Raw genomic sequence first — 897,343 nt, forward strand, 5'->3', positions numbered from 1 at the left:
GTCGCCGCCGCCCCCTATCCGGTGTTCCGGGCGTACGCGCTCGCCGAACGCATCGGCCGCGCCTCCGTCCGCAAGCAGCGGGAGCTGTCGACGTCGGCCGCGCGGCGCGCCAAGCGCGTCTACGCCAGGACGCAGCGTCGCCACCGACTCGACCCCAACCTCGCGGTGTACTCGGCGAGTTGGCATCGCGGCGTGCTGGGTGACCCGGCGGCGATCCACGAGGCGGCACGCCTCCTCGCCCCGCACATCGACACCGTGTGGGTGGTGCGCCCCGACGCCGTGCCGCACCTGCCGGAGGACATCGACCACGTCACCCCCGACTCGCCGCGCTACCACCGGATCGCGTCCAGGGCCACGTACTTCGTCAACAACGTCGGCTGGACCCTCGCCCTCGACAAGCGCCCGGGACAGGTCCACGTCCACACCCACGAGGGCACGCCCCTGGGACACATGGGCGCCGACCGGCTCGGCCACCCCGCCGCCCGCCATCAGGTCGACGTCCGCGCCGAACTGCGCCGCGCCGACCGCTGGGACTACAGCCTGGTCTCCAGCCCCTACGCCCAACAGGTCTGGGACCGCGCCTACCCCTGCCAATTCACCTCCCTGCCGACCGGCGCACCGCGCAACGACGTCCTCGTGCACGGCGACCCGCTGCGCACCCTCGCCCTGCGCAAGCGGCTCGGCGTCCCCGACGGCAGCACCGCCATCCTCTACGCCCCCACCCGACGCGAACACCGCAGGTCGTACGTGCCACGCCTCGACCTCGAAGCCCTGGCACACGGGCTCGGCCCCGGCTTCACCCTGCTCGTCCGCCTGCACCCCAAGGACGCCCGCTCCCCGTACCGCGACCTGGAACTGCGCGACCTCCAGCGGCGCGGACTGCTCATCGACGTCACCGACGAGCCCTCCGCCACGGACATGATGCTCGCCTCCGACGCCCTGGTGACCGACTACTCCTCCCTGATGTTCGACTACGCCACCACCGGCCGGCCGATCGTCGTCCACGGCGACGACTGGGAGGCGTACCGGGCGGCCCGCGGCGCCTACTTCGACGTACTGGCGGACCCGCCCGGTCATGTCACCACCAGCACCGAGGAGTTGACACGGATCCTCGCCTCCGGTGCCTTCGACGACGAGCGCTCCGCTGCGCTGCGTGCCGACTTCCGCCGCCGCTACTGCGTCTACGACGACGGGGAGGCGGCCGCCCGCGTCGTGTCCCTGGTCATGCTCGGCCGCGACCACCCCTCCGTCATCCCGCAGCAGGACACACCACCGCACCCCGAGGCCACGCACCCCGCCCTCCCGGACGGCACCCGCTGACCGTGCGCACCCAGGCCCCGCCTCCCGAGGAGAACCCCGCCATGCCCGATGCCGCAGCCCCGCCCTCCTCCCCGCCGCGGGCCCGGTGGGAGCGTGTGCCGCAGGCCCTGCGGATGCCGCTCGTCGTCTTTCTGGCCTGCCAGACCGTCTACCTGCTGTGGTGGGCGGCCTTCTACCCCGGGATGATCGACTACGACGCGCTCGCCTACACCTGGCAGGTCACCACCGGGCATTGGATCTCCAACCACTCGGTCCTCTACAACGCCCTCCTCTGGCTCAGTCTCAAGTCCACCGGCGGGCATGCGGCATTGACGCTGTGTCAGACCGTGGCGATGTCCGCGGTGCTCGCCTACACGTGCGCGAGCCTGCGCACCCTCGGTGTGCGCGGCCGGTGGAGCGCGCCCGCGGCCCTCGCCTGCGCGCTCGTCCCGTCGCTCGCCGCGTTCACGGTCTACGTCGGCAAGGACGTGCCGTTCACGATCTGCGCGGTCCTCGTCTTCGCCGTCGCCGCGCGCCTGGTCGGCAGGCGCCTGCACGGCACATGGGAGCGGCGCCTGCACCGCTCCGAGACCGTGCTGCTCGCCGTCGGTTTCCTCGGCATCGGGCTGTTCCGCAACAACGGCTTCCCCGTCGCCGTGATCGCCGGCCTGTGCCTGCTCGTGGCGCTGCCCGGCGCGCGCCGCGTACTGGCCGCGCTCGTCGTCGCCACCACGGCCGTCACCCTCTCCCTGATGCTCGCCGGCTACGCGGCGCTGGGCGTCGAGAAGCCGCCGAGGGCGCTCGTCTACAACCTGCACTACGCCGACCTCTCGGTCACCTACGCCAAGGCGCCCGAGCTGTTCACCAAGGACGACCTGGCGGTCATGTCCAAGGCGGCGCCGCTGGCGACCTGGCGTGAGAACGGTACGTCGTGCTTCGCCTCCGACCCGATGTACCGCAGTCTGTACGCGGTCGACGACCGGCTCACCGAGCCGCTCGTCCAGGTGTGGTGGCGCACCCTGCACAAGGCCCCGCAGGACGTGCTCGGTGCCCGCCTGTGCCGCGGCCACATCGCCTGGGCCGTCTTCCCGGGGCCGCAGGACCAGGGCGGCAGGACGTACAACCGGCTCGACCGCGTGGACCCGGCGTTCTACCACCGGTACCCGGAGATGCGGACCAGCCCCTACAGCGCGGCGGCCCAACCCCGCCCCCTGTCCACGACGCTCGGCCACATCGGCACCTTCGCCTACGAGGCCGCCCACACACCCCAGTTGGAGTGGATCCTGTGGCGGGGCGCCATCTGGTCGTACGCCACGTACCTGCTCGTCGCCCGGTTCGCCCGCTCGCGGCGCTGCCGCCCGCTGTACGCGCTCGCCGGAGTCACCCTCGGCACCCAGCTCACCGTCCTCGTCGCCACCCCCTCGCCGTGCTTCCGCTACATGGCCGCGCCCATCTTCATCGGACTTCTCACCCTGTCGCTGATCCCGGCTCTGCGCGGCACACCGGGCCACGTCGTGCCGCCCCCGGCCAACGGTGGGGCGCTGTCCGGCGCACCGGCGAGGAAGCCGTTCCCCGTCGCGTCCTCCTCCGCCGCGCGCACCGGGAACCCGGAGTGAGGGCGGCATCGACGGTGCGCGTCCTCCCCTCGCGCGTACCGCCCGCGAAGCGCCTCCCGCTGGCCGTCTTCGCGGCCTGCCAGGCCTGCCTGCTGTTCTGGTGGGCGGCCTTCCACCCGGGCCTGATGACCATCGACACGGCGGCGTACACCTGGCAGGTCACCACAGGGAACTGGCGCTCGGACCACTCGGTGCTCTACGACGCCCTGGTCTGGCTCAGCCTCCAAGGCACTGGCGGATTCGCCGCCTTGACGCTGCTTCAGACAGTCGCCATGTCCGCCGTGCTCGCGTACACGTGCGCGGGCCTGCGGACGCTGGGCGTGCGCGGGAGGTGGAGCGCGTCGGCCGCGCTGGTGTGCGTGGTGGCGCCGCCGCTCGGGTCGTTCGTGGTCTTCGTGTGGAAGGACGTGCCGTTCACGATCTGCGCGGTCCTGGTGTTCGCCGTGTCCGTACGGCTGGTGGGCAGGCGGGCGCACGGCACGTGGACCGGCAGGCCGCGGACCTCGGAACTGGTGCTCCTGTGCGTCGGGCTCCTCGGCGTCGACCTGTTCCGCAACAACGGCTTCCCGGTGTCCCTGATCGCCGCCCTCGCGCTCGTCCTGGTGCTGCCCGGAGCCCGGCTCCTGATTGCCACGATCGCCGCCGTGACCACGGCCCTGACCCTGGTGTTCGCCCTCGCCGTCTGCCCGGCGCTCGGCGTCGAGCAGCCGAACAAGGCGTTCCTCTACAACCTGCACTACGCCGACCTCGCCGTCGCGTACGCGCAGACCCCCGAGCGCTTCAGCGCCGCAGACCGGCGCGTCATGACACACGTGGCACCGCTGAAGACCTGGAAGGCGGGCGGCGACAACTGCTACGTATCGGACATCCTCTACTACAACACCTCCTGGAACCGCACCGAGGCCGACCGCCTCAGCACACCACTGGTCCGCATGTGGTGGCGCACCCTGCGCGAGCGGCCCCAGCAGATCATCGACGCCCGCCTGTGCCGCGGCCACATCGCCTGGGCCGTCTTCCCCGGACCTGCCGACAAGGGCGCCAGGACCTGGACGTACAACACGACCATCCCCGCCGACCTGTGGGGCTACGGCCCGATCCAGGACAGCCCGTACCGCGACCAGCTCAAGGCACGCCCGCTGTCGTCGACCCTCCACGACGCCGCCACCTTCGGCCGCTCCGCCTTCCTCGTCCCCCAATTGGAGTGGCTGCTGTGGCGGGGCGCCACCTGGTGCTACCTCACCTACGTCCTGGTCGCGCTGCTCGCCCGAGCCCGCCGCCGACGCGCCCTGCTCTCCCTCGCCGGCGTCACCCTGGGTGCGCAACTCACCGTGCTCGCCGCCAATCCGGCGCCGTGTTTCCGCTATATGGCCGCACCCATGTTCATCGGAGTGCTGTGCCTTTCGCTGATTTCCGCGCTGCGGTCGGACGCGGCGAAAACCCCGCACGTGTCGATTCTTGCGCCGGGCCGACCGGCCCACAATCATCCCTGCTCACAACAGTGCCTCCGGGAGGACACCGAAAGAAATGGCCTATGACCCGCAACAACGGTTCCTGAACCTGGTGCCCGGCGGCAACGGAATCATCTACGCGATCCAGGCGGACGGAAAGCTCTACTGGTACCGGCACACCAACTGGAGCACCGGCACCCCCGCCTCCTGGGCGAATTCCGGCTCCGGGCGGGTCATCGGCAACGGCGGCTGGCAGAAGTTCCGCTTCGTCCTGGCCGCCGCGGACGGCCAGATCTTCGCCTTCATGCCCAACGGCGACCTGCTGTGGTACCGCTACATCCTCTCCAACAGCTCGACCGGCGCCGGCAGCTGGCACGCGGCGAGCGGCACCCGGATCGGCACCCAGTGGAACTTCCCCCGGGTGATCGGCGGCTGGAACAACGTCTTCTTCGCCCAAGAAGGAAACGGCGACCTGCGCTGGTACAAATACACCGGCACCAACGGCTCGTTCAGCTGGGCCGCGAATTCCGGCGCCAGGATCGGCACGCAGTGGCAGCCCTACACCCAGCTTTTCGCCGACCCCAACGGGGTCATTTACGGAACGCGGCACGGCAGCGCGCTCAGCTGGTTCCGCTATCTCGGCACGGACGGCTCGTTCAAATGGGCCAACGGCGGTCAGGCCATCGACACCACCATGCTCGGCCCCTTCGAGCGGGGCCTTTTCTCCAACGGCTCCGGCACCATCTACAAGATCCAGACGAGCACCGCCAATCCGCCCGGCGCCGACACCCGCCTCCAGTGGCAGCGCCTGCTCAACTCCGAGACCGTGGACACCAAGGGTGTGCAGTGGGCCAACGGGTCCGGGAGCGTGGTCGGTTCGGGCTTCACCCGCGAGGAGTGCGCGGCCCTCCAGGGCTACCCGACGACGGTCTCCGCACGGCAGGGCACGAGCCTCGGCATCCACGTGTCCACGACGTTCCCCTCCTACACGTCCTCCACGCTGCGCCTCGCGCCCGCCACCGGGAACCCGATCGTGGTCACCCAACCCACCAGCAGGACGGGGAAGTTCCAGCCCCTGCAGAGCGGATACCACAGCGCCGGCTGCGGCTGGAGCACATCCTTCTCCGTCGCCGTCGGCACGGGGTCGAGCTGGCCTTCGGGCATCTACGCCTCCCAGCTCAAGTCGTCGCACGGCAAAGAGCACAACGTCATGTTCGTCGTGCGGCCCACCACACCCCAGCGCCAGATCGCCGTGCTGGTGCCCACCAACACGTACAACGCCTACAACTTCTGGGGCGGCCACAACCAGTACACGACCGGGCAGAGCGGCGCCCAGCGCACCGTCTCCATGCAGCGCCCGAACATGGGCACCTCGTGGGACAACGGCTATCGCGCCTCTCCGGGCATCATCGACCACCTGCTCTACAGCGACCTGTTGCTGCTGCGCTGGATGACGTCGAAGAGCATCGCCTACGACTGCTGGGCCGACACCGATCTGCACGCCACCGGCGCCAGCTGGCTGCGGACATCCGCCCAGGGCGGCACGTACAAGGCGCTGGTGCTCACCACACACCCCGAGTACTTCACGCAGACCGCGCGCGACAACCTCGTCGCCTTCCAGAACAGCGGCGGACGCATCATCTACCTCGGCGGCAACGGCATCTACGAACGGATGCGGTACACGGCCGACGGCAACGCCATCGTCTTCCGGCGCGCCGACGGCAGCCGCGACGTCTACGCCGACGCCGGGCAGTCCGAGGAGCAGATCCTCGGTGTCTCGCACTACGGGCCGACGTACATGAGCTTCTCGCCGTACCAGGTGCGCGACACGGCCAACAACCCGTTCACGCCGGGCACCGGGCTCAGCGTGGGGGATGTCTTCGGCAGCAGCTCCTACGACATCGCCGCCAGTGGCTGGGAGGTCGACCGCAGGCAGGCCGACGTGCCCGGCTCCGTGCTGATCGCGGAGGGGATGAACAAGACGGGCGGCGCCGAGATGCTCTACGTACCGCCCACGGGCACCAAGGGCTGGGTGTTCACGGCCGGTTCGCTGTCCTTCACCGGCAGCGTCCCGACGGACAGCGCGGTCCAGAAGCTCCTTCAGAACGTGTTCACCCAGGCCGTCGCGTAGCCACGTGCGACGCGCGATGCCCGACGGAGAGAAGAGACCATGAAAGAGATGTCACGGCGCACCGTGCTCGCCGGGGCGGCCGCGTCGTCGCTCGCGCTCGGGCTCCCTGCGGCGGCGAGCACGCCCGCCGCCGCGCAGCCCACCCGCGACGACCCGCCGGTCAGCAGCCAGTGCGGAGAGCTGGGATCCACCCAGGTCTGCGTCACCGCCCGCGAGGTCCAGGACGTCACCGGCCTCCAGTACGTCATCACCAACAACGGCGCGCAGGAGATGACGTACTCGGTCTGGTACGTCGACACCACCGGCGGCCCCGAGTCGGGCAAGGTCAAGGAGACGGTCCCGGCGGGGGAGACGGTCGTCGGCTACTTCTACGGCGCCGTCCAGCACTGCTTCACGCTGCACATGTGCGACACGGCCGAGACGGAGTGCGTCGTCCTCGGCCCGGTGTGCGGCGAGCATCCGGCGGAGTGGTGACGGCGCACCCGGGCCGCACCTTCCATGCCCGGTGATTCGTTTCCCAACACATGAAGCAGAACACTGAGGTGACCCTCGCACCGGTACGCGTGGCGGCCGGGGCCCAGGTCGACGAGTCGGCCGCGCTGGGCCCCGGCACCGCCGTGTGGGAACTCGCCCAGATCCGCGAACACGCCGTCCTGGGCGACAACTGCGTGGTGGGGCGGGGCGCCTACGTCGGCCCCGGCGTGCGCGTCGGCGACGGCGTCAAGATCCAGAACCTCGCGCTCGTCTACGAACCGGCGCGGCTCGACGACGGCGTCTTCGTCGGCCCCGCCGTCGTCCTCACCAACGATCACAACCCGCGCTCGGTCGACCCCGAGGGCCGGCCCAAGGGGCGCGCCGACTGGGAGCCGGTGGGTGTCACGGTGTGCGAGGGCGCCTCGCTGGGGGCGCGCTCGGTGTGTGTGGCGCCGGTGCGGGTGGGGCGTTGGGCGATGGTGGCGGCGGGGGCCACGGTGACCCGTGACGTCCCCGACTTCGCCCTCGTCGCGGGCGTCCCTGCGCGCCGCATCGGCTGGGTGGGCCGCGCGGGCCACCGCCTCCACGAGGTACCCGGCGTACCGGGTGTGTGGGAGTGCCCGGAGACGGGGGCGCGCTACACGGAGCGGGACGGGGCCCTCACGGAGTCCTGACCGGGGCAACCGCTGCCCGGGGTGCCCCGAACCTCGCCAGGCAGTGCCACACCTTCTTGACCGCCTGCGGGTCGTACCGCCCGCTGCGGGCGGCGTCCCCGACGACGTACGGATCGAGCACACCCTCCACGGCGATCCGTGCACCCAGCTCGACGAACTCCGGCCCCCGGTAGCCGGGATGCCGCCGCAGCTCGTCGACGGTGAGCCGGAACCCCGGGTGCCACTCCACGGGGCACGGGAGGCGGCGGGCCGTGTCCTCGACGGGGGTGCCCCGGAAGCAGGGGTCGAGGACCAGGGCCTCGACGTCGCGATCGAGGCGGACGGGGCCGTGCACCTGGGCCTCGACGTAGTCGTCGAGGGCGTCGCGGCGGTCGGCCGCGGCGAGCGCGATCAGCCCCATGCGGCGCGCCGTGCCGAAGTCCGACGGCTCCACGCAGCTGTCCGGGTAGCAGAACGTCGTCCGCTCCAGCGCCTGGCTGGTGAGCCGCAGGTGGGCCGACCCGAAGCGGGGCGCCGCGCCGATCGCGCTGTGGCGGAAGTTGAGAGCCCCGTAGACGGGGCGCTCGCCGGGAGCGGCGTCGTCGTAGGCCCCGTCGAAGATCCGGCTCTCCCATCGCCACCGGTCGCCGCCGGGATGGGCCGTCAGACCGCCGTTGCTCGTGCCGGTGACGAACTGGGAGACGTAGAGGCCGTGTTGGGCCAGGGAGTCGAGGACCGGCTTGCCGTGTGTCAGGCGTGTCAGGCGGTCGGGGTGGAAGTTGAGCGTGACCCGGAGCAGCGGGTCGATCGGCGGGCCCGACGACAGCTCGGCGACATGAGCGAGGGCCCGTTCCCGCGGTGTTCGGACGGCGTCGAAGCTCATGCGGGAAGTGTCCCCGAGCCGACCCGGTCGCGCACGTGGGTTTCCGTGCGTCCGTGGTGGCGGGAGTCGGCTCAGGAGCCGCCCACCGCCGCGGTTGCTGCTCGGCGGTCCGGGCTCTCCTGGATGTCGAGCATCAGGGCGCCGATGAGGAAGTGAATTCCCGTGAGGATCGGGAGAGTTGCCAGCAGGACGCTTCCCGCGCTGGCGCTCGCGGGGCCGAGCGTGTGGAAAAGCACCCACGTGCTCGCCGCGCCGCCGAAGGCCACCAGGAGCATTCCCGCGAGGAGCAGCAGGGCGATCGGCGAGAAGGAGAAGAGGACGTACTTCAGGACGACGCGCCGACCGGTTCCCCGCGCCAGTTTGGACATCAGGGCGGGAATCACCTTGTGCATGCGCATTGTGGAGACCTCGTTCCCGTACACGGCGGGAATCGGCACGTCGCAGGCGGGAATCCGCAGAATGTTCAGGTTGATCAGCAGGTCGTTCTCGAACGAGTAGTCCTTGGCGACGGCGTCGAGGTCGAGTCTTTCCAGCGCCGTTCTGTGGATCGCCGTGTAGCCGTTCTGCGGGTCGAAGAGATGCCAGTACCCGGAGGCCAGCTTCGTCATGAAGGAAAGGACGATGTTGCCGAGAATCCGGTGCCTCGGCATGCCCCGGTACGAATCCCGGGAGTAGAAACGGTTCGCCTTGGTGAACAGGGCGGTGCCGTCGCAGATGGGGGCGAGGAGGGCCGGCAGGTACGCCGGGTCCATCTGCCCGTCGCCCGCCATGACCACCGAGATGTCGCAGCCCAGGCGCAGCGCCTCCTGGTGGCCGTCGCAGACCGCCCCGCCGACCCCGGTGTTCTTCTCGTGCCGGATGAGGACCGTGCGCGGGTCGCCCGCGGACAGCGCCTCCGCGGAGGTCTCGTCGGTGCTCGCGTCGTCGATCACCACGATGTGGTCGACGAATTCCGGCATGGTGCTGATCGTGCGGGCGATCAGTTTTTCCTCGTTGTACGCCGGAACCACGACGGCGATTTTCGTGTTCTGATACACGGAAAACCCTCTCACGGTTCTTAAATTGAACCTGTCTGCGACGTCGGCATCGAGCACGGAGGAAGGTACCAGAAATCATTCAGAGAACGTGGAAATCCGTTCGTCGTTTCGCGCGCGCCGACACGGCGAGATTCCTCCTGGTCGGAGGCGTCTGCTACGTCATCGACGTGGGCACGCTGGTCCTGCTCCACGGCGTGCTGCGCATGCCGTTGGCGGCCGCCACCTCGCTGGCGTTCGTCACCGTATTGGCCGTGAATTTCTGCCTCAACCGGTCGTTCGTCTTCCGCAGCGGCACCATGGTCGGCCCGGCCTTCGCGAAATATCTGGTGCTCGTCGTGCTGAATTACTTCGCGACCGTGGCGACGGTCACCGGACTGACCGCGCTCGGCCTGCCGTACGTGGGGGCGAAGACGACGTCGACCATCGTCAACGCGGTGGCGAACTACGCCGCGTTCCGCTGGTGGGTGTTCAGGGTGCCCGCCGCGGGGAAGCCGCACACCGCGTTGCGATGACGACACACACGTGTGTCGGGTGGCTCAGGACGGCTGTACGGCCGCCGCCAGGTCCCGTGGCTGGGCGGCGTCCTGGAGCGGCAGCGACGCCTTACGCCGTGCCGAGTCCAGGACCACCTCGGCGACCTCCACCGTCCGCAGCCCCTGGTCGAGCGTGACGATGTCCATGGCCTTGCCCTCGACGGCGTCGCGGAACCGCTCGTGCTCGACCAGCAGCGGCTCCCGCTTGGGAATCGCGTACCGCACCATGTCGCCCTCGGCGGCCCCGCGGAACGCGCTGAGCGCCTCCCACTCGGTGGCGAACGCGCCGTTGGCGTGGAAGGTGAGGTCCGCGGTCAGGGTGTCGGCGATGAAGCACCCGCGCTCGCCCGTGACCGCGGTGAAGCGCTCCTTGAGCGGGCTGAGCCAGTTCACGAGGTGGCTGACCATCGTGCCGTCGGTGAGCTCGCCGACGACCGCCACCATGTCCTCGTGCGGCCGGCCGCTCTTGGACACGGTGCGCGCGGCCAGGGAGGCGTAGCGGCAGCCGGTCACCCAGCTCGTCAGGTCGATGTCATGGGTGGCCAGGTCCTTGACGACGCCCACGTCCGCGATGCGCGGCGGGAACGGGCCCTGACGCCGCGTCACCACCTGGAAGATGTCACCCAGTTCGCCCGCCTCCAATCGTGAACGCAGGCTCTGGAGCGCCGGATTGAAGCGCTCGATGTGCCCCACGCCCGCGACCAGCCGGGCCCCGGCGAAGGCGTCGGCGAGGCGCCGGGCCGCCGCCGCGGAGTGCGCGAGCGGCTTCTCGATGAGCGCGCACACACCGTTCGCGGCGAGGTGCAGGCCGATCTCCTCGTGCAGCACGGTGGGGCAGGCCACCACGGCGTAGTCGAGGCCGAGGGCGAGGAGTTCGGGCAGCGTCGCCACGACCGGGGCGCCGCGCGCCGCACCCGTCGGATCGCCCGCCGGGTCCATCACGCCCACCAGCTCGACGCCGTCGAGGGAGGCGAGGACGCGGGCGTGGTTGCGCCCCATCGCGCCGAGCCCGACGAGCCCCGCGCGCAGTGTCCGTCTGCTCATCGGGCACCTCCGGCGGCGCTCACGGCCCGGGCGATGCGCTCCAGGTCGCCCTGCCCGAGGCCGGGGTGCACCGGCAGCGACAGCACGGACGCGGCGGCGCGCTCGGTCGCGGGCAGCTCGGGCCCGGCCGGATCACGGAACGGTGTGAGCCGGTGGATGGGTGTCGGGTAGTAGACCGCGCTGCCGATGCCCTCGCGCGCGAGCTCCTCCTGCACGGCGTCCCTGCGCCCGTCGGGCACGGCGACGGTGTACTGGTGGTAGACGTGCCGCGCGCCGTCGGCGACGTACGGCGTGGCCACCCCTTCGATCAGCGAGTCCAGCACCTTGGCGTTGGCGCGCCGCCGCTCGGTCCAGTCCGGGAGCTGCTTCAGCTGCACCCGGCCGACGGCGGCGGAGACGTCGGTCATGCGCAGGTTCGCGCCGACGATCTCGTTCGCGTACCGCTGCTCCATGCCCTGGTTCCTGAGCAGCCGCAGCGTGCGGGCGAGTTGCCGGTCGGCGGTGGTGATCATGCCGCCTTCGAGGGCGTGCATGTTCTTCGTCGGGTAGAAGCTGAAGCACCCGGTCTGCCCGAACGCCCCGACGGGCCGCCCGTGCAGCGTCGCCCCGTGCGCCTGGCAGGCGTCCTCGACGACGGCGAGCCCGTGCCGCTCGGCCAGCGGCATCAGGGCGTCCATCGCGGCCGGGTGCCCGTACAGGTGTACGGGGACGAGCGCGGCGGTGCGTGGGCCGACGGCCGCGGCGACGGCGTCCGGATCGAGGCAGTAGGTGTCCGGCGCGATGTCGGCGAACACCGGGGTGGCGCCGACCAGGCGGACGGCGTTGGCGGTGGCCGCGAACGAGAAGGACGGCACCACCACCTCGTCACCCGGCCCGATGCCGAGCGCCAGCAGGCTCAGGTGCAGGGCGGAGGTGCCGGAGTTGACGGCGACACAGGCGCGGTCGCCGACCAGCTCCGAGAACTCCTCCTCGAAGGCGGCCACCTCCGGCCCCTGGATGACATGGCCGCTACGCAGCACGCGGACGGCGGCCTCGATCTCGGCTTCACCGATCACGGGCCGGGCGGCGGGAATTGGCAGATTGGACCCAGACACGAGCAGTCTCCGTAGGAAAGCGAGGACGTGGGCCTGCGTTCAACCTGGGTTCACGGTGAAGAGTTGCGTAGTTTGTCCGCTATCAACCCTTATGCAGTAAGTGGTGACTCGGTCCGTTGAGCCGTTGGCGGTACTGCTATTCGTCGTAGTCGAAGGCCAGCAGCCGGTCCCGCACCTGCCCGCTGAAGAAGTGCTGCACGATCACGTCGCGGTGGCGCAGGCCGAGGCGGGTGAGGCGGAGGCGGTCGGGTGTCGACTCCAGGAGGCCCATCCGCTGCAGTGTGGCCAGCTGGGGGCCGAAGTGGTCCTCGGGCGTCGCGTCGAACGTCTTGCGGTACCAGTCGGGGTCGAGGTCGGTGAGGCCGAGGATGACGGCCTTGCGCCGGCGCTCGTCGTCGTCCATGAGGAAGCCGTCCGTGCGGCCGTGGGTGTGGCGCGGAACCGCTTCGAGGTAGTCGCGCAGCACCCGCATCCGGTGCCGGACGCTGTAACCGTTGCGGTAGTCGCACTCCCACAGATATCCGCGGGCGCCCGCGCCGAGGCCGACCAGTGGCTGGAGGCCCCAGTGATTGGCCTTCTGGCGGTAGCCGCCGGCCGGGCCACGGGCCCAGCGCACATGGGTCTGCTGCCGGTATCCGGCCTCCCGCAGCCGCTCGTCCACGTAGTCGTACTTGGCGTACTGCTCCGCGCCGTCGATCGAGTGGTAGCCGCGCAGGTCGAATCCGGTGCGCGGGCGCAGGGTCAGCGCGTACGCGCACACGGTCTGCGGGGCGTGTCCGATGACGGTGTCGACGCTGTGGCGCCAGGAGGCGTGGTCCTGGCCGGGCAGACCGTAGATGAGGTCCACGCAGACGTTGCCGAAGCCGACCTCCATGACCTCGGTGAGTGCCCGCAGCGGGGTGGCGGAGGTGTAGTCGCGGCCGATGGCCGCCAGTTCGGTGTCCGCGAGGGACTGGAAGCCGAGGTTGACCCGGTTGATGCCGAGCCGGTGGAACTCGCGGAACTTCGCCGGCTCCACGGTGCTGGGGCTGACCTCCATGGCGACCTCGGGGATGGCCGCGATGTCCGTGCCCAGACGGCGCTCGATGCCCTCGAAGAGCCGGGCGAGCTGGGCGGGTGAGATCAGTGACGGGGTGCCGCCGCCGAGGTAGAGCGTGTCCAGGGTGTGACCGGACACCAGGGGGGCGTAGGCGTCCAACTCCCGCATCAGGGTGGTGATGTAGGTGTCGATCAGGTCCGTGTCGCGGGACGCGACGGCGAACAGATTGCAGAATCCGCAGATCTGTTCGCAGAACGGGAAATGCAGATAGAGATTGAGCGGTCCGCCGACGGAGTTCGCGAGGGAGCGTCCGACCGCCGCGGTGAGGTCGTCCGCCGCCACCGGACCGTAGGTCTGACGGGGTGGATACATGTACGTGTAGTCGGCGCGGACGTGGTCGGCGAGCTGCTTGCGCAGACGCCGGGCGAGCTGAGCGGTGTCGCCGTCCACGATGGTCTGGAGTCTCATGCGGCGTCAGTTCTCCGCTCGTGCAAGGTCGTTGCGGGATTTCTCGCAGGTGTCGATCAGCTCGCGGACGTTGGGGGAGAGGTCCGCCCAGCGTTCCCGCGCCTCGGCCAGGCTCATGTAGCGGGCGGCGTCGAAGGCCTGCTCGGCGGGTGCGGGGGAGCCCGCCATCAGCCGGACCTTGTACCACGCGTACCGGAAAGGCTGTCCGTCCTCGGTGAAGGTGCAGCCACCCAATCGGTTCTGCACGGCGACCGTGATGCCGAGTTCTTCCCGGAGTTCGCGGATCACCGCCTGTTCAGGGGTCTCATTCTTTTCAAGCTTGCCTCCCGGGAGTTCCCATCGGGGGCGCGGGGTGGTGCGATGGAGGAGGAGGATCCTGAGGGAGGAATCCGTCAGAACTCCACCGACAACGGGAAGTGCGTTCACGGCGGTCAGACTACACAGCCGGTGGGCACACGGGGGGAGATGGGCGATGCCGATCTTGAAGGTGATGGCCCTGGCCTGTAGGGACGATCTGGGGCCGTTGCTGGAAGCCGGGTTGATCGGTCAAGGGAGCGCCGGGCAGGCGTTCGAAATGAAAACGCGCTGGCTGGACAACGAGTTCAACAAGCGATGCAAGCCACTGCTGAATGTGAAATACGACGCGCAGGCCCTTGTCTTCGACCGTGACTCCTTCTACATAGACGGGGGATTGGACGGGCGGGAGCAATTCGACAGATTCGTCGGGACGTCGGAGTCCGGGGACCCGTGCCACGCGGTGATGCTGTTCGTGGGCCCGCATGCGGCGAGGAACGGCATCTTCGCCGCGATCGACAGCGTGCGGGAGTGCTGCCCCGGAGTCGCCTTCATGGTGTTCATGCTGTCGGGTGACAGTTGGGACGTCCTCAACTACATCTCCAGCAAGGGGAATCCGCACTATGCCATCCCCCAGGAGACCCAGCCTCTCGCGCAGTGGGCGGGGAAGTGGAACGAGGGTTTCCTGTGGTGCGCCGAGGCGCTCAAGCGGATCAAGGAGTCCCTTCTGGAAGGGCCGATCCTGGGGGTCGGATGCCTGCTGGTGGCCTGCCAGGAGGGGACGTTCTTCCTCTCCAAGCGGGAGTGGAAGAACGGTGATCAGAAGTACGGCACCTTCGGGGGCCCACTGGATTCGGACGCCAACATCACGGACGTCATCCTGCGGCACGGCAAGGACCGCTTTCTCCTGGACGACGAAAGCGTCTTCACTCCGGGGCCCTTGCTGGCCTGTACGAACATGCGGCGCGGCGAGAAGAACCACTATGTGGACATGACCTTTCTCTTCACCGTTCCACGGCAGTCGTCGTTGCGGCAGGGGAGCGATTTCGCCTGGTACGACGTCGCGGAGATGGAAAACTTCTGGCGCGAGGGACGGCTCTATCTCCCGGTCGCCAACGCATTTCTTCGATATTGTGCTCTCGAGGCCTACGGGAGGCTGGGGAGCGCCCTTTTGCTGCCTGCGGCGATTTCCTGGATCCAGCCGAATCTCACGCACAGCCCCGCGCTGCCCACCGACAAGTTGCTCGACATCGCCAAGCTGTTGGGGCCCCGGGCCGGCGCTGACGGGAACGGAGCGGGCGGCGGAGGCTGCCCCGAACTGTCGCCGCTCTTCTTCGAGACGCCGTGACGAGCGCACTTCTCCTGGTCGGGCCGCCCGCAGCCGGCAAGAGCACCGCCGCCGCACGCCTCGCCCGGCTGCTCGCACCCCAGGACGTACGGCTGCTGCAACTCGACACCGTCCACCGTGCGTTGTGCCCGCCTGGAGTGGAAGGGCGGGGCTATCACTACGAGCGGGGGATGCTCGTCCTCGACGAACGGCCACGGCTGGTCGCCGAGGCGCTGGAGGCCTTCGACGCGGCCATCGCCGCGGAAGCGGAGGGCGGGGGTGTGGTGCTGGTGGAGTTCTCCTCCTCCGACTACCGCGCCACCCTCGCCGCGCTGCCGTCCCTCGGGCGCTACGAGACCTACGCGCTGTACGTCACCGCGCCGCGGCCGATGCTGTACCGGCGCAATTCCCGGCGCGACGAGGCGATTCGGGTACCCGACGAGTTCCTGACGGCGGCGGCCGAGGCGGACCCGGCCGCCGTCGCCGCACACGTGGAGCAGGGCCGCTACGCCGAGGTGGTGAACGCCGCGGAACCGGCGGCCGAGCCGCTCGACGCGCGGCTCGGCCGCTGCCTCGACCGGTGGCGGCTGCGCTGACGCCCCCGGGTCCCCTCACCCGGCGATGATGCGGCGCCTCGCCGCGAGGACCGCGGCCCCGAACAGGAAGATGCTCGTCAGCAGGCAGACCAGCCAGACGGCGGTGTCCCACATCCCCGGCAGCGAGTCGGGTCGGAAGGCAGGGTTCCGGCCCGTGCCCGCGAGGGCCGCGAAGTACAGCCGCACCACCATGACCAGGGTGCCGCGCGCCGAGTCGTCGGCCAGCATGTCGATCGAGCGCAGCAGCAGCGCACCGCACACGCAGATGATCAGCTGCGCGACGAGCGGCGCCAGGACGCTCTGCCCGTACTGGATGGGGCGGAGGATCTCCAGGGCGAGACGGTCGGCGCTCCACAGGGGCAGGGATTTGCGGCGGTAGTCCAGTTCGGCGCGGCGCGCTGTCATCCGTACCTGAGCGTGGTCGTGGCTCTCCTCCACCTGGTGCAGCAGGTCGCTCCAGTACCTCGCCAGCTCGCGGTCCTCGCCCGGACGGTCCATGGCGCGGGCGCGTTTGACGCCGTCGGATGCGCTGCGGCCCGCCCAGAAGGACACATGTGCCGCCTTCTTGAGCTCGGCCAGGGAGTGCGGGCGCAGTTCGAACGCGTTGACGGCGGACAGCTCGGCGTCCTCGACCGACTCCACCCCCGCGACGACAAGGCCCGCGTCGGGATGGCCGTCCACTCGGCTGCCGCCTTCCGCCGACAGGGTGTGCACCGTGCCGCGGGCCCGCAGGATCCTGCCGCCCTCCCGCACGGTCAGCCCCAACTCGCCCCGGAAGACGGGGGAATCGAGGGACCCGCCCTCGACCGCCAGCTCTCCCGGGCCGCCGAAGACGATGCCGCTGTCGCCCTGCACGCCACGCACCAGCAGACGGGTGCCGGAGGCCAGGGACACCGCCCGCACCCCGCGAAGCGCCCCGGACCGCAGGGTCGCCCGGGGGCGGCCCGAGACTCCGGTCAGCACGACGGCCTCGCCGCGGACCTCGTCGGCCGTCAGCTCATCGGCCGGGGCGAGCCGCCCCTCGGCGAACGTCACCGTGGTGGCGTGCAGCGGCACCCGCAGGGTCGCGGCGCCGGTGATCTCCAGCGCCGCGAGCCGGTCGCAGCCCTGAAGCGACACGAGTGTGCTGCCCTCGCCGAGGACCAGGGCGGCCGGCGCCCGCTGCACCGCGACCTCGAGGCCCACCACCGTCAGACGCATGTTCCGCTGCGCCGCGCTGGTGGGGAGGATCACCGACAGCGGCTCGTCGAGCGCCCCGGCCCCCGGCTCGCGCTCCAGACGCAGGTCGGCGATCGGCTCGGGAACGTAGAGCCGCCTCACGCCGGACCCGATGACGACGTGCGCCCGGTCACCGGCTCCGGGCCGTATGTCGTAAGCGGGCTGCGGGCCGAACTGGCTGCGTGTCACCTCCGCGGCCCCCGCCTTCACTTCACACTCCATGTCGCTGTCCCCCCTCGGCGTCTGCGCGTCGTCGCGCGTAGCGCGGAAACCACCATGTGTGGGCGGTGAAGTGCAGCGCGTTCACCACCACGATCGCCGGCCCGACGATGGCCACCGTGCGGGGCAGATCGGGCTCCAGCATCAGCGCGAGGATGATCGCGGTGATGCCGTTCTGCTGCTGGCATGCCAGCAGCACGCGGTCCATGTGCTCCAGGCGCCGCGCGACGAACCACCCCACCACTCCCTGCGCCGCGAACGCGGCGACACCCAGCACGAGGCCGCGCAGCGGGTCGACCCCCAGGACGAGCAGCAGTCCCAGCGAGACGGCCGCCGCCACGAACGCGCCCCGTACCGCCCGCTCCAGCCAAGCCCCAAGCCGCGGACGGTAGAACAGGCCGACGGCGGCGAGACCGAGCAGCAACGACCAGCGCACCGCGGCGGCCAGGAACCCCAGCAGCAGCGCCACTTCGGCGACGTGCACCCGCCGCTCGGCTCCCGGCCACGTGCGCCGCGCCGTCCGCAGCCCGCGATGCGCCGCCAGCGCGACCGCCACGAGCGCCGCGTTGGCCGCCAGTTCCACGGCGTACGCGCCCGCAGTCGTGCGCACCGGGGAACCGGACTGCCCCGCGAGCGCGAACCGGGCGACGTACGCCGCGAGCAGCACCGTCACCGGGTCGTCGAAGGACGCCCAGATCGCCAGGACCGCGCGGCCCCGCTGCGAGAGCCGGGAGCGGTCCAGGAGCGCCGACACCGCCAGTGGGTCGATCTGTGCCATGACGACGGCGAGCAGCACGTACGACGGGTCCGGCACGACCCACCACAGCGCCCCGGCGATCAGCGCGGCCTTGCACACCACACCGACGGTGACGGCCGTCAGAACGGTCGGAAGCTCGTCCCGCACGTCCGAACGACTGACCCCGTACGTGCTGCCGTACAGGCCGACCGCCAGCAGGATCGTCGCGAGGGCGAGGAAGCCGTCGGAGCCGCTGATGTCCTCCACGTCACCGAAACGGGCCACCGCCCAACCGATGGCCATGAGCGCCGGGGCGAGCAGCAGACCCCTGATCGCCGGTGACAGCCGTGCCGGTCCGCCGGAGGGCGGCGCCGGGCGGCCGCCCATGTCACTCCGACATGCCGGGCTCGGCGCCCGAAGCCGCGGAACACGACCTGATGTCCGCAAGCAGGTGTGTCATCCGCTGGTCCGCCCGGCCCACCCGGTTCTGGTCGAGGGTGACGCCCAGCAGGTAGCTGCCGTCGCCGACCGCGTAGTAGTAGACCGCGCCCTCCTCGACGTCGAGAACCGTCCGCGACAGCCGGCTGCCGATCACGGGGACCAGGGTGTGGTCGAGGCGTCCGGTGATGAAGTGGAGTCGGTGCCCGATGTGTTCGTAGCGCTCGCGCCGCTCGTCGCGGCCGACCCACGCGAAGTAGGGGCGCAGCTTCTCGTGGTCGAGGACGTCGACGGCGAAGTGGTGGTCGCCGGCGCGGAAGTACGCGACGTAGTGCAGGTCCTGGACGCTGACGGCGGCCGCGCACAGGCCGAGCAGGTCCTGCTGGAGCGGGGTGAGTGGCTGCGGCACATGGGTGTGGCGGCTCCCGGAGCGCTGCCGCGGCACTCCTCCGGCCCGCGCCGACCGCCTTCTGTCCGCTTCTTCCTGCTCCCGCTCCCGCTCGTGCTCGAGCTCCGTGCGGTGGGCGGCCGTGTAGAGGAAGCCGCCGGCGTCGGGCGCGGATCGGTGCAGGCTCGACTGGACGGACAGGGCCAGCGCGGCCATCGCCTGGTCGGCACGGTGCACGGACGCGGTGTCGAGGGCCACGCCGACGAGGCACTCGCCGGGCCGGACGACGTAGTGGTACAGCGCGCCGTCGTGGAGGTCCCACACCGTGCGGATCAGGCGGCCGCTCTCCACGGGGGCGAGCGACTCGTCGAGCCGGTTCACGAGGTAGTTGAGCTGGCGGCCCATCCGGGCATAGAAGTCCCGGCGGCGGTCCCTGCTGTCGCCGGGCTTGAAGTGGCCGTCGAGGGCGTGGGCGTCGAGCAGGTCGGCGGAGAAGTTGAAGACACCGTTCAGGTAGTGCGCGACGTACTGGAGGGAGCGGGGCTCGTCGGCGGCGAAGGCGCTCCGGCACAGGTCGATCAGGGACTGGCTCTCCGCGCGGCGCACGTGGGCCGCGACGCGGATCTCCGGTTCGCGCGTGGTGTGCGGAAGCTGCTCCGTCGGTGACACGATCCGTCCTTCGGTGTCGGGGGTCACGCGGGACCCGGGAAGATCTCGGGGGCGAACGTGGCGATGGCGGTGCGGATGGCGGCGCTGAACGGGCCGTCCGTGGCAGGGAGTTCTCCGGGCCCTGCCGTCGTGGCGGCCTCCTTGTCGTAGGGGAGTTCGGCGACGACGGGCAGCGGTGGTGGCTCGCCCGCGATGTCGTGCGGCTGCGTCTTGTTGAGTACGCAGCCGAGCACACGGCCCATCAGGCCCCGCTCCCACAGGGCGTGTTGCAACCGCTCCAGCGTTCCGGCGGCGAGTTCCTGCGGCTCGGTCACGACGGCGATGTGCTGGACCCTGGAACACACCGCGAGGGTCTCCGGTCCCCAGCCCGCCCGGCAGTCCACGACCAGCAGTCCCGCCAGCTCGGTGAGCCGGTCGACGGCGCACGCGAGGACGGCCGGCACGTCCGAGGCCGCCGCCAGTCGTCCGGGCTCGGCCAGGCCCAGGAGGTACGTGCTCGGCTCCGCGTCGTCCGCCGGCCACAGCGGCCGCAGCAACCCCTCCACGGAGCGGTGCGCGAGCTCCACCCGCCGATCCAGCGCGAAGTCCGCGAGATCCCGGTGGCGCGGGGCGCCCCGGTACGCGGTCAGGAGCCGCGTGAGTCCGGCGCTCGCGGTGTCGCCGTCCATCAGGAAGATCTCGTGGCCGGTGTCGCGTACCGCGGCATCGGTGAGCATGGCCGCGGTCGCGGCGATCAGCGTCTTTCCGCTGCCCGACCCGGCGGACACCAGGGCGACCGAATGCGGCTGCCCCGGAATGCGGTCCTCGTACGTCACGGCCGGCCCCCTCGGTGTCTTCAGAAGATCGGCATGTCGATGTCGATGTCGGTGCGCCCGCGGTCCTGTACGGGATGCGCCGGGCGGCCGTCCGGCACGGCGCCGTCCGCCCGCCGCTCCGCGCGGTGGCGGCTGTCGCGCAGGTTCTCCTCGGCCGCCTTCGTGTACGGGTGCGTGGGGCCGAGCCGGGTGCGCAGCCCGGCCGCCGTGCTCTCGTCGAGACGCAGGGCCTCCTCCGCCCGGCCCGCCGCCATCAGCGCGTTCGCCTGCCCGAGGGAGGCGAGGAGGGTGTACGGGTGCTCGGCGCCGACCGTGTCGGCGAGCCCCCGGCGGCCCTCCTCTCCCCAGTCCGGGTGCGGGGAGGAGTAGCCGGACTCGCGGGTGAGCAGCGCCAGGTTCACGCGGCAGATGTGGGTGAAGGGGTGCTGGGCGCCGAAGACCTGCTCGTACAACGGCAGTACCTCGTCGGCCAGTTGCCTGGCGCGCTCGTGCCGTCCGAGCGCCCGGTAGTCCGCCGCCAGGCTGAGCACACAGGCGAGCGCGTTCGGGTGCCGGGCGCCGCCCAGCTCGCGGTAGCGCTCCAGCGCCATCTCGTCGAGGCGCTGCGCCTCCCGTACGAGGCCGGAGCCACCGCACCGGCGCAGGGTCGCGGCGAGGCTGCGGGCGGTGTGCGAGCGGTCGATCCTCGCCGCCTCGCCCATCCGCGTGAACTGCTCATAGGCCTCGCGCAGTTGGACGCGGGACGTCTCGTACTGGCCGAGCTCGCGGTAGTACGTGCCGAGATTGCGGGCCGAGACCCAGGTGCGGTGGTGGTCGGCGCCGAGCACGCGCTTGCGGCGCTCGTACGTCTCCCGGTCGAGCTGGATCGCCTCCTGGGGGACGCCGGTGAGGGACAGCGACACGGCCAGATTGCTGGCGGCGCTGAGGGTGTCGGGGTGCTCGTCGCCGAACAGGTGCCGGTAGCCGTCCCAGGTGGCCTGGTCCTCCGTGAAGGCGTCGAGGAACCGTCCGGCGTAGAGCAGATCGACGCCGCGGCTGCGGGCGGCCGTCAGGGAGTGCGGGTGCTCGATGCCCAGGATCCGCCGCAACTCCTCCAGGGCCGGTGTGTTCAGCTGCTCGGCGCGGCCGAACTCGCCCAGTGCGCGGTGCGCGTTGGCGAGCTGCACGCACAGCCGGGGCAGCAGCGGATCCGCCTCGCGTGCCGGCCGAGCCGACTGCCAGCGGGCCAGGACCCGGTCGCCCAGCTCTACGGCGCTGAACCACTGGTGGGTGCGCCAGAGGAACCGCACCTGGTTGACGAGCCAGCGACGCACCGCGTCGTCCGTGCTGTCGAGCGCGCCCGACGGGTTGATGTGCTTGTTGAGTTCGGCGTACCCGTCGTTGTAGTAGGTGTCGTCGGCCGAGGCATCCGGCGGCGCGTAGTCGGCGAGCAGCCGCAGGATCTGGTGGCGGGTGCTCTGCTGCGACTGTTCGTCCATGTGGTCGCGCAGGAAGGCCAGGAACAGGGAGTGCGACAGGATGCGGCCGCGGCCCTGGTAGTCGACCCTGACCAGGGCGCGCCGGGCCAGGTCGTGCAGGACGCGCGGGAACAGCACGGTGTCCACGAGCCGCTCGTCGGCCGCGCACAGCAGCTCCAGCGCACGCGGGGAGTGCAGCAGATCGAGGGCCACCCCGTCGGCCGACAGGAACGCGATCAGTTCCAGGAGCCGGCTGCCCGCGGGCTGCTCCGCGCGCAGGTCGTCGAGGGTGAGGCGCCAGGCCGCCGCCGTGGTCGCCGCGTACTCGGCGAAGTCCGCGGCGGGCGCCTGCTGCCGTGCGTGCCGGAACCGGGTGACGTAGGTGTCCACGGCGTCGCCCGGAGCCTCGCCGTACACGTCGAGGGACGCCGCCGCCTGCTCCACGGTCTGGGGCAGATGCCCGATGGTGTCGAGGAGCCGGTGCGCCTCGCGCGGGTCCAGGTGCGGCATCCGGCGATGCAGCATCTCGACGCTCTCGGCGGGGGCGAACTCGCCGACCCGCAGCGGGGCGATGGTGTCCTTCCACGCGGCGCTGCGCGACGTGATCAGGACGTGCCCCGCGCCCGGCTCGGGGAGCAGGGTGACCACGTCGCCCGGCGTGTCCGCGTTGTCGTACACCAGGAGCCACCTGCGGTGCTTGCGGTCGTCCGCGCACAGCGCCCGCAGTGCGGCCTCCGCCGCGTTCGGCATCGACGCCGACGCCACGGCCTCCAGGCGCAGCGCGAGCAGGGCGAGGGAGCGTCGTACGGAGATGGCCTGACGGGCGTCGATCCACCACACCACGTCGTAGTCCGAGGCGAAGCGGTGGGCGTACTCCAGGGCGATCTGGCTCTTGCCGATCCCCGGCAGGCCGCTCAGCAGGCTCGGTTTCGCGCCGGCGCCGGGCGGCAGCCGGTTGCGGAGCTCCGTGATCAGCGGCTCGCGCCCCACGAACACCGGGTTGAGCGGGGCCATGTCGCGGACGGCGGGGGTGCGGCCGGGGAAACGGGGGCCTGTGTCGGACGGATCCTCGTCGATCAGCGGCGGCAGCGCGGCGATCCGACCCAACTGCTCGATCAGCAGCTGCCGTGCCGTCTCCTCGTCGTGGTCCTTCAGGTTCACACCCGGGATCGCCGTGAACGCGCTGTCCAGGCTGCGGTCCTGGCCCTCCTCGACACGCACGGCCACCAGGCCGGGCGGCCCAGAGGGGCTGCCCGCCGCGCCGCGCAGGAACAGCTCCATCACCCGCTCCGCGTCCGGGGCGAGGGCGAGGGTCGGCGAGAGGACGACGACGATGGAGTCCACGTCCGGCAGCTCAGGGTCATGACCGCTGCCGGGCGCCCGCTCCATGAGCGTCATCCCGGCCTGCCGCAACTGCTCACGGATCCAGTCGGCCCACAGCCGGTCCCTGGGCGAGGAGACGACGTAGGCGGTGCGCGGGGCGTCGGCGGTCTGCCGCTCGAAGCGGCGCAGATACATCCGGCGGCGTCCCTCGTCCATCGGCACCAGCCGCGTCACGCGGCGCTCGGTGATCTCGGAGGTGAGCCGCTCGTACGCGGCGAGCAGTGTGTTCCCCGAGTCGGGCCGGTCGTGGAAGGTGGCGAGCACCTCCTCGTACGCGTACTGCGGCCGGTAAGGGATCTCGACCGCGCCCCAGTACCGCGACTGCTCGGCGCCCTCCGCGCCGGGCAGGAGCCGGGCGAAGCGCTGGTGGCACAGCGCGAGGCTCAGCTCCCGCTTCTCCGGCTCGCCCTGCTCGACCCGCATGGGCACGGGCAGGATCCGAAGGCCGTGCGGCGCGGTGCGCTGGATGGCCGCGGTCATCGCGGCGGCGCCCTCGATGGCCTGGTTGTTGAGCGTGAAGCCGATGACGAGCACGTCGGGCGGCAGGGGCGCGCAGACGCCCGGGGTGTCGGGGTGGCCGCCCGCGGTGTCGATGAGGACGTAGTCGTACGGCCCCGAGCGGATCGCCGAGCGCAGCTGCCCGATGAACCGGCCGCCCGCGGCGCTGTCGCGGAACTCCGGCCAGTCGAAGGCGGCGACGGCGTCCGCGTACGCGCTGTCCTGGCGCCCCGCACCGAGGAAGTCGATGCGCCCCGACGGGTTGTCGAAGGCCCAGTGCAGCGTCACCGTGTGCCGGGCGAGATCGACGTCGGGCCCGGCGCCCGTGGCCGCCCGGTGCGCGAGCACCAGATCCACGATGCCGGGTGTGCGGGCGAGTTCGGGGTCGGTCAGGAACGGCCGCAGGAAACGGTGCAGGCCGGGGTAGGGCAGGTCCCAGTCGATCAACAGGACATGGCGGCCGGCGCTGGCGAGGATCCACGCCACGTTGGCCGCGGCCATGGTGCGGCCGACGCCTCCGGTGGACGAGTAGAAGCTCACCACGGTGGGGCCCGCGGGCTCGCCGTCGAGCGGATCCGGCGGCTCCGTGGACCCAGAGGGACTGGTGGTCTCCATGGCGGCCCCCCGCTTTCCAGCCCGGACCGCGATCGGATCGTCGACTCGCTCCGCGTCGGCCCTCCAGCCGGTCCATTTTACGGAACCGGGGGAGCGGTGGGTATGGCTCCGCACCGAACTTCCCTGCGGATGACGGGCGTTGGACCATTGACCGGCGAACCCGCCCCCGTGACGCACACCGTCGACAGGATCCCGTGCCCGGTTTCCGCCCACGGGCTCCGGGACACCTTCTAGGGTCGCTCGTATGACGATCAACGCCGGTGCCACCGACTCGCTCTTCGCCTCCCTCCAGGCGGACGCTCTCACCAACCCCGACCAACTGCGCGAGCTCTACCCGCAGCCGAACCCGCACGCGCTGCGCAAGGAGACCGACCGACTGAACGCGGAGACCCGCGCGCTGGTCGGATGTTCCTCGCTGGTGTTCGTCGCGAGCGCGGACGCCGAGGGGCGGGCGGACGTGACACCGCGCGGCGGCCCGACCGGGTTCGTCTCCGTACTGGACGAACAGACCCTGGTGATCCCCGACGCGACCGGCAACAAGCGGCTCGACACGATGCACAACGTGCTGGAGACCGGCCGCGTCGGACTGCTCTTCCTCATACCCGGCCGGCCGACCACCCTGCGGGTCAACGGGCGGGCCTGTGTCTCGGCGCGCCCCGAACTGCTCGCCCAGCTCACACCCGTAGGGAAGCCGCCGGTCACCGCCCTTGTGGTGCAGGTCGAACAGGTCTACCCGCACTGCCCGAAGTCACTGATGCGCGCCAACGCCTGGCGGCCGGAACAGTGGCTGCCCGCCGACGCCCAGCCGAGCAGCGCCGAGGTGACGCTGGCCCAGCTGGACCTGCCGGACATGACGCTCGATCAGGTACGGGAGAACGAACGGGAGTCGCTGCGTCTGCGTTACGAGTGAGGGGGCGTTCAGAGGTTCAGTCGGTGGACGGCTTGCCCCGTCCCGGGATCTGCGTGGACTGTGCGGCCTCGGCCTCCGCCTTCGCGTTGTTGACCGCGGCGGCGGCCTGTTTGGCGACCTCGTCGGCCGCCGCGACGGCAGTGGTGTTCGGCTCCGTCAGTTCCGGGGTGTCGGTGTCGTCGGAGGTGGACTCCTCGGGCCGCACGTCCTTGGGGAGGCCCATCGTCGAGTGGTCGCCGAAGGCGCTGGAGACGGAGCGGACCGCCTCCGTCAGCTCGCCGGGGATCACCCAGAACGTGTTGTTCTCGCTCTTCGCCAAGTGGGGCAGCGTCTCGAGGTACTTGTAGGCGAGGATCTTCGGGTCGGCGTTGTTGCGGTGGACCGCCTGGAAGACGCGCTCGACGGCCTTGGCCTCGCCGTCCGCCCGCAGGATCATGGCCTGCTGCGTGCCCTGGGCCTCCAGGATGTCCTTCTGCTTCGTTCCCTCCGCCGTGAGGATCTTGGCCTGCCGTTCGCCTTCGGCGTGCAGGATGGCCGCGCGCTTGTCGCGCTCGGCCCGCATCTGCTTCTCCATCGCCTCCTTGATGGTGTTGGGCGGATCGATGGCCTTGATCTCGACGCGGTTGACGCGGATGCCCCACTTGCCGGTGGCGTCGTCGAGAACCGTACGCAGCCGGGTGTTGATCTCCTCGCGCGAGGTGAGGGTCTCCTCCAGGTCCATGCTGCCGATGACGTTGCGGAGCGTGGTCACGGTGAGCTGGTCGATCGCCTGGAGGTAGTCGGCGACCTCGTAGGCGGCCGACCTGGGGTCGGTGATCTGGTAGTAGAGGACGGTGTCGATGTTCACCACGAGGTTGTCCTCGGTGATGACCGGCCTGGGATCGGACGAGTACACCTGCTCACGCACGTCGAGCTTGGTGTTCACCCGGTCGGCCACGGGCAGCACGAGGTTCAGGCCGGGTTGCAGCGTGCGGCGGTAGCGGCCGAACCGCTCGATGTTGTAGCGGCGGGCCTGCGGGACGATCCGTACGGAGGTGGCCACGAGAAAGATGACGACGATGGCCGCCACCAGGATCGGGATGAGGATTGCGTCCACGGTTCCTCCGTTGCTGGATGGTCACCACGCGGGTTCAGGGCAGGAGATCTCTGGGGTAGACGACCGCCGTCGCGCCTTCGATCTCCATGACGTCGACCAGCGCCCCCACGGGGATCACCTGGCTCTCGTCGAGCGCGCGGGCGGACCATTCCTCGCCGGACAGTTTGATCAGGCCGCGGGTCGCGGTGACCTCCCGCACGACCTCGGCCCGCTTGCCGATGAGCGCGTCGCTTCCGTCGCGGACGAGGGGCGTCTGCGCCAGGTGGCGCAGGACGACGGGGCGTACGAGGAGGAGTCCCGCCCCCGCCGTGACGCCGAGCGCCACGAGCTGGCCGAACAGGCCGACACCCACGCCGGCGACCACCGCCGTCACCAGGGCCGCCCCCGCGAAAAGGCCGAAGACCACGGTCAGCGTGAACACCTCCGCGGCGCCCAGCGCCGCGGCGGCCATCAGCCAGACGTACCACGGCATGCGACCAGCCTCCCTCGGGCGACCTCTTCTCCAAGCTACCGTCGGACGCGCTCTCGGGCGATGGCCGGGACGGTGCCCTTCATCGCCCTCGAGCGGCCTTCGGGGCCCGTCGGTCCCCGTCAGTGCCCGTGCGGGTCCTCCGCCGCTCGCCGCGGCAGCAGCCGGACCACCGGGAGGCAGGCCGCGGTCACCGCGAGGACGACGACCAGGGAGACGGTCATCGCGTGCGCGGGCGCACCGGCGTGGAAGTAAACGGTGGTGACGATCGCCGAGCCGAGACCGTTGGCCAGCTGCTGGATCGCCGTGAGGGAGCCGGAGGCGCTGCCCGCCTCCTCGGCCGAGACGTCACCGAGGGCGAAGTCGAAGACCGTACCGAAGCAGCAGCCCATGCCGAGCCCGATGACGAAGACCGTGGGGGCCATCGTCCAGAGGGACAGGGCCGTGCCCTGCGCGACGACCAGCGCGAGCAGTGCCGCGCCGCCCGCGAGCGTGAGGAGCAGGCCGAGCGCGACCACGTGGCGGCCGAGCCGCTTCGTCAGGCCGCCCATCGTGGCGAACGCCGAGACGATGATGCCGAGGGTGAGCGGGAGCAGCCCGAGCGCGGCGTCGGCGGGCGCGACGCCCATGCCCTGCTGCATGAACAGCGAGATCACGTAGATCAGGCCCGAGGTGACCGCGAAGAAGAACAGGCCGAGGACCAGCGCGGAGGTGAAGCCCTTGTTCTTGAGGAGGGACGGCGTGATCAGGGGTTCCGCAGCCGTGCGCTGACGGCGGAAGAACAGCAGGAGGAAGACCAGGCCGACGGCGAGGGAGCCGATGGCCAGGGCGTTCCAGCCCTCCGTGGAGCCCTCGATCAGGCCCAGCATCAGGCCGAACATGGTGACGGCGAGCAGCCCGGAGCCGATGCCGTCGACGGTGACGGACCGGTCGCCCGCGTCGCGCGGCAGCAGCCTGGCGGCGGCGAGGACGCCGACCGTGCCGAGGATCAGGTTGATGAGGAAGATCGGCCTCCAGGACAGGCTCGCGATGTCGGCGTCGATGAGGAATCCGGCGAGGACGGGGCCGCCGACCGAGGACAGCCCGAGCAGCGGGCCGAACAGCCCGAAGGCCTTGCTCATCTGCTCCCGCGAGAAGTTCCGGGCCATGATCGCCATGCCCTGCGGGATCAGCACCGCGCCGAACGCACCCTGTAGTACGCGGGCCACGATCAGCGGCGCGGGAGCGGGGGAGAGGCCCGCGAGCGCGGACGCGAGCGTGAAGCCCGTCATGCCGATCAGGAACAGCCGGCGCTGACCGTACTTGTCGCCGAGCCTTCCTCCGATGACGAGCAGCACGCCCATCGCGAGTGCGTACGAGGAGCCGAGCCATTTGACGAGGGCCTCGCCCCCGCCGATGTCGGCCACGATCGTCGGCGCCGCGATGTTGGTGACCGTCGAGTCGATCATGTCGAGCGCATCGGCCAGCAGGACGAGCGCGAGGATCGCCCAGAAGGCGGCCTTGGAGAGCGCGGCGACGGGGCCGGAGGGCCCGGCCCCCGTCCCCGCTTGCGTGGTCGGGGTCGTGGACGTCATGACGGGCTCCTTCCGGTGGTGGTGAGTGCGGCGGGCGCGGAACGGCCTCGCGCCAATTCAGAAAACCATAGTCACTAGGAAAACGCAATCACTACAGTTTTGAAGTGGCTAGGAAGAGGCCGCTAGCATGGCGGCATGACGCAGACGCAGCAGACCCCGGGCAGGCGCGAACGCAAGAAGGCCGCGACCCGAAAGGCGCTCTCGGACGCGGCCCTGCGCCTGTTCCTCGAGCGCGGCTACGACGACGTGAAGGTCGCCGAGATCGCCGCCGCCGCCGACACCGCCCTGACCACGCTGTTCGCCCACTTCCCCGGTGGGAAGGAAGCGCTCATCCTCGGCGACAGCGAGGAACGCAAGGCGTCCCTGACGGCGGCCGTCCGCGAGCGCGCCGACGGTGTCTCGGTGCTGGACGCGCTGCACGACTTCATGTCCGGACGCGGCATGTTCGCCGACGACCTCGACGACGAGTTCCGCCGCCGCCTCGACCTCGTCGTCACCACCCCCGCGCTGCGCCGGTACGCCCGCACGCTGTGGGTGGAGTGCGAGCACGAGCTGGCGCAGGTCATCGCCGAGGAGACGGGCAAGGACGCGGACAGCGTCGAACTGCGCCTGCTGGCCCGCTACTTCCTCGAACTCCCCGACCTCGTGGCCTCCGACCCCGCGCCCCGTGACTCCCTGGCCGCCGCGTTCGCGTACTTCCGGCGGGGCTGGCCCGATCTGGCGTGAGCGGCGGCGGGCGGCCGGTGCGCAGCGGCCGACGGGGGCAGGTGCGGCCACGGCCGGAGCTGGGTGTGCATATCGCCGCAGGGCCGGGGCACTCGCTGTCTTGGGCCCCGCCGTGTCTCCCCCGTCGCGGTGGGGCTCCCGCACGCCCGGCCTACGGCGCGGGGCTCGCAAATCCCTCGTCGACCCTCCCGCTTACTCGCGAGTAAGCGTCGTGCGACAATGAGACCGGAGGGCCCCGCCGTGCATCCCCCGTCGCGGCGGGGCCCCCGTCTCTGCGTTGTCGGACAGCGACGGAGCCCGAGGCGTGGAAGTGGTCAGGACCTGCCCGTCTTCGTGAGCCGCCTGCGCGACACCAGATCTCAGCCCGACGTCAGCGTGAACTGCGTGTCGAGTTCCTGGTCGCCGGAGGCCGAGCCTGCGTCCTCGACCGTGTAGACCTGATCCAGCTTCGTACGCAGCGCCTCGACGTCGTGCGGCGCGCCCTGCACCGTCACGGCCACGGAGCCCTTGAGCGCGCCGGGGCGGTGGTCGGGCGTGTCGCTCGCGGAGACCTCCGCCGTCCACACCGTCGGGTGGACGTCGTCGGAGGTCGTGGGGGAGTCCGCGCCGAGGTACGCCAGGACGCCGCGGGCATCCTCCTCCGTGCAGGTGCTGAGGGTCACGGTCATCAGTTCGTCGTCGTGCGTCATGGTGTCTGTCTCCTGAGTCGGATGCTGGTCAGGGCGTCAGGACCGTCTTGATCATGCCGTCGTCCTTCGCCTGGAACGTCGCGTAGGCGGCAGGCCCCTCCTCCAGCGGCAGCGTGTGAGTGGCGAAGTCCTCGACGCCCAGCACGTCCTCGTCGTCGAGCAGCGGCAGGATGTCGCCGACCCAGCGCTTGACGTTGGCCTGGCCCATGCGGAGCTGGAGCTGCTTGTCGAACATGGTGAGCATCGGGACCGGGTCGACGGCGCCGCCGTACACCCCGATGACCGACACCGTGCCACCGCGGCGGACGGCGTCGACGGCTGTGTTGAAGGCAACCATGCTGTCCACGCCGGCGCGGCCCATCACCTTCTGGCCGACCGAGTCGGGCAGCAGATCGGCCGCCCGCTGCGCCGCCCGTGCCAGCGGCGCGCCGTGTGCCTCCATGCCGACGGCCTCGATCACGGCGTCGGTGCCGCGCCCGTCCGTCCGGTCGCGCACCGCGTCGCCCACCCCGTCCTCGTAGTCCCGCAGGTCGATGGTGTCGACGCCGCGGGAAGCGGCGCGGGCGAGGCGCTCGGGGACGAGGTCGACGCCGATGACCCGGCTCGCGCCGCGGTGCAGGGCGATGCGGGCGGCCATCTCGCCGATGGGGCCGAGGCCGACGACGGTCACGGTGCCGCCCTCGGGGATGTCCGCGTAGGCGACGGACTGCCAGGCGGTGGGCAGGACGTCGGAGAGGTAGAGGTAGCGCTGGTCCGGCGGCCCGTGCTCGACCTTGACGGGCAGGGTGTTGCCGAACGGGACCCGCAGCAACTCGGCCTGACCGCCGGGCACTTGACCGTACAGCTTGGTGAAGCCGAACAGGGAAGCGCCCATGCCCTGGTCGGTCACCTGGGACGTCTCGCACTGCGAGTGCAGCCCCCGCTCGCACATCCAGCAGGTGCCGCAGGAGATGTTGAAGGGCACCACCACACGGTCACCGACCGCGACGGCGTGCACCTCGGGGCCCACCTCCTCGACGACGCCCATCGGCTCGTGCCCGAGGATGTCACCCGGATCGAGGAACGGGCCGAAGACCTCGTACAGATGCAGGTCCGACCCGCAGATACCGCTGGACGTGATCCGCACGATGATGTCGGTCGGGTCCTCGATCCTCGGATCGGGCACGGTGTCCACCCGGACGTCACGCCTTCCGTGCCAGGTCAGAGCCCTCATCACTGTCTCCTGTGGGTCGGCCCCCGTTCCGCTGTCACTGGCCCCCTGTTCTTCCAGCCTGGGGCACGCGACGGCGCCGCGCCAGCGGCCTCGTGGCGTGCCGCAGGGGACGGATTCGGAGCGTGAGGTGTGGGTACTCGTCTGCGGCTCTGCCCGCGCCGGGCGGGCGCCCCCCCACCGTGAGGAGACACGTCCATGACTCGCGCTCTCGCCCTCGTCTGCACGCTCACCTCGTCGCCCGACCCGTCGAGCAGCCAGCTCCTCGCCGACCAGGTGATGGCCGAACTGCGCGGACTCGGCGTCGAGGGGGAGACACTGCGGGTCGCCGACTTCGACGTACGTCCCGGAGTCGAGGTGGACCTGGGCGACGACTGGCCCCGGCTGCGCGAGAAGGTGCTCGCCGCGGACATCCTGCTCATCGCCACGCCCATCTGGCTCGGGCACCCCTCCAGCCTGTGCCAGCGCGTACTGGAGCGCCTCAACGCCGACATCTCTGAGACCGACGACCAGGGCAGGCAGCTGCCCTCGGGGAAGGTCGGTGCCGTGGTCGGCAACGAGGACGGTGCCCACAAGGTCAGCGCCGATGTCTTCCAGGGGCTCAACGACCTGGGGTTCTCGCTGGCGCCCGGCGCGGTCACGTACTGGGTGGGGGAGGCGCAGCACGGCACGGACTACCAGGACCTCGACGAGACACCGGAGAGCGTCGCCGCGAACACCCGTGCCCTGGCGGCCAACGCGGCCCACCTCGCGCGACTCCTGAAGGACTCCCCGTACCCGCCTCAGTAGCCGGGACACGCCATCGATGTCAGCACCGCGACCGATGCGAGTGAGGACACCACCACCCGCCGAAGGAGCCACCCCATGCCGGACGAGACAGCGCCCAAGGATGTCGTGGAACTGATCCTCGACGACCACCGCCGGATGGAGGACCTGTTCCGCCGGATGCGCAGCGTCGAGGCCCAACGGGCCGACGCGCTACGGGAGTTCGCCGACCTCCTGGTGGCCCACGCGCTCGCCGAGGAGCACGAGGTCTACCCGGCGCTCAAGCGCTTCCGTGACGTCGACAACGACGAGGTCGACCACGGAAAGGAGGAGCACGACGACGGCAACAAGGCGCTCCTCGCCCTCCTCGAAGTGGACGACGTCGGCGGTGACGACTGGGACGAGAAGCTGGAGAAGCTCGTCGAGGCGGTCACCCATCACACGGACGAGGAGGAGCGGACGATCCTCAACGGAGCCCGCGAGAACGTCCCCATGGAACGCCGCGAGGAGCTGGGCGCCGCCTTCACGAAGGACCGCGCCAAGCACCTCGACGCGGCCTGCGGCGACATCGACAACCTGCGCCGGATCGTCGAAGACTGAGCCCGCCCGTGCTCTCAGTCCTGCCGCTCAAGGCGGGCGCACCGATCTGACGCGGACGCGGCGCGGCTCCCGTGCCGACCGGTGGCCGACGAAGCGCGCCACCAGGACACTGGCCATGGAAGTCGCACACACACGACGGAGGGAGCTGAGCCGGGTGGCACGCGCGATCTGGACGGGAGTGGTCACCTTCGGGCTCGTGAACGTGCCCGTCGGCCTGTACACGGCGGTCGAGGACCACACCACTCACTTCCACCAGCTGCAACGCGACAGCAGCGACCGGATCCGCAACCAGCGGGTCAATGAACGTACGGGCAAGAAGGTGTCACCCGACGACATCGTCAAGGGCTACGAGGTGTCCGAGGGCCAGTACGTCATCGTCGAGCAGGACGAGCTCGACGACATCGCTCCCGGCCGCTCCCGCACCATCGACATCAGCGACTTCGTCGACCTGAACGAGATCGAGCCCGTCTACTTCGACCGCACGTACTACCTCGCTCCGCGCGACAAGGAGAACCAGAAGGTCTACGAGCTGCTGCGGGCCGCCCTCGCCGAGACCGACAAGGCCGGGATCGCCACCTTCGTGATGCGCGGAAAGCAGTACCTGACCGCGCTGCGGGCCGAGGACAAGATCCTCGTACTGCAGACACTGCACTGGCAGGACGAGGTCCGCGACCCCTCCAAGGAGCTGCCGAAACTGCCGTCCGGGCGCGCGGGCAAGGGCAAGGAGCTCGACACCGCGGTCCAGCTGATCGACAGCCTCGCCGCCCCATGGGACCCGTCGCGCTACCGGGACACGTACGAGACGAAGGTGCGCGAGCTGGTGGAGGCGAAGGCCGAGGGCCACGAGGTGGAGACGGCCGAGGAGGCCCCCGAGCCCACCAATGTCGTCGACCTGACGGAGGCCCTGCGCGAGAGCCTGGAACGGGCCCGCGGCGGGAAGCGCTCCACCTCCTCCCCGAAGAAGAAGCAGTCCGCCGGGCAGGAACTCGATGAGCTGAGCAAGGCGGAGCTGTACGAGCGGGCCTCCGAGCAGGGGATCGAGGGGCGCTCGAAGATGAACCGGAAAGAGTTGGTCGACGCCCTCGGTAAGGGGCGGGGCAAGAAGAGCGCGGCGTGACGCGAGAGGGCGGAAGCCGCGGCGGAGTCAGGGTGTGCCGTTCGCGGCCTGGAGGCGGTCGGCCACGCTTCGGGGCTCGCGGCCGATGAGTTCGGCGAGCAGCGGGGAGGCGTCGGCGAAATAGCCCGCGCAGCTTGCCTCGTACCAGCCGAGCAGGAAGCGGGCCACCTGCTCCGGGACGCCGGCCGCGATCTGGCCTGCGACCCACTGTTCGTCGTCCACCACGACGCGCTCGACCGTGCTCCCGGTGATGTCGGAGGCCATCCGGGCGAGGTCGCCGAGGGTGACGGCGGTCGGTGCGGTCAGGTCGACGGGGCCGTCGAACGGACGGTCACCGGCCAGGACGACCGCGGTGGCCTCGGCCACCTCGTCACGGTCGACATAGGGCGTCGGGCCGTCCTGCGGCTGGGCGATCACACCGGTCCGCTGCCACGGGCCGAGCACCTGGTCCAGGGGGCCGTACGGGCCGTTGCGCAGGGCGGTCCAGGCCACCCCGGTCCCCGCGAGCAGTGCTTCCGTCGCGAGGTGGACCTCCGACGGCGCGTAGGGGCTGCCGGGTGCGGCGCCGTGCTGGCTCGTGTAGAGGATCCGCCGGGCGCCCGCGGCCACCGCGGCCTCGATGGCGTTGCGGTGCAGGCCGACGACGTCGTCGCCCGGCTTCCCGCCGGAGACCACGAGGACCTGCTCGGCGCCCTCGAAGGCGTGCCGCAGTGCGGCCGGGTCCTCGTACGAGCCCTGCCGCACCCGCACGCCGCGGTCGGCGAGGTGTCGCGCCTTGGCGGTGTCGCGGACGCTGACACCGATCCGGTCGGCCGGTATGCGCCGGAGGAGGTGCTCGACGGTGGCTCCGCCGAGACCACCCGTGGCGCCGGTGACAACGATCATGTTCTTCACCTTTCCGAGCGCCCACGGTGCACGTCTTGTGTCGTGGCGGTGGGCGGACCATAAGTTGACCAAGCTGGTCAACTTCACTTCCGGTGACGACCGTAGGTAAGCTGACTCGGCGAGTCAAGTTATGGGAAGTGGTGAGGGGCATGACCGGTGCGACCCCCGCGGGGTCCCGGCTGCGTGCCGACGCCCGGCGCAATTCCGAGCAGATCCGAGCGGCCGCGATCGGCGCCTTCCAGGGCCAGGGCCTGACGGTGCCGCTGGAGGAGGTCGCCAAGGCGGCCGGGGTGAGCAAGGCGACGATCTTCAACCGGTTCGGCGGGCGGATCGGCCTCATCGAAGCCGTCATCGAAGAGGTCGTGGCAAGGGAGCTGTTCGCCCTCATCGGCCGCGCGCGGGCCGTCGACGACCCGGGCGAGCGGATCACGTACTACCTCACCGCGCTCCGCGACCTCCAGTACCGCCAACCCGCCTTCAACGACGTGCTGTTGCAGACCTACCCGGACGCGCGGCAGCTGATGGAGATCTGCCGGGCCGGAAGCGAGGCCAACGAGGAATTCGTCGCCGCGGCCCGGGCCGCCGGCGCGCTGCGGCCCGAGTTCACGGCGGGCGACCTCCACGCCCTCGTCCTCGACAACGCCCTCGCCCTCAAGCACGGCGAGCTGCCGCCCCGGGGCGACTACGACCGCCGCACCATGTACCTCCTGGACGGAATCGGCGGCCGCACTCGCGAAACGACGTGAGTGCGATGCCGGGTCAGAGCGGGTCGACGCGGCCGTCGCCCTCCAAGGCCTCGACGACCTTCTTCGCCGTGGCCTTGGCCGACCCCGGGTTCTGGCCGGTGACGAGGTTGCCGTCGGTCACGACGTAGGAGACGAACGGCAGTGTCGCCTTCTCGTAGAGCGCGCCGCGCTGTTTGGCCTGCTCCTCGGCGTTGTACGGGACCAGTTTGTCGACGCGGGCGAGGACCTCCTCGGTCCAGGCGAACCCCGTCATCCTGCGGCCCGCGATGAGGTAGGAGCCGTCCGAGAGGCGGGTGTTGAGCAGGCCGCAGTAGCCGTGGCACACCGAGGAGACGATGCCGCCGCGCTCGTGGATCTCGCGGGTGATGCGCTGCAGGCCCTCGCTGTCGGGGAAGTCGTACATCACCGCGTGCCCGCCGGTGAAGTAGATCGCGTCGTACTCGGAGGCGTCGATCCGGTCGGGGCTCGCCGTGTTCTCGAGCAGGGCCGTCTTGTCGGGGTCGGCGCGCCAGGACTTGGCGGTCTTGTCGTAGTTCGGGAACTTCAGCGCCCGCGGTTCGAGAGGCACCGCGCCGCCGGCCGGGCTGACGAGCGTCTGCTCGTAGCCGTGCTCCTCGAAGACGTGCCAGGCGTGCGTGAGTTCGGAGAGCCACAGGCCCGTGGCGTGGGAGGGGTCGTCGTAGTGGCCGACGTTGGTGACGACATTGAGGATGCGCTTGGTCATGACTGATCTTCCTTCATGCGGGCCGGGGCGGCGAGGTGGCGCTCCGTCCTCAGCTCCGGTCCTGGACGGAGGTGGGCACCGGCATGTGCAGCGCCAGCTGGCCCTCGGTGGTGACATCGAGCTGGAGCGTCCGAGTCGGCCGCAGCGAGCGCAGGTCGTCGCTCACCCTCCCCTCGCCGAGCCGCAGGTCCACGTCGCGGGGGAAGCGCGTGGTTCCTGAAGCGAGCATGTTGATCTGGCTGGTCGTGGAGTGCCAGGCGCCGTCGATCGTGGTGTAGGAGGTCAGGGTCGAGACGTGTGCGCCGCTGGGCCGGGCGGTCTGCTTCGGGGTGGGGGCCGACAGGGTGAGGTCGAGGCCGCCCCGGTCGTTGGCGAGGCGGGCGGAGGCGCGCTCGGCGTCGATGTCGACGTCGAGTTCGGCGACCCACTTGGGGAACCCGTAGCCGTCGTGGCCGCGCACCTGCGCGATCTCGGTGTTGACCGGGAGCGAGAGGACGTAGGAGTGCAGGGAGTCGTTCTTGAGCCCGGTGACCAGGTCGAACAGGCCGAGCCCGCCGTGCCGGGCCGGCTTCACGGCGATGCCGACCGCGGCCTCGGTGTAGAAGTCGATGTCGCACACGTCGTACCGGAAGGCCATCAGGGAGACGACGCCGAGCCCCGGGGCGATCTCGAGCGGGTCGAGCTCCCGGGGCAGGCGGGCCCGGATCGCCCTGGTCGGCGCGAGCATCGTGAGCCGGGCCGTGGAGATGCGGTAGTAGAAGTTCGGCGTCAGCGTGGGTCCGATGCGGGACTCCACGCGGCTCTTCGGCATCCGGCGGAAGAAGTCGACGCTGCTCACCCGCGGGTCCCGCGCGACCTCGTCGAGGTCGGTGTCCATACGGAACCGGTCGTAGAGGCCGCCCTCGGGGACGGTGACGAGTCGTCCTCCGAGATCGACCTCTACGGTCCGGTCGGTCGGCTTGGCGGTCGATGGCATGGACGCTCCTTGGATGTGATCGGTGCTAACATCGAGAATCGCACGGGATGTAAACACCGTCAACAATGATGGTGCGAGCCGAACGGCGCGCGTCGACGACACCCGCACCCCTCACCTCAAGGAGGCCACCCCCATGCAGACCGTTCTCGGCGCCGGCGGACCGATCGCCGACGAGCTCGTGAACGAGCTCCACCGCCACCACACCAAGGACATCCGCCTCGTCAGCCGCAAGCCGTCGAGGGTGAACGACACCGACGAGCTCGTGGCCGCGGACCTCACCGACGCCGGCGCCACCAGCCGCGCCGTCGCGGGCAGCGACATCGCCTACCTCACCGTCGGCCTGCCGCTCGACTCGGAGCTGTGGGAGCGACAGTTCCCCGTCATGATGCGCAACGTCATCGACGCCTGCGCCGAACACGGCACCAAGCTCGTCTTCTTCGACAACACGTACATGTATCCCGGAACGTCGACGCCGCAGACCGAGTCGACACCCTTCGCGCCTGCCGGTCGCAAGGGACGGGTCCGCGCGGAGCTCGCCACCATGCTGCTCGAGGCCATGCGGGCGGGGCGGGTCGAGGCCCTGATCGGCCGAGCGCCCGAGTTCTACGGTCCCGGCCGGACGAAGAGCTACACGAACTCGTTCGTGTTCGACCGGATCAAGGCGGGCAAGAAGCCGTTCGTCCCGGTCGACGCACGCGCCAAGCGGTCCCTGATCTGGACCCCCGACGCGGGCCGCGCTCTCGTCCTGCTCGGCAACACGCCGGACGCCTACGGACAGACGTGGCACCTGCCCATCGACCCGGACCGCAGGTCCTACGCGCAGCTCGTCGAGATCGCGGGCGAGGTCACCGGCCGCAGGATCGGCTACACGGTGCTGCCGATGCTCGCCTTCCGCCTGGGGCGGCGCTTCGTCAAGCAGCTCGACGAGATGTACGAGCTGATCGCCCGCTACCGCGACGACAACATCTTCGACAGCTCGAAATTCGCCGCCCGCTTCCCCGAGTTCCAGGTCACGAGCTACCGGGAGGGCGTGGAGCGGATTCTCGCCGGCTGACCCGTCGGCAGCTCCTCCCGAGGGCTCACTCGTGCCGCGACGCCGAACCGGCGTCGATACTCCGACGGCGTGACGCCCGTGGCGCGCTGGAAGAGCCGACGGAAGTTCGACACGTCCAAGTAGCCGACGTCGCGCGAGATCTGGGCGACGGGTTCGTTGGTCAGCTCCAGCGACTCGCGTGCCTTCGCGATACGCGCGGCCTGGATGTACTCCGTCGCCGTCAGGCCCGTGGCCTCCTTGAACCGTCGCTGGAAGGTACGCGGGTGCATGGCCGCGGTCCGCGCGAGGTGCTCGACGGAGTGAGGCTCGTCGAGGCGGGCGTGCAGGTGGGCCTGCACCGCGCGGATGTCGCCGTCGCCGTGCTGGAGCCGGGGTGTGAACTCCTGGTAGAGGGACTGCCGTCGGCGCGGCGGGTCGGCCAGTACGAAGCGTGCCGTGTGCAGCATGACACTGGGGCCGAGCATCCGGTCGACGAGGGTGAGGCCCAGGTCGACCCACGCCAGGATCCCCGCAGCCGTCATGATGTCGACGTCGTCGATCACCATGCGTGAGGCGTCCACACGGACCTTCGGGTGTCGGCGTGCCAGCTCCTCGGCGAACGCCCAGTGGGTCGTGGCGTCCCGGGAGTCGAGCAGGTGGGTCTCGGCGAGGACGAAGACGCCCGCGCACACGGCACACAAAGTGGTGCCCTGGGACCGGAGTCCGACGAGCCATTCGGTGAGCTCGCCGACCGATGCCATCAGCTCGGGCACGACGAGACTCGGGGGGATGATGACGTGGCTGAGCCGGTGCGCGAGTTCGGGATGCGTGTCCGAGGTGCACACCATGACCGGCCCGTCGTCGGTGGCGGACACCGCCCAGGTACTGACCCGGATCACGCTCGGAGGCTCGGCCGACTCCACGGCGTACTCGCTGGCGACACGGAAGATGTCCCGCAGGCCGTGGATCGCCGACACCTGACAGTCCTCGTACTCCAGCAGACCGACCTCGGCGACGACCCGCGCCCCCCTCCCGTCGACGTGCGGACCTGTGGCGGTCGGGCTCATCGTCATCTCCTCCAGGTCCGTGGCCGGCAAAGCGATGGGCGGCAGACCGCTCAAGTCTGCCGCCCGTGTTCCTGATTACGGTCACTCCTGGTGGAGTGCCTCGCGCAGCGTGTCGACGGACAGCTTCCGTGCGACGTTGGTGGCCGGGGTGTCCCGCAGGCTGTCCAGCAGCATGAAGTCGTGGACGGTCCCGCTGATACGGACGGCCGTCACCTCGACCCCCGCCTCACGGAGCTTGTTCGCGTACAGCTCGCCGCCGTCCCGCAGGACGTCGGCCTCCGCCGTGATGACGAGGGCGGGCGGCAGCCCCTCCAGGTCATCGAGGGTCGCCCGCAGCGGCGAGGCGTACTTCTCCTCGCGCTTCGACTCGTCGGTCGTGTACGCGTCCCAGAACCACTTCATCCCGTCGCGGGTGAGGTAGTAGTGCTCCGCGAACTGGTGGTACGACTGCGTGTCGAAGTCCGGCCCCGTCACGGGGTAGAGCAGGATCTGCGCCTTGAGCGCGAGCCCGCCGCGGTCCTTGTTCATCTGCGCGAAGACCGCGGACATGCAGCCGCCGACCGACTCGCCCGCGACGGCGACGCGGGAGGTGTCGAGGCCGTGGTCGGCGCCGTTCTCCTGCAGCCACTGGCCGACGGCGTAGTTCTGCTCGACCTGCGTGGGGTAGCCCTTCTCGGGCGCCCAGTCGTAGACCGGGAAGACACCGGCGGCACCGGCACCGACGGTGAGCTCGCGGAAGAGCCGGTCGTGGGTCCTGTCGTCGCCGAAGACCCACCCGGCGCCGTGGAGGTAGAAGACCACGGGCAGCGGGCCGGTGGCGCCCTTGGGCCTGATGATGCGGGTGCGGACGGTGCCCCACTCGCCCGCGTCGACGTCGACCCACTCCTCGTCGACCTCCGGGCGCTCGACACCCTCGCCGCTCTGCAGGTCGCTGAGGATCTTGCGCCCCTCCTCGGGCGGGACCTCGTAGATCCGCGGATGCGGGTCGGTGGCCTCGGCGAGCTCCCTGGCCTCGGGCTCCAGGTACGGCGTGGTGGGGGCTGGAAGGTCAGTCATGGCTGGTCCTCTCCTCGAAAGCCGGTCGTCGCTTGCCTCATCGACGCTACGGAAGGTCCGTATCAGGGCAGAGTGCCGCGAACGACTGCTTTCGAGGTGATCGCGACACGCGTTCTGAGATGCGGTCCGGTGAAATCCGGGTGCGGTCCGGTGAGCCCTGGTGGTCGGACATCGGGCGAGCCGGGATCAGGGGGCCACGGGACCCGGGCGCCCCCCGCCGCCAGCGTGTCGGACTGCGTGCACGCCGCGGCGGCGGGAGAGTGGCTTTCGAGGGAGGCGGACATGGCGGTGGAGCGCAGCGGGACGGCGGACGTGCTGGCGGCGGCGGAGCAGGCCGCGCCCATGAACTCCCTCGCCGTCGTGGCCCGCGGCCTGCGCCACCGGTTCGGCGCACACCACGTGTCGTTCCTCTTCGTCGACCTGCTCGGCCGGCGCATCCTGCGGGTCGGCGAGGACGCCGCCGCACGGGACCGCATCGACCACGATCCGCTGGCAGGCAGCCCGTACGACAAGGTGCTGCGCACGCAGCAGCTGGTGCACGGGCCGGGCGACGACGACGCCACGCAGCGCGTCCTCGCGCCGGTCACGAACCGCGGTGACACCATCGGCGTCCTGGAGCTGTTCCTGCCCGACGACATCGTCACCGACGAGGTGCTGAGCGCGATCGAGGAGGCGGCGCACACCCTCGCGTACCTGATCGTCACCGACCGCCGGTTCACCGACTTCTACCACTGCACCAAGCGCACCGCCGAGGTCAGTCTCGCGGCCGAGATCCAGCGACACCTGCTGCCGTCGGCGCCGTCCTGCGAGGCCGCCGAGTTCGCCCTCGGCAGCACGCTGGTCCCCGCGGCCAGCATCGCCGGTGACACCTACGACTACACGCTCGACCGGGACACGCTTCACCTGTCGGTCACCGATGTCATGGGCCACGACGTCGAGGCCGCGCTCATGGCGACCCTCCTCGTCAACGCATCGCGAGGCGCCCGCCGCGCCGGAGCGGACCTCGCCGAGCAGGCGCGCCAGGCCAACCAGGCCCTGATCGACCACGGCCCCCGTGTCTTCGCCACCGGCCAACTGCTGCGCGTCGCCCTGGACGGCTCAGGCGCGCACCTGGTCAACGCCGGACACCCCTGGCCGCTGCGGCTGCGCGACGGCACGGTCGAGGAGGTGGAGCTGTCGGTCGACCTGCCCTTCGGCCTCGCCGACACCGCCGCCTACCAGGTGCAGCCGCTCGACCTGCGCCCCGGCGACCGGCTCCTGCTCTACACCGACGGCATGCGGGAGCGCCGCGCGGAGACCGTGGACCTGCACGGACTCCTGCGCAGCACCGCGGACGACCATCCGCGCGAAGCGGTGCGCGTCCTGACCGCCGCGGTCACCGAGGCCGCCGGCGGCACCCCGCAGGACGACGCGACCACCTTGTGCCTGGACTGGTACGGCCCGCGAGAGAGCCGGGGCCCGTTCAGGGCAGCGGGGTGCCGCCCGTGACGTTCATGATCTCAGCCGTGATGAAACTTGCCTGGTCGGAGGCGAGGAAGACGTACGAGGGCGCCAGCTCGGCGGGCTGAGCCGGCCGGCCCAGGGGCGCCTGCTTCCCGAACTCGGTGGTGTCCGGCAGCGTCGCCGGGATCAACGGTGTCCACACCGGCCCGGGAGCCACCGCGTTCACCCGGATCCCGTCGTCGACGAGCATTTGGGCCAGCCCCTGCGTGAACGTCACGATGCCGCCCTTGGCCATCGCGTAGTCGAGGAGATGCGGGCTCGGCTTGTACGCCTGCACCGACGTGCTGTTGATGATCGACCCACCACGGGGGATGTGCGGAACGGCCATCTTGCACAGCCAGAACATGGCGTAGAGGTTGGTGTGCACGACGCGGTCGAACTGCTCCGTCGAGATCGCCCCGATGCCGTCCGGCTGGGACATCTGATACGCGGCGTTGTTCACCAACACGTCGATGCGCTCGAACTCCCGCACCGCACGGTCCACGACCATCCGGCACTCGTCCTCCCGTTGCAGGTCGCACGGCACGGCCACGGCCTTGCGCCCCGCCTCCTCCACGAGCCGGACGGTCTCGCGGGCCTCGTCCTCCTCGGCCGGCAGATGCGTGAACAGCACGTCCGCGCCCTCGCGCGCGTAGGCGACGGCCACGGCCCGCCCGATCCCGGAGTCACCACCGGTCACCAGCGCCTTCCGCCCCCGCAGCAGCCCGGACCCCTCGTAACTGTCCTCCCCGTGATCGGGCCGCGGATCCATGGGCCCTGTCCACCCTGGCGGCTCCTGATCCTGCTGCGGGAAATCGGGCTGCGGGTGCGCGGTGGTCGGGTCCTGGGGCGGGTTGGCGCGGGTGTCGTCGTGATGGCTCATGGTTACTCCCGGGTTCTCCGGTGTGCGAAGTGACCTCGCTGGGCCTCTTGACTGAGTGGGCCTACGCGCGCGAAGCAAACCTGCCGGGAGCCGGGGACCTGCGCCGATGCGCGGGATCTTGAGCCCGCGGGCCGCCCCTGGCAGGCTCATGCCGCATGATCGACGACGATTTCGCGAAGGCCACGCTGCACGGAAGACTGCGGCGCGACCGCGAGGCACTGCTCTGGAAGCTCGACGGCCTGTCCGAGTACGACGCCCGGCGCCCGCTGACGGCGACCGGCACCAACCTCCTCGGCCTGGTCAAACACGTGGCCAACGTCGAGGCCCGCTACTTCGGCGAGGTCTTCGCCCGCCCCTCCCCGGAACCGCTGCCCCGCTGGCAGGACTCCGACGGCAGCGACTTCTGGGCGTCCGAGGACGAGCCCCGCGACGAGATCGTCGACCTCTACCGCCGCACGTGGTCCCACTCCGACACCACGATCACCACCCTCGCCCTCGACGCCCCCGGTCACGTCCCGTGGTGGCCGCCTCCGCACGCCACCACGAACCTCTTCGCCGTCCTGCTCCACGTCCTCGGCGAAACCGTCCGCCACGCGGGGCAGGCCGACATCCTGCGCGAGGGCATCGACGGCCGGACCGGGCTCCGAGCGGAACACGAGCCGCCGATCGACGAGGAGGCGCGTGCGGCGCATCGGGCGAGGTTGGAGGGGATGGCAAGGGCGGTGGCAGGCGGCGAGAGGCAAGAGGCGGATGCCGCCGCCTCGGCCGGTACTGGCCGATGATGTCGCTCGGACAAGCAGCGTCGTCGGTCAGTCGAGATCGGACATGTCGAGTACGAAGCGGTAGCGGACGTCGTTGCGGGCCAGGCGTTCGAGAGCCTTGTTCACCTGGGACGACGGCAGCAGCTCGATGTCGGCGGTGATGCCGTGTTCAGCGCAGAAGTGCAGCATGGCGGCGGTGGACGGGCGGCCGCCGCTGCCGGCGGAGCTGAGCTTCTTGCGGCCGATGAGCAGGTCCACGGTTTCCACGGTGACCGGGCCGAGGTGGCCGAGGTGGCTGAGGGTGCCGTCCATGGCGACCACGCGCAGGTAAGGAGCCAGGTCGTGGGGCGCGGAGATGGTGTCGATGACCACGTCGAACCGGTCGCGGACCGCTTCCATCTGCTTCGAGTCGGTGGACACGACGAATCCCTGCGCCCCCAGGCTGCGCGCTTCGTCGGCCTTGTCCGAGGTCCGGCTGATGACGGAGGTCGCGGCGCCGAGCGCGGTCGCCATCTTGACCGCGAGGTGGCCCAGGCCGCCCAACCCGGCCACGGCGACGGTGCTGCCCGGGCCCACTCCGAGCGCCTGGAGCGGTTCCCAGACGGTGACGCCGGCGCAGAGCAGCGGGGCCGCGGCGGCTGCGTCGAGGTTCGCGGGGAGACGGTAGGCGAACTGATGACCCAGGACGTACTCGCGGGAGTACCCTCCCAGCGTGGGCGCGCCGTCCTGCCGGTCGGCTCCGCCGTAGGTCAGTGTCGGGAATTCACGGCAGAAGTTCTCCTGACCGGCCTGGCACATGCGGCACACGCCGCACGAGTCGATGATGTTGCCGACGGCCACGGCGTCGCCCGCGGAGAAGCCGGCGACCGCGCTGCCGACCTCGGTCACCACACCCGTGAACTCATGTCCGGGTACGAGGACGCCGTTCGCGTCGCTCTCGTGCGCCTGCAGTGCGTGGAGGTCCGTGTGGCAGACACCGCAGTAGTCGACACGTACCGCGATGTCGTCCGGGCGCAGGTCCCGGCGCTGCAACGCGGCGCGGCGCAGAGTGCGTGTCGCGCTGTCGGCCTGCCATCCGGTCGTGGAACGCATCTCTGACTCCTAAGACAGACTGTTCGGTCTGTTTGACGGTAGAGAGATGCGAGCCAATAAGCAAACAGACTGGTCTGTCTGTTAAGGTCCGGGCATGCCCGACCAGCCATCCAGCAGCCGCGGAGCCGCGACGTACCAGCGCATCGTCGACGCAGCCACCCAGGAGTTCGCCGAGTACGGCATCGCCGGTGCACGCATCGAGCGGATCATCGCCGCCGCACGCACCAACAAAGCGCAGCTGTATGGCTACTTCGGCAACAAGGAACAGCTCTTCGACGCGATCTTCTTCGCCTCACTGGAGCGGATCACCAACGTCGTCCCCATCGACGCCACCGACCTCGCCGACTGGGCGGTGCGCCTCTACGACGAGTACCTCAGCCGCCCCGACCTGATCAGGCTCGCGACCTGGGCGCGCCTCGAGCGGCGCCCGACTGGGCACCTCGTGGCGGACCACGACCGTTACGACGACCACAAACTCCGCGCCATCGCAGAAGCCCAGGCCGCCGGACGCATCAGACAAGGAGACCCCTTCGACGTGATGGCCATGGTCATCGCCATGTCCATGGCCTGGTCTCCGGTGAGCAACGTCTACGCCGCCACCACCCAGGAGCCCGAGAGCGTGCACGACCAGCGGCGCGCCCTGCTCCGAGACTGCGTAAGTCGCGCCGTCACCCCGGACCGGGGCGCCTGAGCAAACCGTGACGGCCGCCGCGTAGGTGTCTGCCGTCGCATTGATCAGGTGTGTGCCGAGGGAGCCGGTCACCGCGCGACGGGGCCAGGCACCGGGCCGTGCTACGGCCTCTTGCCGCCCGCCTTCGCGAGTTCGCGGGAGATGGCGTCTTCGTCCTGACCGCGCACCGTCTCTTCCAGGCTGGGGTCGTCCCGCGGCGAGAACTGCTCGCCCTTGGCGAAGTCGTCCTCGTTCAGTACCCGGCCGCACCATTCCCCTCGCCCCACCACGTGTTCGTCGAAGGGGACGGCGGCGCCCTCTCCGAGGACGACCCACTGCCCGGCGTCCCAGCGCAGGGCAAGGACGTATGCGTGGCCGGTCTCCAGCCGAGGTGCGTCCGGAGCCGTGCGCTTGACCCGATTGCCGTTCCGGTACGTCGACCAGCCGGGGGCGGTCATGTCGAAGGTGCTCCCCATCTCGTGACGGGGAGTGGCGGCGGACCACAGCACCTTCTCCTTCCGTAACGTCACCGACCGGTCGACCGTGTACCGCACCGGCCCCTTGTCGAAGTCCTCCCGGTTGATCTCCCGTTCGGAGGTCGGCAGGGCCACCACCACGTGGTCCGCCCCCTCCTTCCAGTCCGCCGCGGTCTGGGACGCGTACGGGTCATTGGCCAGGCCGCAGCCCACCACGGTGCGCAGCCCTTCCCGGCCGATCAGCACGCTCGCGGTGACTCCGGCGAGCGCCAGCAACGCCACCGCGACTCTCCCGGACTGCTCGGACCTCGGCGGACGGACCATGAACATCGACTCAATGCCCCCGTTCTCGAACAGCGTTGTGCTATTCGGTTCGTATATGCATTGATCACTTTTCTCGTCGGTTGGTTCCGTTGGTACAGGCCCAGGCGTTGTCGGAGCGACCCCCAGCGAGCCCTCAGCCCACCCCTCGCCCCTCCGCCCCGCTCAACTCCGCCGTGAACTGCGCCCCCGCCAGCAGCGCCAAGTTGGACAGCCACAGCCAGATCAGGAAGACGACCGCGCCCGCCAGGGAGCCGTAGAGCCTGCTGTAAGTGCTCAGTTGGGAGGTGTAGAAGGCGAAGCCGGCGGAGGCGCACAGCCACAGGGCCGCCGCCAGGGCGCCGCCGGGGATGCTGTGGGCGCGGGTACGTGCCTGGGCGGGGCCCGTGCGGAAGACGATGACGACGAGCAGGGCGACCACGCACAGCAGCATCGGCCAGCGCAGCAGGCTCCACGCCCACGCCGCGGCCGTGTCGAGACCGAAGTAGCGGCCCGTGGCCTGGGCGACCGGGCCGGTCATCAGGAGCACGAGCGCGCTGACGACGAGGAGACCGAGCAGGGCGAGCGCCGTGAGCACGATGCGGTGGGCCTTGTGCCACGTCGAGCGGCGGTCCGCCACCCGGTGCATGCGGTGTACCGCGCGACGGAACACCGCGAGGTAACTGGAGGCCGACCACGTCGCGCTGACCAGACCGATGCCCAGCAACGTCCACGCGGCCGCGCCGTCGCGCAGCGCCCGGGAGAGCACGTCGTGCAGCTGCGTGCCGGACTGGCCCGGCGCGTACTCGGTGACATGGGCGATGAACGCCTCCGCCGTGTCCGGGCTGAACAGGCGGAAGGCGAGGGCGATGACGAGCAGCGACGGCAGCACCGTGAGGATCGCGTAGTACGTCAGCGCCGCCGCGTAGTCCGACATGTCGTCGCGCCACATCGACAGTGGAGTTCGGCGCAGCGCGGCTCTCCAGACCGATACGGGGACGACCGCGCCGACCGGGCGGTTCGGTGACGCGTGCGGGTCAGCGGACATGGGGCCTGCGGTGCGGGCGCGCGGTGAAGTGGATGTGCATGCGAAAACGGTACGGGGCGAGCGCGGCCTCCGTGTCGGAGGTGAGCCGGCCCAGCGTGGGCAGGACGGCGGACGGCGGCGTGTCCGGCCGCAGTCGTACGCGCAGTGTCGCGTCGAGACGGCCGGTCCGTGTGCCGACGCGAATCCGGGGCCGGCAGCGGTCGACACCGTCGAGGTCCTCCACGTGTTGGGCGATGGTGTCTTCCAGGGCGCGGGTACGGAGATGGCTCCGGAAGGTGGGCAGAGGTACGCGGCGTCGGTGCCCGCTGCGCAGTTGGCGTACGAGCCACCATGCGAGCAGGAGGGTGGCCGCGGTCGACGCCGTCGCCATCGAAGGCACCCACCATCCGTGTCCGCGCAGCCAGGAGACGTCGTCGGGGGAGACGAGGGGTGTCGGCGCCGGCCATGGTGTCGTGCGCAAGGAGAGCCAGGCGCCTGCCGCGAGGGCGGTCAGGCCGCACACCCCCAGCGCGAGACGGTTCAGGAGCGTACGGCTACGAGTCATCGGTGGCACCTGCCCGGACGGGTGTGGAGGCGTTCGTGCGGACCTTGACGCGCAGGCTCGGTGTGCGGCGCAGGGAGCACGCGTCGAGGACCGTGTGGGCCGCGGTCGTGATGTCGCGGTGGGCGATCTGCCTGTCCCCGAAGGTCAGTTGGGCGCGGACGACGATGCGGCGCCGGCGGACCCGGACGCGTACGGTGTCGACGCCCGCGACGTCTCCCGCGGCGTCCCGGACCAGCAGCGCGACGGCCTTGCGGTCCACGGCCGCGCGCAGGCGTGCGTCGGGAGAGTTCAGGGTCAGCAGGGCGCGGCGCCCCGGGGTGACCGCGAGGGTGATCATCACGATGCCGAGGGCCACGAGTGCGGCGGCGGCCGCCGTGACGGGCGGTGTGTCCGGGCCGTGCCGCTCCAGCCAGTGGAGGGTTTCGGCGCGCCACGGCGCCGCCGGGCGGTGTGCCAGGTGCACCATGAGGAGGTCGTGCGCCAGCGCGCCGCAGGCGACGGCCGCCGCGAGGGCGAGGAACGCCGTGGGCAGCCTGCGGGGCGACCACCAGCGTCTCGGGGCGCGGGACGTGTCGTGCGTGTCGGGCGCGGTGGGAGGTTCGGCCGGTGTCGGGAGGAGCTTGGTGATGTGGACGTGCGCCGTGCCGACCCGTAGGCCCGTCAACTCGCTTGTGCGGTCCGTGACATGGGCCTGCAGCCGACGTGACGCGTCGGTGAGCCGGGCCGGGAACGGAAGAGCCACCTTCACCCCGATGTCCGCCCGGCCGCCGTGCACGCTCGCGGCACCTTCCGCCCCACCGGCCGCGGACGGTGTGACCTCCTGGGCCGCGCGTCCTGCGATCCTGCGCACGGCCCTGTCCGAGACGACCGTCGTGCCCCGCTCGGCCGCCGCCGTCATCGTCGGCTCCGATCCCAGCCGTCGCGCAGGTCACGGACCCGCCCACCGCCGTCGAACCACTGCCCGGCCATCCAGCCCAGGGCGCCGAGGGCGGCCACGAGCAGGAACGCCCCGAAGCCGCCGAAGTACCCTGCGAACGCCAGCGCCATCCCGGCGAGCATCCCGGTCGTCGCTCTGCTCACTGCCGCCTCATCCCCTCTCCACGCATCCGTACTCGTACGACGAAGACCGCTCACTCCACGCGGGTCTCCGCCGTGGGCGCCTCGTCGTCCTCGGGCAGGTGGACGTCGTTGATGGTGACGTTGACCTCGACGACGTCGAGCCCCGTGATGCGCTCCACCGCGCCGATCACGTTCTCGCGCACGTCACGGGCCAGGTCGGCGATCGGGACGCCGTACTCCACGACCAGGTCGATGTCGATGGCCGTCTGCCGCTCGCCGACCTCGACCTTCACGCCCCGGCCGACGTTCGGACGGCCGCCGGGCACCCGGTCGCGCACGGCGCCGATGGTGCGGGACAGGCCGCCGCCCATGTCGTGGACGCCGGGGATCTCGCGGGCGGCCATGCCGGCGACCTTCACCACGACGACGTCGGCGATGGACGTCCTGCCGCGGTCGGCGGCGGGCTGATCGGCGCCCGTCGCACCGCCGGACAGCGCCGTCGTCTGCGGCTGGGCGGCGCGGCCGCGGTCGGCCCGTGCCGCCGGGGTGCTCGTCGTGGCCGGCGCGCTCTGCGTGTTCGTGCTCATGATGTGTCCTTCTCTCTGCGGGTGGTCGTCGTGCGGACGTTCCGTGTGCGAAACGTCGGATGTGCTTGCTCGGACAGACCCGCGGCGGATGCATCTGTGACGCTGCGGAACGAGGAACTTTTCGCGGTACTCCGGATCGGGGCACCTCGGGCCGCCGTTCGGCACCTTTTTCGAAACGCCGCGTCACAGATGGGGCGCGGGTGTGTCCAACAGGCAGGAAGAGACGAGAGGAGCCACGCAGTGGCGGGCGCCCCCAGACACACCGCGCCGCCGGAGGGCGGCGGCGGGACACCGGACGCGTTGCTGGCGGTCCGGGCGGCGGAAGGCGACGAGGACGCCTTCGCCGTGCTCGTCCAGCGGCACGCCCCCGCGCTGCTGCGGCTCGCCACCCGGCTGCTCGGCTCGCGCACGGAGGCGGAGGACGCCGTGCAGGACGCGTTCGTGAGCGCGTGGCGGCGGCTTCCCGAGTTCCGGGGCGCGGCCGCCTTCGGCACGTGGATGTACCGCATCGTCACCAATCGCTGCCTGAACGTCCTGCGCTCCCGAAGGCCCGTCGTACCGCTGGAGAAGGTGCCGGACGTGGCGGCGCCGGAACACGCCGTCTCGCCGGCCCGCATCACCGAGGCCCGCGACGCCGTACGGGAACTGGGCGAGGCCCTCGACCAGCTGTCGGCCGAACAGCGTGCGTGCTGGGTGCTGCGCGAGCTGGACGGGCGGCCCTACGACTTCATCGCGGACACGGTCGGCATCAGCCAGGAGGCCGTACGTGCCCGCGTCTTCCGCGCACGACGCACCCTGACCCAAGCACTGGGGGCCTGGCGATGACCGCTCACACTGATCCGCCCGAGGCGTACTCCGAGGACACCGGGGACGAGCGGCTGCCCTGTGGCCGGTTGCTCTCCGAGGTCTGGGCGGCCTGGGAGGACCAGGCCGACGACCCGCACCTCGCCGAGTGCCCGCACTGCCGCGCGGCCGTCGGCGACCTCGACCGGCTGGAGTCGGCCGTGCGCGACCTGCGCGCGGACCCGCCGACCGACACCGCGTCCGACGACGACACGGCCGCTCTGACCCGCCGGGTCATGGACGTCGTACGACTCGAACTGCGGCCAGGACGGCCGCTGCCCCTCGGAGAACCCGACGAGGACCTGTGGGTCATGGAGGCCGTCGCCGCGCGGAGCCTGCGGGCAGCGGCGGAGACCGTTCCCGGCGTACGGGCCGGTTCCTGCCGCCTGCGCCCCCTGCCCGCCGAGGCCGACGCCCCGGACCGGGTCGAAGTCCGTCTGGAGATCTACGCACCGCTCGACGCCGCCCTGCCCGACCTCGCCGAGGAGGTCCGTACGAGGGTGTGGGACGCGGCCGACCGCGAACTCGGCATGCCCGTCGCGGCGGTGGACATCCGTGTCACCGACCTCGTCGACAGCGCGGCCGACGACCAGGAAGGCCGAAACCGATGACCAGGACCAGCGCTCCCGAACAGCTCATGGACGACATCGCCCGCGCCGTGGCCGATGTGCCCGGTGTCGCCTTCCTCAGGCCCGCTCTGGCCGGGCGCCTGCGCTCCGCGCTCGGCCGGCCCGGAGCGTCCGCGGGCGGGGCGGCCTCCGGAGTCCGGATCACCCCGCCGCGCGACGCCGACGACGTCTGGCGCGTCGAGATCCACCTCGTCGCGCTCGCCGACGCCCGGGCGGTGGACGTGGCGCGCGCGGCTCGCAGGACGGCCGGGGAAGCACTGTCCGCGGGCCTCCCTGGGGACGATGTGCGGCCGTCGGTGACCGTGACGGTCACGGGGCTCGTGTGACCTTCGCGTGAGGACGTCCCGGCCGGGCACGGCTCGTTCCTTTCGGTGCTTGGCCGGGAATGCGCTGGGCATTGTTCCCGGCATGGATCGTTTGAGCGTCCGGCAGGTGTCGCCCGAGGGAGCCCTCTTCCGCGTCTACGTGCTCTCCGGAGAGCTGGACATCGTCAACGTCGGCAAATTCGTCGACACCGTCGTCGACGCGCTGGAACACGGGGGCAGGCACTTCTGCCTCGACCTGTCCGACGTCACCTGGTGCGACAACGGCAGCCTCTTCACCCTGCTCGGGGTCCGGCACGCCGCCAACCATGTGGGCGGCAGCCTCTCCTGCACCGGAGTGAGCCCCGCGGTCCGTGATGCTCTCGTCCGCACCGAACTGGGCGAACTCCTGCCGGTCATACCCGAGTAGAGCGCCGACGTCAGGCGCCGGGCCCCGGCCGGTCGACGCGGTAGACGTAGTGGGTCCGGTCGTCGACCGGGTTGTCCGGTTCGAGCTCTCCGACCGCGACCCGGGGCAGCCCTGCCCGTTCGAGCGTCCGCCACGAACGGCGGTTGGCCGCCACCACCGGGACGAGAATGCAGGGCGCGTCCGGCTGGTCGGCCCAGGTGCGGGCGACCATGGAGCGGAGCATCGCCGTGCCGATGCCCTGGCCGGTACGGTCGGGGTCGCCGATCAGGTAGTCGAGGGTCGTCGCGCCGTCGGGCACGGGGACGACGGCCGCCAACTCGTCCTCGTACGCGGGGTAGTCGCGCAGACGCGAGCGCTGGACGAGGCCGACCGGCTCGCCGTCGAGGAAGACCAGGAGGTCCTCCGACGGCTCCTCGCCGCGGGCCGCCGGCCCGAAGTCGCGGGCCACCGCCTCCTCGCTGGTCTCGTGGTTCCACCACCGCTTCACGTGGGGCTGCTGGAGCCATGTCCGCAGCAGCGGGAAGTCCTCCTCCTCGACGCGGCGCCACGTGATCCGCAAGAGAACCGCCTCCCCCCCCCGAACGCTTGCGCACTGCCTGAAGGGTAGGCGCACTCAGCCGACCGTCACCACCACCGAGTGCCACCCCGACGCGCCGTCCGGGATCGGCGGGACGCGCTCGGACGTCTGGGTGGTGCCCGTGCGGTCCGTGGCCCGGACGGTGAGCGTGTGGCCGCCCTTCGCGGCCCGCCACTCGTACGACCACTGCCGCCAGGTGTCCCGGGTGTCCTCGGCGGCGAGGCGGGCCTCCTGCCACGGCCCGTCGTCGACACGGACCTCGACCTTGTCGATGCCGCGGTGCTGCGCCCAGGCGACCCCGGCCACCATCACGGTGCCGGCCTTCGGGTGGGCGAACGGTTTGGGCGTGTCGATGCGCGACTGCGTCTTGACGGGGGCGCGCCGGGCCCAGTCCCGCCGCACCCAGTACGGGTCGTAGGCGTCGAACGTGGTCAGCTCGATGTCCTCGATCCACTTGCACGCGGACACGTACCCGTACAGGCCGGGTACGAGCATGCGGGCGGGGAAGCCGTGCTCGAAGGGGAGCGGCTGTCCGTTCATGCCCACCGCGAGCATCGCGTCCCGGCCGTCCATGACGTCCTCGACCGGGCTGCCGATGGTCATGCCGTCCACCGAGCGCGCCACCAGCTGGTCGGCGGGCCCGCCCCCGGACGGCGGCCTGACGCCGCACTGTTTCAGCAGGTCGGCCAGGCGGACCCCGATCCAGCGGGCGTTGCCGACGTAGGGGCCGCCGACCTCGTTGGACACGCAGTTCAGGGTGATGGTCCGCTCGATGAGCGGCATCCTCAGCACGTCGTCGAAGGAGAAGGTCTGTTCGCGGGACACACCCTTGCCGTGGATGCGGAGCTTCCAGGCGGTGGCGTCGACCTTGGGGACGACCAGGGCGGTGTCGACGCGGTAGAAGTCGGCGTTGGGTGTCACGTACGGGCTGATGCCGTCGACGCGCAGCGCGGCGCCGCGCGGTGTGGGCGGGGCCGCCGACGCGGGGGAGGGGAGGGCTACGTCCGCGCGCGAGGCGACGGCGCTGTTGCCGCGGGACCCCTTGAAGGCCCGGCCCACGACCCCGGCGCCGGTGGAGGCCGCGGCCGCCGCGCCGGCGGCGAGGAGGAAGCCGCGCCGGTCCCAGTCGGACCCCTCCGTCTCCTGGCCCGCGGCGACCGGGCGGTCGAGACGGCCGGCGAGCCAGTACAGGATTCCCGCCCCCGCCACCCCGCCGATCAGGGACGGCAGCGCGTCGGCCGGGCCCGTCGCGTCGGGGCGGCTCGCGGCGGCCAGCGCGCCCACCGCGCCGAAGGCCAGGACGCCGAGCGAACCGGCGAGGCGCCGCCGCGTCGCGAGCACGCCCAGGGCCAGCGCCAGGAGCGACAGGACGGCGAGGATGCCGAGCTGCAGCACCAGCTTGTCGTGGGTGCCGAACTGCCGGATCGCCCAGTCCTTCACGGCGGGCGGGGTGCGGTCGATGGCCGCTCCGCCGACCGCCACGACCGGCCCCGCTTCGGGGCGCACGGCCGCGGAGAGCAGTTCGGCGGTCGCGAGGGCCGCGTATCCGGCGAGCAGTCCGCTCAGCGCGCCGAACGCGAGGCGCGTGCGGCCGCGTGCCCGGGGGTGGGTGTCGATGTCGTCCATACCCCGGAATACGTCCCGGAGCGGGGTTCGGATTGGTCCGCGGCGCCGTCCCGGCGGTTTGTTCACCCGATCGGGGAATCCACCAATCCGCCTCGACCGCCACCCCGGATTACGGGTGTCGGGAGCAACACGGCTCCGACGCACCCACCGTGGAGGTACCGCCATGCTGAACCGAACCCGTCGTGCCGCCGTCGCCGTCGCGGCGGCCGCCGTGCTGCCCCTGGCGCTCAGCGCCTGCTCCTCCGACAGCGGTTCCAAGGACGGCGGCTCCGACAGCGCCTCCTCCTCCGCGACGAAGGGCACCGACAAGACCAGCCCCTCCGGCGACAGCGCCGCGATGACCGAGCCGTTCGGCGCCGCCTGTTCCTCGGTGCCCAAGGACGGCGCGGGCTCCTTCGACGGCATGGCGAAGGACCCGGTCGCCACCGCCGCGTCGCACAACCCGGACCTGTCCACCCTGGTGACCGCGGTCAAGAAGGCCGGACTCGTCGACACCCTCAACAACGCCCAGAACATCACCGTGTTCGCGCCCACCAACGACGCCTTCGCCAAGATTCCGAAGGCCGATCTGGACAAGGTGCTCAACGACAAGGAGCAGCTCACCAAGATCCTCACCTACCACGTCGTCGGCAAGCAGCTCACGCCGAAGGACCTGGAGAAGGGCTCCTTCGAGACCCTGGAGAAGTCGAAGCTGACCACGTCGGGCTCCGGCGACTCCTACAAGGTCGACGACTCGGCGAACGTGGTCTGCGGCAACGTGAAGACCGCCAACGCCACCGTCTACATCATCGACAGCGTGCTGATGCCCAAGAGCTGACCCGGGCACCGGGCAGCGGACCGGGCCACGTCACTCCAATCCGCCCCTTGATCGGCTCCGGATTACCCATGAGACGGCGATGCCGATCGGGTGTGCCGGGTGAGAGGAGAGGCGATGTCGAAGGTGACGGACGGCAGCACGGGGGTGGGTCGGCGGCGCACCGCCGTGATCGGCAGCGGCGTCGCCGGCCTCACCGCCGCGCACGTACTGGCCCGCGCGCACCACGTGACCCTGTACGAGGCCGACGACCGGCTCGGCGGACACGCGCACACCCACGACCTGACCGCGCCCGACGGATCGCGCCACCACGTCGACTCCGGGTTCATCGTGCACAACCGGCACACCTACCCGAACCTGCTGCGGCTCTTCGCCGAACTCGGTGTCACCACGCAGGAGTCGGAGATGAGCATGTCGGTGCGGTGCGAGGGCTGCGGCCTGGAGTACGCGGGTGCGCGCGGGCCCGCGGGCCTCTTCGCCCGGCCCGGGCCCGCCCTGCGGCCCCGGTACCTGCGCCTGCTCGCGCAGGTGCCCGCCTTCCACCGGGCGGCCCGGCGCCATCTCGCGCGGGAGGGAGAGGGCGAACCGGGGTGGACGCTGGGCGAGTTCCTCGACCACGAGGGCTTCACCCCCTACTTCCGCACCCACTTCATGACACCTCTCGTGTCCGCGGTGTGGTCCTGCGACGCGGCCACGGCGCTGCGCTACCCGGCCGCGTACCTGTTCCGCTTCCTCGACCACCACGGCATGCTCTCGGTGGGCGGATCGCCGACCTGGCGCACCGTGACCGGCGGCTCGCGCGCGTACGTCGAGCGCGTCGCGCGGGGGCTCGACGCGGTGCACACCTCCTCGCCCGTCCGCTCCGTGCGGCGGCACCCCGACGGTGTCACCCTCGTCGCCGCCGACGGCACCACGCGCGGCTACGACGCGGTGGTCGTCGCCACCCACCCGGACCACGCCCTGGCCCTGCTGGCCGACGCGACGCCGAGGGAGAAGGAGGTGCTCGGCGCCTTCCGGTACGCGCGCAACACCACCCTCCTGCACACCGACACCGGCCTGCTGCCCCGCGCCCCGCGGGCCCGCGCGTCCTGGAACTATCTGATGCCGTCCTGCACGGCGGACGCCGACCGGGTGCGCGTCAGCTACGACATGAACCGCCTCCAGCGCCTCGACGCGCCCGAGACGTACGTCGTCACGCTCGGCGGCGCGGACCGCGTCGACCCCGGCACGGTCCGCGCCCGCATGGTCTACGAACACCCCGTCTACACCCCCGAGTCGGTGGCGGCCCAGCGGCGGCTGCCCGAACTGGCCACTCCCACCACGGCGTTCGCCGGTGCCTACCACGGCTGGGGCTTCCACGAGGACGGCTGCCGATCCGGCGCCGCGGCCGCCGCTGCCCTCGGAGTGTCATGGTGAGCGCCGCCCCCGCCCTGTACCGGGTCACGGTCGGCCACGTGCGGACCGTCCCGTGGCGCTACGCGCTGCGCCACCGCACGTACATGTGGCTCGTCGACCCCGACCGCCCGCCACGACTCCCGCTGCCACTGCGGCCGTTGGCGGGCTTCGACGCCCGCGACCACTTCGCGGGCGACCGCCCCACGATCCGCGCGGGACTCGACGCCTTCCTCGCCGGGCGCGGGGTCGACCTCCGCGGCGGGCCCGTCGTCATGCTCACCCACGCCCGGGTCCTCGGGTACGTCTTCAATCCGCTCACCCTCTACTGGTGCCACACCCCCGACGGCGCCCCGAGGTGTGTCGTCGCCGAGGTCCACAACACGTACGGCGGGCGCCACTGCTATCTGCTGGAGACCGACGCCGCGGGCCGGGCGTCGACGGACAAGGAGTTCTACGTCTCGCCGTTCTTCCCCGTCGACGGCCGCTACCGCATGCGGCTGCCCGCCCCCGGCGACCGGCTCGACCTGACCGTGCAGCTGGAGCGGGACGGCGGCCGGCCCTTCACCGCAACCGTCCGCGGCACTCGGCGCGAAGTACGGACGAGGACCCTGCTGGGGCTCGCCCTGCGCAGGCCGTGGTCCACGCTCGCCGTGTCCGCGGCCATCCGCCTGCACGGCATCCGGCTCCACCTGCGGGGCCTGCCCGTCCAGCCCCGACCCCACGACCGCCCGACACACCCGGAGAACGTCTCATGAGAACCGGCGCCCGCCCCACGGCTCACCCCGCCCCGGTGGACCCCGCCCGCTGGCCCGACGTCGCCGCGCCGCCCGCCTCGTCGCCGCCGCGGACCGCCGTCGCCGCGGCCGTCGTCCGCCACGCCCTGCGCGGGCTGCCGCTGCGCGCGCGGTTCGCCGACGGGACCGAACTCGGCCGCGGCGGCCCCGTCCTGCACATCCACCGCCCCGACGCCTTCCACGCCCGCATCGGGCGGTCGGGGCTCATCGGGTTCGGCGAGTCGTACATGGCGGGCGAGTGGGACGCCCCCGACCCGGTCGCCGTCCTCACCGTCCTCGCCGCGCACGCGGCGGACCTCGTACCCGCGCCCCTCCAGCGGCTGCGCGGGCTGTGGGCGCCGCGCCGGCCCGCGGCGCGACGCAACACACCCACGGGCTCCCGGGCCAACATCAGCCACCACTACGACCTGTCCAACGACCTGTTCGCGCTCTTCCTCGACGAGACACTCAGCTACTCGTCTGCCGTCTTCCGCGGCCTGCCCGCCACCTGGGACCTGCTCGCCGACGCCCAGCGCCGCAAGATCGACCGCCTCCTCGACCTCGCCGCCGTGGGCGACGGCAGCAGGGTCCTCGAGATCGGCACCGGCTGGGGCGAACTCGCCATCCGCGCCGCCGCCCGGGGCGCCCGGGTCACCACGCTGACCCTCTCCCGCGAACAGCGCGAACTCGCCCTCGAACGCGTCGCCGCGGCCGGACTCGCCGACCGCGTCGACGTCGAACTGCGCGACTACCGCGAGGCGCGCGGCAGCTACGACGCCGTCGTCAGCGTCGAGATGATCGAGGCGGTCGGCGCCGAGTTCTGGCCCACCTACTTCCGCACCCTCGACGCCCGCCTGGCCCCCGGCGGGCGGGCCGCGCTGCAAGCCATCACCATGCCGCACGACCGGATGCTGGCCAGCAGCTCCACGCACACCTGGATCCAGAAGTACATCTTCCCCGGCGGCCTGCTGCCGTCCGTCGAGGCCATCGCCGGGACCGTACGCGAACACACCGGCCTCACCGTCGCCCGCCGCGACGCCTACGGCCCGCACTACGCCGAGACGCTGCGGCTGTGGCGGGAACGCTTCACCGAGCGCGCCGACGAGGTCGCCGCGCTCGCCTTCGACGACACCTTCCGACGCATGTGGACGTTCTACCTCGCCTACTCCGAGGCCGGCTTCCGCTCCGGATATCTCGACGTCCAGCAGTACCTGCTCACCAAGGAGGACACCCCACGATGACCGGCGCAGCCCACCGCATCGCCGCACTCGCCGAGACCGCGCTCGGCGGGCCGCTCCCGGTCCGCCTGCGCACCTGGGACGGCGCCGAGGCGGGCCCGGACGGCGCCCCCGTGGTCGTCGTCCGCTCCCGTCGCGCCCTGCGCCGACTGCTGTGGAATCCGGGGGAGTTGGGGCTGGCGCAGGCGTACGTCACCGGGGAGATCGACGTCGAGGGCGGCCTCGCCGCCGGTCTGCGCGCCATGTGGTCGGCGGCAAGGGACCGCGGGCTGCACGCCCCACGCCTCACGCTCTCCGGCCGGGCCCGCGCGGCCGTGGCCGCCGCCCGGCTCGGCGCCGTCGGACCGCCGCCGGCCCCGCCCGCGTCCCAGGCCCGACTGCGCGGCGCCCTGCACAGCAGGTCCCGCGACCGGGCGGCGATCAGCCACCACTACGACCTCTCCAACGCCTTCTACGAACTGCTCCTCGACGAGACCATGGCCTACTCCTGCGGCTACTGGACGGGCGACGACCTGCGGTTCGGCGCGGCCGACGCGCAGCGCGCCAAACTGGAGCTGATCTGCCGCAAGTTGGGCCTGACTCCTGGGGCCCGACTGCTCGACATCGGCTGCGGCTGGGGCTCCCTCACCCTGCACGCCGCCGAGCGCCACGGGGCCCGGGTGACCGCGGTGACCCTCGCCGCAGAGCAGGCGGAGTACGTACGCCGACGGGTGCGCGAGCGGGGGCTGGGCGACCGCGTCGACGTGCGGTGCCAGGACTACCGGGACATCGAGGGCGGCGACCACGACGCGGTCGCCACAGTCGAGATGGGCGAGCACGTCGGCGACGCCGAGTACCCGGCGTTCGCCGCCGCCCTGCACCGCATGGTGCGCCCGGCCGGACGGGTCCTGGTGCAGCAGATGTCGCGGGGCGCGACGGCTCCGGGCGGCGGCGCGTTCATCGAGGCGTACATCGCGCCCGACATGCACATGCGCCCGCTGGGAGACACCATCGGCCTGCTGGAGGCGGCGGGCCTCGAGGTGCGCGCGGCGGAGTCGCTGCGCGAGCACTACGTGCGCACCGTCGACGCCTGGCACCGCACGCTGGAGGAGCACTGGCCGGCGTTCGTGAAGCTGGTCGGCGAGGAGACGGCCCGCGTGTGGCGCCTGTACCTCGTCGGCGGCGCGCTCGCCTTCGCGGAGCGGCGCATGGGCGTGGACCAGATCCTCGCCGTGCGGCCCACGGCGGCGGGCGTCAGCGGTGCGCCCGCGACGCCGCGGGACTGGTACCAGGCCCTGGAGCAGTCGTGAACGGCCTCGCCGCGAACCTCGCGTGGTCGGCCGCCGCCGCGTTCGGCGTCATGCTCGTCACCTTCGCCGTGGCCGTGCGCAGGGGCCTGCACCGCATCGTCGACGTGGCATGGGGACTGGGCTTCACGGCGGTCGCGGCCACCACCTTCCTGGCGTCGGCGCAGGCGGGGGACACGGGGCGCCGGGTCCTTGTCACCGTACTGACGGCCGTCTGGGGACTGCGGCTCGCCGCGCACATCGCCCGGCGCGGACGCGGCCACGGCGAGGACCCGCGCTACGACCGCATGCTCGCCAAGGCCCCCGGCAACCGGAACCTGTACGCGCTGCGCATGGTGTACGTCCTCCAGGGCGCGCTCGTCTGGCTCGTGTCGCTGCCCGTCCAGGCCGCGCAGTACATCACCGCGCCCCTGAGCGCCTTCGCCTGGGCCGGTACGGCGCTGTGGGCCGTCGGCATGTTCTTCGAGGCGGTCGGGGACGCGCAGCTCGCCCGGTTCAAGGCCGACCCCGCGAACCGGGGCCGGATCATGGACGAGGGACTGTGGAGCTGGACGCGGCACCCCAACTACTTCGGGGACTTCTGCGTGTGGTGGGGCCTGTTCCTGATCGCGTGCGACGCGCCCGCCGCGGCGGCCGTCTCGGTCGTCTCCCCGCTCGTGATGAGCCTGCTGCTCACCAAGGGCAGCGGGAAGCGGCTGCTGGAACGGCACATGGCGCAGCGCCCCGGCTACGCCGCCTACGCGGAGCGCACCAGCGGCTTCTTCCCGCTGCCGCCGCGCCGTTGAGCCGGGGCGCTCCGCGCCGCACGTCGATTCGGGTGACTCAGGTGGGGAAGGGCATCAGTGCCACCGGATCGGAGGTCGGCCGGTCGGAGCCGCCCGCGGGCTCGACCGTGACGCCCATGCCGGACGCCTTGCCCACGGAGCCGCTCAGCAGGACGGCCTGGTCGGCGCGGTCCGCGTCCATGAGGCCCGCGGGGCGCATGGTGCCCGCGTCGTCGAACCAGAGCTGGTACACCTTGCCCTTCGGCGGGTGCGCCATGCCCGAAGCGATGAACACGGCCCGGTCCTGGCTCTTCGACACGACGACCGTGCCGGCGGCGCCGTCACCGAGGCGCGCCGATTCGCTCTTGGCATCCGGGGCCGCGAGCACGGCGGCGATCCGGTCGTTGCCCTCCTCGGCCTGCCGGGCCTGCTCCTGGGCGTCCTGAGCCCGCTGGTGCTGCCACACCGCGGTGCCGCCCAGCGCGGTGGCGGCCGCCAGGCAGGCGGCGAGCGCCCATCGCGACAGCAGCCGCCGCCGGTCGGAGGCGGCGCGACCGGCCCGCGACAGGACCGGCTCGCGAGGCGAGTCCTGGCGGACCGTGGTGATGCGGCGCAACACCTGGGCCCGCATCTCCGGGCGGGGCGTGACGGTGGCGGCCAGGCCGAGACGTGCGGCCGTCGCCGTCAGCTCGGCGCTCTCCCGGGCGCAGGCCTCGCAGTCGGCGAGATGCCGCTCGAACGCGGCCCGCTCCTCGTCGGAGAGCGCGTGGACGGCGTACGCGCCGGTGAGCGTGTGCAGGTCGGCGGTGGTCACGCGGTCACCCCCAGGCAGTCGCGGAGTCGGATGAGGCCGTCGCGCAGCCGGGTCTTGACCGTGCCCAGCGGCAGGGTCAGCGACTCGGCCACCTGACGGTAGGTCAGGCCGCGGTAGTAGGCGAGCGTGACGGCCTGCCGCTGGATCTCGGTCAGCGTGCGCAGACAGCGCCGCACCTGCTCCCGCTCCAACCGGTCCTCCACCTGCTCGCTCACCTGGTCGAACTCCGGCATGTGGTCGAGGAGCGCGGCCTTGCGGTCGCGCGCCGCGGAGGCCTCCAGGGACCGCACTCGGTCGATCGCGCGCCGGTGCGCGAGCGTGAGGATCCAGTTGATGGCGGTGCCCCGGTCGGTGCGGTAGCGGGGAGCGGTGCGCCACACCTCGACGAGGATCTCCTGCGCGACCTCCTCCGACTGGGCCAGATCGCGCAGCACGGCGCGCACGGTGCCCAGGACCGGGCCCATCACCCTGTCGTACACCGAGGCGAACGCGTCCTCGTCGCCGAGGGCGACGCGGCCCACCAGCGTCTCCAGGTCCGGTTCTGCCGATGGGTTTCTGCCGATGTGCACGGCTTCTTTCACGGGGCCCTCCGTCGTTGGGATCTCTCAGGGGTAATCCGGACCCCGCGAGGCCATGGATTGGCCCGGTCGACCAAACCGTTTCACGGTCGGCGCCGGATCACCGGCATCGACGGCTTTAAGGTGACGTCGTGGGCAGGGAGGGCGACGGGTGACGGATTCCGAACGGCGGGCCGCGGCGGCGGAGGCGAGCGACGCCCTGGTGCCGCACCGTGCCCCGCGAGACGCGCGGGCCGCGGTCCTGTTCCTGCACGGCGGCCGCGCCGACAGCCGGTCCCCCTCACGCCCCTGGCATCTGGCGGGGCTGCGTATGCGCCCCTTTGTGCGCGCGGTCGCCGCCGCCCTGGCGGACGAGCCGGTCCTCCTGGCGCGGGTCCGCTACCGCGTGCGCGGCTGGAACGGAGCCGACGCCGACGCCCTGCGCGACGCCGAACGGGCGCTCCACGACCTGCACCGGCTCGCCGGCGACGTACCGGTGGTGCTCGTGGGCCACTCGATGGGTGGCCGCGCCGCCCTGCGCGCGGCCCGGGCACCCCAGGTCGCCGCCGTCGTGGCGCTGGCCCCCTGGTGCCCGGAGCACGAACCCGTCGCCCACCTCAGGGGCAAGGACGTCGTCGTCCTGCACGGCGACGCCGACCGCGTCACCGACCCGCGGGCCTCGGCCCACTTCGTCGAACGGGCCCGCGCCGCCGGCGCGCGGGCGGACCTGGTCCTCGTACCCGGCGGCGATCACGCGATGCTGCGCGACGCCGGACACTGGCACCGCACGGTCGTCGAGCGAACCGCCCGAGCGGCGACGACGGCTCTGAACGGCTGACTCCGGATGGAGTGAGCAAGGGGCGGGTCCGGCTCGTCCGGCAGGCGGCCGGAAGTGGCGCCGGGCGGTCACGTGGCCGGACGTCGGCCGTGTGGCTCGCGCCTCGACACGCGGGCCGCAGCCCTCGAAGAAACCGGGAAATGGAGCGAATCCGTTCCGGTCGTGGCGCCCGCGCGGGACACTGGCGTGGAGCCGACCCGGCGGCCCGAGGGGCCGCGCACCGGGGGGGCGAGGAGGTGCGTGATGGCGCAGTGGGAGCGGGACGAGCGGCTCGCGCGCGCGTTCCTGGAACTGGCCGACACCCTGACGGACGGCTTCTACCTCGTCGACTTCCTGCACGTGCTCACCGACCACATGCTCGCGCTGCTGGACGTGACCGCGATCGGCGTCGTCATGGTCGACGCCCAGGGGCGGATGGTGGATGTGACCGCGTCGACCCACACCGCCCACCAACTCGAGGAAGCACAGATCGAGTTCGACGAGGGCCCGTGCAAGGACAGCTGCCGCACGCACGAACAGGTCGGACCGGTGGACCTCACCGGGCCCGGGGCCTCCGAGCGCTGGCCGCGGTTCACGGAGACGGCCCGCGCGGCCGGGTTCACCGCCGTGGCGGCGCTCCCGCTGAGGCTGCGGGAGGAGGTGATCGGTGCGGTCAATGTCTTCCACGCCCGCCGCGACGCCCTGCACCCCGCGGGCCTGCGTCTGGGACAGGCCCTCGCCGACGCCGCGACCATCGGCATCCTGCACCAGCGCCTCTCCCAGGACCAGGCCGAACGCGTCGGCCAGCTCCAGACCGCACTCAACAGCCGCATCATCATCGAACAGGCCAAGGGCTGCCTGGGGGCCCGCCTCGACATCGCACCCGACGCCGCCTTCGCACGTCTGCGTTCCTACGCCCGCGCCCGGCGGACACCGCTGACCCGGCTCAGCCAGCAGGTCGTCGACGGACGCGTGCAGGCCCAGGAGTTCGCCTCGCCCCGCGACGGGCGGCAACAGCGATGACGAGTCCCGCCGTCCGCCCCCGCGGCCCACACCGCCCGCGTCCCCGCACCCCAGCGAAGGAGTGGTGTCACCGGTGCCCGCAGACGCCTCCGACATTCCCGCACTCCTGTCCGCCGCCGCCCGGGCCGACGAGGGCCTGACCGGACTGTCGGCCACCTCCTGCGCGCACGCGCTCGGCCTCGACGGCCTGACCCTCAGCCTCCACAACAGGTCCGGCCTCGAACTGGTCTGGTACGACACGGCGGACGCCACGGGAACCGCACTCGAAGACCTCCAGTTCACCCTCGGCGAGGGACCCACGATCGACACCGCGCGGACCGGCACACCCGTGCTCGTCCCCGACCTGCGCGCCGTGCCCGAGGGGCGCTGGCCCGCCCTGCTGTCCGGCGCCCGGCACAGGCTTCCGCGCGCCGTGCACGCCGTCCCGCTGCACCTGGGCGCCGTCCGGCTCGGCACCCTGACCGGCCACCGCGCCGCCCCCGGGCCGCTCACCCGCCCTCAGATGGGCCACCTGCTCGCCCTCGCCGACGGGGCCGTCACGATCCTCACCCGGCCTGCCGGCATCCACGACGTGGGCATCGACCAGCCCATGGCCCTCCACCGAGCGGTCGTCCACCAGGCCACCGGCGCGCTGAGCGTCCGGCTCGGCATCCCCATCGACCAGGCCCTCGTCCGCCTGCGCGCCTACGCCTTCACCCACAACCTGCCACTGCACGACGTGGCGCACGATGTCGTCCACGGGCGGGCGGACCTGGACGACACGCCTGTCTGAGCCTGAGCCTGAGCCTGAGCAGGGGCCGGCCGGGAAGCGCCCGCGGTCCGTCGGGGCAGAGCCGTTCGTTCGCATCCGGCGAACCCTACGGGCACGGTCGGCCGGACGGTTCCTCGTTGCCGAGGGTGGGCAATGTCGGGGCGCCCTGAGTGCCCGTCAAGGTTCTGACAATGCCGTGTCAGGGACGTGTAAGGTTCCCCGCGGTGTGCCGGGAAGTCTGGTCGGCGGTCTTGTCAGGGATCTCTCTTCCGATCGGGGTCGTCGGTCATGGTTCTGGTTGTTGTCTTCGGGGTGGCACTGCTCGTGGCGGTGCTGCTGTCCGGTCTCGCCGCGCGTTCGGTGCTGTCCACCTCCTTCCTCTTCCTCGTCGGCGGCGCCCTGGTCAGCGACGGCTTTCTCGGTCTGATCCACATCACGCCCGACAGCGAGATCGTGTCCGTGACGGCCGACCTGGCCCTGTTCGCCGTGCTGTTCACGGACGGCATGCACGTGTCGTTCCCGAAGCTGCGGGAGAACTGGAGGAACCCGGCCCGCGCCCTGGGGCTCGGCATGCCGCTCGCCTTCGTCGGGACGGCGTTGATCACGCACTATCTGGTGGGTCTCGACTGGACGACATCGTTCCTGGTGGGCGCCGTGCTCGCGCCCACCGACCCGGTGTTCGCCTCGGCCATCGTCGGGCGCAAGGAGGTGCCGGCCAAACTGCGCCAGCTGCTGAACGTGGAGAGCGGCATCAACGACGGCCTCGCTCTGCCCGTCGTACTCGTCCTCATCGCGGCGGCGGGCCCCACGTCCGGGGACGCGGAGTCGGACCTGGGGAGGATCGCCCTGGAGCTGGCGCTCGGACTCGCGTTCGGCGTGGTGCTGCCGATGGTGGTGATCGCCCTCGTCCGGTTCCGGTTCCTGGGCGCGGAACCCAAGCTGCAGCCGTTGCTGCCGCTCGCGGTCGGCGTGATCCTCTACGCGACGTGCCACCTCACCCACGCCAACCCGTATCTGGCGGCCTTCTCGGCCGGAGCGGTCCTCACGGCGCGCTCCGCGGACGCGAAGGCGGCGTTCGAGCCGCTGGGCGAGGCGCTGGCGGAACTGGCCAAGTTCGCGGCTCTGCTGGTGTTCGGCGCGTTGCTGACTCCGCACCTCTTCGGGGCGCTGTCCCTCGGCGGGTACGTGGCCGTGGTTCTGGCCATCGTGCTGATCCGTCCGGCCTCGCTCCTGCTGTCGCTGTACGGAACCCGCTTCGAGCGCAAGGAGAAGCTGGTGGCCGCCTGGTTCGGACCGAAGGGGTTCGCCTCGGTGGTCTACGGACTGCTCGTGCTGCAGGCCGGCATCCCCGGGGGAGAGGAGGCGTTCACCCTGATCGCCGTGTGCATCGCCTTCTCGATCGTCGCGCACAGCAGCACCGACGTGCCCATCGCCCGACTCTTCGACGTCGAGGAGCTCGCGGGTGTCGACCAGGTGCCGCCCGCCAGGGCTGCCGGGAAGGAGCCCGTGGATGTCAGGCCGTGAATCCGCAGGGGCCCCGGATCGTCGGCGACCACGTGACCGGTCGGCGGCGGCAGGCCGTCCCGGGCAACGACACATCGGAGAACAGTGAACGACTGGCACAGCTGGGCGGCGGTCGTCGTCTTCGTCGGCGCATACGTCCTGATCATCAGCGAGAAGGTGCACCGCGTCGCCGCCGCGCTCGGCGGCGCGGGCCTGATGCTCGCCATCGGCGCGACGGACGACTCCTCGGCCTTCTACTCCGAGGGGTCAGGCGTCGACTGGGACGTCATCTTCCTGCTGATGGGCATGATGATGATCGTCGGCGTGCTGAAGAAGACCGGCATGTTCGAGTTCTTGGCGATCTGGGCCGTGAAACGGGCGCGAGCGAAACCGTTCCGCGTCATGGTGATGCTCGTCGTCATCACGGCCGTGACGTCGGCCCTGCTCGACAACGTGACCACCGTGCTGCTCGTCGCACCGGTCACCCTGCTGGTGTGCGAGCGGCTGAACCTGCCGGTGGCACCTTTCCTGATCGCCGAGGTCTTCGCGTCGAACATCGGCGGCACGGCCACCCTCGTCGGTGATCCGCCGAACATCATCATCGCCAGCCGGGCGGGTCTGACGTTCAACGACTTCCTCGTCCACCTCGCCCCGCTCGCCGCCCTCCTGACGGCGGTCCTCGTGCTGCTGTGCCGGGTCATGTTCCGCAAGGCGTTCGTGTACGACGAGGAGCGGGCCTCCGAGATCATGGCCCTGGAGGAGCGTGAGGCCATCAAGAACCGGCGCCTGCTCGTGCAGGGGCTGGTCGTCCTCGGGCTCGTCGTCGCGGGGTTCGTGCTGCACCCGGTTCTCCACTACGAACCCAGTGTGGTCGCCCTGCTGGGCGCCGGACTGCTGGTGGCGATCTCGACGGTCGAAACGGGTGAGGTGCTCGAGGAGGTCGAGTGGCCCACCCTCGCCTTCTTCGCCGGCCTCTTCGTGATGATCGGCGGGCTCATCGAGACCGGTGTCATCAGCGACATCTCCAAGACTCTGGCCAGTGTGATCGGCGGGAACGAACTCGGCGGCTCCATGGTGCTGCTGGGCGCCTCCGCGGCACTGTCGGGCATCGTGGACAACATCCCGTTCGTCGCCACCATGGCCCCCATCACCGCGGATCTGGTCCGGGACATGGGAGGCGCGGGTGACCATGTGCTGTGGTGGGCCCTCGCGCTCGGCGCGGACCTCGGCGGCAACGCCACCGCCATCGGGGCGAGCGCCAACGTCGTCGTCCTGGGCATCGCGGAGCGCAACCGCAAGCCCATCTCCTTCTGGCAGTTCACCAAGTACGGACTGGTGGTCACGGCGGTCACCGTCGCGTTCTCCGCCGCCTACGTCTGGCTGCGCTACTTCGCCCTCACCTGAGCCCGACCACCCGGCGCGGAGCGCGAGCCGCTCGGAATCGTGTCCGGCATGCGCCAAATATGGCGCACCGCGGTCTCGGGGGCGCCGGCCATGCATGGCTCGGGAGGTGGTGGCGGTAGGCATCAACGGGGCGTCAGAACTGCCGACATCCGGCAATGCGGTCCGTGTGAAGAGCGCGTCAAGATGGGCCCGGCGGAAACGGGGGCCGGGCCCCGGTGCCGGTCCTCTGCAATGAGGGTCGGCGCCGGGGACGTGGGACGACCGGATGGTGTCCGGGTTCCCGCTCTCACTGCGGGGTGGCGAACGCCCCTCAATCCGAAGGACTTCATCATGGATGCCACAACTGTGGGCATCGGCGTGTCGGCCGTGGCCCTCGTGCTCGTCGCGGCAGTGCTGCTGCTCGTCTTCACCCGCCTCTTCCGCAAGGTCGAGCAGGGTAAGGCCCTCATCGTCTCCAAGATGCGCAAGGTCGACGTCACCTTCACCGGACAGGTGGTGCTGCCGGTGCTGCACAAGGCCGAGGTGATGGACATCTCGGTGAAGACCATCGACATCACACGGACCGGGCGGGACGGTCTGATCTGCAAGGACAACATCCGCGCGGACATCCGCATCTCGTTCTTCGTGAAGGTCAACAAGACCGTCGACGACGTCATCAGGGTGGCGCAGGCCGTCGGCACCCAGCGGGCCAGCGACCGGGAGACACTTCAGGAGCTCTTCCACGCGAAGTTCTCCGAGGCGCTCAAGACGGTCGGCAAGCAGCTGGACTTCACCGACCTCTACACCAAGCGCGAGGAACTGCGGTTCCGCATCATCGAGGTCATCGGCGTCGACCTGAACGGGTACCACCTGGAGGACGCGGCGATCGACTACCTGGAGCAGACGCCGCTGTCCCAGCTCGACCCGAGCAACGTCCTGGACGCCCAGGGCATCCGGAAGATCACCGAGCTGACCACGGCCGAGCACGTGCGCACCAACGAGTTCCAGCGCACGGAGGAGAAGGAGATCACGCGGCAGAACGTGGACGCCCGTGAGGCCATCCTGGAGCTGGAGCGCCGCCAGGCCGACGCCGAGATCAAGCAGAAGCGCGAGATCGACACCGTACGGGCCCGTGAGGAGGCCGAGACGGCGCGGGTGGTGGAGGAGGAGCGGCTGCGGGCACAGGGCGCGTTCCTCGCCACCGAGGAGAAGCTCGGTGTGCAGCGCGAGAACCAGGCCCGCGAGGTGGCCGTCGCGCAGAAGAACCGCGAACGGGTCATCGCCGTGGAGAGCGAGCGGATCGAGAAGGACCGCATGCTGGAGGTCATCGCCCGGGAGCGGGAGACCCAGCTGACGAGGATCGCCGCCGACAAGGAGGTCGAGGCCGAGAAGCGGGAGATCGCCGAGGTGGTGCGCGAGCGCGTCGCCGTGGACCGGACGGTCGCCGAGCAGGAGGAGTCCATCAAGAAGCTGCGCGCCGTCGAGGAGGCCGAGCGCGGCCGGCAGGCCGTCGTCATCGCGGCGGAGGCCGAGGCGCAGGAGCGGCTCGTCAAGGACATCAAGGCGGCGGAGGCGGCCGAGCAGGCGGCGACGCACCGCGCGGCGGAGCAGCTCACCCTCGCCGAGGCGGAGTTGAAGTCGGCGGACCTCCAGGCGCAGGCCAAGCTGAAGCTCGCGAGTGGCATCCAGGCCGAGGCCGCGGCCTCGGGCCTCGCCGAGGTGCAGGTGCGCGACAAGGAGGCCGAGGTCACCGAGAAGGCGGGGCGCGCCGAGGCCGGGGCGACAGAGGCCCGGATGCGCGCCGAGGCGCTGGGCGCCCGCGAGCAGGCACTCGCGGAGGCCACCGCCATCGAGGCCAAGCTGAAGGCCGAGGCCGAGGGCATCAACCAGAAGGCCGCGGCGATGGCGGCCCTCGACGAGGCCTCCCGCGGACACGAGGAGTACCGGCTGCGCCTGCAGGCGGAGAAGGAGATCCGGCTGGCCGGTATCGACGTCCAGCGGCAGGTCGCGGAGGCGCAGGCCACCGTCCTCGCCACAGGCCTGGAGAGCGCGGACATCAACATCGTCGGCGGCGAGTCCGTCTTCTTCGACCGGCTCATGAACTCGATCGCCCTGGGCAAGAGCGTCGACGGCTTCGTCCAGAACTCGGACGTCGCCCAGCAGTTGGCCAAGCCCTGGCTGGACGGCACCGGCAGCTTCAGCGAGGACCTCACCAGGATCCTCGGCTCGGTCTCCACGGCCGACGTCCAGAACCTCACGGTGTCCACGCTGCTGATGAGGCTCATGAAGAGCGGCGGCGGCGAGCAGTCCGGACAGCTGCGTGAACTGCTCGACAAGGCGGGCCAGTTGGGCCTCGCCGACCTCTCGCTCACCGAGCTGAACGGCGCCGCGCGCAACTGACGCGCGACCACGACGGGCCGGGGCTCCCCGACGGGGGTGGGGAGCCCCGGCCATCCCTCTGCGCACCGGCAACCCGCCCTGTTCGCAGCACACGACCGGAAGGACGCTGGACGACCATGGCAACGGTCCTGGACACCGGCACGTACGAGCTGCTGCGCGACCGGCTCGCCCAGCAGGCCGCGGAACTCGCGGCGAAGACCGAGGAGTTGAACGCCCGCCGTGTCACGGAGTTCGCGTCGGCCGGCCTGGAGCGCACCGGCTCCGAGCGGCTGCGCACCGAGCGGCCCGCCGTGCCCCGCGACCTCGTCGCCGTCGGCGGCAAACTGCTGCTCGGCCGCCACACGCCCACCGTCGATAGGCCGCCGCGCACCGCGCCCGGCGACGTCTTCTCCCTCTACGACCTCGACCTGAACCCGCTGCCGGACGACGCCGTCCCCGGACTGCTCGACGACCCGGACCTCCAGCGCGAGTTCGCCGCCCTGCACCGCTACTACCAGGGCGCGCGCCTGCTGCAACTTCGGCTCGTGGACGGCAAGTTGCTGGCCGTCTTCCAGACCGGCGACCGGCCCACCGACATCCGCGTGCTGCGCTGGGCGCTGCCCGCGGACGGTACCGTACGGTTCCTCGACGCGCGCGGCGAACGCGACCACGCGCTGCCGCCCGCCGACGACCTGACCTGGCACGTCAGCGGCCGCGACGACCACGTGCTCGGCCGCCACCCGCACGTCTCCATCGGCGGCGACCTCTACGTCTCGACCGTGGGCGGCAGCCTCACCGTCAAGACCGGCAACGACACCGAGACCGCGGACGGCATCCACACCGAACCGGTCGACGAACCCCTCCAGTCCCTCGCCGACGCCGACATCGCCCACGCGCGCGTCGGCTCCCTCATCCTGCTGCGGGTGCGCCCCTACAAGGAGACCGCCGACCGCTACCTCGTCCACAACACCCTCACGCGCGACGTCGTCCGCCTCGACGGCATCGGCCAGGGCTGCCGCACCCTGCCGGACGGGCAGGGCATCGTCTTCCCCGGCGGGTACTGCCTGAGTTCGGGCCCGTACAAGACGTTCGACACCGTCGACGTCACCGGGCTCGCCTACGAGCGGACCGTGCGCTCGCCCAATGGCGAGGACCTGCTGTACGTGTTCCACGCGCGCGCCGACGGCCGCAGCCTGCTCCTGCCGTACAACATGATCCGCAAGGAGGTCGTCACCCCGCTCGACTGCCACGGCCACGCCCTGTTCGACGACGGCACGCTGCTCCTGCTGCGCTCGCAGCCCGACGCGGAGCCGGGCCGCGTCCACCCGGTGCAGCGGTACGCCTCCCCGTACGTCAGCGACACCCACGCCGCCGCGCGGCCCGTCGGCGAGGGCGCGCTCGGCCGGATCGGCAACGCGGACCTCGTGCGCGGCATCTCCGAACTCCTCACCCTGGCCCGCGCCGCCGGCACGGCCACCCCCACCGTCGAGGGGTACGCCGCGCTGCTCTCCGGCTGCGTACGGGCCGCCGACGCCCACCCGTGGCTCGACGAGCCCGAGTTCGGCGACCTGGCCGGCTCCCTGGGCCGGATGCGGGCCACCGCCGAACAGGTCGTGACCGAGTTCGCCACCGTGCGCGAGCTCACCGACCGGGCCGCGGAGCAGCTCGCGGAGGCCGCCGAGCGGATCACCGCCGTCGTACGCAGGCTGCGCGGCGAGGTGCCGCGCAGCGCGGGGGAGTGGGTGCGCGGCCTCGCCGAACTGCGGCGTGCCCAGGGCCACTTGCTCACCCTGAAGGACGTCCGCTACGCCGACACCGACCGGATCGACGAGATCGCGGCCGGGGCCGCCGAGGACCTCGCCCACTTCGGGCAGCGCGCCGTCGCCTTCCTCGCCCGCGACGACGCCTTCGCCGAGCAACTGGCCCAGGCGGACGAGATCGCAGAGGAGAGCGAGGGGCTGACGTCGACCGCCCGGGCCGACGAGGCCGCAGGCCGCCTCGACGCGCTCGCCGAGGAACTCGGGGCCGTCACCGACGTCGTCGGCGCGCTCGACATCGCCGACGCCGCCGACCGCACCACGATCCTCGAACACATCGCCCACGCCCTCGGCGCAGTCAACCGCGCCCGCGCCCGCCTGGACGGCCGCCGCCGCGAACTCCTCGACCACGAAGGGCGCGCCGCGTTCGCCGCGGAGGCCACCCTGCTCGGCCAGGCCGTGGCCGGCGCGCTCGCCGCCGCCGACACGCCGGAGGACTGCGACGACCACCTCGCCCGGCTCCTCGTACAGGTGGAGAACCTGCAGTCCCGGTTCGCCGAGCACGACGACTTCCTCGCGCGGCTGGACGAGCAGCGCACCGAGATCCACGAGACGTTCGCCGCCCGCAGACAGGGCATCGTCGACGCGCGCGCCCGCCGCGCCGAGCAGCTGGCCGCCTCGGCGGGGCGCGTCCTCGACACCCTCGCGCGCCGCGCGGCGAACCTGCCCGATGCCGACGCCGCGGCCGTGTTCTTCACCTCCGACCCGATGGCCGCCAAGGTGCGCGCGGTCGCCGACGAACTGCGCGCACTCGGCGAGCAGGTCCGCGCCGAGGACCTCGCGGCCCGGCTCACCGCAGCCCGTCAGGAGGCCGCCCGCACCCTGCGCGACCGCGCCGACCTCTACGACGCCGACGGCACCACGATCCGCTTCGGCGGCCACCGCTTCGCCGTCAACACCCAGCCGCTCGACCTCACCCTCGTCCCGGACGGCGACGGGCTCGCCTTCGCCCTCACCGGCACCGACTACCACGGCCCGGTCACCGACCCCGGCTTCGCCGCCACCCGCCCCTTCTGGGACCAGCACCTGCCCTCCGAGTCACCCGCCGTCTACCGCGGCGAACACCTGGCGGCCCGCCTCCTCGCCGAGCACGGGGCAACCGCGCTCGCCGCCGCCGACGACCTGCCCGCACTCGTGCTGCGCGCCGCCCAGGACGCGTACGACGAGGGGTACGAGCGCGGCGTCCACGACCACGACGCCACCCTCATCCTCACGGCGCTGCTCCGGCTGCACGCGGACGCCGGCGTCCTGCGCCACCTGCCCGCCGCCCGCGCCACGGCCCAGCTGTTCTGGGCGCACGGCACCACGGAGCGCGAACGCCGCACCTGGACCGCCCGCGCCATCTCCCTCGCCCGCGCCCGCGACACCTTCGGCCTCGCCCCGGCCATCGCCGACCTGGAGGCCGAACTGGCCGCCGCCATCGCGGAACACGGCCGGGCCGCCGCCGATCCCGCGCTCGCCGCCGCCTACCTCTTCGAGGAGCTCACCACCGCGCCCGACGGCTTCGTGCTGCCGGAGTCCACCCGCTCGTTCCTCGACAAGTTCCGGCACGGCAACGGCGACCCGGTCTACGAGGACACCCTCGCCGCCCTCGACGACGACCCTGCCGCCCGGCACCAGCACGTGCACGCCTGGCTCAGCGCCTACGCGGCCTCCGGCGGACCGCGGCTGGACGAGGGCGACCTGGCCGAGGCCGTCGCCGCCGAACTCTGCCCCGACCTGCCCCGCCACCCGTCCACCGCCGCGACGGCCACCACCGTCGAAGGGCTGCTCGGAACCCACCCGCGCATCACGCGCGAGCGCACCCTGCCACTGCGCGTCGACGAACTCCTCGCGCGTACCAGGGAGTTCCGCACCGTGACCGCCCCCGGCTACCGCGCCTACCAGAAGCGTCGCACCGCCCTGATGACGGCCGAACGCGAGCGGCTGCGCCTCGACACGCTGCGCCCGCGCGCCCTGTCCTCCTTCGTCCGCAGCCGACTCATCGACGAGGCCTACCTGCCGCTGATCGGCGACAGCCTGGCCCGCCAGATCGGCACCGCGGGCGAGGCCCGGCGCGCCGACACGGGCGGCCTGCTGCTCCTCGTCTCCCCGCCCGGCTACGGCAAGACCACGCTCATGGAATACGTCGCCCAGCGCCTCGGCCTGCTCCTGGTCAAGGTCGAAGGACCTGCCCTCGGCCACGACGTCACCTCGCTCGACCCGGCACAGGCCCCCGACGCCACCGCCCGCCGCGAACTCGAAAAGATCAACTTCGCGCTCGCCGCCGGCAACAACACGCTGCTGTACCTCGACGACATCCAGCACACCTCACCCGAACTCCTCCAGCGCTTCATCCCGTTGTGCGACTCCACCCGCCGCATCGACGGTGTGCTCGACGGCGAACCGCGCACCTTCGACCTGCGCGGCAAGCGCTTCGCGGTCTGCATGGCAGGCAACCCCTACACCGAGTCGGGCACCCGCTTCCGCGTCCCCGACATGCTCGCCAACCGCGCCGACGTGTGGAACCTGGGCGACGTCCTCACCGGCAAGCAGGACGCGTTCGCGCTCAGCTTCGTGGAGAACGCGCTCACCTCCCACCCCGACCTCGCACCGCTGGCCGGGCGCCCCCGCGGCGACCTGGACGTCCTGCTGCGGCTCGCGGCGGCCGACCCGACGGCGCGCCCCGACCAGCTCGAACACCCCTACAGCCGACAGGAGTTGAGCCGCGTCACCGCCGTGCTGCGCCACCTGGTCGCGGCACGGGACACCGTCCTGTCCGTCAACGCCGCCTACATCGCCTCCGCCGCCCAGTCGGATGCCACGCGCACCGAGCCGCCCTTCCGGCTCCAGGGCTCCTACCGCAACATGAACAAGATCGCCGCCCGGATCGACGCGGCCATGGACGACGCCGAACTGGCCGCCCTCGTCGACGACCACTACCGCGCCGAGGCGCAGACCCTGACCGGTGGAGCCGAGGCGAACCTGCTGAAACTGGCCGAACTGTGCGGCAGGCTCACGCCGGAGGAGGAGACCCGCTGGCACCAGGTGAAGTCCGCCTACGTCCGCCACCAGGCACTGGGCGGCGGCACCGAGGACCCGACCGGCCGAACCATCGCCGCCCTCGGCCTGCTCGCCGACCGCGCGGCGGACATCGAAGCGGCGATTCGACGCGGGGCGGACGGGCGGGAGCTGCCCGAGGGGCGGCCGGGGCATCCCTGAGGCTCAGGCCGAGTCGTCGGCCATGCCGAGCAGTTCGTGCAACAGGTGCGAGGCGGTGATCACCCCGAGCAGCCGGGGGCCGTCCCCGCCCTCCTCCACCACGGCGACCAGCGGGCTGCGGACTCCGGCCATGAGCGCGGCCACCTCGAGCGCGGTGTCGTCGGGCGCGGCGACGGGCGGGGCGACGGGTTCCTTGGGCAGACAGTCGCCCACGGTCCGCCCGGACAGCGCCCGGCAGATCCGGTCGGCGGACCGTTCGTCGATCACGGCGGCCAGCGTGGGGTCCTCGACGACGTAGGAGGGCACGAGGACCTTGACCATCTGCGACGCCGGAAGAACGGCCCTCGGCTCGCCGCCGCTCCCGAGCACGAGGAGCCCCGGCAGCTTGTGGTCCGCCATGAGTCGCGCCGCGTCGGTGGCGGCACTGTCCACGCCGACCGTCTCGTACTCGACCGCCAGATCCTTCGCCCGCATGCGACCGGCTCCTTGATGTGTGGGACGTCGTGAGCGCCGTCTCCCCGCGCCGATTCCAGTGTCGTACGGGAACGGGCCGAACGGGCGAAGCGCGCGCTGTCGCGTCAGGAGACCGTCAAGCCGGCGCCAACGGTGCGTCAAGGTAGGGTGACGCCGCTGTACAGGACGGTGGACGACGAAAGGCACGACGGTGAGGACAGGCGCGTCGGGGACGCTGCGGGCGGTGTTCGCCGCACATCCCGCACGAAGCGCCGTCTGGGCGTTCGCCGCGGTGATCGCCCTGGGGACCGTCCTGCTCGCCTTGCCTCTCGCCTCCGAGAGCGGCTCGGCGACCGACGTCGTCGACGCGCTCTTCACCTCCACGTCCGCCGTGTGCGTGACGGGACTCGCCGTGGTCGACACCGGGACGCACTGGAGCGGATTCGGCGAAGGAGTGATCCTCGCGCTGATCCAGGTCGGCGGCTTCGGCATCATGACGATGGCCTCGCTGCTCGCCCTGCTGGTGTCGGGGCGCCTGCGCCTGCGCATGCAGCTGACCGCCGCGGCCGAGACGAAGAGCTTCGGCATCGGCGACGTGCGCAAGGTGCTCCTCGGTGTCGCCGGATCCACCCTGATCGTGGAACTGGCGGTGGGCGCGGTGCTGGCACTGCGCTTCCGGTACGGATACGGCGAGGGCATCGGCCGGGCCGTGTACCTGGGCTACTTCCACGCGGTGTCGGCCTTCAACAACGCCGGGTTCGGGCTGTACGCCGACAGCCTCACGCGCTACGCCGAGGACCCGTGGGTGACGCTGCCGATCGCCGCGGCCGTGATCCTCGGCGGCATCGGTTTCCCCGTCTTCCTCGAAGTGCTGCGCCACCGCCACCGCCGCCGCACCACCGGGCGACGCAACTGGACGCTGCACACCAAGCTCACGCTGATCACCACGGCGGCCCTGCTGGTGGTGGGCACCGTGCTGACCTGTCTGCTGGAGTGGACGAATCGCGGCACCCTCGGCCCGCTCGGCTGGCCGGAGAAACTGCTGGGCGGCTTCTTCCACTCCGCCATGAGCCGCACCGCGGGCTTCAACGCCCTCGACATCGGCGCCCTGCACGCCTCCACGCTCCTGGTGACCTGCATTCTGATGTTCATCGGCGGCGGCAGCGCCGGCACGGCCGGCGGCATCAAGGTCACCACGTTCGCGGTCCTCGCCGCCGCCATCCTCGCCGAGGTGCGCGGTGAGCCCACCGCCGCGGTGCTCGGCCGACGGATAGCGCCCCAGGTGCTGCGCCAGGCGCTGACCGTCACGCTGCTCGGCATCGGTCTCGTCGTCGGTGCCACCTTGGTGATTCTGACCATCACGGAGGAGTCCCTGGAGGCCGTGCTCTTCGAGGTCGTCTCCGCCTTCGCCACGGTCGGCCTGTCCACGGGCATCACGGCCGATCTGCCCACGGCCGGCCGGCTGATCCTCGTCGTCCTGATGTTCATCGGACGGCTCGGCCCGATCACCCTCGTCTCCGCCCTCGCCCTGCGCGAGCGCACCCGACGCTACGAACTGCCCGAGGAGCGACCTGTCATTGGGTAACTACCTGCACTCCCTGCGCCGTCGCCGCCGCAAGCGGCTCACCGACCAGCACGCCCCGCAGTCCTCGGGGGACCAGCGCGTCGCGGTGATCGGGCTGGGCCGTTTCGGCAGCTCCCTGGCCAACGAACTGATGCGCCGCGGCTGGGACGTCCTGGGCATCGACACGGACGCCCGGCTCGTCCAGAAGCTGAGCGACTCGCTCACCCACTCGGCGGTCGCCGACTGCACCGACCCCGAGGCGCTGCGGCAGCTCGGAATCCACGAGTTCACCAGCGTCGTCGTGGGGATCGGCACCGACATAGAGGCCAGCATCCTGGTGACCTCCAACCTGCTCGAGGCCGAGGTGCCCAACATCTGGGCGAAGGCCATCGGGCATCAGCACGGCCAGATCCTGGAGCGCCTCGGCGCCCATCATGTGGTGCTGCCCGAACACGAGATGGGGGAGCGGGTCGCCCATCTCGTCACCGGGCGGATGCTGGACTTCATCGAGTTCGACGACGACTACGCCCTGATCAAGACGGTCGCGCCGGAAGCCGTCACCGGTGTCCCGCTCGGCCAGAGCCTGGTGCGCAGCAGGCACGGCGTCACGGTCGTGGGCATCAAGCGTGCCGGCGAGGACTTCACGCACGCGGCCGCCGACACGGTCGTCGAGAAGGGCGACGTCATCATCGTCACCGGCAGGACCCCGGCCGTGGAGGCCTTCGCCGAGCTGGCCTGAACCACGGGCTCCCTGACGCTCAGGCCCCCACCCGGTCGCCGTCCGAGCGGGCCGGGGCGCCCTGGCGGGGCAGGTGCAGGGTCGTGGTGAGGTGTTGGAACTCGCGCTTCTCCGTCTGCAGCAGGAGCAGCAGGGACTCGTCCCTGACGTCACCCTCGGGGCCTGCGTGCCGTGCGACATCGGCCACGAGCGCGTCGAGCAGCGCGGTCGCGCTCCGGCCCGCGTGCGAGCGGACGCGCTCGAGCAGCGGGAAGGGGGTGCCCGCCGCGTCCCGCACGGTGTCGATGCCGTCCGTGCGGATGAGGAGCCGCTCCGTGGGGCCCACGGTGAACGAGGTGGTGTAGACGGTGATGCCGCCCGGGACGAGGCCGAACAGGCCGAGGGGCGGCAGCGGCGCGAGGATGTCCAGTGCCCTGACGTCCTCGTGGGCGGAGAGCACGAGGGGCAGCGGATGCCCGCAGCACACCAGCTCACCGCGGCCGTCCTCCAGGTTGAGGAGAAGCGTCTTGGCGAACCGGTCGGTGCGCTCGGCCAGCGCGCCGTCGAGGAGGCGGGCGATCTCCGCGAGGCTCGGCTCCGTGGTCGCCAACCCCCGCCACAGATCGAGCAGTTCGGTGCCGGCGGACCTGGTGCGGTCGTCCTTGCCCATCAGATCCGCGACCAGAACACGCGTGCCGAAGGGGGTCTCTCGGACGTCGCACACGTCCGCCGCCATCGTCGTACGGTCCGGCTGCGGAAGATTCCGCAGCGCCACGCGGAACTCGCCCAGGTGGTGCGTCCGCGTCGTCGGAACCGGGAGGGGGTCGGGCTGTGCCGCAGGAACCGGGTCGGAGGCTTCGCACCTGCGGCGTCGGTGGTGGCCGATCGCGGTGAGAAGGGCGATGTTGGCCAGCGTGGCCAGCACGACGACGGGGCGGCCGACCCAGTCGACGGCGCCCGCCAGCAGGGCTCCGGCCAGCGCGAGGCCACCGGTGACGAGTGGCTGACGCGGCGTCAGCGGCCCCGGCAGGATGAGGGGCAGCACGGGAGCCGCGGCCAACGCGACGATGATGCCCTGCCGTTGGTCGTGGTACGCCAGGTCCAGAGCGGTCAACAGCACGACGAACAGGGCAGGGAGCAGGTACGGCCGCGTCCACCGTGGCACGGCGAGACCGTTTCGCATCGCTTGCTCCCTCCCACACGCGCTTGGGCCACATCGTAGGGCTGTTCAGGGGGTGAAATGGCCCGAAGTGCTCCAGGCGTCGCCCGATGCCCGACTCGATCGGATAACGACTTGTCCGGGGCTTCACTTGGGCGATGCAATCTTTGCATAGTCTAAACGTGGGGGATGGGCGACAGGGCGACCGACGGCGCCCCGGAAGCACACGACCTCGGCAACGAAGGGCAGGAGATCGGGAACTCATGACGGAACGGCCCCAGGGACACCGGCCCCCGTACCACCCGGCGCGGACGTCGGCGGGACCTGCCTGGTCGCTGCCGCCCGACGCTCGCAGGGCGGGACCTCGGCCCGTCGTCGTGCATCCCGTGCGAGGGGACGACGGCCGACTCGTCACGCTCCGCGGCAGGCGCGCCGGAGTCGCCCGCTCCCTGACCGACGTCGTCGAACTGCTCCGCCTGGCCGGAGTCGCCCTGGACGTCGACGAAGTGGCCACCTCGCCCCTGATCGAATGGCGTGGGGGCGGACCGGGTGCGTGGTGGTCGCCGTGAGAGCGGCGGATGCGGGGGCGGGGCTCGCCGAGCATCTGCGGGTCGCGTTGTGGGGGCCCGCGGAGTACGTCGGGATTCCAGGCCGCCTCTTCCTCACGGGCGTCGCCGCCGGGAGCATCGCGGTGGTCCTCGTCGTCGGTCCGGCCCTCGCCGGAATGTGGGGCGGCCCGCGGGGCCTGATCACCGGGGAGGCCGGTTTGACGGTGGTCGCCGCCCTTGCGGTCTACCTGGCGGTGCTGCGGGCCGGCCGAGTGCTGATCGGACTCGTGGCCGTACTGGGGACCTGCCTGGCACTCATGGCGCCCGGCGTCGCGGCCGGAGTCGCCCTGGAGCAGCGCGGCGTCGTCGAGCCGGCGCGGGTGTCGTCGGTGCAGACCGCGGCGCGGCACGGCCGCACCGTCTGCTCGGTCACCGACACGGACGCGGCCCCCGCCGGTGTCGACGTGTGGCGTGGCTGCGCCGCGTCCCTCACTCCGGGGGACACCCTGCCCGTGGTCTACGACCCGCGGGGCCGGGCCCCCACCCGGGGGCTCTCCGCGCCGGGCGAACTGCGCCGGTCGGGTCTTCGCCTCGCCGCGCTGTCGGCCGTCCTCGTGGCCGGATGCACGATCGCGGTGGTCAGGTCGTTCCGGCTGACGGCGCCGCCGAGCCGGACCTGAGCGGCCCCACGGGCGTGCGCGGCGAACGGTGGTTCCCTGGTACGCCGGACGCCGCCCGGGGTACACGCACGGCGGGCCGCCCCGTGGTGGCCCTGTCCGTTTCCGCGCTTCGAAGGACCTGTCCGTGGACGCCGTCCTGCACGCTCTCTCCCAAGCCGGAGTGATGGCCTGGGAGATCCTCTGGGCCCTCGTGCTCGGCTTCGCCCTGTCGGCCGTCGTCCAGGCCGTGGTGCGCCGCTCGTCCGTCGTCCGGCTGCTCGGCGACGACCGGCCCCGCACGCTCGCCGTCGCGACCGGGCTCGGCGCCGCGTCGTCGTCCTGCTCGTACGCGGCGGTGGCCCTGGCACGCTCCCTGTTCCGCAAGGGCGCGAACTTCACCGCGGCGATGGCCTTCGAGATCGCCTCGACCAATCTGGTGATCGAACTCGGTGTGATCCTGGCCCTGCTGATGGGCTGGCAGTTCACCGCGGCCGAGTTCGTGGGCGGGCCCGTGATGATCGTCGTGCTGGCGGTGCTCTTCCGTCTCTTCCTGCGCGAGCGGCTCGTGCGCCGGGCGCGGGAGCAGGCGGACCGCCGACTGGCCGGCGCGATGGAGGGGCACGCCGCGATGGACATGTCCGTACGGAAGGAGGGCTCCTTCGTCCGGCGGCTGCTGTCCGGCGAAGGCTGCACGGCCGTCGCGCACGTCTTCGTCATGGAGTGGGCCGCCATCCTGCGCGACCTCGTCCTCGGACTGCTGATCGCCGGCGCGGTCGCCGCCTGGGTGCCGGACTCCTTCTGGCAGGCCCTCTTCTTCGACGGCCACCCGCTGGCCGCCCAACTGTGGGGCCCGGTGGTCGGCCCGTTCGTCGCGCTCGCGTCGTTCGTCTGCTCCGTCGGCAACGTGCCGCTGGCCGTGGTGCTGTGGCAGGGCGGCATCAGCTTCGGCGGCGTGATCGCCTTCCTCTTCGCCGACCTGCTGATCCTGCCGATCCTCAACATCTACCGGAAGTACTACGGCCCGCGGACCGCGGCCTTCCTGCTCGCCACCTTCTACGTGTCCATGGTCGTCGCCGGGTACGTCACCGAGCTGATCTTCGGCGGCCTGGGCGCCGTCCCGGACCGCTCCCGGGCCACGCTCCCCACGGGCGGCATCACGTGGAACCACACGACCTGGCTCAACATCGCCTTCCTGTGCCTGGCGGCGGCCCTGGTGACCCGCTTCGTGCGCACCGGCGGGATCGGCATGCTGCGCATGATGGGCGGCGCGCCCGAGAGCGATGAGCAGGAGGGGGCGGGGCGCCCTTGAGGCCGGGGCGTGTCCACCTTTGTCGATACGGGTGCCTGAGCGGCGCCCTCGCTGCTTTCATGGAGCGTTCAACGCCATGCACGCGGGGAGGCTGGGGAGCCACGCAGATGAGCATGCCGCCTTCACCCCTGTTCGACATCCGCGTCATCGATGTGGGTGACCCGATTCTTCTCTGCGTGCGCGGGGAGCTCGACCTCGACACCGCGCCCGAACTCGAGCGCATGCTGGTCCCGTTGCATCCGCGCCACTGTGAACTCGACTTCACCGACGTCCCGTTCATCGATTCCACGGGTGTCAACCTGCTGGTACGTCATCAACGGGAGGCCGTCGCCGCGGGCGGCAGCCTGCGCCTGATCTCCGTCAGCGGCCCGGTCCGTCGGGTCCTGGACCTCTCCGGCGCCTCGTGCGTGCTGCTCACCGCCCACGAGCCGCCTCCGGAGGAGACCTCCGGATGACCGCACGGGCCGTGCCGACCGAGGGACGGCATTCAGAACGCGGAAGGGCTCCCCGGCGGCTCCGGCCCTTCCGGCGGGCGCTGGGAGGGCGGCTTTGGCAGCGGCGGCGGCAGCGGAGGCGGCAGCGGGGGTGGAGGCTGTGTGGCGGGCGGCGGTTCGGGCTTGCGTGTCTTTCGGGGAATGTCCATCTGCCGACGCGTACTCCTGGGGCTTCGCGTGGAGGGCACGGAGCGCCACCGATCTCGCGGCGCAGAGGGCGATGCCTTCTCTCGCGGGTGGACCGGGGTGCGCTCGGTCGCAGGAGTGCCGGACGAGGCCCTGTTCCGTGACGTCGGCTTGAGTCCTGCGAGGTCCGGAGGCTGTGCCAACGCGTCGGCCAGCTCGTGCAGACGACGGACGCCGATCCCGTGGACGGCGTCGCCGAGCAGGCGGGTCGTGTCGTCAGCGAGGGCCAGGAACGTGGGGTGCAGGAGGTACTTGCCCAGCTTGACCGCCGCCTCCAGCTTCCGGTCGCCTGCGGCCGTGTCGGTCAGGACCGTGGCGGCCCAGCCTTCGGGCGAGGAGTGGGGCAGCATGAGCCGTCCGAGAACATCGAACGCCTCCGCCGTGACGGCTTCCCCGGGGTGGACATCGACCTGATCGGGCGAGGGGACCGGACCGAAGTCCGTCTCCGCCCAACTGTGTGCCCGTACGTGCACGGCGAGAGCCAGCGCGGTGTGAACGAACCTGTCCTGTTCCGCGGCCCCCTCGGGCATCGACACCATCAGGTCCGGGCCGAGTAGCGCCTGGGTCTGCCCGGCCAGCACTCCCAGGACCCATGCCCGCCGGTCAGGCCCGACGCTTCCGTGGCGCAGTTCGAAGGCCGCTTCCCGGGCGGACAGCACCACGTCGCGGGCCAGCCGATCCCGTTCCTTCGCGCGCCTGGCACGCCAATCGCTCAGAGCCCGACGCTCGCCGGCGTCCATCAGCGCCCCCCTTCCGGCCTGTCCGCGGCGCTCGCGGGACAAAGCCGTCGGACCCAGAATGCTCCGCTCTGCGGCGGTGCACCAGACAGCGGCCCGGCACTACGGGTTCGACTTGCGGCCGCATCGGAAGGAGCCCGGGGGAGCAGCCCGCTGTCTCGGTCGGCGGTCAAGGCCGGGCCTTGGCCACGCTGATGGGCAGTCAGAACGCCATCCTGGACGTCATGGTCCGCAGCGCGACCGACGGCCTGGCGGTGGCGGGCGCCGGGACTCCGGCAGTGCGACGCCTGACGGAGATGCGCGACTTCTACGCGCACATGCGACGCGAGCTGCCCGCGCTCATCGCCCGCTGGCGCGAAGGCTCCCGCTCCGGAGGATGAAACCCTCCCAGGGCCGCGCGCTTCGAGAGCGGCCAGGTGTGGACCACCAGGGCCCCTCGGCGATGAACGGGGCCAGTCGGCCCCTCTTCCCGGGGAACCCCGGCGCAGACCCTGGAGTCAGCAGCCGACACATGAGGAGGACACCATGCCCCGCACCGTGACCGTGGGAATCGACGGTTCGGCCGAGAGCCGTGCCGCCGCTGAGTGGGCGGCACGCGAGGCCGAGGCCCGTGATCTGCCGCTGAAACTCGTCCACGTGTGGGAGCCGGTGCCCGAGCCGATCGCCCAGGCGCCGCTGCTCGGGGCCGAGACCCACCAGCACTGGACCGAGCGCCTCCCCCGCGAGGTCACGGAAGGCGTACGGCTGCGGCATCCCCGGTTGGACGTCACGTCGGAGCAGTCGACGGGGGAGCCGGCCGCCGTCCTCGTGGAGGCCGCCAGGCACGCCGAACTGCTGGTCCTCGGCTCGCGCGGGCTGAGCGGCCTCGCCGGCTACCTCGTGGGTTCGGTGGGGCAGGCGGTGATCGGGCACACCGAGACGCCGGTGGTCCTCGTCCGGGCCGGGGAACAGGCCGCCGACGAACACGTCATGGACCCCTCCGGCATCCCGTCCGCCGCGTCCGCCTTCCGGCCCGTGGTCCTCGGCCTCGACGCGGACGCCCCGGACGACACGGTGATCGCGTTCGCCTTCGACGAGGCCGCGCGCCGCGGCACCGCTCTGCACGTGGTGCACGGTTGGAACCTGCCGCCGTACTACGTGTACGGGGTGTCCGCGGGGCTCGACCCCCACGACGAGGTCCTTCGGCAGAAGCGCGCCCAACTCGCCGACGTGCTGCGCTCCTGGCGCGGAAAGTACCCGAACGTCGACGTCGTCGAGCTCTCCCGCTGCGGCAGCCCCGCGCAGCACCTCGTCGACGCTGCCGAGGAGGCCTCCCTGGTCGTGGTGGGCCGCCGCGTCCGTCGGGCGTCGCTGGGCACCCACATCGGACCCGTCACCCACGCGGTCCTGCACCACGCCGCCGTGCCGGTCGCCGTCGTCGCACACGCCTGAACCCACAACGTGCACCCTCCATTTGGGTGCCGGGCCGCCCCAGGGCTGGTTTCATGGAGTGACGACATCCGAAGAGCGCGGGGTAGTTGGGGAGCATGCGCCTTGAACCGAATACCCGGTCCCACCCCGTTCGCGCTCAGCGCGGTCGACGCGGGAGACTCGGTCCTGCTGCGGGTGAGCGGAGACCTCGACATCGACAGCGTTCCACAGCTCGACGAGGCCCTGGCACGGCTGCACGAGCGGAACTGTGAACTGGACCTGGCCGACGTGGAGTTCACCGACTCCACGGGCGTCAGCCTGCTGACACGGCACCGACGTGAGGCCGTTGCCGCCGGCGGCAACCTGCGCCTGGTCGCGGTCACCGCACCCGTACGACGCGTCCTGGACATGACGGGGACGAGCGCCATCCTGCTCGCCCTGGACAACCCGCCGCCCACGGACCCCGGCTCGGCCCATGGCTGAGGCGAACCTCGGCCCGACGGGGCGCGCCGCGCCCCGCTCGTCCGTACGGTCAGGTCGCTTCGCGCCGCACCGGGATGGTGCGGGTGTCGGCCTTCGCGGCCTGGGCCAGAGGAACCGTCACGGTGAGGATGCCGTCCTTGTAGTCGGCCGTCGCGTCCTCCCAACGGGTTCCCGAGGGGAGCCGCACGGCCCGGGCGTAACTGCCGTACCGGAACTCTGTGTGGCGCTTCTGCGTTGTTTGCGCCGTGCGCTCCGCGTGCAGCGTGAGGATGTCACCGGTGACGCTGATCTCGATGTCCTTCTCCGGGGCGAGACCGGGCAGTTCGGCGGACAGCGTGTACCCGTCGTCCGTGAGCTGCTCCTCGATGCGAATGCCGTGCAACGAGGGTGCGGCTCGGTGCGCGGGGAGGCCGCCGAGCCCCGATTCGATCCAGTCGAAGAGGTCGGGCAGCATCGGGGGCCGCCATTCCAGCATGCCGGTCATGTGGAACCTCCCGTCCGATGGGGTGGATCGGTCACCTTCAGAGTCCCGCCGCGGGGTGCGCGGGCCCAGGGCCGCTCGGGCCCGGACGAGGGGCGGCCGGCCCCTCCCGGGAAGCGGCTTCGCGTGCCGGGGCGGAGGCCCGGCCCCACTTCTATTGGGCGAGCGCCTCGCCGTCCCGGACAGCACCGTGCCGGTGCAGCACCTCCGCCAGATACTCCTCCGCGCCCTCCGCCGTCTCCCCGGCCCAGCCCACGTATCCGTCGGGCCTGACCAGGAACACACCCCGGCCGTACGCCTCGTACTCCTCCGGGATGTGTGCCGTGCGTATGAGTTCGCCGTCCTCAGAGGGGAGTTGGGGTCCGGTGTCCACCGTCAGCAGTGTCCAGTGCGGGCCCCGGAATGCGTCGAAGAGGCGTACGCCGCCCCGGTGGCCGTCCGGGGCGCGGTCGCCCGCGCGCAGGGCGTCGTCCGTGAGGAAGGGGCGGGTCTCGCGGGTCAGGGACGAGTCCCGGTAGGCGATGCCGAGTTGGCGCATCTCGCCGCCGCGCCGTGTCCGGCGGCCCTCCGAGCTCGCGCGGTGGATGCGCGTGCTGATGCCGAGGATGCCGGCGGCCACCGGTATCCGCTCCTCCTCGTAAGTGTCCAGGAGCCGCTCCGGCGCGCCCGCGAGCACCGCCGCCAGCTTCCAGCCCAGGTTGTACGCGTCCTGCACGCTGGTGTCCAGGCCCTGGCCGCCCGCGGGGGAGTGGATGTGCGCCGCGTCGCCCGCGAGGAAGACCCGGCCCTCCCGGAAACGGTCAGCGAGCGCCGCCCGCGCCTTGAAGTCCGACGTCCACGGGACCTCGGCGATGTGCTCGGGGGAGAGCGCGGTGCGGGTCGCGAGAAGCTTGATCACGCCGTCGGGTGTCGCGTCCGGGACGGCCGACTCGTCGGCGTACTGCGCCGCCATCTGGAACAGACGGCCCTGGCGGCCCTCCTGCGAGGGCGAATCCGGTGGCAGGGGGCAGAACGCCACCGTGCCGTCCTCCGCCTTCGGCCACACGTGCCAGTGCGTGTCCGGGAGCGGGGCATCGGCCGTGAGCCGTACGTCCGCCACCAGCATCGGCTTCGGGTCGACGGTCTCGCCGGTCATGCCGATGCCGAGCAGCCTGCGCACCGTGGAACGGCCGCCGTCCGCTGCCACCACGTACCGTGCGCGCACCGTCGAGCCGTCCTCGAACGTCGCCGTCGCCCCGTCCGTGTCCTGGTCCAGGCCGCACAGCGCCGCGCCGAAACGGACCTCGCCGCCCAGCTCCCGCAGCCGCCCGTACAACACCTCCTGCGTACGGGACTGCGGAATCAGCCACCCCTCCGCGTACGGAATCTGCTCGGTCGGCTCGGAGCGCTCCATCATGTCCCACTCCTGGCCCGGCTCGTCGCCCTCCCACACCCGCATCATCGGGTACCGGGTGCCCGCCGCGTGGACGGCGTCCAGCACCCCGAGGTCGTACAGCACCTCCTGCGTGCGCGGCTGGAGGCCCTTGCCGCGCGAGCCGGGGAACAGGCCGTCGCCCCGCTCGACCAGCAGCGCCCGCGTGCCGCGCCGCGCCAGGTCCACCGCGAGCGCGAGGCCCGTCGGGCCCGCGCCCACGATCAGTACGTCGGTGGACAGCGGATCCGGCGGTGCCCCCGTCGCCGGACCTGCCCCTGTCCCTGCCCCTGTCCCTGTCCCTGTCCCTGTCCCCGTCCGCGTCGCGTGCTCTGCGCTCATCGTCCGCACTCCTCTCCTTAACGGCGTTAAGTTCCGTCGTCTTCGAGCATGGACTTAACGGCGTTAAACTGTCAAGCGTGTCCGAGAACGAGAAGCCGAAAGAGAAGCCGACGCCGGCCCAGAAGTCCGCGAAGGCGACGCCCGCGAAGTCTGCGAAGCCCGCGAAGCCCAAGCTCGACAAGGCGCACGTCGCCGACACCGCCCTCGATCTGCTGAACGACGTGGGGCTCGAGGGGCTGACGCTGCGCGCCATCGCCAAGCAGCTGAACGTGCAGGCCCCCGCCCTGTACTGGCACTTCAAGAACAAGCAGGCCCTGCTCGACGAGATGGCCACCGTGATGTTCCGGCGCATGACGGAGGCGGGCGGCTTCGCGGTCGGATACGAGCCGGTGGACGGCTGGCAGGAGCATCTGTTCGAGGCCAACCGGCACCTGCGGGCCATGCTCCTGCGCTACCGCGACGGCGCGAAGGTCTTCAGCGGCTCACGGCTGACCGGCACGGACCACGGACCCGAGATGGAGGCGCACCTGCGGCTGCTGATCGACGCTGGGTTCACCGCCGAGCAGGCCGCCTGGGCGAGCGCCACCGCGAACATGTACACGCTCGGCTTCGTCACCGAGGAGCAGGGCATGCGGCCCGAGCCCACGCGGGACGAGTCGCTCGTCGACATCGCCGACCGCGCGGAGAGGCTCGCCGACTATCCGCTGGCCGCCGCGGCGGGCGACCAGCTCTTCGCGGCGTACGACGAGCGGTTCGAGGAGGGGCTGCAGTTGATCGTGGCGGGGATCGAGGCGCGGTACGGGGTGCGGCGCACGGACCGGAAGGCCTGAAGCGCCCGGTTCCGCCCCGGCGGACCCGCCGACGCCAGGTGGCGAGGTCGACGACACGACGATGGCCTTCCCGCTCAGGATGTCCGGCGGCACCGACACCTGGTCGTGCGCGATCAGCCAGGCGCCGTCGACCTTCCGGAAGCAGAAGGTGACCCGGACCCACATGCCGCCCGCGACGCTCCCGTCGGTGGGCGTGCCGCCGAGGTGGCCGAAGCCGTGTGCGAACGCCAGGTCCTCCAGGAGACGTGCACCCGCTGGTACGCCATGACCCGGCCGCAGCAGGACGCCATCGAGTCGCCTGGCGCCTGGCCGGCGACGGTCACCACCGATGTGTGCCCGGACCACCTCGGCTCGGCGCGCGTCCGGCGCGAGGGTCACGGCGGGGCGACTGCCGAGGTCAGGGTCGAGCGTGGCACCCGCTACCGTCCCCTCTCGGCGGGACGGCGAAGCCGCCGCGTTTGAAGATCTCCAGCAGGACCGTCACGTCGATCTCGCCGACGCCCTCCAGTGGGCCGACCACGCGCGTGAGGAACTTCTGGAGGTGATGGGAATCGCGGAGCGCGACATGGGCGCAGATCTGGTACTCGCCGGTGATCGACACCAGTGTCATGACCTCCGGGCGCCCGGACAGGCTGCGCCCGACGGTGTCCAGGTGGCTGTAGCCGACGTTCAGCCAGAGCAGTGCCTCCACGGTGAGACCGAAGACGGACGGGGCGACGTCCGTGCGGATCCGGACGACGCCCTGTTCCAGTAGCGAGGTGAGCCTGCGGGACGCGGTGGCCTGGCTGACGCCGAGCTCCGCCGCCAGGCGCGTGGTCGGCATCCGCCCGTCCTGGGCCAGGAGTTCGGCCGTGCGCAGGTCGTCCGGGTGCGCCTGCACGGCGCCGCGCCGCGTCCCGAACGGTGCGGGGGCCGGCTGGCGCAGGCGCTCCGTCTCGTCGTCGGTGAGCGTCCCGCCGATCCACTCGTGGCTGCCCGCGTAGAACTGCATGACCGGATGCGAGGACGAGCCCAGGACCTGCGGCGGCAGTTTGTCGAACAGCAGCGTGCGCAGGGAGTCGTGACTCTCCGGGGCGAGCTCCGCGAAGTGGTCGAAGGTGCCGAGCAGGGCCATCACGGTCCGCGTCTCGGTGAGCCGGCACAACGCCTCGGCGATCTCCCGTGCGTACCCGGTCTCCGCGCGCAGTCGAAGCAGTACGGGGGCGGGGCGGCCGATGAGCTGGGTGTCGAGCACCCCGACGACCCTGGCCAGGCCGGATTCCAGGAGTCGCTGACCGCGTCGCGCGGTGGTGCGCTCGGGGAGCCCGAGGGCCTTGGCGATCTGCTCCCACGGCGCGCGGCCGTGCAGCTGGAGCGCGGAGGCGATCCGCCGATCCGTGTCGTCCATGATGTCGCTGCTCATCACATCGACCCTCCAAACGGCTGACTCATTCAGTGAATGCTAGCCGCTTGACGGTTCCATGCGCACATGCCAGGGTGGCGAGGGTGCCGCTCGGAACGCGGTCAGGGGGATGCAGGGGGGATACGGGTGGAGCCACGATGACGATCGGTCCCGAAGTGGTGGCCTCCTACGCAGGCGTCGCGCTGCTCGGCGCGATGTCACCCGGCCCCGATTTCGCCCTGGTCAGCCGTTTCGCCGCGCTGCGCGGACGGCTCGCGGGACTGGGGGCGGCGACGGGCGTCGCGGCAGGCATGGCGGTCAACACCATCGCCGCCGTGGCGGGAGTCGGCGCCGCGCTCACCGCGTCGCCCGCGGTCTTCCGGGCCGTCACCCTGGCCGGCGCCGCGTACCTCTGCTACCTCGGCGTCCGCTCCCTGCTCGCCGCCCGCACGGTCGACGACGGCGGCCGCCAGGACACCGATGCCGACCAGGGGGCGGGCAGCGTGCGCCGGGCGGCCTTCCGGCAGGGCCTCATCACCAACGTGCTCAACCCGAAGTCGATCGTGTTCCTCGTCGCACTGCTTCCGCAGTTCCTCACGGACCGGTCGACCTGGGCGGACAAGTCGGTGCTCGGTGCCGTGACCGTCCTGATGGTGCTGGTGTGGTTCTGCGCGGTCTCCCTCGCGGTCGGCGCCTTCCAGGCCGTCTTTCGCCGCCCGAGCGCCCGACGTGCGCTCAACGCCGTGACCGGCCTGGTGCTCATTGCCCTCGCCGTGGTCATCGCCCTGAGTCCCTGAAGCCCCTGAGACTCTGGAGCCTCTGAGACTCTGTGGTCTTGAGGCCCTCAGGCCGCCTCGCGGAGCCGACACGGTTGAATCTCCTGTGAACCACCTGAAGAAAACGGCGCACGTGACACACGGCCCCCACACCGAAAGCGAACCCCAGTGACCCGCATCGCATACCAGGGCGAACCCGCCTCCAACTCGGCCACCGTCGCCCAGAAGCTGTTCCCCGGCAGCGCGGAGCTGCCGTGCGTCGGCTTCGAACAGGCGCTGGACGCGGTCACGTTGGGCGATGCCGATCTCGCGGTGATCCCCGTGGACAACTCCACGGCGGGCCGCGTCGCCGACGTGCACCACCTGCTCCCGGAGTCCGGTCTGTTCGTCATCGGCGAGTACTTCCTCGCCATCCGCTTCGACCTCATGGGCGTGCCCGGCGCCTCCCTCGCCCAGGTGGAGAGCGTACGCAGCCATGTGCACGCCCTCGGCCAGTGCAGGAAGGTGCTGCGTGCGGGCGGCTGGCGCACGCGGGTCAGCGACGACACCGCGGGCGCGGCCCGCGAGGTGGCGGATCTGAACGACCCGCGGCACGCCGCGCTGTCCCCGCCGGCCGCGGCCGCGCACTACGGGCTCGAGGTGCTTCAGGAGGGCGTCGAGGACGACCCCGACAACACCACACGCTTCGTCGTCCTCTCCCGCGACGCCGACTTCGCCCCGCTGTCGGACCGGCCGACCATGACGAGCCTGTTCTTCGCCGTACGGAACATCCCGAGCGCCCTCTACAAGGCGCTCGGCGGCTTCGCGAGCAGCGGGGTGAACCTCACCAAGATCGAGAGCTATCAGATGGGCGCGGGCCTCAACCCGAGCTGCTTCTACGTCGAGATCGAGGGCCACCCCGACGAGCCGCACGTCGCCCTCGCCCTCCAGGAACTGCGCTTCTTCTCGTCCGAGGTGCGCGTGCTCGGCGTGTACCCGGCGCACCCGCACCGGCTGGCGGAACGCCGCGCCTGAGGCGCTCTCAGTCGGGGGCCGGGCCCGGCAGCTCCCTGATGCGCTGCAAGTAGCGCAGATGGCCGGCGATCTTGAGCCGCAGCAGCCAGGGGGAGACGGGCTTGATGATCAGGTCGACGACGCCGATCTCGTAGGCGTCCTCGGTCAGCTGCGCCTGGCCGACCATCCCCGTCATGAGGATGACGGGGATGTCCCGGGTCTGGTCGAGGCGGTGCAGAAAGCCGGCCACTTCGAAGCCGCTCATGCCCGGCATGACGACGTCGAGGAGGACGAGGTCGATGCCGCCGCGCAGCACGGCCTTGAGGGCCTGCTCGCCGCTCTCGGCCGTCTCGATGCGGCAGGGGAGCGGGGCCAGGGCGGCGCTCAGCGCGACGAGGGTCTCCTGGTGGTTGTCCACGAGAAGCACGGTGATGCCGGGCATGGTCGCGCTCCTTCTGTGGCGGGCGCTCACCGTATGCCCACGGGGTCCCCTACGTCAGGCAATGGCAGACTCTTTGCCGTCGGCCCGCCACACCGAGGCCACCCGTGCCCGCGTCGTCCGCGATGTCGGCATCGGCCGCCACTGAGCGGACAGTTGAGCCGGTGAGGAAAGCGGAGAGGCTATTTCAAAGGAGTGGTGTGAGAAGGAAGCCTCTTCATGGCCTCACCGGCCCGGGTCGAGGAAGGCGAAGGGACTGGCATCGAACCCCTGACAGGGAGGAGAAGGAAGCCCCTTCATGGCCTCAACACCTTGGACGCTAGCAGTCACTCGGGGACCATGTCGCGCAGATTTTCCGGCGTCAGGACGCGCGATGCGGGGTGCAGTCCCTCGGGGCGCCGCATCCCGATGTACGTCACCGGGCCCTCCGGGACGCTCCCGCCGTCCCACACCGTCACCCGCGCGCCGTCCATGAGGCCGAGCAGCCACCGTACGGTCAGGTGCTCGCGCTCCACGATGCCGCGCAGCAGCGACTCGACCGTCACACGGGTCTCCTCGACGCGGTTCGCCGCCGGCATGCCCTTGAGGTACAGGTGCAGCCAGTGCGCCTGCCACCGGCCGTCGTCGCCGCGCCGGAACGCGAGCGGCAGCGCCACCCGGCCGGGACCGCGCAGGTCCGACTTCATGCGCACGGTCCGCGGTTCGAACGGGCGGCCCTTCTGCTCGCTCTCCCGCAGCATGAACCCGAAGAACGACTCCTCGACGTCCATGAAGTTCTCCCCGGCGAACAGCAGCACCTGAGGCACGACGAAGCTGCCGCGCACCGCGCCGAGCCGCAGCTCGATGAACTCTGACGCGCCCTCGGGCGCCTCGACGATGTCGCCGGAGTGCCGGCCGTCCACGTCCGTCAGCCGGGTGTACGAGAGCCAGGTGACCTGCTCGTACCCCTCGTCCAGGACGACCGCCGACAGGTCGTAGTCGGTGGTGCGGCTGCGCTGCTTCCAGTACACGAAGAAGCGCAGCAGCTCGCCCTCGACCGGGGACACTGAACCGCGCGGCAGCACCCCGAGCCCGGACGGCACCGCCTTGCCGCTGAGCGGCAGCGCGACGTCGAGAACGTCCGGGTCGACGAGGACCCGCGGTGCGGGCGGCAGGCGGCGTGCGATCTCCGCGTCGAGGAGCGCGATCAGGCGCTCCTTGGCGGTGTCCGGAAGCGCGTGGCGGGTGTCTTCGGTGACCCACGCGCGCCCGCGCCGGTTGACGAACACCCGGCGCGCTCCGTCCAGTTCGAGGAGGTCGCCGCGGTTGAGGAGGTGCTGGCGCACGGACAGGAGGACGCGTCCTGCGGCCCGCGGGGCGGTCTCCTCGACCGCGTCGAGCACCGCCGCGCACTCCTCGTCCGTACGCGCCGAGCGCAGCAGCCGGTCCACCGAGCGGAGCAGCACACCCGGAGCGGACCTCAGGAGCTCCACCGCGCCCGTCAGGTCGCCACGGCCGAGGAGTTCCTCGGTGCGCGCGGCGAACGACGGCGCACGCTGCTCGCCACGCGCCACCGCGAACACCTGGGCGGCGTACGGCCACCGCGGGTACTCGTGCGGGTGCAGCCGCTCGCCGAGCCGCTTCCACCGCTCCCGGTGCGCGGCCACGTCGGCGAGCTTCGCGGGCGCCGCGGCGACCACCGCGTCGAGGCCCGCGAGCAGCGCCCGGCGCACGGGCCGCGACAGCTTCACGAACCGGGTGGGCTCGACGAGCGACACGTCGCCGTCCGAGAGCGCGCAGGCGAGCCGCAGCACATCGGTGACGGTGTCGAGGAGGAGGCCCGAACCCGCGCGCAGGCGCGCCTTGTTGACGACCGCGCGGTTCTCCCTGACCGGGATCTCGTCGGGCTGCGGCCCGTCCGCGCAGTGCTCCGCCAGCGCGTCGAGGTCACGGAGATCGTCCTCGCCGAGCGGGGTGCGGCTGCCCGCGAGCGCCAGGTACAGCGCGGTGACCTCGTCCCGGGCGTCGCCGCCGAGGTGCAGCACGGTCATCCGGTCGCCGGCCGCCGCGATCAGCTCCTCGTGGTGGCCGAGCATCTCGGCGTACGTGTGCTGGTAGCGCCCGTACGTCGGCAGCGTCAGCAGATTCACCACACCGGAGCTCAGCTGCTTGAGGGCGCCTTCGCGCGCGTGGTCGTCCGCGAGCGCGTCACGGACGCACTGCATCCAGAAGTCGAAGGTGTCCGGCACGTTCGCCGGGAAGTCGACGAAGTACGTGTTGTGCTGCACGTGGTCGCCGACCGACTCGCGCACGCAGGCGAGGGTCCGTACGGCGATGTCGACGACCGCGCCCGTGGACAGCGCCGAGATGCGCTCCAGCAGCGGCGCGGACAGCTTGAAGCCCACGGACATCAGCGCGGCGTCGAACTGCCGCGCGGCCACGCCACCGTCACCGGCCGCGCCCTCGGGGGCGGGGAGACGGTGGGTGTGTCGGACGAGCAGATGCTCGAGAGGGTGAACCATGCCGGAATGGTGGCAGGGGTGTGCGGGCGGCGCACTCGGGTTTCCGGCGGCGCGGGGGAGCCCTCCGGGACTGGACGAAATTCGGTGGCACGGCAGCCACTTGGCTGCGCACGCTGGGTGGCGTGTCATGTCCCAAGTACCAGATCCGTGCCCGCCACACCCCGTCCACCGTCACCGTCTACCAGGCGTACGCGCCGGAGCTCGGCCTGCCCACGGCCGCGCACGGACGCTTCCCGTCGGCATGGCGGCGCGGGCGCATGACATGGATCAAGCCCTCGTTCCTGTGGATGATGTACCGCTGCGGCTGGGGCACCAAGGAGGGCCAGGAGACCGTCCTCGCCGTCGAGATCACCCGCGAGGGCTTCGAGTGGGCGCTGGAACGGGCCTGCCTGTCCCACTACGAGCCCGGGCTGCACGCCGACCGGGCCGACTGGCAGCGGCAGTTGAGCCGGTCCCCGGCGCGCGTGCAGTGGGACCCGGAGCGCGATCTGCGGCTGCGGGCGCTCGACCACCGGTCGCTGCAACTGGGCCTGTCCGGCGAGGCCGCCCACCGCTACGCCGACGAGTGGATCGTCTCGGTCACCGATGTCACCGCCCTCGCGCACGAGATCCACGGGCATGTGCGGGACGGCGACCTCGACGCGGCGCGGCGGCTGCTTCCGGCGGAGGACGCCTACCCGGTCCCCGACGGGCTGCTCGACCATCTCGTGCCTGGTCAGGGGCCGTTGTCAGTGCCGCGTGGCACTGTGTCCGCATGAGTCGGATCATCTCGTTCAGCACGGCGGACAAGGCGCAGATCATCGGGTTCCTCGGTGCCGCCGAGAAGTTCACCGCGGAGCAGCGGCGCATCGCGGCGTTCATGCACGACCGGGCGCGGGCGCAGCAGGCGGACGTGGAGCGGCAGGGCCTGGACTGGGGGCTCACGGTGCCCGACGCGCTCGACCACCTGCTCTCCGGGCACGCCACGTGCACGGCGCACGCGGCGGGGAACGCGTACGCGGCCGCGATGCAGACGGTCATCGACTGCAATGCCTCGGACCCGCTCGACCTCGCCGTCCACTCCAAACCGGCGACGTTCTTCGCCGCCCTCGACACCGAGCTGCGCGGCGCGGGCGTGCCCGCCGAACTGCTGCCAGGCGACCACGTGATGGGTGGCCTTCCGGCCGACTTCCCCTTTCCGCTCCCGCTGCCCGAGCACGCGATGGAGAACTTCGGCCACTGGCCCCTGAACCGGGTCAAGCCGGCGGTCGACGCCTACCGCGCGGCATTGGAGAAGATAGGCGAGGGATTCGCCCACGAGCTGCAAGTCCTCATCGACCGGCTCGACTTCGAGCACGAGGAGTGGAGCGAGCGGTCCGGCCGCGGCGGATACACCCCGGACACGATCTTCTTCTCCATCACTGGATGATCGTGCGCAGTGGCAATCGCAGCCGCAGTCAGCCATGAACTTCGAGAGTTTCGAGAGTTTCGAGAGTGGTGAGGTCGTCATGCCGTCACGTACCCGCACGGTCGTCGCGCTGCCCGGGACGTTCTGCTCCCCGGTGATCTACGAGCGCGTGCGGCACCTGCTCGCCGAGCGCTTCGACGTGGACGCGCCCTCCTGGATGACGGACGCACCGGACTGCACGCTCGACGGCGTCGCCACCTGGGTCGCCGACCGGGTCACCGCCGCCGCGCGCGGGCCTGTGCTGCTCATCGGGCACTCCACCGGCGGCGCGATCGCCCTGCGCCTGGCCACGACCCGCCCCGACCTCGTCGGCGGACTCATGCTCGTCAACACCGGACCCCACATGCGCGGACACGGCGACGTCGCCGCGCTGATAGCCGGCATGGAGCGCGACGGCGCCTCCGGCGTCATCGGCCCGGTCCTCGACCGCTCCTTCCACACCGCCCCGACGCCCGATGACCGGCAGCGCCTCCTCGACTACGCCCACCGGGCACCCCTGCGCGCCGCCCTCGACGTCCTGCGCAGCCAGCACACCACCGACCTCACCCCGGACCTGCCCGCGCTGCGGATGCCGGTCTCCGTCGTGCACGGCCGCCACGACCCGGTGCGGACCGTCGACGCCGCCGAGTCCATGGCCGCCGCGATCCCCGACGCCCGCCTCCACCTCCTCGACGCCGGCCACAGCCCCATGTACGAGACACCAGCCGAGGTGGCCACGGCCATAGGGGAGTTGGAGCGGCGCATGGCCGGCTGAAGCCGTGGGGGACCGTCGCCGCGCGCCGCGCCGCCGCCTAGGGTGACCGCATGAGTCGACCCACGCGCGTGCACGCCTTCACCGACGACGCCCTCGCCGACCACGACGCCGTAGCCGTCGCCGAGCTGATCCGCGGCGGTGAGCTGAGTGCGGAGGAGGTCGAGGCCGCGGCGGTCGCCCGCATCGAGCGCGTCGACCCCGACCTGGACGCCGTCGCGTTCAAGGCCTACGACAGGCCCCGGCGCTCCCGGACGCCGCAGGCACCGCTGTACGGCGTGCCCATGCTGGTCAAGGACAACACCGACGTGGCGGGCATGCCCACCAACCACGGCACCGACGCCTTCCGCGCCGGGCCCGCCCGCTGGGACGGCCACTACGCCGCCCAACTCCTCAGCTGCGGTGCGACCGTGCTCGGCAAGAGCCGGATGCCGGAGTTCGGGCTCAACGCCTCCACCGAGTTCCGGACCGCCGTGCCCACCCGCAACCCGTGGAACACCGAACGCTCGACCGGTGCCTCGTCCGGCGGCGCCGCGGCCCTGGTCGCCGCGGGCGCGCTGCCCCTCGCCCACGCCAACGACGGCGGCGGCTCCATCCGCATCCCCGCCGCGGCCGCCGGGCTCATCGGCCTCAAGCCGAGCCGCGGCCGCCACCTCAACGGCGAGATGGCACGCACGATGCCGCTCAACATCATCTCCGAGGGCGTCCTGACCCGCACGGTCCGGGACACCGCCGCGTACGTCGCCGCCGTCGAGGACCACTGGCGCAACCCGCGGCTCGCCCCGATCGGCCTCGTCCGCGGGCCCGCCCACCGCAGGCTGCGCGTCGGCATGGTCCTCGAATCGGTCACCGGCGCGGTCGTCGACGAGCAGACACGCGCCGCCGTCGAACACACCGCCCGGCTCCTGGAGGCGCAGGGCCACATCGTCGAACCCGTCCCGATCCCCGCGGCGAACAGCCTCGCGGAGGACTTCATCACGTACTGGGGCATGCTGGCCGGCATGGCGGGCGGGCTCGGCAGGTTCGCCTTCGACCGCTCCTTCGACGCCACCCGGCTCGACGGCCTCACCCTCGGACTCCGCAAGCAGTTCACCCAGGGCGGCTGGGCCCGCCTGCCCGGCGTCCTGCGGAGGCTGCGCCGCGCCGCGAGGACGTACGCGGCCGCCTTCGAGCGCCACGAGCTGATCCTGTCTCCCGTCCTCGCCCATGTGACCCCTCTGCTCGGCCACCTCTCGCCCACGGTCCCCTTCGACGAACTCATGGACCGGCTCCAGCGCTACGTCGCCTTCACCCCGCTGCACAACATCACCGGCGCGCCGGGCATCTCGCTCCCCATGGGCATGGCCCGCGAGGGCGTCCCCATCGGTGTGCACCTCTCCGCGGCGTACGGGGACGAACGCACGCTTCTCGAAGTCGCGTTCGCCCTGGAGGAGCAGACGGTCTGGCCCTCGATCCAGGCCCCCTTCGAGGCGACGGCCGACGACGAGACGTCAACGCCCGCGTGATGCTTGACGAGTTGACGTGGCGTCACTCGTGTCCTGGCGCTCCCCGCCGCCCGGTCGGCGGCGGGGAAAACCGCGTCAAGATCCCGGACCGCTTCACTCGAACGTGTGGCGGGAGGTAGGGTCGCAAGCGGCATGCGGGCTTCCGGGCCCCGCCCTGCTCCGTACCCTCCTCACCCTCCTCGCACTCGGTCCCCACGCCCTGTACCCCCCGAGGTCCGCACCCATGATTGAGATACCCGAGCTGGCCGCGGGAGCCCTGGCCGCCGGGACCGTGTCGGCGTTCGTGCTCGGCGGCGGGCTCGTCAAGGCCCGCCGGAGCACCGGCAGACAGCGCGCCGAGACCGAGGCGCTGCGCGCCCGGCTCGTCGCCGCGCGCGAGGAGGTCGAGGCGGCCCGCGAGGAACTCGACGACCTCACCGCCGCGTTCACCGCCGAGCTCGCCCACCTCGCCGGAACCCGCATGCCGGCCGCGGCCACCCACGCCGCCCACCCCCACTACCAGGTGCCGGGCCCCCAGCAGCCCGAACTCGGCGGAGCCGAACTCGCCGCGGGCCTCGACGCCGTACTCGACGGCCTGCGCACCGCCATCGCGCAGGAGCGCAAGCGCGTCGACGCCGCGGCCCGCGCCGGAATGCGCGGCGCCACCCGCGAGATCCAGGCCGGCCTGTACCGGCTCCAGGACGTGCTGCGCGGCCTCCAGGAGCGCTACGACGACCCGGAGTTGGCGCAGACCCTGTACGCGCTCGACCACGAGAACGAGCAGTCGCTGCGCCGCGCGCAGGTCGCCGCCGTCGTCTGCGGCGCCTGGGTCGGCCTCGCCCGCGGCGAGTCGTACCTCGTGGAGGCCGTCACCGGCGGCCAGTCGCGGCTCGCCGGATACGACCGGGTGGAGGTCCACAACCACCTGGACGACGGCACCGGGCTCATCTCGCACGCCGTCGAACCGGTCGCCATCATCGTCGCCGAACTCCTCGACAACGCGCTGCGCCACTCCTCGCCCGACACCACGGTCGGCGTCCACCTGGAGCGCGTCCACCACGGCGTCAGCGTGACCGTCGACGACGCGGGCGTCGGCATGAGCTCCGACGAACGCGCCCACGCCCAGCGCATGGTGGCGGGGGAGGAGCCCATCCTGCTGTCCGAGCTCGGCGACCCGCCGCGCATGGGCCTGGCCGCGATCGGCCAGCTCACCCGCCAGTTCGACCTCTCCGTCGACCTGTCGTCGCCGTCCCCGTACGGCGGCGTCCGCGCGGTCCTGCTCGTCCGCGACCACCTCCTGTGCACGATCGCCCCCGAGGAGCGCAAGCCCGCCGCCGCGGCCCCGCGCTCCACCCGCGAGACGGCGGCCGAGGACACCACGCACACCCTCGCCGCCGACGAGACACCCGCCGCTTCCGCGCCCGCACGGCCCGCCGCCGACGACGCCGAACTGCCCAGGCGCCGCCGCCGCGTCCGCACCGACGCGCCGTCCGCACCCGCGCCCGGAACCCCGCGGCCCGCCGCACACCGCAGCCCCGAGGAGCAGGCCGCCGCGCTCGGCGCCCTCCAGGCCGCCACCGCCGCCGCACGCGAGGAGCGGCCCGCACACCCACCGCACGACACCGCCGGCGACCACCCCGGCACCGGTGAGCACAGGGAAGGGAACACCCCCGATGAGTAGCCGCGACCTCGGCGACAGCGCTTGGGTCCTCGATCCGATCCTGGAGATCCCGCACGTCCAGGCCGCCGTCCTGCTCACCAGGGACGGCCTGGTCTCCGGATACACCGAGGCGCTGACACAGGCATCCGCGGAGCGCGTGGCCGCCATCACCAGCACCGTGCAGGGCGCCTGCCGCACCGCGGCCGCCGCCTTCGCCGACCAGGAGACCGCCGACGTACGCCAGGTGGTCATCGAGTCCGACCACGGCTACATCCTCGTCGCGCCCACCGCGCACGGCACCTGCGTGGCCGCGTTCGGCGACCCCGAGGTCCGGCTCGACCTGCTCGGCCACCGCGTCCACTCGCAGGTCGCCCGGCTCGGCGAGAAGGCCATGGCGGCCGCGCCCCGCGGGGCCGACGGCGCCGCCGAGGCATGACGGGCCGCCGCGGCGGCCGGCCGCTGGTCCCCGCCTACCTCGCCACCGGCGGGGTGGCGCGGCCCAGCCGCAACAGCCTGGAGCGGCTCTCCGTACTGACCGGCGTCGGCGCGCCCTGGCCCACGGGGCTGCCCGCCGCCCAGCACGCCCTCCTGCGCACCCTGGACGGCGGCTCGCTCACCGTGGTCGAGTCCGCCGCCCTGCTCGAACTGCCGGTCTCCGCCGTACGCGTGCTGGCCGCCGCACTGATCGACCAGGGGCTCGTCGGCGCCCGCCCGCCGGTCCCGCCCGCAGCGCAGCCCCATACCGATCTGCTGAAGAGAGTCGCCGATGGCCTCCGCGCCCTCAAGCGCTGAATCCGCGCCCTCACACACCCACGGCTCAGTGCATCTGCCGGACACCGCACGCGAGTTGGTGAAGATCCTCGTCACCGGGCCCTTCGGGGTGGGCAAGACCACCCTGATCGACTCCGTGTCCGAGATCCGCCCGCTGCACACCGAGGAACAGCTCACCGAGGCGTCCGTCGCCGTCGACGACCTCGCGGGCGTACGGGAGAAGGCGACCACCACCGTCGCCATCGACTTCGGCCGGATCAGCCTCAAGGGCGGCGCCGTCCTCTACCTGTTCGGCACCCCAGGACAGGAACGCTTCCGCGCGCTGTGGGACGACATCGCCTACGGGGCGCTCGGCGCGCTCGTCCTCGTCGACACCCGGCGCATCGACGAGTCCTTCGATGCCCTCGGCCTCGTCGAGGAGTCGGGCCTGCCCTACGCCGTCGCCCTCAACACCTTCCCGGACTCCCGCAGTTACACCGAGGAGCAGCTGCGGCTCTCCCTCGACCTGGAGCCCGACACCCCGATGGTGGTGTGCGACGCCCGTGACACGCACTCCTCCGTCGACGCGCTGCTCGCCCTCGTGCAGCACCTGATCGACCGCAACACCCCGGAGCCCCGATGACGTACCCCGCGCAGGCCGAGGACTTCCACCTGGCGGCGCCCGTCCGGCTGTGGGAGGACGGCTTCGCCGCAGACCCGCACGCCTACTACGCGACGCTGCGCGCCCAGGGCCCGGTCGGCCACGCCGAACTCGCCCCCGGCGTGCCCGCGTACGTCGTCACCGACCGCCGGGCCGCCCTCGACCTGCTGCACGACACCGAGTCCTGGTCGCACGACCCGCGGCCGTGGGAGGAGACCGTCGACAGCGACTCGCCGATCCTCGGCATGATGCGCTGGCGGCCCAACGCGCTGTTCGCCGACGGGGAGCAGCACGTGCGCTACCGGCGCGCCCTCATCGACGCCTTCGACCTCGTGGAGCCGCACGACCTGCGCGAGCGCGTGCACCGCGCCGTCGACGTGCTGGCCGCCGGGATGGCGTCCCGGGGCCGCGCGGACCTCGTCGCCGAGTTCGCCCGCCCGCTGATGTCCCTCGTCTTCAACAGCCTCTTCGGGCTCCCGGACAGCGAGAGCGACCGCCTCCAGGGCGCCATCGCCCGGGTCATGGACGGCGGCGGCGACGCGGCGAAGGGCGAGGAGGAGTTCGGCCGCTACATCCTCGACCTCGTCGCCGCCAAGACCGCCGAACGCGGCCAGGACCTCACCAGCTGGCTGCTCGACCACCCCCTCGGCCTCACCCCCGAGGAAGTCACCTGGCAGGTCTTCCTCATGCTCGGCGCGGGCCACGAACCCACCGCCAACCTCGTCTCCAACTCGCTGTCGCGGATCCTCGGCAACCCGGCGTACTACTCGACGCTGACCAGCGGATCGCGGCCGGTCATGGACGCGGTCGTCGAGGTGCTCCGGCACGAGACACCCCTGGCCAACTACGGCATCCACTACGCCCGCAAGCCCCTCACCTTCCACGGTGTGTGGGTGCGCGCCGCCGTGCCCGTCGTCATCTCCTACGGGGCCCTGGGACAGGAGGCGGAGAGCGACACCCCCGCCGACCGGCACCCGCACGACGCCTCGCACCTGTCCTGGTCGGCGGGCGAGCACGCCTGCCCGGTCAAGCAGCACACGCTGCTCATCGCCACCGAGGCCATCGAACGCCTCACCCAGTGGCTGCCCGACCTGGAGCCGCGCGTCCCGCGCGAGCAACTGACCTGGCGCACAGGCCCGTTCCACCGCTCGCTCACCGAGCTGCCCGTGCGCTTCGTTCCCCGTACCGCGTACACGTCAGGAGCAGCCGAGTGACCGAGAGCGTGTCTTCGACCCGTATCGCCATCGACCCGTTCGGCGCCGACCTGCCGGCCGAGGCGGCCCGGCTGCGCGCGGCGGGCCCCCTCGTCCCCGTCGAACTGCCCGGCGGCATCCCGGCCTGGGCGCCCACCCGTTACGACACCCTCCGCTCGCTCATCCTCGACCCGCGGGTCAGCAAGGACCCGCGCAAGCACTGGTCGCTGTGGCCCGAGGTCGGCGACCACCCCGAGTGGGGCTGGGTCCTCGGCTGGGTCGGCGTGGTCAACATGCTCTCCACGTACGGCGAGGACCACACACGGCTCCGCAAGCTCGTGGCACCGAGCTTCACCGCCCGCCGCACCGAGCTGATGCGCCCCCGCGTCGAGAAGATCACCGAGGAGCTGCTCGCCGCGCTCGACGGCGCCGAACCCGACACCGACGTCGACCTGCGGCCCACCTACGCCAACCAGCTGCCCATGCAGCTGATCTGTGAACTCTTCGGTGTGCCCGACGAGTTGCTCGGCCCGGTGGAGCGCCTGGTCGACGCCATCATGGACACCTCCGACCCCAGCCCCGAGCACGGCGCGTTCGTGCAGGAGCAGATCGGCACCGTCCTGCCCGCGATCATCGCGCACCGTACCGAGCACCCCGGCGACGACATGACCACCGAGCTGCTGCGGGTGCGCGCAGAGGACGGCGACCGGCTCAGCGACGAGGAACTCCTCTACACGCTGCTCCTGGTCATCGGCGCCGGATTCGAGACGACCGTCAACCTCATCGGCAACGCGATCGTCGCCCTGCTCACCCACCCCGAACAGCTCGCCGCCGTCCGCTCCGGCGAACTCACCTGGGACGCCGTCATCGACGAGACCCTGCGCGTCCACCCCTCCATCTCCAACCTGCCGCTGCGCTTCGCCGTCACCGACATCACCGTCGACGGGGTGACGATCCCGGCCGGCGACGCCATCCTCACGACGTACGCCGCATCCGGCTACGACCCCGAGCACTACGGGCCCACGGCCGCGGAGTTCGACGCACACCACGCCGCCGACGACCACATGTCGTTCGGCATCGGCGTGCACCGCTGCATCGGCGCCCCGCTCGCCCGACTGGAGGCCCGCACCGCGCTGCCCGCCCTCTTCGACCGCTACCCCGACCTGCGGCTCGCGGTGGCTCCCGAAGAGCTGCGCCAGGTCCCGTCGTTCATCGCGTACGGCTGGCAGGAGATCCCGGTCCGCCTGCGCGGCTGACTCACGTGCGCAGCTGTGCGCGGAACTCCTGGGGGTCGACGGCGGGCCCGTCGACCTTCACGACGGGCACCACCTCGTCGTCGTACCAGCACACGGGCGTGCCCACGACGCCGTAGGACGCGAAGTCGCTCACGGAGCGGGCCGCCCACTCGCCGTAGGTGTCGTCGGTGACCTTCTGGTCGAAGCCGGGGGAGCGCAGCCCGTTGACCTTGCTCGCCAGGGACAGCAGCACCGACGGCTCGGCGAAGTCGTCGTTGCCCGGCGGGAACGGCTGCGCGGCGAACAGCACGGCCAGGTAGTCGAGGAACTGCCGCCGCCCCACGTCGCTCGCCGCGGCCAGGGCACTCAGGCCGCGCACGGACCCGCTGCCGCCGACGGTGTCGTCGAACGTGGCCGCGAAGTGGAACATCACCACGTACGAGCCCTCGTCCGCGCCCTGCCGCATGGTGTCGAGCAGACTCTCCACCATGCGGAAACTCGCCCGGTCCCGCAGCTCCAGGAACACCTGGAGCTTGTGCGGACTGCCGAGGCTTCCGTAGTAGAGAACGGTGTCGTCCGAGCCTGTGGTGTTCGCCGGATTCATGTACAAAATGATCCCATAACGGCATGAAACGTGCCGGGGTGTCGACCCGGCACGGAGCCATGCACGATCACGACGGCCGGGAGATGATGGGCGGATGGGCAGTGCCGACCAGCCTCGGGCGCAGGTGGACCACAGCCACCTGTTCCCCGGGGCGCGGGTTCGCGTGGAGGGGCTCGAGGCCCCGTCGGCGCAGCTCGACGACCCGCAACCGCTGACCTTCGTCGTGCACTTCGCGGACGGCGAGGAGGCCGCCGCCGAGCTGCTCGTGCCGGGCGACGGCGACCCGGGATCGAGCGTGCTCGCCGTGGAGGCGCACACCAGCCGCGCGGGGACCGAGCTGCCTGCACAGTCCTGGATGATCAAGGAATATCTGCTCGACGGCGGCGCACTCGTCCTGCGACTGGGAGTACGGCTCGCGTAGGTGGCTCACGCAGGAGGAGGAGACATGGCGGAGGACTTTGCCGTAGGGGACCACGTCCGGTGGAACTCGGAGGCCGGGCACGTCTCAGGTGTGATCATCAAGAAGCACACGCAGAACGTGGAGTACAAGGGGTACACCCGGCACGCCACCGAGAAGGAACCCCAGTACGAGATCCAGAGCGACAAGACCGACCACATCGCCATGCACAAGGGGACGGCGCTCACGAAGATCGGCTGACCGGCACGGGACATGGCACACCGCATCCTCACGATCGGACACTCCACACGCGACTTCGACGAGGTCGTGCGGATGCTGCGGAACAACGACGTCACCTGCCTCGTCGACGTCCGCTCGTACCCGTCGTCGCGGAAGTACCCGCAGTGGAACCAGGCGGCCGTCGTCGAGGCACTGCCACCCGACATCTCCTATCGGTGGCTCCCGCGGCTCGGCGGCCGCCGGCACACCCCCAAGGGCGTGCACAGCCCGAACGGCGCATGGCGCGTCAAGGCGTTCCGCGACTACGCCGACTACATGGACAGCGACGAATTCCGTGAAGGACTGGCCGAGTTGCTCGACATCGCGGAACACGAACGGCCCGCCATCATGTGCAGCGAGGCGGTGCCGTGGCGCTGCCATCGCCGCCTGATCACCGACGCGTTGCTCGTGGCCGGGGCCGACGTCGCGCACATCATGTCACCCACGTCGACGAAGCCGGCGACCCTGAACGAGAACGCCCGGGTCGACGAGGACGGACGTCTGACGTATCCGCCCCCGTCCTCCATGTGACGTCAGCGGATGCAGACCCCCGACTCCTGGGTGAGCATGGTCGAAACCGCCCTCGACCCGCTGGTGAGCCATGACCGGCCTCATCGGAGGGGCGACGGGCACATGACGTCGACACCGAGGAGGACACATGGTTTCCGACCAGGACGCGAACGAGCACGAGGGCCCCGCGGACGGCGGCGCGGCCGGGACGCCGGGCGTGCACGACGGCGGTGCGGACGGTGGCGCCGAAGGTCCCGCCGACGGCGGTGCCGCCGGGCAGCCGGGTGTGCACGACGGTGGCGCGGACGGCGGTGCCGAAGGGCCTGCCGATGGTGGTGCGGCTGGTCAGCCGGGTGTGCAGGACGGTGGCGCCGATGGTGGTGCCGAGGGGCCTGCCGATGGTGGCGCGGCTGGTCAACCGGGTGTGCACGACGGTGGCGCCGATGGTGGTGCCGAAGGGCCTGCTGACGGTGGCGCCGCCGGGCAGCCCGGTGTGCACGACGGCGGTGCCGATGGCGGTGCGGACGGCGGCGGTAACGCCTCTTGAGCGCTGCACGGACCGGGGTCCGGAATCCGGGTGCCTCAGAAGGCGCCGGGATTCTGGAGACCCGTCTGACCGGCCTCGCCTTCGAGGAGTTCGCCCACAAGGTGTGGTCGCGCACCGCCCTGCTCACGAACGCCGCGAGCGACTTCTCTGACGTGTTCGGCGCCGACGCCGTGGACGAACTCGTCTCCAGCCGCGGACTCCGCACGCCGTTCCTCCGCGTGGCCAAGGACGGCGCCGTGCTCCCCGAGTCCTCGTACACCTCGCCCGCGGGCGTCGGCGCGACCATCGCGGACCAGGTCGACGACACCGCGCTGTGGCGTCATTTCGCGGACGGCGCCACCCTCGTCCTCCAGGCACTGCACCGCACCTGGGCCCCGGTCGGCGACCTGTGCGCGCGGCTCGGCGCCGAGCTCGGTCACCCCGTGCAGGCCAACGCGTACATCACCCCACCGCTGAACCGGGGCTTCGACGACCACTACGACGTGCACGATGTCTTCGTCGTCCAGATCCAGGGCCGCAAGCGGTGGCTCGTCCACGAACCGGTGCACCCCGACCCGCTGCGCGACCAGCCGTGGACCGACCGCCGCGCCGCCGTGGCGGATGCCGCGCGCGAACCCGCGTACATCGACACCGTCCTCGAGCCCGGCGATGTGCTGTACCTGCCGCGGGGCTGGCTGCACGCGGCAGAGGCGCAGGGCGAGGTGTCGGTCCATCTGACCCTGGGCGTCCATGTCTGGACCCGGTACGCGCTGGCCGAACACCTCGCGCAGGCCGCCCTCGCCGCCCTCCGCGACGACCCCGACATGCGCGGCTCCCTGCCGCTGGGCGGCACGGCGCCGACGGACGACATCCGAGAACGCCTCGCCCAGGCGGTCGCGGAGGCCGACCCCGCCCCGCTCTTCCACCGCGCCCGCCGCGGCCAGGCCCGCCCGGCGCCGCTCGGCCCGCTGGCCCAGCTCGCCGCCGTCGACACCCTCGACGCGCGGACCCTCGTACGGCTCAGGCCGTCCCTCGAAGCCAGGTGGGAGGGCGCGCGCCTGATGACACGGGTGGGCTGGCTCGACTTCCCCGAGGCCGAGCGGCCGACCGTGAACACCCTGCTCGACGGCGAGGCCCGCACCGCAGGCGACATCGGGCTCGCACTCGCCGAGCGACTACTGCGCGCGGGCGTCCTGGTACCCGCCGGACGGTAGCCGCCCGTTGACCGCCACCGACCGCTTCTTCTGCGCCGAGGCCGCCCGCGTCCGCGGCGACGCCCTCACGGGCACGGCGCCCCGCGGCACCGCGTGGGTGCTCATCGAGTACCGGCGCGCCTGGCCCACCAACGGCTTCGACGGCATCGACCTCGACCCGGAGACCAAGGCACACGTCTGGGCGGCCGCCCACGCGCTCAGGGCCCGCATCCTCCTGGTCCGCCGCTGCGCACGCCCACGGCCCGAGGCGCCGGCGCGGTGGGCCGTGCTGCACCACGAAACCTCCGGCGCGTACCGGCAGCGCTGGGGCACCTGGACCCGCGACGCCGACCTGCTGGAGATCGCCGACGCCCTGCGGACACCGGGCGGACTCGACCATCCGCCGGTCGTCCTCGTCTGCGTCCACGGCCAGCACGACATCTGCTGTGCCGTGCGCGGCCGCCCCGTCGCGCGGGCGCTGAGCGAGCACTGGCCGAACCTCGTCTGGGAGTGCACCCACGTCGGCGGCGACCGCTTCGCCGCCAATGTCGTCGTCCTGCCCGACGGTGTCTACTACGGCGACCTCGACGCCGACTCGGCCACCCACGTCGTCGAGGAACACCTCGCGGGCCGCATCCACGCCCGGCACCTGCGCGGATACACGGACCTCGCGCCGGCCCAACAGGCCGCAGTCACCGCCCTGCTCGCCCGCTACGGACCGGCCGGCCGCCACGACTACGCCGTCACCGGCACGTCCCGCGAGGGCGACGTCTGGCGCATCCGCGTCGAACTCCACGCCCCACGACCCACCGCCTTCGACATCGAGGTCCACGCCCACCGCACGCCCCCGCACCGCCTGACGTGCAGGGGACCCCAGCCGAGCACATCCGTCGCGTACGAGGCACGGACGATTCGGCCGGTCTGAGCGCGCTGCGCGCCGAGTCGGGGGCGCGGCTCAGGACGCGGCCGACCGCACCCGCACCCGCCCCTCGCTCACCTTCACGTCCCAGCGGGGCGCGGACACCGAGGCCGGGCCGCGGGTCGGGGCGCCGTCCGTCAGGCGGAACTCGCTGCCGTGCCAGGGGCAGCGGATGCAGCCGTCGTCCAGGACCTTGCCCTCGTCGAGGGGGCCGCCCGCGTGGGTGCACACGGCGGAGAGGGCGTGGACGATGTCGCCGTCACGGACCAGGACGACCGGGACGGCGCCCGGCGCGACACGCACCGGCCTGCCGTCGGGCAGCTCCGAGAAGGCGGCGACGTCGGTCCACTCGTCGACGGTCGGCTGGAACGCCGTGTCGCTGACGCCGACGCCCCGCGCGAACACCAGGTGGCCGCCCAGGTAGGCGGCGCCGAGCGTGAGGCCGAGTCCCAGGCCGCTCAGGGCCATTCCGGCGCACCGGTGGTCACGGCGTCGGGCCAGCCAGCTCGCGGTCTGGAGCACCGTCGCCGCCGCGTTGCACACGCCGTGCACCGCGCCGACCCGCTGCTCCGCGCCGTACGTGTCCGCCCAGTCGGCCGCACCGGAGGCGGCGGTGGGGATCGCGGACAGCACGCCCAGGCCCACCAGACGGCGTGACACCCGGGCACCGGAACGGCCCGCGACCACGTCCACAAGGGAAGCCATCGTCCACGCGCCGATGGGGACGTCCGTCAGCGGAGGGTGCAGCGGATGTCTCAACCAGGTCCCCGACAGGGCGTTCTTGACCTTCGCGGCACGCGTGACACGTCCGACCAGGCCCGCCGCCGCATGGCAGAAGCCGTCCAACGCCTGCATGTCCTCGATCTGGTGGATGAGGTTCGGTGCCACGGTCGCCTCGCTCGTGCGCTCGTCCGATGGGTGGTCGCCGTTCAGGCCGAAGGCGTGACGGTCACCTTCACGTGCTTCATGATCGGCTGGTCGCTCTGCGTGCTGTGGTCGCCGATGGCGCACAGCACGTTCATCTCCGGCATGTAACCGGCCGCGCAGCCGCGCGGGATGTCGTACGGGACCGCCAGATAGCCCTGAAGGCTGCGGTGGCTGCCGTCGCGGGCCGTGCTCGTGATGTCGACCGGGTCGAACTCGGCGATGCCGCGCTCACGCATGTCGTCCTGGTTGAGGAAGACCAGCGTGCGCAGGTTCTTGATGCCCCGGTAGCGGTCGTTGTCCGAGTAGATGGTGGTGTTCCACTGGTCGTGGGAGCGCATCGTGCCCAGGGCCAGGGTGCCCGGCTCGGGGATCACGTCGGGCAGCGGGGCGGCGGAGAACTCGGCGCGGCCCGAGTCGGTGAGGAAGACCAGCTCGCGGGCGGGCTGCTTGATGCGGAAGCCCAGCGGCAGCCGCACCCGCCGATTGCAGTCCTCGAAACCGTCGATGACCTGCGCCATCGAGTCACGGATCCGGTCGTAGTCCTCGACGTACCACTCCCAGGGAGTGTCGCTCTCGGGCAGCGTGGCGCGCGCCATCCCGGCGATGATGGCCGGCTCGGACAGCAGGTGCTTGGACGCCGGGCGCTTCATGCCGACCGACAGGTGCACCATGCTCATCGAGTCCTCGACGGACGTGGACTGCAGCCCGCCGCGCTGCTCGTCCTTCTCGGTGCGGCCCAGGCACGGCAGGATCAGCGCCCGCCGCCCGTGCACGAGGTGGCTCCGGTTGAGCTTCGTGCTCACCTGCACCGTCAACTCGCAGGTGCGCAACGCCTCGTACGTGTAAGGGGTGTCGGGGGCCGCGAGCGCGAAATTGCCGCCCATGCCGACGAACACCTTCACGTCGCCGCGCCGCATCGCCTCGATCGTGCCGACCGTGTCGAGCCCGTGCTCGCGCGGCGGGTCGATCTCGCAGGCCTCCGCGAGCCGGTCGAGGAAGGTGTCACTGGGGCGGTGGTCGATGCCGCAGGTCCTGTTGCCCTGCACGTTGCTGTGGCCGCGCACGGGGGAGGGGCCCGCGCCCTCGCGGCCCAGATTGCCGCGCAGCAGAAGGACGTTGACGATCTCGCGGACCGTGTCGACGCCGTGCTCGTGCTGGGTGACGCCGAGACACCAGCTGATGATGCTGCGGTCCGCGTCCCGGTACACCCGGGCCGCCTTGAGGATGTCCTTCCGGCTCAGGCCCGACTGGCGCTCGATCTCCTCCCAGGGCGTCGACTCGCACAGCTCCCGGTACGCCTCGAAGCCCTCGGTGTAGCGGTCGATGAACTCCCGGTCCAGGGCCTTCGGGTCGGACGCCGACTGCTCCAGGACGGCCTTGGCGATGCCGCGCAGGAACGCCATGTCGCCGCCGATGCGCACCTGGAGGTTCAGGGTGCTGGTGCGCGTCGCCTTGTTGAGCGCCATGTCCTTGAAGTCGTGCGGGATGATCGTGCGCGTCGCCGCCGCCTCGACGAGCGGGTTGACGTGCACGACCTGCGCGCCGCGCTGGTACGCCTCGGCGAGCGCGGTCAGCATCCGCGGCGCGTTGGACGCCGCGTTGACCCCCATGATGAACAGGGCGTCCGTGCTCTCCCAGTCCGCGAGGTCGCACGTGCCCTTGCCGGTGCCGAGCGAGGCCTGCAGGGCACGGCCGCTGGCCTCGTGGCACATGTTGGAGCAGTCGGGCAGGTTGTTCGTGCCGAACTCCCGCGCCCACAGCTGGTAGAGGAACGTGGCCTCGTTGCCGAGCCGCCCCGACGTGTAGAACGAGGCCTGGTTCGGATTGTCGAGCCCCTGCAGCGTCCGGCCGACGAGCTCGAAGGCGTCCTTCCAGCTGATGGGGACGTAGTGGTCGCTCTCCGGGTCGTAGGTCATGGGCTCGGTCAGCCGGCCCTGGTCCTCGAGCGCGAAGTCGCTCCACTCCGACAGCTCGCTCACCGAGTGCGCGGCGAAGAACTCCCGGCCCACCCGCTTGCGCGTCATCTCCCACGTGACGTGCTTGATGCCGTTCTCGCAGATGTCCAGGTGCAGGCCCTTGCGGTCGTCGGGCCAGGCACAGCCGGGACAGTCGAAGCCGCCGTTCTCGTGGTTCATCTTGAGGATGGCGCGCGGACCGTCGACCAGCTCCCGCTCGCGGACCAGGAACCGGGTGACGCTCTTGGCGGCGCCCCAGCCCGCGGCCGGGTGGTGGTAGGGGTGGAAGTCCGGCTGCCCCTCGGGCGTGGGACCCACCTGCGACTCCGTCGCGGGCTTGTCGTCCTCGGTGGTACTCACGTGGTCTGTTCCTTGTCGGAGTCGGGACCGGAGCCGGTGTCGGGGCCGGAGTCGCTGTCGTTCGCGTCGGTGGTGGCGCGGATCGTGCAGTGCAGGGTGTCGTTCTGCACGTCGGCGACGATCGTGTCGCCCGGCTCGGCCTCGCCGCCCAGCAGCAGCGACGCGATGCGGTTGTCGAGCTCGGTCTGGATCGTGCGGCGCAGCGGCCGCGCGCCGAACTCCGGCTGGTGGCCGTGCGCGATGAGCAGCTTCTTGGCGGCCTCGGTGACCTCCAGCTTCAGCCCCTGCGCGTGCACCCGGTGCTCGCTCTGCGCCAGCAGGTGGTCGACGATCTCGCCGAGGTCCTCCTCGGTGAGGCTGTGGAACACGATGATGTCGTCGATGCGGTTGAGGAACTCCGGCAGGAACCGGCCCCGCAGCTCCTCCATCAGCTCGTCCTTGAGCTCCGCGGCGTCGCCCTGGTGGGCGAGGATGCGGTGCGCGCCGATGTTCGACGTCATGATGATCACGCAGTGCCGGAAGTCGACCGTGCGGCCCTGGGAGTCCGTGAGCCGCCCGTCGTCGAGGATCTGGAGCAGCGTGTTGAAGACGTCCGGGTGCGCCTTCTCGACCTCGTCGAACAGCACGACGCTGTACGGCTGGCGGCGCACCTTCTCGGTGAGCTGACCGGCCTCGTCGTAGCCGACGTAACCGGGAGGCGCCCCGACCAGGCGGGCGACGGTGTGCTTCTCCTGGAACTCGCTCATGTCGAAGCGGACCATGCGGTTCTCGTCGCCGAACAGCAACTCGGCCAGGGTCTTGGCGAGTTCGGTCTTGCCGACGCCGGTCGGGCCGAGGAAGAGGAAGGAGCCGACGGGCCGGTTCGGGTCGCCCATGCCGGCGCGGTTGCGGCGCACCGCCTGGGACACCGCGGTGACCGCCTCGTCCTGGCCCACGATCCGGTCGTGCATCTCGTCCTCGAGGCGCAGCAGCCGTTCCTTCTCGCCCGCCGTCAGCTGGGCGACGGGGATGCCGGTGCGGCGCGAGACGATCTCGGCGATGTCCGCGGCGGTCACCTCCACGACACCCTCGCGGCGCTCCTCGATCCCGGCGAGCTCGCCCTCCACCTCGGCGATCCGCTTCTTCAGCTCCGACGCCTTCTCGAAGTCCTCCGACGAGACCGCCTGGTCCTTCTCGCGCGTCAGCTTCGCGATCCGGTCCTCGCGCTCGACGACCTCCGTGGAGCGGCTCGCCGAACGCAGCCGCACCCGCGCGCCTGCCTGGTCCATGAGGTCGATGGCCTTGTCGGGCAGGAACCGGTCGCTGATGTAACGGTCCGACAGCTCGGCCGCCGCCGTCAACGCGCCGTCGGCGAACCGGACTTGGTGGTGCGCCTCGTAGGCGTCCCGCAGCCCCTCCAGGATCTGCACGGTCTCCTCGACCGTCGGCTCCGGGATCAGCACCGGCTGGAAGCGGCGCTCGAGCGCCGCGTCCTTCTCGATGTGCTTGCGGTACTCGTCGATGGTGGTGGCACCCACGACGTGCAACTCGCCGCGGGCGAGGGCCGGTTTGAGCATGTTGCCCGCGTCCATCGAGCCCTCGCCCGTCGCGCCCGCGCCCACGACGGTGTGCAGCTCGTCGATGAACAGGATGATGTCGCCGCCCGCGTTCTGGACGTCCTCGATGACCTTCTTCAGGCGTTCCTCGAACTGGCCGCGGTACTGCGCCCCCGCCACCATCCCGGACAGGTCGAGGGCGACGACCCGCTTGTCCTTCAGGGTGTCGGGCACCTCGCCCGCGACGATGCGCTGCGCGAGCCCCTCGACGATCGCCGTCTTGCCGACGCCCGGCTCGCCGATCAGCACCGGGTTGTTCTTCGAGCGGCGGGAGAGGATCTCCACCGTCTGCTCGATCTCCTCGGCGCGGCCCACCACCGGGTCGAGCTTGCCCGCCTTGGCCTCCTCGGTGAGGTCGCGGCCGAACTCGTCGAGCGTCGTGGCGGACCCGGACGAGCCGCTGCCGCCGCCGTCCGCCCGCGCCGCCTGCTCGGTGGTGTCCGCCAGCTTGTTCATGTCGAGCCCCGCCGCGCTCAGCAGGCGCGCCGCGCCCGTGCCGGGGTCGGAGATCAGCGCGGCCAGGATGTGCTCCGGGCCGATGTAGGAGACACCCGCCGCCTGCGACTGGGCGTGCGCGGCGGCGAGGGAACGCTTGGCGGCCGGGGTCAGACCCGGCTCGGCCGACGGCTGCCCCGCCTCCTGCGGCAGCACCTTGGCGATCTCCTCGGCGAGCCGGTCGGGGTCCACACCGGCCTGCTCGAGCACCCGGCGGGACGGCTGCACCTTGGTCGTCGCCCACAGCAGATGTTCCGTGTCCAGATCGGAGGTGCCGTCCTCATGGGCTTTCTGCGCGGCCAGGTTGAGCAGTTCCTGGGACGACTCGGTGAGCAGCCGCCCGATCGGCACCCGCTGCACCGCCGGGGGAGAGCTCGCGGGGGACGTACCGAAGAACCGATTGAACATCTCACTGAAGGGATCCGAGGAACCGAACCCGAACGGCGACATCGACATGGTGACTCCAGGTGCGCAATGGGTTTGTCCAAGCCAACCTCTGCCCTTGACCCCCCGCAAGCTGATCTTCGCAGAACGGATGCACCCGTCGGACGCGTGTCGATGATTCTGGCGGCGGTCACAATCTCCTTTGTCCCGGCGCACAAACACCCATTGATTCCGGTGCGGCGGGGCAATTGAAATTGATTGTTTGTTTGACTTGTTCGGCGATTTCCCGGACGGTGAGAACAAGATTCCCGGGCCGTTTGGACAGTTGAGTGAGACACCTGCCGCGCGTGGCCGATCGGGTGCGGCGGGCGCTCTCCCCACGCGGCGCCCTGGCGCTGCACAGCGTCGACGGCACCCTCTCCTTCGGGCTGCGCGCCGCCCTCGCCATGGCCCTGGTCGCCGTCCCGATGGCGCTCGCGGGACAGGCCGAGGCCTCCGTCTACGCGATGCTCGGCGCGTTCACCACCACGTTCGGCCGCAACTTTCCCTACGCCCGCAGGGCCAGGGCGCTCGCCCTCGTCGGACTCGCCATGACGGCCTGCGTGGGCGCGGGCTCCGCGCTCGGCCTCTGGGCCCGCCCGCAGGACGGCGGGGCGGGCGCCGCCGTGGTGGTCGCCGCCATGGCGCTGGTGGCGGGCGCGGCGAAGCTCGGCTGCGACGCGACACGCCTGCGGGGGCTCGGCGCGGTCCTGCTGCTGTTCTCGTTCGCGGTGTCCGCCTACGGGGCTCCGGAACCCTCCGACGTGGCCGCTCGCACCGCGCTGGCCGCGCTGGGCGCCGCCGTGGCCTGGGCTCTGGCGATGGCGGGCCGCCTCGTGCATCCGGAGCGGCCGCAGCGCCTCGCCGTGGCCGTCGCGCTGCGTGAGCTCGCCGGGCTGCTCGACGCCGCCACCGCACCTGGAGGCGCGGACCGGCTCGCGCGCCACCAGGCGACCGCCGCCGTCCTCGAAGCACACCGGGCCCTCGGCCTGCCGCCCGCGACCGTCGCCGAGCGGGGGCGTGCGGGCGGGCCCTGCGTCCTCCTGGCCGCCGTGTCCTGGACCGTCCTGATCCGGTCCGCGAGCCTGCCGCCCGACCTGCCGGCCGGTCTTTCCGTGCACCTGCGCGGGCAGGCGGTCCTGCTGCTCGGGAGGCGCAGGGGGCAGCCGGAGCTGGTGCCCGAGCTGGCGGCGCTCGCGGAAGCGGCGGCAGGGGCGGACGGCGCGGGCACACCGGGCGCACCCGGCACGCCCGGCGCACCGATCACACCCGAAGCACCAGGCGCACCGGGCCCACGGCAGGTCACAGCCACCGACCCGGACCAGGGCCTGGAACGGCGCGCCTCCGTCCTGAGTCGGCCGCCGCGCCGACGCCACGGGCCGCGCCTCCCGCCGCGCCGTCCTCCTGGTGCCCGCCCTGCGCATGACGGCCGGCACCGGCCTGGCCGGCGGCGTCGCCCTGCTGCTCGGCCTCGGCCACGGCTACTGGGCGGCGATCTCCGCGGCCGCCGTCCTCCACTCGATCAACGTGCGCACCGCCGCGCAGCGCGCCGTCCAGCGCACCCTCGGCACCGCGGCCGGACTCGCTCTCGCCCTCGTCGTGCTCGCGCTGCACCCGGGGCCCGTGACGCTCGTCCTCGTGATCGTGCTCCTGGAGTTCCTGCTGGAGTACGGGGTGGCCCACAACTACGGCATCGGAGTGGTGTTCCTGACGCCCCTGGCCCTGCTGATGAGCGACCTCGCCACCCCGACACCCGCGGAGGACCTGGTGCAGGACCGCGTCCTCGGCAGCGTGGTCGGCATCGTCGTGGCCCTGCTGTGCGCCCTCGTCCTCATCCACGGGCGCGCAGCGGAACGGGTGCAGCGCGCCCTCGCGGCCTGCGATGCCGCGGCCGGGCTCGCCGAGCGTGCCCTCGCGGAACCGGGCTCCGCCGCGCTGCCCGAGCTGCGGGCACGCCTGGCCGAGGCCGTCGTCGAACTGCGCGAGGCCGACGACGCGGCGGCCGGCGAGCTGTGGCCCGCCGAACTCGACCCCGCCGAACTCGCCGCGGCCGAACAGCGCGCCCACCGCCTCCTGCGCCGCCTGGGCTGACCCGCCCTTCGCCCGCTCAGCCTTCGGCGCCGAGACGGACCGCGTCCGTCGCCGTCACCAGCTCCGCCAGCGACCGCGGATCGCTGAGCGAGCGCCCGGTCAGCTCCCGCACCCGGTTGAGCCGGTACCGGATGGTGTTCGGGTGACAGTGCAGCGCCCGGCCCGCGCTCTCGGCCGAGCCGGCGTGATCGACGTACGCCTGCAGCGTCTGGAGGAGCGCGACGCGGTCCTCCGCGGGCAGGGCGAGGATCGGCCCGAGCACCTCTTTCGCCAGGCGCCGCCCCTCGTCGGGGTCGTAGGCGATGAGCGCGGCCAGTGGGCTGGTGCTGAACTCCCGTACGTCGGGCCTGCCCACGGGAAGGTCCGCGAGCGCCGCCCGTGCGAGGTGGAGCATGCGCGGGGTGTCGGCCAGCGACTCGTACGGGGGACTCACCCCGGTACGGGACGCGGCGGCAGCGCGCAGCACGCCCAGCACGTCGTCGCGCTGCTCGTCGCGCAGCGCGATCACCCCCGCCTGGAGGGCGGGCGTCAGATGCCACGCAGACACGATGCCGCGCGCGGCCAGCATGCGCTCCACGCCGACCAGGCTCTCCTCGGCGAGGCCCGCCGTCTCGGCGGCGGCCACCATCAGCTTCGTGTCCAGCGGAAGCCCGAGCAGCCTGCCGACCTCCCACGAACCCGACTCGGGCACCAACTGGCCGGTGAACAGCGCCTCCATGAGCGCCGAACGCCGCCGCTGCTGGGCGACGAGCAGCTCGGCCGTCGCCGACCGGTACGCCTCCGTGAGCGCCAGCGCGTGCTCGTCGGAGAGCCGCCACAAGGTGCTCGACGCCGAAAGCAGCGCGTCCAGGAAGTCCGGGCGCGCGACGTGCCGCGCGTGCTCCACGAACAGGTCCCACAGCATGGCGCAGGCGATCCGGTAGCAGCGCAGCACCTCCGGCAGCGGCGCCCGCTGGTGCGCGCGGCGCCGGCCGGTCTCGGAGGGTGCCGACAGGTCCTTCGCAGACGCGGCTCCGGCGAGACCGTCGAGGATGAATTACAGGTTGACCGCGACAGAGGCCCGCAACTCCGCCGCCGGGACGATGCTTTCGTCGCGATACAGGTCGATGCGGTCGCGGGTCGCCGCGCACACGTCGTCGATCAGCGCGGGCAGATGCTGCTCCGCCCACGTCACCAGCTCACCCAGCAGGGGGTCGGGCGCCCGGCCGTGAGGGTCGGTGATGTGCTCAGCCATGGGCGGGGTTCCCCTTGTGGGTGCGGTGCGGTGCGGTGCGGTGCGGTGCGGTGCGGTGCGATGTGGTGTGGGGCGGTCGTGCGAGGGCCTCAGGAGTAGCCGCGGCGCGTCGTGGGCGTCAAGTCGGCCACCCGGCCGTGTCGGGGCGACGAGCAGGGGCGGGGTGCCGCCGGTGCGTCTAGTGTGCGAGCCATGAGCGCCTGGCTGCCGACGTCCGCTGTGCCCCGCCTGGCCGTCTCCGTGGCCGTGGGGCTGGTGGCCGCCGTGGCCGTGGGCGTCCCGACCGGTTTCCCGCTGGGCGTGCTCAGCGGCATCGCCGCCACCGAACTGGCCTTCGTCGTCTCCGGGTGGGCCGTGCTGTGGCCGATGGACGCCGACGCCACGCGCAGCGAGGCACGACGTGAGGACTTCTCGCCCGTCACCGAGGAGTTCGCGGTGGTCGGCACCGCGCTGTGCGCCCTGGTGGCCATCGTCGTCCTGCTCCTCATCGGCGGATCGGGGGAACGGAACGCCGGGGCGGCCGTCGCGCTGGCCGGCGTCTTCCTGGCGTGGGCGGCGCTGCACCTGATGTACGCGGCGCGTTACGCCTATCTCTACTACGAGGGAAACGTGGGCGGAATCGACTTCAACTCCCAGGAGCCGCCCGCATATCGGGACTTCTTCTATTTCAGCTACAACCTCGGCATGACGTATCAGGTATCCGACACCAATGTCACGAGTTCGAGCATCCGATCGGTCGTCCTGAGGCACTGTCTCCTCTCGTATCTCTTCGGAACGAGCCTTCTCGCCACCGTCATCAATCTCGTCGCGGGCATCTTCACCGGCTGAACCGGCAGACCGAATGTTCTCCGCGACAAAGGTGTTTGTCGCGGAGAACAGAACCGGCGGTGCCGCGTCTTTCGCGCGCCGAAACGCGCCTACTGTCGATCACACCTCACCTGCCCCCCCGCACCACCGAGGAGGAAGGCCACGTGGCCGACCCGCAGCCGCCGCCTCAGCCGCAGTCTGTGATCGCCCCACCGGCCGAGGCGGCCCTGTTCCTCGTGTGCACCGTCGACCACGGCGGCGAGTCCACGGTCCGGGACCTGCTGTCCGACCTCGCCGGACTGCGGCGCACGGTCGGCGTCTCGGCGAGGACCTGGCGATCGGCTACACCGCCCACGACGCCCACGGCATCGACCTGTACTTCCGCCAGACCCTGACCTTCCTGGTCCACACGGACGAGGCGGTGGTGGCGCTCACGGGTTCCAAGTGAGGGCCAGGACAAGGATGAGGGCTCAAGGGCCGACCGGAAGCGGCGTCCCCCAGCCCTCCGCGAAGAAGGTCTCCTCCAGCGGGCGCCGTTCGCGTGCCGCCGTCTCCCGCTCGCGCAGCTTGTCCGGCAGGAGGTCCGGCGCGGCGAGCGCCCCGATCGCGGTGACGGACAGCGGCCGGTAGCCGTCCGGCACACCGAGCGAGGCACGCAGCCGCTCGGCGTCGAAGCCGCCCATCTGGTGGGCGTGGAGGCCCAAGGCGTGGGCCTGCAGGGCGAGTTGGGCGACGGCCAGTCCGGTGTCGTAGGCGGCGCCGGGGTTCGGCGCGCCGTCCTCCAGGCGGTCCGCCGCGACGGCGGCCACCAGCAGGGAACTGTTCGCCGCCCACACCTGATTGCCCGGCACGAGGGTGTCGAGGATCCGCTGGTACGCGGTGTCACCCCGCCGCCCGAGCAGGAACCGCCACGGCTGCGTGTTGCGGGCGGAGGGCGCCCAGCGGGCCGCCTCCAGCAGGGAGGTCAGCTCGTCGTCGGCGAGGGTGTGCGCGGCGTCGAACGAGCGCGGGCTCCAGCGCTCGGCGAGCAGGGAGTGGACGGCGACGGCGGTGGTCGCGGTGCGAGGCGACATGGTGCGTGCTGCCTTTCGGGGAAGGAGGTGCCGGCCGCGCGACGTGCCCCGAACAAGGGACCACGGCCGGCGCGACGCGGTGAGGAGAACCAGAAGAAGAACGGCGGGAGACAAGGCCGCTCAGCGACGGAAAAGGCTGGTCGGCGACCGCGGCGAGGCGTCAGCTCGCGGTGCGACACCCCGTGGTGGTGACACGCGCGTAGTCGACGTGGCGGCGGGTCACGAGCACGGTCATGCGGCCAGGTAACCACATCAGGGCCCCGCCGCACCAGATCGTCCGGAGACCCGCACGGTCCCGCCGCGCGCGCATCACCACGTCTCGGCCCCCGCGGCGTCGCTCCCCACCGACGCCGTCCCGCCCGTACGCTCCCGGCCCCGCAACTTCAGGCCGAGCAACGGGAAGACGAGGACGGACACCATGGCCGCACCCACCATGGCGGCGGCCTCGCTCCTGCCGAGCAGCCCCTCGTCCAGGCCGATCGTGGTGATGGCGACGACCAGCGGCAGACAGGTCGCGCAGTGCAGCGTGAGGGCCCGGCGGCCGAGCGGGGAGAGGTCGCGCGGGGCGAGCGCGTACACCGGCAGGCCCCGTACGACGAGGAACAGCACCAGGAAGACCGGGAGCAGGAGCAGCGGGCGGCCGCCGTCCAGGAGCGACGAGAGGTCGAACTGGATGCCGGTCACGATGAAGAACAGCGGAACGAGGAAGCCGAAGCCAAGGGCCTCGATCTTCCCCAGGACGTCCTTGCCGACCCTCGGGTCCGTGCCCTGGAGCACGAGCCGGGTCAGCAGCCCTGCGGCGAACGCGCCCAGCAGCACGTCGAGGCCGAACGCCTCGGACAGCGCGAGCATCGACACGAGCAGCAGCATGACGAAGCGGATCGCGAACTGGCCGCTGGTGTGCAGCGTGGTCTGGATGACCCGGGTGAACCAGGGCGGCCGCGGCCGCAGCGCCCACATCACCGCCCCCGCGGTGATCGCGGCGAACACCGCGAGGATGACCGTCGACACACCGGGATCGCGCCCGCTGAGCAGCACGGACATGGCGATGATGGGCCCGAACTCGCCGACCGCGCCGAACGCGAGGGCGACGGTGCCGAACCGGCCGTGCAGGTCCCCGCTGTCCCGCAGCAGCGGCACCACCGTGCCCAGAGCCGTGCTGGTGAGCGCGGTGCCGATGACCGCGCTCCGGGCGAAGTCCAGACCCGTGAGCGCCAGCGCCCCCGCGAGTCCCACCACCAGCGAGATCACCCACGCCCACACCGCGCGGCGCAGGGTGTCACCGCGGATGGCGTCGAACTGGATCTCGTACCCCGCGAGAAAGATCAGCAGGGAGAGGCCGAGGTCGGCGAGGACGTCGGTGAGCTCCTCGGAGTGCGCCCAGCCGAGGACGTCCGGGCCGATGACGATGCCCAGCACGATCTCGAAGATGACCACGGGAACCTTGGCCCGGCGCCCGACACCATGGGCCAACAGCGGAGCAAGCACCGCCGCGGCCATGATGAGGATCAACGTTCCCGGATGCTCCACGACGACGTCCCCTGATGTCCGGCCGATACCTGCTGTTCCGAGGATCGGGGGCGGAGGCCGGGACGGCACCTATGGGCGGGCCATGCGGGTGGAGGGCGGCCCCGCCCGACGTGTCCTCCGAGCTATCCCTTGAGCCCCGACGACGTGATGCCCTCGCGCAGAGGACGCTGGCCGACGACGAACACCACCACCGCCGGAATCATCGACAGGACGACCCCGGCGAGCACCACGGAGATGGACCCCGTGCCGAGGTTCCCCTGGAGCGAGACGAGACCCAGCGGCATCGTGAAGTTCTGGTTGCTCGTCTCCAGGATCAGCGGACGGAAGAACTCGTTCCAGTGGTAGTTGAAGGCCAGTACGCCGACGATGGCGAGGCCCGGCGTCGCGAGCGGCGCGTACACCGAGCGGAAGATCCGCCACGGACCGGCGCCGTCGATCATCGCGGCCTCGCCCAGCTCCTTCGGCATCGTCATGAAGTACTGCCGCATCAGGAACGTCCCGAACGCCGTCGGCACGGCGGGCACGATCAGGGCGAGAAGGGTGTCCGTGAGCCCCATCCCCTTGAGGATCAGGAACACGGGCACGATGGTGACCTGCACCGGCACCATCATGGTGGCGAGCACAAGGCCGAACAGCGTCCGCTTGAAACGGAAGTCCAGGCGCGCGAAGGCATATCCGGCGAGCCCCGCCGTGATCATCTGACCGAAGGCGATGAGCCCGGTCACCAGCGCGGAGTTGAGCGCGAGCAGCCACACGTCGAGCTGCCCGAAGACCTGCCGGTACGCGGAGAGCGTGGCGTCCGCCGGGATCAGCCGCGGCGGCAGGTCGAAGGACTCGGCCGGCGCGCGCAGCGACGTGGACACCGTCCACACCACGGGCCCGATGGTGAGCAGCGCGACGAGGACGAGTCCAGTGACCCGGGCGACCGTGCCGAGGCGGCGCGCGGTGAGTGAACCGGCCCGCTCGCGCAGCCGCTCCGGCGCGGACGGGGAGGTGGAGGAGTACGACACTGCGGTCATGGTGGGAAGGCCTCTCACTGGTAGTGCACGAAGCGGCGGCTGAGGCGGAACTGCAGCGCGGTGACGGCGAGGATGAGCACGAAGAGGACCACGCCCACCGCCGACGCCTCGCCGAACCGCAGCTGCTCGAAGGCGGTCTGGTAGAGCACCATCACCGCGGTGCGGGTGGCGTCGCCGGGGCCGCCGTCGGTGAGCACGTACGGCTGCTCGAAGACCTGGAGGGCGTTGATGACACCCACCACGGACGCCACGAGGAGGGTGGGGGAGAGCAGCGGAATGGTGATCCGAAGGTGCTTGCGCAGGCCCGTCGCGCCGTCCATCGCCGCGGCCTCGTGCAGTTCGCGCGGGATGTTGGCGAGCCCGCCGACGAACAGCAGGAAGGAGAAGCCGAACTGCTGCCACACGTAGACGAGGACCACCGCCGCCATGGCCCAGCTCTCGGAGGTCAGCCACGGCACGGGCGAGGCACCGAGGTGTCCGAGCAGCCAGTTGACGACCCCGAAGTCCTGGTTGAACAGGTACTTCATGACCACCGAGATGGAGGCCGCCGACAGCACCAGAGGGAAGAAGAACGCGGAGCGCAGCGCCTGCTGGATCCAGCGCGGCATGCGCCCTTGCAGCGCGAGGGCGAGGACGAGCGCGACCACGAGCTGGAGCGTCACGGCGAACACCATGAACAGCAGGGTGTTGCGGAAGGCCGTGAGGACGGCCGGATCCGTCGCGAGGTCGGTGTAGTTGGACGCCCCGGCGTAGGAGGGCCGGTCGATGACGTTCCAGTGGAAGAAGGACAGGACGACGGAGCCGACGATCGGGACCACCGTGAAGACGAGGACACCGAGCACGGTCGGCGCGAGGAACAGCCAGGCGGTGACACGTGCGGCGCGGCTCCTGGACGGGCCCGCGGTCGGGCTCGGGGTGGTGCTCATACGTCACGCTCCATGGCTCGTTCCAGGTCCCGTTGCATGGCCCGCAGCGCGGGGCGGACGCCGCGGGCGCTGCCGAGCGCGGTCGCGGTGTGCTTGGTCAGGGCGAGATCGACGGCGGCGACCTGCGGCGGCGCCGGGATCGGCCCGGTGGTGGGGAAGCGGTCGAGGGTGTCGTAGAAGACGTCCCAGTGGGCGGGTCCGGTCTTCGCGTACCGCTCGGCGTCGACCATGGAGCGGCGGGCCGGAGTGGTCTGGTTCGCCTGGAACAGCCGCGTCATCACGTCCTTGCGGACCGAGTACTTCACGAACTCCCACGCCTCGTCCTGCCGCTTCGAGGTGCGCAGGATCGCGTACCCCGCCGCGCCGTACTGGTGGCGCTGGGTGCGCCAGCGCGGGAAGAACTGCGCGTCGTACGCGTCCCGGCGCACACCCGCCGCGCTCAGCCCGCCCGCCCAGAATCCGCCGGCCGGGGTGGCGCCGACGCGGCCGGTGGAGAACGCGCCGATCAGGTTGGTGCCGCTGCCGCCCTCGGGGCGTGAGCACAGGCCGTCGCGGACGAGCGAGGCCAGGTACTCGTAGACCTCCTCGACACGGTCGTCGAGGGCCTGCGGGGTGCTCCAGCGGAAGCCGCCGCCGCGTCCGCGCCGCATCGCGGGGTCGTAGAAGGTGTTCCAGAGCCAGTCGCCGCCCGGCGCCTTGGACTCGGTGAGGATGTTGGTGTCGTTGGCGAAGAGCCAGGGCACGACGCCGCCCCACAGGCGGTTGGTCCAGAAGAACGGGGTGAAGCCGCGGCCGCCCGAGCGCTTCATGTCGCGCAGCAGCGCGGTGAAGTCGTCGCGGGTCCAGTCGGCGGGCGGCAGCTCGGCGCCCGTGCGGGTGAGGACCTTCTTGCTGAGGTACATGTCCGCCGCGTTGAACTCCACCGGCAGCTGGTACAGCGAGCCCTCGTACATCATCGACTCGACGAGCGAGGGGTGGACGTCGGCGAAGAATTCGCGCAGCTCGCCCGCGTCCCTGCGGACCCGGTCGTCGAGGGCCAGGCCGAGCCGGTCGGCGAAGAGCTGCACGCCCTCGGTGGCGACGTACACCACGTCGGGGGCGCTGCCCGCGGCGATCTGGGTGAGGATCTTGGCGAAGAAGTCGTTCCAGTCGGTGGCCTGCACGGCCAGCAGCCGGACCTTGATGCCGGGGTGCAGCCGCTGGAAGTCCTCGACCAGCACGCTCTGCTGCTTCGGATCGATGGCGGAGCCGAGGATCGCGACGGTGAGCATGGAACCGTCGCGGCCCGGTATGTCGGACGCGGTCAGCCGGTCCCAGCTCGCGGCGGTGGAGGCGAGCCCGGCCGCGGCGAGCCCGTAGCCGCCGGCGCGCAGGAGTGTGCGGCGGCTGGGTGTGCTGCGGCGCGGGGCCGAGGGTGTCGGGGGTGTGGTCATGGCTGCCGTCCCGGGGCGGTGAGGAACATCAAGGCCGGGCCTAACTCGTGATAGTTGAGGTGACCTCGGGATGATGGAAGCGGCGGCGGGGTCGCGTCAAGGGGCTGGGTCAAGGTTTTTTCGGTGGCGCCACACCCCTTGCGGGACTTGACCTAGCACGAGTTAGGTGTGGGCTTGCCGAAAGGGCCGGAAACCACGGCACGGCCCCCACCGACCGAAAGGCCGCAGCACGATGAAGTCCCGCCCCGTCACCCGCCGCGCCGCACTCCTCGGAGCCACGGCCTTCGGCGGCAGCCTCGCCCTGTCCGCGCCCGCCGCCGCGAGACCCAAGTCCGAGGCGGCGCTGGGCAGTTACCGCGCCGCGTACCACTACACGATCCCCGACAACTGGAAGAACGATCCGCAGCGCCCCCTGTGGATCGACGGCTCCTACGCGTACTACTCGCTCTACAACGCCGACTACATCACCGGCGCCGAGGGCACCGCCTGGCGGCTGGCCACCTCGCCCGACCTGGTGCGCTACACGGACCGCGGGGTCGCACTGCCCAAGGACACCACTCCGGCCGGCGACGCGTGGTCGGGCAGCGCCGTCGTCGACGAGCGGAACACGGCGGGCTTCGGCGCGGGCGCCGTGGTCGCCCTCGTGACGATGGAGCCGGACGCCGCCGCCGACTCCCAGGCGCAGTACCTGTGGTACTCCACCGACTCCGGCCGCACCTTCCGCCCCCACGGCACCCAACCGGTCCTGCCCAACCCGGGCGTCAAGGACTTCCGCGACCCCAAGATCGTCCGCGACACCGACCGCGACCGCTGGGTGCTCGCGCTCGCCGAACGCGACAAGATCGGGCTCTACACCTCCGACGACCTCAAGACCTGGACCTACCGCAGCGGCTTCGTCCGCGACGGCTACGGCACCCTCGAATGCCCCGACCTCTTCCGCATCGAGGCCGCCGACGGCACCCTCCACTGGGTGCTCGCCGCCAGCGCCAACGGCACGGCACGCGGACTGCCCGCCACCTACGCCTACTGGACCGGCGACTTCGACGGCGACACCTTCACCGCCGACGCGGACGCGCCGCAGTGGCTCGACCACGGACCCGACTGGTACGCGGCCGTCACCTGCGAGAAGAGGGCGGCCGACGGCACGGTGGACCCCACCGCCCGCTACGCCTTCGCCTGGACGAACAACTGGGAGTACCCGCACAACACGCCCACGCTCCCCGCCGACGGCTTCAACGGCACCGACTCCGTCACCCGCGAGATCACCCTCCAACGCGCGGGCGACGGAACCTACTTCCTCGCCTCACGCCCGACACCGGCCCTGGACGCGTACGTCACCCGCACCACGAAACTCGGCGACGTGCGCGTCGACGGCACCACGCCCCTCGACTTCACCGGCACCGCCTACGAGATCCGCGGTGAACTGCGCTGGACCCCAGGCGAGACGGAGAACGTCGGCCTCCAGCTCCGCAAGGCCCCCGGCGGCACCCGCCACGTGGACGTCGGTGTGTACGTCAAGGGTGGCTACGCCTACGTGAACCGCGGCGGCACCCTGTACCCGGGCGGCACCCGTGAGACGCACACGCCGGTCGACGCGGGGGCGGGGAAGGTCTCCCTGCGCATCCTGGTGGACCGGACGACGGTGGAGGTGTTCGTCGGCGACGGCCGGTACGTCCACACCCACCAGGCGTTCGGCCTGCCGGGCGACAACCGCGTCGCGCTGTACTCCTCCGGCGGACCCGCCGTCCTCGGGGGCCTGGAGATACGGGAGTTGGGGCTCGGCTGACCGGCGCCCGTGCACGGCGGGCGCCCGCGCGGCTCAGCCGAGCTCGTCGGCGTAGGGAGGCTCGGCGCCCGCCCGGGACACCGTCACCGCGGCGGCCCGCGCCGCGAACGCGAGCACGTCGCGCCACTGCGCCGCGGTCAGCGCGGTCATCGCCCGCCCGTCCAGCGCGTCGTGGGTCGAAAGGCGGTGCAGCAGCGCGGCGTTGACGGTGTCGCCGGCCCCGATGGTGTCCGCCACGGGCACGGGCACGCCCGGCACCGTCACCTCGCCCGCGTGCGTGAAGGCCGTGAGGCCCGCCGCGCCGCGGGTGACGACGACGGCCGAGGGGCCCCGCGCGAGCCAGGAGGCGGGATCGCCGCCGAGCCACCGGCTGTCGTCGTCGGACAGCTTGACCAGCGTGGTGCTCGCCAGCCAGGAGTGGAAACGCGCCCGGTAGGCGTCGGGGTCCGGGATCAGGCCGGGCCGGATGTTCGGGTCGAGTGCGGTGCACAGCCCTTGTGCGTGGGCCCGGCGCAGCACCTCCTCGTACGCACTCGCGCCCGGTTCGAGGACCAGCGAGCAGGTGCCGAACGACACCGCCCGTGTGCCGTCCGGAAGGTGGTCGGGCGCGCGGAACAGGCGGTCGGCGGTCCCCTCGACGTAGAAGGAGTATCCGGCCGAGCCGTCGGCGCCGACCGAGGCGACGGCGAGGCTCGTGGGCTCGTCGCCGCGCTGGACGTGCGACACGTCGACCCCCGCGGTCCGCAGCCCGTCCAGGAGCCGCTCGCCGAAGGCGTCGCGCGAGACGCGGGACAGGAACGCGGTGCGCTCGCCGAGCCGCCCGAGCGCCACCGCCGTGTTGTAGGGCCCGCCGCCGCGCTTGGGGGAGAGGTCGGCGAGCGGAGCATCGGGGCCCTGTCGGGGGACGAGGTCGACGAGGGCCTCACCGGTGACGACGATCAAGAGCCTTCTCCATTCCGGGTGTTGAGGTCGTCCGGGTGTCCGGACGGGCCGTGTCCCCGCCGGTTCCGACGGGGTGCGGCAGGCGGAGGAGCAGCGAAGCTATCACGTGTTAGGTTGCGCTGTGCAGGGCATACGCGAGCGGCCTCAGGCCCGCGTCAGCCCCCTGAACCCAGTCACCTCGTCGAGGAGTCACGCCGCATGCCGCACGTCACGCACCTCGCCCCGCAGCCCCAGGGGGCCCCGGCCGCCGACCGCTCGGCGCCGCGCCACCACGTCCGCCCCGCAGCGGGCAACTGGTGCAACGACCCCAACGGCCCGCTGTACCACGACGGCCGCTACCACCTGTTCTTCCAGCACAATCCGCACGCCGCCGTGTGGGGCGACATCCACTGGGGGCACGCCTCGAGCCCCGACCTCGTCCGCTGGAGCGACCACGGCATCGCCCTCGCCCCCGGCCCCGAGCGCCCCGACCGGCTCGGCGCCTGGTCCGGCTGCGCGCTCGTCGACAACGGCGTGCCCACCGCCGTCTACACCGGCATGGACCGCGACGACGGCATCGGCAGCGTCATGCTGGCCCGCGCCGCCGACCCCGGGCTCACCCGCTTCGACGCGCTGCCCGAACCGGTGGTCGCAGGACCGCCGCCGGGGCTCGAGCTGCTCGCGTTCCGCGACCCGTACGTCTTCGCCTTCGAGGGGCGCCGCTGGGCGCTGCTGGGCGCGGGCCACCGGGGCGGCACACCCCGGCCCGACGTCCTCCTCTACCGCATCACCGGCGACACCCTCGACTCGCCCTGGGAGTACGCCGGTTCACTCCTCGACGCCGCCGAACCCGCCGTCGCCCGGCACGCCATGCCGGCCACGGCCTGGGAGTGCCCCGCCGTGTTCCCCGTGGGGGAGGGGCGCTGGATGCTCGTCCTGTCCCTGTGGGCCGACGGTGTCACCCACACCGCCACCCAGCTCACCGGCACACTCCGCCCGCACGGCGACGGCCTGCGCTTCGTGGCCGAGAGCGGCGGACTCCTCGACCACGGAAGGGACTTCTACGCCCCCACCGCGCTCGTCGAGGCCGACCGCACCCTGGTGTGGGGCTGGAGCTGGGAGTCCCGCACCGAGGCGGAGTCCGTCGCGGCGGGCTGGGCGGGCTGCCTCACCCACCCGCGCGAGATCGGGCGGCACCCCGACGGCACCCCACGCCACACCTTCGCCCGCGAACTGACCGCGCTGCGCGGCACGGAACTCCGCCCCGGCACACCCCTGCCTCCCGCCTACGAGATCCAGGCCGACGTCCGCGCCCAGGAACCGGACACCGAGCTGACCCTGCGCCTCGGCACCGGCCTCGTCCTCCGCGTCAATCCCACCCGGGGCACCCTCACCCTGGACCGCAGCGGCACACCCGCCTCCGGCACCCGCCCCAGGCCCCGCCCCGACACCGTCACCGCCGCCGGGCCGACCGGCGCAGGCGGACGGCTGCGCGTCCTGGTCGACGGGCCACTCGTCGAGGCGGTGTGGGACGAACGCGTCGCCCTCACGGAGAAGGTGTACCCGGCGCCGCACGGCACCTGGCGGGCGGAGGTGACACAGGGCCGCGCGGAGATCGACGTGGCGGCGTGGGAGCACCCCTGACCCGGGCGCCCCGGGTGCTCACGCCTCGGCGGGGGCCGCCACCGAAGCGCGCGTGACGACCGGGCACTCCAGGCGCTGCACACGCCCTGCCGCCACCGGCTCGCCGGACTCCACGGCGTCGAGCAGCGTGTCCACGGCCCGCGCGCCCATCGCGTGATGCGGCAGCGCCACCGTCGTGAGGGCCGGGACCAGATGCGCCGCCATCTGGTCCTGGTCGTCGTAGCCCACCACCGAAAGCCGCTCCGGCACCGGGATGCCCAGCCGGGCGGCGGCCAGCAGCACCCCCGTCGCGACACGGTCGTTGGCACACACCACGCCCGTCGGCGGCGTCGCCGTGTCGAGGAGCCGCAGCGCGGCCGCGTACCCCTCGTCGATCTGCCAGCCGACCCGCAGCCGACGCCGCGCGAGCACCTTGACGCCCGCCGCGCGCATCCCGTCCGTGAAGCCGAGCGCGCGGTCGTCCGCCGCGATGTTCCCCTTCGGCCCGCCCACCAGGGCGATGTCCCGGTGCCCCGCCGCGAGCAGCGCCTCCACGGCGCTGCGCCCGCCGGCCCGCTCGTCCGTGACCACGGCCGCGTACGAACCCTCCTTGCCCGGAAGGCAGTTGGCGAGCACGGTGCGCGCCGGGTCCAGCGCCTCGGGAATGTCCTTCGTGCTCAGATCCATCGCCGCGCAGACGATCCCGTCGACGCGGCGCGCCCGCAGCTCGGCGATCGCCTCCGCCTCCGCCGCGCCGTCGCTTCCCGACTCCATGAGCAGGACCTGGTGTCCGCGGGCCCGGGCGGCCTCCATCGCGCCGAGGACCATGCGGCCGGCGAACGGGCTCGTCGCGATCGAGTCGCTGAGCATCCCGATCACTCCGGTGCGGCGTGCGCGCAGCGAGCGGGCCACCTCGTCGGGCCGGTAGCCGAGAGTGTCCGCCGCCTCCTTGATGCGCCGCTGCGTCCGGGCCGACAGGTTCCCCTCGGCGCGCCCGCTGAAGACGAACGACACGGCTGCACGCGAGACGCCGGCGAGCTGGGCGACGTCGCGGGCGGTGGGGCGCTTCACGCGGGGGCTCCTTCGGGCCGGGGCCGGCCCCGGCGCCTCGTCGCGCCGGGCCTGCCGCACAGGTGGGCCTCCAGTGTGCCGGATGCCTGCCCGGCCGTGGGGCGTGGCCGGTGCGGGCGACCATTTCGCTTACGGGCCCCGGTCCTTCGCCCGCGTGCTTGCGGTGTGCTGGGCGCGGGACACAATCTGGAGCGTTCCAGCCGGGGACGTATGGGGGCGAGGCCGGACATGGAAGCGACAGCCTGGGCGCGCGCGGCGATCCTGGCCGAGGTGATGGCGTCGGCGAACAGGGAGCCGGGCGAGGCGCGGGACGTGCTGGGCGCGTGCGCGCACGGCGGCCGCAGGGCCTGCGGGGCGCGCGGCGCGCTCGTGCGCTACACGCCCCACGGCCGGGCGACGGGCCGGGCCGAGGGCACGAGTGCCGCGCTGCGGGCGCTGGCGGAGCAGGCCCTGGCGTGGGGCGAGGGGCCGGGGGACGACGCGGCGACGTCGGGGCGCGAACTCGCGGACGTCGATCTGCGCGCGCCGTCCGCGCGGCGGCGCTGGCCGCGCTGGGCGCCGCGGGCGGCACACCTCGGCTTCGGCAGGGTCAGGGCGCTGCCGCTGGTCGAGCGCGGCCGCCCGGTCGGCGCGCTGGTGTTGTTCGACGCGTCGGACGAGGCGCTGAGCGGCCCGGTCGGGGCCTGGGGCCGTGCGCTGTGCCAGGTGACGGCGCACGCGTTGTCCCTGCAGCGGGAGTTGCGGGAGAGCAGGGCCCTCGTCGCCCTCAGGAACAGGGAGCTGGGCGACAGGATCGTCGTCGAGCAGGCGAAGGGCGTCGTCGCGGGGCGGCACGGCCTCTCGGTCGACGAGGCGTTGGCCCGGTTGCGCGGGCACGCCCGTGCCCACGGGCGCGATCCTGCCGACGTGGCCCGCGACATCGTCACGGGCCTGCTCGACGTCGGCCGACCCGGCGCCCGGCGGGAGGGTTCCCCGCCGTGAGCGCCGGTCCCCGTCAGGTCAGGATCGCCGGGTCGCTCACCCCCACCTGCCCGTTCTCGACGTGGCCCGCGAAGCGGCGCAGATAGGACGTGTCCGCGTCCGATGTCACCGACACGTCGTACCAGCGCTTGCTCGCCCGCAGGTCGACGGTGTGCCGCACCGTCGCTCCGGGCTTGACGGCGAACGTCTCGCTCGCGGAGCCGTAGGCGTTGGTGACCGTGAGGTGGACGGCCGTGTCCGTCGGGTTGGTCATCGTCAGGTTCAGGCCGCCGGTGTCGGCGGCGTGGCGGGCGGTGACCTCGGGGGCCTTGGCCGTGCCGGGGCCGCGGAAGGCGCGCAGGAATCCGTTCGGACCGTGGACCGTCAGGTCGTACGTCCCCTTGGAATACTCGGTGTTCCAGGTGTCGGCGATCTCCTTGCCGGCCTCCGTGGTGTACGTCCAGGGGCCGTCGGTGCGCACCGGGGCCGTCACGTAGAAGTGGGCGCCGGCGTCGGGGCCGCCGGTGAAGGTGAGCTGGTAGCGGCCGTTGGCCGGGTCCGCGGCGCCGTCCACCGCGGGGGCGTAGCGCAGCGGGCGCGCGGGGCGGCTGCCCTTCTCCTGCCGCGGCAGCGTGCCCTGGGCCGGCGGCTTGGGCACGTAGCTGTCGTGGCGCTCGTGGTCCGGCGGCTCGTACGCGTCGGTGTCGGGGAGCTCGGCCGGGTCCGTGTCCTTGAGGGAGAAGTCGAACGCCGAGGTGAGGTCGCCGCAGATGGCGCGCCGCCAGGGCGAGATGTGCGGCTCCTTCACCCCGAAGCGGCGCTCCATGAACCGGATGATCGAGGTGTGGTCGAAGGTCTCGGAGCACACATAGCCGCCCGTCGACCATGGTGACACCACGAGCATCGGGACGCGCTGGCCGAGGCCGTAGACGCCCGCCGCGTACTTCGCGTTGCCGTCGAAGACGTCGAGCGTGGTGTCCACGGTGGAGCGGCCGTCGTCGGCGGAGCGGGGCGGGTACGGCGGCACCACGTGGTCGAAGTAGCCGTCGTTCTCGTCGTACGTGATGAACAGCGCCGTCTTCGCCCAGACCGCCGGGTTCGAGGTCAGCGCGTCGAGGACCTGGGAGATGTACCAGGCGCCGTAGTTCGTCGGGAAGTTGGGGTGCTCGGAGAAGGCCTCGGGCGCCGCGACGTACGACACCTGGGGCAGCTTGTCCGCCTTGACGTCGGCCCGCAGGATGTCGAAGAAGCCGTCGCCAGCCTTGGCGTTCGTGCCGGTGCGGGCCTTGTCGTAGAGCGGGTCGCCGGGCTTGGCGTTGCGGTACTGGTTGAAGTACAGCAGCGAGTTGTCACCGTAGTTGCCGCGGTAGGCGTCGTCGATCCAGCCCCAGCCGCCGTCCGCGTCCAGGCCGTCGCCGATGTCCTGGTACACCTTCCAGGACACCCCGGCCGCCTCGAGCCGCTCGGCGTACGTGGTCCAGTCGTAGCCCGCCTCCTCGTTGCCGAGGACCGGGCCGCCGTCCTTGCCGTCGTTGCCGACGTGCCCGGACAGCATGTAGTAGCGGTTCGGGTCGGTGGCCCCGATGATCGAGCAGTGGTACGCGTCGCACACGGTGAACCGGTCGGCGAGCGCGTAGTGGAACGGGATGTCCTCGCGGGTCAGGTACGCCATGGTGCCCGTGGTCTTGGCGGCGATCCAGTCGTCGTACTTGCCGTCGTTGAAGGCCTTGTGGCCGCCGGCCCAGTCGTGGTTGAGCCCGGCGATGAACTGCATGCCGAGGTTCTCGGCGTCCGGGTGGTACGGCAGTGTCTCCTTGCCGGTGCCGTCCGCCTGGTGCCAGACCGGCTTTCCGCTGGGCAGCGTGACGGGCCGCGGGTCACCGAACCCGCGCACGCCCTTCAGCGCGCCGAAGTAGTGGTCGAAGGACCGGTTCTCCTGCATCAGCACGACGACGTGCTCGACGTCCTCCAGCGTGCCCGACCTGCGGGCCGCGGGGATCGCGGCGGCGCGGTCGATGGAGTCCGTCAGGGCGGCGATGCCGGTCGCGGCCGTGGCGGTGCCGGCGGCCGCGCCGGCGATCTGGAGGAAACGCCGGCGATTCAGTTCTGGCATGGATACAAAGCCTCGTGGGGGAGAAGCGAACAGAAGTCGCCAAAGTGTTCCAAGAGGTCTGGTCCACTGGGAAGGGGGCGTGGTGGCGGAGCGGTAAACCTCTGGCCAATTCGTGCGCCCCGCCGGTCCGATGTGCCCCATTCCGTCAGGCCGATTCGAGCACCGGCCGCAGTTCGAGGGCTTCGGGGGTGGGGAAGCGGCGCGCCAGCTCGACGGCCTCCGCGTGGTCGGCCACGTCCAGCAGGAACCAGCCGCCGAGCGTCTCCTCGCCGCCGTGCACGGGCCCCTCCGCGACCGAGACGGAGCCGTCCGCCGCGGTCCGCACGGACACCGCGCCCCGGGACTCCGTGTCGAGGGCGTCGCCGCCCACCAGCTTGCCCGCGGCGGCCAGTTCGCCGATCCACCCCTCGTACGCCTTGCGGTGGGCGTCGCGGTCGGCCCGGATCCGGGCGCGGGAGGCGTCGGTCTCGAAGATGACGAGGGCGTACTTCATGGTGTTGTCCTCTGCTGTTCGGTGTGTGCCGGGAGGGGAGTTGGGGTGGGTGCGGTCAGGACGGGGCGATGCGGGCCAGCGCGCCCGTCTCCAGCGCCGTCCACAGCGCGCCGTCCGGGCCCACGGTGATGCCGTGCGGCTCGGATGCCGGGGTGGGCAGGTCGTGGAGCGTGATGGCTCCGTCGACGGTGATCGAGCCGACCCGGTTGGCGCCCCACTCGGTGAACCAGGCCCTGCCGTCCGCGTCGGTCGTGACGGCGTGCGGCCGGGCCGAGCGGTCGGGAAGCGGATGCTCGACGATCCGCCCGTCGGGTGTCATGCGGCCGATCTGACCGGCGGCGATCTCGGTGAACCAGACACCGCCGTCGCGGGCCGCGGCGATGCCCACCGGAGCCGCCCCCGCGGTCGGCAGCTCGTGGACCGTGATGCCGCCCTTCAAGTCGACGCGGCCCAGGGCATTGGCCTGATTCATCGTGAACCACACGGCGTCCTCGGTCGCCGCGAGCGCCGAGGGGAAGGCGCCGGTGGTCGGTAGCGGGTACTCGGTGACCGCACCGTCCGTGGTGATCCGGCCGATCCGGTCGGACGCGGTCTCGGTGAACCACAGCGCGCCGTCGGGGCCCGCGGCGATGCCGAACGGGCCGCACTGCGGCGTCGGCAGCGGGAAGGCGCGCACCTCACCGTCCGTGCCGATCCGCCCGATCCGGTGCGCCTGGTACTCGGTGAACCAGAGGGCGTCGTCGGGGCCGACGCAGATCACCGTAGGACCGCAGTCCGGGTCCAGCTGACGCACCGTCGGATCTTCGCCCGGCACGAGCCGCCCGATCCCGCCCCTGTGCACCAGGGTGAACCACAGCGCCCCGTCCGGGCCCGTGGCGACCGCGTACGGGCCGCCCGCGCGGTCCGACACCACGTACTCCTCGACCGTCGGCGTGCCCGTCATGACCGCTCCAGACCCTCGGCCGCGGCGATGTCCGCGATGTCCTGCGGGGAACCGGCCATGATGGCGCGCGCGTTGGCGGTCACCACGTCGACCGGCCAGTCCCACCAGGCCGCGCGCAGCAACTGCTCGACGCCCTTGTCGTCGAAGCGCTGCCTGATCGTGCGGGCCGGGTTCCCGCCCACGATGGTGTAAGGCGGTACGTCCGAGGTGACCACGGCCCCTGCCGCGATCACGGCGCCGTCGCCGATCCGTACGCCCGGCAAGACCGTGGCGCCGTAGCCGAACCACACGTCGTTGCCCACCACCGTGTCGCCGCGGCTCGGCATGCCGGTGACGATGTCGAGCGTCCGCTCGGTCCACTCGCCGCCGAACATGGTGAACGGGAAGGTGGACACGCCCATCGTCGGGTGGTCGGCGCCCGCCATCAGGAACCTCGTGCCCGTGGCGATCGCGCAGTACTTGCCGATGACCAGGCGCTCGGGACCGTACGCGTACAGCACATTGCGCTCGACGAAGTCGGTCGCCCCGTCGGGGTCGTCGTAGTACGTGAAGTCGCCCGCCACGACGTTGGTCCCGATGACCAGCGGCTTGAGGAAGGCGACCCGGTCGTGCCCGGCCACGGGGTGCAGGGTGGCGGGGTCGGGTGTACGTGCTGCGGTGGGGCTGCGGTCGGCTGTCACGCGGGGATCTCTCCTGGGTGGTCTGGTACGGGGCGGTACGCGCCGCCCCCGGCTCGGACCCAGCATGCGCAGCGGAAACCCCGGGAGCAACAGCCGATCTTGCTAGGGTCGTTAACCCACAGGTTCATGATCGGGGTGGGCCGGGGGAGCATCCACGGGGGCGGGATGGAACTGCGTGACATCGAGATCTTTCTGACGCTCGCCGAGGAACTCCACTTCGGCCGCAGCGCCGAACGGCTGAACGTCTCCCCGGCCCGCGTCAGCCAGGCCATCAAGAAGCAGGAACGCCGCATCGGCGCCCTGCTCTTCGAGCGCACCAGCCGGCAGGTCACCCTGACCCCCATCGGCGAGGAGCTGCACCAGCGCCTCAAACCGGCCTACGAGAGCATCCAGACGGCCCTGGCGGAGGTCACGGCCATCGCCCGCAGGCCGCCCGCCGCGCTGACGCTGGGCATGATGGGCGCGCAGATGCACGAGATGCGCGCGGTCCTCGACCTCTTCCGCACCCGGCATCCCGGCGTCGAACTCCGCTTCAAGGAAGTCTTCTTCAGCGACCCCTTCAGCGCCCTGCGGGCGGGCGAGGTCGACGCGGCGGTCACCTGGCTCCCGGTGTGCGAACCGGACCTGACCGTCGGTGTCGTGCTGCGCGAGGAACCGCTGAATCTGATGGTGAACGCGAGCCACCCGCTCGCCCGGCGGGAGTCGGTGAGCCTGGAAGTGCTCGGCGACCACGTGGTCCCCAGCGTGGCGGGACCAGTGCCCGACTACTGGCCGCGGTCCGTGCTGCCGGACCGCACACCGGCGGGACGGCCGGTCCGCAGGGGACCGGCCGTCGCCACGTTCTACGAGGTACTCGCCCTCGTCGCGTCCGGCGAGGTGGTGTGCACCGTCCCCGACGAGGGACGGCGCTACCACGCCCAGCCGGACATCGTCTACCTCCCCCTCCGCGACGCCCCGCCCGTCCAGTGGGGCCTGATCTGGCGCACGGACCGTGCGACCCCACTGGCGCGGGCCCTCGCCGAGACGGCACGGGAGATGGGCGACTAGGAGCGCAGCAGCTCCGCGCACTTCTCGCCGATCATCATCGTCGTGATGCACGGATTGACGGTGACGAGGTCCGGCATCGCCGAGCCGTCGGCGACCCGCAGGCCCTCGACGCCCTTGACGCGCAGCCGGGCGTCCAGCGGAGCCGACCGGTCGTCGTCCGCGCCCATCTTCACCGTGCACGCCGGGTGGTAGACGGTGTTGTGCGTCTTGTGGATGTAGTCCAGGAGCTCGTCGTCCGTGCGCACGTCGGGGCCCGGCGCGAGCTCCGCGCCCTTCCAGCCGCTCAGTGCGGGCTGCGCCGCGATCTCCCGCGCCAGCTTCAGGCCGTACGTCATCACCCGCGCGTCGTGCTCGTGGGTGAAATAGCGCGGGTCCACGCGCGGCTTGTCGCGGAAGTCGCGGGTGCGCAGGCGGACCGTGCCGCGCGATTTGGCGCGCGTCACGTTGGGCGTGAGACAGAAGGCGTTGTCGGTGGTCGGGTAGCCGTGCCGGGCGGTGTTCATGTCGAACGGCACCGAGCCGTAGTGGAACATCAGGTCGGGACGGTCGAGGCCGGGCTCGGTGTCGTAGAAGATGCCCGCCTCCCACCACTGGTTCGACGTGGTGGGCATCGGCTGCTTCGCCTCCCACATGATGACGCCCTCCGGGTGGTCCTGGAGGTTCTCGCCGACGCCCGGCGCGTCCACCAGCACGTCGATCCCGAACTCCCGCAGGTGCGCGGCCGGACCGATGCCCGACAGCATCAGCAGCTTCGGTGTGTCGATCGAGCCACAGGAGACGACCACCTCGCGGCGGGCGCGCACGGCCCGGGTGTGGATCATGTCGGGGTCGAGGTACTCGGCGCCGACACACCGCTTCTGCTCGAACAGCAGCTTCTTGGCGCGCACCCCGGTCCGTACCGTCAGGTTGGGGCGCTTGCCGAGGATCGGGTGCAGATACGCGACCGACGACGACTGGCGGATGTTGTTCTCGTCGGAGTTGATCTGGAACCAGTTCGCGCCCCGGATCACGGTGCGGCCGGTGTTGAACGGCGTCGTCGGGATGCCGGCCTGCGCGCACGCCTCCAGGAGCGCCGTGCCGCACGGGTCGTCGCCCTTGACCGTGCGCAGCTTCACCGGACCGCTGCGGCCGTGGTGGTCGCCGGGCGCGTCGTTGTTCTCCAACTTCCGGTACAGCGGGAAGAGTTCCTCCGCGCTCCAGCCCGCGCAGCCGCCCGCCGCCCAGTCGTCCAGATCCTCGGCCGGGGCCCAGAACGCGATGCACGAGTTGTGGGAGGAGCAGCCGCCGAGCACCTTCGCGCGGGCGTGCCGCATGAAGCTGTTGCCGCTCGACTGCGGCTCGACAGGGTAGTCCCAGTCGTAACCCGACTCCAACAGGCCCATCCACCGGTCGAGTTGGAGCACGTTCGGGTCACCCACGTCGCTCGGGCCGGCCTCCAGGACGCAGACCGACACCGAGGGGTCCTCGGAGAGCCGGGCCGCGACGACATTGCCGGCGGTGCCGCCGCCGACCACCACGTAATCGAAGACGTCAGTGCTCATGTGCGGTGACCTCCAGGGGTGTTGCGGACGGTTCGGACCGTTCGGACTGCTCGGACTGTTCGGCGGCGTGCTCGGACAGGACGCCGGTGCGGTGACGCTGGACGAACCAGTAGTAGGCGAAACCGCCGCCCGCGATGACACCGATGAAGAGGACGGCGCCCCAGCGCAGGTACCAGTGGTGCGGTGCCGCGGCGTTGTAGACGGCCGCGCGCGGCCAGATGAGGTTGAGGGTCATCGCCGCGCCCCACAGCACGGCGATGATGTTGACCGGAAGACCCCAACGGCCCAGCGAGAACTTCCCCTCTCCCGCCGGCTGCCACCTGCCGCGCAGTCGTGCCACCAGCATGGGCACGGTGACCAGCAGATACGCCAGGTAGATCATGATGATGCCGATGCTGGTGACCACGGTGAAGATCTGCGGCTGGCGGATGTTCACCAGCAGGATCGCAAGGGCCAGCACCCCGATGATCACGGCCGGAGCCACCGGTGTCTTGAAGCGCGGGCTCACCCGGGCGAGCAGCGATGCGGCCGGCAGATTGTTGTCGCGTGACATCGCGAACGCGAGCCGGATCGCCGCCGTGTGCACCGCGAGCGCGCACACCGTCACGGCGATGAGCACACACCACAGCATGGCCTTCCCGGCCGTCGGGCCGAGCACGTCGAGGACGACGAACTGGAGCCCGTCCGTGGAGAGCTTGTCGCCCCGCAGCGACGACACACTCATCAGCGCGAGCAGCAGGATGAGCCCGCCGAGCACGAACGACGCCAGGATCGCCCGGATGATGGCACGCGGCGCGTTGCGGGACGGGTCGAGGGACTCCTCGCCGAGCGAGGCCGCCGTGTCGAAGCCGTACATGACGTACGCGGACGCCAGCGAGGCCACCAGGAACGTGCCCAGATACCCGAACGAGCCGTTCCCGCTGTGCGCGGTGTGCGTCACCACCTGCGGGCCGCGCACCACGTGCACCGCGAAGAGCACGATCAGGACGACGGTCGCGAGCAGTTCGAGGAACACCCCCACGGTGTTGATGGTCGCCATCAGCTTCACGCCGAACGCGTTCACCAGTGTCGTGAACAGGATGAGGACCGCGGCCAGCACGACCGCGTTCGTCGCCACGTCGTACGTCCCCGTGCCGTCGCCCACGAACTGGAACACCGAGGAGATCTGCGGCAGCGTCAGCTGGTAGGCGAGGGCCACCGCCGCGATGGACACCACGGACGCGACCAGCATCATCCAGCCGGCGAGCCAGCCGACGTGCCCGTTGCCCACCTTCTTCGCCCAGTTGTAGATCGACCCCGCCACCGGATAGCGGGCCGCCAGCTCGGCGAAGCACAGCGCCACCATGAACTGGCCCGCGAACACCATCGGCCAGGACCACCAGTAGGCCGGGCCACCATGGGCGAAACCGAAGTAGAACAGCTGGAACGTGCCGGTCAGGATGGAGATGTAGCTGATCCCCGCGGCGAAGGTGTGAAAGGTGCCGAGGGTGCGCTTGAGCTCGGGCCGGTAGCCGAACTCGGCGAGCCCGGCGTCGTCGCTGCCTTCCTGTCCGGGCCGCGTCATGCGAACCAGCCCTGGACGGTGGGCGCCGCGGTGCGCCAGATGTGCTTCGTCTCGCGGTACTCGGCGAGCCCCGCGGGCCCCAGTTCGCGGCCGAACCCGGACTGCTTGTAGCCGCCCCACTCGGCTTGCGGGACGTACGGGTGGAAGTCGTTGATCCACACCGTGCCGAGCCGCAGACCGGCCGCGACCCGTTCCGCCTTCGCCGCGTCGCTCGTCCACACGGCGCCCGCGAGCCCGTAGATCGAGTCGTTGGCGAGCCGCACCGCCTGCTCCTCGTCGCGGAACCGCTCGACGGTCAGGACCGGGCCGAAGGACTCGTCCTGGACGACCGACATCCGGCTCGCACACTCGTCGAGGACGGTCGGCAGGTAGTAGAAGCCGTCGTCGTACGCGGGGCCCTCCGGGCGCGCGCCGCCGCAGCGCAGCACCGCCCCCTCCTCGATGCCACGGGCGACGTACGCCTCGACCTTCTCGCGGTGCGCCGCCGAGACCAGCGGCCCGGTCTGCGCCCGCTCGTCGAACGGGCCGCCGAGCCGGATCTCCCGGGCCCGCCGCACCACCTCGTCGACGAACCGGTCGTGCAGCGAATCCTCCACGAGCAGCCGGGTGCCGGCCGAGCACACCTGGCCCGAGTGCACGAACACGGCGGTGAGCGCCATGTCGACGGCGGCGTCGAAGTCCGCGTCGGCGAAAACGATGTTGGGGTTCTTGCCGCCGAGTTCCAGCGCCACCTTCTTCACCGTGCCGGCCGCGGCCGCCATCAGCCGCCGCCCGGTCACGAGCCCGCCGGTGAACGACACCAGGTCCACGTCCGGGTGGTCGGCGAGCGGCGCCCCGGCCTCCGGGCCCGCGCCCAGGACCAGATTGGCGACACCGTCCGGGACACCCGCCTCGGCGAGCAGCCGGACGAGGTGCAGCGCGGTGTGCGGGGTCAGCTCGCTCGGCTTGAGCACGAAGGTGTTTCCGGCGGCGAGCGCCGGTGCCACCTTCCAACTCGTCTGCAGCAGCGGGTAGTTCCACGGAGTGATCAGCGCGCACACGCCGACCGGCTCGTGCACCACCCGGCTCTCCGAGCCCGGCACCCCGTTCTCCACCACGCGGCCCTCGTCGACGGCCGCGAGCCGCCCGTAGTAGCGGAAGCAGGCGATGACGTCGTCGATGTCGTAGCCGCTCTCCACCAGCCGTTTGCCGGTGTCCAGGGACTCCGCGCGGGCCAGCGCGTCCCGGTCGCGGGCGAGCAGGTCGGCGACCCGCAGCAGCAGATCGCCGCGCTCGGCGCCGGTGGTGTGCGGCCACGGCCCTTCGTCGAAGGCGTGCCGTGCGGCGGCGATCGCCTCGACGGTGTCCTTGCCGCCCGCCTCGTCGACGACCGCGACCAGCGATCCGTCGGCGGGGCAGCGGATCTCGCGGGTGCGCTCGTCGCGCGGTGTCGTCCATGTGCCGCCGATGAAGAGATCAGGCACTCTCGGCCCCCAGTTGCTCGATCGGGCAGTGGTGGTTGATGGCGGTGCGGAACGGTCTTCGGCGCGTGCCCCGTGGCGGGGCGCGGAAGGCCTGCGGGACGTTCTCGGGTACGACGGACATGCCCCTCCTGGGACGTGGCGGGGGAGAACGGATGTACCGGGAGGTGTGCGGGAGGAACGGCTCAGGGCGCGGCGGTCACAGGAGGACCACCGAACGCAGCACGTCGCCGCTGCGCATCTTGGCGAAGGCCTTCTCGACCTGATCCAGGGCGATGGTCTCGGTGACGAAGCCGTTCAGATCGAGGAGGCCGTACAGGTGCTGGTCGATGAGGACGGGGAAGTCGCGGCTGGGCAGGCAGTCCCCGTACCAGGACGACTTGAGGGCGCCGCCGCGCGAGAACAGGTCGATCAGCGGGATGTCGACGCTCAGCTCCGGGTCCGGCACCCCGACCTGGACCAGCACGCCCGCGTGGTCCCGCATGTAGAAGGCCTGCTTGTACGTCTCCGGCTGCCCCACCGCGTCGACCGCGATGTCCACGCCGAAGCCGTCCGTCAGGGCGCGCACCGCCTCGACCGGATCCATGCCGCGGGAGTTGACGGTGTGCGTGGCGCCGAACCGCTCGGCCTGCGTGAGCTTCTTGTCGTCGATGTCGACGGCGATGACCTTGCGCGCGCCGTTCAGGCAGGCGCCCGCGATGGCCGCGTTGCCGACGCCGCCGCAGCCGATGACGGCGACGGTGTCACCGCGCTGTACGTTGCCGGTGTTCACCACCGCCCCGTAGCCGGCCATCACACCGCAGCCGATCAGGCCGGCCGCCTCGGGGCGGGCCGTCGGGTCGACCTTCACCGCCTGACCGGCCGCGACCAGCGTCTTCTCCGCGAACGCGCCGATGCCGAGGGCCGGGCTCAGCGGGGTGCCGTCGAGCAGGGTCATGGGCTGCGCCGCGTTGCGCGAGTCGAAGCAGTACCAGGGGCGGCCGCGGCGGCACGAGCGGCAGGTCCCGCAGGGGGCGCGCCAGGCGAGGATCACGTAGTCGCCGGGCACGAGGTCGGTGACACCGTCCCCGACGGCCTCCACCGTGCCCGCGGCCTCGTGGCCGAGCAGGAAGGGGAAATCGTCGCCCACGGCTCCCTCCCGGTAGTGCAGGTCCGTGTGGCAGACCCCGCACGCCTGCACCGTGACCAGGACTTCGCCAGGTCCGGGATCGGGCACGACGATCGTCTGCACCTCGACGGGGGCACCCTTCTTCAGGGCGACGACGGCGCGGACTTCATGTGGCACGGCCCAACTCCTCTGTGGTGACTGCGCAGTGGGCGCCCCGTCATCGCGTGTTGCGTATCGCAGGATGCGATGCGCGATGAGAGACGACGGGAGTCATACTGGGAAGGACAGCAAGACGCCGTCAAGGGGCGGGAGTTAAGCATCTGCAAATCGGCCGACGGGCTCGAAACCTCCGCGACACACGAGAACGCGGAGCCGGTGGCTTCTCCGACTCCGCGTCCGATCGACGGGCCCGTTGGTGGACCCTTTCGTGGGCCCATCGGGGATCAGAAACCGTGCCCCATGCGTCGCGATAGGTCGACGGCGGCGGCGACGGTGGACTTGGCGAGCTCCGGCAGATGTTCGGGCGTCATCCGGAAGACGGGTCCCGACACACTGATCGCGCCGATCACCTTCCCGTCGTGTGCGCGCACCGGCGCCGACACCGCCGCGAGCCCCAGCTCCAACTCCTCGACGGCGATGGCGTACCCCCGCTCCACCACCTGTTCCAGCTCGGTGCGCAGCGCCGCCGTACGCACGGTGGTGTGCTCGGTGAACCGGGGGAGGGTGCGGGCCAGCAGGCCCTCGCGGACCACCGGTGTGAGGTGCGCGAACAGCACCTTTCCGCTGGAGGTGGCGTGCAGGGGTGTGCGCCTGCCCAGCCAGTTCTGCGCCGTCACGGCGGCGGCGCCGCGTGCCTGCATCACGTTGACCGCCATGTCCTCGTCCAGGATGGCGATGTTCACGGTCTCGCCCAGCTCGTCCGCGAGATCGCGGCAGACGGGCGCGCCCTCCTGCGAGATGTCCAGGCGCACCGCGGCGGCGCCCGCGAGGCGCAGCATGCCCGCCGCGAGGAAGTACTTGCCGCGGTCCTTGGCCTGGCCGACCAGGCCCCGGTTCTCCAGGACGCCGAGCAGCCGGAAGGCCGTGGACTTGTGCACCCCCAGGTCGTCGGCGATCTCGGTGACGCCGGCCTCGCCGTGCCGCGCCAGGATCTCCAGGACGCTCACCGCCCGGTCGACGGACTGCACCGAACTGGCTGGTCCCTTGGCCGGCTTCTCCGAACCGGCCGTGCTCGTCGCCTCCGGCGTACTCGTCGCTCCCGGTCCCCTCTGCGGTTGCTTGCGGGTCATAGCTCAACTCCCTTGCGGCCCGTTGCCCGACCGCATCTGCGAGACGCCCTTGACGTGACCGGGCACTCGACCGGATTCTGTTGCGCAGTGCGCTTCCCCGTGCGCCATGTAGAACAAGTAGAACAACACGTTACCGAAGAGTTCGGGAACAGGAGAGAGACCTGCAATTCCAGTCCGTGCCCCGGCCTCCCGTCCGAGGGCCGTGAGGTCGGCTGCCCGCTCCGGGCGACTTCATTCGATCTCCGTGACAGGAATCGGCGCGATGCGGCGGGGCCGGGTGCGCGCGAAAATCACGGGCGTGCGCCGGTGGCGTACGGGATCATGAGCCATGCGCTCCGACGGCTGGCACATCACGGACGACGTCCACGACTTCCTCGACCACGCGGGAGACTTCCTGCGCTCGCGCCCCGACCTGCACACCGTGCCGCTGACGGTGACGGAGGGGCTGCGCACGCGCGGGGCGGACGCGTACGGGCCGCGGGCTCCCGTGTTCGGCTTCCTCGACCGAGGGGGCGAGATACGGGGTGCCTTCTTCCGAACGCCGCCACGCCACCCGTTCCTCACCCCGCTCACCGCAGCGGACGCCGACACCCTCGCCGCCCACCTGGCCCGCCTCGGCCACCGCCTCTCCGGCGTCCGGGCAGACCACGACACCGCGACCGCCTTCGCCGACGCCTGGACACGTCGTACGGGCGCGACTGCGCGCCTGCACGAGCGCGAACGCCTGTACCGTCTCGCGCACCTCACCCCACCGGACCCGCTCCCGGCGGGCCGGAGTCGCATCGCGGGCCCGCAGGACCGCGCACAACTCGCCCGCTGGCACGACGAGTTCATGACGGCGGTCGGCGAAATCGCCACCTCGCCCGGCACCACGTGGGCGGACACCCGCATCGCCCAGGGCGGCGTCACGCTCTGGGAGTCACCGGACGGCACCCCGGTCGCCATGGCGGGCACCACGCCGATGATCGCGGGGCAGGTCAGGGTCGCCCCCGTCTACATACCGGAGCCGTTCCGGGGCCGTGGTTACGCGGGCGCGGCGACGGCCGAGGTGTCGAGGGCCGCCCTGGCGGCGGGCGCCGAACAGGTCCTCCTCTTCACCGACCTGGCCAACGCCACCAGCAACGCGCTCTACCAGCGCCTCGGCTACCGCCCCGTCACGGACTTCGCGGTCTACGACTTCTCCTGAACCGCCGCACCCGCCGCACCTGCCGTCACGTCCCACAGGGCCCGGGTGCCGAACCCGGCGACGTCCAGGGCCAGTTCCGCGTACATGGCGTTGGCCCACGAGAACCAGTCCCGCGTGAACCTGCCCGGATCGTCCTTGTGGAACGACTCGTGCATCGCTCCGGTACCGGCGTCGGTGTCGACGAGCGTCCGCAGCAACTCCAGGCGCCGCTCCGGATCGGTGCTGGTCAGCCCCTCGACGGCGAGGGCGATCGGCCAGACGTACCCGTCGGGCGTGTGCGGACTGCCCACACCTGAGGCGGCCGTCCCGCGATACCAAGTCGGATTGTCGACCGACAGCACGAACGCACGCGTGGCCAGATACCGCGGATCCTCCGCCGAGACACCGGCAACCAACGGCAGCGACAACAGACTCGGCATATTGGCATCGTCCGCCAACAACACACTCCCGAGCCCATCAACTTCATAGGCGTACATATCCCCGTGCCGCGGATGCCGGACAACGCCGCACCTCTCCACCCCGCCCCGCAACTCCCCAGCGAGCGCCACAGCCTCCTCGGCAAGCCCGAGCTCGCCCACCTCCCGAGCCATGGCCGCGACGCCGTCGAGCGCGGCAGCGGCACACAGATTGGCGGGAACGTTGTACCCGTACGTGCACGAGTCGTCGCTCGGCCGGAACGCACTCCACGTCATCCCGGTCACGCCGACAGGAGTCCCACGCCCGTCATTGGCAAGTGTGTCCGTCTCCGGCACCCCACCCCGCACGAACCGGTACGCCGACGCCCCCTCGTGATCCTGCTCGACACGCCACACGGACATCGCCGCCCGCGCCGCGTCCAAGGCCTGCGCCAGATGCTCGGTCCGCCCGCTCGCCCGCCAGAACCGACGCGCGAACAGCAACGGAAACGCCAGCGAGTCGACCTCGTACTTCTCCTCCCACACCCACGGGTCCTCGCACAGATCGTCCGGATCGTGGGCCCGCCCCGACGCCTCGGCGTTGAAGGCGTTGGCGTACGGATTGTGCGCGATCTGCCGAAACTGCCTCCGCATGACGGCGATCAGCAACTCCTGCAACGCCCGATCCCCGTCCAACAACGCGAGGTACGGCATCATCTGCGTCGTCGAATCCCGCAACCACATCGCGGGAATGTCCCCGGTCACGACGAACGCGGTGCCATCGGGCATCTCCCGGATGGTGCGCGCCAACGTGTCGTCCAGGCACCGCACCAACATCTCCCCGAACCGCCGATCCCCCAACCCGTCCAACCGCTCCACGGCCTGCCGGACGACCGGATGACCCTTGACGCTGCTGGGAAACGGCATCCTCGACCTCTACCTCTCAAGGCGGCAACAACAACGCAGCCACCCGGGCCGACTCCGAGGGCGCTGCCAAACGTAGATCACGGGGGGAGGGCGGGGAAGGGGGCGGCCGGCTGGGGCAAGGCCGGGCCGACGTCTGGCTGCCGTCCTGTTCGCTCAGTTCGTCTACGGCAAGAGCCGCACCGAGCGCGCGACGTGCGGGATGAGCACGCGCACGAAGAACGTCCAGCCGGTCAGCCGTGCCGTCTCGGCCACGAGCGGATACGTGCCGACGATGATGAAGACCCACCCAGTCAGTCGGACTGGTCCGCCGTAACGTCGCTCCTCCGCCTCCGAAGGCGGCCCCGTGCCGGATTGGTAGACGCGGCTGCGAAAACCTCGCCAGTCTCGGACGATTGCCATCCCGAGCCCCACGCACGGGACAGTGATGGCGAAGCAGCAGATGAACCAGTCCACGACCGCGCGAGCACTCACGCGGCCGCCTCCACGAGGGCCTTGGCGGCCTCACTCGAAGCCCGGCCGGGCGGTTCGCGGAGCGTCAGGGTGCGGGTGTGGTGCGGGACGAGCGGGACCAGGGTGAGTGTGTCGGGGAGCAGAGGGCGGACCACCTCGGGGACGAGGGAGATGCCCTCGCCCTCCTCCACCAGCCCGATCAGCGTGCCCAGTTCGCGTACGCGCTGCGCGGGAGTGAACCGGATCCCTGCCGCCTCGTGGATCGCCCGTGCATGGCTTTCGCAACCGGTGAGCGAGATGAGCAGGGCGTCGTCCTCCAGGTCCGCCACGTGCACACGCTCCTCTCGGGCCAGCGGATGGTCTCGCCGCAGCAGCGCGCGATACGGGTCGGTGGCCAGGTGGACGCCCGAATCCGATGCGTCGTCGAGGATCGCGAGGTCCGCCGTGCCGTCCTCCAGCCAGGCCCCCGACTCGGTCTCCGTGCCTTCGAGGACACGTACGCGGATGCCCGGCAGCACCTCGGACCACCGTTCCAGGAGAGGCGGAAGCAGGCCTCGGCAGACGGACGGCGTGGACGCCAGGCGGACCGTACCGACCACCCCTGCGGCATGCCGTTGCGCCGCGTCCTGGACTGCCGCCGCCGCGGCCACCGCCGCCCGCGCATGCCGCACCGCCTCCGCACCGAGAGCGGTCGTGCGCACGGGCGTCGATCGTACGAGGAGAGGGGCGTTCAGGCTGCGTTCCAGGGACGCCACCGCGTGGGAGACGGCCGACTGGCTCAGGCCGAGCTCCGCGGCGCCCGCACCGAAACCCCCGGCATCCACCACGGCCGCGAAGGCGCGCAACTGCGCCAGGTTCAGGAGTGTGTCGTGGGCCGGCGGAGGTGCGGTCATGAAGGCCTCTCATCGGGGATCGACGATGCTTGTTGGACGCATTCTCCCTGGCGGGAGAGCGTTCAGCCATGCCATTCATTCGCGTGACCATCAACGAACCAGACCTTGCCGCCGAGACCACGCGACGCATCGCCGAGGGTCTCACCGAACTCGCCGTCAGCGCCCTCAACAAGTCGGCCGCCCGCACGACCGTGCACCTCAGCCTCGTCCCCGCCGCGCTGGTGTACATCGCAGGCGCCCCGGTGACCGGTACCGGCGCGACCGCCGCACATGTCGAGGCGAGCATCACCGCAGGCACGACGAGCGCGGCAGAGAAGGAGGCATTCATCAGGGGCGCCTACGAGCTGTTGAAGGAGACCTTGGGGGCGCTGCCACCAGTCGCTGGAGTGGCGCTCCACGAACTCCATCCCGAGAGCTACGGCTACAACGGCATCACGCAGCTCGAGCACTACCGGGCGAGCTGACCGGAGTCGCCGGCGGCACGGAAAGCCGGTGAGAGTCGGGGCGTACCGGGTCTGGACCCCGGCCCTGTCTCCCGCCACCATGAAACGTGCACGGTACAGCGGACGGTGCTCGTGAGGGGGCTGCCGGATGGCACTGGAACCGGTGACGCAGGTGTTTCTGGCGGAGCTGGCCGAGGCCGATGGGCCGGCGATTCATGAGTCGACGCCGGCGGTCGCGCGGCTGCACGGGCCGATCCTGTCCGGGCTCAGTGGCAGGGGGCCCGAGGTCGGGTCGGTGCGGGACGTCAAGGTCGACGGGCGGATCCGGGTGCGGGTGCTGCGGCCCGAGGGCGAACCTCGGGCCGTCGTCGTGTACTTCCACGGTGGTGGCTGGGTGCTGGGGGACATCGACCTTCAGTACGACCACGTGGGGCGCAGGATCGTCGAGGCCACCCGGGCCACCGTCGTCCTGGTCAACTACCGCAAGGCGCCCGAGCATCCGTTCCCGACCGCCGTCGAGGACAGTTGGCGGGGAGTGGAGTGGGTTGCTGAGCATGCGAAGGAGCTTGCCCCGGCGGGGGTTCCGTTGGTTGTCGCCGGGGACAGTGCCGGTGGGAACATCGCCGCTGTCGTCGCCCGGCGGGCGCGTGATCTCGGTGGGCCCCGCGTCGACTACCAGGTCCTCGTCTATCCCGTCACCGACTGCGACTTCGACCGGCCCTCGTACGTCGATCCGCGGAACCAGCTCCTGCTCTCCCGCGACACCATGATGTGGTTCTGGGATCACTATCTGCCGGACAAAGCCGCGCGGACTCATCCCGATGCTTCGCCGTTGCGCGCCGAGAGTCTGGCCGGGCTGCCTCCCGCCTTCGTGTACGTCGCCGAGTACGACCCGCTGCACGATGAAGGCGTTGCGTACGCGGAGGCGCTGCGGGAGGCCGGTGTGCCCGTCGAGCTGGAGGAGGCCGCCGGGCAGATGCACGCCTTCTTCCAGATGGCCGGGATCCTGCCGGGGTTCGAGGACGGGCTGCGGCTCGTGGCGGAGCACATCAACCAGTTCGTCGCCGGGAAGGTGGTGTGAGGCGTGGTTGAGCATGATGTGCTCGTCATTGGTGCCGGGTTCGCCGGGCTCTATCAGCTGCACCGGCTGCGCGCGCTCGGCTTCGACACCTGTGTCGTCGAGGCCGGTGCGGACGTCGGCGGCACCTGGTACTGGAACCGGTATCCCGGCGCCCGCTGCGACATCGAGTCCGTCGAGTACTCCTACTCCTTCGACGCCGACCTGGAACAGGAGTGGGACTGGAGCGAGCGCTACGCCGCCCAGCCGGAGATCCTCGCCTACGTGCGACACGTCGCCGACCGCTTCGACCTGCGGCGCGACATCGTCTTCAACACCCGTGTGGAGGACCTGCGTTGGAGTGAGGGGGAGCAGAGGTGGTGTGTCACCTGCTCTGATGGCGTGGCGCGCAGTGCCCGATACGTGGTCGCCGCCACCGGCTGTCTCTCCGTGCCGTCCCGGCCGGACTTCGAGGGGCTCGACGACTTCGCGGGTGAGGTCCTGTGGACGTCGAGCTGGCCCCACGAGGGCGCCGACCTCACCGGCAAGCGCGTCGCCGTCATCGGCACCGGATCCTCGGGGCTCCAGACCATCACCGCCATCGCCCCGCGGGTCGCCTCGCTCACCGTCTTCCAGCGCACCCCCTCGTACGCCGTCCCCGCCCACAACGGCCCCATCGCCGACCGCCTCGCCGAGGCCCGCGCCCACTACCCCGAGAGGCGCGAGGTGTCCCGCGCCTCGTCGAAGGGTTTCGACTGCGACGAGGAGCAGCAGGTGCTGCTCGTCGAGACCGCGCAGGCCGATGTCGTACGGGAGTTGGACCGCAGGTGGGACGTCGGTGGGCTGTGCTTCGGCAGCGGCTTCAGCGACCTGCTCAAGGACGCGGACGCCAACGCGGCCGTCGCCGAGTACGTCCGCGCCCGGATCCGCGAGAAGGTGAAGGACCCCGAGGTCGCCGAGCGGCTGACCCCGCGCACGTATCCGATCGCCAGCAAGCGGATGTGCGTCGACACCGGCTACTTCGAGGTGTTCAACCAGGACAACGTCACCCTCGTCGACCTCGGCGAACACCCCGTCGAGCGGATGACCGAGCACGGAATCCGCACCCGGGACGGCGTCACGTACGACGTCGATGTCATCGTCATGGCCACCGGCTTCGACGCCATGACCGGTGCCCTGAACGCCATCGACATCCGGGGTGTCGACGGCCTCGCGCTGCGCGACAAGTGGGCGCACGGTCCGCGTACGTACCTGGGTCTGATGTCGGCCGGGTTCCCGAACCTGTTCACGGTGACAGGTCCCCAGAGCCCGTCCGTCCTGTCCAACATGATGACGTCGATCGAGCACCACGTGGACTGGATCACCCGCGCCCTCACGCACCTGCGCGAGCGCGACCTGCACCGCATGGAGGCCGACCCCGAAGCCGAGGACAACTGGGTGAACACCACCAACGACCTCGCCGACCTGACCCTCATGCCGCAGGCCGCGTCCTGGTACATGGGCGCCAACATCCCCGGAAAGCAACGGGTGTTCATGCCCTTCATCGGCGGCGTCGGGCTCTACCGCGACCTCACGAACGGCATCGCGGTGAGCCACTATCACGGCTTCGAGCTGAGCTGAGGTCGCGCTCGAAGGGTAGCGGTCAGTCGACGGAGTGCGCGCTGCCCATCTGCGTCGGGAAGTCCGAGGCGTCGCAGTCGAAGCCCTGAATCAGCTCGTGGAGCTTCCACGCGCCCGCGTCGTTGCGCCGGAACTCGACGACCGTCGTGCAGGTGGAGCCGGCCACCGGCGTGAAGTCCGTCTCCAGCAGGTCCGTGTACTTCTCCACGACCAGGACACCGGCGTTCTCGATGTCGGAGAAGGTGCGCGGCGTGAGGTCCTGGTGGATCACCACGCCGACCACCACCCGCGTGTACGAGGACGCGAGCCGGTCGAGCTCGAGCGACATGACCTCGACGAACCCGAAACCCATGCCGGTCTCGCTGTGCCGGTCCATGTTGATCGTGCCGTCGGGGGAGCGGCTGTCGTAGTGCACGACGTACTCGGGCCGGTCGTCGGGGGACTCGTCGGAGTACGTCGCGGCGACGATGTCGAGGTGGCGGGGTGACTCTCCCACGGGACTGGGATCCCAACGAAGCCTGACCTCGATCTTCTGCAGTCCCGTCGTCACGCTGCTCACCGGACGCCGCCTCCTTGCTCGGAACAACCAGAGGCCCTCCCGCCCCCGTGCCCTCAAGTATGGCCAATGACCAGCGCCTTGATGCTCCCTTGATGCAATTCGGCTCGGATTGAGAATGGGAACCGTTTTCATGTAGCGTCTCGGTGTCGTCCCCGCCCCCTCACCTCACACCCCATGGAGGATCCGATGGCCGTTCCCAAGCGGAAGATGTCCCGCAGCAACACCCGCCACCGCCGCGCCCAGTGGAAGGCCACCACGCCCCACCTCGTCCCCGTCACGGTCGACGGCGTCACCCACCTGGTGCCGCAGCGGCACGTGAAGGCGTACGAGCGCGGGCTCCTGCGCCCCGAAGGCTGAGCGCCCATGTCCGCCGACCGCCTCCCCGTCACCGTCCTGTCCGGCTTCCTCGGCGCCGGCAAGACCACCCTCCTCAACCACGTGCTCGGCAACCGCGAGGGGCTGCGTGTCGCCGTCATCGTCAACGACATGAGCGAGGTCAACATCGACGCCGCCCTGGTGCGCGGCGGCGAGGCCGCCCTGTCGCGCACCGAGGAACGCCTCGTCGAGATGACCAACGGCTGCATCTGCTGCACTCTCCGCGACGACCTGCTGGAAGAGGTCGACCGGCTGGCCCGCGAGGGCCGCTTCGACCACCTCCTCATCGAGTCGTCGGGGATCTCCGAACCGATGCCGGTCGCCGCCACCTTCGCGTTCGCCCGCGACGACGGCGCCACCCTCGGCGACGTCGCCCGCCTGGACACGATGGTGACGGTCGTCGACGCGGCGAACTTCCTCACCGAGCTGGACAGCGGCGACGAACTCGTCGAGCGCGGTCTCGACCAGTACGAGGACGACGAGCGCACCGTCAGCGACCTGCTGATGGACCAGATCGAGTTCGCCGACGTCATCGTGGTCAACAAGCTGGACCTCGTCGACGAGGAGGCGGCGGCGCGGCTGCGCGCGGTGCTCACCCGCCTCAACCCGGTCGCCCGCATCGTCTCCGCCGTACGCGGCCGGGTCCCCGCGAGCGACGTCCTGGGCACCCGGCTCTTCGACCTCGACCGCGCGCAGCAGGCCCCCGGCTGGGTCCGTGAACTCAACGGTGACCACGTCCCCGAGACCGAGGAGTACGGCATCTCCTCCACGGTCTTCCGCTCCCCGCGCCCCTTCCATCCCGGGCGGCTGTGGGACTTCGTGACGCGGGAGCTGGACGGCGGGGCGTTCGGGCGGGTGCTGCGCTCGAAGGGCTTCTTCGCGCTCGCCGGCCGGCCCCGCGTGACGGGCCTGTGGTCGCAGGCGGGTTCCGTCGCCCGCTTCGAGCCGACCGCGGCCCGCGATGCCGAGAGCCCCGAGGGCCAGGAGCTCGTGTTCATCGGCACGCGCCTCGACGCGCCCGCCCTGCACGCCGCGCTGACCGCCTGCCTCATGACGGACACCGAGCCTCCGCCCACCGCCGACCCGTTCCCCGCCTGGGACACGTACGGCATCGACGAGACGTGCGAGCACGCCGCGGCCGCGGCCTCCGGCTCGTAGCATGCCGGACATGGCCATCAAACTTGAGAACGTCGCCATCGCCGTCCGCGATCTCGAAGCCACGATCTCCTTCTTCACCGACCTCGGCCTCACCGTCCTGGGCCGGGACGAGGTCAGCGGCGAGTGGACCGACACCGCCGTCGGCCTCGACGGGAACCACGCCAGGATCGCGATGCTCCAGACGCCGGACGGCCACGGCCGCCTCGAGCTCTTCGAGTACATCCACCCCGACGCGATCGAGACGGAACCCACCCTTCCGAACGAGATCGGCATGCACCGCGTCGCGTTCTCGGTCGACAACCTCGACGAGGCGCTGGCCACGGCCGCCAAACACGGCTGCCACCCGCTGCGCGGCGTGGGCACCTACGAGGACATCTACCGGCTCACGTACGTGCGAGGACCCAGCGGCATCATCGTGATGCTGGCCGAGGAGCTGCGGAAGGGCTGACGGGCGGGGCCCGGATGGGCCAGGTGCCGGAGCGTCGGGATGCCGGGCGCCGGGGCGGTTGGGACGATCGGCGGGCGACCGAGATCCCCGCCGGACCCCGGCACGAAAGGCCTCCTCATGCACCGTGCAACCGTGAAGCGTTCCGTCGGCGCCCTGTGCGCCGTCACCGCGTCGCTCTCCTTCCTGACCGCCTGTTCGTCGGACGACGGCGGCGACTCCCCGGACACCAAGACGAGCGCCAGTGCCGGCCCGAGCGGTCGGCTCAACGACGACCAGAGCGAGCGCAAGAAACTGCTGTCCAAGACCGACGTCGACTGGGACGAGGCGGCGCGCACCGCCCAGAAGGAGGTCTCCGGCAGCAAGCTCCTGGAGATCGAGCTCGGCGACAGCGACAGCAAGCAGGGCGCGCCCGAGTGGGACGCCGAGGTCGTCGCGTCCGACGGCACGGCCACCGACGTGCGCGTCGACGCCGCCACCGGCAAGGTCAGCGGTTCGACGACGGACAAGGACCAGGACGCGGACGACAAGAAGGAGAACACCGACACGCTCGCCGCGGCCAAGGTCAGCGCCGCGGACGCGGCGAAGAAGGCCACCGACATCAAGAAGGGCACCGTGACCGCCGTCGCCCTCGACACCTCCGACAACGGCTCCACGGTCTGGTCGGTCGACGTGGTCACCCCGGGCACCTGGAACAAGACGACCGTCGACATCGACGCGGCCGACGGCAAGGCGGTGCGGCAGCACGTCGACCGGGACTGAGGCCCGCGACCTCCAGGCCCCGCGGCCCGGATCCGGCGGCACACGATTGGTGTGCCGCCCGACCGGTTAGCCATACGAGTGCGGGGCCCGGCCCCGCGGGAACGTCGAGCCTGTTGAGGAGTTGGACACTGGATGCGTGAATCGCGACTGCGTCGCCCCGCCGAGCCCGCGGGACGCCGGATGCCGGCGCCCAGGCCGCAGTGGGAGGGGCTGTTCGTGGCCCCGGACTACGGCGCGGACGATGCCGGCGCCGAGCTGTCGGAGCCGCCGCGGCACGAGCCGACGGCCGTGGCGCGCCGACGGCGCGGCGGGCGCAGGGGCGGCGGGCGGCGGCGGGACGTCTGACGTCCCCGACGCTCAGGCCGTGCGGTGGCCCGCGGAGCGCAGGAACGCGAGCGTCATCGCGCCCAGGTCCTCGATGAGGGTCGGCAGATCGCTGCCCTCCGCCGCCTCGGGCGCCACGTCGAGGGCGAGGGCGCGGGCGAGAGCGGCGTAGACCGTGGTGAAGCAGGAGCTGACTGCGCGCACCGGATCCGGGTGCTCGATCTCGTCGCGGCGCGACAGGATCAGGTCGACGAAGCGGTCACGGGCGTCCATGTACCCGGCCTTGCCGACCTTGGCCACCGCCGGGTCGACGGCGCCCCGCTGGAGGAACGCGCCCAGCGTCTTGCCCTGCTGTTCGAGGACGGCGGCGAACTCCGCGATGAGCTGCGGGACCAGCTCGGCGAGCGAGGCCCCTGCCCAGCGCTCCGGGTCGGTCATCCGCTGGTGGTCGGCGAGCAGCCGCTCCTGGAAACGGGCCTGCGCGGCCCGCAGCAGATCGTCCTTGCCGTCCACGCGGGTGTAGATCGAGCCCACCGACACACCGGAGCGGCGGCTGACCTCGGTCAGGGCGAAGCCCGAGTAGCCCTTCTCGGCGAGCAGGCCCAGGGTCGTGTCGAGGACCAGGTCGAAGGAGCGCTGACTCCGCTCCTGCTTGGGGGCGCGGATGCCGCTGTTCTTCGCTGTCGGCCGTGACGGTGTGGGCATTGGCCAAGTCTATGCAGTCCGGTGTCCCTCCAGGGCCGGACGGCCCCGGAGGTGTGCCCTTCGGGACCGCTCAGGCCGCGTACACCGTCCGCGCGGGCGCCGCCACGGCACGCTCGGCGAAGCCGTGGACCTGGCTGCCCAGCAGGGACAGCTGCGCCGTCGCCGCCGGGTCCGCGCACGCGCCGTCCGGGGTGAACAGCGGGCCCTGCCCCGAGTTGAGCGTGACGCCGAGCGGGGTGGGCCAGCCGCGCATGGCGTGCACGACATTGCGCAGGGCGGTCAGCGTGGTGCCGCAGGCCTGCCAGCCGGCGGCCGTCACCACCAGGCCGACCGCACGCCCGTCGAAGTAGACACGCTCGTCGTCGCGCAGGTCCTCCAGCAGGTCGAGGGCGTTCTTGACCAGGCCCGAGATGCCGCCGTGGTAGCCGGGGGAGCCGATGACCAGGCCGTCGGCCGCGCGCACCGCGTCGACCAGGCGGCGCTGACCGTCGGTGCGTTCCGGGTTCTCGGGGGCGTAGTGGGGGAGCGAGGCGAGGAAGTCGCCGCCGAAGTGGACGGTGCGGGCGCCGCGCTCCTCGGTGGCGGCCAGCGCGGCGCGCACGGCGAGCTCGCTGCTGGAGCCGGGGCGTGTGGTGCCGCCGATGCCGACGATCAGCCGGCTCATCGCTCGCTCCCCGCGGTGATGTCCGGGCGGAAGCGGGGCATGACCTCGCTCGCGAACAGGTTCATGGACTTCCTCGTCAGGGCGTAGCGCTCGGGGGTGAGCGGGCCGTTGGTGAACCCCATCAGGACGTTGCCGACGCCCAACTCCTCGTAGTGGCGCAGCTGTTGGGCGACCGTGTCGGGGCTGCCGTACAGGCACCAGGTGCGGATCCACTCCTCGCTCAGGGCGTTCGGCGCCTGCGCGGAGGTCAGGTCGACGCCGCTGATGTCCTCGGCGCGCTTGTTGTACGCGTACTCGCGGTCGATGGCCTCCTGGTACGCGGCGAGGATGACCTCCAGCTCGGCGCGCGCCTGCTCGTCGGTCTCGGCGACGTGGACGCACTGGTAGGAGTGGGTGGTCCAGGACATGCAGTCGTCGACGACCTGCTGGGGGTGTCCCGAGGCGGCCATCGCCGCGCGGTAGGCGTCGAGGTACTTCTGGAACGCGGTGGACGGTTCGCCGCTGGCGGGGATCGGTGGCACGAACGCGGGGATGAAGGCGGGCCAGCCGTACTTCGCGGCCCGCGCCGTGCTCGCCTCGCGCATCGCGACGCTCATCAGACGGCGCCGCTCGCTGTACGGGGCGGGGACGATGCGCTGCACGACGGCGCCCTTGTACGGGCCGTGCTCGAACTGGATCGGCTCGTCGTCGATCTTCTTGGCCCACAGCCGCTGGACGAGCTCCACCTGAGCGTCCATCAGGCCCTTGGAGTCCTGGAAGTCGACGCCGAAGCCGATGGTCTCCTCGGGGGTGGTGCCCGAGCCGATGCCGATGAGGAGCTTGCCCTTGGTGAGGTGATCGAGCAGGTTCACGCGCTCGGCGAAGCGGACGGGGTGGTGCAGCGGAAGCGTCGTCACGGAGAAGCCGTAGTGCACGTTCTTCGTCTGCGCGGCCAGGTGCGCGGCGAAGAGGAAGGGGTCGGAGGACATCGGGGCGTAGCCCGTGAAGTGGTGGTCGGGCAGGAACACCGCGTCGAAGCCGAGCCGGTCGGCCTCCAGGGCGTGCTCGGTGAGGGTTTCGATGACGTACGCGTCGTCGGACGGGCTCATGGAGCGGCCGACGAGGAAGGCGGAGAAGCGCACGGAGGGACCTCCCGTTAGGAATCCGGTGCGGAAGTGCCGAAGCCGGTGAAGAATCAGAATTGTGATTCTGAAAGTAGATGCGAGGTGTCCGCCCGTCAAGGTAGCTTGAAGCGAAATCAATCTTCTGATTCCGATATTTTCGAGGCGGTCATGGATCGACGCACACAGCAGCCACCCGCATCGACCGCCGCCCTCACCGCGGGTCACACCGGCTGGAGCACGGTGGCCGAACCCGCCCTCGGGCTGCGGCCGTTGCACCTGGTCGACGGGCCGCTCGGCCTCGTCAGCCCGACCTTCGACGAGCGCGACACCGCCCTCCTGCTGCCCAGCGGCATCGCCCTGGGTGCCACCTGGGACGAGGACACGGTGCGCGCGGTGGCGACGGCGCAGGCGTCCGAGGCCCGCAGGCGCGGCTACGACGCCGTGTACGCCCCGAACCTGAACCTCGCCAGGACCGGCCTCTCGGGCCGCACCTTCGAGATGCTCTCCGAGGACCCGCACCTGGCCGGCGTGCTCGGCGCGGCGTACGTCACCGGGCTCCAGGGGCAGGGCGTGGCGGCCGTGCCCAAGCACCTGGTGTGCAACGACACCGAGACCGCGCGCCAGCGGATGAGCGCGGACATCGGCGAGACGGCGCTGCGCGAGGTGTACCTGCGCCCCTTCGAACTCGCCGTACGCGCCGGGGCCTGGGGCCTGATGGCCGCCTACAACCGGCTCAACGGCACCCCCTGCACGGCCCACGCCGAACTGCTGGCCATCGTGAAGGGGGAGTGGGGCTTCGACGGCGTCGTGGTCTCCGACTACTTCGCGCTCCAGGACACCCTCGGGCCCGCGCTGGCCGGACTCGACCTGGAGATGCCCGGTCCCGCGATCCACTTCGGGGACCGCCTCGCCGAAGCGGTGGAACGCGGCGACGTCCCGCGCGCCCGCCTCGACGACGCGGTGGACCGCCTCCTGCGTCTCGCCCGCCGCGTCGGCGCCGTCGAGGGCTCGGAACGCCAAGTGACCGCCGCCGACGCCTACGTGCCCCCGGATCAGGCCGAAGCGGCGCTGGTCGATGCCGCGGCCGCCTCCTTCGTCCTGGCCCGCAACGAAGACGACCTGCTGCCCCTCGACCCCCGTACGATCCGCCGCCTCGCCGTCATCGGACCCAACGCCGACCGGCCGTGCTATCAGGGAGCCACCTTCGGCCGCATCCGCCCCGCACGGGACGCGCCCACCCCGCTGCAGGCGCTGCGCGAACGCTTCGGCCCGCACTGCGAGATCGTCCACGAGCGCGGCGTCGACACGACACCCGCCGCCTCCCTCGGGGCCTTCCGCGTCACCGCGCCGGACGGCACGCCCGGCGTGCTCCTCGAACACGTCAGGGGCGGGCGCACGGTCCTGGAGGAGGTCAGGGGTGACAGCGCGTTCATCTGGTTCGGCGAGGTGCCCGGCGCCGGACCGACCGCCGAACCCGGGGTGCTGCGCCTGACGGCGGTGTTCACCCCCGACACCGGCGGGGAGTGGACACTCGGCGCGGGCGGCTCCGGGACGACCGTGCTCTCCGTCGACGGGCGCGTCCTCGCCGAACGGAAGGCCCCCGCCCCGCAGGACGTGATGGGCCAGGTGGCGCGCGCCGAGACGAGCGCGGCGCGCGTCGAACTGCGGGCCGGTGAACCGGTCACCGTCACCGTCGAGATGGCATCGGGGGAGGGAGCCCGCGTCCAGGCCCTGACCGTCACCTGCGCGCCACCGGCCCGCCCCGGCGCCCTCGAACGCGCCCGCCGCGCCGCCGCCGAGGCGGACGCCGTGGTCCTGGTGGTCGGCGACGAGCTGGAGACCTCCCGCGAGAGCAAGGACCTGGACACCTCCGAACTCCCGTCTTCTCAGACGGAATTGATTGGCGCGGTGTCGGCGTCCAACCCCCGCACGGCGGTCGTCGTCAACGCCGGCCGACCGGTCCACGCGCCGTGGGCGGACGGCGTGGCGGCGGTCGTCCAGGGCTGGTTCGCGGGGCAGGGCTTCGGTACGGCGCTGGCGCGCGTGCTCGCGGGCGACGCGGAGCCGGGCGGCCGGATGCCCGTCACGGTGCCGCGCGCCGACGCCGACCGGTCCACGCACGGCGAACACCTCGACACCGACCTGCGGCGCGACTACGACGCGGCGGAACCGACGGGCTACCGCCACCTCGCCCGCACGGGAACGACGGCACGCTTCCCGTTCGGCTCCGGCCGCGGCTACACGACCTGGCGCTTCGGCGACGCGGGCCTGCACCGCGACGGAGCCCGCTGGGCGGTCCGCCTCGATGTCACCAACACCGGCCGCCGCCCCGGCCGCGAGGTCGTCCAGGTCTACGTCCGCGCCCCCGGCGAGACGGACCTCCGCCTGGCGGGCTTCACGGGCGTACGCCTCGACGCGGGCGCGACGGCGGAGGCCGAGGTGGCCCTCGACGACCGCGCCTGGCAGCGCTGGGCCCCCGAGAAGCACGGCTGGGTCGCCCCGCCCGGCCCTCATGAGGTGCTGGTCGGACGGTCCGTGGAGGAGATCGTGCAGGTGCTCGTCCACGAGCCGTAGGGACGTGAAGAAGGGGAGGTGCCTGCGCGGCACCTCCCCTTCGCACATGTCCTCAGAGCGCGCGCACGACGCCCTCGATGTGCCCCAGTCCCTCGACCGTCCCGGTCGTCGGCAGGTACTCGAGACCGATCGGCCCCGCGTAGCCCAGCCCGCGCAGCCCGCTCAACAGGCCCGCCCAGTCCACCGACCCCGTGCCCGGCTCGGAGCGGTCGGGGAGGTCGGCGATCTGGACGTGGGAGACGAGGTCCATCGTGCCGGGGGCCGACAGGACGTCCTCCGGCGTCTCGCCCATCTGGAGCGAGTGGTACGCGTCGTAGAGGAGGGCGAGGCCGGGTGAGTCGACCTCGCGCACCGCCGCCAGGCACTCGGCGGTGGTGTCGAAGAGGGTGCCGGGGTGGTCGACGCGGGTGTTGAGGTTCTCCAGCAGGATCGACACCCCGTGCTCGGCGGCGATCTCGGCGCCCGCCTTCAGCGCCTCGACGACGATGCCGTGCTGCACCGCGCGCTTCATGTACGGCAGACCGACGCCCGAACCCGTCACGATCCGCGTGCAGTTGAGCCGCGCCGCCGTCTCGGCCGCCGCGCGCACGTGGTCGAGGAACGCCGGGTGCGTGGAGGCGTCCGCGAGGGTGAGGCGGCCCTCGACGAGGGAGGTGTGCAGGGAACTGCCGGTCGCGTCGAGGGCCTTCTCGACGGTGTCCAGGTCCTTGTCGCTGTGCGACCAGATCTCGACCGTGCGGATGCCGTGGTCGGCCGCGGCGCGGATGCGGTCGCCGAGGTCGTCACCCGCCTCCCGGAAGAGGAGTTCGACGTTGACGGACAGGGGCAGGGCGGGCGTGGCGGAGGATGTCATGGGCGGTCCTTTGCGGAAGGGGTGGGGAAGAGGCGTTGCGCGTACCAGCCGTTGAGCATGGCGCTGCGCGCCGGGTTCGGTGTCTGCTCGCTCTCGAAGACGGCCCAGCCCGACCAGTCGTGGGCGCGCAGCCGCTCCGCGAGGGCGGGGAAGTCGACGAGTCCGCCGGGTGTGCCGCACTCGTGGAACCAGCGCTCGACGCCGCGGGCGCCGCCCTCGGAGAGCATGCTCGACTCGGCGTGCGGGGCGAGGCGTTCGCCGGTCTCGTCGACGTGCCGGGTGTCCTTGAGGTTGAGGTGGTCGACGCGTGCGTGGTGGGTGTCGAAGAGGTGCACCGGGTCGAGCCCGGCGACGGTGACCTCGGCGGTGTCCAGGGTCAGGCCGACGCGCGCCGGGTCGGTCGCGTCGAGCAGCGCGGCGAGCGTCTTCTCGTCGGCCGCCGCGCTCAGGCAGTCGACGTGCAGGGAGAGGCGGACGCCGGTCTCGGCGATCGTGGCGGCGACCGTGTTCCAGCACTCCGCCGCGGCCCCGATCGCCTCGTCCGACAGCGGCAGGTCCAGCGATCCGGCCGACGGCAGCGCCCGTACCACCAGACGCGAGCCGCCGGCCTCGGCGAGGAAGCGGGCGAACGGCAGCAGGGACGTGGCGACGGCGGCGTGCTGGGCGCGGTCGAGGACCGAGCGGCCCCGGTGCAGTTCCTCGTCGACCGGCTCGCCCGGGTCCACGTACCAACTGCTCACCCCCGCAAGGCCCGTGCGGCGCACCATGTCGAGGAAAGCGCCGGTGGAGCCGTACGTGGCCGCGATGGACGCCGGGCGGCCGAGCGGGTCCCAGCGGCCGGTGCCCCCGCGCAGCTCGACGCCGGTGAATCCGCAGGCGGCCAGCACCTTGAGGGCGCGCTCGTGCTGTTCGGGGCGGGTGAAGTCGTCGAAGTTCGGCTTCCACTGGTTGATCGCGTAGCCGAGCCTGATCGTCGCGCTCATGCGTAGATCTCCGAGAGGACGTTGCGGGCGTACCACATGGACAGGGCGGTGGCCTCGGCGTAGTCGCCGCCGATGTTGACCTTGTCGTGCTCGACCGTGATCCACCCCTCGTAGCCGACGTCCTTGATGGCCCGCATCAGGCGCGGGAAGTCGACGAGACCGCCGTCCGTGCCCATCTCGTGGAACCACTGCGGGGTTTGAGGCGCCATCAGTTCGGCGTCGGGGCTGTGCCGGTACGCCTCGGTGGTGTCGCGCTGGCGGGTGTCCTTGAAGTGGAAACCGGAGCAGCGGTCGTGCAGGTCCATGAAGAGGGCGACCGGGTCGATGCCGGCGATGCAGTGCTGGGCGGTGTCGCAGAAGAAGGACACGTAGCGCGGGTCGGTCCACTCGTAGAACTTGCGGATGTCGTCCTCGGTGCGGATCGCGCAGAAGAACTCGTGGTGGCAGGTGGTGCGCACGCCGAACTCGGTGAGTGTCATCTCGCCGACCCGGTTCCAGCACTCGGCCGCCGCCTTGATCTTGTCGTCGGTGACCGGAGCGGTGTCCTTGTAGAGGCTCGCGGGCATCACGATGAGGCTCTCGATGTCGAGCGCGCCCCACATGCCGAGCATCCGGCGGGTGCTGGTGACGATCTCGTCGTGCGTCTCGCGGACGTGCGCGTCGGCGACCCGGGGGTCGTACATGATGCCCCGGAAGAGGTTGACGATCTTCTCGATGCCGTGGTCGCGCAGATAGTCCTCGTACTTCTCGACGGAGCCGAACATGCCGGTCAGCGCGTAGACCTGGAAGTCGAACATGTCGAGGCCCTCGAACCCCACGGCGCCGATCTGCTTGACGAAGTCGTCCATGTGGCGGCGGGCGGCGTACTGGGTGACGGGGCCGCGTGGGCTGTCCGTCCGCCAGTGGTCCATGTAGCTCCAGCGGAGCGCGGTCATGGGTGATCAACTCCTGGGGGAGGGGCGCTGGTTCGGGGCGCGGTGGCTCGACTCGTCCGAGCGGCCGGACTGCTGCTCTGGCTGCGATTGAAACAGAATCTTGATTTCGTTTCTAGGGGTGCGACGTCTGCGGAGATGCCGCGTTCGAGGCCCGGAGCGGGCGTCGAGGCAGTCGCAGCGCGCAGCCGAACCCGCAGGCGAAGCAGGCCGCGACCACGGCGAACACGGTGGTGAACGCGGCCCCGTATCCGCCGTGCCCGGCGCCGCGCGCGACCAGTGCCCCGAGCCCCGCGGCCCCCGCGACCACCCCGATCTCGCGTACGAACGCCATCGCCGCCGTCACGTTCCCCGTCGTCCCGGGGGTGCCTGCGTCCTGCGCCACCACGACCACGATCTGGAGGAACAGGCCCGCGCCCAGGGCGAGCAGGAACAGCAGCGCCGCCGTCACCGGCAGCGGCGGCCGGGCGTCGCTGAGGAGCGCGAGGGCGGCGGCGGACGTCGCCGACAGCGCACACCCGGCGAGCGGGAACGGCCGCCACACACCACGCCGCCGCACGGCGAACCCCGAGCCGTTCATGCCGAGCGCGATGCCCAGGGTGACCGGCAGCAGCATCAGCCCCGCCGTCGTCGCCGACGTCTCGTACGTGCCCTGGATCCACGTCGGTACGTAGGCGAGCACGCCGAACAGTCCGACGCCGCCGAGCAGCGCCAACAGGAAGCAGGTCAGCACCGGTTGGCGGCCGAGCAGCGCCACCGGCAGGACCGGTTCCGCCGCGCGGCGCTCCCGGCGCCACGTGGCGAAGGCGAGCAGCCCCGTGGCCACGGCGACGAGGCCGGACCCCGCCTCCACGCTCACCACCAGACCGGCCGTCGTCGCCGCGAGCAGCACCGCGCCGGCCGTGTCGAAGGCGGGGCGGCCCGGCGCGCGCCGCGGCACCACGACCCGTACGAGAACGGCCGCCGCGAGGCCCAGCGGCACGTTCAGCCAGAAGATCCACCGCCAGGACACGTGGTCGGTCAGCCACCCGCCGAGCAGCGGGCTCACCACGGTGGCGAGCGCGAACACCGCGCCCAACGGACCCAGGTACGCGGCCCGTTCGCGCGGCGGCACCGCGTCCGCGACCACGGCCTGGGGGAGTGTCAGGAGTCCGGCGCCACCGATGCCCTGCACGAGGCGGGCCGCGGCAAGGGTCGTGAGATCGCCCGCGAGTCCGCAGGCGGCGGACGCCGCGACGAACACGGCGATGGCGGCGATGAGCATGCGGCGCCGGCCGAACCGGTCGCCCAGCGCCCCGAACGCCGGCATCGCGGCCGCCAGGGCGAGGGTGTACGCCGTCACGACCCAGGGTGCGCGCCACGGCGCCCCCAAGTCGGCGACGACGGCGGGCAGGGCGGTGGCGACGATCGTCTGGTCGAGCGCGCCGAGCCCGGTGACGAGGACGAGGCAGGCGAAGAGTGCGCGACGGGTCATGGGCGTTCCCGGGGGCGGCTTTCGACGGCGGCATCGGGCGCGGGAGAGGGGTCGGCTTCCCGGCGGGCGGCGCGCGGGCGCACCCCGCCGTCGGCGGCGAGTATGCCCTCCCGGCCGGTGGTCCCGCACCGGTGCCGCACTCCGCGCCCGAACCGCACCGAACCGCGAACTCGCAGGTCACGAGCGCGAGGTGGCGCAGGTATCCATTGGACGAATAAACGAAATCCGAATTTTGAATTTACTTCGTCTTGTGCGGGCCGCACCTGTCGTGTGCTCTGTCTCTCCAAGGTGCCGCGACGTGGTGGCACAGTGCGCGCGAAGGAGCGGAGCACGTTGGACATCACCAGTAAGGCGATCGAACAGCAGGCGGCCCGGCGGCCCGAGATCCGGCTCGGATGGCGGGAGAAGCTCGGCTACGGAGCCGGCGACCTCGCCTCGAACCTCTCCTGGAACCTCGTCGGAGGGTTCCTGCTCTACTACTACACCGACGTCGCCCGGGTCCCGGTCGCGGCGCTCGGCACCCTCTTCCTCGTGGCCCGGCTGCTCGACGCCGTGGTCGACCCGGCCATCGGTGTCCTGGTGGACCGCACCAAGTCCCGCTGGGGCAAGGCCCGTCCGTATCTGATCTTCGCCTCGGTGCCCTTCGGCGTCGTGGGCGTCCTCGCGTTCATGGTCCCCGACATCGGCGACGGCGGGAAGCTCGTCTACGCCTTCGTCACCTACCTGACCCTGGGGCTGCTGTTCTCCCTGGTCAACGTCCCGTACAGCTCGCTGCTCCCGATGATGACGCGGGACTCGCACGAGCGGATGCAGATGGGCGGGCTGCGGGCGGTCGGCAGCTCGGTCGGCTCCATCATCGTCACGGCGAGCACCACGCCCTTCGTGGCCTGGCTCGGCTCGGGCGACGAGCAGCGCGGCTGGACGCTCGCCACCATCATCTACAGCGTGCTCAGCGTCGCCTTCTTCGTCGTCACCTTCTGGGCCTGCAAGGAGCGTTACGCGCTGCCGGCCGAGTCGGAGAAGATCTCGCCGGGCGCCGCGCTGCGGACGCTGTGGCGCAACCGGCCCTGGGTGGTCACCTTCGTCTACGGAGTCCTCAACTTCGTACGCCTCTCGCTGGTCCTCGGTGTCACGGTGTACTTCGCGCTCGCGGTCCTGCACAAGCCGTGGGCGATCTCGGTGCTGCTGCCGCTGGTGTCCGGCACGATGATCGTCGGCGGGCTCGTGGCGCCGCCCTACTACCGGCGCTTCGGCAAGCGGCGCGGCAATCTCCAGGCGCTCGCCGTCGGCGGCGTCGCCTGGGCTGCGATGTACCCGGCCGAGGGGCACTTCCCCGTGCTGCTCGGCTTCTACATCGTCGCGACCTTCGCCATCGGCCTGTCCATGGTGTCGATGTTCACGATGGTCGCGGACACCGTCGAGTTCCAGCAGTGGCGGTTCGGCACCCGCAACGAGGGGCTGCTGTCGTCCGGCGTCAGCTTCGCCACCAAGGTCGGATAGGCCATCGGCTCGGCGGCCGTCGCGTACGGGCTCGCGCTCGCCGACTATCAGCCGGGGCAGGCGAGTGGGGCCGCGCTCACCGCGATCCGTGTCATGTTCTACGGCGTCCCGCTGCTGTTGGTGGCGGCGCAGGCCGTGACCATGTGGTTCTGGAACCTCGACGGGCGGCACGAGGAGATGCGCGCCGAGATCGACCGCCGCGAGTCGTCGGCCGGGACGAACGTCGAGTAGCGACCAAAAGGCGGGCGTGCGGCGTCCGTTGGGAGCGGCGCCGCACGCCCAAAAAACAGAATCAGAATCTTGAATTTGCTCTGTGTGGGGCACACACTGGCCCCACGGGACCGACGAAGGAGACGACAGCCGCACATGACGCCCCAGACACCCACTCCCGCCCCGCCGCCGCACGGCATCCGCCGCGCCGTCAGCCTCTACTCCTTCCAGGAGGAGTACTTCCTGCGCACGATGACCGTCGAAAACTGCGTCGCCGCGGCCGCCGGTACGGGAGCCCTCGGTATCGAGATCATCCCCGAACAGTCCATCCCCGGCTACCCCGTGCTCACCGACGCCTTCGTCGAGCGCTGGCACGCGTGGATGCGCAGGTACGGCACCACACCCGTCGCCACCAATGCCTTCCTCGACACCAGGCTCCACCCCGGCCGCCTCCTCACCCCCGAGGAGCAGGCCGCGTCCGTGCGCCGCGACATCGACATCGCGGTCCGCCTCGGCACCCCCATCGTGAAGGCCACCATCAACTTCCCGCCCGAGGTGATGGCAGCCGTCGCCCCCTACGCCGAGGAACACGGCATCCGGGTCCTCCTCGAAGTGCACGCGCCCTTCCACTACGAACACCCGTGGATCCTGGAGCACTTGGAGGTCATGCACCGCGTCGGGCCCCACGTCCTGGGCCTCATGCCCGACATGGGCATCCACGTGAAGCGGTTCCCGCGCGTGGTCAGCGAGCGCGCGCTGCGCGACGGGGCGCGCCCGGAACTCGTCGACTACATCGTGCGCACCTACGACGACCACGGTGACACCCACGCGCTCATGGACATCGTCAACTACCGCGGCGGCGGACCCGTCGAGTTCTCCCTCGCCCGCCAGGCCACCCACTACATCTGGACCGAGCCGAAGGACTCCCTCGCGCACATGCCGTTCATCGGCCACGTGCAGGCGAAGTTCTACGAGATGACCGAGGGCGCCGGCGAGTACAGCATCCCCTACGAGGACATCCTGCCCGTCTACGTCGAGGGCGGGTTCAGCGGCTACTTCTCCAGCGAGTACGAGGGCAACCGGCACATCCAGGACGCCTTCGCGGTCGACAGCGTCCAGCAGGTCGCCCGCCAGCAGCGGATGCTGGCCGCCCTGCTGGGCGAACCCGGCGCGAGCGCCTGACCCCCGCCCCTCTTCCGAACTGCAAGGAGCATCACCGTGTTCGACCAGTACATCGTCTGCGAGGACGGTTTCCGGGCCCGTGACGACGGGCGCCCCGGCGGGCGGGTGGAGGTCAGGATGCCGTACTACCGGGGCCTGTTCCTCTCCATGGTGGAGGCCGTCGACCTCACCGTCGACGGCACACCGGTACCCGCCGAGCGCACCACGTTCACCGTCCACGGAGCCACGTACGGCTTCGCCGAGCTGCCCGGCATCACCGACGACCGGTGGGAGATGGGGGAGCGGGCCGTGCTCGCCTTCGAGACCGACCAGCCGCTCGCGCCCGGTGAGCACGACATCGCCGTGTCCGTACGGCTGCGGATCTCGTACATGCCCGTGCCCGGCGGCGGCAGCGACCGCAAGCGCCTCACCCTCGGCTCATGACCGGGCGCTTTCCGGAGTCCGTGGACGTGGCCGTGGTCGGCAGCGGGCCGTGCGGAGCCGCGTACATCCGCGTGCTGTCCGAGCGCCGCCCCGACCTGCGGCTCGCCACCTTCGAGGTGGGGCCGCTGCTCGCGGACCCGCCCGGACTCCACGTCAAGAACATCGCCGACCCGGCCGCGCGCGAGCACGCCCAGCGCCGCTCCCAGGGCCCCGGCACGGCCGCGGCCGACGGGCGACTGGCCCGCCCCGGCACGTACCTCCTGGAGTCCGGGCACACGGAACCCGGCGGCGACGGCCTCCCCAACGCGGCCATGTCCAGCAACGTCGGCGGCATGGGCGCCCACTGGACCGCCGCCTGCCCGCGCCCCGGCGACAGCGAACGCATCGACTTCCTGCCCGGCCTCGACGAACTCCTCGACGAGGCCGAGCGGTTGCTCGGCGTCGACGCCCACGCCTTCGACGACGCGCCCTTCGCCGCCGAGGTCCGCAAGCGCCTCGCCGACGCCCTCGACACCGACCGCCCGCCGGAGCGCCGCGTCCGCCCGATGCCGCTCGCGGTCCACCGCGCACCCGACGGCGCCGTCACCTGGTCAGGATCCGACGTCGTCTACGGGGACGTGTCTCGCGCCAACGCACGCCACACCCTCTTCCCGGAGGCGCTGGTGACACGCGTCCTGGTGGAGAAAGGGCGGGCGACGGGCGTCCGTGTCAAGGACATGCGGACCGGCACCGAACACACCGTGCTGGCCGCACACGTCGTGGTCGCGGCGGACGCGCTGCGCACCCCGCAACTGCTGTGGGCGTCGGGCATCCGCCCCGCCGCGCTGGGCCGCTGTCTCAACGACCAGCCGCAGCTGGTGTACGCGGTACGTCTGCGGGACGTGACGGCGTCCGACGGCGACAGCGACGGCGTGGGCCTGGCCCGGCACAGCGGCGTGAGCTGGGTCCCGTACACCGACGCCGAACCGTTCCACGGCCAGGTCATGCAACTCGACGCCTCACCCGTGCCGTTGGCCGACGACGACGTCCCGGCGCCGGGCTCGATCGTCGGCCTGGGCTGGTTCTGCGCGAAGGACGTCCGCGCCGAGGACCGCGTCGAGTTCGACGCGGACCGCGTCGACGGCTACGGCATGCCGGCGATGCGCATCCACTACTCCCTCACCGCCCGCGACCACGCCACCCTCACCGCGGCCCGCGCCGCCGTCCGCCGCGCGGCACACGCCCTGGGCGACCCCCTGGACCCGGAACCCCGCCTCGTCGCCCTCGGCGCCTCCCTCCACTACCAGGGCACGGTCCGCATGGGCCCGACCGACGACGGCACATCGGTGTGCGCCCCGACGGGCGAGGTGTGGGGCGTACGTGCCCTGCACGTCGCGGGCAACGGCGTCATCCCCACACCCACCGCCTGCAACCCGACGCTGACGTCGGTGGCGCTGGCGGTGGCGGGGGCGCGGCACGTCGCGGACTCCACGAGACAGGAAGGGAAGTGACTTCATGGCGGACGACACACGACCGTCCCGGCGCCGCCTGCTGAGATGGACCACGGGCGCGGCTGCCCTGGGTCTCACGGCCCCCTTCGCCGCTCCCGGCGAGGCGCGCGCCCTTTTCCGGACAAACGCGGTCCGTGACCGCGCCTGGCATGTCGCCACACGCCCCGCGGGCGGCGTTCCGTCCGAAGTTCCGTTGGTGGTGGGCGCCACCGTACGAGCCGGAGCAGTTCACCGACGAGGTGAAGGCCATTGAGGAGGCCGGATTCGGGGCGGTCGAGATCGCCTTCAACGCGGAGGGCTGGGCCACGCAGGACCAGCGGGACGTCCTGGCGGCCGTGCTGCGCCAGGCGCGCACCGAAGGCATCGAGGTCGACATGACGATGGGCGCGGCATGGCCCGTGACCACACCCAACACCTCGAAGAACCGCCTGTCTCAACAGGAGTTGAGCTACGGTCGCCTCGACGTCGAGGGCGGCCAACGCGTCCGACGGCAGGTGCCGGGCCCGCTGGACGATCCGGACAACAAGCGCTCGGCACGCCTCATAGCCGTCACCGCCGCACGGGTGCTGACCCCCGGACCCGCCGTCACCGAAGCCGGCACACCCCCTGAGTCCTCCACGGTGCTCGACCCCGACGGCCTCACCGACCTCACCTCGCAGGTGCGCGACGGCGCCATCGACTGGACGGCACCGGCAGGGCCGCACGTCCTGCTCGCCTTCTGGCAGCGCAATTCCTCCCAGGACATCAGCGACGTCCTCAGCGCCGAGACCGTCGCCGCGGTCACCGCATACATCGAGCGCGAACAGATCGGCGGCGAGAACCTGCCCCTGCTCCGAGCCGTCGGCGGCCACATCTTCGAGGACTCCCTGGAGTGCGAGGCGACCCTGTTCTGGACCTGGGGGATGCTCGACGAGTTCCGGACACGCCGAGGCTACGACCTCGTACGCCACCTGCCTCTGATCTTCGTGCAGGGCCGGGACCGTTACTGGGTGCCCGACCCGCTGCCGCGCCCCGACTTCGACCTCCCGGGCGGAGCGGGCGACCGGATCCGCGCCGACTTCCACCACACACTGACCGATCTCTACGTCGAGCGGCACCTGCTGCCCCTCCAGCGCTGGGCGGCCACCCTCGGCATGCGCTTCCGCAGCCAGGTGGCCTTCGGGAACACCTTCGACGCCATCCGCAGTGGCCGCGAACTGGCGCGCGCCGGAGGCGTCGTGGACGACGAGACGCTGAACGCGGGCGACTTCTGGCCACTCGGCGACGACAACCTCGCCTTCACCCTCGACCACTACCGCACCCTCGCAGCCGGCTCCCACCAGGCCGGCCGCAACCAGCTGTCGCTGGAGACCGGCGCGGAAATGCTGCGCGGCAACAAGGAATGGCTGGGCGACTACAAGACCTTCGTCGACAAGGCGTGGGCGTGCGGCATCACCCGCCCGGTCATCCACGGCTACGGACACCAGAGCGCCGATGCGCCGTGGCCCGGCTGGGACCGCTTCGGCGGCCTGACGTCGGAGAGCTGGAACCACCGCACCTTCCCCCAATGGGACATGTGGAAGCCGCTGGCCGACTACTGGGCCTGCGGCGCGGACCTGCTCGAACAGGGGCAGGCCCGCGTGGACGTGGCGGTCTACCGCGACGGTTTCGTCACCACCGCGGCCCGCGCCGACTGGAAACGGTTCGTGCTCGGCGACGCGGCGGAGGAGGACCTCGCCGCCACCGAGCGACCGGCGCCGTTCTTCGATTCCGCCGCATTGGAACGGGCGGGCTACTCGCTGGAGTTCATCGACCCGCGCGGCCTGTCCGACACCGAGGCGGCCGGGGAAGGCGTCCTGCACCCGAAGGGCCCCGGCTACCGGGCGCTGATCGTCGACGAGCGCGCACTGCCTGGCGCGGCGGCCGAAGCCCTCGCACGCCACGTCCACCGGGGACTCGCGGTGGTGTTCCTGGGCGCCCCGCCCGACCGGGGCACCGGAGGCGACCGGCCCACCTCCGAGGACCGCACCGTACGGGATTGCGTCCGGCGGATCCTGCGCTCCGGTCGCGCGCGCAGGGTGGACGCTCCCTCCGACGTGCCCGGTGCACTGCGCTCCCTCGACGTGACTCCGGCAGCCGCCTGGGAACGCCCGGTGCCGGTGTACTCCCAGCGGCGTCGGCTCGACACCATGGACCTGTACTACCTGTGGAACGCGGGGAAGCGCCGCGAGACATTCACCGCGTCCTTCGCCGTGGACCGGGGCGCACCCCGAACGGTCGACCTCTGGACCGGCGAGATGAGCGACTGCGCGCAGTATGTGCCCGCCGGGGGCCGGACCCGGATGACACTGACTCTGGATCCGGGCGAGACACGCATGCTGGTGTTCGAGGGGGCACGGCGGACGCACGCCGTCGGCGGCCCGGCCCGGTTGTTCGTGACGGAGCACGGCCGCATCGAGGCACGCGAGACATCCCCGGGCCCACGACAGGTGCGGCTCAGCGACGGCAGCACCACATCGTTCACCGTGCCCGCACTGCCCGAGCCGCGCAGCCCCGAGTCCTGGCGGCTGCGTGTCGAGGAGGTGTCACCCAAGGGCACGCAGGTCCACGAGGTACGCCTCGACACCCTCATGGACTGGCGGGACATCCCCGGCCTTGCCTCCGTCTCCGGCCGGGGCCGCTACACGGCCGACATACATCTACCGCAGTCGTGGCTTCGGCCCGAACGCGGCGTGCTCCTCGAACTCGGCGTCGCGCACGGCCCGATCCAGGTCCACGTCAACGGTGTGCGAGCGACCTCCGACATCCTGCCCGACACCACGGACGTGACCGCGTTGCTGCGGCCAGGGCGCAACGAGCTGACGGTGGAGCTGACGACGACCCTCAGGAACGCGCTGGTGCGCGCTGCCCGGGACACGGGTGCCGAGAACCTCGCCCTGTACGCGAAGTACCCCAGCACCCAGGCCTACGGGCTCCTCGGCCCCGTGCGTCTGACACCCTACGCACGCGTGCCCGTCACGGCGTAGCTTCCGGCTCGGGCCGCCACCGTGCGAACAGCTTGCTGCCGCCCCCGTCGCAGAGCAGGCCCAGGAGGATGCCCGCGGCCAGGGAGGTGAGGAGCAGGGTGGTGGCGTTGTGCTCGATGGCGAAGAGGGAGTAGCAGCCGACGAACGTGCCGGGGACGAAGGACGTCCAGCGGAAGCGGCCCAGGAGGACGATGCAGGTGACGAGGGCGCCGACCGTCAGGGCGTACGAGGAGTCGGTGCTGCCCAGGGTCTCGGCGCCGCGGATCATCAGCCAGGCGCAGAGCACGCCCGCGTAGCTGCTCGTGAGGGTCAGGGCCGCGCCGGGGAGGAGCCGTTCGTCGCAGGCGAAGTAGGCGGTGCAGCCGGCGAATCCGGCCCAGGCGGACAGCCCGAGCGTTCCGGCGAAGCCTCCCCAGAGGCCGCACAGCAGTCCGGTGAACAAGGCGGTGCAAAGGACGTAGCGGTTCACGATGCGTGCTCCTTGCGTGCTCCTTGGTGGCCTGCGGGTCCGGTGCGTCCGGTGCGCCCGCGCGTCGACGCGCGGGCGCACCGCGGGTCAGGAGAACGTCGCGGCGAGGGCAACGACCGCCTTCTCGAACACCTCGGCGGGCGGGTGGGTGATGCCCGCGCCGATCATGCCGATGCCCGGTTCCTTGTGGGCGATGGCCGTGTTGATGACCGGCAGGATGCCCGTGTCCAGGACCTTGCGGACGTCGATGCCGGTCGGCAGGCCCTGGAAGCCGAGCGACGGGATCGTGATGTTCGGGTTCCGCGCGGTGGTGATCTCGCCCATCTCGCGCGTGTACTGGACGGCCTCCTCCACGGTGCCGCCGACGAGCGCCACGATGGCGGGGGCCGCGGCCATGGCGAAGCCACCGAAGCCGTACGTCTCGCTGATCGCGCTGTCACCGATGTCGAGGCCCGAGTCCTCGGGGCGGTACCCCGCGAACATCGGCCCGACCACCTTCTGGGCGGGCCCGGTCAGCCACTGGTTGCCCGGCAGGCCGCTGACGCGCAGGCCGAACTCGACGCCGTTGCGGGCCATCGTGGTCACCACGGTCGAGCCCTCGATGCCGTGCGCGGCGTCCAGCGCCGCCTTCGCCATCGCCAGCCACGTCGGGCCGGAGAAGTAGTCCGAGCTCGCGATGAAGTCGAAGACCTCCTTCTGCCGCTCGGCGCTGAAGCTCGTCTGCACGATCCGGGGCGCGAGCTCCTGCATGAGCAGCAGGCTGCCCGCGATGTTGCGGTTGTGCGCCTCGTCGCCCATGTGCAGCGCCTGGGAGAGCAGCAGCCGCAGGTCGATGGGGCCGCCGAGCTCCATGGCCTCCTTGAGCATGGGGCCGAGGACGTCCCGCATCCAGATCAGGCGCTCGACGACGGACTCGTCGTTGGCGCCCATCCGCAGGATCTTCGACATCTGCTCGGAGAGGTTGGTGTACGCGCGGTTGCCGTGCGTCTCGTTGTGCAGCACGTGCATGTACATCGACGCCGAGGTGACACCCGCCATCGAGCCCACGCAGTCGTGCTCGTGGCAGGGGGAGAAGGTGATGTCACCGGAGGCGGCGACCCGCTCGGCCTCCGCGAGGTCGGTGGCGAGGCCCTCGAAGACGAGGGCGCCGAGCACCGCGCCCTTCATCGGGCCCGACATCCGCTCCCAGGTGATCGGCGGCCCCGCGTGGATGATGGTGGTCGATGTCATGCCGGGCACGACGTCGATGGCCCGGCCGAAGCCCACCAGCATCGGTTTGGCGCTGGTGATCCGCTCCACGGCCTCGGCGTTCGCGGCCTCGACGCGGGCGGCGATGTCGGGGCGGGCGAGGAGGTCGAGCGCGGCGACGACCTCGGGTTTGCCGTTGCCGGGCGGCACCCAGTCGAGGGTGGCGACCTTGGCGTTCTGGGCGGCGATGTCCTCCTCGAACATGGCGAGGCCGACGTTGACGACGTTCAGCTCGCCGCCGAACAGCCGGCCGACGGGGGTGGTGGGTGTGCTGCTCATGCGTGGGCTCCCTCGCTGATGACGGCGCGGGCGTACTGCCCGGTCTCGGTGCTGCTGCGGGTGACGGTGACCCCGGCGGCCTCCAACGCGGCCACCTGGGCGGAGAGTCGGGGGTCGTCCTCGTCGGTGCCGAGGACGTAGCCGACGATCTCGAGGTGGCGCCCGTCCGCGGCCGCGGCGTCGCGTGCCTCGGCGATGGCGGGCAGCGACACACCGACGGGGTCCTCGTGCGCCCCGTACCCGAGGACGAAGTCCAGGACGACGACGGCCACGTCGGGGTCGCGGGCCTCCCGCCGCAGCCGCTCCAGGCGCGGGAACGGGTCGATCATCGGGTGCGGGCGGCCGTTGGTGAACTCGTCGTCGCCGAAGTCGAGGAAGGTGTGCCCGCGGCTCGCGTCCGCCGCGCCGACGCGGCGGTCCGGGTTCTTCTGGATGTTGCTCCACACCTCCTCGCCGGCGTCGAGGAGCGCGTACATCGACTCGTCGCACAGGGTTCCGCCGCAGAACAGGCCCCGTACGTACCGCTGTTGGGGGCCGAGCTTCGCGCGTACCGCCGCGACGCGGCCCGCGTCAAGGTCGGGCACGTCCGCCTTCGGGTCACTGGTCAGGCGCACCGCCTGGAGCGCGGCGTCCTGGCTGCTCCCGGCGAAGTGCCCGCCGGCCTCGACGACCGCCTGCCGCGAGCCACCGACGAAGTAGACGACGACCGGCTTGCCCACGACCGCGATCTCGGCGAGCACCTTGCGCTCGACCTCAGGGGCCGGCGGCTTGGAGACGAGGACGATGACCTCCGTGCCCGGGTCGGCGGCGAGCGCGCGGATGGCGTCCATCATCATGACGCCGCCCACCTCGGCGCTCAGATCGCGCCCGCCGGTGCCGATGAGCTGCGAGATCCCGCCGCCGAGCGCGTGCACACGCACGCTGACCTCCTGCGACCCGGTGCCGGACGCGGCGACGACGCCGACCGTGCCGGGGCGCACCGCGTTGGCGAAGCAGAGACCGACGTTGTTGATGATGGCGGTGCCGCAGTCGGGGCCCATCATCAGCAGGCCCTTGTCGTGCGCCAGGGCCTTGAGGGCGATCTCGTCGTCGAGCGGCACGTTGTCGCTGAACATCATCACGTGCAGTCCGCTCTGGAGCGCGGTGCGCGCCTCGCGGGCGGCGTAGGCGCCGTTGACCGCGACGACGGCCAGATTCGCCGTCGGATCGGCCGCGACGGCCGAGGACAGCGTGCGATGGGTGACCTTCAACGCGCCGCCGGCGGGGGCCTTGCGCTCGAGAAGCTCCTCGATACGGGCGAGGACGGTGTCGGTGTCCACGCCGTCCCCGGTCACGGCCACGATCATGAGGTCGCCGTTTCCCGCCGCTTCCAGAACCGGCGTGAGCAGGTCGAGATTGCGCAGCACTTCCTTGTTCTTCTCGGTGGCCATGGCGACGAACGCCTGCTCCACACCGTCGAGTTCGTTCGCCTTCGTCGAGATCGACATCAGCGACACCGAGTCGAAGTACGTGTTCTGTTTGATCACCGCGGTGGCGTTCACATGGAACCTCTCAGTTCTACTTCAGTTCTGCTTCAGCTCTGCTTCCAGGCGGAGTCCGGCGAGCAGGCCGGACAGGAGGTCGGCGCCGGAGGTGTGACCGATGGCGAGCACGCGATCGACCGGAGGGCGCAGCCGGGGCGACAGGTCCGCGGCGGTCACCTCGGCGGGGTCGAGCAGCGGATGCAGCACATCGAGCAGGCTCTGCCGCGCGCGCCCGCGCAGCGCTTCGACGAGGGTGGTCCGGCTCAGCAGTGTCGTACGGTCCGGCAGACGTTCCAGTACGTCGCGTACTGCGGCGAGGTATCCGGGCATCCGGCTGCCGGGCTGGGCGGCGAGGAGCGCGAGCCCGGTGAGGAAGTCGTCGCCGGACGGGGTCAATCCGGGCCCCAGGCCGAGGAGTTGCTCGACGGCGGCGCTCGTCCCCGGTCGGTCATCGGCGCGTACGGCGTGGTGGATCGCGTCCTGCCCGCGACGCAGCGCGGTGGCCATGGCGGCTTCGAAGGCGTTGGCGGAGGGGGTGCGGTCGGCGCGGGTGAGCGCGTCCAGTGCGTCGGCACGTGCGGCCAGCTTGGGACCGGTCAGCCGCAGCGGCACGGATTTGGCATGCCATTCGTGCGGGGCGTCGAGGGTGACGGCGAGCGAGGGGCGGGTGCCGCCGAAGGCGATCCCAGCGGAGTCGAGGGTGACCGGGACGCCGATCCGTATCGCCGCGCGGTTCCACTCCTCGACGTCGACGCGCACACTCCATGGCGCGTCGTCGAGCCGCCGCACGCACAGAGAGACCAGCTGATCGTCACTGGTCAGAAGGTTGATGACACGAGCGAACACGCTCTCCACGCGTGCCGCCACGGGGCCGTGACGCAGCAGCCGCGCCAGTTCGGCGTCGATCGACAGCGCCGCCGGGGACGTCGGTGCGGGCCGGGCCATGTGCGCCACCTCCTCATGCGCGATCGGGCCCTCGCACCCTAGCTCAATTGGTATACCATTTCGAGAGCGCTGCCTTCCTGGAGCGCGGGGCTGCCTCCCGGAAGCACGAACGCCTCCAGGGAGCACGGAGAGGGGAGTCACCATGCGCGTGGTGGTAGCACTGGGCGGAAACGCCCTGGCTCGTCGCGGCGAACCGATGACGGCCGACCGGCTGCGGACCAACGTGAGATCGTCCTGCCGGGCCCTGGCGGGACTCGCCCGCGAGCACGAGGTCGTCATCACGCACGGCAACGGCCCGCAGGTCGGCCTGCTCGCCCTCCAGAACCTGGCCTACCAGGACGTCGCCGCCTCCCCGCTGGACATCCTGGGCGCCGAGACACAGGGCATGATCGGCTACGTCATCCAGCAGGAGCTCTCCAACGCCCTCGCGGGCGAGCGCGAGGTCACGGCCGTACTGACCACGACTCTCGTCGACGAGAACGACCCGGCCTTCGAACGGCCCACGAAGCTCATCGGCCCGACCTACTCGGCGCAGGACGCGGCCGAGGCGGCGGCCGAGTACCACTGGACGATCGCCCGCGACGGGGACACCTTCCGCCGCGTCGTGCCGTCCCCCGACCCGGTCCGCATCCTCCAGGCCCCGGACATCCGGCTCCTGTTGGAGAACCGGCGGCTCGTCGTCTGCGTCGGCGGCGGTGGCGTACCGGTCAAGGCCGACAGCGCGGGCCGGACGAGCGGTGTGCAGGCGGTCGTCGACAAGGACCTCGCGAGCGCGGCGCTCGCGGCGGAGCTGAAGGCCGACACGCTCGTGATGCTGACGGACGCCGAGTACGTCAGCGAGAACTGGGGCACGCCCGAACAGCGGGACATCAGGACGGCGTCCGCCGAAGCCATCGGTGAACTCGCCTTCGCCGCGGGCTCGATGGGCCCGAAGATCGACGCGGCCGTGCGCGTCGCCCGGGCCGGCGGCCGGGCGCTCATCGGCCCGCTCGACCGCCTCGACGACCTCCTCGACCGCAAGGTGGGCACGGAGATCCGCGCGGAGGTCCCGGAGGGCATCGTCTACGCCTGACGCGCGCGGCCGTCACCGGTGAAGGCCGGCGGAGAACTCCCGTCTCCGGGCGAAGGCCCGTGCAAGGCTCCCGTCTCCGGGCGAAGGCCTGTGCAAGGCTCCCGGCTCCGGTGGCAGGCGCCACGCCCCACCGGAGCCGGGTCGGGTCCCCGTTGGCCCGGGGGTCAGTCCACCTTGTGGGCGCGCGCCTCCTGCTGCGCGCGGCCCGTCTCCAGGTGACGCAGTACCAGTGCCTCGACCTCGGCGACGTCGCGCTGCTCGATGGCCTCGTAGAGCAGCCGGTGCTCCTCGGCGACCTTCGCCAGGTCGTCGTGCTGACCGAGGAGCCAGCGCATCCGGCTGCGCAGGGTCAGCTCCAGCTCGTCGAAGACGTGGTTGCCCGCGAGTTCCGTGGCGCACTCGTGGAACTGGGCGGCGATCCGCCGCGCGGTCGCCGCGTCACCCGCCTCCGCGGCCGCCAGCTCGGCGTCGAGCACGGCCTTCAGGCGCTCGAGGCCCTCCCGGGTGCGGCGCTGCGCCGCCAGCTTGAACGTGACGGTCTCCAGCGCGAACCGCACCTCCTGCAGGTCCGCGATGTCGCTCTTCGTGAACTCGCGGACGACGGCCCAGGTGCGGGGTCGCGGCGTGACGAGCCCCTCGGCGACGAGCGCCTTCAACGCGTCGCGCACCGGTACCCGGCTGACACCGAGCTCGTTCGCCAGGTCCCGCTCGACGAGCTTGCTGCCCTGCGGGCGGGCGCCGCTGATGATGTCGTCACGGATCAGCCGCGCGATCCGCACCGACTCGGCCTCCCTGCCCTCTGCGCCTGCCATCCGACCCCGACTCCTCGCGCGTTCCCTCGATGTGCCGATCGGGCACCTGGTATACCATTCTAGGTCCCATGCGGCGGCCTTGCCCGGCTGGGACCGGCGCGGGCGCGCCGGTCAGGTGCGCACCTTCACCTCCAGCCGCTCCAACCCCCGCAACCCATTGTTGACCAGCGGCTTCGACGTCATCGTCTCGAAGCGGGTCACCCGGTCCGCCAGGTGTTCCAGGAGTGCGCCCATCTCCAGGCGGGCCAGGTGCATGCCGACGCAGACGTGTTCGCCGCGGCCGAAGGCGAGGCGGTCGGAGGGGCGGCGGGTGATGTCGAAGCGTTCGGGGTCGGGGTAGTGGCGGTCGTCGCGGTTGGCGGAGCCGTAGAGGAGGGCCACCCGCGCGCCGGCGGGCAGCGGGACGCCGTCGATGACGTGGTCCTCGGTCAGGACCCGGCTGAACTGGGGGACCGGCGTCTCCAGGCGCAGCGACTCGTTGATGGCGTGCGGGATCAGGGAGCGGTCGGCGCGCAGCAGGTCCCACTGGTCCGGGTGCCGGGCGAACAGGGCGATCGTGTTGGCGATGGCGAGGATGGTGGTGTCGAGGCTCGGCGTGACGTAGTCGAGCATCAGCGCCGGGCACTTCTCGCGCGGCAACTCACCACGGTCCGCCGCCTGGTGGAGGTGCGCCGCCCAGCCGTCGGGGCGGACGCGGCCGGGGACCGCCTCCTCGGCGACGTACTCCATGAACTCGGCGACCACCGGCGCCGCCGCCGCGAAACGGTCGTCGGCCGGGCCCTGCATGTCCCACATCGCGGCGGCCCACTCCAACATCTTGGCGCGGCCCCGGTCCGGCAGCCCGACGAGGTCGGAGACGACGGCCATCGGCAGCTGCTCGGCCAGCTCCGTCGCCGCGTCGAACCGGCCCCGCTCGACCAGCTCCGTGACGATCCGCTCGGCCTCCGCCTCGATCACCGGAGTGACCTCACGCATCCGGTCCTGGCGCAGCGGCCGTCCCAGTACGGCGCGCATCGCGGTGTGCTCGGGCGGGTCGCTGCACAGCGTGATGCCTTCGAGCTGCGCGTTCATGCCCGGATCGACGAACACCCCGGGCGCGGAGGAGAACGTCCGCCAGTCCGTCAGCGCGGCCCGCACCTCCTGGTAGCGGGGCAGCGCGTACAGGTCGTGACGGGTCAGGTGCACGACCGGGCCGAGTGACCGCAACTCGGCGTAGACGGCGTACGGGTCGGCTCGGGCCGCGGGTGTGTAGAGATCGACGTCGCTGGCCGGTGTCGCGGACATGCGCGCTCCTTGGGACGCGGGCCGAACTCCGTTGAAGACCGGCCCGGTTCGTCGTCGGGTACGTCGGGTCCTGGCGATCGTGGCACGCGGTCCGGGGCGGGCGGCGACATGTCATGAAGGCGGGACGGGGTCGTGACACGGCTGAGGATGTGACTCTTCGTGCCCGTGCCGGCTGTCACGCCTCCCGGGTGGTCCCCGGCTCGACGATCGGGACCGCCCCACCCCTGCGTACCGTGCCCTGCACGGATGAAGTCGGGTCCGAATCGGAGCCGTGGGCGTCGGCCCCTACGAGGCCAACTGGGTGTGAGGGCACTGTGGTTGAGGAGGAATCCGGCTTGCGGTGGCCCCCGCCCCCGGGAATGCTGGCTTGCCGGAGGTGGTACTCGTGATCGAGGTGGCGTTGACGCTGACCGTGCGTGATCTCACGCAGGCCGACCTCGCCGCGTGCGGCTGGGCCGGTTCCGATCTTCATCTCGCCAATGTGGAGCGGCAGTTGAAGCGCGCCGCCGACGGTGACGTCGACTATCTCGCCGTCTGCACGCCCGCGGGCCTTCCCGTCGCCAAGGGTGGCATCGACTACCGGGTGACGGAGGGCGCCGGCACGCTCTGGCAGCTGGCCGTCCACCCCGCGCTGCAGTCGTGCGGCATCGGTACCGCCCTCGTCCGGGCCTCCGAGCAGCGGATCAGGGACAGAGGCCTGCGCTGGGCCGAGCTGGGCGTGGAGGAGGAGAATCCGCGTGCCCGCGCGCTCTACGAGCGGCTCGGCTACGTCGCGTACGACCGCAGGCCGGACGCATGGGACGAGCAGGGCCCCGATGGCACAGTGCGCCGCCATGACACCGTGTGCACGATGATGCGTAAAAACCTGTCGTAGGGGAACGGCGGACGAGGATGTGCGCGGCCGCCGCGTCCGCAGCATGCTGGTGGGTGTGCAGGCGGGGCCGGTGCGCCGGTCGCCTGGGTGAGAGAAGGTGGTGGTCGGCGTGAATCGGTACGGTTTCACGGTCGGGCCCACCGACATACGGGAGAGCGACGTGTTCTCGGCTCCCGGGGGCCTGCTCGACCTGCTGGGCGTGGCAGCGGTGGTGCTGGACGTCGAGGGTCGGATCACGCTGTGGAGCCCCGACGCCGAGCGCCTGTTCGGCTACAGCGCCGAGGAGGCGCTGGGGCGGAGCGCGGAGGACCTCCTGGTCGCGCCGGAGCACGCGCCGCAGGTCAGGGAGTGGTTCCGGCGGGTCCTGGAGGGTGAACCGTGGGCCGGCGGCTTTCCCATCCGGTGCAAGAACGGCACGGTGTGCCAGGCGGAGTTCCGCAACGTACCCCTGAAGGACATCGAAGGCCGCGTCTACGCGCTGGGGATCGCCACCGAGCAGACCCAGCTGCGCGAGGTCGAGACCGGCCTCGCGCTGACCGCGCCGCTCTTCTACCACTCGCCCATCGGCCTCGCCGTCTTCGACACCGACCTGCGCTACCTGCTGATGAACCCGGCGCTGGAGAAGTTCCACGGCAAGCCGGCCTCGGAGTGTGTCGGACTGCGCCCCGCCGACGTGCTGACCTTCATGGACACCGCCCCGATAGAGGCGCGGCTGCGCCGGGTGCTCGAGACCGGACGGCCCATGCTCGACCAGTTCACGTCGAGCATCACCCCCGACGACCCCGACCCGGAGCACGAGTACGCCTGGTCGACCTCGTACTACCAGTTGCAGGACACCCGCGGCCGTGTCATCGGCGTCGCGGCCGCCGTCATCGACGACACCGACCGGCACCGGGCCGCCGTCGAGGCAGACCGGGCCCGCAGGCGCCTGGCCACCCTGGCGGACGCTGGCGTGCGCATCGGCTCCACGCTCGACATGGAGCGCACCGCACGCGACCTCGCCGACATCGCGGTGACGGACCTGGCCGACGTGGCCGCCGTGGACGTACTCGACGTGATCTTCACCGGGGTCGATCCGGCCGTGCCGGACACCGGGAAGGGCGCCGCCTTCCGGCCCCTCGCGGTCGCGGCCAAGCCACCCAGCGACGCCGTGCACGCCGCCGACCCGGTCGGCGAGGCGGTCGTCTACGCGACCGACCGGCTGGTGACCGAGTGCGTGACCACGGGGCGCCCGGTGATGGTGCCCGAGCTGACGGCCGACACCTTCCGGCGGCTCGGCAGCGCACCGCACTCGTCGACCCTCGCGCGCGCCGGAGCCCACTCGTACCTGGCCGTGCCGCTGACCGCGCACGGGTGCGTCCTCGGTGCCCTGTCCCTGCTGCGTGCCAGCAACCCGCGTCCGTTCGACGAGGAGGACTGCGCGTTCGCCACCGAACTCGCCGATCGCGCCGCGATCTCCATCGACAACGGGCGCTGGTACCGCCACGAACGCGACACCGCCCTCGCCCTGCAGCGCAGCCTGCTGCCCCAACGCGCCGCAGAGCGCCCCGGCTTGGAGATCGCCACCCGCTACCGTCCGGCCGACGACGCCTCCGGGATCGGCGGCGACTGGTACGACGTCCTCGCGCTCCCCGACGGCAGGACCGCCCTGGTCATCGGCGACGTCATGGGCAGCGGCATCAACGCCGCCGCCACCATGGGCCAGCTCCGCACCGCCACCCGCACCCTGGCCCAACTCGACCTCACCCCCTGCCAGGTGCTGCACCACCTCGACCGGCTCAGCGCGGAACTCGACGGCTCCTCGTTCATCACGTGCAGCTACGTCATCTGCCAGCCGGCCACCGGGGAGTGCCGGATCGCCACCGCGGGCCACATGCCACCCGTCCTCGCGCACCCGGAAGGACCGGCAGAGACCCTCGACATGGACCCCGGCGCCCCGCTCGGCCTCGGCGACTCCGTCTACACGGCCCGCGACTTCACGCTGGCACCGCGCAGCCGCCTCGTCCTCTACACCGACGGCCTCGTGGAGACGCGCAGCGACGCCATCGACACCCGCATCCAGGTGCTCCTCGAACTCCTCGCGGGCGAGCGCCCGTTGGAGGAGACCTGCGACCACCTCCTGGAACACCTCCGGCACCCCGGAGCGCCCGACGACATCGCGTTGCTGGTGGCACGGCGCCGGGGCTGGAACTGAGGCGCCGCGGCGGCGAAGCTCACGAAGCCCGCGGAATCGTCAGGCGGAACTGGGCGCCGCCGCCCTCGGCCGACTCGGCGACGAGCTCGGCCCGGTGTGCGCGGGCGATCTGGCGGGCCATGGCGAGACCGAGTCCCGAACCCGGCAGGGCGCGGGCGCTGCGGGCCCGGTAGAAGCGGTCGAAGACGTAGGGCAGGTCCTGCTCGGCGATGCCGGGGCCGTGGTCGCGGACGGTCAGCTCCAGGTCGGCGGGGCCCGCGGTGAGGGTGACCTCGACGGGGCGCCCCGGCGGGCCGAACTTGGCCGCGTTGTCCAGCAGGCTCGACATCAGGCGCGCGAGCCGGGCCGGGACACCGGGGACCGTGGCGGTGCGGGCCTCGGGATCGACCGACAAAGTGAGCGGGGTGTCCGGCCAGTGGCCGCGCGCGGCCTCGACGGTGTGCTCCGCGATGTCCGCGAGGCGCACGTCCTCGATCAGCGGGTCGGGTTCCTCGTTGCGGGCCAGCTCGACCAGGTCGTTGACCAGATGGGTGACCTCGCGCAACTGCCGTCCGAGCGCGCCCGCCGCACGCTCGCGCTGCGCGTCGGTGAGGCGTGAACTCCGCGTGAGGAGTTCGGCGTTGGTACGGAGAGCGGTCAGCGGCGTGCGCAACTCGTGCGAGGCGTCGGCGACCAGGCGGCGCTGCGCGCCGACGGACTTCTCCAGCTCGTCGAGCATGGTGTTGAAGGAGGCCGCGAGCCGGGTGATCTCGTCGTCCTGGCCGGTGCGCTCCGGCGGCAGCTCGATCCGGTGCCGGGCGTCGCGGGTCGAGGCGATGCGCTCGGCGGTCGCGGTCAGCCGGCCGACGGGAGCGAGACCCGTACGGGACACCCACGCGCCCAGCGCGCCCGCGAGGAGCACACCGACCGCCCCCATCCCGGCGAGCAGCACCGCCGCCTGCCGCACACCCCGGTCCACGGTGTCGGCCCGCACCGCGACCTGCAGCGCACGCCCGTCGTCCAGCGGCGCCGTGAGCATCCTGGCCCGGTGCCCCGACAGCCTCAGGTCGCTGTAGTACGGGCCGTGGTCCCCGGCGGCGACCTCCCGCGTGGTGGCGGTGACCGGCAACAGATACGGCTTCGAGGGGTCGGCGGCGGCCCGCGCCGGAACGAGCTGGGCGCAGGCCGGGGCGGCGAGGTAGCGGCACTGGTCCTGCACCACCCCGGACGGCTCGTGCCCGAACTGCTGGGTGGCGAGGCGCGCCGACTGCGTGAGGTGCAGGTCGAGTTGGTGCAGCAGCTGGTGGCGGATCACCACGAAGCTTCCCGCGCACAGGCCCACCGCCACCGCCGCCACGGCCGCCGCCGCGGCGAGGGTGAGGCGGGTGCGCAGCGGGCGGCGGCGCATCCAGCGGGCGTGCCTGCGCGCCCCCTTCGGGTGTCGGGAGCCGGTCATGACACGTCGAGGCGGTAGCCGACGCCGTGCGCCGTGTGGACGAGCCGCGGCTCGCCGTCGGCCTCCAACTTGCGGCGCAGATACCCGACGTAGACGGCCAGGGAGTTGGAGTCGGGGCCGAAGTCGCGGCCCCAGACACGTTCCATGATGGTCTCGCGGGGCAGCACCTGGCCCGGATGGCGCAGCAGGAGTTCCAGGAGCGCGAACTCGGTGCGGCTGAACTCGATGAACCGCGAGCCGCGCCGCCCGCTGCGGGTGGCCGGGTCGACGACGAGGTCGGCGAAACCCAGGGCCGCCGCCTGCTCCTCGGGCTCGGCCGTGCGGCGCAGCAGCGCGCGGATCCGTGCCACCAGCTCGTCCAGGGCGAACGGTTTGACGAGGTAGTCGTCGGCGCCCGCCTCCAGGCCGTCCACCCGCTCGCTCACCGAACCGAGCGCCGTGAGGACGAGGACGGGTGTGCGGTCGCCGAGTGCCCGCAGGCGCCGGCACACCGCGAGGCCGTCGAGTCCGGGCATCATCACGTCGAGCACCATGGCGTCGGGCCCCCATGCCGCGAGGGCCGACAGCGCCGCGAGGCCGTCCTCCGCCCCGCGCACCTCGTAGCCCTCCACGGTGAGACCGTCCTCGACGGCGTACCGCACCTCCGGCTCGTCGTCGACCACCAGAACCTTCGGTGCGCTCGGGCACCCGTCAGCCGCGCTCATGGTCACAGCCTGCCAAAACCGGGTCTTAGAAAGTTCTTAGAGCGCGTCAGCAGTGTGTCGGCCCATGAGGACACAGCACACACCCCCGATGCCGGGGACACGGCGGACGGCCCGGAAGCGCCTCTCGGTGGTGATCGGGGCGGGCGGCACGGGCGGACACATCTATCCGGGGCTCGCGCTCGCCGACGCGCTGCGCCGGGCCGTGCCCGGTGCCGAGATCTCCTTCGTCGGCACCGAACGCGGACTGGAGACCCGGCTCGTCCCGGAGGCCGGATACCAGCTGCACACCGTCGACATGATCCCCTTCGATCCGTCGCTCGGCGCCCGCCGCTTCCTGCTGCCCGCGGCGCTGATCAAGTCCGGCGCCCAGGCCAGGGCCGTGCTGCGCGAGCAGGGCGCGCAGGTCGCCGTGGGCATGGGCGGCTACCCGAGCGCCCCGGCGATCGTCGGCGCGCGGATGGCCGGGCTGCCCAGCGTCATCCACGAGTCCAACGCGGTGCCCGGGCGCGCCAACCGGTTCGCCGCCCTGCTCACCGACCGGATCACGCTCGCCTTCGAGGAGAGCCGGGCACATCTGTCCGGCAGCCGCGGTGCCGACGTCGTCGGCATGCCCATCGCCGCCGAGCTGGCAGCCCTCGACAGGCCCCGGCTCCAGGGCACGGCCCGGCAGGCCCTGGGCGTGCCCGTGCACGGACGGCTCCTGCTGGTCAACGGCGGCAGCCTCGGCGCCGCCCGGCTCACCGCGGCCGCCGCCGAGCTCGCCGGGCGCTGGCGCGAGCGCACCGGCGTCCACCTGCTCATCAAGACCGGCCCCGCCGCGCTTTCGGACGTCCGGCGGCTGCTCGCCGAGACCGGCGCCGACCGCGTCGCCACCGCCGTCCCCTACCTCGACCGCATGGACCTGGCGTACGCGGCCGCCGACCTCGCCGTCTGCCGGGCAGGTTCCGCGACCGTCGCCGAACTCGCCACCACCCGCACCCCGGCCGTCCTCGTGCCCTACCCGCACGCGCCGGGCGACCACCAGACCCACAACGCCCGCGTCCTCACCGACGTCGGAGCGGGCCTCCTGCTCCCCGACGCCGACACGGACGCCGACCGCCTGGCCCACCTCGTCGAGCCGCTCCTCGCCGACCCGGACCGGCTCGCCGCCATGTCGGCCGCCGCACACCCCGGACGCCACACCCAGGCGGCCGACCTGCTCGCAGCCCACGTACTCGACCTGGCGGGCCACCCCGCCGCCCGACCCACGACCGCACCGCACACGGAGATCGCCATATGACCACCCACACCGCCCCCACCGACTTCGACTGGACCGGTCGCACCGTCCTCGTCACCGGAGCCGAGGGCTTCATCGGCTCCACCCTCGTCGACCTCCTCGTCGAACGCGGCGCGAAGGTCCGTGCGTTCGTCCACTACAAGCCGTACGGCGACAAGGGCAACCTGGCCCCCTACCTCGCCGACCCGCACAGTCCCGTCGAGACGATCGCCGGAGACGTCCGGGACGCCGGGCGGGTCATGGACGCCGTCGCCGGCTGCGACACCGTCTTCCACCTCGCCGCCCTCATCGGCATCCCGTACAGCTACGACTCGCCCGGCGCCTACGTGCAGACCAACGTCGTCGGCACCGAGAACGTCGCCGAGGCCTGCCGCCGCCACCAGGTGCGCCGCCTCGTCCACACCTCCACCAGCGAGGTCTACGGCACCGCGCTCACCGCCCCGATCAGCGAGACACACCCGCTCCAGCCGCAGTCCCCGTACTCCGCCTCGAAGATCGGCGCCGACATGATGGCGCTGTCCCACTGGCACGCCTTCGAGCTGCCCGTGACGGTGGTGCGCCCCTTCAACACGTACGGGCCCCGGCAGTCGGCCCGCGCCGTCATCCCCACCATCCTCGCCCAACTGCACGCCGGACGACGGCAGATCGAACTCGGCTCGCTCACACCGACGCGCGACTTCACCTACGTCACCGACACCGCCCGCGGTTTCCTCGCCCTCGCCGCCTGCGACGCGGCCCTCGGCCACAGCGTCAACCTCGGCACCGGCCAGGAGATCTCCATCGGCGACCTCGCCAAGGCACTCGTCAACGCCTCCGGCCGGGACGCCGAGGTCGTCGTCGACAAAAGCCGCCTTCGCCCCTCGGGCAGCGAGGTGCACCGCCTGCTCTCCGACAACTCCCGCGCACGCGACTGGGCCGGCTGGGAACCACAGGTCCCCCTGACCGAGGGCCTGCGCCGCACCTCCGACTGGGTCGCGTCCCACCTCCACCTCTTCGCCGCGGACCGCTACCAGGTCTGAGCCGCAGCAGTCGTCCACAGCCGCACGTACCCGGCGGCCCGCTCCCACGCGCGGGCCGCCGCCCGGAGGAGCCCGTGCCGCCTGCCCCCGCCCGCCACGCCCGATCCACCCGCGCCACGCGCCGTGCGACCCCAACCGGGTGGTCGCGGACGAGCCCGCCGCCCACGACCTGTGGCAGGCGCTGCGCACCGACAAGCCGCTGCCGCGAGGTGGCCCAGGACGATGACCCAGGCGTCAGGCCGCCTACCCGCCCCGCAGATCGTCCGAGTGGCCCGCCGCGAGGCGCGGCCAGTGCGGGATGGGCCGGCCGTCGACGCGCAGCCGGATGTCCTCGGCCGGCTCGCCCTGGCCGCGCGGCCAGCCCGCCGGGGAGTCCTCCCACAGCTCCTGGCGCCCGTAGACGGTGAGGTCCATGAGCCGGTAGCTGTTGTCCAGCTGTTCCACGCCGCGCCGTGTGGTCCACCACGTCTCGAAGACCCGGTCGCCGTCCCGCAGATAGCTCACCAGGTGCATCATGCCGACCTGCCGGCCGACCAGGAGCTCGTCGAGCGACGGCACCGCCGAGTACCAGGGCATCTCCCAGCCCAGGAAGTCCCGGTAGCGCCTGCTCTCCTCGTACGGTCCCTGGCACAGGACGGCGTACGTGATGTCGCGCGAGTGCAGGTACGACAGCTCGCGGACCTGACTCGCGCACCAGGTGCAGCCCTCGCACTGCTCGGCGGCCGGGTGGCCGTCGTGCCACATGAAGTAGTAGGCGAGGAGCTGGCTGCGGCCCTCGAAGGCGTCGAGCAGGGTGACAGGGCCGTCCGGCCCGGTCAGTTCCAGACCGGCGTCGACCTCGACCATCGGGAGCCTGCGCCGGGCGGCGGCGATCGCGTCGCCCTCGTGGGTGTGCGCCTTCTCCCGCTCGCGCAGCTTGGCCACTTCGGCCTCGAAGGCGGCGCGGTCGGTGACCGGCGGCACGGCCGTGGCACGTTCGCTCATGACTCCTCCTCCTGCTGTTCCTTCTCCTGTTCCTTCGGCCCTTCGGCCAGTTGCTTGAGGCGCAGCAGACGCGTCTCCCAGGAGCGGCCGATGCGGTCGAGTTCGCGGGCGAGCGCGCCGAGCCTGGCGCCCACGGCGACGTACACGACCTCGCGGCCGCGCTGCTCGGACTCGACGAGCCCGACCTCGCGCAGCACGTCGAGGTGCTTGCCGATGGCCTGCCTGCTCACCGGCAGTTCACGGGCGAGCGCGGACGCCGACAGCGGGCCCCGGCCGAGCCGGGTGAGGATCTCCCAGCGGGTCGCGTCGCCGAGCGCGGCACACACGACGGGCGGCGGCGGGGCGCTCACGCGCGGGCCTCGACGAACGCCTTCGCCGCGGCCAGCTCGGCGAGCCAGCCCTTGTCGTTGCCCTCGCGCTCCTTGAGCCAGGCGGCCGGGTCGTCGGCGAGCCCGGAGAACCCGCTCTCGACGACGCGCAGTGTCACGCCGCCCTCGGGGCGCTCGTCGATCCAGAACTCGACGAGTGTCGAGCCCGTCGACTCGTCGCGGTACGGGGTGCCGATCCAGCGGAACGCGGCGTAGCGCGGCTCGTCGAGCTCGACGGTCCGGAACCGGAACTCGCCGAGCGAGGCGTGCCGCACGACGGCGACGTCCCCCTCGTACCGGACGTCGGGCTCGGCCTCGACGGTCCCGTCGTTGACGTACCAGCCGGGCCGTACGACCAGCTCCCAGACGCGCTCCGCGGGAGCGTCGATGTCGATCCGTCGTGCGATGCGGTCGAGCTCCGCGAGCTCGTCGGTGGTGTGGGTGGCGCGTGCGTCGGACATGGCATCCTCCTGGCGACATTGCCTGCAACTCAAAGGTTGCACATGTCTCGAGCGACTGCAACCCGTGGGTTGCATTAGGGGGATGCCGCTTGACCTCAAGTGAACTTGAGGTCGGAGGATCCCGGTATGACTTCGCAGACGGATCACTTCGACATCAGCATGCTCGTCAGCCGCTTCTTCCGGGCCCTGGACGCACGGGAGTTCAAGGACGGCTGGGCGCGGGACTTCTTCACCGACGACGTACGCACCGTGACCCCGCTCGGTACGACCGAGGGGAGCGCGGTGGTCGCCGAGACCGAGGTGAGCGTCGAGCGGTACGCCAGGACGCAGCACATCTCCTCCGACGTCCTCGTCGACACGGCAGGCGACACTACGGGGGACCTGGCGCGGGCCTCCTGGAACGCCCTGATGACACACGTCCACCACGACGCCACCCTGGAGCGGCTCGGCGAGAACGTGCCCCCGCTCTTCACCGTCGGCGGCCGCTACGACGCCGAGCTGCGGCGCACCCCGGACGGATGGCGCATCGCGCACATGACGGTCCACGCGATCTGGACCACCGGGCACCCGCCCGTCCTCCCGTAGGCGCCCCCGTCAGCGGCCGAACTTCGCCTTCGCCGCGTCGGTGACCGGAGTGAAGAAGTTGACGAGGTTGCCGTCGGGGTCCCGGAACAGCAGCGAACGGTTGCCCCACGGCATCGTCGTCGGTTCGTTCACGAAGTCGGTGACGACACCGGCCAGGTTCCGGTGCACCTCGTCCACGTCGTCGACGAGGAACTCGGTGATGACACTGTCGTTGGCCGCGGGCCGCGCCGAGCCGGGGGCGAACAGCGGAACCGTGCGGGTACTCGCGATCGCCAGCGTGGCGCCCGGGGTCCTCAGCTCGGCGAAGTCCTCGGTCGCCCACGCCGCCTCCGCGCCGGTCGCCCGTTCGTAGAACGCGACCATGCGCGCGACATCGCCGGTGATGATGCGGATCGAGGTGAAGTTCATGGCGCTCTCCCTGCGTGGTTCGGTGTGTCCGAGCTGGTGCCCGTGCTGCGCACCGTAGGAGAGATAGCGGACAGAAACGGTCCGGTATTCGCGTTACGTTGTGCGCATGCCTCGACCCACCGGCCGTGTACTGACCCTCCTGGAGCTGCTGCAGTCCGGCGGCACCCGCACCGTGGCCGAACTCGCCGACCGGCTCGGCGTCGACGGGCGCACGGTGCGGCGGTACGTGGACCACCTCGTCGACCTGGACGTTCCCGTGGAGTCGGTCCGCGGGCGCTACGGCGGGTACCGGCTCGGCCCGGGACACCGCCTGCCCCCGCTCATGCTCGGCGACGACGAGGCGCTGGCCGTACTGCTCGGCCTGATCGCCGGGCGCCGCGCCGGTCTGACGACCGCGGACTCCACGGCGAGCGAGACCGCGGCCGCGAAGATCCAGCGCGTACTGCCCCGGCACGTCGCCCACCGCCTCGACGCCCTCCTCGACACCCTCGACGTCACGGACCGCCCAGGACCCGCCCCCGAAGCGCCGGACACGGACGTCCTGCTCACGCTCGCCGACGCCGTGCGCCACCGCAGGCCCGTCGCGATCCGCTACACCGACCGGGAGGGCCGCCGCACCGAACGGACCCTGCACGCGTACGGCATCGTCGCCCACGCGGGCCGCTGGTACGTCACCGGCCACGACGCCGACCGCGCCGCGGACCGGAGCCTCCGCCTCGATCGCATCGCCGACGCGCGCGCCCTGCCCGGCTCCTTCGAACCGCCCGCCGATCCGGAACCGGCGCGGCGCCTGCTGGAGGGCTTCGCCACGGCCGCGTACCGGCACGAGGTGACCGTACGGGTCCGGGCGACGGCCGAAGAGGTGCGTGCCCACTTCCCCGCATCCGTCGCCACCGTGGGGACGGACGGAGAGGAAGGGTGGCTGCGGCTCGAGCTGCGGGCCGAGCGGCTCGACTGGGTGCCTCCGCTGCTCGCCGCCCTCGACCGGCCGTTCGTGATCGAGCGCCCCGACGAGCTGCGCGAACGCGTCGCCGCGCTCGCCGATCGTCTCGCCGCGCGCGCCCGCGCGTCCTGACGGAATGGCGGAGTGACGGAGCGGCGGACCCGGTCGGGAAGGCCCCCCTCGCGCCCTTCCCGACCCGCAGAGGACGCGGCCGTCGACGGCTGCCTCCCCACGGCGCGAGGCCGACGGCTGGGAGGAAGGCAGCGCGGGCGTCCTCATGCCGCGCACCAGTGGAACACCGCGGTGCCCGCCGCACGAAACCCCTTCACCCGTTCGCCCACAACCTCACCCCAATCGGTGCCGGGGCGGATACGTGCTCGATCCGGCGCGGACCCGATGCTCGTCCGCGCATGACACGTGAGGGTGACGAAGGGGGCCATTGGCGAATCCACGAATGGCGTCATGAGCATACATATGACTGAGTGTCAGGAATGGAGCGAGCGCGGGACGAGGAGCATGCATGGTCGGAAAGCACCGCCGGACGAGCCGGAGACGGCTGCCACTGATCGCGGCGGGAGCCCTGGTCCCGCTCGTCGTCGTATCGGGTTCGTCCGTGTCCATCGAGAACGCGGACGCCAATCCGCGGGGCGGCCCGAGCCCCTCCGCGTCGGCGAGCCCCACACCCACCACCACGCCGAGTCCCACCGCGACCACGTCCCCGGATCCGCCACCCACCAAGGACCGGTTCCCCGCCTTCGGCGCCTACCTGGACTACGGTCCGCAGGGCGTGACCCGGATGACGAAGCTGGCGGACTGGCTCGGCGGGGCCGACCTCCGCGTCGGTCACACGTACCTGCCCGGAGACCGCTGGAGCAACATCGAGGGTGCGCCCGACTTCCTCGACGCGTGGGCCAAGTGGCGCAACGCGCGCGACGACCGGACGTTCGTGCTCAACGTGCCCATGCTGGAGCGCAACGAGGCGGGCGTCTCGGACGCCGAGGTGCAGATCATGCTGCGGCGCGGCGCCCAGGGTGACTTCGACCAGCACTTCAAGACCCTGGCCAAACGCCTGGTCGACCTGAAGGTGCCGGACACCGTGGTGGTGCTCGGCTGGGAGATGAACGGCACCACGTACACCCACCGCTGCGGCCCCGATCCCGCGGCCTGGCGCGCGTACTGGACGCGGATCGTGAAGACGATGCGCTCGGTGCCGGGGCAGAAGTTCCGCTTCGACTTCACACCGAGCCGCGGCCGGGACGCCGTGCCGTGGACGCAGTGCTATCCCGGTGACGACGTCGTCGACATCGTCGGCATGGACTCCTACGACCAGCCGGCGGGCAAGTCCTTCGACGAGCAGGTCACCGAGCCCTACGGACTCCAGAAGCAGGTCGACTTCGCCAAGGAGCACAAGAAGCCGATCTCCTACCCGGAGTGGGGCCTGTTCCGCAACGGCGACAACCCCGAGTACATGCGGCGCATGCTCGAGTGGATGGACGAGCACAAGCCGCTCTACAACACCCTGACCGACTACTGCCCGCACGGTGTGTGGCAGTGCGACGACAACCCGAAGGCGTCCAAGGTGTACCGGTCCATGCTGACCGGACGCGACAAGCCGACCGCGCCCACGAAGCCGACGGCCCCCGCGCGTCCGACCCAGCCGACGCAGACACCGAAGTGTCAGCCGATCAACCTGGGCGACTGGGTGGAGCGCTGGCTCGGCGGCACGGTGTGTGTCCGCTTCGACTGGTGGCTGCGCAAGTCCTGAGCCGGTACGACCCCGGTGTGGCGGCCCCGTCCTTCTAGGCGGGGCCGCCCCGGCGTTCGCGCCAGACCTGCCGCGCCCGCTTCGCGCCGGAGCGGGCGCCGATGGCGGCGAGGAGCGCGGCCAGTTGGGGTGCGGAGCCGGGGCGGGCCAGCAGCAGCCGCTGGTTGACGAGCTGCTCGGGCCGCCAGTGCAGTTTGTACGGTTCGGTGCCGCGCAGCAGGCTGAGCACCTGGGACCGCGCGCCTTCCTGGAGGTGCTGGGTGCACGAGCGGAGCAGCATCGTCGCCACGTCGATCTTGCGTTCGCGCAGCCGCGGGTGCGCGCCGTACAGGTAGCCGCCCGCGAGCCGCGGGGACACGAACGTCAGGTCGGCGGCCACCACGGAGCCGTCCAGGCTGAACTCCGTGACGACCGCGTCGCCCGTCGCGGCCATGAGGGCCGCCGAGCGCGACAGGTGCTCGGCGAACCGCGGCTTCACGTGTTCCGTCGTCACCTTCCGCTCCTGCCACTGGAGTTGGTGCAGGTCGAGTAGGCGGCGCACCGACGCGTCGACCTCCGCGGCGGGCACCACGCGGCGCTCGATCCCGGTGGCGTCCAGCTTGCGCATCTTGGCCCGCGCCCGCTGGGCCCGGGGCCGCGGCAGCCGCTGCACCAGGTCGTCCATCGGCAGCGCCGGCAGTTCGAGGCACGCGGAGTCGTCGAACCGGCGGCGCAGGCCGGGCCAGTTGTCGTGCAGCGTCATCGCGGCGCTGCCGGGCCTGACCTCCCGCAGGTCGATCACCGCGCTCCCGGCGAGCCGCCACAGGCCCGCGCCGAGCGCCTCCACCGCGGACTCGCCCGCCTCCTCGTCCACGAGTACGTCGCCGAAGTCGGAGATCCCCGCCCCGAGCGGCGTCAGCACGGGGAAGGGCCGCATCCTGCGCATCAGCGGCGCGGCGGCGACGAGCCGACCGCCCCGGCGCACGAGCACCACCCGCAGCGCGCCCGCGTCCCCGTACGACAGCCACCACGAGTGCAGCCAGGCGTGGCTCTGGAACGGGGTCGCGGTCGGCGACGAGCGGTGCAGCCTGTTCCACTCCTCGCGCAGCGCCGCGAACTCGGCCGCGTCCGTGCACACCGTGACGGCGGCACCGCCACCCGCCATCAGGCGCCACCTCGAAGACCGGCCGCGGGGGCGGGCACCGTGGCCGTCGCGGCGCCGGACTCGCGGCGCGGGCGCACCAGGAGCGCCAGCCCGCCGAGCAGCCCGCCCGCACACCCGCCCACCAGTGTGGTCAGCGCGGTGGACGGCGTCGAGGGCTCGGTCGGCTCGACGGCCTTGGAGAAGCGCAGCAGCTTCACGTGGGTGTCACCCTTGGCATCGCTCGCGCTGGAGGTGAGCGCGCGGGCCACGGCGTCGGCCATCTGCTTGGCCTGCGCGGGCTTCGCCGACGACGCGGAGACCGCCACCATCGGCGCGTCCGGTGATGTCTCGGCCCGCACCCGCGACTTGAGGGTCGCCGCCGACACACCCGCCTTGTCCTGCGCGTCGGCGAGGACCGCGACCTGGGTGGCCACCCGGCTGTACGCCTGGGCGAAGCCGAGCGCCGACATCGAGTCGGACTGCTTGGTGGGCACGGCGATGACATAGCTCGTCGCCGTGTACTGCGGGGTGCTCACCGCCCCGTAGGTGGCGCCCGCGATCGCGCCGACCACGATGCCCACGGGCAGCGGCCACCACCGCGGCAGTTTGCGGGTGCCGCCGATGCGGTGGGACAGCGCGCGGGGGGCCTCGGTCTCCTGTGCGGTTTCGGTCTTCACGTCATCACTCCTGGGGTGCGGATGTCGGTGTGCCCAGGGCCGTCGCGTACACCTCGTGGTGCAGGGCGGCGCTGCGGGCGATGCTGTAGTGGAGGGCGGCCCGCGTCGGGAGCCTGGGGCCCGCCGGCGCGGCGCCGAGTCTTCGGACCTCGCGGGCGAACGCGGTGGACGAGCACGGCACACGCACGGCGTCCGCCTCGGCCCCGCCGGGCAGGTCGTCGAGGGCCGGGCAGGTGACGTAGAGGACGGGCAGCCCACTGGCCTGCGCCTCCACGACGGCCAGGCCGAACGCCTCGTCGACGGACGGGGAGGCCAGCACGTCCATCGCGGACATCAGGGCCGGCAGATCGACGACCGTCCCGGCGGGGCCGCTCGCGGTGTGCGGGCGCTCCCCGGCGAAGCACACCCGGTCGAGCACGCCCGCGTCCTGCGCCGCCCGGCGCAGCGACTCCTCCTCGGGGCCCGTTCCGACGAACAACAGGCGTACGTCGCCGCGCAGTTCACGCAGCGCCGCGACCAGCACGTCGAAGCGCTTGCCCGGGACGAGCCGGCCGACGCCGCCGATCACGAACGCGTCGGCGGGCAGGCCCAGTTCGCGTCGGACGGCGGCGCGCGCCGAGGCGTCGAAGGCGAAGCGGTCGACGTCGACACCGTTCGGGACGACATGCACCCGATGGCGTGCCACGCCCCAGCGGCCAAGGCGCTCGGCCACCGCCGGTGACACCGCGATCGTGGCCCGGCCCAGCCGCTCACCCGTCAAGTACAGCGCCCGCACCCCCGAGGTCAGCGGGCGCCCCTCGATCTGGCCGTCGCCCAGGGAGTGCTCGGTGGCCACCACGGCCCGCACCCCCGCCAGCCGCGCCGCGATCCGCCCGTACAGGCAGGCCCGGTACAGGTGCGTGTGCACCAGGTCGTAGCGCCCTTCGCGGATGAGGCGCACCAGGCGGGGCAGGGCGCGCGCGTCGCGGTTGCCGGCCATGCCCAGGTGGGTGACGCGCACTCCGTCGCGGCGCAGGCCGTCGGCGACCTGGCCCGGGTTGGTGAGCGTCAGCACGTCGTGCGTGCCGGGCAAATGCCGTACCAGCAGGCGCAGTTGCTGTTCGGCGCCGCCCGCGCCCAGGCCCGTGATGACATGCAGCGCCTTCATCGGGTGTCCTCGCCGGGGCCCCAGGCGTGCCGGCAGCCCGGGTGCACGCGGCGCTTGAGCTCGAGCCGCCACGGCGCGTCGCGCTGCCCGACGAAGACGCGGGGCATGGCGTGCACTCCGGTCAGCGGGCCGGGGGAGACGGCGCAGCCGTAGCGGTAGCCCGCCCGGCGCACCGCTTCCACGGTCCGCGCGTTCACGCTGCCGTACGGGTAGCAGAAGCCGTGCACCGTACCCCCGATGAGCTCGGCGATCTGCGCCCTGCTGCGCTGCACCTCGGCCCGCAGCTCCGTCGCGTCGACGCGGGTGAGGTCCACGTGCATGAGGCCGTGCGAACCGATCTCCATGCCCGCGGACGCGGCGGCCCTGATGCCCTGCGCGGTCAGCAGCGGCTTGCGCGGGCCGCTCGCGTCCCACGCGTTCTCGCCGCCGAGCCGTCCCGCCAGGACGAAGACGGTGGCCGTGCACTCGTAGTGGCGCAGCAGCGGCAGCGCGTTCTCGACGAAGTCGCCGTAGCCGTCGTCGAAGGTCAGGCCGACGAGGCCGCGCCCGAGACCGCGGCTGCGGGCGTCGAGGAGCTGCGCGACGCCGACCCCGCGCAGACCGCGCGAGCGCAGCCAGCTCAGCTGCTGGCGCAGCCGTTCGGGGGAGACGGTGACGTTGTAGGGGTCGTCGGAGCAGTCGTCGACGGAGTGGTACATCGCCACCCATGGCGACCTGCGGGCCAACAGACCCCGCGGGCGGGCACCGGGTGGTTCCTGGAGCGCTGGTTCAACGGGCATTCCGGAGCTTTCTGGTCGCGATGCGGACGGCGGGCAGAAACGCCTGGACCTTCAGGGCCCACAGGAGGAGCCCGAACACGGCCCCGATGGCCAGACAACCGGCGGCGAGGGCGGACAGGGGATGTGCGACGCGTGCCGTGCACAGCAGGCCGACGGCGGTGGCGGCCACCGCCGCGAGCAGCGTCTTGGCGAGTTCGCGCAGCACCGCGGGGATCCGCACGGGCACGCTGCGCCGGTCCATCGCCGTGAGCAGCAGGACGGCGGTGAACGTGATGCCCAGCGCGTTGGCGGCCGCGATGCCGCCGACGCCCCAGGCGCCGACCGCCCACAGACCCGCACCGGCGGTGAGCACCATGCCCGCCGCCATCGCGGCGACGGGGTACCAACTGGGCCGCCCGGCCGAGAAGTAGGAGCGCACGAGCGCCCCCACCAGGCAGTGCCCGAGCAGGCCCAGCGAGTAGACCCGCATGACGGACGCGGTGGCCGCGGTGTCCTCCGCGGTGAACGCGCCGCGCTGGAAGAGCAGTTCGATGATCTGAGGGGCGCACGCGAACACCACCGCGGCGCCCGACAGGACGATGCAGGCCGCGAGCGCCACATCGCGCTCGACACGGTCACGGGCCTGCTCGACGTCGCCGCGCGCGAGCGCCTTGGCGACGACCGGGAAGGTGACGGTGCACAGCATCAGCGAGAGCACCATCGGCAACTGCGCGACCTTCTGCGCGTAGTTGAGCTCGGAGATCGCCCCCGACGGCAGCGAGGAGGCGAGGAAGCGCTCGATGAACACCTGGGCCTGCCGGCACAGCGCGAACAGCAGCACCGTGGCGATCAGCGCCAGGTTCATCGGCTGCCGGTCCGCCGCCTTCGCGTCGGAACCTCCCGTGAGCTGCGCCCCGCGCCGCAGCCTGCGCCGCAGCGACGGCGCCTGCACGAGCACCATCAGGACGCCCCCGACCGCGACCCCCGCCGCCGCGGCGCGCACGCCCCAGCGGTCGGCGAGCACCAGCATCGTGGCGATGATGCCGGTGTTGTACGCGACGTAGATGGCGGCGGGCGGCAGATAGCTGCTGTGGGCGCGCAGCGCGGCGCTGCAGTAACCGGCGAGCCCGAAGGTGAGCACGCAGGTCGCGGTCAACCGCGTGCAGTCGACCGCCAGTTGCGGATCGGGCAGGCCCGGCGCGAGCAGCGTCACCAGCGGCCGCGCGCCGACCATGAGGAGCGCCGCGCACGCCACGAACGCGAGCGTGAGCCGGGGCAGCGACCCCGCCACCAGCGCCCGCACCGGGTCCTGCCCGCGCGCACCCGCCCCGTCGGCCGCCCGCGCGGCGATCGCGGCGCTGAACGCGGGCACCAGCATGAACGCCAAGCCGTCCTCGATGAGCAGCGTCGCCGCTACCTCGGGCACCGTCCACGCCACCAGGAACGCGTCGGTCTCGCTGCCCGCCCCGAACAGCTGGGCGAGCGCCTGGTCGCGGCCCAGGCCGAGCAGCGAACCGGCTGCCGAGAGCGCCGCGGTCAGCAGCGCGACGCGCGCCAGGAAGGAGTTCGATGCGCGATGCCCGTCCCCGTCGACCTCCAGGCCGTCCGGGGCCGGCTGGGTCGGCACCGTGGACGAGAGCAGCGACTTGCCCCGCCTGGCGGGCAGCGTGCGCCTCACCGGCGGCCCGCCGTCCCGGACGCCGCGGGCGACAAGGCCCACCAGGCGGCCAGGCCGAACACGACCGCGGTGAGCACCGTGGAGGGCCCGCCGATGTCCGAGTACACGAAGTCGATCAGCTGCCAGGTGAGCAGCCCGCAGCCGATGAGCGCGCAGTCCAGGCCGTTCCCGCGGCGGTGTGCCGTGGTCAGCCGGCGCGCACCGCACACCAGCAGCGCCGCCCACGACCCGACGATCGCGCACAAGCTCAACAGGCCCTGCTCGCTGAGGATCAGCAGATACATGTTGTGCGGCGAGAGCAGCGGCTGGCGCTGGAACGCCGCCCCCGCGCCCGCCACGTCACTGCCGGCGGACAGCGCGATGGAGGCGTGGCTGTCGCGGTAGGCGGGGAAGTTCTTCAGGCCGACCCCGGTGGCCGGGTGCTCCTCCCACATGTCGATGGCCGCCGCCCACATCGTGTACCGGTCCGTGACGGACTGGTCAGGCGCCGCGGTGACCTGCGTGATGCTGCTCAGGCGCTCCTCCAGCATCGACGTGCCCACACCGAACCCGCCCACGAGGACGACGGCCGCGGCGACCGCGGCGGCCAGCAACCGCAGCGCGCGCCCGATCCCGCCGAGCGCGACCTGCAGCACACACACCACGGCCGTGGCGATCCACGCCCCGCGGCTGAAGGACAGCGCGAGCGGCACCACGAGCGCCAGCGCGCAGATCCGGGCGGCGATCCGTGTCCGCCGGCTCTCCCCGCCGAGCGCCAGGGCGACCGCGCACACCAGCCCGTACGACACCACGGTGGACATGCCCATCACGTCGGTGGCACCGAACGTGCCGACGGCCCTGATGTCCTCGCCCGCGTACGAGGCGCCGGTCCCGGTCAGGTACTGGTGGACGCCGATGGTGCCCTGCCACAGGGCGAGCGTCACGAGCCCCCAGGCGACCAGCCGGAAGTCGGCGCGGTCGCGCACGAGCAGCAGCACGGCGGCGGGTACGAGGACGAGGATCTGGTAGTAACGCGCCATGCCCTCAAGGGCGTTGGCGGGGGAGTCCGCGCCGAGCGCCGCCACCGCGACGGCGACCACGGGCAGGCCCAGGACGACGAACGCGGTGCGGGTCAGCGGGCGCGTGCGGCGCTGGGCAAGACGCACGGCGCAGAAGACGACGACGAGCCCCGAGACGGCGTCGGCGGGGGTGCCGCCGCCCTCGCCCCCTGACACCGGCAGGGCGAGCATGCCGATGAGGAGCAGGACGGGCAGCACGGGCCCGGCGCGGCGCACGTGCCGCAGCCCGGCACTCAGGAGGCTGGGGCGCAGGACGGGGGAGGTGGGCAGAACGGTCACGGCGTCAGCTCCCCGTCGGCCGGAAGAACTCGGTCGCGGTGCGCACCAGGATGGTGATGTCCTTCCACAGCGACCAGTCGGCGATGTACGCGTTGTCGAACCGGCAGCGGTCCTCGATGGAGGTGTCGCCGCGCAGCCCGTTGATCTGGGCGAGCCCGGTGATCCCGGTCGGCATCCGGTGCCGGTCGCCGTATCCGGGGTGCGCCTCGCTGAACTGCACGACGAAGTAAGGGCGTTCGGGGCGCGGTCCCACCAGGCTCATGTCGCCGCGGAAGACGTTCCACAGCTGGAGCAGCTCGTCCAGGGAGGTGCGGCGCAGGAACCGGCAGAACCACGACATCCGCTGGTCGTTCGCGACACTCCAGCGCGTCGCCGACTCCAGCGGGTCGGCGGGCCGGTGCGTGCGGAACTTCAGCAGGGTGAACGGGCGGCCGTCCTTGCCGACGCGCTCCTGCCGGAACACGACACCGGGCCCCTCGCTGACGCGCAGCCACAGCGCGCACGTCGCGAGCACCGGAGAGGCGAGCACCAGCAGCGCGGCGGACACGATCAGGTCGAGCGCCCGCTTGCCGGGGTGCAGCGGTAGCCGCGGACCCGCGAGGGGTCTGCACCGGAAGCCCGCCACGTACCGGTCCGCCTCGCGCAGCTGGGGCACGTACGGCGACGGGTGCGGGTCCAACTCCCAGATCTCGCAGCGCAGTTCGGTCAGCGCCCGCAGCCACGGCTGCTGCTGCGGGGCGCCCGCGCTGCCCAGCACGATCGCCTGCCGCACCCCGTTCTGCACGACGGCGCGGCGCATGTCCTCCACGGTCGTCAGGACCGGAAGCGGGGGCGTGGTGTCGTCCTGGCGCTGCGGTTCGGCGGCGCCCTCACCGGTGATGCCGACGAGGCGGATGCCGCTCGCCGGGTGCCGTTGCAGCGCCGCGGCCACCCGCGAAGCGGCCGGCTCCGAGCCCACGAGCAGCGCCACGCTCGGGTGGCGCAGCAGCGCGACGCGGCGCCTGCGGTGTACGAAGCCGCGACCGATGAGGGCGAGGGCGATGTGCGCGGCGCAGCCCAGGATCAGGCTCTGCCCCGGGATCGCGTGCAGCAGGGACAGGCTTGCGCAGACGGCCGTGAGGACACACCACGCGGCGGCGGCGCGGGTGACGACCGAAGGGCAGTCGTCGAGCATGTGCTGGTCGTGGGCGAGCCGGTACAGGCCGCCGACGCCGAACAGCGCGAGGGCGAGCAGTACGAACCCGGCCACCAGCCAGGGCCGTTGGGTGAGCGGGGCGAGGGTCAGCGCGCCGAGCGCGGCGGCGGCGCCGTCCGTGACCACGAGCAGCGCACGGGAGGCACCTCGTGGCGTCCCGCCGGACAGTGTCGTCCGGGGGCTGTTCGCGGTGCGCTGCGGAATGACGGTGGCGGCGCCGGCCTCGTCCCGGGCGCGCTGCCGGGTGGGCGAGGAGACGATGCGGTCGTGGGTCACGTCGTGATCGGCTCTCTGCACTCGATGGTCTCCGGCCCCAGCAGTTCGCCGTACACGTCCGCGACGAGCGCGGCGGTCCGGCGGACGTCGTGATGTGCGCGCACGTGGCGGCAGGCGTCACGCCCCAGCGCGCGCAGGCTTTCGGTGTCCCGCAGCAGCGACCGCAACGCCCGTGCCAGATCGGCGGGATCGTCCGGCGAGGCCAGACAGCGGGGCGCGAGATGCGGCGGCAGGCTCTCGCGGGCTCCCGACACGTCGGTGGCCAGCACCGGGCTGCCGCACGCCATCGCCTCCAGCGGGGCGAGCGCCATGCCCTCCCACCGGGACGGCAGGACGACCAGGTCCGCGGCCCGGTACCAGGGCGCGGGGTCGTCGAGCGCGCCGGTGAAGGTGACCGAGGGCGGGGCCGCCGCGCGCAACCGCTCCTCCTCGGGCCCGTCGCCGACGAGGACGAGGCGGGCGCCGGGCACGGCGCGCAGCACCTCGGGCCACGCCGCGAGCAGCACGTCCTGACCCTTCTGTCGGCACAGTCTGCCCACACACACGACGAGCGGGCTCTCCCTCGCGGGGGCCGGCCGGCCGCGTGCGGTGGGCCCGTCCGGGTGGAAGCGCTCCAGGTCCACGCCGTTGGGCACGAGCTGCCAGCGCGCGGCGATGCCGTGGCCGCTGCCGGTGCGCTGCTCGGCCCTGCTGACGCAGATCAGCCGTGAGGCCCAGCGGGCCGCGCGCCGCTCCCACGTCAGGGCGAGCCGCGCCGCGGTCCCTTCGACGGCCTCGAACGACCAGGCGTGCGGCTGGAACACGGTCGGGACCCGGCCGCGCACCACGAGCCGGGTGACCATGCCCGCCTTGGAGCTGTGGGCGTGGATGACATCGGGGCGCACCCGGGACACCACGGCCGCGAGGCGGCGCGACTCGCCCACGATGCCCCTGCCCGGGGAGCGGGAGGCCTCCCAGTCGATGACCTCGCAGCCGAGCGCGGTCAGATCCTCCCGCAGACCGCCGGTGCTGGGGCAGGCCACCGACACCTGCATGCCCTGCTCGCGTTGCACGCGGACGAGGTCGGTGACGACGCGGGCCACTCCGCCGTCGGCAGGCTGGGTGACGTGCAGGACCCGCGGTGGCGCGGACGCGGGCGTCGGCGTCGCGCTCGGCAGGAAACAGCCTTTCGAATGGGGCACGGCCTGCTTCCCTTTCAGGAATGGGTGGACGCCCTGTGGCGCATGGCAATTAATGAGGAAGTCATACTTTTCTGTCGGGCTCCGCCGGAAAACGGCCTTCAGTTAATACACCACTGTGTTGGAGTTGTGAAACTGTCACCCATCCTGCGACTCCGTCTCGCGACACACTTCAAGGCCCGCGCGGGCAATCACCCGATCGGAGCCGAAACCTTCGTCAACCCTGGTCCGTTGATTCACACGGCAAGCGGGTGGCCTGGTCAAGGCGGCATGTACTGCATGACATGATCATGGAAATGGCCATTTCGAGGTGCGACGGCGACGCATTAATCATGAAAGCGTCGAGTGCGGATTTCAGCTAAGGCGCCGGTATGTTGGGGTTGTGAACATCACGACCATCCTGCGACGTCAACCTGTCGCACACCCCAGTGATCGAACGGAAATTCCCCCACCCTGTCCCGGACCCCCGGTGCAGCGCGGGACGTACGAGGGGAAGGCGGTCGTGAATTCCGCGGCGATCCCGGCCGGTGCGCCGACCGGGCAGCCGTCGGGCGAGAGACCGCGCCTGACCCGGCGCAGCGCGGGCCTCATCCTGGTGGGCGCCCTGTGCAGCGCCACCGCCGTCCTCCAGGTCCGCCCGTTCGAGCGAGCCGAACCGGGCCCGAACGCCGACGCGTTCGACGAAACGTATCTGGGCCGGCACATCGTCGGCACCCGGCAGCCCGGCTCCGCCGCGGGCGCCGGAGCGTGGCAGGTCACCGTGGACGGCCGCCCGTTGCACCTCATGCGTCGCGCCGACGGCAGCTACATGAGCATGGTCGACCACTACACGTCCTACGACAGTCCGCTCGCCGCGGCCAAGGCCGCCGTCGACGAGCTCGGGGACCAGCAACTGCGGCCGCACGAAGGGGAGATGTGAGGCCTATGGTGTACACACGCCAGAACCAGCGCACCCTCACCAAGGCGCAGAAGCGGCGCTTCGTCGACGCCGTGCTCGCCCTGAAGCGCTCCGGCCGGTACGACGACTTCGTGCGGATGCACATCGACTTCTACCTGGGCGACGGCGACGGGGGGCTGCGCGTCGCGCACATGACGCCCTCGTTCTTCCCCTGGCACCGCAAGTTCCTGCTGGAGTTCGAGCGGGCTCTCCAGAAGGTGGACTCGGGTGTCACCGTCCCGTACTGGGACTGGACCGTGGACCGCACACCGGCCGTCTCCCTGTGGGGCGAGGACTTCCTCGGGGGCAACGGGCGGCGCTCCGACCACCAGGTGACGTCGGGGCCCTTCGCGGCCCGCAACGGACGCTGGGACATCAAGGTGGCCGTGACCGACGGCGACTTCCTGATGCGGGACTTCGGGCGGCCGCAGAACCCCGTCGAGCTGCCGACCAAGTCGGACCTCGCCGGTGCCATGGACGAGACCACGTACGACGTGGAGCCGTGGAACTCCCTTGCGCCGCGCGGCTTTCGCAACAAGCTCGAGGGCTGGCCCGTCAAGCGCGGCGACCGGCGGTGGTTCAACCACAACCTGGTGCACCGCTGGGTGAGCGGACACATGCTCGGCGCCGGTTCGGTCAACGACCCCGTCTTCTGGCTGCACCACGCCTTCGTCGACCTGTGCTGGTCCCGCTGGCGCAAGCGCCACCCGAACGCCGAGCGCTACCTGCCCGCGCGCAAGCCGGGCCCGGGCGACTCGCAGCGCGGCCGCGTCCTCGCCCTGGGCGACACCATGCCGCCGTGGGACACCCCGCTGCGCGACATGCTCGAGCACGGCTCGATCTACCGGTACGAATGACCGCGCGCACAGGCGAAGGCCCCCGGCATCGTGTGCCGGGGGCCGTCGTCAGGGTGTGGCGAGGGTCAGCCGCCGTAGCCGTAGCCGGCGTCGTCGCCGTAGCCACCGCCGCCGTTGCCGTCGTCGTCGTGGCCGCCGTCACCGTTCGTGCAGGCGTTCCCGAAGGCCGGGTTCAGCGCGCCGATGACGTTGACGGTGTTGCCGCACACGTTGACCGGGATGTGGATCGGAACCTGGACCAGGTTGCCCGACAGGACGCCGGGCGAGTTGCTGGCCGCGCCCTGAGCGCCCGCGTCGGCCATGGCCAGACCGGCACCACTGAGCACAACGGCGCCCGTGCCGAATGCGACAGCGGTTGCCTTCGCGATGCGAGACATCACGTTCTCCTTTTGATCTGCAGATGCGGCCGCGTGGTCGCAGCCGTCGGCTCATTCAACGGCGAGGGGCACCCCCGGTCACGGTTCATACACGGATAGATCGTCAAAACACCAAGAATTCAGCCTCAATGGGTGAGAGCCGCCCGGTACATTCCGGACATTCATGGTCCGGGCCGCACCGGTCCGGCCGCGACAACTGCGAGACAGCGCCGCGTCCGCGGCAGAAATGAGCACGCATGAAGGTGGTCTGCGCCGGCGGGGGACCCGCGTCCCTGTACCTGTCGATCCTGCTGAAACTGCGGGACGGCGGCCGGGACATCACCGTGTACGAGAAGAACCCGGCAGGCTCGACCTACGGCTGGGGTGTCACCTACTGGCCCGACATGCTCGCCCTGCTCGCCGAGCACGACGAGGTGTCCGCGCGCGCCATCGAGCAGCACTCGGTGCGCTGGCGCGACGGCGTGGCGCACGTCCGCGACCGGGTCACCACCCATCACGGCGACGAGGGCTACGCCGTCGGCCGCCACCGCCTCCTCGAACTCCTCGCCGAGCGCGCGACATCGCTCGGCGTCGACGTCCGCTTCGGGCAGCCGGCCCCGGACGCCGACACGGATCTCGACGCCGACCTGATCGTCGCGGGCGACGGCTCCCGCAGCACCCTGCGCGAGCGGCACAAGGAACACTTCGGCACGCAGGTCGCCCTGGGGAACAACCGGTTCATCTGGCTCGGCACCACACGGGTGTTCCGCTCCTTCACCTTCGCCTTCGTCGAGACCGACCACGGCTGGCTCTGGTGCTACGCCTACGGGTTCGACGGCACGCACAGCACCTGCATCGTCGAATGTTCCCCCGCCACCTGGACCGGCCTCGGCCTCGACACCATGGAGCGCTCCGTCGCCCTGAAGCTCCTGGAGGGCCTCTTCGTCGACGTGCTCGAAGGACACCCGCTCATCGGCCGCACCGACACCGACGGGCCCTCCCAGTGGCAGCGGTTCCGCACCGTCACCAACCGGGTCTGGTCCCGCGACAACCTGGTGCTGCTCGGCGACGCCGCCCACACCACGCACTACTCCATCGGCGCCGGAACCACCCTCGCCATGCAGGACGCCATGGCGCTGGCCGACGCCCTGAGCGAGCCGGGATCGCTCCCGGCCGCGCTCGGCCGCTACGAGCGGGTGCGCAGGCGGGAGTTGCTGCCTGTGCAGAGCGGCGCCCGGCACAGCGCCCACTGGTACGAGAACCTGACGCGCTACATCCACCTGGAACCGCACCAGATGTTCGCCCTGCTCGGCCAGCGGCACTCGCCGCTGCTGCCGTACGTGCCGCCGCAGCTCTACTACCGGATGGACCGCGCGGTCGAGCACACCCAGGCGCTGCGCAACCTGAAGCGGTGGCTCGGCCCGCGCGTGGCGCGCGTCCTGCAGAGCAAGTAGGCGTGCGGAACGGTTCAGTTGAGCGGCGGCGGGGTCCAGGCGTGGTGGCGCAGGATCATCCGCGTGGAGACGCGCGACGGGGTGAGCCGCATCGCCGTGTTCCGCAGCGCGACGCCCAGCGGGTGCGCCAACTGCTGCCCCATCGCACCCGCCTGCCGCGCCGCCCGGGCGACGGCCTGGCTGCGCGGACGACGCTCGACGTCGTAGCGGACGAGCGCCGCCTCGACCGTGGGCTCGGCGCCGAGGGCGGCGGCCAGGGTGACCGCGTCCTCCAGTGCCTGGCAGGCGCCCTGCCCCAGGTTGGGTGTCATCGCGTGGGCCGCGTCGCCGAGCAGCGCGACACGGCCCACGCTGAACGACGGGAGCGGGGAACGGAGTTCGTACACGTCGTGATGGAGTACGTCCTGCGGCCGTGTCGCGTCGAGCAGGGCGGGGATCGGCTCGTGCCAGTCGCCGAAGCGGCGCCGCATCTCGGCGAGCGGGTCGGCGAAACGGGTTCCCGCCGACAGGTTGAGCACGGCGTGCCACTCCGCCCGTCCGTCCCGGAAGGCGATGTGCCCGAACTCCTCGCCGCGGCCCCAGGTCAGCTCGAAGTCGGCGCCGAGGCCCACCGGTTGGGCGGTGAGGGCGCGCAGCACGGTCGAGCCGCTGTAGGCCGGGCCGGGGTGGCCGGGGAAGAGCCGACGCCGCACGGAGCTGCCGATGCCGTCGGCCGCGACGACGAGATCGGCGTCGAGGTGACCGCCCCCGTGGCGGACGCGTACGCCGCCGGGCCCGTCCTCGTCGACGGCCTCCACCTCGACGCCGCTCGTCAACGCCCCGGTAGGCAGCGCCTCGCGCAGCAACCGGTGCAACGTGGCACGCGGGATGCCCATGATCGGCGTGCCCACGGCCCTTTCGAGCACGAATCCGTCCAGGCGGGAGAGGCGGCCGCCCCCAGGTGTCCGCGTACCACCGCTGTACTGACCGCGCGACGCCTCCCGTACCGGCCCGCCGACGCCGAGTTCGTCGAGGGAGCGGATGCCGTTGGCCGCCAGAGAGATGCCCGCCCCGGCGTCGTCGAGCGTGTCCGCGCGCTCGAGGACCGTCACGTCCCAGCCGACGCGATGCAGCCCGATGGCGGCGGCCAGCCCGCCGATCCCGCCACCGACCACCACGGCCCTATGCCCCATGCCGAACCCCCTCGCCTTCTACACCTGTAGAAACCTGTCTGCGAAGGCCGACCCTACCCCCAACCCTCTACGGGTGTAGAAAGGGGTCATGGTCTCGGAACGGCGCACCCTCCTCGCGGACACGGCCCTCGACGTCCTCGCCGACGAGGGGATGCGCGGCCTGACCCACCGCGCCGTCGACCGCAGGGCGGACCTGCCGCCCGGCACCACCTCCGCCTACTTCCGCACCCGTGCCGCGCTGCTCACCGCGCTCGTCTCCCGCCTGGTCCAACTCGACCAGCAGGAGCTGGAGTCGACGGCCGCGGCGCTTCCACCGCTGCGTACGGCGGAGGAGTTGGTGGACGGGATGCTGACCCTGACCCGACAGCGCCTCACCGGCGAGGGCCGCCGCCGCTCGCTCGCCCGGCATGCGTGTGCCGTCGAGAGCGTCCGGGATCCGGAGCTGCGCGAGATCCTGGTGCCCCGCGAGAACGCGGGCCGCGAGGCAGTCCGCGACTTCCTCGCCCATCACGGCGTCCGGGATGCCGACACCCGTACGCACACGCTGCTCACCTGCCTCGACGGTCTCGTCTTCGACCGCCTCGTGAACGGCGGAGGGGTGCCCTGCGAGGCGCTGGAGGGTCTGGTCCACGCGGCGTTGCGCTAGGCGGTGTCGTTCGAGGCGGCCGGACGTCGTCCGCGTGATCCGGTCGAAGGATCCGCGGTCGTCGTCGAAATGCGGGACGCAATCCGATGGTGCGGCGCGGCTCCGGCGTCAAGAATCGCCTGATGCATGAAGTGAAGCTGTCCGACGGGATCATCACTCTGTCCCCCCTGCGCCTGGGTGATGTCGAGGCACACCTTGCGGGGGAGGACGAGCTGCTCGTTCGCTGGCTCAACGGCGGTCCCGGCACACGGGAGGGCGTCGAAGCCTACTTTCGGCACTGCCGGGAGCAGTGGGACACCGCCGGCCCGCTCCGCGCGTTCGGCATCCGGACGGGTGCCGACGAAGTGCTCGCGGGCACGATCGACTTGCGGTTCGCAGGAGAAGGTCTGGCGCCCGGCCAGGTGAATGTCGCCTACGGCCTCTATCCGTCGTGGCGCGGGCGCGGCCTGGCCACCCGCGCGGTTCTGTTGGCATCCCAGTACGCGGCCAGTGAGGGCGGGGCGGAGGCGGTGATCCAGGTGGAGCCGGGGAATCCCGCGTCTGCCGCGGTCGCGCAGCGCGCGGGGTTCACGCCGGGCAGGCCGACGCACAGCAAGGACGGCACACGCTTCGACTGGTACATCCGGGATCTGGGCGCCGCCGACCGGTGACAACCGACAGTCACGGGGCAGCCTTTGGAGCCATCGCCCGGCTCGCGGAACTGCGGCGTGCCGACGCTCGTGGCGGGCCTCGCCGTATTCGGTTGCGGTGTCCGGGAGGCGGTCCTGCAGAGCCGCCTCCAGCGTGAAGGCGCCCGCGCCGCAGGGGTGGTGGTCCGCCACCACCGGAGCACCGGAGGCCGCGAAGGCGGTCCGGTCTTCTACGCCATCGTCGAATACGCCGACGCGTGCGGCGCCCGACACACCTTCCAGGCCGGTTCGTCCGGCGTGAAGAACCTTCCCGTCGGACGCGACGTCCCGGTCCGCTACCTCCCCGACGCCCCGCGCACCGCACGCATCGACCTCGCAGGGAGGCGGATCGGCGAGGTGGTGGCACTCCTCGCGGGTGGCGCACTGTTCGCGGGTGTGGGGATCTGGCTGTTGGTGACGGGGCGTTGAGGGCGCGTCCGCCTACGAGCGGCCCGTGACCTGCTCCGAGGTGGCGTGCTCGGACACGAAGGCCGTGATCGCCGCGGTCACGGCCGCCGGCTGCTCGTCGGGGATGAAGTGGCCGGCGTCGGGGACCACGATTCCGGTGGTGCGGTCGGCCCACGGGGCGAGGGAGGCGGCCATGTCCGGGACGGAACCGTGGCTGCTGGAGACACCGAGGACCGGCACGGTGAGGTGGCGGAGCTCCAGTGCCTCACGGTTCCTGCGCGCCGACTCCTCCGCGTCGCGGTAGTACGCGAGGGAGGCCCGCAGCCCGCCGTCCGCGGTGAGGGACGCCGCGTAGTGGTCGACCTCTGCGGCGTCGAACGTATCGGGCGCCAGCGCCTTCGCCTTCAGGAACCAGTCCACGTACGCACCCTCACGCCCCGCGAGCAGCTTCTCCGGCAACTCGGGCACCGTGTGGAAAGCGAAGTGCCACGTCTTCCACGCGCGCTTCGGGTCGGTCGGGATCGACTCCGGGAGTGTGATGCCGGGGATGCCGGCGTCGAGCAGCGCCACCCCGTGCAGGTCGCTCTCGAACGCGAGGGCGAGGGAGAAGGCCACCCACGCGCCGATGTCGTGGGCGACCAGGGAGTACGTCGACACGCCGAGCCCCTGCACGGCGGTGTGGACGTACGCGGCGACGGTATGCGTGTCGTAGCTGCCCTCCGGGCGTTCGGAGTGGCCCTGTCCCGGCAGGTCGACGGCGATGACACGGAACCGGTCCGTGAGGCCGGGCATCACCTTGCGCCACGCCCACCAGGTCTGCGGAAACCCGGCCAGCAGGACGACGACCGGCCCGTCGGCCCGTCCGCCCTCCACGGCGTGCAGCCGTGGCCCGTCCGTGTCGATCCAGCGGTGCGTGAATCCGGCCAGGTGGTGCTGGGGTAGGTCGTCGGGGACGGGTCCGGTCACGGGTTCCTCCGTCGATGTGAGGTGTGAGGTTCCTTCGCAAGCTAACACATCTTGAACTGATCGGTTCAAGATAGAATGGGGAGCGGGACGACACCGTCCGGACGCGCCGGACCATCGAGACATCGACGAGGAAGCAGCCCGTGGCAGGCAAGAAGCAGTTCGACATGGACGCGGCGCTCGACGCCGCCATGCTCCAGTTCTGGCGTGCCGGCCACGCCGACACCTCGCTGGACGACCTGTCCCGAGCGACGGGCCTCAACCGCAGCTCCATCTACTCGTCCCTCGGCGACAAGGACGCCCTCTTCCTGCGCTGCCTGGACCGCTACTCCGCTCGCTACGGCGAGAAGTACGACGCCGCCCTCGCAGCGGCGGCCCCCGACCCCGTCGCCGCCCTGCGCGCGTTCTTCGACGTCACCCTCGACCGCATCGCCGACCCCGACCTGCCCGACGGCTGCCTGATCGCCCAGTCGGCCATGGCGATCCCCGTACTCAGCGAGAAGATCGCCGCGCACACCGAGCAGGCCCTCGGCCTCCAGCTCCGACGCCTGCGCGCCGCCCTGGACACCGGCCTCCTGACCGACGAGCGCGCCGAGTCCTTCGCCGTCCACGCCGCGGCCGTCAACCAGTCGCTCGCCGTCATGAGCCGCGCGGGCGCGACCCCGCCCCAGCTCAAATCCGTCGTGGACGTCACCGTCGAGGCGCTTTCGCAGGCGGTGCGCGCATAACTCCGATGTGCGGGGTGATCTTGGCCGCGATAGCTTTCTCGGACCCGGGGAAATTCCGAGAAGGGAAGGTTCTTGCGGTTTCCTGAATGCGCGTGGGCGCACCGGGCGGGTGGCGCGCGATGAGGCCGCAGAGATGGCGGCGCAATGCCACGTCCCGTGTGCCGCGGTTCTCTCTGCTCGTGCCGCTGCTGGGATTTGTCGCGGGTGGTGTGTGGGGTGTCATCACTACGGGCGTGGATCAGGCCCTTTCCTCCTCGGCGTGGCTCGCGGACGATCCGGATTTCCAGGCGTTCCGCGATCCGAGCAGGGCGGTCATCGAATCGGTCGGGCCGCCGATGCTCACCTTCATCGGCGTGGTGTTCTCCCTGACGCTGGTGGCGGTGCAGATGGCCGCCGAGAATCTCACGCCGCGCGTCGTGCGGCTCTTCATGCAGAGCCGTGTGACGAAAACGGCCCTCGCGCTGTTTCTCGGAACCTTCTTCTACACGCTCGTGGTGCGTTATCTGTCCCTGCACGTGGAGGACAAGAAGGGGCGGGAGAACGAATTCGTTCCTTTTCTGTCCGGGTTCTCCACGATGGTGCTCGTGGCCTGCTGCGTCCTCGCGTTCATCGCGTACGTGCAGCACACCCTGCGCCTCATGCGGCTGACCGAGGTCGTCGACCTGCTCATGCGGGAGACGCTCAAGAGCGTGCATGTGGTGCGGGCGCTGAGCAGGACGCGGGAGCCGGCGGGGGATGAGTGGCGGGGCGTCGAGCACGAGGTGTGTCATGCCGGGCAGCCCGGCGTGCTGATCGGGCTGCACCGGAAGGCCCTGGTCAGGGACGCGGCCAGGAACAAGTGCGGGCTGCGGCTGCTGGCCAGGACCGGTGACTATCTCGTACCGGGCAGTCCCCTGTACGTCGTGTACGAGACGGGGGACCGACCGGTGCGGCGGCCGGGGCACTTCCGGCGGCACATCCGCACCGGCAGCGAACGCGGATCCGTGGAGGACGTCGCCTTCGGGCTCCGGCAACTCGTCGACATCGGACTGCGCGCCCTGTCGAACTCGGTCAACGACCCCACCACGGCCGTGCAGGTGCTCGACCGCATCCAGGTCGTCCTCACCGCCTGCGCACGGGTCCCGTGGGGTGACATCGAGTACCGCGACAGGACCGGTGCGGTGCGGCTGGTCGAACGCGCGCCCACGTGGGACGACCTGGTGGTTCTGGGCTGCGAGGAGATGCTGGTGCACTGCGGCCCCGCCCCGCAGGTGACCCGCCGCTTCGCCGCCCTCCTGCACGACCTCGAAGCCCTCGCCCCGCCCGACCGACGCCCGGTGGTGACCGGCTACCGGGAACGCCTGGAGGAGCACGTCGAGCACGCCTTCCCCGAGCCCGAGCGGCGCCGCTTCGCCGCGGTCCCCGATCGCCAGGGGATCGGGTGACCTGCCATGGGCACATGGTTCACGCGCGAGATCGTCGACCAGGGCCAGCTCCCGCTGTTCTGCCTCCTCGTGGCGTTCATCGCCACGTTCGGTTTCATCCGCTTCAGCGTGCGCATGATCCGCGCGCAGGTCCGCTGGTGGCCCGGCAACGTGACACCCGGCGGCCTGCACATCCACCACGTGGTGTTCGGCGTGGGATTCATGCTGCTCGGCGGCGTGGGCCTGGTGGCCGTACGCAGCCCGTCCCTGACCGTGCAGTCGGTCCTGGCCGTCCTCTTCGGCGTCGGAGCGGCCCTGGTGCTCGACGAGTTCGCGCTCATCCTGCACCTGCGGGACGTGTACTGGCAGCGCGAGGGACGCGCCTCCGTCGAGGCCATCTTCGTCGCCGTCGCCGCCATCAGCCTGATGCTCCTCGGCTTCCGCCCCGCCCCGCTCATCACCGCCGGACGCGAGGTCGGCGACGGCACGGCCCTGGCCGTCACCGTCGTCTGCTGGCTGCTCCAGGCCTCGCTCGCCGTCGTCACCCTCCTCAAGGGCAAGCTGTGGACCGGCCTGTTCGGCGTGTTCGTCAACGTGTTCCTCGTCGTGGGAGCCATCCGCCTCGCCCGACCCAACTCCCCGTGGGGGCGGTCGCGTTACGCCCCTGGATCCCGCAAGGACGTCGCCGCACGCAGGCGCGAGGCCCGCTGGTGGACACCCGTCAACCGGAAGAAGGTCGCCCTCCAGGAACTGCTCGCCGGCAAGCACAACCAGGCCCCCGAGGAACCGCCGCGCGCGGCGGACCGGGAGCCGAGGTAACGGAACGGAAGGGACCACCCCATGGTCACCAGCGTGTCGACCGAGCCACCCACCACCGCGCCGCCCCAGGGCGACACCTCCGCGCGGTGGACGCGGAAGGTGCCGAAGGCCGTATCGACCGCCTTCGCCGTCGTCGCGGTCTACTGCGCGGTGATCGCGGTCGTCGCACCCCTGCGCCGACTCCTGCGCCCGGTCACGAACTTCCTGGACACGCTCACCGTCCCCGTCAGCGCCAACCTGGCCTACGCCGCGTTCCTCCTGCTGCTCGCCGGCGCGACCGCGGCCCGCAAGAAGGTCGCCTGGTGGCTGGTCGTGGTCTACCTCGGCCTGCTCGTCCTGGTGGACGTGCTCGGTGTGTTCGTCGGCCTCTTCGCGGACTCGCTGCCCTCGCTGATCGTGTGCGCCATCGTCCTCGTCGTCCTGCTGCCCGCGCGCCGCGAGTTCTCCGCGCGGACCCGGCACGGCTCGCTGCGCCGCGCCCTGTCGGCGCTGCTGCTCGGGCTCGTCGCGGCGGTCCTCGTCGGATGGGGCCTCGTCGCGCTGTTCCCCGGCACACTTCCGGGGGACCAGCGGCTGCTGTGGGCGGCCGACAAGGTGTGCGGCGGTCTCGTGTCGGCGAGCCACTACGACGGCGCGGCGCCCCGGCCGCTCGCCTTCCTGCTCGGACTCCTCGGCGCCCTCGTCCTCCTCAACGCCTGCGCCGTCCTGTTCCGCTCGCAGCGCATGGAGGCGGCCCTGCACGGCGACGAGGAACCCCGCCTGCGCCATCTCCTCGGTGCCTACGGCGCGCGGGACTCCCTGGGCTACTTCGCCACCCGCCGCGACAAGGCGGTGGTGTTCTCGCCCAGCGGCAAGGCCGCCGTCACCTACCGCGTCGAAGCGGGGGTGTGTCTCGCCAGCGGTGACCCCGTCGGGGACCGGGAGGCCTGGCCGCACGCCATCGCCGCATGGCTGGACGTGGCGCACGGCTACGGCTGGACCCCCGCCGTGATGGGCGCGTCCGAGGACGGGGCGACCGCGTTCGCGCGGGCCGGTCTCGGCGCCCTGCAACTCGGCGACGAGGCCATCGTCCACGTCGCCGACTTCGACCTGGAACGCCACGACATGCGGGTCACCCGGCAGGCCGTCGGCCGCGTACGCCGCAGTGGCGCCACCTGCCGCGTACGCCGCCACTCCGGCCTCGGCGAGGCCGAGATGCGGGACGTCGTCGACAGGGCCGACGCCTGGCGCGACACCGAGACCGAACGCGGATTCTCCATGGCACTCGACCGCCTCGGCGACCCCCTCGACGGCGACTGCCTGCTCGTCGAGGCGCTCGGCGCCGACGGCCGGCTGCTGGCACTGCTGTCCTTCGTGCCGTGGGGCAAGGACGGTGTCTCCCTCGACCTCATGCGCCGCGACCGCAGCGCACCCAACGGGGTCACCGAGTTCATGGTCGCCGAACTCTGCGAACATGCCTCCCGGTTCGGCGTCCGCCGGATCTCCCTCAACTTCGCCGTGTTCCGCTCCGCGTTCGAGGAAGGCGCCCGCATCGGCGCGGGCCCCGTCCTGCGACTGTGGCGCAAGTTGCTGCTCCTCTCCTCCCGGTGGTGGCAGCTGGAGAGCCTGTACCGCGCCAACGCCAAGTACCGCCCCGACTGGTACCCCCGCTTCATCTGCTACGCCGACGCCGCCGCGCTCGCCCGGATCAGCCTCGCGTCCGGCATCGCCGAGGGCTTCGTCTCCGTACCCTCGCTGCGCCGCCTGTGGGGCAGGGGACACACCGACGCCCCGGCCGTCGCCGCCCCCGCCACCACCGCACACCTGCCGCCCATCGAGTCCCTGCGCCTGGCCCCGGACGAGCCCGGCGAACAGGGCGGGGCGGCGCGGCAGCCGGAGCAGGTACGCGTCCGCCACCGCAAGCTCGACCGGCTGCTCGCCGAGGGGGCCGACCCCTACCCCGTGGCCGACACCGCGCCCACGCACACGCTCGACGGGATCACCGCCGCCCTGAACGGCCAACAGGTCACCGTTGCGGGCCGGTTGATGTTCGTACGGGACTTCGGCGGCATCGTCTTCGCCGTGCTGCGCGACTGGTCGGGCGACCGACAGCTCGCCCTCGCCCGCGACCGCGCCGGACAGCACCTGATCGACACCTTCACCTCCGACACCGACATCGGCGACCACGTCACCGTCACCGGCGAGGTCGGCGCAAGCGACAGCGGCGAGGTCACCGTCTTCGTCACCGGCTGGACCCTTACCGGCAAGTGCCTGCGCCCGCTGCCGGACAAGTGGCACGGGCTCGCCGACCCCGAGACGAAGGTCAGGCGCCGCTACCTCGACCTCGTCACCAGCCCCGACACCCGCGACGTGGTGCGCGCCCGCTCCGTGGCCGTCCAGGCGCTGCGCCAGGGACTGCTCGAGCGCGGCTACCTGGAGGTCGAGACACCGATGCTCCAGCAGATCCACGGCGGCGCCAACGCCCGCCCGTTCACCACCCACATCAACGCCTACGACCTCGACCTGTACCTGCGCATCGCGCCCGAGCTGTACCTCAAGCGGCTGTGCGTCGGCGGGATGGAGAGGGTCTTCGAGATGGGCCGCACCTTCCGCAACGAGGGCGTCTCCTTCAAGCACAACCCCGAGTTCACGATGCTGGAGGCCTACCAGGCGCACGCCGACTACGACGTCATGCTCGACCTCACCCGCGAGCTGATCCAGGGCGCGGCCGTCGCCGCGTTCGGCGCGCCCGTCGCCCGCAAGGACGGCGTCGAGCACGACATCTCGGGGCCCTGGCCCGTGAAGACCGTCTACGGAGCCATCTCCGAGGCGCTCGGCGAACAGGTCGACGCGGACACCGAACTGCCCCGCCTCCTCAGCCTCTGCGCGCAGGCCGACGTACCCTGCGATCCGGACGACACGCGCGGCGATGTCGTCCTTGAAATGTACGAACGGCTCGTCGAGAAGAAGACCGAACTCCCCACCTTCTACAAGGACTTCCCGACCGACGTCTCGCCCCTGACCCGGCAGCACCGAGGCGACGCCCGCCTCGCCGAACGCTGGGACCTCGTCGCCTTCGGCACGGAACTCGGCACCGCCTACAGCGAGTTGACCGACCCCGTCGAACAGCGTCGCCGCCTCACCGCGCAGTCGCTCCTCGCGGCCGGGGGAGACCCCGAGGCCATGGAACTCGACGAGGACTTCCTCGACGCCCTCGAATACGCGATGCCACCCACCGGCGGCCTCGGCATCGGCGTCGACCGCCTCATCATGTTCCTCACCGGCCGCACCATCCGCGAGACCCTTCCGTTCCCCCTGGTGCGGCGACACTGACCCGGCCGACACACGCCCGGGGCGGCGCGGCCGTCGACATCTGGCACTGCGACGCCCTGGGCCTCTGCGCCGGATACGAGTCCATCGGCAACGGCCCCGGATCGGGCGGCGGCATCCACCCGGGCCCGGTCGCCACGAAGGATGCACAATTCTTCAACTGACCCGCCACAAACGGAAGTTGGCGCGAAACCAACGCTCCCCACCAGCCCCGCCGGATTGGCCGGAAATCCCACGCCCGCCCCTGCTAGCTTCTGCCTCGACCCGTGAACAGCCGTGACACACGGGCTGCTTCGCGACGACAGGTAACTCTCAATACGGGGGAGGCACCATGTACAGACGCGTCACCATGCCAATCGGCGCCCTCTTACTCCTGGCGGGAGCGGCGACGCCCGCGCTCGCAGGCAACGACGACAGCAGCGCCGAGCAGGCGAAGACGATCTACCGGGACGACACCGTCGACGTCTCGTTCCGGCAGCTCGCGACCGACGACCCGCAGTGGGACAAGGTGCCGCGCGCGCTGCGCGGGAAGGCGCCGGAGGGCTCCTACGTCGCCCAGGTGCAGATCAAGAACGTCTCCGAGAAGAAGATCTCCGACTGGGCCCTGACCTTCGAACTCGCCGACAAGGTCACGGAGACCGGCGCGGCGAAGCTGGACGCCCGGCAGGGCGACCGCACCACCATCGAGAACTCCGGGGACAACAAGGTCATCGAGGCCGGCGAGACCTCTACGCTCTGGTATCGCGCCCAGTCCGACGGAACCGCGCACACCCCGTCCTGGACCACCTTCGCGAAGGACGGCGCACGCCCCACCAAGGACACCGACGGCGACGGCCTCCCCGACGACATGGAGCAGCGCGCCAAGCTCGACCCGAAGCAGCGGGACACCGACCACGACGGGCTGACCGACTTCGTCGAACTCGGCAACCGCAGCGACCCGTTGAAGAAGGACAGCGACGGCGACGGCGTCGACGACGGCCAGGCCGACCCGGACGGCGACAAGGTGTCGAGCGCTCGCGAGGTGCGGCTCAAGACCTCGCCCGTGCGGGCGGACACCGACATGGACGGCCTCGCCGACGGCAAGGAACTCGCCCGGCACACCAGCCCGGTCGAGGCGGACACCGACGGCGACGGCGTGGCGGACGGCCAGGAGGTCCGGATCGGCTCGGACCCGCGCGCCAAGGAGTCCGCGTTCGACGTGACACGGTCCGCCGACGGCGGCGCCACCACGGCGTCGGCCACCATCAAGGGCCTGCGCGGCAAGCAGGTGTCGTCGTTCACCGTCACCGAACTGCCGGACAGGCAACCGGAGTTCCCCAAGTCCACTCCCGGATACGTCGGGAACGGCTACCAGTTCGCCGTCGACGGCACCGTCCGCGAGGCGAGGCTCAGCTTCACGCTCGACCCGAAGACCGTGAAGTCCGCGGGCAAGGACTTCGCGCCGGCCGTCTACCGCTACGACGACAGGACCCAGCGCCTCGTCCCCCTCGCGGACCAGAAGCGGGACGGCGACACCATCACCGCCACCACCCGCTCCCTCGCCAAGTACGTCGTCCTCGACAGCCACGCGTACGACAGGGCCTGGCAGCACACCGACCACACGGCGTCCGCCACCTCCAAGGGCTCCGGCAAGGACTCCGACAAGGACGGCATCAGCGACCACGACGAACGGCAGGCGCGGGCCGGGAAGCTGCTCCAGGGCAACGGCGTGCCCGTCGGCGCGCTCGACCCCCACAACCCCGACACCGACGGCGACTCGGTCGAGGACGGCAAGGAGGTCCGGGTCGTCACCGGCGCGGCGGCCGGGACGCGGCAGTCGGCCTACGCCAAGGTGACATCCAACCCGCTGAAGCGGGACACCGACGGCGACGGTACCCGCGACGGCTCCGACGCGCGCCCCCTCGTCTCCGACCAGCCGGACATGCTCATCCACCAGTCCGCCAACCGGGAGGGCCGCCGCAAGGAGCCCGACCCCGACCACTTCCAGGTGCCGCCCAGCCAACTCGTCGCGGACGACCTCACGTTCAACGACTACAACTGGGACGAACTCACCGACATCAGCTGGTCGTTCTGGAACGCCTCGATCACGCCCGAGTTCCTGATGTGGGGCGAGTTCAACGACATCATGAACTTCGGCAAGGCGGGCGCCGACAGCGACAACCAGCAGACCGTCGACGACCTGCGCAACGCCTTCCGCTACGGCCACAACGGGCAGAGCGCGGGCAAGGTCACCGTCGACGACAACTACGACCCCGCCCGCTTCCAGCAGGTCGGCTCTGGCGGCGCGCTGTCCCGCGCGGTCGCCGCGTCCCCGCAGGAGCAGACGTACATCGACCAGGCCAAGAAGCTCATCGTGCAGTCCCTCACCGACAACAAGGGCGAGACGGCGCAGTTCCAGGTCCAGGACGACCTCAACAAGAACCTGCTGTACCAGCAGTTCAAGAACACCGGCGTGCAGTACCCGGTGTACGACTTCTCGCTCTGGGACGCCAACCAGCGCGCCCTGTCCATCGCCATCCACCAGTTCCACGGGCACACGATCCGGCTGAAGGACTACAAGGTCGAGGGCAACACCTTCTCCGGCAAGCTGCTGTTCCACTCCTACGACCACTTCGGGCTCGACCCCGACGACGAGGTCACGGAGTACGGATTCATCGACTGGTTTACGCTGCAGCACTATGAGCGGTTCGATGGGAAGTACGCCCCGCCGATCGCGGTGGCGGACGTCGAGATCCCCATCAGTGGCACCTTCTGACGCCCTCGGGCGCGAGCGTCGCCGAGGCCGGTGCTCGCCGGGCCGGATCCTGTTCACCGTCGTGCTCGTGGTGACAGCGCTCTTCCTGGCCTGGCAGGTCATCGTCCTCGGCGTCCTCGAGACCCACTTCGGCAGCGGCTACGACGACCGGCGCTTCGACACGCTCGAAGCCCGGTTCGAGCACCGGCAGGAGGCCTTCGCCGAGGCCGACGCCCGGATGAGCGAACTCGCCGCCGTCCACCCGCGCGCCGAACGGATCGGCTGGAGCCTGGCCCTGATCTGCGTACGCGAACCGGGCCGGGCCGCCGACTCCTGCAAGCCGACGTCCGCCCGCGACAAGGCCAGGTACGAGTCGCTGGGCGGCGTCGACGTGATCGTCCGCCAGTCGCACGACAAGCACCGCACCTTCTTCCGCTTCTACGCCGACGACCCCCCGCGCTACACCCTCCTCCACGCCCCCGCGGACACCGATGTGTCGTCCTACGCCGCCGACCGCGGCTTCCGCACCACCCGCTCCCTGACCTCGGGATGGACCCTCCTCGGCCCGATCCCGGATGTGCACAGGGAGGACGAGCAGTGGCAGTAGACACCGGCGACATGGTGTCCGCCGCGTAATCTCGTCCCGTGTCGTCCTCACCTCTCCACCGCGTCGCCGTCCTCGTGCTCGAAGGGGCCAAGCCGCTCGATGTCGGGATTCCGGCGCAGGTGTTCACGACCCGGGCGAGCATGCCGTACGAGGTGCGGGTGTGCGGGGCCGCGCCGGGGCTCGTGACCGGCGGGGACGGGCTCGCGTACTCCGTCGCCCATGGGCTTGAAGCGCTCGCGTGGGCGGACATCGTGTTCGTGCCCGGGTACCGGCATCCGGACAGCGAGGACCCGCCGGCGGCCGTCGTCGAGGCGCTGCTCGCGGCGCACGAGCGGGGCGCCCGGCTCGCCGCCATCTCGACCGGGGCCTTCGCGCTCGCCGCCACCGGACTGCTCGACGGCAGGCGCGCCACCACGCACTGGCACTACACGCGGGCGCTCGCCGAGCGGTACCCGGAGGTGTGCGTCGACGAGAACGTGCTGTTCGTCGACGAGGGGAGCGTGCTCACCTCCGCGGGCGCCGCCTCCGGCATCGACCTGTGCCTGCACATCCTGCGCGGCGACCTCGGCGTCGCCGCCTCCAACCACGCCGCGCGCCGCCTCGTCGCCGCGCCCTACCGCAGCGGCGGCCAGGCCCAGTACGTGCCGCGCAGTGTGCCCGAGCCGTTGGGGGAGCAGTTCGCCGCCACCCGGGAATGGGCGCTGCACCGGCTCGGCGAAGCCCTCACCCTCGACACCCTCGCCCGGCAGGCCGGGGTGTCACCGCGCACCTTCTCCCGGCGCTTCGTCGACGAGACCGGCTACACCCCCATGCAGTGGGTGATGCGTGCCCGCATCGACCTCGCCCGCGAACTCCTGGAACGCTCGCAGCGCGGCGTCGAACAGATCGCCGCCGACGTCGGCCTCGGCACCGGCGCCAATCTGCGCCTGCACTTCCAGCGCATCCTCGGCACCACACCCAGCGAGTACCGGCGCACGTTCACCCCCAATGAGTGACAGCCACGCCTTGGCGACATCCTTTTGAACCATGGCGATCCCGCCACTGTCAGCGGTGGGCGCCGCGCGCGAGCCTGGTGGGGAACGGAAGGGACACCATTCATGACTCGCATCGCCATCAACGGATTCGGCCGCATCGGACGCAACGTGCTGCGCGCGCTCATCGAGCGGGACAGCGATCTGGAGATCGTCGCCGTCAACGACCTCACCGAGCCCACCGCGCTCGCCCGGCTGCTCGCCTACGACAGCACGGCGGGACGCCTCGGCCGCCCGGTGACCGCCGAAGGGGACGAGCTCGTCGTCGACGGCCGCCGCATCAAGGTGCTGGCCGAGCGGGAACCGGCGAAGCTGCCCTGGGCCGAACTCGACGTCGACATCGTCCTGGAGGCCACGGGCCGGTTCACCTCGGCGAAGGCCGCCCGCGCCCACCTCGACGCGGGCGCGAGGAAGGTGCTGGTCAGCGCCCCGTCGGACGGCGCCGACGTCACCCTCGCCTACGGCGTGAACACCGACGCGTACGACCCGGACGTGCACACCATCGTGTCGAACGCGTCCTGCACCACCAACGCGCTCGCGCCGCTCGCCAAGGTCCTCGACGACGTCGCGGGCATCGAGCACGGGTTCATGACGACCGTGCACGCGTACACCCAGGAGCAGAACCTCCAGGACGGCCCGCACCGCGACCCCCGCCGCGCCCGCGCCGCCGGCGTCAACATCGTGCCGACCACGACCGGCGCCGCCAAGGCGATCGGCCTGGTCCTGCCGAGCCTCGACGGCAAGCTGTCCGGCGACTCGATCCGCGTTCCCGTCCCGGTCGGCTCGATCGTCGAGCTCAACACGACGGTCGCCCGCGACGTGACGCGCGACGAGGTGCTGGCCGCCTACCGCGCAGCCGCCGAAGGACCGCTCGCCGGTGTCCTGGAGTACTCGGAGGACCCGCTGGTCTCGACCGACATCGTGGGCAACCCGGCGTCGTCGATCTTCGACTCGGCCCTCACCCGCGTCGACGGCCGACACATCAAGGTGGTCGCCTGGTACGACAACGAGTGGGGCTTCTCGAACCGGGTCATCGACACGCTGGAACTGCTCGCCGCCCGCTGACCCCTTCCGGGCCCCGGTCCCTACGCGGGACGGGGCCCGGCCGCACGGCGCAGCCGGTTGGCGATCGCGAGGCCGAGGCCCTCCTGCTCCGGCAGGTACGCCAGGATCAGATCGCAGCCCTGCCGGTCCAGCTCCCGCAGGTAGCCGTACAGGCCGCGGGCGTAGGCGTCGAGGGACGCCGGGACGGTGACCACGGCGTGCGCGTCGACGGGGGTGCCGGAGAGGTCGGCCGGCAGGAACACGCCCACCCGATGGCCGAGCTCCCGCGCGCGCTCCGCCTCGGCGACGATCTCGTCGGGGTCGACGAGGACCACGCGCGCGTTCGGCGCGTAGTGCGAGGGGTGCTGGCCCGGCACCCGGACCTCGCTGGTGTCCGGGACGTCGAGCGGGCGGCCCAGGGCCTCCTCCAGCTCCTCGCGCGTCACGCCGCCCGGCCGCAGGATGCTCAGCGACTCGCTGGTGGCGTCGATGATCGTCGACTCGACGCCGACCTCGCAGGCGCCGCCCTCGAGCACGAAGTCGACGCCGTCGCCCAGCTCGGCGCGGACGTCGTCGGCGGTGGTCGGGCTGACCGAACCGAAGCGGTTGGCGGACGGCGCCGCGACACCGCCACCGAAGGCGTCCAGGAGCGCGAGGGCCACGGGGTGGTTCGGCACCCGCACCGCCACCGTGTCCAGGCCGCCCGTCGTCTCGTACGGGACCCGCGCGCCGCGCCGCAGCACCATCGTCAGCGGCCCCGGCCAGAACCGCTCCGCCAGCAGCCGCGCCGCCTCCGGCACGTCCTCCGCCCACGCGTCCAGGTGCTCGGCGCCGCCGATGTGCACGATGAGCGGGTGGTTCGGCGGCCGGCCCTTGGTCTGGAAGATGCGGGCGACGGCCGCCGGGTCCTCGGCGTCCGCGGCGAGCCCGTACACGGTCTCCGTGGGCAGGGCGACGAGGCCGCCGGCGCGCAGCACGCCGACCGCCTTCTCGATGTCGGCGGCGTCCGCCCGTACGTCGATGTCGCTGCCGGATGCCGTCACCGGCGCGGTGTCCTTCACTGTGGTGCGCTTCTTTCGATGGGGAGGGGGATCACCGCGCGGCGGCGGCGGTTTCGCTCAGACCGTGGGAGGCGACGAGCTGCGCGGTGCCGTCGGCGAGCCGGTAGGACAGGCCCACCACGGCGAGACGCCCGGCGGCCACCTCCTCGGACAGCACACGGGACCGGTCGAGCAGCAGGTCGACGCTGTGCCGGATGTGCTCGTGCAGGATCTCCTGGTCCTCGACCCGGCCGGCCGCACGGGCGGCGAGCACGCTCGGCGTCACCCGCTCCACGACGTCGCGCACGAACCCGGCGGGCGCCCTGCCCCCGTCGGCGGCGTCCTTCGCGGCGGCGATGGCCCCGCACGAGTCGTGGCCGAGGACCACGACCAGCGGGCAGCCCAGCACGCTCACGCCGTACTCGATGCTGCCCAGCACCTCCGAACCCACGACGTGTCCCGCCGTACGGACCACGAACATGTCGCCGAGCCCCTGATCGAAGATGATCTCGGCGGCGAGGCGGGAGTCGGAGCAGCCGAACAGCACGGCGAAGGGGTTCTGGCCCGGTGCGATCTCGGTGCGCCGCGCGGCGTCCTGGTTGGGGTGCCCGGGGGTACCGGTGACGAAGCGCCGGTTGCCGTCCAGCAGCATCGCGAAGGCTTCGTCGGGCGTCGGATTCAGCATCTCAGTCACGCCCGAAGCCTACGTCCAGCAACCGGTCGGCCGCTGCCCGGGCCCCGTACGACGGTGCCTAGTACCCGCCGCCCGGCGTGTGATCCGCCAGCGCCAGCGCCCGCAGGAAGCAGCGCAGGCGCAGGAGTTGGCGGGCCGCGGCGCGCAGCGGGGACGGGTGGCGGGGCGAGTAGGCGGCGGTCCACAGGGCGGGTACGCGGTTCATGGCAGCAGGATCGGGCGACCCGGCCCGGTCGGTCCAACAGATCGAATCGCTACCTGTCATCTATGAAACCGATGGATGACTCCGGCCTCGCTCTCTAAGGTGGCGGCATGGAGATGCGTCAGCTCCGCCACTTCCTGGCGGTCGTCACGGAGGGCACGTTCACGGCCGCCGCCCGGTCCGAGCTCATCGTGCAGTCCGCGCTCAGCACGTCCATCCGCAACCTGGAGCGCGAACTGGGCGCCGACCTCTTCGACCGCACGGGCCGCCGCGTCGTGCTCACGGAGGCAGGGCGCGCCCTGTTGCCGCAGGCCAGGTCGCTCCTCGCGGGCGCCGACGCGGCCCGGGACGCGGTCGCCGCCGTCGCGGGCCTGACCACCGGACGCGTGGCCATCGGCACGATCCAGACCCTCACCTGCGTGGACCTGCCCACGGAGCTGGCCCTGTTCCACCGGCGCCTGCCCGGCATCCAGGTGTCCGTGCGCGACGCCCCCGTCGACGAGCTGTACGCGGCCCTGCGCGCGGGCGAACTCGACCTCGCCTACGTCGCCCCCGACGCGGCCGAACTCCCCGACGGGCTCGTGGAGTTCGGCTCCTGGCAGGAGGAACTGGTGCTCATCACGGCGCCGGGACACCCCCTGGCGGACGCGGGCCGCACCCTGATCCGGGACCTCGCCCACGAGTCGTTCATCGACTTCCGTGCCGGCACCGGCCTGGAGACGGCGGTGCGCCGACTGTCCGCCCACTGCGGACTCGACCGCCGCATCACCTGCGACGTGACGCAGATCGGCATGCTGGTGGCCCTGGTCGGGGCGGGCATCGGCGTCGCGTTCGTGCCCCGCCGCATCGGCGAGGACGCGGGCCTCCCGTGCGTCCGCATCCGCCAGCCGGACCCGGGCCGCACGGTCGTCCTCGCCGGCCGCGGCCCCACCCACCGCAACCCGGCCGCCACCGCCCTGATCGACCACCTCACCCGGGGCGACGACACGACAGCGGGCGCGAGCCGGCGGCCGGCCCGCGCCCGATCGTCCGCCACCGCGCGGCGATAGCGCCCTACGCCTTGTCCTGCATGCTGCTCCGCGCCGGATTCGCCTGCTCCGAGGCCTTCGGGTCCTTCTCGTCGGCCTTGGCGCGCACGCCCTGCTTGATGCGGTCGCCGATGGTCCGGTCGATGTTCGACCAGTACTCGAAGGCCCGCTGGAGCACCGGCTCGGTCACCCCGTTGAGGAGGTGGCCGACCACGTTGTCCACGAGGCGGTCGCGCGCCGCGTCGTCGAGGACCTCGCGCACCAGCGTGCCCGGCTGGCCCCAGTCGTCGTCCTCGGCGTGGTCGACGTACGCGGCGCGCGTGATGTCACCGTCCGCGTACCAGCTCGGCGGCGTGCCGTAGCGGGCCGTGTCGGCCGCCGGACCGCCCTTGGAGTTCGGTGCGTACACCGGGTCCTCGGTCTTCCGGTACGCCATGGCCCCGTCCTTGGAGTACGTGTGGACGGGCGCGACCGGCGCGTTGACGGGCAGCTGCTGGTAGTTGCCGCCGATGCGGTAGCGGTGCGCGTCGGCGTACGAGAACAGCCGGGCGAGCAGCATCCGGTCGGGGCTGGGGCCGATGCCGGGAACCAGGTTGTTCGGCTGGAACGCGGCCTGCTCGATCTCCGCGTGGTTGTCCGTCGGATTGCGGTCGAGCGTCATCTTGCCGACCTCCACCAGCGGATAGTCGGCGTGCGGCCACACCTTGGTGAGGTCGAACGGGTTGAACCGGTAGTTCGCCGCCTCCTCGTACGGCATGACCTGCACGTACAGCGTCCAGCTCGGGAAGTCCCCGTCGCGGATGTGCTCGAAGAGGTCCCGCGTGTGGTAGTCCGTGTCGGCCGCGGCCATCTGGTCGCCCTCGTGCTGCGTGAAGCACTCGATGCCCTGGTCGGTCTTGAAGTGGTACTTCACCCAGAACCGCTCGCCCTTGGCGTTGATCCACATGTAGGTGTGCGACGTGTAGCCGTTCATGTGGCGCCAGGTCCGCGGGATGCCGCGGTCGCCCATCAGCCACGTCACCTGGTGCGCGGACTCGGGGGAGAGGGTCCAGAAGTCCCACTGCATGTCGTGGTCGCGGAGGTTGTTGTCGGCGCGGCGCTTCTGGGAGCGGATGAAGTGCTGGAACTTCATCGGGTCCTTCACGAAGAACACCGGGGTGTTGTTCCCCACCATGTCGTAGTTGCCCTCGGTGGTGTAGAACTTCACCGCGAATCCGCGCGGGTCGCGCCAGGTGTCGGGGCTGCCGCGCTCACCCGCGACCGTGGAGAAGCGGGCCACCAGATCGGTCCGCGTGCCGGGCTGGAACACCGCGGCCTTCGTGTACGGACTCACGTCCGCGGTCACCTGGAAGTGGCCGAAGGCGCCGCTGCCCTTGGCGTGCGGCTGGCGCTCCGGAATCCGCTCCCGGTTGAACTGCGCCATCTGTTCGATCAGATACGAGTCCTGGAGAAGGATCGGGCCACCGGCGCCGACGGTGAGGGAGTGCTCATCGCTCTCGACCGGTACGCCGGCATCCGTGGTGGTCGGGTTGGCCTTGTCGTCACTCATGAGCTGCGCGTGCCTTTCGACGGGATTCGCTCTGCGCGGCGGCGGCCCTGCGGGGGTGCGGACCGGAGGTCGTTTCGGACGGAACCGCCTCCGGAAAGGGCACACACCGGGCATACCGACGACATCACCCATGCTGCGGCCTCCGTGCGCACCCGGCCATTCGGGCAGCTCACACGCAGTGCCCCCGGACCCGCCTCCCGCCCGCCCAGAGCAGCAGGACCGCGCCCAGGGCCAGGAGCACGTGCCCGGCGAGATTCACGGCGCCGCCCGACCCCTGATCAGGCGTCTGCCCGAAGCCGACCCAGGCGTACGTCAAGGTGGCTCCAGCCGCGAGGGCGAAGACGTGCCGAGGCCCCCAGTCGAGGGCGCGCGCCCAAAGCCGTACGACACCCGCACCCACCACGGCGACCGCGAGCGCGGCGCCCACACCCCACCAGCTCGGCTGCAGCACCAGCCAGAAGGCGCTCGTGCCCGCGCACGCGACGGCACCGACGACGAGCGGCCGCGGTGCCCGGCGCCCTTCGAGCCCGGCCCGCGGCCGGGGGATCAGGAACGCGCCCGCCACGAGCCCGACCACCACCACGGCCGTCCCCGACAGCAGCGGCCACGGCGCCATGAACCCGCTCTCGTCGTAACTGCCCCACCCCACGACCGCGGCCCCCAGCACCAGCAGCCCGCCCGTGACACCGAGCCCGAACCGCCCGAGCCACGGCCGGTCCGCACGTTCCGGCACCAGGGCCTCCACGAGCGCGATCGGCACCGCGATGCTCCACAGCGCGTGCACGGCCAGCACGGAGACCAGCCCGTACGCCCCCGTGCCGACGAGCGGGATCGGCGTCACGCTCACCATGTCGTAGTTGCCGGAGTAATCGGCATTGAACAGCATCTGGTCAAGCAGCCCCTCCTCCAGCAGCGCGTACGCGGCGCCCAGCAGCAGGATCGACCCCCAGCCCCTACCGGTCCTGCGCACGACCTCACGGATGAGCAGGGCCCCGCTGCCGTAGAGCAGCGCGAGCACCGGCAGCAGCGCCAGGGCGTCGAGGGACGTGGCGCCCAGGAGCATCTCGCCGATCACGGGCGAGAGGAAGAAGAGGCCCACCGCGGGCGTGACGTGTCGCATACGGCCGACGCTACGGAGACCGGGGAAGGCGGCGGATCGGCCGAAGGGAGGCGCCGCCGCGACTTTGGTAGCGGGTTCCGGCGCCCGCCGTCCGTCGCTCGACACCGCGCGGATCTCCGCCGAACGCCACGACCGACTACAATGTGTGCGCCATTTACATATCGGGAGTGTGGCCCATGGCCGAGGGCAAGGCGTACCACCACGGCGATCTGCGGGCGGCCTGTCTGCGGGCCGCGCGGGAACTGCTGGAGGAGGACGGGAGCGCCGGTCTCTCGCTGCGCGCGGTGGCGCGCCGTGCCGGGGTGTCGGCGGCGGCGCCGTACCGCCACTACGCGGACCGCGACGCGCTCGTCTCCGCCGTGGCGGCCGAGGGCTACCGCGAACTCGCGGGGCTGCTGACCGCGGCCCACCCCGCCCCCTCGACGCCGGACGAGCTCGCGGACGTGGCCGTGGTGTACGTCCGGTTCGCCCTCGACCACCCGGCCCTGTTCCGTGCGATGTTCGCCGAGCCCTGCGACCCGACCAGCGAGGAGCGCGTCGCCGCGACGGCCGTCATCTCCGAGTACGTCCAGGCCATCGTCCGCGACGCCTTCCCGGACTCGGGTTCCGCCGCCCTGTCGACCACGGTGTGGGCGCTCGTGCACGGCCTGGCCTTCCTCCACCTCGACGGCAAGCTCGACGCGTCCACTCCGGAGACGGTCGAGGAACAGGTGCGCGGCGCGGTGGCGGCACTGTTCGAGGTCGTGAAGGCGTAGAGGTTGTCCGGGGACGTGAAGGCGTAGAGCGGCACGGGCGTGGGGCTCGCGGCCGCTCCTCCCGCTCCGGATGTTTGAATAGGCCGTCGTCCCAGCCCAGGCTGAATTGGAGTAGCTCGGTGCCCCTGGTTTCTGTCGTGATGCCCGTCTACAACGCGGCGGCGACACTCGGTGCGGCCGTACGGTCTGTCCTCACGCAGACCCACAGCGACCTGGAACTCCTGATCACCGACGACCAGTCGTCCGACGACTCCATGGAGCTCCTCAGGGAGTTCGCACGGCAGGACGAGCGCGTCCTGCCGGAGTCGGCGCCCGAGCAGGGCGGCGCGGGGCGGGCCCGCAACCTCGCCATCGAACGGGCGAAGGGCGACTACATCGCCTTCCTCGACAGCGACGACATGTGGCTGCCGGAGAAGACCGAGCGGCAGCTCGCCTTCGCGGCCCAGGGCAGCGCGCCCCTGACGTTCACCTCGTACTTCAAGATGGACGCCGACCACGACGGCGAGAGCACCGACTTCGTGCCGAACGGGCGGGTGATCGCCGCGAAGGAGCACGTGGACTACCGCCAGATGCTGGTACGGGACTACATCGGCGCCCTGACCGCCATGTACGACCGCAACGTGCTCGGCACGCGGCTCATGCCGGAGATGCGCAAGCGCCAGGATTACGCCCTGTGGCTGTCGATCATGCGGGACGGCCACGACGCGCGCGGCCTGGCCGAACCCCTCGCGGTGTACCGGGCCCACCAGGCGGGCTCCCTGTCCTCCAACAAGCTCGGCCTCGTCCAGTACAACTGGGAGCTGTACCGCAAGCACGAACACCTGTCGGTGCCGCGGTCGACGCGGGCCCTGGCCGGTGCCGTGTGGCAGTCCCTGCGCAACTCGCGGATCTAGTCACTCCCCTTCTGCGGTTCTCCAGTTCTCCGGTTCTCCGGCCGGGCGGTGTGGCGCGCTTCACAGCAGCGCGTGCGCCCGCGTGGACAGACAAGGGTGTGGAGACTTCACTGCGCGCCCGGGTGCGCGACGGGGACCCCGACGCGTTCGGGGAGCTGTTCGACGAGCATGCCGCGGCGGTCCACCGGCATGCCGTACGGCTGACCGGTCACGGACGGCACGGCGCCGTGGCCGACGACATCGTGTCGCTGACCTTCCTGGAGGCCTGGCGGCTGCGCGGGCGGGTGCTGCCGGGGGAGGGGAGCCTGCGGCCGTGGCTCCTCGGCATCGCGACGAACGTCGCGCGCAACACTGCGCGAGCGGCCCGCAGACATCAGGCCGCCCTGGCCCGGGTGCCGCCGCCCGCCCCCGCTCCCGACATCGCGGACGAGGTGGTCCAGCGGCTCGCCGACGCCGATGAACTGGCCGCGGCGCACCGGGCGTTGAGCCGACTGCGGCGCGGCGAGCGTGAGGTGTTCACGCTGTGCGTGTGGGAGGGGCTCAGCTCCGCAGCGGCGGCGGAGGCCCTGGGCGTCGCGGTCGGCACCGTGCGCGCCCGGCTCTCCCGGGCGCGCAAACGGCTGCGCCACCTCGCCGCGTCCGAACTCGCCTCCGGGGCCGACGAACGGCCCGACGGCCCGCAACGCCCTGCCGCGGTCGGACAGTTACCGGTTGGCCGCACTCCCGCGGCCCGGTCCACGCAAGCGCCGACACAGGAGAAGAGGCCATGAACGGCAACCCGCGACGAAGCGGCCGCCGGGCCCTCGGCCAGGACGGCCCGGACGGCCAGAACCCCGATGAGTACCGGGAGTTGGCCGATCTGCTGCCGGCGCCCGGCCGACCGGAGCTCGGACAGGACCGCCACCGCGTTCTGAGGGAGCACATGATGGAGCACATCACCCGGGAATCCGCCCGGCCCACCGAGCCCGACCGCCGCGCGACCCTCTCACTCTCCCCGCTGCCGCCTCCCTCGCGCCGGTTCCGGCGCCTCGCCGCGCCGCTCGCGCTGGCCGTCGTCGTGACCGCAGGGGCCGTCGTGGTCGACCACGTGCGGGACGGCTCGGGCGGCTCGGGCACGCAACAGGTCACCGTGGCCGAGCGCCGCGAGGCCGAGCGGCTGCTGAACCGGATCGCGGGCGCCGCGGGCCGCCGCCCCGCCGACACCGTGCGCGACGACCAGTACATCTACACCAGGTCCCAGGGCGACTCGTCCGTGCTGGGCGGCCCGGACCGGCTCGTCAAGGACCGCGACGGCGACACCGTCGGGGCCGTCCCCTACGAAGGGCCGGTGGTGAGCGAGCAGTGGGACCCCGTCGACGGCAAGCGCGACGGGCTGCGCAGGTACGAGGCGCTCGACGCTCGCGACTGGCCAGAGGAGGCGCGGACGCAGGACATGGCGATGTCCGGGGTGCCGTATCTGACGTTCCGCGAACTGCGGGCGCTGCCCACCGACCCGGACGCGCTGCTCGAGAAGCTCTACCGCGACACCAAGGGCGTGCAGTCGGACCGGACCGAGGCCGTCGTCGAGTACATCCGCGTCATCCTCGGCCAGGCCACGCTGCTGCCCGACCTGGGCGCCGCGCTCTACCGTGCCACGGCCCGGCTGCCCGGTGTCCGCGTCGTGCGGACCGTCGAGGACGCCGCGGGCCGCAAGGGCATCGGGCTCGCCTTCGCGGGCTCGCGGGACCACGTGACCTGGGTCTTCGACCGGTCGAGCCTGGCCTACCTCGGCACGACGAGGACCGCCCTGCTGGAGGTGGGCGTGGCCGACCAGAAGGGGCGGGCACCGAAGGGCTCCTGACGTTCTGGGTGTGCTCGAAGCGGCGCACCCCGGCCCGAGGAACCCGGGGTGCTGGCTTGTTCGGCATCTCTTGGGGAGACTCGACAAGCCCGGAACGAGAAGGCCCGGAAAGGGATCCCATGACATTCATCCGGCACTTCGACCACGTCGGCATCACCGTCGCCGACCTCGACGCGGTCACGGAGTTCTTCGTCGGACTCGGCCTGGAGGCCGACGGGAAGATGGCGGTCGAGGGGGAGTTCCTGGACACGGTGATCGGCACGACCGGCGCCCGTACGGAGATCGTCATGCTGCGCTCGCCCGACGGCGGTACGACGCTGGAGCTGTCGAGCTTCACGCGCCCCGACCACCTCCCGGGCTCGCCCGCCGCGCCGGCCAACGAACTGGGCCTGCGCAACGTCGCCTTCGAGGTGCACGACCTCCGGGCCGCGGTCGACCACGCGGCGGCCGCCGGTTACGGACTGGTGGGAGGCATCGGCGAGTACGAGGGCATGTGGCGGATGGCGTACGTCCGCGGGCCCGAAGGGATCATCGTGTCGTTGGCGGAACGCGTCGACAAGCAGCGCCTGGAGAAGTAGCGGGCCGAGTAGTGGCGGTCGAGCGGTAACGCACGGAGAAGTGACACATCGAGCAGGTGGGAGACACCGTGAGCGCGAACGTGACCGACGAACAGATTCAGGCGCTGGCCGCGACGGCCAAGCCGTACAGCCTGGCCCTGCTGCACTGGGGACCCGAGCGGACCATGGACGGCGCGGACGCGGTGGAACTCGAACACCAGCGACGCATGGTGTCGCTGCGCGCCGACGGGGTGATCGCGATCCTGTGTCCGGTCGCATCGGACGACGTGGCGGGAGCCGCGATCATGACCGTTCCGGCGGAGGAGGCCGCGGAGATCATGGCGGGGGATCCCTGCGTACGAGCAGGGATGATGCGCGTCGAGGTGCACCCGTGTCATGGCTTCCCCGGGGACACGCTTCCCGGGTGAGCGGTCCGGCGCCCGGCGCGGCCGTCGCCGTTGCTGCACCCGGCTGACACGGTGTCTCAGGGGCACGTTGAGATCGTCATCACCTCGTAACGGCGCTTCCCCCGCACGCATCCGATCGTGCAGGCTCAAGATCGAACAAGGGCGCACAGCCCGACCGTTCGACCGACCGCACGCTCACACCGCACGGGGGAACCACACCATGCTTCGCAACCACCGCCGCAAGGCCGTCCTGACCGCCGCCGCCCTGATGGCCACCACCACCCTGCTCACCGCCTGCCAGGGCGGCGCCGACGCCAGCGACACGTCCAGCGACTCGAAGGCATCCGCCTCGACCGCGGCCTCCGACGCGAAGGCGGACGCGAAGGGCGAGGCGGGCAGCGGCGGTTCGGGTTCCGCGGGCGGCACGCAGTCGCAGTCCGGCGGTGGCGCGGCGAAGGGCAAGGGTGTGAGCGGCACCTGGTTCGGCACCGTGTCCTACCTGGCCCCGGGCAAGTACACGGTCAGCGACCTGAAGGGCACCGAGCAGGCGTTCTTCACCTCGACCGACACCGACATCGAGGGTGCGGGGGAGATCTGCGGCGACGCCGACGGGCAGGCCGCCACGCCGTGCTCGGAGCAGCAGCTGGAGGCCGCCGCGAAGAAGGGCGTCTCGGCCACGGTGAAGATCAAGAACGGGACGGCCGTCAGTATCGTCGAGGACCACGCCGGCAGCGGCGGCGGTGACGGAGACACCGGCAAGCCCAGCGGCCTGCGCTCCGGTGAACTCGGCTACCTGGCGCCGGGCAAGTACTCCCTGCGCGACAGCGACGGAAACACGCTCTCCTTCTACAGCGCGACCGCCACGACCATCAACGGCAACGGCTGGATCTGCGGCGAGAACGGCGACAACAAGCGCTGCACCGAGGGCGAACTCGAAGCCGCGGCCAAGAAGGGCGGCGTACGCGTCGTCGTGAAGCTCGACAACGGCGCCGCCGTCACCATCGACGAAGAGCACAACTGAGCCACAGCTTCCGTCACCGGTTTCCGCCTGAGCCGCACTCGGTCCGCCGGGTGCGGCTCGACCGCTTTCGGCCCGGTCCCACGCGCGCGGGCTCCGTCAGAGCTTGCCTCCCACGACGACCGTGCGATGCCCGCCGAGCGCGCGGGCGAGACCGTCGAGGAACCCGGGGCTGAACTCGGGCCAGCCCCAGAACTCGAAGCCGAGGTACCCGAAGGCGAAGTAGTCGTCCGACCAGGTCCACGCGGTCAGGTCGGCAGGGCGTCGGCACCGCGGGCAGTCGACCGTCGCGCTGCCCATGTCGCTCCAGTCCTCGATGGCCTCGCCGAAGACGTCCCACGCACCCTCGATCTCCTCCAGCCGGTCGGTGTAAAAGTCCGTCCGCCCGGAACAGTGCGGGCACACCGCGAACATGGGGTCGCCCTGACCGCAGGTGAACACGGTGCGGCCGGTCTCGATCCTGAGTCCGCCGTCGGGCTCCCAGCCCTCCTCACCGACCGCCTTGGCCCAGGAGGGACCGGGCGGATGCCCCGACGGCGCCCCGAGCACGCAGTCGGTGAGCTCGGCGCGGACGATCCCCTCCCTGACCAGCCAGTCGAGCGCGCCGTCCGCCAGGGTTCCGGCGTCCGCGTGCGTGGCGTCGAGGTCGACGACGGTCTGAAAGTAGTTCCCCATGAGGCAACAGTAGAAGCAGCCACTGACAGTGCGGCACGCGTGAGTTCCGCTTCCCGCGCGTTCACGGCCGCTGTTCGTCGCCCCCGTCTCCCGTACGCCCGCCCAGCAGCTCGCTGAGCCGGTCGGCGAGCGGGGCGTGGTGGCGGTCGAGGTAGGGGTGGGCGTCCGACAGGGGCGGCAGCAGGGCGCTCGCGTCGTCGGCGCCGAGCGCCTCCGTCAGACGGGCGCGGGTCGGTGACGGTACGTCGGTGAGCGCGCTGATCTGACCGGCGAGCGTGCGCAGCCCCGCGGCGTTCGTACGGGCCCAGGCCGCCTGGCTGCGGTCGGAGGCCCGCCGGCGCCGGGTGGCCTGCACGCGCTGCTCGCCGGTCGTGCCGGGAGCGCCCGGTCGCAGTCGCAGATAGCGGCGCTCGGCCGCCTGCCGGCTCGCGACGCCGAGCGGATCCGCCAGGTCGGCCCAGCTGGCGCCCGCGTCCCGGGCGGTCTCGATGAGCCCCGGCTCCCATCCGGCGAGCTGCTCGCGCAACTGCCGCAGCAGCAGAAGCGCGGCGAGCGCCTGCGCCGGATCGGTGTCGGGGGCGGCCGTGTCGGGCCGCGCGGCCTGAGCGCCCCGCACGCTCTTCTCGATCGATTTGAGCGCGTGATCGGCGGCGAGAAAGGAGGCGGGCGCCGTCGGCACGCCGCGGTCGTCGGTGGTCATCAGCACCCCTCGTCTCGTGTCATCCATTCGATGACGACCGTGTTTGTCATCCGATGGACGACATGCTACAACAGGAACAGGTGACAGCGCATGGCAGACACTGCCTGGACCTACGTGGAGGTGTATTCACGATGCTGATGCGCACCGACCCTTTCCGTGAACTGGACCGGATCACCCAGCAGTTCCTCGACAACACGACCGGCTCGTGGACACGGCCCTCCGCGATGCCGATGGACGCCTACCGCGACGGCGACGCGTACGTGATCGCCTTCGATCTCCCGGGCGTCGACCCGGACGCGATCGACATCGACGTCGAGCGGAACATGCTGACCGTCAAGGCCGAGCGGCGCCCGCTGGCCAAGGGCGACGAGGTGCAGGTCGAACTGTCCGAGCGCCCGCTGGGTGTCTTCTCCCGCCAGATCATGCTCGCCGACACGCTCGACACCGAGCACATCGACGCGGACTACGACGCCGGGGTCCTCACCGTCCGCATCCCGATCGCCGAGCGCGCCAAGCCCCGCAAGATCAGCATCAGCGCGGGCAAGGACCGCAAGCAGATCAGCGCCTGAAACCGTGACACTCGGCGTCGATCCGGGGCGCGGCGGGCGGCAGCCACCGTACGACCCTCCCCTTCGGGCCGCCCGCCCCGCCCCTCCTCGTCCGCCGACCGCACACATCCGGGGGCACGCATGGTCATGCGAGGGGACGTCTTTCTCGAACAGGTCCAGGAGCGCGGCCGATACGACGATCGCGTGGAGGCGGAACGCGCCGCGCGTACCGTGCTGGCACTGCTCGGCGCGCACCTGGTCGGCGAGGTCCGCGCCGAACTCGCCGCCCGGCTGCCCGAGGCCTTCGCCCTCATCCTGCTCAACCCGTTGCAGGCCGCCGAGCCGTTGAGTCCCGAACGGTTCGTGCGGGCCACCGCCGCGTGGATCGAGGGCGCCACCGAACGGACCGCCGCATGGGACGTCGGCGCCGTACTGAGCGTCGCCGCCGACGCGGCGGGAGAGGACCTGACGCGGCGCGTCCTGCTCCAACTCCCGCCCGGCTACGACCTCCTCTTCGGCCGCCCGGCCGAGCCGACGACCCAGCCCTGACCCACGCCCGTACCGACAACTCGATATCTCGATACTCGACAATCACCTTTTACAGAAGGGAACTTCGAGCGATGCATCCGGCAGACCCCACCACCAGTCAGCTGTGGTCCGACGCGACCTACGAGCAGTTGCTGGAGCGCGTGAGGTACGAGGGTGTCTACGCCACCCGTGAGCAGGCCGAACAGGTCACCACCGACGTCCTCGCCGCTCTCGGCCGCCGCCTCACCGGCGACGAACGCGTCGACCTCGCGGCCCGCCTCCCGTTCACGGCCGCCCGCACCCTCACCTGCCAGATCCCCGACACCGAGCCGCTGACCGGCTGGGCCTTCGTCCAGGACATCGCCAACCGCACCGGCGGCAGCATCGCCTGCACCCGCTGGGCGGTCGGCACGGTCCTGCGCGCGGTCGCGGCCCTGGCGGGCCCCGAACTCCTCGACCGCATCCTCGCCCAACTCCCGCCCGGATACGCCCTTCTCTTCGGCCGCGCGGAACTCACGCAACGCCGCCCTGACAGTCGGTTGGCGGGGGCGGGGAACTGAGCGGTCCCCGCCGCCGACCGCCCCGCCACCTGGCATCATCCGACCCATGCTCCAGGTGTGCCTGAACGGATCCCGTACGCGGGAACAGTGCCCGACGCTGCCCGTCTCGGCGGCGGAACTCGCCGACGCCGCCCGCGCCGCGGTCGACGCGGGGGCCGAGGACATTCACCTCCACCCCAAGAAGCCCGACGGCACGGACACCCTCGACCCCGACGTCGTAGCGGCGGCGATCGAGCACGTACGGGCCGCGGTCCCCGGCGTCCCCGTCGGTGTCACCACGGGGGCGTGGGCCGTGCCCGACCCGCGCGAACGGGCGCGGCTCGTCCGGGCCTGGGACGTGCTGCCCGACCACGCCTCGGTCAACTGGCACGAGGAGGGCGCCGCCTCGGTCGCGGAAGCGCTGCTGGAGAGGGGCGTCGGCGTCGAGGCCGGCGTCTACTCGGGGACCGGTGCGGCCGCCCGCCTCCGCCGGTCCTCGCTCGCCGGTCACGTCCTGCGCGTCCTCGCCGAAGTCGTCGACCACGAAGCGGACGCCGCCACGCACGCCGCGCCCACCCTCCTCCGCGCACTGCGATCCGCCGTCGACGCCCCGATCCTGCTGCACGGAGAGGAGGGCGGAGCCTGGCCCGTCCTCCGCATGGCCGTGGCACTCGGCCTCGACACCCGCATCGGCCTGGAGGACGTCCTCCACGACCACGACGGCACGCCCGCCGGCGACAACGCGACGCTGGTGGCGAGCGCCGCACGGCTGGTGCGGCAATAGCGGTGACGGCCGGGCAAGTTGATGTGCGAAGCTGCCCTCGTCCGATCTTGATTCCGGAGGGAGCACGTCGTGGCGCAGGACGGCAAGGGCGTCGGGCCGATCGACACCAGCAGGCCGCACCCGGCGCGGGTGTACGACTACCTGCTGGGCGGCAAGGACAACTACGCGGTGGACCGCGAGGCCGGAGAGGCGCTGGTGGCCGCCGCCCCCGAGGCCCGCGTCGGCCTGCGCGCCAACCGCGCCTTCATGGAACGCGCCATCCGCCACGTCGTCGGCGACGGCGTCCGCCAGATACTCGACATCGGCACTGGACTGCCCACGTCCCCGAACGTGCACGAGATCGCGGAGCAGGTGGCCCCCGGCGTCCGCGTCGCCTACGTCGACAACGACCCCATCGTGAAGGCCCACGCCGACGCCCTCCTCGGCCGCTCGGGACAGACGGGTGTCGTCCTCGGCGACGTACGGGAACCGGCGCACATCCTGGAACACCCGGACGTGCGCCGGCTCATCGACTTCGAGGAACCGGTGGCGCTCCTGCTCGTCGCCGTGCTGCACTTCCTCGCCGACAAGGAGGAACCCGGCCGGGTCGTGGCGACCCTGCGCGACGCCCTGCCCGCGGGCAGCTTCCTGGTCCTGTCGCACGCCACGAGCGACTTCGCGGACCGCCGCGACGCCGCGGCCGTCTACAACCAGGCGACGGCCTCGCTCAATCTGCGCTCGCGCGTGGAGGTGGAGACGTTCTTCGAGGGCTTCGAGCTGGTCGAACCGGGCGTGGCCCAGATCCCGTTCTGGCGTCCGGATACTCCGCCCGCGGCGGGGGCCGAGGAGGTCGGTTTCTACGGGGGTGTGGCGCGGAAGGTGGGGTGACAGGGCTGAAGGGGCCTCAAGTTCCGGTGTGTGCACCAGGGTTGACGGTGTATCACGCACCTGGTTTCGTTCTCACGGCGTGGCGCCACCGGAACGCGGTATGACAACGATGTCAGACCCCCATCTCGCCTCTCCGAAGGGACCGCACCATGCGCACCCGTGCAAGAACGCTCGCGACCAGAAGGCTTCCGAGCAGAAGGCTTCCGCTGCTCCTCACCGCCGCCGCCCTGACGTTCGGAATGCTCGCCGCAGGGCCCGCGAGCGCCGACACCCCACGGTCGGCCGACCGGCACCAGGACGCCGTGGACGCCGTCGACGGGCTGATGAGCTGGTGGAATCAGGACACCGGGGCCTTCGAGAGCACCGGATGGTGGAACAACGCCAATGACCTTCAGGCGCTGCTCGACTTCTGGCAGGCCCCGGGCGACACCGGAGGCCACGACATCAAGAAGATCGCCGCCACGGTCTACGAGAAGAACGTCGACGCCAAGGACGGCAAGTTCCGCAACGAGTACCTCGACGACACCGGCTGGTGGGGCCTCGCCTGGCTGCGGGCGTACGACCTCACCGGCGAGAAGAAGTACCTCGACACGGCCGTCGCCGACGCCGACCACATGTGGAAGCACCACGACGACACCTGCGGCGGCGGGGTGTGGTGGAACTACGACCACAAGTACAAGAACAGCATCACCAACGAACTGTTCATCACGCTCTCCGCGGGCATCCACAACCGCCTCGACCGCGACACCACGTACCTGGGACGGGCCCAGAACGTATGGGGCTGGTTCCAGTCGAAGAAGCTGATCAACAAGGACAACCTGATCAACGACGGGCTCAACGACGCCTGCGTCAACACGGGGGAGTCGACCACCTGGACGTACAACCAGGGTGTCATCCTCGGCGGGCTCGTCGAGCTGCACAAAGCGACCGGTTCCGACGCGGTGCTCGCCAAGGGGCGGAAGATCGCGGACGCGGTCGCCGCCTCGCCGCTGCTCGCCCCCGACGGGATCCTCTCCGAGCCGAACGACGACGGCTCGGACGGCGGCGCCGACGGTCCGTCCTTCAAGGGCGCCTACATGCGCGGACTCAGCGCCTTGAACCGCGCCCTGCCCGACCGCCCCTACTCCGGGTTCATCCAGCGACAGGCCGATGCGCTCAACACCCTTGACCGCAGTGGTGATTACTACGGGTTCCACTGGAACGGGCCCTTCGACAAGGCCGACGCCGCCCGTCAGCACAGCGCGCTCGACGCCCTGACGGCCGCCCTCTACTGACCTCGCCACCGCCCCCGAACGGGCACCGCGCGCATGGCGGGCCCGGTCCGTCGAATCCGCCGCGCTTGGCGGTGGTTCGGCGGAGCCGGGCGGAGCCACGATGAAGGCGCCGCCGCGTTCGTGGCGGGTTCGAGTGTCGAGGCAAGGAGAGATGACGCGTGAAGGCAGCACGGTTCCACGGCAAGGGAGATCTTCGCGTCGAGGAAGTGGCGGAGCCGAAGCCGGGGCCGGGGCAGGTGAAGCTGCGCAACGCCTTCGCCGGGATCTGCGGGTCCGACCTGCACTTCTACTTCTTCCCCGAGTCGCTGCCTTTCGATCCGAGCGAGCCGCATCCGCTGACCGGGGCCGCGTTGCCGCAGATCCTCGGGCACGAGTTCTCCGGCACCGTCGTCGAGGTCGGCGAGGGTGTCGAGGACGTACGGGTCGGGGACCGGGCCGCAGTGTATCCGCTCGCCGTGTCGTGCGGGGAGTGTGCCGCCTGCCGGCGGGGGCTGCCGTTCTCCTGCCGGCTGATGGGTGCGCTCGGGTCGAACGTCGACGGGGGAGGCCTCGCCGAGTACACGGTGTGCGACGCGTCGAAGGCACATGTGCTGCCGGACGGTGTCGACCTGCGGACGGGCGCGCTCGTCGAGCCGATGGCGGTGGGCTGGCACGCCGTCTCGCGCAGCGGTGTCGAGGCCGGCGGGTCCGCGCTGGTCGCGGGCGCGGGACCCATCGGCATCGGTACGTGGTTCGCGCTCAAGGCGCGGGGCGTGGAGAACGTGCTCGTGTCCGAGCCGAGCGCCGACCGGCGTGCGCTGATGAGCGCGCTGGGGGCCCGTGTCGTCGACCCCGTGAACGAGGATCTCGCGGCCGCCATCGCCGAGCTCACCGATGGCGCGGGCGTGGACGTCGCGGTGGACGCCGCGGGCGCGGGGCCCGCCATCACCTCCGCCGTGGCCGGTCTCGTGCCCGGCGGGCGGCTCGTCGTCGCCGCGCTGCACGAGCATCCGATGGACTTCCAGCCCACCCAGCTCATGATGGGCGAGACGGACATCGTGGGCGCCGTCGGCTACCGGCCCGAGGAGTTCGACGCCGTCATCGCGGCCATGGCCGACGGGTTCTACGACACCACGGGGTGGGTCAGCGAGCTGCCGCTGGAGGGGGTCGTGGACGCGCTGCACGCGCTGCGTGACGGCGTCGGTGCGAAGGTGCTGCTCCGGGTGGGCTGAGACCGCGCGAATGGCGGGGCGCGGCGCCCCGGACCGCGGCGTTCGGCGGTTCCGCGGGGCCGCCGCGCCCCGCACGATGGATCCATGCCGCGAGCACGCGGCGCAGACGAAGGAGCCCCGATGTCCGTGAACGTTCCGCGCCCGCCGTTCGACCCCGAACTGGAGGCGGTGCTCGCCGTTCTCGCCGACCAGATACCGCCGACGCTCACCGCGGAGATGATCCCGCAGATGCGCCAGGCGGCCCCGGCCGAGGTCACCGACGAACTGCTCGACGAGTCCGGGCTCACCAGGCGGGACGTCACGATCCCGGGACACCTCGGTGACGAGATCACCGTCTCCGTCATCGCCCGCGCGGACCACCAGGGACTCGGCCCCGGCATCTACCACACGCACGGCGGCGGCATGGTCACGGGCGACCGGTTCTCCGGCCTCGTACAGGCCCTGCCGTGGGTCGTCGAGCACGATGCCGTGCTGGTCACGGTCGACTACCGGCTCGCCCCCGAGCACCCCGACCCGTACCCCGTCGAGGACTGCTACGCCGGTCTGGTGTGGACCGCCGAGCACGCCAAGGAACTCGGCATGGACCCGGACCGGATGATCATCGCGGGGCAGAGCGCGGGCGGCGGCCTCGCGGCGGGCACCGCGCTGCTGGCGCGCGACCGGCAGGGCCCCGCCCTGATCGGCCAGGTGCTCATCTACCCGATGCTCGACGACCGGGACAGCACGGTGTCGTCGGCCCAGTACAGCGGGGTCGGGGTGTGGGACCGCGGCAGCAACGTCATGGGCTGGACCGCGCTCCTGGGGGAGCGGCGCGGCACGGACGACGTGTCGATCTACGCCGCGCCCGCCCGCGCGACCGACCTCACCGGACTGCCGCCCGCCTTCATCGACTGCGGCTCGGCCGAGGTGTTCCGCGACGAGGACGTCGCCTACGCCTCCGCGCTCTGGGCAGCCGGTGTCCAGGCCGAGCTGCACATCTGGCCCGGCGGCTTCCACGGCTTCGACCTGACCGCACCGCACACCGCCCTCGCGCACGCCATGACGGCCGCGCGAAACGCCTGGGTCGCGCGCACCCTGGGATCCTGAGGGCCGGCCCCGAGCCCGGGAACCCGCGGCAGGCATGAAGGAGCGCACGTGCACCAGTTGGTCGGACGGCTGAACTCACTCGACCCGCAGGCGAGCGAGACGCTGCGGATCGTGTCGTACTTCGATGTCCTGCTCACCAGGGGCGCGGGCCTCGACGGTCTGCTGCGCGGCGCCGCCGTCCTGTCCGGGACGGTCGCGGGGGCCGAGCTGCGGGGCCGGACGACCCGCCGCGATCCCGAAGGGCATCTGCACTCCGGCGCGGCGGACGAGCCCCTGCGCTCCGTACGGAGGTCCGGAGACGCCTGGACCGTGTGGCTCGAGCGGGAGGGCGAGCCGGGACCCAACGACGAGATGATCGTGGAACGGCTCGCGCTCGGCGTCGAGTTGATCGAGGCGCGGCGCCGTCCCGAGGGCGGCTTCGACGGTGTCATCGACGCCGAACGCCCGCTGTCCGAGCGCGTGACCCTCCTCGCCGAGCGGCGGCTCGAACCGGCGACGCCCGTGCGGATCCTGGCGACCCTCGCGGACACCGCCGAGACGGGCCGGCCCTCCGCGATCGTGCCGACCCGCTACGGGCTGCTGCGCGCCACCCTCGACGTCTCAGGAAACCTCACGCCGCCGGAGCCGGTCGGTCTGGGCACCTGGGTGCGGGCCGACCGCGCGCCCGAGTCGTGGGACGCGGCGATCGTCGCACTGCGCCTGACCGACGCCGCGACACCCGTCGTCGACGCGACGGACCTCGGCGCGATGCTCCTGCTCGCCCAGGCCTACGACCCGCGGGACCCGCACGACGACGTGCGCGCCCTCGCCGCCCTCGACCAGCGGGCGGCCGAGGTCCTGCGCACCCTCGTGGAGGCCGACAGCATCCGTTCCGCCGCCGCCGACCTGGGCATGCACCACTCCACGGTCCAGGCCCGCCACGACTCCCTGACCCACACCCTGGGCTACGACCCGCGCACGAACACGGGCCGCATGCGCTACATCGCCGCGGCCCTCCTGCTCCGCCTCGCCGACCCGATTCCCCCGAGCGGCTCCGGGACCGCGTAGCCGCTCCCGACACTCCACTGGAGGGCACATGAGCTGGCCGACAGGACACACGGCACTCGTCACCGGCGCGGCGTCCGGTATCGGCTTCGGCATCGCCAAGGCGCTGGTCGCCGTGGGCGCGAGGGTCGCGCTCGTCGACATCGACGCGGCACGGCTCCAGGAAGCCGAGACGTCCCTGCGGGCCGCCGGTGGCACCGTGCTGGCCGTGCCGTTCGACATCGCCGAGACCGACCGCTGGGAGGAGCTGGCCGACCGGGTGGAGGAGGCACTCGGCCCCGTGTCCGTGCTGTGCAACGTCGCGGGTGTCAACGGGGGCGGAACGGCCGACAGGACGCCGCTCGAAGTGTGGCGCTGGGTGCACGGCGTGAACCTCGACGCGCAGTTCGCCGCGGTGGCGGCCTTCCTGCCCCGGTTCCAGAGCCGCGGCGGCCGCACCCACATCCTGAACACGTCGTCCGTCGCGGGCCTGGTGCCGATGGCGGGGGTGGCCGCGTACGCCTCGTCGAAGTTCGCGAGCGCGGGGTTCTCGATGGTGCTGCGCGAAGAGCTCCGCGGCACGGACGTGGGTGTCTCGCTGCTCGTCCCGGGCTCGGTCGCCACGGCGATCAACTTCCACGCGGGCGAGGCCGAGGCGAAGCTGCTCGGACGGCAGATGGACAGGGAAGCGGCCGAGCGGAACAGCGCCCTGCTCTCCCGGGGAGCCGACCCCGACCGCGTCGGTGAGCAGGCGGTCGAGGCCGTGCGGGAGGGGCAGTTCCTGGTGGTCACCCACCGCGAGTGGGGCCCGTTCGTGACCCGGGTGCACCGGGAGATCGAGAACGCCTACGAGGGGTTCGACGGGCGGCACGGCCCCGACCCGGTCGCGACGGCGATGGCGGAGAGCGAACGCGTCGTCTGAGCACGCCCCGGCGGCCGGCCCCGCACACCGTGGAGCCGGCCGCCACGCCCGTTTCCGGAACGCTCAGCCGATCGGCACCGGCAGCGCCCGCACCGCGTACGACAGGTCGATGGTGTCGCCGGTCGACGGGTCCGCGAGCTCCACCCGCCACGCCTCGCCGAACTGGTCCACGCCCTCGGCCATCGGGATCGTGCCGGAGATCAGGACCGTGCCGGGGAGCAGCTCGCCGCGCTCGCGCAGGACGTCCGCCCAGTACGCGGGCGTGAGGAGTTCCGCGAGGGTGCCGTCCTGGATCAGGGACTCCTCGCCCCGCACCGTCACCCACGCGCGCAGCGTGATGTCGTCCAGGTGGTCCTGCACGTCCGCGAGGCGCCAGGCGCGGCGGGCCAGGACGTCGGGGCTCGCGTTCTTGCTCCAGGCCACGCCGTGCACCTCGAGCTCGCGGTCCGTGTGGTCGCACGCCGCCGTGAGCAGCAGCTCGCCGTCGGCCGCCACCACGAGCGCCCACTCCGCCTCGCCGGAGGTGCGGCCGTGCTGGACGGCGACCCGGTCGGTCTGCTGCGCCAGGTACGGGGAAATCGGGTAGAGGGCGGGGGTCGTGGTCGGCGCGGGCACACCGAGTTCGGCGAGCTCGGCGACGTGCGCGGCGACGTCGTCCTGGCTGCGACCGGCGTAGCCGGCGTTCAGGACCTGGGCGACCTCCACGTCGCGGGTGGAGCCGTCGGGCAGTTCGAAGGTGAGCAGCGTCATGGGAATCTCCAGGGGTGAGGGCAGGGCGGACGGTTGCGAAGCGGTTAACTTCCCGTTCGGGGCTTGCGCATACGACCTGTATACAAGAAGTATGCCGGAAGGTCGATGTCCCCCCGAACGTCGATGACCGCCCCCCGACCGTCGAAGTCCCCCGAACCGAGGACCGAAATGCTGCAAGACTCCCCGCGCGGCCCGGCCGCCGCACCGGTCGTCACCCCGAACCGCTCCGGTCTCGTCCGCGCCTTCTTCGCCAGCCTGACCGGCACCGCCCTGGAGTGGTACGACTTCGCCGTCTACTCGGCGGCGTCGGCCCTCGTCTTCGGCGACCTGTTCTTCCCCTCCGAGGACCCGCTCACCGGCACCCTCCTGGCCTTCTCCACGTACGCCGTCGGATACGTGTCGCGCCCGCTCGGCGGCATCGTCTTCGGCCGCCTCGGCGACGTCATCGGCCGCAAGAAGGTACTGATCGCGACGCTCGTCCTGATCGGCGCCGCGACGTTCCTCATCGGCCTGCTGCCCACCCACAGCAGCATCGGAGCCGCCGCGCCCATCGCGCTCGTCGTGCTGCGCTTCGCCCAGGGCGTCGGCGTCGGCGGCGAGTGGGGCGGCGCCGTGCTGCTCTCCAGCGAGTTCGGCGACCCGAAGAAGCGCGGGTTCTTCGCCTCCGCCGCACAGGTCGGACCGCCCGCCGGAAACCTCCTCGCCAACGGCGTGCTCGCCGCGCTCGGCGCCCTGCTCACCGAGGACCAGTTCCTCTCCTGGGGCTGGCGCGTCGCCTTCCTGATCTCCGGCGTCCTCGTCGGCTTCGGCCTGTGGATCCGCGCCAAGCTGGAGGAGACCCCCGTCTTCCAGGCCATGGAGGCCGAGCAGGCCCGCCCCGAGGCGCCCGTGCGCGAGGTCCTCACCCGCCAGCCCCGCGCCCTCGCCGCCGCGATCCTCTCCCGCGTCGCCCCGGACGTGCTGTACGCCCTGTTCACCGTGTTCGTGCTGACCTACGCCACCGACGAGCTCGACATGTCCCGCGGCTCGGCCCTGACCGCCGTCCTCATCGGGTCCTCGCTCCAGATCGTCCTGATCCCGCTCGCGGGCGCCCTGTCCGACCGGGTCAACCGCCGTCTCCTCTACGGCTGTTCGGCGGTCGGCGCCGGCGTGTGGCCGTTCGTCTTCTTCGGCATGGTCGACGGCGGCTCGTGGGGCCTGCTCACCCTCGGCGTGATCGTCGCGCTCGTCCTGCACTCGCTGATGTACGGGCCGCAGGCGGCGTTCGTCGCCGAACAGTTCTCGCCGCGCCTTCGCTCCACCGGCTCCTCGCTCGCGTACACCCTCGCCGGACTCATCGGCGGCGCCATCGCCCCGCTGCTGTTCACGGCGCTGCTCGGCTCGTTCCACAGCTGGGTGCCGCTCGCGGTGTACGTCGCCGTCACCGCCGCCGTGACCGTCACCGGGCTGCTGCTGGGCCGCGACGCGGGGGCCGCGACCGACGAGGACGCCGAGCTGGTCGCGCAGGCGACCGCCTGATCCGTCAGTCTTTCAGTCGTACCGCTTCACCAGGAGGGACCCTTCATGCTCATCGCCCTGAGCCAGCTCACCACAGGACCCGACCCGGCCAAGAACCTCGACCTCATCGAGGAGCAGGCCCGGCGCGCGGCCGACGCGGGCGCCCGCGTCGTCGTGCTGCCCGAAGCCGCGATGGCCTGCTTCGGCACCCGCCTCGGCCCGCTCGCCGAACCGCTTGACGGGCCCTGGGCGAACCGGCTGCGGGCCATCGCCGCGGACGCCGGCATCGTGGTCGTGGCGGGCATGTTCACCCCCGCCGACGACGGGCGTGTCACCAACACGCTGCTCGCGACGGGTCCCGGCGTCGAGGACACGTACGACAAGATCCACCTCTACGACGCCTTCGGCTTCGCGGAGTCCGACAACGTCGCGCCCGGCACCCGCGTGGTCACCATCGACGTGGACGGCGTCCGGCTCGGCCTCGCCACCTGCTACGACGTGCGCTTCCCCGAACTGTTCCGGGCGCACGCCGACGCGGGTGCCGTCGCCACCCTGCTCCCCGCGTCCTGGGGCGCGGGCCCCGGCAAGGTCGACCAGTGGGAACTCCTCGTACGGGCACGGGCCCTCGACGCCACCGTGTGGGTCGCGGCGGTGGACCAGGCCGACCCGGCCGCGAGCGGCATCGAGACCAAGGGCACGGCGCCGACCGGCGTCGGACACAGCATGCTGGTCGGCCCCGACGGCACGGTCCGCGAGAGCCTGGGCGCCGAACCCGGCCTGATCGTCGCCGAGTTGGACGTCGACGAGCTCGAACGCGTCCGGGGGAAGATCTCCGTCCTGGCCAACCGGCGCCTCGGCCGCGACGGCTCGGCGATCACCCACCCGTAGCCGTACACAGTCGTACGACGACGGGGCCGGGCCGGGAACTCCCCGGTCCGGCCCCTCACTTCATGCGCCGGGTCACCCGGCGAGCAGTACCCGCAGCGTCGACTCCAGGTGACTGTCGATCGCTGCGGTGACCGCCTCCGCGTCACCGTCTGCGAGCGCGTCCAGGATCTTGCGGTGCTCGTCGATGACCGCCTGCTGACGGCCGCTCTGGTTGTACAACGCGACGACGCCCGCCCGTACTTGGCGGCTGCGCAGCCCGTCGTAGTGGCGGTCCAGCAGCCCGTTGCCGACGGCCGAGACGATCGTGGCGTGGAAGCGGTGGTCGATGTCGATGAACTCCTTGGCGTCGTCGGGCCCGCTCAGCCCGCGCTGGCGCTCCAGGAGTTCGGCCAGCTCGTCGAGCGGCACTTTGTCGGCCTTGATGACCTGCTCCGCCGCATACCGCTCCACCATGCCGCGCAGCTCCATCAGCTCGGTGATCTGCCGCCCGGTGAGCCGCGAGACCCGCGCGCCGCGCCGCGGCACCATCTCGACCAGATCCTCGGCGGCGAGCAGCAGCAGTGCCTCGCGGATGGGGGTGCGGGAGACGCCGATGCGGTCCGCGATCTCCTGCTCGGAGAGGAACTCGCCCTGCATCTCCGGGTCGGTGAGCACCGTCCCCTTGAGGTAGGCGTACGCCTTCTCCCGACCGGACGTCCCCATCTGAGCTCCCGTGGAATCGCATACAACTTGTATACGAAAGCTACCACGCTGCCGCGCCGGTCTCCGGGGCAACAGCCAGGCCGGTCTCCGGGACGACGGTCAGGCCCTGCTCGCGGATCCGGGTCCTGCCCCACTCGCCCAGCGGCCGCAGCGCCTCGTTGAGGGCCGTGCCCGACTCCGTCAGGGAGTACTCGACCCTTGGTGGCACCTCCGCGTACACCTCGCGGTGCACGAGGCCGTCCTCCTCCATCTGGCGCAGGTGCTGGGTCAGCATCTTCTCGCTGACGCCCGGCAGCGCGCGGCGCAGTTCCGCGAAGCGTCGGACGCCGTGGGTGTGCAGCTCCCACAGCACCAGGCCCTTCCACTTGCCGCTGACGACGTCGAGCGCGGCGTCGATGCCGCAGATGTACGGGCCGTTGCGGGGCGCCTTCGCCATGGGATCTCCTCACGCACCAAAAGGTAAGTACCGCAGTAAATAGTGGGTACTTCCGAGACGGTACACGGTCGCCCAGCATGGTCGTCGTGCCTGAACACACCACGAACCCAGCCCAGTTGACCGACCTCACCCTGCTCGGCCTCGGCGCCATGGGCAGCGCGCTGACCACCGCGCTGCTCGACGCCGGACGTTCCGTGACCGTCTGGAACCGCACCCCGGAACGAGCCGCGGAGTCCGTCGCCCGCGGTGCCCGCGCCGCCGGGTCCGTGCGCGAGGCCGTGATCGCGAGCCCGGTCGTCGTCGCCTGCCTCCTCAAGTACCCCTCGGTCCGCGAGACCCTCGACCCGGTCGCCGACGCGCTCCGCGGCCGCACCCTGCTCAACCTCACGACCACGACGCCGAACGAGTCCCGCCGACTCGCCGCCTGGGCGGCCGACCACGGCATCGACTACCTCGACGGCGCCGTGATGGCCGTGCCCGCCATGATCGGCTCCGGCGACGGGCAGATCTTCTACAGCGGATCACGGGCCGTGTACGACGCCCTGCGGCCGACGCTCGACCTCTGGGCCGCCCCCGAGTACCACGGCGCGGACGCCGGGCAGGCGGCCCTCGTGGACCTCGCGATGCTGTCGGGGATGTACCAGATGTTCGTGGGCTTCCTGCACGGCGCCGCGATGGTCGCCACGACGGGCATGAGCGCGGCCGGGTTCGCGGCGCGGCAGGCGCCGTTCCTCGCCGCCATGACCCAGGAGCTCGCCGGCTACGCGAAGGTGGTCGACGGCGGCGACTACACGGTGCCAGGACAGCAGAGCCTCGACTTCTCCGACCTCACCCCCCTCGTGCGCGCCAGCGAGGAACAGGGCGTCGACGCGGGCCCGATCGCCGCCGTCCAGGAGCGGATCGCCCGGCAGATCGCCGCCGGGCACGGCTCCGACGGCCTCGCCCGGATCTACGAGACGCTCCGCGCGGCCCGCGCGGAGGAAGGGAACGCCGCATGAGTGCCACACCCGTCACCCTCATCGGCCTCGGCCCCATGGGGCAGGCCATGGTCAGGGCGCTGCTCGCGGCCGGCCACCCGGTCACCGTCTGGAACCGCACCGCCGCCCGCGCCGAGGGTGTCGTTGCCGACGGAGCCACCCTCGCCGCCACGCCCGCCGACGCGGTCGCCGCGAGCGACCTGGTCGTCCTCAGCCTCACCGACTACGCGGCGATGTACGACATCCTCGGCACCGCGACCGAAGCCCTCTCGGGGCGGACGCTCGTCAACCTCAGCTCGGACACCCCCGACCGCGCCCGCGAGGCCGCGACGTGGGCGGCCTCGCACGGCGCGACGTTCCTGACGGGCGGCGTGATGACACCCGCGCCGATGGTCGGCACGGAGGAGGCGTACGTCTACTACAGCGGCCCGACCGAGATCTTCGCGGCGCACCGCGCGACCCTTGCCCGCATCGGCGCACCCCGCCACCTCGGTGACGACCCGGGCCTCGCCCCACTCATGTACCTGGCCCACCTCGACGTCTTCCTGACCAGTCTGTCCGCACTGCTCCACGGCACGGCGCTGCTCGGCTCCGCGGGCATCACCGCGAAGGACGCGGTGGGGGAGTTGATGTCGACGCTGGCGGGCATCCCGGCCATGCTCCGGGCCGGCGCGGACATCGGCACCCAGATCGACGCGGGCGAACACCCCGGCGACCTCAGCACGGTGACGATGATGGGCGCGACCGCCGACCACATCGCCGTCGCGACGGCCGCGGCGGGCCTCGACCCGGCACTGCCGCACGCGGTGCGGGCGCAGTACCACCGTGCGATCGCGGCCGGCCACGGAAAGGAGAACTGGACCCGCACCATCGACGCCATCCGCGCCCCACGGCTCGACGCCTAGGGGGGGCGGGGCACGGCTACGGGAACCAGACGTCGTCGATGTTGTCCCTGCCGTGTTCGGTCCGCTCGACCAGGAACGTCGACTCGCGGCGCTGCTCGTGCACGTACACGCTCAGGGCGCCGCCGGTGAGGGTGTGGAGGAACGCGTGGAAATCCGCGATCCCACCGCCGTCCTCGTCCCCGTCCTCGTCGTCATTGAAGTACGCCGCGCAGGCCGCTCCGGGACCGACGCCCGCCGCGGCCAGCGTGGCGCGCGGGTCGCCGACGGTCTCCAACTCGTCGAAGCCCTCGATCAGCAGATCCGGGGCGCCCGGCAGCGCCGCGAGCACCTTCATGTACGAGGCGCCGAAATCCCGCTCGCAGACGGCGACGATCCGCGCGTCGGGGAACCGCTTCCGCAGCGCATCGAACTCCATGTCCAGGGCCCCGCCGAGACCGTCCTCGACGAGGGCCGGGTCGGTGATCTTCACCGTGGAGCCCCACACGGCCACGCTCACCTCGTCGAGGTGTTCCCGCACGGTGGGGCTCCCCGGATGCGAGAGCCGGGCCGGGGCGTCCTCGCGGCGCACCGACGCGACCGTGGAGAGCGACAGGACCGCCGCCCGCGCCGCCTCGGCGTCGTGGGCGGTGGCCACCGGCCGGTCGCGTGGCATGAGCGGGGCGGAGAACGGCGGGTGGACGACCACGAGATGCGCGTGACCGGAGTGCCGGATGTCCACCGGGGTGCCGGGAGGTACGGGAGCGGGGCCGGAGTTCATGGCGGCGAGTATCCCGTCCCGTCCACGCCCGGTCACCGGAACCACCTCTTCGTTCCGGACTCTTCACGATGGAATCGAGCCATCCGCTTGATTGATTCGGCTGTTCTGACGTGAGCGGGTGCCGCGGAGGCCGCGAGCGTGTGTCCCGTGGCGGCGATCGAGGTGAGCGAACGGGCGTGAGGGTGTCACGCCGCCTGCGGGACCTCACCGCCCAGGAACGGACGCAGTAGAGCGAGCAACGCGGCAGGGCGGTGCAGCGGCACGATGTGGCCGCAGTCCTCGATGAGGTGGGCGGTGAGGTCGTCGGCGACCGGGCGGAGCTGCCGCTCGAGCGCGGTGCCGACGGGCTGGGCGCCCACCGCCAGCGTGGGCACGGTGAGCCGGGTCCTCGCGACCGCCGCGTCGATCTGCGCGGCGCTCTCCGGCAGCGCCCGGTAGTACGCGAAGGCGTGGCGCAAGGCCTCGCGGCCGGTGTACGCGCGGACGAAGGCGTCGCGGATGGCGGGGCGCACCCCGTCGCCCAGCGTGCCCGCGTGCAGGAACCAGTCGACGTACTCGGGCTCGTGCCCCTCGATCACGGTCTCGGCGAGGCCGTGCGCGGCGGCATGGAACCCGAACCACCACGGCGGCCCGCCCGCCAGGAACTCCTCGGCGCCCGGCAGTTGCCCCAGCAGGGACTCCATGACGACGAGCCGACGTACGAGATCCGGCCGCCGCAGAGCGAGCAGAAACGCCGGCGGGGCACCGGCGTCGATCCCCACGACCGCGGCCGACGACACATCAAGTGCGGCGAGGAGGGCCTCCGCGTCCTCGGCGAGGGTGCCCGCGTCGTACCCGTCCGCCGCCCGGCCGCTCGCGCCGAACCCGCGCAGATCGGGTGCGATGACGAGATGACGGTCGGAGAGCCCGGCGATGACATCGGTCCACAGCTCCCAGGTGTGCGGAAAGCCGTGCAGCAGGAGGACGGGCGGCCCCGACCCGGCGAGGGCGACGTTGAGTCGGACACCGTTCACGTGGAAACGACGCAGCTCAGTCACGGAGAACTCCAGTAGGGGAGTGGAGGGACAGGGTGGTGAGGAATGGTGACCACCTCACCGTAGGCAACTACGCTGTCTCTCCCAAGACGGCACTTTCCCTTCAGGTGGTGAGCTCCAGGTGACCACGTCCAGAACCGGCGACCTGCTGGATCCGCTCTGCCCGACCCGCCAACTGCTCGACCGCATCGGCACGAAGTGGACGTCGATGGTGGTCAAGGTGCTCGCGGAGCAGGCCCCGGACGAACTCCGCTTCGCCGAACTGCGGCGCCGTGCCCCCGGTATCTCGCAGAAGATGCTGTCGGTCACCCTCCAGAGCCTGGCCCGCGACGGACTGGTGGCACGCCGCGTGGAACCCACGGTGCCGCCCGCCGTCCACTACCGGCTCACCGACCTCGGCCTCTCCCTCGAAGCCCCGCTGTCCGCCCTGCGTACGTGGGCGGAGACTCACATGCCGGAGATCGACCGCAACAACCAACTCGCGGACGGAGTCACGCCCCGATGACGTACCCGCATCTGGCGACCACCGAGGCCGCGGTGGCGGCCGTCCGGGAAATCGCCGCGGAACACCGCCTGGACATGACCGTCACCGACGACATCGGCGCCGACCAGACGTCCCGCCGCACTTCGGCCGGCGCGTTCACCGTCCTCGACCCGGACGGCTCGCTCCCGCACGAGGCCCACATCGACCTCGGCGGCACACCGTCCGTGTCCGTCCGGATCTTTCCCGAGGACGACGCGAGGATCACGGTCGAGAACGTCGACTTCCACGACATCCCCCGCGACGCCGTCCCGGCCTTCCTCCGCTCCGTCTACGGCGGCCTCGCCCACGTCCGCCGCAAACGCTTCCCACCCGCCCTGTGGCTGCTCGTCCCCCTCCCCGCCGACACCACCCACAAGGAACTGATCCCACCCATGTCCCTGAGCCCGTGGCTGGCCCGCAACGTGCGTGACTAGCAAGGGCGTTGCGGGCGCGGCGATGAGCTTTCGGTCCGCGCGGAGTCCTCCCTGTGTCAGTCGGTCGCCGCGATCATGGCGACCGCCAAGGGGAAGGATCATTCGTGACCACCACTCGAACCCTCCAGGTCGTCGGCGGGCGGCTGCACTACGAAGTCCGGGGCTCCGGACCGCTGTTGCTGCTGATGGGATCGCCGATGGACGCCGCGGCGTTCGGTCCTCTGGCCGACGCGCTCGCCGAGGACCGCACCGTCGTCACCCACGACCCGCGCGGCATCTCCGGCAGTGTCCTCGACGACCCCGGACAGGACTCCACGCCCGAGCTGCGGGCCGACGACGTCGCCGCGCTCCTCGACGCCCTGAACGCGGAGTCCGCCGACGTGTTCGGCAGCAGCGGCGGGGCCGTCACCGGTCTCGCGCTCGTCGCGCGGCACCCGGGGCGTGTGCGCACGCTCGTCGCCCACGAACCGCCGCTCCTGACACTGCTCCCCGACGCAGCGGCACAGCTCGCCGCGTCCGACGACATCGTCGAGACCTTCCACCGGGAGGGCGTGGGCGCGGCGTGGGGGAAATTCATGACGAACGCCGGGTTCGACGTCGGCGACGACGGTCCCGCGGGGCCGCCCGGAGAACCGTCGGAGCAGGACCTCGCCAACAGCGTCCGCTTCTTCGCCCACGAGCTGCGGGACACCGTCCGCCACGTCCCCGACACCGCCGCGCTGAAGGCCGGGGCGGACCGTGTCGTCGTCGGGGTCGGCGAGGCATCGACCGCCCTGATCACGCACGCGACGTCCACGGCGCTGGCCGAGCGTCTGGGCACGCCACCGGCTCCGTTCCCCGGCGACCACGGAGGCTTCATCGGGCAGCCCAAGGAGTTCGCCGAACGGCTGCGGCAGGTGCTGACGTCCTAGAACGTGATCTCGATGCCGATCACCGGATGGCGGCGGTGGCGGCCCGACAGGGCGGACCACCAGTCGCCGATGCGGGCCAGGGCGTACTTCTGGCGGAGCAGGGCGCCCGCCTTCTTCGTGCCCTCCTCGTCGAGGACGCGGCCCGTGCCCGACGCGCGTACGGCGTCGGGGGCCACGCGGCCGCGGACGTCGCAGACGGCGACCTCCGCGCGGGCGTCGCGGCGCAGGCGCTTGACCTTCCACGCCGCGGCGGCGCTGCGCACGTACAGGCGCTCGCCGTCCATGGCGTGCCAGACGGGGGTGGCGCGCGGGGTGCCGTCCTTGCGGTAGGTGGTGAGGCTGACGTAGCGGGCGCGCTGGAGGGCGGCGAGGGTGGCGGGGTCGAGTGAGGTCACGCGGCCGACGGTACCCGGTACGGCGTCCGTAGAATGCGGGCTCGTACGTGTGCACAGGTAGGGAGGCCGGCGGTGCGGGCTGCCGTTGTCGAATCGCCCGGTCGGCTCGCCGATGTCCTGACCGTCCGTGAGGTGGTCGATCCGGGAGTGCCGGGCGCGGGGGAGGTCGTGGTGCGCATGCTGGCGACCACCGTGAATCCGTCCGACGAGGTCACTGTCTCGGGCGCGTACGGGTCGCGGACCACCTTCCCGATGGTTCCCGGGTTCGAGGGTGTCGGGGTGGTCGAGGCGGTCGGTCCCGGGGTGCCCGAGGACGCCGTGGGGCGGCGGGTGCTGCCGCTCGGGTCGGCGGGCAACTGGCAGCAGTACAAGCGGCTCGACCACTCGTGGTGCGTCCCGGTGCCGGACGAACTCCCCGACGACGTCGCCTGCTTCGCGTACATCAACCCGCTGACGGCGACGCTGATGGTCGACGGTTTCCACCGGCCGGGCGCGCGCAACGTCGTCGTCACGGCCGCGACCTCGGCCATCGGAGGACACCTGGCCGAACTGCTCGCCGACCGAGGCGTCGCACCGATCGGTGTCGTGCGCGGCACACCGGGACGGGACGTCGCCGAGCTCTCCCACTGGCGGGCCGTGATCCGCACGAACGAGCCCGACTGGCGGGCCCGCCTGCGTACGGCACTCGGACCGCGCGGCGCCGACATGACGTACGACTGCGTCGGCGGCGATGTGGGCGGGGACGTGTTCGCGGCGACGGCGCGCGAGGGTGTGTTCGTGCACTACGGGCTCCTGTCGGGCACACCCCTCCCCGCGAGCTGCTTCGACGGCCACGGTGCCCGCGTCGAACTGTTCCGCCTCCGCGACACGGTCCAACAGCACGACGGCCGCCACCTCCCCGCCCTCTTCGCCCCCGTCTTCGGCCACCTGCGCCGCGGCCGGCTGCGGACGACGGTGGGCGCCCGCGTCGGCCTCGGCGAACTGGCCACGTACCTCAAGAGCGCGGAGAGCGGCGGACGTTCTGGCAAGGTCCTCATCGACGCGCAGCGGTGAGCGAAAACCCGTTGCGGACGGCCCGCGACCCGGATCTGATGGGGCGATCGTGTCACCGACCACGGAGGGGACGGGGATCGGAATGACGGGGGCGCTTCCCACACCCCATCTGCGCACCGCCCGCCTGCGCCTGCGCGCCTTCGAGGACGCCGACGCGAGCGCCCTCTACGCGTTGCAGAGCGACGCTCACGTCCTGCGCTACTGGGACTCACCACCCTGGACCGACCCCGCACGCGCCGACCAGTTCCTCGCGAACTGCCGGCGGATGGAACAGGAGGGCACCGGGGCGCGGCTCGCCGCGGAACGTGTCTCCGACGGCGAGTTCATCGGCTGGTGCACCCTGAACAGCTGGAACCCGGACTTCCGCAGTGCGTCGCTCGGCTACTGCTTCGCGGAGTCCGCATGGGGCCACGGCTACGCGACCGAGGCGGCGCGCGCCCTGCTGGGCTGGGCGTTCGACACCCTCGGCCTGAACCGCGTCCAGGCCGAGGCCGACACCCGCAACGCGGCCTCCGCCCGCGTACTCGAGAAGCTCGGCTTCGTACGAGAGGGAACCCTCCGCGAGGACTGCGTCGTCAACGGCGACGTGTCCGACTCGTGGGTCTACGGGCTCCTCAGACGCGAGTGGCAGCCGCAGCACTCCTGACCGGAACGCGCGCATCCCGGGGCTGGACATGGTCCGACCCTGGCCGCGGGCGGCGCCTCGCGGAAAGTGCCCCGCGGGCCGGGCTCCCGGGGCATGCTGGCCTCTGCGCGATTTCGACGGGGATCGAGACGCGTCCGGTACGACGTGGAGGCGTGATGAGTGACAACGGGGCCGTGGACATCTCGCTGCGACCGCTGACCGAGGCGGACATCCCCGCCCTCTTCGAGATCCAACTCGACGAGGGCGCACAGCGGTTGGCCGCCTTCGTCGATCCCGAGGCCGCGCGCGACGTCGACGCCTTCACGCGCAAGTACCGCAGGATCCTCGCCGACAACGCGACCGTGAACCGGATCGTGGAGGCGAACGGCGAGGTGATCGGGAGCGTTGCCACGTTCCCGATGGAGGGGGACATCGAGCTCACCTACTGGATCCGCAAGGACTGGTGGGGCAGGGGAGTCGCCACCGCGGCCGTCGCGGCGCTGCTCGCCGAGGTGAAGCACCGGCCGATCCACGCCCGGGTCGTCGAGGACAACACCGGATCCGTGCGGGTGCTGGAACGCAACGGGTTCGCGCGCATCGGCACCGACAAAGGCTTCGCCCCCGCCCGCCACACCGACGTCACCGAACTGATCTTCATCCGTACCGAGTGAGCGGTTCAGCACGCGGTGGCGCCCGGCGGCGGGCGGAGCTAGGACCTGGCGATTTCCTGCCGGAGTTGGTGAGTGAAACGGCGCAGGAGTTCCAACGTCTCCCGGAACTCGGCCCTGCGGTCGTCCCTGCCTTCGGTGGGCCGCGTGGCCCACACCCGGCGCGCGAGAGCGGCGGCGAGGTCGACGGTGTCGTCGGCGCAGAGCAGGTAGAGGCCGGAACGCGCTTCCTGCATCCGGTTGACCAACTCGTTGGCCCCGGGGCCGTCGTCACCCAGCTGCGTGTCCTTGAGGTGGTCCAGGAGCTGAACCACGGCCGTACTGAAGTTGATGCCGGCCTTGAGCTTCTGCTCGCGAAGCCACATGCGGTCCTGCCGCCGCGCGGTGAACCACGAACCGAACACCGCCCCGACGAGGCCGATGACGGCCCCGATGGCCACGGACAGGATGTTCTCCACGGTCAGCTCCCCCTCCGACGGACGGCGCCGCCAGGCTACAGAGCAGCTAGCGCAGCGACAGCATCGATTCGGTGATCGCCTCGACGTCCGCCTCGCGGATCGCGGTCGAGGCCTCGTCGAGGACGAGCAGTCGTGCTCCCGGGATGTCGCGCGCGAGCGCCTCGCCGTTGCCCACGGGGAAGAACGGGTCGTGGCGGCCGTGGACCACGAGGGTGGGGAGGCTGAGCTCGGGGAGGCGTTCGCGCCAGCGGGGTGTGCAGTCGAGCCGGGAGAACACCATGCCCAGGTGGTTGGCCATCTGGATCTGAGGGTCCGTGCCGGGTGTCCGGTCCCAGACGCGTGCCGCGGTCGCGCGCGCGGCGACGGGGTCGTTGCCCAGGACCTCCGCGCCGGCCGCCGCGAACTCCGCGACCGCCTCGCGGTCCGCCCAGTCGGGCATCGGTCTCGAGAACAACCGGCCCATCGTCGCCCCGTCGTGATCGGGAAGGTCGTCGTCGACCGGGCCGGGCGCGACGGGGCGGGTGCCGACCAGAGTGAGCGCCGAGAACGCCCCCGGGTGGTCGAGCGCGGCCACCTGCGCGACCATGCCGCCGACACCGATCCCCGCCAGGTGCGCGGGACCACCGCCGAGCGCCTCGACCAGGGCCGCCGCGTCGGCGGCCAGGTCGCGGAGCGTGTAGGCGGGCGCCTCCGGATCCCCGGTCGTGGACTCCCCGCTGTCGCGCAGGTCGTATCGCACGACCCGGCGCCCGCCCGCAGCGAGCCGCTCGCACAGCGCGTCGGGCCAGGACAGCATCGTCGTCCCGCCCGCGAGCAGGATGAGAGGCGCGTCCTCGGCACCGAACGACTCGATGCCGAGGGCGACGTCATTGGCTTTCACAGTGGTCATATGAGGGGAGACCGGAGCCGACCGCCGAACTCATCGGTGGTCGGCCCCGGAAGTCCGCTGCCCGAACCGCCACAGCACTTCCACGGTCCGCGCCACGAACGCGACGGCCGCGACCGCTCCCGCCGCCGTGACGAACCCGCTCCGCACCCCGCCGGACACCAGCCCGTACAGCACCGGCAGGATGACGACGAGGAAGGCGGCGCCCGCGTACAGCGCGGCGGAGAACAACGCGAAGCCGATCTCGGTGGTCATCGCGTCCCGCTCGGCCTGCGTCCGACGTGTGCCGTTCGTGTCCATGCCTGGGTCCCCCTGTCCCGGTGTTTCCTGCCAAGCGTAGAGGCAGCAGGGGGAATTGAGCTCGTGTCAGCTCTGTCGCGTCTTCGACGGTTCCTGGCCCGCCTTGTCGACGACCGCGTGGTCCAGGATCGCCGTGGCGGACATGAGCGTGCCCTTCTTGCCGTACGTGGAGTCCTCGACGAGATAGCTGCGCGAGCCGAGGAACGTCAGGTCCTGACGGTCGAAGACCCACTCGGTACGGGTGTGGAACTCGGTGTCGTCGCGGGCGATGCCGACGCCGGTGCGGCCGATGGCGTCATGGGCGTCGGGAGCCCTGGTCACTCCGGGGATCTTCGCGGCGGCCCGATACAGGGCGGCGGCCGTCTTGGGCGGCACAAGACCGCCGAGCATGCTGCCGATGCGGTCGAACACCTCCTGGTCGCGTTCCTGGCCCTCGAACCTGGGCGTCTTCTCGTACAGGTACGTGAGCAGCTCGTCCGGGTCGGTGGGCAGGGTCGACAGCCAGTGGTACGTCGGGCGGCCGAAGCCCTCCGGAGTTCCCTTGGTGTCACCCAGTTCGGCGTTGATCGGCAGTGTCTCGCCGTTCCGCTCCACGACGCCGAGTTTCTTCAGCGGCCCCGGCTCCTGCGCCAGCCACGTCCGGGACTCCTTCAGCGGCTCCATCACCGCCTTGCCACTGGCGAGTTCCGCGCCCTGGGACTTCTCCCGCGTGTACGCGAACTGGTCGTCGCGGACGGTGAGTTCCGCGCTCCTGCCCGCGGCGTCGGAGATCTGGGTCAGGAGGGCGACGGCGGGACGTGCCCTGTGCGGTGCCGGAGTGTCGTCGCCCGAGGCGAGAAGGGTGCTCGCCGCGAGGATCCCGCCGGCCGCGAGCGCCGCCACGGGCGCGAGCACGGCGGGACGCCACAGGCGCCTTGCGGGGGTGGCGGGGGTGGGCTCGGCGTTCTCGGCGTCGATGTGCCGCATCAGCTGTTCCTTGTGGTGGAGGTGCTGCGCGCGCGGGAGGGGGTGGCGCTCGGGGGCCGGCAGCAGCCGGGCGATCTCGGCGGCGTCGGCGTCCGCTCGTAGGTCCTTGTCCTGGCTCATGCCGTCTCCTCCCGCACGGGCAGGGCCGCGAGTGCGGCGTCACCCTTCGTCTCTCCGCGAGCGGTGCGCGGTTCCGGAAAATCCTGGCGTGCGGCCTGCGCCTCGTCGGTGAGTCGGGCCAGCTTCGCGCGGGCCCGCGACAGGCGGGAGCGCACGGTGCCGACGGGCACACCGAGCGCCTCGGCGGCCTGGCGGTAGTCGAGGCCCGACCATACGCACAGCGTCAGCACCTCCCGTTCGGGGCGGCGCAGACGGTCGAGCGCGCTCTGGACGGCGGCCAGCCGGCGCGCGTCGTCGACCCGGCCCGCCACCTCGGCGGCGAAGTCCTCGACCACGGGGGAGCGGCGCTGGCGGGCCAGGAACGCCACGCGGCGGCGCAGGCCGCGGCGGGCGTTCTCCGCCTTGTGGGTGGCGATGCCGAGCAGCCAGGGGCGCAGCGAGCCCCCGTCCTCGTGGAGGCGCTCCCGCACCCGCCACGCGGTCAGGAACGTCTCGGACATGACGTCCTCGGCGGTCGTCCGGTCTCCGGTGAGCCACAGCGCGTGCTGATGCACGGCAGCGGCCCACCTCTCGTACAGCTCGGCGAACGCCTCGCGCTCCCCGGCGCGCACGCGTCTGCGCAGATCGTCTTCTGAGTCCCTCACACCGACTGTCTCTCCGTGACCCCGGCGGAGTTCCTGTGACCTGCGCCATGTTGTCGCCCGGCACGCTGAGCCGCGTGACAACCGTAGAGCAGAGTTCACGGAGCGACGACCGTCATGTCACGAACGTGTCCTGAGCGCGATCAAGGAGCAACTGCGTGCACCGCACCGCTGTCTGATGAGGCGGAAAGCACGACACGTACTCGCGGAGGACATCAGCATGCGCACTCGGAAGATCTCGGTACTGGCCGTCACCGCCGTCGCCCTCGGGCTGTCCCTGACGGCCTGCGACGGCAGCGAGGGTACCGACAACACATCCTCCGGTTCGCACTCGTCCGCGAGTGACACGGCATCGGCCACCGGCGCCGCGAAGACCGACGCGTCGACGTCCGGCGCATCGAAGTCCGACGCCTCGAAGGGTGCCTCGTCCGGGACGCCCGCCCAGTCCGACACCAAGTGCACGGACCAGATCAACTACGCGGGTGACCCCCGGTCGAACGCCGAGATCAACTCGATCGGGGCGCGCACCGGCACCTGCCCGCCGGTCCAGAAGCAGGAGTCCGACACCAAGTGCACGGACCAGATCAACTACGCGGGTGACCCCCGGTCGAACGCCGAGATCAACTCCATCGGCGCGCGGACCGGCACCTGCCCCACCCCGCAGAAGTCGGACAAGCCCGCAGGCACCCCGAAGAAGCCCGGCGTCAAGTGCACGGACCAGATCAACTACGCCGGTGACCCGCGCCCCAACGCCGAGATCAACTCCATCGGCGAGGACACGGGCTACTGCCCGCCCGTCCGCAAGGGCTGAGCACCGGTGGGGCCAGTTCCGTCAACGTCCCGGCTGAAAGGGGCCCTTGAGGAAAAATTTGCATGTGCCGTACCATTTTTGGCGCGAGGCGCCTTGCGCGCCGCACGGCCCCGAGCCCCCGGGTCGAACTGTGCACTACTGGAGACGGCCGGAGCCGCCCGCCGACAACGCGGCTCCGGCCCTCCGCCGCGTACGCGGCCCGTGGGGCGGGTCTTCCCGCACGCTCCCGGACCGCGTCACGCCCGGCGGAGCAGGGCGAGGCGCGTGAGAAGGGGAGCCGCGCGTCCTCGCCGGTGGCCCCCGCCGACGTTCCTGGCGATTTCCGGCGGGGGCCGCCTTGGATCAGTACGAGATCCGTACGAGATCCGTACGAGGTCCGACGGGATGCGTACGAGACTTGGGCGAACGCCCCCATGTCCGACTCGATTGGATAACAAGACGCGTGTAAGCCGCACGGGAGCGGCGTGACGTTTGCATAGTCTAAAAGCGTCCCGCGCAGCCGGGCCGGGCCGGAGACGACACGCGAGTGGGGGCACTGTGGCCGCTACGGAACGCCAGAACAGCAGGAACCAGGTGCTGTACTGGCTGCCCGCCGTGGTGATGGCGGTGGTCGTCGTCGTGGACCTCACCGCAGGCCCCGGGGTCGGATTCCTCCCGCTGGTGTCGCTCGGACCGGCCTTCGCCGGGCTCATCGGCACGTGGCGGCGGACCGCCGTGATCGGCGGCGTGGCGCTGCTGCTGTGCGCGGGACTCGGCGTCTACGACGGCCTGTTCGAGACCCGGCGCGGATACACCGCGATGATGTCGGTGGCCGGAGTGACCGTGGCCGGCGTCGCCGCGGCGGTGATGCGCGGGCGGCGCGAGGCCGAACTCGCCAGCGTGCGCTCCATCGCCGAGGTCGCCCAGCGGGTGCTGCTGCGCCCGGTTCCCCGGGGCGCGGGCCCCCTCCAGGTCGCCATCTCGTACACGTCGGCCGACGCGGCGGCACGCATCGGCGGCGACCTGTACGAGGTGGTGGCCTCGCCGCAGGGCGTGCGGGTGATCGTCGGCGACGTGCAGGGCAAGGGGCTCGCCGCCGTGGAGACCGCGGCGCTCGTCCTCGGCGCCTTCCGCGAGGCCGCGCACGACGAACCGGACCTCGCCGCCCTCGCCGCGCGCCTGGAGCGCAGCGTGGCCCGCGCGGTCAACGGCGAGAAGTTCGTGACGGCGGTCCTCGTCGAGGTGCGGGCCGAGGAACGGACCGCCGCGATGCTGAACTGCGGACACCCTGCCCCCATGCTCGTACGCGCCGACGGCACGGTCACCTTCCCCGAACCGCCCGCCTACGCCCTGCCGCTCGGCCTCGGCATGCACGGCGCCGAGCCGCCCAGCGCCTACCGGGTCGACTTCGCGCCCGGCGACCAACTCCTGCTCTACACCGACGGCGTGACCGAGGCCCGCGACGCGTCCGGCGCCTTCTTCCCGCTCCAGGACCGCGCCGACCTCCTCAAGGCCGCCGAGGCCGAGGACGCCCTGGAGGCACTGCGCGAGGACGTGGTCCGCCACGCCAGCGGCCCGCTCCACGACGACGCGGCCATGCTCCTGCTCCGCTACCGCGAACCGTGTCACGAACCGCCCGGCGCGATGCCGTGCTCGTCGGCGAAGGAGCGCCGGCACAGGCCGTGACAGAAGCCGTACAGCACCCCGTCGTGCACGAGCGTGAGGGCGCTGTCGTCCCGTTCGACGGTCATGCCGCAGACCGGATCCAGGAACCGGCCGTCCGGCGCGGTGGCGGCCGGGACCCCGGAGGCGGCGTCGCGGTAGGGGCGGCTGATGAACTCGGTGAGGTCCAGGCTGCCCATGGGGCGGCCGAGGAGGCCGATGCCGCCCTCGGCGACACCGTCCACCAGCACGACGGCGTGCGGCGCGCTCCGCAGCCGCTCGGGGTCGCGCCCCGCCTCCCGCTCCGTCTCCATCAGCGCCTCGGTGATGAGGGGCACGGCGTGCGCGCTCAACTCCTTGCGCCATGACGCGGGGACGGTGACCCGCACCAGATAGTGTGGCGGATCGGCCGGATCGGCGGCCGGACGCTGCCCCAGGACCCAGGTGGCAGGCTCGTGGACGAGGACCTGCGTAATGGTGCGCTGGGCGTCGAGGACTTACTTCGACGGCGTGGCTGTCGTCCTCGACCATCAACGTGTCGATCAGCCGCCGCGCCAGCCTCTGTCGCTCGTGCTCCGCGAGCGCGCCGCGCGGGACGTGGACCTCGATCAACAGCATGGTGTGCCTCCCGTCTCCAAGGCGCCGGACTTCCCAACAGCCTGCCGACGGGCCGGTACCGGGCGCATCGTTCCGGGGGACGGTGTCCCGCCTGCCGCCGGGGGAGTAGCGGCCCCCCGTTCCTGCGCAGTGAGAATCCGGCATTGCCAAGATCGGTTCACCGGGCAAGCATTCCCCGTCCGTCCGGAAGGGAGCACGTCCCGTGTCACGCCGCTGGATCCTCATCCTGCTCAGCGCCGTCCCGGTCGCCGGGTCGTTGATCGTCGTCAACACCGAGCAGCCCTACGTCCTCGGCCTGCCCATGGTGGTGTTCTGGGCCGCCCTGTGGGTGGTGCTCACCACCGTCGTCATGGCCGTCGTGTACTGGCTCGATCCCGCCAACCACGAACCCGACGAACCCGCCGACGAGTTCGCCCACGACACCGCCGCAGAGGGAGCCGCCCGGTGAACGTCGCCCTCGCCGTTCTCGGCAGCTCCTTCGTCCTCGTCCTCGTCCTCGGGCTGCTCGCCCGGCGCGGCCGCACCATGGACCTCGAACAGTGGTCCGTCGGCGGCCGCGGCCTCGGCAGCCTGCTGGTGTTCCTGCTGGCCGCGGGCGAGAACTTCACCACGTACACCTTCCTCGGTGGCAGTGGCGGCGCCTACTCGATGGGCGGCCCGATGATCTACATGTTCTCGTCGATCTGCTACGTCGTCTTCTACTGGCTGGCCCCGCCGATCTGGGCCTACGCCCGCCGCCACAAGCTGCTCACCGCCCCGGACCTGTACGCCCACAAGTACCGGTCCAAGGCGTTCGGCGTGCTCACCGCCGTCGTCGGCGTGGTGTCCCTCGTCCCGTACCTCGTACTGCAGCTCAAGGGCCTCGGCATCATCGTCCACGAATGCTCGTACGGGCGGATCCCGCAGGGCGCGGCCGTGTGGATCGGCGTCGGTGTCATCGCCGTGTACGTCACCGTGTCCGGGCTGCGCGGCACCGCCTGGAACGCCGTCATCAAGGACACCCTGATGCTCGTGCTCGTCGTGGGACTCGGGCTGTATCTGCCGATCCACTACTACGGCGGGCTCGGTGACATGTTCCACGCCCTGGCCGCCGCCCACCCGCACTTCCTGACCCTGCCCGACCACGGGTACAGCGTGTGGTGGTACATCTCCACCAGCCTGCTGTTCGCCCTCGGCATCTGCACGTGGCCGCACATGATGCCGGGCATCCTCGCGGCCCGCAGCGCCAAGGCCCTGCGCCGCAACGCCGTCATCACACCCGCGTACCAGATCGTCCTCGTGATGGTCCTCGTCATCGGGTTCACGGCGGTGCTCGAGGTGCCCGGACTGAAGGACGGCGACCTCGCGCTGCTGTCGCTCGCCAAGGACGCGCTGCCGCCGTGGCTCGTCGGCCTCGTCGGCGTCGCGGGCATGCTCGCCGCGCTCGTTCCCGGCGCGATGCTGCTCCAGTCCGCCGCGATGCTCGTCGCGAAGAACATCTACCAAGTGGCGCGCCCCACCACGAGCGAGCGGACCGTCGGACGGCTCAGCCGCGTCCTCGTGCCGGTCCTCGCGCTCGTCGCCGCCGTGCTCACGTTCCGCGGCGGCGAGGCCATCGCCATGCTCCTCATCATGGCGTACGGGTTCGTGGTCCAGCTCTTCCCGGTGCTCGTCGCCTCGATGTTCCGGCGCAACCCCGTGACCACCGCGGGCGCCTGGGCCGGTGTGTGCACCGGCGTCGCCCTCGTCGGCTGGACCACCCTCACCGACGCCACCACCGCGAGCCTGCTGCCGTGGGCGCCGCGCCCCGTGCAGGACCTCGACGTCGGCGTCGTCGCCATGGTCGCCAACATCGTCGTGCTCGCCGCCGTCAGCGCCGCCACCCGGCACCGCGCGACACACCGGGACGACACCCGCCCCGCCACCACCACCGTCCCGGAAGGAGCCGCCCTGTGACCACCACAGCCACCAAACCCCTCGTCCTCGGAGACCGCCCGCTCACCCTCGACGACCTCGTCGCCGTCGCCCGCCACCACCGGCCCGTACGCCTCGGCGAGGCCGCGGAGAAGGCCATGGCGCCGAGCGCCGCCTGGATCTCCCGGCTCACCGACGACATGGCCGAGGGGGCGGGCGCCCGGCCCGTCTACAGCGTCAACACCGGCTTCGGCTCGCTCGCCGGACGCCAGGCCTTCGAGACCGCGGAGGACGCCGTCGAGCTGTCCCGCCGCCTCATCGTCTCCAACGCCTGCGGCGTCGGCCGGCACTGCCCCGAGGACGTCGTCCGCGCCACCATGCTGATCCGCGCCTCCAGCCTCGCGCGCGGCTACTCCGGTGTGCGCCCCGACGTCGTGCACACCCTCCTCGCCATGCTCAACGCCGGTGTCCACCCGGCGGTCCCCGAGTACGGCTCCCTCGGCGCCAGCGGCGACCTCATCCCGCTCGCCCACCTCGCGCTCGCCCTCAGCCGCCCCGCCGGTGGCGCCGACCCGGAGGAGGACAGCGGACTCGCCCACCACGAGGGCGAGTTGACGAGCGGACGCGCCGCCATGGCCGCCGCGGGCATCGAGCGGCTCGCCCTCGGCGCCAAGGAGGGACTCGCCCTCACCAACGGCACCTCGTACTCGACCGCCCTGTGCGCCCTCGCCCTCGCCGACGCCGAGAACCTCCTCGCCACAGCGGAGGTGACCGCCGCGATGAGCATCGAGGCCCTGCTCGGCTTCGGCGACGCCTTCCTGCCGCAGCTCCACGAGGCCCGGGGCCACGCCGGGCAGATCGCCACGGCGGCCCGGCTGCGCGCACTCCTCGACGGCAGCGCCTTCGTGGACGGCGCCGCCGACACCGACCCCGTACGCCAGCCACCCCAGGACGCGTACTCGCTGCGGTGCGTGCCGCAGGTGCTCGGACCCGTCCGCGACACCCTGGCCTTCGTGCACGGCATCGTCGAGACGGAGCTGAACGCCGCCACCGACAACCCGCTCGTCGTGCCCGAGCTGCCGCGCGGCCTCAAGGCCGTCTCGGGCGGCAACTTCCACGCCCAGTACCTGGCGTTCGCCTCCGACTTCCTCGCCATCGCCGTCACCGAGATCGGCTCCATCGCCGAACGCCGCCTGTTCCGGCTCAACGACGGCACCCTCAACCGGGGCCTTCCCGACATGCTCGTCGACGGCGAGAAGGTCGGCATGGACTGCGGCTACATGCTGCCGCAGTACCTCGCCGCCGCGCTGGTGTCGGACTGCAAGACCCTCGCGCACCCCGACAGCGTCGACTCCATCCCCACCTGCTCCAACCAGGAGGATCATGTCTCGATGGCCTCCAACGCGGGCCGGCACGCCCGGCAGATCGTGGCCAACATCGAGGCGGTCGTCGCCACCGAGCTGCTGATGGCGGGCCAGGCCATCGAACTGCGCCTCGCCGAGCAGAAACGGGACGCCGACGCCCTCGCCCCGGCCACCCGCGCCGCCCTCGACCGACTGCGCGACACACCCGCCACCGACGGCCGCCCCATCGACCACCTCACCCGCGACGTCGTGCTCTACCCGCGGGTGCACGCGGCGATCGACCTCGTCAGGTCCGGGGGAGTGGTACGGGCGGTGGACCAAGTCCTGTGACCCGTACGGGAGATGGGTGACCAGCGCTCACACGTCGAGGACGAGACGGTCGCCCCTGCACCGTGACACGCAGATCATCATGACGTCGCCCGCGGCCCGCTCCTCCTCGCTCAGGAGCTGGTCGCGGTGGTCGGGGACGCCGTCGAGCACCGCCGTCTCGCACGTGCCGCACACGCCCTCGCGGCACGAGGTGAGGGTGCGCACCCCGGCGTCGGCCAGGGCGTCGACGATGGACCGGCCCGCGGCTACCGCGATCTCCCGCCCGTCGCCCGTCTCCACCGTGAACGGGCGGTCGTCGCCGCGCTGTTGAGAGTCCGGCGCGGCGGCGAAGCGCTCCAATGTCAGGCGGGACGCGGGGTGCGCGGCGGTGTACTCCTGGACCGCCGCCAGCAGCCCCGCCGGGCCGCACGCGTACACAGGGGCGTCCGCCGCGCCCATGGCGTCCAGCTCGGCGGCGAGGTCCGCGACGCCCGACTCGTCGTCACGGTGCAGCCGCACCCGGTCGCCGTACGCGGCCAGCTCGGCGGTGAACGCCATGCTGTCCGCGCAGCGGCCCAGATACAGCAACCGCCAGTCCACGCCCGCCCGTTCCGCCGCCGCGACCATCGGCAGGATCGGCGTGATCCCGATGCCACCGGCCACGAACACGGGGCGCGGCGCGTCCAGGTCGAGGGCGAACGTGTTCCGGGGCGCGCTCACCAGCAGCGTGTCGCCCTCCCGTACCCGGTCGTGCAGATACGCCGAGCCGCCCCGCCCGTCCGGCTCCCGCAGCACCGCGATCCGCCAGCCCGCGTCCTCGGGCGCCGACGACAGCGAGTACTGGCGCACCAGGTCGCGCGAGAGGACGACGTCGATGTGCGCGCCGGGCGACCACGCGGGCAGCGACCGGCCCTCGCGCGCCGCCAGGACGAAGGAGCGCACCCCCGCCGCCTCGGCACGTGTCTCCTTCACGGTCACGGTGAGATGGTCCTGCGTCGGCATGCTGCTTCCTCCGTCTCGTCCTGGCCGGCACGTCCGCCGGCGGAACGCCCCGTGCTCCGCCGCATCGTCAGAAACCCGGCACCGCGGCGGCAACAGCGGTTCTCAGCGGGTGATAACGGCCGTGTCCCGCACTCGGGGCGCCGGTCTACGTTGCCCGTGCGGGGTCCACCCGGCCCCACCGCCGTACCCAAGGAGGCGCCAGATGTCCGCCCCGGCCGACACCCCCGTCGCACACCTCGCCGACGACCCCTACGACGACGCCCACCTCACCGACCCGTACCCGCTGTTCACGCGGATGCGGGAGGCCGGGCCCGCCGTGTGGCTCGAGCGCTACGGGGTGCACGCCTTCACGCGGTACACCGAGTGCCGGGAGATCCTCACCGACCACGAGTCGTTCCTGTCAGGGGCCGGCGTCGGGCCCCGCAACTACCACCAGGAACCGCCGTGGAAGCCCGCAGGCATCCTGGACTCCGACCCGCCCGTGCACACCCCGCTGCGCACCGCCATGTCCGGTGTCATCTCCCCGCGCGGCGTCCGCGCGCTGCGCCCCGGATTCCAGGCATACGCCGAGCGGCTCGTCGGCGAACTCCTCGACCGGCGCGAGTTCGACGCGGTGACCGAGATGGCCGAGCCGTTCCCCGTCGAGGTGTTCGGCAACGCCGTCGGCATCCCCCGCGAGGGCCGCGCCGCACACCTCCTGCCGTACGGGGCCATGAACTTCGCCGCCTTCGGACCCGAGGACGCCCGCCACGACGCCTACTTCGCGGCCGGCGAGCACACCGTCGACTGGGTCATGGAGAACTGCGCCCGCGAGAACCTCACCCCCGACGGACTCGGCGCGCAACTGTGGGCGTACGCCGACCAGGGTGTCATCACCGGCGACGAGGCGACCCGCCTGGTGCGCGCCCTGCTGTCCGCGGGCCTCGACACGACGGCACTCGCCCTCGGCAACACCATGAGGTGTCTGACCGCCCACCCCGACCAGTGGGCGCTGCTGCACGCCAACCCGAAGCTCGCCCGGTTCGCCGTGGACGAGGCGCTGCGCCACGAGTCACCGTTCCAGTCCTTCTTCCGCACGACCGCCCACGACGTCGACTTCCACGGTGTGCGGATCCCGGAAGACACCAAGCTCGCCCTGTTCACCGGGGCCGCCAACCGAGACCCCCGGCGCTTCGGCGACGACGCCGACACCTACCGCATCGAACGGGACGCCTCCGGGCACCTCGCGTTCGGCTTCGGCATCCACCAGTGCGTCGGCCAGCCCATCTCGCGCCTCGAGGCGGAGGTCCTCATCGGCGAACTGGCGCGCAGGGTCAGGACGGTGGAACCGGCGGGCGAGCCGGTTCCGTTCCTGCACAACACCCTGCGCGGCTGGAGCCGCCTGCCGGTGCGCGTCACACCGGCCTGACATGTCACCCGGCCGGTGCCCCGGTCCCGTACTCCAGGATCTCCCCGAGCCGCAGGCTCGCCGCCTGCAAGCGGTCGCGGGCCTGCCGCCGCCAGGCGGGCCCGCACCGCTGCTCGGGCCCGGCCACGGTCAGCGCGCACACCACCTCGCCCGTCGCGGTCACCGGCACCGCGACGGCGACCGCGCCCTCGTTCAGCTCGCCCTGCGAGATCAGGAACCCGCTCGCCCTGATCCGCTCCATCTCCCGGGCCAGCCGGGCCCGGTCGGGGGTGTGCGCGGTGATGGTGCGCATCGGCTGGTCGAGGACCCGCTCGATGACCGGGCGCGGCGCGTGGGCCAGCAGGATGCGCTGTCCCGCGCCCGCGTACAGCGGCAGCAGCTGGTTGATCCGGAACGCCATCCGGATCGCGTGCGGCGACTGCGTCTGCCGCAGACACATCGCCTGCGAGCCGACCCGCACGGTCAGCACCGCCGTCTCCCCGGTCGCGTCCGTCAGCTCCTGCAGCAGCGGATGCCCGAGCTCCACGAGCCGGGTGTGTGTCAGATGCTGCCCCGACAGCTCGAGCAGCCGCCACCCCGGAACGTAGGTGCCCGACCGCTCCTCCACCAGGTCGAACTCCCGCAGCGTGCGCAGATACCGGTACACCGTGCTCACCGGGATCCCGGCGTCGGCCGCGATCTGCTCGACACGGGTCTCCCCGGACTCGGCCACACTGATCAGCACGCTCAGCCCGCGCTGGAACGACACACCCGCACCGGACGACGTCGCCCGACCCGGCTCCTGCGGGACAGCCCCGGCCATGCGCTCTCCCCTCGTCCCGGCCCGCACACCGGTAGTGCCCGGTCGGCGGCGCCGCCAGCGTAGATCAGGCGTGACGTGAGGACGAGGGGGTGTCCAGAGCGAGAGACGGCCGGTGCGGGCCCTTACACCAGCGCCTCGTACGACCACGGCCGCGCCGCCTCGACCGCCTTGCCGACGCGGAAGACCGTCGGGTCGTCGTAGGTGTGGCCGACGATCTGGACGCCCGTCGGGAGGCCCCAGCTCGACATGCCGGAGGGCACGTTGAGGACCGGGCAGCGGTTGTTGATGTTGAAGGGGTTGGTCATGGCGCACCAGAGCGGGTCGACGGTCTCCTCGCCGTGGACCATCACCTTCTCGTCCGCGAGTTCGTCGCCCGCGTGCCAGCCGGGGATCGCCGTCGTCGGGCACAGCAGGGCGGAGAACGGGCCCATGGCGGTGGCCAGCTGGTTCTGGAGGCGGTGTTCGGCACGCAGGCTGTCGAGGTAGCTGACGCGGGAGCGGGCGCGTTCCATCGCGTCGGCGAAGGCGCGGGCGTAGGAGGTGAGGTCGTCGGAGCGCGTCGCGGCGATCTCGGTGATCTGCGCGCCGAAGATCGTGGAGAAGTGGCCCGCGATCGAGGTCAGCAGGTCGAGGTGGGTCCACGGGAGTTCGATCTCCTCGACATGTGCGCCCGCCTCGGTGAGGGCCGCGGCCGTGGCCCGCAGGTTCGCCTCCACCTCGGGGTGCACGTCGTACTCGCCGAGGCGCACGCACAGCGCGATCCGCATCCCGGCCACGTCGTCGTACACCGTCGGCAGCGTCAGCTTCGGGCGGATCGTGGCGTGGTCGCGCGGGTCCGGGCCGGACAGCACGTTCTGGAACGCGATCACGTCGTCGACGGTGCGGGCCATCGGGCCGTCGCCCCGGTAGTGGTCGGCGGCGATCGGGCCGTAACCGGGGTTGCGGCCGTACGGCGCCTTGAAGCCGACGGTGCCGGTGAACGCCGCCGGGATGCGCGTCGAGCCGCCGATGTCGGACGCGGACGCGAGGAGCGTCGTACCGGCGGCGAGCGAGGCGCCGGCGCCGCCCGACGAACCGCCCGGCGTGAACTCGGTGTTCCACGGATTGCGGGTGACACCCCACAGCCGGGTGTGGGTGTACGTCGCGATGGAGAACTCGGGCGTCGCGGTGCGGGCGTGGATGATGCCGCCCGCGTCCAGGATGCGGTCGACGAACGGGTGGTTCTCGGTGGCGAGTTCGTCCTTGCGGGTCAGCGAGCCCTCGGTGAGGGTGCGTCCGAGGATGCCGTGCTTCTCCTTGGTGGCCACCGGAATGCCTTCGAGTGCGCGCGGCTCGCGGCCGTTCCTGCCGAGGTATGTCTCCTCGGCCTGCCGCGCCTGCTCCAGGGCCTCGTCGAAGAGACGCTCCGTGAAGGCGTTGATCTTCGGCTCGACCTGGTCGGTGCGTTCGACGACGGCACGCATCAGCTCGACGGGCGACAACTCCCGCGCGGCGAAGAGCCGGCGGGCCTCCGTGGCGCTGAGGTAGGTGAGTTCGGCGGTAGTCATGCGGCCACCTTCGGGGATGAGCGGCGGATGGGCGTGGGATTGCACGGATCCGCCAGATCGGCGGGTCCGGGTGCGCCGAATTCGCCCACGGCCGCGCTTGATCGGGGTACCGGAGTGGGGCAGTCTCACCCGCATGGTCTCGGTGGTGCGGAACGTGGCGGTCGACTGTGCGGATGCCCATGCGCTGGCACGGTTCTGGAGCGAGGTGACCCGCTGCCCGCTGCATCCGGACGATCGGCCGGGCGACCCGGAGATCGACGTGATGCTGCCGGAGGGCCCGCTGCTGCACTTCAACGAGGTGCCGGAACCGAAGACGACCAAGAACCGCGTCCACCTGTGCCTGCGCCCGACGACCTCGCGCGAGGAGGAGGTCGAGCGGCTGCTGCGCCTCGGCGCCTCCCTGGTCACCGACCGCCGCAACCCGGACGACACGGGCTGGGCCGTCCTGGCGGACCCCGAGGGCAACGAGTTCTGCGTGCTGCGCGGCGAACACGACCTGGAGGAGCGGGGGACACACCCTCACCCGACCACGCCCGAACGGAAGCTCGCCGAAGCCAAGAAGGAGCTGAACCTCCCGCCCACCGTCGTGATCTGCGGATCCACCCGTTTCATGGCCGAGATGGCCGAGGCGGAGCTGCGGGAGACCGAAGCCGGAAGGATCGTCGTCAAACCGGCCTGGGATCCCAAGTCGCCGCACACCCGGTGGGCCGATCCCAAGGAGGCCGAGACACTGAAGGACCGGCTCGCCACCCTGCACCGGGCGAAGATCCGGCTCGCCGACGAGGTGCTCGTCGTCGGCGACCACATCGGGGACAGCACCCGGGCCGAGATCGCCTACGCCCGGACACTGGGCAAGCCCGTGCGGTTCACACACCCCGAAGCAGCCCAGGGAGAGGGCACCGTTTAGCCAGGAGAGGGCACTGTTCAGGGAGTCGGCACCGGGCGCCACACGTCCATCGGGACGCACTCCACGCTGCGGCCCTCCTCGTCCAGCAGGCGCCCCATCCGCTTGACCCAGCGGAGCGTCACCGCCCGGTTCAGGACGCGCAGCGCCGGGAACTTCGCGCCGACCCGCGCCTCGTAGCGCGACAGGTCGTCCATGCCGTGCATCCACACCACGGCCGCCAGATTCGCCTCCGACGCCACGGACGCCGACAGACGTGTGTCGCGCAGCAGCGTCAACTCCTCGGCCGCCGCGTCCAGTTCCGTGGGCGGCGCCGCCATCCACAGCGTCGCCGTGCTGCGCCAGCCCGCGTGGAGGTGGGCCGCCTCGCAGCGCAGTGTGGCCTTGCCGCCGCCGAGCACCCCGGCGAGCAGCCGCCGCACCGTCGACTCGGGGCGGCCGAGCCGGGCGGCGAGCGCGGCGACGGGCCGCCGGCCGTCCTCCGCGAGCAGCAGCATCAGGGCCCGCTCGTCGGCGTTGAGGATACGGTCGGCGCTGCCCGACACATCGGGCTCGAGGTCACGCTGCTGCTCCCGGCTGAGCGCGTCGAGACGCCACTGGCTGCCCTCCTGGTGCAGGCGCTGCACCAGATGCGTACGGGTGCCGGTGATCTCCGGGTAGCGGGCGAGCGACAGCACGAAGTCGCTCATCATCCGGGTCGACGCCGCCGCGACGGTGAGCAGTAGATCGCACGATCCCGCCACGAGTTCCACGCTCACCGCGTGCGGCTGGGCGGCCAGCCGGGCGGCGAGCGGCTCACGGGCCTGCGGCGCGCACGTCACCTCGACGAAGGCGAGCGAGCCGAACACCACCTGACCCGCCGCCGAATAGCACGTCACCCACGCGGCGCCGCTGTCCCGCAGCCGTGACCAGCGCCGCGACAGCGTGGCCGCGTCGACGCCGAGCGGGCCCGCGAGCTGGGACCACGGCGCGCGGGGCGCGAGCTGAAGGGCGTTCACGAGCGCCAGGTCGAGTTCATCGAGCGTTGTCGCGGCGGCGGTAGCGGCCGTCGTGGACACCCGGCCGGCCGGGGGCCGCGCTGCGGTTCCGTGCATGGGATCAGCCTCCGGCTGCGGATTCTTGCAATTTCGCCGGAGGGCCGGAAGGGGGCGGTTCTGTAGCCCACGTCACACCGTGCACACGCCGGCGGTCGGCGAGCGTCAGGGAGCGGTGGCCGGCTCCGACGACGCGGTCCGGCCCGCCGCCACGCTCGTGCGCGCGATGCCGATGCCGGTGTACCCGCAGATCACCGCGAACACGGCGCCCAGGTAGCAGAGGAAGGCGTACGGGGCGTACGAGAGGGTGGCCACGCCCAGTGTCGTCGACATGTACATCGCGGCCTCGCTCCACGGGATCAGCGGCACCATCACCGTCCCGGAGTCCTCCAGGGTGCGCGAGAGGTTCTTCGCCGCGAGGCCCTTGTCGGCGTAGACCTGCTTGAAGCCCTCGCCGGGGATCAGGATCGTGAGGTACGAGGTCCCGGTGGCGAGCGCGACGCCGATCGAGGACCCGACCGTGGCGAGGACGATGCCTCCGGTGCGCCGCACGCGGTGCAGCAGGCGCGCCATGAGGACGTCCATGAAACCGGCCTCGGTGATGATGCCGGCGAACGCGAACCCGGCGAGGCCGATGAGGACGACGCTCGTCATGGACGCGAGGCCGCCCCGGTCGAGCAGGGTCCTGGCGGCCTCGGGAACGGCCTGCGCGTCCCAGCCGTGCGCGGCGAGCATGTCGGTGCTGAAACCCTCGGACGCGGCGGCGCTCAGGTCGGACAGCGAGAAGCCCTGCACGAGGCCGCCGAGGACCGCGGCCACGAGCGACGACAGGATGATCGTGGGCAGCGGCGGCTTGCGCAGGACGGCTCCGAGAAGCACCACGAGCGGCGGAAGCAGCAGGAGCGGGCTGAAGGTGAACGCCTTGCCGAGGAAGCCCAGCAGCTCCTCCGTCTGCCTGCCCGTGCCCTGCACGTCGCCCGTGTGCATGGTCAGACCGAGGAAGAAGTAGGCGACCAGCGACACCAGAGCGGCGGGCACCGTGGTGTAGAGGAGATGGCGGATGTGCTCGAAGAGGTTGGCGCCCGCGACGACCGGCGCGAGGTTCGTGGTGTCCGACAGCGGTGACATCTTGTCGCCGAAGTAGGCGCCCGCGACGATCGCCCCCGCCGTCATCGGCAGCGAGGCGCCCAGGCCGCCCGCCACGCTGATGAGCGCGACACCGACCGTGCCGACCGAGCCCCAGGACGTGCCCGTGAGCGTGGACACCACGACCGTGACCAGGAACGACACCGGGAGTATCCAGTGCGGTTCGATCACCCGGAGGCCGAAGTCCACCACCATGGGGATGGTTCCGCTGATCATCCAGGTGCCGGTGAGCATGCCGATCGACATCAGGATCAGCAGCGCCGGCATCGTCGAGTCGATCTTGCGGCGGATGCCGGTGAGCATCCGCTCCCAGGTCAGGCCGAACCACAGCGCGTACACCCCGGCGAAGCTGGAGGCGACGATGAGGAGGATCACGGGGTCGAGGCCGAGCCAGACGGTTCCGACGACCAGCAGCGCGATCATCACGGCGATCGGGACGAGAGCCTGGAGGAAGGTGGGTGTCCGGCGCGGCGCCGCGACCGGAGCGGTTTCGGGCATGGTTCGCTCTTTCCGGGGTGGGTGAGGGCAGGTCGAACCGGGCCGCGGGGCATGCCGACGGCCGGTGGGTGTGCGGTGGTGCGGGGTGTGGGGGACGGCGGGTTACGCCGAGGGCTCCGGTGGCCGGTGCGCGCGCACGAGGCGGGCCACGAGGTCCGTGGGCAGCGCGGGCGCGTGGTGGCCGCGGATGCCGGTCACGGGGCGGGCGGCGAACAGGGAGCCGAGGACGGCCTCCTCCGTGGCCTCCGCGGTGGCCCGGAACATCAGGTCCATGAGCGGGCCGTTCTCGGCCAGGGCCGTCGCGGCGCGCACGGGACCGGTCGGGGTGTGCGGGGTGCGCTGTGTCGTGGACCAGGCCAGGGCGTACTCGCCGCTGCCGTGCTGGACGATGCCGCCGGTGCGGGCCAGGCCGACAGAGGCGCGCTTGGCGATGCGGCGCAGCTGACGGGCGTCGGCCAGGGCGTCCGTCGCGACGAGGACGACGCACGAGCCGGCGCCGCGCGCGAACTCGGCCTGCTCCGCCGCCCGTTCGGGGGTGAGGTGGCGGCCGACGGGAGTGCCGAGCACGGTGAGGTCCGCCGCCCGCCCGAAGTTCGCGAGGACCAGCACGCCGACGGTGAAGGGATCGCCCTCACCGGTGTCGACGAGCCGTGAGCTGGAGCCGATGCCGGCCTTCCAGCCGAAGGACACCATTCCGGTGCCCGCCCCGACGGCCCCCTCCGGCACGGGCGCGTCGGACGCCGCGTCGAGTGCGTCGATGACGTGCTCCGGGCGGACCAGGAGGCCGCGGATGTCGTTGAGCCAGCCGTCGTTGCACTCCAGAACCACCGGGTTGACGGTGCCGGTGGTGACACCGATCTCCGGGTGCCCCTGGAGCGCGTGCCGGGCCAGGCCCTCGAAGGCGGCCCCGACGCCGAGCGTGTTCGTGAGCGCCAACGGGGTCTCCAGGACGCCGAGTTCGGTGACCTGGCTGAGTCCTGCGGCCTTCCCGAAACCGTTCACGACATCGAGGCCCGCGGCCGGCTTCTCGCGGAACACGGAGCCGGGGGCGGGGACGACGACGGTCGCACCGGTCCGCGCCGGGTGCGCGCCGTCGTCGTGGTGGAGCGTGACGTGGCCGACGCGCACACCTCGTACGTCGGTGAGGGAGTTCGTGGGGCCGGGCGGCAGGATGCCGGGGGCGATGCCCAGGGTGCGGGGGCGGGGGCGGGGCTCGGGTGCCTGGGGTGTCACCTGGCCTCCGCCCGGCGGGTGGTGCGGCGCGCGGTACCCGCCCCCTCGGCGGCGACCGGCTCGGCCTTGAGCGAGTGCAGCAACTCCGTCTCGACCAGGCCGAGATGGGCCTCCATCAGACTCGCCGCGAGATCGGCGTCGCCGTCCGCGACCGCCTCGGCCATCGCCTCGTGGTCGCTCAGCGAAGCCTCCGTGTGCGCGGGCTGCGACACCAGGCCGCTGCGCAGCACGATCACCTGCTGCTGCACCAGCCACACCTGCTCGGCGATACGAGGACTGTGCGCGGCCTCCATCAGCGAACGGTGGAATTCGAGGTCCAGGTTGTACGGCAGCTTCCGCCCCGTCTCGCGCGCCTTGCGGGAGCGTTCGCACACCTTCCGAAGGCGGGCCACTTCCTTCGGCTGCACGCGGAGCGCGGCCAGGCGGGCCGCCCGGCACTCAAGGGCCGAGCGCAGCTCGAACAGGGCCGCCACCTCGTCGGGGCCCGCGGTCAGCACGGCCGCGCCTTTGTTCGGGACGTGCACCAGCAGCCCGTCGCTGACCAATTGACCGATGGCCTCGCGCAGCGGGCTGCGGCTGATGCCGAGATCGCGGGCGATCTCCACCTCGTTGAGGCGGGAGCCGGACGGCAGCACGCCGGTGAGGATCTGCTCGCGCAGCATCTCGGCGACCTGACCCGCCAGGCGACGGTGGACCAGTCCGGTCACGGGAACCTCCGGAGGGCAACGAGGGGGATGAGGCAGCGCAGGGGGGGGGGGGCGAAACGCACTGCCGAAGTGTCGACAGACGTCAGTGGACAGGCGCGCCGAACTCCCTGTCAAGGCTTTCCGGTGACCGTCTTTCATCGCGGACAACTGTCGACACTTGAAGCCGAAACTGATAACTGTCGACACTTGAGGGCCGCCGGTCGGCCCTTCCGACGCCCACGACCGAAGGACAGCCCATGACCGCCGCCGCAGCCCCCACCCCGTCCCTGCCCGTGCTCGCGGAGGTGTGGCGCGGCGACTTCCTGGAGTCCGTCCACCACGGTTCACTGGTGGTGCTCGACGCGCAGGGCGCCCCCGTCCTCGCGGCCGGGCCCGTCGACAGCCCCATGTACCCGCGCTCGTCCAACAAGCCGCTCCAGAGCGTCGGCATGCTCCGCGCCGGGCTCGACCTCGACGGTGAACTCCTCGCCCTCGCCTGCGCGAGCCACTCCGGCGAGGCCTTCCACCTCGACGGGGTGCGCCGCATCCTCGCCGGCGCGGGCCTGACCGAGGACGCGTTGCAGTGCACCGCCGCCCTGCCCATCGGCGCCGAGGCGCAGCCCGCGCACCTCGCCGCCGGGCTCGGCCCCACCCGTATCACCATGAACTGCTCGGGCAAGCACGCGGCGATGCTCGCCACCTGCGTCGCGGCCGGCTGGTCGCTCGACGACTACCTCGACCCCGCGCACCCCTTGCAGGTCGCCCTGCGCGAGGCCCTGGAGGACCTGGCGGGGGAGAAGTCCACGTCCGTCGGCGTCGACGGCTGCGGCGCCCCGCTGTTCGCGCTCACCCTCACCGGCCTGGCCCGCGCTTTCGCTCGGATCGCCACCGCTCCCGAAGGCAGCCACGAACACCGTGTGGCCGCCGCCATGAACGCCCACCCCGAGTACGTCGGCGGCACCGGCCGCGACGTCACCACCCTCATGCGCGCGCTCCCCGGCGTCGTCGCCAAGGACGGCGCCGAGGGTGTCTACGCGCTGGCCCGCCCGGACGGCTCCGCCGTCGCCCTCAAGATCGCCGACGGTGCGCAGCGGCCGCGCCCCGTCGTGATGACCGCGGCGCTGCGCCACCTCGGCGTCGTCGTCGACGCGGACCCGCGCCTCACCGAACTCACCGAGACCCCCGTCCTCGGCCACGGCGAACCCGTCGGAGCGGTGCGCCCCTCGGACGTCGTGACCGGTCGGCAAAAGCCCTGAGCCCTCCGACGGGAGGATTCAGGGCCCGTCGGCCCCCGCGGCGATCGCCGCCCGCCACCGCCGCAGCTCCTTCGGCGGCATGCCGACGGACAGCACCCCGGTGAGCCGTGCGCGACTGCGGTACGCGACGAGGAAACGGCCCTCCGCCAGGGATCCCTCCACCACCCGTGCCTCGTCGTGGCCGCGCAGGTGCCCGTACGCCTGGATCTTGAGCCCGTGCTGGTCGGACCAGAAGTACGGGATCGGCGCGAAGGGCCTGGGCCGTTCCGGACTGAACAGGTTGCGGGCGGCGGCCATGCCCTGCTCCGCGGCGTTCGTACGGTGCTCGACGCGCATGCTCGTGCCGAACAGCGGATGCTGCCAGCGGGCCACGTCCCCGGCCGCGTACACGCCGGGCGCCGCGGCGGAGTACTGGTCGCACACCACCCCGTCGGCCACGCGGAGCCCGCTGTCGGCGAGCCACTCCGTGTTGGGCTCGGAGCCGATGGCCACGAGGACGTCGTCGGCCGGGAGCAGCGCCCCGTCCGCCAGGCGCACGCCGGTGACGCGGCCCGCGTCGGCCACCAGCTCGTCGACCTTGACGCCGGTGCGCAGGTCCACGCCGTGCGCGCGGTGGACCCGCGCGAGGTGGGCGCCGACCTCGTGGCCGACCGCGTGGGCGAGGGGGAGCGGGGCGGTTTCCAGGAGGGTGACATCGGCGCCCAACGCGCGTGCGGAGGAGGCCACTTCGGCGCCCAGGAACCCGGCCCCCACCACGACGAGACGCCGCCCCGACCTCAGCCGGTCACGCAGTGCCAGGGCGTCGTCCAGGTCGCGCAGCACGTGCACGCCCCGCAGTTCGCACTGGGGCAGCCGCCGGGGCCGTACGCCGGTCGCGATCACCAGGCCGTCGTAGTCGAGGGCGGAGCCGTCGGAGAGGGTGACGGTGCGGGTGTCGGTGGACAGGGCCGTGGCCGACGTGTCGAGGCGCAGGTCCAGGTCGAGCGCGGCGAGGTCGGCGGCCGGGCGCAGCGCGGTCCGCTCCGGCTCCCAGGCGCCGGACAGGACCTGCTTGGACAGCGGAGGTCGGTCGTAGGGCGGATGGGCCTCGCGGCCGACGAGTGCGAGGGGCCCGTCGTAGCCCTCGCGCCGCAGTGTCTCGGCTGCGGCGAGGCCCGCCGCCGACGCCCCGACGACCACGACCCGGCGCGGCGGCCGGTGCTGGGTCACTTGTCCGCCAGGTGGATGGCGGCGGCGGGGCAGACGGCGGCCGACTCGCGTACGTCGTCGTGGTGCGCGGCGTCGGGGGTGTCGGTGAGCAGCTCGACGATGCCGTCGTCGTCCTGGTCGAAGACGTCGGGGGCGAGCATGACGCACTGGCCGGAGGCGACACACTTGGGCTGGTCGACGGTGATGTGCATGGTGACTCTCGCTTCTCTTCTCGTACGGGGAGTGGTGGCTACCAGGTGACGGGGAGTTCGTAGACGCCGTACACCAGGCCGTCGTGCTTGAACTCCAGCCGGTCGATGTCGGTGGCCAGGGCGAGGGTGGGGATGCGGCGGTACAACGTGCTGTAGACGACCTGGAGTTCGACGCGGGCGAGCGGCTGACCCAGGCACTGGTGCACGCCGTAGCCGAAGGCGACGTGGCGGCGGGCGTCGCGGGTGATGTCGAGCGTGTCGGGGTCGCCGGCGAACGCGTTGGGATCGCGGTTGGCGACCTCGTTGGCGAAGATGATGCCCTCGCCCGCGCGGATCACCTGACCGTCGATCTCGATGTCCTCCCGTGCCACGCGACGGCGGCCCGAGTGCGTGATGTTGAGGTAGCGCAGGAGTTCCTCGACGGCCGCGGAGACCGTCTTCGGGTCCTGAGCGTTCCTCAGGGCGGCCAGCTGATCGGGGTGTTGGAGGAGGGCGAGGGTGCCCAGGGCGATCATGTTGGCGGTCGTCTCGTGTCCGGCGCCGAGCAGCAGCACACCCATGTGCGCGGCCTCGCGCCGTGTCATCTCCCCGGTGGCCACCCGCTTGACGGCCAGCTCGGACAGCAGGTCGTCGGCAGGGCGCGCCTCCTTGGCCGCCAGCAGCTCCTCCAGATAGTCCGCGAGGGCCGTGGTGGCGGCGACGGACTCCTCGGGGCTGGCGTCGCGCTTGACGATGACCTGGGTGTTGCGCTGGAACAGGTCGTGGTCCGCGTAGGGCACGCCGAGCAGTTCGCAGATGACGAGGCTGGGGACCGGGAGGGCGAACGCCTGGACCAGGTCGACGGGCCGGGGCCCGGCGAGCATGTCGTCGATCAGGTCGTCGACGATGCGCTGGACCGAGGGGCGCAGCGTCTCGATCTTCTTGACGGCGAAGGGTGCGGTCACCATGCGGCGGATCCGCGCGTGGTCGGGGTCGTCCATGGTCAGGAACGTCTGCCGGGTTCGGGCGCTCGCCCGCCGACCCTCCGAGGTGTGCGGGTAGCCGTCCGCGTTCACGTCCGCGCTGACCCGCGGATCGCCGAGCAGCGCACGCACGTGGTCGTAGCGGGTGATCAGCCAGGGGCTGCTGCCGTCCCAGATACGGACGCGGGCGAGCGGCTGCTCGGGCTGGAGGGCGTGAAGGGCGGGCGGCGGGTCGAAGGGGCAGCCGGCGGCGCGGGGGCTCGGGTGCGTGGGGAGGTCGGTCGCGGGGGCGACCTGGGTGTCGGTCATCGAGGCCTCCGTGGGGAGAGGGTGCGTGATCGGTGGCGCTGGTGCGTCCCCACATGCCTAACAGTGTTAGGTGCCTAGGGCAACGATGTGATCGAGTCCTTCCCGTTGAAACATCGCTATTCGGCCGACTCTCCAAGCATCCTGCGTGCGTTGGGACTTCACGCCCCGGAAGGCAGCAGATCCAACAGGTCGTCCGCCCTGGCCAGCACCGACTCCCGGTCGCTGGGGAACGGCAGCGCCACCGACATGGACACGATGCCGTGCAGCGAGGCCCACAGCAGCACCGCCAACTGCTCGTCGCCCGGCCCCTCTTCACCGCGCCGCAGCGGAGCCACCGCGTCCTGCCACACCTGACGCACCTCGCGCAGCGGACTCGGATCCGCCTCCTCACGGGGCACCTGGATCCGCTCGATGCCGAACATCAGCCGATACACGCGGGGGTTGTCCAGCGCGTACGCGCAGTAGTGCCGCGCCATCGCCCGCAGCGCGCCCCGCGGACCCTCCGCCGACGCCGCCTCGCGCGCCGTGCGCAACTCCACCGCGAGCCGCCCGAAGGCCCGCTGCGTGAGCGCGGCCACCAGCTCCGCCCGATTCCTGAAGTGCAGATAGACGCTGGGCGCCGCGATGCCGACCTCGCGGGCCACCGCACGCAGTGACAGATCGCCCTCCCGGCCCGACTCCATCAGCATCCGGGCCGCGGTGCGCAGGATCTCGTCCTTCAGCGCCGCCCCCTCGCCCCACTGGCTCTGCTCACGGCGCTTGAACCCCTCGCTCACCCGTGTCCCCTCCCGACACAACCGGCTCCTGTGGCACCGATTGTGGCCGAAACACCGAGGGCGTCGACCGAACGGGTTCGGCCGACGCCCTCGGGACACGCGCGCGGGAGCTACGCGACGGTGCGGATCAGCTTCTTGTTCACGAACTCCTCGATGCCGGGGCGGCCCAGCTCACGGCCGAAGCCGGAGCGCTTGACGCCGCCGAACGGCAGCTCCGAGCCCTCGGCGCCGACGCCGTTGATGAACACCATGCCCGCCTCGATGCCCTCGGCGACGCGCTGCGCCTGCTCGGGGTCGGTCGTGAACACGTAGGAACCCAGGCCGTACGGGGTGTCGTTGGCGATCCGCAGGGCGTCGGCCTCGTCCGCGGCCTTGAACACCATCGCGACCGGGCCGAACAGCTCCTGCCGCGCCGTCGGGGACTCGGTGGTCAGGCCCGTCAGGACGCCCGCCGGGTAGTGGGCGCCCTTGCGCTCGCCCTGGGTGTGCAGCGTGGCGCCCTCGGCGACGGCGGCGGCCACCTGCCGCTCCAGGTTGTCGGCTGCCGCCACCGACGACAGCGGGGCGCCGGACTGGCGGGCCAGGAGCTGCGCGGCGAACTTCTCCACGAACGCGTCGTACAGGTCGGACACGACGATGAAGCGCTTGGCCGCGTTGCAGGCCTGACCGGTGTTGTCGAGGCGCGCGGCGACCGCGGACTCCACGACGGCGTCGAGGTCGTCGGTGGCGAGCACCACGAACGGGTCGGAGCCGCCGAGCTCGAGGACGACCTTCTTCAGGTTGCGGCCGGCGATCTCCGCCACCGCGGCGCCCGCCCGCTCCGAACCGGTCAGCGAGACACCCTGGACGCGCGGATCGGCGATGACCTCGGCGATCTGCTCGTTGGTGGCGTACACATTGACGTACGCGCCCGCGGGGAAGCCCGCTTCGGCACACAGCTTCTCCAGGAGCGCCGCCGTGGCGGGGCACTGCGGGGCGTGCTTGAGGACGATGGTGTTGCCGATCGCCAGGTTCGGGGCGGCGAACCGGGCGACCTGATACGCCGGGAAGTTCCACGGCATGATGCCGAGGAGGACGCCCACCGGGCTGCGGCGCACGACGGCGCGGCCGGGCCCGGACGTCACGTTCAGCTCCTCGTCGGCGAGGAACTCCTCGGCGTGATCGGCGTAGTAGTGGTAGATGTCGACACAGAAGTCGACCTCGCCCTCCGCCTCGTCGCGCGGCTTGCCCATCTCGCGCACGATGCTGTCCGCCAGCTCGGTGCGGTGCTCGGCGTGCAGATCGCCCAGGCGGCGCAGCAGCGCGGCACGCTCGGCGACGGTGCTGGTGCGGCCCCACGCGGACGCCTTGTGCGCGGCGTCGACCGCCGCCGCCACCTCGGCGTCGGTCGCGGTGGGGTAGGTCTCGACGGTCTCGCCGGTGGCCGGGTCGGTGACTGCGTACATCAAATCTCCAGAAGCGTGCGAGCGGAAGGGCCGTGGTGTGCGGCCCGCGGTCCTCACGTACCGCGAGGCCCCCTTGTGAGCACTCTATGGCTCCTGACCGGCGATGACACGAGCGGCCCGGGGTGTCGCCGCCGGGGCAGGTGCGCGCCACGGGGCGACCTGTAGCGTGCGGTCATGAAACACCGACTGCCCCAGATCTCCGAGCTGCGTCCCCTGCTGAAGTTCGACGGATTCAACCCCGACAGACGCGCCGCCCGGCTCGGGAGGGCCGCCGACGTGTGGGACCTGCGCGCCATAGCCAGGCGCCGCACACCGCGGCCCGCCTTCGACTACGTCGACGGGGCGGCCCAGCGTGAGTTGACGGCCCGTCGGGCGCGCCGGGCCTTCGACGACGTCGTGCTGCTGCCGCGCATCCTGCACGGCACCGAGAAGGTCGACCTCGGCACCGACATCGCCGGAGCGCGGTCCGAGCTGCCGTTCGGGATCGCGCCCACCGGCTTCACCCGCTTCATGCACGCCGAGGGCGAGGACGCCGGAGCGAGCGCCGCCGCGGCCGCCGGCATCCCGTTCTCCCTGTCCACCATGGGCACCCGCTCCCTCGAGCAGGTCGCCGCCGCGGCGCCGGACGGGCGCCGCTGGTTCCAGCTGTACCTGTGGAAGGACCGGCAGCGCTCGCTCGACCTCCTCCAGCGGGCCACCGCGAACGGCTTCGACACCCTGCTCGTCACCGTCGACACACCCGTCGCGGGCCAGCGGCTGCGCGACGCCCGCAACGGCATGGTGATTCCGCCCCGGCTCACCCTCAGGACCGTGCTCGACGCCTCGTACCGCCCTGAATGGTGGTTCAACTTCCTGACCACGGACCCGCTCAGCTTCGCGTCCCTGTCGGGCACGAGCCAGGACCTGCCGACGCTCATCAACTCGATGTTCGACCCGACGCTGTCCATCGAGGACCTGGAGTGGATCAGGTCCCAGTGGCCCGGCAAGCTGTTCGTCAAGGGCGTGCTCACGGCCGAGGACGCGCGCCGCTCCCTCGGCGCCGGGGCCGACGGGCTCGTCGTGTCCAACCATGGCGGGCGCCAACTCGACCGCGCGCCCGTCTCGTTGCACGCGCTGCCCGAGGTGCGGGCCGAGGCGGGCGACGACGTCGAGATCATCCTCGACTCCGGGATCATGTCGGGCGCGGACATCGTCGCCGCGCTGTGCGCCGGAGCCGACTTCACCCTCATCGGACGCGCGTACCTGTACGGGCTGATGGCGGGCGGCCGCGAAGGTGTGTCGCGGGTCGTCGACCTGCTCGCCAAGGAGATCGAGGTGACCATGCAGCTCCTCGGCGCCGCGACCGTCGCCGACCTCGGACCGCACCTGCTGCGCACCGCGCCCACGGGCTGACGCGCATCGGCCGACGGTGCAAGGGCGGCACCGTCGGCCGGATCGGTCTGACCGTGCGAATCCGGGTGTCAGACCCCCGGCTTGGGCTCCGGGGCCGACTCGCCGGTGAGGAGTTCGGTGATCTCCTCGGTGAGGTCCGTGCCGAGCTCGCCCCAGCCGTCCTTGTAGCCGTACACGCTCGCCAGGCTGCGGGCGTCGTAGTCGCCGTTCATGATGTCGATGTCGTTCGGCGTGATCAGCGACGGGTGGGCGACACCCACCGCGCCCGACACCTTCAGCAACTCCTTGCGCAGCGTGCGCAGGTACATCGCCGCACGGTTGGCCTTCGACGGCGCGTCGACGCCGCGCACCAGCCACGGGTCCTGCGTCGCGATGCCCGTCGGGCACTTGTCCGTGTGGCACTTCTGCGCCTGGATGCAGCCGATCGACAGCATTGCCTCACGGCCCACGTTGATCATGTCGACGCCGAGCGCGAAGGCCACGGCGGCGTTCTCCGGCAGGCCCAGCTTGCCCGAGCCGATGAAGGTGAGTCGATCGGTGAGCCCGTGCTCGGCGAACGTGCTGTAGACGCGCGAGAAGCCCATCCTGAACGGCAGCGACACCGAGTCGCTGAAGATCAGCGGGGCCGCGCCGGTGCCGCCCTCGCCGCCGTCGATGGTCACGAAGTCGACGCCGCGGTCGCCGCGCGCCATCAGCGTGGCCAGCTCCTCCCAGAAGCTCATCTCGCCGACGGCGCTCTTGATGCCGACCGGCAGACCCGTCTCCGCGGCCAGCAGCTCCACGAAGTCCAGCATCGAGTCGACGTCGTGGAACGCGGTGTGCCGGGAGGGCGAGGCGCAGTCCTTGCCGACCGGGATGCCGCGGATCTCGGCGATCTCCGACGTCACCTTCGCGCCCGGCAGCATGCCGCCGAGGCCCGGCTTCGCGCCCTGCGACAGCTTGATCTCCAGTGCCTTGACGGGGGCGCTCTCGACCACGGCCTTGAGCTTGTCGAGGTTGAACGTGCCGTCGTCGTTGCGGCAGCCGAAGTACGAGGTGCCGATCTGGAGGACGAGATCGCCGCCGTTGCGGTGGTAGGGCGACAGGCCGCCCTCACCGGTGTTGTGCATCGTGCCGGCCAGCGCCGCGCCCTTGTTGAGCGCCGTCACGGCGGCGCCGGACAGCGAACCGAAGCTCATCGCCGAGATGTTGACGACGCTCGCGGGGCGGAACGCCTTGGCGCGCCCGCGCGGGCCGCCGAGCACCTTCGCCGAGGGCAGCGGGGCCTGCGGGTCGTGCAGATCGGGCAACGGGCCCGCGAACGTGCGCTGTTTGATGTACGGGTGGCCCTGTACGTGCTCCACGTCGTTGTCGGTGCCGAAGCCGAAGTAGTTGTTCTCCTCCTTCGCCGACGCGTAGATCCACGTGCGCTGGTCGCGGCTGAAGGGACGCTCCTCGTCGTTGGACGTCACCACGTACTGCCGCAGTTCGGGCCCTATCGTCTCCAGCATGTACCGGGCGTGCCCGATCACCGGGAAGTTCCGCAGGAGCGCGTGCTTCTTCTGCACGAGGTCGCGGGCGGCCACCAGGGCCACTGCTGTCGCGGCTGCCGCACCGATGTTGCGAGCACGCATGAACGATCCTCTCCTCGACTGCTCGGCGTTCGACGTCGAAACGCCACCTGATCGTAGAGGTCGGGGGTCGGGGAGGGCAGGGCCGGGGCAGTCGGGCCCGCGCGGCGGCCGTGCACCTGCGTGCACGACGGCGGAAGCACGAAAAGAGGGACCGTAGAAACGCCAATAAAGCGGACGTAACGTTGAAGGCGAGTTCGCGGCACTCGCCCGCTCCCAGACCTGCAACGACGCCGAAAGCGTCGGCACGGCCATCGGCGTCGGCCTCATCGTCATCTTCTGGGCCGTGACGGACATCATCCTCGGCATCACCTACGCCGTCGTCCGCCTGGCACGCCGCCCGGAAGGCGCGTCGCGATGAAGAGGGTCGTAGCGGCGACCGGCGCGGCCCTCGTCCTCTTCGGCGGAGCGGCGGCCTGCGGCACCAGCACGAGCGAGGACACCAGCGGCGACACGGTCTCGACCGAGACGCAGAAGAAGACCCCGTCGGAGCCCCAACAGGACACCCCCTCGGAGTCGCAGCCGGAATCGTCGTCCCAGCCCGCCACGCTCAAGGCCGGCGAGACGGTGCACCTGAAGACCGCCGAGATCAGCGACGAGGACTTCAGCACCTTCGAAGGGTCCGCGGACGTCACCCTGGTGTCGGTGAAGGAGTACGGCTCCGCCGATCTGCCAGCCGATTCGTACGCCGACCTCTCCCAGGGAGACGAACTGGTCGTCGTCACGCTCAAGGTCGAGAACACCGGCGAAGACCAGATCGACATGATGCCGTACAACTCCAACATCACGTGGACCGGCGAGGACGGCCAGGTCGCCGGCGTCGACCCCGGCTACCTGGACGAGGCGTACCTCCCCGAGGACCTGACCTCGACCGACAGCCTCCAGCCGGGCGAGCATGTGCAGGGCGGCACCGTGGTGGTCATCCACGCCACCCAGCCCGGCAAGCTGCACTTCGCGGACGACGGCGACAACCGCCTCTTCGACGTCGCCACGCAGGGAGTCGGGTAGGGGCCGACGCCGCCCCGCGGACCACACCATCGGCGAACTCGCCGCCCGGTTCCGGCGTGACCAGTCGAGCGCGTGATGTCACACCTCTTGCAACGCTTGAATGTGCAACCTACTTTTGAGGCGCTCCGGTGATGCATCGCTTCACAGCATGAAGGCGTGACCCTCCGCGCTGCCCGGCCGCCGACCGGCGACGTGGCTGCGCAGGAGGCCCTGCAAGCGCTCAAGTGGACCTCGATGGAGAGGAACGCATGCGTTCACGTAATCACCGCACGGGCGGCCGGCGAAGGCTGGCCGTCGGGGCCGCCATCAGCACCGTCGCCGCCCTCGTCGCCCAGCCCGGCATCCTCACCGCCCCGGCCGGCGCCCACGGAAGACCCGCCACGACGCCCGCGCTGTCCTCCCGCGACGCACCGATCCTCGCGCAGGACGGCATCCGCTTCCGCGACCTGGACCGCAACGGCCGCCTCACCCCCTACGAGGACTGGCGCCTGAGCGCCGCCGCCCGCGCCCGCGACCTGCTCTCCCGGATGACCCTCGAGGAGAAGGCCGGGCTCCTCGTCCACGGCACACTCCCCACATCGGGCGACGGCTACGACGCCGCGGGCACGGCCCAACTCGTCGGCGACCGGCACGTGACCACCGCCATCACCCGCCTCTCGAAGTCCCCGGCGAAGGTCGCCGCGGCCAACAACAGCGTGCAGGCCGTCGCCGAGAAGCAGCGCCTCGGCATCCCCGTGGTGATCTCCACCGACCCGCGCAACGGGTTCTCCGTCGTCGAGGGCCAGACCGTCGCGGGCGCGGGCACCACGGCCATGCCCGACGCCATCGGCATCGCCGCCGCCCACGACACCCGGCTCACCGAACGACTCGGTGACATCGTCCGCCGCGAGTACCGGGCCGTCGGCATCACCGAAGGCCTCTCACCGCAGGCCGACATCGCCACCGAACCCCGCTGGACCCGCATCAACGGCACCTTCGGCTCCGACCCGAACGCCGCGGGCCGCCAGGTCAACGCCTACGTCAAGGGCATGCAGCACGGCTCCCGCGGCCTCGGCCCCGACAGCGCCGCCACCGTCACCAAGCACTGGGTGGGCTACGGCGCCCAGGCCAACGGATACGACAGCCACTACTACTACGGCCGCTACGCCACGTTCCCCGGCAGGAACTTCGCGGACCACATCACCCCGTTCAAGGGCGCGTTCGCCGCGCACACCTCCGGCATCATGCCCACGTACTCCATCCTCAAGGACCTCACGTACAAGGGCCACAAGCTGGACCAGGTGGGCGCCGGCTTCAACTCGTACCTGCTCAAGGACCTGCTGCGCGGCACCTACAAGTTCGACGGTGTCATCGTCTCCGACTGGGGCATCACCGGCGAGTGCCCCGAGCAGTGCCGGAACACCCGGCCACCGGCCTCCTTCGTCGGGTCCTGGGGTGTCGGCATGCCCTGGGGCGTCGAGGACCGGTCCGTGCTCCAGCGCACGGCGCTCACCCTCAACGCCGGCGTCGACCAGATCGGCGGCAGCGACCAACCCTCGTACGTCGTCCAGGCCGTACGGCAGAAGCTGGTCGACGAGCGGCGCGTGGACGAGGCCGCCCGCCGTGTCCTGGAGCAGAAGTTCCGCCTCGGCCTCTTCGAGAACCCGTACGTGGACGAGGAGGCGGCCGGGCGGATCGTCGGCGGCGCCGCGTTCCAGGCGGTCGGCGACGAGGCGCAGGCCGACTCGCTGACACTCCTGAAGAACGCCGACCGCACCCTGCCCGCGCGCTCCTCCACGGTACGCACCGTCTACCTGCACGGTGTCTCCGCCGAAGCGGCCGAGGCGCGCGGACTGACCGTCGTGGACGACCCGGCCGACGCCGACCTCGCGGTCGTACGGCTCGCCGACCCGCGGGCCGGATCCGACCTCACGGGCCTGGAGTTCCCCGAGTCCGACGCGTCGTACCAGGCGCTGCGCGAGGCCGCGGCGAGCGGCACACCGACCGTCGCCGTGCCCAAGCTGGACCGCCCGCTCGTCCTGACCGGTGTCACCCGCACCGCCGACGCGGTCCTGGCCAACTTCGGTGTCTCGGACCGCGTCCTGCTCGACACCGTCTTCGGCGACCGTGACCCCGGCGGCAGGCTCCCCTTCGAACTGCCGTCGTCCATGAAGGAGGTGGAGGCGCAGCAGGGCGACGTCCCGGACGACACGTCGCACCCGCTGTACGAGCGCGGGTTCGGGCTCGACTACCGCGCGGTGCACCGGCGTTGAGGTCCCGGCACGTCGTTGTGGGCGCCGGATCGCTCACTCCGGGCTGAGGACCCGGCCGCCCCGCTCGACCTCGTCGTGCGGGCGGCCGTCGTCCTCGGTGAGCCCGTCCCGGCCCGTCTCGGGAGCCATCCGGTGCGACACCAGCGCACCCAGGACGAGGAAGGCGACCGTGCCGATCATCACCGCCCGGATGCCGAACGACGCCAGCAGGATCGGGAACACGAACGTGCCGAACGCCGCGCCGATCCGGCTGAGCGCCGCTGCCATCCCCGTACCGGCGCCGCGCAGCGACGTGGGGAACAGCTCGCTGGGGTAGACGAACTGCAGGTTGCCCGCGACCGCCTCGATGAAGGCGTACAGGCTGAGACACACGATCACGATCGTGGCGCCGGGCCTCGGCAGCACGGCGAGCGCGGTGACACTGAACGCCATCAGCCAGAACGTGGAGATCAGCAGCCGCCGTCGGCCGACCCGGTTGATGACCACCATGCCGACGAGACCGCCGACCGCGAAGAACACGTTCTGGAGGACCGTGGCGCCGCCGCCCTCGACGCCGAGGGACAGGAACACGGTGGGCAGGAAGGTGAAGATGGCGGTCTGCGGCGTGGACTGGGCGATCCAGAAGAAGCCCGCGAAGAACGTCCTGCCGCGCCACGTCCGGCTCAACAGGGTGCGCAGCGGCCGCGGTTCCCGATGCTGTCCGTGGCCCGCGCGCAGCACGATGTCGTCGATGGTGGCATCGGGGGAGATGTGCCGCTTCACGATGGCCTCGGCCTCGGCGTGCCGGCCCTGCTGGACGAGCCACCTGGGTGACTCGGGCACACCGATGCGCAGCGCCGCGATGACCGCGGACGGCACGGCGCTGCTGGCCAGGATCCACCGCCAGGCGTCGGGACCCATGTCCTGCAACAGGAAGCCGACGACCACCGCCGCCAGGAAGCCGACCCGCCAGATCGCGGCGAGGCTGCTGAGCAGCGGCCCGCGCAGCTTCGTGGGCAGGAACTCCGCGAGATACGTGGGGCTCACCGCGTAGTCCGCGCCGATGGCGAGGCCGGCCACCAGGCGCACCAGGAACAGCTGGAGCGCGTCCTGGAGGAAGAACTGCGCGACCGACGCCACCAGGAACAGCACCAGGTCCAGTGTGTAGAGCTTCTTCCGGCCGATCCGGTCGGCCAGCAGCCCGAGCGTGAGCGCGCCCAGGAACAGGCCGATCAGGGCCGACGAACCGACGAGGCCTTCCCACAGCGGTGTCATCCCGAAGTTCGTCGGGAGGAGCGGCAGCGCGATCGTCAGGACGCCGAGGATGTAGCCGTCGATCAGCATCCCTCCCGCGCTGAACACCGCTATGCGGTAGTGGAAGGGGGTGGGGCGTGCGTTGTCCATGGTGACGGCGGGGGCGGCGGTCATGAGCGATCCCTTCGCAGGGCATCCGGGGGAGGGCGGGGAGGGTGTGCGGGTGGGGCTGCCGGGTGTCGTGCCGGTCCGAGCGGTTCGAGCGGTTCGAGCGGTTCTAGCGGTTGTAACGGGGCGGGACGTGGCTCGGTAGAGGGGGCAGGTTACGCGTCCCTTAACCTGCCTTCAGATCCCCTGCACCTCGGTCGATTGCGAGGGCCCGCGGGGCGGGGAGAGCATCGGCCGCATGACAGCACTGGACGGGCGTGTGGTCGTCGTGGGCGGCGGCATCATCGGGGCGTCCATCGCCCACCACCTGAGCGCGCGGGGGCACCGGGACATCACGATCGTCGAACGCGGGCTCGTCGGGGAGGGCGCCACGGCGCGGGCGACCGGCGGGATCCGGCGCCAGTTCTCCTCCCGCGTGAACATCGAACTCGCCCAGCGCTCCCTGCCGTTCTGGCTGACCTTCGCCGAACGCACCGGACACCCGCTCACCTTCAGGCAGCACGGCTACCTGTTCCTGCTGACCGACCCCGCGACGCGGGACACCTTCGAGCGGAACGCCGCGCTGCAACGCTCGCTCGGTGTGCCCGTCGAGAGCCTCGCCCCCGACGCGGTCGCCGATGTCTTCCCCGGCATCCGCACCGACGACCTCGTCGGAGCCACCTACACCCCGACCGACGGCTCCGCGTCACCGGCCGACGCGGTCGGTGGGTTCCTGCGGGCCGCCCGCGCGCACGGGGTGCGGATCCTCCAGCGCACCCCCGTCGTGGCCATCGACAGGGACGGGGACGGCGCCGTGTCGGGCGTGCGGACGCCGGACGGAGTGATCGAGGCCGACCGGGTCGTCATCGCGGCGGGCCCGCAGTCCAGGGCGGTGGGCCGGCTGTGCGGCGTCGACATTCCGGTGCACCCGCACTCGCGGCAGGCCTTCGCGACGGGACCGCTGCCGGGCGTGCACGGTGGGCTGCCGCTGACGGTGGACATGGCCACGGGGGCGTACGTCCATCCGGAGGCGGCGGGCGGCACCGCGGTGATCGGCGGGAACGACCGCGAGGTCCCGAGCAGCGACACCGCGCGGGTCGACTGGGAGCGCGTCGGCTCGCTGGCCGCGGCGCTGAGCCACCGGTTCCCTGCCCTCGCCGACCTCGAAGTGACCCGTGGCTGGGCGGGGTTGCGGGAGATGACACCCGACGACCACGCCATCGTGGGCCCGGTCGAGGAGGTGCCGGGGTTGTGGGTGGCCGCCGGGTTCTCCGGACACGGCTTCATGCAGGCGCCGGCCGTGGGGGAGGCCGTGGCGGGCTGGTTCCTCGACGGGGCGCCACCGCTCGACCTGAGCGCGCTCGCGCTCGGCAGGTTCGGGGAGCGGGCCGGGGCGGTCCTGGAGAACGCGGTGTTCTGAGGGTGCGAAGGGTGCGAGGGCCCGGGCGTGCGGTCGCCTGGGTGCGCGGTGGCCGGCTCAGGCGTCCGGCCGGGCCAGCGGCAGCCGTTCCGTGTCCGTCTCGAAGGCGCCGGTCGTCCACTCCACGAAGGCCGCGATGCCCTCCTTGATGGCCGTGAGGGCCTCGTCGAGCAGCGGGTTGGGGTCGTCCGCCCGATGCACGGCGCGGACCCGGCGGCGCGGGCGGTGGTCGCTGATCCGGTGCATGAGGATCGACGAGTCGACACCGAGAGCGAGGGCAGGGGCGAACGCGATGCCCAGGTTCTCCCGGACGATGCCCCGGATCACGTCGAAGTCGTCCGTCTCGAACCGGATGCGCGGCGCGAAACCCGCCCGCGCGCACCAGTGCTGGAGGTTGGCCCGCCCCGTCGAACCCGCCGGATTGCACACCCAGATCTCCTCGGCCAGCGACGCCAGCTCCACCCTCGGCGGCAGCCGGTCGTGCCGGTCGGCGCCCGAGAGCACCACGATCTCCTCGTCGAGCATCGGGTGCACGGTCAGCTCCGGCGACCACCGTTCGGGCACCACGTCGTACTCGAAGACGAGCCCCAGATCGATCCGGCCGCTGTGCACCGCCTCCGCGACCGCCGCCGACCGGGCGTCGTCGTGCACCGTGAACTCGGCCTCGGGGAACCGGCCGACCAGCCGCGCCAGCGCCCGCGGCACCAACTGCGCGCCCACGGTGGGAAACGCCCCCAGGCGCAGCCGGCCACGGTCGCCGCGGGCCAGGCCGCGCACCTCGGCCTCCAGGTCGTCGACACGGTTCAGCACCGATGCCGCCACCAACCCGACGCGCTCGGCGGCATGCGTCGGCCGCAGACTCCGCGGCCCCCGCTCGAAGAGCCGCACACCGAGCCCCCGCTCGAGCGCCGCCACCTGCTGCGACACCGCCGACGTCGTATACCCGAGCCGCTTGCCCGCAGCACTGAGCGACCCGGTCTCCAGCACAGCCTGAAACGTCTGCACATGCACCAGATTGAGCATCCACCCCTCCTCACCACCGAACCACCACGACCCCGAACATCCTGCAACGCCGCCGCGCCCTCACAAACCGTGAACGGCGGTCCTCGCCACGGACACGAAGGAGAGGACGGAGTTCCAGAAGGGGTCGTAGCACTCGTTGAAGAGGGCGGGAGCGTCGGGATCACCGGCGATCGACGCCTCGAGCGCCTGGTAGGCGGGCCGAGTCGTGAGACGGAGCGCCTCGGCGGCTGCGGCGACGTTGTCGGGGCCCTCCAGGCCGATGACCCAGATGTGGTGGCGCAGCCGGCCGTACTCCTCGCGGAGGGCGAGCCGGATCTCCTTGAGCTTCGGCAGCTGCTCCACGCGCGGGTTGCCGGAAGAGTAGACGTCGGAGGCCGACCAGTACAGCTCCGCCATCTTGTGGGCCTGCTCGATCAGGCTGATGTACGCGGCGCGGCGTGCTTCACTGATCCGCACCACGCGCTGCGTGCGCTCCGCCGCCGCGGCTTGGATCTCCGCGGCTCGGGACGTGCCGCGGCTGGTCACCCAACTGGCGAGTACGGCGGTGCCCGCTGTGAGTGCTCCGATCCACAGAGCTGAGTCGGCCATGACGGGGATCCTTCCCGCCGGACTGCGTGTTCCATGCGTCGACGCGCCCGCGGCGGTCCGACCGGGCGGGCCGTGCTGCCCCCAACAGGCCTACGCGTCCTCCTCGTTGGCCACCCCGCGCGTGCGGCGGCGGCCGAGCAGGGCGGTTCCGGCGACCACCATGCCGATGGCCAGGACCTTGGCGGCGCCGTAGTAGCCGGAGGCCAGGTTGTCCGGGGTGCCGGGGAGGCGGAGGGTGACCCAGGCTGCCGCGAGGGCACCGAAGGCGATGAGGGCGACGGCTCCCCAGGCCCCGAGGTCGGCCCACCAGGGCGCCGCGGGGTCGTCCTGGTGTGTGGTCTCGGTGGTCAACTGCTCGTACTCCCCGTGGTGTGTGGCGGCTGCGGTCGTGGAAGGAGATGCGGGGAGCGAGGGTTCTGGTTCCGTGGAGCGGGATTCCGCGGTGTGGAGGCGTGAACATCGCGGGGCGTTTTCGTGGTTTCTGTGAGTGTTCGGCGGAAGGTGGGGGCGTTGGGCGTGAGGATTCCTCGGCCTGTTGTCGGAATTGAGGGGTGGGTCCCCTTTACGAGGGGCGGGTTGTAGGTCAACGTCGGATTTGTGGTGTGGGCGGTGGCGACTTGCTCGCGGGGGCGGTGCGGAATGCACACTGCCCCGCATGAATCAGAGGCGCGGCGTTCAGAACGTCGATTTCCAGGATCGCTTCGAGGGCGGATATGCCGCGCCTCGCCCGGACGGTATGCGTGGACCGCATCCGCAGCAGCGTCCGATGGCGGCGCCGTATCCCGGCGGTGATGTTCCCCCCGATTCCGGTCGGCCCTATCGTCGTCGGGGGCGCCGCTTCAGAAGGCTGCTCATAACGATCCTCGTACTGTTGCTCCTGATTGTTGGCGGAACCTATTTCTGGATCGATTCCAACCTGCGAAAGGAGGTCGACCTCGGGAAGGTCGTCGACCGGCCCGCCGCAGGCGAAGGAACGAACTACCTGATCGTCGGCTCCGACAGCCGCGAGGGAATGTCGAAGCAGCAGGAGAAGGACCTCCACACGGGCGCGGCCGAGGGCAAGCGCACCGACTCGATGATGATCCTGCACGTCGGCCAGGGCGACCCCACCCTCATCTCCCTGCCCCGCGACTCCAACGTCAACATCCCGAAGTTCCGCGGCTCCGAGTCCGGGCAGATGCGCCCCGCCATGGGCGCCAACAAGCTCAACGCCGCGTACGCCTTCGACGGCCCGCAGCTCCTCACCCGCACCGTCGAGTACAACACCGGACTGCGCATCGACCACTACGCGGAGATCGGTTTCGCCGGGTTCGCGAACGTCGTGGACGCCATGGGCGGCGTCGACATGAAGCTCGACAAGGGCTTCCAGGACAAGTGGTCCGGCGCCGACTTCAAGGCCGGCGAGCAGACCCTGGACGGCAAGCAGGCCCTCGCCTACGTCCGCACCCGGCACGCCTTCACCGGCAGCGACCTGGACCGCACCAAGAACCAGCAGAAGTTCCTGTCCACCCTCTCGAATCAGGCGGCGTCGCCCGGCACGCTCCTCAACCCGTTCACGGTCTACCCCCTGATGAGCGCGGGCCTCGACACCCTCGTCGTGGACAAGGACATGAACCCGTACGAACTCGGCCGGATGTTCCTCGCGATGAAGAACGTCAACAGCGGCCAGGGGAAGTCGATGAACATGCCGATTTCCGGAAGCGTCGGCGGAAATCTGGCCTGGGACATGCCGAAGGTGAAACAGCTGGTGAACGAACTGCGCGGCGACGCCCCCGTCACCGTCACCAGCGACCGCTAGTCGACGGCGCCGCGGCGGCCGGTGTAACACTTTCCGGCCGCCGCGACGCAGAAGAACAGAGCAGTCGACGTCCCACCCTTCAGAACGTCCAGAACGGAATTCTCGTGAGCAACATCGACCCGGCTTCGGGGTACCCCACGCATGATCGACGCATGGACGCCGAGTACGGTGCGCGCCCGCAAAACGGTGCGCGTCGCACGGCTCTCACCGTCAGCACCATCGCGGATGTCGCGGCAGGATTCCTGGTCCTGTGGATCGCGCTTTTCCTGCTCGGCGCGAATCAGGCGAACGTATTCGTTGATTTCGTGCACGGCACGGCCGACTGGCTCGGATGGTGGGCGCAGGACATTTTCACCATGGACACCGAGGGTGTTCGTGTCGTCCTGAACTACGGCCTTCCTGCGGTCATTTATCTCCTGGTCGGCCACGGGATCGCCGCCCGTATCAACCGGGCGGCCTGACCCTCCGCTACGGCGCACCCGGCGGCGACGCGGTCGGGTGCGCCGAGGGCACCGCGAACGGGGTGGGTTCGGGCGACCGCGACGGCTCGGCGTCCCGCTCGTGCAGCGTCGAGCCGAGGGCCGCGGCCGAGGTCAGCAGGACGACACCGACGCCGTAGACGGCCGCCTTGGTGGCCCTCTTGCGGTACCCGCGCGGTCGGGAGTGCGCCCCGGCACGCGCCCCGTCGGACCGGCGAGCGCCATCGGCGGCGACCGGCTCCGCGCCGCCCCCTGCGAGCCACTCCGCCGCCTGCTCGGCCGTGGGCCGTCCCGCCGGATCCTTGGCGAGCAGCCGCATCACGTAGTCGGACAGCGCCCGCGGCAGTTCCGGCCGCAGCTCACGCGGCGACGCGGGCACGGAATCGACGTGCTGCCGCACCACATCCACCGAAGTGGCCCCGGTGAACGGCGCCCGCCCGGTGAGGAGTTGGTACAGCAGGCAGCCCAGCGAGTAGAGGTCCGACGCGGGCCGCGCGTCGTAGCCCTGGGCCCGCTCCGGAGCCAGATAGTCGGCGGTCCCGAGGATCTTCCCGGTCGCCGTCAGCGTGCCGGTCGTGTCCGTGAAACGGGCGATCCCGAAGTCCACGATCTTCGCCGTGCGCTCGGTGGTCAGCAGGACGTTGGCGGGCTTGATGTCACGGTGGACGACGCCGCGCCGGTGGGCCGCGGCGAGCCCCGCCGCGATCTGCGCGGCGATCCCGGTCGCCTCCGCGGGCGGCAGCGTGGCCCGCACGGTCCGCTCCTGGGCCAGGCTCCAGCCGTCGACGTACTCCGTGACCAGGAAGAGCCGGTCGCCGTCGGAACCGAAGTCGTACACGCCCACCAGGTTGGGGTGGTTGAGGCGCGCGGCGGTCCGTGCCTCCAGGTGGAAGCGATGCGCGCCGGACGGTCCGTCGCCGCGCAGCAGTTTCACCGCCACCGGCCGGCAGAGCACCTCGTCGGATGCCCGCCACACCTCGCCCGACGTGCCACGCCCCAGGAGGACCTGGAGCCGGTAACGACCGGCCAAGGTGTCCGGTGCGTCCGCCCCGCCCGCCATGCTGCTCACCTTCCCCACAGGCAGTCGATCGCGACGCCACGGACTCACGGGTGCGGAGGCGGCCCGACATCGGGGGGAGAGACGGGCCGCCTCCGCGGATCGGCGCCCGCCCCGCCGACCTGAAGGGCGACACCTGCGACCCGCACGGGGGTCACTTGTGTCTGCGCGGCCCACGCCGGAACTGTCACGGCGGAAGAGCCATCCTCACGGAGTCGACACCACCGTGAAGACGCACACTCAACTCGGCCGCACTCCGTTCCGTTCGATGACACGAACGGTGGCGAGCCTTGACCGCGGACCGGTGCGTTGAAGATCATCAAGCGGCTGTGGAGCGGGTGGTGTGTGACATACGCTCCGGGCGTCGGTTTCGGTCGGGGAGAGGTGCGGACGTTGGCGCGTCGTGGCCAAGCGCCTCCCGATGCGGCGGAGGACCAGGCCCTGGACAGGGCGCTCGCGCGGGCCCGGTCCGGCGACGAGGCGGCGTTCGCCGCCGTGTACCGGCACGTCCACCCCGGCCTGCTCGGCTATCTGCGCGGAATGGTGCCCGACCGGGCGGAGACCGTGGCCGCGGTGACGTGGCAGGAGATCGCTCGCGAGCTGCCGGGGTACCGGGGCGACGGCCACGGCTTCCGTGTCCGGACGACGCGGACGGCCCGCCGCCTCGCACACGCCGAAGACCGCCGCGCACCTGCCGCGTCCGCCGCCCCCGTCGTCCACCTGCTCGCGGACCTCCCTCGCCCCCAGTCCGAAGCGATCCTCCTACGGCACGTGGTCGGCCTGACGGAACCCGAGACGGCCCACGTACTTCGCGTACCGCGCGCGGCGGCACGCCTGCTGACGCACCGCGGCCTGCTCACCCTGGCGAAGAGGATGGGGGCGGACGACGCGGCGGGAGAGGTGGCACGGGCGATGCGCACGACGCCCGCCGGAGACGCGCCGGGAGGCTGAACCGGTCGGTCGGGGCCGGCCCGCGACGGCCTCACGCTCCGCGGGCCCGCAGCTCCACGAGCCGCTCCCGGAACAGACCGACACCGTCCCCCTCCAGGTCGTCGAGGGCCGCCGAACGCCCCGCGACGGCCATGAGCAGTGCCTCACCCGGACCACGGACGGCCGGCCCGCTTCCGTGCGACCAGTCGAGGTCGGTGGCACGCAGGCCGAGGCCGTCGGCGGCGCGGCGGCTGGGCAGCGCGGGCGCCCGCAGCGCGAACTCGATCGTCGGGAGCAGCCGCTCGGCGGGGATCTCGCGCGGCATCCCCAGGGCCCGGCGGATGTCCTGGTGGTGGACCATGCCGTCGGTCAGCCCCACGCCACCCTTCCTGATCGCGGTCAGCCCCGACGGGCGGAGGTGACGGCGTAACAGGTCACGCAGCTCGTCCGGCGAACGCCGGCCGTACTCCCGCAACCCCGCCGCGTTCGCCCGATCGAAACTGAATCCGCACCGCAGGAACCGCCTCAGGCCGCCCGCTGCCCCCAACTCCTCGTAGCTGACGACGTGCGCCACGACCTCACGCACGCACCACCCCTCGCAGAGCGTGGGTGCCTCCCACTGCTCGTCCGTCAGGGAGTCGAGGAGATCGGCGAGGTCGGCCCGCTCGGCGGTCGCCAGCAGCATCGGATCGGGTCGGGGCGCATGGCTTCTCATGGGCGGTCACTGTAGGCCGGAGACGGCGTTGATCGCCGCAACGAGGCGCGCTGGTCGCGTGATTCATGGCGAAATTCATGGCGAAACCTCCGCCGGAGGCAGGAGGGGAGTAGGGGGGAGAGAGGGGGAGAAAGCTCACCCGCGCCCCAGTCGCCGACCGCCCAACGCGCCCGTCCCGTCCGCCCGTTGCCACCATGCCTCCAGACCCGCCTGATCCAGGGACGTCCAGTCCGGTGTGTCCTGGACCAGGGCGCGGCCGAGGCTGCGGCTCAGGTCGACCATGAAACGGCCGGTGGGCGCGCGGTCGGCGTCGTACGCGGAGAGGGCCTTGAGCCAGTCGGGGGCCGAGGTCAGGGACGACTGGAGGACCGTGGCATCCTGCAACGCCTTCACCGCGCCGCCTCCCGTGTGCGGGCGGGCCACCGTCGCCGCGTCACCCACGAGCAGCGCGCTGTCCACCGCGTAGCGCGGCGCCGTGAAGTCGTAGAGGGGTTGGAGGAACAGTTCGTCGTACGTCGTGGAGCGGACGACGTCGGCCCAGAAGATGGGCAGCAACTCGGCCGCCACGTACGAGAGATGAGCGCGCAGGCCGTCGCCCGCCGTGCCCGGGTGCAGCGTCGTCGGTGTCTCCAGGCCCCGGTCGAGGCCGGGCGGGGGAGCCGTGTAGAGGACCCAGTTGACCCGATGGCCGCCCGTGGTCCCGTCCGGGATGCGGTACACGATCAGGTGGCCGCCCGGGAAGACGACGTACGCGCACTCGTCCTCCGGCCACAGCTCCGGATCGGCCAGCCGGTCAGAGGGATAGGCGCCGCGCCACGCCAGGTATCCGGCGTACCTCGGCCGTATGTCGGGGTGCACCGCCGCGCGGACCGCCGACCGGTAGCCGTCCGCGCCGACCACCACGTCGCAGCGCTCGGTGCGCCCGCCCGCGTGCACCTCCGCGCCGTCCGCTGTCACCTCGACCGCCTCGACCTCCGCGCCGTGCCGGAAGTCGACCCCGTCCGGCACGCGTCGACTCAACTCCCGCCACAGCGGACCCCAGTTGTACGTGCGGAACGGGAACGGCATCGACGCGATCTCCCGGCCCAACGGCCGCCCGGCGCCCGCCGCCGCTTCGTCCCGCACGTACCACCGGCGGCGCACCATCTGAAGCCACGGCATCGCCGCATCGACGAAGCCCGCCGCCTCCAGCTCCGCGTACCGGGCGTCGTGCATGGCGAGGCCGACACCACGGTCGGCGAGGTGTCCCGAGGCGCGCTCGTACACCGTGACCTCGTCGGCCCCGCCACGCGTCACCGCGAGCGCCGCCGCGCACCCCGCGATGCTTCCCCCTACGACCGCGACTCTGCCACCCCGCATGCCATGCCCCCCGATTCACGTCTGTCCGCCGCTGTACGTCGCCGGTCACGCGAGCCGTACGCGCGCCATGATGCCAGCGCGAGCGCGCCCGCGGCCCAACCATCGGACGATCGGGCCCCGTTGACACCTTCGCGCCCCGCGTGCTTGCATCGCGCCATGCCTCCGCTGGAGCCTCTGACCCGCCGCCGCACCGTGGACCTCGTCCGCGTCGCCGCCGCGCTGTGTCGGCTCCTCGCCTGATCGGTTCACCTCACCTTTTCGCCTGCCGGAGCACTGTCCTGCCGCCCGTGCGCTCCCGCCTACGCGCGCCCGCTGATCACGAGGACCCGCCCTGCCCGATGCCTCGGCACCCGCCCCTCAGCGGCCCGGGCTCAGGCGCGGGTTCAGCAAGGAGTAGCCATGAAGTTCCTCGCCATCACCCTCATCACCCACCGCCCCGACCCGATCACGGGCATCCAGAGGACGACCCACGACCGGTTCCGCGAAGTCGTCGACCACGCGGTGCTCGCGGAGGAGTTGGGCTTCGACGGATTCGGCGTCGGTGAGCGCCACGAACGGCCGTTCATCTCGTCGTCGCCGACGGTCGTGCTCAGCCATGTCGCGGCGCTGACCAGCCGCATCCGCCTGTTCACGGCCGTGACGACGCTCAGCCTCCTCGACCCCGTGCGCGCCTACGAGGACTACGCCACGCTCGACCACCTCTCCGGCGGACGCCTCGACCTGATCATCGGCAAGGGGAACGGCACGGCGCAGCGCGACCTGTTCCACGTCACCCCCGAGGACCAGTGGGACCGCAACGCCGAGAGCTACGAGGTGTTCCGCAAGCTCTGGCGGCAGGACAAGGTCACGGCCGACACCCGGTTCCGCCCGCCGCTCACCGACGCCGAGGTGTGGCCGCGCCCGTACCAGCGGCCGGTCCGCGTCTGGCACGGCAGCGCCACCAGCAAGGAGTCCGTCGACCTCGCGGCCCGCTACGGCGACCCGTTGTTCTCGGCGAACGTCACCCACCCCATCAAGCCCTACGCCGAACTGGTCCGCCACTACCGCGACCGCTGGGCCCACTACGGCCACGACCCCGCCCGCATCGCCGTCGGCGCGGGCACGGCGGGCCTGTACGTCGCCCGCACGTCCCAGGAGGCGGTGAAGGTCTACCGGCCGATCTTCGAGTCGACGCTCGCGTTCCAGCGCGAGTCCGGCCTTCCGGTCGTCTTCGAGACCGTCGAGGACTTCGTCGCCCGCAGCTCCGCCCTCATCGGCAGCCCCCAGCAGATCATCGACAAGGTGCACCGCTACCACGCCGAGTTCGGCCACTCGGCCCTCCACGTCCAGGCGGACGCGAACGGCCTGACCCCCTCCCAACACCGCACGTCCCTCGAACTCTTCCAGTCCGAAGTGGCCGCCCCTCTGCGTCACACCCTCCCCGACCCGCCGTTCCCGTGGGCTCCTGTGCTCCCGGGACACTCAGAGCCCCGGGAGCCGGTTCGTGCGTGACCGTCGCTAGTCGGCCGCCGTCAGATCCGTCAGCGGAACCGGCGCCGGACGTGGTGCACGGCTTGTCACAGGGACCGATGCGCCGGTGGAGGCCGAGGACAGGAGGGACTCCATGACGTCCAGGACGTGGTACGCGAGGGTGCCCGATGCGCGGGGTTCGGGGGACGGGAGTGTCGTGGTCAGGTCGGCGATGCCGTAGCCGCGGCCCGAGGTGAGGTAGCCGGCCGAGGGAGGGAGGGTTTCCCAGGAGTCGGCGCCGAGGCGGAAGACACGTGTGTCGCCGGAGAAGTGGTTCGGGTCGGGGACCGACAGGGTGCCTTCGGGGCCGTGGACCTCGATGTTCGAGGAGTGGGTGGCCACGGCGTCGAAGCTGATCAGGAGGGTCGAGAGGGCGCCCGACTCGTGGGTGAGGACACCGGTGACGTGGGTGTCGACCGTGACCGGGATGCGCTCGCCAGCCCGCGGGCCCGTGCCGATCTCCCGTTCCGTGCGGGTGTGGCTCGCCGCGCCGATGACCGATGTCACCGGGCCGAGGAGGGTGATCAGGGCCGTGATGTAGTACGGGCCCATGTCGAGGAGGGGGCCGCCGCCCGGGGCGTAGTAGAAGTCGGGGGAGGGGTGCCAGCGTTCGTGGCCCGGTGTCACCATCGTCGCCGTGGCGGCGACGGGTGTGCCGATGAGTCCTTCGTCGACGGCCCTGCGGGCGGTCTGGATGCCGGTGCCGAGGACCGTGTCGGGCGCACAGCCGACGACGACGCCCGCCTGGCGCGCGGCGTCGAGGACGGTGCGGGCCTCGTGGGTCGTCGCCGCGAGGGGCTTCTCCCCGTAGACGTGCTTTCCGGCCGCGATCGCCTTCAGGGCGATGTCCGCGTGTGCCGCTGGAATCGTGAGGTTGAGGACCAGGTCCACGTCGTCCGCGGTGAGCAGCTCCAAGACGGGGACCGCGCGCACCTCGCCCGCGCCGTCCCACTTGTCGGCCACTGCCTGCGCGCGTGACGCGTCCAGGTCGGCCACGGCCACCAGACGTACGGTCCGCTCCAGCCTGCGCAGGCTCTCCAGGTACTGGCCCACGATCGTGCCGCAGCCGACGATCCCGACGTTCAACGGCTCGCCCACAGCAGTCCCCTCTCGACGATGGTGCGCACGCTCGGGTGCTCCAGGACGTCGACGTGATGGCCCGGCGTGCACACGAAGATCCGGCCCTTTCCCCACCCGCGCGTCCAGATCGCGGGCGAGGTCACCTCCCGGTGCCACGGGTCCCACGGCCGCACCTTCTGCGTCGTCGTGGCCAGCACGTCGATGTAGTCGTCCGCGAGCACCCAGTACTGCTCGGTGACGAGGTCGAAGTCCTCGATGCCCTCGGTGATCGGGTGGTGGGCCGCGGCCGGGAGCATGTTCACGGTGTACGGGACGTAGTTGTCGGCCTGTTCACCCCTGCGCTCGTCGGGATGCTTGCCGGGGTGGCAGGCGAACTGGCCGCCGATCAGGTGCAGATAGTCCGCGGTGTTCCGGTAGGAGTCGGCGATGCCGCCGTGCCAGCCGGCGAGCCCCGTGCCGTTCTCGACGGCCGTGCGCAGGCCCTCGAACTCCTCCCGCTCGATCGTGGACATCGTCACGCACTGCATCACCAGGTCCACACCGGCCATGTACGCGGCGTCGGCGTACACCTTCGGCGAGTCCTCGACGCGCACCTCGTAGCCGTGCGCCTCCAGATGCGGGATGAACAGGGCGGTGGCCTCGACGGGTTGGTGCCCGTCCCAGCCGCCGCGTACGACGAGTGCCTTCTTGGCTGTGGTCACGTGTCTCCTCTTGCGACGTGCGCCGAAAAGTTTCGAGGATTGTGCGAGACCCGGGAACCGTAGAAGCGGCCGCAGAGGTGGTCAAGAGGCCCTGCGGCAGGAAGACTTCGGAGGGGATTGACGGGAGCCTCCCCACGTCGCACGCTGTGCGTCCGTCGAAAAGATTTCGAGACTTCAAAAACTTCGAGCCTTCGGGGAGCCGCATGCCGAACCCGTCCCCCTCGCCCCGGCCGAAGCTCGCCGCCGTCGCCCGCAGCACCGGGGTCTCCACGGCCACGGTCTCCAAGGTCGTCAACGGCCGGGCGGACGTGGCCGACGAGACGCGCGCGAAGGTGCTGACCGCGCTGCAGGCGGCCGGGTACCGCTCGCCGTCGCAGCGCAGGGCGCCGGCCGGGCCCGACGTCGTCGAGGTGGCCTTCGACGCGATCGACTCCGCGTACCCGTCGGCCCTCCTGAACGGCATCCTCGACCACGCCGCGAGCACCGGCGTCGAGGTCGTCGTCGGCACCACCGGCCGACAGCGGACCACCGAGAACGGTCTGGCCCGCAAGGCGCAGCGGCTCCTCAACGACGGCCGCGCCGGTGTCATCGTCGTCACGTCGGCCTACGACGGGGCGGGCATCGCGGCGTTCCGGCGCCGCCGCATCCCCGTCGTCGTCATCGACTCGTTCAACCCGCCGCCCGCCGACGTCGTCAGCGTCGGCGCCGCCAACTGGGCCGGGGGCAAGGCCGCCACGGAACACCTCCTCGACCTCGGCCATCGTCGCATCGCCTACCTCGGCGGCCCGGAGACCATCGAGTGCAACCAGGCCCGCCTGCACGGCTACCTCGCCGCACTCACCTCGTACGGCGTCGAGGCCGACACCGAGCTGGTGCTGCACGGCCGCTTCCATGCCGAACACGGCGCCGAAGGGCTCGCCGCCCTGCTGTCGGGGCCCCGGCCTCCCACCGCGGTCTTCGCCGGCAACGACGCCATCGCGGTCGGCGTCCTGCGCGAGGCCCGCAGGCGCGGCATCCGGGTGCCGGAGGACCTGAGCCTCGTCGGCTTCGACGGCACCGCCCTCGCCCGCGACTCCGTCCCCGCCCTCACCTCCGTCGCCCAGCCCCTCCAGGAAATGGGCCGCGCCGCCCTGCGCGCGGTCCTCCGCCAGTCCCGCGGCGAACAACCCGACACCCACCGAGTGGAACTGGCGACCCGCCTGGTCGTACGGGAGACCACCGCGCCGCCACGCTGAGGAGGCCCCGCCGCGCGTCAGGCGGCGGACACCCGTACCGGATGTTCCAGGATCTGGTTGTTGAGGTAGCCCAACCGGTTCCACGGGACGTGGGACGGCTGGGTGCGGCCCGTGGTGTCGGTGGCGCGGACCGAGATGGTGTGGTCGCCGGGGGCGGGGGACCAGGTGAAGTGCCAGCGGGTCCACGCGCCCGCCTCGCACGCGCCGGTCAGGCGGGCCTCCTGCCACGGGCCACGGTCGATGCTGTACGCCACGGAGGCGATGCGCTGCTCGCCGGCGAAGGAGCGGCCCCGGATGAGTTGGGGGCGGGGGCGGAGTTCGGCGGGCCAGTCGAGTTCGACGAGGCTGGTGACCGGGAGTTCGTTGATGGGGGTGCCGAGTACGGGGCCGTGGGCCGGGTGCTCGGGGCCGATGAGGACGTAGTCCTCGGTGTTCCACGGGACGTGGATCGGGGCACGGGACACCTCGATGCGGCCGACCCACTTGATGCTGGCCGCGCCCAGCCAGCCGGAGACGACGACACGCGCCGGGAAGCCGTGGTCCGGCGGCAGCGGCTCGCCGTTCATGGCGAGGGCGAGGAGGGTGTCGTCGGCTAGCGCCTTGGCGAGCGGCATCGGTCGGCGCGCCCCGCACTCGTCGAGAGCCACCGGCATGACGTCGTGCGCGTCGGCGCCCACTCCGGCCGCCTCGAGGAGGTCCCGGAGCCGTACGCCGGTCCACTCCGCGGTGCTGACCGCGCCCCGGCCCCACGGCGTACCGGCGATGCGACGGCCGTGCTGGCGGCCGAACAGGACACGGCGGTTGCCCGCGCACTCGATCGTGCGGGTCACCGACACCAACGGGAACGTGTGCCACAGGTCGTCGTAGGTGAACGTGACGGGAGCCCGCACCGCGTCGCCCTCGATCCGCAGCGACCACGTGTCGGGGTCGATCCGCGGCGTGGGGGAGTGGCTGCGGACGAAGAACCGGTCGTTCGGTGTGAGGTGCCCGGCCATCCGGTCCGCCCTCGTCCCGAAGTCGAGGCCGGTCCCGGTGTCCTCCATGTACGCGTCCGGGACCGGCTTGACCACGCCGTGCGCTGCGCTGACCGCGGTGTCAGTAGTCGTCATGGTTCCAGCGTCGGTGTGCCCGGTCGTTGCTGGTAGCGGCGTGGTTCCTATGAGCCCATAAGCGCGGGCTATGGGGGCGTGCGGGTGGGTGGATCTCGCGTCAGCGCAGGTGGCGGGCGATCACCTTCAGGGCCAGGACCTCGTCCGCGCCCTCGAAGATCGACAGGACGCGGGCGTCCACGAACAGGCGGGAGATCGCGTACTCCTCCGCGTAGCCGTACCCGCCGTGCACCTGCTGGGACTCCCGGGTGATCCACTCCGCGGAGCGGCAGGCCAGCTGCTTGACCTGGGCCGCGGCCAGTACGCCCGCGCCCGCCGTGACGGCCCGCGCCGCCGTGGTGGTGAAGGCGCGGCACGCCGCGATGTGGGCCGCCATGCGGGCCAGCTTGGCGCGGGTCAGCTGGTAGGCGGTGAGCGGGCGGCCGAAGACGGGGCGTTGCGTGGCGTGGGCCACGGCGAGTTCCAGGGCCGACTGCATCACGCCGACCGCGCGGGCCGCCGTCTGAAGGCGGGCGTTGGCGAAGGCCCGCATCTGGAGGTAGAAGCCACGGCCCAGGCCCTCGTCGAGCCCGATCAGGTTCTCCGCAGCCACCCGGAATCCGTCGAAGGTGACCTCGTACGAGTGCATGCCGCGGTAGCCGAGCGTGCGGATCGCGCGCCCGGACGCCGAGCCGCCGCCGTCCTGCGCCACCTCCCACGCGTGCCCGGGGAAGGACGGCTTCTCGACCACGAACAGGGACAGACCCCGGTGGGCCGACGCGCGGTCCGGGTCCGTACGGGCCAGGACCAGCAGGTAGTGGGCGCGGCCCGCGAACGTGCACCACGTCTTGACGCCGTTCAGGACCCAGTCGTCGCCGTCGCGGACGGCCGTCGTGGTGATGCCACCGACGTCCGAGCCGTGGTTCGGCTCGGTGACCGCGACACCGCACAGCCGCTCCCCGGAGGCGATCGACGGCAGCCAGCGGCGGCGCTGCTCCTCGGTGCCGCCGTGTGCGATCGCCGTACCGATGATCTCGGGGCGTGTGATGAGCGAGCCCGCGGCGCCGAGCGAGGCCCGCGACAGCTCCTCCGTCACCACGACCATCCCGAGCAGTTCGTCGGCGCCGCCCTCGGCGAAGCCGCCGTACTCGGCCGGGATCGACAGACCGAAGCAGCCCATCTCGGAGAGGCCCTCGACGATGGCGTCGGGGATGTCCTCGTCGTGGGTGTGGATGCGCTCGGCGACCGGTGTCACCTTCGCCTCGGCGAAGTCGCGGAACGTGCCGCGCACCAGCTGGAGTTCGTCCGAGAGCCGGCGCGGCGCCGCCTCCCCGCCGGCCGCAAGGACCCGCTCGGCGACCGTGTCGAGGAACGCGGGGTCGCGGCCCGCCGCGATGTGTTCGGCGACCGTGTCGAGCGGCTTCGCCCGTACGCCCTCCGCCGACACACCCCCGGACGAGACACCCTCTGGCGACACACCCCACAGCTCCTCGCGCCCCAGCATCCGGCCCGCCAGGTCCGCCGCCGTGTCCGCCGCGAACACCAGCGCCAGGTCCGCCTCCGCCTCGCCGAGCGGGCCGAGTTCGAGCAACTGGCGGGCCGCCGCCACCGCCGACGACACCGACGCGATGTCGTACGGCACGCTCTGGTCGTCGTCCGTCGCGGGCGCCGCGCCGAGCCGGGCGGAGGCCGCCGCGACGACCTCCTCCAGCGCCTCGACGAGCGCGGTCGCCCGGTCGAGCGAGGTCACGACGTCACCCGCTCGAACACCGCCGCGAGGCCCTGACCGCCGCCGATGCACATCGTCTCCAGGCCGTACCGGGCCTCACGGCGGTGCAGTTCGCGCGCGAGGGTGGCCAGCATGCGGACGCCCGTCGCGCCGACCGGGTGCCCGAGCGAGATACCCGAGCCGTGCACATTGGTGCGCTCCAGGTCCTTCTCGCCGAACTCCCACTCGCGCATCACGGCGAGCGCCTGCGCCGCGAACGCCTCGTTCAGCTCGATCAGGTCCATGTCGGCGAGGCCGAGCCCCGCCCGGTCGAGGGCCAGCGCGCTCGCCGGCACGGGCCCGATGCCCATCGTCTTCGGCGGCACCCCCGCCACACCCCACGACACCAGCCGTACGAGGGGACGCAGACCCAGCTGTTCGGCCCGCTCCGGCGTGGTCACGACGCACATCGCCGCCGCGTCGTTCTGCCCGCTGGCGTTGCCCGCCGTGACGGTGGCCTCCGGATCGGAGTGGCGCAGGATCGGCTTGAGGCGGCCGAGGGACTCCAACGAGGTGTCGGCGCGCGGGTGTTCGTCGGTGTCGATCACCGTGTCCTCCCCGCCGCGGCGCCCGGGCACGGTCACGGGCACGATCTCCTCGGCGAGTACCCCGTCCGCCTGCGCCCGCACGGCGCGCTGGTGCGAGGCGAGCGCGAGACGGTCCTGCTCGTCGCGGCCGATGCCGTACTCCCGGCGCAGGTTCTCCGCCGTCTCCAACATGCCGCCGGGAACGGGGTGGTTGCGGCCTCCCGCCGTGGAGCGGGCCCGTGCGAGGCCGTCGTGCAGCTGGATCGCGGCGCCCTTCGCGCCCCAGCGCATCTCGGTCGAGTAGAACACCGCGTTGCTCATGGACTCCGTGCCGCCCGCCACGACGACGTCGTGCGCCCCGGTCTGCACCTGCATGGCCGCGTAGAGCACCGCCTGGAGGCCCGAGCCGCAGCGGCGGTCGAGATGCAGGCCGGGGACGGTGACCGGCAGTCCCGCGTCGAGCGCGACGACGCGGCCGATGGCGGGCGCCTCGCTGTTGCCGTTGCAGTGCCCGAGGATCACGTCCTCGATGATCTCGGGACTGATGCCGGTGCGCTCGATGAGTCCCTCGAGCGCGGCGACACCGAGGTCAACGGCGGTCAGCGTCTTGAACATACCGCCGTAGCGGCCGATGGGGGTACGGACGGGTTCGCAGACGACGGCTTCACGCATGCTGGCTCTCCTTGCCGGATGAGGGATGTGCTGGGGAACGGCGGCGGGGCGCCTCACATGAAACGCCCGCCCGTCACTTCGAGGACCGTTCCCGTCATGTACGACGACAGGTCGGACGCCAGGAACAGGGCGACGGACGCGACCTCGTCGACCTCGCCCGCGCGCCGCATCGGGATCTCCGCCATCTTCTGGTCCCAGGCCTTCCGCGGCATCGCCTCGGTCATGGCGCTGCGTATCAGGCCCGGCTGGATCGCGTTGACCCGCACGCCGTGGTGCGCCATCTCCTTGGCCGCGGCCTTCGACAGGCCGACGATGCCGGCCTTCGCCGCGGAGTAGTTGGTCTGCCCGACCATGCCGACCTTGCCGGACAGCGAGGAGATGTTCACGATCGCGCCGCGCTTCTGCTCGCGCATGACGGCTGCGGCCTTGCGGGTGCCGTTCCACGTGCCTTTCAGGTGCACGTCGACGACCTGGTCGAACTGGTCCTCCGTCATGGTGCGCATGGTGGCGTCACGGGTGATGCCCGCGTTGTTCACCATGACGTCGAGGGAGCCGAAGGTGTCGAGCGCCGCCCGGAGCAGGGCGTCGACCTGCTCGGCGTCGGTGATGTCGCAGCGCACGGCGAGCGCGACGGAGGGGCCGCCGAGCTCCTTCGCGGCGGCCTCGGCGGCCTCCAGGTTCAGGTCGCCGATGACGACGCGCGCGCCCTCGCGCACGTACGTCCTGGCGATGGCGAGCCCGATGCCCTGGGCGCCGCCCGTGATGACGGCGGTCTTGTCGGCGAGCAGTGCCATGTCTGTCGTCAGCCTCCTGCGGTCGTGGTGACGTGGTGTGCGGCGGGTCGGTGCGGGCGGATCACGCCCGCCGCGCGGAGTGTGTCCAACTCGTCTTCGGAGAGCCCGAGTTCACTGCGGAGTACGTCTCCGGTGTGCGCGCCGACCGACGGCGAGGGCTCGGGCGAGGACTGGATGCCGTCCAGGACGACGGGGGAGCCGGGTGCCCAGTGCGCGGGCACACCGTCCTGGGCGACACGGGCCATCAACGGGTGCTCGCGCAGCAGCCGGGCGTCGTCGGCGGCCAGGTCGGCGAAGCTGCGGTACGTGGACCACAGCACACGGGTACGGCCCAGCGCGGCCCGCGCCTCGGCGAGGGAGCGCGCGGCGAACCACTCGGCGAGGAGTTCCCCGAGCACCTTGCGGTGGGCGTAGCGCTCGGCCTCGTCCGCGAAGTCGGCGCCGAGCGCGCGGCCGAGGGCGTCGACCGCGTCCGTGAGCCCGGTGACGTCGAGGAGACCACGCCAGTGCCGGTCGGTCAGCGCGACCAGCATCAGGCGGCTGCCGTCGGCGGTGGCGAAGTCGCGGCCGAAGGTGCCGTGGACGTGGTTCCCGGCACGGGTGCGCGGGGTCGGGGAGAGCTGGGCCTCGGCCAGGTACCCGAGGTTCCCCGCGGTCGCCAGGGCCACGTCCTCCAACGCGACCCGTACCTGCTGCCCCTCGCCGGTGCGCAGCCGGTGCCGCTCGGCGGCGAGCAGACCCACCGCGAGGTAGAGCCCCGCGGCGACGTCCCACGCCGGCATCAGGTGGTTGACCGGTCCGGCCGCGTCCTCGGGACCGGTGAGCTGGGGAAAACCCGTCGCGGCCTGCACCGTGTAGTCGACGGCGGCCGAACCGTCCCGCCGCCCCGTGAGCAGGACGTGGATCAGATCCGGGCGGCGCGCGGCCAACGTCTCGTACGAAAGCTCCTGGTGGCGCTCGGAGTTGGCGAGGACGATGCCGCCGCCCGCGCCGCCCCCGGCGGCCAGGCGTGCGACGAGCTCCCGGCCCTCCGGGCTGCGCAGGTCGATCTCCAGGGCGCGCTTGCCCTTGTTCAGGCCGGACCAGTACAGGCTCGTGCCGCTGTCGGCGAGCGGCTGCCGGGTGCGGTCGGGGGCGCCGTTCAGCGGCTCGACGCGGATGACGTCGGCGCCCAGCTGGGCCAGTGTCATGCCGCCGAGCGGGCTGGCCACGTAGCTGGAGAGCTCGACGATCCGCATGCCCTCCAGGGGGCGGGAGCGGGGCGTCGGGGGTGGTGCCATGCGTACTCCTTTGCCGTGTGCGGCCGGTGAGTGGCTGGTGGCTCAAGCGGGGAAGACCGGACGCCTGCGTTCCAGGAACGCGGCGCGACCCTCCGCGAAGCCCGCACCGCCGAGCAGTTCGACCTGAGCGGCGGCCTCGGCCTCGAGGACCGCGTCCAAGTCCTGCGCCTCCTGCGCGAAGATCCGTTTGGTGGCGGCGACCATGGCGGGGGACGCGGCTGCGAGCCGCTCGGCCCGCTCCCGCGCCCGCCCCAACACCTTGTCGCTCGCGGTGATCTCGCTGACCAGGCCGATCCGGTGGGCCTCGACGGCGTCCACGTCCTCGGCGAAGAGGATGAGTTCCTTGGCTCGCGCCGGGCCCACGCGCTGCGCGAGGCTCCAGCTGAGGCCCGAGTCCGCGGTGAGCCCGATCTTCGCGAAGGAGGCCGCGAACCGGGCGTCGTCCGCCGCCACCACGCAGTCGCACGCGGCGGCGAGCCCGAGCCCCAGACCGTACGCCCCGCCGCGCACCGCGGCGACCACCGGCTTCGCCGAGCACACCAGGGCGCGGGCCACGTCGTTGACGACCGCGAGGCGTTCGCGGGCCACGTCGGGGTCCTGCGACATGGAGCGGATGTCGCCGCCCGCGCAGAACACGTCGCCCGCGCCGGTCAGGACGACCGCCCGGCACCGCGGGTCACGCTCGGACTCCCGCAGGGCGGCGAGGAGTTCGCGCCGGTCGGCGAGGTCGAGCGCGTTGCGGCGGGCGGGCCGGTTCAGGGTGAGCGTGTGGACCGGCCCTTCGTAGGTGATCCGTACGGCGGGTTCGATCATGACCGGGCCCGCCGCAGCAGCTGCTTGGCGACGATGACCTTCTGGATCTCGCTCGTGCCCTCGTAGATCCGGAACAGGCGGGCGTCGCGGAAGCAGCGCTCGACGACCGTGCCGCGCATGTACCCCATGCCGCCGTGGATCTGCACACCCAGGTCGGCGGCCTTGGACACCATCTCGGAGCAGAACAGCTTCGCCGCCGAAGGACGGATCCTGCGGTCCTCGCCGGAGTCGTACTTCTCGGCGGCGTCCAGGACCATGGCCCGGCCCGCGAGGACGCCGGTCTGGATCTCGGCGAGCATGCCCTGCACGAGCTGGAAGTCGCCGATGGGGTGTCCGCCCTGCCTGCTGGTCGCCGCGTGCGCGACGGACTCCTCCAGGATCCGCTCGGCCATCCCCACGCACAGCGCCGCGATGTGCACCCGGCCCCGTACCAGCGACTGCATGGCCGTGCCGAAGCCCGCACCCTCCTCGCCGCCGACCAGGGCCGCCTTCCCGACGCGTACGTCGTCGAGGAACACCTCGGCCGTCCAGGCGCCCGCCTGCCCCGTCTTGGCGTCCTTCGGGCCGACCGTGACACCGGGGAGGCCCGCCTCGACGAGGAACACCGAGATGCCCTTCGTGCCGGACGCCTCCTCGCCGGTGCGCGCGAAGACGACGAACAGATCGGCCAGCGGGGCGTTGGTGATGAACCGCTTGCTGCCGTTGAGGACATAGCCGTCGCCGTCCCTGACGGCCCGCGTGGTCAGGCCCGAGGGGTCGGAGCCCGCCTCCGCCTCGGTCAGCGCGAACGACGCGACGGCGCCCTCGGCGAGCCGGGGCAGCCAGTGCTTCTTCTGATCCTCGGTGCCCGCGTTGTCGAGGACCTTGCCCGCGATGCCGTTGTTCGTGCCGAACATCGAGCGGAACGCGGGGGTGGTGTACCCGAACTCGAACGCGAGCCGGACGTCCTCCGACAGGCTCGCGCCGAGGCCCCCGTACTCCTCGGGCAGCGTGTACCCGAACAGGCCCATGTCGGCCGCCTTGCGCCGGATGTCGTCCGGAATCGCGTCGGTCCGCTCGATCTCGTCCTCGCGCGGCACGACGTCCTCGCGCACCAGGGTGCGCACGGCGGCGACGACCGCGTCGAACTCCGCTGCTTCCATCGTCAGTCTCCTTTCCCAGAAGGTCGGTCGAGGTGCGCTCCATGAAGGTCAGTCCAGGTGCGCCAGCGCGTCCACGGCGAGCGCGCCCTCGCCCGCCGCGCCGAGCAGCAGCGGGTTGACGTCCAGCTCCGCGAGGTCGTCGGCGAGGTCGGCGGCGAGCCAGGAGAGGCGGACGATCGTGTCGGCCGCCGCCTCCACGTCACGGGCCGGCCGGCCGCGCACGGCACCGAACAGGCGGCTGCCGCGCAGGGAGAGCAGCATCCGGCGGGCGCCGTCCCGGTCGACCGGCGCGACCGCCACCCGGCTGTCGGCGAGCGCCTCGACGAGGATGCCGCCGAGCCCGGTCACGACGACGGGGCCGAACACCGGGTCGCGCTTCACGCCGACGATCAGCTCGGTGCCGCCGCCCTCGGCCATCCGCTGGACGAGGACACGGGCATCGGGCACACCCGCGTCGCGGGCCACGCGCAGCACGTCGGCTGCGGCCCCGCGCACCGCGTCCGCGCCGTCGAGGCCCAGCCGGACGCCGCCGATGTCGCTCTTGTGCCCGATCCGCTCCGACAGCAGCTTCACGGCGACCGGTCCGCCCAACTCCGCCGCCGCGCGGGCCGCTTCGTCGGGGTCGGCGGCCGGGCGGGAGGCCGCGGTCCGCACGCCGTACGCGGCGATCAGCCGGGTCGACTCGTACTCGTCGAGCTGGGCGCGGCCCTCCGCACGCGCGCGGGCCACGACGGCGCGCGCGGCCTCGGTGTCCACGTCGGCGGGCCGTACGGGGGCGGGCAGCGGCGGCCGCAGGCTGAAGTCGGCGAGCAGGCCGAGCGCGCGGGCCGCCTGCGCCGGATCCGTGTAGCAGGGGATGCCGAGCTCGCGCAGCCGGGCGCGGGGCCTGCCGCTGCCGCCGGTCCACACCACCACGAAGGGCCGGTCCGTGGCCCGGTACGCCTCGTCGAGCGCCTCGATGAGGGTGTCCGCGCAGTTGTCCGCGCAGCCGAGCAGCACCGCGATCAGGTCGGTGTCCGGATGCTCGACGGCCACCTTCAACGCCCGGCGCAGGATGTCGGGTTCGGCGACGAGCGTGCCGGTCAGGTCGACCGGATTGCGCGGGGACCCGTATGCGGGGATGGCGGCGGCCATGGTGTGCTGCCACCGCTCGTCCCAGGGGCGCACCTCGATGCCGTGGGCCGCCGCCGCGTCCGCCATCAGGGCGCCCGCGCCGCCGGACACCGACAGCGAGGTGAGCCTGCGGCCCCGTGCCCGGCGGCCGGTGGCGAAGATCTGCGCGGCCTCCAGCATCGACTCGGGCCCGTCCACGCGCAGGATGTTGTACTGGCGCGCCGCGCCGTCGAACACCGCGTCCTCACCGGCGAGCGACGCCGTGTGCGACTGGGCGGCCCGGGCGCCCGCCTCGGAACGGCCCACCTTCACGGCGATGACCGGCTTGTCCCGGTCGTGGGCCTCGCGGGCGGCGTCCAGGAGACGGCGGCCGCCGGTGACACCTTCCAGGTAGGCGAGGACGACGTCCGTGCCGTCGCTGCGGACGAGCCCCTCGACCAGCTCGGCGACGGAGAGGTCCACCTCGTTGCCGGTGTTGAGGTAGTGGGAGATGCCGATGCCGAGGTTCTGCGCGGCGTTGAAGACGAACCCGCCGAAGGCGCCGCTCTGGCTGAGGAACGCGATCGGGCCCTCGACCAGCTCCGCGTCCTCGTCGAGCGCGGACGTGAACGTGGGCAGCGCCCGCTCGCGGGAGGCGATCATGCCGAGGCAGTTAGGGCCGAGGACCCGCACCCCGCTCTCGGCGATCGCCGCCCTCAGCTCCTCCTGGAGCTCCACGCCCCGGCCGCCGACCTCGGCGAACCCGGAGGCGCCGAGGATCGCGGCGGGGATGCCGCGCCGGCCGCAGGCGCGCACGGCGTCGGCGCACTGCTCCGCCGACAGCATGATCATGGCGAGGTCGATGTCACCCTCGATGTCGTCAAGGCTCCGATGGGCGGGCAGCCCCTGCACCCGCTCGCGCTTGGCGTTCACCGGCAGGATCCGGCCCGTGAACCCGAACCGCTTGAGGTAGTCGACGGGCCGCCCCGACAGCTTCGTCGGACGGTCCGACGCGCCGAGGATCGCTATGGAACGTGGATGCAGGAGGGCGGTCAGGGCGTCGTCGGTACGGGGGCGGGGGGTGGCGTGCTGCTGCACGGCGGCTCCTCGGGGTGCGACTCGAAGTGCGGGCGAGGGAAGGTCAGTTGACGGCCGCGGACGGCGCGGTCCGCGGCTCCTGGTCCTCGTGCCGGGTCCTGGCGGACAGGGTGAGGAAGGCACGGGCCGCGACGAGCGAGACGGCCCCGAGGACGACCACGAAGAGCACCGGAAGCACGATCGTCCCGGACGCGGAGAGGAGCGACTGGAGGATGACAGGGGCGAGCCCGCCGAGCACGCCCGCGAGCCCGTACGCCGTGGAGATGCCGGTGTAGCGGACCTTGGCGGGGAAGGCCTGCGCGAACATGCCCGCGACGATGGCGTAGTACATGACGTCCGGGATGGTGGCGAGGACCGCGCCGGTCACCGCGAGCGGGAAGCTGCCCGTGCCGATCAGGGCGAACATGACGGGGATCGTCGGGATCTGGCAGGCCAGGATGACGGTGACGGCCCTGCGCACACCCCAGCGGGTCGCGCACACGGCGCCCAGCGGCTGCACGAAGAACTGCACGATGCTGGCGATGAGGATGACCGTGAGGAAGTCCTGCCGGTCCATGCCCACCTCGCCGGTCGCCCAGGACAGGGCGAAGGTGTCACGGGCGTAGACGATGGCGAAGACCGTGAACGCGGCGCCGACGCCCAGCAGGAGCAGTTTGAAGTGCTCCCTGACCAGCGTGACGACCGGCACCTTCGCCGTCTGGTCGGCGCTCTTGAGGGCCACCATCGCGGGGGACTCCTCCAGGCTGAGCCGGATCACCAGGCCGATGATCACGAGCAGCGCGGAGGCCAGGAACGGGATCCGCCAGGCCCACGCCAGCAGCGCGTCGTCGGAGAGCCGGCCCACGGCGAGGAAGGACAGCGTCGCCAGGATGCGGCCCGTGGGCGAGCCCTGCTGCGCGAACGCCGCGAACAGGAACCCGCGCTCCTTCCTGGCGTGTTCGGTGGTGATCAGCACGGAGCCGCCCCACTCGCCGCCGAGCGCGATGCCCTGCACCGTACGGAACAGGGTGAGCAGGACCGGCGCGGCCACCCCGATCTGCCCGTACGTCGGCAGACAGCCGATGCCGACCGTGCTGACACCCATCAGCAGCAGCGTGGCGACCAGCGCCTTCTTGCGGCCCAGGCGGTCGCCGAGGTGACCGAAGAGGATCGCGCCGAGCGGCCGGGCCAGGAAGCCGACCCAGAAGGTGACGAAGGAGAGCAGCACCCCGATCGACGGCGGCACGTCGGCGAAGAACAGCGGGGCGAACACCAGGGCCGAGGCCGTGCCGTACACGTAGAAGTCGTACCACTCGATGGTCGAGCCAAGATAGGAGGCCCAGCCCGCCCTGCGGGCCATCTTCTCCTCTGCGGGCAGCCGTGTGCTCGGCATCTCGTCCCGTCCTTCCCGTAGAAGCAACGTGATCGCGCTCACAGGGAAGCTATGACTGCCGACTGGTTTCGTCTAACACCAAAGTTCCCTACCGTTGATTCGGCGGCGCGACACAATCGCCGATGACCTGCGAAGGAACGGGAGTTCACGTGGAGCTGCGGCACCTTCAGTCGTTCGTGACGGTCGCCGAGGAGCTCAACTTCCGGCGCGCGGCCGAGCGGCTCCGGGTGTCCCAGCCGCCGCTCTCCCAGCAGATCAAGCGCCTCGAGCACGAGGTCGGCGTCGCACTGCTGCGCCGCACGACACGACAAGTCGCCCTCACCGCGGCGGGGGAGGCGTTCCTCGCCGAGGCGCGGACGGCGCTGCGGGCCGCGCGTGAGGCACCGCTCGCGGCCCGGCGAGCGGCGAGCGGACAGACCGGAGTGGTGCGCCTCGGGTTCAGCGGGCCGACCTCGCACGAGGTCCTCATCCTGATGACCCGGAAGTTCCGCGAGCACCGGCCACGGGTGCGCCTGGAGATCAACGGGCCCGTCTACGGCGGAGAGTTGGTGGCCCGCCTCACCAAGGACGAGATCGACGCGGGCCTGATGCGGCTGCCGGTCGCGGGCACCGGCATCCAGGCCCGCGAACTCACCCGGCACGGCATCGTCGTCGCCCTCCCCGCGGGCCACCGCCTCGCGGACCGCGAGGAGATCGGCATGGACGACCTCCAGGACGAGCCCGTCGTCAGCCACCCCACCAACCGCGGCGCGGGCATCGTCGCCCTGATCCACAGCGTGTACCTGGCGCACGGTGCGAGCCCGCACATCGTCCAGGAGGCCCCCGACACGCACACCATCCTGACGCTCGTCGGCGCGGGCGTCGGCATCGGCTTCGTCCCCTCCTCCGCCAGCCACCTCAAGGTCCCCGGCGTCCTCCTCATCCCGGTCCCCGACATCCCACCCCTGCCCCTGGCCCTCGCGTGGCGGGCGGGGGACCCGAATCCGGCGCTGCACGCGCTGATCGACTTGTTGGACGAGATCGCGGGGGACTGCGTGGGTGGGACCGCCTGACCTGGACGGCGGCGTGGGCGGCCTATAGTCGATCTCATGAGTCGTTGGCAGGAACTGACCGGTGGGACGTCAGGGAACGAGTACGCCGCCCGCTTCGAGGCGCTGGCCCGCAGTGGGAAGGACGTGCACGGAGAGGCGTCGTTCTGCGCGGCCTTGCTGTCCGAAGGTGCCCGCGTCCTCGACGCCGGGTGCGGCACCGGACGTGTCATGATCCGGCTCGCCGAGCTCGGCTACGACTGCGTGGGCATCGACCTCGACGCCTCCATGCTCGACGTGGCGCGCGAGCGGGCGCCCGAGCTGCCCTGGTACCGGACCGACCTCGCCGACTTCGACCCGGCGGCCCTCGGCATCACCGCCGACTTCGACCTCGTGGTCGCCGCGGGCAACGTCATGCCGCTGCTCACCCCCGGCACCGAGGCCACCGTCGTCGAGCGGCTGGCCGGGGCGCTGCGCCCGGGCGGCCTGATGGTCGCGGGCTTCGGCCTGGACGCGGCCCACCTGCCGGTGGAACCCACCATCACGCTGCCCGAGTACGACGCGTACTGCGCGACGGCGGGCCTCACCCTCGTCGACCGCTTCTCGACGTGGGACGCGGCGCCGTACGAGGGCGGTGGGTACGCGGTCAGCGTCCACCGTCTCGAAACGGCCTGAGGCGCGCCCGGGGCGGTCGAGAGTGCCCAGCCGCCCCGGACTGCCCTACGCTCCGTGGGCATGCTGATCGAGCACCGCGGAGAGCGGCCCGTCGTCCCCGAGTCCGCCTACGTCGCCCCGTCGGCCGTGCTGTGCGGCGCGGTCGTCCTGGGTGAGCGCGCCCGCGTCCTGCACGGGGCCGTGCTCACCGCAGAGGACGGTGAGGTACGTACCGGTCACGACGTCGTGGTCATGGAGAACGCCCTAGTCCGGGGCCGGGCGGAGCACCCCGCCGTGCTCGGCGACTCCGTACTCGTCGGGCCGCACGCGCACATCAACGGGGCGCGCGTCGAGGACGAGGTCTTCGTGGCCACCGGGGTGTCGATGTTCCCCGGCGCCGTCGCGGGCGCCCGCTCCGAGCTGCGCATCAACAGCGTCCTCCACGCCAACTCCCACCTGCCACCGGACACCACACTGCCCATCGGCTGGATCGCCGCGGGCTCCCCGGCCCGCCTGTTCTCCCCGGACCGGCACGACGAACTGTGGGAGGAACAGGAGGGCCTGGACTTTCCCGGCACCGTGTACGGCGTGCCGCGGGGCACGCCGATGCGGGAGGTCATGCGGCGTCAGGTGGAGTACTACGGGGCGCACTTGGGCGATCGACGGTTGTCGTAGGAGACGGACCGCTTCTCGTCAGTCGAGCACCGCTGTCGCCTCCACCTCCACCAGGACATCGGGTTCGAAGAGGACGTCGACGCCGATCAGTGATGACGGCGGGAGGCGGTCGCCGAGGTTCAGCTCCGTGCGGACGCGGTCGACGCCCGCCATGAACGGTTCGATCCGGTCGGGTGTCCACCGCGCGACGTAGAACGTCAGCCGCACCACGTCGTCGAACGTCGCCCCCGCTCCGGCGAGCGCCGTCGCCGTGTTGCGCAGCGCGTGCGCGACCTGGCCCGCGAGGTCGCCCGGCGCGAGCGGGGCACCGTCCGGGGTCCGGGCGATCTGTCCGGCCACGTGCACCTGGCGCGTGCCGGTGGCGACGGAGACATGGTCGTACGGGACGGGGGCGAGCAGTCCGGCGGGGGAGAGGCGGTGCACGGGCATGGAAGGCTCCTCGTGGCTGAAGTCGGAACACCCTGAGGTCGAGCGACCCGCAGGTATACCTTTGCTACCTGGTGCACGAAGGACACTTCAACGGAACCAGGTTTCGCCATGGATACCGCCCCCGCCGCCGACGGCGAGCTGCGCATCGCGCCGCCGCACCGGGAACTCCTCGACCAGGTGCTGGACAAGTGGTCGCTCAGCGTCCTCAACGAACTGTGCGAACGCCCCCGCCGGTTCAACGAACTGCGCCGCGCCATCCCGGAGGTCACCCAGAAGTCCCTCACCGCGACGCTCCGGCGGCTCGAGCGCAACGGCATCGTCGAACGCGAGCTGATCAGCTCACGCCCGGTCGCGGTCGAGTACCGCATCACCCCGCTCGGCAAGACCCTGCGGCACCCCGTCGACGTACTCCTGGAGTGGGCTGAGACGCATCTGCCCGCGATCGAGCGGGCGCGCAGGGTCTTCGACGACGAGTGACTCGGGGCGTCAGGAGGCGGCCGTGATGTCGTCGAGGAGGGCCCGGACGCGCCGTTCGATCTCGTCGCGTACGGGGCGCACCGCGGCGAGGCCCTGTCCGGCGGGATCCGGCAGCTGCCAGTCCAGGTAGCGGGTGCCGGGGAAGACCGGGCAGGCGTCGCCGCAGCCCATCGTGATGACGACGTCGGAGGCCTCGACGGCATCGGCCGTGAGCACCTTCGGGACCTCGGCGGAGATGTCGATGCCGACCTCGGCGAGCGCCTCGACGACGGCCGGGTTGACCGTGTCGGCCGGCGCCGAGCCCGCCGAGCGGACCCGGACGCGGTCGCCTCCGATGCGGGTGAGGAAGGCCGCCGCCATCTGCGAGCGCCCGGCGTTGTGGACGCAGACGAACAGCACCGACGGCCGGTGGGGTGTGTCAGGCACGGGCTGCTTCTTCCTGTGGGGCGGGGGCGGTCGGCGTGGGGAAGTAGCGGCGCGCGCGCAGCGCCACGTACACCAGGGCGATCAGGGCCGGCACCTCGATGAGAGGGCCGACGACGCCCGCGAGGGCCTGGCCGGAGGACGCGCCGAACGTGGCGATGCACACCGCGATGGCCAGCTCGAAGTTGTTGCCGGCGGCGGTGAAGGCGAGCGTGGTCGCGCGCGGGTGGTCGAGGCCGACAGCCCTGCCGAGCAGCATCGATCCGGCCCACATGAGCGCGAAGTAGACCAGCAGCGGCAGCGCGATGCGTACCACGTCCACCGGCCTGCCGGTGATGGCGTCGCCCTGGAGCGCGAAGAGGATCACGATGGTGAACAGCAGTCCGTACAGGGCGAACGGGCCGATGCGCGGGACGAACGTGGACTCGTACCAGGCGCGGCCCTTGGTCTTCTCGCCCACGCGGCGGGTCAGGTATCCGGCGGCGAGCGGGATGCCCAGGAAGATCAGCACGCTGCGGGCGATCTCCCACACCGACACGTCCAGGCTGGTCTGTTCCAGGCCGAGCCACCCCGGCAGCACCTGGAGGTAGAACCAGCCGAGCGCCGAGAACGCGATCACCTGGAACACCGAGTTGAGGGCGACCAGGACGGCCGCCGCCTCGCGGTGTCCGCAGGCGAGGTCGTTCCAGATGACGACCATGGCGATGCAGCGCGCGAGGCCGACGATGATCAGTCCGGTGCGGTACTCGGGGAGGTCCGGCAGGAACAGCCAGGCCAGGGCGAACATCAGGGCCGGGCCCACGATCCAGTTCAGCAGGAGCGAGGGCAGCAGGAGACGCCGGTCGCGGGTCACGGTGTCGAGGCGGTCGTAGCGGACCTTGGCGAGGACCGGGTACATCATGACGAGCAGGCCCAGCGCGATCGGCAGGGACACCCCGCTCACGGAGACCGCCGCCAACGCCTCGCCCAGGCCGGGGATCAGACGTCCGAGCCCGAGGCCGACCGCCATCGCGGCGAGGATCCACACGGCCAGGTACCTGTCGAGGAACGACAGCCGCCCGGCCACGCTCTTCTCGGGTGCGTCGATGCTCACGAGGCGGCACCCGCCGGACGGGTCAGGACGCCCGCGAGGCGGTCCGTCGTCTCCGGCAGCAGCCAGTAGTAGACCCACGTGCCGCGCCGCTCGCAGTCGATCAGACCGGCCTGCCGCAACAGCTTGAGGTGGTGCGAGATCGTCGGCTGCGACAGATCGAAGGCCGGTGTCAGATCGCAGACGCAGACCTCGCCGCCCGCCCGCGAGGCGATCATCGACAGCAGGCGCAGACGCACCGGATCGCCAAGTGCCTTGAAGACCTTGGCGAGTTCGTCGGCCTGCTCCTCGTCCAGCGGTGCGCTGAGCAGTCCCGGGCAGCATTCGTCCGCGTCACCGGCTTGCCCCAGCACCACGAGCTCTTGATTCGACATGTCTCTATGTTGACATCCATCGATCCAAGGCGCAATCTTGCATCGACAGACATCAATACAACCCGCGCGACTCGATGAGGTGGACCGTCATGTCCCGAGCACAGCTCGCCCTGCGTGTCAGCGACCTGGAGGCGTCGATCACCTTCTACGCCAAGCTGTTCGGCGTCGAACCCGCCAAGCGGCGCGAGGGCTACGCCAACTTCGCCATCGCCGAACCGCCGCTGAAGCTCGTCCTCATCGAGGGGGAGCCCGGCCAGGACACCCGGCTCGATCACCTCGGTGTCGAGGTCGAGTCCGGCGATGAGGTCACCGCGGCCGTCGACCGGCTCAAGGGTGCCGGGCTCGCCACCTTCGAGGAGCGCGACACCTCCTGCTGCTACGCACTCCAGGACAAGGTCTGGGTACACGGTCCGGGGCGTGAACCCTGGGAGGTGTACGTGGTGAAGGCCGACGCCGACACACGCTTTCGGCAGACAATCCACACACCATGTTCATGCGGGTGAGTGCAGGTGAGCGCTGTTACCGGGTTATGACGTGGCGATGTTGACTCCCGCACGCGGTGGACACGTAGGTTCGGTGTGCACTGATCCAACGTGGAGAGCCGGCGCCGCGGTGCCGGGAGGAGGGGACGTCCCATGGGTGCTCACGCCCGACCCAACCGGCTGCACAGGACCGGCGCCAGAGTCGCGACCGTCGCGCTCTTCGGGGCCGTGCTGCCGATCACCGCGGGTGGCATCGCCCAGGCCGCCACGCCCGGTGTCACGCACGCCGCCGAGCAGGGCGACGGCGCGACGGCCACCACGGACGTCCCCGACGTCGCCGCGGACCACGCCTATCTCCTCGATGCCCGCGACGGCAGCCAGGAGCGGGAGATGTGGGCCGGGCCCAAGGCCGACGAGAGTGTCTCGATGGCCAGCACCACGAAGATCATGACCGCCGTGGTCGTGCTCAAGCACCCGGAGTGGCTCGACCGGCAGATCACGGTCAAGCAGGAGTACCGGGACTACGTGCAGCAGAACGGCGCGAGCACAGCCGACCTCCAGACCGGCGACAGGCTCACCGTCCGCCAGCTGCTGCACGCCATGCTGATCCCGTCCGGCGGTGACGCCGCTATGGCTCTCGCCGACAACTTCGGGGTCGGCGCCACGCAGGACGCGCGGATCGCCGACTTCGTGAACCAGATGAACGTCGAGGCGGCCCAACTGGGCATGACCGGAACCCACTTCGACTCCTTCGACGGCATCTCGCACGGCGACAACCGCAGCACCGCCCGCGACCTCGCCAAGCTGGGCCAGCGCGCCATGCTCCAGCCGGTCTTCGCCGACGTGGTGAAGCTGAAGAAGTTCGAGACCGAGGCCCCCGCCGCCAACGGCCGCACCCGGTACTACACCTGGGGGACCACCAACGACCTGCTGAGCAGCTACGACGGCGCGCTCGGCATCAAGACCGGCAGCGGCGAGGAGGCCGGCTACTCCCTCGTGTTCGCCGCGAAGCGCGACAACCGCACCCTCGTCGGCGCGATCGTCGGCGCCGACAAGGAGGTCTTCGGCGACGCCGCGAAGATGCTCGACTGGGGCTTCGCGCACTGACCGGTCGCCGGCCGCGGCACCAGTGCGCCCGAAGGCCCGCTGAACTCCTACGAGTTCAGCGGGCCTTCGCCCGGACGGTGACTCAGTCCTCCGGCGGAGGCGGCGGCTTCGGCGCACCCGCCGGCGGCGTGATCTTCGCGTACGTACGGGAGACCGGCGTCTCGCCGCCCGCCGCCTCGTCGTGCTGCTCGGGACGGTCCTCCGGCGGCAGCAGCGCCGCCCGCTTGGCGCCCGGGTCCCAGCCGGTCTCCACGACCCGCTTCTGCCACGTGATGGCGGCGGCCAGGATCAGCAGGCCGACCACGAGCATGAGGATGACACCGGCGACGTCGTCCGCCTTGGCGACATTGCCGAGGATCAGGCCCAGCCAGCCGAAGTCGGCGTCGCCGAACGTGGTGTTGGCGGAGCCGAACGAGCCGAGCACACCGAGCAGGAACGCCGGCAGGAACGTGATCAGCACACCGTTCAGGAACGAGCCGAGGGCCGCGCCGCGGCGCCCGCCCGTCGCGTTGCCGAACACGCCCGCCGCGCCGCCGGTGAAGAAGTGCGGGACGAGCCCCGGCAGTACGAGCGCCGTGCCGAACGCGGGCTTGAACACACCGACGAGCAGGCCGAGGCTGACCAGACCGCCGATGAACGAGCAGATGAAGCCGACGAGCACGGCGTTCTGCGCGTAGGGGAAGACGATCGGCGCGTCGAGTGCGGGGATGGCGCCGGGCACCACCTTCTGCGCGATGCCCTGGAAGGCGGGCACCAGCTCGCCGAGGATCGTGCGGACACCGAAGAGGATGACGGCGACGGCGATGCCGAACTGGAGGCCCTGGTTGACCGATGACATCAGGTAGTTGCCGATGCCCGTCGAGGGCGAGCCGCCGCCCGTCGCGAACGCTTTGAACGCCTCCGTGCGACCCACCTTCGCGAGGAAGACGATGGCCATGATCATGTAGATGAGCAGCATCGACAGCGCGGTCGCCACCATCGAGTCGCGCAGGAAGCGCAGGCCCTCGGGGAGGTTCATCTCCTCCGTCGAGCGGCTCTTCTTGCCGACGGCCTGACCCGTCGCGCCGGACACGATGTACCCGGCCGTCCCGAAGTGGCCCACGGCGACGGTGTTGTTGCCGGTGACCCGCTTGGTCCAGGGGTGGGCGAAGGCGGGCATCGCGACGAGCATGATGCCGAGCAGCACCGCGCCCGCCACGACCACGACCCACGAGGTGACACCCGCGGTGGCCATCACCATCGTCAACAGCGTCGCCATGAACAGCATGTGATGGCCGGTCAGGAAGACGTACGACAGCGGGGTGAAGCGGGCGAGCAGCAGGCTCACCAGGAAGCCGAGGATCATCAGCCATGCCACGCGCGAGCCGTACTCGGCCTGCGCGATGCCGACGATCGCCTCGTTGGTGGGGATGACACCGTGCGAGCCGGTGGCGCCAGTGATCATGGTGCCGAGCGGAGCGAGCGAGTTGGTGACCAGGGTGGCGCCCGCGCCGATCAGCAGGAAGCCGAGCGTCGCCTTGATGGCGCCGCCGATGATCTGGCCCGTGGTCTTCTTCAGGGCGATGAGACCCACGGCCGTGATGATGCCGATGAGATAGGCGGGGACGCTGAGAATCTCGTTGACGATGAATTTCGCGATGTCGACGAGGGTGTTCATGGGGACTCCTGGGGAGGGGAGCGGTGAGGGCGGGGGATCAGACGTCGTAGAGGTCGCGCATCGCGGCGTCGACCTCCTTGGTGCTGGTGAAGTCCTCGATCACCCGCACCGGCACGCCCACGTCGCCCAGCGTCCGCGCGATCTCCCGCGAGGTCATGATGGCCACCGCCTCGGACGCCTTGCCCTTCGCGGAGATGGTGTCGGTCGCCTCGGTGGTGATGTACCGGCCCCACTTCCAGCGGTCGAGCACCTTGTCGAGCGTCGACTTGAGGAACAGGCTCGTGCCGACGCCGTTGCCGCACACCGTCAGGATCTTGTGCATGCCGTGGCCCGAGCCCTTGGCCGCGGGCTCGTCGGGTCCCGCGTCGGACGGCTCGGTGTCCCCGGCCAGGATCCGGCGCAGCGCCTGAGGCGTCGGGGCGTGCTCCAGGGCCGCGGAGGTGTCCGGGTCCGCGAGCAGCCGGGCGAGCGCGCCCATCGCCTGGGTGTGTGCCCCGGCGTCCTGCGCGGCGAGGGCGACGACGAGGTGCACCGGATCGTTGGTCTCGTGCCCGAAGCTCACCGGCGTCGAAAGACGCACCCATGACATGCCGGTGCGCCGGACGGCGGGGGAGGGGCGGGCGTGCGCGAAGGCGAAACCGGGCGCGATGACGATGTACGGCCCGTTCTCCTCGACGTTGCGCAGCATCTCCTCGGTGTACGTATCGGTACTCACATCGGTGGCCACCAGGAGGTCGCCCGCGAGGCGCACGGCTGCCTGCCAGTCGGGGGCGGCCACGTCGAGGCGGACGGCCTCGACGGGGATCAGATCGCTGAGTTCACTCATACGAGCAGTGGTTCCGATGAATGGCCCCGTGTCAGCGCGACACGCCGGGCGAAGACACCTTCGTTATCAGGTTCCACCGGCTGCCGCCCGGGACACGCGCAGGCGGCCCCGCCGAAGCGGAGCCGCCTGCGTCATGCGTCACGCGAAGGGGCGGGACCCGGTGGCTCAGTCGTTGTCGAACGAGGCGCCGAAGTGGGCCATGGCCTCCGCCTGGTTGCCGACGGTGATGCCGTTGTGCCCACCCACATTGACGAAGTCCTGGGTGGCGGCTCCCACGTGGGTCTCCGCCTGTCCTTCGCCGCCGTCGGCGACAGCGGGACCGGCGGCGATGAATCCGGCCGCGGCGGCGACGGCGGCAGCGGCTGCGATGCGACGCACCATGAACTGCTCCTTCGAGGAGGGGGTCGAGTGATCACTTAAAACATCACCAGACCGCACGGGGGCTCGCATCTCGAGCGGCCGCACGACACTCGCGTGCAGCAACGCGCTCCGCCATCTCAGCGTCGGGCCAGCAGCCCCCGGCCGCGCAGCACCCGACGCTCCAGCGGGCTGAAGATCAGCAGGTCGACGGCGATGCCGACGACCAGGATCAGCAGGATCGCCAGGAACACCTGGGACATGCTGCTGTTGTTGCGGCCGTTCTCCAGCAACTGGCCGAGGCCCACCCCCAGATCGGGCGACGAGGCGATGATCTCGGCGGCCATCAGCGAGCGCCACGAGAAGGCCCAGCCCTGCTTGAGCCCCGCGAGATACCCCGGCAGCGCGCCCGGCATCACGATGTGCCACGCCCCGCGCAGCCCGGTCGCGCCGAGGGTCCGCCCGGCGCGCAGGTACAGCGGCGGGATCTGGTCGATGCCGGCGACGAGCCCGTTGGCGATGGAGGGCACCGCGCCCAGCAGGATCACGGCGTACATCATCGAGTCGTTCAGACCCAGCCAGATCACCGCGGGCGGCACCCACGCCACCGAAGGCAGTGACTGGAGCCCCGACAGGATCGGCCCGATCGCGGCCCGCACGAACCGGACGCGGGCCACCAGCAGGCCGAGCGGCGTGCCGATGACGAGCGCCAGCAGGAAGCCGAAGAGGCCACGCGAGACGGACGTCCAGATGGAGTCGAGGAGCGTGCCCTGGAGCCAGGCCGTGCGCACCTCGTCCCACACCTCTGCCGGCGAGGCCATCTTGTACGAGGGCACGACAGCCGCCCACACCAGCAGCTGCCACACCACCAGGACCACCACGATCGCGGTGACCGGCGGCAGCACCTTGCGGCTCAGTGTCTCGCGCAGCGGCGTACGGACGGCGCGCACCGAGTCCAGTGCGTCGAGCCCGGCCTCGAGGCCCGCCAGGTCGCTGCCGCCGGCGCGGTCGACGGGCGCTGCGGCGTTGTCAGTTGCGGCCATGACGGCGGATCTCCCCACGCAGTTCTTCGGTGATCTCGGCGGACAGCTCGGCGACCGAGGTGTCCTCCAGGCGGCGCGGCTGCGGCAGGTCGACCGTCCACTCGCGGGCGACACGGCCGGGCCGGGACGACAGCAGCACGACGCGCTCGGCGAGCCGCACCGCCTCGCGCACGTTGTGCGTCACGAACAGCACCGACACCCCGGTCTCGCGCCAGATGCGGGTCAGCTCGTCGTGCAGCACGTCACGGGTGATGGCGTCGAGCGCGGCGAACGGCTCGTCCATCAGGAGCAGCCGGCTGTCCTGCGCGAGGGCGCGGGCGAGCGCCACGCGCTGGCGCATGCCGCCCGACAGCTCGTGCACCCGCTTGCCGTGCGCGTCCGCGAGCCGGACCAGGCCGAGCAGCCGCTGCGCCTCGGCGCGCCGCTCCTGCGCGGGGACGCCGCGCAGCTTGAGCGCGAGCTCGATGTTCTTGCCCGCGGTCAGCCACGGGAACAGGGCGTGCTCCTGGAACATCAGGGCGGGCCTGCCGTCCGTGGCGATGCTTCCGGTGGACGGCCTGTCGAGGCCCGCGACCAGATTGAGCAGGGTGGACTTGCCGCAGCCCGAGGCCCCCAGGAGGGTGACGAACTCGCCCGGCGCGACATCGAGGGTGATGTCGTCCAGGACGAGCTGCTGCCCGCCGGGGGCGCCGGGCGCGGGAAAGGACTTCGAGACGTGCTCGATACGGGCGGCGTGCGTCACCGCCCCGACGGCCTCGGCCGACTTGGTGAACGTGGTGGCCATGGCGTCACCTCCTGGGGACTCCGGAAATCGACTGGCGTGCGGTGGGGGCTACTTGACGCCGAGACCGGCGTCGTCGACCGGGTCCGCGCCCTCGGCCTTCAGGACCTTGTTGAGCGGCTTCAGGTCGTAGATCCCCTTCAGGTCCGGCTTCTCCAGGAGGCCCGCCTTGACCGCGTGCTTCGCCTCGGTGTCGAGGGTGGCGGCCAGCGGGTCGTCGAGGAAGTCGATGGACTTCCAGGCCGGGTCGATGACAGCGGAGGGGAGTGCCTTGCCGGACAGCTTCTTCAGCGCGGCGTTGGCGGAGGCCTTCGCCTTCTCCGGGTTGGCGTTGATCCACTTGTTGGTCTTCACGGAGCCGCGCAGCACCGCCTCGACGACGTCCGGGTGCTCCTTGAGGAACTTCTGCGACACGATCATGTTCGTGATCACGAACTTCTTGTCGGGCCACAGGTCGGACTCGTCGAGCAGCTCCTTGGCGCCCTCGGAGACCAGCTTGGACGCGGTCGGCTCCGGCACCCAGGCGCCGTCGACGGACCCCGACTTGTAGGCGTCGGGGGTGATCTTGTTGTCGGTGCGGACGACGGACACGTCGCCCTTGCCGCTCTGCGCGTCGACCTTCCAGCCCTTCTCGGCGATCCAGTTGAGGAAGGCGACGTCCTGCGTGTTGCCGAACTGGGGCGTGGCGATCTTCTTGCCCTTGAGGTCGTCGAGGGTCTTGATCTTCTTCGGGTTGACGACCAGCTTGACGCCGCCGGAGGCCGAACCCCCGATGATCCGCAGGGACTTGCCCTGGGACTTGGTGTAGCCGTTGATGGAGGGGGAGGGGCCGATCCAGCCGATGTCGATGGACCCCGCGTTGAGCGCCTCGATCTCGGACGGGCCCGCGTTGAACGTCGACGGCTTGATCTGGGTGCCGCCGAGCTCCTTCTGGAGCAGGCCCTGCTGGACGCCGACGAGTGCGGTGCCGTGCGTCAGGTTCGGGAAGTAGCCGATCTTCACGGAGTCGGCGGAGAGCTTCTTGCCTCCCGACGCGGCCTTGGCCTGGGCGTCGTCGTCGTTCGCCTGCGAGCCGTAGCCGCAGGCGCTCAGCACGAGGGGGAGCGCGGCTGTGGCGGCGAGGGTGCGCAGGATGGTGCGGGGGCGTGCGGCAGACACGGAGGTGTCCTCTCGGGAAAAGGATGGTTCGTGGAAGGGGCGCGGGGCGCCAGGGGGGCCGGGGCCGTCGCGGGGACGGCGGGTCAGCGGGCCCGACAGATGGCGCTTGACATGCGGCCGTAGTCGACGTGGCGGCGCGAGGTCAGCAGAAAGCGCGACAGATCCGCGCGACGGAACGTCCGCATGGCGCCACCCCTCTGCCTTCCCGAGTTTTCCTACCTGAGTGATAGGGATCGTGGCAGAAGGTGGCGCTCACCCCAAGGGGTTGTTCATATTATGGACGTACACGTCTTGGATACTGAGAACGTGCAGGTTGGCGCGTCACGCCGGGAGGGCGAAGGGCGGCTGTGCGCCGTTGAGGAAGTGGTCGCCGATGTCGCGGAGTTGGTGGGCCACGGGCTCGTGGAGCGTGTGGGTGCGGGCGTTGCGCCAGAAGCGGTCGAAGCCGAGGCGAGCGGACGCCGCGCGTGGGCCGACGATGTCCAGGGCCCGCGTGGTGGACTCCTGCGCCGCCCGTGCGGCTGCCGCCTCGGCCATGGTGACCAGGGCGGACACCTCGGCGTACTCGTCATAGGTGAGGTCGTCGCCGAGCGCGAGCGCGGTCCGTACGGCGTCCAGGGCCTGGTCGGCGAGGGCGGCGGCGGAGCGGATGAGCACGGTCAGCTCCCCGTACGCCGTGAGCACCTGCGGGTCGTGCGGGCTGCCGACGGGCCAGGACGGGTGCAGCGGCGTCTGCCCGGTTCTGCTGTACTCGCGGGCCTCGGCGAGCGTGCCCTCGGCCGTGCCGAGCAGCACCTGCACCGAGACGAGGTGGGCGACCGGCGATGCCAGGGCGGTGCGGGGCGGCAGGAGGTCCTCGTCGGCCGCCAGCGGGCCGAGCACCTCGTCGGCCGCCACCGGCACGTCGTCGAACTCGACGCTGCCGCCGGCCGCGAGCCGCCGTCCGAAGGTGTCGGCGTCCGCGTCGATCACGACGCCGGCCCTGCCCGCGTCCAGGGTGACGGCCAGCGGCGCGCCCGAGTCGGCACGTACGGCGCGCACCGCGAGCCGGTCGGCGACGAGCACGCCCGTCGTGTAGTCCTGCCGCCCGTTGAGCACCCAGCCGCCCGCGGCGCGCGTCAGCGTCAGCGTGGGTTCCTGGCGGGCGAAGCCGCCGCCCCAGCACCACTGGTCGGCCGCGGAGCGTTCCTCGAGCTGCGCGGCGACGGCGGGCCCCGCGAAGAACCGGGCGCTGCCCGCCAAGAAGTAGTGACAGCCCAGGAGTTGGCCGATCGCGCCGTCCGCCGCCGCGATCTCGCGGACCACGGCGCAGGCGGCCGCCCAGTCCCCGCCGCCCGCGCCGCTCTCCGTGAGCGCCGGAGGTGTCAGCAGCTCCGCCTCGCGCAGCCGTGACACCTCGTCGACCGGGGCCTTGCCCGCCTGCTCCCTGGTGGCCGCGTCCGTGGCGAGATCGTCCGCCACCTCGCGGGCCACGCGCAGCCAGTACGGATCGTCGATCCCGCTCCGCCCGTGGACGGCGGCGGGGCGGGGCGACGCGGTGGCGGGGCCCATCACGGTGTTCTCCTCAGGGTCGGTGGCAGGGCGCGGCGTCGCCGGGCACGTACTTGTAGCCCACGCGGCGCACCGTGACGATCCGGCGGCGGTGCGCCTTGCCCAGCTTGCGGCGCAGGCGGGCGATGTGGACGTCGACGGTGCGGCCGTCGCCGACGTGCTCGTAGCCCCACACGGACGACACGAGCAGCTCGCGCGTCAGCACGCGGTGGGGGTGGTTCACGAGATGCGAGAGGAGCGCGAACTCCAGGTAGGTCAGGTCGAGTTCGCGGCCCTCCAGCTCGGCGACGTGCCGCACCGGATCGATGCGGATGACCTCGTCGTCGGATCCCGTCGCGGCGGCCGGTGCGGCGACGGGCAGGGCGGCGGCGGTGTCGACGGGGCGCAGCTCGGGCCGCGGCCGGTCGGCGGCGAACAGCTCGGTGGGGTCGGTGCCCTCCGGCACGAGCAGGAGGTACCCGACCATCGGAACGGATCCGCGCCGCCCGGTGCCCCCGGCCGGCGGTGTGTCGCGTACGAGGCTCAGGTGGCGGTTGTCGGCGGGCGGCGCGGTGGCGTGGTCGGTGCGGAGCGGCGGTGCCGTGGTCATGGCGTGTGTCCCTCGAGAGGTGTGTCGGGGCCGTCGGGCGCACGGGGTGGCGGCGCCCCGGCGGCAGGGGAGAACGGGGCGGAGCGGCACGGGAGGTGTGTGGGCCCGTGCCTCAGGCGCGACAGCACGCGGCGCTGACGACGTGACCAAAGTCGACATGCCGACGACGAACGAGTCGCTGCTGCTTCCGGGACATGTGCATCATCCTGTGGGTCCGCGCGGACCCGGTCAAGGATTTCCTAGTAATTCGGTAGGGAAAGTGGGGAAGGTCTCGCATGCTGAGAAGCGAGAGCCTCGCGGCGAGGGCCCCGCTCACCGGTCCCCGCCGACCGCGGGGCGTGCGTCGGCGGCCGTGACCCGCCGCAACCAGACGCGTGCCGCCCCGAATTGGTCGCGCAGCCGCCGCAGCGGCGTCGGCGGCAGCGCCCGCGCATCGCCGCGCGCGTAGTGCCGCTCGACGTAGTACTGGCCCACGCCGAGCACGCTCGTCACCGCGATGTACCAGAGCGTGGCGACCATCAGGAGCGGGATGACCTGGTACGTCTGGTTGTAGATCAGCTGCGCCGAGTACAGCAGGTCGTGCACCGCGAGCACGCTCACGATGCTCGTGCCCTTCAGGGTGCCGATCAGCATGTTCCCCGCCGTCGGCACGATCGAGCGCATCGCCTGCGGCACCACGATCCGGCGCAGCGTGCGGCGCCTGCTCAGGCCGAGTGCCTGCGCGGCCCGCGCCTGCCCCGGATCGACCGACAGGATGCCGCCGCGCACCACCTCGGCCGCGTACGCCGTCTCGTGCAGCGTCAGGCCGATCAGGGCGGTCAGCGTCGGGCCCAGCAGGTTCACCGTCTTGACCGTCACGAACTGCGGGCCGAACGGGATGCCGAGGCCGAGCGTCGGGTACAGCGTGCCGATGTTGAACCAGAACAGCAGCTGCACCAGGAGCGGCGTCGACCGGAAGATCCACACGTACCCCCAACTCAGCGTGCGGAGCACCGGGTTGGCGGAGAGCCGCATGGTGGCCAGGACCGTGCCGAGCAGGAAGCCGAGTGTCATCACCGCCGCGGTCAGCCACACGGTGAGCAGCAGCCCGTCGAGCACGGCGGACGTCGTGAAGTAGTGGCCCACCACGCTCCACTGGAAGGCGTCGTTGCGGACCACGGAGTTGAGCACCATCGCGAAGACGAGCAGCGCGACGGCGGCCGAGGCCCAGCGGCCGGGATGCCGGCGCGGCACGATCCGGGTGGTGGAGGCGGTGGGCGCCCGATCGTCGGGCGATGCGGCGGGGGACGGTTCGACGTAGGACGACGTCGTGGTCATCGAAGGCTCTCCGGAGGAGGGAGGCGCGGGCGCGGCGGGGCGCCCCGCGGCACAGGCGGGAAGGCGTGCACGGAGGTGGCGTCGTCACATGTGCCGCGTCCCTCAACGCGGCCGGAGCGGTCCCGCGCGAGGCGCGGCCGGTCCACCACCGATCGTAGGCGCCCGCGCCGTCGATGTGTCAACACGGCCCGGACGGACGCGAATCGAGCGGGCCGGCATGCGGGCGCGGCTTGACGTGACCGGAGAAGTCCTGCTCAATTGTCCGCATGACTGCCCAGCGCCTGGTCTCGCGTGACCACATCGACTTCGGTCGGGTGTGGTCCGCGGCGTGTCCCGCCTGACGCGGCAGCGGGCCGTCCGACCGGCCCTTCCCTCCCTCGGTGACCCCGTCGCGGGCCGAGCTCTTTCCTGACGCGCGCTGCCACGCCACTTCTTCGATTTCTGCCACGACCCCCGTGCGTGACACCACGCCCGGCGTCGTCACACCCGTCTGCCCCGACCCGTCGCCCCGCGGGCGCCGCGCGCTGCCCGCACACCCGAAAGGCCCCCGACCCGTGAACCTGCCCGGGACCAGAACCCGACCGCTCGTCGCCGCCCTCGCCCTGCTGCCGCTGCTCGGCCTGACCGCCTGCGGCTCCGGTGACACCGGCGGGGCGTCCGGGACCGGCGCGCAGGCCGCCGCGGCGCCGAGCGGCAACCCCGTCTCCGCCGCCCACAAGGTGGACTCCGCCGCCGCCCTGCTCCCCGCCGACGTCCGCAAGAAGGGCACCCTGCGCATCGGCACGTCCACCGGCGGGCCGCCCGCCGCGTATTACCCGAACGGCACCGGCAAGGCGCCGCAGGGCCAGGACATCGACCTCGCCGACGCGGCGGCCAAGGTGCTCGGCATCAGACTCCAGCGCCAGGACGCCTCGTTCGAGACGATCCTGCCCGCCCTGGAGAGCGGCAAGTACGACCTCGGCACCGGCAACTTCGGTGTCACCGGCGAGCGCCTCAAGACCATCGACTTCGTCACCTACATCAACGACGGCCAGGGCTTCTCGGTCAAGACGGGTGACACCTCGTTCGGCAAGAAGATCACCGACCTGACGCAGCTGTGCGGCCGGAACATCGGGGTCGGCGCCGGCACCACCTTCGAGGCCACCCTCGACGCGGAGAAGGCGCGCTGCACCAAGGCCGGCAAGAAGCCGTACGACGTGCAGGTCTTCTCCGACAACGGCGCCACCCTCACCGCCCTCCAGCAGGGCCGCATCGACGTCATCATGTCGACCATCAACGGCCTGCGCCACCAGGCGAGCAAGACCGCGTCGCACACCACGTTCCTCGGCGAGTTCCACCGGCTCGACGTCGGCTTCGCGTTCAAGAAGGGCTCCCCGCTCACCAAGGCGTTCCGGGCCGCCGTCAACGAGCTGATCAAGGACGGCACGTACGGCCGGATCCTCAGGAAGTGGGGCACCTCCGCGTCCGCGATCGACACCTCGCGCATCAACCCGCCCGAGCACACCTGACGGAGTGCGGGGAGCCGGTGCCGGCTCCCCGCACCCACCGTGCGCGGCTACTTCACGACGACCTCGCTCACGACCGGAGCGGCCGACCCGTCGTCCCATGCCAGTCGCGCCGCGTCCGCGCGCGCACCCGCAGGTGCGGACAGCGTCGTGACGGACCCGGCGAGCGCGCCGAGCGGCCGCCACACACCGTCGACCCGCAGCTCCACGCGGGCCTTCGCCGCGGTCGAGGCATCGGGGCGCAGTACCGTCACCGACGACACCGCGCGCGGCGCCGGATACGTCACCGCGAGCGCGTCATCCGACGCGGGCGCGGCGGCCGCGCGGTAGGCCGTCTCGGGTACACCGTCCGCCGCAGCGGCCAGGCTGCTGCCCTCGGCCGCCGCGGGGCCACCGCTCACCGTCGGACGGTCCGTGCGGACCACCGTGAACTCGCGGACGACCAGCCAGTTCGGCTGCTCGGCCGTCGAGCGGGCGCGCACGTACCGGGCCGTCGCGCCGCTCGGCGCGTCGGCCGTCCAGGTCGCCCTGCCGCTGAACTCGGCGCCCAGCGCGTGCCACGTGCTGCCGTCCGACGAGTACTCGATGACACCCTTGTGCAGATAGTCGTCGGTGCTGCCGGGCTTGCCCATGGCGACCGTCACCGAGCCGAGCGGCTGCTCGTCGCCCAGGTCCACGCCGACGCTCTCGCCGCTCTTGGGCGCGCGGCTGCTCCAGAAGTACGTGGAGTCGTCGCCGTCGGTCATCCGGTCAGGGGTGTTGCCGTTGTAGACCGGCAGACCGGTCGTGCCGGTCGGCTGCGGCGGCAGGCCCAGCGCCTTGTTGGAGGCGTCCCGCACCTTCGCGAAGAACGGCTCGAGCACACCCTCGCCGACGACCACCGGAACCTTGGTGCCGTTCAGGTCGGTGTACCGGTACGACTTCGCCTTCGCGACCAGCTCCGGCAGCTGCTGGCGCAGTGTCCAGGCGGCGGCGGTGTGTCCCGCGCGCTGCTCCTCCAGCATCCGCACCGCCGCGATCCCGGCCCTGCCCCACGCCCCGGTGGAGTCGAGCCACGGTCCGGCGTCCTCGACGAAGCCCTTCTCGGTGCCGCCGCGGATCGTCGCGGGCGCGTCCCGCAGCGCCGCGAACGCCGCCGTCAGCCGGGCCGCCGGGACGGAACCTTCCCAGTACCCCTTGATCAGCTTCGACAGGTCCGGTGCCTCGACGGAGTCCATCCGCGAGCTGTGGCTGAGGTCGGTGAACGCCAGCAGCGCCCGTGTCACCTTCGCGTCGCCGCCGGCCGCCTCGGCGACGGCGGCGCGGTAGGAGGCGTCGGGGTCGTACGCCGCGTCGTTCCACGTGTAGTCCGCGACGGTGTGCAGTGCGAGCTTCGACGCGTACGGCTGGATCATCGGGTTGGCGGTGATCCCGGCCAGCTCCTCGGCGAGGCCCTTCTCGCGTCCGGTGAACGGGCCGAGGAAGAGCCGCCCGGTCGCGAAGTCGTTGACCGGATAGTTGTCCCACGTGAGGATCTCGTGCCCGAACACCGCCTTGGCGCGCCGCGCCTGAGCCACCGTCATGGTCGGCGCCACGACACCCTCGCCGGTCCACTCGACGAGCACATCCTTGTCGAGCTGCCCGGAGAGCGCCGTCTTGTACGGCGTGGACGTGGTGTTGTAGTACTCCGTCGGCACCATCTGGAGCGGCAGCGCGCCTTCGTGCGTCTTGATGAACTGCTGGTTCACGCGGTTGAGCAGATACGCCTGCGCCTGCCCGGCCGCGCCGCCACCGGTGCCCCACTTCGCCTTGTCGGCGTCGCAGTTCCAGTCGGTGTAGCTGATGTCGTCCAGCGGCACCGCGAACTGCCGCACGCCGATGTCCCACAGCGTCTGGAACTTGTCGGTGAGCGCCTTCAGGTCCTCGTCCGAGCTGTAGCAGACGCTCAGACCGGGGGAGAGGGCGTAGGTGAACTCGACGTGGTTCGCCCGCGCCCGGTCCACCAACTCCCCGATCTGGTCGAGCTGTTCGGCCGGGTACGGGTCGCGCCACTTGGCGCGCAGATACGGGTCGTCCTTCGGCGAGTACACGTAGATGTTCATCTTGTGCGCGCCGTAGTAGTCGAGCTGGTCGAGGCGCGCCTCGTGCGACCACGGAGTGCCGTAGAAGCCCTCGATGACACCGCGCACGGGTGTCGCGGGCCAGTCGCGCACGGCCAGGCCGCGCACCGTGGCACCGGGGGCCGTGCGGTGCGGCAGCACCTGGCGCAGCGACTGCGCAGCGTAGTACGTGCCGGTGGGGTCGGCGCCCGACAGGACGATGCGGCCCGCGCCCTTGCCGCCCAGGGCGAGCACGTACCCCTCGTCGGCGAGCCCGTCCGGGCCCTCGGTGCCGAGGGAGTCGAGCGCTCCTGCCGACGCCGGATTCTCGGAAGGGCCTCCGACGAACACGGTGAGCGAACCGGTGCCGGAGGGCGCCTTCCGGCTCGTGGTGACCCGCTGCGCACCGGCCGCCTTGAGCGCGGCGGCGGTGACCTTCACGGCCGCCGGATCGGACTTCGCGCCGGTCACGAGGGTGACGTCGGGAGTGATGGCGACCCGGTCGCCGCGCTGCCGCTCGCTGTGGGGAGTCGGGGTGATGGTGGACGGGGTCCCGTCCTCGCCGTCGGCGGCGGCCGGCCCCGGCGCGAACGTGAGGGGAGCGGCGGCCAGCGCGGCCACGGCGAGCACGGCGACGAGCGACGTCCTGCGGGATCTGTGCTTCGGGCGGAACATACGTGAACCTCCACGGTAGGCACATGCTCTAGCGGACTAGACCACTTCGCTGATGCGCTGTCAATGTTGCGCGAAGAGGCGGCAGTTCAAGCAGTTTCACGCATGTCGGCGGTGTCCGGGTCACGGCGTGACGGCATGCTCCGTGAAGTGGCCGCATGTGCGGAAGCCCAGGCGGCGGTAGACGGGCTCGCCGTCGGACGATGCCTGGAGGACGGCGACGCGGGCGCCCCGGGTGCGGGCCGCGTGGAGGGCCGCGTGGGTGATGGCGCTGCCGTAGCCGCGTCCGCGGTGGGCGGTGAGCGTGGCGATGTTGTAGATCCCGGCGACGCCGGCGTGGTGGAACACCTCGGCGGAGCAGACCGGGCGGCCGTCCACGTAGCCGACGAGGTAATGGGCCGGGCAGTCGGCGGCCAGGGCCCCCGGAGCGGCGTGGGCGAAGAAGCGGCGGACGGTCTCGGCGGGCGGGTCCCAGTTCGCGGCGAGCACGGTGGCGTAGTCGGCGAGCCGGTCGGGTGTCGTGACCGTACGGGTGGTCAGGCCCTCGACGGGGGCCGGCGGCGAGGTGTCGTCGAGCGTGGTCCACATCGCCGTCTCGGTCTCCGACTCAGGGAGGCCGGCCGCGGTCAGGCGTGCGCCGAGGTCCGTGGGTGTCGAGGCGGGGCCCACCCACCACGAGAAGGGGCGGCCGGTGCGGGTGAGGGCCCGGACCGTCTCGGCGATCCGTGTCGGGGCCGCGGCGTCGGCGAAGCGGGCCCGGGCGGCGATGTTGAAGGTGTCGTCGGACAGGCCGCTGTCGGCGATCAGGAGGTCGGGCTCCTCGGTGACGCTCGCGCCCGCCATGGCGCGGTGCAGGTGGCAGGCGTGCTCGGCCAGGTTCCGCTCCATCCTGTCCTGTACGTCGGCTTCGTCGAGGGGAAGTGTGCTCATGGTGTCCGAGCCAAACACGAGCCGACGGCCGGCGCACATCAATTCGGCCGGGGCCCGGCGATGCCGAGCGCCGCACCGAGCACCAACAGCCCTTGTGACGTACGCGGGTTGACCCCGGTGAGAGTGTCCACCCGGGACAGGCGGTTGTCGATCGTGTTCGGGTGGACGTGGAGCTGTTGCGCGGTCCCGCGCCGGTTGAAGTCGTTCGCGAAGTAGGCGCCGAGGGTCGTCAGGAGGTCCGGTTCGGTGGCCAGCCGCTCGACCAGAGAGCGCAGGTGGGGGACCGCCTCGCTGTCGTGGCGCAGGTGGTACGCGAACAGGTGGTCGTCGAGGACGGCGATCTCGCCGGGCGCCTCGGCCAGCGGGAGGAGGCGGCGGGCCTGCGCGGCGGCCGCCGGGATCGCGGCGAGGTCATGGGCGTCCGCGAAACCGGCGGACATGTCGACGCCCGTCGTCCGCGCGATCCGGGGCAGCGCGTCGCGCGCCGCGTCTAGGACGGGGGAGGGGCGGTCGGACGGCGCGGGGACGAGGACGAGGCCGCCGTCCGCGTCGAGCGCCGTGAGCAGGTCCGCGTCGACGGCCGTCTCGCCCAGCGCGCGCACCAGTTCCTCCGTGATCCGGTGCACCTTGCGGCGCCCCGCGAGCCGCCGCCCCAGCGCGTCACCGATGGACTCGGTCGCCTCCGGGGCGAACCGGAGCGCCAGCACCCCGTACGACCCGGCGAGCCGGATGCCGAAGCGCACGGCGGACTCGGCGGCCTGCTCGCCCGCCACCAGCGCCCGCACCGTGGCCCGCCTGGCCTCCCGTTCCTCGCCGCGCGCCGCCTGGAACTCCTGCTGGTGCGCGTCGAGCGCCGCCCGTGTGACATGACGCAGCCAGCGCAGCAGCACCGCAGCCGCCTCCGGCGGCAGTTCACCGTCGGCGACCTGCGTCAGCTCGTGCCACAGCTCCTCCGCGCTCAGGTGGTACGCCTCCATGAAGTCGACCGCGGGCAGCCCCTCCGCGCCCCGCGCGTGGGCCCGTTCGCGGAACAGGCGCAGCTCCTCGTCCCTGGGCTCGCGCAGTTCCCGGGCCATCCGCACGTAGAGCCGTGCGCCCTCCCGGCAGGTGTGCGCCATGTGGCGGCCCAGGTGCTCCGTGACGACGCCCTGATAGTGCGGCGAACCGTCCACGTACCGGCGCATGGTGCGCTCCACCGTCGCGGGTATCCGCCGCTCCAGCCTGTCCCACAGTCCTTGTGACATGTCACAGCACGCTAGCCGAAATCTTGGTGACCAAGCGCTTACTCCCGGTGGTTCGCGTCGGCACAGTGGAGCCGTCCACGGGGGTCCGAGCCAGGGAGTTGACCGTTGGTGCCCGATGTCGTGCGGTGCGAGCCGCTGTTCCGCCCCAAGTCCGTCGCCGTGGTGGGTGTGTCGGCGTCCCAGGAGCTGTCCTGGGGGCGCATCACGGTCAAGCGGCTGCTGTCCGGCGGGTACGAGGGCGAGATCTTCGCCGTCACCCGAGGCGAGCTGACCCTGCAAGGCGTACGGACCGCCGGCTCGCTCGCCGAGATCGGGCACGGCCCCGACCTCGTCGTCCTCGCCACGCCCGCCGCGACCGTACCGGGGCTCCTGCGCGAGGCCCGCGAGGCGGGCGCGGGCGCCGCGATCGTCTACGCCTCCGGGTTCGCCGAGGAGGGCGACGAGGCGCTCCAGGACGAACTGCGCGCCGCCGCGGGCGACATGCCTGTGCTCGGCCCCAACTGCCTCGGCCTCGTGAGCCGCCCGGCCGGTGTGCAGGTCTCCACCACCGTGTTCCTCGACCGCGAGCGGGCCGAGCCGGGCCCCGTCGCCGTCGTCACCCAGAGCGGCGCCGTCGGCTTCGTCCTCGCCGACCTCCTGGAACAGGCGGGGCTCGGCTACTCGTACTACGCCAGCGTCGGCAACGAGGCCTGCCTGTCCGTCGGCGAACTCGGCACCCATCTCCTCGCGCAGCCCGACATCGAGGTCCTCGTCCTGTACCTGGAGGGTGTCCGCGACGCCGCCGCCCTGCGCGAACTCGGCCGCACCGCCCGCCGCTCGGGCAAGTCCGTCGTCGCGCTCACCGTCGGCCGCAGCGCCGCCGGACGCCGCGCCGCCCTCTCCCACACCGCCGCCGTCGCGGGCGACCATCTGCTGCTCGCCTCCCTGTGCCGACAGGAGGGCATCCACCTGGTGACCGACGACGACCAGCTCGTGGACGCCGTGCTGTGCGCACGCCGCGGCGTCACGCTGCCGCCCGCGCCGCGGCTCGCCGTCCTCACCATGTCCGGCGGCGCCGGCGGCGTGCTCGCCGACAACCTCACCGCGATGGGCGTCCGCGTCCCACCCCTGTCGGCGGACACCCGGCGCAGGCTCGCCGAGATCGGCGGCGTCGAGGCCACCGACGCCAACCCCGTCGACCTCGGCGGCAACCTGTTCCGCTGGATGGACCGCGTCGAGGACCTCCTCGGCGTGCTCGACGACGACCCCGAACTCGACGGCGTCGTCCTGTACTTGACGTTCGGCGACCTGTTCCCCGACGCGTACCACCGGCTCGCGCGCGCCGCGAAGGCGATGCGGACGCCGGCCTGGTTCGTGTGGGCGTGCGCCCCCGCCGGTGAGCTCGGGCGCCTCGGCATGCCGGAGACGGTGCTCGGCAGTATCGGGGCGTTCCTGCGCAGGATGCGTGTGCTCGTCCCGGACGGCGCCCCCGCGAAGCACGAGCCGAACCGATCCTCCGAAGCCCCGCCGCGGGGTGTGTGGTCCGAGCTGCGGTCCGCGCCACTGATCGACGCCGCGGGCATCCCCCACGTACCGACCGTGTCCGCCGCGGCCCCGGACGCCCTCGTCGCCGAGGTCCGGCGCACCGGCTGGAGCGGACCGTACGTCCTCAAGGGCGACGCCGCCGACGTCCCGCACCGAGCCCGCCACGGCCTCGTACGTGTCGGAGTCGCCTACGAGCAACTGGACAGGCAAGCCAACGAGTTGGCGGCGATCCTCCACGAGGTGTCCGGAGACCCCGAGCGCCGTCTGGTGGCGCAGCCCCTCCAGGAGCACACCGCCGAACTGGCCCTCGGCGCCACCCACGACCCCGTCTACGGCACCGCCCTGCTGCTCGGCGCGGGCGGCGACCGCGCCGAGGACCCCACCGCGCCGCGCCGCGGACTCCTGCTCCCCGCCACCGACGAGCAGATCCGCGACCTCGCCGACTGGGCCGCCCTCGCCCTGGACGCGCCCGCCGAGGCGACCGCGCGCGCCGTCACGGCCCTGATCCGCCTGCTGGACGAGCACCCCGGCATCCGCGAGGTCGACATCAACCCGCTGTGTGTCGTCGGCGACCGCCTCGTCGCCGTCGACGCGCTCATCACCCACCCCGCCGAAGAAGGAGCACACCATGCCCGATGACCTGCTCGCATACGCCGACCGCGTGTGGCGTGGAGAGGCGAGCACCAAGGTGTACCACTCCGGAGAACTGCGCCGCGAAGGCCTGCGCGACGTCGCCGACGGCGTGTGGATGTGGCCCGCCTTCGGCAACGTCTACCTGTTCCCCACCTCCGACGGCCTGTTCTGCTTCGACACCGGCGAGAAGCGCACCGCCACCGACCTGCACGCCGCCGTCCGCGCCCGCACCGACGACCGGCTGCACACCGCCGTCTACTCCCACGGACACATCGACCACGTCTTCGGCGTCGCCCCCTTCGACACCGAGGCCGCCGAACGCGGCGCACCCCGCCCCACCGTCCTCGCCCACGAGAACACCCCGCCCCGCTTCCGCCGCTACGCCGCGACCGCCGGCTACAACGGCGTCATCAACCAACGCCAGTTCCAGCGCCCCGACTTCCGCTGGCCCACCGACTACCGCCACCCCGACGTCACCTACTCCGACCGCACCGCCCTGCGCGTGGGAGACCTCGACGTACAGCTGACGCACGCCCGCGGAGAGACCGACGACGCCACCATCGCGTGGCTGCCCGAACGCCGGATCCTGTGCTGCGGCGACTTCTTCATCTGGTCCTCGCCCAACCCCGGCAACCCGCAGAAGGTCCAGCGCTACGCCCTCGAATGGGCGCGGGCCCTGCGCTGGATGGCGGGACTCGGCGCGGAGATCCTGCTGCCGGGGCACGGCGTCCCGATCGTCGGCGCCGAGCGGATCCGCACCGCGCTCACCGACACCGCCGACTTCCTCCAGACCCTGCACGACCAGACACTCGACGCCATGAACGCCGGAGCCACCCTCGACGAGGTCGTCCACGAAGTCACCGCCCCCGCGGAACTGCTGCGCAAGCCCTACCTCAAGCCGTCCTACGACGAGCCCGAGTTCGTCGTCCGCAACCTGTGGCGGCTCTACGGCGGCTGGTACGACGGCGACCCCTCCCACCTCAAGCCGGCCCGCCGCTCCGAACTCTCCCGCGAGATCGCCCAGTTGACCGGCGGCGCCGACCGGCTCGCCGATCGCGCCCGCGAACTCCTCGCCCGCGGCGAGCACCGCCTCGCCGGCCACTTCGCCCAACTGGCCGCCGACGCCGCCCCCGACGACAAGGACGCGCACGCCGCCCGCGCCGAGGTCTTCACCGCCCTGGAGAAGGCCGCCACCTCCACGATGGCCAAGGGCGTGTACGCCTGGGCCGCCGCCGAGTCCCGCGCCGTCCTCGCGGGCGACGACCTCGAGAGCCAGCTCCGCGAACGCGCCGCGGGCCGCACCCGATGGGCGATCTGACGAAGGAGTGAAGGCGTGAACACACCACCCTCCGCACACCCCGCACCCTCGTCCGCGACGCTCGCCGACGACCCGCGGGCAGGCGCGCCCCGCCGTAACCGGCGCGCCTGGCTGGTGACCTTCCTGCTGCTGGTCTTCATGCTGATCAACTTCCTCGACAAGGCCGTCCTCGGCCTCGCCGCGAAGCCGATCATGCACGACCTGGAGCTCAGCCCCAGCGAGTACGGGCTGCTCTCCAGCGGCTTCTACTTCCTGTTCAGCATCTCGGCGGTGCTCGTCGGCTTCGCCTCCGACCGTGTGCCCACCAAGTGGCTGCTGATGGCGATGGCCGTCGTGTGGGCGCTGACCATGCTGCCGGTCCTCGCGCCCGTGGGCTTCGGCGTGCTGCTCGCCAGCCGCATCGTGCTCGGCGCCGCGGAGGGGCCCGCGAACCCGGTCGCCATGCACGCCGTGCACAAGTGGTTCCCCAACGAGCGGCGCAGCCTGCCCACCGCGCTGCTCAACGTCGGCCCCGGCATCGGCGTCGCGCTCGCCTCGCCGCTGCTCGTCGCGGTGATCGCCGCGTTCGGCTGGCGCTGGGCGTTCGTGTCCCTGTTCGCGGTCGGCGTGGTGTGGGCGGTGGCGTGGGCCATCCTCGGCAAGGAGGGGAGCGTCGCGACCTCCGGGGCGCCCGCCGCCGGGACACCGGCTCCCGACGGAATGGAAGAGCCCCGTGTCCCGTACCGCCGCATCCTGCTCAGCGGCACCTGGCTGGGCGGCTTCTTGGCGGCGTTCGCCGCGTACTGGTCGCTCGCCCTGCTCATCGCGTGGGTGCCGCCGTACCTGGAGACCGTCCTCCACTACAGCGCGCACACCACCGGCACCCTCGTCGTGCTGCCGTGGATCGCCTCGGCCGTCTTCAACCTGTCGCAGGGTGTCCTCACGCAGTGGCTGATGCGGCGCGGAGTCTCCAGCCGGATGGCGCGCGGCGTCCTCGGTGGCGTCGCGATCCTCGTCTCCGGCGTCGCCATGCTGCTGTTCCCGAACGTTCCCGGCGGCGCGCTCCAACTCGGCCTGCTCACCCTGGCGTTCAGCCTCGGCGGGATCCTCTTCGCCATCGGTGTCACGGTCACCAGCGAGATCACCCCGGCGCGGCAGCGCGGCTCCGTGCTCTCCCTCACCGTCGGGATCGTCACCACGGCCGGCCTGCTCGCGCCCTACGCCACCGGACTGATCATCGAGGCCGCCCCCGACCCGGCCGCCGGATACGGCCTCGCGTTCGGCACGGCCGGAGTCCTCATGCTGCTCGGCGGACTGCTCGCCATCGCCTTCGTACGCCCCGAACGCGACGCTCTCCGCCTGGCCCGCCCCCACCCGTGAAGCCCGAAGGAGCGTCGCCCGTGCTCACCACGAAACCCGAAGACAACCCGCTGCTCGGCTCCCGCGAGGTGCACACCGTCGCGCCCGGCGTCCGGACCCTCGGCCTCCAGGGCAACAGCCTCGCCGTCGAGACCGACCAGGGCCTCCTGGTCGTCGACTCGGGCCCCGCACCCGCCGTCGTCCCCGAGGCCCTCGACCGGCTGCGGGAACACACCGACCAGCCTGTCCGCTGGATCGTCTACAGCCACGGACACCTCGGCTACAACTACGGCGTGCCCGGCTTCCTCGACGCCGCCGCCGAACGCGGACACCCCCGCCCGACCGTCGTCGCGCACGAGAACGTGGTGCGCCGCTACCGGCGATACCTGGAGACCGCCGGGCTCCAGAACCACATCAACACCCGCCAGTTCCGCCGCCGTTCCGAGGCGTTCCCCGCCGTCCCGCCGCTGACCTTCCCCGACACCACGTACCGCGAATCCCTCACGCTCGGCAGCACGGGCCGCACGGTGCGACTCCTGTGGGCGCCGTCGGAGACCGACGACGTGACCGCCGTGTGGCTGCCCGAGGAGCGGATCCTGTACGGCAGCGCCGCCGTCATCAACGGCATACCGAACATCGGCACCCCGATGCGCACCATGCGGGACACCGTCCGCTGGGCCGACACCCTCGACCGGCTCGCCGCGCTCGAACCCGCCGTAGTGATACCGGAGTTCGGCCCCGTCATCCGTGAGGGCGGCGCCGAACAGCTCACCGCCACCGCGGCCGCCCTGCGCTGGCTGCGCGCCGCCGTCGTCGAGCGGCTCAACGAGGGGCGGTGCGCGGACGACATCGTGCACGACCTCGACTACCCGCCCGAGCTGTTCGACGTGCCGTGGATGCGGGAGACGTACGGCCACCGCGAGTACATCGTCCGTGACATCGTGCGCTCCGAGACCGGCTGGTGGGACGGGAACCCGACGACCCTGCACCCGTCCCGCCCCGCCGACGCGGCGGTCGCCCGCGCCGACGCCGTCACCGACAAACAGGCCGTCCTCGACCACGCGGCCCGCCTGCGCGACGCGGGCCGGGTCCAGGAGGCCCTGCACGTCGTCGACCTCCTGGCCCTGGCCCCCGGCGACACCCCCGAGATCGAGGCGGCCCGCACCCTCAAGCGCGAGCTGTGCGCGCTACGGGCGAAGGACGCCACCAGCTACGTCTCCCGCAGCTTCTACCGTACGGCGGACTGACTGGCCGTCACTCAGCCGAGCGTGACCCGCACTTGGACGGGAAGGTGGTCGCTCGGGTACTGGCCGTCCTTCTCGTACGTGTTGATGGCCGCCGAGTGCACGGTCACGCCCGGCGTCGCGAGGATCCAGTCGATACGGTCGCCGTCCGGGACCAGCGGCTTGTACCCGTGGAACGTCGCGTACAGCCTGCTGCGCTCGGCGGCCGCGTCCCACGTGTCCTTCAGGCCGGTGGCGAGGAGCTGGTCGTAGACGGGGTTGCCGTGCGCGGCCACGTTGAAGTCGCCGGTCATCAGCAGCGGCAGGGAGGTGTCGAGCCCCGCGATCCGGGAGGCGATCAGCTCCGCCGACTTCACCCGTGACACCTGCACCTGGTGGTCGAAGTGGGTGTTCAGGACGTAGAACTCCCGGCCCCCTTCGGTGAGATCGGCGAACCGCACCCAGGTCGCCATCCGGATCACCGAGTTGCCCCAGGTCTTCGAGCCGATCAGCTCAGGGGTGTCGGAGAGCCAGAAGTGGTCGTACGCGACCGGGCGCAGCCGCCGCGTGTCGTAGAAGACGGTGGCGAACTCGTCGCGACTGCCGCCCGCTCTGCCGGTGCCGATCCAGGCGTAGTGCTCGCCCAGGTCGGCGTGGATGTCCTGGAGCTGCTGGTACAGGCCCTCCTGGGTGCCGATGACGTGCGGACGCTCCGTGCGCAGCAGCGCGCGCATCACCGGGCGGCGCTCGGCCCACGAGTTGGGCGGGGTGTCGGAGGCGTAGCGCAGGTTGAACGTCATGACGTGCAGGCGGCCGCCGCGGTCGGCGGTCGCGGCGCGGGCGGGGCTCGCGGCGGTGGTCGTCAGCGCCGCGGCGGCGGGCAGCGCGGCGGCCACGGCGGCCACCGCGCGCAGTCCGTGGCGCCGTGTGATCCGGAGGTGCTCGGTCATGGTTCCTCCCGGTGCGTTCGAGTACGGGCAGGCCCTACGGTGGCGCCTCAGGGTGAGGTGCGGGTGAACGTACGGCGGCGCCGGGGTCCATGGTGCGCCGCGGAGCTCAGGGGTGGAACCGCCACCGGCCTTCGGAGACGACGTCCACCTTGTCGTCCCTGACGCGGACGGCCGACTCGTCGTCGAGGAAGTAGAGCGGGAAGTCTGCGCGGGCGACGATGCGGTCGGCCCAGGCGTCGTCGCGCTCGGGGAAGTCCGGCGAGTCCAGATGCGGCTTGAGGTACCAGTCGTGGAGGCCGAACGGCGGCCGGAGGGGCGTCGCGCCGAGCACGTGCAGGTCGGCTGCGTCCCCGATGACGTCGGCCGAGTGCTCGTCGAGGTGGCGGCTGAAGATCATCGAACCGGCGCTGAACCCTACGTAGACCCGGCTCTCCAGGGCCTCCAGGAAGCCGGTGGCCAGGCCGTTCCCCGTGATGCTGCGGGCGAGGTGGTAATGGTTGCCGCCCGCGACATGAATCACGTCGGCGTGCAGCAACCGGTCGAGCACAAGCTGTGGCGGCAGGCCGTTCAGCTCCAGGATGTCGAACTCCCGCCAGCCCAGGGCGTGCACGCGGTTCATGTCGGCGAGGGACCAGCCGTGGTCACCGGGCTCGGCGACCGACGCCGTGGGGACGTACACGACGTTCGCCGATCCGAACGGTTTGCCCAGCATGTCCCGCAGTGCGTCCCGCTGCGTGTCGTTGCGCACTCCGGCCGCCGTCAACAGAAGATTCATCCGGCGAGCCTACTCGGGCGGCGAACGACGTGGCGGGCGGCACGGACACGCCCGTACCGCCCGCCACCGACGCGCAACGACTAGCAGTCACGCACCGGATCGGTCTCGCTGATGATGTCGGTGTCCTTCATGAATCCGAGCCTGCCGTTGTCCGCGACGGTCATCAGCCACCGCGTCGGATGCGGACCGCCGACCCAGTCCTGACCGTCCATCTTGCAGTAGAACCAGCTCGGGTTGGAGTTCATGTACCCGACCACGGTGTTCGGGTCCGGGTAGATGTGGTTGTTGCCGATGGTGCCGTACACCGGAGCGCCGACGACGTTGTCGCACCAGTGCCGGTTGCCGTCCGGCCGGCAGCCGTCGGCGGCCGAGGCCGAAGGTGCGAGGGTCACGACGGCACCCGCGGCGAGTGCGACCGCGCCGAGCGCCGATGCCAGCTTCCTGAACATACAACTCCCCATGTTGTGGCCTCTGGTGAGGCGACGAACGTTGTTGTTGTCGGGCCGCCCTGGTCAGGGGCGGCCACAGCGGAAGACGGCCCTCGCCGCGCCCGCGGTTGCCGCGGTCACACGGTCTTCACTCGTACGGCGGTCAGTAGATGTTCGCCGCCACCTCGGCCCCCTCCTCCCGCCCCGCGTTGATCTGCGCGCGCAGGGCGATCTCGTCGTAGACGCGGACCTCCTTGACGATGCGTCCGTTCTGGACGAGGAACTGGGAGACGCCGAGCACGGTCACCGGCTTGCCCGTGAGGGGGCCGAAGGCGGGGATGCCGCGGTAGGTGCCGTGCATGGTCCAGGTGACCGCCACGCGCAGGCCCGCGTAGCGCTCGGCGTAGTGGGTCTGGACGTCGCGCACGGCGAAGCGGGCGTCGGGGAACGGGCCGACCATGTCGAGCAGATCGGCCTGGTAGCGCTCAGGACGGATGACCGTCCGGTCGCCGATGGTGTGCAGGAAGAGGTCGCGGGCCATGAAGTCGTTGACCTTGTTCAGCTCGCGCTGCGACCAGACACGGTCGATGAACTCGAGGACCATCTCGCACTCGGGGCGGAAGTCGTCGGGACGCGGCCCGCTGACGCCCTCCACGAGGACGTCCTTGGGCGGCTCCTCGGTCATCGACCCGGTGTACCCCTGGAACGTGAGACCGCGCGCGGCCTCGTCCGGGTCGATGCCGAGCTGGAGGCAGTCCGCCAGGTCGTCGCGGACCACCCACTCCTCGACCATGCGGCCGCGCCGGTACAGACAGTTGGCGACCGTGCGCTTGCGGACGCGGATGTTGCGGCCGTCCACCAGGTGCTCGTCGGCGGAGAAGACGAGGTGGGAGCTGAGGAAGGCGTCGTCGCCGCGGGCCTCCCACACCACGTCCTCGGCCTGGCCGATGTGGCCCGGCACGGCCGCCATCCGCATCGTGCTGCCCTCGATGACACCGTCGCGGCCCACCACGGTGCCGAGGCTGGCGTGCACGATCGAGTCCGGCTCGTAGTTGTCGACGATGTGGGCGATGTCGCGCTCGACCCAGATGCGGTCGGTGACCTCGCGGATGAACTCGTCGGGGTCGTTGTAGGGCTGGTACGCGACGGGGTCCAGGGCCATGGTGCTGTTTCCGTTCCGGTGAGATGGGGCTGATGTGGCTGGTGTGGTCGTGGCGAGGGCGTGCGTGAATGCGTATGTATGCAGGTGTGTCAGGCGGGTGTGAGTGTCTCCTTCCGCGGGAACTTGTCCGCGCCCAGCTGGCTCCGGTACGTCTCCGTCATGAAGGCCGTCACGACGACCAGGGCCACGACGGCGCCGACGGCCAGGTAGGCCCACACGGCGTAGATGGTGTCGAAGGTGTCGACCAGCAACGTCGCCACGAACGGCGTGATCCCCATGAAGATGGAGAACGAGCTGTTGTACGCGATGGCGCTGGCGCTGAACCGCGTACGGGTGGAGAACAGCTCGGCGGCGCAGACGGTGACGATGCCCGTGAGGAAGAACTCCGGTACGAGATAGATGAGTTGGCTGACGATCGCCGCGCCGAAGGTGCCGGCCTCGCCGACCCAGAAGGCGAGCGGGACCAGGACGATGCAGGCCGCGGCGCCGGTGATGAGCATCGGCTTGCGCCCGATGCGGTCCGACAGCATGCCGGCCAGCGGCAGTGTCGGGATGAGCACGGCGATCGAGATCGCGTTGGAGGCCAGGCCCATCCAGCGCGGCAGGCCCAGCGTGTTCGTCAGGTACTGCGGATAGAACGTGACCCACGTGTACGACAGGATCGCGCACATGATGCTGATGCCGCAGAACACGAGGATCGGCCGCCACTGCGAGCGCAGCGCCTCCCGCACCGGGGACTTGACGACGTCCGTGCCGTCCTCGGTGGCCCGCACGAACTCCGGGCTCTCCGAGATGCGGCTGCGCATCCACAGGCCGACCAGGCTGAGCGGGATCGCCAGCAGGAACGGCATCCGCCAGCCCCACGAGTCGAGCGCGGGCCCCTCGAACACCCAGCTGGTCAGCGCGGCGACCCCGGCGCCCGCGAGGGTGCCGACGAAGCAGCTGTTGGAGGCGTACGAGGTGTAGTAGGCGCGCCGCTTGGGCTCGGCCCACTCGACGATGAAGGCCACGGCTCCGACGTACTCGCCGCCGGACACCGTCCCCTGCACCACGCGGAGCGCGAGCAACAGCAGCGGCGCCAGGATGCCGACCTGGTGGTACGTCGGCAGCACCGCGACGAGCGCGGTGGACGCGCCCATGGCCACCAGGGTCCACAGCAGCGTCTTCCTGCGGCCCACCCGGTCGCCCCAGCGGCCGAGCAGGGTGCCACCGAGCGGCCTGACCAGGCATGCGATGGCGATGATGGCGTACGTTCCGAGGACGGCCACGGTCTTGTCGCTCTCCGGGAAGAACGCCGGGGCCATGATCGGGGCCATGTAGCCGTACAGGCCGTAGTCGAACTGCTCGACGAAATTACCGATGCTGCCCGCGCCGATGGCTCGGCGGATCGCGCTCCGCTTCGCCGCCTCCTCCGAGGCGGCTGCGGGTGCGGTGCGGGGTGGCGCTGCAGAGGACATGGCTGCTCCGATCGCGCGGTGGATGAGGGGAGTCCCGAACCGAACGGGGAAGGCGGGACGGGGATGCTGACGCGTACGCACGATGTGATGCATACGTATGAACGAGGGGGGCGAGGGTGAACGCTAAGGTTCCCGGGGTGGAGCGTCAAGGGGTGCGGCAACGTCGGTGCCGCGGTGTTCTCAGGGCCGGGTGGGCCCGGCAAGGGTGCGCATGGTGTCCATCAGTACCTGGGCCATGTTGAAGACGGTCATGCGGGTCCCTGACTCCTCCGCGGCGCGCGCCGCTTCGAGGGTGGGGACGATCGTCATGACCGTGCGTCCGGCCTCCGAGGTCGCCTTGTGCGCCCGCTCGACCAGGCCGTTCACGAGGTCGGGGCCGGGGAAACCACAGTCCGCCGCGAGGTCGGCGGGGCCCACCAGGACGGCGTCGACGCCCTCGGTGCCGGCGATCTCGTCTGCGGCCGCGCACGCGCGCTCCGTCTCGATCATCGCCACCACCAACGTCTCCCGGGACGCGGCCACATGCTCGGCCGCGCTCACCGTCCCGAACCGTCCGGACCTGCTGTACGTCGCGAAGCCGCGCTCGCCCCAGGGCGGATAGTGGCTCGCGGCGACCACCCGCCGGGCGTCCGCCGCGCTGTCCACGTGCGGGTGGACGAGGCCGGCGGCGCCCAGGTCCAGGGCGCGCAGTGCCAAGGCGGGTTCGGCCGTGCCGATGCGTACGAGGACGTCGACGCCGTGCACCTGCGCCGCCATGATGTGCTGCTGGAGCAGTGCCGTGTCGGCGGGCCCGTGTTCGCAGTCGATGAGCACGTAGTCGAGGCCGGCGACCCCGGCCATCTCCACGAGCGTCTCCGAGGGCAGCCGCAGGAGCGCGCCGCGCAGCGTCTCCCCGTCCGCCAGGCGCTGCTTGAGGCTCCGGTGCCCTGTACGAGGAACCGTCATCGGGCCACCATCCCCGCCGACAGGTCGATGTCGGCGCCGCACATGCCGCGCATCCGCAGCATCGCGGTCACCGCGTCGCCGACCTCCTCCTCGGTCACCATCCGCCCGAGCGCGGCACGTGACACGAACGCCTTCTCGGCCTCCGCGTAGCTGCTGCCGGTGCGTTCGGCCTCCAGGCGGAAGTTGCGCTCCATCCGGGGCCCGGAGACGGGTCCGGGGGAGAGGGAGTTGACCGTGACACCCTGCGGGCCGACCTCGCCCGCCAGCGTTGTGGTCAGGCCGATGACCGCCATCTTCGACGCGCAGTACGGGGTGCGCCGCAGCAGCGGACGCTTCCCGGACACCGACGCGACGTTGATGACATCACCGGATCCGCGGCGTGTCATCGCCGGGAGGAAAGCGCGGCACATCAGGAACACGCCGCGCACGTTCACGTCGAAGACCTCGTCCCAGTCGGCGGGCTCGATGTCGGTGAGCGGTGCGACCGGGCCCGCGATGCCCGCGTTGTTGACCAGGATCGAGATCTCCTCGTCCGCGAGCGCCGCGGCGAGCGCCTCGACGTCGGCGGGCCGTGACACGTCGCAGACGTGCGGGACCACGTCGGGGCCGAGCGCGTCCGCGGTCCGTTTCAGGGTGTCCACGTCGCGGCCCGTGATCACGACGCGGGCGCCTTCGGCCAGCAGGGACCGGGTGATGGCCCGGCCGAGTCCGCTGCCACCACCCGTGACGAGCGCGGTCCGCCCGGCCAATGGTGTTCGGGTGCGGTCGGTCGTCATGCGCCGGCCTCCTGGGTGTGTGTCGGTGTCATGAGGTCTGGGAGTTCAAGAAATCGAGGCACCACGGCTCTCCTCGGGTGGCTTCGCGGGCTGGGGTGTACGGGCGCCGGCCGCCGCGACGAGGTCGCGCAGCGCCGCGCTCACGGCGTCCGGGCGCTGCCAGGGCAGGAGATGCCCGGCGTCCGGGAGTTCGTGCGTACGGGACCGGGGCAGGGCCTCGGCGATGGCGTGGTGGAAGGCGGGCGGGCAGAGCGTGTCCCGGCCGCCCGCCAGGACGGTCGCGGGGCAGCGCGCGGACCGCAGCGCCCCGAACGCGTCCCGGCGCGTGGTCTGCGCGGCGAGCTGGGCGCGCGCCGCGTCCGGGCCCACGGCGTGCGCCATCCGGCGGTAGCGCTCGGCGTCGGCCGGGGACGGGCTGCGGTCGGGGAACATGTCGGGCAGCGTCCGCTCGACCACCTCCGCGAACCGCCCTGCCGTCACAAGCCCGTCCAACTCCCGCCAGGCGGCGTACTGTTCGGGCCGCGGTGCGCCGGCGTTCGTCGCCATCACGCACAACCCGGCGACCCGCTCCGGCGCCCGCCGCAGCACCTCGAACCCGACGATGCCACCGAGACTGAGCCCGACGAGCACGAACGGCCCGCACACCGCCGCCAGCACATCCTCCGCGAGCGCCCCGATGTCCGCCCGCTGCAGCGCGACGTGGTGCACGGGGTGCCCCTCGGGAAAGTCGACGTCGGCCCACAGATCCGCGTCGCAGAGCATGCCGGGGACGACGACCAACGGGAGCGGACCGCTGGGGGTGGCCGGGGCGCCGCTCACGGATGGAGCGTCGGTCGTGGACAGGGTGCCGCTCACCGGCGGCGCACCGCTCGTGGACAGTGCGTCGCCTGCCGACGGTGTGTGCCTCATTGACGGTGCGCTGCCTGAGGGCGGCGCCTGGCCCGCCGACGGCGCATCGCTCACCGGTGGCACCTTGCTCGCTGCTGGTGCGTCGTTCCTCGGCGGCGCGTTTCTCGCCGACGCTGCACCGCTGACCGATGGCCTGCCGCTCGCCGACGGCACGTCGCTCTTCGACGGCACACCGCCCACCGGCGGCGCCCCGCTCACCGGTCGGTCGCCGGCCCCCGGCGACACTCCGGTCACCAGCGCCGCGCCGAGCGGGGCAGCAGGGCGTACGGGGCGACGTAACCGTTGTGGTCGAGGCCCAGGCCCGCGTCGGCGGCGGCCTTGAGGACCTCTTCGTCCCACTCCAGGCGGACCCGCCCGTCGCCGGAGTTGACCACGAGCAGGTCGCCCTCCTCGTCGCCGACGTTGCGCAGCGACCGCCAGGCGTCCTGCGGCACCGACAGCATGTCGCGCGGGCCGAGGCGGACCGACACCGGGTCCGTGCGGTTGAGGGTGACCTCCCACTCGCCGTCCTTGACGATGAGCGTCTGGGTCTCGTGCTGGCGGTGCTGCGAGACACCCTCGCCCGGCTCGGCGCGCAGCCACGCCACGTTGTGGCCGTGCGGGTTGAAGACGCGCGGCTCCTGGTGCGGGTCCTCCGTCATGCCATAGCCGATGACGCAGCTGAGGCGCGCGCCGCCGCCGGGCAGGGAGCTGTCGATGAACGGGTGCTCGGACCAGACGAGGTCGTCCGCCGAGGCGACCCGCCGCCGCATCTCGTCCGCGCTGTAGTGGCGCAGCCGCTCGATGTGCTCCTGCGCCATCGGCGTGACCCGCTCGGACTCGGGCGGGAGGGTGTCTCCCGCCACCGTGTCGACGAGCTGGTTGTCCGCGGTGAGGTACAGGCCGTGCCGCGCCGCCTCGCGCAGCACCGAGGGACCCCAGATGATGCCTCCGGTGTCGTCCATGCCGAGCACGGTGAACAGCCAGCCGTCGTCGGGACCCGTGTTGGTGAAGCCGCGGAAGATCCAGGTGGGCACGGACACGATGTCGCCCGCCCTGAGTGGGAGTTCGCCCTCGGTGCCCTCGGCGCCCCACCGCAGCAGGTACTCGCCGGCCGTGCAGACGAACACCTCGGCGGTGTAGTGCAGGTGCAGATTGTTGGTGATGCCGTGCGGCATGGCGGCGGCGCCGATGTTGTAGCCGTGCGGAAGGCGCAGGTTGACGTGCTGACCGGAGGACTGCGAGACGCCGGGCCCGATCATGGCGTAGTTCTCCTTCCGGTCGGAGCCCGGCGTGCGGCAGTCGATGAAGGCCTGGTTGCAGGAGACGAAGTCACTGCGCCGGACGGTGCGGCGCTCCAGCTCGGGGGTGGACACGACGACATCGGGCATGGGGGCTCCCAGGGAAAGCTCGTGAGGCTCTGAAAAGCTCGTGACGAGGGATGGAATACGTATGTATTGCCATGACAGGCTCCATGTGTGTGTCCTGTCAAGAGGGATGTTCGGGTTTCTCGGGTGCCGGGATGTGTGGGCATGCCTGAGAGGCATACGTATTCGAACCGCGTGTACGTATACTGGCCCGGCCGCGGGCCCTCGGCCCGATGGAGTCGACGAGGAGAGAGTCATGGCGATCACGAGTCACGACGTGGCGAGGCTCGCGGGCGTTTCGCAGCCCACGGTGTCCCGCGCCCTGCGTGACGACCCCCGCGTGTCCCTCGCGACGCGCGAGAAGGTCAAGCGGGCCGCCGAGGCGCTCAACTACGTGCCGAGCGAGGCGGGCCGCACCCTGTCCACCCGGGCCACGCGCCGGGTCGGCGTCATCGTCACCGACATGACCAACCCGTTCTACCCGCACGTCGTCGCCCCGCTCCACGACGAGCTGGAGCGCCTCGGGTACCGGATGATGCTGCTCACCGAGCGCTCCGACGAGGCGGTGGCCGAGGAGAAGCTGCTCGACCAGTCGCTCGACGGCGTCGTCCTCGCGACGGCCACCACCGACTCGCGCCTGCCCGCGCTCCTGGAGCGGCGCGGCATGCCGTACGTCTTCCTCAACCGGGACACCGGACGGCCCGGGGACATCGCGTCCGTCGTCGACAACGAAGGCGGCGGTCGCCTCGTCGCGAAGGAACTCGTCGCGCTCGGCCACCGCCGGATCGCCGGGATCTTCGGCGCCGCCAACACCACCACGGGCCGGGACCGCGAGCTGGGCTTCCGGCTCGCCCTCGCCGACGCCGGGATCGGCCTGCCGGACGACCGGGTGGTGCGCGGCGCCTTCGAGTACGACACCGGCTACGCGGCCCTGCCCTCGCTCCTCGACGCGGCCGAGCCGCCCACCGCCGTGTTCTGCGGAAACGACGTGGTGGCCATCGGTGTGCTCAACGCCGCGCTCGCGGCCGGCGTCAAGGTGCCCGACGACCTCACCGTCATCGGCTTCGACGACCTCCCGATGGCGGCGTGGGAGGTGTTCCGGCTCACCACGGTCCGGCACGACCTCGGCGAACTGGCCTGCCAGGCCGCCCGTTTGCTGGTCCGCCGGATCGGCGGAGAGGTCCCGGCCGACGGTGAACGGCTCGTCCTGCCCACCGAGTTCGTGCCGCGCGCCACCCACGCCGAGGCCCGCTGACCCGTCACGACCGGGAGACGACCCGTACGGGCTCGACGGCGGGCGCCTTGTCGCTCCGCTGCCGCACGACACCCACCGCGGCAAGCACGGCGGCGAGCCCGAGCGAGAGCCACAGCTCCAGACGGTGCCCCGGCAGCACGGCCATCAGGACCAGCACACCGGCGATGAACGCGATGGTGGCCAGCGTCAGATACGGGAAGCCCCACATGCGTACCTCGGCGGGCCTGCCGCCCTTGCGCCGCACCGCGTACTGCGTCAGCGCGATGACCAGGTACATCATGAGCGCGATGGCCCCGCTGGAGGCGATCAGGTACGAGAACACGTCGGGGAGCAGGTAGTTGGCCACCACCGCGGCGACGCCGACGACGGTCGAGGCGAGGACCGCGTTGCGGGGCACACCCTGCGGCGACGTACGGGCGAACGCGGCGGGGGCGTCGCTCCGCCCGGCCAGCGAGTACAGCATCCGCGACGCCGTGTAGACGGCCGAGTTCAGGCAGCTGCACACGGCGACGACAAGCACCACGTCCATGATCCGGGAGGCGCCGGGGATGTTCATCCGGTCGAGCACCGCCTGGTAGGAACCGGTCGCCAGGTCGTCGGCGTTCCACGGCACCAGACACACCACGACGAGGATCGAGCCGAGGTAGAAGAGGCCGAGCCGCCACACCACCGCCCGGATCGCCTTCTTGATGTTCTTGCGCGGCTCCTGCGACTCGGCCGCCGCGATCGTGACGATCTCGCTGCCCTGGAAGCTGAACATGGCGGTGAGCAGCCCGGCCAGGATGGCCGTGACACCCTGCGGTGCGAAGCCGCCGTGGCTCCAGAGGTTCGACACACCATGGGTGTCGGAGCCCGGCAGCAGCCCGAGCACGGCGAGCGCCCCGAGGACCAGGAACGCCACGATGGCGACGACCTTGATCAGCGAGAACCAGTACTCGAACTCGCCGTAGTTGCGCACCGCCAGCAGATTGCTGCCGGTCAGCACGAGGATCACCGCGAGCGCCGGTATCCAGCTCGGGATCGAGGTCAGCCCCGCAATCACCTCACCCGCCGCGATGGCCTCGATGGGAATGACCAAAATGTAGAACCACCAATAGAGCCACCCGATCGAGAATCCGGCCCAGCGGCCGAGTGCCCGGTCCGCGTACGTGGAGAAGGAGCCCGTGTCGGGGTTGGCGACGGCCATCTCGCCGAGCATCTGCATGACCAGCACCACGAGCGCGGCGGCCAGCAGGAACGAGACGATCACGGCGGGACCCGCGGTGGCCACGGCGGCCGACGAGCCGACAAAGAGGCCCGCGCCGATCACCCCGCCGATGGAGATCATCGTGATCTGGCGGCCCTTCAGGCCCTGGGTGAGGGCCGCGCCGGAGGCGGGCGCGGGCTCTGGGGAGGGTGGGTGCATGAGAGGTTCCTTGGCTTCGCGGACGGGGGGTGGCCACGGAGGGTGGGCCGGGGACGCGGCCGCCCCCGGCCCGGTGGTGCAGGGCAGGTCAGAGCTGGTCGCGCAGCGCGGCGGGCACCGCGTCGAACGCGCCGGAGGTGCGGCCGATCCGGTCGATGCGCAGGGTGGCGGTGGCGCCGTGCGCCGCGAGCCCCTCGAAGGCGGAGATCCGCTCGACGGCCGGGGCGAGCGCCGCCGTGCCCTCCTCCGCGGCGCGCTGGTACGTCAGCGGCTTCAGGAATCGGGACACCGACAGACCGGCGTTGTAGCGGGCGGTCTTGCCCGTCGGCAGCACATGGTTCGTGCCGGCGATGCCCTTGTCGGAGTACGCCACGGTGGACCACCGGCCGATGAACAGGGAACCGTAGTTGGAGAGGTTCTCCAGGTAGAAGTCGTCGTCCTCGGTGTGCACCTCGAGGTGCTCCGGGGCGATGACATCGGCCACGGCCACGGCGGCGTCACGGTCCTCGACCACGATGACGGAGCCGAAGTCCCGCCAGGCCGGGCCCGCGATGTCACGGGTGGCGAGCGTGGCCAGCTGACGCTCCATCTCCGCGACGACCGCCCGGCCCGTCCGCTCCGACGTGGTGATCAGCGCGGCGGGGGAGTTGGGCCCGTGCTCGGCCTGGCCGAGGAGGTCGGCGGCCACCCACTCCGGATCGGCGGTGTGGTCGGCGATGACCGCCACCTCCGACGGACCCGCGAGGAGGTCGATGCCGACCTGCCCGAACAGCTGCCGCTTGGCCTCGGTGACGAACGCGTTGCCCGCGCCGACGAGCATGTCCACCGGCGCCTCGCCGAGCAGCCCGAACGCCATCGCGCCGAGCGCCTGCACACCGCCGAGGGCGAAGACGCGGTCGGCGCGCGACAGGTACGCGCCGTACAGCACCGCCGGGTGGGCGCCGTGCTCGCCGGACGGCGGAGTGCATGCCACGACGGTGGGCACACCGGCCGTCTTCGCCACGTTGACCGTCATGAACGCGCTGGCCAGGAGCGGGAAGCGGCCGGCGGGGAGGTAGGCGCCGACGCGGGAGACGGGCACGTACCGCTGGCCGCCCTTCACACCGGGAGCCAGCTCGATCTCGAAGTCGGTGAGGTGTTCGCGCTGGGCGGCGGCGAACCGGTGGGTGCGCTCGTAGCCCATCTCCAGGGCGGTGCGGACGTCGGGCGGCAGCGCGTCGCCCGACTTCTTCAACTCGTGTGCCGACACCTCGAGTTCGCCGGACCAGCCGTCCAGCTCCTGGGCGTAGGAGCGTACGGCGTCCATGCCCTTGCGCTCGATCTCCGAGAGCATCTCGGAGACGCGCTCGACGACCTTCGGGTCGCGCTGGGCGGGCGGTCCGTCGACGGACGGCTTCTTGAGCCAGGTGAGGGGCGGGAGGGACTGGGCTTCGGCGTGCGTGATCTGCATGGCGAGGACGCTAGACGCGCCGCTGCCACAGGACTAGAGGGGCGAGTCCTGTCCAACCCGCAGGGTTTCCCTGCACATGTGTCCGCGCGCCGCTCAAAGGCTCCGTTCGGTGCGGATCTCGCGCAGGGTGTCCTCGGCGATGCGGACCAGCTCGCGGGTGGCACGGGACAGGGGGTGGCCCCGGCGTCGTACGAGCGCGATGGTGTCGTAGAGCGGCTCCGCGAACGGGGCCGTGTGCAGACCGTCGGGGAAGGCGGGGCTGTCGACGACCGCGCGGCTGGCGATGGTGTCACCGACCCCGGTGGCCGCCAGCTTCAGCGCGGCCTCCACGTGCTCCAGCTCGATCAGCGGGTCGACGCGTACGCCGGCGAGCTGGGCGCGCTCCGCGAGCTGCCGCCGTGTCGGGTCCTGCCAGCCGTAGTGGGCGTCGTACAGGACGAGCGGGGCGCGCGCGAAGTCCTCGATGGTGACGGGTGTCCGGGTGCGTTCCTCGCTGGCGCTGACGTAGTGCACCTCGTCGCGCAGCAGTGGGGTGACCTGGAGTTCCTCATCGTCGATGGGGAGCACGACCAGTCCCGCCTCGATGCGCCCGGCCGCGACGGCGGCGGCCGTCTCCGCCGAGTTCTGGCCGACGAGCCGCACCCGCACCGACGGGTAGCGGGCGTGGAACAGCTGGACCAGGTTGGACAGCAGGTAGTAGTCCGCGTTGCGCAGGACACCGAAGGTGGCGGTGCCGCCGCCGAGCGAACCGAGCGAGTGCACGGCCCGCGTCCCGCTGTCGGCGGCCGCGACCGACTGCTGGGCGTACGGCAGCAGCTCCTGGCCGGCCGAGGTGAGGGTCAGGGTGCGGCTGCCGCGCACGAACAGCTCGGCGTCCAGTTCCGCCTCGAGGCGTCGCACCAGCTCGGACGCGGAGGCCTGAGCCATGTCCAGGGCCCGCGCGGCGGCGGTGAACGACCCGAGCCGCTCCGCCTCGACGAAGGCTCTCAGTTGGGTGAGCGTCATGCGGCCACAGGCTAACCCTGCCCCTCCCGCAGGAAGCAACGGGGTTGTCCGTGGGGGAGCGGCCTGATTGGCTCGGACGGGCCCCGCACATCACCCCGCCGGAAGGTGTCTCCACGCCGATGACCAGCCCGCTGTCGCTCTGCCTCGTCCAGTCGGCCGCCCTCCACCACGCCGACCCCGACACCCTCGACGCGTTCGCGGCGGACGTCCGCCGTGTCACCCGCGCCCATCCCGGCGCCCGCCTGTTGCTCTACCCGGAGCTGCACGTGTGCGGCCACCGGCCGGACGAGGACCCGGAGTCCGTGATGGAGTCGGCCGCCGAGCCACTGGACGGCCCGCGCGGCGCCCGCCTCGCCGCCCTCGCACGCGAGACGGGTGTGTGGCTCGTGCCCGGAAGCATCTACGAACGCGACGACGACGGAGCGATCTACAACACCGCCCCCGTGTACTCACCGGAGGGCGAGCGCGTCGCCGCGTACCGCAAGATGTTCCCCTGGCGCCCCTACGAGACCACCGCGTCCGGCGCCGAGTTCGTCGTCTTCGACATGCCGGGGCACGGGCGCGTGGGCCTGTCCATCTGCTACGACGCCTGGTTCCCCGAGGTCACACGCCACCTCGCCTGGCAGGGCGCCGACCTGGTCCTGAACCTCGTGCGCACCCCCACCGTCGACCGGACCCAGGAACTGGTCCTGGCCCGCGCCAACGCCATCGTCAACCAGGTCGCCGTGGCCAGCGTCAACGCGGCACAGCCCGACGGCATCGGCCGCAGCGTCGTCGTCGACCCGGAGGGCCGGGTGCGCGCGGAGGCCGAGTCCGCCACCGCCCAGATCGTCACGGACGTCCTCGACCTCACCGAGTCCCGCCGCGTCCGCACCCACGGCACGGCGGGCCTCACCCGCGTCTGGGACCCGTTCACCGCGGGCCAGCCGCCGCTCGAACTGCCCCTGTACGGGGGGCGGATCGATCCGGAGCGGTGGCGGGAGGGGCTTCCGGAGGAGGGCCGGCGGTAGGGAGCCTCGTGCTCCGGGTGCGCCGACCGGCGGACCCGGTCGGCGCAACTGCCCCTCCTGGGGCGCTACGTGAGCATCCAGGCAGTGGTCCAGGCGGGCAACTCCCCCTCCGCCAGCGGCCCGGAGGACAACAGCACAGTGCCCTGCGGCAGCGGGACCGGCTCGTCGGTCAGATTGCTGACGATGTGCCAGCCACCGGAGCGGGAGAAGTGCACCGGGCCCTCCGCCGCGCGGGTGTCGGCCCACTCCAGACGCTCGTCCGCGACCAGCTCACGACGCAGGCGCAGAGCCGCCCGGTACAGCTCCAGGACGGAGTCCTTGTCACCGGCCTGCACATCGGCGGCGTACGAGCCCCAGCCGGCGGGCTGCGGCAGCCAGGAGCCGCCGGGACCGAAGCCGTGGCTCGCTCCCTCCCGGGTCCACGGCAGCGGCACGCGGCAGCCGTCGCGGCCCTTGACACGACCGCCACTGCGCACCCAGATGGGGTCCTGGAGGTCCTCGTGGCGGAGGTCGGCGACCTCCGGAAGGCCCAGCTCCTCGCCCTGGTAGAGGTACGCGGAGCCGGGCAGCGCCAGCATCAGGAGCGTGGCGGCGCGTGCCTTGCGCAGGCCCAGCACCGGATCCGGCACGGGCACCTGGCCGTCCGTCATCAGCCATGCCTCGGTGTCGGACTTGGTGGAGCCGGTGGGCAGCGCGTAGCGCGAAGGGTGGCGTACGACGTCGTGGTTGGAGAGCACCCAGGTGCTGGTGGCGCCGGCGCCCCGGGCGTCGGCGAGGGCGGTGTCGATGGTGGCCCGCATGACGCGGGGCTCAAGAGGCGTGTGCAGGAAATCGAAGTTGAAGGCCTGGCCGAGCTCGTCCGCAGAGGCGTAGGGGGCGCGCCGCGAGGAGCGGACCCAGGCCTCGGCGACGGCGAAACGCGGCGGTTCGTACTCGTCGAACACCCGCCGCCAGCCGCGATAGATGTCGTGGACGGCGTCCCGGTCCCACAGTGGGTGGCTGCCGTCGTCGGGCAGCGCGTCGGGATCGTAGCTGAGCGCGTCGCCGAGGTCGCGCAGGGGTTCGGCCAGGTCCTTGGCGAGTCCGTGCGCGACGTCGACGCGGAATCCGGCGACGCCCCGGTCCGACCAGAAGCGCAACGTGGTGTGGAAGTCCTCGCGGACCTCCGGGTTGTCCCAGTTGAAGTCCGGCTGCTGGGGAGCGTAGAGATGCAGGTACCACTGGCCGTCGGGAACGCGCGTCCAGGCGGGTCCGCCGAAGCTGGACGGCCAGTCGGTGGGCGGGAGTTCGCCGTGCTCGCCGCGGCCGTCGCGGAACACATAGCGGTCACGGGCGGCTGAGCCGGGGGCCGCGGCGAGGGCCTCCTGGAACCAGACGTGCCGGTCCGACGAGTGGTTGGGAACGATGTCCACCAGGACCCTCAGGCCGAGCCGCTCGGCCTCCGCGACCATTGCGTCGAAGTCGTCGAGGGTGCCGAGCCGGGGATCCACGTCACGGTGGTCGGCGACGTCGTACCCGCCGTCGGCCAGCTCCGAGGGGTAGAAGGGGCTCAGCCAGACGGCGTCCACACCGAGGTCGGCGAGGTACGTGAGACGGGAGGTGACGCCGCGGATGTCGCCGATGCCGTCCCCGTCGGCGTCCGCGAAGCTGCGGGGATAGACCTGGTAGACGACCGCCTGTCGCCACCAGTCGGCGTCGACGGAGGTACCGAGGGGGCGAGGACACTGGGACATGCGAGGACCTTTCGGGGTGGTGCGGTGTCCGCGATGAGCGCCGCGGGCAGGACGTGCGAGGAATACGGGTGCGGCTCAGCCCTTGACCGCGCCCGTGGTCATGCCGGAGACCACGGACCGCCGGAAGATCAGGACGAGCAGGGCGATGGGCACGGTGGCCACCATCGCCCCGGCGAAGATCACCCCGTACGGGACCTGGTACTGGCTGGTGAACAGGGCGATGCCGACGGACACGGTGCGCCGGTCGTCGACGCCGTTGAAGGTGAGTGCCAGCAGGAACTCCGACCACGTGGCGGTGAACGAGAACACGCCCGCGGTGAAGAGCCCCGGCCGGGCCAGCGGCAGGATCACGGTCAGGGCCGTGCGCAGGGCGCCCGCCCCGTCGACTGTCGCCGCCTCCTCCAGTTCGCGTGGGATCTTGCTGAGGTAGTTGCGCATGATCCAGACGGCGAACGGCAGATTGAGTGCCACATACGGGATGACCAGGCCGGGATAGCTGTTGAGCAACCCTGCCTGGCGCTCCATCAGGAACAGCGGGACCAGCAGCGCGATCGGCGGGAACACCGACAGCATCAGCAGCGCCATCATGATGGCACCCCGGCCCCGCAGCGCGAACCGGGCGAGGGCGTAGCCGGCGAGGAAGGCCAGGGAAAGGATCAGGGCCGTCGACATGCAGGCGACCACGACACTGTTGACGAAGTACTGGCCGATGCCGTTGCGCACGAACGCCGTTGTGTAGTTGTCGAGCGTCGGCGACTTCGGCAGCAGGGTCGGCGGCGTCGCACTGATCTCGGCCGGTCCCTTGAAGGAGGTCGACGCCATCCACAGCAGCGGCAGCGTCGCGCAGACGGCGATCAGGAGACCGCCGACGTTGACGACATTGACGTAACGGCGGACACCTGATCGGGAAGTCCGGCGGCTCATCAGCGGGCCTCCTCATCGGCCTGGGCGCGAAAGACGCGCAGGAACAGCAGACAGCAGCCCATCACGATGGCCGCGGTGCAGACGGCGACAGCGGCGCCTCCGCCGAAGTCGAGATCCTGGAACAGCACCCGGTAGCCGAGCATCGCCACCGACTGGGTGGCCGTTCCGGGGCCGCCCTGTGTCAGGACGAAGGGCAGGTCGAAGATGCCGAACGCCTGAAGAATGCGGAAGAGCACCGCGATGGCGACGATGGGCTTCAGCTGCGGCAGCGTGACCCGCCAGAACGTCGCCCACCTCCCGGCGCCGTCGATCTCGGCCGCCTCGTACACCTCCTGCGGGATCAGCATCAGCCCCGCCAGCACGACGATCGCCACGAACGGCGTGGTCTTCCAGACATCGACCACGACCATCGCGGCCATCGCGGGAACCGGTCGGCCCAGGATGTCCGGCTGACCGCCGAGCACCTGCTCGCACAGCCAGCTCACCGCACCGTACGTGCCGTTGAACAGGTACGACCACAGCTGGGCGGCGACGACATTGATCAGAGCCCAGGGCAGCAGAAGCAGCGCGATCAGCCAGCCGCGGGCCGCGCCGAGCCGCTCCAGGACGAGTGCCACCAGCGTGCCGAGGACCAGCTCGAGGAGCACGGAGACGGCCGTGAACCCCAGGGTGAACGCGAGCGCGTGGTACCACGCGGGGTTGGTGAGCAGCGCCTCGTAGTGGGCGAGCGTGGGGGAGCCGAGGCGCAATCCGCCGTATGCGAGGCGCACGTCGGCGAACGACAGGGCCAGCGAGAAGAGCACGGGGAAGACCGTCACCACCGCGACGACCAGCAGGGCCGGTGAGGCGAAGAGCCAGCCGGCCCGGGCGCGGCGGCGGGCAGCGAATCCGGACGGTGCCGGGGACCCTTCGGGGTCCGGGGGTGGTTCCGGGGGCCGTCCGCCCCCGCCCTTCGTCTCCGCCGGTGTTCTCGACCGCAGTGCGGAAATCACAGCGCCTTCCCTTCCAGAGCCGTATGAACGCCGTCCTGCGCGGCACGGACCCCGGCGGCAGGGGAGAGGTTGCCGCCGACGACCGCGTTGGCCGACGTGTAGAGCGCCTTGCTGACCTGCGGGTAGTGCGGGGTCTGCACCGGCCGTGCGACGAGGCGGAGCTCGGCGGCGCGCAGCACCGTGGGATCGTCGGCGGCCCGCGCCTCGCGTCCGTGGAGCACGGACGTCATGGCGGGGACCACCCCGGCCTCCCGTGCAAGCAGGCGCTGTACCTCCGCACCGGCGCAGAACCGGGCGAACGCCATGGCGGCGCCGAGCTGTCGGGAGCTCGGGTTGACGAAGTTGCTCCAGCCTCCCGCGCAGGAGACGCCACCGCGCCCGACGCCCTCGAAGCCGGGGCGCGGCACGACGCCGACCTTCCCGGCGACACGCGAGACATCGGGCGTGGACGCGTTGACCCAGGCGTAGGACCAGTTGCGCAGGAACAGCCCCCGCCCGTTGACGAACGCGTCCTGGGAGTCGGCCTCCTGATAGGTCGTGACGGTCCTCGGCGTGACCCCGCTCGCGGTGAACTCGGCCATCAGCGAGAACGCCCGCTCCGCCGCCGCCCCGCTCAGCGCGGCCCGACCTCGCTCGTCCAGGACGGTGCCGCCCGCGTCGGCGAGGAACTCGGTGACATTCGCGGTGAGTGACTCCGTCACCGCGGCCTGCCACAGGAATCCGGCCGATGTGTCCCCGGCCCGCTGCACCGTCCTCGACGTGTGCAGCAGTTCCTCCCAACTGCGTGGAACCCGCAGGCCGTGCTTGGCCAACAGATCCTTGCGGTAGAAGAGATACGTGCTGTCGAGGAAGAACGGCACCGCGTACGCCGCGTCCCGGTAGGTGGAACTGCGCCGCAGTGCCGCCGGGTAGGCATCCCAGAAACCGTCGGGCAGCAGCTCGTCGACAGGCAGGGCGAGCGATGAGTCGCCGAACTGCGCGGGCCACGTCGTGTCGCCGAGATAGACATCGGGCTGGGGAGAGCCGCCCGCGAGCTGGGTCGTGAGGGCGCTGCGATTGCCGTCCGACGTGGACAGCGCGTTGATCTTCGAGATCCGTACGTTCGGGTGGCGGCGCTCGAAGGCCCGGATGACGAGGTCCGCGACGACGGAACCTCGGCGGGACGGAATCTCCGACACCCACCAGGTGAGCCGGGCCGGGCCCCTCGGGACGGCGGCCGCCCGTGTGAGCAGGTCGTCGAGGTCCCGCCCTCCGCATCCGGACAACAGGCCCGCCGCGACGGCGCTTCCGGCGCCCGCCAGCAGGCTTCTGCGGCGCAGAGCCATGACTTGCTCCTCCCCTTCAGGACTGCCCGATGACAGCGCTTGCACGGTAGGGATCGCCGAGATGGAGTGTCAATGCCCAGGGTGCGGTGAATCCCGAGCCGTCCCCGATGACAGCGATGGCATTCCGGAGGGTGTGGGGTGGGTGACCACTGTGTTAGCGTCCCGCTCATGAGCGGTGAACGGGGCGCCACATTGGCGGATGTCGCACAACGGGCCGGAGTGTCTCCCTCGACCGTCTCGCGCACGCTGCGCGGCCTGTCGACGGTGTCACCGCAGACGCGCGAGCGCGTCGAACGGGCCGCGCGCGAGCTGTCCTTCGCGATATCGCGCAGCGCCTCCAGCCTGGTCACCGGACGTACCGGCAGGATCGCCGTGCTCGTTCCGAACATGGAGTCCTGGTTCCTCGGCGCGGTCCTCGCGGGGCTCGGGCCCGAACTCAACGCGGCAGGCCTCGACATGCTCGTCTACAGCGTCACCACCGCCGAGCAGCGCGCCCAGTTCTTCGACCGGCTGCCCGCCCGCAGGAACGCGGACGCGCTGCTCGTCGTCAGCTTCGCGCTCTCCCCGGAGGAGCGCGCGCGCCTGGACGGCCTGGGCATGCCGCTGATCTTCGTCAGCCAGCACGAGGCGGGCCGGGCCAGCGTCTACGTCGACGACGCGGAGGCCGCCCTGCGCGGCACGCGGCACCTGCTCAACCTCGGTCACCGCCGCGTGGCCTACATCGAGCCCGTCGACGACTCGGGCTTCGCCTGGAGCAGTCGTGCACGCCTCCAGGGCTACCGATCCGCGCTGGCGGAGGCGGGGATCGAGGAGGACGAGGACCTGGTCCGACGGGTCGCCCAGTGGCAGGGGCCGAGCCTGGATGCGGCGGTCGGCCGGCTGTTGTCCCTCCCCGAGCCGCCCACCGCGGTCTTCGCCGAGACGGACGACATCGCCTTCCGGCTGCTGACCGTACTGCGCGGCACCAACGTGGCGGTGCCAGGGAGTGTCTCGGTCCTCGGCTTCGACGACCACGCGATGGCGGGGCCCTGGGACCTTTCCACCCTGGCCCAGCCGGCACGCCAACTGGGCGTTGCCGCCGCCGAACTGGCGCGCTCCGTGATCCAGGATCCCGAGGCGAACCTGGAGCGACACGTCGTCCTGCCGGTGGAACTCGTGCCGCGCGGGAGCACGGGGCCGGCCCCGGAGGCGTAGCGCTCCGAGGCCGGGGGCTGGTAGGTCAGGCGGACACCGGCTGCGCCCGCAGCTCCCCGCGCAGTTCCGTCAGGCGGGCCCGGAAGCGCTCCACGGAGGCCAGCTTGATGTCCTCGTAGTCGCGGACGATGTCGGGCAGCCCGGCCAGTTCGACGGCGACCGGGAGGGTCTCGGGTGTCAGGTGGCGCAGGGCCTCCTCCACCGCCTCGCGGTACTCGCCGACCAGCGCCCGCTCCACCTTGCGCACCCGGGCCAGGGCGAACGGATCGAACGGGGTGTGCCGCAGGCGGCGCATGCCGCGCAGGACGCGGAACGCGGGCCGGAACCACGGCCCCAGCGTGATCTTGCGTTGCACGCCGAGCGCGCGGAGGAGCGGTGGGTGCAGACGGTACGAGACACGGGCGCCGGGACCCCACTGGGCGCGCACGGACGCGTCGAGCGATGGGTCGAGGGAGAGCCGGGCCACCTCGTACTCGTCCTTGTAGGCCATCAGCTTGTGGAGGTGGTGGGCCACGGCTCGGGTGAGTACGTCGCTGTCGGGCGCGATGAGGGACGTCTCCGTGGTGCGGACCCGCTCGACGAACTCCGCGTACACGACCGCGTAGGAGGCATCTTGATAGGACGTCAGGTCCTGTGTGCGCTCGGACACGAGGACGGCCGTCGGCTTGTCCTCCGTGGTGGTGTCGTCCGTCGGTGTCGTCAGGGTGCCCAACCGTTGTGCCATGAAGCGGCGGCCGTGGCGGAACGCCTGGATGTTGGCCTCGACCCGGGCCCCGTTCAGCGTGATGGCCTGCTCGACGGCCGCGGCGGACAGCGGGAGCGTACCGGCCTGGAACGCGGACCCGACCAGGAGCATGTTCGCGAACTGCTCGTCGGAGAACAGCTCCTGGGCGAGCGCGTCGGCGGGCACATGGTGTGTCGCGCGCGTACGGCCGTCCAGCGTCGAGCGGATGTCCCGCTGCGCGGGGAACGACGCCGCCGGGTCGGTCACCATGCGGCCGGTCGGCACCTCGGCCGTCGACACCACCGCCGTGGTGCGCTCCGGGTCGGCCGCCCTCAGCTGCGTCGGGTCGGTGGCCACCAGGGAGTCGCAGCCGAGGTACAGATCGCACTCGCCGCCCGCCAGCTTGGCCGCCAGCTCCACCGGCGTACGCGTGATCTTGAGGTCGGAGACGACCGCGCCGCCCTTCTGGGCCAGGCCCGTCTGGTCGAGGGCTCGGACGTGGCGGCCGTCGAGGGAGGCCGCCGTGGCGAGGATCTGCGCGATGGTGACGACGCCGGTGCCGCCGACCCCGGTGATGCGGATCCGGGCGCCGTCGGCGTGCTCGCGCACATCGGGCTCGGGCAGCGGGCCCGGGTCCTCGGGCGTGCGGGGCCCGGTGTCCCGCCGGGCGGCGGGGGTGACCGTCAGGAAGGAGGGACAGTCGCCGTCCAGACACGAGTAGTCCAGGTTGCACGACGACTGGTGGATGCGTGTCTTGCGACCGTACTCGGTGTCGACCGGGCGCACGGACAGGCAGTTGGACTTCTGCCCGCAGTCGCCGCAGCCCTCGCACACCCGCTCATTGATCATCACCTTGGCGGTCGGCGTGGGCGCCGTGCCGCGCTTGCGCTTGCGGCGCCGCTCGGCCGCACACTCCTGCTCGTGCACCAGGACCGTGACACCGGAGACCTCGGACAACTCGCGCTGCACGTCCATGAGTTCGTCGCGATGGCGGACCGTGACCCGGCCCCGTCCCGGGCCCGAGCGTGTCCGGCGCAGGGCGCGGCGCGCGGCCTTCGGTGCGGGCGTGGTCACCACGACGCGCGAGACACCTTCGGCGAGCACCGTGGCGACGAGCTGCGCAAGGCCACCCTGGGCGCCGACCGCGTCCTGGCCGCCGGTCATGGCGACGGTCGAGTTGAACAGGATCTTGAAGGTGACCGACACGTCCGCCGCGACCGCGGCCCGCACCGCCAGGCTGCCGGAGTGCGCGAACGTCCCGTCGCCGAGGTTCTGGAGGAAGTGTGTCCGGTCGACGAAGGGCGCCATGCCGATCCACTGGCCGCCCTCGCCGCCCATCTGCGACAGGCCCACGACCGTGCCGACCCGCTCCTCGGGCATCATCAGCACCATCGCGTGGCAGCCGATGCCACCGCCGACCAGCGCGCCATCGGGCGGCTTCGTCGAGGAGTTGTGCGGACACCCCGAGCAGAAGTACGGGGTGCGGGCCGCCAGCGGAAGGAGTATGCGCTCGCGCGGCCTGCGCTCCTGCCAGGTGCTCAGCCCGTCGAAGCCGTCGTGGTCGCGTAGCCGGGAGACCAGGCCCGTCGCCACGGCGTCCGGGTCGAGTTCCCCGACGTCGCTGAAGAGGCGGGCGCCGGACGGGTCCCGCTTGCCGGTGACACGGGGCGCGCCCACCGCCCCGTACAGGATCTCCTTGACCGCCGACTCCAGGAACGCGCGCTTGTCCTCGACGACCACGATCTCGTCGAGACCCTGGGCGAAGGTGCGGACGACGGTGGGTTCGACGGGAACGATGGCGCCGAGCTTGAGGAGGCGGATCCCGGAGCGTTCGAGGCCGGCGTCGTCGAGACCGAGCGAGGCCAGGGCCTGGCGCACGTCGAGGTAGGTCTTCCCCGCCGCGACGATGCCGACGCGGGCGGGACCCGTCGCGCCGAGGACGCGGTTGAGGCCGCTGCGGCGGAGGTATTCGAGGGCGATCGGCAGCCGGATCTGCTGGAGACTCCGTTCGAGCGCGGCGAGTTCGGTGCCCAGCAGCCGGGCGCTCGGTGTGTGGCTGTAGGCGCGCAGCCCGTCGGGGAGGCCGGTCAGGTCGGGCGGCGTCCAGTCCGGGCGCAGCGACGCGGTCGAGGCGCCGTCCGCGACGTTTGTCGCCACCTTCATCGCCGCCCACAGCCCGCTGGCCCGCGACAACTCCACGGCGTGCAGCCCGAATTCCAGCACCTCGGCCGAGTCCGCCGGATACAGCGTCGGCAGCTGCAGGTCGGCGAGTGCCGGTTCGGAGGAGCACGGGACGGTCGAGGACTTCGCGCTGGGGTCGTCCCCGACGAGCGCGACGACGCCACCGGTGGGGGACGTGCCGGTCATGGCGGCGTGCCGGACGGCGTCCGTGGCGCGGTCGAGGCCTGGAGCCTTGCCGTACCAGATGCCGGTGACACCATCGGTGGTCAGTTCGGCGACCGTGCCCGCGAGTTGAGTGCCGGCGAGCGCGGTCGCCGCCAACTCCTCGTTGAGCGCGGGCGCGTGCACGATGTCGTGCGCGGCCATCAGCGCGGAACGCCGCTGGATCTCCAGGTCGTACCCGGCGAGCGGCGAGCCCTCGTAGCCGGTCACGTACAGCGAGCCACGCCGGCCGCCGCGCCGGTCGTGCCGCTGCCGGTCGAGCAGCATCCGCACCAGCGCCTGTACGCCGGTGAGGTAGACGGTGCCGTCCTCGGCGAGGAAGCGGTCCTCCAGCGAGGGCGAACTCGGTTCAACAGCGGTCACGGCAGGGGCTCCCTTGCGCGGTGCGTCGGTGGCCGGGTGGCACGACCGTAGGAGCCCGTTCGCACAGTGGTCAACGGGGCGTGACGGGGGCGTGGCAACTGGCCATGAGCAGTGCGGTTCCGCTGACCGGGAGCCGCCAAATGGCACCTGTGGAGCGGCCGATGGTCAACGCGCGCCGTCGGGGAGTGACCAGTGGTGACGACCGGCCACGTGAGACACCCTCCGGCTGGACCACTGGTCCAACAATTCACACACCTCTTCTCACACCCGGCAGCGCCGTCTAGCTTCCTGGAGTCATGACAGACACGCTGATCCTGGCGAACACCGCCATCGCCGTCACGGCGGCGGTCCTCCTGATCGTCCGGTGGCGGGTGCACCCCGTCATCGCGCTGCTGCTCGCGTCGTCGTATCTCGGCATCACGTCCGGGCTCGGCGCCGACGGCACCGTCCGAGCCATCACCAAGGGCTTCGGCGACCTCATGGCGGAGATCGGACTCCTCGCCGTGTTCGGTGTCCTCACCGGGGCGCTGCTGCGCAGATCCGGGGCCATCGACCGACTCGTCGACGCGCTGCTGCGCGGGGTCGGCCCGCGCCGGATGCCGTACGCCCTGTCCGCCGCGCTGGTCACCGCCCTCCAGTCCATCTTCCTGGACGTGCTGGTGGTCATGGTGGCCCCGCTCGCCCGCAAGCTGGGCCTGCGGCTCGGCTCGTCGGGGCTGCCGCGCATGGTGTCCGCGATGACCATCGGCATGGAGGTGGGCGTCGTGATGGTCGTGCCGGGCATCGGCTGCCTGGCCATCGCCGCGCTGATGGACGTACCCCTGGGCACCATGCTGCTGTACGGGCTGCTGATCGCGGTGCCGACGACGCTGATCAGCGTGGCCGTCATGCAGTTCGTGTTCCGGCGCGGCTGGTGGAACCCGGCCAAGGACGAACTGCCCGCGAAGGACGAAGGCGGTGCCCCATCGGATCCCGGGAAGCCCGCTCCCGGCGACGAGCTGCCCGGGACCGGCGGGGCCGCGGGGACCGCGCCCACGGCCGTCGCCGTCCGACCCACCACCGGCGCGGGCACCGACGTGCGCCTGTTGACCCTGTTCGCTCCGGTCCTGGTGGCTCTCGTGCTGATCGCCACCGGCGCGTTCCTGGAGATCGGGGGCGTCTCCGTCGGGCCCTTGAAGTTCGTGTGCGAACCCGTCGTGGCGCTGCTCATCGGGCTGATCGGCACCATCCTCGTCACCCGGCGCGCCGTGGGCGGCAAGGCGACGGAGGAGGCGATCGGGCACGGCTTCCGGGAGAGCGGGCTCATCCTCGTCCTCAACGGCGTCGGCGGCTCCCTCGCCCTCACCATCAAGAACGTCGGCCTCGGCGACATCCTCGGCCACTACTTCTCGGCGAGCACCGTGGCCCCGCTGCTTATGGTGTGGGTGGTGGCCGCCGTGCTGCACATCGCCGTCGGCTCGGTGACCCTGGCCGCCATGACGGCCGTGGGCATCCTCGCGCCGATCGCGCCCTCGCTGGGCATCGACCCGGTGTGGATCGCGCTCGCCGCCGGCGCCGGGTCCCTGGTCGCCATCCATGTCACCAGCAACACGTTCTGGCTCGTGCAGTCGCTGACCGGTCTCACCACGCGCGGGACCCTCAAGACGTTCTCCGCCAGTGTCACCGTCGCCGCTGTGGTGGCCATCGGGCTCATCGTCCCGCTCGCCGCGCTCATCGGCTGAACCGCGGCCGCCCGCCGCCCGGTTCAGCGCCAGAGCTCGTCGTGCATCTTCTTGATGAGCGGCGAGATGCGGGGCATCAGGCGTCGGCTGAGCACCACCTCCGACGAGGTCCGCTCGACCCCCTCGACGGCGATGATCTGCTGCAGCACCTCCTCGAGCCCGGCGTTGTCCTTCGCCACCACACGGCACAGCAGATCGGCCTCGCCCGCCACCGCGTTCGCCTCGATGACCTCGGGTATCGCGGCGAGACCCGCGAGTGTCTGGTCCAACTTCCCCTGCGCCAGGTGCAGTCGTACGTAGGCCAGACCCGCGTACCCCATGGCCGCCGGGTCGAACTGCGGCCGCCAGCTCACCAGCACACCGAGCCGCTGGAGCTTGTCCACCCGTGACTGAACCGTCGCGCGGGCGACGCCGAGCCGGCGGGCGTACTCCCGCACACCGGCGCGCGGCTCCTCGGCGATCAGTCGCAGGACCGCGAGGTCGAGTCGTTCGAAGGCGGTGGACATTGGCGCTCCCGTCGGTGCCCGGATGTGGCCAGGTGCTCAGCGGCCTGCGGTTCGCGGTGAGCATACGGCAACGTACGCGGGCGTCAACGGTGTGCGCCGACGCCGTAGGTGTCATCGCGCACGGCGCCGGAGAAGTGGGCCAGTGGTGCGCCGTTGGCACCTCAACAAGACGTAGGACGTGGCCGGTTGTGCAAGAAATCCCACCGATGTTGACCAGGCCGAACGCACCCGTCAGCCTGAGTGCGCCCCGACCGGAAGGAGACCCGCGACATGGGGGAGACCCTGGCGGAGAAGGTCTGGAAGGCCCACACGGTGCGCTCGGCGCCCGGGGAGCCCGACCTGCTCTACGTCGACCTGCATCTGCTGCACGAGGTGAACACCCCGATCGCCTTCGACGGCCTGCGCGAGTCGGGGCGCACCGTACGCCGCCCCGACCTCACCCTCGGCACCGAGGACCACCTCGTGCCCACCGCCGACCTGTTCAAGCGCATCGAGGAACCGGCGATGCGCCGCCAGGCCGAGCTGCTGGCCCACAACTGCGCCGAGTACGGCATCGAGGTGTACCGGCGCGGCGATCCGCAGCGCGGCATCGCCCATGTCATCGCCCCCGAACTCGGCCTCGTACAGCCGGGCATGACGGTCGTGTGCTGCGACTCGCACACCACGACCATGGGCGCGTTCGGCGCGCTCGCCCTCGGCATCGGCACCTCGCAGGTCGAACACGTCCTCGCCACCCAGACACTCCCGCTGACCAGGCCGCGTACCATGCGGGTCACCGTCACCGGGCGGCTCGCCGAAGGGGTGACGGCCAAGGACCTGATCCTGGCGCTGATCGCCCGCATCGGCACCGCCGGGGGACAGGGGCACATCATCGAGTACCAGGGCACCGCCATCGAGGCACTCTCCATGGAAGCCCGCATGACGGTGTGCAACATGACCGTCGAGGCCGGATCGCGCGCCGGGATGATCGCCCCCGACGAGACGACCTTCGCGTATCTGCGCGACCGCCCGCACCGCCCCACCGGCGAGGACTGGGAGCGCGAACTCGCCCACTGGCGGACCCTGCGCTCCGACGACGACGCCGTGTTCGACACCGAGGTCACCCTCGACGGGGACACGATCGCCCCCCAGGTCACCTGGGGCACCAACCCCGCACAGACCGCCCCGCTCGACGCAACGGTGCCGCACCCCGACTCCTTCGCCGACCCCCAGCACCGCTCTGCCGCCGAACGGGCCCTGGCCTACATGGACTTGACCCCCGGCACGTTCCTGCGCGACATCGAGATCGACGCGGTCTTCATCGGCTCGTGCACCAACGGCCGCATCGAGGACCTGCGGGCAGCCGCCGACGTGCTGCGCGGGCGCCGCGTCGCACCCGGCGTCGAGGTGTTCCTGGTCCCCGGCTCCGACACCGTGCGTGCCCAGGCCGTCGACGAAGGACTCGACGAGGTCTTCGAGGCCGCCGGGATCCAACTGCGCACCTCCGGCTGCTCGTTGTGCGCCGCCGTCAACGAGGACCGGCTGCGGCCGGGGCAGCGCGCCGCGTCCACCAACAACCGCAACTTCGAGGGCCGCCAGGGCAAGGGCGCCCGCACCCACGTGGTGTCACCCGCGGTCGCCGCCGCCAGCGCCGTGGCCGGCCGGCTCGCGGCCCCCAAGGACCTGGAGCAGTGATGGAGAAGTTCACCGTCCACACCGGACAGGCTGCCCCGCTGCGCGTCAGCGACGTGGACACCGACCAGATCATCCCGGTCCGGTTCCTCAGCCGCCTGACCAAGCGCGGCTACGGCGACGACCTGTTCGCGGACTGGCGCGACGACCCGGACTTCGTCCTGAACCGGAGCCCGTACGACCGGGCCACCGTGCTCGTGGCGGGCAGCGACTTCGGTACCGGGTCCTCCCGCGAGGGCGCCGTGTACGCACTGGTCGACCACGGCTTCCGCGCCATCGTGGCGCCCCGCTTCGGAGACATCTTCACCGGCAACGCGCACCGCAACGGCCTGCTGCCGGTGGTCGTCCCCGTCGACGTCGTCGAGCGCCTGTGGGACCTGCTGGAGCGCGAGCCCACCGCCCCGGTCACCGTCGACCTGGAGCGCTGCCTGCTGCATGCTCCCGGTCTCGACCCGGTGCCCTTCGAGGTGCCGGAGGCCGACCGCCGGCGACTGCTCGAAGGGCTCGACGACATCGACCTGACGCTGCGTCACGAGGAGGACATCGCGCGGTACGAGGCGCGGCGCAGGCCCGCGCTGCCGACCACGGGGCGGCGTACGGCACGGACCTGACGGGCTCAACTACACCGTCTGACGCAGCCGTTCGCTCGCCTTGTGCATGTGGTCCGCCATCGCGCGGTCCGCCCCGTCGGGGTCGTGCGAGCGGATCGCCTCGACCACCGCGGCGTGCTCGCACAGCGTGCCGCTGACCGTGCCCTCCAGGTCGTTGACGCGCTCCATCCAGACCTGGAGCAGGGCGCGGATGGAGTGGAGTATGTCGCTGAGCACCGTGTTGCCCGCGATGTGGGCGATCTCCAGGTGGAAGGCGATGTCCGCCTCCACGAAAGCCTGCGTGCCGCCGCCCTCGTCGCTCGTCCTGCGCAGCGCGGCGTGCAGCTCGTCGAGGCGCTCGACGTCCTCGGGCCGGGCGCGCTCGGCGGCCAGGCGGGCCGAGACGCCCTCCATGTAGCGCCGGACCTCGACCAGGTCCTGGGTGCGGCGCTGACCCAGCATCAGGCCCCAGTTGATGGCCTGCGGCAGGAAGTCCGACGTGCCCTCGCGGACGTAGGAGCCCGATCCCGGCCGGATCTCGATGATGCCCAGCACGTCGAGCGCGGACAGGGCGCCGCGCACGCTGGAGCGCGCCACGTTCAGCGCCTCGGCGAGATTCCGCTCGGCGGGCAGCCGGGTGCCGGGCTTGATGTTCCCCGCGGCGAGGTGGTCGAGCAGCCGCTTGGCGACCTCGGTCACCGTCGACTCGCGCACCACGGGGCGCAGCAGTCGGGACAGGTCGGCGGGGTCGCCCGCCGGTTCGGCGGGCAGCGGGGCGTCGGAGCGGGGCTCGGGCGTACTGGTCACCGCGCAAGTACATCAAACAATTGCACGGGCCGTGCAAGCTCCACTGCCCTTCCCTGGCGCACGCGCACGCGCGGCCGCGTATGACACCAGTTGCGAAAGTGCAGGTCAAGGGGGTGCGAGGCGGGGAAAACTGTGAGCCTCGACACGGCGGTAAATTGGTTACCAATTAACCAGTCAGGGCTAACGTGAGTCGCACGAAAGGTCCTGAGGCCCGTGTGAACCCGCCCGACGCGCACTGCGCGACGGGGCGGCCGGACCGGAGGGACCCGCGGCCGGACAGAGCAGTCCGGCACGAGTGAGGAGTCGCCATGGGTGCCCTGCCTTCCCTGGAGGCCGGCCAGTCAGCCGTCGAGAAGTCGGCGATCAGGAAATTCACCGTCCGGATCGTGCCCTTCGTGGCGCTGATGTTCTTCGTGAACTATCTCGACCGCACCGCGGTCTCGTTCGCCGAATCGAACGGCATGAGCCAGGATCTCGGGCTCACCGCCGCGCAGTACGGATTCGCCTCGGGCGTCTTCTTCATCGGCTACATCATTCTGGAAGTCCCCAGCAACATGGCGCTGCACCGCTTCGGCGCGCGCCGCTGGCTCGCCCGGATCATGGTGACCTGGGGGATCGTCTCCCTCCTCTTCACCTGGGTGCAGAGCACGGAGCAGCTGTACTGGCTGCGCTTCCTGCTCGGTGTCGCGGAGGCCGGCTTCTTCCCCGGCGCGATCCTCTTCCTCTCCCAGTGGGTGCCCCAGCGGCACCGCACCAAGGTGCTCGGCCTCTTCTACCTGGCCCAGCCGCTCACCACCGTCTTCGGCGCCCCGCTCGCCGGCTGGCTGATCAGCCACCACGGGCTCTTCGGCCTCGAGGGCTGGCGCGTGATGTTCCTCTTCGTCTCGCTGCCCGCGATCGTCCTCGGCCTGATCGGCTGGTTCTACCTCAAGGACAAGCCCGCCGACGCCGGCTGGCTCACCCGCGAGGAGGCGGACTGGCTCACCCGCGAGCTGGAGGCCGAGAACGCCGAGAAGACCGGCCACGACGAAGCTCCTGAGCGCGCCAGGAAGAGCGGCCACGGCAAGGCCGACCTGATCGCCGCCTTCACCAACCCCCGCGTCTGGATCCTGTCCGTCGTCTACTTCGGCTTCGTCTACGGCCTGTACGCGCTCGCCTTCTTCCTGCCGACCATCATCAGCGGCTTCGAGGACCAGTTCGGCACCTCGTTCTCCGTGATGGACAAGGCGTGGATCACCGCCATCCCGTACCTGCCGGCCGCGATCGTCCTCTACTTCTGGTCCCGCGACGCCACCCGCCGCGGCACGCGGACCTGGCACGTCGCCGTCCCCGCCGTCGTCGGTGGTGTCTCCATCCCGGTCGCCCTCTACATGAACTCGCCGACCGCCACCGTCGCCGTGATCACCGTGACGGCCTGCGCCATCTTCGCCGCGCTCCCGGTGTTCTGGGCCGTGCCCTCCCGGTTCCTGACCGGCGCCGCCGCGGCGGCCGGCATCGCCCTCATCAACACGATGGGCAACGTCGCCGGGTTCGCCGCCAGCTACGTCACCGGCTGGCTGCACGACTGGACCGGCGCCTACTACGTACCCCTGTTCCTCGTCGGCGCCCTGATGCTCGTCTCGGCCGCCCTGATGATCGCGCTCGCCTCCCGTGGCCGCCGCACCGGCACGGACCCCGAGCTCGCGGAGGTCTCGAAGTGACCCGCATAGCCAACGACCCGGCCGACTTCGCCCACGAGGCGCTCGACGGATTCGTCGCGGCCCACCGCCGCTGGGTCCGCCCCGCCCCCGGCGGCGTGGTCCGCGCGGGCGGCACCGCCCCCGGACAGGTCGCCGTCGTCATCGGCGGCGGCTCGGGCCACTACCCGGCCTTCTCCGGACTCGTCGGCCAGGGCCTCGCGCACGGCGCCGCCGTCGGCAACGTCTTCGCCTCGCCGTCCGCCCGCCAGATCCACGACGTGGCCGCCGAGGCCGACAACGGCGCGGGCGTCCTCCTCGCCTTCGGCAACTACGCGGGTGACGTCCTGCACTTCGGACAGGCCGCCCAGCGCCTCGAGGCCGACGGTATCCCCGCCCGCACCCTCGCCGTCACCGACGACATCTCCTCCGCCGCCACGGACGAGGCCCACAAGCGCCGCGGCATCGCGGGCGACCTCCCCGTCTTCAAGATCGCGTCGGCCGCCGCCGAGCGCGGCGCCGGCCTCGACGAGGTGCACGCCACCGCCGTCCGCGCCAACGACCGCACCCGCTCCTTCGGCGTCGCCTTCACCGGCTGCACCCTGCCCGGCGCGGAGGAGCCGCTGTTCACCGTCCCCGAGGGCCGGATGGCCGTCGGCCTCGGCATCCACGGCGAACCCGGCATCGGCGAACAGGACATCCCCGACGCCAGGACCCTCGCCGCGCTCCTCGTCGACAAGCTCCTCGCCGAACTCCCGCAGCTCCGCGGCGCACGCGCCGCCGTGATCCTCAACGGCCTCGGCACGGTCAAGTACGAAGAGCTGTTCGTGCTCTACGGGGAGGTGTCCAGGCTCCTCGAAGCCGCGGGCGTGGAGGCCGTCGACCCCGAGGTCGGCGAGCTGTGCACCAGCTTCGACATGGCCGGCGTCTCGCTCACCCTGACCTGGCTCGACGACGAGCTCGCCGAACTGTGGCAGGCCCCGGCCGACGCCCCCGCCTTCCGCAAGGGCGCCGTCGCCCCGGCCCCCGTCCACACGAAGACCACCGCCCGGCAGCCCGTCACCGCCGACACACCGCCGCCCGCCGACGACGCCTCCCGCGCCACCGCCACCCGCGTTCTCGCCGCCCTGGCCGCCACCCGCGCCACCGTCGACACCCACGCCGACGAGCTGGGCCGCATCGACGCCGTCGCCGGGGACGGCGACCACGGCATCGGCATGCGGCGCGGCTCCCACGCCGCGCACGCCGAGGCCGAGCGCGCCGTCGCCGCGGGCGCAGGCGCGGGCACCACGCTGCGGCTCGCGGGCGACGCCTGGGCCGACGAGGCGGGCGGCACATCGGGCGCGCTGTGGGGCGCGATGCTCCGGGCGCTCGGCCGGACGCTCGGCGACAGCGGGCGGCCCACCCCGGCGCGCGTCGCCGAGGGCGTCGCCGCCGCCGACCGTGCCGTACGCGACCTCGGCGGGGCGCAGGTCGGCGACAAGACGATGGTCGACGCGCTGGTCCCCTTCGCCGCCGCCCTCACCGCCGCGGCCGACGACCGGCTCGCCCCCGCGTGGGCCACCGCCGCGACCGCCGCGGAGGAAGCCGCCCGCGCCACCGCGGACCTGCTGCCCCGCATGGGGCGCGCCCGGCCGCACGCCGAGAAGGCGCTCGGCACCCCCGACGCGGGCGCCCACTCCTTCGCCCTCATCACCAGGGCCGTGGCGGACGTCCTCGCGGCCGCCTGAACCGCCCGCACCAACCGCCCGCACGAACCATCCGCACGCACCAGAACCACCGCTACCGCCAAGGAAGTTGGTCATGACCGACAAGCTCCGCATCGTCATCGGCTGCGACGACGCCGGCCACCAGTACAAGGAGGCCCTCAAGAAGGACCTCCAGGCCAGCGAGCTGGTCGACACCGTCGTCGACGTGGGCGTGGACGCCGACGGGCACACCGCCTACCCGACCATCGCCATCGAGGCCGCCGAGCGCGTCGCCCGCGGCGAGGCCGACCGCGCCCTGCTGATCTGCGGCACCGGCCTCGGCGTCGCCATCGCCGCCAACAAGGTCAAGGGCATCCGCGCCGTCACCGCCCACGACTCCTTCTCCGTAGAGCGCGCGATCCTCTCCAACAACGCGCAGGTCCTCACCTTCGGCCAGCGCGTCGTCGGCCTCGAACTGGCCCGCCGCCTCGCCGCCGAGTGGCTCACCTACCGCTTCGACGAGCAGTCCGCCTCCGCCGCCAAGGTCCAGCTGATGAGCGACTACGAGGCCGCCTGATGAACGCCCCCGTCCTGCTCGGGGTGAGCCTGAAGATGTACTTCGGCCACCACGAGACCCTCAACTGGTCCCGCCGCATCGTGCGGTTGGCGGACCGGCACCCGGCCGTCACCGGCGGCAGGGCGCGCCTGTTCGTGCTGCCCGCCTTCCCGGCGATCGTGCCGGTCGCCGGGATCCTCGCCCGCAGCGGCGTGGACGTCGGCGCGCAGGACCTCGCGACCGAGGACGCGGGCGCCTACACGGGCGAGGTGTCGGGGCCCTTCCTCAAGGAGATCGGCTGCCGCTACGCCGAGGTCGGCCACGCCGAGCGCCGCCGCCTGTACGGGGAGGGCGACACGGTCGTCGCCGCGAAGACCGCGGCCGCGCTCCGCAACGGCCTCACCCCCGTCCTCTGCGTCGGCGAACTCGACCCCGTCGACCCCGAGGAGGCCGCCCGCCGCACCGTCGCCGAGGCCGCCCGCCTCCTGTACGGCCTCGAAGGCCCGGTCGTCCTCGCCTACGAACCGCAGTGGGCCATCGGCGCCCCCGAACCGGCCTCACCGGAGCACATCACCACGGTGTGCGCCGCACTGGGGGAGTGGCTCGACTCCCGCCCCCAGCACACCGGTTCCACCGTGATCTACGGCGGCAGCGCGGGCCCCGGCCTGCTCACCCGCCTCGGCGGCGCCGTCGGCGGCCTCTTCCTCGGCCGCTTCGCCCACGACCCCGAGGCCGTCGCCCGCATCCTCGACGAGGTCGACGCGCGAGAGGCGGTGGCGTAATGGCGTACGGCATCAGCACCTACGCGTACTTCTGGCGCATCTCCGAGCGTGCCCCGAAGCCGATGTCCCTGGAGGACATGCTCGTCGACACCAAGGAACTCGGCGGCCAGGTCTTCCAGATCTGTGACTACCCGGCCATCGAGGCGTACGACGCCGCGCGGCTCGCCGATGTGCGGGACGCGGCCCGCGACCTGGGCCTGACCCTGGAGCTCGGCACCCGCGGCGTCCGTCCCGAGCACCTGACCAAGTACCTCGACATGGCGGGGGAGTTGGGTGTCAAGCTGGTCCGCTCCATGATGAACACCGCCGTCCACCGCCCCTCGGTGGACGAGGCCACGGCCCTGCTCCGGCAGGCGGTCCCCGCGTACGCGACGGCCGGAGTGACGCTCGGCCTGGAGACGTACGAGCAGGTGTCAACCGAGGACCTGGTCACCGTGGTCAAGGCGGTCGACGACCGGCACCTCGGTGTCGTCCTCGACCCCGGCAACAGCGTCGCCCGCCTCGAACGGCCGGTGGACGTCGTCGAGTCGGCGGCCCCCTACACGGTGAACATCCACGTCAAGGACTTCGCCTTCACCCGCCGCGACGGCTGGGTCGGCTTCACCTACGCGGGCGCGCCCCTGGGCACCGGACTCCTCGACTACGAGGGCATGATCGCCGCCGTCCGGCCGGACGAGCGCGGCATCAACCAGATCGTGGAGCACTGGCTCCCGTGGCAGGACGGTGGCTTCGACGCCACCGCCGAGCTCGAACACCAGTGGACCCAGCACAGCATCAGCACCCTCCTGAACCTCCCGAAAGGCGAATGAACATGGCCTCCGAGAACAACAAGACCGTTGCCGTCATCGGGGCCGCCGGCAAGATGGGCCAGCGTGTCTCCAACAACCTGGTCGAGAGCGACTTCACCGTCCTCTTCTCCGAGAACTCGCCCAAGGGCCGGGAGCTGATCCGCTCGCTCGGCCGTGAGCTGACCGAGTCCGAGGCCGCGGCCCAGCAGGCCGACGTGCTCATCCTGGCCGTCCCGGACATCGTCCTGGGCAAGGTCTCCGAGCAGCTCGTCCCGCTCCTGAAGCCGGGCGCCGTCGTCCTCACCCTCGACCCGGCCGCCGCCTACGCGGGCCTGCTGCACCCCCGCGCCGACGTGCACTACGTGTGCGCCCACCCCTGCCACCCGTCGGTGTTCCTGCAGCGCAAGACGCAGGCCGAGCTCGACGACACCTTCGGCGGCATCGCGGCCCCGCAGGAGGTCGTCGCCGCGTACGAGGGCGGCGACGCCGACAAGCAGGCGCTCGCCGAGTCCGTCATCCGCGTCATGTACGCGCCGGTCGTCGACGTGCACTGGGTCACCGTCAAGCAGCTCGCCGTCCTGGAGCCCACCCTCGTCGAGACCATCGCCTGCATGGTCGGCGCGCTCCTCAACGAGGCGCTGCACGAGACCGTGCACACCGTCGGCGTCCCGGAGAAGGCCGCGCGCGCCATGCTCCTGGGCCACACCCAGGTCGCCCTCGCCAACACCCTCAAGGGCGACAACCCGTTCTCCGACGCCTGCCTGATCGCCATGGACTACGGGCGCGACTCCATCGTCAAGGAGGACTGGAAGAAGGTCTTCGACGACGGCGAGCTCGACAAGGTCATCACGAAGATGCTGAAGATCAAGGAAATCCGCCGCTGATCCGCCGCTGAGGCACCTTCTCTCCGCCCGCCCCCCCCCGCACGACCGAACCCGACAAGGAGCCCTGAGCCAGGGTGAGCACCGAACACTTCGAGTGGACCGCACGCGACCAGCGGGCGGTGGACACCGCGCGGCTGCTGGCGGCGGACGCCGTGCAGAAGGTCGGCAACGGCCACCCCGGCACGGCGATGAGCCTGGCCCCGGCGGCGTACACCCTGTTCCAGAAGGTGCTGCGGCACGACCCGGCGGACGCCGACTGGGCGGGGCGCGACCGCTTCGTCCTGTCGGCGGGCCACTCGTCGCTCACGCTGTACGTGCAGCTGTACCTGGCCGGGTTCGGCCTGGACCTCGACGACCTCAAGGCGTTCCGCACGGCGGGCTCGAAGACGCCGGGCCACCCGGAGTACGGACACACCAAGGGCGTCGAGACGACGACGGGCCCGCTGGGGCAGGGAGTCGCGAATGCGGTGGGGATGGCGATGGCGGCCCGCTACGAGCGCGGCCTGTTCGATCCCGATGCCGCACCGGGCACGTCCCCGTTCGACCACTACGTCTACGCGATCGCCGGTGACGGCTGTCTGCAGGAGGGCATCGCGGCCGAGGCGTCCTCGACGGCCGGGCACCAGCGACTCGGCAACCTGATCCTGCTGTGGGACGACAACCACATCTCGATCGAGGGCGACACGCAGACGGCGGTCTCCGAGGACGTGACGAAGCGGTACGAGGCGTACGGCTGGCACGTCCAGCGGGTGGAGCCGAAGCCGGACGGCGACCTGGACCCCGAGGCGATCTTCCGCGCCGTCGAGGCCGCGAAGGCGGTCACGGACAAGCCGTCGTTCATCGCGATGCGCTCGATCATCGCGTGGCCCGCCCCGAACGCGCGCAACACCGAGGCCTCGCACGGCTCGGCGCTCGGGGACGCGGAGATCGCCGCCACGAAGGAACTGCTCGGCTTCGACCCGGAGCGGTCCTTCATCGTCGAGGACGAGGTGATCGCCCACACCCGCGAGGCGCTGACCCGCGGCGCGGAGGCACACGCCGCGTGGGACGCGCGGCTGGCGGAGTGGCGGGCGGCGCACCCGGACCGGGCGGCCGAGTTCGACCGCATCCGGGCCGGAGCACTCCCCGAGGGCTGGCAGTCGAAGCTCCCGACCTTCGCGCCCGGCACGCGGCTCGCCACGCGCGCCGCGTCCGGCAGGACCCTCCAGGCGCTCGGCGAGATCGTCCCCGAACTCTGGGGTGGATCCGCCGACTTGGCGGGATCCAACAACACCACGATCGACAAGACGTCGTCCTTCCTCCCCGAGGGCAATCCGCTCCCGGAGGCCGACCCCTACGGCCGCACCATCCACTTCGGCATCCGCGAGCACGCGATGGCGGCCGAGATGAACGGCATCGCCCTGTACGGCAACACCCGCGTCTACGGAGGCACGTTCCTCGTGTTCTCCGACTACATGCGCAACGCCGTCCGCATGTCGGCGCTCATGGGCCTCCCGGTCACGTACGTCTGGACGCACGACTCCATCGGCCTGGGCGAGGACGGCCCGACCCACCAGCCGGTCGAGCACCTGGCGTCGCTGCGCGCCGTCCCCGGCCTGAACGTGGTCCGCCCGGCCGACGCCAACGAGACCGCCATCGCCTGGCGCGAGATCCTCAAGCGCGGCACCGAGAACCCCGCCCCGCACGGCCTGGCCCTCTCCCGCCAGGCACTCCCGACGTACGAGCCGAACGAGAACACGGCCAAGGGCGCCTACATCCACACCGAGGCCTCGACCGGCACCCCCGACGTGCTCCTGATCGCGACGGGATCCGAGGTGCACGTGGCGGTGGCGGCCCGCGAACGGCTGGAGTCCGAGGGCATCGCCACCCGCGTCGTGTCCATGCCCTGCGTCGAATGGTTCGAGGAACAGGACCGGGCCTACAAGGACACGGTGCTGCCCCCGTCGGTGCGGGCCCGCGTCGCCGTCGAGGCCGGCATCGCCCTCACCTGGCACCGCTACGTCGGCGACACCGGCCGCACCGTCTCCCTCGACCACTTCGGCGCCTCCGCCGACGCGACCACCCTCTTCACGGAGTACGGCTTCACCCCGGAGAACGTGGCGGCCACGGCGAAGGAGTCCCTGGCGGCGTCCGAGAGCTGAACCCGGCCGGTCACGGCCCCGTCCTGAACGCCCCCGGCGTCGTCCCCGTGCGCAGGCGGAAGAACTTGGTGAAGTCGCTCGGGTCGTCGAAGCCGAGCCGGGTGGCGACCTCCTTGGCGGGGAGGCCGCTGTGCCACAGGAGGCGCTTGGCCTCCAGGAGCACGCGGTCGTCGACGTACTGCTTGGCCGTGCGGCCCGCCGCCGCGCGGGTCGCACGGGTCAGCGTGCGGGGGCTGTAGCCGAGGGCCGCCGCGTAGTCCTCGACGCGGCGGGTCACGGCGTGGTCGCGCTCGACGGCCGCGTGGAAGCGGTGGAAGGTGTCGGAGGCCTCGGCGGGGGCCGGGCCCGGGGCGCGCACCTTCGCCAGGCGGATCACCAGGACCGACAGCAGCGCCCGCAACACCTCCACGTGGGAGCCCAGGGGGAGCGAGGCCATCGCGTCGTACTCGTACGCGAGGTGGGCCAGGGCGCGGCGCACGCCCTCCGCGTCCTCGCCGCTCGGTGTCAGCGGGCGCTGCTCGTACGGCGGGTCCATGTGGGCGGCCGACACGACCGCCGGCGGCAGGAACCCGGGCTTGAAGACGACGTCCACGCCGTCCGCGCCCCGCAGGCCGGGGCCGAAGCGCTGCACCTGCCCCGGGCGGATCCACAGCCACGACCCGGGACGCAGCTCGTACTCGACGAAGTCCACCGCCACCTGGAGCGGTCGCTCCCGCGCGCCGATCAGCTGGTGGAAGGCGGGGCGCAGCGGCGCGTACGGGTCGTTGCCGTGCCGCAGCGAGCGGTCGTGGAGGTCGGCGAGCTCCTCGACCTCCACGCCGGTCGGCGCGCCCACGGTCGGCGTGTACTCGAGGTCCCTGACGTCGGGACGGCGTTCCTGTCCGATTTTGCCCATCGTGAGTCCCGAGCGTACCGCCCTCGCCCTCGTCCCGCCGCCTAGCGTGAAAGCACAGGTCAGCGACGTGTGAGGAGTGTCCGGTGCGATTGGTCGTGGGAATGACGGGGGCGACGGGCGCTCCGTTCGGTGTCCGTCTCCTGGAGTGTCTGCGCGAGCTGCCGGACGTCGAGACCCATCTCGTGCTGTCCCGCTGGGCGCGCACCACCATCGAGTTGGAGACCGGCCTCTCGGTGGCGCAGGTGTCCGCGCTCGCGGACGTCACCCACCACCCCGACGACCAGGGCGCCACCATCTCCTCCGGCTCGTTCCACACCGACGGCATGGTCATCGTGCCGTGCTCGATGAAGACCCTCGCGGGGATCAGCGCCGGGTACGCCGAGGGCCTCGTGGCCCGCGCCGCGGACGTCGTCCTCAAGGAGCGCCGCAAGCTCGTCCTCGTTCCGCGCGAGACACCGCTGAGCGAGATCCACCTGCGGAACATGCTCGAACTCGCGCGCATGGGTGTGCAGTTGGTGCCGCCCATGCCCGCCTTCTACAACAACCCGCGGACCGTCGACGACATCGTCGACCACATCGTGGCCCGCGTCCTCGACCAGTTCGACCTGCCGGCCCCGGCCGCCGAGCGCTGGGCCGGCATGCGCGCCGCCCGAGCAGCCCGCGATGCCGAGGCCACAACTTCCGTACTGTAAGAAGGAGTTCACCACCATGCCCTATGACGATCTGCGCAGCTTCCTCGGCACCCTGGAGAAGGAGGGCCAGCTGCTGCGCATCACCGACGAGGTGCTGCCCGAGCCCGACCTCGCCGCCGCGGCCAACGCCACGGGCCGCATCGGCGAGAACGCCCCCGCCCTGTACTTCGACAACGTCAAGGGCTTCACCGACGCCCGGATCGCCCTGAACGTGCACGGCTCCTGGGCCAACCACGCCCTCGCGCTCGGCCTGCCGAAGAACACCCCCGTCAAGGAGCAGGTCGAGGAGTTCGCCCGCCGCTGGGACGCCTTCCCCGTCGCCCCCGAGCGCCGCGAGGACGCTCCCTGGCGGGAGAACGCGCAGGAGGGCGAGGACGTCGACCTCTTCTCCGTGCTTCCCCTCTTCCGCCTGAACGACGGCGACGGAGGCTTCTACCTCGACAAGGCCGCCGTCGTCTCCCGCGACCCCGAGGCACCGGACGACTTCGGCAAGCAGAACGTCGGCACGTACCGCATCGAGGTCATCGGCAGCAACCGGCTCGCCTTCCAGCCGGTCCCGATGCACGACGTCGCCCAGCACCTGCGCAAGGCCGAGGAGGTCGGCGAGGACCTGCCCATCGCCATCACCCTCGGCAACGACCCGGTGATGGCGATCGTCGCCGGCATGCCGATGGCGTACGACCAGAGCGAGTACGAGATGGCCGGCGCGCTGCGCGGGGCGCCCGCACCGATCGCCACCGCCCCGCTCACCGGATTCGACGTGCCGTGGGGCAGCGAGGTCGTCATCGAGGGTGTCATCGAGTCCCGCAAGCGGCAGATCGAGGGCCCCTTCGGCGAGTTCACCGGCCACTACTCGGGCGGCCGCCGGATGCCCGTCATCCGCGTCGACCGCGTCTCGTACCGCACGAACCCCGTCTTCGAGTCCCTCTACCTCGGGATGCCGTGGACCGAGTGCGACTACCTCGTCGGCCCCAACACGTGTGTGCCGCTGCTCAAGCAGCTGCGCGCCGAGTTCCCCGAGGTGCAGGCCGTCAACGCCATGTACACCCACGGCCTGATGGTGATCATCTCGACGAAGAAGCGGTACGGCGGCTTCGCCAAGGCCGTCGGCATGCGCGCGATGACCACCCCGCACGGCCTCGGCTACGTGGCCCAGGTGATCGTCGTCGACGAGGACGTGGACCCGTTCAACCTGCCGCAGGTCATGTGGGCCATGTCGGCGAAGGTCAACCCGAAGGACGACGTCGTCGTCATCCCGAACCTGTCGGTGCTCGAACTCGCCCCCGCCGCCCAGCCCGCGGGCATCACCAGCAAGATGATCATCGACGCGACGACGCCGGTCTCCCCGGACGTCCGCGGCAACTTCTCCACGCCCGCCAAGGACCTCCCCGAGACGGCCGACTGGGCCCGGCGGCTCCAGGACATGATCGCCGCCCGCCACTGACCCGTACCTCCCGCAAAGGAACAACTCCCGTGAACGACAAGCTCGTCGAGGGCGCCGAGTGCCCTCGCTGCCCCGCCGACACCGTCACCCGCCTCGCCACGTCCCCCGTCCCCGGGGTGTGGGACGTGCTCCAGTGCACCCGCTGCCTCTTCACCTGGCGCACCACCGAACCGGCCCGCCGCACCAGCCGCGCCGCCTACCCGGAGGCGTTCAAGCTGACGGAGGCCGACATCGAGAACGCGATCGAGGTGCCGGCGGTGCCGCCGCTGCGCGTTTGACCTTGACACGGTGACAAGGTCTTCACTGCCTGCCGAGGAGGTGGTCTCGATGACGATCACGGAGCAGGACACGGAGACCTTGCGCGCACTGGAGGACGCCGACGCGTCGGTGCGGCTGCGGGCCGCGCTGGCCGTCGGCTCCGCGCCCCGCCCGGCGTACGTCAAGACGCTCGTCGAGCGGTGCGCGGTCGAGCCGGAGTTCTTCGTGCGCGACATGCTGACCTGGGCGCTCACCCGGCACCCGGTGGACCTGACACTGCCCGCCGTGGTCCGCGAGGTGACCGCGGGGAAGGCACAGGCCCGCAGCCAGGCGCTGCACACGCTCTCCAAGCTCGGCGAGCCCGCCGCGTGGCCGGTGATCACGCGGGAGCTGCTGACCGACCCCGACGACGAGGTCGCCCGGTGCGCCTGGCGGGCCGCCGTCGTCCTCGTCCCCGACGAGTCGGAGAGGGCGGCCCTCGCGGACGTCCTCGCCACACAGCTCGGCCGGGGCGGGCGCGAGACACAGCTCAGCCTGAGCCGTGCCCTCCTCGACCTCGGTGACACGGCCGTGCCCGCCGTGGACCGGGCCACGCGTGCCGCCGACCCGGACGTCCGCGCCCACGCGCTCGCCACCGGGCGCGTGCTGCGCGACCCGGACACCAGGATCGGCTTCGCGATCGAGGACGCCAAGCGCGTCGTGGCGCTCGACGGGGCTCCCGGGATGGACCATGGAGTGTGCTGATCGGTGAGGTGGCGCGGAGGTCCGGGGTCAGTGCCCGGATGCTCCGGCACTACGAGTCCCTGGGCCTGGTGCGCCCGTCGGAGCGCACGGGGTCCGGCTATCGGGAGTATTCCGGCGACGACATCCGGCGGATCTTCCACATCGAGAGCCTGCGCTCGCTCGGGCTGTCGCTGCGCGAGATCGGGCGCGCCCTCGACGAGCCGGGCTTCGCGCCCGCCGCGCTCGTCGGCGACCTCATCCGGCAGACTCGCGAACGCATCGCGGCCGAGACCGAGTTGCTGACGCGGCTCAGCCGGATCGACGCGGCGGGACCCGAGGGCTGGGAGGACGTCCTCCACGTGGTGGCTCTCCTCCAGGCGTTGGGCTCCAAGAGCCCGGATGCCCGTCAGCGGGCCGCCCTGTCCACCGCCGAGCAGGGCCCGCTTCCGGCGGCGGCGCTGGTCGACGCGGTGCTGAGCGAGGAGGACCCGAACGTCGCCGGAGCGCTGCGCTGGGCGCTCGTACGCGCGGATGACTCCGCGGCCCTGCCCCTGCTGGCCGAGGCGCTCGCCGCGCCGGACGCCGCCGTGCGGGAGCGGGCCGCCCAGTGCCTCGCCGAGCTGCCGGACGCCGAGGCGGCCACGCACCTGCGCCACGCCCTGACCGGCCCCGACACCGCGGTCCGTGCCCGCGCCGCCGTGGCACTCGGCAACCGCGGAGTGCCCGAAGCGGTCCCCGAGCTCGTCGACATGATCGTGGCGGGCAGGAACGACACCGACGCGGCGGACGCCCTGAGCGTCCTGGCCGACCGGGCGGCGTCGGCCGAGCACATCGCGACCGCCCTCGTCGACCGCCTCGACGGTCCCGACACGGGGGCGCCCGCGCGCGGCCGTCTCACCCAGGCCCTCGCGGGCATCCCGGGGCCGACCGCGACGCGCGCCCTGGCCGGCCTGACGGCCGACGAGGACCGTGCCGTGGCGCTCACGGCGACGTATCTGCTGCGGCTCCGCGACGGCGAACGCTGACCGGCGGACGCTCAGGACCGCAGAGCGAGGCCCTTGCCCGCCAGCTCCTCCTCGAGGACACGGACGGCCTTCGGACCCACGCCCAGCAGCGCCCGCGTGGCGGGCCTACCGATGCCGGCGGGAAGCTGCCCTTTCGTGGCGGACGCGGCGGCGAGCCGCTTCGGCGCGCGGTGCGCCCACGAGGCCCGCACCAGCGCGCCGAGGTCCTGGCCGGTCACGTCCGCGAGCGCGAGCCGCACGCCGATGGTGGCCCCGGCCCGCGTCACGGGCTCCGCGCCGGGATGCGCGGCGACCGCATCGCGCACCGCCTCGGGCGCCGGGCGCAGCTGGGTCCTCGTCGTCATGTGCCCTGTCTGGCAGCGGCGGTCACTTCAGCCAGCTGTCCACCAGCTTCTTGTTGCCGTCGATCCACTCCTTCGCCGCCTCCTGCTCGTGGCCCGTGCCCTTCTTCTGGAGGAGGAGTTCGAGACTGCCGAGCTGACTGCTCGTGAGGCGGAAGTTCTTGAGCCAGCCGGCGACCTCCGGGTTGGCCTTCGAGTAGCCCTTGCTGGCGACCATCTGGACCTTGTCCGGCTTGCCGTAGGCCTTCTTGGTGTCCTTGAGGACCTTCAGCGGCATCTTGGTGTACGCCCAGTGCGGACGCCACAGCGTGACCACGACCGGCTTCTGGTTGTTGATCGACTTCTGGAGGGCGGAGAGCATCGCGGAGGTGCTGGACTCGGCGAGCTCGTACTCGCTCTTGAGTCCGTACTGCGGCAGCACGTTGGAGCGCGTCAGCCGCATCAGGCCCGAGCCCGCCTCGATGCCGACGATCTTTCCGCCGAACTCCTTGGACTTCCCCTTGAGGTCGTCGATGGTGTTGACGTCCTTGACGTACTTGGGAACGGTCAGGTTCAGGTCGGCCGGCTCGTACCAGGTGCCGAGCTTCTCCATCTTGGGGCCGAGCTTGTCCCAGTAGTTCTGGTGGGTGACCGGCAGCCAGGCGTCGAGATACACGTCGACCTGCTTGTTGGCGACGCCGGTGTACGTGCTGGCGATGTCCAGGTCGCGGGTCTCGACCTTGTACCCCTTGTCCTCCAGGATCTGCTTCCACAGGAAGGTCGCCGAGACCCCCTCGTCCCACCCGGCGACGTAGGCCAGCTTGACCGTCTTCGAGCCGCCGCTCGCGTCGTCGTCGGAACCTCCCTCGACCTTCGAGGTGTTCCCGCTGCACGCGGTGGCGAGCAGGGTGAGCGCGGCGGCGGTGCAGCCGAACAGGTAGGTGGTGCGGCGGCGTCGATTGCGGATCATGACGGGTTCTCCTGTCGTCACGCGGAAACGGGAGCTGTGGGGGCGGCGGCGGTGGGCGACTTCTCGATGTCGGCCGCGTCGGGCGTACCGGTGCGCCTGCGGATCCGGAACCGGCGTCCGTCCGGTGCGGCGAGCGCGCTCGTGACACGGTCGAGGAAGATCGCGAGGAAGACGACGGCGAGACCGCCCTGGAAGCCGATCCCGATGTCGAGCTGGCTGATGCCGCGCACCACGACGGTGCCGAGTCCCGCCGCGCCGACCATGCCGGCGATGACGACCATGGACAGCGCCAGCATGATCACCTGGTTGATGCCGGCCATGATCGAGGGCAGCGCCAGGGGGAGTTGGACGCCGCGCAGGATCTGCGCGGGCCGCGCGCCGAAGGCGTGCGCGGCCTCCACGACCTCCGGATCGACCTGTCGGATGCCGAGTTCGGTGAGGCGCACGGCGGGCGCGACGGCGAAGGCGATGGTGGCCACGACCCCGGGCACCAGACCGATGCCGAAGAAGAACACGGCCGGGATCAGATACACGAACACCGGCAGTGTCTGGAGGAAGTCGAGCACGGGCCTGACCAGGGTGCTGACCAGCGGACTGCGCGCCGCCCACACCCCGATGGGCACGCCGATGACCACGGCGAAGGCCGAGGCCACCACGACGACGGCGAGCGTCTGCATCGCCGCGGTCCACAGGCCCATCCCCTGGATGAGCAGGAACGAGCCGAGGGTGAACGCCGCGAACAGCCAGCCGCGCGCGAGGAACGCGAGGGCGGTGAACACCACGATGACGACCAGCATGTGAGGGGCCGTCAGCACATACAGCACCGCGTTGACCAGTGATGTCATCACGGAGGTGATGGCGTCGAAGAGTCCGCCGAGGTTCTCGGTCAGCCAGTCGACGGCCTTGCTGACCGGGGTGCCGAGGTCAACGCTGAACAGCATCGGCCACCTCCTCCTGAGCGCTGTCGGGATCTCCTGAACCGCCGTACGCGGAGGCCGGGCCGGGGCTGCGCGGACCGGACAGCGCGGTGAGCAGCGCCGCCCGCGGCAGCACGCCGAGCAGCCGCCCGTCGTCGTCGGTCACGGCCAGCGGCACCTTGTACCGCCCGGCCGCCGCGAACAGGTCGACGAGCAGGGTGTCGGGGCCCGTGCGGCCGTAGTCGTCGCTCACGCACTCCGGGCTGTCGCGCAGCGCGGCGTGTCCCGCGTCGGCGGCCCGCGCGATGCCGTCGGCGTGCGCGGCGCCCGTGATGTGCCCCTCGGCGTCCAGCACGTACAGGGCCGTCGCCTCGGTGTCCGCGAGGCTGCGCAGCACGTCGTGCGGGGCGTCGTCGAGCCGGGCCGTCGCGAGCGGCTCGCGCATCACGGACCGCGCGGTCAGCACGCGAGAGCGGTCCACGTCGGAGACGAAGTCCCGTACGTAGGCGTCGGCGGGGGAGTCGAGGATGTCGTTCGCGGTGCCGAGCTGCACGACGCCGCCGTCGCGCATCACCATGATCCGGTCGCCGAGCCGCATCGCCTCGTTCAGGTCGTGCGTGACGAACACGATGGTGCGGCGCAGATCGCGCTGGAGGCCGAGCAGCAGGTCCTGCATGTCCCGGCGGATCAGCGGGTCGAGTGCGCTGAACGGCTCGTCCATCAGCATCACTTCGGCGTCCGTGGCGAGCGCGCGGGCCAGGCCGACGCGCTGGCGCATGCCGCCGGACAGCGCGCTGGGATAGGAGTCGGCCCAGCGGTCGAGGCCCACGGTGCGCAGCGCCCAGTCGGAGCGCTCCTGCCGCTCGGCGGCGGTGCCGCCACGCAACTTGATGCCGTACGCGGCGTTCTCGCGGACCGTGCGGTGCGGGAACAGCGCGAAGTGCTGAAAGATCATGTTGACCTTGCGGTTGCGCAGCTCGCGCAGTTCCGCGTGGTCCATCGCGAGCAAGTCCCTGCCGTCCACGCGTAGTTCGCCCGATGTCGGCTCGACGAGGCGGTTCAGCATCCGCAGCAGCGTCGACTTGCCGGACCCGGACAGGCCCATGACGACGAAGAGTTCGCCCGGTTCCACGGTGAAGGAGACGTCGCGGACCGCGTGCACCTGACTGTCTGCGGTGTCGAAAACCTTGTTCAGTCGTGCTGCTTCTATCACCGTGCCCCACCTCCAGGGGACCGCGCGGGGCGGTTGGAACAAGTCCGGGCTGGTGTTTCGCATTGCGCAACAGATGTGCAGTACGGTGTGACGATGCCGTCGACCGTGACGGCGCGTCAAGGCTCTTGCATCCGGGCAACCGCGAATTAACGTCTACGGGCGGCACGTTGGGCCGCCGAGGCGGAGAGCTGGAGGGTGCTGTGGTGACGACCGGCAGCCGGCGAGCGCGCGACCGTGCGGTCCAGTCCGTCGACCGAGCGGTGTCGGTCCTGCAGATCCTGGCCGTGCGCGGACCGTGCGGCGTGACGGAGATCGCCGGGCTGCTCGGCGTGCACAAGACGACCGTGTTCCGGCTGCTGGTGACCCTGGAGGGGCGAGGGCTCGTCGAACAGGGCCCGACCCGCGGCCGGTACCGCATCGGCCACCCGATCACGGAACTCGCCGCGGCGGCCGCCAAGCACTCCGACCTGTTCCTGCTCAGCCGCCCCGTCTGCCAGGAGCTGGCGCAGGCCGCCGGTGACACGGTCAGCGTCTCCGTCCGCGAGGGCCGCGACGTCGTCACCGTCGGCCAGGTGGCGGGGGAGGCGTCCATCTCCAGCGTCGACTGGGTGGGGCGCCGCTGCCCGCTGCACGCCACCGCCGCGGGCAAGATCTTCCTCGCCCATCCGGCCCCCGACCGGTACGGGCGGCTGCCGGCGGAGCCGCCGCGCGGCAGGCGCCTGGAGCGGTACACCGCCCGCACCCTCACCCGTCAGGAGCACCTGGCCAAGGATCTCGCGGCGGTGCGGGAGCGCGGGTACGCCGTCTCGTTCGAGGAGTACGAGGTCGGCCTGGTCTCCCTCGCCGCGCCGGTCCGGGCCCTGGACGACACGGTCGTCGCCGCCGTCACGCTGGCCGGGCCCGCCTTCCGGATCCGCGAGGACACCGCGCCGGCCCTCGCCGCGCTCCTGGTGCAGGCCGCCGCGCGGATCTCCTGGCGGCGCGGACAGGTCAAGCGGGGCTGAGCCCGGCGGCCGGTGTGCGCGGGCGCTTCCTGGATAGGCTCCCCCGTATGAGCAGCAAAGGTCGCGCACGGGACACGTCGGTGCAGTCGGTGGACCGGGCGGTGTCGATCCTCCAGGTGCTGGCGGTCCAGGGGCCGTCAGGCGTCACGGAGATCGCCGACGCCCTCGGGATCCACAAGTCGACCGTGTTCCGGCTGCTGGCCACGCTGGAGGCGCGCGGCCTCGTCGAGCAGGACAGCGAGCGCGGCCGCTACCGCATCGGCTACACCGTGGTCGAGCTCGCGGGCGGCGCCACCAAGGGCAACGATCTGTCGCTGCTCAGCCGCCCCGTCTGCCAGGAACTGGCCGCCGCCGTCGGTGAGACGGTGAACGTGGCGGTCTACGACGGCGAGGCCGTCATCAGCATCGACCAGGTGCTCGGCAACGCGGCGATCACCAGCATCGACTGGGTCGGCAAGCGCACCCCGCTGCACGCCACGTCGGCGGGCAAGGTGTTCCTGGCCCACATGCCGCAGCCGGAGGCCGCCGAGATCCTCGAGCAGCCGCTGGAGGAGTACACCCCGCACACCATCACCGACGCGGCCCTGCTGAAGGAACAGCTCCAGACCGTACGGGAGTTGGGCTACGGGGCCATCAGTGAGGAGCTGGAGATCGGGCTCGCCTCGCTGTCCGCCCCCATCAGGGCGCTGAACGGCGAGGTCGTCGCCACCGTCACGGTCTCCGGGCCGACGTTCCGGATCAACGACCACACCATCCCCGGCCTCGCCGAACAGCTGGTCGCGGCGGGCGAGAAGATCTCCTGGCGCAAGGGGTACATCCGGCGCGGCTGACGGCCGGCCGACAGCGCCACGATTACGCAGCGGTAGGGGTTGACGACGCGCTCTCACGCGCCGCACATTTGTCTCGCATCGCGTTGATGTTTCGTATCGCGAAACGGCGGTCGCGGAACAACGGCGCCCACATCCGGGCCACAGAGCTTCCCTGCCTTCCTTGGAGCTGTCGTGCGCGCACCGAACACGAACCTGGACCCCCTGCTCCAGCCGTTCACGCTGAAGCACCTCACCCTGCGCAACCGAGTCGTCAGCACCTCCCACGAACCCGCCTTCGGCGAGGACGGACTCCCCAAGGACCGCTACCGCGCCTACCACTTGGAGAAGGCCCGCGGCGGCGTCGGCCTCACGATGATCGGCGGCTCCGCCGTCGTCTCACCCGACAGCCCGCCCTCGTTCGGCAATCTCCTCCTCTACCGCGACGACATCGTGCCGTGGCTGCGCCGCCTCGCCGACGACGTGCACGAGGCCGGCGCGGCCGTCATGTGCCAGGTCACCCACCTCGGGCGGCGTACCAGCAACTACACGGGGGACTGGCTGCCGGTCGTCGCCGCGTCCCCGCTGCGCGAACCCCAGCACCGCGCCTTCCCCAAGGCCGCCGAGCCCTGGGACCTGGACCGGATCGTCGCCGACTACGCCGCCGCGGCCGTGCGCTGCAAGGAAGGCGGCCTCGACGGCATCGAGCTGCAGTCCTACGGCCACTTCCTCGACGGCTTCCTGTCCCCGGCGACCAACCACCGCGACGACGAGTGGGGCGGCGACCTCGACCACCGGACGGCGTTCCCCCGCCGCGTCATCCACGCCGTCCGCGAAGCCGTCGGACCCGACTTCGTCGTCGGCATCCGCATGGCGCTCGACGAGGGCCGCGACGACGGGCTCACCTTCGCCGAAGGACTCGCCGCCGCCGAGCGGTTCGCCGCCGACGGCATCGACTTCGTCAGCGCCATCCACGGCACCATCGAGTCCGACGCCTCGCTCGCCCGCACCATCCCCTCGATGGGCACCCCGCTCGGCCCGTTCCTCGACTTCACCGGCGAGATCCGCCGCCGCCTCGACATCCCCGTCATGCACGCCGCCCGCATCGCCGACCCCGCCACCGCCCGGCACGCCCTGCGCGAAGGGCTCCTCGACCTCGTCGGCATGACCCGCGCGCAGATCGCGGACCCTCACCTCGTCGCCAAGATCGCCGCAGGGGACGAGGACCGCATCAGGCCCTGCGTCGGCGCGAGTTACTGCCTCGACGCCATCTACGACTCCGGTGACACCAAGTGCGTCCACAACCCGGCCACCGGACGCGAACTCCAGATCCCGCACACCATCCCCGCCGCAACGGGCCCGCGCCGCAGGGCCGTTGTCGTCGGCGGCGGCCCCGCGGGCCTGGAAGCCGCCCGCGTCCTCGGCGAACGCGGCCACGACGTCGTCCTGTTCGAGGCGGGCGACCAGGCGGGCGGACAGCTCCGGCTCGCCGCGCAGAACCCCCGCCGGGGCGACCTCCTCGGCATCGTCGACTGGCGCACCGCCGAATGCAAACACCTCGGCGTCGACCTGCGCCTCGGCACCTTCGCCGAGGCCGGCGACGTCCTCGCCGAACACCCCGACCTTGTGATCGTCGCCACCGGCGGCCTGCCCAACCGGACCTTCCTCACCGCGGGCGAAGCACTCGTCGCCGACACCTGGGACGTCATGTCCGGCTCCCTGCGCCCACGCCCCGACAGCAGGGTCCTCGTCTACGACGACCACGGCGGCTACCCGGCCATGGACGCCGCCGAACTCCTCGCCGGCCACGGCGCCCGCCTCGAGTACGTGACACCCGAGCGCACCCTCGCCCCCGACATCGGCAGCATGAACTCACCTGCCTACCTGCGGGCGTTCACCGAGCAGGACGTCACCGTCACCCTCGCCCGACGGCTGCGCTCCGTGCGCAGGGGCGACGACGGGCGGCTGGTGGCGACCCTGTTCAGCGAGTACACCGGCACCCAGACCGAACGCGTCGTCGACCACGTCGTCGTCGAGCACGGCACCCTCCCCAACGACGAGCTCTACACCGAGCTGCTGCCCGCCTCCCGCAACCACGGCGAGGTCGACCACCGGGCGCTCCTCGCCCGCGCCCCGCAGACCGTCGTCCGCAACGACGCGGGCCGCTACCAACTGTTCCGCATCGGTGACGCCGTCACCAGCCGCAACATCCACGCCGCCGTGTACGACGCGCTGCGCCTGTGCCTGCCCGTCTGACGAGCCTCGGAGTGACACCATGACCGTCCACGCCTCCGACACCGCCCCCGCCGACCTCGTCGCCCGCCGTGCCCCCGGCCACAGCCTCGAAGCCCCCTTCTACACCAGCGACACCTTCTTCCGGCTCGACATCGACGCCGTCTTCGCCCGCAGCTGGATCTTCGTCGCCGCCGAGGCCGAACTCCCCGAACCCGGCGACTACGTCACCGTCACCGTCGGCCCCTGGTCCGCCATCCTCGTCCGCGACGACGACGAACAAGTCCGCGCCTTCCACAACGTGTGCCGCCACCGCGGCACCCGCATCCTCAACGACCAGCGCGGCTCCGTCGGCAACATCGTCTGCGGCTACCACCACTGGACGTACGGCGTCGACGGCACCCTGCTGCACGCCGAGTCCCAGCCGCCCGACTTCGACCGCTCCTGCTTCGGCCTGCGCCCCGTCCACGTACGCACCGTCGCCGGCCTCGTGTTCCTGTCCCTCGCCGCCGAACCGCCCGCCGACTTCGACGAGTTCGCCGCCCGCGTCGAGCCCTACCTCGCACCGCACAACCTGGCGCGCGCCAAGGTGGCCCACCAGATCGACCTCGTCGAGCACGGCAACTGGAAACTCACCATGGAGAACAACCGGGAGTGCTACCACTGCTCAGGGCACCCCGAACTCCAGCGCTGCTACTTCCCGCTCTACAACTTCACCGAGGACACGGTGCCACCCGGCATGCGCGCCACCTACGAACGCTTCCTGAAGGCCGACGCCGAGGCCCGCGCCACGTACGAGTCCCTCGGCCTGCCGTACGAGACGATCGAGGACCTCGTCGACCGGCCCACCGGGTTCCGCATCCAGCGCGAACCCCTCGACCTCGCGGGGGAGTCCTTCACAGGCGACGGCAAGGCGGCCGTGCGCAGGCTGCTCGCCGACTTCCCGACCGCCCGGCTCGGCCACCTCGGCCTCCATCTCCAGCCCAACGCCTGGTTCCACTTCTCCGCCGACCACGCGGTGCTCTTCTCCGTGCTCCCCCTCGCCGCCGACCGCACCCTCGTCCGCACCACCTGGCTCGTGCACGCCGACGCCGAAGAGGGCGTCGACTACGACCCCGACACCCTCACCGGGGTCTGGGTCGCCACCAACGAACAGGACGCCGCGTTCGTCTCCCGGGCCCAGCGGGGCGTCGGCGACCCCGCGTACCGGCCGGGCCCCTACAGCCCGACCGAATCGCAGGTCGAGGACTTCGTCACCTGGTACGTCAACCGGCTGAAGGCACACCTGGAGGGGCCATGACGACAGCGACACTGACCGCGGCGGGCTCCCCGCCCGCCTGGGCCGACGGCCTGCTGGTGTGCCGGCGGGTCCACGACGTGACCCCGGACGTCCGTACTTTCGTGCTCGCCCCCACCGAACCCCGCCTCTTCCGCCACGACCCCGGCCAGTACCTCACCCTCTGCCTCGACATCGACGGCACCCCCGTCGAGCGCTGCTACACCATCTCCTCCGCGCCCACCCGCCCCGACCTCGCCACCATCACCGTCAAACGCGTCCCCGGCGGCCCGGTCTCCAACTGGCTGCACGACCACCTGACACCCGGCGACACGGTGTGGGCGCGCGGGCCCCTCGGCGGGTTCACCATCAACCAGCACCCGGCCGCCAAGTACCTCTTCCTCTCCGCGGGCAGCGGAGTGACACCCCTGATGTCGATGACCCGCACCCTGTACGACCTCGACCACCCCGTGGACGTCGTCTTCGTGCACAGCGCCCGCACCTACGACGACATCATCTTCCGCCGCGAACTCGACCTCATCGCCGCCACCGCCCCCGACTTCCGCGTCTGGCACCTCCTCGACGACCACGGCGAAGCGCTCGACGCGCGGCTGCTGCGGGAGACCGCCCCCGACTTCGCGGAGCGCGAGGTGTTCACGTGCGGACCCGCCGGCTACATGGCCGCCGTACGCGACATCCTCACGGCCGAGGGCTTCGACATGGCACACCACCACGAGGAGAGCTTCGCCTTCGAGACACCACGGCCCGCCGAACCCGGCCCCGTCACCGGCACCGGATTCAAGGTCCACCTCGCCCGCACCGGACGCACCATCGAGTGCGACGCCGACACCCCCGTCCTCGCGGCCGCCGCCCGCGAAGGCGTCACCCTGCCCGCTTCCTGCGCACAGGGCATGTGCGGCACCTGCAAGACGACCCTCCTGTCCGGCTCGGTCGACATGCGCCACGCCGGAGGCATCCGCCCCCGGGAGATCGCGGCCGACAAGATCCTGCTGTGCTGCTCGACACCGCTGGAGGACCTGGTGGTCGACGCGTAGGACAGGACCCCGCCCGCCGTGTCGGCGCCGCCACGGCGGGCGCGCCCTGTTTCATGGCCCCCATGCCCGGCACACCACCCGTCCACGACGACGCCCACACGAGCAGCGAAGAACGCTCACTCGACCAGAAGGGCGGCCCCGGACACACCCTCCTGATGGCGCTCGCCCTCGCGATCCCCGCCGTGAAGGTCGCCTACACCGTCGGCGGCGGCGAACCCGCGCGCGACGTGTTCGTCGGCATGGAGCTGTCCAACTGGCCCGACGTCCTCATCGGCATGCTGCTCACCGAACCCGCACTCGGCTCGGTGTTCGGCGTCGTCGTCTCCCGTGTCGTCTTCGCCCTGTTCGCCGCGCGCGGGTCCGTGCCCAAGGGCGGCGGGGCGGTGCACGCGGCGCGGCGCGTGGCGCTCACCCTCGTCAACCCGGTCGCCGTCGGGATCATCGCCGTCTGCTTCTACGGGCCCTGGTGGGGGCTCGGCACCGGGGTCGTGGCGTACGTGCTGCGGCTCGGCGTGGTCAGCGGGAACCGCGGCGAGCGGCTGCTGTCGCTGCTGCTCACCGTCGTCGTGCTGCCGCTGCTCGCCTTCGGCTCCGCGCTCGACGGCAAGGCGTGGACGTCGGTCCTCGAATGCCAGGTCCAGGAGGGCGCGGAGGCCACGTCGCAGCGCGTCATCGAACTGGGGCGCAAGGGCAACGGTGTCGTCGGCTGGAGCCTGGACACCGAGGAGGTCGTCAACGGCGCCGGATGCGTGGACACCGGCAGCCTGCGGGTGCGCGACGCCTGGTGGTGACGGCGCCGCGCACCCGACCCGTCAGGCCCTGCCCGCCCCGTTCGGCTGCGGGGTGTCGGCCACCGGCGCCGGCTGGTCCGCCGCGAGGTGGTCGTGCGTGGCGTCCGGGTCGGTCAGACGGTTCAGGCGGGCCGGTACATCGAGGCCGACCAGAAGGACGACGATGATCGTGCCCGCGAAGGTGAGCACCGCCAGGGCCCGGCCGAGCGGCATCCCGGAGGCCAGCTGCGCGCCGAGCACCGGGGCGACGGCGCCGCCCAGCGCGCCCACGTTGTACGTGAAGCCGAGCGCGGCCGCCCGGTTCTCCGTCGGGAAGTGGCCGCCGATGTAGCGCGGCAGCAGCCCCGAGATGCCGAAGCTGAGGCCCTGGAGCACGAAGAGGAGCGCGCCGAGCAGGAGCAGGTTGTCCTTGACCGCGAACACCGGGAACACGAACACCATCGAGGCGATCAGCGTGAACGCGTACGCCTTCTTCGTGCCGATCCAGTCACCCACGAACCCGGCGAGCCAGCAGCCCGCCATCGTGCCGAACCCGGCGAAGAACATCGCGTTGCTGACCTGGCCGGGCGAGTACCCGAGGTCCGTCTTGAGGTACGTCGGCAGCAGCGCCTGGATGGGCCAGGTGTAGAGGAACGCGAAGAACACCGTCACGGTCATCGCCACGTACAGCGTCCAGTTGCGGCGCCCGCCCATCTGCGCGGCGAGGGCGACGAGGCCGACACCGGCGACGACGGAGAGCACCGGCACGTACCCGGCGCCGAGCGGGGTGAAGACGGCGAAGAGGCAGATCGTCGCGGCGACCGTGAGCACGAGGTTCACCGTCGCGCGGGCCGGCGTCGCGAACAGCGGACAGAACGGGTTGGGCTTCGTCGTCCGCCGCTCGACCGTCTCGCTCCACTCGGCGGCCTCGGGCAGCGCCCTGCGCAGCCACAGCGCGACCACGATCGGGACGATCCCGATGTAGAACATCCACCGCCAGCCGAGCGCCGGCACCACCCACTTGTAGACCTCGGCAGCCAGCACCGAGCCCACCGAGAACCCGGAGATCAGGAAGCCGCTCGCCCGGTTGCGCAGCCGCGCCGGCCAGCTCTCCATCGCGTACGTGGCACTGGCGCTGTACTCGCCCGCCATCCCCATGCCGATGGCGAGCCGGGCCACGAACAGGCTCGTGTAGTCCCAGGCGAAACCGCAGGCGAAGGTGCCGAGGGAGTACAGCAGGATGCTGACCACCATCGACAGCTTGCGGCCGTACCGGTCGCCGAGCGCGCCGAGCACGGCTCCGCCGATCCACCGGGTGATGAACGCGGCGGACACCAGGCTGGCGCCCTCCACCGTGCTCAGGCCGAAGTCGTCACTGATCTCCGTGAGGACGAGGGTGATCAGGACGAAGTCGAATCCGTCCAGGACATAGCCGACCCAGGCGGCGAAGAACGACTTCCACTGGGTACCGGTCACCTCTCGGTACCAGGGACGTGTGTCGTGGGGTGATGTGCGCACGATGTCTCCATGATGTCGGACCGCCTCGGCATTGAGCACGGGCCGCGGGCGGTGGCGTGTCAGCGCTGTGCGAGTCCTGCGACGAATTGGCCGGTCAGAGCGGTGGGGGCGGTGATGGCCGTGCCGACGACGACGCTGTGGGCGCCGCGTGCGAGTGCCTGCGCGGCTTCGTGCGGGGTACGGATGCGGCCCTCGGCGACCACCGGGACGTCGAGCGCGGCGGCGAGCGCGGCCACGAGGTCGAGGTCGGGGCCCTCCTGCCGGGGCGAGCCCGGCGCGTAGCCGGACAGAGTGGTGGACACGAGGTCGGCGCCCTCGGCGACGGCGGCGACACCTTCGTCGTACGTCGCCACGTCGGCCATGACGAGGGCGCCCGCCGCGTGCACGGCCTCGGCTGCCGCGGCGAAGGTGCTGCCGTCGGGGCGCGGGCGGTCGGTGGCGTCGATCGCGACGACGTCGGCGCCCGCTTCGGCGATCGCCACGGCGTGCCGGACGGTCGGTGTGATGTAGACGCCGGTGTCGCCGTCCTTCCAGAGCCCGATGAGGGGCAGGTCGACGGCGGCGCGGATCGCGGCCACCACCTCCGGCTCGTTCGTGCGGATGGCGGCGGCGCCACCGGCGGCGGCGGACCGTGCGAGGCGGACGAGGGTGCCGGTCTCGCGCATCGGGTCGCCGGGCGGGGCCTGGCAGGACACGATGAGCCGGCCGGCGAGCGCGTCGGCGAGGGCGGTGGGGGAGGGAGCGTTAGGGGGCATCAGTGTGTCTGCTTCTGGTGGAGGGCGGCGGAGTGGGTTCGGGGGTGGTGGAGGGGTGCGGTCGTGGCGAGGGCGGCGGCGCCGAGCACCGCCGCGTCCGCGCCGTGGCGGGGGAGCGCAGGTCTCAAGTGCCGCAGCGGTGCCATGAGTTCGGCGGCGAAGGCGCGGTCGAGGGCGTCCCGGTACAGGGGGCCGATGCGCGGCACACCGCCCGCGACCACGACCCGGTCGGGGCCGAGCGCGTTGGCGAGGCCGCCGAGCGCGCGGCCCATCGCGGTCGCGCCGAGCGTGATGGCGCGGACGGCGTGGTCGTCCCCGGCCGCCGCGCGCTCCGCGACCGTCTGCAAGCGGTCGACGCGGACGTCCGCAAGGCGTTCGTACAGGGCCGTGATGCCGGGCCCCGACGCGACGGCCTCCAGGTGACCGCGCGCGCCGCAGGTGCACGGCAACCCGGCGGCCTCCGGGCTCGGCAGGTGCCCGAGGTGTCCCGCGACGCCCCCGGCTCCGCGCAGCATCCGGCCGTCGGCGGCCACGGCGCCGCCGACCCCCGTGCCGACGGCGACGAACAGCAGCGTCGACTCCGCGTCGAGGGCCGCGAGTTCGGGTCCCGCGGTCGCCCGCACGTCGTTGTCGCAGGCGACCGGGAGGCCCGTGCGCTCGGCGAGTCCCGCGCCGAGCGCGGTGCCCGCCCAGCCGCGGATCGTGTCGGTCGACGCCGTCACCGTGCCCGTACGCGGGTCGACGACACCGGCCGCCGCGACGCCCACCGCGTGCGCGCCCCGGTCGACGGCCCGCGCGGCACCGGCGAGCGCGTCGAGGACCGCGACGGCGCCGTCGGCGGCCGGGGTCGGCACCGTGTGCCGGTCGAGCACGGAGCCGTCCGCGCCCACCAGAGCGGCGTCGATCTTGGTGCCGCCGAGGTCGAGCCCGACGACGGGGCCCGGCGCGGTGCTCATCGGACCGGCGCGAGCCCGGCGGCCCGCAGGCGCGCGGCGATGGCCTCGACGGAGGCGTCGCTCAGCGGGATCTGCGGGAACGCGGTGGCGCCGTCGTCGATCACGCCGAGCAGCCGCAGCGCGCCCTTGAAGGACCCGAGCGCCGACGAGCTGCGCCCCATGTCCTCCTCGGGACCCACGTCGACGATGCCGAAGAGCTCGACGAGGCGCTCCTGCTCCTTCGCCGCGAGCTCCCAGTCACCGGCGCGCGCGGCCTCGTAGAGACGGACGTACGCGGCGGGGTCCACGTTCCCGATGCCGGGCACGACGCCGTCCACGCCCGCCAACAGGGCGGCGTCCACGGTGAGTTCGGATCCGGTGAGCACGCTGAAGTCGGGCGCGGGCCCGTTCCTGCGGCCGCTCCTGCCGCCCAGTTCGACGATGAGCCGCCGCAGGCCGCCCTCGTCTCCACTGCTGTCCTTGACGCCCGCCAGCGTGCCGTCCTGCGCCAGCTCCCGCAGCAGCGCGGCCGACAGCTTGCTGTGCACCGACACCGGCAGGTCGTACGCGAACAGCGGCAGATCGACGGCCTCACGGATCCGCCGGAAGTGCCGGGCGATCTCCAGTGGGTGGGTGCGCGTGTAGAACGGCGCGGTGGCCACGAGCCCGTCGGCGCCCAGCTCGGCGGCGCGCGCCGCGTGGTCGAGGACGCGCGGCGTCGTGGTGTCGATGACACCGGCGAGGACCGGCACCCGGCCCGCCGCCGCGCGCACCACCGTCTCCAGGACCGTGGCGCGCCGCGCGTCCGTGAGGTAGGCGACCTCGCTCGTCGACCCCAGCGCGAACAGGCCGTGCACGCCGCCGTCGACGAGGTGCTCCACGAGGCGCGTCAGGGAGGCGGTGTCGACCTCGCCGTGCGCGTCGAGCGGCGTGCAGACGGGCGGGACGACCCCGCGAAGAGGGCTGGTGAGAGGCATGGCGGTGCTCCAGTGCTGCTGCGGAGACGCGGTCGGGACCGACCACGAGGTAAGACGTAAGATGTCTTACGTCAGGCGTCACCATAGACTCAGCTGGGCGCCACAGGTCAAGAGCGGCGTCGGTCACACCTGGAACCCACGCCGGGAAGCGACACAGGGAAGCAGCACCGGGCCCGCGACGGCCCGGCCGATCGGAAGGAGGCGTCGGTGGCCCGCTCCACGCTGACCGCGGACGTGCAGGAACGCATCAAGCAGCTGATCCTGGAGCGCGGTCTCGTGCCGGGCAGTCCGCTGCCTCCGGAGGGCGAGCTCGCGGAGCTGTTCGACGTCAGCCGCGTCTCGCTGCGCGAGGCGCTGAAGGCCCTTCAGGCGCTGCACGTCATCGAGATCCGGCGCGGCTCCGGCACCTTCGTGGGCTCCCTGTCCCTCGACCCGTTCGTCAAGGGCCTCGCGTTCCGGGCGGCGGTCAGGCACCGCAACGGCGAGCCGAGCCTGTACGAACTCATGCGGGTGCGCGAGGCGTTGGAGGCGGGCCTGATCGAGAGCGTCGCGGCGACCGTGCCCGCCGAGGACCTCGACGTGCTCCGCGGCATCGTCGAGGACATGGAGAAGGAGGCCGAGACGGGGCGGGTCGCGCGCGCCACGGACCGCGCCTTCCACGTGGCGCTCTACCGCTCCCTCGACAACTACCTGCTCAGCGAGGTGCTCGACGCGTTCTGGGCGGCCATGGACCAGGTCCGCGACGACGTCGGCGACAGCCACCAGGTGGGCGCCGTCACCGCCGCCAACCACCGGGCGATCGTCGACGCCCTCGCGGCGGGGGACGGCCCTGGTGCGGCGGCGGCGATGCGGACGCACTTCGACGGCATCCGCGAACGCCTGGCGCCGACGGGCTGAAAAGCCGACGGGCCGAAAGCGGGGGTGCGCGTCAGTCGCGGGCGCCGGACCCCGTGTCGTACCGGCCCCGCAGCTCCTCCCAGAAGCCGAGGCCGACCGAGTCGAACAGGTCCCGCACCGGCAACTGCCCGGCGGTGTCCAGGTCACCGGCCGCCGCGCCGGCGAGAGCGGCGCGCATCGCGGTCGCCGCGGCGCCGACGTTGAGCAGCGGCATGATCGTCAGCGCGTACCCGGCCTCGCGCAGCAGGTCGAGGTCCGCCGCCGGTGTCCTGCCGCCCGGGACGAGGTTGAACAGTGCGGGTGCCGCCACCTCGGACGGCACCCGCCGCACCTCGTCGACGCTCTGCGGCGCCTCGACGAACACCATGTCGGCGCCCGCCTCCACGTACCGGTTGACGCGGCGCAGGGCCTCGTCGAAGCCGTGCGTGGCGCGGGCGTCGGTGCGCGCGACGATGACGGTGCCGGGGTCGCGGCGCGCCTCGGCCGCCGCCTCGATCTTCGCGGTGAACTCCTCGGCGTCGACCACCCGCTTGGCGTCGAGGTGCCCGCACCGCTTGGGGAACTCCTGGTCCTCCAGCTGGATCGCGGCGACGCCCGCGTCCTCGTAGAGCCGCACGGTCCTGTACGTGTGCGTGGCGTCGCCGAACCCGGTGTCCGCGTCGGCGATCAGCGGAACGTCCAACAGGCCCGCCAGCAGCCCGGCCTGACGCACCATCTCGCTCTGCGTGGCCAGGCCGATGTCCGGCAGCCCGTGCGCGGCGGCCACCGCGGCGCCCGACATGTACGCGGCGCGGAATCCGGCGCCCGCCGTCAGCGACGCCGAAAGGCCGTCGTACACGCCCGGCGCGAGCGTCGCGGAGCGCTCCCGCAGGATCTCCCGCAGCCGGTTCCGGGTGTCCGTCATGAGCCTGCCTCCATCGCGTAGGGGTCCCGGTCGAGATCATTTCTCATGCGGGGGAGAGGCGATACCCGTCGTCGTGGGAGACCACGCGCCCTGCGGTGGGCGGGGCGAAGTGGGTGCCCAGGAGCAGGGTGTCCGTGCCCGCGAGCGAGCCGAGCAGCGCACGGCGCGTGGCCTCCGCGCGGTCCGGGTCGATGTCCACGCAGGCGCCGACGGACGGGTGGGCGAGCTGCACCGGATGGTGGACGCAGTCGCCGGTGACGAGCGCCGTACGGCCCCGGCTCGTCAGCTCGACCGCCACATGGCCGGGTGTGTGTCCCGGAGTGGGGATCAGTCGCACGCCGGGGGCGACGTCGACCCCCTCCGCGGGCACGTCGACGAGATCGAGCAGCCCCGCCTCCTCCACCGGGACCACGGAGTCCCGGAACATCTGCGCCCGCGCCTCGTCCATGTCGTACGAGGCCCAGAACTCGCGCTCGACGCGTGAGGTCAGGTAGCGGGCGCGGGGGAAGGTGGGAACCCAACTGCCGTCCACCTCGCGGGTGTTCCAGCCGACGTGGTCCGCGTGCAGATGGGTCAGGATCACCAGGTCGACGGATTCCGGCGGGAAACCGGCGGCGGCGAGGGTGCGCGGGTAGTCGGTGTCGAGGCGGTGCCAGGCGGGGTTGGCGCGCTCCTTGCCGTTGCCGATCCCGGTGTCGACGAGGACGCGCAGCCCGTCGACGGCGAACGCGAAGGTGTGGCTGTCGAGGCGGAGCGTGCCGTCGGGGTCGGCGAAGTCGGGGTGCAGCCAGCCCTGTCCGGCGACGAGGTCCGGGGTGGCGCCGGGCAGCAGCCACGGTCCGGTGGCGGGTGGTAGCGGTGTCTCGTCGACGCGGTGGACGGTGATGTCGCCGACGGTCCAGGAGGGGACGGCTGTGGTGGTCATGGGTGACTTCCTTCCGGGTGACGGCGGAGCTAAAAGCAATCTGTTTGCGTTAGTGGACGGTACGAGCTACGGTCCACTAACGCAAATGTTTAGCTTTTGAAGGGTGGAGGGGCAGTCCATGTCCATGTCCGAAGAGGAGCGGCAGGCCGCCGTCGAAGCCACCGCCGAGCACATCCGCTCCGTCGTCGCGGTCCTGCGGGAGCTGGACTTCGGTGACACGCCGCCCGCGGTCTCGTACCGGGCACAGCCGCTTTCGCTCGAGGAGGAGAAGTCCGTTGCGGCCGTATGAGTTGTCCCTGAGCGAGGCCGCCCGCGCGCTGGCGGACCGGCGGCTGTCGCCCGTCGAGCTCGTGGAATCCGTCCTGGAGCGCGTCGAGGTGGTGGAGCCCACTCTCGGCGCCTACGTCACCGTCACCGCCGACCGCGCCCGCGCCGAGGCGCGGGCCGCCGAGCGCGAGATCGCGGCCGGCCGGTACCGGGGGCCGCTGCACGGCATCCCCGTGGGGCTCAAGGACCTGATCGACGTCAAGGGGCTGCCGACGACGGCGAGTTCGCGGGTGCGGGCCGGACACCGGGCCGCGGCCGACAGCGCCGCCTCCGAGAAATTGGCGCGGGCCGGTGCCGTGCTGCTGGGCAAGACGCACACCCACGAGTTCGCGTACGGCCTGACCACACCGCAGACCCGCAACGCCCGGGACCCGCGCCGGGTCGCGGGCGGCTCCAGCGGGGGCTCGGCGGTCGCCGTCGCGTCCGGCGCGGCCGTCTTCGCCCTCGGCACCGACACCGGCGGCTCGATCCGCGTACCCGCCGCCCTCAACGGAGTCGTGGGCCTGAAGCCGACCTACGGCCTGGTGTCCCGGCGCGGTGTCGCCTCCCTGTCCTGGTCCCTCGACCACGTCGGCCCGATGACCCGCACCGTGGAGGACGCGGCGCTCGTCCTGGGCGCGCTCGTCGGCCACGACCCGCACGACCCGGCCTCGCTGGACGCCCCCGTCGTGGACTACCGGCCGGACGGCACCACCGACCTCGCGGGCCTGCGCGTCGGCGTGCCGCGCACCTACTACTTCGATCGTGTGCAGCCCGAGGTGGAGGCCGAAGTCCGGCGCGCCATCGGCCAGTTGCAGCGGCTCGGCGCCCGGCTCGTCGAGGTCGACATCCCCATGACCCGGTACGTGCAGGCCGTGCAGTGGGGCCTGATGGTCCCCGAGGTGACCGCGAACCACGAGGACACCCTGCGGACATCCGCCGCACTGTACGAGGACGACGTCCGCACCCTCCTCGAAGCCGGGGAGCGGATGCCCGCCGGTGACCATCTGCGGGCTCAGCGGGCCAGGACCCTGATGCGCGCGGAGTGGGACCGGCTGCTGCGGACGGTCGACGTGATCGCGGCCCCCGCCGTCCCCGCGACCGCCGTCGAGGCCGGCCGGGACGCGATCACCTGGGCCGACGGCACGGTCGAGGCCGTCTCCGACGCGTACGTACGGCTGTCGGCGCCCGCCAACATCACCGGCATCCCCGCCCTGACCCTTCCGGTCGGCCACGACACGGACGGACTGCCCATCGGCATGCAACTGCTCGGCCGCCCCCTCGACGAGCGCACCCTCCTGCGCGTCGGCCACGCCTACGAGCGCGCCGTGCCGCAGCGGCCGAGGATCGCGGACCCGCAGGGCGCCACGGAGGCACGCTAGACGCAATGCATTCGCTTTAGCATGGCCCCCATGAGCAGGCAGATGGTACGTCCCGGCGGGCGCAGCGCACGGGTCCAGGCGGCGGTCCACGAGGCCGTCCGCGAACTCGCGGCGGAGGTCGGCCGGGACGCCGTGACCGTGCCCATGGTGGCCCAGCGCGCGGGCGTCACCCCGTCGACGATCTACCGGCGCTGGGGCGACCTCCAGGCGCTGCTGTCCGACGTGGCGGTCGAGCGGCTGCGGCCCGACACGCAGCCAGCGGACCACGGGACGCTGCCCGCCGACCTCACCGCCTGGGCCGAGCAGTTCCTCGACGAGATGGCCTCGCCCGCGGGCCGCGCCTACATCCGCGACGCCCTGCTCGGCGACCCCGACGGCACCAACGCAGGCCAGTGCTCCGCCTACGCCGCCGAACAGATCGACGTCGTCCTCGACCGCGCACGGCGGCGCGACGAGCGGGTGCCCGAGGTCGAGACGGTCGTCGACCGCGTCGTCGCACCCCTCATGTACCGCATCCTCTTCCGCCCCGCCGGCCTCGACGCCGCGTACGCCCGCCGCCTCGTGACGGAGACGCTGGCGGCCACCGCCTGAGCGGCCACCGCCGGAACCATGCTGGAGAACGGCGCACACGGCATCTGCGTCGACGCCGGACACACCAGCCGTCGCCCCCTTCAGGTGCCGTCCGGCGCCCGCACCGTCCGGCCCACCTCGGCGCGCAGCTTGACGAACTCCGGCAGTCCGCGCGTCGCGATCTGGTCGCGCCGCGCGGGCAGCCTGACCGGAAGGTCGAGCGCGATCCCGGAGTCGGGGCCCCGGGAGAGGACGACCACGCGGTCACCCACGTAGACGCTCTCGTCGATGTCGTGCGTGACGAACACGGTCGTGGTGCCCTCGGAGCGGTGCACGTCCAGGAGCAGGTCCTCCAGGTCCTCGCGGGTCTGCGCGTCCAGGGAACCGAACGGCTCGTCCATGAGTAGCAGCGAAGGCCGCACCACCAGCGCGCGGGCGATGGCGACCCGCTGCTGCATGCCGCCGGACAGCTGCCACGGGTGCCGCCGGGCCGCCTCCCCGAGGCCGACGCGCTCCAGGATCCGCTCGGCGGACGCCCGCCGCTCCGCCCGCTTCAGGCCCTGGCGGCGCAGCGGCAGCGCCACGTTGTCCCGCACCGAGAGCCAGGGCAGGAGCGAGCGCCCGTAGTCCTGGAAGACGATCGCGAGCCTGTCGGGCACCCCGGTGACCGGTGTGTCGTCGACCGTGACGGTGCCTTCCTGTACGGGGAGCAGACCCGCGATGGTGCGCAGCAGTGTCGACTTCCCGCAGCCCGAAGGGCCCACCACGCACAGGAGTTGGCCGTCGGGCACGGTCAGGGAGACGTCGTGCAGGACGCGGTGTTCGCCGTACGACTGGCTGACGGAGCTGAGACGCAGCATGCCGGCCCTTCACCTCGCCCACGGTTCGTAGAGCGTGCCGTCGGTGCCCGCGACCTTCAGGTGCAGCAGATGCGGCCCGTCCTCATCGCCGAGCCCCGACACCGCCCGGTCGAGGGCCTTGCCGAGGTCGTCCGGCCGCTCCGCGCGGTCGGCGGGGCAGCCGAAGGAGGCGGCGAGCCCGGCGAAGTCGATGCCGCCGATGTCCGTGCCGGGCACCGGGTCGATGTCGATCCGGCGGCCGAGCGCGCGCACCGCGCCGTAGCCGCCGTTGTCGAGCACGACGAAGGTGACAGGCGCCCGGTGTCTCACCGCCGTCCACAGCGCCTGAACCGAGTACATCGCCGAACCGTCCCCCAGGACGCACACCACGCGCCGCCGGTCCGCGAGTGCGCGGCCGACCGCGAGCGGCAGGCCCCAGCCGAGGGCGCCGCTGCCGGTGGTGAGGAAACCGCCCGAGCGGTCGACCGGCACGCGCGCGTGCAGGACGTCGCGGTGGCTGGGGGCCTCCTCGACGAGCATCCGGTCGCGGGGCAGACGCCGGTGCAGCTCGTCGAGGACCAGCTCGGGCGTGAGCCGGTCCGCGGCGGTCACCGGTTCGGGACGCACGCGGGGCGGCGGCGGTTCGCGCCCCGACTCGCGGACCACGGCCGCGAGTTGGGTGAGTGCGGGGCGCAGTGTCGTGACCAGGCTCGTGCCCGTCGGCAGCCAGGCCGCCTGCGCCGGGTCGGGGTCCAGGTGGAAGAGCTCGGTGCCGGGCGCGAGAGGTGGTGCGTCGTCCGGGACGTGGTACGTGAAGACCGGCGTCCCGAGCGCGACCACCACGTCGTACGGGGCGAGGCGCGACGCCAGCTGGCCCGCCACCGGCGGCAGGAAGCCCTGGAACAGCGGGTGCGACTCGGGGAACCCCGAGCGGCCGGACAGCGGGCTGATCCACACGCCCGCCCTGACGCGTTCGGCCAGTGCGAGCACCTGTGGCAGCGCCGACTCGTCGTCCACGCCGGGGCCGACGACGAGTGCCGGGCGGGCGCAGGCGTCGAGGCGGGCGGCGAGCGCGGCGAGCGCCTCCGGGCTCGCCGTGAAGTCGGCCCGCACCGCGCGGTGTTGGACGGGCTCGGCCTCCGCGTCCCAGTCGTCCTCCGGCACCGACACGAACACCGGGCCGCGCGGATGCGTCATCGCGACGCGGTGCGCTTCGGCGAGCACCGCGGGCACGTCGGCCGCGCGCTCGGGCTGGCGGCTCAACTTGACGTACGGGCGCGGGAATCGGGTCGGCTCGTCGACGCCGAGGAAGGGGCGCAGCTGGATCAGGGAGCGCGCCTGTTGCCCCGCCACGATCACCAGCGGCACCCGGTCCCGGTAGGCGTTGAAGACGGCGCCGAGCGCGTTGCCGACGCCGCCCGCCGAGTGCAGGCTCACGAACGCCGCGCGGCCCGTGCCCAGGGCGTGCCCCGCGGCCATGCCGACGGCCGCCGCCTCCTGCAACCCCAGGACGTACTCGAAGTCGTCCGGCCAGTCGCGGAACATGCGTAGCTCCGTGGAGCCCGGATTGCCGAACACCGTCGTCATCCCGGTGTCGCGCAGCAGCCCGACGGTCGCCTCCCGCACGGTCGTTGTCGTCATGCCGTCCTCCCCGCGCCGAGCACGCGTCTCTCGATGGCCAGCAAACCGGTGTTGAGCAGATACCCCAGGGCCCCGAGCAGCGCGAGCGCCGACCACACCGTGAGCAGGTCCGAGCGGGACTGGGCGTCGGTGAGGACGAAACCGATGCCGTTCTCCGTGCCCGGCAGCAGCTCCGAGAACACCATCAGGATCAGCGCGAGAGACAGGCTCAGCCGCAGCCCCGCGAAGATGCGCGGCAGAGCCGACGGCACGATGACGTACCCGAGCCGCTCGACCGGCGTCAGCCGCAGCGCCGCGGCCACCTCGAGACGCACCGGATCCACGTTCCGCGCGCCCTCCGCCGTGTTCACGAGCACCGGCCACACGGCGCTGAACACGATCGACGTGATCTGCATCGGCGTACCGAAGTCGAGCACCACGACGAACACCGGTACCAGCGCGGGCGGTGGCACGGCCCGCGCGAACTGGAGCACCGGATCGCACAGCGCGTACACCCGCCGTGAGCGCCCGATCGCCACGCCGAGCACGATCCCCGCGAGGGCCGCGAGCGCGAACCCCGCCGCCATCCGTCCCAGGCTCGGACCGATCGTGTCGAACGCCGCGTCGGTGAGGAACGCGTGGCGGACAGGGCCCGAGAACCACAGGTCGTACGCGTGCCGTGCGATCCGCGACGGCGGCGGGAAGAACACGCTGCCGTGCGCGCGGGCCGCCACCTCCCACAGCGCGATCGCGACGACGAGGACCGGCCACCGCAGCAGCCCGCCCACCCGGGGGCTCGCCACCACCGGCGGCCGACGTGTCCGCGGCACCGTCCGTGTCACGCCCGCACCGCACGCCGCTCGGGCGTCCACGGGAAGAGGCGCCGCTCGCCCCACACCAGTACGCCGTTGACGAGCAGGCCGATGGTGCCCGCCCACACCACGCCCGCCAGCACGTCGCGGGCGCCGTCGGTGGCCAGTTGGGCCTGCGCGATGAAGATGCCGAGGCCCTCGCCGAACCCGGACAGCAGCTCCGTGGCGACGGCCACGATCAGCGCGACAGCCGCCGAGATCCGGATCCCGGCGGCGATGAACGGCGCCGCGCCGACCAGTTCCACGCGCAGCAGCACCGCCGCCCTGCCGAACCCGAAGGCGCGCAGCGTGTCCTTGGCCAGCGGCTCGCTCTCGCCGAGCCCGTACATCGTGTTGAACAGGATCGGCCACACCGACGCGTACGTGACGAGCGCGACCTCCGTCCGCGTCCCCGTGCCGAGGAGGAGTGACACCAACGGGATCAGGGCCACGGACGGCAGCGGGCGCAGGAACTCCACGATCGCGCGCACCGCCGCGTCCACCACCGGCACGCTCCCGAGCAGCAGCCCGGCCGGTACCGCGATCGCGCAGGCGAGCGCGAGCCCCAGCGCCCAGGCGCGCAGCGTGGCGCCCACCCCGTCGAGGAACACCGGGTCGCCCGCGAGCTCGACGGCGCGGGCGAGGACGTCCGATGCGGGCGGCAGGTACGTGCTGCGCATGAGCCCCGCGCGGGACACCGCCTCGCACACCCCGAACGCGAGCAGCACGCCGACGACGCCGAGCACGGCGTCCCGGCGGCGGTCGCGCCCGCTCACTTGACGACGAGCGTCGCGGGGTCGACGTCCTTCTTCAACAGCCCCTGCTTCCGCATGAGTTCGACGAGCCGCTGCAACTGCTCGGGCTCGGTCGTCGGCGGGTACGCGGGCAGCCCCATCGACTCGGCCTGCGCCGGCTTGACCTTCGTGTACGTCGGCAGCACCTTGCGCACCGCGGCGGGATCCTCGTCCGCGATCTTCGAGGCGGCCTCGATGGCGCGCTGGAACTTCGCGGCGGTGTCGGGGTGCTGCTTCGCGTACCGGGCGGTGGTGACGTACCCGCTGATGGGCATCGACTCGACGGGGCTCGCGCCGCCGTCGACGAGGACCCGCGCCTTCAGTTCGTCCTGGATCGCGCTGTCGAACGGCTCGACGGCGTGCACGGCGTCGACCTGCCCCTTCTCCAGGGCGGCCCCCATCTGCGGGAACGCGATCTGCCGGTAGGCGGGCGGTCCCGCGCCCCGCTTCTCCAGGATGGCGTCTAGCGTCAGTGTCTGGATGTTGTTGAGGATGTTGACGGCGACCTTCTTGCCCTTCAGGTCGGCCGCCTTTTTGAGGGGCGAGTCCTTCGGCACCAGCACGTCCATCATGTGCGGCGCCGTCCGCACGCCCTCCGCGAGGATGCGGACGTCGAGCGTGCCCTTCTCCTGGGCCTGGAGGAAGGTCACGTAGTTCGCGCTCGCGATGACGTCGACCTGCCCCTTGGAGAGCGCGGGCAGCGCCTGGATGCTCTGCTGCACGGGCTGGATGCGGACATCCAGCCCCTCCTTCTTGAACAGGCCGCGGTCGCGGGCGATGTAGAGCGCCGCGGAGTCCGTCAACGGCAGGGCGGCTACGGTCACTTGAGAGTCGTCGCCGCCATCGCCTGAGCCGTCGTTCGTGTCGGACCCGCCGCAGGACGAGACCAGGAGGGCGAGCACCGTCACGGCCACCGCCGCCGTCCCGCCCGTACGCTTCCTCACCTGACGTAACGTCACCATCCCTGCTTAGCAGGCGTACGGCGATGATCGCCAGGGGGCACCGGGGCGCGACGGCGGCGTCAGTCCTGATCCCGCCGCAGCAGCAGGTTCATCGCCGTCAGGGTGAGCACCGCGTCCCCGTCCTGGTTGAGGAGCTCGACGTCGGTGTGGACCAGGCCCCGGTCGGGCTTGGAGCGCGAGGGGCGGGCCGAGCGGACCGTGGCGCGCAGCGAGAGGCTGTCGCCCGGCCGCACAGGGCGCGGCCAGCGCAGTTCGTCGATGCCGGGCGACGCCAGGCTCGCGACCTTGCTGACGTAGTGGTCCGCGTACAGCCGCATCATCACCGACGCGGTGTGCCAGCCACTGGCGATGAGCCCGCCGAAGGGGCCCGCGGCGGCCGCCTCCGGATCGGTGTGGATGGCCTGCGGATCGAACTCCCCGGCGAACCGGAGAATGTCCTGTTCCGTGACGACGATGCTGCCGTACGCGTACGTGGCGCCGGGCACGTAGTCCTCGAAGTACCGCTTCTCGACGGGGGTGTCGAAGTCGGGGCCGAGGGCGGAGGTCGATGCGGTGGTCATCGCGGCACGCTAGCGGACGCCGCCTCTCCGGGCGAGGGCTACCCGGGACCGTACTCATGAGGTCGACCACCACGCCAGTGGATCAACGCCGAACCCCCTGAAACCAACTGCTCGGCGTCGTCGAGCCCGGCCCGGCGCAGGAACTCGGTCAGGTCGTGGTCGTCGTGGGCGAGGCCGAGGATCACGCCGGCGACCGCGACCCGGCGTCCTCCGGCGGGCGACGGTCGGTGCACGACTATCTCAGGCGCCATGCGTCCACCGTGCCGCCGCGCCCTCCGCTTCGCGAACTGGGACGCCCCTCACTCGCGCCCCCGCGCCCGCCGACGCAGCTCGGCCTTCTCGGCGGGGGTGAGGCGCTCACCCGCCAGCACCCTCGACAGATGCAACAGGCGGCGCCGCAGCGCGGTACGGCCGGGCCGCTCCGCAAGCTGCCGATACGTCGCGTCCCACTCCCGCTGCGTCTCCACCAGGTCCTCAGTGATCGTGTTCCGCATACCCTTGATTAGATCGCGTGTTCGATTTCCCGCGCAAGCCGACGCGCGGATGCCCGCCGTCGCCGCGCCGGGGTTGGGTGGGTGCCGCTCGTCGGCCGGCTGCTTGCTCGGGTGTCAGTGGAACCAGACGGTGAGCCGTACGTTCTCCGCTCCGTGGACCTCGCTGAGCGCGGCCATCACCCGCCAGACCCGGTCCCAGTCGGTGTCCGGTCCGGCGGCCGCGGCTCGGCTGCGGGTGCCGGAGGCGTTGGTCTCCTGCCAGTCGGTGGCTTCGAGTTCGGCCCAGGTCAGCCAGGTGGTGCCGTGTGTGTCGTCCGGACCGCCGAATGCGGTGAATGCGGCACGCAGGCCCGGCGACGCGTCGTCGGGGAAACCGCGGCGCTCGGCCACCGGCCGGAAGCCGAAGGTGTTGCGGATCCCGAAGAGGCAGGCCAGGCCGTCGTAGGCGTTGCCCTGGTGGACCAGGAACAGGTCGATGCCGGCTTCCCACACGGAGTCCTCGTCCTCGGGCCCCCACAGCCGGGCGCCCGGTCGGCACTCGATCATTCCGCTCACGTCGGTCGACATGGCGGCGATCCTGCCCGTGGCGGTCGGGCGGTGCCTGTGATTTTTGTTCGTGGCTCCCCGCACGGGGACGCCTGCCGGTGCGCATGAGGCGGGAGAGAGGTAGAGAGGAGGAATGTCGCAAGGTCTCGACGGGCGTGCCGGGGGATCCGGGCGGGCGGGTGGTGCGTTGATCGCCATACCGGTCGCGTGGATCGTCGTCGTGTCCGTGGTCGACGTGCTTGCGCCACCGCACATACACCTGGGGCCGCTGCTGGTCGCGGCTCCCGCGATCACGCCGTCGTTCGGTGGACCGCGCGCCGTGGGGTTCGTGGCCGCGCTCGCGGTGATCGCGCAGACCGTCATAGGCGTGCTGCGCGATCCGGAGCAGTTGCTCTCGGCCAATCACCAGGCGCAGATCCTCGCGCTGATCGTCGTCGGCACCTGTCTGGTCGTCTTCTGCGTGTTGCGTGAGCGGCGCGCCAAGGAGCTGGAGCAGGTGCGGTACGTGTCCGAGGCCGCGCAGCGGGTGGTGCTGCCGCCGCTGCCGAGGCGGCTCGGGCCGCTGCGGACCGCGTCGCTGTATCTCGCCGCGGAGGCCGAGGCGCAGATCGGCGGGGACCTGTACGCCGCGGCGCGTACCAGTTCCGGTACCCGGATCATCGTCGGCGACGTACGGGGCAAGGGGATGACGGCGGTGAGCGACGCCGCTCTGCTCGTCGGGGCGTTCCGCGTCGCGGCCCATCGGCAGGCGAGTCTGGACGAGCTGGTGGCGTATCTGGATCGTTGCGTGTCGTGGGATTCCACAGGGGCGGGCGAGGCGGGTGGCTACGGGGAGACCTTCATCACCGCCACCGTTCTGGAGATCCCGGACCGGGGCGGGCGTGTCCGGATGGTGTCCTGCGGGCATCCGCCGCCGGTCGTCCTGCGCGACGGCCGGCCGACGGTGATCAGCGCGGCCCACCCGGCCCCGCCGCTCGGCCTCGGTGAACTGGGGGAGCGGCGCTACCGCGTCGAGGGCTTCCCGTTCGAGCCCGGTGACCTCATGCTGCTCTACACGGACGGTGTCACCGAGGCCCGCGACCCCGACGGCACCTTCTACCCGCTCACCGAACGCATCACCGGCTGGACCGACAACAGCTGCGACGCCTTCCTCGGCCGTTTCCGCCGCGACCTGATGCGCCACGTCGGAGGCCACCTGGACGACGACGCCGTGATGATCGTCCTGGAGCGCCCCGCCGCTTCCCGCTAGCCGTCGGGGAGGGGCCCGCAGAAAAGAACGTCGCCTCCCGGACCCGTGCCGGCCGCCCGGCCCAGAGATCTCCGACGACGGCGCCGGGCCGGGCGGGCGCCCCGGCGGCGACCGACAGCAGGTCCACCCCGTCCTTGACGGTCGACCGCCGGGCACCCGCCGCGCGGGGCGCACCCACCGAGTACCACCCGAGCCCCGGCGTCGACCGCCCGGTGGGCCACGCTCCGCACAGCCCGCCGTTCGAACCGCCCCCGGACGATCCCGTAGGGCGACGACAGTGATCCACTGACGTCACCATCACCACCTTCAAGCCGCAGGCACCCCGCGCACTCCCGGCCGACTACCTCCAGTTCTCACCGTGCGCCGGCTCCGCGCCGCCCCGCAGCCGCTCCTCAAGCGCCATCAGCAGGCCGTCGAGGTCGGGCGCGACGGCCAGGTCGTCGAGCGTGGCCGACGGCAGGAACCCGGAGTCCGCGAGCCCGCGCAGCGCGCCGAGCAGCGGCGTCCAGAAGCCGCCCGCGTCGAGGAAGCCGACGGGCTTGGCGTGGAAGCCGAGCTGCCGCCACGACCACACCTCGAAGATCTCCTCCAGCGTGCCGAGTCCGCCCGGCAGCGCGACGAAGGCGTCGGCGTACTCCGCCATCAGCGCCTTCCGCTCGTGCATCGAGTCGCACAGGACCAGCCGCGTCACCCCCTCGTGCGCCCACTCCCGCTCGACCATGCTGCGCGGCATCACGCCGATGACCTCGCCGCCCGCCTTCAACGCGCTGTCCGCCACCGTCCCCATCAGGCCGCTGCGCCCGCCGCCGTAGACAAGTCCGATGCCCCGCCGGGCCAGCTCCGTGCCGACGGCGGCGGCCAGTTCGGTGTGGGCCGGGTCGTGCCCGGTGGACGAGGCGAGGAAGACGGCGAGGCGACGCATCTGGACTCCGGTTCGGTCGTGGCAAAGGTTCCGGTCTACCACGGGCGCGCACCCGCCCGCCGGGCCCGCGGGCACGTGGGCGGCGGGGCCGCCGCGGGCCCGCGGCCAATATGAACGAAATGACGCGCCCCTCGTCGCGCGTTCCGCTTCCTCCTAGCCTCGATCTGTCTGTACGGGGCATCTTTCGCGCGCCCCGCGCGGCGGGTGCCCGGCGGTCGACCGACGAGGAGGTTGTTCGTGGTGAACGCAGGACGAGCGCGATTGTCCAGACGGCAGGTGCTGGCGGCAACGGCCGCTGGAGCGGCGGGAGTCGGCGCGATGTCCCCGGGCGCGAGCGCGGCCCCGACCGCACGCGACGTAGAGGTGACCGACTACCGGGTGCGGGGGCTGCGGGCGCCCGTCGAGATCGTCGAGGACCGTTACGGCGTCCCGCACATCTACGCCGACAACGAGCACGACGTGTTCCTCGCCCAGGGCTTCAACGCCGCCCGCGAGCGCCTCTTCCAGATCGATCTGTGGCGCAGACGCGGACTCGGCGAACTCTCCGCCGTCCTGGGCCCCGACTACGTCGCGCAGGACCGCGCCACCCGCCTGTTCCTGTACCGCGGCGACATGGACCTGGAGTGGTCCCGCTACGCCGAGGACGCCCGGGAGGTCGCGACCCGGTTCACCGCCGGGATCAATGCCTACGTGGACTGGCTGGACGCCCACCCCGACCGGCTCCCCGAGGAGTTCGGCCTGCTCGGCTACCGGCCCGCCCGCTGGAACCCCGAGGACGTCGTCCGCATCCGCAGCCACGGACTGACCCGCAATCTGACCAGCGAGGTCAAGCGCGCCCAGGTCGCCTGCGCCGCCGAAGTCGACGCCGATCTGGTGCGCCAGGGCCTCCAGCCCGAGCACCGGACGACCGTGCCGGACGGATTCGATCCGTGCGGGCTCCCCGACGACGTGCTCGATGTCTTCGAACTCGCTACGCAGGAAGTCGAGTTCAGTGAGGGTTCCGTTCGCAAGGCGGTGCTGCGCGACGCCACCACCGAGGGCTCCAACAACTGGGTGATCGGAGGCGGCCGCACCGCCTCCGGCCGCCCGATCCTCGCGAACGACCCGCACCGCTCCTACTCCGCCCCGTCCCTGCGCTACATCGTCCACCTCAGCGCCCCGGGACTCGACGTCATCGGCGCGGGGGAGCCGGCCCTGCCCGGCATCTCCATCGGGCACAACGGCACCGTCGCGTTCGGCCTCACCATCTTCCCGATGGACCAGGAGGACCTGTACGTCTACGAGTTGGACCCGGACGACCACGGCAGCTACCGCTACCGGGACGGCTGGGAACCGCTGAAGGTGCTGCGCGAGCGGGTCCCTGTCGCGGGCGAGGACGACAGGACCGTCGAACTGGCCTTCACCCGGCACGGGCCCGTCATCCACGTCGACGAGGAACGTCACCTCGCGTACGCCGTGCGCACCGCGTGGCTGGAGGCGGGCACGTCCCCGTACTTCGGCAGCGTCGCCTACATGCGGGCCCGCAACTACCGCGAGTTCACCGAGGCCATGCGCAACTGGGGCGCCCCGACGGAGAACCAGGTGTACGCCGACGTCGAGGGCAACATCGGCTGGGTCCCCGGCGGCCTCGCCCCCAAGCGCGTCGGCTACGACGGGCTGCTCCCGGTGCCCGGCGACGGCCGCTGCGAATGGGACGGCTTCCACTCCGGCGACGACCTGCCCCGGACACTCAACCCGGCCGCCGGATTCATCGCCACCGCCAACCAGTTCAACCTGCCGCCGGATCATCAGGACATGGGGCTCGGCTACGAGTGGACCAACCCCTTCCGCCACCAGCGGATCGTGGAGGTCCTCTCGCGGCAGCACCGGCACACCATCGCCGACTCGAAGGCGCTGCAACACGACCAACTCTCCATACCAGCGCGCCGGTTGACGGCGCTTCTGGCCCGGCTGAACAGCGCCGAGCCCGACCGTCGCAGGGCCCTGCGGCTGCTGCGCGACTGGGACGCCGTCGAATCCGCGGACTCGGCGCCCGCCGCCCTGTTCGAGGTATGGCTGTCCAAGCACCTCGGCCCCGGCTTCGTACGGGCAGCCGTCCCGAAGGTCGCCGGCATCATCGAGGACGCCGACACCCTCGTCCTCATCGGCGAGTTGGAGAAGCCGGGCCGCTGGCTGAAGGACGCGGCGGCCCGCGACCGGCTGCTGCTCGACACCCTGGGCGCCGCCTACGCCGACGTGCGCAAGCTGCTCGGCGACGACGAACGCGCCTGGCAGTGGGGCAGGCTGCACCACAGCCTCTTCCAGCATCCGGCGTCATCGGCCCTGAGCGACTCCGACCGGGCCCGCTTCGACGTCGGCCCGATGCCCAGCGGCGGCTCACCGGACACCGTCAATGCGGCGACCTACCGCACCAGCGACTTCCTGCACACCAGCGGCCCGTCCTTCCGCGTCGTCCTGGACGTCGGCGACTGGGACAACTCGGCCGCCGTGAACACCCCGGGCCAGTCCGGCGTCCCGAAGGACCCGCACTACCGCGACCTCGCCGAACCCTGGCTCGACGGCGACTACTTCCCGCTCGCCTACAGCCGCGCCGCCGTCGAGAGGATCGCGGAACGCCGCATGCGCCTGATCCCGGCCGAAGGGGACTGACCGGGAGCCACACACCCCAGCCGCCGCAGGGTCGAGAGTGTCTCGGCCCTGCGGCTTTTTGGTGTGTCCGTGGTGGCTCGCGACCCACCTCGTTTGATCGATCATTCGTCAGCTCTTGACGTGCTCTTCATGCGCAAGCAACATCCTCCTGCGCACAGTGATAGTGCTTATCACGCTATGAGAAACCATCCGAGGCGACGAAGCATCGCTCGATGAGAAGAGGTTCAGGTGAAGGCAGGCATCATCGGTCTGGGTGAGGCGGGGGCGCTCTATGCGGCCGGTTTCGTGGAACAGGGCTGGCAGGTCATCGGGTTCGACCCGGTCGACGTGCCCACGCCCGAGGGTGTCGAGCGGGCGGGCAGCATCGAGGACGCCGTGCGGGGGAGCGACCTCGTCCTCGGCCTCACCGGCGCCAAGGCCGCGCTCGCCGTGGCGGAGGAGGCCGCACCGCATCTGACGGCGGGCACCGTGTACGCCGACATGAACGCCGCCGCGCCCGAACTGAAGCGCAGGATCGCCCAGGTCGTCGGCGGCTGCGCCGTGTTCGCGGACGTGTCGGTGATCGGCTCCGTGCCGAAGTACCGGCACCGCACCTCGCTGGTGACCAGCGGCCCGGGCGCCGAGACCGTCGCCGAGTGGTTCGGGGCGCTGGGGGCTCCGGTCGATGTCATCGGCGACGAGCCCGGTGCCGCGTCGGCGCGCAAGCTGTTGCGGAGCCTGTTCATGAAGGGCCTCGGCGCCGTCATCGTCGAGGCGGTGGACGCGGGGCGCGCCGCCGGTGACGAGCAGTGGGTGCGGCAGCAGGTCGCGAGCGAACTCGCCGACGGCGACGCCACCCTCGAGCGGCTCTACCAGGGCACCCTCAAGCACGGCGAGCGCCGGGCCCGCGAGGTGGCCGCGGCGGCCGACCTCGTCGGCGAACTCGGCCTCGACGCACGCCTCGCCGACGCCATCGGCCACGTGCACACCCTCGCCGCCCGCCCCGAGGGGCTGCGGGACACCTCGCGGGTCACCGCCGAACTCGTCGCCGGATACGAAGGTCTCGCCACCGCGAACATCGGGGACGCCACCGACCGTCTCGGCCTCCTCGACTCCGGCATCAGCGCCCTGTGGTCCGGGGCGCGGGCCGTCGGCCGGGCCCTCACGGTGTGGACCCGCGCCGGTGACAATCAGGCCCTCCACCAGGCCATCAAGATCGCCGAACCGGGTGACATCATGGTCGTCAACGGGGAGGGGGACGTCTCCCGTGCCCTGGTCGGAGAGCTGATCGCCGAGCGCGCCCGAGCCCGCGGAGTGGTCGGCATGGTGCTCGACGGCGCCGCGCGCGACGTGGAGGTGCTCGCCGAGATGGGCTTCCCCGTCTGGGCGCGCGCGGTCACTCCGGCAGGCCCCTACAAGTTCGGTCCCGGCCACGTCGGGGTCCCGGTCGCCGTCGGCGGAGTCGTCTGCCGACCCGGGGACCTCGTCGCGGCCGACGGCGACGGCGTGGCCGTCGTCCCCGCCGAGCGTGCCGCGACCGTCCTGGCCGCCGCCCGCGAGGTGGAGGCAGAAGAGGCGCGACGGCGCACCGACATCCGCGCCGCGGCCGCGGCCACGCCAGGAGGAACATCGTGATCGCCGTATGGGCCCTGGGCTGCTACATCGTGGCCATCATCGTGTGGAACGCCGTCCTCAAGCGGAACATCGGCGAGGCACTCATCGTCGGCTTCCTCGTCACCGGCCTGTTCGCCGGCGGTGACATCGCCCATGTCATGTGGGACGGCCTCGTCGAGGCGATGCAGGAGGAGGTCACCTTCGCGGCCCTCGCCTTCGTCTTCATGAGCTATCTGCTCGCCCGCACCCCGGTCCTCGACCACCTCCTGGGCATCCTCAACTCGCTGCTCGGCAGGCTGCGCGGCGGCCCCGTCTACACCTCGACCGTCGCCGCCGGACTCTTCGGGGCCATCGCCCACGTCGGCGCCGCGGTCACCGCCGCGGTCGGCTCGGTCACCATCCCCTGGATGAAGCGGTCGAACGTGAGCGGGGAACTCGCGGCCACCGTCGCCGCGGGCGGCGCCGGCATGGGTGTCACCTTCCCGTTCAGCTCCACCATGTTCATCCTCATGGGCTCGGCGGGCGTCGCCTCCGTCGCCACCACCGACGACATCGTGCTGCCGCTCGCCATCGGCGGCCTGTGGTGTCTCGGCTACCGGCTCGTCGCCGCGTTCGTCATGGTCCGCCGCCACAAGGTGCGGCCCATCGACCGCGCCGACCTGCTGCCGCTGCGCACCAGCCTCGGCGCGGGCTGGACGAGCCTCTTCCTGTTCGTGGCGATCGCGATCCCCCTCGCGCTCACCAAGGGACCGTTCGGGGCCGCGATCAGCCACCACGTCGGGCTCGTCATGTCCGACGCGATCAGCCTCATCACCTGGATCCCCGTCCTGCTGATCGCCACCGTCCTCGTCCTCGGCCGCCGCCACCTGCCCCGCTCCGGCCGCGAGTGGTGGGACGTCCTCGGCGGCGCCGCCCCGCAGTTCGGCGTCATCGGTGTCACCATCGTCGCCGCGTTCTCCGCCTCCAACGTCCTCGGCGAACTCGGCCTGCCCGAACAGCTCACCCAGCTGCTCGCCGGGGTCGAGGCACCGAAGTGGGTCATGGCGCTCATCGTCGGCGTGCTCGTCGTCGGCGTCGCCATCCCGCTGACGGCCTCCGCGACCATGGCCGCCATCGGCCCCGTCGCCGTCACCTCGCTCGTCGGCGCCGGAGTACCCCCGGCCACCGCCTGCGTCGCCGTCCTCATCTTCGCCTCGACCGAAGGAGCCTCTCCCCCGTCCGGCGCCCCCATCTACGTCGCCAGCGGCATCGCCGGCGTCGACCCGGCCCGCACCTTCCTCCCCCTCGCCGGCTACTACTGCGTCCCCATCCTGCTCGTCGGCGCCGCCGTGGCCACCGGCGTCCTCCCCGTCTGACCCGCCCCCATCCCCCCGAACCGGAGGCCCGCTCATGGCACACCGCGTCCTTCAACCGCTCTTCCGGCTGAGCATCGTCGTCTTCCTCGCGGGCGGCACCGTCACCGTCGTCGGCCAGGCCCTCGGCATGATCCTGGGCGACGCGTCCTGGGTGGAGGGCGTCGCCGCCGACGTGGGCCCCGCCACCTGCATCGCAGCCAGCATCAGCGGCATCCTGTCGTTCGTCCTCTCGTACGGGAAGCAGCACGCGGAACACCCGGAGGGCGAGGGCGAACCGGGCACCCAGGCGCCCACGACCACGGCATCGGTCGGCACTTCGTGACCGCCCGAACCGGCTCCTGACGCACGGCGGACACTCGCGGACTGATAAGTCTTATCGGGTCCACGCGTGCCGACCGACGATCCAGGAGTCGCCCCCATGCCCGCAGAGTCCGCCTCCACCATGCGCTCCCTCGACCGGGCCTTCGACGTCCTGGGCGTACTGGAGGACAGCCGCCAGCCACTGCGCCTCAGCGAGGTGGCACGCAGGGCGGGCCTGCACGTCGCCACCGTGCAGCGGATCCTCAACGTCCTCGTGGAGCGCGGCTACGCGGCCAAGGAGGACACCGGCTACACGGCGGGCCCCGCGGCCCTCGCCACCGCCCACGCGTTCCTGGTCACCAACCGGCTCAGCCAGGTCGCACTCCCGGTCCTCCAGGAAATCGCCGCCACCACCCACCTCGCGGCGAGCCTGTTCGTCCGCGTCGGCTCCTCCCGCGTCCTGATCGCACGCGTCGAGGGCCGCAACCCGCTGCGCTACCAGCTCCCCATCGGCGAGAAGCTCCCGCTCCACCTCGGCGCGGGCAAGGCCCTCGCCGCCTGGCTCCCGGAGGCCGAACTCGACGCCTTCGTCAAGGAGACCGCGCCGTTCACCCGGATCTCCGGCGAGCAGGTCGGCGCCGAGGAACTCGCCGCCGACCTGCGCCGGGTCCGCGAGGACGGCTACGCGCTCTCCCTGAGCGAACGCGTCCTCGGCGTCGCCGCGGTCAGCGCCCCGATCAGCACCCACGAGGACGTCATCGGGGCCCTGAGCGTCACCGGGTCCAGTACCGAACTCACCGCGGACGACCATCCGCACCTCATCAGCGAAGTACGCCGGGCAGCCGACGCCATCGCGGCCCGCTGCCCCTGACAGAAAGCACCAGGCCGTGCCCCTTCCCACGTACCAGGAACTCTCGCGGCGCACCGACGCGCCCGCGGGCTCCAGCTGGCATCTGTTCCCCACGAACGCGGAGCGCGGCATGGCCAACTTCGCGGGCCCCCACCAGATCCGCCGCGCCGCGGACTGCGTGCGCAGGGGCGCGGCCTTCAACCTCGACCACGCCCTGGACGCCTTCGACCCGCCCATGTCCAAGGCCCGCGGCGTCCCGCGCCACCACATCACTGCCAAGCACGCACAGGCCCGCGACGACTCCCTCGACAACTTCCACCTCCAGGCCACCACCCAGATCGACGGCCTGCGCCACCGCCGCGCCTCGGGCCACGGCTTCTACAACGGCGTCCCCGACGAGGCGATCACGACAGGCTCCCCGGCGCTCGGCGTACAGCTGTGGGCCGAAGAACCCCTCGCCGGACGCGGACTCGTCATCGACATCGACGGGCTCCTGCGCGACCGCGGCACACCCCTCGACCACACCGAGGGCCCTGCCCTGACCACCGACCTGCTCGACGACGCGCTGCGCGCGCAGGGCAGCTCCGTCGAACCCGGCGACCTCGTCCTCGTGCACACCGGATGGGCCCGCTGGTTCCTCGACGCGGACCCGGAACTGCGCGCCGCCACGCGCGAACAGCGCCGCGCCACCGGCTTCGCCCAGCGCCGCGACTTCGCCGCCTGGTGCTGGGACCACCGCATAGCCCTCATGGCCACCGACACCTTCGCCGTCGAGGTCCTGCCCGTCGCGCCCGACAGTCACTTCCACGACAGCGCGCCCGAGGACGCCGGCATGATGCACCAGGAACTCATCGCCAAGCTCGGCCTCCCGCTCGGCGAACTCTGGAACCTCACCGCCCTCGCCGCCGACAGCCGCCAACACGCCACATGGGACTGCCTGCTGACGGTGAAACCCCTCAACCTGGTGGGCGGCGTCGGCTCCCCGGCGAACGCGACGGCACTGCGTTAGCTCACTGCGCTCCCGCCCCGCCGTCCACCGGCAGCACCGCCCCCGTCACCATCGACGCCCGGTCGCTCAGCAGCCATGCCGCCGCTTCGGCGACCTCGTGCGGTTCGGCCATCCTGCCGAGCGGCGTCGCCGTCCTGACGCGGTCGAGGACGCCGGGCGTCGCCGCTTCCCAGTCGTGGAGCATGTCCGTGGCGGTGCCACCGGGGGTGAGGCCGTTGACGCGGATGCCGTCGGCGGCCCAGGAGACCGCCGCGGTCTCCGTGATGCTGTTGAGCGCGCGCTTCATGGCGCCGTACGCGGGCAGGGCCGGATTCGCCCGCCGGCTGCCGATGCTCGACGTGTTGACGATCGCGCCGCCACCGCCGCGCCGCATGAGCGCGGCCTCGCACGTCATCGCGGTCCACTGGCCGCGGAAGTTGACGGCGAACTGCACGTCGATGTCCTCGTCGCTCGTGGTGTGCAGGGGGCCCGGCCGCTGGGCCGCCGCGCCGTTGTTGAACGCGCCGTCGAGCCGACCGTGCAGCTCCTCCGCACGGTCGACCGCCGCGCGCACGCTGTCCGGGTCGGCGAGGTCGAGACGGACGGCGTCCGCGACACCGCCCTCGGCCCGGATCTCCGCGACGACGCGCTCCAACGCGTCCGTGCCGCGCGCGGCCAGCACGACGGCGGCGCCCTCCCGGGCGAAGAGGCGGGCCGCCGCCGCGCCGATGCCCCGGCTCGCGCCGGTGATGAACACGACCTTGCCGGACAGCAGGCCGATGGGTGCGGGTGTCATGTGGGTTGTCATGAGGCGAGTGTCGGCGCGGCCCCGTCACCCGATACAGGCACAACCGGTACCAGGATGCGCCGCCGCCGCGGAGGCACACTGGGGGCATGGACAAGCAGGAGCTCGGCGCGTTCCTCCGCAGCCGCCGCGAACGCCTCGCCCCGCGCGACGTCGGCCTCCCCGCAGGACCGCGCCGCAGGACACCGGGGCTGCGCCGCGAGGAGGTCGCCGTTCTCGCACACATCTCCACGGAGTACTACATCCGGCTCGAGCAGGGCCGCGCGCCCCGCCCGTCGGCCGAGGTACTGGCCGGGATCACCGGTGCGCTGCGACTCACCGACGCCGAGTCCGACCACCTCCACGTCCTCGCCGGCACCCCGCCGAACCGGCGGCGGCTGCACCGGCGCGACGTCCGACCGAGCATCCTCACCCTCCTCGACCGGCTCCCGCAGACGGCCGCGTTCGTCACCTCCGCCGTCTTCGAGGTGCTCGCCTGGAACGACCTGACCGCCGCGCTCATGGAGGACTACGCCCTGCTCGCCCCGGAGGAGCGGAACCTCGCGCGCCGCGCCTTCCTCGGCCCGCAGCACCCCGACGCCCCGCTGTACGGGCTCTCCGACGCCGCCGAGTTCCGCCACCACGTGGTCATGGACCTGCGCGGCGCCCTCGCCCGCTACCCCGACGATCCCGCCGTCACCGGCCTCGTCGACGAACTGCGGGAGGGCAGCGCCGAGTTCACCCGGCTGTGGGAGCGCCGTGACATCCAGTCCGCGCCGACGCTCACCAAGACCTTCCACCACCCCGTCGTCGGCGACGTCACCGTCGACTGCGACGCCCTCGCGCTCACCGACCGGGACCAGAACCTCGTTCTCTACAGCGCCCCGCCCGGATCGCGCGACGCCGAGACGCTGGCCCTGCTCGCCGTGGTGGGCGCGGACGCGGGCATGACGCCGTGACGGCCCTGCGAAGGCCCTGTCGGTGTGCGTGAAGGGTTCATCGCATGCTCTTCATGGCTTTGACCTCGGGAGACAACGGTAAATAGGTTCGGGCGCCGAGTACTTGACCTGCCGCCACGGATCGGAGCCCTCCCGTGTCATCCCCCGACGCGTTGTCGTCGTACGCCTTCAGCGCCGAGAACCCGGTGACCGCAGCCCCCGACTGGCTGCGCGACAACCTCGGCACGTTCGTCGGTGTTCCGCTGCGGATCGTCCTCATCGTGCTCGGCGCCATGGCGGTGCGGGCGCTCGCCCAGCGGGCCATCACCCGCACCGTGAACCGGGTGCTCGAGGCCAACGAGCAGGACGGCGAGCCGCGTCGCAACAACCGCGGCCCCGCAGTCCTCCAGCGCGACTCCTCCCGCGCGCAGGAGCGCCGCGAGCAGCGGGCCCGCACCATCGGCTCCGTGCTCAGCAGCATCGTGACCATCGTCATCACGGTCATGGGCCTCGGCATGATCCTCGACCAGATCGGCATCGCCCTCGGCCCGCTCCTGGCCAGCGCCGGTGTCGTCGGCCTCGCGATCGGCTTCGGCGCGCAGAGCCTCGTCGCCGACTACCTCGCCGGCATGCTCATCATGATCGAGGACCAGTACGGAGTCGGTGACTCGGTCGACCTCGGCGAGGCCGTCGGTGAGGTCGAGCAGGTCGGCCTGCGCCTCACCCAGGTCCGCGACCTCAACGGCGGCCTGTGGCACATCCGCAACGGCGAGATCATGCGCGTGCGCAACGACAGCCAGGAGTGGGCCCGCGCCGTCCTCGACGTGTCGGTGGCCTACGACTCGAACCTGGAGAAGGTCTTCACCGTCCTGGAGGAGACCGGCATGTCCCTGCGCTCCGAGGAGGAGTACAAGGGAGTCCTCCTGGAGGACCCGTCGGTGTGGGGTGTGCAGTCCATCGAGGCCGACGGCATCGTGGTCCGGCTCGTCGTGAAGACCGCCCCGCTCAAGCAGTGGGCGGTCACCCGCGAGCTGCGCCGCCGCGCCAAGGAGGCCCTCGACGCGGCCGGCATCGAACTGCCCTTCCCGCAGCGCGCCGTCTGGGTGCGCACCGGCAAGGACGCCGACGCGGACGACGAACGCGCGTCGGTTCCGATGTCGCGCTGACGTCTCTTCCGCAGCACGCGGCGCGGCCTGTCAGAGCAGGCCGTGCCGCGGCGGCAGGGTCCCGTTCAGCACGTACCTGCCGATGTGCTGGACCTTCCAGCGGGTCGGATCGTGCAGCGTGTGCGTCCGGGCGTCCCGCCAATGCCGGTGCAGATTGAGCGCGTTCAGGGCCGACCGGGTCCCCGACACCTCGAAGAGCGCACCGGCGACGGACACCGCCGCCTCCGCCGCCCGCACCTTCGCGGCGGCCACGGCGACGGACGCCTCCGCCGCCGACGCGTCGGTGAGGTCACCGTGCGCCGCGTCGACCGCGCGGCCTGCCTCCCGCAGCAGGGCCCCCGCCGCCCGCACCTCCAGGGCGAGTTCGCCGAACCGCTGGATCAGCAGCGGGTCGTCGGCGGCGGATTCGAGGCCGCTCTCGAACCACGGCCTGCTTTTCGTCCGTACGAACTCCGCCGCCTCCGCGAGGGCGCCGTCCGCGATGCCCGCGTCGATGGCCGCGTGCAGCAACTGGGCCGTCGCCCCGTGCAGTTGCGGCCCCTCGAACGTCAGATGGTGCGGCAGCACCCGGTCGCCGGGCACCACGACACCTTCCAGGCGGACCGTCCCGCTGGCCGTCGTCCGCTGCCCCATCCCGTCCCAGTCGTCGACCACCGTGAGCCCCTCGGCGTCCCGCGGCACGTATGCGACGTGCGGCCGGTCGTCGTCGGCGAGCGCGAGGACGGGGATCCAGTCGGCGAACAGCGCGCCCGTGCAGTAGTTCTTGACACCGGTCAGCAGGTACGAGCCGTCGGGGCGCGGCGCGAGACGGGTGCGGATGTCCTGCACGTGCCGGGTGCCCGCCTCGGACTGCGCGTTGCCGAACCGACGACCCGCCAGCAGCTCGGCGTAGAAGAACTTCCGCTGCTCGGCGTCGCCCTGACGGCGGATCACGTTGACGTACGCGAAATGGCTCTGCGGAATCTGCGCGAGGCTGGCGTCGGCCGAGCCGAGCAGCCGGAAGACCTCCGCGAGCGTGACGGCGGAGACGTCGGCCCCGCCGTACTCGGCCGGAACCGTCACGGCGAGCAGCCCCGACTCCGACAGCCGGTCCAACTCGGCGCGCGGCAGCCTGCGTTCGGCGTCCCGCTCGGCGGCCCCGGCCCGGAACTCCTCGGCCAGTGACGCGGCCACGGCCAGCGCCTCGGCGTCGTCGGCGATGACACGGACGGCCATCCGCTCAGCCCGCCGCGGCCAGGACGGGCCGGCCACCGAGCGTGGCCGAGAACTGTTCGACCAGCGGATGCAGGGCCTCGGCGGCGGCCGGTGCGAGGGCGAAGGAGCCGTCGGCGCCGATGGTGATGTCCTTGTCGAGGGTGAACCAGCCCGGAAGGATGTGGTCGGGGCCCATCGAGGAGAGCACCGGGCGCAGCGCGTAGTCGATGGCCAGGACATGGGCGGCGGAGCCGCCGGTGGCGAGCGGCAGCACGGTCTTGCCCGCGAGGGCATACTGCGGCAGCAGGTCGAAGAGCGCCTTGAGGACACCCGAGTACGACGCCTTGTAGACCGGAGTCCCGACGACGAGCCCGTCGGCGCGGGCGACCAGGTCGGCGGCCTCGACGATCGCGGGATGCCGCGGGTCCGCGCCGAGCAGCGCGTCGGCAGGGACGGTGCGGATGTCCAGCGGAATCACCTCGTGGCCCTGCGCGACCAGCCTCCGGTCGAGGTGGCGCAGGAGGCGGCCGGTGCGGGAGGTGGGGGAGGGGCTGCCGGAGACGGAAAGGACGGTGGCCATGGTGCTGCCTCTTTCAGGGGTGGCCGGGCGCCCGCGCGGGGCGGGCGCCCGGTGCAGGGACGGTCAGGAGTACCAGGTGGGTTCGGGCAGTTCGCCCTCCAGGACCCAGCGGCCGACCTCGCGCCGCTTGTACGCGACAGGGTCGTGGAGGGTGTGCGTGCGCACGTTGCGCCAGAACCGGTCGAGGCCTTCCTCGGTGGCCGTGGCGCGGGCGCCGGTGACCTCGAAGATCCGGTTGCCGACCTCCAGGGCCACTTCCGTGGCACGTGCCTTCACCGCGGCGACCCGCACCTCGAAGGCGCCGCGGGCCTCGGCCGTGACCGCGTCCGGGTCGTCGTGCAGCCGCTGCCCCTCCGCCGCGACGGCGTCCGCCAGCGCCTCCACCGCCCACAGCTTCGCCGTCAGATCGCCGTAGATGTCGATGACGTACGGCTCGTCGACCGCCCGCTCGTACGGGCTGTGCAGCCAGGAACGGGACTTGGTGCGCGTGTACGTGGCGGCCGTCTCCAGCGCGCCAGCCGCGACGCCCAGGTAGAAGCTGACGAACACCAGCTGGATCGTGGGGACGTTGAGGGTGTTGTAGACGCGCGGCTTGAACTCCTTGTCGACGTAGCCCGCCGCCGACGACCACGGGGTGCGGACACCGTCGAGGGTGACGCCGCCGCTCTCGGTGAGACGCTGGCCGATGTTGTCCCAGTCGTCGTGGAAGACCAGGCCCTCGCTGTCGGACGGGACGATCGCGAAGACGTGCTGGTCGGTGCCGGAGAAGACACCTTCCAGAACGGTGACGTCGGAGACCCGGCTGCCCGTGGAGAACGACTTGCGGCCGGTGAACACCAGGTCGTCACCGTCCTCGGTCACCACCACGTCGTCGTCGCGCGGGTTGACGGCGCCGCCGAAGAACCACTGGTTGCGCGCCGCCTCCGCCTCGACGTGCTCCCACTGCTCGCGGGTGCCGACCAGGCGGGCGGCCCAGTTCCACAGGTAGTGGTAGCCGAGGAGCTGACCGATGGAGCCGTCGGCCTTGGCGACCTCGCGCACCACGCGGTACGCGGTGGGCCAGTCCTGGCCCGCGCCACCGTGCTCGACGGGGCCGAGGAGGGTGACGAGCCCCGAGTCCTTGAGGAGCCGCACCTCGGCGTGGGGCGCGGCGCCCGCCCGGTCGCGGGCGGCGGCGTCGGTGGCGAGGACGGCGGACACCTCGGCGGCGCGCGCGATCCACTCGTCGGCGGTGGCGGGCGCGGGCCGGGTGCGCCAGTCGGCGGGCGTGACGGTGCTCATGGGGTACCTCCCTGGTACAGGTGTGCGGGGGAGTCAGGCGAGGGTGGAGGACTCGAACTCGGCCTGCCTTTCGGGGGCGTGCTCCTCCAGCTCCCGTACGAGGGGCAGCACACGCCTGCCGAAGTACTCGACCTCCTCGTGGTAATGCAGGAAGCCGAGCAGGAACAGGTCGACGCCGAGCCGCTTGTAGGCGACGATGCGCTCCGCGATCTGTTCGGGCGTGCCGATGAGGCCGGTGCGGAAGCCGTCGTTGTACTGGACGAGGTCGGCGAAGCCGGAGTCCTGCCACATGCCCTTGCCGTCGGACGTGGCCTGTCCTGCCTGTCGCACGGCGTCGCGGAAGCCGTGGACGGCGTCGGTGTCGGCCTTCGCGACGATCTCGCGCAGCGTGTCGTGCGCCTCGGCCTCGGTGTCGCGGGCGATGAGGAATCCGTTCAGGCCGAACTTTGGCGGGGTGCGGCCCGCCTGGGCGGCGGAGGCGCGTACGTCCCGGATCTGCTCGGTGACGCCGTCGAAGTCCTTGCCGTTGGAGAAGTACCAGTCGGAGACCCGGCCGGCCATGGCGCGGGCGGCGGTGGAATTGCCGCCCTGGAAGATTTCCGGGTGCGGCCGCTCGGGGGTGTTGAGCGGTTTCGGTTTCAGGGAGAAGTCCCGCAGGCGGTAGAAGTCACCGGCGAGTTCGGTGTGGTCCTCGGTCCAGGTCTGACGCAGGGCGCGAATGAATTCCTCGGCGCGGCGATAGCGTTCGTCGTGCTCGAGCCAGGGTTCGCCGAGCGCGGTGAACTCGCCCTTGAACCAGCCGGAGACGACGTTCACCGCGAAGCGGCCGTTCGACAGATGGTCGGCGGTGGCGCCGAACTTGGCGAGGACGCCGGGGTGCCACAGGCCCGGGTGGACGGCGGCGATGACCTTCAGGCGTTCGGTGGCGAGCAGCAGCGCGAGGCTGAAGGAGGTCGACTCGTGCTGGAACTCGGCGCCGTAACTGGCCATGTAGCGGACCTGACTGAGCGCGTACTCGAAGCCGTTGTTCTCGGCGAGGACGGCGAGTTCGCGGTTGTACTCGAAACCCCAGTCGGTGCGCTGTTCGATGGTGCTGGTGACGAGTCCTCCGCTGACATTGGGGACCCAATACGCGAATTTCAGGGGAGCGGCGGGCATGTCGTCGAGCGTGGCAGCGGTCGCGAAACAGGGTCAAGGAACGGGGAACCCATTTCGCGCCGCCGACAACTGGATTTCACGCCCCTGTGACAGTCGCAATCCGGAACGCATTCCTGAAACAATTACGCAGCAATCTCTCCCAGTCGCTCCACGAGCAGAGCGGCCTCGTCGGCCGCCACCCGGATGTCGAAGACGTCGTCGAGCAGCTTGGGCACCTCGTGCGGCCGCACGGTCTCCGTCACCGGGTCGCGCCCCGGCCGATCCGTCGTCCACACCAGCGCGTCGAGCGTGTCGTGCCGGTCCGTGCGCAGCCGCTGGATGTACGGGCGGGTGACGAACGGGGAGCGGGGATGCGTGGCCACGAAGTGGTTCCCGACCGCGTAGTCGATCGGATACTGCGGGTTCTCCGTGAACACCTGCCGCACCGTCCAGCCCTCGGGCCCCTCGGGGCCTTCCCCGCGCTGATGCACCGCCCAGCCCTCCGAGCCGTGCGTGACGACCTGCCGCCGCAGCAGATACGGCCACGGCCCGCCCTCACTGGTGCCGCCGTCCACCAGCTCGATCGGCTCCAACGGACTGGCCCCGAACCCGATGTCGGTCAGCCACCGCCGGCCCTCCACCTCCACGATCAGCATCGCGTGCGTCGCCGGACGCGGCGCGGACGAGTCCGCCCCGAGCTGCACCCGCCCCGACACCGCGGTGAACCTGAACCCGAGCTTCTCCAGCGCGGCGGCGAACAACACGGTGTGCTCGTAGCAGTACCCGCCCCGCCCCCGCCGCACCAGCTTGTCCACCACCGACGGCACATCGATCCGCACCTCGCGGTACAGAAAACTGTCGATGGTGTCCCACCGCATCCCCAACACATGCGCCCGCTGCAACCCCCGCAGGGTCTCGAGCGTCGGCGCCCGCTCCCCTTCGAACCCGAGACGGGCGAGGTAGACATCCAGGTCGAGTTGCTCGCTGCTCCACATGACGGGGTCAACTTTTGACGGCGCGCTGGATATTCCGGTGCCTCGGCCGGAAGGGAGACGCCAGCAGGGGAGGGCGTTCGTCGCCCGGTTTGCCGGACCCCGGCAAACCGGGGGCGCGCACACGTGCGCGTTCGGCAATGGAGCGGAGACCGCCGCCCCCGGATGCTGTGCCCCAGGGGGGATTCATGCAGCATCGACCGTTTTTCCGTTGGGTCGTCACGCTCGCCGTCGTCCTGGTGGCGTGCTCGGCCGTGGCGTACGCGCTCACGCCCGGTCACCGGGACACCATGCAGATCGATCTCACGGTCGTCGACGAGAAGCCCGACGGCACCTGCACCGTGCGCTGGGAAGACCCCTTCAGGGACGACGGGACTCGGCGCGAGGCCGCCTACCTGCGCGACCCCGACCGCGACCCGCACCTGAAGGCCCCGGCGTACGACGAGGTGACCGGATACGGCTGGGAGAGCGGCTTCGTCTACGTCGACGGCCCCGACAAGGGCGACCTGGAGCCGTCCGCGCGGGATCAGGACCCGGGGGACAGCCCCTATGCCCTGTCCGACACGCTGGTGATCGTCGGACTGCCCCTGCTCGCGATCGGTCTCGTGGGCGGGAACGTGCGGGCGGCCGGCCGGGCCCTAGGGGTACGTCCCAAGCTCGTGGCGCGCGCCCAAAGGCTGTGCGACGAGGCGGAGTCGGTCACGCGGGACCACGCCCGCGCTGTCGAAGCCGTACGGGAGGCCTGGGCCGCTCTGGGGGTGGGGCAGGCGGACGTGCCGACGGCACTCGCGTCCGTCGCGCGACGTGGAGCCCATGAGCGGGACCGGCGGACCGTCGCTCTGCTCGTCTCGCTGCGTGTGGTGTTGGAGGCAGGGCCCGCCACCGCACGCGTCGTGCGGAGGGCCGAGCAACTCGCCGCGACACTCCGGCCGTTGCTCTGGGCCGCCGAACCGGCCACCGGATACCGGCGCATGCTGGCGGCGGGACCGCAGCGCCGCCTCGCCGCCGCTGCCGCTGTCGCCGAACTGCGCCTGGTGCTGGACGCGGCTCAGGAGGATCATCTGCCCGAGCAGTTCGCCCAGGCGTCGGTCGACCTGCTGCGGGCGCCGGACGACGCCGTGATGGACGGACTGGCCGCGACCACGGACTTCGAGAGCCGTGAGAAGCAGTACGTCGAGCTCCTCTCGTCCTTGGTGGGCAGGGCGAGGCCTGCCGGAGGGCTCCGCGAACGGCGACCGAGGCGGTCGATGCCGGGCGCCTGATTCTTCGGCCTGCCGCGCGGCCCCTGCCGAACACCCCCATCCACGCGCACCATGGCACCAGCCAGGCATCGACACAGGGAGGGGCTGATGGTGTGAGGGGGATGAGGGCAGGGGGTGCGTTGGCCGTTGTGGCGGTGAGCACGCTGTTGGCGATGAGTGTGTGGTTCTCGGCGGCGTTCGTGTTGCCGCAGCTGCGGGAGGAGTGGGGGCTGGGGGCCGGGTCGGGGGCGTTGTTGACCGTTGCTGTGCAGCTCGGGTTCGTGGTCGGGGCGGTGTCGTCGGCGATGTCGGGGCTGGCCGACCGGGTGGCGAACCGGTATCTGATGTGCGGTGGGGCGTTGGGGGCGGCCGGGGCGAATCTCGGGGTGCTGGTCGCCGACGGGCTGGGGCCCGCCGTGGTGCTGCGGCTGGTCACCGGGTTCTTTCTGGCCGGGGTGTATCCGCCGGCGTTGAAGGAGACCGCGACGTGGTTCCGGGCGGGGCGGGGGAAGGCGTTGGGGGTGATGATCGGGGCGCTGACGGTGGGGTCGGCGTTGCCGCACGCCGTCAACGCGGCCGGAGGCGTGGACTGGCATCTGGTGATCGTGGCGACGTCCGTGATGGGCGCGTGCGGGGGCGTGCTCGCGCTGTCGCTGCGGGCACCGGGGCCGTACCCGTTCCCGCGCCGCAAGGTGACCGTCGGCGGCGCCCTGCGCTCGGTGCGGAACCGCGATGTCGTGCTGGCCGACCTCGGCTACGTAGGGCACATGTGGGAGCTGTACGCGATGTGGGGCACGGTGGCGGCGCTGCTCGCAAGTGTTCCGGTGGTCGAGGAGTCGGCCAGGAAGGACGTGTTGGCCTCCGCGATCGCCTTCGTGTGCATCGGGGTCGGTGCCTTCGGGTGCCTCGTGGGCGGGGTGCTCGGCGACCGGTGGGGGCGGGCGCGGTCCGCGCGGATCTGTCTGGTGTGTTCCGGCGGGGCGGCGCTGCTGCTCGCGGTCGGCGTGGATGCGATGCCGTCGGGCGTGGTCGTCGCGGTGTGCGTGTTCTGGGGGTTCTGGGTGGTGGCGGACTCCGCCCAGTTCTCGGCACTGGTCACCGAACGGGCCGACCCCGACTACGTGGGCGGGGCGCTGTCGCTGCAACTCGCCCTCGGCTACTCGACGACCGCGCTGACGCTGTGGGGCGTACCGGTGCTGGTCGCGCACACCTCGTGGCGGATCGCCCTGGTCGTGCTCGCCGTCGGACCCGTGGTCGGCGTGACCGCGATGACCCGGTCCATCGTCAGGGACCGGAGGGCGGCGTTGGTGTGAGGGGCCCGGGTGCGTAGCGTCGGGGCATGGACGCTCAGGTGAGGACCCGCATCTCCGCGTACGCGATCGCCACCGAACGGGAACGGCTGCTGCTCGCCCGACTGTCGGACGCCTCGCCCGTCTTCGCGCCCGGCCTGTGGCACCTGCCGGGCGGCGGCATCGACCCCGGCGAACAGCCGGAGGAGGCGCTGGCCCGTGAACTCCTCGAGGAGACTGGCCTGGTCGTGACCGCGTCGCGCCTTCTCGACGCGCGGACCTACACCGCCCACCGCCACGGGGTGAGCTGGAGCGTGACCGCGCTGTTCTACGCCGTGTCCCTCAGGGGCGGCGAGCCGACGGTGACCGAGGTCGACGGATCCACGGAAGCGGCGCGCTGGGTGCCCCTCGCCGAGCTGCGCGGCGACGGCGTGCTCTCCCCGCCGGCCGCCGACGCGTTGCGCATGCTCGGCCCGGCCCGCGCGACAGGGGCCGCGCGCTAGCGGTCGCTCAGGCCCGCTCGTCAGGAGCCCCGCGCCGGCAGCCGCTCAGGAGCGCTCGACGGTGGCCCGCCGCTAACAGTCGCTCAAGGAGTCCCGCTTCGTCGCGGGAGTGCCCTGTGCGCTGGGCTGCGACGGGGGAGCGGGCGGGCCGCCCGTCGCGCGCAGGGTCAGCACCGCGGCGAGCGCCGTCGCCGCCGCCATCACGAGGAATCCCGCGGAGAACGTCGACACCTGCGCGGCGAACCCGAGGAGCAGGGAGCCGAGGCCGGTGCCCGCGTCGAAGCCGATGTTCCAGACGACGGAGGTCGTGTGATGGTTCTCGGTGCCCGCCCGGTTGAGCGCCTGCACGAGGGTGACGCTCTGCAGACCGCCGTACGCGGAGCCGAGCAGCAGGAGCCCGCCGACCAGCCCCGGCACGACGACCGAGCCGCCGCGGATCGACCAGGCCACGAGCACGAGGCCCGCGCACGCCGCGAGCAGCAGCCCGAAGTTGAGCGGCCGGGCGCTGAACCGGTCCGCCAGCACCCCGCACCCCCACCGCGTCACGGCCGCCGTCGCCGTGAACGTCACCAGCGCACCCGCGGCCACCCCCGCCGAACCGGCGAACTGCGGGGTGAACGTGAGGATCGCGCCGCCCGCCACCGTGACGAGCAGCAGCAGGACGACCGGCGTGAGGATGCGCCGCAGCGCGACCGCCGTCGACGAACCGGGCGCGGACGGCTCGGCCGACACCGTCTCGGCCCGCGCGTCCAGGGCCCGCCCGAGCGCGGGCGTGAACGGCAGCGCCAGGACCGGCAGGATCCCGCACACGAGGATCGCCGGCAGGGCGAACGTCGCGACGAGGGCGGGCGCCGCGGGCGTGAGCACCATCTGCGGCAGCGCGATCGACAGCCCGTACAGGCCGATCGCCGAGCCCCGCCGCTCCGCGGGAGCCAGCGCCGCGACGGCCGTCGCACCGGACACGGTCATGATGCCGAAGCCCGCTCCGCGCAGCGCCGTGGTGGCCAGGATGGGCCACAGATCGTCACTGAGGGCCTGCAAGGGCGCGGGCAGCCCGAGCAGCAGCGCACCGAGCGCGAACGTCCGCGTCCACCCGAGCTTGCGGAGCGTGGTCTTGACGCACAGCTGGGAGACGACCGTCATGGTCATGAGGACGGCGGTGACGAGGCCCGCCCCGAACTCGTCGGCCCCGCCGTCCAGTGCCCACTGCGGCGACACCGGCAGCAGCAGCGCGAACCCGGAGAAGCAGCAGAGCACCACCGTCATCAGGGGCGGGAAGCCGGGCGACCGTATGACGGACGGCGTCGTTCCTTCAGCCATGCGGTTCAGTCTCTCTTTTCTGTCGGTCCGGTGGTGAGGGCGAAGAACGAGCCTAGTTCCGCCACGCGGCGCGGGGCAGACGCAGGGGTCAACCAGTTTCACCCCTTACGCCGATGACCGTGCAGCCCGCACCGACCACACCCCCGCCACGACGATCAGCGCGACCGCACCCCACTGCCGCCCCGTCAACCGCTCGCCGAGCACCACGAACCCGACCGCCGCCGCCACCGCGGGGCTCAGCGCCAGCAGCACCCCGAACGCGCGGGCGTCGATGCGCCGCAGCACCGTCATGTCAAGGGCGTACGGGATCAGCGACGACAGCAGCGCCACCAGGAATCCGACGCCGACGACCTCCGGACGGGCCACCACCGCCCCGCCGTCCGTGACGGCCGTGACCGGCGTCAGCACGCACGCCCCCGCCGCCAGCGCGAGCGTCAGCCCCGTCCAGTCGGGGAACAGCCGCCCGACCCGCCGGCTCAGCACCACGTAGGCCGCCCGGCACAACGCGGTGCAGCCTCCGAGCGCAAGCCCGGCGGCGGGCAGCGCGGCACCCGGCGAAGTGAGCAGCAGGACGCCCGCGAGCGCGAGGAGTGCCACCACGGCGTGCTCGATCCGGCGTGAGAGGGCGATCGACAGGGCCAGCGGGCCGAGCAGTTCGAGCGTCGCCGCCACACCGATCGGCAGGTGCTCGATGGCCCGGAAGTACGCCAGGTTCATCGCCGCCACGACGAGTCCCAGCGCGAGCGCCGCACGCCACTGCGCCGCCGTGATCCCGCGCAACAGGGGCCTGACCAGCAGCCACAGCACCACTGCCGAGAACAGCAGCCGCATCCCCGCCAGCGCGGTGGGACCCACGGACGCGTACGCCTGCTTGGCCACCGCCGAACCCAGCTGAAGACTCGCGATCTGCGCCAGCACCAGCGCGGGCGCGGCCGCCATGCCCCGCGCCTTCGTTCCGCCCGCCGACATGCCCATCCGGGACCTCCCGCGACCGGGTCCCGCGCCCTGCGCACGGCCCGCCGCCCACGCTGCTGTAATGCCCTTATGCACTTCAACCATTACGGCGGCGAGGCCGCCCGGCTCGCGGCGGACCTGGTCAATCTGACCGAGCCGCCGCGCCCCGACGACCTGGAGTCACTGCTCGCCGCGCACGGCGTCGTGAACCGTGCGCTCACCGCCGCACAGGCGACGGAAGTGTGGGAATGGAGCAGGCGGCTTGCCGGCTGCTTCGGACGCCAGGACATCGAGGAGCGCTGCGCCACGGTCAACGCGCTGCTCGCCGACGCCTCCAGCAGCCCTCGCATCTCCCTGCACGACGGCCGCCCCCACCTGCACTACAGCGAGGTCGGTGCCGACGCGGCCGCCCACATCCGCGCCGTCACCGCGACCGGACTCGCCTACGTCATCTGCTCCGCCGACCCCGACCGGCTCGGCCGCTGCGCGCGCCGCGGCTGCGCCCTGGCCTTCGTCGACACCTCGCGCAACGGCCGCCGCGCGTACTGCTCGGTGCGCTGCGCCAACAACGACGCCGTGGCCCGGCACCGCGAGCGAGGCCGCGCATCACAACCCAGAACACATTCCTAACACGAGGGGTGTTGTGTTTGAGGGGTCCGCTGTTAACTTGTCGGTCGACGGCAGGAAGGACACGCGGTGACCCCCGACGAACTCCCCACGGGATCGGCCGAGTTGCTGAGCCCGCAGGCGCGCCAGGACCGGATTCGCGACCGGGTGCTCGAGCTCGGCTCGGCCCGGATCGAGGACCTCGCACGCGAGCTGGGCGTCAGCGTGATGACCATCCACCGCGACCTGGACCGGCTCGCCGACGAGGGTTGGCTGCGCAAGACCCGCGGCGCGGCCACCGCCCAGCAGTCCGTGCTGTTCGAGAGCAACGTCCGCTACCGCACGACGCAGCAGGGCGAGGCCAAGAAGGCGCTGGCCGCCGCCGCGCTCGAGCACATCGACCGCGGCCAGGCGATCCTGCTCGACGACAGCACCACGTCCCTCGCGCTCGCCCGCGCGCTGCCCGACCGCGGCCCGTTGACGGTCATCACGAACTTCCTCGCCGTCGTCAACGCGCTCGCGGGCAGCCCCGGCATCGAGCTGATCTCGCTCGGCGGCAGCTACGACCCGCACTACGACGCCTTCCAAGGCATGGCGACCTGCGACCACATCAAACCGCTGCGCGCCGACACGGTGTTCATCTCGACGTCGGCGGTCGCGGAAGGTCACTGCTACCACCAGTCGCAGGAGGCGATCCTCGTCAAGCGAGCCCTCCTGGAGGCCGCCCAGCGCAAGATCCTGCTCGTCGACCACACCAAGTTCCAGAAACGGGCCCTGCACCGGGTCGTCCCGCTGTCCGACTTCGACCTCGTGATCGTCGACGATCGCATCTCCGGGGCCGAGTTGGAGGCACTGCGCGAGGACGGCGTGAACGTGCAGGTCGCCGCGCTGAGCAAGGCGGCGCCCGAGTCCTGACACCGCAATGAGCCGACTGCCAATGGAGGTAGTAGTGATCAACGTGCCGAAGCGCATGCAGGCCGTGGTCGTCCACGGGCCCGAGGACTATCGCCTGGAGGAGGTCGACGTCCCCGCACCGGGGCCGGGTGAACTCCTCCTGCGGACCGAAGCGGTGGGGGTGTGCGCGAGCGACCTCAAGTGCTACCACGGCGCCCCCAAGTTCTGGGGCGACGAGAACCGGCCCGCGTGGGCGCAGCGTGGCATCATCCCCGGTCACGAGTTCGTGGGCGTGGTGGCCGCCGGTGACGACGCGGCCCTCGCGGCCCACGGGGTGCGGATCGGCGACCGCATCGCCTGCGAGCAGATCGTGCCCTGCGAGGAGTGCCGCTACTGTCGGCGCGGTCAGTACTGGATGTGCGGCCCGCACGACATGTTCGGCTTCCGCAACCACCACGGCGCCATGGCCCAGTACATGGTGGTGCCGCCCAACGCCCGCGCCCACAAGGTCTCCCACGACCTCAAGCCGCACCACGCCGCGTACGCGGAGCCGCTGTCCTGCGCGCTGCACGCCGTCGAGCGCGCCGACATCCACTTCGAGGACGTCGTGGTCGTCGCCGGGTGCGGACCCATCGGCCTCGGCCTCATCGCGGGCGCCCGGCAGAAGAACCCGCTCAAGCTCATCGCGCTCGACCTCGACGACAACAAGCTGGAGCTGGGCCGCCGCACCGGCGCCGACATCGTCCTCAACCCCGCCAAGGAGGACGTCGTCGCCCGCGTCAAGGAGCTGACCGACGGCTACGGCGCCGACGTCTACCTCGAGGGCACCGGCGCGACCCCCGCCGTCGCGCAGGGCCTCAACCTGCTGCGCAAGCTCGGCACGTACGTCGAGTACTCGGTGTTCGGCTCGGACGTCACGGTCGACTGGTCGATCATCTCCGACGACAAGGAACTCGACGTCCGCGGCGCCCACTTGGGCCCGCACTGCTGGCCCGCCGCGATCCGCCTCCTCGAAGAGGGCAAGGTGCCGGTCGACGAGATCTGCACCCACCAGTTCGGCCTGCGCGACTTCCAGAAGGCGCTCGACCTCGTCGCCGACACCTCCGGCGCGTCGGTGAAGGTCTCCATCCTCCCGAACGCCGAGGCGGACGCGGTGGTCGCATGACGGCCGCGACCGAGACCCGCCTCGACCGGATGGGGATACCCCACTCCCTGCGCTGGGGCTTCGTCGCCGTCCTGGTCTTCATGACCGGCAACGGCACCGAGTCCAACTTCATCGCCCCGCACATCGAGCACGTCCTGGGCAGCAGCACCGCGACGGCCAGCACCATCATCTCCATGTACGGCGTGTCCGTGCTGGTCGGCAGCTATCTGTCCGGCGCCCTCACCGACCTGTGGGGCCCGCGCCGCGTGATGCTGCTCGGCACCGTCGTCTGGGTCGTCTTCGAGGTGCTGTTCCTCGCGGGACTCGCCGCGGGCAGCATGCCGATGGTCTTCCTCACGTACTTCCTGCGCGGCTTCGGCTATCCGCTGTTCGCCTTCGCCTTCCTGGTGTGGGTGAACCTGGTGACACCGAAGGAGCGCAACGGCGCGGCCGTCGGCTGGTTCTACGTCATGTTCACCGGCGGACTCCCTACCCTCGGCTCGCTCTTCGCGCTCGGCATGATCCCCGCGTTCGGCGGCTCGACCGGCGGCGAGACCGGCGCCATGGCGGCGTCCACGGCGCTCGTGGTCATCGGCTTCCTCATCGCCCGGTTCGCCGTCAAGGATCCGCACGGCAACGGCCGGGTGGCGCCCGCCGACAAGTCCTCCTTCGAAGTCATGTCCGCCGGAATCCGCCTGACGGCGCGTCAGCCCAAGGTCCTGATGGGCTTCCTGGTGCGACTCATCAACACCGCGCCGCAGTACGGCATGTTCATCATCCTGCCCGGAGTCATCGCCGACGACCGGGGCTGGGGCCAGAGCCGCTGGCTCACCATGACCGTCCTCGTCTACGCGACGAACATCCTGGTCAACGCCCTGTTCGGTGTCATCGGCGACCGCTGGGGCTGGCGCCGCACCGTCCAGTGGTTCGGCGTCTTCGGCTCCTCCGTCGGACTCCTCGCCTGGTGGTACGTGCCGCAGCTGGTGCCCGCCGGATCCACCTGGGGCTTCTGGGTGTCCGTCGTCGCGGGCTGCGTCTTCGGCTGCCTGCTCGCCGGGTTCGTCCCGATGGGCGCGATCATGCCGGCGCTCGTACCCGCCGAGTTCAAGGGCGCGGCCATGGCCATGTACACCACGGCGGCCGGCGGCGCCTCGTTCCTCGGCTCGGCGGTGGTCGCGGCCGTGCTGTCGGTCGGCCTCGGCAACGCCGGAGTCGTCTGGGCGTTCGTCGTGCTCTACGGCGCGGCCTTCGTGATGGTGTCGTTCCTCAACGTCCGCCAGACCGAGGCCAGTCCGCAGGAGGAGCCGGCCGGCGCCGCCGTCGCCCGCTGACCCACCGCGCACCGCAGTTGTTTTGGGAGGTTCCCTCGTGACCAGACTCTTCGACGACCCGGCGACCTTCGCCGAGGACCAACTGGCCGGATTTCTCGACCTGTACGCGGACCGGTTGCGCGGCGTGCCCGGCGGAGTGGTCGCCCACCGCGGGGAGCACCCGCAGGCCGCCGTCGTCATCGGCGGCGGCTCGGGACACTACCCGGCGTTCTGCGGCACCGTGGGACCCGGCATGGCCCACGGCGCCGTGGTCGGCAACATCTTCACCTCGCCGTCCGCGACCCAGGTCTACTCCGTGGCCAAGGCCGCCGACCAGGGCAGGGGAGTCGTCCTCAGCTTCGGCAACTACGCCGGCGACGTGCTCAACTTCCGGATCGCCGCCGACCGGCTGCGCGCCGAGGGCATCGACACCCGGATCGTGGTCGTCACCGACGACGTGGCGTCGGCCGCGGACGAGGACAGGCGGCGCGGCATCGCGGGCGACTTCACCGTCTTCAAGGTGATGGGCGCCGCGGCGGCCGAGGGCCTCGACCTCGACGAGGTGGAACGCCTCGGCAGGGCCGCCAACGCCGCGACCCGCAGCCTCGGCGTGGCCTTCTCCGGCTGCACGCTGCCGGGCGCGGGGGAGCCGCTCTTCGAGGTGCCCGAGGGACACCTGGGCCTCGGCCTCGGTATCCACGGCGAACCGGGCATCGAGGACGTGCCGATGCTGAAGGCCGACGAGCTCGCGGCACTGCTCGTCGACCGCATCCTCCAGGACACCCCCGCCGCAGCGGGGCACCGGGTCGGCGCGATCCTGAACGGCCTCGGCGCCACCAAGTACGAGGAACTGTTCCTGCTCTGGGGCCGGGTCTCGGCCCGGCTCCGCGAGCGTGGCGTCGAGATCGTCGACCCCGAGGTCGGCGAGCTGGTCACCAGCCTCGACATGGGCGGCTGCTCGCTCACCCTCATGTGGCTCGACGACGACCTGGAGCCGCGCTGGCGCGCCGACGCCTACACCCCCGCGTACCGCAAGGCGCACGCACCCCTGTCCGGGCTGCACGCCGCCGACGTCAACGGCGGCACGGCCGCGGCCACCGCCGCTCCGCACGCCTCACCGGCGGCCCGCGAACTGGCGGCCGGGGCGCGCGCCGCCCTGGCCACCATCCACCGCACGATGGTCGACCACGAAGAGGAACTGGGCCGCATCGACGCCGTCGCGGGCGACGGCGACCACGGCCGCGGCATGGTCCGCGGTGCCCGGTACGCCGCCGAACGGGCCGAGGCCTGCGGCGCCGAGGTCGGCGCCGGCTGGCTGCTGCGTCAGGCGGGCCAGTCCTGGGCCGAGTACGCGGGTGGCACGTCCGGCGTCCTGTGGGGTGCGGCCCTGGAGGCGTTCGGCCGCGCGCTCGACGACGGCGCCGCGTCCTACACGGCGGCCGATGTGGCCGACGGCGTACGGGCGTTCGCCGACGCGATAGCCGACCTCGGCCGCGCCGCGCCCGGCGACAAGACGATGCTGGACGCTCTGCTCCCGTTCGCCGACACCCTGCACCGCGCCACGGCCGAGGGCGTCGAACCCGCCGAGGCCTGGCGCACCGCGGCCGAAGCCGCGTCCCGCGCGGCGGAGGCCACCAAGGACCTGCGCCCCAAGGTGGGCAGGGCCCGCCCGCTCGCAGAGCGCAGCCTCGGCACCCCCGACGCGGGCGCCACATCCCTGGCCCTGATCGTCACGGCGCTCGCACAGTCCGCGCCCGGCGGCCGGGACCACGCGCACGACCAGAACCGACAAGGAGTGACAACGGCATGACGGACCGGCTGCGTCTGGTCGTCGGCTGCGACGACGCCGGCTTCGAGTACAAGGAACGCATCAAGGCCGACCTCGAGGCCGACGACCGGGTGGCGGAGGTCATCGACGTCGGCGTGGAGGCCGACGGCACCACCGCCTATCCGCACATCGGGGTGGCCGCCGCCCGCCTCGTCGCCGAGGACCGCGCCGACCGCGCCCTCCTCGTCTGCGGCACCGGCCTCGGCGTCGCGATCTCGGCGAACAAGGTCCCCGGCATCCGCGCGGTGACCGCCCACGACGCGTACTCCGTGGAACGCTCGGTCAAGAGCAACAACGCGCAGGTGCTGTGCATGGGCCAGCGCGTGGTCGGCCTCGAACTGGCCCGCAAACTCACCTCCGAATGGCTCTCCCACCGCTTCGACCCGGAGAGCTCCTCGGCGGAGAAGGTCGCGGCCCTCAGCCAGTACGAGACCGACCAGGGGTTCAGCCAGTGCTGAAGGAGGCGGTGGATCCTCGTGTCAGCGGCCGCCCGCCTCGATGCGGTCGACGGCGTACTTGGCCTCCTTCAGGCCCGCGCCGGTCGCCTCGCGGTAGGCCTTGACGGCCTGGATCTTCTTGCCGTCGGCGACCAGGGCCCGCACCTCGTCGAGGCCGGGCACCGCCGAGTCCGACTCGATGCCCAGGTGCTCGATGACGAGGTCCAGCTTCCGCTCGACGCGCGCGGTCCTGCGGTCGGCCCGGTCGACCTTGCGCTCGATGGTGCCGGCCGTGATGAGCACGCCGACCAGGAGGATGAGTATTGCTGCGATGTCCATGATCCGAGATCCTAGGCAACGTGGGTGACACGAAAGGAATCGGCGAGGGCGAGCGGGCCTGCGGTCCCGTGCGCCCCGCCCCGTCGGGCCCCGGCTTCGTCGTCACCGGTTACGACGCAGCCCGGGAGGCCCTCCGCGACCCGCGCCTCTCGAAGGACACTGCCGCCTTCTTCGCGGGCAAGGAGTCGTCGCGGCGCCTGCACCCCGCCGTCTCCCGGACCATGCTCGCGAGCGACCCGCCGCACCACACCCGGCTGCGGAAGCTGGTGACCAAGGCGTTCACGACCGGGGCGGTCGCCCGGCTGCGCCCGTACATCGCCCGGGTCACCGACGAGTTGCTCGACGCGTGGCACGCAGGGGAGCCGTACGACTTCGTGGCCGGGGTCGCCGAGCCGCTCCCGGTGACCGTGATCTGCGAACTCCTCGGCGTCCCGCACACCGACAGGCCGCACGTGCGCCGCTGGTCGGGCGAGCTGTTCGCGGCGGGGCGTCCCGAAGTCATCGACGCGGCGTCGCACGGGCTGGCCGGGTACATGACGGACCTGATCGCGGCCAAACGTCACCACCCCGGCGACTCGCTCCTGGACGACCTCATTGCCGCGCGCGACGGGGACGACCGCCTGACCGAGCCCGAACTCGTCTCCCTGGCCGTCCTGTTGCTCGTCGCAGGACACGAGACGACCACCCACGCCCTCGGCAACGCGCTGCTCTCCCTCCTCCGGCACCCGGCCCAACTCGACCGCCTCCGCCGCGACCCCGACCACATCCCCGCCGCCCTCGACGAACTCCTCCGCCACGACTCCGCCGTCAGCACGGCCACCTTCCGGTACACCACGGAACCCGTCACGCTCGGCGACACGAAGATCCCGGCTGGAGCCCCGGTCCTGGTGTCCATCGGCGCCGCGAACCGGGACGCGACGCGCTTCCCGAACCCCGACACCCTCGACCTGAACCGCGACGCGTCCGCCCACCTCGCCTTCGGCCACGGCATCCACCGCTGCGTTGGCGCACCCTTGGCGAGGGCGGAGATGGAGATCGTGCTGAGGGCTGTGCTCAAGCGCGTCCCGCCCTTCGAACTGGCCGTGCCGGAGGGTGTGTTGGAGTGGCGGCGCACTCGGCTCGTGCGCGGTCTGGTGTCCCTGCCACTGGTCTACTGACAGCCGCGCGCCATCAGCCCGCTCACGTACGCGTCCAGCCGCTCCGCCACCACTTGGGTCGTCAGCTCGGTGCGGCCCGCCTCGCGCCACGGGCGGGTGATCGCCGGCAGCTCCTCCGAGAACGCCATCGCGGACCGCACCCGCCAGTACCGCCGCGCGTCCCGGTCCGCGGTGAGCACCCCGCCGGCCTCCTCGTACGCGTCGGCGAACCGCTGCCCCCACTCGGGGCCGTGCAGCAGCGCCAGGTTGGTGCAGCAGTGCGCCACGTCGAAATCGGTCGGGCCCCAGGAGGCGCCCGCCCAGTCCACGACGCCGCCGATCCGGTCCGGCGCCTCGAACAGCACGTTGCCGGGCTGGAAGTCCCGGTGCAGGAAGCGTCCTTCGTAGTCCGGCGGGGGCAGGCGGATGAGGTCGATGGCGGCGTCCCAGGCCACCGGGTCGCCGCCCTCGGGCACCACGACGGTGTCCGCGGTGGTCAACGCCTCGTACGTCGGGGGCTGTTGCTCGGGGACCACGGTGTGGATCGCCGCGAGCTGCCGGGCGAGCAGCCGCACCCGCGTCCCGACGCCCGTGTCGGCGATGGTGTGCCGCCCCGGCAGACATGTCATCAGGAGCGAGGGGTATTCGCATCGTTCAGCGGTCGCGTCGACGCCGACGAGGCGCGGAGCCCGTACGCTCTCCACCCCCACGAGCGACCTGAGCGCACCCGTCTCCCGCCTCATCGCGTCCTCGGCCCGTTCCACGAAGAACGGCGCCACGTAACTTCGCAGCACCAACTCCCGGCTGCCGCCACGGCCCCCTTCGATGCCCAGCCGCCGCATCTCCGCGGTGATTCCACCGTGCAACGCCTCGATCCGTACGATCCGCTCCCCACGCTCGAGGAACTGCCGCACCCACTCCCTCGTGCGAGGCCGGACAAGTGTGGCCTCTTCGCCATCGATCATCCAGGCAGCGCATCACCCGGTGCGGGGCCGGCACAAGCGAATTTCGCATGCGAAGGGCGCGGCCCCCTGAAAGGAGGACCGCGCCCGTTCCGCTGGTTGCGCTACTTGCCCGCCACCGCCGGAGGCGCCGCGTTCACGCCCCAGTTCGTCGGCTTCGACGAGAGCTTCACCGTGAGGGTGCCCGCGTTCAGGAGCTCCTTGTGGGAGAGCCAGCTCCGGTGGAGCGGGGCGCCCTTGCCCGTGGTCACGGAGGACACGTACTGCTGCTTCGACGCGTCCGCGCCCGGCGCCGAGACCGTGATCCGGCGGCCGTGCGCCGGACGGATCTCCACCTTGTCGAACATCGGGGCCGACAGGACGTACGTCGCCGAACCCGGCTGCACCTCGAAGACGCCCGCCATGGCGAAGACCAGCAGTGACGACGTGGCGCCGAGGTCGTCGTTGCCCGGCATGCCGTACGGGTCGTCGGTGAACAGCGTGCGCATGGCGCGCAGCACCGACGACGTCTTCCACGGCGAGTCCGTCCACGCGTACATCCACGGTGCGTGGAAGTCGGGTTCGTTGTTCGGGTTGAAGGCGAAGTTGTTGTGGTAGTCGTAGGCGCCCGTCACCCACGATTCCTTGGCGGCCTTCGCCGGGTCCGTCAGCACCGTCGGCATGTCGAAGAACGTGTCGAGCCGCTGCTCGGCCGCCGCCTTGCCGCCCATCAGACCGTAGAGGGCCTTCGGGTCCTGCTGCGCGAGCCACTGGTACTGCCAGGCCGTGCCCTCGTGGAAGGCGCCGGACTGCGTCGGGTCGGTGTCACCCGCGGCGGTGCCGTCGGCGTTCCGCGTCACCGGGAAGCCCGTGAAGCCGTGCGAGGTGACCTTCGCGTCCCACAGCTTGGTGAAGTTGTCGCAGCGCGCGGCGAGCGTCGCCGCCTTGTCCCGGTGACCGAGACCGTCGGCCATCGTGGACAGGGCGCAGTCGCCGAGCGCGTACTCGAGCGTCGCGGAGCCGGCCTGCCGGCTGTCGCCGAACTTGTAGCCGGGCAGGTTCTGGTAGCCGACGAAGCCGTTCTTGACGTACGTCGGATTGCCGTCGCGGCCACGGAAGATCGACTGGTCGGACGGGACCTCGTTGACGTTCTTCCACAGCGCGTCGAACAGCTCGCGCGAGGTCCGGTCGTCCAGCAGCCCCCGGTTGTAGAGGTCCACGACGAATGGGGTGACGGGGTCGCCGCTCATCACGTTCGTCTCGCTGTTGCCGAGGCCCCAGCGCGGCAGCCAGCCACCGTCCTTGTAGACGCGCAGCAGCGACCTGGCCATGTCGGCGGCCTTGTCCGGGTGCAGCAGCGCCACCAGTTGGTTCTGCGAGCGGTACGTGTCCCACAGCGAGAACATCTGGTAGTACGTGCTGTCCGCGCGGTGGATCTCGTCGTCGAAGCCGCGGTAGCGGCCGTTCACGTCGGAGCCGATCGACGGGTGCAGCAGCGAGCGGTACAGCGCGCTGTAGTACGTGCGCTGGTCGGCGGTCGAACCGCCCGCGACCCGCATCCGGTTCAGCTCGTCGCGCCAGGCGTCGTGCGCCCCCGAGCGGGCCTTGTCGAACGAACCCGGCTGCTCGGCCGTGCGGTTGAGGCGCGCCCCGTCGACCGAGGTGTACGACAGGCCGACGGAGGCGCCGACCTGGTCGCCGGACGACGGGTCGAACGACAGCCAGGCACCCGCGCGCTTCGTGCCGCGCGAGGCCTCCCGCCGGTCAGGGGTGAGCGTGCCGTCGCTCCAGGTGCCGAACTTCGCGAACGAGCGGTTGAACTTCGCGCTGAAGAAGACCCGGTAGCGCTCCTTGCCGGTCTCCCCGCAGAAGTTGCCGCCCTGGACCCAGCCCTCGACGGTGTCGTTCCCGACGACCTTGATGTCACCGGCGTACGTGCTGCCGTTGCTCTCGCCGGCCTCGATCAGGACGTTCTCCGCGTCCGAGCCGCTGGGGAAGGTGTAGCGGTGCTGGCCGGTCCGCTCGGTCGCCGACAGCTCGGCCTTGATGCCGTTGTCGAACTTCACGCCGTAATAGCCGGGCGAGCGCGTCTCGTTGTCGTGGCTGAACTTCGCGCCGTAGTCCGCCGGGTCGGACGACGTGACCGCGCCGGTGGTCGGCATGAACCGGATGTTGCCCATCGTCTGACAGCCGACGCCCGACAGGTGCGTGTGGCTGAAGCCGAGGATCTTGTCCTGCGCGTAGTCGTACGAGGCGTACTTGTTCAGCTGCGTGTCGGGGCTCAACTGCACCATGCCGAACGGGCGGGCGGCGCCGGGGAACGTGGTGCCGTCGCCGTTGTTGCCGATCGACGTGTCGACGAGCGACGTCGGATCGGCGGCGAAACCGGGCCCGGCGGCCTCGGCGCTCGCGACGCCGGGCGTGAGGGAAGCGGCGGCCACGGTGGTGACGACGAAGGCGGTGGTGACGGTGCGCCGCAGCGATCTCAGCGGTGTGGGGCGCCTCGTCGGTCGCTTCGGTCTCATCGCGCGGTCCTCTCGTTTGGACTCTTGGACAACGTTGTCGGAGCGGGCTCTGTCGATCTTTGTCGGGGGAGGGGGAGTTCGTCAATGGATGCGGGCGGCATGGATGTTGGAGGACAATCGGGCGGGTCGCCGACGACGGAGGGGCGTTATGGGCAGGCCGTGGTGGCGGTGGGTGTGGATCGGGCTCGGGGTGATCGGCGACAGCCGGGACGTCCGGCGGGAGCTGAGGCGGAACCCGGACCGGGTCGAGACGGGCCGGGACTGGTGGCGGGAGGCGGAGACCGCGGACCACGAGCTGTTCGAGGCCGGGCGCAGGGCCCACGGGCTGCGTGAGAGCAGGCAGGCGGCGTACGCCCCGGCCGCGTACGAGGAGCTTCTGGCGTGTCGCGTACGGCGATGGGGCGCGGACCATCCGCTGGTCCTGGACACCCGGCTCGGGCTCGCCGCGGTCCGCGCGGAGAGCGGCGACCTCCCCGGCGCCAGGGCGGACTACGCGGCCGTCCTGGTCGACCTGTTGCGCGTGTTCGGGCCGGACCACCAGAGAGTCCCGTGGGTGCGGCGCAATCTCGCGCACTGGCAGCGGCACACGAACTGGACGGCGCCGCCGCGACGTCTTTCGCAGGTGGAGGGGCCCGTCCGGCTCCACGTGCTGCGCCACGAGCCGCACGACACCGCCGTCATGGAGCGTCTCGCCGCGACGCGCTGGAACACCGGCGACGACTTCGGCGCCGTCGAGGCGTACGAGCACGTCCTGCGCGCGCGGACCGGCGAACGCGGAACCGACCACGACGCCACCCTGCTCACCCGGCTGACCCTGGCCACGCTGCGGGCCGAGACGGGGGACGTCGCGGGCGCCCTGAACGACTGGGAGCGCCTGCTGCCGGACCTGCACCGCATCAAGGGCCCCGCCCACCGCGGCACACGACTGGTGCGCCATCTGCTGACCCAGTGGCGGGCGGAGCCGGCGTAGTCGCCTACCGGTCGGCGCCGACGGACTCCGCCACGGCCACCCGTCCCGAGCGCAGCGATGAGCGGCCCCGTGTCGGGGTGCCGAGTGCCTCGGCCGCGGCGAGGAGGTGGTTGTCCGATGTCACCCGGAATCCGTGGTCGGCGAGCAGTGCCGCCATGCGGTGTGGCTTCCACAGGGAGCGCCATGGTTCGCCCGCCGTCACGGAGTTGCCGAGCAGCCGGGTCAGGAGGCGTCCCGCGGTCGCCTTCGCCGACGGCGCCTGGTAGTTGAGCACCAGGCTGCTGCCGGGGGCCGTACGGGCGGCGAGCGCGGCCAGCGTGGTGGCCACCTCGGCGCGCGTGAGGTACGGGACGACGCCCTCCCACAGCCACGTCGTCGGCGCGTCCTGGTTGTGCCCCGCGGCGTCCAGCGCGGCGCCGAGGTCGTCGACGGCGAAGTCGACCGGCGTGAACCGCACGGAACGGGCCACCGTGGGCAGGTCGGCGTCGAGGCGCTCGCGCTTGTCCCGCTGCGAGGCCGGGTGGTCGACCTCCCACACATCCGTCCGCTCCAGCCCGGCCAGCCGCCACGCGCGCGTGTCCAGACCGGCGCCGAGGACCACGAGCTGGCCCGTCGCGCGGGCGCACAACGCCTCGTCGATGGCGACCGTGCGCACCACCACCACCTCGGCACACGCCCGCACGCCTTCATACGTCATCCGCGCCCGCCAGTCCTTCGGCGGCGTACCCGCGCGCACCTCGTCGACGGGGACCCGCTCCTCGTCCCGCAGCAGCCGCACCGCGACCGGATCCGCGAACCGTTCCGTGCCGGCCCGTCCGTCCGCCGCCGCCCTTCCCTGGCAGACCAGTACGGCCGTCCGGCTCGCCGTGCGCCCTGTGTCGCTCATGAGGCCGTATTCAACCGCATCGCGACGAGGGTGTTCACGGCGCTCACGCCGCCTACGGCACGAGGACGATCCGTCCTCGGAGCCCGCCCTCGGCGAGGCGGGCGTGCGCCGTCGCGGCCTCCGCGAGCGGGAGGACCTCGGCGACGCGGGGCAGGACAGCGCCCCGGTCGGCCAGCGCGGACAGCTCGGCGAGCCTGTTTCCGTCGGCCCGGACGTCCAGGGCGGTCACGCGGACGCCCCGCTCGGCGGCCGGCTCCTGGCCGGGCCACACGCCGACGTAGACGCCACCGTCGCGGACCGGGGCCAGCGCAGGGGCGCCGAGCATCGCGGCGTCGACGACCCCGTCGAACGCGGCCGCCGGGAGCGGCCGGGCGCGGTCCAGGACGTCGTCGGCGCCGCGCTCGCGCAGGTACGCCTCGTCGCGCGCCGAGGCGAGCGCCGTGACCTTCAGGCCGTAGTGGTGGGCGAGCTCCACGGTGTGCGCGCCGACGCCGCCCGCCGCGCCGGTGACCAGCAGGGACCGGCCGGGCGCGAGCCCTGCCATGTCGAGGGCCTGTGCGGCGGAGAGCGCGTTGAGGGGGAGTGCCGCCGCGTGCGCGTCGTCGAGGGACGCCGGGGCGGCCGCCACCGCGGAGGCGTCCAGGACGACGTACTCGGCGTGCGTGCCCAGCGGAGTGTGGTGCCCGGTGGAGAGGCCGACGACACGGTCACCGGGCGACCAGGCGGCCCCCGCGCCCACCGCGTCGACGGTGCCCACGACGTCCCAGCCGGGGCCGATCCGGTCCGCGCCGGCCGGGCCGAAGACACCGGCCCGCATGGCCGCGTCGACCGGGTTCAGGGCGGCCGCCGCCACCTTGATCCGGACCTGGCCGGGGCCGGGCTCGGGCACCGGTACCTCCGTGATCTCGACGGCTTCGGGGCCGCCGAAGCGGGACACGGTCGCGGCACGCATCAGCATGCTGTTCCTCCAGGGGTGGGCGGGGCGCGCGGACGTCTGTCGCGCGTGGTGCGCCCACCCACCCTGCGTCAGCATGGAAGCGCGTACAAAAGGCACACGCGTGTAAGGAAGGCGAGGGCGGCGGCACCATGACGCGCGATCCCATGGCCGAGGAGCCGCCGCGCCGGACCGGGCCCTGCGCCCGCTGGCCCGCCGAGCAGGGCGAGACGATCCGGCAGATCGTCGAGCGGGCCGGCGACAAGTGGTCCGTGCTCGTCATCGGCACGCTCGAGGGCGGGCCCCTGCGCTACACCGACCTCCAGCGCTCCATCCCCGGCATCTCGCCGCGCATGCTCACCCACACCCTGCGCCAGCTGCACCGGGACGGCCTGGTCACCCGCACCTCCTACCCGGAGGTCCCGCCGCGCGTCGAGTACGCGCTCACCGGCCTGGGCGCCACCCTCATCGACGCGGTCACCGCCCTCATCGACTGGGCGGGCTCCCACCACGACGAGATCGTCCACAACCGGGCCCGCTTCGACGCCGCCGCCGAGCGCGGCTGACCAGGCAGAATCGCCCTCGCCCCGAGGGGTGCCGAGGCCAACTTCCGTGCCATTCGCGGTTGTTCGGACGTTTTCGCACCGCCGATTATGTGACCCACGTCACGTTACCAGCGGTATCTGAAACAGTGTGTCGCAGGTAAATTGCGGGTACCGCGCAGATGTGAACCACGTGTCTGAGTAACCGCAAGCGCCCCCAGAGGCGTTGCCCCCTCCCCGTCCCTGTTCTCTCCAGGGGCCCACGAGCGAGAGCGAGGACCCTCCGCGATGGAGCAGCAGCACGTCGACGTCCTGGTCATCGGTGCCGGAATCTCCGGCATCAGCGCAGCCCGCCATGTCCTGCGCGACAACCCCGACGCATCGCTCGTCGTCCTCGAGCGCCGTGCCCGTGTCGGCGGCACCTGGGACCTCTTCCGCTACCCCGGCATCCGCTCGGACTCCGACATGCCGACCTTCGGCTTCGGTTTCCGGCCCTGGTCCAGCTCCCGCATCCTCGCGGGCGGCGCCGAGATCCGCCAGTACGTGGAGGACGCCGCGGCCGACGGCGGCATCCTGGGCCGCACCCGCTTCGGGCGCCGCGCGATCAGCGCCGACTTCTCACACGAGACCGGGCGCTGGACCGTCGAGGTCGAGGACGAGGCCACCGGCGCCCACGAGACGTACAGCGCGGGCTACCTCGTCGGCGCGACCGGCTACTACGACTACGACAAGCCGTACCGCCCCGAGTTCCCCGGCGAGGCCGACTACCAGGGCACCCTCGTGCACCCGCAGCACTGGCCCGAGGACCTGGACTACGAGGGCAAGCGCGTCGTCGTCATCGGCTCAGGCGCCACCGCCATCACGCTGCTGCCCGCCATGGCCGACAAGGCCGCGAGCGTCACCATGCTCCAGCGCTCGCCCACGTACGTCCTCGCCCTGCCCGAGGTCGACCCGCTGACCTCGGTCATGAAGAAGCTGCGCGCCCCGGCCCGGATGACGCACAAGGTGGTCCGCGCCCGCAACATCGCGCTCCAGCGCGGGAGTTACGCCTTCTGCCGCAAGTACCCGCGGCTCGCCCGCAAGGCGCTGCTCGGCCTCGTCAGGGCGCAGGCCGGCAAGAACGTCGACATGCGGCACTTCAGCCCCACGTACAAGCCGTGGGACCAGCGCCTGTGCGTCGTCCCCGGCGGCGACCTGTTCAAGGTCCTCAAGAGCGGCCGGGCGGCCGTCGCCACCGACCACATCGACACCTTCACCGCCGACGGCATCCGCCTGAAGTCCGGCGAGGAGCTGAAGGCCGACATCGTGGTCACCGCGACAGGACTGAGCGTGCGCCTCATGGGCGGCATGGACCTCACCGTCGACGGCGAACCGGTGGACGTCACCAACCGCGTGCTCTACAAGGCCGTCCTGCTCGAAGGCGTGCCGAACATGTCGCTCGTCATCGGGTACACCAACGCCTCCTGGACCCTGAAGGCCGACCTCGCCGCCGACTACACCGCGCGGCTGCTCGCCCACATGCGGCGCGCCGGACACGACATCGCGACGCCCGTCGCCACCGACGCCGACCGCTCCGAGTTCTCCGTCATGGGCGAGGCCCTCACCTCCGGATACATCGCCCGCGCCGACAAGGTCATGCCGCGCCAGGGCACCCGCGACCCGTGGCGGCTGTGGAACAACTACTACCGCGACCGCGCCATGCTCCAGAACGCCCCCATCGACGACAGCCCGCTCCGCTTCGACAAGGCGGGCCGGACGGCCGACGTCAAGGAACCGACCCGCGCCGCCTGACCGCTCGCTCCACCCCTACCACCGACAATCGAGGACGAAGATGCCCCCGAACCTGTCCAGGAAGGCCTACGACGAGCGTCTGCGGACCCTGTCCGAGGGCTCCGTCAACGTCAACTTCAACGCCTTCGTCGACATCAAGTGGGACGACCCCGAGTTCGCCGTGGACACCACCGACACCCGCTGGGTGCTCACCTCCGCGGACGCCCTCGGCGCGCACCCCTGGTACAAGGAGCAGCCACTCGAGACGCAGATCCGCATCGGGATCTGGCGCTGGGCGGTCATCGCCAAGGTCGGCATGCAGTTCGAGAACCTGCTGATGCGCGGTGCCCTCGACTACATCTACCAACTGGGCAACCAGAACGCCGAGTTCCGGTACCTCACCCACGAGATCACCGAAGAGACCCACCACACCCAGATGTTCCAGGAGCTGGTCAACCGAACCGGCGTGGACACCCCGGGCGGCAAGCGCTGGTTCCGCCAGCTCAGCCGGGTCCTGCCGCTGTTCGGCTCGCTCTACCCCGAGGCGTTCTTCACCGGCATCCTCGCCGGCGAGGAGCCCATCGACCACCTCCAGAAGGGCGCCCTGCGCAGCGGCGAGCCGGTGCACCCGCTGCCGCAGCGGATCATGCAGATCCACATCGCGGAGGAGGCCCGGCACATCTCCTTCGCGCACGAGTTCCTGCGGCTGCGCGTCCCGCGCTACGGCAAGGCGCGGCGCGGCGCGCTCTCCGTGCTGTTCCCGCTCATCATGCGGATCCTGTGCGACGTCATCATGATCCCCGACAAGAAGTCCGCCGCCCTCGTCGGCATCCCGGACTGGGTGATCAAGGAAGTCTTCTGGAAGTCCGAGGCCGGACAGAAGATGCTCGTCGAGCTCTTCTCCGACGTGCGGATGCTCGCCCAGGACATCGGCCTGATGAACAAGGTGTCACGTCCGCTGTGGCGCGCCCTGCGCATCGACGGCCGTCCCGCCCGCTTCCGCGGCGAGCCCGCCCCGCTCACCGACTGAGCCCCGCACCACCCCACCTGCACCGCCCGAACGGAGACCAGCCGCCGTGCCGTACGCCGTCACCCGATCCTGCTGTGCCGACGCCTCCTGCGTGCTGGCCTGCCCCGTCAACTGCATCCACCCCGCGCCCGGCGAACCCGGCTTCGCGACCGCCGAGATGCTGTACGTCGACCCGCGCACCTGCGTGGACTGCGGCGCCTGCACCACGGCCTGTCCGGTGGACGCCCTCAAGCCGCACACCGCGCTGAGCGAGGCGGAGCTGCCGTTCCTGGAGCTCAACGCGGACTACTACAAGCAGAACCCGCACGACGACCGCACCCCCATGTACGTCCTGCCCAAGCAACGGCAGCTGCCGGAGGGCGAGTTGTCCGTCGCCGTCGTCGGCGCGGGGCCCGCCGGGCTCTTCGCCGCCGACGAACTGCTGCGCCACCCCGGCGTCCGCGTCACGGTGTACGACCGGCTCCCCACCCCGTACGGGCTCGCGCGGGCCGGTGTCGCGCCCGACCACCAGGACACCAAGCAGGTCACCCGGCTCTTCCGCACCATCGAGTCGCAGCCGGGCTTCAGCTACCGGCTCGGCGTCGACATCGGCACCGACGTCACCCACGCCGATCTGCTGCGCGAGCACCACGCCGTGCTGTACGCCGTCGGCGCCGCGACCGACAAGCGGCTCGGCATCGAGGGCGAGGACCTGCCCGGCAGCGTCTCCGCCACCGACTTCGTCGCCTGGTACAACGGCCACCCCGACCGCGCGGACGACGCCCACCCCCTCGACACCGAACGCGCGGTCGTCATCGGGAACGGCAACGTCGCGCTCGACGTCGCCCGCATCCTCACCGCCGACCCCGAAGCCCTGGCCCGCACCGACATCTCCGATCGCGCCCTCGCCGCGCTGCGCGACAGCAAGGTCCGCGAAGTCGTCCTGCTCGGCCGCCGCGGACCGGCCCAGGCCGCCTTCACCGTCCCCGAACTCATCGCCCTGTCCGCCCTCAAGGACGTCGACGTGGTCGTCGAGGGCTGGCCCGAGGGCGTCGCGGCCGACACCAGCGAGAAGACCCGGCTCCTCGCCGACCTCGCGGCCCGCACCCCCGTCGAGGGCCGCCGCCGCATCGTCCTGCGCTTCCTCACGGGCCCGGTGCGGATCACGGGCGACGGCGCCGTACGGGCCCTTGAGGTCACCCCCACCGAGCTGCACACCGACGAGGACGGCACGGTGCGCGCCCGGCCCACCGGAGCCACCGAGACCCTGGAGACCGGCCTCGTGCTTCGCTCCGTCGGCTACCGCGCCCGCCCCATGGCGGGGCTGCCCTTCGACGAGGCCACGGCGACCGTCCCGCACGAGGCCGGACGCGTCGAACCCGGCGTCTACGTCGCGGGATGGGTCAAGCGCGGACCCACCGGCTTCATCGGCACGAACAAGACCTGCGCCCAGGAGACCGTGGAGTCGCTCCTGGAGGACTTCGCCGCGGGCCGCCTCACACCGCCGGAGCCCGGCGCCACCGCGGCACCGAACGCCCTGGACCTGGCGGCCTGGCAGGCCATCGACCGCGCCGAACGGGAGGCGGGCGAGGCCCAGGGCCGCCCGCGCGTCAAGCTCACCGACACCGCGTCCCTGCGCCGCGCCGCGCAGGGCACACCGGTCGCCGCCGGCTGACGGCGCCCGGTCAGGCGCCCTCCAGGTCCGAGACGCGCTGCTGCGGCGACAGCTCCACGCCGAAGTCCCGCAGCGCCGCGTCGAGGACCGCCCACACCGAACGGCACAGCATCGCCCGCAGCTCGTCCTCGGACAGCTGACGGTCGGGGTCGCGCATCCACTGGTTGACGGCGGTGTCCACGAACCCGACGATGCCGACCGCCACCGAACGGATCGGCGCGTCCTCCACGCCGAGCGCCTTGAGGACGTCGCCGAACCGCTCGCTCAGCATCAGCGCGATCGCCGTCTTGGTGTCCGCCACCAGCGAGCCGTCGCCCATCGCGTGCTCGGCGACGCCCATGTAGGCGTACAGGCGGGGGTGTTGGGCCACCCAGTCCAGGTGCGCGCCGACCACGCGGCGCACCGACTCCTCGACCGTGCCCTCGAAGCTGAGGGTCGGCTCCATGCGCTTCACGAACGACTCGACCACCCGGCGGCGGATCAACTCGTCGAAGGAGGCGCGGTCTTTGAAGTGGCGGTACAGCACCGAGCGCGGCAGGCCCACGCGCTCCGCCAGGCGCTGCATCCGGAAGTGCGCACCCTCCTCCTCGATGAGGGCGACGGCCGCGTCCACCAACTCCACCTGACGCTGTGCCTTGTGTTCGTCCCAGCGCTTCGAGCGTCCGTCGATCTGCGGCTCACCGCCGGTTGTCTCCGCCATTCCCCCAGGATATCGGCCCGATCCGAACACATACGCGCACCCGGCGTTCCGCTTGTCCCGCCCCGCTGTGCCAGGTCGGTGACGGCCGATCCGGGTCGGACGGCGCGTTTGCGGCACTTCGCGCCGTGGGTGTGGAAACGTTCCTTCTGCAAGGGAGCGGCCGCCGGGGACCTTCCGCCCCCTCCTGGGCCCCGGCGGCACTTGCATGGGTAGGGGGGCCTAGGGAGCAACCCGTACGGGGGTGCGTGAGCGCCGGAACGTACGTTCCGCATGCTGTTCCTCATGGAGGTCGACGCGGCGCGCCTCGAGGAGCTGACTCAGGCTCAGAATCCCGTCCACGCGGTCCGGTTCGTCGCGCGGGGTGACGAGGACGCGGGTGACATGGTGGGTCGCCATCCGGTTGGCGACCGTGCGCAGGGTCTCGTCCGGGTGGGCGACGACGGGGGCGGTGGCGAGGTCGCGGAGCGGGCGGGTGTCGTCGGGGGAGAGGCGCAGCACCTGATCGGCGGTGACCACGCCGGTCAGCGCGCCCGTGTGGTCGAGGACCGGGAAGAGCCGCTGGGCGGGCTGCCCCGCCGCGTCGCACTCGTCGCGCAGCGCGCGCAGCCGCTTCGCCGTCGTGTCCGCGCTCGCGTCGGCGTGCAGGGTGTGCGCGGGCGGCGCGGTGTCGAGTTGGCGCACGAGGTGGACCTCCAGCGGGTCCACCGAGTACTCGCGGGTGAGGTGCAGTCCGCGGCGCGCGATCTTCTCGGTCAGCACCGACCTCTTGAGGATGATCACCGAGAGCAGATAGGCGGAGGACGCCGTGATCACCATGGGGACCAGGGCGTTCACCTCATGGGTGAGTTCGAGGCAGAAGACGATGCCGGTGAGCGGCGAGCGCATCACACCGCCCAGGACGCCCGCGAGGGAGACCAGTGCCCAGAACCCGGGGCCGACGGCGGGGAACACGAGCCCCTCGGCCGCCCCGAGCGCGCCGCCGATCATGAACATCGGCGCAAGGACGCCGCCGGAGGTGCCCGAGCCGAGCGACAGGCCCCAGATGAGGGTCTTGACGACGAGGATGCCGATGATCAGGCCCACGGTCGCGCGGCCCGTGAGGAGCTGGTCGATGACGTCGTAGCCGACGCCGAGCGCGCGCGGCTCCACCAGACCGCCGAGCCCGATGACGGCTCCGCCGATGGCCGGCCACCACATCCAGTGCAGCGGGATGCGGGCGAACATGTCCTCGGAGAAGTAGACGAGCCATGTGGCGACGAGGGCGAGCAGCCCCGCGCCGATCCCGGCCACGACGCACAGCCCGTACGCCGACAGCGGCAGCCGGTCCGGCACGTGCGCCCCGGCGAACAGGGGCGCGGTGCCGAGGATCGGTCCGCGGACGAGCGTCGCGACGACGGCGCCGACCGCGACCGGTATGTAGGAGCGCGGCCGCCACTCGAAGAGCAGCAGTTCCACGCCGAGCAGGATCGCGGCGAACGGCGCGTTGAACGTGGCGGCCATGCCCGCCGCGGACCCCGCGACCAGCAGCGTCTTGCGCTCGTCGGTCGTCACCCGCAGGAACTGGGCGAGGATCGAACCGACCGCGCCGCCGGTCATGATGATCGGCCCCTCGGCGCCGAACGGCCCGCCCGTCCCGATGGACACCGCGGACGAGACGGGCTTGAGGGCCGCGATCCGCGGCTGCACCCGGCTGCCGCCGACGAGGATCGACTCGATGGCCTCCGGCATCCCGTGGCCGCGGATCTTCTCCGAGCCGTAGCGCGCCATCAGGCCGATGACGAGGCCGCCGACGATCGGCATGAACAGGATCAGCCACCAGTGCGTCGTGGTCGCGGGAGTGGTGTCACCGAACGAGAGGCGGCCGTGGAAACAGAGGTTGGTGAACAGGGCGATCAGCTTGAGCAGCGCCACGGCGACGAGCGCGGCGGCGGCCCCCACCGGCACGGCGAGCCCGGCGATCACCGCCACCCTCGGCAGGACGTGGAAGTCGCCCAGGTGCGGGATCTTCGGGTGAGCGGCGGGAGTCGGGGGTGCGGCGGCAGGCTCGCGGGGAGCTCTGGCGGCTGTGGGCGTGGCCACGAAGCCTCCGGTTTCATGGTGCGGGAGTGGGCAGGGGAGAGCGGCCCGTCGGCACGTGGCCGTGCGGGAGGCGGGGTGGGCGCCATTGCCCGGGGAGCGGAAGGAGTGGGCCCTCAGGTGTCGCGCGGGGGCGCGGCGGGCCGGTCGGTGAACGAATATCCTCGGTGGACGAGTTCACTGCTCACGGCCATCACTTCCTCGAACCGGCCCCACGATGCGGATGTGGGGCGGCGTAGGCCGAGAGTAACATTGCAGACTGCAATAGTGAACATGGGTGATGTGGAGAGCGTGGCATCGGTGGACGGTCTGACCAGGAGTGACGGCGGCGAACCGCAGGGCGTCGACGAGGAGACCAAGGAGGTCACCGAGACGGTGATGGCCGCGTCGCGGCTCCTGGTCGCCCTGTCGGCCCGCGCCCTCGCCACCGTCGACGACACACTGACGCTCCCGCAGCTGCGCACCCTCGTGGTCCTCGACCGCTGCGGCCCCGTCAAACTCGCCGTCCTCGCCCATACGTTGGGGGTCAACGCGTCGACGGCTCTGCGCATGGTCGACAAGCTGGAGGCGGGCGGCCTCGTCGACCGCAAGGCCAATCCGGTCAACCGCCGCGAGGTCGTCCTCCGGCTCACCGACACCGGCAGCACCCTGGTCCACCGGGTGCTCGACCACCGCCACCGCGAGGTCGCCGCGCTCGTCGGCACCCTCCCGGTCGCCGTCCGCGCGGGCCTGGTGGAAGGGCTGCGCGCCCTGACGGACGCGGCGGACGACCTCGCGGTGGGGCCGGGCGGCGCCTCGCGCGCGGCGGACGGCCTCCCCTCGGAGCCGGGCTTTTGAGAGCCCGTACGGGGGTGCTGGCGGCCGGAGCCGTCACCCTCCTCTGGAGCGAGTGGCTGAACCGGCGCTGGTCGACCACCCTGGTGGGCCGCGAAGGCCCGGCCGATGCCGTCGTCGTGCTCGGATTCCGCAACCCGCAGGCGACGGCGAACCTCGTCAACCGCTGGCGCGTCCGCGCCGCAGTCCGCTCCGCAGGGAACGCGCGCTTGATCCTCAGCGGCGGCGCCGTCGCAGGTGCCACGTCGGAGGCCCGCCTGATGGCCGACTGCGCGACGTCCCACCTCGCGTACGACGGCCCGGTCGTCCTCGAAGAGCTGTCCGCGTCGACCTGGGAGAACGTCACGAACGTCATCCCGCTGATCGAGGACGCCGACCGCATCGCGTTCGTCTCCCAGCCCGCCCACGCCCTCAAGGCCCGCGCGTACCTGCGACGGCAACGCCCCGACCTCGCCGCCCGCCTCGTACGGGCAGCCGACTGGCGCCCCGGCGAATGGCTGCCGGCCAAGCCCCTGCTCGCGCTCTACGGCCTGTGGACCCTGCGCGGTGTCAGACCCGAGATCCGCGCGGCCCGGCGGGACGGCTGAGCGGTCCGCGGGCCGTCACCGTTCGGCCGTCAGCCGGAGCCGTCCTCTCGCCAGCAGAAACGTGCCGACGAGGGCCCCGGCCAGAACGCCCACGGAGTTGTTCAGCCAGTCGACGGGCTGGCACGAGCGCTCCGGGTCCAGCGTCTGCGCCACCTCGACGAGCGCCCAGGCCGCCGAACCCGCGAGCGCGAAGGCGACGGGGCGGCGGGTGGCGAGCGCCCCGTACAGCCCGAGCGGCACCCAGGCCACCACGTTGAAGGCGTGATGGGCGGGCCCGCCGGGGAAGGCCCGCACCGACGCCCCGGTCAAGCACGCGTCCAGGCGCGCTGACGCGCCCTCCTGCACTTGGTCCGGCAGTGTGAGGCCCAGGCAGAACGCGGCCGCCACCAGCATCCCGAGTGTCGCGGCCGGAGGCAGCCCCGCCCGGCGCGCCAGCGGCCCCCGCACGGCGAACGCCACCCCGACCAGTCCGAGCACCAACAGCCCCATGACGGCCGCGTGTTCACCGTGGGACATGTGCGCACCACCCCCTCCGCCCTCACCATTGCCCCATGCACGTACCAGTCAATCGCGAGCAACTGGCGTGCCGGGAACGGCGGTTCAGGGTGTGGGCGTCACTCCGTCGTCCCCGCCGTGGCGAGCTTCACCGCGATGCGGCTGCGCGAGCTGATGGAGAGCTTCGACAGGATGCGCTCCATGTGGGCGTCGACGGTGCGGCGGGAGATGAACAGGCGCTCCGCGATCTCGCGGTTCGACAGGCCGTCGGCCGCGAGCCGGGCCACCTCGTGCTCGCGCCGCGTCAGCGACTCGCCGGAACCGGCCCGGCGCGGGCCCGGCACCTCCGGCGCGTCCAGCACCAGTTCGTCCGCGCCGGTGAGCGCCGCGGCGAACAGGGCGTCGCGCGGCGCGGTCGCCCCCAACTGCCACAACTGCTCGTAGACGTCGGCGCCCAGGCCCGTGCGGGTGGCCTCCGCCGCCATCCGGTGGTTCTCCACGGACACCGGAGCCCCGCTCAGCAGCTCGCCGCCGGTCGACTGCCACAGCGCGTCCGAGCCACCGAACAGCCAGGCCGCCCTCCGGTGCCTGCCGTCGCGGGCCGCGGTCCACGCCATGATCTCCACGGCGTACCCGCAGCCGATGACATCGCCGAGCGCCGCCTTCAGCGGCAGCGCCTCCTTGAGGGCCGCCTCGCTCGCCCCCGGATCGCCCTTCGAGTAGTTGCTCAGCCCCACGATGGTGTGCACGAACCCGCGCAGCCAGCACTCCTTCGAACCGACCCCGAGCCGGGCCAGCCCCTGCCCGCTGCGCTCCAACGCCAGATCGTCCTGCCCCGACAGGTGGTACTGGTATCCGGCCTGCACATCCAGACACACCAGACCGATCAGATCGCCGAGCGCGGAGAGCCGCTCGTGCGCGGCCACCCCCGCCCGCTCCGCACGGTCGAAATCGCAGGCGAACGTGTACGCGCAGTGCAGATACAGCCAGCCGCGCGCCCGGATCAGCGGCTCGCCGAGCCGGTCGGCGATCTCGATGCCCTCCGTGATCTCCGGCACCGCGCCCTCCGGGTCACCCTGGAACGTTCTGATGTACCCGCCGACGATCAGCGCCCAGGCCCGCTCCGGCGTCGCCCCGGGGAACGCCGCGGCGGCCTTCTGCTGCCAGTAACGCCCCTCGGTCAGCAGCCCCGTGATCTGCCAGTACCCCCACAGCGCACCCGCGAGCCCGGCCCCCTTCTGCTCCCGGTCACCGCGCCCCAGCGCGTACTCCAACGCCAGCCGGATGTCCGGGTGTTCGCGGCGCAGCGCCTGGCAGCGCGGCAGCTGGTCGTCGTCGATGAAGTGCAGGGCGAACCCGTCCGCCGCCTTCACGTACCGCGCCAGATGCCGGTCGCGGGCGGCGGCCTCCTCACCGGACGCCGCCAGCTTCTCCGCGCCGTACTCGCGCAGCGTGTCCAGCATCCGGTAGCGCGTGGACCCCTCCGCACCCGCCTCGGGGCCGACCTCGTCCACCCGCTGCACCACCGACTTGTCGACGAGGTCGATGAGCACTTCCAAAACCTCGTCCCGCCCCAACTCGCCGAAGCCGCACACCTCCTCGGCGGCCGACAGGTCGAAGACGTCGCCGAAGACGGAGAGCCGTGCCCACAGCCGCTGCTCCCGCGCGTCGCACAGGTCGTAGCTCCAGTCGATGGTCGTACGCAGCGTCTGATGACGCGGCAACGAGGTGCGGCGCCCGCCGGTCAGCAGCCGGAAGCGGTCCTCCAGACGGTCGATGAGCTGGTTCAGCGGCACGGCCCGCAGCCGCACCGTGGCCAGCTCGATGGCGAGCGGCATCCCGTCGAGTCGGCGGCACAGCCGCACCACGGCGTCCCGGCTCGCGTCGGTCACCTCGAAGCCGGGCACGACGGCCGCGGCCCGCTGTTCGAACAGCGACACCGCCTCGCCCCCGGCGTCCGACACACCGAGCGGCGACAGCGGAAAGGTGTGCTCGCCCGGCACGTCCAGCGGCTGCCGGCTGGTCGCCAGGACCCGTACGCCGTCGGTCTCGCGCAGCAGTACGTCCACGAGCTGGGCGCAGGCGTCCACCAGGTGCTCGCAGGTGTCGAGGACGATCAGCGCGGGCGACTCCCGCAGGTGGTCGAGCACGACGTCCAGTTGTGGCCTGCCCGACTGCTCCGGCAGGTCGAGGCAGGCGGCGAGGGTGTGCGGAAGGAGTCCCGGATCGTGCAGCGCGGACAGCTCCACGAGACACACCGGAACATCCGCGCCCGCGGTCCTCCCCGCGAGCGCCCGCAGCGCGAGCCGTGTCTTCCCGACACCGCCGGGGCCGACCACGGTCACGCAACGCTGCGTCTCCAATGCCGCCGCCAACTGGGCGAGTTCCGGGGCCCGGCCGATGAAACCGGTCAGTTCACGGGGGAGTTCGCCGGGACGGCGACGCACAATGCCGAACGTCATGGAGCGCATTGTCGCCCCCGCCCGGCACCCCCGCGCCGGGATGCGCGAAGCTCCATACGAACCGGTGACGTGCGGCGTAGGATCCGCGTTCGCACCGGGAAGGTGTCACCGCTTGGTGTCGAAGTGCTCGGTGATGGCGTCGTGACACACGTCATCGTCGTCCACGTGAACGGCGGAAAGGGCCACGATCCCGCTCCCCTTCCCCTCCTCCTCCCGCTCCTGCTTCCGCTCGGCGACCCACTGGTCGAGGTCCGCGATGCGCCGGTCGCAGCCGTCGCTGCCCAGCCGCTCGTCGCGGGACGGCTCCGGTGTCGAGGAGGAGGTGTTCAGCGCGGACGTGGCGGCGAGTCCGGCCACGCACATCACGGCCCATACGGCGATCCACGCACGGCGATTGGTCGGTTTCGGCTCTGGCACCTCGGCATCGTAGGCGCGAAAGAGGACGGGTGTACGAAGAGTCGAACAGGTTGCGTGGGGTTGATGGTCATCGTGTCCTATGCCAACGGCACTTCTGACCTTGTCTCTAGGTTTGTTCGAGCGCCGTTCCCCTGGAGGGGCGGCGCCTCGACGGGGACACGGGGTCACGGGGATCCGGGAAAGGGTTGGTCGACATGGGGCACGCCAAGGGCGGCGAACGGCGGCTGGAGGCCGGCATGCGGGGGTACGTCCCGGCGTCCGGAGGGTTCGTCGGCGAACCGTGCGGGGTGGTGCTCCGCTACACCGCGGACGACCCGCTGGTCGTCTCCGTGACGGTCTCGCGCGACTGCGGCCGGTCCGAACACTGGCTGATCTCCCGGGACCTGCTGTCGGCCGGGCTCTCCGGCAGGACCGGCGCGGGCGACGTGACCGTACGCCCCGTCGTCGACCCCCACGCCGCGCCCGGAGTCCTCCTCCAGGCCCGCGACACCGGCCGCGCGCTTCACATCCGCGTGAGCCACCAGGCCCTCCTCCTCTACCTGTCCCGCACCCACGCCCTGGTGCCGTTCGGCCGCGAGGTCACCGCGGCGCGCATCGACCACGCGATCGAGGGACTGCTGGCGCGGCGATGACGGCACGGTTCTCTTCCGCGGCGCCACGAAAAACGTTTGCCCGGGGCCCGGTCGCCGCTGTTAACCTTCCGGAAGCCGTGCCAGAGAACGAGGAGGTGGTACCCGTGAACGCAGCGAACGTTTCTACATGGGTGCTCTCCTTCGGGGTCACGGTCGGGCGATAGGTCGTCGCCCGGGAGCGCCGATCCGCGCATTCCCGAAAGGCACGACCATGCATGTCACATCCGAACAGCGCCTCGACGACGGTGTCATCGAGCGCGAGTTCACCCTCGGCGACATCCCCGGCACCCTCTGGCTGCCGGAATCCGCCTCGGCGTCCGCGCCGGCCCCGCTGATCCTCATGGCCCACAACAACGGGCTCCCCAAGAGCGACGCCCGCCTGGTGGGACGGGGCCGCTTCTCCGCCGCGCGCGGGTACGCGGTCGTCACCATCGACGCCACCGGCTGCGGCGACCGCCCCCGGACGGCCGCCGCCCAGCAGGCCCGCGCCGACCTGCGCCGCGCCCTCCAGAACGGCGAGCCGGTCGACGCGATCTTCGAATCCCTCGTCGGCCCGCTGGTCGCGAACGCGGCACCGGACTGGCTCACCACCCTGGACGCCACCCTCGCGCTGCCCGAGATCGGCCACCGCGTCGGCTACTCAGGATGGACCGCCCTCGGCATCCGCCTCGCGTCGACCGACCCGCGCATCGCCGCGGCCGGCTTCTTCGCGGGCGGCTACGTGCCCCGCGCCCAGCGCGAGGAGGCCCGCCGGGTCACCATCCCGCTGCTGCTCCTGCTGCAATGGGACGACGAGGGCAACCCGCGTCAGCGCGCCCTCGACATGTTCGACTCCTTCGGCAGCAAGGAGAAGACCCTCCACGCGAACCTCGGCGGCCACCTCGGCACGCCCTGGTTCGAGTCGGAGGACGTGGACCGGTTCTACGGGCGGCATCTGAAGTAGCGCCTGTGGCGCCTCAAGTGGCGCCTCAAGTGGCGCCTCAAGTGGCGCCGCAAGTGGTGCCTGAAGCGGCGCCGAGCGTGCGGCTCGCCCCGGGACGTATGTCGTGCCCGGGCGAGCCGCCGTATCGTCCCGGTATGGACTCCAACCCCGCACCCCGCGTGCTCGTCGTCGGGCTCGACCCCCGCAAGGTTCCCGGGCCCTGGGACCCCGAGCCCGTGGTGCGGGCGATCGAGGCGGGGCTCGCGAAGTTCGTCGAGCACGGGGTGGGCGTCGAGACGTGTCTCTTCGGGCTCGACGGCAGTGACGACATCGAGGACGTCGTCGCCGGCGCGCTGCGGGCGCGGCCGTGGGAGTGCGTCACCGTCGGCGGGGGACTGCGGCACTCCGACGACGAGGTCGAACTCCTCGAGAAGGTCGTCAACCTGGTGCGCCGGTACGCGCCCGACGCGGCCATCGCGTTCAACAGCGCCCCCGACACCACCTACGAGGCCGCGGCCCGTTGGATCGAGGCCGGCTGAGGCGCCGCCACCCGCACCACCTCGTCGTCGGGGAACGTGACGGTGACCAGGCCGTCCGCGTCGACCACGCACTCGATCGCCTCCCGCAGAGCACGCGGGTGCACGGCGTCGCGGGTGAGGGCGACCAGGGTGACGTGGACGGACGTGCCGCCGGGGTGCGGTCCCGAGCGCAGGTACGGGGTGGCGGAGTGGGGGCCGAACGCGTTCGCCGCCACCTCGCGGGCCGTCCCGGCCTCCGGGGACCAGCCGTGCAGGGCGATCACCGCGCTGCTCAGCCCGGACTCCGTGCGGGCGAGCGCCCAGCCGGGGCCGTGTTCCGTGTGCGGCCGTACGGCGTCGGCGACCGCGTGGCCGCCCTCGCGGACCGTGACGCCCTCCGGGGCCCGCACATGGTGGACGCGAAGCTCCCACGGCCCGTGCAGGACGCTGGTCGACACGATCGGGAACTCTTCGTCCATGTCCGGGAGTTGGGCCAGGTGACGGGAGGAGGCTCGGCGGCCCTCGCAGCTGAGGGGGTGGATACGGCGGCGGCGCGACGGCGTGCCGTCGGCGGCGAGCAGGGCGATGTGGTTGTCGACGGTGCGGGCCCAGGCGTGCGGGGCGGACTCGGGGGCGGTCGCCGTGGAGTGCGCGAGCTTGGCGTAGTGCGGGTCGTCGGTGGCCGGGCCTTCGTGCGGGTTGTGGTCGCTGCCGTGGTTGACGAGGCGGACGATGCCGTCGTGCGGTGTGCCGTGCAGCAGCCAGCCCGGTGCGGGCAGGGCCGTGTACTGGGGCTCGCGTTCGACGGGCAGCGGCAGTTCGCGGTCCGTCCACACCGCGTGGCCGGCAGGGAGCAGCAGCCCCAGGAAACCCTTGCTCGACCAGTACGGTGACGCCGGGCCCGAGTACGGCTGCGTGGTCGGCAGGTGGGTGCCGTACCAGCCGAGCGGTTGCAGGCCACGCGCGTCGGGGACTCCGCGTTCCACGAAGTGGCGTGCCGTTCCGGAGGCCAGACGGCGGGTCAGGCCCGGCGCGAGGGGTGTGCAGTCGGCCAGCGCACCGAGCCACACGGGTGCCACCGTGGCCAGCCGGTAGGTGAGGGAGCGGCCCTGGTGCACGGGCGCCCCGTCCGCGCCGAAGAACTGCGGATACGTATCCAGGAAGAGTGAGAGCCGCTCGCGGTACGCCTTCGCGCGGTCGCCGGCCGCTTCGGGACCCGCGATGCGCGCCCACAGCAGCGGATACAGGTGCAGCGCCCAGCCGACGTAGTAGTCGAAGTTGCGGCCGTCGCCGTCCGTGTACCAGCCGTCCCCGACGTACCAGTCCTCGATCCGGTCGAGCCCGCCCTCGATGTCGCTGCGGCGGTGGGGTGCGCCGACCGACGCGAGGAACTGCTCGGTGACCACTTGGAACAGGCGCCAGTTGTTGTCCCAGGTGCGGGCTCCGACGAAGCCGGAGAGCCAGTCGACCAGCCGTTCCCGCGTGCGGTCGTCGAGCCGGTCCCAGATCCAGGGCCGTGTCTCGTGCAGGCCGACCGCGATCGAGGCGGCCTCCACCATCTGCTGCGAGCAGTCCGTGAGCGCGGGCCAGGCCTCCGGATGGTCACGGTCCGTGCCCGTTGTCAGACCCTGCGTATACCGTTCGATCAGGTGGGAGACCGCGGACTCGTCGGCGGCGTCACCCTCCGTGCACGCGCCCGCGATCCGGAAAGAGGCGAGCAGGAATGACCGAGCGAACCCTTCGAGTCCGTCGAGCACCAACCCGGACCAGCTGCCCCGCCCCGGCAGCCGGTACTGCGCGAACCCCGGCGTCGCGTACGGGACCAGCGCCTCCAACTGCCGGTCGGCGAGCGCCTCCCAGTGCGCCCGCGTCCAGCCCGTCAGCGGGGAGCGGACGCGGTCGGTGGGCGGCAGGGAGAGGTACGGGGCGGGCATGACGTTCTCCACGGCTCCTGGGTTGGGGGATGCGGTGCGTTACGCGAGGTCGGCGGAGTGCGTGTGGCCGCGCGAACCGCCGACGCGCACCGTGACGACCGGGCGGCGGCCCGGCGTGACGGACACGGTGTCGTCGGCGCGGACGACGTCCCGCACGGGGAAGGGGAGTTCGACGGAGAGGGTGGTCGCGGTGCGGCCGGGGTCGGCCACGGCGACGGTGATGCCGTCGTCGCGGCGGCGGACCAGCACCGTGACCGGACCGTCCGCGCGCAGCCCCTCGACCGTGCCCGCCGCCCAGAAGTGCGCGGCGAGCAGCCCGAGCCGGGACGACTCCACGGCCTGGACGGTCGCCGAGTTGGCGAGGACGCGTACCGGGGCGGAGCGGGCCCAGGCGGCGGTGGTGGCGGCCGTCGCGCCCGGCAGCAGGACATAGGCGTAGGAAGCGGAAGCGGGGGAGGGGCCGTGGTCGAACCAGAGAGTGGCGTAGCGCCGGGTGACCGGGGTGGTGGAACCGCCGGTGTCCGCACCGGTGTTGAGGGAGCGCCAGGTGCCGGTGCGCTCCTCGCGCAGGGCGCGCAGCGGTCCACCGGCAGGGAAGACGTAACCGCCGGTGCCCTCCAGGTGCGCCCACCGGGCATCGGCGAGCCGCGCCGACCAGCCCGCGTCGGACGGCTGCGGGCGGCCGTCGACGGTGAGCAGGGGCGTCCCGTCGGCGTGCAGGTTCCGGTTCTCCACGACGGTCTCGACGCCGCGGCCGTCGCTCGCGGTGATGCCGGCGCCGAGCGCGACGACGGCGTTGTCGAGAAAGAACCACGCCTTCTTGGCGCGCAGCGTCGACCCGTCGGCGATCAGCTCCATCGCCGCCGCCCCGTACCGGGAGTCGAGCACCGCGCCGCCCGCCACGGCGTTCTTCGGCCGGAAGGTGCCGGTGCCCGCACCCGTGCCCAGGTCGGCGCGTTCGCGGGTGTCGACGGTGGTGCCGGGGAGCCGGTAGGGGTTCACCGTCGGCCAGAAGTCGTCACCGAAGGCGTCGAGGTCGTCGCCGTCGTACAGGTACGTCATGCCGTCGCCGGTGTACCAGCCGTGCAGGTTCTCGCCGTTGCCCGCCTCGTACGCCGCGATGCGCTTCGACGACAGGGAGAGCGTGCACGCCCAGCCGGGCCGCCGGTGCACCACGCGGTCCATGTCGGCGAAGACATGGTGACCCGTGATGCGCTCGGCGGGGCGCGCCGCCGAGTCCGCGAGCAGCGCCTTCGCGCGGGCCAGGGCGGGCAGCCCGACGAGCCGCAGGTACGGGGTCTCCTGGTTGCGCCGGATCCACCCCTTGACCGTGGAGCGCCAGCGGTCCGCGTACGCCTTCGGCGCGCCGTCGGCGAGTTGCAGGATGTACGACGCCGTGGCCGCGCCGTCGGTGTGGTCACGGGCCCGTTCGCGCGAGACGGCGCGGCCGCGCAGCGCGTCCATCATCACGCCGTCGAACATGACGGGAACGAAGGAGCGGTCCACCGCCTCGTACAGCACCTCGACCGCGGGGTCGGTGACGGCCCACTGCGAGTCGGCGAGCAGCGCGATCAGCTGCCCGGCGCTGCCGAGCAGGACTCCGCCGTACGTTCCGGTGTAGGCGACGGAGGAGTGCTGGACGAACGAGCCGTCCTCGTAGAAGCCGTCGCCCGAAGTGACGTACTGGAAGAGGCTGTTCCTGCCGCCGTCGCGGACGTCCGAGAGCCCGTCGCGGGCCAGCGCGACGACGCCGGCGTCGCGGGCGAGCAGTCCGCGCAGCGCCACGATGACGGCCTTGTCCGCGCGGTTGGCGCCGGTCTCGGCCAGCGACGGCGCGTTGGTGCGCCGGTCGGCATTGGGCACGAACTTCGCGACCGTCTTCAGGTAGGCGGCCAGGTCCTCGGCCGGGAGCTGGGCCCGCAGCAGGACACACGTGTCGAGCAGTGCGCGCGGTGCGCCGATCTCCCAGAACCACCAGTTGCCGGACTCGGAGCGAGTGTCGTTGTAGCCGGTGGTGTGCAGGAAGCGCAGCGCGTCGAGGAGCGCGTCGCGCACGCCCGCGTCGCCGGAGAGCGAGGTGCCGGGGGTCGTCCAGGCGATGGCGAGGGTGCGCAGCCTCGGGTAGCTCTGGCCGAACATGCCGGGGTCGGAGGCCGGGGCGAGGTCGGGCCACAGGGCGGTGCGCCCGGAGGAGCGGTCCAGGTTGCTCCACCAGTCGGAGGCCTGGGTGTCCAGGGCGGCGAGCGCGGCGGCCACGTCGGGGTCGTCGGGGTCGAGTTGGCCCCCGGTGAGCTGCTGGGCCGCCCGCGCGAGCAGCGGTTCGTACGGGTCGTCGGCCGCGTGCGCGTGCGCGGCACCGAGGCCCAGGGGAAGCGTGGTCGCGACGGCGCCCGTGCTCATGAGGGCCAGGGTCCGGCGTCTGCTCAGCTGCATGGTGGGTGGTCGCCCTTCGGATCAGTCGGACAGCGTGGCCGGGTCGACGGACGGTTTCGGCAGTCCGAGCGCGGCGATCTCCGCCCGCCCCTGCGCGTCGATGGGGAACGCCCAGGTGGTGACGAAGAAGTCGGTGAGGTCGCGCTCGGCGACACGGCTCGCGTACGTGGCGAGCGCCCGGTAGCGGCGGGCGGAGTCCGAGGAGTCGGACTGCGGGTTCTCCTCGCGCACCAGCCGGTGCAGCTTCGGCCAGAACGCGTCGCCGAACGCCAGCTCCAGCTGCCGCAGCGGCACCAGCTTCTCGTACGCGCCGAAGGACTTCTCGTACGTGAGCCCGTCGGTGCCGAACTTGGCGCGGGCCGACTCGAAGTAGTCGAGGCCCGTGGCCGGGTCGACGGTCAGCAGATTGGAGGGCTGGCCGAGGGCGCGCTGCACGGCCAGCGAGTAGATGTTCACGGTGACCTCGGTCATCGCGGCCGGCTTGTACGCGAACTGCTGATGCAGATGGCCGAGTTCGTGGTAAAGACCCCAGCCGCGCGTGCGAAGGCCCTGCACGGTGGTGGCCCGGTCGAGGTAGGCGCGCGGGAAGCCGTTGTAGCCGTGCGTGGCGTACGCGCCGACGCCGGAGGGCACCACCGACACCTCGGTGAAGTGGTAGCCGCCCGCCTTCGGCCGGTGCACCGGCTTCGACCCGTCGAGGCCGCTGATCGCCGACTCCGCGTCGATGATCTGCTCCAGGAGGCGGAGCAGCGCGGCGTGGTCCTCGTTCCGGTACAGCAGCGCGCCCTCTCGGGTCAGCGTGACGATGGAGCGCGGGCCGTGCAGCTCGACGACCGGCACATCGGTCATTCCGTCCAACTTGCGCTGGAAGTCGGCCTCTTCGGTGGCGCCGAGCGTGAAGACCGGCATGCGCGTGCTGCCGCTCTTGAACGCGACGGTGGCCTGCTCGCCGTCGCCCTCCAGGGAGAAGTAGACGGGTCCGCCGTGCGGGTCGGTGATCGTGTTGGAACCGGGCTTGAGGGCGTAGCGGCGCGGCGCGGTCAGGGTGGCGTAGTAGTCCCAGCGGCCGATCCACAGCGTGGGCAGCACATCGTCGTGGGGCTGCACGTCCAGGCGCAGCGAGGTCCCCGCCGCGACATGGCGGCCGGTCGGCCGGAACTCGGAGGCGCGCAGGGCCTGCCCGAGGCGCAGCCGTTCGGCCTCGGCGGAGGGCCGGGCGGTCAGCCGCACGGTCACGTCGGTGGCGTACGTGGCGGCCTGCGCGGAGCCCGCGCCGAGCGTGAGCGCGAGGCCTCCGGCGGCGCCGGCGCCGGCCAGCGCGGTCAGCACCGCACGCCGGCCGGGCCCGGAGGCGGTGGCGGTGACGGTCTCGTGGGACGGGTGGGCAGGGCGCATGCAGGGACTCCCCAGGGGACGAAGAACGCCGGAAGGGCGACGAGTGGGACGTGGTGCGTGCGAACTGAGCGTCAGCATGTAAGCGTTTGCCACATCAAGGCAAGGCCCTGGCGGCATTTACTGTTCGTTACTACGTCAAGCGGCCCTGAAACGAGCAGGATCGAGCACGAGAGGCGGGGAAGAGGGGGTCGCGGAGGCCGTCTCGGCGGCAGCCACGGCTCAGGCCTGGCGCCGACCGCCCCTGCCGCGCGGAACCTCGGCCGGGGGCGCCACCGAGTCGCGGACCACGATGTGCGTGCCCAGGCGCAGCGCGCCGGTGGTGGGGGCGCGCCAGTCGTCCTCGTCGCCGCCGTTCAGGGCGACCCGCACGGCCTGCCGACCCATCTCCTCCAGCGGGATCCGCACCGTGGTCAGGCGCGGCCGCAGCTCCTGGGCGACGGGGATGTCGTCGTAGCCGACGAGCGACACGTCCTGCGGCACCCGGAGGCCCGCTTCCTCCAGGGCCTGCGCGGCCCCCGCGGCGACGATGTCGTTGGCGGCGAACACAGCCGTGAACTCGAGCCCGTCCCGCAGCAGTTCGCTCATCCGCCGGTAGCCGAAGGAGCGGCTGAAGGCGCCGGGCTGCTCGAGGTCGGGGGCGCGGTCGATGCCGCGCAGTTCGAGCGCGCGCCGGTGCCCGGCGAGCCGATCGCGGGCCGTCGAGAGCCCCGGTGGGCCGCCCAGGTACAGGATCCGCCGGTGCCCCCGGGTGATCAGATGGTCCGTGATCGCGAACGCGCCGCCCTCGTTGTCGTACTCGACGTCCACCGTCGGCACGCCCGCGCCGAGCGAGGGGCGCCCGCACAGCACGAGCTTCGCGCCGTCCGCGTCCAACTCGTGTGCGCGGCGCGAGAGTTCCGCCTGGTAGGCCGGGTCGTCGACGCTGCCGCCGACGAGGACCACGGCGTCCGCCCGCCGCTCGTGCATCAGCTCGATGAAGGCCAGCTCCCGCTGCGGGTCGCCCTGCGTGCAGCACACCAGGCACAGCCGGTCGCCCGCGGTGGCCTCCCGCTCGACGCCGCGCGCGATGTACGCGTAGAACGGGTCGATCAGCTCGCTCACGATGATGCCGACGGTGCGCCCGGAGCTGCCCGCGAGGGCGCGCGCGTGGGCGTTGGCGACGTAGCCGAGTTCGCGGGCCGCCGACTCGACGCGCTCGCGGGTGGCGGTGGCGACCGGGTAGTTGCGGTTCATCACGCGGGACACGGTGGCCGTGGACACGCCTGCCCGCTTGGCGACGTCGACGACCGTCGCGCGGCGCTGCTCCCGGTGGCCGGAGCCGCCGGGCGCCGTCGATCGCTGCCGGGCCATCGGGCCCACCCCCTGCCGATCCTGCCGTGCCGTTCCTGCTCCGCCCGCCCCAGAGCTTATGCCGTGCGCCGCCGGCCCGGTCACGCGATGTGCTCCAAGTCGGCGAGGCGTACGGGGTGGTCGAGCGGGGCTCCGTGGGCGTACCGGGTGAGTTCGTCGACGGCGAGCGCGCCGAGCCGGCCCACCTCGTTGCCCTGGGCGCCCGCCATGTGGGGCGTGATCAGCACGTTGGGCAGGTCCCACAGCGGGTGCTCGGCGGGCAGCGGCTCGGGGTCGGTCACGTCGAGCACGGCGTCGATCCGTCCGCTGACCAGGTGCTCGACGAGGGCCTCGGTGTCGACGAGCGGGCCGCGCGCCGTGTTCACCAGCAGGGTGCCCGGGCGCAGCAGGCCGAGGCGGCGGGCGTCGAGGAGGTGCCGCGTCTCGTCGGTGTCCGGGGCGTGCAGGGTGACCACGTCGCTGGCCGTGAGCAGGGTGTCCAGGTCGGTGCGGGTGACGCCGAGCAGGACGGCCTCGGTCTCCTCGACGTACGGGTCGTACAGCAGGACCTCGACGTCGAGCGTGCGCAGCAGCCGCAGCACCTGGCGGCCGACGTGCGAGGCGCCGACGACGCCGACGGTGAGGCCGCGGGTGCCCATCCAGGGGTGCCGGTCGAGATCGGCGTCGGTGCGGTGGGTGCGCCGGGTGCGGAAGAGATGGGCGAGCGGGAAGGCCCGCTTGGCGCCCATGATGATCGCCGCGAGGGTGAACTCGGCGACCGGCACCGCGTTGGCCGCGGCCGCGGAGGAGACCGCGATCCCGCGCTCGTAGGCCTCCCGGCCGAGGAACGGCTTGACGGTGCCGGCCGCGTGGATGACCGCCCGCAGCCGGGGCGCGCCGTCGAGCACGGCCGTGTCGATGGGCGGGCAGCCCCAGCCGGTGAGCAGCACCTCGCACTCGGCGAGGGCGGCGCGGGCCGACGGGCTGGTGAACTCGCGCAGCACGTGCGGCGGCCGGATGTCGGCCACGTCCTCGAGGCGGACCCGCACGGCGGGCGGGAAGACGTCGTCGACGACCGAGGAGTGCATCGCCAGAACGGTACGGGGCCGCCGCGGGGGCGGTGTGGTGCCGGTGGCCGCGGCCTCGGTCGACACCTCGTCAGTGGTACGCACCCTGCCTCCGGACAGTAAACGTGTTCTATCAGGTGACCGAACGCTAAGGAGGCCGTCAGGCGATCGTCAACCCTAAAGTCCGTACCCGATACGTAAGTTGGCTGGTCACGAGGTCAAATCTCGGACGGTCACGTCTCGTTGGAGGCGGCTCACCGTGCCACGCTCGCTCGCATCTATTGACGACAGGGTTAAACGCTTACTAACTTGCCGCCGCAGTAACGCAGTTCTTGCGTCACCCGGCCGAACAGGACCGCCCCATGACTGCTTCCGCGCCACCCTCAGCCGTACCCCGCACCCTCCGCAGAACCCTGTGGCAGCGCGTCAAGCGCGACAAGGTGATGCTGCTGCTGTGCCTGCCCGGCTTCCTGTACTTCGTGGTGTTCCACTACGTGCCGCTGCTCGGCTACGTGGTGGCCTTCCAGGACTACCAGCCCTACCTGGGCTACCTGCACAGCGCCTGGACCGGCTTCGCGAACTTCGCGAGCGCCTTCGCCGACCCCGACTTCTGGTCGGCGACCGCGAACACGCTGGAGATCGCCCTGGTCCAGCTCGTCCTGTTCTTCCCGGTGCCGATCGGACTCGCGCTGCTGCTCAGCAGCATCGTCAGCGACAAGCTGCGCCGCTTCGTGCAGAGCGTCGTCTACCTGCCGCACTTCATCGGCTGGGTCATCATCGTCTCGATCTTCCAGCAGATCCTCGGTGGCGCGGGGGTGGTCCCCGACCTGCTGGAGGCCGTCGGGCTGCCGCACTACGACATGATGACCGACCCGAACGCGTTCCCGTGGCTGCTCGCCCTCCAGGTCATGTGGAAGGACGCCGGCTGGGGCACGATCATCATCCTCGCCGCGCTGCTCAACATCGACCGGGGCCTGTACGAGGCGGCGGCCATGGACGGCGCCGCGCGCTTGCGCCGCTTCTGGCACGTCACCCTGCCGGGCCTCGCCCCGGTCCTCGTGCTGCTGCTGATCCTGAACCTCGGCAACATTCTCACGGTCGGCTTCGAACAGATCCTTCTCCAGCGCGACGCCGTCGGCCCCGGCGCGGGCGAGGTCCTCGACACGTACGTCTACTTCCACGGCATCAAGGACAACCAGTGGGGCACCGCGGCCGCCGTCGGCCTGGTCAAGGCGGTCATCGGCACGGCCCTGGTGATCGGCGCCAACAAGTTCGCCCACCGGCTCGGACACGAAGGGGTGTACAGAGGTGCTGACCGCTGAGACGACCGCCGTACGGACCCGCCGCGGGGCGGCGCCGACCGGGGCGGACACTGAGGAGCTGCGCCCGTCCGGCGCCCGGCCGCCGTGGATGGAGCGGCCCACCAGGGTCGGCCTCGTCCTCAAGGGGCTCGCCCTGGTCGCGGTCGTGGCCCTTGTCGCGTACCCGCTGCTCGGGGTGATCGGGACGAGCTTCGCCTCGCAGACCGACATCATCCACGCGAACGGTCTGGTGCTGTGGCCCGACCACCCGAACCTGGACGCGTACCGCACCGCGTTCACCGGCGGGCGGGTCACCCGCGCCCTGTTCGTGAGCATCGGGGTCACCGTCGCCGGCACGGTGTGCAGCCTCCTCGCCACCATCGGCATGGCGTACGGGCTGTCGCGGCGCGGCATCGTCGGCGGACGCTTCCTGCTGATGACGGCCCTGTTCACGATGCTGTTCAACGCGGGCGTCATCCCCAACTTCCTGCTGGTCAAGGAGCTCGGCCTCTACAACACCTTCGCCGCCCTGGTCCTGCCGACCATGGTCAGCGCCTTCAACCTCGTCGTGATGCGCGCCTTCTTCATGAACCTCCCGGAAGAGCTGTACGACGCCGCGAAGGTCGACGGCGCGGGCGACTTCCGCACCCTCATACGCGTCGTGCTGCCGCTGTCGAAGGCGGTCATCGCCGTCGTCGGCCTCTTCTACGCGGTTGCCTACTGGAACGCGTACTTCAACGCCCTGCTGTACCTCGGCGACAACGACAAGTGGCCGCTGCCCATGGTGCTGCGCACCTTCATCCTCCAGGGGCAGAACCTCGACACCGCCGCGGCCGGTGAGGCGATAGCCCCGCAGCAGGCGGTGCAGATGGCCGTCCTCGTGATCGCCGTCGTCCCGATCCTGCTGGTCTACCCGTTCCTCCAGCGCTACTTCACCAAGGGCGTCCTCACCGGCGCCGTCAAGGGCTGAGACGCCCAGGGCCCGCACACCGGCCGCCACCCCCCGACTTCCGTGTGCCCCTTCACGTTGAGGAGACTTCGCATGCCCGGCACCACGACCATGAACCGCCGCACCGCGCTCCGCTGGGGCGTGGGCGCGGGGCTCGGCGTCGCCGCTGCACCCCTGCTCGCGGCGTGCGGCGACGGCGGCACCGCCGCCAAGGCCGAGGCCAAGAGCGGCAAGCTGCTGCCGACCACCGCCGTCCGCAACATCGGCATCGAGGCCGACCTGCCCGGCACCACGGCCGGTGTGCCCGCCGCGTTCCTCACGTACCCCAAGGAGATGGCGCGGGCCACCAAGGGCACCCCGCTCAAGGGCGCCAAGAAGATCACGGCGGTCACCGAGACGTTCGCGCCGCTGCCGCCCGAGCGCGGCAAGAACGCCGCCTGGCGGGAGATCGAGAAGCTGCTCGGGACCCAGGTCGACTTCACGGCGGTGCCGGCCGACGACTACCCGGCGAAGTTCTCCACGATGGTCGCGGGCGACCAGCTGCCCGACATCTTCATGTACCCGGAGACCGGCGGCGTCGACAACAAGGCGGCCTTCCTCGCCTCCACCTGCGCCGACCTCACCCCGTACCTCGCGGGCGGCAAGGTCAAGCGGTACCCGAACCTCGCGGCGATCCCCGAGTACGCCTGGCAGGAGGCCATCTTCGGCGGCAAGCTCTACGGCATCCCCATCGCCCGCTCCGGCAGCGGCGGCGCGGGCTTCTACCGCGCGGACCTGTTCAAGAAGGCGGGCGTCGACAGCCTCGACGAGATCGACAGCCTGGAGCGGCTCGTCGAGCTGGCCAAGGAACTGACCGACCCCAAGAAGAAGCAGTACTTCTTCACGGGCGGTGCCACCAACCTGCTCGCCATGTCCGCCGGCGCCCAGCACTTCTGGCAGCACGACCCCAAGACCGGCAAATGGACGTACCAGCTGGAGGACGAGGCGTTCCGGCACGCCGTCGAGACCGCGGCCAAGCTCTACAAGGCGGGCTGCTTCTACCCCGGCACGGTACAGATGTCCGGCGCGCAGAAGGCCCAGTACACGGACCTGTTCAAGAACGGCAAGGCCGCCTACGTGTACGACGGCATGCCGGCCTACCTCACCACCGGCACCGGATACGTCGACGCCATGTCCGCCATCGACGCGTCCTTCGACGTCCGCCCCATGGTCCCGGTCGGCAAGGACGCCGTCGCCTGGAGCGACAACACCTCCCTGGAGAACTGCCACATCACCAAGGCGGGCAAGGCGCGCGTCGAGGAGCTCCTGAGGCTCGCCGACTTCGCCGCCGCGCCCTTCGGCTCCCTCGAGTACACCCTCATGAACTACGGCGTCGAAGGCATCGACTACAAGCGCGACAAGCGTGGCACCCCCGTCCTCACCAAGCAGGGCACGCAGGACGTCACCGTGCCGTGGACCAAGCTGGCCTCCGCCGCGCCCGCGTTCTTCAGCGCCACCCACCCCGAGGCGGCCCGCTACGCCCACGAGGCGTACACGAAGATCATCCCGATGCTCGTCGAGGACCCCACGCGCGGCTACACCTCGCCGACCTGGGACTCCAAGGGCCTCGGCAGCCTCTACACCATCCACCTCGACGGCGTGAAGGACCTCGTCACCGGCCGCAAGCCGCTCTCCTCGTACGACGCGCTGGTCAAGAAGTGGCGCAACGCGGGCGGCGACAAGTGCCGCGCCGAGTTCCAGCAGGCCGCCGAGCAGGGCGGCAAGAAGGGGGCCAAATGAGCACCGGAAGGCGCGCGTTCCTCGCCGCCGCCGCGGCCGTCCCGCTCCTGTCCGCCCCGGCCCGCGCGGCCGGATTCGATCCCCGGCCGGGCTCCGACGGCGTCGGCGACCCCCTGTTCCCGACCCTCGGAAACGGCGGATACCAGGTCGACCACTACGACCTGACCTTCGACTTCACCCCGGTCACCTACGACTTCACGGCGTCCGTGACGCTGCGCGCGCGGGCCACCCAGGACCTGTCGGCGTTCAACCTCGACACCGACGGACACACCATCGACGCCGTCACGGTCGAAGAACGCCCGGCCCGCACCGCCCTCAGCCTCGGCAAGTCGGGCCAGGAACTCACCGTCACCCCCGCCGTGCCCCTCCACAAAGGCAGCGCCTTCGCCACCACCGTCCGCTACCACGGCAACGGCAAGGCGCCACGCGCCGGACTCACCGGATGGCGCTTCGGGACGGACGGCGGCTTCGCCTCGGCCGTGCAGTCCTCCCGCGCCGACACCTTCCTGCCCTGCAATGACACGCCGTCCGACAAGGCGACCTGGACGTTCCACATCAGCGCGCCCGAGGGCTACGTCGCCGCCGCCAACGGCGAGCTGACCGGCAAGGACCGCCGCGCCGACGGCTCGACCGTGTGGCACTTCGCGCTGCGCGAGCGGATGCCCACCGAACTGCTCGGCATCGCCGTCGTCAAGGGCACGTACCTGTACGGGAGTTCGCACACCGGCCTGCCACTGCGGCACATCGTCCCGCAGGGGCGGGAGGACTTCTACGCGCCGATCGTCGACCGGACGCCGGACCATCTGGCCTGGCTGGAGGCGAAGTTCGGCCGCTACCCGTTCTCCGTCTACGGACTCCACATCTACGACGGGTACACCGACGCCCTCGAGAACTCGACGCTCACCCTGATGGGAACCAACTGGTTCAAGCCCGACGCGGCCGGCCACCCCACGTACGAGAACACCATGGTGCACGAGCTGACCCACCAGTGGTTCGGGGACAGTGTCACCCCGCACGACTGGCAACAGGCGTGGCTCAACGAAGGGCCCGCCGTGTACTACGCCGCCCTGTACGCGGAGGAGCGGGGCTGGTCGCGGATGGTCGACAAGATGAAGGCCACGTACGGGAAGCTCGACGCGATCCGCGCGAGCGACGGCCCTCCGGGGCTGCCCAAGGCGCTCGGCGGCACCAACATCTACGACGGTGGGGCCCTGGTGCTCTACGCGCTGCGGATGCGGGTGGGGGAGAAGGTGTTCGACCGGGTGATGGGGCTGTGGCCGCGTCGTTTCAAGGACCGGACCGTGACCAGCGAGGACTTCATCCGGCACGCCGTCGACGTGACGGGGGACCGGCGGATCGACCCGTTCCTGCGGGCGTGGCTGTTCGGGGCCGAGAACCCGCCGATGCCGGGCCACCCCGAGTGGTCGACCGGCTGAGCCACCCGATGCGCACGCCCGCCAGAGAGGAAGGACCCGTATGAGATCCGCCATCCGTACCACCGCCACGGCCGTGCTGTCCGCCGTGGCCCTCTCGATCACCTTGCTGTCCGCGCCCGCCCAGTCCGCCACCACGAAGACCCTGTACGCGGCGCCGCACGGCGCGGGCTCCGCGTGCGACCGTGCGCAGCCGTGCTCGCTGGAGGGTGCGCGCGACGCGGCGCGCGCCCTCGACGGCGACGTACGGGTCGAACTCGCCGACGGCACCTACGCGTTGAGCCGGCCGCTCCACCTCGGAGCGGAGGACTCCGGTGTCACCTGGGCCGCCGCGCCCGGCGCCCACCCGGTCCTCTCCGGAGGCCGCGCGCTCACCGGCTGGACCGCCAACGACGACGGCACCTGGACGGCGCGCGCACCGGAAGGTGTCACCCCGCGCCAGCTGTTCATCGACGGCGCCCGTGCCACCCGCGCACGGGGCGAGTCCTGCCCGGCCTCCGTGTGCGACGCCACCAAGTCCGGCATGACCGGCGCCGAGCGCACCGGCATCGACCGGTGGAAACGGCCCACCGACGCGGAAGCCGTCATCCGGGTGCGCTGGCGCAACTACCACTGCCGGATCGCGTCCGTCAGCGGCGACCTCATGACGTTCGCCCGACCCTGCTGGACCAACGCCTCATCGGGCACCGACAGGACAGGACCCGCCTGGGACACCACCACCGTCGACTCCAGCCGCTACGCGAAGGTGTCGTACTTCGAGAACGCGCGCGAACTGCTCGACGAGCCGGGCGAGTTCGTCTGGGACTCGGCCGCGCGCACCGTCACGTACCTGCCGCGCAAGGGCGAGAATCCGCGCACCTTCAAGGCGGTCACCCCCGCCACCGAAGGGCTGCTGACCCTCGACGGCGCCCGCGACGTCCGCCTGACCGGCATCGGCTTCACCTACGCCGCGTACCGGCAGGCGTCCACCGACGAGGGGTACGCGGGCACCCAAGCGGGGCTGACACTCACCGGAGCCACGGGGCCCGTCGACCACGCGGGCCGGTACTACACCAAGCCCGCCGCGGCGCTCACCGTACGGGGCGGCCGGAACGTCACCGTGGACGCCGCCTCCTTCACCCATCTCGGCGGCGCGGGCGTCATCTTCGAGCACGGCACGCAGGATTCCACGCTCACCCGCTCACGCTTCACCGACCTGTCCTCCGGCGCCGCCTACATCGGAGACACCGAACCCCTGCCGAGCGCCGAACTCACCGGCGCCCGCAACACGGTGTCGTACAACACCGTCCGGCACACCGGGGTCGAGTACACGGACGCCGTCGGCATCTGGGCCGGGTACGAGGTCGGCACCACCATCGACCACAACACGCTCGACGACCTGCCGTACTCCGGGATCTCCGTCGGCTGGGGCTGGAACCAGCCCGAGGCCCGCGATTCCGTCCTGCGCGACAACCGCATCACGAACAACCGGATCACCAACGCCATGCGCGTCGCCTTCGACCAGCACGACGGCGGAGCCATCTACACGCAGGGCGCCCAGCCCGGCACCGTCATCTCCGGGAACTACCTCAACCGCAGCGCGTACGGGAACACGGAACGCGACGGCAACGGCATCTACCTCGACGAACAGTCCAGCCACATCACCGTCACCCGCAACGTCCTCACCCGGCTCGGCTACAAGTGGGTCTCCAACTGGGCGGACTACGGCATCGACAACCACGCCACCGGCAACTGGACGGACACCGACGCCCCCGCCCTCGGCGGCACCGGCTCGACCATGACCGACAACCACACCAAGCTCGACCGCCTGCCCGCGGAGGCCCTGAAGGTGGCCGCGTCCGCGGGCGCCGACCCTCACGGCGCCGTCGAACAGCTCCGCCCCGACCTCGCCCGCACCGGCACCGCCACCCAGTCTTCCACGGACGGCACCGCCACGGCGTCCCGCGCCCTCGACGGCGACACCTCGACGGACACCCGCACCCAGTCCGAACCCCACGCATGGTGGCAACTCGACCTGGGCACGCCCCGCCACATCACCCAACTGGAAATATGGAACGACGCTTCGATGACGACAACCGACTTCACCGTCCACCTCTCCACGACCCCCGACTTCACCCCCGCGACCACAACCCACATCCCCACCAAGGCCCTCCGCCCCACGACCGTGAACACCAACACGAAGGCCCGCTACATCCGCATCCAACTCAATAACGCAGGCCGCGTGGGCCTGAGCCATGTGCTGGTGCATCCCTGAGCCACGCGGTTGCTTAAGGTCGACGCATGGATCACGAACCAATGCGCCGAGTCGCCGAGTTCCGCGAGGCATTCGACGGTGTCGCCGATGCGGGACGCCCCGAACTGGCGGAACATCGGCGAACCCTGCTCGCCGAGGAGTCGGCCGAGGCAGCCGATGCCCTTGACGATCTCGCGGTGGCCCTAAGGGAGGGCGGCGACCCGATCGCGGCGTACCGAGCGGTGGCCAAGGAACTCGCCGACGTCCTGTACGTCACGTACGGGGCCGCCGACGCGCTGGGCATCGACCTGCCGGCCGTCTTCTCCGAGGTCCACCGGTCGAACATGAGCAAGGTCGATGCGGACGGGCAGGTCCTGCGGCGTGAGGACGGCAAGGTGCTCAAGGGACCGGGGTACCGGCCGCCGGCCCTCGACGGCCTTGTGTCCTGGCCGGCGAGCGGCGGCTGAGCGTCTCACCGGGGCCGTGTGGTCGCGGCGGCGAGCGCTCGGGCGATGCCCGTGCCCAGTTCGACCGTCCGGCCCTCGTTGAAGGCGTGGGTGTAGGTCGTGGGGCCCAGGGATTGGCGGGTGGTGGTGGCGCAGGTGGTGTGGGCTGCCACTATGGCCGGGATGCCGGCCTGGGGCGGCCGAGGGTGGACCAGAGTTGGGCGGCGAGGCCGAGGAGCCAGGCCGCTTCGTGGGGGCGGTGCGTGGCGGAGCGGGCGAGGGCCTCCAGGGCCATGCCGGTGCCGACGCCGTCGCGCAGGCGGTGCTTGACGAGGAGCGCGGCGCGGGCGTGTTCGGCGGCGGCCTCGAAGTGGCCCAGGGCGAGTTCGGCGTGGGCGCGCACGAAGTCGCCCCAGGCCCGCATGCTGCGCTCGCCCGTCAGGTGGCAGGTGACGCTCAGTTCGTCCAGGCAGGTCATGGCCTCGAAGCGGCCCGCCGCGACGAGGGAGTGGGAGCGGAAGACCATGGCCGCCAGCGGATCGAGGGTGAGCGGCGCCTCGCGCCAGTCCGTGGCGAGCCGCTCCTCGGCCAGGGACACCGTCCGCTCCAGGTCGCCGCTCAGCGCCGCCACCCGCAGCTCGGTGGCCGCCGCCCAGTCGCGCTCCGTCTCGCCGTAGCGGGCCGCGAGGGCCGTGCACTCCGCTGAGCGGTCCTCGAGCGCGGGCAGATCGCCCAGGTAGACGAGGACCGGGCCCGACGCGTACAGGGCCTTGACCCGGGCGGGGGAGGGCGCGGTGTCCGTCGCCAGTGCCCGGTCCAGGTAGTGCCTGCCCTCCTTCACGAACCCGCAGCCGTACCAGAAGAACCAGAGCGCCGCCGTCATCTCCAGCGCCGTGTGGCCGTCGGCCTCGGCGAGGGTGTGCTCCAGGGCGGCGCGCAGGTTGTCGTGCTCGGCGGCCATCCGGTCGTACCAGGCGAACTGGTCGGGCCCGATCCACGCCGCGTCGCCCTCGTGCGCCAGCGCCAAGTAGTGGTCGCGGTGGCGGCGGCGCAGGGTGTCGGTCTCGCCGATGCCGCGCAGCCAGTGCGCCCCGTACTCGCGGATGGTGTCGAGCATCCGGTACCGGTCCTCGGTGCCGGACGGCCGCCAGATGAGGATCGACTTCTCCTTCAGCGTGTGCAGCACGGCGGGCACCTCCTCGCCCGGCAGCAGGCGGTCGGCGCAGACCCGCACGGCCGTCTCCGTGTCGAAACCGCCCGCGAACACCGAAAGGCGCGCCCACAGCAGCCGCTCGGCCGGTGTGCACAGTTGATGGCTCCAGCCGATCGCCGTGCGCAACGCCTGATGCCACGGCGGGTCGGCGTCGGTGGCGATGCCGTCGGTGTCACCGAGGACGGCGAAGCGGTCGTCGAGGAGTGAGGTCAGTTCCCGTACCGGCAGCTCGCGAAGCCGGGCCGCGGCCAGTTCGATCGCCAGCGGCAGCCCGTCGAGCCGCCGGCACAGCCGCACCAGCTCGGCCCGTTCGGCGCCGGTCGCCGCGAACCCGGGCACGGCCTCCGCCGCGCGCAGCGTCAGCAGGGCCAGCGCGTCCGCCGTCCCCGCCGGGTCCGAACCCCGGTCGTCGGCCTCGGGCACCGGCAGCGGATCGATCGTCAGGACGCGCTCCTCCACCGCGTTCAGGACGCGGCGGCTCGTGACGAGGATCCGCAGCCCCGGTGCCGCCCGCAGCAGCGCCTCGGTGAGGAGCGCGCAGTCGTCGGCCAGGTGCTCGCAGGTGTCGAGGACGAGCAGCAGTTCCCGCTCGGCGAGGTACTCCACCAGCACATCGAGCATCGGCCGGGTCGTCTGGTCGGCCAGCGGCAGCGCCTCGGCGATGACATGCGCCAGCAACTCGCCCTGGTCGCGCAGCGGCGACAGCTCCACCAGCCACGCGCCGTCGCGGAACCGGGGCTGGAGCGCGAGCGCCGCGGTGAGCGCGACCCGCGTCTTCCCCACACCGCCCACACCGGTCAGCGTCACCAGCCGCGCGGGCGCCCGCAGCGCGGGTCCCGTGAGCAGCCGCTCGATCTCGGCGACCTCGGCCTCCCGGCCCACCGTCCCCGTGCGCGCCCGGGGCAGATTCCCCACCAGGTGCCGTCCACGCGGCTCCCGACGCCGCCGCATCGCCGCCACAAACGTCGCCCCCTCGGCCCGGCCCTCGCCTGCCGCGAGTCCTCGGTACGAAGCCTGCAGCAGAGCCCTGCGCCACGTGACCGCCGCCGCGGAACCGACCGCATCTGCCGCACCGTAAACCGTCCCGCACCGCCAACGACCGGTTACGGCCGGGTGGATGCGGTTTCCGTACGTCCACCCGCACGACCGCCGTACGACCGCCCGTACGACCACCGGAGACGTCGCCCCGCCCCGGGAACGTACCCGCGCCTCTTAAGACGTCATTTCAGTTGGCGTGATCTTGGACATCGGAACCACGCACCGAAGGGGCAGTCCCGAGCCCCAAGCGATCCCGTGTGATCCGGCACGGTCTGCCGTGCGACGCATACAGCCAGTGTGCTGTCAATGGGCACGCGGAGTGGCGCGCTGGTACAGGCTGCCACTTTCGATACCCGTAGTGGGGCGGGGTACCGGGGCCGAGGAGGGACATCGTTGTGGAAGAGCCACGTGGAGGGCGGCGAGTGGGAAACCTCACCGGCCCGCTCACAGGGACGGTGGGCCGAACGGCGGAAGTGGCGGAGATCCAGCGGATGTTCCTCGGCCCCTCGTTGCAGGCGCCGGCGCGGTTGGTGACGCTGACCGGGGTCGGCGGGGTGGGCAAGACCCGGGTGGCGCTGGAGGCCGCCGCCGCGCTCCAGCCCCGGTTCCGCGACGGCGCATGGCTGGTGGAGCTGTCGCCGCTGCGCGAACAGAGCGCGCTGCTCGCGCATGTTATCGCCGAAACGCTGCCGCTGGCCGACCAGACCACACGACCGATGACCGACATCCTGGCGGAGTACCTGGCCGAGCGCGAACTGCTGCTCGTCCTCGACACCTGCGAGCACCTGGCCGACGACTGCGCGCTCCTCACCGAGGTCCTGCTGAGCGCCGCGCCGGGGCTGCGGATCCTCGTCACCAGCCGCCGCGTTCTGAACGCGGCCAACGAACAGGTACTCGCCATCGAGCCACTGCCCGTACCCGACGCCGACGACGCACGGGCCGCCGCGTCGGACGCGGTGGCCCTGCTGACCTTGCGCGCCACCGAGGCACGGCCCGGCTTCACCGTCACCGACGCCGAGCGTGCGGACCTGGTGCGGCTGTGCCGGCGCCTGGACGGGCTGCCGCTGGCCATTGAGCTGGCCGCGGCCCGGCTGCGCGATCTGCCGGTGGCGGAACTGAACGCCCGCCTCGACGACCGGTTCGCCGTCCTCGGTAACACCGACGGCATCGCCACCGACGCCGATCCGCCGTGGCATCAGGCGTTGCGCACGGCGATCGGCTGGAGCCACCAACTGTGCACCCCCGCCGAACGTCTCCTGTGGGCCAGGCTCTCGGTCTTTGCCGGCGGTTTCGACACCGACACCGCCCGGCAGGTCTGCGCCGACCCGCATCTCCCCGGCCCGCGGATCCCCGCCGTGCTGAACGCGCTGCGGGACAAGTCGATCCTGAACTGGCAGCCCACCGGCGGCGGCGAGCGCTACGGCATGCTCGACACCATCCGTGAGTTCGGCGGCCACTGGCTGCGCGCGCTGGGCGAGACGGACCTGCTGCGGCACCGCCATCTGGACCACTATCTGGCGCTGGCCCAACGCGGCGACAGTGCCTGGCTGGGACCCGACCAGTACGCCTGGAGCGGTCGCCTGACGACAGAGCTCGACAACGTGCGTACCGCCCTGGAGTTCGGTCTGGACCGGCCGGCAGGGCGGGCCGCCACGGAGCTGTCCGGGGCACTGTGGTTCTTCTGGCACTGCTGTGGATTCACCAGGGAGGGGCTTCACTACCTGGAGCGGGCCCTGGCCCGGGACACCGAACGGAGCCGGGCGCGTGCCCGTGTGCTGTGGGTCTGCTCGCTGGTCCTGTCGACCCTGGGGGACACGCGGTCGGCCGAGGCCCGGGCCGTGGAAAGTGCCGACGTGGCCGCGTACCTGGGGGACACCGAGGCAGCGGCCGAGGCGCGGGCCATGGCCGCCTTCGCCGCAGTGATCAGCGGCGACACCCAGCGTGCCCAGGAGCTGGCGCGGGGCCTGTTCGAAGCACACCGGTGCGAGGATGGACTGGCCCACCCGGTCCTGGCGTCCGCCCTGTTCCTCGGCCACGCGCACACCCTCGACAACGAGATCGAGAAGGCCGTCGTCGTCCTTGAGCACCTGCGCGCCGACTGCGAGCGGTACGGCGAGATATGGATGCGGGCCTATGCCGAGTATCTGCTCGCCCGGGCTGATCTGGCCCGAGGACACCACACGGCAGCGCACCACCGCGGGCAAGCGATCCTGGAGGTCAAGCAGCGGCTGAACGACCGCTTGGGCGTGGCCATGTGCCTGGACCTGCTCGCCGCCGCCACAGCCGCCGCGGGCCTCGGCGAGCGCGCCGCCCGCCTGCTCGGCCTGGCCCAGCAGTTGTGGGACACGCTGGGCCGGCCGCAGCTCGGGATGCCCGCATGGGTCGCCGCTCGGGAACTGAGCGAGAAGCAGGCCCGTGCAGCCATCGGTAACCACCTCTACGAAACTGCCTACGAGACAGGGCGTGCGGCCACGTGGGACGCAGGGATGACATACGCCCTTGGTTAGACACCAATTCACTTGGTCAGTCTGCGGTGACATATGAGGGTTGCGGCGATGGCAGTGAAGGCCAGGAAGTGTTCCGGCTTGCGCTCGTAGCGGCGGTGCAGGCGCCGGCAGCCAGACAGCCAGGACACGGTCCGCTCCACGACCCAGCGGTGTCGCCCCAGGTGCTGGGACGACTCGATGCCCTTGCGGGCGAGGCGGTGCCGAATGCCGCGGGATGCCATGGACCAGTGGGATGAGGGCCTGGCTGTCGTGGAGGTTGACGGCGGAGATGCCGACACCCCGAAGCCGGGTGGCAGTTGGTTCCAGGTGCAGCCCGAGGTGGCCATGAAGATGATCGCGGCGAGCACCTCGCGGTCTCCGCGCCGGCGATGGCCTCCACCCTGTGGGCGAACCGGTGCCGGCGGCACCGCTCGCTGGAACAACTCCCACAAGTCTTCCGGCGCCATCCGCTCGACAAGCGCAGCAGTCATCGCCCCAGACTGCCGCAAGATCAGGCCAACTGAAATGACGTCTAAGAGGTCGTTTTCCTCTTAGAGGCGCCGATATCTGGTGTTTTAGCCATAGCGGCGGTCTGATGCTGGTGGGGCTGGAAAGGCGTATGTGGGGGTCGGGGCGTGTGATGTGGCGTCCGGGACGGGAGGCATCCTGCGCCTGTCTCATTCCAGGACGCCCCGGTCTGTTCCGTGCTTCCACCGGGCCGGCTGCACGCCTGGGCGCACGCCCCGATACGGCGGTACGCCGACGTCATGGCCGATCGTCGTGCGTATCCGAGTGACCTGTCCGATGCCCGCTGGGAGTTGATCGATCCGGTGCTGGCCGCCTGGCGCTTCGAGCGCCGCGGCCGGGCCCTGGACTTCGGCCGACCGCCCCGGCACGATCTGCGCGAGATCATGAACGCGATCCTGTATGTGGACCGCACCGGCTGCCAGTGGGCCTATCTCCCGCACGACTTCCCGCCCTGGCAGTCGGTCTACGGCTACTTCGCCCACTGGCAGAAGGACGGCATCTTCGCGCAGCTGAACGGGCTGCTGCGGGAGTTGGTGCGTCAGCAGGAGGGCAAAGACCGGCATCCTTCGGCCTGCATCGTCGACGCGCAGAGCGTGAAGACCTCCACCTCGGTGCCCGCCACGAGCCAGGGCATCGACGCCGGCAAGAAGATAGCCGGGCGCAAGCGCAGCATCATCACCGACACCCTCGGACTGCTCCTGGCCGTGCTGGTCACCGCGGCCAGCGTGCAGGATTCCGCCGCCGGCCGCACCCTGCTCGAACAGGCCGCCACCGACCACCCCGGTCTGCGCAAGGCGTGGGTCGACGGCGGCTACCGCAAGCACTTTGTCGAGCATGCCGCCACCCTCGGCATCGACCTCGAAATCGTTCAACGCCCGCCCGGGGCCAGAGGTTTCACCCCAATCCCGAAACGCTGGGCGGTCGAGCGGACCTACGGCTGGCTGATGCTGCACCGCCGCCTGACCCGTGACTACGAAACCCTGCCCGCCCGCTCCGAAGCCATGATCCACCTCGCCATGACCGACCTGATGGCCCGCCGCCTCACCAACGAGAGCACCATCTCCTGGCGCGACCCGACACCAGTACATCAAAGCCGCATTCCGGGATGAAACAAGAGGATGAAACGACCTCTAAGAGGTCGTTTTCCTCTTAGAGGCGCCGATATCTGGTGTTTTAGCCATAGCGGCGGTCTGATGCTGGTGGGGCTGGAAAGGCGTATGTGGGGGTCGGGGCGTGTGATGTGGCGTCCGGGACGGGAGGCATCCTGCGCCTGTCTCATTCCAGGACGCCCCGGTCTGTTCCGTGCTTCCACCGGGCCGGCTGCACGCCTGGGCGCACGCCCCGATACGGCGGTACGCCGACGTCATGGCCGATCGTCGTGCGTATCCGAGTGACCTGTCCGATGCCCGCTGGGAGTTGATCGATCCGGTGCTGGCCGCCTGGCGCTTCGAGCGCCGCGGCCGGGCCCTGGACTTCGGCCGACCGCCCCGGCACGATCTGCGCGAGATCATGAACGCGATCCTGTATGTGGACCGCACCGGCTGCCAGTGGGCCTATCTCCCGCACGACTTCCCGCCCTGGCAGTCGGTCTACGGCTACTTCGCCCACTGGCAGAAGGACGGCATCTTCGCGCAGCTGAACGGGCTGCTGCGGGAGTTGGTGCGTCAGCAGGAGGGCAAAGACCGGCATCCTTCGGCCTGCATCGTCGACGCGCAGAGCGTGAAGACCTCCACCTCGGTGCCCGCCACGAGCCAGGGCATCGACGCCGGCAAGAAGATAGCCGGGCGCAAGCGCAGCATCATCACCGACACCCTCGGACTGCTCCTGGCCGTGCTGGTCACCGCGGCCAGCGTGCAGGATTCCGCCGCCGGCCGCACCCTGCTCGAACAGGCCGCCACCGACCACCCCGGTCTGCGCAAGGCGTGGGTCGACGGCGGCTACCGCAAGCACTTTGTCGAGCATGCCGCCACCCTCGGCATCGACCTCGAAATCGTTCAACGCCCGCCCGGGGCCAGAGGTTTCACCCCAATCCCGAAACGCTGGGCGGTCGAGCGGACCTACGGCTGGCTGATGCTGCACCGCCGCCTGACCCGTGACTACGAAACCCTGCCCGCCCGCTCCGAAGCCATGATCCACCTCGCCATGACCGACCTGATGGCCCGCCGCCTCACCAACGAGAGCACCATCTCCTGGCGCGACCCGACACCAGTACATCAAAGCCGCATTCCGGGATGAAACAAGAGGATGAAACGACCTCTAAGCTGGTCGGGTGACGGACAAGAGATGCGGCCACTGCGGCACCGGCGGACTGGAAGACGGCTTCATCGAGGACGCGGGCGAGCACTCCCGCGGCTACGCGCGCTGGATCGAGGGCGCGTTGGAGCGCGGCCTCTTCGGCGGAGCCAAGCGGATGGGCCGGCCCCGACGGCGTATCCAGGCGCTGCGCTGTCCCAAGTGCGGGCACCTCGAACTGTTCGCCATCGACCAGGTCTAGCCTCAGCCACAGCCGGGTGCGGCGCCAGTCAGCTCCCACGCCGCGATGTCCCCGTAGCGCCTGGGCACCGGCCCGTTGCCCGGCGTGCTGCCCACCAGATGCAGGCGGTGCGAACGCCACCGGCGGCCCGCGAAGCCGTCGAGGGCGTCCGCCGCCGCGGGCACCGACACCGTGTCGTGGCGCCGGGCGCGGGCCAGCGTCAGATGCGGGCGCAGCCGCCGCTCGGGAAAGTCGACCCCGCAGGCCCTGACCTGCTTGCGCACCGCCTCCGCCAGCTCGTGCAGAGCGGCCAGCTCGCCCTCGACGCCGCTCCACAGCACCCGTTCGTCGAAGTGCCCGCCGCCGTGCAACGCCAGTTCGGGGGAGGGCAGTACCGCCGCGAGGGCCGCGAGCGGCGAACGCAGCGCGTGGACGGACTCCACGGTCTGCTCGCCCAGGAACGCCAGCGTGATGTGCCAGTCCTCGATGCGGTTCTCCCGCAGCCGCGGATGCGCCGCGTAGATCGGTTCGAGGGCCCAGGCCAGTTCCTCCTTCGCGTCGTCGGGCGGGGCGAGGGCGATGAACGCGCGCAGGGTTCCGGTTCGTTCGTTCACGGGTGCTTTCGTGGATCGGGGGATGGAAGGTCGGAGGGGGAGGGGCTCACTCCAGGATCTGCACGTACCCGTCGGCCCCGTGCACCCGGATCCGCTGCCCGTCCCGGATCAGGCGCGTGGCCCGGTGGACGCCCACGACCGCCGGAAGCCCGTACTCCCGTGCGATCACCGCGCCGTGCGTCATCAGGCCGCCCACCTCGGTGACCAGACCGGCGACGGCGACGAACAGCGGCGACCAACTGGGGTCCGTGTAGGCCGTGACGAGGATGTCGCCCGCCTCCAGGTCGGCGTCCGCCATGTCGAGGACGACGCGCGCCCGCCCCTCGACGGTCCCCGCGGACACCGGAAGCCCGACCAGCGCGCCGTCGGGCACGTCCGCGCGCCGGTACGACCCGTTGAGGGCCTCGCCGTCGGAGGTCAGCACGCGCGGCGGCGTGAGCGCCTGGTGCGTGCGGAAGTCGTCCTTGCGGCGCCGCAGCAGCCGCTCGTCGACCTGCCGCGTGCGGACGACGTCGCGCAGTTCGTGGAACGTCAGGTAGTGGATGTCGTCCCGGTCGGCCAGCACCCCGGCCGCCACCAGCCGCTCGGCCTCCGCCGTCAGCGCCTGCTTGTAGAGGAAGTACCGGCTGATGACGGCGTACTTGGGGTACTCGCGGTAGCCGATGAAGGTGCGGACCCGTTCGACGGTCCGCCGTGTCTCCTCGGCCTTCGCGTCCCCGTCGGGCAGGGCGCGCAGCCGGGCCAGCACGTCCGCCTCCTTCGCGCGCGCCTTCTCCAGGCCCTCCGTGAACCGCCGCCGCGCGGCGCCGGGTTCGAAGTTCCGTACGTTGTCGAGGATCACCGGCGCGAGCGTGGTGGGGCGTTCGCTCCAGCGCGGGCGCGTGATGTCGATCTCGCCGACGCACCGCATCCCGTACCGCTCCAGGTACCCCTCGACGGCGGCGCGCGCCTCCGGTCCGCCCGCCCGCTTCGCCAGTTCGTCGAGGAAGTCCTCGTCCGTGACGTGCTCGGCGTCGCGCAGGAACGACACCACCTCCGGATGCGGGCGGATCGCGTCGGCCACGTCGAGGAGCGCGAGGCCCATCTCGGAGGTGACATTGCCGGGGGCGGACAGGGTGAGGGTGTCGGCGGCGTTCTTCTCGCCCAGCCATTCGTACAGCTTGTCGTTGAGCCACCACGTGGCCTCCATACCGGCCATGACGACCCGCATGCTCTGCCGGTCGCCAAGGGCCCGCTTGTGCTCCTCGAAGGCGTCGAGGAGGAAGTCGAAGAGAGCCGGTCCGGTCTTCGTCCGGATCTCTTCGCGCAGCGTCTCGATGGACCGACGGCTGCGCTCGACGAGTTCCGTGACGATCGCCGGATCGGTCTCAAGGGGCGTGGGAGGGCCACCGGATGGCGGTCCCGCGGGCTCCGTATCGGGGTGGGTCGGGACGAAGTCGCCCCGGTCGAGGACGGTTTCGAGCGCGTCCCTGAACAACGGGTCGCCCCGGCCCACGACGTCGAGCAGGGCCGCCCGACCGCTGGGCGTCGAAAGGCGTGGGGTGGCGTCGACGAAGAGGCGGCCGCCCGCGGTGTGCATCGGCGCCATGGCCGTCAGCTGCCACACGGAGATGCCGAGCGGTTTCATCGCGTCGGTCATCATCTGCTGGTGACCGACCGAGAGATACACGTGGTTGTCCCGGTCGTCGCGCTCGGGTACGGGGAACAGCGTCGTGATCGGGCGGCTCTGCACCACCTGGAAGTCTCCGTCCGCGAGACACCATTCGATGTCCTGCGGCCTCCCGAAGCGCGCCTCGATGCGCCGGCCGAGCTCCACCAGGCGCAGCACCTGCGCGTCGGTGAGCGCGGGCAGTTCCCGCCGCCCCGGCTCGACGTCCACCTCGCGGGTGCCGCCACCGGGTACCGCGCGCAGGGCGCGTTCCTTGACGGCGACGGTCCGTTCGACGATCGCGCCGTCGCGCACCCGGTACACGTCCGGGTTGACCAGCCCCGACACCAGGGCCTCGCCGAGCCCGAACCCGGCGTCGACCGTCGCGGTTCCGCGGTGGCCCGTCACCGGGTCCGCCGTGAAGAGCACGCCCGCCGCGTCCGGCGCGACCATCCGCTGCACGACCACGGCCATGTCGACCGCACGGTGGTCGATGCCGGCGCGCTGCCGGTAGGCGACGGCCCGTTCGGAGAAGAGCGAGGCCCAGCACCGGGTGATGTGACGCAGCACGGCCTCGGGGCCGACGACATTGAGGTACGTGTCCTGCTGACCGGCGAAGGAGGCCGTCGGCAGGTCCTCCGCGGTCGCGCTGGAGCGGACGGCGCAGGGCGTCCGCAGCTCGCCGAGGTCATCGAGCGCGCGACGGACACCGGCCGCGAGGTCGTCCGGCACCTCGACCCCCTCGACGAACCGGCGGACCTCCGCGCTCAGCGCGCCGATCGCCTCCCGGTCGTCCGGATCCGCGCCCGCCAGCTCGTCGAGCAGCGCGCCGAACCCCGGGGCCCGCGCCACCACCCGCCGGAACGCCTGCGTCGTCACGCAGAACCCGTCCGGCACCCGGACACCCTCGACGCCGGACAGCGCACCCAAGTGCGCTCCCTTGCCGCCGACCAGCGCGATCCGACTCCCGTCGACGTCCCGCAGACCCAGTACGTCCTGCTCGCTCACTGCGCTGCCTCCCGGGCGGCCGACGGTTCATGAAACACGAAGTAGGGATTATGACTGCTGGTCCGGTGCGTGGTGCAGGACCGCGCGTCCTACGCCTCCATCGCCGCCCGCCGCACATGCTCCGCGAGCGCCTCGACCGCCGGTGCCACCGCGCCGTCCGTGACACCCCACGCCAGCAGATGGCGGCGATGGGCCCACGGGTCCTCCAGCGCGCACACGTCCAGGGCGTGGCGCGGGTCGAGGGCGCGGCGCGGCACGACCGCGAGACCGACCCCGGCGGCGGCCAGGGACACCAGGGCGTTCAGATCGGCGACCGTCGTGCGGTGGCGCACCACCGGGGCGTGCGGGCCGAGCCGCTTCTCCATCCAGCGGCGCAGCGAGGACCCGGCGTCGAGGCCGACGAGGGGATGCTCGGCGACCTCGCTGTACGTGAGGGTGTCGCGCCCGGCGAGGACGCCCCCGGGCTGCCCGATGACCACGAGCGAGTCGTCGCCCAGCGGCTCCGTGCGCAGTCCACTGGCGCGGGCCTCGTCGGCGATGACGACGCCCAGGTCCGCCTCGCCGTCGGCGAGCCTGCGCATGGTGCGCGGCGTGCGGCTCTCGGAAACCGTGACGTCGGTGTCCGGGTGGGCGCGCAAGAACGACACGAGGGCCTGCGGCACGAGCCGGTGCACCGCGGATCCGCCGCCCAGCAGCGTCAGTCGGGCGTTGGGGGAGCGGGTGTAACTGGCGACGGCGCTGTCGAGCCGCGCGGTCCGGTCGAGTACGTCGCGGGCGTGCCGGGCCAGGGTCGAGCCCGCCGGAGTCGGTCGTACACCCCGGCGCCCGCGCACCAGGAGCGTGACTCCCGCATGGTGTTCCAGGGCGCGCACCCGGGCGCTGGCGGAGGGCAGGCTCAGATGCATGTGCCGGGCGCCCGCGGTGATGGAGCCCTCCGTGACGACGTGGAGGAAGAGCCGCAGGTCGTCGAGGTCGTAGCGCACCCGCTCAGCCTATGGCACAGCCTTAGGCTGGGAACGTCGATTCCGCATTGTGGAGCCGATCGTCCGCGCGCGATCCTCTCCGGGTGATGGAGTCCTTGCTTGTCCTGCTGGCCGGTGTCGCGGCCGGAGCCCTGAACGCGGTCGGCGGTGGCGGAACCTTCGTGGCGCTGCCCGCGCTCGTCGCCGTCGGCCTGCCGCCGGTGGTCGCGAACGCGGTGTCGCGCGTCGCGCTCGTGCCCGGCGCGGTGACCAGCGCGTGGGTGTACCGCCGCGAGCTCGACCCCGTAGGGCCCACCTCCACACGGGCGTTGACGGTGACGAGCGTGGTGGGCGGAGCGGTCGGCGCGGGCCTGCTCCTGGTGCTTCCCGCCGCGTCGTTCGAGGCCGCGGTGCCGTGGCTGCTCGCGTTCGCGACGCTGGTCCTCGCGTTCGGCCGGCATGTCTCCGGCGCGCTGACCCGGGCGCTCGGCAGGCCGGTCGGCATGAGCGCGCGGGCCCTCCTGGTCGGCCAGTTCCTCCTCGGTGTGTACGGCGGTTACTTCGGCGGGGCCGTAGGCATCCTGATGCTGGCGCTGTGGGGGATCGGCTTCGGCGTCGACGCCGCGGCGGGCAATCCGATGCGGGTGACGCAGCTCGCCGCCATGTACCTCAGCGCGACGGTCCTCTTCCTCCTCGCCTCGGACGCCCTGAAGGCCCCGCTCCTGCTCACGGCGATGCTCGTCGGCGCCGTGGCGGGCGGCTTCGCCGGGGCCCATCTGGCCCGCCGCCTCCCGGCCCGCGTGCTGCGCGCCGTACTGCTGACGACGGCCACGACCACGACGGTGCTGTACTTCCTGCGCGGCTGATCGCAAGCGAGAGGCCTCATGGTCAACACACCGGGCGTTCGATAGAAACACCCCATGGACCTCGGACCCACCACCACGACCTACGGCACGGTCGACGTGTTCGTCGACGAGCGCAACGGCGCCTACCCGGGCGCCAATTCGCTGCTGGTGCGCGGCACGGACGCCTCGCTGGTCGTCGACCCCTCGCTGGCGCTCGTGGGCGCCGCGCCGCCCGCCGACCTCGTCCTCGTGAGCCACGCCCACGAGGACCACATCGCGGGACTCGGCGGCTACGACGTGCCGGTGCACGTGCACCACGGCGACCTCGACGCGCTGCGCTCCCGGCCCGCCCTGATCTCCGCGCTCGGCCTGCCCCCGGAGTCGTACGACGAGGTGGACCGGATGATGCGGGACGAGTTCCACGTCGAAGGGCGCCCGGACGCCCAGGGGTTCGACGACGGGGCCGTGTTCGACCTCGGCGGCAGGACCGTCACCGTCGTGCACCTGCCCGGACACACCGCCGGGCACTGCGGATTCCTGGTCGAACCGGACGGCTTCCTGTTCGTCGCGGACATCGACCTGACCTCCTTCGGCCCGTACTACGGAGACGTGGGCAGCAGCCTCGTCGAGTTCGAGGCGTCGATGCGGCGCTGCGCGGAGATCGACGCGCGCTGGTACGGGACCGCCCACCAGAAGGGTGTGATCGAGGGCGCCGCCGAGTTCGGACGCCGGCTCGACGCCTACGCCGCCGTGGTGGAGAAGCGGGACGCCGAGCTGCTCGCCTTCCTGAGCGAGCCGCGGACCGTGGACGAGATCGCCGACCACCGCCTGGTGTACCGGCCCCACGTACAGGGCCCGCACATCCGCCCCGTCGAACTGCGCACAGCCCAACGGCACGTGGAGCGGCTGCGCGGGCAGGGCCGGGTCGAGGAGGTGGCGACGGGCCGCTTCCGCGTCGCGTGATGACGCGGAGGGCCGGGAGGGCCGCCGCCCCGTGCTCCCCGGCCGCTCAGACCAGCGCCGCGGCGAGCAGGGCGAACGCGACGACGAGCACGGCCACCCGGACGTAGTGGTAGCGGTCCCAGCGGTGCATCTGCTCCTTCCAGTCGGCGGGCCGGTTCTCCGCCGTCCAGTTCTTGCCCCGGTTGTTGATCGGGACGAGCAGCAGGATCGACATGACGATGCTGAGGAGCAGCAGCGCGCCCGCGCCGACGAGCAGACCGGTGCCCGCGTCCCCCCACGCGAAGCCGGTCCAGATCCCGAGCAGGACCAGCGATCCGATGTACCAGAACGGCATCGCGGCCCCGAGCATCCGTCCGCCGTGGGAGCGGGCCTGCTGATTGGCGTCGTCGGGAAGACCGCTGAAGATCGGGTTCATGACGAAGGCGACGGAGAACTCGACGCCGACCATGACGCCGATGGCGACGGTGGTGAAGACCTCAAGTGCGTTGAGCATGATGACCCCCTCCTGAGAAAAATCTAGCGGCGCTAGATCGTGTGGCAACGCTAGCGCTGCTGCCGCTCGATTGTCTAGCGGTGCTAGCATCGGGGCATGTCGGTACAGGAACGCAAGGAGCGCGAGCGGGCGAGCCGCGAGCGCCTCATCGTGGCGACGGCCCGCGAACTCGCCGAGCAGCAGGGCTGGGACGCGGTCACCACGCGCCGCCTCGCCGAGCGCATCGAGTACAGCCAGCCCGTCCTCTACAGCCACTTCCGGGGCAAGCGCGAGATCATCGGTGCCGTCGCGCTGGAGGGCGCCGCCGAGCTGGCCGTGGCGCTGCGGGCCGCGACCGCGGCCGAGGACACGCCGCGCGCCCGGGTCACCGCACTCGGCCGCGCCTATCTCGACTTCGCCGAACGCCAACCGGCGGTCTACGACGCCGTGTTCCGCCTCGACGGCGGCCTCGCCTTCGCCCGGGACGACACCCCGGAGCCGCTGAAGGACGCCTTCGCCGCGCTGATGGAGTGCCTGGGCGAGGTCGCGGGCGAGGGGGTTCATCCGGGCCTGTTCACCGAGGTGTTCTGGGCCTCCCTGCACGGGCTCGCGACCCTGTCTCGCGCGGGCCGGCAGCCCCCGGAGTATGCAGAGCAGCGCCTCGACCTCCTGGTGGACCGGCTCGCGGTGGTGTGAGACGGGGCGTGGAACCGCCGAAGGGCTCCCTCCGGAAAATTCCCCCGAGAAAAGTTCCCCGGCGATGTCGAGAACCGCGGATCGGCTCCGTCCCCGTGGTGAACGCGACCAGAATGGGTCGCACGAGGACCAAGGAGAACGATCATGGCGAAGTACCTGCTGCTGAAGCACTACCGCGGCGCCCCTGCTCCGGTGAACGACGTGTGCATGGACCAGTGGACGCCCGAGGAGGTCTCGGCCCACATGCAGTACATGCGGGACTTCGCCGAGCGCCTCACGAAGACCGGCGAGTTCGTCGACGGCCAGGCCCTCGCCCCCGAGGGCACCTGGGTCCGCTACGACGGCGAGGGCCGGCCGCCGGTCACCGACGGGCCGTTCGCCGAGACCAAGGACCTCATCGCCGGCTGGATGGTGATCGACGTCGACAGCTACGAGCGGGCCGTCGAACTCGCGGGCGAGCTGTCCGCCGCTCCGGGCGCGGGCGGCAAGCCGATCCACGAGTGGCTGGAGCTGCGCCCGTTCATGGTCGAGCCGCCCACCATCTCCGAGTGACACCATCCATGGACGAGGTCCTGCTCAGGAGCCTCACGCCGAGCGTCCTCACCGTCCTCGTCCGCCGCGGAGCAGACTTCGCGGCGGCCGAGGACGCCGTGCAGGACGCCCTCGTCGAGGCCCTGCGCGCCTGGCCCGCCGACCCGCCGCGCGACGCCAAGGGGTGGCTGGTCACCGTCGCCTGGCGCAAGTTCCTCGACGCCACCCGCTCCGAGGCCGCCCGCCGCCGGCGCGAGGAACGCGTCGACGAGGAACCCGCGCCCGGACCCGCCCCCTCGGCCGACGACACCCTCCAGCTCTACTTCCTGTGCGCCCACCCCTCCCTGACCCCGGCCTCCGCCGTCGCCCTCACCCTGCGCGCCGTCGGCGGCCTCACCACCCGCCAGATCGCCGACGCGTACCTGGTGCCCGAGGCGACCATGGCGCAGCGCATCAGCCGCGCCAAGCGCACCGTGTCCGGCGTGCGCCTCGACCGTCCCGGCGACGTCGGCACCGTGCTGCGCGTCCTCTACCTCGTCTTCAACGAGGGCTACTCCGGGGACGTGGACCTGGCCGCCGAGGCCGTCCGCCTCACCCGGCAGCTCGCCGCCGCCATCGACCACCCCGAGGTGGCCGGGCTGCTCGCGCTCATGCTGCTCCACCACGCCCGGCGCTCCGCCAGGACCGCGCCCGACGGCAGCCTGGTGCCGCTTGCCGAGCAGGACCGGAGCCGCTGGGACACCCGGCTGATCGCCGAGGGCGTCGGCATCCTGCAGACCGCCCTCTCCCGCGACAGGCTGGGGGAGTACCAGGCACAGGCCGCCATCGCCGCGCTGCACGCCGACGCTCCGACTGCCGCCGAGACGGACTGGGTGCAGATCGTCGAGTGGTACGACGAGCTGGCCCACCTCACAGACAGCCCGGTCGTCCGCCTCAACCGCGCGGTCGCCGTGGGAGAGGCCGACGGCCCGCACGCGGGGCTCGCCGCGCTCGCCGAACTGGACGACTCGCTGCCCCGCCACACCGCCGTCGCCGCCCACCTCCACGAACGCGCGGGCGACCTCGCCACGGCGGCCCGCCTCTACGCCGAGGCCGCCCACCACGCCCCCAACCTGGCCGAACGCGCCCACCTGACCCGCCAGGCGGCCCGCCTCAACACCCGTGAACACCGCACCGACGACGGCTGAACCCCACGGGCCGACGTGCCCAGCGTGTGAAGACGGCCGGGGAGTCCGGTGCAGTTCGTCAACGCGACGCCATACGGCAGAACATGGCGGAACGTGTCTCGTTACCCCTACCGAGACCGGCTGCGGCACCTGTCGCGTGATGAGCGTACGGGGGAGTGCACACCCCGCAGCCGGACTCACCCCCACACCGGCCGGCCCCGCTTCCTCGAACCGAGCGGGGCCGGTCGTCCGTGTGTCAGCGGGTGCGCGCCGGTTTCGTATACGAAGGTCAGGGCGCGGTCGGCCCGTCGTTCAGCGTCGAGCGGGGCGCCGGGGCCGAAGTGATCGTGCGGTACGCGGCGCGCGCGTGCGTCACACGGGCCCAGAGGGTGCCGGCCAGTGTGGCGGTGAGCAGGCACGTCAGCCAGACCGTGTCGCGGTGGCTGATCCAGCTGAGGGTGCCTGCGGGCGGTATCGCGAAGCCGTTGAGGAACAGCCAGCACAGCACCGCCGTGCCGGGGGCCGCCGTGAACCGGGCGCAGAAGCCGAGGCCCGCCGCGAGCACGGACAACGCGGAGAGGGCGAGCCAGGGACGGCCGGGGCCGAGCAGCGTGTTCACGAGCGCCACGAGCAGCAGCGCGGTGCCACCGGTCACCACCCACACCAGCGGCGTGGCCACGGGCTGGGGGACGGGACGCGGACCCGGCCCCGTCCGCAGGGGCACCCAATTGATCACGCGCACGCTTCCTTCCGGGGGTCGGCCGGGGCTCATTCTCCCCCACCGCCCCGCGCGCCCGGAAGCCCGTGGATCGCCGGCCGGAATCGGAATCCACGCGTCATTTGTGCCGGTTGAGGAACGTCCGTCATCCGGATGCCCCTGGTCAAGGGGTTTACATGCGCGTAACACTTACCCCTGTCCCCCGCACGGCAATGGCGCCGCGCGCTCATCGAACGACCGGACCCGAGCGAGCCGCACCCGCAGGGAGATGGCGACTGCCGAGCCCGAAAGGCTTTCAGTGACGACGCGATCCAATACGCAGGACATCCTCGGCACCCTCCTTGCCGAGATCGAACACCGCAATCCGGCGCAGCCCGAGTTCCACCAGGCCGTGCACGAGGTCCTCGAGACCCTCGCCCCGGTGCTCCAGGCCCGTCCCGAGTACGCCGAGGCCGGACTGGTCGAGCGGCTGTGCGAGCCCGAGCGGCAGGTCATGTTCCGGGTGCCGTGGCAGGACGACCACGGCCGGGTCCACGTCAACCGCGGCTTCCGCGTGGAGTTCAACAGCGCGCTCGGCCCGTACAAGGGCGGCCTGCGCTTCCACTCGTCGGTCAACCTCGGCGTCATCAAGTTCCTCGGCTTCGAGCAGATCTTCAAGAACGCGCTGACCGGGCTCGGCATCGGCGGCGGCAAGGGCGGCAGCGACTTCGACCCGCACGGGCGCAGCGACGCCGAGGTCATGCGGTTCTGCCAGTCGTTCATGACCGAGCTGTACCGGCACATCGGTGAGCACACGGACGTGCCCGCGGGCGACATCGGCGTGGGCGGCCGCGAGATCGGCTACCTCTTCGGCCAGTACCGGCGCATCACCAACCGCTGGGAGGCCGGCGTCCTCACCGGCAAGGGCCGGGGCTGGGGCGGCTCGCTGATCCGGCCGGAGGCGACCGGGTACGGCAACGTGCTGTTCGCCGAGGCGATGCTGCGCGAGCGTGGCGAGGACCTGGAGGGCCAGACCGCCGTCGTGTCCGGCTCGGGCAACGTCGCGATCTACAGCATCGAGAAGCTCCAGGCTCTCGGTGCCAACCCGGTGACCTGCTCCGACTCGTCCGGATACGTCGTCGACGAGAAGGGCATCGACCTCGACCTGCTCAAGCAGATCAAGGAGGTCGAGCGCGGTCGCGTCGACGAGTACGCCGCACGGCGCGGCTCCTCCGCCCGGTTCGTCGCGGGCGGCAGTGTCTGGGACGTCGCCGGCGATGTCGCGCTGCCGTCGGCCACGCAGAACGAGCTGGACGAGAACGCCGCCGCCGCGCTGATCAGCAACGGCGTGAAGGCGGTCTCCGAGGGCGCCAACATGCCGACGACCCCCGAGGCCGTGCACCTGTTCCAGAAGGCAGGCGTCGCCTTCGGTCCCGGCAAGGCGGCGAACGCGGGCGGCGTCGCGGTCAGCGCCCTGGAGATGGCGCAGAACCACGCCCGTACGTCGTGGACCGCCCAGCGGGTCGAGGACGAGCTGGCGCACATCATGAAGGACATCCACGCCACCTGCCACGAGACCGCCGAGCGCTACGGCGCCCCCGGCGACTACGTGACGGGCGCGAACATCGCGGGCTTCGAGCGGGTCGCCGACGCGATGCTGGCGCAGGGCGTCATCTGATCGTTCACGGCTGAGGTCACCTGGAGCGGTGGGGAGGGGCGGCGCGTGCCGTCCCTCCCCACCGCTTTGCACCCCTTCCGATTCATACGCTGATGCCGGTAAAGTCCCTTTAGGGACTTTCGGTCCTTACGTATGACATATGTGATCCGCGACGCTTGTCCCTGGAGGACTGCGAAAGGGGGGTCCACCAGGGAGGTCAGTGCATGCGCGGCACCGGTGTGTCCGGCGACGGCGTGAGGGGATCGACGCGGGTGGTCGGGCTGCTGCTCGCCGCCGTCGCCGCCCTGTACGTCGTGGCACCCGCGGTGCACTCGGCGGCCGTCCCGCTCGTCCACGCGGAGCTGGGACTCGGCTCGGGACACGAGGTGGTCGCCCGCGTCGTCGGCTCCTCGCTGGCCCTCCTCACACTCGTCGTCGCGGGACGCGCGGGCGACCTCAAGGGACGGCGCTCCGTCCTGATCGTCTCCCTGGCGGGCCTCGCCGTCGGCTGCGCGCTCCTCGCGGTCGCCTTCGACGGCTGGTCGTACGTGCTCGGCAGGATCCTGGTCGCCGTGGCCCTGGCCGCCGTCTTCGTCAGCTGCCTCGCCTTCCTGCCGACCGTGTTCCTGCCCGGACGCATGCGCAAGGTCATGGCCGGCTGGCTCGCCGCGATGTCCGTCGGCTTCGTGCTCGCCGTGAACCTTGCCCCGCGCGCCGCGTCCACGGACGGCTGGCGCCTCGCGATGGTCGCGATGACCCTCGCCGCCGTCGCCGCGCTGCTCCTCGTCCACCGCTACGTGCCCGAACCCGCCGCACAGGCCGGGCTCCGGCTGCCCGACCAGCCGCGCGCCGTCTTCCTCATCGCCTTCGGCGTGCTCGCCCCCGCCGCGCTCCAGCTCGCCCCCGTGTGGGGCTGGGCCGACCCGCGCGTGGGCCTGCTGCTGCTCGCCGCCACGGTCGCCCTCGTCCTCGCGCGGCTGCGCTGCCCCACCCTGTCCGTGGCCACGCGGGGACGCCCGGCGCTGATGCCGGCCAGGCTGCGGACCGGTGCGCTCATCGCCGGACTCGCGCTCGGCTTCACCCAGGTCGTGCTCGCCATGGCGCTCCCGTCGCTCGCGGCGGCACGGGGCGGCGGTCCCGAGTCGGCGGCGCTCGTCCTGTCCGGGTTCGGCGTCGGCGGCGCGGCCGGCTGCCTGTTCGTCCGGCGCAGGGCCATCGCCCCGGTCACCGGATCCTCCCTCGGTCTGCCGCTCGCAGCGCTCGGCCTGGTGCTGCTGCACGCGGGACTCGGCTCCGACAGCTACCCGGTCGCCGGTGACTTCGCCGTCGTCGCGCTCATCGGCTTCGGCGTCATGCTGGCCGCCACCCCGCAGCTCGCGCGGTACCTCGCCGCGATCCCGCGCACCCACCTCGGCACCAGCGCCGCGCTGATGCCCGGCTCCATCCTCCTGGGAACCGCCGCCGCGCAGGCACTCCCGTACACCTCCGCCATCGACAGCGTCCCCGTGCCCGCCGAGGCCCGCCAACTGCTGCGGATCGGCACCATCGTGCTCGCCGTCGCCGCCCTGCTGCTCGGCCGGGTCGCGGTGTCCGTGGCGGTGGCCTGCGCGGCGGGCCTGCAGTACCTGCTCACGCGCACCGGCATCGGCGACTCCGGCACCGTGATCGTCGCGCTCGCCTTCGGAGCCGCCGCCGGGGCCCTCGTCTGGGCCAGGCGCGAGCAGTCCGACCGGCTCGCCCGCATGAGCCAGACCGCAAGCACCCTCCAGCACGCGGTGCTGCACCCCATACCCGAGGACCTGGGGCGGCTGCGCCTCGCCAGCCTGTACCGGCCCGCCACCGCCGACACCGGCATCGGCGGCGACTTCATCGAGGCGCTCCACACCCCGTACGGCACCCGGATCCTCATCGGCGACGTGCGCGGCAAGGGGCTCCAGGCCGTGCAGACCGTCACCGACCTGCTGGGCTGCTTCCGCAGTCAGGCGTACGAGACCGAGGAGCTGGGCGAACTCGCCGCGCGCCTCGACCGGCAGGTGCTGCGCGCCGCCGCCACCCGCGGCGACGACGAGCTGTTCGCGACGGCGCTGCTGCTCCAGCACGACGGGCCCGCGCAGGACGCCTGCGACCTGGACGTCGTGAACTGCGGCCACCTCACCCCGCTCGAGGTCACCGCGACCGGTGTCACCGAGATCGACGTCCCGACCTTGCTGCCGCTCGGCTTCGGCACGCTCGGCGGCGGCGAGCCGCCCACCCCGCACACCGTCCGCCTCGGCCCCGACGCGGTGCTCGTCGCCCACACCGACGGACTGAGCGAGGCCCGCAACTCGACCGGCGAGTTCTACCCCCTCACCGAGGGCCTGACCCTCGCCCCGTACGGCACCCCCGAGCACCTCGTCGGCCACCTCGACGACGGCGTCCGCGACTGGACCCACCACCTCGCGGACGACATCGCCATCATCGCCCTGTGCCCCTCCGAGCCCACCCCGCACCTGCACGCCCCGCGCGACGGCGAGGCACCGGCACTCACCCCCGGCCGTCCCGAGGAGCCCCGAACCGCACGAATCCGGTGAGGCGCGGCGCGAACACCGGGTCCGCCGCGTCCCCCAGCGCCTCCCGAATCCCGGCCACGACATGCTCGTCCGGCTCCCCGAACACCTCGAACCGCTCGACACGGCAGTGGGCCATGACGTCCTGGATGTACGGGTCGGACAGTTTCCAGTGCTCGCGGACGGCGTCGGAGTCCCGGTAGACCTGGAAGCTGTGCGCGAGCATCCGCTCCTCGTCGATGAAGACCTCGACCATGAGCTGGGGGCCTCGTCGCTCGACGAAGGCCACCGCCCGGTCGATGGCCCTCCGGAACTCCTCAAGGTGACCCTCGGTGACGCGCATCGTGTTGCGGAACAGGAGAAGACCGCTGTCAGGTGTGTTCATGACCCGAGCCTCCTGCCTCAACCATGCTTGAGGTCAAGGCCGTTCCCGTGTCGCCGCGTCACCCCGTCAGGCCGGGAATGACATGGTCCCCCGTCGGCTGCCCCGTGCGCAGCACCGTCAGGAGGGAGCGGAGGGCGGCGTGGGCCTGGGGGGCGCAGGTTGCGGAGTCCGTGTCGGAGACCGCGCGGTGGGCGCGGGTCCAGGCCCTGGCCGTGCGGCCGTTGTCGTGGTCGACGAGGGTCAGGGCGTACCGTGCGCGCATCCTCGACCAGACGTCGTCGCGCAGTCCGGGCTGGGCGAGCGCGGCGAGGGCGGCGCGGTGCGCGGTGTGCGGTGCGCTGGCGCGGCGCGCCACGGCGAGCGCCGCGAGATAGACCGCGCGGCCCGGCCCGCCGGTGGCGTGGTCGGGGGCGAGGACGCAGGCCTGCTCGAACAGTTCGGCGGCCTGCGCGTGGTCGCCGAGCGTGAGGGCGACGAGCCCGTGCACGTGGGCGATGCGGGCCAGGAGCGTGTCGTCGCCGTCCAGGACGGCCAGCGGCCAGATCCGGTCGATGAGGGAGAGCGACGTGTCGGGATCGGTACGCGCCGCCAGCCACGCCGCGAGCCAGGCCGCGGAGACCGCCGCCGGGTGGTCCTCCGGGCAGCGGGCGAGGAGTTGGAGCAGGAAGCGGAGGCCGGTCGCGTTGTGTCCGGTCACCCACCAGAACCAGAGGCGGGTGGCGGTCTCCAACGCGGCGACCGTCTCCGTGGGATCGGGGGAGGTGAGCGCGTGCCGCAGCATCGCGGCGACGTTGTGCTGCTCGTCGGTCACGAGCCGTACGGCCTGCGTCTGGTGGCCGTGGTCCCACAGGTGCTCCGCGAGATGAACGATCCTTCGGCAGTGCCCCGCCCGCCGCTCCACGGCGATCGCGAGTTCACCCGCCTCCGTGAGCCGCCGCGCGCCGAACTCCCGTACGGCCGCGGGCATCCGGTAGCGCGGCTCCACGGGGCCGTGCGGATCGTTCTCGTACTGGAGCAGCCCGAGCGCGGCCAGTTGGGTCAGCAGGCCGGGCACCTGATGCGGGGCGACCTCGCCGCCGCTGCACAGCAATACCGCCGCCGCCTCGCCGAAGGAGCCGGCCAGGATGCTGGCGCGGCTCCACACCATCCGCATCCACGGGGAGCACAGCGCGTGCACCGCGCCGACGGCCTCCTCCATGGAGCGGTGCCGTCTGAGCCGCTGATGCGGAGTGCGCAGCCACGCCTGCCCGTGCTCCACGAGCTCGGCCAGGTCGTGCAGGGAGTACGACGACAGCTGCTCCGCGGCGAGTTCGACCGCCAGGGGCAGCCCTTCGAGGGTGCGGCACAGCGCCTGCACGCGTTCGAGGGTGTCCGGGTCGCGGCGCCGCAGCGCCCCGCCCGCCGTGGCGAGGAACAGCCGTTCGGCGGGGGACGGCCCGCCGTCCTCGTCGGGGTCGGTGCCGAGCGGGCCGAGATGCAGCACCTTCTCGTCGCCCAGGCCGAGCGGGCTCCTGGCCGTGGCGAGGACCTGGAGCGTGGGGTGGTGCAGCAGGTGCCGCTGCACCACCCCGACGCACTCGTCGTGCACCGGGTCGACGTCGTCGAGGAACAGCAGCACACGCGGGGGCGTGCGGCGCGGTCCACGCGGCCCCGGCTGTCCGAGCGCCGTGCCGAGCAGCGCCTGCCGCACGGCGTCGCGGAACGCGCCGGGGCGCCCGGTCGCCTCGGGCCAGGACACCCGGACCACCTGCCGCCGCGACGGCCTGGCCCCGCGCACCGCGGCGTCGCACAGCACACTCTTGCCGACCCCGACGGGGCCGGTGACCGTGACGAGTCGATGGCAGGCCAACAGGCTCCGCAGTTGGGTCAGTTGCTCCTCGCGCCCGATGAGCGCTTCGTCGGTCTCGGTCCTGCTGTCCGCGACCAGCCTGAGAAGCGTGCCGACCTCGCCGGCTTGCTTGCGCACCTTGTGTCCTTTACCGCTGCGATGGATGGAGACGAGTGGGTGAGGAGAGGTCCGCAGAATCGTTACTGTTGACGTTTCCCGGCATCTTCAACGGCGCGGGTGCGCGCCGGTAGTGCGTGGGGGCGCAGTGGTACCCGCAGGGCAGATGATTCGGATGCGCACGATGACGTTCTCCGCCAAAACCCCCCACTGGAAACACCTTTCCTTCACAATTGAGTGATGGTCCTTCACTTTCTCCGACCGTGCCCGGCGCGTGCGCCCGTTTCGGGGGAGACGCGCCCCGAGAGCCTTGCACGGTGCAAGAATGGCGTGGTTGCCCAGCGAGCCCAGCGGCCACCCAGGCGGAAGTGAATGAAGCAGATCCCGGCGATGCTGTTCGTGCTGCATGTGGCATGCGCCCTGTGCAAGGCGCAGGTGGCACGGCTCGAACTCGCCCGCCCCGGAGCGCACCCGCCCAGCTGGTACGCCTGGGGAGCGCGCGACCGAGGCGCCTATGAGCAAGTCCGCGACTCCCGGCTGTGGTGGCTGATCGTGCACAGCGACGGCCACGACAACGGCAGGGGTGAGAACGTCACCGAGGCCGAGGCGCACCGCTGGCGGTCCGCGTTCGCGTACCCGCGCACCTACGCGCGCGTGCACACGGCGGGACTCAAGGGCGACGCGGGCTTCTGCGCGCAGTGCGACGTGCCGTACTGCGCCCGGCACTGGCGGCCCACGGAGACCGGGGCCGCCGAGTGCCCGCTCGGTCACACCACCTGGTAGACCTGCCCCGTCTGCGGCCCCTCCACCGACCGCACGTACGCCTGCGCGACCCGCTCCAGCGGCACCGACTCCATGCCGGGGAAGAAGGCGCCGTACGCGTCGAGGGACTCGGTGAAGATCGTGGGGGAGACGGCGTTGACGCGCCGAGGCGCGATCTCGACGGCCGCCGCGCGCACGAAGGACTCCACGGCGCCGTTGGCCAGCGACGCGGCGGCGCCGGTGCGGATCGGCTGCTCGGCGAGGACGCCCGTGATCAGGGTGAAGGAACCCCGTTCGGACACGTGGTCGAGGCCCTGGCGGACCAGTTCGACCTGGGAGAGGACCTTCCCGGCGAACGCGGACCGCCAGGCGTCCGGGCCGAGTTCGGGAAGCGGCGCGTACGGCACGTCACCCGCGGCGCCGACGACCGCGTTGAGCGGACCGTACGCCGAGGCCGCCTCGTACAGCGCCGTGATCTGCTCGGGGTCCGAGACGTCGAAGCGGAGGTCGCCCGAGCTCCGGCCGACGGTGGTGACCTTGTGGCCGCGTGCGGTCAGCGCCCGGTGCACGCCGGTGCCGAGGGTGCCGCCCGCGCCGACGAGAAGGATGTGCTGCTGATTCGTCATGGCGGCCACGCTAGGCAGGGCCGGCACGGGCAGGGAAATGCCTTCTGGGCCCGACTTATAATCGCCAGTCATGAATGTCGAGCTGCGTCATCTGCGGGCCGTGCGGGCGATCGGCGACGAGGGGTCCCTCACGGACGCCGCGCGGGTGCTGCACCTCACCCAGCCCGCGCTCTCCCGCACCCTCGCCCAGCTCGAACAGCGCCTCGGCGTACGGCTCGTGGAGCGCACCACCCGCAGCGTCCGGCTGACCGGGCCCGGCGAGCGGCTGTGGGAGCACGCGCACCGCATCCTCGCCCAGTTCGACGAGGCCCTCGCCGACGTGACCGGGGTCGGCGGCCCCCGCCCGCTGCGCCTCGCCTTCGCCTGGGCCGCGCTCGGCAGCCACACCGTGCCGGTGCTCCGCGGCTGGCGCGAGCGGCACCCCGATGTCCCGGTGCATGTGCGTCGCGCCGACGATCCGGTGGCGCTGCTGCGCCGGGGCGAGGCCGACCTGGCGTTCCTGCGGCTCCATCCCGAGCCGGGCGACGCGCTGGTGCGGCACCGGGAGCTGACGCGCGAGCGACGGGTGGCCGCGGTGCCGGTCGGCCACCGGCTCGCCGACCGGGCGGACGTGACACTGGCCGACCTGGCGGCTGAACCGGTGGCGCTGTGCGCGACGGCGGCCACCACCCGCGCCGAACTGTGGCCCGCGGGTCGGCGGCCCCGCATGGTGACCGTGCCGGGCGTCGACGAGTGGCTCACCACCATCGCGACCGGCGCGGCGGTCGGCGTGACGGCCGAGGGCACGGTCCACGAACACACGCACCCGGCCGTGCGCTACCTCCCGGTCCGCGACGCCGAACCCGTCACCGTGCACGTCGCCTGGCCCGCGCACCCGGCCCACCCTGCCACGGAGACGTTCCGCCGGCACACCGAGGAGTACCTGGCGGACCACGAACCGGACGCCGGGGCGTAGCGAGAGATCCCGCTATCGCACACCTCTCCCCGAGACACCTCCAAATCTGCCCCGCATCCACCCCAAATCCCCTTTCATGGGGACGCCTTGTAGGTTTGCGCGGACCAAATGCGGGCTCGGCGCGAGCAATTGCCGCACAGCCTGTTGCCCACACGGCTCAAGCGCTTTAGCGTTCTCGCACTCAACCGCTTGAGTTCAGGGCAGTTGGGTGTCGGGCCGTCCCGTTCCGGGCGGCTCGCAGGCCTGCGCGGCAGGAGCTTCCATGCGTCGTACTCCCAGCAGACGCTCGACCTTGAAGGACATCGCCCAAGAGGCGCGGGTGTCCGAGTCCGCCGTGTCGCTCGCGCTCAACGGGCGGCCCGGAGTCTCTCCGTCCACCCGGCAGCGGGTGCAGGAGGTCGCCGACCGGCTCGGCTGGCAACCGAGCGCGGCGGCACGGGCGTTGAGCGGCGAGAGCACGTCCACGGTCGGTCTCGTCCTGGCCCGGCCCGCGCACGCGCTGGGCGCCGAGTTCTTCTTCCTCCAGCTCGTGTCGGGCATCCAGGAGGCGCTCGCGGGGCGCGGCATCGGGCTGCTGTTCCTGGTCGTCCCCGACCTGGACGCCGAGTGTGCGGCCTACCGGCGCTGGTGGGCCGAGCGACGGGTCGACGGAGTCCTCGTCGTCGACCCCAGGGACGGCGACCCGCGCCCCGGACTGCTCGACGAACTGGGCCTGCCCGCCGTGTTCGTCGGCTCCGTGCCGCGCGGCGAGGACGGCGCCGCGCACCCCACCATCTCCAGCGTCTGGGCCTCCGACACCCTGGCCATGGCCGGCATCGTCCGGCACCTGCACGGCCTGGGCCACCGCCGGATCGCGCACGTCGCGGGACTGCCCCACCTCGCCCACACCCGGCAGCGCATCCGCTCCCTGCGGGACGAGGCGGAGCGGCTCGGGCTCGACCCCGCCGACGTCCGCAGCATCCCCACCGACTACTCCCGCCGGCAGGGCGTCGACGCCACCCGCCGATTGCTCGACACCAGCGGCCCCCGCCCCACCGCGATCGTCTACGACACCGACGTGATGGCCGTCGCCGGGCTCGGCGTCGCCGCCTCCCTCGGCATCGCCGTACCGGGCGCGCTGTCCCTCGTCGCCTGGGACGAGTCCGTGCTCACCGGCTCCACCCATCCGCCGCTGTCCGCCCTCGCCCGTGACACCCCGGCCTTCGGGCGGCGCGCGGCCGACGAACTGCTCGCGCTGATCGACGGTGGGCCCGCGCGCACCGTCGAGGACGTGACACCCCGCCTCGTGCCGCGCGGCAGCAGCGGCCCGGCCCCCGGCTGAGCCGCCGCGCGACGCCCCACCGCCGCAGCCCGACAACGTTGTCCACGTGCCGTACCCGCCTCAGACCTTCGCAGCACCACCGCCTGCACAAGCACCACGTCCCCGTCCCCAACACCCCTCGGGAGAGCCCCCGATGAACCCGAACCTCCGCGTCACCTGCACCCCGAAGCCCCGCCCCGCCGGTTCCCTGCGCACCGGCGCCCGCGTCGCCGCCGTGGGAGCGGCGGTGCTCTCGTTCGCCCTGTCCGGCTGTTCGGCCGCGCCGACCCCGGCGGGCGGCGGCTCCGCCGGTGACGCCTCGCTGACCGCGAACCTCGGCTTCGCGGGCACCACCATCAACCGCAACTTCAACCCGTTCGCCCTCAAGGCCACCCAGGGCACCTTCGGGTTCCAGTACGAGGCGCTCTTCGACTTCAACATCCTCGAAGGCGGCAAGTTCACGCCCTGGCTCGCGACCAAGTACGCCTGGGCCGACGGCGGCAAGAAGATCACCATCCACCTCGACGAGCGCGCCAACTGGAGCGACGGCTCGAAGCTCACCGCCCAGGACGTCGTCTTCACCCTCGACTACGTCAAGAAGAACAAGCTGCCCCCGACCTGGTCGTTCGACTTCGAAAAGGCCTCCGCGCCCGACGAGCACACCGTCGAGATCACCTTCGACAAGCCCGCCTACTCCAAGATCGACAGCATCGGCGGGATCACCCCGGTCCCGGAGAAGATCTGGCGGAACAAGGACGGCGCGAAGGACACCAACCCCGACCCCGTCGGCTCGGGCCCGTACAAGCTCAAGCAGTTCAGCCCGCAGCAGCTCACGTTCGAGGCCCGCGACGACTACTGGAAGCAGAAGAACGTCCCGGTCAAGACCGTCAAGGCGCCCATCATCACGCAGGCGTCCGAGGTGCCCAAGCTGCTCAGCGGCGAACTCGACTGGAGCGGCGGCGTCGTGCCCGACGTCAAGAAGCAGTACATCGACAAGGACCCGAAGAACCACCACGCCTGGTACCCCACCTACGGCGGGCAGTTCCTGTTCTTCAACCACTCCAAGAAGCCGTTCGACGACGTCCACGTCCGCAAGGGCCTCTCGCTCGCCGTCGACCGCAGCCAGCTCCTGAACGTCACCAATCCGGGCATGTTCAACACCCTCAACCTCACCGGCCTCGACTCCAAGACCCAGGGCAAGTGGATCGCCGACGAGTACAAGGACGCCGAGCAGCCCAGGGCCGAACTCGCCAAGTCGCTCGCCGAGTTCAAGAAGGCCGGCTACACGAAGAAGAACGGCCGGCTCGTCGACGGCAGCGGCAAGCAGCTCTCCTTCTCCATCATGGAGGTCCAGGAGTGGGGCGACGCCGTGCAGTTCGACAAGGTCGTCGCCTCGCAGCTGAAGAAGGCCGGCATCGACGTGAACGTGAAGCCGATCGCCGCCGCGCAGATCGACGCCAAGCGCAAGTCCGGCGACTTCGACGTCACCATCGGCGGCGGCGTGTACTACTCCACGCCGTACAACTTCTACAAGGACATGCTCTTCAGCGAGAACGCCGGTATCTGGACCAACTACGGCCACTACAAGAGCAAGAAGGCCGACGACCTCCTCAAGGACATGGCCACCGCCCAGGACGCCGCGACCGTCAAGAAGTACGCGGCCCGGTTCGAGAAGATCATGGTCGACGACGTGCCGGCCGCGCCGCTCATCACCATCGGCGTCTCCTCCGAGTACAGCACCAAGAACTGGACCGGCTGGCCCAGCGAGAAGAACCCCTACGCGCAGCCCGCGCCCTGGGCCGGCGGCGTCGACGCCATGAGCATCCTGCTCAACCTGCGCCCGGCGAAGGGCTGAGCCATGACCGCCCCCGCCCTCACGCCCCCGGTCCCCGAGGCGTCGCCGCCCGCCCGGCGCCGCTCGGCGGCCGCCCGGTTCGGCGCCGCCCGCTACTTCCTGCGCCGCCTCGCCTTCTACCTCGGCGCCGCCGCCGTCGCCATCACCCTCAACTTCCTGATCCCGCGCCTGATGCCCGGCGACCCCGCCTCCGCGCTCATCTCCCAGATGCAGCAGAAGCAGAACCTCTCCGCGGACCAGGTCACCAGCATCTACCGGCTGTTCGGCGCGCCCGGCGCACCCCTGTGGGACCAGTACGTCACGTACCTCGGGCAGATCGTCCACTTCGACTTCGGCGCGTCCGTCGCCTACTACCCGACGCCCGTGTGGGAGGTCATCCGCTCCGGGCTGCCCTGGACGATCGGACTCGTCGGCCTGACCGCCGTGCTCGCCTTCGTCATCGGTACCTCCATGGGCGTCGTGGCGGGCTCCCGGGTCGGCTCCCGCTTCGACTCCTTCGTCACGCCCGCCGCGATGTTCCTCGGCGCGCTGCCCTTCTTCTGGGTCGCGCTGCTCCTCGTCATGGCGTTCGGTGTGCAGCTCAACTGGCTGCCGATCAGCGGCGCGTACGACGGCGACATGGCGGTCACCTTCGACGGGCCGTTCCTCCTGAGCGTCCTGGAGCACGGCATCCTGCCCGCCGTCACCATGGTCGTCGCCTCGTTCGGCGGCTGGCTGGTCGGCATGCGCAACATGATGGTGACGACGGTCTCCGAGGACTACGTGCTCCTGGCCCGCGCCAAGGGCCTGTCCAAGGCCCGCGTGATGTTCCAGTACGCGGCCCGCAACGCGGTGCTGCCCAGCGTCGCGGGGTTCGCCCTCACCATCGGCTCCGCCGTCAGCGGCCAGATCCTCGTCGAGATCGTCTTCTCGTACCCGGGCGTCGGCTATCTGCTCTACCAGGCCGTCTCCAGCGTCGACTACCCGCTGATGCAGGCCCTGTTCCTGATCGTCTCGCTCACCGTGCTCGCCGCGAACTTCGTCGCGGACTCGGTGTACGGCCTCATCGACCCGCGCGCGAGGGAGACCCGCTCATGACGAAGCCGCAGCGCGCCCGGCGGCTGCCCAAGCTGCCCGCGAACCTCAAGGTCCGCGCCGGGGTCACCATCATCGTGTTCTTCGCCCTGGTCGCTGTGTTCGGCCCGTTCGTCGTGGAGAACCTGATGGGGCTCCAGCCCGGCGACGTCGACACCAGCGGCTCCATGCAGCCGCCCTCCGGCGCCCACCTGCTCGGCACCACGGCCAACGGCGAGGACGTCTTCGCGCAGCTCGTCGTCGGCAGCCGCATCTCGCTGCTGGTCGGCCTGGTCGCCGGTGTCATCACCACCGTGCTGTCCGTGCTCGTCGGCGTGGCGGGCGGCTACCTCGGCGGGCGCGCCGACTCGCTGCTCACCGTCGCCACCAACATCTTCCTCGTCATCCCCGGCATGCCGCTCCTCATCATCGTGGCGAGCTACGTGCAGGGGCGCGGCGGCTGGCTCACCGTGGCCCTCGTCATCGGCCTCACCGCCTGGCCGTGGGCCGCCCGGCAGAAGCGGGCGCAGACCCTTTCCCTACGGCATCGCGACTTCGTGGCCGCCGCCGAGATGACCGGCGAGAGCCGCTGGGGCGTCATCACCCGCGAACTCATCCCGTCGCTCGCCCCGCTGATCTCCGTCAGCTTCCTCGGCGCCGTCGTCGGCTCGATGTTCGCCGACGCCGGGCTCTCCTTCATGGGCCTCGGCAACATCAACATCACCAGCTGGGGCTCGATGCTGTACTGGGCGCAGAACGGCTCCGCGCTCACCCGCGGCGCCTGGTGGTGGTTCGTCCCGCCGGGCGCCTGCATCGCCCTGGTCGGCGTCGCCGCCGGGCTCATCAACTTCGGCATCGACGAGGTGTCCAACCCCCGCCTGCGCAAGCCCTCCAAGCAGGTACGGATGCGGGCCCGCGCCGCCCGCGTCGGCGCGGGCGACGCCACCGGGCCCCGCAAGGCCGCACCCGTCAAGGAGGTCGTCTCGTGACCGGCGCCCCACTTCTCACCGTCCGTGATCTGCACGTCGACTACTTCGACCAGGAGAACCCCGTGCACGCCGTCCGCGGCGTCGACCTCACGCTGCGCCGCGGCGAGACCCTCGGCATCGTCGGCGAGAGCGGCTGCGGAAAGTCCACCCTGGTCACCGCCATGACCCGGCTCGAGCGTCCGCCGGCCGTCACCACCGGCGGCTCGGTGATCCTGCACGGCGGCGAGGGCGCCGACAACGTCGACATCCTTCGGCTGACCGAGCGTCAACTGGCGGCGCTGCGCTGGGAGAAGATGGCGATCGTTTTCCAGAGCGCGATGAACGCCCTCAACCCCGTGCTCCGCCTCGGCACCCAGTTCGCGGACGTCCTGCGCAAGCACCGCGGCCTGTCGAAGAAGGCGGCCTGGGAGCGGGCGGGCGAACTGCTCGGCATGGTCGGCATCCCCGCCGACCGGCTGCGCTCCTACGCCCACGAGCTGTCCGGCGGCATGCGCCAGCGCGCCACCATCGCCCTCGCGCTCGCCTGCGAACCCGACCTCGTCGTCATGGACGAGCCCACCACCGCAGTAGACGTCGTCATGCAGCGCCAGATCCTGCGTCAAGTGGCTCGCCTGAAGCGTGAGTTGGGATTCTCGGTCGTCTTCATCACCCACGACCTGTCGCTGCTCATCGAGATCGCCGACCGCATCGCCGTGATGTACGCGGGACGCATCGTGGAGACCGGCCCCGCGCGCCGCCTCTACGAGGACCCGCGCCACCCCTACACGACGGCCCTGCGCGGCGCCTTCCCGCCGCTGCACGGCGAACGCCGAGAGATCACCGGCATCCCCGGCTCCCCGCCCGGACTGCGCACCCCGCCGCCCGGCTGCTCCTTCCACCCGCGCTGCGCACAGCGGATCGACGCCTGCGACCGCGAGGAGCCCGCCCTGCTGCGGCTCGGCGACGCCGGCGACGTCGCCTGCCACCTCCACCGGCACCCCGCCACGACCCCGGAAGCCGAGGACCGCCATGCCCGCACCTGAAACCACGCTCGAGGCCCCGGTCCTCGAGGCGCGCGAGGTCGTCAAGCGCTTCCCCGTGCACGGTCCCGGCGGCCACGGCAAGGAGGTCAAGGCCGTCGAGCCGACCTCCCTCGCCCTCCACAAGGGCCGTATCACGGCGCTCGTCGGCGAGTCCGGCAGCGGAAAGTCCACCCTCGCGCGGATGCTCGCGCTGGCCTACCCGCCCACCGAGGGCGAGATCCGACTCGACGGCGACGTCGTCAGGAAGGCCCGGACGGCGAAGGCGAAGCGGGCGTACTACCGCCAGGTCCAGATGATCTTCCAGGATCCGTTCTCCTCGCTCAGCCCGGTCCACAAGGTCCGCTACATCCTCAGCCGCCCCCTCAAGCTGCACGGCCTCGCCTCCGGCGGCGAGGACATGGAGCGCCAGATCCTCCAGCTCCTCGAACGCGTCAACCTCACCCCGGCCGACCAGTTCATCGACAAGTTCCCCTACGAGCTGTCCGGCGGCCAGCGCCAGCGCATCGCCATCGCCCGCGCCCTCGCCGCCCGCCCCAAGGTGCTGCTCGGCGACGAACCGATCTCCATGCTCGACGTCTCCATCCGCCTGGACATCCTCAACCTCCTCGGCAAGCTCCGCGACGACGAGGGCCTGGCGATCCTCTACATCACCCACGACATTGCCAGCGCCCGCTACTTCGCCGACGAGATCAAGGTCCTGTACGCGGGCCAGCTCGTCGAGTCCGGGCCCGGCGACGAACTCGTGGCCGACCCCCGACACCCGTACACGCGCCTGCTGCTGGAATCGGCGCCCGACCCCGACCGGGGCGGCTTTCTCGACGAGCCCGATGTCGCCGACGACGAGGAGACCCTCGGCGAACCCCCGAGCCTCGTCGACCCGCCCTCCGGCTGCCGCTTCCGCACCCGCTGCCCGCTCGCGAAACCGGTGTGCGCCACGGCCTTCCCGGCCAGGACCACGATCACCGACGACCACTGGGCGCACTGCTGGGCGCTCGACGAACAGCAGACCTGAGCCCGTTCCCGTACGACCCCGAGAGGACCCGCGTTGCCCCCCGACGCCCCCATCGCACCGACCCCGCGCCAGCTCGACTGGCAGCGCCTCGGCATCGGCGCCTTCTTCCACTTCGGCATCAACACCTTCCACGGCCAGGAGTGGAGCGACGGCACGCTCCCGGCGGCCTCCTTCGACCCCACTCGCCTCGACGCCGACCAGTGGGTCGCCGCCGCCCGCGCCGCCGGAGCCCGCTACGCGATCATCACCGCGAAGCACCACGACGGCTTCTGCCTGTGGCCGACGAAGACCACCGACTACTCCGTCGCGTCGTCCCCGTGGAAGGGCGGCGAGGGCGATGTGGTGGGGGAGCTGGCGCGGGCCTGCCGGGCGGCGGGACTCGGGCTCGGCGTCTACCTCTCGCCGTGGGACCGGCACGCGCCCGAGTACGCGGACCCGACGGCGTACACCGAGCTGTACGCCGAGCAGCTGCGCGAACTGTGCACCTGGTACGGGCCGCTGATGGAGCTGTGGTTCGACGGCGCCGGATCGGACGGCTACACGTACGACTGGTCCGCCACCATGGCCGTCGCACGGCAGCACCAGCCGGACGCCATGGTGTTCAACATGGGCGACCCCACCATCCGCTGGGTGGGCAACGAGGACGGGCTCGCGGCCGACCCCGTCGAGTACGTCGTCGACCACACGCAGATGAGCCAGTACACCGTCGTCACGACCGAGTTCGCGGAGGCGCTGTACCTGCCTCCGGAGTGCGACGTGTCGATCCGGCGCGGCTGGTTCTGGCACCCGGACGACGAGCCGAAGTCCCTGGAGCACCTGCTCGCCATCCACTACCGGTCGGTGGGACTCGGCGCGAACCTGCTGCTCAACCTGCCGCCCGACGACCGCGGCCTGATCCCGGACGCCGACGCCGCGCGGGTCGCGGAGTTCGGCGCGGAGGTCGCGCGCCGCTTCGGAACCCCGGCGGCGACCGCCGAGTTGGCCGGTGCGGGCGGCGGCTGGACCGCCGACTTCGGGAAGCCGGTCGCCTTCGACCACGTACGGCTGCGCGAGGACCTCGCCGACGGGCAGCGCGTCCGGCGCCACGTGGTGCGGGCGGGGGACCGGGTGCTGGCCGAGGGGCTGACCGTCGGCGCAGGACGTATCCACCTCACCGAACCGGTGACGGCATCCGCGCTGACCGTGGAGATCGAGGGCGAGGGCGCGACGCTGGAGTCGGTCGAGGTGTTCGAGACGGGAGTGCGGGAGCTGCCGCGGGTTCCCGACGGATACCGCGCACCGACGGACCGGCCGGACGCATGAAAGGGCAGGACATCATGGAACTGACAGGTGATGGCTGGACACTGCGGTCCGTCGGCGGCGACCGCGACATCGAGGTGCCGGGTGTCGTGCCGGGGTGCGCGCACACCGATCTGATGCGGGCGGGTGTGATCCCCGACCCGTTCCTCGCCATGCACGAGGCGGACGTGCAGTGGGTCGGGCTCGCCGACTGGGAGTACCGCAGGACCTTCGAGGCGCAGGTGTCCGCGGACGACCGTGTCCACCTCGTCTTCGACGGCCTCCAGACGATCGCGACGGTCTTCGTCAACGGCGTCGAGGTCGGCGCCACCCGCAACATGCACCGCCGCTACCGCTTCGACGTCACCGACGCCGTGCGGCCCGGGACGAACGAGCTGACCGTGCGCTTCGCCTCGTCCGCGCGGGCCATGCTGGACGCGGCGGGCGACGACCCGCTGCCCTACGACTGGTCGTACCCGTACAACGAACTGCGCACGATGGCCTGCGAGGGCGGCTGGGACTGGGGCCCGACGCTCGTCAGCGCCGGGATCTGGCGGGCCGTCCGCCTGGAGGTGTGGAACACGGCGCGCGCCGACGTCGATGTCACCACGACCCTCGACGAGGACCTGCGCCGTGGCACTCTCCTGGTCGACCTCGACGTACAGGGCGGCCCGTGCGCGGCCGAGGTGACCGTGGCGGGGGTCTCGGAACGCTTCCCACTCGACACCACCGGCCGCCACCTCCTCTCCGTCGACGTGCCCGCGCCGGAACCCTGGTGGCCCCGCGGCCACGGCGCGCCCACCCTCCACGACGCGACCGTACGGCTCCTCGACCCGGCAGGCACCGTCCTCCAGGAGACCCACCACCGCGTCGGCTTCCGGCACATCACCGTCGACACCACACCCGACGAGCACGGCCGCGCCTTCACCCTGCGCGTCAACGGCAGGCCCGTGTTCTGCAAGGGTGCCAACTGGATCCCCGACGACCTGTTCGTCTCCCGCATCACCCCCGACCGCTACGCGACCCGCGTCGAGCAGGCCTGCGCCGCGAACATGAACACACTGCGCGTGTGGGGCGGCGGCATCTACGAGGACGAGGCGTTCTACGCGGCGTGCGACGCGCGCGGCGTCCTGATCTGGCAGGACTTCGCCTTCGCCTGCGCCGCCTACCCCGAGGAGGAGCCGCTGCGCTCCGAGGTCGCCGCCGAGGCCGACGACGTCGTGCGCCGCCTGGCCGCGCACCCGAGCGTCGTGGTGTGGAACGGCGCCAACGAGTGCCTGCTCGGCCACGAGGACTGGGGCTGGCGCGAGCAGATCCGCGACCGTACGTGGGGCGAGGGCTACTACCGCGAACTGCTTCCCGCCGCCGTCGCCGCCCACGCGCCCGGCGCCGTCTACGTCGTCAACAGCCCCACGGCGACCGAACCCGGCGTCCACCCGCAGGTACCCGGCGACGGACCGACCCACCTCTGGGACACCTGGAACCTCCTCGACTACGCCCACTACCGCGACCAGATCCCGCGCTTCGCCGCCGAATTCGGCTGGCAGGCGCCCGCCACCCGGGCCACTCTCACCGAGGCCATCGGCGGATGGCCCGAGAGCCCGGGCGACCCGGCGCTCCTCGCCCGCCAGAAACAGCCGGGCGGCGAGCGCCACCTCGTCGACCGTCTCAAGGGCCGCTTCCCCGCGCCCGACCGCATCGCGGCCGACACCGACCGCTGGCACCTGGCCACCAGCCTCAACCAGGCGCACGCCCTGCGCACGGCCGTCGAGCACTTCCGCTCGTGGTGGCCGCGCACCGCGGGCGCGCTGATCTGGCAGCTCAACGACGTGTGGCCGGCCCTGTCCTGGTCCCTGATCGACCACGGCGGCCGCCCCAAACCGGCCTGGTACGCGGTGCGCGCGGCCTTCGCCGACCGTCTCGTGACGCTGCAGCCGAGGGAGGCCGGCCTGAGCGCCGTGCTGGTCAACGACACCGACGAGGAGTGGACGGGCGAACTCGTCCTGCGCCGCGTCCACGTCCGCGACGGCGAAGCAGCCCGCACGGTAAGGGACTTCACGGTCCCACCCCGCTCGGTCCTGCCCCTGCCCGTCGGCCCGACGATCACCCAGGCGGGCCGCCGCCGCGAGGAACTGGTGGTGGCGGACACGGCGGGGGCGGACCGCGCCATCCACGTCTTCGTCCGCGACGACGGCCTCCGCTGGCCCGCACCCGACGTCAAGCACACGGTGGAACACCGCGAGGACCACGCCCTGGTGCACCTCACAGCGGGAGCCGCGCTGGGGGATGTGATCGCCGAAGCACCCGGCATGCGCGCGGACACCGCCCTCCTCACGCTGCTGCCGGGGGAGACCGCGACGGTGGCGCTTCGCCCGGAACGGGAGGGCACGGCGCTGCCGAGGGAGGTGACCGTCCGCACACGCAACGACCTCTACACCTGAGGGCCGCGTGCGGTTACTCCTTCACCGCCCCGCTCAGCATCCCCTCGATGAACTTCCGCTGGAGCGCCACGTACACGACCACCACCGGCAGCGCGATCAGGACGGACGCCGCCGCGAGGAGGGTCGTGTCGGCGCTCTGCTGGCCCTGGAAGAAGGCGAGGCCGAGGGGGACCGTGCGGAGGGACTCGTCGCTGATCATGACGAGGGCCATCAGGAACTCGTTCCACGTCCACATGAACGTGATGACGATCAAGGTGGTGATGGCGGGGCGGCCCATCGGGACGAGGATGCGCCACAGGGTGGTCCACGTGCCGGCGCCGTCGACGCGGGCCGCTTCGATGACCGAGCGGGTGCTGTTCCTGAAGTACGTGCGCATCCAGAAGACGCCGAAGGCCAGCGACTGGGCGGTCTGGGGGAGGACCAGCGCCCAGTAGGTGTCCGTGAGTTCGAAGTGGCGCAGGTCGAAGTAGAGGGGGACCACCAGGGCTTCCTGGGGGAGGGTGAGGCCCAGGACGAAGAGGTAGAAGAGGAGCGTCGAGCCGGGGAAGCGCATCGTGCCGAAGGCGTACGCCGCCAGGACGGAGAGGACCGTCGACGCCGTCACCACCGCGAGCGTGACCAGGACCGAGTTGCCGAGGTACGTGCCGAAGTGGGCGCGCTGCCACGCCTGCTGGAAGTTGGACCAGTGCAGGCCGTCCGGGACCGCGAAGCCGCCGCCCACCGCGTCGGGGGAGGAGAAGGCGGTGGACAGGATGCCGACGACCGGGGTCAGCGCCAGTACCGCGAACAGGGCGAGGATGGCGTACGTGGCGGTGCGTTCGATGCGGGTCGTCATGTGCGGCGCCCTTCGACGAGACGGGAGACCGTGACGGTCAGGGCGAAGATCAGGACGGTGAGCGCGACACCGATGGCGGCCGCCGAGCCGACCTCGTTCAGCTCGAACGCCCGGTGGTACACCTCGTACGCGGGGACGGACGTCGCGTTCCCCGGCCCGCCGCCGGTGGTGATGTAGATCAGGTCGAAGTTGCGCAGACCCGCGATGATCGTGAGCGTCAGCGCCACCGCGATCTCGCCGCGCAGCGCGGGCAGCGTCACCGCGAAGAACTCCCGCACCGCGCCCGCCCCGTCGAGCCGCGCCGCCTCGTACAGCTCGCGCGGCACCCGCTGCGCTCCGGCGAGGAAGAGGACCATGCACAGGCCGGTCATCACCCACGTGCCGACGACGCCGACCGCGGGCAGCGCCCATGTGTCGTCGCCGAGCCACGGACGGGCGAGGGAGCCGAGGCCGACGGTGCGCAGGGCGTCGTTGAGGAGGCCGTCGGGCGCCAGGATCGAGCGCCAGGCCACCCCGACGACGACCATCGCGAGCACCTGCGGCAGGAACAGCACCGTCCGGAAGAACGTCAGACCCCGCACCCGGATCCGGGACATCGTCGCCGCCAGCAGCAGCCCGATGACCACCGGCAGCGCCGCGTAGAAGACCAGCAGCACCAGAGCGTGCGCGAACGGGGCGCGCAGCGTCGGGTCCGTGAGGAGCGACGTGTAGTTGTCGAGGCCCGCCGACGTGGCCCGCGTCAGACCGTCCCAGTGCAGGAACGACAGGCCCACCGCCTGCCCGAACGGATAGAGCAGGAACAGGCCGTAGACCGCGAGCGCGGGCAGCACGTACAGATAGCCGATGGCGCGGGGCTCGCCCGGGGCCCTGCGGGCCGCCTTCCCCGTGGGTTCGGATCTCACCGCGCCGACGCCCCCGAACCCGCCTTGGCGCGCTGCTTCGCGATGAACGGGCCGTAGTCCGCCTGCAGCTTGCGGGCGAAGCCCTTCGGATCCGTCCTGCCCGCGATGAGGTTCTGCAGGGCCGCGGACGTCGTGTCGTAGAACGTCGGTGTCGCGTAGTCCAGATACGGCGCGAGGCCGTCCGCCGCCGTCAGCTCCCGCCACGCGCGCACCATCTGCCCGTCGGGGCTGTCCGGGTCGAGCGCCTCGGCCGCCTTGCCCGGCACCGCGGGCAGCACGCCGTTCTCCGTCATCACGTCCGCCGCGTGCTCGCTCGTGAGGAAGTCCAGGTAGGCCGCCGCGACCTCGGGGTGCGCGGAGCGCGAGGTGACCGCCCAGGCGAGGCCCTGGCCGCCGGTGGTGACCGGCTTGCCGCCCGCCGTGGCAGGGGGCGGCGGCATGATGCCGAGGTCGTCACCGAGCCGCTTCTTCAGGTCGGCCTGCATCCAGGTCCCGGTGATGGTGTACGCGCCCTGGCCGTTCATGAACTTCTTGTTGGCGTCGTCGTAGCCGAGCCCGTTGGCGTCCTTGGGGAGATAGCCGCGGTCCAGCCACTCGGTGAGGGTGGCGGCCGCCTTCGTCGTACGGGAGGTGTCGAAGCCGTCTCCGCCGCCGAGGACGGTGTCCCGGGCCTCGGCCACGCCGTGCTGGTCCTGGAGCATGCCGAACGTGTGGATCGCCGGCCACTTGTCGAGGTTGCCGAACTGGATCGGCAGCTCGCCCGCCTTCTTCAGCACGGCCAGGCTGTCCGTGAACTCGGCCCAGGTGCGCGGCGGTTCGACACCCGCGGACCTCAGGACCTTCTTGTTGTAGTAGAGGCCCACGAACTCGCCGGTCTGCGAGATCCCGTACAGTCGGCCGGTGCCGAACCTGCGGGAGGCGCCGGTCGCGGTCACCCGGTTGAGGTTGAGGAGCGTCGCCGGATAGCGGGTGTTCCACTCGTAGATGCCCGCGTAGTTGTCGAGCGGCGCGAGCAGGCCCGCCTCGACGAACGCCACCATGTCCGGGTAGCCCTGGTTCGCCTGCACGACGTCGGGCGGTGTGGTGCCGGACAGGGCCAGCTTCAGCGTCGTCTTGAGGTCGTCGAAGCTCCGCGACACCCGCTTGATCGTGACGTTCGGGTACCGCTCCTGGAACTCCTTGTTGAGCTGCTCGATCTCGGCGTTGGTGCCGCCGCGCGTCTCCTGGTCCCACACGCGCAGCGTCACGTTCCCCGCCTTCGCGGGGTCGGGCACACCATTGCCGCCGCCGGGCGCGGTGCCACCGGCCACGGCTCCCGAACCGTCGGTGCCGGGCGTGCAGCTCGCGGCGCCGACGGCGAGGGCCGCCGCGAGCAGGGACCTGCGGGTGACTCGTGAGGACATGATGTCTCCTACGCGGCCCGGAAGCCGAGGGTCGGGGTGGCACGGTGCCGCGCCACCTCGTGCAGGCGGGCGGGGACGAGGTCGTCGAGGAAGCCGTAGCGGCGCGCCAGTTCGGCGGTCGCGGCGTCGCCGCCCTTGGCGCGCGCCGACAACTCGCCCCACCACGCGGCCACTTCCACCCACCCCGGCGCCGACAGCGAACCGCCGAAGTGCTGCACGGACAGCGCCGCCGTCAGATTGGCGAAGGCCAGCCGGTCGGCGAGCGGCCAGCCGGCGAGGGTGCCGGTCACGAACCCGGCCATGAACACGTCGCCCGCGCCCGTCGGATCGAGCGCCTCCACGCGCAGACCGGGCACGTCGGCCCGCTCCCCGGTGACCGAGTCGACGGCGACGGCACCCTCGGGCCCCTTTGTCACCACGGCGAGCGGCACCCGCTCGGCGAGCGCCGCCACCGCTTCGGCGGGGGTGTCGGTGCGCGTGTAGTGCAGCGCCTCCGTGGCGTTCGGCAGGAAGGCGTGCGCGTACGCGAGTCCGCTCAGCGCCGACAGGTCCCAGCGGCCCGACTCGTCCCAGCCGACGTCGGCGAAGATCCGGGCGCCCTGCGCGTGCGCCTCCCGCAACCAGGCGTCCTCACGGCCCGGTTCCAGCGAGGCCACACCGGCGCGTGCGCGCGGCACGGCGTGCTCGAGCGGCGGCGCCGGATGCTCGTGCGTCACCATCGTGCGCTCGCCGTCGTACGCCATCGACACCGTCACCGGCGAGTGCCAGCCGGGAAGCCGCTGCGAGTGGGTGAGGTCGACGCGCTCGACGTCGGCGAGCGACTCCCAGCAGTAGTCGCCGTACAGGTCGGTGCCGAAGGAGGCCGCGAGCGTCGTGCGCAGTCCGAGGCGGGCCAGGGCGGTGGCCATGTTCGCGATGCCGCCGGGGCTCGAGCCCATGCCGCGCGCCCAGTTCTCGGTGCCGATCCGCGGGGCCCCGTCGAGGCCGGTGAAGACCAGGTCCATGAAGACGGTCCCCGTGAGGAAGACGTCGTGCTCCGGGTCGCCCTTCTCGCGCACCGCCGCCAGCGGATCGATGCAGTCGCACACCGCCCTGCTCGGACTCACCGTCGTGCCCCTCCCGTTCGGAAAACGCCGGCCGGACGCGGCGCAATGATGATCGATACCATGCACTTCCGGCCAGGCAGTTGCAAGAAGTTGCTCACCTTTGCGCGGATGCCCGCCCCCTGAACGTTGCGCGGACGGCCGCCCCTTGAACGCGAAAGAGGGCGCCCGCCCTCCGGCCGACTGGCGGGAGGGCGGGCGCCCCTTCTGCGACGTCCGGGCTAGCTCAGCGTCTTGAGCGCCGCCGCGTCGTACGGCTTCAGCTCGTCGAAGCGGCCGGCGAGGACCTTCGCCGCCCACTCCGGGTCCTGAAGCAGCGCGCGGCCGATGGCCACCATGTCGTACTCGTCGCGCTCCAGGCTGTCGAGGAGGTCGTCGATGCCCTTGACCGGCGAGCCCTCGCCCGCGAACGCGCGGATGAAGTCGCCGTCGAGGCCGACGGAGCCCACCGTGATGGTCGGCCTGCCGGTGAGCTTCTTCGTCCAGCCCGCCAGGTTCAGGTCCGAGCCGTCGAACTCCGGGCGCCAGTAACGGCGCGTCGAGGCGTGGAAGACGTCCACACCGGCCTCCGTCAGCGGCGCGAGGATCGCCTCCAGGTCCTCCGGCGTCTCGGCGAGCCGCGCCTCGTACGCCTCCTGCTTCCACTGCGAGTAGCGGAAGATCACCGGGAACTCGGCGGAGACCCGCTCCCGGATCGCGGCGACGATCTCCGCCGCGAACTTCGTGCGGGCCACGGCGTCGCCGCCGTACGCGTCACCGCGCCGGTTCGTGCCCGACCACAGGAACTGGTCGAGGAGATAGCCGTGCGCGCCGTGCACCTCGACGCCGTCGAAGCCGATGCGCTCGGCGTCCGCCGCGGCCTGCGCGAACGCGCCGATCACGTCGTCGATGTCGGAGGACGTCATCGCGCGGCCCGCGTTCTCGGTGCCGTCCACGCGGATGCCGGACGGGCCGACGGCCGGGGCGTCGGCGAAGGGCGGGCGGCCCTCCTCGCGGACCATGCCGATGTGCCACAGCTGCGGAACGATGGTGCCGCCCGCCGCGTGCACGTCGTCGGCGACCTTCGCCCACCCGGCCAGCTGCTCCTCGCCGTGGAAGCGCGGCACCCGGTCGCTGTCGCCCGCCGACGTGTGGCCCACGTACGTGCCCTCGGTGATGATCAGGCCCACACCCGCAGCCGAGCGCCGCGCGTAGTACGAGCGCACGTCCTCACCGGGAACGCCGTTCGGCGAGAACATGCGGGTCATCGGCGCCATCGCGATGCGGTTCGGCACCGTCAGGCCGTTCAGCGCGACGGGCCGCGAGAGTATGTCGGCGGCGCGGGAGGCGGCGGGAGACGTGGGGTCGGCCACGGGGGTGCTCCTCTGTGGGGGTGGGCGCTCGTTGTGGAACGCGGCTGTCGATCTTGCTGGTGCCAACCGCCGTGCCCGTTCCACGCATTCCTGCGCGCGCCGCCGGGACCCTGTGATCCCGGCCACGCCGCCCGCCGCACGGGCCGTCCTACTGCTGCCCCGCGAAGCGCGGACGCGTCAGTTCGGCGAACGAGTCGGGCGCCGCGCCGGTCAGTCGGTCCGGGGCGAAGTCGGCCAGAAGCGGGTCGCGTTCGCCGGTCAGGAGCTCGTGCGCGGCGAGGCGTCCGAGCAGCGGGCCGAGCGTGATGCCGCTGTGCGTGGCCAGCGCGTACACCCGCCCGTCCGGGCGCAGCCGGCCCGCCACGGTCAGCCCGTCCGCCGGCAGCGACCGCTGTCCGACGCGGAACGACTCGAGGCGGGCGCCCCGCGTGCCGTGCAGCAGGGCCGCGAGCCGGTCCAGCAGCTCGGCGGCGTGCGGACCGTCGACCGGCGGCGGCGCGGCCGGGTCGGCGTCCCCGTCCAGGTCGAGACCCTGCACGACGAGGCGGCCGCCGCCGTCCGGGCGGACGTTGAGGCGCGGCGTGGTGAGGACCGCGTCGAGGCGCGTCGCCGTCGGGGACGTGTAGCCGAGGAGGCCGACGGTGGCGGAGCCGGGCGCGGTGGTGTCCGCCATCGGGAGCGACACCCCGGTGAGCGCGGCGGTGCGTGCGCTCCATCGGCCCGTGGCGCTCACGACCAGGTCGAAGGTGTCGCTCGTGCCGTCGGCGAGGTCGACACGGACGTCCGCCGCCCGCTCGTCGATGCCGATGACCTCGGCGGGGCAGCGCAGTTCGGCGCCGTGGTCGCGGGCCTCGCCCCACAGCCGGGCGACGAGCGGCAGCGGCAGGACGTGGCCCTCCTCGGGAAAGTAGGCGATGCGGCGCACGTCGTCGGGGACCCGCAGGTCGGGCACCAGCGCGCGGGCCGCGTCGGGCCCGAGCCAGCGCCACGGGTAGTCCCGGCTCGTCAGGGTGTCGAGGGCCTCGGCGAGGCGGGCGTCGCCCACGTCGTCGGCGGCCCACTCCAGGTTCCCCGTCGGGAAGAACCAGTCGGGCGCCGGGCCGCCCGCCGTGCGCAGTGCGTGGTGCTCGGCGACCCCCGCCACGTTCAGCGCGTGGTACGAAAACGGGTCCTTGGCATGGGAGTTGACCCACGCGAACGTGGTGCCGGTGGTCCCGGCGCCGAACCCGGCGCGCTCGTAGAGGGTGACCGCGGCGCCGCGCACGGCGAGGGCGCGGGCGGTGGCGGTGCCGAGGACACCGGCACCGATCACGGCGATACGGGCAGAGGGTGTGCTCATGCGGAGGTGGTTCCTTCCGGTGCGGGAACGGGGGAGGAGGGCGCGGGCACGGCGGCCTGCGGTCGGCCGGCCGCCAGGGCGCAGCCCAGCAGGACGACGGCCGACGCGGCGATGCCGTACACCGCGTACGGCACGACGGTGCCGAGGATCTGGGCCGCGCCGCAGCCCGCGAGCCCGGCCACCATCGCGGCGAGCGCGGCGGCGGGCGTCAGCCGGAACCGGCGGCGCAGCGCGTACCCGAGGAAGAGCGGCGCGGCCAGTGCGGCGGCCGAGTACGCGTAGGTGGCGACGAGCCAGGTGAGCGCCGTCGGGAAGGAGATGGCGAGCACGGCGGCGATCGCGGTCACCACGACCGTGCAGAGCCGGGAGAGTGTCACCATGCGGCGGTCGGCGCGCCGGCCGCCCGCGACGCTGCTGTAGAGGTCGCGCACCAGGCTGGTGACCACCGACTGGAGCGCGCTGCCGGACGTGGAGACGATCGTGGCGACGAGGAACGCGCCGTAGGTGACAAGGAGCAGCGGCGGAAGCTGTGTGATCAGCCAGCCCGCGGCGTCCTCCGGGTTGGTCAGGCCGGGGTGCTGGGCGCGCACGGACAGGCCGATCGCGGCCGCGTAGACGCCTCCGACCAGGATGGTGAGTCCGCTGAGGACGATGCCGCGGCGGGCGTCCGCGACGTTCTTGGTGGCGAAGATGCGCTGGTAGTAGAGCTGGTTGGTGAGCGTCCCCGGGAGGATCGCGGCCACCCACAGCCAGACCTGGTCGCCTCCGGCGGCGAACAGGCCGGACGGCTGCCACAGCCGCTCCGGCACATGGGTGGTGATGCCGGACCAGCCGCCCGCGAGATGGACCGCGTACGCGGCGACCACGAGCGACATCACGATCTTGAAGATGCCGAAGACGAAGTCCGTCCACGCCACCGACGTCAGCCCGCCGGGCAGCACGAACAGCAGGGAACCGGCCGCGATGACCGCGATCAGCAGGCTCGGCGAGAGACCGGTCAGCTGCCCGAACAGCTGGGAGAACGCGACGAATTGGGTGGCCAGCCAGCCGAACGGCACCACCAGGGCGCACACCCCGGCGAGCGCGACGACGACCCGGCTGTGCCCGAACAGGCGGGTCACCACGTCGGGGACCGTGCCGAAGCCCTGGTCGCGCAGCCAGCGCGCGGTCAGGGCGAGCCCGAAGAAGCCGAGCACGACGCAGAGTTCGTACGCGAAGACCGACCAGCCCGACGCGTACGCGATGCCGACGTGGGCGATCAGCACACCACCGCCCGCGGCGGTCGCGAACTGGGTGATGACGACGACGATGAGCGGCAGCGACTCGGGCGCCGACAGCCAGTCGGACGAGTTCTTCGCGCGGCGCCCGAAGTAGACCGAGAGCAGTGCCCCGGCGGCGATGATGACGAGTCCCGCGACGACGATCGCGGCGATCTGGGCAGTGGAGTGGTGCGGCAAGAGGTCACGCTCCTAGGGAGGGCAGGGGGAGGCCAGGAGGTGTGCGGTGCCGTGCGAGTGGGGGTGTGTTCCGGTCTCAGCCGGTGAAGCGCGCCGGGTCGAGGAAGGCGACGTCGTACGGCGCCTTGCCGTCGACGACGAGGGACGCGGCGATCTCCCCGAAGACGGGGGCGAGTTTGAAGCCGTGGCCGGAGAACCCGGCGAGCAGCGTGGCGTCGCGGGCGCCCGGCAGCGGGCCGACAAGGGCGTGGTCGTCGGCGCTGAACGCCTCCGCGTACACACCGATGCGTACGGGGTGCGGGACGAGGCCGGGAAGGAGCCGTGCCACGGCGGCGGAGGCGGCGCGGGCGAAGTCGCTGTCCGCGCTGCGCGGCAGGTCCTCGGGGGCGCCCGCCTCGTGCCAGGGCAGATGGTGCGGCACGATCTTGACCGATGTGCCGTCGAGGACGGGGAAGCAGGAGAACCCTGCCTCGTGGTGGCGCCTGATGGCGATCGGCAACCGGTCGGGCCGGTGCGCGGCGACGTCCTTCGCGGCGAACCAGGCGGCCGTGATGCGCCGCCCGCGCAGGGGGAGCCCCGCGAGCCGGGCGAACGACCCGGACCAGGGCCCCGGACTGAGCACGACATGGTCGACGTCGTACGTGCCCTGCCGCGTGCGCACGTGCCAGCCGCCGCCCGGCCGTTCGTCGAGGCCGTCGACGCGGTGGTACGGGAGCAGCCTCGCACCCAGTTCCTGCGCGCGCAGGAGCGCCGATTGCACGGCGGGCTCGGGGCGCAGCACCCCGGCGTTCGGGTCGAGGACGGCGATCTCGTGGTCGTCGAGGCGGTGCTGCGGGAACCGGCGCGCCGTCTCGGAGGCGTCCAACACCTCGACGTCCAGGCCGTGTTCGGCGGCGCTCGCGCGGACGGCGCGCAGATCGGGGTGGTCGGCGGGGCCGAGCGTGAGACCGCCGCAGAGGGTGAGCAGCTTCCGGTCGGCCTCGCGCTCCAGGCGCCGCCACAGGTCGTACGAGCGGCGCAGCAGCGGGACGTAGGAGGCGCCCTCCTTGTACGCGGTGCGGAAGATCCGCGACTCGCCGGCCGATGCGCCGCGGTCGTGTCCTGGGGCGTACGCGTCGAGGGCGAGCACGTCGACACCTCGGGCGGCGAGGTGCCAGGCCGTCATGGCGCCGATGACACCGGTGCCGACCACGGCGACGCGCAGCGGGGGAGTGGGCATGGGGGTTCCTTCCGGCGAGCACGAGAAGGGTCAGGAGCCGCCCGGCACCTCCGGTGTCTCCGGCACGTCGAGGACGGACTGCTCGACGAAGAACTCGGTGCGGCCCGGACGCATGATGTGCCACATGGCCTCCGCGAGTCCGCCGTCGGTCAGCCGGGTCAGCCGGCGCAGCCGCAGGACGGCCTCGCCCGCCGGGGTCTCCAGGAGGGCGGCGGTCGGCTCGTCCAGGGTCCGCGCCTCGACGTACATCCGTGAGGTGCTGACGGGGATGCCGGTGCGGTGGAAGTAGTGCAGGACGGTGAGCTGTTCCAGGTCCTCGTCCAGCAGGCGCGGGGCGAGGGAGAAGGGCACGGCGGACAGTTCGACGGCGAGCGGTTCGCCGTCCTCGCCGTACTTGACGCGGCGCAGTTCGTTGACGGGATCGGTGTCGGACACCCCGGGCAGGGCGACGCCGGCGTCGCCCGCCGGGACGACCTTGGCGGACTGGACGATGTGCGGGCCCGGTACCTCGGGCCCGGTCTGCCGCACATCGGTGAAGCGCAGCAGATTCTCCTGGCGGGCGCCCTCGGCGACGAACGTGCCGCGCCGCCGATAGCGGACCACAAGGCCTGCCTGGGCGAGGTCCTGCAGGGTGCGCTGCGCGGTGGCGCGGCTCACCCCGTACTCGGCACGCAGCTCGGCCTCCGTCGGTACACGGGACCCGGGCCGCCATTCACCCGAGGTGATCCGGGCCTCGATGTCGGCCCGGATCCGTTGATACTTGGGTACGCCCATTGATTTGATCCAACCATTCGCCAATTGACCGGTCAATAGTGCGGAAGCGGTTCTTCGCACCGCCGTCTCTCCGTCTTGTCGCCGCTTCCTCGCTGTTGACAGTCGCCAGTTAGGATGTCGACACCCTGGAGGGAGTCGTTTTGTCTATTGAGCCCTTGCCCGTGATGGACCGCAGCACCCTGCGGGAGCGCGTGTTGCAGGCGTTGCGGTCAGCGATCACGGCGGGAGCGTATCGACCCGGTGATCACCTGGGGGAGGTGGAGCTGGCCGGCCGGCTCGGAGTGAGCCGCGGAACGGTCCGCGAGGCGCTGCGCCACCTCCAGCAGGAGGGTCTCGTGCGGGCCGGGGCGCGCGGCATGCTGCGCGTGAACTCCCTGTCCGCCGAGGAGATCCGCGGCATGTTCCGGGTCCGCGCGGCCCTGGAGGGGCTCGCCGTCACAGAGATCATCGCCCGGCCCGACCGGGCGGACGCCGTGGCCACGCTGCGCGCAGCCGCGGGCCAACTGGACGCCGCGGGCGCCGACTTCGCGGCCCGCGTCGAGGCGGACCTCGGCTTCCACGTACGGCTCTGCGAGATCTCCGGCAACTCCATGCTCGTCGAGTCCTGGCGCCACCTGGAGGGCCGCATCCGCGTGACGATCATGTCCCGCGACCAGGACGACGCCCCCGTGATGATGACCCGCGACCGCCATGCGGCCATCATCGACGCCATCGAGTCGGGCGACGTCGCGGGCGCGGTGGCGGTGGTCGAGGAGCACATGTCGGTGGCGGCGGACCACTTCGCGGGGCCGGTCGACCACCCCTGACACCCGCCGATGGCGGGGTCGCGCCTCCGGGAGCGGCCCCGAGCGCGGCGGATTTCTGGTGAACGGGCATTGACACCCGGGCTTCACGCCTGGATTGTTTCCTCATGCCTGCCGAGTGTTAACAGTCAACACTCGACCGTCGAACATGTCGGTCGCGAGGCTTCCCCGAAGCCGGACCGACGTCGGATCAACGGAGATCACCCATGCCCGCACAGCAACCGGCCGCCGCCGTCCACGGCACCCCCGCCCGTCGACGCGTGGCCATCGGCTCGTCCATCGGCGCGACGATCGAGACCTACGACTTCATCGGCTTCGGCACCGCCGCGGCCCTGTACTTCAACGACGTGTTCTTCCCCTCGGAAGACCCCCTGTCCGGCACGCTGCTCTCCTTCGCCACCCTCGGCGTCGGCTTCGCGGTCCGCCCGCTCGGCGGCATCATCGGCGGCCATCTCGGCGACCGCATCGGCCGCAAACCCGTCCTCGTGGGATCGCTGCTGCTCATGGGCGTGTGCACAGTCCTGATCGGCGCCCTGCCCACCTACCAGGCCGTCGGCGCCTGGGCCGGCGTGCTGCTCGTCCTGGTCCGCGTCGTGCAGGGGCTCGCCTTCGGCGCCGAGTGGGGCGGCGCCATCCTGATGACCTTCGAGCACGCGCCCTGGCGCAAACGCGGCCTCTACACCGGCATCACCCAGGCAGGCTTCCCCGTCGGACTGCTCCTCGCCAACGCCGCGTTCCTGCTCAGCGTCCCGCTGGGAGAGCAGTGGGCCTGGCGCGTACCGTTCCTGTGCAGCGCCCTGCTGATCGTCGTCGGCATCCTCATCCGCCTCAAGGTCGAGGAGTCCCCGGAGTTCGAGGCGCTGAAGTCCGAGGGCGAGGTCGCCCACAACCCGCTGCTCGAAGTCGTCCGCACCGACTGGCGCAACGTCCTGCGCGCCTTCTGCCTGCGCAGCACCGAGACCGCCGGTTACGCCGTCTCCGTCACCTTCGTGCTGTCCTACCTGGAGAGCGAGAAACTGGCCGACCGCTCGGTCACCCTCTTCGGCCTCATGCTCGCCTCCGCGCTCGGCATCGCCGCCACCACGCTGTGGGGAGCCCTCACCGACCGCGTCGGCCGCCGCCCCGTCTACCTCTTCGGCACCGCGTTCACCCTCGCCTGGGGCGTCCCGCTGTTCCTGCTCCTCAACACCGGCTCCGCCACCGCCATCGTGCTCGCGTTCGTCGTGAGCTACGCCGTGTGCCAGAACGGCCTCGCCGGCGTCCAGGGCGCCTGGTTCTCCGAACTGTTCCAGGCCCGCACCCGCACCAGCGGCGCCTCCCTCGCCTACCAACTCTCCGCCGTGGTCTCCGGATTCACCCCGCTCATCGCCACCGCCCTGTTCTCCAGCACCGGCTGGCTCGGCCCCGCCCTCCTGTTCAGCGCCTACGGACTCCTCGGCCTCGTCGCCACCGTGCTGACCCGCGAGACCTGGGGCCCCGCCCAGCGCGCCGAGGTCGACGCCCTCGCACGCGAACTCGCCGCCACCGAACGGCCCGCCGCCCACACCCCCGTACGATGACAAGGAGGTACGCACCGATGACCTCGGTGACGACACACCAACCCCCGGCCCCCGCCACCACGCACGAGCGCAAGGTCGCCCGGCTCAGGGAGGCCGCCACCCGCATCCGCCGCCACGCCCTGACCATGGGTGAGGTCCAGGGCCAGGGATACATCGGACAGGCGCTCGGCGTCGCCGACATCCTCGCCCTGTTCTACGCCCGCGAGGACGGCGAACTGCGACTGCGTCCCGACGATCCCGAGTGGGCGGAGCGCGACCGGTTCCTGCTCTCCATCGGCCACTACGCCATCGCCTTCTACGCGGCGCTCGCCGAGGCCGGCACCCTCCCCGTCGCCGAACTCGACACCTACGGCACCGACGACTCCCGGCTCCCGATGTCCGGCATGGCCAGCTACACGCCCGGCATGGAGATCTCCGGCGGCTCGCTCGGCCACGGCCTCGGCGTCGCCTGCGGCATGGGCCTCGGACTGCGCCGCACCGGCAGCGGCGCCCGCGTCTTCAACCTGCTCTCCGACGGCGAACTCGACGAGGGCTCCACGTGGGAGGCCGCCATGGCCTGCGCCCACCACGGCCTCGACAACGTCACCGCGATCGTCGACGTCAACGGACTGCAGGCCGACGGCCCCACCCCCGGCGTGCTCCGCACCGAACCCGTCACCGAGAAGTGGCAGGCGTTCGGCTGGCACGCCGTCCGCGTCGACGGCAACGACATGGCCGCCCTGCGCACCGCGCTCGACGGCATCCGCGAACACACCGGCAGCCCCTCCGTGCTGATCTGCGACACCCGCACGGGACGCGGCGTCCCGTTCCTGGAGACACGGGAGAAGGCGCACTTCATGCCCGTCGCCGCACACGAGTGGCAGGCCGCCCGCGACCACCTCGAAGGAGCCCACCAGTGACCACCGCCCAGGAGGCACCCCGTAAGCGCCTCACCACCTCCGCGATGATCGCCTCGTTCGCCGACCCCGGACAGCGCACCGCACCCGCCCCGTTCGGCCACGCCCTGAACCGGCTCGCCGAGGAACGCCCCGAGATCGTCGGCCTGTCGGCGGACCTCGCCAAGTACACCGACATGCACATCTTCCGGGACGCCAACCCGGACCGCTTCTACCAGATGGGCATGGCCGAACAGGTCATGCTCGGCGCCGCCGCCGGACTCGCCGAGGTCGGGCTCGTGCCGTTCGCCTCCACGTACTCGGTGTTCGCCACCCGCCGCGCGTACGACTTCCTCTGCCTCGACATCGCCGAACCCGGACTCAACGTCAATGTCGTCGGCGCGCTGCCCGGACTCACCACCGGCTACGGGCCCAGCCACCAGGCCACCGAGGACCTCGCGATCCTGCGGGCCTGCCCGAACCTGACGATCGTCGACCCCTGCGACTCCGTCGACATCGAACAGGCCGTGCCCGCGCTCGCCGCCCACCCGGGACCCACGTACATGCGCCTGCTGCGCGGCAAGGTGCCCACCGTCCTCGACGAGTACGACTACCGCTTCGAACTGGGCAGGGCGGCCGAACTGCGCGGCGGGCGCGACGTGTTGTTCATCTCGACGGGCCTGATGACGATGCGCGCGCTCCAGGCCGCACAGCGCCTCGAAGCCGACCACGTCGACGCCGCCGTGCTGCACGTGCCGACCATCAAGCCGCTGGACACCGACACCATCCTGAAGCAGCTCAAGGGCGACCGGCTCGTCGTCACCTGTGAGAACCACACCGTCGTCGGCGGACTGTCCGAGGCCGTCGCCGCCACCGCCGGGTTCGGCGGCGTCAACGCCCGGATCCTGCCCGCCGCGCTGCCCGACGAGTTCCTCGCGGCCGGCGCCCTGCCCACGCTCCACGACCGCTACGGACTCTCCACGGACGCGCTCTGCGCCCGCGTCAAGTCCGCGCTGTGAACCGCCCGTTCCACCCCCGCTCCGAGGAGTCGCACCACCCCATGAACGCGAACACCCCGCACGTCACCGAACTGACCGCCGTCGTCACCGGCGCCGCGTCCCGCCGCGGCATCGGCCGCGCCACCGCCCACGCCCTCGCCGCCGCCGGGTGGAACGTCGCCGTCCTCGACCTCGACGAGGCCGCCGCCAAGGAGGCCGCCGACGAGATCGCCGACCGGCACGGCGTGCACGCCGCCGGCCTCGCCTGCGACGTCACCGACGAGGCCGCCGTCGCCACGGCCGTCGACACCCTCGTCGCCGACGCGCCTCCCGTCGGCGCGCTCGTCAACAACGCGGGCATCACCTCGCCCACCCCCTTTCTCGACGTCGACGGCGCCGAGTGGGACCGCATCTTCGCCGTCAACGTCCGCGGCGCCTTCAACATCACCCGCGCCCTCGCCCCCGGCATGGCCGAGCGGGGCTTCGGCCGGATCGTCTTCCTGTCGTCGGTGTCCGCCGAACGCGGCGGCGGCGTCTTCGGCGGCGTCGCCTACTCCGCCGCCAAGGCGGGACAGCTCGGCTTCGCCCGCGCCCTCGCCCGCGAACTCGGCCCGCGCGGCGTCACCGTCAACAGCGTCGCCCCCGGCCTCATCGACACCGACATCACTGGCGGCGCCCTGGAGGGCGAGCGCAAGTCGGCGCTGATCGCGGGCATCCCGGTGGGCCGCAACGGACGCGTCCACGACGTCGCCGACCTCATCACGTACCTGTGCCGAGCCGAGTCCGGCTACATCACGGGGGCCACGTACGACGTGAACGGCGGCTCGCACATCCACTGACAGGAACGAGGCCCCCGGCCGGCGTTCCGATGCGCCGGCCGGAGGCCGTGGGTCACAGGTGCGAGAGGTACAACAGGGGCGGCGGGCGGCGGGACTCAGGCGTCGAGCGCCAGGATGTCCGCCTTGGCGCGCAGCAGTGTCTCGCGGGTGATGACGACGATCCTCTCGTGGTCGGCGCGCGAGGCGTCCGTGGGCAGGCGGTCGTCGAGCTGCTCGGTACGGTCCGTGCCGATGACCGCGAAGCTGCCGTCGCCCAACTCGAAGATGTCGGGGCACGCCTGGCCGCCGACGCTGCCGCGCTCGACGGGGGACGCGCCGATGCGGCGCACGATGTGCAGGTCATTACGGTCGTCGCCGTGAAGGGGAATAGCCACGGCGCATCAACCTAGCGCAAACGGAGCGTGCGAACGGTCCGTGTCGTCACTCGTTCGGAGGTGTGCCCACCACCCACCACGACTCGCCGTCCTCCGCGTCGTCGTTCGCGTCGAGGTCCGCGACGAGGGCGTCGACCACCCGGCCGAGGCGGGCCTCGTCGGAGTCCTCGGGGAGGCTCGCCCGGTGGTGTCTGGTGACCTCCCAGTAGTCCCGCATGGACCGGCTCTGGAAGATGTACCGCAGATGGCCGTGGAGTTCGGTGAGGCTGAGCAGTCCCACGTGGTAGCCGTGCAGGGCGTGCTGGTACAGCTCGTTGGCGTAGAGGTGGCGGCGCTGGAACTCGGGCGGCAGGTCGTCCTCGTACGCGTCGAGCACGGGAAGCAGGGTGGGGTCCTCCGTGGCGCGGGCGACGAGGCGTTGATGGTCGCGCCGGTACTCGGTGAAGGCCCTGCGCCGGGTCTCCTCGGCCGCCCTCTCCTCCATCCGACGCAGCGCGACATGGACGCGGTAGACGGCGAGCAGGACTCCGGCGGCCTGCACGCCGGCCGCCGCGTACGCCACGGATGTGGAGCGGTGCTCTCGACCCCCCGCTTTTCTTGTGATCATGAGTGTCCCCGCCTCGGTGTCGACCGCCCCCGGGGCTCGACGGGGGAGAGCGGCACAATTGAGCGTCCAGATTGTCCCGTTGCCCCTTCGCGAGGGAAGTGCGGTGCACGGGCTCACGTCGGCACCGCCCCGCCCCTCCCCGCGCCCGCCGTGCCGACCGTGAGCCCCTCGTGCGCCCCCCGCCGTTCCTTGGCCACCGCCTCGACGAGACCCTGGGGCCATGGAATTCCTCTGCTACCACCGCGACCGCACCGGTTCCCTGCCGCTCCGCAGGGAGCTGCTGGAGCGGCACTGGAGGTACATGGACCAGTACGCGAGCGAAATGATCGCCCGCGGCCCGACGTTCGCCGACGACGGCGAGACACCCACCGGAAGCCTGCACATCCTCGACCTGCCGACCCCGGCCGCGGCCCGCGCCTTCGCCTTCGACGAGCCCGGCTACCAGGCGGGTGCCTACAGGGACGTGCTGCTCCGTCGATGGCGGAACACGCTGGGGCGCACCATGTGGGAGTTCCCCGGCGGCCCGACCGAGGGAGACCGGTACCTCGTGCTGGGGCTCGGCGAGGACGCCGCGGCGGGGCAGGAACCGCAGGGGGCGACCGACGAACTGATCGCGTACGGACCGCTGTTGTCCGACGACGGCGGCACCTGGCTGGGCACCGCGGCCCTCGTGCGGGCCCCCGACCCGGACACGGCCCGCGCCGCTCTCGCACCGCACCGCTACGTCCATGTCGAGGCGCATGCCTGGGAGTTCGGCGGGCGGCGCTGACCGCTCCCTTCCCCACCGCGGGACTAAAGCGCTAAAGTCGCCGCGCACGCAGAGGCACGGAGGAATGCAGAGATCAGCCGTGCCGGACCCGAACGGAGCCCCATGCCCGCACGCCCCCGTCGCCTGACCCTGCGGGACATCGCCCGGCTCGCCGGGGTGTCCGAGACGGCGGCCTCGTTCGCGCTCAACGGGAAGCCCGGGGTGTCCGACGAGACGCGGCGGCGCATCCTCGCCGTCGCCGACGAGCACGGCTGGGTCCCGCACCACGCGGCGAAGGTGCTCACCGGCGCCAAGTCGGGGACCGTCGGCCTCGTCATCGCCCGCAGCGCACGGGACGTGGGCTCCGAGTCGTTCTTCCTGCGCTTCATGACGGGCCTGCAGAGCGTGCTCAGCGAGCGGCGGCAGGCTCTGCTCCTCCAGGTCGTCGACTCCGTCGAGGCCGAGATCGAGACGTACCGGATGTGGCAGGTCGCGGGCCGTGTCGACGCCGTCGTCCTCGTCGACCTGCGCGTCGACGACCCGCGGCCCGACGCCCTCGCCGACCTCGGCCTGCCCACCGTCATCGCCGGTGGCCCCGACCCGCGCCGCCGGCTGCCCGCCGTCGCCATCGACGACCGCGAGCCCATGCGCCGTATCGTCAGCCACCTGCACGACACCGGGCACGACTCCATCGCCTACGTCTGCGGCGCGGGCGAGATGCTGCACATCGCGCGCCGCGTCGACGCCTTCCACGCCGGCGCCCGTGACCTCGGGATCTCCGGGCACATGGTGATGTCGACCGACTTCTCCGCCTCGTCCGCCGCGAAGGCCACCCGGCTGCTGCTGTCCTCCGACGACCGGCCGACGGCCCTCGTGTACGACAACGAGATCCTCGCCGTCGCCGGGGTCGGCGAGATCCGCCGCCTCGGCCTCGCGGTCCCCGCCGACGTGTGCGTCGTCGTGTGGGAGGACACCCCCATCGCGAGCGCCATGGAGCCGCCGCTGACGGCCCTGAGCCGCGACGCGTTCGCGTTCGGCTCCGATGTCGCCACCCGGCTGCTCGCCATCCTCGACGGCACCGACGACGCCACCGCCGACACCGTGGAGAGCGTCCCCGAACTCGTCGAACGCACCAGCTCCCGCTGCGACTGCAGGTCATAGAGCACGTCACCGTACGGGTCCACCGACCGGGGGGCCCCGGCCGAGAAAGGCGACGCCCGTGCCCGCACCGAACATCGTCCTCATCTGCGTCGACCAGTGGCGCGGCGACTGTCTCTCCGCCGCGGGACACCCCCACGTACGCACCCCGCACCTCGACCGACTCGCCGCCTCCGGCACCCGCTTCGCGCACGCCTACTCCGCAACGCCCACCTGCATCCCGGCCCGCGCCGCCCTCTTCACCGGCCAGTCCCAGGAGCGCCACGGCCGCGTCGGCTACCTCGAGGGTGTGCCCTTCGAGACCGCCCACCCGGTGACCCTGGCGGGCGAGCTGCGGCGCGGTGGCTACCAGACGCAGGCCATCGGCAAGATGCACGTATGGCCCGAGCGGGCCCGCGCCGGATTCGACGACGTCGTCCTGCACGACGGCTTCCTGCACCACGCCCGCCGCGAACACCGCCGCGACTTCGCCTTCTTCGACGACTACGTGCCGTGGCTGCGCCGCCAGCCCGGCGCGGGCCCCGACGCCGAGTACGACGAGCACGGCGCGGGCTGCAACTCCGTCGTCGCCCGCCCCTGGGACAAGCCGGAACACCTCCACCCCACGAACTGGATCGCCTCGCAGACCACCGAGTGGCTCTACCGCCGCGACCCCTCACGCCCGTTCTTCCTGTACCTGTCCTTCCACCGGCCCCACCCGCCGTACGACCCGCCCGCCTGGGCCTTCGACGAGTACCTCCGACTCCCGCCGTACGAGCCGGTGGTGGGGGACTGGGCCGACGACTACGCGGCGCACCACCGGGACGGCGACCACGAGGCCTTCGCCGGGCGCCTCGATGCCCGCACCCTGCACCGCGCACGCGCCGGCTACTACGGGCACATGGCCCACATCGACCTCCAGATCCACCGGATCCGGATGGCCCTGGAGGACTTCGGCCTCCGCGACGACACCGTCGTCGCCTTCACCTCCGACCACGGCGAGATGCTCGGCGAACACCACCTGTACCGCAAGGGATTCGGCTACGAGGGCTCCGCCCGCGTCCCCCTCCTCTTCGGCGCCCTGCCCGACGGGTGTGCGGCGGGGAACGTCGCCGACGAGGTGGTCGAGCTGCGCGACATCATGCCCACCCTTCTCGACCTGGCCGGCCTGCCGATCCCCGACACCTGCGACGGCCGCAGCCTCGCCCCGCTGCTGCGCGGCACACCCCCCGACGACTGGCGGCCCACGCTGCACGGCGAGCACGTCCTGCTCGACCAGTCCCTGCAATGGGTGACCGACGGACACACCAAGTACCTGTGGATGTCGGGCGAAGGGCACGAGCAGCTCTTCGACCTGGACGCCGATCCGCACGAGCGGCACAACCTGGCGAGCGACCCGGACGCCGCCCACCTCCTCGACACCTGGCGCGGCCACCTGATCGCGGCCCTGACCGGCCGCGAGGAGGGCTTCGTCGCCGACGGCCGCCTCGTCACCGGACGGCCCGTCGTGCCCGTCCTGCGCCACACCCGCGAGCGCCTGGAGCCCACGGGCGCCGCCTGACCCGCACCCCGTTCCACCGTCGCGACCGTTCCCTTCGCGTAGCGGCGCGTCCGCGTACGACGGTCAGCCGATCGCTGCGTCGATGCGCAGGAATTCCTCGTGGCTCAGGCGGCTTCCCGCGTTCCAGGCCCGCTCCGCCATGCCGCGCAGCGGCCGCCTGATGCCCTCGGCGACCTCGGCCGGTGTCCGGGCGTCGGGGACGTCCGACCACACGGAGAAGCTGGTGCCGATGAGCTGCTCCGGGTAGGGGCGCCGCCAGGTCTGCGGCGCTCCGCCGGGGAGGCGCGGGAAGACGCCGGGGTGCCAGTCGTCCGCCCAGAGCCGTTCGCTGGTCGGATACGGGTAGTTGTTGACCTCGCCGAGGACGTAGTACAGCTGCGCGTCCATGAAGTTGACGACGCGGTGCCCGCCGTCGAGGGCGGCGGTCACCGGACGCATCCGGGCGTTCCAGTTGGTCCACCACGTGACCTGCACGGCGGGATCGAGAGCGACGGCCTCGCCGCGGAACATGCCGTCGTTCCACACGCGGGCCGTGAAACCGTGCCGGGCGAGGCGCGCGGCCGTCTCGTTGGCGAACGCGGTGAGCAGGTCGAATCCGTTCGCCTCCAGTCCGAAGCGGTCCCGGGCCGCCCGCGCGAGCACCGGGTAGTCCGTCATCCGGTCGAAGTCCACGAACTCGTCGGCGCCCAGGTTCCAGTGCCGGCACCCGGCGAACAGCTCCGCGTACTCGTCGACCAGGTCGTGCGCGAACGCCACGGCCTCCGGGCGCGTGATGTCCAGCGCGTGCCGGGTGTCCGCCGCGGGGGCCGGGAGCCGCCACTCGGGGTGGGCGGCGAGTGCCTGCCGCAGATGGCCCGGCATGTCGAGGGACGGCACGACGTCGATGAGGTGGTCGGCCGCGAGGGCGAGCAGCTCGCGCACCTGCGCCTTGGTGTGGTGCTCGGGGGAGACGATCTCGGGGTGCCGTTCGGAGGCGATCCGAAAGCCCAGGTTCTCCGAGAAGTGCCACTGCAAAGTGTTGATGCCGATGTCGGCGAGCGCCGGGATCAGCTCCGCGAGCCAGTCGGCCGGATAGAACTTGCGGGCGGTGTCGAGGTGCAGGCCCCGCTCGGCGACCGCGGGCTCCGAGCGGACCGTGCCGCACGGCACGCACCCCTGCGCGCGGAGATTGTGCAGGAGTTGGCGGGTGGCGCGGAACACGGCGGCCGGTGTGTTCCCGACGATCCGCACCCGTTCGGACACATCGATGGTGAACGCCTCCGGGGAGCGCAGGCCGGTGTCGCCGAGCAGCAGCTCGACCGGTGCGGGGCGGCCACGGGGCGGCACACCGACGTCGCGCGTTTCAGCCGCAAAGCGTTGCACCTCTCGCCTCAGCTCGTCCTGCGCGGAGGTGACGAGGACCCCGGCGTCCGGCCGCCAGACGGCACCGGTGAGCTCGGTCGTAGTGGGCTGCGGAAGGCTCGACCAGGTCGGTTGGGGCAACGTCATCTCCAGTCGTTCACGGCCTGTTGACCCTGTTGCTAAAGCGCCTTAGTTTTCCTTTCGGGCCACCGTAGGCCGAACTGGCCGTGTTCCGGGCCGACTTCACAGCACCTCCTTTCAGCAGACCCTTTCCTCGAATGGAGCGATGACGATGAGATACGTCCGGCGACTGGCCCTGGCCACAGGTGTCACGGCGTCCCTGGTGCTCACCGGCTGCGGTGTGGGCGGCGGAGGCGGGGACGACGACAGCAAGGCCCAGGACGCGGCCAAGGGAAAGATCACCGGCTCCATCACCTTCCAGACCTGGAACCTGAAGGCCGGATTCAAGGGCTACTTCGAGGACCTCGTCGCCGCCTTCGAGAAGAAGCACCCCGGCACCAAGGTCAAGTGGATCGACCAGCCCGCCGAGGGGTACGCCGACAAGCTCTCGGCCGACGCCGCAGGTGACACCCTCCCCGACGTCATCAACCTCGACCGCAGCACCGCCGCCCCGCTCGCCAAGGCCAAGCTGCTGCTCAACCTCGACGAGGCCGACCCCGGCGCGGGCAAGGACTACCTGGCCGGCGCCTGGAAGAGCAACGACTGGAAGGACGCGGGCGGCCACTACGCCTACCCGTGGTACCTCAACACGGGCCCGACGCTCTACAACACGGGCCTGTTCAAGAAGGCCGGCATGGACACCAAGAAGCTGCCGACCACGTACGACGAGTACTTCGACCAGGCCATGGAGATGGCCAAGAAGTCGAAGAAGCAGTACGCCATGATCGGCCAGCTGCCCGGCACCGACCTGATGGCCAAGTACGGCATCAAGGTCATGAACGACGACCAGACCAAGTACGTGTTCAACAGCCCCGAGGGCGTCGCCTTCGTCCAGAAGTACGTCGACCTCTACAAGGCAGGCGCCATCATCCCGGAAGCCCTCAGCCAGGACTACGTGAACGAGGGCAAGAACTTCCAGGCCGGACGGCTCGCCTCCATCGGCGGCAGCTCGTACACCGTGCAGGACCTCAAGAAGAACGCCCCGAGCGTCCACAAGAACCTCGCCTACCGGCCGCAGATCACCAACAACGCGCCCGGCATGTACATCCAGTCCGTCGGCGTCTCCGCGCACACCAAGAACTCCCCGACCGCCATCGCCTTCGCCCGCTTCGTCACCAACGCCGAGAACCAGATGGCCTTCGCCAAGAAGGCCGACGTGTTCCCCTCCGGCCGTGACGGCGCCGACGCGAAGTACTTCCACACCGACGACGGCAGCGACGCCGCCAAGGTCCGCGTCCTCTCCGCCGAACAGCTCGGCAAGGCCGTCGAGTACACCTGGCCCGGCACCTCGGAGGACCAGAAGACCAATCTGCGCGAGCAGCTCGCTCTCGCCGTGACCGGCAAGAAGCCCGTCAAGAAGGCCCTCGACGACGCCGTCGCCTTCGCCGACAAGTCGGCGCGGGCCGAGAAGTGACCACCCCCGTCAAGACGGCGGGCGCCGCCCGCCGCCTCGTTCGCCGCGCGCCGCAGCAGCGCACGGCTGACCGGGGCAGGGCGGCGCCCGCCGGGCACGCGGCCCGGCACGGCAGGCTCACCCCCTGGCTGTTCCTCGCCGTCGCGCTGATCAGCGAGGGCGTCTTCACGGTCTTCCCGTTCCTCAACACCATCGTGCTGGCGTTCACCGACGCCACCCGCCTCGAGGGCGGCGCGTTCGTCGGGCTCGACAACTTCAGCCGCATGATCCACGACGACCGGTTCTGGACGGCGCTCCAGAACTCCGCGCTCTACATGGTCATCGTCGTGCCGTGCATGGTGTTCCTGCCGCTGCTGCTCGCCATGCTCGTGCACACCAAACTGCCCGGCGCCGGGTTCTTCCGGACCGCGTACTACGTCCCCGTGGTGTCCTCGACCGTCGCCGTCGGCATCATGTGGTCCTGGATGCTCGACAGCCAGGGCCTGGTCAACCAGACGCTCAAGGTCCTCGGTGTCATCACCGAACCCGTGCCGTTCCTGACCGAGCGGTGGCTGCTCATGGGCAGCGCCATGTTCGTCACCATCTGGACCGGCCTCGGCTGGTACATGGTCATCTACCTGGCCGCCCTCACCAACGTCAGCAAGGACCTCTACGACGCGGCCGCCATGGACGGTGCCGGCTGGTGGCGCCGCTTCGTGTCCGTCACCGTCCCCGGCGTCCGCAACACCATGGTGCTCATCGCCGCGCTGTCCTCCGTCGCCGCGTTCCGGGTGTTCACCGAGATCTACGTCCTGTCGGGCAACACGGCGGGACCCGGCGGCTCCGCGATGACGATCATCATGCTGATCCAGCGGGTCGGCACGGGGCTCGACGCCGAGGTCGGCTACGCCTCCGCGCTCTCCCTCGTCGTCTTCGTCATCACCATCGGCCTGATGATCGCCGTCCTCAGGATGCAGACCCGGGAGAACGAGAAGTGACCGCCGACCTCGCGCCCCAGCGCCGTGTGCGCCGACGCCGCCTGACGCTCACCGCCGGGCGGTACACGGCTCTGATCCTCGTGGCGATCCTGTGCGTCGGCCCGCTCCTGTGGCAGGTGTCCACCTCCCTCAAGGGCAACGGCGTCGACATCTACTCCTCGCCGCCGAAGCTGCTCCCGGAGAAGCCCACCCTCGGCGCGTACGCGAAGGTCGCCGACATCGTCCCGATCTGGCACTACGCGATGAACTCGCTGCTCGTCGCGGTGGCGGTGGTGTGCACGAACGTCATCGGCGCCACGTGCGCGGGCTACGCCCTGGCCAAGATGGACTTCCGGGGCAAGAAGCTCGCCTTCGTCGTGTTCCTCACCGCGATGCTGGTGCCGGGCGAGGTCGTGCTCATCGCCAAGTACATGCTCGCTCTGTCCATGGGCATCAACAACTCGCTGCTCGGCGTGATCCTGCCGTCGGCGGTCGGCGCCCTGAACGTCCTGCTGATGCGCAACGCCATGTCCGGCATCCCGAACGAGCTGGAGGAGGCGGGCATCATCGACGGCGCGAACGCCTGGCAGCGCTTCCGGCGGATCGCCGTGCCCTCGGTGCGCGGCACCATCGCCGTCGTCGCGATCTTCGCGTTCGTCGGCGCCTGGGACAACTTCCTGTGGCCGCTGATCGTGCTCTCCGACCAGAGCCAGTACACGCTCACCGTCGGCCTGAACTACCTCCAGGGCACCTTCGTCAAGGACCCCCGTGTCATCGCGGCGGGCACCGTCGTCGCGATCCTCCCGCTGGTCGTCTTCTTCTTCGCCCTCCAGCGGTACTTCTTCCGGGGCGTCGGCGAGGGGGCCGTCAAGGGATGACACCCGCGCCCCGCATCCGTACCACGAACAGGAGTTGACGCAGTGCCGCGCAGGCCCAACATCCTCCTCGTCCTCACCGACGACCACGCCGCCCCGGCCATCAGCGCCTACGGCTCCCGGATGAACACCACCCCGAACATCGACAAGATCGCCTTCGCGGGCATGCGCTTCGACCGGGCCATGGTCAACAACTCGCTGTGCACGCCCGCCCGCGCCGCCGTCCTCACCGGCACGTACAGCCACGTCAACGGCGTCACCACGCTCGCCACCCCCATCGACGCGAGCCAGCCCACCTTCGTCTCGCAGCTCAAGGCGGCCGGCTACCGCACCGCCATGTTCGGCAAATGGCACCTCGGGCACGGAGAGGGCCACGACCCGCAGGGCTTCGACCACTGGGAGATCCTGGACGACCAGGGCACCTACCGCGACCCGGTGTTCCTCACCGCCGACGGCAAGGTCCAGCACGAGGGCTACGTCACCGACATCCTCACCGACCGTGCCACCGCATGGCTCGACGAACAGCCCACCGACCAGCCCTGGTGCGCCCTCGTCTGGCACAAGGCCCCGCACCGGCCCTGGATCCCGCACGAGCGGCACCAACACCTGTTCACCGAGCCGATCCCGCTCCCCGACACCTTCGACGACGACTACCGGGGCCGCGCGACACCCGCCCACCACGCCACCCTGCGGATCGCCGACGACCTCGCCGACGTCGACCTCAAGGAGGACCCGCCGGAGGGCCTGGACTACGAGGCGATGGGCCGCTGGAAGTACCAGCGCTACCTCGCGGACTACCTCCGCTGCGTCGCCGCCGTCGACGAGAACGTGGGCCGACTGACCGACCATGTCACCGCGCGGCGAACAGGACGACACCCTCACGATCTACACCGCCGACCACGGCTTCTTCCTCGGCGAACACGGCTGGTTCGACAAGCGGTTCATGTACGAGCCGTCCCCGCGCATCCCGCTGGTCATGAGCTACCCGCGCAGGGTGCCGCCCGGACAGCACACCGAAGCCCTCGTCGCCAACGTCGACCTCGCCCAGACGATCCTCGACGCCGCCGGCGTGCCCGCCCACCCGCGCATGCAGGGCATGAGCCTGCTGCCCCTGATGACCGGCGCCCCCGAGCCCCCGCGCCGCGACACCTTCTACTACCGCTTCTACGAGCACGACGACCACATGCACCACGTGTGGGCGCACTACGGCATCCGCACCGAGCGGTACAAGCTCATCCACTACTACGCGGACGGCCTCGGCCTGCCCAACACCAACAACGTCACCTACCCGCCGGAGTGGGAACTCTTCGACCTGGAGAACGACCCGCACGAGCTCCGCTCCGTCTACCACGACCCCGAACACCGCGCGGTCCGCGACGAGTTGACACGCGAACTGGCCCGCGTACAGGCGGAACTGGGGGACACGCCCCACGAGCGCCCGGGCCCCGCCGAACGCGCCGCCGCACTCGGCCGCCTCTGACCGCCACCCGCGGCCGTACCCGAACCCCCCACTTGACCCGAAGGAACCCCGCACGATGAGCCACCACGCGCGCCGCGGCCTGCGCTTCGGCGCCAACTACACCCCGTCCCAGACGTGGATGTTCTCCTGGATGCAGCTCGACCTCGACGAAGTACGAAGGGACTTCGAGGGACTCGCCGCGCTCGGCCTCGACCATGTGCGGCTCATGCCGCTGTGGCCGCAGCTCCAGCCCAACCGCACCTGGGTGCGCCCGCAGGCCGTCGACGACGTCCGAGCCGTCGTCGACACGGCCGCCGAGTTCGGCCTCGACGCCTCCGTCGACGCCCTCCAGGGACACCTGTCCAGCTTCGACTTCGTGCCGGCGTGGCTCGACACCTGGCACCGCCGCAACATGTTCACGGAGCCGGACGCCGTCGCCGGCCAGGAACTCCTCGTGCGCCGCCTCGCCGAAGGGCTCGCCGACCGGCCCAACTTCCTCGGCCTGACGCTCGGCAACGAACTCAACCAGTTCTCCGGCGACCCGCACCCCAGCCCCATGCGCGCCGACGCCCGGCAGATCACCGCCTGGCTCGACACCCTCCTCGGCGCCGCCGAGGCCGGGGCGCCCGGCAAGGACCACCTGCACAGCGCGTACGACGCCGTCTGGTACCTCGACGACCACCCCTTCACCCCCGCGCACGCGAGCCGCGCCGGGGCCCTCACCTCGATCCACTCCTGGGTGTTCAACGGCACCGCGCAGCGCTACGGCAGCCGCTCCTTCGAGACCGACCACCACGCCGAGTACCTGATCGAGTTGTCCCGCGCGTTCGCCGCCCGCCCCGACCGGCCGATCTGGCTCCAGGAGGTGGGCGCGCCCCTCAACTGCATGACCGCGGACGAGGCCCCCGGCTTCCTGGAGGCCACCGTCCGCTCCGCCGCGACCACCGCGCACCTGTGGGGCGTCACCTGGTGGTGCTCCCACGACGTGCCGCGCCGCTTCGGCGACTTCCCCGAGCTCGAGTACACCCTCGGCCTGATCGACTCCGACCGGCGGCCCAAGCCGATCGGCCGCCGGTTCGCGGAGGTCGCCGCCGAGCTGCGGTCCGCGCCACCCGCCACCCCCGAGCGCACGGCGGCCGTCGTCATCGACGTCGACGACCAGGACACACCCGTGGCGCGCGGCTCGCTCGGCCCAGGCGGCGCCGTCTTCGACACCTGGATGCGCCTGGCCCGCGACGGCGCCCGCCCCACGCTCGTCCTGTCCTCCGCCACCGAACCGAAGCAACTCGCCGCGCGCGGCATCACCGACCCGCACCGCGTCCCCGAAGGCGCGGAGCGCGCCGTCTACCAGGCAGTGAACACCGTCGTCCCGGAGGCCACCCCATGACCACCGCCCGAACCCCGGACCGGCCGCCCAACATCGTCGTCATCTACGCCGACGACCTCGGCTTCGGCGACGTGGGCTGCTTCGGGTCCGAGGACATCCGCACCCCGCACCTCGACCAACTGGCCGCAGACGGCGCCCGATTGACGCACTGGTACTCCAACTCGCCCGTATGCTCTCCGTCCAGGGCCTCCCTGCTCACCGGCAAGTACCCCGTGCACGCCGGGGTCCAGGAGATCCTCGGCGGTCGGCGCGGCACTGTCGGTCTGCCCGACCAGCCCACCCTCGCCTCCCGGTTGCGGGAGGCGGGCTACCGCACCGGCATCTTCGGCAAGTGGCACCTCGGCACCGCCACCGGGTACGGCCCACTGGACCGCGGCTTCGACACGCACACCGGATTCCTCGCCGGCTGCGTCGACTACTACTCGCACATCTTCTACTGGGGCGAGGGCAACCCGGTCCACGACCTGTGGCAGGACGGCCGGGAGATCTACGACAACGGCCGCTACCTCACCGAGGTCATCGCCGAGCACGCCGCCGACTTCATCACCGCCCAGGGCGACGCCCCGTACTTCTGCTACGTCCCGTTCAACGCCCCGCACTACCCGATGCATGCGCCCCGCGCGTACCTCGACAGGTTCCCCGAACTCGACCCCGAGCGGCGCATCATGGCCGCGATGGTGTCCGCGCTCGACGACGGCGTCGGCCGCATCCTCGCCGCGATCGAGGCCGCCGGGCAGCGGGACGACACCATCGTGGTCTTCTCCTCCGACAACGGCCCGTCCACCGAGACCCGCAACTGGCTGAACGGCGAGGAGATCGACTACCAGGGCGGCTCCACCGGCGGCTTCCGCGGCGCCAAGGGCTCGCTGTTCGAGGGCGGCATCCGCGAACCCACCGTCGTGCGCTGGCCCGGCATCGCCGACTCCGGCGCGGTGATCGCCGAACCGGGCCTGATGATGGACCTGCTGCCCGCGCTGCTCGGCGCGGCCGGCGTCCCCGTCCCGGACGACGTCGACGGGACCGTCCCCGCCTGGGCCGGGGGAGCGGCCCGCGAACGGGACCTGTTCTGGGAGTACGGGCCGCAGCTCGCGGTCCGCCGCGGCCGGTGGAAGCTCGTCCGCTCCCCGCGCGAGGCCCTCGGCGGCCCGTTCGTCCTCGACGAGATGCTGATCGACCTCGACACCGACCCCGCCGAGACCACCGACCTGCGCGAGCGCGAACCCGCTCTCACCGCGTCCCTCGGCGCGGCGCTCGACGCCTGGGCGGAGTCCTGGGGCTGGGACCCGAGCCCCTGGCTCCCCGAATCCACCACCACGTAAGGAAGCCCCTACACGGCCCGGCGCTCTCCCCTCACCTGACGCGGGGACGCGCCGAGCTCCCTGCGGCACGTCTTGTTGAACGCCTGGAGGTCCGGGATGCCGACCGTGGCGGCGACCGCCGCGATCGGCAGCGTCGACGACCGCAGCAGGTGCCGGGCGCGCTCCATCCGTCGCCTGCGGATCCACGCCACCACGGTGTCACCCGTGCCGGACCGGAAGAGCCGGGTCAGATGGCCCGGCGAGACACCCGCCGCCGCGGCCACCTCCGGGACCGTCAGGGGCGTCGCGAGATGCCGCTCGATGTGCTCCGTCGCCGCCGAAAGGGCGGGATGCGGACGGCCGTTGCCCTCCTCGGACGCGCCGAGCCGCGTCGCGTGCCACAGCACCGTCCACACCTCGGCCGCGGCACGCACCCGCGCCGTCGGCATGGCCGCCACCGCGCTCCCCAGCAGCGAACCCAGCAGCGCCGCCTCCGCGCCCGCGTCCTGCATCACCGGCACCCGGCGCAGCCCCAGCGGGTCCCGGCCCGGCAGCCGGAAGTGCGCGTACAGATGCTCGCTGCGCCGTGACACGTACCGGAAGTGCGCCTCCGTGTCCGGCCGGATCAGGCTGAGGTGACCCGGCCTGATCGGGTGCCGGTGGCCGTCGACCGTCAGCTCGCCCTCGTAGCCGTAGAGGTGCAGCTGCCACAGGTCGGGCAGCCGGAAGGACTCCTGGAGCGCCTGCCCGCCGTGCACGCCGACGCCCGCGCTGACCACCTGCGGCGGCCGGTCCAGGTGGAGTGCGACGCTCTCGGTCATGCCGGAAAACTACCAGCAGAGGCTCGATACAGCCCACGACGAACGGGGCTTGGCTGCCTACGTTTGCCTCATGCCAACCAGTGAGCACTTGCTGAGCTCCGTGCAGATGGCGCGCTTCGTCGCCCACGGTTCGCTGCGCCTCGACGCGGTCGTGCCCCGCGAGCTGAACGAGCAGGCGATCGACGTGTTCGAGGCCGGGATCCCGGCCGCGCCGTACGGCACGCCCGTCCAGAAGGCCTACCCCGAAGGGTCCTTCGCGCGGCGGCTCCTCGAACTGCCCGCCGTGGCGGGCGCGTTGCGGAGCCTGGTCGGGCCCGATCCGACCGTCGACCACCACGCGGTGCACGTGCGCGAGCCCCGCGAGGGCACCGCCCAGCCGCTGCACGGCGACGCCATCATCGACGTGCGCCCCGACGCCTTCGACGTCCAGCTCATGTACTACCCGCAGGACGTCACGCTCGACATGGGCGGAACCCTGAGCGTGCCGGGCAGTCACCTGCGGCACACCAACGAGACCGACACCGGCCGCTACCAGAACCTGCGCGGCCAGAACCGGCTCACCTGCCCGGCGGGCACCGTCCTGCTGATGCACCACGGCATCTGGCACGGCGGCCGCCGCAACGACAGCGACATCCGCCGCTACATGTTCAAGGTCCGCTTCAACCCGACCGTGCCGCAGGTGCGCCTGTGGGACACCTCCGACCTCGACGCCCCGGCCGTCGGCGACGAACTGCGCCACGTCTTCCCCTGGTACGAGCCCGCCACCGGCCGCCTGGAGATCCACAACCGGATCCGGCTGTGGCGCGCCCTGACCGGCGACGACACCTTCGACCTCGACCACTGGGTGACCCGGGTCTCCAACCGTCCCACCCTCGGGAGCCACGCATGAGACAGCAGGTACTCGTCCTCTACCTGGCCAATTCGGCGCTCGACGCCAAGGTGGTCGGCTGGGCCCGCTACGACGGCACCGGAACCACCGAGCACACCACGGGCGACAGCGACGAACCGCCCTACGAGACCGGACTCGAGGCCCTGCGCGACGGCTGGCGGCTCTTCCAGGCCGCGCAACTGCTGCCGCCGCACCCGGGCCACGAGTACGACACCTCGTACCTCAAGCACGAGTTCTTCTTCGAGAAACTGCAACCGACGCCGTGACGACAGCTCCTAGGGCTTCGGTGACTCCTGCCCCGGCTCGCGCGGGGGAGGAGTCACCGTCTCGCCCTTGATGACACGTGGCGGGCCCTGCGGCTCGTCGCCCTGTTCCTTCAGGGCGCGGGCCTCGGCCTTGAGGATGCGCGCCGACTTGCCCGCGCTGCGGGTCAGTTCGGGCAGCTTCTTCACACCGATCACGACGGCGATCACGATCAGCACGATCGCCAGCTCACTGAGTCCGAACATGATCAGTCCTCGCCGCCCTCGTCCTCGTCGTCACCCTCGAAGAAGTCGCCGACCTCGTCGACCACTTCGGCCGCGACCATACCGCCCACCACGCCGACCGCGAGCCCGGCGGCGCCCGCCGCGACGGCCGTGCCGACGCCGGGCCCCGAGCGGTGTCCGCCACCGTCGTGCTCGTACGCGTAGTGCGGCTCGTGGCCCGCGTGCGGCGCGCCGGGGTGCTCGACCAGCTCGCGCACCCAGCCGTCCACGACCGCGTTCCAGTCCTGCCGCCCCGCGTCCTCGTGGGACACCGTGAAGCGGGTGAGCGCGTCGTGGCCGCCGGAGAAGAGGCCGCCGCGCTTGTCCGCCTCGAGGACGACCTCCACGCCTTCGGGGGAGGCGAGGAATGTCAGCTCGATCTCGTTCACGGCGTGCGCGTACCGGGCCGGCGGCGCCAGCTCGATCTCCTGGTAGAAGGGCAGCCGCTGCCCCGTGCCGCCGATGTGGCCGTACTCCAGGTCCGCCGACGTGAAGCCGAAGCCGAGCTGCCCGAAGGCCTCCAGGATGGCCTCCTGCACGGGCAGCGGTCCCACCGCGAGTTGGTCCAGGTCGCCCTTGTCCTTGGCGCCCGCCACCGCGAGTTCGGTGCGCACGCCGAGCGCGATGCCCAGCGGCTGCCCGTACAGCTCGGTGATCGGCGTCTCCCACGGCAGCGTCACCGTGAACGGCACGCTGTGCTCGGCGCCCGCCACGAGCCGGAAGCCGCCGCCCACGACGAACCGGTCGAAGGCCACGGTGCCGTGGCTCTCGCCGTCGTCGTGCTCGGCCTCGACCCGGGCGACGAGCTCGAGCGTGATCTGCTCGATCTCGAAGTCGCCACTGCCGCCCTTGAGTTGGACCCGGCCGGAGACGCTGCCGCCGGGCGCGGCCGTCCAGTCGGGAAGAACGGTGTCGACGGTGGGCCCGCCCACGCCGAGCGAGCCGAGCAGTCGTGTGAACACCATCGGGGCGTGAACTCCCTTGTGTGCGGAAGAGTGGTTCTACAGGCGTGTAGAAGTATAGGGGCGGGGCGGAACTGTCCTGTCCCTTCGCCAGTTTCTACAGTGCTGTAGAAATTACGGCAGCAGCAGATTCAGCGAACTGAGGAGCACCCGTGGCCCTGTGGGACCGCATCAAGGAATCCGCGTCGACCATGCAGACGCAGCTGGTGGCGAAGAAGAACGACCTGAAGTCGGGGGCGTTCCGCGACGCGTCGATGGCGATGTGCGCGCTGGTCGCCGCCGCCGACGGCACCATCGACGCGTCGGAGCGGCGCCGGGTCGCGCAGCTCATCATGAGCAACGAGGTGCTCCAGAACTTCGACGCGACCGACCTCCAGAAGCGCTTCGAGGCGAACCTCGACAAGCTCACGGCCGACTTCGACTTCGGCAAGGTCAGCGTGTTGCAGGAGGTCTCCAAGGCGAAGAAGAAGGAGGCCGAGGCGCGCGCCGTCATCCAGATCGGCATCGTCATCGGCGGCGCCGACGGCGACTTCGACCAGACCGAGCGCGGCGTCGTGCGGGAGGCCTGCCAGATGCTCGGCCTGCCGCCGCACGAGTTCGACCTGTAGGCCCGCCCGTCCCGCCGTCCGTACCGCCGTGTCAGAGAGGGGTCGCCGCGTGCAGCGTCGCCGCCAGGGTGAGCGCCGAGTTGGCGGACGACATCGCGGAGGCCGCCGCGCCGGCCCCCGCCGTCCACGTGGCGAGCCCCACGGTCGTGAAGGCGGTGGCCCGGCCCGATTCGGCGGGCGGCGGGCCGAGCAGCGCGGCGACCCGGCGGGGGAGCGGCCCCGGCGCGGCGAACGCGGCGAAGGCCGGCTCGCGCGCGGTGAGCGCCGCCTTGCCGATGGCCCGCGCCACCACCCGGCGGTCGCCCACCACGGCGGCCGCCGCCTCGTCGGCCCACCGCTCGGCCGTGTACGCGACGGCCGAGCCGAGCGGGCGCAGGAACGGGTTGGCGCGGGCCGCAAGGCGCACGGTCAGCAGCAGCCGGTGGTGCCGGGCCGCCAGGTGGGTGCGCTCGTGCGCGAACAGGGCCCGCCGCTCGTCCGACGCGAGCCGGTCGAGCAGCGCGGTGCTCACGACGACCCGGCCGCGCCCGCCGCCGGGCAGTGCGTATGCGTACGGCTCCGGGTCGGGCACCACCGCGACCTGCGAGCCGGGCAGGCCCGCGAGCGCGGCGTGGGCGCGGCGGCGCAGCGTGAAGTGCCGCCACAGCGTCCGCCCGCAGGCGGCGACGACGGCGAGCAGGGCCGGGATCGCCGCCTTGCCCGCGATCTCGTCCTGCGGCACCGCGGCCCGAACCTCGGGGTCGGACCAGCCGTCCGGCAGCGGATTGCCCGGCAGCTGCGCCGTGCCGACCACCATCAGCAGGCCGAGGCAGACGGTGCTGCACACCGCCATCACGGCGGCCACGCAGGTCAGGAGCCGGGTCGCGGTGCGCGGATGCAGGCGGTGCGTGGCGAGCCTGGCGACAGGCCAGGCGGTCAGCGGCAGCACCAGCGGCAGGAAGACGAAGATGCCCACGGGCTCAGTCCGTGCCTTCCTCGTCGCCGCAGAGGTCACCGGAGACGTCGCCGGTCGTGTCGGCAGCCGTGTCGCCGGCCGTGTCGTCGGCGCGGCTCAGCAGCTCCCGCAGCAGCTGCTCGTCGCCCTCGGGCAGCGACGTGACGAAGCTCGCGAGCACGGCCTCGCGGTCCGCCTCTGCGTCCAGCACCTTGCGCATCTTGAACGCGGCGAGCCCCGCCTCGTCGGCCACCGGCGTCCACACGAACGAGCGGCCCTCGCGCCGCCGGGTCACGGCGTCCTTGGCCTGCAACCGCGCCAGGATCGTGATCACCGTGGTGTACGCGAGCCCGCCGCCCACTCGGTCGCGCACCCATCCGGCGCTCACCGGGGCATCGGCGGTCCGCAGCGCGGCCAGGACCTGCGCCTCCAGCTCGCCCTGGGCGCGTCGTGGGGTCCTGTGGCGTGACGTCGTCACCGGCTCCTCCTGCTGGCTGGGTTCCTGGGCCCGTACATCATCCCTGTTCGCCTCCGCCGCGGGGGCGGCAGGCCGCGGTGGCGGCGCGCATCCACCCGAAGCAGAGTGTTCGGGAACAGCAGCGTCGCCCCGGTCGTTGTCCGAATCAAGGCAAAGAGCAAGTAAAACGCGAAGGAGCAGCCGGTTGTCCGCCAGACCGACGGACCCAGCGGGACACAGTCCCCGACCACCTCGCCCCCTGAACGGTGAGCACGGCACGCGGCGAGGTGGTGGCACATGCTGAGTGCCGTGCTCGGCCTGCTCGCGGTCCTCGTGCTGACCGCGGGCACCGGATACTTCGTCGCGCAGGAGTTCGCGTACGTCGCCGCCGACCGGCTCGCGCTCGCGCGGGACGCGGAGGCGGGCGACAAGAAGGCCGCCAAGGCCCTCAAGGTGCTCGAACGGCTGTCGTTCATGCTGTCGGGCGCCCAGCTCGGCATCACCGTCACCGGACTGGTCGTCGGCTTCCTCGCCGAACCCTCCGTCTCGGCCCTGCTGCGCCCCGCCCTCGACGGTCTCGGCATCCCGGACGCCGCGGTCACCGGCATCTCGGTGGTCCTGGCGTTCGTGCTCGCCACGGTCGTCCAGATGGTGCTCGGCGAGCTGGCACCCAAGAACCTCGCGCTCGCCGTGCCCGAACGCCTGGCCAAGGCCCTCGCGGGCTCGACGCTCGGCTATCTGAAGGTCGTCGGCCCGGTGGTGCACCTCTTCGACAGCGCCGCGAACACACTGCTGCGCAAGGTCGGCATCGAACCCGTCGAGGAACTGCACCACGGCGCCACCCTCGAGGAGCTGAGCCACCTCATCGGCGAGTCCCACCAGCAGGGCGAGCTGCCCCGCGAGACCGCCACCCTCCTCGACCACGCCCTGGAGTTCAACGAGCGGATCCTCGACCAGGTGATGGTGCCGCGCGCCGACGCCGTCTTCGTCCGCAAGGAGGCCTCGGCCGCCGACGCCGTCGAGCTGATCGCCAAGCACGGCCACTCCAACTACCCGGTCATGGGCGACCACCCCGACGACGTCACGGGCGTCATCGGCGTGCGCGAACTGATGCGGCTCGAGCAGCCCGCGTACGCGGACGCCACCGCAGCGACGCTGGCCCGCCGCCCGCTGCTGCTCCCCGACACCCTCCAGCTCCCCGCCGCCGTCGACCGGATGCGCGAGGCCGACGACGAGTTCGCCGTCGTCCTCGACGAGCACGGCGGCGTCGCGGGCATCGTCACGTACGAGGACATCGCCGAGGAGCTCGTCGGTGACATCGCCGACGAGACCGACCGCGAGACCCGCCTCGCCGTGCCCGACCCGGACGGCGCCGGCTGGGTGGTCGACGCGGGCCGCCGCATCGACGAGATCGCCGAGGCCACGGGCATCGCCCTGCCCGAGGACGAGGGCTACGACACCGTGGCGGGCCTGATCGTCGACCGGCTCGGCCGCTTCCCCGCCATCGGCGACCGGATCACGGTCGACCTGACGGGAGAGGGTGAGCAGGCCGTCGTCGACGTCCGCACACTCGACCGCCACGTGCCCGAACTCGTCCACCTCACCCACGTGACCGCCACCGTCGGCACCGAGGAGGAGCCGCGCTCATGAGCTTCCCCATGGCCCTCTTCATCACCGTCCTCCTGCTGATCGGCAGCGGATTCTTCGTGGCTGCCGAGTTCGCCCTCGTCGCCGCCAAACGGCACCGCGTGGAACAGGCGGTCGCGTCCGGCGCGCGCGGCGCCAAGGCGGCCCTCGCGGGCATGCGCGAACTCTCCCTGATGCTCGCGGGCGCCCAACTCGGCATCACCGTCTGCACCCTGGGCCTCGGCTCGATCTCCAAGCCCGCGATCTCCCACGAACTCGACCCCCTGCTGCACGGTTGGGGACTGCCCAGCGGGCTCAGCTACGGCGTCTCCTTCGCCTTCGCGATGATCGTCGTGGTGTTCCTGCACATGGTCGTCGGCGAGATGGCGCCCAAGTCCTGGGCCATCGCCCACCCCGAGCGCTCCGCGATGCTGCTCGCGCCCCCGTTCCGCGGCGTCGTGAAGGTGGTCCGCCCGCTGATCTGGGTCCTCAACAAGATCAGTAACGCGCTGGTGCGGATGTGCCGGGTGACACCCCGCGACGAACTCGCCGAGGTGCACAACCGCGAGCAGCTGACCCAGCTCGTCGTCGAGTCCGAGCGGCTCGGCCTGATCAGCAAGGACGACTCCGAGCTGATCACCAGCTCCCTGGTCGAACCGCTCACCCCGGTCGGCGACCTCCAGACCCCCGCCGACCGGATCACGTCGGTCCCGGCCGACGCCGACCTCGACGCGATCCTCGCCACGGCCGCCGCCCGCGACCGCAGCCGCCTCCTCGTACGGGCGGGGGAGCGGGTCGTCGGCTCCGTGCACGCCCGCGACGCCCTGATCGCGCGCAGCCGGGGCCGCGCCACAACGGCGGGCGAACTGGCCCGGCCCGTCCCGGAGTTGCTCACGACCGACACCGTCGGCCAGGCCATCGAACAACTCCGCCAGCGCCGCGCCTCCCTCGCGGTCGTCCGCGACACCACCGACCGCCTGACGGGCCTCGTCTCCCTCGACGACCTCCTGGCCCGGCTGACCCACCCGCAGGCGGCGGCCTGATCCCGCCGGTTCAGCCCAGCGACTTCCAGAAGGGGTAGTGGTGCTCCTTCGCGAGGTCGACGGGCCGGATGCCGCCGGACCCCGAGGCCAGGGACCGCGCGTTGAGCGCGGACGCGGTGGTCGGCTTCCACGGGGCCCGGCCGGTGCGGGCGAAGTCCGTCCAGATGTCGATCATCGCGGCGGACAGGGCCCGCTGGCGCGCGTCGAGGGGTTGGTACGCGGCGAGGTCGAAGAGGTAAGGGAGGTCGAAGGTGTGCGTGGCGCCCGCGGGGAACGACGGCTCGGTGTACGCCGGGTCCGCGTACCAGGGGGTGGGGTCGTCGGCGAACTCGTAGGTGTAGGTGCGGGTGTGCCGGGCCAGTGTCAGGCCGTTCGTCACCGTGGCCCGGCCGTGGTCGCCGTCGGTGAGCGCGGCGCCGAGCGCCAGGGCGGGGGAGTCGCGGTGGGCGGCGATCGGGTACTCGGCGGCGACGGCACCTGCCTTCCCGGCGCCGACGGCGGCGTCGAGACCGGCGCGGTAGTCGTCCTTGTCGAGGGTGGCGTCCGGGTCGCCGGTGGCCTGCCGCTTGGCCAGCTCCATGCCGTAGACACGGGCGAGGTTCTCGTCACGGGTCATGCCCTGCAGCACCGGCACCTTGTGGAACCGGCCGGTGGCGAACGCCTGCCGGGGTGTGCGGGGAAGCAGCTTCCCGCCGTAGACGGGGCCGTAGTGGGGGCCGGTGCCGAAGGGGTGCACCAGCTGGGCGGGGGACGCGGTGCGCCAGTCGTCGATGTGGTGTGTCGCCTCGATGTCCCGCGCCGTCCTCACGCCCTGCCGCAGGGCGTCGGCCCGGGACGTCGTCGCGTCGTCCCGGGTGCAGGCCCCGCTCTGGAGGACGACCCGGTCGAAGAGCCCGGCCGACGTGGGCGCGACCAGATGGGCGCAGGCGCTGGTGGCTCCGGCGGACTGGCCGAAGAGGGTGACGTTGGAGGGGTCGCCGCCGAACGCCGCGGCGTTGTGCCGCACCCAGCGCAGCGCGGCCTGCTGGTCGAGGAACCCGTAGTTGCCCGACTCCGCGCCCTTCTTCTCCAGTACGGGGTGGGCGAGGTAGCCGAGGGCGCCGAGGCGGTGGTTGACGGTCACGACCACCACGTCGCCGCGGGCGGCGAGCCGCGCGGCCCCGTTCATGGCGCCCTCGCCGTCGGTGTGGTCGCCGCCGTGCAGATACACCATCACCGGTCGGGGACGGGACGAACCCGCGCCGGGCGCGGTGACGTTGACCGTGAGGCAGTCCTCCGTGTCCGAGCGGGGGCCGACGGGCGGGACGACCCCGGTCTGCGGGCAGGCGTGGCCGGGCCGGGTGGCGTCCCGTACGCCCCGCCACCGGGCGGCGGGCGCGGTCGGCGCCCATCTGCGGTCACCGACGGGCGGGGCCGCGTACGGAATGCCCTCGAAGGTCAGGACGGAGCCGTCGGCCGCGCCGCGCACCACCCCCTTGTCCGTCCGCACGGTGCGGATGTCACCGGTTGCGCCCGCGGTCGTCGCGGTGGCGACGAGGGCTCCGGAGGCGAGGGCGACGGCGATGGCTGCGTGAGCTGTGCGCTTCAACATGCCGGTGAATCTAGGGAGTTGTGTCCACCACCGTGAGCCGGGTGGCCACCGTGTCCGTGGTGGGGTTTACGCCACCCCGGGCGCGCTCAACCCCCGCCCGGGGGAGTGCGTCCCCCAAGTCGGGGAACACGTAAGCGACCGCGGCGCTTCGACAGGTGTGTCGAAGCGCCGGACCAAGGAGGGCAGAGGGGTATGGAGATCTCCGGCATCTTCACCGCGATCGTCATCGGCATCGTGATCGGCGTACTGGGCCGGCTCGTCATCCCGGGCCGCCAGCGCATCGGCATCCTGTGGACGCTCCTGGTCGGCATCGTCGCGGCGCTCGTCGGCACGGCCGTCGCCGGGGCCTTCGACGTCGCCGAGACCGACGGCGTCGACTGGATCGAACTGGCCATCCAGATCGGCCTCGCCGCCATCGGCGTCACCGGCGTGGAGCGGCTCAAGCGGCGGTGAAGCTCTACGTGGGTGCGGCGGCACGCACGAGGGGCGTAGTGGTTGTGGGCTACTCTGGGGCAACGCCCAGCGGAGGAGCCCGGATTGAGCAAGCCGACCGGATCGGGGAGCGCGCGCTCCCTCCTGCTCACCGTGCTCGGCGAGTACGTGCTGCCGCGCGAGGCCCCCGTGTGGACCTCGCAGCTGCTGCGCGTCATGGACGGCCTCGGCGTCGAGGAGAAGGCCGCGCGGCAGGCGCTCACCCGGCTGTCGGCGAGCGGCATCGTCACCGCCGAGCGGTCGGGGCGGCGGGTGCGCTGGGCGCTGACCGAGCACGGCACCACGCTCCTCGGCGAGGGCGCCGAGCGCATCTACTCGTTCGGCAGGGAGCGCGAGCGCTGGGACGGCCGCTGGCTCGTCCTCCTCGTCAGCGTCCCGGAGAGCCGACGTGAACTGCGCCACCGGCTGCGCACCCGGCTCACCTGGGTCGGCCTCGGCAGCCCCGCGCCCGGCCTGTGGGTCGGCCCGCACACCTCGCGCGAGGCCGAGGCCAAGCAGGTGATCGAGGACCTCGGGCTCGGCCCCGACGTGTCCTCGTTCTGCGGGCCCTTCGCCGGCATCGGGTCCGAGCGCGACATGGTCGAGCAGGCGTGGCGGCTCGGCGATCTGGCCGCCGAGTACGAGGGGTTCGTACGCGCCTTCGCCGGGATGCGCGTCGCACCGGGCGAGGGCACGCTGCTCGCGCAGGTACGGCTCGTCGACGCCTGGCGCCGCTTCCCCGCCCTCGACCCGCAACTGCCCCTCGACCTGCTGCCGCCGCACTGGATCGGCGTACGGGCCGCGAACATCTTCACCGAGCTGCACGAGGCATGGCACCGGGACGCCCAGCGTGCATGGGACCTGCTCACCGGCCCGGTCACCCCTCCGGCTTGAGCCGGTACACCCGCGCCGCGTTCCCCGCGAGCACGAGCCGCGTCGTCTCCTCGTCCGGGCACAGGGCCGCCACCGCGCGGGCGTTGTGCGCGATCCCCGGCACACCGGGCCAGTCCGTGCCGAAGATCATGCGGCGGGTGAGCCGGTTCCAGTCGTACCTGCTGTAGTACGTGCGCAGCCGGGACGGCGGCAGACCCGACAGCTCGATCCACACCCGCTCGTTGGACAGCGCCATGAACGCCGCCGCGTCGTACCACCAGCCGCGCCCACCGTGCGCGAGCGCCACGTCGAGCCGCCGGAAGTCCCGCAGCACGTCGTCCAGGAACAGCGGATCGGCGTACTTGTTGAGGGAGCCGGGGAACGTGCTGGTGCCGCAGTGCACGACGAGCGGCACGCCCGCCGACTGGCACAGTTCGTACGCCGGGTAAAGCCGCCGGTCGTTCGCGGCGACGCCCGCGTGCACCGGGTGCAGCTTGCAGGCGACCGCGCCCAGGTCGAGCTGGCGCCGCAGCTCCTCCTCGATCGGGTAGTGCAGATGCGGGTTGACGTTGGCGATCGGCCTGGCCCGTGCCGGATCGTACGAGGTGAGCGGCAGCAGGTCCTCGATGGGCTGGATGCCGGTCGTGCGCGGGCTGTACTCCGACAGCAGCAGCGCGATGTCCACGCCCTCGGAGACGAGATGCCGGTGGAACGCCTCCGGGTCGACGGCGTCCCCGTCGTAGACGCGGGCGAGCAGATCGTGGTCGGCGACGCCCTGCGTCCACTCGTCGTACGTGGGCTTGAGGGTGGACAGGCGGGCCGGGTGGAGATGGACGTCGATCAGCGGAAAACCGTCCAGCATCAGCGCTCCTCGAGGTCGGTGGCGCGCGCCCCGCGCTCAGGCGAGGTGCACGTACTCGTAGTCGAACGGCTTGCCGTTGATGCCCTGGCGGGGCGGCGCGATCCAGGAGGCGATGCGGCCCGGCTCGTGCACCGGCCGCATCAGCGAGCGGATATACGCCTTGTCGACGTCGGTCGGCAGCCAGGCGCCCCTGCCGTCCTCCCATGCCTCCGCGGTGAGGATCGTGCCGTCGGGCGCCGCCTCGACGCCGGCGAACGCGCCGACCCGCCGGTTGAACGCCACGTGCGGCAGATACAGACGCCGGTCGACCCCGGCCTCCTCCAGGATCCGGTTCCAGCGGTTCAGGCCGCTGTGGCAGTCGCGGATGTACTCGCGGCGCAGATCGGTGTTGAGGCCCACGAGCGCCGCGACCTCCCGCTGCCCGAACACCCCGTCGACCAGCGCGTCGACCGCGTACGCGTCGTCGGTGAGCGTGTGGTCGTCCTGGCGGCGCTCCTCGCCCCAGCGGCCCTTGAGCCCCGACGTGTAGTAGTTCGCGACGTTCGTCGACGTCTCCGAGCCGAACAGGTCGAGCGAGACCGAGTAGTGGAAGTTGATGTACTTCTGGAGCACGTCCAGCGGTATGCCGCCGCACGCGCTCACGTCGTCGCTGTCGTGCTCGCGCATCAGCTCGGCCGTGCGCCCCACCACCCGGTCGATGCCGGTGGTGCCCACGAACATGTGGTGGGCCTCCTCCTTCAGCATGAACTCGCAGGTGCGCGACAGCGGGTCGAACGCCGACTCCTTGAGCGTGCCCAGCTGGTACTTGCCGTCGCGGTCGGTGAAGTACGTGAACATGAAGAACGACAGCCAGTCCGGCGTCTCCTCGTTGAACGCACCGAGGATGCGCGGCGACTCCTCGCTCCCGGAGTTGCGGTGCAGCAGCTCCTCCGCCTCCTCGCGGCCCTCCCGGCCGAAGTAGGCGTGCAGCAGATACACCATCGCCCACAGGTGGCGGCCCTCCTCCACGTTCACCTGGAAGAGATTGCGCAGGTCGTAAAGGCTCGGCGCGGTCGCCCCGAGGTTGCGCTGCTGCTCCACGCTGGCCGGTTCGGTGTCGCCCTGGATGACGATGAGGCGCTGGAGGTCGGCCCGGTACTCGCCCGGCACCTGCTGCCAGGCCGGTTCACCGCGGTGCGCGCCGAAGGCGATACGACGGTCGGGCTTGGGCTCGGCGAGGAAGACGCCCCACCGGTAGTCGCGCATCGCCACGTGCCCGAACCGCGCCCAGCCGTCCCGCCCGACGTCGACCGCCGTCCGCAGATACACGTCCTCCGTCGGCAGGGTCGGGCCCATCGAGTCCCACCACGAGAGGAAGTCGGGCTGCCAGGACTCCAGGGCCCGCTGCAGGCGGCGGTCCTCGTGCAGGTCGACGTTGTTGGGGATCCTGTCGGTGTAGTCGGCGAAGAGCGCCACGGTCACACCCGCTTCCGGTCGAATTCCGCGCGCCGCCCGGTGCCGTACCTGCGCAGGGCGCCGTCGGCACCGGAGGCGTTCGGACGGTTGAAGATCCAGTTCTGCCAGGCGGTGAGACGGCCGAAGATCTTGGTCTCCAGCGTCTCGGGACCCGCGAAGCGCAGATTCGCCTCCAGGCCGGTGAGCGCGTCCGGGCTGAACCCGGCCCGCTCCTCGAGGGCGATCCGCACCTCCTCGTCCCAGTCGATGTCGTCGGGCGCGAAGGTGACCAGGCCGAGCCGCTCGGCCTCCTCGGCGTCCAGCGGCCGGCCCTCGGCGGCCCGCGCGTCGGCGAGGGACTTCTCGTCGCCGAGGAACCGGGTCTCCAGGCGGCTCAGGCCGTTGCTCATGGGCAGCGCGCCCAGGTTCATCGGCCCCACGGTGAGCGCGGCGGGCTCGGCGTCCGGGTCCACCTCCTCGAAGACACCGGCGAGATGGAAGGAGCGGTCGGCGGCGAGCACGACCTCCAGGAGCGTCCCGGCGAAGCAACTGCCCGGCTCGACCAGGGCGACGAGGCTGCGGCTGCTCAGGTCGAGCCGCTTGAGCGTGCGCTTGAGGTAGAGCGTGATCTCGCGGGCGAGCCAGTCGTCGGGGTGGGCGAGCAGCAGCGCGTCGTGGGCGAGGACCCGGGCCGCGTCGCCGCGGCTGCGCAGCACCCAGGTGCCCAACTCCGGTTCGTTCGTGCGCAGATCGAGCACGAGGTCGTCGAGCTCGCGGGCCAGGGCGAGGGACCAGCCCGCGTCGCCCTGCGCGTGCAGCGCGGCGAGGTCGGCCGGGGCGTCGGCGCCAGGCCCCTCGAGGGTGATCTCCACGAGCCGCCGGTCGTGGTCGAGCGCCGCGTGCGCGTACCGGTACGCGATCCGGTCCGCGGTCCGCGTCTTCTCCAGCGGCGTGAGGCGCACGCCCCGGGCGCCGCCGGTCGGCCGGTCGGAGCGTGCGGCGGCCTCCGCGGCGCGGGCGGCCACCGTGCGCTCCCACTCCTTGCGGGGCACCGCCTCGTCGACGAGTCGCCGGCGCACGGCCCGTGCGCCGCCCACGCCCTCAGGGCGCGTCGCGAAGTGGTCGGCGAGGTCCCTGCGCACATGCCGCTTGTCGACGAGCCGCGTCAGACCGCCGGTGCCCGGCAGCACGCCAAGGAGTGGCAGCTCGGGCAGCGACACCGTGGTCGAGCGGTCGTCGACCAGCAGGATCCGCTCGCAGGCCAGCGCCAACTCGTAACCGCCGCCCGACGCCGTGCCGTTGACGGCGGCGAGATACGTCTGCCCGGAGTGCGCGGTGGCGTCCTCGACGGCGTTGCGCGTCTCGTTCGTGAACTTGCAGAAGTTCACCTTCCACGCGTGGTCGGACGCGGCCAGCATCCGGATGTTCGCCCCCGCGCAGAACACCTTCTCCTTGCCGCTCGTCACCACCACGGCCCGCACCCCGGGGTGCTCGAATCGCAGCCGCTGCACGGCGTCGTACAGCTCGATGTCCACCCCCAGGTCGTACGAGTTGAGCTTCAGCTCGTAGCCGGGCACGAGGCCGCCCCGCTCCGTGACGTCCAGCGTGAGCGTGGCGACGTCGCCGTCGACCTTCAGTGTCCAGTGGCGGTAGTGCGTCGGGGCGGTCCGGAACTCGACGCCGGCCATGGCGGTCCCCTTGTCGTCGAACGTCCTCGGACCCTCAACACTCCACGCATTCCCGCAGCAGCGTCAATATGTCGTAGCACGTTTCCGTGCCATCGCGGAGCCCCGGACACGAAAGGTATGGTCGCGACCATGACGGCCTACAAAACGGTGAACCCCGCGACCGGCGAGACCCTCGAGGAATTCCCCGAGGCGTCCGCGAAGCAGATCGAGACCGCACTGGCCGACTCCCATGCGGCGTACCAGAGTTGGCGCGAGTCGCCCGTCGAGACCCGCTCGGCGGTGCTGCGCCGCGTCGGCGAGATCTACCAGGAGCGCAAGGACGAGCTCGCCCGCATCATCAGCCTGGAGATGGGCAAGCCGCTCGCCCAGGCCAAGGGCGAGATCGACATCGTCACCAGCATCTACGCGTACTACGCCACCGAGGGCCCCGGCTTCCTCGCCGACGAGGAACTGTCCGTCAGCGGCGGCGGCACCGCCACCGTGCGCACCGCCCCGCTCGGCTCGCTCCTCGGGATCATGCCGTGGAACTACCCGTACTACCAGGTGGCGCGGTTCGCCGCGCCGAACCTGATGCTCGGCAACACGATCCTGCTCAAGCACGCGCCGAGCTGCCCGCAGGCCGCCCTCGCGATGGAGCAGATCTTCGCCGACGCCGGGCTGCCCACCGGCGCGTACATCAACATCTTCGCCACCAATGAGCAGGTCGCCGACATCATCGCCGACCCGCGCAACCAGGGTGTCTCGCTTACCGGCAGCGAGCGCGCGGGCTCCGCCGTCGCCGAGATCGCGGGCCGCAACCTCAAGAAGTGCGTCCTGGAACTGGGCGGCTCCGACGCGTTCATCCTCCTCGACACCGAGGACGTCGCGAAGACGGCCCGCGCGGCGGCGGGCGGCCGGCTCGGCAACGCGGGGCAGGCCTGCAACTCGCCCAAGCGCTTCCTCGTCGAGGAGGGCCTCTACGAGGACTTCGTGCGCGAGCTGACCGCGAACGTCTCGCGGGTGGAGCCCGGCGACCCGCTGGAGCCCGGCACCAAGTTCGGCCCGCTGTCCTCGCGGGCCGCCGCCGACCAGCTCCTCGAGCAGATCAAGGACGCCGTCGACAAGGGCGCGACCCTGCACACCGGCGGCGGCCGCGGCGAGGGCCCCGGCGCGTACGTCGAGCCGACCGTGCTCACCGGCATCACGCCCGAGATGCGCGCCTACACCGAGGAGCTGTTCGGCCCCGTAGCCGTCGTCTACCCGGTGGCCGACGAGGACGCCGCCGTAGAGCTGGCCAACAGCTCGCCGTACGGGCTCGGCGGCGCCGTGTGGAGCGGCGACGTCGAGCGCGCCAAGCGGGTCGCCGACCGGCTCGACACCGGCATGGTGTGGATCAACGGCTTCGCCGGCACCCAGGCCGACCTGCCCTTCGGCGGTGTCAAGCGGTCCGGCATCGGCCGCGAGCTGGGCAAGTACGGCATGGCGGAGTTCGCCAACAAGAAGCTGATCCGCGTCCAGGGCTGACACGCGGTCGCGCCGCCCGCCCCTGTCGGGTCAGGGGCGGGCGTACGGCCGCGTCATGATCTCCATGTTGTGCCCGTCCGGATCGGCGAAGTAGGCCCCGCGCCCGCCGAACAGGTCGTTGGTGCGGCCCGGCTCGGTGTGCCCCGGGTCCGCGAAGTACGTCACCCCGACCGCCTCAAGGCGGGCGATCATCCCGTCGAACGCCTCCTCCGGCACGAGGAACGCGTAGTGCTGCGGCTGGATCGGCGCGTCCCGCTGCTCGTAGTAGTCGAGCGTCACGTCGTTGCCGAGGTCGACGGGCAGGAACGGCCCGAACGGCGCGCCCACCTCCAGGCCGAGGATCGCGGTGAGGAACTCGGCGGACAGGTGCCGGTCGCTCGCGTGGACGACGGTGTGGTTCAGCTGAACATGCATGGTGTGAGGTCTCTCCGGTCTCTCCGGTCGTGGATGTCGCAGGGACACGGCGCCGCGCAAAGGGCGCCGGGCGCACAGGGAACACGGAGGGATCGGCGGGTCGCGCCCCCGCCCCGGGCTCACGCCAGGGCCGGGAACCTCACTCGTGCGTGGCACAAGGCCGACCCGGTCGTCACAGGGGTGATCCTAGCGCCCGCGCGGTCATTTGCGGCGGCGGGAACGGCGGCGGGCGTACAGCCAGACACGCGTCACCATCAGGCCGAGGATCACGACCGCCGCCGTGATCCGCAGCCAGCGGGGGACCGCGTCCAGTGCGGGCAGGAAGACGGCGAGCGGTGTCATGGGCGGCCACCAGATCGGGGTCGGGCTCGTGACGCTACCAAGGCGCCGCCCCGGGCGGTGGGCAGGCGCGGCGCGAGGTACGATTTTCGTGGCGGTGGCAACGATCACCGCGCGGCGGTGGGGCCCGCCGTCCTCCAACCGCGGCAAGGACGCCGCCAACGGTCCCTACTTGCGGCGACGCACACCCGTAACCTGTGTGCCCGGCGAGTAGGAGACGTACGTGGGAGAGGCCCGCACCCCGATGCTGAACGAACCCGTCGACCCGGACGTGGATCTGCGCGTCCCCGTCCGGCGCACGGCCGCCTGGCGGGGTCAGGGACCCGTCGTCGCCGTGGTCTCGCTCGGCGGAGCCGTCGGCGCGAGCGCCCGCTACGGCGCGAGCCTGCTGTGGCCCACGGCGGCCGGAACCTTCCCCTGGACGACGCTGGTCGTCAACGCGATCGGCTGCGCCGTCATCGGCGTCTTCATGGTCGTCATCAGTGATGTGTGGGCGGCCCACCGCCTGGTCAGGCCGTTCTTCGGCACCGGCGTCCTCGGCGGCTTCACCACCTTCTCCACGTACGCCGTCGACATCAGGACCCTGATCGCCGACGGCCATCCGCGCACCGCGCTCGGCTACCTCGCGCTCACCGCGTGCGTGGCGCTCGCCGCCGTGTGGGCCGCCGCCCATCTGACCCGCCGCGTCATCGAATGGAGGCAGCGGTGACCACCGACCGCCCGGTCCGTCTGACCGGTACCGCCCTGCGTGTCTCGATCTTCATCGGCGAGAACGACACCTGGCACCACAAGCCCGTCTACGCCGAGATCGTGCACCGCGCCCACGAGGCGGGCCTCGCCGGCGCCTCGGTCTTCCGCGGCATCGAGGGCTTCGGCGCCTCCTCGCTCATCCACACCAGCCGCCTGCTGTCGATGAGCGAGGACCTGCCGGTGCTCATCGTCATCGTCGACACCGAGGACCGGATCCGCGCCTTCCTGCCGCGCATCGACGAACTCGTCACCGAGGGACTCGTGATCCTCGACGACTGCGAGGTCATCCGCTACGTGGGCCGCACGGCCGAGGACGGGGGAGAGGCGTGAACTGGCTGCTGGTGATCGTGGGCGCGATGATCGGCGCACCCCTGCGCTACCTCACCGACCGCACCGTCCAGTCCCGGCACGACACGGTGTTCCCCTGGGGCACCTTCGCCGTCAACGTCACGGGATCCCTGATCCTCGGCCTCGTCACCGGCGCCGTCGCCGCCGGAGGCGCCTCCTCGCAGGTGCAACTGCTCCTCGGCACGGGCCTGTGCGGCGCCCTGTCGACGTACTCCACGTTCTCGTACGAGACGCTGCGTCTGGCCGAGGACGGGGCCCGCTTCTACGCCGCCGTCAACGTGGCGGGGAGCGTCGTCGCCGGACTCGGCGCCGCCTTCACCGGCGCGGCCCTCGCGGCAGCCGTCTGGGCATGACACGGCCGGACGGCTAACGTCCCAGCAGGAACCTGCTGTTGGGGGGTGGGCCCATGCCGCGACCCGGTCCTGCCGCACGCCTGACCGTGCACCTGCCGAGCACCGCACTGTGGCACCACAGGCCCGCCTACGCCGAGATCGTGCGCCGCGCGCACCGGGCGGGCCTCGCCGGGGCCACGGTCCTGCACGGCGTCCACGGGGACGGCGGCGGTGTCCTCGTGTGCGTCGTCGACGACGAGCCGAAGGTACGGGCCCTCCTCGCCGGCCTCGGTGACATCCTCGCCGTCACCGGACACGCGACGCTCGACCGCGTCGAGGTGTACCGGCCCCGATAGCCCCGGCTCAGGCCGCGAACGTCAGGCGGGTCACGTCGAGGGGGCGGTGCGGGGCGACGACGGCGCCGTCGGGGCGCAGCTCGCCCGTGTCGTCGAAGACGATCGTGCCGTCGCAGCGCAGGCTCCAGCCCTGCTCGGGGTGGGCGGCGACGACGTGCTCGGGGTTCGGGCACGCGGGGTGGTGGGAACACATGGCGAACCTCCGGGTCGTCCTGCGGGGCGGTCCCTGAAGCCCGCCCTCATGTCTCGACGGTGCTCCCGCCGCGCCTCGTGAACCAGTCCCCGGCGCCGAATGTGACAGCTCCCGGACACTCCCGGAACCGTTCCACGACCCCGCGGGCCGGCCCCGCGCGCGCTGGGGCGTAAGAGACGCGTCAAGGGCGAACACAGTGCCGTATGGGAGCCGTCAACGGATCGCGAAACCGGCTCTGACCGGGGGTTTCCTCGGAGTGTCAGTTCCACGCCCGACTTTCACCCAGGGAGCTCACGATGGCCGACGTGGCCTTCGTCGTCACCACGATCGCGGTCTTCGCGCTGGTGGCCCTCGTCGCCAAGGGGGTGACCAAGCTGTGACCGCCGAGAACATCGTCGGCCTCGTCGTGGCCGTCGCCCTCCTGGGCTATCTCGTCCTCGCCCTCATCTACCCGGAGAGGTTCTGAGCACAGATATGAGCCCCGAACTCGCCGGAGTGCTCCAGCTGCTCGCGCTCATAGCCGCGCTCGCGCTGGCCTACCGGCCCCTCGGCGACCACATGGCCCGCGTCTACTCCTCCACCCGGCACCTCAGGGCGGAGAAGTGGATCTACCGGGCCATCGGCGCCAACCCCGACGCCGAGATGCGCTGGACCGCCTATCTGCGCGGTGTCCTCGCCTTCTCCGCCGTGGGCGTCCTCTTCCTGTACCTGTTGCAGCGCCTCCAGGGCAGCCTGCCCGGTTCGCTCGGCTTCGCCTCGATCGACCCCGACCAGGCCTTCAACACGGCGGCGTCCTTCGTCTCCAACACCAACTGGCAGTCGTACGCGGGCGAGCAGGCCATGGGCCACGTCGTGCAGACCGCCGGGCTCGCCGTGCAGAACTTCGTGTCGGCGGCCGTGGGCATCGCCGTCGCGGTCGCCCTCGTCCGCGGCTTCGCCCGCTCGCGCACCGGCGAACTCGGCAACTTCTGGGCCGACCTCGTGCGCGGCGTCGTCCGCGTCCTCGTGCCGATCGCCGTCGTCGGCGCCCTCGTCCTCGTCGCCTGCGGAGCCCTCCAGAACTTCGCCGGCATCCACGAGGTCGGGCAGTTCACGGGCGGCACCCAGCAGTGGAACGGGGGCGCCGTCGCCTCCCAGGAGGCCATCAAGGAGCTGGGCACCAACGGCGGCGGCTACTTCAACGCCAACTCCGCCCACCCCTTCGAGAACCCCACCGGATTCACCAACCTCTTCGAGATCTTCCTCATCCTGCTCATCCCGACCGCCCTGACCCGCACCTTCGGCACCATGGTCGGCTCGGTCAGGCAGGGCTACGCGATCCTCGCCACGATGGCCACCATCTGGCTCGGCTTCGTCGCTCTGATGATGTGGACCGAATTCGCCCACCACGGCCCCGCGTTCCAGGCGGCGGGCGGCGCGATGGAGGGCAAGGAGACCCGCTTCGGCATCGCCGGCACCTCCCTCTTCGCCGTCTCCACGACGCTCACCTCGACCGGCGCGGTCGACGGCTTCCACTCCTCGTTCACCGGACTCGGCGGCGGCATCACCATGCTCGGCATGCAGCTCGGCGAGATCGCCCCAGGCGGCGTCGGCTCGGGCCTCTACGGCATGCTCATCATGGCGATCATCGCCGTGTTCATCGCCGGACTCATGGTCGGCCGCACCCCCGAGTACCTCGGCAAGAAGATCGGCACCCGCGAGATCAAGTTCGCGGCCTGCTACATCCTGATCACCCCGGCCCTCGTCCTCGTGTTCACCGCCTTCGCCATGGCCCTGCCGACGCCCACGCACTCCATGCTCAACCCCGGCGCACACGGCTTCTCCGAGATCCTCTACGCGTACACGTCCGGCGCCAACAACAACGGCTCGGCATTCGCCGGACTGTCCGCCGACACACCCTGGTTCAACACCACCATCGGCCTCGCGATGCTCCTCGGCCGCTTCCTGCCGATGGTGTTCGTGCTCGCGCTCGCCGGATCACTGGCCGAGCAGACGCCGGTCCCGGCCACCGCCGGCACCCTGCGCACCAACAAGCCCCTGTTCAGCGGGCTCCTGGTCGGCACACTCCTCATCATCACCGGCCTGACGTACTTCCCGGCGCTCGCGCTGGGCCCGCTCGCGGAGGGGCTCGCCTCATGACCGTACACACCGAACCCCTCGCCCAACCGGCCGCCGACGCACGGGCGGGAGCAGGACTCTTCGACCCGCGGCAGCTGCTCAGGTCGCTTCCCGACGCCTGCCGCAAGCTCGACCCGCGCGTCATGGTCAAGTCACCCGTCATGTTCGTCGTGCTCGTCGGCTCCGTCCTCACCACGGTCTTCGCCTGCCTGCACCCCACCGACGGATTCGGCTGGGCCATCAGCGCCTGGCTCTGGCTCACCGTCATCTTCGCGAACCTCGCCGAGGCCGTCGCCGAGGGCCGCGGCAAGGCGCAGGCCGAAACCCTGCGCAGGGCGAAGACCGACACCGTCGCCCGCAAGGTCGACGGCAGCGTCGTCGCCGGCACCGAACTGCGCGTCGGAGACCTCGTCGTGTGCGAGGCCGGAGACACCATCCCCGGCGACGGAGACGTCGTCGAAGGCGTCGCGTCCGTCGACGAGTCCGCCATCACCGGCGAGTCCGCCCCCGTCATCCGCGAGTCCGGCGGCGACCGGTGCGCGGTCACCGGCGGCACGAAGGTCCTCTCCGACCGCATCGTCGTCAAGGTCACCACCAAGCCTGGCGAGACCTTCATCGACCGCATGATCAACCTCGTCGAGGGGGCGGCCCGGCAGAAGACACCCAACGAGATCGCGCTGAACATCCTGCTCGCCTCGCTGACCGTCGTCTTCCTCCTCGCGGTCGCCACCCTGCCGCCCTTCGCCGACTACGCGGGCAAGCAGCTCACCATGGTCGTCCTCGTCGCCCTCCTGGTGTGTCTCATCCCGACCACCATCGGCGCGCTGCTCTCCGCCATCGGCATCGCCGGCATGGACCGGCTCGTGCAGCGCAACGTCCTCGCCATGTCGGGACGGGCCGTGGAGGCCGCGGGTGACGTCTCGACGCTGCTGCTCGACAAGACCGGCACCATCACCCTCGGCAACCGCCGCGCCGCCGCCTTCGTCCCCGTACGGGGCACCACCGAGGCCGAGGTCGCGGACGCCGCGCAACTCTCCTCGCTCGCCGACGAGACACCCGAGGGCCGCTCCGTCGTCGTCCTCGCCAAGGAGGCGTACGGGCTGCGCGAACGGCACCAGGGCGAACTGGCCGAGGCCGAATGGATCGAGTTCACCGCGCAGACCCGCATGTCCGGCGTCGACGTCGCGGGCCGCAGCATCCGCAAGGGCGCCGCCGGAGCCGTCCTCGACTGGGTCGAGGAGCGCGGCGGCAGCGTCGCCCCCGACGCCCGCGACCTCACCGACCGCATCTCCGAGGCGGGCGGCACCCCGCTCCTCGTGGCCGTCGAGGACACCGAAGGCGCCCGCGTCCTCGGTGTCATCCACCTCAAGGACGTCGTCAAGGACGGCATGCGCGAGCGGTTCGCCGAACTGCGCCGCATGGGCATCAGGACCGTCATGATCACCGGCGACAATCCGCTGACCGCCAAGGCCATCGCCGCGGAGGCGGGCGTCGACGACTACCTCGCCGAGGCCACCCCCGAGGACAAGATGGCGCTCATCAAACGGGAACAGGCGGGCGGCAAGCTCGTCGCCATGACCGGCGACGGCACCAACGACGCGCCCGCCCTCGCGCAGGCCGACGTCGGCGTAGCGATGAACACCGGCACGTCGGCCGCCAAGGAGGCCGGCAACATGGTCGACCTCGACTCCGACCCCACCAAGCTCATCGAGATCGTCGAGATCGGCAAGCAACTCCTCATCACCCGCGGCGCGTTGACCACCTTCTCGATCGCCAACGACGTCGCCAAGTACTTCGCGATCATCCCGGCACTGTTCGCCGCCGTCCACCCCGGCCTGGACAAGCTCAACATCATGGGACTGTCCAGCCCCGACTCGGCGATCCTCTCCGCGGTGATTTTCAATGCGCTCATCATCGTCGCGCTGGTCCCGCTCGCCCTGAAGGGCGTCAGGTACCGGCCGCTCAGCGCGGACCGGCTGCTCCGCCGCAACCTCGGGATCTACGGCCTCGGCGGGCTCGTGGCCCCCTTCATCGGCATCAAGCTCATCGACCTGCTCATCTCCCTCATCCCCGGAATCGGCTGATCGACCATGAACAACTCCGTAGGAAACACCGGCCGGTTGCTGTGGGCGGGACTGCGCGCCCTCGTCGTCCTCACCGTCGTGTGCGGCGTGCTCTACCCGCTGGCGGTCACCGGCGTCGCGCAGGCCGCCTTCCACGACAAGGCGAACGGCTCGGAGGTCAGCTCCGACGGCAAGGTCGTCGGCTCCTCCCTCATCGGCCAGCGGTACCTCACCAAGGACGGCAAACCAGACCTGAGGTGGTTCCAGCCGCGCCCCTCGAACGGGCTCGGCGAGAACAGCGTCAACCGCCAGTACAAGCTGCTGGTGTCCGGGGCCACCAACCTCGCCGGCGACAACAAGGAACTCGTCAAGCAGGTCGACGCCGCCAAGGCCGCCGTCGTCGAGGACAACTCCACGGCCACGTACCGCGTACGGGCGTCGGATGTCCCGGCCGACGCCGTCACCTCATCGGGCTCCGGCCTCGACCCGGACATCTCACCCGCGTACGCCGACCTTCAGGTGCACCGGGTTGCCGAGCGCAACCACCTCCCCGTCTCCACGGTGCAGCGGCTCGTCGACGCGCACACGGACGGCCGGGACCTCGGCTTCATGGGCGAGCCGCGGGTCAACGTGCTCGAACTCAACGTCGCACTGAAGCAGTTGACCCGCTGACCCGGCGACATCCGCTCACAGCTGGCCGGGGACGATGAAGACGACCCAGGTGGCGAGCGGGGCCACCAGGGTCATGCTCAGACCCCACGCCATCAACCGCTTGAAGACGGTGTCCCGCATCTCCTCCGGTGCCCCGGCCACGGTCAGGGCACCGGAGGTGGAGAACGGCGACGAGTCCACGACCGACGACGAGATGGCCAGCGCGCTGATCATCCCGATGGCGCCGATCTCCCCACCGGCCAGGAACGGCACGGCCAGCGGGATGAGGGCGCCGAGAATGCCGGTCGTGGACGCGAACGCCGACACCACACCGCCGATCAGACAGATCAGCAGGGCGGACACCAACGGTGTGCCGAGGTCGCTGACGCTCTCGCCTGCCCACTTGATGGTGCCCATCTTGTCCATCAGGCTGACGTACATCACGATGCCGCACACCAGCAGCACCGTCGGCCAGGCGCAGCGCTCCACCGCGCCCTTCGCGGAGGCGGGGGACACCAGGCACAGCACGGCCGACACGACGAAGGCCATCAATCCCACGTCGAGGTCGAAGGCGAGCGAGCCGACGGCCAGGCTGATGACACCGAGCACGGTGAGCGTCCGCGCGAGGTCGAGCCGGACGACCTCCTCCTCCGGGTCCTGCGCCACCGGTGCGGGCTTGGGAGGCGCGGCGGTGGGCGCCGCGGCCACCTGCTGACCACCTGCCGGCGCGGGCGCGGGAATCGGCGCGGAGCCGCCTCCCGAGGGCCCCGAGACCGAAGGCGCCGACGAGCTGCCGCCGGCCCCTGGTGTCTCCGCCCTCCGCCCCAGCAGCTTGCGCCCGCCGAACAGGAAGAAGACGATCACGCTCAGCACCAGGTTGAACAGGAACGAGCTGAGGAAGAGCATGCCCTCGCTGCCGGGCAGATCCTCCCGCTGCACCACGCCGTTGGTGATCGTGCCGAAGATACTGATCGGCGAGAAGCCACCGGCGCTCGCGCCGTTGATGATGAGCAGGCCCATCAGAATCGGGTTGATCCTGTGCCGCACGGCGAAGCCCATGCCGATCGGCGCCATGATGCCCACGGCCCCCGGCACCACCGCACCGGAGGCCGTCAGCGCCCCCGTGATCAGGAACATCACCCACGGAATGAGGGCGATCCTCCCGCGCACGGCACGCGTCGACGCCTGCACGAGCCAGTCGACGGTCCCATTGTTCTTGGCGATCGCGAACAACAGCGTGACGCCCACGAGCACCACGAACAGATCACCGGGAAACCCGGCGAAAATCTCGTCGGCCGTCTCACCTGCGACGGCCGTGCCGACGACAAAGGCGGCGACGACGGCGACGACGCCCATGTGCACCTTGGTGAACGTTGCGATGAGGAACACGAGCACGAGGCCGATGATGGAGATGACTTGATCTGACACGAGGCTTCCTCGCCTTCGGTCGGTGGTCACCACACATTCAGGACGTTCCGGAATCCGGAATCTGCGTTTCGGGTTGGGGCGAGAGTATGGAAGCGCTCTGATGGCTCGTCAAGACACCTTGCGGCTCAGGAGATGCGGGCGCTGATCGTCCGCGCCGCCTCCTGGACGAGGCCACCGAAGGTGGCGGCCGCGGACGGTGTCATCCGGCTCGTCGGAACATTCACACTCACGCTGGCGACCGGGAGGCCGTCGGAGCCGAGGACCGCGGAGGCCACCGCCGAGACGTCGTCGCGCCACTCGCCGGAGTTCGTCGCGTAGCCGCGGGTCCTGATCTCCCGGACCTCCGCGAGGAGTTGCTCGCGGTCGGTGACGGTGGTGCCGGTGTACCGGGGCAGGCCCTCGTCGAGGTAGCGCGCGACCGCGTCGTCGGGGTCGGCGGCGAGCACCGCCTTGCCGTTGGCCGACGCGTGCATCGGCAGGTCCTGGCCGAGCGGCAGGATGATGCGCACCGCCTTGCTGGTCTGGAGCCGCTCGACCAGCAGCACCCTGCCGCCCTCACGGACCGCCAGGTGGACCGTCTCGTCGGTCTCGCGGCGCAGCTCCTCCATGACCGGGAGCGCGGCGTCGCGCAGGCCCAGCTCGTCCGTGGCGTGCCGTCCGACGTGCAGCGCCTTGGTGGTGACCACCCAGCGCGTGGGGGTGCCTCCGGCGGGGCGGATCCAGCCCGTGGTGTGCAGGGTGACGAGGGAGCGCTGGACGGAGCTCTTGGGCAGGTCGAGGGCCCTGGCGAGGTCGGCGACGCCGACGGGCTGGCGGGCCGCGACCTCTTCGAGGGCCCGCAGGGTGTTGGCCACGTTCTGCATCATCGCGTCCTCCGGCGTCCGGTGATCCCAACCCGCGGTCCGTACGCGGCCGTTGACGCGTCGGCGACGGGAAGCCTACGCTCCACGTGCCGCTCAACGGTACGGCGTGCCGTCTCACGGCACAACACCCTTGAGGAGTCGACCGCATGACGCTCCGCACCGGCCGCCACTTCCTGCAGATCCCCGGCCCCACCAACGTCCCCGACCGGGTGCTGCGCGCCATGGCGGCGCCCACCATCGACCACCGAGGACCCGAGTTCGCCGAGCTGACGAAGCGTCTGCTCGCCGCGCTCAAGCCGGTGTTCGGCACCTCGGGCCCCGTCGTCGTCTACCCGGCGTCCGGCACGGGGGCCTGGGAAGCCGCGCTGGTCAACACCCTCAGCCCCGGCGACCGGGTGCTGTCGTTCGAGACCGGGCACTTCGCCGTGCTGTGGCGCGAGATGGCCCGCACCCTCGGCCTCGACGCCGACACCGACGCGATCCCGGGGGACTGGCGGCACGGCGCCGATCCGGACGTGCTCGCCGAGCGGCTCGCCGCCGACACCGAGCACCGCATCAAGGCTGTGTGCGTCGTCCACAACGAGACCTCGACCGGAGTCACCAGCCGCGTCCCCGAACTGCGCGCGGCGATCGATGCGGCGGGCCATCCCGCGCTGCTGCTCGTCGACACCATCTCCTCGCTCGGCTCGATCGACTACCGGCACGACGAGTGGGGCGTCGATGTCACCGTCGCGGGCTCGCAGAAGGGCCTGATGCTGCCGCCGGGGCTGAGCTTCAACGCGGTGAGCGACAAGGCCCTCGCCGCCTCCCGGACCGCCGGGCTCGCCAAGTCGTTCTGGAGCTGGCAGCCCGTCATCGACGCCAACGCCAAGGGTGCCTTCCCGTACACTCCCGCCACGAACCTGCTCTACGGCCTCGACGAGGCGCTGCGCATGCTCGAGGAGGAGGGCCTGGAGAACGTCTTCGCCCGCCACGCCCGGCACGCCGCCGCGACCCGCGCCGCCGTGCGCGGCTGGGGCCTCGACGTGCTGTGCGCGGACGAGCGCGAGCACTCCGGTTCGCTCACCGCCGTCGTGATGCCCGAGGGCCACGACGCCGACAAGTTCCGCAAGGTCGTCCTGGAGCGCTTCGACATGTCACTGGGCTCCGGGCTCGGCAGGCTCGCGGGCCGTGTCTTCCGCATCGGCCACCTCGGCCACTTCAACGACCTGACGCTCGCCGGCACCCTCGCCGGCGTCCAGATGGGCCTCGAACTCTCCGACGTCCCTGTACGACGGGACGGCCTCCAGGCGGCCCTGGACGTGCTGCGGTGACCGCCCCGACCGAGCGCCGCGCCGCCGTCCGCGACCTCGAAGCCACCCTCCGCCGCGACCTCGACGGCGAGGTCGCCTTCGACGACTACACCCGCCACCTGTTCTCCCGCGACGCCAGCATGTACGCCATCGAGCCCCGCGGTGTCGTCTTCCCCCGCCACGCCGACGACGTACGGGCCGCGGTCGCGGCCGCCGCCGAGCACGGCGTCCCGCTCGTGCCCCGCGGTGCGGGCACCAGCCTCGCCGGGCAGACCATCGGCCCCGGACTCGTCCTCGACCTGTCCCGGCACATGCGCCGCATCGTCGACCTCGACCCCGACGCGCGCACCGCGCTCGTCGAACCGGGCGTCGTCCAGGACCAGTTGAACCGTGCCGCCGCCCCGCACGGCCTGATGTTCGGCCCCGACACCTCCACCAGCAACCGCGCCACCATCGGCGGCATGATGGGCAACAACTCCGCGGGCAGCGGCTCGATCCGCTACGGCATGTCCATCGACCACGTACGCGCGCTGGACGTCGTCCTCTCCGACGCCACCACCGCACACCTCGCCCCCGTCGACGAGCGGGAGCACGACCGCCGGGCGGGGCTCGACACCCTGGAGGGACGCCTTTACCGGGAGCTGCCGAAGATCGTGGAGGCGCACGCGGCGTCGATCGCCGGTGACTTCCCCGCGTACTGGCGGCGCTCCGGCGGCTACCGCCTCGACCGGCTCGCCGACCCCGGAACCCCCTTCGACCTCGCGAAGTTCGTCGTCGGCTCGGAAGGCACGCTCGTCGTGGCCACCCGCGCCCTCGTCGACCTCGTGCCCAAGCCCGCCCGCACGGTCATCGCCGTCGGCCACTTCACCTCCGTCGCCGGGGCGATCGAGGCCACCGATGACGCCCTCGGCCTCGACCCGTCGGCCGTCGAGATGATGGACCGCACGATCCTGGACCTGTCCCGGCAGAAGATCGAGTACGCCTCCCTCGGCAACATCCTCGAGGGCGACCCCGAGGCCCTGCTCTTCGTCAGCTTCACCGGCGACGACGAGGCCGAACTCGTCGGCAGGCTCCAGGAATTGACCGCCCGATGGCAGCGGCACGGGCACGGCTACCACACCCTCCAGGCCGTCACCCCCGCCCAGCAGTCAGGGCTCCTCAAGGTCCGCAAGTCCAGCCTCGGCCTGCTGATGGCCGCGAGCGAGGGCACCCGCCGCCCTCTGGCCTTCATCGAGGACACCGCCGTCGACCCGCGCCACCTCGCCGCGTACACCCACCGCTTCAAGCAGGTCCTCGACCGGCACGGGCTCACCGCCGGGTTCTACGGCCACTGCTCCGTCGGCTGTCTGCACATCCGGCCCTTCGTCGACGTCGCCGACCCGGCCCAGGTGCGCACGATGCGCGCGGTCGCCGAGGAGATCAAGGAACTGGTCCGCGAGTACGGCGGCGTGAACTCCAGCGAGCACGGCGACGGCCTGGCCCGCAGCGAGTTCAACCGCGAGCTGTACGGCGACGACCTGTACGAGGCGATGCGCGAGGTCAAGGGCCTCTTCGACCCCGACGACCGGCTGAACCCCGGCAAGATCGTCGACGCGCCCGCGATGACCGAGCACCTGCGCGACGCCGCCCTGCCGCCCGCGCCGCCCCTGCGCACCCACCTCGACTTCGAGGTCGTCGGCGGCGGTGACATGCGTGGCGCCGCCGACCGCTGCATGAACATCGGCCTGTGCCGCAAGAGCGACGCGGGTGCCATGTGCCCCTCGTACATGGTGACCCGGCACGAGCACGACTCCACGCGCGGACGTGCCAATGCCCTGGTCAAGGCTCTCTCGGAACCCGACCCCAAGGCGGCGCTCGGCGACGAGGGTCTGCACGACGTCCTCGACCTGTGCCTGATGTGCAAGGCGTGCAAGAGCGAGTGCCCGCTGGGTGTCGACATGGCCACCCTCAAGGCCGAGACGCTCGCCCACCACCACGAGCGGCACGGCACACCCCTGCGCTCCCGGGTGTTCGCCGCGATCCGCGGCCTCAACCGGCTCGGCTCGGCCACCGCGCCGCTCTCCAACCTGCCGCTGCCCAGGCGGCTGTTGGAGCGCGGCCTCGGCATCGCACGCGCACGGCCGCTTCCGGTGTTCGCCCGCCGCAACCTCGTGTCGTGGTTCCGCCGCAGACCCGCAAGCGTCGCGGGAAGCCAGGGCACCGTCACCCTCCTCGCCGACTCCTTCACCACGTACACCGACCCGGCCGTGGGCCGCGCCGCCGTCGAACTCCTCGAACGGGCGGGCTGGCACGTGGAGTTGGAGAGCGGCGGCTGCTGCGGACGCGCCGCCTTCTCCAAGGGGCTGCTCGACCGGGCGAAGGAGCAGGCGCGCGGGCTCGTGCACCGCCTCGCCGCCACCGGCGAGGGCCCCATCGTGGGCTGCGAGCCCTCCTGCCTGCTGACCCTGCGCGACGAACACCGGGCCCTGCTGCCCGGCGACCCGGCCGTCGGCCAGGTCGCGGGCCGCGTGCGCCAGCTGGAGGAACTGCTCACCGAGGCCATCGACGACGGTCGGCTGGTCCTGCGGGAAGCGGCGGCCCACCGCATCGTCTTCCACGGCCACTGCCACCAGAAGGCCGAGGTCGGCACGGCCGCCACCGTCGCACTGCTCCGCCGCATCCCGGGCGCCGAGGTCGTCGAACTCGACGCCGGCTGCTGCGGCATGGCGGGCTCCTTCGGTTTCGAGGCCGAGCACTACGACACGTCCATGGCGGTCGGCGAGGACCGCCTCTTCCCCGCGGTGCGCGCCGAACCCGATGACACCGTGGTCGCCGCGACCGGTGTCTCCTGCCGCCAGCAGATCCACCACGGCACCGGCCGCGGCGCCGTGCACCCCCTGCAACTCGTACGGGAGGCGCTGCGATGACCCCCGGTGCACTCGACGGCGTCCGCGTCCTCGACCTCACCCAGGTCATGGCGGGCCCCTACTGCACGATGCTCCTCGCCGACCTCGGCGCCGACGTCATCAAGGTCGAGTCGCCCGAGGGCGGCGACCAGACCCGCACCTCCATGGGCACACCACGCCCCGGCAGCGACACCCCCGCCTTCCACGCCCTCAACCGCAACAAGCGCAGTGTCACCCTCAATCTGCGCACCGAGGCCGACCGTGCCGAGTTCCTGCGCCTCGCCGCCGACGTCGACGTGGTCGTGGAGAACTTCAGGCCCGGCGTCGCCGACCGCCTCGGCGTCGGCTACGAGGCGGTCCGCGCGGTCCGCCCCGACATCGTCTACGCCTCCATCTCCGGCTTCGGCCAGTACGGCCCGTACGCCGACCGGCCAGGCTACGACCTCATCGCACAGGGCATGGCGGGCGCCGTCAGCGTCACCGGCGAACCGGACGGGCCGCCGGTCAAGTGCGGGCTCCCGGTCGGCGACCTCGGCGCGGGCATGCTGTGCGCGCTGAGCATCGCCGCCGCCCACATCCACCGGCTGCGCACGGGGGAGGGCCAGTACCTCGAGACCTCCCTCTACGAAGCCGTCCTCGCCATGTCGGTGTGGGAGTCCGTCGAGTACTTCTCCGGCGGCGAGCCACCCCAGCGCCTCGGCTCGGCACACCGCATGTCCGCGCCGTACCAGGTCGTGCGCACCAAGGACGGGCACGCCACCGTCGCCGCCAACAACCAGCGCCTGTGGCTGCGCCTGTGCGAGGCGCTGGACCTCCATCACCTCGCGGACGACGAGCGGTTCGCCACCAACACCGACCGGATGCGCCACCGCCCCGAACTCATCGCCCTCCTGGAGGGCAGGCTCGCCGCCACCAGCACCGAGGAGTGCGTCGACCTTCTCCTGGCCGCGGGGGTCCCGGCGGGACCGATCCTCGACTACGGGCAGATCCTCGACCACGACCCGCACGCCAGGGCCCGCGGCATGGTCGAGGAGTACGACCACCCCGTCGACGGCCCGAGCCGCGTCGTCGGCTTCCCGGTGAAGCTCGCCCGCACCCCGGCCCGGCTCCGCCGCCACCCGCCCGTACTCGGCGAACACAACGACGAACTCCTGCGGAAGGAGCCCGAGGTGACGGACGACGACACGCAGGAAGGCGGCGGCTCGGTCACCTGGACCCGGCACCCCGTGCCCGGCACCGACACCTTCGCGGCTCACCTCATCCTCGCCCACCCCGAGCGCCGCAACGCCCTGACCCTGCGCATGTACGACCAGCTGGAGTCCGCCTGCCAGGAGATCGACGCCGACCCGGAGATCCGGCTCACCGTGCTGCGCGGCGCGGGCGGCCGGGCGTTCGCCGCCGGCACCGACATCCGCGAGTTCCGCGACTTCGGTAGCGGCGAGGACGGCGTGGCGTACGAGCGGCGGGTCGCGCGCGCCGTGGACCGGCTCGCCGGGATGCGGATGCCGGTCGTCGCCGCCGTGGAGGGACCCGCCGTCGGCGCGGGCAGCGCCCTCGCGAGCTGCTGCGACGTGGTGGTGTGCACCCCCGACGCGGTGTTCGGCGCCCCCATCGGCCGCACCCTCGGCAACTGCCTCTCGCCCGCCGTGATCGCCCGCCTCTACGCGGGACTCGGCCGCGCCCGCACCCTGCGCGCCCTCCTCGCGGCCCGCATGATCAGCGCCACGGAGGCGTACGAGTCCGGGTTCGTCGCCGAGATCGTCGACCCGGCCGACCTGGACGCACGGATCGCGGACCTCACGACCGACATCGCCCGCTGCGCCCCGCTCACCCTCGCCGCCCTCAAGGAGGCGGACCGCCGCGTCCTGGCAGCCACCGCGCCCGGCCACGCAGAGGACCTGTACGCCCGCGTCTACGGCAGCCGCGACTTCCGGGAGGGCGTGACGGCCTTCCTGGCCAAGCGGACACCGCGGTGGGAGGGTGGATAGCAGGGCGCCGCCCCCATCCCGCCGCGGCGCAGGGAGGAAGAGGTCCTTCCATGGCCACCAGGAACTATCTCAGGCCGCCGTGGGCGGCGCGTGTCATCGGCGGACGCATGGCCCGTCTGGTCAAGCCCAAGGTCGTCAGCCTGCTCTCGGTGCCGGGCAGGACCACCGGCGCCTGGCACTCCACGCCGGTGGCCGTGCTCGACCACGAGGGCGCCGAGTACCTCCTCGCCGCCTACGGCGACACCGAGTGGTCGCGCAACCTGAGGGCGAGCAAGACGGGACGGCTCACCCGGCGCGGCCACGTCGAGCACTTCACGGCGGTGGAGGTCGAGCCGGCCGAACGCCCCGCGCTGATGGAGGCGTACCTCAGCCAGTTCGGCAAGCTCCCGAACGTGTCCAAGACCTTCGCGTCCCTGCCGGACCCCGACGACCACCCGGCGTTCCGCATCACGGTCACGGACCGCACCTGAGGCCCTTCACGGTACGTTGAGCCGATGGACGAGGCGTGGAACGAGTTCCGTGACCGGCTGCGGGCGGAAGTGGCCGGGCTGCGCGAGAGGGACACCCTGGTGGTCTCCGAGCCCGACCCGGAACCGGTCCCGGTGCCCGAGGCCCCGGACCGCCGCTGGTGGCAGCGGCGCCCCCGGCCCCGGCAGGAGACCGGCCGGTACGTCCAGTTCATCCGGTGGGACGACGGGATCGGCGCCGAATGCGTTTCATCGGCGTACCGGCGGATGACCGAGGAACAGAAGCAGCGGCTCCTCGCGCTCGGCTGGTCCGACCCCGCCACCCACCCGCGGCGCGGCGGCCGCTCGGAGAACCACGAGATGTGGTTCGGCCTCGACGAGATCGACCGCCTCGCACAGCTCTGCGCCGACGCGCTCCGCGTCCTCGGCGACGAGCCCCCCGACACGCGCTGGACCTGGCGGAAGGACCCGCCGGAGTAGCGGAAGGGGCGCGTCGCACCATGCATATGGTGCGCAATGGTGTGAATCTGGCGATATGACTTCTACTCCCAGCGACTCGCCCCACGCCGCGCAGCCGTCCATCAGGGAACAGCAGGCTGAGCTGCGGGCGCGGCTCCCGTTCGACGACACACAGGACTTCGAGGACGCGACGCGGGGGCTGATCGCCCGGCGCGTTCCGAGCGCCGTGACGGCGGCGGACGGGCGTGTCGTCTGGGACAACGACACGTACGCCTTCCTCAAGGGCGAGGCACCCGAAACGGTGAATCCGAGTCTGTGGCGCCAGTCCCAACTCGTCGCCGAACAGGGCCTCTTCGAGGTCGTCGAAGGGATCTACCAGGTCCGCGGGCTCGACCTCTCGAACGTCACCTTCGTCGAGGGCGCCACCGGTGTCGTCGTGATCGATCCGTTGATCTCGACCGAGACAGCGGCCGCCGCCCTCGCCCTCTACCGCGAGCACCGCGGCGAGCGACCCGTCACCGGCGTGATCTACACCCACTCGCACGTCGACCACTTCGGCGGCGTCAAGGGTGTCACCACGCAGGAGGACGTCGACGCCGGGCGCGTACCGGTCATCGCGCCCGAGGAGTTCACCGAGCACGCGGTCGCGGAGAACGTGTACGCGGGCACCGCCATGGGCCGCCGCGCGGCCTACATGTACGGCGCCGCCCTCGCCCGCGGACCGCAGGGCCAGGTCGGCGCGGGGCTCGGCCAGACCACGTCCACCGGCACCGTCACCCTGATCCCGCCGACCCTGTCCATCACCACGACGGGCCAGGAGGAGACCGTCGACGGCGTGCGCATGGTCTTCCAGATGGCGCCCAACACCGAGGCGCCCGCCGAACTCCTCATCCACTTCCCGGACTTCCGGGCGCTGTGCACGGCGGAGGACGCCACGCACACGCTGCACAACCTGCTGACCCTGCGCGGCGCCGTCGTCCGCGACCCCCACGTGTGGTCGCACGCGCTCACCGAGACGATCGACCTGTTCGGTGACACCACCGACGTCGTGTTCGCCTCGCACCACTGGCCGACCTGGGGCCAGGAGCGCGCCATCCGCTTCCTGGAGACCCAACGCGACCTGTACGGCTACCTCCACGACCAGTCCCTGCGCCTGATCAACAAGGGCTGGACCGGCAGCGAGATCGCCGAACATCTCGCACTGCCCCCGGCCCTGGAGAACGCCTGGAACACCCACGGCTACTACGGCTCGGTGAGCCACAACCTCAAGGCCATCTACCAGCGCTACATGGGCTGGTTCGACGGGAACCCGGCCCACCTGTGGCAGCACCCGCCCGTCGAGGCGGGCAAGCGCTACGTGGAGTTCATGGGCGGCGCCGACGCCGTCGTGGACAAGGCCCGCGGCTCCTTCGAATCCGGCGACTTCCGCTGGGCCGCCGAAGTGCTCAGCCACGTCGTGTTCGCCGACCCCGACCACGCGGGGGCCCGCGCCCTGCTCGCCGACACCCTCGAACAGCTCGGCTACGGCGCGGAGAACGGCACCTGGCGCAACTTCTTCCTCTCCGGTGCCACCGAACTGCGCGAGGGGCAGTTCGGCACGCCCACGGTCGCCGCCGCGCCCGACATCATCGCCAACCTCTCGCCGACCATGCTGTTCGACGCCCTCGCGATCCAGGTCGACGGCCCCAAGGCGTGGGACGAGAGGCTCAGCGTCGACGTGCAGCTCACCGACGTCGACGAGCGCTACCGGGTCCGCCTCACCAACGGTGTCCTCACCTACAGCTCGGCCCCGCAGAAGACCGCCGCCGACGTCACCCTCACCAGCACCGTCCCCGCCCTCGCCCACCTCGCCGTCACCGGACTGACACCCGAGGGCCTGAGCGAGGCGGGCGTCCAGGTCGAGGGCGACGCGTCGGCGCTCGCTCGGCTCACGGCCGTGCTCGACCCCGGCGACCGGGACTTCGCGATCGTCACGCCGTGAGCCGCGACACCGCCGCGCGGACCGCGGACAAGGACAAGGGCAAGGGCAGGAAGAGCGGCTTCGGGCGGCCGACACCGCGCGACGCGGTCTCCGGGTTCGTGACGGGACTCTTCTCGATCCCCGAAGGCATGGCGTACGCGGGGATCGGCGGCTTCGCCGCGCCGCTCGGACTGTGGTCGGGCGTCGTGCCCACCATCGTCGGTTCGGTGTTCGCCCGCACCGCCCTGATGGTCACGACGCTCACCAGCGCCATCGCCCTGTCCTCACAGAGCGTCCTGAAGGCGGCCGGGCTCGACCCGGGCGATCTCGGCGCGCTCGCCGCGCTGACCGTCCTGGTCGGCGTGGTCATGCTGGTCATGGGGCTGCTCGAGCTCGGCTCGGTGATGTCGTTCGTGTCGACGGCCGTGATGACCGGATTCACCACCGGCATCGCCCTCCAGATCGTCACCGGTGTCATCAAGGACGCCACCGGCTACGACCCGACGCCGCACAACACCCTCGCCAAGGTCGTCGACGCCCTCGCCCACGTCGGCGACTGGCAGGGCACCACCGTCCTGGTCGCCCTCGCCACGCTGGTCGCCTGGGCCGCGTTCCGAGCGGTCAGGAAGCTGGAGTCGTACGCGACCCTGCTCGCGCTGCTCCTCGTCAGCGTGGTGTGCGGCATCCTCGACCCGGACGTCGAACTCGTGAGGGACATCGCGGCGATCCCGCGCTCGCTCCCGCCGTTCTCCGCGCCGGACCTCGCCGCGGTCCCCGAACTCGCCGCGGGAGCCGTCGCCATCGCCCTGGTCGCGCTCGCCCAGGCCGCCGGGATCTCCGCCGCCGTCGCCAACCCCGACGGCACCCGGCCCGACGCCTCCAGCGACTTCCGCGCCCAGGGACTCGCCAACATCGCGGGCGGCTTCTTCTCCGCGCTGCCCACCGGCGGCTCCCTCTCCCGCACCGGTGTCGGCACCAGCGCGGGCGCGCGGACCCGCTGGTCCGGGATCTTCGCCGGGATCTGGCTCGCCGTCCTCGTCCTCCTCGTCGGCCCCTACGCGGGGCGGATCCCGATGGCGGTGATCGGCGGACTGCTGCTCGTCATCGGCGGCGAACTCATCGCGGGCCGCGTCCGTGACATCGTCCTCGTCCTGCGCACCTCGTGGCTCTCGGCCGCGGCGATGATCGTGACGTTCCTCGCCACGACCCAACTCGCCCTCCAGTACGCCATCTTCGTCGGCGCGGGCCTGTCGATCGTGCTGCACGCCGTCGCCGAGTCCCGGCGCGGCCGCATCGTCGAACTCACCCCCGACGGCGCGGGCGGCTGGCGCATCGACGAGCCGCCGCGCACCCTGCCCAGCGGCCGCACCACCGTCCTGCACTACGCGGGCGGCGGCTTCTTCGCCGAGGTCAACCGCCTGGAGGAGGAGTGGCCCGACCCGCGCGGCGCCCACGACGCCGCGGTCGTCCTGTCGCTGCGCGGCTCGGCGGGCATCCCGTCCGCCACCTTCCTCAAGGCGTACCGGCGCGCCTGCCGACGCCTGCGCGACCAGGGCGTCCGCCTCGTGCTGTGCGGGGTGCCGCAGCCGACGCACGACCTGCTGCGCCGCTCGGGGCTCCTCGACGAGATCGGCGAGGACGCGGTGTTCGTCGAGACCCCGCAGATCATGGAGTCGCTGACACGGGCCTACGAGGCGGGGGAGCGGCTGCGACATGAGACCGAAGAAAAAATGTAACTCGGTTACGTTATCGTGGGTGGCGTGACGAACGACGAGAACACCCGCGAAGACGTACGACCCGTCCTGGTGACCGGCGCCACCGGCCGGATCGGGCGCGCGGTCGTGGACGAGCTCCTGGCCGCGGGCATCCCCGTGCGGGCGCTCACCCGCGACCCCGCGAAGGCCGAGCTGCCCGACGGGGTGGAGGTCGTCGCGGGCGACTTCACCGACCCCGCGTCCCTCGACCCGGCCCTGCGCGGCGCCCGCTCGGTGTTCCTGCTGTGGACCGCGCCACCCGCCACGACCGCCTCCGCGATCGACCGCGTCGCGGCCCATGTCCGGCGGATCGTCTTCCTCTCCTCGCCGCACCGGACGGCGCACCCGTTCTTCCGGCAGCCCAACCCGATGGCCGACCTGCACGCCGAGATCGAGCGCCTGATCACCGCCGCCGGACTCGACGCGACCGTCCTGCGCCCCGGCATGTTCGCCTCGAACGCCCGCCTGTGGTGGGAGCCCGCGATCCGCGCCGGCGCCCCCGTCCGCTGGCCGTACGCCGACGTGGAGACGGCCCCCGTCGACGAGCGCGACCTCGCCGCCGTCGCCGCCCGCACCCTGTACGAGAGCGGGCACACCGGCGGCGACTACGTCCTCACGGGACCCGAGGCGCTCAGCCACGCCGACCAGGTCCGTGTCATCGGTGAGGTGATCGGTCGCGAGATCCCCTTCGAGGAGCTGACGCCCGACGCGTTCCGCCGCACGACGGACGGTGTCTGGCCGCGCCCGGTCGTCGACATGCTCCTCGACGCGTGGGGCGCGGCCGACGGCCACCCGGCGTACGTGACGACGACGGTCGCCGACGTCCTCGGCCGCGCCCGCACCTTCCGCGAGTCGGTCGCCGACTACTGGAAGACGCCGCTGTAGGCGTTGAGCGCCGGCTGCCCGCCGAGGTGGGCGTACAGGACATGGGAGTCCCTGGGGATGTCGCCGCGCCGCACGAGGTCGATCAGACCGGCCATCGACTTCCCCTCGTACACCGGGTCGAGGATCACTCCCTCCAGCTCGCCGGTCAGCCGGATCGCGTCGACGGTCGACGCGACGGGCACGCCGTAGAAGTCGCCCGCCCAGCCCTCCAGGACGGTGATCTCGTCGTCGCTCAGGTCCCGCCCGAGGCCGATGAGTTCCGCCGTGCTGCGGGCGATCTTCGCCACCTGCGCGCGGGTCTCGTCGATCTTCGCCGACGCGTCGATGCCGATGACGCGGCGCGGCCGGTCCTGGCCCGCGAACCCGGCGATCATGCCCGCGTGGGTGCTGCCGGTGACGCTGCACACCACGATCGTGTCGAAGAAGACCCCCAACTCTTGCTCCTGGCGCTCCACTTCGTACGCCCAGTTCGCGAAGCCGAGACCGCCGAGCGGATGGTCGGACGCCCCGGCGGGGATCGCGTACGGGGTGCCGCCCGACGCCCGGACGTCCTCGAGCGCCTGCTGCCAGCTGTCCTTGACACCGATACCGAACCCGGCGCGCACCAGACGCACGTCGGCGCCCATGATCCGGGACAGCAGGATGTTGCCGACCTTGTCGTTGACGGCGTCCGGCCAGTCCACCCAACTCTCCTGCACGAGCACCGCCTTGAGCCCGAGCCGGGCGGCGACGGCGGCGACCTGCCGGGTGTGATTGGACTGCACGCCGCCGATGCTGACGAGTGTGTCCGCGCCCTGCGCGAGCGCGTCGGGCACGAGGTACTCCAGCTTCCGCGTCTTGTTCCCGCCGTAGGCGAGCCCGGAGTTGCAGTCCTCCCGCTTGGCCCAGATGCGGGGCCCGCCGAGATGGTCGCTGAGCCGGTCGAGGGGGTGCACGGGGCTGGGGCCGAAGAGGAGGGGGTGGCGCGCGAAGTCGTTCAGGGACATGGTGACTCCTTGCGTGAAAGGGCGGGTCGGGCGCGGATCATCGGGGGCGTGTGGCGCGGCGGCGCAGCACGAAGAGGCTGCTCAGGCTCGCGACGGCGGCGAGCGCCACCCAGTAGGCGGGAGCCGCCTGCTGCCCGGTGGCATCGAGCAGCCAGGCCGCGATCATCGGGGTGAATCCGCCGAAGACGGTGACACCGATGTTGTAGCCCACCGCCATGCCCGTCGCCCGGGTCCCGGTGGGGAAGATCCCGGCCATCAGCGCGCCCATGGGACCGTAATAGCAGGCCTTGCAGAGCGCCATCACCATCACGACGCCGATGAGCAGGGCGAGCGAGGGCGCGGACACCAGCAGCGCGAACATCGGGTAGATCAGCAGCAGCACCGCGCCCGCCGCCGGGACCATGAGGGCGATCTGCCCGACCCGGTCGGAGAAGTGCCCCGCCACACTCGTCACCGCGAGCAGCACCAGGCCACCGGCGAGCGCGGCGACGAACCCCGTGGAGTCGGGCAGGCCCAGCGTCTTCGTCGCGTACGTCGGGATGTACGTGATCAGGTAGTTGAGGCACGTCGTGACCGCGAGCAGCCCGATGGTGAGCAGCACGCCCGCCTTGTGCTCGCGCAGCAGCGTGCGGACCGGCGCGTGGGCGGGCTCGGTGTCCCGGGTGGCCGGCGGCTCGGGGACGTTCCGCCGGATGTAGAGACCCACCGGCGCCACGAGCAGGCCGACGGCGAACGGGATCCTGAAACCCCACGAGCCGAGCTGCTCCTCGCTCAGCGTCGACGTCAGCACCGTGCCGAGGAGCGCGGCGAGCAGCGTGCTCGCGGCCTGGCTGGTGAACTGCCAACTCGCCGCGAACCCGCGCCGGTTCGGCATGTGCTCCACCATGAGGGCGGTCGCGCTGCCGAACTCGCCGCCCGCCGCGAAGCCCTGGACGAGCCGGGCGACGAGGATGCCGACCGGGGCCACGGCGCCGATCGCCGCGTACGACGGCATCACGCAGATCATCAGCGTGCCGACCGCCATCAGCCCGATCGACCAGGTCAGCGCCGCCTTGCGGCCCGCGCGGTCGGCGTACGAGCCGAGGACGAGCGCGCCCACCGGGCGGATCAGGAACGAGACACCGAACGTGCCCAGGGTGAGGAACAGCGAGAGGGCCGGGTCGTCGTCGGCGAAGAAGACCTTCGACAGGTACGTCGCGAAGTAGCTGTAGACCGCGATGTCGTACCACTCCAGGGCGTTGCCGACACACGCAGCCGTGATGATCCGGCCGGGGCTCGGCGCGTCCTTCTTCGGTGTCGTACCGGTGGTCGGCGCGCTCATGGCGCGTTCCCGTCCGCCGGCGGCCAGGCGCCCAGCTCGGCGAGGTCCCAGAACAGGCCCGCCATCACCCGCAGCGAATCCCGTACGAGACCGGCGGGCAGATGCTCGTCCGGCGCGTGCTGGGAGCAGCCGGGGTAGGAGTGCGGGACCCACACGGTGGGCAGGCCGAGGCCGCGCGAGAACGCGGCGTTCGGCAGCGAACCCGCCAGGTTGGGCAGCAGGGCGGGCGACGTGCCGCTGGTGCGCTCCAGGGAGTCGAGCGTCCACCGCACCCACGGATTGCCGGGGTCGAGCCGGGACGCCTCCATGCCGTAGTCGGCGGTGACCTCGACCATGTCGAAGCCGTGCTCGTCCAGGTGCTTGCGCAGCGCACGCTCCACCTCCGACGACTCCAGGCCGACGACGAAGCGGAGCTGGCAGTGGGCGCGCGCGGACCCTGGGATGGCGTTCGTCGGCGCGTCCGGCTGACCCGTGGTCATCGCCAGCACCTCGATGGTGTTCCAGGCGAACAGGCGCTCGTTCGGGGTGAGGCCCGGCTCGCCCCACCCGGGGTCGGGCGTCGGCCCGTCGGTGCCCGCGGGGATGTCGGCAAGGGCGCGGCGCACCTCGTCGGGGATGCCCGCGGGGCGCAGCCCGTCGACGCGGATGGCGCCGCGCTCGTCGACGAGGCAGGCGATGGCGTTGGCCAGCACGGTGCCGGGGTTGCGCAGCAGGCCGCCCCAGTTGCCCGAGTGGTGGGAACCCTCGCGCAGCCGGACGCCGAGGGTGAAGTTCACGGCGCCGCGCGAGCCGAGGAAGACCGTCGGACGGTCCTGGGCGACGCGCGGCCCGTCGGAGCCGATCAGCAGGTCGGCGGCGAGGAGTCCGTCGCGTTGCTGCTCGCAGAACTCGGCGAGGCCGGGGGAGCCGACCTCCTCGCCGGTCTCCAGGAGCAGCACGACGTTGTACCCGAGGCGCCCCCGCCGCTCCTCGACGACCTGCTCGAGGGCGACGAGGTTGACCAGGTGCTGCCCCTTGTTGTCGGCGACACCCCGCCCGTACCAGCGTGAGCCCTCCACGGTGAGCCGCCACGGGTCGAGGCCCGCGCGCCAGCGGTCGGGGTGACCGGGCTGCACGTCGGCGTGCCCGTACGTGAGGAGGGTGGGCAGGCCCTCCGCCTCGGTGCGGCGGGCCACCAGGAAGGGGTGGCGGGCGGAGACCGGGTTGTCCGCGATCTCGACCTCGAACCCGATGCGGCCGAGCCGGGGAGCGATCTCCTCGGCCAGGTACGTACGCAGTACGGGCTCCCGGTCCGGGTCGTGGCTCTCGGTGGGGACCGCGACGAGGCGGGCGAGTTCCTCGCGGAAGGCCCCGGAGTCGAAGTGGTGTGCGGCGCTGTCGATCGCGTCCTGTCTGCTCATGGGGCACGACGGTGACACCGCACGGAAAGCGCCAACAAGGGGCGGCGACCGGTCCTTCGGTGACAATATGGGAACGCGTGCGTTGCCGCTGCGGCAACGCCGGGAGCCATGGAGACGGCGGGGCGGGAGAGCCATCCGATGCCACTGATCGACCCGGCCCTGCGGTACTTCGTCGCCGTCTTCGAGACGGGTTCGGTGAACGCGGCGGCCCGGCGCCTCTTCGTCGCGGCCTCCGCCGTGAGCCGTCAACTCGCACGCCTGGAAAGGGAAGTGGGGGCGCCCCTCTTCGAGCGGCAGTCCAGCGGGGTCGTGGCGACACCGGCCGGGCGGGCCTTCGCGGGGTTCGCGCGGCGGGCCATCCAGGACGCGGAGGCCATCACGGAGGAGGTGCAGCAGCGGCGGACGACCCGCGCGGTCATCACCGTCGCCGCCACCATCGGTGTCACCCACCATCTGCTGCCCGACGTCGCGGCCGGGTTCCACGCCGCGCACCCGGAGGCCCGCGTCATCCTGAACGTGGTGCGGCCCACGGAGGCGACGCAGATGGTCGCCGAGGGCATCGCCGACCTCGGCGTCACCTTCAACATCGCGCTGCCCGCCGGTGTGTCGATCCGCTACACGCAGGAGGCCCCGCTGTGCGCGATCGTCCGCCGCGGCCACGCGCTGGCGGACCGGCCGACCGTCTCGGTCCGGGATCTCGTTCAGCACCCGGTGGCCCTGCCGTCGACCGACACCACGAGCCGCCTCCTCCTCGAGGCGTCGGCGGCCGCGCACCAGCTCACGGTGGAGGGCGTCTTCGAGTGCACCACGGTCGACGCGCTGCTCCGCTTCGTGCGCGCCAGCGGCGCGGTGACGCTCGCCAGCCGGGTCACCCTCGGCCCGTCCGACCGCCGCGCCCTGGTCGCCATCCCCCTGGAGGAGAAGGAGTTCCGCCAGCGCACCCTCCAGGTCCAGTGCCGGGCGGGCCGCGAACTGCCGCCCGCGGCGGCGGACTTCACGCACCGGGTGATCGACGCCCTTGGCCACCGGGCGGTGTAGGTTCGCCTCAACGACGTGTATGGGACACGGATGTCGTGGGGTGGGGAACGTGGGTCGGGGGATCTGGCGGCTGCTGGTCGCCGTCGTGCTGATGGTCGGCGGCGTCGGCTGCGACGTCGTGCACAGGAACGGCGGGGACGTGCCCCGGCACGACGTGAAGGCGTCGAACCCGCCGAAGGGACTGCCCGCGGAGTTCACCCGGGGCCAGCGGCTCCGCTGGCGGGCGTGCGCCGACGCGGGCGAGGGGTACGAATGCGCCGTGATGAAGGCCCCGTTGGACCACCGCAAGCCGGAGCAGGACGCCATCGACGTCGCCCTCATCCGCAAGCGGGCCACAGGACCGGAGCGCGACCGCATCGGCTCGCTCGTACTGAACTTCGGCGGACCCGGTGTGTCCGGTGTCGACGGGCTGCCCAAGTACGCCGGGCAGTACGCCTCGTTGGGCGAGCGGTACGACCTGGTGAGCTTCGACCCGCGGGGTGTCGGCCGTACGATCCCCGTCACCTGCGGCGAGAAGGCGTACGAGGGGAGCGGGGAGTGTGCGAAGAGGTCGGGGAAGGTGCTGCCGTTCGTCGGGACCTCACGGACCGCCCGCGACCTCGACCTCCTGCGGTACCTGCTGGGCGACGAGAAGCTGCACTACTTCGGTGTCTCGTACGGGACACAGCTCGGCGGGGTGTACGCCCACTTGTTCCCGAGACATGTCGGGCGGACCGTCCTCGAAGCCCCCGTCGATCCGACCGTCGACCGCGTCGAGGGTGACATCGAACAGGTCAAGGCCGTGCAGCGGGCGTACGAGAGGTTCTCGCGGTGGTGTGTGCGCGAGTACCGGCACTGCCCTGTGGCACGCGAACCCGACCCGAGGGCGGTCGAGGGGCTGCGCAAGAAGTTCCGCGACCAGGGCGACGCCGCCCATGCCATCTCCAACTTCCTCGACAGCGGCACGGCCGGTTGGAAGCCCCTGGCCGGGGCGCTCACCGACGCCGTCGAGCGGGGCGACGGCACCCGGCTGATGCGCAAGGCCTACGACCGCGAGCCGGGCGCCCGCGCCGAGAGCGCATCCGCGTCCGCCGACAACGGCACGTCGGCGCTCGTCGCCATCACCTGCGCCGACTCCGACCTGCGCCCCGGCTACGAGCGGGCCGCGGCGCTGGAGCGGCGCCTCGCGGACGCCTCGACCGTCTTCGGGAAGGCATGGGGCGACAGCGTGTACCTCTGTTACGACTGGCCGTACGACGGCGAGGCCGCCACCCCCGACGTGCGGGCCGCGGGCGCCGCCCCCGTCCTCGTCGTCGCCAACACCGGCGATCCCACCACCCCGTACGTGGGAGGCCGCCGCATGGCGCGCGAACTGGGCGCAGGCGTGGGCGTGCTGCTCGGTGTGCGGGCCGAGGGACACGGGTCGTACCCGCAGGAGGAGTGCGCCGCCCGGGCCATCGACGGGTACCTCCTGGCGGGCCGGGTGCCGCGCGACGGCACGCGGTGCGGATAGCGGAACGCCGAGGGCGGGACGGAAGGCTCCGTCCCGCCCTCGGCGGTGTGCGTCCTCGGCGGGTCAGTCGCCGTGGCTCAGCGCGACGTCCAGCTCGCCCGGGGCGCCGCCGCCCGCCACCGTGACCGCCTTCGACGCCGGCGGGTAGCCGCTCGCGATCACCGTGTACGAGGCACCGGCCAGACCGGCGAACGCGTACGCGCCGTCGGCCCCGGTGGTGTGCACCGCGACCACGTTCCCCGCCTGGTCGATCAGGGTGACGCGGGCGTCGTTCACGGGGGAGCCGTCGCTGCCCCGCACCGTGCCGGTCACCGTCGCCGCCGAACGCAGCACGGCGTCCTGCCGGGTGGCGCCGCCGCCCGCGACCTGCGCCTGCGCCGCGTACGGCTGGAAGCCCTCCGCGCTGGCCGTGAACGTGTACGCGCCCGGCGGCAGCTGCGGCAGCGAGTAGCCGCCGTCGGTGTCGGTCAGCGCGGAGCCGACCGTCTCGCCGCGCTCGTCGGTGGTGACGACGAGCGCGCCCACGACCGGCGCCCGGTCGGACTCGCCGGTGACGGTGCCGAACAGGCCGCCGTCGCCGCTGAGGACGAGGTCGAAGGAGACCGGTCCGTCCGCGCGCAGCGCCAGCGTGGCGACCCGCGGGTCACGGCCGGGGGCCGCGCCCACGAGGACGTAGCCCTCGCCGACGGCCGAAGGAGCCGACACCGCGTAGCTGCCGTCCGCCGCCGCGGTGCCGCGGCCGATCTGGGCGCCGCCGCGGTCGATCAGGGTGACGACGGCGCCGACCAGCGGCGTGTTGTCCCCGCTGAGCACGCGGCCGTGCACGCCGGGGCCCTCCACCGCCGGAGCGGTGGCGGCCAGGGTCACGGGGGTGACCGGCGCGGCGGCGGCCACGGCCTCGGCCGGCTCGGCGGCCTCGGACGCCGACTCGACCTTCTGCTGCGCCTGGGCCAGCGGACGGCCGGCGCGGTACAGCAGGAGCGACACCACGAGACCGGCGACGAAGAACCCGGCGGCCCACCAGTACGCGGTCGCGTAGCTGTGCACGGCCGCCTCGGCCTGGCTGGCCTTCGAGACACCGTGGTCGGCGATGTAGTTCGACGCGGCCGTCGCGGCCATGGTGCTGAACAGGGCGGTGCCGATGGAGCCACCGACCTGCTGCATCGTGTTGACGGTCGCCGCGGCGACACCCTGGTCCTTCGGGTCCACGCCCAGCGTGGCGAGGCTCATCGCGGGCGGCATCACGAGACCGATACCGACACCGATCATGATCAGCGGCGGCAGCACGTGCGAGGCGTAGCTGCTGGTCACGTCGAGCGCGGTCAGCCAGACCAGACCGCCCGCGGTGAGACCCATGCCGACCGGCACGACCGGCTTCGGGCCGAGCTTCGGGACCAGCGCCATGGTGGCGATCTGCGCCGTCACCATCAGCGACAGGATCATCGGCAGGAACGCGACACCCGTCTCCATCGGGCTCTTGCCGAGGATCGTCTGGAGGTAGTACGTCAGGAACAGGAAGATCCCGAACATGCCGGCGCCGGTGATGAAGACGCTGACGTACGACGCGGCGCGGTTGCGGTCCGCGAGGACGCGCAGCGGCAGCAGCGGGTGCTTGGCACGGGTCTGCCAGGCGATGAACAGGCCGAGCAGGACGACGCCCGCGGCCAGGAACACCCAGCACATCCAGTTGCCCCAGCTGTGCGTCTCGGCGTTGGAGAAGCCGAAGACGATGCTGAAGAGTCCGGCGGCGACCAGCAGGGTGCCGAGCAGGTCGAGCTTCGGGCGCGGCCCGGCGGCCGGCTTGCGGACGAAGACGAGGGCGCCGACGACCGCGAACGCGGCGATGACCAGGTTGACGTAGAGCGTCCAGCGCCAGTCGAGGTGCTCGGTGAGGAAGCCGCCGAGCAGCATGCCGATGGCACCGCCGGAACCGGCGATGGCGCCGAAGATGCCGAACGCGCGGGCGCGTTCCTTGGGCTCGGTGAACGTCGTCGTGAGCAGCGCCATCGCGGTCGGCGCGAGAACCGCGCCGAAGACGCCCTGGAGGGCGCGTCCGGCGACGAGCATGGAGAATCCTGTGGCCGCGCCGGCGAGCGCGGAGGAGCCCGCGAAGCCGATCAGGCCGATGAGCAGCGTCGCCTTGCGCCCGAACAGGTCGGACAGCTTGCCGCCGAGCAGCAGCAGGCTGCCGAAGGCGAGCGAGTACGCGGTGACGACCCACTGGCGGCCGTCGTCGGAGAAGCCGAGGTCCGCCTGGGCGGACGGCAGGGCGATGTTCACGATGGTGGCGTCGAGCACCACCATCAGCTGGGCGAGGCCGATGACGGCCAGCACCCACCAGCGGTGGGGCACGTGGTGCGCGGCCGGGGCGCCCGGCGGCTGTGCGGACGGGTCCGCGGCCGGACGCTCGCGCGCGTCGAGCGGGGTGGGCATTGCGTGGTCCTTCGAGGTCTGTCGGGAGCCGGAGGCCGGGAGGGGCCGGTGGCGGTCAGGCGGCCAGCAGCAGGGGGAGGACGACGGTGTCCACGTAGCGCTGGAGGTATGCGGTGTCGGCCGCCCGCCGCTCGAGGAGCGGACGGGAGAAGACGGAGCCGACGAACATGTGCGGAAGGAAGTCGCAGGCGGGCTCGGACCGGTCGATCTCGCCGCGCGCCGCGGCCCGCGCGAGCATCGCCTCGAACAGGTCGAGCTCGGGCTGGACGAGCGCCTCGTGCACCGCCTCCGCGAGCTCCGCGTCCTTGCGGATGGCCAGCGAGATGCCGCGCACCAGGTCGATGTCCTTGTGGGCCTCGCCGACCCGACGCGCGAGGGCGTGCAGATCGCCCCGCAGGGACCCGGTGTCGAGGTCCTCCAGGGAGAACGGCCGCATCTCGCGCAGCGCCACGGACACGAGCCGCGGTTTGCTGCCCCACTGCCGGTAGAGCGTCGCCTTGCTGCACCGCGAGTGCGCGGCGACGGCGTCGAGCGTCATCGTCTCGTAGCCGACGTCGCGCACCAGGTCGAGGGTGCGGCTGAAGAGCTCGCGCTCCCGCTCGGGAGTGAGGCGGGTGCGGCGCTTCGTGCGGGTGAGGGGTTCGGGAAGCCCCATGGATTCCTTGCCTGACGGTGGTCCGCGGGTCCGCGCGCCGAGGTGCGCGAACAAGCGAACCGAAACGGTTTCGTACCGCTAAAGGTACGCCCTCCCGTCATCGAAACGCAAACGTTTCGCTCGTGACCTGGGTCGGCGCCCCGCTCGGGCCGGAGCGAATGATTCCGAACGGGCATCGCAAGATGCGAAATCGGTGTTGGACGTGCATCAGCGGCAGCTCATAGCGTCTCGCCAGACCAGTGACGCGGGCCATACGGGAGTCGGCCCGCCTCCGGTACGTCTGTCGCACACCTCAGTTCGGGAGTACCACCTCTATGAGCGCCTACACGCCTGCCGACCTCGGCCGACGACTCGGCTCCGGCCTGCTGTCCTTCCCCGTGACCCACTTCAGGGCCGCGGACCACGCCGAGCCGTACGCCTTCGACGAGGAGGCCTACCGCGAGCACGTCGGCCGGCTCGGCGCGTACGAGGTGGCCGGGCTCTTCGCGGCCGGCGGCACCGGCGAGTTCTTCTCGCTGACCACCGCCGAGGTCGAGCGGGTGGTCACCGCCGCGGTGGCCGCCGCCCCCGAGGGCACCCCGATCCTCGCCCCGGTCGGCCACGGCACCGCCACCGCCGTCGAGATGGCGCGGTCCGCCGAGCGCGCGGGCGCCGACGGCATCCTGCTCTTCCCGCCCTACCTCACCGAGGCCCCGCAGGACGGTCTGGCCGCCCATGTCGAGGCCGTCTGCGCCGCGACGGACCTCGGCGTCATCGTCTACAGCCGCGCCAACGCCGTGTACCGCGCCGACACCGTGGCCCGGCTCGCGGAGTCCTGCCCGAACCTGATCGGTTTCAAGGACGGCATCGGCGACATCGACGCCATGACCCGCCTCTACACCAAGGTCGGCGACCGCCTCACCTACATCGGCGGGCTGCCGACCGCCGAGACCTTCGCCCTGCCGTACCTCGAACTCGGCGTCACCACCTACTCCTCGGCGATCTTCAACTTCGTCCCCGAGTTCGCCCTCTCCTTCTACGCGGACGTCCGGGCCCGCCGCCGCGCGGACGTCCTGCGCAAGCTCGACGCGTTCGTCCTTCCGTACACCGAGATCCGCAACCGGAAGAACGGCTACGCGGTCAGCATCGTCAAGGCGGGCCTCACCGCCACCGGACACCCCGCGGGACCGGTCAGACCGCCGCTGACCGACCTCGAAGCGGACGAGCTGGACGAGCTCACCACCCTCATCAAGGGCATCGACAGCTGACAGGCCCGAACCCCCTCAGCCCCCTCCCGTAGGCGCCGGTCACCGGCCCGCGAGCCGCACGCGAAAGGCCCCACCGTCCATGAGCACCCAGGCCGTTCCTCCCACTCACACCCCCGTCGTCGCCTCCATGCGTGTCGTCCCCGTCGCGGGCGAGGACAGCATGCTGCTGAACCTGAGCGGTGCCCACGCCCCGTACTTCACCCGCAATCTGGTCATCGTCACCGACTCCGACGGCCGCACCGGCGTCGGCGAGGTCCCCGGCGGCGAGCCCATCCGAGCCACCCTGGAGGACGCCACCGACCTCGTCGTCGGCCGCCCCGTCGGCGACCCGCAGGCCGTGCTGCGTGCGATACGCGAGCGCTTCGGCGACCGGGACGCCGGCGGCCGCGGCGCCCAGACCTTCGACCTGCGCGTCACCGTGCACGCCGTCACCGCCGTCGAGGCCGCCTTGCTCGACCTGCTCGGCCAGTACCTGAACGTGCCGGTCGCCGCCCTGCTCGGCGAGGGCGTGCAGCGCACCTCCGTCCCCGTGCTCGGCTACCTCTTCTACGTCGGCGACCGCCGCCGCACCGACCTCCCGTACCGCGACGAGTCCGACGCCAAGGACGCCTGGGAGCGGCTGCGCAACGAGGAGGCGCTCACCCCCGAGGCGGTCGTGGCGCTCGCCGAGGCGGCCCAGGAGCGGTACGGCTTCCAGGACTTCAAGCTCAAGGGCGGTGTCCTCGACGGGCGCGCCGAGGCCGAGGCCGTCACCGCGCTCGCCGAGCGCTTCCCCGAGGCCCGCATCACCCTCGACCCCAACGGCGGTTGGCTGCTCAAGGACGCCGTCGAGATCGGGCACTCGCTGCGCGACGTGCTCGCCTACGCCGAGGACCCCTGCGGCGCCGAGGCCGGCTACTCGGGCCGCGAGGTGATGGCCGAGTTCCGCCGCGCCACAGGACTCAGGACCGCCACCAACATGATCGCCACGGACTGGCGGCAGATGGGCCATGCCATCAAGTCCGACGCCGTCGACATCCCGCTCGCCGACCCGCACTTCTGGACCATGAACGGTTCGGTGCGCGTCGCCCAGCTCTGCGACGCCTGGGGCCTGACCTGGGGCTCGCACTCCAACAACCACTTCGACGTGTCGCTCGCGATGTTCACCCACGTCGCGGCCGCCGCGCCCGGTGACATCACCGCCATCGACACCCACTGGATCTGGCAGGACGGCCAGCGCCTCACCCGCGAGCCGCTGCCCATCGAGGGCGGCGCCATCGCCCTCCCCGAACGTCCGGGCCTTGGCGTCGAGTTGGACCTCGACCAGGTCGAGGCCGCCCACCAGCGCTATCTCTCCCTCGGCCTCGGCGGCCGGGACGACGCCGCGGGCATGCAGTACCTGATCCCCGGCTGGACCTTCGACGCCAAGCGCCCGGCACTGGTGCGCTGACCCTCCTTTCCCCACCGCCGCTGCGGCGTCGTGTCCCGCTCGTACGACGCCGCACCGAGCTCTCGCATGCCCTGACAACCGAACGTGCACCTCCGTCACTTCGAAGGAGAAGTGATCATGCCCATGCTCGTCGTTGCGCTCAGTGTTGTGGCGCTGCTGTTCCTGATGACCAAGGTGAAGCTGAACGGCTTCGTCGCCCTGCTCCTCGTCGCGGTCGTCGTCGCGATGGTCCAGGGCATCAGCCTGCCGGAGATCTCCGATGTCCTGGAGGCCGGTATCGGTGACCAACTCTCCGGCACCCTGCCGGTGATCGGCCTCGGGGCCATGGTCGGCCGCGTGATGGGTGACGCGGGCGCCGCCCAGCGCATCGCCACCAAGCTGACCAAGGCGTTCGGCGACCGCTGGGTGCAGGTGGCGATGGTCGTCACCGCCATGCTCATCGGCGTCACCATGTTCTACGAGGTCGCCTTCGTCATCATCGTGCCGGTGGCCTTCACCCTGGTCCGCGTCACCCGGCAGAACCTGCTGTGGGTCGGCCTCCCGATGTCCATCGCGCTCTCCACGATGCACAGCTTCCTGCCGCCGCACCCCGGGCCCACCGCCGTCGCCGAGATGTTCGACGCCTCCGTCGGCCAGACGCTCTTCATCGGCCTGTTCATCGCCGTCCCGGCCGGCGCCCTCATCGCCCTGGTCTGGCCGCGGCTGCCGTTCGTCCGCAGGATGGACCCGTCGATCCCGACCGGCCTTGTCACCGAGCGGGTCTTCGACGAGGACGAGATGCCGGGGCTCGGATGGTCCCTCGCGGTCGCGCTGCTCCCGGTCGTCCTCATCGCGGGCGCCGCCATCGCCGAGATGTCCCTCGACGACCACGCCCCGGGCATGGGTGTCGTCAAGTTCGTCGGCTCTCCCGAGTTCGCGCTGCTGCTCACCCTGCTGCTCGCCATGTACGTCTTCGGCCCGCGCATCGGCCGCTCCCTGAAGGACCTCGCCACCTCCTGCGGCGACGCCGCCAAGTCCATGGCCATGATCATGCTGGTGATCGCGGCGGGCGGCGCGTACAAGAACGTCCTCGTCGAGGGCGGCGTCTCGGACTACATCAAGCAGACCACCGAGCACTGGTCGATCTCCCCGCTGCTGCTCGCCTGGCTGATCGCCGCGATCCTGCGCATCGCGCTCGGCTCGGCCACCGTCGCGGTCTCCACCGCGGCGGGCATCGTGGCGCCGATGGTGGCGGGCAGCGGCACGTCGCCCGAGCTGATGGTCCTCGCGGTGTCCTGCGGTTCGATCGCCTTCTCCCACGTGAACGACCCGGGCTTCTGGATGTTCAAGGAGTACTTCAACCTGTCGGTCCTGGACGCCATCAAGGCCCGCACCACGTACACGACCGTCCTCGCGGTGCTCGGGCTGGGCGGGGTGATGGCCATCAACGCGGTGATGTGACGGACCTTTGTCACAGCCATGTACGAGTGGGCGGTCGTGAGGAACGGTTCACCCGTCGGTCGGGGTCCTCACCAACAGTGACGCCCGACCCCACCGGGCGGACAGGCACCACCGACCACGGAGGAACCACGACCATGCGTGCTCAGAAGACCACCATCGCCGCCCTGGCACTCGTCGCGGGGCTCTCGCTCACGGCCTGCCAGGGCACCGAGGACTCCGCCGCGGGCAGCGACGGCTCGGGCTCCTCCGCCTCGTCCCCGGAGGCGTCCGCGTCGCCCACCGCCACGGCCACGGCCACCGCCACGGCCTCCAGTGACACCGGCAGCAGCGGTGGTCGGGTCGACACCGGCCCCTGCAAGACGGCGAACCTCGCGTTCAGCACGTCCCACGGCATGGGCGAGGGCGACCTCATGGTCGTCATGAAGAACACCGGCGACGCCTGCTCGCTCAAGGGCTTCCCGGGCGTCGACCTCAAGGCGGACGACGGTCCGGGCGGCATCAGCGCGCTGCGCAGCGACCGCCCGGCGCCGACCGTCGCCCTGGGGCGCGGCGAGGAGACCCGGTTCACGCTGCACACCCCGCGCAACGACACCGGCGGCTCGGGCCTGGACATCGTCAGCATCGTCGTCACGCCACCGAACGAGACGCACTCCACGACCCTGCCGGTCTCCCTCAACCTGCCGGTCAGCGACTCCACCGAGTCCAAGGTGACGGTGGACCCGGTGGGCTCAGGCAAGCAGTGACCCCGGCTCAGGGCAGCAGCGCGGCGACCTTCCGCCAGCCCTCGCGCGGCAGGCCGTCCGGCGGCGTGCCGTCCACGACCTGGAGCGCGACGTGGTCGGCGCCCGCCTCGAAGAACGCGCCGATCTTCGCGCGGATGGCCTCCTCGTCGCCCCACGCGTACAGGGCGTCGACGAGCCGGTCGCTGCCGCCCGAGGCGAAGTCGTCCTCGGTGAAGCCGAGCCGCAGCCAGCTGTTGGTGTAGTTCGGCAGCGCGAGGTACATGGCCAGCACCTCGCGGGCCAGCGTCCTCGCGCGCTCCGGATCGGTCTCCGGAACCACCTTCAACTCCGGTGCGAGCAGCGGTTCTTCGCCGAGGATCTCGCGGGCCTGCGCCGTGTGCTCGGGCGTGACCAGATACGGGATGGCGCCCGCCGCCCGCTCCGCCGACAGCTTCAGCGTCTTCGGGCCGAGCGCCGCGAGCAGCCGCCGCTCGGCCGGCACCCCGGCGGCGTCCAGCGCGTCGAGGTACTCGACCAGCGCCGAGTACGGCCGCCGGTACTGCTCGGCCAGCTTGGCGTGGCTGACGCCGAGACCGAGCTGGAAGCGCCCCGGGTGGGCCTTCTCCAGCTCCGCGAAGCCCTCCGCGCTCGACGCCGCGTCGTGCTGCCAGATGCTCTGGATGCTGGTGGCGACCGTGAGCGTCGAGGTGCCCTCCAGGATCGGCACCGCGTTCACGGGCGCGCTGCTGCCGCCCAACCAGACGGTGCCGTAACCGAGTTGCTCCAGTTCGGCGGCGGCGTCGGTGATCTCGGCCCGCTGGTCCGGATCCTCGGACCGCAGCCCGACGTTCCAGATTCCGTACCGGCCGACCTTGTCCTTCAGGGCGGTGCTCATGTGTCTCCGATCCCTCCGGTGAGTGGGTGTGGGGCGCTCACGACTAGACGATCACAACTCGCGCGCGTCCGCGCTTCATTCCGGCCCCCGTGTCCCGTCCCCGCGGGGAAACCGGAACCTGGGTTTCCCTTTACCGTTTCTTTGCTGATAGAAAACTCCGGATCACCCCGCACGTCCGCACTGACAGAGGTGCCTGCCCCACCCCGGAGTCTCTGTGTCGTACACACCCTGGTCGCTGCTGAGCGACGCCGGCCTGATAGCCGCGCTGCTGCTCGTCGGCACGCTGCTGCGCGCCCACGTCCGGCTGTTCCAGCGGCTGATGCTGCCCTCCAGCGTCATGGCCGGCTTCCTCGGTCTCGCCCTCGGCCCCGAAGGGGCGGGCCTGCTGCCGTTCTCCGACCAGCTCGGCACCTACGCGTCCGTGCTCATCGTCGTCGTCTTCGCCTGCCTCGCCCTCACCGAAGGACTCGGCCTCAAGGGCTTCGGCAAGGCCGCGGGCTCCTTCGGCTCGTACGGGGTCGCCGCGTACGCCCTCCAGGTCGGCCTCGGTATCGTGCTCGGCCTCGTCCTGCTCGGGCCCCTGTGGGACGTCCCCGACGCGTTCGGCGCGCTGCTCTTCGCCGGCTGGGCCGGCGGCTTCGGCACCGCCGCCGCCCTCGGCACCGCCTTCGAGGCGGGCGGCTGGGAGGGTGCGAGCTCCCTCGGCTTCACCTCCGCCACCGTCGGCATGCTCGTCGGCGTCGTCGGCGGCATCATCCTGTGCAACTGGGGCGCGCGGCGCGGCCACACCAGCAGCGTCGGCCGCTTCGAGACGCTCCCCGAGGACCTGCGCACCGGCCTCGTGCGCAAGGACGAGGAGCGCCACCCCACCGGGCGCGCCACCACCTCGCCCGCCTCCATCGAACCGCTCGGCTTCCAGATCGCCGTCGTCGCCGCGCTCGCGGCCGCCGCGTACGGCGTCTCCGAGTGGATCACCGGGATGTTCCCCTCGCTGATGCTCCCCGTCTTCGCGCTCGCCTTCATCCTCGGCCTGATCCTGCGCGCAGCCGTCGGCCGCACCAAGGCCTGGGGCTACGTCGACGGGGACTCCCTCAAGTCGCTCTCGGGCACCGCCACCGACGTCCTGATCACCTGCGGCATCGCCTCCATCGTGCCCAGCTTCGTCGCCGACTACTGGGTGCCGCTCGCCCTCATGTTCGCGGCCGGGCTCGCCCTCGTGCTCGTCCTGTTCCTGGTCGTCGCGCCGCGCCTCTTCGACGGCAACTGGTTCGAGAAGGCCCTCGTGACCTGGGGCTGGACCACCGGCGCCGCCGCCACCGCGATCGCCCTGCTGCGCATGGTCGACCCGAAGCTGAAGAGCGGCACCCTCGAGGAGTTCGGCGTCGCCTACATCCCCGTCGCGCCCGTGGAGACGGCCACCGTCACCTTCGTGCCCGTCCTCCTCTCGGCCGGCGCCGCCTGGGCCGTCGGCGGGGCGTGGGCCGCGCTCGGCGTGCTCGCCCTCGTGCTGCCCTGGCTGGCCGGCTGGGCACCGCGCCGCGGCGCGAAACCGGAGGCCGTACCGGCGAACGAGAGCGCCGGAGTCTGACCCCCACGAACGCCCCGGGCCACCACGCCCGGGGCGTTCTCGTGCGCACCCACTGGACGGGCCCGCCGAATCATCCGATGATTGCGGGGCATCGCAAGCTCTCCACATCCGCCCCAACGGCCCCCGGAGACGCCCCAGATGACCGACACCGGAATGTCCGGAAGCGCCCCGCCGCCCGCCCCCTTCCCGCTGCGCACCAAGCTCCTGCCGCCACCCGCCGTCCGTGAACTGCCCGCGCCGCCCGCGCGGACCTGGCGCATCATCGGCCCCGGCATCGTGGCCGCGGGCGTCGGTGTCTCGTCCGGCGAGTTCATCCTCTGGCCCTACATCGCCACCCAGGCAGGCCTGGTCTTCCTGTGGGGAGCCGTGATGGGTGTCGTCACCCAGTGGTTCCTCAACATGGAGATCGAGCGGTACACCCTCGCCACCGGCGAGACCGCCGTCACCGGCTTCAACCGCTACTGGCGGCACTGGGGCCTCGTCATGGTCGTCTTCACCTACGCGGCCAACCTCTGGCCCGGCTGGGCCACCAGCTCGGCCACCATGCTCAGCTACGTCTTCGGCGGCGAACCCGCGTACATCGGCATCGGGCTGCTCGTCCTCATCGGCCTGATCCTCACGCTCGCGCCCGTCGTCTACAACGCCCTGGAGAAGCTGCTCGGCGTCAAGATCCTCGTCATCGGCGGCTTCTTCCTCCTCGCCCTGATCCTCGCGGTCACCGCCACCACCGTGGGCGACCTGCCCAAGGCCGTCACCGATGCCACGTTCCCCTCCGAACTCGGCGTCGCCGTCCTCATGGGCGCCCTCGCCTACGCGGGCGCGGGCGGCGGCCAGAACCTCGTGCAGAGCAACTGGATCCGCGACAAGGGCTTCGGCATGGGCCACTACGTGCCCCGCCTCGTCAGTCCCGTCACCGGCAAGGAGGAGGCAGCGGGCCCCGTCGTCGGCTACGTCTTCGAGCTCAACGAGACCAATCTGTCCCGCTGGCGCCGCTGGTGGCGCTTCGCCAACGCCGAACAGGCCCTCACCTTCGTCCTCGTCACCGTCGTGACCATCGTCCTGTCGTCGCTGCTCGCGCACTCGACGCTGTTCGGGACCGGCGGCCTCGAGAACAACGTCGGGTTCCTCCAGAAGGAGGGACAGGTCCTCCAGGACCGCGTGGGGGACTGGTTCGGTGTCTTCTTCTGGCTGGTCGGCGCGTTCTCCCTGTTCAGCGCCGCCACCGGCATCATCGACTACACCAGCAGGATGGCGGCCGACGTCCTCAAGTCGACCTATCTGCGCGGCAGCAGGACCAGCGAGTCGCGGATGTACGCGCGCCTGGTGTGGGCCGTCGTCGCCATCGGCGCGATCGTCCTGCTCTCCGGCCTCGACCAGCCGCTCGTGCTGCTCGTCATCTCGGCCTGTGTGTCGGGCGTGATGATGTTCGTGTACGCGATCCTGCTCCTGGTCATGAACCGCACGGCGCTGCCCGAACCCCTCAAGGTGCGCGGCTACCGGGTGGCCGCGCTGGTGTGGGCCGTGGTGCTCTTCGGCGTGCTGTCCGTCCTGACGGTGCGCCAGCAGCTCTCCGACCTCTTCGGCTGAACCCGACGTACGTACAGGAGTGGATTTCATGACGGATGGTCACGTGGCCCGGCGCAGCCAGGCGTGGTTCGGCGCCGCCGGGCGTGGTGGCATGCTGTACCGGTCGTGGATGCGCAACCAGGGCTTCGGGCCCGAGGTGTTCGACGGGCGGCCCGTGATCGGGATCGCCGTGTCCGCGTCCGAACTCGCCCCCTGCAACGCCCACTTGACCCGCGTCGCCGAGGCGGTCAAGCGCGGGGTGTGGCAGGCGGGCGGCTTCCCGCTCGAGTTCCCCACCATGGCGACCGGCGAGACCCTGATGCGGCCCACCGCCATGCTCTACCGCAACCTCATGGCCATGGAGGTCGAGGAGCTGATCCGCGCCAACCCGCTGGACGGCGTGGTGCTCCTGTCGGGCTGCGACAAGACGACACCGGCCATGCTGATGGGCGCGGCCAGCGTCGACCTGCCCGCCGTGATGGTGACCGGCGGACCCATGCTCAACGGCAAGTTCCAGGGCCGCGACGTCGGCTCCGGCACGGCCGTGTGGCAGATGGAGGCCGAGGTCAAGGCCGGCCGGATGACCGAGGAGGAGTGCTTCTTCGCCGAGGGCTGCATGGCCCGCTCGAACGGCCACTGCATGACGATGGGCACCGCCTCCACCATGGCCTGCATGGCGGAGACCCTCGGCATGCAACTGCCGGGCTCCGCCACCTGGCCCGCCGTCGACATGCGCCGCTACGAGACCGGGCAGGCGGCGGGCCGGCGCATCGTCGACATGGTGGAGGAGGACCTGCGGCCCTCCCGCATCCTCACCCGCGAGGCCTTCGAGAACGCCATCCGCACCAACGCCGCGATCGGCGGCTCCACCAACGCCATCATCCACCTCACCGCGCTCGCGGGCCGCGTCGGCGTCCGCCTCGACACCGAGGACTTCGACCGACTCGCCCGCGACATCCCGACGTTGCTGAACCTGATGCCGTCCGGCCGCTATCTCATGGAGGACTTCTGCTACGCGGGCGGGCTCCCCGCTGTCCACCACGAACTGGTCAGGGCCGGGCTGCTGCACGGCGAACAGCTCACCGTCACCGGACGCAGCATCGCCGAGAACGTCGCCGACGCGGAACGCATCGGCGACGAGGTCATCACCGGCGTCCTCGACCCCTTCCAGCCCGCCGGGACGGGCACCGCCGTGCTGCGCGGCAACCTGTGCCCCGACGGCGCCGTCATCAAGCAGTCCGCCGCCTCGCCGCACCTGCTCACCCACACCGGCACCGCCCGCGTCTTCGACTCCCCGGAGGCGTACCACGCGGTGTGCGACGACCCGGACCTGGACGTCGACGAGCACACCGTCCTCGTCATCCGCGGAGCGGGACCCAAGGGGTACCCCGGCATGCCCGAGGTGTCGAACGTGCCGCTGCCCACCAAGCTCCTGAAGGCCGGTGTCACCGACATGGTGCGGATCTGCGACGGCCGGATGAGCGGCACCGGGTACGGCACCGTCGTCCTCCACGTCGCCCCGGAGGCCGCGGTCGGCGGCCCGCTCGCGCTCGTACGGGACGGGGACACCATCACCCTCGACGTCCCCGAACGCTCCCTGCGCCTGGAGGTCGACGAGGACGAGCTGGCGCGGCGCCGCGCCGACTGGAAGGCACCGGCCCCACAACACACCAGCGGCTACGCGTGGCTGTACACGCAGCACGTCGAAGGCGCCGACCGCGGCGCCGACTTCGACTTCCTCCGCGGCTGCCGCGGCGACGCCGTGCCCCGCGACTCCCACTGACGCCGGAGACCGTCGGCGGCCGACGGGGCGCACCCCGCCGGCCGCCGGACGGGTCAGCCCGTGCGGCGCACGGCGCGGCGCGCCAGCGGCCGGTCCACCGCGTCCACCAGCCAGTCCAGCGCGCGCGTGCCGACGCACACCCGGTTCGTCAGCACGCCCACCCCGTCGACCGACGTCTCCACCAGGTCACCCGAGCGCAGGGTGAAGTCCATGTCCGGCACGATGCCCGTACCGGTCGACAGGACCGCGCCGTCGGGGAACGGCTGACACCGCCACAGATACTCCGCCAGCTCCTCCGGCGAGCGGTGGAAGGCCGCCGTCGAGATCGCTCCCCGGAACGCCGCCGCGCTGTCCCGCCACACGGTCATCGAGATCTTCAGCGCCCGCGGCTCCTCGACCTCCCACACCGGCACGATCCCCGACGACACCGCCGCGCTCCCGGCGTAGATCTTGGCCTGCGGCAGGTACAGCGGGTTCTCGCCCTCGATGGAACGCGAGCTGACGTCGTCCACGATCACGTAACCGACCGTGTGAGCCTCCGCGTTGAGCACCACGCCCAGCTCCGGCTCGGGGACGTTCAGCTCCGAGTCGTCGCGCACCGCGATCGGCTCGCCGTCCGTGACCAGGCGCCAGGGGAGGGCCTTGAGGAACAGCTCGGGCCGCTCCGCGTCGTAGATCCGCTCGTACACCGACTGCTCGGTGCTCTCCTCGACACGGGCCTCGCGGGAGCGCTCGTAGGTGACACCCGCCGCCCACAGCTCCATCAGTCCGTCGAGCGGCGGCAGCGGCAGCACGTCGGCCTCGTCGGCGTCGGGCCGCCCGCGCGCCGCGGTCGACTCCACCAGCTCCCGCAGCCGCTCCACCGGCAGGCGCAGCAGATCGGCGACACGGGGTGAGCCGTCGAAGCGGCGGACGGCGCCGCTCGCGTCGGCGACACCTGTCGCGACGGTCCCGGTGGCGTCGGCGAAACGGACGATGCGCGTCATGCGGGGTCCTCTCCTCGGGCTTCCGGTGTACGTGTGTCAGGCCTGGGCGGGGCCGCTCGTCGACTCCCTGACCTGGAGCGAGGTCCGCAGCACCACCGTCTGGAGCGGTTTCGCGGTCCCCGCGATGCGTTCCTGCAACAGTTGGGCCGCCGCGAAACCCAGCTCGTACGACGGGAGTTGCACCGAGCTGAGCGACGGCGTGACCAGTTCCGGCCACGGAACGTCGCCGAACGAGAGCAGCCCGACGCCCGGCGGTTCCAGCCCGGCCTCGCGCAGGGCCGCGAGCGCGCCCACCGTCATCAGGTTGTTCGCCACGAACACGGCGTCCGGCGGCTCCGGCAGCGCGAGCAACCGCTCCATCGCGGCGCGCCCGCCGTCCACCCGGAAGTCGCCGTGCACGACATACGCGTCCCGTGGGCAGTCGTCCTCGCCGGTCTCGGCCCGGTGGTCGCGCAGCACCGCCCGGTACCCGGCCAGCCGCTCGTCCGACGTGGAGGCGCCCTCGGGTCCCGCGATGCAGGCGATCCGCCGGTAGCCGCGGGCCAGCAGATGCTCGGTGGCCTCCTCGCCGCCATGCCGGTTGTCCATCATCACGGCATCGACGGACGCGCCGCGAGGGCGGCGGTCGACGGCGACCACGGGCGTGCCCCGGCCGGCGAGTGCGGAGAGGTCGGTGCGGTGTCGCGACGCGGCGGCGACGATCACCCCCGCCATCTGCTCGGCGGCGGCCACCTCCAGGTAGCGGTGCTCCTTGTCGACGTCCTCGTCCGTGTTGCACAGCACCACCGACAGGTTCGTCTCCTGCGCCGCGTCCTCGACGCCGCGGGCGAGCGCGGTGAAGAACGGGTTGCCGATGTCCGGGATGATCAGGCCGATGACGGAGGCGCGCTGCATCCGCAGCGAACGGGCCACCCGGTTGGGCGCGAAGCCGAGGACGGCCGCCGCGGCGCGCACGGTCGCGGCGCGCTCGGCGGTGACACGGCCGCCGTTGAAGACCCGTGACACGGTGGCGGGGGAGACCCCGGCCTCGCGCGCCACGTCGTAGATCGTCGCCACAGACCCCTCACTCAACCCCTCGTCCAGGCGGGGGAGTTCGCCCCGCGATCCGGTCGTGCCCGGTGGTGCCGTCATTGTGCGCCCCGACAACTCCCGTTCCCACGCGAACTCTTGACAGCGTCTGGCGGGAAACCTACGTTCCCGTGAAACGGATTTCAAGACGTTCCGCCGCAACCGGCATCGGCTGCGGATTCTCCAGCTCGGCATTCCAGACATTGGCGGCGAGAACGTCCGTCGACGTCATGCGAAATCGATTTCACACCATGGAGCTTCGATGAGCATCGCCCCCGGACTGACGGGCCTCGCCCGCACCACGAACGCGGTCAGCCGCTCGATCAGCGCGGAGAACTTCACGGGCGCCAAGGGTGCGGGGGGCATGGCCACCGAGGGAACCGGTGCGGCCGCCGCGAGCCGGCTCGGCCGCGGCTGGAAGATCTCGCCGAGCATCGACATCGCCGCGGGCGAGACCGTCGTCCTCGCCGACATCGACGGGCCCGGCACGATCACCCACATCTGGTGCACCACGGCCCCGCACACGGCCTGGCGCCAGACCCTGCTGCGCTTCTTCTGGGAGGGCGAGGACACCCCGGCCGCCGAGGTCCCGCTCGGCGACTTCTTCTGCAACGGCTGGAACGTGTTCAGCCAGGTCAGCTCCATCCCGGTGGCCGCCAACCCGAACGGCGGGCTCAACGCGTACTGGCCGATGCCGTTCCGCCGCAAGGCCCGGATCACCCTGGAGAACCTGGCCCCCGAACAGCTCACGCTCTACTACCAGATCGACTACGAGCTGGGCGAAGTCGCCGACGACGCCGCCTACTTCCACGCCCACTGGCGGCGCAGCAACCCGGTCACCGCCGGTACCGACCACACCCTCCTCGAAGGTGTCGAGGGCACGGGCCAGTACGTCGGCACGTACCTCGCCTGGGCCGTCAACAGCCCCGGCTGGTGGGGCGAGGGCGAGCTGAAGTTCTTCCTCGACGGCGACGAGGAGTGGCCCACCATCTGCGGCACCGGCACCGAGGACTACTTCGGCGGCGCCTGGAACTTCGACGTCCCCGGCCAGGGCTACACCGCGTTCACCACCCCGTACCTCGGACTGAACCAGATCCTGAAGCCGGACGGCCTGTACGACAGTCAGCAGCGGTTCGGGATGTACCGCTGGCACGTCCTCGATCCCGTCCGCTTCCACGAGGACCTGCGGGTCACGGTGCAGTGCCTGGGCATCGGGCGCGGCCACGGCAACGGCCTCCCGCACCGCTACCGCGCCAACCACGACGACATCGCGTCGACGTCCCTCTTCTACCTGGACCGCCCCGCCGGTTCCGGCCTCCCGGCCACCCCCGACCTCATCGACCTCGAGGTCGACACGCACATGTAGCCGCCCCTCCGGCACCCGCCCCCCCCACGCGCAGGCAGGCACGTTCCCACACCCACAGAGAGACGGGAGCACACCATGCTCCAGCACGGCAAAGGCGCCGTGACGCCGTCCCGGCGCCGCTTCCTCGGCGGCGCCGCGGGCCTCGCGGCGGCCGGCGCGACCGCACCGCTGCTCAGCGGCTGCGGCGGCCCCGCGCGGGCCGCGGGCCGGACCCTGAAGTTCTGGCACTTCTACGACTCGGCCTCGTCGGACCCCGCGATGCGCGGGCAGGCCAAGTGGTTCGACGACGTGATCCGCGACTGGAACGCCACGCACGACGTGAAGATCGAGCCGTACTTCGTGCCCGGCACCAGCTACCAGGGCTCGAAGATGGTCACCGCCTTCGCCTCCGGCACGGGCCCCGACATCTTCCTGCTGAGCCCCGGCGACTTCCTGCGCTACCAGAACGGCGGCATCCTCGCCGACCTCACCCCGCACATGGACAAGGCGGCCATCAAGGACTACGGGACGTCGCTCGCCAGCCGGGTCGTCGACGGCAAGGTGTACGCCCTGCCGATGGAGGTCGAGCCCCTGGCGATCTTCTACAACGTCCGCAACTGGGAGAAGGCCGGACTGTCCGAGGCCGACATCCCCACCACCTGGGACGGCCTCCTCGACGCGGGCGACAAGCTGCGCGCCAAGGGCGGCGGCGCTGGACTCGTCTTCGAGACCGACCCCGGCTACTACCAGAACTTCACCTGGTACTGCTGGATGTGGCAGGGCGGCGGCGACGTCCTCGACAAGGACGGCAACGTCACGTTCGACTCCAAGGCCGCGCGCCAGGGCCTGGCCCTGTGGCAGGACGCGATCCGGCACGGCATCGCGCCGCGCACCAAACCCGCGGCGGGCGACCAGCTCAGCGCCTTCAAGGCGGGCCAGGCCGGCATGTGGCAGAGCGGCATCTGGATGGTGAACACCTTCAAGGTGGGCGCCCCGGAACTGGAGTACGGCGTCTTCAAGCTGCCCACTCCGCCCGGAGGCCGCTACTCCACCACCGTCGGCGGCTGGTCCTTCTGCGCCAGTACCCAGTCCAGCGACCCGGACGCCGCCGCCGAGTTCTGCGGCTGGGCGCTGGGCCGCATGAACAAGCGGTCCGTCGACCGCACCGTCTCCTGGTGCACCGGCGTCAAGTCCGACGTGTCGCCGCGCGCCTCCGCGCTCGAGGCCGCCACAGCCAAGGGCGGTTACGACTCCTGGGCGATGAAGAAGTTCAAGGACGAGATCTTCCCCGGCGGCAGGCCCGAACCGCGCTATCCGCCGGTCGTCTACAAGGCGGTCTCGGACGCCATCCAGGCCACCATGCTCGGCGGCAAGGGTGTCGCCTCCGAGGCCGACAGGGCCGCGCAGACCATCGAGGCGTACATGAAGAGCTACCAGGGGGCGAGCCTGATATGAGCAGCATCGCTACCGAACGGCAGCGGCCCGCGGCGCCACCCGTCGCCGCGGAGCAGCCGGCCCGCCGCAGGCTCGGCCGCAAGCACCGGGAGTGGGTCGCCGCCGGACTCTTCCTGCTGCCCGACGGGCTCGGCCTGTCCGTCTTCGTGATCCTCCCGATGTTCTTCTCGATCGTCCTGAGCTTCTTCCAGGTGTCGGGCTTCGGCTCGTACGAATGGATCGGGCTCGGCAACTACGAGCGGATGTTCAACGACCCGTACTTCTGGTCGTCGATGTGGGTCACCGCCAAGTACGTCGTCATCATGGTGCCGGTGCTCTTCGTGGTCAGCCTCGGGCTCGGCGTCCTCATGAAGCAGAGGCTGCCCGGCATGGCCGTCTACCGCACCGCCCTGTTCATGCCCTACATGCTCAGCCTCGTCGTCGCCGGCCTGCTGTGGAAGTTCATGTTCGACGACCAGACCGGCGTCGCCAACAAGATCGTGGGCGCCTTCGGAATCAGCCCGCAGTCATGGCTCGGCGACCCGAGCCTCGCGCTGTACTCCGTCATCCTCGTGACGGTCTGGTACATGATGGGCTACTACATGATCATTTTCCTCGCGGGGCTCAACGAGATCCCCAAGGAGTACTACGAGGCCGCCAAGATCGACGGCGCGAGCCCCTGGACGTCCTTCCGGCGGATCACCTGGCCGCTGCTCCGGCCGACCAGCTTCTTCGTCCTCATCATGACCACGGTCGCCGCCATCACCGGCACCTTCGACCTGGTCTACTCGCTGACCGCCGGCGGCCCCGCCAACGGCACGGCGGTCGCCATGTTCTACATCTACCAACAGGCCTTCGTCTTCGGCGAGTACGGCTACGCCTCCGCGCTCGGCACCTTCCTCGTGCTGATCATGGTCGTGCTGTCCTGGGTCATCTTCAAGCTCACGAAGGGCGGGAGGTTCGACGATGGCGAGTGACACCCTCACCACCGGCGGCGCGCCACGCATCCGGTTCGGCAAGCGCGGCGGCCTCACGGTCCTCGGGATCGCGCTGTCCCTGATCAGCCTCTTCCCGATCCTCTGGGCGATCTCCTCGTCCTTCAAGACACGCGCCACCGTCACCGACGGCAAGCTGCTCCCGAACGACTTCACCTGGGACAACTTCCGCTACGTCTTCACCGAAGTCCCCTTCGGCCGCTGGCTGCTGAACAGCTTCGTCATGGCCGCCGTCATCACCGTCGCGGCCCTGTTCTTCCACTCCATGGCCGCCTACGCGCTGGCCCGACTGAAGTTCCCGGGACGCGACTCGATCTTCGCCGTCATCTTCTCGACGCTGCTCATCACCGCGCCCGTGGTCCTCATCCCGCTGTTCATCATCGTGCGCCAGCTCGGCATGCTCGACAGCTACGCCGGCCTGATCATCCCGCTCATCTTCAACGCCTTCGGCATCTTCCTGCTCCGCCAGTTCTACCTCGGCATCCCGAAGGAGCTGGAGGAGGCGGCGATCGTCGACGGCTGCGGCTACTGGCGCGTCTACTGGAACGTCATCCTGCCGCTGTCCCGGCCGATCCTCTCCGCGCTCGCCGTGTTCTTCTTCCTCGCGAACTGGAACCAGTTCGCCTGGCCCCTGGTCGCGACCAGCAGCGAGGACCTCACCGTCACCCAGGTCGGCATCTCGTCCTTCACCACGCAGTACGGCGCGAACTGGAACTACATCCTGGCCGCCGCCGTGGTCGCGGTGATCCCGATGCTCACGCTGTTCCTCATCTTCCAGCGCCAGATGGTCGAATCGATCAAGACATCCGGCCTGAAGTAGGGACAGCGACACAGCGACAGAAAGGGTGGCCACCATGCCCCGTTCCGCAGTCATCGGCGTCGACATCGGCACCTCCAGCAGCAAGGGCGTCCTCGTCGCCCTCGACGGCACCGTCCTGCACACCGCCGTCCGCGAGCACACCGTCGACCGCCCCGCACCCGGCCACGTGGAGATGCCGGGGGAGGTGTGGTGGGACGAGTTCGTCTCCCTCGCCCGCGAGCTGACCTCGGCCCGCGACACGGAGGTCGTCGCCGTCGGCGTCAGCGGCATGGGGCCGTGCGTGCTGCTCACCGACGCCGACGACACACCGCTGCGGCCCGCGATCCTGTACGGGGTCGACACCCGCTCCGTCGCCCAGATCGCGCGCCTGGAGCGGGAGCTGGGAGCCGACGAGATCACCCACCGCTGCGGCTCCCGCCTCACCTCGCAGGCGGCGGGCGCCAAGGTGGCATGGATCGCCGACGAGGAGCCCGGGCTGTTCGCCCGCGCCCGCCGCCTCTACATGCCCAGCTCGTGGCTGGCCCGCCAGCTCACCGGCGCCTACGTCCTCGACCACCACTCCGCCAGCCAGTGCACCCCGCTCTACGACACCCTGGCCCGCGACTGGTACGCGCCGTGGGCCGAGCGCATCGCCCCCGGCGTCGAACTGCCGCCCCTGCGCTGGTCGGGCGAGGCCGCCGGCACCGTCACCGCCGAGGCCGCCCGCGCCACAGGCCTGCCCGAAGGCATCCCGGTCACCACCGGCACCATCGACGCCTGGGCCGAGGCCCTCAGCGTCGGAGCCCACCACGTCGGCGACCTCATGCTCATGTACGGCACGACCATGTTCCTCGTCCACACCGTCCCCGACCTGCTGCGCGACCCCGCGCTGTGGAGCACGGTCGGCGCCCTGCCCGACACCCGCAACCTCGCGGGCGGCATGGCCACGTCCGGAGCCGTCACCGGCTGGCTGCGCGACCTCTTCGGCGACGCCGACTACCCCGAACTGCTGCGCCTCGCCGAGAAGTCGGGGCCCGGCGCGAACGGCCTGCTGATGCTGCCGTACTTCGCCGGGGAGCGCACCCCCGTCGACGACCCGCGCGCCCGTGGTGTCATCGCCGGGCTCACCCTCGGCCACACCCGCGGCGACCTGTACCGGGCCGCCCTGGAGGCCACCGCCTTCGGTGTGCGGCACAACATCGAGGCCCTGGAGGCGGCCGGCGGTGACATCCGCCGCGTCGTCGCCGTCGGCGGCGGCACGCAGGGCCGGCTGTGGACGCAGATCGTCTCCGACGTCACCGGACGCACCCAGGAGGTGCGGACCACGTCCGTCGGCGCCTCGTACGGCGGCGCCCTGCTCGCCGCGCAACTCGTCACCGACGACGCGCGCATCGACGACTGGAACCCGGTCGCCGAACGCCACGCCCCACGCCCCGAAGTGACGGCCCGTTACGACGAGCTGTACGCGCTGTACCGCGACCTCTACCCCGCGTCGGCGGACGTGGCACACGCCCTGGCCGACCTCCAGACCCGCTGACGCACACCCCGCACCCCGTCTCGTACGGCACCGCAGAGGAGTCACCGCATGACGTATGCCCTCCCGCAGCCCCTGACCCCGCCCGCCGCCGAACCCGGCACCGTCTACACCGTCGCCAGCGGTGACCTGCGGCCCGCCGCGAACATCACCGGGTGGCCCTCGCAGCAGAAGCTGGAGGCCGACCTCGCCGCCGCCCTCACCGACCTCGGCCGCGACGTGCGCCGCGGCCACCCGGTGGACGAGGCCAAGGGGCACGGCTTCATCGACAGCCAGCGCGCCGGGATAGAGGTCTTCAAGACCCTGCCGCCTGACGCCCCGCTCATCGTCGTCGAGGGCGTGTGGCAGTACAGCCACCATGTGCTCGCCGGTCTGCGCACGCACTGCGGGCCGATCCTCGTCGTCGCCAACTGGAGCGGCGAATTCCCCGGACTGGTGGGCCTGTTGAACCTCACCGCCAGCCTCACCAAGGCGGGCATCGCGCACTCGGTGCTGTGGAGCGAGGACTTCACCGACACATGGGCCCGCGAGGGCCTGCGCACCTGGCTGGAGACCGGCACCCTCGCGCACGACACCAGCCACGTCCGCGAACTGCCGCCGCTGAAGGCGGACGCCGAGACGGAACTCGGCACCGCGCTCGCCCGACAGCTCCGCGACGAGAAGGCCGTCATCGGCGTCTTCGACGAGGGCTGCATGGGCATGTACAACGCCATCATCGACGACGAACTCCTCAACGCCCTCGGCATCTACAAGGAACGGCTCTCCCAGAGCGCCCTCGTCGTCGAGATGAACAAGGTCACCGACGCCGAGGCGCAGTCCGTGCGCGACTGGCTCGACGCCGCCGGCATGACCTTCCACACCGGCACCGACGAGGCCACCGAACTCACCGACGCCCAGCTCCTCAGCCAGTTCAAGATGTACATCGCCGCGCTGCGCCTGTCCGACGACTTCGGGCTCGACGCGGTCGGCATCCAGTACCAGCAGGGCCTCAAGGACACCGTCCCCGCCAGCGACCTCGCCGAGGGACTGCTCAACAACGTCGAGCGCCCCGCGGTGCTGTCCCGCGACGGCTCCCGCGAGCTGTACGCGGGCGCGCCGCTCCCGCACTTCAACGAGGTCGACGAGGGCGTCGCCGTCGACTCCCTCGCCACCAACCGGATCTGGACCGCGATGGGCCTCGACCCGGCGACGACGCTGCACGACATCCGCTGGGGCGAGGAGTACGAGGGGCAGTTCGTCTGGGTCTTCGAGATCTCCGGCTCCGTACCGGCCTCGCACCACGGCGGCTACGACAAGTCGTACGCGAAGCGGCAGCCACCCATGTTCTTCCCGCTCGGCGGCGGCACGCTCAGCGGTGTCTCCAAGCCCGGCGAGATCGTCTGGTCGCGCGTCTTCGTCATGGACGGCGTGCTCCACGCCGACCTCGGCCGCGCCACCGTGGTCGAACTCCCCGAGGAGGAGACCCAGCGGCGCCTGAACGCCACCAACCCCGAGTGGCCGATCATGCACGCCGTCCTGCACGGTGTCACCCGCGACCAGTTCATGGCCCGCCACAAGGCCAACCACCTGAACGTCGCCTACGCCCCCGACGCGGACACCGCGGACAAGGCGCTGCGCGCCAAGGCCGCGATGTTCCACGAGCTCGGGCTCCGCGTCCACCTGTGCGGGGACGTCACCGTGTGACCGCTCAGCGCACCGCCTGCGCCTCCCGCTCCCGCCCGACGTCCTCGCGCAGTGCCGACCTGCGCCGCCCGAACGCCAGGTACAGCGCCGCCGCGAGCGCCAGCCAGCCCAGGAACAACGTCCAGGTCAGTCCCGGAAGTTGGTACGCGAGGTAGGCGCACGCGGCGGCGGTCAGGACCGGCACCACCGGGTACAGCGGCACCCGGAAGGGACGCGGCGCGTCCGGTGCCACGCGCCGCAGCACCATCACCGCGGCCGCCACCGCCACGAACGCGATCAGCGTGCCCATGCTCGTCAGGTCGGCCAGCTCCTGGAGCGGCACGAAACCGGCGAGCGCGGCCACGGCGACCCCCACGATCCACGAGTTCGCGGCGGGCGTGTGCCGCTTGCGGTGCACCCGGTGGAACACCTGTGGCACCAGGCCGTCCCGCGCCATCGAGAACAGGATGCGGGTCTGCCCGTACAGGGTGACCAGGACGACGCTGAAGATGGACACGACCGCCCCGGCGGACAGGACGAGCGCGGCCGTGCCCGACCCGGTGACCGACGTGAGGATCGACGCGAGCACCGCCTCGCCCGCCGCCTCCTGCCGCGCGAACGCCCCCTCCGGCTGCGCGCCGATGCCGGCCACCGCCACCAGGATGTAGAGCGCCGTCACCACGAACAGCGTGAGCAGCAGCGCCAGCGGGATGGTGCGCCGCGGATTGCGCACCTCCTCGCCCGCCGTGGACACCGCGTCGAACCCGACGTACGAGAAGAACACCGCGGAGGCCGCCGCCGTGATGCCGCCGATGCCGTGCGGCGCGAAGTCGGCGAACCGGTCGGCGCGGAACGCGGTGAGCGCCACCACCGCGAACATCACGAGGACCGCGAGCTTCACGCACACCAGGATCGAGTTGACCAGGACGGACTCCCGGGTGCCGCGCGCCAGCAGCGCCGTGCACGCGAGGACCACCACGATCGCCGGGATGTTCACCACGCCGCCCGCGCCCGGCGGCTGGCTGATCGCGTCGGGCAGGGTGACACCGAACAGCGCGTCGGACACCTCGTTCAGATACTGGCCCCAGCTCACCGCGACCGTGGACACCGCGACGCCGTACTCCAGGACGAGACACCACGCCACGAGGTACGCGATGCCCTCGCCGAGGGAGGCGTACGCGTACGAGTACGTGCTGCCCGCCACCGGGATCGCCCCGGCCAGCTCGACGTAGCAGAGCGCCGCCAGCGCGGCGACCGTGCCCGCGATGACGAACGACAGCACGACGCCGGGACCGGCCGTGGGCACGCTCGTGCCGAGCACGAAGAAGATGCCGGTGCCGAGCACGGAGCTGATGCCGAGCAGCGTCAGCCGCCCGAGCCCCATGGTGCGCTCCAGGCGCGGGCCTTCGTGCGCCGTGCCCTCGGCATCCGCGACGATGCTGTCCAACGGTTTGCGGCGGCACAGTTGACTGGCCACGGGGCCCATGGGTCCTCCCGTACGACGAGTGGTCGGTGAGGGTGCGGATCCTTCGGGACCCGCGGGCCCCGGGCATTGGCCGATCGGCACAAGTGCGGACCGGGGTGTTGGCCGAGGCCACAACCCGCCGTCGGCGCGGCCGTCCGAGCATGGTGGGCGCACTCCCGCGGACACCCCGCGCCGCAGACGTGAAGGAGATCAGCCGTGCCCCTCGACCTCGCCGCCGACGTCGTCGCGCTCACCGAGGCCCTGGTCGACATGCCCTCCGAGAGCGGCGCCGAGGGGCCCCTCGCGGACGCCGTCGAGACCGCCCTGCGCGCCCTGCCGGGCCTGGACGTGGAACGCATGGGCCACTCCGTCGTCGCGCGCACCGACCTCGGCCGCCCCGAGCGGGTCGTCGTCGCGGGACACCTCGACACCGTCCCCGAAGCGGGCAACCTCCCGGCACGCCGCGAGGGCGGGCGGCTGTACGGGCTCGGCGCCTGCGACATGAAGGCCGGCGTCGCCGTCGCTCTCAAGCTGGCGGCCGCCGCTGCGGGCAGGCCCCTGGAGCGCGACGTCACCTTCGCGTTCTACGAGTGCGAGGAGACCGCGGGCGACCGCAACGGCCTCGCCGTCATCGCCGCCCACCGGCCCGAACTCCTCCACGGTGACCTGGCGTTGCTCCTCGAACCCTCGGACGGCGGCATCGAGGCGGGCTGCCAGGGCTTCCTCCTCGCCGACATCCTCGTGCCCGGACAGCGGGCGCACACGGCCCGCTCCTGGATGGGCAGCAACGCGGCCCACCTCGCGGGCGACGTCCTGACCCGCCTGCACGCGCACGTGCCGGAGAGGATCTTGATCGACGGCCTGGAGTACCGCGAGGGCCTCAACGCCGTCGCCGTCCACGCGGGCGTCTCCGCGAACGTCGTGCCCGACGCGTGCGTGGTCACCGTCAACCTCCGCTTCGCGCCCAGCCGTTCACCCGAACAGGCAAGGGCGTACCTGTGCGGGATCTTCCCCGAGTACGAGGTGCGGTTCACGGAGGTCGAACCGGGCGCCCTGCCCGGCCTCGACCGGCCCATGGCGGCCGGCCTCGTCAAGGCGTTGGGCGTCGAGCCGCGGCCCAAGCTCGGCTGGACCGACGTGGCACGCTTCTCCGCCCTCGGCGTGCCCGCCCTGAACTGCGGACCCGGCGACCCGCAACTCGCGCACACGCCGGGGGAGTTCGTCCCGGAGGCGGACGTCAGGGAGTGCGAGGAGCGGCTGCGCGGCTGGCTCCTCGCGTAGCCCTTCAACCCCGCAGCCCCGCAAGGGTCCGCAGCTGCACCCACAGCACGAGCCGCTGATCCGGGTCGTCGAGGTCGATGCCCAACTGCCGCTGCACCTTGCGCAGCCGGTAGCGGCACGTGTTCGGGTGCACCACCAGCTTCTCCGCGGCCCGCCCCGCGTCGCAGCCCGCGTCCAGCCAGCAGATCAGCGTGCGCGCGTACTCCGTGCCGTGCTCCGCGTCGTGCGCGAGCACATCACGCCAGGGACCCGACGCCTGGTCCCTGCGGTCCGCGAGGAACTCGCCGAGCACGAGCAGCGAGGTCCGCGCCCGCACCTGCCCCGCGTCCGCCACCTGCCCGGCCCCCAGCACCCGCAGCACCAGATCCGCGTCGTCCCGCGAGTCCCGCGCCCCGGCCACCCCCGACGCCGCGTGCCCGAGCCCCGCCCGCACGGAGCACCGCAGCGCCTCCTCCGCGCGCCGCACGATGTCCTCCGCGATCCGCAGATGCCGGTCGGCCGCGTGATCGGCGGCCCCGACCACCGGAAGCAGCGCGTACACCACCCCGTCGAGCAGCACACAGGCGTGCTGCCCGTACCGGGTCTGGCACTGGAGGCGCACGAGGTCGAGCAGGCGCAGCGCCGCCTGCCCGCCGTCGTGCGACGTCGCCGCGCCCGCGAGCGCGAACGCCGCCACCCGCACCGGGGCGTCCGGCGCGAGCCCGAGCCGGTGCGCGGCGGCGGCCGGCTCGATGGAGCCGTCCAGCAGGCGGCGCAGCAGATCGCTGCTCAGGTGCCGGGCCAGCTCGTCGGCCGCCCGCGCCCGCAGCAGCAGCATCGCGGCCGCCGACGCGCCCTGCCGTAGCCCGTCCTCCGCGTCCGCGGCCAGGCTCCCGGTGTCCACCGCCCAGATCGACCCGAGGAGTTCGCCGCCCGCCCGCACCGTCATGGCCAGACGCGGCAGCTCGTCGGCGGTCACCCCCGGCAGCCGCAGCGGTCCTTCGGCGGCGTACAGGAGCCGGTAGTCCTCGTCGTTCTCCGGGCTGCCAGGGACTTGGCGGCCGAGGATGCCCTGCCGCCGCGTCTCGTCGACCGGCTGCCCGGGAACCGTCGAGTACGCGAGGATCTGCCGCCCCAGGTCCTCCACCGCGATCGCCCCGCCGACGGCCGCCGCCACCGCGTTGGCCAGCGCGAACAGATCACCCGGCAGCGCGTCCTCGCCCAGCGGCGCCGTCCGCGCCCCGTGCGCGCCGACCACCGACGACAGCAGCTGGAACACATGGTGCCAGGCGGCGTCCCGGTCCGTGCCGAGCAGCGCCGTGTCCGCCGCCTCCGCGTCGGGCACCGCGTCCGTCCCGTCGCCGCGCACCACGACGCCCGCCATCCCGGCCCGGCCCGCCGCCCGCAGCAGCGGCCCCGCCTCGTCCGGGTGGACACCGACCCCGAGGAGCAGCGCGCCCGCCGCCCGCTCGGGCAGCGCGGCGTGCGGATCGTGCAGCAGCACCTCGGTGACGGGAACGCCGAGACCCCCGGGCGCGCGGGCCAGGCGCAGCGTGGAGCCGCCGAGTGCGTCGAGGAGGGTGCCCAGTGTGCAGGTGTCCATGGGTGAACCTTTCGCCGACGGCGGGAGCGGGGGATTGGCCGATCGCAACAGGCTAGACGCCGATCATTGGCCGCCCCCACAAGCCCCTCCCCGGTGCCCGCGCCGAAACTCGAGCCATGAACGAAGTGACGACCTCGACCGTCGACGACGTGGCGGGCCTGCGCGCGGTGGCCGACTTCCTCGCCGACGTGTGGCGGATGCCCCGGACCGCGCCGCCCTTCCACACCGACGTCCTGCACAGCGTCGCTCACGCGGGCGGCGCCGTGCACGCCGCCTGGTCGGGAACCGACGTGGTCGGCGCCTCCGTCGCCGTGTTCGGGCCGCCCGCCGAGCGGGATGTGTACTCGCTTGCCGCCGCGGCCGCCACCTCCGACCGCGGCATCGGCCACACCGTCAAGCAGGCCCAGCGCGCCTGGGCCCTGGAGCGCGGCGCCCGCACCATGCGCTGGACGTTCGACCCGCTCGTCGCCCGCAACGCCCGATTCAACCTGGTGAAGCTCGGCGCCGTCGCGAGCGAGTACCAGGTCGACTTCTACGGCCCGATGGACGACGGCATCAACGACGGCGACGAGACCGACCGCCTCACCGCCCTGTGGGACCTCACCGCCGACACCCCGCACGCCCCCGACCCCGTCGAGGGCCGCGCCGATGCCGCCGTCCTCGCCAAGGCCCCCGACGGCGGACCGCTCGCCGCCCGCGACGAGACCCGCGTGTGGTGCCGCGTCCCCGAGGACGTCGTCGCCCTGCGCGCCACCGACCCGGACACCGCGCTGCGCTGGCGGCACGCCGTCCGCGAGGTCTTCACCACCGCGTACGCGGAGGGCCTGCGCGCCACCGCCATGTCCCGCGACGGCTGGTACCTGCTCACGCACCTCACCGCCCAGGAGGCCCAGGCATGAAGATCGAACGCGTAGAGCTGCTGCACATCGCGATTCCGCTGGTCAAGCCGTTCCGCACGTCGTTCGGCAGCGTCGACACCAAGGACGCGTTCCTGCTGCACGTGGTGACCGACGAGGCCGAGGGCTGGTCCGAGTTCGCGGGCGACCCCGACCCGCTGTACTGCTCCGAGTTCATCGCGGGCGCCGAGATCGTCATCCGCGACTTCCTGCTGCCGCGCGTCATGGCACTGCCCGAGCCCACCGCCGCCGCGGCGGCCGCGGCCATGGAACCGGTCAAGGGCAACGAGCTGGCCAAGGCCGCCCTGGAGACCGCGCTGCTCGACGCCGAACTGCGGGCCTACGGCATGCCCCTGGCCACGTACCTCGGCTCCGCCACCGGACAGCGCGTGCCGGCCGGGGTCTCCGTCGGCATCAAGAACTCCATCCCGGAACTCCTCGACGACGTGACGGAGTACCTCGCGGAGGGCTACGTACGGATCAAGCTGAAGATCGAGCCCGGCTGGGACCTGGAACCGCTGCGCGCCGTCCGCGAACGCTTCGGCGACGACCTGCCGCTCCAGGTGGACGCCAACACCGCGTACACCCTCGCCGACGCCGAACACCTCCGCAGACTCGACGCGTTCGGCCTCCTCCTCATCGAGGAACCGCTCACCGAGAACGACCTGCGTGCCCACGCCCGCCTCCAGGAACGCATCACCACGCCCGTCTGCCTCGACGAGTCGATCCACAGCGCGCGGGACGCCGCCACCGCCATCGCGATGGAGGCCTGCCGGATCATCAACGTCAAACCGGCCCGCGTCGGCGGCTACCTGGAGGCCCGCCGCATCCACGACGTGGCGGTCGCCAACGGCGTGCCCGTGTGGTGCGGCGGCATGCTGGAGACCGGCATCGGGCGCGCCCCCAATCTGGCCCTCGCCGCGCTGCCCGGCTTCACCCTGCCCGGCGACACCTCCGCCTCCAGCCGCTACTACGCCGAGGACATCACCGAACCGTTCGTCCTCGACAAGGACGGCTGCCTCACCGTCCCCTCGGGCCCGGGGATCGGCATCGACCCGCTCCCCGACACCCTCGCCCGCTTCACCACCGCCACCCGACGGCTGTAAATCGCCGCTGCGCACCCCGGTCATGTTCGGACCCGGCCCTTTCGGGTAGCGGCGTGGACGGTCACCCCCGGCGGAGCCCGCGCGGACCCGCCGGGGGAGCGAACTGTCCGACGACGAGGGAGACTTGGGTGTCACAGAGCCAGGACCGGATCAAGAGGGCGCACCGACTCGAGGGAGTCCCCGACCGCATCGACACCTACTACGGCGACTGGGCGGCCTCGTACGACGAGGACCTGCGCACCAGCGGGTACTGGGGCCCGGACAGGATCGGCGACCTGTTCGACGCCATGGCGGGCGACCATCCGGGTGCCGTCGGAGCCGGATCCGTGGTCCTCGACGCGGGATGCGGCACCGGACTCGTCGCGGCGGCGCTCAGGCGGCGCGGCGTCAGCGTCATCGACGGCTTCGACCTGAGTGACGGCATGCTCGCCGAGGCCCGCAAGACCGGGAACTACCGCACGCTCACCGCGGGCGTGGACATGAACCGCGGACTCGTCGAGTTCGCGGACGACAGCTACGACGTCACCGTGTCCTGCGGCGTGTTCACGCTCGGACACGTGCCGCCGACCGGACTCCAGGGCATGCTCCGCGTCACCAAGCCGGGCGGTCTCGTCCTCATGAGCACCTTCTCGAAGTACCTGCAAGGGACGGACTTCGTGGAGTACGTGCAGGGGCAGGCGGACGAGGGCGCTCTCAAGGTCGTCGAGCGCCGCCGCGACGAGCCGTACACCGCCGAGGGGCCCGCCGACTACTGGGCGTTCGAAGTGCTGCGCTGAGCGGGTGCCGGACGGCTGTCGGCACGCTGTCGGCGGCCGTCGGAGGTCTGTAGGCGATCTGTCGCGGGCGGCGGGGAGATTGGTGTCGGTCGGCGCCGCGCCCCGCGGCCCGCGCACGATCGGAAGGACCCACCCATGAGCACCCACCGCACGCACGTCACGATCATCGGCGCAGGTCTTGGTGGCCTCACCCTCGCCCGCGTCCTGCACCTGCACGGCATACCGGCCACCGTCCACGAGGCGGAGGCCTCGCCGACCGCACGCGCGCAGGGCGGGCTCCTCGACATCCACGACTACAACGGCCAACTCGCCCTGGAAGCGGCGGGCCTGATGGACGCGTTCCGCTCCATCGTCCTGGAGGGCCGCGAGGCGATGCGGATCCTCGCACCGGACGGCGGTGTCCTGTACGAGGAGGCCGACGACGGCACGGGCGGCCGCCCCGAGGCGCCGCGCGGCGAACTGCGCCGCATCCTGCTCGACTCCCTCCCCGCCGGCACCGTCCGCTGGGGCCGCAAGGTCACCGGCGCCCGGAGCCTCGGCGCGGGACGCCACGAGGTCACCTTCGCCGACGGCTCCTCGGAGACGACCGAGCTGCTCGTCGGCGCGGACGGCGCCTGGTCCCGCGTCCGCCCGCTGCTGTCCTCCGCCACGCCCGCGTACACCGGCAAGTCGGTCTTCGAGACGTACGTGTACGACGCCGCGACCCGGCACCCGGACACCGCGAAGGCCGTCGGCGCGGGGATGATGATCGCGCTCACCCCGGAGCGGGAGATCTTCGCCCACCGCGAGCAGGACGACGTCCTGCACGCCTACGTGGGGATCACCGAGCCCGAGGAGTGGTTCGACGCCCTCGACCTCTCCGACCCGGCGCGGGCCCGCGCCCGCGTCGCCGAGGAGTTCCACGGCTGGGCGCCCGAGCTGACCGCCCTGATCACGGAGTCCGAGGGCGCCCCCAAGCTGCGCCGCCTGCACGCGCTGCCGCACGGGCACCGCTGGGAGCGGGTCCCCGGCGTCACCCTGCTCGGCGACGCCGCCCACCTCGCGCCGCCGAACGGGGAGGGCGCCAATCTGGCCATGCTCGACGGCGCCGACCTCGCCGCGGCCGTCGCGGCGCACCCCGGCGACGTGGAGGCCGCCCTGGCGGCGTACGAGGAGACCATGTTCGTGCGCAGCGCCGAGACGCACGGCGCGGACGACGGGGACCACCCGCTGGCGGAGCTCGTCGACGCGCTCCACAGTGCGGGCGGCACGGACACGCCGAATAATGCGGAAGTCCGGAGCACTCACCCGTAAAACCCGCAGAAAGGACCGTGCTGTGGCTTCTCGCCTCAACCCGTATATCGCCTTCGACGGGGACGCCCGTCAGGCCATGGAGTTCTACCGGGAGGTGTTCGGCGGCGAGCTGGCCCTGAACACCTTCGGGTCCGCCGGTGGCGGCGGCGCGCCCGCCGACTTCGCCGACAAGATCATGCACGCCCTCCTGGAGACCCCGGACGGCTTCACGATCATGGCCTCGGACACGCCTCCGGGCATGGAGCACACCGCGGGCACGAACATCTCGGTGAGCGTCAGCGGCGACGACGCGGCCGCGCTGCGCGGCTACTGGCAGAAGCTGTCCGCCGACGGCACGGTCGCCGTGCCGCTGGAGAAGCAGATGTGGGGCGACGAGTTCGGCATGTGCACCGACCGCTTCGGCATCAACTGGATGGTCGACATCAGCGGCCAGTAGCCGACACGGGCCCGCCCGGCACGGTCCAGGGGGCGCTGGACCGTGCCGGGCAGTTCTGGGGGCGGCGTCAGGCGGTGGCGCGCCGCCTGCGGCGCAGGGTGAGGTACGTGCCGGAGGCGACCGCGAGGACCGCCGCGCCGACGCCCACCGGGAGCGCCGGGAAGCCGTCGGACGTCGTGGCGGCCGTGGGCTCCATCGGCGGGCCCGGCGTGATGTGCGTGGTGACCGGCGCGACCTCGTGCAGGGCGCCCTCGGACCGCACCGAGCCGTCCGCGTTCAGGAGCAGCTGCCGGTTGTTGGGATGCTTGAAGTCGAACAGGCCGGACAGCGGTCCCGCGGTCGCGTCGAAGGAGTGGTCGCCGACGCGGCCGGTGCCCCAGTTGTCCTCGATGAACCGGATGATCGATGCCTGGTCGGTCATCGTGTGGTCGACCCTGTTCACCTTGCTGTACGGGGAGATGACGAGCAGCGGCTGCCGGGTGCCGGGGCCGCAGCGGTCCTGGTAGCCACCGGCCGCCGCCGGTCCGTTCTGGCAGGCGGGGGAGTCGGTGGCCCGGCCGTTGGAGCCGGTCGACGTGTCCTTCGAGCCGTTGCGCGGCGGGATGTAGGCGTGGTCGTACCAGCCGTCGGAGTCGTCGTAGGCGATGACGATCGCGGTCGACCTCCACTGCGGCGAACTCTGCACGGCGTTGATCTGGTTCACCAGGAAGTGCTGCTCGTCGATCGGGTCGGAGTACCCGGCGTGGCCGTCCTGGTAGGCGCTCGCCTTGACGAAGCTGACCGCCGGGAGGCTGCCGGCCTTCGCCGCTGCGGTGAAGTCCGTCAGGTCGTAGTTGTGGTTCGCGGGCCCCGCGTGACCGATCTCGGCGACGCTCCTGGGCGCGAGGTGGTGCGGGTTCGCCGTCGACCTGTAGTAGGCGAACGGGTTGTGGTGCGGGCTGTAGTCGAGGGTGGCGGCGCCGCCCACGTTGGCGTGCGCGTCCTCGCACTTCGCGTACGAGCCGTCCTCGCCGTTCCACGCGCTGCTGGGCCGGAAGCCGCCCTGGAACCAACCCCACGACACCTTGCGGGCGTTGAGCAGATCGCCGATGTTGCGGCCCTTCATGGTGGCGAGCGCGTTCGTGGCGGTGTGGTTCTTGTCGGAGCAGTCGTCGAAGGACGGGTCCGGGTCGTTGATCATCGTGCCGACGCCGTCGGCGTCGGGGGACTGCACGGCGTACGTGTCGGGGGTCGCGGTCTGCTTCGGGTTCTCGGTGCCGGAGGCCGGGTCGGTGGAGATGATCCCGTGCGTGTTCCCGGAGACCAGATTGATCGCGCCGGGCGTGGAGGGGCCGTAGTTGGAGCCGTAGGAGCGGTCGCTGAGGGCGTAGTGCTGCGCGTAGTTCCACAGCGCGGTGACGGTGTTGCCGTCGTAGTAGTCCATGACCAGGCCCGGCTCGCCGAACAGGCCGCCGCTGCACTTGTCGACCTCGGTGTTCTGCACGAACCGGTCGGCCCCGCCGCCGTTGTACGCGTACTGCTCGGGCCCGTAGGAGTGGTTCTGGTCGCAGGTGACCGCGTGATCGGGGCTGAGCCGCTTGGGCGCGTACTGGTTGGGGTTCTTCTTCAGCAGGCCCGCGTGCGCGAGGGTGTCGATCCGCTTCGGCGTGCCCTTGGCCGCGGTGAACCGCGTGCCGTCGGTGTTCGCGGCCTTCGGGTACGTCGCGAAGTAGTGGTCGAAGGAGTTGTTCTCGTCGAAGAGGACGACCACGTGCTTGATCGGGGTGGCGGTGCCCGCGTCCTTCGCGGCGGGCGCGGCGGCCCAGGTGGGGGCGGCCCCGCCGAGCACGGTGAGCGCCGCCGCTCCCGCCAGTGCGCCCAGCGCCCGCAGTCGGGACGCGCCACTGGATCTGCGTGCCTTGCTGTCCATGGATGTGCGTCCTCCGACCCGTGTCGACGACGTGCATGCGCAAGTACCGTGACACTTGAGTGAAGCCTGCATCTATAACCGCGGGGCCGATCTTGACCACCTGTTGACCGCTTGTGAGCGGAAGCTTTCCGCAACGGTGAGGTCCGCTTGGAGGTCGGCTCAGGAGAGCAGGGCGCGGCCGAACCAGTCCCCGGCGTCCCTGACGCCCGGCAGCGCGAAGAAGTAGCCGCCGCCGAACGGCACGATGTAGTCCGTCAGTGGTTCCCCCGCGAGCCGCTTCTGCACGGCCGCGAACTGCCGTACGGGGTCCCGCTGGTAGCAGCAGAACAGCAGCCCCATGTCGAGATTGCCGTTGGTGTCCGTGCCCCGGTCGTAGTTGTACGCGCGCCGCAGGATGCGTCGGGCGCCGGAGCCGGGGGTGCGCGGATTGGCGAGTCGGATGTGCGCGTCCAGGGGGATCACATCGCCCTTGGGGTCGTCGACGTACCGCGGCGCGTCGTGCTCCGCGTTCCCGTCCAGCGGGGCGCCCGTGGCGCGCGAACGGCCGAACATCCGCTCCTGCTCGCTCAGCGACACCCGGTCCCAGAACTCGACCAGCATCCGTATCAGCCGCACCACTTGATAGCTGCCGCCCGCCGCCCACGCGGGCTCGTCGTCGCCCCGGCCCACCCACACCAGGCGGTCCATGGCGCGGGCGTCTGCGGTGTCCGGGTTCGCGGTGCCGTCCTTGAAGCCCATCAGATTGCGCGGCGTGCCCGAGGGGCGCGGCGGGCTGGTGAAGCCGTCGAGCCGCCAGCGGACCTGGAGCGCGCCGCGGGTGTGCCGGGCGATGTCCCGCAGCGCGTGCAGCAGTGTGTCCTGGTCGTCCGCGTGCAGTTGCAGGCTCACGTCGCCGTGGCACCAGTCGGCGTCGAGGTCGTCGTCGGGAAACGTCGGCATCGCCGTGAGCCGGCGTGGCCTGCGCGGGCCGAGCCCGAACCGCCCGTCGAACAGCGACGCGCCGACCCCCACGGTCACCGCGAGCGCTCCGCCCGGCACCCGCTCGCCCAGCACCCCCGAGTCGGCGGGCGGCGCCGTGATCCCGCCCGGCTCGGGCACCCCGCCCGTCGCGAGGAAGCGGGCGCGGTCGGTCAACGCCCGCAGCGCGTCGACGAGTTCGGCCCGGCGCTCCACCGTGACGTCGAAGGACACGAAGGCGGTCGCCCGGCGCTGCGTCGCGAGCACGGAGGCCTGCCGGGCACCGTGGAACGGCGCGACGGGCACCACGGGCTCGGGCAGCGGCGCCGCGGCACCGCCCGCGCCGACGCCGACCCCGGCGAGCGCGGCGCCCCGCAGGAACCCGCGCCTCCCGACACCACCGCTCACACCGTCCTCCTCGGATCGCACAGCGTCGCCACCCGGGCGAGCCGCTCCACCAGATCGCCGAAGCGCGCGTCGACCCGCTCCCGCCGCGCACGGTCCAGCGCGTCGACGGCGGGCCACCGGCCGTCGCGGCGCAGCCCGTCGAGCAACTCGCCGGCCCGCCGCACGTCCCGCTCGAGCGCGGGCAGGCCGGGGTAGCGCGAGGCGAGGATCGGGTGCAGCCGGGACAGCGCCTCGCGGGTCCCGTCCACGTTGGCGCGGGCGGTGGCGAGGTTGCTTCCGCTGCCGAAGTCCGTGCGCCCCGTCAGCTCGAACTGCACCGTGTTCTCCAGGATCTCGTGCGCCCGAAGCCCGAGCTGCGCAGGATCCATCCGGGCCTGCGCCCAGTCGTCGCGCAGCGTGCCGAGCGCGGTGAGCAGCGCCGCCGTCGGAGCGCGCAGGGAGTGCGCCGACTCGCCGTGCCACAGCCCGTACTCGACGCGGTGGAAGCCGGTGAAGTCCTTGTCGTGGACGCCGTCGGGCAGGCCCGCGTCCGTGCCGTTGATCCGCCCGTCGGCGTCGCCGAACGCGTCGTAGGCCGCGCCGAGGCGTTCGTACTGGAGGTGTGCGGGCAGCCAGGCGGCGCGGGCCGCGTCGAGGTCGCCGCGGTCGACGGCGTCGCGCAGGGCGCGGGTCAGGCGGACCGCCTCGCCGAGTCCGGCGCCGACCCACTTCTGGTACGCGATCGAGGGCGGGATGAGGTCGTGCGTGGTGACCGGCGCGGCGGCGGGACCCGGGCGGCCGCCGCGGACGCGGACCGCGGGGCCCGTGACGGCGTCGGCGTCCTCCGGCAGACACCTGAAGGCGTACGTGCCGCCCCCGAGCCGCACCGTCAACTCCCGCGTCGTACCGGGGCCGATGTCCTCGACCTCGCCGTACACCCTCCGGCTGCGCGGATCCTCCAGGAACACCTCGGCCGAGGTCGCCGAGGTGTTGCGCAGCGCGAACACCTGCACGCCGGGCGTGGGGTCCCGCCAGCCCTCGCCGCAGTGACTCGCGGACACCTCGACCGTCGTGCGCCGCGCCCCGTCCGTCGAGCCGCTCACGTCCCGCGGCCACCACACCCCGGCGGCCACCGCACACATCAGCACGACGAGCAGCCCCACCCCGAGCCACCACCGCCCATGCCGGCCGGATATCGGCATCGACCCTCCTGACGCTCGGGCGGTCCGGGACGGCCCCGACCTTAGGCGGCACCGGATGACAGGACAGCGGGGCGAAAGGAATCATGACCAAGAGTTGACGCGGGGGCGCGCGCCCGCGTGCGGCCGCTGCCTTCGCGCAGGCCGTGGCGTGCGGCGTGGCGTGTGATTGACTGGGCCGCATGGCCCCGTCCCTGTCTCCTTCCCCGCGCACCGCGGCCCGTTCATGACCTCAGAGCAGCAGATGGCGGCCACCCGCCCCCGCAATCGCAGGCAGCTCATCGTCGAGGCGGCCGGACGCCTGTTCAGCGCGCGCGGCTACCACGCGGCGTCCATGGAGGAGATCGCCGCCGCCGTCGGCATCACCGCGGCGGCCCTGTACCGGCACTTCCCCAACAAGTACGCGCTGTTCTCCGAGTGCGCCCACGCCATGGTCGACGGACTCGTCGCCACCCTCGACGAACTGCCGCCCGAGGCCGACACCGCGGAGCTGCTCACGGCCCTCGTCCGGATCACCGTCAAGCGGCGGGCCGAGGGCGGCGTCTACCGCTGGGAGGCCCGCTACCTGAACCGGGAGGACCGCAGGCTGCTCCGGGCGAAGTTCGCCCGCGTCGTCGGACGCGTCACGGAGGCGGCGCGGCGGGAATTCCCGGGGGAGCGGGCGGAGTTGCGGGTCGTCGCGGCGCTCGGCGCGATCGGCTCCATCACGATGCACCGCACGTCCATCGCCCAACGCCGCGCGGAGGAGCTGCTGTCGACGTGCGCGCTGCGGCTCGTCGCGGCCCCGGTCCCGGAACCGCCGCCGGGCGGGGAGCGGGCCGTCCGGCTCCCCGCGCTGCCGGTCGCGCGCTCCCGGCGCGCCGAGATCCTCGCGGCGGCCGTCCCGCTGTTCGCGCGGGACGGGTTCGCCAACGTCACGAACGGCCAGATCGCCGAGGCCGTGGGCCTCGCCCCCTCCGCCCTCTACCGCCACTACCCGGGCAAGGTCGACATCCTGACGGCGGCCTGCCTCCAGGCGGCGGGCCTGCTCGCCCAGGCCGTCGACCAGAACCTGGAGGGGACGGCGGGGCCGCACGAGGCGGTGGCGGCGCTCGCGGCGACGTACGTGGCGTACAGCTTCGAGCACACCGCCCTGACGAGCGTCGCCGAGGCGGAGTTCGTGGGCCTGCCGGCCGACGCGCAGCGGCCGTTGACGCTCGCCCAGCGCGAGCACATCGCCGTATGGGAGGAGCAGCTGCGGCTCGCGCGGCCCGAGCTCGACCCGCGGCAGGCGCGTGTGCTGGTGCACGCCGGGTTCGGTGTCGTGGTGGAGGCCGGACGGAGCATGCGGTGGCGGGACACGCCCGAGCACCGCGCCACGGTGACCGGACTCGTGGTGCGGGCGCTGGGGCTCTGAGCGGCGGGCCCCGGCGCCCGCGGGCGGGGTGTCAGTCCTGTCGGTTGTGTGTGGGGATCACGATCGGCGTGGTCTGGCCCGACGCGCCCTTGTTCAGGAACGCCATGGCCAGCGCCCGGATGAACTGGTCGAACATGTAGAACGCGCCGGGCGCCACCGGGTTCAGGCCCTCACGGAACAGGATGAACGCGGGCCACGCCGTGCGGATCAGGGTGGCGGCGGCGTAGTCCCGCTTGAGGCCCAGCCAGTCGCCGATCTCGTTGCTGAGGACGTAGCGCACGAACTCGTTGAGGAACCCGCGCGTGACACCGAGGTCGATCTGCGCGGTGAGACCCAGCAGGTCCTCGGCCAGCTCGATGCCCTCGGTGGTGGGGGACAGGATCGGCGTGAGGACCTGCGCAGACTGCTTGTCCGCCTCGTCCCACGACGTGGGGATGTACTCCGTGCGCACACCGAGCAGATGCAGGGCCACCTGCCAGCTGTGCAGGAACGCCTCCTGGTCCTCCGCGTCGAACGGGACCTTCCACTCGAGCAGCTTCCGGCGCACGAACGTGCCGAGGCTGTGGAAGGTGACCAGGATGTCGGCGTTGCTGATCGGGATCTTCTGGTCCGACACCGCAGACCAGTGCGGCGACTGCGGCAGCATGTGCCGCACCGCCGCGTGCACCATGCGCGTCTTGTTGGCGGTGACGATGAACTGGCCCTCGGGCTCGAAGCCCTTGAGCTGTGCCAGGTCGTAGCCGAACGTGAAGGTCTTCGCGGCCCGGTCCTGCATGTCGGCGCCGCCCGCCGACCAGTACACGCTCTTGGCCTCGCGCGGGATGACCGTGCTCATGATGCCGCTGCCGAGGCCGTACAGCATGAACAGGTAGGTGTCCTTGCGCCGGTTGAAGTCGGCGGCGCGCGCCAGCTTCTTCGGATCCGCCCAGCTGGGCAGCTTGTTGACGCCCTCCAGATACGTGGTGAGTTCGGCGGGCAGACCGCTGGGCAGCGGGTCGTCGTTGTTCACCCAGGTCTCGAACCCCTTGTTGACCGCGGGGACCTGTCCGCTGGTGATGACCTTGGCCATCAGCGGGTCGATCGCGTCGTCCCAGACGTACTCCGGGTCGGTGCCGGCGCCCGCTCCCGCGACCGAACCCGTCGGCGACCAGGCCCACGCGTCGGTCGCCGTGCCCGTCGCGCCCACGAGTCCCAGCGCGGCACCGAGCGAGAGCACTCTACGGCGGCTCAGATTTGTCATTGACTTACTCGCTTTCCTGGTTGGTCAGGCGCTTCAACAAGCCCGGTGTGACGTGTTGTTGGGGCTTGAGGCACGCTTCAAATCTTGTTCCAGGATGTGATTTCCGATTAACATAGCGAGGCGCGAAGGCATCGACAAGAGAGTCGGCGAGCGAGGAGTCCGCATGAGCATCGACCCGGCCCGCCCCGCGTGGGTGACCGACGAGCTGATCGCCCGATGGTGCGAAGGGGTGCGCCGGGACGCCAAGCGCGGCGGCGCGGAGCGCCCCGAACCGCTGACCGCGCTCGCCCCCTTCGACCTCACGCCGACCGCGGCCGTGCCCCGCTGCGACCCGGCCGACGTGACGGAGGCGGTGACCGGCGCACGGGCCGCCCAGGCCGCATGGGCGGGCACCACCCTCAAGCATCGCGCCGACCTCGCGCTCGCCTTCCACGACCTGCTCCTGAAGCTGCAGGACGAGGTCCTCGACCTGATCCAGTGGGAGACCGGCAAGGCCCGCTACCACGCCTGGATGGAGGTCGCCCAGGTCGCGACGATCGCCCGGCACTACGCGCGACGCGCCCGCCACTACCTCGCGCCGCACCGCGTGCGCGGCATGATCCCCGGCGCGACCCGGGTCCAGGAGGCCCGCGTGCCGAAGGGTGTCGTCGGGATCGTCTCGCCCTGGAACTACCCGCTCTACCTCGGCGTCGGCGACGTCCTGCCGGCGCTGATCGCGGGCAACGCCGTGGTCTCCAAGGCCGACTCGCAGACCCCGCTGACCCTGCTGTGGACGCGGGCCCTGATGGCGGAGGCCGGACTCCCCGCCGACCTCTGGCAGATCGTCACGGGGCCCGGATCCGTGATCGGCACCGCCCTCGTCGACGCCGTCGACTACGTGTGCTTCACCGGCTCGACCGCCACGGGACGCGCCGTCGGCGAGCGCGCCGCGCGCCGCCTGATCGGCGCCTCCCTCGAACTCGGCGGCAAGAACCCGCTGCTGGTGCGCGCCGACGCCGACGTGCAGGCCGCGGCGGCCGGAACGGTGACCGCCGCCTTCGCCAACACCGGGCAGATGTGCATCCACATCGAGCGCGTCTACGTCCACGAGAAGGTCTACGACGCGTTCCGCGACGAACTCGTCCGCGCGACCGCCGCGTTGCGCCTCGGCAGGACCTACGACTACATGTCCGACATCGGCTCGCTCACCTCCAGGGCCCAACTCGAAGCCGTCCGGGCGCACGTCGACGAGGCGGTCGCCAAGGGCGCAACTGTCCTCGCGGGCGGCAGGGCACGCCCCGACATCGGCCCGCTCTTCTACGAACCCACCGTCCTCGAAGGCGTCACCCCCGACATGGCCGTGTGCGGCGAGGAGACCTTCGGCCCCGTCGTCTCCCTCTACCCCTGCGCCTCCGACCAGGAGGCCGTCGACCTCGCCAACCAGGGCACCTACGGACTGTCGGCCTCCATCTGGTCCAGGGACACCCGCGAGGCCGCCCGCCTCGCCCGCCGCATCCGCTCCGGCTCGGTCAACATCAACGACGGCGCGGCCGCCGCCGCGGGCAGCATCGAGGCCGGCATGGGCGGCATGGGCGACAGCGGTCTCGGCAGGCGGCACGGTGCCGAGGGCATCCGCAAGTACACCGAGAGCCAGACGCTCGCCACCCAGCGGCTCCTGCCGCTCGGCCCGACCACACCCGAGGAGAGCTCCGTGAAGTCCTTCATCCGCCGTACGAACGGGCAACTGGCCCTGCTGCGCCGCCTGGGGGTCCGATGACGACCGGCGTGCCCGAGCGGTGGCAGGCGCTGCGCGCCGTCGAGGGCCTTGTCGACCCCGCCGAACTCGACGCCCTCTGGGCCGATTTGGAACCGGTCGACGCGGCGGACATCATCGGACCCTGGCGCGGATTCGCGTTCCCGACCGGACACCCCATCGAGAAGGTGCTGTCCGCGAGCCGCTGGCACGGCAAGCGGTTCGACGCCCTCGACGACGCGAAGCCGCTCATCTGCCGCGCCGACGACGGCAGCCTCTACTCCGACACCACGGCGGGACGCGGCGAGGCGAGCCTGTGGAACGTCGAGTTCCGCGGCGAGACCACCGCCACCATGGTGTACGACGGGATGCCCGTGCTCGACCACTTCAAGCGGGTCGACGACACCACCCTCATGGGCGTGATGAACGGCAAGCCCGACGTCGTCCTCGCCGACGGCCGGCACTTCTGGTTCGGCCTCGAGCGCGACACCCCGGACCGCCCATGAGGACCTCGGTCCTGCTGTCGCGCGGCGCCGCGCCCACCGCCCTCGTCGACGCCGAACTCGACGATCCGCGCCCGCACGAGGTCGTCGTCCGCATCGAGGCCGTCGGCGTCTGCCACACCGACCTCGCCACCCGCAGGGCGCTCGGCGACCGCCCCGCCGTCCTCGGACACGAGGGCTGCGGGATCGTGGAGCGGCTCGGCGCCGACGTCGACACCCTGGCCCTCGGCGACCGCGTCGTGATCTCGTACGCGCACTGTGGCCGCTGCGCCCAGTGCCGCGCGGGCCATCCCGCGTACTGCGCCCTCGCCACCACGCTCAACAACGCGGGGCGGCGGCCCGACGGTACGCCCACCCTGCGCGTCGACGGCGCGCCGGTGTTCGGCGCGTTCTTCGGCCAGTCCTCCTTCGCCACGGCTGCCCTCGCCGACGCCCGCTCCTGCGTCCCCGTCGGCGACACACCGCCGTGGGTGGCCGCCCCGCTGGGCTGCGGATTCCTCACCGGGGCGGGCGCGGTGCTCAACGTGCTGCGGCCGGGCCACGGCGACCGGCTGCTCGTCGTCGGCGGGGGAGCGGTCGGCTCGGCGGCGGTGCTGACCGCGCTGTCCGAGGGCGCGGAGGTCGTGGTGGCCGAGCCGGTCGCCGCGCGCCGCGAACTCGCCGCCCGCTTCGGCGCGGTGACGGTCGCCTCGCTCGACGACCCGATCCCGGCGGTGACCCATGCCCTGGACACCACGGGACGCCCCGAGCTGATCTCCCGCGCCCTCACCCTCCTCGAACCGCGCGGCACCCTCGCCGTCGTCGGCCTCGGCCCCGCCACCGCCCCCATCGACGTACGCGACCTCATGCTGCGCGGGCTGCGGCTGCGCGGCTGCGTCGAGGGCGACGCGGACCCGTCGCTGCTGGTGCCCGAGCTGATCGGACGCTACGAGAAGGGGGTGCTGCCGCTGGACGAGCTGGTGACGACGTACGGGCTCGGGGACTTCGACCGGGCCGTGGCCGAGCAGCGGTCCGGACGTGCGCTCAAGGCGGTGCTGCTGCCCGGCGGTTGAGGCTCAGGACAGGGGGCCGAGAGGGACGTGCCCGCGTGCGCGTCCCTCGTCGTCGAGGAGGCGGCCCATCCGCTTCGCGGTCAGCAGCGTGACGTCACGGCGCAGGATGCGGGCGGCGGGAAGCCGGGAGCCGAGCCGCACCTCGAAACCGGCGGCGTCCTCCAGGGACCTCGCCCACGTCGACACCAGCAGATTCGCATCGCCGGTGACCCCCATGCACAGCCGGACACCCGGAAGGCCCGCCACGAGGTGCCCGGCGGCGTCGAGTTCGGCCGACGGCACGGCGAGCCGGAACGTGCTGATGACGGGCCGGCCCGCCGCCAGATGCGACACGTCGCAGCGGATCCTGACGTGGCCCGAGCCCAGCATCCGGGCCAGCCTGCGGCGCACCGTGGCCTCGCTCGCGCCGGTGTCCCGCGCCAGCTCGCTGTACGGGCGGCGGGCGTCCGCGGAGAGGGCGCGCAGCAGCGCGCGGTCCGCGTCGGCGTACTGCGGGGCCGCGCCGCCACCAGGACCCACGGGCGCGAGCCGGGAGCGCTGCACCCGGTCGAGCGCGTGCACCTTCCAGTCCGCGCCCTCCCGGTAACTGCGCAGCACCACCGACAGGTCGACGGAACGGACGCCCGGCAGCGCGGCCAGCGGGCCGTCGGTGAAGCGCGTCATGGCCGCGGTGCCCGAGCAGAACAGCGTGAGGAACAGGGCGCCTTCCCCGGAGGTCCGCTCGACGCTGGCCACCCGCGGATCCGCGCAGGCCGCGTCCGAGGCGGCGCCCAACAGGCCCGGCGCCACGGCCACATCGGCGAACGCGATGCACAGGCCCGCGCCCCGGCCGTGCCGCTGCCACGTCTCGTACGCCGTGCTCCAGGCGAGCCCGTCCACCCGCAGCCGCTCCCAGCGCCTCGCCGCCGTGGTGGCGTCGATCCCGAGCACCGCCCCGATCCGCGACCAGGGCGCCCGCGGGCTGGTCTGGAGCGCGTCGACGAGCGCCATGTCCGTCTCGTCGAGATCGCGCCCGGCGCCGGCGGAGTCGTCATCGCGTCCCGTACCGGCGGAGTCGTCATCGCGCCGCATACCGGCGGAGTCGTACATGTCGGAAGCGGTGGAGACGGAATCCTGCGGTCCAGGGGCGAGGGAATCCGGCATCGGCGCGGTGGCGGACGGCATGGCGACCATTGTGGGGCCACTCGCACCAGCCCGTGCGGCGGCCCCCGGCACAGGGGCGGACGCTCGCCGCGCGGATGTGCGCGCCTGCCCCGACGCCGACCCGTCCGCGGCTCCAGGCGTGCGCGCCCACCACCAGACGCGACACACACCGTGGAGCCGCCGTGAGCGCCACCAAGTCACCGTCCGCCGCGCACCCCGCGCCCGTCGAGGGGCGGGTCCGGCTCGACCGGGCCGCGAAGACGACCGTAGGCCTGCTGTTCCTGGCCTGGATCGTCGACTACATCGACCGGCTCGTCATCAACCTCGCGCTGCCGCACATCGGCGCCGAGTTCGGCATCGACCGCACCCAGCAGGGCCTGGTCCTCTCCGCCTTCTTCCTGGCCTACGCGGCGTGCCAGATCCCCGGCGGACTGCTCGCCGACCGCTTCGGATCCAAGCGGATCCTGCTGTGGGCCATGCTGATCTGGTCCGTGTTCACCGCGCTGACCGGCACCGCCTGGTCGTTCGCCGCGCTCGTCGTCATCCGTGTGCTGTTCGGCGCGGGGCAGGGCATCTTCCCCGCCGCCGCGATGAAGGCCGTCGCCGAACGCACCGGACCGCGCGAGCGGATGACGGCCAGCGGCTGGATCTCCTCCTCCAACGCCTTCGGCTCGGTCGTCGCCCCGCTCATCGCCGGACCCGTCATCGCACTGTGGGGCTGGCGCATGTCGTTCTACGCCGTCGCCGGACTCGGCGTCGCGACCTTCGTCCTGGTCCAGCTCCTGCTGCCTCCGGCCCGCCCCGCCACGCCGACCGAGAGCGCCGAGGGCGGCGGCGGAACCCGCGCCCTGCTGGCCACCCCCGCGATGTGGCTGTACGTGGGCATGCTGTTCGGCTACGGCATGCTCGCCTGGGGACTCACCTCGTGGGTGCCGTCCTATCTCCAGACCGAACGCGGGCTCTCGCTGGAGAGTTCGGGGTTGCTCACCGCGCTGCCCGCGCTCTTCGGCGGCCTCGCGATGATCCTCAGTGGCTGGTGCGCGGACCGGGCGAAGGGGCGGCCGGCGCTGCTCGTCGCCCCGTCCATGACGGTCGCGGGCGTCGCGGTCCTCGCGATGACGCAGGCCGAAGGACTCGCCGCGTTCGAGACGCTGCTCTGCCTCGCCTTCGCCGCCTGCACGTTCTGTTTCACGCCGATCTTCGCGGTGCCGCTGCGCACCTTGTCGACGCGGCTGAGCGGCGCGGCGTCCGGAATGATCAACTTCGGCGGGCAGTCCGCGGGCATCCTGGTGCCGATGCTGATGGGATACCTCGCCGACACATACTCGTTCACGGTCGCCTTCGCGCTGCTCGCCGTCGGCGCCGCGCTCACCGCCGCCCTCGCCCTGCTCGCCCCGCAGACCTCCGAGGCCCTGCGCTCCCGGCTCGGCCCGGCGGTCCGGGACTGACCGACAGCCGCCACCCCTCCACGTAAGGAGCACCGCATGACCGACACCACGTCCCCCGCCTGCCCGGTCGACCCGGCCCGGCTCACGCTGCCCGCGGGCACCCCCGCCGACGAAGGGCTCGCGCTGCTGCTGCCCGCCCTCGGCGAGCTCTACCGCGATCTGCACGCGCACCCCGAACTGTCGATGCACGAGACCCGCACCGCGGGGATCATCGCCGCCGTGCTGCGGGCCCAGGGCTGGGACGTCACCGAGCGCGTCGGCACCACCGGCGTCGTCGGCGTCCTCACCAACGGCGAGGGCCCCACCGTCCTTCTGCGCGCCGACACCGACGGACTCCCGCTCGCCGAGGACACCGGCCTGCCTTACGCATCCACCGACACCGCGCCGGGCCCCGACGGCCACGACGTCCCCGTGATGCACGGCTGCGGCCACGACCACCACGTCACCGCGCTGCTCGGCGCCACCGCGCTGTACGCCGCCGACCGCACCACCTGGCGCGGCACCCTGCTCGCCGTGTTCCAGCCCGGCGAGGAGATCGCCGCGGGCGCGCGGGCCATGGTCGACGACGGCTTCGCCGACCGGTTCCCGCGCCCCGACATCTGCCTCGGCCAGCACGTCAGCCCGCTGCCCACCGGCACCGTGGCGCTGCGCCCCGGCACCACCATGTCGGCCGCCGACAGCTTCCGCATCCGCCTGTACGGGGCCGGCGGACACGGCTCGCAGCCCGAGCTGACGGTCGACCCGATCGTGCTGGGCGCCCACGTCGTGACCCGGCTCCAGACGGTGGTGTCACGGGAGATCGCCGCGCAGGACGCCGCCGTGGTCACCGTCGGCTCGTTCCGCGCGGGCCACAAGGAGAACATCATCCCGGACACCGCCGAACTCAAGGTCAACGTCAGGACCTTCGACCCCGACGTCCGCGAGCGCGTGCTCGCCGCGATCGAACGGATCGTCCGCGGCGAGGCGCGGACCGCGGGCGCCCCGCGCGAGCCGGAGTTCGAACCCCTCAACGCGTTCCCGCTCACCGTCAACGACGACGACGCCACCGAGCGCGCCCGCGCCGCCCTGCGCGGCGTGTACGGCGAGGGCGGCGTGCAGCACATGGCCCGCCCGCTCTCCGGCAGCGAGGACTTCGGCATCTTCGGCACGGCCCTCGACTGCCCCTCCGTGTTCTGGATGTGGGGCAGCTTCGACCCGAAACTGTACGAGGGCGAGGACCCGACGCAGCCGCGCCCCGGCATCCCCGGCAACCACTCGCCGCGCTTCGCCCCGCAGGCCGAGCCCGTCATCGAGTACGGCGTACGGGGCCTGCGCGCGGTCGCCGCGGAGTTCCACGGCGCACGGGACTGACGGGGCCCGCCGCGCCTCAGGGCTGGATCTTCTCCAGGTCCTCCAGGAGGCCGGGACGGGTCGGCTGCCAGCCGAGGGCGGCGCGGGTGTGCGCGCTGCTCGCCGGCTGGTCGGCCGCGAAGATCGGCCCGAGCGCCCCGAAGCTCTCCTCGGGAACGGACTTCGACGGGATGCCGAGGCGCCGCCCGATGACCGCGGCGATGTCCCGTACGGCATCGCCCTCGTCGGCGACGGCGTGCCAGGCGGTGCCCGCCGGGGCCTGCTCCAGGGCGAGCCGGAACAGCACGGCGGCGTCGAGCGCGTGCACGGCGGGCCAGCGCTGTGTGCCGTCACCGGGGTAGCCGGCCACGCCCGTGCCCCGGGCGATCTGGGTGAGCAGACCCGCGAACCCGCCGTCGCCCTCGTTGTGGACGGTGCGCGGCAGCCGGATCGCCGAGGTGCGCACGCCGCGCGAGGCCAGCTCGAGGGTGCGCTGCACCGACACGCTGCGCCCGCCGACCGGCCCGTCCGTGGGCAGCGGGTCCTCCTCGGTGGCCGGGCGGCCCTCCGCGCGGGGCGTGCCGGAGACGGTGACGAGCGGCTTGTCCGACCCCACGAGGGCGTCGCCGAGCACGCCGAGCGCGGCGCCCTCCTCGGCCACGCCCCGGGCGAGCGCCTCCGGCGAGCTGAAGTCGTTGCTGAAGGCGAGGTGGACGACGCCGTCCGCCTTCTCCGCCTCGGCGCGCAGCACGTCGAGGTCGGTGAGGCCGCCCCGGACCACGTCGGCCCCCGCGGCGCGAGCCTTGTCGGCGGAGGCGTCGGACCGGGCCAGGGCGGTGACCGCGTGTCCTGCGGCGAGCAGTTCGGCGACGACGGCCGAGCCGATGAGGCCCGTGCCGCCGGTGATGAAGACGCGCATGGCGGACTCCAGATATGAGGGAAGAAGTGATGCGACAGGTGTCGCATCACTCACCACGCTACACCCACTGATGCGACATGTGTCGCATCACTTAGGATGGACGTATGCCGAGATGGAAGCCGGATGCCCGGCAGCGCCTGGTCGTGGCGGCGCTGAGCCTGTTCGCGGAGCAGGGGTACGACGACACGACGGTCGCCCAGATTGCCGAGCGCGCGGAGCTGACCCGCAGCACCTTCCACCGGCACTTCGCCGACAAGCGGGAGATCCTCACCGCCGGGCAGAAGACCCTCAGCCGGCTCCTGGTCGAGGGTATCGCCGAAGCCCCCGAGGGCGCGACGCCGATCGCCGCCGTGGCGGCGGGCCTGGAGCGCGCCTCGGGGGAGATGACCTCGTTCAACCGCGAGCTGAGCCCCCTGCTGCACGCGGCGATCGAGGCGAACGAGGAGCTTCAGGAGCGCAACGCGCTCAAGAGCATAGGAATGGCCGCCGCGATGGCGGGCGCCCTCGAGCGACGCGACGTCCCCGAGGCAACGGCCCAAGTGGCCGCCGAACTCGGCGTGCTGGCCTTCAAACTGGGCTTCACCCGCTGGGCCGACCCGTCACGCGACGACGCCCCCGGCGAACTGGCGACCCTCACGCTGGCGGCCCTGGACGAACTCCACACGGCGGCCCAACGCCTCGACTAGCTGTCAGTCGTCGCCGTCGAGCTGGTGCTCGGCCCACACGTAGCTCTCGGGCAGCAGGCTCCGCACGGGTACGGCCCGCCTGCGCGCACCGTTTCCCACGATGACCTCGACCTCGGGAAAGTAGTCGAGCAGCGCCTGCCGGCAGCGGCCGCACGGCGCGATCACCCCGCGCTCCCTGTCGCCCGCGGCGACGATCGTCCGCAACGCGTACACGCCCTGCGCGGCCGCCGCCCCGAGCAGCGCCAGCTCGGCGCAGGGCCCGCCGGTGAAGTGGTACGCGTTCATGGCGACGACCACCCGCCCGTCGACCCCACGCCCGGCGGCGGCCACGGTGTGGTTGTCCCCGCGGGCCCGCTCCCGCACGGTCCGCAGGGCGATCTCGACGAGCTCGCGGTCCGGTTCGGCGGCGTTCTCGGTGGTGTGTTCGCTCGGTTGCATAGGGCCAGTAAAGCGTCCGTCTACGGCGACGGCGGCGTGACCGACACGATGTACTCCACCGGGGCGTCCGACCCATTGCGATAGAGGTGGGGCTGGCCCGCGTCGAAGGTGATGGACTCCTGTGCGGTCACCTCGTGGGGGACGTCCGCGATGTCCACGGTGAGCGTGCCGGAGATGACGTACGCGCACTCGGTCGACGGGTGGGCCCACGGCTCGTCGCTCGTCGCGGCGCCCGGGGGGAGGATCGCGCGGAGGACTTCCAGGCGGCCGTTGCTCCCGGCGAGCCGTTCGTACTGGACCAGGCCGCGCGGACCGCTGATGGTGGAGCGTTCGCCGGGGCGGCTGATGTGCACGGCGGGCACGTCCTCCGCGTCGAACAGCGCGACGACCGAGGCGCCGAACACCTCCGCGAGCCGCCGCAGCGTCGCCAGGCTCGGCTCCGTCACCCCGCGCTCGACCTGGCTGAGGAGCGTCGCCGAGACACCGGTGCGCCGAGCGAGCTCACGCAGGCTCAGACCGCGTTCCGTGCGCAGCGCCCGCAGGCGGGTGCCGATCATGATCCTCCGTAGAGACACAGTGCACATCTCGTACTGTGAGCGCGCGTTGACGACTGCTGCGAGGGAGTTTAGCGTCACGGATCGCCCTCCCGTGTGCAGTCAGGCTGCACGCGGGAGGTGCCCACTGCGGCAACTCCGCCCACTCCGCACCGACTCCTGGGGGATGCGATGGCATCGACGGCACCCCGGCCGCCCACGGCCCACCGCTGGCTGCTCGTCCTCCCGTTCGTCTGGCAGGTCGGCCTCGTGCCGGTCGTCAACGACGTACGGCTCGCCCCGCTGAACATCCCGTTCCCGATGCTCTGGCAGATGCTCGGCGTCCTGGCGTCCACCGCCGTCATCGCCCTCGTCTTCCGGCTCGATCGCAGGGCGGGCGTCGAAGCGGAGGAGGCCCGCTTCCTCGAACTCACCGACCGGAGCGCCGAGGAGCACAGGGCGGGGGAGTCCGCGTGACACTCGCACTCGTCCTCGCCATCGTCGTCGGCACGGTCGTCGGCGCGATCGGCTTCGGCCGCCGCGCGAACGGCGACGCCCCGGCCACGAGCAGCCTGTCGGGCTGGGCCGTCGGCGGGCGCCGCTTCGGCACCGTCCTGTTCTGGTTCATGAACGCGGGCGAGGTCTACACGACCTTCGCCGTCCTCGGCATCTCCGGCTACGCGTGGGCCATGGGCGCCCCCGCCTACCTCGCCTTCACCTCGGTCTCCCTGAGCTACGCCCTCGGCTACTGGCTCATGCCGAAGATCTGGCGGGCGGGCCGCAAGCACGCTCTGATCACCCAGGCCGACTTCTTCGCCGCCCGGTTCGGGGCGCCCTGGCTCGGCGTGGTGACCGCGCTCGTCGGCATCGCCGCGCTCGTCGTCTACGTCCAGATCCAGCTGGTCAGCCTCAGCCTCATCGTCCGGCTCACGCTGGGTGGTTCGGTGTCGTCGGACGCCGCCGTCGTCATCGGCGCCGTGGTGATGCTGGCCTTCGTCTTCCTCGCGGGACTGCGCTCGGCCGCCTTCTCCGCGGGCGTCAAGGACGTCCTGATGGTCGTGGTCGTCGTGCTGCTCACGGCCACCGTCGCGGGCAAGGTCGGCGCGTCGTCCCTGTTCGACATCTTCCGGCTCGCGGAGGAACAGCACCCGGGCATCGGGAGGTTCCCCGGCATCGACCCCGCGTCGCCGACCACGTCGACCTGGCTGATGACGTCCGCCCTCAACGTGGCGCTCGGCAACTGGGTGTTCCCGCACCTGTTCCAGGTCTCCTACTCGGCCGCCTCCGGCACCGCGATCCGCCGCAACGCCATCTGGCAGCCGCTGTACTCGCTCGCGTACTTCTTCGTGATCCTGCTCGGCTTCGCCGCCCTCGTCGCGGGCACGAAACCGGCGGGCGGCGACCTCGACGCGGCGCTCCTCCAGTTCGTCTCCGACACCTACCCGGCCTGGGCCGTCGGCCTCGTCGCCGGCACCGGCTTCCTGCTCGCCCTCGCGCCCGGCTCGGTCCTGCTGCTCACGTCCGGGGTGCTGTTCGCCCGGAACGTGGTCGCCCCGATGGTGCGCCAAGGGCTGTCGGACCGCGGCACGCTGCTCGTCTCCCGGGTGTCGATGATCGGCTTCGCGGCGGTCGCCGTGTGGCTGACCGTCGGACACAGCCAGTCCCTCGTCGACATCCTGCTCAACGCCTACTCGGCCATTGGCATGCTCGCCCCCGCCGTCGTCCTCGCGTTCCTGTGGCGCCGCACCTCGGCGATCGGCGTACTGCTCGGCCTCGCCGCCGGATTCACCGCGCTGCTCGCCCCGTTCGCCAAGGACTACTGGGCGGCGCACCTGCCCGAGTGGGAGCCGGGCCTCCTCGCCATGGCCGTCAACGCCGCGGTCGTCGTCGCCGTCAGCCTCGTCACCCCGAAGCCGCCCGATCAGGCCGTCGGCGTGGGCCTGGCCCTGTCGGCGGACGACTGCGGGCCCCCGACAGCACGTACGACGACGGGAGTCGCATGAGCGCGAACGAGACCGGCGAACCGGTCACCGAGCTGTACGACCTGCGGGTCACCGTCGACCGCATCGAGGGCCGCTCCGTGTGCGGCATGGCGGTCGGCGACTACTTCGAACTCGTCAACAGCGCCCAACTGCGCATCCCCGAAGGCCGCCACTTCTGCGTCTACGCGCTCCAGGCGGTCCTCCCGCTGCTGCCCGCCAAACAGCGTCAGCTGCCCACCGACGACTGGCTCGAACGCGACACCCTCGTCTGCTGCCCCGACCCCGAAGAACGACTGATCATGCGCATCGACCGCACGGCACGGTGCCGCCTCAACACGGAGGACCTGACGTGACCGATGGTGCGCCCCACCCGACCCGGCGACCCCGGAAGGGCGTCGAGATCGGGCTCGGTCTGCAGAGCGACAAGCGACCCGAGGACTACGCCCGGCTGGCCGCGCGCGCCGAGGAGCACGGCTTCGACGTGCTCTCCGTGTTCGGCGACCTCATGTACCAGCCGCCGATCTTCCCGCTCCTCGAAATGGCCCGCGCCACCAGCCGGGTCCGGCTCGGCGCCGCCTGCTGGAACCCGTACTCGATGCATCCCTACGAGATCGCGGGCCAGGTCGCCGCGCTCGACCTCGCCTCGTCCGGGCGGGCCTACCTCGGGCTCGCGCGCGGCACCTGGCTCGGCGACGTGGGCATCGGGCAGCCCCGGCCGCTCGCGCACATCAGGGAGGCGGTCGGGTTCATCGGCGCGCTGCTCTCGGGCGCGGACGACGGCTACGAGGGCGAGGTGTTCCGGCTCGCGCCCGGCACCCGGCTCCGCTACCGGCCGCACCGCCCAGAGATCCCCGTCCTCATCGGCACCTGGGGTGCGCGCACGGCCGCCCTCGCGGGGCGCGTCGCGGGCGAGCTGAAGATCGGCGGCTCGGCGAACCCGGCGATGGTCGACGTGATGCGCCGCCGCATCGCGGGCGGCCCCGACGCGGAACCTGCGGACCACGTGGGTGTCGTGGTCGGCGCCGTGACCGTCGTCGACGAGGACGGGGCACGGGCCCGCGCGCACGCCCGCACCGAGGTCGCCATGTACCTCGCCGTCGTCGCCGAGCTCGACCCGACGGTCGACGTCCCCGCCGATCTGCTGGCGGGCGTCAAGGAGCGGGTGGCCCGCGGCGACTCGGAAGGGGCCGGGAAGCTGATCCCCGACGAACTCCTCGACCTGTTCGCGTTCTCCGGGACGCCCGAGCAGGTCGCGGCGCAGGCGCAGGCCGTCATCGACGCGGGCGCTTCCCGCGTCGAGTTCGGCACCCCGCACGGCCTCACCGACGACGACGGCGTCGACCTGCTCGGCTCCCGCGTGCTGCCGCTCCTCAACCGCCGGAGCTGATGCGCAGCCCTTCGAACGTGGCGATGCCGCGCGCCCCGCTCCCGCCGTTCGCCGCGCTCATGAACGCGCCCACGTCCTGACCACCGGACGCGACCCCCGCCGGGTTCGCCGTCCCGACGGTGGTCCATGTGGTGCCGTCGGTGCTGAACTCGCCCTTGTAGGAGCCGCCTTGGCGGGTGAGGCGGAGGTGGACCGGCGCGGACACCGCCGTGCCTGCCGTCTTCACGGTGTCGAGGCGTCCGTTGCCGTCGGAGTCCCACGACAGGGCGATGCCGTTGGACGGGGTGAGCGCCAGGTCGACGAAGCCCGAACCGCCCTGCTGCGTCAGGTCGTTGCGGACGATGAGTCCCGCGCGCGCCCAGCCGCCCGTACGGTCCTGGGACGTGACCCGGACCGTCGCCGACGCCCCGTCCGTGAGGGCGGCGGGGCGGTGGATCGCGCCGAACTCGTTCGTGGCGCCCCACAGGTCGGCGCCGCCGCCCTCGATGGCGAGGGTGTCGCCGGACTGTCCGAACACCGCGTCGTTGAACGACACCGTCCGGTACGGGTCCTGGACACCTGTGCCCGCGAGGAGCCGGACCGTGTCGACGGCCGCCCCTGACGCGCCACCCATCCGGTACGCGGCGTCCGCGCGCATCCGCAGGACGAGGGTGTCCGTCGTGCCCGTGAGTGACACCGTGAAGCGGGCCTTGAACGCCTTGCCAGGAGCCACCTCCGTCGCCGCGACCGGGCCGTCGGTGCGCGCGGTGAGTCCTTCGGGCAGGTCGAGGGAGAGGGTGACGTCCCGGGCGGCCGCGAAGCCGTTGCGGTTGGTGAACGTCACGTCGACGGCGACCGGCTCGTCGGGGGAGACGGAGGAGTGAGCCGCGGACGCCGTGAGTGTCGCCTGGTGTGCCGTGCCGGCGAGGGTGTCGCGCACCCGGTGGGCGAGCCGTTCGATCGATCCGGAGGGTCGGGCCGCGTACGTCTCCGTCCCGTGCGCCCACGCGTCGTCCATCGCGAACCAGTCGATCGCCGCGGGCTGCCGGTCCTCGGCGAGCGCGTCCGTCAGCTCCGCGAAGTACCGCCGCCAGCGCGGCAGATACAGGCCCGACACCAGGCCGGCCCACTCCCGGTTCGCGTAGTCCCGCAGGCCCGCCTCGCTGCCCTCCCGGTCGCCCCAGGTCGTCAGGATGGAGCGCGCGTCGTACTCCAGCCGGTTCTGCTCCGCCCGGTCGGCGCCCCACGCTCGGGCCTCCGCCAGCCACCGGCCCAGCAGATGGTGCTCGGACGTGGCGAGCGCGTCGTCGAGGAGCCGCATCCAGTCGAGCCACGTCCGCGTGAGCCGCCCGAAGAGCTTCGCGTCCCGTGCCTCGTACGCCGCCCTGATCTGCGGCAGCAGCACCCGGCTGCGGTTCGACAGGACCTGCCGGGTCACATCGAGGAGGTCGTACCGATAGGCGGAGCTGCCCCTCAAGTCCTCGCTCACGGCCAGGAGTTCGGTGAGTGCCGCGTCGAACTCCGCCGTGTCGTAGCGCTCCGCCTGCGGGCTCCATGCCGCCGCCGACCGCACCGCCAGGCTCGGCCGCGCCGCGAACAGCCCGTCGGGCGCCTCGCTCCACGAGTCCGTGCGGCGCGTCCCGTACGCCGTCGCGCGCAGCACCCGCCAGGCCGCGGCGGCGTGCCGGTCCGCGCCGCCGTAGCGGGACGCGGCCCACCGCTCGAACCAGTCGTCCAGGTCGATGTCGTCGGTCGTCCAGGCGAGGTCGCCGAGCAGGGCGAGCGCCGCGGGATTGTTGTCGGCGCCCTCCGGCATCGCCGCGATCCCGGCCAGTCCGCTGCCGTCCTTCTCGCGCCAGCGCGGATAACTGGCCACCCAGTCGGGGGTGTTGGCGCCGATCGCGGTGTGCCCGCCGAAGTTCCAGATGCTGCCGTACGCGTACGGGGTGCCGCCCCAGTCCCGCTCCCGGTCGGTCACCGTGGGGAACCGGTCCGAGAGCCCGTCGACGATCAGCATGCGGGAGCGGTCGACGGCGTCGAGGATCTCGCGGCGCGGATTGGTCTGCCAGCCGAGGATCGCCCACACGGCCTTCGGGTGCGCCGTGCCCAGGGCCTTCTCGACGGCGTGCGCGGCCTCACCGACCGGCACGTCCCCCGGCCTGCCGCCCTCGTGCAGCAGGTCCATCTTGTACATGGAGGTGGCGCCGAGCCGCGCGTCGAGCCGGTCGTAGAACGCGGCACCCACCTCGGCGAAGGCGTCCGTGCGCGGATCGAGCCAGTCGGGGCGCGGGAATCCGCTCCACGTGCCCTGCGGGACGACCCTCGCCCCGTCGACCCGGTCGGCGAACCCGTCCGGCACCGTGCCGAACCAGCCGGGCAGCACCGGCGTCATGCCCAACTCCCGCGCCCGGTCGGCGATCCTGCGTCCGAGGTCGGCGCGCCGCTCCAGCAGCCGGCGGCTGATCGGCCCGCCGAACCCGGACATGTTCTGGAGCAGCCACCACGGCTGGTGCGCGGGCGCCGGGATCCAGTCCAGCAACTCGGCCTCGGAGTACCCGAAGCGGCGGAACGTGTCGAAGTAGGCGGCCTCGGCGCCCGTCGTCACCAGTACCTCGTTGAAGCCGTGCAGCGCGACCACGTCCAGCTCCCGCTGCCAGGCGTCCCAGTCGCGGTACGGGCCCGTGTAGCCGTCGTTCGTGTCGTTGAAGGCGAACCGGTGGGCGACGTTCGCCGTCGCCGTCAACGCGCGGGACGGGGCGGGCAGTTGGTTCGGCAGGTCGAGCTGTTCGCCGTTCCAGGTGACGCAGGCGTGCGCCACGTCGCGCAGATAGCGGTGCAGGCCCGCGAGGAGGGTGGCCGGGGTCGAGCCCTCGACGACGATGCGGCCGCTCGTGCCGGACACGCGGAACCGGTCCGCGCCGCCGCCGCTCGTGAGGCGGAGGGCGACCTGGGAGTGGTGGCGGGGGAGCAGCCTGCGCAGCGCGGCGTCGGCGGGCCCCGCGCTCCCTCCGGGCGCCGCGAACGCCGCCGTGTCCGGCAGCGAGAGCGCCGTGGCGCCGAGGACGAGCGCGGTGCTGGAGAGCAGCCGTCTGCGGCTCGGTCCCGGCCGGTCGGAGTGGTGCGAGGGGCGATTCACGAGGTCGACTCCCGTACGGCGAGGGGCGTGGGTGGGTTTCCGCGTGCTGCCATGATGCAAGAGCCTGCTTGATTCGCCTCATGTTTGAGCACGAAACGTCAACGTGTCAACGGATTCACCGACCGGGCCCCGCGCCGTGCACCCCTTCGGCGGCCTCACGCAGCGCCTCCCGGAACGCCACGAGGGCCGGGTGCCGGCCACCGCCCCGCCGTACGACGGTGAGGACGCGGCGCGTCCCGCGGCCGCGGGGGAGGGGGCGCAGCGGCACGGACGGGTCCCGCCCCATCCACACGAGGTCCGGCAGGAACGCGGCGGCGTGCCGCTGCTCGACCAGGCGCAGATGGAGCAGCAGGTCCGTGGTCTCGAAACGCACATCGGGTTCGAAGCCCGCGTCGCGGCAGAGCGTCACGGCCCAGTGCCGCGCGGGGGTGCCCTCCGGTTCCATCACCCACGGGTGGTCGGCCAGGGCGCGCAGGGCTGCCGTCGGACCTGCGCCGCGAGCGGGCGCGGACGGGTCGGGGACGGCCAGGCGCAGCGGGTCGTCGAGCAGGTCCTCCTGTTCGAGCTCGGAGGGCCGGGGGTTCGGGGCGCCCTGGTACTCCTCGGCGAGCACCAGGTCGAAGTCGCGCGTCTGGAGCGCGGGAAGCGAGATCTCCGGCTCCAGATGGGTGACATGGACCCGCAGCCGCGGATGCCGGCCCCGCAGCAGCGTCAGCGCGGCCGGCACCAGCGTGAGGGCGGCCGTCTGGAACGAGGCGACCCGCAGCGTGCCCGTCAACTCGGCGAGGGACGCCGCGATGTCCGCCTCCGCCCGCTCAAGCCGTTCGAGCACCGCCTCCGTGTGCGCGACCAGGATCTCGGCCTGCTCCGTGAGCCGCACCCGCCGCCCGACCGGCTCCAGGAGCGGCACACCGACCTCCGCCTCCAACTGCGAGAGCTGCTGCGACACCGACGACGGCGCGTACGACAGGGCGGCCGCCACGGCGGCCAGCGTGCCGCGGTGCTTGAGCTCGCGCAGCAGGCGCAGTCGGTGCAGGTCGTACATGCCGTGCCCGTTCCCGGCGCGGGAGCGCCCCTCATTCGTCGGCTCGGCCGATGGGTATCGGTCGAAAACATTCGCTGGACCGATTGTAGGAGCAGGCCGCACGCTGATCATGTGAGTGAGATTCCCGCTGCCCTCCATGACGACCTGCCGTGGGTCGCCCGGCCCGGCGCCCGCGCCTGGCGCTGCGACCCCGCCCCCACCGACGTACGCGCCTTCCATACCGCGCTGCCCGACTACGCGCCGACACCGCTGACCGAATTGCCCGACCTCGCCGCGGAGTTGGCGGTGGGGCGGGTGTTCGTGAAGGACGAGTCGAGTCGGCTCGGGCTGCCCGCCTTCAAGGCCCTCGGCGCCTCGTGGGCGGTGCACCGCGCGCTCGCCGGACGGCCCCGGGGCACCGTCACCCTCGTGACCGCCACCGACGGGAACCACGGGCGCGCCGTCGCCCGGACGGCCCGGACGCTCGGGCAGCGCGCCCACGTGGTCGTGCCGAGCGGCGTCCACCCGAGCGCCGTGGCGGCCATCGCCGCCGAAGGCGCCGAGGTCACCGAGGTGACGGGGTCGTACGACGACGCCGTGCGCCACGCCGCCGAGCGGGCCGCGAGCACGGACGCGATCCTCGTCCAGGACACGGCCTGGCCCGGCTACGAGACGATCCCCGCGTGGATCTCCGAGGGCTACTCCACGCTCTGCGCCGAGGTCGACGAACAGCTCGCGGGCCTCGCGGGTCCCGACCTCGTCGTCGTCCCGGTGGGCGTCGGATCCCTGGCCCAGGCCGTGGTCACCCACTACCGCAGCCGCCCCTCGGGGCACGCGCCCGCGCTGCTGTCCGTGGAGCCGGTCACCGCGGCCTGCGTCCTCGAAAGCCTCCGCCGCGGCGGACCGGTCACCGTCGAGACCGGTGGCACCATCATGGCCGGGCTCAACTGCGGCACCCTGTCCACGCTCGCCTGGCCCTGTCTGTCCGCGGGCCTGGACGCGGCCGTCGCCGTCCGCGACGCCGACAGCGCCCGCGCCGCCGCCCGCCTCGCCGCCCTCGGTGTCTCCTCCGGACCCTGCGGTGCCGCGCCCCTCGCCGGACTCCGCGCCGCCCTCACCGGACCGGGCGCCGACACGCGGCGCGCGGCGCTCGGCCTCGGCCCCGACTCCGTCGTCGTCCTGCTCAGCACGGAGGGCGGCGCCGCCAACCCGCACACCACGACAGGACACGACCCGGCATGCTGACCCACCTCGCCGCCGCGCTCGGCGTCCTCGGCCTGCTGACCGTCGCGCCCGGACCCGACATGGCCGTGGTCACCCGGCGCGGCGTCGACGCCGGCACCCGGGACGCGCTCCTGACCGTCGGCGGGATCGCGTCGGGGCTGCTGCTGTGGGGTGCGCTGAGCGTGCTCGGCCTGGCCGCCGTGTTCGCCGCCTCCGCCACCGCCCACCTCGTGGTGCAACTGCTGGGCGCCGCCTATCTGTTGTTCCTCGGCGGTCAGGCGCTGTGGCAGAACCGGCCGTCCGCCCGCCTCACCCCGCTCGCGGCGGAGCCCGCGAAGCCGGGGCACCCCTGGCGCACCGGCCTCGGCTGCAATCTGCTCAACCCGAAGATCGCCGTGTCGTACACCGGACTGCTCCCCACCCTCGCACCCCCGGAACTCCCCGGGGCCACGGGCATGACCGTCCTCGTCCTGTGCCACGTGGCGCTGACCGTCGCCTGGCTCGGCGGCTACGCGCTCCTGCTGGCGCGGGCCGGACCCGTGTTCCGGCGGCCGGGCGTGCGCCGCGCCGTCGGACGCACCACGGGCGTCGTCCTGATCGGCTTCGGACTCGCCGTCGCCACCGGCGGCGGGTGACCCGCCCCTGAACCGGCCGCGACCCGCGGACGTAGGTTGTACGGGGCGGGCGCACACCCCCAGGAACGTGCGCGCGCCCCGCGAGACACAGGACTTGAGTCACCACGTAAGGACACACGAGTCATGAGCAGCACTCCCCAGGTCACCCTCAACAACGGCGTCACCATGCCGCAGCTCGGCTTCGGCGTCTTCCAGGTGCCCGACGACGAGGCGCACGCCGCGGTCACCAGCGCCCTGGAGGCGGGCTACCGCAGCATCGACACGGCCGCCCTCTACAAGAACGAGAAGGGCACGGGCCAGGCCATCGCCGACTCCGGGCTCGCCCGCGAGGACGTCTTCGTCACCACCAAGCTGTGGAACACCGAGCAGGGCAGGGACTCCGCCCTGCGCGCCTTCGACGCCTCCCTCGACCGGCTCGGCATGGACTACGTCGACCTGTACCTGATCCACTGGCCGGTGCCGTCGATCGACAAGTACGTCGAGACGTGGCAGGCGTTCGAGGAGATCCTCGCCAGTGGCAGGGCCCGCGCCATCGGCGTCTCCAACTTCCTGCCCGAGCACCTCGACCGGCTCGCCGCCGAGACCTCCACCGTCCCTGCCCTCAACCAGATCGAGCTGCACCCGCGCCTCCAGCAGAGCGAGCTGCGCGCGTACGACGCCAAGCACGGCATCGCCACCGAGGCCTGGTCCCCGCTGGGCCGCGGCAACGGCGTCCTGGACGACGAGACCGTCACCGCCATCGCGGGCAAGCACGGGCGCAGCCCCGCCCAGATCGTGCTGCGCTGGCACCTCCAGCTCGGCAACGTCGTCATCCCGAAGTCGGTGACCCCCGCCCGTATCCGCGAGAACATCGCCGTGTTCGACTTCGAGCTCGACGCCGACGACATGACCGCGCTCGCGGGCCTCGAGACCGGCGAGCGCGTCGGGCCCGACCCGGCCGTCCTCGGGATCTGAGCGACCCGCGCCTCAGGGCGCGTACGGCTGCCCCTCCCACAGCCGAAGCTCCCAGCCGAGCTCCGGCGCACCGGTGAGGGCGACGATCCCGGTGTTCGACAGCGGGCGGGCCGCGACGAAGTCCACGTCGACATTGCCCGCCCGCGCCGCCGTCCACGTCCGGATCACGGCGCCGTGGCTGACCATGGCCACGGTGTCCGCGCCGGTCGCCGCGGCCTCGGCCACCACCTCGTCGAAACGGCCGAGCGTCTCCACCCCGTTCTCGGCGCCCGGCATCCGGCGCGCGGTGTCACCCGCCGACCAGGCGAACGCCGTGGCCAGGTACGCCCGCGCCGCCTCCTCGTCTCCGCGCATCTCCAGGTCGCCCGCCGCGATCTCCCGGATGCCGTCCCTGATCGTCACGTCGAGCCCCGTCGAGTGGGCCAGCGGCTCCGCCGTCAGCTGGGTGCGCACCAGTGTGGACGCGTACAGGGCGTCGATCCGCTCGTCCGCCAGCGCCCGCGGCAGCGCCGCCGCCTGCTCGAGCCCGAGCGGCGTCAGACCGGGGCCCGGCACAGCCGAGTCGAGCAGCCGCTTCAGGTTGGACGGGGTCTGGCCGTGACGGATGAGCAGCAGACGCATGCGGGGAGAACCTCCACGAGACGGACGGAACGCTTGAGTCCACTGTGACATCCGCGGCGGAGATACGTGGTCAGTCCAGCTTTTCGAGCAGCGCGGTCGCGAGCGGCGCGGACGACGCCGGGTTCTGCCCGGTCACGAGGTTCCGGTCGACGATCACGTGCGGCGCCCACGGCTCACCGACCCGTACGTTGATCCCGGCCTCGGTGAGCCGGTCCTGGAGCAGCCAGGCCGCCTTGTCGGCGAAGCCGGCCTGCGCCTCCTCGGCGTTGGTGAACGCGGCGACGTCGTACCCGGCGAAGGCGTTTCCCCCGTCGTCCTTCGTGGCGGCCAGCATCGCGGCCGGGGCGTGGCACACGATGCCGAGCGGCATCCCGGAGTCCAGGGCGCGGGTCAGCAGCGCGCCGGAGTCGGCGTTCACCGACAGGTCCTCCATCGGGCCGTGGCCGCCCGGGTAGAACACGGCGTCGTAGTCGGCCAGGTCCACCTCCTCCAGCTTCACGGGCGATGCCAGCTCCGCGTTCGCGGCGACGGCAGCGGCCATCCGGTCCGCGTTCTCCTGGCCGTCGTTGAACTCGGGCGCCAGACTGCCCGCGTCCACGGTGGGCACGACGCCGCCCGGCGTCGCCACGACGACCTCGTGCCCCGCCTTCTTGAACACGTCGTACGGGGCGATCGCCTCCTCGGCCCAGAAGCCGGTGGGATGCCGGGTGCCGTCGGCGAGGGTCCAGTGGTCGGAGCCGGTCACGACAAAAAGGATCTTCGACATGGGGATGCTCAATTCCGCGGGGATACGTCGGTCCGGTGCAGTCCTGCCACCTACGAAGGTAGGGCCGGGGCCCGCGGACGACCAACGGTGGGCTACCGTGCCCGCGTGACGGAGCGGATCGAGGCGGTGGAGCGGGCGGCCCTCGTCCTCCGGCTGCTCGCGTCCGGGCGGCGGCCCTTCGGCACGCCCGAGCTGGCCCGCGCGACGGGCCTGCGGGACCGCTCCCTGCACGGCATCCTCGGCACCCTGGTCACGGCGGGCCTGGTGGAACGGGACCCGGCCACCGGCAAGTACCGCATCGGCGCGTCCCTGCTCCATCTGAGCAACGGCGGCATCGACACCAACGAACTGCGCGCCCGCTCCCTGCACAGCGCGGACACCCTCGCCGCCCGCAGCGGCGCCTCCGTGTGGATCGCCACCCCGCACGAGGGCACGGCGCTCGTCGTCCACCACGTCTTCCGCCCCGACGACAGCGCCCAGGTCCTCCGCCTCGGCGACCGCCTGCCGCTGCACGCGTCGGCCGTCGGCAAGACCCTCCTCGCCTTCGACCACGAACTCGACGTGCCGGAGAAGCTCCCCGCCCTCACCGACCGCACCCTCACCGAACGCGCCGCGCTGGCCGCCGAGTTGTACGAGATACGCCGCCGCGGCTGGGCCGCGTCCGTCGACGAGCACATCCCGGGGACCACGGCCATCGGCGCCCCGCTCCGCGACGCGTCGGGCCGCACCGTCGGCGCCCTCAGCATCGCGGGCCCCACCTCCCGCCTCACCGAAGCGGGCCGCGCACGCCCGCACCTGGCCGCCGAGGTCACCGACGCCGCGGGGGAGATCGGCGAGGCACTGCGGCGCTGAGCTACAGTGCGACGTGGGCCGTGACTGGCGCTGAGGTGGAGCACCACCGGGGAGCGGCCCCTCGACACACGAAGCCGTACGCCTGGGCGATGGACTCCGCAGGGGGTCCATGACGCACGGAATCCCTGGGTTCCGCGACGCCCCGGAGGCAGCGATGACGACCACTTCCACCGCACGGCTCATGGACGGCGCCGGGCTCGCCCGCCGCATCGTCGAGCAGACCGCCGCCCGCGCGGCCGAGTTCACCCGCCGCACCGGCGGCAGCCCGTGCCTCGCCACCGTCCTCGTCGGCGACGACCCCGCGTCCGCCACGTACGTCCGCATGAAGCAGGCACGCTGCGCGAAGGCCGGCATCAGGTCCCGGCACGTGCCGCTGCCCGCCGCCACCACGACCGCCGAACTCGTCGGCACGCTCACCGAGCTGTCCCGCGACCCCGACGTGCACGGCATCCTGCTCCAGCACCCCGTGGGACCGCACATCGACGAGCGCGCCGCGTTCGAGGCCATCGCCCCGGAGAAGGACGTCGACGGTGTCACCCTGCACTCCTTCGCCGCGATGAGCTTCGGCCTGCCCGGCTTCGAGTCCTGCACGCCGGGCGGCATCATGCGGCTCCTCGACGCCTACGACGTGGACCTCGCGGGGAAGCGGGCCGTCGTGGTGGGCCGCAGCGCGATCCTCGGCAAGCCGGTCGGCATGCTGCTGCTCGCCCGCGACGCCACGGTCACGTACTGCCACTCCCGTACGAAGGACCTGTCGGCGGCCGTCAGGGAGGCCGACGTCGTCGTGGCAGCGGTCGGGAAGCCGCGGCTCGTGCGCGGCGAGGACATCAAGCCGGGCGCCGTGGTGCTCGACGCCGGGTACAACCCCGGGAACGTCGGCGACGTCGACTTCGACACCGCCGTCGAGCGGGCCGGCCTCATCACCCCGGTGCCCGGCGGCGTCGGCCCGATGACCATCGCCGTGCTCCTGGAGCAGACGGTCGAGGGCGCCGTGCGGCAGGCCGGGCTCGACGGCGTCTGAGGCCGGGCGGCTACGGAACCAGGACGATCCTGCCGAACGCCTCGCCCGAGTCCATCATCCGGTGGGCCCGCACGGCCTCGGACAGCGGCAGGGTCGCGTGGATCACCGGCTCCACGGGGACGGTTCCCGTGAACAGGTCGGCGCGCACGGCGTGTTGGGCGGGCGCGGGCACGATGTCGGCGCTGAACGTGGCGAAGGACGTCGACTGCCGGAACGCCGCCGTCATGTGTCCGGCGAGATCGGCGGGCGGCGGGCCCGCGACCATGCCGACGGCCACCAGGCGGCCGCCCGGGTTGAGCAGGTCGAGGAAGGCCGGCATGTCGGGTCCGGCGATGATGTCGACGACGACGTCGTAGCCGGTCGGGGCGTCGTCGGTGGTGGTCGCGCCGGAGCGGTCGAGGACGTGGGTCGCGCCCAGCTTCCGCAGCCGCTCGCCGCGCTCGGCCGACGACGTCGTGACCGCCACCGCGCTCGCACCGGCGCGCGCCGCGAGCTGCACCGCCGGGATGCCGAGGCTGCCGGCCGCGCCGCGCACCAGGACGGACTCGCCGGGCGCGAAGTGGGCGTGCCGCAGGGCGAAGTGGGCGGTCACGGCGGAGGTGCCGAGCGTCACGGCGTCGGCGCCGGACAGGGCGTCGGGCAGCGCCATGACCGCGTCGACGGGGGCCACGGCGTGCTCGGCGTAGCCGCCGCCGATGCCGGTGAACGCCCACACCCGCCGCCCCACCCACGCGTCGTCCACGCCTGTGCCGACGGCCGTCACGGTGCCGGCCACCTCGCTGCCCGGCACGTGCCCCGACGCGAACTGTCCGTACGCGGCGAGGGCCCCGCTGCGGATCAGGGCGTCGACGCCGCCGACGCCGATCGCCTCGACGGCGATCAGCACCTCGCCGTCGCCCGGCGCGGGCGTCGGCAGCTCCACCACCTCCATGCCCTCAGGACGTCCGAACTCCCGGATCGCGATGGCCCGCATGGTGTCTCCTTCGTGTCGCCGGTCCTCGGGGACCGGGGGCTTTCGGACGTTAGTGGACGCCCCCGTCCGTTTCGGTAAAGTGAGAGAGGTGACCGAACGTTTGCCTCACACGCTGCGCTCCGACGCCCGCGACAACCGCGACCGCATCCTCGACGCGGCCCGCGCCCTGTTCGCGTCCGACGGCCTGAACGTGCCGATGCGGGAGGTCGCCCGGCGGGCCGGGGTCGGCCCCGCCACGCTCTACCGGCGCTTTCCGACCAGGCAGGACCTCGTGACCGAGGCGTTCGTGGAGGAGATGCGGGCGTGCCGGGAGCTGGTCGACGAAGGGCTCGCCGACCCGGACCCGTGGCACGGTCTCTGCCACGTGATCCGGCGGACGTGCGAGCTGCACGCCGGTGACCGCGGCTTCAACGAGGCGTTCCTGTCGGCGTTCCCCGACTCCGCCGACTTCGCCGAGAACCGTGCGTACACCCTGAGGGCCATCGCCGAGATCGCCCGCCGCGCCAAGGCCGCGGGCCGCCTGCGCCCCGACTTCGTCCTGGACGACCTCGTCCTGATGCTGATGGCCAACCGCGGCATCCAGGCCCCGACCGCCCCCGCCCGCCTCGCCGCCTCCCGCCGCTTCGCGGCCTTCGTGATCGAGGCCTTCGCGGCGTCACCTGACCACCGGGGCGAGCTGCCGCCGGTGGCACAGCTCTCTTTCGGGTGAAATCGGCCCGGGGGAGTGCTGCTCGCAGACACCTCCTGACCTGTGACACCGCCCTTTCCGGGCGGGGAGTGCCGATTGGGGGAAGCCGAGTCGGTCCTCGGGAGCCCGCGAGGTGTGCTGCGAGGGTCGATGAATGGCGGACGCGCGAGCAGGAGCACGGATTCCAGAAGGCCGCGGCCGACCATCTCGGCGCCCGCCACGTGGCCGCCATGCTCGAGTCGTACGGCGTGAACTGCGTGTTCGACGTCGGAGCCAACGTCGGCCAGTACGGCAGGCGGCTGCGGCAGTTCGGGTACACGGGATGGCTCACGGCTCGACGGCCTGATGGACAAGGCGCTCGACGGGATCGACGACCCGCGGCCCTACCTCAAGAGGCAGCCCCCCGGATGTCCGAGGCCCTCGCCCAGTACGAACAGGAGGGGTTCGAGGTCACCGGGATGTACCCGGTGACCCGCGAGAGCGGCACCGGTCGGGTCCTCGAGTTCGACTGCGTCCTGATGCGCGCCACCGGGACACCGGGCGCGGTCAGCTCGCGGGAGGCGTGAACTCCGGCTGGTCCAGGACGCGGAGCCAGCTGCCGTCGGGCTGGCGGCGGACCACCTGGGCGCGGGCGCCCGTGCCGTCCTTCGGGGGCGTCGACGTCAGGGCGATGTCGCCGCTGATCAGGGTCGGCAGGGGCTGCTCCGGCTCGAAGCGGGGGCGGTTCGCCAGGACCTTCTCCCACAGCACCCGGATCGCCTCGCGGCCGACCGTGACCTCGCCCGGCGGGTAGGCGAGCACCGCGTTCTCCTCGTAGAGCGCGGCGACCCCCGCCGCGTCGCCCGCGTTGGACCGCTCGACGAACAGGCGGGTGATGTCCTCGGGGCGAGTGGCCTTCTCCTGCATGACGGGCTCCTCCGGAGTCGGTGTGGCGGCTCGATGACTCCAGATTCGGCCTCCGGCAGTCAGAAGTCCAACAGATGGTTCTGCTGGGAACTAGAATTCTCAGTCATGGAGATGAGGCAGCTCGAGTACTTCGTCGCGGTCGCCGAGGAGCAGAACTTCACCCGCGCCGCCGAGCGCGTGCACATCAGCCAGTCCGGCGTCAGCGCCCAGATCCGGCAGCTGGAGCGCGAGCTGGGCGCCGAGCTCTTCGACCGCTCCGCCCGCACCGTCACCCTCACCGTCGCGGGCAAGGCCGCACTTGAACACGCCCGCGCCGCGCTCGCCTCCGCCGGCACCATGGGCCAGGCCGTGGCCGAGGTCAACCAGCTCGTCCGGGGCCGGCTCGCCATCGGCATGGTCATCGGCTGCACCGTCACCCCGCTGTTCGACGCCCTCGCCGCGTTCCACACCGCGCACCCCGGCGTCGAGCTCTCGCTCCTGGAGGACAACTCCGACCGCCTCGTCGAGGGCGTCCGCCGCGGCGACACGGACCTGGCCCTCATCGGCGCCGCCGACACCGTCCCCGAGGGCCTCGCCGCGCACACCATCATCGACGAGCGGCTCGTCGTGGCCGTACCGCACACCCATCCGCTGGCCCGCCAACGGCGCGTACGGCTACGGGACCTGACGGAGCATCCGCTCGTCTGCATGCCGCCCGGCACCGGACTGCGCGCCGTCCTCGACGCGGCCTGCGCCGCCCAGGGCCTGCGCCCCGCCATCGCCCTGGAGGCGAGCGCCGCGGACGCGATCGCGGCGCTCGCGGGACGCGGGCTCGGCGTCGCCGTCCTCAGCGAGTCGATGGCGGCAGGACACCAGGACCGGCTCACCGCCCGCCGCATCGACGACGTCGACCCCCCGGCCCTGCTGGCGCTGGTGTGGAAGCCCGGCCACAACCCGGCGCTGCGCGAGCTGTTGACGCATGCGCGGGAGGCGTTCGGATGAGACGGGGAGGGGCCGGCGCCCCTCCCCGTGGCCTCTACAGCGCCCCGTACTCACCCACCCGTCGCCCCGCGACCCACGTCTGCAGCACCTTCGTCTGCCACACCGCACGCCCGGACGGCAGGTCGAACGGGTCCGTGTCCGTGAGGACGAAGTCGCCCCACTTGCCCGGCTCCAGCGTGCCGAGCACATGCTCCTGGTGCGCCGCGTGCGCCGGCTCGAGCGTGAACGAACGCAGCGCCTCCACCGGCGTCATCGCCTGCTCCGGATACCAGCCGCCCGCCGGCTTCCCGTCCCGGTCCGTGCGGGTGACGGCGGCGTGCAGGCCGTCGAACGGGTTCTCCGACGAGACGGGGAAGTCGGAGCCCGACGGGAGATGCGTGCCCTGGTCGATCAGCGTGCGCCAGGCGTACGCGCCCTTGATGCGCTCGGGCCCGATCCGGTCCTCGGCCATGTTCATGTCGTCGGTGGCGTGCACCGGCTGCATCGACGCCACGATGCCGAGCTTGCGCAGCCGCGGGATGTCCTCGGGCGAGAGCACCTGGACGTGCTCGATCCGGTGCCGCATCCCGGCGTCCCCGACTCGCCGGAACGTCTTCTCGTACGCGTCGAGGACCACCCGGTTCCCCCGGTCGCCGATGGCGTGCACCGCCGACTGGTAGCCGCCGCGCACCACGCGCTCGACCCGCCGCTGCAACTCGTCGGGCTCGACCTGGAGCAGCCCGCTGGTGCCGGGGTCGTCGGCGTACGGGGCGAGCAGCGCGGCGCCGTGGCTGCCGAGCGCGCCGTCGATGTACTGCTTGACGGTGCGGATGCGGACCATGTCGTCGGCGTACGAGTCGGTGCGGGCGTCGGCGCCGATGTCGGTGAACGCCTCGTACGACAGGAACGCGTTGACGCGGATCGTGAGCGCGCCCTCGTCCGCCAGCTGCCGCAGCACGACGACACCGCTCGCGTCCGTCCCGGCCTCCGACACGGACGTCATGCCGACACTGCCCAGCTGCTTCTGCGCGGCGAGCGCACGGGCGCGCACGTCGTCCAGCGTGGGCTCGGGCAGCTTGTCCTCGACGAGCGCCTGGGCGGCGTCGATCAGGACGCCGGTCGGGTTCCCGGCGCCGTCGCGGACGATGCGCCCGCCGTCCGGGTCGGGGGTGTCCGCGGTGACGCCGACGGCCTTGAGGGCCGCCGTGTTGGCGACGCCCGCGTGCCCGTCGACCCGGCCGAGCCACACCGGCCGGTCGGCCACGACCGCGTCCAGGTCGGCGGCGTTGGGCAGCCTGCCGAGGCCCCAGACGACCTCGTTCCAGCCGCGGCCGAGTATCCACGCGTCGTCCGGGTGCGCGGCGTCGTACGCGGCGAGCCGGTCCATGGCCTCCTTCAGGGACCGGGTGCCGACGAGGTTCAGTTCCACGGCGAGCGCGCCGAGCCCCCACAGATGCCCGTGCGCGTCGTGCAGGCCCGGCAGCAGGACCCGGCCGCGCCCGTCGAGGCGGCGTACTCCCTTGGGGGCCGCGCCGACGTCCAGCGCGGCGACCCGGCCCTCCGGTGTGAGCAGCATCCGCGAGAATCTGCGGAGCTTGCCGCGCGAGAGCGTGTACCCGCGCACGTTGTCCACGAGCAGCGGACCGTCGCCCTTGGCCGGACGGGACGCGGCGGACGCCGGCCCGGCGAACGTGCCGGACATCGCCACCGCGGCGGCCCCGGCGCCCGCGAGCTGGAGGAATCGCGCGCGGGACATGCGCGGCGTACGGGGCGTGGGACAGCAGGACTCACACATTCGGGCTCTCCTCGCAACAAAGTTTCCGGCCAAGGGTGTTGACCGCGAGATGATCGAATCGCTGTCCGAAAACTAAGCAGGCGTCACCCTGGGGTCAAGATCCCTTACGCTCCGAAATGAGATTCCTGGCGTGTGTCACCACGGCCGGATCGGGCGCACCCCCACGCGTCGGCCGGTGTCGTCCAGGAGGTGACCCATGCGCTTGACGGTGTGCAGGCCGACGATGCGGTCCGTGATCTCCAGGGTCGGCTGGCGTGCGCACAGGGTCGTCTCGCGGCGCTGGATGTCGCCGAGGTCGTGCACCCACAGGGTGGCGAACACGTTCGCGCGACCGGTCACCGCCGCGACGAGGCGGCACTCGGGCAGCGCCGCCAGCGCCCGGTGGACGGCCGCGATGTCACGGGCCGGCACGCGGCCGAGCAGCGAGACCGGCAGCGGGCGGCCCGCGAGGGCGTCCGCCATGTCGCAGCGGAACGTGAGGACACCGGACTCGGTGAGCCGGCGCAGACGGCGGCGGACCGTGGCCGGGCTGGTGCCGGTGCGCTCGGCGAGCACCGCGAGACCGAGGCGGCCGTCACCGACGAGGGAGTCGAGCAACGCGCGGTCCACGGCGTCGAGTTCGACCGTCGCGGCCGGTTCCGGCGCCCGCGCGCCCGCCCGGCCGAGCGCGCTGAGCTGCGTCGGGTCGAGCGAACGGAGCCGCCAGCGGCTGCCCTCCACGTAGAGGGAGGTGGCGAAGAGACAGTCGACCGCGACGACACCCGGCAGTGTCTCGAGGCGGGTGGTCAGGAAGCGGGTGAGCGCGGGCAGATCGGGGGCGAGGACGTCGATGAGCAGGTCGGCGCTGCCGGGACCCGTGAGCTCGATCGTCACCGCCTCCTCGTGCGCGCACAGCTCCTGCGCGATCCGCGACCGGGTGCCGGGCCGGCAGCGCACCAGGACGAACGCCGTGCAGCGCGTCCGCGAGAACTCCCGACCCGGAGCCCCGTACACCCAGGCAAGACCCTCCCCGGTCAGCCGCTCCCAGCGGCGGGCGAGGGTGCTCGCCGTGACGCCGAGCGGCGGGGCGAGGTCCGCCCAGGAGGCGCGGGGCCGCAGCTGAAGGGCGTTGACGAGGGCGAGGTCCAGCTCGCTCGCCGTGACCGTTTCGCGCATCGGGTGGCCCCTCCCTGCTCGTTTCCGACGATTCCGCGGACCGGTGCGACCGCTGCCCGCACAGTAGCCAGCGCATTCGATTCCGGCCAGGCGGGTCGGCAGCGCCGATGTCGCCGTCAGAAGGGACGTCTCCTATGGGCACAGACCCTGTGGGCACAGATTCCGTGGGACCAGCTCCCGCGGTCACGGTTCCCGCACGTACGCGCGGATCGGTCGTGGGCACCGGGCGCGGCATGCTGGGCGCGATGGCCGTCGTCGTCGTGTTCAGCGGCGTCGTCCAGGGCTACCTCACCCCGCTGCTCCCCGAACTGGGGCAGCGGCTCGGCATCGGCGGGGTGGCGCAGAACAATCTGTATCTGCTGTCGCAGTGCGCCTTCGCGGTGCTCACACCGCTGCTTTCGCGCCTCGGCGACCTGTACGGGCACCGGCGGCTGCTGCGGGTTGCGCTCACGCTCGTCGCGGCGGGCTCCCTGCTGATGGCGGTGTGGCCCTCCGTGGTGACGCTGGCCGTGGGCATGGTGCTCCAGGGCTCCGTGGTGGGCTTCTTCCCGCTGCTGGCCGGAATCCTGCGCTCCCGCGCCCCCGAACGCGGCCGCACGGGCATGTCGCTCCTGGTCGGCGCGCTGCTCATCGCCATCGGCGTCGGCGGCCTCGTGGCGGGCGCGCTCAGCGAGCGGCACGCGGAGGCGGGGCTGTGGGCGGCGGTGCCGGTAGCCGTCCTCGCCCTGATCGCCGGGTTCGTGCTGCCGGACAGCGACGGCGAGTTCGGCGGGCGCTTCCACTTCGGCGCGGCGGCCCTCCTGACGGTCGGCCTCGTGGCACTGGTCCTCGTGCTCGCGCAGGGCGGAAGCTGGGGCTGGACGTCCGCGCGCTCGCTGGGGACGGGCGCGCTCGCCGTCGTCGTGTTCGTCGCGTGGGTGACGGTGGAGCGCCGCACGGCGCAACCGCTCGTGAGCGTGTCCATGCTGCGGGACCGGCTGCTCGCCGTGGTCAGCGTGCACACCTTCTGCGCCGCCTTCGGCACCATCGGCTTCCTCGGCGCGAACGCGCTGTTCCTCGGCGCCGAACCCGCGACCGTCGGCTACGGCATGGGCCTCGGCCCGCAGGCCATCGCGACGGTGTCCCTCGCCATGGTCGTGGCGGGCTTCGCCGGCTCCACGGCCACACCGAGGCTCGCCCGCCGGATCGGCGACCGTGCCGTCCTGGCCGCCGGAGGAGCGCTGATCGCCCTCGGCTTCCTCGGCGTCGTCCTCCTGCACGCCACGCTCCCCGGGTACGTGGCGTCGGTGCTGCTCGTCGGCCTGGCCACCGGTGTCTTCGAGTCGATCACCCGGACGCTGTCGGCGGAGATCGTGCCCGAGCGGCAGACCGCGCTGGCCGTGGGCATCAACGAACTCGCCCTGTCGCTCGGCGCGGCGATCGGCGCCGCCGTCATCGGCGGCCTGTTCTCCGCGCACCAGCGCGCGGGCCGCATCGCGGAGTCCGGCTACGTGTGGAGCTGGGGCGTGTGCGCGGCCGTCGCCCTGATCGGCGGCGCCCTCGCCCTTCTGTACGGGCGGAGCGCCCCATCGAAGGAGACGCCCGCCGCCGGCCACCCCATGACACTCGACCCGAAGGAAGGCCTCGTATGACGACACACCACGACACCACCATGCAGGCCCCCGCGCGCGACGACGTGACCCGCGCCGTCCGCGACCGGCGCGACGACCTGATCGCGCTCAGCCACAGCCTGCACGCCGAACCCGAGACCGCCCTCCAGGAGCACCGCTCGGCCGCGAAGATCGCCGAACTCCTCGCGTCCGCCGGGTTCACGGTGCGCCGCCCGCTCGACGACCTGCCCACCGCGCTCGACGCGACATACGGCGACGGCGACCTCGTGCTCGCCTTCTGCGCCGAGTACGACGCCCTGCCCGGCCTCGGCCACGCCTGCGGGCACAACGTGAACGGCGCCGCGTCGGTCGGCGCGGCGCTCGGGCTCGCGGCCGTCGCCGACCGGCTCGACATCACCGTACGGCTCATCGGCACCCCGGCGGAGGAGGACATCGGCGGCAAGGTCCTGCTCATCGAGGCGGGCGTCTTCGACGACGTCGCCGCCGCGTTCATGGCACACGCCGCGGCCGAGGACTCCGTCGGCGCCTCCTCGCTCGCCATCGGCGCCTGGGACATCACCTACCGGGGCCGCCCGGCCCACGCGGCCCTCGCCCCGTGGGAGGGTGTCAACGCGCTCGACGCCCTCACCGTCGCCCAGACCGCGATCGGCGTGCTGCGCCAGCAACTGCCGCCGGGCTCCCTCGTCCACGGCGTCATCACCGACGGCGGCAGCGCCCCGAATGTCGTGCCCGACACCACACGCGCACGCTACGAGGTGCGCGCCCCCACCGTCGAGCAGCTCACCGCGGTGCAGCGGCGGGTACGCGCGTGCTTCGAGGCGGGCGCCCTCGCCACCGGCGCCACCCTCGAACTCACTCCGCACGGCCGGGACTTCGCCGACCTCCGGCAGGACCCGTTCCTCACCGAGGCCTACGCGGCGGCGGCCCGCTCCCTCGGCCGTGCCCCGCGCCCCCGGCACGGCGACACCATGGCCTCCACCGACATGGGCAACGTCTCCCGCCTCCTCCCCGCGATCCACCCCACCATCGGCTACGACACCGGGGGAGCGGTCCAGCACACCGCCGAGTTCGCCGCCCACGGCACCTCACCCGGCGCCGACCTCGCAGTCATCGACGGGGCGACCGCGCTGGCCCTCGCCGCCGTGTCCGCGGCGACGGACGCGGCGCAGCGCGACCGGCTCCTGACCGGTGTCACCGAGCGCCGCCGGTCCGGCCGACAGGCCGCGGAGGGCCGCGCCTGACCGTGCACCGGGGTCGAGAGTGACCCCCAACACCGCCCGCCGGGCCGCCCGATGGCGGTCCGGCATGCGGTCGTGACTTGACGAACGCCCCCACGAGCTGGTCAATTGTTCCCATGACTGCCCAGCGCTTGGTCTCGCGCGACCACATCGACTTCGGTCGGGTGTGGTCCGCGGCGTGTTGCGCCTGAATCGGCAGCGGGCCCTCTGACCGGCCCTCTTCTTCCCGCGGTCCCCTCGTGACCGCACCCCTCGCCTTCCGGTGACCCCGTCGCGGGCCGGTTCCCGGTACCTCGCGCGCTGCCGACGCCTCTCCCTTTCCTCTCCCTTCGACTCGTCATCGGTATGACGGGTCGTCAATCCCGCCTGCGCGCACGGCTGTTCCGGCCTGCCCGCACGCGGTCGACACGCCTCCGAAAGGCCCTTTCCATGCCCGTGGAATTCCTCGGCATCGCCGCCACCAACGACGGGTCGGAGACGACCCCGCGCTCCGGCGCCGCCTTCGACAAGGACTACACGCTCCGACTCGCCCGCGCCCACGAGGACCACGACTGGGACCGCGTGCTGTTCGCGTACGGCTCCGGGTCGCCCGACCCCGCCCCCGCCGCCGCGTACATCGCGAGCCGCCTGGACCGGCTCCAGATCCTCCTCGCCCACCGGCCCAACGTGGCGTACCCGACGTTCGCCGCCAAGACCTTCGCCACCCTCGACCAGATCAGCGAAGGACGCCTCACCGTCCACTTCATCACCGGCGGCAACGACCGGGAGCAGGGCCGCGAGGGCGACACCCTCACCAAGGACGAGCGCTACGCCCGCACCCGCGAGTACATCCGCATCGTCAAGAAGATCTGGACCACCCACGAACCCTTCGACCACGAGGGCGAGCACTACCGCTTCCACGACTTCGTCAGCGACGTCTTCCCCGTCCAACAGCCGCGCCCCGGCGTCTCGTTCGGCGGATCGTCGCCCGCCGCCTACGCCGCCGGAGGAGCCGAGGCCGACATCTACTGCCTGTGGGGAGAACCGCTCGCGAAGACCGCCGAACAGATCGAGACCGTGAAGGCCGCGGCCCGCGCCGCGGGACGCACCGACGTGCCGCGCATCCAGGTGGCCTTCCGTCCCATCATCGCCCCCACCGAGGAACTGGCCTGGGAGAAGGCGCACCGCACCGTCGGCGCCATCAAGGACCGCACAGCCCGCGGCGAGCGCATCGGCAGGCGCCACCACGGGCAGGCCAGGCCGGAGAACACCGGCTCCCAGCGGCTCATCGCCATCGCCGAGGCCGGCGAGCGCTACGACCGCGCCCTGTGGACGCCGACCGCCGCCGCGACCGGGGGAGCGGGCAACTCCAACGCCCTCGTCGGCACCCCCGAGACCGTCGCCCAGGCCCTCCTCGACTACTACGACCTCGGCGTCGACATCCTCTCCGCCCGCGGCTACGACCTGCTGGACGACGCCATCGACTTCGGCCGGTACGTCATCCCGATCGTCCGCGAGGAGGTCGCCAAGCGCGACGCCGAGCGCGCGGCCCGCGCCGCCGACACCACCGCGGCGGTGGGCGCATGACCTCCCTGGCCCAACCACCCGCGGGACCGGGTGAACTGACGGTGGTTCACGTCCCCGTCTCCGACCCCCGCGTCGAACCCCTGCTGCGCGAACTCGGCGACGAGTACTCCACCCGCTACGGCAAGGACGCCCACGCCGAGATCGCCCGCTACCCCGACGAGGAGTTCACGCCCGAGCACGGCGGACTGCTGCTCCTGATCCTGGAGGACGGCGATCCCGTCGCGGGCGGCGCCTTCCGCCGCCACGACGACGAGCGCACCGCCGAGCTGAAGCGCATCTGGACCCACTCCGCGCACCGCAGACGCGGCCTCGCACGCCGCGTCGTCCAGGAGTTGGAGCGCGAGGCCGCCGGGCGCGGCTACCGGCGGATCTACCTGACCACCGGGCCGCGCCAGCCCGAGGCCCGCGCCCTGTACCTGGCCGCCGGATACACCCCGCTGTTCGACACCGAGGCCGACCCGGAGACCATCGGCCCGCTCCCGTTCGAGAAGGACCTGCCCGCGAAGGACGGCGCCGGGGCCCCCGAAGGCGGCCCCGCCTCGCTCACGGTCGTCCCCGTCCGCCACTACGCCCGCTGGGTGGCGGCCGCCGCCGTCCTCGTCGTCGTGGCCCAGCTCCTGCACGGGCTGCTCACCAATCCCGTGTGGGAGTGGAACGTCTTCAGCGAGTACGTGCTCTCCGAGACGATCGTGCAGGCCGTCTGGGTCACCCTCCAACTCACCGCGTACGCCACCGTCCTGGGCTTTCTGCTCGGCACCGTCCTGGCGTTCATGCGGCTCTCGAAGAGCCCGGTGCTCCAGTCCGTGGCGTGGACGTACATCTGGATCTTCCGGTCCATCCCGATGATCGTCCAGCTCGTGTTCTGGTTCAACCTCAGCGCGCTCTACAAGGAGTTGGGCCTCGGCATCCCCTTCGGCCCGGTGTTCTGGTCCGTCGACAGCAACAGCCTCATCGGCACCATCGGCGCCGCCGTCATCGGACTGACCCTGCACCAGGCCGCGTACGCCGCCGAGATCGTGCGCGGCGGAGTCCTCTCCGTCGACGGGGGACAGCTGGAGGCCGCCGCGGCCCTCGGCATCCCGCGGCTGCGCCAGATCCGCAGGATCGTGCTGCCGCAGGCCATGCGCGCCATCCTGCCCACGGCGGGCAACGAGATCATCGGCCTGCTCAAGGGCACGTCGGTCGTCTACGTGATGTCCATCGGCGAGCTCTTCTACCAGGCCCAGGTCATCTACGGCCGCAACGGCCGGGTGATCCCGCTGCTGCTCGTCGCCACCGCCTGGTACGTCGTCCTCACCTCGCTCCTCTCCATCGCCCAGCACTACGTCGAACGCCGCTACAGCAGGGGCGTCACCACCCCGAAGACCCCGCGCGCCCTGGGAGGCCGTCGATGAGCAGGCCCATGGTGGACATCCAGAACGTCCACAAGAGTTTCGGACCGCTGGAGGTGCTGCGCGGCGTCGACCTCCAGGTGCGGGCCGGCGAGGTCACCGTGATCCTCGGCCCCTCCGGGTCCGGCAAGTCCACGCTGCTGCGCACCATCAACCACCTGGAGAAGGTCAACAGCGGCTGGATCAGCATCGACGGCGAACTCATCGGGTACCGCCGCTCCGGCGGCAAACTCCACGAACTGCGGGAGAAGGACGTCCTGAAGCAGCGCACCCACATCGGGTTCGTCTTCCAGGACTTCAACCTCTTCCCGCACCTCACCGTCCTCGAGAACCTGATCGAGGCCCCCGTCTCCGCGCTGCGCCGCCCGCGCAGGGACGCCGAGGACACCGCGCGGAAACTCCTCGAACGCGTCGGGCTCGGCGACCGCGCCGACGCCTACCCGCGCCAGCTCTCCGGCGGCCAGCAGCAGCGCGTCGCCATCGCCCGCGCGCTCGCCCTCGAACCGAAGGTGCTGCTCTTCGACGAGCCGACCTCCGCGCTCGACCCCGAACTCGTCGGCGAGGTTCTCGACGTCATCAAGGACCTGGCGAGCACCGGCACCACCATGATCGTCGTCACCCACGAGATCGGCTTCGCCCGCGAGGTCGCCGACACCGTGGTCTTCATGGACGGCGGAGTCGTCGTCGAGCAGGGCACCCCCGCGGCCGTCCTCGACACCCCGCGCCACGAACGCACCCGCGCCTTCCTCTCCAAGGTCCTCTGACCGCTTCCCGCCCTGCCCCGTCCCCGTTTTCGTAAGCAAGGAGAACGACCACCGTGTCCACCACCCTCGTCCGTCGCCGCACCACCACCGCTGCCGTGCTCTCCCTCGCGGCCTCCCTGCTCCTCGCCGCGTGCAGCAACCCCTCCGACGGCGGCACCACCGAGGTGGCGGACGGCTCCGGCGCCAAGGCGAAGATCAACCTCAGCCCCGACCAGCACCGCGTCACCACCGGCAAGGTCGACTCCATAGCCGCCGAGGTGCCCGCGCGGATCCGCAAGAGAGGAACCCTCGAGGTCATCGGCTCCTCCAGCTCCGCGGCGCCGCTCGGCTTCCACGCCACCGACAACAAGACCGTCATCGGCGTCGAGCCGGACCTCGCCCACCTCGTCGCCGACGTCCTCGGCCTCAAGGTGCACCGCACCACCGCGTCCTGGGAGAACATCTTCGTCGGCCTCGACAGCGGCAAGTACGACGTGGGCCTGAGCAACATCACGGTCACCGAGGAGCGCAAGGAGAAGTACGACTTCGCCACCTACCGCAAGGACAACCTCGGCTTCGAGGCCAAGAAGGGCAGCGGCCTCAAGGTCGAGGGACCCAAGGACGTCGCCGGGAAGACGGTCGCCGTGAGCAGCGGCACCAACCAGGAGAAGCTGCTCGTCGAGTGGAGCAAGGAGAACGTGAAGGCCGGCCGCAAGCCGGTCGACATCAAGTACTACCAGAGCGACAGCGACACCTACCTCGCCCTCCAGTCGGGCCGCATCGACCTCTACCTCGGCCCCAACCCGACCGCCGCCTACCACGCGGCGAGCACCGGCAAGACCGAGGTCGTCGGCACGTACTCCGGCGCGGGCGCCTCGCTCCAGGGCCTCATCGCGGCCACCACCAAGAAGGACAGCGGGCTCGTGAAGGCGCTCGCCGACGCGCTGAACCACGTCATCGACGACGGCAGCTACGCGAAGGTGCTCAAGCGCTGGGGCCTGTCGGACGAGGCCGTCGACAAGTCGCTGATCAACCCGCCGGGTCTGCCCAAGTCCGGCAAGTAGTCACCGCCACCGTCACCGGTCGCCCGAGAAAGGCACATCCCGTGTCACCTTCCACCCCCTTGCATCTCGCCGTCGCCCTCGACGGCACCGGCTGGCACCCCGCCTCCTGGCGGGAGCCCGTCGCCCGCCCCCGCGACCTGTTCACTGCCGGGTACTGGACGGACCTCGTCGCCGAGGCCGAGCGCGGACTGCTCGACTTCGTCACCATCGAGGACGGCCTCGGCCCGCAGTCGAGCCACTTCCTCGACCCCGACGAGCGCACCGACCAGGTCCGGGGCCGACTCGACGCGGTACTCATCGCCTCCCGCGTCGCCCCGCGCACCCGGTACATCGGCCTCGTGCCGACCGCCGTGGTGACCCACACCGAACCGTTCCACCTGTCCAAGGCCGTCGCCACCCTCGACTACGTCAGCTCGGGCCGCGCCGGACTCCGCGTCCAGGTCAGCGCCCGCCCCAACGAGGCCGCCCACTTCGGCCGCCGCACCATCGAGCGCATCACCGCCTACGACAGCCCGGACGCCCGGGACCTGGTGACCGAACTCTTCGACGAGGCCGCCGACTACGTGGAGGTCGTCCGGCGCCTCTGGGACAGCTGGGAGGACGGCGCCGAGATCAGGGACGCCGCCACCGGCCGCTTCATCGACCGGGACAAGCTGCACTACATCGACTTCCAGGGCCCGCACTTCAGCGTCCGCGGCCCCTCCATCACGCCCCGGCCGCCGCAGGGCCAGCCGCCCGTCACCGCCCTCGCCCACGACACCGTCCCGTACCGGCTGGTGGCCCGCGCCACCGACATCGGCCACGTCACCCCGCACGACGCCGACGAGGCCCGCGACATCGTGGGCCGCATCCGCGCCGAACAGGACGCCGTCGGGCGCGACACACCGCTGCACGTCTTCGGAGACCTGGTGGTGTTCCTCGACGAGGACCCGTCCGCCGCGCGGGACCGCAGGGACCGGCTCGACGCGCTCGCCGGCGAACCGTACGAGAGCGACGCCCGGATCTTCGCGGGCACGCCCGCACACCTCGCGGACCTGCTCCAGGAGTTGGCCGCCGCAGGACTCACCGGGTTCCGGCTGCGCCCCGCCGTCCTCGGCCACGACCTCCCGGCCATCACCCGCGGCCTCGTCCCCGAGCTCCAGGCCCGCGGTGTCTTCCGCCGCGCGTACGACGCCGACACCCTCCGCGGACACCTCGGCCTCGACCGCCCCGCCAACCGCTACGCCGCCGCCTGAGCCGGAGGGGAACCACCATGACCAAGCCACTGAAGCAGATCCATCTCGCGGCCCACTTCCCCGGCGTCAACAACACCACCGTGTGGAGCGACCCGCGGGCCGGAAGCCACATCGAGTTCGGCTCCTTCGCGCACTTCGCGCGGACCGCCGAACGCGCCAAGTTCGACTTCCTGTTCCTCGCCGAAGGGCTGCGCCTGCGCGAACAGGGCGGCGAGATCTACGACCTGGACGTCGTCGGCCGCCCCGACACCTTCACCGTCCTCGCCGCGCTCGCCGCCGTCACCGACCGCATCGGACTGACCGGCACCATCAACTCCACGTTCAACGAGCCCTACGAGGTGGCCCGCCAGTTCGCCAGCCTCGACCACCTCTCCGCCGGGCGCTCCGCCTGGAACGTCGTCACCTCCTGGGACGCCTTCACCGGCGAGAACTTCCGCCGCGGCGGCTTCCTCCCGCAGCGCGAACGCTACTCGCGGGCACGGGAGTTCCTCGCCACCGCCCACGAGCTCTTCGACTCCTGGCACGACGACGAGATCCTCGCCGACCAGGAGACCGGCGCCTTCCTGCGCGACGCCGAGGCCGGCTCCTTCGCGCACACCGGTCACCACTTCGACATCCACGGCCGGTTCAACGTGCCGCGCTCCCCACAGGGCCGCCCCGTGATCTTCCAGGCCGGCGACTCCGACGAGGGCCGCGAGTTCGCCGCCGCCGAGGCCGACGCCATCTTCAGCCGCCACGGCACCCTCGACGCGGGACAGGCCTTCTACGCGGATGTGAAGTCCCGCCTCGCCCGGCACGGCCGCCGCGCGGACCAGCTGCTCATCCTGCCCGCCGCCACCTTCGCGCTCGCCGACACCGACGCGGAGGCCGAGGAACTCGCCCGCGAGGTGCGCCGCCAACAGGTCAGCGGGGCCACCGCCCTCAAGCACCTGGAGTTCGTCTGGAACCGGGACCTCTCCTCGTACGACCCCGACGGTCCGCTGCCCGACATCGACCCCGACGTCGGCGACACCCACATCGCCGAGGGCCGCGCCCAGGTCCGCATGTACCGCGATCCGCTGGCCACCGCCCGCGAATGGCGGGAACTCGCCGCCGCCAACAAGTGGTCCATCCGCGACCTCGTCATCCACACCGGCAACCGGCAGAACTTCGTCGGCTCCCCGCGCACCCTCGCGAAGACCCTCAACGAGTACGTGCAGGCCGACGCCGCCGACGGTTTCATCCTCGTCCCGCACATCACCCCCGGCGGCCTCGACGAGTTCGCCGACAAGGTCGTCCCGCTCCTCCAGGAACAGGGCGTCTTCCGCACCGAGTACGAGGGCACGACCCTGCGCGACCACCTCGGCCTCGCCCACCCCGACGCCGCACCCGCATCCACCGAGGAGCTCTCCCGTGCCTGACATCCCACTCGCCGTCCTCGACCTCGTCCCGGTGTCATCGGGCTCCACCGCGGGCGACGCCCTGCGCAACTCCATCGACCTCGCCCAGCAGGCCGAACGCCTCGGATACGCCCGCTACTGGGTCGCCGAGCACCACCTCAACCCCGGCGTCGCGGGCACCTCACCCGCCGTCGTCCTCGCCCTGACCGCCGCGGCCACCACCTCGATACGCCTCGGCTCCGGAGCCGTACAGCTCGGCCACCGCACCGCCCTCAACACCGTCGAGGAGTTCGGGCTGCTCGACGCCCTGCACCCGGGACGCATCGACCTCGGCCTCGGCCGCTCCGGGGGCCGCCCGCCCGCGCAGCCCACCGCGCCGAAGCCCACTTCCACCCCGGTCGTCGACGGCGCCGCCCCCAACGGCCTCGTCATCCCGCCCCGCTTCTCCTTCGAGCACCTGCTCGGCTCGCCCCGCGTCGCCCTCCAGCGCACGCTGCTCCAGCAGCCGGGCGCCCGGGCCCAGGACTACGCCGAGCAGATCGACGACATCCTCGCCCTGTTCGCCGGCGCCTACGTCTCGCCCGACGGCGTCGAGGCACACGTCGTCCCGGGGGAGGGTGCCGACGTCGAGGTGTGGATCCTCGGCAGCAGCGGCGGCGAGAGCGCCGAGGTCGCGGGCGCACGCGGACTGCCGTTCGCCGCGAACTACCACGTCAGCCCCGCCACGGTCCTGGAGGCCGTGGAGGGCTACCGGTCCTTCTTCAAGCCCTCCGACGTCCTCGACGAGCCGTACGTCAGTGTCTCCGCCGACGTGGTCGTCGCCGACGACGACGCCACCGCCCGCGAACTCGCCACCGGCTACGGCCTGTGGGTGCGCAGCATCCGCAACGCCGAGGGCGCCATCGACTTCCCGACACCCGAGGAGGCACGCAAGCACGCGTGGACCGACGCCGACCGTGCGCTCGTCCAGGACCGCCTCGACACCCAGTTCGTCGGCTCGCCGAAAACGGTGGCCCGCCGCCTCGACCAGCTCCAGGAGGCCACGGGCGCCGACGAGTTGCTGATCACGACCATCACCCACGACCACGCCGACCGCGTGCGCTCCTACGAGCTGCTGGCCGAGGAGTGGACCCGCTCTTGACGCGGCGCCCACCGGGCCACACACTCGTCGACAGGAATCCTAGTGAATTGGTAGGGAATGATGGGCAGTGTGGCACGCGAGCTCCGGTGCGCGGCCGCGCGTGCCGCCGTCCGTGCGCTGCCCCGACTCACGTCCCGACGTCACATCGACCTCGCGCGGGTGTGCAGCGCGGCGAGTTCTCCCCAGGGCGGCGGCCTGCGCGCCGCCCACGCCTGACACTTCCGTACGCCTGCCCGTACGCCCGTGATCGAGCACCCCCAGGGAGCCGCATGTCCGCCACAGCGCCCATCGCCGTGCCGTCCTTCCGGAGTCGTATCGGCTGCGACGCGCGCAGCGGGTACTACGCCGCGCCGCACCGCTTCCGCCTCCACCTGTCACCGGCCTGCCCGTACTGTCTGCAGATCGCCGTCACCCACGGACTGCTCGGCCTCGACGACACCCTCCCGGTGACCCTGCTGCCGGCCGTGCCGGACGCGCCCGGCGGCGGCCACCGGGCCCTGGTGCCGCTGTACGAGGCGACCTCGCACCAGCACCCCGGGCCCGCCGTGGCGCCGGTGCTCAGCGACGACTGGACCGGGCGGATCGTCAGCACGCACGCCGGTGACATCCTGCACGACCTGGCCCGGCACTTCGGCGGCCACGGCCCCGACCTCCTTCCGCGCGGCACGGAGGACGCCGTCGAGGCCGTGGGCCGGCTGTGCGAGCGCGGCATCACCACCGCCGCGCCCGCCACGGTGACCCGCGCCCTCGACGTGCTGGAACGGCGGCTCGCGGGGCGCGAGCACGTCCTCGGCGGCGAACTCACCCTCGCCGACGTCCGGTTGTGGGCGGCCCTGGTGCGGCTCGACGTCAGGGAGCCGATCACGGGCCGCCCGCGCCTGTCGGCGTACCTGCGCCGCCTCTGCGCCCACCCCGGTTTCGCGCCCCACCTGGCGCGCTACCGATCGGCGCTCGCCTGACGGGAGTTGAACTCCTCGACGTTCCTCTTCTGTTCCTCGTAGCTGTCGGTGAACCGGGTGTCCCCGGGCCCGACCGTCACGAAGTACAGCCAGTCGCCCTTCGGCGGGGAGATCGCCGCGTCGATCGCGTCCTCGCCGGGATTCCCGATGGGCGTCGGCGGCAGGCCCTTGTGCTGGTAGGTGTTGTACGGGCTGTCGGTCCTGGTGTCGGCGTGGCTGGTGTCGAGGGTCGACCGGTTCAGGGCGTAGTTGATGGTGGAGTCCATCTGGAGCGGCATCCCCCGGTCGAGCCGGTTGTAGATGACACGGGCGACCTTGCCCATGTCCTCGTGGGTGTCCGCCTCCGCCTGCACGATGCTCGCGATGATCACCGTGTCGTACACCGAGACACCATTGGCGTCCGCGCCCCGCGTGATGTGGTCCGCCTTCAGCCGCTGGTTGGCGGTGTCGTTCATGTACGCGAGCAGCGACTCCGGGGTCGTCCTGCGGCCGATCGGATACGTGGCGGGGAACAGATAGCCCTCCGGGTTGCCGTCCGCCGCGCCCGGCACCGTGAAGTGCGCCTTCTTCACCGCCTTCTCGGTGGTGCCGCCGTCGACCGCGAGCGCCTTGTCCACCGCCTCGTACACCTGGCTCGCCCGGTATCCCTCCGGGATCACCAGCTTCTCCGCCCGCCCCGGCTCCTTCCCGCCGAACACCACCACCAGCACGGCGACGACGGCCGCGACCACCGCGAGGGCCACCACGGCCAGCGCGATCAGCCTGCCGCGACGGCCGGGCCGGCGCTTCTTCCCTGTCCCCTGCTCAGCAGGGATGTTCTCGTCCTCGGACACACGGGAACGCTAACCCGTTCACCGCACCCGCAGTGCCACCGCCAGCAGCGCCGCGTCCGCGGGCCGCCGCAGATCGCGCCCCGTCAGCTCGTGGAACCGGTTGAACCGGTGCTGCACCGTGTTCCGGTGGCAGTAGAGCGCGTCCGCCGTGTCCGCGATGGAACCGGAGCCCGCCAGATGGGTGCGGACGGTGTGCAGCAGACGGTCCGCCTCCCCGCGCGTGACACCCGGCCCGTACAGGCCGCCGAGCACGTCCGCGGCCAGATCGCGTCCGAAGTCGCCCGCCCGGTGCGCGAGCACGTCGAGCCAGCTGTCCTCCAGGAGCCGCGGCGACCGGGTGTCCGCGGGCAGCACCTGCGCCGTCGCCACCGCGAGCACCGTGGCCCTCGGCACCGCGGCGAGCCCCCGCGCCACCGGGGCGATCCCGCACGGCGAGTCCTGCAACTGCTCCAGCACGTACGAGCGGGTGACCCGGCCGCCGAGCTGCGCCACCAGGACCGCGTCGCCGCCCACCATCTGCTGCTGCACCGCCGCGCCCGCCCCGCGCAGCGCGACCGCCGCACGGTGCAGCCCGCGACCCGCGGCCGCCGACGACGCCGCGCACAGGAACCGCCCGTCGTCCGCGAACCCCAGGGCACGCCCCGCGTCCCGTACGACGGTGGGGTGGCGGCCCTCCGTCTCCAGGAGCCGCGCGAACCACATGCGCCGCTCGTCCTCCTCGCGGCGCCCCATCTCCAGGACCGTGCGCTGATACGCCGTCATGATCCCGGTGACATGCCGCTCGACCGCCTCCCACACGTGGTACGCCGAGCCCGCCAGATCGGCCATGTCCTGCGGGCCCGCCCGGTTCACCAGCGCCTGCCACACCACCCGGAAGTCGAGCCGCGCCGCCTCCAGGAGCGCGTCGAGCGGCACCCCCTGCCGGGCCCGCTCCTCGCCCACCCGCCGCGACACGTCCGCGATGTGCGGCGGCACCGGAAGCCGTGCCACCGTCCGCAGCAGCAGCTCGAAGGCCTGCCAGGCGGAGTCCCTGAACTGCACGTCGGGCACCTGCGTCGCGTACGAGGTGCGCACCGGGCCGACCATTTCGAGCCACTCGCCGATCAGATCGTCCACGGTGTCGAGGCACTGGCCCGCGAGTTCGGCGATGCGCGGCGACGCCGGGGGCAGCCCGGGACGGCCGTGACCTTCGGAATTGTGCATGTGACCAATTCTCCGCGGCGCGGCGGCGATGTTTCAACGTTGGTTTGCCGGCCGGACCCGAGGATCCTGGTGCGATCCCTGGGCGGAGCGTCCGGGGCCCGCCGACACAGGAGGGCCGACCGACCGTGCACTTGACCCCTCGTGAACAGGAACGGCTCCAGCTGTTCACCGTCGCCGAACTCGCGCGCAGACGGCGCGCCCGCGGCCGCCGCCTGAACGCGCCCGAGGCGATCGCCCTGATCTGCGACGAGATCCTGGAGGCCGCCTGGGACGGGCTCACCCTCGACGAGGTGATCGAGACGGCGCGCCGGGTGCTCACCGCCGACGACGTCATGGACGGGGTCCCCGACATGGTGCCGACCGTGCAGGTCGAGGCGCTGTTCCCGAGCGGCACCTCGCTCGTCGCCGTCGACCGGCCGATCGGACCCGCTGCCACGGAGGGGCCCGGCGCGGTGCGGACCGCCGAGGAGCCCGTCGAGATCAACGTCGGGCGCCCGCGCTCCACCCTCACCGTCCGCAACACCGGCGACCGCGTCGTCTACGTCTCCTCGCACTACCCGCTGCACGAGGCCAACCAGGCGCTCGAACTCGACCGGGAGGCGGCCCGCGGGCTGCGCCTCGACATCGCCGCGGGCACCGCCCTCGCCTTCGAGCCCGGTGAACGGCGCGACGTCGTCGTCATCCCTGCACGCCACAAGGCCCTTCCGTCCGAGGAGCGCGCATGACCAGCGTCGACCGCCGCACGTACCACGCCCTGTACGGGCCCACCACCGGCGACCGCATCCGGCTCGGCGACACCTGCCTGTGGGTGGAGGTCGAGGCCGATGACGGCACACCGGGCGACGAACTCCTCGGCGGCTGCGGCAAGACCGTCCGCGACGGGCTTCTCGCCTCGCCGCGCTCCGACCGGGACTCCGCGCTCGACATGGTCGTCGCCGGAGCCGTCCTCATGGACCCGGTGCTCGGCGTGCGCAAGACCGACATCGGCATCAAGGACGGCCGCATCGTCTCCGTCGGCGGCGTCGGCAACCCGGACGTGATGGACGTCGAGTACGCCATCGACTCGCACACCTCGGTGGTGCCGGGGGAGGGGCTCATCGCCACGCCCGGCGTCGTCGACAGCCACGTCCACCTGTCGTCGCCCGAGGTGGCGCCCGCCGCGCTGTCCGCCGGAGTCACCACGCTCGTCGGCATGGGCCTCGGCGGCGTCTGGGAGATCGGCTGCAACCCGACCCACAATCTGCACACCCTGATGAGCGCCTGGCAGGGCACCCCGCTCAACATCGCCTTCCTGGCGCGCGGTTCCTCCAGCTCGCGGGCGCTGCTCGACGAGATCACCCTCGCCGGGGCCGGCGGTTTCAAGATCCACGAGGACTTCGGCGCCACCCCGCGCATCATCGACACCTGCCTCGACACCGCCGAACAGGCCGACCTGCCGGTGGCGCTGCACACCGACTCCATGAACGAGTCCGGCTACCTGAGGGACACGCTTGGCGCCACCTGCGGCCGCACCGTCCACGCCTACCACGTGGAGGGCGGCGGCGGTCACCCCGATCTCCTGGAGATCCTGTCCGAGCCGAACATCCTGCCGTCGTCGACCACGCCCACCGTCCCGTACACCCCGAACACGGTCGGCGAGCTGTTCCCGATGACGATGACCGTGCACCGGCAGAACCACGCCTCCGCCAGCGACGTCGCCATCTCCAAGGGCCGGATCCGCGAGCACGCCATCGCCGCAGAGAACGCCCTGCACGACCTCGGCGCCATCTCCATCGTCAACTCCGACTCGATGGGCATGGGCCGGATCGCCGAGACCGTCCGCAGGACCTGGCAGCTCGCCCACGTCCAGGCGCTCGCGAACGGCGGCGGGGGAGTGGAGCGCCCCGACAACACGCGCGTGCTGCGCTACCTCGCGAAGATCACCCTCAACCCGGCGCTCGCGCACGGCCTCTCCCACGAGGTCGGCACCGTGCAGGCCGGGCGGATGGCGGACCTCGTGCTGTGGGAACCCAAGTGGTTCGGCAGCAAGCCCGAACTGGTCATCAAGTCCGGATTCGTGGCCTGGGGCAACACGGGATCCGGCTCCGGGTCGACCCGACTCACCCAACCCCGGGCGTACAAGCCCTACTTCGGGGCGCTCGGCGCCGCGCCCGCCCGGCTCGCCAAGGTCTTCGTCGCCGAGGCCGCGCTCACCGACCGCGCCGCACGGGCCGCGCTGCCGGGCGGACTCACCTACGCCCCGATCCGCGACAGCCGCGGCCTCACCCGCTCCGACATGCTGCACAACACGGCGACGCCGCGGGTGGTGGTGCCGCGCGAGCCCGCGCCCGTCCTCGTCGACGGGGTCGAGACGGGGACACCGCCCGCGACCGAGGTGCCGCTCGCGCAGCTGCACCACTTCGCCTGAGTCCGAGGGGGCTTCGCCTTCATGCAGCTCGATCTGCTCGTCCGCAACGCCCGCGTCCGCACCCTCGACCCGGACCGCCCGACCGCCACGACCATCGGCGTCCTGAACGGGGTCGTCGTCGGCCTCGACGACGACGTGGCGGGACTCGACGCGCGCAAGGTCCTCGATGCGGGCGGCGCCACGGTCGTCCCCGGCTTCAACGACGCGCACTGCCACACCGCGTGGTTCGGCCTCACCCTCACCCAGCTCGACGTCTCCACCGCCCGCTCGGTCGACGACGTGTACGCCGCCGTCGCCCGGCACGCCGAAGGGCTCGCCCCGGACGCGTGGGTGCTGGGCGCCGGGCTCGACCACAACAACTGCGGAGGTGTCTGGCCGCACCGTGACGCCCTCGACCGGGCCGCGGGCGGCAGGCCCGTCTGGATCAAGCACACCTCCGGGCACGCCTGCGTCGTCAACACCCCCGTCCTGCGAGCCGCCGGCGCCCTGGAGGACGGCTTCCAGGACCCGGACGGCGGCGTCGTCTCGCGCGACGAACACGGCCGCCCCGACGGCCTGTTGGAGGAGACGGCGCAGCGTCTCGTGCAGCGCCAGGTGCTGCCGTACCCGGTGGAGACCGTCGCCGACGCCGTCGACGCGGCCACCCGGCACTACCTCACCGAAGGTGTCACCAGCTTCACCGAGGCCGGCATCGGCGGCGGCTGGATCGGCCACACCCCCGTCGAGCTGGCCGCCTACCAACTCGCCCGCGAGACGGGCCGCCTGCACACCCGCGCCCAGCTCATGGCCGCGTCCGACGTCCTGCACCCACTCGTCGCGCACGCCGACGACGACATCACGCTCGGCCTCGACCTGGGCATGCGGACCGGCTTCGGCGACGACACGCTCTCCCTCGGCCCGGTCAAGATCTTCCTGGACGGCTCGCTCCTCGGGCGGACGGCGGCCGTCACCGAGCCCTTCTGCGGCTGCCCGCACAACGAGGAGCGGCCGACCGGCTACTTCCAGGGCGACGCCGACGGCATGACCGACCTCGTCGTCGCCGCCCACCGCTCGGGCTGGACCGTCGCCGCGCACGCCATCGGCGACCGCGCCGTCGACCTCGCCCTCGACGCCTTCGCCCGCGCCCACAAGGAGCGGCCGCGGCCCGCCGTCCGGCACCGCGTCGAACACGCCGGGATCGTCCGCCCCGACCAGCTCGCCCGGTTCGCCGACCTCGGTGTCGTCCCCGTCCCGCAGCACAACTTCCTGCACACCTTCGGCGACGCCATGGCCGCCGCGCTCGGCCCCGACCGCACCCCCTGGTCGTACCGCATGCGCTCCTTCACCGACCTCGGCCTCACCGTCCCCGGCAGCTCCGACCGGCCCGTGGCGCCGGGCGCGCCGCTGCCCGCGATCCAGTCCATGGTCGTGCGCCTCACCGAAACAAAGGTGCCGTACGGTCCCGACGAGAGCGTCCCGGTCCTCGCCGCGCTGCGCGCCTGGACCGAGGGCTCCGCGCTCGCCACCGGCTTCGGCGGCCGCAAGGGCAGGCTCACCCCCGGGTACCTGGCCGATCTCACCGTCCTGGACGGCGACCCCGTCCGCACGGACCCCGACCGCATCGGCGCGATCGGCGTCCTCGCCACCGTCGTGGACGGCGATCCCGCCCACGACCCGCACCAGCTCACCCGCACCCCCGCACGCTCCGGTCCCCCTTCCGCTCCGGCCGCGCAGGCCGCCCCTCCCCAGGAGACCCCGTGAGCACGACGACCAAGCCCCCGCTCAAGGACATCAGAAGGCTGCTGTTCGCCGCGTTCAGCGGCACCGCCCTCGAGTGGTACGACTACTTCCTCTACGGCACCGCCGCCGCGCTCGTCTTCAACAAGCTGTTCTTCACCGACCTCAACGCCGCCGCGGGCACCCTCGCCTCCTTCGGCACGTTCGCCGTCGGCTTCGTGGCCAGGCCCATCGGCGCCGCGCTCTTCGGACACATCGGCGACCGCTACGGGCGCAAGGTGTCCCTCATCATCACCGTCGTCATGATGGGCGCCACCACCGGCTGCATCGGCCTGCTGCCCTCGTACGGCACCATCGGCATCTGGGCGCCCGCCCTGCTCACCGCGCTCCGCTTCCTCCAGGGCATCTCCGTCGGCGGCGAGTGGTCCGGCGCCATGCTGCTCACCCTGGAGCACACTCCGAAGGAGAAGCACGGCACGTACTCGTCCGTGCCCCAACTCGGCTCGCCCGTCGGCACATTGCTCTCCAGCGGGGCCTTCGCGCTCGTCGGGATGCTGCCCGACGACGCCTTCTACGCGTGGGGCTGGCGGCTGCCGTTCCTCGCCGCGTTCCCGCTGCTCGGCTTCGCGCTCTACCTCCGCGTCCGCATCGAGGAGTCCCCGGTGTTCCGGGCCATGCAGGAGGACGCCGAACGCAACGGGCCGCCGCCCGCTCCGCTCGTCGAGGCGTTCCGGCGCACCTGGGGCCGCATGATCGTCGGCATCGGCGCCGCGTTCCTCGGCGTCGGCGGCTTCTTCCTCATGACGACGTTCGTCATCAGCTACGGCACCAGCGAACTCGGCATCGACAAACAGACGATGCTCAACGCCACCGTCGTCGGAGCCGTCGTCGAGATCGTGGTCATCATCGCCGGCGGACGCCTCGCCGACCGCATCGGACCGTGGAAGGTGTGCGCCATCGGCGCCGCCGTCACCATGGCCGCCGCGTTCCCCGCCTTCTGGCTCGTCGACACCAAGCAGACCCCGCTGGTGTACCTCGGCGTCGCGCTCGGTATCGGGGCGCTGTCCATCCCGTACGGCCCGATCGGCGCAGTCGTCGCCTCCCTCTTCCCCGAGGAGTTCCGCTACAGCGCCGTCGCCATGTCGTACAACCTCGCCGGTGTCCTCGGCGGCTTCATCCCGCTGATCGCGGCCTCCGTCACCGGCGCGGCAGGCGGTGCCTCGTGGGGCGCCGCACTGCTCCTCGTCGGCGTGGCCGCCTGCACCGTCGCCGGGTCCGTCGCGGCCGGCACGGTGCTGCGCAGGCACGGCGCCCTTCCCTCCAGCGACACTCTGAACGAAAAGGTTTCCGCATGACCGCGCAGCATCCCGCCCGCACCGGCGGCCAGGTCCTGGTCGACCAGCTCCACGCGCACGGCGTCGACACCGTGTACGGCGTGCCCGGCGAGAGCTATCTCGCCGTGCTGGACGCCCTGTACGACGCGCCCGTACGCATGGTGGTGTGCCGCCACGAGGGCGGCGCCGGATACATGGCGGAGGCGTACGGGAAGCTGACCGGGCGGCCCGGCGTGTGCCTCACGACGCGCGGGCCGGGCGCCACCAACGCGCTCGTCGCCCTGCACACCGCCCACCAGGACGCCACCCCGCTGGTCCTCTTCATCGGCCTCGTGCCGCGCGACCACACCGACCGGCACGCCTTCCAAGAGCTGGACCTGCGGGGCACGTTCGGCACGCACGCCAAGCTCGTCGAGACGATCGGCGACGCGGCCCGCATCCCCGAGTACGTGGCCCGGGCCTTCGCCGTCGCGCGCAGCGGGCGGCCGGGGCCCGTGGTCGTCGGGCTGCCCGAGGACATGCTGACGGACGTCGTCGAGGTGCCCGACGCGAGGCCGCTGCCGGTGCCGGAAGGAGGCGTGTCGTCCGACGAACTGGCCGCACTGGAAACCCTGTTGAACGAATCCGAGCGCCCCCTCGTCCTCCTCGGCGGCAGCCGCTGGACGGACCGGGCGCGCGCCGACGTACGTGCCTGGGCCGAGGCATGGTCGCTGCCCGTCGCCGTCGACTTCCGCTGCCAGGACCTCATGGACCACGAGGCCGACGTCTACGTCGGGAACCTCGGCTACGGGCGGGCGAAGCCGCTCGCCGAGCGGGTGCGGGACGCGGACCTGCTGGTGAGCGTCGGCGCGGCGCCGGGGGACGTGTCGACGGACGGGTTCCGGCTCCTGTCGACGGTGGGCGGCGACCCGGCGGGCCCGCGCCTGGTGCAGGTGCTGCCCGAGGCGCAGCCGCCCGGCGTCGTCCACCCCGCCGAACTCACCCTCGTCGCCGCGCCCGAGGCCTTCGGCGCGGCGATACGCACGTGCCGGCCGAGCGGGCCCGTGCCGTGGACGGGACACACCAAGGAGGCCCGCGCCGCCCACCTCGCCACCCGCACCCCGGAGCCGGACGGCGACCCGCTCGACCTCGGCGCGGCCTTCGCCCACCTCGACAGCCGGCTCCCCGACGACACCATCGTCACCTTCGGCGCGGGCAACCACGCCATCTGGGCGCAGCGCTTCCTCACGTACCGCGACGGCATGCGCCAACTCGGCCCGCGCAACGGCTCGATGGGCTATGGCGTCCCCGCCGCGGTGTCCGCCGCGATCCTGCACCCGGACCGCCGCGTGGTGTCGGTCGCGGGCGACGGCTGTTTCCTGATGAACGGCCAGGAGCTGGCCACGGCGATGGCGGAGGGCGCGAAGCCGCTCATCCTCGTCCTCGACAACGGCCAGTACGGCACCATCCGCGCCCACCAGGAGCGCGAGTACCCCGGCCGGGTGAGCGGCACGGCCCTCGGCAACCCCGACTTCGCCGCCTACGCCCGCGCCTTCGGCGCCCACGCCGAAACGGTCACCACAACCGAGGACTTCGCCCCCGCCCTGGACCGCGCCCTGAACGCCGACCGTGCCGCCCTCATCCACGTGAAGGTGACGGAGGGCCGCCTGTCACCCGGCGTCACGGTCACCTCCCTCCGCGAAAGGAGCCGCGCCCGGCGCTGACCCTCACGACCGAAGTCGGATCACCCCGGCCTCCGTCGGCCGGAACCCGCACGCCCCGAAGTAGAAGCCGCGGAGCTCGGGCTCGAAGTCCACGTGCAACCACTCACAGCCCGACTCCCGCGCACACGAAGCCGCGAGCCGCACGACGGCCGCGCCGATCCCCCGACGCTGGTGCGTGCCCCGCGTCTTGGCGTCGACGAGGAAGGCGTGGTCACCGCCGTCCCACGCCACGTTCACGAACCCGACGAGAAGACCGTCCGCGTCCCGGGCGGCCACCCAGCCGAGGCTGTACGCCCGGATCTTCTCCCACCACCCGGCGACGTCGTTGCCGCCATGGGATCGGACGAGGTCGACCATCTCCTCGTCCGAGACCGGGTCCCGCCAGGCGTAGGTGAACGCTTCACTCATGGGGCCACCCTGGCACACCGCCCCTCGCAGGCATCGTGATCCGCGACACGAACGAAACGGTTTCGTTTCATATGGGGGGCGGGTTAGTCTGCTCGACGTACGAAACCGTTTCGTTCGGAGAAGTGGGCGTGATGTCGCGTGCCTGAGACCGGCACCGTTCGGCGCAGACGCATGACGGCGGAGCGCGAGGCCGAGTTGTACGACGCGGTGCTCGGGCTGCTGCGCGAGGTCGGCTACGACGCGCTGACCATGGACGCCGTCGCGAGCCGCACCCGGTCGAGCAAGGCCACGCTGTACCGGCAGTGGGGCGGCAAGGCCGCGCTCGTCGTCAAGGCGATGCGCCACCACAAGCCCGTGCACATCGCCGAGATCGACACCGGCACCCTGCGCGGAGACCTCCACACGCTCGCCCGCCGCCAGGACGACTGCTCGGTCGAGGAGTCGACTGCGCTGATGCGTGGCCTCGCCATGGCCATGCACAGCGACCCGGACCTGCTGCGCGCGTTCCGCGAGCTGCTGATCGAACCGGAGCTGGAGGAACTCGACCAGGTCCTCCAGAGAGCCGTCGCCCGCGGCGAGGTCCGCGAGGACAACCCGGCGATGGACTACACGCTGCACCTGATGGTCGGCGCCATGGCGACCCGCGGCGTGATCGACGAACTGCCCCCCACCCAGGAGTACCTCATCTCATACATCGACGCAGTGGTTCTCCCCGCCCTCTGCGCCTGATCCACCACGTACGTCCCCCCCCCACCTGACGCCACCGCTCACCGTCGTCGGGCCGAAGTCCCCTGCCCAGCACCACCCACGACCTGACCGGGAGTACGCCCTCGTGGCTCGATTCCTCTACACCATGGGCCGATTCGCCTTCCGGCGACGGTACTTCGTCGCCCTGTTCTGGGCGGTGGTCCTCGCCGCCGTCGGCGTGGGCGCGTCCCAGGCGCCCACCGCCGCCTCCTCATCGTTCTCGATCCCGGGAACGGAGGCCCAGAAGGCCTTCGACCTCCTCGAACAACGCTTCCCCGGCGCCAGCGCCGACGGTGCCACCGCGCGCGTCGTGTTCAAGGCCCCGGACGGCGAGAAGATCACCTCCGCCGCGCACCGGGACGTCGTCCGCGACACCGTCGAGGAACTCGGCGGCGGCGCCGAGGTGCAGAGCGCCACCGACCCGTTCCGCTCCAAGGCCGTCAGCCGCGACGGCACCACCGCGTACACGCAGGTGTCGTACAAGGTGTCCGGCATGGAGCTCGAGGACTCCTCGCGCGACGCCCTGAAGGAGGCCGCGCAGGACGCCCGCGACGAGGGCCTGACCGTCGAGGTCGGCGGCGACGCGCTGCAAACGGTCCCCGAGACCGGCTCGACCGAGGTCATCGGCGTCGTCGTGGCCGCCGTCGTCCTCGTCATCACCCTGGGCTCCCTGATCGCGGCCGGACTGCCGCTGGTCTCCGCCCTGTTCGGCGTCGGCATCGGCGTCTCCGCCATCACCGCGCTCGCCAAGCCGCTCGACCTGGACTCCACCACGTCGACGCTCGCCATGATGATCGGCCTCGCGGTCGGTATCGACTACGCGCTGTTCATCGTGTCCCGCTATCGCGCCGAACTCGCCGAGGGACGCGAACGCGAGGAGGCCGCCGGGCGGGCCGTCGGCACCGCCGGGTCCGCCGTCGTCTTCGCCGGACTCACCGTCGTCATCGCCCTCGTCGGCCTCGCCGTCGTCAACATCCCGATGCTGACGAAGATGGGCTTCGCCGCCGCGGGCACCGTCGTCGTCGCCGTACTCGTCGCGCTCACCCTCATCCCCGCCCTGCTCGGCATCGCCCGGCGCCGCGTCCGGCCCGCCGGAGCCAAGAGGCGCTCGGCGAAGCAGCAGCACGGCGACCACGCCCCGCACGGGGAGCACGCCGAGCCCAAGCCCGCCCTCGGCACCCGCTGGGCCCGCCTCGTCGTGAAGCACCCGGTCGCCGTGCTGCTGCTCGGCGTCCTCGCCCTCGGCGCCGCCGCCGTACCGGCAACGTCCCTCGAACTCGGCCTGCCCGACGACGGATCGCAGCCCACCGACACCACCCAGCGCAAGGCCTACGACCTGCTCTCCGAGGGCTTCGGGCCCGGCTTCAACGGGCCCCTGATGGTCGTCGTCGACGCCGACGGAGCCGACCAGCCGAAGGCCGCCGTCGCCGATGTCACCAAGACCGTCAAGGGACTCGACGACGTCGCCGTGGTGACCCCCGCGACGTTCAACAAGTCCGGTGACAGCGCGATGCTCAGCGTCGTCCCGAAGTCGAAGCCGACCTCGACCGACACCGAGGACCTCGTCCAGAACATCCGCGACGCGGGCGACGGCATCAAGGCCGACACCGGCGCCGAACTGATGGTCACCGGCACCACCGCGATGAACATCGACGTGTCGGACAAGCTCAACGACGCGCTCCTGCCGTACCTCGCGCTCGTCGTCGGCCTCGCCTTCCTGCTCCTGATCGTCGTCTTCCGCTCGATCCTGGTGCCCCTGAAGGCCGCCCTCGGCTTCCTGCTCTCCGTCCTCGCCGCGCTCGGCGCCGTCGTCGCCGTCTTCCAGTGGGGCTGGCTCGCCGACCTCATGGGCGTCGAGGAGACCGGGCCCGTGATGTCGATGATGCCGATCTTCATGGTGGGTGTCGTCTTCGGCCTCGCGATGGACTACGAGGTGTTCCTCGTGACGCGGATGCGCGAGGCGTACGTCCACGGGGAGAGCGCCAAGGAGGCCATCGTCACCGGATTCCGGTACAGCGCCCGGGTGGTGACGGCGGCCGCGGTCATCATGATGGCCGTGTTCGCCGGCTTCATCGGCTCGACCGAATCCATGATCAAGATGATCGGCTTCGGTCTCGCCGTCGCCGTCTTCTTCGACGCGTTCCTCGTGCGCATGGCCATCGTGCCCGCCGTCCTCGCGCTCGTCGGACGCGGCGCCTGGTGGCTCCCGAAGTGGCTCGACCGCGCGCTGCCGAACGTCGACGTCGAGGGCGAGGGCCTGCGCGACCTCGACTCGGCGCCCGCCGCCACCGCCGCCGAAGAGGTGCCAGCGGGCGCCGTCCCGCACCCGTCCGCCGAGCCGGACCGCGAACTCGTCACGGCCGCCGTCGGCGCCGCACAGCAGCACAAGCACCTGGCGACGGCCACCACCGCGGAGTCCGGCGGCGCCCGCTCGTTCACCCCGAACGGCAACGGCATCCTCGGCACCGTCCGCACCGGCGGCGGCGAGCCCGTCACCCGCGCCGCCATCACGCTGATCTCGACGGGCGGCCGGCAGATCAGCCGCTCTGTCACCGACTCCGGCGGCTCCTACAGCCTCGACGTGCCGGGCGCCGGGACGTACGTCCTGATCGTCGCGGCCGACGGCCACCAGCCGCAGGCCTCGACCGTCACCGTGAACGGCGAACTCCTCTCGCACGACATCCTGCTGACCGGCACCGGAGGCCTCGCCGGCCTGGTCCGCGAGCCCGGCGGCCGGCCCGTGCCCGAGGCCATGGTCGTCGTGACCGACGTCCGCGGCGAGGTCGTGGCCACCGCCCGTACCGGCTTGCACGGCGACTTCGCCTGCGGCGGGCTGGTGAACGGACTGTTCACCCTCGCCGTGAACGCGCCGGGCTTCCGGCCCACCGCCCAGCAGGTGGAGACCGGCGCGCAGGGTGTCACCCGCGTCGAGATCGTGCTCGGCGTCGGCAAGCGCGTGCAGGGCGTCGTCCGCGCGGGCACGGACAACGCCCCGCTGGCCGACGCCCGGGTGACCCTGGTGGACGCCGCGGGCAATGTCATCGCCTCATCGACCACCGGGGACGACGGCGCGTACGCCTTCACCGACCTGGACGCGGGCGAGTACTCGGTCATCGCGACGGGGTACCCGCCGGTGGCGCGGACCCTGCGGGTGGGCGACACCGAACCGGACGAGCTCGACATCAGGCTGAGTCACCCGGAGGCCTGACACCTTCAGGAAGCGGCCCAGGGGCGGCGCACACCGAGCACGGTGGGCGCCGCCCCTGGGCCGTGCGCACGGCTCCCGCCCGCTCTCCCGGTGTGAGAGCGTGGCGATGATCCTTTCCCGATCCCACGGCAAGAGAGAGCGCGTTGGCGATGGACCTGGACACCCGCCGCAGACGGACGGCACTGTTCCTCTTCTTCCTCATACCCGGCCTGTCGATGTCGTCCTGGGTGACCCGCACCCCCGACGTCCGGGATCAACTCGGCGCGTCCACCGCGCAGATGGGCCTCGTCCTCTTCGGGCTCTCGGTCGGCTCGATGATCGGCATCCTGTGCTCGGGCACGCTCGTCTCCCGCTTCGGCACCCGCCCCGTGATGGCCGTCGGGACCCTGCTGATCACGGTCAGCATGGCGGTCATCGGACTCGGCGCCATGGCCTCCTCCGCGCCGCTCGTCACCGCGGGACTCGTCCTCTTCGGCGCCGGAATGGGCGGGGGAGAGGTCGCCATCAACATCGACGGCGCCGAGGTCGAGCGGATCACCGCCCGCACGGTCCTGCCCACGCTGCACGGATTCTTCAGCCTCGGCACGGTCGTGGGCGCGTCGATCGGCATCCTGTGCACGGCGGCCGACGTGCCGGTGCACTGGCACCTCGTCGCCGTCGCCGTGGTCACCACCGCCATGTTCGGCTACGCGATCCGGGCCATCCCCGCCGGGGTCGGCAAGGTGTCGGGGCCCGCCAAGGCCAAGGACACCGAGGCCGGTGCGGCGAAGGCGAAGGTGTGGCGCGACCGGCAACTGCTGCTGCTCGGTGGCATCATCCTCGCGATGGCGCTCGCCGAGGGCGCCGCGAACGACTGGCTGCCGCTCCTTATGGTCGACGGCCACGACATGGACGCCGCGCTCGGCTCCGCCGTCTACACCGGGTTCGCCGCCGCGATGACCCTCGGCCGGTTCGTCGGCGGCTTCTTCATCGGCCGCCTCGGCCGGAAGCCGGTCGTCCGGGCCAGCGCCGTCTCCGCGACACTCGGCATCGCCCTCGTCGTCTTCTCCGACTCCGCCGTCCTCGCCAGCGTGGCCGTCCTGTTCTGGGGCCTCGGCGCCTCCCTCGGCTTCCCCGTCGCGCTGTCGGCGGCCGGCGACTCGGGCGAGAACCCGGCGGCGCGGGTCAGCCTCGTGGCGATGATGGGCTACGTCGCGTTCCTGGTCGGCCCGCCGTGCCTGGGCTTCCTCGGCGACCACTACGGGCTGCGGACGGCGATGGTCGTCGTCCTCGCGTTCACCGCGCTCGCCGTCCTCCTCGCCCCCGCGGTGGGGTCCCGCACCCCGGCGACGGTGGCCGCACAGCCGGAGGGCGAGCGCTCCACGCAGCCCTGCGACTGACATGCCGAGGCCCCGCCCGGACACGCCGGGCGGGGCCTCGGAACACCGTTCGGCTACGGCAGGGTGTGCCCGGCCGCGCGGAACAGCCGGTACCACTCCTCGCGGGTCAGCGGGATCTCGGAGCCCGCGGCGGACTCGGTGACCCGGCCCGGATTGGTGGTGCCGAGCACGACCTGCATGTCGGCCGGGTGCCGGGTGATCCAGGCGACCGCGATGCCGGTCGGCGTCACGTCGTACTTCGCGGCCAACTCGTCCAGCGCCGTGTTGAGTTCGGCGTAGTTCTCGCGGTCGCCGACGAAGACACCGTCGAAGAACCCCTTCTGGAACGGCGACCACGCCTGAAGCGTCATCTTGTGGAGCCGCGAGTAGTCGAGCAGCCCATTGTCACGGCTCACCGACTGGTCGAGCCCCGCCATGTTCGCGGCGATGCCCTGGGCGATCAACGGGGCGTGCGTGATGCTCAGTTGGACCTGGTTGGCGACCAGCGGCTGCCGCACCGCCGTCTTGAGCAGCTCGACCTGCCCCGGCGTGTGGTTGGAGACACCGAAGTTCACGACCTTGCCCGCCGCGTGCAGCTCGTCGAAGGCCGCCGCGACCTCCTCCGGCTCCACCAGGGTGTCCGGACGGTGCAGGAGCAGCATGTCGAGGTAGTCCGTGCGCAGTGCCGCGAGCGACTCGTCGGCGGTGCGCACGATGTGCTCGCGCGAGAAGTCGAAGAAACCGGGCCTGATGCCGACCTTGCTCTGGATGACGATCGACTCGCGCTCCGCTGCGGTCAGCGTCACCGCCTGCCCGAACCGCTCCTCGCAGGCGTGCCGGGTCGGTCCGTAGATGTCGGCGTGGTCGAAGCTGTTGATCCCGGCGTCGCGGGCGCTGTCGTAGAGGCCGCGGACAGCCTTGTCGTCGAGCTCGGCGATGCGCATCAGGCCCAGCACGACGTTCGAGGACGGCGCCTTGGCACCGGGGAAGGAGATCGATTTCATGGGCCCATCCTCGCAGAGCCCGCTACGCCTCGTCCCGCTCCGAAAGCGCGTACAGCTTGGGCAGGTTGACCACGATGGCCTCCTGCGTGCTGCGGGCGATGACGACCACGGCCTCGACGGACGGGTCGGGGTTCTCCTCGCGGTGCGGCACGAACGGCGGCACGAAGATGTAGTCACCGGGGGAGGTGCGCAGCCTGACCTCCTCCTCGCCGTCGCCCGAGTCGTCGAGGAACACGAACTCCGGGTGCCCGCTCACCACGTAGATCGCGGTCTCGGACTCGCCGTGGTGGTGGTCGGACGAGGAGGTGGCCGGGGCGACGTGGGTCTGCCCCATCCACAGCTTCTCCGATCCCACGGTGTTCCCGCTGACGGCCGCGAAGCGGCGCATGCCGCCGCTCTGCGCGGTGTCACCGTCCAGGGCGTCGGCCCTGATGTGGTGCAGCCGCGAACGCAGGGGAGCGGTCGGGGAGTTCGGGGCGTCGTGCAGATGGGGGTGAAAGCCCTCACCCGGGGTGGTCAACGGCTCGCTCATGCCCGGACGCTAGAGCGGCGACCCAAAAGATGTCAAGAGGTGTCCATTGGCTCTCACCTGCGGCAATGTTCCCGCAATGTTCGGGGCGGGATCCATCGGGACCTTGCCCCGCGGCGCCCTTCGGGCATCATGAGGCCATGCATATCTCCGCGAAGGCGGACTACGCCACGCGCGCGCTCCTCGAGCTGGCCCGCGCCCCCGAACAGCCGCTCACCTGCGAGGCCATCGCCGAGGCCCAGGGCATCCCGTTCCGCTTCCTCAAGTCGGTGGTGGGCGAGCTGCGCAGAGCGGGACTCGTGCGCAGCCAGCGCGGCTGCGTGGGCGGGTACTGGCTCGGTGTGCCGGCCGAATCCATCACGCTGCTCGACATCACCCGCGCCGTCGACGGCGAACTGCTCACCCTGCGCGGCGAGTCCCTGGCTGGGCTCGGTTACTCCGGCGCCGCCCGCGGCCTGCCCGGCGTGTGGCGGCGCATCGAGGCGGACGCCGCCGCCGTGCTGGGCGGGGTGACGGTGAGCGCGCTGCTGGCCGAGGCCGAGGACGCGCGGGAGGCGGATTCCGTCGCCGCGCAGGGGGCCGCGTGACCGGCGATCCGGCGGCGCCGCTCCTCGAGGTCGTCGAGTACACCGACCCGCTGTGCCCCTGGTCCTGGGGCGCCGAACCCACCGTCCGGCGGCTGCGGCAGGCGCTGCGGGGCAGGGCCCGCTGGCGCCGCGTGCAGTGCATCCTCTTCGACGACGACGATGACCCGGCGCCCGACCCCGCCGCCGAGACCGCCTGGTACGCCCGGTACATCGCCGAGGTCGGCGGACACACCGGGGCGCCGTACGCCGCCCGCCTGAGCCGCGTCGCGGCGAGCTCCTGGCCCGCGTCCCTGGTGGCCAAGGCCGCGGAGGCACAGGGCGAGGCCCCGGCCGAGCGGGCGCTGCGCCGCCTGCGCGAGACCGTCTTCGTCCTGGGCGAGCCCGCGGACACCCTCGACCTCGCGCTGGCCGCCGTCCGCGACGTCCCCGGTCTCGACCCCCACCGCCTCCGTGATGACGCCACGTCAGAGGCCGTGCGCGACGCGGTGCGTGCCGACCGCGCCGAGGCCAGGCGCCCGGTCCCCGAGGTGCTCGCGCCCCCACCGTGCGACTCACCGCACCCCGGCGCGGCCAAGGAGACCGACGACGGCACAGGCCTGCGCTACGCCCTGCCCACGCTGCTGCTGCGCGGCGCTGCGGGCCACCGCGCCGTACCGGGCTGGCGGCCCTACGACGCGTACGCCACGGCCGTCGACGAGATGTGCCCCGGCCTGATGACACCGGCCCCGCCGCTCCCCGCCGCCGAGGCGCTCGATCGCCACCGCACCCTCACCGAACCCGAACGCGAGGTCCTGGCGAGCGGGGCATGGCCACCCCCGGACGCCGTCCGCCTCGACACCGCGAACGGCCCGCTGTGGCTCAGCCCGAGCGAGGCCGACGCGCATCCCGCGACCCGCCGCCACGACAACTCCGGTCCGTCGACGACGCGTTGACCAGCGACGTCGAGCCATCCCGCGTAATGAGACACCAATTGGTGTCCATTGACAGCCGGGGACCGGCCGGGTCAGGATGTGCAGCATGCTGACGACGCACCCCGGCGTGGTGTGCCGCTACGTGGACCTGCGGCGCACGTGCAGCGCACTCTGTCGCTGACTTCCTCCCCCTCCACGTAGCCTCCGGCGCGCCCGAATCCCCTCCACCGGATCCCGCGGGCGCCGTTTCCCGACGGCCCGGCTCCTCGAGTCCGGGCCCCGTCATGCCTCCTTCACCGTGCTCCGTCCCGGCCCCGCCGGCGTGCCTCCCCGCATGCTGCCGGGTGGTGGCGCGTGCCTTGTCCTTCGCTCCCGTGCGCTGCCCTCGACGCGCGGGAGCCGTCGCAGAGAGACACACATGTCCCGACGCCCCCTGCCCAGAACGCGCCGTCGTCCCCTCCGCGCCGCCGCCCCGGCCGCCGGTGCCGCCGTCCTCCTCCTCGCCGCCCTCACCGGATGCGGAGGCGGCAGCGCCTCGGCGAGCGGCGGGGACAGCACCCTCAAGTGGACCTCCACGTACTTCCCGACCCACTGGGACCCGGTGGTCGGCGGCAGCGGCGCCCAGTTCCGCGAACTCTCCCTGGTCTACGCCTCGTTGACCCGCACCGACGAGAAGGGTGACGCCGTCCCCGACCTCGCCAAGAGCTGGGAGTACAACAAGCGGGGCGACCGGATCACCTTCCACCTGCGCCCCGGACAGAAGTTCAGCGACGGCGAACCCGTCGACGCGGCCGCCGTGAAGGCGGCCATCGACCGGGCCAAGAAGCAGAAGAACTCCGCCCTGTTCGGCGACCTCACCTCCATCGAGTCGGTGCGCGCCGACGGCCTCGACGCGATCGTCGACCTCAAGCAGGTCGACTACCAGATACCGCAACTGCTCGGCCAGCGCGTCCTCCAGATCGCCAGCCCCAAGGCCGCGAAGTCCCCGGCCGAACTGGACCAACAGCCGGTCGGCGCGGGCCCGTTCACCGTCACCCAGCTCATCCCCGGCGCCAAGGCCGTCCTCAAGAAGAACCCCGACTACTGGGACGCCAAGAACATCCACATCGACCAGGTCGAACTCACCTCGGCGCCCGACGCCTCCACCGTCGTCTCCGGACTCCAGACCGGCGTCTACAACTTCGCCGACATCGAACCCAGCCAGGCCAGGGCCGCGAAGAAGGCCGGACTCGACGTCTTCGTGCAGCCCGGCTTCAACGCCTCCAACATCAGCCTGAACATCAACAAGAAGCCCTTCGACGACGACAGGGTCGTCGACGCGGTCCGGCACGCCATCGACCGTCAGGAGTTCGTCGACAAGCTGACGTTCGGATACGGCGAGACCACCGACCAGCCGTTCCCCAAGGGATACGTCGCCTACGACCCGAAGTCGGCGAACGCCTACCCCTACGACCCGGCGAAGTCCAAGAAGCTGCTCGCCGAGGCCGGCTACAAGCCCGGAGACATCAAGCTCGACCTCGTCATCCCCGAGGAACAGCCCGAGGCCGAGATCGTCCAGTCCCAGCTCGCCAAGGTCGGCATCAAGGTCACCATCAAGATCGACAAGAACTGGGCCACCCCGTTCTTCGCCAAGGACCTCACCTTCTCCCTCTACTCGACGACCGGTCGAGACTCCGCCGCACAGACCCTCACCGCGCACTTCGGCCCCGACGGACCGCTCAACCTCAGCAGCCCGTACGAGCCGAAGGGCTTCGAGGACGCCATTGCCAAGGTCCGCGAGACCCGCATCGACGACCCCGACTACCCGAAGGTCCTCCAGGCCGCGACCCGCGCGGGACTGCACAGCAACGCACTCGTCTTCACGTACTCCCAGCCGAACCTCATCGCCAAGAGCAAGAAGGTCTCCGGCATCCCGAAGAACCCGGCCCACATCGACTGGACCGGCGTCACCATCGAGCCCGGGGTGTGACCGGCATGCCCCGCACCGACACCGGAGCGGCACACGTCACCGGCCGCGTCCTGGCCGTCGTCGGACGCTCCGTCGCGATCTTCGTCCCGGTCTTCCTGGTGGCCACCTTCGTCACGTTCGCGCTGCGCTCGATGAGCGGACTCAGCCCGGCCCGCATCCAGCTGGGGGAGGAGGCGACCCCGGAGGCCATCGCCCGCGTCGAGGCCCAGTGGGGACTCGACCGGCCCTTCCTCGCCCAGTACGGCGACTGGTTCAACGGCATCCTGCACGGACAGCTCGGCACCAGCTGGACCAACGGCTCCGACATCGCCACCCTCATCGGCACCGGCCTCGGCGTCAGCCTGTCCGTGGCGAGCGCCGCGCTCGTCATCGGCGTCGTCCTCGGCTTCGCTCTCGGCACCGTCGCGGCGCTGCGCCGCACCACCTGGATCGACCGGGCGGTCACCGGGTTCGTCACCGTCATCTCGGTGATGCCCGCGTTCGTCGTCGGCATCGTCCTCGTCACCGTGTTCGCCGTCGGCCTCGGCTGGTTCCCGTCCGCCGGATACGTGCCCCTGGCCCAGGGATTCGGGCCGTGGGCGCTGCACATCCTGCTGCCCGCGCTCGCCCTCAGCTGCGACGTCGTCGCCGACGTCGCCCGCCAACTGCGCACCAGCCTGATCGCCGCCTCCCGCGAGAACTACGTGACCGGGGCCGTCGTGCGGGGCCTGAGCCCCCGCCGGATCTTCCTCGGACACGTGCTGCGCAACGCGCTCGGACCGACGCTCGCCACCCTCGGCCTCAAGTTCCCCGCCCTGGCGGGCGCCTCCGTGGTCACCGAGTGGATCTTCGGCCTCCAGGGCTTCGGCCGGTTCGCCAACGATGCAGCACAGGCCGGCGACGTACCCGCCGTCCAGGGAGTGCTCGTGGTGTCCATCGTGCTCGTCGTGAGCTTCAACCTGATCGTCAACCTGATCCTCGCGCGGGTCACACCGGCCGCGCAGCGGGGGGTGTGAGCCACCATGATCCGTCGCACCCTCGCCCTCACAACGGGCCGTATCGCCGTCGCCATCCTCGCCGTGGTCGCCCTGCTCGCGCTCCTCGGACCGCTGCTCGCCCCGCAGAACCCCCTCGCGACCAGCGGCGACACCCTCGCCGCCGCGTCCGGGGAGCACTGGCTGGGCACCGACTACCTCGGCCGCGACGTGCTCAGCCGCCTCCTCGACGGCTCACGGGTCAGCGTCGTCGGCTCGCTCGAAGTCGCCCTGACCGCCCTCGTCGTGGGGTCGATCCCCGGCATCCTGTCGGTGTACCTCGGCCGTGTCTTCGAATGGCTGACACTGCGGCTCGCCGACACCCTCGTCGCCCTGCCGTTTCTGCTGTTCGCGGTCGCGGTGATCGCACTCCTCGGCAACGGCATCACCCAGGCGATGCTCGTCACCGGCGCGCTGGTGTCTCCGCTGTTCTACCGGGTGTCCCGCGCCGCCACCCTGGCCGTGGCGCGATCCCCCTACGTGGAGGCCGCGCTGATCTCCGGCGCGTCCCTCGGCTGGATCGTCCGTCGCCATGTGTGGGCGAAGGTGCTGCCCCCGCTCGCGGTCGCCCTCGCGCAGACCATCGGCACCGGCTTCGTCATCGTGTCCAGCCTGACGTTCCTCGGCATCGGCGTGCAGCCGCCCGAAGCCACCTGGGGCGGCCTGCTCGCCTCCGACCTCGGCTACCTCGGCCAGCAGCCCTGGGCCCCGCTCCCGCCCGCCCTCCTGATCATGGCGACGGTGTGGGCCGCGAACCTCCTCGCCGACGCCGTCCGCGACGTGTCGGGCCCGACGGCGAGCGACCGCACGCCCGCCGGCACCGGCAGGAACCGCCCCGCCGAGCCCGTCCACGCCGGAGGTACGACATGACCACAGCGCCCACCGAACTCACCCGCCGCCACGAAGGGCGCGGCGACACCACCACCGCGCCCGTGCTCTCCCTGCGCGACGTGCGGATCGCCGACACCGCCACCGACCGGGAGATCGTGCACGGCGTCGGCTTCGACCTCACGCCCGGCACCACCGTCGGCATCGTCGGCGAGTCCGGCAGCGGAAAGACCCTCACCTGCCGCGCCGCGCTCGGCATCCTGCCCCCGTACTTCGAGGTCACCCACGGCCGCGTCGCACTCGACGGCACCGACACCGCCACCCTCACCGCCAAGGAGTGGACGCGGCTGCGCGGCACCACCATCGCCGCCGTCTTCCAGGACCCCGCCTCGTACCTCAACCCCTCCATCCGGGTCGGCGCCCAGCTCGCCGAGGTGCTCCGCGTGAAGAAGGGCCTGAAGCGGCGCGAGGCGCGCGAGCGGGCCGTCGAGCTGCTGCGCGCCGTGCACCTCCGCGACCCGGAACGCAGCTACGGCCAGTACCCGCACGAGCTCTCCGGCGGCATGCTGCAACGCGTCCTCATCGCCACCGCCATCGCCGCCGAGCCCCGCGTCCTCATCGCCGACGAGGCCACGACGGCGCTCGACGTCACGGTCCAGGCGGAGATCCTCGACCTGCTCGCCGACCTGCGCGACCGCACGGGCCTCGCGCTCGTGGTCGTCTCCCACGACCTCGCCGTGGTGGCCCAACTGTGCGACGAGGTACTGGTCATGAAGGAGGGCACCGTCGTCGAACAGGGCCCGACCCGCGAGGTGCTGCACGCCCCGCGGCACGCGTACACCCGGCTGCTCATCGCCGAGCACGAGCTGTACGGCATCGAAAGGTTCCGCACGGCGACACCCGCCGCACCGGCCGCCGGTGCCACCAAGGAGGACGCATGAGTGACGCCGACCCGGGCCCCGTGCTCGACATCGACGCGCTCGACGTCCACTACGGTCCCCGACGCCGCCGCCACCACGCCCTGCGCGGTGTCTCGCTCAGCGTCGACCCCGGCGAGACCCTCGGGCTCATCGGTGAGACGGGATCCGGAAAGTCCACGCTCGCCCGCGCCGTCCTCGGCCTCGTCCCCGCGACCTCCGGCACCCTCACCGTCGGGGGAGCGGACGTCACCTCGTACGGCCGCCGCCAGTGGCGCGCCCTGCGCCGCCGGGGCGTGGTCCAGTACGTGTTCCAGGACCCGCTGCGCAGCCTCGACCCGGACCTGACCATCGAGGACTCGCTGAGCGAACCCCTGCGTATCGCGGGTGTGCCGCGCGCCGAGACGGCCGAGCGGGTCGCCGCCCACCTGGAACGGGTGCGGCTGAGCGAGGAACTGCTGGGACGACTGCCCGGCGAGCTGTCCGGAGGCCAGCGTCAACGCGTCGCCGTCGCACGAGCGTTGGTGACGCGCCCGCGCCTCGTCATCCTCGACGAGCCCGTCAGTGCCCTCGACTCCGCCAACCGCGTCCAGATCCTGGAGATCCTCAAGGAACTGCGCGCGGACGGGACGGCCCTGGTGTTCATCTCCCACGACCTCGGCTCCGTCGCCGGCGTCGCCGACCGCGTCGCCGTCCTCCACCACGGCGAACTCGTCGAGACCGGCGCCACCGACACCGTCGTCAACGCCCCGAGCCACCCCTACACCCGGCTCCTGCTCGGCTCCGCACCCACCCTGCACGGCGCCCCGGCCGACCGCGCCGAACGCGCGGCGCTGCGCGCCCTGCTGCCCGCCTGAGCCACGCACGCCCGCACCAACAGAGAGGCATCACACCCATGCCCCGCAAGAAGCTCCACCTCGCGCTGCACCCCTACGGCGTCGGCGGCCCGGGACAGCACGGACTGTGGAAGGACCCGCGCGTCGCCCCGAACGCCAGCATCGACATCAACTACTACATACGGCAGGCCAAGGCGGCCGAACACGCCCTGTTCGACGCCCTGTTCATCGTCGACAGTCAGTTCATCAACGCCACCTACCCCTCCCACTACCTCAACCGGCTCGAACCCCTCACCCTGCTCTCCGCCGTCGCCACCCACACCCGGCACGTCGGCCTCGTCGGCACGGCCAGCTCGACGTACAACTCGCCGTTCAACCTGGCCCGCCGCTTCGCCTCCCTCGACCACATCAGCGGCGGCAGGGCCGGCTGGAACGTCGTCACCAGCTTCGACACCGGCACCTCCCGCAACTACGGCTTCGAGGAACACCTCGACTACGCCACCCGCTACGGCAGGGCCCTGGAGTTCGTCGAGGTGGCGCGCGGGCTGTGGGACTCGTACGAGGACGACGCGTTCCCCGCCGACGTCGAGCGCAACGTGTTCCTCGACCCGACCAAGCTGCACGAACTCAACCACGTCGGCGAGCACTTCAGGGTCGCGGGCCCGCTCAACCTGTCCCGCTCCCCGCAGGGCCAGCCCGTCATCTTCCAGGCCGGTGTCTCCGAGGAGGGCCGCGACCTCGCCGCCCGCGTCGCCGAGGGCATCTACGCGCCCGGCGGCTCCCTCCAGCAGGCCCAGGAGTACTACGCCGACATCAAGCGCCGCACCGCCGCGCACGGCCGCGACCCCGAACACATCAAGATCTTCATCCACGGCGGTCCCGTCGTCGCCGCCACCGACGAGGCCGCACGCCGCCGCGAACGCGAGATCTTCGAGGAGGACAACGACTTCGACCGCCACCTCGCCCTCCTCGGCCGCTCCTTCGGCGCCTACGACTTCAGCGTCCACGACCTCGACGCGCCCTTCCCCGACGTCGCCCACCTCGCCGAGAAGGGCGGCAGGACAGGAGCCGCCAAGATCATCGAACGGGCGCGGACCGAGAACCTGACACTGCGCCAAGTCGCCCAGTCCCTCGCCGAGTTCCGCCGCTCACCGTTCGTCGGCGCGCCGCACACCGTCGCCGACCGGATCGAGGAGTGGTTCGACGCCGGCGCCTTCGACGGCATCAACCTCGCCTTCCGTACCGAGGAGGAACTCGACCTCTTCGTCGACGGCGTCGTACCGATCCTCCAGAAGCGCGAGCTGTTCCGCACCGCGTACGAGGCCGACACCCTGCGCGGCCACCTCGGCCTGCCGATCCCCGCCAACCGACACACCACCGAGACCGCCGCACCCTTGGGAGCCCTGCGATGACCAGCCAGTACACCGACCACCTCGCCCCCGAGGGCCTCCTCACCCGCGGCACCGTCCTCGTCGTCCCCGGACGCGGCGAGACCCGCGCCGTGTACGAGCGGTTCGGCAGGCGGCTCGCGGCGGACGCCTACCGCGTACGGGTCGTGGACACCCCGGAGCCGCTCGGTGACGACCTCGACGCCGGCCTCGACACCCTCGCCGCACGGCTCGCCGAGGCCGTCGACGGCGCGGCGGACGGGCCCGGCGGAACCCCGGCCGCGCCGCTGGTCCTGGTGGGCGCCGACAGCGGCGCCGCGGCGGTCGCCGCGCTCGTCGCGGACCCGGCACGGGCCGACCGGCTGCGCGCCGACGCCGTGATCCTCGCCGGACTTCCGGGCCGCGTGCCCGCCGCCACCGAGGCCTGGGACGAGGAACTCGACGTCCGCACCGCCTGCCCCACCCACCGCGGAGTCCTCACCGACGACACCCACGTACGACGCGGCGAGCTGAACACCCCCGTCCCCGCGGCCCTCCTCGAACGGGACCACGACAGTGCCACGGACCTCCCTCAGTTGCTCCTCGTCGGCGACGCCGACCCGCTCGCCGACCGCGACGCCCTCGCGGTCACCGCCGAGAAGGCGGCCGCAGCCCGGCTCGCCGTCGTGCACGGCGCCCACCACGACGTCCTCAACGACAAGCAGCACCGCTCGGTCGCCGCCGAGGTCGTCACGTTCCTCGAGGCGCTGCGCGAAGGCCTGACACCCGCTGTCACGGTCGTCTCCAGCACCTGGTGACCCACCCCGCGCGCCCGACCCGCTCCCGCCACCCTCACGAAAGGCCCCGCCATGGCCACCATCCTCTCCGTCTCCGGCAGCCCCTCCGCCACGTCCCGCACCGCCCGGCTCCTGGAACACCTCGACGAACGGCTGCGCGGCCACGGCCACGAGGTCACGTCGCTCCAGGTGCGGACCCTGCCGGCCGACGCCCTGCTGGGCGCCCAGTTCGGGCACCCCGCCGTCGTCGACGCCGTCGCCCGCTTCGAGCGCGCCGACGGCATCGTCATCGGCACACCCATCTACAAGGCCGCCTACTCGGGACTCCTGAAGTCGCTCCTCGACCTGCTCCCGCAGTACGCGCTCGCCGGGAAGACCGTGCTGCCTCTGGCGACCGGCGGAAGCACCGCGCACGTCCTGGCCCTCGACTACGGCCTGCGCCCCGTCCTGAACTCGATGGGGCCGCACCACATCCTGCCCGGCTGGTTCACCCTCGACCGGGACATCACGGTCGGCGACGACGGGCAGGTGGCCGTCGCCCAGCCGTCGGCCGAGGCCCTCACCGAGGTCACCGACCGCTTCTCCGCGGCACTCGGCGGCCGGACGGTGACCCTCGCGCAGGCCGGGTGACACTCACCCCGCGGCGGCCACGGCAGCCCGCGCGCGCTCGGCGACGTCGGCAGGGGCGGCGGCGATGACGTCGGCGAGCGCGGAACGCGAGGACCGCAGATCGTCGATGGCGCGCGAGATGCGGTCCCGCTCCCTGAGGAGGTCGCCGACGAGATCGGGGCACGTCGGCACGAGGCGCTCGTCCTCCTCGCGCAGGCACGGCAGGATCGCGGCGATGGTGGCCGTGGTCAGGCCCGCGGCGAGCAGGCCGCGGATGCGCCGCACGACGTGCACGTCGGACTCGGCGTACTCGCGGTAGCCACTGGGGCGCCGCACGGGGTGCAGCAGGCCCTGCTCCTCGTAGTAGCGCAGCAGCCGCTCGTGGACACCCGTCCTGCGGGACAGCTCACCGATCCGCATGTGCTCCTCCTGGACGCGGCTTGACTCTGACATCGATGTGAGACTTTAGCGTTCCGGGTGTGAGCACGGGGCCGCCGCCCGGCGGACCTCCGGCCACGTGGATCAATTCCGCACCCCTGGAAGGGTTTTGCCATCATGCGCGCCATCCGGATCGACCGCCACGGCGGCCCCGACGTCCTGACCCTCGCCGACATCCCCGAGCCCGTCCCGGCCGCCGGTGAGGTCCTCGTCCGCACCGCGGCCACCAGCCTGAACCCGGTCGACTGGAAGACCCGCGCCTGGGAGGTCGGACCGCCGCTGCCCGCCACGCTCGGCTGGGACCTCTCCGGGCGCGTGGTGGCGAGCGACGACCCGGCACATCACGTGGGCGACGCGGTCATCGCCCTGTCCGCCCAGATCGCCACGGGCCGCGGCACCTGGTCCGAGCTCGTCGCCCTGCCCGGCCACCTCGTCACCGCGGCACCGACCGCCGTACCCCTGGCCGACGCGGCGGCGCTGCCGCTGGCCGGAGTGACCGCGCTGCAGGCCCTGCGCGCGGCGGAAGCGGCGGCGGGGGAGCGGATCCTGGTCGTCGGCGCCGCCGGGGCGGTCGGCGGCCTGGCCGTCCAGCTGGCCCGCGCCACGGGCGCCCGCGTCGATGGTCTGGTGTCACGAGCCGAACACGAGGCGGAAGCCGTGGAGTTGGGCGCCGAACGTGTCTGGCACCGCGCCGCCGACCTGCCGCGCCACCACTACGCCGTCGTCCTCGACACTGCGGGGCTCGACGCCTCCGCCGCCCTCGCGGCGGGAGGTCGCTATGTGTCGATCGCCGACGAACCGCTGCCCGACGTGCCCGGAGCGCGCAAGAGCTACGTGCAGGAGAGCGCGGCCGACCTCAGCCACCTCGCCGAGCTCGTCGACACCGGCGAACTCCGCGTCCGCGTCGCGGACAGCTACCCGGTGGCCGACATCCGCGCCGCCCATGAACGCTTCGAGGCAGGCGGCCTCCTCGGCAAGGTCCTCGTCACGTTCTGAACTCCCGCACCGCCGAATATCGGTGGCGGCCCCGCGCCGCCACCGGCCACCATGCACCCATGACCGACGAACCCGCGCGCTGGACCCGGGCCACCGTGTACCCCGACATGTGGACGGACCCCGACGCCGATCCGCGTGACAACGACAGCAGCCCGGAGGGCGAACTCGCCACCCTTCAGGACTTCCTGACGAACTACCGGATCACCCTGCGGATGAAATGCGAGGGCCTGAGCTCGGAGCAGCTGGCCCGGCGATCCGTTCCGCCCTCCACCATGTCGCTGCTCGGCCTCCTCCGCCACCTCGCCGAGACCGAACGCGACTGGCACAACTGGATCACCGAGGGCGAACCGCTGCCCCGGCTGTACGGGGCGAAGGATGCCGACTTCGACGGCGCCGTCGGCGAGCAGGACGCGGTGGACGCCGCGTACACCGACCTCGAGCGCGAACAGGCCGCGACCGACGCCGCGTTGGCCGCACACGCCGACCTCGGGGCCCGGATCGGCAGGGCGGACATCGCCGTACGCGAGCTGCTGGTGCACCGGATCGAGGAGTACGCGCGGCACTGCGGGCACGCGGATCTGCTGCGGGAGTGTGTCGATGGCAGGATCGGGCAGTAACCCGTTCCCGATCGAACGCACAGTGCTGGGAGTTGCATCTCGTGACCGACAACGCGCGGCCCGACAACCCGCGGACCCGAATCGACACCAGTAGGCCGCACACCGCCCGGATCTGGAACTACTGGCTGGGCGGCAAGGACTACTACCCCGTCGACAGGGCCGCGGGCGAACAGATCCGCGAGCTGCACCCGGGCATCGCCGACTACGCCCGCGCGGACCGCGCCTTCCTCGGCCGCGCCGTGCGGTACCTGACCGAGGACGTCGGGATACGCCAGTTCCTCGACATAGGCACCGGTCTGCCCACCGTCGACAACACCCACGAGGTCGCCCAACGCATCGCCCCGGACGCCCGGGTCGTCTACGTCGACAACGACCCGATCGTCCTGCGGCACGCCCAGGCGCTGCTGACCAGCACACCGGAGGGCCGCACCGACTACCTCGACGCGGACCTGCGCGACGTCGACCTGATCATCGAACAGGCCGCGCGGACCCTCGACATGACCCGCCCCGTGGGGCTGATCCTGCTCGGCGTCATCATCTTCGTCGCCGACGAGGAGGACCCGTACGCGTACGTGCGCAGGCTCCTCGACGCCCTGCCGACGGGCAGCCACCTCGTCCTGTCGCACACCATCACACGGCCCGACATGCCCGACGTCGACGCGGCGGTCGCGTTCTGGAACGAGAACGGCACACCCCGGCTGAACCAGCGCACGCCGGAGCGGATTGCCGACTTCTTCGACGGGCTCGAACTGCTGGAGCCGGGCGTCGTCTCCTGCACCCGCTGGCGCCCGGAGACGGACGACCCCGCGGAACTCGCGGAGGTCGCGATGTTCGGCGGGGTCGGCCGCAAGGCGTAGCATCACCGGGCGGAACCCGGGGCCCGGCTCAGCGCCGCAGTCCGCGCAGGTACGCGCCGAACTTCTCCAGGCCGTCGACGTTGCGGGGCCCCGAGATGCCCTCGTTGTAGTCCAGGACGAAGAAGCGGTCGTTCTTGACGGCGGGCAGCTCGCGGGTGTGCGGCGAACGCTTCAGGAAGTCGATCTTCTCCTTGGCGGGCTTGTCCCCGTAGTCGAGGATCATGACGACTTCCGGCCGGGCCTCGGCGACCGACTCCCAGTTCACCTCGGTCCACCGCTCGTCGAGGCCGGCGAACACGTTCCGTCCGCCGGCCTTGGCGATGATCTCGTTCGGCGGCACCTGATTGCCCGCCGTGAACGGCTTGTCGGTCCCGGAGTCGTAGAGGAACACCGGCACGTCCTCGCCCTTGGGCGCCTTCGCCGCGACGGCGGCCTCGCGCTTCTTGAGATCGGCGACGACCTTCGCGGCCCTCTTCTCGACGTGGAAGATCCGGCCGAGCCGTTCGAGGTCCGTGTGGAGCGCCTCGAACGGCGCCTTCTTCTCGGGGTACTTGGGGTAGTTGAAGCAGCTCTCGGTGTGCATGAAGCTCTGGATGCCGAGCTTGTCGAGGATCGCCGGTGTGATGCCGCGGTCGTCGGCGAATCCGGAACCCCAGCCGGCGACGACGAAGTCGGACTTGGCGTCGACGACGATCTCCTTGTTGAGCAGGTCGTCGCTGAGCATCCGGACCTTCTTGTACTCCGACGCCCACGGCGACTCGCTCACCGGCGGATTCGCCGGAGGCATCACGTACCCGTGCACATGGTCGGTCAGGCCGAGCGCGAACAGCTTGTCCGCGCTGCCCGCCTCGTAGGCGACGGCGCGCCGCGGCACGGTGTACTCGACCTTCTCCCCGCAGCGGGCGACGGTCGTTCTGCGGTCCGCCGCCTTCGGGTCGTCGGACGCGATGTCGGCGCCGCACCCCGTGGTGAGCAGCGCGGTGGCGGCGAGGGCGCAGCCGAAGACGGTGTGTCGGGTCACGGGCATGGCTGGGGTCTTCCTTCCGGGGCCGGAGCGAGGGTGTAGAGCAACTGCGGGTCGCCGGTCAGCGGGTGCGGTACGACGCTGGCGCCGACGCCGAACACGTCCTGGACGAGCTCCGGCGTGAGGACGTCCTTGGGGGTGCCGGACGCGACCAGGCGTCCCTGACGGAGCACGCCGAGCCGGTCGCAGGCCGCGGCGGCCAGGTTGAGGTCGTGCAGGACCACCAGGACGGTCAGTCCTGCGCCGCGCAGCAGCGAGAGCAGGTCGACCTGGTGGCGGATGTCGAGGTGGTTCGTCGGTTCGTCGAGGACGAGGACCCGCGGCTCCTGCACGAGGGCGCGGGCCACGAGGACACGCTGCCGCTCCCCGCCGGACAGGGTGAGCACACCGCGATCGGCGAGGTGGTCGATGCCGAGCCGTGCCATGGTCCGCTCGCACAACTCCCGTTCGTGCGGGCCGAGTCGTTGGTTGCCCCTCAGGTGCGGGGTACGGCCGAGGGCGACGACCTCGGACACCGTGAAGTCGAGGTCGACGGTGCCGTCCTGGGTGAGCGCGGCGACGGCGCGGGCCGAGTCCCGCAGGGGCAGGCCGCTCAGGTCGTCACCGTCGACCCGGACGACGCCCGCCGTGGGCCGCAGCGCCCGGTACACGCACCGCAGGGCGGTGGACTTGCCGCTGCCGTTCGGCCCGACGAGCCCCACCACGCGGCCGTCGGGGACATGCAGGTTGAGGTCGCGCACGAGCGTGGCGCCGTCGGTGACGACGGTCAGCCCGTCGAGTTCCAGATCCATCCGCTCAACGCCCTCCGAACATGTAGGACTTGCGCCGCATCAGCGCGATGAAGACCGGCACACCGATCAGCGCGGTGATGACACCGAGCGGCAGTTCGCGCGGGGCGACCAGGGTGCGTGACGCCAGGTCGACCCAGACCATGAACACGGCGCCCGCGAGCGGGGCGACGGCGAGCACGAGCCGGTGCGAGGCACCCACCGCCATCCGCACCAGGTGCGGCATGACGAGCCCGACGAAGCTGATGGCACCGCTGACCGCCACCAGCACACCCGTCACGAGCGACACCACGAGCAACAGCGCCTTGCGGTGCCGGTCGGGGCCGATCCCCAGGCTGCCGGCCGTCTCGTCGCCGAGCGCCAGGACGTCGAGGGTGCGGCTGCCGCGGTGCAGCGCCAGCGTGCCGAGCAGCACGGCCGCGGCGACCACCGGCAGGACGCCCCAGGTCGCGGCGCCGAAGCTGCCCATCGTCCAGTACAGGACGGTCGACGTGGCCTCGCTGTCCGGGGCCAGATACACGATCACGCTCATCACGGCCTGGAACCCGAGCGCCATCGCCACACCGGTCAGCACGAGCCGCAGCGGCGACAGCGCACCCCGCCGGGACGCCGCCGCGTACACCAGGACCGACGCGGCCACCGCGCCGAGGAATGCGCCCGCCGACATCGCGTAGATGCCGAGCGCGGCGAGCGCCCCGCTCACCTTCACGGCGACCGCGCCCACCGAAGCGCCGGAGGACACACCGAGGACGAACGGATCGGCGAGCGCGTTGCGCACCAGCGCCTGGACGGCCGCGCCGACGGCGCTGAGACCGGCGCCGACAAGCGCGGCGAGCAGCACACGCGGCGTCCGGATCTGCCACACGATCTGGTACGTGCTCTCCTCCGCCGCCCCGATCCGCCCGCCGCTCAGCGCGGCCCACAGATAGCGCGCGGTCTCGCCGGGTGCCACCGTCGCCGGACCGAGCCCGACGGCGACGACGACGGACACGACGAGCACCCCGAACAGGGCGGCGCAGACGGCGAACAGGCCGCCGGGGGAGTCGAGTCGACGCATCACACCTCGTCCTCGACCGGGCCGCGCCGCAGCACGAGCCACGCCGCGGCGAGCGCCACCGCGAGCAGAGCACCGAACGCGGTGGCGATCCCCGGATACCCGGCCACCGCGAGCCCCGCCCCGCCGAGCGCCGCACCGGCGAACACACCGAGGCTCTGCCCCGCGGAGTTGAGGCTCAGCGCGGTGCCGCGCAGCGGTCCGCACCGCCGTACGAGCAGGCTGACGGCGCACGCCGCGACGACCGCGTGCGCGGCCGCGTGCAGCGACGTGAGCAGCAGGGCGAGCGGCAGCCAGTGCGTGAACCAGAACCCGACCGCGCTCACCAGGGCGACCGCCACACCGACGGCGAGGAGCCGCTCCGTCGCGACGCGCGAGCCCTCCGCGTTGGTGACCCGCCCGGTCAGCAGATTGCTGACGAAGAACGAGGCGCCGCTCAACGTCCACACCAGGGAGAACACTTCGGGGTGCAGATCGAACCGATCGTCGTAGTACGCCGCGAGGTACGCGAGGTAGCCCATGAAGACGGACGTGCGCAGCACCGACACCAGGAGCAGCGGGACCGCGCCCGGGACGGCGGCGAGCACCCGGAACGAGGCGAAATAGCCGGGCCGGCGCTCCGTGGTGCGCACCGCGGCGTCGGGACGGCCGCGTACCAGGAGCGCGCAGGCCAGCAGCGCCGACAGGCAGGCGACGGCGGCGAGGTCGCCCTGCCAGCCCCACAGCATCGCGGGCAGCGCGATCAGCGGCGCGGCGAGCATCGCGGTCATCGACGTGGTGGCGGAGACGAGCGTGGCGGCCCGCCCCGCCGCCCTGCCGCCGCCGAACCGGTCGGCGGCCGCGGCGGCGAGCGCCGGATTGAGCACGGCCGTCGCCGCGCCGGTCAGCAGACAGAAGGCGGCGAGCAGCAGGAAGCTCCCGCTCGCGCCGAGGAGCGCGGCGACGCCGAGCAGTCCGAGCCCCGCGGAGGCGACCCAGGTCCTGGGCACCCGGTCGATCAGCGGCGCGAGCGCCATGCCCACGGCGAGCGCGGCGACGCCGCCGAGCCCGCGCAGACCGCCCACGGTGGCGACGTCCCGTTCCGCCGCGTCGGCGATGGGCACCAGATACGTACTGAACACCGTGAACGGCAGCAGGCCCACGGCGGAGGCGAGCAGCAGCGGCCAGAGCGCCCGCGTCATGGCCAGGTCGCCGGGCACCGGATCGCCGCCCGAACCGTCCCGCTCGGTCACGGAGTGGGTGGTGTCCGCGCTCACGCGGCGGCCCCGGCGCGGTACCGGTACATCGGGGTCTCGTCGGCGCTGAACTGCGAGAACGTGAAGGGTTCCGCGTTGAGCGCGGTGACGCCCGAGCCCAGGAACGCGCGGGCCACCGCGCTGCCGCTCTGTGCGTACACCACCAGGGGGACGCCCTGGTCGCGGCAGTGCCCGAGGATGAGGTCGAAGCTGCCGTTGCCGAGGGTCATGCCGGTGGCGACGACCGCGTCGGCCTTCTCCAGGACCTCGGTCATGTCGTCGGTGACATGGTCGCCCCACTGCGTGGTCTGGAGGTTGAGGTCGCACGGCAGACACTCGCCGCCGCGCTCGCGGATCGCCGCGACGAGCGGATTGACGACGCCGATGAGCGCCACCTTCGCGCCGGGTTCGATGTCCAGGAGCCCGGCGATGGCCGCGTCGCGCGCCCGCGCCCGTACCTCCGGTGTGCCCGCGGGCAGGGTGACGGTCTCGGCGTTCGCGTCGCGGTGCGGCGCGGCGAGCGCGAGATACGCGTCGAGCGCGGCGATCCGCACCGGCGTGGACTCGCTGCGCAGGAGTGTGTCGAGGGAGTGCCCGGAGGCGTTCTCGCAGAAGTCCGGGGTGAGTTCGCCGGCCTCGAAGGAGCAGGCGCCGAAGGAGGCGCCGGACCGCAGCAGCAGATAGTGGTTGTGGTAGGTCACGGGCCCGCCGGCCAGGCGGGTGGTGTGGTAGAGCCAGAAGGCGCTGGTGACGCTCGTGTCCTTCGGGTCGGGGCCCAGGGCCCCGGCCAGTACGGCATCGGTCAGTTCGGCCACCGTGTGCGGCGCCTGGTGAGACATGAGGGTTCTTTCTTGTGAGTGTTCTACGGGGGTGTGCGCGGGGTGGATGGTGTGTCAGGCGGCGGCGGTGTCGGGCTCGGTGCTGGGCGCCGGGGCGTGGGACCAGTGCATCGCCGACCACGGCAGGCTCAGTTCGTCGAGCGAGCCGATCTCGCGCGGGGCGAGGTCGGCCACGGGCCGCGCACGGCGATGCTCGGCGTAGGCGCTCTCCACGTAGCGGTGGCCGGTGTCGGCGGCGATGAAGACGTGGTGCGGGCCCCGCTCGGACCGCTCGCGCTCCCAGCGGGAGGCCAGGTACGCGGCGCCCGCGGAGAGCCCGGCGAAGATCCCGCTCGTCCGCAGCAGGTCGACCGCGCCCGAGACGGCGGAGTCGAAGTCGATCCAGTGGACGCGGTCGTACAGCGCGTGCCGGACGTTGCGGAACTCGATGGCGCTGCCGATACCGGCGATGATCATGTCCGGGTCGGAGACGTGCTCGGAGCCGAACGTGACACTGCCGAAGGGCTGCACACCGACGAGCCGCACCGGACGTCCCGCCTCCCGCAGGAACGTGGCGAGGGCACCAGTGGAGGCGCCGGATCCGACACCACCGGTCAACGTCACGGGGCCGGCGGGCAGTTCCTTGTCGAGCGTGGTGGCGACGGCCCGGTAGCCGTAGTAGTGGATCTCGTCGTGGTACTGCCGCATCCAGTGGTACGAGGGGTTCGCGGCGAGGATCTCCCCGACGCGGCGCACCCGCAGCTCCTGGTCGAGCCGGAGGTTCCGCGAGGGTCGCACCTGTTCGAGGGTGGCGCCCAGGATCTCCAACTGGACGCGCAGGGTGCGGTCGACGGTTGTGGAGCCGACGATGTGACACTTCAGCCCGTAGCGATGACACGCGAGGGCGAGGGCATGGGCGTAGATGCCGCTGGAGCTGTCGATGAGGGTGTCACCCGGCTCGACCATCCCCCGCTCCAGCAGGTGGCGCACCGCGCCGAGCGCGGAGTAGATCTTCATCGACTCGAAGCGCAGACAGGTCAAGTCCCCTTCGAGCCCTATGAGATGGGGCTCCTTGACGGCTTCCGCTATGTGTTCGTCCATGGTGAACCCTTCCCCTGGCTCAGCTCTGACTGGGGAGAGAGAAGCATCAAACGAAAACGATTGTCAATTGCGATAGTGTGGCGGGCGACGTGAGCCGAGGCGAGAGGACCTGTGTGAAGTCGATCGATGAAGCGGTGGAGTCGTCGCTGTTCCCCGCGCCGCCGGGGCCGGTCGGCGCGGGCACCGCCTTCGGGACCTTCGGCGAACTCCTCCAGGGCGAACTGCCCGAGGACGACGGCGACTTCCTCGTCACGCTGCCCGTCGCGTGCTGGACCCGGGTCGTCTTCCACCCGGACCCGCGGCGCACCGAACCGCAGGTGTGGCCCGCGCACAAGACCAAGGCGCTGCGCCTCGTGCGGATGATCTGCGCCGATGCCGGGCGGCCCGCGGGCGGACTGCTCACCGTGCGCAGCGCGATCCCCGAGGGCAAGGGTCTGGCCAGCTCGTCCGCCGATCTCGTCGCCACGGCGCGGGCGGTGGGACGGGCACTCGGGGTGCCGATGCCGCCGCGCCGGATCGAGCGCTACCTGGCCCGCATCGAACCCACCGACGGCGTGCTCTACCCGGCGATCGTCGCCTACCACCACCGGTCGGTGCGACTGCGCGCCACGCTCGGCTCGCTGCCGAGGATGACGGTGGTGGGGGTCGACGAGGGCGGGACCGTCGACACCGTCGACTTCAACCGGGCGCCGAAGCCGTTCACCGACGCCGACCGCCGCGCGTACGCCCGGCTCCTCGACCGGCTCACCCTCGCCGTACGGGACGGTGACCTGCCCGCGGTCGGTGACATCGCGACCCGCAGCGCGGTCCGCAACCAGGCGGTGAACCCCAAGCGGTGGCTCGACCCGATGCGGGACATCTGCCGCGACGTGGGCGGGCTCGGCGTCGTGGCCGGGCACAGCGGAACCACGCTCGGCATCCTGCTCGACGCCCGAGATCCGGCCTGCCCGCACCGCACGACGGCCGCGTCCCGGGCCTGCGCCGAACTGGCCGGAGCGGCCACGCTCTACCGCACGCTCAGCTTCCGCCGGGACACGTCTCGGCCGACGGTGGCGCGCGCCAGGCGCCCGGACCCCAGCGAGTCCGTGACGGCCCTGCCCACGTAGTCGCCCAGGACGTCGGCGGCGGAGCGGTCGTCGACCGTGGCGAAGCCGGCCGCGGTCAGCTTCGCGCACAGCTCGTCCGCCGTGAACGACGACAGCCACGGCTCGCCGGCGGCCGCGACCCGCTTCGCCCGCTCGTCGAGGGACGGGGCCGCATCCCCGGCCGCCGGATGGAGATAGTCCATGACCAGGACCGACCCGGCGCCCTGGCCGACGACGAAACGCCACGTGGCGGTGAGCGACGGGAGCGTCAGATACATCGCGACGCCGAGCATCAGGAACGCCGTCGCACGACCCCGCTCGAAGCCCGCCACCGCGAGCCCGTCGGCGAGGGTGCCGGACTCGAAGTCGACCGGCGCGAACGTCAGCGTCGGTGGCACCTCGATCCCGGCCTCCGCCAGCCGGTGCCGCTTCCACGCCTGCGTATCGGGGTGATCGACTTCAAAGAACCGGACGTCGGGGCGGGTGTTGCGGAGAGCGGACGTGTCGAGGCCCGCGCCGAGCACCACCACCTGCCGACACCCCGCGGCCACGGCCTCGGCCACGGTGTCGTCGGCGAAGCGGCTGCGCGCGGCGATCCACAGCCGCCGCCGACGCACCAGCTCCGGATCGAGCCCCGCGTCGAACTCGCCCGCGCCCGCATCGCCGACGATCCGCACGGCGTACGGATCGCTGAACACCCGGGGCTCGTCGGCGAGCTGATGCTGCGCCCTCGCCCGCGCGACGGCGAGCGCGGTCCTGCTGGGCTTTCCGATCTCCATGCGGGCCACCCTAGCTCCGCCCTGTAGGGCGTGGTGTGCACGGCGTTCGGTCTGCCCAGTAAAGAAAAAATTGATGACGCCACAACCCATTGTTGTCCGCGACAAGCCTTGTTAGGTTCCGGCCATGGCGAACGATCACTCCGGCCCCGCGGCCGAGGTCGGTGCACGGCTGCGGCGGCGCCGCAAGGCCCTCCAGCTGACCCTGAAGGAAGTGGCCGAGCGGACCGGGCTCACGGAGGGGTACCTCTCGCAGGTCGAGCGCGACCAGGCGAACGCGAGCGTGCGCACCCTTCAACTGCTGTGCGAGGTACTCAAACTGACGGTGGGTGACCTGTTCGACCAGAGCGCGGCCGGCCCCGTGCTGCGGTTCCGGGACACACACGGCATGTCCTTCGGCGAGGGCGCCACGAAGATCAAGCTCACGCCCGGCACCTTCGACCACCTCGAAGTCCTCCTCGGCCATTTCGCCGCCGGAGGCTCCACGGGTGTCGAGCCCTACACCCACGGCAGCTCCGAGGAGTTGCTGCTCGTCCTCACCGGCGAGGTCGACGTGTGGGTGCGCGGCCGGCACCACCGGCTCTCCGCCCTCGACTCCATCCACTACCACAGCAGCGACCCGCACCGCGTCGCCGAGGCCACAGGCGCCGACGAGGCGAGAGTCCTGTGGGCCATGGCGCCCCCCACCTACTGAAGACCCGAACGCGCACGAAGGAGTGAGCGATGGCCGCCTACCGCAACGGCGAGACATCACACTGGATACAGGCAGCGCGCACCGCGGGTGTCCCGCCCGAACGCGACGGTCAACTACCGGAGGAGACGCAGGACTTCGTCATCGTCGGCGGCGGTCTCACCGGGCTCTGGACCGCCTACCACGCCGCCCTGCGACACCCCACCGCGAAGATCACCGTCATCGAGGCCGAACAGGTCGGCTACGGCGCCTCGGGCCGCAACGGCGGCTGGCTCTCCCCGCTCATCCCGGGCAACCGCGCCGTCTACGCGAAGGCCGCGCGCCGGCGGGGCCAGGACGGCAGGGCCGCCGTCGCCGCGTTCCAGCGCGCCATGGACGGCGCCGTCGACGACGTCCTGCGCATCCTCGACGAAGAAGGCATCAAGGCCGACCAGCGGCGCGGCGGCCACCTGCGCGTCGCCACCACGCCCGCAGCCCTGAAGCGCCTCGAACTCACCTACGCCGCCGACCTCGCCAACGGCTGTCGGGCCGACGACCTCGAACTCCTCGACGCCGACGCGGTGAAGCGGCGCATCGCCGTCGCCCCCGCACTCGGCGGCCTGCACACCCGCACCACCGCACGCGTCGACCCCGCCAACCTCGTCCACGGCCTCGCCGACGTCGTCACCGCCAAGGGCGTGCGCATCCTGGAGCACACCAGGGCCACCCGCATCGACCCCGGCGCCGTCACCACCCAACGCGGAACCGTACGAGGCACGACCGTCCTGACGTGCCTCGAGGCGTACTCGGCACAGGTCGACAGCGACGTCCCCGCGCTCGGCGCCCGCGAGGTCATCCCCGTCAACTCCTCGATGATCGTGACCGATCCGCTGCCCGACGCGGTGTGGGAGCGGATCGGCTGGGAGGGCAGGGAGTGCCTCGGCGACGCCGCGCACACCTTCGTCTACGCCCAGCGCACCGAGGACGGCCGCATCGCCATCGGCGGCCGCGGCACCCCGTACGCGTACAACTCCGGAACACCCGGCGAGGGCCGCGTCGACGCCCGCACCGTGCGCACCCTGAGCGAACGGCTGCGGCTCTTCTTCCCCGACGTCCCGTTCGCCGTCGAGCACGCCTGGCGCGGCGCCATCGGTGTCACCCGCGACTGGTGCGCCGGAGTCACCTTCGACCCCGCCACCCGCATCGGCGTCGTCCGCGGCTTCGCGGGACACGGTGTCACCGCCACCCAGCTCGCCGCCCGCACCCTCCTCGACCGCGCCGAAGGCCGGGACACCGAGCTGACACGGCTGCCGTGGAACGACCACGACTCCGGCCGCTGGGAACCCGAACCGCTGCGCTGGATCGGTGTGCACGCGATGTACCGGCTGTTCGGCGTCGCCGACCACTGGGAGGAGCGGCGGCACTCCCGGAACACCTCGCTCATCGCCCGCGTCGGCTCCCGATTGGCAGGACTCAGCGAATGAAGACGACTCCCGTACCCGACACGTCACGTCACGCCGGAACGCACGAGGGTGACACACGCGGACTGCGCCGCGGCCTGTGGAGCATGGCCTTCACCGAGCTGTGGGAGCGCTACTCGTTCTACGGCCTGCAAGGCATCCTCTCCTTCTACCTGCTCTACAAGGTGGCCGACGGCGGACTCGCCCTCGACCCGGCGGTGGCCTCCGGCATCGTCGGCGCGTACGGCGGCGCCGTGTACCTGTCCCAGATCCTCGGCTCGTGGCTCGGCGACCGCCTCGTCAGCCCGCGGAACATGGTGCTGTACGGGGCCGTGGTCATCACCGCGGGACACGTCGTGCTCGCCTTCGCGCCCGGCCTGACGGGGCTCGCGGTCGGCCTGGTGTGCATCGTGCTCGGCACCGGCGCGCTCAAGACGAACATCACCTCGATCGTCGGGTTCGTCCTCGACCAGCACCCCGACGAGCGCTACCGCGACGCCGGATTCACGTACTTCTACATGGCCATCAACATCGGCGCGGTGGTCGGCCCGCTCACCACGGGCCTCGCCCAGAACGAACTGGGCTTCCACTACGGGTTCGGCCTCGCCGCCATCGGCATGGCGGGGGCCCTGGTCCAGTACCTCGTGTCCATGAAGCACCTGCCCGCGCGGGCGCACACCGTCAACAACCCGCTCCCCGCCGGCCGCAGGCCCCTGGCCGCGCTCGTGGCCCTCGGCTTCCTCGCCGTGGTGGGCGGCGCCGTCGGCGCCGGGCTGCTGCGCGCGGAGAACCTGTCGACCGTGGTGACCGTGACCGCGCTCGTCGCGGCGGCGGTGTACTTCCTGACCATGACCACGTCGAAGGCCGTCAGCCGGGACGAGCGGCGCCGCGTGCTCGGCTATCTGCCGCTGTTCCTCGCCTCCGGCGTCTACTTCGGCTTCCTCTTCCAGAAGTTCACCGCCATCTCGATCCTCATCACCGAGCGCATCGACCTGCACATCGGCGCCTGGACCTTCCCCGTCGCATGGATCACCACGGTCAGCCCGCTCGCGGCCGTGCTCATCACACCCCTGATCGCCCGCCTGTGGACCCGCCTCGGCGACCGCCAACCAGGGCCCGTCACCAAGGTGGCCATCGGCCTGACCCAGATCGGCTGCGCCTATCTGTTCCTGCTGATCCTGTCCGAGGCCACCGGGAACGCGGAGATCCCGCTGCTCCTGATCCTGGTGTTCATGGCGGCGGCCGGCTCCTCGGAGGTGTTCGTCGGACCCATCGGTCTCTCGCTGGCCACCCGCATCGGGCCCGGCACCTTCCGCTCGCAGATGGTCGGCCTCAACTTCCTGACCCTGGCCCTCGGTTCGTCCCTCGCGGGGCTGCTCGGCCAGCTGTTCACCGCCATCGACAACGCGTCGTACTTCACCATCACCGCTGTGTGCGGCATCGGGATCGGCCTCGCGCTGATCGCCGCCCGCGGGCCCCTCGGGCGGCTCCTGAACTCGGGGCTCGACGGCTGAGGCCGGGCCGGGCGGTCACACCACCGCGTCGACGAGCATGAACGCCGCCACCGCCAGCAGGACCCAGGCGAAGACGCGTTGCAGGGTGTTCCCCGTGACGCGGGCGGCGAGCCGCTTGCCGTCCCACGCGCCGAGGACCGCGGCCCCCGCGAACGGGGCGACGACCTCCCAGCGCAGCTCGCCGCCGCCGGAGCGGGCCGCGAGGGCGGCCAGCGAGTTCACGACGATGACCAGCAGGCTGGTGCCGACCGCCCGCCGCATCCTCAGGCCGAGCACACCGACGAGCGCGGGCACGGCGAGGAAGCCGCCGCCGACACCGAGGAACCCGGTCACCGCACCGAGCCCGGCCCCGGCGCCCGCCGCCCGCACCGGACGGACGCCGCCCAGCGGGTCACCGGCGGCCGGGCGCAGCATCCGGAGCGCGGCGAGCGCCGCGACGACGGAGAACGCGACGGTGAGCAGGGCCGCCGGCACATGCGCCGACGCGAGCCCCGTCGCGTACGCGGGGACGATCCCCGCGGCGGCGAACAGCGCGCCCGTGCGCCAGGCCACGTTCCCGTCGCGGGCGTGCGCGAACAGCGCCGTCGCGGACGTCGCGGTGACGATGATCAGGCTCGCGGTGGTGGCCGCGGCGGGGGAGAAGTCCAGCAGATAGAGCAGGGCGGGGACGGCGAGCACACTGCCACCGCCCCCGAGCGCGCCGAGCGCCACACCGATGACGGCGCCCGCGGCGAGCGCGAGGATGAGGGTGCTCACGCGACCGTGCCGCCGTTCCCCCGCGCGTCGACGACCGGGAACCCCGCGGCGGCCCAGGCGGACATGCCACCCACGACGTCCACGGCATCGACGCCGGCGCGGGCCAGCAGCTCGGCGGCCCTCCGGGAGCGGCGGCCGCTGCGGCACACGACCACCAGCGGCAGGCCGCGCGCGGCGGCGGGCAGGGCGGCGCCCTCGACCAGGCCGGACAGCGGGGCGTGCACGGCACCGGGCGCGTGCCCGGCCCGCCACTCGTCCCCCTCGCGCACGTCAAGGAGGACGGCAGTGGGGGAGGGGCCCGCGGTGCGGGCGCGGGACTCCTCGACGGACAGGCGACGCCCGCCGCTGCGGAAGCGGAACATGGTGCGGATCCTTCCTGGCGCGCCCGGTCAGGCGGTGACGACGGTCAGGCCCGCGGCGGCCGCCCGGTCGAACCCGTCGTCGACGGCGACGACCGCGCGGCCGTTCGCGTCCAGGACCGACGCCGCGATCGCCGCGCGCATGCCGCCCGCGCAGTGCACCCACACGGTGCCCTCCGGCACCTCGGCGACCCGGCGATGCACCTCGTGGACGGGGATGTGCACCGAGCCCTCGATCCAGCCACCCGCACGCTCGCTGTCCCTGCGGACGTCGAGGACGACGACGCCGTCCCGGTCCGCGCCCGCGAGGTCCGCGAAGGTGGCACGCGCGAAGGCGGCAGGACGCTCGCCCTCGCGCAGCCAGTCGCCGACCTCGCCGGTGGCCGCGGCGGCGGGCCGGTCGATGCCGACGCGCACCAACTCACGCTGCGCGTCAGCCAGTTGCTCCGCCGACTCGGCGAGCAGCGTGACGGGCTTGCCCCACGGGATCATCCACGCGAGGTACGTGGCGAGGCCGCCGTCGGCCGCGAAGTTGAGCGAACCCGCGACATGCCCCTCGGCGAAGGCGATCCGGTTGCGCAGGTCGACGACCCACTCACCGGCCGCGAGCCGCGACGCGATGGCCTCCGGGTCGGCCGGCTCGGGCGGCGTGAGGTCGACGGGTGCGGGCCCCTCGGCATTGGCCGGGCTCATGTGGGCGTAGTACGCCGGGATGTCGTCGAGGTCCGCGAGCAGACCGGCGACGAAGGTGTCCACGTCGGTGGTGAGCGCCGCGTTGGTCGTCCGCTCCTGCCCGATCGTCGTCGCGTCGCCGTCCGCCTGCGCGGAGGAACAGAAGCTGCCGAAGCCGTGCGTGGGCAGCACGGCGGTCGCGTCGGGCAGCGCGTCGGCGAGCCGCCGCGCCGAGGCATGCTGGGCCCGCGCCAGCTCCTCCGTGAGCCGCGGGTCGACCAGGTCGGGCCGCCCGACCGTGCCGATGAGCAGGGAGCCACCGGTGAACGCGGCGACCGGCCCGCCCCGCTCCGCGAGCACGTACGTGGTGTGGTGCGGGGTGTGTCCGGGGGTGGCCACGGCGGCGAGGGTGAGACCGGTGTCGATGTCGAGGGTGTCGCCGTCCGTGACGGGGACGCGGTCGAAGGAGACGCGCGCCCCGGCCGGGACGACGTAGGAGGCGCCGGTGGTCCGCGCCAGCTCCAGGCCGCCGGTGACGTAGTCGTTGTGCAGGTGCGTCTCGACGACGTGCGAGATCCGCACGCCGCGCCGGGCCGCCGCCGCGATGACCTGGTCGATGTCGCGCGGCGGGTCGACGACCACAGCGGTGGCGGCGCCGCCGGCGAGGTAGCTGCGATTGCCGAGACCCGGCAGCTCGATGGTGTCGATGAAGAACACGACGTCCTGCTCCTTCCGAAGGGGACCCCGACGGGACCTCGACGAGGGCTGGGCATGACCTCGTGACGGTTACCCCCGGGGGTATGCAATTCACCGTAACATCTTTACCCCCGGGGGTATCTTTGGAGCGGGGTGACACCGACCACGCAGGGGCGGTCGGTGTCACGGACGGTTCGGGCGTGCCTCCGGTCAGTCCATGGCGTTGACCAGCGGCTCGCCGTCCGCCCAGCGTCGTACCTGTTCGACGATCAGCCGCTCGGCGCGCGGCCGGAACGTCGCGGAGCCACCACCCACGTGCGGCGTGATGAGCACGCCCGGCAGCGCCCGCAGCGGATGGTCGCCGGGCAGTGGCTCGGGGGACGTGACATCGAGCGCGGCGCGCAGCCGGCCCGTCCGGGTCTCGGCGAGCAGCGCCTCGGTGTCCAGGGTGCGGCCCCGGCCGATGTTGACGACGAGCGCGTCGTCCGGCAGCGCCGCGAGCTCGGCCGCGCCGAACAGGCCCACCGTGTCCGGGGTCTCCGGCAGCACCAGCACCACGATGTCCACGTGCGGCAGCAGCTCCGGCAGGTCCGTGACCGCGTGCACGTCGGACTCCGGCCGGGCGCGCCTGGCCACCCGGACGACCGTGGCCTCGCACGCGAGCAGGCGCTGCTCGAGCGCCGCGCCGATCGATCCGTACCCCACGATCGCCACCCGTGAGTCCGCGAGGGAGCGCGTGAAGTGCGGATCCCAGCGGCCGCCGTCCTGGTCCCGCACCCAGCGCGGCAGATCGCGCTGCGCGGCGAGCGTCAGCGCGAGGGCGTGCTCGGCGGCGCTCGCGTCGTGCAGCCCGCGGCCGTTGTGCAGCGCCACGCCCTCGGGCAGCAGCGGCCGCAGCTTCTCGACGCCCGCGCTCAGCGACTGCACGGCCCGCAGCCCCGACAGCTCCGGCAGCAGCTTCGCGGCCTCGGGCGTCGCGTACGGCATCACCCAGTAGCCGATCCGGGCCAGCTGATCCGCGTCGAGACCGATCGGCTCCACGCCGTCCCAGACGTGCACCCGCACACCCTCGGGCCACGGCCCGTGCGCGCGCTCCAGGTCCGGCCACGGGACGAGCACGTCGGGGGCCTCGGGGCGAGGGCCGGTGTGTGCGGACATGTGCGGGTTGTCATGGGTGGGCATGGCTGCACCTTTCCTGACGGCATCGCCGAAGCACGGCAAATCGAGGATCCGCCACGGCTGTTGACCTGGCGGCGCGTCGACCCTAACGTCTTTCCGTCCCGCAGAACACTTTCCGTGTCACGGAAAGTTGTCATGGAAAGCAATCCCGGAAAACAGGAGGTGTGACGGATGACAGCGACGTCGTCCCGCGTCGCACGCGGCAGCGGATTCTGGTCGTCGACCAGGACCAGGCACATGATCCCGATCGCGTTCGTCACCTACTCGCTGGCCTACCTGGACCGGTCGAACTACTCGCTCGGCTCGGCCGGCGGCATGGCCGACGACCTCCACATGTCCAGCGGCATGGACGCGCTGGTCGCCGCCTCCTTCTTCCTCGGATACTTCTTCTTCCAGATCCCCGGCACCATCTACGCCGAGCGCCGCAGCGCCCGCCGCCTCGTCGCGTATTCGACGATCGCCTGGGGTCTGCTCGCCGCCGTCCAGGGCCTGCTGCACAGCCCGACCCTGCTGGTCCTCGTGCGATTCCTGCTCGGCGTGGTCGAGGGCGCCGTCATGCCGTCCATGGTGATGCTGCTCGGCCGCTGGTTCACCCAGCGCGAGCGCGGTCGCGCCAACACCTTCCTGATCCTCGGCAATCCGGTGACCGTGATGTGGCTGTCCGCCGTCTCCGGACTGCTCATCGAGGCCACCAGCTGGCGCGAGATGTTCATCATCGAGGGCCTGCCCGCCGTGCTGTGGGGGCTGCTCTGCCTCAAGATGATCAAGGATCACCCGGCGGAGGCAACCTGGCTTCCGGCGGACGAACGGGCCGCGCTGGAGACGGAGTTGGCCAAGGAGCCCACCGTCCCCGTCGCCCGCACCGCCGAGTACCGCAAGGTCCTCTCCTCGCGCCCCGTCCTCATCCTCGCGGCCCAGTACTTCTGCTGGTCCATCGGCGTGTACGGATTCGTGTTCTGGCTGCCCTCGATCATCAAGGAGGCGTCCGGGCAGGGCATCGGCGCCACCGGTCTGCTCTCGGCCGTCCCCTACCTCTTCGCCTCCATCGCCATGCTCGTCAACTCCCAGCTCTCCGACCGCGGCGGCCGCCGCGACCTGGCGATCTGGCCCTGGCTCGTCGTCGCGGCCCTCACGCTGTACGGCTCGTACCTCGCGCACGCCTCCTTCGCGATGTCCTTCGTCCTCCTGGTCGTCTCCGGACTGTGCCTGTACGCGCCCTACGGTCCGTACTTCGCGCTCGTCGCCGACCAGGCGCCCAAGAACGTGTCCGGCGCCGCCGTCGCCCTCGTCAACTCCTTCGGCGCGCTCGGCTCGTTCGTCGGCACGTACCTCGTCGGCTGGATCCGCGGCAGCTCGCTCGGTGACATGGGTGCCTTCGCCGTCATGGCGATCGGCACGCTGATCTCGGCGGCGCTGATGGCGTTCGTGCGGCGCCCCGCCGCACTCGAAACGGCAGCCGCACCGGCCCACGTAGAGCACACCACATAAGCTTCACGAGCGACGATCAGACAACCCGGCGACAAAGCCGCAGGTGGGGAGGGCGTGACCAGTGGGCGACGACATGCTCGGCCGTGGACTTCGACTGCTGACCACGCTCTCCCGGCACCCCGAGGGCCTCGGCGTCAGCGCCGCCGCCCGCGCCGCCGAACTCCCGGTCAGCAGCGCCCATCGCCTGCTCACCCGGATGACGGAGGAGGGCTTCGTCGTCCACGACCCCGGCGCGCGCACCTACGCCCTCGGGCTGCGCGCCCTGGAACTCGCCCACGGCTTCCACCGCACACCCGCCGGATACAACCACCTGCTGAAGCCCATGCGGCAGCTGGCGGAGCGCACCGGACTCGTCGTCATCGCGGGCATCCTCGACGGCGACCAGGTCCTCCTCGTCCGCTCCGTCGAGGGCAGCCAGCACCTGCAACTCCGCAGCGACGAAGGCACCCGCAACCCGTGGCACGCCACATCCCTCGGCAAGGCCCTCGTCGCCGCCCGCCCCGAGTCCGACCAGGAACAACTCCTCTCCGGCCCGCTGCCCCGCACGGCCCCCAACACCCTCAGCGACCCGGCCGACCTCCGCGCCGAACTGAGCCGCGTCCGCGCCCGCGGCTGGGCGGACGCCGAGGAGGAGAACGAACGCGGCGTCCGCTCCATCGCGACCTGCGTCCCCACGACCGACCCCGACGCGGGCCCCCCACGCCTGGCCCTCTCCCTCGGCGCCACGGTCGTCCTCACCCCCCGCGAGGAACTCCACGCGATGGTGCCGCTCCTCCAGACGGCGGCGCGGGAGGCGGCGGCGTACGGGCGCTGACCGCCAGCCGGATCAATGGGTGCGGCGCAGCTCCCGCAACTGGACCGACTGCGCCCGCAGCTTCCCGAACAGCCAGCCCTGGACGATCCCGACCGCGAGCCCCGCCGCGAACGCGCCGTACTTGCCCGGACCCGCGATCAGCGACAGCCCGTCGAGCTCGGCCGAAGCAGTGGGTGCGGCGCTCGTGGCGGCCGGCCGCGGCGCCGCGACACTCGGCGCGTCGGCCCGTCCCGGCTCCTGGTCGAGCAGCAGGTTCCCGAGGTTCTGCGCGAACTGTTGCAGGATCCGGTCGGACACCGAGGCGATCGCGCCCTTGCCGAACTGGGCGAGCTTCCCGCGGATCAGCAGGTCCGTGGCGAGTTCCAGCCGCGCGCCCTCCGGCGCCTCACCGATGTCGAGGACGACCTCGGCCTCGGCGTCGCCGTTGCCGTGCGTATCGGCGCCGCTCGCGTGCACCCGCAGCCGCCGCTTCTCCGCGTCGACCTCCAGGAACCGCACCGTGCCCGCGTACGCGGCACCGATCGGACCCACCTTGACCTTGACGGCGCCGCGCCAGGCATCGCCGTCCCTGCCCTCCAGGACGGCCCCCGGCATGCAGGACGCCACCTTCTCCACGTCGCTGACGAGCGCGAACACCGCGTCCGGGGCGGCGTTCACGACGACGGTGCTGCTCAGCTGCATGCGGACTCCTCGACGGACGTACAGGTCGCGGCACACCCGGCGCGGCGCGCCGTCGCGCACGCGTCGATGGCCTCGACGATGGTCTGGTAGCCGGTGCACCGGCACAGGTTGGCGGCCACCACCTCGCGGATCTCCTCCTTGGTCGCCTCGGGACGCTCCGCGAGGAAGCCGTCCGCGAGCATCAGGAAGCCGGGCGTGCAGAAGCCGCACTGCAGGCCGTGGTGCTCGGTGAACGACCGCTGGAGGTCGTTCAGCTCGCCGGTCGCCGGGTCGGCGAGCGACTCGACGGTGCGGATCCGGGCGCCCTCGGCCTGCGCGGCGAACATCAGGCACGCCCGCGCGGGACGCTCGTCGACCAGGACCGTGCAGGCCCCGCAGATGCCGTGCTCGCACCCGACATGCGTCCCGGTCAACCGCAGGTCGTGGCGGAGCACGTCGACCAGGGTGCGGCGCGGCTCGGTGATCACCTCGTGCTCCTCGCCGTTGACGTTCAGCGTGAGCAGCAGCAGGTTGTCCGGTGTGGTGGTCATGAGGTGGGCTCCAGGTTCAGGGCGCGGTGCACCGTCTCCGGGGTGATGGGGGTCTGGTCGAGTTCGACGGACGTCGGCCGCAGCGCGTCGTTCACGGCGTTCAGGACCGCGGCCGGGGCCCCGATGGTGCCACCCTCACCCGCACCCTTCGCGCCGGTCTCGTTGAACGCGCACGGCGTCTCCAGGTGGTGGACGAGCACGTCAGGGATCTCGTGGGCGGTGGGCACCTTGTAGTCCATGAAGCTGGTCGCCGACGGCTCGCCCTGAGCGTCGTACGTCACCTGCTCGAACAGCGCGCCCGCGATGCCCTGCGCGATGCCGCCCCGGCACTGCCCCTCCACGACCTGTGGGTTGATGGCGACGCCGCAGTCCTCCACGCACACGTACCGCAGGATCTCCACCTGCCCGGTGTCCTGGTGGAGTTCGACGACGACGGCGTGGGTCGCGTTGGAGAAGGTGCCGTCGTTGAACACGTCGAAGGTGGCGGTCGCGCTCAGCCCCGGCTCGATGTCACGGGGCAGCAGATGCGCCCGCAGATACGCGACGTCGGCCAGCTCCTCGTACGAGAGGACGGCGCCGTCCGCGCGCCGGGCACCGCCGCGCGCGAGCGTCACCTCGCCCGGGTCGGTCTCCCACAGCGCCGCCGCGATCCGGCACAGCTTCGCGCCGAGCTTCGCCGCGGCGAGCCGCACCGCGCTGCCGCCGATGGTGACGGAACGGCTGGCGAACGTGCCGTACCCGTACGTGACGCGGTCGGTGTCGCCCTGATGCAGCTTCACCTTCCCGATGTCCAGGCCGAGTTCGTCGGCGGCGATCTGGGCGAGCGTCGTCTCGTGGCTCTGGCCGTGGCTCATCGTGCCGCTGGTGACGGTCACCGCTCCGCTGGTGTCCATGCGCACCTCGGAGATGTCGAACCCGGGCACGACCTGCATCTTGCGCTGGGCGAACGCCGTGGATCCGTAGCCGGTGCGTTCGCTGAAACAGGAGTAGCCGATGCCGAGGAACCTGCCCTCCGACGCGGCGGCGGCTCGCTTCTCGTACCAGCCCTCGTCCTTGACGAGCCGCTCGCACAGGTCGAGCGACTCCAGATAGGAGCCCGGGTCGTACGTGATGTTGTTGACGCCCGTGTAAGGGAACTCGGTGATGACATTGCGGCGCCGGATCTCGACCGGGTCCAGGCCGAGTTCGCGCGCCGCGCGCTCGAAGACGCGCTCCATCACCATCACGTACTGCGGGCGGCTGACCCCGCGGTACGGGGCGGTCGGCGCCTTGTTGGTGGTGATCGCCCGGCCGCGCACCCGGTAGGCGGGCAGCTTGTAGACACCGGGCATCTCCGCCGATGCCATCAGCGGCTCGATGCCCGCGGTGAACGGGTAGCAGGAGTACGCGCCCATGTCGCACACCACGTCCGCGTCGAGCGCCAGGATGTGTCCCTCCGCGTCGAACGCGGCCCGCACGTCGTAGTGCTGCTCGCGGGCGAGGAACGACGCGGACAGCGCGTCCTTGCGGTCCTCGATCCACTTCACCGGACGACGCAGCCGTAGCGCCGCGGCAGCGGCCGCGATCTCCTCGCGTCCCACGACGCACTTCTGGCCGAAGCCGCCGCCCATGTCCGGCACGACGACCCGCACCGCCCGCTCGTCCAGACGCAGACAGCGCGAGGCCACCGTGCGCACCTGGTGCGGCACCTGCGTGCAGGTGTTCAGGACGAGCTGCTCCTCCCGGTCGTCCCAGTGCGCGACGGCGCCGCGCGTCTCCAGCGGCAGCGCGTTCTGCCGGCCGGTCCTCGACTCCACCCGGACGACGTGGTCGGCGGTGTCGAATACCTTGTCGATGCCCTCCGTCGCGAACAGCGAGACATCGACGAGGGTGTTGCGCGCCGCCTCCTCGTGGACGAGCGGCGCGTCGGGCGCGAAGGCGTCCGCCTCGCAGGTCACCGGCGGCAGCGTCGTGTACCGGACCTTCGCCGCCTCCAGGCCGTCCTCGGCGGAGTACGGGTCCCGGGCCACCACGATGGCGACGGGCTCGCCGACGTAGCGCACCCGGTCGCGGGCGAGCACCGGCATCGCGGTGGGCACGAACTCTGAGCGCGGGCGCCCCAGTTCGGCCGTGATGTCGGTGAGGTCGAGGTCCTCGGCGGTGAACGCCGCGACCACGCCTGGCACCTCCCGGACCGCCGTCAGGTCCACCGAGGCCAGCTCGCCGTGCGCGACCGTGCTGCGCACGAACTGGGCGTGCAGCATCCCGGGCAGCGCGATGTCGTCGACGAACCGGCCGCGCCCCGAGAGCAGCCGGGGGTCCTCCCTGCGGGCCACCGTGCGGCCGACCAACCTCCGCGTGTCGTCTGCCGGTTCACTCATCGGCTCTTCGCCTCCTCACAGGCACGCAGGACGAGCGTGCGGACGAGCTGCTTGCGGTAGTGGGTGCCGCCCGAGGCGTCGGCGGGCGGATCGACGGCCTCCGACGCGGCGTCCGCGCAGTCCGCGAAGCCGCCGCCGGCCGCGAGGACCGCCTCCGCCTCCGGCACCCGCACCACCGACGCGGCGACCCCGCCGAGGGCCACCCGGCCGCCGCGCACCGCGCCATCGGACACATCGAGGTCCACGGCGGCCGACACCAGCGCGAAGTCGCCCTGCCGCTCGGCGAACTCGGTGAGCGCGGCATGCGGCGCCGGACGCGGGAACACCACCTCGGTCAGCAGCTCGTCGGGGTCGAGCACGCTGGTGTAGTAGCCGAGGAAGAAGTCGTCCGCCGCGATCCTGCGCTCGCCGCGCGGGGAGCGGGCCACGAACTCGGCGCGCAGCGCCAGCGCCAGCAGACACCACTCGGCGGTGGCGTCCGCGTGCGCGATGCTGCCGCCCACGGTGCCGCGCGTCCGGATCGGCAGATGCCCGATCCAGCGCATGGTGTCGCGCAGCACCGCGAACTCCCGGCCGAGGACACCCCCGGGGTCCGTCTCCACCGTGTGATGGGTGGTGAGAGCCCCGATGCGCAGGGCGCCCGACGGATCCCTGCGCAGCCCGTCGAGTTCGCGCAGTCCCGCGATGTCGACGAGGTGACCGGGCCGGGCGAGCCGGAAGTTCATCATGGCGACCAGGCTCTGACCGCCGGCGACGACCTTGGCGTCGTCGCCGAGCTCCGCGAGGAGCCGGGTGGCGCCGTCGACGTCACGAGCCCTGTGGTAGCCGAAGGGGGCTGGTTTCATGATTCTCCTGGTCTTCCTGCCGCGGCGTGGACGCGCTGCCGCCGCCGTGGTCCGGATCGTCGAGTTCCCTGCCCTTGGTCTCGGGCGCCGCCACCGCCATCCAGCCGACCGCGACGAGGACCGCCGCGCCGAGCACCGCGAAGGTCAGCGGAAGGCCGAGCAGGGGCCACAGCACGGACCCGAAGAACAGCGGGGCGAAACCGGTGAGCGCCCGGCTCACCGATGAGGCCCAGCCGAAGCCGCTGGCCCGCAGTTCGGTCGGGTAGAGCTCGGAGACGTACGCGTACAGGGCCGGGATGGCGAGTTGGGCGAGGAAGCCGAACACACCGATGGTGACGACCGCCCCGGTCGGCATGTCCCGCACGAGCGCGAACACCACGAGGGCGAGCGAGGCGACGGGAGCCGAGACACCGATGAGCCACTTGCGGCCGACGAGGTCGACGAGCGCCGTCGACGCGAGCACACCGACGATGCCGACACCGCTCATCAGCGTGGTGCTCATGAACGCGGCCGTGTCGCCCTGGCCCTCCTCCTTGAGGATCGACGGCATCCAGCTCAACGCCGCGTAGTACACGAGCATGATGGTGGCGAACAGCAGCCAGGCCGCGGAGGTGATGCGCGGGCTGAACGCCCAGATGCGGCGCAGCTGCTGGGCGGCGGCCGCCACGCCGCGCGGCCCCTCGTCCGGCACGGGCGCGGGAATCACGTACGGCTCGACCGGCGCGCCCGTCCGGGCCACCAGTTCGTCGATGACGGCCCGTGCCTCGGCCTCGCGCCCCTTCTTCGTCAGATAGATGGGCGACTCGGGGATGCCGCGGCGCGCCCAGAACAGCAGCAGCGCCGGCAGCACCATCGTGGCCAGCATCCACCGCCAGTTGCCGTCGAGGGACAGCAGACCCGTGGACACCAGACCGCACAGGGTCACCCCGACCGGCCACCAGGCGTCGAGCGCCGTGAGGATCCGGCCCCGGTACTTGCGCGGCGAGAACTCGCCCACCAGCGCGTAGTCCACGGGGATGCAGCCACCGAGCCCGACGCCCGCGAGGAAGCGCAGGACGAGGAAGACCGGGTACGTGGGCGAGAGCGCGCCCAGGACCGAGAACAGGGCGAAGATCAGCAGGGTGACACTGAACGCCTTCTTGCGGCCGATCCGGTCGGCGACCGCGCCCCAGGCGATGGCACCGACGGCCATGCCCACCAGATTGGCGGTGGCGACGAGCCCTCGGGCACCGAGGGACAGGTCGAAGTGCTGGCCCAGGAGCGGCATGAGGAAGCCGTTCAGGGCGATGTCGTACGCGTCGAAGAGGTAGCCGAGACCTCCGATGATGAAGATCTTTCCCTGGACGTGCCATCTCCAGGGCAGATCCTGAACGATCTGATCGCCTGTTCTCACGTGCGCTCCACAGGGTCGTGTCGAGGGACGAACTGCGACGGGAGGTGCCTGAGTTGCCGATGAGACGGGATGTGCGGGGTGGTGCGGGCTACGTGGGGGAGAGCAGGCTGCCCGCGTCCGGTGCCACCGGCGGTAGGCCGAGCTCGGACAGGATGCGGAACGCGGTGGCGGTGGCAGCGGAGAGCACGGGGAGCCCGAGCTCGTCCTCGACCGGCTGGATCGCCGGCAGCGACGGCATCTGCACGCAGGCGGACAGCACGAGCGCCTCCGCGTCACCGAGCTTCAGGCGCTTGTAGTGCGCGCGCAGGTCCTGCGGGTCGAGCCGGGCGACCGCCAGGTTGTCCGGCACCTCGAGGCTCAGCGCGTCCACCACCTCGACGCCCGCGTCCTCGATGTAGTCGGCGACCTTGCGGGTCAGCGGCTTCATGTACGGCGTGACGATGGCGACCTTCTTCGCGTCGAGGGCCGCGATGCCGTCGAGCAGCGCGCCGGCGCTGGACACCACGGGCACCAGCGCGTCCTGGGCCCGCAGCACGTCCTTGATCTCGTCCTCGGCCGTGCAGTGGTGGCCCGGCCCCTGCGCCATGATGGCGACGAGGCAGGCCGTCGCGACGACGTCGGGCCGCGCGTCGGCCAGTTCGAGGACCGCGCGTTCCGTCTGCGCGTTCATCGCCCGCAGCTCCTCGGGGGTGACGTGCTTCATGCGCATCCGGCTGCTGTGGAAGACGAAGCGGTCCTCGGGCGCGACGGCTTCACGGGCCCGCAGCAGTCGGGGGAGTTCGGTCTCCATCGTCAGGTTCGAGCTGGGGACGATCATCCCTATGTGGTGGTCCGGCATGGTTCGCTCCAAGGTGTGAGGCATGCCTGATGAGGGCGAGCGCCCTGATGTCGTGGGGGAGCGGGGCGGTCAGTCCTCCTGACCGAGCCGCTCCCAGTGGTCGGCGAGCACCGCCAGATGACGCAGTACGTCGGCCCGCTGCTCCGCGGGGATCGGCCGCAGCAGCTCCTCGTCGAGCTTGCGTGCCCTCAGATTCGCGTCGTGCACGGTGGCGCGGCCCTCGTCGGTGAGGTTGAGGAGCTTGCGGCGCGCGTCGGCGGGGGAGGGCGTGCGGGACAGCAGGCCCCGGTTCTCCAGGCGGCGGGCGACATCGGCCATCGTCGAGGTGTCCAGCGCGGCCAGGGCCGCGATGGACCGCTGGTCGCAGCCCGGGTTCTCGCCGGTGATCTGGAGGACGGCGAACTGCGGTCCGGTCAGCGTGGCGTCGACGTCGTGCAGCCAGGCGGCGAGATAGGCCTGGTGCAGCCGGCGGGCCAGGAAGCCCGGTGCGTGGCTGAGTTCGTCGGGCGTGGCGACGCCGTCGGACCGGTCGGGGGTGGAGGGCGAGGTCATGGCACCGCTGTCGTGGAGGTCGTCGGAACGGGGCGTGGCGTCCCCGGCCTCCGGTTCCAGGGTCTGCCGCAGCGCACTGCGCAGCAGCTCCAGGGCCGGTGCCGGGTTGTCCCAGAAGACCATATGTCCCGCGTCAGGGATGCAGACCATCCGCGCCGCCGGATGCGCGGCGGCGGCCTCGGCCGCGCCCTCGGCGGTGACCACCGGACTGTCGGCGCCGTAGAAGAGCGTCGTGGGGACCGGAACGCGGGGCCACCAGTCGAAGAAGTCCTCGGTCTCGAAGCCACGGTGGGCGCCCTCGATCGCCGCCAGACCGCAACTGGCGAGCCAGCGGGCCCGCAGCTCCAGCTCCCGGCGCGGCCAGGTCGGCCAGAACCCCGCAACCTCGTCGGCGTTCGTGCCACGGCGCGCCTGCATCAGCTGGCGGGTGAACGCGGCGAGCGTCGTCGGGTACGGGCCCCGGTCCGGGCCGCTCATCGGCGGATCCACCAGGAGCGTGCCACCGAGCGGAACCCGGCCGCGCACCGCTGTGGCGGCGGCGATCCTGGCCCCCATCGAATGGCCGAGGAGCACCGGGTCGGCGAGCTCCAACTGCTCGACCACGGCCTCCGTGTCACCGGCCAGCGCCTCCAGGGAGTGGTCCGCCGCGTCGTCGCTGAGCCCGCGCCCACGGATGTCGAGAACCAACGGCCTTACGAGATCCGTCAGTTCACGGGCGACGAAGTCCATGGTGACCGCCGGGCTGGTGATGCCCGGCAGGATCAGCAGGGGGACGCCGTCACCGCCGTAGTCCAGGACGTGCAGGCGCACGTCACCACTGCGGACCCAGCGTCCCGTGGCCGGGATGTCCGCGAGATCGGCGAGGCCGGGCTGCGTCACGAAGCGCTCGGAAGACGCGTCCATGGGTCTCAGGCTCCCTTCGTCGTCAGGTACTTCACCATGTCCTCGTGGTCCACGACATCCCCGTACTTGGCCTGGATGTCGAAGAGCGCCGCCTCGTGCGGTCCGGCCGCCCGGTCGCCGCACGCCTCGGCGGGCACCAGCACCGGCCAGCCGTGCTGCACCGCGTCGACCACCGTGGCCCGCACACAGCCGCTGGTGGTGGCGCCGCAGACGACCGCCGTGTCCCGGCCGAGGCCGGTGAGCAGGGACGCGAGCGGTGTGCCGAAGAACGCGGACGCGCCCTTCTTCACGATGAACTGGTCCCCGTCCTCGTACGGCAGCCGCGGGTCGAGGGCGACGGCGTCGCCGCCCTCGCGCAGGGACCGCATGCCGGGCGCCTTGGCGAGCCACGTGATCGCGTCGCCCTCGGCCTCCGCGGCCGTGTACGCGATGACGGTCCACACCACGGGCACGCCGCCGGCGCGGGCCGCGCGCACCAGCTCCGCCGTGGCCTCGACGGGGGCGGTGAGATCGCTGCCGGTGGCGAAGCCCGGCTCCGTGAAGCCGCGGGTCAGGTCGACCACGATCAGGGCGGGACGGTGGCCGCGGGCGACGGGGGCGCCGAATCCGGCGCGCTCGTAGACGCGGTCGGTGGCGGGATCGTACGGGGTGGGCACGGGTCCTCCGGGGCTCGGCTCAGTGGTGGTGGCGGTAGGCGAACGACTCGTCGTCGGAGGTGTCCAGCGGGGTGCCGCGCCACAGCCACTCGTACGACACGTCGGACTCGCCGTCGTAGCGCTCGCCGAGCTTGGCGTCGCGGGCCCGCTGGTCGGGGCCGTCGGGGTAGCGGTAGAAGACCTGGTTGCGCAGCGACGCCTGCTGAACCATCCCGGCGTGCCGGGAGCGGCGGTTGACGTAGCGCTGCAACGCGCCGGCGATGCCCTCACGGGGCACCGCGCCCAACTCCTCGGCCAGCACCGCCCCGTCCTCCATGGCCTGCGAGGCACCCTGCGCCTGATAGGGGAGCATCGCGTGACAGGCGTCGCCGAGGAGGGCGACCCGACCGTCGACCCAGTTCGGGTCGCGGCGGCGGTGGTACAGCGGGAAGCAGGTGATGTCCCCCTTGGCCTTGGAGAGCATGGCCGGTGCGCGGTCGTCCCACTCGGCGTAGGCGTCGACGAGCATCTCGGTGGTGCCGGCGAAGGTCTTCTTCTCGCCGTACTCGTCCTGCCACGGCACGCAGCCCACGATGTTGAGCCATTCGCCGCCGCGGATCAGATAGTGCACCAGGTGGCGGCCGGGGCCGTACCAGATGGTGCTCTGGTAGCGGTCGAAGAGGAAGCGGGTCGCCGGGTCGGCGTGCAGCAGCTCGCCCGGGATGAGCGTGCGGAAGGCCATGTCACCGGAGAAGACCAGGGTGTCGTCGGCGCCGATGAGGTCGCGTACGCGGGAGTGGATGCCGTCGGCGCCGACCAGCACGTCGGCCTCGTACCGGGACCCGTCGTCGGTGACCGCCACCGGACGGTCCGGGCACGTACGGTCCAGCTCGACGACGCGGGCGCCGGTGACGATCCCGACGACGGGGCCAGGGCCCAGCGGGTCGGTGCACGCGTCGAGGATGGTGCGGTGCAGATCGGCGCGGTGGTAGTGCCAGTAAGGGGCGTTGAACTCCTCCTGGACGCGGCGGCCGAGCGGGGTGAGGCCGATGATGCTGCCGTCCTGCCAGCGGCGGCGCACCTGGTCCTGCGGCTCGGTGCGGATGGCCTCCAGCTGTCTGCGCAGGCCGAGTCGCATCAGGACCCGGCTGGCGTTGGGCGCGGTCTGGATGCCGGCGCCCACCTCGCCGAGCTCGGCGGCCTGTTCGAGGACGGTGACGCGCAGTCCCTTGTGGCGCAGGGCCAGGGCGGCGGTGAGGCCGCCGAGACCGCCGCCGACGACGGTGACTTCGTAGGACTGGCTGAGGGGCAAGACTCCTCCAGGGGTGCGGCGTTGGGGTCGTGGACCGGGGCTCAGCCTTCGACGAGCCGGCCGTCGGTGACGACGTCCGTGCCGTCGAGGCTGACCGTGCAGCCGCGCATCGCGATGTCGAGGTGGGCGTAGGAGTCGCGCTGAAGGTGCGGGTGCGGGCCCGTGGACCACAGGAAGTTGCCCGCGAAGGCGCGGGCGTCCATGCCCATCAGCTCGTCCTTGCCGTACATGGCGGTGGCGAACCAGTCGGCGGACTTCATCAGACCCCAGCCCATGTGGGAGAGGCTGCGGGCCCACTTGTCGTGCGAGTCCTCGAAGAACGTGTTCAGGAGCTTGGCCTCGGCCCCGCCGGTCACCTCATGGATGTGTCCGCCCGAGACGTGCAGGGTCACGGGGCGCTGCACGTACTCCTTGAACGGCAGCAGGATGTCACCCTCGGCGAGCACGATCCGCCCGTCGGAGATCTCCGGCCAGCACAGCACCATGGTGCTCGGCCAGTGGTCCCAGCGGCCCGGGTCGTCGGCGAAGCCGGTCTGGAACTCCGGGTGCGAGTCGGCGAGTTGGACGGTCAGATCGGTGCCGGCCTCGGAGGTCACGCGCATCACGGACGCGGCGCTGACGCGGTCCACGCCGTCCTGGACGCGGGCCTTGTCCCGCTCGTCCGGCAGGTTCCGGATGAGTACCTCGGGGGCGTCGCAGACGAAGATGATGCGCGTCCCCGTCTTGAGGATGTCCTGTTGCAGCGGCGCGTGGATGAAGCCCTCGCGGGTCAGGTCCACGACCAGGTCGGCCGACTTCAACAGGTCCTGCGCGGCGGTGTCGTTGAGGACCGACACGAGGCCGGGGCCCGCTCCCGTGTGGGTGCTGGGCAGCGGGGCCGGGCTGCCGCCGGGCACGGTGGCGGACACGACGTGGGCGCCGAGGTTCTTGGCGGCGCCGAACGCCGCCGCGACGTAGTCGCCCCGGCTGCCCGGCTCGGAGAGCACGACGACGTGCTCCCCTTCGCGGACCTTGCACAGCTGCAGTTCACGGGTGAAGGCGTCGAGGACGTCGACGGACGAGAAGTCGAACATCGGGTGTTCCTCCGGGATGCGGACGTACAGGGCACGTGCGGGTGGTGCGGAGGGTGCGAAGACATGCGGGATCGCGGCGCCGGGCGCCGTACGAGGGCGCCTCCGGGGGTTCTGGCGAACCCGCCTGCCGAGATAATCCGAGCACGTACGATCCCGGAAAGCAAGGGGTCGGGTTCCGCCGGGCCGGATCGGAGGGGAGTGGGCGGCCGGGGCGAGACACTTGTCAGAAGCCGACAATGTCTCGCCGGTGAATCGGTGGGCTCCCCTCCTGAAAGGGGGCCTGATCGTTGGCAGGATCGAAAGGAGAGGTCGAAGACCGCTATGTAGCATCTGAACAAGGCGAGGAGGCTCGGATGGCTCGGAACGGGCACGTACGGGTGACGGGTATCGGTGCCATGACACCGCTGGGCGGCGACGCGCCGTCGACCTGGGCGGGGCTGCTGGACGGCACGTCGGGGGTGCGGGCGCTGGAGGAGGAGTGGGCCGCGGAGCTGCCGGTGCATGTCGCCGCCCCGCTCACCGTCGACCCGGCGTCGCTGCTGCCGCGGCCCGAGGCCAGGAAGCTCGACCGGAGCGAGCAGATGGCGCTGCTGGCCGCCCGTGAGGCATGGCAGGACGCCGGAGCGCCGCGGGCTGAGCCGGAGCGCATCGCCGTCGTCATCGGAACCGGCACCGGGGGCGTGCTCACCACCCTGGGCCAGGACGACACCTTCGAGCGGTCCGGCATCCGCCGCCTGTCACCGTTCACGGTGCCGATGCTGATGCCGAACGGCCCCGCCGCCTGGGTCAGCATGGACCTCAACGCCAAGGGCGGCGCACGGACCCCGGTGAGCGCCTGCGCGTCCGGCGCCGAGGCGCTCGCCCTGGGACAGGACCTGATCCGCAGCGGTCGGGTCGACGTGGTGGTGGCAGGCGGCGTCGAGGCGTGTCTGCATCCGTTCACGCTCGCCGCGTTCGCGCAGATGAAGGCGTTGTCGACGCGGTCCGACGACCCGGAAGGCGTGTCCCGGCCCTTCGACGTGGACCGGTCCGGGTTCGTCATGGGCGAGGGCGTCGGCATGATGGTGCTCGAACGCCCCGATTTCGCCGAGGCACGCGGCGCGCGCGGGCACGGCACGCTCGCCGGCAGCGCCGTCAGTTCGAGCGCCGACCACATCACGGCCTCCGACGCGAACGGGCAGGCCTTCGCCATGGAACTGGCCCTGCGCGACGCCGACGTGACGCCCGCGGACATCGGCGTCGTGCACGCCCACGCCACCTCGACCGAGTCCGGTGACGTGGCGGAGGCCGAGGCCGTCCGCCGGGTGATCGGCGGGCACGCGGCGGTCACCGCCACCAAGTCGATGACCGGTCACATGCTCGGTGCCTCCGGGACGGTCGGCGCCATGGCCGCGCTGCTCGCCCTGCGCGACGGCGCCGTGCCTCCCACGCGCAACGTCGACACCCTCGACCCGCGCGTGGACCTCGACGTGGTCCGCGACAAGCCCCGCTCCGGCCAGTGGCAGGCCGCCCTCGCCAACTCCTTCGGTTTCGGCGGCCACAACGTGAGCCTGGTGTTCACGAGCTGAGCGATGATTTCCGGGGCGTGGGGGAGTCTGCCCCGTGCAGCCGTCCCCACCGACAGGAGTGCCGCGCATGGCCGTCCGCACCGATTCGCTCTGGTCCCTGGTCCACGCGGAGCGTGCCGCGCTCGCGGCCGAACTCGACGGGCTGCCCGAGGCCCGCTGGGAGACGCCGTCGCTGTGCGCGGGGCTTTCCGTGCGGGAGGTGCTGGCGCATCTGACCGCAGGGGCGAGCCTCGACGCGGTGCGGTGGCTCGCGGGTGTCGTGCGGTGCCGGTTCGACTTCGACAAGCAAGTGGCGATGCGGCTGGCCGAGCAGATGGGTGCGGACGGGGCGGAGACGCTCGAGCGGTTCCGGCGTGTCGTGTACAGCACCACCAAGCCGCCGCTGCCTGTCGTCGCCATGCTCGGTGAGGCCGTCGTGCACGGCGAGGACATGCGAAGGGTGCTGGGGATCGAGCGGACCTACCCCGTCGAGGTCGTGACGCGGGTCGCCGAGTACTACGCGGGCACCGATCAGGTCGTCGTCGCGAAGGGGCGGATCGGCGGACTGCGGCTCGTCGCCGACGACGGTCCCTTCGCGACCGGGGCGGGGGCGCTCGTCACCGGAAGCACCGTGGCCCTCGTGATGGCCATGACCGGCCGCGCGGGGCACTGCGACGACCTCGAGGGCGACGGCGTCAAGGTGCTGCGCGACCGGTGCGGACCGGCGTGACCCGCTAGGCGAGTTCGGGCTGCGGGTCCGCCGTCCCCGGCTTCGGCTGCGGCGGCGCGGGAGGCGTGGCCTGCGGGCCCCACTGCCGTGCCGTGCGTACGTAGGTGAGGACCACGGACCCCGTGACCAGGAGGAGCAGCGGGCCGAAGGCCCACGGGTGCGCGGCCATCTGGCTCGGCAGGCAGCGGTAGGCCACGAGCAGCACGGTCAGGACCACCGCGCCGTGCCCGACCATCAGCGAAGCCGAGCGGTCCCAGCCGCGCGCGAACGCCCGCATCGCCGTCTCGATGGACAGCGCGAACACCGTGCCCGCGAGCAGGTCGACCCCGTAGTGGTAGCCGAAGCCCAGCGTCGCGGTGAGCGTGCCGACGAGCCAGAAGGTCCCCGCCCAGCGCATCGCCCGGCTGCCCTCACGGGTGTGGATGAACAGCGTGATGGCCCACGCCGTGTGCAGGCTCGGCATGCAGTTGCGCGGCGTGATCTCGTCGAACGGGATCGGATGCGGCACGCCGATCGTGGGCAGCGTGTTCGGCCAGATGTCCGCGACCGCCCAGTGCCCGCCCTCGGCACCGAACGCGTACACCGGACCCACCACCGGGAAGATCATGTAGATGGCCGGGCCGAGCAGACCGATCGCCAGGAAGGTGCGCACCAGGTGGTGTGCGGGGAAGCGGCGCTCCGCCGCCACATGCCGCAGCTGGTAGAGGCCCACGAGGGCGGCGGCCATGGGCAGTTGCCCGTAGACGACGGTGAGCAGTCCGCTGCTGACCGGTGAGGTCATCTCGACGAGTCGGCCGACGAGCCACGACGGATTGGCGAGCGCGTGGTCGGCGGCGGCGACGTACTGGTCGAGGACGGTCGGGCGGGTCTTCGACGTGATGAGCAGCCACGTGTCGCCCGTCTTGTGGCCGAAGACCAGCAGCAGGCCGAGTCCCGAGCCCTTCAGGAGGAGCGATCTCTCACGGCCGGTGCGCCGTACGAGGCCGAGGAGCGCGACGCCGATGATCACCCACAGCGCGCCGTTGCCGAAGTTCATGTCGGCGCCGACGACGAGCCGCACCAGCCAGAACACGACGTCGATGCCGACCGCCGCACACGCCGCGAACAGCCGCTGCCGCCACGTGAGCACCACCATCGTGAGCGCCAGACCGCCGTACAGCAGCGGCCCCGAATGCGGCGCGAAGATCACCTCCTGGGCCTCTACGGTGATCGGCCCGGGCTGTCCGTAGCGGCGCGCCACGACCTCCAGGGCGATGTGGAAGCCGAGGGTCGCGAGACCCGCCGCGAGCCACAGAAGGGTGCGCGGCCTTCGCCAGGCGGGCGTCCGCGGCTCGGCGTCGGCGCCGCGCTGCTGGGGCACGGGTATGGGAGGTGGTGTGGTCTTCAATTGTCCGACTTGGTGGCTCGGTTCGGGCGGCGGGCAACCGCGACGATCCGGGTGATCGTCGCAGTTCGAACATGCTAACGGTGGGTGGGCCCGCCAGGTAGAGGCGCGTGCCCCGCTACTGCGCCGGCAGCACCCGCGCCAGGTCCCTCAGCACCGGCTCGCGCCGGATGTCGATGTGCGCGTACGTGAGCGCCTCGGCGAGCCGGGGCCGTCCTTCGCCGATGGCCCGGCAGATCCGGTCGTGCTCGGCGCGGTGCAGCTCCGCCCCGTGCTCGGTCGCGGTGATCCCGAACAGCCAGTGCATCAGGCCGAGCGAGCGCTGGAACGAGGACTGGAGCAGCCGGTTGCCCGTCATCGTGATCAGCTCGGCGTGGAAGGCGGTGTTGGCCGCCGCGATGCCCGCCGGGTCCGCGCTCCGGGTCGCCGCCTCGGCCTCGGCCATCACCGCGCGCAGCGACGCGTGGCTGCCACCGGACGCGACGAGCTCCGCCGCCCGGCGGGCCGCGAACACCTCGAGGCTCAGCCGCAGATCGAACAGCTCCTCCACGTCCCGCAGAGTCAGCCGGCGCACCCGCGCGCCCCGGCGCGGCTCCAGCTCCACGAGCCCCTCGGCCGCGAGCCGCATCAGCGCCTCGCGGACCGGGACCCGCGACACACCGAGCGCCTCCGCCACCTCACGCTCACGCAGCCGCGAGTCCGGCGGGTACGCCCCGGAGTGGATGCCGGCCCGGATCTGCTCCTCGGTGCGCTCGACCTGCGAGGCTGCGCCCGCCGCGGGCCCGCCGGCCTCCGCCGTCAGTGTCACGCGGCGGGCTCGCCCTCGGGAGAGCGGAACGCGGGGAACGTCGGCGGGAAGAGGACGTCCGGGGCGCGCCGTTCGGTGTCCCGCTCGCTGTAGGCCGCGCGCATCTTCTCGAACAGCGCCTGGGCGTCGCGCGCGAGCCGCGGCAGATCCATGCCGGGCAGGGCGCCGTCGACGAGGACCGGTCGGCCCGCCACGACGGAGTGGGTGGCCTGCCGCGCCGTCCCGTTGAGCAGGAACGTGCGGACCGGGTCGTCCATGACCCCGTCGCGGATGTCGTCGAGCGAGAACGCGACGAGGTCCGCCTGCGCGCCGACCGCGATCCGGCCCAGGTCCGCCCGGCCGAGCGCGCGGGCCCCGCCGAGCGTGGCCGCCTCCACGTACTGCTCGGCGGGCGCGGCGTCCGAGCGGCCCTCGGCGATCTTCGCGAGGTGCACGCCGACGTCCATGCCGCGGATCAGGTCGGGCGGGAACGAGTCGGTGCCGAGGCACAGATTGACCCCGGCCTCGCGGTACGCGCGGAACGAGTGCAGCATCTCGCCGTAGCGCAGGGACGTCTGCGGGCAGTGGATCACCGAGATGCCGCGGTCCGCGAGCAGCGCCAGATCGCCGCGGTCCTCGCCGTGCACGGCCGGATGCCGGTCGAGCAGCACGGTGTGCGGGATCAGCAGGTTGGGCGCCAACAGGCCGTGCTTGTCGAGGAGTTCGATCGGCGTCAGGCCGCCGTGCCGCCGCCGCACGATCTCGCGTTCGGCGAGGCCCTGGAGGGCGTGCAGCCGGATCAGGGTGTCGCGCTCGCGGCCGATGCGGGCGGTCTCGGCGAGCAGTTCGTCGGTGAGCGTCTCGATGCGGCAGGGGAGGAGGACGCCGGTCAGGAGCGGGTCGCCGAGGCCCTCGACGTGGTCGAGGAAGCGGACCGCGTCGCGCAGGCCCGCGCGGCCCTCCTCCTCGTCGAAGGCGACGTCCCGGGTGCCGTCGGGCAGGACGACGTTCACCCCCGAGCGATAGGCGGGGCCGAGGTAGCCGCGCAGGCCGATGCGGCGCGCGGTCGCGGCCATGTCGACCAGCTCGTCGTAGGGCTCCGCCCAGCGGCTGTGCACCTCGGAGGCGATCGGCATGAACGTGGTGATCCCGTGCAGGGCGAGCTGCGCGAGGGCGTACGCCCGGATCGTGGACCGCTCCTGGGGCGTGAACACGTCGTGGCGGCGGTGGGTGAAGTAGTCGAGCGACCACTGAAGCCCCTTGCCGCGCTCGGGCCCGGCCCAGGAGTCGAGGACGAGATGGTCCACGTCCGTGAGCGCGTCCAGGTCGATGAGGCCCGGCATCACCAGGGACTCGCCCAGGTCGCGCTCTTCGTCGACCGCACCGTCGTAGCGCGGGCCGACGTAGATCACGGTGTCGTCCTGCCACACCACCTCGCCGTCCCGCAGCAGCGCGTGGCCGCCGTCCTGGTGGGCGAGGACGTGTCGGGCACGCCAGCGGGTGCGCATAGGGAGCCTCCTGGGTCGGGCTTGCGCGGACGCCGCCGATCGTACGAGGTGGTATACCGATGTGGGAAGAGGGTTCCGGTCGGACTGCCCTCGCGGGGGACGTGCAGGGGCCCGGTGCGTTGAAATGTCCGCCTGTGGGGCTTAGTTGCGCCGCTCGGTATACCAAGTTGCGGATACCTCTACCGCCGCGCGCCGGAGTTGGTATACCGTCCCGCCAACCTTCCCCCTTGCGCCGAATGGATCACGCGACGTGACGGATTCCCCAGTGCTGCCCGCTCGGCCGCCCTCCGACGCCGACGGCGACGCGCCGCCCAACGCCCGTACGGATCAACAGACTTCGGGGCCGGCCGTGGTCGCCGCCCGCTCCCTCATCGGCACCGCCTGGCTGCGCATCCGCCGCAGCCGGATCGCCCTGGCCGCGCTCGCCGTGGTGGTCCTGATGATCCTCTTCGCGGTGCTCGCCCCCGTACTCACCGCGATCGAGGGCCAGGACGCGTACACCACCAGCACCAGCCCCGACGTCCTCGACGACTACGGCACGCCGGGCCTGCCGCTGCCCTACTACCGCTACCCCTCGGGCGAGCACTGGCTCGGGCTCGAACCCGGCCTGGGCCGCGACATCTTCGCCCGCATGGCACACGGCGCCCAGGTCTCCCTGGTCATCGCGCTGCTCGCGACCGCCGTCTCCGTCGTCCTCGGCACCGTGCTCGGCGCCGCGGCCGGCTACTTCGGCGGCAAGGTCGACATGGTCATCAGCCGGATCATGGACCTCTTCCTCGCGTTCCCGCACCTGCTGCTCGTGCTGTCGCTGACCCCGATCCTCCAGTCCCGGCTCGGCGACACCGCGTTGGGCGACGGAAGCCTGCTGCCGATCGCCTCGCTCGTCATCATCCTCGGCTTCTTCGGCTGGGCGTACCTCGCCCGCGTGGTGCGCGGCCAGGTCCTCTCGATCCGCGAGCAGGAGTTCGTCGAGGCCGCCCGCGCCTACGGCGCCTCGCACCGCTCGATCGTCCTCAAGCAGATCGTCCCCAACGTGATGGGTGTCGTCCTCGTCTACGCCACGATGATGATCCCCACCAACATCACCGCCGAGGCCGCGCTCTCGTTCCTCGGCGTCGGTGTGAAGGACCCCACCCCGTCCTGGGGCCAGATGCTCAACGCCGCCCAGCAGGGCAACTGGTACCTCACCGACCCCTGGTTCCTCGCCGTGCCGGCAGGCGCCCTGGTGATCACCGTCCTCGCCTTCAACCTGCTCGGGGACGCCGTCCGCGACGCCCTCGACCCCAAGTCGTCCCGCGGCTGACCGCCCCGAGGAACAACAGGAGCAGCAGTGAATCGACGCACCACGGCGGCGCTCGCCCTGGCGATCGCCGCCGGTCTCGGCCTCACCGCCTGCGGCGGCCCCAAGCCCGCCCCCGGCTCGGGCTCCCGCGCCCCCGACGACGCCTTCGACCCGGTCAAGGTCGGCGCAGGCGACACCACCAAGGGCGGCAACGTCAACGTCCTGATGTCGACCGACTTCCAGACCCTCGACCCCGGCAACAGCAACTACGTCCAGACCGCCAACGTCGGACAGCTCTACTACCGCACCCTCACCATGGCGAAGGAGGAGGCGGGCAGACCCCCGAAGATCGTGCCCGACCTCGCCACGGACCTCGGCAAGGTCTCCAAGGACGGGCTCACCTGGACGTACACCCTCAAGAAGGGGCTGAAGTTCGAGGACGGCAGTCCCATCACCGCCAAGGACGTCAAGTACAGCGTCGAGCGCACCTATGCCCGCGACGTCTACACCCAGGCCCCGCAGGAGCTCAACGCGGCACTCTCCGACGACACCTACAAGGGCCCCTACTCCGACGGCGACTTCAAGGGCATCGAGACACCCGACGACCGCACGGTCGTCTTCAGGCTCAAGCAGCCCTTCGCCGAGTTCCCCGCCCTCGTCTCCCGCTCCAACACCGCGCCCGTGCCGCGCGCCAAGGACACCAAGCTCGACTACACCAACCACCCGGTGTCCACGGGCCCGTACAAGATCGAGTCGTATCAGCGCGGGCGGTCCATGAAGCTCGTCCGCAACAAGCACTGGGACCCGGCCACCGACCCCAACCGCAGCGCGCTTCCGGACACCTTCACCTTCAGCCTCTCCACCGCGCAGTCCACCATCAGCCAGCAGCTCCTCGCGGACTCCGACCCGACCGCCCTCACGCTCGACAGCGCGGGCGGCCTCCAGGCGTCGGACGCCGCCAAGCTGGACCGGCCGAGCGTCGCGCGGCGCACCGCCTCCGGCATGATCGGCTGCACCGACGTCCTGAACTTCAACACCGAGACCATCAAGGACCCGGTCGTCCGCAAGGCCTTCGCGCTCGCCATCGACCGCAAGGCCATCCACTTGCAGTACGGCGGCGCCCGCTTCGGCAAGCTCACCCAGTCGTACATCAACCCGCAGCAGCGCGGCTACGTCGAGCAGCACACCGACCTCGACCCGACGGGCCAGCCCAGGCTCGCCGAGGCCAAGAAGCTGCTCGAGGGACGCACGTACCCGAAGAAGCTCGTCTACGGCTACGCGGACGCCACGCCCCGCTACAAGAACATGGGCACCTCGCTCCAGGAGAACCTGCGGCAGCTCGGCGTCGAGCTCGAACTGCGCCCCATCCCCGCAGCCAACTACTTCACCACCCTCGCCGGGAAGGGCATGCCGGACCTCGCGCGCAGCGGCTGGTGCGGCGGCGCCGACAGCGGCTCCGTGCGCACCACCATCGACCCGAACCTGGGCCCGAGCGTCGACGGCAAGACCTTCGGCTTCTCCAACATCCCCCGCTACCACGACCCGGAGATCGCCCACGCCATGTACGCGCTGCGCGGTGAGAACGGCGGCAGCGAGGAGCTCGGCCGCAAGTGGTCGAAGCTCTTCGACCGCGCCATGCAGGACTATCCGATGGTTCCGCTGATCAGGAACGTCACCCGCAGCGTCGTCGGCTCCGACATCCGCGGCGCACAGGTCGGCTACTTCTTCGGCGCCATCGACCTGTCGACGGTCTCCGTCGCCTCGGCATCAGGAAAGGGGTGACCCGACATGATCGCCTTTCTGACCCGGCGGATCGCCGCCACCGTCGTGCTGCTCGCCGTCATCAGCTTCGTCACCTTCACACTCTTCCAGTTCGGACCCGCCGACCCGGCGGCCGCCGCCTGCGGCCAGGAGTGCACGCCCGAACGCGTCGCCGAGGCACGGGTCGCACTCGGCATGGACAAGCCGTTCCTCACCCAGTACGTGAACTACATGTCCGGCCTGTTCCACAGCCGGCCGATCGGCGCGCCCGGCGCCCGGACGCTCTGCGAGTGGCCCTGCCTCGGCAAGTCCTTCCAGACCAACGAGAACGTCGCCGCCATCCTGGAGCGCGCCCTGCCCTACACGGTGTCCGTCGCCGTCGGCGCGATCGTGCTGTGGACCGTCGCGGGCGTCACCCTCGGCACCCTCGCCGCGCTGCGCAAGAACAAGCTCACCGACAAGCTGATCGTCGGCGCCGCGTCCATCGGTGTCTCCCTGCCCATCCCGGTCACCGGACTGCTCCTGCTGCTGGTCTTCGTGTCGACCTTCGACGTGCTGCCGTTCACCACGAACGCCATCACCTCACCCTTCGGCCCCGCCGGGTTCGACGGCTGGTTCCTCAACTACCTGCTGCCGTGGGTAGCGCTCGCGGTGCTGTTCAGCGCCCAGTACATCCGTGTCACCCGCAGCTCCATGCTGGAGACCTTCGGCGAGGACTTCATGCGCACCGCCCGCTCCAAGGGCCTGTCCAGGACGGCCATGGTCGTCCGGCACGGCGCCCGCGCAGGACTCACCCCCGTCGTCACCATGCTCGGCCTCGACATCGGGCTTCTGCTCGGCGGCGCCGTCCTCACCGAGCAGATCTTCTCGGTGCCCGGCGTCGGCTTCACCGCCGTCCGCGCGGCCCAGGCCGGGGATCTGCCCGTCACCATGGCGATCACCCTGCTCGCCGCCTTCTTCATCATCGTCGCCAATGTCGTCGTCGACGCCGTCTACGCCGTCATCGACCCGCGAGTGAGGGCCGCCTGATGACCGATTCGTTGAAGGAACCGCTGCTGCGGATCCGGGATCTGCACGTCGCCTTCCCCACCGACGACGGGCTCGTGCACGCCGTCAACGGCATGGACCTCACGCTGAACCGGGGCGAGACCGTCGGCCTCGTCGGCGAATCGGGATCCGGCAAGACCGTCACCAGCCAGGCACTCATGGGCCTGCTCAAGGAGACACGCGCACAGGTCACCGGCGAGATCCTGCTCGACGGCACCGACCTCAACACCCTCACCGAGGACCGGATGCGGGCCTGGCGCGGCAAGAAGATCGCCATGATCTTCCAGGACCCGCTCTCCGCCATGCACCCCTTCCACACGGTCGGCGACCAGATCGCCGAGGCCTACCGGGTCCACCACAAGGTGTCGAAGCGGGCCGCGCTCGCCGTCGCCGTCGACATGCTGGGCCGCGTCGGCATCCCCGACCCGAAGCGGCGCGCCCGCGCCCACCCGCACGAGTTCTCCGGCGGCATGCGCCAACGCGCCATGATCGCCATGGCCCTGGTGTGCGAGCCCGAACTCCTCATCGCCGACGAGCCGACCACCGCCCTCGACGTCACCGTCCAGGCGCAGATCCTCGACCTGCTCGGCGAACTCCAGCAGGAGACCGGCACCGCGATCGTCATGGTCACGCACGACCTCGGTGTCGTCGCCGAGGTCTGCCACCATGTCGCCGTGATGTACGGCGGACAGTGCGTGGAGCGGGGCGACGTGCGCCCACTGTTCCGCGACCCACGGCACCCGTACACGCAGGGCCTGCTGGCCTCCATGCCGACCCTCGGCGACGACGGGGCGCGGCTGCGGCCCATCCCCGGGTTCCCGCCCGCGCTCACGGCGCTGCCCTCAGGCTGCCTGTTCGCCGACCGCTGCCCGCAGACCCACCTCGTACCCGACGACCTGTGCCACCGCGAGCGGCCCCCGTTCCTCGCGAGCACCGGATCCGACCATCCCTCCCGGTGCCACCAGGAGAACCTCGCCACCGCCGAGGAGGCCGCGCGATGACATCGACTCCCTTGCTGGAGGCCGAAGGGCTGACCAAGCACTTCCCGGGACGCGGCGGCCTGTTCGGCCGGGGCGGCGCGCCCGTCAAGGCCGTCGACGGCGTGAGCTTCTCCGTCGGGGCCGGGCAGACGCTCGGCCTGGTCGGCGAGTCGGGCTGCGGGAAGTCCACCACGGGACGCCTGCTGATGCGGCTCCTCGACCCCACGGCCGGGACCATCCGGCTCGACGGCCAGGACATCGGGTCGATGAACAGGGCCGAGGCGCAGGAGTACCGCCGCCAGGTCCAGATGGTGTTCCAGAACCCGGCTTCCTCCCTCAACCCCCGCCAGTCGGTCGGCTCCGCCATCGCCGCGCCCCTGCACGCCCAGGGCATCGATCCGGCCGGCGGCATCAGGGCGCGGGTGCGCGAACTGATGGACCGCGTGGGACTGCGGCCCGACCACTACAACCGGTTCCCGCACGAGTTCTCCGGCGGCCAGAAGCAGCGCGTCGGCATCGCCCGCGCCCTCGCCCTCGAACCCCGCCTCATCATCTGCGACGAACCCGTCTCCGCCCTCGACGTCTCGGTCCAGGCCCAGGTCGTGAACCTGCTCCAGGACATCCAGGCCGACACCGGCGTCTCGTACGTGTTCATCGCCCACGACCTGTCCGTCGTACGGCACTTCGCGGAGCACGTCGCCGTGATGTACCTGGGCCGGATCATGGAGAGCGGGCCGACGCGCGAGGTATTCGACGACCCCCGACACCCCTACACCCGCGCCCTGCTCTCCGCCGTGCCGCAGCCCGACCCCGAGGCCGACCGCGGCCGCAGGATCCGGCTCAGCGGAGACCTGCCCACCCCGGCGAATCCGCCGTCGGGCTGCGTGTTCCGCACCCGGTGCCCGCTGCGCCCCACCCTGACCGAAGCCGAACAGGCGCGGTGTGCGGGCGAGGTGCCACCGGTCGCGGGAACCGACGCCCCGGCGTGCCACTTCGCCGACCGGGCCCTCGCGGCCCACTGAACCCCCCCACCCATCACCGAACGAAGGAAGTCGCACCACATGCTCATCCGTGACGTCCGCCCCTGGGGCGGCGAGCGCAGTGACGTACAGCTCGACGGCGCCCGCATCGCCGCGATCCGCCCGCACGACCCGGAGCCCGAGCCTGTCGGGGACGTCGTCGAGGGCCGCGGCCGGCTCCTCTTCCCGTCCTTCAGCGACGTCCACGTCCACCTGGATTCCACCCGCATCGGGCTGCCGTTCCGGCCGCACACCGGCGGGCCCGGCGTGTGGACGATGATGATGAACGACCGCGAGAACTGGCGGGACGCCGAGGTCCCGCTGCCCGAGCGGGTGGCCGGCACCCTGGAGCGCATGATCGCGCGCGGCACCACGCGGGTGCGCACGTACGCGCAGGTCGACGTGGACTGCAAGCTGGAGAAGTTCGAGGCCGTCGTCGCCGCCAAGGAGAGGTACGGGCACCTCGCCGACGTCCAGATCATGACGTTCCCGCAGGCCGGCATCCTGCGCGAGCCCGGCACCGAGGAGTACCTGGAGGCCAGCCTCAAGGCGGGCGCCGATGTCATGGGCGGCATCGACCCGTGCACCCTGGACCGCGATCCCAAGGGCCACCTCGACATCGTCTTCGGGCTCGCCGAGAAGTACCAGGTCGAGGTCGACATCCACCTCCACGAGCCGGGCGAACTCGGTGTCTTCTCGACCGATCTGATCCTGGAGCGGGTCCGCGCGCTCGGCATGCAGGGCAAGGTCACCATGTCCCACGCCTACGAGCTGGGCTCCGTGAACGAGTCCACCAGCCGCCGCCTCATCGACGAGTTCGCTGAACTGGACATCGCCATGGCCACCGTCGCCCCCGCCGCCCGGAACCAGCTCTCCCTCGTCGAACTCACGGAGGCGGGCGTGCGCGTCGGCCTCGGCGAGGACGGCCAGCGCGACTACTGGAGCCCGTACGGCAACTGCGATCTGCTCGACCGCACCTGGCAGTTGGCGTTCACCAACAACTTCCGCCGCGACGACCACATCGAGATGTCCCTCGCGGTCGCCACCATGGGCGGCGCCTCGATCATGAGCCACGAGGTGCCGCGCCTCGCCGGTGTCACCGACCGTCCAGGACTCGCCGTGGGCGACCGCGCCGACCTCGTGCTCGTGGACGGCGAGACCCCGTCGAGCGCGGTCATGGACCGGGGCAGGGACCGGACCGTGCTGCACGACGGGCGGGTCGTGGCCGAGGGGCTCGAACTGGTCCCGGGCGCCTGAGTGAGGGTGTGCGGGACCGGACCGCTGGTTGCGGCCCCGCACACCCCCGTACCTACTTGACCTGCCGTCCGCCCTGGACGACCGCCACCTGATGCCGCGCCGGATCGGCCAGCGCCGCGATGTCGGCGAGCGGGTCGCCGTCGAGGACCAGGAGATCGGCGCGGGCCCCGGCGGCCAGCGTGCCGATCTCACCGCTCATGCCGAGGAGTTCGGCGGCCACCGACGTCGCCGACCGGATCACGTCGAGCGGCTTCTGCACCTCCGAACGGATCCGGAACTCCTCGTTCTGATGCCGGTGCATGCCTCCGAGCAGATCCGAGCCGTACGCGATGCGGGCCCCGCCGCGCGCCGCCCGCTCGAGGGCGCCGAGACCCGCGCCGAGCACGTCGTCGACCTTGCGCCAGCTGTCGTCGGAGAGACCGAACTCGCGTCCCTCCGTCTTCAGCGCCCAGTACGTCACCAGCGTCGGGACCAGGAACGCGTCGTGCTCCGTGAGGAGTTCGACGCTGCGGTCGTCGATCAGATTGCCGTGCTCGATGGACCGGACGCCCGCCTCAAGGGCCCGGTTGACCGCACGGGCGGTGTACGCGTGCGCGGCCACGTACCGGTTCGCGGCCTCGGCCTCCTCGACGGCCGCCCGCAGTTCGGCCGGTGAGTACTGCGTCGAGTCGATGCGGTCGGTGGGCGAGGCGACGCCGCCCGACGCCATCACCTTGATGTGGTGGGCGCCCTTGCGCAGTTCGTCGCGGGCCGCGACCCGCACCGCGTCCACGCCGTCCGCGACCCGGCCGTGGTCCGCGCAGCACGGGTGCTCGTCGTGGTGCCAACTGCCGGCGTCCCGGCTGTCGCCGTGCCCGCCGGTCTGGCTCAACGCCTTGCCGCCGAAGGCAAGGCGGGGCCCGCGCACGAGCCCCTCACGCTGCGCCCTGGCGAGCCCGAAGTCGGCGCCGGCCATGTCACGGACCGTGGTGAACCCGCGATCCAGCATTCCGCCCATGATGCGGGCCGCCTGCGCGGTCACATAGCTCGGGGGAGTGGAGGCCAGCGAGCCGAGCGCGGCGGTGAACGCGGTCACGTGTACGTGCGCGTCGATGAGCCCCGGCAGCACGAACCCGCCGCGTACGTCGAGGACTTCGGCGTCGCCCGGAGCGTCCGCGTCCGGAGCGATACGGCCGTCGACGCAGAGCAGATCGCCCTCGCGCCAGGTGCCGGCCTCCAGGTCGAGGAGGTGGGCGTTGCGCAGGAGGAGGGTGTCACCGTGCTGCGGCGAAGGGGAGTCGGTCATGGTGGGTGTCACTCCTTGGTTGCGGGGGTGGCGGACGGGGTGTCGGTGACGGGGGCGCCGATGTCCTCCAGTGAACGGTTGGCCGTGGACAGGCCGAAGGCGAGCGTCACCACGACACCGACGGCGAGCACCGCCGTCGTCATGCCGAAGACACCCGCGAAGCCCGCCCCGGCCGCCATCAGGCCGATGACGGACGGCGCGATGATCGACCCGATCCGGCCGAACGCGCTGGCCAGGCCGCTGCCCGTGGCGCGGATCCACGTCGGGAACACCTCCGGCGTGTACGCGTACAGGCCCGCGTACGTGCCGTTGAGGAAGAAGGACAGGACGGCGCCCGACACCGTGATGGACACCGGCGTCGCGGTCTGGCTCAGCCAGTACGCGGCGAGCGCGGAGCCGGTGAGGTAGAGGGCGATGGTGTGCTTGCGGTCGAGGCGTTCGCTGAGCCAGGCGGCGGAGAAGTAGCCGGGCACCTGGGCCGCGTAGATGATGATCGAGAACGAGAAGCTCTGCGTGACGGTGATGCCGCGCTGGACGAGCAGCGTCGGGATCCACGAGAAGAACCCGTAGTACGAGAAGGTGATGACGAACCACATCACCCAGGTGACACCCGTGCGCCGGGCCATCGGCCGTGACCAGAGGAACCGCAGCCCCGTCCAGACGCTGGGCGGTGCGGTCTCCTTCGCGGGAGCCGTGGTGGGTGTGTCGTCGAACGGCGGCAGCGGGCGGCCCGTCGACCGTTCCACACGGCGTTCGAGCTCGGCGACGACCTGCTCGGCCTCCGCCGTGCGACCCCGTTCGAGCAGGTAGCGCGGCGACTCCGGCAGCGCCCGGCGCCACCACAGCAGCATCACGATCGGCACCGCGGTGACGACCTGTGCCCAGCGCCAGCCGTCCGCGCCGAGCGGCACGACGAACCGGCCGATCAGCGCGGCGGCCACGAAGCCGAAGGAGAAGAACCCGGCGAGCGCGCCGACGAACCAGCCGCGCCGCTTGGACGGCACGAACTCCGAGAGGAACGGCGCGATGATCGCGCTCTCCGCGCCGGTCCCCGCCCCCGCGAGCACCCGGGCGCCCAGGAAGACGGGGAAGTTCGGGGCCGCGGCGGCGACCAGGGTGAAGACGACGTAGAACGCGAGGGCGTACATCATCACGCGCTTGCGGCCGATGCGGTCGCCGAGGATGCCGGCGATCGCGGCACCGAAGAGATAGCCGAACGGCGAGGCCGAACCGATCAGGCCGAGCGCGCCGTTGTCCAGGCTCCACAGATCCTGGACGCTCGGCAGCAGGAACGCGACGACGGCCGCGTCCATGCCGTCGAAGGTGTAACCGAGCCCGCCGATCAGCAGCAGGACGTAATGGGGTCTGGACAGGGGGAGTCTGTCGAGACGGGCGAGGAGGGACATGGGCGGATCCTCGAAGGTGTCGGGGCGTCGCCCGGGGCCTGGGACGGCCGGGGACGCGGGGCACGCGGGGGACGTTCACCGCAGACGCAAAGTAGATTGCGTCACCCTGATTGCGCAACGATCTTTGCGTTACGTTCTGGGAACGTAGAGTCTGGGCGGGCGCCCGCTCCCGGGCGCCGAACCCCCTACCGCGGAGTTGTGCGTGCACGGAGAACTGGCGACCTGGCTGCGCGAAGCCACCCCCGCCCGCGGGCTGCGGCCCAAGGGCGCGGCGATCGTGGACTTCCTCGTCTCGCAACCGCAGCAGGCGGCCTACGCCTCCGTCGCCGACGTCGCCCGCCGCGTCGGCGCCAACCCCGCCACCGTGACCCGCACGGCCCAGGCGCTCGGCTACGGCGGCTGGCCCGATCTGCAACGGGAGTTGCGGGCCCGCTACCTCTCGCACCTCAGCGCCGCCCAGGTCAACGCCGCGCACCGGGAGGAGGGCGGCGCGTCGTGGGCGGGATCGCTCAGCCGCGACCAGGAGAACCTGGCCCAACTCGCCGCCCACGCCGACGACGAGGCCGTGGACCGGATCGCCAGTGCCATCGCGGGCGCGCGCCGCACCCTCGTCGTCGCGGCCGGCAGCTACGCCTCCGCGGGGACCGCGCTCGCCCACAACGCGCGGCTCGCCGGGTACGACGTCCGGCTCGAGGCGACGGGCGGCGCGGACCTGGTCAACTCCGTCGCCGCGCTCGGCCCGGACGACCTGCTGGTGGCCATCTCCTTCTGGCGGCTCTACCAGAGCACGGTGACGGCGGCCGAGGACGCGAGCGAGCGCGGGACACGGGTGTTCGTCATCACCGACGCCGCGAGCCCGCCGCTCGCCGCGGCGGCCGAGGACGTGCTGCTCGTCCCGGCCGAGGGCACGTCCTTCTTCCCCTCCCTGACGGCGGGACTTGCGCTGTGCCAGTCGATCGTGGCCCAGCTCGCGGGCCTCGACCCCGACCGCACGGCGGCGTCGGTGGCGGCGGCCGAGGAGAGGTGGGTGAGGTACGGAGTGCTGCACCGGGCGCCTTCGGCGACCTAGATGTGTGCCACCACACGTCCGGCGCGGGGCAATTCGCGTGCCCATTGTCAGTGGCGGGCACTATTCTCTTCACATGATCCCCACACCCGAGCATGGTCCCGTACGGTCCGCCGAAGAACTCAACGAGCGGATCCGTGACCTGATGCTGCGCTCCGGTGGGCGATTGAGTGCCGAGCAGCGGCGTGAGTACGAGGTGTTGGTCGCGGAGTGGGCGGTGGCCGAGCGTGGCGGGATTGTGAAGGCCGCGTAAGGCCTCCGGCCCTGGCCCTGTTCCTGGCCCTGAGGGCGCGGGACGGGGCCTGTTCCTAGCCCTGGGCGCGCGGGAGGCGGACGACCGCCGTCCCGCCGTCCAGGTTCACCGTCGTCCTGTTCGGCGGCGCCCCGTCGTCCTCGTTGTCCGGCATCACCAGGGCCGACTGGCGTTCCTTGAGTTCGTGCTGCTTGCCGGGGGACAGCGCGCCGTGCAGCTGCTCGAAGCCCGTCGCGGACACCTGGCCCTGGCGGGTGCCGGGCCGCCAGGGCAGCACACCGGCGCGGCCCGCGCGCAGCAGCAGCTGATCGACGAAGGCCAGCAGCGTCAGCACGATGACGAGCCCCGGCAGGGTCATGAAGAAGACGAACTCCATGACTCTCACAACCGCCGGGGCTCCCCGGGAGTTCCCGGACACCCGAGGTGTCAGGAGGGCTGGGGCCGCACGGTGAGGATCTGCTGGGCGTGGCCGACGGGGCCCGTGGTGTCGTGCAGCACCGTGCTGGTGATGCCCTGCCCCGTGGGGCCGAAGACGACGGTGGTGTCCAGACCGGTCCAGCGCCCCTCCGGCTGCCGGTGCAGATGCACGGTCAGGTCGACGTTCGGGAACATCCATGCGGTGGGCGACTCGCGGACCGCGATGCCATTGGCGGTGTCGACGAGCGCGACGTACGAGGCGAGCGGGCCCGCCTCCTCGCCCGCGACCAGGCCGAGGCCGGTCCCGATCCACGCGGTGGTACGTCCCCGCTGAGGCGGCGCGACCGGGCGGACGTCGAGCGAGGCGATGTATCCGCCCGGCCACACGTCCGCCATCGGCCAGCGGTCGAGCGTCTCGGGCGCGGGGAGCGGATCGGCGCCGCCGCCCGCGACGGCCGTGGTGTCACCGGGTTCGAGCAGCCAGGCACGGGCGCGCACGACGGGCCGCCCGGAGATGCTCGCGACGGCTTCGAGCAGCTCGATGGTGCGACCGGGGCGCAGCGAATCGACGCGCACCTCGCACTCGTCGAGGGCGAGCCGGCCGAGGATGTCGAAGCTGATCCGCGACACGGCGAGCGCGGGACCGGGGCGGCCCGCGAGGTGCTGTTCGAGCGCGTACGTGATCAGGCCGCCGAGCGGGCTGAAGTGCATCTCGTCCGGGTCCCACGCGCCGCCCGCGTGCGGAGTGGGCTTGTAGCGGTGCTCGTCGATGCGCTCGAAGTAGCTGTCGGTGGCCAACGGGTGGGTTCCTTCCGGACACGAGGGGCGGGGGAGCGGCACGGGCGGCTTCAGGTCGCGAACACGACGCTGGCCAGGAGGACATGGACCGACGTGCCGCCGAGGATGCTCAGGAGCGCGTTGCGCCGCCACAGGTGCAGGCCGACGGTGACGGCCAGGGCGGCGAGCGGCGCCGCGGCGCCTGCCTTGGTGACGTGCAGGTCGCGCAGGCAGTAGACGACCAGGATGACCATGACGCCCGCCGGCATGTGCCGGCTCAGGTACCGGACCGTGTCGCTCGACCGCAGCGGGGCGAGCGCCGCGAAGGGCAGGGCGCGCAGCGCCCAGGTGACGGCAGCGGTGACCAGGACCGCGGCGACGGCGTACGTGGTGTCAGGCATGGCTCGTCCTCCGCGCGTTCGCGAGGTGCCGGGCCAGCAGCCCGGCGGTGAACAGGGCGAACGCGACGGGCAGCATCTCACCCGGCACCAGGACGCGGGCCACCAGGGCGCTCCCCAGGGCGAGCAGAGGGGTGGGCAGTTCGCCGCGCAGGTCCCGCACCGCGTCCAGCGCGAGCACCGTGAACAGCGCCGTCAGCGCGAAGTCCAGGCCGGTGACGCCCTCCGGGATGAGGGCGCCTAGCAGTGCCCCCGCGGTCGCGCTGCCCGTCCAGTACAGGTGCAGGAGGAGCTGCGTCCACAGCACGCGCCGACCGGGCCAGGAGCGGGCCTGCTTCCCCGAGGTCAGGGCGTACGCCTCGTCGCACAGCGCGAACGTGCTGTACGCCTTGCCGAGCCGGCCGGAAACGCGGTGCAGCGGGAACGACAGCGCGTAGAAGACGTGCCGCACGTTCACCATGAACGCCGCGACCGCGATCGACGCGAGCGGCGTCACGGCCACGACGAGCCCGATCAGCAGGAACTCGAACGAGCCACCGAAGGCGACCGCCGCCGACAGCGACGCCCACCACCAGTCGAGGCCCGACTGGACGACGAGCGCGCCGAAGGCGAGACCCAGCGGAACGAAGACCAGACCCACGGACAGGGACTCCCGGAACGCCGCCCGTGCCTCGGACGGGGCCCTGCCCGGGAGTTCGGGGGCGGGCCGCGGGGGAGCCGCGGCCATGGTGGAACGTATGTGCATGGAGACATTTTAGAAAAGAAGCCGCCTTATATGGTTGCGTATAGTGGCTCTATGCTGGGCTCATGGGCAATGAAGTGGTACTCGACGCGACCGACCGAGACATTTTGTTCCACCTGCGCGAGGACGGGCGCCTGACCAACGTGGAGCTGGCCAAGCGGGTCGGACTCACGCCGCCTCCGTGCCTGCGCCGGGTCAGGCGCCTTGAGGAGCTGGGTGTCGTGTCCGGGTACCGCGCCGTGATCGACCCGGCGGTCCTCGGGCGGGGCCTCGAGGTCCTCATCGACGTCGAGATCTACGCCAACGACCGCAAGAGCTTCGAGGAGTTCGAGGCGATCGTCGCGTCCTACGAAGAGGTCACCGAGTTCCGCCGGATGTACGGCCGCCCGGACTACTTCATCCGGGCGGCCGTCGCGGATCACGCGGCCTGCGAGGCCTTCCTCACGGAAAAGCTCAGCGGACTACCGGGCGTTCAGCGCTTCACCTCGCACCTCACGATGAAGACCATCAAGTCGGTGAGCTGACCGCCGACCGCCGTCCGCGCTCGTCGCCCCCTTATGACACCTCGCCCTCCGGCTCCGGGCGGAAGGCCGCTCTGTCCCGTTGCAGGAGCCACAGCTCCCGCATGTGCCCCGGCGAGCCGACCAGTTCCTGGAACGTGCCCGACTGCACGACGCGCCCCTTGTGCAGCACGACCACCCGGTCGGCCACCGACGCGTTCGACAGGTTGTGCGTCACAAGGCAGATCGCCCGGTCGGCGGCCATACGGCGCAGCCCGGTGAAGATGCGGTGCTCGGCGCGGGGATCGAGGTCGCTGGTGGGCTCGTCCATGACCAGGAGGCCCGCGTCGCGATGCACAGCACGGGCCACCGCGATCCGCTGCCACTGCCCGCCGGACAGGGCCACGCCGCCCCACCACTCCCGCGCGAGCAGCGTGTTGAGCCCCGACCGCAGCGTGGCCAGCACGTCGTCGGCGCCGCTGGCCCGCGCCGCGCGGTGGACCGCCGCGTCCCCCTCGGGGCGGGGCTGGCCCAGCGCGATGTTCTCGCGCGCCGTCATCGGCCAGCGCGCGAAGTCCTGCGGCACGACGCTCGTCTGGCGCCACATCGCGTGCGGGTCGAGATCGGTGACGCTGACCCCGTCCCACGTCACCTCCCCGCCGCCGTTGGGAAGGTTGAGCCCCGACAGCAGCCGCATCAACGTGCTCTTGCCCGAGCCGTTCTCACCCACCACCGCGACGATCTCGCCGCGCCGCACCTCGAAGTCGACGTGGTGCAGGGTGTCCGCCTCCGCCCCCGGATAGCGGAAGGTGACGTCGCGTACGGCGATGTGCCGCGGCCGGCCGGGGACGACGACGCCCCGGTCGAGCCGCTGCCCCGCCGCCTCCGTGACGAACCGCTCCCAGTCGTCGAGGTACAGACCCGTCCGCATCAGGTCACGGCCGTACCCGACGAGCCCCTGCAACCCCGCGAACGCGGTGCGCAGCGCGAACGCCGCCGTGCCCGCGGCGGGGGCCGAGATCCTGCCGGTGCCGAGCAGCGCGATCACCGCGCCGCCCACCAGGCACGCCCCCGCGCCCGTGGCGACCGCGCCGACCGCGGAGATCCGGGCGCGCCTGCGCGTCGCCGCGTTGCTGGTCTCCTCCACCCGCTCCGCGCTGGACGTGTACTTGCGCAGCAGATGCGGGGCGAGGGTGTCGGTGCGGACCTGGTCGGACTGGTTCTTGGCGATCAGGTACCAGCGCAGCATCGACATCATGCGGCGGTCCTTGTGCGTGGCGACCCGCGCCAGATACGTGATGCGCTCGCCGCGGATGGAGGCGACCGCCTGCGGCACCGCGGCCAGCACCAACGGCACGAGCAGCAGCGGGTACAGGCTGGTCAGGACCACGGCGCCGGACAGGAACGTGGCCAGCGACGCGATGTAGTTCTGCGACTGTCCGATCATGTCGCCGCTCGCGTCGATGCCGCGCTCGGCGGCGTCGTAGCGGTCGTTGAAGCCGGGGTTGTCGTACGCGGCCTGCTCCGCCTGCGTCGCCGCCTCCAGCATCCGGTACTCCGCCTCGCGTGCGATGCGCGGCGACAGCTTCGCGGACAGCGCCTGGATCGCGATGCCGAGGCCGGACCGCAGCGCGGCGCTTCCGGCGAGGAGCGCCACGGCCGGCGCCGCCTCGCCGAGCCGCCCGGTGTCGCGGGCGGAGGCGATGAGGACGGACAGCGCCTGCGTCGTGGCCACGAGGCCGAGCGCGCCGAAGACCCCGGACACGATCTGGCAGGCGAGGAGGACGATCACCGCTCCGCGGTCGACCTGCCACGCCAGGGCGAACGTCCGGCGGATCAGGGCGGGGAGGCGGCGGGCCATGGTGCGGCCGGTGAGCAGATGGGCGAGTTCGAGGCTGTCCCCGCCGGGGTGATCGAAGGCGAGGGTCTCTTCCGCGGCTTCTTTCGTGGTGTCTTTCACGGTCTGTTCCGCGGCTTCTTCCGAGGTCGCCTCGGCCGTCTCCCGCCGGTCCTGGATCTCGGTCATGCGCCCCACCTCGACGACGGTCGTGACGCGGCGGCGAACAGGGTGCGGCGAATGTCGAACGGGCGCCGCGACACGGCCGTCGCGGCGAGCAGAGCGGGCGGATTCTCGAAGGCGGTACGCAGCGCGGGAAGGGCGAGCACAGGATTCACGACGTCTCCTCGGACGAAGGGTTGGGTGACGCGACGGCACGAGCAGCGGTTCGCGGCCGACGCGTTCCGAACCCTCGCGCACGGCACTGACAGCGGAGCGGAACCGTGAGCGGGATTCGGTCAGGTGGCGGTGCTCGTCGACGGCGTGCGGAGGCCCCGGGGCGATCAGCCGACCCATGGCGTCCGGGCGCCGCGATGGCCGGATCTTTTCGATGGTGGGGTGAACACGCGGGTGTGGTGCATGCGTGGGTGGGGTGCACGCGCGATTGACATGCAGCCGATTGACATGCAGCCGATTGGCTGCCTATCGTCGAAGCATCGGATAGGCAGCCGATCGGCTGCGTTTCGACCAGGTCGAGGAAGGCGCGACTCCCGTGGACGCGATATTCAAGGCGCTCGCCGACCCCGGGCGCCGCAGGCTGCTCGACAGCCTCGACGAGAGGGGCGGGCAGACGCTGAGCGAGCTGTGCGGGCAGCTGGACATGGCCCGGCAGTCGGTCAGCAAACACCTCGCCGTGCTCGAGACGGCGGGCCTGGTCACGACCGTGCGCCGGGGCCGCGAGAAGCTGCACTACCTCGACGTCGCGCCCCTCAACGCCGTCGCCGACCGCTGGCTCAGCCGCTACGACCGGCACCGCGCCGCCGCCCTCGACGACCTCCGCACCGCACTGGAAGAGGAAACCCCCATGAGCGACACCACCCCCGAGGCGCCCGGCGCCGTGGCGCCCTTCGTGCACACCAGCTACATCCGCACCACGCCCGAGCGGCTGTGGGAGGCGCTGACCTCGCCCGCGTTCACCCGCCGCTACTGGGGCGTCGCGTTCGAGACCGACTGGAAGCCGGGCTCGCCCATGGTGTGGGTGGAGGGCGACAACCGCACCGAGGACCCCGAGCAGGTCGTCCTGGAGTCCGACCCGCCGCGCCGCCTCGCGTACACCTGGCACACGTTCACGCCCGCCTGGGCGCGGGCCGTCGGCGTCGACGAGGAGCTGCGGCAGCGGATCGTCCGCGAGAGCCGCTCCCGGGTCTCCTTCGACCTCGAACCCGCCGGCGAGACCGTGAAGTTGACGGTCGTCCACGACGGGTTCGACCCCGACAGCACCGTCCGCGGCATGATCGGTGACGGCTGGCCCGCGCTGCTCTCCAGCCTCAAGACCCTTCTGGAGACGGGGGAGCCGCTGCCGGAGCCGCAGGCCTGAGGGGCGGGCGCGCGGGGAGGGCGCGCGGCGGGGGCCGGGCGCCTATTCTGGAGTCACCGCGTGACATCCGGGGGGAAGGGGCGGTGGATGAACTGGATTTGGGCGATCCTCATCCTGTTCTGGACGGGAGCCTTCGCCTGGGCGGCGGACACCGCTCGAGGCGCGCTGCGGCACCGGCACGAGCGCAGGATGGAGCGGCTCGAGGCCGCCAAGCAGGCCCGCCTCGCGGTGGAGGCGGCGAACAAGCCACCGGAGCCGATCTGCGGCTGCACCCACCACCTCGCCAAGCACGACAAGACGGGCCGCTGCCACGAGCGCGTCGAGGTCCCCACGGCCTGGGACGAGAACAAGAAGCCGCTGCGCTACGAGGCGGACCGCTGCAACTGCCAGCAGTACGTGGGCCCCCAGCCGCTGTCGCAGGTCTACGCGGAGGAGCTCACCGACCGGATCTAGCATCCAGTCATGGCCTCAGAAACGGAACGTGCGTCCCTGTTCGACACCGTCGTCGACCGCAAGCGCTCCAACTCGATGAAGTGGACCTTCGCCGATTCGCTCCTGGCCCCCGACGAGGCCGCGGCGGACCCGCTGCCCATGTGGGTCGCCGACACCGACTTCCAGGCCCCGGAAGCGGTGCGCGACGCGCTGCACGAGGCGGTGGACCACGGCGTCTTCGGCTACCCCGGCGAACCGACCCCCGGGTACCTCGACGCCGTCGTCAACTGGCAGGCACGGCGCTTCGGTTGGGAGGTGTTGCCGGACTGGGTGGTGCCCACGGCCGGCGTCATCACCTCCCTCAAGACCGTCGTCCAGGCCTTCTCCGCGCCCGGCGACTCCGTCCTGATCCAGCCACCCGTCTACGTCCACTTCCACGACGACGTACGCCTGAACGGCCGCCACCTCGCGTACGCGCCGCTGGAGCGCACCGGTGACGGCTACCGCTTCGACGCGCGCACCTTCGAGGCGGCCATCAGGCCCGACACGAAACTGTTCATCCTCAGCCACCCGCACAACCCCACGGGCAACGTCTGGAGCGAGGGCGAACTGCGCGCCATGGGGGAGATCTGCGCCCGGCGCGGCGTCCTGGTGGTGTCCGACGAGATCCACCAGGACCTGGTGCTCAACCCGGCACGGACGCACATCCCGTTCGCCTCGCTCGGCCCCGAGTTCGCCCGCGCCAGCATCACCTGCACGGCCCCCAGCAAGACGTTCAACCTCCCTGGGCTGCAGTGCGCGAACATCCTCGTCCCCGACCCGCGGCTGCGCGCCGAGTTCGCCCGTCAGTACGAGCGCAATGTGTTCCCCGTGGTCAACGCCCTGGGCATGGTCGCCGCCGAGGCGGCGTACACCCACGGCGAGCCGTGGCTCGAGGAACTGCTCGGCTACCTCCGCGCCAACCACGAGCACTTCGCCAAGGCGGTGCACGCCGCCACGTCCAGGCTCCGCGTGCTGCCGGCCGACGCGCTCTACCTGGCGTGGATGGACTGCCGGGGGCTCGGCCTCGACCCCGACGCCCTCGACGCCTTCATGCTCACGGAGGCCCGCCTCTGGCTGGACCGGGGCCCGAAGTTCGGCGCCGAGGGCCACGGCTACATGCGCGTCAACCTCGGCTGTCCCCGCGCCACGGTGGACGAGGCGATCCGCAGACTGAGCGCGGCGCTGACGCGTTTCGAAGCCCTGTGAACGTCTGCCCAAAGGTGGTGACACACCGTTCAACTCCTGGTCATGGGCTGCCTGTTGAGGATCTATGGCGTACGGTCGCGAATCGCACCTGAGACAGACCGAATTTGCCAGGAGCAAGGAGCAGGCAGTGACGGACATCTTCAACTCGTGGTGGGACAAGGCGGCGTGCAGGACCACGGACCCCGAGGAACTGTTCGTGGAGGGCGCGGCGCAGTCCCACGCCAAGCGGTTCTGCGACACGTGCGTCGTCAGGACCGAGTGCCTGGCGCACGCGCTGGACGAGCGCATCGAGTACGGCGTCTGGGGCGGCGCCACGGAACGCGAACGGCGGGCCCTGCTGCGCAGGCGCCCCACCGTCACGTCCTGGCGCCGCCTCCTGGAGGCGGCCCGCGCCGAACACGCCCAGGACGGCGGCCACGCCAGGGCGTCGTGAAGGTCAGCCGCGCCTCGGGTCGAACTCCAGCACCTGGGTCAGCCGGATGTTGTTGCCCGACGGGTCGCGGAACGAGGTGTCGATGCCGTACGGCTGTTCGGTGGGCGGGTCGTTGAACGTGACGCCCCGCGCCGACAGCTCGTCGTAGGCGGCCTTGCAGTCGTCCGTCTCCAGGAACAGCGTGCCGCCGGCGCCCTTGGCCACCAGGTCCGCGAGGCGTGCGCTGTCCTCCCCGTCGAGCATCGGAGGCCCGGGCACCGGCATCAGCACCAGCGCGGGACCCTCCCCACCGGGCGGCCCCACGCACAGCCAGCGGAAGGCCCACGCCTCCATCGTCACGTCGGCGCGGACCTCCCAGCCCAGCTTCTTCGTGTAGAAGTCGAGCGCCGCGTCCTGGTCGTGCACCCAGAACTGCGCGTTCGCGATCTTGATCGTTGTCGACATGTCGGTCCTCGCTCGCCGGTCGGGGGTCTCGACATCGACGCTAGGCACCGCGTCAGCCGGTGTCTTCTCGAAACGTGCGGTTCCGTGGCCGCCCGTAGGCCATCGCGACGCACCGCGGAATGCGCAGATACTGCGCGGCCGGCGCCCGCGCCGCGCGGTACGCCTGCGGGGTCACCCCGTACATCCGCCGAAAACTCGTCGTGAACGAACCGATCCCGCGCAGCCCCACGGCCACCCCGACATCGGTCACCGTCCAGTCCGTGACGAGCAGCAGATGCGCGGCCCGCTCCAGCCGCCGCGTCAGCACGTACTGATGCGGCGACTCCCCGAATGCCTCCTTGAACCGCCGACTGAAATGCGCCCGCGACAACGAGGCGGCCTCCGCCATCTCCGCAACGGTGACCCCCTCCGCATACCGCGCGTCGGCCAGGTCACGGGCACGGAGAAGGTGGCGGGAGGGCGGGACGTGGGGCATGGCTCCATTGTGCGCGGTCAGGCCGCCGTGCGGCCCGGCGAAGGCGGGCCCCGCCGGGCACGTCGGCGCGCCCCTACTCGCCCTCCGTCGCGGATTTCGGCGTCGTGCGCCGCTTGCTCTGCACACGGTCGAGATGTGTCACGACCGACGAGTGGAACTTGTGCACCGCCTCGTCGACGCTTCGGATGAAACCGGACTCCGTGTTGCCCCGCTGCGTCCCCATGCCCTTGAACAACGACAGCCGGAATCCGGTGATCTTCGCTCCGCCGCCGGGGAGGAGGTCGCCCGGCTCGGGCCGCAGCCGTTCCAGGGTGCCGCGGGTGCCTCCGGTGTCGCCCTCGACCAGCGTCTCGATGTGCAGGTCCGCCGGGGCCTCCGCAAGTTCCCTGACGAGGCGCTTGGCCCACGACAGAGGATAGCCCTGGGTGGGCGGCGCGATGTCGATGGACGTGCGGATCTTGTACGTCCGCAGATCGGCGGTCACCGCGAGAACGCCGGGTGTCTGGTCGATGCGCAGCTCGGCCCGGAGCCTGCCGTCCCGGCACAGCTCGTCCGCCATCCGCGTCCGACGGCCCACCGGGTCGGTGCCGCGGCGCGCCCGTTGGACCGGGAGCACTTTGCGACCCAGTTCGCCGCCGAGACCCAGGGAGACCTGTCGAATCAGGCGCTCCCAGCTCTCTACGGCCTCCAGGGCCCGCGGATCGCCCTGGCAGAGCGTCTCGTCCTGGATGCCGTTGCGGACCGGCACCCACGCCGGGCCCATGTTGTGGAAGCCGTGACAGCCCGAGTTCTCGTGGCGCAGGTAGTGCAGCAGCTCTTCCAGCAGCCAGGCGTGTGCGGGATTGCCGAGCCCCTCGTGCCGGAGCAGCATCTGGGCCTGGTGGGCGACTTCGGCCCACGACAGATGCCACAGCCCCACCTTGTTCTTCCGGCGGCGGTCGATCTTCACCTCGACCAGCGGGCTGCCTTCCAGAGCGACGTCGTTGGAGAGGGTGATGACGGCTTCGTAGCCACGGCGGGCTGCGATGTCGGCGTAGGCCTGCACCTGTTCGGTCTTGAGCGGATTGCCGTTGGTCTTGGTCTCGACCAGCGCCGTCCAGAGCTTGCCCGCGCGTTCCACCCGGATGACGCCGTCCGGACGGCGGGGGGATTCGCCGTGGGGGAGGGAGACCTCGGTGAACGTCTCCATGCGTCCCGCGTGCGCGCCGAATCCGGCGGTCAGACGCCGCCCGAACTCGGGCACCTGGGCCATCACGGCCAGCAGTACGGAGGTGGCGCGGACCTCCCGGTCCCTGTCGCTCTTCAGTGCTGACACCGGGAAGAGGCGCGCGCCGGCCCAGGCGTCGTTCTCCGCTAGAGACTTCTTGGGCGTGCGTGGGAGCGTGACCTTCTTCTTCGACGTACGCGGGCGAGCCGGCTTCTTGGCGGGCGCGGTCGGGGCCGCTGCTTCGGGCTCCGCGGCGGCCTCCGGGCCGGGCGTCGGCACCGTTGCCGAGGAGGGCTGCTCGGCGGCAGAGGTCTCGGTCGACTCCGTGGTCTGCTCAGCTGCCTCGTCGACATCGGCGTCGGCGTCGTCGTCGATGTCCACGCCGTGGTCCGACGCCAGGGCCGCGAATCCCGTCTCGTATCCCTGGCCCACCGCGCGGAACTTCCACTCACCCGCGCGCCGGTACAGTTCGCCGAAGATCAGGGCGCTCACAGGGCCCACGTCGTCGATGGCGAACCGCAGCAGCGGCTCTCCCGCGCTGTCGCTCAACGTCAGCTGAAGAGCGTCGAGTTCGTCGAACCGTGCCGACTCGTACCGGCTCGCAGCGATGAGCACCGTGGCGACATCCTGTGGCAGGGCGCTGAGATCGAAACTGATCCGGTCCTCGCTGCCCTCGCCCACAGGCGTCTTGCCCAGCAGCTGTACGCTCCCGTCCGGCGCGCCTGGATTGTTGTAGAAGTAGAAGTCCGTGTCGCTGCGCACCTTGCCGTTCTCGTCGAGCAGCAGCACGGACACATCGGCATCGCCCTCGCCCGTGGGACTCACCCACCCGAGGCCGACGATCACCGAGTCGACCTCACCGTCGACCAGACCCCCGAGCCCGACGTTCGCGCCCTTGACCATCTCGTGCATTCGGCCTCCCCAACCGATCGCCCAGGTACGAGGAACCCCCCTCGTCCGCCGTCGATATATGTGAATGAACGGTGAACCTGGAGTGCAGATAGTGGCCCTAACCGGGCGTCAGGAGCAAGTCGGGTGGCTGTGAGTCCGGCCTGCTGCTTCCTCGGGTACCGGCTTGCTTGACATGAACGCGCCCCGGGAGCACTCTCGCCGTGATCTCGTTCCCCCGCACCGTGGCTCGACCGATGGCAGGGCAGGGAGTCGGCGTGAAAGTGGATGTCGCAGGGTCGGAGGTGGGGCGGCGGCGCGGGGATCGGAACCGTGCGGTCGTCGCCAGTACCGTCGGGACCGCCATCGAATGGTACGACTTCTTTCTGTACGGGACGGCCGCCGCGCTGGTCTTCCCGCATCTGTTCTTCCCGGGGCAGTCCGAGTACACGGGCGTGCTCGCCTCCTTCGCCACGCAGTTCGTCGGGTTCGCCGCGCGGCCCATCGGTGCCGCGATCTTCGGGCACTTCGGCGACCGGGTCGGGCGGAAGTCGACGCTCGTCATCACGTTGCTGCTGATGGGCGTCAGCACCGTGCTCATCGGGTGCCTGCCCACCTACGCCTCCATCGGGCTCGCCGCGCCGGTGCTGCTCGTCGTGCTGCGCGTGTTCCAGGGCATCGGGGTCGGGGGTGAGTGGGGCGGCTCCGTGCTGCTGTCCATGGAGTGGGGCGCCAAGGAGCGGCGTGGGCTCATGGCGAGCTGGCCGCAGATGGGGGTGCCGCTCGGGCTGCTCATCTCGACCGGCATGGTGAAGTGGCTCAGTTCCGTCTCCGGTGACGGCTTCGAGAGCTGGGGGTGGCGGGTGCCGTTCCTGGCCAGCGGGGTGCTCGTCGGCATCGGGTTGTATGTGCGGCTGAAGGTCCTGGAGAGCCCCGACTTCGATGCGGTGAAGCGGCGGGAGGCCGTCGTCCGCGTCCCGCTGTGGGACGTGCTGCGGCACCAGTGGCGCGAAGTGATCGGCGCGGCGTTCGTGCGGCTCTCGGAACAGGCGCCGTTCTATCTGTTCATCACCTTCGTGCTGACGTACGGCACCTCCCACCTCGGCCTCGACCGCGGCGACCTTCTCGACGACACCCTCGTCGCCGCAGCCGTCGGCCTGCTCACCATCCCCCTCTTCGGTCATCTCTCCGACCGCTTCGGGCGACGGCTCGTGTACGGGGTCGGGATCGTGTGCGTCGGTGTGTTCGCCTTCCCGTACTTCGCGCTGCTCGACACCAGGACACCGGGGCTCGTGCTGCTCGCCATCGTGCTGTCCCTGGTCTTCCACGACATGCAGTACGGCCCACAGGCCGCGCTCATCGCCGAGGGCTTCGGCGCCAACGTCCGCTACAGCGGGGCCGGGCTCGGCTACCAGCTCGCCTCCGTCATCGCAGGCGGACCCGCGCCGCTGATCGCCGCGGCCATCCTGGAGGACACCGGCTCCAGCACCGGCATCAGCCTCTACATCATCGGCTGCTGCGTGCTGTCCATGGCCGCCCTGTTCCTGATGCCCCGCCGGGCCACCCCCGGCGACTGAGCCGACAGCAACACGAACACCCCACGAATCAACAAAGTTCTACGGCCTCATTGTATTGATTGTGTTGCCTTCTTAGGGTGGTGCCGGCTCAACAGGCGTTCCGCACCACACCAGTTGCACGTGTCCCCACCCGCAGAAGGGCACAGCCATGCCGCAACACCACCCCATGCCGCTCAGCAGGCGCCGCCTCCTCCAGGCCGGCGCCGCCGTCGCCGGAGCGCTCGCCCTGCCTCTGGGCCTGCCCGCCGCCCCGGCCGGAGCGGCCACAGGCGACGAGTGGAACGGTCACATCGACCAGTTCCGCCTCGGCACCGAGCCCCCGCACACCACGCTCATGCCGTACGACACCGTGCCGCAGGCCCTCGCCGCCGACCGCACCCGCTCCCCGTACCGCCAAAGCCTCGATGGGGACTGGAAGTTCGCGTACGTCGACCGGCCCTCCGAGCGCGACGAGGACTTCCACCGCACCGACCTCGACGACGCGGACTGGGGCACCGTCCCCGTGCCCGCCGTCTGGCAGCTGCACGGCCACGACTTCCCGATCTACACCAACATCACCTACCCGTGGTGGGGCGCCAACGGCCTCGGCGAGGAGGCCAAGCCGCCCGCGTCGCCGACCCGCTACAATCCCGTCGGCCAGTACAGACGCACCTTCACCGTGCCGCGCGGCTGGGCGGGCAGACGCGTCTTCCTGCACTTCGAGGGCGTGAAGTCGGCGCACTACGTGTGGGTGAACGGCACGCTCGTCGGCTACCACGAGGACTCCTTCACCCCGGCCGAGTACGACATCACCCCGCACCTCACCGAAGGCACCAACCAGCTCGCCGTCGAGGTCTACCGCTTTTCCGACGGCGACTGGATGGAGGACCAGGACATGATCCGGCTGAGCGGCATCTTCCGCTCGGTGTACCTGTACTCCACGCCCACCGTGCATCTGCGCGACTTCAAGCTCGACACCCCGCTCGGCGACCGGTACACCACGGCCGAACTGTCCGTCACCGCCAGCGTCCGCGCGTACGACGGCGACACCGGCGCGTACACCGTCGAGACCCAGCTCTACGACGCCGGCGGCCACCCCGTCTGGTCCCGCCCGCTCACCCAGAAGGCAGACCTGACCGAATCCGAGGTCACCGTGCGGGCCGCGAAGGCCGTACCCTCGCCCCGCCTCTGGTCAGCCGAGAGCCCGTACCTCTACACCGCCGTGCTCCGCCTCCGCGACCCGTCGGGCAAGGTGACCGAGACGCTGTCGCACCGCGTCGGCCTGCGCGAGTTCGCCCTGAAGGACGGGCTGATGCGCATCAACGGACAGCCCGTGTCCCTGCGCGGCACCAACCGCCACGAGATGCACCCCGACCGCGGCACCGCCCTCACCCGCGCCGACCTCGTGCGCGACATGAAGCTCATCAAGCGGATGAACATGAACACGGTCCGCACCTCGCACTACCCCAACAACCCGCTCTGGTACGAACTCGCCGACGAGTACGGCCTCTACCTCGTGGACGAGACCAACCTCGAGACACACGGCGTCCGCGACGAGTACCCCACAAGCCACCCCGACTGGACCAAGGCCTGCGTGGCACGCGCCCAGAACATGGTCCACCGCGACAAGAACCACGCCTCCGTCGTCATCTGGTCCCTCGGCAACGAGGCGGGCGCGGGCTCCACCTTCACCGCCATGCACGACTGGATCCGCTCGTACGACACCACCCGCGTCATCCAGTACGAGGGCGACGACAGCCCCGGCGTCAGCGACATCCGCTCCGAGATGTACCCGTCGACGAGCCACGTCGAGGCGAAGGCCAAGGACACCGCCGACACCCGCCCGTACGTGATGATCGAGTACTGCCACGCGATGGGGAACTCGAACGGCAACTTCAAGGAGTACTGGGACCTCGTCCGCCGCTACGACGTCCTCCAGGGCGGCTGGATCTGGGACTTCGTCGACCAGTCACTGAGTTGGCCGACACCGGACCGCACCCTGTTCACCGAGTCGGGCCCGGTCGGTCTCAAGGGCGAACTCCTCAACCCGGCGGCCGGGTTCAGCCGCGCCAAGGGCGTGAGCGGCGCCACCGTCTTCGCCCGCGACGACCGCCTCGACCTGACCGGATCACTCACCCTCGAAGCCTGGATCACGCCGCGCGCGACCGGCTACCACCAGCCGATCCTGGCGAAGGGCGACACCCAGTACGCGCTCAAGCAGAACGGAAAGACGCTGGAGTTCTTCATCCACTCCGGCGGCCAGTGGATCACCGCGACCTCGGCCGTCCCCGCCGACGGCTGGACCGGCAGCGAACACCACGTCGCCGGAGTCTTCGACGCGGACGCCGGCACCCTCACGCTGTACGTCGACGGGGCGGCCAAGGGCACGAAGAGCACCAGCGCCAGGCCGACGAGCAACACGGCACCGCTCGCCGTCGGCGTGGACGTCGACAACATGACCCGCGAGTTCAGCGGCACCATCCGCCGCGCCCGCGTCTACGCCCGCGCCCTCGGCGCCACCGAACTCGCAGACGAGAAACGGGGCCCGGACGGCGACGGCGTGCGCTTCTGGTTCGACGCCGCGACCGTGAAGGTCACGAAGAAGAAACCTCGCGACAAGACCTTCTTCGCCTACGGCGGCGACTGGGGCGACAACCCGAACGACGGCAACTTCGTCGCCGACGGCATCATCACCGCCGACCGCGGCCACACCGGCAAGGCCGCCGAGGTCAAGCGGATCTACCAGGCGATCCAGGTGACACCGAAGGACGGCGGGGGAGTGGGCGACGTCACCCTCATCAACGAGTTCCTGTTCACCAACCTCCGTGACTACGACGGGCGGTGGGAGCTCGTCCGCGACGGCGAGGTGATCCAGAAGGGCGCCCTGAGCCGCTCCCAGCTCGACCTCGCGCCCCTCGCCCACAAGGACATCACCGTCCCCGTGAAGCGGCCCTCGAACCCCGCGCCGGGCGCCGAGTTCTTCCTCAACCTCTCCTTCCGGCTCAAGGACGACACACCCTGGGCCGACGCCGGATTCGAGGTGGCGCGCGCCCAACTCCCGTACGACGCGGGCAGCCCCAAGGTGACACCCGTACCGCTGAAGGACGTCCCGACGCTGCGCCACGAGGACGGCGACAAGACCGTCACGGTCACCGGCGAAGGATTCCGCCTCACCCTCGACAGGGCGACCGGCGTCCTCACCTCCTACGAGGCCGGTGGCGTCCCGCTCCTGGAATCAGGACCCGTGCCCAACTTCTGGCGCGCACCCACCGACAACGACCACGGCAACGGCCAGCACACCCGCAACCAGACCTGGCGCGACGCGGGCGCCCGCCGCAAGGTGACCGGCGTGACCGTGCGCGACCTCGACGGGCACGCCGTCCGCATCGAGGTCGAGGGCACGCTGCCGACCACCGCCGAGTCGACCTACGCCACCACGTACACCGTCTTCGGCGACGGCGCCGTCAAGGTCGACAACGCCGTGCACCCCGGCGCCGCGAGCCTCCCTTACCTGCCCGAGGTCGGCACCATCCTGCGGCTCCCCGCGTCCCTGGAGAAGATCCGCTACTACGGGCGCGGCCCCGAGGAGAACCACTGGGACCGCAACGACGGCACGGACGTGGGGCGTTGGGACTCCACCGTGACCGAGCAGGGGACCTCGTACATCCGGCCCCAGGAGAACGGCAACAGGACGGACGTCCGGTGGGCCGCGCTCACGGACGCCCGCGGGCGCGGCCTGCTCGTCGCGGGTGACGTGACGGGCGAGCACCCGCTCCTGGAGGTCAACGCCTCCCACCTCACCCCGGAGGACCTGTCCGTCGGGGCGCGCCACGACTACCAGCTCGACCCGCGCGAGGAGGTCGTACTGCGGGTCAACCACCGTCAGATGGGTGTCGGCGGCGACGACAGCTGGGGCGCCCAGACCCACGCCCCGTACAAGCTCCTCGCCGACCGCGACTACGCGTACACGTACTGGCTGCGGCCGATCACGGACCTGGACGGGGCGACGGGGCTCGCGCGGCGGCCGGTGGCCGTGGAGTAGCGGACGCCGCGGAACGGGAGGCTAGGCGGAGTCGTCCAGGCGGGCCGCCTCCCGCTCCGCGGATTCCACCACGTTCGTCAGGAGCATCGCCCGGGTCATCGGGCCGACCCCGCCGATCGTCGGCGCCATCCGGCCCGCCACCTCGGCGACGGAGGGGTGCACGTCGCCGAGGATGCCCTCGATGGTGCGGGTGATGCCGACGGACAGGACCGTGGCGCCGGGTCTGACCCAGTCCTGGCGGACCAGATGGGCCGAGCCCGCCGCCGCGACCACCACGTCCGCCGCGCGGGCGTGGGCGGCGATGTCCTCCGTGCGCTCGTGGCACATGGTGACGGTGGCGTGCTCGCTGGCCCGGGTCAGCATCAGGCCGAGCGGGCGGCCGACCGTGATGCCGCACCCGATGACGCAGAACGTGGCGCCGGTGATGCGCACATCGCTCAGGCGGAGCAGTTCGATGATGCCCCGCGGTGTGCAGGGCAGGGGCCCCGGCGTGCCGAGAACGAGCCGGCCCAGGTTGGTGGGGTGCAGGCCGTCGGCGTCCTTGGCCGGGTCGATGAGTTCGAGGACGGCGTGCGTGTCGAGGTGGGCGGGCAGCGGGAGCTGGACGATGAATCCGGTGCAGGCCGGATCGGCGTTGAGAGCGAGGACGGCGGCCTCGACGTCGGCCTGGGTGGCGTCGGCGGGCAGCTCGACGCGCAGGGACTCGATGCCGACCTCGGCACAGTCCCGGTGCTTGCCCGCCACATAGACATGGCTGCCCGGATGGTCGCCCACGAGGATCGTGCCGAGGCCCGGCGCGATGCCGCGGGCCCGCAACGCGGCGACGCGCGCCGCCAGTTCGGTCTTGATGTCGGCCGCGGCTCTGGTGCCGTCCAGCTTGACGAGGGTGGTCACGGTGGAAACTGCCCTTCTGTCGGGCTCAGTTGAAGATGACCGTGCGGTTGCCGTGCAGCAGCACACGGCTCTGGCAGTGCCAGTTGACGGCACGGGCGAGTGCCAGGCGTTCCGCGTCGCGGCCGACGAGGACGAGTTCCTTCGCGCTCTGGCGGTGGTCCACCCGGATCACCTCCTGCTCGATGATCGGGCCCTCGTCCAGGTCCGCGGTGACGTAGTGGGCCGTCGCGCCGACCAGCTTCACGCCCCGCTGGTGCGCCTGGTGGTACGGCTTGGCGCCGGCGAAACTCGGCAGGAACGAGTGGTGGATGTTGATGGCCCGCCCTTCCAACGCCTTGCACAGGTCGTCGGAGAGGATCTGCATGTACCGGGCGAGCACCACCAGATCGATGGCGTGCTCGTCGACCAGGCGCAGAAGCCGCTCCTCGGCCGCCGCCTTGGTGTCACGGGTGACCGGCACGTGCACGAACTCCACGCCCGCCTGCTCGACCTGCTCGCGCAGATCCGGATGGTTGGACACGACGAGCGCGATGTCGCCGTCGAGGGTGCCGCTGCGCCACCGGTACAGCAGATCGGCGAGGCAGTGGTCGAACTTCGACACCATGACGAGGACGCGGGGCGTGGCCGCCGCGTCGCGCAGCCGCCAGTCCATGGCGTACGCCTCGGCCGTGGCGGCGAAGCTCTCCTCCAGGTGGGGCTGCCGAACCCCGGCGGGCGCGGTGAAGCTGGTGCGCAGGAACACGACGCCGTTGTCGGTGTCGTCGAACTGCTGGTGCTCGGTGATGTCGCAGCCCTCCCCGACCAGGAAGGCGGTGACGGCGTGCACGATGCCGGGGCGGGCCGGGCAGTTGAGGGTGAGGATGTACTGGTCGCTGTCGGTGCGTGCGCTGCGTGTGGTGGTCACGGCAGGTGTCTCCTCAGCATTCGACGACGTTGAGGGCGAGTCCGCCCCGCGCGGTCTCCTTGTACTTGTCCTTCATGTCGGCGCCGGTCTCGCGCATCGTCTTAATGGCCTTGTCGAGACTGACGTGGTGCCTGCCGTCGCCGTGCACGGCCATCCGGGCGGCCGTGATCGCCTTGAGCGCGGCGACGGCGTTGCGCTCGATACAGGGGATCTGGACGAGGCCGCCCACCGGGTCGCAGGTCAGGCCGAGATTGTGCTCGATGCCGATCTCCGCGGCGTTCTCCACCTGTTCGGGAGTGCCGCCCAGGACCTCCGCGAGGCCGGCCGCCGCCATCGAGCAGGCCGAACCGACCTCGCCCTGACAGCCGACCTCGGCGCCGGAGATCGACGCGTTCTCCTTGAACAGGACGCCGACCGCGCCCGCGGTGAGCAGGAAGCGCACCATCGCGTCGGGCGTCGTGTCACTTCCGAACCGCTCGACGTAGTGCAGCACCGCCGGGATGATGCCCGCCGCGCCATTGGTCGGCGCGGTGACGACCCGGCCGCCCGCCGCGTTCTCCTCGTTGACGGCGAGGGCGTACAGCGTCACCCACTCCATCGCGTACAGCGAGTCGGTCTCCGCGGTGTCCTGCGCCGCCTCCAGCTTCTCCTTGAGCGCGGCCGCCCGACGGCGCACCTTCAGGCCGCCGGGCAGCGTGCCCTGCGCCGCGCAGCCGGCCCGCACGCACTCCCGCATGACCGACCAGATGTGCAGGAGCCCGGTGCGCACCGCTTCCTCGCTGCGCCAGGACAGCTCGTTGGCCATCATGATCGAGCTGATCGGGAGCCCGGTGTCACGGGTGTGGGAGAGGAGTTCCTCGGCGGTCGTGAACGGATAGCGCACGGGGGTGCGGTCGGGCACGATCCGCGGGCCGTGCGCCTCGTCCTCGTCGAGGACGAACCCGCCGCCCACCGAGTAGTACGTACGACGGGACAGACTCGCCCCGTCCGCGCCCCACGCCTCGAACGTCATCGCATTCGAGTGGAACTCCAGGCGCTTGTTCCGGTGCAGGACGACGTCGGTGTCGAGGGCGAGGGGGACGGGCTGCTTGTCGAGGAGGCGCAGCTCACCGGTCTCGCCGACCCGCGCCTCGAGCGGGCCCGCCAGGGTCGGGTCGACCGTCTCCGGCGCGTGTCCCTCCAGGCCGAGCAGGACCGCCTTGACGCTGCCGTGCCCGTGCCCGGTGGCGCCGAGCGAGCCGAACAGCTCGGCGCGGACCCGCCGGGCGCGGGAAAGCAGCCCGTCCCGCTCCAGTGCCCGGGCGAAGGTGAGCGCCGCGCGCATCGGGCCGACCGTGTGCGAACTGGAGGGCCCGATGCCGACCTTGAACAGGTCGAAGACGCTGATGCTCATCAAGGGGCCCCTGCGTACTCGGTGCAGGCGTCGGCGAGCCACGCCCCGACGTACCCGGCGAACGACGACCTGACCAGCAGCCAGACCGCCCGCGGACCCGCCTCGCGGACCACGAGCGTGACACCGGCCTGCGCGAGCAGCGTGGTGTGACAGGCGCCCGCGTCGGCCCGGCCCGGCGCGAGATCGAGGGCGCACCCCTGCGCCAGGATCTCCGGGAGCAGCGGCCCGGACAGGGCGAGCACGGTGCGCTGCGCGGAGGTGTCGGTGACGGTGGCGAACTCCTCGCCGAACGCGGACCGCAGCCCGGCCGTCAGCTCGTCGGCGCGCCCGGCGGGGGCCACGAGGAGCCATTCGTCGGGGCCGAGCCACAGCGCCTTGATCTCGGCGTCCAGGTGGGCGCGGCAGGCGCCCGGGAGCGCGTACCCGAGGTACTCCTCGACGGCGGCGGCAGCCGCGCTGCCCGGTGTCACCCGCAGCGTGAGCTGGGTCAGGAACGGGAGCTCGCGGGCGCTCAGCCCTTCCGGGAGCCGCGGGTCCCAGCCGGCGAGCGGACTGATCCGTACGGGGGAGTGGGTGTCAGCCGTCACGGCGGGCTCCCTCCTTGTCGAAGAGGACGGGTTCGGCGACGGTCACCGGGACGGTGGTGCCGTCGAGCGGGACGTAGAGGGTCTCGCCGACGCGTTCGGCGCCGGAGCGCACGAGGGCCAGGGCGAACGTGCGCTGAAGGGCGTCGCTGCGGTAGCTGGAGGTGACATGGCCGAGCATCGGGACCGGCGGCGCGGGCACCGTCTCGGTGGCGATGATCTGCGCGCCCTCCGGGAGCAGGGTGTGCTCGTCTGCGGGCAGCAGGGCCACCAGCTGCTTGCGGTCGGGCCGCTGGTTCTCGGCGCGGGCGAAGGAGCGCTTGCCGACGAAGTCCGGCTTCTTCTTGGAGATCACCCAGTTCATGCCGAGGTCCTGCGGGGTGACCGTGCCGTCGGTGTCCTGCCCGATGATCGGGTACGCCTTCTCGGCACGCAGCACGTGCATCGTCTCGGTGCCGTACGGGGTGAGGCCGAGCGGCTGCCCGGCGTCGTACAGCGCCTCCCAGACATGCGTGCCGTACCAGGCCGGCACGTTGACCTCGTAGGCGAGCTCGCCGGAGAAGCTGATCCGGCACACCCGGGCCTCGACGCCCGCGATGACGGTGTCGCGCCAGCTCATGAACGGGAACGCCTCGTTCGAGACGTCGAGGTCGTCGTCGACGACGGCCGCGAGCACCTCCCGCGAGCGCGGCCCGACGAGCGGGATCGTCGCCCAGTGCTCGGTCACGGACGTGAGGTGGACGCGCAGCTCGGGCCACTCGGTCTGGAGCCACTCCTCCATCCACTCCAGGACCTTGGCTGCGTTGCCGGTGGTCGTGGTCACCAGGAACTCGTTGTCGGAGACGCGGATGACCGTGCCGTCGTCGATGGCCATGCCGTCGACACCGCACATCACGCCGTAGCGGATCCGGCCCGGCTTCAGGTTGGCCATCATGTTCGTGTAGAGCCGGTTGAGCAGTTCGCCCGCGTCCGGCCCCTGCACGCTGATCTTGCCGAGCGTCGAGCCGTCCATCATGGCCACGCCGTTGCGCGCCGCGCGGCACTCGCGCCGCACCGCGTCGTCCATCGTCTCGCCGGGCAGCGGGTAGTACCAGGGCCGCTTCCACTGGCCGACGTCCTCGAACAGCGCGCCGTGCGCCTCGTGCCAGGCGTGCAGCGCGGTCACCCGCACCGGGTCGAACAGCTCGCCCCGGTTGCGGCCCGCGAACGCCGCGAACGCGATGGGCTGCACCGGCGGCCGGAAGCTCGTGGTGCCCAGGTCCGCGACATCGGTGCCGAGCGCCTCGGCGACGATGCCCGAGGTGAGGATCCCGGACGTACGGCCCTGGTCGTGCGCCGTGCCGATGGTGGTGTACCGCTTGACGTGCTCGACGGAGCGCAGCCCGGCGCCCGTGGCCCGGAAGACGTCGCTGACCAGCGCGTCACGCTGGAGGTCGACGAACTGGGCCGTGCCGTCCGCGCCGTCCCGCGGGCTCGGCACCCGCCACAGCGCGACGACCGGCGAGGGCAGTTCCGTCGCGGCGGCCGGGACACCGACCGGGGTGACCGGGACACCGAGCGCATCGAGGGCCGCGGCCGTCGCGGCGATGCCGCCGCCCAGGCACTCCCCGAGCGTGCGCAGACCGTCCGCCGCGCCCGCCGTGCGGACGGTGGACAGCGCCCCGGCCGGCACGAACGTGGCGAGCCCCGCGTCGTAGCGCAGCGTGCCGCGCGCCTGGCTGAACAGGGCGACGGTCGGGTTCCAGCCCCCGGAGACGAGCAGCACGTCGCAGTCCACTCCGTGCCTCCGGGCCCCGCCCTTGGACCGCTCGGCGATGTGCACGCGCGAGAGGCGGTCGACCCCGCTGGTCCCGGTGACGACGTGGTCGCGGTGGAGCGGGATGCCGCGCTCGGCGAGCGCCCCGGCGATCCGCTCGGGCACGGTGGGCCGGGCGTCGACGACGGCCGCGAACTCCACGCCCGCGTCGGCCAGTTCGAGCACCGCGTCGTACGCCGAGTCGTTCGTCGTGAAGACCGTGGCGCGGCGGCCGACGAGCACGCCGTACCGGTTGAGGTACGTGCGGGCCGCGGAGGCCAGCATGATGCCGGGGCGGTCGTTGTCGTCGAAGGCGATCGGCCGCTCGGTGGCCCCGGTCGCGTGCACGACCTGCTGGGCCCTGATGCGCCACACCCGCTGGCGCGACACATGGCGCGGGGCGGCGGCGCCCAGGTGGTCGGTGCGCTTCTCCAGGGCGAGGACGAGGTTGTCGTCGTAGTGGCCGAACGCGGTGGTGCGGGTCAGGACGGTGACGTTCCCGGAGGCGGCGAGCCGCTCGCTCGCCGCGTCGACCCACTCCTGCGCGGGCCGCCCGTCGATGGTCTCCCGCGTGCCGAGGAGGCTGCCGCCCAGCTCCGGGGCGCTGTCGACGAGGACGACGCGCACCCCGGCATCGGACGCGGCGAGCGCCGCCGCGATGCCGGCCGGGCCCGCGCCGACGATCAGCAGCTCGGCGTGCAGGTGCCGGGCGTCGTAGCGGGCCGTGTCAGGCTCGCTCGCGAGCTGCCCCTGGCCGCCGAGGCCGCGCGCCACGAGCCCGTCGTACAGCTCGACGGTCGTCGCGGTCAGCATCGGCTCGGGGAACGGCGCCTCGATCTGCACGAGCGCGTTGGGTTCCTCGACGCCGGCGGCCATGATGCCGCGCGGGCGCCCGTACTTGATGCTCGTCGCGACGCGGTGCACACCGTTGGCCAGGAGCGCGGAGGCGAGCGTGTCACCGGCGTGCCCGGTGTACCGCGTCCCGTCGAAGGTGAAGTCGAGCGTGGTGGCGCGGTCGACGCGCCCGTACGCGTCGGACGTGGTGCGGAAGGGAGTGGTCATGAGGTCGCCTCCACGGACAGGAACTCGTACGTCACCGTGTCGCGCACGGCGTTGAACCAGCGGCGGCAGCCCGCCGTGTGCGCCCACCGCTCGGCGAACGGGCCCTTGGGGTTGTCGCGGAAGAACACGTACTGGGCCCACTGCTCGTCGTCGAGCGCGTGCGGGTCGGCGGGGTGCTCGACGTGTGCCTGGCCGCCGTAGTGGAACTCGGTCTCCTCGCGCGGCCCGCACCAGGGGCAGGGAATCAACTGCATGTGAACGGTCTCCTCCGGGTGCTCAGTGCGCGACGGCCGCGGCGCCGTGCTCGTCGACGAGGGCGCCGGTCGTGAACCGGTCGAGGGTGAACGGCGCGTTGGTGTCATGGGGTTCGCCGGTCGCGATGGTGTGCGCGTACGCCCAGCCGACGCCCGGCGTCGCCTTGAAACCGCCGGTGCCCCAGCCGCAGTTGAGGTACAGGTCCTCGACGGGGGTGAGCCCGACGATCGGGGAGGCGTCCGGGGTGGTGTCGACGATGCCGCCCCAGGTGCGCAGCATGTGGGCGCGGGCGAACACCGGGAACAGCTCGAGGGCCGCCGCCATCTGCCGCTCGATGATGTGGAAGGCGCCGCGCTGCCCGTAGCCGTTGTAGCTGTCGATGCCGGCGCCCATGACGAGTTCGCCCTTGTGCGCCTGGGACACGTACACGTGCACGGCGTTGGACATCACGACGGTCGGGTGCACGGGTTCCAGGAGTTCCGAGACGAGGGCCTGGAGCGGGTGGCTCTGGATCGGCAGCCGCAGGCCCACCATCTGCGCGAGCACGGAAGTGTGTCCCGCCGCCGCGAGCGCCACCTTCCCGGCGGCGATCCGGCCCCGCGTGGTCCGGACGCCGGTGACCCGGCCCCCGGTCACGTCGATGCCGGTGACCTCGCAGTTCTGGATGAGGTCGATGCCGTACGCGTCGCAGCGGCGGGCAAAGCCCCATGCCACGTAGTCGTGCTTGGCGATGCCCGCGCGCGGCTGGTAGGTGGCGCCGTGCACCGGATAGCGCACGTCCGGGCTGGTGTTGACGATCGGGCACACCTTGGCGACCTCGTCCGGCTCAAGCCACTCGGCGTCGATGCCGTTCAACTGGTTCGCGTAGACACGGCGCTTGCTGTCGCGGACGTCCTGGAGGTTGTGCGCGAGGTTGAGGACGCCGCGCTGGCTGAACAGGATCGGGTAGTCGAGGTCCTGCTCCAGGGTCTCCCACAGCTTGAGGGAGCTCTCGTAGATGCCGGAGCTCTCGTCCCACAGGTAGTTGGAGCGGATGATGGTGGTGTTGCGGGCCATGTTCCCGCCGGCCAGCCACCCCTTCTCCAGGACCGCGATGTTCGTGATGCCGTGGTTCTTGGCGAGGTAGTACGCGGTCGCCAGGCCGTGGCCGCCGCCGCCCACGATCACCACGTCGTAGGACTTCTTCGGGTCGGCGTTGCGCCACAGGAAGTCGGGGTGGTCGGGCAGGGCGTCGCCGGGAGTCGTCATCGCCGGCCTCCTTCTTCCTGGGTGGTGGCTGCCAAGGTGGGGTAGAGGGGGAAGCGCTCGGTGAGCGCGGTGACCCGCTTGCGCAGGCCGGTCGCCGTCTCGTCGTCGAAGCCGGGCAGGAACGCGGTGGCGACGATGTCGGCGACCTCGGTGAACTCGGCGGCGCCGAAGCCGCGCGCGGCGAGCGCGGGCGTGCCGATCCGGACTCCGGAGGAGACCATCGGCGGGCGCGGGTCGTTGGGGACCGCGTTGCGGTTCACGGTGATGCCGATGCGGTGCAGGCGGTCCTCCGCCTGCTGTCCGTCGAGGTCGGAGTGGCGCAGGTCGACGAGGACGAGGTGGACGTCCGTGCCCCCGGTCAGGACGTCGATCCCGGCGGCCCGCGCGTCGTCCCGCAGCAGCCGGTCGGCGAGGATCCGCGCGCCCTCCAGGGTGCGGCGCTGCCGGTCGGCGAACTCCGGCTCGGCGGCCAGCTTGAACGCCACCGCCTTCGCCGCGATCACATGCTCGAGCGGGCCGCCCTGCTGACCGGGGAACACCGCCGAGTTGATCTTCTTGGCGAGCTCGGCCGTCGACAGGATCACGCCGCCGCGCGGACCGCCGAGCGTCTTGTGCGTGGTCGTGGTGACGATGTGGGCGTGCGGCACGGGGGAGGGGTGCAGGCCCGCGGCGACCAGGCCCGCGAAGTGCGCCATGTCGACCATCAGATACGCGCCGACCTCGTCGCTGATCCGCCGGAACGCCGCGAAGTCCAGGTGCCTCGGGTACGCCGACCAGCCCGCGATGATCAGCTTCGGCCGGTGCTCGCGGGCGAGGCGGGCGACCTCCTCCATGTCGACGCGGTGGTCGTCCGGGTCCACGTGGTAGGCGACCACGTTGTAGAGCCGGCCCGAGAAGTTGATGCGCATGCCGTGCGTGAGGTGGCCGCCGTGCGCGAGGTCGAGGCCGAGGATGGTGTCGCCCGGCTTGAGGAGGGCGGCCATCGCTGCGGCGTTGGCCTGCGCGCCCGAGTGCGGCTGCACGTTGGCGGCCTCGGCGCCGAAGAGGGCCTTGATCCGGTCGATGGCCAGCTGCTCGATGACGTCGGCGTGCTCGCAGCCGCCGTAGTAGCGGCGGCCCGGGTACCCCTCGGCGTACTTGTTGGTGAGGACCGAGCCCTGGGCCTGCATCACGGCGAGCGGGGCGAAGTTCTCGCTGGCGATCATCTCCAGGGTGTCGCGCTGCCGGGACAGCTCCGCGTCGAGGGCGGCGGCCACGTCCGGGTCGGCGGCGGCCAGGTCGCGTGCGTCGGGGGTCATGAGGACTCCTTGAAAACCGACTGGTGACGCTCTGATATATCAGCGGCGGGTCGTCGTCACGGTAGCCACGCGTTCAGGCGCGCGTCAATGGTGTACGGAGGACGAAACCCGGGGGTAACCGCCGCGTGGAAGCGGCGAGTTGCGACAGCCGCCGCTCAGCCCGGCAGCACGTCCAGAACGGTGTGCATCCGCGAGGCCCGCGCCAGGTCCGCGAGCGCCTGCTCCATCACCGACAGCGGCTCACGGGGCGGCAGCAGCAGACCGATCCGGGCGCTGCGCCGCGGACCCATCAGCGGCACCGCCTCCATCCCGGCCGGGATGCCGAAGACGTGCAGCCAGGTGTGCGGGATGATGCTCGACCACTGCCCCGTGCGCACATGCGCGATCAGCGAGGCGAGCGAGTCCGTCTCCACACGCGGCGCCACGGCGAGCGACAGCTCCGCGAACACGTCGTCCAGGACCCGGCGCCCCAGCATCCGCGGATGCAGCAGACACAGCGGCAGCGCCGCCGCCTCCGCCCAGCTGATCTCCTGCGCCGCCCGCCCCGGATCCTCCTGCGTGAGCACCACATAGCGCTCCCGGTACAGCGGCACGAACGGCAGATCCAGGCTCCTGCTGTGGTACGAGACCGCCCCGTGCAGCTCAAAGGCGCGCAGCCTGCGCACGATGTCGTCGCCCTGCAGATCCGCCTGCACGTTCACCGTGGTGTGCGGATTCGCCGCGCAGAACGGCTGGGTCAGCAGCGCCACCGCGCCGACCGCCGTGGGCACCGCGCCGAGGCGCAGCTCGCCGCTCAGCCCCTCGCGCAGCGCCGCGAGCCCCGCCTCCATGGCGTCACGGTCGGCGAGCATCCGGCGCGCCCACAGCACGACCTGCTCGCCCTCGGCCGTCAGACCCTCGAAGCGCCGGCCGCGCCGCACCAGCGGCACCCCCAGCTCCGTCTCCAGCTTGCGGATGCCCTCCGACAGCGTGGGCTGCGAGACGTAGCACTGCTCGGCGGCCTTCGCGAAGTGACCGGCGTTGGTGAGCGCGACCAGGTATTCGAGCTGGCGCAGGAGCACGGTCCCACCCCCTTCACGGCCGACTTCGGTGGACATGTCCCGCGCATGATCGTAGCTGCCTATCAACGATCGGACTTTCCGCTTTGACCGCGCGCCGAGAGCGGACGAATGCTGGGCGCCGGGGGCGTGCCGGCTCCCGTCGAGTCGGAAACACAGAGGTGATGGGCGTGCGCGCCGTCGAAGAGCCCGAAGAGGATCTTTCCCTGAGCAAGCCGAAGACCTGGGCCACCGGAGCGCCCGCGGTCGCCCACGCCCTCCAGTACGCCCTGAGCCAGACCTCGCCCAAGCGCACCGCCCTCACCCTGCTCAACATCAACCAGGACGGCGGCATCGACTGCCCCGGCTGCGCCTGGCCGGAGGGCGCCCCGGACAAGCGGCACCGCAACGAGTACTGCGAGAACGGCGCCAAGCACATCGCCGACGAGGCCACCACGCGCCGCGTCACCCGTGAGTTCTTCGCCGAGCACCCCGTCAGCGAACTCGCCGAGCGCTCCGACTACTGGCTCAACCAGCAGGGCCGGCTGACCGAACCCATGGTCAAGCGGCCCGACAGCGACCACTACGAGCCGATCGGCTGGGACGAGGCCATCGGCCTGCTCGCCGACGAGCTGAACGGGCTCGACGACCCCGACGAGGCGCTGTTCTACACCTCGGGGCGGCTCGCCAACGAGCCCGCGTTCCTGCTCCAGCTCTTCGCCCGCGCCTTCGGCACCAACAACCTGCCCGACTGCTCCAACCTCTGCCACGAGTCCAGCGGCTCGGCCCTCAACGAGACACTGGGCATCGGCAAGGGCAGCGTCAGCCTCGACGACCTGCACAACAGCGACCTGGTGTTCGTCGTCGGCCAGAACCCCGGCACCAACCACCCCCGCATGCTCACCGCCCTGGAGGAGACCAAGCGGCGCGGCGGACAGATCGTCGCCGTCAACCCGCTGCCCGAGGCGGGGCTGCTGCGCTTCAAGCACCCGCAGAAGGCGCGCGGCGTCATCGGCAGGGGCACCGAGATCGCCGACCAGTTCCTCCAGATCAGGCCCGGCGGCGACCTCGCCCTGTTCCAGGCGCTCAACCTGCTGCTCCTGGAGGCCGAGGACAAGGCGCCCGGCACGGTCCTCGACCGCGCGTTCATCGACGCCCACACCTCGGGCTTCGAGGTCTTCACGGACAACATCCGCGACCTCGACTGGGCCGAGGTCCTCAAGGCCACGGGCCTCACCCGCGAGGAGATCGAACAGGTCCACCAGCGAGTGCTCGGCGCCGAGAAGATCATCGTGTGCTGGGCGATGGGCCTCACGCAGCACAAGCACGGCGTCCCCACCATCCGCGAGGTCGTCAACTTCCTGATGCTGCGCGGAAACATCGGCCGCCCCGGCGCCGGCGTCTGCCCCGTGCGCGGCCACAGCAATGTGCAGGGCGACCGCACGATGGGCGTGTGGGAGCGGATGCCGCAGTCGTTCCTCGACGCCCTGGAGAAGGAATTCGACTTCACCCCGCCCACCAAGCACGGCGTCGACGCCGTCGACGCGATTCGCGCCATGCGCGACGGGCGGGCCCATGTGTTCGTGGGCGTCGCGGGCAATTTCGTACGGGCCACGCCGGACAGCGACGTGACCGAACAGGCCCTGCGCAATTGCCGGTTGACCGCGCACATCTCCACGAAGCTGAATCGCTCGCACGCCGTCTGCGGCAGGACCGCGCTGATTCTCCCCACGCTCGGCCGCAGCGACCGCGACATTCAGGCGGGCGGTGAGCAGTTCATGACGGTCGAGGACTCGATGAGCGACGTGCACGCCACCCGCGGGCGCCTCGCGCCCGCCTCACCCGCGCTCCTGAGCGAGGTGTCCATCATCAGCCGCCTCGCCCGCAGGACCCTGGGGGAGCGGCACGACATCGCCTGGCAGGCGTTCGAGAACGACTACGACACCATCCGCGAGCACATCGCGAACGTGGTGCCCGGATTCGACGACTTCAACCGGCGCGTGCGCGAACCGGGCGGCTTCAACCTGCCCAACCCCGTCAACAAGCGCGTCTTCCAGACGGCGAGCGGCACCGCCGTCTTCACCGCCAACACCTTCACCGGGCTCACCGCGCCGCCCGGCCACCTGATCCTCCAGACGCTGCGCTCGCACGACCAGTGGAACACCATTCCGTACGCGATGGACGACCGCTACCGCGGCATCAAGGGCGCGCGCCGCGTCGTCCTGGCCAACGCCCAGGACCTCGACGAGCTCGGCGTCCCCGAGGGCAGCCTGGTCGACCTGGTCAGCGTGTGGACCGACGGCAGCGAGCGCCGGGCGCCGGCGTTCCGTGTCGTCGGCTATCCGACGCCCCGTGGCTCCGCGGCCGCCTACTACCCGGAGACGAACGTGCTCGTCCCGCTGGACAGCGTCGCCGAGAGCAGCAACACCCCCACGTCCAAGGCCGTCATCGTCCGCATGGAACCGGCCGAGGGGGAGGCCGCCGCTCAGTCCAGGTAACCCATCTTGCGGCTGATGTCGGCCGCGCTGCGCAGCAGCGTGGGGGAGAGCTCGTGCATCCGCTCCTCGGTGAACCGGTAGGCGGGACCCGAGGCGCTGATCGCGGCGATGACCTCCCCCTGGGAATTCCTGATCGGCGCCGCCATTCCGTGCAGCCCGATCTCCAATTCCTCCAGCGTCACCGCATATCCGCGCTCCAGGGTCTGCGCGAGATCCGTCTCGAGTTTTCCCTTCGCGGTGAGGGTGTGCGGTGTCATCTTCTTCATGTGGGAAGCCGCGAGCATTTCCGCGCGCTTCTGCTCCGGCACATGAGCGAGGAGTACCTTTCCGCTCGATGTGGCATGCATCGGGGTGAGCTGGCCGACCCAATTGTGCGTGCTGACGGCCATCGGGCCGCGTACCTGGAGCACGTTCACCGCGTAATGTTCCTGCAGTATCGCGATGTTGACGGCCTCGCCGAATTCCTCCGCGAGCTGTTCGCAGAAGGGCCGGGCCTGCTGTGTGACGTCGAAATTGTCGGTGACCGAGCTGGCCAGGCGTACGATGCCGAAACCGATGCGGTACTTGCCCCGGTCGCCGGACTGCTCGACCAAGTCGCGCGCCTCCAGGGCGCCCAGCAGACGGAAGGCCGTCGACTTGTGCACGTCGATTTCCGCGGCGATCTCACTGACCCCCGCTTCCCCGCGCCGGGCGAGAATCTCCAGAACGCTCACGGCACGGTCGACGGACTGCACTCCGGTGCTCGACGAGCCCGTTGTCTCACTGTCTGCGTCATGCTTTCTCATGGCGCGACTATAGGCGCTGTTCGCGGGCCGACGGCAGGGCGATGCGGAAGCGGATCTTCGACCTCATCTGCGTGCTCGTCTCGACAATCGAGGACTTCTGAATTCGGGCATACAGAACCCGTATTGCCAGTCCTGCTACCCGGGGTCACCCGAGTCATGCGTCCCCGTACGACGTCTTGACGCGGACACGCGAGGGCATGTTCTGTTGCGCGGTGAGCGATGCGTTCCTCAGAGCGCAACCGAGTGATCTTCTGCGCGTGACGCTGCCGCGCGGTCCTCAGTCCCCCACTCCCGGGAGGTCCGATGTCCATCCGTGCCGTCGACGAGGCGCCACTGAACCGGTTCCATCGAAAACTCACCTGGGCCTGCGCAGGCGGCCCGTTCCTTGACGGCTATCTCCTCAGCATCATCGGCGTCGCCCTGGCCGGCATGAAGGGCGAACTCGACCTGACCACCGGCGAACTGAGCCTCATCGGCACCTCCGCCCTCGTCGGCATCTTCGTCGGCGGCCTCTTCTTCGGCGCGGTCACCGACAAGCTCGGCCGCGAGGTGATGTACACGATCGACCTCGGGGTCCTGGTGGCCGGATCCGTGCTCTCCCTGTTCGCCACCGAGGCCTGGCAGTTCGTCGTCCTGCGGTTCGTCATCGGCGTCGCCGTCGGCGCGGACTACCCGATCGCCACGTCCCTGCTGGCCGAATGGGCGCCCAGCAAACACCGCGGCCGGCTCCTCGGCATCCTCATCCTGGCCTGGTACATCGGCGCCGCGGCCGCCTACGTCGTCGGCTACGCGCTCGCGGAGCTCGGCGGCGCCGAGGCCTGGCGCTGGATGCTCGGCTCCAGCGCCGTGGTGAGCGTCGCGGTGCTCCTGCTGCGCGTGGGCACCCCCGAGTCGCCGCTGTGGCTGGTGAACAAGGGGCGTACGGAACAGGCCCAGGAGACCGTCGAGAAGGTGCTGGGGCGGCGCGTCGCGATCGAGGAACTCATGGCGGCCTCGGCCGCCGAACAGCGCGTGGACAGCCGCTTCCGCACCCTGTTCCGCGGCGTGTACCTGCGCCGCACGCTCTTCTGCGGGATCTTCTACCTCTGCCAGATCACGCCCATGTTCGCGCTCTACACCTTCGGGCCCACCATCCTCGGCGCGTTCGGGCTCGCGGAGGGCAACACCGGCAATCTCGGTTCGGCGCTCATCAGCATCGTCTTCGTACTGGGATGTCTGCCCGCCCTGCGCCTCGTCGACCGGGTCGGGCGCCGGCCCATCATGATCTGGTCGTTCGTCCTGATGGCGATCCCGCTGGCCGTGCTCGGCGGCGGCACCGCCCTGCCCGTCGCCGTCGTGATCCTGTGCTTCTGCGCCTATGCCCTGGCCTCCGGCGGCCCCACCGTCCTGGAGTGGACGTACCCCAACGAGCTGTTCCCCACGTCGATCCGCGCCACCGCGGGCGGCGTCGCCACGTCGATCAGCCGTGTCGGGGCCGCGGTGGGCACCTATCTGCTGCCCATGTCGCTGGACTCGCTCGGCACCGGACCCACCATGCTGATCGGCGCCGGCATCACGCTCGTGGGATGGCTTGTTTCGCTCGCCTGGGCCGAGGAGACGCTCGGCAAGGGCCTCGCCGAGACGAGCGCGGACCCGACCGCGACGGCGGCCGGCGGCGGAGCCGACAAGCCGCTGCGCAGGGGGGATTTCGAACACTCCTGAACCGCGGGGTAACAACCACTCCAACTCCCGTGCCCCGCACTGTAGTTGGCGCCGATCGCGCGGCGTCATCGAACAGTGCGGGGCACGGGTTTTTCGTGTGACGCGACAGTTCTCAGATTCCTCTTGACACGCGCCGTCGACGGAGACGACAGTTTGGGCGTTGCGTAGAACGCGTCAAGGTTCTTCATGCGCAACAGAGTTCGGTGCTTCAACCAGATCTTCAAAGCTCCCTTCGGCTCTTCTGCCTCCCTCAACAGACTCCCGGGTCCCCGTGCCCGGCCGTCCCGCAGCAAGGAGCTCAACCGTGACTCACGAGGTACGCGCAGTGGTCGCCCGCAAGCAGGGCGCCCCCGTCTCCGTCGAGACGATCCTGGTCCCGGAGCCCGGACCGGGGGAGGCGCTCGTCCAGGTGCGGGCCTGCGGCGTCTGCCACACCGATCTGCACTACCGGGAGGGCGGGATCGGCGACGACTTCCCGTTCCTGCTCGGACACGAGGCCGCGGGCGTCGTCGAAGCCGTCGGCGACGGGGTCACCGACGTGGCGCCGGGCGACTTCGTCATCCTCAACTGGCGGGCCGTGTGCGGCGACTGCCGGGCCTGCCGGCGCGGCCGCCCCTGGTACTGCTTCGACACGCGCAACGCCACGCAGCCCATGACCCTCCTCGACGGCACGCCGCTCTCGCCCGCCCTGGGCATCGGCGCCTTCGCCGAGAAGACCCTGGTCGCGGCGGGGCAGTGCACCAAGGTCGACCGCTCCGCACCGGCCGCCGCCGCGGGCCTGCTCGGCTGCGGCGTCATGGCGGGCTTCGGCGCCGCCGTCAACACCGGAGGGGTCGGCCGGGGCGACTCGGTGGCCGTCATCGGCTGCGGCGGCGTCGGCATCGCGGCGATCGCCGGGGCGAAGGTGGCGGGCGCCGCCCGGATCATCGCCGTCGACATCGACGAGCGGAAGCTGGCGAAGGCCGAGCGGTTCGGCGCCACGGACACCGTCGACTCGTCGCGGACCGATCCCGTCGAGGCGGTCCGCTCCCTCACCGGCGGCTTCGGCGCGGACGTCGTCGTGGAGGCGGTCGGCCGCCCCGAGACCTACCAGCAGGCCTTCTACGCCCGCGACCTGGCGGGCACCGTGGTCCTCGTCGGCGTGCCCACGCCCGACATGAAGCTCGAGCTGCCGCTCGCCGACGTCTTCGGCCGCGGCGGCGCCCTCAAGTCCTCCTGGTACGGGGACTGCCTGCCCTCCCGAGACTTCCCGGCCCTCATCGACCTCTACCTCCAGGGTCGCTTCGACCTCGGTGCGTTCGTCAGCGAGGAGATCGGCCTCGACGAGGTCGAGTCCGCCTTCGACGCCATGCGCCGCGGAGACGTACTGCGCTCAGTGGTGACGCTGTGAGCGCGGGGGCCCGCCCGGCCCCCACACCACGCACAACTCGCATCGCTTCGGCACCTGCCGCATGTCCGTACGACATCTACCGAGGTGACATCTGATGAGCACCACCAGCCTGCCCCCGAGCCTGATCTCCACCCTCCCCGGCGACTACTACACCGACCCCCAGATCTTCGCGCGGGAGCAGGAGCACATCTTCGAGTCCATGTGGTTCTGCGTGAGCCGCGCGGCCGACCTCGCCAAGCCCGGCAGCTTCCGTACCTACCAGGTCGGCCGGGAGAGCGTCCTCGTCTCGCGCTCCCGCGACGGCTCGATCCGCGCCTTCCTCAACATCTGCCGGCACCGAGGCGCCAAGCTGTGCACCGAGGAGTCCGGCGAGGTCCGGCGCAACTTCCAGTGCCCGTACCACGCCTGGACCTATGGCCTCGACGGCAAGCTCGTCGCCGCGCCGAACCTCACCTCGATGCCCGACATCGACCGCACCGAGTACGGCCTGGTCACCGTGCACGTGCGGGAATGGCTCGGATATGTGTGGGTCAGCCTCGCCGAGCAGCCGCCGTCCTTCGAGGACGAGGTGATCGGCGCGGTGACCGAGCGCCTCGGTGGCGCCGACGCGATCGAGAACTACGCGGTCGAGGGCCTCGACCTGGGTCGGCGCATCACGTACGACGTCAAGGCCAACTGGAAGCTCATCATCGAGAACTTCATGGAGTGCTACCACTGCGCGACCATCCACCCCGAACTCACCGAGGTGCTCCCTGAGTTCAAGGACGGTCTCGCGGCCCAGTACTTCGTCGGCCACGGCGCCGAGTTCGCGGAGGAGGCCCAGGGCTTCACCGTCGACGGGTCCGAGGGCCTGGACCGGATCCCCTCGGTCGGCGAGGACCAGGACCGCCGCTACTACGCCATCACCGTGCGGCCCCAGGTCTTCATCAACCTGGTGCCCGACCACGTCATCCTGCACCGGATGTACCCGCTCGCCCACGACCGCACGATCGTCGAGTGCGACTGGCTGTACCTGCCGCACGTCGTCGACGGCGGTCGAGATGTCGAGCACTCCGTCGAACTGTTCCACCGCGTCAACCAGCAGGACTTCGACGCCTGCGAACGGACCCAGCCCACGATGAGCTCGCGCGCCTACGCCAAGGGCGGCGTCCTCGTCCCGAGCGAACACCACATCGGAGAGTTCCATGCCTGGCTCCAGGCCAGGCTCGGCACACAGCACGCCAACTGACCATCCATTTGTTCTCCGGAGGTTCCCCATGATCCCGGTGTGCCGCATCGAAGATCTGCCCCCTGGCGAGTCGATCCGCGTGACCGAGAACGTGGCCGCGCCCGTCGCAGTGTTCAACGCGGACGGCACCGTGTACGCCATCGACGACACCTGCACCCACCAGGACGCCTCGCTCGCCGACGGCTTCCTCGAGGGCTGCTTCGTCGAATGCCCCCTGCACGAGGCGTCGTTCGACCTGCGCAACGGCCGCCCGACCTGCCCGCCCGCCAAGACGCCCGTCCGCACCCACCAGGTCACCGTCGAGGACGGCCAGATCCTGCTTCACGTCACAGTTGGGGAGCCCGCATGAAGCACATCACCGTGGTCGGAGCCTCGCTCGCCGGCCTCAGCGCGGTCCGCTCGCTGCGCGCCGAGGGCTACGACGGAGGGATCACCGTCGTGGGCGAGGAAATGCACCGGCCCTACGACCGACCGCCGCTGTCCAAGGCCTTCCTCAAGGGCGACGTCACCGCCGACGCCCTCGCCCTCGGGGACACCGAGGAGTACGAGGACCTGGCCGTCGAATGGGAGCTCGGCGAGCGCGCCGTGCACCTGGACTGCTTCAACACCGAGGTCATCCTCGGCAACGGACGCCGGATCGAGACCGACGGCGTCGTGGTCGCCACCGGCTCCACCGCCCGCCGGCTGCCCGGCACCGAGGGCACCGCCGGAGTGCACACCCTGCGCACCCTGGACGACGCCTGGGCCCTGCGCACCGAGCTGGTGAGCGGCCTCTCCCGGATGGTGGTCATCGGCGCCGGATTCATCGGCGCCGAGGTCGCCGCCACCGCCCACCACCTGGGCCTCGACGTCACCGTCGTCGAGGCGCTCGACACCCCGCTGGAGCGCCAACTGGGCGCCGAGATGGGCCGCCTGTGCGCCTCCCTGCACACCGACCACGGCGTCCGCCTGCTGTGCGGAACCGGCGTGGCGGGCCTGGAGACCGGCGGCGGCCGCGTCACCGGGGTGCGGCTCACCGACGGACGGCGGCTGCCCGCCGACATCGTGCTCGTCGGCGTCGGCGCCCGCCCCGTCGACGACTGGCTCGCCGACTCCGGTGTGTGGGTGGACAACGGCGTGGTGTGCGACGCCGGCGGCGCCTCCAGCGTCCCGAACGTCGTCGCCGTCGGAGACGTGGCACGCCGCCCGCACCCCTTCACCGGCCGCCACGCCCGCATCGAGCACTGGTCGAACGCGACGGAGTCGGCCGCCACCGCGGCCCGCACCCTGCTCACCGGCGAACCCGCCATCCCGCGGGCCACCCCGCCGTCCTTCTGGTCCGACCAGTACGACGTCCGGATCCAGCTCGCGGGCGTCGTGAACCCCGGCGCCCAACTGGAACTCGTCGAGGGCTCCTACGAGGACCGCTCCTTCGCCGCCCTCTACAAGGAGGACGGCGTGCCCACGGCGGTCCTCGCCATGAACCGCTCGAAGATCTTCAACCGGCTCCGCAGGACCCTCGTCCCCGCCACGGAGAGGATCGCGCCCGCCGCCGTCTGACGGGCCAGCCACCATGTCCTCGCCTCTCCCGCCGTGCCGCACCCCTGATATATCAATGCGTGGATGCGGTACGGTGAGCTCCCATCGCGGACACGTCACGGGAGGGGCGAGATGGCATCTGTGCCTGCCGCCGAAGGCCGGTCGCCCGGCGCGACCCTGGCCGACCAGGCGTACCAGGAAATCACGGACCGGCTCGTCACCCTGCAGATCCGCCCCGGCGAACCCGTCCACGACGGCCGGCTCGCCGCCGACCTCGGCCTCGGCCGCACCCCGGTCCGCGAGGCCCTCAAGCGCCTGGAGATCGAGCGGCTCATCGTCGCCTACCCCCGGCGCGGCACCTTCGCCACCGAAGTACAGATCGCCGACCTCGGCCACATCTCCGAGGTCCGGCAGGAGCTCGAACCCCTCGCCGCCGCGCGGGCAAGCAAGCGGGCCACCGCGGCGGACCGGGAGCGGCTGCGCGCCCTGCTCGACCGCGTCGAGGAGGAGTCGCAGTCCACGCCCGAGCACGGCGAGATCGGCCTGCTCCGGCTCGACATGGCGGTGCACCGCGCCGTCTACGCGCTCACCTACAACCCGTACCTCGAAGCCACCCTCGTCAACTACGACAACCTCGCCACCCGGATCTGGTGCCTGTTCATCGACCGCCTCGCCGGCCTCGAACAGCACGTCCACGAGCACGGGCAGCTGCTCAGGGCGGTCATCGAGGGTGACGAGGCCAAGGCGTCCGCCGTGGCCGCCGAGCACGTGGAGAACTTCGAGCGGGCGATCCGCTCGATCATCTGACCCCACCGGGAGCCCGTCCGGGCACCCTCAACCGCGGGGAACGCGGGGCCCATTGACGGCCGGCGGACGCCGGTTCTACTGTGCCGATCACCGGCATCGCTGGTATATCAATCACGCTCCATTGCTGTGTCACCCACATGTGCAGACGCGGCCGTCCCTCCCGCAGCGGACGGCCCGAGCTTCTCCCGAACGCCACAAGCCCCCTCGACGGGCCGCTGCTCGGAGGATCCCCATGCCCCACCAGGTCAAGGCCGTCGTCGCCCGCGCGGCGGGCGCCCCGGCGAGCCTCGAGACCGTCACCGTGCCCGACCCGGGCCCCGGCGAGGCCCTCGTGAACATCCAGGCCTGCGGCGTGTGCCACACGGACCTGCACTACCTCCAGGGCGGCATCGGCACCGAGTACCCCTTCCTCCTCGGCCACGAGGCGGCGGGCGTGATCGAGTCCGTCGGCGAAGGCGTCACCGGTCTCGACGAGGGCGACTTCGTCGTCCTCAACTGGCGTGCCGTGTGCGGAAGGTGCCGCTCCTGTCGGCGCGGGCGGCCCTGGTACTGCTTCGACAGCCTCGGCGCCACGCAGTCCGCGACCCTGGACGACGGCACCCCGCTCGTCGCCGCCCTCGGCATCGGCGCCTTCGCCGAGAAGACCCTCGTCGCCGCCGGACAGTGCACCAAGGTCAACGCGGCGGCGCCCGCCGCTGCCGCGGGACTCCTCGGCTGCGGCGTCATGGCGGGCTTCGGCGCCGCCGTGCACACCGGAGGCGTCCGGCGCGGCGCCTCCGTCGCCGTCATCGGCTGCGGCGGCGTCGGCATGGCGGCCCTCGCGGGCGCCGCGCACGCAGGCGCCACCCGCGTCATCGCCGTCGACATCGACGCCCGCAAGCTCGACCAAGCCCACCGCTTCGGCGCCACCCACACCGTCGACTCCACCACCACCGACCCCGTCCAGGCCGTCCGCGACCTCACCGGAGGACACGGCGCCGACGTCGTCGTCGACGCGGTCGGCACCCCCGAGACGTACCGGCAGGGCTTCTACGCCCGCGACCTCGCCGGCACCCTCGTCCTCGTCGGCGTCCCTACCGCCGACCGCACCGTCCAACTGCCCCTCCTCGACGTCTTCGGACGCGGCGGCGCGCGCAAGTCCTCCTGGTACGGGGACTGCCTGCCCTCCCGCGACTTCCCGCACCTCGTCGACCTCCACCTCCAGGGCCGGTTCGACCTGGACCGGTTCGTGAGCGAGACCATCGATCTCACCGATGTCCAGGGCGCCTTCGACCGGATGAGCCGCGGCGAAGTGCTGCGCTCGGTCGTCCGCCTGTGACCGCACCGCACCCGACCCGCCCTCGTCACCTGCGCGCACCCGTGAAATCCGGAGGACCCACAATGACCTCGCAGTCTTCGCAGCCCAAGGTGGTCATCATCGGAGCCGGCATCGTCGGCTGCTCCCTCAGCGACGAACTCACCGCCCTCGGCTGGACGGACGTCACCGTCCTCGAGCAGGGTCCCCTCTTCGCGACCGGCGGATCCAGCTCGCACGCCCCCGGACTCGTCTTCCAGACCAGCCCCTCCAAGACCATGACCGAGTTCGCCCGCTACACCGTCGAGAAGACTTCCGCCCTCGACCTCGACGGCGACTGGTGCTACCGGCAGGTCGGCGGCCTGGAGATCGCCACCACCAGCGAACGCCTCGCCGAACTCGAGCGCAGGCACGGCTGGCTCACGTCCTGGGGCGTCGAGAGCCACCTCCTCAGCCCCGAGGAGTCCGCGAAGCTGCACCCGCTGCTCGACCCCGGCGCCATCCTCGGCGGTTACCACATCCCCAGCGACGGACTCGCCAAGGCGCTGCGCATCGGCGAGGCCCAGGCCCGCCGCGCCATCGCCCGAGGCGCCACCTTCCTCGGCCACCACACCGTCACCGACATCGAGACGTCGGGCGGCGCCGTCAGCGCCGTCGTCACCGACCGCGGCACCTTCCCCGCCGACATCGTGGTGTCCTGCGCCGGATTCTGGGGCCCCCGCATCGGCCGCATGGTCGGCCAGGACGTACCGCTCATCCCCATGGGCCACCAGTACGCCACCACCACACCGCTCACCGAACTCAAGGGCCGCAACAGCGTCTCGGACGAGGCGAACCTGCCGATCCTGCGCAACCAGGACGCCGGCCTCTACTACCGCGAACTCGTCGACCGCATCGGCATCGGCTCGTACGCCCACCGCCCCATGCCGCTGTCGCCCGACGACGTCCTGCACCCCGCCGACAGCCCCGACCAGCCGTCCAAACTCGACTTCACCAAGGCCGACTTCGAGGGCGCCTGGACCGACTCCCGCACCCTGCTGCCCGCCCTCAGGGACACCGAGATCGCCGACGGCTTCAACGGCCTGTTCTCCTTCACCGTCGACGGCATGCCGCTCATCGGCGAGTCCCCGACGGTGTCGGGCTTCTGGCTCGCCGAGGCGGTCTGGGTGACCCACTCCGCGGGCGTCGCGCGGGCCGTCGCCCAGTGGATGGTCCAGGGCCGCCCCGGCATCGACGTGCACGGCTGCGACGTCAACCGCTTCGAGGACGTGCAGCTCGCGCCCGACTACGTGCACGAGCGCAGCTGCCAGAGCTTCTCCGAGGTGTACGACATCATCCACCCGCTCCAGCCGCCGAACCGCCCCCGCCCGCTGCGCGTCAGCCCCTTCCACGTACGCCAGCGGGAGCTCGGGGCCGTGTTCCTGGAGGGCGCGGGCTGGGAGCGGCCGCACTGGTACGAGGCCAACGCCGATCTGCCCGAGGTGGCCCGGATCGGCGAACGCGGCGAGTGGGCCTCGCAGTTCTGGTCGCCCGTCGCGGGCGCGGAGGCGCTGGTCACCCGCGAGCGCGTGGCGCTGTACGACATGACACCCCTCAAGCGCCTGGAGGTCACGGGACCGAACGCCCTCGCGTTCCTCCAGGGCCTCACCACCAACCAGCTCGACAAGCCCGTCGGCGCGGTCACGTACACCCTGCTGCTCGACGAGGCGGGCGGCGTGCTCAGCGACCTCACCGTCGCCCGGCTCGCCGACGACCGCTTCCAGATCGGCGCCAACAGCAACCTCGACCTCGTCTGGCTGCGCCGCCACCTGCCCGCCGACGGCACCGTGCAGGTCCGGGACATCACCGCAGGCACCTGCTGCATAGGTGTGTGGGGTCCGCTCGCCCGCGACCTCGTGCAACCCCTCACCGACGCCGACTTCTCGCACGAGAACTTCGGCTACTTCAAGGCGAAGCAGGCCTACATCGGCGACGTCCCGGTCACCGCGATGCGCCTCTCCTACGTCGGCGAACTCGGCTGGGAGCTCTACACCACCGCCGACCTCGGCCTGCGCCTGTGGGACACGCTCTGGAAGGCGGGCCAGGAGCACGGGGTGATCGCGGCGGGCCGCAGCGCCTTCAACTCCCTGCGCCTGGAGAAGGGTTACCGGGCCTGGGGCCACGACATGACCAACGAGCACAACCCGTACGAGGCCGGGGTCGGCTTCGCCGTCCGCAAGAAGAAGGGCGACTACCTCGGCCTCGACGCGATCCGCGACGTCACCAAGGACACCGTCACCCGCCGCCTCACCGCCCTGCTCATCGAGGACGACCGCTCGGTCGTCATGGGCCACGAGCCGGTGTACGTCGACGGGACGCCCTGCGGCTACGTCACCAGCGCCGCGTACGGCTACACCCTCGGCCGCCCGATCGCCTACGCGTGGCTCCCCGCCGAACACGCCGACCCCGGCACCCGCGTCGAGATCGGCTACTTCGGCGACCGGGTCCCGGCCGTCACCGCGACCGAGCCCCTCTTCGACCCGGACATGACCCGCATCCGCCGCTGACACCCCGCCGCGGAGGCGTGAGACGGCCCGGCAGCGGTGACGCTGCCGGGCCGTGCGGGGAGGAACGGGCCGGGTCAGTCCATGAACGCGCCGTCGCACTTCCTGTTGTCGGCGGTCCACTTGTGGGACGAGATGGCGTTGTTCGCCTTCTTCCCGTTCGAGAAGCGGTCGTCGCCGGCGAGCCGGTCCGCGTACTTCTCGCCCTTGGTCAGGCAGATGTGGCCGCCCTTGTATCCGGAGTGCCGGTAGAAGACGACGGTGCTGTAGCTGCCGGTGCCCTTGTTGATCAGGGAGGTGGCCCGGTCGTTGTCGGAGCCGCGGAGCTGACCCCGGTTGTCGGCCCAGGACCACTCCTCGCCCCGGTCGACGCCCAACGGCTTCGTGCAGTTCCTGCCGTCGAACGCGGCCATGAGTCCGGGCGTCAGGCCGCGGTACTCGCGGTCGCAGTTGGCCGACCGGGAGTCGACGTCGGTGGGTGACGCGGAGTGCGCGGCAGCGGGCAGCGCCAGGCCGGTGCCGAGCAGTCCCGCGGCGGACAGGGCGACGAGGGTCTTGCGGAGTGCGGACATGGTGAACTCTCTTTCTGTGGTGGTGAATCGGACTCGGTGCATCACGTGTGGTCTCGTTCGGCCAGTACGTCCCTGGCCTTGGCCAGCGCCTCGCGCTGGAGCCGTGTCCGGGTCTCGAACGCCTCGCGGTAACGGCCCGCCGCGTACTCGGCGCGGTACGTCCGCTCCAAGGCCCGCGCGACGGCTCCGAGCCGGCTGTGGTGGGCGCACTCGGCCTCCGCGGTGGCCAGCCTGACCTCGACCGCGTGGGCGCGGCGGTCGCTCAGGCCGTGCGTCAGCCCGGGGACGCGCTCGTGCAACGTGGTGGGGTCGGCGAAGCGGTGGCCCTTGTCCCGCATGCACGAGGACCAGGCGTCGACGGCAGCCGTGAAGCGCTTGTTCCGCTTGATCCGGGGCTCGTACAGGGAGCCGATTCCGGCCACGGTCTTGTCCGCCGTGAACCACGTCCCGAGATCTCCGTACAGCGCCCGCAGGGCCTCGGCGTTGCAGCCGCCGGTAGCCATGCTGACGGTGCCGCCGCCGGGCGCGCGGGCCTCGACCGTCCCCGACTCGGGGCCGCCGAACAGGGCGTTGCTCCACCGGAGCCTGCCCTCCCGCGACAGCTTCCGGTAGTGCGCGATGTTGGGGTCCTTCTTCCGCGCCCGTTCCCTCTCGCGCTCAAGACCGCCCCCGTAGCCGTACGTGCGGGCCCAACGCTCGTCGTCGAGCACGTAGCCCGGGGTGCGGAGTTCGTCGGCCTTCAGCCGCTCCGCCACCCCGTACGGGAATCCCCGGTCCTTCATGCAGCGCTGTGTGAGCAGTTCCCGGGCGTGTGCCACTGTGGCCCGCTGGGCGTCGTCGAGTTCGGTGCGCGCGACCTGCTCGGTGCGGCGCTGCCGGGTGTCGTGGCTCTCGGCCGTCCGTGCGCAGCCCGTCACGGTGACGGCGAGTGCCGTGACCACCGCGACCAGGCCCGCTCCCGCGCTTCGCGTTCCCCGCATCTGCTACCTCCCCTTGCCCTGGGTTCTCAGGGTGTGGGGGAAGGGCCGCCCGGCGCGCCCTGGTTCGGCCGTGCCCGAAACAGCCCGGCGGGGGTGGGGTCAGCCCACCAGCACCCCGCTGAGCAGATGGCTGCCGAGTCGGGTCAGGCTGTGGTGCATGCGATGGCGTTCCCGGGTGCTGGCGACGAGGCCGGCGCGCCGCAGTACCGAGGCGTGTTCGCTCGCGGAGGACACCGAGACGCCCGCCAGCCGCGCCAACTCCGTCGTGGTGCACGGCTCTTGAAGCGCCTGGAGGACCGCGGCGCGCGTGTGTCCGAGCAGTGGCGCGAGCCTCGGCGCGGGCCCGACGGCCGCCTCCGGCTCCGGCATGCGGGCCGGATACACCAGCACGGGCCACAGGGCGGTGTCGAGGAGTGCCACCGGTGTGCGACGGCAGAAGTAGGACGGCACGAGGAGCAGGCCGCGCCCCTCCAGGTGGATGTCCCGCTCGGCGGGATAGTCGGCGACGAGCACCGGTGGCTCCCACCGCAGGATCGGGGCGAAGGTGCGCAGCATCTCCTCCGTGCCGAGCCGGCACTGCGCGCTCGTCCGGTGCCGACGGTCGGCCTCGACCCGTGCGGCGATCCGCGGCCAGCAGGGCGCGAGCACCGCGTCGTAATAGCGGCGCAGCGCCCGGCCGAGGCGGTGCACCGCCTCCAGATCGCCGACGGCCAGTGGCCGGGTCCACGCGGGCAGCCGGTCCTGCTCCGCCAACAGCGCCATCTCCGCCCGCAGTTGACTCCGTGGAGTCGACAGGACGGCGTCGATCCCGCATTCCAGACCGCCGAGCCCGGCGGCCGGTGTCAGGAAGTCCGGGAAGTAGCCGCGTGGCGGCATCAGCGGCGACAGCATCCGCAGCGCGCTCAGATCACCCGGGCGCTGCCGCCCGCGCCACGCGTCGAGGACGGACTCCCGGCGCGGCTCCCGGAGTTGATGCATGCTCAGCACGATCTCCCAGAGCGGGTCCGGTTCCTCGGCGATCCTGGTCCGGGTCAGATCCCCGGCACTGAAGTGAATACGCAGCACGGCTTCCCCCGAATCCGCCACGGCGTCGATGGTGCGCGCGCCCTCCGGGTGGTCGTCGAACCGGAGCCGGCGCGTCGTCCTGTGACCTATGCTGGGACCATAGTGGCGAGAACGGCCGTTCTCAAGCGGCGCGCGAGGCGCACCCGGCGCTCAAGGGGCGTACGGGAACGGTGAGTTCGCGTCCCGCCGGGTGGCCGAGCGCGAGGAGGGGACGGTCCGTTGGAGTCGGACGAGCTGCGGACACATGTGGTCGAGGTGGCGGACGACCTGTTCTACACCCACGGCGTCCACGCGGTGACCATGCACCGGATCCGTGACGAGGCGGGGGTGCCGCTGAAGCGGCTCTACCGGATGTTTCCCTCCAAGGACCTGCTCCTCGCGGCCTGCCTCGACCGGCGCGACCGACTGGCCCGCACGGCGATCGGCGAGCGGATCGCCACGCTCGACGACCCCCTCGCCAAGCTCCTCGGCCCCTTCGACTTCCTCGACGACTGGTTCCGGCTGCCCGGCTTCCACGGCTGCGTGTTCGCGGGCGCCTTCGGCGAGGTGGGTGCCGCCGCGCCGATCGTCGTGACCGCCGTGCAGACGCACAAGCTGGCCCTGCGCGCGCTCTTCACGGACCTCGCACGGGACGCGGACGTACGGGACGAGGTCGCGGTGGGCGCCCAGCTCGCGGTCCTCTTCGACGGGGCGATGGCTGTCGCGACCTTCACCGGTGACACCGACGCGGCGCTGCACGCGCGCAGGGCCGCGCGGGCGGTGGTGCGTGCGGCGGGATGACGCCCCGTCCATCTGCCGGACCGGTGGCGCGGGCACTCGGTGGTGTGTGAAAGAATTTCACCCTGCCGGTGCGAGCACGGTCCCTCTGGAGACCGTCGACGCCACCATCTCCTCTTCCGTTCTCCGGATACCGCGACCGTTCCACCTCGTCGCGCCGTGTCCGGACGTTCGCATGAGCGGGTGGGGCAGGACGCCCGCCTCGGCGCCTGCCCAGTCCATCCCCGCGACGGAACGACGGAACCACGCCACATGACACAACTGGACGAGACGGTCGCGACCCCGGGTGGCACCGCTTCCGCCGACGGCGGTGACAAGCCCAGCCGGTACGCCAAGAAGGCGGTGTTCGCCTCCTCGCTCGGCTACGCCATGGACGGCTTCGACCTGCTGATCCTGAGCTTCGCCCTCTCGGCCATCTCCGCCGACCTGGGCCTGGACAAGACGCAGAGCGGCTCGCTCGCCACCATCACCCTCATCGGCGCGGTCGTCGGCGGACTCGGCTTCGGGATGCTCGCCGACCGGATCGGTCGTGTGAAGGTCCTCACGTACTCGGTGATCTTCTTCGCCGTCTTCACGGGACTCTCCGCGCTCGCCACCTCGTACGGGGAGCTGTCCGCGTTCCGGTTCCTCGCGGGCGTCGGCATCGGCGGCGAGTTCGGCATCGGCATGACGCTCGCCGCGGAGGCCTGGCCGAGCAGGAAGCGGGCGCGCGCCACCTCGCTCGTCGCGCTCGGCTTCCAGGCCGGTGTGCTGGCCGCCGCGCTGATCTCGGCGCCGGTCCTCGCCGCGTGGGGCTGGCAGGGGCTGTTCCTGATCGGAGCCGTGCCCGCGGTCGTCGCCATCGCGCTGCGCTCCCGACTGCACGAGCCCGAGCACTTCACCCGCACCCGCGACGACGGCACCGGCCTCTCCACGCTCGCCTCCCTGAAACTGCTGGTCAAGGACGGCCCCACGACCCGCGCCAGCCTCGGCGTGCTGGTCCTGACCTCGGTCCAGAACTTCGGCTACTACGGCATCATGACGTGGCTGCCCACCTATCTCAGCGAACGGTTCGGGTACAGCCTCACCAAGTCCTCCGGCTGGACCGCCGTCACCGTCGTCGGCATGGCCGCCGGCATTCTCCTCTTCGGCGAACTCGCCGACCGGCTCGGCCGCCGCAGGACGTTCTGGCTCTTCCAGGTCGGCGCGGCCGTCTCCGTCCTCGCGTACAGCCAGCTCGTCTCGCCGTGGGCGCTGCTCGTCGGCGGCGCCGTGATGGGCCTCTTCGCGAACGGCATGACCGGCGGCTACGGCGCGCTGATGGCCGAGCTGTACCCGACGCGGGTGCGGGCCACCGCGCAGAACACCCTGTTCAACATCGGGCGCGCGGTCGGCGGCTTCGCGCCCGTCGTCGTGGCGCTGTGCGCGGACCGGTGGGGCTTCGCCGTCGCCATCGGCCTGCTGTCCGCGATCTACGTCGCCGACATCCTCGCCATGTTCGTCATCCCCGAGCGCAAGGGCGAGCGCCTGGACTGAGGGCCCGAGGTCACGAGCACGCCGCGCGGCGTGCTCGCCTTCGGCGCGGACGGGTCGCATGCTGGACCCGGACATCCGCGCCGAAGGAGCCGAAGGTGAGGCCCGCCGTGACCACTCGCGAAGAGGACCCGCGCAGCAGCGAGGACCAGCGCGCACAGAGGATCTGGGCCCGCGAGGCACCCCGCTACGACCTCTGGATGCGCCGCTTCGACCGCCACATGCTCCGCGACGGGCGGGCCCGGCTGTGCGCGCCCGCCCACGGCCGGGTCCTGGAGGTCGCTGTCGGCACGGGCCTCAACCTGCCGCACTACCCGAAGGACGCCGAGCTGACCGGGACCGACCTCTCCCCGGACATGCTGGCCCGCGCCCGGGTGCGCGCCGCGGACCTCGGCATCGAGGCCACGTTCACGGAGGCGTCGGCGACCCGGCTGCCGTTCCCCGACCACTCCTTCGACACGGTCGTGTGCGCGCTCGCGCTGTGCTGCATCCCGGACGACCGGGCCGCCGTCGAGGAGATGCGCCGCGTGCTGGTGCCGGGCGGCGCGCTGCTCCTGATCGACCACGTCATCAGCCACAAGTTCCCCGTCCGCATGGTGCAGCGCGCCCTCGAGCCGCTGATGGTGAGGTTCGCCGACGACCACCAGCTGCGCAGGCCGCTGCATCTCGTGACCGACGCCGGGTTCACCGTCGTCGAGCGCGAGCGCTACAGCCTCGGTGTGATCGAGCGGATCGTGGCGCTCAAGCCGGGCCCGGAGTGAGGGCGTCGAGCACGGCCGCCAGGTCCGCGCCCGCGCGCAGCAGCGCCACGGAGCGCCCGGCGAGCAGTTCGAGCCGCTCGTCGAGCACCCGCCGCGCCCTGGCCGCGCCGTCTCCGGGCCCCAGCGCCGCCACGATCTCGCGCACCGCAGGAATGCCGTACCCGCCGCCGCGCAGCGCCGCGACGATCCTGGCCGTGCCGATCGCCGACGCGTCGTAGCGGCGGGCCCGCAGCGACGTCACGCGCTCCGGAGCGAGCAGGCCCTCGCGCTCCCAGAACCGCAGCGTCGAGGCGCGCACGCCGAGCGCCGCGGCGAGCTCGGTGATGGTCATGGCGTCGTCGGGCGCATCGGCGCCGGCCCCCTCCGCCTCGATCACCCGCAGCGCCCGCTGGGCCCGCAGCACCTCGTCCCGCTCCCGCGCGAGCCCGGCGTGCACCGCGTCGACCGCGGCGGCGGCCTCGGCGACGCCCCGCGTCCACAGCTCCGTCATCAGCTGCCGCGCGGCCACGGGACCTGCCGCCCGTGCGAGCCCTTGGTAGGCGCCGAGCGCGCGCACGTGCAGCGGCGCGTACACCCGGTACCCGTTGGCCGCCCGCTCGGCCGGCGGGAGCACCCGGAGCCGCTCCAGGTCCCGCACCTGCTGTACCGAGCAGCCCGCTTCCCGGGCCACGTCGACCGTCCGCAGCGCACCCTCGTCGGCCACCGTTCCACCTCAACCCCACACAAGCACTTCAAGCCCATGCTTGAACCATGAGTGCGAACACGAGTATGGAACAGATCATCACGACCGTGCGCGGCTTCGACGGTGCGCTCGTCCTCGCGCCGGGGCCGGGCAGCGACGTCCCCGAGATCGCCTGGGGCGACGCGTTCTTCTACTACGCCCCCGACGGCGAGGTCCCGCGCACCGGACAGCCGTACGCCACGATCGTCACGAAGAACTACCCCGGCGACGAACTGTCCGCCCTGGAGACCCCCGGCCGCTTCCGCGTCAACATCCAGGCCGACCGGGACACCTGCCGGCGGCTGACGCCCGAGCCCCCGCACGACCACACGGCCGCGGACACCCTGCTGCCGCACCCGGTCCACGGCGACCAGCACTGGCTCTGCGTCGTGAACCCGGGGCCCCGTACACACGACACGGTCCTGCGCCTGTTGCGCGCGGCTCACGAGGCGGCCCGCGGCCGGTACGAGCGCCGCCGCGGGTGACCCTCAGTACGCGTCGTACGTCGGCCGGCCGTTCGGGCGGTAGACGCCCACGACCGTGCCGCCCTTCGTCGTCGTGACGCTCACCGGCTCCAGGGCCGTGGGGACCGCCCCGTCGGCGAAGAGGCGCTTGCCGGTGCCGATGATGACCGGGTGGATGGTCAGGCGGTACTCGTCGACCAGGTCCTCGCGCATCAGCGTCTGGGCGAGGTCACCGCTGCCCACGACGTTGATGTCACCGCCGTCGGTCTGCTTCAGGCGGCGCACCGCGTCGGCGACGTCGCCCTCCAGCAGCGTCGAGTTCTGCCAGTCGAGCGACGTCAGGGTCCGCGACGCCACGTACTTGCGCATGCCGTTCATCCGCTCCGTGAACGGATTGCCCGGATCGGCGGTCGGCCAGTACCCGGCGAAGATGTCGTACGTCTTGCGGCCCAGGAGCATCGCGTCGGCCGGCTCGTACCAGCTCGCGATGGCCGCGCCGACCTCGTCGTCGTCCGTCGGTTTCTGCCAGCCGCCGTGCTCGAAGCCGCTCTCCTGGTCCTCGTCCGGGCCGCCCGGCGCCTGCATCACGCCGTCCAGGGTCAGGAACGTGCAAACGATGATCTTCCGCATGGTGTGCTCCCTCGTCTCGTCGACAGGTAGACCGCGCCGCCGCCGCGAACTCATCGGCGACGGCGCGCCCAGGGAGCGCGGCCGGGACTAGAGCCCGTAGGTCCTGCCGATGATGTCCCGCTGGATCTCGCTCGTGCCGCCGTACACCGTCGACACCACCGTGGACCGCAGCAGGGCCTCCATCCCGTACTCGGTGGCGTAGCCGTAGCCGCCCATCATCTGCATGCCCTCCAGCGTGATGTGCTTCGCCAGCTCCGTGCACTTCAGCTTCGCCATCGAGGCCTCGCGCGGGAACACCTTGCCCGGCTCCGTGTCGATGGTGGCCGCCACGTCGTCCAGGAGCAGCTGCGCGCACTCCAGCTCCGTCGCCATGTCCGCGATCCGGTGCTTGAGCGCCTGGAAGGAGCCGATCGGCCGGCCGAACTGCTCGCGCTGACGGACGTACGCCAACGTGTCGTCGAAGGCCCGGCGCGCCACGCCCAGCATCATCGCTGCGAGGATCATCCGCTCCAGGTTCAGGCCGGCCATCAGCTGCTTCCACGCCTGCCCCGGCGTGCCCACCACCGCCGAATCGGGCACGAAGCAGTCCGTGAAGTAGAGGTCGTTGACCTCCTTGCCGCCCATGGTGTCGATGCCCCGGATCGTCAGCCCCTCGGCGTCCGTCGGCACCATGAACTGCGTCAGACCCTCGTGCTTCGACGACCCCTGTTCGGTACGGGCGATGAGCAGGATGTGGTCCGCGAAGTGGGCGTTGGAACACCATGTCTTCTGCCCGTTGACCAGATAGCCGCCCGAGGTGCGCTCGGCCCGGCAGGCGAGCGCGCCCACGTCGGAGCCCGCGCCCGGCTCGGACATCGACACCGACTCGACCCGGCCGTTCACCACCCCTTCGAGGACCGTCCGCTTCTGCTCCTCGGTGCCGAACTTCTCGTACGCCGCCGCCGTGATGATCGTCGTGCCGAATCCGCTGATGGGGGCCCGGCCGTACGAGGTCTCCTGGAGGAAGAGGGAGAGGTCCACCATGCCGCGGCCCGCGCCGCCGTACTCCTCGGGGACCGCGATGCCGAGCCAGCCGAGCTTCGCCATCTTCTCGTACAGCCGCTGGTTGTGATGCTCCGTGCCGTTGGCCGTCAGCTTGTCGCGCTGTTCCTTCGTGCCGCACTCGCGGTGGCAGAAGTCGGCGATGGCGTCGACCAGGTCGCGGCGCTCGTCGGACAGGACTCGGGGCATGGCGGATCGTCTCCTCGGTCGTCAAAGGGGTGTGCGGTGGCGCGGGCGGCGCGGCGGGTCAGGCGTCGCGGACCGCGGGGAACACCGTGTGCAGCAGGTGGAGCACCGTGCGGGTGAGGAACACGTGCAGGTCGTCGCGGGTGAGGGTGTCGCGCTCCAGCCACTCCCGTGACGCGGACTTGAGCATGGCGCTGTGGGCGCGGATCATCGCGCGGAGCTTGTCCCGGCCCGCGTCCTCGGCGATGTCCGTCATCATGGCGGCTTCCAGGATCCGGTCGGTGGCGATCTCGTCGGCCTCCAGCATGATCCGGTCGATCTCGGGGTCGCCGAGCGAGTCCATGCCGATGGCCGCGAGCCACATGTCCCGGTTCCGCTCGACGACCTCCAGCCAGCGGTCGACGCACACCCCGAGGCGTTCCTCGGCCGTGGTGCGCGGCAGCCGCTGCGACACCGAGGCCGGGATCACCATCATCTGCCGCACCACTTCCAGGTACAGCCGGCGCTTGTCGCCGAAGTAGTGGTTGACCAGGGCCCGGGCCACGCCCGCCTCCGCCGCGATGTCCGAGATGGACACCGAGGCGTAGCCGGTGGAACCGAAGCGCCTGCGGGCCACGGCGAGGATCTCGGCGCGGCGGGCGTCCGGTTCCATGCGGCGGCGCCGGGTGGTGGCCTGGGCCTTGGCTGCCATGGCGGTTACTCCTTGTCCCCGTCCGCGGGGGCGGCCGGCTCGTACATCGACTCGATGGTCGCCGCGTGCAGATCGTCGATGGCGCGGCGGCGCAGGCTCAGCTTGGGTGTCAGCTCGCCGGTCTCCGCGGTCCAGGGGCCCGCGAGGACCCGGTACCGCTTGATCTGCTCCACCCGGGACAGCACCGCGTTGGTCTCCTCGACGGCGGTGTCGATCGCCGCCAACACCCGGGCGTCGGTGGCGAGTTCGTCGAGGTCGGTCGTGGTGACACCGTTCGCCCGCGCCCAGTGCGGGGCCGCCTCCTCGTCGAGGACGAGCAGCGCGGTGAGATGGCGGCGCCGGTCGCCGATCGCCACGGCCTGCCCGATGAGCGGGTGGGCGCGCAGCAGGGATTCGATCTTCGTCGGGGCGATGTTCTTGCCGCCCGCGGTGATGATGATCTCCTTCTTGCGGTCCGTGATCCGCACGATGCCGCGCGCGTCGACGGTGCCGACGTCACCGGTGGGCAGCCAGCCCTCGGCGTCCGTCCCGGAGGCCACCTCGCCGTTCTCCTGCAGGTACCCGGAGAAGACCACGGGCCCGCGGACGAACAGCTCGCCGTCGGCCTCCTCCTTGACCTCGATGCCGGGCCCCGGGCGGCCGACCGAGCCGAGGGCGAACACCTCGGGTGTGCTGACGGTGGCCGCGCCCGTCGTCTCGCTCAGCCCCCACACCTCGTACACCGGAAGCCCGACGCTCGCCAAGAACTCCAGGACGGCCGTGGGGATCGGAGCGGCGCCGCTGAACGCCCGCAGGCAGTCGTCGAATCCGATGGCGGCGCGCAGCGGGCGCAGGACGGCCTCGTCCACCGTCCGCACCTGCTCGGCGAGTTCGGCCGGTACGTCCTCGCCCGCCGAACGCAGCCGGAAGACCTCCAGGGCGGTCTTCCGCGCCTGGGCGAGCGCCGTCGCCTGCTCGTCGGGGAGCGCCGCGAGCCGGGAGCGCAGCCCCGTCGCGAGCTTCTCCCACACGCGCGGCACACCGAAGAAGCCGTGCGGGCGCACCTGTTGGAGCGCGGGCAGGAGCTGGTCGGGGGAGGGGCAGACGGTGACATGGCCCGCGCTGCAGATCGGCATGTAGATGCCGAGGACCCGCTCCGCGATGTGCGCCATCGGCAGATACGCCACCGAGCGCGGATGCGGCGGGAGCGGCACCAACTGCTCCTGCATCACCGACTCGTGGATGACATTGCGGTGCGAGAGCACCACACCCTTCGGGTCACCGGTGGTGCCCGAGGTGTAGACGAGCGCGAGCGGCTGGTCCGTGGTCGCCGCGTTCGTGAGCGACTCGAAGGCCTCGTCGTCGGGCGGCAGGGCGCCCCGCACCGCCGCGTAGCTCACGAAGCGCGGGTCGTCGGCGGGGGCCGCCGACCAGTCGAGGACGACGACCGCCTTCAGGCTCGGCAGGTCGTCCAGCACCGGGGCCCACCGCCGCACCTGCTCCTCGCCCTCCAGGACCAGCACGGTGGCCGCGCTGTGCCGCGCGATGACACCGATCTGCTCGGTGCTCAGGGTGTCGTACGTGCTGCACGACAGCGCCCCGATGTGCGCGGCGGCCAGGTCGGTGACCCAGTGCTCCGCCCGCTTCGCCATGGCGATCAGCAGGCGCTCGCCCCTGCCGAGCCCGAGCTGGGCGAGGCCCCGGGTCAGCGCGGCGACCTCGGTGCGCAACTGACTCCAGGTCAGGGTGTCCGCGTCGGGCCCGATCCCGGTGGTGAGGGCGGGCCGGTCGCCGAACTCCTCGGCGTTGCGGCGCAGCAGCGTGGTGATGGTCAGCCCGTCGACGGACTGGTGCAGCGGCTCTTTCGGCGTCACGGCGGCTCCCGGGAACGTACGGCGTGGGACGTGCGGGGTGGGGCGGACTGTACGTGAGCGGTGCCCACCGTGGACCGTTGTTGGCGCTGTGTCAATAACTCGCGCCGACGTGGCCGTGCTCTTTGCGTCTGAACGGGGTCGGCGGCATGTGGGCGCACCCCCCGTCACGGCGTGCACCGAGCATCTTCCGTTTTCCCATCAGGAGTTGGCCCCGACCCGCCCCCTGATCAGCACGTTCCCCCGGTATACGCTGGGCGGCCGGGTCGGGGACATGATCGGCCTGTCCGAGGAACCGGTCCTCGAACCCCTTGTGGCGGGCGCCTGGCCATTGCCAGTTGCCTTCCGTGAAGGGATCATTCCGGTGCCCGGGGTGCCGGCGGTCATGTGGACGTTGGAGGGGGCGATCCGTCGGTTCGTGCTCCTGTTCCTGGCCGAGGGGCAGCCGAACGCCATCAATCTTCCGGATACCGACCGGCCGGAGTGAGAGGGAGCATGCGCAGACGACAGTTGCTCGGTTACGTACTGGCGGCGCCGACGCTGGTGGCCGCCGCCGAACTCGCCCCCGCGAGGGAGGCGGCGGCAGCGGGCGCCGCGGACGCGGAGGGGGACGGCGGACTGCCGTCCCTCGACATCACGGAGGTCGTCGACCTCAACGACGCCCTGACCCTGGCCGCCGCCCCGACCTCCGCGCTCATCACCGTCCAGGTGAACAAGGACGGCACCGTGTCGTTCGCGCTGCCGCGCGCCGAGGTCGGACAGGGCATCACCACGTCGACGGCGATGCTGATCGCCGAGGAGCTGGACGTCCCGCTCGACCGGGTGCACGTCACGCTCGCCGATGCCCGCCCCGAACTCCTCTTCAACCAGCTGACCGGCGCATCCAACACGACCATCGCCACGTACACCCCGGTGCGGGTCGCGGCGGCGATCGCGCGCGGCAGGCTCCTTGAGGCAGCCGCCGTCGAACTCGGCACGGTCGTCCACGAGTTGGAGATCAAGGCGGGCGTCGTGCTGAGTTCGCTCGGCAAGAGCATCGGCATCGGCGACCTCGCGGAGAAGGCCGCCTCGGACACGACGCAGAAGGCCGTCACCCGGCTCAAGTCCGCCGACCGGTTCAGCGTCATCGGCACCGCGCAGAGCCGCATCGACGCCCGCGACGCCGTCACGGGACGCAAGAAGTTCGCCATGGACCTCGACGTCCCGGACGCGCTGCCCACGATGGTGTGCCGGCCGCCCACCATCAACGGCAAGGTCGCGTCGGTCGCCAACCTCGACACGGTGCGCGCCATGCCCGGTGTCACCGACGTCGCCACGGTGTCCACGGGCGTCGCCGTGCGGGCCCGCACCTTCGGCCAGTGCATCGACGCCGTGCGCGCACTGGAGGTGTCCTGGAAGGGCGGCACCGCCGAGGGCAAGTCCGACGACGATGTCCTCAAGGAGCTGAAGGCGGCCGAACTCCCCATGGGACTCCCGCCGCTGACCCGCAGCGTGGAGGCGAGCTTCACCTTCCACTTCCGCGGCAACAGCGCCCTGGAGCCCAACTGCGCCATCGCCGACGTCCGTTCCGGCAAGGCGGAGATCTGGGCGGGCCTCAAGTCGCCGATCGTTGCGCGGCAGACCATCGCGGCCCGCCTCGGCCTCCCGGTCGGCGCGGTCACCGTGCATGTCGCGCAGAGCGGCGGGTCCTTCGGCCGCAAGCTGTTCTTCGACGCCGCCCTCGAAGCGGCCGAGGTGTCCCAGAAGATGGGCAAGCCCGTCCGGCTCATGTGGCACCGCGCCGACGACGCCCGCCAGGGCCGCGTCCACCCCATGGCCACCTCCCGGGTGCGTGTCGCCTACGCGGGGGACAAGGTACTCAGCTACAAGCAGCGGCACACCGGCGTCGCCACCGACCTCGGTCACGGCTTCGGCGAGGCGCTCACCGCCGTCGCCGCGAAGCTCCCCGTCGGCGACATCGGCTTCTCCGAGACCTTCTTCCAGCTGTCGCAGTCCATGCCGTACGCGTTCGGGGCCTACAGCCGGCTCCTCAACGAGACGGACAAGGGCTTCAACACCGGCAGCATGCGCAACGTCTACTCGCCCGACGTGACCTGCGCCCGCGAGCTCATCGTGGACCGGCTCGCCGAGAAGATGGGCAAGGACCCCGTCGCGTTCCGCCGCGACTTCCTCCACCACGACCGGGCCCGCGCCGTCCTCGACAAGGTCGCGGAGGCGGGCCAGTGGGGGAGGAGCCTGCCGGAAGGCGTCGCGCAGGGCGTCGCCGTGCACACCGAGTACCACTCCGCCAACGCGGTCCTCGTCGAGATCGACTGCCGCCCCGAGACGGTGAACCGGCCGATCCGCGACGGCGTCGCGGGACCCCGGGTCACCAAGGCGGTGTGCGCGGTCGACGTCGGGCTCGCGGTCAACCCCCGCGGCCTCGAGGCCCAGATGATGGGCTGCCTCATGGACGGCATCGCGCAGACCCTGACGTCGAGCCTGCACCTCAAGGACGGCCACTTCCTCGAGGCGAGCTGGGACAACTACTTCTACACGAGGCAGTGGAACACCCCGCCCGAACTCGACGTCATCGTCATGCCCAACACCAGCGAACGACCGGGAGGTGCGGGCGAGTTGGGTGTCGCGGCATCGATGGCCGCGGTGGCGTGCGCGTACGGAAGGGCGACCGGCACCATGCCGACGACCTTCCCCATCAACCACGGCACGCTCTCCTTCACGCCCAAGCCGACCGTCCCGCCGGTGCCGCAGTCGCCGACCGACGGCCTCGACCACGCCATCTGACCCACCGACGATTCAGGGAGACAGGAATCCCCGTGCCCAAACACACTTTTCGCGTCAACGGCGAGCAGGTGACGGTCGACGTAGAGGACGACGTGCGCCTGCTGTGGGTGCTGCGCGACATCCTGGGCGTCACCGGGCCGAAGTACGGCTGCGGCATCAACGTCTGCAAGGCGTGCACCAGCCACCTCAACGGCAAGGCCGTCAACCCCTGCTCCATCCCCGTCAAGGCGCTGTCGTCGGACGACGAGGTGACGACCATCGAGGGCCTCGCCGACACCGTCGACGCCGATCTGCACCCGATGCAGCAGGCCTGGCTCGACCAGGACGTCGCCCAGTGCGGCTACTGCCAGCCCGGCCAGATCATGGCCGCCGTCGCCGTCGTCCGCCGCGCCAAGGAGGAGGGCCGCGCCATCACCGACGCCGACCTCGACGGCATCAGGAACGTGTGCCGCTGCGGCACGTACTTCCGTATCCGGGAGGCCGTCAAGGAGGGCGCCAAGGGCATGTGAGCCCCCGGCCTTTCGTGGATCCGCCATGAGTTGGCGGGCCCGCCCACTTCGGAGCCGACTGTTCCGCGGCGGGCGGGCAAGGGCCGAGACTGACGGCTCCGACACCGACGCCGGATCCACGAAAGGCCCCCCACCATGCCCGCATTCAGCGATGGGACACCGGAGACCGAGCCGCCCGCAGGCGCGACCGTCACCACCGACGTCGTGATCGTCGGCTCGGGACCCGCCGGGGCCGGCGCCGCCCTCCTCCTGGCGACGCTCGGCGTCGAAACCCTCATGATCACGAAGTACCGGTGGACGGCGAACACACCCCGCGCGCACATCACCAACCAGCGGACGATGGAGGTCTTCCGCGACCTCGGCATCGAGGACCAGGTGCTCGCCGACGCCACCGAGCACGCCCTCGTCGGCGACACCGTGTTCTGCACCAGCATCGCGGGCGAGGAGATCGGCCGGATCCGCACCTGGGGCACCCGCCCCGACCGCGAGGGCGACTACCGGCTCGCCTCGCCCTGCCTCACCGTCGACATCCCGCAGACGTACCTCGAACCCATCCTGGTGCGGAACGCCACCGAACGCGGCGCGCACACCCGCTTCTCCACCGAGTACCTCTCCCACACCCAGGACGCCGACGGTGTCACCGTGCGCGTCCTCGACCGGCTCACCGGGCACCCGTACGACATCCGGGCGAAGTACCTGATCGGCGCCGACGGCGCCCGCTCCCAGGTCGCCGCCGACATCGGCCTGCCCTTCGAGGGCGCGATGGACATCGCCGGGTCGATGAACATCACCTTCAAGGCCGACATTGCCCGGTACGTCGAGCACCGCCCCTCCGTCCTCTACTGGGTGATCCAGCCCGGCTCGAACGTCGGTGGCATCGGCGCCGGACTCGTCCGCATGGTCCGCCCCTGGAACGAGTGGCTCATCGTGTGGGGCTACGACATCGCCGAGGAACCCCCGGTCGTCGACGAGGCCGCCGCCGTACAGATCGTCCGCAACCTCCTCGGCATCCCCGACCTGGACGTCGAGATCACCGGCACCAGCCTGTGGGGCAACAACGAGATGTACGCGACCCGCCTGCACCAAGGGCGTGTGTTCTGCGCGGGCGACGCCGTCCACCGGCACCCGCCGAGCAACGGCCTCGGCTCGAACACCTCGGTCCAGGACTCCTACAACCTCGCCTGGAAACTCGCCGCCGTCCTCAAGGGCCACGCCGACCCCGCGCTCCTCGACACCTACACCACCGAACGCGCGCCGGTCGCCGAGCGGATCGTCAAGCGGGCCAACAGGTCGAGCCGCGAATTCGTCGACATCTTCAAGGCACTCGGCGTGCTCGACGCCGCCACCGAGGCCGAGATGGCCGCCGCCATCGAGGAGCGCAAGGACAACACCCCGGCGGGCGCCGCCAAACGGGCCGCCCTCGTGCGCGCCATGGAACTCAAGAACTACGAGTTCAACGCGCACGGCGTCGAACTCGGCCAGCACTACACCTCCGCCGCGATCGTCCCCGACGGCGCACCACCCGCCCCGGCCCGCGACGCCGACCTCTACTACGAGATGTCGACCGTCCCCGGCGCCCACCTCCCGCACGCCTGGGTCGGCGACAGCGACCACCGCCACGCGCTCATGGACCTCGCGCCGTACGACCGCTGGACCCTGCTCACCGGCATCGCGGGCGAGGCATGGGAGCAGGCCGCCGACAAGGTCTCCGCCGAACTCGGCCTGCCCCTGGCCACCGTCGTCATCGGGCCGGGCCGCGAGGTCACCGACCTGTACTACGACTGGGCGCGGTTGCGCGAGATCGACGAGAGCGGTGTGCTGCTGGTGCGCCCCGACAAACACATCGCCTGGCGGTCCACCGGACTGCCCGACGACCCGGCTCGGGAACTGCGCCGCGCGCTGGCGTCCGTCCTGGGAAGGAACGAGCACTGATGCACTTCGTCCACGAGACCCTCCCGCAGACCGTGCGGTTCGCCCCCGGCGCGGCGGCCGAGCACGTCGGCGCCGCGGTCGACCGGCTCGGCGGCGCACGGGTCATGGTGATCGCGTCCCCCTCGGCGAAGGAACCCGCCGAACGCCTCACCGCGGGCCTCCCCGTCGTGGTCCGCCACGACGACGTCACCATGCACGTCCCCGTCGAGACGGCGCGCCGCGCGCGAGCCGTGGCCGCCGAGCACGACGTCGACGTCCTCGTCTGCGTGGGTGGAGGCTCCGCCACCGGCCTCGCCAAGGCCGTCGCCCTGACCTCGGGCCTCCCGGTCGTCGCCGTCCCCACCACGTACGCGGGCTCCGAGGCCACCCCCGTCTGGGGCCTCACCGAGGGCTCCGTGAAGACCACCGGCACCGACCCCAAGGCCCTCCCGCACACCGTCGTCTACGACGCGACGCTGACGCTCGGCCTGCCCGTCGACCTCAGCGTCGCCTCGGGACTGAACGCCCTCGCCCATTGCGTGGACTCCCTGTGGGCCCCACGGACCGACCCGGTCGACCAGGCGCTCGCCGTCGAGGGCGCGCGGGCGCTGTGCGCGGGCCTGCCACGCGTCGTCGCCCAGCCGGACGGCATCGAGGGCCGGGAGCAGACGCTCTACGGGGCGTACCTGTCCGCCGTGGCGTTCGCGTCCGCGGGATCCGGGCTCCACCACAAGATCTGCCACGTCCTCGGCGGCCGGTTCGACCTCCCGCACGCCCAGACCCATGCCGTCGTCCTCCCGCACGTCCTCGCCTTCAACGGACCCGCGGCGCCGGACGCCGAACGCCGGCTCGCCACCGCCTTCGACGCCCCGACCGCGAACGAGGGCCTGGCCCGGCTGCGCGCCCGGCTCGACGCCCCGCGCAGCCTCCGGGACCTCGGCATGCCGCACGAGGGCATCCCGGACGCCGTCGAGGCCGTCCTCGCCGCCGCCCCGCCCGACAACCCGCGGCCCGTCACGCCGGACGGCATCACGGCGCTGATCGAGGCCGCCTGGGAAGGAGCAGACCCCCGATGACCCGCACACCGAATCCGTCCGCCGACATCCCCGCCGAGCAGCGGGAACGCGAGGCCGACGTCGTCCGCCAGGTGCTGCGCTCCTTCGACGACTGCGTCGACCCCCGGCTGCGGGAGATCCTCCGGTCGCTGACCGGACACCTCCACGCGTTCGTCCGCGAGGTGCGCCTCACCGAGGACGAGTGGTCCGCCGGAATCGACTTCCTGACCCGGGCGGGACACATCACCGACGAACGCCGCCAGGAGTTCATCCTGCTCTCCGACGTCCTCGGGCTCTCCATGCAGACGGTCGCCGTCAACAACGAGGCGTACGCCGACGCCACCGAAGCCACCGTCTTCGGACCGTTCTTCGCCGAGAACAGCCCGGAGATCGAGCAGGGCGGCGACCTCTCCTTCGGCGCCGCGGGGGAGCCGTGCTGGGTGGAGGGCACCGTCACCGACACCGAGGGCAAACCGGTCGGCGGAGCGCGCATCGAGGTGTGGGAGGCCGACGAGGACGGCTTCTACGACACGCAGTACGGCGACGACCGCGTCGCGGCACGCGGCCACCTGTTCTCCGACTCCCAGGGGCGCTACCGGTTCTGGGGCCTCACCCCGACCCCGTACCCCATCCCGCACGACGGGCCCGTCGGCGGCCTGCTCGCGGCCGCGGGGCGGTCCCCGATGCGGGCCTCGCACCTGCACTTCATGGTGACCGCGCCGGGGCTGCGCACCCTCGTGACCCACATCTTCGTCCGCGGCGACGAACTGCTGGGCAGCGACGCGGTGTTCGGCGTCAAGGAGTCCCTCGTCAAGGACTTCGTCCCGCAGCCGGCCGGCACCCCGACGCCCGACGGCCGCGACCTGGGCGAGCGGCCGTGGTCCCGCGTCCGCTTCGACATCAGGCTGGCGCCCGACGGCGATCAGCGGGCTGCGCGGGCCTCGCGGAGCACGTCGGAGGCCCGCACCCCGTAGCGCTCCTTGAAGCGGTGGGAGAAGTGCGCGGCGGAGCCGAAACCGCAGCGGGCGGCGGTCTCGGCGACCGTCGCGGCCCCGCCCGCCGACAGCGCGGCGTGCGCCGACTCCAGCCTGCGGCCCAGGAGATATTGCGGAACGCTCGTGCCGCCCGCGGCGAACACCCGCGACAGATGCCGCTCGCTGATCCCGACACCCCGGGCGATGCGCGGCGCGGACAGGCCCGGCTCGTTCAGGTGCCGGTCGATGTACACCTTGGCCATCGCCAGATGCACGGAGGCGAGCGCGGGCGGACGGCCCGTCACCAGACTGCCCAGCAGCCCCAACAAGGTCTGCTCGTCGACGGTGTCGGACCGCCCCGGCCGCAGCGCCCGGCGGGCCATCCGGGCGAATGTCCGCGCCGCGACGCAGCCGTCGTCGACGTCGAACACCAGCGGCTTCGCCAGGACGGCCGGGCCGCCGACCTCCCGCCACACCGCACGCGGCACCTTGACCACCAGCTCCTCGAGCCCCTTCGAGAAGCCCCGGACGAACGGCCGGTCCGCGTCGCACACGATCAACTGCCCGGTGCGCAGCAGGTGCACGCCGTCGTCGTGGTAGAAGAACGCGTCGTCCGCCAGGTTCAGATAGCAGGCCACCGCGTCGGACGGCATCCGCCGGATCTCCGCCGCCGACCGCTCCACGACGTGCGCGCTCCCGATGACCCGCGCGACGTGCACGTTCGGCAGCTGGAGGTTGATCTCGGTGGCGTCGAGCCGGGTCTCGCCGAGGGAGCGGCACCGAAGCCCGATGAGGGCCCGCGCGTTGTGCCGCTCCCACAGGTCGACGTGCTGCGCCTCGGGAAGGCCCAGCGTGCTGAAGCTCACGGGTCGCGTCATGTCCCGGGCCCTCCCGATCCCTGGGTGCCGCACGCCTTTGTTGCGTGCTCAACAGCCCAGGTTAGTGGCCCGCGCGTCCGCCGGAACCCGTCAGGCCCCGGCCTCCGACCCGCCGCCGTCCGTGCGCAGCCACACCGCAGTGTCCGCCGGCAGCAGACCGTCCTCCGTGAGCGGGCCGCTCGCCAACAGGATCTCGCCGGGCGGCAGATGGGCGGGCGGCCCGTCGACGTTCACCACGCACTCCCAGCCGTCCGGCCGGGTGAAGTGCAGCAGCTGCTCGGCCTCGCCCATCCCCGCCTCGCCCGTGTCCGCCACACCCTCGGCGGCGTCCGCGGCGGGCAGGCCCCACTTGCGGCGGGGCTCGCCCAGCGTCTCGCTGCCGGGCGCCCCGGGCCGCAGCAGCTCGCGGCGCAGCCGCAGCGCCGTCCGGTAGAAGGCGAGATGCGAGTCGGGGTCCCGCTCCTGGGCCGCCACCGACAGGGCGCCGAAGCCCTCCGGCTGCGGCAGCCAGCCCGCCGCGTCCCCGAACCCGTACGACGGTCCCTCCTGCTCCCACGGCAGCGGCACCCGGCAGCCGTCCCTGCCCTTGCGCAGGCCGCCCGACTGTCCGTACACCGGGTCCTGGAGGTCGTCGACGCGCAGATCGGCCACCTCGGGGAGGCCCAGCTCCTCGCCCTGGTAGATGTACGCGGAGCCGGGCAGGGCCAGCATCAGCATCGTCGCGGCGCGGGCGCGGCGCAGACCGAGGGCGAGGTCGGGCGCGGGCTCCCGCCCGTCCGAGCGCAGCCACGCCTCCAGGTCGGTGCCGACCGGGAGTCCGAGCCGGGACGCGTGCCGCACCACGTCGTGGTTGGACAGCACCCACGTCGCCGTCGCACCCACCGAAGCCGCCGCCTGAAGGGACTCCTCGATCACCTTCGCCAGGTCCGGGGTACGCCAAGGAGCCTGCAGGAACTCGAAGTTGAACGCCTGGTGCAGCTCGTCGGGCCGGGTGTAGAGGACCCGCCGCGAATTGGTCACCCACGCCTCGGCCACCGCGACGCGCGGCGGGCTGTAGGAGTCGAGGACCGTGCGCCAGTCCCGGTAGATCTCGTGCACCTCGTCGCGGTCCCAGTACGGGTGGGTACCCGGCGGCATGTCGTCGTGGATGCCCTTGTACTGGGGGCGGCCGATGTCCGCCAGCGGCCCGGCGAGATCCTTGGCGCAGCCGTGCGCCACGTCGATGCGGAAGCCGTCGACGCCCCGGTCCGACCAGAACCGCAGGGTCTCCCGGAAATCGGCCCGCACCTCCTCGTGCTCCCAGTTCAGGTCCGGTTGCTCGGGCGCGAACAGGTGCAGGTACCACTGTCCGTCGGGCACCTGCTTCCACGCGTTCCCGGAGAAGCTGGCCTCCCAGTCCGTGGGCGGCAGCGAGCCGTCGGGGCCGCTGCCGTCACGGAACACATAGCGGTCCCGGGCCGGCGAGCCCGGCGGCGACGCCAGCGCCTCCTGGAACCAGACGTGCTGGTCGGAGGTGTGATTGGGGACGATGTCGACGAACACCTTCAGGCCGAGGCGGTGCGCCTCGGCGACCATGGCGTCGAAGTCGTCGAGGGTGCCGAGCCGCGGGTCGACGTCCCGGTAGTCGGCGACGTCGTAACCGCCGTCCTTCAGCTCCGACGGATAGAACGGGCTCAGCCAGATCGCGTCGACACCGAGGTCGGCGAGATGGTCCAGGCGGCGGGTGATGCCGACGAGGTCGCCGATGCCGTCCCCGTTCGCGTCGGCGAAGCTGCGCGGATAGATCTGGTAGACGACGGCCTGACGCCACCAGTCGGCGTCCTGCGGGGAGTTGTCGATGTGCTCGCTCATGCGGACTCCGTACGTAGTCGGTAGTCGAGTGGGGATGAGGGGGGCGCGGTCAGCCCTTGACCGCGCCGTCGGTCAGGCCGGACAGCACACTGCGACGGAAGATCAGCACGAGGAGTGCGATCGGGACCGTCGCCGCCATGGCACCGGCGAAGATCGTGCCGAACGGGATCTCGTAGACACCGGAGAACAGGGCGATGCCCACCGGCACCGTCCGGAACTCGTCGGCGGAATTGAAGGTCAGGGCCATCAGGAACTCGGTCCAGGTGGCGGTGAACGTGAACACCCCGGCGGTGAACAGGGCGGGCCTGGCCTGCGGCAGGATCACCGACAGGAGCGTACGGACGGGGGACGCGCCGTCGACCGTCGCCGACTCCTCCAGCTCGTGCGGGATGTCGAGCAGCGAGTTGCGCAGGATCCACACCGCGAACGGCAGATGGAACGCCACGTACGGGACGATCAGGCCCCAGTAGCTGTTGAGCAGGCCCAGCTGCCGCTCGACCAGGTACAGCGGGGTGACCACGGCGATCGTCGGGAACACCGAGATCATCAGCAGCGCCACCATGATGGGGCCACGGCCGCGCAGCGGCAGCCTGCCCAGCGCGTACCCGGCGAACAGGCCGAGCGCCAGGACGATGACGGTGGCGCTGACGCACACCACCGCGCTGTTGAGGAGATAGCGGTCGAAGCCCGCCGAGGTCAGCGCCCGCGCGTAGTGCGCCCACGTCGGATCCTTGGGCAGCACGGTCGGCGGCGAAGCGCCCAGCTCGCCCTCCGACTTGAACGAGGTCACCGCCATCCACAGCAGCGGCAGCGACACCGCGAGGACGAGCACGAACGCCCCGATGTTCACCACGTTCAGCCACCGGCGCACCCCGGTGGCCTGTCGTCCGGCGCGGCTCATCGGCCCACACCTCCCTCGTCCACCTGCATCCTGAAGGCCCGCAGGAACAGCAGGCAGCCGATGGCCACCAGCGCCCCCGTGGCCGTGGCGATCGCCGCCCCGAGCCCGACGTTGAGGTCCTGGAACAGCGCCTTGTACCCGAGGATCGCCAGCGACTGCGTCGCCGTCCCAGGACCGCCCTGCGTGAGGACGAACGGCAGGTCGAAGATGCCGAAGGCCTGGAGGACACGGAACAGCACCGCCACCGCGATCACCGGCCGCAGCGCGGGCAGCACCACCAGACGGAACGTCGTCCAGGCACCCGCGCCGTCCATCTCGGCCGCCTCGTACCGCTCCTGAGGGATCTTCACGAGGCCGGCCAGGATGATGACGGCGACGAACGGGGTCGTCTTCCAGATGTCCGCCACCGCAAGCCCCGCGATCGCGGGCACCGGCTTGCCGAGGATCACCGGCGGCGCGTCCATCACCAGGCCGAACAGCCAGGTCACCGCCCCGTACCCGGCGTCGTACAGATACGCCCACAGCTGCGCGGACACGACGGTGATCAGCGACCACGGGATGAGGAGGAGCGCCAGGATCCAGCCGCGACCCGCCTCGAGCTTCTCGAGGAGGACCGCCACCGCGATGCCGAGCACCATCTCCACCGCCACCGTGCCCAGCGTGTAGCCGACCGTGAACACCAGAGCGTCGAGCCACGCGGAACTGGAGAACATCGTCGTGTAGTTGGCGACCGTCCACTCGTCGATCTCCATGCCACCGAAGGTGAGACGGATCTTCGCGAAGCTGGTCACCACGGAGTACAGCACCGGGAAGAGCGTCACCAGTCCCACCACGACCAGCGTCGGCGCGGTGAACAGCCATCCGGTGCGCGCCTTGCGCCGCCGCAGTCCGTCCCCGCGTCCTACGGACGGGACACCAGGTGTGTCCGACGTGGGGACCGGCCGGGTCCGCACCGGGGCCGTCACAGCGACTCCCCGGCGAGCGCCGCGGTCAGCTGGTCCTGCGCGTCGGCGACCGCGCGGGCCACCGGGACACCGGTCAGTACACGGTTGGCGTGCGTGTAGATCGCCTTGCTGACCTGCGGGTACGCCGGATTGCGGGTGGGGCGCGCGACGAGTGTCATCTCCGGCGCCAGCGCGTAGACGGGATTCTTCGAGCCGCGGATCCAGCGGCTTCGCAGCGCCTCGCGCGTGGTGGGCAACTGCGCGCCGTGCTCGGCGATGACCATCTGCCCCTCCTGGGCGATGAACTTGGCGAAGGCGGCGGCGGCGCCCAGCTTCCGGGAGTGCGGATTGAGGTAGTTGCACCAGCCGCCCAGGCATCCGAGGCCGCCCTCGCGTCCCTCGAACCCCGGCCGCAGCGCCGCGCCGATCCGCCCGGCCACCGACGAGGACTCCGGTGTGTTGGCGACACCCCACGCGTACGGCCAGTTCCGCAGGAACAGGGAGCGGCCCGCGGAGAAGTCGTCGATGGTGTTCTGCTCGATGAACGTCGACACCGCCGACGGCGAGACACCACTGGTCACCAGATCCCGCATCAGGCCAAGGGCCCGCTCGGCGGCAGGCCCCTCGAACGTGGCACGCCGTCCGTCGGCGGACAGCGCCTGCCCGCCCGCGTCGGCGAGGATCTCGGTGACGTTGCAGGTCATTCCCTCGTAGACGCTGCCCTGCCAGACGAAGCCGTGCCGGATGTCACCGGCCTTCTGGACGCGCCGCGCGGTGCGCATCAGCTCCTCCCAGGTGCGCGGCACCCGCAGCCCGTGCTTGTGCAGCAGATCGCGCCGGTAGTAGAGGTACGGCTGGTCCTGGTAGAGCGGGAAGGCGTACCGGTGGCCCTCGTAGCCGAGCGAGGTGAGCAGCGCCTTGGGATAACGCTGCCACTCGTCCTCGTCAAGCAGCGACTCCACCGGCAGCGCGAAGGACGCGGCGCCGAACTGGGCGGCCCACGTGAGGTCGCCCTGGTACACATCCGGACTGGCGCTGCCCGACGCCAACTGCGTGGACAACGCCGAGCGCTGGGTGTCCGTACTGGCGGGCGCCTTGATGATGTTCACCGAGATCTGCGGGTACCGCTTGCGAAAAGCGCTGATCAGGCGGGGTGCCAGATCGCCGCCGTCCTTCGCGGCGATCGAGCTGTACCACCAGTCGATGGTGGTCTCCCGGCGCGGCACCCGCCGGGCCTCTGCGGGATCGGGGGGCGTGGCCGAGGCCCGGGAACACGCCGGGACGAGCGGGGCCCCGGCGGCGAAACCCAGGGCGGACAAGGTTCTTCTGCGGCTCAATGTCATGGGGGAGGTGCTCCTGCCGAAGGGGGCGGCCGGACCGAAGCTGACAACTTCCTGAGAACGCTTGCACGCTAGGCAGCGCCCCGCACCAAGGTCAATGGGTCTGCACAGCCCCGAGTTGAAGACAGCGCTTTCACGGGTCTTGCCTCGGCACGTCACGGCTGTGCTACGTTCCCGCCATGCCGATATCCGAACAGCGCTACCCGACGATGGCCGACGTGGCCGAGCGGGCCGGGGTGTCGGTGTCCACCGTCTCGCGCACGCTGCGCGGCATGTCGACCGTGTCGCCCGACGCCCGGAAGCGTGTCGAACAGGCCGCCCGTGAGCTGGAGTTCGTGGTCTCGCGGCAGGCGTCCTCGCTCGTGACGGGGCGCACCGGCAACGTCGCGGTGCTCGCGCCGACGCTCTCCTCCTGGTTCGTCGGCTGCGTGCTCCAAGGCCTGAGCAGCCAGTTGCGCGCCGCGGGGCTCGACCTGCTGATCTACCCCGTCGCCGAACTCGCCGAGCGGGAGGCCTTCTTCGAGCGGCTCCCCGCCCGGCGCAACGCCGACGCGCTGATGGTGCTCAGCTTCGACCTCACCGATGAGGAGACGGCCCGCCTCGACCGGCTCGGCATGCCGGTCGTGTACGTCAGCCGCAAGGTGGAGGGCCGTCCCAGCGTCTACGTCGACGACGTCGCGGGCGGCAGGACCGCCACCCGGCACCTGCTCACGCTCGGCCACCGCCGCATCGCGTACCTCTGCGGCAGCCGCAGCGCCGGATTCACGTACAGCTCGCGCCAGCGCCGCACCGGCTGCCTCGACGCGCTCGCGGCGGCCGGGACCGAACCCGCGCTCGTCCGCGAGGTGGCCACGGGCAGGCGCGCCACGCTGGAGGCCATCGGCGAACTGACCACGCTCGCCGATCCGCCCACGGCCGTCTTCGCCGAGACCGACGAACTGGCCCTCGAACTCCTCACCGCCCTGCGCGAGGCCCGGATCGAGGTCCCCGAGCAGCTCTCCGTGGTGGGCTTCGACGACCATCCGGTCGCGGAGTGGGCCCGCCTGACCACCGTGGCGCAGGACCCGGTGGGCCTGGGCACGGTGGCCGGCGACCTCGTCACCGGACTGATCGCGGACCCGGACGTCGACCAGGCCCCGCACCGGGAGCTGCCGCTGCGGCTGATCCCGAGGGCGTCGACGGTGGCTCGCTGACCCGCCCTCAGAGGTGCGGCCCGTCCAGCCGCGCCAGGACGCCGAGCAGCGCGTCCCGCTCCGCGTCGATGCGCGGATCCGCGCGATGACTCGTGTGCCCCTCCAACTGCCGGAAGACGGGCTGGTGCGGCCCGCGGTCCGTCTGCTGCGCGGCGACGGCCTCCGGGTCGGGCGGCGGCGGATCGTACGGGTCGGTGGCGTCGTGCCACACCACGTCACGGACGCCCGGCACACCGATGTCACCGGCCAGCGGGTCGGTGTCCCTGCGCACGTTGGTCCACGCGGCGAGCGAGTCGGCGAGCGGCGCGATCCGCTCGTGGACCGCGTACGCCGGGTAGTGCCCGGTGAAGAACAAGGTGAGCGGGCAGCCCGTGGTGAGCAGCGCGACGCGGCGGCGGTGCTCGGGCGGTGTCTGCCACAGCGCGAACACGGCGAGCACCGAGCCGAGCGAATTGGCCTGGAGCAGCAGCCGGTCGCGCGGATCGCGGGACAGCAAGTGGTCGATCCGCTGGACGAGTTCGGGCACCGCCCGCACCGTCCAGGCGGTGGGCGCGAACGGATGCGCGGAGCGCGGCCAGAACGCGCCGAACGCCCAGGCGAGCCCGGCGTTCTCCCGGGCGTCCCTGCGGATCGCGATGGACCGTGCGGTGAACAGCAGCACGGCGATCATCGCGACGAGGAACACCCCCGCCAGGGACACCATGAACTGCACGAGGGTCGTCACCCGCGCCCGGAACTCCACCGCGACGGCGTTCTCCCACTCCTGCACGAGATAGAGCCCCGCGAGGACCAGGACGAAGGCGACGGCGGCCACCCCGAACAGCACGTCGACCGCCTTCGGGCCGTGGTCGGTGAGCCGCCGGGCGAGGCGGATGCGGCCCTCGCGGTCGAGCTCCTCGCGCAGATTCGTCCGCCGCTGCTCGGACACCGGATCACCGGCCCGCCGCCGCTCCGCCCGGTACCGCGCCCGCAGCACCCACTGTCGCTTGAACGGGCCCGTGCCGGGCGGGATGTCGGGCCAGGCGTCGAGCAGCGCCATGGGCCGCAGATACCAGCGCAGGGCCGCCACGAGCGGCGCCGCGAGCGCGACGAGCGCGAGACCGAGCAGCAGCACCGTGGTGCACGCCGCCACGACTTTCAGCGCGGCCTGCGGGAGCAGCAGCTCCGCACCGTCGGGCGCGCTCGCGCTGTGCAGCCACCCCCGCGCCCACAATGCCAGGGCCGACGCGCAGATCCACCCCAGCAGGCACCCCATCAGCGCGGTCACGGGCCCCGAAAGGCCGTACAGCGCGTGCGTGCGCCGCCGGCCGCTCCGCAGTGGCGGCACGGCCGACAACGCGGTGAGCGCGACGCCACCGAACTGCGCCCCGAGCAGCGCCCCCGACGCGGGACTCAGCCCCGGCAGCCGCCCCGTCGTCGCCCACCGCGGCCCCGGCATCAGGCAGTACAGCACCGCCCACACCAGCACGAGCAGACAGCCGGTCACCATGACGACCTGCATCCGGCGCAGCCGCCAGGGCCCGGTGCCCACCAGCGTCCACGCCCCGAGCGCCCCGATGACGACGAACAGGACGACGGCCATCGCCTGATCGCCGCCCTGCGACGCGGGCGGCATCGCCGTCAGCACCGCCAACGTCAGTACCCCGGCGCACAGATGACGGCTCATCAGCCCCTCGGCCCGGGTGTTGCGCTGCCAGTACGCGTACACCTCCAGCGGCGCCGACTGCCCGTTCGGCGGCGGGAGCAGCAGCCGCCGCCACAGGGAGGGCCGCGGGCCCTGCGACGGTATCCGCGCGGGGTCCTGCCACACCGTCCCGTACTCGCGGCGCTCGTCGCCGGCCGCCCACGCCGCGAGGAAGAGACCCACCAGCGGAACGGTCATCGCCACCAGCAGCCCGGTGGGCACCGACATGTCACGGACGGCGGCCACGACATCGTTCCCGGACGAGCACAGCTCCACGGACGAGCGGCACTGCCACACGAGCTGATCCATCGTCACCTGCGCGAGCCCGCCCACCAGCAGCACCGTCATGGACAGCCCGAGCAGCCGCACCCCGAACCCGTACATCAGGCTGAGCGGCCGCCCCGTCGGACGGTGGGGCCGCATCCACCCCGCCACGTTCACCAGCAGGAACGGCAGCAGGAACAGCCACAGCGACCGCATCGCCCCACCGGACGTGAGCGCCGCCCAGTCGTACACCTCACGCTGCACACCCGCCCGCTGCCCGCCCCCGGCGATCCGCCCCCGGTACACCCCGGCCTGCCGGTCCCCACTGACCCGCCCCACCCGGTCCGGCAGCAGCACCTCACCCCGATCGAGCGCCCCGACCCCCGGCACGACGAGCTCGTACACCTTGCCTTCCCCCATGGGCACACAGGGTGACAGGGGCCGGGTGGCGGGGGACATACGACGTTCGTACGAGCGCGTGCCCGCGATGATGGCGAAGGGACGACCGGTCCCGCGCACGCCCCGGTGAGGACGTGCGAGTCACCGCCTGAGAGGAAGACCGATGCAGATCACCGCCCTCGTCGTCGACGCCGAGGACCCCGAGCGGCTCGCCGCGTTCTGGTCCGAGCTGCTCGACCGGCCGATCGAGAGTCGCACGGGCCCGTACATCTGGCTGCGCCGGGAAGGCGGCCTGGTGTTCGGGTTCCAGCGCAATCCGCGCCCCACCCCGGGCAAGGACCGGATGCACATCGACCTGACCTCGCCCGACCTCGCCGCCGAACAGCGGCGCGTGGAGGCGCTCGGTGGGCGGCGGCTCGAGGAGTACGACGCGGGTGGGTTCCTGGTGATGGCGGACCCCGAGGGCAACGAGTTCTGCATCCTGCCGGAGGGTGACATCGACCTCGACGACGAGGGCCGCGCCCACTACCTGGACTGATCCGCCGCCGCCCGCGCGCCCGGCCCGGACGCCTCCGCCGCCGTACTGTCCGGCAGCTCGGCGGCCGTCTCGTACCGCCGCGCCCCGAACCGGTACACGAGCGCGAGAACCGCGAAGAACGGCAGGCCCGCCTTCCACGCGTCCTCCAGGCCCTCGATGAACACCGTGGAGACGAGGATCGCCGCGAGGGCGAGCGCCGCCGCGACCGTGGTGAAGGGCGCGCCGCGCAGTCGCGCGGGGGCGACCGGCAGAGCGTGCCGCGTGCGGTGGCGGCGGAACGCCAGGTGCGAGGCCAGGATCAGGATCCACACCACCAGCGCGCCGAACACGGAGATGCCGAACAGCAGGATGTACGCGGTGTCCTCGGAGTGCACCGACAGCAGCGCCGCCACCCCCAGACCGAGGCCGGACACCGCGAGGGCGCGATGCGGGACACCACGCGCGCCGACGCGCGCGAACAGCCGCGGCGCGTGCCGGTCCACCGCCAGCGAGTGGATCATCCGGGTCGCCAGATACGTATTGGCGTTGGCGCTCGACAGGGCCGCGGTCAGCACGACGAAGTTCATGACTCCGGCCGCGCCCGGGATCCCCGCCACGTCGAAGAGCTGCACGAACGGGCTCGCCGTGACATCGCCGCCCCGCGCGGTCCGCGTCCACGGCACGACGGTGACGACCACCGCCATCGCCAGGACGTAGAACAGTGCGAGCCGCACCACCATCCGGCGGGCCGCGCGCGGGATGTCACGGACCGGGTTCTCGGACTCGGCCGCCGTCACCGCGATGATCTCGGTGCCGATGTAGCTGAAGATGACGAAGACGAACGCGGTGGCGAGGCCGCTCACACCGTGCGGAAGCAGCCCGCCGTGCTCCGACAGGTTCGCGGTGCCGACGGCCGCGTGCCCCGGCAGACCCAGAAACACGTACGCGCAGCCCAGCAGCACGAACACACCGATCGCGGTGATCTTGACGGTGGAGAACCAGTACTCGAGGCGCCCGAACACCCCGACGCTCAGCGCGTTCGCCGCCAGCAGGAGCAGCGAGAACACCACCACCGGAAGCCAGAGCGGCAGTTCGGGCCACCAGAACCGCACGTAGATCCCCGCCGCGATCACCTCGCCGCCGATCGCGATCACCTGGATCGTCCAGTACGTCCAGCGGATCACGAAGCCCGCGAGCGGGCCCAGGTAGTGGCGGGCGATGCTGCCGAAGGAGCCGGCGGCCGGGTGCACGGACGTCATCTCTGCGAGCGCCCACCCGATCACCAGGGCGATCAGCGCGCAGAGCACGTACGCCACCACGGTCGCGGGGCCCGCCGCCGAGATCGCGAGGCTCGAACCGAGGAACAGGCCGGTGCCGATGGCGCCGCCGAGCCCCATCATGCTGAGCTGACGGCCGGTCAGGGACCGTTTCAGACCGTGGTCCTGGGGTGGGGGAGAGGTTGCGCTGCCGGTGCCGGCGTCGTCGGGCATGTCACTCGCTCCGTGGTGGGTGCGGTGTTCCTGGACGTGCTGCGTGGCTGCTTGGCTACTGCGCGCGGATGTCGTCGAGCGCGGTGACCAGCGCGTCGATGTCAGCGAGGGTGTTGTAGTAGTGGAAGGAGACGCGGAGCAGGGTGCCGCGGGGGCTCGTCACGATGCGGCGCTCCGCGAGCGCGGCGGCCGTCGCGTCGGGGGCCGGGTCGGCGATCGCCACCTGCGGGCCGCGCAGTTCGGGGTCGGCGGGGGAGGCGAGGGTCTCGCCGCGCTCGGCCAGGCGGGCGTGGGCGTACGCGGTCAGCTCCCGGACGTGCGCCTCGACGTCCTTCGCGTCGACCTCCGCCAGCGTGCGAAGACCGGCCGCCGCGGCGTACGCGGAGGGGATCGACGGCGTGCCGGTCTCGAAACGCCGCGCCGTGTCGGGGAAGTCGAGCGTGCGCGGATCGAAGCCGAACGGGTCGACCCGGCCGAACCACCCGGTGAGCTGCGGAGCCACCTCGTCCCGCACCCCGCCGCGCACGTACAGGAACGCGATGCCCGGCACCCCGAGCAGATACTTCAGTGCCCCGCACACCAGGTAGTCGCAGTCCAACTGTCGTACGTCGACGGGGAGCACGCCGAGGCCCTGGTAGGCGTCGACGAACACCCGCGCGCCCGCGGCCCGCGCCGCCCCGACGGTCTCGGCGACCGGGAGCCGGACGCCGTTGCGGTACGAGACGAGCGGGATCGAGACGAGGTTCGTGGACGCGTCGACGGCATCGGCGTACGCGCGGGCCGGGACGACTCCGTCCTCGTCCGGCACATGGCACACCCGGGCGCCCCGCCGCTCCTGCGCGAGCCAGACGTGCGCGACCGACGGGAATTCCATGTCCGTGGTCACCAGGCCCGGGCGTCGCGACCAGTCCAGCGTGGACGCCACCTGGTACGCGCCCTCGGACGCGCAGCTCACCACCGCGATCTCGTCCGCGGTGGCACCGATGTGCGCGGCGAACGCGGCGCGCGCGGCGTCCACCCGCTCCATCCACGCGGCCCACGGCGCGCCGTGGCTGCGCATGGACCACTGGAACTCCTGGAGCGCCGCGAGCATGTGCTCGGACGCGGCTCCCTGGCTGCAACTGGCCAGGTGGACGGTGTCCTTGAGGGAGGGGAACCGGTCGCGGAAGCGTTCGGGGGCGTCGATGGGCACGCGGTGACTCGCCTTCAATCCCGATGAACGTGTTCAGTGCGGGTGATCGAATCAGTCGGGCCCTCGCCGCGTCAATGGGTGTGCCGTATCGGTGACTTGGCGGCCTCGGTGACGTGGCGGCGTCAGCGGCTCGGCGGTGTGACGCTCACCAGGAAGCGGGCCGGCTCCTCGCCCTCGTTCACGTACCGGTGCGGGACGCGGGAGTCGAACGTGCAGCTGTCGCCGGGCCCCAGCTCGTAGCGCCCGTCGCCCGCCTCGACGACGAGGCTGCCGGTCAGGAGCAGCACGCACTCCTCCGACGGGTGGCTGTAACGCGCCTCCGACGACGCGCCGCCCGGCTCCAGCGTGCCCTCCAGGACCTCGAGCCGCGCCGACCCGGCGGACACCCGCGTGTACTCGATGCCGCCCTGCGGGGACCGCACCTGGATCCGGCGCTCGCGCCGCACCACCGCGACCTCGTCCTCCGCCTCCTCCTGCCGGAACAGGTCGAACAGCGGAAGTCCGAGCGCGGCCGAGAGCCGGCGCAGCGTCTCCAGGCTGGGGTCGGTGAGCCCGCGCTCGACCTGGCTGACGAGTCCGGTCGACACACCGGCCCGTTCGGCCAGCTCCCGCACCGTCAGCTTCCGGGCCTTGCGCACCTCGCGTATCCGATTGCCGATCACGGGGCCGAGGTTAGACCAGATCAGGCGGCGACCGGTCGACAGGCGGGCGGGATTCAGTGGATGCGGCGCTCCGCCCCCGCCCACGCCTTCTCGCGCAGCACGTACTTCTGGATCTTTCCGGTCGAGGTCTTGGGCAGCTCGCCGAACGTCACGGTCTTCGGCGCCTTGAACCGGGCGAGGCGCGTGCGGACGTGGTCGATGATCTCCGTGTCGGTGGCCGACGCGTCGGCGCGCAGGGTCACGTACGCCGCCGGTACCTCGCCCCAGCGCTCGTCGGGGACCGCGATGACTGCGGCTTCGAGGACCGCGGGGTGGTCCATGATGGCCTGCTCGACCTCGACCGACGCGATGTTCTCGCCGCCCGAGACGATGACGTCCTTCGAGCGGTCGCGCAGTTCCACATAGCCGTCGGGGTGCACGACGCCGATGTCGCCGGTGCGGAACCAGCCGTCGGGCGCGGTCGCCGCGGTCGCCTCCGGATCGTGGAGATAGCCGAGCATGACGTTGTTGCCGCGCAGCGCGATCTGACCGGTCGTCGTGCCGTCCGCGGGCACGTCGGTGCCGTCCTCGGCGATGACGCGGGCGGTGCACGAGATCATGTTGCCGACGCCCTGCCGGGCCTTGAGACGGGCCTGCGCGACGCCGTCGAGTGAGTCCCACTCGGGCCGCCAGTCGCACAGCATCGCCGGGCCGTACGTCTCCGTGAGCCCATAGAGGTGGGTCACGTCGAAGCCCAACTCGTCCATGCGGCGCAGGATCGCGGGGGAGGGCGGGGCGCCGCCGGTCGCCATCCGGATGGTGCGGCCCTGCGGCAGCGGGGCGGCCTCCGGGGCGTAGGCGATCATCGAGAGGACCGTCGGCGCGCCGTTCAGGTGGGTCACGCCCTCCTCGCGGATCAGCCGCCACACTTCGGTGGGGTCGGGCTTCGGCAGGCACACATGGGTGCCCGCCGCCGCGGTCACCGCCCACGGGAACGTCCAGCCGTTGCAGTGGAACATCGGCAGCGTCCACAGATGCACCGACGACGGCGTCAGACCGGTGTGCCCCACCATCGCCACCGCTTGCAGATAGGCGCCTCTGTGGTGGTACATCACCCCCTTGGGGCGGCCGGTCGTCCCCGACGTGTAGTTGACGGCGAGCAGCCCGCGCTCGTCCGCCGGCGTGCGGTGCAGCGGGGTGGCGCCGGCCAGCAGCGATTCGTACTCCGTGCCTGTACGGATCCGGTGCGGCGGCGCGTCCAGGCGGGCCAGCGCGTCCTCCACCAGGACGTCGAACGACGCGTCGTGGATCAGCACCGCCGCCCGCGAGTGCTCCAGGATGTACGCGACCTCGGCCGCCGCCAGCCGCGTGTTCACCGCCACCAGCGGCACGCCCGCCCACGGCACCCCGAAGTGCGCCTCCAGGAGCACGTGCGTGTTCGGCGCGAGCACCGCCACCGGCCGCCCGTCCGCCAACGGCGCGAGGCCGCCCGCCAGTCGGGTGCAGCGCTCCCGCAACTCGGCGTACGTCCACCGCCGTTCACCGTCGACGACACCGATCCGGTCGCCGTGCGCCGCCGCCGCGCGGTCGAGGTACGCGGTCGGGGTGAGCGGCTCGTACGAGAGGGCGTCGAGGGGGTCGGGGGAGTCGGGGGCATCACGGGTGGCGCGGGCGTCTGGCGCAGAGGTGGCGGCGTGGTCGTCCGACATGCGTCCTCCTTGACGGAGCGTGGCGTCCTCCCCGGCGGGAGTCGGCCCTTCCCTACCCGCTCCGGTGCTCGTCAAGCAGTGGCGGACGCCTGCGTCAGGCCGCCGCCCGTTCCCCTTCCAGCGCCGCGAGCAGCCAGTCGTGTGCCGTGCCCGGAGTCGGCTCCGGGACCCCGCCCTCCGGCGTCGTCAGCTCCGCCACCAGGTCCCAGTAGTGGTCGAGCCGCGGGTCGGCCGCGAGCTGCCGCGCCAGACCGCCGCGGAATCCGGGGGTGTCACGGGCCCCGACCACCCTCGCGTACGTCGCCACGAAGCAGTCGAGCGCGTCGCCCGGCGCCGGATCCTCGCCCGCGCGTATGTGGTGCCCCGCCAGCTCGTACGACTCCGCCAACCCCGCGTACAGCACGGCCGATTCGCGCGCGCCCGCCGAGGCGTGCGCGGCGGGCTGCGTCGGGCCCGCGTCCGGTGTGCACGGCCGGGACACCAGCGCGCACAGCCGCGCGAACGCGAGCACCTGCGCCGGGGACGGGGCGTCCGGCGGGGTCGGAACGGCCGCGTCGAGGAAGGCGGTGCGCGACGCGGCCGGCATCCGCGGCGGCAGCCAGGCCCGCCAGAATCTCGCCAGCGGGGCCGTGCTCGGCGGTGTGTCGAGCGCGCCGACGAGCCGCAGCCGGTCCGCCCGCTCGTCCGGCCGGCACTCCTGGACGAGCCGCAGCGCCGCCTCCTGCCAGCGCAGCGCGCTCAGCCGGGAACCGAGCGTGCGCAGCTGCCCCGCGACGGCGTCCTCCAGCGCCCCGTCCGCCCCCGCCCGCTCGTCGACGATCCGCCGCACCTCGGGGACCGGCAGACCGAGTCCGCGCAGCGAACGGATCAGGCGCAGCCGGTCAAGGGCCTCCGCGCCGTATCTCCGGTGCCCACCCGTGCTGCGGGCGCGCTCGGGCAGCAGGCCGCTGTCGGAGTAGAAGCGGACGGTCTTCACCGTCGTGCCCGCGTGCTCGGCGAGCTCACCGATGCTCCACAGGCCGACGGCGGACTCGGGCCGGTCGGACGACGCTGTCACTTGAACCTCCCTCAGGGGGAGTTCCTAACGTACCTCCCGCCACTGACAAGCCACTGAAAAGCCCTGACGGAGGACGTGGAGATGACCGAGTTCGTACTGGTGCCGGGCCTGTTCACAGGGCCGGACGCGTGGCGGGAGACGGCCGGGAAGCTGACGGCCGAGGGCGCTCGGGTCCAGGTGGTGGACCTCGGGCCCGCCCGCGACCTGGAGGCGCACATCGCCCGCGTCGTGGCGGCCGTCGACGCCCTCGTGGAAGGACGGGACGGCGCGGGCCGCGACGTCGTGCTCGTCGGGCACGACTACGGCGCGTATCCGGCGGTGGGCGCCGCGGACCGCAGGCCGGAGCGCGTCGCCCGGATCGTGTACCTCGACGCCGGTCTGGTGCAGGACGGCGCCGCGCCGCTCGCCGCCGTGCCCGACCAGCAGGTGCGCGAACACCTCGCCGATTCGGGCGACACCGAGGGCGCCGTTCCCGCGCCCGCCCGCGACGCGTGGCAGCGCTGGGGCAGCACATCGGGCCTGACCGACGAGGCGCTCGACCGCCTCACCGCGCACGCCGTGCCCCAGCCGCACGGCACCCTGCTGCACCCGCTGCGCCTGACCGGCGCCGCCGCCGACCTGCCCACCACCGGGGTGTTCTGCGCGGACAACGGCGCCACCATCGACACCGTCCGCATGCTGCTCCGCTTCGGCGACCCGGCGATCAAGGCCCTGACCAGGCCCGACGTCACCTTCTTCGAACTGCCCACCGGGCACTGGCCGATGCTGTCCTGCCCGGAACGGCTCGCCGACGCGCTCCTCGCCGCGGCGGCGGGCGAAGGCACCCGCCTCGAACCATTGGCGCAGGACGCTGAGCCGACCGAGTCCGGATACCTGCGCCCGTTCCTCCTCGACGTGCCGGAAGTGCCGCGCGAACGGCACGGCGCCATCGACCTCTACGTACCTGAGGACGCCTCCGACGCGGGGCCGCGCCCGGCGGTCGTGATCGTGCACGGCGGCCCGGTGCCGGAGGACGCCAGGCCGACGCCGCGCGACTGGCCGACGCTCGTCGGATACGCCCGACTCGCCGCGTCCCGCGGCGCGATCGGCGTCACCTTCGACCACCGGCTGCACGCGGTCACCGCCTATCCGACGGCCGCCGAGGACGTGGCCGCCGCGGTGGACCGGGTGCGCGCCGATCCGCGCGTCGACGCCGACCGGATCGCCCTGTGGTTCTTCTCCGGCGGCGGACCGCTGACGGCGCCATGGCTGAGCGGGGCACCGGAGTGGCTGCGCTGCGTCGCCGCCAGCTACCCGATCATGGCGCCACTGCCCAACTGGGGTGTCGACGACCCCCGGTTCCGGCCCGCGGACGTCGTGGCAGGAGGCGGGACGCCGCCGTTCGTCCTGATCCGGGTCGGCCAGGAGGCCTCCGCCGTCGCGGCGACGGTGGCCCGGTTCGTCGAGGCGGCCGAGACCGGTGGCGCGCCGATCGAGATCGTCGACGTACCGGACGCGCCGCACGCCTTCGAGGGCCTCGACCACAGCGACGCCGCGCGGGAAGCGGTGGGGGAGGCGATGGACCGGGTCCTGGCCCACTTGCTGCGGGACTGACCGCTGGCGGGCGGCTTCAGGCGCCGTACAGCTCGCTCAGCAGCGCGATCGCCGCGTGCGTACTGGGATGCGGCTCCCGCTCGTCCCAGATCACCCGCACCGGCACCGGATCCGCGCCCGACACCGGCCGGTAGACGACACCCTCGCGGCGGTACTGGGCGAGGGTGGCCTGCGGCGTGACGCCCACGCAGCGGCCCGTGGCGATCGCGGCGAGCCAGTCGTCGACGTCGGCGGTGTACGCGATGTCGCCGTGCGGATCGCCCGGCCACAGGTCGGCGGTGGTCGTACCGGTGCGCCGGTCGACGGCGACGGTGCGCTCCCGGATGTCGGCGAGCGGGATGCGGCGGCGCCTGGCCCACGGGTCGTCGGTGGCCATCACGACGTAGCGGGGTTCGTGGCCGACCACGGCGGCGGCGTACCGGCGGCGCAGATCGGCCCGGTGGCGTACGACGGCGAGATCGCAGACCGCCTCTGCGAGGCCGCCCGTGGGGCTGTTGTGCCGCACCAACTGCAGCTCGACGTCCGGGTACCGCTGGTGCCAGCGGCGCTGGAACTCGGTGGTGTGCCGGCCGAACGCTCCCCAGGCATGCCCGATCCGCAGTCGCGCGTGCCCGGTCGTGGCCTCGCGCACCAGGTTCTCCGCCTCGGCCAGCAGCTGGCGCGCGCGGTGCACGACCCGCACACCCGTGACCGTCGGTGTGACGGCACGGCTCGTACGGTGCAGGAGGCGCACCCCGAGGACCGTCTCCAGCGCGTGCAGGGTGCGCGACACCGACGCCTGGGACACACCGAGTTGGATCGCCGCGTCCGTGAAGCTGCCCGTGTCGACGATCGCCAGCAGGCAGCGCAGATGCCGCAGCTCGAGACCGGCGACTCCGCTTCCCTCATCCATACGTCAAGCGTATGCGAGGAGCACAATATGCATTTTGCGTATCGACGGTCCGGGTCGAATCTCGCACCATGGCGACGACGACAACCCCCTCACCCCGCACCGCCGCCCCCGGCGCCGCCTCGCGCGCCGGAGGCGTCGGACTCATGCTCGGCAGCGGCCTGTCGAACCAGATCGGCGCGTCCCTCGGCGCGCTCGCCTTCCCCGTCATCGGGCCCACGGGCGTGGTGGCCGTACGCCAATGGGTCGCCGCCGCCGTCCTGTTGACGGCGGGCCGGCCACGGCTCAGGGCCTTCACCGCGGCGCAGTGGCGCCCGGTCCTGGCCCTCGCGGCGGTCTTCGCCACGATGAACCTGACGCTGTACCTGGCCGTCGACCGGATCGGCCTCGGCCTCGCCGTCACCCTCGAATTCCTCGGCCCGCTCACCGTCGCCCTCGCCGGCACGCGCCGCCGCGTCGACCTGCTCTGCGCCCTCGCCGCCGCCTCGGCCGTCGTCGTGCTCACCCGGCCGCGGCCGAGCACGGACTACCTCGGCATCGCCCTCGCCCTCGTCGCGGCGGTCTGCTGGGGCTGCTACATCCTGCTCAACCGGTCCGTCGGCCACCGCCTGCCAGGGCTCCAGGGCTCCGCCGCCGCGGCCGCCGTCTCCGGCCTCCTCTACCTCCCGATCGGCGTCACCACCCTGTACCTGCACCCGCCGACGCCCACGGCCCTGCTCTGCGCCCTGGCCGCGGGCGTCCTGTCCTCGGCGGTCCCGTTCCTCTCCGACCTCCTGGCGCTGCGCCGCGTACCGCCCCGCTTCTTCGGTGTCTTCATGAGCGTCAACCCGGTCTTCGCCGCCCTCGTCGGCTCGGTGGTCCTCCACCAGCACCTCGACCCGCTCGCCTGGTCGGCCATCACGACGATCGTCGCGGCGAACGCGGTGGCGGTGGGGACGGCGGGCAGGCGGTGAGCAGGACCGCGGGTCAGGACAGCGCCTGGGCCCCGATCACCGACAGGAGGCGCAGCTTCTCGTGGCTCTCGGTGCCGGGGACGGCCGTGTAGACGAGAAGCAGGTGCGACTGGGAGGGGTCGACGAGCGTCTGGCACGTCAGTTCCAGCGGGCCGACCTCGGGGTGGACGAAGCGCTTCACCTCGCGGGGGCGGACGCCGATCTCGTGGTCGGCCCACACCCGGCGGAACTCCTCGCTGCGCGCGAGCAGCAGGTCGGCGTAGTGGGCCGCCCGGGAGCCAGGGCCCCGCAGCGTGGCCACCCCGCGCAGGCCCGAGACGAACATGCGGGTCAGGAAGGCATGCTCGGACGGATCGTAGAGGTCGCGCGTGGCCGGGTCCGTGAACCAGCGGTACCCGATGCTGCGGGCCGGTCCCGTGTGCGCGGTCTGATCGCCGGTGAGGGCGACGCCGAGCGGGGTCTGGCGCAGGGTCTCGCCGAGCTCCGTGACGATCTCCGCGGGGGTGTCGTGCAGGCGGTCGAGGACGCGGAGCAGTCCGGGGCCGATGTGCTCGCTGTCCGCGCCGCGCGGCGGCGGGGTGTGTCCGGCGAGCCGGAACAGGTGGTCGCGCTCGTCGAGGGAGAGGTGCAGGCCCAGCGCGATGGCGGCGATCATCTGCTCGGAGGGGTGCGGGCCGCGCTCCCGCTCCAGGCGCGCGTAGTAGTCGGTCGACATGTGGCACAGCGCGGCGACCTCCTCCCTGCGCAGACCGGTCGTCCTGCGGCGGCGCCCGCGCGGCAGGCCCACGTCCTCCGGCTGCAACGACTCCCGCCGCCGCCGCAGGAACTCCGCGAGCCCCGCCCGGTCGATCACCACTCGTGCCTCCGCCACCGCTCGCCGTCGGTCCACTCACCTGATGTGCCCCTTTCTACCGTCCCCGCACCCGCGCAACCACGGATCGACAGTCCCCCCTTCAGCGCTTGCCGCGGCCCGCGCGCCGTCCGAAGCTCGGGACATGCCACGCACACCCATCGACATCACCGTCCCCGACCTGTCAGGACGCCGCGCCGTCGTCACCGGGGCCAGCGACGGCATCGGGCTCGGCCTCGCCACGAGGCTCGCCGCGGCCGGCGCCGAGGTGCTGCTGCCCGTACGCAACCCGCGCAAGGGAGAGGCCGCGCTCGCCGCCATCCGCGAGAAGGCCCCGCAGGCGCACGTGTCGCTGCGCGAGCTCGACCTGTCCTCGCTCGCCTCCGTCGCCGCCCTCGGCGACACCCTGCGCGCGGAGGGGCTGCCCATCCACCTGCTGATCAACAACGCGGGCGTCATGACCCCGCCCGACCGGCAGACCACCGCCGACGGCTTCGAGCTGCAATTCGGCACCAACCACCTCGGCCACTTCGCGCTCGTCGCCCACCTGCTGCCGCTGCTGCGCGAGGGCCGAGCCCGGGTCACCTCGCAGGTCAGCGTCGCCGCGAACCAGGGCGCCATCAACTGGGACGACCTCAACTGGGAACGCTCGTACGACGGCATGAAGGCCTACAGCCAGTCGAAGATCGCGTTCGGCCTCTTCGGCCTCGAACTCGACCGCCGCAGCCGCGCCCACGACTGGGGCATCACCAGCAACCTCTCCCACCCCGGAGTCGCCCCGACGAACCTGCTCGCCGCCCGCCCCGAGGTCGGCCGCGCCAAGGACACCCTGGGCGTGCGCCTGATCAGGACGCTGTCCGCCCGCGGCATCGTCGTCGGCACGGTCCACACCGCCCAGCTCCCCGCCCTCTACGCCGCCACCTCCCCGGACGCCGAACGCGGGAAGTTCTACGGTCCGCGCGGCATCGCCCACATGGGAGGACCGCCGGGGGAGCAGAAGCTGTACTCCCGGCTGCGCGGCACTGACGAGGCGCGCCGCGTCTGGCAGGTGTCCGAGGAGCTGACGAAGGCCGTCTTCCCTGCCGAGTGAGCCGGCGTGGGCGCGTGGCGCCGTAAGCTGGCACGCATGCGTACCCGACCCACCCTGACCTGGGAACCGTCCGGTGACCATCCGCCCGCCACGACCGATCTGCGGCCCGTCGTCGAGGCCGTGCGGGCGGGCGGCGTCGTGGTCCTGAGCGGGGCCGGGCTCTCCACGGAGTCGGGCATCCCGGACTACCGGGGCGAGCACGGCTCGCTGCGCAGGCGGCACATCCCGATGACGTACCAGGAGTTCACCGGCAGCGAGTACGCCCGGCAGCGGTACTGGGCGCGCAGTCAGCTGGGCTGGCGGGCGATGATCCGCGCCCGGCCGAACGCCGGGCACCGGGCCGTCGCCGAGCTGTCCGCCGCAGGCCTGGTCACCGGCGTGATCACGCAGAACGTCGACGGCCTCCAGCAGGCCGCGGGCGTCGCGGACGTCGTCGAGCTGCACGGCAGCCTCAGCCGCGTCGTGTGCCTGCACTGCCGGGCCGTCTCCGACCGCGCCGACCTCGACCGGCGGCTGCGCGAGGTCAACCCGCAGTTCGAGGCGCAGGCCGAGCGGCACCGCTCCGCGCGCGTCAACCCGGACGGCGACGTGGAACTCCCCGACGAGGCGGTCCGCGCATTCACGGTGGTTCCGTGCGCGGCCTGCGGGACCGGGGTGCTCAAGCCGGACGTCGTCTTCTTCGGCGAGAACGTGCCGCCCGAGCGCGTCGACCTGTGCCGCGGACTCGTCGCGGGCGCGTCCTCGCTGCTGGTCCTCGGCTCGTCCCTGACGGTCATGTCGGGGCTGCGCTTCGTCCGCCAGGCCGCCGACGCCGGCACCCCCGTCCTGATCGTCAACAACCAGCCCACCCGCGGCGACCGCTGGGCCGTACGCATCGAGCTCCCCCTCGGCGAGGCCCTCCCGTCCGTGGTGTCGGCCGCCCTCACACCGCCGTCGGCAGAGTCGACCGCGTGACACGCCGAGCGATGGGCTCGGCCGCGGCCCGCAGCATCCCGACGGCCTGGTCGAGGAACGGATTCGGGTCGGCGGTACGGCGCAGCGCGAACACCCGTCGTACGTGCGAGGGGTCCGCGAGCCGGATCACGTGCACGTCGTGCGACTCGGTGAGCGCGAGATCGGGCACCATCGCCACGCCGAGCCCTCGGCGCACCAGCTCGTAGGGCAGGTTGTAGTCGTTCGTGCGGAAGACGACCTCCGGGCTGAACCCGGCCTCCGCGCAGATGTGGAAGAGGGAGCGCGCCGCGTCCATGCCCTGGCGGTAGCAGATCCAGTGCTCGTCGCGCAGATCGGCGATCCGGATCCGGCGCCGGTGGGACAGCCGGTGCCCGGTCGGCACCAGCACGTACATCGGCTCCTCCAGGATCAGCGTCAGCTCCAGGTCGGCGGGCCAGTTGTGCGGCACCGTGCCGTACTCGAAGACCACCGCGAGGTCGAGCCGCCCGTCCGCGACGGCGGGCGCGGTCGTCTGCGGATCGCCCTCCTCGTAGCGCACGTCGACGTGCGGGCGGTCCCGCAGGAACTCGGCCAGCACCGCGGGGACGAGCCGGAACCCCGCCGACCAGAAGCTGCCCAGGTGCAGCCGGCCGCGCTCGGCCGCGGCGAACGACCGCATCTCGTCCTCCGCCGCCTCCAGTTCGGCGAGCAGCCGCGCCGCCCGCCGGGCCAGCTGGGTGCCGGCCGCCGTGGGCCGTACGCTGCGGGCCGAACGCTCGAAGAGGGGGACGCCGAGGGTCTTCTCGACGGTCGAGATCTGCTGCGAGATCGCCGACGGCGTGTAACCGAGCCGCTTGGCCGTGGTCCGCAGCGAACCCGTCGCGACGACATCACGGACGGCCTGAAGCTGGATCGGGGTCAGCATCAGCGGAACTTAACAGCGCCCGCGAGGTGTGCGCCAGAGGTGTCTCGACCATCGGCCCAGGTGAACACGGGCGACGCCGGAACGCCGTGCATCAGCTGAACTGAACACCACGTCAGCAAAGACTCACTCTGCCTCATCTTGTCGCGGGCCGGGACCGTGCCGCAGATTGATGCCCTGCCCGAACGAGACCCGAAAGGGGGACGACGCATGCACGCATGTCTTCGGCGTCCGACGAGGAGACCCGCTCCCACGAGGAGCCGCGGCCCGGCGCGCAGGCCCACCGTCGCCGTCCTCACCGCTGCGCTCGTCGCGCTGGTGCCGCTCGCCGCGGGCTGCGGCGGCGCCACGGCGGCCGACAAGTCCGCCATCGCCCCGCAGAAGGCCGACCCGAAGCTGCGCGCCCTGCTCCCCGAGCGGATCAGGAAGGCGGGGACGCTGCGGTCGGCGGCCGGCAGCGACTACCCGCCGCTGGTCATGCTCGGCATGGACAACAAGACCCTCGTCGGCGTCGAACCCGACCTCATGAACGCCATCGGTCAAGTCCTCGGCCTGAAGGTCGAGTTCAGCAAGGCCAGCTTCGAATCCATCATCGGCGGTGTGCAGGCCCGCCGCTACGACGTGGCGATCCAGGCCATGTTGGACAAGCCCGAACGGCAGCGGCAGGTCACCTTCGTCGACTACTTCCGCACCAGCACCTCGATCCTCGTCGACGGCAGGGACGCCGGGAAGGTGTCGTCCCTGGACGACCTCTGCGGCAAGTCGGCCGCCGTGGAACAGGGCACCGCGCAGGTCGACGACGCGAAGACACAGAGCAAGAAGTGTCTCGCCGCGGGCAGGCCACGCGTCGAGGGACTCGTCTTCCCCAACTCGATGGCCTGCTTCCAGGCGCTGTCCACCGGCCGGGCCGACGCGTTCATCGGCGGCACACCCACTGTCGCGTACCAGGCCGAACAGTCCAGCGGCCGCATGAAGCGGGTCGGGAAGCCGTACCGGCCGCTGCCCTACGGGATCCTCGTCGGCAAGGACGACAAGGCGCTGGTCGAGGCCGTCCAAGGTGCCCTCCAGAAGCTCATCGACACCGGGGTGTACCGCACCATCCTCAAGCACTGGAAGGTCCAGTCCGGCGCCCTGGACCGCGCCGCCGTGAACGGAGGCACCGCGTGACCACCCCTCAGCTCTCGCTGCCGGACAAGACCGGCTCGGCAGCCCACGAGATCAAGGCCGTTCCGCTGCGCAGGCCGGGCCGCTGGGCCGCCACCGCCGTCCTCGCGTTCGCCGTCGTCTTCCTCGTCGAAGGATGGGCGGGCAACCCGCGCATGAAGTGGGGCACCGTCGGCGACTTCCTCTTCGCGCCCGTCGTCATGGAGGGCCTCGCCACCACCCTGTGGCTGACCGTCCTCGCCATGGCCGTCGGCATCGTCGGCGGCATCGTCCTCGCCGTGCTGCGCATGTCGGACAACCCGCTGCTCTCCTGGCTGAGCGGCGCGTACATCTGGGTGTTCCGCGGCACGCCCCTCCTCGTCCAACTCCTGTTCTGGTACTTCCTCTCCGCGATCGTCCCGCGCATCGGGATCGGTGTCCCGTGGGGGCCCACGTTCGTCTCCTTCGACACGAACACCCTGATCACGCAGCTCACCGCGGCCGTCCTCGGCCTCGGCCTGCACGAGGCCGCGTACATGGCGGAGATCGTCCGCGCGGGCATCGGCTCCGTCGACCCCGGACAGCACGAGGCGGCCCACGCCCTCGGCATGACCCGCCGTCAGACACTGCGCCGCATCGTCCTCCCGCAGGCGCTGCGCACCATCGTGCCGCCGACCGGCAACCAGGTCATCTCCATGCTGAAGACGACCTCCCTCGTCTTCGCCATCGCCGTGCCCGAACTGCTCACGTCGATCCAGGGCATCTACTCCCGCAACTTCCAGCAGGTGCCGCTGCTCACCGTCGCCTGCGTCTGGTACCTCGTGGCGACGTCCGTGCTCAACGTCGGCCAGCACTTCCTGGAACGCCGTTACAACAAGGGGGCCCGCGCATGACCGCCAAAGCCGCGCCGACGACGACACACACCACGGTCGTCCGGGCCGAAGGCGTCCACAAGAGCTACGGGCCGGTGGAGGTGCTCAAGGGCATCGATCTGGAGGTGGCCCCCGGCGAGGTCATGTGTCTCGTCGGGCCCTCCGGATCCGGCAAGTCCACGTTCCTGCGCTGCATCAACCACCTGGAGACCGTCGACGCCGGACGCCTCTACGTCCGTGACGAACTGGTCGGCTACGAGGAGCGGGGCGGCCGGCTCCACGTATTGCGGGATACCGACATCGCCCGGCAGCGGCGCGGCGTCGGCATGGTGTTCCAGCGGTTCAACCTCTTCCCGCACATGACGGCCCTGGAGAACATCACCGAGGCGCCGGTCCAGGTGAAGAAGGAGCCCAAGGCGGAGGCCCGCAGGCACGCCGAGGAACTCCTCGAACGGGTCGGCCTCGCCGACAAGGCGCACCACTACCCCTCGCAGCTCTCCGGCGGCCAGCAGCAGCGCGTCGCCATCGCCCGTGCCCTGGCCATGCGCCCCGAACTGATGCTGTTCGACGAGCCGACGTCCGCGCTCGACCCCGAACTCGTCGGCGAGGTGCTCGACGTCATGCGCGGCCTGGCCCGCGACGGCATGACGATGATCGTCGTCACCCACGAGATGGGCTTCGCCCGCGAAGTGGGCGACACCCTCGTGTTCATGGACGGCGGAGTCGTCGTCGAATCCGGCACGCCCGCCGATGTCCTGGGCGCGCCGCGGCACGAGCGCACCCGCGCCTTCCTGAGCAAGGTGCTCTGACCTCTCGCACCGCCCGGTGCGCCGGCCCGACGCGCCCGCACGGAACCCCACACCTCAAGGAATCCGCATGTCTCGCATCATCGTCCTCGGCGCCGGCGTCCTCGGCGCCTCCACCGCCTACCACCTCGCCCGCGCGGGCGCCGACGTCACGGTCCTGGAGGCGGCGGGCCCGGCGTCGGGGACATCGAGCGCCACCTTCTCCATCGACGTCACCCACCTGAAGACACCACACGACTACTACCTCCTCAACCGGCAGGGCTCCGACGGCCACCTCGCCCTCGCCGCCGAACTCGAAGGACTCCCGTGGCGCCACCCGGCGCCGCTCGTCCAGTGGTCCGACACCGACGAGGGCCATCAGGCGCTGCGCGAACGCGCCCTGCGGGTACGGGAATGGGGCCACACCTGCGAGTTCGCCCCGGCCACCGCACTCCGCGACCTGGCCCCCGCTGCCGACCCGGCCTCCTGCACCGCCGACGAGATCGTGGTCCACGAACGGGCGGCCTGGTACGACGCGCCACGCTTCGTCCGCGCCCTCCTCGACGGAGCGGCCCGCCTCGGCGCCACCGTCCACTACGGGGTGCGCGCCACCGGCCTGCTGCGGTCGGCGGAGGGCCGGGTCACCGGCGTACGGGCGGGGGAGCGGACCTGGACCGCGGACAAAGTCGTCAACTGCGCGGGCCCGTACGCCGACCGGATTGCCGCACTCGCCGACGCCCGGCTCCCGATGGAACGGATACCGGGCCTGGTGGGAGAGAGCACCCCGGTTCCCGAGGCGGGGCTCGGCGCCATCCTCGCGGCGCCGGGGGTCGACCTGCGCCCGGCGCCCGACGCGCGCGTCGTGTCCATCTCCTGGCCCGTCGACGCGCTCCTCGCCGACGGCACCACGGACCTCACCTCCCTCGCCGCCGACCTGCACGGCCGGGGCGAGAAGGTCCTCCCCGCGCTGACAGCGGCCCGCTCGGCGGGCGCCAGGGTCGGGCTGCGCCCCGTCCCGCTCGACGGTCTCCCGCTGGCCGGTGAACTCCCCTCAGCGCCCGGCCTCTACCACCTCGTGTCGCACAGCGCGGTGAACCTGGCCCCGGCCCTCGGCCGACTCGCGGCCCAGGAACTCACCACGGGCACCCCGACGCCGGAACTGTCCCCCTACCGCCCCGACCGCGCGACGGACTCCCCGGTCCGGGACGAGAGCCTCCAGGTCATGAGCGGCCACGCCGCCCGCTGAGCCTGGCGAGCCACTCCCTGCCCATCCTCCGCCCGTCCGGGAACCGGTCGTCGCGGTCCCAGCGCCATGTCGTGACGATGGCCAGCACGAGGGTGCGGCAGGCATGGAGCAGGTCGTCGTCGACGCCCGGGTAGTGGTCGGCGACCTCGTCGGGGGCGTGGGCCAGGTCGAACTCGACCGGCCCGCGGCACACCGTCTCCAGGTCGACGAAGAGCGGACCGGCATCCTTCGTGGCCAGTACGTTGCCGGGGTGCGGCTCGCCGTGCAGCAGCTGCTCGTCCGCGCCGTACCCGCCGACCCGCTGCCCCAGCCGCCGCAGCGTATCGCTCAGCAACTCCCGGTCCGCCGCGGCGAGGTCCGGGGTGCGGGCGGTGTCCGCCAGCAGGGACTGCGCCTGCGCGACGCGGTCGGTGAAGTGCGGTGCGGGGAAGGCGAGTCGGCGCAGGGAGGCGTGGAGGTCCGCGAGGGCCTCCGCGTAGTCGGACGCCGGGAGGGGAGTGCCGGACGGCGCGTGGTACGTCCACAGCGTGATGGCGAACCCGTCGCGCTCGTACACCCTCCGCCCCACCTCCGGCGCGGGCGCCGCCACCGGCGCCCCGACCTCGACGAGCCGCCGCGCGAGCCCGAGCTCGAACTCCGCCACCTGATCGTCGACCGGCGCGACCCGCGCCAGAACGTCGCACAGCAGCAGCCGCAGAGTCAGCTTGTTGGAGTCGTGCAGGACGACGGTGTCGTCTGCCCCGAGCCCGAGCGAGCCCGCGACCCGGCACGCCGCCCGCACGGCCCGCTCGGCGTCAGAGGGACGCACGCTGGTGGATCCGGGTGATGGCGCGGAGCACGTCGTCGCGGTGGCGCGCCTGCTTGACCCAGGTCGGGAGGCGCGCCACGAGGGTCATCCGGGGGCCCGTCTCGTACCAGGGCGCCCGCTCGCGCAGCGACGCCCCGACGAAGCGGCGCACCAGGTCGAGGTGTGCGTGGTTGTACGCCCACAGCCAGCCGTGCCGCGTCTCGGTCCGGAGCCACAACGGGGCATCGAAGTACGGGTCCGTCGCGGGGTGTGCCGTCCCGCGGTGGAGGCGGACGCGGCGCCCGGCCCACGTGCGGGACAGGCCGCATCGGCCGCACACCAAGCGGCGCGGAGCGAACAGTGACCGTTCGGTGTCCGGTGCTGTCACCACTCGGGCGGCGCCGCTGCAGCCGGGACAGCGGACCAGGATCGGGTCGAGGAAGTCGTACGCGGTGCTGTGCGGGTCGCGGAAGCGGGTGGGCATGGCGGGAGTATGGGGCCGACGGGCGGTGTGGCGCATCCGGGTTTCAGACCGTGTAGCCGCCGTCGACCGACAGATGCTGGCCCGTGATGAAACCGGCTCGTTCGGACGACAGGAAGGCGACCGCCTCCGCGATGTCCTGGGCGGTGCCGAAGCGGCGCAGGGGGATGTTGCGGCGCGTCACCTGGAGCGCGGAGTCGTCGAGTTCGCCGTCCGCGATGAGGCGGGCGGCGATGCCGTCGGTGAGCATGCCGGGGCCCACGCAGTTGAAGCGCACGCCGTAGCGGCCCTCCTCGGCGGCGAGTGCTCGGACCACCGCCTCGACCGCGCCCTTCGCGCCGGAGGACAGGCCGTCGCGGACCGGGTAGCGGCGGGTGGCCGCCGTGGTGACCGCCACGACGTTCCCCGCGCTCTCGCGGAGGGGCGCGAGGGCGGGGTGGACCAGGTGGTAGAAGGCAAGCGCGTCCGTGTGGAGCTGTTCCCGGTACCGCGAAGGCGGCACCTGGCTCAGGTGTGTCATCGGGACGTGCGGACCCGCCGCGTACACCAGTGTGTGGAGCGCGCCGAACCGGTCCACCGTCGACCCGATCGCGCCCGTCGCGCTGACCTCGTCCGTGAGGTCCGACTGCACCGACTCCACCTGGGCTCCCTCCGCCCGGAGTTCGGCGGTGAGCGCGTCGGCGGCATCCCGGTTCGAGCGGTACGTGAACAGGACCGTGGCCCCGCGCCGGGCCAGCGTCCGTACCACCGCCGCACCGATCCCGCCGGTGCCGCCCGCGACGAGCGCCGCGCCCTTGCGGGAGCCGAAGTCCTGTTCCGTGGTCGTGGCCGTCACCTGGGTAACCCCTTCGCCGGTCGGTCCGTCCCCGCGTATATAGCCGCAACGGCTCCAGAGTTGAAGGCATGGGCGCTGTCGGATGGCGGCGGTAGGGTGAGGCCCCGGACTGCGAAGGAGCGAGGGTGGAGCCGCTGACGAGCAGCGTGGCCGAGCGCGCCGCCCGTGCGCCGAGGGGCGGCAGGCCGCGCGCCACGTCCCGCGCCGACCTGGAGCGCGTCGGCTTCGAACTCTTCGCCCGGCAGGGCTTCGACGCGACGACCGTCGACGACATCGCGGCCGCCGCCGGCATCGCCCGCCGCACCTTCTTCCGCTACTTCGCGTCGAAGAACGACCTGGTGTGGGGCGACTTCGAGCAGCAACTCGACGGTCTGCGCGCCCTGTTGACCGCCACCGCACCCGACGTGCCGATCATGACCGCGCTGCGCGCGGCCGTCGTCGACTTCAACCGGTTCGACGCCACCGTCGTGCCGTGGCACCGACAGCGCATGCGACTCATCCTGAGCGTGCCCACGCTGCAGGCCGACGCCACGCTCCGCTACGCCTCGTGGCGCGCCATCGTCACCGACTTCGCCGCCGACCGACTCGGCCTCGCCCCCGGCGACGCGCTGCCGCGGCTGTACGGACACACGGTCCTGGCCGCCGCCGTCACCGCGTACGAGCACTGGCTGGCGGTCCCAGAAGCGGACTTGGGTGAGCTCCTGGACACGGCCGTGCGGCGTCTGGAGGAGGGGCTGGGGCGGGCGAGCCGGTGACCTCACCCGTGGCGCAGCGCTTCCGCCACGAACTCGCCGATCAGGACGGCCGTCGCCGCGGGGCCGCGGTGCGGGGTGTCCGGCAGCAGCGAGGTGTCCGCCACCCGTAGTCCGTCCACGCCGCGCACCCGGCCGTACGCGTCGGTGGCGGCGCCGAGCGCGACCGTCCCGCAGGTGTGCTGCGCCGTGCCGATGTGGTCGCCGATCCACGCGTCGAGCGCCCGGTCGTCGGCCCGTTCGGCGGCGCCGGGCGCGAGCAGCCCGCCACGGGACACCGTGCCGAACGCCTCCGTGCCCACGAGATCCGCCGTCGTGCGCACGGCCACGCGCAGCCGCCGCAGTACCTCGCCGTCGCGCAGGTAGTCGTAGTCGACGGCGGGCGGCACCGCCGGGTCCGCCGAGCGCAGCCGCAGCCGACCCGTCGGCCCCGGCGTCTGCACGGACACCAGGAAGGAGTGCGGCGCTCCCGGCACGCTCACCGTCCCGCCGACGAGCCCGGCCATCGGGACGAGTGACTGGAGGATCTCGATGTCCCCGGGGCAACCGGCGGTAGTGGACCGGGAGTCGAGGTGGAGGCAGCCTCCCAGCCACCCGTCCGACGGCGGTTCGAGGTCGGCGTGCGGGCGCCAGTCCAGGACCAGTTGCGGGTGATCCGCGAGCCGCGCGCCGACCGCCGGTGCGTCCCGGACGACCGGCACACCGGCCCGTTCGAGATCGGCGCGCGGGCCGATCCCGGACAGCAGGAGCAGATGGGGTGTCGCCAGGGCGCCCGCGCACAGCACCACGCACCCCGCGTCGAACGTCTCCGGGGCGCCGCCGTCCCGCTCGACCACCACCCCGGTCGCCCGCCCGCCCCGCACCACCACCCGGCGTACGAGACACCCACCGAGCACCGTGAGGTTCGGCCGGGCGCGGGCCTCCGGTGTCAGGTGGGCGAGAGCCGTGTTGTGCCGCACCCCGGCCACGCAGTTCGACGGCACCGGGCCGAAACCCGGCGGGCCCTCGTCGTTCTTGTCGGGCTCCGCGGGGAAGCCCAGCGCCGTGGCGGCGTCGCGGAAGGCCACGGCGGCCGGGTGCGTGAGGCCGCCGCGCGAAACCGGCATCGGACCGCCGCGCCCGTGCACGGGGCGCGCGCCGAAATCGAGGTCGTTCTCCAGGCGGCGCAGCAGCGGCAGCATCCGCTCGTACGTCCACGCGGGCCCGCCGCCCGCCGCCGCCCACCGGTCGAAGTCGGCGCGCCGCGCCCGCACGAAGTACCCGCCGTTGACCGTCGTGGACCCGCCGGCGATTCGCCCGCGCGGCACCTCCCACGGCCGCCCCGCCGCGAGCCGCACGGCATGCGCGACCGTCGCGGGATGCCTCGGCCGGGCCCCCGGCACCAGCCGCGCGTCCAGCAGCTCCGCACCGAAGGCCGACGGCACGGGACCGGCCTCCAGGAGCAACACCCTCCGGTCGGCGTCCTCGCTCAGCCGCGCCGCGAGCACCGCCCCTGACCCACCAGCACCGACGACCAGCACATCGGGACGCGCACCCGCGAACGACTCCATGGGGCGGATCACATCCCGCCGCGCCCGTCCCGCGCAAGACCTCGGCGGCGACCGCACCCTTCCCTTTTGGCATCGCATGCCAATACTCTCGAAATCGCCCGAGCGAGCCCTCAACCCTCCACAGGTACAAGGGAGTTCCGCATGAACGAACAGCTCGAAGCCACCGCGACCACCGATCCGACCACCGAGCCGCCCGCCACGTCCACCGCTCCCGCCGACGAACCCCTCGTCGAGGCGGACGAACTGGTCGAGGAAGTCTCCATCGACGGCATGTGCGGCGTGTACTGACCGTGGCCGCCGCCACCGCTCCCGCCCTTGACCTGGACCGGCCCTGGGACCTGCACCCGCAGGTGTCGGTCCGCCCCGAGCCGTTCGGCGCGCTGCTCTACCACTTCGGCACCCGCAAACTGTCGTTCCTCAAGGACCGCGGACTGCTCGCCGTCGTCCAGGCGCTCCCGACGTCCCCGACGGCGCGCGCCGCCTGCGCGAGCGCCGGGGCGGACGACGCGGACACGGCCCGCTACGCGAGCGCCCTCGCCGCCCTGGCCCGCTCGTCGATGCTGGTCGAAAGGAGCCCGGCACCGTGACCCGCCTCGTGGACCTGTTCGAGCACGGCCTCGCCGCACCGATCTGCCTGACCTGGGAACTCACCTACGCCTGCAACCTGTCCTGCGCCCACTGCCTGTCCAGCTCGGGCCGCCGCGACCCGCGCGAGCTCAGCACCGCCGAGGCCAAGGCGGTCATCGACGAGCTGGAGGCCATGCAGGTCTTCTACGTCAACATCGGCGGCGGCGAACCCACCGTGCGCCCCGACTTCTTCGAACTGCTCGACTACGCCACCGCCCACCACGTCGGCGTCAAGTTCTCCACCAACGGCGTGCGCATCACCCCCGAAGTCGCCCGCCGCCTCGCCGCGAACGACTACGTCGACGTACAGATCTCCCTCGACGGCGCCACCGCCGACGTCAACGACGCGGTGCGCGGGACGGGTTCGTACGACACGGCACGCACAGCGATGGCGAACCTCGCCGACGCGGGCATGAAGAACTTCAAGCTGTCCGTCGTCTGCACCCGGCACAACATCCCGCAGCTCGACGACTTCAAGGCGCTCGCCGACACCTACGGCGCCCAGCTCCGCCTCACCCGGCTGCGGCCCTCAGGGCGCGGCGCCGACGTCTGGGACGAGCTGCACCCGCTGCCCGCGCAGCAACGGCAGCTCTACGACTGGCTCGTGGCGCACGACGGCGAGGTGCTCACCGGCGACTCCTTCTTCCACCTGTCCGCCTACGGCGAGCCGTTGTCGGGCCTGAACCTGTGCGGGGCCGGCCGCGTGGTGTGTCTCATCGACCCGGTCGGCGACGTGTACGCCTGCCCGTTCGCCATCCACGACGAGTTCCTCGCGGGGAGTGTGCGCGACCCGGGCGGGTTCGCCGGCGTGTGGCGGGAGTCGGAGCTGTTCCTGCGGCTGCGAGAGCCGCAACAGGGCGGCGCCTGCGCCTCCTGCGCGTTCTACGACACCTGCAAGGGCGGCTGCATGGCCGCGAAGTTCTTCACCGGCCTGCCGCTCGACGGGCCCGACCCGGAGTGCGTCCAGGGGTACGGCGAGCAGCTCCTCGCCGACCGAGGCCCCGGCCGGGTACCGAGGCCCTCCGGCGACCACTCCCACCGCACGGGGCCGGTCACCGTGCCGCTCATGCGGCGGCCCCCGGTGAGTGCCTGCGACGAGAGTCCCGTAGCGGGCCCGATCCCGGTCAACTGACGAGGAGACAGCCGCCCGATGGCAAGAAACCCCTGGTTCGAGACGGTCGCCGAGGCCCAGCGGCGCGCCAAGAAGTACCTTCCCGGCAGCGTCTACGGCGCGCTCGTCGCCGGCTCGGAACGCGGCCGCACCATCGAGGACAACATCGGCGCCTTCGCCGAACTCGGCTTCGCGCCACGCGTGGTGGGCCACCACGCCGAGCGGAACCTGGCGACCACCGTGCTCGGCGTCGAGTCGTCCTTCCCGGTGCTGATCTCACCGACCGGTGTGCAGGCCGTGCACCCGGACGGGGAGGTGGCGGTCGCCCGCGCCGCCGCGAACCGGGGCGTCATCATGGGCCTCAGCTCGTTCGCGAGCCGCTCCGTGGAGGACGTCGCCGAGGCCAATCCGAACACCTTCTACCAGATGTACTGGATGGGCAGCCGCGACTCCATGGTGCGCCGCATGGAGCGGGCCAGGCAGGCCGGGGCCAAGGCGCTCATCGCGACGCTCGACTGGTCGTTCTCCAACGGCCGCGACTGGGGAAGCCCCGCGATCCCCGAACGCCTCGACCTGCGCACCGCCGTGAAGTTCGCGCCCGACGTGCTGCCCCACCCGCGCTGGCTCCTCGCCTTCGCCCGGTCCCGCCGCCTGCCCGACCTGACCACGCCCAACCTCCGCGAGCCGGGCGGCCGGGCGCCCACCTTCTTCGGCGCCTACGGCGAGTGGATGCAGACACCGCCGCCCACCTGGGACGACGTGGAATGGATGCGCAAGGAGTGGGGCGGTCCCTTCCTCCTGAAAGGCGTCAGCCGCGTCGACGACGCCAAACGGGCCGTCGACGCGGGCGTCACCGGCATCTCGGTCTCCAACCACGGCGGCAACAACCTCGACACCACACCCGCCACCATCCGCCTCCTGCCGTCCATCGCCGAGGCCGTCGGCGACGACATCGAGGTGCTGCTCGACGGCGGTGTGCGGCGCGGCGGCGACGTCGCCAAGGCACTCGCCCTCGGCGCCCGTGCCGTCCTCGTCGGACGCGCCTACCTGTGGGGCCTCGCCGCGAACGGGCAGGCCGGCGTGGAGAACGTGCTGGACATCCTGCGCGGCGGCCTCGACTCCGCCGTCCTCGGCCTCGGCCACGCCTCCGTCGACGAACTCGGCCCCGACGACCTGGCGATCCCCGACGGCTTCACCCGCACGCTCGGGGCACCGCGTGCCTGAACCGGTCGACCTCGCGCACGCGACGTGGACCACGGTGCCGCGCGGCGCCCCGGTCCTCGTCCCCGTCGGCTCCACCGAACAGCACGGCCCGCACCTCCCGCTGAACACGGACGGCGTGATCGCGGAGGCGGTGGCCCGCGGCGTCGCGCACCGACTCCCGTACGAGCACGTCGTCCTCGCGCCCACCCTCGCGTACGCCGCGAGCGGTGAGCACGCGGGGTTCCCCGGCACGCTCTCCATCGGCCACGACGCGCTGCACACCGTCCTCGTCGAGACCGTCCGCTCCCTCGCCCTGTGGGCGGGCCGCGTCGTCCTCGTCAACGGCCACGGCGGCAACGTCACCACCCTCGACGCCGCCTGCGCCCAACTCCGCCACGAGCGCCACGACGTGTCCTGGGTCGGCTGCGTCCCACCCGGCGGTGACGCCCACGCGGGACGCGCCGAGACCTCCGTCATGCTGCACCTCGCCCCCGACGAGGTACGCCTCACCGACGCCGCCCCCGGCGACACCCGCCCCCTGCCCGACCTGCTGCCGCGTCTCAGGTCCCACGGCGTGCGCGGCGTCTCCCCGAACGGCGTCCTCGGCGACCCGACCGGCGCCACCGCCGCGGAGGGACGCGCACTCGTCGAAGCCATGGTCTCGACCGCCGCCCGCCTCGTCACCACGGGCAGCCCCGACTCCCACGGCCGCCTCACGACGCCCCGAGGTGCCGCGTGACCCTCCCGTACGGCAGCGTCGTCGCGCTCGATGGGCGTGCCGGTGGCGCCGACGCCGGCCACCCGACTCGGCTGTTGCGCCTGACACCACGGGCCGGCGGCCTGCGCGTGCGCGACCGGGCGGGTGCCGTTCTCGCCGACTTGCTCGTGGCCACGGGCCGCGTGGATTTCTGCGGCCGACTGTCGACGGCCGCACTGGGAGGCGCCGCATGACTCTCCCCTCCGGCAGTGTCGTCGTCCTCGACCGGCATGCCCGGGTCGTCGACGGTGGCCGTGCGCTGCTCGGCGGTCATCCGACGCGGCTGCTGCGACTGACACCGCGTGCCCAACGCCTGTTGACCGGGCGGGTCCTGCGCGTGCGCGACCGGGCGCGTGCCGTTCTCGCCGACCTGCTCGTGGCCACGGGCCGCGTGGATTTCCGCGGCCGACTGTCGACGGCCGCACTGGGAGGCGCCGCATGACTCTCCCCTCCGGCAGTGTCGTCGTCCTCGACCGGCATGCCCGGGTCGTCGACGGTGGCCGTGCGCTGCTCGGCGGCCATCCGACGCGGCTGCTGCGACTGACACCGCGTGCCCAACGCCTGTTGACCGGGCGGGTCCTGCGCGTGCGCGACCGGGCGGGTGCCGTTCTCGCCGAACGGCTCGTCGACACGGGCCTCGCCCACCCGGTGGCCGCGTCGCTGCCCCCGGGCGACGCCGAGCACACCGTCACGTATGTCGTTCCCGTACGGGACAGGGCCGACCGGCTGGATCGTCTGCTGGCAGGCATCAGGGCGGGAACGGAGGCGCCGGTCGTCGTCGTCGACGACGCCTCGTGCGATCCGCGCCCCGTCGCCGAGGCGTCCGCGCGTCACCACGCGCGCGTGCTCGCGCTCCCCGTCAACGTCGGGCCCGCGGGCGCCCGCAATGCCGGGCTGCGCGAAGTGCGCACGCCGTACGTGGTGTTCGTCGACTCGGACGTCGTGCTCGCGCCCGGCACGGTCGACGTCTTGCTGCGGCACTTCGCCGACCCGGCCGTCGTCATGGCCGTGCCCCGCGTCACCGGACTCGCCGGGCCCGACTCCACGCGCTGGCTGGGCCGTTACGAGAACGCCCGCTCCTCCCTCGACCTGGGCCGCCACCCCGCCGCCGTACGCCCCGGCACCCCCGTCTCCTGGGTACCCAGCGCCTGCATGCTCGTCCGCGCCGACGCCCTCCGCGACGCGGGCGGCTTCGACGCCGGGATGCGGGTGGGGGAGGACGTCGACCTGTGCTGGCGGCTGACCGCCGACGGCGCCCGGATCCGCTACGAACCCGCCGCACGCGTCGCCCACGAACACCGCGCCGACCCCGCCGCCTGGTTCCGCCGCAAGGCCGAGTACGGCACCGGAGCACACCCCCTGGCGAGCCGTCACCCCGCCCACATCGCCCCGGCCGTGCTCGCCCCGTGGAGCGCCGCGCTGCTCGTCGCCCTGATCGCCCAGCGCCGCTGGTCGCTGCCGGTGGCCGGCGGGCTCGCCGTCACCGCCACCGTCCGCAACGCCGAACGGCTGAAGGGCGTCGAACAGCCACTGCGGCACGCCGCACGCCTCACCGCGCTCGGCTCGGCCTCGGCCCTCATGCAGGGCGCGGCGCTGCTCACCCGGCACTGGTGGCCGCTGACGGCCGCGGGCTGCCTCGTCTCGCGCCGTGTACGCAGGGCGGCGGCCGTCGCCGCGCTCGCCGACGTGACCCTGGAGACCCTCGGCCGCGAGACACCGCCCACGGGGCTCGACCCCGTCCGCTACGCCGTCGCCCGCCGCCTCGACGACCTCGCGTACGGCTCCGGCGTGTGGCTCTCCGCGCTCAGGGGCCGCTCGACGGCGGCGCTGCGTCCGCGGATCGTGCGGACCCGGCGGCCGTCTCCTCGGCAGCGCGCAGCTCCCCGTGCAGCCGCGCCACCTCCCCGCTCACCAGCGGCATGACCAGCGGCGGCACCAACAGCAGCGCCACCACCGTCGGCAGCACCTTCATCAGCATGCCGGTGATCCACACGTTGTCGCCGCTGAGCCACAACATTCCGAGACCGGCATAGTGGTTGAACGGCTGGAACAGCCACCGGCCCGCCACGAACACGGCGACGGCCGCCGCGCAGCACACCAGGCCGAGACCGAACGCGCGTGCCCGCGCCCGCCGCGTCAGCACCCACGAGCGGTACACCGCCACGAACGGCGAACGCCCCTCCAGGACCGTCTCCGCAGTGGCCCCCGACAACCGGAACCAGAGCAGCGGACCGAGACACCAGATGACGATCGGGACGACGAACCCCACCACCGCGTACTGCGGCGTCGCCGTCTCGTGCAGGTCGGTGCGCTCGACGCCGGGGATCCGCTCCCGCTGGGCGAGATCGAACAGCACCAGACCCGCGAACACCACGGCCGCCACCACGAGGGCGGTGAGCAGATTCGTCACGACGGACGAGGCGAGCCGGGCCCTGCTCCGCCGCCACAACTCGCCCACGGACAACGGATCGCCGCCCCGCCGGAGGTGCGCGGCCCCGACGGCGTACCCGCTGTGCAGCACGGAGACGCACAGCAGCGCCAGGACGAGCGCCAGCGCGAACACCACGAAGCCGGGCCCGACCAGCGACTCGGTGCCGCCGTCGGCGTACGCGTAATAGGAGTCCTCGTTGGCGATGTTCCTGTCGGCGTACCGGCGGATGTCCTCGAACGCGCCCCAGGTCGCCGCGAATCCACCGGCCAGGATCGCGAACGCGAGCACGGCCGTCACCGCGGACACCGCGAGCGCGAACCGGTAGAGCGTGCCCCGGTAGGGTCCGACGGCGTGTTCCATGGTGGGGCCCTGCTTCCGTGCGCTGGTGACTACGGGGGACAGGACGCGGCGTGGGGCGCGCGGGGTTCCCGACGCGCCGCGATCAGCCGACGTACGCCGTCCCGAACGCCTCAAGGAATTCCAGCGTCGCCGCCGTCGAACGGTTCGGGCAGGACACGGCCGTCCACGTCACCCCGGCCTTCTCGAGCGCGACGAACGCCTCGCGGTGCCTGTCCGCGTCCCGGGTCGGATCCACGAGCCCCTCGTCGCGGTACGAGTGCAGCACGTCGACGTCGCCGCCTCGCCCCGCCGCGGCCTTGGCGTCCCGCAACTCCGTGATGGCGGCGGCGAGTTCGGGCAGCGGGCCGAGCGTGGGCGTGCGGGCGGTCGTGCTCAGTTCGGGGCCGCCGGACATCGGCATCCAGCCCTGCGCCCGCTCGGCGACCCGGCGCCTGCTCAGCCGCGAGTTGCCGCCGATCCACACCGGGATCGGCCGCTGCGCCGGGCGCGGAAGGGCCTGCGCGTCCCGGACGGAGAAGTGTCGGCCCGCGTAGTCGAACGGCTCGCCGCTCCAGTGCAGCGGCAGCACGTCGAGCACTTCGTCGAACAGCGCGTTGCGCTCGTCGAAGTCGACCCCGAGCGCGTGGAATTCGCCCTTCAGATACCCGGCTCCGAGGCCGAGGACGAGTCGGCCGCCGGAGAGCCGGTCGAGCGTCGCCGCCTGCTTGGCGAGCAGCAGTGGATTGCGGTACGGAGCGACCGCCAGATACGTGAGGAGCCGCAGCCGGGTGGTCACGGCAGCGGCGTGCGAGAGTGCGACGAACGGGTCGAGCGTCTGGTGCCCGCCGTGGTCGAGCCAGCGCGCGCCGGGCGCCGGATGCTCGCTGAACGAGAGGCCGCGGAAGCCGAACTCCTCGGCGGCCCGGGCCACGTCCGCCACGGGCCCGGCATCGAGCATGTCGCTGTCCGGCCCGTGCGCCTCCGGGTAGTGAAACAGGAATCGCATCGTCACGCGTCCTCCGGTCCTGTGCGGAACTGTTGTCCGTACGGCACCCGTTGGCGGGCCCCCGAGGGGCGTACCCGTGCGCGCCGAAAAAGACAAGAGGCGGGTGCGGCCGCGCCTGTGGATCAGGAGCGCGGCCAGGGCTGACCGCTCAGCCGCTCGATGCTCGTGTTGAAGCGCTGGAGGTAGTGGGCGAAGGTCTCCACGTCGTCCGCAGACCAGTCCTCGAACACCTTGTCCAGTTCCTGGATGTGCGTCGCGCGCTCGTGGTCGAGGCGCGTCTCGCCCTCCTCGGTGAGCCGGAACTTGCGGGCCATGCCACCGTCCGGATCGGGGATGCGCTCGAGGAGTCCGGCCCGGACCGCGCTCGCGGTCTGCCGGTTGAGGGTCGACGCGTCGAGCAGCAGCGCCTCGCTGAGCTGCCCGATCGACATCGGGCCCTGGACCCTGATCCGGCTCAGCAGGATGTATGCGCTGCGCTCCATGCGCTCCGCCTCACGGCGGCGCTTCTCCGCGCCGAGCTGATGCCTGCCCAGCACCATGTGCTCGAACTCGACCAGGTGCGATGGCTTGTCCATGTACGTGCGTCCTCCCAGGTCGACCGTATCGCAGCGGGGTGGGGGCCAGGACCGCGCCGCCGAGCATGTGTGGGATGCATGAAATGTGTGCGATACACATCGTATGTATGATGCACACCGTCGCACAGTGCGAAGAGTTCGAAGAGATTGAGGAGTCCTTCATGGATGCGCCCCAGTCGAGCAGCCGGGCGGGCGCCGTCGTCGCCACCCTCGCGCTCGCGGGAACGGTCGCCGCGATCATGCAGACGCTGGTGACCCCGCTCATCGCCGAGCTGCCCCGGATCCTCGACACGTCCGCGTCGAACGCGGCATGGGTGATCACGGTGACGCTGCTCGTCTCGGGTGTCTGCGTGCCCGTCTCCGGCCGCCTCGGCGACCTCATCGGCAAGCGCCGGATGATGCTCGTCTGCGCCGTGCCGCTGGTCGTCGGCTCGGTGGTGTGCGCCCTCTCGTCCTCGGTCGTGCCGATGATCGTCGGGCGCGGCCTCCAGGGGATGGGCATGGGCATGGTGCCGCTCGGCATCGCGCTGCTCCGTGACGTCGTGCCCGCCGAGAAGCTCAGCGGCTCCATCGCGCTGGTCAGCGCGTCCATGGGCATCGGTGGCGCGATAGGCCTGCCGATCGCCGCCGCGGTCGCCCAGTACGCGAACTGGCGCGTGCTGTTCTGGGGCGCCGCCGTGCTCGCCGCGGTGATCGGCGTGATGATCTTCCTGATCGTGCCGGACTCCCCGGCGGCCGCGAAGGGGCAGCGCTTCGACGCGCCCGGCGCCGTCGGCCTCGCCGTCGGACTCGTCTCGCTGCTGCTCGCCGTCTCCAAGGGCGCCGACTGGGGTTGGGCATCGGGCACCACCCTCGGCCTCTTCGCCCTCGCCGCCGCGTCCCTGCTCGTGTGGGGCCGGTACGAGCTCCGCACCCGGGAGCCGCTCGTCGACCTGCGGACCACGGCGCGCCCGCGGGTGCTGTTCACCAACGCCGCCTCGATCCTCATCGGCGTCGGCATGTACTCCTTCATGCTGATCGCCCCGCAGGTCCTCCAGTTCCCCGAGGCCACCGGGTACGGACTGGGCCAGTCGATGCTGGCGGCGGGCCTGTGGATGGCTCCCGGCGGCGTCATGATGATGCTGATCTCGCCGCTCGGCGGAAAGCTGATCAACGCCCGCGGCCCGAAGTTCGCGCTCATCAGCGGCGCCCTCGTGATCGCCGTCGGCTACGGGGTCGCGCTCCCGCTCATGGGCACGGCCTGGGGCATCATGCTCGCCGGCATCGTCATCAACAGCGGCGTCGCGCTCGCCTACGGCGCCATGCCCGCGCTCATCATGGGTTCGGTGCCGCTCTCGGAGACCGCAGCGGCCAACGGTTTCAACACCCTCATGCGCTCGCTCGGCACCACCATCGGCTCCGCCGTCATCGGCGTCGTCCTCGCGCAGATGACCGTCACCATGGGCGGCCACACGCTCGCCTCCGAGGACGGATTCCGCACCGGCCTGCTGATCGGCTCCGGCGTCGCCCTGGTGTCCGCCGCCGTCGCGACCCTCATCCCGGGCCTGCGGGGGACCGGCGCCGAACCGGCCGCCGCCACAGCTCCGGCCGAGGACGACCAGGCCGCGACCCGCGCCTGAGGACCCCGGCGGCCCGCGGGGCGGGCCGCCGGGGCATCTGCCCCTCGCATACGCGATCGGCGGGTTGTGGCGCGGATCCCCGGGCAGAAGCGGTAGAAGCCCACTGGGGGTTCCTTTCCGGGGATGGCACTTGGAGGTGCGCCGTGATGCTCCCCGCTCGTCGTCGCGCGCAGACCGCTGCCCGCGAGGGGTCGGCCAGGACCGCCGCTCTGGAGGCGCGGATCGAGCAGCTGGAACAGGCCGTGACCGCGCACGCGGACGTCGACCAGGCCATCGGCGTGGTGATCGCCCTCGGCGGACTCTCGCCCGCGGAGGGCTGGGACGTGCTGCGGGAGGTCTCGATGCGGACGAACGTCAAACTGCGGCTCGTCGCGCGGCAGCTCGTCGCCTGGCCGCGCACCCACGAACTCGACCCCGCGATCCGCACCGAGCTGGAACGCCAGCTCGCACAGCGCGGCGTCGCGGACAGGGGCCCCGTCACGCCCGGCAGGCGGTGAGGACCCGCTCCCCGGCCAGGCCGAGAAGCGGGGGCGGGCTCACTGCCGAACCCGCCACAGTCAGCATCGACAGCCCTCGCCGTTGGAGTAACACGCGGGCGCGCCCCCTAACGCGAACGTGCGCCGAATCTTCACGCCGACTCGGCCGCTCGGTCACCGACGGCCCGTATCGGCTCGGCGGTCGCCACATGGCCGGGGAGCCGTCCGGCTCAGTGGGTCGCGTGGAGTGCGTCTCCGAGGCGGCCGTGGCTGTGCCGCCAGCCACCCGCGACCGGCACCGCTCCGCGCACATGCGGATGGTCCGGGGCGAGGCCCGTGTGCTCGTGCTCCACCTCGTCACGCGGCCACAGGCGCGCCGCCGCCACGCCCGCGCCCACCGCCACCGTCCCGAGCCCCGCCACGGCCGCCCCGAGCCCCGCCCACGCACCCAGCCAGCCCGCCAGCGGATACGTCAGCAGCCAGCACGCGTGCGACAGGGAGAACTGCGCCGCGAACGCCGCCGTGCGCTCCCGCTCCGGCGCGGCCCGCCGCACCAACCGGCCCGTCGGCGTCAGCACCATCGAGCACACCCCGCCGAACGCGGCCCACACCGCCAGCAGCGCCGGCACCCGCCAACTCCCGGACGGCGCCGCCGTGATGACACCCAGACAGGCGAACACCACACCCAGCGCCAGCGCCCCACGCACCATCACCGCCCGCTCGCCCGCCCGTTCCAGAACCCGCGGCACCGCGAGCGCCACCACCATCGACCCCGCCCCGTACGCCCCGAGCGCCACCGGCAGCGCGCCCGACGGCAGGCCGAGGAAGTCCCGTACGTAGACGACCGAGTTGACGGTCACCATCGCGCTCGCCGCCGCCACCGCGAGATTCAGCGCGAGGAGCCCCCGCAGTTGGGGGAGTGCCAGGAAGAGGCGGGCGCCGGCCGTCGCCCGGGAGAACACCCCACCCGCGCGCTCCCGCGCGGACGCGCGCCGGGGCAGTGCCGTCGTCACGACGAGCGCGGCCGATGCGAGAAAGCCCACGAACGTCCCCGTGAACAGACGGTGGTACGAGACCAGCGACAGGAGCGCCGCCGCGAGCACCGGACTGAGAAGGCTCTCCATGTCGTACGCGAGCCGGGCGAGCGACAACGCGCGCGTGTAGTCGCGCTCGTCGGGCAGCACGTCGGGGATCAGTGCCTGGAACGTCGGTGTGAAAACGGCCGACGCCGACTGCAGCACGAACACCAGGAGGTAGACCTGCCACACCTCGTCCACGAACGGCAGTGTCAGCGCGACCGCCGCGCGCAGCAGATCGGAGCCCACGAGCACCGCGCGCCGCGGCAGCCGCTCCGCGAACGCCCCCACCAGCGGGGCCACCAGCACGTACGCCGTCATCTTGATCGCGAGCGCGGTGCCGAGCACGGCGCCCGCGTCCGCCCCCGCGATGTCGTACGCGAGCAGGCCCAGCGCGACGGTGGCGAGCCCGGTGCCGACGAGCGCGACCATCTGCGCGCCGAAGAGCCGCCGGTACGTGCGGCGGCGCAGAACCGTGAGCATGCGGGCCCCTCCCGAAGGCTGCACCGACAGTGCGTCGACAGGTTACTCGTCATGTGCGCACCTGCGCACATGACGAGTATGTTGCGACGGTGTCGCCCGCCGCCGCAAGTAGGCTGAGGCCATGCCCGCAAGCGATCCGACACCCGCCGCGGCCACCGCGGCCACCGCGCATCCGCGCGAGCCCGACGCCGCCCGACTCGCCGAGGCCACCCGGGTGTTCGCGCTCCTGTCGGACGCGACCCGGCTGCACGTGCTGTGGCTGCTCGCCCTGGAGGAGTCGGACGTGGGCTCGCTCGCGGACCGCGTCGCGGCGTCCCGCACCGCCGTCAGCCAGCACCTGGCGAAGCTGCGGCTCGCCGGACTCGTCGAGGCGCGCCGCGAAGGGCGCCACATGCACTACCGCCTCACCGACGGCCACCTGCGGCGCCTGGTGACGGAGGCGCTCAGCCACGCCGACCACCGCGTCACGGGCGAGGCCCCGCACGACTGAGCGAGGCCACCGTCACGTACGGTCGCGGACCTCGGTCAGCAGCCCGTACAGGACGACGTTGCCGGCGTAGCCGGTGCGCTCGCTGTACGTGCCGCCGCAGGTGATGACGCGGAGTTCGGGCAGGCCCGTGCCGCCGTAGACCCGGCGGGACGGGAAGTGCTTCTTGTCGACGACGTCGATGCCGTGGATCTCGAACACCGCCGTCCTGCCGTCGGCCCGGTCGATCTCGATGTGCTCGCCCTTCTCGAGCGCGCCGAGCCCGTAGAAGACGGCGCGGCCCTTCGCGTTGTCCACATGCCCGTCGATCACGGCCGTGCCGCGCTCGCCCGGCGTGACCGCGCCGGGGAACCAGCCGGCCAGGTTCGCCTTCTCCGGCGGCGGCGCGTCCAGCCAGCCCTCCGCGTCCCGGCCGACCCGGGTCAGCGGCGCGTCCACGCCGATCTCGGGGATGCGGATGCGCTGCGGCGCCGCGGCGGGCAGTGGATCGGCGGGCGGCGTGTTCGTACCGAGCTTCGCGGCGCCGGGCTCGGGCTGCGGCGGCCTGTCACCGGAGAGCCCGTGGTGGACGAGCAGCACCCCGGCCAGCAGCGTGCCCGCGAGCACCGACCACGTCGGCCTGCGCCGCGGCGCCGCGGCGGGGGAGTCCGCCGCCGCGGTCATCAGCGGCCCGCCCGCCGTCGTCGGCGCAGCCGCCTGCCGATGAGCAGCGGCACGGACGCCAGCGCGAGCAGGCCGCCGGCCGCGCCCAGATGCTTCGTGAGCCCGCCCGACGCGTCGTCGGGCTCGGCGCCGCTCGCGCTCGCGGGTGCGGGCGCCGGCGCGGGGGCGCCTGCCGCCAACTGCTGCGTCGTCGAAGGGCGGCGGGCCGCCGCGACCTGCCGCGCGTGCAGCGGCGCCGCCCGCGCACCCCAGTCGAGCAGCTTGCGGCTCTCCTCGTAGACCGCGTTGAAGTCGCCCTTGCGCGGGTTCATGACCGTCACCAGGACCGTGCGCCCGTCACGGGTCGCCGCCGACACGAGCGTGCAGCCCGCCTTGGACGTGTAGCCGTTCTTGACGCCGATCAGACCCCGGTACGGCGCGACGCCGTGCGAGCCCACCAGGAGCCGGTTGGTGTTCTCGATGCCGAACGCCTTGGGCCCGCCCGCCGCGGGGAACCGCGCCCACTTCGTGCCCATGTACCGCCGGAAGTCAGGGTTCTCGAGGCCCTCCCTGGCGATCAGCGCCAGGTCGTGCGCCGACGAGTACTGGCCCGGCGTGTCGTAGCCGTCGGGGGAGCGGACCTGGGTGTCGAGGGCGCCGATCCTGCGGGCGGTCGCCTGCATCTGCGCGACCGTGCGCGAGACACCGCCGTTCATGTGCGCGAGCGTGTGCACGGCGTCGTTGCCCGAGCTGAGGAACACGCCCCGCCACAGGTCGGCGACCGTGTACTTCTGCCCCTCGTCGACCCCCACCATGCTGCTGCCCTCGGCGACGTCGGCGAGGTCCTTGTACGAGGCCCGGTGCACCTCGTCCTGGCGCAGCTTCGGCAGCACGGTCAGGGCGAACAGGGTCTTGAGCGTGCTCGCGGGCGGCAGCCTGCGGTGCGGCGCCTTCGACGCGAGGACGTCACCGGTCGACGCGTCCATGACCTCCCAGGACAGCGCGGACAGGGACGTCGGTGGCGCGGGCGGGTCGGGGACCGGCGGATCGGCGCTCGCGGGACCTGCGGCGGTGCCGACCGACACCGCCGCACACACGCCGCACGAGACAACGGCCCTGCTCAGAGCGGGGCGGGAGGGGAGGAATGACGCCATGCCGGAAACGTAGGACCGGCTCGTCGCCCGCGCGCTCCACGTACGCCATACGGCCGCCGCACATGGGGGACGGCCGCTCGAGGTGCGCGCCAAGTGGCTCGGAAATACGCTGTTCGAGTGACGGTCGATCCGCGGGGAACCGGCCGTGATCCTCCCCGCCGGGCCGGGCGGGCCGCGAACGCGACGTACGTACGCTGGAACGACACGACGGTGGAGGTGGTCCGCCATGACGGCCCAGACACGACTCCTGAACCGGCTCTCGCACGCGGACCGGGACCGGCTGCTCCCCTTGGCCAAGGAGGTCTCGTTCGCGCCGGACAGCCGGATCTTCGACGAAGGGGACCGGGCGGACCGGTTCTGGATCATCAGGACCGGGATGGTCACCCTCGACGTCCGCGTCTCCGACCGCACCCGGCTGCCCATCGACCCGCTCGGCCCCGGCGACCTGCTCGGCTGGTCCTGGCTCTTCCCGCCCTACGAATGGGACTTCGGCGCGGAGGCGTTCAGCCCGGTGCGGGCCTACGAGTTCGACGGCGCCGAGGTGCGCGCCCTGTGCGAGCGGGAGCCGCGGCTCGGCGTGGCCGTGCTGCACGCGGTGGCCGAGGTGATGGCGAACCGGCTCGAGTCGGCGCGGGTCAAGCTGGTGGAGGCGCACCGGACGCACGGGCACATCATGTAGCCGTTCTCGGTGCTCTCGGCGGTCCCTGTCACCCGACTCGACGCCTCGACAGGCGGTGGGCGCGTCCACGCGGTGGGATCGATGCGGAACACCCGCACATCCGTGGTCCGTCCAGCGGGCCCGCCGAGAGGATCCGCATGGGCCGCACCGCGTCCTGGCCGACCGCAGCCGTCGCCGCCGCGACACTCGCCCTCGCGGGCCTGACGACCCCGGCCGCGTGGGCGGCGGACGACGATCCCGCGTGGGACACCGGCATGGACACCGGCAGCGAGTGGACCGAGAGCCCGCCGATGGCCGACACCTCGGGAACGCTCGAGCTGGTGCCTAGGGACCCGGGGCCCGGCGCGAGCGTCACCGCCAGCACCAGCGCCTGCGGGGACGACCGGGCCGCGTCCGGAGACGCGGCGAGTGTCGGCGCGGGCGAGTTCCCGCTGGAGACGGCCACCCAGGAGGGCTCCGTCACCGGCCAGTTCAAGATCCCCGGCGGCTCGCGGTCGGGGACCTTTCCCATCACGGTGACCTGCGAGAGCGGCGCGGTGGTGCGTCGGACGGTGACGGTGTCGGCCGGACGCGGCGGCACCGAACTGGGCGGGGTCAAGGCGGGCGACGGCGGCTCGCTCGGCACTCTGAGCGTCACTCAGCTGGCCCTCGGTGGAGTTCTCATCGCGGGCGCCCTGGTGGCGGCCGGGCACTACGCACGCCGCCGCGCCCAGGAGACGTGACACTCCTGAACGCGGCGGCGGAGACGAGCGCGGTCAGCCCTTGCGGGCCTTGACCTCCTCGGTCAGCGCGGGCACGACGTCGAAGAGGTCGCCGACGATGCCGTAGTCGACGAGGTCGAAGATCGGCGCCTCGGCGTCCTTGTTGATCGCGACGATCGTCTTCGAGGTCTGCATACCCGCACGGTGCTGGATCGCGCCGGAGATGCCCGAGGCGATGTACAGCTGCGGCGACACGCTCTTGCCGGTCTGGCCGACCTGGTTGGAGTGCGGGTACCAGCCCGCGTCCACCGCGGCACGCGAGGCACCCACGGCCGCCCCCAGCGAGTCGGCCAGCGCCTCGATGATCGAGAAGTTCTCGGCACCGTTGACACCCCGGCCACCGGAGACCACGATCGCGGCCTCGGTCAGGTCCGGACGCCCGGTCGACTCACGCGGCGTACGCGAGGTCACCTTGGTGCCGGTGGCGCCGTCCGAGAACGACACGTTCAGCGCCTCGACCGCACCGGCGGCCGGGGCGGCCTCCACGGCCGCGGAGTTGGGCTTGACGGTGATGACCGGCGTGCCCAGCGTGACCGTGGACTTGGTGGTGTAGGAGGCGGCGAACACCGACTGCGTGGCCACCGGGCCGCCGTCGCCGGCCTCCAGGTCCACCGCGTCGGTGATGATGCCCGCCTTGATGCGCAGCGCCAGACGCGCCGCGATCTCCTTGCCCTCCGCCGACGACGGCACCAGCACCGCGGCCGGGGACACCTGCTCGTAGGCGGCCTGCAGGGCGTCGACCTTCGGCACGACCAGGTAGTCGGCGTACTCGGCGGCCTCGTGCGTGAGCACCTTGACCGCGCCGTGCTCGGCCAGCGCGGCGGCCGTGTCACCGGCGCCGTTGCCCAGCGCCACGGCGACCGGGTCACCGATCCGGCGGGCCAGCGTCAGCAGCTCCAGGGTGGGCTTGCGGACGGCACCGTCCACGTGGTCGACAAAGACCAGAACTTCAGCCATGACTGTTCTCCAACTTCCGGTGTCTCAGACGAATTTCTGGTCTCAGATGAACTTCTGGCCCGCGAGGAACTCGGCGAGCTGCTTGCCGCCCTCGCCCTCGTCCTTGACGATCGTGCCCGCCGTGCGCGCCGGACGCTCGGCCGCCTCGGCGACCTTCGTCCAGGCACCCTCCAGACCCACCTGCTCGGCCTCGATGTCCAGGTCGTCCAGGTCCCAGGACTCCACCGGCTTCTTCTTCGCCGCCATGATCCCCTTGAACGAGGGGTAGCGGGCCTCGCCCGACTGGTCCGTCACCGACACCACGGCCGGAAGCTGCGCCTCGAGCTGCTCGGAGGCGGTGTCACCGTCACGACGGCCCGTCACCTTGCCGTCCTCGACCGCCACCTCCGACAGCAGCGTCACCTGCGGCACGCCCAGACGCTCGGCCACCAGCGCGGGCACGATGCCCGCCGTGCCGTCCGTGGACGCCATACCGGAGACCACCAGGTCGTAGCCGGCCTTCTCGATCGCCTTCGCCAGCACCAGCGAGGTGCCGATCGCGTCGGTGCCGTGCAGGTCGTCGTCCTCCACGTGGATCGCCTTGTCCGCACCCATCGACAGCGCCTTGCGCAGCGCGTCCTTGGCGTCCTCCGGACCCACCGTCAGCACGGTGATCTCCACGTCGTCGTCCGAGTTCTCGGAAATCTGAAGCGCCTGCTCCACCGCGTACTCGTCCAGCTCCGACAGCAGACCATCGACATCGTCACGGTCCACGGTCAGGTCATCGGCGAAACCCCGGTCGCCCGTGGCGTCCGGCACGTACTTCACGGTGACAACGATCCTCAAGCTCACGCCGGCTCTCCTACTGCAATCGTCTGTGATTCTGCTGGCCAACCTATGGCACTCAGTTCCCTCTGTAAAGGTACCTAGTGCCATGGAGGGCCATCCGGTGTTACGTTCCCGGCATGAGCGAGGCGCGCGAGGTCAACGGGGTACGGAAGAAGGCACCCATGCGGGAGGTGCTGGCCGAGGCGGCGTTCGGGCTCTTCATGGAGCGCGGGTACGAGCGGACCACCGTCGACGACATCGTGGCGCGGGCCGGTGTCGGGCGCCGGTCGTTCTTCCGCTACTTCCCGTCCAAGGAGGACGCGGTCTTCCCGGACCACGAGAGCTGCCTCGCCGACATGACGGCGTTCCTGGAGGCGGCGAGCGACGACAGTGACGCCGTCGACGTGGTGTGCGACGCGGCGAGCCTGGTGCTGCGGATGTACGCGGCGAACCCCGAATTCTCGGTGCAGCGCTACCAGTTGACGCGCGAGGTGCCCGGCCTGCGCACCTACGAGCTGTCCGTCGTGCGGCGCTACGAGCGCACCCTCGCCGGCTATCTGCGCCGCCGCTGGGCCGACGCGGCCGACGGCTCGCTGCGCGCCGAGGTGGTCGCCGCTTCCGTGGTCGCCGCGCACAACAACGGCCTGCGCTCCTGGCTGCGTTCGGGCGGCGAGGGGGATGCGGAGGAGGCGGTCGACCGCGCGCTCCGCCTCGTGCGGCGCACCTGGGGAGAGGGCAACGCGGTCGCGCCCGAGCCCCAACAGGAGGACGTTGTCGTGATGGTGGCGACCAAGGGGGCGCCGATGTGGCGGGTCATCCAGCGCGTGGAATCGGCGCTGCGCGAGGACTGAGCCGGCCGGGAAACGGCGCCTGAAGCAACTTGATGGTACTCGGTGTCTTTACCGCCTGGCACTGAGTGTCATACGCTGAACGGGCGTCGAGGCACCGCCGCCCGGCGCGCACCGGCGAGTGTGCGGGAGGCCGAACGATGTCAGTGATCTCAGAGATCTCAGCGCCGACGAAGGGCACCGAGAACGCGAAGGGCACCGACGCGGGATTCCCGTATCAGCGCTGCCGCTGGTGCCGCACCCCGTCGTTCCGGCGGCTGCTCTGTCCGGTCTGCGCGTCCAGCGAGCTGACGACCGAACACAGCGCGGGCCCCGGCGTCGTGATCCAGTCCCGCGTCGTCAACCGGGGCACCGGAGTCGCCCGCAACGAGGCGCTCGTCCGCTTCCCCGAGGACTTCATCGTGCCGTGCCGCATCGTGGGCATCGCGCCGCACATGGTGTGGCTCGGCGCCTCCGTGCGCCCGGTGGCCGACGCGGTCGCGGACTCCGGTGAGGTCCTCTTCGAGCTCGCCGAGGACTTCACCGTCGACTACGCCCTGCGCTGACCACCCCTCGGGCGGCCCGCCCTCACCCGGCCTCGGCCGCCTCCGCCGCGATCCGGTCGAACTGCTCGCCCATCGCGGCTGCCAGGGCCTGTGCGGCGGACAGCGGGCGCACCATCACCATGAAGTCGTCGATGCGCCCGTCCTCGTCGAAGTGCAGGAAGTCGCAGCCGGTGATCGCCCGGTCTCCGACCCGTGCCTCGAACACGAGCGCGTGGTCCCGCCCGCCGGGCTCGCCGATCTCCCGCACGTAGCGGAAGTCCTCGAAGACGCGGGTCACGCCGCGCAGGATCGCCATCGTGATGGCCTTGCCCGGATAGGGCTTGAATACGACCGGGCTGGTGAAGACCACGTCGTCGGCCAGCAGGGCCTCGATGGCCGCGAAGTCGTCCTTCTCCACGGCCGCGCGGAAGGGATGCATGGATGCCACCTCGGTTCCTCGCCCACGGACTGCATAGGCAACAAGTTGAATAGGTGCGGGTGACAGTAGTCGCATCGTTGTATGGTGTCCACATGTCGCTCAAGTACGCCGTCCTGTCCGCGCTCCTCGAGGGCGAGGCCTCCGGGTACGACCTGGCGAAGATCTTCGACGTCTCGGTGGCGAACTTCTGGGCGGCGACGCCCCAGCAGCTCTACCGGGAGCTGGACCGGCTCACCGCTGAGGGGCTCGTCGACGCACGCGTCGTCCCGCAGGAGCGCAGGCCGAACAAGCGGATGTTCACCCTGTCCGACGCCGGACGCGCCGATCTCGCGGAGTTCACGGCTCGGCAGCCCAAACCGCTCGCGCTGCGCGACGAGCTGATGGTGAAGGTGCAGGCCGCCGACATCGGCGAACTCGACGCCGTGCGCGCGCACATCGAGGAGCGCATGGAGTGGGCGCGCGGAAAGCTCGCCCGCTACGAGCGGGTGCGGCGCCACCTGCTGGGCGAGTCGGACGAGGCGGAGTTCCTCGCCGAGGCGGAGCGGGTCGGGCCGTATCTGACCCTGCTGCGCGGCATCTCCTTCGAGGAGGAGAACCTGCGCTGGGGGCGGCGCGTCCTGGAGATCCTGGACCGACGCGCCGCCCGCACCGCTCAGGCTCCGGATGCCCCGGGAGTCTCGGGCTCCTTGAGCTGAAGCCCGTTCTCCCAGATCTTGTTGAGCGTCGTCACCAGCTTCTCGTACGGGATGCGCTGGCCGAGGACGAACACCAGGTACGCCATGCGGCTCACCATCACCGACAGGGCGTGCGCCGTGACCAGCGGGTCGAGGTCGGGGTCCGCGGCGCCCGCGTCCTGGAGGGAGCGGATCAGCTTGGCGTTGCGGCGCGCGAACGCGTTGCCCCGCTCGATGCGCAGCTGCTTGAACGTCTCGTCGATCTGGGCGACCTGCTCGAACAGCGCCATGAGCCGCGCGTTCTTCTTGTAGGCCCGCAGATACTCGCGGTTGGACGCGTCGATCATCTCGCGCGGGTCCGTGATGCCGGTGCGCTCGCGCAGATGCGGGTGCAGCATCTCCTCCTGCACCTGCGCGACCAGCGCCTGGAAGATCTCTTCCTTGCTGTTGAAGTACGTGTAGAACGAGCCGGACGCGACGTGCGCCGCCTTGGAGATGTCCGTGATCCGGGCGTCGAGGTACCCGTCGCGCTCGAACACCTCGCGCGCGGCGGCGACCAGCGCGTTGCGCGTGCGGACGCCGCGCGGGGTGAGCGGTTGTTTCTGGCCGCCGTCTGCGGCCGGGGCCTGGGCAGCCAACGCGGGTCCCTTCGATCGTGTGGCTGCGGATCGTATCAGCCGAGATCCGCGAGAAACTCCAGGAGAGCGGCGTTGACGGCGCCCGCGCGCTCCTGCTGGATCCAGTGTCCCGCCCCGTCGAGCACGACGCGCCCGCGCAGGTCGGTCAGCACCTCCTCGAGCCGGTCGGCCGGCATGAACCGGCCCACCGGGTCCGCGGACCCGGTGACGAACAGCGCGGGGCGGTCGATGGTCCGCCCGGCGAGGTGCTCGGTCAGCGCCCAGGTGCGGTCCATGTTCCGGTAGTAGTTCAGGCCGCCCGTGAAGCCGGTGCGCTCGAACTCGGCGACGTAGTAGGCGAGTTCCTCCTCGCTCAGCCAGGGCGCCGGCGGGAAGTGCTCGTCGGGGCGCGCGGCCCACTCCGCCGACCAGATCTCCCGTGTCACCAGCGTCCTGCGCACGTTCTGCGCGAGGGCCCGGTCGGCGACGCCCGGCTCCTGGAACCACACGATGTAGAACGCGTCGCCGAGCCGCCTGCGCATCACCGGCAGCGGCTCGACGGGGGAGCGCGGCGTCACCGGCACGCTCATCCCGACCACGCCCCGCACCCGCTCCGGGTGCTCCCACGCCATGTGCCACACGACCTGCGCACCCCAGTCGTGCCCCACGAACACCGCGTCGTCCGCGCCCACGGCGTCGAGAAGCCCGACGAGGTCCGCGCAGACGGTGAGCGTGTCGTACGCGTCCTGGTCCTCGGGCCGCGAACTCCCGCCGAAGCCGCGCATGTCCGGAGCGAGCACCCGGTACCCGGCCGCGCCGAGCGCCAGCACCTGATGGCGCCACGAGAACGCCAGCTCGGGGAAGCCGTGGCAGAGCACCACGAGCGGCTTGTCCGAGTCGGCGGGGCCGTGCTCGAAGACCCGCAGGGAGATCCCGTTCGTCTCGACCTGCCGCGAGGTCACGCGCTTCCACTCGGTCACGGCTTCGGGGGCACTCATGAGGGCAGCTCCTTGGTGTCGGTGCCGGGGGTGCGCCCTGAACATGCCCTGTTCACCGGCGTGTTCAAGGTATTGAAGTTGACGTTGGGTTCAAATATACAGGGGGCGGCCGCAGGTCCCCAGCGGTCGTGACATGTCGGACGACGGAGGAGCACCGCTCGTGAATCCGCCCACCGCACAGCCCCGTAAGGGCGCCGAAACGGCAGCCACCGACACACCACCGGCGCGCGCGTCCGGAAAACTCCTCGCCGCGGGACTCATCGGAAGTTCCATCGAGTGGTACGACTTCTTCCTCTACGGCACGGCCGCCGCGCTGGTCTTCCCCGCCGTGTTCTTCCCCGAGTCGTCGGCGCTGACCGGCACCCTGCTGTCGTTCAGCACCTTCTGGGCGGGCTTCGTGGCGCGCCCCATCGGCGGCGTCGTCGCCGGTCACCTCGGCGACCGGCACGGCCGCAAGGCGATGGTCGTGCTGTCCATGGCGCTGATGGGCGCCTGTACGTTCCTGATCGGCTGCCTGCCCGGCGCCGGAGTCCTCGGGGCCGCGGCGCCGCTGCTCCTGGTGGTCCTCCGCTTCGTGCAGGGCCTCGCCTGCGGCGCCCAGTGGGGCGGCATCGCGCTGCTGCTCACCGAGTCCGCATCGCCCAAACGCAAGGGCTACGCGGGCACCTTCGGGCAGATGGGCGTCTCGATCGGCGTGTGCCTCGGCAACGGCGTCTTCCTGCTGTCGAGCGCGGTCACCTCGGACGAGGCGTTCCTGAGCTGGGGCTGGCGCATCCCGTTCCTGGTCAGCGCCGTGCTGCTGCCCGTCGTGATGTACGTGCAGAACAAGGTCGAGGACTCGCCCGAGTTCCGGCGGATGGCCGAACAGGCCGCCGCGAAGAGCGAGAAGGAGAAGATGGCGCGGGCGCCCGTCGTCGAGGTGATGCGCACCAAGTGGCGCACCGTGCTGCTCGCGGCCGGACTCCTCGCGGGCACGAACTGCCTCTTCTACATCAGCATCGCCGGTGTCATCAGCTACGCCGCCGAGCACCTCGGCCTCGACAAGGACTCCATCCTGCTGGTCGCGCTCCCGGTGACCGCGGTCGGCGCCGTGTTCGTGCTGTGGGCCGGGTGGCTGTCCGACCGGGTCGGCCGACGGCCCGCCGTGCTCGTCGGCGCGGCGATCATCGTGCTCTGGGCGTTCCCGTACTTCTGGCTGGTCAACACCGGATCGCTGCTGTGGCTCGGCGTCGCCGTGCTGATCGGCGGCTTCGGCCAGTCCCTCACCTACGGGCCGCTGGCCGCGTACATCGGTGAGCTGTTCGAGCCGCGGGTGCGCTACTCCGGTGCCTCGCTCGCGTACCAGATCGCGGCGCTGACCATCAGCGGCGGCACCCCGCTCATCATGACCGCGATCATCGGCGGCACCGGCGGCACGACCTGGGTGTCGGTGTTCGTCGCGGCGATGGGCCTGCTCACCTTCGGCAGCGCCTGGGTGCTGCGCGAGACCAACCCGCGCGAGGTGCGCGAGGACCCCACAGCGGTGCCGGGCACGCGGGCCGCCGCGGAAGGAGCACGACCGTGACGACGACCGGGCAGGACCTGGCGTACGCCGAGCGGCGCGGCGCCGTGAGCGTGGTGACGCTCAACCGCCCCGACCGGCTCAACGCCTGGACGAACGAGCTGGAGGACCGCTACTTCGCGCTCCTCGACGAGGCCGAGGCCGACCCGGACGTCCGGGCGGTCGTGGTGACCGGCGCGGGCCGCGGGTTCTGCGCGGGCGCCGACATGGCCGAGCTCCAGCGGATCGGCTCCGCGGACGCGGCGAGCGAGGAACGGCCGAAGCGGGACCGGCCGCGCTGGTTCCCGCTGACCCTGCGCAAACCGCTGATCGGCGCGATCAACGGGGCGGCGGCCGGGCTCGGCCTGGTCGAGGCGCTGTACTGCGACATCCGGTTCGCCGCGCCGGAGGCCAAGTTCACGACGTCCTTCGCGCGCCGCGGGCTGATCGCCGAGTACGGCATCGCGTGGCTGCTGCCCCGGCTCGTCGGGCCCGCGCGCGCCGCCGACCTGCTGCTCTCGGGGCGGGTCGTGCGGGGCGCGGAGGCGTACGAGATGGGGCTCGTGAACCGGGTCGTCGAGCGGGAGCAGCTGCTCGACGAGGCGGTCGCCTACGCCACGGAGCTGGCCACGTACTGCTCGCCCACGTCGATGAGCGTCATGAAGCGGCAGCTCGCCGAGGCGTACGAGACGGACTTCGAGTCGGCGGCGCGGCGGGCGGAGGCCCTGATGGAGGAGTCCTTCGCGCGGCCCGACGCGGCCGAGGGCGTCACCAGCTATCTGGAGGGCAGGCCGCCCGCCTTCCCGCCGCTCGACTCCGCGGAGTCGCAGGGCAGGACGCTCTAGAACTTGACGTCGGATTCAAGTACGGTGAGGGCGAGCCGCCAAGGCGGGCGTCGGATGTGAAAAGGGGCGGAGAGCGGGATGTTGATCAACGACAAGGTCGCGATCGTGACGGGGGCCGCCGGAGGCATCGGCGCGGCCGTCGCCCAGCGTCTCCTCGAAGCCGGCGCCCGCGGCGTCGCCCTCACCGACCTCGACGCCGCCCGCCTCGACGCCACCGTGCAGCGGCTCGCCGAGACCCACGGCGAGCGTGTCACGGGGCGCGCGGGCGACGCCGGGGCCACCGAGCATCTGCGCGGCCTGATCGCGCACGCCGAGGAGCGGTTCGGCCCCGTCGACCTGTACTTCGCCAACGCCGGCATCAGCGGCGGCGCCGGTCTCGACGCGAGCGAGGAGGAGTGGGAGCGCGCGCTCGACATCAACGTCATGGCTCATGTGCGCGCCGCGAAGCTGCTCGTGCCGGGCTGGGTGGAGCGCGGCGAGGGGTACTTCTTCTCCACCGCGTCTGCCGCGGGGCTCCTCACGCAGATCGGCTCGGCGACGTACGCCGTCAGCAAGCACGCCGCCGTCGCCTTCTCCGAGTGGCTCTCGGTCACGTACGGGGACGAGGGGGTGCGCGTCAGCTGCCTGTGCCCGCAGGGCGTCGAGACCGAGCTGCTGATGGCCGGCACCCGCTCCTCCGACCCCACGGAACAGGCCGCCGCCCGCGCCGTCCTCGACGCCGGGGACCTGCTCAAGCCGCTCGACGTCGCCGACGAGGTGATCGCGGCCGTCGGCGACGAGCGCTTCCTCGTCCTGCCGCACCCGCAGGTGCTCGACTTCTACCGCCACAAGGGCAGCGACTACGACCGCTGGCTGCGCGGCATGCGCCGCTACCAGAAGTCCGTCCGATGACCGCGCGCACCGCCGTCCTCTTCGACTTCGGGGGCGTCCTCACCACCAGCCTCATCGACGCCTTCGAGGACCTCGGCCGCGAACTCACCGGCGAACCGGGCCTGTTGCTGCGCCTGCTCACCCACGACAAGGAGAGCAGCGCCCTGCTCGTCGAGCACGAGAAGGGGCTCATCGGGCAGGACACGTTCGAGGAGGGCTTCGCCGCCCGCCTGCGCGCCCACGGCGCCGACGTCCAGGCGGCCGGACTCGTCACCCGCATGCAGGCGGGCCTGCGCCCCGACCCCGACATGGTCGCCCTCGTCGCGAGGCTGCGCGCCGACGGCGTACGCGTCGGACTGCTCTCCAACTCCCTCGGCGATGACTGCTACGCGGGCTTCGACCTGCCCGCCCTCTTCGACGCCGTCACCATCTCCGGCGAGATCGGCGTCCGCAAACCCTCGCGGCGCGCCTACGCCATCGCCTGCGAACGCCTCGGCGTCGCACCCGAACAGACCGTCATGGTCGACGACCTGGAACAGAACATCACGTCCGCGGCCCGCATCGGCATCGCCGGCGTCGTGCACCGCGACGCCGCCACGACCACCACGGAACTCGACCGCCTGCTGGGCGTGTCGGGCCGCGTGTGACACCGTACGCACAGACTCGGGAGGAACCACTCGTGTACGAACAGACCGCCAGGGGCAAGGAGTACCAGGAGAAGCTGCTCGCCTTCATGGACGAGCACGTCTACCCGGCCGAGCAGGTCTACGCCGCGCAGATGGCGGAGTCCGGCGACCCGCACTTCCACCCGCCGGTCATCGAGGAGCTGAAGACCGAGGCGAAGAAGCGCGGACTGTGGAACCTCTTCCACCCGCACCCCGAGTGGGGCCCCGGGCTCACCAACCTCGAGTACGCGCCGCTCGCCGAGATCATGGGCCGCAGCCCGGGCCTCGCCCCCGAGGCCACCAACTGCAACGCGCCGGACACCGGCAACATGGAGGTCCTCACCCTCTTCGGCACCGAGGAGCACAAGGAGAAGTGGCTCAAGCCGCTGCTCGACGGTGAGATCGCCTCCGCGTTCGCCATGACCGAGCCGGCCGTCGCCAGCTCCGACGCCAGCAACATCCAGATGCGGATGGAGCGCGACGGCGACGACTACGTGCTCAACGGCCGCAAGTGGTGGACCTCCAACGCCCTGCACCCGAACTGCAAGGTCCTCATCGTCATGGGCAAGACGGACCCCGACGGGCCCGCCTTCCGCCAGCAGTCGATGATGGTCGTGCCCCTCGACACCCCCGGCGTGACGATCGTCCGCGGCCTGCCCGTCTTCGGCTACCAGGACCGCGAGGGCCACGCCGAGGTGCTCTTCGAGAACGTACGGGTCCCGAAGACCGCCCTGCTCTCCGGCGAGGGCGACGGCTTCATGATCAGCCAGGCCCGGCTCGGCCCCGGCCGCATCCACCACTGCATGCGCTCCATCGGCATGGCCGAGCGCGCCCTCGACCTGATGATCGACCGCGCCCAGGCCCGCACCACCTTCGGCTCCCCGGTCGCCGACCGCGGCAACATCCAGGACTGGATCGCCGAGGCCCGCATCGAGATCGACATGGCGCGGCTGCTCACGCTCAAGGCCGCGTACCTGATGGACACCGTCGGCAACAAGGAGGCGCGCACCGAGATCGCCGCGATCAAGGTCGCCGCCCCGAACGTCGCCCTCAAGGTCGTCGACCGCGCCATCCAGGTGCACGGCGGCGGCGGTGTCTCCGACGACTTCCCGCTGGCCAGCATGTACGCGCACCTGCGCACGCTGCGCCTGGCAGACGGGCCCGACGAGGTGCACAAGCGGACCATCGCCCGGCGCGAGCTGCGCCGCCGGCAGAAGGAACGGGGTGAGAAGTGACCTCTCCGGAGGGAACTCTGGAAGGACGGGTCGCGCTCGTCACCGGCGCGTCGCGGGGCATCGGCCTCGCGGCGGCCGGGGCCCTGCGCGACCGCGGCGCCCGCGTCGTGGTGACCTCCCGTGACGAGGAGCGCGCCAAGGAGGCGGCCCGCCGACTCGGCGACGGTGTCGAGGGGTTCGGCGCGCACGCCACCGACGAGGACGCCGCGCGGGCCTGCGTCGACCATGTCGTGGCGACGTACGGCCGCCTCGACGTGCTCGTCAACAACGCCGGGACCAACCCGGCGTACGGCCCGATCGTCGAGCAGGACCACGCGCGCTTCGCGAAGACCATGGACGTCAATCTGTGGGCGCCGATCCTGTGGACGTCGCTCGCGGTCGAGGCGTGGATGGGCGAGCACGGCGGGGCGATCGTCAACACCGCCTCCATCGGGGGACTTTCGGTCGCGCGCGACGTCGGCATCTACCACGTGTCCAAGGCCGCGCTGATCCACCTCACCAAGCACCTCGCCCTCGAACTCGGCCCGAAGGTCCGCGTCAACGCCATCGCGCCCGGGGTCGTCCGCACCCGTCTCGCCGAGGCGCTCTGGCAGGACAACGAGGACACCGTCGCGGGCGCCACCCCGCTCGGCCGGATCGGCGAACCCGAGGACATCGGCGCGGCAGTGGCCTTCCTCGCGGGCGACGGCGCCCGCTGGATCACGGGGGAGACCCTCGTGGTCGACGGCGGCCAACTCGTCGGATCGGGCCCGCTGTAACCACCCGATGGATGGGGGTGGTCCTCCAGGTGAAGCGTGCGCGAGGATGGAGGCATGACCGCGGCCCAGCGCGCCATGACCGAGCTCGGAACATGGCCGAACCTGGTAAGTGGCCCGCCCCGGTGCTCGGTTGGGCACGCGTTTCGCGCGGCGGGCCACGATCTCGTGCACTTCCACGCCGACGACTGCGCCGATCTCTATCTGACGTCGTCGGCCGTCCAGCGACTCCTGCCCCAGCTGCGACACAACAGTGCGATCCGGGTGCAACCGGGCGCCTCGTGGATTACCGTGCTTCTCGAATGCGACACGGATGTGCAGCTCCTGCTGAGCCTGGTGAGCGTCGCCCTGAAAGAGCACGATGCGCACGCCTGCCCCTCACCTCCGTGTGACTGGGAGCGCGGCTAGCGACGAGAGGCGAGCGTCGATGCGCAAGATCGTTTTCATGATGGGCATCTCACTCGACGGCTACATGGAGGGCCCCGACCGGGACATCGGCTGGCACCGGGTCGACGAGGAACTGCACCAGCACATGAACGACACGTGCCGGAGCTTCGGCGGCTTCCTCAGCGGACGCGTCACGCACGAGCTGATGGTCGACTACTGGCCCACGGCCGACAAGGACCCCGAGGCCTCGCCCGCCGTCGTCGAGTTCGCGGGCATCTGGCGCGACATGCCGAAGATCGTGTTCTCCCGGACCCTGAAGCCGGGGCCGGGGGAGTGGCACACCACCGTCATGTCCGAGGTGTCGCCCGAGGCGATCCGGGCGCTCAAGGAGCAGTCCGGCGGCGACCTGGTGATCGACGGGGCGAACCTGGCGCGGACGTTCCTCGAGCACGACCTCGTGGACGAGTTCCGGACCTACGTGCACCCCGTCCTGATCGGTACCGGCACCCCCATGTTCCACCCGGCCGCCACCTTCGAGGACCGCCCGCTGCGCCTCCTCGACACCCGGACGTTCGGCAACGGCGTGGTGCTGCTGCGCCACGAGCGCGACCGGGGCTGAGCGGCCGCCCCGCCCCCGGATATCGCCCTGGGCGAAGTACGGCGCGGGCGCCGCGCGGGCCCTCGTACGGTGGGGCGATGAGCAACCAGGAGATCCGCCGCCCCCGTCCCGCTCCGGCCCAGGAGCCCCTGTGGCGCGACGTCGTGGGCGTGGTGCTGCGGCGGCGCAGGCGGGCGCAGGGCCGCACGCTCCAGGACGTCGCGGACGTCGCGGGGATCTCGATGCCGTACCTCTCCGAGGTCGAGCGCGGCCGCAAGGAGGCCTCGTCCGAGATGCTGGCGGCCGTGGCGGGCGCGCTCGGCCTGGGGCTCGGCGACGTACTCGTCCTCGCGCAGGGCGAGTTGGCGCAGGCGGTGCGGCCCGTCCGGCTGGTCTCCGTCAGCCGCGTGGGCAGTGCGGCGGGACGGGGCGGCGCGCAGGGCACCGTCTGCCTCGCCGCCTGAGCCGGGCTCAGCCCTGCTCGAGGGCGCGCACGAGCACCGGGACGTGGCTGTGCTCGATGTCCTTGACCGACGTCACGAGCGTCACCCGGCCGTGCTCCGCCAGCGAGCGCACCCCGGTCCACGAGGTCGGCGCGCTCCGGCTCCGCCAGCTCCGCCGTGTAGCGCTCGGCGAAGACGTCGTACCGGTCCTCCTTGTCCGCGTGGTACCAGGAACGCAGCTCCTTCGACGGGGCGATGTCCTTGAGCCACTCGTCGACGTCGGCGCGCTCCTTCGAGATGCCGCGCGGCCAGAGGCGGTCGACGAGCAGGCGGGTGCCGTCGGACGGGGCGGGCGGGTCGTAGACCCGGCGGACGGCGAAGGGGCCCGATCCGTGTTCTGCGGTCATGGGGCCATTGTGCGAGGCGGGCACGGCGGACGCCCAGGGGGGACGGGGGCCGGGTCATCCGTTCGGCCCACCCGCGATGGCGGAGCCCGGGGTTCCGTAGCGACAGTCGAGCATGACCCACGCACCGTACGAACCGCAGACTCCCCACCGGACACCCGGCGGTGACCCCGCGCAGGGGCAGGGGCCGCTCGGCAGACTCGCGCAATCCGCCTGGCAGGCCGTGCTGCTGATGGGGGTCGCCTCGGTGATCCTGGGCGTGCTCGTGCTGGTGTGGCCGGGCGCGTCGCTGCGCGTGGCGGGCATCCTGTTCGGCCTGTACCTGCTGGTGAGCGGCATCTTCCAGCTCGTCGCCGCGTTCGGCACGCACGCCACCGCCGGGATGCGCGTTATCGGCTTCATCAGCGGCGCCCTCTCGGTGCTGCTCGGCCTGTTCTGCTTCCGCGGGGCGATGGAGTCGACGCTGCTGCTCGCCCTGTGGATCGGCATCGGCTGGCTGTTCCGCGGCCTCACCCAGACCGTCGCCGCGGCCTCCGACCCGGCGATGCCGGCGCGCGGCTGGCAGGTCTTCCTCGGTGTGGTCACCGCGCTCGCCGGCGTCGTCCTGATCGCCTCGCCGTTCGAGACGCTGGCGGTCCTCACGCTCGTCACCGGCATCTGGCTGCTCGTGGTCGGTGTCGTCGAGATCGGTACGTCGTTCGCGGTCCGGAAGCGGGCGAAGGACATCCCGGCAGGGGTGTGACCGGCACGCGGCATGTACGGCCGAGGGCCCCGCTGGATCAGCGGGGCCCTCGGCCCGGGTGCGGGTGCGTGCGCGTCAGACGCCCACGGCCTCTTCCAGCTCCTCCTCCATGTCCTGGTCGCGGACCTGTTCGCGCTTGTGCTTGTGCGCGGGGGCGGGCGCCGCGGCGGTCGGCACCTTCCTGCGGCGCTCGGCGAGCCCCGCGACCGTGATCATGGCGGCGCCGACGAGCAGCCAGGCCACCAGCGTCCAGATGTTGCGGCCCAGGTCGTGCTGCCCGAAGTAGAGCAGGCTGCGCGCGCCCTCGACGTACCCGGCGCCGTTCCAGAAGCTGTGCAGGCCCGCGAAGAAGCCGTTCTGGAGCTCGGGCCTGAAGATCCCGCCGGAGCTGGTGAAGTTCAGCATCACGAACAGGACCATCACGCCGAGCGTCGTCCACTTCTTCAGGAACGTGTGCAGTCCGACCCCGATCAGCAGCACGCCTGCCGAGTACAGCCACGTCATGCCCCAGATGCCCCACAGGTGGCTGTGCGCCAGATGGAAGACCGGTCCGGCGAAGGCCGCGCCGATCAGGCTGACCACGCCGGACGCGCCGACGATGAGCAGCGCGCGGGTGCGCATCCGCAGCGCGGCGCCCGCCCCGCCGATCACCGCGACCGAGGCGTACGAGCCGATGCTCACCGCCACGAGCAGGAAGAACAGTCCCTGGCCCGTCGGGTCGTCGTCGACCGTCGGCGCCACGTCGGTCACCTTCAGGGGCGCGCCCTGCTGCGCGGCGACCGGCGTGAAGATCTTCTCGACGGCGGAGACGGTGGTGTCGGAGCCCGCCGACGCCACGATCAGCTCGGGCTTGTCGCCCAGGACGTAGGCGCCGTCGATGTCGCGCGTCTCGAGCTGGTCGACCGCGGCGGAGCGGGCGTCGAGGGTGCGCACGTCGAGCGCGTCACCCGCCTTGTCCTTCACCGTCTGCGCGAACACCTTCGCCTCGGGGCCGGAGCCCACGACGGCGATGGGCATGTGGTGCGGCTCGGGCGAGGCGAAGGCGCCGAGATAGGCGAGGCCCATGCCCACGCACATCAGAAGCGGGGTGAGCAGATGCGTCAGGACGTGGCGCAGCGCAGGTTCGCGCGTGCCGCTCATGAGCAGGACCTCCACGGAATCGTCGGCAGTCAGTTGGCTTATACAACTCTTGGTGCAGTTGTACTCTACAACTGAAAGTCGGGTCGAAGGGCCCTCGGACGGTGTGACCATGGCCACGGGGGAGGGGAGTGGCAGGTCAGGCGGGGCGCGGCAGCGGCTGGGGCGGGGCGGCGTGCGCCGGTGGCGCGGAGTTGTCCCCGTTACCGTTCTCGTACGCACGAAGGCGCTCGCGCAGCGCGTGCATGCGTAGGCTCGTCTCGTACAGATAGCGGACCTTCGTCCGCATCACCCAGGGCTCGACCGGCTTCACGACGTAGTCCGCCACGCCCAGTTCGAAGGCCTTGGCGGCGAGCGCGGTGTCCTGGCCCGCGCCGGTGATCATCATGATCGGGATGTCCTGGGTCTGCTCGAGCCGCGCCATGTAGTGGGCGACCTCGAAGCCGCTGACGTCGGGCATCAGCACATCGAGCAGGACGAGGCCGATGCCGCCGCGCAGCACGGCCTTGAGCGCGTCGTCGCCCGTCGCGGCCCGGTCGACCGGATAGCCGAGCGGGGCCAGCGCGCTCTCCATCGCGAAGAGAGTGTCGTCGCGGTCGTCGACGACGAGGATCCTCGGCCGTGCAGCGGTGGGCATCGCCAAGCGCCTCCCCTCGTCGGCACCGACAGCATATGCCGGAATCAACAAGAGGGAAGGGGGTGCTCAGTCCTCTCCGCGCACCAGATTCCAGTCCGTGTCGCGGTCGTTGTCGGTACCGGAGGGCCCACGTCCGTCGCCCTGTGCGGGGCGGCAGGTGCGGATCCTGCCCTTGACCTCGCGCTTGGTCTCGGCGGGATACGGAGCGCGCTCCTTTGTGTTCATGATCGGATCCCTCTCCGACCGAATTCCGAAAGGATTCGGTCGAGTTCGGCAGTAGACGGATGTGTGGACGCCGGGCGAGGAGCCTCTCGCGGTGCGTCGCTCAGCCGGTCTTCGGCGCAGGCCGGCGCGCGCAGTGCGTCGCGAAGGGGTGCCCGGCGGGGTCGGAGTACAGGCGGGTCTCGTTCGGGCCGCGGGCGCCGCGGGTCTCCAGCGGGCGGGCGCCCAGGCCGATGAGCCGGCGCTCCAGCTCGTCGAGGTCCTCGTGGTTCACCAGGAAGTCCAGATGCGCCTGCTGCGAGTCGTCGGGGCGCGGCCAGCTGGGCGGGGCCGCGTTCAGGTCGCGGCGGAACGCCATCCGCGTGCCCTGGGCGCCGACGACGTCGATGCGGTTGCTGCCGGGCGAGTTGTGGATCTCGCCGTCCAGTACCGTCCGGTAGAACTCGGCGAGCTCCTCCGGCTCCGCGCAATCCAGGACCAGCACTCCTGCCTGCACCAGGCTCATCACTCCTCCTTCTCCGCGCCCCCGTGGCACGCGTTGCCGCGCCGGGTACCCAGGGACGGGCGCGCCAACCGGGTTTCCCGGCCCCCTGACTGGTCACCCGGCCTTCGGCAGCGTTCGTATTCCTCGATCCGAAAGGTCCCGGCAATGAGCACCAAGGTCGCCGATCACATCCTCGACCGGCTGCGCGCCTGGGGCGTGGAGCAGGTCTTCGGCTATCCGGGCGACGGCATCAACGGCCTGCTCGCCGCCTGGGGGCGGGCCGAGAACCGGCCCGAGTTCGTCCAGGCGCGGCACGAGGAGATGGCCGCCTTCGAAGCCGTCGGCTACGCCAAGTTCAGCGGCCGCGTCGGCGTCTGCGTGTCCACATCGGGACCCGGTGCGATCCACCTCCTGAACGGCCTGTACGACGCCAAGCTCGACCACGTGCCGGTCGTCGCGATCGTCGGCCAGACGGCGCGCAGCGCCATGGGCGGCTCGTATCAGCAGGAGGTCGACCTGCACACGCTCTACAAGGACGTGGCCTCCGACTTCGTGGAGACCGTCACCGTCCCCGAGCAGCTGCCCAATGTGCTGGACCGCGCCTTCCGCACCGCCGCGGCCCGCCGCGCCCCCACCGCCGTGATCATCCCGGGCGACGTGCAGGAACTCGACTACACCCCGCCGCCGCACGCCTTCAAGATGGTGCCCTCCAGCCTCGACCGCAGCTCCTGGACCGCGGAGCCCGCGCAGGAGGCCGTGGAGCGGGCCGCCGAGGTCCTCAACGCGGGCGACAAGGTGGCCATCCTCGTCGGACAGGGCGCCGCCGGAGCGAAGGAGGAGGTGCGCGAGGTCGCCGAGCTCCTCGGCGCCGGCGTCGCCAAGGCGCTCCTCGGCAAGGACGTGCTCTCCGACGAACTCCCGTACGTCACCGGCTCGTCGGGCCTGCTCGGCACCCGGCCCTCGTACGAGCTGATGCGGGACTGCGACACCCTGCTCACCATCGGTTCCAGCTTCCCGTACTCCCAGTTCCTGCCCGACTACGGCAAGGCGCGCGGCGTCCAGATCGACATCGACCCGCACATGATCGGCATGCGCTACCCCTACGAGGTGAACCTCGTCGGCGACGCCCGCGCCACCCTGCGCAGGCTGCTGCCGCTGCTGCGCCGCAACGAGGCCCGCGACTGGTTCGACGAGACCTGTGCGAGCGTCCGGCGCTGGCACGACGTGATGGGCCGCCGCGCCGAACTGAGCGCGGACCCGATCAACCCCGAGCACGTGGCCCGCGCCCTCGACCCGCTGCTGCCCGAGGACGTCATCCTCACCTCGGACTCCGGCTCCGCCGCCAACTGGTACGCCCGGCACATCACCATGCGCGGCACCATGCGCGGCTCCCTGTCCGGCACGCTCGCCACCATGGGCTGCGGTGTCCCGTACGCGATCGGCGCCAAGTACGCGCACCCGGACCGGCCCGTCGTGGCGCTCGTCGGCGACGGCGCGATGCAGATGAACGGCATGGCCGAACTCATCACCGCCGCCAAGTACCGCGAGCGGTGGAGCGACCAGCGCCTGGTCATCGGCGTGTTCAACAACCGGGACCTGAACCAGGTCACCTGGGAGCTGCGCGCCATGGGCGGCTCGCCGTCGTTCGTGCCCTCGCAGGAGCTGCCCGACGTCGACTACGCCGCGTTCGCACGGCAGTTGGGCCTCACCGGCATCCGCGTCGAGAAGCCCGACGAGGTGTCCGACGCCTGGAGCGCGGCGCTCACCGCCGACGGGCCCGCCGTCGTCGACTTCCTCACCGACCCGTCCGTGCCGCCCATCCCGCCGCACGCCACGTGGGACCAGATGGAGTCCACCGCGCAGGCCATCCTCAAGGGCGACCCGCAGAGCACCGAGGTGGTGAAGCAGGGCTTCAAGGCGAAGGTCCAGGAGTTCATGCCGGGCACCGGCAAGCGCGGCCACTGACGTATTTTGGGTCCCACGAGACATCGGTGGGGCCTTGCGGACAGGGGGGAGCGGCAGTGGACGCGCGGGACGCGCTGGGGGAGCGGGACGACGACACGGCACGGCGGTTGCGCGCCGTCTGCGACGAACTCGCGGACCGCTTCTACGAACGGGCCGACGTCGTCCGCACCCTGGTGACCGCGCTGCTCGCGGGCCGGCACTCCCTCGTGCTCGGCCCGCCCGGCACCGCCAAGTCCGAACTGGCCCGCGAGCTGACCGGCCGGATCGACGGCGCCACGTACTGGGAGATCCTGCTCTCCAAATTCACCGCACCGACCCGGATGTTCGGGCCCATCGACGTCGCGGCGCTCGCCCGCGGCGAGTACCGGCAGGTCTACGACGGGCGGGCCACCACCGCGCATATCGCGTTCATCGACGAGATCTTCAAGTGCTCCACCGCCGCGCTCAACGAGACGCTCGGCTACCTCAACGAGCGGATCTACCACCCCGAGAACGGCGGAGCGCCGATCCACTGCCCGCTGATCGGCGCCATCACCGCCAGCAACGAACTGCCCGAGGGCGAGGAGTCCGCGGCGATCTACGACCGGCTCCTCGTCCGCATCGAGGTCGGCTACCTGGAGGACCCCGCGAACTTCGCCGCCCTCGTCCGCTCCGCCGTCACGGCCCGCACCGAACCCCCGCCACGCACCACGATCGAACTGGCCGCGCTGCAAAGGGCCGTGGCCGAGACCGTCCCCGCCGTCGACGTCCCCGACGTCATCGTCGACGCGATGGGCACCCTGCGCGCCGCCCTGCGCCGCAAGGAGATCGTCGCGTCCGACCGGCGCTGGCGGCAGGCGGTCGGCCTGCTCCAGGCCTCCGCGTACCTCGACGGCCGAGGCGCGGTCGCCGAGACGGACCTGTCGGTGCTCACCCACGTGCTGTGGGACTCGCCCGCCCAGCGGCCCACCGTCGAGCGCGAGGTGCTGCACCTCGTGAACCCCGACGCCAAGGAGGCGCTCGACCTCGCCGACACCATCGAGGAGATCGAGGCCCAGCTCGACGCCATGGCCGGGCAGTCCCGCGAGGCGCTGAGCGACTGGGTCATCAAGAAGGCCCACCACCAGCTCGCCACGGCGGCCCAGCGCCTGGAGAAGCTGCGGGCGGAGGCGGCGGGCGCCGGCCGCTCCACCGCCACCGTCGACCGCGTCATGGGCCGTCAGCGCGCCGTCCGCGCCCGCGTCCTCACCGAGGCGCTCGGCGTCGACGCGCACGCGGTGGGGGACCGGCCCTGAACGGGGCCGTGGTCGCGGACCACTTCGACCGGCTCACGTGGCGCGACACGTACGAACAGGCGGCGGGGCTGCGGGAGTTGGCGGCCGACCTCGCCGCCCGCCACCCGTGTGCGCAGGATCTGATGGCGGACGTGTTCCTGTCCGCGTACCAGGCCCGCGTGACCGTCCGCGACCTCGCCGACATCGCGCCCTCGGGACACCTCGCCCACGCGTTCGTCACCGCGCTCCTGGAGTCACCGGACTTCACCGACGCGCGCCGCGACACCGTCGGCGACCCCTACACCGCCGCCATGGCCCTCCTCGCGCAGGGACCCGCGCTGCGGGCCCTCCTCGACCAGGAGGCCGAGCGGCCCCGGCCCCGGGGAGCGGGACCGAACGAGCAGGCGGCCGTCGGCGCCGCAGCCGCGCCCGGTGTCCGCGCCGCCGCCCGCACCGCCGCCGCCCAGGCAGCCCGCGCCGTACGACAGGAGGCCTCGCTCATGCGGGCCTGGGGCGTCGGCCCGGGCGAGCTGGAGAGGCTGCCGTTCGAGCAACGGGCCCGGCTCGCGGAGCGGCTGCGCGGCGGACGCCTCGCCGAATGGGCCGAACTCATCGGCAGCTTCCGGCAGATGGCATCCGGCGAACGCGCCCGCAAGGTCGAGAACACCACCGGCGAACTCGTCGGCGTCACCCTCGGCGACGACCTGTCCCGCGTCGTCCCCTCCGAACTCGCGGGCCTGGGCGTGCCCGCCCTGCGCGCCGTGTTCGCCGCCCGCTACGCCGCCGGTGAGCTGATGCTCTACGACAGCCGGGGCGACCGACCCGCCGGGCGCGGCGCCGTCATCGCCTGCGTCGACACCTCGCACTCCATGTACGAGGCCGGCCCCGGCGGCGTCACCCGGGAGGCGTGGGCCAAGGCGTGCGCGCTCGCCCTGCTCGACCAGGCCCGCGCGGGCGGCAGGGACTTCGTCGGCATCCTGTTCTCCGCCGCCGACAAGGTGCGCGTCATCCGCTTCCCCGCCGACCGCCCCGCCTCCCTCGACGACACCCTCGACTTCGCGGAGACCTTCCTGGGCGGCGGCACCAGCTACCAGGCCCCGCTCGGCGCCGCCCGCGACGTCCTGGAGCGCGAGTACGCCGACACGGCACGCGCCCGCGGCGACATCGTGCTGCTCACCGACGACGACTGCGGCGTCACCGAGGAGTGGACGCGCGACTGGAACGAGGCCAAGCGGCGGCTCGGCTTCCGCGTCTTCGGCCTCGCCGTCGGCGCGCCCCGTGCCGCGCGCGAGGACTCCGTGCTCGACGCGCTGTGCGACAACCTCCGGTCCGTCGAGGACTTCACCGACGTGCACGCCGCGGCCGACCTGTTCCGCGTCATCTGACCGCGCTCAGCCCTCCCGTACCGGCTTCGGCGCGTTCACCACGTCCAGGAACACCTGGTCCGCCTCCGGCCAGCGCTCCCGCACCGCGCGCTTCACCCGCTCCAGGACCAGCTCCAGACGCTCGCTCTCGATGCCCGGTGCCAGGTCGATACGGGCCGCCACGAGCGTCGAGTCGAGGCCGAGCCGCATCGTGTGCAGCGTCGCCACATTGTCGATCTCGGGCTGCGCGGCGAGCAGTTCGCGGATGTCGCGGTGCAGCTCCGGATCGACCGCCTCACCGATCAACTGGTCCCGGGCGCTCCTGCCGAGCCGGTACGCCACGTACACAAGGAGCACCCCGATGCACAGCGACGCCGCCGCCTCCCACTCGATGCGGCCCGTCACCATGTGCAGCACCATGCCGCCCGCCGCGAGCAGTACACCGATCACCGCCGTGCCGTCCTCCGCGAGGACCGTGCGCAGCGCTGGGTCCGAGCCGATGCCGTCGCCCGGCTGTGCCCGCACCTGGTGCACGGCGCGGGCCAGCGACGTGCCCTCCGCGACCAGCGCGACACCGAGGACCACGAGCCCGGCCACGTACCCGCTGCGCGACTCCTCCTGCCCGCCCGACGTCAGCGCCTCGAAGGCCTGGAAGAACGAGAAGCAGCCGCCCATCACGAAGATGCCGACGGCCGCGAGCAGCGACCAGAAGAACCGCTCCTTGCCGTAGCCGAACGGATGCCTGCGGTCCGCGGGCCTGCGGCTGCGGCGCAGCGCCGCCAGCAGGAACACCTCGTTCAGGCTGTCCGCCACCGAGTGCGCCGCCTCGGAGAGCAGCGCGGGCGACGCGGCGATCAGCCCGCCCACCGCCTTGGCGACGGCGATCAGCAGATTCGCCGCGAGCGCCACCAGGACGGTGAGGCGTGTTTTGCGATCGTCTTCCTTCGCATTCTTCTCGGTCACGTCAACTCGCAGAGGGTGAGTGGAGTACGGGATCGATTCGCGGGAACTCGGTGCCCCAAGGAGGTATTCACCGTGATTCCTGTTCTGCTGGTCCTGTTACTCGCGCTGCTGCTTTTCGGTGCGGGGTTCGCCGTGAAACTGCTGTGGTGGGTGGCCATCGCCGTGCTGGTCGTGTGGCTGCTCGGGTTCGTGATGCGCGGTACGACGGCGAGCGGATCGAGGTCGCGTTGGTACCGGTGGTGAGTAACCGAACCAGGTACCGATAAACCAGGGCGCGAAACCTTTGAAATTCTTGACGGCGCCTTTCGAGGAGGAACGATGATCCGCGAAATGGTGGCCTGGGCGGTTCTCGCCTTCGCGCTCTGGCTCGTGCTCGTCAGCACGATCGAACCCTTGGAAATTCTCGTGGGCGCCGCCGTCGCGATTCTCGCGGCGGTCGGCGCCCACGCCGCGCGTCGGGCGAGCGGCGCGCGGTTCGGCGCCGGCGCCAGAGCCCTGCGGGCGGTGGCCGCCTGGCCGGGCACCCTGCTGCGAGACAGCGGGCGGCTGTGCGTCGCGGCGACCCGGCGCCGTGCGGGCTCGTTCCGCACGGTGCGCCTCACCGAGGGCGCGGGACCCGCGTGGTCCTGCGCCCTTCTCTCGTCGACCCCGTCGGCGTACGTCGTGGACATCGACGACGACACGGGCGAGGCGCTGCTGCACGTCCTCGACGACGAACCGTCCGCGCTCGAAAGGGCGCTGCGATGACGGCCTGGGCGTGGGCCTGCCTGGTGCTCGCGGCCGGCGGGCTCGTGCCGTGCGCGGCCGCCGTGCTGCGCGGCTCTCCGCTGGACCGCACGGCCGCCGTCGCCCTCGCCGCGCCGCTCGCCGTCGCGGTGTTCCTCGCGCTCGCCCAGGCCTTCGCCCGGCCCTCGTACGTCGACATGGCGGTGGTGCTCGCGCTGCTCTCTCCGATCGGCGTGCTGGTGTTCACGCGCTGCCTGCCGCACGACGACTCGACGGGCGACGAGTGACATGGACGCCCGGCACGTCTGCGCGCTCGTCCTGCTCTGGGCGGGCGTCGCCTTGCTGCTCCTGTCGGTGCTGGCCTTCTGGCTGCTGCCGCGCCCGTACGCGCGGCTGCACGCGCTCGCCCCGGCGGGCTCCCTCGGCCTGCCGCTGGTGGCGCTGGCCGCCGCCGTCGACACGGGCCCGGGCCGCGCCGCCGTGAAGCTCCTGTTCATCGCCGTGGTCGTCGCCGTCGGCGGCAGCGTCAGCACCATGGCGCTCGCCCGCGCCCGCGCGCGGCAGCGGAAGGAGACGCCGTGAGCCAGACCCTCTACGACATCGTCCTCGTCGTGCTCCTCACCCTCGTCGCGTGCGCCGCGACCGGCGCCGCGCTGACCCGCGACCCGGTGCGCCAGGCGCCGGTCCTCGCGATGCTCGGGCTGTTCCTCGCCCTCACCTTCGGCATCCTCCAGGCGCCCGACGTCGCGCTGTCGCAGCTCGCCGTCGGCACCGCCGTCACCCCGCTCCTGATCCTCCTGACGGCCCGCAAGACCCGCCCGCCGCGCCGCCGCAAGGACAAGTCGTGAGCCGGCGCGCCCGCATCGCCCTGTTCCTCGGCGCGGCCCTCGTCCTCGCCGGCTGCTTCGCCGCGGCGTGCACCCACCTGCCCCCGTTCGGCACCGACCACCACCCGTACGGCGACCGGGCGCTGCTCGCGTCCCTGAAGCAGCAGACCGCGAACGCCGTCGCGTCCGTCACCTTCGACCAGCGCGGCTTCGACACACTGGGCGAGGAGTTCCTGCTGTTCGCCTCGGTCGTCGGCGCGACCGTGCTGCTGCGCCGCGCCCGCGACGAACACGCCAGGCCCGCACGCCCCCAGCGCGTCCTGCCGTCCACGCGGCTCTTCGGCGCGCTGCTGCTGCCCGTCGTGCTGCTGTGCGGCGGCTACGTCGTCGCGCACGGCCACCTCACGCCCGGCGGCGGCTTCCAGGGCGGCGTGATCCTGGCGACCGGACTGCACCTCGCGTACGTCGCCGCCGACTACCGGGCGCTGCGCCGCGTACGGCCCCTCGCCTTCCTCGACGCCGCCGACGCGGTGGCCGCGGGCGCGTTCGCCGCGCTCGGCCTCGCCGGACTGCTGGCGTCCGGCGCCTACCTGGAGAACGTGCTGCCGCTCGGCTCCCTGCGCGACATGGCCTCGGCGGGCCTCGTGCCGGTCCTGAACGTGGCCGTCGGCATGGAGGTCGCCTCCGCGATCGTCGTCCTCCTCGCCCAGTTCCTCGAACAGGACGTCGAGCTGGAACGCGAAGGCGGAGAGAAAGCCCGAGAGGGAGCAGAAGGACGACAAGGAGGTGAGCGGGCATGACCGTCCTGCCGTTCCTGTTCTCCGGCTGGATCCTGCTCGTCGGCCTGTACGGCATGGTGACCAGCCGCGACCTCGTGCACACCGTCGGCTGCCTGTCGGTCGCCCAGTCCGCCACGTACGTGCTGCTGCTCGCCATCGGCTACCGCGAGGGCGCCACCGCCCCCGTCCGCGCCGACACGAGCGTCCGCGCGCCCGTCGTCGACCCCGTCGTCCAGGCGCTCGCCCTCACCGACGTCGTCGTCGGCGCCACCGTCACCGCGCTGCTGCTCGCGCTCGTCGTCCAGATCGGCAAACGGCACCACACCACCGACCCCGACGAGCTCGGCGAACTCCGGGGCTGACCGGCCGTGCCGACCACCGATGCCCTGCTGCCGCTCGCCGTCGCCGTCCCCCTCATGGGCGCGGCGCTGCTGGTGGCGGCCGGGTCCCGGCTGCCGCGGCGGGCCGCCGACACCCTCGCCGTCGCGGTCGCCGCCCTGGAGGTCGGCGTTCTCGCGCTGCTGTGGACGCGCACGGGAGGCACGGGGCGCGCGGTGTCGTGGGTGGGCGGCTGGCGGCCGCGGCACGGCGAGAGCGTCGGCATCGTGCTGGTGGGGGAGCGCATCGGCATCGGCATTGCGCTCCTCGCCGCCGTCCTCGTGCTCGCCGTCATGGCCTACTCCTGGCGGTACTTCAGCGAACCACCACGCCGGCACGGCGGCGTGTTCCCCGCGCTCGTCCTCCTCTTCGAGGCGGGCATGTGCGGATTCGCGCTCACCGGCGACCTGTTCAACGCGTTCGTCTTCTTCGAGCTGATGGGTGTCGCCGCCTGCGCGCTCACCGGCTACCGCATCGAGGACCCACGGCCCCTGCAGGGCGCCCTCACCTTCGGCATCGCCAACTCCATCGGCGCCTACCTCATGCTGATGGGCATCGGTCTGCTGTACGCGCGCACGGGCGAGCTCGGCTTCGCCCAGATCGGGCAGCGCCTCGACACCCACCACGGCGGGCCCGACGCCCTCGTGGCCTGCGCGGCGGCGCTCGTCGTCACCGGGCTCCTCGTGAAGACGGCCGCCGTGCCCTTCCACTTCTGGCTCCCCGACGCGCACACCGTCGCCCCCAGCCCGGTGTGCATGCTGCTGTCGGGCGTGATGGTCGAGCTCGGCGCGTACGGGGTGGTGCGCGTGCACACCGTCGTGTTCGCGGGCGCCGGAGGCGTGCCCACGGCCACGTACGAGGCGCTGATGGTGGCGCTGGGCACGGTGACCGCGCTCGTCGGCGCCGTGATGTGCTGGCAGCAGCGACACATCAAACGGCTCCTCGCGTTCTCCACCGTCGCGCACTCCGGCCTCTTCCTCGTCGGCCTCGCCGTGCTCACCCCGGAGAGCGCGGCGGGCACGGCCGTGTACGTCGCCGCGCACGCCGGCACCAAGGCCGCGCTGTTCGGCCTCGCCGGGGTCCTCGTCGACCGCTTCGGCTCCGTCGACGAGCGCGAGCTGCACGGGCGGGGCCGCGAACTGCCCTGGGTCGGCGCCCAGTTCGCCTTCGGCGGCCTGCTGCTCGCCGGGCTCCCGCCGTTCGGCCCGGGACTCGGCAAGGCGCTCACCGAACACGCGGCGGCCCAGAGCCGCCCGTGGATCCTCGTCGTCTACGTCGCCGTGTCCGCGGTCACCGGAGGCGCCGTGGTCCGCGTCGCCCTGCGGGTCTTCTGGGGAGTCGGAGAGGCCCCGCCGCCGGGGCCGGGGGAGGAGATCAGCGGAGGCGACGAGGAGCCGGAGACCGACGAGCCGGCCCGCCGCGTGCCCGCGCCCATGCACGTCGTCCCCGCGCTGCTGCTCGCCGGCGCGGCCGCCTGGGGCCTGGTGCCCGGCGCGGCCCACGCGCTCGGGGAGGCGGCCACGGTCTTCGCCGACCGCGCCGGGTACGTGTCCGCCGTCCTCGGCACCGGGCCCGCGCCGCCGCACCTGCTGCCCGTGCCCGAGACCGCGTGGACCGTGCCCGGCGTGCTCCTGGGCGTCGCCTCGACGGGGTGCGCGCTGGCCCTCGCCGGGAGCGCCGTCCGCAGCCCTGGATGGGGCCCGCGACGCCTCCTGCGCCCCTTGGTGCGGCTGCACTCCGGACGGCCGGGCGATCAAGTGGCATGGCTGGTCACGGGTGCGGCACTGATAGCGATGATCTTCGTGGCGGCGGTCTGAAACGGGTTTCCGGACGGGGCCACGGGGTTACCCGGAAGGTTCGCACGGCCCCACTTCCCTGGAGGACGGCATGGCCGAGTACGGCTACTTTCTGGCGTCGGAGGAATTCGGCCCGCACGAGCTCGTGGAGCAGGCGCGGATGGCGGAACAGGCGGGCTTCGACTGCCTGTGGATCTCCGACCACTACCACCCGTGGAACGACGCCCAGGGCCAGAGCCCGTTCGTGTGGAACGTGATCGGGGCGCTCGCCGAGGCGGTGTCGCTGCCCGTCGAGACCGCGGTCACCTGCCCCACCGTCCGCATCCACCCCGCGGTCCTCGCGCAGGCCGTCGCCACCAGCGCCGTCCAGCTCGGCGGTCGCTTCCGCTTCGGCGTCGGCACAGGCGAGGCCCTCAACGAACACATCCTCGGCGGACCCTGGCCGTCGGCCCACGTCCGCATGGAGATGCTCGAAGAGGCCATCGCCGTCATCCGCAAACTCCTCGAGGGCGGCGAGGTCACACACCGCGGCGAGCACTACACGGTGGAGAACGCCCGCGTCTACACGCTGCCCGAGAACCCCGTGCCCATCGACATCTCCGGATTCGGCCCGCAGGCCACCGCGCTCGCGGCCCGCGTCGGCGACGGCTACATCACCATGAGCCCCGACGAGGAGCTGGTCACCCAGTTCCGCAAGGGCGGAGGCGGCGCCAAGCCCGTCGCGGGCGGCCTCAAGGTCTGCTACGGGCCCGACCGCGAGGAGGCCGTGCGCCGCGTGCACGGTCTATGGGCCAACCAGCTGCTGCCCGGCGAACTCGGCCAGGTGCTCCCCACGCCCCGCCACTTCGAGCAGGCCGAGAGCCTCGTCACCGAGCAGATGGTCGACGGAGCCATGCCGTGCGGACCCGACCTGGACGAACACCTCTCGGCGCTCTCCGCGTTCGCGGACGCCGGGTTCGACCGGGTCTACGTCAACCAGATCGGCCCGGACCAGCGGGAGTTCTTCGACTTCTACCGGACGAAGGTGCTGCCGCAGCTCAAGGACAACGCCCCCGACGGCGCGCACGGGTGAGGCGCGGCCGACGATGACCAGCACCCTGCGACCGCCGACCACCTGCTTACCCGTCGAACGCCTCGAAGTCAGCGCCTACACGGTGCCCACCGACGCCCCCGAGGCCGATGCCACCCTCGCGTGGGACAGCACGACGATCGTCTTCGTGGAGGCCCGCGCGGGCGGTGTCACCGGCATCGGCTGGACGTACGCGCCACCGGCCGCAGCCGACGTCGTCCGCGACCAACTGGCCCCGCTCGTCGAGGGCCGCGACGCCTTCGACATCCCCGCCGCGCACGTCGCCCAGTGCCAGACCGTGCGCAACGCGGGCCGCCCCGGCATCGCCTCCTGCGCGATCTCCGCCGTCGACCTGGCCCTGTGGGACCTCAAGGCCCGCCTCATGGACCTCCCGCTCGTCCGCCTCCTCGGCGCGGCCCGCGAGAGCGTCCCCGTCTACGGCAGCGGCGGATTCACCACGTACCACGACAGCCACCTCGCCGCGCAGCTCTCGGGCTGGGTGCACGGCCAGCACATCCCCCAGGTCAAGATAAAGATCGGCGAGTCCTGCGGCCGCGCCGTGCCCCGCGACCTGCAGCGCGTCCGCCGCGCCCGTCAGGTCGTCGGCGAGGACGCCGAGCTGTACGTCGACGCCAACGGCGGCTACAACCGCAAGCAGGCCGTCCGCGTCGGCGACGCCCTCGTCACCCACGGCGTCGGCTGGTTCGAGGAACCCGTCTCCTCCGACGACCTCACCGGCCTGCGCCTGGTCCGCGACGCCGTCCTCTGCGACGTCACCGCGGGCGAGTACGGCTACGACCTCCCGTACTTCGCCCGCATGATCGCCGCCGGCGCCGTCGACTGCCTCCAGGTCGACGTCACCCGCTGCGGCGGCATCACCGAGTTCCTCCGCGCCGCCTCCCTCGCCCACGCCCACGGCCTGGAGGTCTCGGCCCACTGCGCCCCGCACGCCCACGCGGACGTGGCGGCGGCGATCCCGAACCTCCGCCACGTCGAGTGGTTCCACGACCACGTCCGCATCGAGTCCATGTTCTTCGCGGGCGTCCTCGACCCGTCCGGCGGCACGATCACGCCCGGCACCAACGGCCCGGGCAACGGCCTCACGCTGAGGAGCGAGGAGGTGGAGGAGTACCGGGTGACCTAGAGTCCCTGCGGTGATCGGGCAGCGGGGCCCCGCGACCGCAACCACCAACCGACCGCGACCGAGGCCACGGCCGCACCGGCGACCCGGTTCCGCCACCGCGACACATCGCCCTGCACACTCCGGCCCCGCGACTCGCCGTCGAACCTGCCGTGCGCCCCGAAGTCCCGCCCGCGCGCCCCGTCGCCCGGAACCCACAGATTCCCGGCGCCGGCGGACCCCGGCTCCACCTGTGAATCGAACCCCGTACGAGCCAAGTACCGCTCGAGCGCCGCGGGCACCACCGCGTTGGCGACCAGCGTCCCCACCGTCGACCCGCCCACCCAGTACTCGCGGCGCCGCCCATGGCACGCCGCGTGCGCGATCGCCCGCGCGGCCACCTCCGGCTGGTACACGGGCGGCACGGGCCGCGGCCGCCCCTCCGAACGCCCCAACACCCAGTCGAACTGCGGGGTGTTGAGCGCGGGCAGCTGCACCATCGTCGTCCGCACCCGCGTCCGCGCGTGCAGCAGCTCGCAGCGCAGCGCCTCGTTGAAGCCCTGGATGGCGTGCTTGGCGCCGCAGTACGCCGACTGGAGCGGAATCCCGCGATAGGCGAGCGCCGACCCCACCTGCACGACCGTTCCTCGGTCCCGCGGCAGCATCCGGCGCAGCGCCGCCCGCGTCCCGTACACACAGCCGAGGTACGTCACCTCGGTGACCCGCCGGAACTCGTCGGGCGTGACCTCCACGAACGGCGCGAACACCCCCGCGAACGCGTTGTTCACCCACACATCGATGGGCCCCAGCCGCTCCTCGACCTCGCCGGCCGCCGCGTCCACGGCCTTCGCGTCAGCCACGTCGACCGGCAGCACGAGCGCCCGTCCACCCGCGGCACGTACCTCCTCGGCCGCCGCGTCGAGCCCCGCACGCCCGCGGGCCAGCAGCGCCACCCGGTCCCCGCGCGCCCCGAACTCCCGCGCCGCGGCGCGCCCCACACCCCCGCTCGCGCCCGTGATCACCACGGTCCTTTTCCTGGTCAAAGGCCTCTTTGTCATGCGAATCCGGGTACCCGGCGCAGGGTGCGCGTAACGGTCGGAGCCCCGGGTACCCGGCCCGCTCCGCACCCGAGACCCAGAATCCCGAGGACACGACATGCCCCAGACCAAGGGCACCAAGGAACCCAACGACGTGGTGCAGCTGCTGCTGCAACAGCACGTCAGGATCCGCGGCCTGTTCGAGGAGGTGGCCGCCACCAAGGGCGAGGAGCGCAAGGCGTCGTTCCACGAACTGGTGCGGCTGCTCGCGGTGCACGAGACCGCAGAGGAAGAGGTCGTGCACCCCTTCGCGCGCAAGAACATCCAGGGCGGCGAGCACGTCGTCAAGGACCGCGTCGACGAGGAGGAGAAGGCGAAGAAGACCCTCTCCGCGCTCGACGACATGGACCCGGACTCGCCCGAGTTCCTCGACCGGTTCGCCGCGCTGCGCCAGGACGTCCTCGCGCACGCGGACGCCGAGGAGCGCTACGAGTTCGCCCACTTCAACGAGGTCGCGGACCGCTCCAGGCTGGAGAACCTGGGCCGCGCCGTGAAGGCGGCCGAGGCCATGGCGCCGACCCGCCCGCACCCCGGCACGGACTCCGCGGCGAAGAACGTCGCCGCGGGACCCGTCGCCGCGGTCGTCGACCGCACCCGGGACGCCATCCGCAAGGTGACCGGGGGCAGCTGACCGGTCGCGCGCGACGAGAGGTGCGGGGCGGCACGTCCGCGCCCCGCACCTCGTACGTCCGCGCCCGGAACCCACGCAACCACGGACAGGGGAGAACGCGATGAAGGCAGTGACCTGGCAGGGCCGGCGCGACGTACGGGTGGACACCGTCCCCGACCCACGGATCGAGCGGCCCACCGACGCCATCGTCCGCATCACCTCCAGCGGCCTGTGCGGATCCGATCTGCACCTCTACGAAGTGCTCACGCCGTTCATGACACCCGGCGACATCCTCGGCCACGAACCCATCGGCATCGTCGAGGAGGTCGGCGACGACGTGCCCGATCTGCACGCGGGCGAGCGCGTCGTCGTACCGTTCCAGATCGCCTGCGGGCACTGCTGGATGTGCGACGCGGGCCTGCCCACGCAGTGCGAGACCACGCAGCTCACCGAGCAGGGCACGGGCGCCGCGCTGTTCGGCTACACCTCGCTGTACGGGGCCGTGCCCGGCGCCCAGGCCGAGTATCTGCGCGTGCCGCAGGCCCAGTTCGGGCCCATCAAGGTGCCGCACGGACCGCCCGACGACCGCTACGTCTACCTGTCCGACGTGCTGCCCACCGCCTGGCAGGCCGTCCGCTACGCCGACGTCCCGAAGGGCGGCACGGTCGCCGTGCTCGGCCTCGGGCCCATCGGCGACATGGCCTGCCGCGTCGCCCTGCACGAGGGCGCGGGCCGGGTCTTCGGCGTCGACCTCGTCCCCGAACGTCTGGAGCGGGCGAAGGCCAGGGGAGTGGAGACGTACGACCTGAGGGACCACGACAAGCCGGACGACCTCGTCGACGCGATCAAGGACAGGACCGGGGGCCGGGGCCCCGACGCAGTGATCGACGCCGTGGGCACCGAGGCGCACGGCAGCCCGGTCGGCCGCACCGCGCAGACCGCCGCGGGACTGCTCCCGCACGCCTGGTCGGCGAAGCTCGCCGAACGCACCGGAGGCGCCGACCGTCTCGCCGCCCTGCGCCTCGCCGTCAACCTGGTGCGACGCGGCGGCACCGTGTCGCTCAGCGGCGTCTACGGCGGCATGGCGTCACCGCTGCCCCTCATGACCATGTTCGACAAGCAGCTCCAGCTCCGCATGGGCCAGGCCAACGTCCGCCGCTGGTCCGGCGAGATCCTGCCGCTGCTCACCGACGACGACCCCCTCGGCGTCGACGACTTCGCCACCCACCACGTCCCCCTGACCGAGGCCCCGCACGCGTACGACATGTTCCAGAAGAAGCAGGAGGGCGCGGTCAAGGTGCTGATGCGCCCGTGAGGGAGATCAAGGAGCCCGGGACGCGGTGGCGGGTCCGCCGCGGGACGGCCGTGCCCGGGCCCGCCGCCCATCTGTGGCGCCGCTCGGTGACGGGCGGCGTCCTCACCGGCGTCGGCATCGCCGCGTTCGTCGACGAGACCGTCTTCCACCAGCTCCTGCACTGGCACCACTTCTACGACCGGTCCACCACCGGCGCGGGCCTCGTCTCCGACGGGCTCTTCCACGCCTTCGGCTGGTTCGCGATCGTCGCGGGCCTCTTCCTGTACGCGGAGCTGCGCCGCAGGGCCGGGCCGGTGCGCCCGGCGTGGTGGGGCGGACTGTGCCTCGGGCTCGGCGCGTTCCAGCTGTACGACGGCACGGTTCAGCACAAGCTGATGGGCCTGCACCAGATCCGCTACCACGTCGACATCGCGCCCTACGACTGGACGTGGAACGGGATCGCCGTGCTCCTCCTCGCGGCCGCCGTCCTGCTCCTCGTACGGTCCCGCAGGTGAGCGCGGCCGTCGTCGCGGTCGTCGCCTTCGTGTGTCTGCTGTACGTCGCGGGAGCGGCGCGGCTGCGCGGGCGCGGCGACCGGTGGCCCGTGCGCCGCGACGCCGCCTGCTGTCTCGGCGGGGCGGCGCTGTGCGCGGCGGTGGCCCGGCCGTGGCCGGGCGGCCCGTTCACCGCGCACATGGCGGGACACCTCGCCACGGGCATGGTGGCCCCGTTCCTGTTGGCGTGCGCCCGGCCGGTGACGCTCGCGCTGCGGGCCCTGCCGGTGGCGCCGCGCCGCGGCCTGAAGGCCCTGCTGGGCGCCCCTCCCGTACGAGTCGTGACCTGGGCCCCGGTCGCGGCGGTCCTCGACGTCGGCGGACTGTGGCTGCTGTACCGCACACCGCTGTTCGCGGCGACGCACCACACGCCGTGGCTCGACGCGCTCGTCCGGGCCCATGTCTTCGCGGCGGGGCTCCTGTTCAGCGTGAGTGTGCTCGCGCTCGACCCGGTGCACGGTCCGCGCCGCGGAACGTGGCCGCGCGCCGCGACGCTGGTCGTGGCGTCGGCGGCACACGGCATCCTCGCCAAGTCCCTCTACGCGCACGGGCCGTCGGGCGACGCGATGTTCGCCGCGCAGGACGTCCGGGCGGGATCCGTGCTCATGTACTACGGCGGGGACGCGGTCGAACTCGCCCTCGCGGTCGTCGTCGGCCTCCAGTGGCTGCGGTCACAGCGCCAGCGCGTAGGCAAGGAAGAAGGCCGCGAACAGCACGACGACCACGCCGATGACGACGAGCGGTCCCTTCGCCCAGCCGCGTGGCGGATTGTGCGTCTCCTCGGGGCCCGCCCACGGCGTCGAGCCCTCGGCGGGCGGGGTCTCGCCGGGCGGCACTCCGCCGCCCGGTTCGAGCCCCGTGCTGTGCAGCGGGTCCGGGTCCGGGTTGTTGGTACGCATACCGGGCGGGTTCCCGGCTCGAGTGGGCCGTAACGGCCGGGCCCCGGCGCACACGGTTTGGTGGCCTGCGATCCGGCTACTCGCACCGGAGTCGTACCTCGCACGTCCTCTGGAAAGGAGCCGGGCCGGTGACCTCCCTGGCGAAGTACCCGCAGCCGTACGCCGAGGACTCCACGGGCGCCGACCGTGCCCTGATGACCGAACCGCCCAAGGACGACCTCGTCCGCTTCCTCGAGGACCGATTCGCCTGCGCGCAGTCCTGCACGGAGTGCGCCCGCGCCTGCGCCCTGCTGGTGAGCTCGACCGACGTGGGCCCGGTGGCCGCGCCGCAGGTGCACGGACCGGCGCGGTCGGTCCCCGCCGAGCGCACGGAACGGTCCGACGCGCCGCACGGTCTGCGGCGCGCGCTGCTGCTCGCCGTCGAGGTGTGCGACGCGACGTGCCGGCTCCTGTCGGAGGAGGCCCACCAGGACGAGTACGGGCTGCGGCTCCAGGTGGAGTGGTGCAGGGCCGTCACCCTGGAGGCGGCGCACGCCTGCGACCGCACCGAGGACGCGGCGGAGTGCGCCGAGCGCTGCCGGGAGTGCGCGCGGGCCTGCACGGACTTCCTGTCCACCCTCGGCTGATCCCCGGCAGGCGAACTGACGCGGTGTCAGTTCGTGCGGTCCCCGGCATTCCCTCTTTCTGGAACGCGTTCTACTGTGTGCGCCGACAGCTCGCCACGCAGTGGAACGCCAGGAGGGGCCGTGCACCTCGAATACACGCCTGAGCAGCAGCAGTTGCGCACCGAGCTGCGCGCCTACTTCGCCGCACTCGTGCCCGAGAACGCGTACGCGCGCTACGAGGACCCGGCCGCGCAGAAGCGGTTCTACCGGGAGACCGTGCGCCGCCTCGGCGGCGACGGCTGGCTCGGGGTCGGCTGGCCGAAGGAGTACGGCGGCCGCGGCCTGTCGCCCATGGAGCAGTTCATCTTCTTCGACGAGGCGGCGCAGGCGGGCGTGCCGCTGCCGCTGATGGCCCTGAACACGGTCGGCCCGACGATCATGCAGTTCGGCACGGACGAGCAGAAGGAGTACTTCCTGCCGAGGATCCTCTCGGGCGAGCTCGACTTCGCCATCGGCTACAGCGAACCGGACGCGGGCACCGACCTGGCCGCGCTGAAGACCCGCGCGGTGCGCGACGGCGACGACTACGTCGTCAACGGGCAGAAGATCTGGACGACGAACGGCGACACCGCCGACTGGGTGTGGCTCGCCGTCCGCACCGACCCCGACGCGCCCCCGCACAAGGGCATCACGATGCTGCTCGTCCCCACGTCGGACCCCGGCTACTCCTGCACCGTGATCAACACCCTGGCCTCCCACGACACCACCGCGAGCTACTACGAGAACATCCGCGTCCCCGCCTCCCGCCGCGTCGGCGAGGAGAACAAGGGCTGGCGCCTGATCACCAACCAGCTCAACCACGAGCGCGTCACCCTCGCCGCCCACGGCACCATGGCGATCCGCGCCCTGCACGACGTGCAGCGCTGGGCCATGGACACCAAGCTCGCCGACGGCCGCCGCGTCATCGACCTCGGCTGGGTCAGGAAGCGCCTCGCCCAGACGCACACCAAGCTCGACGCGATGAAGCTCCTCAACTGGCAGATGGTCAACGCCGTCCAGGAGGGCACCCTCCTCCCGCAGGACGCCTCCGCCGTGAAGGTCTACGGCTCCGAGGCCCGCCGCGACGCGTACGCCTGGCTGATGGAGGTGGTCGGCGCGGCCGGAGCCCTCAAGGAGGGCAGCGCGGGCGCAGTCCTCCACGGCGAACTCGAACGCGGCTACCGCTCGGCGGTCATCTTCACGTTCGGCGGCGGCAACAACGAGATCCAGCGCGAGATCATCTCGTGGATCGGCCTGGGGATGCCACGGGTGCGGCGCTGACCGGCCCGTCCAGGGAGATCCGGGCGAGCACCGGAAGATGGTCGCTGCCCGTCCTCGGCAGAGTGCGAATGCGGTCCACCGTCGCCGAACGGGCGAGCACCTGGTCGATGCGCGCCACCGGGAAGGACGCCGGGTAGCTGAACGCGAAGCCGCGTGCCGGAACGGACAACCGCGAGGTCAGCGGGGCGAGGCCGCGGTCGTCCACCGTGCCGTTGAGATCACCGAGGACGACGACCGTGTCCGTGGGTTCCGCGGCGACGGCCGCCCCGAGCCGCCGGGCGCTCTCGTCCCGCCACGCCGACTCGAGACCACCCGCGCCGAACCGGATCGAGGGGAGGTGGGCGACGTAGACGGCCACGGCACGCTGCGGCGCCCTCACCACCGCGCGCAGACCGCGGTTCCACGGCTCCGTGATCCCGGCGGGCTTGATGTCCTGCGCGCGGACACCGGACAGCGGATACCTGGACCAGAGCCCGACCGTGCCGACGACGGCATGGTGCGGATGGCTCCGCGCCAGCGACCGCTCGTACACCGCGCGGGCCCTCGGCAGCAGCTCCTCGAGCGCGATCAGATCCGGACCGTGCGCGCTCAACGCCCGGGCCGTGCCCGCCGGATCGGGGTTCTCGTCGCTCGCGTTGTGCTGGACGACGACCAGCTCGCCCCGCCCCGACGAGGGCAGCGCCAACGTGCCGAACCGGAACGTCCACGCCGCCAGCGGCAGCAGAACGATCAGGACCAGCACGGGCCGGGAGCGGCAGAGGACGAGAGCGAGGGTGAGCAGGGCGGCCGTCCCCAGCAGCCCGAACCACGGCAGGAACGACTCCACCAGGCTGCCCAGGCGCCACGGCGTGTTCGGGATCCACTGGTGGCACAGCAGCACCAGCGCCATCAGCGCGGCGCACGCCGCGAGCACCCGGCCACGCCGCCCGGATCTCGTGCCCTCACCCATGCCGCCCCACCCCTCCGCCCGACCCCGTTCCTTGATCCTCAGGACGAGTGGGCCGCCACGGGGGTTCCGCGCCGGGACGGTGCGTACCCTGCGGGCAGGAGGTGCTGTGCGAGATGAGTGACGCGGACCCCGGCCTCTTCGGCCCCGACTCGGTGACGTGGCAGATGCACGCCGACCCCATGATGTGGATCGCCGGCGTGCGCGCCCTGTACTTCCAGGCGCTGCACCCGCGCGCGGTGCGCGGCGTCATGCAGAACTCCGACTTCCGGCGCGACGCGTGGGGCCGCCTCATGCGCACCGCGGGTTTCGTCGGCACCACGACGTACGGGACGAGCGAGGCGGCCGAGGAGGCGGGCGCCCGGGTGCGGCGGATCCACAGCCACCTGGGCGCGACCGACCCGGACACGGGGGAGCGGTACGGCGTCGACGAACCCGGGCTGCTGCTGTGGGTGCACTGCGCCGAGATCGACTCCTATCTGCACGTCGCCCGCCGCTCCGGATTCCGCCTCACCGACGCGCAGGCCGACCGGTACATCGCCGAACACCGCACCAGCGCCCGGCTCGTGGGCCTCGACCCGGACCGGGTGCCGGGCAGCAGGGCCGAGCTGGCCGCCTACTTCGATTCCGTGCGGCCCCAGTTGGCCGCGGGTCCCGAGGCCCGCGAGGTCGACGACTTCCTGCGGCGCCCGCCCACCCACCCGCTGCTCGTCCCGGCGCGCGAGGTGCTGTGGCGGCGCGTGGCCCTCCTGGCGTACGCCTCCCTGCCGCCGTACGCCCACGACCTGTACGGCCGCGGGGCCCCCGCACCGGCCGCCGTCACCCGCAGGCTGCGCGCCACGGGCACCGCGCTCCGCCTGATTCCCGCACGTGTGCGCTGGCAACTCCCGCCCAAACACATCCTGCGCGCCATGGGGAGACTCGGTGCCGAGGCCCGTCCCGCCCCGTACAAAGTCGACAGGGGGGACGCCATACTGGATGGACCGGGGAGCGCGTAGCCAGACGACGGGGGCGACGGCGGGAGATGCCAGGGGTGGGGGATGCGCGGGACGTCAGGGTGATCCACGGGCGGTATCAGTTGCTCGACCCGATCGGGCGGGGCGGCATGGGCGAGGTGTGGCGGGCCCGCGACGAGTCGCTCGGCCGGCACGTCGCCGTGAAGTGCCTCAAGCCGCTCGGACCGCAGCGCGACCCGAACTTCACCGACATCCTGCGCGAGCGCTTCCGCAGAGAAGCCAGGGTCGCGGCGGCGCTCCAGCACCGCGGCATCACCGTCGTGCACGACTTCGGCGAGGACGACGGCATCCTCTACCTCGTGATGGAGCTGCTCGACGGGAAGAACCTCAGCCAGCTCCTGGACGACAACGACCACCGGCCGCTGCCCGTCGACGACATCGTGGACCTGGCCGAACAGGTCGCCGCAGCCCTCGCCTACACCCACGAACAGGGCGTCGTCCACCGCGACCTGAAGCCCGCCAACATCATGCGGCTCGCCGACGGCACCACCAAGATCTGCGACTTCGGCATCGCCCGCCTCGGCCACGACATTGGCTTCACCGCCCGCCTCACCGGCACCGGCATCGCCATGGGCACCCCGCACTACATGTCGCCCGAGCAGATCGGCGGCGAGCCCGTCGACGAGCGCAGCGACCTCTACTCCCTCGGCTGCGTGCTGTACGAAGTCGCCACCGGCGCCCCGCCGTTCGACCTGGAGGACGCGTGGTCCGTGCTCGTCGGCCACCGCGACACCGTCCCCGAGCCGCCGCGCGAGCGCAGGCCCGACATCCCCCGCCACCTCGACCGGATCATCCTCGACCTGCTCGCCAAGGACCCCGACGAGCGACCCCACGACGCCCGGGAGCTCGGCCGCCGCCTCACCGAAGGCGCCCGCCCGGGACGCACGTACACGCCGACCGTACGGGCGCGACAGCTCGCATCGCGCGGCGAACTCCCCGAGCGGTCCGAGCCCCGGCTGCCGTCCTGGACCCGCGGCATGACCACAGGACACAAGGCCACCGGCGTCCCCGGCCCGCGCGTCACACCCCCGGACACCGCGGCCGGCCTGTCCGGCGAATGGATCCCGCGCGACCCCGACCGCACGCCCGCCGCCCCCGAGCCGCGCCGCCCCACCCCGGCCCCCGAACTCCTCGCCACCCTGGCCTCCCGGCACAACGCGGGCCTCAGCCTCGGCAGGCTCGGGCGCTGGGCCGAGGCCGGCGAGGTGCACCGCGCGGTCGCCGCCGAACGCGAGCACGCCCTCGGCCCCGACCACCCCGACACCCTCGCCAGCCGCTACGAGGTCGCCTTCACCCTCAGTCGCACCGGCCGCCCCGCCGACGCCCTGCGCGAGTACCGCGGCGTCGTCGAGGGCCGCGAGCGCGTGCTCGGCGCCGACCACCCCGACACGCTCGGCGCGCGCCAGGAAGTCGCGTACGTCCTCGGCAGGCTCGGCCGACACTTCGAGGCGCACCAGGCCTACATGACCGTGCTCGCCGCCCGGGAGCGCGCCATGGGCCCCGACCACCCGGACACGCTGCGCTGCCGCCACAACCTCGCCTTCAACCTCGGCCGCCTCGGCCGCCTGGAGGACTCCCACCGGATGGCGAGCGAGGTCGCCGACGCCCGCGCCCGCGTCCTGGGCGCCGACCACCCCGACACGCTGGTGACCCGCTGCGAGGTCGCCTACGCGCTCGGCCAGTTGGGCCGCTGGGCCGAGGCGCTGCGCGTCTACCAGGAGGTCGCGCGGGCACGGGCGCGGGCCCTCGGCGCCGACCACCCGGACACCCTCGCCGCCCGCTACGAGGTCGGCATCAGCCTCGGCCGGCTCGGCCGCAGCGCCGAGGCCCTCACGCTGTACCGCGACCTGATCGACGACCGCACACGGATCAGCGGGCCCGAGCACCCCGAGACGCTGCGCGCCCGACACGGGTTGGGCGTGAACCTCGGACGGATGGCCCGCTGGGAGGAGGCGCTCGCCGAGGCCCGCGACGTGTCCGCGATCCGCCGCCGCGTCCTCGGCCCCGACCACCCGGACACCCTCGTCAGCCGCCGCGAGGTCGCCGTCGGCCTCGGCTGGCTGGGCCGCTGGAAGGACGCGCTCGCCGAGTACGGGGCGGTCGCCGCCGCCCGCGAACGGGTCCTCGGCGAGGCCCACCCCAGCACCCTCGCCAGCCGCAACGACGAGGCCCACTGCCTGGAGCAGCTCGGCCGCACCGCCGACGCCGTGGCCCTCTACCGCAGGGTGGCGGCGCTGCGCCAACAGGGCGCGCCCGGCGGCTGACCGTCGGCCCGCCCTCTGGCCCGCCCCCGACGGGCCGTGCTACCAAGGGCCATGCCCGCACATGATCTCCGCGACCGCTACGACACCGTCGTCGTCGGCGGCGGCCACAACGGTCTGGTGGCCGCCGCGTACCTCGCCCGCGCAGGACAGTCCGTCGCCGTCGTCGAACGGCTCGGCACCACCGGAGGCGCCGCCGTCTCCACCCGCCCGTTCGCGGGCGTCGACGCCCGGCTCTCCCGCTACTCGTACCTCGTCAGCCTGCTTCCCAAGAAGATCGTCGCCGACCTCGGACTGCGCTTCGCGACCGAGCCCCGCGACGTCTCCTCGTACACCCCGACCGTCAGGGACGGCCGCGCGACGGGGCTGCTCGTCGGCGGCGGGGAGCGGCGGACACGCGCCGCGTTCCGCGAACTCACCGGATCCGACCGGGAGTACGAGGCGTGGAGCCGCTTCTACGAGACGACCCGGCACGTCGCCGAGCGGGTCTTCCCCACGCTCACCGAGCCGCTCCCCGCACGCGACGCGCTGCGCGAGCGGGTCGGCGACGAGGACGCTTGGCGGCTGCTGTTCGAGGACCCCATCGGCGTCGGCATCGAGGAGCACTTCAGCGACGACCTGGTGCGCGGCGTCGTCCTCACGGACGCGCTCATCGGCACGTTCGCCGACGCCCACGACCCGTCCCTCGCGCAGAACCGCTGCTTCCTCTACCACGTGATCGGCAACGGCACGGGCGACTGGAACGTCCCGGTCGGCGGCATGGGCGCCCTCACCGACGCGCTCGCCGCCGCCGCGCGCGAGGCGGGCGCCGACCTCGTCACCGGGCACGAGGTGACGCGCGTCGAGACGGACGGGGCGGGCGCCGAGGTCACGTACAGGACCGCCGAGGCCGAGGGGACCGTCGCCGCCCGGAACATCCTCGTCAACGCCTCGCCGCAGGACCTCGCCCGGCTCCTGGGTGACACCCCGCCGGAGCCCGCCGAGGGCGCCCAGCTCAAGGTCAACATGCTGCTGAAGCGGCTGCCCCGGCTCAAGGACACCTCCGTCGACCCGCGCGAGGCGTTCGCGGGAACCTTCCATGTCGCGGAGGGCTACGGCCAGTTGGCGGCCGCCCACGCCGAGGCCGCCGCCGGGGCCCTGCCGAGCGCGCCGCCGTCCGAGATCTACTGCCACTCGCTGACCGACCCGACGATCCTCGCCCCCGACCTCGTCGAGCGCGGCTACCAGACCCTCACCCTCTTCGGTCTGCACACCCCGGCCCGGCTCTTCGCCGCCGACAACGACACGGCCCGCGCCGACCTCCTCAAGGCCACCCTCGCCCAGCTCGACGCCCACCTCGCCGAGCCGATCGAGGACTGCCTCGCGCTCGACGGTGACGGGCGGCCCTGCATCGAGGCGAAGACCCCGCTCGACCTGGAGCGCGATCTGCGGCTGCCCGGCGGCAACATCTTCCACCGGGAGCTCTCCTTCCCGTACGCCTCCGAGTCCACGGGACGTTGGGGCGTGGAGACCGCGCACGCGAACGTGCTGCTGTGCGGCGCGGGCGCCGTGCGCGGCGGCGGGGTCAGCGGCATCCCGGGCCACAACGCCGCGATGGCGGTGCTCGGCCGCTGACCCCGCGGGGGACCGGTCGGCTCAGTCCCGCGAGGCCGTCCAGCCCTTCGCCTCGATACGGGACGCGTCGGCCGGGCGCGCCTCGTCGAACGCCACCTCGTCCCCGTCGAGGACGCGGATGCCGTCGACGTAGGCGCCCCGGCCGACGTAGAGCTGGTCGGTCGCGTAGCGCCAGCGCAGCCGGAGCGCGGACGCGGTGAACGGGCCCAGGTCGGCGTGGAGGCGGTGCCAGGTGCGGTCCGCGTAGCCGTCGACCGAGCCTGTGGGGTGCGCGTCCGAGCGGTCCGTGGTGAACGGCAGCGGCGACCAGTTCCTGCCGCCGTCCGTGGACGTCTCCAGGAACAGGAAGTCGGAGTGCGGCTCCGTGTCCCACCACAGCTCGCAGTCGAGCCGCGCGCGGTCCGAGGCGAGCCGCAGGTCCGGCAGCGTCAGCGTCGCCGACGTAGCGCTCGCCATGCCGGAGAACCAGGCGGTGCGGCCGTGCTTCGGCCGGACGGCGACCGCGCGCGCCATGTTGTTGCCCGCGGCGACCCGGGGTGCGGAGCCGGATCGCCAACTGCGCACGGGGTGCACGGAGTTGCCGAGGACGATGAGGAACGAGTCGGTCGTCGGGTCGAGCACCAGCGAGGTGCCGGTGAATCCGGTGTGGCCCGCCGTGCCAGGCGTCGCCATCGCGCCCATGTACCAGTGCTGGTACAGCTCGAAGCCGAGGCCGTGCTCGTCGCCGGGGAAGTCCGTGTTGAAGTTGGTGAACATGAGGTCGACCGACTTCTGGGACAGGATGCGCGCCGTGCCGTAGACCCCGCCGTTCAGGAGTGTGCGGCCGAGCACGGCCATGTCCCAGGCGCAGGAGAAGACGCCGGCGTGGCCCGCGACACCGCCGAAGGCGTACGCGTTCTCGTCGTGCACCTCGCCCCACACCAGGCCCCGGTCCAGGCCCGACCACGGTGCGCGGGCGTCCTCGGTGGCCGCCACCTTCGGCCTCCAGGACGCGGGCGGGTTGTAGCGGGTGCGGGTCATGCCGAGCGGCCCCGTGATCCGCTCGGGCAGCAGCACGTCCAGACGCTTGCCCGTGAGCCGCTCGACGACGAGCTGGAGCGTGATCAGGTTCAGGTCCGAGTACAGGTACGTGGTGCCCGCCGGATTGATCAGCGCCTCCTTCCACAGGAGGGCGAGCCGCGCGTCCTGTTCGGACTCCTTGTAGAAGGCGATGTCGGGCCGGAACCCGGAGGTGTGGGTGAGCAGCTGGCGGACCGTCACGTCCTGCTTGCCGCCGCCGGTGAACTCGGGCAGGTACGAGACGACCTTCGCCTCGAGCTCCAGCGCGCCGCGCTCGATCTCCTGCACGGCGAGGATCGACGTGAACAGCTTGGAAATCGAGGCCAGGTCGAAGACCGTGTCGTCGGCCATGTCGATCTGCTGGTCGGCGGGGAACTCGACGCCGGTGTCGGTCTTGTCGTCGTAGTGCGAGTAGCGCACCGCCTTGCCGATCGGCTGGTGCAGCGCGACCGTGCCGCCGCGGCCCGCGAGCAGCACCGCGCCCGCGTACCAGGGGTGCTTCGGCGAGGGGCCGAGGAACTTCTCGGCGTCGGCGACCAGTTGGCGCAGATGCCCCGCGAGGAGCCCGGCCCGCTCGGGGGAGCCTCGGCGCAGCGTCGGCCGGTGGGCCGCCTGCTCGGTGGCGGCCGCCGCGGGGCCCGCGGGGAAGGGGGCGAGGGCCAGCGCGCCGCCCAGGGCGAGGCCCGCCGCGCCGAACTGTCGCCTGGTCAGGCCCGCGCCCGGCGCGTCTCCGTATGGTCTGTCCGTTGCTTCGGGTGCTCCGCTCATGGACGAGGCCCTCCTGAAAAATTCTTTCGGGATCTACCGAGTCGGATGAAACTTCTCTGTCAGCGCTGCCTCGTGTCAACACCCCTGCGGGATGACCGCCCGGTGAAGAATCTGACGCTGCATCAGAAAAGCTCTTCCGTCGTCCGCCCCGCTGCGGCATCCTGCGCGCATGCAGACGGAGCTGAGCAAGAAACTGGGGATCGAGCACGCCGTCTTCGGCTTCACGCCGTTCCCTGCGGTGGCCGCGGCCATCAGCAGGGCCGGGGGCTTCGGCGTGCTCGGTGCGGTCCGCTACGCGGCACCCGACGAACTCAAACGCGACCTCGACTGGCTGCACGCGCACGCCGACGGCATGCCCTACGGGCTCGACGTCGTGATGCCCGCGAAGAAGGTGGAGGGCGTCACCGAGGCCGACATCGAGGCGATGATCCCGCCCGAGCACCGGGCGTTCGTCCAGGAGACCCTCGCCAAGTACGGGGTCCCCGAGCTCGCCGAGGGCGAGGCGTCCGGCTGGCGCATCACCGGCTGGATGGAACAGGTCGCCCGCAGCCAACTCGACGTCGCCTTCGACTACCCGATCAAACTCCTCGCCAACGCGCTCGGTTCGCCGCCCGCCGACGTCATCGCCCGCGCCCACGAGCACGACATCCTCGTCGCCGCGCTCGCGGGCAGCGCCCGGCACGCCCGCAAGCACGCGGAGGCCGGCATCGACGTCGTCGTCGCGCAGGGCTACGAGGCCGGCGGACACACCGGCGAGATCGCCTCCATGGTGCTCACCCCGGAGGTCGTCGAGGCCGTCGACCCGCTGCCGGTCCTCGCCGCGGGCGGCATCGGCAGCGGCCAACAGGTCGCGGCGGCGCTCGCGCTCGGCGCGCAGGGCGTGTGGCTCGGCTCCGTGTGGCTGACGACGACCGAGGCCGACATGCACTCGCCCGCCGTCACCCGCAAGCTGCTCGCGGCCGGGTCCGGCGACACGGTGCGCTCCCGGGCGCTCACCGGCAAGCCCGCCCGCCAGCTCCGTACGGAGTGGACGGACGCCTGGGACGACCCGGCGGGCCCCGGACCGCTGCCGATGCCCCTCCAGGGCCTGCTCGTCGCGGAGGCCGTCTCCCGCATCCAGAAGTACGAGGTGGAACCCCTCCTCGGCACGCCCGTCGGCCAGATCGTCGGCCGCATGAACGAGGAACGCAGCGTCCAGGCGGTCTTCGACGACCTGACCCGCGGCTTCGAGAAGGCGATCGACCGCATCAACAAGATCGCAGGACGGTGAGGGACGAGCATGAGCACACCCCCCAACGGATTCTGGGCGCAGGCCGCCGCCGACCCCGAGCGCACGATCCTGATCGCACCCGACGGCGAGCCCTGGACGGCGGGGCGGCTGCATGCCGCCGCCAACCGGATGGTCCACGGGCTGCGGGAGGCGGGCCTGAAGCGCGGTGACGCCTTCGCCCTCGTGCTGCCCAACGGCGTCGAGTTCTTCACCGCCTACCTCGCCGCCTCGCAGGCCGGCTTCTACCTCGTGCCGGTCAACCACCACCTCGTGGGCCCGGAGATCGCCTGGATCGTCTCCGACTCCGGCGCCAAGGTGCTGATCGCGCACGAGCGGTTCGCCGACGCGGCCCGCGCCGCGGCCGACGAGGCAGGCCTGCCCGACAGCCACCGGTACGCGGTCGGGGACGTCGCGAGCTTCCGCCCGTACGCCGAACTGCTCGACGGACAGAGCGAGTCGGCGCCCGCGGACCGCACGCTCGGCTGGGTCATGAACTACACGTCCGGCACGACAGGGCGCCCCCGCGGCATCCGCCGTCCGCTCTCCGGGAAGCTCCCCGAGGAGTCGTACCTCGGCGGATTCCTCGGCATCTTCGGCATCAAGCCGTACGACGACAACGTGCACCTCGTGTGCTCACCGCTCTACCACACGGCGGTGCTGCAGTTCGCGGGCGCGTCCCTGCACATCGGGCACAAGCTCGTGCTCATGGACAAGTGGACGCCCGAGGAGATGCTCCGCCTCATCGACACCCACAGGGCGACCCACACGCACATGGTCCCGACGCAGTTCCACCGCCTGCTCGCGCTCCCGCAGGAGGTCAAGGACCGCTACGACGTGACGTCCATGCGGCACGCGATCCACGGCGCCGCGCCGTGCCCCGACCACGTCAAGCGCGCGATGATCGACTGGTGGGGCATGTGCGTCGAGGAGTACTACGCGGCGAGCGAGGGCGGCGGCGCGTTCGCCACGGCCGAGGACTGGCTGAAGAAGCCCGGCACCGTCGGAAAGCCGTGGCCCATCAGCGAGTTGGCCATCTACGACGACGACGGCAACAAGCTGCCCGCCGGTGAACTCGGCACCGTCTACCTCAAGATGAACACCGGCGGATTCTCGTACCACAAGGACGAGGGCAAGACGAAGAAGAACCGCATCGGCGACTTCTTCACGGTGGGTGACCTGGGACTGCTGGACGAGGACGGCTACCTCTTCCTCCGCGACCGCAAGATCGACATGATCATCTCGGGCGGTGTCAACATCTACCCCGCCGAGATCGAGTCCGCGCTCCTCACCCACCCCGCCGTCGCCGACGCCGCCGCGTTCGGCATCCCGCACGACGACTGGGGCGAGGAGGTCAAGGCGGTCGTCGAGGTCGCCGAGGGCCGCACGGCCGACGACGCGCTCGCCGCCGAGATCCTCGCCCACTGCGAGACCCGACTCGCGGGCTACAAGCGGCCCAAGACGGTCGACTTCATCGACACGATGCCCCGCGACCCCAACGGCAAGCTCTACAAACGCCGCCTGCGCGACCCGTACTGGGAGGGGCGGACCCGGGCGGTGTGACCTCGCGCCCGCGCCGGGCCGTCCCCGAGCGACCGGGGACGGCCCGGTGCTCAGTCGTGGACCCGCACCACCTTCAGTGCGGGCGACTTGAGGATGTCCTTCTCGCAGAAGCGTTCCGTGACCCACTTCTTCTGGGAGTAGAGGCGTGTCTGGTCGCTGTAGTGGGGCGAGTCCGGGTTCGAGGACTGGGAGTAGGTGAGGAGGGTGCGGGCCACCGGGCAGCGGCCGCCGTTCCAGCCGACCGCCTGGATGTAGCTCGAACCGGTCGTCACCTCCGTGTAGCCGCCGC

Annotated in this window: 844 protein-coding genes, 11 pseudogenes and 1 riboswitch (2 of these 856 only partly in view); of the genes and pseudogenes, 466 read left to right on the forward strand and 389 right to left on the reverse strand. The window is 71.9% G+C overall.

Translation table 11 applies throughout. The features are described from left to right. The 6 genes in view from ACTWJ8_RS34400 to ACTWJ8_RS34425 are tightly spaced (at most 50 nt apart) and all read left to right on the forward strand, a layout consistent with a single transcriptional unit that may run on beyond the window. On the forward strand, positions 1-1,320 hold the 3' portion of the coding sequence (locus ACTWJ8_RS34400; protein WP_443261437.1) for a bifunctional glycosyltransferase/CDP-glycerol:glycerophosphate glycerophosphotransferase. The gene continues 921 nt to the left of window position 1, outside the view; 1,320 of the gene's 2,241 nt are visible here — the last part of the coding sequence; its start codon lies off the left edge, out of view; it ends in the stop codon at positions 1,318-1,320. A 41-nt stretch (positions 1,321-1,361) separates the two neighbouring features. Beyond that, positions 1,362-2,915: a hypothetical protein gene (locus ACTWJ8_RS34405; protein ID WP_443261438.1), complete on the forward strand. Its 1,554-nt coding sequence runs from the start codon at positions 1,362-1,364 to the stop codon at positions 2,913-2,915. After that, a complete protein-coding gene (locus ACTWJ8_RS34410; RefSeq protein WP_443261439.1) occupies positions 2,912-4,450 on the forward strand; it encodes a hypothetical protein in 1,539 nt (512 codons plus the stop codon). The genes ACTWJ8_RS34405 and ACTWJ8_RS34410 overlap by 4 nt, the downstream gene beginning before the upstream one ends. After that, on the forward strand, positions 4,440-6,494 hold the full coding sequence (locus ACTWJ8_RS34415) for a N,N-dimethylformamidase beta subunit family domain-containing protein (protein ID WP_443261440.1): 2,055 nt from the start codon (positions 4,440-4,442) through the stop codon (positions 6,492-6,494). The genes ACTWJ8_RS34410 and ACTWJ8_RS34415 overlap by 11 nt, the downstream gene beginning before the upstream one ends. Before the next feature lie 48 nt (positions 6,495-6,542). Beyond that, positions 6,543-6,968, forward strand: a complete 426-nt coding sequence (locus ACTWJ8_RS34420) for a hypothetical protein (RefSeq protein WP_443261441.1) — start codon at positions 6,543-6,545, stop codon at positions 6,966-6,968. 50 nt (positions 6,969-7,018) lie between these two features. Beyond that, positions 7,019-7,642, forward strand: coding sequence for an acyltransferase (locus ACTWJ8_RS34425; RefSeq protein ID WP_443261442.1), 624 nt, complete (start codon positions 7,019-7,021; stop codon positions 7,640-7,642). On the opposite strand, the gene ACTWJ8_RS34430 is transcribed toward ACTWJ8_RS34425, so the two are convergent. Then, on the reverse strand, positions 7,629-8,504 hold the full coding sequence (locus tag ACTWJ8_RS34430; RefSeq protein WP_443261443.1) for a DUF3626 domain-containing protein: 876 nt from the start codon (positions 8,502-8,504) through the stop codon (positions 7,629-7,631). The genes ACTWJ8_RS34425 and ACTWJ8_RS34430 overlap by 14 nt on opposite strands. A gap of 71 nt (positions 8,505-8,575) precedes the next feature. Further along, positions 8,576-9,598: a glycosyltransferase family 2 protein gene (locus ACTWJ8_RS34435; RefSeq protein WP_443261444.1), complete on the reverse strand. Its 1,023-nt coding sequence runs from the start codon at positions 9,596-9,598 to the stop codon at positions 8,576-8,578. 110 nt (positions 9,599-9,708) lie between these two features. Between ACTWJ8_RS34435 and ACTWJ8_RS34440 the strand changes: the two genes are divergently transcribed. Next, positions 9,709-10,053, forward strand: coding sequence for a GtrA family protein (locus ACTWJ8_RS34440; RefSeq protein WP_443261445.1), 345 nt, complete (start codon positions 9,709-9,711; stop codon positions 10,051-10,053). A gap of 24 nt (positions 10,054-10,077) precedes the next feature. Here ACTWJ8_RS34440 and ACTWJ8_RS34445 read toward each other — a convergent pair whose 3' ends face one another. The 4 genes from ACTWJ8_RS34445 to ACTWJ8_RS34460 all read right to left on the reverse strand — a co-directional run bounded on the left by ACTWJ8_RS34445 (position 10,078) and on the right by ACTWJ8_RS34460 (position 14,145). Then, a complete protein-coding gene (locus tag ACTWJ8_RS34445) occupies positions 10,078-11,118 on the reverse strand; it encodes a Gfo/Idh/MocA family oxidoreductase (protein WP_443261446.1) in 1,041 nt (346 codons plus the stop codon). Beyond that, complete coding sequence (locus ACTWJ8_RS34450; protein ID WP_443261447.1) at positions 11,115-12,212, reverse strand: DegT/DnrJ/EryC1/StrS family aminotransferase; 1,098 nt, start codon at positions 12,210-12,212, stop codon at positions 11,115-11,117. The genes ACTWJ8_RS34445 and ACTWJ8_RS34450 overlap by 4 nt, the downstream gene beginning before the upstream one ends. A gap of 136 nt (positions 12,213-12,348) precedes the next feature. Then, positions 12,349-13,719 (reverse strand): coproporphyrinogen-III oxidase family protein, encoded by a 1,371-nt coding sequence (locus tag ACTWJ8_RS34455; protein WP_443261448.1) that lies wholly within the window; start codon positions 13,717-13,719, stop codon positions 12,349-12,351. Between the two features lie 6 nt (positions 13,720-13,725). Beyond that, positions 13,726-14,145 (reverse strand): NUDIX hydrolase, encoded by a 420-nt coding sequence (locus ACTWJ8_RS34460; protein ID WP_443261449.1) that lies wholly within the window; start codon positions 14,143-14,145, stop codon positions 13,726-13,728. Positions 14,146-14,191: 46 nt separating this feature from the next. On the opposite strand from ACTWJ8_RS34460, the gene ACTWJ8_RS34465 reads away from it, so the two are divergent. Then, positions 14,192-15,361, forward strand: a complete 1,170-nt coding sequence (locus ACTWJ8_RS34465) for a hypothetical protein (RefSeq protein ID WP_443261450.1) — start codon at positions 14,192-14,194, stop codon at positions 15,359-15,361. Then, entirely contained in the window at positions 15,358-15,936 is a 579-nt protein-coding gene (locus ACTWJ8_RS34470) for an AAA family ATPase (protein ID WP_443261451.1), read from the forward strand. The genes ACTWJ8_RS34465 and ACTWJ8_RS34470 overlap by 4 nt, the downstream gene beginning before the upstream one ends. Positions 15,937-15,951: 15 nt before the next feature. Here ACTWJ8_RS34470 and ACTWJ8_RS34475 read toward each other — a convergent pair whose 3' ends face one another. The 5 genes from ACTWJ8_RS34475 to fxsT are packed head-to-tail and all read right to left on the reverse strand — an operon-like array spanning position 15,952 to position 24,372. Next, the gene (locus ACTWJ8_RS34475; protein WP_443261452.1) at positions 15,952-17,376 is read right to left on the reverse strand and encodes a hypothetical protein; all 1,425 of its coding nucleotides are present in this window, start codon (positions 17,374-17,376) and stop codon (positions 15,952-15,954) included. Then, the gene (locus ACTWJ8_RS34480) at positions 17,366-18,496 is read right to left on the reverse strand and encodes a cation:proton antiporter domain-containing protein (protein ID WP_443261453.1); all 1,131 of its coding nucleotides are present in this window, start codon (positions 18,494-18,496) and stop codon (positions 17,366-17,368) included. The genes ACTWJ8_RS34475 and ACTWJ8_RS34480 overlap by 11 nt, the downstream gene beginning before the upstream one ends. A 1-nt stretch (position 18,497) precedes the next feature. Next, a complete protein-coding gene (locus tag ACTWJ8_RS34485) occupies positions 18,498-19,604 on the reverse strand; it encodes a hypothetical protein (protein ID WP_356373349.1) in 1,107 nt (368 codons plus the stop codon). A gap of 23 nt (positions 19,605-19,627) precedes the next feature. Then, complete coding sequence (locus ACTWJ8_RS34490) at positions 19,628-20,419, reverse strand: hypothetical protein (protein ID WP_443261454.1); 792 nt, start codon at positions 20,417-20,419, stop codon at positions 19,628-19,630. A gap of 20 nt (positions 20,420-20,439) precedes the next feature. After that, positions 20,440-24,372, reverse strand: coding sequence for an FxSxx-COOH system tetratricopeptide repeat protein (fxsT, locus tag ACTWJ8_RS34495; protein WP_443261455.1), 3,933 nt, complete (start codon positions 24,370-24,372; stop codon positions 20,440-20,442). Positions 24,373-24,616: 244 nt separating this feature from the next. Between fxsT and ACTWJ8_RS34500 the strand changes: the two genes are divergently transcribed. Continuing rightward, positions 24,617-25,282, forward strand: a complete 666-nt coding sequence (locus ACTWJ8_RS34500; protein WP_356373346.1) for an MSMEG_1061 family FMN-dependent PPOX-type flavoprotein — start codon at positions 24,617-24,619, stop codon at positions 25,280-25,282. A 16-nt stretch (positions 25,283-25,298) separates the two neighbouring features. Here the strand turns inward: ACTWJ8_RS34500 and ACTWJ8_RS34505 are convergent, their stop codons facing one another. The 3 genes from ACTWJ8_RS34505 to ACTWJ8_RS34515 form a co-directional block, all read right to left on the reverse strand. Continuing rightward, positions 25,299-26,378, reverse strand: a complete 1,080-nt coding sequence (locus tag ACTWJ8_RS34505; protein WP_356373345.1) for an SPFH domain-containing protein — start codon at positions 26,376-26,378, stop codon at positions 25,299-25,301. 34 nt (positions 26,379-26,412) lie between these two features. After that, entirely contained in the window at positions 26,413-26,850 is a 438-nt protein-coding gene (locus ACTWJ8_RS34510; protein WP_356373344.1) for an NfeD family protein, read from the reverse strand. Positions 26,851-26,969: 119 nt separating this feature from the next. Next, positions 26,970-28,421, reverse strand: coding sequence for an MFS transporter (locus ACTWJ8_RS34515; RefSeq protein ID WP_356373343.1), 1,452 nt, complete (start codon positions 28,419-28,421; stop codon positions 26,970-26,972). 135 nt (positions 28,422-28,556) lie between these two features. Here ACTWJ8_RS34515 and ACTWJ8_RS34520 point away from each other — a divergent pair, with 135 nt between their 5' ends. Then, complete coding sequence (locus ACTWJ8_RS34520) at positions 28,557-29,147, forward strand: TetR/AcrR family transcriptional regulator (protein ID WP_356373342.1); 591 nt, start codon at positions 28,557-28,559, stop codon at positions 29,145-29,147. Positions 29,148-29,506: 359 nt separating this feature from the next. Here ACTWJ8_RS34520 and ACTWJ8_RS34525 read toward each other — a convergent pair whose 3' ends face one another. Both ACTWJ8_RS34525 and ACTWJ8_RS34530 read right to left on the reverse strand, forming a co-directional pair. Next, the gene (locus tag ACTWJ8_RS34525; protein ID WP_356373341.1) at positions 29,507-29,836 is read right to left on the reverse strand and encodes a hypothetical protein; all 330 of its coding nucleotides are present in this window, start codon (positions 29,834-29,836) and stop codon (positions 29,507-29,509) included. Positions 29,837-29,864: 28 nt separating this feature from the next. Beyond that, a complete protein-coding gene (locus tag ACTWJ8_RS34530) occupies positions 29,865-31,049 on the reverse strand; it encodes a zinc-dependent alcohol dehydrogenase (protein ID WP_356373340.1) in 1,185 nt (394 codons plus the stop codon). 195 nt (positions 31,050-31,244) lie between these two features. Here ACTWJ8_RS34530 and ACTWJ8_RS34535 point away from each other — a divergent pair, with 195 nt between their 5' ends. The 3 genes from ACTWJ8_RS34535 (at position 31,245) to ku (ending at position 33,528) form a co-directional block, all read left to right on the forward strand. Then, positions 31,245-31,835, forward strand: a complete 591-nt coding sequence (locus ACTWJ8_RS34535) for a flavodoxin family protein (RefSeq protein ID WP_443261456.1) — start codon at positions 31,245-31,247, stop codon at positions 31,833-31,835. A gap of 75 nt (positions 31,836-31,910) precedes the next feature. Next, positions 31,911-32,411 (forward strand): hemerythrin domain-containing protein, encoded by a 501-nt coding sequence (locus ACTWJ8_RS34540; protein WP_443261457.1) that lies wholly within the window; start codon positions 31,911-31,913, stop codon positions 32,409-32,411. A gap of 154 nt (positions 32,412-32,565) precedes the next feature. Next, on the forward strand, positions 32,566-33,528 hold the full coding sequence (gene ku / locus ACTWJ8_RS34545) for a non-homologous end joining protein Ku (protein WP_443261458.1): 963 nt from the start codon (positions 32,566-32,568) through the stop codon (positions 33,526-33,528). A gap of 27 nt (positions 33,529-33,555) precedes the next feature. Here ku and ACTWJ8_RS34550 read toward each other — a convergent pair whose 3' ends face one another. Next, on the reverse strand, positions 33,556-34,413 hold the full coding sequence (locus ACTWJ8_RS34550; RefSeq protein WP_443261459.1) for an NAD(P)H-binding protein: 858 nt from the start codon (positions 34,411-34,413) through the stop codon (positions 33,556-33,558). A 149-nt stretch (positions 34,414-34,562) separates the two neighbouring features. Between ACTWJ8_RS34550 and ACTWJ8_RS34555 the strand changes: the two genes are divergently transcribed. Further along, a complete protein-coding gene (locus tag ACTWJ8_RS34555; protein WP_443261460.1) occupies positions 34,563-35,159 on the forward strand; it encodes a TetR/AcrR family transcriptional regulator in 597 nt (198 codons plus the stop codon). Positions 35,160-35,172: 13 nt separating this feature from the next. Here ACTWJ8_RS34555 and ACTWJ8_RS34560 read toward each other — a convergent pair whose 3' ends face one another. Together ACTWJ8_RS34560 and ACTWJ8_RS34565 are read right to left on the reverse strand one after the other, a co-directional pair. Continuing rightward, positions 35,173-35,883: a type 1 glutamine amidotransferase domain-containing protein gene (locus ACTWJ8_RS34560; protein ID WP_443261461.1), complete on the reverse strand. Its 711-nt coding sequence runs from the start codon at positions 35,881-35,883 to the stop codon at positions 35,173-35,175. Positions 35,884-35,932: 49 nt separating this feature from the next. Next, positions 35,933-36,859: an acetoacetate decarboxylase family protein gene (locus ACTWJ8_RS34565; RefSeq protein WP_443261462.1), complete on the reverse strand. Its 927-nt coding sequence runs from the start codon at positions 36,857-36,859 to the stop codon at positions 35,933-35,935. Between the two features lie 133 nt (positions 36,860-36,992). On the opposite strand from ACTWJ8_RS34565, the gene ACTWJ8_RS34570 reads away from it, so the two are divergent. After that, positions 36,993-37,913 (forward strand): NAD-dependent epimerase/dehydratase family protein, encoded by a 921-nt coding sequence (locus ACTWJ8_RS34570; protein ID WP_443261463.1) that lies wholly within the window; start codon positions 36,993-36,995, stop codon positions 37,911-37,913. On the opposite strand, the gene ACTWJ8_RS34575 is transcribed toward ACTWJ8_RS34570, so the two are convergent. Then, the gene (locus ACTWJ8_RS34575) at positions 37,877-38,959 is read right to left on the reverse strand and encodes a GlxA family transcriptional regulator (RefSeq protein ID WP_443261464.1); all 1,083 of its coding nucleotides are present in this window, start codon (positions 38,957-38,959) and stop codon (positions 37,877-37,879) included. The genes ACTWJ8_RS34570 and ACTWJ8_RS34575 overlap by 37 nt on opposite strands. An 81-nt stretch (positions 38,960-39,040) precedes the next feature. Next, on the reverse strand, positions 39,041-40,015 hold the full coding sequence (locus ACTWJ8_RS34580; RefSeq protein ID WP_443261465.1) for an alpha/beta hydrolase: 975 nt from the start codon (positions 40,013-40,015) through the stop codon (positions 39,041-39,043). A gap of 282 nt (positions 40,016-40,297) precedes the next feature. On the opposite strand from ACTWJ8_RS34580, the gene ACTWJ8_RS34585 reads away from it, so the two are divergent. Further along, entirely contained in the window at positions 40,298-41,503 is a 1,206-nt protein-coding gene (locus ACTWJ8_RS34585) for a PP2C family protein-serine/threonine phosphatase (protein WP_443261467.1), read from the forward strand. On the opposite strand, the gene ACTWJ8_RS34590 is transcribed toward ACTWJ8_RS34585, so the two are convergent. Beyond that, the gene (locus tag ACTWJ8_RS34590; protein WP_443261468.1) at positions 41,478-42,380 is read right to left on the reverse strand and encodes an SDR family oxidoreductase; all 903 of its coding nucleotides are present in this window, start codon (positions 42,378-42,380) and stop codon (positions 41,478-41,480) included. The genes ACTWJ8_RS34585 and ACTWJ8_RS34590 overlap by 26 nt on opposite strands. Before the next feature lie 158 nt (positions 42,381-42,538). Between ACTWJ8_RS34590 and ACTWJ8_RS34595 the strand changes: the two genes are divergently transcribed. Next, on the forward strand, positions 42,539-43,162 hold the full coding sequence (locus ACTWJ8_RS34595) for a DinB family protein (protein ID WP_443265085.1): 624 nt from the start codon (positions 42,539-42,541) through the stop codon (positions 43,160-43,162). A gap of 27 nt (positions 43,163-43,189) precedes the next feature. Here the strand turns inward: ACTWJ8_RS34595 and ACTWJ8_RS34600 are convergent, their stop codons facing one another. Then, on the reverse strand, positions 43,190-44,233 hold the full coding sequence (locus ACTWJ8_RS34600) for an NAD(P)-dependent alcohol dehydrogenase (RefSeq protein ID WP_443261469.1): 1,044 nt from the start codon (positions 44,231-44,233) through the stop codon (positions 43,190-43,192). A gap of 94 nt (positions 44,234-44,327) precedes the next feature. Here ACTWJ8_RS34600 and ACTWJ8_RS34605 point away from each other — a divergent pair, with 94 nt between their 5' ends. Further along, positions 44,328-44,924 (forward strand): TetR family transcriptional regulator, encoded by a 597-nt coding sequence (locus ACTWJ8_RS34605; protein ID WP_356373326.1) that lies wholly within the window; start codon positions 44,328-44,330, stop codon positions 44,922-44,924. 101 nt (positions 44,925-45,025) lie between these two features. On the opposite strand, the gene ACTWJ8_RS34610 is transcribed toward ACTWJ8_RS34605, so the two are convergent. From ACTWJ8_RS34610 to ACTWJ8_RS34635, 6 genes are all read right to left on the reverse strand, one after another. Further along, the gene (locus ACTWJ8_RS34610) at positions 45,026-45,661 is read right to left on the reverse strand and encodes a hypothetical protein (RefSeq protein ID WP_443261470.1); all 636 of its coding nucleotides are present in this window, start codon (positions 45,659-45,661) and stop codon (positions 45,026-45,028) included. Between the two features lie 175 nt (positions 45,662-45,836). After that, on the reverse strand, positions 45,837-46,727 hold the full coding sequence (locus ACTWJ8_RS34615; RefSeq protein WP_443261471.1) for a YihY/virulence factor BrkB family protein: 891 nt from the start codon (positions 46,725-46,727) through the stop codon (positions 45,837-45,839). Continuing rightward, entirely contained in the window at positions 46,717-47,271 is a 555-nt protein-coding gene (locus tag ACTWJ8_RS34620; RefSeq protein ID WP_443261472.1) for a hypothetical protein, read from the reverse strand. The genes ACTWJ8_RS34615 and ACTWJ8_RS34620 overlap by 11 nt, the downstream gene beginning before the upstream one ends. Further along, positions 47,261-48,169, reverse strand: coding sequence for a DUF6286 domain-containing Asp23/Gls24 family envelope stress response protein (locus ACTWJ8_RS34625; protein WP_443261473.1), 909 nt, complete (start codon positions 48,167-48,169; stop codon positions 47,261-47,263). Before ACTWJ8_RS34625 ends, ACTWJ8_RS34620 begins: the two co-directional genes overlap by 11 nt. After that, positions 48,166-48,351 (reverse strand): hypothetical protein, encoded by a 186-nt coding sequence (locus ACTWJ8_RS34630; RefSeq protein WP_356373881.1) that lies wholly within the window; start codon positions 48,349-48,351, stop codon positions 48,166-48,168. Before ACTWJ8_RS34630 ends, ACTWJ8_RS34625 begins: the two co-directional genes overlap by 4 nt. A 50-nt stretch (positions 48,352-48,401) precedes the next feature. Then, the gene (locus ACTWJ8_RS34635) at positions 48,402-48,917 is read right to left on the reverse strand and encodes an Asp23/Gls24 family envelope stress response protein (protein WP_443261474.1); all 516 of its coding nucleotides are present in this window, start codon (positions 48,915-48,917) and stop codon (positions 48,402-48,404) included. Between the two features lie 240 nt (positions 48,918-49,157). On the opposite strand from ACTWJ8_RS34635, the gene ACTWJ8_RS34640 reads away from it, so the two are divergent. The 4 genes from ACTWJ8_RS34640 (at position 49,158) to ACTWJ8_RS34655 (ending at position 51,121) form a co-directional block, all read left to right on the forward strand. Next, a complete protein-coding gene (locus ACTWJ8_RS34640; protein ID WP_356373320.1) occupies positions 49,158-49,742 on the forward strand; it encodes an RNA polymerase sigma factor in 585 nt (194 codons plus the stop codon). After that, a complete protein-coding gene (locus ACTWJ8_RS34645; RefSeq protein ID WP_443261475.1) occupies positions 49,739-50,371 on the forward strand; it encodes an Asp23/Gls24 family envelope stress response protein in 633 nt (210 codons plus the stop codon). The genes ACTWJ8_RS34640 and ACTWJ8_RS34645 overlap by 4 nt, the downstream gene beginning before the upstream one ends. Continuing rightward, positions 50,368-50,715, forward strand: a complete 348-nt coding sequence (locus ACTWJ8_RS34650; protein ID WP_443261476.1) for a hypothetical protein — start codon at positions 50,368-50,370, stop codon at positions 50,713-50,715. Before ACTWJ8_RS34645 ends, ACTWJ8_RS34650 begins: the two co-directional genes overlap by 4 nt. Before the next feature lie 82 nt (positions 50,716-50,797). Then, positions 50,798-51,121, forward strand: a complete 324-nt coding sequence (locus ACTWJ8_RS34655; RefSeq protein ID WP_443261477.1) for an STAS domain-containing protein — start codon at positions 50,798-50,800, stop codon at positions 51,119-51,121. Positions 51,122-51,131: 10 nt separating this feature from the next. Here the strand turns inward: ACTWJ8_RS34655 and ACTWJ8_RS34660 are convergent, their stop codons facing one another. Together ACTWJ8_RS34660 and ACTWJ8_RS34665 are read right to left on the reverse strand one after the other, a co-directional pair. After that, positions 51,132-51,680 (reverse strand): GNAT family N-acetyltransferase, encoded by a 549-nt coding sequence (locus ACTWJ8_RS34660; RefSeq protein ID WP_443261478.1) that lies wholly within the window; start codon positions 51,678-51,680, stop codon positions 51,132-51,134. A gap of 54 nt (positions 51,681-51,734) precedes the next feature. Further along, complete coding sequence (locus ACTWJ8_RS34665) at positions 51,735-53,324, reverse strand: molybdopterin-dependent oxidoreductase (protein ID WP_443261479.1); 1,590 nt, start codon at positions 53,322-53,324, stop codon at positions 51,735-51,737. A gap of 163 nt (positions 53,325-53,487) precedes the next feature. Here ACTWJ8_RS34665 and ACTWJ8_RS34670 point away from each other — a divergent pair, with 163 nt between their 5' ends. From ACTWJ8_RS34670 to ACTWJ8_RS34695, 6 genes are all read left to right on the forward strand, one after another. Then, a complete protein-coding gene (locus ACTWJ8_RS34670) occupies positions 53,488-54,141 on the forward strand; it encodes a fasciclin domain-containing protein (RefSeq protein ID WP_356373314.1) in 654 nt (217 codons plus the stop codon). A gap of 114 nt (positions 54,142-54,255) precedes the next feature. Then, on the forward strand, positions 54,256-55,554 hold the full coding sequence (locus ACTWJ8_RS34675; RefSeq protein WP_356373313.1) for an NAD(P)/FAD-dependent oxidoreductase: 1,299 nt from the start codon (positions 54,256-54,258) through the stop codon (positions 55,552-55,554). After that, a complete protein-coding gene (locus tag ACTWJ8_RS34680) occupies positions 55,548-56,288 on the forward strand; it encodes a DUF1365 domain-containing protein (RefSeq protein WP_443261480.1) in 741 nt (246 codons plus the stop codon). Before ACTWJ8_RS34675 ends, ACTWJ8_RS34680 begins: the two co-directional genes overlap by 7 nt. Further along, entirely contained in the window at positions 56,285-57,547 is a 1,263-nt protein-coding gene (locus ACTWJ8_RS34685; RefSeq protein ID WP_443261481.1) for a class I SAM-dependent methyltransferase, read from the forward strand. Before ACTWJ8_RS34680 ends, ACTWJ8_RS34685 begins: the two co-directional genes overlap by 4 nt. After that, entirely contained in the window at positions 57,544-58,833 is a 1,290-nt protein-coding gene (locus tag ACTWJ8_RS34690) for a cyclopropane-fatty-acyl-phospholipid synthase family protein (protein WP_356373310.1), read from the forward strand. The genes ACTWJ8_RS34685 and ACTWJ8_RS34690 overlap by 4 nt, the downstream gene beginning before the upstream one ends. A gap of 50 nt (positions 58,834-58,883) precedes the next feature. Next, positions 58,884-59,615, forward strand: a complete 732-nt coding sequence (locus ACTWJ8_RS34695) for a DUF1295 domain-containing protein (protein WP_443265087.1) — start codon at positions 58,884-58,886, stop codon at positions 59,613-59,615. A 37-nt stretch (positions 59,616-59,652) separates the two neighbouring features. Here ACTWJ8_RS34695 and ACTWJ8_RS34700 read toward each other — a convergent pair whose 3' ends face one another. After that, positions 59,653-60,408 carry an anti-sigma factor gene (locus ACTWJ8_RS34700; protein ID WP_443261482.1) on the reverse strand — a complete coding sequence of 252 codons (756 nt, stop codon included), beginning with the start codon at positions 60,406-60,408 and terminating at the stop codon, positions 59,653-59,655. Further along, entirely contained in the window at positions 60,405-60,989 is a 585-nt protein-coding gene (locus ACTWJ8_RS34705) for a sigma-70 family RNA polymerase sigma factor (protein ID WP_443261483.1), read from the reverse strand. The genes ACTWJ8_RS34700 and ACTWJ8_RS34705 overlap by 4 nt, the downstream gene beginning before the upstream one ends. Positions 60,990-61,137: 148 nt before the next feature. On the opposite strand from ACTWJ8_RS34705, the gene ACTWJ8_RS34710 reads away from it, so the two are divergent. The 7 genes from ACTWJ8_RS34710 (at position 61,138) to ACTWJ8_RS34740 (ending at position 73,839) form a co-directional block, all read left to right on the forward strand. Then, complete coding sequence (locus tag ACTWJ8_RS34710; protein WP_356373307.1) at positions 61,138-61,803, forward strand: alpha/beta hydrolase; 666 nt, start codon at positions 61,138-61,140, stop codon at positions 61,801-61,803. 243 nt (positions 61,804-62,046) lie between these two features. Beyond that, entirely contained in the window at positions 62,047-62,805 is a 759-nt protein-coding gene (locus tag ACTWJ8_RS34715; RefSeq protein ID WP_356373306.1) for a GAF and ANTAR domain-containing protein, read from the forward strand. 73 nt (positions 62,806-62,878) lie between these two features. Beyond that, entirely contained in the window at positions 62,879-63,577 is a 699-nt protein-coding gene (locus ACTWJ8_RS34720) for a GAF and ANTAR domain-containing protein (RefSeq protein WP_356373305.1), read from the forward strand. Positions 63,578-63,844: 267 nt separating this feature from the next. Beyond that, positions 63,845-65,080: a cation:proton antiporter gene (locus ACTWJ8_RS34725; RefSeq protein WP_443261484.1), complete on the forward strand. Its 1,236-nt coding sequence runs from the start codon at positions 63,845-63,847 to the stop codon at positions 65,078-65,080. Between the two features lie 84 nt (positions 65,081-65,164). After that, positions 65,165-66,463 carry an ArsB/NhaD family transporter gene (locus ACTWJ8_RS34730; protein WP_356373303.1) on the forward strand — a complete coding sequence of 433 codons (1,299 nt, stop codon included), beginning with the start codon at positions 65,165-65,167 and terminating at the stop codon, positions 66,461-66,463. Positions 66,464-66,793: 330 nt separating this feature from the next. Further along, positions 66,794-68,842 (forward strand): flotillin family protein, encoded by a 2,049-nt coding sequence (locus ACTWJ8_RS34735; protein WP_443261485.1) that lies wholly within the window; start codon positions 66,794-66,796, stop codon positions 68,840-68,842. 116 nt (positions 68,843-68,958) lie between these two features. Next, the gene (locus ACTWJ8_RS34740; RefSeq protein WP_443261486.1) at positions 68,959-73,839 is read left to right on the forward strand and encodes a DNA repair ATPase; all 4,881 of its coding nucleotides are present in this window, start codon (positions 68,959-68,961) and stop codon (positions 73,837-73,839) included. Between the two features lie 3 nt (positions 73,840-73,842). Here the strand turns inward: ACTWJ8_RS34740 and ACTWJ8_RS34745 are convergent, their stop codons facing one another. Beyond that, on the reverse strand, positions 73,843-74,313 hold the full coding sequence (locus tag ACTWJ8_RS34745) for a CBS domain-containing protein (protein WP_356373300.1): 471 nt from the start codon (positions 74,311-74,313) through the stop codon (positions 73,843-73,845). Positions 74,314-74,536: 223 nt separating this feature from the next. On the opposite strand from ACTWJ8_RS34745, the gene ACTWJ8_RS34750 reads away from it, so the two are divergent. Continuing rightward, on the forward strand, positions 74,537-75,877 hold the full coding sequence (locus tag ACTWJ8_RS34750; protein WP_443261487.1) for a TrkH family potassium uptake protein: 1,341 nt from the start codon (positions 74,537-74,539) through the stop codon (positions 75,875-75,877). Continuing rightward, the gene (locus tag ACTWJ8_RS34755; RefSeq protein WP_443261488.1) at positions 75,870-76,595 is read left to right on the forward strand and encodes a potassium channel family protein; all 726 of its coding nucleotides are present in this window, start codon (positions 75,870-75,872) and stop codon (positions 76,593-76,595) included. Before ACTWJ8_RS34750 ends, ACTWJ8_RS34755 begins: the two co-directional genes overlap by 8 nt. A gap of 19 nt (positions 76,596-76,614) precedes the next feature. Here the strand turns inward: ACTWJ8_RS34755 and ACTWJ8_RS34760 are convergent, their stop codons facing one another. Further along, complete coding sequence (locus ACTWJ8_RS34760) at positions 76,615-77,757, reverse strand: PP2C family protein-serine/threonine phosphatase (protein WP_443261489.1); 1,143 nt, start codon at positions 77,755-77,757, stop codon at positions 76,615-76,617. A gap of 239 nt (positions 77,758-77,996) precedes the next feature. On the opposite strand from ACTWJ8_RS34760, the gene ACTWJ8_RS34765 reads away from it, so the two are divergent. The 4 genes from ACTWJ8_RS34765 (at position 77,997) to ACTWJ8_RS34780 (ending at position 80,704) form a co-directional block, all read left to right on the forward strand. After that, positions 77,997-78,302, forward strand: a complete 306-nt coding sequence (locus tag ACTWJ8_RS34765; RefSeq protein ID WP_443261490.1) for a hypothetical protein — start codon at positions 77,997-77,999, stop codon at positions 78,300-78,302. After that, positions 78,299-78,961 (forward strand): hypothetical protein, encoded by a 663-nt coding sequence (locus ACTWJ8_RS34770; RefSeq protein ID WP_443261491.1) that lies wholly within the window; start codon positions 78,299-78,301, stop codon positions 78,959-78,961. The genes ACTWJ8_RS34765 and ACTWJ8_RS34770 overlap by 4 nt, the downstream gene beginning before the upstream one ends. A 124-nt stretch (positions 78,962-79,085) precedes the next feature. Then, the gene (locus tag ACTWJ8_RS34775; protein WP_356373294.1) at positions 79,086-80,249 is read left to right on the forward strand and encodes a permease; all 1,164 of its coding nucleotides are present in this window, start codon (positions 79,086-79,088) and stop codon (positions 80,247-80,249) included. Between the two features lie 113 nt (positions 80,250-80,362). Further along, positions 80,363-80,704, forward strand: a complete 342-nt coding sequence (locus tag ACTWJ8_RS34780) for an STAS domain-containing protein (RefSeq protein WP_443261492.1) — start codon at positions 80,363-80,365, stop codon at positions 80,702-80,704. A gap of 32 nt (positions 80,705-80,736) precedes the next feature. Here ACTWJ8_RS34780 and ACTWJ8_RS34785 read toward each other — a convergent pair whose 3' ends face one another. Further along, a complete protein-coding gene (locus tag ACTWJ8_RS34785) occupies positions 80,737-81,669 on the reverse strand; it encodes a hypothetical protein (RefSeq protein WP_443261493.1) in 933 nt (310 codons plus the stop codon). 179 nt (positions 81,670-81,848) lie between these two features. Here ACTWJ8_RS34785 and ACTWJ8_RS34790 point away from each other — a divergent pair, with 179 nt between their 5' ends. The 3 genes from ACTWJ8_RS34790 to ACTWJ8_RS34800 all read left to right on the forward strand — a co-directional run bounded on the left by ACTWJ8_RS34790 (position 81,849) and on the right by ACTWJ8_RS34800 (position 83,559). Then, positions 81,849-82,046: a hypothetical protein gene (locus ACTWJ8_RS34790; protein WP_356373291.1), complete on the forward strand. Its 198-nt coding sequence runs from the start codon at positions 81,849-81,851 to the stop codon at positions 82,044-82,046. Positions 82,047-82,191: 145 nt separating this feature from the next. Further along, positions 82,192-83,097: a universal stress protein gene (locus ACTWJ8_RS34795; protein ID WP_356373290.1), complete on the forward strand. Its 906-nt coding sequence runs from the start codon at positions 82,192-82,194 to the stop codon at positions 83,095-83,097. Between the two features lie 102 nt (positions 83,098-83,199). After that, entirely contained in the window at positions 83,200-83,559 is a 360-nt protein-coding gene (locus tag ACTWJ8_RS34800) for an STAS domain-containing protein (protein WP_356373289.1), read from the forward strand. A gap of 49 nt (positions 83,560-83,608) precedes the next feature. On the opposite strand, the gene ACTWJ8_RS34805 is transcribed toward ACTWJ8_RS34800, so the two are convergent. After that, entirely contained in the window at positions 83,609-84,043 is a 435-nt protein-coding gene (locus ACTWJ8_RS34805; RefSeq protein ID WP_356373288.1) for an Hsp20/alpha crystallin family protein, read from the reverse strand. A 151-nt stretch (positions 84,044-84,194) separates the two neighbouring features. After that, entirely contained in the window at positions 84,195-85,793 is a 1,599-nt protein-coding gene (locus tag ACTWJ8_RS34810; protein ID WP_443261494.1) for an FAD-dependent oxidoreductase, read from the reverse strand. A gap of 77 nt (positions 85,794-85,870) precedes the next feature. Between ACTWJ8_RS34810 and ACTWJ8_RS34815 the strand changes: the two genes are divergently transcribed. After that, a complete protein-coding gene (locus ACTWJ8_RS34815; RefSeq protein ID WP_356373287.1) occupies positions 85,871-86,623 on the forward strand; it encodes a TetR/AcrR family transcriptional regulator C-terminal domain-containing protein in 753 nt (250 codons plus the stop codon). Positions 86,624-87,020: 397 nt separating this feature from the next. On the opposite strand, the gene ACTWJ8_RS34820 is transcribed toward ACTWJ8_RS34815, so the two are convergent. After that, positions 87,021-88,025, reverse strand: coding sequence for an Lrp/AsnC family transcriptional regulator (locus tag ACTWJ8_RS34820; RefSeq protein WP_443261495.1), 1,005 nt, complete (start codon positions 88,023-88,025; stop codon positions 87,021-87,023). A 137-nt stretch (positions 88,026-88,162) separates the two neighbouring features. Here ACTWJ8_RS34820 and ACTWJ8_RS34825 point away from each other — a divergent pair, with 137 nt between their 5' ends. Next, positions 88,163-88,801 (forward strand): LysE family translocator, encoded by a 639-nt coding sequence (locus ACTWJ8_RS34825; protein ID WP_356373285.1) that lies wholly within the window; start codon positions 88,163-88,165, stop codon positions 88,799-88,801. A gap of 147 nt (positions 88,802-88,948) precedes the next feature. Beyond that, on the forward strand, positions 88,949-89,794 hold the full coding sequence (locus tag ACTWJ8_RS34830; protein WP_443261496.1) for a prephenate dehydratase: 846 nt from the start codon (positions 88,949-88,951) through the stop codon (positions 89,792-89,794). A gap of 7 nt (positions 89,795-89,801) precedes the next feature. On the opposite strand, the gene ACTWJ8_RS34835 is transcribed toward ACTWJ8_RS34830, so the two are convergent. Beyond that, positions 89,802-90,215 (reverse strand): response regulator, encoded by a 414-nt coding sequence (locus ACTWJ8_RS34835; protein WP_443261497.1) that lies wholly within the window; start codon positions 90,213-90,215, stop codon positions 89,802-89,804. Positions 90,216-90,538: 323 nt separating this feature from the next. Beyond that, entirely contained in the window at positions 90,539-92,713 is a 2,175-nt protein-coding gene (locus tag ACTWJ8_RS34840; protein WP_443261498.1) for a hypothetical protein, read from the reverse strand. A gap of 122 nt (positions 92,714-92,835) precedes the next feature. Here ACTWJ8_RS34840 and ACTWJ8_RS34845 point away from each other — a divergent pair, with 122 nt between their 5' ends. The 10 genes from ACTWJ8_RS34845 to ACTWJ8_RS34890 all read left to right on the forward strand — a co-directional run bounded on the left by ACTWJ8_RS34845 (position 92,836) and on the right by ACTWJ8_RS34890 (position 101,915). Continuing rightward, on the forward strand, positions 92,836-93,471 hold the full coding sequence (locus ACTWJ8_RS34845) for a DUF4291 domain-containing protein (RefSeq protein ID WP_443261499.1): 636 nt from the start codon (positions 92,836-92,838) through the stop codon (positions 93,469-93,471). After that, positions 93,468-94,121, forward strand: coding sequence for a DUF7691 family protein (locus ACTWJ8_RS34850; RefSeq protein ID WP_443261500.1), 654 nt, complete (start codon positions 93,468-93,470; stop codon positions 94,119-94,121). Before ACTWJ8_RS34845 ends, ACTWJ8_RS34850 begins: the two co-directional genes overlap by 4 nt. 79 nt (positions 94,122-94,200) lie before the next feature. Continuing rightward, positions 94,201-94,914 (forward strand): alpha/beta fold hydrolase, encoded by a 714-nt coding sequence (locus ACTWJ8_RS34855; RefSeq protein ID WP_443261501.1) that lies wholly within the window; start codon positions 94,201-94,203, stop codon positions 94,912-94,914. A 50-nt stretch (positions 94,915-94,964) separates the two neighbouring features. Next, complete coding sequence (locus ACTWJ8_RS34860; protein WP_443261502.1) at positions 94,965-96,416, forward strand: amidase; 1,452 nt, start codon at positions 94,965-94,967, stop codon at positions 96,414-96,416. Positions 96,417-96,639: 223 nt separating this feature from the next. Continuing rightward, on the forward strand, positions 96,640-98,076 hold the full coding sequence (locus tag ACTWJ8_RS34865; RefSeq protein ID WP_443261503.1) for an ATP-binding protein: 1,437 nt from the start codon (positions 96,640-96,642) through the stop codon (positions 98,074-98,076). Next, positions 98,069-98,491, forward strand: a complete 423-nt coding sequence (locus ACTWJ8_RS34870; protein ID WP_443261504.1) for a roadblock/LC7 domain-containing protein — start codon at positions 98,069-98,071, stop codon at positions 98,489-98,491. Before ACTWJ8_RS34865 ends, ACTWJ8_RS34870 begins: the two co-directional genes overlap by 8 nt. Beyond that, the gene (locus ACTWJ8_RS34875) at positions 98,488-98,847 is read left to right on the forward strand and encodes a DUF742 domain-containing protein (protein WP_443261505.1); all 360 of its coding nucleotides are present in this window, start codon (positions 98,488-98,490) and stop codon (positions 98,845-98,847) included. The genes ACTWJ8_RS34870 and ACTWJ8_RS34875 overlap by 4 nt, the downstream gene beginning before the upstream one ends. Continuing rightward, on the forward strand, positions 98,822-99,448 hold the full coding sequence (locus tag ACTWJ8_RS34880) for a GTP-binding protein (RefSeq protein ID WP_356373274.1): 627 nt from the start codon (positions 98,822-98,824) through the stop codon (positions 99,446-99,448). The genes ACTWJ8_RS34875 and ACTWJ8_RS34880 overlap by 26 nt, the downstream gene beginning before the upstream one ends. Next, the gene (locus tag ACTWJ8_RS34885) at positions 99,445-100,680 is read left to right on the forward strand and encodes a cytochrome P450 (protein ID WP_443261506.1); all 1,236 of its coding nucleotides are present in this window, start codon (positions 99,445-99,447) and stop codon (positions 100,678-100,680) included. Before ACTWJ8_RS34880 ends, ACTWJ8_RS34885 begins: the two co-directional genes overlap by 4 nt. Continuing rightward, positions 100,677-101,915 carry a cytochrome P450 family protein gene (locus tag ACTWJ8_RS34890; protein WP_443261507.1) on the forward strand — a complete coding sequence of 413 codons (1,239 nt, stop codon included), beginning with the start codon at positions 100,677-100,679 and terminating at the stop codon, positions 101,913-101,915. Before ACTWJ8_RS34885 ends, ACTWJ8_RS34890 begins: the two co-directional genes overlap by 4 nt. A 1-nt stretch (position 101,916) precedes the next feature. On the opposite strand, the gene ACTWJ8_RS34895 is transcribed toward ACTWJ8_RS34890, so the two are convergent. Then, positions 101,917-102,498, reverse strand: coding sequence for a DsbA family protein (locus tag ACTWJ8_RS34895; protein ID WP_443261508.1), 582 nt, complete (start codon positions 102,496-102,498; stop codon positions 101,917-101,919). A 94-nt stretch (positions 102,499-102,592) separates the two neighbouring features. Here ACTWJ8_RS34895 and ACTWJ8_RS34900 point away from each other — a divergent pair, with 94 nt between their 5' ends. The 6 genes from ACTWJ8_RS34900 (at position 102,593) to ACTWJ8_RS34925 (ending at position 106,328) form a co-directional block, all read left to right on the forward strand. Further along, the gene (locus ACTWJ8_RS34900; protein WP_443261509.1) at positions 102,593-102,919 is read left to right on the forward strand and encodes a hypothetical protein; all 327 of its coding nucleotides are present in this window, start codon (positions 102,593-102,595) and stop codon (positions 102,917-102,919) included. A 24-nt stretch (positions 102,920-102,943) separates the two neighbouring features. Then, the gene (locus ACTWJ8_RS34905; RefSeq protein WP_443261510.1) at positions 102,944-103,156 is read left to right on the forward strand and encodes a DUF2945 domain-containing protein; all 213 of its coding nucleotides are present in this window, start codon (positions 102,944-102,946) and stop codon (positions 103,154-103,156) included. Between the two features lie 12 nt (positions 103,157-103,168). After that, positions 103,169-103,705, forward strand: a complete 537-nt coding sequence (locus tag ACTWJ8_RS34910) for a DUF488 domain-containing protein (protein WP_443261511.1) — start codon at positions 103,169-103,171, stop codon at positions 103,703-103,705. Positions 103,706-103,832: 127 nt separating this feature from the next. Continuing rightward, a complete protein-coding gene (locus tag ACTWJ8_RS34915) occupies positions 103,833-104,231 on the forward strand; it encodes a BatC protein (protein ID WP_443261512.1) in 399 nt (132 codons plus the stop codon). Beyond that, positions 104,228-105,424 (forward strand): cupin domain-containing protein, encoded by a 1,197-nt coding sequence (locus ACTWJ8_RS34920; protein ID WP_443261513.1) that lies wholly within the window; start codon positions 104,228-104,230, stop codon positions 105,422-105,424. The genes ACTWJ8_RS34915 and ACTWJ8_RS34920 overlap by 4 nt, the downstream gene beginning before the upstream one ends. Positions 105,425-105,431: 7 nt before the next feature. Further along, positions 105,432-106,328, forward strand: coding sequence for a sucrase ferredoxin (locus tag ACTWJ8_RS34925; protein ID WP_443261514.1), 897 nt, complete (start codon positions 105,432-105,434; stop codon positions 106,326-106,328). Between the two features lie 30 nt (positions 106,329-106,358). Here the strand turns inward: ACTWJ8_RS34925 and ACTWJ8_RS34930 are convergent, their stop codons facing one another. The 3 genes from ACTWJ8_RS34930 to ACTWJ8_RS34940 are packed head-to-tail and all read right to left on the reverse strand — an operon-like array spanning position 106,359 to position 112,110. Further along, the gene (locus ACTWJ8_RS34930; protein ID WP_443261516.1) at positions 106,359-107,210 is read right to left on the reverse strand and encodes a Rieske 2Fe-2S domain-containing protein; all 852 of its coding nucleotides are present in this window, start codon (positions 107,208-107,210) and stop codon (positions 106,359-106,361) included. A 41-nt stretch (positions 107,211-107,251) separates the two neighbouring features. Further along, entirely contained in the window at positions 107,252-109,564 is a 2,313-nt protein-coding gene (locus ACTWJ8_RS34935) for an FdhF/YdeP family oxidoreductase (RefSeq protein ID WP_443261517.1), read from the reverse strand. Beyond that, entirely contained in the window at positions 109,561-112,110 is a 2,550-nt protein-coding gene (locus tag ACTWJ8_RS34940) for an ATP-dependent Clp protease ATP-binding subunit (protein ID WP_443261518.1), read from the reverse strand. The genes ACTWJ8_RS34935 and ACTWJ8_RS34940 overlap by 4 nt, the downstream gene beginning before the upstream one ends. Before the next feature lie 1,389 nt (positions 112,111-113,499). On the opposite strand from ACTWJ8_RS34940, the gene ACTWJ8_RS34945 reads away from it, so the two are divergent. Then, the gene (locus tag ACTWJ8_RS34945; RefSeq protein ID WP_443261519.1) at positions 113,500-114,168 is read left to right on the forward strand and encodes an FUSC family protein; all 669 of its coding nucleotides are present in this window, start codon (positions 113,500-113,502) and stop codon (positions 114,166-114,168) included. 16 nt (positions 114,169-114,184) lie between these two features. On the opposite strand, the gene ACTWJ8_RS34950 is transcribed toward ACTWJ8_RS34945, so the two are convergent. Continuing rightward, the gene (locus ACTWJ8_RS34950; RefSeq protein ID WP_443261520.1) at positions 114,185-115,102 is read right to left on the reverse strand and encodes a PucR family transcriptional regulator; all 918 of its coding nucleotides are present in this window, start codon (positions 115,100-115,102) and stop codon (positions 114,185-114,187) included. A gap of 102 nt (positions 115,103-115,204) precedes the next feature. Beyond that, positions 115,205-115,402, reverse strand: a complete 198-nt coding sequence (locus ACTWJ8_RS34955; protein WP_443261521.1) for a hypothetical protein — start codon at positions 115,400-115,402, stop codon at positions 115,205-115,207. Between the two features lie 192 nt (positions 115,403-115,594). Here ACTWJ8_RS34955 and ACTWJ8_RS34960 point away from each other — a divergent pair, with 192 nt between their 5' ends. Further along, on the forward strand, positions 115,595-116,230 hold the full coding sequence (locus ACTWJ8_RS34960) for a DUF1345 domain-containing protein (protein ID WP_443261522.1): 636 nt from the start codon (positions 115,595-115,597) through the stop codon (positions 116,228-116,230). 295 nt (positions 116,231-116,525) lie between these two features. After that, positions 116,526-116,657: pseudogene (locus ACTWJ8_RS34965) on the forward strand (family 1 encapsulin nanocompartment shell protein); the annotation flags it as partial. Positions 116,658-116,679: 22 nt separating this feature from the next. On the opposite strand, the gene ACTWJ8_RS34970 reads toward ACTWJ8_RS34965, so the two are convergent. From ACTWJ8_RS34970 to ACTWJ8_RS34990, 5 genes are all read right to left on the reverse strand, one after another. Then, the gene (locus ACTWJ8_RS34970; protein ID WP_443261523.1) at positions 116,680-117,282 is read right to left on the reverse strand and encodes a nitroreductase family protein; all 603 of its coding nucleotides are present in this window, start codon (positions 117,280-117,282) and stop codon (positions 116,680-116,682) included. A 309-nt stretch (positions 117,283-117,591) separates the two neighbouring features. Further along, complete coding sequence (locus tag ACTWJ8_RS34975; RefSeq protein ID WP_443261524.1) at positions 117,592-118,812, reverse strand: cation:proton antiporter; 1,221 nt, start codon at positions 118,810-118,812, stop codon at positions 117,592-117,594. A gap of 122 nt (positions 118,813-118,934) precedes the next feature. Then, positions 118,935-119,831: a carbohydrate ABC transporter permease gene (locus ACTWJ8_RS34980; RefSeq protein WP_443261525.1), complete on the reverse strand. Its 897-nt coding sequence runs from the start codon at positions 119,829-119,831 to the stop codon at positions 118,935-118,937. A 14-nt stretch (positions 119,832-119,845) separates the two neighbouring features. Beyond that, positions 119,846-120,757: a carbohydrate ABC transporter permease gene (locus ACTWJ8_RS34985; protein WP_443261526.1), complete on the reverse strand. Its 912-nt coding sequence runs from the start codon at positions 120,755-120,757 to the stop codon at positions 119,846-119,848. Beyond that, positions 120,754-122,190, reverse strand: a complete 1,437-nt coding sequence (locus tag ACTWJ8_RS34990) for an extracellular solute-binding protein (RefSeq protein ID WP_443261527.1) — start codon at positions 122,188-122,190, stop codon at positions 120,754-120,756. Before ACTWJ8_RS34990 ends, ACTWJ8_RS34985 begins: the two co-directional genes overlap by 4 nt. 232 nt (positions 122,191-122,422) lie before the next feature. On the opposite strand from ACTWJ8_RS34990, the gene ACTWJ8_RS34995 reads away from it, so the two are divergent. Further along, positions 122,423-123,976 carry a glycoside hydrolase family 32 protein gene (locus ACTWJ8_RS34995; RefSeq protein WP_443261528.1) on the forward strand — a complete coding sequence of 518 codons (1,554 nt, stop codon included), beginning with the start codon at positions 122,423-122,425 and terminating at the stop codon, positions 123,974-123,976. A 33-nt stretch (positions 123,977-124,009) separates the two neighbouring features. Here the strand turns inward: ACTWJ8_RS34995 and ACTWJ8_RS35000 are convergent, their stop codons facing one another. Beyond that, a complete protein-coding gene (locus ACTWJ8_RS35000; protein WP_443261529.1) occupies positions 124,010-124,918 on the reverse strand; it encodes a carbohydrate kinase family protein in 909 nt (302 codons plus the stop codon). A 198-nt stretch (positions 124,919-125,116) separates the two neighbouring features. Between ACTWJ8_RS35000 and ACTWJ8_RS35005 the strand changes: the two genes are divergently transcribed. Then, a complete protein-coding gene (locus tag ACTWJ8_RS35005) occupies positions 125,117-126,541 on the forward strand; it encodes a glycoside hydrolase family 32 protein (protein WP_443261530.1) in 1,425 nt (474 codons plus the stop codon). Positions 126,542-126,559: 18 nt separating this feature from the next. Here ACTWJ8_RS35005 and ACTWJ8_RS35010 read toward each other — a convergent pair whose 3' ends face one another. Beyond that, entirely contained in the window at positions 126,560-127,591 is a 1,032-nt protein-coding gene (locus tag ACTWJ8_RS35010; RefSeq protein WP_443261531.1) for a LacI family DNA-binding transcriptional regulator, read from the reverse strand. A gap of 228 nt (positions 127,592-127,819) precedes the next feature. Here ACTWJ8_RS35010 and ACTWJ8_RS35015 point away from each other — a divergent pair, with 228 nt between their 5' ends. Further along, the gene (locus tag ACTWJ8_RS35015) at positions 127,820-128,572 is read left to right on the forward strand and encodes an ANTAR domain-containing protein (RefSeq protein WP_443261532.1); all 753 of its coding nucleotides are present in this window, start codon (positions 127,820-127,822) and stop codon (positions 128,570-128,572) included. A 13-nt stretch (positions 128,573-128,585) separates the two neighbouring features. On the opposite strand, the gene ACTWJ8_RS35020 is transcribed toward ACTWJ8_RS35015, so the two are convergent. The 4 genes from ACTWJ8_RS35020 to ACTWJ8_RS35035 all read right to left on the reverse strand — a co-directional run bounded on the left by ACTWJ8_RS35020 (position 128,586) and on the right by ACTWJ8_RS35035 (position 132,780). After that, complete coding sequence (locus ACTWJ8_RS35020) at positions 128,586-130,664, reverse strand: phosphocholine-specific phospholipase C (protein WP_443261533.1); 2,079 nt, start codon at positions 130,662-130,664, stop codon at positions 128,586-128,588. A 145-nt stretch (positions 130,665-130,809) separates the two neighbouring features. After that, entirely contained in the window at positions 130,810-131,157 is a 348-nt protein-coding gene (locus ACTWJ8_RS35025; protein ID WP_443261534.1) for a YciI family protein, read from the reverse strand. Positions 131,158-131,212: 55 nt separating this feature from the next. Next, on the reverse strand, positions 131,213-132,100 hold the full coding sequence (locus tag ACTWJ8_RS35030) for a Vgb family protein (RefSeq protein ID WP_443261535.1): 888 nt from the start codon (positions 132,098-132,100) through the stop codon (positions 131,213-131,215). Continuing rightward, entirely contained in the window at positions 132,097-132,780 is a 684-nt protein-coding gene (locus ACTWJ8_RS35035) for a CatB-related O-acetyltransferase (RefSeq protein WP_443261536.1), read from the reverse strand. Before ACTWJ8_RS35035 ends, ACTWJ8_RS35030 begins: the two co-directional genes overlap by 4 nt. Positions 132,781-132,945: 165 nt before the next feature. Between ACTWJ8_RS35035 and ACTWJ8_RS35040 the strand changes: the two genes are divergently transcribed. Further along, positions 132,946-133,827, forward strand: coding sequence for a LysR family transcriptional regulator (locus tag ACTWJ8_RS35040; RefSeq protein WP_443261537.1), 882 nt, complete (start codon positions 132,946-132,948; stop codon positions 133,825-133,827). Here the strand turns inward: ACTWJ8_RS35040 and ACTWJ8_RS35045 are convergent. From ACTWJ8_RS35045 to ACTWJ8_RS35070, 6 genes are all read right to left on the reverse strand, one after another. Beyond that, positions 133,824-135,368, reverse strand: coding sequence for a GMC family oxidoreductase (locus ACTWJ8_RS35045; protein ID WP_443261538.1), 1,545 nt, complete (start codon positions 135,366-135,368; stop codon positions 133,824-133,826). The genes ACTWJ8_RS35040 and ACTWJ8_RS35045 overlap by 4 nt on opposite strands. After that, complete coding sequence (locus ACTWJ8_RS35050; RefSeq protein WP_443261539.1) at positions 135,358-136,932, reverse strand: APC family permease; 1,575 nt, start codon at positions 136,930-136,932, stop codon at positions 135,358-135,360. The genes ACTWJ8_RS35045 and ACTWJ8_RS35050 overlap by 11 nt, the downstream gene beginning before the upstream one ends. After that, entirely contained in the window at positions 136,929-138,395 is a 1,467-nt protein-coding gene (locus ACTWJ8_RS35055) for an aldehyde dehydrogenase family protein (protein WP_443261540.1), read from the reverse strand. The genes ACTWJ8_RS35050 and ACTWJ8_RS35055 overlap by 4 nt, the downstream gene beginning before the upstream one ends. Next, positions 138,388-138,516 carry a hypothetical protein gene (locus tag ACTWJ8_RS35060; RefSeq protein ID WP_443261541.1) on the reverse strand — a complete coding sequence of 43 codons (129 nt, stop codon included), beginning with the start codon at positions 138,514-138,516 and terminating at the stop codon, positions 138,388-138,390. Before ACTWJ8_RS35060 ends, ACTWJ8_RS35055 begins: the two co-directional genes overlap by 8 nt. A 75-nt stretch (positions 138,517-138,591) precedes the next feature. Next, positions 138,592-139,677, reverse strand: a complete 1,086-nt coding sequence (locus tag ACTWJ8_RS35065) for an S-(hydroxymethyl)mycothiol dehydrogenase (RefSeq protein ID WP_356373246.1) — start codon at positions 139,675-139,677, stop codon at positions 138,592-138,594. A gap of 266 nt (positions 139,678-139,943) precedes the next feature. Beyond that, the gene (locus tag ACTWJ8_RS35070) at positions 139,944-140,687 is read right to left on the reverse strand and encodes an IclR family transcriptional regulator (RefSeq protein WP_356373855.1); all 744 of its coding nucleotides are present in this window, start codon (positions 140,685-140,687) and stop codon (positions 139,944-139,946) included. Positions 140,688-141,117: 430 nt separating this feature from the next. Here ACTWJ8_RS35070 and ACTWJ8_RS35075 point away from each other — a divergent pair, with 430 nt between their 5' ends. Then, positions 141,118-141,975 (forward strand): GNAT family N-acetyltransferase, encoded by an 858-nt coding sequence (locus tag ACTWJ8_RS35075; protein ID WP_443261542.1) that lies wholly within the window; start codon positions 141,118-141,120, stop codon positions 141,973-141,975. On the opposite strand, the gene ACTWJ8_RS35080 is transcribed toward ACTWJ8_RS35075, so the two are convergent. From ACTWJ8_RS35080 to ACTWJ8_RS35090, 3 genes are all read right to left on the reverse strand, one after another. Then, positions 141,960-143,297, reverse strand: a complete 1,338-nt coding sequence (locus ACTWJ8_RS35080; protein ID WP_443261543.1) for a glycoside hydrolase family 125 protein — start codon at positions 143,295-143,297, stop codon at positions 141,960-141,962. The genes ACTWJ8_RS35075 and ACTWJ8_RS35080 overlap by 16 nt on opposite strands. Before the next feature lie 162 nt (positions 143,298-143,459). Next, the gene (locus ACTWJ8_RS35085) at positions 143,460-143,768 is read right to left on the reverse strand and encodes a hypothetical protein (RefSeq protein WP_443261544.1); all 309 of its coding nucleotides are present in this window, start codon (positions 143,766-143,768) and stop codon (positions 143,460-143,462) included. Next, positions 143,765-144,640 carry a LysR family transcriptional regulator gene (locus ACTWJ8_RS35090; protein ID WP_443261545.1) on the reverse strand — a complete coding sequence of 292 codons (876 nt, stop codon included), beginning with the start codon at positions 144,638-144,640 and terminating at the stop codon, positions 143,765-143,767. Before ACTWJ8_RS35090 ends, ACTWJ8_RS35085 begins: the two co-directional genes overlap by 4 nt. Positions 144,641-144,708: 68 nt before the next feature. On the opposite strand from ACTWJ8_RS35090, the gene ACTWJ8_RS35095 reads away from it, so the two are divergent. The 3 genes from ACTWJ8_RS35095 to ACTWJ8_RS35105 all read left to right on the forward strand — a co-directional run bounded on the left by ACTWJ8_RS35095 (position 144,709) and on the right by ACTWJ8_RS35105 (position 147,760). Further along, positions 144,709-145,104, forward strand: coding sequence for a tautomerase family protein (locus ACTWJ8_RS35095; protein ID WP_443261546.1), 396 nt, complete (start codon positions 144,709-144,711; stop codon positions 145,102-145,104). Positions 145,105-145,231: 127 nt separating this feature from the next. Next, positions 145,232-146,164: an alpha/beta hydrolase gene (locus ACTWJ8_RS35100; protein ID WP_443261547.1), complete on the forward strand. Its 933-nt coding sequence runs from the start codon at positions 145,232-145,234 to the stop codon at positions 146,162-146,164. Between the two features lie 3 nt (positions 146,165-146,167). Continuing rightward, positions 146,168-147,760: a flavin-containing monooxygenase gene (locus ACTWJ8_RS35105; protein ID WP_443261548.1), complete on the forward strand. Its 1,593-nt coding sequence runs from the start codon at positions 146,168-146,170 to the stop codon at positions 147,758-147,760. Between the two features lie 22 nt (positions 147,761-147,782). Here ACTWJ8_RS35105 and ACTWJ8_RS35110 read toward each other — a convergent pair whose 3' ends face one another. Beyond that, on the reverse strand, positions 147,783-148,319 hold the full coding sequence (locus ACTWJ8_RS35110; RefSeq protein WP_443261549.1) for a TerD family protein: 537 nt from the start codon (positions 148,317-148,319) through the stop codon (positions 147,783-147,785). 186 nt (positions 148,320-148,505) lie between these two features. Here ACTWJ8_RS35110 and rpmF point away from each other — a divergent pair, with 186 nt between their 5' ends. The 5 genes from rpmF to ACTWJ8_RS35135 all read left to right on the forward strand — a co-directional run bounded on the left by rpmF (position 148,506) and on the right by ACTWJ8_RS35135 (position 151,404). Further along, positions 148,506-148,676 carry a 50S ribosomal protein L32 gene (rpmF, locus tag ACTWJ8_RS35115; RefSeq protein WP_443261550.1) on the forward strand — a complete coding sequence of 57 codons (171 nt, stop codon included), beginning with the start codon at positions 148,506-148,508 and terminating at the stop codon, positions 148,674-148,676. A 6-nt stretch (positions 148,677-148,682) separates the two neighbouring features. Beyond that, a complete protein-coding gene (locus ACTWJ8_RS35120) occupies positions 148,683-149,852 on the forward strand; it encodes a GTP-binding protein (protein WP_443261551.1) in 1,170 nt (389 codons plus the stop codon). Positions 149,853-149,862: 10 nt separating this feature from the next. Beyond that, positions 149,863-150,300, forward strand: coding sequence for a VOC family protein (locus ACTWJ8_RS35125; RefSeq protein WP_356373237.1), 438 nt, complete (start codon positions 149,863-149,865; stop codon positions 150,298-150,300). Between the two features lie 132 nt (positions 150,301-150,432). Then, on the forward strand, positions 150,433-151,059 hold the full coding sequence (locus ACTWJ8_RS35130) for a PepSY domain-containing protein (protein ID WP_356373236.1): 627 nt from the start codon (positions 150,433-150,435) through the stop codon (positions 151,057-151,059). A 132-nt stretch (positions 151,060-151,191) separates the two neighbouring features. Then, entirely contained in the window at positions 151,192-151,404 is a 213-nt protein-coding gene (locus ACTWJ8_RS35135; RefSeq protein ID WP_356373235.1) for a hypothetical protein, read from the forward strand. 12 nt (positions 151,405-151,416) lie between these two features. Here ACTWJ8_RS35135 and ACTWJ8_RS35140 read toward each other — a convergent pair whose 3' ends face one another. The 3 genes from ACTWJ8_RS35140 to ACTWJ8_RS35150 form a co-directional block, all read right to left on the reverse strand. Further along, on the reverse strand, positions 151,417-152,088 hold the full coding sequence (locus ACTWJ8_RS35140) for a TetR/AcrR family transcriptional regulator (protein WP_443261553.1): 672 nt from the start codon (positions 152,086-152,088) through the stop codon (positions 151,417-151,419). 70 nt (positions 152,089-152,158) lie between these two features. Then, the gene (locus tag ACTWJ8_RS35145; protein ID WP_356373233.1) at positions 152,159-152,752 is read right to left on the reverse strand and encodes an NADPH-dependent FMN reductase; all 594 of its coding nucleotides are present in this window, start codon (positions 152,750-152,752) and stop codon (positions 152,159-152,161) included. Further along, on the reverse strand, positions 152,749-153,873 hold the full coding sequence (locus tag ACTWJ8_RS35150) for an LLM class flavin-dependent oxidoreductase (RefSeq protein ID WP_443261554.1): 1,125 nt from the start codon (positions 153,871-153,873) through the stop codon (positions 152,749-152,751). Before ACTWJ8_RS35150 ends, ACTWJ8_RS35145 begins: the two co-directional genes overlap by 4 nt. Positions 153,874-154,023: 150 nt before the next feature. Here ACTWJ8_RS35150 and ACTWJ8_RS35155 point away from each other — a divergent pair, with 150 nt between their 5' ends. Next, positions 154,024-156,429, forward strand: coding sequence for a beta-glucosidase family protein (locus ACTWJ8_RS35155; protein ID WP_443261555.1), 2,406 nt, complete (start codon positions 154,024-154,026; stop codon positions 156,427-156,429). Positions 156,430-156,481: 52 nt separating this feature from the next. Here ACTWJ8_RS35155 and ACTWJ8_RS35160 read toward each other — a convergent pair whose 3' ends face one another. The 4 genes from ACTWJ8_RS35160 to ACTWJ8_RS35175 form a co-directional block, all read right to left on the reverse strand. Then, positions 156,482-157,282: a TIM barrel protein gene (locus ACTWJ8_RS35160; RefSeq protein WP_443261556.1), complete on the reverse strand. Its 801-nt coding sequence runs from the start codon at positions 157,280-157,282 to the stop codon at positions 156,482-156,484. After that, positions 157,279-158,265: a sugar phosphate isomerase/epimerase family protein gene (locus tag ACTWJ8_RS35165; RefSeq protein ID WP_443261557.1), complete on the reverse strand. Its 987-nt coding sequence runs from the start codon at positions 158,263-158,265 to the stop codon at positions 157,279-157,281. The genes ACTWJ8_RS35160 and ACTWJ8_RS35165 overlap by 4 nt, the downstream gene beginning before the upstream one ends. After that, positions 158,262-159,200, reverse strand: a complete 939-nt coding sequence (locus ACTWJ8_RS35170; RefSeq protein WP_443261558.1) for a sugar phosphate isomerase/epimerase family protein — start codon at positions 159,198-159,200, stop codon at positions 158,262-158,264. Before ACTWJ8_RS35170 ends, ACTWJ8_RS35165 begins: the two co-directional genes overlap by 4 nt. Positions 159,201-159,312: 112 nt before the next feature. Continuing rightward, entirely contained in the window at positions 159,313-160,671 is a 1,359-nt protein-coding gene (locus ACTWJ8_RS35175; RefSeq protein WP_443261559.1) for an MFS transporter, read from the reverse strand. A 333-nt stretch (positions 160,672-161,004) separates the two neighbouring features. On the opposite strand from ACTWJ8_RS35175, the gene ACTWJ8_RS35180 reads away from it, so the two are divergent. The 6 genes from ACTWJ8_RS35180 (at position 161,005) to ACTWJ8_RS35205 (ending at position 168,481) form a co-directional block, all read left to right on the forward strand. Continuing rightward, a complete protein-coding gene (locus tag ACTWJ8_RS35180; protein WP_443261560.1) occupies positions 161,005-162,171 on the forward strand; it encodes an MFS transporter in 1,167 nt (388 codons plus the stop codon). Positions 162,172-162,264: 93 nt separating this feature from the next. After that, entirely contained in the window at positions 162,265-162,402 is a 138-nt protein-coding gene (locus tag ACTWJ8_RS35185) for a hypothetical protein (protein WP_443261561.1), read from the forward strand. A 135-nt stretch (positions 162,403-162,537) separates the two neighbouring features. Beyond that, the gene (locus ACTWJ8_RS35190) at positions 162,538-163,563 is read left to right on the forward strand and encodes a sugar phosphate isomerase/epimerase family protein (protein ID WP_443261562.1); all 1,026 of its coding nucleotides are present in this window, start codon (positions 162,538-162,540) and stop codon (positions 163,561-163,563) included. A gap of 36 nt (positions 163,564-163,599) precedes the next feature. Beyond that, the gene (locus ACTWJ8_RS35195) at positions 163,600-163,986 is read left to right on the forward strand and encodes a C-glycoside deglycosidase beta subunit domain-containing protein (protein ID WP_356373224.1); all 387 of its coding nucleotides are present in this window, start codon (positions 163,600-163,602) and stop codon (positions 163,984-163,986) included. Then, positions 163,983-165,476 carry a GMC oxidoreductase gene (locus tag ACTWJ8_RS35200; protein WP_443261563.1) on the forward strand — a complete coding sequence of 498 codons (1,494 nt, stop codon included), beginning with the start codon at positions 163,983-163,985 and terminating at the stop codon, positions 165,474-165,476. The genes ACTWJ8_RS35195 and ACTWJ8_RS35200 overlap by 4 nt, the downstream gene beginning before the upstream one ends. A gap of 149 nt (positions 165,477-165,625) precedes the next feature. Continuing rightward, on the forward strand, positions 165,626-168,481 hold the full coding sequence (locus ACTWJ8_RS35205; RefSeq protein WP_356373222.1) for a glycosyl hydrolase: 2,856 nt from the start codon (positions 165,626-165,628) through the stop codon (positions 168,479-168,481). Here ACTWJ8_RS35205 and ACTWJ8_RS35210 read toward each other — a convergent pair. The 4 genes from ACTWJ8_RS35210 to ACTWJ8_RS35225 all read right to left on the reverse strand — a co-directional run bounded on the left by ACTWJ8_RS35210 (position 168,471) and on the right by ACTWJ8_RS35225 (position 172,945). Next, positions 168,471-168,950 (reverse strand): DUF1097 domain-containing protein, encoded by a 480-nt coding sequence (locus ACTWJ8_RS35210; RefSeq protein ID WP_356373221.1) that lies wholly within the window; start codon positions 168,948-168,950, stop codon positions 168,471-168,473. The genes ACTWJ8_RS35205 and ACTWJ8_RS35210 overlap by 11 nt on opposite strands. An 87-nt stretch (positions 168,951-169,037) precedes the next feature. Then, positions 169,038-170,477 (reverse strand): DUF1116 domain-containing protein, encoded by a 1,440-nt coding sequence (locus tag ACTWJ8_RS35215; RefSeq protein ID WP_443261564.1) that lies wholly within the window; start codon positions 170,475-170,477, stop codon positions 169,038-169,040. Next, on the reverse strand, positions 170,474-172,018 hold the full coding sequence (gene fdrA, locus ACTWJ8_RS35220; RefSeq protein WP_443261565.1) for an acyl-CoA synthetase FdrA: 1,545 nt from the start codon (positions 172,016-172,018) through the stop codon (positions 170,474-170,476). Before fdrA ends, ACTWJ8_RS35215 begins: the two co-directional genes overlap by 4 nt. A gap of 21 nt (positions 172,019-172,039) precedes the next feature. Then, a complete protein-coding gene (locus tag ACTWJ8_RS35225; RefSeq protein ID WP_356373218.1) occupies positions 172,040-172,945 on the reverse strand; it encodes a DUF2877 domain-containing protein in 906 nt (301 codons plus the stop codon). Positions 172,946-173,087: 142 nt separating this feature from the next. Here ACTWJ8_RS35225 and arcC point away from each other — a divergent pair, with 142 nt between their 5' ends. Continuing rightward, positions 173,088-174,017 carry a carbamate kinase gene (gene arcC, locus ACTWJ8_RS35230; RefSeq protein WP_443261566.1) on the forward strand — a complete coding sequence of 310 codons (930 nt, stop codon included), beginning with the start codon at positions 173,088-173,090 and terminating at the stop codon, positions 174,015-174,017. A 164-nt stretch (positions 174,018-174,181) separates the two neighbouring features. Here arcC and ACTWJ8_RS35235 read toward each other — a convergent pair whose 3' ends face one another. Both ACTWJ8_RS35235 and ACTWJ8_RS35240 read right to left on the reverse strand, forming a co-directional pair. After that, positions 174,182-174,829: a GntR family transcriptional regulator gene (locus tag ACTWJ8_RS35235; RefSeq protein ID WP_356373216.1), complete on the reverse strand. Its 648-nt coding sequence runs from the start codon at positions 174,827-174,829 to the stop codon at positions 174,182-174,184. A 111-nt stretch (positions 174,830-174,940) separates the two neighbouring features. Then, complete coding sequence (locus ACTWJ8_RS35240; RefSeq protein ID WP_443261567.1) at positions 174,941-176,113, reverse strand: cytochrome P450; 1,173 nt, start codon at positions 176,111-176,113, stop codon at positions 174,941-174,943. Between the two features lie 367 nt (positions 176,114-176,480). On the opposite strand from ACTWJ8_RS35240, the gene ACTWJ8_RS35245 reads away from it, so the two are divergent. After that, a complete protein-coding gene (locus ACTWJ8_RS35245; protein WP_443261568.1) occupies positions 176,481-176,987 on the forward strand; it encodes a GNAT family N-acetyltransferase in 507 nt (168 codons plus the stop codon). 109 nt (positions 176,988-177,096) lie between these two features. After that, a complete protein-coding gene (locus tag ACTWJ8_RS35250; protein ID WP_443261569.1) occupies positions 177,097-179,181 on the forward strand; it encodes a SpoIIE family protein phosphatase in 2,085 nt (694 codons plus the stop codon). Between the two features lie 19 nt (positions 179,182-179,200). Here ACTWJ8_RS35250 and ACTWJ8_RS35255 read toward each other — a convergent pair whose 3' ends face one another. Both ACTWJ8_RS35255 and ACTWJ8_RS35260 read right to left on the reverse strand, forming a co-directional pair. Beyond that, entirely contained in the window at positions 179,201-180,616 is a 1,416-nt protein-coding gene (locus ACTWJ8_RS35255; protein ID WP_443261570.1) for a sensor histidine kinase, read from the reverse strand. Further along, positions 180,613-181,320 (reverse strand): response regulator transcription factor, encoded by a 708-nt coding sequence (locus ACTWJ8_RS35260; protein ID WP_443261571.1) that lies wholly within the window; start codon positions 181,318-181,320, stop codon positions 180,613-180,615. Before ACTWJ8_RS35260 ends, ACTWJ8_RS35255 begins: the two co-directional genes overlap by 4 nt. A gap of 64 nt (positions 181,321-181,384) precedes the next feature. Between ACTWJ8_RS35260 and ACTWJ8_RS35265 the strand changes: the two genes are divergently transcribed. Further along, on the forward strand, positions 181,385-182,599 hold the full coding sequence (locus ACTWJ8_RS35265; RefSeq protein ID WP_443261572.1) for a UDP-N-acetylglucosamine--N-acetylmuramyl-(pentapeptide) pyrophosphoryl-undecaprenol N-acetylglucosamine transferase: 1,215 nt from the start codon (positions 181,385-181,387) through the stop codon (positions 182,597-182,599). Next, the gene (locus ACTWJ8_RS35270; protein WP_443261573.1) at positions 182,596-183,615 is read left to right on the forward strand and encodes a GDP-mannose 4,6-dehydratase; all 1,020 of its coding nucleotides are present in this window, start codon (positions 182,596-182,598) and stop codon (positions 183,613-183,615) included. Before ACTWJ8_RS35265 ends, ACTWJ8_RS35270 begins: the two co-directional genes overlap by 4 nt. Positions 183,616-183,858: 243 nt before the next feature. Here ACTWJ8_RS35270 and ACTWJ8_RS35275 read toward each other — a convergent pair whose 3' ends face one another. Genes ACTWJ8_RS35275 through ACTWJ8_RS35285 form a run of 3 tightly spaced genes read right to left on the reverse strand, consistent with a single transcriptional unit; the run spans position 183,859 to position 185,428 of the window. Continuing rightward, on the reverse strand, positions 183,859-184,599 hold the full coding sequence (locus tag ACTWJ8_RS35275; protein ID WP_443261574.1) for a DUF899 family protein: 741 nt from the start codon (positions 184,597-184,599) through the stop codon (positions 183,859-183,861). Further along, positions 184,596-184,949 carry an ArsR/SmtB family transcription factor gene (locus ACTWJ8_RS35280; RefSeq protein WP_443261575.1) on the reverse strand — a complete coding sequence of 118 codons (354 nt, stop codon included), beginning with the start codon at positions 184,947-184,949 and terminating at the stop codon, positions 184,596-184,598. The genes ACTWJ8_RS35275 and ACTWJ8_RS35280 overlap by 4 nt, the downstream gene beginning before the upstream one ends. Then, complete coding sequence (locus tag ACTWJ8_RS35285; protein ID WP_443261576.1) at positions 184,946-185,428, reverse strand: ATPase; 483 nt, start codon at positions 185,426-185,428, stop codon at positions 184,946-184,948. Before ACTWJ8_RS35285 ends, ACTWJ8_RS35280 begins: the two co-directional genes overlap by 4 nt. 126 nt (positions 185,429-185,554) lie before the next feature. Here ACTWJ8_RS35285 and ACTWJ8_RS35290 point away from each other — a divergent pair, with 126 nt between their 5' ends. After that, positions 185,555-186,013: a nuclear transport factor 2 family protein gene (locus ACTWJ8_RS35290; RefSeq protein WP_443261578.1), complete on the forward strand. Its 459-nt coding sequence runs from the start codon at positions 185,555-185,557 to the stop codon at positions 186,011-186,013. Positions 186,014-186,022: 9 nt separating this feature from the next. Here ACTWJ8_RS35290 and ACTWJ8_RS35295 read toward each other — a convergent pair whose 3' ends face one another. Continuing rightward, complete coding sequence (locus ACTWJ8_RS35295) at positions 186,023-186,421, reverse strand: VOC family protein (protein ID WP_443261579.1); 399 nt, start codon at positions 186,419-186,421, stop codon at positions 186,023-186,025. Positions 186,422-186,527: 106 nt separating this feature from the next. Here ACTWJ8_RS35295 and ACTWJ8_RS35300 point away from each other — a divergent pair, with 106 nt between their 5' ends. After that, entirely contained in the window at positions 186,528-187,496 is a 969-nt protein-coding gene (locus tag ACTWJ8_RS35300) for a helix-turn-helix transcriptional regulator (RefSeq protein WP_443261580.1), read from the forward strand. A 388-nt stretch (positions 187,497-187,884) separates the two neighbouring features. Beyond that, the gene (locus ACTWJ8_RS35305) at positions 187,885-189,129 is read left to right on the forward strand and encodes a glycoside hydrolase family 26 protein (protein ID WP_443261581.1); all 1,245 of its coding nucleotides are present in this window, start codon (positions 187,885-187,887) and stop codon (positions 189,127-189,129) included. Between the two features lie 34 nt (positions 189,130-189,163). On the opposite strand, the gene ACTWJ8_RS35310 is transcribed toward ACTWJ8_RS35305, so the two are convergent. From ACTWJ8_RS35310 to ACTWJ8_RS35345, 8 genes are all read right to left on the reverse strand, one after another. Beyond that, positions 189,164-190,273, reverse strand: a complete 1,110-nt coding sequence (locus tag ACTWJ8_RS35310; RefSeq protein ID WP_443261582.1) for a GNAT family N-acetyltransferase — start codon at positions 190,271-190,273, stop codon at positions 189,164-189,166. Further along, positions 190,273-190,929, reverse strand: a complete 657-nt coding sequence (locus ACTWJ8_RS35315; protein WP_443261583.1) for a lipopolysaccharide biosynthesis protein — start codon at positions 190,927-190,929, stop codon at positions 190,273-190,275. The genes ACTWJ8_RS35310 and ACTWJ8_RS35315 overlap by 1 nt, the downstream gene beginning before the upstream one ends. A 4-nt stretch (positions 190,930-190,933) precedes the next feature. After that, complete coding sequence (locus ACTWJ8_RS35320; protein WP_443261584.1) at positions 190,934-192,076, reverse strand: glycosyltransferase; 1,143 nt, start codon at positions 192,074-192,076, stop codon at positions 190,934-190,936. Then, complete coding sequence (locus tag ACTWJ8_RS35325) at positions 192,073-192,774, reverse strand: polysaccharide deacetylase family protein (protein WP_443265089.1); 702 nt, start codon at positions 192,772-192,774, stop codon at positions 192,073-192,075. Before ACTWJ8_RS35325 ends, ACTWJ8_RS35320 begins: the two co-directional genes overlap by 4 nt. Positions 192,775-192,844: 70 nt before the next feature. Beyond that, on the reverse strand, positions 192,845-194,512 hold the full coding sequence (gene murJ / locus ACTWJ8_RS35330; RefSeq protein ID WP_356373198.1) for a murein biosynthesis integral membrane protein MurJ: 1,668 nt from the start codon (positions 194,510-194,512) through the stop codon (positions 192,845-192,847). Beyond that, positions 194,509-195,849 (reverse strand): O-antigen ligase family protein, encoded by a 1,341-nt coding sequence (locus ACTWJ8_RS35335; protein WP_443261585.1) that lies wholly within the window; start codon positions 195,847-195,849, stop codon positions 194,509-194,511. Before ACTWJ8_RS35335 ends, murJ begins: the two co-directional genes overlap by 4 nt. 4 nt (positions 195,850-195,853) lie before the next feature. After that, the gene (locus tag ACTWJ8_RS35340) at positions 195,854-197,320 is read right to left on the reverse strand and encodes a sugar transferase (protein ID WP_443261586.1); all 1,467 of its coding nucleotides are present in this window, start codon (positions 197,318-197,320) and stop codon (positions 195,854-195,856) included. Beyond that, complete coding sequence (locus ACTWJ8_RS35345) at positions 197,317-198,501, reverse strand: glycosyltransferase family 4 protein (RefSeq protein ID WP_443261587.1); 1,185 nt, start codon at positions 198,499-198,501, stop codon at positions 197,317-197,319. The genes ACTWJ8_RS35340 and ACTWJ8_RS35345 overlap by 4 nt, the downstream gene beginning before the upstream one ends. Positions 198,502-198,967: 466 nt before the next feature. Here ACTWJ8_RS35345 and ACTWJ8_RS35350 point away from each other — a divergent pair, with 466 nt between their 5' ends. Then, the gene (locus ACTWJ8_RS35350; RefSeq protein WP_443261588.1) at positions 198,968-199,417 is read left to right on the forward strand and encodes a tyrosinase family oxidase copper chaperone; all 450 of its coding nucleotides are present in this window, start codon (positions 198,968-198,970) and stop codon (positions 199,415-199,417) included. 5 nt (positions 199,418-199,422) lie between these two features. Further along, positions 199,423-200,292 (forward strand): tyrosinase family protein, encoded by an 870-nt coding sequence (locus ACTWJ8_RS35355; protein WP_443261589.1) that lies wholly within the window; start codon positions 199,423-199,425, stop codon positions 200,290-200,292. Between the two features lie 65 nt (positions 200,293-200,357). On the opposite strand, the gene ACTWJ8_RS35360 is transcribed toward ACTWJ8_RS35355, so the two are convergent. Further along, complete coding sequence (locus ACTWJ8_RS35360) at positions 200,358-200,669, reverse strand: chaplin (protein ID WP_356373193.1); 312 nt, start codon at positions 200,667-200,669, stop codon at positions 200,358-200,360. A 236-nt stretch (positions 200,670-200,905) separates the two neighbouring features. Between ACTWJ8_RS35360 and ACTWJ8_RS35365 the strand changes: the two genes are divergently transcribed. Further along, the gene (locus ACTWJ8_RS35365; RefSeq protein WP_443261590.1) at positions 200,906-202,102 is read left to right on the forward strand and encodes an FAD-dependent monooxygenase; all 1,197 of its coding nucleotides are present in this window, start codon (positions 200,906-200,908) and stop codon (positions 202,100-202,102) included. Positions 202,103-202,116: 14 nt separating this feature from the next. On the opposite strand, the gene ACTWJ8_RS35370 is transcribed toward ACTWJ8_RS35365, so the two are convergent. Next, positions 202,117-203,274 carry an FAD-dependent monooxygenase gene (locus tag ACTWJ8_RS35370; RefSeq protein WP_443261591.1) on the reverse strand — a complete coding sequence of 386 codons (1,158 nt, stop codon included), beginning with the start codon at positions 203,272-203,274 and terminating at the stop codon, positions 202,117-202,119. An 88-nt stretch (positions 203,275-203,362) separates the two neighbouring features. Between ACTWJ8_RS35370 and ACTWJ8_RS35375 the strand changes: the two genes are divergently transcribed. The 3 genes from ACTWJ8_RS35375 (at position 203,363) to ACTWJ8_RS35385 (ending at position 205,017) form a co-directional block, all read left to right on the forward strand. Further along, the gene (locus ACTWJ8_RS35375; protein ID WP_443261593.1) at positions 203,363-203,920 is read left to right on the forward strand and encodes a TetR/AcrR family transcriptional regulator; all 558 of its coding nucleotides are present in this window, start codon (positions 203,363-203,365) and stop codon (positions 203,918-203,920) included. A gap of 122 nt (positions 203,921-204,042) precedes the next feature. Continuing rightward, a complete protein-coding gene (locus ACTWJ8_RS35380; RefSeq protein WP_443261595.1) occupies positions 204,043-204,570 on the forward strand; it encodes a GNAT family N-acetyltransferase in 528 nt (175 codons plus the stop codon). A 57-nt stretch (positions 204,571-204,627) separates the two neighbouring features. Beyond that, positions 204,628-205,017, forward strand: coding sequence for a DUF3592 domain-containing protein (locus ACTWJ8_RS35385; protein ID WP_443261596.1), 390 nt, complete (start codon positions 204,628-204,630; stop codon positions 205,015-205,017). A 12-nt stretch (positions 205,018-205,029) separates the two neighbouring features. Here the strand turns inward: ACTWJ8_RS35385 and ACTWJ8_RS35390 are convergent, their stop codons facing one another. After that, entirely contained in the window at positions 205,030-205,962 is a 933-nt protein-coding gene (locus ACTWJ8_RS35390) for an alpha/beta fold hydrolase (protein ID WP_443261597.1), read from the reverse strand. A gap of 140 nt (positions 205,963-206,102) precedes the next feature. Here ACTWJ8_RS35390 and ACTWJ8_RS35395 point away from each other — a divergent pair, with 140 nt between their 5' ends. The 8 genes from ACTWJ8_RS35395 (at position 206,103) to gap (ending at position 217,655) form a co-directional block, all read left to right on the forward strand. After that, positions 206,103-206,687, forward strand: coding sequence for a TetR/AcrR family transcriptional regulator (locus tag ACTWJ8_RS35395; protein WP_443261598.1), 585 nt, complete (start codon positions 206,103-206,105; stop codon positions 206,685-206,687). Between the two features lie 119 nt (positions 206,688-206,806). Then, positions 206,807-208,111, forward strand: coding sequence for a DUF2254 domain-containing protein (locus ACTWJ8_RS35400; RefSeq protein WP_443261599.1), 1,305 nt, complete (start codon positions 206,807-206,809; stop codon positions 208,109-208,111). 6 nt (positions 208,112-208,117) lie between these two features. Continuing rightward, positions 208,118-208,909: a hypothetical protein gene (locus tag ACTWJ8_RS35405; RefSeq protein WP_356373184.1), complete on the forward strand. Its 792-nt coding sequence runs from the start codon at positions 208,118-208,120 to the stop codon at positions 208,907-208,909. 21 nt (positions 208,910-208,930) lie between these two features. Continuing rightward, on the forward strand, positions 208,931-212,221 hold the full coding sequence (gene lysX, locus ACTWJ8_RS35410) for a bifunctional lysylphosphatidylglycerol synthetase/lysine--tRNA ligase LysX (protein WP_443261600.1): 3,291 nt from the start codon (positions 208,931-208,933) through the stop codon (positions 212,219-212,221). Between the two features lie 346 nt (positions 212,222-212,567). Next, positions 212,568-214,973 carry a DUF3289 family protein gene (locus ACTWJ8_RS35415; RefSeq protein WP_443261601.1) on the forward strand — a complete coding sequence of 802 codons (2,406 nt, stop codon included), beginning with the start codon at positions 212,568-212,570 and terminating at the stop codon, positions 214,971-214,973. A 67-nt stretch (positions 214,974-215,040) separates the two neighbouring features. Beyond that, on the forward strand, positions 215,041-215,559 hold the full coding sequence (locus tag ACTWJ8_RS35420) for a hypothetical protein (RefSeq protein ID WP_443261602.1): 519 nt from the start codon (positions 215,041-215,043) through the stop codon (positions 215,557-215,559). 38 nt (positions 215,560-215,597) lie between these two features. Beyond that, positions 215,598-216,554, forward strand: coding sequence for a GlxA family transcriptional regulator (locus ACTWJ8_RS35425; protein ID WP_443261603.1), 957 nt, complete (start codon positions 215,598-215,600; stop codon positions 216,552-216,554). A gap of 102 nt (positions 216,555-216,656) precedes the next feature. Beyond that, on the forward strand, positions 216,657-217,655 hold the full coding sequence (gene gap, locus ACTWJ8_RS35430; RefSeq protein ID WP_443261604.1) for a type I glyceraldehyde-3-phosphate dehydrogenase: 999 nt from the start codon (positions 216,657-216,659) through the stop codon (positions 217,653-217,655). Between the two features lie 20 nt (positions 217,656-217,675). Here gap and ACTWJ8_RS35435 read toward each other — a convergent pair whose 3' ends face one another. The 3 genes from ACTWJ8_RS35435 to ACTWJ8_RS35445 form a co-directional block, all read right to left on the reverse strand. After that, positions 217,676-218,656: an L-threonylcarbamoyladenylate synthase gene (locus ACTWJ8_RS35435; protein ID WP_443265091.1), complete on the reverse strand. Its 981-nt coding sequence runs from the start codon at positions 218,654-218,656 to the stop codon at positions 217,676-217,678. A gap of 70 nt (positions 218,657-218,726) precedes the next feature. Beyond that, complete coding sequence (locus ACTWJ8_RS35440; RefSeq protein WP_443265093.1) at positions 218,727-219,359, reverse strand: carbonic anhydrase; 633 nt, start codon at positions 219,357-219,359, stop codon at positions 218,727-218,729. A gap of 67 nt (positions 219,360-219,426) precedes the next feature. Beyond that, positions 219,427-219,573 (reverse strand): hypothetical protein, encoded by a 147-nt coding sequence (locus ACTWJ8_RS35445; protein ID WP_356373177.1) that lies wholly within the window; start codon positions 219,571-219,573, stop codon positions 219,427-219,429. Between the two features lie 107 nt (positions 219,574-219,680). Here ACTWJ8_RS35445 and ACTWJ8_RS35450 point away from each other — a divergent pair, with 107 nt between their 5' ends. After that, positions 219,681-220,619 carry a LysR family transcriptional regulator gene (locus ACTWJ8_RS35450; RefSeq protein ID WP_356373176.1) on the forward strand — a complete coding sequence of 313 codons (939 nt, stop codon included), beginning with the start codon at positions 219,681-219,683 and terminating at the stop codon, positions 220,617-220,619. A gap of 4 nt (positions 220,620-220,623) precedes the next feature. On the opposite strand, the gene ACTWJ8_RS35455 is transcribed toward ACTWJ8_RS35450, so the two are convergent. Together ACTWJ8_RS35455 and ACTWJ8_RS35460 are read right to left on the reverse strand one after the other, a co-directional pair. Continuing rightward, positions 220,624-222,147, reverse strand: a complete 1,524-nt coding sequence (locus ACTWJ8_RS35455; RefSeq protein WP_443261606.1) for a catalase — start codon at positions 222,145-222,147, stop codon at positions 220,624-220,626. Positions 222,148-222,316: 169 nt separating this feature from the next. Further along, a complete protein-coding gene (locus tag ACTWJ8_RS35460; protein ID WP_443261607.1) occupies positions 222,317-223,267 on the reverse strand; it encodes a DUF998 domain-containing protein in 951 nt (316 codons plus the stop codon). A 176-nt stretch (positions 223,268-223,443) separates the two neighbouring features. Here ACTWJ8_RS35460 and ACTWJ8_RS35465 point away from each other — a divergent pair, with 176 nt between their 5' ends. The 7 genes from ACTWJ8_RS35465 to ACTWJ8_RS35495 all read left to right on the forward strand — a co-directional run bounded on the left by ACTWJ8_RS35465 (position 223,444) and on the right by ACTWJ8_RS35495 (position 228,740). After that, a complete protein-coding gene (locus ACTWJ8_RS35465) occupies positions 223,444-224,022 on the forward strand; it encodes a TetR/AcrR family transcriptional regulator (protein WP_443261608.1) in 579 nt (192 codons plus the stop codon). A gap of 119 nt (positions 224,023-224,141) precedes the next feature. After that, a complete protein-coding gene (locus tag ACTWJ8_RS35470) occupies positions 224,142-224,915 on the forward strand; it encodes a glycosyltransferase family 2 protein (protein ID WP_356373172.1) in 774 nt (257 codons plus the stop codon). A gap of 98 nt (positions 224,916-225,013) precedes the next feature. Further along, a complete protein-coding gene (locus ACTWJ8_RS35475) occupies positions 225,014-225,685 on the forward strand; it encodes an RNA polymerase sigma factor (RefSeq protein WP_356373171.1) in 672 nt (223 codons plus the stop codon). Continuing rightward, on the forward strand, positions 225,682-226,755 hold the full coding sequence (locus tag ACTWJ8_RS35480; RefSeq protein WP_443261609.1) for a CU044_5270 family protein: 1,074 nt from the start codon (positions 225,682-225,684) through the stop codon (positions 226,753-226,755). The genes ACTWJ8_RS35475 and ACTWJ8_RS35480 overlap by 4 nt, the downstream gene beginning before the upstream one ends. A gap of 119 nt (positions 226,756-226,874) precedes the next feature. Further along, entirely contained in the window at positions 226,875-227,333 is a 459-nt protein-coding gene (locus ACTWJ8_RS35485; protein ID WP_356373169.1) for a VOC family protein, read from the forward strand. 68 nt (positions 227,334-227,401) lie between these two features. Then, the gene (locus ACTWJ8_RS35490; protein WP_443261610.1) at positions 227,402-227,740 is read left to right on the forward strand and encodes a hypothetical protein; all 339 of its coding nucleotides are present in this window, start codon (positions 227,402-227,404) and stop codon (positions 227,738-227,740) included. Positions 227,741-227,939: 199 nt separating this feature from the next. After that, complete coding sequence (locus ACTWJ8_RS35495; protein ID WP_443261611.1) at positions 227,940-228,740, forward strand: hypothetical protein; 801 nt, start codon at positions 227,940-227,942, stop codon at positions 228,738-228,740. Between the two features lie 96 nt (positions 228,741-228,836). Here the strand turns inward: ACTWJ8_RS35495 and ACTWJ8_RS35500 are convergent, their stop codons facing one another. Further along, positions 228,837-229,412 carry a hypothetical protein gene (locus ACTWJ8_RS35500; protein WP_443261612.1) on the reverse strand — a complete coding sequence of 192 codons (576 nt, stop codon included), beginning with the start codon at positions 229,410-229,412 and terminating at the stop codon, positions 228,837-228,839. Between the two features lie 61 nt (positions 229,413-229,473). Continuing rightward, positions 229,474-230,112: a type III effector protein gene (locus ACTWJ8_RS35505; RefSeq protein ID WP_443261614.1), complete on the reverse strand. Its 639-nt coding sequence runs from the start codon at positions 230,110-230,112 to the stop codon at positions 229,474-229,476. Positions 230,113-230,243: 131 nt separating this feature from the next. Between ACTWJ8_RS35505 and ACTWJ8_RS35510 the strand changes: the two genes are divergently transcribed. The 10 genes from ACTWJ8_RS35510 (at position 230,244) to ACTWJ8_RS35555 (ending at position 238,894) form a co-directional block, all read left to right on the forward strand. Further along, the gene (locus ACTWJ8_RS35510; protein ID WP_356373164.1) at positions 230,244-230,681 is read left to right on the forward strand and encodes an Hsp20/alpha crystallin family protein; all 438 of its coding nucleotides are present in this window, start codon (positions 230,244-230,246) and stop codon (positions 230,679-230,681) included. A gap of 120 nt (positions 230,682-230,801) precedes the next feature. Next, entirely contained in the window at positions 230,802-231,209 is a 408-nt protein-coding gene (locus tag ACTWJ8_RS35515; RefSeq protein WP_356373163.1) for a DUF2267 domain-containing protein, read from the forward strand. A 71-nt stretch (positions 231,210-231,280) separates the two neighbouring features. Next, positions 231,281-231,748, forward strand: coding sequence for a DUF2267 domain-containing protein (locus ACTWJ8_RS35520; protein WP_443261615.1), 468 nt, complete (start codon positions 231,281-231,283; stop codon positions 231,746-231,748). Between the two features lie 46 nt (positions 231,749-231,794). Beyond that, entirely contained in the window at positions 231,795-232,511 is a 717-nt protein-coding gene (locus ACTWJ8_RS35525; protein ID WP_443261617.1) for a 3-keto-5-aminohexanoate cleavage protein, read from the forward strand. Positions 232,512-232,580: 69 nt separating this feature from the next. Next, positions 232,581-233,378: an SAM-dependent methyltransferase gene (locus ACTWJ8_RS35530; protein ID WP_356373160.1), complete on the forward strand. Its 798-nt coding sequence runs from the start codon at positions 232,581-232,583 to the stop codon at positions 233,376-233,378. 149 nt (positions 233,379-233,527) lie between these two features. Further along, a complete protein-coding gene (locus tag ACTWJ8_RS35535; RefSeq protein ID WP_356373159.1) occupies positions 233,528-234,652 on the forward strand; it encodes a glycoside hydrolase family 76 protein in 1,125 nt (374 codons plus the stop codon). Between the two features lie 158 nt (positions 234,653-234,810). Then, positions 234,811-235,863 (forward strand): 2,3-butanediol dehydrogenase, encoded by a 1,053-nt coding sequence (locus ACTWJ8_RS35540; RefSeq protein WP_443261618.1) that lies wholly within the window; start codon positions 234,811-234,813, stop codon positions 235,861-235,863. A gap of 120 nt (positions 235,864-235,983) precedes the next feature. After that, a complete protein-coding gene (locus ACTWJ8_RS35545; RefSeq protein ID WP_443261619.1) occupies positions 235,984-236,949 on the forward strand; it encodes an alpha/beta hydrolase in 966 nt (321 codons plus the stop codon). A 48-nt stretch (positions 236,950-236,997) separates the two neighbouring features. Continuing rightward, positions 236,998-237,996 (forward strand): hypothetical protein, encoded by a 999-nt coding sequence (locus tag ACTWJ8_RS35550; RefSeq protein WP_443261620.1) that lies wholly within the window; start codon positions 236,998-237,000, stop codon positions 237,994-237,996. Positions 237,997-238,024: 28 nt separating this feature from the next. Continuing rightward, the gene (locus ACTWJ8_RS35555; RefSeq protein ID WP_443261622.1) at positions 238,025-238,894 is read left to right on the forward strand and encodes an SDR family NAD(P)-dependent oxidoreductase; all 870 of its coding nucleotides are present in this window, start codon (positions 238,025-238,027) and stop codon (positions 238,892-238,894) included. 63 nt (positions 238,895-238,957) lie between these two features. Here the strand turns inward: ACTWJ8_RS35555 and ACTWJ8_RS35560 are convergent, their stop codons facing one another. After that, positions 238,958-239,644, reverse strand: coding sequence for a DUF2848 domain-containing protein (locus ACTWJ8_RS35560; RefSeq protein ID WP_356373154.1), 687 nt, complete (start codon positions 239,642-239,644; stop codon positions 238,958-238,960). Positions 239,645-239,812: 168 nt separating this feature from the next. Between ACTWJ8_RS35560 and ACTWJ8_RS35565 the strand changes: the two genes are divergently transcribed. Together ACTWJ8_RS35565 and ACTWJ8_RS35570 are read left to right on the forward strand one after the other, a co-directional pair. Further along, the gene (locus tag ACTWJ8_RS35565) at positions 239,813-241,162 is read left to right on the forward strand and encodes an MFS transporter (RefSeq protein WP_356373153.1); all 1,350 of its coding nucleotides are present in this window, start codon (positions 239,813-239,815) and stop codon (positions 241,160-241,162) included. Positions 241,163-241,207: 45 nt separating this feature from the next. Then, complete coding sequence (locus ACTWJ8_RS35570) at positions 241,208-242,029, forward strand: carbon-nitrogen hydrolase family protein (RefSeq protein WP_443261623.1); 822 nt, start codon at positions 241,208-241,210, stop codon at positions 242,027-242,029. 72 nt (positions 242,030-242,101) lie between these two features. Here the strand turns inward: ACTWJ8_RS35570 and ACTWJ8_RS35575 are convergent, their stop codons facing one another. Further along, complete coding sequence (locus ACTWJ8_RS35575) at positions 242,102-242,731, reverse strand: GntR family transcriptional regulator (protein ID WP_443261624.1); 630 nt, start codon at positions 242,729-242,731, stop codon at positions 242,102-242,104. Between the two features lie 40 nt (positions 242,732-242,771). Continuing rightward, positions 242,772-243,167 carry a winged helix-turn-helix transcriptional regulator gene (locus ACTWJ8_RS35580; protein ID WP_443261625.1) on the reverse strand — a complete coding sequence of 132 codons (396 nt, stop codon included), beginning with the start codon at positions 243,165-243,167 and terminating at the stop codon, positions 242,772-242,774. Between the two features lie 86 nt (positions 243,168-243,253). Between ACTWJ8_RS35580 and ACTWJ8_RS35585 the strand changes: the two genes are divergently transcribed. Together ACTWJ8_RS35585 and ACTWJ8_RS35590 are read left to right on the forward strand one after the other, a co-directional pair. Beyond that, positions 243,254-244,165 (forward strand): NAD(P)-dependent oxidoreductase, encoded by a 912-nt coding sequence (locus ACTWJ8_RS35585; RefSeq protein ID WP_443261626.1) that lies wholly within the window; start codon positions 243,254-243,256, stop codon positions 244,163-244,165. Continuing rightward, positions 244,162-245,049: an NAD(P)-dependent oxidoreductase gene (locus ACTWJ8_RS35590; RefSeq protein ID WP_443261627.1), complete on the forward strand. Its 888-nt coding sequence runs from the start codon at positions 244,162-244,164 to the stop codon at positions 245,047-245,049. Before ACTWJ8_RS35585 ends, ACTWJ8_RS35590 begins: the two co-directional genes overlap by 4 nt. A 16-nt stretch (positions 245,050-245,065) precedes the next feature. Here ACTWJ8_RS35590 and ACTWJ8_RS35595 read toward each other — a convergent pair whose 3' ends face one another. Both ACTWJ8_RS35595 and ACTWJ8_RS35600 read right to left on the reverse strand, forming a co-directional pair. Then, entirely contained in the window at positions 245,066-245,842 is a 777-nt protein-coding gene (locus tag ACTWJ8_RS35595) for a DUF6333 family protein (RefSeq protein WP_443261628.1), read from the reverse strand. Positions 245,843-245,991: 149 nt separating this feature from the next. Next, entirely contained in the window at positions 245,992-246,843 is an 852-nt protein-coding gene (locus tag ACTWJ8_RS35600; protein ID WP_443261629.1) for an alpha/beta fold hydrolase, read from the reverse strand. Between the two features lie 118 nt (positions 246,844-246,961). On the opposite strand from ACTWJ8_RS35600, the gene ACTWJ8_RS35605 reads away from it, so the two are divergent. The 3 genes from ACTWJ8_RS35605 to ACTWJ8_RS35615 all read left to right on the forward strand — a co-directional run bounded on the left by ACTWJ8_RS35605 (position 246,962) and on the right by ACTWJ8_RS35615 (position 248,708). Next, a complete protein-coding gene (locus ACTWJ8_RS35605; protein WP_443261631.1) occupies positions 246,962-247,345 on the forward strand; it encodes a winged helix-turn-helix transcriptional regulator in 384 nt (127 codons plus the stop codon). Beyond that, positions 247,342-247,797 (forward strand): hypothetical protein, encoded by a 456-nt coding sequence (locus ACTWJ8_RS35610; RefSeq protein WP_443261632.1) that lies wholly within the window; start codon positions 247,342-247,344, stop codon positions 247,795-247,797. Before ACTWJ8_RS35605 ends, ACTWJ8_RS35610 begins: the two co-directional genes overlap by 4 nt. Positions 247,798-247,901: 104 nt before the next feature. Continuing rightward, on the forward strand, positions 247,902-248,708 hold the full coding sequence (locus ACTWJ8_RS35615; RefSeq protein WP_443261633.1) for an alpha/beta fold hydrolase: 807 nt from the start codon (positions 247,902-247,904) through the stop codon (positions 248,706-248,708). Here ACTWJ8_RS35615 and ACTWJ8_RS35620 read toward each other — a convergent pair. Further along, positions 248,705-249,103 (reverse strand): PPOX class F420-dependent oxidoreductase, encoded by a 399-nt coding sequence (locus ACTWJ8_RS35620; protein WP_356373142.1) that lies wholly within the window; start codon positions 249,101-249,103, stop codon positions 248,705-248,707. The genes ACTWJ8_RS35615 and ACTWJ8_RS35620 overlap by 4 nt on opposite strands. A gap of 72 nt (positions 249,104-249,175) precedes the next feature. Between ACTWJ8_RS35620 and ACTWJ8_RS35625 the strand changes: the two genes are divergently transcribed. From ACTWJ8_RS35625 to ACTWJ8_RS35635, 3 genes are all read left to right on the forward strand, one after another. Then, positions 249,176-250,156, forward strand: coding sequence for a zinc-dependent alcohol dehydrogenase family protein (locus ACTWJ8_RS35625; protein WP_443261634.1), 981 nt, complete (start codon positions 249,176-249,178; stop codon positions 250,154-250,156). 82 nt (positions 250,157-250,238) lie between these two features. Beyond that, complete coding sequence (locus ACTWJ8_RS35630; RefSeq protein WP_443265094.1) at positions 250,239-250,802, forward strand: GNAT family N-acetyltransferase; 564 nt, start codon at positions 250,239-250,241, stop codon at positions 250,800-250,802. Positions 250,803-250,957: 155 nt separating this feature from the next. After that, positions 250,958-251,452, forward strand: coding sequence for a GNAT family N-acetyltransferase (locus ACTWJ8_RS35635; RefSeq protein ID WP_443261635.1), 495 nt, complete (start codon positions 250,958-250,960; stop codon positions 251,450-251,452). Between the two features lie 38 nt (positions 251,453-251,490). On the opposite strand, the gene ACTWJ8_RS35640 is transcribed toward ACTWJ8_RS35635, so the two are convergent. From ACTWJ8_RS35640 to ACTWJ8_RS35660, 5 genes are all read right to left on the reverse strand, one after another. Beyond that, positions 251,491-251,907: a hypothetical protein gene (locus ACTWJ8_RS35640; protein ID WP_443261636.1), complete on the reverse strand. Its 417-nt coding sequence runs from the start codon at positions 251,905-251,907 to the stop codon at positions 251,491-251,493. Between the two features lie 46 nt (positions 251,908-251,953). Further along, positions 251,954-252,796 (reverse strand): alpha/beta fold hydrolase, encoded by an 843-nt coding sequence (locus ACTWJ8_RS35645; protein ID WP_443261637.1) that lies wholly within the window; start codon positions 252,794-252,796, stop codon positions 251,954-251,956. A 30-nt stretch (positions 252,797-252,826) separates the two neighbouring features. Further along, positions 252,827-253,093: a DUF6332 family protein gene (locus ACTWJ8_RS35650; RefSeq protein WP_443261638.1), complete on the reverse strand. Its 267-nt coding sequence runs from the start codon at positions 253,091-253,093 to the stop codon at positions 252,827-252,829. 66 nt (positions 253,094-253,159) lie between these two features. After that, positions 253,160-254,179 carry a CU044_5270 family protein gene (locus tag ACTWJ8_RS35655; RefSeq protein ID WP_443261639.1) on the reverse strand — a complete coding sequence of 340 codons (1,020 nt, stop codon included), beginning with the start codon at positions 254,177-254,179 and terminating at the stop codon, positions 253,160-253,162. Beyond that, positions 254,176-254,802 carry an RNA polymerase sigma factor gene (locus ACTWJ8_RS35660; RefSeq protein WP_443265096.1) on the reverse strand — a complete coding sequence of 209 codons (627 nt, stop codon included), beginning with the start codon at positions 254,800-254,802 and terminating at the stop codon, positions 254,176-254,178. The genes ACTWJ8_RS35655 and ACTWJ8_RS35660 overlap by 4 nt, the downstream gene beginning before the upstream one ends. A gap of 238 nt (positions 254,803-255,040) precedes the next feature. Here ACTWJ8_RS35660 and ACTWJ8_RS35665 point away from each other — a divergent pair, with 238 nt between their 5' ends. Further along, the gene (locus ACTWJ8_RS35665; protein WP_443261640.1) at positions 255,041-255,631 is read left to right on the forward strand and encodes a hypothetical protein; all 591 of its coding nucleotides are present in this window, start codon (positions 255,041-255,043) and stop codon (positions 255,629-255,631) included. 600 nt (positions 255,632-256,231) lie between these two features. After that, positions 256,232-257,296 carry a PP2C family protein-serine/threonine phosphatase gene (locus ACTWJ8_RS35670; RefSeq protein WP_443265098.1) on the forward strand — a complete coding sequence of 355 codons (1,065 nt, stop codon included), beginning with the start codon at positions 256,232-256,234 and terminating at the stop codon, positions 257,294-257,296. Here the strand turns inward: ACTWJ8_RS35670 and ACTWJ8_RS35675 are convergent. Then, a complete protein-coding gene (locus ACTWJ8_RS35675) occupies positions 257,236-257,661 on the reverse strand; it encodes a hypothetical protein (protein WP_443261641.1) in 426 nt (141 codons plus the stop codon). The genes ACTWJ8_RS35670 and ACTWJ8_RS35675 overlap by 61 nt on opposite strands. A gap of 431 nt (positions 257,662-258,092) precedes the next feature. Between ACTWJ8_RS35675 and ACTWJ8_RS35680 the strand changes: the two genes are divergently transcribed. Genes ACTWJ8_RS35680 through ACTWJ8_RS35690 form a run of 3 tightly spaced genes read left to right on the forward strand, consistent with a single transcriptional unit; the run spans position 258,093 to position 261,477 of the window. After that, entirely contained in the window at positions 258,093-258,338 is a 246-nt protein-coding gene (locus tag ACTWJ8_RS35680; protein WP_443261642.1) for a DUF3311 domain-containing protein, read from the forward strand. Continuing rightward, the gene (locus ACTWJ8_RS35685; RefSeq protein WP_443261643.1) at positions 258,335-259,825 is read left to right on the forward strand and encodes a sodium:solute symporter family protein; all 1,491 of its coding nucleotides are present in this window, start codon (positions 258,335-258,337) and stop codon (positions 259,823-259,825) included. Before ACTWJ8_RS35680 ends, ACTWJ8_RS35685 begins: the two co-directional genes overlap by 4 nt. Beyond that, positions 259,822-261,477, forward strand: coding sequence for an HAL/PAL/TAL family ammonia-lyase (locus ACTWJ8_RS35690; protein ID WP_443261644.1), 1,656 nt, complete (start codon positions 259,822-259,824; stop codon positions 261,475-261,477). The genes ACTWJ8_RS35685 and ACTWJ8_RS35690 overlap by 4 nt, the downstream gene beginning before the upstream one ends. Before the next feature lie 27 nt (positions 261,478-261,504). Here ACTWJ8_RS35690 and ACTWJ8_RS35695 read toward each other — a convergent pair whose 3' ends face one another. Continuing rightward, complete coding sequence (locus ACTWJ8_RS35695) at positions 261,505-262,458, reverse strand: PDR/VanB family oxidoreductase (RefSeq protein ID WP_443261645.1); 954 nt, start codon at positions 262,456-262,458, stop codon at positions 261,505-261,507. A 202-nt stretch (positions 262,459-262,660) separates the two neighbouring features. On the opposite strand from ACTWJ8_RS35695, the gene ACTWJ8_RS35700 reads away from it, so the two are divergent. Continuing rightward, positions 262,661-263,866, forward strand: a complete 1,206-nt coding sequence (locus ACTWJ8_RS35700; protein ID WP_443261646.1) for a cytochrome P450 — start codon at positions 262,661-262,663, stop codon at positions 263,864-263,866. A gap of 4 nt (positions 263,867-263,870) precedes the next feature. On the opposite strand, the gene ACTWJ8_RS35705 is transcribed toward ACTWJ8_RS35700, so the two are convergent. Both ACTWJ8_RS35705 and ACTWJ8_RS35710 read right to left on the reverse strand, forming a co-directional pair. Next, positions 263,871-264,668: an IclR family transcriptional regulator gene (locus tag ACTWJ8_RS35705; protein ID WP_356373084.1), complete on the reverse strand. Its 798-nt coding sequence runs from the start codon at positions 264,666-264,668 to the stop codon at positions 263,871-263,873. 122 nt (positions 264,669-264,790) lie between these two features. Then, entirely contained in the window at positions 264,791-266,215 is a 1,425-nt protein-coding gene (locus ACTWJ8_RS35710) for an amidase (protein WP_443261647.1), read from the reverse strand. A gap of 133 nt (positions 266,216-266,348) precedes the next feature. On the opposite strand from ACTWJ8_RS35710, the pseudogene ACTWJ8_RS35715 reads away from it, so the two are divergent. After that, positions 266,349-266,711: pseudogene (locus ACTWJ8_RS35715) on the forward strand (VOC family protein); the annotation flags it as partial. Beyond that, the gene (locus ACTWJ8_RS35720) at positions 266,712-267,122 is read left to right on the forward strand and encodes a hypothetical protein (RefSeq protein WP_443265100.1); all 411 of its coding nucleotides are present in this window, start codon (positions 266,712-266,714) and stop codon (positions 267,120-267,122) included. A 17-nt stretch (positions 267,123-267,139) separates the two neighbouring features. Here ACTWJ8_RS35720 and ACTWJ8_RS35725 read toward each other — a convergent pair whose 3' ends face one another. The 4 genes from ACTWJ8_RS35725 to ACTWJ8_RS35740 form a co-directional block, all read right to left on the reverse strand. Further along, positions 267,140-268,213 (reverse strand): Lrp/AsnC family transcriptional regulator, encoded by a 1,074-nt coding sequence (locus tag ACTWJ8_RS35725; protein WP_443261648.1) that lies wholly within the window; start codon positions 268,211-268,213, stop codon positions 267,140-267,142. Between the two features lie 105 nt (positions 268,214-268,318). Beyond that, positions 268,319-269,797, reverse strand: coding sequence for a Na+/H+ antiporter NhaC (gene nhaC / locus ACTWJ8_RS35730; protein ID WP_443261649.1), 1,479 nt, complete (start codon positions 269,795-269,797; stop codon positions 268,319-268,321). Between the two features lie 102 nt (positions 269,798-269,899). Next, a complete protein-coding gene (locus ACTWJ8_RS35735; protein ID WP_356373080.1) occupies positions 269,900-271,030 on the reverse strand; it encodes a DmpA family aminopeptidase in 1,131 nt (376 codons plus the stop codon). Further along, complete coding sequence (locus tag ACTWJ8_RS35740; RefSeq protein WP_443261650.1) at positions 271,027-271,737, reverse strand: GntR family transcriptional regulator; 711 nt, start codon at positions 271,735-271,737, stop codon at positions 271,027-271,029. The genes ACTWJ8_RS35735 and ACTWJ8_RS35740 overlap by 4 nt, the downstream gene beginning before the upstream one ends. Before the next feature lie 236 nt (positions 271,738-271,973). Between ACTWJ8_RS35740 and ACTWJ8_RS35745 the strand changes: the two genes are divergently transcribed. Continuing rightward, positions 271,974-272,972: an asparaginase gene (locus ACTWJ8_RS35745; RefSeq protein ID WP_443261651.1), complete on the forward strand. Its 999-nt coding sequence runs from the start codon at positions 271,974-271,976 to the stop codon at positions 272,970-272,972. A gap of 18 nt (positions 272,973-272,990) precedes the next feature. Here the strand turns inward: ACTWJ8_RS35745 and ACTWJ8_RS35750 are convergent, their stop codons facing one another. From ACTWJ8_RS35750 to ACTWJ8_RS35770, 5 genes are all read right to left on the reverse strand, one after another. Beyond that, positions 272,991-274,181 carry an NAD(P)/FAD-dependent oxidoreductase gene (locus tag ACTWJ8_RS35750; RefSeq protein ID WP_443261652.1) on the reverse strand — a complete coding sequence of 397 codons (1,191 nt, stop codon included), beginning with the start codon at positions 274,179-274,181 and terminating at the stop codon, positions 272,991-272,993. Next, positions 274,178-274,372 (reverse strand): ferredoxin, encoded by a 195-nt coding sequence (locus tag ACTWJ8_RS35755; RefSeq protein ID WP_356373076.1) that lies wholly within the window; start codon positions 274,370-274,372, stop codon positions 274,178-274,180. Before ACTWJ8_RS35755 ends, ACTWJ8_RS35750 begins: the two co-directional genes overlap by 4 nt. A gap of 38 nt (positions 274,373-274,410) precedes the next feature. Then, a complete protein-coding gene (locus ACTWJ8_RS35760) occupies positions 274,411-275,643 on the reverse strand; it encodes a cytochrome P450 (protein WP_443261653.1) in 1,233 nt (410 codons plus the stop codon). A 158-nt stretch (positions 275,644-275,801) separates the two neighbouring features. Then, a complete protein-coding gene (locus tag ACTWJ8_RS35765) occupies positions 275,802-276,419 on the reverse strand; it encodes a TetR/AcrR family transcriptional regulator (protein ID WP_356373074.1) in 618 nt (205 codons plus the stop codon). Between the two features lie 110 nt (positions 276,420-276,529). After that, a complete protein-coding gene (locus ACTWJ8_RS35770) occupies positions 276,530-277,864 on the reverse strand; it encodes an NAD-dependent succinate-semialdehyde dehydrogenase (RefSeq protein ID WP_443261654.1) in 1,335 nt (444 codons plus the stop codon). 174 nt (positions 277,865-278,038) lie between these two features. Between ACTWJ8_RS35770 and ACTWJ8_RS35775 the strand changes: the two genes are divergently transcribed. Then, the gene (locus ACTWJ8_RS35775; protein WP_443261655.1) at positions 278,039-279,256 is read left to right on the forward strand and encodes an alpha-hydroxy acid oxidase; all 1,218 of its coding nucleotides are present in this window, start codon (positions 278,039-278,041) and stop codon (positions 279,254-279,256) included. Positions 279,257-279,324: 68 nt separating this feature from the next. On the opposite strand, the gene ACTWJ8_RS35780 is transcribed toward ACTWJ8_RS35775, so the two are convergent. Continuing rightward, positions 279,325-280,869, reverse strand: a complete 1,545-nt coding sequence (locus ACTWJ8_RS35780) for an FMN-binding glutamate synthase family protein (protein WP_443261657.1) — start codon at positions 280,867-280,869, stop codon at positions 279,325-279,327. A gap of 354 nt (positions 280,870-281,223) precedes the next feature. Between ACTWJ8_RS35780 and ACTWJ8_RS35785 the strand changes: the two genes are divergently transcribed. Together ACTWJ8_RS35785 and ACTWJ8_RS35790 are read left to right on the forward strand one after the other, a co-directional pair. Further along, complete coding sequence (locus ACTWJ8_RS35785) at positions 281,224-281,874, forward strand: hypothetical protein (RefSeq protein WP_443261658.1); 651 nt, start codon at positions 281,224-281,226, stop codon at positions 281,872-281,874. Positions 281,875-282,122: 248 nt separating this feature from the next. Continuing rightward, entirely contained in the window at positions 282,123-284,126 is a 2,004-nt protein-coding gene (locus ACTWJ8_RS35790) for a glycoside hydrolase family 3 protein (protein ID WP_443261659.1), read from the forward strand. 33 nt (positions 284,127-284,159) lie between these two features. On the opposite strand, the gene ACTWJ8_RS35795 is transcribed toward ACTWJ8_RS35790, so the two are convergent. Then, complete coding sequence (locus tag ACTWJ8_RS35795) at positions 284,160-285,533, reverse strand: MFS transporter (protein WP_443261660.1); 1,374 nt, start codon at positions 285,531-285,533, stop codon at positions 284,160-284,162. A gap of 232 nt (positions 285,534-285,765) precedes the next feature. Between ACTWJ8_RS35795 and ACTWJ8_RS35800 the strand changes: the two genes are divergently transcribed. Continuing rightward, positions 285,766-286,926 (forward strand): NAD(P)/FAD-dependent oxidoreductase, encoded by a 1,161-nt coding sequence (locus ACTWJ8_RS35800; RefSeq protein WP_443261661.1) that lies wholly within the window; start codon positions 285,766-285,768, stop codon positions 286,924-286,926. 57 nt (positions 286,927-286,983) lie between these two features. Here the strand turns inward: ACTWJ8_RS35800 and ACTWJ8_RS35805 are convergent, their stop codons facing one another. The 3 genes from ACTWJ8_RS35805 to ACTWJ8_RS35815 form a co-directional block, all read right to left on the reverse strand. Then, on the reverse strand, positions 286,984-287,949 hold the full coding sequence (locus tag ACTWJ8_RS35805) for a LysR family transcriptional regulator (RefSeq protein WP_443261662.1): 966 nt from the start codon (positions 287,947-287,949) through the stop codon (positions 286,984-286,986). A 60-nt stretch (positions 287,950-288,009) separates the two neighbouring features. After that, complete coding sequence (locus ACTWJ8_RS35810) at positions 288,010-288,537, reverse strand: hypothetical protein (protein WP_443261663.1); 528 nt, start codon at positions 288,535-288,537, stop codon at positions 288,010-288,012. A gap of 90 nt (positions 288,538-288,627) precedes the next feature. Then, the gene (locus ACTWJ8_RS35815; protein WP_356373063.1) at positions 288,628-288,888 is read right to left on the reverse strand and encodes a hypothetical protein; all 261 of its coding nucleotides are present in this window, start codon (positions 288,886-288,888) and stop codon (positions 288,628-288,630) included. A gap of 304 nt (positions 288,889-289,192) precedes the next feature. Between ACTWJ8_RS35815 and ACTWJ8_RS35820 the strand changes: the two genes are divergently transcribed. Both ACTWJ8_RS35820 and ACTWJ8_RS35825 read left to right on the forward strand, forming a co-directional pair. Then, a complete protein-coding gene (locus ACTWJ8_RS35820; RefSeq protein WP_443261664.1) occupies positions 289,193-290,335 on the forward strand; it encodes an LCP family protein in 1,143 nt (380 codons plus the stop codon). A gap of 104 nt (positions 290,336-290,439) precedes the next feature. Further along, complete coding sequence (locus tag ACTWJ8_RS35825; protein ID WP_443261665.1) at positions 290,440-290,796, forward strand: hypothetical protein; 357 nt, start codon at positions 290,440-290,442, stop codon at positions 290,794-290,796. Between the two features lie 7 nt (positions 290,797-290,803). Here ACTWJ8_RS35825 and ACTWJ8_RS35830 read toward each other — a convergent pair whose 3' ends face one another. Next, a complete protein-coding gene (locus ACTWJ8_RS35830; protein ID WP_443261666.1) occupies positions 290,804-291,874 on the reverse strand; it encodes a serine/threonine-protein kinase in 1,071 nt (356 codons plus the stop codon). Positions 291,875-292,264: 390 nt separating this feature from the next. On the opposite strand from ACTWJ8_RS35830, the gene ACTWJ8_RS35835 reads away from it, so the two are divergent. Continuing rightward, entirely contained in the window at positions 292,265-292,822 is a 558-nt protein-coding gene (locus ACTWJ8_RS35835; protein WP_443261667.1) for an RNA polymerase sigma factor, read from the forward strand. A 31-nt stretch (positions 292,823-292,853) separates the two neighbouring features. On the opposite strand, the gene ACTWJ8_RS35840 is transcribed toward ACTWJ8_RS35835, so the two are convergent. Beyond that, a complete protein-coding gene (locus ACTWJ8_RS35840) occupies positions 292,854-293,516 on the reverse strand; it encodes a maleylpyruvate isomerase family mycothiol-dependent enzyme (protein WP_356373060.1) in 663 nt (220 codons plus the stop codon). A 135-nt stretch (positions 293,517-293,651) separates the two neighbouring features. Further along, a complete protein-coding gene (locus ACTWJ8_RS35845; protein WP_443261668.1) occupies positions 293,652-294,875 on the reverse strand; it encodes an FAD-dependent monooxygenase in 1,224 nt (407 codons plus the stop codon). Positions 294,876-295,274: 399 nt separating this feature from the next. Here ACTWJ8_RS35845 and ACTWJ8_RS35850 point away from each other — a divergent pair, with 399 nt between their 5' ends. Continuing rightward, positions 295,275-296,366, forward strand: coding sequence for an LLM class flavin-dependent oxidoreductase (locus ACTWJ8_RS35850; protein WP_443261669.1), 1,092 nt, complete (start codon positions 295,275-295,277; stop codon positions 296,364-296,366). A gap of 6 nt (positions 296,367-296,372) precedes the next feature. Here the strand turns inward: ACTWJ8_RS35850 and ACTWJ8_RS35855 are convergent, their stop codons facing one another. Then, positions 296,373-297,482 carry a Gfo/Idh/MocA family protein gene (locus tag ACTWJ8_RS35855; protein ID WP_443261670.1) on the reverse strand — a complete coding sequence of 370 codons (1,110 nt, stop codon included), beginning with the start codon at positions 297,480-297,482 and terminating at the stop codon, positions 296,373-296,375. Beyond that, positions 297,467-298,165: a ThuA domain-containing protein gene (locus ACTWJ8_RS35860; protein ID WP_356373056.1), complete on the reverse strand. Its 699-nt coding sequence runs from the start codon at positions 298,163-298,165 to the stop codon at positions 297,467-297,469. Before ACTWJ8_RS35860 ends, ACTWJ8_RS35855 begins: the two co-directional genes overlap by 16 nt. A 203-nt stretch (positions 298,166-298,368) precedes the next feature. On the opposite strand from ACTWJ8_RS35860, the gene ACTWJ8_RS35865 reads away from it, so the two are divergent. Continuing rightward, the gene (locus ACTWJ8_RS35865) at positions 298,369-299,400 is read left to right on the forward strand and encodes a LacI family DNA-binding transcriptional regulator (RefSeq protein ID WP_443261671.1); all 1,032 of its coding nucleotides are present in this window, start codon (positions 298,369-298,371) and stop codon (positions 299,398-299,400) included. A 17-nt stretch (positions 299,401-299,417) separates the two neighbouring features. On the opposite strand, the gene ACTWJ8_RS35870 is transcribed toward ACTWJ8_RS35865, so the two are convergent. From ACTWJ8_RS35870 to ACTWJ8_RS35910, 9 genes are all read right to left on the reverse strand, one after another. Further along, on the reverse strand, positions 299,418-300,509 hold the full coding sequence (locus ACTWJ8_RS35870) for a sulfite oxidase (RefSeq protein WP_443261672.1): 1,092 nt from the start codon (positions 300,507-300,509) through the stop codon (positions 299,418-299,420). A 100-nt stretch (positions 300,510-300,609) separates the two neighbouring features. Continuing rightward, positions 300,610-302,238, reverse strand: a complete 1,629-nt coding sequence (locus ACTWJ8_RS35875; protein ID WP_443261673.1) for an acyl-CoA dehydrogenase family protein — start codon at positions 302,236-302,238, stop codon at positions 300,610-300,612. Then, positions 302,235-303,455 carry an acetyl-CoA C-acetyltransferase gene (locus ACTWJ8_RS35880; protein ID WP_443261675.1) on the reverse strand — a complete coding sequence of 407 codons (1,221 nt, stop codon included), beginning with the start codon at positions 303,453-303,455 and terminating at the stop codon, positions 302,235-302,237. The genes ACTWJ8_RS35875 and ACTWJ8_RS35880 overlap by 4 nt, the downstream gene beginning before the upstream one ends. Positions 303,456-303,508: 53 nt before the next feature. Continuing rightward, positions 303,509-304,249: a 3-oxoacyl-ACP reductase FabG gene (fabG, locus tag ACTWJ8_RS35885; protein ID WP_443261676.1), complete on the reverse strand. Its 741-nt coding sequence runs from the start codon at positions 304,247-304,249 to the stop codon at positions 303,509-303,511. 8 nt (positions 304,250-304,257) lie between these two features. Beyond that, on the reverse strand, positions 304,258-305,529 hold the full coding sequence (locus tag ACTWJ8_RS35890) for a CoA transferase (protein WP_443261677.1): 1,272 nt from the start codon (positions 305,527-305,529) through the stop codon (positions 304,258-304,260). 42 nt (positions 305,530-305,571) lie between these two features. After that, complete coding sequence (locus ACTWJ8_RS35895) at positions 305,572-306,342, reverse strand: enoyl-CoA hydratase/isomerase family protein (RefSeq protein WP_443261678.1); 771 nt, start codon at positions 306,340-306,342, stop codon at positions 305,572-305,574. Beyond that, on the reverse strand, positions 306,339-307,484 hold the full coding sequence (locus ACTWJ8_RS35900; protein ID WP_443261679.1) for an acyl-CoA dehydrogenase family protein: 1,146 nt from the start codon (positions 307,482-307,484) through the stop codon (positions 306,339-306,341). The genes ACTWJ8_RS35895 and ACTWJ8_RS35900 overlap by 4 nt, the downstream gene beginning before the upstream one ends. Positions 307,485-307,532: 48 nt before the next feature. Further along, positions 307,533-309,674: an acetate--CoA ligase family protein gene (locus ACTWJ8_RS35905; protein WP_356373047.1), complete on the reverse strand. Its 2,142-nt coding sequence runs from the start codon at positions 309,672-309,674 to the stop codon at positions 307,533-307,535. 43 nt (positions 309,675-309,717) lie between these two features. Beyond that, positions 309,718-311,046, reverse strand: a complete 1,329-nt coding sequence (locus tag ACTWJ8_RS35910; protein ID WP_356373046.1) for an MFS transporter — start codon at positions 311,044-311,046, stop codon at positions 309,718-309,720. Between the two features lie 149 nt (positions 311,047-311,195). On the opposite strand from ACTWJ8_RS35910, the gene ACTWJ8_RS35915 reads away from it, so the two are divergent. The 3 genes from ACTWJ8_RS35915 to ACTWJ8_RS35925 are packed head-to-tail and all read left to right on the forward strand — an operon-like array spanning position 311,196 to position 313,403. Continuing rightward, a complete protein-coding gene (locus ACTWJ8_RS35915; protein WP_443261680.1) occupies positions 311,196-312,098 on the forward strand; it encodes a LysR substrate-binding domain-containing protein in 903 nt (300 codons plus the stop codon). Positions 312,099-312,134: 36 nt separating this feature from the next. Beyond that, positions 312,135-312,749, forward strand: a complete 615-nt coding sequence (locus ACTWJ8_RS35920; protein WP_443261681.1) for a class I SAM-dependent methyltransferase — start codon at positions 312,135-312,137, stop codon at positions 312,747-312,749. Between the two features lie 60 nt (positions 312,750-312,809). Next, a complete protein-coding gene (locus ACTWJ8_RS35925; RefSeq protein ID WP_443261683.1) occupies positions 312,810-313,403 on the forward strand; it encodes a gamma carbonic anhydrase family protein in 594 nt (197 codons plus the stop codon). An 18-nt stretch (positions 313,404-313,421) separates the two neighbouring features. Here the strand turns inward: ACTWJ8_RS35925 and ACTWJ8_RS35930 are convergent, their stop codons facing one another. Next, positions 313,422-313,832 (reverse strand): RidA family protein, encoded by a 411-nt coding sequence (locus ACTWJ8_RS35930; RefSeq protein WP_443261684.1) that lies wholly within the window; start codon positions 313,830-313,832, stop codon positions 313,422-313,424. 108 nt (positions 313,833-313,940) lie between these two features. Between ACTWJ8_RS35930 and ACTWJ8_RS35935 the strand changes: the two genes are divergently transcribed. After that, complete coding sequence (locus ACTWJ8_RS35935; RefSeq protein WP_443261685.1) at positions 313,941-314,309, forward strand: winged helix-turn-helix transcriptional regulator; 369 nt, start codon at positions 313,941-313,943, stop codon at positions 314,307-314,309. A gap of 9 nt (positions 314,310-314,318) precedes the next feature. On the opposite strand, the gene ACTWJ8_RS35940 is transcribed toward ACTWJ8_RS35935, so the two are convergent. Genes ACTWJ8_RS35940 through ACTWJ8_RS35950 form a run of 3 tightly spaced genes read right to left on the reverse strand, consistent with a single transcriptional unit; the run spans position 314,319 to position 316,196 of the window. Beyond that, the gene (locus ACTWJ8_RS35940) at positions 314,319-314,735 is read right to left on the reverse strand and encodes an arsenate reductase ArsC (RefSeq protein WP_443261686.1); all 417 of its coding nucleotides are present in this window, start codon (positions 314,733-314,735) and stop codon (positions 314,319-314,321) included. Next, positions 314,728-315,825, reverse strand: coding sequence for an ACR3 family arsenite efflux transporter (gene arsB, locus ACTWJ8_RS35945; protein WP_443261687.1), 1,098 nt, complete (start codon positions 315,823-315,825; stop codon positions 314,728-314,730). Before arsB ends, ACTWJ8_RS35940 begins: the two co-directional genes overlap by 8 nt. Further along, a complete protein-coding gene (locus ACTWJ8_RS35950; protein ID WP_356373037.1) occupies positions 315,822-316,196 on the reverse strand; it encodes an ArsR/SmtB family transcription factor in 375 nt (124 codons plus the stop codon). The genes arsB and ACTWJ8_RS35950 overlap by 4 nt, the downstream gene beginning before the upstream one ends. Positions 316,197-316,285: 89 nt before the next feature. Here ACTWJ8_RS35950 and ACTWJ8_RS35955 point away from each other — a divergent pair, with 89 nt between their 5' ends. After that, entirely contained in the window at positions 316,286-316,699 is a 414-nt protein-coding gene (locus ACTWJ8_RS35955; RefSeq protein ID WP_356373036.1) for an ArsI/CadI family heavy metal resistance metalloenzyme, read from the forward strand. 132 nt (positions 316,700-316,831) lie between these two features. Continuing rightward, the gene (locus tag ACTWJ8_RS35960) at positions 316,832-317,785 is read left to right on the forward strand and encodes a D-alanyl-D-alanine carboxypeptidase family protein (protein WP_443261688.1); all 954 of its coding nucleotides are present in this window, start codon (positions 316,832-316,834) and stop codon (positions 317,783-317,785) included. An 82-nt stretch (positions 317,786-317,867) separates the two neighbouring features. Here the strand turns inward: ACTWJ8_RS35960 and ACTWJ8_RS35965 are convergent, their stop codons facing one another. The 9 genes from ACTWJ8_RS35965 to ACTWJ8_RS36005 form a co-directional block, all read right to left on the reverse strand. Continuing rightward, positions 317,868-319,442, reverse strand: coding sequence for a PTS ascorbate transporter subunit IIC (locus ACTWJ8_RS35965; RefSeq protein ID WP_443261689.1), 1,575 nt, complete (start codon positions 319,440-319,442; stop codon positions 317,868-317,870). A gap of 37 nt (positions 319,443-319,479) precedes the next feature. Then, the gene (locus ACTWJ8_RS35970; protein WP_443261690.1) at positions 319,480-320,268 is read right to left on the reverse strand and encodes a PTS sugar transporter subunit IIA; all 789 of its coding nucleotides are present in this window, start codon (positions 320,266-320,268) and stop codon (positions 319,480-319,482) included. 165 nt (positions 320,269-320,433) lie between these two features. Further along, positions 320,434-320,649, reverse strand: a complete 216-nt coding sequence (locus ACTWJ8_RS35975; protein ID WP_356373032.1) for a hypothetical protein — start codon at positions 320,647-320,649, stop codon at positions 320,434-320,436. A 116-nt stretch (positions 320,650-320,765) separates the two neighbouring features. After that, a complete protein-coding gene (locus ACTWJ8_RS35980; protein ID WP_443261691.1) occupies positions 320,766-321,668 on the reverse strand; it encodes an ABC transporter permease in 903 nt (300 codons plus the stop codon). Beyond that, positions 321,655-322,452, reverse strand: a complete 798-nt coding sequence (locus ACTWJ8_RS35985) for an ABC transporter ATP-binding protein (protein ID WP_356373030.1) — start codon at positions 322,450-322,452, stop codon at positions 321,655-321,657. The genes ACTWJ8_RS35980 and ACTWJ8_RS35985 overlap by 14 nt, the downstream gene beginning before the upstream one ends. Positions 322,453-322,500: 48 nt before the next feature. Continuing rightward, complete coding sequence (locus tag ACTWJ8_RS35990) at positions 322,501-323,607, reverse strand: ABC transporter substrate-binding protein (protein ID WP_356373029.1); 1,107 nt, start codon at positions 323,605-323,607, stop codon at positions 322,501-322,503. A 321-nt stretch (positions 323,608-323,928) separates the two neighbouring features. Next, positions 323,929-325,158: an acyl-CoA dehydrogenase family protein gene (locus tag ACTWJ8_RS35995; RefSeq protein WP_356373028.1), complete on the reverse strand. Its 1,230-nt coding sequence runs from the start codon at positions 325,156-325,158 to the stop codon at positions 323,929-323,931. 13 nt (positions 325,159-325,171) lie between these two features. Beyond that, on the reverse strand, positions 325,172-325,747 hold the full coding sequence (locus ACTWJ8_RS36000) for a winged helix-turn-helix domain-containing protein (protein WP_443261692.1): 576 nt from the start codon (positions 325,745-325,747) through the stop codon (positions 325,172-325,174). A 312-nt stretch (positions 325,748-326,059) separates the two neighbouring features. Then, positions 326,060-327,064, reverse strand: a complete 1,005-nt coding sequence (locus tag ACTWJ8_RS36005; RefSeq protein WP_443261693.1) for an amino acid ABC transporter permease — start codon at positions 327,062-327,064, stop codon at positions 326,060-326,062. Between the two features lie 554 nt (positions 327,065-327,618). Here ACTWJ8_RS36005 and ACTWJ8_RS36010 point away from each other — a divergent pair. Continuing rightward, positions 327,619-328,572 carry an ABC transporter substrate-binding protein gene (locus ACTWJ8_RS36010; RefSeq protein ID WP_443265102.1) on the forward strand — a complete coding sequence of 318 codons (954 nt, stop codon included), beginning with the start codon at positions 327,619-327,621 and terminating at the stop codon, positions 328,570-328,572. A gap of 47 nt (positions 328,573-328,619) precedes the next feature. On the opposite strand, the gene ACTWJ8_RS36015 is transcribed toward ACTWJ8_RS36010, so the two are convergent. The 3 genes from ACTWJ8_RS36015 to ACTWJ8_RS36025 all read right to left on the reverse strand — a co-directional run bounded on the left by ACTWJ8_RS36015 (position 328,620) and on the right by ACTWJ8_RS36025 (position 333,493). Then, positions 328,620-331,322 carry a beta-N-acetylglucosaminidase domain-containing protein gene (locus tag ACTWJ8_RS36015; RefSeq protein WP_443261694.1) on the reverse strand — a complete coding sequence of 901 codons (2,703 nt, stop codon included), beginning with the start codon at positions 331,320-331,322 and terminating at the stop codon, positions 328,620-328,622. Between the two features lie 120 nt (positions 331,323-331,442). After that, positions 331,443-332,207 carry a GNAT family N-acetyltransferase gene (locus ACTWJ8_RS36020; RefSeq protein WP_443265104.1) on the reverse strand — a complete coding sequence of 255 codons (765 nt, stop codon included), beginning with the start codon at positions 332,205-332,207 and terminating at the stop codon, positions 331,443-331,445. An 80-nt stretch (positions 332,208-332,287) separates the two neighbouring features. Beyond that, entirely contained in the window at positions 332,288-333,493 is a 1,206-nt protein-coding gene (locus tag ACTWJ8_RS36025; RefSeq protein WP_443261696.1) for a PucR family transcriptional regulator, read from the reverse strand. 108 nt (positions 333,494-333,601) lie between these two features. On the opposite strand from ACTWJ8_RS36025, the gene ACTWJ8_RS36030 reads away from it, so the two are divergent. Genes ACTWJ8_RS36030 through ACTWJ8_RS36045 form a run of 4 tightly spaced genes read left to right on the forward strand, consistent with a single transcriptional unit; the run spans position 333,602 to position 339,553 of the window. Beyond that, positions 333,602-335,656 carry an acetate--CoA ligase family protein gene (locus ACTWJ8_RS36030; RefSeq protein ID WP_443261697.1) on the forward strand — a complete coding sequence of 685 codons (2,055 nt, stop codon included), beginning with the start codon at positions 333,602-333,604 and terminating at the stop codon, positions 335,654-335,656. Next, positions 335,646-336,968: an alkyl sulfatase dimerization domain-containing protein gene (locus tag ACTWJ8_RS36035; protein WP_356373022.1), complete on the forward strand. Its 1,323-nt coding sequence runs from the start codon at positions 335,646-335,648 to the stop codon at positions 336,966-336,968. Before ACTWJ8_RS36030 ends, ACTWJ8_RS36035 begins: the two co-directional genes overlap by 11 nt. Positions 336,969-336,983: 15 nt before the next feature. Beyond that, positions 336,984-338,327 carry an MFS transporter gene (locus ACTWJ8_RS36040; protein WP_443261698.1) on the forward strand — a complete coding sequence of 448 codons (1,344 nt, stop codon included), beginning with the start codon at positions 336,984-336,986 and terminating at the stop codon, positions 338,325-338,327. A gap of 20 nt (positions 338,328-338,347) precedes the next feature. Further along, positions 338,348-339,553: an alkyl sulfatase dimerization domain-containing protein gene (locus tag ACTWJ8_RS36045; protein ID WP_443261699.1), complete on the forward strand. Its 1,206-nt coding sequence runs from the start codon at positions 338,348-338,350 to the stop codon at positions 339,551-339,553. Between the two features lie 11 nt (positions 339,554-339,564). On the opposite strand, the gene ACTWJ8_RS36050 is transcribed toward ACTWJ8_RS36045, so the two are convergent. The 9 genes from ACTWJ8_RS36050 to ACTWJ8_RS36090 form a co-directional block, all read right to left on the reverse strand. After that, entirely contained in the window at positions 339,565-340,479 is a 915-nt protein-coding gene (locus ACTWJ8_RS36050; RefSeq protein ID WP_443261700.1) for an endonuclease/exonuclease/phosphatase family protein, read from the reverse strand. Positions 340,480-340,585: 106 nt separating this feature from the next. Beyond that, positions 340,586-341,254, reverse strand: coding sequence for a Type 1 glutamine amidotransferase-like domain-containing protein (locus ACTWJ8_RS36055; RefSeq protein ID WP_443261701.1), 669 nt, complete (start codon positions 341,252-341,254; stop codon positions 340,586-340,588). 80 nt (positions 341,255-341,334) lie between these two features. Continuing rightward, a complete protein-coding gene (locus ACTWJ8_RS36060) occupies positions 341,335-341,703 on the reverse strand; it encodes a hypothetical protein (RefSeq protein WP_356373017.1) in 369 nt (122 codons plus the stop codon). Between the two features lie 142 nt (positions 341,704-341,845). Further along, positions 341,846-342,844, reverse strand: a complete 999-nt coding sequence (locus tag ACTWJ8_RS36065; protein ID WP_443261702.1) for an ester cyclase — start codon at positions 342,842-342,844, stop codon at positions 341,846-341,848. Between the two features lie 89 nt (positions 342,845-342,933). After that, positions 342,934-344,301, reverse strand: coding sequence for an MFS transporter (locus tag ACTWJ8_RS36070; protein ID WP_443261703.1), 1,368 nt, complete (start codon positions 344,299-344,301; stop codon positions 342,934-342,936). A gap of 180 nt (positions 344,302-344,481) precedes the next feature. Continuing rightward, positions 344,482-345,246 carry an HpcH/HpaI aldolase family protein gene (locus ACTWJ8_RS36075; protein ID WP_443261704.1) on the reverse strand — a complete coding sequence of 255 codons (765 nt, stop codon included), beginning with the start codon at positions 345,244-345,246 and terminating at the stop codon, positions 344,482-344,484. Next, a complete protein-coding gene (locus ACTWJ8_RS36080) occupies positions 345,243-346,022 on the reverse strand; it encodes an SDR family NAD(P)-dependent oxidoreductase (protein WP_443261705.1) in 780 nt (259 codons plus the stop codon). The genes ACTWJ8_RS36075 and ACTWJ8_RS36080 overlap by 4 nt, the downstream gene beginning before the upstream one ends. Before the next feature lie 45 nt (positions 346,023-346,067). Further along, positions 346,068-346,841 carry an alpha/beta fold hydrolase gene (locus tag ACTWJ8_RS36085; protein WP_443261706.1) on the reverse strand — a complete coding sequence of 258 codons (774 nt, stop codon included), beginning with the start codon at positions 346,839-346,841 and terminating at the stop codon, positions 346,068-346,070. Positions 346,842-347,161: 320 nt separating this feature from the next. Then, complete coding sequence (locus tag ACTWJ8_RS36090) at positions 347,162-348,301, reverse strand: cupin domain-containing protein (RefSeq protein ID WP_443261707.1); 1,140 nt, start codon at positions 348,299-348,301, stop codon at positions 347,162-347,164. Positions 348,302-348,533: 232 nt separating this feature from the next. Here ACTWJ8_RS36090 and ACTWJ8_RS36095 point away from each other — a divergent pair, with 232 nt between their 5' ends. After that, positions 348,534-349,532 (forward strand): LacI family DNA-binding transcriptional regulator, encoded by a 999-nt coding sequence (locus ACTWJ8_RS36095; RefSeq protein WP_356373010.1) that lies wholly within the window; start codon positions 348,534-348,536, stop codon positions 349,530-349,532. A 4-nt stretch (positions 349,533-349,536) separates the two neighbouring features. On the opposite strand, the gene ACTWJ8_RS36100 is transcribed toward ACTWJ8_RS36095, so the two are convergent. From ACTWJ8_RS36100 to ACTWJ8_RS36110, 3 genes are all read right to left on the reverse strand, one after another. After that, on the reverse strand, positions 349,537-350,937 hold the full coding sequence (locus ACTWJ8_RS36100; RefSeq protein ID WP_443261708.1) for an amino acid permease: 1,401 nt from the start codon (positions 350,935-350,937) through the stop codon (positions 349,537-349,539). A gap of 88 nt (positions 350,938-351,025) precedes the next feature. Continuing rightward, complete coding sequence (gene hisD, locus ACTWJ8_RS36105; protein WP_356373008.1) at positions 351,026-352,387, reverse strand: histidinol dehydrogenase; 1,362 nt, start codon at positions 352,385-352,387, stop codon at positions 351,026-351,028. Positions 352,388-352,480: 93 nt separating this feature from the next. Beyond that, positions 352,481-353,392: a LysR family transcriptional regulator gene (locus tag ACTWJ8_RS36110; RefSeq protein ID WP_356373007.1), complete on the reverse strand. Its 912-nt coding sequence runs from the start codon at positions 353,390-353,392 to the stop codon at positions 352,481-352,483. Positions 353,393-353,511: 119 nt separating this feature from the next. Here ACTWJ8_RS36110 and ACTWJ8_RS36115 point away from each other — a divergent pair, with 119 nt between their 5' ends. Then, complete coding sequence (locus tag ACTWJ8_RS36115; protein ID WP_443261709.1) at positions 353,512-354,402, forward strand: carbon-nitrogen hydrolase family protein; 891 nt, start codon at positions 353,512-353,514, stop codon at positions 354,400-354,402. 65 nt (positions 354,403-354,467) lie between these two features. On the opposite strand, the gene ACTWJ8_RS36120 is transcribed toward ACTWJ8_RS36115, so the two are convergent. From ACTWJ8_RS36120 to ACTWJ8_RS36135, 4 genes are all read right to left on the reverse strand, one after another. After that, complete coding sequence (locus ACTWJ8_RS36120) at positions 354,468-356,135, reverse strand: glycoside hydrolase family 13 protein (protein WP_356373005.1); 1,668 nt, start codon at positions 356,133-356,135, stop codon at positions 354,468-354,470. A 75-nt stretch (positions 356,136-356,210) separates the two neighbouring features. Continuing rightward, positions 356,211-357,059, reverse strand: coding sequence for a carbohydrate ABC transporter permease (locus ACTWJ8_RS36125; RefSeq protein WP_356373004.1), 849 nt, complete (start codon positions 357,057-357,059; stop codon positions 356,211-356,213). Further along, the gene (locus ACTWJ8_RS36130) at positions 357,059-358,051 is read right to left on the reverse strand and encodes a carbohydrate ABC transporter permease (protein WP_356373003.1); all 993 of its coding nucleotides are present in this window, start codon (positions 358,049-358,051) and stop codon (positions 357,059-357,061) included. Before ACTWJ8_RS36130 ends, ACTWJ8_RS36125 begins: the two co-directional genes overlap by 1 nt. Then, entirely contained in the window at positions 358,048-359,376 is a 1,329-nt protein-coding gene (locus ACTWJ8_RS36135; protein ID WP_356373002.1) for an extracellular solute-binding protein, read from the reverse strand. Before ACTWJ8_RS36135 ends, ACTWJ8_RS36130 begins: the two co-directional genes overlap by 4 nt. A gap of 168 nt (positions 359,377-359,544) precedes the next feature. On the opposite strand from ACTWJ8_RS36135, the gene ACTWJ8_RS36140 reads away from it, so the two are divergent. Beyond that, entirely contained in the window at positions 359,545-360,570 is a 1,026-nt protein-coding gene (locus ACTWJ8_RS36140) for a LacI family DNA-binding transcriptional regulator (protein ID WP_443261710.1), read from the forward strand. Between the two features lie 25 nt (positions 360,571-360,595). Here ACTWJ8_RS36140 and ACTWJ8_RS36145 read toward each other — a convergent pair whose 3' ends face one another. Beyond that, the gene (locus ACTWJ8_RS36145; RefSeq protein WP_443261711.1) at positions 360,596-364,060 is read right to left on the reverse strand and encodes an indolepyruvate ferredoxin oxidoreductase family protein; all 3,465 of its coding nucleotides are present in this window, start codon (positions 364,058-364,060) and stop codon (positions 360,596-360,598) included. 296 nt (positions 364,061-364,356) lie between these two features. On the opposite strand from ACTWJ8_RS36145, the gene ACTWJ8_RS36150 reads away from it, so the two are divergent. After that, the gene (locus tag ACTWJ8_RS36150; RefSeq protein ID WP_356372999.1) at positions 364,357-365,781 is read left to right on the forward strand and encodes a GntP family permease; all 1,425 of its coding nucleotides are present in this window, start codon (positions 364,357-364,359) and stop codon (positions 365,779-365,781) included. Between the two features lie 23 nt (positions 365,782-365,804). Here the strand turns inward: ACTWJ8_RS36150 and ACTWJ8_RS36155 are convergent, their stop codons facing one another. Next, positions 365,805-366,287 (reverse strand): Lrp/AsnC family transcriptional regulator, encoded by a 483-nt coding sequence (locus ACTWJ8_RS36155; RefSeq protein ID WP_356372998.1) that lies wholly within the window; start codon positions 366,285-366,287, stop codon positions 365,805-365,807. Between the two features lie 270 nt (positions 366,288-366,557). Here ACTWJ8_RS36155 and leuC point away from each other — a divergent pair, with 270 nt between their 5' ends. Both leuC and leuD read left to right on the forward strand, forming a co-directional pair. Then, on the forward strand, positions 366,558-367,961 hold the full coding sequence (leuC, locus tag ACTWJ8_RS36160) for a 3-isopropylmalate dehydratase large subunit (protein ID WP_356372997.1): 1,404 nt from the start codon (positions 366,558-366,560) through the stop codon (positions 367,959-367,961). Then, positions 367,961-368,569: a 3-isopropylmalate dehydratase small subunit gene (gene leuD, locus ACTWJ8_RS36165; RefSeq protein ID WP_356372996.1), complete on the forward strand. Its 609-nt coding sequence runs from the start codon at positions 367,961-367,963 to the stop codon at positions 368,567-368,569. Before leuC ends, leuD begins: the two co-directional genes overlap by 1 nt. A 9-nt stretch (positions 368,570-368,578) precedes the next feature. Here the strand turns inward: leuD and ACTWJ8_RS36170 are convergent, their stop codons facing one another. Then, on the reverse strand, positions 368,579-369,355 hold the full coding sequence (locus ACTWJ8_RS36170) for a FadR/GntR family transcriptional regulator (protein ID WP_443261712.1): 777 nt from the start codon (positions 369,353-369,355) through the stop codon (positions 368,579-368,581). Positions 369,356-369,663: 308 nt separating this feature from the next. Here ACTWJ8_RS36170 and ACTWJ8_RS36175 point away from each other — a divergent pair, with 308 nt between their 5' ends. From ACTWJ8_RS36175 to tkt, 7 genes are all read left to right on the forward strand, one after another. Beyond that, the gene (locus tag ACTWJ8_RS36175) at positions 369,664-371,055 is read left to right on the forward strand and encodes an MFS transporter (RefSeq protein WP_443261713.1); all 1,392 of its coding nucleotides are present in this window, start codon (positions 369,664-369,666) and stop codon (positions 371,053-371,055) included. Continuing rightward, positions 371,052-372,761 carry a dihydroxyacetone kinase family protein gene (locus tag ACTWJ8_RS36180; RefSeq protein WP_443261714.1) on the forward strand — a complete coding sequence of 570 codons (1,710 nt, stop codon included), beginning with the start codon at positions 371,052-371,054 and terminating at the stop codon, positions 372,759-372,761. The genes ACTWJ8_RS36175 and ACTWJ8_RS36180 overlap by 4 nt, the downstream gene beginning before the upstream one ends. 73 nt (positions 372,762-372,834) lie before the next feature. Beyond that, positions 372,835-373,296, forward strand: coding sequence for a ribose-5-phosphate isomerase (locus ACTWJ8_RS36185; RefSeq protein ID WP_356372993.1), 462 nt, complete (start codon positions 372,835-372,837; stop codon positions 373,294-373,296). Beyond that, complete coding sequence (locus tag ACTWJ8_RS36190) at positions 373,296-374,057, forward strand: triose-phosphate isomerase (RefSeq protein WP_356372992.1); 762 nt, start codon at positions 373,296-373,298, stop codon at positions 374,055-374,057. Before ACTWJ8_RS36185 ends, ACTWJ8_RS36190 begins: the two co-directional genes overlap by 1 nt. After that, entirely contained in the window at positions 374,057-374,866 is an 810-nt protein-coding gene (locus ACTWJ8_RS36195) for a sugar phosphate isomerase/epimerase family protein (protein ID WP_356372991.1), read from the forward strand. The genes ACTWJ8_RS36190 and ACTWJ8_RS36195 overlap by 1 nt, the downstream gene beginning before the upstream one ends. A 2-nt stretch (positions 374,867-374,868) precedes the next feature. Continuing rightward, the gene (locus tag ACTWJ8_RS36200) at positions 374,869-375,729 is read left to right on the forward strand and encodes a phosphogluconate dehydrogenase C-terminal domain-containing protein (RefSeq protein ID WP_356372990.1); all 861 of its coding nucleotides are present in this window, start codon (positions 374,869-374,871) and stop codon (positions 375,727-375,729) included. A gap of 74 nt (positions 375,730-375,803) precedes the next feature. Continuing rightward, positions 375,804-377,870 (forward strand): transketolase, encoded by a 2,067-nt coding sequence (tkt, locus tag ACTWJ8_RS36205; protein WP_443261715.1) that lies wholly within the window; start codon positions 375,804-375,806, stop codon positions 377,868-377,870. A 10-nt stretch (positions 377,871-377,880) separates the two neighbouring features. Here tkt and ACTWJ8_RS36210 read toward each other — a convergent pair whose 3' ends face one another. Next, positions 377,881-378,765 carry a helix-turn-helix transcriptional regulator gene (locus tag ACTWJ8_RS36210; protein ID WP_443261716.1) on the reverse strand — a complete coding sequence of 295 codons (885 nt, stop codon included), beginning with the start codon at positions 378,763-378,765 and terminating at the stop codon, positions 377,881-377,883. An 83-nt stretch (positions 378,766-378,848) separates the two neighbouring features. Here ACTWJ8_RS36210 and ACTWJ8_RS36215 point away from each other — a divergent pair, with 83 nt between their 5' ends. The 5 genes from ACTWJ8_RS36215 to ACTWJ8_RS36235 are packed head-to-tail and all read left to right on the forward strand — an operon-like array spanning position 378,849 to position 382,907. Then, the gene (locus tag ACTWJ8_RS36215) at positions 378,849-379,457 is read left to right on the forward strand and encodes a non-oxidative hydroxyarylic acid decarboxylases subunit B (protein ID WP_443261717.1); all 609 of its coding nucleotides are present in this window, start codon (positions 378,849-378,851) and stop codon (positions 379,455-379,457) included. Positions 379,458-379,473: 16 nt separating this feature from the next. Then, positions 379,474-380,901 carry a non-oxidative vanillic acid decarboxylases subunit C gene (vdcC, locus tag ACTWJ8_RS36220; protein WP_443261718.1) on the forward strand — a complete coding sequence of 476 codons (1,428 nt, stop codon included), beginning with the start codon at positions 379,474-379,476 and terminating at the stop codon, positions 380,899-380,901. Between the two features lie 29 nt (positions 380,902-380,930). Then, the gene (locus tag ACTWJ8_RS36225; RefSeq protein WP_356372985.1) at positions 380,931-381,179 is read left to right on the forward strand and encodes a non-oxidative hydroxyarylic acid decarboxylases subunit D; all 249 of its coding nucleotides are present in this window, start codon (positions 380,931-380,933) and stop codon (positions 381,177-381,179) included. A gap of 49 nt (positions 381,180-381,228) precedes the next feature. Next, positions 381,229-381,903, forward strand: coding sequence for a HEAT repeat domain-containing protein (locus ACTWJ8_RS36230; RefSeq protein WP_443261719.1), 675 nt, complete (start codon positions 381,229-381,231; stop codon positions 381,901-381,903). After that, positions 381,897-382,907, forward strand: coding sequence for a HEAT repeat domain-containing protein (locus tag ACTWJ8_RS36235; protein WP_443261720.1), 1,011 nt, complete (start codon positions 381,897-381,899; stop codon positions 382,905-382,907). Before ACTWJ8_RS36230 ends, ACTWJ8_RS36235 begins: the two co-directional genes overlap by 7 nt. An 11-nt stretch (positions 382,908-382,918) precedes the next feature. Here the strand turns inward: ACTWJ8_RS36235 and ACTWJ8_RS36240 are convergent, their stop codons facing one another. Genes ACTWJ8_RS36240 through ACTWJ8_RS36255 form a run of 4 tightly spaced genes read right to left on the reverse strand, consistent with a single transcriptional unit; the run spans position 382,919 to position 386,327 of the window. Continuing rightward, complete coding sequence (locus ACTWJ8_RS36240; protein WP_443261721.1) at positions 382,919-383,251, reverse strand: hypothetical protein; 333 nt, start codon at positions 383,249-383,251, stop codon at positions 382,919-382,921. A 22-nt stretch (positions 383,252-383,273) separates the two neighbouring features. Continuing rightward, positions 383,274-384,197 carry a glycine betaine ABC transporter substrate-binding protein gene (locus tag ACTWJ8_RS36245; protein WP_443261722.1) on the reverse strand — a complete coding sequence of 308 codons (924 nt, stop codon included), beginning with the start codon at positions 384,195-384,197 and terminating at the stop codon, positions 383,274-383,276. A gap of 17 nt (positions 384,198-384,214) precedes the next feature. Continuing rightward, complete coding sequence (locus tag ACTWJ8_RS36250) at positions 384,215-385,138, reverse strand: ABC transporter permease (protein WP_443261723.1); 924 nt, start codon at positions 385,136-385,138, stop codon at positions 384,215-384,217. Further along, entirely contained in the window at positions 385,122-386,327 is a 1,206-nt protein-coding gene (locus tag ACTWJ8_RS36255) for a quaternary amine ABC transporter ATP-binding protein (RefSeq protein WP_443261725.1), read from the reverse strand. The genes ACTWJ8_RS36250 and ACTWJ8_RS36255 overlap by 17 nt, the downstream gene beginning before the upstream one ends. A gap of 203 nt (positions 386,328-386,530) precedes the next feature. On the opposite strand from ACTWJ8_RS36255, the gene ACTWJ8_RS36260 reads away from it, so the two are divergent. From ACTWJ8_RS36260 to ACTWJ8_RS36285, 6 genes are all read left to right on the forward strand, one after another. Further along, on the forward strand, positions 386,531-387,331 hold the full coding sequence (locus ACTWJ8_RS36260; protein WP_443261726.1) for an IclR family transcriptional regulator: 801 nt from the start codon (positions 386,531-386,533) through the stop codon (positions 387,329-387,331). Positions 387,332-387,378: 47 nt separating this feature from the next. Beyond that, complete coding sequence (locus tag ACTWJ8_RS36265) at positions 387,379-388,161, forward strand: IclR family transcriptional regulator (protein ID WP_443261727.1); 783 nt, start codon at positions 387,379-387,381, stop codon at positions 388,159-388,161. Positions 388,162-388,332: 171 nt separating this feature from the next. Beyond that, on the forward strand, positions 388,333-390,393 hold the full coding sequence (locus ACTWJ8_RS36270) for an oxidoreductase (protein WP_443261728.1): 2,061 nt from the start codon (positions 388,333-388,335) through the stop codon (positions 390,391-390,393). A gap of 19 nt (positions 390,394-390,412) precedes the next feature. Next, the gene (locus tag ACTWJ8_RS36275; RefSeq protein ID WP_443261729.1) at positions 390,413-391,669 is read left to right on the forward strand and encodes an aromatic ring-hydroxylating oxygenase subunit alpha; all 1,257 of its coding nucleotides are present in this window, start codon (positions 390,413-390,415) and stop codon (positions 391,667-391,669) included. Next, entirely contained in the window at positions 391,666-392,700 is a 1,035-nt protein-coding gene (locus ACTWJ8_RS36280) for a 2Fe-2S iron-sulfur cluster-binding protein (RefSeq protein WP_443261730.1), read from the forward strand. The genes ACTWJ8_RS36275 and ACTWJ8_RS36280 overlap by 4 nt, the downstream gene beginning before the upstream one ends. Before the next feature lie 62 nt (positions 392,701-392,762). Then, positions 392,763-393,491: a hypothetical protein gene (locus ACTWJ8_RS36285; RefSeq protein ID WP_443261731.1), complete on the forward strand. Its 729-nt coding sequence runs from the start codon at positions 392,763-392,765 to the stop codon at positions 393,489-393,491. A 21-nt stretch (positions 393,492-393,512) separates the two neighbouring features. Here the strand turns inward: ACTWJ8_RS36285 and ACTWJ8_RS36290 are convergent, their stop codons facing one another. Genes ACTWJ8_RS36290 through ACTWJ8_RS36305 form a run of 4 tightly spaced genes read right to left on the reverse strand, consistent with a single transcriptional unit; the run spans position 393,513 to position 397,655 of the window. After that, positions 393,513-394,988, reverse strand: a complete 1,476-nt coding sequence (locus ACTWJ8_RS36290) for a sialate:H+ symport family MFS transporter (RefSeq protein ID WP_443261732.1) — start codon at positions 394,986-394,988, stop codon at positions 393,513-393,515. A 59-nt stretch (positions 394,989-395,047) separates the two neighbouring features. Further along, the gene (locus tag ACTWJ8_RS36295) at positions 395,048-395,743 is read right to left on the reverse strand and encodes an N-acetylmannosamine-6-phosphate 2-epimerase (protein ID WP_443261733.1); all 696 of its coding nucleotides are present in this window, start codon (positions 395,741-395,743) and stop codon (positions 395,048-395,050) included. Further along, positions 395,743-396,699 (reverse strand): ROK family protein, encoded by a 957-nt coding sequence (locus ACTWJ8_RS36300; RefSeq protein ID WP_443261734.1) that lies wholly within the window; start codon positions 396,697-396,699, stop codon positions 395,743-395,745. Before ACTWJ8_RS36300 ends, ACTWJ8_RS36295 begins: the two co-directional genes overlap by 1 nt. Further along, the gene (locus ACTWJ8_RS36305; protein ID WP_443261735.1) at positions 396,696-397,655 is read right to left on the reverse strand and encodes a dihydrodipicolinate synthase family protein; all 960 of its coding nucleotides are present in this window, start codon (positions 397,653-397,655) and stop codon (positions 396,696-396,698) included. The genes ACTWJ8_RS36300 and ACTWJ8_RS36305 overlap by 4 nt, the downstream gene beginning before the upstream one ends. A 207-nt stretch (positions 397,656-397,862) precedes the next feature. On the opposite strand from ACTWJ8_RS36305, the gene ACTWJ8_RS36310 reads away from it, so the two are divergent. Further along, on the forward strand, positions 397,863-398,552 hold the full coding sequence (locus ACTWJ8_RS36310; RefSeq protein WP_443261736.1) for a FadR/GntR family transcriptional regulator: 690 nt from the start codon (positions 397,863-397,865) through the stop codon (positions 398,550-398,552). A 31-nt stretch (positions 398,553-398,583) separates the two neighbouring features. Here the strand turns inward: ACTWJ8_RS36310 and ACTWJ8_RS36315 are convergent, their stop codons facing one another. Both ACTWJ8_RS36315 and ACTWJ8_RS36320 read right to left on the reverse strand, forming a co-directional pair. Continuing rightward, complete coding sequence (locus tag ACTWJ8_RS36315) at positions 398,584-399,456, reverse strand: isocitrate lyase/PEP mutase family protein (RefSeq protein WP_443261737.1); 873 nt, start codon at positions 399,454-399,456, stop codon at positions 398,584-398,586. Between the two features lie 43 nt (positions 399,457-399,499). After that, a complete protein-coding gene (locus tag ACTWJ8_RS36320; RefSeq protein ID WP_443261738.1) occupies positions 399,500-400,381 on the reverse strand; it encodes an MBL fold metallo-hydrolase in 882 nt (293 codons plus the stop codon). A gap of 118 nt (positions 400,382-400,499) precedes the next feature. Between ACTWJ8_RS36320 and ACTWJ8_RS36325 the strand changes: the two genes are divergently transcribed. The 3 genes from ACTWJ8_RS36325 to ACTWJ8_RS36335 are packed head-to-tail and all read left to right on the forward strand — an operon-like array spanning position 400,500 to position 402,660. Further along, a complete protein-coding gene (locus ACTWJ8_RS36325) occupies positions 400,500-400,670 on the forward strand; it encodes a hypothetical protein (protein ID WP_443261739.1) in 171 nt (56 codons plus the stop codon). After that, complete coding sequence (locus ACTWJ8_RS36330; RefSeq protein ID WP_443261740.1) at positions 400,657-402,069, forward strand: amidase; 1,413 nt, start codon at positions 400,657-400,659, stop codon at positions 402,067-402,069. Before ACTWJ8_RS36325 ends, ACTWJ8_RS36330 begins: the two co-directional genes overlap by 14 nt. Before the next feature lie 30 nt (positions 402,070-402,099). Then, positions 402,100-402,660: a TetR/AcrR family transcriptional regulator gene (locus tag ACTWJ8_RS36335; RefSeq protein WP_443261741.1), complete on the forward strand. Its 561-nt coding sequence runs from the start codon at positions 402,100-402,102 to the stop codon at positions 402,658-402,660. Between the two features lie 80 nt (positions 402,661-402,740). Here the strand turns inward: ACTWJ8_RS36335 and ACTWJ8_RS36340 are convergent, their stop codons facing one another. The 9 genes from ACTWJ8_RS36340 to ACTWJ8_RS36380 form a co-directional block, all read right to left on the reverse strand. After that, the gene (locus ACTWJ8_RS36340; protein ID WP_356372952.1) at positions 402,741-403,499 is read right to left on the reverse strand and encodes an ABC transporter ATP-binding protein; all 759 of its coding nucleotides are present in this window, start codon (positions 403,497-403,499) and stop codon (positions 402,741-402,743) included. Between the two features lie 9 nt (positions 403,500-403,508). Then, positions 403,509-405,119, reverse strand: coding sequence for a benzoylformate decarboxylase (gene mdlC / locus ACTWJ8_RS36345; RefSeq protein ID WP_443261742.1), 1,611 nt, complete (start codon positions 405,117-405,119; stop codon positions 403,509-403,511). Beyond that, positions 405,116-405,940 (reverse strand): ABC transporter permease, encoded by an 825-nt coding sequence (locus ACTWJ8_RS36350; RefSeq protein WP_443261743.1) that lies wholly within the window; start codon positions 405,938-405,940, stop codon positions 405,116-405,118. The genes mdlC and ACTWJ8_RS36350 overlap by 4 nt, the downstream gene beginning before the upstream one ends. Beyond that, a complete protein-coding gene (locus tag ACTWJ8_RS36355) occupies positions 405,937-406,725 on the reverse strand; it encodes an ABC transporter permease (protein ID WP_443261744.1) in 789 nt (262 codons plus the stop codon). Before ACTWJ8_RS36355 ends, ACTWJ8_RS36350 begins: the two co-directional genes overlap by 4 nt. Then, positions 406,722-407,687 carry an ABC transporter substrate-binding protein gene (locus ACTWJ8_RS36360; RefSeq protein ID WP_443261745.1) on the reverse strand — a complete coding sequence of 322 codons (966 nt, stop codon included), beginning with the start codon at positions 407,685-407,687 and terminating at the stop codon, positions 406,722-406,724. The genes ACTWJ8_RS36355 and ACTWJ8_RS36360 overlap by 4 nt, the downstream gene beginning before the upstream one ends. Before the next feature lie 77 nt (positions 407,688-407,764). Further along, the gene (locus ACTWJ8_RS36365; protein WP_443261747.1) at positions 407,765-408,265 is read right to left on the reverse strand and encodes a MaoC family dehydratase; all 501 of its coding nucleotides are present in this window, start codon (positions 408,263-408,265) and stop codon (positions 407,765-407,767) included. Between the two features lie 38 nt (positions 408,266-408,303). Continuing rightward, positions 408,304-408,516, reverse strand: coding sequence for a hypothetical protein (locus ACTWJ8_RS36370; protein WP_443261748.1), 213 nt, complete (start codon positions 408,514-408,516; stop codon positions 408,304-408,306). Between the two features lie 48 nt (positions 408,517-408,564). Then, positions 408,565-408,759, reverse strand: a complete 195-nt coding sequence (locus ACTWJ8_RS36375; RefSeq protein ID WP_356372942.1) for a hypothetical protein — start codon at positions 408,757-408,759, stop codon at positions 408,565-408,567. 114 nt (positions 408,760-408,873) lie between these two features. Beyond that, positions 408,874-409,326, reverse strand: coding sequence for a hypothetical protein (locus ACTWJ8_RS36380; RefSeq protein ID WP_443261749.1), 453 nt, complete (start codon positions 409,324-409,326; stop codon positions 408,874-408,876). A 112-nt stretch (positions 409,327-409,438) separates the two neighbouring features. Between ACTWJ8_RS36380 and ACTWJ8_RS36385 the strand changes: the two genes are divergently transcribed. Beyond that, entirely contained in the window at positions 409,439-410,554 is a 1,116-nt protein-coding gene (locus ACTWJ8_RS36385) for a PP2C family protein-serine/threonine phosphatase (RefSeq protein ID WP_443261750.1), read from the forward strand. Positions 410,555-410,894: 340 nt separating this feature from the next. Here the strand turns inward: ACTWJ8_RS36385 and ACTWJ8_RS36390 are convergent, their stop codons facing one another. Then, entirely contained in the window at positions 410,895-411,476 is a 582-nt protein-coding gene (locus tag ACTWJ8_RS36390; RefSeq protein WP_443261751.1) for a TIGR00730 family Rossman fold protein, read from the reverse strand. A gap of 318 nt (positions 411,477-411,794) precedes the next feature. Between ACTWJ8_RS36390 and ACTWJ8_RS36395 the strand changes: the two genes are divergently transcribed. The 6 genes from ACTWJ8_RS36395 to ACTWJ8_RS36420 all read left to right on the forward strand — a co-directional run bounded on the left by ACTWJ8_RS36395 (position 411,795) and on the right by ACTWJ8_RS36420 (position 419,232). Continuing rightward, positions 411,795-414,125, forward strand: a complete 2,331-nt coding sequence (locus tag ACTWJ8_RS36395) for a penicillin acylase family protein (RefSeq protein ID WP_443261752.1) — start codon at positions 411,795-411,797, stop codon at positions 414,123-414,125. A 228-nt stretch (positions 414,126-414,353) separates the two neighbouring features. Beyond that, on the forward strand, positions 414,354-415,739 hold the full coding sequence (locus tag ACTWJ8_RS36400; protein WP_443261753.1) for a DUF1932 domain-containing protein: 1,386 nt from the start codon (positions 414,354-414,356) through the stop codon (positions 415,737-415,739). Then, a complete protein-coding gene (locus tag ACTWJ8_RS36405; protein WP_443261754.1) occupies positions 415,736-417,073 on the forward strand; it encodes a TRAP transporter large permease subunit in 1,338 nt (445 codons plus the stop codon). The genes ACTWJ8_RS36400 and ACTWJ8_RS36405 overlap by 4 nt, the downstream gene beginning before the upstream one ends. A gap of 34 nt (positions 417,074-417,107) precedes the next feature. Continuing rightward, positions 417,108-417,395: a hypothetical protein gene (locus tag ACTWJ8_RS36410; protein ID WP_443261755.1), complete on the forward strand. Its 288-nt coding sequence runs from the start codon at positions 417,108-417,110 to the stop codon at positions 417,393-417,395. A gap of 96 nt (positions 417,396-417,491) precedes the next feature. Further along, the gene (locus ACTWJ8_RS36415) at positions 417,492-418,244 is read left to right on the forward strand and encodes an IclR family transcriptional regulator (RefSeq protein ID WP_443261756.1); all 753 of its coding nucleotides are present in this window, start codon (positions 417,492-417,494) and stop codon (positions 418,242-418,244) included. 16 nt (positions 418,245-418,260) lie between these two features. Beyond that, the gene (locus tag ACTWJ8_RS36420) at positions 418,261-419,232 is read left to right on the forward strand and encodes a cyclase family protein (protein WP_443261757.1); all 972 of its coding nucleotides are present in this window, start codon (positions 418,261-418,263) and stop codon (positions 419,230-419,232) included. A 1-nt stretch (position 419,233) separates the two neighbouring features. On the opposite strand, the gene ACTWJ8_RS36425 is transcribed toward ACTWJ8_RS36420, so the two are convergent. Then, complete coding sequence (locus ACTWJ8_RS36425; protein ID WP_443261758.1) at positions 419,234-420,019, reverse strand: SDR family NAD(P)-dependent oxidoreductase; 786 nt, start codon at positions 420,017-420,019, stop codon at positions 419,234-419,236. An 86-nt stretch (positions 420,020-420,105) separates the two neighbouring features. On the opposite strand from ACTWJ8_RS36425, the gene ACTWJ8_RS36430 reads away from it, so the two are divergent. Both ACTWJ8_RS36430 and ACTWJ8_RS36435 read left to right on the forward strand, forming a co-directional pair. After that, entirely contained in the window at positions 420,106-420,954 is an 849-nt protein-coding gene (locus ACTWJ8_RS36430) for a helix-turn-helix transcriptional regulator (RefSeq protein WP_443261759.1), read from the forward strand. A 134-nt stretch (positions 420,955-421,088) separates the two neighbouring features. Beyond that, positions 421,089-422,099 carry a mechanosensitive ion channel family protein gene (locus ACTWJ8_RS36435; RefSeq protein ID WP_443261760.1) on the forward strand — a complete coding sequence of 337 codons (1,011 nt, stop codon included), beginning with the start codon at positions 421,089-421,091 and terminating at the stop codon, positions 422,097-422,099. A 30-nt stretch (positions 422,100-422,129) separates the two neighbouring features. On the opposite strand, the gene ACTWJ8_RS36440 is transcribed toward ACTWJ8_RS36435, so the two are convergent. The 5 genes from ACTWJ8_RS36440 to ACTWJ8_RS36460 form a co-directional block, all read right to left on the reverse strand. Next, on the reverse strand, positions 422,130-423,314 hold the full coding sequence (locus tag ACTWJ8_RS36440) for an SfnB family sulfur acquisition oxidoreductase (RefSeq protein ID WP_443261761.1): 1,185 nt from the start codon (positions 423,312-423,314) through the stop codon (positions 422,130-422,132). A 4-nt stretch (positions 423,315-423,318) separates the two neighbouring features. Then, on the reverse strand, positions 423,319-423,873 hold the full coding sequence (ssuE, locus tag ACTWJ8_RS36445) for an NADPH-dependent FMN reductase (RefSeq protein ID WP_443261762.1): 555 nt from the start codon (positions 423,871-423,873) through the stop codon (positions 423,319-423,321). 63 nt (positions 423,874-423,936) lie between these two features. Beyond that, entirely contained in the window at positions 423,937-425,154 is a 1,218-nt protein-coding gene (locus tag ACTWJ8_RS36450) for an acyl-CoA dehydrogenase family protein (protein ID WP_356372918.1), read from the reverse strand. A gap of 33 nt (positions 425,155-425,187) precedes the next feature. Next, positions 425,188-426,312, reverse strand: a complete 1,125-nt coding sequence (sfnG, locus tag ACTWJ8_RS36455; protein ID WP_356372916.1) for a dimethylsulfone monooxygenase SfnG — start codon at positions 426,310-426,312, stop codon at positions 425,188-425,190. Between the two features lie 122 nt (positions 426,313-426,434). After that, a complete protein-coding gene (locus ACTWJ8_RS36460) occupies positions 426,435-427,286 on the reverse strand; it encodes an arylamine N-acetyltransferase family protein (protein ID WP_356372914.1) in 852 nt (283 codons plus the stop codon). Positions 427,287-427,471: 185 nt separating this feature from the next. Between ACTWJ8_RS36460 and ACTWJ8_RS36465 the strand changes: the two genes are divergently transcribed. The 3 genes from ACTWJ8_RS36465 (at position 427,472) to ACTWJ8_RS36475 (ending at position 430,316) form a co-directional block, all read left to right on the forward strand. Beyond that, a complete protein-coding gene (locus ACTWJ8_RS36465; RefSeq protein ID WP_443261763.1) occupies positions 427,472-428,545 on the forward strand; it encodes a hypothetical protein in 1,074 nt (357 codons plus the stop codon). Between the two features lie 101 nt (positions 428,546-428,646). Further along, a complete protein-coding gene (locus ACTWJ8_RS36470) occupies positions 428,647-429,837 on the forward strand; it encodes an MFS transporter (protein ID WP_443261764.1) in 1,191 nt (396 codons plus the stop codon). A 26-nt stretch (positions 429,838-429,863) separates the two neighbouring features. Next, on the forward strand, positions 429,864-430,316 hold the full coding sequence (locus ACTWJ8_RS36475) for an NUDIX domain-containing protein (RefSeq protein WP_356372908.1): 453 nt from the start codon (positions 429,864-429,866) through the stop codon (positions 430,314-430,316). 72 nt (positions 430,317-430,388) lie between these two features. Here the strand turns inward: ACTWJ8_RS36475 and ACTWJ8_RS36480 are convergent, their stop codons facing one another. Then, entirely contained in the window at positions 430,389-431,636 is a 1,248-nt protein-coding gene (locus tag ACTWJ8_RS36480) for an MFS transporter (RefSeq protein ID WP_443261765.1), read from the reverse strand. A 105-nt stretch (positions 431,637-431,741) separates the two neighbouring features. Beyond that, positions 431,742-432,575, reverse strand: a complete 834-nt coding sequence (locus tag ACTWJ8_RS36485) for an EamA family transporter (protein ID WP_443261766.1) — start codon at positions 432,573-432,575, stop codon at positions 431,742-431,744. A gap of 105 nt (positions 432,576-432,680) precedes the next feature. Here ACTWJ8_RS36485 and ACTWJ8_RS36490 point away from each other — a divergent pair, with 105 nt between their 5' ends. From ACTWJ8_RS36490 to ACTWJ8_RS36515, 6 genes are all read left to right on the forward strand, one after another. Further along, positions 432,681-433,220: a CGNR zinc finger domain-containing protein gene (locus tag ACTWJ8_RS36490; RefSeq protein WP_443261767.1), complete on the forward strand. Its 540-nt coding sequence runs from the start codon at positions 432,681-432,683 to the stop codon at positions 433,218-433,220. Positions 433,221-433,286: 66 nt separating this feature from the next. After that, positions 433,287-434,111, forward strand: a complete 825-nt coding sequence (locus ACTWJ8_RS36495) for a DeoR/GlpR family DNA-binding transcription regulator (protein ID WP_356372901.1) — start codon at positions 433,287-433,289, stop codon at positions 434,109-434,111. A 22-nt stretch (positions 434,112-434,133) separates the two neighbouring features. After that, the gene (locus tag ACTWJ8_RS36500; protein ID WP_356372900.1) at positions 434,134-435,255 is read left to right on the forward strand and encodes an alcohol dehydrogenase catalytic domain-containing protein; all 1,122 of its coding nucleotides are present in this window, start codon (positions 434,134-434,136) and stop codon (positions 435,253-435,255) included. Next, positions 435,252-436,565: an MFS transporter gene (locus ACTWJ8_RS36505; protein ID WP_356372898.1), complete on the forward strand. Its 1,314-nt coding sequence runs from the start codon at positions 435,252-435,254 to the stop codon at positions 436,563-436,565. The genes ACTWJ8_RS36500 and ACTWJ8_RS36505 overlap by 4 nt, the downstream gene beginning before the upstream one ends. Before the next feature lie 37 nt (positions 436,566-436,602). Next, positions 436,603-438,354 (forward strand): dihydroxyacetone kinase family protein, encoded by a 1,752-nt coding sequence (locus ACTWJ8_RS36510; RefSeq protein WP_443261769.1) that lies wholly within the window; start codon positions 436,603-436,605, stop codon positions 438,352-438,354. After that, on the forward strand, positions 438,351-438,830 hold the full coding sequence (locus tag ACTWJ8_RS36515) for a ribose-5-phosphate isomerase (RefSeq protein ID WP_443261770.1): 480 nt from the start codon (positions 438,351-438,353) through the stop codon (positions 438,828-438,830). The genes ACTWJ8_RS36510 and ACTWJ8_RS36515 overlap by 4 nt, the downstream gene beginning before the upstream one ends. 21 nt (positions 438,831-438,851) lie before the next feature. Here the strand turns inward: ACTWJ8_RS36515 and ACTWJ8_RS36520 are convergent, their stop codons facing one another. Continuing rightward, a complete protein-coding gene (locus tag ACTWJ8_RS36520; RefSeq protein ID WP_443261771.1) occupies positions 438,852-439,148 on the reverse strand; it encodes a ribosomal protein L7/L12 in 297 nt (98 codons plus the stop codon). A gap of 20 nt (positions 439,149-439,168) precedes the next feature. On the opposite strand from ACTWJ8_RS36520, the gene ACTWJ8_RS36525 reads away from it, so the two are divergent. Continuing rightward, positions 439,169-440,305 carry a cytochrome P450 family protein gene (locus ACTWJ8_RS36525; protein WP_443261773.1) on the forward strand — a complete coding sequence of 379 codons (1,137 nt, stop codon included), beginning with the start codon at positions 439,169-439,171 and terminating at the stop codon, positions 440,303-440,305. Here the strand turns inward: ACTWJ8_RS36525 and ACTWJ8_RS36530 are convergent. Beyond that, the gene (locus ACTWJ8_RS36530; protein ID WP_356372880.1) at positions 440,299-441,249 is read right to left on the reverse strand and encodes an aminoglycoside phosphotransferase family protein; all 951 of its coding nucleotides are present in this window, start codon (positions 441,247-441,249) and stop codon (positions 440,299-440,301) included. The genes ACTWJ8_RS36525 and ACTWJ8_RS36530 overlap by 7 nt on opposite strands. A 101-nt stretch (positions 441,250-441,350) precedes the next feature. Continuing rightward, positions 441,351-443,750, reverse strand: a complete 2,400-nt coding sequence (locus tag ACTWJ8_RS36535; RefSeq protein WP_443261774.1) for a GH92 family glycosyl hydrolase — start codon at positions 443,748-443,750, stop codon at positions 441,351-441,353. Positions 443,751-443,898: 148 nt separating this feature from the next. On the opposite strand from ACTWJ8_RS36535, the gene ACTWJ8_RS36540 reads away from it, so the two are divergent. Further along, a complete protein-coding gene (locus ACTWJ8_RS36540) occupies positions 443,899-444,720 on the forward strand; it encodes a hypothetical protein (RefSeq protein ID WP_356372878.1) in 822 nt (273 codons plus the stop codon). Positions 444,721-444,724: 4 nt separating this feature from the next. Here ACTWJ8_RS36540 and ACTWJ8_RS36545 read toward each other — a convergent pair whose 3' ends face one another. Both ACTWJ8_RS36545 and ACTWJ8_RS36550 read right to left on the reverse strand, forming a co-directional pair. Next, a complete protein-coding gene (locus ACTWJ8_RS36545; protein WP_356372876.1) occupies positions 444,725-445,606 on the reverse strand; it encodes a class I SAM-dependent methyltransferase in 882 nt (293 codons plus the stop codon). Positions 445,607-445,658: 52 nt separating this feature from the next. Continuing rightward, positions 445,659-446,558, reverse strand: a complete 900-nt coding sequence (locus tag ACTWJ8_RS36550) for an NADP-dependent oxidoreductase (protein ID WP_443261776.1) — start codon at positions 446,556-446,558, stop codon at positions 445,659-445,661. A gap of 134 nt (positions 446,559-446,692) precedes the next feature. Between ACTWJ8_RS36550 and ACTWJ8_RS36555 the strand changes: the two genes are divergently transcribed. From ACTWJ8_RS36555 to ACTWJ8_RS36570, 4 genes are all read left to right on the forward strand, one after another. Then, entirely contained in the window at positions 446,693-447,106 is a 414-nt protein-coding gene (locus tag ACTWJ8_RS36555; protein ID WP_356372872.1) for a winged helix-turn-helix transcriptional regulator, read from the forward strand. A gap of 264 nt (positions 447,107-447,370) precedes the next feature. Then, positions 447,371-448,873, forward strand: coding sequence for a flavin-containing monooxygenase (locus ACTWJ8_RS36560; protein ID WP_356372870.1), 1,503 nt, complete (start codon positions 447,371-447,373; stop codon positions 448,871-448,873). A 40-nt stretch (positions 448,874-448,913) separates the two neighbouring features. After that, positions 448,914-449,882 carry an AurF N-oxygenase family protein gene (locus ACTWJ8_RS36565; RefSeq protein WP_443261777.1) on the forward strand — a complete coding sequence of 323 codons (969 nt, stop codon included), beginning with the start codon at positions 448,914-448,916 and terminating at the stop codon, positions 449,880-449,882. A gap of 46 nt (positions 449,883-449,928) precedes the next feature. Then, positions 449,929-451,536: an FAD-dependent oxidoreductase gene (locus tag ACTWJ8_RS36570; RefSeq protein ID WP_443261778.1), complete on the forward strand. Its 1,608-nt coding sequence runs from the start codon at positions 449,929-449,931 to the stop codon at positions 451,534-451,536. Positions 451,537-451,546: 10 nt separating this feature from the next. Here ACTWJ8_RS36570 and ACTWJ8_RS36575 read toward each other — a convergent pair whose 3' ends face one another. Beyond that, positions 451,547-452,236, reverse strand: coding sequence for a TetR/AcrR family transcriptional regulator (locus ACTWJ8_RS36575; RefSeq protein ID WP_356372865.1), 690 nt, complete (start codon positions 452,234-452,236; stop codon positions 451,547-451,549). A gap of 219 nt (positions 452,237-452,455) precedes the next feature. Then, entirely contained in the window at positions 452,456-454,315 is a 1,860-nt protein-coding gene (locus tag ACTWJ8_RS36580; RefSeq protein ID WP_443261779.1) for a chloride channel protein, read from the reverse strand. A 270-nt stretch (positions 454,316-454,585) separates the two neighbouring features. Here ACTWJ8_RS36580 and ACTWJ8_RS36585 point away from each other — a divergent pair, with 270 nt between their 5' ends. Further along, complete coding sequence (locus ACTWJ8_RS36585) at positions 454,586-455,149, forward strand: MarR family winged helix-turn-helix transcriptional regulator (RefSeq protein WP_443261780.1); 564 nt, start codon at positions 454,586-454,588, stop codon at positions 455,147-455,149. Then, positions 455,146-455,733 carry a YdcF family protein gene (locus ACTWJ8_RS36590; RefSeq protein ID WP_356372861.1) on the forward strand — a complete coding sequence of 196 codons (588 nt, stop codon included), beginning with the start codon at positions 455,146-455,148 and terminating at the stop codon, positions 455,731-455,733. The genes ACTWJ8_RS36585 and ACTWJ8_RS36590 overlap by 4 nt, the downstream gene beginning before the upstream one ends. A gap of 15 nt (positions 455,734-455,748) precedes the next feature. Here the strand turns inward: ACTWJ8_RS36590 and ACTWJ8_RS36595 are convergent, their stop codons facing one another. The 3 genes from ACTWJ8_RS36595 to ACTWJ8_RS36605 form a co-directional block, all read right to left on the reverse strand. Beyond that, positions 455,749-456,249 (reverse strand): VanZ family protein, encoded by a 501-nt coding sequence (locus ACTWJ8_RS36595; RefSeq protein ID WP_356372859.1) that lies wholly within the window; start codon positions 456,247-456,249, stop codon positions 455,749-455,751. Positions 456,250-456,347: 98 nt separating this feature from the next. Then, complete coding sequence (locus tag ACTWJ8_RS36600) at positions 456,348-458,690, reverse strand: ATP-binding protein (RefSeq protein WP_443261781.1); 2,343 nt, start codon at positions 458,688-458,690, stop codon at positions 456,348-456,350. A 105-nt stretch (positions 458,691-458,795) separates the two neighbouring features. Next, complete coding sequence (locus ACTWJ8_RS36605; protein ID WP_356372856.1) at positions 458,796-459,107, reverse strand: hypothetical protein; 312 nt, start codon at positions 459,105-459,107, stop codon at positions 458,796-458,798. 194 nt (positions 459,108-459,301) lie between these two features. On the opposite strand from ACTWJ8_RS36605, the gene ACTWJ8_RS36610 reads away from it, so the two are divergent. The 3 genes from ACTWJ8_RS36610 (at position 459,302) to ACTWJ8_RS36620 (ending at position 461,200) form a co-directional block, all read left to right on the forward strand. Continuing rightward, positions 459,302-459,739: an SsgA family sporulation/cell division regulator gene (locus ACTWJ8_RS36610; RefSeq protein ID WP_356372854.1), complete on the forward strand. Its 438-nt coding sequence runs from the start codon at positions 459,302-459,304 to the stop codon at positions 459,737-459,739. Between the two features lie 211 nt (positions 459,740-459,950). Continuing rightward, a complete protein-coding gene (locus tag ACTWJ8_RS36615; RefSeq protein ID WP_443261782.1) occupies positions 459,951-460,682 on the forward strand; it encodes a dienelactone hydrolase family protein in 732 nt (243 codons plus the stop codon). Between the two features lie 134 nt (positions 460,683-460,816). Further along, positions 460,817-461,200 carry a hypothetical protein gene (locus ACTWJ8_RS36620; RefSeq protein WP_356372852.1) on the forward strand — a complete coding sequence of 128 codons (384 nt, stop codon included), beginning with the start codon at positions 460,817-460,819 and terminating at the stop codon, positions 461,198-461,200. Here the strand turns inward: ACTWJ8_RS36620 and ACTWJ8_RS36625 are convergent. The 5 genes from ACTWJ8_RS36625 to ACTWJ8_RS36645 form a co-directional block, all read right to left on the reverse strand. Next, positions 461,164-463,113, reverse strand: coding sequence for a DUF2264 domain-containing protein (locus ACTWJ8_RS36625; RefSeq protein WP_443261783.1), 1,950 nt, complete (start codon positions 463,111-463,113; stop codon positions 461,164-461,166). The two genes, ACTWJ8_RS36620 and ACTWJ8_RS36625, sit on opposite strands and share 37 nt — an antisense overlap. A 39-nt stretch (positions 463,114-463,152) precedes the next feature. Then, positions 463,153-465,546 carry a polysaccharide lyase 8 family protein gene (locus tag ACTWJ8_RS36630; protein ID WP_356372848.1) on the reverse strand — a complete coding sequence of 798 codons (2,394 nt, stop codon included), beginning with the start codon at positions 465,544-465,546 and terminating at the stop codon, positions 463,153-463,155. Positions 465,547-465,567: 21 nt separating this feature from the next. Further along, positions 465,568-466,941: a M60 family metallopeptidase gene (locus tag ACTWJ8_RS36635; protein WP_443261784.1), complete on the reverse strand. Its 1,374-nt coding sequence runs from the start codon at positions 466,939-466,941 to the stop codon at positions 465,568-465,570. A gap of 219 nt (positions 466,942-467,160) precedes the next feature. Then, positions 467,161-468,291 carry a LacI family DNA-binding transcriptional regulator gene (locus tag ACTWJ8_RS36640; protein ID WP_443261785.1) on the reverse strand — a complete coding sequence of 377 codons (1,131 nt, stop codon included), beginning with the start codon at positions 468,289-468,291 and terminating at the stop codon, positions 467,161-467,163. An 80-nt stretch (positions 468,292-468,371) separates the two neighbouring features. Continuing rightward, positions 468,372-469,442, reverse strand: a complete 1,071-nt coding sequence (locus tag ACTWJ8_RS36645) for a hydroxyacid dehydrogenase (protein ID WP_443261786.1) — start codon at positions 469,440-469,442, stop codon at positions 468,372-468,374. Positions 469,443-469,699: 257 nt separating this feature from the next. Here ACTWJ8_RS36645 and ACTWJ8_RS36650 point away from each other — a divergent pair, with 257 nt between their 5' ends. The 6 genes from ACTWJ8_RS36650 to ACTWJ8_RS36675 all read left to right on the forward strand — a co-directional run bounded on the left by ACTWJ8_RS36650 (position 469,700) and on the right by ACTWJ8_RS36675 (position 477,499). Beyond that, positions 469,700-470,659, forward strand: a complete 960-nt coding sequence (locus tag ACTWJ8_RS36650) for an ABC transporter permease (RefSeq protein WP_443261787.1) — start codon at positions 469,700-469,702, stop codon at positions 470,657-470,659. A gap of 88 nt (positions 470,660-470,747) precedes the next feature. After that, entirely contained in the window at positions 470,748-471,608 is an 861-nt protein-coding gene (locus ACTWJ8_RS36655; protein ID WP_356373840.1) for a carbohydrate ABC transporter permease, read from the forward strand. A gap of 72 nt (positions 471,609-471,680) precedes the next feature. Next, positions 471,681-473,366, forward strand: a complete 1,686-nt coding sequence (locus tag ACTWJ8_RS36660; protein WP_443261789.1) for an extracellular solute-binding protein — start codon at positions 471,681-471,683, stop codon at positions 473,364-473,366. After that, the gene (locus ACTWJ8_RS36665; RefSeq protein ID WP_443261790.1) at positions 473,363-474,802 is read left to right on the forward strand and encodes a M1 family metallopeptidase; all 1,440 of its coding nucleotides are present in this window, start codon (positions 473,363-473,365) and stop codon (positions 474,800-474,802) included. Before ACTWJ8_RS36660 ends, ACTWJ8_RS36665 begins: the two co-directional genes overlap by 4 nt. A gap of 40 nt (positions 474,803-474,842) precedes the next feature. Further along, positions 474,843-477,053 carry a discoidin domain-containing protein gene (locus ACTWJ8_RS36670; RefSeq protein ID WP_443261791.1) on the forward strand — a complete coding sequence of 737 codons (2,211 nt, stop codon included), beginning with the start codon at positions 474,843-474,845 and terminating at the stop codon, positions 477,051-477,053. 26 nt (positions 477,054-477,079) lie between these two features. Then, positions 477,080-477,499 (forward strand): hypothetical protein, encoded by a 420-nt coding sequence (locus ACTWJ8_RS36675; RefSeq protein ID WP_443261792.1) that lies wholly within the window; start codon positions 477,080-477,082, stop codon positions 477,497-477,499. A gap of 5 nt (positions 477,500-477,504) precedes the next feature. Here the strand turns inward: ACTWJ8_RS36675 and ACTWJ8_RS36680 are convergent, their stop codons facing one another. Both ACTWJ8_RS36680 and ACTWJ8_RS36685 read right to left on the reverse strand, forming a co-directional pair. Continuing rightward, the gene (locus ACTWJ8_RS36680; protein WP_443261793.1) at positions 477,505-477,651 is read right to left on the reverse strand and encodes a hypothetical protein; all 147 of its coding nucleotides are present in this window, start codon (positions 477,649-477,651) and stop codon (positions 477,505-477,507) included. Next, the gene (locus ACTWJ8_RS36685) at positions 477,651-479,606 is read right to left on the reverse strand and encodes an ATP-binding protein (protein WP_443261795.1); all 1,956 of its coding nucleotides are present in this window, start codon (positions 479,604-479,606) and stop codon (positions 477,651-477,653) included. The genes ACTWJ8_RS36680 and ACTWJ8_RS36685 overlap by 1 nt, the downstream gene beginning before the upstream one ends. Positions 479,607-480,151: 545 nt before the next feature. Here ACTWJ8_RS36685 and ACTWJ8_RS36690 point away from each other — a divergent pair. Then, a complete protein-coding gene (locus ACTWJ8_RS36690) occupies positions 480,152-482,236 on the forward strand; it encodes an ATP-binding protein (protein WP_443261796.1) in 2,085 nt (694 codons plus the stop codon). Between the two features lie 8 nt (positions 482,237-482,244). Here the strand turns inward: ACTWJ8_RS36690 and ACTWJ8_RS36695 are convergent. Further along, a pseudogene (locus tag ACTWJ8_RS36695) lies at positions 482,245-482,451 on the reverse strand (transposase); the annotation flags it as partial. A 63-nt stretch (positions 482,452-482,514) separates the two neighbouring features. Next, positions 482,515-482,706: pseudogene (locus tag ACTWJ8_RS36700) on the reverse strand (transposase); the annotation flags it as partial. Positions 482,707-482,982: 276 nt separating this feature from the next. Between ACTWJ8_RS36700 and ACTWJ8_RS36705 the strand changes: the two are divergent. From ACTWJ8_RS36705 to ACTWJ8_RS36715, 3 genes are all read left to right on the forward strand, one after another. Continuing rightward, on the forward strand, positions 482,983-483,852 hold the full coding sequence (locus ACTWJ8_RS36705) for an IS5 family transposase (RefSeq protein ID WP_443261798.1): 870 nt from the start codon (positions 482,983-482,985) through the stop codon (positions 483,850-483,852). 256 nt (positions 483,853-484,108) lie between these two features. Further along, positions 484,109-484,978 carry an IS5 family transposase gene (locus ACTWJ8_RS36710; protein ID WP_443261798.1) on the forward strand — a complete coding sequence of 290 codons (870 nt, stop codon included), beginning with the start codon at positions 484,109-484,111 and terminating at the stop codon, positions 484,976-484,978. A gap of 34 nt (positions 484,979-485,012) precedes the next feature. Then, positions 485,013-485,237, forward strand: coding sequence for a hypothetical protein (locus ACTWJ8_RS36715; RefSeq protein ID WP_443261800.1), 225 nt, complete (start codon positions 485,013-485,015; stop codon positions 485,235-485,237). Between the two features lie 2 nt (positions 485,238-485,239). Here ACTWJ8_RS36715 and thpR read toward each other — a convergent pair whose 3' ends face one another. The 3 genes from thpR to ACTWJ8_RS36730 all read right to left on the reverse strand — a co-directional run bounded on the left by thpR (position 485,240) and on the right by ACTWJ8_RS36730 (position 489,469). Further along, positions 485,240-485,830 (reverse strand): RNA 2',3'-cyclic phosphodiesterase, encoded by a 591-nt coding sequence (thpR, locus tag ACTWJ8_RS36720; RefSeq protein ID WP_443261801.1) that lies wholly within the window; start codon positions 485,828-485,830, stop codon positions 485,240-485,242. A gap of 46 nt (positions 485,831-485,876) precedes the next feature. After that, positions 485,877-488,486, reverse strand: coding sequence for a rifamycin-inactivating phosphotransferase (gene rph, locus ACTWJ8_RS36725; protein WP_443261803.1), 2,610 nt, complete (start codon positions 488,484-488,486; stop codon positions 485,877-485,879). Positions 488,487-488,575: 89 nt separating this feature from the next. Next, complete coding sequence (locus tag ACTWJ8_RS36730; RefSeq protein ID WP_443261804.1) at positions 488,576-489,469, reverse strand: LysR family transcriptional regulator; 894 nt, start codon at positions 489,467-489,469, stop codon at positions 488,576-488,578. An 83-nt stretch (positions 489,470-489,552) separates the two neighbouring features. On the opposite strand from ACTWJ8_RS36730, the gene ACTWJ8_RS36735 reads away from it, so the two are divergent. Then, complete coding sequence (locus ACTWJ8_RS36735) at positions 489,553-490,314, forward strand: sulfite exporter TauE/SafE family protein (RefSeq protein ID WP_443261805.1); 762 nt, start codon at positions 489,553-489,555, stop codon at positions 490,312-490,314. Between the two features lie 54 nt (positions 490,315-490,368). Then, positions 490,369-491,256: an MBL fold metallo-hydrolase gene (locus tag ACTWJ8_RS36740; protein ID WP_443261806.1), complete on the forward strand. Its 888-nt coding sequence runs from the start codon at positions 490,369-490,371 to the stop codon at positions 491,254-491,256. 46 nt (positions 491,257-491,302) lie between these two features. On the opposite strand, the gene ACTWJ8_RS36745 is transcribed toward ACTWJ8_RS36740, so the two are convergent. Further along, entirely contained in the window at positions 491,303-491,749 is a 447-nt protein-coding gene (locus ACTWJ8_RS36745; protein WP_443261807.1) for an anthrone oxygenase family protein, read from the reverse strand. Positions 491,750-491,845: 96 nt separating this feature from the next. On the opposite strand from ACTWJ8_RS36745, the gene ACTWJ8_RS36750 reads away from it, so the two are divergent. From ACTWJ8_RS36750 to ACTWJ8_RS36760, 3 genes are all read left to right on the forward strand, one after another. Continuing rightward, entirely contained in the window at positions 491,846-492,424 is a 579-nt protein-coding gene (locus tag ACTWJ8_RS36750; protein WP_356372823.1) for a TetR/AcrR family transcriptional regulator, read from the forward strand. A gap of 144 nt (positions 492,425-492,568) precedes the next feature. Beyond that, on the forward strand, positions 492,569-492,976 hold the full coding sequence (locus ACTWJ8_RS36755) for a YciI family protein (protein WP_356372822.1): 408 nt from the start codon (positions 492,569-492,571) through the stop codon (positions 492,974-492,976). 8 nt (positions 492,977-492,984) lie between these two features. After that, positions 492,985-494,142 (forward strand): RNA polymerase sigma factor, encoded by a 1,158-nt coding sequence (locus tag ACTWJ8_RS36760; protein WP_356373838.1) that lies wholly within the window; start codon positions 492,985-492,987, stop codon positions 494,140-494,142. A 268-nt stretch (positions 494,143-494,410) separates the two neighbouring features. On the opposite strand, the gene ACTWJ8_RS36765 is transcribed toward ACTWJ8_RS36760, so the two are convergent. Next, positions 494,411-494,857: a hypothetical protein gene (locus ACTWJ8_RS36765; RefSeq protein ID WP_356372821.1), complete on the reverse strand. Its 447-nt coding sequence runs from the start codon at positions 494,855-494,857 to the stop codon at positions 494,411-494,413. Between the two features lie 280 nt (positions 494,858-495,137). Between ACTWJ8_RS36765 and gdhA the strand changes: the two genes are divergently transcribed. Together gdhA and ACTWJ8_RS36775 are read left to right on the forward strand one after the other, a co-directional pair. Continuing rightward, entirely contained in the window at positions 495,138-496,496 is a 1,359-nt protein-coding gene (gene gdhA / locus ACTWJ8_RS36770; RefSeq protein WP_443261808.1) for an NADP-specific glutamate dehydrogenase, read from the forward strand. A 203-nt stretch (positions 496,497-496,699) separates the two neighbouring features. Further along, positions 496,700-499,045 carry an MFS transporter gene (locus ACTWJ8_RS36775; RefSeq protein ID WP_443261809.1) on the forward strand — a complete coding sequence of 782 codons (2,346 nt, stop codon included), beginning with the start codon at positions 496,700-496,702 and terminating at the stop codon, positions 499,043-499,045. Here ACTWJ8_RS36775 and ACTWJ8_RS36780 read toward each other — a convergent pair. Beyond that, a complete protein-coding gene (locus ACTWJ8_RS36780) occupies positions 498,999-499,406 on the reverse strand; it encodes a hypothetical protein (RefSeq protein WP_443261811.1) in 408 nt (135 codons plus the stop codon). The genes ACTWJ8_RS36775 and ACTWJ8_RS36780 overlap by 47 nt on opposite strands. Before the next feature lie 58 nt (positions 499,407-499,464). Next, positions 499,465-501,372 (reverse strand): ATP-binding protein, encoded by a 1,908-nt coding sequence (locus ACTWJ8_RS36785; protein WP_443261812.1) that lies wholly within the window; start codon positions 501,370-501,372, stop codon positions 499,465-499,467. A gap of 351 nt (positions 501,373-501,723) precedes the next feature. Here ACTWJ8_RS36785 and ACTWJ8_RS36790 point away from each other — a divergent pair, with 351 nt between their 5' ends. Continuing rightward, positions 501,724-502,134, forward strand: a complete 411-nt coding sequence (locus ACTWJ8_RS36790) for a hypothetical protein (RefSeq protein WP_443261813.1) — start codon at positions 501,724-501,726, stop codon at positions 502,132-502,134. On the opposite strand, the gene ACTWJ8_RS36795 is transcribed toward ACTWJ8_RS36790, so the two are convergent. Beyond that, on the reverse strand, positions 502,119-502,739 hold the full coding sequence (locus tag ACTWJ8_RS36795) for a short chain dehydrogenase (protein WP_443261814.1): 621 nt from the start codon (positions 502,737-502,739) through the stop codon (positions 502,119-502,121). The two genes, ACTWJ8_RS36790 and ACTWJ8_RS36795, sit on opposite strands and share 16 nt — an antisense overlap. A 70-nt stretch (positions 502,740-502,809) precedes the next feature. Here ACTWJ8_RS36795 and ACTWJ8_RS36800 point away from each other — a divergent pair, with 70 nt between their 5' ends. The 9 genes from ACTWJ8_RS36800 to ACTWJ8_RS36840 all read left to right on the forward strand — a co-directional run bounded on the left by ACTWJ8_RS36800 (position 502,810) and on the right by ACTWJ8_RS36840 (position 514,644). After that, positions 502,810-503,694 carry a LysR family transcriptional regulator gene (locus tag ACTWJ8_RS36800; RefSeq protein ID WP_443261815.1) on the forward strand — a complete coding sequence of 295 codons (885 nt, stop codon included), beginning with the start codon at positions 502,810-502,812 and terminating at the stop codon, positions 503,692-503,694. Positions 503,695-503,956: 262 nt separating this feature from the next. After that, the gene (locus tag ACTWJ8_RS36805) at positions 503,957-505,015 is read left to right on the forward strand and encodes a LacI family DNA-binding transcriptional regulator (protein ID WP_443261816.1); all 1,059 of its coding nucleotides are present in this window, start codon (positions 503,957-503,959) and stop codon (positions 505,013-505,015) included. A gap of 133 nt (positions 505,016-505,148) precedes the next feature. Next, on the forward strand, positions 505,149-506,849 hold the full coding sequence (locus ACTWJ8_RS36810) for an ABC transporter substrate-binding protein (RefSeq protein WP_443261817.1): 1,701 nt from the start codon (positions 505,149-505,151) through the stop codon (positions 506,847-506,849). Positions 506,850-506,852: 3 nt separating this feature from the next. Further along, complete coding sequence (locus ACTWJ8_RS36815; protein ID WP_356372803.1) at positions 506,853-507,926, forward strand: ABC transporter permease; 1,074 nt, start codon at positions 506,853-506,855, stop codon at positions 507,924-507,926. Next, positions 507,923-508,891 (forward strand): ABC transporter permease, encoded by a 969-nt coding sequence (locus ACTWJ8_RS36820; RefSeq protein ID WP_356372801.1) that lies wholly within the window; start codon positions 507,923-507,925, stop codon positions 508,889-508,891. The genes ACTWJ8_RS36815 and ACTWJ8_RS36820 overlap by 4 nt, the downstream gene beginning before the upstream one ends. Next, on the forward strand, positions 508,888-509,913 hold the full coding sequence (locus ACTWJ8_RS36825; RefSeq protein WP_443261818.1) for an ABC transporter ATP-binding protein: 1,026 nt from the start codon (positions 508,888-508,890) through the stop codon (positions 509,911-509,913). The genes ACTWJ8_RS36820 and ACTWJ8_RS36825 overlap by 4 nt, the downstream gene beginning before the upstream one ends. Continuing rightward, complete coding sequence (locus ACTWJ8_RS36830; RefSeq protein ID WP_443261819.1) at positions 509,900-510,925, forward strand: ABC transporter ATP-binding protein; 1,026 nt, start codon at positions 509,900-509,902, stop codon at positions 510,923-510,925. The genes ACTWJ8_RS36825 and ACTWJ8_RS36830 overlap by 14 nt, the downstream gene beginning before the upstream one ends. Before the next feature lie 33 nt (positions 510,926-510,958). Then, positions 510,959-512,227 (forward strand): alpha-L-fucosidase, encoded by a 1,269-nt coding sequence (locus ACTWJ8_RS36835; RefSeq protein WP_443261820.1) that lies wholly within the window; start codon positions 510,959-510,961, stop codon positions 512,225-512,227. A 14-nt stretch (positions 512,228-512,241) separates the two neighbouring features. After that, positions 512,242-514,644, forward strand: coding sequence for a glycoside hydrolase family 2 protein (locus ACTWJ8_RS36840; RefSeq protein WP_443261821.1), 2,403 nt, complete (start codon positions 512,242-512,244; stop codon positions 514,642-514,644). A 13-nt stretch (positions 514,645-514,657) separates the two neighbouring features. On the opposite strand, the gene ACTWJ8_RS36845 is transcribed toward ACTWJ8_RS36840, so the two are convergent. The 9 genes from ACTWJ8_RS36845 to ACTWJ8_RS36885 form a co-directional block, all read right to left on the reverse strand. Next, complete coding sequence (locus tag ACTWJ8_RS36845) at positions 514,658-515,479, reverse strand: carbohydrate ABC transporter permease (RefSeq protein ID WP_443261822.1); 822 nt, start codon at positions 515,477-515,479, stop codon at positions 514,658-514,660. Further along, positions 515,476-516,381: a carbohydrate ABC transporter permease gene (locus tag ACTWJ8_RS36850; protein ID WP_443261823.1), complete on the reverse strand. Its 906-nt coding sequence runs from the start codon at positions 516,379-516,381 to the stop codon at positions 515,476-515,478. The genes ACTWJ8_RS36845 and ACTWJ8_RS36850 overlap by 4 nt, the downstream gene beginning before the upstream one ends. Beyond that, entirely contained in the window at positions 516,378-517,784 is a 1,407-nt protein-coding gene (locus ACTWJ8_RS36855) for an extracellular solute-binding protein (RefSeq protein WP_443261824.1), read from the reverse strand. Before ACTWJ8_RS36855 ends, ACTWJ8_RS36850 begins: the two co-directional genes overlap by 4 nt. A gap of 8 nt (positions 517,785-517,792) precedes the next feature. Beyond that, complete coding sequence (locus ACTWJ8_RS36860; protein WP_443261825.1) at positions 517,793-518,890, reverse strand: carbohydrate kinase family protein; 1,098 nt, start codon at positions 518,888-518,890, stop codon at positions 517,793-517,795. Positions 518,891-519,108: 218 nt separating this feature from the next. After that, on the reverse strand, positions 519,109-520,239 hold the full coding sequence (locus tag ACTWJ8_RS36865; RefSeq protein WP_443261826.1) for an NADH:flavin oxidoreductase: 1,131 nt from the start codon (positions 520,237-520,239) through the stop codon (positions 519,109-519,111). A gap of 148 nt (positions 520,240-520,387) precedes the next feature. Next, the gene (locus ACTWJ8_RS36870) at positions 520,388-521,578 is read right to left on the reverse strand and encodes an NAD(P)/FAD-dependent oxidoreductase (protein ID WP_443261827.1); all 1,191 of its coding nucleotides are present in this window, start codon (positions 521,576-521,578) and stop codon (positions 520,388-520,390) included. Continuing rightward, positions 521,575-523,035, reverse strand: coding sequence for a sodium:solute symporter family protein (locus tag ACTWJ8_RS36875; RefSeq protein ID WP_443261828.1), 1,461 nt, complete (start codon positions 523,033-523,035; stop codon positions 521,575-521,577). Before ACTWJ8_RS36875 ends, ACTWJ8_RS36870 begins: the two co-directional genes overlap by 4 nt. Before the next feature lie 76 nt (positions 523,036-523,111). Next, entirely contained in the window at positions 523,112-524,254 is a 1,143-nt protein-coding gene (solA, locus tag ACTWJ8_RS36880; protein WP_443261830.1) for an N-methyl-L-tryptophan oxidase, read from the reverse strand. 30 nt (positions 524,255-524,284) lie between these two features. After that, entirely contained in the window at positions 524,285-525,028 is a 744-nt protein-coding gene (locus ACTWJ8_RS36885) for a GntR family transcriptional regulator (RefSeq protein WP_443261831.1), read from the reverse strand. 164 nt (positions 525,029-525,192) lie between these two features. On the opposite strand from ACTWJ8_RS36885, the gene ACTWJ8_RS36890 reads away from it, so the two are divergent. From ACTWJ8_RS36890 to ACTWJ8_RS36910, 5 genes are all read left to right on the forward strand, one after another. Then, positions 525,193-525,834 (forward strand): GntR family transcriptional regulator, encoded by a 642-nt coding sequence (locus ACTWJ8_RS36890; protein ID WP_443261832.1) that lies wholly within the window; start codon positions 525,193-525,195, stop codon positions 525,832-525,834. A gap of 203 nt (positions 525,835-526,037) precedes the next feature. Beyond that, positions 526,038-527,390: an MFS transporter gene (locus tag ACTWJ8_RS36895; protein WP_443261833.1), complete on the forward strand. Its 1,353-nt coding sequence runs from the start codon at positions 526,038-526,040 to the stop codon at positions 527,388-527,390. 17 nt (positions 527,391-527,407) lie between these two features. Beyond that, complete coding sequence (locus ACTWJ8_RS36900) at positions 527,408-528,289, forward strand: transketolase (RefSeq protein ID WP_356372774.1); 882 nt, start codon at positions 527,408-527,410, stop codon at positions 528,287-528,289. Then, positions 528,286-529,284, forward strand: coding sequence for a transketolase family protein (locus ACTWJ8_RS36905; protein ID WP_443261835.1), 999 nt, complete (start codon positions 528,286-528,288; stop codon positions 529,282-529,284). Before ACTWJ8_RS36900 ends, ACTWJ8_RS36905 begins: the two co-directional genes overlap by 4 nt. A 41-nt stretch (positions 529,285-529,325) precedes the next feature. Continuing rightward, a complete protein-coding gene (locus ACTWJ8_RS36910) occupies positions 529,326-530,102 on the forward strand; it encodes an SDR family NAD(P)-dependent oxidoreductase (RefSeq protein WP_443261836.1) in 777 nt (258 codons plus the stop codon). Positions 530,103-530,197: 95 nt separating this feature from the next. On the opposite strand, the gene ACTWJ8_RS36915 is transcribed toward ACTWJ8_RS36910, so the two are convergent. After that, on the reverse strand, positions 530,198-530,440 hold the full coding sequence (locus tag ACTWJ8_RS36915; RefSeq protein WP_356373837.1) for a hypothetical protein: 243 nt from the start codon (positions 530,438-530,440) through the stop codon (positions 530,198-530,200). Between the two features lie 82 nt (positions 530,441-530,522). Further along, positions 530,523-531,038 carry a DUF6082 family protein gene (locus ACTWJ8_RS36920; RefSeq protein ID WP_443261838.1) on the reverse strand — a complete coding sequence of 172 codons (516 nt, stop codon included), beginning with the start codon at positions 531,036-531,038 and terminating at the stop codon, positions 530,523-530,525. Positions 531,039-531,303: 265 nt separating this feature from the next. On the opposite strand from ACTWJ8_RS36920, the gene ACTWJ8_RS36925 reads away from it, so the two are divergent. The 3 genes from ACTWJ8_RS36925 (at position 531,304) to ACTWJ8_RS36935 (ending at position 534,529) form a co-directional block, all read left to right on the forward strand. Beyond that, entirely contained in the window at positions 531,304-531,852 is a 549-nt protein-coding gene (locus ACTWJ8_RS36925) for a YciI family protein (protein ID WP_443261840.1), read from the forward strand. A gap of 102 nt (positions 531,853-531,954) precedes the next feature. After that, the gene (locus ACTWJ8_RS36930; protein WP_443261841.1) at positions 531,955-532,992 is read left to right on the forward strand and encodes a LacI family DNA-binding transcriptional regulator; all 1,038 of its coding nucleotides are present in this window, start codon (positions 531,955-531,957) and stop codon (positions 532,990-532,992) included. A gap of 58 nt (positions 532,993-533,050) precedes the next feature. Then, positions 533,051-534,529 carry an arylsulfatase gene (locus ACTWJ8_RS36935; RefSeq protein ID WP_443261842.1) on the forward strand — a complete coding sequence of 493 codons (1,479 nt, stop codon included), beginning with the start codon at positions 533,051-533,053 and terminating at the stop codon, positions 534,527-534,529. A 63-nt stretch (positions 534,530-534,592) separates the two neighbouring features. On the opposite strand, the gene ACTWJ8_RS36940 is transcribed toward ACTWJ8_RS36935, so the two are convergent. Beyond that, positions 534,593-536,017: a family 20 glycosylhydrolase gene (locus tag ACTWJ8_RS36940; RefSeq protein ID WP_443261843.1), complete on the reverse strand. Its 1,425-nt coding sequence runs from the start codon at positions 536,015-536,017 to the stop codon at positions 534,593-534,595. A 145-nt stretch (positions 536,018-536,162) separates the two neighbouring features. On the opposite strand from ACTWJ8_RS36940, the gene ACTWJ8_RS36945 reads away from it, so the two are divergent. The 7 genes and pseudogenes from ACTWJ8_RS36945 to ACTWJ8_RS36975 all read left to right on the forward strand — a co-directional run bounded on the left by ACTWJ8_RS36945 (position 536,163) and on the right by ACTWJ8_RS36975 (position 543,460). Continuing rightward, entirely contained in the window at positions 536,163-537,464 is a 1,302-nt protein-coding gene (locus ACTWJ8_RS36945) for an ABC transporter substrate-binding protein (RefSeq protein ID WP_443261844.1), read from the forward strand. Further along, positions 537,461-538,441, forward strand: a complete 981-nt coding sequence (locus ACTWJ8_RS36950) for a carbohydrate ABC transporter permease (protein WP_443261845.1) — start codon at positions 537,461-537,463, stop codon at positions 538,439-538,441. Before ACTWJ8_RS36945 ends, ACTWJ8_RS36950 begins: the two co-directional genes overlap by 4 nt. Next, positions 538,438-539,298 (forward strand): carbohydrate ABC transporter permease, encoded by an 861-nt coding sequence (locus ACTWJ8_RS36955; protein WP_443261846.1) that lies wholly within the window; start codon positions 538,438-538,440, stop codon positions 539,296-539,298. Before ACTWJ8_RS36950 ends, ACTWJ8_RS36955 begins: the two co-directional genes overlap by 4 nt. Positions 539,299-539,340: 42 nt before the next feature. After that, positions 539,341-540,087, forward strand: a pseudogene (locus ACTWJ8_RS36960) (sulfatase-like hydrolase/transferase); the annotation flags it as partial. A gap of 55 nt (positions 540,088-540,142) precedes the next feature. Next, the gene (locus ACTWJ8_RS36965; RefSeq protein ID WP_443261847.1) at positions 540,143-540,775 is read left to right on the forward strand and encodes a sulfatase/phosphatase domain-containing protein; all 633 of its coding nucleotides are present in this window, start codon (positions 540,143-540,145) and stop codon (positions 540,773-540,775) included. A 55-nt stretch (positions 540,776-540,830) separates the two neighbouring features. Continuing rightward, positions 540,831-542,141, forward strand: coding sequence for a glycoside hydrolase 5 family protein (locus ACTWJ8_RS36970; protein ID WP_443261848.1), 1,311 nt, complete (start codon positions 540,831-540,833; stop codon positions 542,139-542,141). Then, a complete protein-coding gene (locus tag ACTWJ8_RS36975; protein WP_443261849.1) occupies positions 542,138-543,460 on the forward strand; it encodes a sulfatase family protein in 1,323 nt (440 codons plus the stop codon). Before ACTWJ8_RS36970 ends, ACTWJ8_RS36975 begins: the two co-directional genes overlap by 4 nt. Positions 543,461-543,468: 8 nt before the next feature. Here the strand turns inward: ACTWJ8_RS36975 and ACTWJ8_RS36980 are convergent, their stop codons facing one another. Then, positions 543,469-544,260, reverse strand: a complete 792-nt coding sequence (locus ACTWJ8_RS36980; protein WP_356372753.1) for an AraC family transcriptional regulator — start codon at positions 544,258-544,260, stop codon at positions 543,469-543,471. Positions 544,261-544,330: 70 nt separating this feature from the next. On the opposite strand from ACTWJ8_RS36980, the gene ACTWJ8_RS36985 reads away from it, so the two are divergent. Continuing rightward, entirely contained in the window at positions 544,331-545,149 is an 819-nt protein-coding gene (locus tag ACTWJ8_RS36985; protein WP_443261850.1) for a phytanoyl-CoA dioxygenase family protein, read from the forward strand. Next, the gene (locus tag ACTWJ8_RS36990) at positions 545,146-545,415 is read left to right on the forward strand and encodes a hypothetical protein (protein ID WP_356372750.1); all 270 of its coding nucleotides are present in this window, start codon (positions 545,146-545,148) and stop codon (positions 545,413-545,415) included. The genes ACTWJ8_RS36985 and ACTWJ8_RS36990 overlap by 4 nt, the downstream gene beginning before the upstream one ends. A gap of 9 nt (positions 545,416-545,424) precedes the next feature. Here ACTWJ8_RS36990 and ACTWJ8_RS36995 read toward each other — a convergent pair whose 3' ends face one another. Together ACTWJ8_RS36995 and ACTWJ8_RS37000 are read right to left on the reverse strand one after the other, a co-directional pair. After that, entirely contained in the window at positions 545,425-545,658 is a 234-nt protein-coding gene (locus tag ACTWJ8_RS36995; protein WP_356372748.1) for a twin-arginine translocase TatA/TatE family subunit, read from the reverse strand. Positions 545,659-545,660: 2 nt separating this feature from the next. Beyond that, positions 545,661-546,641 carry a sporulation protein gene (locus ACTWJ8_RS37000; protein WP_443261851.1) on the reverse strand — a complete coding sequence of 327 codons (981 nt, stop codon included), beginning with the start codon at positions 546,639-546,641 and terminating at the stop codon, positions 545,661-545,663. Between the two features lie 149 nt (positions 546,642-546,790). Between ACTWJ8_RS37000 and ACTWJ8_RS37005 the strand changes: the two genes are divergently transcribed. Further along, on the forward strand, positions 546,791-547,246 hold the full coding sequence (locus tag ACTWJ8_RS37005) for a tellurite resistance TerB family protein (protein WP_356372745.1): 456 nt from the start codon (positions 546,791-546,793) through the stop codon (positions 547,244-547,246). Between the two features lie 31 nt (positions 547,247-547,277). On the opposite strand, the gene ACTWJ8_RS37010 is transcribed toward ACTWJ8_RS37005, so the two are convergent. Both ACTWJ8_RS37010 and ACTWJ8_RS37015 read right to left on the reverse strand, forming a co-directional pair. Then, positions 547,278-548,201, reverse strand: coding sequence for a M56 family metallopeptidase (locus ACTWJ8_RS37010; protein ID WP_356372743.1), 924 nt, complete (start codon positions 548,199-548,201; stop codon positions 547,278-547,280). 4 nt (positions 548,202-548,205) lie between these two features. Then, positions 548,206-548,658, reverse strand: a complete 453-nt coding sequence (locus tag ACTWJ8_RS37015; RefSeq protein WP_443261852.1) for a BlaI/MecI/CopY family transcriptional regulator — start codon at positions 548,656-548,658, stop codon at positions 548,206-548,208. A 279-nt stretch (positions 548,659-548,937) separates the two neighbouring features. On the opposite strand from ACTWJ8_RS37015, the gene ACTWJ8_RS37020 reads away from it, so the two are divergent. Both ACTWJ8_RS37020 and ACTWJ8_RS37025 read left to right on the forward strand, forming a co-directional pair. After that, positions 548,938-550,287 (forward strand): hemolysin family protein, encoded by a 1,350-nt coding sequence (locus ACTWJ8_RS37020; protein ID WP_443265106.1) that lies wholly within the window; start codon positions 548,938-548,940, stop codon positions 550,285-550,287. After that, entirely contained in the window at positions 550,284-551,306 is a 1,023-nt protein-coding gene (locus ACTWJ8_RS37025; protein WP_443261853.1) for a hemolysin family protein, read from the forward strand. The genes ACTWJ8_RS37020 and ACTWJ8_RS37025 overlap by 4 nt, the downstream gene beginning before the upstream one ends. Positions 551,307-551,316: 10 nt before the next feature. On the opposite strand, the gene ACTWJ8_RS37030 is transcribed toward ACTWJ8_RS37025, so the two are convergent. Then, positions 551,317-552,897 (reverse strand): carboxylesterase/lipase family protein, encoded by a 1,581-nt coding sequence (locus ACTWJ8_RS37030; RefSeq protein WP_443261854.1) that lies wholly within the window; start codon positions 552,895-552,897, stop codon positions 551,317-551,319. Positions 552,898-553,089: 192 nt separating this feature from the next. On the opposite strand from ACTWJ8_RS37030, the gene ACTWJ8_RS37035 reads away from it, so the two are divergent. Together ACTWJ8_RS37035 and ACTWJ8_RS37040 are read left to right on the forward strand one after the other, a co-directional pair. Continuing rightward, a complete protein-coding gene (locus tag ACTWJ8_RS37035; protein WP_356372735.1) occupies positions 553,090-553,350 on the forward strand; it encodes a GlsB/YeaQ/YmgE family stress response membrane protein in 261 nt (86 codons plus the stop codon). An 84-nt stretch (positions 553,351-553,434) separates the two neighbouring features. Beyond that, on the forward strand, positions 553,435-554,262 hold the full coding sequence (locus ACTWJ8_RS37040) for a PaaX family transcriptional regulator (RefSeq protein ID WP_443261855.1): 828 nt from the start codon (positions 553,435-553,437) through the stop codon (positions 554,260-554,262). On the opposite strand, the gene ACTWJ8_RS37045 is transcribed toward ACTWJ8_RS37040, so the two are convergent. From ACTWJ8_RS37045 to boxC, 3 genes are read right to left on the reverse strand one after another with little or no spacing between them, the layout of a single operon-like run. Then, entirely contained in the window at positions 554,246-555,103 is an 858-nt protein-coding gene (locus ACTWJ8_RS37045) for an amidohydrolase family protein (protein WP_443261856.1), read from the reverse strand. The two genes, ACTWJ8_RS37040 and ACTWJ8_RS37045, sit on opposite strands and share 17 nt — an antisense overlap. 36 nt (positions 555,104-555,139) lie before the next feature. Next, complete coding sequence (gene boxB, locus ACTWJ8_RS37050) at positions 555,140-556,564, reverse strand: benzoyl-CoA 2,3-epoxidase subunit BoxB (RefSeq protein WP_356372730.1); 1,425 nt, start codon at positions 556,562-556,564, stop codon at positions 555,140-555,142. Next, positions 556,561-558,225: a 2,3-epoxybenzoyl-CoA dihydrolase gene (gene boxC / locus ACTWJ8_RS37055; RefSeq protein ID WP_443261858.1), complete on the reverse strand. Its 1,665-nt coding sequence runs from the start codon at positions 558,223-558,225 to the stop codon at positions 556,561-556,563. The genes boxB and boxC overlap by 4 nt, the downstream gene beginning before the upstream one ends. A 129-nt stretch (positions 558,226-558,354) precedes the next feature. Between boxC and ACTWJ8_RS37060 the strand changes: the two genes are divergently transcribed. Beyond that, on the forward strand, positions 558,355-559,728 hold the full coding sequence (locus tag ACTWJ8_RS37060; protein WP_443261859.1) for an NAD-dependent succinate-semialdehyde dehydrogenase: 1,374 nt from the start codon (positions 558,355-558,357) through the stop codon (positions 559,726-559,728). A gap of 30 nt (positions 559,729-559,758) precedes the next feature. Here ACTWJ8_RS37060 and ACTWJ8_RS37065 read toward each other — a convergent pair whose 3' ends face one another. Together ACTWJ8_RS37065 and ACTWJ8_RS37070 are read right to left on the reverse strand one after the other, a co-directional pair. Next, the gene (locus ACTWJ8_RS37065; protein ID WP_443261860.1) at positions 559,759-560,142 is read right to left on the reverse strand and encodes a VOC family protein; all 384 of its coding nucleotides are present in this window, start codon (positions 560,140-560,142) and stop codon (positions 559,759-559,761) included. A gap of 201 nt (positions 560,143-560,343) precedes the next feature. Next, complete coding sequence (locus ACTWJ8_RS37070; protein WP_443261861.1) at positions 560,344-560,484, reverse strand: hypothetical protein; 141 nt, start codon at positions 560,482-560,484, stop codon at positions 560,344-560,346. A 241-nt stretch (positions 560,485-560,725) separates the two neighbouring features. Between ACTWJ8_RS37070 and crcB (ACTWJ8_RS37075) the strand changes: the two genes are divergently transcribed. The 4 genes from crcB (ACTWJ8_RS37075) to ACTWJ8_RS37090 are packed head-to-tail and all read left to right on the forward strand — an operon-like array spanning position 560,726 to position 562,267. Next, positions 560,726-561,190, forward strand: a complete 465-nt coding sequence (gene crcB / locus ACTWJ8_RS37075) for a fluoride efflux transporter CrcB (protein ID WP_443265107.1) — start codon at positions 560,726-560,728, stop codon at positions 561,188-561,190. After that, positions 561,175-561,561 carry a DUF190 domain-containing protein gene (locus ACTWJ8_RS37080; protein WP_356372721.1) on the forward strand — a complete coding sequence of 129 codons (387 nt, stop codon included), beginning with the start codon at positions 561,175-561,177 and terminating at the stop codon, positions 561,559-561,561. Before crcB (ACTWJ8_RS37075) ends, ACTWJ8_RS37080 begins: the two co-directional genes overlap by 16 nt. Further along, positions 561,558-561,932, forward strand: coding sequence for a fluoride efflux transporter CrcB (gene crcB / locus ACTWJ8_RS37085; protein WP_443261862.1), 375 nt, complete (start codon positions 561,558-561,560; stop codon positions 561,930-561,932). The genes ACTWJ8_RS37080 and crcB (ACTWJ8_RS37085) overlap by 4 nt, the downstream gene beginning before the upstream one ends. Before the next feature lie 53 nt (positions 561,933-561,985). Continuing rightward, entirely contained in the window at positions 561,986-562,267 is a 282-nt protein-coding gene (locus ACTWJ8_RS37090; protein WP_443261863.1) for a DUF190 domain-containing protein, read from the forward strand. Positions 562,268-562,274: 7 nt separating this feature from the next. Here ACTWJ8_RS37090 and ACTWJ8_RS37095 read toward each other — a convergent pair whose 3' ends face one another. Continuing rightward, positions 562,275-562,460 carry a DUF5999 family protein gene (locus tag ACTWJ8_RS37095; protein WP_356372715.1) on the reverse strand — a complete coding sequence of 62 codons (186 nt, stop codon included), beginning with the start codon at positions 562,458-562,460 and terminating at the stop codon, positions 562,275-562,277. A 376-nt stretch (positions 562,461-562,836) separates the two neighbouring features. Between ACTWJ8_RS37095 and kdpF the strand changes: the two genes are divergently transcribed. From kdpF to ACTWJ8_RS37115, 4 genes are read left to right on the forward strand one after another with little or no spacing between them, the layout of a single operon-like run. After that, positions 562,837-562,926, forward strand: coding sequence for a K(+)-transporting ATPase subunit F (gene kdpF / locus ACTWJ8_RS37100; protein ID WP_018533641.1), 90 nt, complete (start codon positions 562,837-562,839; stop codon positions 562,924-562,926). Between the two features lie 8 nt (positions 562,927-562,934). Beyond that, positions 562,935-564,599, forward strand: a complete 1,665-nt coding sequence (gene kdpA, locus ACTWJ8_RS37105) for a potassium-transporting ATPase subunit KdpA (protein ID WP_356372713.1) — start codon at positions 562,935-562,937, stop codon at positions 564,597-564,599. Beyond that, on the forward strand, positions 564,596-566,662 hold the full coding sequence (kdpB, locus tag ACTWJ8_RS37110) for a potassium-transporting ATPase subunit KdpB (RefSeq protein WP_443261865.1): 2,067 nt from the start codon (positions 564,596-564,598) through the stop codon (positions 566,660-566,662). Before kdpA ends, kdpB begins: the two co-directional genes overlap by 4 nt. Positions 566,663-566,668: 6 nt before the next feature. After that, positions 566,669-567,313, forward strand: a complete 645-nt coding sequence (locus ACTWJ8_RS37115) for a potassium-transporting ATPase subunit C (protein WP_443261866.1) — start codon at positions 566,669-566,671, stop codon at positions 567,311-567,313. 15 nt (positions 567,314-567,328) lie between these two features. On the opposite strand, the gene ACTWJ8_RS37120 is transcribed toward ACTWJ8_RS37115, so the two are convergent. Further along, positions 567,329-568,720, reverse strand: coding sequence for an SLC13 family permease (locus tag ACTWJ8_RS37120; protein WP_443261867.1), 1,392 nt, complete (start codon positions 568,718-568,720; stop codon positions 567,329-567,331). Between the two features lie 125 nt (positions 568,721-568,845). Continuing rightward, complete coding sequence (locus ACTWJ8_RS37125) at positions 568,846-569,586, reverse strand: IclR family transcriptional regulator (protein WP_356372703.1); 741 nt, start codon at positions 569,584-569,586, stop codon at positions 568,846-568,848. A 143-nt stretch (positions 569,587-569,729) separates the two neighbouring features. On the opposite strand from ACTWJ8_RS37125, the gene ACTWJ8_RS37130 reads away from it, so the two are divergent. Genes ACTWJ8_RS37130 through ACTWJ8_RS37165 form a run of 8 tightly spaced genes read left to right on the forward strand, consistent with a single transcriptional unit; the run spans position 569,730 to position 581,273 of the window. Further along, entirely contained in the window at positions 569,730-570,896 is a 1,167-nt protein-coding gene (locus ACTWJ8_RS37130) for a pyridoxal-phosphate-dependent aminotransferase family protein (protein WP_443261868.1), read from the forward strand. Next, entirely contained in the window at positions 570,893-573,781 is a 2,889-nt protein-coding gene (locus tag ACTWJ8_RS37135) for an FAD-binding and (Fe-S)-binding domain-containing protein (protein WP_443261869.1), read from the forward strand. Before ACTWJ8_RS37130 ends, ACTWJ8_RS37135 begins: the two co-directional genes overlap by 4 nt. Next, positions 573,778-575,748, forward strand: coding sequence for an enoyl-CoA hydratase (locus ACTWJ8_RS37140; RefSeq protein WP_443261870.1), 1,971 nt, complete (start codon positions 573,778-573,780; stop codon positions 575,746-575,748). The genes ACTWJ8_RS37135 and ACTWJ8_RS37140 overlap by 4 nt, the downstream gene beginning before the upstream one ends. A gap of 50 nt (positions 575,749-575,798) precedes the next feature. Further along, on the forward strand, positions 575,799-576,218 hold the full coding sequence (locus tag ACTWJ8_RS37145; RefSeq protein WP_443261871.1) for a nitroreductase/quinone reductase family protein: 420 nt from the start codon (positions 575,799-575,801) through the stop codon (positions 576,216-576,218). A gap of 24 nt (positions 576,219-576,242) precedes the next feature. Beyond that, positions 576,243-576,695, forward strand: a complete 453-nt coding sequence (locus ACTWJ8_RS37150) for a TY-Chap domain-containing protein (protein WP_443261872.1) — start codon at positions 576,243-576,245, stop codon at positions 576,693-576,695. A 55-nt stretch (positions 576,696-576,750) separates the two neighbouring features. Next, complete coding sequence (locus tag ACTWJ8_RS37155; protein WP_443261873.1) at positions 576,751-578,655, forward strand: alkyl/aryl-sulfatase; 1,905 nt, start codon at positions 576,751-576,753, stop codon at positions 578,653-578,655. Further along, positions 578,652-580,370 (forward strand): SulP family inorganic anion transporter, encoded by a 1,719-nt coding sequence (locus tag ACTWJ8_RS37160; protein ID WP_443261874.1) that lies wholly within the window; start codon positions 578,652-578,654, stop codon positions 580,368-580,370. The genes ACTWJ8_RS37155 and ACTWJ8_RS37160 overlap by 4 nt, the downstream gene beginning before the upstream one ends. A 24-nt stretch (positions 580,371-580,394) precedes the next feature. Continuing rightward, a complete protein-coding gene (locus tag ACTWJ8_RS37165; RefSeq protein ID WP_443261875.1) occupies positions 580,395-581,273 on the forward strand; it encodes an NmrA family NAD(P)-binding protein in 879 nt (292 codons plus the stop codon). On the opposite strand, the gene ACTWJ8_RS37170 is transcribed toward ACTWJ8_RS37165, so the two are convergent. Genes ACTWJ8_RS37170 through ACTWJ8_RS37180 form a run of 3 tightly spaced genes read right to left on the reverse strand, consistent with a single transcriptional unit; the run spans position 581,252 to position 584,980 of the window. Continuing rightward, positions 581,252-582,259 carry a 1-aminocyclopropane-1-carboxylate deaminase gene (locus ACTWJ8_RS37170; RefSeq protein WP_443261876.1) on the reverse strand — a complete coding sequence of 336 codons (1,008 nt, stop codon included), beginning with the start codon at positions 582,257-582,259 and terminating at the stop codon, positions 581,252-581,254. The two genes, ACTWJ8_RS37165 and ACTWJ8_RS37170, sit on opposite strands and share 22 nt — an antisense overlap. Positions 582,260-582,296: 37 nt before the next feature. Beyond that, the gene (locus tag ACTWJ8_RS37175) at positions 582,297-583,580 is read right to left on the reverse strand and encodes an MFS transporter (protein ID WP_443261877.1); all 1,284 of its coding nucleotides are present in this window, start codon (positions 583,578-583,580) and stop codon (positions 582,297-582,299) included. Next, positions 583,577-584,980 carry a M20 family metallopeptidase gene (locus ACTWJ8_RS37180; RefSeq protein WP_443261878.1) on the reverse strand — a complete coding sequence of 468 codons (1,404 nt, stop codon included), beginning with the start codon at positions 584,978-584,980 and terminating at the stop codon, positions 583,577-583,579. Before ACTWJ8_RS37180 ends, ACTWJ8_RS37175 begins: the two co-directional genes overlap by 4 nt. Positions 584,981-585,118: 138 nt before the next feature. Between ACTWJ8_RS37180 and ACTWJ8_RS37185 the strand changes: the two genes are divergently transcribed. Both ACTWJ8_RS37185 and ACTWJ8_RS37190 read left to right on the forward strand, forming a co-directional pair. Next, on the forward strand, positions 585,119-586,018 hold the full coding sequence (locus ACTWJ8_RS37185) for a LysR family transcriptional regulator (protein WP_443261880.1): 900 nt from the start codon (positions 585,119-585,121) through the stop codon (positions 586,016-586,018). A gap of 49 nt (positions 586,019-586,067) precedes the next feature. Continuing rightward, positions 586,068-587,510 carry an alpha/beta hydrolase gene (locus ACTWJ8_RS37190; protein ID WP_443261881.1) on the forward strand — a complete coding sequence of 481 codons (1,443 nt, stop codon included), beginning with the start codon at positions 586,068-586,070 and terminating at the stop codon, positions 587,508-587,510. 63 nt (positions 587,511-587,573) lie between these two features. Here ACTWJ8_RS37190 and ACTWJ8_RS37195 read toward each other — a convergent pair whose 3' ends face one another. Together ACTWJ8_RS37195 and ACTWJ8_RS37200 are read right to left on the reverse strand one after the other, a co-directional pair. Then, positions 587,574-589,943: an MFS transporter gene (locus ACTWJ8_RS37195; protein ID WP_443261883.1), complete on the reverse strand. Its 2,370-nt coding sequence runs from the start codon at positions 589,941-589,943 to the stop codon at positions 587,574-587,576. Between the two features lie 55 nt (positions 589,944-589,998). Next, complete coding sequence (locus ACTWJ8_RS37200; protein ID WP_356372676.1) at positions 589,999-590,598, reverse strand: TetR/AcrR family transcriptional regulator; 600 nt, start codon at positions 590,596-590,598, stop codon at positions 589,999-590,001. Positions 590,599-590,912: 314 nt separating this feature from the next. Here ACTWJ8_RS37200 and kdgD point away from each other — a divergent pair, with 314 nt between their 5' ends. The 4 genes from kdgD to ACTWJ8_RS37220 all read left to right on the forward strand — a co-directional run bounded on the left by kdgD (position 590,913) and on the right by ACTWJ8_RS37220 (position 595,457). Beyond that, the gene (gene kdgD, locus ACTWJ8_RS37205) at positions 590,913-591,845 is read left to right on the forward strand and encodes a 5-dehydro-4-deoxyglucarate dehydratase (protein WP_443261884.1); all 933 of its coding nucleotides are present in this window, start codon (positions 590,913-590,915) and stop codon (positions 591,843-591,845) included. Between the two features lie 79 nt (positions 591,846-591,924). Next, positions 591,925-593,274 (forward strand): glucarate dehydratase, encoded by a 1,350-nt coding sequence (gudD, locus tag ACTWJ8_RS37210; protein WP_443261886.1) that lies wholly within the window; start codon positions 591,925-591,927, stop codon positions 593,272-593,274. Positions 593,275-593,391: 117 nt separating this feature from the next. Beyond that, positions 593,392-594,714, forward strand: a complete 1,323-nt coding sequence (locus ACTWJ8_RS37215) for a gluconate:H+ symporter (RefSeq protein ID WP_356372670.1) — start codon at positions 593,392-593,394, stop codon at positions 594,712-594,714. Between the two features lie 134 nt (positions 594,715-594,848). Further along, positions 594,849-595,457, forward strand: coding sequence for a DUF4232 domain-containing protein (locus tag ACTWJ8_RS37220; protein ID WP_443261887.1), 609 nt, complete (start codon positions 594,849-594,851; stop codon positions 595,455-595,457). A 7-nt stretch (positions 595,458-595,464) separates the two neighbouring features. Here the strand turns inward: ACTWJ8_RS37220 and ACTWJ8_RS37225 are convergent, their stop codons facing one another. After that, a complete protein-coding gene (locus ACTWJ8_RS37225) occupies positions 595,465-596,331 on the reverse strand; it encodes an LLM class F420-dependent oxidoreductase (RefSeq protein ID WP_356372666.1) in 867 nt (288 codons plus the stop codon). Between the two features lie 214 nt (positions 596,332-596,545). On the opposite strand from ACTWJ8_RS37225, the gene ACTWJ8_RS37230 reads away from it, so the two are divergent. From ACTWJ8_RS37230 to ACTWJ8_RS37240, 3 genes are all read left to right on the forward strand, one after another. Next, positions 596,546-597,919, forward strand: coding sequence for a sodium/glutamate symporter (locus tag ACTWJ8_RS37230; protein WP_356372664.1), 1,374 nt, complete (start codon positions 596,546-596,548; stop codon positions 597,917-597,919). Positions 597,920-598,057: 138 nt separating this feature from the next. After that, positions 598,058-599,506 (forward strand): Nramp family divalent metal transporter, encoded by a 1,449-nt coding sequence (locus ACTWJ8_RS37235; RefSeq protein ID WP_443261888.1) that lies wholly within the window; start codon positions 598,058-598,060, stop codon positions 599,504-599,506. Positions 599,507-599,534: 28 nt separating this feature from the next. After that, complete coding sequence (locus tag ACTWJ8_RS37240; protein WP_356372660.1) at positions 599,535-601,268, forward strand: IlvD/Edd family dehydratase; 1,734 nt, start codon at positions 599,535-599,537, stop codon at positions 601,266-601,268. 53 nt (positions 601,269-601,321) lie between these two features. Here the strand turns inward: ACTWJ8_RS37240 and ACTWJ8_RS37245 are convergent, their stop codons facing one another. Next, the gene (locus ACTWJ8_RS37245) at positions 601,322-602,254 is read right to left on the reverse strand and encodes a fumarylacetoacetate hydrolase family protein (protein WP_443261889.1); all 933 of its coding nucleotides are present in this window, start codon (positions 602,252-602,254) and stop codon (positions 601,322-601,324) included. A 36-nt stretch (positions 602,255-602,290) separates the two neighbouring features. Then, positions 602,291-603,310 (reverse strand): LacI family DNA-binding transcriptional regulator, encoded by a 1,020-nt coding sequence (locus ACTWJ8_RS37250; protein WP_443261891.1) that lies wholly within the window; start codon positions 603,308-603,310, stop codon positions 602,291-602,293. A 274-nt stretch (positions 603,311-603,584) separates the two neighbouring features. Between ACTWJ8_RS37250 and ACTWJ8_RS37255 the strand changes: the two genes are divergently transcribed. The 6 genes from ACTWJ8_RS37255 (at position 603,585) to ACTWJ8_RS37280 (ending at position 611,112) form a co-directional block, all read left to right on the forward strand. Beyond that, positions 603,585-604,688, forward strand: coding sequence for a glycoside hydrolase family 172 protein (locus ACTWJ8_RS37255; protein WP_443261892.1), 1,104 nt, complete (start codon positions 603,585-603,587; stop codon positions 604,686-604,688). Positions 604,689-604,763: 75 nt separating this feature from the next. Then, positions 604,764-606,122 (forward strand): ABC transporter substrate-binding protein, encoded by a 1,359-nt coding sequence (locus tag ACTWJ8_RS37260; protein ID WP_443261893.1) that lies wholly within the window; start codon positions 604,764-604,766, stop codon positions 606,120-606,122. Continuing rightward, complete coding sequence (locus ACTWJ8_RS37265; protein WP_356372651.1) at positions 606,119-607,078, forward strand: carbohydrate ABC transporter permease; 960 nt, start codon at positions 606,119-606,121, stop codon at positions 607,076-607,078. The genes ACTWJ8_RS37260 and ACTWJ8_RS37265 overlap by 4 nt, the downstream gene beginning before the upstream one ends. Beyond that, on the forward strand, positions 607,068-607,916 hold the full coding sequence (locus ACTWJ8_RS37270; RefSeq protein ID WP_356372649.1) for a carbohydrate ABC transporter permease: 849 nt from the start codon (positions 607,068-607,070) through the stop codon (positions 607,914-607,916). Before ACTWJ8_RS37265 ends, ACTWJ8_RS37270 begins: the two co-directional genes overlap by 11 nt. A gap of 34 nt (positions 607,917-607,950) precedes the next feature. Further along, positions 607,951-609,432, forward strand: a complete 1,482-nt coding sequence (locus tag ACTWJ8_RS37275) for an FGGY-family carbohydrate kinase (RefSeq protein WP_443261895.1) — start codon at positions 607,951-607,953, stop codon at positions 609,430-609,432. A 48-nt stretch (positions 609,433-609,480) separates the two neighbouring features. After that, on the forward strand, positions 609,481-611,112 hold the full coding sequence (locus tag ACTWJ8_RS37280; protein ID WP_443261896.1) for a fucose isomerase: 1,632 nt from the start codon (positions 609,481-609,483) through the stop codon (positions 611,110-611,112). Positions 611,113-611,116: 4 nt separating this feature from the next. On the opposite strand, the gene ACTWJ8_RS37285 is transcribed toward ACTWJ8_RS37280, so the two are convergent. Further along, positions 611,117-612,577, reverse strand: a complete 1,461-nt coding sequence (locus ACTWJ8_RS37285) for an APC family permease (protein WP_356372644.1) — start codon at positions 612,575-612,577, stop codon at positions 611,117-611,119. A gap of 195 nt (positions 612,578-612,772) precedes the next feature. Between ACTWJ8_RS37285 and dapE the strand changes: the two genes are divergently transcribed. Then, positions 612,773-613,837, forward strand: a complete 1,065-nt coding sequence (dapE, locus tag ACTWJ8_RS37290; protein ID WP_443261897.1) for a succinyl-diaminopimelate desuccinylase — start codon at positions 612,773-612,775, stop codon at positions 613,835-613,837. 4 nt (positions 613,838-613,841) lie between these two features. On the opposite strand, the gene ACTWJ8_RS37295 is transcribed toward dapE, so the two are convergent. Beyond that, positions 613,842-615,419, reverse strand: a complete 1,578-nt coding sequence (locus tag ACTWJ8_RS37295; RefSeq protein ID WP_443261898.1) for a PucR family transcriptional regulator — start codon at positions 615,417-615,419, stop codon at positions 613,842-613,844. Between the two features lie 116 nt (positions 615,420-615,535). On the opposite strand from ACTWJ8_RS37295, the gene ACTWJ8_RS37300 reads away from it, so the two are divergent. From ACTWJ8_RS37300 to ACTWJ8_RS37320, 5 genes are all read left to right on the forward strand, one after another. Then, the gene (locus ACTWJ8_RS37300; RefSeq protein WP_443261899.1) at positions 615,536-616,318 is read left to right on the forward strand and encodes a chorismate synthase; all 783 of its coding nucleotides are present in this window, start codon (positions 615,536-615,538) and stop codon (positions 616,316-616,318) included. Beyond that, positions 616,315-617,421, forward strand: coding sequence for an o-succinylbenzoate synthase (gene menC, locus ACTWJ8_RS37305; RefSeq protein ID WP_443261900.1), 1,107 nt, complete (start codon positions 616,315-616,317; stop codon positions 617,419-617,421). The genes ACTWJ8_RS37300 and menC overlap by 4 nt, the downstream gene beginning before the upstream one ends. A gap of 128 nt (positions 617,422-617,549) precedes the next feature. Further along, positions 617,550-618,197, forward strand: coding sequence for a class I SAM-dependent DNA methyltransferase (locus ACTWJ8_RS37310; protein ID WP_443261901.1), 648 nt, complete (start codon positions 617,550-617,552; stop codon positions 618,195-618,197). Between the two features lie 135 nt (positions 618,198-618,332). Further along, complete coding sequence (locus tag ACTWJ8_RS37315) at positions 618,333-619,490, forward strand: FAD-dependent oxidoreductase (RefSeq protein WP_443261902.1); 1,158 nt, start codon at positions 618,333-618,335, stop codon at positions 619,488-619,490. 22 nt (positions 619,491-619,512) lie between these two features. Continuing rightward, entirely contained in the window at positions 619,513-619,926 is a 414-nt protein-coding gene (locus ACTWJ8_RS37320) for a VOC family protein (RefSeq protein WP_443261903.1), read from the forward strand. Positions 619,927-619,993: 67 nt separating this feature from the next. Here the strand turns inward: ACTWJ8_RS37320 and ACTWJ8_RS37325 are convergent, their stop codons facing one another. The 3 genes from ACTWJ8_RS37325 to ACTWJ8_RS37335 all read right to left on the reverse strand — a co-directional run bounded on the left by ACTWJ8_RS37325 (position 619,994) and on the right by ACTWJ8_RS37335 (position 624,381). Then, a complete protein-coding gene (locus ACTWJ8_RS37325) occupies positions 619,994-621,835 on the reverse strand; it encodes a phospholipase C (RefSeq protein ID WP_443261904.1) in 1,842 nt (613 codons plus the stop codon). Positions 621,836-621,994: 159 nt separating this feature from the next. After that, positions 621,995-623,200 (reverse strand): iron uptake transporter deferrochelatase/peroxidase subunit, encoded by a 1,206-nt coding sequence (efeB, locus tag ACTWJ8_RS37330; RefSeq protein WP_443261905.1) that lies wholly within the window; start codon positions 623,198-623,200, stop codon positions 621,995-621,997. Then, positions 623,197-624,381: an EfeM/EfeO family lipoprotein gene (locus tag ACTWJ8_RS37335; RefSeq protein WP_443261906.1), complete on the reverse strand. Its 1,185-nt coding sequence runs from the start codon at positions 624,379-624,381 to the stop codon at positions 623,197-623,199. The genes efeB and ACTWJ8_RS37335 overlap by 4 nt, the downstream gene beginning before the upstream one ends. A 223-nt stretch (positions 624,382-624,604) precedes the next feature. On the opposite strand from ACTWJ8_RS37335, the gene ACTWJ8_RS37340 reads away from it, so the two are divergent. Then, entirely contained in the window at positions 624,605-625,774 is a 1,170-nt protein-coding gene (locus ACTWJ8_RS37340) for a TetR/AcrR family transcriptional regulator (protein WP_443261907.1), read from the forward strand. 31 nt (positions 625,775-625,805) lie between these two features. Here the strand turns inward: ACTWJ8_RS37340 and ACTWJ8_RS37345 are convergent, their stop codons facing one another. Further along, positions 625,806-627,014, reverse strand: coding sequence for an oxygenase MpaB family protein (locus tag ACTWJ8_RS37345; protein ID WP_443261908.1), 1,209 nt, complete (start codon positions 627,012-627,014; stop codon positions 625,806-625,808). A 163-nt stretch (positions 627,015-627,177) separates the two neighbouring features. Between ACTWJ8_RS37345 and ACTWJ8_RS37350 the strand changes: the two genes are divergently transcribed. The 3 genes from ACTWJ8_RS37350 to ACTWJ8_RS37360 are packed head-to-tail and all read left to right on the forward strand — an operon-like array spanning position 627,178 to position 630,301. Beyond that, positions 627,178-628,770: a succinic semialdehyde dehydrogenase gene (locus ACTWJ8_RS37350; protein ID WP_443261909.1), complete on the forward strand. Its 1,593-nt coding sequence runs from the start codon at positions 627,178-627,180 to the stop codon at positions 628,768-628,770. Continuing rightward, positions 628,767-629,252 carry a DUF4334 domain-containing protein gene (locus tag ACTWJ8_RS37355; protein ID WP_443261910.1) on the forward strand — a complete coding sequence of 162 codons (486 nt, stop codon included), beginning with the start codon at positions 628,767-628,769 and terminating at the stop codon, positions 629,250-629,252. Before ACTWJ8_RS37350 ends, ACTWJ8_RS37355 begins: the two co-directional genes overlap by 4 nt. Continuing rightward, positions 629,249-630,301, forward strand: coding sequence for an NAD(P)-dependent alcohol dehydrogenase (locus ACTWJ8_RS37360; protein WP_443261911.1), 1,053 nt, complete (start codon positions 629,249-629,251; stop codon positions 630,299-630,301). Before ACTWJ8_RS37355 ends, ACTWJ8_RS37360 begins: the two co-directional genes overlap by 4 nt. Before the next feature lie 3 nt (positions 630,302-630,304). Here ACTWJ8_RS37360 and ACTWJ8_RS37365 read toward each other — a convergent pair whose 3' ends face one another. Next, positions 630,305-631,465 (reverse strand): Lrp/AsnC family transcriptional regulator, encoded by a 1,161-nt coding sequence (locus ACTWJ8_RS37365; protein ID WP_443261912.1) that lies wholly within the window; start codon positions 631,463-631,465, stop codon positions 630,305-630,307. A gap of 161 nt (positions 631,466-631,626) precedes the next feature. Between ACTWJ8_RS37365 and ACTWJ8_RS37370 the strand changes: the two genes are divergently transcribed. Together ACTWJ8_RS37370 and ACTWJ8_RS37375 are read left to right on the forward strand one after the other, a co-directional pair. Beyond that, the gene (locus ACTWJ8_RS37370) at positions 631,627-632,892 is read left to right on the forward strand and encodes an MFS transporter (RefSeq protein WP_443261913.1); all 1,266 of its coding nucleotides are present in this window, start codon (positions 631,627-631,629) and stop codon (positions 632,890-632,892) included. A gap of 36 nt (positions 632,893-632,928) precedes the next feature. Next, positions 632,929-634,242: an amidohydrolase gene (locus ACTWJ8_RS37375; protein WP_443261914.1), complete on the forward strand. Its 1,314-nt coding sequence runs from the start codon at positions 632,929-632,931 to the stop codon at positions 634,240-634,242. A gap of 16 nt (positions 634,243-634,258) precedes the next feature. On the opposite strand, the gene ACTWJ8_RS37380 is transcribed toward ACTWJ8_RS37375, so the two are convergent. After that, positions 634,259-635,140 (reverse strand): SDR family oxidoreductase, encoded by an 882-nt coding sequence (locus ACTWJ8_RS37380; protein ID WP_443261915.1) that lies wholly within the window; start codon positions 635,138-635,140, stop codon positions 634,259-634,261. A 104-nt stretch (positions 635,141-635,244) separates the two neighbouring features. On the opposite strand from ACTWJ8_RS37380, the gene ACTWJ8_RS37385 reads away from it, so the two are divergent. Continuing rightward, positions 635,245-635,826 carry a TetR/AcrR family transcriptional regulator gene (locus ACTWJ8_RS37385; protein WP_443261916.1) on the forward strand — a complete coding sequence of 194 codons (582 nt, stop codon included), beginning with the start codon at positions 635,245-635,247 and terminating at the stop codon, positions 635,824-635,826. Positions 635,827-635,829: 3 nt separating this feature from the next. On the opposite strand, the gene ACTWJ8_RS37390 is transcribed toward ACTWJ8_RS37385, so the two are convergent. Together ACTWJ8_RS37390 and ACTWJ8_RS37395 are read right to left on the reverse strand one after the other, a co-directional pair. Continuing rightward, positions 635,830-636,264, reverse strand: a complete 435-nt coding sequence (locus tag ACTWJ8_RS37390) for a cytidine deaminase (protein WP_356372604.1) — start codon at positions 636,262-636,264, stop codon at positions 635,830-635,832. Between the two features lie 20 nt (positions 636,265-636,284). Next, positions 636,285-636,821, reverse strand: a complete 537-nt coding sequence (locus tag ACTWJ8_RS37395; protein ID WP_356372602.1) for a helix-turn-helix domain-containing protein — start codon at positions 636,819-636,821, stop codon at positions 636,285-636,287. Positions 636,822-636,989: 168 nt separating this feature from the next. Here ACTWJ8_RS37395 and ACTWJ8_RS37400 point away from each other — a divergent pair, with 168 nt between their 5' ends. Genes ACTWJ8_RS37400 through ACTWJ8_RS37415 form a run of 4 tightly spaced genes read left to right on the forward strand, consistent with a single transcriptional unit; the run spans position 636,990 to position 640,166 of the window. Next, positions 636,990-637,274 carry a DUF3311 domain-containing protein gene (locus ACTWJ8_RS37400; RefSeq protein ID WP_356372601.1) on the forward strand — a complete coding sequence of 95 codons (285 nt, stop codon included), beginning with the start codon at positions 636,990-636,992 and terminating at the stop codon, positions 637,272-637,274. Then, the gene (locus ACTWJ8_RS37405) at positions 637,271-638,800 is read left to right on the forward strand and encodes a sodium:solute symporter family protein (RefSeq protein ID WP_356372599.1); all 1,530 of its coding nucleotides are present in this window, start codon (positions 637,271-637,273) and stop codon (positions 638,798-638,800) included. The genes ACTWJ8_RS37400 and ACTWJ8_RS37405 overlap by 4 nt, the downstream gene beginning before the upstream one ends. Next, positions 638,797-639,132 carry a TIGR04076 family protein gene (locus ACTWJ8_RS37410; RefSeq protein ID WP_443261917.1) on the forward strand — a complete coding sequence of 112 codons (336 nt, stop codon included), beginning with the start codon at positions 638,797-638,799 and terminating at the stop codon, positions 639,130-639,132. Before ACTWJ8_RS37405 ends, ACTWJ8_RS37410 begins: the two co-directional genes overlap by 4 nt. Beyond that, a complete protein-coding gene (locus tag ACTWJ8_RS37415) occupies positions 639,129-640,166 on the forward strand; it encodes an LLM class flavin-dependent oxidoreductase (RefSeq protein WP_443261919.1) in 1,038 nt (345 codons plus the stop codon). Before ACTWJ8_RS37410 ends, ACTWJ8_RS37415 begins: the two co-directional genes overlap by 4 nt. On the opposite strand, the gene ACTWJ8_RS37420 is transcribed toward ACTWJ8_RS37415, so the two are convergent. Next, entirely contained in the window at positions 640,150-643,281 is a 3,132-nt protein-coding gene (locus ACTWJ8_RS37420) for an alpha-N-acetylglucosaminidase (protein WP_443261920.1), read from the reverse strand. The two genes, ACTWJ8_RS37415 and ACTWJ8_RS37420, sit on opposite strands and share 17 nt — an antisense overlap. A 115-nt stretch (positions 643,282-643,396) precedes the next feature. Next, positions 643,397-644,326, reverse strand: a complete 930-nt coding sequence (locus ACTWJ8_RS37425) for a LysR substrate-binding domain-containing protein (RefSeq protein ID WP_443261922.1) — start codon at positions 644,324-644,326, stop codon at positions 643,397-643,399. A gap of 111 nt (positions 644,327-644,437) precedes the next feature. Between ACTWJ8_RS37425 and ACTWJ8_RS37430 the strand changes: the two genes are divergently transcribed. The 3 genes from ACTWJ8_RS37430 to ACTWJ8_RS37440 all read left to right on the forward strand — a co-directional run bounded on the left by ACTWJ8_RS37430 (position 644,438) and on the right by ACTWJ8_RS37440 (position 647,118). Further along, positions 644,438-645,550 (forward strand): pyridoxal-phosphate dependent enzyme, encoded by a 1,113-nt coding sequence (locus ACTWJ8_RS37430; protein ID WP_443261923.1) that lies wholly within the window; start codon positions 644,438-644,440, stop codon positions 645,548-645,550. Then, on the forward strand, positions 645,544-646,164 hold the full coding sequence (locus tag ACTWJ8_RS37435) for a LysE family translocator (RefSeq protein ID WP_443261924.1): 621 nt from the start codon (positions 645,544-645,546) through the stop codon (positions 646,162-646,164). The genes ACTWJ8_RS37430 and ACTWJ8_RS37435 overlap by 7 nt, the downstream gene beginning before the upstream one ends. 123 nt (positions 646,165-646,287) lie before the next feature. After that, complete coding sequence (locus tag ACTWJ8_RS37440; protein WP_443261925.1) at positions 646,288-647,118, forward strand: aldo/keto reductase; 831 nt, start codon at positions 646,288-646,290, stop codon at positions 647,116-647,118. A gap of 12 nt (positions 647,119-647,130) precedes the next feature. Here the strand turns inward: ACTWJ8_RS37440 and ACTWJ8_RS37445 are convergent, their stop codons facing one another. Both ACTWJ8_RS37445 and ACTWJ8_RS37450 read right to left on the reverse strand, forming a co-directional pair. After that, positions 647,131-647,739 (reverse strand): histidine phosphatase family protein, encoded by a 609-nt coding sequence (locus ACTWJ8_RS37445; RefSeq protein WP_443261926.1) that lies wholly within the window; start codon positions 647,737-647,739, stop codon positions 647,131-647,133. A 70-nt stretch (positions 647,740-647,809) separates the two neighbouring features. Further along, complete coding sequence (locus ACTWJ8_RS37450; protein WP_443261927.1) at positions 647,810-648,505, reverse strand: type 1 glutamine amidotransferase domain-containing protein; 696 nt, start codon at positions 648,503-648,505, stop codon at positions 647,810-647,812. A 105-nt stretch (positions 648,506-648,610) separates the two neighbouring features. On the opposite strand from ACTWJ8_RS37450, the gene ACTWJ8_RS37455 reads away from it, so the two are divergent. Continuing rightward, positions 648,611-649,357, forward strand: coding sequence for an IclR family transcriptional regulator (locus tag ACTWJ8_RS37455; protein WP_443261928.1), 747 nt, complete (start codon positions 648,611-648,613; stop codon positions 649,355-649,357). A gap of 10 nt (positions 649,358-649,367) precedes the next feature. Next, a riboswitch (ZMP/ZTP riboswitch) is annotated at positions 649,368-649,452 on the forward strand. A gap of 59 nt (positions 649,453-649,511) precedes the next feature. Further along, on the forward strand, positions 649,512-650,378 hold the full coding sequence (locus ACTWJ8_RS37460; protein ID WP_356372578.1) for a bifunctional 5,10-methylenetetrahydrofolate dehydrogenase/5,10-methenyltetrahydrofolate cyclohydrolase: 867 nt from the start codon (positions 649,512-649,514) through the stop codon (positions 650,376-650,378). Positions 650,379-650,388: 10 nt separating this feature from the next. On the opposite strand, the gene ACTWJ8_RS37465 is transcribed toward ACTWJ8_RS37460, so the two are convergent. Then, entirely contained in the window at positions 650,389-651,351 is a 963-nt protein-coding gene (locus ACTWJ8_RS37465; RefSeq protein ID WP_443261929.1) for a zinc-binding dehydrogenase, read from the reverse strand. An 88-nt stretch (positions 651,352-651,439) separates the two neighbouring features. On the opposite strand from ACTWJ8_RS37465, the gene ACTWJ8_RS37470 reads away from it, so the two are divergent. Together ACTWJ8_RS37470 and ACTWJ8_RS37475 are read left to right on the forward strand one after the other, a co-directional pair. Then, entirely contained in the window at positions 651,440-652,060 is a 621-nt protein-coding gene (locus ACTWJ8_RS37470; protein WP_356372574.1) for a TetR/AcrR family transcriptional regulator, read from the forward strand. Between the two features lie 386 nt (positions 652,061-652,446). After that, positions 652,447-652,605: a hypothetical protein gene (locus ACTWJ8_RS37475; RefSeq protein WP_356372572.1), complete on the forward strand. Its 159-nt coding sequence runs from the start codon at positions 652,447-652,449 to the stop codon at positions 652,603-652,605. Here ACTWJ8_RS37475 and ACTWJ8_RS37480 read toward each other — a convergent pair. Continuing rightward, a complete protein-coding gene (locus tag ACTWJ8_RS37480) occupies positions 652,586-652,945 on the reverse strand; it encodes a YybH family protein (RefSeq protein WP_443261930.1) in 360 nt (119 codons plus the stop codon). The two genes, ACTWJ8_RS37475 and ACTWJ8_RS37480, sit on opposite strands and share 20 nt — an antisense overlap. 105 nt (positions 652,946-653,050) lie before the next feature. Between ACTWJ8_RS37480 and ACTWJ8_RS37485 the strand changes: the two genes are divergently transcribed. Beyond that, the gene (locus tag ACTWJ8_RS37485) at positions 653,051-653,926 is read left to right on the forward strand and encodes a LysR family transcriptional regulator (protein WP_443261931.1); all 876 of its coding nucleotides are present in this window, start codon (positions 653,051-653,053) and stop codon (positions 653,924-653,926) included. A 34-nt stretch (positions 653,927-653,960) separates the two neighbouring features. Here the strand turns inward: ACTWJ8_RS37485 and ACTWJ8_RS37490 are convergent, their stop codons facing one another. Together ACTWJ8_RS37490 and ACTWJ8_RS37495 are read right to left on the reverse strand one after the other, a co-directional pair. Beyond that, positions 653,961-655,661: an amidohydrolase gene (locus ACTWJ8_RS37490; RefSeq protein ID WP_356372567.1), complete on the reverse strand. Its 1,701-nt coding sequence runs from the start codon at positions 655,659-655,661 to the stop codon at positions 653,961-653,963. 174 nt (positions 655,662-655,835) lie between these two features. Next, positions 655,836-656,855, reverse strand: coding sequence for an Lrp/AsnC family transcriptional regulator (locus ACTWJ8_RS37495; protein WP_443261932.1), 1,020 nt, complete (start codon positions 656,853-656,855; stop codon positions 655,836-655,838). Between the two features lie 215 nt (positions 656,856-657,070). Between ACTWJ8_RS37495 and ACTWJ8_RS37500 the strand changes: the two genes are divergently transcribed. The 12 genes and pseudogenes from ACTWJ8_RS37500 to ACTWJ8_RS37555 all read left to right on the forward strand — a co-directional run bounded on the left by ACTWJ8_RS37500 (position 657,071) and on the right by ACTWJ8_RS37555 (position 669,181). Then, on the forward strand, positions 657,071-658,486 hold the full coding sequence (locus ACTWJ8_RS37500; protein ID WP_443261933.1) for an MFS transporter: 1,416 nt from the start codon (positions 657,071-657,073) through the stop codon (positions 658,484-658,486). After that, positions 658,483-659,706, forward strand: coding sequence for an amidohydrolase (locus ACTWJ8_RS37505; protein WP_443261934.1), 1,224 nt, complete (start codon positions 658,483-658,485; stop codon positions 659,704-659,706). Before ACTWJ8_RS37500 ends, ACTWJ8_RS37505 begins: the two co-directional genes overlap by 4 nt. Before the next feature lie 426 nt (positions 659,707-660,132). After that, positions 660,133-661,269: an LLM class flavin-dependent oxidoreductase gene (locus ACTWJ8_RS37510; protein WP_443261935.1), complete on the forward strand. Its 1,137-nt coding sequence runs from the start codon at positions 660,133-660,135 to the stop codon at positions 661,267-661,269. Beyond that, positions 661,266-661,652: pseudogene (locus ACTWJ8_RS37515) on the forward strand (GNAT family N-acetyltransferase); the annotation flags it as partial. The gene ACTWJ8_RS37510 and the pseudogene ACTWJ8_RS37515, both read left to right, overlap by 4 nt. A 111-nt stretch (positions 661,653-661,763) precedes the next feature. Then, entirely contained in the window at positions 661,764-662,663 is a 900-nt protein-coding gene (locus ACTWJ8_RS37520) for an amino acid ABC transporter permease (RefSeq protein ID WP_443265109.1), read from the forward strand. Then, a complete protein-coding gene (locus tag ACTWJ8_RS37525; protein ID WP_443261936.1) occupies positions 662,660-663,424 on the forward strand; it encodes an amino acid ABC transporter ATP-binding protein in 765 nt (254 codons plus the stop codon). Before ACTWJ8_RS37520 ends, ACTWJ8_RS37525 begins: the two co-directional genes overlap by 4 nt. Positions 663,425-663,477: 53 nt before the next feature. Beyond that, positions 663,478-664,467 carry an ABC transporter substrate-binding protein gene (locus tag ACTWJ8_RS37530; protein WP_443261937.1) on the forward strand — a complete coding sequence of 330 codons (990 nt, stop codon included), beginning with the start codon at positions 663,478-663,480 and terminating at the stop codon, positions 664,465-664,467. Positions 664,468-664,508: 41 nt separating this feature from the next. Beyond that, positions 664,509-665,702 carry an LLM class flavin-dependent oxidoreductase gene (locus ACTWJ8_RS37535; protein WP_443261938.1) on the forward strand — a complete coding sequence of 398 codons (1,194 nt, stop codon included), beginning with the start codon at positions 664,509-664,511 and terminating at the stop codon, positions 665,700-665,702. A 17-nt stretch (positions 665,703-665,719) separates the two neighbouring features. Continuing rightward, positions 665,720-667,102, forward strand: coding sequence for an NtaA/DmoA family FMN-dependent monooxygenase (locus tag ACTWJ8_RS37540; RefSeq protein WP_443261939.1), 1,383 nt, complete (start codon positions 665,720-665,722; stop codon positions 667,100-667,102). Further along, positions 667,095-668,222: an MsnO8 family LLM class oxidoreductase gene (locus ACTWJ8_RS37545; protein WP_443261940.1), complete on the forward strand. Its 1,128-nt coding sequence runs from the start codon at positions 667,095-667,097 to the stop codon at positions 668,220-668,222. Before ACTWJ8_RS37540 ends, ACTWJ8_RS37545 begins: the two co-directional genes overlap by 8 nt. Positions 668,223-668,291: 69 nt before the next feature. Beyond that, positions 668,292-668,438 carry a hypothetical protein gene (locus ACTWJ8_RS37550; RefSeq protein WP_356372549.1) on the forward strand — a complete coding sequence of 49 codons (147 nt, stop codon included), beginning with the start codon at positions 668,292-668,294 and terminating at the stop codon, positions 668,436-668,438. 53 nt (positions 668,439-668,491) lie between these two features. Continuing rightward, on the forward strand, positions 668,492-669,181 hold the full coding sequence (locus tag ACTWJ8_RS37555) for a glutathione S-transferase C-terminal domain-containing protein (protein WP_356372547.1): 690 nt from the start codon (positions 668,492-668,494) through the stop codon (positions 669,179-669,181). On the opposite strand, the gene mltG is transcribed toward ACTWJ8_RS37555, so the two are convergent. After that, a complete protein-coding gene (gene mltG / locus ACTWJ8_RS37560; protein ID WP_356372545.1) occupies positions 669,160-670,014 on the reverse strand; it encodes an endolytic transglycosylase MltG in 855 nt (284 codons plus the stop codon). The genes ACTWJ8_RS37555 and mltG overlap by 22 nt on opposite strands. A gap of 18 nt (positions 670,015-670,032) precedes the next feature. Next, positions 670,033-671,217: a PucR family transcriptional regulator gene (locus ACTWJ8_RS37565; RefSeq protein WP_443261941.1), complete on the reverse strand. Its 1,185-nt coding sequence runs from the start codon at positions 671,215-671,217 to the stop codon at positions 670,033-670,035. A 125-nt stretch (positions 671,218-671,342) separates the two neighbouring features. On the opposite strand from ACTWJ8_RS37565, the gene ACTWJ8_RS37570 reads away from it, so the two are divergent. Genes ACTWJ8_RS37570 through ACTWJ8_RS37590 form a run of 5 tightly spaced genes read left to right on the forward strand, consistent with a single transcriptional unit; the run spans position 671,343 to position 678,377 of the window. Beyond that, complete coding sequence (locus tag ACTWJ8_RS37570; protein WP_443261942.1) at positions 671,343-671,942, forward strand: urease subunit gamma; 600 nt, start codon at positions 671,343-671,345, stop codon at positions 671,940-671,942. Beyond that, a complete protein-coding gene (locus ACTWJ8_RS37575) occupies positions 671,939-673,624 on the forward strand; it encodes an urease subunit alpha (RefSeq protein ID WP_443261944.1) in 1,686 nt (561 codons plus the stop codon). The genes ACTWJ8_RS37570 and ACTWJ8_RS37575 overlap by 4 nt, the downstream gene beginning before the upstream one ends. A 21-nt stretch (positions 673,625-673,645) precedes the next feature. Continuing rightward, on the forward strand, positions 673,646-675,364 hold the full coding sequence (locus ACTWJ8_RS37580; RefSeq protein WP_443261945.1) for an amidohydrolase: 1,719 nt from the start codon (positions 673,646-673,648) through the stop codon (positions 675,362-675,364). After that, positions 675,361-676,695, forward strand: coding sequence for an MFS transporter (locus ACTWJ8_RS37585; protein ID WP_356372535.1), 1,335 nt, complete (start codon positions 675,361-675,363; stop codon positions 676,693-676,695). Before ACTWJ8_RS37580 ends, ACTWJ8_RS37585 begins: the two co-directional genes overlap by 4 nt. Continuing rightward, entirely contained in the window at positions 676,692-678,377 is a 1,686-nt protein-coding gene (locus ACTWJ8_RS37590; RefSeq protein WP_443261946.1) for a thiamine pyrophosphate-dependent enzyme, read from the forward strand. Before ACTWJ8_RS37585 ends, ACTWJ8_RS37590 begins: the two co-directional genes overlap by 4 nt. Positions 678,378-678,380: 3 nt before the next feature. On the opposite strand, the gene ACTWJ8_RS37595 is transcribed toward ACTWJ8_RS37590, so the two are convergent. Continuing rightward, complete coding sequence (locus ACTWJ8_RS37595; RefSeq protein WP_443261947.1) at positions 678,381-678,785, reverse strand: GNAT family N-acetyltransferase; 405 nt, start codon at positions 678,783-678,785, stop codon at positions 678,381-678,383. A 138-nt stretch (positions 678,786-678,923) separates the two neighbouring features. Between ACTWJ8_RS37595 and ACTWJ8_RS37600 the strand changes: the two genes are divergently transcribed. The 4 genes and pseudogenes from ACTWJ8_RS37600 to ACTWJ8_RS37615 all read left to right on the forward strand — a co-directional run bounded on the left by ACTWJ8_RS37600 (position 678,924) and on the right by ACTWJ8_RS37615 (position 684,119). Next, on the forward strand, positions 678,924-679,514 hold the full coding sequence (locus ACTWJ8_RS37600; protein ID WP_356372530.1) for a TetR/AcrR family transcriptional regulator: 591 nt from the start codon (positions 678,924-678,926) through the stop codon (positions 679,512-679,514). A 103-nt stretch (positions 679,515-679,617) separates the two neighbouring features. After that, positions 679,618-681,888: pseudogene (locus ACTWJ8_RS37605) on the forward strand (MMPL family transporter); the annotation flags it as partial. A gap of 99 nt (positions 681,889-681,987) precedes the next feature. Then, a complete protein-coding gene (locus tag ACTWJ8_RS37610; RefSeq protein ID WP_443265111.1) occupies positions 681,988-682,740 on the forward strand; it encodes an MSCRAMM family protein in 753 nt (250 codons plus the stop codon). 149 nt (positions 682,741-682,889) lie between these two features. Next, positions 682,890-684,119: an MFS transporter gene (locus tag ACTWJ8_RS37615; RefSeq protein WP_443261948.1), complete on the forward strand. Its 1,230-nt coding sequence runs from the start codon at positions 682,890-682,892 to the stop codon at positions 684,117-684,119. Positions 684,120-684,172: 53 nt separating this feature from the next. Here ACTWJ8_RS37615 and ACTWJ8_RS37620 read toward each other — a convergent pair whose 3' ends face one another. Together ACTWJ8_RS37620 and ACTWJ8_RS37625 are read right to left on the reverse strand one after the other, a co-directional pair. Then, positions 684,173-685,102, reverse strand: coding sequence for an aldo/keto reductase (locus ACTWJ8_RS37620; protein WP_443261949.1), 930 nt, complete (start codon positions 685,100-685,102; stop codon positions 684,173-684,175). A 22-nt stretch (positions 685,103-685,124) separates the two neighbouring features. Next, positions 685,125-685,634: a cupin domain-containing protein gene (locus ACTWJ8_RS37625; protein WP_356372524.1), complete on the reverse strand. Its 510-nt coding sequence runs from the start codon at positions 685,632-685,634 to the stop codon at positions 685,125-685,127. A 137-nt stretch (positions 685,635-685,771) separates the two neighbouring features. Here ACTWJ8_RS37625 and ACTWJ8_RS37630 point away from each other — a divergent pair, with 137 nt between their 5' ends. The 10 genes from ACTWJ8_RS37630 to ssuE (ACTWJ8_RS37675) all read left to right on the forward strand — a co-directional run bounded on the left by ACTWJ8_RS37630 (position 685,772) and on the right by ssuE (ACTWJ8_RS37675) (position 695,486). Next, positions 685,772-686,218, forward strand: coding sequence for an RrF2 family transcriptional regulator (locus ACTWJ8_RS37630; protein WP_443261950.1), 447 nt, complete (start codon positions 685,772-685,774; stop codon positions 686,216-686,218). Beyond that, positions 686,215-687,150 carry a DsbA family oxidoreductase gene (locus tag ACTWJ8_RS37635; protein ID WP_443261951.1) on the forward strand — a complete coding sequence of 312 codons (936 nt, stop codon included), beginning with the start codon at positions 686,215-686,217 and terminating at the stop codon, positions 687,148-687,150. Before ACTWJ8_RS37630 ends, ACTWJ8_RS37635 begins: the two co-directional genes overlap by 4 nt. A 397-nt stretch (positions 687,151-687,547) precedes the next feature. Further along, positions 687,548-689,098 (forward strand): ABC transporter substrate-binding protein, encoded by a 1,551-nt coding sequence (locus tag ACTWJ8_RS37640; RefSeq protein WP_443261952.1) that lies wholly within the window; start codon positions 687,548-687,550, stop codon positions 689,096-689,098. Positions 689,099-689,103: 5 nt separating this feature from the next. Next, positions 689,104-690,093 (forward strand): ABC transporter permease, encoded by a 990-nt coding sequence (locus ACTWJ8_RS37645; protein WP_443261953.1) that lies wholly within the window; start codon positions 689,104-689,106, stop codon positions 690,091-690,093. A 6-nt stretch (positions 690,094-690,099) separates the two neighbouring features. Beyond that, on the forward strand, positions 690,100-690,981 hold the full coding sequence (locus tag ACTWJ8_RS37650) for an ABC transporter permease (protein WP_443261954.1): 882 nt from the start codon (positions 690,100-690,102) through the stop codon (positions 690,979-690,981). After that, positions 690,978-691,880: an ABC transporter ATP-binding protein gene (locus ACTWJ8_RS37655; protein WP_443261955.1), complete on the forward strand. Its 903-nt coding sequence runs from the start codon at positions 690,978-690,980 to the stop codon at positions 691,878-691,880. Before ACTWJ8_RS37650 ends, ACTWJ8_RS37655 begins: the two co-directional genes overlap by 4 nt. Then, positions 691,877-692,713 carry an ABC transporter ATP-binding protein gene (locus tag ACTWJ8_RS37660; RefSeq protein ID WP_443261956.1) on the forward strand — a complete coding sequence of 279 codons (837 nt, stop codon included), beginning with the start codon at positions 691,877-691,879 and terminating at the stop codon, positions 692,711-692,713. The genes ACTWJ8_RS37655 and ACTWJ8_RS37660 overlap by 4 nt, the downstream gene beginning before the upstream one ends. A gap of 38 nt (positions 692,714-692,751) precedes the next feature. Continuing rightward, positions 692,752-694,104, forward strand: a complete 1,353-nt coding sequence (locus ACTWJ8_RS37665; protein ID WP_443261957.1) for an LLM class flavin-dependent oxidoreductase — start codon at positions 692,752-692,754, stop codon at positions 694,102-694,104. After that, positions 694,101-694,877 carry an alpha/beta hydrolase gene (locus ACTWJ8_RS37670; protein WP_443261958.1) on the forward strand — a complete coding sequence of 259 codons (777 nt, stop codon included), beginning with the start codon at positions 694,101-694,103 and terminating at the stop codon, positions 694,875-694,877. The genes ACTWJ8_RS37665 and ACTWJ8_RS37670 overlap by 4 nt, the downstream gene beginning before the upstream one ends. Before the next feature lie 51 nt (positions 694,878-694,928). Beyond that, entirely contained in the window at positions 694,929-695,486 is a 558-nt protein-coding gene (gene ssuE / locus ACTWJ8_RS37675; protein ID WP_443261959.1) for an NADPH-dependent FMN reductase, read from the forward strand. A gap of 3 nt (positions 695,487-695,489) precedes the next feature. On the opposite strand, the gene ACTWJ8_RS37680 is transcribed toward ssuE (ACTWJ8_RS37675), so the two are convergent. Continuing rightward, positions 695,490-695,885, reverse strand: coding sequence for a MerR family transcriptional regulator (locus ACTWJ8_RS37680; protein WP_443265112.1), 396 nt, complete (start codon positions 695,883-695,885; stop codon positions 695,490-695,492). 135 nt (positions 695,886-696,020) lie between these two features. Between ACTWJ8_RS37680 and ACTWJ8_RS37685 the strand changes: the two genes are divergently transcribed. The 3 genes from ACTWJ8_RS37685 to ACTWJ8_RS37695 are packed head-to-tail and all read left to right on the forward strand — an operon-like array spanning position 696,021 to position 698,373. Beyond that, positions 696,021-696,899: a quinone oxidoreductase family protein gene (locus ACTWJ8_RS37685; RefSeq protein WP_443261960.1), complete on the forward strand. Its 879-nt coding sequence runs from the start codon at positions 696,021-696,023 to the stop codon at positions 696,897-696,899. A gap of 59 nt (positions 696,900-696,958) precedes the next feature. Continuing rightward, complete coding sequence (locus tag ACTWJ8_RS37690; protein WP_443261961.1) at positions 696,959-697,516, forward strand: mycothiol transferase; 558 nt, start codon at positions 696,959-696,961, stop codon at positions 697,514-697,516. Positions 697,517-697,557: 41 nt separating this feature from the next. Continuing rightward, positions 697,558-698,373 (forward strand): SAM-dependent methyltransferase, encoded by an 816-nt coding sequence (locus ACTWJ8_RS37695; protein ID WP_443261962.1) that lies wholly within the window; start codon positions 697,558-697,560, stop codon positions 698,371-698,373. Between the two features lie 28 nt (positions 698,374-698,401). Here ACTWJ8_RS37695 and ACTWJ8_RS37700 read toward each other — a convergent pair whose 3' ends face one another. From ACTWJ8_RS37700 to ACTWJ8_RS37725, 6 genes are read right to left on the reverse strand one after another with little or no spacing between them, the layout of a single operon-like run. Further along, on the reverse strand, positions 698,402-699,400 hold the full coding sequence (locus ACTWJ8_RS37700) for an ABC transporter substrate-binding protein (RefSeq protein WP_443261963.1): 999 nt from the start codon (positions 699,398-699,400) through the stop codon (positions 698,402-698,404). Continuing rightward, entirely contained in the window at positions 699,391-700,188 is a 798-nt protein-coding gene (locus tag ACTWJ8_RS37705) for an ABC transporter ATP-binding protein (protein WP_443261964.1), read from the reverse strand. The genes ACTWJ8_RS37700 and ACTWJ8_RS37705 overlap by 10 nt, the downstream gene beginning before the upstream one ends. 4 nt (positions 700,189-700,192) lie before the next feature. Further along, positions 700,193-701,242, reverse strand: coding sequence for a FecCD family ABC transporter permease (locus ACTWJ8_RS37710; RefSeq protein ID WP_443261965.1), 1,050 nt, complete (start codon positions 701,240-701,242; stop codon positions 700,193-700,195). Continuing rightward, positions 701,242-702,495 carry an MFS transporter gene (locus tag ACTWJ8_RS37715; protein ID WP_443261966.1) on the reverse strand — a complete coding sequence of 418 codons (1,254 nt, stop codon included), beginning with the start codon at positions 702,493-702,495 and terminating at the stop codon, positions 701,242-701,244. Before ACTWJ8_RS37715 ends, ACTWJ8_RS37710 begins: the two co-directional genes overlap by 1 nt. After that, positions 702,492-703,313 carry a Rossmann-like domain-containing protein gene (locus tag ACTWJ8_RS37720; RefSeq protein ID WP_443261967.1) on the reverse strand — a complete coding sequence of 274 codons (822 nt, stop codon included), beginning with the start codon at positions 703,311-703,313 and terminating at the stop codon, positions 702,492-702,494. Before ACTWJ8_RS37720 ends, ACTWJ8_RS37715 begins: the two co-directional genes overlap by 4 nt. Positions 703,314-703,367: 54 nt before the next feature. Further along, a complete protein-coding gene (locus tag ACTWJ8_RS37725; protein ID WP_443261968.1) occupies positions 703,368-704,393 on the reverse strand; it encodes a pyridoxal-phosphate dependent enzyme in 1,026 nt (341 codons plus the stop codon). Positions 704,394-704,515: 122 nt separating this feature from the next. On the opposite strand from ACTWJ8_RS37725, the gene ACTWJ8_RS37730 reads away from it, so the two are divergent. Further along, the gene (locus tag ACTWJ8_RS37730; protein WP_443265114.1) at positions 704,516-705,499 is read left to right on the forward strand and encodes a GHMP family kinase ATP-binding protein; all 984 of its coding nucleotides are present in this window, start codon (positions 704,516-704,518) and stop codon (positions 705,497-705,499) included. On the opposite strand, the gene ACTWJ8_RS37735 is transcribed toward ACTWJ8_RS37730, so the two are convergent. Further along, positions 705,400-706,257, reverse strand: a complete 858-nt coding sequence (locus ACTWJ8_RS37735; RefSeq protein ID WP_443261969.1) for a class I SAM-dependent methyltransferase — start codon at positions 706,255-706,257, stop codon at positions 705,400-705,402. The genes ACTWJ8_RS37730 and ACTWJ8_RS37735 overlap by 100 nt on opposite strands. Before the next feature lie 124 nt (positions 706,258-706,381). On the opposite strand from ACTWJ8_RS37735, the gene ACTWJ8_RS37740 reads away from it, so the two are divergent. From ACTWJ8_RS37740 to ACTWJ8_RS37750, 3 genes are read left to right on the forward strand one after another with little or no spacing between them, the layout of a single operon-like run. After that, positions 706,382-706,948: a helix-turn-helix domain-containing protein gene (locus ACTWJ8_RS37740; RefSeq protein WP_356372483.1), complete on the forward strand. Its 567-nt coding sequence runs from the start codon at positions 706,382-706,384 to the stop codon at positions 706,946-706,948. Positions 706,949-706,977: 29 nt separating this feature from the next. Next, complete coding sequence (locus ACTWJ8_RS37745; RefSeq protein WP_443261970.1) at positions 706,978-708,408, forward strand: NAD(P)/FAD-dependent oxidoreductase; 1,431 nt, start codon at positions 706,978-706,980, stop codon at positions 708,406-708,408. After that, a complete protein-coding gene (locus ACTWJ8_RS37750) occupies positions 708,405-709,898 on the forward strand; it encodes a peptide MFS transporter (RefSeq protein ID WP_443261971.1) in 1,494 nt (497 codons plus the stop codon). Before ACTWJ8_RS37745 ends, ACTWJ8_RS37750 begins: the two co-directional genes overlap by 4 nt. Positions 709,899-709,913: 15 nt before the next feature. Here ACTWJ8_RS37750 and ACTWJ8_RS37755 read toward each other — a convergent pair whose 3' ends face one another. From ACTWJ8_RS37755 to ACTWJ8_RS37770, 4 genes are all read right to left on the reverse strand, one after another. After that, positions 709,914-710,654 (reverse strand): sulfite exporter TauE/SafE family protein, encoded by a 741-nt coding sequence (locus ACTWJ8_RS37755; RefSeq protein WP_356372477.1) that lies wholly within the window; start codon positions 710,652-710,654, stop codon positions 709,914-709,916. After that, on the reverse strand, positions 710,651-711,016 hold the full coding sequence (locus ACTWJ8_RS37760; RefSeq protein ID WP_443261972.1) for a rhodanese-like domain-containing protein: 366 nt from the start codon (positions 711,014-711,016) through the stop codon (positions 710,651-710,653). Before ACTWJ8_RS37760 ends, ACTWJ8_RS37755 begins: the two co-directional genes overlap by 4 nt. Positions 711,017-711,043: 27 nt before the next feature. Beyond that, positions 711,044-712,402 carry a rhodanese-like domain-containing protein gene (locus ACTWJ8_RS37765; protein ID WP_443261973.1) on the reverse strand — a complete coding sequence of 453 codons (1,359 nt, stop codon included), beginning with the start codon at positions 712,400-712,402 and terminating at the stop codon, positions 711,044-711,046. Between the two features lie 189 nt (positions 712,403-712,591). Then, positions 712,592-713,563 carry a 2-hydroxyacid dehydrogenase gene (locus tag ACTWJ8_RS37770; RefSeq protein ID WP_443261974.1) on the reverse strand — a complete coding sequence of 324 codons (972 nt, stop codon included), beginning with the start codon at positions 713,561-713,563 and terminating at the stop codon, positions 712,592-712,594. 168 nt (positions 713,564-713,731) lie between these two features. On the opposite strand from ACTWJ8_RS37770, the gene ACTWJ8_RS37775 reads away from it, so the two are divergent. After that, on the forward strand, positions 713,732-715,048 hold the full coding sequence (locus tag ACTWJ8_RS37775) for an MFS transporter (protein WP_443261975.1): 1,317 nt from the start codon (positions 713,732-713,734) through the stop codon (positions 715,046-715,048). 61 nt (positions 715,049-715,109) lie between these two features. Then, positions 715,110-715,862, forward strand: coding sequence for an IclR family transcriptional regulator (locus tag ACTWJ8_RS37780; protein ID WP_443261976.1), 753 nt, complete (start codon positions 715,110-715,112; stop codon positions 715,860-715,862). 12 nt (positions 715,863-715,874) lie between these two features. Here the strand turns inward: ACTWJ8_RS37780 and ACTWJ8_RS37785 are convergent, their stop codons facing one another. From ACTWJ8_RS37785 to ACTWJ8_RS37830, 10 genes are all read right to left on the reverse strand, one after another. Continuing rightward, complete coding sequence (locus ACTWJ8_RS37785) at positions 715,875-716,543, reverse strand: SRPBCC family protein (protein WP_443261977.1); 669 nt, start codon at positions 716,541-716,543, stop codon at positions 715,875-715,877. Further along, a complete protein-coding gene (locus ACTWJ8_RS37790; RefSeq protein ID WP_356372464.1) occupies positions 716,534-717,073 on the reverse strand; it encodes a (2Fe-2S)-binding protein in 540 nt (179 codons plus the stop codon). Before ACTWJ8_RS37790 ends, ACTWJ8_RS37785 begins: the two co-directional genes overlap by 10 nt. Continuing rightward, positions 717,070-719,433: a xanthine dehydrogenase family protein molybdopterin-binding subunit gene (locus ACTWJ8_RS37795; RefSeq protein WP_356372462.1), complete on the reverse strand. Its 2,364-nt coding sequence runs from the start codon at positions 719,431-719,433 to the stop codon at positions 717,070-717,072. The genes ACTWJ8_RS37790 and ACTWJ8_RS37795 overlap by 4 nt, the downstream gene beginning before the upstream one ends. After that, positions 719,430-720,278: an FAD binding domain-containing protein gene (locus tag ACTWJ8_RS37800; protein ID WP_356372460.1), complete on the reverse strand. Its 849-nt coding sequence runs from the start codon at positions 720,276-720,278 to the stop codon at positions 719,430-719,432. The genes ACTWJ8_RS37795 and ACTWJ8_RS37800 overlap by 4 nt, the downstream gene beginning before the upstream one ends. After that, complete coding sequence (locus tag ACTWJ8_RS37805) at positions 720,241-721,671, reverse strand: MFS transporter (RefSeq protein ID WP_356372458.1); 1,431 nt, start codon at positions 721,669-721,671, stop codon at positions 720,241-720,243. The genes ACTWJ8_RS37800 and ACTWJ8_RS37805 overlap by 38 nt, the downstream gene beginning before the upstream one ends. A gap of 88 nt (positions 721,672-721,759) precedes the next feature. Further along, complete coding sequence (locus tag ACTWJ8_RS37810) at positions 721,760-722,509, reverse strand: maleate cis-trans isomerase family protein (protein ID WP_356372456.1); 750 nt, start codon at positions 722,507-722,509, stop codon at positions 721,760-721,762. 69 nt (positions 722,510-722,578) lie between these two features. After that, positions 722,579-723,964 (reverse strand): alpha/beta fold hydrolase, encoded by a 1,386-nt coding sequence (locus tag ACTWJ8_RS37815; RefSeq protein ID WP_356372454.1) that lies wholly within the window; start codon positions 723,962-723,964, stop codon positions 722,579-722,581. 5 nt (positions 723,965-723,969) lie between these two features. Beyond that, positions 723,970-724,620, reverse strand: coding sequence for an isochorismatase family protein (locus ACTWJ8_RS37820; RefSeq protein WP_356372452.1), 651 nt, complete (start codon positions 724,618-724,620; stop codon positions 723,970-723,972). Between the two features lie 19 nt (positions 724,621-724,639). Further along, complete coding sequence (locus tag ACTWJ8_RS37825; RefSeq protein WP_356372450.1) at positions 724,640-725,911, reverse strand: FAD-dependent monooxygenase; 1,272 nt, start codon at positions 725,909-725,911, stop codon at positions 724,640-724,642. Positions 725,912-725,952: 41 nt separating this feature from the next. Further along, positions 725,953-726,984 carry a hypothetical protein gene (locus tag ACTWJ8_RS37830; RefSeq protein ID WP_443261978.1) on the reverse strand — a complete coding sequence of 344 codons (1,032 nt, stop codon included), beginning with the start codon at positions 726,982-726,984 and terminating at the stop codon, positions 725,953-725,955. Between the two features lie 353 nt (positions 726,985-727,337). Between ACTWJ8_RS37830 and ACTWJ8_RS37835 the strand changes: the two genes are divergently transcribed. Together ACTWJ8_RS37835 and ACTWJ8_RS37840 are read left to right on the forward strand one after the other, a co-directional pair. Beyond that, positions 727,338-728,552, forward strand: a complete 1,215-nt coding sequence (locus ACTWJ8_RS37835; RefSeq protein ID WP_443261979.1) for a beta-ketoacyl-[acyl-carrier-protein] synthase family protein — start codon at positions 727,338-727,340, stop codon at positions 728,550-728,552. A 67-nt stretch (positions 728,553-728,619) separates the two neighbouring features. Further along, positions 728,620-729,261, forward strand: coding sequence for a maleylpyruvate isomerase family mycothiol-dependent enzyme (locus tag ACTWJ8_RS37840; protein ID WP_443261980.1), 642 nt, complete (start codon positions 728,620-728,622; stop codon positions 729,259-729,261). A gap of 4 nt (positions 729,262-729,265) precedes the next feature. Here the strand turns inward: ACTWJ8_RS37840 and ACTWJ8_RS37845 are convergent, their stop codons facing one another. From ACTWJ8_RS37845 to ACTWJ8_RS37855, 3 genes are all read right to left on the reverse strand, one after another. Beyond that, positions 729,266-730,621 (reverse strand): phosphatase PAP2 family protein, encoded by a 1,356-nt coding sequence (locus ACTWJ8_RS37845; RefSeq protein ID WP_443261981.1) that lies wholly within the window; start codon positions 730,619-730,621, stop codon positions 729,266-729,268. Positions 730,622-730,763: 142 nt separating this feature from the next. Further along, on the reverse strand, positions 730,764-731,453 hold the full coding sequence (locus ACTWJ8_RS37850; protein WP_443261982.1) for a GntR family transcriptional regulator: 690 nt from the start codon (positions 731,451-731,453) through the stop codon (positions 730,764-730,766). Then, on the reverse strand, positions 731,450-732,940 hold the full coding sequence (locus ACTWJ8_RS37855; RefSeq protein ID WP_356372441.1) for a chlorohydrolase family protein: 1,491 nt from the start codon (positions 732,938-732,940) through the stop codon (positions 731,450-731,452). Before ACTWJ8_RS37855 ends, ACTWJ8_RS37850 begins: the two co-directional genes overlap by 4 nt. A 265-nt stretch (positions 732,941-733,205) precedes the next feature. On the opposite strand from ACTWJ8_RS37855, the gene ACTWJ8_RS37860 reads away from it, so the two are divergent. Genes ACTWJ8_RS37860 through ACTWJ8_RS37885 form a run of 6 tightly spaced genes read left to right on the forward strand, consistent with a single transcriptional unit; the run spans position 733,206 to position 740,286 of the window. Continuing rightward, on the forward strand, positions 733,206-734,243 hold the full coding sequence (locus tag ACTWJ8_RS37860; protein ID WP_443265115.1) for an ABC transporter permease: 1,038 nt from the start codon (positions 733,206-733,208) through the stop codon (positions 734,241-734,243). Between the two features lie 27 nt (positions 734,244-734,270). Beyond that, positions 734,271-736,004 (forward strand): ABC transporter substrate-binding protein, encoded by a 1,734-nt coding sequence (locus tag ACTWJ8_RS37865; RefSeq protein WP_443261984.1) that lies wholly within the window; start codon positions 734,271-734,273, stop codon positions 736,002-736,004. Positions 736,005-736,010: 6 nt separating this feature from the next. Next, complete coding sequence (locus ACTWJ8_RS37870) at positions 736,011-737,012, forward strand: ABC transporter permease (protein ID WP_356372435.1); 1,002 nt, start codon at positions 736,011-736,013, stop codon at positions 737,010-737,012. Beyond that, a complete protein-coding gene (locus ACTWJ8_RS37875) occupies positions 737,012-738,031 on the forward strand; it encodes an ABC transporter ATP-binding protein (RefSeq protein WP_443261985.1) in 1,020 nt (339 codons plus the stop codon). The genes ACTWJ8_RS37870 and ACTWJ8_RS37875 overlap by 1 nt, the downstream gene beginning before the upstream one ends. After that, positions 738,028-739,032, forward strand: a complete 1,005-nt coding sequence (locus tag ACTWJ8_RS37880; protein ID WP_443261986.1) for an ABC transporter ATP-binding protein — start codon at positions 738,028-738,030, stop codon at positions 739,030-739,032. Before ACTWJ8_RS37875 ends, ACTWJ8_RS37880 begins: the two co-directional genes overlap by 4 nt. 39 nt (positions 739,033-739,071) lie before the next feature. Next, positions 739,072-740,286: an amidohydrolase gene (locus tag ACTWJ8_RS37885; protein ID WP_356372429.1), complete on the forward strand. Its 1,215-nt coding sequence runs from the start codon at positions 739,072-739,074 to the stop codon at positions 740,284-740,286. Positions 740,287-740,338: 52 nt separating this feature from the next. Here the strand turns inward: ACTWJ8_RS37885 and ACTWJ8_RS37890 are convergent, their stop codons facing one another. Next, the gene (locus tag ACTWJ8_RS37890; protein WP_443261988.1) at positions 740,339-741,571 is read right to left on the reverse strand and encodes an amidohydrolase family protein; all 1,233 of its coding nucleotides are present in this window, start codon (positions 741,569-741,571) and stop codon (positions 740,339-740,341) included. A gap of 8 nt (positions 741,572-741,579) precedes the next feature. Then, a complete protein-coding gene (locus ACTWJ8_RS37895) occupies positions 741,580-742,977 on the reverse strand; it encodes an MFS transporter (protein WP_356372425.1) in 1,398 nt (465 codons plus the stop codon). Positions 742,978-743,179: 202 nt separating this feature from the next. Between ACTWJ8_RS37895 and ACTWJ8_RS37900 the strand changes: the two genes are divergently transcribed. Then, positions 743,180-744,046 carry a MurR/RpiR family transcriptional regulator gene (locus ACTWJ8_RS37900; RefSeq protein WP_443261989.1) on the forward strand — a complete coding sequence of 289 codons (867 nt, stop codon included), beginning with the start codon at positions 743,180-743,182 and terminating at the stop codon, positions 744,044-744,046. Between the two features lie 73 nt (positions 744,047-744,119). Then, complete coding sequence (locus ACTWJ8_RS37905) at positions 744,120-744,296, forward strand: hypothetical protein (RefSeq protein ID WP_356372421.1); 177 nt, start codon at positions 744,120-744,122, stop codon at positions 744,294-744,296. A 55-nt stretch (positions 744,297-744,351) separates the two neighbouring features. Here ACTWJ8_RS37905 and ACTWJ8_RS37910 read toward each other — a convergent pair whose 3' ends face one another. From ACTWJ8_RS37910 to ACTWJ8_RS37925, 4 genes are read right to left on the reverse strand one after another with little or no spacing between them, the layout of a single operon-like run. Further along, entirely contained in the window at positions 744,352-744,672 is a 321-nt protein-coding gene (locus tag ACTWJ8_RS37910) for a DUF6191 domain-containing protein (protein WP_356373829.1), read from the reverse strand. A 50-nt stretch (positions 744,673-744,722) separates the two neighbouring features. Continuing rightward, positions 744,723-745,511 carry a thioesterase family protein gene (locus tag ACTWJ8_RS37915; protein ID WP_443261991.1) on the reverse strand — a complete coding sequence of 263 codons (789 nt, stop codon included), beginning with the start codon at positions 745,509-745,511 and terminating at the stop codon, positions 744,723-744,725. A gap of 50 nt (positions 745,512-745,561) precedes the next feature. After that, on the reverse strand, positions 745,562-745,891 hold the full coding sequence (locus ACTWJ8_RS37920; protein ID WP_356372417.1) for a branched-chain amino acid transporter permease: 330 nt from the start codon (positions 745,889-745,891) through the stop codon (positions 745,562-745,564). Beyond that, the gene (locus tag ACTWJ8_RS37925) at positions 745,884-746,633 is read right to left on the reverse strand and encodes an AzlC family ABC transporter permease (RefSeq protein WP_443261992.1); all 750 of its coding nucleotides are present in this window, start codon (positions 746,631-746,633) and stop codon (positions 745,884-745,886) included. Before ACTWJ8_RS37925 ends, ACTWJ8_RS37920 begins: the two co-directional genes overlap by 8 nt. Before the next feature lie 62 nt (positions 746,634-746,695). Here ACTWJ8_RS37925 and ACTWJ8_RS37930 point away from each other — a divergent pair, with 62 nt between their 5' ends. Beyond that, positions 746,696-747,154 (forward strand): Lrp/AsnC family transcriptional regulator, encoded by a 459-nt coding sequence (locus ACTWJ8_RS37930; protein ID WP_356372415.1) that lies wholly within the window; start codon positions 746,696-746,698, stop codon positions 747,152-747,154. A gap of 31 nt (positions 747,155-747,185) precedes the next feature. Here ACTWJ8_RS37930 and ACTWJ8_RS37935 read toward each other — a convergent pair whose 3' ends face one another. Then, positions 747,186-749,156, reverse strand: a complete 1,971-nt coding sequence (locus ACTWJ8_RS37935) for an ABC transporter ATP-binding protein (RefSeq protein ID WP_356372413.1) — start codon at positions 749,154-749,156, stop codon at positions 747,186-747,188. After that, on the reverse strand, positions 749,153-749,305 hold the full coding sequence (locus ACTWJ8_RS37940) for a hypothetical protein (protein WP_356372412.1): 153 nt from the start codon (positions 749,303-749,305) through the stop codon (positions 749,153-749,155). The genes ACTWJ8_RS37935 and ACTWJ8_RS37940 overlap by 4 nt, the downstream gene beginning before the upstream one ends. 374 nt (positions 749,306-749,679) lie before the next feature. Here ACTWJ8_RS37940 and ACTWJ8_RS37945 point away from each other — a divergent pair, with 374 nt between their 5' ends. The 4 genes from ACTWJ8_RS37945 (at position 749,680) to ACTWJ8_RS37960 (ending at position 752,617) form a co-directional block, all read left to right on the forward strand. Continuing rightward, positions 749,680-750,504 carry an ArsR/SmtB family transcription factor gene (locus ACTWJ8_RS37945; RefSeq protein WP_443261993.1) on the forward strand — a complete coding sequence of 275 codons (825 nt, stop codon included), beginning with the start codon at positions 749,680-749,682 and terminating at the stop codon, positions 750,502-750,504. An 87-nt stretch (positions 750,505-750,591) separates the two neighbouring features. Beyond that, positions 750,592-750,957, forward strand: a complete 366-nt coding sequence (locus tag ACTWJ8_RS37950; RefSeq protein ID WP_356372408.1) for a hypothetical protein — start codon at positions 750,592-750,594, stop codon at positions 750,955-750,957. A gap of 9 nt (positions 750,958-750,966) precedes the next feature. Next, on the forward strand, positions 750,967-752,184 hold the full coding sequence (locus ACTWJ8_RS37955) for a MalY/PatB family protein (protein ID WP_443261995.1): 1,218 nt from the start codon (positions 750,967-750,969) through the stop codon (positions 752,182-752,184). Between the two features lie 136 nt (positions 752,185-752,320). After that, positions 752,321-752,617 carry a WhiB family transcriptional regulator gene (locus ACTWJ8_RS37960; protein WP_356373827.1) on the forward strand — a complete coding sequence of 99 codons (297 nt, stop codon included), beginning with the start codon at positions 752,321-752,323 and terminating at the stop codon, positions 752,615-752,617. A gap of 3 nt (positions 752,618-752,620) precedes the next feature. On the opposite strand, the gene ACTWJ8_RS37965 is transcribed toward ACTWJ8_RS37960, so the two are convergent. From ACTWJ8_RS37965 to ACTWJ8_RS37975, 3 genes are all read right to left on the reverse strand, one after another. Continuing rightward, positions 752,621-753,061 (reverse strand): VOC family protein, encoded by a 441-nt coding sequence (locus ACTWJ8_RS37965; RefSeq protein WP_443261996.1) that lies wholly within the window; start codon positions 753,059-753,061, stop codon positions 752,621-752,623. 52 nt (positions 753,062-753,113) lie between these two features. Then, the gene (locus tag ACTWJ8_RS37970; protein ID WP_443261998.1) at positions 753,114-753,536 is read right to left on the reverse strand and encodes a helix-turn-helix domain-containing protein; all 423 of its coding nucleotides are present in this window, start codon (positions 753,534-753,536) and stop codon (positions 753,114-753,116) included. Positions 753,537-753,609: 73 nt separating this feature from the next. Further along, positions 753,610-755,655: a TerD family protein gene (locus tag ACTWJ8_RS37975; RefSeq protein WP_443262000.1), complete on the reverse strand. Its 2,046-nt coding sequence runs from the start codon at positions 755,653-755,655 to the stop codon at positions 753,610-753,612. 254 nt (positions 755,656-755,909) lie between these two features. On the opposite strand from ACTWJ8_RS37975, the gene ACTWJ8_RS37980 reads away from it, so the two are divergent. Together ACTWJ8_RS37980 and ACTWJ8_RS37985 are read left to right on the forward strand one after the other, a co-directional pair. Beyond that, positions 755,910-757,208 carry an MFS transporter gene (locus ACTWJ8_RS37980; protein ID WP_443262001.1) on the forward strand — a complete coding sequence of 433 codons (1,299 nt, stop codon included), beginning with the start codon at positions 755,910-755,912 and terminating at the stop codon, positions 757,206-757,208. 148 nt (positions 757,209-757,356) lie between these two features. Next, positions 757,357-761,229 carry a glycoside hydrolase family 2 TIM barrel-domain containing protein gene (locus tag ACTWJ8_RS37985; RefSeq protein ID WP_443262002.1) on the forward strand — a complete coding sequence of 1,291 codons (3,873 nt, stop codon included), beginning with the start codon at positions 757,357-757,359 and terminating at the stop codon, positions 761,227-761,229. Between the two features lie 21 nt (positions 761,230-761,250). Here ACTWJ8_RS37985 and ACTWJ8_RS37990 read toward each other — a convergent pair whose 3' ends face one another. The 8 genes and pseudogenes from ACTWJ8_RS37990 to ACTWJ8_RS38025 all read right to left on the reverse strand — a co-directional run bounded on the left by ACTWJ8_RS37990 (position 761,251) and on the right by ACTWJ8_RS38025 (position 771,723). Continuing rightward, on the reverse strand, positions 761,251-762,123 hold the full coding sequence (locus ACTWJ8_RS37990; protein ID WP_443262004.1) for a bifunctional methylenetetrahydrofolate dehydrogenase/methenyltetrahydrofolate cyclohydrolase: 873 nt from the start codon (positions 762,121-762,123) through the stop codon (positions 761,251-761,253). A gap of 25 nt (positions 762,124-762,148) precedes the next feature. Beyond that, positions 762,149-763,027 (reverse strand): formyltetrahydrofolate deformylase, encoded by an 879-nt coding sequence (gene purU, locus ACTWJ8_RS37995; RefSeq protein WP_356372392.1) that lies wholly within the window; start codon positions 763,025-763,027, stop codon positions 762,149-762,151. A gap of 13 nt (positions 763,028-763,040) precedes the next feature. After that, complete coding sequence (locus tag ACTWJ8_RS38000; protein ID WP_443262005.1) at positions 763,041-764,420, reverse strand: L-serine ammonia-lyase; 1,380 nt, start codon at positions 764,418-764,420, stop codon at positions 763,041-763,043. Next, positions 764,420-765,007, reverse strand: coding sequence for a sarcosine oxidase subunit gamma (locus ACTWJ8_RS38005; protein ID WP_443262006.1), 588 nt, complete (start codon positions 765,005-765,007; stop codon positions 764,420-764,422). Before ACTWJ8_RS38005 ends, ACTWJ8_RS38000 begins: the two co-directional genes overlap by 1 nt. Continuing rightward, positions 764,997-768,115: pseudogene (locus tag ACTWJ8_RS38010) on the reverse strand (sarcosine oxidase subunit delta family protein). The gene ACTWJ8_RS38005 and the pseudogene ACTWJ8_RS38010 overlap by 11 nt, the downstream one beginning before the upstream one ends. A gap of 22 nt (positions 768,116-768,137) precedes the next feature. Continuing rightward, the gene (locus ACTWJ8_RS38015) at positions 768,138-769,364 is read right to left on the reverse strand and encodes a sarcosine oxidase subunit beta family protein (RefSeq protein ID WP_356372386.1); all 1,227 of its coding nucleotides are present in this window, start codon (positions 769,362-769,364) and stop codon (positions 768,138-768,140) included. Next, entirely contained in the window at positions 769,361-770,662 is a 1,302-nt protein-coding gene (gene glyA / locus ACTWJ8_RS38020; protein WP_443262007.1) for a serine hydroxymethyltransferase, read from the reverse strand. Before glyA ends, ACTWJ8_RS38015 begins: the two co-directional genes overlap by 4 nt. 155 nt (positions 770,663-770,817) lie before the next feature. Next, on the reverse strand, positions 770,818-771,723 hold the full coding sequence (locus ACTWJ8_RS38025) for a LysR family transcriptional regulator (protein ID WP_443265117.1): 906 nt from the start codon (positions 771,721-771,723) through the stop codon (positions 770,818-770,820). Positions 771,724-771,890: 167 nt separating this feature from the next. Here ACTWJ8_RS38025 and ACTWJ8_RS38030 point away from each other — a divergent pair, with 167 nt between their 5' ends. After that, entirely contained in the window at positions 771,891-774,197 is a 2,307-nt protein-coding gene (locus ACTWJ8_RS38030) for an FdhF/YdeP family oxidoreductase (RefSeq protein ID WP_356372382.1), read from the forward strand. Here ACTWJ8_RS38030 and ACTWJ8_RS38035 read toward each other — a convergent pair. After that, positions 774,185-774,982 (reverse strand): IclR family transcriptional regulator, encoded by a 798-nt coding sequence (locus ACTWJ8_RS38035; protein WP_443262008.1) that lies wholly within the window; start codon positions 774,980-774,982, stop codon positions 774,185-774,187. The genes ACTWJ8_RS38030 and ACTWJ8_RS38035 overlap by 13 nt on opposite strands. Before the next feature lie 303 nt (positions 774,983-775,285). Between ACTWJ8_RS38035 and ACTWJ8_RS38040 the strand changes: the two genes are divergently transcribed. From ACTWJ8_RS38040 to ACTWJ8_RS38075, 8 genes are all read left to right on the forward strand, one after another. After that, the gene (locus tag ACTWJ8_RS38040) at positions 775,286-776,683 is read left to right on the forward strand and encodes an MFS transporter (protein WP_443262009.1); all 1,398 of its coding nucleotides are present in this window, start codon (positions 775,286-775,288) and stop codon (positions 776,681-776,683) included. 304 nt (positions 776,684-776,987) lie between these two features. Further along, positions 776,988-778,073, forward strand: a complete 1,086-nt coding sequence (locus ACTWJ8_RS38045) for an S-(hydroxymethyl)mycothiol dehydrogenase (protein ID WP_443262011.1) — start codon at positions 776,988-776,990, stop codon at positions 778,071-778,073. 94 nt (positions 778,074-778,167) lie between these two features. Next, positions 778,168-779,301: an aromatic ring-hydroxylating oxygenase subunit alpha gene (locus ACTWJ8_RS38050; protein WP_356372375.1), complete on the forward strand. Its 1,134-nt coding sequence runs from the start codon at positions 778,168-778,170 to the stop codon at positions 779,299-779,301. A 28-nt stretch (positions 779,302-779,329) separates the two neighbouring features. Continuing rightward, positions 779,330-779,650: a bifunctional 3-phenylpropionate/cinnamic acid dioxygenase ferredoxin subunit gene (locus ACTWJ8_RS38055; RefSeq protein WP_443262012.1), complete on the forward strand. Its 321-nt coding sequence runs from the start codon at positions 779,330-779,332 to the stop codon at positions 779,648-779,650. Continuing rightward, positions 779,647-780,840: an NAD(P)/FAD-dependent oxidoreductase gene (locus ACTWJ8_RS38060; protein WP_443262013.1), complete on the forward strand. Its 1,194-nt coding sequence runs from the start codon at positions 779,647-779,649 to the stop codon at positions 780,838-780,840. Before ACTWJ8_RS38055 ends, ACTWJ8_RS38060 begins: the two co-directional genes overlap by 4 nt. A 111-nt stretch (positions 780,841-780,951) precedes the next feature. After that, positions 780,952-781,626 (forward strand): GntR family transcriptional regulator, encoded by a 675-nt coding sequence (locus ACTWJ8_RS38065; protein WP_356372369.1) that lies wholly within the window; start codon positions 780,952-780,954, stop codon positions 781,624-781,626. A gap of 232 nt (positions 781,627-781,858) precedes the next feature. Then, the gene (locus ACTWJ8_RS38070; RefSeq protein WP_443262014.1) at positions 781,859-782,944 is read left to right on the forward strand and encodes an S-(hydroxymethyl)mycothiol dehydrogenase; all 1,086 of its coding nucleotides are present in this window, start codon (positions 781,859-781,861) and stop codon (positions 782,942-782,944) included. A gap of 62 nt (positions 782,945-783,006) precedes the next feature. Beyond that, positions 783,007-785,466, forward strand: coding sequence for a GcvT family protein (locus ACTWJ8_RS38075; RefSeq protein ID WP_443262015.1), 2,460 nt, complete (start codon positions 783,007-783,009; stop codon positions 785,464-785,466). A 74-nt stretch (positions 785,467-785,540) separates the two neighbouring features. Here the strand turns inward: ACTWJ8_RS38075 and ACTWJ8_RS38080 are convergent, their stop codons facing one another. The 3 genes from ACTWJ8_RS38080 to ACTWJ8_RS38090 form a co-directional block, all read right to left on the reverse strand. Continuing rightward, on the reverse strand, positions 785,541-786,035 hold the full coding sequence (locus ACTWJ8_RS38080; RefSeq protein WP_443262016.1) for a hypothetical protein: 495 nt from the start codon (positions 786,033-786,035) through the stop codon (positions 785,541-785,543). A gap of 41 nt (positions 786,036-786,076) precedes the next feature. Beyond that, complete coding sequence (locus ACTWJ8_RS38085; protein WP_443262017.1) at positions 786,077-787,015, reverse strand: hypothetical protein; 939 nt, start codon at positions 787,013-787,015, stop codon at positions 786,077-786,079. Between the two features lie 99 nt (positions 787,016-787,114). Beyond that, a complete protein-coding gene (locus tag ACTWJ8_RS38090; RefSeq protein ID WP_443262018.1) occupies positions 787,115-788,101 on the reverse strand; it encodes a helix-turn-helix domain-containing protein in 987 nt (328 codons plus the stop codon). Between the two features lie 198 nt (positions 788,102-788,299). On the opposite strand from ACTWJ8_RS38090, the gene ACTWJ8_RS38095 reads away from it, so the two are divergent. The 3 genes from ACTWJ8_RS38095 to ACTWJ8_RS38105 all read left to right on the forward strand — a co-directional run bounded on the left by ACTWJ8_RS38095 (position 788,300) and on the right by ACTWJ8_RS38105 (position 791,130). Beyond that, positions 788,300-788,860, forward strand: coding sequence for a TetR/AcrR family transcriptional regulator (locus ACTWJ8_RS38095; protein ID WP_443262019.1), 561 nt, complete (start codon positions 788,300-788,302; stop codon positions 788,858-788,860). A 249-nt stretch (positions 788,861-789,109) separates the two neighbouring features. Next, complete coding sequence (locus ACTWJ8_RS38100) at positions 789,110-790,372, forward strand: MFS transporter (RefSeq protein ID WP_356372355.1); 1,263 nt, start codon at positions 789,110-789,112, stop codon at positions 790,370-790,372. A gap of 107 nt (positions 790,373-790,479) precedes the next feature. Further along, entirely contained in the window at positions 790,480-791,130 is a 651-nt protein-coding gene (locus ACTWJ8_RS38105; protein WP_443262020.1) for a class I SAM-dependent methyltransferase, read from the forward strand. On the opposite strand, the gene ACTWJ8_RS38110 is transcribed toward ACTWJ8_RS38105, so the two are convergent. Continuing rightward, positions 791,111-791,833 carry a MerR family transcriptional regulator gene (locus ACTWJ8_RS38110; RefSeq protein ID WP_356372351.1) on the reverse strand — a complete coding sequence of 241 codons (723 nt, stop codon included), beginning with the start codon at positions 791,831-791,833 and terminating at the stop codon, positions 791,111-791,113. The two genes, ACTWJ8_RS38105 and ACTWJ8_RS38110, sit on opposite strands and share 20 nt — an antisense overlap. A 65-nt stretch (positions 791,834-791,898) precedes the next feature. Here ACTWJ8_RS38110 and ACTWJ8_RS38115 point away from each other — a divergent pair, with 65 nt between their 5' ends. Beyond that, positions 791,899-792,336 carry a DUF6194 family protein gene (locus ACTWJ8_RS38115; RefSeq protein WP_356373825.1) on the forward strand — a complete coding sequence of 146 codons (438 nt, stop codon included), beginning with the start codon at positions 791,899-791,901 and terminating at the stop codon, positions 792,334-792,336. Positions 792,337-792,339: 3 nt separating this feature from the next. Here the strand turns inward: ACTWJ8_RS38115 and ACTWJ8_RS38120 are convergent, their stop codons facing one another. The 4 genes from ACTWJ8_RS38120 to ACTWJ8_RS38135 form a co-directional block, all read right to left on the reverse strand. Then, a complete protein-coding gene (locus ACTWJ8_RS38120) occupies positions 792,340-792,945 on the reverse strand; it encodes a dihydrofolate reductase family protein (protein ID WP_443262021.1) in 606 nt (201 codons plus the stop codon). A gap of 87 nt (positions 792,946-793,032) precedes the next feature. Beyond that, positions 793,033-794,175 (reverse strand): acyl-CoA dehydrogenase family protein, encoded by a 1,143-nt coding sequence (locus tag ACTWJ8_RS38125; protein ID WP_443262022.1) that lies wholly within the window; start codon positions 794,173-794,175, stop codon positions 793,033-793,035. Between the two features lie 58 nt (positions 794,176-794,233). Beyond that, positions 794,234-794,863, reverse strand: a complete 630-nt coding sequence (locus tag ACTWJ8_RS38130; protein ID WP_443262023.1) for a TetR/AcrR family transcriptional regulator — start codon at positions 794,861-794,863, stop codon at positions 794,234-794,236. A gap of 5 nt (positions 794,864-794,868) precedes the next feature. Next, the gene (locus ACTWJ8_RS38135) at positions 794,869-796,716 is read right to left on the reverse strand and encodes an AMP-dependent synthetase/ligase (protein ID WP_443262024.1); all 1,848 of its coding nucleotides are present in this window, start codon (positions 796,714-796,716) and stop codon (positions 794,869-794,871) included. Positions 796,717-796,987: 271 nt separating this feature from the next. On the opposite strand from ACTWJ8_RS38135, the gene ACTWJ8_RS38140 reads away from it, so the two are divergent. The 6 genes from ACTWJ8_RS38140 to ACTWJ8_RS38165 all read left to right on the forward strand — a co-directional run bounded on the left by ACTWJ8_RS38140 (position 796,988) and on the right by ACTWJ8_RS38165 (position 803,946). Next, positions 796,988-797,200, forward strand: a complete 213-nt coding sequence (locus ACTWJ8_RS38140) for a hypothetical protein (RefSeq protein WP_443262025.1) — start codon at positions 796,988-796,990, stop codon at positions 797,198-797,200. 8 nt (positions 797,201-797,208) lie between these two features. Beyond that, a complete protein-coding gene (locus tag ACTWJ8_RS38145) occupies positions 797,209-799,497 on the forward strand; it encodes a molybdopterin cofactor-binding domain-containing protein (protein WP_443262027.1) in 2,289 nt (762 codons plus the stop codon). A gap of 32 nt (positions 799,498-799,529) precedes the next feature. Further along, complete coding sequence (locus tag ACTWJ8_RS38150; protein ID WP_356372342.1) at positions 799,530-800,006, forward strand: (2Fe-2S)-binding protein; 477 nt, start codon at positions 799,530-799,532, stop codon at positions 800,004-800,006. 135 nt (positions 800,007-800,141) lie between these two features. After that, positions 800,142-801,938, forward strand: coding sequence for an FAD-dependent oxidoreductase (locus tag ACTWJ8_RS38155; RefSeq protein ID WP_443262029.1), 1,797 nt, complete (start codon positions 800,142-800,144; stop codon positions 801,936-801,938). Further along, the gene (locus ACTWJ8_RS38160; protein ID WP_443262031.1) at positions 801,938-802,993 is read left to right on the forward strand and encodes a maleylacetate reductase; all 1,056 of its coding nucleotides are present in this window, start codon (positions 801,938-801,940) and stop codon (positions 802,991-802,993) included. Before ACTWJ8_RS38155 ends, ACTWJ8_RS38160 begins: the two co-directional genes overlap by 1 nt. Further along, positions 802,990-803,946: an intradiol ring-cleavage dioxygenase gene (locus ACTWJ8_RS38165; protein WP_356372337.1), complete on the forward strand. Its 957-nt coding sequence runs from the start codon at positions 802,990-802,992 to the stop codon at positions 803,944-803,946. Before ACTWJ8_RS38160 ends, ACTWJ8_RS38165 begins: the two co-directional genes overlap by 4 nt. Here the strand turns inward: ACTWJ8_RS38165 and ACTWJ8_RS38170 are convergent. From ACTWJ8_RS38170 to ACTWJ8_RS38190, 5 genes are all read right to left on the reverse strand, one after another. After that, the gene (locus ACTWJ8_RS38170) at positions 803,895-804,824 is read right to left on the reverse strand and encodes a helix-turn-helix domain-containing protein (protein ID WP_443262033.1); all 930 of its coding nucleotides are present in this window, start codon (positions 804,822-804,824) and stop codon (positions 803,895-803,897) included. The two genes, ACTWJ8_RS38165 and ACTWJ8_RS38170, sit on opposite strands and share 52 nt — an antisense overlap. Positions 804,825-804,914: 90 nt before the next feature. Beyond that, positions 804,915-806,675 carry a glycoside hydrolase family 13 protein gene (locus ACTWJ8_RS38175; protein WP_443262034.1) on the reverse strand — a complete coding sequence of 587 codons (1,761 nt, stop codon included), beginning with the start codon at positions 806,673-806,675 and terminating at the stop codon, positions 804,915-804,917. A 49-nt stretch (positions 806,676-806,724) separates the two neighbouring features. Further along, a complete protein-coding gene (locus ACTWJ8_RS38180) occupies positions 806,725-807,576 on the reverse strand; it encodes a carbohydrate ABC transporter permease (protein ID WP_356372331.1) in 852 nt (283 codons plus the stop codon). Further along, a complete protein-coding gene (locus ACTWJ8_RS38185) occupies positions 807,573-808,541 on the reverse strand; it encodes a carbohydrate ABC transporter permease (RefSeq protein ID WP_356372329.1) in 969 nt (322 codons plus the stop codon). The genes ACTWJ8_RS38180 and ACTWJ8_RS38185 overlap by 4 nt, the downstream gene beginning before the upstream one ends. Continuing rightward, the gene (locus ACTWJ8_RS38190; RefSeq protein WP_356372327.1) at positions 808,538-809,746 is read right to left on the reverse strand and encodes an extracellular solute-binding protein; all 1,209 of its coding nucleotides are present in this window, start codon (positions 809,744-809,746) and stop codon (positions 808,538-808,540) included. Before ACTWJ8_RS38190 ends, ACTWJ8_RS38185 begins: the two co-directional genes overlap by 4 nt. Before the next feature lie 293 nt (positions 809,747-810,039). On the opposite strand from ACTWJ8_RS38190, the gene ACTWJ8_RS38195 reads away from it, so the two are divergent. Then, the gene (locus ACTWJ8_RS38195; RefSeq protein WP_356372325.1) at positions 810,040-811,053 is read left to right on the forward strand and encodes a LacI family DNA-binding transcriptional regulator; all 1,014 of its coding nucleotides are present in this window, start codon (positions 810,040-810,042) and stop codon (positions 811,051-811,053) included. Between the two features lie 7 nt (positions 811,054-811,060). Here the strand turns inward: ACTWJ8_RS38195 and ACTWJ8_RS38200 are convergent, their stop codons facing one another. Further along, positions 811,061-813,421, reverse strand: coding sequence for a hypothetical protein (locus ACTWJ8_RS38200; RefSeq protein WP_443262035.1), 2,361 nt, complete (start codon positions 813,419-813,421; stop codon positions 811,061-811,063). A gap of 142 nt (positions 813,422-813,563) precedes the next feature. Between ACTWJ8_RS38200 and ACTWJ8_RS38205 the strand changes: the two genes are divergently transcribed. Continuing rightward, on the forward strand, positions 813,564-813,938 hold the full coding sequence (locus ACTWJ8_RS38205) for a VOC family protein (protein WP_443262036.1): 375 nt from the start codon (positions 813,564-813,566) through the stop codon (positions 813,936-813,938). On the opposite strand, the gene ACTWJ8_RS38210 is transcribed toward ACTWJ8_RS38205, so the two are convergent. The 5 genes from ACTWJ8_RS38210 to ACTWJ8_RS38230 form a co-directional block, all read right to left on the reverse strand. Beyond that, positions 813,926-815,407, reverse strand: a complete 1,482-nt coding sequence (locus ACTWJ8_RS38210) for an amino acid permease (RefSeq protein WP_443262037.1) — start codon at positions 815,405-815,407, stop codon at positions 813,926-813,928. The two genes, ACTWJ8_RS38205 and ACTWJ8_RS38210, sit on opposite strands and share 13 nt — an antisense overlap. A gap of 55 nt (positions 815,408-815,462) precedes the next feature. Then, complete coding sequence (locus ACTWJ8_RS38215; protein WP_443262038.1) at positions 815,463-816,599, reverse strand: aminotransferase class V-fold PLP-dependent enzyme; 1,137 nt, start codon at positions 816,597-816,599, stop codon at positions 815,463-815,465. A 122-nt stretch (positions 816,600-816,721) separates the two neighbouring features. Then, positions 816,722-817,261, reverse strand: a complete 540-nt coding sequence (locus ACTWJ8_RS38220) for a helix-turn-helix domain-containing protein (protein ID WP_443262039.1) — start codon at positions 817,259-817,261, stop codon at positions 816,722-816,724. 53 nt (positions 817,262-817,314) lie between these two features. Next, complete coding sequence (locus ACTWJ8_RS38225) at positions 817,315-818,949, reverse strand: acyl--CoA ligase family protein (RefSeq protein WP_443262040.1); 1,635 nt, start codon at positions 818,947-818,949, stop codon at positions 817,315-817,317. A gap of 94 nt (positions 818,950-819,043) precedes the next feature. Then, positions 819,044-820,006 (reverse strand): helix-turn-helix domain-containing protein, encoded by a 963-nt coding sequence (locus ACTWJ8_RS38230; RefSeq protein WP_443262042.1) that lies wholly within the window; start codon positions 820,004-820,006, stop codon positions 819,044-819,046. An 81-nt stretch (positions 820,007-820,087) separates the two neighbouring features. Here ACTWJ8_RS38230 and ACTWJ8_RS38235 point away from each other — a divergent pair, with 81 nt between their 5' ends. Then, on the forward strand, positions 820,088-821,599 hold the full coding sequence (locus ACTWJ8_RS38235) for an alpha/beta fold hydrolase (protein ID WP_443262043.1): 1,512 nt from the start codon (positions 820,088-820,090) through the stop codon (positions 821,597-821,599). A 16-nt stretch (positions 821,600-821,615) separates the two neighbouring features. Here ACTWJ8_RS38235 and ACTWJ8_RS38240 read toward each other — a convergent pair whose 3' ends face one another. After that, on the reverse strand, positions 821,616-822,491 hold the full coding sequence (locus tag ACTWJ8_RS38240) for a LysR family transcriptional regulator (protein ID WP_443262044.1): 876 nt from the start codon (positions 822,489-822,491) through the stop codon (positions 821,616-821,618). A 68-nt stretch (positions 822,492-822,559) separates the two neighbouring features. On the opposite strand from ACTWJ8_RS38240, the gene ACTWJ8_RS38245 reads away from it, so the two are divergent. Then, positions 822,560-823,441, forward strand: coding sequence for an EamA family transporter (locus ACTWJ8_RS38245; protein WP_356372306.1), 882 nt, complete (start codon positions 822,560-822,562; stop codon positions 823,439-823,441). Positions 823,442-823,454: 13 nt separating this feature from the next. Here ACTWJ8_RS38245 and ACTWJ8_RS38250 read toward each other — a convergent pair whose 3' ends face one another. Continuing rightward, on the reverse strand, positions 823,455-824,297 hold the full coding sequence (locus tag ACTWJ8_RS38250) for an MmyB family transcriptional regulator (protein ID WP_443265118.1): 843 nt from the start codon (positions 824,295-824,297) through the stop codon (positions 823,455-823,457). A 139-nt stretch (positions 824,298-824,436) separates the two neighbouring features. Here ACTWJ8_RS38250 and ACTWJ8_RS38255 point away from each other — a divergent pair, with 139 nt between their 5' ends. Together ACTWJ8_RS38255 and ACTWJ8_RS38260 are read left to right on the forward strand one after the other, a co-directional pair. Next, the gene (locus ACTWJ8_RS38255; RefSeq protein WP_356372304.1) at positions 824,437-825,381 is read left to right on the forward strand and encodes an SDR family oxidoreductase; all 945 of its coding nucleotides are present in this window, start codon (positions 824,437-824,439) and stop codon (positions 825,379-825,381) included. Between the two features lie 36 nt (positions 825,382-825,417). Next, the gene (locus tag ACTWJ8_RS38260) at positions 825,418-826,335 is read left to right on the forward strand and encodes a Sir2 family NAD-dependent protein deacetylase (protein ID WP_356372302.1); all 918 of its coding nucleotides are present in this window, start codon (positions 825,418-825,420) and stop codon (positions 826,333-826,335) included. On the opposite strand, the gene ACTWJ8_RS38265 is transcribed toward ACTWJ8_RS38260, so the two are convergent. Further along, a complete protein-coding gene (locus ACTWJ8_RS38265; RefSeq protein ID WP_443262046.1) occupies positions 826,304-827,239 on the reverse strand; it encodes a LysR family transcriptional regulator in 936 nt (311 codons plus the stop codon). The two genes, ACTWJ8_RS38260 and ACTWJ8_RS38265, sit on opposite strands and share 32 nt — an antisense overlap. Before the next feature lie 207 nt (positions 827,240-827,446). Here ACTWJ8_RS38265 and ACTWJ8_RS38270 point away from each other — a divergent pair, with 207 nt between their 5' ends. The 4 genes from ACTWJ8_RS38270 to ACTWJ8_RS38285 all read left to right on the forward strand — a co-directional run bounded on the left by ACTWJ8_RS38270 (position 827,447) and on the right by ACTWJ8_RS38285 (position 831,282). After that, a complete protein-coding gene (locus ACTWJ8_RS38270) occupies positions 827,447-828,403 on the forward strand; it encodes an ABC transporter substrate-binding protein (protein WP_356372298.1) in 957 nt (318 codons plus the stop codon). Beyond that, on the forward strand, positions 828,400-829,272 hold the full coding sequence (locus ACTWJ8_RS38275; protein ID WP_356372296.1) for an amino acid ABC transporter permease: 873 nt from the start codon (positions 828,400-828,402) through the stop codon (positions 829,270-829,272). Before ACTWJ8_RS38270 ends, ACTWJ8_RS38275 begins: the two co-directional genes overlap by 4 nt. Then, the gene (locus tag ACTWJ8_RS38280; RefSeq protein WP_443262047.1) at positions 829,269-830,060 is read left to right on the forward strand and encodes an amino acid ABC transporter ATP-binding protein; all 792 of its coding nucleotides are present in this window, start codon (positions 829,269-829,271) and stop codon (positions 830,058-830,060) included. The genes ACTWJ8_RS38275 and ACTWJ8_RS38280 overlap by 4 nt, the downstream gene beginning before the upstream one ends. 67 nt (positions 830,061-830,127) lie before the next feature. Further along, on the forward strand, positions 830,128-831,282 hold the full coding sequence (locus ACTWJ8_RS38285; RefSeq protein ID WP_443262049.1) for an NAD(P)/FAD-dependent oxidoreductase: 1,155 nt from the start codon (positions 830,128-830,130) through the stop codon (positions 831,280-831,282). Here ACTWJ8_RS38285 and ACTWJ8_RS38290 read toward each other — a convergent pair. The 3 genes from ACTWJ8_RS38290 to ACTWJ8_RS38300 are packed head-to-tail and all read right to left on the reverse strand — an operon-like array spanning position 831,257 to position 833,385. After that, entirely contained in the window at positions 831,257-832,090 is an 834-nt protein-coding gene (locus tag ACTWJ8_RS38290; RefSeq protein WP_443262050.1) for a phosphotransferase enzyme family protein, read from the reverse strand. The two genes, ACTWJ8_RS38285 and ACTWJ8_RS38290, sit on opposite strands and share 26 nt — an antisense overlap. Next, positions 832,077-832,553, reverse strand: a complete 477-nt coding sequence (locus ACTWJ8_RS38295) for a hypothetical protein (RefSeq protein WP_443262052.1) — start codon at positions 832,551-832,553, stop codon at positions 832,077-832,079. The genes ACTWJ8_RS38290 and ACTWJ8_RS38295 overlap by 14 nt, the downstream gene beginning before the upstream one ends. A gap of 43 nt (positions 832,554-832,596) precedes the next feature. Further along, positions 832,597-833,385, reverse strand: a complete 789-nt coding sequence (locus ACTWJ8_RS38300; RefSeq protein ID WP_443262053.1) for an SDR family NAD(P)-dependent oxidoreductase — start codon at positions 833,383-833,385, stop codon at positions 832,597-832,599. A 125-nt stretch (positions 833,386-833,510) separates the two neighbouring features. Between ACTWJ8_RS38300 and mftR the strand changes: the two genes are divergently transcribed. Continuing rightward, a complete protein-coding gene (mftR, locus tag ACTWJ8_RS38305) occupies positions 833,511-834,140 on the forward strand; it encodes a mycofactocin system transcriptional regulator (RefSeq protein ID WP_443262054.1) in 630 nt (209 codons plus the stop codon). Between the two features lie 2 nt (positions 834,141-834,142). Here mftR and ACTWJ8_RS38310 read toward each other — a convergent pair whose 3' ends face one another. Further along, positions 834,143-835,687 carry a GMC family oxidoreductase gene (locus ACTWJ8_RS38310; RefSeq protein ID WP_443262055.1) on the reverse strand — a complete coding sequence of 515 codons (1,545 nt, stop codon included), beginning with the start codon at positions 835,685-835,687 and terminating at the stop codon, positions 834,143-834,145. Positions 835,688-835,828: 141 nt separating this feature from the next. Here ACTWJ8_RS38310 and mftA point away from each other — a divergent pair, with 141 nt between their 5' ends. The 8 genes from mftA to mftF are packed head-to-tail and all read left to right on the forward strand — an operon-like array spanning position 835,829 to position 841,308. Beyond that, on the forward strand, positions 835,829-835,975 hold the full coding sequence (gene mftA, locus ACTWJ8_RS38315) for a mycofactocin precursor MftA (RefSeq protein WP_443262056.1): 147 nt from the start codon (positions 835,829-835,831) through the stop codon (positions 835,973-835,975). Next, positions 835,960-836,274, forward strand: coding sequence for a mycofactocin biosynthesis chaperone MftB (mftB, locus tag ACTWJ8_RS38320; protein ID WP_443262057.1), 315 nt, complete (start codon positions 835,960-835,962; stop codon positions 836,272-836,274). Before mftA ends, mftB begins: the two co-directional genes overlap by 16 nt. Then, entirely contained in the window at positions 836,271-837,446 is a 1,176-nt protein-coding gene (gene mftC / locus ACTWJ8_RS38325; protein ID WP_443262058.1) for a mycofactocin radical SAM maturase, read from the forward strand. The genes mftB and mftC overlap by 4 nt, the downstream gene beginning before the upstream one ends. Positions 837,447-837,464: 18 nt before the next feature. Then, positions 837,465-838,649 (forward strand): pre-mycofactocin synthase MftD, encoded by a 1,185-nt coding sequence (mftD, locus tag ACTWJ8_RS38330; RefSeq protein WP_443262059.1) that lies wholly within the window; start codon positions 837,465-837,467, stop codon positions 838,647-838,649. Further along, the gene (gene mftE / locus ACTWJ8_RS38335) at positions 838,642-839,367 is read left to right on the forward strand and encodes a mycofactocin biosynthesis peptidyl-dipeptidase MftE (RefSeq protein WP_443262060.1); all 726 of its coding nucleotides are present in this window, start codon (positions 838,642-838,644) and stop codon (positions 839,365-839,367) included. The genes mftD and mftE overlap by 8 nt, the downstream gene beginning before the upstream one ends. Then, the gene (locus ACTWJ8_RS38340) at positions 839,364-839,579 is read left to right on the forward strand and encodes a hypothetical protein (RefSeq protein ID WP_443262061.1); all 216 of its coding nucleotides are present in this window, start codon (positions 839,364-839,366) and stop codon (positions 839,577-839,579) included. The genes mftE and ACTWJ8_RS38340 overlap by 4 nt, the downstream gene beginning before the upstream one ends. After that, positions 839,576-839,827: a hypothetical protein gene (locus ACTWJ8_RS38345; protein WP_443262062.1), complete on the forward strand. Its 252-nt coding sequence runs from the start codon at positions 839,576-839,578 to the stop codon at positions 839,825-839,827. The genes ACTWJ8_RS38340 and ACTWJ8_RS38345 overlap by 4 nt, the downstream gene beginning before the upstream one ends. Beyond that, entirely contained in the window at positions 839,824-841,308 is a 1,485-nt protein-coding gene (mftF, locus tag ACTWJ8_RS38350; RefSeq protein WP_443262063.1) for a mycofactocin biosynthesis glycosyltransferase MftF, read from the forward strand. Before ACTWJ8_RS38345 ends, mftF begins: the two co-directional genes overlap by 4 nt. On the opposite strand, the gene ACTWJ8_RS38355 is transcribed toward mftF, so the two are convergent. The 3 genes from ACTWJ8_RS38355 to ACTWJ8_RS38365 all read right to left on the reverse strand — a co-directional run bounded on the left by ACTWJ8_RS38355 (position 841,190) and on the right by ACTWJ8_RS38365 (position 843,736). Beyond that, positions 841,190-842,176, reverse strand: a complete 987-nt coding sequence (locus ACTWJ8_RS38355; RefSeq protein ID WP_443262064.1) for a hypothetical protein — start codon at positions 842,174-842,176, stop codon at positions 841,190-841,192. The genes mftF and ACTWJ8_RS38355 overlap by 119 nt on opposite strands. Positions 842,177-842,258: 82 nt before the next feature. Then, positions 842,259-843,161: an LLM class F420-dependent oxidoreductase gene (locus ACTWJ8_RS38360; RefSeq protein WP_443262065.1), complete on the reverse strand. Its 903-nt coding sequence runs from the start codon at positions 843,159-843,161 to the stop codon at positions 842,259-842,261. 122 nt (positions 843,162-843,283) lie between these two features. Further along, the gene (locus ACTWJ8_RS38365; RefSeq protein ID WP_356372263.1) at positions 843,284-843,736 is read right to left on the reverse strand and encodes a MarR family winged helix-turn-helix transcriptional regulator; all 453 of its coding nucleotides are present in this window, start codon (positions 843,734-843,736) and stop codon (positions 843,284-843,286) included. A gap of 161 nt (positions 843,737-843,897) precedes the next feature. On the opposite strand from ACTWJ8_RS38365, the gene ACTWJ8_RS38370 reads away from it, so the two are divergent. Together ACTWJ8_RS38370 and ACTWJ8_RS38375 are read left to right on the forward strand one after the other, a co-directional pair. Then, on the forward strand, positions 843,898-845,355 hold the full coding sequence (locus ACTWJ8_RS38370) for an MFS transporter (protein WP_443262066.1): 1,458 nt from the start codon (positions 843,898-843,900) through the stop codon (positions 845,353-845,355). Between the two features lie 146 nt (positions 845,356-845,501). Further along, the gene (locus tag ACTWJ8_RS38375) at positions 845,502-845,852 is read left to right on the forward strand and encodes an ANTAR domain-containing protein (RefSeq protein ID WP_443262068.1); all 351 of its coding nucleotides are present in this window, start codon (positions 845,502-845,504) and stop codon (positions 845,850-845,852) included. A gap of 209 nt (positions 845,853-846,061) precedes the next feature. Here the strand turns inward: ACTWJ8_RS38375 and ACTWJ8_RS38380 are convergent, their stop codons facing one another. Next, a complete protein-coding gene (locus ACTWJ8_RS38380) occupies positions 846,062-847,390 on the reverse strand; it encodes an MFS transporter (RefSeq protein WP_443262069.1) in 1,329 nt (442 codons plus the stop codon). 121 nt (positions 847,391-847,511) lie between these two features. Here ACTWJ8_RS38380 and ACTWJ8_RS38385 point away from each other — a divergent pair, with 121 nt between their 5' ends. Continuing rightward, positions 847,512-847,880, forward strand: a complete 369-nt coding sequence (locus ACTWJ8_RS38385; protein WP_356372255.1) for an ArsR/SmtB family transcription factor — start codon at positions 847,512-847,514, stop codon at positions 847,878-847,880. A 12-nt stretch (positions 847,881-847,892) separates the two neighbouring features. Here the strand turns inward: ACTWJ8_RS38385 and ACTWJ8_RS38390 are convergent, their stop codons facing one another. Both ACTWJ8_RS38390 and ACTWJ8_RS38395 read right to left on the reverse strand, forming a co-directional pair. Beyond that, on the reverse strand, positions 847,893-848,540 hold the full coding sequence (locus tag ACTWJ8_RS38390) for a class F sortase (RefSeq protein ID WP_356372254.1): 648 nt from the start codon (positions 848,538-848,540) through the stop codon (positions 847,893-847,895). After that, entirely contained in the window at positions 848,540-849,673 is a 1,134-nt protein-coding gene (locus ACTWJ8_RS38395) for a D-alanyl-D-alanine carboxypeptidase family protein (RefSeq protein ID WP_443262070.1), read from the reverse strand. Before ACTWJ8_RS38395 ends, ACTWJ8_RS38390 begins: the two co-directional genes overlap by 1 nt. 226 nt (positions 849,674-849,899) lie before the next feature. On the opposite strand from ACTWJ8_RS38395, the gene ACTWJ8_RS38400 reads away from it, so the two are divergent. Continuing rightward, positions 849,900-850,352: a cyclic nucleotide-binding domain-containing protein gene (locus tag ACTWJ8_RS38400; RefSeq protein ID WP_356372250.1), complete on the forward strand. Its 453-nt coding sequence runs from the start codon at positions 849,900-849,902 to the stop codon at positions 850,350-850,352. 137 nt (positions 850,353-850,489) lie between these two features. Further along, on the forward strand, positions 850,490-851,074 hold the full coding sequence (locus ACTWJ8_RS38405; protein ID WP_443262071.1) for a hypothetical protein: 585 nt from the start codon (positions 850,490-850,492) through the stop codon (positions 851,072-851,074). Positions 851,075-851,107: 33 nt separating this feature from the next. Here the strand turns inward: ACTWJ8_RS38405 and ACTWJ8_RS38410 are convergent, their stop codons facing one another. Next, complete coding sequence (locus ACTWJ8_RS38410) at positions 851,108-852,070, reverse strand: electron transfer flavoprotein subunit alpha/FixB family protein (protein WP_356814295.1); 963 nt, start codon at positions 852,068-852,070, stop codon at positions 851,108-851,110. A gap of 42 nt (positions 852,071-852,112) precedes the next feature. Beyond that, positions 852,113-852,901 carry an electron transfer flavoprotein subunit beta/FixA family protein gene (locus ACTWJ8_RS38415; protein ID WP_443262072.1) on the reverse strand — a complete coding sequence of 263 codons (789 nt, stop codon included), beginning with the start codon at positions 852,899-852,901 and terminating at the stop codon, positions 852,113-852,115. Between the two features lie 113 nt (positions 852,902-853,014). Between ACTWJ8_RS38415 and ACTWJ8_RS38420 the strand changes: the two genes are divergently transcribed. Together ACTWJ8_RS38420 and ACTWJ8_RS38425 are read left to right on the forward strand one after the other, a co-directional pair. After that, the gene (locus tag ACTWJ8_RS38420) at positions 853,015-853,728 is read left to right on the forward strand and encodes a TetR family transcriptional regulator (protein WP_443262073.1); all 714 of its coding nucleotides are present in this window, start codon (positions 853,015-853,017) and stop codon (positions 853,726-853,728) included. 137 nt (positions 853,729-853,865) lie between these two features. Continuing rightward, the gene (locus tag ACTWJ8_RS38425; protein ID WP_443262074.1) at positions 853,866-854,270 is read left to right on the forward strand and encodes a Zn-ribbon domain-containing OB-fold protein; all 405 of its coding nucleotides are present in this window, start codon (positions 853,866-853,868) and stop codon (positions 854,268-854,270) included. A gap of 22 nt (positions 854,271-854,292) precedes the next feature. Here ACTWJ8_RS38425 and ACTWJ8_RS38430 read toward each other — a convergent pair whose 3' ends face one another. Continuing rightward, positions 854,293-854,688 carry a nuclear transport factor 2 family protein gene (locus ACTWJ8_RS38430; protein WP_356384655.1) on the reverse strand — a complete coding sequence of 132 codons (396 nt, stop codon included), beginning with the start codon at positions 854,686-854,688 and terminating at the stop codon, positions 854,293-854,295. A gap of 92 nt (positions 854,689-854,780) precedes the next feature. On the opposite strand from ACTWJ8_RS38430, the gene ACTWJ8_RS38435 reads away from it, so the two are divergent. Beyond that, complete coding sequence (locus ACTWJ8_RS38435) at positions 854,781-855,383, forward strand: PadR family transcriptional regulator (RefSeq protein WP_356384658.1); 603 nt, start codon at positions 854,781-854,783, stop codon at positions 855,381-855,383. Here the strand turns inward: ACTWJ8_RS38435 and ACTWJ8_RS38440 are convergent. Next, positions 855,341-856,000: a TetR/AcrR family transcriptional regulator gene (locus ACTWJ8_RS38440; protein WP_356384661.1), complete on the reverse strand. Its 660-nt coding sequence runs from the start codon at positions 855,998-856,000 to the stop codon at positions 855,341-855,343. The two genes, ACTWJ8_RS38435 and ACTWJ8_RS38440, sit on opposite strands and share 43 nt — an antisense overlap. Positions 856,001-856,035: 35 nt before the next feature. Continuing rightward, positions 856,036-856,977, reverse strand: a complete 942-nt coding sequence (locus ACTWJ8_RS38445; RefSeq protein ID WP_356384664.1) for an alpha/beta fold hydrolase — start codon at positions 856,975-856,977, stop codon at positions 856,036-856,038. Between the two features lie 160 nt (positions 856,978-857,137). On the opposite strand from ACTWJ8_RS38445, the gene ACTWJ8_RS38450 reads away from it, so the two are divergent. The 9 genes from ACTWJ8_RS38450 to ACTWJ8_RS38490 all read left to right on the forward strand — a co-directional run bounded on the left by ACTWJ8_RS38450 (position 857,138) and on the right by ACTWJ8_RS38490 (position 864,336). Then, positions 857,138-858,541: an MFS transporter gene (locus ACTWJ8_RS38450; protein WP_443262075.1), complete on the forward strand. Its 1,404-nt coding sequence runs from the start codon at positions 857,138-857,140 to the stop codon at positions 858,539-858,541. After that, entirely contained in the window at positions 858,538-859,362 is an 825-nt protein-coding gene (locus ACTWJ8_RS38455; RefSeq protein WP_443262076.1) for an enoyl-CoA hydratase, read from the forward strand. The genes ACTWJ8_RS38450 and ACTWJ8_RS38455 overlap by 4 nt, the downstream gene beginning before the upstream one ends. 78 nt (positions 859,363-859,440) lie before the next feature. Next, the gene (locus ACTWJ8_RS38460; RefSeq protein ID WP_443262077.1) at positions 859,441-860,253 is read left to right on the forward strand and encodes an SDR family oxidoreductase; all 813 of its coding nucleotides are present in this window, start codon (positions 859,441-859,443) and stop codon (positions 860,251-860,253) included. After that, on the forward strand, positions 860,250-860,879 hold the full coding sequence (locus ACTWJ8_RS38465) for an HAD family hydrolase (RefSeq protein ID WP_443262078.1): 630 nt from the start codon (positions 860,250-860,252) through the stop codon (positions 860,877-860,879). The genes ACTWJ8_RS38460 and ACTWJ8_RS38465 overlap by 4 nt, the downstream gene beginning before the upstream one ends. A gap of 32 nt (positions 860,880-860,911) precedes the next feature. Continuing rightward, positions 860,912-862,132 carry an acyl-CoA dehydrogenase family protein gene (locus ACTWJ8_RS38470; protein WP_443262079.1) on the forward strand — a complete coding sequence of 407 codons (1,221 nt, stop codon included), beginning with the start codon at positions 860,912-860,914 and terminating at the stop codon, positions 862,130-862,132. After that, positions 862,129-862,890 carry an SDR family oxidoreductase gene (locus tag ACTWJ8_RS38475; protein WP_356384682.1) on the forward strand — a complete coding sequence of 254 codons (762 nt, stop codon included), beginning with the start codon at positions 862,129-862,131 and terminating at the stop codon, positions 862,888-862,890. Before ACTWJ8_RS38470 ends, ACTWJ8_RS38475 begins: the two co-directional genes overlap by 4 nt. 54 nt (positions 862,891-862,944) lie before the next feature. Then, a complete protein-coding gene (locus tag ACTWJ8_RS38480) occupies positions 862,945-863,295 on the forward strand; it encodes a luciferase domain-containing protein (protein ID WP_356384685.1) in 351 nt (116 codons plus the stop codon). 19 nt (positions 863,296-863,314) lie between these two features. Further along, positions 863,315-863,893, forward strand: a complete 579-nt coding sequence (locus tag ACTWJ8_RS38485) for a dihydrofolate reductase family protein (protein WP_356384688.1) — start codon at positions 863,315-863,317, stop codon at positions 863,891-863,893. A gap of 77 nt (positions 863,894-863,970) precedes the next feature. After that, positions 863,971-864,336 carry a helix-turn-helix domain-containing protein gene (locus ACTWJ8_RS38490; protein ID WP_356384691.1) on the forward strand — a complete coding sequence of 122 codons (366 nt, stop codon included), beginning with the start codon at positions 863,971-863,973 and terminating at the stop codon, positions 864,334-864,336. Between the two features lie 7 nt (positions 864,337-864,343). On the opposite strand, the pseudogene ACTWJ8_RS38495 reads toward ACTWJ8_RS38490, so the two are convergent. Beyond that, a pseudogene (locus ACTWJ8_RS38495) lies at positions 864,344-864,722 on the reverse strand (DUF488 domain-containing protein). A gap of 112 nt (positions 864,723-864,834) precedes the next feature. Between ACTWJ8_RS38495 and ACTWJ8_RS38500 the strand changes: the two are divergent. Further along, a complete protein-coding gene (locus tag ACTWJ8_RS38500) occupies positions 864,835-865,461 on the forward strand; it encodes an HdeD family acid-resistance protein (protein ID WP_443262080.1) in 627 nt (208 codons plus the stop codon). A 75-nt stretch (positions 865,462-865,536) separates the two neighbouring features. Here ACTWJ8_RS38500 and ACTWJ8_RS38505 read toward each other — a convergent pair whose 3' ends face one another. From ACTWJ8_RS38505 to ACTWJ8_RS38520, 4 genes are all read right to left on the reverse strand, one after another. Then, on the reverse strand, positions 865,537-866,601 hold the full coding sequence (locus tag ACTWJ8_RS38505; RefSeq protein ID WP_443262081.1) for a hypothetical protein: 1,065 nt from the start codon (positions 866,599-866,601) through the stop codon (positions 865,537-865,539). A 136-nt stretch (positions 866,602-866,737) separates the two neighbouring features. After that, positions 866,738-867,235: a response regulator gene (locus ACTWJ8_RS38510; protein ID WP_443262082.1), complete on the reverse strand. Its 498-nt coding sequence runs from the start codon at positions 867,233-867,235 to the stop codon at positions 866,738-866,740. A 66-nt stretch (positions 867,236-867,301) separates the two neighbouring features. Beyond that, complete coding sequence (locus ACTWJ8_RS38515; RefSeq protein WP_443262083.1) at positions 867,302-867,460, reverse strand: hypothetical protein; 159 nt, start codon at positions 867,458-867,460, stop codon at positions 867,302-867,304. Positions 867,461-867,560: 100 nt separating this feature from the next. Continuing rightward, positions 867,561-867,962 carry a VOC family protein gene (locus ACTWJ8_RS38520; protein ID WP_356384709.1) on the reverse strand — a complete coding sequence of 134 codons (402 nt, stop codon included), beginning with the start codon at positions 867,960-867,962 and terminating at the stop codon, positions 867,561-867,563. Positions 867,963-868,106: 144 nt separating this feature from the next. On the opposite strand from ACTWJ8_RS38520, the gene ACTWJ8_RS38525 reads away from it, so the two are divergent. From ACTWJ8_RS38525 to ACTWJ8_RS38535, 3 genes and pseudogenes are all read left to right on the forward strand, one after another. Next, positions 868,107-869,906: a thiamine pyrophosphate-requiring protein gene (locus ACTWJ8_RS38525; protein ID WP_443262084.1), complete on the forward strand. Its 1,800-nt coding sequence runs from the start codon at positions 868,107-868,109 to the stop codon at positions 869,904-869,906. Positions 869,907-869,962: 56 nt separating this feature from the next. Continuing rightward, complete coding sequence (locus tag ACTWJ8_RS38530; protein WP_443262085.1) at positions 869,963-871,180, forward strand: AAA family ATPase; 1,218 nt, start codon at positions 869,963-869,965, stop codon at positions 871,178-871,180. Positions 871,181-871,185: 5 nt separating this feature from the next. Next, positions 871,186-872,544, forward strand: a pseudogene (locus ACTWJ8_RS38535) (VWA domain-containing protein); the annotation flags it as partial. Between the two features lie 6 nt (positions 872,545-872,550). Here the strand turns inward: ACTWJ8_RS38535 and ACTWJ8_RS38540 are convergent. Then, a complete protein-coding gene (locus ACTWJ8_RS38540) occupies positions 872,551-873,486 on the reverse strand; it encodes a cation diffusion facilitator family transporter (protein ID WP_443262086.1) in 936 nt (311 codons plus the stop codon). A 72-nt stretch (positions 873,487-873,558) separates the two neighbouring features. Here ACTWJ8_RS38540 and ACTWJ8_RS38545 point away from each other — a divergent pair, with 72 nt between their 5' ends. From ACTWJ8_RS38545 to ACTWJ8_RS38590, 10 genes are all read left to right on the forward strand, one after another. Beyond that, positions 873,559-873,729, forward strand: coding sequence for a hydrophobic protein (locus tag ACTWJ8_RS38545; RefSeq protein WP_356384721.1), 171 nt, complete (start codon positions 873,559-873,561; stop codon positions 873,727-873,729). A gap of 75 nt (positions 873,730-873,804) precedes the next feature. Then, positions 873,805-874,233 (forward strand): hypothetical protein, encoded by a 429-nt coding sequence (locus tag ACTWJ8_RS38550; RefSeq protein WP_443262087.1) that lies wholly within the window; start codon positions 873,805-873,807, stop codon positions 874,231-874,233. Continuing rightward, positions 874,230-874,499, forward strand: a complete 270-nt coding sequence (locus tag ACTWJ8_RS38555; RefSeq protein WP_443262088.1) for a monovalent cation/H+ antiporter complex subunit F — start codon at positions 874,230-874,232, stop codon at positions 874,497-874,499. Before ACTWJ8_RS38550 ends, ACTWJ8_RS38555 begins: the two co-directional genes overlap by 4 nt. Before the next feature lies 1 nt (position 874,500). Further along, complete coding sequence (locus ACTWJ8_RS38560; RefSeq protein WP_443262089.1) at positions 874,501-874,794, forward strand: monovalent cation/H(+) antiporter subunit G; 294 nt, start codon at positions 874,501-874,503, stop codon at positions 874,792-874,794. Next, a complete protein-coding gene (locus tag ACTWJ8_RS38565; RefSeq protein WP_356384731.1) occupies positions 874,791-875,060 on the forward strand; it encodes a DUF4040 domain-containing protein in 270 nt (89 codons plus the stop codon). Before ACTWJ8_RS38560 ends, ACTWJ8_RS38565 begins: the two co-directional genes overlap by 4 nt. Next, the gene (locus ACTWJ8_RS38570; protein ID WP_443262090.1) at positions 875,057-875,839 is read left to right on the forward strand and encodes an MnhB domain-containing protein; all 783 of its coding nucleotides are present in this window, start codon (positions 875,057-875,059) and stop codon (positions 875,837-875,839) included. Before ACTWJ8_RS38565 ends, ACTWJ8_RS38570 begins: the two co-directional genes overlap by 4 nt. Continuing rightward, entirely contained in the window at positions 875,836-876,180 is a 345-nt protein-coding gene (locus tag ACTWJ8_RS38575) for a sodium:proton antiporter (RefSeq protein ID WP_356384737.1), read from the forward strand. The genes ACTWJ8_RS38570 and ACTWJ8_RS38575 overlap by 4 nt, the downstream gene beginning before the upstream one ends. A 54-nt stretch (positions 876,181-876,234) precedes the next feature. Then, positions 876,235-878,013 carry a complex I subunit 5 family protein gene (locus tag ACTWJ8_RS38580; protein ID WP_356385354.1) on the forward strand — a complete coding sequence of 593 codons (1,779 nt, stop codon included), beginning with the start codon at positions 876,235-876,237 and terminating at the stop codon, positions 878,011-878,013. A gap of 70 nt (positions 878,014-878,083) precedes the next feature. After that, the gene (locus ACTWJ8_RS38585) at positions 878,084-879,064 is read left to right on the forward strand and encodes an LLM class F420-dependent oxidoreductase (RefSeq protein ID WP_356384740.1); all 981 of its coding nucleotides are present in this window, start codon (positions 878,084-878,086) and stop codon (positions 879,062-879,064) included. Between the two features lie 13 nt (positions 879,065-879,077). After that, the gene (locus ACTWJ8_RS38590; protein WP_443262091.1) at positions 879,078-880,205 is read left to right on the forward strand and encodes an enolase C-terminal domain-like protein; all 1,128 of its coding nucleotides are present in this window, start codon (positions 879,078-879,080) and stop codon (positions 880,203-880,205) included. On the opposite strand, the gene ACTWJ8_RS38595 is transcribed toward ACTWJ8_RS38590, so the two are convergent. Beyond that, entirely contained in the window at positions 880,202-881,239 is a 1,038-nt protein-coding gene (locus ACTWJ8_RS38595; RefSeq protein ID WP_356384746.1) for an SDR family oxidoreductase, read from the reverse strand. The two genes, ACTWJ8_RS38590 and ACTWJ8_RS38595, sit on opposite strands and share 4 nt — an antisense overlap. Before the next feature lie 97 nt (positions 881,240-881,336). Here ACTWJ8_RS38595 and ACTWJ8_RS38600 point away from each other — a divergent pair, with 97 nt between their 5' ends. The 4 genes and pseudogenes from ACTWJ8_RS38600 to ACTWJ8_RS38615 form a co-directional block, all read left to right on the forward strand. Then, complete coding sequence (locus ACTWJ8_RS38600) at positions 881,337-881,909, forward strand: hemerythrin domain-containing protein (protein ID WP_443262092.1); 573 nt, start codon at positions 881,337-881,339, stop codon at positions 881,907-881,909. A gap of 100 nt (positions 881,910-882,009) precedes the next feature. Further along, on the forward strand, positions 882,010-883,203 hold the full coding sequence (locus tag ACTWJ8_RS38605) for a zinc-dependent alcohol dehydrogenase (RefSeq protein WP_356384752.1): 1,194 nt from the start codon (positions 882,010-882,012) through the stop codon (positions 883,201-883,203). After that, positions 883,200-883,697, forward strand: a complete 498-nt coding sequence (locus ACTWJ8_RS38610; RefSeq protein ID WP_443262093.1) for a DUF2243 domain-containing protein — start codon at positions 883,200-883,202, stop codon at positions 883,695-883,697. Before ACTWJ8_RS38605 ends, ACTWJ8_RS38610 begins: the two co-directional genes overlap by 4 nt. A gap of 29 nt (positions 883,698-883,726) precedes the next feature. Further along, positions 883,727-884,398, forward strand: a pseudogene (locus tag ACTWJ8_RS38615) (cytochrome c oxidase assembly protein); the annotation flags it as partial. Between the two features lie 9 nt (positions 884,399-884,407). On the opposite strand, the gene ACTWJ8_RS38620 reads toward ACTWJ8_RS38615, so the two are convergent. Continuing rightward, the gene (locus tag ACTWJ8_RS38620; protein WP_356385357.1) at positions 884,408-884,635 is read right to left on the reverse strand and encodes a DUF6480 family protein; all 228 of its coding nucleotides are present in this window, start codon (positions 884,633-884,635) and stop codon (positions 884,408-884,410) included. A 194-nt stretch (positions 884,636-884,829) separates the two neighbouring features. Between ACTWJ8_RS38620 and ACTWJ8_RS38625 the strand changes: the two genes are divergently transcribed. Both ACTWJ8_RS38625 and ACTWJ8_RS38630 read left to right on the forward strand, forming a co-directional pair. Next, positions 884,830-885,261 (forward strand): ferredoxin, encoded by a 432-nt coding sequence (locus ACTWJ8_RS38625; protein WP_356385360.1) that lies wholly within the window; start codon positions 884,830-884,832, stop codon positions 885,259-885,261. A gap of 120 nt (positions 885,262-885,381) precedes the next feature. Next, positions 885,382-886,560: an acyl-CoA dehydrogenase family protein gene (locus ACTWJ8_RS38630; protein ID WP_443262094.1), complete on the forward strand. Its 1,179-nt coding sequence runs from the start codon at positions 885,382-885,384 to the stop codon at positions 886,558-886,560. Here ACTWJ8_RS38630 and ACTWJ8_RS38635 read toward each other — a convergent pair. Beyond that, the gene (locus ACTWJ8_RS38635; RefSeq protein ID WP_443262095.1) at positions 886,517-887,509 is read right to left on the reverse strand and encodes an endonuclease/exonuclease/phosphatase family protein; all 993 of its coding nucleotides are present in this window, start codon (positions 887,507-887,509) and stop codon (positions 886,517-886,519) included. The genes ACTWJ8_RS38630 and ACTWJ8_RS38635 overlap by 44 nt on opposite strands. A gap of 113 nt (positions 887,510-887,622) precedes the next feature. Between ACTWJ8_RS38635 and ACTWJ8_RS38640 the strand changes: the two genes are divergently transcribed. The 3 genes from ACTWJ8_RS38640 to ACTWJ8_RS38650 all read left to right on the forward strand — a co-directional run bounded on the left by ACTWJ8_RS38640 (position 887,623) and on the right by ACTWJ8_RS38650 (position 892,397). After that, positions 887,623-888,504, forward strand: a complete 882-nt coding sequence (locus ACTWJ8_RS38640) for an oxygenase MpaB family protein (protein WP_356384764.1) — start codon at positions 887,623-887,625, stop codon at positions 888,502-888,504. 107 nt (positions 888,505-888,611) lie between these two features. Further along, positions 888,612-890,786 (forward strand): tetratricopeptide repeat protein, encoded by a 2,175-nt coding sequence (locus ACTWJ8_RS38645; RefSeq protein WP_443265120.1) that lies wholly within the window; start codon positions 888,612-888,614, stop codon positions 890,784-890,786. 51 nt (positions 890,787-890,837) lie between these two features. Further along, positions 890,838-892,397, forward strand: a complete 1,560-nt coding sequence (locus tag ACTWJ8_RS38650) for a phytoene desaturase family protein (RefSeq protein WP_443262096.1) — start codon at positions 890,838-890,840, stop codon at positions 892,395-892,397. A 21-nt stretch (positions 892,398-892,418) separates the two neighbouring features. On the opposite strand, the gene ACTWJ8_RS38655 is transcribed toward ACTWJ8_RS38650, so the two are convergent. Further along, entirely contained in the window at positions 892,419-894,224 is a 1,806-nt protein-coding gene (locus ACTWJ8_RS38655) for a serine hydrolase (protein ID WP_443262097.1), read from the reverse strand. 169 nt (positions 894,225-894,393) lie between these two features. On the opposite strand from ACTWJ8_RS38655, the gene ACTWJ8_RS38660 reads away from it, so the two are divergent. Beyond that, on the forward strand, positions 894,394-895,494 hold the full coding sequence (locus tag ACTWJ8_RS38660; protein ID WP_443262098.1) for an NAD(P)H-dependent flavin oxidoreductase: 1,101 nt from the start codon (positions 894,394-894,396) through the stop codon (positions 895,492-895,494). A gap of 9 nt (positions 895,495-895,503) precedes the next feature. After that, positions 895,504-897,054, forward strand: coding sequence for an acyl-CoA synthetase (locus tag ACTWJ8_RS38665; protein WP_443262099.1), 1,551 nt, complete (start codon positions 895,504-895,506; stop codon positions 897,052-897,054). 50 nt (positions 897,055-897,104) lie between these two features. Here ACTWJ8_RS38665 and ACTWJ8_RS38670 read toward each other — a convergent pair whose 3' ends face one another. Then, positions 897,105-897,343, reverse strand: partial view of a penicillin acylase family protein gene (locus ACTWJ8_RS38670; RefSeq protein WP_443262100.1) — the 3' portion only. It continues 2,179 nt past the right edge of the window; only the last 239 of its 2,418 coding nucleotides appear in the window; the start codon falls outside the window, past its right edge; the stop codon is at positions 897,105-897,107.

The organism is Streptomyces sp. SDT5-1, assembly GCF_052245995.1.
Lineage (GTDB): Bacteria > Actinomycetota > Actinomycetes > Streptomycetales > Streptomycetaceae > Streptomyces.

Excerpts from the sequence above, each read along its gene's own strand:
- ACTWJ8_RS34405 (WP_443261438.1), top strand. The coding sequence starts at position 1,362 with ATGCCCGATGCCGCAGCCCCGCCCTCCTCCCCGCCGCGGGCCCGGTGG.
- ACTWJ8_RS34415 (WP_443261440.1), top strand. The coding sequence starts at position 4,440 with ATGGCCTATGACCCGCAACAACGGTTCCTGAACCTGGTGCCCGGCGGC.
- ACTWJ8_RS34420 (WP_443261441.1), top strand. The coding sequence starts at position 6,543 with ATGTCACGGCGCACCGTGCTCGCCGGGGCGGCCGCGTCGTCGCTCGCG.
- ACTWJ8_RS34425 (WP_443261442.1), top strand. The coding sequence starts at position 7,019 with ATGAAGCAGAACACTGAGGTGACCCTCGCACCGGTACGCGTGGCGGCC.
- ACTWJ8_RS34430 (WP_443261443.1), bottom strand. The coding sequence starts at position 8,504 with ATGAGCTTCGACGCCGTCCGAACACCGCGGGAACGGGCCCTCGCTCAT.
- ACTWJ8_RS34445 (WP_443261446.1), bottom strand. The coding sequence starts at position 11,118 with ATGAGCAGACGGACACTGCGCGCGGGGCTCGTCGGGCTCGGCGCGATG.
- ACTWJ8_RS34455 (WP_443261448.1), bottom strand. The coding sequence starts at position 13,719 with ATGAGACTCCAGACCATCGTGGACGGCGACACCGCTCAGCTCGCCCGG.
- ACTWJ8_RS34465 (WP_443261450.1), top strand. The coding sequence starts at position 14,192 with ATGCCGATCTTGAAGGTGATGGCCCTGGCCTGTAGGGACGATCTGGGG.
- ACTWJ8_RS34475 (WP_443261452.1), bottom strand. The coding sequence starts at position 17,376 with ATGGAGTGTGAAGTGAAGGCGGGGGCCGCGGAGGTGACACGCAGCCAG.
- ACTWJ8_RS34480 (WP_443261453.1), bottom strand. The coding sequence starts at position 18,496 with ATGGGCGGCCGCCCGGCGCCGCCCTCCGGCGGACCGGCACGGCTGTCA.
- fxsT (WP_443261455.1), bottom strand. The coding sequence starts at position 24,372 with ATGGAGACCACCAGTCCCTCTGGGTCCACGGAGCCGCCGGATCCGCTC.
- ACTWJ8_RS34500 (WP_356373346.1), top strand. The coding sequence starts at position 24,617 with ATGACGATCAACGCCGGTGCCACCGACTCGCTCTTCGCCTCCCTCCAG.
- ACTWJ8_RS34510 (WP_356373344.1), bottom strand. The coding sequence starts at position 26,850 with ATGCCGTGGTACGTCTGGCTGATGGCCGCCGCGGCGCTGGGCGCCGCG.
- ACTWJ8_RS34515 (WP_356373343.1), bottom strand. The coding sequence starts at position 28,421 with ATGACGTCCACGACCCCGACCACGCAAGCGGGGACGGGGGCCGGGCCC.
- ACTWJ8_RS34520 (WP_356373342.1), top strand. The coding sequence starts at position 28,557 with ATGACGCAGACGCAGCAGACCCCGGGCAGGCGCGAACGCAAGAAGGCC.
- ACTWJ8_RS34525 (WP_356373341.1), bottom strand. The coding sequence starts at position 29,836 with ATGACGCACGACGACGAACTGATGACCGTGACCCTCAGCACCTGCACG.
- ACTWJ8_RS34530 (WP_356373340.1), bottom strand. The coding sequence starts at position 31,049 with ATGAGGGCTCTGACCTGGCACGGAAGGCGTGACGTCCGGGTGGACACC.
- ACTWJ8_RS34535 (WP_443261456.1), top strand. The coding sequence starts at position 31,245 with ATGACTCGCGCTCTCGCCCTCGTCTGCACGCTCACCTCGTCGCCCGAC.
- ACTWJ8_RS34540 (WP_443261457.1), top strand. The coding sequence starts at position 31,911 with ATGCCGGACGAGACAGCGCCCAAGGATGTCGTGGAACTGATCCTCGAC.
- ACTWJ8_RS34550 (WP_443261459.1), bottom strand. The coding sequence starts at position 34,413 with ATGATCGTTGTCACCGGCGCCACGGGTGGTCTCGGCGGAGCCACCGTC.
- ACTWJ8_RS34555 (WP_443261460.1), top strand. The coding sequence starts at position 34,563 with ATGACCGGTGCGACCCCCGCGGGGTCCCGGCTGCGTGCCGACGCCCGG.
- ACTWJ8_RS34560 (WP_443261461.1), bottom strand. The coding sequence starts at position 35,883 with ATGACCAAGCGCATCCTCAATGTCGTCACCAACGTCGGCCACTACGAC.
- ACTWJ8_RS34565 (WP_443261462.1), bottom strand. The coding sequence starts at position 36,859 with ATGCCATCGACCGCCAAGCCGACCGACCGGACCGTAGAGGTCGATCTC.
- ACTWJ8_RS34570 (WP_443261463.1), top strand. The coding sequence starts at position 36,993 with ATGCAGACCGTTCTCGGCGCCGGCGGACCGATCGCCGACGAGCTCGTG.
- ACTWJ8_RS34575 (WP_443261464.1), bottom strand. The coding sequence starts at position 38,959 with ATGAGCCCGACCGCCACAGGTCCGCACGTCGACGGGAGGGGGGCGCGG.
- ACTWJ8_RS34580 (WP_443261465.1), bottom strand. The coding sequence starts at position 40,015 with ATGACTGACCTTCCAGCCCCCACCACGCCGTACCTGGAGCCCGAGGCC.
- ACTWJ8_RS34585 (WP_443261467.1), top strand. The coding sequence starts at position 40,298 with ATGGCGGTGGAGCGCAGCGGGACGGCGGACGTGCTGGCGGCGGCGGAG.
- ACTWJ8_RS34590 (WP_443261468.1), bottom strand. The coding sequence starts at position 42,380 with ATGAGCCATCACGACGACACCCGCGCCAACCCGCCCCAGGACCCGACC.
- ACTWJ8_RS34600 (WP_443261469.1), bottom strand. The coding sequence starts at position 44,233 with ATGCGTTCCACGACCGGATGGCAGGCCGACAGCGCGACACGCACTCTG.
- ACTWJ8_RS34605 (WP_356373326.1), top strand. The coding sequence starts at position 44,328 with ATGCCCGACCAGCCATCCAGCAGCCGCGGAGCCGCGACGTACCAGCGC.
- ACTWJ8_RS34615 (WP_443261471.1), bottom strand. The coding sequence starts at position 46,727 with ATGTCCGCTGACCCGCACGCGTCACCGAACCGCCCGGTCGGCGCGGTC.
- ACTWJ8_RS34620 (WP_443261472.1), bottom strand. The coding sequence starts at position 47,271 with ATGACTCGTAGCCGTACGCTCCTGAACCGTCTCGCGCTGGGGGTGTGC.
- ACTWJ8_RS34625 (WP_443261473.1), bottom strand. The coding sequence starts at position 48,169 with ATGACGGCGGCGGCCGAGCGGGGCACGACGGTCGTCTCGGACAGGGCC.
- ACTWJ8_RS34635 (WP_443261474.1), bottom strand. The coding sequence starts at position 48,917 with ATGAGCACGAACACGCAGAGCGCGCCGGCCACGACGAGCACCCCGGCG.
- ACTWJ8_RS34645 (WP_443261475.1), top strand. The coding sequence starts at position 49,739 with ATGACCGCTCACACTGATCCGCCCGAGGCGTACTCCGAGGACACCGGG.
- ACTWJ8_RS34650 (WP_443261476.1), top strand. The coding sequence starts at position 50,368 with ATGACCAGGACCAGCGCTCCCGAACAGCTCATGGACGACATCGCCCGC.
- ACTWJ8_RS34655 (WP_443261477.1), top strand. The coding sequence starts at position 50,798 with ATGGATCGTTTGAGCGTCCGGCAGGTGTCGCCCGAGGGAGCCCTCTTC.
- ACTWJ8_RS34665 (WP_443261479.1), bottom strand. The coding sequence starts at position 53,324 with ATGGACGACATCGACACCCACCCCCGGGCACGCGGCCGCACGCGCCTC.
- ACTWJ8_RS34670 (WP_356373314.1), top strand. The coding sequence starts at position 53,488 with ATGCTGAACCGAACCCGTCGTGCCGCCGTCGCCGTCGCGGCGGCCGCC.
- ACTWJ8_RS34675 (WP_356373313.1), top strand. The coding sequence starts at position 54,256 with ATGTCGAAGGTGACGGACGGCAGCACGGGGGTGGGTCGGCGGCGCACC.
- ACTWJ8_RS34680 (WP_443261480.1), top strand. The coding sequence starts at position 55,548 with ATGGTGAGCGCCGCCCCCGCCCTGTACCGGGTCACGGTCGGCCACGTG.
- ACTWJ8_RS34685 (WP_443261481.1), top strand. The coding sequence starts at position 56,285 with ATGAGAACCGGCGCCCGCCCCACGGCTCACCCCGCCCCGGTGGACCCC.
- ACTWJ8_RS34690 (WP_356373310.1), top strand. The coding sequence starts at position 57,544 with ATGACCGGCGCAGCCCACCGCATCGCCGCACTCGCCGAGACCGCGCTC.
- ACTWJ8_RS34695 (WP_443265087.1), top strand. The coding sequence starts at position 58,884 with ATGCTCGTCACCTTCGCCGTGGCCGTGCGCAGGGGCCTGCACCGCATC.
- ACTWJ8_RS34715 (WP_356373306.1), top strand. The coding sequence starts at position 62,047 with ATGGCGCAGTGGGAGCGGGACGAGCGGCTCGCGCGCGCGTTCCTGGAA.
- ACTWJ8_RS34725 (WP_443261484.1), top strand. The coding sequence starts at position 63,845 with ATGGTTCTGGTTGTTGTCTTCGGGGTGGCACTGCTCGTGGCGGTGCTG.
- ACTWJ8_RS34735 (WP_443261485.1), top strand. The coding sequence starts at position 66,794 with ATGGATGCCACAACTGTGGGCATCGGCGTGTCGGCCGTGGCCCTCGTG.
- ACTWJ8_RS34740 (WP_443261486.1), top strand. The coding sequence starts at position 68,959 with ATGGCAACGGTCCTGGACACCGGCACGTACGAGCTGCTGCGCGACCGG.
- ACTWJ8_RS34745 (WP_356373300.1), bottom strand. The coding sequence starts at position 74,313 with ATGCGGGCGAAGGATCTGGCGGTCGAGTACGAGACGGTCGGCGTGGAC.
- ACTWJ8_RS34760 (WP_443261489.1), bottom strand. The coding sequence starts at position 77,757 with ATGCGAAACGGTCTCGCCGTGCCACGGTGGACGCGGCCGTACCTGCTC.
- ACTWJ8_RS34765 (WP_443261490.1), top strand. The coding sequence starts at position 77,997 with ATGACGGAACGGCCCCAGGGACACCGGCCCCCGTACCACCCGGCGCGG.
- ACTWJ8_RS34780 (WP_443261492.1), top strand. The coding sequence starts at position 80,363 with ATGCCGCCTTCACCCCTGTTCGACATCCGCGTCATCGATGTGGGTGAC.
- ACTWJ8_RS34785 (WP_443261493.1), bottom strand. The coding sequence starts at position 81,669 with ATGGACGCCGGCGAGCGTCGGGCTCTGAGCGATTGGCGTGCCAGGCGC.
- ACTWJ8_RS34795 (WP_356373290.1), top strand. The coding sequence starts at position 82,192 with ATGCCCCGCACCGTGACCGTGGGAATCGACGGTTCGGCCGAGAGCCGT.
- ACTWJ8_RS34805 (WP_356373288.1), bottom strand. The coding sequence starts at position 84,043 with ATGACCGGCATGCTGGAATGGCGGCCCCCGATGCTGCCCGACCTCTTC.
- ACTWJ8_RS34810 (WP_443261494.1), bottom strand. The coding sequence starts at position 85,793 with ATGAGCGCAGAGCACGCGACGCGGACGGGGACAGGGACAGGGACAGGG.
- ACTWJ8_RS34820 (WP_443261495.1), bottom strand. The coding sequence starts at position 88,025 with ATGAGCAGCGACATCATGGACGACACGGATCGGCGGATCGCCTCCGCG.
- ACTWJ8_RS34825 (WP_356373285.1), top strand. The coding sequence starts at position 88,163 with ATGACGATCGGTCCCGAAGTGGTGGCCTCCTACGCAGGCGTCGCGCTG.
- ACTWJ8_RS34835 (WP_443261497.1), bottom strand. The coding sequence starts at position 90,215 with ATGCCCGGCATCACCGTGCTTCTCGTGGACAACCACCAGGAGACCCTC.
- ACTWJ8_RS34840 (WP_443261498.1), bottom strand. The coding sequence starts at position 92,713 with ATGGTTCACCCTCTCGAGCATCTGCTCGTCCGACACACCCACCGTCTC.
- ACTWJ8_RS34850 (WP_443261500.1), top strand. The coding sequence starts at position 93,468 with ATGAGTCGGATCATCTCGTTCAGCACGGCGGACAAGGCGCAGATCATC.
- ACTWJ8_RS34855 (WP_443261501.1), top strand. The coding sequence starts at position 94,201 with ATGCCGTCACGTACCCGCACGGTCGTCGCGCTGCCCGGGACGTTCTGC.
- ACTWJ8_RS34860 (WP_443261502.1), top strand. The coding sequence starts at position 94,965 with ATGAGTCGACCCACGCGCGTGCACGCCTTCACCGACGACGCCCTCGCC.
- ACTWJ8_RS34865 (WP_443261503.1), top strand. The coding sequence starts at position 96,640 with ATGATTGAGATACCCGAGCTGGCCGCGGGAGCCCTGGCCGCCGGGACC.
- ACTWJ8_RS34870 (WP_443261504.1), top strand. The coding sequence starts at position 98,069 with ATGAGTAGCCGCGACCTCGGCGACAGCGCTTGGGTCCTCGATCCGATC.
- ACTWJ8_RS34875 (WP_443261505.1), top strand. The coding sequence starts at position 98,488 with ATGACGGGCCGCCGCGGCGGCCGGCCGCTGGTCCCCGCCTACCTCGCC.
- ACTWJ8_RS34880 (WP_356373274.1), top strand. The coding sequence starts at position 98,822 with ATGGCCTCCGCGCCCTCAAGCGCTGAATCCGCGCCCTCACACACCCAC.
- ACTWJ8_RS34885 (WP_443261506.1), top strand. The coding sequence starts at position 99,445 with ATGACGTACCCCGCGCAGGCCGAGGACTTCCACCTGGCGGCGCCCGTC.
- ACTWJ8_RS34895 (WP_443261508.1), bottom strand. The coding sequence starts at position 102,498 with ATGAATCCGGCGAACACCACAGGCTCGGACGACACCGTTCTCTACTAC.
- ACTWJ8_RS34900 (WP_443261509.1), top strand. The coding sequence starts at position 102,593 with ATGGGCAGTGCCGACCAGCCTCGGGCGCAGGTGGACCACAGCCACCTG.
- ACTWJ8_RS34905 (WP_443261510.1), top strand. The coding sequence starts at position 102,944 with ATGGCGGAGGACTTTGCCGTAGGGGACCACGTCCGGTGGAACTCGGAG.
- ACTWJ8_RS34910 (WP_443261511.1), top strand. The coding sequence starts at position 103,169 with ATGGCACACCGCATCCTCACGATCGGACACTCCACACGCGACTTCGAC.
- ACTWJ8_RS34915 (WP_443261512.1), top strand. The coding sequence starts at position 103,833 with ATGGTTTCCGACCAGGACGCGAACGAGCACGAGGGCCCCGCGGACGGC.
- ACTWJ8_RS34940 (WP_443261518.1), bottom strand. The coding sequence starts at position 112,110 with ATGTCGATGTCGCCGTTCGGGTTCGGTTCCTCGGATCCCTTCAGTGAG.
- ACTWJ8_RS34945 (WP_443261519.1), top strand. The coding sequence starts at position 113,500 with ATGACGGCCGGCACCGGCCTGGCCGGCGGCGTCGCCCTGCTGCTCGGC.
- ACTWJ8_RS34955 (WP_443261521.1), bottom strand. The coding sequence starts at position 115,402 with ATGGCTGAGCACATCACCGACCCTCACGGCCGGGCGCCCGACCCCCTG.
- ACTWJ8_RS34960 (WP_443261522.1), top strand. The coding sequence starts at position 115,595 with ATGAGCGCCTGGCTGCCGACGTCCGCTGTGCCCCGCCTGGCCGTCTCC.
- ACTWJ8_RS34970 (WP_443261523.1), bottom strand. The coding sequence starts at position 117,282 with ATGTCGCCTCGCACCGCGACCACCGCCGTCGCCGTCCACTCCCTGCTC.
- ACTWJ8_RS34980 (WP_443261525.1), bottom strand. The coding sequence starts at position 119,831 with ATGACCGCAGTGTCGTACTCCTCCACCTCCCCGTCCGCGCCGGAGCGG.
- ACTWJ8_RS34985 (WP_443261526.1), bottom strand. The coding sequence starts at position 120,757 with ATGAGCACCACCCCGAGCCCGACCGCGGGCCCGTCCAGGAGCCGCGCC.
- ACTWJ8_RS34990 (WP_443261527.1), bottom strand. The coding sequence starts at position 122,190 with ATGACCACACCCCCGACACCCTCGGCCCCGCGCCGCAGCACACCCAGC.
- ACTWJ8_RS34995 (WP_443261528.1), top strand. The coding sequence starts at position 122,423 with ATGAAGTCCCGCCCCGTCACCCGCCGCGCCGCACTCCTCGGAGCCACG.
- ACTWJ8_RS35005 (WP_443261530.1), top strand. The coding sequence starts at position 125,117 with ATGCCGCACGTCACGCACCTCGCCCCGCAGCCCCAGGGGGCCCCGGCC.
- ACTWJ8_RS35015 (WP_443261532.1), top strand. The coding sequence starts at position 127,820 with ATGGAAGCGACAGCCTGGGCGCGCGCGGCGATCCTGGCCGAGGTGATG.
- ACTWJ8_RS35020 (WP_443261533.1), bottom strand. The coding sequence starts at position 130,664 with ATGCCAGAACTGAATCGCCGGCGTTTCCTCCAGATCGCCGGCGCGGCC.
- ACTWJ8_RS35025 (WP_443261534.1), bottom strand. The coding sequence starts at position 131,157 with ATGAAGTACGCCCTCGTCATCTTCGAGACCGACGCCTCCCGCGCCCGG.
- ACTWJ8_RS35030 (WP_443261535.1), bottom strand. The coding sequence starts at position 132,100 with ATGACGGGCACGCCGACGGTCGAGGAGTACGTGGTGTCGGACCGCGCG.
- ACTWJ8_RS35040 (WP_443261537.1), top strand. The coding sequence starts at position 132,946 with ATGGAACTGCGTGACATCGAGATCTTTCTGACGCTCGCCGAGGAACTC.
- ACTWJ8_RS35045 (WP_443261538.1), bottom strand. The coding sequence starts at position 135,368 with ATGAGCACTGACGTCTTCGATTACGTGGTGGTCGGCGGCGGCACCGCC.
- ACTWJ8_RS35050 (WP_443261539.1), bottom strand. The coding sequence starts at position 136,932 with ATGACGCGGCCCGGACAGGAAGGCAGCGACGACGCCGGGCTCGCCGAG.
- ACTWJ8_RS35060 (WP_443261541.1), bottom strand. The coding sequence starts at position 138,516 with ATGTCCGTCGTACCCGAGAACGTCCCGCAGGCCTTCCGCGCCCCGCCA.
- ACTWJ8_RS35075 (WP_443261542.1), top strand. The coding sequence starts at position 141,118 with ATGCGCTCCGACGGCTGGCACATCACGGACGACGTCCACGACTTCCTC.
- ACTWJ8_RS35080 (WP_443261543.1), bottom strand. The coding sequence starts at position 143,297 with ATGCCGTTTCCCAGCAGCGTCAAGGGTCATCCGGTCGTCCGGCAGGCC.
- ACTWJ8_RS35090 (WP_443261545.1), bottom strand. The coding sequence starts at position 144,640 with ATGACCGCACCTCCGCCGGCCCACGACACACTCCTGAACCTGGCGCAG.
- ACTWJ8_RS35095 (WP_443261546.1), top strand. The coding sequence starts at position 144,709 with ATGCCATTCATTCGCGTGACCATCAACGAACCAGACCTTGCCGCCGAG.
- ACTWJ8_RS35100 (WP_443261547.1), top strand. The coding sequence starts at position 145,232 with ATGGCACTGGAACCGGTGACGCAGGTGTTTCTGGCGGAGCTGGCCGAG.
- rpmF (WP_443261550.1), top strand. The coding sequence starts at position 148,506 with ATGGCCGTTCCCAAGCGGAAGATGTCCCGCAGCAACACCCGCCACCGC.
- ACTWJ8_RS35120 (WP_443261551.1), top strand. The coding sequence starts at position 148,683 with ATGTCCGCCGACCGCCTCCCCGTCACCGTCCTGTCCGGCTTCCTCGGC.
- ACTWJ8_RS35125 (WP_356373237.1), top strand. The coding sequence starts at position 149,863 with ATGGCCATCAAACTTGAGAACGTCGCCATCGCCGTCCGCGATCTCGAA.
- ACTWJ8_RS35135 (WP_356373235.1), top strand. The coding sequence starts at position 151,192 with ATGCGTGAATCGCGACTGCGTCGCCCCGCCGAGCCCGCGGGACGCCGG.
- ACTWJ8_RS35140 (WP_443261553.1), bottom strand. The coding sequence starts at position 152,088 with ATGCCCACACCGTCACGGCCGACAGCGAAGAACAGCGGCATCCGCGCC.
- ACTWJ8_RS35145 (WP_356373233.1), bottom strand. The coding sequence starts at position 152,752 with ATGAGCCGGCTGATCGTCGGCATCGGCGGCACCACACGCCCCGGCTCC.
- ACTWJ8_RS35155 (WP_443261555.1), top strand. The coding sequence starts at position 154,024 with ATGGATCGACGCACACAGCAGCCACCCGCATCGACCGCCGCCCTCACC.
- ACTWJ8_RS35160 (WP_443261556.1), bottom strand. The coding sequence starts at position 157,282 with ATGACATCCTCCGCCACGCCCGCCCTGCCCCTGTCCGTCAACGTCGAA.
- ACTWJ8_RS35165 (WP_443261557.1), bottom strand. The coding sequence starts at position 158,265 with ATGAGCGCGACGATCAGGCTCGGCTACGCGATCAACCAGTGGAAGCCG.
- ACTWJ8_RS35170 (WP_443261558.1), bottom strand. The coding sequence starts at position 159,200 with ATGACCGCGCTCCGCTGGAGCTACATGGACCACTGGCGGACGGACAGC.
- ACTWJ8_RS35175 (WP_443261559.1), bottom strand. The coding sequence starts at position 160,671 with ATGACCCGTCGCGCACTCTTCGCCTGCCTCGTCCTCGTCACCGGGCTC.
- ACTWJ8_RS35185 (WP_443261561.1), top strand. The coding sequence starts at position 162,265 with ATGTTCTACGGCGTCCCGCTGCTGTTGGTGGCGGCGCAGGCCGTGACC.
- ACTWJ8_RS35190 (WP_443261562.1), top strand. The coding sequence starts at position 162,538 with ATGACGCCCCAGACACCCACTCCCGCCCCGCCGCCGCACGGCATCCGC.
- ACTWJ8_RS35200 (WP_443261563.1), top strand. The coding sequence starts at position 163,983 with ATGACCGGGCGCTTTCCGGAGTCCGTGGACGTGGCCGTGGTCGGCAGC.
- ACTWJ8_RS35205 (WP_356373222.1), top strand. The coding sequence starts at position 165,626 with ATGTCGCCACACGCCCCGCGGGCGGCGTTCCGTCCGAAGTTCCGTTGG.
- ACTWJ8_RS35215 (WP_443261564.1), bottom strand. The coding sequence starts at position 170,477 with ATGAGCAGCACACCCACCACCCCCGTCGGCCGGCTGTTCGGCGGCGAG.
- ACTWJ8_RS35225 (WP_356373218.1), bottom strand. The coding sequence starts at position 172,945 with ATGGCCCGGCCCGCACCGACGTCCCCGGCGGCGCTGTCGATCGACGCC.
- arcC (WP_443261566.1), top strand. The coding sequence starts at position 173,088 with ATGCGCGTGGTGGTAGCACTGGGCGGAAACGCCCTGGCTCGTCGCGGC.
- ACTWJ8_RS35235 (WP_356373216.1), bottom strand. The coding sequence starts at position 174,829 with ATGGCAGGCGCAGAGGGCAGGGAGGCCGAGTCGGTGCGGATCGCGCGG.
- ACTWJ8_RS35240 (WP_443261567.1), bottom strand. The coding sequence starts at position 176,113 with ATGTCCGCGACACCGGCCAGCGACGTCGATCTCTACACACCCGCGGCC.
- ACTWJ8_RS35255 (WP_443261570.1), bottom strand. The coding sequence starts at position 180,616 with ATGACCGGCTCCCGACACCCGAAGGGGGCGCGCAGGCACGCCCGCTGG.
- ACTWJ8_RS35260 (WP_443261571.1), bottom strand. The coding sequence starts at position 181,320 with ATGAGCGCGGCTGACGGGTGCCCGAGCGCACCGAAGGTTCTGGTGGTC.
- ACTWJ8_RS35265 (WP_443261572.1), top strand. The coding sequence starts at position 181,385 with ATGAGGACACAGCACACACCCCCGATGCCGGGGACACGGCGGACGGCC.
- ACTWJ8_RS35270 (WP_443261573.1), top strand. The coding sequence starts at position 182,596 with ATGACCACCCACACCGCCCCCACCGACTTCGACTGGACCGGTCGCACC.
- ACTWJ8_RS35275 (WP_443261574.1), bottom strand. The coding sequence starts at position 184,599 with ATGAGCGAACGTGCCACGGCCGTGCCGCCGGTCACCGACCGCGCCGCC.
- ACTWJ8_RS35285 (WP_443261576.1), bottom strand. The coding sequence starts at position 185,428 with ATGTCCGACGCACGCGCCACCCACACCACCGACGAGCTCGCGGAGCTC.
- ACTWJ8_RS35290 (WP_443261578.1), top strand. The coding sequence starts at position 185,555 with ATGACTTCGCAGACGGATCACTTCGACATCAGCATGCTCGTCAGCCGC.
- ACTWJ8_RS35295 (WP_443261579.1), bottom strand. The coding sequence starts at position 186,421 with ATGAACTTCACCTCGATCCGCATCATCACCGGCGATGTCGCGCGCATG.
- ACTWJ8_RS35300 (WP_443261580.1), top strand. The coding sequence starts at position 186,528 with ATGCCTCGACCCACCGGCCGTGTACTGACCCTCCTGGAGCTGCTGCAG.
- ACTWJ8_RS35305 (WP_443261581.1), top strand. The coding sequence starts at position 187,885 with ATGGTCGGAAAGCACCGCCGGACGAGCCGGAGACGGCTGCCACTGATC.
- ACTWJ8_RS35310 (WP_443261582.1), bottom strand. The coding sequence starts at position 190,273 with ATGGCGGGTGGCGGTGCCGCCGTCACGGTGTGCACGGACGCGGCCGAG.
- ACTWJ8_RS35320 (WP_443261584.1), bottom strand. The coding sequence starts at position 192,076 with ATGAAGGCGCTGCATGTCATCACGGGCCTGGGCGCGGGCGGCGCCGAA.
- ACTWJ8_RS35325 (WP_443265089.1), bottom strand. The coding sequence starts at position 192,774 with ATGTACCACTCCGTCGACGACTGCTCCGACGACCCCTACAACGTCACC.
- ACTWJ8_RS35355 (WP_443261589.1), top strand. The coding sequence starts at position 199,423 with ATGGTGTACACACGCCAGAACCAGCGCACCCTCACCAAGGCGCAGAAG.
- ACTWJ8_RS35360 (WP_356373193.1), bottom strand. The coding sequence starts at position 200,669 with ATGTCTCGCATCGCGAAGGCAACCGCTGTCGCATTCGGCACGGGCGCC.
- ACTWJ8_RS35365 (WP_443261590.1), top strand. The coding sequence starts at position 200,906 with ATGAAGGTGGTCTGCGCCGGCGGGGGACCCGCGTCCCTGTACCTGTCG.
- ACTWJ8_RS35370 (WP_443261591.1), bottom strand. The coding sequence starts at position 203,274 with ATGGGGCATAGGGCCGTGGTGGTCGGTGGCGGGATCGGCGGGCTGGCC.
- ACTWJ8_RS35375 (WP_443261593.1), top strand. The coding sequence starts at position 203,363 with ATGGTCTCGGAACGGCGCACCCTCCTCGCGGACACGGCCCTCGACGTC.
- ACTWJ8_RS35380 (WP_443261595.1), top strand. The coding sequence starts at position 204,043 with ATGCATGAAGTGAAGCTGTCCGACGGGATCATCACTCTGTCCCCCCTG.
- ACTWJ8_RS35400 (WP_443261599.1), top strand. The coding sequence starts at position 206,807 with ATGAGGCCGCAGAGATGGCGGCGCAATGCCACGTCCCGTGTGCCGCGG.
- ACTWJ8_RS35405 (WP_356373184.1), top strand. The coding sequence starts at position 208,118 with ATGGGCACATGGTTCACGCGCGAGATCGTCGACCAGGGCCAGCTCCCG.
- lysX (WP_443261600.1), top strand. The coding sequence starts at position 208,931 with ATGGTCACCAGCGTGTCGACCGAGCCACCCACCACCGCGCCGCCCCAG.
- ACTWJ8_RS35415 (WP_443261601.1), top strand. The coding sequence starts at position 212,568 with ATGCCAATCGGCGCCCTCTTACTCCTGGCGGGAGCGGCGACGCCCGCG.
- gap (WP_443261604.1), top strand. The coding sequence starts at position 216,657 with ATGACTCGCATCGCCATCAACGGATTCGGCCGCATCGGACGCAACGTG.
- ACTWJ8_RS35440 (WP_443265093.1), bottom strand. The coding sequence starts at position 219,359 with ATGCTGAATCCGACGCCCGACGAAGCCTTCGCGATGCTGCTGGACGGC.
- ACTWJ8_RS35445 (WP_356373177.1), bottom strand. The coding sequence starts at position 219,573 with ATGAACCGCGTACCCGCCCTGTGGACCGCCGCCTACTCGCCCCGCCAC.
- ACTWJ8_RS35450 (WP_356373176.1), top strand. The coding sequence starts at position 219,681 with ATGGAGATGCGTCAGCTCCGCCACTTCCTGGCGGTCGTCACGGAGGGC.
- ACTWJ8_RS35455 (WP_443261606.1), bottom strand. The coding sequence starts at position 222,147 with ATGAGTGACGACAAGGCCAACCCGACCACCACGGATGCCGGCGTACCG.
- ACTWJ8_RS35460 (WP_443261607.1), bottom strand. The coding sequence starts at position 223,267 with ATGCGACACGTCACGCCCGCGGTGGGCCTCTTCTTCCTCTCGCCCGTG.
- ACTWJ8_RS35465 (WP_443261608.1), top strand. The coding sequence starts at position 223,444 with ATGGCCGAGGGCAAGGCGTACCACCACGGCGATCTGCGGGCGGCCTGT.
- ACTWJ8_RS35480 (WP_443261609.1), top strand. The coding sequence starts at position 225,682 with ATGAACGGCAACCCGCGACGAAGCGGCCGCCGGGCCCTCGGCCAGGAC.
- ACTWJ8_RS35485 (WP_356373169.1), top strand. The coding sequence starts at position 226,875 with ATGACATTCATCCGGCACTTCGACCACGTCGGCATCACCGTCGCCGAC.
- ACTWJ8_RS35495 (WP_443261611.1), top strand. The coding sequence starts at position 227,940 with ATGCTTCGCAACCACCGCCGCAAGGCCGTCCTGACCGCCGCCGCCCTG.
- ACTWJ8_RS35500 (WP_443261612.1), bottom strand. The coding sequence starts at position 229,412 with ATGGGGAACTACTTTCAGACCGTCGTCGACCTCGACGCCACGCACGCG.
- ACTWJ8_RS35505 (WP_443261614.1), bottom strand. The coding sequence starts at position 230,112 with ATGACCACCGACGACCGCGGCGTGCCGACGGCGCCCGCCTCCTTTCTC.
- ACTWJ8_RS35510 (WP_356373164.1), top strand. The coding sequence starts at position 230,244 with ATGCTGATGCGCACCGACCCTTTCCGTGAACTGGACCGGATCACCCAG.
- ACTWJ8_RS35515 (WP_356373163.1), top strand. The coding sequence starts at position 230,802 with ATGGTCATGCGAGGGGACGTCTTTCTCGAACAGGTCCAGGAGCGCGGC.
- ACTWJ8_RS35520 (WP_443261615.1), top strand. The coding sequence starts at position 231,281 with ATGCATCCGGCAGACCCCACCACCAGTCAGCTGTGGTCCGACGCGACC.
- ACTWJ8_RS35525 (WP_443261617.1), top strand. The coding sequence starts at position 231,795 with ATGCTCCAGGTGTGCCTGAACGGATCCCGTACGCGGGAACAGTGCCCG.
- ACTWJ8_RS35535 (WP_356373159.1), top strand. The coding sequence starts at position 233,528 with ATGCGCACCCGTGCAAGAACGCTCGCGACCAGAAGGCTTCCGAGCAGA.
- ACTWJ8_RS35545 (WP_443261619.1), top strand. The coding sequence starts at position 235,984 with ATGTCCGTGAACGTTCCGCGCCCGCCGTTCGACCCCGAACTGGAGGCG.
- ACTWJ8_RS35555 (WP_443261622.1), top strand. The coding sequence starts at position 238,025 with ATGAGCTGGCCGACAGGACACACGGCACTCGTCACCGGCGCGGCGTCC.
- ACTWJ8_RS35560 (WP_356373154.1), bottom strand. The coding sequence starts at position 239,644 with ATGACGCTGCTCACCTTCGAACTGCCCGACGGCTCCACCCGCGACGTG.
- ACTWJ8_RS35565 (WP_356373153.1), top strand. The coding sequence starts at position 239,813 with ATGCTGCAAGACTCCCCGCGCGGCCCGGCCGCCGCACCGGTCGTCACC.
- ACTWJ8_RS35570 (WP_443261623.1), top strand. The coding sequence starts at position 241,208 with ATGCTCATCGCCCTGAGCCAGCTCACCACAGGACCCGACCCGGCCAAG.
- ACTWJ8_RS35575 (WP_443261624.1), bottom strand. The coding sequence starts at position 242,731 with ATGGGGACGTCCGGTCGGGAGAAGGCGTACGCCTACCTCAAGGGGACG.
- ACTWJ8_RS35580 (WP_443261625.1), bottom strand. The coding sequence starts at position 243,167 with ATGGCGAAGGCGCCCCGCAACGGCCCGTACATCTGCGGCATCGACGCC.
- ACTWJ8_RS35590 (WP_443261627.1), top strand. The coding sequence starts at position 244,162 with ATGAGTGCCACACCCGTCACCCTCATCGGCCTCGGCCCCATGGGGCAG.
- ACTWJ8_RS35610 (WP_443261632.1), top strand. The coding sequence starts at position 247,342 with ATGACGTACCCGCATCTGGCGACCACCGAGGCCGCGGTGGCGGCCGTC.
- ACTWJ8_RS35630 (WP_443265094.1), top strand. The coding sequence starts at position 250,239 with ATGACGGGGGCGCTTCCCACACCCCATCTGCGCACCGCCCGCCTGCGC.
- ACTWJ8_RS35635 (WP_443261635.1), top strand. The coding sequence starts at position 250,958 with ATGAGTGACAACGGGGCCGTGGACATCTCGCTGCGACCGCTGACCGAG.
- ACTWJ8_RS35645 (WP_443261637.1), bottom strand. The coding sequence starts at position 252,796 with ATGACCACTGTGAAAGCCAATGACGTCGCCCTCGGCATCGAGTCGTTC.
- ACTWJ8_RS35650 (WP_443261638.1), bottom strand. The coding sequence starts at position 253,093 with ATGGACACGAACGGCACACGTCGGACGCAGGCCGAGCGGGACGCGATG.
- ACTWJ8_RS35655 (WP_443261639.1), bottom strand. The coding sequence starts at position 254,179 with ATGAGCCAGGACAAGGACCTACGAGCGGACGCCGACGCCGCCGAGATC.
- ACTWJ8_RS35665 (WP_443261640.1), top strand. The coding sequence starts at position 255,041 with ATGCGCACTCGGAAGATCTCGGTACTGGCCGTCACCGCCGTCGCCCTC.
- ACTWJ8_RS35670 (WP_443265098.1), top strand. The coding sequence starts at position 256,232 with ATGGCGGTGGTCGTCGTCGTGGACCTCACCGCAGGCCCCGGGGTCGGA.
- ACTWJ8_RS35695 (WP_443261645.1), bottom strand. The coding sequence starts at position 262,458 with ATGCCGACGCAGGACCATCTCACCGTGACCGTGAAGGAGACACGTGCC.
- ACTWJ8_RS35700 (WP_443261646.1), top strand. The coding sequence starts at position 262,661 with ATGTCCGCCCCGGCCGACACCCCCGTCGCACACCTCGCCGACGACCCC.
- ACTWJ8_RS35705 (WP_356373084.1), bottom strand. The coding sequence starts at position 264,668 with ATGGCCGGGGCTGTCCCGCAGGAGCCGGGTCGGGCGACGTCGTCCGGT.
- ACTWJ8_RS35710 (WP_443261647.1), bottom strand. The coding sequence starts at position 266,215 with ATGACTACCGCCGAACTCACCTACCTCAGCGCCACGGAGGCCCGCCGG.
- ACTWJ8_RS35725 (WP_443261648.1), bottom strand. The coding sequence starts at position 268,213 with ATGCACGGAACCGCAGCGCGGCCCCCGGCCGGCCGGGTGTCCACGACG.
- nhaC (WP_443261649.1), bottom strand. The coding sequence starts at position 269,797 with ATGCCCGAAACCGCTCCGGTCGCGGCGCCGCGCCGGACACCCACCTTC.
- ACTWJ8_RS35745 (WP_443261651.1), top strand. The coding sequence starts at position 271,974 with ATGACCGCCGCCGCAGCCCCCACCCCGTCCCTGCCCGTGCTCGCGGAG.
- ACTWJ8_RS35755 (WP_356373076.1), bottom strand. The coding sequence starts at position 274,372 with ATGCACATCACCGTCGACCAGCCCAAGTGTGTCGCCTCCGGCCAGTGC.
- ACTWJ8_RS35760 (WP_443261653.1), bottom strand. The coding sequence starts at position 275,643 with ATGACCGACACCCAGGTCGCCCCCGCGACCGACCTCCCCACGCACCCG.
- ACTWJ8_RS35770 (WP_443261654.1), bottom strand. The coding sequence starts at position 277,864 with ATGTACGCAGTCACCGACCCGGCCACCGGCGAGACCGTCGAGACCTAC.
- ACTWJ8_RS35775 (WP_443261655.1), top strand. The coding sequence starts at position 278,039 with ATGAAACACCGACTGCCCCAGATCTCCGAGCTGCGTCCCCTGCTGAAG.
- ACTWJ8_RS35780 (WP_443261657.1), bottom strand. The coding sequence starts at position 280,869 with ATGCGTGCTCGCAACATCGGTGCGGCAGCCGCGACAGCAGTGGCCCTG.
- ACTWJ8_RS35785 (WP_443261658.1), top strand. The coding sequence starts at position 281,224 with ATGAAGAGGGTCGTAGCGGCGACCGGCGCGGCCCTCGTCCTCTTCGGC.
- ACTWJ8_RS35790 (WP_443261659.1), top strand. The coding sequence starts at position 282,123 with ATGCGTTCACGTAATCACCGCACGGGCGGCCGGCGAAGGCTGGCCGTC.
- ACTWJ8_RS35795 (WP_443261660.1), bottom strand. The coding sequence starts at position 285,533 with ATGACCGCCGCCCCCGCCGTCACCATGGACAACGCACGCCCCACCCCC.
- ACTWJ8_RS35800 (WP_443261661.1), top strand. The coding sequence starts at position 285,766 with ATGACAGCACTGGACGGGCGTGTGGTCGTCGTGGGCGGCGGCATCATC.
- ACTWJ8_RS35805 (WP_443261662.1), bottom strand. The coding sequence starts at position 287,949 with ATGCTCAATCTGGTGCATGTGCAGACGTTTCAGGCTGTGCTGGAGACC.
- ACTWJ8_RS35810 (WP_443261663.1), bottom strand. The coding sequence starts at position 288,537 with ATGGCCGACTCAGCTCTGTGGATCGGAGCACTCACAGCGGGCACCGCC.
- ACTWJ8_RS35820 (WP_443261664.1), top strand. The coding sequence starts at position 289,193 with ATGAATCAGAGGCGCGGCGTTCAGAACGTCGATTTCCAGGATCGCTTC.
- ACTWJ8_RS35830 (WP_443261666.1), bottom strand. The coding sequence starts at position 291,874 with ATGGCGGGCGGGGCGGACGCACCGGACACCTTGGCCGGTCGTTACCGG.
- ACTWJ8_RS35840 (WP_356373060.1), bottom strand. The coding sequence starts at position 293,516 with ATGAGAAGCCATGCGCCCCGACCCGATCCGATGCTGCTGGCGACCGCC.
- ACTWJ8_RS35845 (WP_443261668.1), bottom strand. The coding sequence starts at position 294,875 with ATGCGGGGTGGCAGAGTCGCGGTCGTAGGGGGAAGCATCGCGGGGTGC.
- ACTWJ8_RS35850 (WP_443261669.1), top strand. The coding sequence starts at position 295,275 with ATGAAGTTCCTCGCCATCACCCTCATCACCCACCGCCCCGACCCGATC.
- ACTWJ8_RS35865 (WP_443261671.1), top strand. The coding sequence starts at position 298,369 with ATGCCGAACCCGTCCCCCTCGCCCCGGCCGAAGCTCGCCGCCGTCGCC.
- ACTWJ8_RS35870 (WP_443261672.1), bottom strand. The coding sequence starts at position 300,509 with ATGACGACTACTGACACCGCGGTCAGCGCAGCGCACGGCGTGGTCAAG.
- ACTWJ8_RS35880 (WP_443261675.1), bottom strand. The coding sequence starts at position 303,455 with ATGCGTGAAGCCGTCGTCTGCGAACCCGTCCGTACCCCCATCGGCCGC.
- fabG (WP_443261676.1), bottom strand. The coding sequence starts at position 304,249 with ATGGCACTGCTCGCCGACAAGACCGCCGTCATCACGGGCGGCGCCCAG.
- ACTWJ8_RS35890 (WP_443261677.1), bottom strand. The coding sequence starts at position 305,529 with ATGGCACCACCCCCGACGCCCCGCTCCCGCCCCCTGGAGGGCATGCGG.
- ACTWJ8_RS35895 (WP_443261678.1), bottom strand. The coding sequence starts at position 306,342 with ATGATCGAACCCGCCGTACGGATCACCTACGAAGGGCCGGTCCACACG.
- ACTWJ8_RS35900 (WP_443261679.1), bottom strand. The coding sequence starts at position 307,484 with ATGGAAGCAGCGGAGTTCGACGCGGTCGTCGCCGCCGTGCGCACCCTG.
- ACTWJ8_RS35910 (WP_356373046.1), bottom strand. The coding sequence starts at position 311,046 with ATGCCGAGCACACGGCTGCCCGCAGAGGAGAAGATGGCCCGCAGGGCG.
- ACTWJ8_RS35920 (WP_443261681.1), top strand. The coding sequence starts at position 312,135 with ATGAGTCGTTGGCAGGAACTGACCGGTGGGACGTCAGGGAACGAGTAC.
- ACTWJ8_RS35925 (WP_443261683.1), top strand. The coding sequence starts at position 312,810 with ATGCTGATCGAGCACCGCGGAGAGCGGCCCGTCGTCCCCGAGTCCGCC.
- ACTWJ8_RS35930 (WP_443261684.1), bottom strand. The coding sequence starts at position 313,832 with ATGCCCGTGCACCGCCTCTCCCCCGCCGGACTGCTCGCCCCCGTCCCG.
- ACTWJ8_RS35935 (WP_443261685.1), top strand. The coding sequence starts at position 313,941 with ATGGATACCGCCCCCGCCGCCGACGGCGAGCTGCGCATCGCGCCGCCG.
- ACTWJ8_RS35950 (WP_356373037.1), bottom strand. The coding sequence starts at position 316,196 with ATGTCGAATCAAGAGCTCGTGGTGCTGGGGCAAGCCGGTGACGCGGAC.
- ACTWJ8_RS35955 (WP_356373036.1), top strand. The coding sequence starts at position 316,286 with ATGTCCCGAGCACAGCTCGCCCTGCGTGTCAGCGACCTGGAGGCGTCG.
- ACTWJ8_RS35960 (WP_443261688.1), top strand. The coding sequence starts at position 316,832 with ATGGGTGCTCACGCCCGACCCAACCGGCTGCACAGGACCGGCGCCAGA.
- ACTWJ8_RS35965 (WP_443261689.1), bottom strand. The coding sequence starts at position 319,442 with ATGAACACCCTCGTCGACATCGCGAAATTCATCGTCAACGAGATTCTC.
- ACTWJ8_RS35970 (WP_443261690.1), bottom strand. The coding sequence starts at position 320,268 with ATGAGTGAACTCAGCGATCTGATCCCCGTCGAGGCCGTCCGCCTCGAC.
- ACTWJ8_RS35975 (WP_356373032.1), bottom strand. The coding sequence starts at position 320,649 with ATGGTGCGTCGCATCGCAGCCGCTGCCGCCGTCGCCGCCGCGGCCGGA.
- ACTWJ8_RS35980 (WP_443261691.1), bottom strand. The coding sequence starts at position 321,668 with ATGGCCGCAACTGACAACGCCGCAGCGCCCGTCGACCGCGCCGGCGGC.
- ACTWJ8_RS35985 (WP_356373030.1), bottom strand. The coding sequence starts at position 322,452 with ATGGCCACCACGTTCACCAAGTCGGCCGAGGCCGTCGGGGCGGTGACG.
- ACTWJ8_RS35995 (WP_356373028.1), bottom strand. The coding sequence starts at position 325,158 with ATGGGCCCCGCCACCGCGTCGCCCCGCCCCGCCGCCGTCCACGGGCGG.
- ACTWJ8_RS36000 (WP_443261692.1), bottom strand. The coding sequence starts at position 325,747 with ATGACCACGGCACCGCCGCTCCGCACCGACCACGCCACCGCGCCGCCC.
- ACTWJ8_RS36005 (WP_443261693.1), bottom strand. The coding sequence starts at position 327,064 with ATGACCACGACGTCGTCCTACGTCGAACCGTCCCCCGCCGCATCGCCC.
- ACTWJ8_RS36015 (WP_443261694.1), bottom strand. The coding sequence starts at position 331,322 with ATGTTCCGCCCGAAGCACAGATCCCGCAGGACGTCGCTCGTCGCCGTG.
- ACTWJ8_RS36020 (WP_443265104.1), bottom strand. The coding sequence starts at position 332,207 with ATGGAGCGGAACCTGGCCGAGCACGCCTGCCACCTGCACCGCGCCATG.
- ACTWJ8_RS36025 (WP_443261696.1), bottom strand. The coding sequence starts at position 333,493 with ATGTCACAAGGACTGTGGGACAGGCTGGAGCGGCGGATACCCGCGACG.
- ACTWJ8_RS36035 (WP_356373022.1), top strand. The coding sequence starts at position 335,646 with ATGCCCGATGACCTGCTCGCATACGCCGACCGCGTGTGGCGTGGAGAG.
- ACTWJ8_RS36050 (WP_443261700.1), bottom strand. The coding sequence starts at position 340,479 with ATGACCGAGCACCTCCGGATCACACGGCGCCACGGACTGCGCGCGGTG.
- ACTWJ8_RS36055 (WP_443261701.1), bottom strand. The coding sequence starts at position 341,254 with ATGAATCTTCTGTTGACGGCGGCCGGAGTGCGCAACGACACGCAGCGG.
- ACTWJ8_RS36060 (WP_356373017.1), bottom strand. The coding sequence starts at position 341,703 with ATGTTCAGGAAGCTGGCATCGGCGCTCGGCGCGGTCGCACTCGCCGCG.
- ACTWJ8_RS36065 (WP_443261702.1), bottom strand. The coding sequence starts at position 342,844 with ATGGCCCTGGACCCCGTCGCGTACCAGCCCTACAACGACCCCGACGAG.
- ACTWJ8_RS36070 (WP_443261703.1), bottom strand. The coding sequence starts at position 344,301 with ATGTCCTCTGCAGCGCCACCCCGCACCGCACCCGCAGCCGCCTCGGAG.
- ACTWJ8_RS36075 (WP_443261704.1), bottom strand. The coding sequence starts at position 345,246 with ATGACGGTTCCTCGTACAGGGCACCGGAGCCTCAAGCAGCGCCTGGCG.
- ACTWJ8_RS36080 (WP_443261705.1), bottom strand. The coding sequence starts at position 346,022 with ATGACGACCGACCGCACCCGAACACCATTGGCCGGGCGGACCGCGCTC.
- ACTWJ8_RS36090 (WP_443261707.1), bottom strand. The coding sequence starts at position 348,301 with ATGCCCGATGTCGTCGTGTCCACCCCCGAGCTGGAGCGCCGCACCGTC.
- ACTWJ8_RS36095 (WP_356373010.1), top strand. The coding sequence starts at position 348,534 with ATGGCGATCACGAGTCACGACGTGGCGAGGCTCGCGGGCGTTTCGCAG.
- ACTWJ8_RS36100 (WP_443261708.1), bottom strand. The coding sequence starts at position 350,937 with ATGCACCCACCCTCCCCAGAGCCCGCGCCCGCCTCCGGCGCGGCCCTC.
- hisD (WP_356373008.1), bottom strand. The coding sequence starts at position 352,387 with ATGCAGATCACGCACGCCGAAGCCCAGTCCCTCCCGCCCCTCACCTGG.
- ACTWJ8_RS36110 (WP_356373007.1), bottom strand. The coding sequence starts at position 353,392 with ATGACGCTCACCCAACTGAGAGCCTTCGTCGAGGCGGAGCGGCTCGGG.
- ACTWJ8_RS36115 (WP_443261709.1), top strand. The coding sequence starts at position 353,512 with ATGACCAGCCCGCTGTCGCTCTGCCTCGTCCAGTCGGCCGCCCTCCAC.
- ACTWJ8_RS36120 (WP_356373005.1), bottom strand. The coding sequence starts at position 356,135 with ATGTCCCAGTGTCCTCGCCCCCTCGGTACCTCCGTCGACGCCGACTGG.
- ACTWJ8_RS36125 (WP_356373004.1), bottom strand. The coding sequence starts at position 357,059 with ATGAGCCGCCGGACTTCCCGATCAGGTGTCCGCCGTTACGTCAATGTC.
- ACTWJ8_RS36135 (WP_356373002.1), bottom strand. The coding sequence starts at position 359,376 with ATGGCTCTGCGCCGCAGAAGCCTGCTGGCGGGCGCCGGAAGCGCCGTC.
- ACTWJ8_RS36140 (WP_443261710.1), top strand. The coding sequence starts at position 359,545 with ATGAGCGGTGAACGGGGCGCCACATTGGCGGATGTCGCACAACGGGCC.
- ACTWJ8_RS36150 (WP_356372999.1), top strand. The coding sequence starts at position 364,357 with ATGACAGACACGCTGATCCTGGCGAACACCGCCATCGCCGTCACGGCG.
- ACTWJ8_RS36155 (WP_356372998.1), bottom strand. The coding sequence starts at position 366,287 with ATGTCCACCGCCTTCGAACGACTCGACCTCGCGGTCCTGCGACTGATC.
- leuC (WP_356372997.1), top strand. The coding sequence starts at position 366,558 with ATGGGGGAGACCCTGGCGGAGAAGGTCTGGAAGGCCCACACGGTGCGC.
- leuD (WP_356372996.1), top strand. The coding sequence starts at position 367,961 with ATGGAGAAGTTCACCGTCCACACCGGACAGGCTGCCCCGCTGCGCGTC.
- ACTWJ8_RS36175 (WP_443261713.1), top strand. The coding sequence starts at position 369,664 with ATGGGTGCCCTGCCTTCCCTGGAGGCCGGCCAGTCAGCCGTCGAGAAG.
- ACTWJ8_RS36185 (WP_356372993.1), top strand. The coding sequence starts at position 372,835 with ATGACCGACAAGCTCCGCATCGTCATCGGCTGCGACGACGCCGGCCAC.
- ACTWJ8_RS36190 (WP_356372992.1), top strand. The coding sequence starts at position 373,296 with ATGAACGCCCCCGTCCTGCTCGGGGTGAGCCTGAAGATGTACTTCGGC.
- ACTWJ8_RS36195 (WP_356372991.1), top strand. The coding sequence starts at position 374,057 with ATGGCGTACGGCATCAGCACCTACGCGTACTTCTGGCGCATCTCCGAG.
- ACTWJ8_RS36200 (WP_356372990.1), top strand. The coding sequence starts at position 374,869 with ATGGCCTCCGAGAACAACAAGACCGTTGCCGTCATCGGGGCCGCCGGC.
- ACTWJ8_RS36210 (WP_443261716.1), bottom strand. The coding sequence starts at position 378,765 with ATGGGCAAAATCGGACAGGAACGCCGTCCCGACGTCAGGGACCTCGAG.
- vdcC (WP_443261718.1), top strand. The coding sequence starts at position 379,474 with ATGCCCTATGACGATCTGCGCAGCTTCCTCGGCACCCTGGAGAAGGAG.
- ACTWJ8_RS36230 (WP_443261719.1), top strand. The coding sequence starts at position 381,229 with ATGACGATCACGGAGCAGGACACGGAGACCTTGCGCGCACTGGAGGAC.
- ACTWJ8_RS36240 (WP_443261721.1), bottom strand. The coding sequence starts at position 383,251 with ATGACGACGAGGACCCAGCTGCGCCCGGCGCCCGAGGCGGTGCGCGAT.
- ACTWJ8_RS36245 (WP_443261722.1), bottom strand. The coding sequence starts at position 384,197 with ATGATCCGCAATCGACGCCGCCGCACCACCTACCTGTTCGGCTGCACC.
- ACTWJ8_RS36250 (WP_443261723.1), bottom strand. The coding sequence starts at position 385,138 with ATGCTGTTCAGCGTTGACCTCGGCACCCCGGTCAGCAAGGCCGTCGAC.
- ACTWJ8_RS36265 (WP_443261727.1), top strand. The coding sequence starts at position 387,379 with ATGAGCAGCAAAGGTCGCGCACGGGACACGTCGGTGCAGTCGGTGGAC.
- ACTWJ8_RS36275 (WP_443261729.1), top strand. The coding sequence starts at position 390,413 with ATGACCGTCCACGCCTCCGACACCGCCCCCGCCGACCTCGTCGCCCGC.
- ACTWJ8_RS36280 (WP_443261730.1), top strand. The coding sequence starts at position 391,666 with ATGACGACAGCGACACTGACCGCGGCGGGCTCCCCGCCCGCCTGGGCC.
- ACTWJ8_RS36285 (WP_443261731.1), top strand. The coding sequence starts at position 392,763 with ATGCCCGGCACACCACCCGTCCACGACGACGCCCACACGAGCAGCGAA.
- ACTWJ8_RS36295 (WP_443261733.1), bottom strand. The coding sequence starts at position 395,743 with ATGCCCCCTAACGCTCCCTCCCCCACCGCCCTCGCCGACGCGCTCGCC.
- ACTWJ8_RS36300 (WP_443261734.1), bottom strand. The coding sequence starts at position 396,699 with ATGAGCACCGCGCCGGGCCCCGTCGTCGGGCTCGACCTCGGCGGCACC.
- ACTWJ8_RS36305 (WP_443261735.1), bottom strand. The coding sequence starts at position 397,655 with ATGCCTCTCACCAGCCCTCTTCGCGGGGTCGTCCCGCCCGTCTGCACG.
- ACTWJ8_RS36315 (WP_443261737.1), bottom strand. The coding sequence starts at position 399,456 with ATGACGGACACCCGGAACCGGCTGCGGGAGATCCTGCGGGAGCGCTCC.
- ACTWJ8_RS36320 (WP_443261738.1), bottom strand. The coding sequence starts at position 400,381 with ATGACCACCACAGCCGTCCCCTCCTGGACCGTCGGCGACATCACCGTC.
- ACTWJ8_RS36325 (WP_443261739.1), top strand. The coding sequence starts at position 400,500 with ATGTCCATGTCCGAAGAGGAGCGGCAGGCCGCCGTCGAAGCCACCGCC.
- ACTWJ8_RS36335 (WP_443261741.1), top strand. The coding sequence starts at position 402,100 with ATGAGCAGGCAGATGGTACGTCCCGGCGGGCGCAGCGCACGGGTCCAG.
- ACTWJ8_RS36340 (WP_356372952.1), bottom strand. The coding sequence starts at position 403,499 with ATGCTGCGTCTCAGCTCCGTCAGCCAGTCGTACGGCGAACACCGCGTC.
- mdlC (WP_443261742.1), bottom strand. The coding sequence starts at position 405,119 with ATGACGACAACGACCGTGCGGGAGGCGACCGTCGGGCTGCTGCGCGAC.
- ACTWJ8_RS36365 (WP_443261747.1), bottom strand. The coding sequence starts at position 408,265 with ATGACCACCGCATCGACCTCCGCCCTCGGCCCCGACTTCGACACCCCC.
- ACTWJ8_RS36370 (WP_443261748.1), bottom strand. The coding sequence starts at position 408,516 with ATGGCGCCTGAGATAGTCGTGCACCGACCGTCGCCCGCCGGAGGACGC.
- ACTWJ8_RS36375 (WP_356372942.1), bottom strand. The coding sequence starts at position 408,759 with ATGCGGAACACGATCACTGAGGACCTGGTGGAGACGCAGCGGGAGTGG.
- ACTWJ8_RS36380 (WP_443261749.1), bottom strand. The coding sequence starts at position 409,326 with ATGTCGACCGACGTGAGCGGAATGATCGAGTGCCGACCGGGCGCCCGG.
- ACTWJ8_RS36385 (WP_443261750.1), top strand. The coding sequence starts at position 409,439 with ATGTCGCAAGGTCTCGACGGGCGTGCCGGGGGATCCGGGCGGGCGGGT.
- ACTWJ8_RS36390 (WP_443261751.1), bottom strand. The coding sequence starts at position 411,476 with ATGCGTCGCCTCGCCGTCTTCCTCGCCTCGTCCACCGGGCACGACCCG.
- ACTWJ8_RS36395 (WP_443261752.1), top strand. The coding sequence starts at position 411,795 with ATGTCCCCGGGCGCGAGCGCGGCCCCGACCGCACGCGACGTAGAGGTG.
- ACTWJ8_RS36410 (WP_443261755.1), top strand. The coding sequence starts at position 417,108 with ATGGCACACCGCGTCCTTCAACCGCTCTTCCGGCTGAGCATCGTCGTC.
- ACTWJ8_RS36415 (WP_443261756.1), top strand. The coding sequence starts at position 417,492 with ATGCCCGCAGAGTCCGCCTCCACCATGCGCTCCCTCGACCGGGCCTTC.
- ACTWJ8_RS36425 (WP_443261758.1), bottom strand. The coding sequence starts at position 420,019 with ATGACAACCCACATGACACCCGCACCCATCGGCCTGCTGTCCGGCAAG.
- ACTWJ8_RS36430 (WP_443261759.1), top strand. The coding sequence starts at position 420,106 with ATGGACAAGCAGGAGCTCGGCGCGTTCCTCCGCAGCCGCCGCGAACGC.
- ACTWJ8_RS36440 (WP_443261761.1), bottom strand. The coding sequence starts at position 423,314 with ATGGCCGTCCGTGTCATCGCCGACGACGCCGAGGCGCTGGCCGTGGCC.
- ssuE (WP_443261762.1), bottom strand. The coding sequence starts at position 423,873 with ATGGCCACCGTCCTTTCCGTCTCCGGCAGCCCCTCCCCCACCTCCCGC.
- ACTWJ8_RS36450 (WP_356372918.1), bottom strand. The coding sequence starts at position 425,154 with ATGAGCACCGTCACGCCCGCCGACTGGCGCACCCGGCCCGCGCCCGCC.
- sfnG (WP_356372916.1), bottom strand. The coding sequence starts at position 426,312 with ATGCCCGCCGCTCCCCTGAAATTCGCGTATTGGGTCCCCAATGTCAGC.
- ACTWJ8_RS36460 (WP_356372914.1), bottom strand. The coding sequence starts at position 427,286 with ATGTGGAGCAGCGAGCAACTCGACCTGGATGTCTACCTCGCCCGTCTC.
- ACTWJ8_RS36465 (WP_443261763.1), top strand. The coding sequence starts at position 427,472 with ATGCAGCATCGACCGTTTTTCCGTTGGGTCGTCACGCTCGCCGTCGTC.
- ACTWJ8_RS36470 (WP_443261764.1), top strand. The coding sequence starts at position 428,647 with ATGAGGGCAGGGGGTGCGTTGGCCGTTGTGGCGGTGAGCACGCTGTTG.
- ACTWJ8_RS36475 (WP_356372908.1), top strand. The coding sequence starts at position 429,864 with ATGGACGCTCAGGTGAGGACCCGCATCTCCGCGTACGCGATCGCCACC.
- ACTWJ8_RS36480 (WP_443261765.1), bottom strand. The coding sequence starts at position 431,636 with ATGGCTGAAGGAACGACGCCGTCCGTCATACGGTCGCCCGGCTTCCCG.
- ACTWJ8_RS36485 (WP_443261766.1), bottom strand. The coding sequence starts at position 432,575 with ATGGCGGCCGCGCCCGCGCTGGTGCTGGCGCAGATCGCGAGTCTTCAG.
- ACTWJ8_RS36490 (WP_443261767.1), top strand. The coding sequence starts at position 432,681 with ATGCACTTCAACCATTACGGCGGCGAGGCCGCCCGGCTCGCGGCGGAC.
- ACTWJ8_RS36500 (WP_356372900.1), top strand. The coding sequence starts at position 434,134 with ATGGAGGTAGTAGTGATCAACGTGCCGAAGCGCATGCAGGCCGTGGTC.
- ACTWJ8_RS36505 (WP_356372898.1), top strand. The coding sequence starts at position 435,252 with ATGACGGCCGCGACCGAGACCCGCCTCGACCGGATGGGGATACCCCAC.
- ACTWJ8_RS36515 (WP_443261770.1), top strand. The coding sequence starts at position 438,351 with ATGACGGACCGGCTGCGTCTGGTCGTCGGCTGCGACGACGCCGGCTTC.
- ACTWJ8_RS36520 (WP_443261771.1), bottom strand. The coding sequence starts at position 439,148 with ATGGACATCGCAGCAATACTCATCCTCCTGGTCGGCGTGCTCATCACG.
- ACTWJ8_RS36530 (WP_356372880.1), bottom strand. The coding sequence starts at position 441,249 with ATGATCGATGGCGAAGAGGCCACACTTGTCCGGCCTCGCACGAGGGAG.
- ACTWJ8_RS36535 (WP_443261774.1), bottom strand. The coding sequence starts at position 443,750 with ATGAGACCGAAGCGACCGACGAGGCGCCCCACACCGCTGAGATCGCTG.
- ACTWJ8_RS36540 (WP_356372878.1), top strand. The coding sequence starts at position 443,899 with ATGGGCAGGCCGTGGTGGCGGTGGGTGTGGATCGGGCTCGGGGTGATC.
- ACTWJ8_RS36545 (WP_356372876.1), bottom strand. The coding sequence starts at position 445,606 with ATGAGCGACACAGGGCGCACGGCGAGCCGGACGGCCGTACTGGTCTGC.
- ACTWJ8_RS36550 (WP_443261776.1), bottom strand. The coding sequence starts at position 446,558 with ATGCGTGCCGCGACCGTGTCCCGCTTCGGCGGCCCCGAAGCCGTCGAG.
- ACTWJ8_RS36555 (WP_356372872.1), top strand. The coding sequence starts at position 446,693 with ATGACGCGCGATCCCATGGCCGAGGAGCCGCCGCGCCGGACCGGGCCC.
- ACTWJ8_RS36560 (WP_356372870.1), top strand. The coding sequence starts at position 447,371 with ATGGAGCAGCAGCACGTCGACGTCCTGGTCATCGGTGCCGGAATCTCC.
- ACTWJ8_RS36565 (WP_443261777.1), top strand. The coding sequence starts at position 448,914 with ATGCCCCCGAACCTGTCCAGGAAGGCCTACGACGAGCGTCTGCGGACC.
- ACTWJ8_RS36575 (WP_356372865.1), bottom strand. The coding sequence starts at position 452,236 with ATGGCGGAGACAACCGGCGGTGAGCCGCAGATCGACGGACGCTCGAAG.
- ACTWJ8_RS36585 (WP_443261780.1), top strand. The coding sequence starts at position 454,586 with ATGGGTGATGTGGAGAGCGTGGCATCGGTGGACGGTCTGACCAGGAGT.
- ACTWJ8_RS36595 (WP_356372859.1), bottom strand. The coding sequence starts at position 456,249 with ATGTCCCACGGTGAACACGCGGCCGTCATGGGGCTGTTGGTGCTCGGA.
- ACTWJ8_RS36600 (WP_443261781.1), bottom strand. The coding sequence starts at position 458,690 with ATGACGTTCGGCATTGTGCGTCGCCGTCCCGGCGAACTCCCCCGTGAA.
- ACTWJ8_RS36610 (WP_356372854.1), top strand. The coding sequence starts at position 459,302 with ATGGGGCACGCCAAGGGCGGCGAACGGCGGCTGGAGGCCGGCATGCGG.
- ACTWJ8_RS36615 (WP_443261782.1), top strand. The coding sequence starts at position 459,951 with ATGCATGTCACATCCGAACAGCGCCTCGACGACGGTGTCATCGAGCGC.
- ACTWJ8_RS36620 (WP_356372852.1), top strand. The coding sequence starts at position 460,817 with ATGGACTCCAACCCCGCACCCCGCGTGCTCGTCGTCGGGCTCGACCCC.
- ACTWJ8_RS36625 (WP_443261783.1), bottom strand. The coding sequence starts at position 463,113 with ATGCCCGCCCCGTACCTCTCCCTGCCGCCCACCGACCGCGTCCGCTCC.
- ACTWJ8_RS36630 (WP_356372848.1), bottom strand. The coding sequence starts at position 465,546 with ATGCAGCTGAGCAGACGCCGGACCCTGGCCCTCATGAGCACGGGCGCC.
- ACTWJ8_RS36635 (WP_443261784.1), bottom strand. The coding sequence starts at position 466,941 with ATGCGCCCTGCCCACCCGTCCCACGAGACCGTCACCGCCACCGCCTCC.
- ACTWJ8_RS36640 (WP_443261785.1), bottom strand. The coding sequence starts at position 468,291 with ATGGCCCGGCAGCGATCGACGGCGCCCGGCGGCTCCGGCCACCGGGAG.
- ACTWJ8_RS36650 (WP_443261787.1), top strand. The coding sequence starts at position 469,700 with ATGACTGCTTCCGCGCCACCCTCAGCCGTACCCCGCACCCTCCGCAGA.
- ACTWJ8_RS36655 (WP_356373840.1), top strand. The coding sequence starts at position 470,748 with ATGGAGCGGCCCACCAGGGTCGGCCTCGTCCTCAAGGGGCTCGCCCTG.
- ACTWJ8_RS36660 (WP_443261789.1), top strand. The coding sequence starts at position 471,681 with ATGCCCGGCACCACGACCATGAACCGCCGCACCGCGCTCCGCTGGGGC.
- ACTWJ8_RS36665 (WP_443261790.1), top strand. The coding sequence starts at position 473,363 with ATGAGCACCGGAAGGCGCGCGTTCCTCGCCGCCGCCGCGGCCGTCCCG.
- ACTWJ8_RS36670 (WP_443261791.1), top strand. The coding sequence starts at position 474,843 with ATGAGATCCGCCATCCGTACCACCGCCACGGCCGTGCTGTCCGCCGTG.
- ACTWJ8_RS36675 (WP_443261792.1), top strand. The coding sequence starts at position 477,080 with ATGGATCACGAACCAATGCGCCGAGTCGCCGAGTTCCGCGAGGCATTC.
- ACTWJ8_RS36705 (WP_443261798.1), top strand. The coding sequence starts at position 482,983 with ATGGCCGATCGTCGTGCGTATCCGAGTGACCTGTCCGATGCCCGCTGG.
- ACTWJ8_RS36710 (WP_443261798.1), top strand. The coding sequence starts at position 484,109 with ATGGCCGATCGTCGTGCGTATCCGAGTGACCTGTCCGATGCCCGCTGG.
- ACTWJ8_RS36740 (WP_443261806.1), top strand. The coding sequence starts at position 490,369 with ATGGACCTCGGACCCACCACCACGACCTACGGCACGGTCGACGTGTTC.
- ACTWJ8_RS36745 (WP_443261807.1), bottom strand. The coding sequence starts at position 491,749 with ATGCTCAACGCACTTGAGGTCTTCACCACCGTCGCCATCGGCGTCATG.
- ACTWJ8_RS36750 (WP_356372823.1), top strand. The coding sequence starts at position 491,846 with ATGTCGGTACAGGAACGCAAGGAGCGCGAGCGGGCGAGCCGCGAGCGC.
- ACTWJ8_RS36755 (WP_356372822.1), top strand. The coding sequence starts at position 492,569 with ATGGCGAAGTACCTGCTGCTGAAGCACTACCGCGGCGCCCCTGCTCCG.
- ACTWJ8_RS36760 (WP_356373838.1), top strand. The coding sequence starts at position 492,985 with ATGGACGAGGTCCTGCTCAGGAGCCTCACGCCGAGCGTCCTCACCGTC.
- ACTWJ8_RS36775 (WP_443261809.1), top strand. The coding sequence starts at position 496,700 with ATGCGCGGCACCGGTGTGTCCGGCGACGGCGTGAGGGGATCGACGCGG.
- ACTWJ8_RS36780 (WP_443261811.1), bottom strand. The coding sequence starts at position 499,406 with ATGAACACACCTGACAGCGGTCTTCTCCTGTTCCGCAACACGATGCGC.
- ACTWJ8_RS36790 (WP_443261813.1), top strand. The coding sequence starts at position 501,724 with ATGAAGCAGATCCCGGCGATGCTGTTCGTGCTGCATGTGGCATGCGCC.
- ACTWJ8_RS36795 (WP_443261814.1), bottom strand. The coding sequence starts at position 502,739 with ATGACGAATCAGCAGCACATCCTTCTCGTCGGCGCGGGCGGCACCCTC.
- ACTWJ8_RS36800 (WP_443261815.1), top strand. The coding sequence starts at position 502,810 with ATGAATGTCGAGCTGCGTCATCTGCGGGCCGTGCGGGCGATCGGCGAC.
- ACTWJ8_RS36805 (WP_443261816.1), top strand. The coding sequence starts at position 503,957 with ATGCGTCGTACTCCCAGCAGACGCTCGACCTTGAAGGACATCGCCCAA.
- ACTWJ8_RS36810 (WP_443261817.1), top strand. The coding sequence starts at position 505,149 with ATGAACCCGAACCTCCGCGTCACCTGCACCCCGAAGCCCCGCCCCGCC.
- ACTWJ8_RS36815 (WP_356372803.1), top strand. The coding sequence starts at position 506,853 with ATGACCGCCCCCGCCCTCACGCCCCCGGTCCCCGAGGCGTCGCCGCCC.
- ACTWJ8_RS36820 (WP_356372801.1), top strand. The coding sequence starts at position 507,923 with ATGACGAAGCCGCAGCGCGCCCGGCGGCTGCCCAAGCTGCCCGCGAAC.
- ACTWJ8_RS36830 (WP_443261819.1), top strand. The coding sequence starts at position 509,900 with ATGCCCGCACCTGAAACCACGCTCGAGGCCCCGGTCCTCGAGGCGCGC.
- ACTWJ8_RS36840 (WP_443261821.1), top strand. The coding sequence starts at position 512,242 with ATGGAACTGACAGGTGATGGCTGGACACTGCGGTCCGTCGGCGGCGAC.
- ACTWJ8_RS36845 (WP_443261822.1), bottom strand. The coding sequence starts at position 515,479 with ATGACGACCCGCATCGAACGCACCGCCACGTACGCCATCCTCGCCCTG.
- ACTWJ8_RS36855 (WP_443261824.1), bottom strand. The coding sequence starts at position 517,784 with ATGTCCTCACGAGTCACCCGCAGGTCCCTGCTCGCGGCGGCCCTCGCC.
- ACTWJ8_RS36870 (WP_443261827.1), bottom strand. The coding sequence starts at position 521,578 with ATGAGCACACCCTCTGCCCGTATCGCCGTGATCGGTGCCGGTGTCCTC.
- solA (WP_443261830.1), bottom strand. The coding sequence starts at position 524,254 with ATGCCCACTCCCCCGCTGCGCGTCGCCGTGGTCGGCACCGGTGTCATC.
- ACTWJ8_RS36885 (WP_443261831.1), bottom strand. The coding sequence starts at position 525,028 with ATGGGCGTACCCAAGTATCAACGGATCCGGGCCGACATCGAGGCCCGG.
- ACTWJ8_RS36890 (WP_443261832.1), top strand. The coding sequence starts at position 525,193 with ATGGACCGCAGCACCCTGCGGGAGCGCGTGTTGCAGGCGTTGCGGTCA.
- ACTWJ8_RS36895 (WP_443261833.1), top strand. The coding sequence starts at position 526,038 with ATGCCCGCACAGCAACCGGCCGCCGCCGTCCACGGCACCCCCGCCCGT.
- ACTWJ8_RS36900 (WP_356372774.1), top strand. The coding sequence starts at position 527,408 with ATGACCTCGGTGACGACACACCAACCCCCGGCCCCCGCCACCACGCAC.
- ACTWJ8_RS36910 (WP_443261836.1), top strand. The coding sequence starts at position 529,326 with ATGAACGCGAACACCCCGCACGTCACCGAACTGACCGCCGTCGTCACC.
- ACTWJ8_RS36925 (WP_443261840.1), top strand. The coding sequence starts at position 531,304 with ATGGAATTCCTCTGCTACCACCGCGACCGCACCGGTTCCCTGCCGCTC.
- ACTWJ8_RS36930 (WP_443261841.1), top strand. The coding sequence starts at position 531,955 with ATGCCCGCACGCCCCCGTCGCCTGACCCTGCGGGACATCGCCCGGCTC.
- ACTWJ8_RS36940 (WP_443261843.1), bottom strand. The coding sequence starts at position 536,017 with ATGACGTTGCCCCAACCGACCTGGTCGAGCCTTCCGCAGCCCACTACG.
- ACTWJ8_RS36945 (WP_443261844.1), top strand. The coding sequence starts at position 536,163 with ATGAGATACGTCCGGCGACTGGCCCTGGCCACAGGTGTCACGGCGTCC.
- ACTWJ8_RS36965 (WP_443261847.1), top strand. The coding sequence starts at position 540,143 with ATGTCACCGCGCGGCGAACAGGACGACACCCTCACGATCTACACCGCC.
- ACTWJ8_RS36970 (WP_443261848.1), top strand. The coding sequence starts at position 540,831 with ATGAGCCACCACGCGCGCCGCGGCCTGCGCTTCGGCGCCAACTACACC.
- ACTWJ8_RS36975 (WP_443261849.1), top strand. The coding sequence starts at position 542,138 with ATGACCACCGCCCGAACCCCGGACCGGCCGCCCAACATCGTCGTCATC.
- ACTWJ8_RS36980 (WP_356372753.1), bottom strand. The coding sequence starts at position 544,260 with ATGACCGAGAGCGTCGCACTCCACCTGGACCGGCCGCCGCAGGTGGTC.
- ACTWJ8_RS36985 (WP_443261850.1), top strand. The coding sequence starts at position 544,331 with ATGCCAACCAGTGAGCACTTGCTGAGCTCCGTGCAGATGGCGCGCTTC.
- ACTWJ8_RS36990 (WP_356372750.1), top strand. The coding sequence starts at position 545,146 with ATGAGACAGCAGGTACTCGTCCTCTACCTGGCCAATTCGGCGCTCGAC.
- ACTWJ8_RS36995 (WP_356372748.1), bottom strand. The coding sequence starts at position 545,658 with ATGTTCGGACTCAGTGAGCTGGCGATCGTGCTGATCGTGATCGCCGTC.
- ACTWJ8_RS37000 (WP_443261851.1), bottom strand. The coding sequence starts at position 546,641 with ATGGTGTTCACACGACTGCTCGGCTCGCTCGGCGTGGGCGGGCCCACC.
- ACTWJ8_RS37025 (WP_443261853.1), top strand. The coding sequence starts at position 550,284 with ATGAGCTTCCCCATGGCCCTCTTCATCACCGTCCTCCTGCTGATCGGC.
- ACTWJ8_RS37030 (WP_443261854.1), bottom strand. The coding sequence starts at position 552,897 with ATGTTGAAGCGCACAGCTCACGCAGCCATCGCCGTCGCCCTCGCCTCC.
- ACTWJ8_RS37035 (WP_356372735.1), top strand. The coding sequence starts at position 553,090 with ATGGAGATCTCCGGCATCTTCACCGCGATCGTCATCGGCATCGTGATC.
- ACTWJ8_RS37045 (WP_443261856.1), bottom strand. The coding sequence starts at position 555,103 with ATGCTGGACGGTTTTCCGCTGATCGACGTCCATCTCCACCCGGCCCGC.
- boxC (WP_443261858.1), bottom strand. The coding sequence starts at position 558,225 with ATGGCCGGCGTCGAGTTCCGGACCGCCCCGACGCACTACCGCCACTGG.
- ACTWJ8_RS37060 (WP_443261859.1), top strand. The coding sequence starts at position 558,355 with ATGACGGCCTACAAAACGGTGAACCCCGCGACCGGCGAGACCCTCGAG.
- ACTWJ8_RS37065 (WP_443261860.1), bottom strand. The coding sequence starts at position 560,142 with ATGCATGTTCAGCTGAACCACACCGTCGTCCACGCGAGCGACCGGCAC.
- ACTWJ8_RS37070 (WP_443261861.1), bottom strand. The coding sequence starts at position 560,484 with ATGACACCGCTCGCCGTCTTCCTGCCCGCACTGGACGCGGTCCCCCGC.
- crcB (WP_443265107.1), top strand. The coding sequence starts at position 560,726 with ATGCTGAACGAACCCGTCGACCCGGACGTGGATCTGCGCGTCCCCGTC.
- ACTWJ8_RS37080 (WP_356372721.1), top strand. The coding sequence starts at position 561,175 with ATGGAGGCAGCGGTGACCACCGACCGCCCGGTCCGTCTGACCGGTACC.
- ACTWJ8_RS37090 (WP_443261863.1), top strand. The coding sequence starts at position 561,986 with ATGCCGCGACCCGGTCCTGCCGCACGCCTGACCGTGCACCTGCCGAGC.
- ACTWJ8_RS37095 (WP_356372715.1), bottom strand. The coding sequence starts at position 562,460 with ATGTGTTCCCACCACCCCGCGTGCCCGAACCCCGAGCACGTCGTCGCC.
- kdpA (WP_356372713.1), top strand. The coding sequence starts at position 562,935 with ATGAGCCCCGAACTCGCCGGAGTGCTCCAGCTGCTCGCGCTCATAGCC.
- kdpB (WP_443261865.1), top strand. The coding sequence starts at position 564,596 with ATGACCGTACACACCGAACCCCTCGCCCAACCGGCCGCCGACGCACGG.
- ACTWJ8_RS37115 (WP_443261866.1), top strand. The coding sequence starts at position 566,669 with ATGAACAACTCCGTAGGAAACACCGGCCGGTTGCTGTGGGCGGGACTG.
- ACTWJ8_RS37125 (WP_356372703.1), bottom strand. The coding sequence starts at position 569,586 with ATGATGCAGAACGTGGCCAACACCCTGCGGGCCCTCGAAGAGGTCGCG.
- ACTWJ8_RS37130 (WP_443261868.1), top strand. The coding sequence starts at position 569,730 with ATGACGCTCCGCACCGGCCGCCACTTCCTGCAGATCCCCGGCCCCACC.
- ACTWJ8_RS37140 (WP_443261870.1), top strand. The coding sequence starts at position 573,778 with ATGACCCCCGGTGCACTCGACGGCGTCCGCGTCCTCGACCTCACCCAG.
- ACTWJ8_RS37145 (WP_443261871.1), top strand. The coding sequence starts at position 575,799 with ATGGCCACCAGGAACTATCTCAGGCCGCCGTGGGCGGCGCGTGTCATC.
- ACTWJ8_RS37150 (WP_443261872.1), top strand. The coding sequence starts at position 576,243 with ATGGACGAGGCGTGGAACGAGTTCCGTGACCGGCTGCGGGCGGAAGTG.
- ACTWJ8_RS37155 (WP_443261873.1), top strand. The coding sequence starts at position 576,751 with ATGACTTCTACTCCCAGCGACTCGCCCCACGCCGCGCAGCCGTCCATC.
- ACTWJ8_RS37170 (WP_443261876.1), bottom strand. The coding sequence starts at position 582,259 with ATGTCCCTGAACGACTTCGCGCGCCACCCCCTCCTCTTCGGCCCCAGC.
- ACTWJ8_RS37175 (WP_443261877.1), bottom strand. The coding sequence starts at position 583,580 with ATGAGCGCGCCGACCACCGGTACGACACCGAAGAAGGACGCGCCGAGC.
- ACTWJ8_RS37180 (WP_443261878.1), bottom strand. The coding sequence starts at position 584,980 with ATGAGCAGACAGGACGCGATCGACAGCGCCGCACACCACTTCGACTCC.
- ACTWJ8_RS37185 (WP_443261880.1), top strand. The coding sequence starts at position 585,119 with ATGCCACTGATCGACCCGGCCCTGCGGTACTTCGTCGCCGTCTTCGAG.
- ACTWJ8_RS37195 (WP_443261883.1), bottom strand. The coding sequence starts at position 589,943 with ATGCCCACCCCGCTCGACGCGCGCGAGCGTCCGGCCGCGGACCCGTCC.
- ACTWJ8_RS37200 (WP_356372676.1), bottom strand. The coding sequence starts at position 590,598 with ATGGGGCTTCCCGAACCCCTCACCCGCACGAAGCGCCGCACCCGCCTC.
- kdgD (WP_443261884.1), top strand. The coding sequence starts at position 590,913 with ATGAGCGCCTACACGCCTGCCGACCTCGGCCGACGACTCGGCTCCGGC.
- gudD (WP_443261886.1), top strand. The coding sequence starts at position 591,925 with ATGAGCACCCAGGCCGTTCCTCCCACTCACACCCCCGTCGTCGCCTCC.
- ACTWJ8_RS37215 (WP_356372670.1), top strand. The coding sequence starts at position 593,392 with ATGCCCATGCTCGTCGTTGCGCTCAGTGTTGTGGCGCTGCTGTTCCTG.
- ACTWJ8_RS37220 (WP_443261887.1), top strand. The coding sequence starts at position 594,849 with ATGCGTGCTCAGAAGACCACCATCGCCGCCCTGGCACTCGTCGCGGGG.
- ACTWJ8_RS37225 (WP_356372666.1), bottom strand. The coding sequence starts at position 596,331 with ATGAGCACCGCCCTGAAGGACAAGGTCGGCCGGTACGGAATCTGGAAC.
- ACTWJ8_RS37235 (WP_443261888.1), top strand. The coding sequence starts at position 598,058 with ATGACCGACACCGGAATGTCCGGAAGCGCCCCGCCGCCCGCCCCCTTC.
- ACTWJ8_RS37240 (WP_356372660.1), top strand. The coding sequence starts at position 599,535 with ATGACGGATGGTCACGTGGCCCGGCGCAGCCAGGCGTGGTTCGGCGCC.
- ACTWJ8_RS37245 (WP_443261889.1), bottom strand. The coding sequence starts at position 602,254 with ATGACGCGCATCGTCCGTTTCGCCGACGCCACCGGGACCGTCGCGACA.
- ACTWJ8_RS37255 (WP_443261892.1), top strand. The coding sequence starts at position 603,585 with ATGAGCATCGCCCCCGGACTGACGGGCCTCGCCCGCACCACGAACGCG.
- ACTWJ8_RS37260 (WP_443261893.1), top strand. The coding sequence starts at position 604,764 with ATGCTCCAGCACGGCAAAGGCGCCGTGACGCCGTCCCGGCGCCGCTTC.
- ACTWJ8_RS37265 (WP_356372651.1), top strand. The coding sequence starts at position 606,119 with ATGAGCAGCATCGCTACCGAACGGCAGCGGCCCGCGGCGCCACCCGTC.
- ACTWJ8_RS37270 (WP_356372649.1), top strand. The coding sequence starts at position 607,068 with ATGGCGAGTGACACCCTCACCACCGGCGGCGCGCCACGCATCCGGTTC.
- ACTWJ8_RS37275 (WP_443261895.1), top strand. The coding sequence starts at position 607,951 with ATGCCCCGTTCCGCAGTCATCGGCGTCGACATCGGCACCTCCAGCAGC.
- ACTWJ8_RS37280 (WP_443261896.1), top strand. The coding sequence starts at position 609,481 with ATGACGTATGCCCTCCCGCAGCCCCTGACCCCGCCCGCCGCCGAACCC.
- ACTWJ8_RS37285 (WP_356372644.1), bottom strand. The coding sequence starts at position 612,577 with ATGGGCCCCGTGGCCAGTCAACTGTGCCGCCGCAAACCGTTGGACAGC.
- ACTWJ8_RS37295 (WP_443261898.1), bottom strand. The coding sequence starts at position 615,419 with ATGGACACCTGCACACTGGGCACCCTCCTCGACGCACTCGGCGGCTCC.
- ACTWJ8_RS37300 (WP_443261899.1), top strand. The coding sequence starts at position 615,536 with ATGAACGAAGTGACGACCTCGACCGTCGACGACGTGGCGGGCCTGCGC.
- menC (WP_443261900.1), top strand. The coding sequence starts at position 616,315 with ATGAAGATCGAACGCGTAGAGCTGCTGCACATCGCGATTCCGCTGGTC.
- ACTWJ8_RS37315 (WP_443261902.1), top strand. The coding sequence starts at position 618,333 with ATGAGCACCCACCGCACGCACGTCACGATCATCGGCGCAGGTCTTGGT.
- ACTWJ8_RS37325 (WP_443261904.1), bottom strand. The coding sequence starts at position 621,835 with ATGGACAGCAAGGCACGCAGATCCAGTGGCGCGTCCCGACTGCGGGCG.
- ACTWJ8_RS37335 (WP_443261906.1), bottom strand. The coding sequence starts at position 624,381 with ATGCCGATATCCGGCCGGCATGGGCGGTGGTGGCTCGGGGTGGGGCTG.
- ACTWJ8_RS37340 (WP_443261907.1), top strand. The coding sequence starts at position 624,605 with ATGACCTCAGAGCAGCAGATGGCGGCCACCCGCCCCCGCAATCGCAGG.
- ACTWJ8_RS37345 (WP_443261908.1), bottom strand. The coding sequence starts at position 627,014 with ATGACAAATCTGAGCCGCCGTAGAGTGCTCTCGCTCGGTGCCGCGCTG.
- ACTWJ8_RS37350 (WP_443261909.1), top strand. The coding sequence starts at position 627,178 with ATGAGCATCGACCCGGCCCGCCCCGCGTGGGTGACCGACGAGCTGATC.
- ACTWJ8_RS37355 (WP_443261910.1), top strand. The coding sequence starts at position 628,767 with ATGACGACCGGCGTGCCCGAGCGGTGGCAGGCGCTGCGCGCCGTCGAG.
- ACTWJ8_RS37360 (WP_443261911.1), top strand. The coding sequence starts at position 629,249 with ATGAGGACCTCGGTCCTGCTGTCGCGCGGCGCCGCGCCCACCGCCCTC.
- ACTWJ8_RS37365 (WP_443261912.1), bottom strand. The coding sequence starts at position 631,465 with ATGCCGTCCGCCACCGCGCCGATGCCGGATTCCCTCGCCCCTGGACCG.
- ACTWJ8_RS37375 (WP_443261914.1), top strand. The coding sequence starts at position 632,929 with ATGACCGACACCACGTCCCCCGCCTGCCCGGTCGACCCGGCCCGGCTC.
- ACTWJ8_RS37380 (WP_443261915.1), bottom strand. The coding sequence starts at position 635,140 with ATGCGCGTCTTCATCACCGGCGGCACGGGCCTCATCGGCTCGGCCGTC.
- ACTWJ8_RS37385 (WP_443261916.1), top strand. The coding sequence starts at position 635,245 with ATGCCGAGATGGAAGCCGGATGCCCGGCAGCGCCTGGTCGTGGCGGCG.
- ACTWJ8_RS37390 (WP_356372604.1), bottom strand. The coding sequence starts at position 636,264 with ATGCAACCGAGCGAACACACCACCGAGAACGCCGCCGAACCGGACCGC.
- ACTWJ8_RS37395 (WP_356372602.1), bottom strand. The coding sequence starts at position 636,821 with ATGATCGGCACCCGCCTGCGGGCGCTGCGCACGGAACGCGGTCTGAGC.
- ACTWJ8_RS37400 (WP_356372601.1), top strand. The coding sequence starts at position 636,990 with ATGGCATCGACGGCACCCCGGCCGCCCACGGCCCACCGCTGGCTGCTC.
- ACTWJ8_RS37410 (WP_443261917.1), top strand. The coding sequence starts at position 638,797 with ATGAGCGCGAACGAGACCGGCGAACCGGTCACCGAGCTGTACGACCTG.
- ACTWJ8_RS37425 (WP_443261922.1), bottom strand. The coding sequence starts at position 644,326 with ATGTACGACCTGCACCGACTGCGCCTGCTGCGCGAGCTCAAGCACCGC.
- ACTWJ8_RS37435 (WP_443261924.1), top strand. The coding sequence starts at position 645,544 with ATGCTGACCCACCTCGCCGCCGCGCTCGGCGTCCTCGGCCTGCTGACC.
- ACTWJ8_RS37440 (WP_443261925.1), top strand. The coding sequence starts at position 646,288 with ATGAGCAGCACTCCCCAGGTCACCCTCAACAACGGCGTCACCATGCCG.
- ACTWJ8_RS37445 (WP_443261926.1), bottom strand. The coding sequence starts at position 647,739 with ATGCGTCTGCTGCTCATCCGTCACGGCCAGACCCCGTCCAACCTGAAG.
- ACTWJ8_RS37450 (WP_443261927.1), bottom strand. The coding sequence starts at position 648,505 with ATGTCGAAGATCCTTTTTGTCGTGACCGGCTCCGACCACTGGACCCTC.
- ACTWJ8_RS37460 (WP_356372578.1), top strand. The coding sequence starts at position 649,512 with ATGACGACCACTTCCACCGCACGGCTCATGGACGGCGCCGGGCTCGCC.
- ACTWJ8_RS37465 (WP_443261929.1), bottom strand. The coding sequence starts at position 651,351 with ATGCGGGCCATCGCGATCCGGGAGTTCGGACGTCCTGAGGGCATGGAG.
- ACTWJ8_RS37475 (WP_356372572.1), top strand. The coding sequence starts at position 652,447 with ATGTCCGAGGCCCTCGCCCAGTACGAACAGGAGGGGTTCGAGGTCACC.
- ACTWJ8_RS37480 (WP_443261930.1), bottom strand. The coding sequence starts at position 652,945 with ATGCAGGAGAAGGCCACTCGCCCCGAGGACATCACCCGCCTGTTCGTC.
- ACTWJ8_RS37485 (WP_443261931.1), top strand. The coding sequence starts at position 653,051 with ATGGAGATGAGGCAGCTCGAGTACTTCGTCGCGGTCGCCGAGGAGCAG.
- ACTWJ8_RS37490 (WP_356372567.1), bottom strand. The coding sequence starts at position 655,661 with ATGTCCCGCGCGCGATTCCTCCAGCTCGCGGGCGCCGGGGCCGCCGCG.
- ACTWJ8_RS37495 (WP_443261932.1), bottom strand. The coding sequence starts at position 656,855 with ATGCGCGAAACGGTCACGGCGAGCGAGCTGGACCTCGCCCTCGTCAAC.
- ACTWJ8_RS37505 (WP_443261934.1), top strand. The coding sequence starts at position 658,483 with ATGACGACACACCACGACACCACCATGCAGGCCCCCGCGCGCGACGAC.
- ACTWJ8_RS37510 (WP_443261935.1), top strand. The coding sequence starts at position 660,133 with ATGCCCGTGGAATTCCTCGGCATCGCCGCCACCAACGACGGGTCGGAG.
- ACTWJ8_RS37525 (WP_443261936.1), top strand. The coding sequence starts at position 662,660 with ATGAGCAGGCCCATGGTGGACATCCAGAACGTCCACAAGAGTTTCGGA.
- ACTWJ8_RS37540 (WP_443261939.1), top strand. The coding sequence starts at position 665,720 with ATGACCAAGCCACTGAAGCAGATCCATCTCGCGGCCCACTTCCCCGGC.
- ACTWJ8_RS37555 (WP_356372547.1), top strand. The coding sequence starts at position 668,492 with ATGTCCGCCACAGCGCCCATCGCCGTGCCGTCCTTCCGGAGTCGTATC.
- ACTWJ8_RS37565 (WP_443261941.1), bottom strand. The coding sequence starts at position 671,217 with ATGCACAATTCCGAAGGTCACGGCCGTCCCGGGCTGCCCCCGGCGTCG.
- ACTWJ8_RS37575 (WP_443261944.1), top strand. The coding sequence starts at position 671,939 with ATGACCAGCGTCGACCGCCGCACGTACCACGCCCTGTACGGGCCCACC.
- ACTWJ8_RS37580 (WP_443261945.1), top strand. The coding sequence starts at position 673,646 with ATGCAGCTCGATCTGCTCGTCCGCAACGCCCGCGTCCGCACCCTCGAC.
- ACTWJ8_RS37590 (WP_443261946.1), top strand. The coding sequence starts at position 676,692 with ATGACCGCGCAGCATCCCGCCCGCACCGGCGGCCAGGTCCTGGTCGAC.
- ACTWJ8_RS37595 (WP_443261947.1), bottom strand. The coding sequence starts at position 678,785 with ATGAGTGAAGCGTTCACCTACGCCTGGCGGGACCCGGTCTCGGACGAG.
- ACTWJ8_RS37615 (WP_443261948.1), top strand. The coding sequence starts at position 682,890 with ATGGACCTGGACACCCGCCGCAGACGGACGGCACTGTTCCTCTTCTTC.
- ACTWJ8_RS37620 (WP_443261949.1), bottom strand. The coding sequence starts at position 685,102 with ATGAAATCGATCTCCTTCCCCGGTGCCAAGGCGCCGTCCTCGAACGTC.
- ACTWJ8_RS37625 (WP_356372524.1), bottom strand. The coding sequence starts at position 685,634 with ATGAGCGAGCCGTTGACCACCCCGGGTGAGGGCTTTCACCCCCATCTG.
- ACTWJ8_RS37630 (WP_443261950.1), top strand. The coding sequence starts at position 685,772 with ATGCATATCTCCGCGAAGGCGGACTACGCCACGCGCGCGCTCCTCGAG.
- ACTWJ8_RS37640 (WP_443261952.1), top strand. The coding sequence starts at position 687,548 with ATGTCCCGACGCCCCCTGCCCAGAACGCGCCGTCGTCCCCTCCGCGCC.
- ACTWJ8_RS37645 (WP_443261953.1), top strand. The coding sequence starts at position 689,104 with ATGCCCCGCACCGACACCGGAGCGGCACACGTCACCGGCCGCGTCCTG.
- ACTWJ8_RS37650 (WP_443261954.1), top strand. The coding sequence starts at position 690,100 with ATGATCCGTCGCACCCTCGCCCTCACAACGGGCCGTATCGCCGTCGCC.
- ACTWJ8_RS37655 (WP_443261955.1), top strand. The coding sequence starts at position 690,978 with ATGACCACAGCGCCCACCGAACTCACCCGCCGCCACGAAGGGCGCGGC.
- ACTWJ8_RS37660 (WP_443261956.1), top strand. The coding sequence starts at position 691,877 with ATGAGTGACGCCGACCCGGGCCCCGTGCTCGACATCGACGCGCTCGAC.
- ACTWJ8_RS37665 (WP_443261957.1), top strand. The coding sequence starts at position 692,752 with ATGCCCCGCAAGAAGCTCCACCTCGCGCTGCACCCCTACGGCGTCGGC.
- ACTWJ8_RS37670 (WP_443261958.1), top strand. The coding sequence starts at position 694,101 with ATGACCAGCCAGTACACCGACCACCTCGCCCCCGAGGGCCTCCTCACC.
- ssuE (WP_443261959.1), top strand. The coding sequence starts at position 694,929 with ATGGCCACCATCCTCTCCGTCTCCGGCAGCCCCTCCGCCACGTCCCGC.
- ACTWJ8_RS37680 (WP_443265112.1), bottom strand. The coding sequence starts at position 695,885 with ATGCGGATCGGTGAGCTGTCCCGCAGGACGGGTGTCCACGAGCGGCTG.
- ACTWJ8_RS37685 (WP_443261960.1), top strand. The coding sequence starts at position 696,021 with ATGCGCGCCATCCGGATCGACCGCCACGGCGGCCCCGACGTCCTGACC.
- ACTWJ8_RS37690 (WP_443261961.1), top strand. The coding sequence starts at position 696,959 with ATGACCGACGAACCCGCGCGCTGGACCCGGGCCACCGTGTACCCCGAC.
- ACTWJ8_RS37700 (WP_443261963.1), bottom strand. The coding sequence starts at position 699,400 with ATGCCCGTGACCCGACACACCGTCTTCGGCTGCGCCCTCGCCGCCACC.
- ACTWJ8_RS37705 (WP_443261964.1), bottom strand. The coding sequence starts at position 700,188 with ATGGATCTGGAACTCGACGGGCTGACCGTCGTCACCGACGGCGCCACG.
- ACTWJ8_RS37710 (WP_443261965.1), bottom strand. The coding sequence starts at position 701,242 with ATGCGTCGACTCGACTCCCCCGGCGGCCTGTTCGCCGTCTGCGCCGCC.
- ACTWJ8_RS37720 (WP_443261967.1), bottom strand. The coding sequence starts at position 703,313 with ATGTCTCACCAGGCGCCGCACACGGTGGCCGAACTGACCGATGCCGTA.
- ACTWJ8_RS37725 (WP_443261968.1), bottom strand. The coding sequence starts at position 704,393 with ATGGACGAACACATAGCGGAAGCCGTCAAGGAGCCCCATCTCATAGGG.
- ACTWJ8_RS37735 (WP_443261969.1), bottom strand. The coding sequence starts at position 706,257 with ATGGAGATCGGAAAGCCCAGCAGGACCGCGCTCGCCGTCGCGCGGGCG.
- ACTWJ8_RS37740 (WP_356372483.1), top strand. The coding sequence starts at position 706,382 with ATGGCGAACGATCACTCCGGCCCCGCGGCCGAGGTCGGTGCACGGCTG.
- ACTWJ8_RS37745 (WP_443261970.1), top strand. The coding sequence starts at position 706,978 with ATGGCCGCCTACCGCAACGGCGAGACATCACACTGGATACAGGCAGCG.
- ACTWJ8_RS37750 (WP_443261971.1), top strand. The coding sequence starts at position 708,405 with ATGAAGACGACTCCCGTACCCGACACGTCACGTCACGCCGGAACGCAC.
- ACTWJ8_RS37760 (WP_443261972.1), bottom strand. The coding sequence starts at position 711,016 with ATGTTCCGCTTCCGCAGCGGCGGGCGTCGCCTGTCCGTCGAGGAGTCC.
- ACTWJ8_RS37770 (WP_443261974.1), bottom strand. The coding sequence starts at position 713,563 with ATGCCCACCCATGACAACCCGCACATGTCCGCACACACCGGCCCTCGC.
- ACTWJ8_RS37775 (WP_443261975.1), top strand. The coding sequence starts at position 713,732 with ATGACAGCGACGTCGTCCCGCGTCGCACGCGGCAGCGGATTCTGGTCG.
- ACTWJ8_RS37785 (WP_443261977.1), bottom strand. The coding sequence starts at position 716,543 with ATGCAGCTGAGCAGCACCGTCGTCGTGAACGCCGCCCCGGACGCGGTG.
- ACTWJ8_RS37790 (WP_356372464.1), bottom strand. The coding sequence starts at position 717,073 with ATGACCACCACACCGGACAACCTGCTGCTGCTCACGCTGAACGTCAAC.
- ACTWJ8_RS37795 (WP_356372462.1), bottom strand. The coding sequence starts at position 719,433 with ATGAGTGAACCGGCAGACGACACGCGGAGGTTGGTCGGCCGCACGGTG.
- ACTWJ8_RS37800 (WP_356372460.1), bottom strand. The coding sequence starts at position 720,278 with ATGAAACCAGCCCCCTTCGGCTACCACAGGGCTCGTGACGTCGACGGC.
- ACTWJ8_RS37810 (WP_356372456.1), bottom strand. The coding sequence starts at position 722,509 with ATGCCGGACCACCACATAGGGATGATCGTCCCCAGCTCGAACCTGACG.
- ACTWJ8_RS37815 (WP_356372454.1), bottom strand. The coding sequence starts at position 723,964 with ATGGACGCGTCTTCCGAGCGCTTCGTGACGCAGCCCGGCCTCGCCGAT.
- ACTWJ8_RS37830 (WP_443261978.1), bottom strand. The coding sequence starts at position 726,984 with ATGTTCGACTTCTCGTCCGTCGACGTCCTCGACGCCTTCACCCGTGAA.
- ACTWJ8_RS37835 (WP_443261979.1), top strand. The coding sequence starts at position 727,338 with ATGGCTCGGAACGGGCACGTACGGGTGACGGGTATCGGTGCCATGACA.
- ACTWJ8_RS37840 (WP_443261980.1), top strand. The coding sequence starts at position 728,620 with ATGGCCGTCCGCACCGATTCGCTCTGGTCCCTGGTCCACGCGGAGCGT.
- ACTWJ8_RS37855 (WP_356372441.1), bottom strand. The coding sequence starts at position 732,940 with ATGCGCACCCGCTGGCGTGCCCGACACGTCCTCGCCCACCAGGACGGC.
- ACTWJ8_RS37870 (WP_356372435.1), top strand. The coding sequence starts at position 736,011 with ATGATCGCCTTTCTGACCCGGCGGATCGCCGCCACCGTCGTGCTGCTC.
- ACTWJ8_RS37875 (WP_443261985.1), top strand. The coding sequence starts at position 737,012 with ATGACCGATTCGTTGAAGGAACCGCTGCTGCGGATCCGGGATCTGCAC.
- ACTWJ8_RS37880 (WP_443261986.1), top strand. The coding sequence starts at position 738,028 with ATGACATCGACTCCCTTGCTGGAGGCCGAAGGGCTGACCAAGCACTTC.
- ACTWJ8_RS37885 (WP_356372429.1), top strand. The coding sequence starts at position 739,072 with ATGCTCATCCGTGACGTCCGCCCCTGGGGCGGCGAGCGCAGTGACGTA.
- ACTWJ8_RS37890 (WP_443261988.1), bottom strand. The coding sequence starts at position 741,571 with ATGACCGACTCCCCTTCGCCGCAGCACGGTGACACCCTCCTCCTGCGC.
- ACTWJ8_RS37895 (WP_356372425.1), bottom strand. The coding sequence starts at position 742,977 with ATGTCCCTCCTCGCCCGTCTCGACAGACTCCCCCTGTCCAGACCCCAT.
- ACTWJ8_RS37905 (WP_356372421.1), top strand. The coding sequence starts at position 744,120 with ATGATCCCCACACCCGAGCATGGTCCCGTACGGTCCGCCGAAGAACTC.
- ACTWJ8_RS37910 (WP_356373829.1), bottom strand. The coding sequence starts at position 744,672 with ATGGAGTTCGTCTTCTTCATGACCCTGCCGGGGCTCGTCATCGTGCTG.
- ACTWJ8_RS37920 (WP_356372417.1), bottom strand. The coding sequence starts at position 745,891 with ATGCCTGACACCACGTACGCCGTCGCCGCGGTCCTGGTCACCGCTGCC.
- ACTWJ8_RS37925 (WP_443261992.1), bottom strand. The coding sequence starts at position 746,633 with ATGCACATACGTTCCACCATGGCCGCGGCTCCCCCGCGGCCCGCCCCC.
- ACTWJ8_RS37930 (WP_356372415.1), top strand. The coding sequence starts at position 746,696 with ATGGGCAATGAAGTGGTACTCGACGCGACCGACCGAGACATTTTGTTC.
- ACTWJ8_RS37935 (WP_356372413.1), bottom strand. The coding sequence starts at position 749,156 with ATGACCGAGATCCAGGACCGGCGGGAGACGGCCGAGGCGACCTCGGAA.
- ACTWJ8_RS37950 (WP_356372408.1), top strand. The coding sequence starts at position 750,592 with ATGAACTGGATTTGGGCGATCCTCATCCTGTTCTGGACGGGAGCCTTC.
- ACTWJ8_RS37955 (WP_443261995.1), top strand. The coding sequence starts at position 750,967 with ATGGCCTCAGAAACGGAACGTGCGTCCCTGTTCGACACCGTCGTCGAC.
- ACTWJ8_RS37965 (WP_443261996.1), bottom strand. The coding sequence starts at position 753,061 with ATGTCGACAACGATCAAGATCGCGAACGCGCAGTTCTGGGTGCACGAC.
- ACTWJ8_RS37970 (WP_443261998.1), bottom strand. The coding sequence starts at position 753,536 with ATGCCCCACGTCCCGCCCTCCCGCCACCTTCTCCGTGCCCGTGACCTG.
- ACTWJ8_RS37975 (WP_443262000.1), bottom strand. The coding sequence starts at position 755,655 with ATGCACGAGATGGTCAAGGGCGCGAACGTCGGGCTCGGGGGTCTGGTC.
- ACTWJ8_RS37985 (WP_443262002.1), top strand. The coding sequence starts at position 757,357 with ATGCCGCAACACCACCCCATGCCGCTCAGCAGGCGCCGCCTCCTCCAG.
- ACTWJ8_RS38000 (WP_443262005.1), bottom strand. The coding sequence starts at position 764,420 with ATGAGCATCAGCGTCTTCGACCTGTTCAAGGTCGGCATCGGGCCCTCC.
- ACTWJ8_RS38015 (WP_356372386.1), bottom strand. The coding sequence starts at position 769,364 with ATGACGACTCCCGGCGACGCCCTGCCCGACCACCCCGACTTCCTGTGG.
- glyA (WP_443262007.1), bottom strand. The coding sequence starts at position 770,662 with ATGACCCCCGACGCACGCGACCTGGCCGCCGCCGACCCGGACGTGGCC.
- ACTWJ8_RS38035 (WP_443262008.1), bottom strand. The coding sequence starts at position 774,982 with ATGAGAAAGCATGACGCAGACAGTGAGACAACGGGCTCGTCGAGCACC.
- ACTWJ8_RS38040 (WP_443262009.1), top strand. The coding sequence starts at position 775,286 with ATGTCCATCCGTGCCGTCGACGAGGCGCCACTGAACCGGTTCCATCGA.
- ACTWJ8_RS38050 (WP_356372375.1), top strand. The coding sequence starts at position 778,168 with ATGAGCACCACCAGCCTGCCCCCGAGCCTGATCTCCACCCTCCCCGGC.
- ACTWJ8_RS38055 (WP_443262012.1), top strand. The coding sequence starts at position 779,330 with ATGATCCCGGTGTGCCGCATCGAAGATCTGCCCCCTGGCGAGTCGATC.
- ACTWJ8_RS38060 (WP_443262013.1), top strand. The coding sequence starts at position 779,647 with ATGAAGCACATCACCGTGGTCGGAGCCTCGCTCGCCGGCCTCAGCGCG.
- ACTWJ8_RS38065 (WP_356372369.1), top strand. The coding sequence starts at position 780,952 with ATGGCATCTGTGCCTGCCGCCGAAGGCCGGTCGCCCGGCGCGACCCTG.
- ACTWJ8_RS38070 (WP_443262014.1), top strand. The coding sequence starts at position 781,859 with ATGCCCCACCAGGTCAAGGCCGTCGTCGCCCGCGCGGCGGGCGCCCCG.
- ACTWJ8_RS38075 (WP_443262015.1), top strand. The coding sequence starts at position 783,007 with ATGACCTCGCAGTCTTCGCAGCCCAAGGTGGTCATCATCGGAGCCGGC.
- ACTWJ8_RS38080 (WP_443262016.1), bottom strand. The coding sequence starts at position 786,035 with ATGTCCGCACTCCGCAAGACCCTCGTCGCCCTGTCCGCCGCGGGACTG.
- ACTWJ8_RS38085 (WP_443262017.1), bottom strand. The coding sequence starts at position 787,015 with ATGCGGGGAACGCGAAGCGCGGGAGCGGGCCTGGTCGCGGTGGTCACG.
- ACTWJ8_RS38100 (WP_356372355.1), top strand. The coding sequence starts at position 789,110 with ATGACACAACTGGACGAGACGGTCGCGACCCCGGGTGGCACCGCTTCC.
- ACTWJ8_RS38115 (WP_356373825.1), top strand. The coding sequence starts at position 791,899 with ATGGAACAGATCATCACGACCGTGCGCGGCTTCGACGGTGCGCTCGTC.
- ACTWJ8_RS38120 (WP_443262021.1), bottom strand. The coding sequence starts at position 792,945 with ATGCGGAAGATCATCGTTTGCACGTTCCTGACCCTGGACGGCGTGATG.
- ACTWJ8_RS38125 (WP_443262022.1), bottom strand. The coding sequence starts at position 794,175 with ATGCCCCGAGTCCTGTCCGACGAGCGCCGCGACCTGGTCGACGCCATC.
- ACTWJ8_RS38130 (WP_443262023.1), bottom strand. The coding sequence starts at position 794,863 with ATGGCAGCCAAGGCCCAGGCCACCACCCGGCGCCGCCGCATGGAACCG.
- ACTWJ8_RS38140 (WP_443262025.1), top strand. The coding sequence starts at position 796,988 with ATGATCGGCCTGTCCGAGGAACCGGTCCTCGAACCCCTTGTGGCGGGC.
- ACTWJ8_RS38145 (WP_443262027.1), top strand. The coding sequence starts at position 797,209 with ATGCGCAGACGACAGTTGCTCGGTTACGTACTGGCGGCGCCGACGCTG.
- ACTWJ8_RS38155 (WP_443262029.1), top strand. The coding sequence starts at position 800,142 with ATGCCCGCATTCAGCGATGGGACACCGGAGACCGAGCCGCCCGCAGGC.
- ACTWJ8_RS38160 (WP_443262031.1), top strand. The coding sequence starts at position 801,938 with ATGCACTTCGTCCACGAGACCCTCCCGCAGACCGTGCGGTTCGCCCCC.
- ACTWJ8_RS38165 (WP_356372337.1), top strand. The coding sequence starts at position 802,990 with ATGACCCGCACACCGAATCCGTCCGCCGACATCCCCGCCGAGCAGCGG.
- ACTWJ8_RS38170 (WP_443262033.1), bottom strand. The coding sequence starts at position 804,824 with ATGACGCGACCCGTGAGCTTCAGCACGCTGGGCCTTCCCGAGGCGCAG.
- ACTWJ8_RS38175 (WP_443262034.1), bottom strand. The coding sequence starts at position 806,675 with ATGAGCGAGCACATCGACAACTCCCCGCAGGACGCCGACTGGTGGCGT.
- ACTWJ8_RS38180 (WP_356372331.1), bottom strand. The coding sequence starts at position 807,576 with ATGAGCCGCGCCGGACGACAGGCCACCGGGGTGCGCCGGTGGCTGAAC.
- ACTWJ8_RS38195 (WP_356372325.1), top strand. The coding sequence starts at position 810,040 with ATGCCGATATCCGAACAGCGCTACCCGACGATGGCCGACGTGGCCGAG.
- ACTWJ8_RS38200 (WP_443262035.1), bottom strand. The coding sequence starts at position 813,421 with ATGGGGGAAGGCAAGGTGTACGAGCTCGTCGTGCCGGGGGTCGGGGCG.
- ACTWJ8_RS38205 (WP_443262036.1), top strand. The coding sequence starts at position 813,564 with ATGCAGATCACCGCCCTCGTCGTCGACGCCGAGGACCCCGAGCGGCTC.
- ACTWJ8_RS38210 (WP_443262037.1), bottom strand. The coding sequence starts at position 815,407 with ATGCCCGACGACGCCGGCACCGGCAGCGCAACCTCTCCCCCACCCCAG.
- ACTWJ8_RS38225 (WP_443262040.1), bottom strand. The coding sequence starts at position 818,949 with ATGTCGGACGACCACGCCGCCACCTCTGCGCCAGACGCCCGCGCCACC.
- ACTWJ8_RS38235 (WP_443262043.1), top strand. The coding sequence starts at position 820,088 with ATGACCGAGTTCGTACTGGTGCCGGGCCTGTTCACAGGGCCGGACGCG.
- ACTWJ8_RS38240 (WP_443262044.1), bottom strand. The coding sequence starts at position 822,491 with ATGGATGAGGGAAGCGGAGTCGCCGGTCTCGAGCTGCGGCATCTGCGC.
- ACTWJ8_RS38245 (WP_356372306.1), top strand. The coding sequence starts at position 822,560 with ATGGCGACGACGACAACCCCCTCACCCCGCACCGCCGCCCCCGGCGCC.
- ACTWJ8_RS38255 (WP_356372304.1), top strand. The coding sequence starts at position 824,437 with ATGCCACGCACACCCATCGACATCACCGTCCCCGACCTGTCAGGACGC.
- ACTWJ8_RS38260 (WP_356372302.1), top strand. The coding sequence starts at position 825,418 with ATGCGTACCCGACCCACCCTGACCTGGGAACCGTCCGGTGACCATCCG.
- ACTWJ8_RS38265 (WP_443262046.1), bottom strand. The coding sequence starts at position 827,239 with ATGCTGACCCCGATCCAGCTTCAGGCCGTCCGTGATGTCGTCGCGACG.
- ACTWJ8_RS38270 (WP_356372298.1), top strand. The coding sequence starts at position 827,447 with ATGCACGCATGTCTTCGGCGTCCGACGAGGAGACCCGCTCCCACGAGG.
- ACTWJ8_RS38280 (WP_443262047.1), top strand. The coding sequence starts at position 829,269 with ATGACCGCCAAAGCCGCGCCGACGACGACACACACCACGGTCGTCCGG.
- ACTWJ8_RS38285 (WP_443262049.1), top strand. The coding sequence starts at position 830,128 with ATGTCTCGCATCATCGTCCTCGGCGCCGGCGTCCTCGGCGCCTCCACC.
- ACTWJ8_RS38295 (WP_443262052.1), bottom strand. The coding sequence starts at position 832,553 with ATGCCCACCCGCTTCCGCGACCCGCACAGCACCGCGTACGACTTCCTC.
- ACTWJ8_RS38310 (WP_443262055.1), bottom strand. The coding sequence starts at position 835,687 with ATGGAGTCGTTCGCGGGTGCGCGTCCCGATGTGCTGGTCGTCGGTGCT.
- mftA (WP_443262056.1), top strand. The coding sequence starts at position 835,829 with ATGAACGAACAGCTCGAAGCCACCGCGACCACCGATCCGACCACCGAG.
- mftD (WP_443262059.1), top strand. The coding sequence starts at position 837,465 with ATGGCAAGAAACCCCTGGTTCGAGACGGTCGCCGAGGCCCAGCGGCGC.
- ACTWJ8_RS38345 (WP_443262062.1), top strand. The coding sequence starts at position 839,576 with ATGACTCTCCCCTCCGGCAGTGTCGTCGTCCTCGACCGGCATGCCCGG.
- mftF (WP_443262063.1), top strand. The coding sequence starts at position 839,824 with ATGACTCTCCCCTCCGGCAGTGTCGTCGTCCTCGACCGGCATGCCCGG.
- ACTWJ8_RS38355 (WP_443262064.1), bottom strand. The coding sequence starts at position 842,176 with ATGGAACACGCCGTCGGACCCTACCGGGGCACGCTCTACCGGTTCGCG.
- ACTWJ8_RS38360 (WP_443262065.1), bottom strand. The coding sequence starts at position 843,161 with ATGCGATTCCTGTTTCACTACCCGGAGGCGCACGGGCCGGACAGCGAC.
- ACTWJ8_RS38365 (WP_356372263.1), bottom strand. The coding sequence starts at position 843,736 with ATGGACAAGCCATCGCACCTGGTCGAGTTCGAGCACATGGTGCTGGGC.
- ACTWJ8_RS38370 (WP_443262066.1), top strand. The coding sequence starts at position 843,898 with ATGGATGCGCCCCAGTCGAGCAGCCGGGCGGGCGCCGTCGTCGCCACC.
- ACTWJ8_RS38375 (WP_443262068.1), top strand. The coding sequence starts at position 845,502 with ATGCTCCCCGCTCGTCGTCGCGCGCAGACCGCTGCCCGCGAGGGGTCG.
- ACTWJ8_RS38380 (WP_443262069.1), bottom strand. The coding sequence starts at position 847,390 with ATGCTCACGGTTCTGCGCCGCCGCACGTACCGGCGGCTCTTCGGCGCG.
- ACTWJ8_RS38385 (WP_356372255.1), top strand. The coding sequence starts at position 847,512 with ATGCCCGCAAGCGATCCGACACCCGCCGCGGCCACCGCGGCCACCGCG.
- ACTWJ8_RS38390 (WP_356372254.1), bottom strand. The coding sequence starts at position 848,540 with ATGACCGCGGCGGCGGACTCCCCCGCCGCGGCGCCGCGGCGCAGGCCG.
- ACTWJ8_RS38395 (WP_443262070.1), bottom strand. The coding sequence starts at position 849,673 with ATGGCGTCATTCCTCCCCTCCCGCCCCGCTCTGAGCAGGGCCGTTGTC.
- ACTWJ8_RS38400 (WP_356372250.1), top strand. The coding sequence starts at position 849,900 with ATGACGGCCCAGACACGACTCCTGAACCGGCTCTCGCACGCGGACCGG.
- ACTWJ8_RS38405 (WP_443262071.1), top strand. The coding sequence starts at position 850,490 with ATGGGCCGCACCGCGTCCTGGCCGACCGCAGCCGTCGCCGCCGCGACA.
- ACTWJ8_RS38410 (WP_356814295.1), bottom strand. The coding sequence starts at position 852,070 with ATGGCTGAAGTTCTGGTCTTTGTCGACCACGTGGACGGTGCCGTCCGC.
- ACTWJ8_RS38420 (WP_443262073.1), top strand. The coding sequence starts at position 853,015 with ATGAGCGAGGCGCGCGAGGTCAACGGGGTACGGAAGAAGGCACCCATG.
- ACTWJ8_RS38425 (WP_443262074.1), top strand. The coding sequence starts at position 853,866 with ATGTCAGTGATCTCAGAGATCTCAGCGCCGACGAAGGGCACCGAGAAC.
- ACTWJ8_RS38430 (WP_356384655.1), bottom strand. The coding sequence starts at position 854,688 with ATGCATCCCTTCCGCGCGGCCGTGGAGAAGGACGACTTCGCGGCCATC.
- ACTWJ8_RS38435 (WP_356384658.1), top strand. The coding sequence starts at position 854,781 with ATGTCGCTCAAGTACGCCGTCCTGTCCGCGCTCCTCGAGGGCGAGGCC.
- ACTWJ8_RS38445 (WP_356384664.1), bottom strand. The coding sequence starts at position 856,977 with ATGAGTGCCCCCGAAGCCGTGACCGAGTGGAAGCGCGTGACCTCGCGG.
- ACTWJ8_RS38460 (WP_443262077.1), top strand. The coding sequence starts at position 859,441 with ATGTTGATCAACGACAAGGTCGCGATCGTGACGGGGGCCGCCGGAGGC.
- ACTWJ8_RS38465 (WP_443262078.1), top strand. The coding sequence starts at position 860,250 with ATGACCGCGCGCACCGCCGTCCTCTTCGACTTCGGGGGCGTCCTCACC.
- ACTWJ8_RS38480 (WP_356384685.1), top strand. The coding sequence starts at position 862,945 with ATGACCGCGGCCCAGCGCGCCATGACCGAGCTCGGAACATGGCCGAAC.
- ACTWJ8_RS38485 (WP_356384688.1), top strand. The coding sequence starts at position 863,315 with ATGCGCAAGATCGTTTTCATGATGGGCATCTCACTCGACGGCTACATG.
- ACTWJ8_RS38490 (WP_356384691.1), top strand. The coding sequence starts at position 863,971 with ATGAGCAACCAGGAGATCCGCCGCCCCCGTCCCGCTCCGGCCCAGGAG.
- ACTWJ8_RS38500 (WP_443262080.1), top strand. The coding sequence starts at position 864,835 with ATGACCCACGCACCGTACGAACCGCAGACTCCCCACCGGACACCCGGC.
- ACTWJ8_RS38505 (WP_443262081.1), bottom strand. The coding sequence starts at position 866,601 with ATGAGCGGCACGCGCGAACCTGCGCTGCGCCACGTCCTGACGCATCTG.
- ACTWJ8_RS38510 (WP_443262082.1), bottom strand. The coding sequence starts at position 867,235 with ATGCCCACCGCTGCACGGCCGAGGATCCTCGTCGTCGACGACCGCGAC.
- ACTWJ8_RS38515 (WP_443262083.1), bottom strand. The coding sequence starts at position 867,460 with ATGAACACAAAGGAGCGCGCTCCGTATCCCGCCGAGACCAAGCGCGAG.
- ACTWJ8_RS38520 (WP_356384709.1), bottom strand. The coding sequence starts at position 867,962 with ATGAGCCTGGTGCAGGCAGGAGTGCTGGTCCTGGATTGCGCGGAGCCG.
- ACTWJ8_RS38525 (WP_443262084.1), top strand. The coding sequence starts at position 868,107 with ATGAGCACCAAGGTCGCCGATCACATCCTCGACCGGCTGCGCGCCTGG.
- ACTWJ8_RS38550 (WP_443262087.1), top strand. The coding sequence starts at position 873,805 with ATGATCCGCGAAATGGTGGCCTGGGCGGTTCTCGCCTTCGCGCTCTGG.
- ACTWJ8_RS38555 (WP_443262088.1), top strand. The coding sequence starts at position 874,230 with ATGACGGCCTGGGCGTGGGCCTGCCTGGTGCTCGCGGCCGGCGGGCTC.
- ACTWJ8_RS38560 (WP_443262089.1), top strand. The coding sequence starts at position 874,501 with ATGGACGCCCGGCACGTCTGCGCGCTCGTCCTGCTCTGGGCGGGCGTC.
- ACTWJ8_RS38575 (WP_356384737.1), top strand. The coding sequence starts at position 875,836 with ATGACCGTCCTGCCGTTCCTGTTCTCCGGCTGGATCCTGCTCGTCGGC.
- ACTWJ8_RS38580 (WP_356385354.1), top strand. The coding sequence starts at position 876,235 with ATGGGCGCGGCGCTGCTGGTGGCGGCCGGGTCCCGGCTGCCGCGGCGG.
- ACTWJ8_RS38585 (WP_356384740.1), top strand. The coding sequence starts at position 878,084 with ATGGCCGAGTACGGCTACTTTCTGGCGTCGGAGGAATTCGGCCCGCAC.
- ACTWJ8_RS38590 (WP_443262091.1), top strand. The coding sequence starts at position 879,078 with ATGACCAGCACCCTGCGACCGCCGACCACCTGCTTACCCGTCGAACGC.
- ACTWJ8_RS38595 (WP_356384746.1), bottom strand. The coding sequence starts at position 881,239 with ATGACAAAGAGGCCTTTGACCAGGAAAAGGACCGTGGTGATCACGGGC.
- ACTWJ8_RS38600 (WP_443262092.1), top strand. The coding sequence starts at position 881,337 with ATGCCCCAGACCAAGGGCACCAAGGAACCCAACGACGTGGTGCAGCTG.
- ACTWJ8_RS38605 (WP_356384752.1), top strand. The coding sequence starts at position 882,010 with ATGAAGGCAGTGACCTGGCAGGGCCGGCGCGACGTACGGGTGGACACC.
- ACTWJ8_RS38620 (WP_356385357.1), bottom strand. The coding sequence starts at position 884,635 with ATGCGTACCAACAACCCGGACCCGGACCCGCTGCACAGCACGGGGCTC.
- ACTWJ8_RS38625 (WP_356385360.1), top strand. The coding sequence starts at position 884,830 with ATGACCGAACCGCCCAAGGACGACCTCGTCCGCTTCCTCGAGGACCGA.
- ACTWJ8_RS38635 (WP_443262095.1), bottom strand. The coding sequence starts at position 887,509 with ATGGGTGAGGGCACGAGATCCGGGCGGCGTGGCCGGGTGCTCGCGGCG.
- ACTWJ8_RS38640 (WP_356384764.1), top strand. The coding sequence starts at position 887,623 with ATGAGTGACGCGGACCCCGGCCTCTTCGGCCCCGACTCGGTGACGTGG.
- ACTWJ8_RS38645 (WP_443265120.1), top strand. The coding sequence starts at position 888,612 with ATGGGCGAGGTGTGGCGGGCCCGCGACGAGTCGCTCGGCCGGCACGTC.
- ACTWJ8_RS38650 (WP_443262096.1), top strand. The coding sequence starts at position 890,838 with ATGCCCGCACATGATCTCCGCGACCGCTACGACACCGTCGTCGTCGGC.
- ACTWJ8_RS38655 (WP_443262097.1), bottom strand. The coding sequence starts at position 894,224 with ATGAGCGGAGCACCCGAAGCAACGGACAGACCATACGGAGACGCGCCG.
- ACTWJ8_RS38660 (WP_443262098.1), top strand. The coding sequence starts at position 894,394 with ATGCAGACGGAGCTGAGCAAGAAACTGGGGATCGAGCACGCCGTCTTC.
- ACTWJ8_RS38665 (WP_443262099.1), top strand. The coding sequence starts at position 895,504 with ATGAGCACACCCCCCAACGGATTCTGGGCGCAGGCCGCCGCCGACCCC.